Below are 922,746 nucleotides of genomic sequence, written 5' to 3' on the forward strand. Positions count from 1 at the left end.
AGTATGTAAGACCCCTTGTAGACGACGAGGTTGATAGGTTCGAGGTGGAAGTGCGGTAACGTATGCAGCTGACGAATACTAATCGGTCGAGGGCTTAACCAAATTCCTAAGTAATACTTACGTTGAGTTTCGTATCTAGTCTTCAGGGAATAATATTCCTACTGTGGCGATCGTGGCGAAGGGGTTAACGCACCGGTTTGTGGATCCGGCATTCGTGGGTTCAAGTCCCATCGGTCGCCCTTTTCCCTTTTCTAATGGGGATTAGCCAAGCGGTAAGGCAACGGACTTTGACTCCGTCATGCCTAGGTTCAAATCCTAGATCCCCAGTATACGTTAGCGGTCGTGGTGGAACGGCAGACACACCATCTTGAGGGGGTGGCGCTCACAAGGCGTGAGGGTTCAAATCCCTCCGACCGCATCCCAGCTTTACAAGTTTGAAACCCTTACGGTGTAAGGGTTTTTTCTTTTTTTATATTGTTAATAAGGGAATACCCGTTATTGAGTCTTGCGCCGCCGATATATTCTCATGGTCGGTTGAGATGCGATGAAATCAAAGTTTGAGCGTTCATGTTCACGGTCATTAATTACAACGATATTTTTATCGTAGTTGGTCACGAAGCCACAATCGACCAGGACTGCGCTATCAGGGAGCAAAACGAAAACATATTGCTGAAACAAGATGGTGTTTTCGAAGTCTGAGTCATGGCAAAGTACGTTCATGTTTTTCCCCCACATGGTTATTTAATCGACTTGTGGCTTGGATGACGACGGGCTCACCATCATTCCACCATACCACTTGAAGCTCAGGATATAGTTTCGCAATATGAACGGCTTGAATGGCTTCACTTTCTACATATCGGGTGCAGCCAAGATTTAGTGCTTTTTTTCCTTTCCATTCTGCAGTGGTTTCTTTTGTGGGAATATCTATTTGGTCGTCCCTAAGATATAGAGGAATCTTTATGCCATGCTTAGCCATCCAAAGCATGGTCCGATCTTTATCGATCATTGGTCGGCCAGTAACAACAACATCTTGCTCTTCTAAAGTAGGTGCTAGTGGCGATAAAGGATAAGTGTCTCTGAGTAATAATGCGCTCGAATGGTTATTTTTGTAATGTTCTGATGGTACGTCATCTAGAAAGATACCATCCATGTCCCAAGCGGTTTTACTATACTCATGATCTTTAAGCTTTTGACTCCCATGCAATATTGTCGTATACAACCGATGACGCTCCCAGGGAAGAATGAATCTGGCTCCTTTATCTTGGCATTCAAAACAATAAAAGTCTGGTTGACTGGCAGATAAATGATCTTTACACACGACAAAAGTATCCGTGCTATAACCGGTATCAAGTAGGAATTGTTTGCAATCAATGAGGGTTTTGCCAGAGCCAGCAAAGTCTTCAATCAGCAGGATACGATGAGATTTCGGTGGGTCTTGAAACCAAGTCGGTTTATTAAAACAACGGTCATAATTTAAAAAATAAAAGGGTAAGCCCGTCAGAAATGCCATTTGTATACCAGCAAAGGCTCCCCCGCGCAGAATAATGACTAAAGCTTCGTAATTTTTTTCTTTTACTTCATGGGCTAATTGAACTAATCTTAAAGAAATGGCATTATAGTCTAGATAGATGTTTCTCATAAGACCTCCATGATAAGCGTATCATCACAAAAAAGTGATCCTGACGACCACTTCTTAAAGTTTAGTTGCGTACTGTTGTATTTATAATACAGTGCAAAAGTCCTAACGTAAACGGTGAATCATGTCGGTAAAGATTAAGAATTGCTAAAGAAAAAGGTCGAAATGATTAATTGGAGGGAAGAGGAAAATGATAGAATTTGAACGAATCCATCACGTAAGTATCGCAGTTAGAGATTTAGAAAAAGCTAGGGAATTTTATTCCGAAGTCCTTAGATTCCAAGAGATTGAACGTCCACCTTTTAAATCTAAAGGTATTTGGTATGCGATTGGTAATCAACAACTTCATTTACTTGAGCATCCCAATGGCGAAACGCTTAGAAATAGTGAGATCGACTCTGTGGATGGTCATTTTGCAGTCTGGGTAAAAAGTTATCATAATACAATTGAGTGGTTAAAGAAGAGTGATGTTAATTATGAAGCTAGACCGAATAGTGTCGCTGGATTTGCGCAAATTTATATCTTGGATCCAGATAACAATATAATTGAATTTGATGCTGTGTATGATTCATAAACATTCGAGGAGGATACCCCTTAAGCCATAACTATGGCTGCAGGGTATCCTCCTCTTTGCATTTCTAAGCTTATTGAATAAATTGAATCCAAGCAATGTCGATGTTGCAGCCGGGAAGAAAAATGAGCGACACGGTATTTTTGCCTTTGATCGACTCGTCTAGACTGAACACGGCACTGTTGTACTCATCACAGCTTGCCACTTCGATCATTGTTCTGATTTCACGCTGTTCATCGGCGAACACGAGCTGTATCGAATTTTGTGCGATGTTGGAACGCCAGCAAATTTCAATTTGTCTTGCGCCTAATTCACCGAAGTCCATATGTTCATATACGAGGGATACGTTATTCCCTATTTGTTCAATCGTATCCTCACGAACCGTAAAACAATCGCCATACACCGATGTAACTTCGGTGGCCTTCAATTTTTGGAACGCCTTTTGATACTGGGAGAAGGTAAAGCCTTTGATGTGTACCTTTTGTCTAAACACAAAGCATAAGGTAGTCATACCGCTCAGCCTACGCGGGAGATTACATACTATTTCTTGATAAGTATTCCAAATCGATCCTTTATCATAGTGGATCGTGCTGAGATGCTTGCCGCCCTCCAAAGGCATTCCTTCCCAAATTTCGAACGTAAAAGGGTCTTTACTCAAAGGGAATAGAGGCAAGGTAATCTCATCCGACCCGTAATCTCCGAAGTCCAAGTCTTTAAAGCCGACATGACTTTCGCCATCTCTTAACGTAGCTACACCACGCTCATTGCCATTGGTCAGCTCTACGTTGCTTGCATTGTATAGTCCGCCGGATACGAACTCATACGGGTTAATAAAGGGCTTTCCTAAGCCTTTAATTTGCAGTGTCATCATCGAGATAAAAGCATAATGATTGCCGCCGTTTTTAGGGGAACAACGCACATAAACTTCGCCGTCTCCTCTAGGCTTGATGGTTGCGCTTTGTCCATCTTCAGCTACCAGAATCGTAGCCAACTGGCTATCAATACCAGCGGAATCTGTGACCCGCCAATATAATTCGTTATATGTGGCATGCTCTGGATAAGTCTTTGCCTTCACATGGTAATCGTCCACGGTCAATTCAATTTTGCGAATAGGCACTTCACTCTGCACGAATTCTGCATGAATGACAGGCTTGTTATTGTCAATCCGTTTTACTATAGCCAACAGTTTGCCGCTAAAGAGCCGCCTGGAGTCCGTCTGATATTGGTCATAGTCCGTAGCATCGCCGTTATCCAATGCAAGCAATGTTCCATTTTCGACGGATACCTGGACACGACAGTTGGCATTTTCAACGGGATTCCCGCGCGAATCCAAGGCTGTAATCGTTGTGAACACAAGCTCGCCTATGATTTCGTTCTTTAGCTGCAGCTTTACAGCATCACCAAAAGAGGTTCTGCTCTGCGTTGCAATCGACTTGTTATTGTCATCATAAGCCACGGCGCGAAGCGTTCCAGTGCGATATATAATTTGCCAATCAGCAACGATTTTATCGTGATCCAGTGACACAATACCTTGACTCTCATCATTTACAAACAATTCGACTCGAGGAGCGTTGGAGCAGACTCTGACGTCGATGACCTGGCCTTCCGAAAAATCCCAGTACGGATACAGATGGACAAAGGGCGCTTTTCGATAGTCGGTCCATGAAGCTTTAAACAAGTAATACGAATCTTTTGGAAAGCCCGCAGTATCTACATGTCCAAGATAGGTATTTTTGGTGTGGTAAGGTGTTGGCTCGCCAAGGTAGTCCTGACCTGCCCAAATAAACTGTCCAAGAGAGAAAGGGGTGTCTGCGTCTGCTTTGATGCACGATTCTACGCTTTTGGCTCCCCAACTTGTGGCGCTGTTGCCAAGAGCCGAGCATTGCAGATCATCGTCCGCTAGAATTGATTTTGACAGTGGAAAATGGTAAATGCCTCGGCTTTGCACCGTGGAACAAGTCTCGCTGCCATAGATGATCCAGTCCGGATGAGCAGCATGATGCTTCTCGTATAATGGCTCAGCGTAGTTATAGCCGATTAGTTTGATAACGTCGGCACATTTTTGTGTGTTTTCCCAGGGCATGTAGTTGGAGCATAAGGTGACAGGCGCATGAACATGGGGATCATGCTTTTTAACTAAATCCATGAGGTAAGTCATCGTTGCTATTCCAGACTCTGCATCTGCATGGGTATCATAAACTTCGTTGCCAACGCTCCACATAATAATAGAAGGGTGATTGCGATCCCGACGAATCCAAGAGGCGACATCCTTTTCGGCCCATTCATCAAAGAAACGCGCATAGTCATGTTTCGTTTTTGGACGCTTCCAAACGTCGAATATTTCGCTCATGACAAGAAAACCCATTTCATCTGCAATATCGTTAAAAATGCTAGCGGGCGGGTTATGAGCTGTACGAATGGCGTTGACGCCCATGTTACGGAATATCTCAAGTTGCCGGCGAATGGCATCCGGGTAAACGGCTGCACCCAATCCACCGAGATCGTGATGGAGGCAGACGCCGTTTAACTTTACATGCCTGCCGTTAAGAAAAAATCCCCGATCTGTCGTAAATTCGATCGTCCTAAAGCCAAAGCGGGTATCCACGGTATCAGTGATCTCACCGTCAACAATGAGTTCGCTTCGCAGGGTATAGAGTTTTGGATTTTCAACGTCCCATTCTATGATTTCGTCATCTTTTTCTAAAAGCGTGTGGCGAACCTCATAAGGCATTCCATCGGTTTCTACTTCCACATTCACTTCGTAACTCCACTGACCGTCCACTTTACGGGTTGTAATATAAATTCCGTCAGATATGAAGTGACAGGCGTTTTTTACAATTAGAAACACATCCCGATATATGCCCGCGCCTGTATACCAACGGGAGTTTGGTGCTTGATGAACGACCTTGAGTAAAATCGTATTTATGCTGTCTTTATGAATAAAATTAGTAATATCAAATTCAAAAGCGGTGTACCCATACTTCCACTGGCCCACTTCTTTGTCGTTTACAAACAAGGTACTGTCCATATACACGCCATCAAAGCGGAGGAAAAGACGCTGTCCGTCAGTTACGTTACTTGCTTCTAACTCACGCTTGTACCAGCCAATGTCATCTTTGTATAAATTTTTGGTATCTGCAATTAACCAGTCATGAGGAACGCTGACAGGGACAAACTCGTTGGGTTCCCCTTTTGCAAAGAGCCAACCATCATTCAAGAGCTTCATACGAATTCCATGCCTCCATAAAAACCTAGAGGCTTGCATACGCAAGCCCCTGGGTTTTATCAATCTTTAGAATGCTATTTCAGTGTTGTTTCTTTTCCGAAAGATTTTTCCCATGCAGCAGTTCGCTCGTCGATAATCGCTTGACCGCCTGAATTGAGGTAATCCTTCATGCCTGAGTCATAGACAGCGTCAAATTTGTCAACAGGTGCCACAACAGCCTTGTTCAAGAGCGTATCACGTTTTTCTTTAAGAGCTTGACCTTGTCCGTTTTCTGCCTTGATCGCACCCACATTGGCATTTTTGCCTACACGTCCATCGTGCGTTGTAATTTGATTCGCTTTCTCAATATATTTGGCGTCAATACCCGCATATCCATTGGCAATTGACTTGACTGTCTTAGCAGGATCGCCAAGATCAAGTCCATTGCTTGTGATTGTGTAGTCGATGTTTGCTGGAGAGTTCATAATTTTTTCGCCTGTTACTGCAATGGTCTTTATGGAACCGTCAGGCAACGTTTGACGAGTAACGCCTTCTTCTCCAAATTGCAGGAATACGCGATTGTCAAGCTTGGAAATCCAATCTAAATAAAGCAGAGAAGCAATTGGTTCTTTGTTTGTAGCTGGGAAAAATATTTTTCGGTCAACAGGACCTGATAAAAATTTCTTATAAACACCAGCATCATTGGCAAATGGTTCAACAGCAATATAAGCTGCATCTGGGCCAACAAGCTTTTGCATTCCTGTCTGAATGCTGTCGGCGCCGTTGCGATACGGGTAATCCCAGTTGTGCATGAATGCGCCAACATATCCTGCTTTCATCAGGTTATCCTCCGTTTTATCTCCGGCAGGGTAAAGTGCGAAATCTTTCCAAACCAAACCTTGGTTATACCACTTGTTCAACGTTTTAATGCCTTCTTTGTAGTTCGGATAGAGGAAACGTCGATCGTCAAAATCGTGCGTGAAAATGTCCTTGTCTGTTATATTATTGGGCGCGTAGGCCGCAGTTAGATGATCTGTACGCCAACCGACGTCAAAGCTCGTTGAAAAAGGAATCATTTTGTCGGCATCTTTTCCTAAAAGTGTGGAAGCGTTGTCTTTAAATGCTTTTAGCATGCTTTCAAATTCTGGCAACGTTTTTGGAGCTTGAAGATTGAGCTTCTTTAACCAATCCTCGCGCACAAAAGTATTCGTACGGTTAAGCGTGTTCAAACGAGATTCTATTGCCCACAAGGTTCCTTTGCTAGGATCCTTGTCCCAAAAGATGTTGGCTTCGGTTAAATAATTCCACATGTTTGGCAGAAGGTCTTTGTTATCTTTGAGCAGGGGACCTAGGTCAAGAACACCGCCCATATTGGCGTACGTTTGGATGGTTGGATATGAGTACGTGAGACTGATATCCGGCGCTTGATTCCCTGCCAAAAGGTTGTTAATCGCCTCGCCCTCTGTCCAACGTGGAACAGGAACAAAAGTAACATCTACATTATGGTCACGAAGCATTCCGTCTTTAATATATTTGGTATAGAAGTTGTTCTCTGGTTTACTTCCCCCGGGATTACCACGGTCATAAATCTCTACTTTGATTTTACGAGTCTCCTTGAATTTGAGATTGGCATCGAGACCTAGCTTTTCTAGTGCAGCGGTGTTCTTTGGAGCATTAGATGCAGGCGCTGAAGCTGATGGAGTTGAGGAAGCTAGTGGATCTGATGAAGCTGATGGCGTTGGTTTGTCGCTAGTGGTACATCCTGAAAGTGCTCCAGCAAAAATAGTACTAACCGCTAGAACGGACAATGCTTTGAGAATTTTCATGGTTATTCCTCCTCATTCTTGTTTAGAATCATTTATAAAAATTGACGTAGCCAATTCCTATCATGCGTTTAAATTAACCTTTTACCGCTCCGATGGTGACGCCGGAGATAAAGTATCTCTGCAACCACGGATAAATGAGCAAAATCGGTACCGTTGCAAACATAACGGTTGCTGATTTAATCGTTTCTGACAGGCCTGGGCTTGAGAAACCTTCCTGCGTAGCCACCTCAATACTACTGACACTATTAAGGATGTTATAAAGCAGCAATTGGATAGGGAAGTACGTTCTATCGGACATAAACATCAAGGCATCAGAGAACCCGTTCCAGCGGCCTACTGCATAGAAAAGAGCCAGCGTTGCAAGCACAGGAGCGGAAAGAGGTAAGTAGATGCTGATGAGTACCCTAAGAGGTCCTGCTCCATCGATCTCAGCGGATTCCCTAAGGCTCTCCGGAATCCCGAAGAAGAAGCTGCGCATGATGATGACATTAAATACACTAATGCAGTTTGGCAGAATCAGAACCAACGGATTATTGAGCAAGTGCAGTTCTTTCAAAAGTAAATAGAACGGGATTGTGCCTGCACTAAAGTACATGGTAAAGATAACGAGTGCTATGATAATCTTTTTCCCTTTTAGATTGTCATAGATGAGCGGGTATGCACACAGAATCGTCATTAACATCGACCAGAGTGTGGAGACCAAGGTTAGTATGGCTGTCCACAGCAACGCCCATGTGTATTTGGAATCGCCAAGTATCGTCATGTAAGCATCGAAATTCAGTCCTACAGGCAGAAGTAAAACTTCATTTTTCACCAAGGAACTAGCAGAACTCAAGGATCGTGCCAAGATATTCAATAACGGTAAGAGACAGACTAAAATACACAAGAAGCATATTAAAGCGATCATCCAGTCTCCGAGTTTGGTACTTTTTGACTTAATCATGTTACAGCCTCCTACCAGATGCCGCGTTCGCCAAATTTTTTCGCCAGCGCGTTTGCTGCAAACAAAAAGATGACGCACACAACGGATTGAAATAGACCGACGGCAGTGGTGAGAGAGAATTGCAAGCCACGAATACCGTTGTTATAGACGAAGATGGAAATAACGTTAGAAACTTCTGTGACAAGCTTATTGCTGAGTGCGTAAGGTCGATCAAAGTCACTGCCCAAGATACGCCCCAGACTCAGAATCAGCATAATAATGATCGTAGGACGAAGTCCTGGCAGCGTAATGTGCCAAATATTGCGTAAACGACTTGCGCCATCCACGGATGAGGCCTCATACAGTTCAGGATTGATCCCTGTGATGGCTGCCAGGTAGATGATGGTATTCCAACCGCAGCTTTGCCAGATGCCCAGCAAAATGTAGGTGACCACCCAATAACCAGGTTCATTTAAAAACGGAATGGATGCAAAGCCCATCTTGTTTAGCATGATGTTGACAAGCCCTGTCGTCGGCGCAAACAGTTGGAGAGCCATACCTGAGATAATAATCCAGGATAAAAAGTGCGGCATATAGACAATCGTTTGAGTGAGGCGCTTAAAACGTTTGAAAGCAAGTTCATTTAAGAGAATGGCGAGAATAATTGGTGCAGGGAAGCCAAAAAGTAAGTCAAGAAAGTTAAGACCGATGGTGTTTCTAAGTGAATAAAGAAAGTCGCGATTCGAAAAGGCCTTAATAAAATATTCAAACCCATTGTTGCCTGCCCACTCCATCTCTGAAGGGCTTTTGACAATGCTATAATTTTTGAATGCAATTTGAATGTAGCCCATGGGAATGTAACGGAAAATGATAAAGAAGGCCATCGGGAGTATCAACATCGCATAGAGTATCCAGTAACGTTTCATATATTTGAGCGATTGACTTTTATTTGTAATTACCATGCCTGCACCGCCTTACCTATAGATTTTTCTTCCCTTCTCATCGTCAATGCCTGTTTTGCGATAGAAATACGTATTTACTTGATCTCGCCACTCACGAGCATTGCGCAGTTGAAGTTGAAGTCGTTCTTTCACCGAGTTAAAAGCTTCCTGTGGAACTTGGTTCTCCAGCGTCTCCCAGGATTCTAACAAGGCTTCCGCTTGCTGTGCACCTTCAAAGTGACTGTCATACAAGTACTGAAGCAATGTTCGTCCGTCTTTCATTGTGTAGTCGTACCGTACTCGATGGAAGAAAAGCAATAATTCTTCTGGACAAGTTGCTATATGGTCATACATTTTTTGTAGGGACTCTGGATACTGAGTTGTAAATCCCGTTCCTTTGGAAGTACGATCGACCCCAATGGCCGCAAAGCTTGCTCTGTGATAAGTTCCCCAATGTGAAAACTCATAGCCATCAACATTTGGCCCGTAGTGATTATTTGGATTTACCATAAAGCCAATACCAAGAGGTGCTGTATAACTCTCATAAATCCCTCGGGATTTAAGCAGCATCTCCTCGATTGTTTGGCGTCCAGGCTCATCTGTTTCGAATGTGATCTGAGTCCACTCACGAATCAGCTCTTTCGCAGTAAGCTCCGGATTCCACGCCATTCTCCCAAAGGCATACAGATTGCATTGTGCAAGAGTGTTACCTGTCCAGTTCATATTATTGCCTGTGTTTGTAACTGCTGTCACAGCAACGATTTCTTGACCAAACAAGCTTTTCAATTGTTTCCCTTTGTCAACTTCCGTTGTCAAAATTTCTTCCCACTGAACAGCCAGACTGTACAGGTCGATTTGCTGGCCAGTGTATTCCTGAGCTATTTGAAACTCAATGGCCTCTTGCGTGTTTTTAAGGCTTGAAAAAAGAGGCGATACGGGTTCTCTAGTCTGAAAATCGACAGGGCCGTTTTTAATTTGCAGAATGACGTTTTGATCAAATGTGCCATCCAGTGGCTGAAAGTGCTTATAAGCCGCCATTGGTCGGTCGGTTTGTGTATCCCGCCAATCCTGCTGGCAGTTATACACGAAGCAGCGCCAAAAGACTAACCCTCCAAATGGAGCGACTGCTGCGGCAATCGTATTAGCACCGTCTGCCTGAGTTCGTCCAAAGGCCTCAGGGCCGCCTCTAAACTCAGAGTCCGCTTTTACCAAATAGCCTAAAAAGTCCGGGATTTTATCGTAGACAACCGCAGATTGCGCTTTCCAAAATTCCTTGACTCCGGCATCCAGCGGATCAGAGGTTGTAAGACCGCCGACGATCATCGGTGCATCAAAATGTACGGATACCAATAATCGGATGCCAAAAGGTCTAAATAGGGCAGCTAGTTCTGCTAAGTCAGAGAGCAGCGGTTCAGCAATCAGACCAGCGCTTATTTTGTTCACGTTAACATTGTTAATGCATATTCCGTTAATTCCTATAGAAGCCATTAGTCGGGCATAATTCGTAATTCTTTCTGCATCATAGTCAAATTTATTATTGTGGAAAAAGAAAGAATTACCGGCATACCCGCGTTCAATGTGTCCATCCATGTTGTCCCAATGATTAATAATGCGATGGTCGACTTGAGGGGCGGAGCGTTCATGAATCTTTTCCATGCATTCTCCAGTGGCTAGACGATGAAGGAAGCGATAGACACCATATAAGAGACCAGTCTTACTGCCGCCAGCGATCTCGAATCCATTTTCCAGTGGGGTCAGTGAAAACGCATCATGCGCCAAGTTATCATCCATTTTCAAATGCAACGTGTACGAAGCACTTTCTTGAATTTCTCCCCATAGGCGGTTTAGACCTAGACGACATTCTTGATGGATAAAATCTAAATCGAAGCCTGCACGGATTCGCAAAGCTTTAGGCTCTAGATTGGATTTTGGCTGTAACCAAGCATTGTATTCGGAATATTTACGTAGTGTGTGATTCATGAAGCACCTCTATTAGTTAATTAAAGCGTTTTCTTAATTAAGAATTTAGCATTGAAAGATTCCTTTCAACAATAGTCTGACTATAGTTAGCAATGCCTAATTAAAGATATTATTTGAAATAAAAAAAGACTAGCGGACGCTAGTCTGGTTGATGTCTGAGACATTTTGATGGCGAATAGCCTTTGATTAATTTAAATTGCTTTCGAAAATGAGACAGATCACTATACCCGCAACGCTCTGCGGCTTCGGTTACGTTGCATTCGCCATTTTGCAGCATGTCCTCTGCATGGTTAATTCTCGTTTGCGTCAAGTATTGATTGACCAGCATGCCCGTTTCATTTTTAAATAGCGCCCCAAAATATACTGTGTTAAGCCCTGCAAGATTGGCAAGCTCTTTGACAGTAACGTTGCTGGCGTAGTTTTCAGATATATAGTTGATTGACTTCTTCACCCGATAGTCTGATCTTGTAGTGTCTTTTTTAAAGAGAATCAGCTCATATAATCTGTGCATAATGACGAGCAGCTGGCCTCTGGTTTTTGTGCGATACCCAGTATCTTTACGAACCCAAGCATTGGATAGCTCGCGAAAGAGCCCGACGAGGTCGCTTTTAATCCCGATGTGTGTCAGCAAAGGAAGAGGCAGGTCGGCTTGTTGTCCGTTCATATCATAGATTTTAAAGTTAGCGGAGTACACGTTCATAAGGTCATCGACGATGCAGTGGGCCATACGAATACTTCCGCGAGGAATGCAAAGCAGATCACCGCGTTTTACCTCGTATTGTACGCCATTAATTGTATAGATTCCTCGCCCTTCTATGACATAGGTGATGTCACAAAAGGAGATTTCATTTTTGGCAATTTCCCATGTTGGTGTGCACTTTCTATATATTAAGTAACCGATATCAGGTACTAAGAAGTCGTTAATTTCCACGGACAAAGTGAGCGCCCTCCCAAATCATATTCTTTAATTTATACCCTATAACTATAGTTCAACCATTGTCAAATAAAAACTCTGGTAGTCATGCGCCTACTTTTCCGTATTCTTCTAGTATACAAAAAAAGATACCCATAAACTGAGCACATTTTTCTATGTGTCCAGTCTATGGGTATCCGTGTAGGAATCTTATTTTTTGTATGGATCAAGGGTCTGAATGGTGCCGTCTGGGTTGTAGTGCAGCTCGGTATATTTGACACTGCGCTTGTGGTCGACACCGCCAGACAATGAACAATCGTGATAGAATAAGTACCATTTATCTCCGACCTGCACGATGGAATGGTGCGTTGTCCAGCCGAGGACAGGCGTGAGGATCGTGCCCTTGAACTCATAAGGGCCTTCCAAATTCTTACTCATCGCATAGACAAGCTTATGGGTGGTCCCGGTGGAATAAGACAGGTAATAATAGTCGTTAAATTTATGCACCCACGGCCCCTCGAAATAACGCCGGTCTTCGTCACCAGCCAGCAGCGGGTTGCCCTCCTCATCGACGATACTGATTTCGCGAGGCGACTCGGCGAAAGTAAGCATATCGTCGCTTAGCTCAGCGAAGCGCGGACCGAGTGCAGGAGTGGCAGGATCAGGTCCTTGTGCGTCCGGAAGGAAATTGCCGGTTTGCCATTTCTCCAGCTGGCCGCCCCAAAGTCCGCCAAAGAAAATATAGGCGCGATTGTCGTCGTTGACGAAGACGGCGGGATCGATGCTGAAGCTGCCCTCCATGTAGTGGGGCTGCGGCTGGAACGGACCAGCTGGCGAGGCGCTAGTAGCAACACCGATCCGGAAGATTCCGTCGTGGTCTCGGGCCGGGAAGTAGAGGTAGTAGGTGTTGTTTTTAAAGGCGGCATCCGGCGCCCAAAGTTGTTGGGATGCCCAAGGAATGTCGCGAAGATGAAGCGCTTCACCATGGTCGACACATGGAGAGTCGAAATCGTCCAGGGAGAGAATATGGTAATCTTCCATTGCATATTGATCGCCGTTATCATTGCTCGGACCGTTATGATCGAGATCGTGAGACGGATAAATATAAATTTTACCTTCGAAGACGTGCGCAGACGGATCGGCGGTATAAATGTGCGTAACTAGCGGCTCATTGGGCTTAACGGAAGTTTTCATTGGCAAACAACAGCTCCTTTTAAGGTCAGTTTTGATATCAACATGGTTAGTTTAATGAATAAACTTTCTATTTTTATTATAGACGATAACGATTAAACATCAAGACCTATCTTTCCAGCATTTTTTCAAATAGGATTGACAGCGCTATCAGCTACCCTTACACTCGCTAATAGAAGTGCAGAAAGCCTGCTTCATTCAGAAAAAAGCGTAGAAAATACAATAAACGCCTCCAGATCACAAATTGTTACAGTGCCGCATTTGTTGGACAATAAAGCTGTAGCAAGTGTGAAACAAATTCATGAGGAGGCCTGACATATGTTAACACAAGATCAGCTTTCGCAGTACAAGGAGAAGGGGTACATTATCTTTGACAGCTTGTTCACGTCGGAGGAGATTGATCGAATTCGTTCGATCATCGACGTATTTGACGCAGAAACGGAACGGCAATTACTTGAAAGTGGTGCCAAGTTTAACAGCATACCGAAGCAGATCAATTTTACGGCTGGCTTAAACTTTATGCATCCTGAACTACAGCGGTTTACTGCTGATCCGCGGTTTGTTGATATTACGACGTCGATACTCGGGCCGGATATTCGCCTATACTGGGATCAATCCGTATATAAGCGGCCGGAGGCGAACCGCGACTTTCCATGGCATCAGGACAACGGCTACGTGCCGACCGATCCCGTTCACTATGTGACGTGTTGGCTGGCGTTAGAAGATGCCACGATTGAGAATGGCTGCATTTGGATCCAAGAGGGAACGCATCATAAAGGCTTTGTCGAGCATGTGAGATCGGAGATCGGTCAAGTTTGCTATACGGGGGATGATGAAGGAACACCGGTGGAATTGAAGAAGGGCAGTATGGTGGCGTTCCATTCGCTGCTGTTCCATCGCAGTACACCGAATCGCAGCCAGGGCACACGTAAGGGCTATGTCATACAATACGCTGTAGAAGGCTCAATCAATCCGCAGAGCGGAGTGCTGTTCCGTAACGGCCCGGTCATTGCAAAAAATGGCCGTCCAGCCTACAACTCTTTCCAATCCCGGGAAGAGGTTAAAGCGGAGGTTGTGTAACATTTGAAGCTGGGGGGACGCCGGTGACTTTTCAAAATAAGCTGTTTGATGATCATTGGCAGGTGCGCATCCATAATGTGGAGGAAGCGTCCTATGAGAAGGTCGGCTTGGTGGATAAGCAGTTTCCATATTGGGTAATCAGCTATATTATTTCCGGTCATTTGCGCGTCACCGACGGCAATGTCGTGCAGGAAGCGAGAAGTGGTCAAGTGATGCTGCACGCACCAGGCATCCCTTTTTGTGAAACCTCACTGATGCCGGGGAGGCATCAGTGGCTGCTGCTCCAAGTCACAAACAGCTTTCAGGCGGACTTATTCGATCAATTTCCAGTCGAAGAGGTCATGACGCTGCTGGAACCGGAGGCATTTTCAGATATCTTTGTCCGACTTCTCAGCGCATGGCGCAAAGAGGAATCCTGGCTTCGCTCGCTAGAGCTTTCTGCGCTTGGCCTTCAGCTCGTGCATTTGCTACTGCACAACTGGGATAAAACTGGGAGAGCGGTTCGTACCTTGAAGAGAGGAAAGAACGATGAACGGCTAGAGCAGGTCATGACATTTCTGCACGCCTCGTTGAAGGAGAAACTATCCCGTCATACGCTCGCACAGCTCGTACATTTGAACCCGAGCTATCTGGATAAGATTTTCGCAGAGAAATATCAGATGAACCCGATGGAGATGCTACGCGAGCTGCGATTATTGAAAGTCCAGAAGCTGCTGGAGAACACGGATGATACGCTTACGGAGATAGCGGAGGCCTGCGGTATGGGAGATGCTCCCTACTTGAGCAGGCAATTCGTAAAGCGTTTTGGCATGAATCCAGGTGATTATCGGAAGAGATTAAGTCAGGCGGCGCAGGGGTATTACATGGAGCCGTCTTTAGAATCAAATATGAAGTAAAGCTAGCTGCGAGGGTGCGCCTTCGCAGTTTTTTTTATTTTTATCAGATTAAACGAGAATGCCTATCAAAGAAGTGACAATTTCGATATTCAAGTCATGTAACCCTATAGCAGGTTCAGAAGAGGTGCTGATACGATGTGAATACATTGTGAGCATTGTGAATTGAAAGGGGGTGAAAATTGTAGATGAAAAAAGCGAGGAACGGCATGTTGGCATTCGGCTTGGGGTGTTTGATTCTCATTCTGGCGAGCACGTTGTCAGGATTTACAATGCGCAGTGAGAGTTCTCATGCGGATGCTGTCCATGTTGCCTCCGTTAACGGTGAAGCCGTTGAAGCAAGAGAATTTTCCGCCTTGCTGGCTGCGGAGCGCTCCAAGATTTATGCGTATTTTCAAGATAAATACGGAGCGGAAGATAGTACGGAATTTTGGACCCATTCTTATAATGGGGAAATTCCATTGGAAAAAATAACGCATGAGGCATTGAAGCAGCTGGTTAAGCGCAAGGTTCCGCAAATGTTAGGCGTGCAATACGGGCTGTTGCAGGATGCAAGCTACTCCACGTTTTTAGACGAGCTGCGTACTGAGAATGAGCATAGAAAGAAGGAGGTAGCGGAAGGTAGACCCGTTTACGGGCCAAAACAACTTACGGAGAAACTGTTTTATGAAATGCGTCAATCCAAATTGCTGGAAGATTTGAAAAAGAAAAAAGCCAGCGAAACACCGGTTAGCGATCTTGAAGTTGCAGCCTATTATGAGGCGAATGGACAGGACTTCACGCGGACAGAAGTGAACAAAGTGAATATCTTCTCCGGTACCGAGCCATCACTGAGTGCCGGACCACCGAAGTCTGACGCTGCGCCTAGCACGAAAGGGAGCGACGCGAAGATTCCGCTATCGGAAGTGAAGATGCGAATTGCGGCCCACTTAAGTGATCTCTCGTTTGAACAGTTCTTACAGAATCAAACCAATCAGGCACAGGTCATTGTGAATGATCAAGAGCTGAAGTCCATTGCGGCTAAAGTGCTGCGGGGTGAATCTTGAAATTTATCCTAGAGATGAGGTGCGTAAATGAGAAAAAGAATAACCATGCTTCTTATCGTTACTCTTCTATTCAGCATGTTTCCGTTCGTATTGCCGAAAGCAGAGGCGGCGATTGTCAACGTATTGTCGCAAGATTTTGAGACGACAACCATTGGGCAAGTACCGGCAGGGTGGACGGCGACGACCGGCGCGAATCTCGTTTCTGTCGCACAAGATACGGCTGGCAACGGCTATTTGACGACGACAGAAACGAATAATTCCGTGGCGAATACGGCGACTTATGCTTTTGCAGCGCCAATTACGACGGATTTCTCGGTCGATATGCAGGTCATGACGAAGCAGACCGGCTCAAGCTTTGAGGGCTACTTCCTTTTACTCAAGGATGCCGCAGGCGATAAAGTGCTGGAACTGCTGTTCAATGGAAGCAATATTGCGCGCAGGTATGGCAGTAATTTAAAATCGACCGTACTGTCAGGCATCGTAGCCAATGAATGGTATAACATTCATGTTGACGTGAATATGACAACGAAACAATACAGCGTGTCCATCGACGGCTTGCCTATGTCGTCCGCAACGAATGTTGCGCTGTATAAACAAGCGAGTGAAGTGACGGATTATACGTTCTCCTCCTATCGCTATCAATCGGGCACGATTCAGATGGACAATATCTCGGTGAGCAAATTTGTGGCAGATCCGCCTAATCAGGCGCCAACCGCATCCGGCGTGACGGTGAACGGCACAACGCTAAGCGGCCAAGTATTAACGGGCAGTTATACGTATGCTGATGCAGAATCGAATCCGCAGGGCACGTCAACGTTCAAATGGTATCGGGGGACGAACGCAGATGGCACGGGTAAAACTGTGATCAGTGGCGCTACCTCGCTTTCCTATACGGCTGGGGCAGCCGATGTGAACCGCTATCTGTTCTTTGAAGTAACACCGGTCGCAACTGCAGGTGTGCTCACGGGTACAGCTGTACTAAGCCCATCTGTCTATATTCGTTATCCAGGCAATGTCCTTACCTTTGATGCTACAGGACGTGCCACCGATGCACTCAATCAGCTTGACCTCGTGTACAGCCAGAGCGGTGTTACCTTAAGCAGTGGAAGTGTAACAGGAATTGGCGGCAATTTCACTTATTATTCAGGTGCACAAGATTTCAAATCGTTCGGCATTGATGTGACGTATAACAAATGGACGATGAATTTTACGCCATTAGATGATTTATCCGTCTATGAAGCGACCTACGACAGCCAGACAGGAACGCTCGTGGATGGCAATAAAGTGACGCTAGTACGCAAGCTTCATCCTGAGCTCATGTCCGACGTTCAATTTGTGAAAGCAACGTATGTCGCTGCGTCACCTATTACGCCTGGGACCAAGTTCCTTCGTGTAAAAATGCCGACAGCAGCATTTAACAGCGGGACAGCGTCAGATTTCAAGGTCGATCAAGTTGCTTTTGAAGGTTCACTTTCAACTTCAGCTCGCATTGACGGCTATGTGGAAGATACGATGGTCGATTTCTCGAAGTACGTGAGCGGCGGCGACACGAGCAATTTGCAAGTGGTTCCGTTGACAACTTCTACGTTGATTCGCACGTTTAATACGACGTCTTATGTGAAACGAACCAACCCGGCTGTAGCGACAACAGCTATGACTTTTGCAGCGCCAACCGGCAAAGATTTCAAATCAGCCTATCTCGAGGGCTACTATTACGCCAATTTGCCTAGCACTCCTGCCTTTGAGCTCTGGACGTCTACGAACGGCACGGATTTCACGCTGTATAATCTGTCTGGCATTTATAAGCATCCTGCCTTCGGGTCCTCAGCCAATAATAGTATTCCCGACACCTTGCATGCTAATTATTTGCCGAATGGGGTGAAGTACGTCAGGGTAAGGTTGGCCGGCAATATCGCGAACGGTTTCCCTTACATGACGAAGCTTGCTTTCGGTTATGGTGCAGAAATCCCTGTGGTCCCGGCGGATTACGACGTTACGATCAAAAAGACAGCCTCCGAAATAACGCTGGATGGTGTGGTGTCGACCGATGCAAGCGGCAACCCGAGCGGCGAATGGGCGGGCAGCGAGTTGATACGAATTCAAGGATTGACGGATAACAACGGCGATCAACATAGGGCAGATATTTATCTGAAATATGATGATAAAAAGCTTTACCTCGGCGCGAAAATCAAAGACCCGACCCCGATGAACAATACGCGAACAGGAACAGGCATCTGGAACGGCGATGCGCTAGAACTCTTCCTGGGTGATGAGGATATGGATTTCACACAGCATCCGGAGGCAGTCGGAACGATGCTGCCAAGTGACCGTCAGCTTGTCCTAGGCAGCGGTATTGAGAATGGCTACCAGTGGTATATGAATACGCAAGGCGCTAATTCGAAACCGCTAGTGTTCATGGAACTCTTGAGAGATGCAGATGGCAGCGGATATACCATGGAAACAGCCATACCGCTTTATGCGCTTGGCATCACAAATCCATGGGAAGGGAAAGCGCTTCTTCTGAACGCGGCGCTCAGTGATGGCAGCTATGCGAGTCGTGGACAATGGGGCTGGACGACCAATGGCGAATCAGCCAAGCGGGCAAGGGGACAATTCGGTACAGTCACATTTGAACAGGCCTCTGCGCCAGCTGCAGAAATGAGTTTATCCGCCAGCTATAACAACAGCACGAACCTCCTTACAGTTACGGGGCAAACGACCCAAGTGAATACGCGCTTAATGACATTGTTGGTCAAAAATGCGGCAGGCGCCACGGTGTACTTTGAACAAACGCTAAGCAATGCCTCCGGAAACTTCACGTTTAGCCACAACCTAAGCGCACTTGAAGCTTCCCCTGGCACCTACACAGTAAAAGTTGGCGGAGACGGCGTACGCAATCCGCGAGTGACGACCGTTGTTATTAACTAATCGGCAGTTCATGAGGAGGGAAACCATGAAGCTTAAAGGGATCGTAGGGCGGGCATTTTCGATTATGATGTCAGCTGCCGTGTTGATGACAGCATGGGTTGCAGTCGTACCAGGGGAACATGCTTATGCTGACAATACGGCGTATTACGTCGATGCTGTAAATGGAAACGACAGTAATAACGGCACAAGTACGACAACGGCTTGGAGAACTATAACCAAAGTTAATGCGAAGACCAACTATTTGCCTGGCGATCAAATATTGTTCAAATCGGGCACGTCGTACACAGGCTCGCTAAAACTTAGAAACTCGGGTGCTTCAGGTAATCCAATTATTGTGGGGAAATACGGCGGGGATGTCAAACCGATCATCAATGCAAATGCCGCCTACGCTGCGATTGAATTGGAAAATATTCAGTACTTTACGTTGCAGGATCTGGAGATAACGAACTATAAAGCTGCCGATCCCGACGATTACTTGACCGGCTACTATCGCCGGAACGGGATATGGATTAAAGCTTTCCATAACGGTCCAATGCGAGGGATTACGATCCGCAACATGGATATCCATGATGTGACGGGCATGAATCTGACCGGCGAGACGACAACGACGACTACAGACGGCAAGGATAAAGGCGTGAACAAAAATTCGAACGCCGGTATTCAAATCGATGGTTGGGAGTGGGAACCCACTCAGCCGAAGGCTTATTACGACGGTCTGACGATTGAGAATAACTACATTCATGATCTGGTTACGATCGGGATCAATATGGCGGGGCACTCCAGCGATACGATGTACTTTAACAGGAATGTTACCGTGCGAGGTAATTCGATTATGAATAACGGTGCGGATGGCATTATTATCGGGGTCACTAACAATCCACTGATTGAGAATAATGTCACCTTGGATGTGGGGGCTTATGCGCCTGGTATTAAATGGATTGCAGGCATCTGGGTATGGCGAACGAATCAAGCGCTCGTGCAGTTTAACGAAGTGGGACGGGTGAATGCAGAAATCAAAAATGACTCCGACTCAACGGCTTTCGATACAGACATTCAAGCGCAGGGTGATCATATTTTCCAATATAATTATAGCCATGAGAATGAAGGCGGATTTTTCATGGATATGAACCAGTTGAAGAATGGGAGAAACATCCTCCGTTATAACATCAGCCAGAATGATAAGCGAAATGGCTGGCATAGCTTCACGATCAACAGTGCCGACCCTAGCATTTTCTACAATAACGTCTTCTATAACAGCCTTGGTATTGGCTTCCAAATGAAAAACAGTGCAAACGCCACGTTCATCAACAATATTTTTTATGTCACAGGGTCAACTGAGACGTATTCGGCATTGCCAAGGTTTATCAATAATGCGTTCTATGGTCAGCCTGCGCCAGCACAAGGCCTAAGCAATATCGTTGGAAACCCTGGCTTCGTGAATCCAGGGACAGGTGCAGACGGCATGACGACTGTGGATGGGTATAAATTGAATGCCACTTCCCCGCTCATCGGTGCCGGAAGAGTGGTCGCTAATCACGGGGTTCGCGATTTCTGGAACAATCCGATTTATACAGGGTTACCAGATATTGGGGCTTTCGAACATCCAACAAGTTCAATCACAGATACGGTGGCGCCGAGCGCTCCAACAGCTGTAACGGTTACAGGCAAAAGCGATACGACGGTATCGTTGTCTTGGACTTCGGTTGAAAGTGGTGTTCCATTGGATGCAGACATTTATAATGCAGCGAACAATCAGGTCCTGACTTCGGTCATCGCTGCTAATACGGCTACCGTGACAGGTCTGACGCCGGGAACAGCCTACAGCTTCTATATCAAAGCGAAAGATAGAATTTGGAATGCTTCTGCAGCAAGCGCTACCGTATCCGCAACAACGAAGGTGGCAGTAACGGTTGATAACGCGCAAGCTGTTCGAACAGGAAGCTGGACGGCGGCAACAGGTGGTAACGCTTATAATAACGATTACCATCGTATCGCAGCAGGTTCAGGAGCGAATACGGTCAAATGGACACCGACGATCCCGACTACTGGATATTATACGGTGTACTACTTCCTGCCGGACGGAACGACATCGCGCGCTGGTAATGCAAGTTATACGGTCAGCGGAGCCGGCGGCTCCAAAACGTACTCGGTCGATCAGCGCGTGAAAGGCGGCGCATGGGTTCCGCTCGGTATCCATCGCTTCAGCGCAGGCACTACAGGCTATGTGCAGCTGGGCGATGCTGGAAATGGCGAAGTGGCAGCGGATGCCGTGAAATTCGTCTACGAAAGCACATTCGGCTTAGATGATATCGTGAGTGTCCAGCTGACGACGAAAAAGCTGCAACTGCGTTTAGGGGAAACCACCACGTACACAGTCACGGGTGTTGATAACCTAGGGCAATCGGTGGATCTCGTCGCAGATGGCGCCGCGCTTACGTACACCGTGGGTAATGCGTCGATTGCCGGTGTAAGCAGCGGTGTAATCACCGGTAATGCGAACGGCTCAACGCAATTCAGCGCGAACTTTACTTTTGGCGGCAATACGTTAGTGAGTAATGCTGCTGAATTGATTGTTGGACCGAGATTGACGGTAGATGTGCCAACCTTTACGAATTCAACGGGCCAAACGATAACGTCGATCTCCGCGAACAGCGCCATTACTGCCTCGTCCAGAGTGGTAAATTCCTCGGAGAAGCAGATCAGTGCGACATTAATTCTCGCCTTGTATTCACCAACGGGACTTGTGTCATACACGATTCAAGAAGCCGTTGTGAACAAGTATGATAACAAAACGTTTATCGCAACGTTAACTACACCTGCTTCGGTGAGTGGTCATTACATCAAAGCGTATATGTGGGATAACACGAACGATACGTCGGCTTTGGCGGAAGAAGCAACACTTCAGTAAATGAAGTGATAGAAGGTCGACTAACAGCTTACAGAGCTGTTGGTCGGCTTTTTTCCATTGTCACTGCGGGGATTGCGGTGGTAAGATAATAGAATTAAGTAATTGATCAATCCAGTATATTGTAAGCGTTTTCAAAAAACATACTTAGGATATAAATATCCCAGAGGAGGAGAGTCGAATGGCGATAAGCCAATTGATGGTTCAGCAAAAAAATTACTATCACACCGGTGCTACGCGTGGACTCGATTTCCGGCTTGCACAGCTCAAAAAGCTGAAGCAAGCGATTGTCGAACGTGAGTCAGAGATTATTCAGGCGCTTCGCACCGATTTGAATAAGGGAGAGAAGGAAGCTTACGCTTTTGAAATAAGCATCGTTTATCAAGAAATTGCACATGTCGTGAAGCATTTGAAACGTTGGATGAAGCCGAAAAAAGTGAAATCACCGATGACGCATTCCGGGAGCCGCAGCTACATCATTCCTGAACCGCTGGGTGCGGCGCTCATCATTGCACCGTGGAACTATCCGTTTATGTTGGCATTTGACCCGTTAGTGGGAGCCATTGCGGCTGGCAATACGGTTGTGCTGAAGCCTTCCGAGCTAGCGCCAGCGGTATCCGCTGTAATGACCGCGATCCTACGCGCGACGTTCGAACCTGAGTATATCGCTGTGGTGGAGGGCGGTGTGGAAGCCAGCCGTGAGCTGCTGGAGCAGCCGTTTGATAAAATCTTTTTTACGGGAAGCGTAGCCGTTGGGAAAGTTGTGATGGAGGCCGCTTCGAAGCGGCTCACAAGAGTCACGCTAGAGCTCGGCGGCAAGAGCCCCTGCATCGTCCATCACGATGCGCAATTGAAGCTGGCCGCACAACGGATAGCGTTCGGGAAGTTCTCGAATGCGGGACAGACCTGCGTAGCTCCCGACTATCTACTCGTGCATCGTAGCGTGAAAGAGAAGCTGCAGACTTATTTGCAAGAAGCGATCACCTCCTTCTACGGCGACAAGCCGCTGCAAAGCCCCGATTACGGCAAAATTATTTCCCGCCGTCATTACGAGCGGTTGCTCAATTTTTTACAAGATGGGAAGGTCGCAATTGGCGGTGGGGCTGACGATCAGAAGATGCAAATCGAGCCGACAGTGCTTGAAGATATCACATGGGAAATGCCCGTGATGCAAGAGGAGATCTTTGGCCCTATTCTTCCTGTCCTCACCTATGACAGCCTTGATGAAGTGGTAGGCTTGATTCAAGCTCGGCCGAAGCCGCTGGCGTTGTATGTTTTTTCGGAGGATAAAAAGGTGCAAGATACCTTGCTGGAGCGAATTTCATTCGGCGGCGGGTGTGTCAATGATACGCTGATGCATTTTGGATCAACGCATCTGCCTGTTGGCGGCGTCGGCGAGAGCGGAATGGGCAGCTATCATGGCGAGATGAGCTTTCAAATTTTTTCGCATATGAAAAGTATATTAAAGCAGACGACGAAGTTCGATATTCCTTTTCGCTATCCATCCAGTAAAATCGGGTTGAAAATCATTCGCAGGCTGACGAAGCCTTAACGACGGCTCTATTGGGAAGAGGTAAGTCTCATGACAGGATCCTACGAGTACTATAAACAGATTTTCAAGGATGTGCCGAAGCCATTTGCCTTTGTTGATTTGGATTTGTTGGATGCGAATATAAAGGCGATTGCCAAGGAAGCCGGGGGAAAAAAGATTCGGGTGGCGAGCAAGTCGATTCGCTGTCCGGAGGTGCTTCGCCGTATTTTGGCAGCTGATGACGTGTATCAGGGGATTATGTGCTACACGGCGGCGGAGGCTGTATTCTTGGCACGTGAAGGCTTTGATGATCTTTTACTGGGCTATCCGCAGTGGCACGCAGAGGCATTAAAAGATGTGATTTCGCTAATTCGCGAAGGCAAAACGATTACGTTCATGGTCGATTGTATCGAGCATGTGGAACAGATAGAGCGGCTCTCGGCTGCCGAGCAGCTTGTTGTGCCCGTTTGTATCGACATCGATATGTCGACGGATTTTCCAGGGCTGCATTTCGGTGTGTGGCGTTCTCCGTTGACACGATGGGAGCAGGTTCGTCCTGTGGCTGAGCGGATTGTCGGATCGAGCTGGCTGCGGCTTAACGGCATTATGGGATATGAGGCGCAGATTGCCGGTGTAGGCGATCAGGTACCTGGGCAAGCTTTGAAAAATGCGCTAATCCGCAGGTTGAAAAAATCCTCCATTCGCAAAGCTGCGCAGTGGAGATCGGAAGTGACACGCGGGCTTGAGGCGATGGGAGTCCAGCTGCGTTTCGTCAATGCTGGCGGGACGGGAAGTATGGACAGCTCGCGGAAAGAAGCATGTGTGACCGAGATTACAGCAGGCTCTGGCTTTTACTCACCGGGCTTGTTCGACAACTACACATCCTTTCGCTACAAGCCTGCTGCTGGATATGCGGTAGAGGTGGTGCGAAGTCCGCAGCCGAACATCGTGACCTGTATGGGCGGCGGTTATACGGCTTCTGGACCGACCGGGATAGACAAACGACCTAAGCCGTATTTGCCGGAAGGTCTGGAGCTATTCCCGCTGGAGGGCGCAGGTGAAGTGCAAACACCGCTGCGCGTGCGCGGCGACGTGCAGTTGGGGCTGGGCGATCCGGTGTTTTTCCGACATGCGAAGGCAGGGGAGCTCTGTGAGCGATTCCTTACGCTGTATGCTGTTTCGCAGGGCAGCATTGTAAGTACATATCCAACATATCGCGGTATGGGGGCGTGTTTTCTATGAGGAGCAAATGGTCCAATTGGTCGGGAATCGTTCAGGCATCGCCGCTGACGGTGCTTTATCCGGACTCCATCGAAGCTGTGATCGATGCGGTTCGGCTCTGCAGACGCGAAGGACGTAGGCTGCGTGTTGTCGGTACGGGGCATTCTTTTACGCCGATTGCGGCGTCGGATGATGTGCTGATCTCGCTAGACCGCATGCAAGGTTTAATTGAGGTAGACGCACAGGAGCAGACAGCGACCGTATGGGCAGGCACCAAACTTAAGTTGCTCGGAGAACTGTTGTTCGCCAAAGGGCTGGCGCAGGAGAATCTCGGCGACATTGATGTACAGTCGATCGCTGGTGCAATTAGTACGGGGACGCATGGCACTGGTCAGCAGTTCGGCAACATCGCTACGCAAGTAGTTGGACTAACGATGGTGACTGGTGCAGGGGAGGTTATTGCCTGTACACCTGTGACTCACCCTGATTTGTTTAAAGCGATGCAGGTTTCCATTGGCGCGTTGGGTATCATCGTGCAAGTGAGACTCAGGCTCCAGCCGACTTATAAAATGAAGTACGAAAGCAAGCGCATGCCGTTAAAACAATGCTTGCAGGAGTTGCCCGATATCGCGGGCGGACATCGGCATTTTGAATTTTATTGGTTTCCCTATGCGGACCCGTGTCAGCTCAAATTCATGAACCCGACGGATCAAGCGGTGACGAGCCGCAAGGTGCGTGATTACATCGGAGATATCCTACTTGAAAATACGGTTTTCGGTCTGTTGTCTGAATTATGCCGTAAGGTCCCGAAACTCAGCATTACGGTGAGTCGAATTTCCGCATCGCAAGTGCCCGTGGGAAGCAAAGTCGATTACAGCCATCGCCTGTTCGCGACGCAAAGACTCGTTCGTTTTAACGAGATGGAATACAATCTCCCTGCAGAAGCGATGCCGGCTGTGATCGAAGAAATGCGCGAGAAGATGGCGAAGGACAAGTACAAGGTTCATTTTCCGATCGAGTGCCGTTTTGCCAAAGGCGATGACATCTGGTTAAGTCCGGCGTTCGGACGGGATTCTGCCTACATTGCGATTCATATGTATAAAGGGATGCCGCATGAGGCGTATTTTGCGGCGATGGAGGAGATTTTCCTGCAGCACGGCGGCAGGCCGCATTGGGGCAAAATGCATTCGCTGCGCTCAGCGGAATTGTCGGAGAGATATCCAATGTGGCAATCCTTTTGCCAGACTCGAGAGAAGTTGGACCCGGACGGCATTATGCTGAACGGGTATCTGGAAAAGATTTTCGGCGTGACAGGATAAGGTTGACAAGGTCTTGGGAGGTGTCTGTGATGGAGCTAAGTGCGCCTCGTTCTCGCTGGTCAGTTGTCACGGCTTACGCCTTATTGGCGGCGGTGACTCAGCTGTTATGGGTAACTTTTACACCGATTACGACGGCTGCATCCAGTGAGTGGAACGTTTCTGTCGACGCGGTAGGCTGGCTATCGCTAGTTTTTCCGCTTGTTTATGTGCTGCTATCTGTGCCTTTCGGCCTTGCTGCTGACCGTTGGTTTCGCGGATCGCTCCTCGTGGGTGCTGCGTTGACTGCAATTGGTGGCCTCATTCGGATCGTGCCTGGTTATGAGTATGCGCTCATCGGACAGATTGTGATCTCCATCGGTCAGCCGCTGGTACTCAATGCGGTGAACAAATTAGCCGTGCTCTACGTGCGTCCAGAGCAAAGAGCTCATGCGATTGCGGCGGGAACCGCCAGTTTGTTCGTCGGGATTCTGATCTCGACGGTTACTGTTCCTTTTCTGCTGACGTGGCAGGGGATGCCGGCAGTCCTGATTATACAAGGCGCGATTGGCGTCATCGCCGCTGTGGCCATGCTGTTGGCGCTGCGACGCGCGCCAGTTTTCAATGCGGCTGCTGCGGAAACGAGCAGCGCCTTCGGGTTCAGCGCAATTGCGACCCTCTGGTCGCAGCGCTGGGTAAGGCTGTTCAGCCTGCTGCTGTTCGCAGGCTTCGGCATTTTCATTACGCTGGCGACATGGCTTGAAGTGCTGGCCAGCGCGATTGGTTTCAATGCCCAGCAAGTGGGCATTGGCATTGGGGTTATGACCGCAGCGGGGATTATCGGCGCTGCGGTAGTGCCACGCTGGGCGCTGCGCGGTCAGCGCGCGCGAGCGGTCGTGCTCTGCTCACTTGTGGTGAGCGTGCTGCTGCTGCTCGGGCTTGCCGTCGGTATGCCACAGTGGATGTTCCTCAGCCTGCTGGCGGTATGCGGCTTCCTGTTACTAGCCGATTTGCCCGTGATGCTCTCGCTGGCAGAGGCTAAATCCGATCCGCAGTCCGTCGGCGCGGTCACAGGCATGCTGCTGCTGTTTGGTAACTTAGGCGGCATCGTGCTGTCACTACTTGTTCAACTCTTGTTGAATAATCGTATCGTTGCGCTAGGCATGTTAGCTGCTGTTGCGATTCTCATTTTGCCTGCGGTTAGGTGGCTGCAGACGGCCCCTTCGATCATCCAAAGTGAAAAAAACGAATACATGTAAGTAAAAAAGGGATGAAAAAAGGAAAAGTAGATTGCGAAGAGAACTAGTTATGTAATCTACTTTTCAGGAGGGTCTTATGAACTTTATTCATCAAGATGCAGATTTTACGAATGCAATGTTGTTTGGATCTTACATTATGGTATTGCTGGATGGCAAAATGATAGGCGGGGGACTTGTCGAGGAGTTCGACAACACCGAGGTGAAGGTGGGTAACGGTCGATATTTACGCAGCAGCGCGACCTTCGTAATTGCTCCACCACCGCAATGTTCGACAAACATGTGAGCACCTCATAAGCAACCCCAAAAGACGCTCTAATGCATGCAAAGAGCGTCTTTTTTGTCGTATAAAGCTTCCAGTTTTCTGTGATTTAAAGCTTACAAAGTGTGTTATTAGTCGTTTTGTAATGTGCAAAGCATTCTGAACGATACAGACGTCAATCCTGAATGGATTGGAATTGAGATCACAGAGACGGTTATGATGGAATCCTTCGATTCCAATAAGCGGAAGCTTGAACAGCTGAAAGGCTTAGGTATTAAAATGTACTTAGATGATTTCGGTACGGGGTATTCTTCTCTCAATTACTTAAAAAGCCTGCCGATCGATTACGTGAAAATTGATAAGAGCTTCGTGGATGCTTTATCTCATTCTGACAGTGACAGCCGAATTATGAAGACGATTATGAAGACCATTGTTGAGCTGTCCCATAATATTGGATTAAAGGTCATCGCTAAAGGCGTCGAACATAAAGAACAATTAGATATTTTACGTCAATATCAATGTGACAAGGTGCAAGGCTATTACTTCAGTAAACCGATAACTGCAGAGGCCACTTTAAAATTGTTGAATGACGATTCGTCCATCGAAAAAAGCACTCTCTAACACTGATGAAGTTAGAGAGTGCTTTTATATTCCAGCAGTTATTTACTAGCGGCAACTGCCTCTATTTCTTTAACGCTTTGATAAATGATGTTGAACAACTCTTCCAAGTTGCCTTCTTCAATGCAAGAGAATGCGACACGCAGATCAGTCTCGCCTAATGCGATTGTACCTACACCATGTTGGTTCAACAAATGTACGCGCAGTGATTCAGCATCTACGGTTTTGAGCTTTAAGCACATGAAATAACCGGAGTTGAACGGGTAGTAGCCCCACGCATCGTCGAACTTTCCGCTGTCCAGAATGGACTTCGTACGGTTCGCGCGGCCCTTCATGATTTCGTATTTCTCTTGTTTCTGTGTATTGAATTCTGGTGAATTCAAGGCATGAAGCACGAAGGTTTGCGACGGATGCGGTCCGCTGGATATTGTTGCACGGATGATTCCCGTTGTTTTTTGTTCAAGTGCACTAAGCATGGCATCGCTTTGACCTGCATACGTAATGAAGCCTACGCGGAAGCCCCAAACGTATTCTTCTTTGGTTGCTCCATCAACTTTGACAGCAAGCACGCGCGGGTGAAGGTCAGCAAATTGACCGAACAAGGATTCATGCAGGGAATTCTCAAAGAAAAGACCGAAGTAAGCATCGTCGGTGAGAACAACAACGTTAATCTCAGCTTCTGCTGCTTCGCGAATCGCGGCAACAATCGCGTTACCGTCTTCAGCATCAGGCGTGTAGCCCGTTGGATTGTTCGGGAAGTTCAGAACGACAATCGCTTTGCCTTTGGACTTCTGAGCGAGAAGCGCTTGGCGCAAGCCTTCGGCATTAAATCGCTCTTGTTCGTTATAGAGCGGGTAATTCACGATTTGAGCGCCGCGGCGAATCTCGAAAGTGAGCTCATAGTTTTCCCAGTTTTTATCTGGAATAATAACCGCATCACCTACATCTGCAAACAGATCAGCAGCGATACTTAGACCGTGTGTCAAAGCATTCGTGACAATCGGATTACCGATGAGCTTGTTGCCAATGCTCGGATTTTCTTCAAGCATTTTCTTACGCCAAGCTGTACGAAGCTCTGGCTTACCAGCAGGCGGAGCATATTCATATATATCTTTAGGGTTGTAGGTGGAGAGTGTATCTTGAATGACCTTCAAGTGCATAGGTTGACCATTTTCGATGGCGATACCGATCGTAGCATTGAATTTCTTGGCTTTGGCCTTCGCTTCAGCCGATTGGCTAAGAATGCCTTCTTTCGGGAAGTAAATCGATTTACCTAATGCGGATAGCATGTCATGTACGTGAGAATTTTCACGTTGCAGGGTCTCGTTTAGCTGTCTTGCCAAAGGATTCATAAGAGTGGGTCATTCCTTCCAATGAGCGATTCATTTTTTCCCAGTTATTATATCACTTTAACACCTGCACGTCACTGCGCTAAACAAATTTTCTATGGATTTTCCCTGTGCTGCTTGCATGACACTTTGTGTTGTTAGTACTCACATGGGGAAAAATGCAAAAGTGCACGTATTTTCGGTGAAAATGTATGAAAATGGATAAATACGTGCAAAAGTGCAACCTTTAGGCCGAAAAAGCCCCAAAATGAGGAATGGCGGCAGAAATAGTTGCACAATTACACGCATTTTAAATGGAGAGGTTCACTCGAAACAAAAGGTTGCACTTTTGCATTTTTGCGAGCTCTGTTTGCTAAAGGCAATGCTAAAGGCAAGTACGAACATGTTGATTGAACATGCTAATTACTTAGGAACCCCTCCAACCGTTGCTTAACCTGCGGCCACTCTTGATCAAGGATACTGAACATCACTGTATCTCGCACATAGCCGTCGTGAAGCACACGATGCTGACGAAGAATGCCTTCCTTTTGAGCGCCTAGACGAGTAATTGCTGCTTGAGAACGTTCGTTGCGAAGGTCTGTTTTGAGTTGGACACGCAGCAGGTTCAGAGTCTCGAAGCAGTATTGGAGCAGTAAATACTTACATTCGGAATTCACACGCGTGCGCCAAACAGTAGGATTGTACCAAGTGTGCCCAATTTCCATGTGCCGATGAGCTACCGAGATATCGAAAAGCCTTGTACTGCCGACAATTGTATCGGTAAGCCGATCGTAAACGCTGAAAGGGATGCCTTGTCCGGCTTGCTGCTCCTCCAGTGCTTGATGAACGAATTGTTGAACATCGGCTAGTCGAGCTAGTGGGGTCATGTAAGACCAGATAGCTGGATCATTGGCGGCCTCCTTTAATGCTGGAATATGGGATTCATGCAGGGGAAGCAGGGTGACGCGCGTTCCTTCTAGGGTTGGTGGCAGTAGATTCATTGTTCATAACTCCTTACATATGAAAGATTTTAATGTGATTTTAGATAGCATACGGTATGATTGGCTTAATAAAAAGAACCAATTTTGATTGATTTATATGTACCACTCCAAAAAAGGAAAAGAAGGGGTTCTATGGCTTTTTATTTGCCGTTTCAATTGTATTTGACGCGCTATCCTAGTAAGTATGCCGCTTTGTATCATGCGCTTCGCGATGAGATCGTGGGAAATAAGCTGAAATTGGACACGAAGCTTCCCTCCACGCGGGAACTGGCCGAGCTGCTATGTATTTCTAGAGGTACCGTAAGTCAGGTGTACGATATGTTGATTGCGGAGGGCTACTTGCAAGCCGATGTCGGACGCGGCACTTTTGTTGTGTATGCAGACGGTCAAGAGATGCAGGAGGCGATCGCGGGCAAAAAGATTGAATTGTCGGCTTGGGGCCAACGAGTGAGCACGCCTGTCGGAGCGGTAAAGCGGGATTATGAACGTGCCGAGATTTCGTTCGCTATGGGCCTGCCGCAGATGGACCAGTTCCCGCGGGAGCAGTGGAACCGCGGAATGTACGAGCAGGTGCGGCGGATGACGGAGTCGCCGCAGGAGGACGCTCACATCGCCGAGGGGCACTACGCGCTTCGCGAAGCGATCGCGTTGCACCTGAGGCGGATGCGCGGCATCGATGCGCCGCCGGAGCGCATCGTGATCGTCAATGGGTCAATGCAGGCGATCGCCCTGCTGACCCAACTGCTCGTAAACCCGGGCGATCCCGTGGTGCTGGAGCGCCCCGGGTATCAAGGCGCCAGCCGCGCTGTGCTGGCGGCTGGGGGCGTGCCCGTCCACGCGACGGTGGACGAGCAAGGGCTGATCCCGCAGCCGTGGAACGCGCGGCTGCTGTTCGTGACCCCCAGCCGCCAATTCCCTACGGGGGCGGTGCTGGGGCTGGACCGCCGCCAGCAGCTGCTTCGCTGGGCGGCCGAGCAAGGGGCTGTCATCGTCGAAGACGACTATGACAGCGAGTTCAGGCACCGCGGGCGGCCGATCGAGCCGCTCAAGGTGCTGGACCAAGAGGGCCGAGTGGTGTACATCGGCACCTTTTCCAAAACGATGCTGCAGGACCTGCGCATCGGTTATGTCGTGCTGCCGGAGGCGCTGCACGACGCTTTTGTAGCCGCGAAGCGGCTATACGAGCCGCACCCGACGGGGCTGCTCGAACAGCGCTCGCTCGCCGCGTTCATGGCGAGCGGCGGCTACGAGCGACACCTGCGCCGCATGCGGCGGGTGTACGCGAGCAAGTTCTTGCTCCTGCAAGCGCAGCTGCAGGAGCAGCTGTCCACCCTCTTCGAGTGGGTGGACAGCGATAGCGGGCTGCATCTGTTCGGGTGGTGGCGCGGCGACTTGCCCAGCTACACGACTTATGCAGCCGCATGTCGGGCCGCGGGCGTGACGTGGACGGACGCCGGCAACTATGCGCTCCCAGCCGGCAGAGCAGGAGCCTGCTTCGGATTTGTCCATTTGACTGAGGAGGACATTAAGCGAGGCGTGTTCCTGCTACGAACGATCTATAAACCATAAAAAGTCTCTATCAGTGCGCAAAGGAAGTCTTTTGGGTGGTCGCTTTGATTGCAATAGGTTGTATGATATTATCTAACATGTGGTCAATTAAATTTTTCTCTTAGGAGTGATCCTTGCATGGCTGGATTAAATGGCGGAGGCACAAGTGTTATCGTGCGTTTGGAAATACATAAAGAACTCGTTACGTTTGGAAAAATTGCTACTGCGATTGGTGATGCAGGCGGTGATATCGTAGCGATTGACGTCACACGAGCTAGCAAAACGACGACAACGCGTGATATTACGGTCAAAGTCAGTGATCCACAGCATACGGAAACGATTACGAAGGTGCTTAAGGAAATTCCCGGCGTTCGCATCATCAACGTATCCGATCAGACTTTCCTGTTGCATTTGGGAGGCAAAATTGAAGTTACGCCGAAAGTACCGATTAAAAATCGGGATGATCTTTCCCGTGTGTACACACCTGGCGTAGCAAGAGTTTGCATGGCCATTCATGAAGATCCGAGCAAGGCACATTCGTTGACGATTAAAAGGAATACCGTTGCCGTGGTTTCAGATGGCACGGCTGTTCTTGGACTTGGTAATATTGGACCCGAAGCGGCAATGCCCGTGATGGAAGGGAAAGCGATGCTCTTTAAACAAATGGCTGGCGTAGATGCCTTCCCAATTTGTTTGGACACGCAGGATACAGAAGAAATTATTCGAACAGTAAAGGCGATTGCGCCAGGATTTGGCGGCATTAATTTAGAGGATATTTCCTCACCGCGTTGTTTTGAAATTGAAGAGCGTTTGATTAACGAGTTGGACATTCCTGTTTTTCATGATGATCAGCACGGAACTGCGGTTGTCATTTTGGCTGGGCTGCTGAATGCGGTTAAGCTGGTCGGCAAGCGATTGGAAGATTGTAAGGTTGTCGTCACTGGTATCGGGGCTGCAGGTATCGCATGTACGAAAATGCTGCTCTCCGCAGGCGTCACCAATGTCATTGGTGTTGATCGTCAAGGTGCTATTGTGCGCGGCGAGGAATACACGAATTCGGCTTGGGGTTGGTATGCTTCGAATACAAATCCTGGAGAAGAACGAGGAACCTTATCCGATGTTATTTCAGGAGCAGATATTTTCATCGGTCTTTCTGGACCAGGTGTGTTAAAGCAAGACGATGTGAAGCGCATGGCGAAAGATCCAATTGTGTTCGCCATGGCAAATCCAACGCCAGAAATTACGCCGGAAGAAGCGGAGCCGTATGTACGCGTCATGGCGACAGGACGTTCGGATTATCCGAATCAGATTAACAACGTACTTTGTTTTCCGGGTATTTTCCGCGGCGTGTTAGACTGCCGTGCATCTAAAATTACGCAAGAAATGAAGCTCGCTGCAGCTAAGGCGATTGCGTCCGTTGTGAATGAGGACGAGCTAAACGAATACTACATTATTCCAAGTGTGTTCAACCATGAGGTTGTCGAAAAGGTTCGAGAAGCCGTTATGGAGGCCGCCTTTGAATCAGGTGTTGCACGTCGTCGCAGCCAGCGTGAGATACGCGAAGGTCATCACGAATAGTCATTAACTAAAAAGCAGTTTAGAACTAACGCCACGAAGCGTGTTCTAAACTGCTTTTTTTCGTCCAATTATGCTTGTTCTTCTGTCCATTCCTTCAACTTACGATCCGTAGGAAGCAAGAAGGTGAGTATCCCCAGAAGAGGCAGGAATGCACATAGCTCCATGACGCGAGTCGTTCCGAGCGTATCACAGAGGTTACCGAGTACGACACTTCCGATACCTCCTAGACCAAACGCTAGACCCGTGATGAGACCAGATACAGTCCCGACTTTACCAGGGAAAAGCATTTGTGCATAAACGACCGTAACCGAGAAGCTGGCTAAAAGAATAACACCGATAAGAACGAGCAGCACGTATGCCCAAGCGACAGACACATGCGGCAGCAATAAAGCGAAAGGTGCAGCACCTAACATGGAGAAAAAGATGACGTTGCGCTTACCGAAGCGATCCGCAATCGGCCCGCCGAAGAAAGTACCCACAGCTCCTGCTGCTAGGAATAAGAAAATGAAGTTCTGTGCACTGTCTATGGTAATACCATATTTATCTTGAAGGAAAAAGGCAAAATAACCGCTCATCGCTGCGCCATACCAAGAACGTACAAACACTAGGAAAATCAAAACACTGATGGCGAACATTACTTGCTTGCGCCGCTGCGGGTTTACGACACGCTTGACGGCGGTTTTGGCTTTCACTGGCGCGTCTTGAAGGACAACCTTGTACCAACGTGCTATGTACATTTGTACAGCGATCGCGATCGCCGCGACGCCGGTAAACCAGATCGAGCCGAACAATCCTAGCGGAATAAAGATCCATTTGGTCATAATTGGAGCCAAGGACTGCCCCGCATTACCGCCAACCTGGAAGATCGATTGGGCAAGACCTTTTCGGTTTCCAGCGGCCATATGCGAGACACGCGATCCCTCTGGATGGAAGGCCGCCGAGCCTAGTCCGACAAAACAGACAGACAAGAGAACAACCCAGTAGGAATGCGCAAAGGCTAGCAGCAGCATGCCGATTAACGTCGAGGTCATCCCAATCGGAAGCATGTAAGGCGATGGCTTGCGATCGGTGTAGAGGCCAACGACAGGCTGCATAATCGACGCTGTAAAGTTGATGGCGAATTGCACCCAGCCGACTTGGGCATAGCTGAGTCCCATTTCACTTTTCAAAATGGGGAAAATCGCAGGAATGACGGATTGAATGGAATCGTTGAGCAAATGCACGAGCCCGATTGCAAATAAAATCCGATAAACAGTTGGTTTAACATCTCCCGTCCCTTGCAAGCTCTTCGAGCTTTGGTTCGGAGATGAGGTTGAAATGAATGCCATGGTTTTCTCCTCTCAGGTTCTGATTCCCGACTAGGTGTCCAAGAAACGTCCGAGGTCTTCGCCCATTTTCACTTTCGAGCCTAGCTTCAAATCAGGACGCGGTTCGAACATGCCATCTTCAAACAGCAGCACAACCGTGGAGCCGAACTCGAAATAAGCAAGCTCTTGACCGCGCTCTAGTGTGTTCGGAAGAGGTGTTACATATTGGATCGAGCTCACATTCAGAGCACCGACTTTAACAACGGCAACTTCGCCAGTTGCATGCTGAATGAAAGTAATCAATCTTTCGTTGCGGCTAAGTACACGTTTCATATGACGTAGGCCGAACTCATTAACGGGATACACTTTCCCGAGTACATGCTCTTTTTCCAAGATTTCACCTGAGATTGGTGTATGGATACGGTGATAATCTGTCGGGCTCAAATACAGGACAAAATAAAAGCCATTCTTGTAGTTCACCGTGCGAGGTGAGCGGTTAAGCAGCTCGTCAATCGTATAGTCTTGACCTTTGACATTGACGATCAAGCCTTCCTTAATGTCGCCAATGCCTGTAATCATGGCATCAACAGGACTTACAACACGCGTTGTGTCGGCATGAATCGGACGTAAGCCTGGTTTCAAGCGGCGAGTGAAGAAATCATTCAACGACTTATAATCCTTGATATGCTTCTCAGCGTCCTCAATAGGAATGCCATAGGTTTGAGCAAAACGCGGGATAAATAACCGGCTTACCTTGGAACGGGCAAAGGCACCAGTCAGTTGAGAGACCCATTTGCGTGAAGATAATTCAGTCAGTAAGCGGAAAAAAGGTTTAGACATAGATCGAAAACTCCTGTTCATTCGTTGGTTAGGAGGGCTTTGGCATTCGCACAAAGTTTCCTATTAGCGGTTCTTCGCTAATCTTGCCACAGAAAGGTAAAAGAATCAATTGCCGATTGCTCATTTCCTTCGGACACTTAATGAAGATATCCGTATTTTCGACAGCAAAATCGTCAATGCTGTGGATGAGGTGAAAGCGAAGATGTCGATCATTATGGGTATATTTGTTATTCTGATCCCGCTAGTTATGTTATTTAGTGCTTGGCTGCTGCAATCGTGCAAGCATGTTTTCAATGGTGCTGCCGTTCTAAGTGCGTATGTGAATGGCGTGATCATTTCGGTGAATGTGTACCAAATCCTTCGGGATGACACGGTTTTCATGACGAATATTCATGTTATTTTTACAAGCAAATTGTTTCTGATCACGGGGGCGTATCTAGGTGCTTATGGCATTTATGTATTGCTGCATTGCTTCATGAAAGGACTTCGAAGTGAGTAACGCTGCATTGCAACCATATCAAAGGATGGGGCGTCTACTTTATGTCATTAATAGTGAAAGTAAAGGTAGGCAGGTGATCCTATGAAACAAGTATTTCTGTTTAAAATGAAGCGAATTGGCATCGTTAGCGGATGTATGCTGCTGCTCACAGGTTGTATGTCACATTCCGACGATCAACCTTCAGGGTCTCCTGTACCTAGTACAGCGCCTGCAAGTGTTTCACCTTCTTCACAGCCTTTATCTACGCCAATCGCCACGAACACTGCATCTCCAAACCCGTCCCCCGTGGCATCGGCAGGTATTCCGAAAATGACCTTGGACGAGAAGCTGGGCCAGATGATTTTTGCGGGAATCGATGGCTACAGTATGAACGAAGAAGCACGCGATTTGATAGCTGCCTATCATGTGGGCGGTGTTATTCTATACAAGCCGAATGTGAAAGATACGAAACAATTAGTAGAGCTAGTTAATGCTTTGAAAAAGACGAATGCTGCGAACAAGCTTCCGTTATGGCTTGGTGTCGATGAGGAAGGCGGCAGAGTTACGCGTCTGCCTGATGAGATTTTGAAAACACCGACGAGTCAAACCATTGGAAAATCAGGCAAAACGCAAGTTGCCCGCAGTATCGGTCAATTGCTTGGCAAAGAGTTGAATGCCTATGGGCTTAATATGGATTTTGCGCCTGACTTGGACATCAATAGCAATCCGAAAAATCCAGTCATTGGCGACCGGTCTTTTGGCGCGAATGCCGCCCTCGTCAGTTCCTTCGGTATTCCGATGATGAATGGCTTGCAAGAGATGAAGGTCGTTCCGGTGGTGAAGCATTTTCCGGGTCATGGTGATACATCAGTAGATTCACATATTGGCCTTCCCGTTGTCCAAAATGACCTCGCTCGCTTGCGCAAGCTGGAGCTGATTCCTTTTGCCGATGCGATTAAGCATCAGGCGGATGCGATCATGGTCGCGCATATTCTGCTGCCCAAAATAGATGCGAAGTACCCGTCTTCGATGTCGAAGGCGATTATGACGGACCTGCTCCGCAAGGAGCTCGGCTTCAAAGGTCTGATCATGACCGATGATATGACGATGGGCGCGATTGCGGAAAATTACGAAATGGGTGAAGCCGCCGTGAAGTCTGTCCTTGCCGGCTCTAATGTCGTGATGGTCGGTCACGACCCGCAGAAGGCAATAACCGTCATCAATGCGCTGCGCACGGCTGTTCAAGCGGGGCGAATTCCGATGGAGACGATCGATCAGAGTGTCGCACAGGTGTATAAGCTGAAGATGAAGTATCAGCTTCAGGATCATGCTGTGCCTGTTCCGGATCCGAAGGCGCTGAACGCAGAAGTGCAGCGTGTGCTCGCTCCGCTCAGCGCGAAGTAAAGCTTTCGAAACAAAAAAACACCGTACCAACGAGAAATCTCGTGGTACGGTGTTTTTACTTTAACAAGGCGGCGTGCCACCGCCTAAGATGAATTTGGCATAGGCGATCGGGTTGAAGTAGGTGGCTTTCCAACAATCCTGCATGTCTGCCTCGCGGAAGCTGTAACGTTGATCCTTCCCATTGCATTCTATGAATAAAGGAAACCCATCATTTGTCATGGCAATGTCTAGGCCGAGATCAGCCAAGTTCGGCAATTCGGTGCTGAGATGCTGAGCAACGAGGATCGCGAAGCTAGTCATCTGGCGGCATACGGTCTCTTGGTTAAGCTGCGGATAGTGGTCGTTCAAGATGTCGGATAAAGATTGCAAGCGTCCGCCTTGCGCAACGTTCGTGAGGAAATGCTGGTTGGAGGCGACCTTGGCGACAATGCCAGTCACGCCCCATGCGCCACCAGCGCCGCGCTGAACGGAAATGCGAAGATCAAACGGACGCCCCTCGACTGTGGCCAGCGGCAGGCATTGCTGAACCATGTAGCTGCTTCTTAGAATCCTTCGGCGGAGAAGGACGGGGAGATGTTGACGGAACTTAATCGTTCGCCAAGTCCGATTCGTAAGCTTCATATTTAAGGGATATACCAGTTTCCATAAATTCCCTCTACGTTCTAACTTCATCACACCGCGCCCGATGCTGGAATTGGTTGGCTTAATAATAAGCGAGTCAAAGGCGTCCATCATCGCTTTCACATTTTCAATAGTCGCGGGAAATGTACAGGGGAGATGAGGGCGAATCTGCTCGTTTTTCACCAATATTTCATGTATACGCATCTTGCTATGGCGATTCCATTGATTAAAGAGGGTAATGCCGCGCCGTTTCCATCCTTCCAAAACTTTGGCTGAAGCCGTATCTAAATAAATCGCCCGATTATGAATGACCTTCGGGAGATCGGACCATTGTCGTTTGAACTGCTGGCCATCCTGGACGTAGGCATGTACTCTCATTGTTTTCATATGAACATCTTGCATTCGGAAATAACAAGGCGTTAGTCCATACAGTTTGCCTGCATCCTCGTAAAATCGGATAGCTTCGTATTGTGTGTTCCCTAGAGGAATACCTGCAAACAAGGAATCGTTAACTAAAATACCCACATAGGGATTACTCATTGACTTCACTCCCTCTCGCATTGGGGGTTGAATGTTCACCGATAACGGAATCACTCTTAGTTTATGGAAAAAGAACGCCACTTGTTTGTACAAATGCTGATACTTTCTTGTAAAACCGGGACAGATGCCCATGCTTTACCACATTATCCGCATATGTATAGAAAGAAGAAGTGAAATGGGGCGGAGCATCGCCTTATCTCATTAGGAGGCTCAGACATTGAAGACGAAAAAGAAGCCACAATCGAACCGTCTTGTGATCGTCACTCCGGGATCCTTTCCTATCCCCTCAGGAACCAGCAGCTCGGTCGAGCAGGTGGTTTATAAGACAGCGGAGCAGCTGGTGAAGCGCATGCCTGTGGTTATTCTTGGACGAAAAGTGTCCTACCAGCCGACGAAGGAGATACGCCATGGTGTAACGTATCAGAGAGTACCCTATCAAGGGCAGACAGCTTATATTTCGCATGTGGATAAACAGCTCAGTCATTTAAGTCCAGGTATTATTCAAGTGGAAAATCGGCCGCTTTTCCTTCCCTATCTTCGCAAACGATACCCCCAAGCCATCCTAAGTCTCGTCCTCCATTCCACTTCATTTATAACGAAGCCTTATATTTCGAACGCTTCATTAACTGTCTGCTTGCTTACAGCGGATGTCATTATCGTGAATAGCGATTTTCTCAAGCGTTATCTCCAAAAAAAGGTGCCCATCGCTGCCCGCAAAATCGTTACGCATTATTTGGGGGTTGATGTTTCGCAGTTTACTTCCAAATGGTCGGAGGAAGGGGTCAAAGCTCGCACTGAAATGCGCAGAGAACTGAATAGTGAGCATGCCAAAATCATTTTATATGTCGGCAGGTTAATCCCCAAGAAAGGTGTTCATCATCTGCTTACTGCAATGAAAAGTGTCGTAAAGAGTGAACCAAACGCCAAGCTGGTTATTGTTGGTAGTGCTTTCTACGGGTCTAAGAGAGTAACCCCGTATGTAAAGCGATTGAAGAAAGCAGCCAAGGCTATGCCTGATCACGTGAAATTCATTCCATATGTGAGGCATCAAGAGATGCCTAAATGGGTTCGTATTGCTGATGTTTTCGTCGTGCCCTCGATTGGAAATGAAGCTTTCGGGCTTGTGAATGTTGAAGCTATGGCTACTGGAGTGCCTGTCGTCGCAACTCGCATAGGCGGCATTCAAGAGGTTGTAGAGGATGGAGAAACCGGCTACTTAATCGATCCGAAGGGGATTGAAACGGAGCTCCCTGCGTGTGTCCTGCGATTGCTGCAAGATGAAAGCCTGCAGCGGAAGCTGGGGGAAAGCGGGATGAAAAGGGTTGATGCGCTGTTTACATGGCAGAGAGCTGCTGAGGTCAGGTCATCGTTGTACAGTCAATTGCTGAAGGAAACGGCTCTTGTCTAGGTTAGCGCACATTTTAAGGGGGCTAATGTACTTATGAGGGTGAGTATGAATATGTTACCTATGATAATTCTTGTCGAATGGAGAGGAGTCAAATGAATAAGCGTAAGATCACCAGTAACCAGAAGGCGAACGTGCATAAAGTGAACTCCAATTTGAATGAATTGAAATGGCTGGATGAATCACCGACAAGGCCAGAGAAGATGGTTGAACAGCCCAAATTAATAGCGAAAAGTATCCCTGCTGCTCCAGAGAAAGCGGAGCCAATCAAAGTTGTGCCGGTATCCAAGGTTACCGAGCCGCAGGTCACACCTGATTTATTACTGTCCGAACGTAAAACAGGTAAGTTCGTGGACCCGGTTGTTTACACGGATGACATCGTCAATGAAGCGGTAACGTGGGACAAAATTGCCAGCCGGTCGATTGATGATACGAAAATAAAACCGTTTAGCGTTGGGGCTAGGTCGATTAAGGATGGAGCCATCGAACAAGCTAAACTTGCTCAGGCGAGCGTCACTCGCCCGAAAATTGCGAATCAAGCGATTCATGATGAACATGTTGCTCCAAACAGTATTGCGGGCGATAAAATTCAAGATAACACCTTGTCGGGTGGAAAGTTGTTTGATAGCAGCATTACAAACTCAAAAATTGCTGATAAATCGGTTGATGCCTCGAAGCTGGCAGATGGCGCGATTTTGCCACAACATTTATCTGAACTCATTATTACGAGTGACTTGATTGATCATCAAGCGATCACATCAGATAAAATTCTCAGCGGTGCCGTACAGACGAAGCATTTATCCAATTATATTATCGACACGGCAAAGCTCATGGACGCGTCCATTACCTCTGCGAAATTGCGAGATGGCGCTGTCACAGAAGAGAAATTGGCGAAGGGCAGCATCTCCTCGAGCCATATTCAGGGAGAAAGCATTCTGACCGATCATTTGGGGAAACAGTCGATTACGACAGATAGCCTGATTGATCAGGCTGTAACAGGTGCGAAGCTAGCGCCTCTGGCTGTAGACTCGATCCATATTTCACAATCCGCTGTGCGAGGCGTTCATATTGAAGGCGCTGAGGTAACGAGCTACCACATCGCTGACCAGGCGATTCGGACGAAACATATCGGAGAAGGCGCCATCGAGTCGAAGCTCATCCATGATGGAGCGATCACGGCCCCGAAATTGGGCGATAAAATCATTGCGAGCAAACATATTACATCGCAAGCAATTGAGACCGGTCACTTAAGCGATGGTGTTATTGCCAGCAGCAAATTGCAGGATGGTGCGGTTACGGCGGATAAAGTAGCGCAAGGTGCGATCATCTCCAAACATATTGGTTCACATATGATTCGAACGGAGCATCTGGAGGAAAGTGTGGTATCCACCTCCAAATTAGCTGCGGGGTCCGTTGTCACCGAGAAATTGGCCGATGGCAGTGTTGTCAACGCCAAGCTTAAAGATGAAAGTGTGACTTCCGGTAAAATCGCATACCGCTCCATACTTGCTGCTCATTTGCAGGAGGAGATCATTTCCACCAGCCATATCGCCAAAGGCGCGATTGGTGAGAAGCTAATCGACTTGCATGCGATTCATCGCAACCATATTGCGGATGAAGCCATTACAACCAGACACATTCAGGAAGAGTGCATTACGACAAGTAAGATTGCTGAAGAAGCCGTTACAACGGCGAAAATCGCTGCGATGTCGATTGAGTCACGGCATTTGCAAGATGAGATTATTGATGGCGTTCATATTAAACCAGGGACGATTACTTCCGAGCATTTGGCGCAAGGCTCCATCACGTTGGATGTTTTCGCCGATCGAAGTCTCATGGGCAGTAAACTGCAGGAACAGGCCGTTTCCACAGAAATCTTAGCGGATGGGGCTGTTACGTCAGAGAAGCTTGCGAATGGGGCCATCGGCACACAGCATCTTCAGGCGGAATCGGTAACGACGCGTATTATTGCGGATCAAGCGATTACGAACGCGAAGCTAGAAGAGTATGTGGTGACGTCCGATAAGTTGGCTGATGGAAGTGTCATCTCTGCGAAGATTTCTACGAAAGCGGTGAATGCCGAGCATATTATCGACGGTGCGATCACAGCCTCGAAATTGGCAAACGAAAGTGTACACGGCAGCAAGTTAGCCGCCGGTGCGGTCGTTGCTCGGCATTTGGCCGATGGCGCCATCGTTAGCTCCAAGGTAGCCTTTCGCGCAGTCAATAGTGAGCATCTGGCTGAAGGCTCTGTCGGAAGTACCAAGCTTGCGAATCATAGTGTAGATGCCTCGAAAATCATGCCAGGCGCAATCACAGACGAACATCTGTCCTTTGGTGTGGTCAATGGTACGAAGCTGGCGCACGGTTCTGTGAGCAATCAGCATCTCCTGGCTGGAGCCATCGATAGTGAGAAGTTAGCTGTGAACTCGGTTGATAGCTCTAAACTGGTGTCTGGTTCTGTGCATAACTACCATTTTGCAGATGGAGCGGTATATGGCACGAAGCTGGCTTCGGGCAGCGTGGATGGAAGCAAATTGACCGAAGGTGCAGTGGGCACAGAGCATCTGACTGATCAAGCTGTTATTGCCTCCAAGCTGGCTTCAGGAAGTGTAGATAGCTCGAAAATTATGTATGGCGCGATTCAGCGTGAGCATTTGTCGGATTTTATTATCGATGGATTGAAGCTTTCCTTGGGCTCCGTGACAAGCAGCCACCTTGCTCCGGGCTCTATAGATGGATGGAAACTGCTCAATGGCAGTGTCGATAGCACCAAGCTAACAGCGGATGCTGTAGGCAGCGAGAACCTTCAGGCCGAAGCCGTTATCGGTGAAAAGCTGGCACCTGGCAGCGTGGATTGCACGAAGCTGGCACTCGGTGCAGTGAATGGCGTTCATCTTGCAGATGAAGCTGTGACGGGATCGAAGCTCGCGAGCAACAGTATCGACAGCAGCAAAGTCAGTCAAGGCGCGATTGGTACAGCTCAACTAGCCGATGGCAGTGTAGATAGCTATAAACTGGCTCAGGGAGCGGTTACGGATTTTCATCTCGCGGCAGGAAGTGTGGATGGCACGAAGCTTCAAGCGGGAACGATTACCAATCAGCATATCGCAGACGCCTCGCTTACGGTGACAAAATTGGCGGATAGCGTTGTGCGTACTTCCTCCCAGCAACGAAATGTGCTGCAGCAATTCGGACTTGAGCCCTTCGTTATGAAGATCCAAGATGAAACGATCGAGCTGGTACTTCGTTTTGATGAGGAATATGCGGATACGAATTATGTGTTAACGGCGATCACGAATCATCCAGCGTGCTATGTCATTGTTAGTCAAAAATCGAAGGGCAGCGCGGTACTGTCGATCATTCGAGCCAAGTTTTCACCTGATCAACAAGGCATCGTGAATTGGATGGCCATCGGTAAGAGTTAATAAATGGAATAAAAAGGTTTAAATACCACTAGTAGCTAAAAACGGAGTTTCGCAAACTATGCGAGACTACCGTTTTTTGGTTATTTTACACTATTTAATAGATAGATGACCAATTTTCAATTTCGGGATGATCGTCCAATTTCCGTCTATTACGAAAGCATATGATAGTAGAAATGGATGTGACCACGCACCATGTGAAACATACGAACGTCCGTGAAGGGGGATGACTTGTGAAAGGTGTCGTACTTGCAGGGGGAACTGGAAGTCGTTTACGCCCTTTGACGCATATTATCAATAAACATTTGCTTCCTGTTGGTGATCAGCCCATGATTCAATATGCCATTGAAAAGCTAGCTCATGCAGGCGTTCAAGATATCCTCATTATCACGGGGAAACAATCTGCGGGCCTATATCTCGATTATTTAGGTGGCGGTGAACTATTCGGCGTCAATCTGACTTATAAGATTCAAGAGAAAGCCGGAGGCATTGCGCAAGCATTGGCTTTGGCTGAGAATTTCGTGCGGGAGGAAGAGAAATTCGTCGTTATTCTTGGGGATAACTTATTTCAAGATCCACTCGAGCCGTTTATTGAAGCTTACCAGCATCAGAGCGAAGGGGCCATGGTCATTTTAAAAGAGGTCGAGGATCCTAGAAGGTACGGCGTAGCGCAAATGAGTAATGAACACATTGTGCGTATTATAGAAAAGCCAGACAATCCAAGCTCCCCCTACGCTGTGACAGGCATTTATTTATATGATTCTACTGTGTTTAACAAGATAAAAATGCAATCGCCTTCTGCAAGAGGAGAGATGGAAATCACAGACGTGAACAATGTGTATGCAGCATCAGGCACACTTTCCCATAAGTACCTCAACGGATGGTGGATTGACGCAGGCACGCATGAATCGCTCTTTCAGGCCACTCTTTTAGTAAGGAAGGAGAACATCTAATGCAATCGTTGCTAGTAACGGGTGGTATGGGATTTATTGGAAGTAACTTTATTCATTATTGGAAGAAACATCATCCAGAGGATCATGTGATCAATGTCGATTTACTTACGTATGCAGGAAATAAAGACAATATGAAAGAGCTTGATGGGCAGACTGGTTATCAATTTGTACATGGGGATATTGGCGACGAGGCACTCATGATGAGGCTGATGCAAGAGGTTGATGTCGTCGTTCACTTTGCGGCTGAATCGCATGTCGATCGAAGTATTCATCATCCTGGCAGTTTTGTAATGACGAATGTCGTTGGCACGCAGATTTTGCTTGAGGCGGCACGCCAGCGGCAGGTGAAGAAGTTTATACATGTTTCCACAGATGAGGTTTATGGCACGCTTGGGGAAGATGGGTCTTTCAGTGAAGAGACGCCAATTGCTCCCAATTCTCCCTACTCCGCAAGTAAAGCAGGCTCTGATCTGCTGGTTCGAGCTTATTTTGAAACGTATGGTTTTCCAGCTGTCATTACCCGCTGTTCCAACAATTATGGCCCCCGCCAATTTCCTGAGAAGCTGATTCCTCTCTTAATTACCCGTGCTCTTCGCAATGAGCCGATTCCTCTCTATGGGGATGGATTGAATGTACGAGACTGGTTGTACGTAGACGATCATTGCTCGGCTATTGAACGCGTGATTGCAACTGGTGTGCCTGGGGAAGTGTACAACGTTGGCGGTCACAATGAGCGGACGAATTTGGAGGTTGTGCAGACGATTTTGAACATGCTGGGCAAACCCGTATCCTTAATCCAATATGTAGCGGATCGGCTTGGACATGATCGGCGATATGCGATCGACAGTTCGAAGATACGCCGCGAGTTGGGATGGACACCGGCTTACTCGTTTGAGATTGGTCTTCAAAAAACGCTGGACTGGTATGTGCAAGAAAGCGAGTGGTGCGCCCGTATTGCAGACGGTTCGTACCGTGTCGATAAAGAAGCTGATCTCACTTGAAAATCGCGATAACAGGCGCAGGCGGGCAGCTAGGCTATGACCTTAAGCGTGTGCTGAACCCGAAGCATGAGGTCATTTCTTGGGAGAAATCCCAATTGGATATAAGACAAGAACAAGAGGTCATGGAGAAGCTGCTGATCGAACGGCCGGACGTTGTTGTGCATGCAGCTGCCTATACGAATGTAGATAGGGCTGAATCCGAGAAGGAGTCTGCCTATCAGGTAAATGCGTTAGGCGCCCTCCATATAGCGAAGGCTTGCGAGCTTATTGAAGCCAAGCTCGTCTATGTCAGTACGGATTATGTGTTCGATGGCAAGACGTCTGCGCCCTACGACGAGGATGATGTGGCCAATCCTCTCAATACCTACGGAGAATCTAAGCTACTTGGGGAGAAATTCGTTGCGATGACCTGCTTGAAGCATTTTATTGTTCGAACCTCTTGGTTATATGGTTTGAAAGGAACAAACTTCGTCACCAAAGTATTGGAAAAGGCGCATGTGAATTCGACCCTTTCGATCGTGGATGATCAATTTGGCTCTCCTACGTATTGCTTGGACCTAGCCCTTTTCATTCGTGAGCTCATTGAAACAGACCGGTATGGTCTCTACCATGCCTCGAATCAAGGCGTATGCTCCAGGTATGAATTCGCCCAGCACATTCTTCAAGCGGCTGGGATGGGACATATTTCCTTACAGGCAGTGGCTACGCACGCTTTTCCGCCAGCGCCAGCGGCACGACCGATGTACACAGCATTTGCCCACAAAGCCATGGCGAACAATGGGTTTGGGCCGATGCGAGATTGGCGGTCGGCACTGGATTTCTTTTTGCAGGTTGATTATTACGATACAGCAGTTAAGTCTAAGAGGGTGAAAGCAACATGGTGATTCGTAACCGCATAGCGGAGGGACGCAGCCAGGGATTTCAGGCGGGTCGAGAAAGCGGCTATCGCATGGGCAGATGCCAATTTGCCCTCGACACCTGCTACCCGCCACCACTTCCGCTTCGAGAAGCAAGTGTGTTATTTATCGTGCAAGGCTTTGATGCGATTGACCAAGGGATCATTCAGGGCTTGCAGCAAACTGTGCACGTGATGCATGCAGCCGTTGCAGCCGATATGCTCCGCTTAGCCAGAGAGCTTAGGCCGAATCTGGTGCTCGTCATGAATGGTCTTCATGTGTTTCCAGCAAATCATGCTCATCACATTGATCTCATTAGACAGATGGGGATCCGCACCGCGATCTGGTTTGCGGACGATCCCTACTTTACGGATCAAACAGCCGCATTAGCTCCGCATTATGATTATGTTTTCACACATGAAATGTCCTGTGTACCGTTCTATCAAGGGATTGGCTGCAGACAGGTGCATTACTTGCCTTTGGCGGCTAGTCCAGCTGTATTTAAGCCTGTGCATGTTACGCCTGAGTACCGAAGCGATATCTGCTTCATTGGCATGGGCTTTCCTAACCGGATTGCTCTCTTCAATGAGCTAACCCCCTTTTTGTCAGGGAAAAAAGTGGTCATTGCCGGGGGACTTTGGGATCGGCTGGCGCACTATGAGCTGCTCCGACATGGCATTAAGCCCTACTTTGTTCCAATTGAAGAGTCTGTTAAGTATTATAACGGTGCCAAAATTGTATTGAACATTCACCGGCTCACCTATCATGAAACCTTTAATAAGAACAGCAGACGTCTGCCTGGCCTTTCTATTAATCCTAGGACGTATGAGATCGCAGGGTGCGGCACGCTGCAAATCACAGATCATCGTCAGGATCTGGAACAGTATTATCGAATTGGACATGAAATCGAAACCTTCCATACGACGGGAGAGCTTCTTCATAAAATGAGTCATTACTTAATTCATGAGGAAGCGCGATTGCGTATTGCTATTAATGGGATGCGAAGAACCAGAATGGAACATACGTTTGGAATGCGGTTAGTTAAGCTATTAGACATTGTATTTGCCTAGAAGGCTAGAAGGGAGTGGAGTTTGTGGGTTTTATTAATCCTGCGCATGCGCGTGCACGCGGTCATGCCGACGGTTATCAATTAGGTCACGCCAATGGCGTCAGACTGGGACAATGTGAATCCATTATTCAAAAGGCGATTCGGGACCGTCAGCCAAGTCCGATTTGGGACGTGCGTGTATTATATGTGACTTCGGGAAAAAGTTACCCTTACGAGCCGCTCGATATCGCGGTCATTAACAGTCTTCGCCCCTTAGTTCGCGAATTAATCATAGGAAACACCGTTCATGATAAGACGCATATCGGACGTCCCAAAGCCAGCATTGAGGCGATTGCCAAGAGGTTTCGTCCGGATGTGATGATCGTCTTGGAAGGGATGAATCTCTCCCTGAATATTGTGGATCGGATTCGTCAAATGGGCATTCGCACCGCGATATGGCTAACCGATGATCCATATTACACGGATATTACGGCATCCTTTGCACCGCACTATGATTATATTTTTACCTTGGAAGTGAATTGTGTACAGTTTTATCGGGAAATGGGTGGCAGGCAGGTGCATTATTTGCCGCTAGCCTTTCAACCGGACATGTTTCGTCCACGACCTGTCCCGATGGGGGGACATCGCGATATTTGCTTTATTGGCTCAGCTTACTGGAATCGCGTAGGTGTATTTAATCAGATCACGCCTTATTTAGCGACGAAAAGAATCATTATCTCCGGCATATGGTGGGAACGACTGCAGAAATATCGTCTATTGGCTCCGCAAATTCAATTGAATACGTGGATGCCGCCAGATCAAACTGCGACATTCTACAACGGGTCCAAGATCGTGATTAATATGCATCGCGCGTTTGATGACCAAGCATACAATAATAATTCCCGGCGTATCAGCGCAGCTTCGCCTAACCCGCGAACCTTTGAAATTTCTGGCTGCGGTGCTTTTCAATTGACGGATATTCGAAATGATTTAGTCAATTTCTATACGCCAGACTATGACATTGTGACTTATGGGTCGCCGGAGGAATTGCTCCACAAAATGAATCATTATTTAATTCACGAAGAGGAACGGAAGCAAATCGCGATGCGCGGGCTCTATCGCACGATGCGGGATCATACCTATACAAATCGTCTTATTACGATGCTTTCCGTCATTTTTGGGCCCAGATAAGGGCCGATGAAGATAACCTTTTTAGAAAGATGAGGTGTAGCCGTTGATCACGAAAAGAAAAGTTCGCAAGCTGACTGTGAGTAGAAAGGTTCAGAAGAAGCGGGTGGCATCGCCAAGAAAGGCGGGTCCTAAAAAACGAATCATTGTACGAAAAAAGGGACGTGCCATTCGTCGTTTGAGACCCATAGCAAGACGTAGAGGGAAGCGCAGATTAGTTCGTCGTTTGGTCCGATTTCCTAGACGCAAGCGGGGTCGAATTATCGCTCGTCGCCGTCGAGCACCGCGCCGCGTCATCCTCAGTCCAAGGGCTAGGAGAATCCAAGCGGCCTATGATCGCGCATTTAAAGAGGCATACAATGCTGGCTACGGTGTTGGCTTCGCAGAAGGGTACGCACACGAGCTTGCGCATCCAACGATTGCTTAAAGTTAAGTCACGAGGTGAGCGCGGTTGATAAAACGGAATAGGAAGAAACGTATGAAGGGGAAGGTCATCACTAGGAAAAGAAGCATTCTAAAGAAACCGATCCTCCGATCCAAAGTTAGACGGAAGCGTCCGATGACGAGGATAAATAGGACAAGCGTCTATTATCCTGTCGGCGCGGTTGTGGCCGTTTCAAATGCAGAAGGAACGATTGGGCATGTGTTGGAGCAATTGAAGCGTTTGCCGCTGAGAGAGATCGTCGTCATTGTCCATGGCTCGTCTGACCGTACGCTAGAACTGGCTAGAAGACATTCTCGTGCAATTCTAATTCAGAATCCTCAGTCTATGGAACAAAGTGCCTTGAAAGTTCTGGCTGCGAGAATCTCGAAGTCGGACTTCTTGCTTTATATAGATGGGGAAAAGGCGATTCGTGCGGATGAACTGCTTCCGTCTATTCAGAATGTTGTATTAGGCTTAGAAAATGGCACATTAGTGGGGAGGCATGAACTTGCAGCAAGTTACGAGCATCATTATTCCCACGTTTAATGGTCTAGCTTTGTTGAAAGCCTGTGTAGCATCTATCCGTAAGCATACCACGGTGCCGTATGAAATTATCGTTGTGGACAATGGGTCAGTGGACGGTACACTGATGTATTGTCGCAATGAGGGTATCAAACTTGTCGCCTTGCCTGCGAATCTCGGTTTTCCCGTAGCTTGCAATTACGGACTGCGTGCAGCGGAAGGCGACACGTTAATGCTCTTGAATAACGATACAATCGTCACGCCGAATTGGTTGCCCAAGCTGTTGAACTGTTTAAACAGTCGAGAAAATGTAGGGATGGTAGGTCCCGTTTCGAACCATGTGAATGGTAAGCAAAAAATCCGTGTCCCGTTTACAGGGATTTCGAATATGGCGCACATTTATAACCATGTCAATCCGGGGAAATGGCGGGAAACGAGACGCTTAGTTGGCTTCTGCTTGTTATTTAAGCGGGGGATGTATGACCAGGTAGGTTTGCTGGATGAGCAATTTGCACCTGGCTATTATGAGGACGATGATTATTCTTATCGTGCACGAGTAGCAGGTTATCAGCTTCTGATCGCAGGTGATTGCTTCGTTTATCATCGTGGAAGTGTTAGTTTTCGCAAAAATAGCCGTCAATCTAAGTTGCTGCTGCTGCGGCGAAATCGCCAAAAATTTATTCACAAATGGGGCGTGGATCCTGCTCGGTTTATTTAGGCACCGTTTCCCCAAGAGCTGCATAACGTAGTGTGAAAAAGGTTATAGGGGGAGCTACCATGGAGGAGCGGGTAACGAAGATTATTTCTCAGATTGCAGCTTCACATAGCCAAATGGGACGGATCTTGGAAACACATCGGCATGTGTCTGCGCAAATGGCAGCCATTGCGGGAGAGCTGCCTGACTCGCATCCGCAATTTGAGGGATTAGAGATGCTGCAGAAGCGGGCTTTGCAGCTGTCCAAAAATGTAACGGCCTATCTGAACAGCCTCGCTGAATTGGAAGATGCGATGGCGAAGCAGACGGAAATGGTGATGAAGGAAATTCATGTACCTGATGAGGAATAGAGGGAATGACCTTGAATAGAACGGACATTTATTTGCAGATGCTTGAAGCGACAGCCAAGCTGCAATACGAAATCAGTCTGATGCTGGAAGCCAGAGTTGTGGAAGCCGCGAAGTCGCAAAACTGGATTTGTCGGCATATCAACGGGACAAATTTGGAGGGGCATGACCATAAAATGGAGGTCACTGGCGAGATCCATGAGAGTGTTATTGACCTTATAGGTGGTTTAACGAAGATGGAAAATGCGCTAAATCGTCAAATGAAAGCTTTGCTGGGGAAACCTTCTTCTGGTTCAGCGTTAGGAGGCGCCGACGACGGCGGCATGGACTTTGGCGGCCTACTTTCGTTTGGTGAGGATGAGAAGCTGTGAGGGAAAAGGAATGGAATCGCGAACGTGTGGAGCTGCATATGTTGATCTCGCTGGCGAGGAGCCAGCGAGCACTATGCCGAATCATCGAATCTGTCGCGGATCACATGGAGGGCTCAGAACAGCTGGCTAGCCATGTTGCGGACAATCTAAAGACGATCAGTGACTATCAACGTGCCCTGATGATGAAAGTATCCAATCAGAGCAGGCGCACACGTGTTATCGGTAAGTCTGGCAAGCCTAGTAAGCCTTGGACGAATAAACATGTGAAGTCTTAACCCCAGCGAATGATCAATCCGGCGTGCGTCAATCCACCGCCAAATCCATAGAGTAACAAAGTGTCACCGGTCTTTACTTTCCCTTCTTGAATGCCCAAATCCAGCGCAAGCGGGATGGAGGCTGCGGACGTGTTGCCGAAGTATTCAAGACTAACCAGCGTTTGTTCTATCGGGATACCGCTCTTCTCACAGATGGAATCGATCATGCGCAGGTTCGCGCTATGAGGGATGAACCAATCGATGGCTGTGATCGGCAAACCGCTTTTTTGCAGCAGCTGTTCAATGCCTTGCGGGACGGTTGAAACAGCGAAACGGTACACTTCGCGCCCGTTTTGGACAAGCTTGCCTGTATCGGTTAAGGCTGCTCCGTTCAGTTCGGTAGCAAGTCCAGTCCGGTACACATGCTTGGCGCCAGTGCCATCCGCTCCTATGTGATGAGCGAGATAAGCAGGCTGAGCTTCCTCTCTTTGGACGACGACGGCCCCAGCCCCATCACCAAATAAAATGCAGGTGGAACGGTCGGCGTAATCCGTGATCTTGGACAAGGCATCGCCGCCGATCACGAGAATCTTGTGATGTAAGCCTGAGGCGACTAGCGCACCGGCGGTGTGCAGCGCATAAGTGAAGCCTGCGCAGGTGGCATTGAGATCGTAGGCGCCTGCACCGGCGAGGCCGAAGTGGGCTTGAACTTGACACGCGACAGGCGTGGACGATAAGTCCGGTGTGTGTGTGGACACGATGATGAGCTCGACATCGTCGAGCGCGCCTGGGTTTCGATCAAGCAGATTTTGCACAGCCGCTATACATAAATGACTGGTGAACTCATGCTCTCCGGCGATTCGGCGTTCACGAATGCCCGTGCGTTGCACGATCCATTCATCATTCGTATCCACCATGCGGGAGAGATCCTCGTTGGTTAATCTGTGTTCAGGCACATAGGTGCCGATGGCTGAAATACGGGCTTGCAAGGGTTTGGAGGAAGGCATGAGTAACACTCCTTTTGGGATATGATTAACATAATTTTAGTACTAGATATTAGTAGTTGGTACTAAAGTTAGTTTAAGATAGGGAGTGTGGTTTGTCAATGGGATCTCGGCTCGATTCGAGTGATCTAATCTCCTGAAAATGAAGATAATAATGAGGGGTTCCATTGCTGGAACCCCTTTCATTTGCTTTAAAATGACAAATTGTTTAATTTTTTTGAAAAAGTCAAAAATTCATAATAGGGTTCATTAAAAAACGTTTCTAAGTTGCGCGGCATGTGCTATTCTTAATAAAAAAAAATTTTCTGGAGTGAAGAGAAATGCAAGTGACTGATGTCGAAAAAGTACCATCCTTGTTTTCCAGAACGAATCCTTTTCAAGCAAAAGTGTTAAAAAATGTTAATTTGAACGGAGAAGGCTCCAGCAAAGAAACACGCCATATTGAACTTTCGCTCGAAGGCTCTGGCCTGTCCTATGTGCCTGGCGATTGCTTAGGCGTAGTTCCAGACAATGATCCGGAATTAGTCGCTTCGATCCTTGAGGTTATGAAGTGGGATGCGGACACGGCAGTTGTCATTAATAAACAGAACGATACGCTCCCATTAAAAGAAGCGCTTTTGAAGCATTTCGAGCTTACGCTGTTGTCCAGGAAAATCGTTCAGCAAGCAGCTGAGTTTTCCGATAATGAAGCGTTGAAGCAGCTTGTGGCGGATACGGAGCAGCTGAAGGCTTATACAGACGGACGCGATGTGCTTGACTTGCTGAGTGAATTTGGACCTTGGAAAGCTTCCGCGCACGAAATTGTCGCTTTATTAAGAAAAATGCCGCCACGCTTATATTCTATCGCAAGCAGCTTCGCAGCAAAACCGGGTGAAGTTCACCTGACGATCGGTGCTGTTCGCTACATAGCGCACGGCCGCGAGCGCAAAGGTGTATGTTCCGTGATGTGCGCAGAGCGTTTGAACGAAGGAGATACCGTTCCGGTCTTTGTTCAAGTAAATAAACATTTCAACCTTCCGGAATCCTCGGAGCAGGATATCATCATGGTAGGACCTGGTACAGGTATTGCACCATTCCGTTCCTTTATTCAAGAGCGTGCGGTGAGCAAAGCGACAGGCAAAGCATGGCTGTTCTTTGGCGACCAGCGTTCCGCGACAGATTTCCTCTACAAAGAAGAGCTGGAGCAATATCAACAAGAAGGCGCACTGACTAAAATCGACGCAGCTTTCTCCCGCGATACAGCGCAGAAAGTGTATGTGCAAAATAAAATGCAAGAGAATAGCCAGGAGCTATTCGCATGGATAGAGGGCGGAGCTTACTTCTACGTGTGTGGGGATAAGCAAAACATGGCGAAGGATGTTCACAACACCCTGATCGACATTATTGAAAAAGAAGGCAAGTTGAGCCGCGAAGACGCTGAAGCGTATTTGAATGGCTTGCAAGAGCAAGGTCGTTACCAACGCGACGTATATTAAATGGACGAAGACCGAGGTCAAACTCGGTCTTTTTTTATTTTGGCTCTGTTAAATTTTAATGTTGATAGTAAGTGAAAAAAATAGAACCACCAATTGTCTGGGAGTTCTATTTTGTAATATAGTCTTATTCAATCAATGCACCCGTTTGAGTGAGACATTGTTCACGATTTTCCCTCTAAATCAGCAATTCTCTTTTCAAGTTCTTTTACTTTTTTAATACTGGTCAATGCATTCGTAAAAGCAATAAGTCCGAATACGAACCCACAAATACCAAAAATTTCCACGTAATCACTCCTTATTTAAAACTTTACGATATAATGATATCACTATTTTAAAACATCTGTTCTGATTATTCAATTATCAACAACTAACTTTAACAGAGCCTTTATTTTAAAAGGCTAGTAGTCCGATATTTCCGAATTAAAACGAGTATTACTCTTATAAAAAGGCTAATAGTTCGATTCAGCCGAACTATTTAGCCATTTTTCTTTCGAGTGGGTTGTATGTGGTCATTTAGTTTGGCAAAGTCGGACTAATTAACATTCCCGGATGTGAACAGTGAGATTAGTTCGGCAAATTCGAACGAATCGGTACAGAGGGAATGATGACCCGAGCTAGTCGAAAAAATCGACTTACGCACACTTTACTCTTCTATATTTGCTCCGCTGAAACCAGTCACAGCACAAAAACGGAGGCATTTGCAAAATGAAAAGGAGCTAAGCGCTAACACGCTTTAGCTCCTTTTGCATACCTGAAATTGGCCATAACGGACTATCAAGCCGATTCAAGCTGTCTTCTTTGACGCTTTGCTTTTCTAGCATGGAGAAGCTCATACACCGTTGGCACCATAATCAAGGTGAAAATGGTGGCTGAAGTCAAGCCGCCAATAACGACAACGGCTAAGCCGCGGGATACGATGCTGCCTTCTTCGGCCTTGGCGAGTACAAGTGGGATCATCGCACAAATCGTCGCTACAGCGGTCATCAAGATCGGACGCATCCGCGTTGCCGCGGCTTCCAGCAAGGAATCGCGAATGGTCATGTGCTCTTCGTTTTGCTTCACGCGGTCGATCAAGACGATCGCGTTCGTGACGACGATTCCGATCAGCATTAGGAAGCCGAAGATGGAGGTCACGTCGAACGAGGTTTTCGTGATCATCATCCCAACAATCGCACCTACAGCCGCGAAAGGCAGGGATACCATACTCGCAATTGGAGCACGGAACGATTTAAACGTAATCACCATGATCAACAATACGATACCAATGGAAATGGCCATCGTCATGAACAAGTCAGCAAAATCACTGGATTGCTCTGCTGAAGCTCCGCCAACGGTTAATGCCACACCAGTTGGAAGCTTTAGATCTTTTGTTTTATTCGTGATCTCTGTGTTGATTTTAGATAATTTGGCGGAGTCAACTAGTGCCGTCACACGCAAAAATTGTTGGCTATTCTTTTGCAGAATCGTGTTGGACTCATTCGTTTTCTCGATTTTTGCCACAGATGTTAAGGCTGCTGAACCCGTTGCTGTCATGATTTGAATGTTGGACAGATCTGAAACCGTCGTCGGATTAATCAAAGCATCTAACACGACTGGAATTTCCTTGTTCTCCAGCTTCATGGAACCAATCGGCGTTGGATTCATGAGGGAACGAATCGTGCCAGCAATTTCTTGCGGCTTCGCCAATGCAGGATCGACGGTAATCGAAAAGCCGGGCTTTGTTACATTTTGATTGCTCGTCACTTTCTCGACGCCTTCGATGCCTTTAATTGCCGCAATGACATCTGTTGCTGCTTGATCGAGGCTCTTGGCCGAATCTCCGGTTAAATCAACCGTAATAGCGGAGCCGCTGCCTCCATCAAAACTGCCGCCGCCAGCTTGCAAATCAGCATCTGGATATTTGGATTTCTGGGCATTGACTTGATCGATAAAATGCTGAGTATCCACATCTTTTTTCATAAATACTTGGAAATTCGCGATCGTTGGAGGCGCTACGCTGCCCCATTTCGCATTATCCTCGGTGTTCCCTTGTTGAAGAATGAGATGGTCAACTTCACTTTGCTCGAGCATAAATTTCTCTAATTCCATCGCTTTGTCACGCACGGTTGCGATCGGTGTTTCTGGTGTATAGGAGAGACTGACCACTAACTGACTTGCTGTGGAGCCGCCAACTGCACCTTTTGGCATTACAAAGTAAAGCGCGATGGAGCCGCCAAATAGGATCAGGGAAGCGAAGATGGAGATGAATTTATGATTCAAGCTCCAGGCTAAAATATTTCGTAGACCTTTCGATTCTTTATGCTCCTTCAGTTTCGTATTGCGAAGCAACCAAGCGCTCATCACAGGAACGACCGTTAACGCAACCAGCAAGGAGGAAAGCAGGGAATACGTCACCGTTAAGGCAAAAGGAAGCAGGAACGCTTGCAAGGACCCTTTCAATAGTCCCAGCGGCAAGAACACGGCAACCGTCGTTAAGGTTGAAGCGGTAATGGCTCTCGCCACCTCACGCGTTGCATCAATGATTAATTCTTTGGAGAACTCAGATTTCTGCGTTCTTCTGAAAATATTTTCAATAACAACGATACTATCATCGACGAGTCGGCCTACGGCGACAGCGACCCCGCCTAAGGTCAGTATGTTCAGCGTTACACCGGATTGGGAAAGCAGGAACAAGGTCAATCCCAGTGATAACGGAATGGAAACAATCGTAATAAATGTGGAACGAATGTTTCGAAGGAAGATCAGAATGACGATAGTCGCAAATAAGGCGCCAAGCAATACTTCTCTCATCATACTGTTAACGGATGTGACGACGGACTCAGCCGTGGAGTAAATGACCTCTGCAGTCGCATTCGGGTATTTCGTCGCGATTTCATCAGAGATTTTAGCTACTTCCTTACTAATATCCACCGCATTGGAGCTCGTATCCTTCGTAACGACCAATGTGAGGGAGTCTTTGCCGTTGATCCGAGTTAATGTATCTTTGTTAGCGGCAACTTCAACCGTAGCCACATCTTTTAGTTTGACGCCAGGTGCTACAGTTAAATTATTAAGCGTATTGAGATCGTCCATGTTCCCTACGACTTTAATTGCGCTCGTTTTGCCATCGATGGGTCTCTCCCCAACGTTGACGGTCACATTCTGGCCCTGTAGGACACCCATTAATACTTGGGCAGGCAATTGAGCTTTCGCTAGCTTATCTTTGTCTGGATGGATGATCACTTGAGACACCGATGTGCCGCCAAGTACAACGCTTGCTAAACCTCTGATTTTTTGGAACTCAGGTAAGATTTTCTCTTGCGCAAGCTCGACATTTTGTTTCGTGATGCCGTCTTTGAAGTTGAGGGCTACCCAGGAGAGTGGAATCATCGAGGTGTTTAAACGAATAACAAAAGGCTTCGACATGCCTGCTGGCAGAACAACCGAGGAGATCGCTTCTTGAACGCTCGCTTGCGCATCCTTCATTTTAATATCCGAATCAAATGTCATATCAATTTTCGTAAAGCCATCGGAAGAGGTGGAGAAGACTTCCTTCTTACCCGGCACACTGGAGACAGCTTTCTCTATAGGTGTAGTTGCACTATCTAGCATGGATTTGGCATCGTAGCCTTGACCGACGACCGTAACACTAATTTGCGGAAAATCTGCGCTAGGCAGGAATTCCATCGGCAATTTAAAATAACTGCCGACACCTGTACCTAAAATTAAGATTACTAAAAAAATTACTGCTGCTTTGTTGCTAAAAGCCCATCTCGTAAACCATGTCACACGTCTCGCTCCCTTTCATCATCTATCTCTTTATTTCTCTAGGATCAAGTATAGCAATAGTTATTTTGAAGCGAATATGGCTTGAGTCGGGTTTCATCTCAGTCTGAGGACTGAGAAATCCCTTAGGTATAGAATTCCATCTTTGATGGGTTCTATGTAAATATGGTTCCAAAACGAGCGTATTTTCATGAATTTGGATAAAAGAAGGACCGTGTGGAAATGCTACCCTTATCGTCCATCGTGTGGCGAAGATACTGAAGAAGACGGGAAGTGAACGTAACGCATGTTACAAGGCAAAAAGAGGTTAATTTGGATAGCCCTTATCTGTGTGGTCTTGTTCAGTGCTTCCACAACGACTGTATTTGCGTATGGCAAAGGCGCGAAAGGTCCAGACGTCTACGCAGTCCAAGGGATGTTGAAATCTCTGGGCTACTATTCGGGACCGATTACAGGCTACTATGGCAATCAAACGCAAGCTGGGGTTAAAGCATTTCAAAGTAGATATGGGTTGCCCGTGACAGGAAATGTCGACGATCAGACCCTGCAATCGATTCTATGGGCATATGGGAATCTGAAGATTCCGAAGAAGGCGGCCCCAACGCCAGTCCCAACACCGGCGCCGACGCCGTATACACCGAGTCCTACACCTGCACCGCAGGTACCATCAACATCCGGATTAACTGTCGAAGAGCAGCAAATGCTGGATCTCGTGAACAAAGAGAGAACGGCTATCGGACTATCCCCGCTTGCAGCGGATTTGGAACTCACCAAAACAGCGCGAATCAAAAGCCAGGATATGGTCGATAACAAATATTTCTCGCATGATTCACCGACTTATGGTTCGCCATTTGATATGATGGAAAAGTTCGGGATTACGTATAATGCAGCAGGGGAGAACATTGCATGTAACCAAAGTGTTACAGCGGCACATGAAGCACTCATGAACTCTCCAGGTCATAAAGCGAATATTTTAAGTAAAGATTATACACATATCGGCATTGGCATCGTGGATGGCGGGCCGTGCGGCAAGATGTTTACGCAGCAGTTTATTGGGAAATAGAAAGAGGGAGCTAAGCGGTGTTTGCGCGCTTGGCTCTTTTTTTTTGCGCGTGTGAGGAGGTGGGCAAAAATGCGAAAGAGCACTTATTTTCAGGGGAAATGAGTAAATATAGCTAAATTAGTGCAAAAAGGCATCCTTTTATGCTGGAAAGGGGGCTAAATGAGGAATGCTGGCAGAAATAGTTGCACATTTGCAAGCATTTCCGATAGAAAGGTAACGTTGGTTCAGAAGGTTGTACTTTTACATTTTCACTGGTGCAAATACGAAAAAAGGCCCCCACACATGTGGGAACCTCTCAGGATAATATATGAATTATGTCGCTGAAACAGGTTTAATCGCTTCGGTCCATTCCGTATACTTCTGCAGCGCAGCGCCTTGCTCAATCGCATGACGGGCCATGTAGATGCCTTCTTCGATGGAGCCTGCTTTTTGGGATACCCACAAGCGCACAGCGCTGTTTAGCAGCACCATATTTAAGTAAGGGAGCGCAGCATCTCCGCGCAATACAGACAATGCGGTTTCAGCTTGCAGTTCAGCTGTCCATTCCACTTCAGGAACTTCCACCATCAGCTCATAAATTTCAGGGTCTACAATGAATAACTCACTCGTCTCGCCTTGGATGAGATAAGTTCTAGTTCGCTTATCGACGCCCAGATCCTCGGAGCCCTCCATACCTTGCACGACAATCCCGCGAGAAACTCCTAATTCAATGAGTAAATTCGTGATTTTCTCAAAAACAGTCCCGTGGAACACGCCGACGGCCATATAAGGTGCTTCTGTGAAGCGCAGCAGCTTTTCCGCTGTATTGAACACGGTTCTCAAACCGAGTTCCTTGCGCAGCTCGCGCAGCTCGCCAAGCGGTTCGCACCAGCTTTCGGTTGGTGCGAACAAGAAGCCTGTTCGCGCTGCAGCCGAAATCAGTGCTTCGCGCGAAGCACCGAGCGCATTGACGCCGAGCGCTGTGAGCACATCGGACAACGTGATGCCCCACTTCGGCGGCATGCTCGGACTGCCGTGCAGCGTTGTCGGCAAGCCGCAGGCTGCGAGCACGAACGCTGTTGGCAGCGTCGCGATGAACGTGCGTGTACGCCCATCATAGGGGCCGGCGCAGTCCATGCTGCCAGCTATTGGATACGTCGTCACGCGGTCTCGCAGCGCGTTAATGAAGGCTTTGATTTCATCCGGAGATTCCATCTTAATGCGTTCGGCTACGAGAAAAGCGCCAATTTGGGCCTGTGTCGCCTTTCCGGTAAGTATGAGTTCAGCGGCTTGGGCTGCTTCTTCATAAGTAAGATCTCTGGCTCCGCGTTTACCGCGACCCACTTCTTTTAATAGAGATATCATCGTTTGCGGCCTCCTTTGTTCTGATCCTGTAAAATCTGATATACCTTGACGATGGAGGTTGCGACGTCTACCATACGCTTACGCTCATTCATGGCTTGTTTACGGAGAAAATCATACGCTTCAGCTTCTGAAATGCCTTTGATTTCGCATAAAATTCGCTTAGCCTGATCGACCCACTTGCGTTCCTCGAGTTTGGAAAGGAGCTGTTCACGTTCTTGCTGCCACTCGGTACGTTGGAAATAATGATTGACGCCTAGAAGTAACGCGGCGTGAATTTCTAGCGGACTCATCATGGAGCCGATTAAGCCATCAATACCTGCATCCATTTTACATTCATTAGAAGGAAAAGTGTGTGCATCACACCACCAGAAAAGGGGGAGACTCCGCACAGCAAGCAAGCGAGTACGCCAGTCTGCTACTTTATCAGGACTTACCGATAATAATACAGCATCGACCTTCGGGATGAAAAAGGAAATTTCTTTCATATTAGATGAAGCATAAATGCGGAACCCCAAATCCTTCATGATTTCATCTGGTACACTAGGTGACGGCTCAGAGGAGGCGGCTGAGCGAGTTGGCAGGAACTCGTCGATCAGAATGAATGATTGTAACATGGCAAAACCTCCATCTTGAATAACATTCTTCTCATGATATGTACATGTTAGGTTTTGGTGCTATTTGGAATTATTATACGGCATTACTATAGCATACGCATCTGAATTTTGTCGATATATTACATTGTAATCGTTGTTCAATATTTTTGTGTTATGTTTATTGACATTGGAAAAAACGCATCGTATAATCAAGTTAGAAATCGGCACAATGATGTGCCACCTAACGAAGGCAACGGCGCCTATCCCCTTACAAATACGTAAATGGATAGGCTTTTTATGTTCAATTTACATGGATTTTAAAACTCTATCATGCTGATCACGAGGAAGTGGCAGCAGTGGCAATGAGGCCGATAAGCATCCCGCAATTGATGGGGGTTGTTTGTCGGCCTTTTCTGTCAACGTGCAGTCAAAAACAAATTGGATAGGAAAAAAAGAAGGCGAAAAGCCTCACAAAGGAGAGGGATGGCATGGTAGATCGGAAAAGTTTTTTGCAAGTGGGGCACAAAGGGTCATTATTCAGTTCATTCTTGTATTTTGACATGAGCTTCATGGTTTGGGTGCTCTTAGGACCGCTAGCTGTCATCCTTGCCAAAGATTTTGGTTTGGATGCTGCACAGAAAGCCAATTTGGTTGCATTACCAACCTTGGGAGGGGCGGTCCTTCGATTAGTGCTTGGCGTACTTACAGATAAGATTGGTCCTAAATTAACAGGACAGATTGGACTCTCTTTAACCTTAATTCCTTTATTCTGGGGATGGCAGTTCGCTGACACGATGGGAGATATGTATTTCGTAGCTCTGATGCTTGGTATCGCAGGAGCAAGCTTTGCTGCAGCATTGCCGCTCGCTAGCAGTTGGTATCCGCCGCAGTATCAAGGCCTAGCGATGGGGATTGCTGGCGCAGGGAACAGCGGAACGATCTTCGCTACCTTGTTCGCCAATCGTATAGCACAACATTATGGCGACTGGCACGTTGTTTTCGGTATTGCCATGATTCCAATTGCGGTAACGCTAGTCATATTTAGTGTTTTGGCAAAGGATAGTCCGAATAAACCAGCACCAAAAACGATTGCAGAGTACGGTAAAGTATTGAAGCAGAAGGATTCGTGGCTGTTCTGTATTTTCTATAGTGTTACTTTCGGCGGTTTTGTAGGGATGGCATCTTATCTTACGATTTTCTTCAATACACAATATGGACTTTCACCTGTACGTGCTGCAGACTTTACAACTCTTTGCGTCATCGGAGGCAGCTTCTTCCGTCCCGTTGGTGGCTGGCTCGCAGATAAGCTCGGCGGAATTCGCATGTTAATGGTGCTTTACGGAGTTGTTGGTTTAATGATGGCCGGTATCTCTACGCTTCCTGCACTTTCATTGACGACAGTCATGCTCTTCGTTGCGATGATGGCTTTCGGAATGGGGAATGGTTCTGTATTCCAACTTGTGCCACAGCGCTTCAAATCGGAAATTGGTGTTATGACAGGAATCGTAGGGGCAGCAGGGGGACTTGGCGGATACTTCTTACCTAAAATCCTTGGCAATCTGAAGCTATCCACAGGCTCTTTCACACCAGGATTTCTAATTCTAAGTGGAATTGCAATCTCCTGTATTGTAATCATCGCAATTGTTCAAGGGCAATGGAAACGTACATGGATCGGTGAAGGCGGCAAAGTAAAAGCAGTGCCTTCCAGCATGGATACGGTTCAAGCTTAACATAGGCAGGGGACGCCGCTGATTCTACTTGGTCAGGGGCCGCCTGTAAAGTTTTTGCTCATGCAGCTTGCTCCACAGGCTGTATGGGCAAAGGCGTTACGACTAGCGTCTTTGCAGTTCAGTTAATCTCGAGCTGCTCAAGCTCCATATCCCAATTTGTCATTCGGGAGCTTGGCTCCTGAATGGCCCTTTTTATCACACTCACACTCTTCGAAGGAATGCCCTAGTAAATGGATGGAAGGATGATCATAATGACAGTTAAAAAAGAGAAGTTAGTCCTGGTCGGAAACGGAATGGCGGGCGTAAACGCCGTTGAACATTTACTAAAACTGACACCAGATAAATATGAGGTTACGATTTTCGGCAGCGAGCCACATCCCAACTACAATCGAATTTTATTGTCCTACGTGCTCTCCGGTGATTCCAAAGTCGAAGATATTGTGATTCATCCATACGAATGGTATACGAGCAATAACATTACCTTATATACAAATCAAACGATTACGAGTATCGACACGCTGACACAAACCGTAACGAGCGATAAAGGTTTGACGGTGTCCTACGATAAATTAATTTTGGCAACCGGCTCTAATCCATTCATTATTCCTATGCCAGGTGCGGACAAAGAAGGCGTCATGGCGTACAGAACGATCCGTGATTGTGAAATTATGATTGAGTCGGCTAAAAAGTACAAAAAAGCAGTTGTCATTGGCGGCGGCTTGCTAGGATTAGAAGCAGCACGAGGTTTTCTCAATTTGGGTATGAAAGTTGATGTCGTTCATATCGTCGATACGATCATGGAACGCCAACTCGATCGCACAGCTTCCAAAATGCTGCAAGCCGCTCTTGAAGAGCAAGGCATCAACTTCCTGCTTGAGAAGCAATCGGCCGAAATTATCGGTGACAAGCGAGTGACGGGCTTGAAATTCAAGGACGGCTCGGTTGCTGAAGCGGATCTGATTGTGATGGCAGTAGGCATTAGGCCGAATGTGGCTCTTGCGAAAGAAGCAGGTATTGAATGCAATCCAGGCATCATCGTCAATGATTATTTGCAAACGAGTGTTCCGAACGTGTACGCCGTTGGAGAATGTGCGATGCACAGAGGCATCGCTTACGGTCTCGTAGCACCGCTCTACGAGCAAGGTGCCGTGTTGGCGAAGCATTTGGCCGGAGTAGAAACGGGCCCGTATGAAGGCTCTATTTTGTACACGAAGCTCAAAGTATCGGGTGTTGACGTATTCTCTGGCGGCAAATTCGTGGATGCCGAAGGAACCAAAGCGATTCGCATTCATGATGAGTTCACGGGTGTTTATAAGAAAGTCGTGATTCAAGACAATAAAATTATCGGCGCCGTGCTCTTCGGCGATACCGCCGATGGCACGCGACTGATGCAAATGATCCGGGAAGAAACGGACATCAGCGGAATGGCGAAAACATCGATTCTCACAGACGGTTCGAGTGGCGGCGGTGGTGCGGCTTCTGGTGTCGCTGAGATGAAAGATGACGCGATCATTTGCGGCTGTAACGGCGTGACGAAAGGGACGATCTGCTCTGCCATCAAAGATCAAGGTTTAACAACGGTCGATGAGGTTAAAAACTGCACGACTGCGTCTCGCTCCTGTGGTGGCTGTAAGCCGTTGGTAAGTGATCTGCTCGCCTTTACCTTAGGTGCTTCCTACGATAAAAATGCTGCAAAAGAAACGATCTGTGGTTGCACGACGCATACGCGTGATGAAGTTGTTACTGCCATTCGGGAAAAAGGATTATCCCATGTGCGTGAAGTGATGAACGTGCTTGCATGGAAAAATGAAGAGGGCTGCTCCAAATGCCGTCCAGCACTGAATTATTATTTGGGCATGATTAGCCCTGAAACTTATAAAGATGACAGCACTTCTCGCTTCGTCAATGAACGTATGCATGCCAATATTCAAAAAGACGGTACGTACTCCGTTGTTCCACGGATCTATGGCGGTGTTACGAATCCAACTGAGCTGAAACGCATTGCAGAGGTTGCCGAACAATTCAATGTACCAACCGTGAAATTTACCGGAGGACAACGTCTCGACTTGCTAGGTGTGAAAAAAGAAGATTTGACCGCCATGTGGGAAGCGTTGGATATGCCATCGGGTTACGCCTACGGGAAAGCGTTGCGTACGGTTAAAACCTGTGTCGGCGAAACCTTCTGCCGCTTCGGTACCGGGGATGCGATGGGTGTTGGCATCGAGTTGGAGAAACGTTTTGAACGGTTGAATACGCCTGCCAAGGTGAAGCTTGCTGTATCGGGATGCCCGCGAAATTGCGCTGAATCTGGTATTAAAGATCTAGGTGTCGTGTCCGTGGACGGTGGCTGGGAGCTGTATGCGGGAGGTAACGGCGGGGTGAAAGTTCGCGTAGGTGATCTAATGAGCACCGTTAAGACTGAAGCAGAGATCATTGAATATACAGAAGCTTATCTGCAATATTACCGCGAAACAGGCAAATACGGCGAGCGTACGAGCGAATGGGTGCACCGTCTTGGTATCGAGCATATCCGTGATGTTGTTCAAAATGAAGAAGAACGCAAGAAATTGTGTGAGCGTATGGATTTGGCGCTTTCTGTGACACAAGATCCATGGAAGCAAGCCATCGATAGCAAGAAAATCCAACGTGACCTATATGAAGTTGTCGAGCTGAAGTAGAAATAGAGAGATGAACCGGGAGGAGCAGAGAAGATGATTACACAAAATGAGCAAATGATTTGGGTGCAAGCCGTTTCCTACGAGGAATTAGCATTTAATACGGGAAAGACGATTCGTTATCAAGGAGAAGAGGTTGCCCTGTTCAAATTGAAAAGCGGTAAGCTTCAAGCGATTCAGAATCGTTGTCCGCATAAAGAGGGCGTGCTCGCCGAAGGGATCGTCTGTGATGACCATGTGTTCTGCCCCATGCATGATCGCAAGATTCATTTGCCTTCCGGACTCGTGCAAGCTCCTGATACGGGCTGCGTGAAAACGTACCTGACCAAAGTGGATGATGGAACGGTCTACATTGGATTTCCTAAGGCTAATGAAATGGCGAGTTAATTTTTTCTACTATAAAAAGAGAATGATCAACGGGGGTGGGGTGCGTGAAATCAGCACTAATCACATTATCGGATGAACAGCCCTCCTCCCATTGTTGCTTTTGCAGTATGCAGTGTGGATTGGAGATTGTACCAAACGAGAAGGCAGAAGGACTCACAATTAAACCGAGCGCTAAGTTTCCTGTTGCGACAGGTCGACTATGTCAGAAGGGCTTAAATGCATTGGAGCATGTCGTTCATACGGAACGTATTCTGGAGCCTCTTTTCAGGGAAAAGGCTAGGATAGGTCAATGGCAACCGGTGACCTGGGCAAGCGCATATGCGGATATTGCTGAGCGGATTCAAGGGCTGCAGGCAGCTCATGGGCGTGATGCAATCGGCGTCTATGGCGGAGGCTCGTTAACCAATGAAGTAAGTTACTTACTTGGTAAGTTTACGCGTGTGGCGTTGAGATCCAAATATATCGATTACAACGGTCGTTATTGTATGTCTTCGGCAGCTGCTGCGAGTAATCAAGCTTTTGGAATCGATCGCGGGATGACGATGCCGTTATCGGAAATTCCCAATGCGAAATATATCATTCTAGCAGGCACGAATATTGCGGAGTGCCAACCTACGATGATGCCCTATCTATTAGAAGCAAAGAAAAAAGGCGCCGTGATCGTCACCATCGATCCTCGCAATACGATGACCTCCAAAACAGCAGATATTCATGTTCGTCTGCAACCAGGCTTTGACTCCGTCTTTATCAATGGACTTCTGCATGTGATGATTGAAGAGAACTTAGTTGATCACGAATTTATTCAATCGCGTGCGTCTGGTTTCGAACAGGTGAAGGAAGCGGTCAAAACGTTCACTCCAGCTCGCGTTGAATATTTAACAGGCGTGCTTGAAGCGGTCATTCGTACCATCGCTCGTGGTTTTGCCAAGGCGGAGACGGGGATCGTGCTCACCGCAAGAGGCTTGGAGCAGCAAGTGAATGGCGTCGAGAACACACTCAATTACATTAACCTGACACTGCTCACGGGTAAAATAGGGCGATCAGGCTGCGGCTACGGAGCTGTCACCGGTCAAGCGAACGGTCAAGGCGGCCGCGAGCATGGGCAAAAAGCTGACCAGCTCCCAGGCTACCGCTTGATCGAAGATCCAGTTGCACGCGAGCACGTGGCGAAGGTGTGGGGGATCGATCCGAGCGAGCTGCCGGGCAAAGGCGTCTCCGCCTACGAGCTGCTGAAGAAGATCGATGAGGGTGAAATTAAGGCTTTAATCGTGCTAGGATCGAATCCATTAGTATCAAGCCCGAATAATAAGATGGTAGAGCGAGCTTTGCAAAAGCTAGAGTTGCTCGTAGTCGTGGATATGTTCGAGACGGAAACGGCACGCTATGCGCATTATATCCTGCCATCTTCCTCCTTTGCGGAGGCGGAAGGCACCATGACCAACCTCGAAGGTCGCGTGTTCCACCGCAGGAAAGCTATGGAGCTTCCAGGGAATTGCAAACTCGACTACCAAATCATCAGCGAGCTGGCTGAAGCATTAGGACGTGGCGCGTACTTTCAATATGCGGGTATTGAAGACGTGTTTCGCGAGCTAGCTGCAGCAACTGCGGGGGGCAAGGCTGACTATAGCGGTATTACCTATGAACGCTTGCAAAAAGAGAAAGGAATCTTCTGGCCTTGCGGGTCGGCTGACCACCCTGGAACACCGCAATTATTCCAAGATCGTTTTCATCATGCGGATGGAAAAGCCAAACTATTCGGTATTCAGCCGAAAATGCCTGCGGAGCCCATTGATTCTGACTTCCCTTTCGTGCTGACAACCGGCCGTCTAGCCAACCATTACTTGAGCGGCGCGCAAACACGCCGTACCGAAGCACTAAATAAAAAAGCACCCGTTCCGGTTGCCGAAATTCATCCTTCCTTGGCCAAGCGCATTGGCCTTAGCGTGGAGCAGAAGATCCGAATCACGAGCCGGCGTGGATCACTTGTTTTTCAAGTCAAGGTCACCGAAGGTATCCAACCTCGCACCGTATTCGTCCCCTTCCATTGGGGCGATGAGCATTCGATCAACGTGTTGACGAATGATGCCTTGGATCCAACGAGCCGGATGCCGGAGTTTAAAATTTGTGCGGTGAAGATTGAGCGAGTGGAATAAGGTGTGCAGCAGCCCAGTTGGGGGACCAACTGGGCTTTTTGACGTGCTCAAGTTGCCTCGTTTTGGTATCTTACTGGATTTTATACAGTTATTTTCGCCGAAAATGGACTCGAATCGAATTTAGATGGATTTTATGCAGCTAATTTAGCTGGAATTGGAGTGTTTGAGGGGAATGGGTGAAAATAGCTGGAGTTTTTCCAGTTAAATGGATATTCCAACGGAATAGGCGAGAATTAGATGGAGGAAATACAGTTAGATGTGTGTGATTAACTTCATGATTTTCGTCTCACTCTCATCAGAGGGTCTCTACGTAGGTGAACGATGCATTCCTCATTTGAGGTATGGTAGACGAACCCATATCGGCTTCATTTAGGATACGACACATGGAGCCGGCCGAAATCAACAAGAAGACCAGCATATGTAATGAAATCAATTCCTAATATCCCATCGAAACCGTACGGCTCGCGCATCATCCCAAGTTGCATTCGAAATGACGGCATGGCAACAGAATTAATTTGCAAGCCGGAGATCGTCTGTTCGTAGCAAAGTTCGCTATTGCCGCCAATTCCATACATTCGTTTTGCCATACCGTTCATCACATCCAACTCGATACCGATAATAGAAAGTACATCGGTATCAAAGACTGTGGTTGCGCAGCCTGTGTCAAATAAGACTTGTCCTAGTTCAATGCCTTTCCCTTCAAAAGCAAGAGTGACAGTAGCAAATGGTAAACCATTTTCCTTGCGTATGTGCATAGTTACACTCTGATTCCATTGAAGAATTCTTCAATCACTTCAACGTTCTCTTTGCTAGTATGGAAAATGTAAAACTCACGTTCTGGGTGCTCCTTATGATGATCTTTGTAGCCACTCCATGCTTCTGCTGACGAATTATATTTATCAACAACATACATCTCTTCAATTGTGCGGCGCTGCTTCTCAGAGACGGCTTTTGTTGCTTCAATAAGTACGAAGCGATTAGGGAATAGCTTGCGAACTTCAATCCATTTCATTACTGCACTTCCTTTCAAGAGTTATTAATTTCATTCTACTTGACTATGAGCTCCATCTTCAACTGATTAACACGCTTTCTATCAAATGATATTTTTGTGAAATAGAGAACGAAAACATAAAAGCCCCCGTTCCCCTCAAATAGAGGGTGGGTGGCTTGCATGGATCCCTTTGCTGACGGAATCAGATCTTTAATTCCCCAAGCTTAATCAGTTCTACAACCGCTTGTGAACGACCCTTTACGTTCAGCTTTTGCATGACGTTCGATATATGATTCCTCACAGTCTTTTCACTTATGAAAAGCTGCTGTGCGATATCCTTTGTCGTTTTGTCCTGCACTAAGAGTTCGAATACTTCGCGTTCGCGGTTCGTAAGTAAAAATTTGTTTTTGTGGTCGCTGCCCATGGATGTGTGTCACCCCTCCTTGCTCGGGTATTGGGAATTACAAGGTTAAGGGATACAGTCAAAATTAGTTTATGAAGGGCTGTTGTCAATGGTGCGGTATCTAGAGAAAAATAGGCGGAATGTATTTTTGAGTTTCGGCGCTAGGCGTGGTAAGCTGAAATGAGGTGTAAGTGAAACCGAGAGGGGCTGCTACGGATGTTCAGGCGTGATTATTTGATGCGACAGATTGAACAATTGACGGTGGTGCTGCATCGGATTCTTTTTAATAAGGAACATATCCCGATTGAAGATGCGCAGAGACAGCTGGATGAAGTAAGTCGTCATTTACTGGGGTTGAATATTCGCTCGCTGCAATCTTTGTCCAGCAAGGATATTCTGGAATTGCTATCCTACCAAGGAAGCATTGATACGGCAAAAGCACTAGTTATCAGCGATATGTTTGTGGGGCAAGGAAATTTGCTGCTTGAGCACGAGGAAAAAGGGGAGTCCTATTGGGCGTACCTGAAGTCGTTGGATCTGCTTTTGCATTTGTCGCGCTCGGAGGAAGTTGAGTCTGGGGATGAGGTTGTTCCGGAAATTGCTGCCCGTGTGGATGTCAGTTTAGGTCATCTTCAAGGCTGGGAAATTCCAGGAGAGATGCAGAGGATGCTTTTTTCACACTATGTGAAGATGGGCAATTATGCGAAGGCGGAAGATGTCCTGTTTCATTATATGGAGGACCATCCTGAGAGTTCGGAGCTGCCGATGGAGGGCGTTCTTTTTTACGAAAAGCTGCTGCAGGTAGAGGACGAGCAATTGGCGGCCGGTAATTTTAGCAAGGATGAAGCGTTGGAAGGTTTGCGGATTATGAAAAAGAGGCTGCTCTTATAACTTTTTATTCGTCGTATTTTAATCATAAAGTTGAAGGTGTTGACAAGATGGCTTGGTATCAAGAAAGTTTTGGCAATGATTATTTGTTGGTTTATAAACATAGAGACATGCAGGGCGCTTATCATGAAGTGAAAAAAATGGTGAATTGGCTGAAGCTAGAGCAAGGTGCTCACCTACTGGACCTCTGTTGCGGGATGGGGCGGCATTCCATGGCGCTTTCGGAGTTCGGTTTTGCAGTGACGGGTGTGGACTTGTCGAAGGTACTGCTGCATGAAGCGGTCAAGCTGGATGGCGAGGGTCATGTGACATGGATTAACGGAGATATGCGGGATGTTCCGCTTTCCGAGTCGTTTGATGCGATTGTGAACTTGTTTACGTCTTTTGGTTACTTTGATGAGGATGAGCAGAATGAGAAAGTGCTGCATGAAATACAACGGCTGTTAAAAAAGAACGGTCGATTCATTATCGATTTTTTGAATCCAGTCTATGTGAAGGCGAATTTGGTGCCTCAGTCAGAACGAAAAGAAGGTGATCTCACCATTCGCGAGACGCGGGCGATCGAAGATGGCTGTGTGCGTAAACGAATTGTGATCTCACAAGCGGGTGAATCGGATCGTCATTATTTGGAGCAGGTGAAGCTGTACGAGCGTCCGATGTTCGAAGCGATGCTGCAAAAAGCTGGATTACATATCGATCATGTCTATGGTGATTATGAAGGCCAGGCTTATTCGCCGGAGGCTTCGAGTCGAATGATTTTTGTTGGACATAAGGAAGGATGACAACTCGGATATGAACGTCGTGACCATACATACAGATGAAATTACACAAGTGAAGGTACCGTTGCCATTCCCTTTGCGTTGGGTGAATGCCTACTTGATTCGCGGCAGCAACGGATACACGGTGATAGATCCGGGACTGCACACCCCGGAAGCTGAAGCGCTCTGGCTGCAGGTGCTGCAGGAGCAGGGGATTGCGTTCGAGCACGTGGAACAAATCGTGCTCACCCACCACCATCCCGACCATTATGGGATGGCCGGTTGGTTCCAGGAGCGCTCGGGCGCGCCGGTACTCCTATCGGAGACCGGATACGCGCAGGTGCAGCTCCTGTGGGGCCCAGAGCAGCCGATGTCTCCGCTGCTCCTCGATTTATTCGCCCGTCACGGCTTCCCCGAAGCCGGGCTGGAAGAGATGACGAAGCACATGGTGAGCTTCGTCGAGTTGGTTTCCCCGCAGCCGCAAGTCACGCTGCTGCGGGAAGGTCCTGTGCGCCTCGGCGATCGCGTCTATGAAGCCATTGAGACCCCCGGCCATGCCGCGGGTCATCTCGTCTTCTACGACGCTGAGGCGCAGGTGATTTTTTGCGGCGACCACGTCCTGCCGCAAATATCGCCGAACGTTTCCTTCCTCCCGCAGGTGGAAGAAAACCCGCTAGGCGCGTACCTGAGCAGCCTGCAGGAGATCGGCAGGCTGCCGGTTGCGATGGCTTACCCGGGTCACCGGGAGCCGTGGCCTTTGTTCACAGCACGCGCAGAGGAGCTCGTGCGCCACCATCATGAGCGGCTCGCGCTCATGGAAGGTCAGCTAAGCGCGCCGATGAGCGCTTATGAGGTGTGCCGGGCGACGTTCGGCGACCGGCTGAGCATTCACCAGATGCGATTCGCGCTGTCGGAGACGATCGCACATTTGATCCTGCTGGAGGCCGAAGGCCGCATCCGGCAGGTGGATCCGCAGGCAGAGCGCGTGTATTACGTCGCGACATCCCTATAACGAAAAACCCTCCAACATTTGATTTGTTGGAGGGTTTTCTTCGTTCTATCTACTTTAACGGCTTACTATACGTCGGCGTATGATTATGTGCCAAGCGACCACAAGCTGCGGCAACAATCCCGCAGACCATATCATCGATAAAGGTATTGCATTTGCCATCCGCATGATCGCTGTCGAGTCGCTCGATAATACCGATTTTGGCCTTGTCGAGATAGCCGAAATTCGTTAGCGCAATAGTTCCGTACATGAGCGGCACAGCAGTGGCAATGCTTTCGTCCACGCCGAACAACCCCTCATCTTTTCCGACAATGTGATTGTATTGTGGATTGAATTCATTGGCTTCGACGGCTGTATCAATTTTGATCGCCAGCTGAAGCGCATGAAACGTTTGCTGCTTGCGCAATACAGCCAAAATATGTTCCTCGCAAAGGCTGCGCGGCATATCGGGGTTGTACGGACGCTGCAGCTGATCGAGAATATCGACCATATCATCGAGCAGTACACCTCGCGCCTCAAGCATTTGCAGATTCCGTTTGGTGTAATCGATTTTCACGCTGTCGGAGATAATGACGCTGGCTGTTGATGCGACAATCGCACAAATCCCCTTGGAGATGAAGGATTTAGGTCTTTTTGTAGGAAAAAAGAAACGGAATTTGCAGTCGATGAAGCCAAAAAGAGAGATCGCACCGCTTCCATACAAACCACAGATCGACATCGCGATGGTGCGATGTACGTTGTAGGCCGGATCTTTCATGCTAGCTAGCAGCTCAGCATCATGTTTAACCTTTTTCTGAAGCTCCATCAGGGTTGACATGACGTTGAAGGTTTCAGTTTTACTTAATACCCCTAACAGGGTAGTTGTGATCAAGTCCGTGGGAATCTTTTTAATTCCTTTTATTTCAACCAGTAATCTCGCGACGGCTTCCTCAATAACAGCTTGGGGATAATGACTAAAAACCTCTTCACGAAATTCATTGAATATGAGCGTTTTTTCCTTCAAAAATGTTCTCATCACAAGCACCTCCTTTGGGTGTTTAGACTGATATTAAGTATAGCATATGAAGTTGTCTGGACGAAAATGGGCCATTCTTGTCTTTTCGCCGAAGATCTCTCTATTTTCTGAAAAAGGTGGACAAAAAGTAGTTATAAATCGGACAAAGCCTCGTATACATAATAATACGAAAAAGCATCGTACATGCCATGCAAATAGCAAAACTCGAAGGAGGAAATAAGCAAATGAAACATCAACATTGGATTCGTTCAGCCGCTTTAGCGGGGGTGATTGTTCTACTGACCACGGGATGTTCGATTCTGGGCTCCGGAAAGAAGACTGACATCGATGCACCTCCGAAAACGGGGGCAGAGGCAGACGCGAAAACGACTTCAGCTGCGGTTACAGTCGACATGACCGAAGATACTACATCACAAATGACTGTGTATGTGAAAGACGCCAAGGGCTTTGTCACCCCGTTAAGTCTGGCTCTGCCTAAGACGGTTTCTGTCGCGAAGACAACTTTGGAGTACATGGTGGACGGAGGTCCTGGAACAAGTCAATTGCCATCTGGGTTCCAATCGCTCTTACCGAAGGGAACGAAAGTCATTAGCGTAAATGTGAAATCGGACAAAAGCGCCACGGTTGATTTGTCCAAAGAATTCCTCAACTACGATGTGAAGGATGAGCGCAAGCTGCTTGAGGCCATTACATGGAACTTAACGAATTTCTCATCGATTGATAAAGTTCAATTGCGCGTAGATGGCAAGGATTTGAAAGAAATGCCGAAAGGCAAAACGCCACTCGATGTACCATTAGCACGCACCATGGGGATCAACCTAGAGAAAGCGGAGGACACTGAGTTTGGTCAAGCCACTCCGGTTACTCTTTATTTCTTAAATCAAAATGATCAAAACTACAAATATTACGTGCCTGTGACTCGCCTGATCAAACGAACAGATGATGTGGCTACAGCTGTTGTGAACCAGCTAATTAAAGGGCCAGATCAGAAGAAGGGGCTTACTGCTGTCTTAAATACGACGACAGAAGTAAAAAGCATCAAGCCAGGCGATGGCCTGATCACAGTTGACTTCTCCAATAAGCTGCTAGGCGCTGATCAAAAAGCTTCTGCGGATGCGCTGCAATCGGTCATCTTGTCATTGACGGAGAATACGACGTTCAAACAAGTTCAAATTAAAGTGGATGGCGCTGTAAAAATTACGTCCACCGACAATCAAAACTACAGCAAGCCTGTGCTTCGACCATTGCATATTAATCCTGCTACCAAACTCTAAAAGCAAAGATGAACCTACGAGCTACTAGGATACCCCAGTTATTCCATACGGGGGAGTATCCTAGTAGTTTTTTCGTTTATTTCCATATTCCCCTCCGGCAGGGTGCTTTTCCTTAACTAGTTTGATACAATGAGGCGTAAGGATTAGCGCATGAGATGTAGCTACAGGAGGAGAAAGACATTTATGAGAATTGGTGGAAGAACTGATCAAGAACTGCGACCTATGCAAATAACCCCTCATTATATAAAACACGCAGAAGGCTCGGTCCTCATTGAAGTCGGGGATACGAAAGTGATATGTACAGCTACCGTTGAAGAGCGTGTCCCTCCGTTTATGAAAGGGCAAGGGAAAGGCTGGGTAACAGCGGAGTATTCGATGCTGCCGCGTGCTACGCAAGTTAGAAATCAACGTGAAGCGGCAAAAGGGAAGCTTGGCGGACGGACGATGGAGATTCAACGTCTCATTGGACGGGCACTTCGTTCCGTAGTAAACTTGGAAGCGCTAGGCGAAAGATCTATCACGCTGGACTGCGATGTCATTCAAGCGGATGGCGGTACGAGAACAGCGTCCATTACGGGTGCTTTCGTTGCTATGGCTTTTGCGATTAACAAGCTTGCTAACGATAAGAACTTGGCTAAGTTCCCAATCAACGACTTCCTTGCGGCTGTCAGCGTAGGTGTCATTGGAGATACGCCAAAGCTGGATTTGAATTATGAAGAAGATTCCAAAGCGAAGGTTGATATGAACGTTGTGATGACGGGTCAAGGTCAATTCGTCGAAGTGCAAGGAACAGGTGAGGATGCACCTTTTTCACGTAAAGAACTAGATGAGCTATTGGCACTCGCGGAAGCGGGGATTAATACCATGATTGAAGTTCAATCAGGCGTATTAGGCCCGATCGCAGATCGTATTCGAGGTGTTCAGCATGCGGCTACAAAGTAATTTTGTCGTCATTGCAACGCGTAACGAGGGCAAAGTGAAAGAGTTTGCGAAGCTTTTTGAGACCAAAGGCTATAAAGTTCGCAGCTTAGCGGATTATACGGATTTACCGGAAATCGTAGAGAGCGGCAAGACCTTTGCTGAAAATGCGAGGATTAAGGCTCAAATTATTTCCGCTCATCTGCATGTGCCAGTTCTGGCAGATGATTCTGGCTTATGTGTGACAGCATTAAACGGGGAACCAGGTGTGTACTCAGCGCGTTATGCTGGCGAAGATGCAACGGATGCTGACAATAATGCGAGGCTTCTCCAAGCATTACTTGAGCTGAAGGAGCGCAGTGAGTTGACGGCTGGGGAAGGCCATCCACCTTTACTGAGTGAGGCTTCCTTCGTTTGTGCGCTCACGTTAATTGATCCCGTGGGAAATGAAATCATCGAAGCCGAGGATGTTTGCCAAGGCTATATCATTCATGAACAGCGCGGCGAAAGCGGGTTCGGTTACGATCCATTGTTCTATATTCCATCATTGGGCCGTACGATGGCTGAGCTGACGATGGAAGAGAAGAATGAAATGAGCCACCGCGCCAAGGCGCTGCGCATGTTTTTAGATCAACTGCCTGACCAAAGCAGCTAAGACAACAAAAAGACCTGCAACCACGTGAGAGTGTGGCGGCAGGTCTTTCGCTTTATTTTAACCCTACTATCTAATGGAAATCTTATATGTTCTTAGCCAGTAATCGACCTGGGCCAAATACGCGAATAGCTGAGGTCCCGTCATTAACTGCCCAAACCACGGGAGGTTGAAATCATTCGACTCCGAGCTGGCGAGAGCGCGAATTTTTTTAACATCAATGAAAGGTAAAAGAGGAGACGACGGATCATCTAAAATTTCCAGCACCCATTTCCGCACGGCGGTTAAATAATTCGGGTTGTGGGTTTTCGGATAGGGGCTCTTCTTCCGTGTCAGCACATCTTCAGGCAATACGCCTCGTAAGGCTTTGCGCAAAATCCCTTTTTCCCGATCGCCTGACGTTTTAATTTCCCAAGGAATGTTCCACACGTATTCAACGAGACGATGGTCACAGAACGGGACGCGTACCTCGAGGCCGACAGCCATGCTCATACGGTCTTTACGATCAAGCAGCGTTGGCATGAAACGGGTGATGTTCAAATAGGACATTTCCCGCATGCGATTCTGCTGCTCCGTTTCCCCGGCTAAACGAGGGACCTCGCTTAAAGCCTGCTGGTATCGATTGCTCACGTACTCGACGGGTTTAATCCAATCGACGAAGTCCGATGCCAGCAAGTCAACGCGATTAGCCAGCTTGAGTGACCATGGGAACGTGTTTGCTTCCAAGGCTTCGGCATTGTGGAACCAAGGATATCCACCGAAGATTTCGTCAGCGGCTTCACCTGAGATCGCGACCGTAGCTCCTTTTTTAATTTCTCGGCAAAATAAATAAAGAGACCCATCGACATCGGCCATCCCTGGGGTATCGCGTGCAATCACAACTGTTTTCAGAGATTCCACAAGCTCTGGGGTATCAAATTCAATATAATGATGCTCGGTGCCGAGGTGGTCGGTCATCCGTTTGATCCATGGGGCATCTGAGTTCGGTTGGAACAGATTCGCTTTAAAATGCTTATCGTTATCCTTGTAGTCAACGGAGAAGGTATGAAGCGGACCTTTGCCGCTTTCCTTATAATGAGCTGCCGCGAGCGCGGTGAGTGCGCTAGAGTCCAATCCGCCTGAAAGCAGTGTGCAGATGGGAACATCCGAAACAAGCTGACGCTCTGCCGTATCGCTTAGCAATTGCTGAACTTGCGCTGCTGTTGCGTCGATATCATCGGGATGCTGGTGGCTTTCGAGCTTCCAGTACGTACGAATGGATAATCCATTACGATCAAAAATAGCAAATTGACCTGGCTTCAGCTCTGACATATTCCGATAAATCCCATGTCCAGGCGTGCGTGCCGGTCCTACTGCGAATATTTCAGCGAACCCTTCAGCGCCGACCTCTGCTTTGAAATCAGGGTGAGCCAATATGGATTTTGGTTCAGAGCCGAACAATAACACACTATCCTGATGGGAATAAAAAAGCGGCTTAACGCCGAGTCGATCCCTCACGAGTGTTAGCGACTGCTCTTGGTCATTCCAGGCAGCAAAAGCAAAGATGCCGTTCAGGCGGTCAATACATGCTTTTCCCCACTCGATAAAAGCGACCAGCAGCACTTCCGTATCGCATGTCGTCCGAAAATGATGACCGCGGAGCTCGAGCTCCTTTTTTAACTCAGGGGCATTATAAAGTTCGCCATTATATACGATAGTATACGTATAGTCGCCTTGTTTACGGACCATCGGCTGAGCGCCGTTCTCCGGGTCCATCACACTTAGACGTCGATGTCCGAGGGCACAATGCTGTGAAATCCACGTACCTGAAGCATCAGGTCCGCGCAGTTGGAGCGTTTCCGTCATATTTTCTAGAATGGACGGGTACCCGGTCAAGTCTTTCCGCCAATCTATCCAACCCGTTATTCCGCACATAGACGTTCCTTCCTTTCTTCTAAAGAGAGCATAATGATAAAGGGTATGCACAAGGAAGGTATTAAATGTCTGTCCAGAAACCGGGGAGAGCAAGCGGGACGTGGTTTTTGTATAGATTGGGTGTTTAAATTTCGAGCCGCCGTGACATTCTAAAGGGGTAATGCCATTCTTTCTTCAGGAGGCGAGTGCTCATGGATAGTCATTTCATTAGCAAACTGCACGAGAAGCAGAGGAAAGCCGAGAAGAATAAAAGGACACAAGGTGACGGTCATACAGGCAAAAACTTGCCTCACAAGATGCACTAACGTCTCATGGCATGAGCAAGAGCCTGCAGGATTGATCCTGCAGGCTTTTTGTTTAAATATATTTTGGCTGAGAATAACATCCAGCATATTCAGCGCATTAACCCACCATACTAATGTAGCGTTCATTCTAAGAGTAGAAGGAGTTGCTTTTCATGGGTAAGAAAAAAGGTATGGATCAGAAAACACAAAGCACCATCGACCACTCGAAGCAATCATCACGTATTCAATCGAATCTGGATTCAACGGAGCCAGGTCACCATCAGCCGAACAGGCCATCTGTGTAAAATGTACAACCCCTTGCTCGCGAATACAGCAAGGGGATCCCCCCTAAGAAACTGTCAATTCCCTGCGACTTTCTCTAAACAGTTCAGCAGCCTCAACCATCACTCTCAGCGCAGCAATGGTCTCTTCTTTTCCTCGCGTTTTCAAACCGCAGTCTGGGTTAATCCAGAACAACTCCGGCTCTAGCACCTTCAGCGCGCGCTCAATCATTTCAACCATTTCCGTAACAGAAGGTACTCGCGGACTGTGAATGTCATACACCCCAAGCCCAATTCCTTGATCATACGTATGCTCTTCAAAGCTGTGAATTAGCTCACCGTGACTGCGTGAGGTTTCGATCGAAATGACGTCAGCGTCTAACGCGCGAATGGCGTCAATGATGTCGTGGAACTCACAATAGCACATGTGCGTGTGAATTTGCGTCCCATCGCCGACAGTCGCTGTGGATAAGCGGAATGCCAGAACAGCCCAGTCGAGATAGGCTTGCCAGTCTCTTTTTTTCAACGGTAGACCTTCTCGTAGAGCTGGCTCATCCACTTGAATCATTTCGATGCCCGCTTGCTCTAATGCTTCTACTTCTTGGCGTAGAGCTAGTGCGATTTGGTAGGCAACCTGTTCACGTGAAATATCGCTGCGTACGAACGACCAATTTAGAATCGTAATTGGCCCAGTCAACATGCCTTTTACCGGCTTTGTGGTGAGGGATTGGGCAAACTTCGTTTCTTTGACCGTCATCTCTTGCACGAATTCCACATCGCCAAAAATAACAGGTGGTTTCACGCAACGTGAACCATAGGACTGTACCCATCCGTTCGACGTAAAGGCAAACCCATCCAGCTTCTCACCGAAAAACTCAACCATATCCGTGCGCTCAAATTCCCCATGCACGAGCACATCAAGTCCAAGCTCATCTTGTAGTGTAATCCATTCTGTAATTTGATCTTGAATGAACGAGGCATATTGCTCAGGCGTCCATTCGCCGCTGCGCCAATTTTTACGAGCGTTACGAACCTCTGCCGTCTGTGGAAAGGATCCAATCGTTGTCGTCGGCAAGAAAGGCAGCTGCCACTTAGCTGCTTGAAGGCCTCGGCGTGTCGTGAAGCTACTATTTCTGCTTGAAGGCTGCTGACCGATCTTCGCGATCGCTTGATGGACGGCTTCTTTGTTTCGATAGGATGAGGCGTTAAGCTTAGCGATCGCTGTCTGGTTAATATCCAGTTCCAATTGAATGGAATCTTGGCCGTCCCGAATGGCTTTGGTCAAGATCGCAAGCTCACTCAGCTTTTCTTCTGCAAATGCTAGAGCATCCCGCAGCACAGGCTCAAGCTTACTTTCTTTGCGCCTCGATACAGGTACATGCAGTAAGCTGGATGAAGGCTGCAGCAGCATACGCTCGTAAGGAACGATGGCTTCTAACTTGGCTAGGAATGAAAGCTGCTCACTTAAATCTGTCCCCCAAATATTGCGTCCATCCAAAATACCAACCCCAAGCACTTTATCCGCAGGGAATCCATACGTTTGGAGATGGCTCCAGTTGAGCTCAAACCCGTGGATGAAGTCTAACCCGATGCCATGAACGGGAAGGGCGATAAGATCTGGATAGTGGTCTACTGCGTCAAAATACGTTTGGATGATGACTTTAAGCGCTGGAGCGGCTGCGGCAAGCGTGGTATAGATATGTTTTACACGATCGATATCTTCTGAACTCAGCGACTGAACCAGGATAGGCTCATCCACCTGCACCCACTCAACACCTTCCTCCACCAGCTCAGTCAAAATACGTGAATAAAGCGGTAGAAATAACGTGATTAGACGATCGATTTCTTCTGGTTTATATCCCTTAGCCAGCTTGAGGAAGGTAAATAGGCCGAGGATAACAGGCTTGCCTTGAATGCCCAGCTTATTCTTAGCTTTTCGGTACGCTTCAAGCGGTTTATTTACCGTCAGCTGAGGCTGAATGTCTTGTAATTCCGGAACAATGTAATGGTAGTTGGTGTTAAACCATTTGGTCATCTCACAAGCGGTTGCACCTTGGCTGCCTCGGGCCATCGCATAATAGGTGGCAAGCGGCACTTCGCCGCCTTCATAGTCAAAACGCTTCGGCACTAATCCGAACATCGTGGAAGTATCCAAGACATGATCATACAGACTGAAATCTCCTACAGGAATAAGGTCGATGCCTTTCTCTTGCTGAAGACGCAGATTATGAAGTCGGATCTCCTCAATTTGTTTTGTAAACTCTTGCTCATCTAGTTTGCCGGCCCAGAAAGCCTCCAGCGCTTTTTTCCACTCGCGGTTCTCGCCAATTCTTGGATATCCTAAATTGCTATTTATCAGTGCACACATGGGGAAGCCTCCTCAAATTTTACTTGCATACGAATCTCGGAAAATCAAAAAAGGGCATCTCCAACCTTAATAAAAAAGGTTAAAGATACCCTGTGTATGTGTATACAGTGTTTGCGATCTCTAACACCTCCCTATCTCCCGTAGGTAAAGCAGTGCTGTCAGAATTAGGCAGGTCTCCTGGCTTCAGAATCTTCATCAAACGCTTGCCTTCCCAATCTTTCGATCAGTGGCGCTTTAAGCGTTGACTCCTCTGTTACAGTGGCGGGACCGCGTCGGCATTGCACCGAACTTCCCTTTTAAGCTCTAGCCGATGTGGCTGACCAGAGCACCTATTCCCAATATGCAATTGTGATTACTATACATGATCCCCTAGGATCATGCAAAGGTTTTTCTTCACTTTTCGTACGTTTTTGCCGAAGTAATATACATTATCCCTTGAAAGAAGCTCGGTTTTAACCTTTCAAAGGTTATCGAATTTGATGGTAAATCATGCTAATATAGTAGGCGAAGTTCGGAAACGCTAACGTTCATGGACGATCACAAACATCAGGAAGAATGCAAATGACTCAAGTGATAGGCAATCACGTTAAGCTTGAGGAAAAAGGTGGAATCAGGCTTGGAAGAGTTGATGATGGATGACTATAGTCGTGCCAATATAAGTTTGGAATTTGAATCCAGAAAGCAGTATCTGGACGAATTGCGGATGCAATTAGACGCGTTAAATCTAAATTTACATGATGTGAAACCCGATGATCAGCTAGATCAAGCTAGAGAATGGTATCGGGTTAGTCATACGATGAAAGGCACAGCTCCTATTCTCGGAATGGTACGCCTTGGGGGGCTTGCTGCTCAGGTTGCCGACTGCTGGGAATGGAGCTATGAAGTAAGTGTTTTAGATAAAGGCAACATTCAAAATAGGTTTCAAGATTGTGTATTGGCCACGCGACCTCTGATGAATGAGCTTGAGATGGAGTATGAAATTAACTGCCAAGAGTTACGAATGGAACAAACACAAGATCAGTTTAGGGAAGCCCTTCCCGTGCATCTTCGCGGCAGCAGGCTGCTGATTGTGGAGGATGATGGCGTTTTAAGGGCTTATTTGTCTCGTAAACTCAGGTTGGAAGGCTATCTAGTCGACGAAGCATCGGATGTGGATTCAGCGATTAAGCTGCTTAGAGGAAATGATTATCAATTAATTACGATTGATCTGATGATGTACCCTTACAGCGGTTATGAGATTTTTGAGGTTTTAAAAGAAGATCCCATGATCAAATGGCTTCCCATGCTGGTGCTGTCAGGGCGCAACGAAATGAAAGATGTGACCCAATGCTTTCGACTAGGGGCAGATGATTATGTCACCAAACCTTTTCGCTATGAAGAATTAAGCGCACGTATTCAGCGGCTAATTCTACGGCATAAAGAGTTTGCACTCATGGCGTTTAGCGATCCGTTGACAGGCATTCATAATCGGCGGTATTTTGACCTGCAGCTCCAAGTCGAAGTGAATCGTGCACAGAAATATGGTGAACCTTTAACCATGGTTATGCTCGATATCGATTTCTTCAAAAAAGTTAACGATAATTATGGCCACCCAGTTGGTGACCTTGTTCTTCAGAGCTTTGGCTGCTTGCTGCAGAATAGCTTGCGTGCTACGGATATTCTTGCGCGTATGGGCGGCGAAGAGTTTGGTGTCATCATGCCGAGAACTACGGATATGGAAGCGGAAAAAGTAATTAAAAGCATCCTCGAGCGGGTCCGAAACGAACCAGTTGCCAACAGTGAAAATGCGGAATACTTCATCACCTTTTCTGCCGGCATTGCGCCTTGGATGGCCAGCAAGTCGATTCAGCAGTGGCATCAAATCGTAGATTATGCCTTGTATAAAGCCAAGCGAACAGGAAGGAACCGCATAGCCGTGACATCCTTCGGAGCAGCAGAAAAGCAGCAAATCGTGACTGACGAGCCTGTCCAGCAGTCGAAGACGATATTGGTTGTTGACGATGATCGGACGATTCGTACGATGATCGCAGATCGGTTTAGAAAAGAGCCGTACAGGCTTATTGAAGCTGCAGATGGGGAGTCGGCGTATCAGATCTTGATTGAACAGCAGCCAGATATGTGCATCTTGGACTGCATTATGCCGGGAATGAGCGGCTTCGACGTTCTTGAACGTATGCAGCATGAAGGGACACGTCCAGCCAAAACCAAGATCATGCTGCTTTCTGGCAGACAGAAAGATGAAGATGTAAAGAAAGGATTTCAGCTTGGGGCAAACGCCTATATGTTTAAACCGTTCTCAATTATCGATGTGGAAATGAAGGTTAGTGAGTTGCTATTTTAGTGTTGGGTTTCTGTTGCCGGAGATACGGAACGAGGTTCCGCTATTTAGGCAGATAAGGGTGATTTCAAGAAGTTACGGAACGTGAGGCCGCTATTTCGGGCAAAAAGGCTTATCTGGCCTCGATGACGACCGAATAGAGGAACTGTGTTCCGTAACTTTTTAATTTGTGTAGTTTTGAGGGAAATAGGGGAACCACGTTCCGGATGGTCGCGCCGCGAGCAAGGTTTTCTAAACAACAAAAAAGACCGCGATTTCTCGCGGTCTTTCCTTTACAACCAACGTCCCAGGAGGGATTCGAACCCCCGACCGCACGCTTAGAAGGCGTGTGCTCTATCCAGCTGAGCTACTGAGACATACCTCACTTCTTACCGCCTGGACGTGATCCGTTTGGCGAAGCAAGAGTTAATATATCACAACGTATAATGCGAGTCAACCATCATTTAATAAATATTTTTGCAATCATTGGAGTGATAGAGTAAACTGGCACAAGCGAGACCACGAACAGAGGTGATTCGATGTCAGACCCTACGCCAAACAATGTCATTCTTTTTCCTAAAACCGTACAGTTCTATGAAGACGAGTTAACGAAGCTGCTGCGCTCCGAGCAGTACAGAGAAGCCCTCGAGATTCTCACTTACCTACTTCAGTTTCCGAGTGTTGATATGAATAAAACCGATCAATGGGAAGCATTGCGCCACTGGCTGCTCACCATGTTTCCGGAAACGATGTTCCCATCCTCCGAGACTGAGGAAGAGGATTCTGCGGAAGAATCCGCTTTATTGAGGCAGTACATACATGAGAAGGCAGCTTCAGATGATGGCGCTTTTGTGAAGAAGCTCCAAACGATGCTCCAAGAAGGATCACTGGAGGGGCAAGTTAGTGCCCTAGAACAGCTTGCTTATATCGAGCAGCCTGAGGTCATTCAATTCGTGAGGAATTGGCTTTGCGAGAGGCCAAGACATCCGCATCTGCAATTTAAAGCGCTTCAGACGCTTAAACAAATGGGTGAGCACGGTTACATTGAGTTCCCTAAGAATGGTAAAACCGTTCTCGTCGAAATCGAGGAGACGCCGCTTACGGCGGAGGATTTTCCATTGCGGATTCGTGATATGATTCGCAGAGTCGGGGACATTAGTGAAATAAGCCAGCCTGACTTTGTCTACTTTGCGACTCAGACTTGGCAGGAGTTTCTGGCCTACGCGTATGGCACATCCATTTACACAGAGCTGTTAAGAACAGAAGAAAGTGCGGTAGACGTGTGGGCTTCCGCGCTGCATGCGATTTTGCAAGACAAGCTTTTCGGCACGGTTGATCGAGATGAGTTGCTAGAAACCTATGGCATTGTGGATGAGATGACGCTGCAATGGAAGCGGGCGCACAACGTGCTCAGCGCATTTGTGAAGCAATTTAGCCCTGATCCGAGCTAAGAACAAAGCTGGGTTGAAATGAAAAAGTTATATGGTATAATAGAATGGTTATAATGAGCATAACGTGAAAAATATATGTCATGGTACATTTTTGGAGGGGAAGGCATAAAATGAAAGCAAGTTGGGAAAAAATAGAGAAGAACGTAGGCGTTCTTGAAGTTGAAGTTGGGGCAGAGCGCGTAGCAGATGCTTTGGATAAAGCATTCAAAAAGGTATCCGCGAAAGTGAATGTTCCAGGATTCCGTAAAGGGAAAGTGCCACGTTCTATCTTTGAAGCTAAATTCGGTGTTGAAAGCTTGTATCAAGATGCACTAGATATCATTCTGCCAGTAGTTTACGTAGAAGCGATTGAAGAGGTTAAAATTGAGCCTGTTGATCGTCCTGAAGTAGATGTTGAGCAATTTGGTAAAGGTCAAGTCTTGAAGTTCAAAGCGAAAGTAACAGTTAAGCCTGAAGTAACGCTTGGCGATTACAAAGGTATCGAAGTAGAAGCGGTTAACGCTACTGTTTCTGAGCAAGAATTGAATGAAGAGCTTACACGTTTGCAACAACGTCATGCTGAGTTGGTTGTTCTTGAAGAAGGACAAGCTGCTAGCGGCGATGTAGTTATCATCGATTTCGAAGGATTCGTTGATGAAGTAGCATTCGAAGGCGGTAAAGCAGAGAAGTATTCTCTTGAGCTTGGATCCAACTCCTTCATCCCAGGTTTTGAAGATCAACTAGTAGGTCTTGGTAAAGGCGAAGAGAAAGAAGTTAACGTTAGCTTCCCTGAAAACTACCACTCCGAAGATCTTAAAGGTAAAGCAGCTGTGTTTAAAGTGAAACTTCACGATATCAAACGCAAAAACTTGCCTGAGCTTGACGATGAGTTCGCAAAAGACGTAAGTGAGTTCGATACGCTTGCTGAGTACAAAGAAGAGCTTCAAAAACGTATGCAAGAACGCAAACAAAAAGATTCCGAAGCTGCTCTTGAAACAGCAGTTGTTGAGAAAGCTGCTGCTAACGCAGAAGTTGAAATTCCAGGCGCGATGGTTGAAGCTGAGCTGGATATCATGGTAAAAGAATTCGAAAGACGTCTTCGCTCCCAAGGCATGACGCTTGAAATCTACTACCAATTCTCAGGTCAAGACGAGAGCGCATTGAAAGAACAAATGAAAGAAGATGCTGAGAAGCGTGTTCGTAACAACCTTGTTCTTGAAGCGATCGCAGCTGCAGAAAAATTCACAGTTTCCGACGAAGAAGTTGACGCGGAACTTGAGAAGTATGCACCATCTTACCAAAAAACAACAGCTGAGCTTCGTACGCTGTTTGCTTCCAACGGATCTCTTGAAGGTCTTAGCAACGATCTAGTTATCAGAAAAACGGTTGATTTCTTGCTTGAAAATAGCAAGCATGTTTCCGCAGCCGTGTAAATAAGGTAAGTAAAGGCACGTACGCAAGCAACGTGCCTTTCTTTTACCCTAATTTACGTCCCAACTCCTTAGTACATACGTATTACCGCTTACATAGCTGATTTTCAGAAAAATGACATTGTTGCCCAATCGTGTTAAACTGTAATTGAATCTCAAGTGAGAGAACATGGCGCTTGCCGCAAAAGGAGTTGGTACAATGAGTCTTATTCCTATGGTTGTAGAACAAGAGGCTCGTGGGGAACGTTCCTACGATATCTACTCGCGTTTACTTAAGGACCGCATAATCTTCATCGGGACCGCTATTGATGACGATGTGGCTAATTTGGTCATTGCCCAGCTGCTCTTTTTATCCGCCCAGGACCCTGAAAAAGATATTCACTTATATATCAACTCACCTGGTGGGTCTGTTACGGCTGGAATGGGTATCTTCGATACCATGCAGTTTATTAAACCGGATGTATCTACGATTTGTGTAGGTATGGCCGCAAGTATGGGTTCTTTGCTTTTGACAGCAGGAGCCAAAGGTAAGCGATACGCGCTGCCGAATGCAGAAGTAATGATTCACCAACCGCTCGGCGGTGTTAGAGGTCAAGCAACGGATATCAAAATCCATGCGGATTGGATTATCAAGACCAAGCATAAACTCAACCAGATTTACGTGGACCGAACGGGACAGCCGCTTGAAAAGATCGAAAGAGACACCGACCGAGATAACTTTATGAGCGCTGAAGAAGCGAAGGCATACGGGTTAATCGACGAGGTTATCACTCGAAACGACTTGAAATAAAGGAGTGATCCCATGTTTAAATTTAACGATGAAAAAGGCCAACTCAAATGTTCCTTTTGTGGAAAATCCCAGGACCAAGTTCGTAAACTTGTTGCCGGACCGGGAGTTTACATTTGTGATGAATGTATAGAGCTTTGCACGGAGATTGTGGAAGAAGAATTAGGGCATGAAGAAGAGCTAGATCTGAAGGATGTTCCGAAACCAAAGGAAATTCGCAATATTTTGGATCAGTATGTTATTGGTCAAGAACAAGCGAAGAAATCATTGGCTGTTGCGGTATATAACCACTACAAGCGGATCAACTCCCAGAACAAGCTTGAGGATGTTGAGCTTCAAAAGAGTAATATCGTCCTTCTAGGGCCAACAGGTAGTGGTAAAACACTTCTTGCACAAACGCTTGCCAAAATTTTGAATGTGCCGTTCGCAATTGCGGACGCAACTTCCTTAACAGAAGCTGGTTATGTAGGGGAAGATGTTGAAAACATCTTGCTCAAACTAATCCAAGCGGCTGATTATGATGTTGAAAAAGCAGAGCGCGGCATCATCTATATTGATGAGATTGATAAAGTTGCACGTAAATCCGAGAATCCATCCATTACACGTGATGTTTCCGGTGAAGGTGTTCAACAAGCTCTTCTCAAAATTCTTGAAGGCACAGTAGCTTCCGTACCTCCGCAAGGCGGTCGTAAGCATCCGCATCAAGAATTCATTCAAATCGACACGACGAATATTTTGTTTATTTGTGGTGGAGCTTTTGACGGATTAGAGCAAATTATCAAACGTAGAATCGGTAAAAAAGTGATTGGCTTTAGCACAGATGGTGCTAAGGTTGACTTGAAACCAGGTGAATACCTATCCATGGTACTTCCTGAGGATCTATTGAGATTCGGATTGATTCCGGAGTTCGTAGGCCGTTTACCGGTTATTTCCACACTAGAGCCGCTTGATGAAGCAGCGCTTGTGCGTATTCTTTCCGAGCCTAAGAACGCGCTTGTGAAGCAATACCAGAAGATGCTTGAGATGGATAACGTTTCGCTTGAATTTGATGCAGAAGCACTCGATGCGATTGCCAAAGAAGCGATCAAACGCAATACCGGCGCTCGTGGTTTGAGAGCCATCATTGAAAGCATTATGCTTGATGTGATGTTTGAAGTTCCTTCAAGAACGGATGTATCTTCTTGTGTCGTTTCCAAAGAAACGGTACAAAACAAGATTACGCCTGTTTTGACAACGAAAGAAGGCACTCAGTCTTCAGGCAAGAAGAAGGAAGAAAGTGCTTAACCGATAATTTCATAAAAGATCACACAGCCTCCAATCCGATTTCCATTTATGGGAATTGGAGCGGAGGATGTTTGGTGTCATGGGGAGAGAAACCAAAATGTTCCATAGAAGAGATACCAGAGCCGTTCGGGTAGGTGATTTAACGATCGGTGGCAGTAACGAAGTCATCATGCAAAGCATGTGTACAACGAAAACTGCTGACGTTAAAGCGACTGTAGCCGAAATTCTTCGTTTAGAAGAAGCAGGCTGCCAGCTCGTTCGTGTGACCGTAAATAATAAAGAAGCGGCTGAAGCCATCAAGGAAATCAAGAAGCAAATTCATATTCCGCTTGTCTCTGATATCCACTTCGATCATCGTTTGGCGCTTGCTGCGATTGAGAATGGGATTGACAAAGTCCGCATTAATCCAGGCAATATCGGTCGCCGTGAGAAGGTTGAGGCGGTTGTTAAAGCATGTAAAGAGCGCGGTATTCCGATTCGTATCGGTGTTAACGCTGGCTCCCTTGAGAATCACCTTCTTGAAAAGTATGGATACCCAACACCGGAAGCCATGGTAGAAAGCGCCCTGTTCCATATTAATATTTTGGAAGAGCTCGATTTCCATGACATCATCGTATCTTTGAAGGCTTCTGATGTGCCTATGGCGATTGCTGCGTATTCACAAGCTGCGAAGGCGTTCAACTATCCGCTTCACCTTGGTATTACGGAGGCTGGAACGCTCTTCACAGGGGCTGTGAAAAGCGCTGCGGGGATTGGGACTTTACTTAATATGGGGATCGGGAATACGCTCCGTATTTCGTTGAGTGCTGACCCTGTAGAAGAGATCAAAGTCGCAAGAGAGCTGCTGAAGACGTTTGGTTTGATTACGAACGCCGCGACGCTCGTTTCCTGTCCGACTTGCGGTCGCTTGGATATCGATTTGTTCTCGATCGCTAATGAGGTTGAGGATTACATTGCGAAAATCAAAGTGCCGATTAAGGTTTCCGTTCTAGGTTGTGCCGTGAATGGACCTGGCGAAGCGAGAGAAGCGGATATTGGTATCGCAGGAGCTCGCGGTGAAGGGATGTTGTTCCGTTACGGAGAAATGATTCGTAAAGTACCTGAAGCTGAACTACTCAGTGAGTTGAAAAAGGAAATTGATATTATTGTGGCTGCTTATGAACAGACTGGGGTCATTCCTGGGCGCAAACAGCACTAATAGTTCATAAATAATAACCGTTAAAGATCTCAGCTAATGAGGTCTTTAACGGTTTTTTTGTTTGTCCACATTTATGAGCATTTCCGCATATTTGATGTGGAAGAGAAGCATAATGAGTAAAACTGGAAAGCATGCTCAAATGCAGCAAGACTTTCTAAGCGATAGCGAATGCTTACGAAGCCAGTTTTTTGAAGAAAACGTTAAGGAGGAGAAGAGGTTGAAATTGTTTCCAATGTTTGCAAAAGGAAGACAAGTAGCTCTGACCCTTGTGACTGGATGCCTGTTGTTGGCTAGTCCAGCATATACAGGAGCAGAGCCAGGCTTAAACCCACAGCAGCCAACGGGGGCTGTGACGAAGAAAGTCGCGATCGTCATCGATGATTTTGGCAATAACATGGAAGGTACAGCTGAAATGCTGAAGCTGCCTATTCCATTCACAGTGGCTGTTATGCCCTTTCTGCCCTCCACAAAGCAGGATGCGCAGTTAGCACATGATAGAGGACTTGAGGTCATTCTGCACCTGCCTATGGAGCCTGTGAGAGGCAAGAAGAGCTGGTTAGGTCCAGGCGCGATCACAACGGACTTATCCAACGAAGAAATTCATAAACGGATTTCAGCGGCTATTGATGATGTTCCTTTTGCCATCGGTATTAATAATCACATGGGCTCTAAAGCCACAGCAGATGAAAGAGTGATGAAGATTCTGATTGATATTTGCAAGGAACGCAATCTCATCTTGCTGGACAGTCGAACAACGCCAAAGAGCTTAATTGGCAAAATTGCAGATTCACGCGGTGTGCCGCATGCGGAGAATCAACTGTTTTTCGATGATTTGTATACGTATAGTCACATTAATAAGCAAATGGGCAAGCTTAAGAAATTAATTCATGACAACGATGAAGTGATCGCTATAGGGCATGTGGGTCCCCCTGGAAAGAAGACCGCACATGTGATTCATGAGGCTATACCTAGTATTCAAAAGGAAGCCGCTTTTGTCCCCATTTCCCAAATGGTTAAATAGATAATTTATTTCGGATGCGTCATAGAGAAATATTGCTCAACCGCATGAGTTATCGCTTTGGCAAGCTTCGCTTGATGATGGCTGTCATTCAGCAACTTTCGATCCGACTTATTTGATAAAAATCCGAGTTCAACGATGACGGAAGGGCATTTTGTATACCTGAGCACATGATACTTTTTGCCAAGCACAGGGAGTTCTTCCGTTCCATACACTTGATTCAGAGCATCTTGCAGAAGACTTGCTAACAGAATACTATCCGATTGATTTTGATAAATAACAAGGGGGCCGCGGGTTCCTGAGTTTTTGGACCAATTAATATGAAGGCTGAGCATCATACTCGGCTTAATGGTATTGGCTAAACCGGAACGCTGCGCAAGATCCTTTCGGTGTCTCCCCCCATAAGACCACGTGTTATCATCGCTTAACGCATAATCCTCGGTTCGGTTAATGATAACGCGATAACCCCTTTTGACGAGTGATTTATACGTTTTTTTGGCGATAGCTAGATTCATATCTTTTTCTTCGTATTTGCCAACCATGGTTCCGCTATCGATGCCGCCGTGTCCAACATCCAGAATAATATCTGCATTAGGAAGGAGGGGATCAGCAGCGACCGCAGCCATAGTTTGTGCGTTTGGTGTACATAGAAACAGTGCGAGGACAACGATCCATATGTATTGCTTCAAATCCGGCCACATCCTTTTTGCGTCAATATCTCCCTCTTATCCTTCTACCGAGAGGAAACGATCATACGCGATGCAAAAGTTTGCATGGATTGGATTAACCTTCTTTTACACGGGAATAATGGAAATTAACAAAGGCAGCTATATCGAAATTTGCGCACATAATCGAAGATGACGTGTTTAAGGAGGTTCAACACATGAGTTTAAGTATCATTCTAATGGTCATTCAAGTGTTTTTCGCAGTTGTAATCGGGTTGTATTTCTGGAATTTATTGCGAAATCAACAGACGAACAAGTCTGCAGTGGATAGAGAGTCTAGGAAAGAGTTGGAGAAGCTTCGCAAACTAAGATCCATTTCATTAACTAAACCGTTGTCTGAAAAAACAAGACCTTCTTCTATGCAGGATATCGTCGGGCAAATCGAAGGCTTGAAAGCATTGAAAGCAGCACTTTGTGGACCGAATCCGCAACACGTGCTTATTTATGGTCCTCCCGGGGTTGGGAAAACAGCTGCAGCACGCGTCGTCTTAGAAGAAGCGAAGAAAAACCAAGAGTCTCCCTTTCGACCTGACTCCAAATTTACGGAGATCGATGCAACGACAGCTCGTTTCGATGAGCGCGGGATCGCTGATCCGTTGATTGGTTCTGTTCACGATCCGATTTATCAAGGTGCAGGGGCAATGGGCGTTGCAGGCATACCACAGCCTAAACCGGGCGCTGTAACTAAGGCGCATGGCGGAATCTTGTTCATCGACGAAATCGGTGAATTGCATGCCACGCAAATGAACAAATTATTAAAGGTGCTTGAAGACCGTAAGGTGTTCTTGGAGAGTGCGTATTACAGCTCCGAGGATGCGAATATTCCAGGGTATATCCACGATATTTTTCAGAATGGACTGCCTGCAGATTTCCGTTTGGTTGGCGCAACGACACGTACACCAAGCGAAATTCCTCCAGCTATTCGTTCGCGTTGTTTAGAAATTTTCTTCCGACCGCTTCTGCCTGAAGAGGTAGGAGAAATCGCACGGAAAGCTCTTGATAAAATTGGCTTCAAAAAATGCGAAGATGCGGTACAGGTTGTTACGAGATATGCAACTAACGGACGCGAAGCTGTGAATGTGATTCAATTAGCAGCCGGAATTGCTTTAACCGACAAACGGGATGTAATTACCGCGGCAGACATCGAGTGGGTTGTGAATTCCTCGCAAATCCCGCCAAGACCAGAGCGGAAAGTGCCTGCTCTACCACAAATTGGCTTCGTGAATGGCTTAGCTGTCTACGGTCCTAATTTGGGCACCCTATTAGAAATTGAAGTCTCTGCAATTCCTGTTGCTGTCGCAGGTACAGGGACTTTTAATATCACAGGCGTCGTGGATGAGGAAGAAATGGGTGGCGGCTCCCGAACTATTCGTCGTAAAAGCATGGCCCGCGGCTCGGTGGAAAATGTGTTGACGGTTCTTCGTAAGCTTGGTTTCAACACGTCAGATTACGATTTGCATATCAATTTTCCTGGCGGTGTGCCGATTGACGGACCTTCCGCAGGTATTTCCATGGCTACGGCGATCGCCTCAGCCATACATAAGATACCTGTAGATAACAAGCTGGCCATGACAGGTGAAATGAGTATCCATGGGAAAGTGAAGCCTGTAGGCGGGGTTGTGGCGAAGGTGGAAGCGGCTTTCCAAGCTGGAGCTACCCGTGTCATTATTCCAAAGGAAAACTGGCAAGCGCTATTTGTTGATTTACCAGGTGTTGAAGTTGTTGCGGCAGAAACGATTGAGGAAGTGCTGGCAGCTGCACTTGGCATCGAGCTTCTTGACAATGTGATCCCATTGCCTTTCTCTATGGAAAGAACCATCCCGACTACAACTTTACCGATTCTACATGCCAATTCTCAGCATACAATTGACTCTTAAAGGGGAGGCTTTGCGTTACCTTACATGACGCGTAAGCTCTCAATTGGTGTTTTGTTTAGAGTTTTGTTAAAATGTAAAGGGCAACGCAGGGATAAAATCCCACGTAGATAAAATAAACGGCTACGCCGTCCTCTGGACGAGCGCGTTTATCTGAAAATATAAGCCAATTTATATGGGAACATATGAATACTTATATTTCAAGGAGACACTTTGAACATAAGGTTCAAGGCTCCCTAATATTGGAGGTGCAGAGGATGGGACCTGGAAAAATTAAGGTGCGCAGATTGCCGTTATTGCCTCTTAGGGGACTGTTGGTCTATCCGAGCATGGTTCTACACCTGGATGTAGGGCGAGAAAAATCGGTGAAAGCACTCGAACGGGCAATGGTGGATGACAGCATGATTCTCCTCTGCTCTCAATCAGAGATCAACATAGAAGAACCAACGAAAGAGGACATTTATCGCATCGGAACGATTGCCAAAGTGCGGCAAATGCTGAAGCTGCCAAATGGAACGATTCGTGTTCTTGTTGAAGGCGTATTACGTGCTGAAATTGTTGAGTATTTGACGAATGACGAGTATTACGAGGTAACGGTGAAGGAACTGCCGGAGCAAGAAATTTCGGATCCTGAAATCGATGCTTTGATGAGAAGCGTGCTAAGTCAATTTGAGCATTATATTAATTTATCTAAAAAAGTAACGCCAGAAACACTAGCCGCGGTATCCGATATCGACGAGCCCGGTCGCCTGGCAGATGTGATTTGTAGTCATTTATCGCTTAAAATCAAAGATAAACAGGATATTCTCGAGACCGTTGATGTACGGGAACGGCTCGAGAAAATGCTTAATATTTTGAACAATGAGCGGGAAGTGCTTGAACTCGAGCGTAAGATCTCCCAGCGTGTGAAGAAGCAAATGGAGAAAACGCAGAAGGAATATTATCTCCGTGAGCAGATGAAGGCGATTCAGAAGGAGCTCGGGGATAAAGAAGGCCGTGCGGGTGAAGTTGATGAGCTGCGCAACCAGCTTGCCGATGCTGATTTACCGGAGAAAGTACGCGAGAAGGTCGAGAAAGAGATTGATCGATTGGAGAAAATGCCTGCTACTTCCGCAGAAGGCGGCATTATCCGGAATTACATCGATTGGCTGTTAGGTCTTCCTTGGAACAAGCAAACCGATGATGATTTGGATCTGGACAAAGCCGAAGAAATTCTCAATGAGGATCATTTTGGTCTTGAGAAGCCCAAGGAACGGGTGTTAGAGTACTTGGCTGTTCAGAAGCTTGTGAAGAAGCTTAAAGGTCCAATTTTATGTTTAGTAGGTCCTCCGGGTGTGGGGAAAACATCGATTGCTCGCTCCATTGCTAGATCGATGGGAAGACAATTTATTCGTATTTCGCTTGGCGGCGTCAGAGATGAAGCGGAGATTCGCGGTCACCGCCGAACATACGTAGGCGCTATGCCTGGCAGAATCATTCAAGGCATGAAAAATGCAGGCGCGAATAATCCTGTCTTTTTGCTAGACGAAATTGACAAGATGGCGATGGATTTCCGCGGAGATCCTGCCTCAGCCCTGCTTGAAGTTCTGGATCCTGAACAAAACAGCACTTTTAGTGATCATTTCATTGAAGTACCATTCGATTTATCCAACGTGATGTTTGTGACCACGGCGAATGCTGTGCATAATATTCCTCGTCCTCTGTTAGATCGGATGGAGGTTCTATATATTCCAGGTTATACGGAGATTGAGAAGCTCCAAATTGCCAAGAAATATTTACTTCCGAAGCAGAAACGTGACCACGGTCTTGAAGAAGAACAGCTTGTTGTTGATGAGGCTGCCTTGATGAAGATTGTGCGCGAATATACGAGAGAAGCAGGCGTACGTAATCTAGAGCAGCAGGTTGCCGGCATGAATCGGAAAGCAGCTAAGAAGATCGTATCCGACCCTGAGACACCTGTTCATGTAACAGAGGAGAACTTGAGCGACTATTTAGGTCCGGTCAAGTTTAAATATAATGTTGCTGAAGAGAAGGATCAGATCGGTGCAGTTACAGGTCTTGCCTGGACCGAAGTTGGCGGAGACACACTCGTTATCGAGGTATCAGTCTTACCTGGCACAGGCAAGTTAACTTTGACAGGTAAACTTGGCGACGTCATGAAAGAATCCGCACAAGCGGCGTTCAGCTATACGCGCTCACGTGCTGAAGTTCTTGGTATAGCTCCGGACTTCCATGAGAAAAATGATGTGCATATTCATATTCCTGAAGGAGCGATTCCGAAGGATGGTCCGTCTGCAGGGATAACGATGGCTACCGCGTTAATCTCCGCTTTGACGAACATCCCAGTATCGCGCTTAGTCGCGATGACTGGCGAGGTAACGCTTCGCGGCCGCGTGCTTCCAATCGGCGGTTTGAAGGAGAAAGCATTAGCTGCGCATCGTGCAGGCATTCGCACCATTCTTCTTCCTCAGGACAATGAGAAAGACATTATCGAAATTCCAGAAAGTGTCCGGGCAGAGATGACCTTCATCCCTGTCAGTCACATGGATCAAGTGCTGGAACACGCGCTTATCACAAAGAAGCCGACGGCTAACGTCGGATCGACTTAGAAAGTAGTTGAACATTCATGAAAGTCAATCAAGCTGAGTTTATCATCAGTGCGGTTGGACCTAGCCAATATCCAGAAGATGCCTTGCCAGAGATAGCTCTGGCAGGGCGTTCTAATGTCGGGAAATCGTCACTCATTAACTGTTTGATTTCTCGTAAAAACTTAGCTAGAACCAGTTCACAACCGGGCAAAACGCAAACACTTAACTATTATAAAGTAAATCAGGACTTATACTTCGTTGATCTTCCCGGATACGGCTACGCGAAGGTTTCCAAAACAAAGCGTGAGCAATGGGGCAAGTTTATTGAAAGTTACCTATTGAATCGTGAGCCATTGCGCCTAGTGATGCAGCTCGTGGATCTTAGACATCCGCCGTCCAAAGACGATCAAGCGATGTACGAGTGGCTGCGGCACATGGATGTACCCGTCCTTGTTGTTGCGACCAAAGCAGACAAGATCCCCAAGAGTAGATGGCCGAAGCACTTGAAAATTGTGCGTGAAACATTAGGAATGGATAAAGGAGTTCAGCCGCTTATGTTCTCTTCCGAGCTAGGGCTTGGCAAAGATGAACTGTGGGGAATTCTAGAGCAAGCGATAGCTTATGGCGAGTCGGAGCCTCAGGAGACAGAAACAACTGAAACCGACGAAGAAGTTCAAGCCGCTGTAACCGATCCACAACCGTCCTAATGCAGGGCGGTTTTTTCGTATTTTAAAGGAAAGCGTTAAAAGATAGAGGAAATCAAAAAGAAGCATACGGGAAAGCGAGGTAATCTGGGGGAAATTTGATGGCATTACAGTTTATCAAGCTTTTTTCAGAATATTTGGCTGATTATCATGAATTGCCGGCAGGAATATTCGCTACTCATGTAGTATAATAATAATCAAGGTAATAGTTAATGGTTGAAAACAAAGAATCGAGGGATTTTTATGGCACAAAGGTTAGCGACTGAATATGTCAAAACCTGCCTCCAGTTAACAGAAGCCGATATGTTGAGGTTTTTTCAAATGTTTGTGGACCATCAAGTGACACTGCAAGTCAAAGTTTTGGAAAACGGCAATCAAGAGGTTGTTTTTCAAGATGGCGAAGGTCAAGAAATCGTCCTTTCATTTGAAAAGAAATCGGGCCTATATGAATGCACAGGATCCTGCAGATTAAGTAATACCTTATTAGCTAATTTAATGCGTAAAGCAGTATCGGAGTTCAAAGGCAGCGCTAAGGTCAACCGGATTTATCCGAGCTACACAATGGTTTATTATTATGAACGCGGAACTGTTGTGAAGATTGAGGAAATCAAAGGTCAATTATTAACGATTGTATATGAACACAAAGATACGATTGGTCTCTTGCAAATGTTGTTCCAGAAGAGAGAAGTTGAACAAGAAATTGAAATGATCTACGATCAAATCAATCATCTTCTTGATATGCGCAACATGCTGCAAGCAGGGGATGAACACCAACAGATCGACCTTCGCCTCAATGAGCTTACCCATCGGTTGTTCGTTTTGGAGGCATAATCACTTATACATGCTGTATTTACAGGGACCCATTTTTGGGTCTCTTTTTGTTTTGACGCACATGTCATATCCTGCTAACATAATTTAGATATGGCGTCGGTGTGACAGATGACGTTTTAGCAAAAAAAACTATTGCATTTATCGTCGATAGATGTTATTTTTATTCTCGTTGAAACAATATAGGAACCAGGATTCACTCAGGACATTGAATGTTGCGAGAGATTATACCCTCGGGAAGTGAATGACGTAGGTCCTAGCGGATGAAATTTTTTTCACACATTTTATTCCTAGGAAGGGGGAACCGAAAGATGGAAACAGAATACTCAACTTTCGGAAGACACGTTGCTGTTGATACTTGGGGGGTAGATTTTGAACTTCTGAACAATGCAGAATGGCTGCAAGCTCAGATGGTTGAAGCTGCCGAGGTATGTGGAGCAACTGTTTTATCTGTACAATCCAAGCAGTTCGAACCACAAGGAGCAACAGTTCTTGTTATGTTGTCCGAGAGTCATCTCTCCATTCATACTTATCCTGAGAGAGGTTTTGCCGCACTTGATTGCTATACTTGTGGCGAGACAGTCGACCCTCAATTAGCAATCGACTTTATGGTATCCGTACTAAAACCAGAAACGTTCTATGCGAAGAAGCTTGTTCGCGGAATGGGTGAATTACAAGTAGAAACTCCTGAAATAAAGCAAGCAGAGCTTGTTAAATAAAATTCTGCAAATTCAAGATAACGATAACCACGGAGAAATCCGTGGTTATTTGTTTGTTCAGATACCCATACAATGATATTGGCAGCGATACATGTCCAATTCATGTTGGAGTGGGGGAACAAGCTTGAAACAAAAGTTAATCAGGAAAACAGTGATGTATGTGGTTGTTCTCTTTTTGATCATCTGGCCAATATATCAACTGACCCAGATGTTTGGTCATCATAAGGAAGAGCACGATGCCACACACCTCCTGTTCCAAGTATCTTTATTCCAGATGGAAATATTAAAGAGTTCCTTGGATGAAGCCTCTCAGAGTAAAAATACAAATGATCTGGATCGAGTAAAACAAGCGCTGTATTCAGCCGAATACACGCATGAACGTCTCGTGCTTGCGGCAGGCGGCAACGATGCGTTGACTTCCCTCAGTTTTATGAGTCAATTGAACCAATATATTCAACGGTTGCAGCTTGGCGGAGCCAGAGCGTTAAAGCCAGAAGAGATACAAACCTGGAAGGAAACGCAAAAGCAATTTGGCAGCATGTACGAGGCGTATGAGAAGATGATGGCGTCTAACGGGGATATCATTTCATCCCAGAATGAGGAGTTAGCGAAACGGGATCGTGAGCTCACGACCTTTTTAAAGAAAAAAGGGCTGCAATAGGGATTCTGGGTATCTTAGGTATAGAGGAGCACGGAGCTGTTAAAACTAACGAACAGTACGAAAGCATTCATAATTTATTCAAATATTTTGTCGGAATGTCTGTATCGCTGTGCTATAATGATTCTAAATAGAACGAAAGGCAGGTGGTAACGTTGCATATTATTACGGTCGGATTGAATTATCGGACAGCCCCGGTGGAAATTCGGGAGAAGTTTGCGTTCTCAGATCAAGATTTGCCGAAAGCAATCGCGGAATTGAAAGAGACAAAGAGCATTTTAGAATGTGTCATCGTTGCCACCTGCAATCGCACCGAAATTTATGCGGTCGTGGATCGGCCTCAGTTGTGCAGTCATTACATGACGCATTTCCTTGAGCGTTGGTTCCATGTGAAGAAGGATCAGTTCCAGAAGCATTTATATACGTATGAAAATGAGAAAGCAATTGAACATTTGTTCCGTGTAACAACGGGGTTGGACTCGATGGTTATCGGGGAAACGCAGATTCTCGGTCAAGTGCGGGATGCTTTTTTAGCGTCTCAACAATTGAAAGCAACAGGCTCTTATTTCAATACCTTGTTTAAACAGGCGATTACGCTAGCGAAGAAAGCACACTCCGAGACGGGGATCAGCAATAATCCTGTATCCATTAGCTATGCGGCGGTTGAGCTCGGTAAGCGGATTTTTGGAAGCTATGTGAACAAGACGATCATGATTATCGGCGCTGGCAAGATGAGTGAGTTGACCGTGAAGCATTTGTACGCGAACGGAGCGAACAAAGTGATTGTGGTGAATCGCACGTTGGAGCGGGCATTGGATTTAGCCGGTAAATTCAGCGGTGTGGCTTGTACACTTGAGGAAATGCCGAAGCATTTACCAGAGGTCGATATCATCATTAGCTCCACAGGTGCCCCAGGGTACGTTCTAACCAAGAACGATATTCAATCTTATGTGCAAAAAAGAAAATCTCGTCCGCTCTTCATGATGGATATCGCGGTTCCGCGTGACCTAGATCCGCAAATTAGCGGATTGCCGAATGTGTTCCTTTACGATATTGACGATCTTGAGAATATTGTGGATAAGCATTTGCAGGAGAGAAAGAAAGAAGCGGCTAAGATCGAGATCATGATCACGTCGGAAATCACGGCTTTTGAACAATGGACGAAGACACTTGGCGTAAGTCCGCTGATCAGTGCACTGCAAACGAAAGCGAATCAAATTCACGAAGAAACCATGGAAAACATGCTGAATAAGCTGACAGATTTGGATGAACGTGAAATTAAGGTGATTCGCAAATTAACGAAGAGCATTGTGAATCAAGTGTTGCGCGATCCGATTCTACGGATCAAAGAAATGGCTGGCGAGCGTCATGGCGACGACGCCCTTGAGATTTTCACGAAACTTTTTGCATTAGAAGATACGCTTAAACAACAAGAACAGGCAGATCAAATAGCACAAGAGCTAGAGTCTGGCTTTAACAAAGTGGAAAGTAAACAAACGTTGGATGAGAAATTGTCTGTTCGTGGTTTACAGAACGCGGATGTTTTAGCCCCATCTTGAGAAAAAGGCGCTAACCGCCTAGGAGAGGTGCCATGGTAACAAGCAGCTGGTTGTTTGATGCGATGATTTATATGTATGCCCTGAGCCTACTGTTTTACTTTTCGGATTTCGCCAATGCGAGCCGGAGCGCGAAACGGATGGGGACGGGGCTGCTTTTGTTTGTATGGGTTTTGCAAACCGCTTACTTGGCTATTAGTTTATATGGTCATTTAACGGAATGGGCATTCGTAAGGTCAGACGTACTGTTTATGTTTTCGTGGCTTTTAGTAACGATTTCGTTGATAATTAATCGCTTTTTCCGTATTGAATTGTTTGTGTTCTTTGTGAATGTGTTAGGTTTTTCGATTCTTGCCTTGAACATATTTGGAAATCCCAATGTGATGCCAATCAAATCCGATTGGGAAGTCAACGATGAGCTATTATTCATTCATATTTCGTTAGCGATTGGCAGTTACGCCGCATTTTCAATTGCCGCTATTTTTTCAGGCATGTACATATTTTTACATACAAGATTAAAGAGTAAAAATTTCTCTCAAGCTGTTATGAGACTGCCATCTCTTGAGAAAATTGAGCATTATACGTATTTATCGGTCATTATCGGGGGGCCGCTCCTTCTTATGGCCTTAAGTCTTGGAGTCGTTTGGGTCGTTCTAGAGGGAGATCGCAATTTGCTTTACGATGCCAAAGTCATTAACTCCTTCTTCGTATTAGCGGCTTATGCGTTTTACTTATTCCAACATAAATCGATGCAGATTTCTGGTAATAGGCTAGCTGTGTGGAACCTGGCAGCGTTCTGTATCGTCGTGTTGAATTTCGTTGTTTCGAACCTTGTTTCTGGCTTTCACGGGTGGATATGGAGTTAAACGTTCAAAATGGTTGGCAGCACCCTTATCCTATTATGATGAATTTAGCTGGATGCCGGTGCCTGATTATCGGCGGAGGGCCGATTGCAGAACGGAAATTACGCTCGTTGCTGCAAGCAGGTGCAGAGGTAACCGTTGTCAGTCCAGCGTTTACGGATGGCATTCTTGAGCAGGGGCTTCGCCCTGGTGTGAGTTTGAAGAGACAAGCTTATGCCCCCGTGATATGGGAGACCGAGGGCGAAGCGCGGTATGCGTTAGTCATCGCAGCGACGAATGATGCGCATGTGAATCAGCAGATTGCACAGGATGCGAATGCTCGGGAGCTGCTCGTCAATATTGTAGATAAACCCGAGTTGAGTTCGTTTATTTTACCTTCCGTGGTGCGTCGAGGCAAGCTGGTGATTACGGTTTCCACAGGTGGGGCTAGTCCTTCAGCAGCACGTAAGATCGCCAAGGAAATCGACAAGACTTACGGTGATGAGTATGAAATATATTTGGATTTTCTAAGCGAAACTCGTTTGTTGATTCAGAATCAGGTTCAAGATAAAGCAGCTAGACAGCTTTTATTCAAAGAAATGCTGGCATGGGATCTCATGCGCTTGATCCGTGAGGGTAAGTTTAAAGGTTGGAAAGAGCAATTTGACATAGCATTACAAAGCGCCGCTTGGATGCAAACGCAAGAGCAGGGAGAGAATGAACTGCCTTCTTGGTCTTTCATCAATGAGATATGGCAGCACGTATAGGAGGCGGAGACGAACGAATGAAAACGATTATTGTAGGGACAAGACAAAGTGCGTTGGCACTGACTCAAACAGGACAAGCTGTAGAGCTTTTGAAACAGCTGGCGAAAGAGCATGGGATCGAATGTCAATTTGAAATTAAGAAAATTGTAACGAAGGGTGATCGGATTCTAGACGTCACGTTATCCAAAGTCGGAGGCAAGGGCCTGTTCGTGAAAGAAATCGAACAAGCGCTGACGGACGGCGAGATTGATATCGCCGTTCATAGCATGAAGGACATGCCCTTCGAGCTGCCGGAAGGTCTCGTTGTTGGGGCCATTCCCAAGCGCGAGGATGCACGCGATGCGCTAATCACGCGCGGGGCTGGATCCTTGGACGAGCTGCCGCAGGGCGCGCTCGTCGGCACCAGCTCGCTGCGCCGCGCAAGCCAGCTGCAGCACTACCGCCCGGACCTCCGGATCGAGTCGATCCGGGGCAACATCGATTCGAGGCTGCGCAAGCTCGAAGAAGAGAACTTCGATGCGATTATGCTTGCCGCCGCCGGTCTCCACCGGATCGGCTGGCAAGATCGCATCAGCGCGTACTTGCCGCCCGAGGTATGCCTCCCTGCTGTAGGGCAGGGAGCGCTGTGCATCGAGTGCCGCGGCAACGACACGTTCGTGCTGGACTTGCTGGGCAAGTTCCAGCATGAGCCAACCGCGCTCGCGGTGCGAGCGGAGCGGGCTTTCCTCGGCAGACTCAACGGAGGCTGCCAGGTGCCGCTCGGCGCATACGCGAGCGTCGAGAACAGCAGCGGGGACGACTCCCCGCTGTTGACCCTGACTGGCATGGTCGGGACGCCGGATGGCGTGACCATGCTGAAGGAAACAGCTTCCGGGAACGATCCGGAAGCGTTGGGGGCGCTTGTCGCTGAGAAGCTCATCGCACAAGGAGCTGAAAAGATTCTAGCTGAGGTGAGGGAGTGATTGCTGTGAACAAAGGAAGAGTTTTTCTTGTTGGAGCGGGTCCTGGAGACCCTAAGCTTATCTCGGTTCGTGGAATGGAAGCTATTCAGAGAGCAGACGTTATCGTCTATGATCGTCTTGCCAATCCACGCTTGTTGAAGCATCGTAGACCAGAAGCAGAACTCATCTTTGTCGGCAAGCTGCCAGATAAACATATTTTAAAGCAAGAAGAAATCAATCAGTTACTTGTGGATTTGGCTGTGCAAGGAAAGGTAGTAACGCGCCTGAAAGGCGGCGATCCGAGTGTATTCGGACGCGTTGGGGAAGAAGCGGAGCTGCTGGCAGATAACGGCATAACGTATGACATTATCCCAGGCATCACTTCTTCAATAGCTGTTCCTGCCTATGCTGGCATCCCGGTGACACACCGTGACTTCACTTCGTCCGTTGCCATTGTAACTGGCCATGAATACCCGAACAAAACCTATTCCAGCCTGAATTGGGAGCACCTCGCCAAAGCGATTGGCACGATGGTATTCCTGATGGGCGTTGCCAATTTAGAGCAAATTTGCCGTGAGTTAATTCGCTGCGGGAAACCGCCAGAAATGCCCGTCGCCCTTGTAAGATGGGGAACTTGGGCAGATCAAGCGACGATCACAGGTACACTTGCAGATATCACAGAAAAAGTAAGAGCAGCCAACTTCAAATCACCTGCTGTCATTATCGTGGGTGAGGTAGTTAAGCTTCGTGAGAAGCTGGCTTGGATGGAAAAGAAGCCGCTGTTTGGTAAGCGTGTGCTCGTTACGAGGGCTCGCAGTCAAGCGAGTGAGCTTGTGGATTTGATCGATGATTTGGGCGGAGAGCCCGTCGAATTTCCAGTGATCAAACTGCAGCCTCCAAGTCGGGCTGAAGCGCAGCAAGAACTTGATCAAGCTCTCAATCGCGTGCATGAATTTGACTGGATTGTTCTTACGAGCGTAAACGGCGTTGAATTCTTCTTCCGCAGAATGCGTGAGCTGCATATCGATGTTCGCAGGATGGGGAATGCGCGTATTGCGGCTGTAGGTCCTAAGACGGCTGAAGCGCTCGCTGAGCGCGGAATCATTGCCGACGTCTTACCTTCTAAGTTTCATGGAGAAGGCATCCTAGACGCCATTCAAGGGGATTTGAACGCTGGTCAGAAAGTGTTATTGCCGACAGCGGATTTGGCTCGTGATTATTTGCCTGCCAAACTAAAAGAGCTGGGCCTCGAAGTCACAGAAGTGGATTTATACGAGAATGTGCTGACCACCGATGACGGAGACGAAATCATTCACCTTTTACAAAATCAAAGCATTCATATTATCACTTTTACAAGTTCATCTACCGTTACAAATTTACTTGAAGCCCTTAAGCAGCTTGGTATGGAAGATCCGTTATCGTTGCTGCAAGGCGTGGAAATCGCAGTGATTGGTCCCAAAACGGCAGAAACCGTCATTCAGGTGGGACTGTCGATCACATATATGGCTGAAGAAGCGACCGTTGCTTCTTTGGTACAAAGCATGATTCAAGGAGGCGGAAATCCATCATGAGTTTTCCAATCGTTCGTAACCGCCGCTTACGCGGAAATGCAGCTATTCGCAATCTAGTTCGTGAAAATCAAGTAACGGTTAACGATGTAGTTCAACCAATTTTTGTTACGCATGGCACGAATGTGAAGTCAGAAATTGCCTCGATGCCTGGGGTGTATCATTTCTCATTAGACCGCTTGAAAGAAGAAATTGATGAAATCACGCAATTAGGAATCCAAGCCATTCTTCTATTCGGAGTACCTGATCATAAAGATGCTACAGGAACGTCCGCATTTATGGATGACGGCATTGTGCAGCAAGCGACTCGCTTTATTAAAGAGTTGAACCCTAATTTGCTTATTATCGCAGATACATGCTTATGTCAATTTACCGATACGGGTCATTGCGGCGTCATTCACCACCACCCGATTACGGGACATGCCGATGTAGCAAATGACCCTTCCTTGGAGCTACTTGTTCGCACAGCGGTGTCACAAGCCAAAGCAGGCGCAGACATTATCGCCCCTTCCAACATGATGGATGGCTATGTGCAAGCGATTCGCACGGGGCTGGATGAGGCTGGATATGAGAACACGCCGATTATGGCTTATTCCGTTAAATACGCATCAGCTTACTACGGTCCGTTCCGTGATGCGGCTCATTCCACACCGCAATTCGGTGATCGGAAAACGTATCAAATGGATCCGGCTAACAGCCGTGAAGCGCTTCGTGAAGCGTCAAGCGACGTGATCGAGGGAGCGGATTTCCTTATGGTGAAGCCAGCGCTCGCTTACATGGATATTATCCGCATGCTGAAGGATAACTTTGACTTGCCTGTTGTAGCTTACAATGTGAGCGCAGAATACGCGATGGTGAAGGCCGCTGCGCAGCAAGGCTGGGTTAATGAAGAAGCGATTGTCATGGAAACGATGACGAGCTTTAAACGTGCAGGAGCGGACATTATCCTAACGTATTTCGCGAAGGATATTGCACGATACTTGCAAAAGTAAGGCGTCAGTGAACCATTTGTCCTCTGTGTTCCAAAACGGAGTTCGAGTGGTTCTTTTTGTCATACTTTTGTCGCAATAGGGAAGCTTACGTTGGTTGTGAGAGGGGTATAATTAGGGCATAATGGATGAGAATAGATGGAAACAAGAGGAAGGTGCCTCATGAGCTATAACGATAATTTTATTAAAGCATGTCGAAAAGAACAGGTAGATACCCTGCCGGTATGGTATATGCGTCAAGCAGGTCGCTACGACCCGGATTACCGTAAAATTAAGGAAAAGTACTCATTGCTAGAAATTTGTCAGCAACCTGAGCTTGCAGCTGAAGTAACGATGATGCCGATCAAAAAACTTGGCGTAGATGCCGCGATTTTGTACTCGGATATCATGAATCCAGTGGCTTCACTTGGTGTTGATTTTGATATTGTGAAAGATATCGGTCCTGTTATCCATACGCCGGTACGTACGGCTCAAGATGTCGAGCGTCTTCGTCCGATCGATGTGGAGAAGGACTTGTCTCACATTTTACAAACGATTCGGATTTTGGATAAAGAATTGGAAGTTCCGCTTATTTCGTTCGCGGGTGCTCCATTCACAATTGCCAGCTATTTGATCGAGGGCAGACCGTCCAAAAGCTATATTCGCACGAAGCAAATGATGTATTCGGAGCCAAAGGTTTGGTTCGCGTTAATGGATAAACTCGGGGATATGGTCATCACGTATCTGCGTTCGCATATTGCCAATGGGGCGAAAGCGGTACAAGTATTCGATAGCTGGGTAGGGGCACTCTCTCCAGCCGATTTCGATGTCTATGTAAAGCCTACGATGCTGCGGATTTTCCAAGAGTTGTCTGATTTGAAAGAACCGAAAATTTATTTCCCAGGCGTCAGCTCAGGTGAATTGCTTCCTTATTTGACGACGATTCAAGCGGATGTAATCGGTCTTGATTGGCGGGTACCGATCTCTGTTGGTCGTGAGAGACTACAGAACCGCTATGCGGTGCAGGGAAACCTGGATCCTTATATTTTGACAGCGCCGATGAGTGTGATTGAAGCGCAAGCGAAGGCGATTATGGATGAAGGGATGAAGCAGCTAGGATACATTTTCAACTTAGGACATGGCCTATTCCCAGAAGCATCACTAGAGAAACTAAAAGAATTAACGACATTCGTTCATACTTATTCTCATTCTGTTTTAACTCAGCAAGCAGGAAAGAGTGGTGTTTAACATGAGCCAAAAGCGCATTGGTGTCTTAGTCATGTCGTACGGTACGCCGGAAAGCTTGGATCAAGTGGAAGCTTATTATACACATATCAGACGTGGTCATCCGCCGACTCCGGAGCAATTGCATGAATTGACGGCGCGCTATGAGGCCATTGTTGGCGGCTTCTTTCCGTTGCGTGAAAATACGAATAAACAAGTGCAAGGACTTGAAGCTACGTTGCGTCAAGAGCACCCTGAGCTTGAATTCGTCTGCTACCAAGGCCTTAAGCATGCGCAGCCTTACGTAGAAGACGGTGTGGAGCAAATGGCTAAGGATGGTATCACAGAGGCTGTGGGGATCGTTCTAGCGCCGCACTACTCGACGATGAGTGTCGGTGGCTACGTGAAGAGAGCGAAGGATAAAGCGGAAGCGCTAGGGCTTAACATGAGCTTCGTGTTGGATTATCACCTGCATCCGAAGCTGTTAGACGCCTTGCAAACACGTGTTGAGAATGCGTTGGGAAAATTTGCAGGATCAGATCGTGATAGCGTACGGGTTATCTTTACAGCGCATAGCTTGCCAGAGAAAATTCTAGAGATGAAGGATCCTTATCCGGATCAATTGCTGGCTACGTCCAAAGCATTAGCTGAGCGGGTGGGTCTTACGAACTGGCAGTTTGGTTGGCAAAGTGCAGGACAGACGGCAATGCCATGGTTAGGTCCAGATATTATGGACGTAATGCGTACGATTAAGCAAGAAGAAGCTGTGGATAAAATTTTGCTGTGTCCAATTGGCTTTGTTTCCGATCATTTAGAAGTACTTTACGATATCGATATCGAAGCGCAAGCACTAGCGAAAGAGCTGGGTATTCATTTGGAGCGGACGGAGTCGCTGAATACGGATCCTCTTTACATGGAAACGTTAAGCGATGTTGTATATAAAAAATGGCAAGAAACTGCGAGTTCGAAATGAGTACACACGTGCCTCATTATATGATTATAGGCGGCGGGATTACGGGGTTAAGCGCTGCTTTTTATTTGAAAAAGTATTTAACGGAAGCTAACGACGGAGCCCCCTTCCGCATCTCTGTGGTGGAGAAATCACCGTCGTTCGGCGGGAAAATCCACACGATTGAGCGTGACGGCTTTGTCATCGAAAAGGGGCCAGATTCCTTCCTCGCGCGTAAACGTCCGATTATTGATTTGGCGTATGATCTTGGTATGGAAAACGAGCTGACGGGTACGAATCCGAAGGCCAAAAAAACGTATATTGTTCGCAGGCGTAAGCTGCACCGGATGCCTCCGGGTTTAGTTCTTGGGATTCCGACGCAAATGACGCCATTTATGAAGACAGGCCTTATTTCACCTTTAGGCAAGCTTCGAGCGGCTATGGATTTGATTTTGCCGAAGCGGGATGTCGCAGCGGATGAGTCCCTTGGACATTTCCTTGAGCGCCGACTAGGCAAGGAAGTGCTCGAACGCATCGTTGAGCCGCTGCTTGCAGGGATTTATGCGGGAGATACGTTTAAGCTGAGCTTGAAGTCGACGTTCCCGCAGTTTCGGGCGATGGAGCAAAAGAACCGCAGCTTAATTCTGGGGATGATGGCGAGTCGCAAAAATGTGAGCGAGGAAACCGCGCATTTGCCTGCGGCTGTCCGCAACTCCGTGTTTGTGACATTTAAGCGAGGGCTGCAGTCGTTAGTGAAACGCTTGGAAGAGGCTTTAAGTACCGTGGATTTACGTCCAGGTGTTGGCGTTGTTTCTGTTCGCAAGACAGAGGGACATCTGTCGGAAGTTATGTTTGAGGATGGTCATCGTGAGATCGTTGACGGGGTCATTGTGACGACGCCAACGTATCAAGCGGCGAAGCTGCTGTCGGAGCTGCCGGCTGCAAGCAAGCTTGCGAAAATCGATTATATTTCCGTAGCGAATGTGATTATGGGTTTCGAACGTAAGGATATCCCATTTGAACTGGATGCCTCAGGTTTCCTTGTGCCTAAGCATGAGGGGTATACCATTACGGCTTGCACGTTAACTTCTGCGAAGTGGCTGCATGCTGCGCCAGAAGGCAAGGTGCTGCTGCGTTGTTATATAGGTCGTGCAGGTGAACAGGAGTGGCCGGCTTGGTCCGATGAGCAGCTCATAAGTAAAGCACGTCATGATATCAAAGATTTGTTAGGGATTACAGCGAAGCCTGAATTCGCTGAAGTGACCCGGTTAATGAACTCCATGCCACAATACCCTGTTGGACATTTGGAGGAGATCGCTCATTTCAAAAAAGAGCTTACGGCAGCCATGCCGCGAGTGCTGGTCACAGGAGCAGGGTTCCATGGCGTCGGCCTGCCGGATTGTATTCGACAAGGTAAAGATGCTGCGAGTCAGCTAGCTGAACTTGTCATGGGGCAGACGCAACAAAAGGCAGCTGTAGCTGCCACATAATTAGCGAAGTTTGGTTAACTCCAAGGTGAATTCAGAAGCGGAGATCGTCAGAATTTGCTTCTCTTCAAGATCGCGAATGACTTGCATGAGCGTTGTTTTCTGAACGCCAGCTAACTGTGAGATTTCATCGAAGTTCAGCACTAGCTTAATGACGATGGTCGTACCTCTGCGTAAGCCATGGGTGTTTGCCATTTTGACTAAAGTTTTAATGACACGTGTTCTTGCATCGAGGAAAGTCAGATCATAGACTTGTTGATTCGTGTCGCGCAGACGACTGCTGAGTTCCTGCATGATACCTAAGCTAATGTCAAAATGAGTACGGAGTAGCTCCAGGAAGCTCTTGCCGGTTATGGTGAGCAGTACGCATTCTTCTAATGTTTGAGCGGTAGCAGAGCGTGGCTTGCCATCAATGAGGGAAAGCTCGCCGAAGCTCTCGCTGGGTTTGCAGATCGAAAGTATTTTTTCCTCGCCAGAGCTGCTCGTAGTGTAGATTTTAACAGAACCGCTAAGCACCATATAGAAAACAGAGCCGATTTCTTTTTCTTGAAACAAGATCGTGCCTGATTTATAAGTACGTCTTGTACATATTTCAACAAGCGCATTCAATTGATGATCGTCCAGTTGAGCAAATAAAGGAACTTTTTTGATAAGCTCTAGCATTAGAGGTGTACCGCCTTTATACATAGTTATTAGGTAGGATATGACCTCATTTTAACATAAGATCACGTAATTGGGGGCTAAATAATGGGAAATTCGAGCAGAATCGACAAACGGTCAGCGGCGGCATTTCAAGAATCCAAGAAGCTGATTCCTGGCGGTGTAAACAGTCCGGTTCGCGCGTTTAAATCGGTTGGCTTAACACCGTTATTCATGGAGAGTGGAGCAGGCTCTCGTGTAACGGATATTGATGGGAATACCTTTATTGATTATGTGGGTTCATGGGGACCGTTAATCGTAGGTCATGCGCATCCTAAAGTATTGGAAGCTATTCAGGCTACTGCGATTAAAGGGACAAGCTTTGGAGCACCGACGCTGCTTGAAACCGAGATGGCGAAGCTGGTTATCGAGCGTGTTCCGTCTATCGAGATGGTTCGCATGGTCAATTCCGGTACGGAAGCCACAATGAGCGCATTGCGATTGGCTCGCGGGTTCACGAAGCGCGATAAGATCGTGAAGTTCGAAGGCAGCTATCACGGGCATGCCGATGCCTTGTTGATTAAAGCGGGATCTGGCGTTGCTACGCTTGGATTGCCGGATAGCCCGGGCGTACCAAGCAGCGTGGCCACGAACACAATTACAGTGCCTTATAATGATTTGGATTCCGTAAAGCTCGTATTTGAAAAGTTTGGCGAAGAAATCGCCGCGCTGATCGTTGAGCCTATTGCCGGAAATATGGGGGTTGTTCCTCCCGCGGCAGGCTTCCTGCAAGGACTTCGTGACATTACGAAGCAATATGGCTCTTTATTGATTTTCGACGAGGTAATGACTGGTTTCCGCGTACATAAGAACTGTGCACAGGGGCTATACGGCGTAACGCCTGATTTAACATGTCTAGGTAAAGTTATCGGCGGCGGACTTCCTGTGGGTGCTTATGGCGGTCGCTTGGACATTATGGAGCAGATTGCTCCTGCAGGTCCGATTTACCAAGCGGGTACATTGTCAGGCAATCCACTGGCTATGGCAGCAGGCTTTGCGACGTTGTCCTTGCTGGGTGAGCCGAATGTTTACGAGGAACTGGAGCGCAGGTCGGCAAGATTGGAAGCGGGCTTTGCGGCGAATGCGGCGGAGTTCGGTATTGCCAGTACGATCAATCGCGTAGGTTCGATGGTGTGTCCATTTTTCACAGAGCTGGCTGTAACGAACTATGATTCGGCCAAAACATCCGATCTAGGTCGCTTTAATGCCTACTTTGGACATCTGCTTGATTTGGGCGTATCCGTTGCTCCTTCACAGTTTGAGGGAATGTTCGTGTCTACGGCTCATTCCGATGCAGATATTGAAACGACAATTGAAGCTCATCGTGAAGCGTTGAAACGTTTGTAAGATATAAGAAGGGGCTGCACTCTGTAGAAATTTCTACGAGTGCAGCCCCTTTGTGCTTGCTATTAGTTTGGTTTAACAGTTGGTGATGTATTGTTTGTAGTGTTAGTCGTGTTAGTAGGTGATACCGTAGTTCCATTCGTTGATGGCTTCGGTGAAGCACTTGGCGTAGGCGTCGGTGTTGATGATGCTGGTGTTGACGGCTTCGTAATACCACCTGTCGTATTCCCATTTCCAGGCGTTGGTGTAGATGTCGGAGTAGGGTTCGACGAATTGGATGGTGTTGCTGTATTCGTTGGTTTATCTGTTGCATTTGGTTTTGTCGACTCTGTATTAGATGGCGACGATGAACCGCCTGCTTTAACGCCTGGTTCAGCCGTATTCTCTGGCTTCAGAGATGGTGTAGGCGTTGCTTTCGGCGTCGGTGTAGGCAATTTGCCTTGCGCCTTCAGTGCAGCTTGCTCTTTCAAGAAATCAGGGTGATCGTAGGCACCGCCTGGATCAATCTTCGTAAGTCCTGCCCAAATGTTCGGCACGACGATAGAATCTGGGTTATCAAATACCAAGAAAGCGGATGGCAAGCGACGCTCGCCGTAACGACTTGAAGGTTTGGTAATCAGTTCGTCATTATAAACCATTTCGGAAGAAGCTCCGCCATCAAGGAATCCGGCATTAATGACGCCATCTTCTAAGAATAGATCCTGTACTTCTTTCAGTGTCGCACCGACACTAGATGTTTGACGACCATCGATAACGATAAAGATGACGGTTCCGTCTGCTTTTTGACCAACCGCAGTACGCGGCGCACGACCCCAACCACCATCACCGCTTGTAATAAGCGGCTTACCATTGGCGATAACACGAGGGTAGAAAGAAACGGCTTCTGTGACACCAAGATCTAATAGTTCATTGATCGAATATTTACCGATAATCAGCGTACCTTCTTTGGTAAAGCCGACAATTTGTTGTGGATTACTGCCTTCTTGGTCGGTATAAAGGATGTTCCCACCGGACATAATAGCACCGATTGGGGCAAATCCGTTTCCAAGTCCGTCAGGATCGTTAAAACCGCCGCCATTCACGCCGGCAACCGCTCCCGTACGCTGAACCATGGACGTGATTCTTTCACCTTCACCTTGCTTGCCTGGTACAACTACACGAATCGTCCGCGGATCATAGACATACATCCGCTTCCCTTTCCAGAATGTACCGGAGATATCTTCCACCTTAACAAGACTTTCGATAGGGCGTTTCGTATTAAACTGAACAGCCTCTATATCCTGCTTTTCGATGGAGTTAACTTCTGTCAGATTTTGCATCTCCAGAACCATCTGATCTCTGCGCTGCGCGCCTACAAAGATCCACGCCCAATCACGATGCTGTGTGGTGATGACCGTTTTGGCCAAATACTCACGAATGAAAGTCCCCGGCGGGGTTAGAAATAAAAAGCTGGAACTTAAAAATGTGCATACTGCTATAACGAGTAAAGTCCGCTTCAGCCAACTATAATTTCGAAAATGATTTGCAATTGAACTACCCAAGGTAAACCTCTCCTGCTCTATTAATAAATTGATAGAAAATGTCGAAAAAAAACAATACAAGAATTATAGTATCATATTTTTGCATACAAATGGTATTGGTAATTGTTAAAATAAAGTGTACATAATCCCTACTTTGTTAAGGAGCTCAATTTACTTATGAAACGTTATTACTTTTTTGATTTTCCAATCGATTTAATGGCGATTGTTTTTGTATTTCTACTAATACTGCTAGCAATCTTTCTATCTTTTCGTAAAGGTATGAAATCATGATACAGTGGTCGCGTGATGGAGAATGGCTGCTGTTACCACTTCCAAATGAGCATTGGAAACCGCTTAAACCAGGAGCAGTTGAAGAACTAGCGGCTTACTTGCCTGTGCCTCGCAAATTTTTTCTGCGTTTAGCTTCACAGGGGCTTATTCGTGTAGAAGAGAATACGATTAGGCTAAAGGTGTTTCCTCAGGAGAAGGCGGCGTTTAAACCTGAGTCTTATCCATTAGACGTGTTATTTGAGGATGAGTTCACTCTAGTTGTGAATAAACCAGCTGGTAAATCAGTCCATCCGGCGGAAGTCGGACAGGGGGGAACGCTTGCCAATGCGGTAGCCCACTATTATGAAGCGACTGGACAAGCATGCGGCGTTCGTCATATTCACCGTCTAGATCAAGATACGACAGGCGTTGTACTTTATGCCAAAAATGAATGGGCGCATGTCCTATTGGATGAAGCCATGCGAGAGAAGCAAATTGATAGACGCTATGTCGCGATAGCGCAAGGTATTTTCAAGGCGAAGGAAGGCCGGGTTGATGAGCCGATCGGCAAGGATCGTCATCAGCCAGGAAAGCGGAGAGTAGCACCGAATGGGGATCAGGCGATTACGCATTATCGTGTTCTGCAACAATGGAAGGCAGGAGCGCTCGTAGAGGTAGAGCTGGAAACAGGCCGTACGCATCAGATTCGGGTTCATCTTAGTTATCTAGGACATCCCCTAGTCGGAGATACCTTATATGGAGGTTCTTCGAATCGATTCCATCGACAAGCTCTCCATGGCGAGCGGCTTCTATTTACGCATCCGATCACACAACAAGAGGTAGAAGTACATGCACCGTATCCACTAGATTTCAAGCAACTGCTCGAACAGATGTCCGCAAATTGAAAAATGTAGTCATGCCTTGCCTCCTCCACCCATATACTTTTAGAGACAATCAAGTATATCACCCAACAATTCGGAGCTGCTCGATGTTTCGAGTTAACGGAAGGGAGGATTCATTCGGTGTCTGAACAACAACCTGGTTTAAGATTTGATATTTATGAACGTGTGCATTTGCAGGACAATTTGGCGGCGATACAAGAATTGAATGAAGTAGAATTGCTTCCGCATATTCAAGTGCTAACGCTGGATGATCAAGCGATCTTAAAGGGGAATTTACTACTAACGGGTAACTACTTTAGTGACGAAGGCGGCAGCCCTCGCACACTTGAGCATTTGATTCCTGTCGAAATCACACTGCCCTTGAATCGCATTCATCGTGTAGAAGATATTCAGGTGGAAATCGAGAACTTTGATATCGACCTCTTATCGGCACGCAGCTTGAATGTGACGGGAGTTCTTTCCCTTCAAGGTGTAGAAATGGTGTCTGCTCCACAAGAAAGCTGGCGGGAGGAAGAAGAGGTTACTTTTGTACACCAAATTGACTATCCACGCTCGGAGCCTGTTATTCCATATGCTCCAGCGCCAGTACCAGCACCCGAACAATTTGCAGCACCAGCTGTTCAAGAACCGCAGATCCAACAGGTGATTCAACCACCGCCGACACCAGTTCCACTGCCTACGCCAATTCCAACGCCTTCACCAACCCTGATTGCTGCTGCACCTGAACCAACCAACTTTGCAGCTCAACCCGTTTCACATGGCGATGATTCGTTTGGTATTGATGTAGAGCAAATCGAGCTGAAGGTAACCCCTCATGCCGATAGTACCGTTGTTACGGAGGAGAAAAAGGAGCTTAAAGTTGCCTTTGGCAAGAAGGCGGCAGACGCTGTGGAGGTTAATCCATATGGCATCAAATCGCTATTATCTAAGGCAGGCTCGTATCTTTCCGACAAGCGGAATGCGGAAGCTGAGGCGCAAGCGGCTCTTGAGGCGGAATCGCGGATAGATGCGGTTGAGTGGCGGCGATTATTTCTTCAGAGCAGATCGGAGTCGCAAGAGTTCAGGAAGCTCAAACTTTGTATCGTCCAGAAGGAAGATACATTAGAATCCATCGCCAAACGTTATCAGCTGACCACGCGTGAGCTGCAATTGATGAATCGTCTAGGTGATCAGGATATTGTCGTGGGTCAAGTTATTTATTTGCCCAAATAAATACCTATACATAGGCAAGAGCCTCTGGCTGCTGAGAGCAGCTGGGGGCTCTTTATGATTACACGTATAATAATGCTATTTGTTCCCAATACTATGAACTAACCATGACATTCGCGGAAGCAGGCTTGTTACATATTGACTATAGGGCAAATCTTGGTTATCATATAGTGTAAATCATTTTCAAACCAACATATGGAATTGCAAGGATAGGGAGTAGTAGTCGGAACGCCCTTCAGAGAGTGGAACTGCAGCGCTGAGAGGTTCCTCAGGAAACATCCGATCGAAGTCGCCCTGGAGCAGTAAATGTGAGTGCAGTCGCCGAGATATCGTATCTGGCATGCATTAGCATTTTCCGGTCGCAGCCGTTATCTGTTTTAAGTGTCATGTTATTTGCTATTGGGGCAAATGCATGAAATGAAGGTGGTACCACGGAAGCTATACCTTTCGTCCTTTTTTGGGCGAAAGGTTTTTTTGTGTTTATTTGCACAATTCTTTTGGATCCTTGCAACCGAAGCTCGCAATCACAATAACATCTAACCAGATATGGAGGTACTTTTTATGACCGAAACGAAATTGCAAACAGAAATGCCTACCACCTATGATCCGAAAGAAGCGGAGCGTAAATGGTACGATTACTGGATTAAGAACGATTTTTTCAAAGCGGGCAACCGTCCAGATGCGGAAACGTACACAATCGTAATCCCGCCGCCGAACGTAACAGGGATGCTGCACATCGGGCATGCGCTTGATTTTACATTGCAGGATATTCTGATTCGTACGAAACGTATGCAAGGCTTTGACACGCTGTGGCTGCCTGGTTCTGACCATGCGGGGATTGCTACACAAACAAAAGTTGAGCAGAAGCTTCGCGAACAAGGACAAACGCGCTACGATCTTGGACGCGAGAAGTTCTTGGAGAAGGTCTGGGAGTGGAAAGAATTATATGCGGATACGATTCGTGAGCAATGGGCTAAAATGGGCTTCTCTCTCGATTATACTCGTGAACGCTTCACCCTTGATGAAGGACTTTCCCAAGCAGTTCGTGAAGTTTTCGTAAGTTTGTATGAAAAAGGCCTGATTTATCGCGGCAACTATATCATTAACTGGGATCCAGCGGCACGTACGGCACTTTCGGATATTGAAGTTGAGTACAAAGAAGTGCAAGGTGCGCTGTATCATTTGAAATATGAAACGACAGACGGCTCAGGCTCCATCGTAGTTGCTACGACACGTCCTGAAACGATGCTTGGTGATACAGCTGTTGCTGTTCATCCGAAAGATGAGCGCTATAAGCACCTGATCGGGAAGTCTTTGCTCCTTCCGATTGTAAATCGCGAAATTCCGATTATTGCAGACGATTACGTGGAAAAAGAGTTCGGCAGCGGCGCGGTAAAAATCACGCCTGCTCATGATCCGAACGATTTTGAAGTAGGTAAGCGTCATAACCTGCCGCAAATTCTTGTTATGGACGAAAGCGGTACGATGAACGCGAATGCGGGCCCGTACCAAGGAAAAGACCGTTTCGAGTGCCGCAAGCAAATCGTAGCTGATCTGAAAGAACAAGGTGTTCTGATCAAAATTGAAGAGCACGTTCACCAAGTTGGACATAGCGAGCGCAGCGGTGCTGTTATTGAGCCTTACTTGTCTACTCAATGGTTCGTGAAAATGCAACCGTTGGCCGATCAAGCGATTGAAGCGCAAAAATCAGGCACTGGTGTTAATTTTGTACCAGACCGCTTTGAGAAAACGTATTTGAACTGGATTGAAAATGTACGCGACTGGTGCATTTCCCGTCAGCTATGGTGGGGACACCGAATTCCAGCTTGGCATTGTGCGGATTGCGGTCAAGTGACTGTATCTCTTGAGGATGCGACAGCTTGTTCGCATTGTCAAAGCGCGAATCTTAACCAAGATAATGATGTTTTGGATACATGGTTTAGCTCGGCGCTATGGCCTTTCTCCACATTAGGCTGGCCGAATGATTCCGAAGATATGAAGCGTTTCTACCCGACTAGTGTCCTGGTAACAGGTTACGATATTATTTATTTCTGGGTTGCGCGGATGATTTTCCAAGCACTTGAATTTACAGGGCAAATTCCGTTTAAAGATGTGCTGATGCACGGTCTTGTTCGGGATTCCGAAGGTCGTAAAATGTCCAAATCGCTCGGCAACGGTGTTGATCCGTTAGAAGTAATCGAGAAATACGGCGCGGATGCAATGCGCTATATGATTTCTACGAGCTCCACGCCTGGTCAAGATTTGCGCTTCCGTTGGGAGCGGGTTGAGCAAGCTCGGAACTTTGCCAATAAGATTTGGAACGCATCCCGATTCGCATTGATGAATTTGGAAGGTGTAACAGCTGCTGATATTGATTTGACAGGTGAGCTGGGAACGGCTGATCGTTGGATTTTGCATCGCTTAAATGAAACGGTTCGTGATGTGACTCGTCTAATTGATAGCTACGAGTTCGGCGAAACAGGCCGTCTGCTCTATAATTTCATCTGGGATGATCTCTGTGACTGGTACATTGAGTTCAGTAAGTTGAGCTTGTATGGTACGGATGCTGCGGCGAAGAAGAAGACACAATCCGTTCTAGCTTATGTTCTCGATCAAACACAGCGTTTGATTCATCCGTTCATGCCGTTCATCTCCGAGGAAATCTGGCAGCATTTGCCGCATGTTGGAGATACGATCACACTGGCGGCTTGGCCGACAGAGAACGCAGCCTTCGAAGCGCCTGATGCGGTCCGTGAGATGGAGCTTTTGATGGAAGCGATTCGTTCGGTTCGAAACATCCGTGCTGAAGTGAATGTGCCGATGAGCAAGAAAGTTGAACTTCTTGTTAAACCGGCAAGTCAAGAATCGCAGGATATTCTCGTTAAAAATGAGGAATACCTGAAGCGCTTCTGCAACACGTCCTTGCTGCAAATTGACCTTGCGATGGCTGCGCCTGACAAAGCGATGACGGCAATTATCACAGGAGCTGAGCTTTACTTGCCATTAGCAGGCTTGATCGATATCGCGCAAGAGCTTGCACGTTTGGATAAAGAACTGCAATCCTTACATGGTGAGGTTGAGCGTATTGAGAAAAAGCTGGGCAATGAAGGCTTTGTAGCTAAAGCGCCTGCGAAGGTTATCGAAGAAGAGAAAGCCAAGCTTGCTGATTATGCGGATAAGCGGGATAAAGTTATCGCTCGATTAGCGGAGTTAAAGTCGTAATAAAGGCAAATTATACGATCGCCTAGGTTCGCGGGCAAGGTGATTCATATAGTAAATGAGGATGAGAACAATGGATGAAATCAAGAACACGGCGGATGCCTTCCAAACCGCACAAGAAGCCATTGATTGGATCGTAGGACGGATGGAGAAGCTCGGTATGAAGCCGGGCCTCCAACGTATGGAACTTTTGATGGAGAAGCTGGGTCACCCTGAACGCAGGTTGAAGTTTATTCATGTAGCGGGTACGAATGGCAAAGGTTCTACCTGCGCGTATTTAGCTTCCGTTCTTCAAACGTGCGGCTATGATGTAGGTACGTTTACGTCGCCCTATTTGGTGAGATACACGAACCGTATTCAAGTCAATGGCGCAGACATTGAGGATGACGTACTACTGCGTTTAGTGAATGAGATGAAGCCGATTGTAGATGAGATTGCAGCGACGGAGATTGGCCCGCCAACGATGTTTGAAATATCAACGGCTCTAGCGATTCTTTACTTTGGAAAAGTGGCATATCCCGACTATGTGGTATGGGAAACCGGTCTCGGGGGAAGGCTGGATAGCACAAATATCGTGAATCCAATCGTTACCGTTATTACGAATGTCGGCCATGATCATATGGATATTTTGGGGGATACACTAGAACTCGTAGCAGCTGAAAAAGCAGGCATCATTAAAGCAGGCGTGCCTGTAATTACAGCAGTGGAGCCGGAAGCTGTATGGCGCGTGATCGAACAGACGGCGAAAGCGAAGAAAGCTACGCTCTACACCCTTGGCGATCAATTTTCGTTGACGGATGTGACGAGTGAGCTTGATCGTCAGACCTTCCAATTTAACGGACCATTCCGACCAATACCGGAGCTGTCCATTACATTGAACGGTGAGCATCAATTGAAAAACGCCGCGGTAGCGGTTATGACGCTAGAAGTGCTTCGTCAATATTACGCCACCATCGTGGATAATGTGGATTTGCAGAACGGTCTTGCTGGAACGAAATGGCCTGGTCGACTGGAAATGGTTTCACAGGAACCTCGGATTCTTATCGACGGGGCACATAACCCAGAAGGGGCGGCAACACTGGCTTCAGCCCTTCAAAATGTGTACAGCTACAAGAAGCTTCATATGATGATTGGAATGCTAGCAACGAAGAATCATACAGGCTACTTAAGGCATATACTACCATTGGTGGATACACTTATTATTACAGAAGCTAATTTTCATAAAAAAGGGGATGCTTCCATGCTCGCAGAACTCGCATCGGGTCTGCTGCGAGAGATGAATCGTGAAGTTGACATCGTTGTTGAACGCGATTGGAAGCAGGCTCTAACTTTATTAACAAATAGAACTGAGCAGGATGATCTGGCGGTCGTATCTGGCACGCTGTATTTAATCTCTGATGTTCGTTCTTGGATAACCTATCAAACCGATTCTGAAAAAGGATGGTGAGAACGGCGTGAATCAAGCAGAACACGTACATTTTATTGGAATCGGCGGATACGGCATGAGTGCCATTGCCAAAGTTATGCTCGAAATGGGATACCGTATTTCGGGATCTGATCTAGCACAGCAAGAGCTTACAGAAAAACTGAAAGCGAAGGGTGCTAGAGTCTTTATTGGCCATGAGGCGGCTAACGTATCAGGAGCCGATTTGGTTGTATATTCAACGGCGTTAGCCAAAGATAACGTAGAAATGCAAGCGGCAGAGCAATTGAACATTCCCATTATTCATCGTTCACAAATGCTGGGAAGGCTGATGAACGAACGTAAAGGGATTGCTGTTGCAGGTGCCCACGGCAAGACAACAACATCCTCCATGATTGCATTGGTGATGGAGATTTGCGGGATCGATCCAACGTATATTATCGGTGGAGAGATCATGAATGTAGGCAGCAATGCCAAAGCTGGCAAAGGGGACTACGTTGTTGCGGAAGCGGATGAGAGCGATGGAACATTCCTTCAATATCACCCAACCCTCGCTTTAGTTAATAATATCGAAGCGGACCATTTGGAAAATTACAATGGCGATTTCGAAAATTTGAAAAAGGCATACAAACAATTCCTTAGCCAAGTAAGACCTGGCGGGAAAGCCATCGTATGTCAGGATGATGAATTCCTGCGTGAAATGATTCCGGAAATTCAAAGCCAAGTGATTACGTATGGGATTGAAACACAAGCGGATTATATCGCACGCGACATCACGCTTGGTGACCGCAAGGTGACCTTTTCGGTAGAGTTTGAAGGTGCATCTCTGGGTCAAATTAGCTTATCGGTGCCAGGAAGACATAATGTATACAACGCGCTTGCGACGTTGATTACTTGTTTGGAAGCGGGCCTAGCTTTTGAGAATATTGCGGAAGCGATTCAAGAATTCCGGGGAGCTAAGCGTAGATTCCAGGTGCTTGGCGAAGTTGAAAATATTTTGGTGATCGATGATTACGCTCATCATCCAACTGAAATTCAAGCAACGATCTCAGCAGCGAAAGCAACGAGAAAGCGCATCATTGCGGTGTTCCAACCGCAGCGGTATACGCGGACCTACTACCTGTTCGAGCAGTTTAGCCGTTCCTTCCTTGAAGCCGATGAAGTGATTATCACGGATATTTATTCACCGGCAGGTGAACAGCGAATTGAAGGTGTAGACTCTGCAAAGCTAGTTGAACTGATTCGCAGCAACAGCAACCCGAACGTACAGCATATCCCAACACGTGAAGAAGTGTTGAGCTATTTGGTTGATCACGTTCAACCTGGCGATCTCGTCCTTACAATGGGGGCAGGCGATATCTGGAAAGCAGCGGATGGCTTAGCGAAATCACTGCGCAAAAAATACGAATCACACACATAGAGAAAAGATCGCTGTAGCCGACGGGCTGGAGGCGGTCTTTTTTTCTTAAAGAATCATATTCATGTTCTCACTCTCATACTCTAGTAACAGAAGATTAGGACAAGATGATACGGTATAGTGTCCGTTTCCAACATACATGCGATGAGGAGAGTGGGAAAAGAATGAAAAAAGCTAGAATCACTTATCGATTCGACCCCAAGGAGGGGGCAGAATCAACGCGGAGAGCAGCGCGGGTTCATGAGCAAGATGAGAACGTAATCCCACTCTATCAAGAAGAGTTTAAAGTTATAGACTCGAAGCTGGATCGCAGTTCGAAAGAACTGACGACTTTCGAGCAAGCAGAGAGAGAGCAAGTGGAATCCTTATTTGAACCTCATGCGCTGAATACGTTTACGACCGATTTTGGGAGTTGGAATAGTCCGATCGAATCGGAGGGAGAGCGTGTAGAACGGATCATCCGTGAAACGCAGATTTCCAGAGAGCAGCAGCACTCCCCACAACCAACCCCAGTACGAAATGATGTAGAGTCTGCTGACGATCGGAATAACTGGTCAAGCTGGACACCGAAGGAGCCCTACAGGGAGCCAAGCACAGGCGCTCGTTATGCTAAATCGTCAAGCACTCCGTGGATTCGTATTGCAACATCCGTGGCTGGCGCGGTAGTTACCGGTATCGCATTCGGATTCTTCGTCCTTTCGATGTTCTCGTCCTCCGCCGATCAAGATCCGACGGCTGTGACTTCGAACACGACTAAAATAACTGTGCCATCACCGAACACGCAGGCTGCAGGCACAACGACGAAGACACAGACAGGCGTTGGGGCCGTTGCGCTGCCTGCAACTTCCGTAGCTGTCACACCTGTGCAAATTCCTGCGAAATCGTATACGTTCTTGCAAAATGGTGTGTTTAGTTCGCTGCAGGGCGCTCAAGCGGTTCAAGATTCGTTGAGTAAGAAGGGGCTCGCTTCCGCAGTGGATAATTCCGATAAACTTACTGTGTTTGTGGGCTTTGCGAAGTCGAAGGATGATGCGATTGCGCTGAGATCTGGTGTGCAAGCAACAGATAAAACCATTGAAGTCTTTATGAAGAACGTGGATTTCCCAGCGGTAACAGGGATTCGTTGGTCGGGAGCAAAGCCGGAGTCAGTGGCCAATTACATTGCGGATGGCGATAAGCTTGTGAATACGATTAGCGGATTGACACTGGTCCATCTGGCAGAGACGAAGCCTACTGCACTTACGGATGCTTCGCTGCAGGGAATCCGTACGTCGCATCAGGCACTTAATGCGCTCGGTACAGGGCTTGCTGATGGTGCTGGTGATGATGTAAAGCAGTCATTAACTAAAATGACTACAGCGATCAATCGTGCCGTTCAATCCATGGAAGAGTACAAAAAAACTCCATCCCAAGCCTTGATGTGGCAAGCACAATCCTCCTTGATGCAGTACCTGATCGCTCAGAAAGAGCTGCTCAAAACGATTAGTGTCGCTTAAATTTTTAAAAAAGCCGTGTACCTGAACTCTACAGCAGAGTTGAGATACACGGCTTGTCCTATTTATTAAGGTATCGATCGAGCAGAGCTGCAATTTCAGCTCGTGTCATCGTTTGGTCCGGCATAAAGGATGTATCCGTTTTGCCGTTAATAATGCCTTTTTCTTTCAGCGTGTTGATGGCTGCAGCACTCCATAGTGATGAGGGAACATCATCGAATGCTGAGTTCGTCGAGGATGGTTTGCTTGGTGAAGTCATTTGCAGAAGCTGATTGAATAAATAAGCAACTTCTCCACGCGTAATCGCTCGATTGGGACGAATTGTACCATCCGCGTAGCCTTGAAGTAAGTTTAACTTCCCTGCTTTGGTGAAAACCGCATTAGCCCAATGGGTAGCTGGCAAATCTGTGTAGCTTTTCGCAGCAGATCCAGCTCCGCATCCATAAACGTTGGAAGTCACGCTTGCTGTCGTCGTGCATACGCTCGGCAGCTTGTCGAACGAGAACACGCGATCCATCAGCGTTAGGAATTCTGCTCTTGTTAAGGCACGATCAGGCTCATAGTTATTACCTACGCCTTCGACAATGCCTTTATTCTTCATGCGAAGAACGGCAGGTCTAGACCAGTGCACAAGCACATCGGTAAAAAGGGGAGGTTCATACGCGCTGATTCCATTGGCGATGCCGATCGCCATTTTGGAACGCATGGCATCGCTGGCTAGCAAGGCTGCATCACTTTTGTTCGTAAGAAATGCGGTCTCTACCAGAATGCTCGGAATTGTTCCCATGCGTGCAACATAGACAGCACTAGGTGTCAGGCCTAAGTCCTTGGTACCTGATTGGGCCAGCAAAGCGTCTTGTACATTTTGCGCTAAATCTTTACTGTAAGGTGTTAATTGGGTCATCGCACTGCTTGCTGGATAATCCTCTTGCGGGTATGCGCTGTCATAGTAGAGCACCATGGTGCCGTTCGCTTTGCTGCTAGAATGTGCATTAGCGTGAATAGATACGAATAAGTCAGCTTGTTGTTCATTCGCGAAATCAACCCGCTGAGCCAGCGACAGGAACGTGTCATTGGTGCGAGTCATCACGACCTCATAGCCGCGATCCAGCAGCGCTTGCCGCACCTTTTGCGTGATGTCCAAATTGACATCGGTTTCACGGAGACCGCCAACGCCAATGGCACCAGGATCACTTCCGCCATGACCGGCATCTAGCACTACCTTGTAAGCGAATGCATGGTAAGGAAACGCAATGGTGAGTAATGAAGTGAATAAAATAAGTCTTTTGAGCAGAGTCATAGTTGAAAATACCTCCGGTAACTATCATACTAGGATTGGTCTATGCTGTAAGCAGGTAAGAATCACCAAGGATGACATCAAATCGTTGTGCCGCTTATTTTGCATGGAAAAAAGAGGTGTTACCCCTTATAATAGGCTTGTACAAACGTAGAGAGGATGTCAGGAATGAAAAAAAACAACACATTTACACTGATCATATTTCTAATCATCGGGTTAATTACCGGGATTATTATTGGCCAGCTGCTGGCACCCGTTCCTGCTCTCTCATTTTTAACCAAGTCGGTTCAAATTTCATGGGAACCCAAAGCGGATTTACAAGTTGTGAAATATGAATTTCATCTTTTGGTGAAGCTAAACCTATGCAGCATTATTGGCTTAGTTGGAGCCTATTTACTTTATCGGAAGCTATAGGGAAAAATTGAAGTTTGTTCAGGTAGGATACTAAATTAGGAGTTGTTGAACGTGCATACCCCAGATCATACAAGACTTATTCTAGCTTCTTCGTCGCCGCGTAGGCAGGAGCTAATCCAATCTTTCGGACTACCCTATATTATTCGGGTGAGTGACGCGGATGAGACCGTCGAACAAAAAATAACGCCTTCTGAACTTGTTGAGCTGCTCTCTTTGCGCAAAGCTTCTACCGTTCAAGAAATGCTAGAAGAACAAGATAAGCACGGTATTATCATTGGCTCGGATACGGTTGTGGTGCTAGACGAGGAAGTTCTTGGCAAACCGGTAGATGAACAAGATGCCTTCCGCATGCTGCAAGGTCTGCAAGGCCGTACGCATCAGGTGTATAGCGGTGTGGCCTGTGTGGATGCAGCAACGGGGAAACAGGTTGTCTCACATAGCGTGACCAACGTGCGAATGAAGGCGATGTCGGACGAGCAGATTTTGCGCTATATTGCTACAGGGGAACCGAGAGATAAAGCGGGCTCTTACGCGATTCAAGGGATCGGAGCAACGATCATTAGTGGAATTGAAGGCGATTATTTCACGGTTGTCGGACTCCCGCTTTCATTGCTGAGTGATTTGCTGCTGACATTCGATATTCAGATTCTGTAACCTGATTTCCAGTCCTATCCATTCTAGTCCAAAATAGGGTAATAAGATTGACTGAGCAATCTGTAACGGTTACAATGACAGTAAGCGACATAACTTCGCATTCTTCAGGGAGGTATCTACCATGAACAGCGAATTTACCATTGCCGTCCACAGCCTTGTTCTGTTAGCGCATTTGCCAGATCATATGGCAACGAGCGAACAAATCGCAGCAAATGTGTCTACGCATTCTGCACGAATTCGTAAGGTCATGGGTTTTCTGCGCAAAGCAGGGTATGTGTCTACGAAGGAAGGTATTGGCGGCGGTTTTATTTTAAGTTGTAAGCCTGAGGAAGTTACACTCGGTGAAATCTACCGATTAACCTGCCAAGGTACGTTGAAGCCAAGTTGGTGCTCAGGTGATGAGTCCAAACCATGTATGATTTCATCCAAGATGGATCGATTGATGGGTAAGGTTTTCATGGATGCTGAGAAGCAAATGGAAAATTACTTTGAAGGTCATACGATCGGCAGCATGCTTGAACAAATCAGAAATTTAGAATGTCCCAAATCGCATACAGAATCTTTATCCTAGAAGCCCTCGGATCCTATATCCGGGGGTTTTATGTGTCTTTAGGGGTCTGTTCCTGCATGCATGGGATAGCTAGAAGTAACACAACCTACAATACGGAAGAGGGGAAAACATGGAAAGCTCAAGCCTGATGCTGCGAGAAGTTCCGTACGAAGAAAGACCGCGTGAGCGTATGCTCCAATTAGGAGCAGGGGCCTTAAGTCATGCTGAATTGCTAGCCATTTTATTAAGAACTGGGACAGTAGCGGAATCTGCCATTCATCTGGCAAGCCGGATTCTAAGTGAAAGCGGCGGTCTGCGCAGCCTAGTCGACATGAGCAAAGACCAGCTGACACAAATCAAGGGGATTGGCGATGCGAAAGCACTCCAAATTATGGCGGGAATTGAGCTAGGCCGCAGATTAGCCAAAAGCTCTTATGAGGAGAGGGTTACGATCCGTTCTCCTAAAGATATCGCGGATTTAATGAGCGAGGATCTGCGGTATTTACAGAAGGAGCATTTCGTTTGCTTGTTTCTAAATACCAAGAATCATGTTCTTGCGCAAGAAACGTTATCGATGGGCAGCTTGAATGCTTCCATTGTTCACCCGCGGGAAGTGTTCCGAGCAGCGATTAAACGGAGCAGTGCTTCGATTATTTGTGTACATAACCATCCGAGCGGGGACCCCACCCCAAGTCCGGAAGATATTAGTCTGACCAGGCGATTAGTGGAAGCTGGAGCCATAATTGGTATTGAAGTGTTAGATCATGTTATCATTGGAGATCAGAGATTTATAAGTTTGAAGGAACAAGGCTTTATGTAATATAATAGAACACGCAACAGGAAAGGAGCCGTTAGTATGTTTGGTGGTTTTACGAAAGATCTTGGGATTGATTTGGGTACCGCGAATACATTGGTGTATGTGAAAGGCAGAGGAATAATCGTTAGGGAGCCTTCAGTGGTTGCCCTGCGTACAGATACGAAGACAATTGAAGCAGTAGGTGAATCGGCTAAAAAGATGATTGGTCGGACACCAGGGAACATCCGTGCAGTTCGTCCAATGAAAGATGGCGTCATTGCCGATTTCGACACGACCGCTACGATGATTCGTTACTTTATTCGCCAAGCGCAGAAACAGCGTTGGTTATTTCCGCGCCATCCGAACGTCATGGTGTGTGTGCCATCCGGTATTACAGCAGTAGAAAAGCGTGCCGTTGAAGATGCAACGAAGCAAGCTGGAGCAAGGGAAGCCTATACCATTGAGGAGCCGTTTGCTGCTGCGATTGGTGCAGACCTGCCAGTATGGGAGCCTACCGGAAGCATGGTGGTCGATATTGGCGGAGGAACAACAGAAGTTGCGGTTATCTCGCTTGGCGGTATCGTTACCAGCCGATCCATTCGGATTGCCGGCGATGAAATGGATGAAGCCATTATTCAATACATTAAACGTACATATAATCTGATGATTGGTGAACGCACAGCGGAAACGCTGAAAATTGAAATTGGTTCGGCTCTTAATATGGAGAAGGCAGAAACGCTTGAAATTCGTGGTCGTGACCTTGTCAGCGGCTTGCCGAAAACAATAAGCGTATCCTCGGTCGAGATTACAGAATCGTTGTCTGACACGGTAAGTGCGATTGTGGAAGCCGTGAAGGTTACGCTTGAGAAGTGTCCGCCTGAGTTGTCTGCTGATATTATGGATCGCGGAATTGTATTGACTGGCGGAGGCGGATTGCTCCGCAATTTGGATCGTCTTTTAGCTAGAGAAACAGGGATGCCTGTATTGGTTGCTGATAATCCATTGGATTGTGTTGCAATAGGAACAGGTCGCGCTTTAGAAAACATTCATTTGTTTAAAAACAAATCAGGATCTGGTTCGAGATATAAGGGTTAATTATCGTTAGAAGGTGCTAATTTGTTTAAATTCATGGGAAATAAACGACTCATTTTTCTTATGTCCGGGTTAGTCTGTTTCTTTATCTTAATGGGACTAACACTAGGCAATCGCGGGCCGATGACATGGCCTGAAAAATTTGTGAAAGACTCGGTTTCATGGACGCAAGGACTCTTGTACAAGCCCGCTGCGCAGGTAGCGGGTTTCTTCGAAGATATCAGACAGCTGCGTGTCATTTATGAAGAAAACAAAACATTAAAGCTGACGCTCACGCAGTATGCGCGAGATACGCAGCGATTGAACGAGCTTGAATCACAGAACAAACGACTCATGGAAGCGCTTGGTTTTACAGAGCGTCAGCGTGAAGCTAACAATTATACGTATCGCATCGCAGAGGTTGTCACCATTGATCCAGACCCGTACAACAGCACTGTTACGATTAATTTGGGTGATAAAGACGGGATCAAGGAGAATATGGCCGTTATGACGGTCGATGGCTTAGTAGGAAGAGTGAGCAAAGTATTTGGTTTTCACTCCAATGTGCAGCTTCTTACAGAGACCAACGATACGGATAACAACTCGAAGGCGATTGCGGTCACAGTCAAAGGTAACGAAACTCAGCCATTTGGGATGATTGAATCGTATGATCCTAAAGTAGGTGAGCTGGTGATGAATAAGGTCGAACATGCGGATGATATGAAGGTCGGCGATACGATTATTACGTCAGGCTTGGGGCAGGTTTTCCCTAAAGGGATAGAAGTGGGTACGATCTCGTCGATAGGACCTGGGGAATTTGGCATTACCTATAAAGTTATGGTGAAGCCAAGAGCATCCTTTAATCGGATCCGTGAAGTGTTCGTCGTTGAAGTTCCGGAAGTGAAATGAGGTGAGCCGACAAATGAATAGACAAGTCTTATGGCTCATCCTGTTCGGATTGTTTATCCTTCAAGGCAGCTTAGTGGTATGGCTGCTGCCATCCTCATGGCAATCGATCGTCTACGTAACTCCGCACTTAACCTTGGTTTTCATCATGTTTATTGGACTTTTTCATCATCGTCATGCGGCTTTGGTTTATGGACTTTTATTTGGTTTATTACATGATTTCACCTACTATGGAGCTATGCTTGGCGTATATTCCTTCAGCATGGGACTCGTAGGGTATTTGGCAGGGCTTGCTCAGCGCAAGCAGCCGAACTTAATTTTTTACAACTTGCTGATAACGAGCTTAGGTTTGCTCATATTTGAATTTCTGAACTATGGCATCAACCGCTTATTCAAGCTGATTGCGATTGATCTTAATTTTGCTCTCACCCATTACATGCTCCCAAGTGTTCTCTTTAATTTACTTGTGGCCTTGATTTGCTACGTTCCCATTCGCAAACTGCTTGAAGGCAAGCGTCTTGCAGCTTCAGCGAAGGAAGATTAATTTTCCAGGTGACAAGCAGGAAAAATTAGAACAAGGGCCGAAATGTATAGGTTGGGAGGTCGTCATGCCATTATGTCTGTAGCGAAGCACCATGTGATGATAAAAGGGGTCAAGGATGGCCTTGTTTTTTTACTAAATGACGCATGCGATTGGCAAGAGCTGTTGCAAGAGCTGCAACATAAGCTTGAGAAAACGCATCAACAAATATTAACGGGTCCCATTATTCATGTGAATATCAAATTGGGCACCCGTGAGGCGACGGATGAGCAGAAGGAAGAGATTCGCGCTGTCATTCGGCAGAAAGGGAATCTCTTGATTCAATCGATCGAAAGTGAACCGCCGAAGGTCGAAGTGCTGCCCGAGCCCAAAGCCTCGATGACAACCCTAAGAGGGATGATTCGTTCAGGACAAACGCTCCACAACGAAGGGGATTTACTTTATTTAGGTGATGTGAACCCAGGCGGAATTATTACTTCCACAGGGAACATTTACATCATGGGGTCACTTCGTGGTATGGCCCATGCGGGGTCAGATGGGGATGAGAAGGCCATCATTGCCGCTTCTCATATGCGTCCTACGCAATTGCGAATTGCTGGCGTCATCAGCCGTTCACCCGACGAATGGGGAATTGAAGAGGCATTCATGGAATTTGCTTATGTTAAAGAAGGTAAAATGGAGATCGATAAGCTGCATCAGCTTCATCGGATTTGGCCGGATGCTCCGGTCAAATTGTAATTTTGATCATAAAAACTATGTCTGGGGTGAGGAATATGGGAGAGGCTATCGTTGTCACCTCAGGTAAAGGCGGCGTTGGTAAAACGACGACTTCCGCTAATCTGGGGACTGCTCTTGCACTTCTTGGGAAGAAAGTATGCATGGTGGATACGGATATTGGTTTACGTAATCTAGATGTAGTTATGGGCTTGGAAAATCGGATTATCTACGATCTTGTGGACGTTGCGGAAGGACGCTGCCGATTGCCTCAGGCTTTAATTAAAGATAAGCGGTTTGATGAACTGTATCTGCTGCCAGCGGCGCAAACAAAAGACAAGCATGCCGTGTCTCCGGAACAAGTTCGGACGATTATTCTGGAACTTAAAAATGATTTCGAATACGTCATCATTGACTGCCCGGCAGGGATTGAGCAGGGCTTCAAAAACGCGGTTGCCGGCGCTGACAAAGCGATTGTCGTAACGACGCCAGAGAATGCAGCTGTGCGCGATGCGGATCGGATTATAGGCTTGTTGGAAAATGAGAAAATATCTTCACCGAAGCTGGTGATTAATCGCATACGCCCGCAAATGGTAAAAAAAGGCGAGATGCTGGACATCGATGAAATCTGTACCGTACTCGCTATCGATTTGTTGGGGATTGTGCCGGATGATGAGCATGTAATTAAAGCGGCTAATTTAGGTGAGCCTACGGTGATGAATCCTTCATCACGCGCTGCTATTGCGTATCGGAATATTGCGCGACGTATCGTTGGGGATACGGTGCCGCTCATGCAGCTTGAAGATAAAACCGGTTGGGTAAAACGTATGAAAAAGTTTATTGGAATAGGATGATTGTTCTGTGTTTGCCAAGCTGAAAAACATTGATATTCCAATTGTTGTCATCCTATTTGCTTTTATGGTTATCAGTACGATGTTAGTCTATAGCTCATCGATCGATCATCCGACGATTAACATTAGTATTACAAAAATTTTGGTCTTATACGCGGTAGGCTTAGTGGCCTTTCTAGGTTGTAGTTTATTCGATTACCGTGTGCTTATTCGGATCGCCCCGTATTTGTATGGGATTGGGATTGTCTCCTTGATTGCCGTTTATTTTTTCGGTAAAAAAATTCATGGCGCCCGCGGCTGGTTTGAGCTTCCAGGCGGTTTGACTTTTCAGCCGGCAGAACTCGTCAAGCTGATCCTCATTATTTGTATCACAGCTCTTCTGGCTAAACGCGGAGGAGATCTGCTCTTAGTTAAAAATGATATTATTCCAGTAGGAATAGCCGTTCTCATTCCTTTCATGCTAGTGCTCATTCAGCCGGACTTAGGGAATGCGATCATTTTTATCATTATTTTGCTAGGGATGCTGTGGATCGGTAATATCAAATATTCGCAAGTTTTGATAAGTATCCTTGTCGTGGCCGGGGTAGGCTTCCTGACACTTACCCTGTATAAACATTTTCATGATACCTTATTCGAGATGCTGAAAGGCTATGGCTTCAGCCACTGGATGGATCGGATTGATACGTTCCTCTATCCGACAGAAGTGTCAGATGATGATAATTATCAGGTACGTAACGCAGTGAGGGCCATTGGTTCAGGAGGCTTAGAAGGGGAAGGCTTCTTGCAGGGGACTTCCGTGCATAGTAACTTTATCCCTTTCGCCTATTCCGATTCAATTTTCGTCGTTGTTGGAGAAGAGTTTGGTTTCCGTGGATCTGCTGTCCTATTGCTTATTTATTTCTTGCTTATCTATCGGATGATTCTAATCTCTATCCAAAGTTCTCAATTAGGCGGGGCTTATATCGTGGTTGGCGTTGTCTCCATGTTCGTGTTTCAAATATTTGAAAACGTCGGTATGATGATTGGCATTATGCCGTTAACTGGTATTACGCTTCCATTCGTAAGCTATGGGGGAACATCGCTCCTGATCAACATGCTCTCACTCGGCTTAGTCATGAGTGTGAAGCTGCATCAAGAGCGTGCCCCTGAATTGTTTTAAATTCTGACAGGCTGCCGTGAGGCGGCTTGTTTTTTTTGTGCATCCACGATAATCACATAATCTTGTCCACTCCCACATAGGTTGTATTAATGAAACTTTATAAGGAGGGGGATTCTATGGTTATCAAAGATAAAGTAAAGCAGCGCCGACTAGAACGACTTCGTCATTTGCGAGAATCATCGGAAGCAACACTCGGGAATGGAAGTACACTTAGAACCTCTCAGTCGGCCGATTTCTTTTTGCCTCCGCGTCAAATAGACGAAGTGCCGCTGCTTGCCGATCCTGAATGGAGAAGGCGAATGGAGGACCCTGAATTTGCCTGGAGACAAAAGCTGATGATGGATAGAAATCAGGATGATCCAGAAAAAAGCTTGTTCACGCCTCCGTCTCCGCGTAAGATCGCCTACAAGTTGCTAATCAGCGCCGCGATATTTGGGGCTGTTTATGGCATGTTTCAGCTAGACAAGCCTTGGGCAATCACAGGCAAGCTATATATTACAGCAGCACTTACGCAGTCCTATGATTTTACGGCGATTTCCGCGTGGTATACCGAAAAGTTCGGAGGAGCGCCTTCCTTTATTCCAAGCTTTAATCGCACAGGAAATGAGGCGGTTATTGTCAGTACCTCGAGGCGTACGTTGTTCGCCCCAGCGAAAGGTAGCGTCATGGTTAGATATGATGGAACCCTCCATAAGGGAGTGAATCTGAATACGGCTGAGTTTGCTCCAGTGTATGCCATGGATACAGGGCAGGTCATTTTTTCGGGCCAAGCTGCGGATACTGGTTTAACGATCATGATTCGTCATCCAGGAGGGCTGGAGTCCTTATATGGCGGGCTTAGTGAAGCAAGTGTATCCGTTGGAGACTGGATGAAGGTTGGCGAGCCCATCGGCAAGGCATCAGCTAAAGACCCAGCGAAAGGGACGCTGTACTTCTCCGTCATGAAAGAGGGCGTGACAATCAACCCGGCGGATGTGATCACCTTTGATTAAATGGGCAGGCACGAAATATCGATTTCATCCGTTATTTACGTTAATTATGATCGGTTGTGCCTTTACTGGGTATTTTTTAGAGGCAATCACCCTGTTTGGCATTGTGCTCATCCATGAGCTGGGTCACTTAACCGCGGCCAAAGGCTTCGGTTGGCGAGTGCAAGAAGTGCAGCTTCTTCCCTTCGGCGGTGTTTTAATTGTTGATGAGTTAGGAACGACGTCCACTCGCGAGGAACTGATCGTCGCTTTAGCTGGCCCTTTGCAGCACGTGTGGATGATCCTATTAGCGCTGCTGATGAAGTCGATGGATATCGGAAGTGGCAGCTGGTGGGACTATTTCATTGAAGCTAATCTGATGATTGGCTTATTCAATCTGATCCCTGTGATGCCGCTAGATGGCGGCAAAGTGATGCAAGGACTTTTGGGCTATATCATGCCGTACCATAGCACCATTGTGTATTCCGTTTGGATTAGTATGATTATTAGCTTCTCGATCATCATCATGGCCATTATCCAGCTTATACAAGGTCATCTGCCGATCAATATCCTCGTCATAGGCTTGTTTCTCCTGGTGTCGAATTGGTATGCCTACAGGCAAATACCGTACCATTTTCTTCGTTTTCTAATGGGGCGCGGTTTCCGAGTGGGGCAGCTGTTGAGCCGCGGTACGAGAGCGCAGCCGATTGTCATCCCTAGACAGCTTACGATGGCTGAGACTTTGAAGCTTTTTATGCGTGAGAAATATCACTTGATCTACGTTGTGAACGACCTAGGGCGCATCCAAGCGGTGTTGCCCGAGCAGCAAATCGTCGGCGGTTATTTAGATGGGAAAAAACCGGGGAGTGCAGTTTCCGATCTTTTCATGTAAAATAACTGGTGAGGTGAACGTGTATGAAGCAACTGATAATTCACAGCGCCCCCGAGCTTACACAAGCGGCTTTGCTAGAGGATGGTCGTCTTGTGGAGTATGATACGCAGTATCCGCTTGAAACTCAACGGGCAGGCAGCATCTACATGGGCCGCATCGTTAACGTACTTCCTGGCATGCAAGCGGCATTCGTCGATATTGGACTTGCGAAGAATGCCTTTCTTTATATAGACGATCTCCTCCCCGTTCATTTGGACAAGCAGCCAAAGATCAAGCCTTCCATTACGGATATTGCTGAAGTGGGTCAAACACTGATGGTCCAAGTTAGCAAGGATCCGCAAGGTACCAAAGGGGCGAGAGTGACTACGCACGTTTCGATTCCGGGCCGTTGGATTGTTTATATGCCAGATGCTGATTATATTGCGATATCGCGTAAAATTGACATCGAAGCTGAGCGGCAGCGTCTTAAGCAGCTTGCAGAGGGTAACCTTTTGCCTGGAGAAGGCGTCATTATTCGCACTGGTGCCATAGGGCAAAGCGAGGAAGCCATTCGAGACGATTTGCAAAATTTACGCGATGTATGGAGCACCATTCTAGCGAAACGAGAAGAGTCTGATGTACCTGCACAGCTCTATCAAGACCTCGATCTCCTGCCGAAGCTGGCTAGAGATGTGATTTCGGATGAAGTGCAAGAAGTGTGGATGAGTAACAATAAAGTATTTGAAGAGATGAGAACCTTGCTGCGTAAGCAGCAGCCGAGCTGGCGAGGCCGGATTGCGTTTTATGATCGCAAAACACCGATGTTCGATCACTTTGGCGTTACAGAAGAACTGAATCAGAGCTTTCGTCGTAAAATATGGCTGCCTAGCGGCGGATACTTAATCATCGATCAAACAGAAGCGCTGACGGTGATTGATGTAAACACAGGACGTTACACGGGTTCTATTGATTTAGAGCAAACCGTTACCGATATTAACCGGGAAGCCGCGGTTGAAATTCCGCGATTGCTGCGGCTGCGTAATCTTAGAGGCATCATTATTGTTGATTTTATTGATATGCACGCAGAAGACAATCGAGCGAAGGTCATGGCGAATATGGCGGAAGCTGTGCGCAAGGATCGTTCCAAGACGACAATTGTCGGTTGGACCAAGCTCGGATTGCTGGAAATGACTCGAAAACGCAAATAAAAGATTGCATATGAAAATATAACTGTGTTATAATATTCGGAGTGTGTTGTTTAGGCATGCTGTAACCGCACGAAACAGGTCGAAGTACGCGAATGGATTCATTCCTTTCCGTCACCTGCACAAGGCGAGTCTGAGACATGAGGAGGTAAGTGAAAATGTACGCAATTATTGAAACAGGTGGTAAACAGTACAAAGTTCAAGAGGGCGATGTTCTTTACATCGAGAAATTGAACGCTGCTGAAGGTGAGGTTGTATCTTTTGATCGTGTGTTCTTGGTTTCCAAAGAGGATGGCCTAGTAGTAGGTGCTCCATTGGTTGCTGGTGCTTCCGTTTCCGCGAAAGTAGAAAAACACGGCAAAGGCGCAAAAGTCATCGTTTATAAGTACAAGCCGAAAAAGAACTATCACAAAAAGCAAGGTCATCGTCAACCGTACACAAGAGTAGTAGTTGAGAAAATCCAAGCGTAAGAGACAAGCTTATGATCTATGTGACCATAGAGCGTCTTGAACCAGATTCACCTCAAATTCTTTCTTTTGTCGTTGAAGGCCATGCTGAATATGACGTACCTGGCAAAGACTTGGTCTGCGCCGCGGTATCAGCGGTTTCCGTTGGTACTATTAACTCGATCGTATCTTTAACCGGTGTGATTCCAATTCACGAAATGGAGCGAGGACTGCTGGATGTAACCATCCCAGAAAGTGCGCGTGACATTCCTGAAACTTGGAGTCAAGTACAGTTGATTATAGAATCGATGGTCGTTATGTTACAATCGATTGAACAAACTTACGGTGATTATATAACGATTGAAACAATCTATCACAAAGGAGGATAACACCATGTTTTTGAAATTGGATCTCCAGTTATTCGCTTCCAAAAAAGGGGTAGGTTCCACAAAGAACGGTCGTGACTCGCACTCTAAGCGTCTTGGCGCTAAACGTGCTGACGGTCAAACTGTTACTGCTGGAAGCATTCTCTACCGTCAACGCGGTACGAAAATTCACCCAGGAACGAACGTAGGCATCGGTTCGGATGATACACTTTTCGCTTTGGTACAAGGCGTAGTGAAATTCGAGCGTTTGGGCCGCGATCGCAAAAAAGTGAGCGTATACCCAGTTGATGTAGCTCCAGTAGCTGCAGCTCAAGAAGCGTAATTAGAATCCCTGGTGAGCGACAGTTCATCCAGGGATTTTTTCTCAGCATATAAGGAAAAACCTCTAACCGTGATCACTCATTTCGGATGGTCGAGGGCAGAGGTTTTCTCGTTTGTTTGGTGAAGTTTTCCAGACGGCATGTTATACTGGATGAACGGTTACAAAGCAGGGAGAACGGGGCGGACGGATAATGAAGCAATTGGGCAGCGCGCAGGTATATTTATTAGCACTTGTGCTCATAGGATTGACTGGCATGTTAGTTACAGAACCCTGGATCATCAGAATTGCATTTTTACTCATCATACTTATCAGTGGGTATACAGCCTGGAGATTAGAAGCAAGCAGAATGGAAGAGAAGTTGCGTTCTAAGCTTAAACAGCAAGAACAAGACGAACAACTTAAGTTGATTGCCGTTGTTAATCGCTTACGGCATGATTGGATGAATGATACCCAAATTTTATTTGGTTATATTCAAATGAAGAAATTTGATAATTTACGGCCTTACATGGAAAAAATAAAAATGACTATGCAGCAGGAAAGCAATCTCTCTAGACTGGGGATCCCATCTTTCATTGCTTACTTGCTTCAATTCCGTGTTCAGTCGAAGACGTTAGAATTGAATGTGGAAGTCGAACAAGAAATTAATCTTGGACAACTCCCCATTCAAAGCGGATTGATCGAGCGATTGGTTCGACAGGTGGTGGCCTGTGTCCAAGAACATACAGCATTCGAAGATGGGGAAAGCGGCCTACTTAGCTTGGAGTTCGATGTCCAAGAGGATTGCTTACTGCTTGATTTTGTATATCAAGGCCCCTATGATCGGGAGCAACTTGAGCAATCAGTTTTAACACGTTTTGCATCAAAAAGTTCCCAGTACTCGCTTGAGCACAATGAATGGCTTGAAGATGAAGCAGGGATTACATTGCGATTGCCGTTTCCTATATAAAGTTGAGGTGTAGAAATGTTTGTTGATAAGGCGAAGGTTTTTGTAAAAGGTGGCGACGGTGGTGACGGTTTAGTTGCTTTTCGTCGTGAGAAGTACGTACCCGAAGGTGGTCCTGCCGGTGGTGACGGAGGCAATGGTGGAGATGTTGTTTTCCGCGTAGATGAAGGCTTGCGGACGTTGATGGATTTCCGTTATCAGAAGCACTTTAAAGCAGATCGCGGCGAGAAAGGCCGTAATAAATCCATGCATGGCGCGAATTCAGAGGATTTGGTTGTACGAATTCCGCCTGGAACGACCGTTATTGATGATGATACGCAAGAAGTCATTGCTGACTTAACTCGTCATGGTCAAGAAGTTGTCGTTGCCAAAGGTGGTCGTGGCGGAAGAGGGAATACTCGCTTCGCAACAGCACGTGTAACGGCTCCTGAGATTGCGGAGAACGGTGAAGAAGGCGTAGAACGTTGGGTCATCCTTGAAATGAAGGTTATGGCTGACGTTGGCCTTGTTGGTTTCCCGAGCGTGGGTAAATCCACGCTGCTGTCTGTTGTTTCGGCCGCGAAGCCGAAGATTGCAGCTTATCACTTTACAACACTAACCCCAAATCTGGGTGTTGTTGATGTTGGCGATGGCCGCAGCTTCGTTATGGCGGATCTACCAGGTTTGATCGAAGGCGCACACGAAGGCGTTGGGCTTGGCCATGAGTTCTTGCGTCACGTAGAACGGACGCGTGTTATTGTGCACGTCGTGGACATGTCGGCTGCTGATGGACGTGATCCTTACGAAGATTTCATCAAGATTAATGAGGAAATCAAGCTGTATAATGCTAAGCTGGAGCAGCGCCCGCAAATCGTAGTAGCCAACAAGATGGATATGCCGGAGTCGGAGGATAACTTGGCTTTGTTCAAGGAGCAGCTGGCAGCGGATGGTAAAGAGTTTGAGGTCTATCCGATATCGGCGTTAACGCGCGGCGGTGTTCAAGAGCTTTTGTATAAGATTTCTGACATCGTGGAAAGCATTCCGAACGCTCCAGAGGTTGAAGGCGTGTCTGAGACGGAAGAGCGTAAGGTATACCGCTTTGAGAAACGCGAAGAGAATGATTTCACGATTCGTCGTGATAATGATGTATTCGTTATTGAAAGTCCGTCGATTGAGAAATTGATCAAGCGGACGAATTTCTCAACGCAAGACGGGATCGCGCGATTTGCTCGTATTTTGCGTAACATGGGGATTGATGATGAGTTGCGTAGACGCGGAGCTGTCCATGGACAGACGATCCAAATCGGTGATTTTGACTTCGAGTTCGACGAGAACAATTTGTAATACAAGGCACTTATCCTAATAGGGTAGGTGCTTTTTTTGTTATCTTTACACAAATGTCATAATACTTGACATGCAGTTTCAAAAGGATTACCATTTTAGTAATAACAACAATTTTATGTAAGTAAATATAACATTAAAGTGTGAGGAAGGAGGGAGAATGATGAAGAGATGGATTCAAGCGATCTCGGATCCCTCGCAAATGCGGGATTTAACCTACGATGAGGCTGTGGAAGCAGCCAGCGAAATGGCGCGAGGGGACTCGACAGATGCGCAATGTGCAGCTTTCTTGATGGCGTTGTGTATGAAAGGGGAAGCCGATGACGAGCTGATGGCTTTTATCGATGTGTTTCGCAGCTACTCCTTGAATTATCATGCTCAGCCGAACTCACTGCATGCAACTGCGCCAACGGAAGGAAGGAAGCGATTCCCCATCACGCTGCCTGTCAGCCTGTTGCTTGCGTCTGTAGGCTTCACACAGGTGCTGCAAGGCGGCGAGGCACTTCCTTCACGACAAGGAACTTCCTTGCAGGAAATCTTAGAAAGCTTAGGTGTGTCCTTACATTTGTCAGTCAAGGCTTGGCAATCCATGTTAATGCATCTGCACATCGGTTATCTTCCAACGGAGCAGTTGTGTCCACCCATTGGACGGCTGAAGCAGGTGCGAGAGCAATTAGGGATACGAACGGTTATAGACACTATTGAGAGAGTACTGAATCCTGTGCTTTCCGCGAATTTGATTATCGGCGTACAGAAACGGAAGGCTATGGAGTCGCTCATTCCAATTTCGATGCGTTCTGGCTTTCAACAAGCTTATATTGTCAGCGGGATTGATGGCTCTGAGGATTTACCCCTCTATGAGAACAGCACGATTCGTATTGTGACACCTTGGGGAGATGAGTCGCGTGTTCTTGACCCCCAGAAGTTTGGATTTTCAAGTGCTCCTTTACCGTTGCTTACCAAAGAAGACCAGATCATCATGGTGAAACGAATTATTGCTGGCGATGATACGGTGGACGTAAAACGCGAACGCGATCATGTCATTTTCAATACGGGATTACGATTAAAATGGTTTGATAAAGTGGATAGCTATGAAGAGGGCTTTCAACTGGCGGAAGCTTTACTACAGCGGAAAGAGGCGCAGAAAATCATGCAACGCTGGATCGATCAGAGTCAATATTTGAAGAGACAGGATGTTGCGGATAGCGACGATTCCTCATCGAAACTAGGTTGAAGACCTTATCAGGAAGCTGTTCTGAGACAGCGAATGAGGGGTCTTTTTTTGATCCGTTCAAATAGGTCGGAAGAGCTTATATTTTTAAGGGGGTAGGGCGAATTGGTAGATGTTACAGCTAAAACTTAATCAATGGATATGTTACCATTTACTAGTGCCAGCATGATACGAAAGTACAAAACGCTAGGAGGACTACAACTTGAAGAATCAAATACTTGCTTTTGCCCTTATTCCATCTCTTATATTTGGTGCTGTTACAGTCCCATTACCTAAAGCAGCATCTGCTGCAACCACTGGTGAAGTTGTGAGCAGTGTAAGCTTTCGCCAAAGTCCAGATGAGAATTCACCTCGAATCCGCTATTTAAAAGCGGGAGAACCTGTTTCCATTATTGAGAAAGTAAATGCGTATTGGTATAGAGTTCAGGTGACGAACGGACAGATTGGCTATGTCTCAACGAGCGCTAAGTACATAAAAGCAAGCAGCCAGACTACGACGCCAGCAACGGGGACAGGACGCATTGTCGCAAGCGTGAGCTTCCGTACGGCAGCCGATCAGAATGCGACGCGCATTCGTTATTTGAAAGCAGGAGAAACGGTTCAGATCCTGCAGAAAGTGAATGCGTATTGGTATAAAGTCAGAGCTTCGGATGGTCGTGAAGGTTATATCAGTACAAGCCCTACATATATTTCAACCTCTGGTGCAGTCACTTCGCCGGGTTCCAACACAGGGGGCACAACGAGTGAAAAGATTCAGAAGGTCATTGCGGCAGGTAAAAAATACTTAGGAACCCCTTATGAATATGGTTCCAGTCGTGACAACACGGCAACGTTTGATTGTTCGGATTTTGTGCGTCAGGCTTTCAAGGATGGGATAGGACTAACCTTGCCATCCGACTCTAGAGGTCAAGGCACTTATGTGAAATCACTTGGACACAATGTGACGGATTGGCACAACCTTAAGGTTGGCGATCTGATGTTCTTTATGTCTTATAAAGGAACGGCACAGTCCAATTATGCAGGAATTAATAAGTCAGCTCAAACGATAACCCACGTTGCGATTTATTTAGGCAATGGTCAAATTCTATCGACGTATTCGAAAGAAAGCGGCGGTGTTCGCATTGATTCCATTGCGAATCGCCATTGGGAATATCGCTTCCTTTTCGGAGGCAGCGCGTTATAACACAAAAAGAGCAGGTAACGAGAAATCGTTGTCTGCTCTTTTCATTAGATTTGCATCGGATCCAGCAAGGGGTTCCAATGAATTGTAGCTAGACCTGTTTCTGCATGAATGCCAGCTGAGCCTATCCATGGATGTGAGGTAGGTCCAACTGTGAAATAATGCTCGAGTAAACTGCGGAAAATATAAGGCATCGGACGATCCAAGACAGCTGCTTTGGGAATCCAATGCAGATCGCCTTCGTTGGTAACGATGCGCGGATTAATATCCGTTTTGCCTACATAAAAAAATTGCTGACGTATTTCCTGGCCATTCAGCCGAATGAGGACATATTGCAAATGTAAGTCATGAATTTCATCCTGCTCAATGCCCGTTTCTTCCCATATCTCTCGGAAACAGGCTGTTCTCGGTTGACTAATTTCATGTGGTTCAAGATGACCGCCTATAGCCGCCCATAAGCCAGGGGAAAGTGTGCGGTTTAACGCGCGTTTCATCATAAGGAGCTCGTCCTGTTTGTTCCATAGCAGTGCGGTAGACATCATGCGTAAGGTAATCATGGAGAGATTCCTCCCTTCTCAGTTCCGTTTTAGCTTATCATAGATCGCGAGAGCCCTGCAAAGGCATATGCTTAGATGCATTTTGCCTATTGCTTCACAAGGCATGATTCGATATAATGTCCTCTATAGAGAAACATTAGTCTTTTTGGAGAGGACGGTAGTTAGGTGCCGGAGAGCAAAGAGTTTCTTCCTAGCATTAAGCACATCGGACCTGAGAGGTACTACTTAGTCCGTGAGGACATTCTTCCAGAAGGTGTTCTGAAGACAGCACAGGCCAAAGAATTGCTGGCACGCGGTGAAGTGAAGACGATTCACGACGCGGTAGAGCAAGTTGGGCTGAGCCGAAGCGCCTTCTATAAGTATAAAGATGGCATCCATCCACTAAGTAAGCTGGAACGTGAGAGAATTATTACGATTTCAATGGATTTGGAGCATCGGTCCGGGATATTGTCCCGCGTTCTTGCACTCATCGCAAATTTGGATGGCAATGTATTGACCATTCATCAAACGATTCCATTACAGGGTATGGCGAACGTCGTCATCTCTCTAGAAATTTCATCTATGGGTGAAGAAATCCGGGATATCGTGGATCGCCTCGGGGCACAAGACGGAGTTAAGCGCGCCATGGTCATCGGTCAAGGAAGTTAAGAAAAGCAAACAATTCAGGAGGTAATGAAATGAAGCCGATAAAGGTTGGTTTACTAGGTTTAGGTACGGTTGGAACAGGTGTTGTTCGTATTATTGAAGGACATCAAGAGGATTTACAACGTCAAACAGGTTCAGCCATTGAAATTTCCAAGATTCTTGTGCAAGATAAATCAAAGGCTCGCAATATCACAGTAGACCCTGAGAAACTTACAGAGAATGTATGGGACGTTATTGGCGATAGCGAAATTGATGTTGTCATTGAAGTTATGGGTGGCGTAGCAGCGACGAAAGAGCACATTCTAACTGCGCTTGGTAATGGAAAACACATCGTAACCGCTAATAAGGATCTTATGGCGATGCATGGTGCAGAAATTTTAGCCAAAGCGGCCGAAAATCAATGTGATGTCTTTTATGAAGCAAGTGTTGCAGGTGGAATTCCAATTATTCGTGCGCTAGTAGAAGGCTTCTCTTCCGATCGTATCACGAAAATTATGGGTATTGTGAACGGAACGACGAACTACATTTTGACTAAAATGAGCCAAGAGGGCGCTGCATATGCGGATGTGCTGAAGGAAGCACAAGAGTTAGGCTATGCAGAAGCGGATCCGACTTCGGATGTTGAAGGTTTAGATGCGGCTCGTAAAATGACGATTCTTTCTACGCTTGGTTTCCATGCCAATGTTGCTTTGAGTGATGTTCAGGCTAAGGGGATTTCCAAGGTTTCGAAGGAAGATATTCAATATGGTAAGAAGTTAGGTTATGAAGTGAAATTGCTAGGAATTGCTGAAAATCATGATGGGCACATCTCGGTCAGTGTACAGCCGACTATGGTGAAAAATTCCCACCCGCTTGCTTCCGTTAACGGCGTTTTCAATGCTGTCTATGTAACAGGTGAAGCTGTTGGGGAAACGATGTTCTACGGCGCAGGAGCTGGCGAGCTTCCAACGGCAACTTCCATCGTAGCTGATCTAGTAGCTGTTGCACGCAACTTGAAGCTCGGGATCAATGGCCAAACGGTTCAAGCCCCTTACAAAGAAATGAAGCTCAAAACAGATGAGCAAATCGCATCCAAAAATTTCATTTTGCTACATGTTGAAGATAAAGCCGGCGTGCTTGCGCAAATTACGCAAATTTTTGCGGAGCATGAAGTTAGCTTGGAATCGGTGTTCCAACATCCGAATAAAACGAATCCGAAGGCTGAAATTATTATCATTACGCACGATGCGAATCAAGCAAGCATGAAAAAAGTGTTGAAACAATTTGAATCGATGGACGTTATTCATGCCATTAAGAGCGTGTATCGTGTAGAAGGCTAGGTATAACGGAGCAGGAGCTGAGCTGCTTAATGCGGTACAATCTGCGGCAAAATCATGAAGAGAGGCGCAATTTCGATATGAGCTACAAGACAGAACAAAAGGTAAGAGTGAAAGTTCCGGCAAGCACGGCAAATCTAGGTCCCGGCTTTGACTCTTTGGGGATGGCCTTGAACTTATATGCTTGGATTGATATGGCGATCTCCGATCAGACTCGCATTCAATTGATTGGCGATCAGATGAGTGGAATTCCTACAGATAAATCGAACTTAATTTATAAGGTAGCTCAAATGGTTTTCGATAAGGCTGGTGTTTCCCATCCAGAGCTAGAGATTTCCATGTATAGTGAAATTCCTCTTACAAGAGGATTAGGAAGCAGTGCTTCCGCAATTGTGGGTGCACTCGCCGGTGCGAATGCCCTCATTGGGAATCGATTCTCAACCTATGAGCTATTTCAAATCGCTTCACGTCTGGAGAAGCATCCTGACAATGTGGGTGCAAGTCTATTCGGCGGTATCGTAGTCGCGTTCTGGGACGATGTGAAGGCGGAATCGATTCGGATTGAGCCTGATCCTAATTTGGAGGTGCTGGTGGCGATACCAGCCTTTCAGTTATCGACAGAAAAGGCGAGAGGCGTTATGCCACAGCAAGTCACGATGAAGGACGCAGTTTTCAATCTCAGTCACTCATCCTTGCTTGTGGCGGCCCTTAGCACAGGTAACCTTAAAATGATTCGTCTTGCGATGAAAGATAGATTGCATCAGCCTTACCGCGCAGCACTTATTCCAGGTATGAAGACGTTACTGGATGAATGTGAGCACCATGGTGCGCTTGGCGTTGCGTTAAGCGGAGCGGGACCTACAATGCTAGCGCTCGTGGATGTGCGCAGCGAGAAGAAAGCGGAGTTGGAGGCGTTCCTTCAATCAACGTTGGCGAAGGAGGGCATAGAAGCGCAGCTTTTATGGCTGAAGCCAAGTCAAGAAGGTGTGACGACAACAGAACTTCAGAGCGGAGCCGAGGGTCTTCTTTCCTTGGTAGAAAGAGAGGTGCTGGCATGAAACGAGTTGCTATACTTGGGCCAAGTACCTTCTCGGAGGAAGCTACGCGTCACTTTCTAGGCGACAAATTCACGTATGTGTCCTATAAGTTGATTTCAGAGGTATTCAATGCAACGGCATCGGGTGAAACGGATTTGAGTGTCATTCCGATCGAAAATACACTGGAGGGCTCTGTACATCTCCATGTGGATTGGCTCGTTCATGAGGTCGATCTTCCGATTCGAGCAGAATGGGTGTTTCCGATCGATATGAATCTCATTGGCTATCCGAATCCCGATACGGAAGTGGATGCCTCGAATCCCTACAGGCACATTCGTAAAGTGCTCTCTCATCAAGTTGTGCCTGCGCAATGCAACCAATTTATGAAGCAATACTTGCGTGAGGCCGAGTTTGAGCAAGTGAGCTCCACGGCTGAAGGCGTGCGTATTGTCGCTGCCTTGCAGGACCCAACGGTTGCGGCGATTGGTACGGCCATCGCTTCAACGAACTATGGCGTTCCCATGCTGCAGCGGGAGATTCAGGATCACAAGGATAACATGACTCGCTTTTTGCTCGTGGGCAAGGAAGCATCGGAGCTCATGCCTTCCGAAGACATGAAGACCACGATTCTTGTTACGCTGCCAGAGGATTATCCAGGTGCTTTGCATCAGGTGCTTTCGGCATTCGCATGGCGGAGAATCAACTTGTCCAAGATTGAGTCTAAACCGACGAAGAAGAAGCTTGGCATTTATTATTTCTATATCGATATTGTCGGCAATATGGAATCCGTCCTGCTGCCGTCGGCTATTCAAGAAATTGAAGCGATTGGGTGTCAGGTTCGCATTTTGGGCTGCTATCCAAGCTATGCATATCAAAGTTCTTAAGAGAAATCCCTTGCGTTTATGACGCAAGGGATTTTTTTTGTGCGACAGGGGCAAAAGCCTAGAAACGCGCATAAACTAAAATATCATGATTGTGAATAAGCGATTGCTAACGCGGCCAAGTTTCTGGCAAAGAGAAGAGAAGCGCGAAGGAGCTGCTTACGAATCCACTTTTTCTAATTGTAATACTAAGTTGATGCTTACGAAGTGAGTTTTCTGAAGAAAACTTTAAGGAGGTAGGGTTTTGAAAATCCATATTGTCAAAAAAGGCGATACCCTGTACGAGATCGCAAAAAAATACCACACCAACCTAGATCAGATTATTGCGCTCAATCCTCAGATTGCTGATCCGAATCAGATTGAAATTGGAATGAAAGTGAAGATTCCATCTGCACCTAAACCGGTTGACCCACCGGCATCTGACATTGTGTATAAACACGTCGTTCAGCAAGGTGACAGTTTATGGAAGCTTGGCAAAGCTTGGGATGTGCCGCTGCAAGCGATGATTAAGGCGAATGCGCACCTCAAGAATCCAAATGTACTTATGACAGGGGATGTCGTTTTTGTCCCCAAAATGCAGCATGGTCATACGCATGGCAATCAGCATCTTACGCACCACGGGACGTCGAAGCTCTCCACGGAGCCATTTACTCCTATGCCTATCACGCAGCCAATGCCGCCAGCAGACGCTTATCAACAGCCGATTATCCCAAGTCCACAAGCGCCAGTAGCGGAAGCGCCGCCACTTTCGTTAGGGGAAACGGTACCTGCCGCACCGCAAGCGACCTCGCCGGTCATGCCAGCTCCTGTCGCGGATGATCTTGGGCTCCATCAACCTTACGGGCAGGCGGTTCATCCTTTTCAACAGTTTCACATCACAGCCACAGAGGTATTCGCTTACCCTGAGCAACAGCACGAGGCCATGACATATCCGGCCTTCACGCCTAGCCAGGAAGAGCCTTGTGAGCAGCTTCCAACCATGACAGCGCCAGTTATGGTAGTTGATGAAGGCTGTGGGTGCGGTGGGCCTGCGATGAATGAGCACCAATGGATGAATTACCCAGCCCAATACTCGAATGTACCGATGGGCAATCCTTGGGATAACGCGACGCAAGACATGACAGCGATGCCTGCGTTCTATCCTCCGCCGATGCCGTACGATCATCCGATGGCTCAGCACTATGCGTATCAGCATGATCCATACGGTATTCCTTATGCTGGCGGCATGCAGCACACGCCATACGATGAATCATCGCTCGTACCGCAAGTTCATACGCACGAACTCAAAAAGGTGACGGATACCGAAGAGAAAATTGAAATTGACATTCGGGATAAGCAAAAAGCGGATAAAGCGAAGTCCACTGGAAGTCGCTCTACGCGTAAAGTAAGGCTTTCTGGACAATCAGCCTTGAGTGCATTCCTCCAGCAGCAGCAACATGTTACGGAGAAAAGGGTACCGAGCAAACCGAACGGCCCTTGGATTAATTTATAGGATCATAAAAGAAGCCTCTAACCACGAGATTGACGTGGAAAGAGGCTTCTTTTGTATGTGGAAGGACAATTATGCGATCATGCCCAATGTGAAAAATGTCATTAAACCGATAACGAAATTCATTCCCCACTTCTTACGTAGCAGTTCACGCCCGCGATGCAAGCGAGTTTTTACCGTTGTAATCGGCAAGTTTAGACGCTCGCTGATTTCTTGCAGAGAAAGCTCTTCTAAATAGTACAGCGTAATCACGCCTTTATATTTATCCGCTAATTTATTAATGGAAGCGTGCATATGCTCTTGAACTTCCGATTGGAGCACGGCATGTTCCGGCGATTGATCTTGACTGGCAAGCTTACTATAGTAGCTGTAATCGTCATCCATCTCATTTAGCTCGGCATCAAGCGATTGCACAGGTCTTTTTTTACGAAGCAAATCAATGGCGACATTTTTTCCGATCCGATAAATCCAAGTTGAGAAATTTTGGGTTTCATCAAAGTGGTTTAGATTCAAATAAACGCGGATAAAGGTTTCTTGGACAATATCCTCGGAATCAGGTCGGTTATGCAGCATCCGAAACGCTAGCTTTTGTATTTTATTGCGATAGAGTTCGACTAACTCCACGAAAGCATTGCGATCGCCCCGTCTGGATAATTGAATTAATTGAAGTTCTGCCACATTCATGATGTTTCCCTCCTTAGAGTTGTCGTTTGAAAAGGTGTATCACTTTCTCAATTGCTTATTTCATATATATCGTCTTTCCTGCATTCCTATGAGAATAATCATCTATCTTTGACTATATCATTTCTGTGGCTACAGTCAAATTCTAAAGCGAGATAACGTCCCATTATAACCATTTGTTACCGAAATCATGTAAGTTTCGTGACAATTTATAGGGATCTTTGACGAAGTCAAAGTCTCTCCGCTTTGGGATCTTTGACGAAGTCAAAGTCTCTCTGCTAGGAGTGAGGACTCGGACTTGTTTGGGAGACCGAAGTGGTGTTCGTCTTCGCGGTACCCGATTCAACCTTTTGAATTTCATTCCACAATGCCACGCTTCCCCAGAATACAATGACCCCGATAATCAGGAGAGTTGTGCGCTTAATTGGCTTTCTTCCGTTCATGGTTAAATTCACCATCCGCTTTGAAATTAGAAGGTAATGTTTCATTCTCTTCTATGGTAAATGATGTATAGTGCTTCTTGCAAATGGAAACAATACGAAAAAACAAGAAGAAGGGGATAACGTGAATGTAACTCGGTTCTTGAAGCAATTGAAAAAAAGGCTCCGCTGGAAACGCAGTTGGTTAACGCTTGGGATGTTCGTTTTGGTTGTTATCGTTACCTGGTTGGTTTTTGGAAATCAAAGCCTCCACAATCCGAAAGGCTCCATTCAAGCGACCATCGCTGGTTTACAACCGGAAGAGGATTCTCGTCTTCAGGAAGCCGCAAAGCTGCTGCAAACCATTTCGGATCGCAGAGAAAGTTATTTGCTCAAGTCCTATGTTTGTGGTGAAGAACGCAGTCAGCTGGGTTCGCATACGTCACAAGAATTGCTAACGCTGCAAAAACAACATCCGAGTTGGCAGTTAAGCATCCAAGAGAACGGCGAAGTTGTTTTTACAGAAAATATTGAAGATCTATCGCCAGACTGTAAAGAAAAAGCAGTCTTCGGCATCGACGGAAGCAGCAATTTGTCGTTATTCAACGGAACCCCTGCCAATAATCTTATTATTCGAACCTTTTTCCAACTTAATATCCAGCAGTTAGAAAGCAGTTTGCCTCGCGATACGGTCGCTCAGCTTCACGAGGGAATCCGAGTCTCCGATATAGAGGAGTATAATAGCGTATTATCGACATTCAGTGAATATGCCATTGAAGTTACAGAAGGTGCCATGTCGCGCCCCTAGTTCACACAATACCATAGATATTGAGGAAGAGATAGTTTCGGGACATCCCGAGTCTATCTCTTTTTTTCATTCTCTGCTATAATGGAAAATGACTACATATGTTCGCTTTTTTTTGAAAGATGGGAGAGAAACAACTTGCGTATTCTAGGAATTGATCCAGGGATCGCGATCGTAGGCTTTGGCTTTATTGATAAAATCGGCAGTAAGCTAGTTCCGGTACAATATGGTTCGATTCAAACGGAAGCACATACGGATCCTGGTATCCGATTGAAGGATGTCTATGACGCTACAGTACAATTGATAGAGAAATATAAACCAGATGTGATGTCGATTGAGAAATTGTTTTTTAATCGCAATGTCACAACGGCATTTACCGTAGGGCAAGCGCGGGGTGTAATGATTTTAGCAGGTGTGCAGGCGGGTCTGCCAATCGCTGAATATACGCCGCTGCAAGTGAAGCAAGCTGTTGTTGGATATGGCAATGCAGAGAAGAAGCAGGTGCAGGAGATGGTCAAAATTTTGCTGAAGCTGTCACAGGTGCCCAAACCGGATGATGTCGCTGATGCGCTGGCCATCGCTATTTGTCATGCTCACTCTTCATCACTTCAATCTAGGATAAATGAGGTTAAGAAAAGATGATAGATTTCTTACGAGGTAAAGTTGCCCTGCGTGAAAGTGAATATGCGGTTCTCGATGTGAATGGGGTAGGCTATCGGGTCTTTTGTCCGAATCCTTATGCGCTCTCGCATAAAGAGAATGAGGAAGTCACGATGTTCATCCATTACCATGTAAGGGAAGACGCTCATCTTCTATTTGGCTTCATGACACGCGATGAGCAATCCTTATTCCGCTTATTGCTGGATGTTAGCGGCATTGGACCCAAAGTAGCGCTAGGTATTCTCGCTGCAGGCGGAAGGCCAGAAGCGGTTATTCTTGCCATTAGCCAAGAGAATTTGGCATTCCTCACGAAGCTGCCTGGCATTGGTAAGAAAACAGCCCAACGCATCGTGCTAGATTTGAAAGACAAGCTGGGTTCTGTGAGCTTCTCGAGCCCGGAAGCAGCGGTCGCTTTAAGTGTTGTGGGATCAGCACAATTAACAGAAGGCGGACTGCCTTGGAGCGAGGCGAAGGAAGCCCTAATGACACTTGGCTATACAGAGGCAGAAGTCGATCGCGCTTGGCTGCAGGTGAAGCCTAAAGCTGGGCCTTCGGATTCAGTTGATGTCCTCGTGAAGCTTGCTTTGCAAGCTCTATTTACGATGTAAGTTTATTGAATGTGCATAGGAAGGAGGGTCACCATGGACAATGATCGGATCATATCGGCTAATTTTATGATGGAAGACAATGTGGTCGAATATAGTCTGCGTCCTCGTTATTTGGCTGAATATATCGGCCAGAAGCAGGCGAAGGAGAACCTCAAGATTTATATTGAAGCTGCCAAATTGAGAAAAGAAGCCCTTGATCATGTGCTTTTGTACGGACCGCCTGGTCTGGGGAAAACGACGCTATCCAACATTATCGCTAACGAGCTTGGCGTGAATATTCGTACAACCTCCGGGCCTGCCATCGAACGGCCTGGAGATCTTGCTGCCATCCTGACGAATCTGCAGGAGGGCGACGTGCTCTTCATCGATGAGATTCACCGCCTACACCGTACGGTGGAAGAGGTGCTGTATCCAGCGATGGAGGATTTTGCCCTTGATATTATCATCGGCAAGGGGCCAAGTGCGCGCTCTGTGCGCCTGGACTTGCCGCCATTTACCTTGATCGGCGCCACTACGCGCGTCGGTCTGCTCTCTGCGCCTTTGCGCGACCGATTCGGCGTCGTCAGTCGTCTGGAATTTTACACGGTGGATGAGCTCAGCTACATCGTGAGTCGGACGGCCGACATTTTGCAGGTCGGCATCGTGGGTGAAGCTGCTCGCGAGATCGGCATGCGTTCGCGCGGAACTCCGCGTATCGCGAATCGCTTGCTGAAGCGGGTGCGCGACTTTGCCCAAGTGAGAGGCGATGGCATCATCACGATGGAGCTTGCGCAGGAGTCATTAAAGCTCCTGCAAGTCGACGATTTGGGCTTGGATGAAATTGACCACAAGATGCTGCGGGCAATTATTCAGAGCTTCCAAGGAGGCCCTGTCGGGCTCGAAACGATTGCAGCTACCATCGGCGAGGAAAGCCAAACGATTGAAGATGTGTATGAGCCGTATTTGCTCCAAATCGGATTTATGCAGCGGACGCCTAGAGGTCGGACCGTAACGCCGCAAGCGTATCACCACCTTGGATTACCTGTACCCGAGCAACGCTAAATGAGAAGCTTTTGCCTCTGCTGAAAGGCGGGCAAGAGCTTTTTTCGTTTATTTTGTCATTTTTTCTGCAAGTCTATCAAAACTTCTTCCTTTTGCGAGAGTCTACATTACTATAAGAGCTGTGAAAGAAAGGAAACGATACCTTCATGTATGGACGACAGAAGCAACTGAATCCTAGACGACTTACCATCTTGACGACTGCCGCATTCACGTTTGCCACATTCTCCTTCCTCGGAGCGCCTAAGGCCGAAGCAGAGGCAATCAAGCATTTGGATCAGATTCGTGTAGCCCTTGTTATTAATGCTGCCAAATATAAGAAGATAGAGCCGCTAGTTTCACTCACATCGCCAGGAGGATTTGAGATCGGTGTCCGCGGTTCAGCAAGTTCAGAGGCGAAGCCGTATGCCTCCATTCCGGATGCAACCATTCGGATGTCGTTGGATCAGTATAGTACGATGATGCTAGAGACTTCGGACTTCACAGCAGCCAAGACGTTGAACGCCAAGCTGGCTGTGATGGCAGAGGAAAGCTATGTGCTAAGTCGGGCAAAGTCAGGCACAATGGTGTACCAAGTGTATTACGGAAATCTGCCAACAAAGGCTGAGGCTGACAATGCTGCAGCTGGGACGTTGAAGGAAGCGACAGTTGCTGCCTTAACGAAAGGCGCTGTACCTGCGGTTAGTGGCCCTCTGCATTTGAGTGCAGGGACGTATGCTTCAGAGGCTGCGGCTCAGCAGCAAATTGCGGTGTACACCCAAGCTGGTGTTACGGCGGATCTTGTCCTGCAGACTGATGGAACGGGCAAAGTTGGCTATAGTGTATGGGTAGGCAATGAGGCGACAGAGGCCAAGCTGGAGCTTGTGAAGCAAGCTGCGCTGAAAGCTGCACCGAATACACCTCTCCAAGCCGCAAATACGAAATCTGCTTACTTAATACGCAGGTCAGATGTAACTACCTCCAGCAGTCCTGCAGCAGCTGTTGCTCATTATGTGACGGCTGTTGGGGAGCAGAAAACGGTGATTCATCCTAAGAAAATGGGCATTGAAGTCAAAGAACGCATGGACCGCAGCTTCCGTGGCGATATGGAGATCAGCACGTATCGTGACCGATTGGCTTTGGTGAATGAAGTTCCCATGGACCAGTATCTCTATGGCGTTATTGGTGCGGAGCTGAACTCGCAATGGCCGATTGAAGCCCTGAAGGCTCAGGCCGTTGCGGCACGGACATATGCCATAGCTCAAGGTAATAAGTATGAGATTGCACAAGTGACAGATACAACGCTGGATCAGGCCTACTATGGCTTAGAAAAAGAATTTACGGCCGGCAACCAAGCGGTTGATGCCACGAAGGATGAAGTTATCTCAGACAAAAAAGGCTTGATTTCACCTGTATTTGGGTCAAATGCTGGTGGCATTACAGCAGATGCTACTGAGGCATGGGGAAATTCCGTGGATTATCTACGGAGTGTTGCAAGCCCGGACGAAGGTGCGGAAAAAGGCAAAGCCATTTGGTATCAGATTCAACTGACAGACGGCCGTATCGGCTTTGTACATAGTATGTACGTCAAGGATAGCGGGCTTAAGGATAAGTCAGGTAAAGCAATTTACGAAGCTACGGAGCCAGATGTCAATGTGCGTCTATCACCTTATGTGGATAACGTTGCGAATCCTGCCATTGCCAAATTAGCGACCAAAGAAAAAGTCGTCATCCTAGGTCAAGAGAAGGAATCAAATGCGTATTCGTGGATTAGAGGTCCTTTTACATTAAGTGAAATAAAGAGCAAAATTGAAGCATTTACGAAAACAAAGATCAATGGGGAATTAACCTCGCTGGAGGTTTCTAAAAGAGGTCCATCTGGACGAGCTATCGAGCTGAAAGCAAATGGTGTTGTCGTTACTGTGAAGAATCCAGATGATATTCGTACTGCACTTGGTGGTTTGCCGAGCACGCTGTTTGAAATAGAAGGTGCTGGCAGTTATACTGGTACTAGCCCTATAGTACCTAATGTTCCAAGCATGTCTATTCTGAGCAGTACGGGCGTTGTTTTAAGCAGTTCGTCTTCTGACAGCGTTTATGTATTAGCTGGGAAACAATCGCAGCCAACTGCGGTGAAGAAAACGGACATCATGACGTTAAGCAGTACGGGCTTAAGCAAGCCTGTATCGGCAGGTTCAGGCACTCCTAACCTCCCAAGCAAGGGATCGTCAACCCTGCAAGGCAACCAAATCATTTTCCGTGGAAATGGGTTTGGCCATGGTGTAGGCATGTCGCAATGGGGAGCGAAAGGCTTCGCTGAGAAGGGCTACGATTACAAAAAAATACTTCAGACGTACTATACTGGAGTTACCATAACGAAGGAATGAATAACTAACATGGAAGTACAAGCTTTTGATTTTGATTTGCCTGAATCATTGATTGCCCAGACGCCGCTGCTGAACCGCACGGCGTCTAGGCTGCTTACGTTGAATAAAAGGACTGGGGAAACAGCTCATCGTACGTTCGAAGACCTGATTTCCTACATTGAAGCCGGGGATTTACTCGTGATGAATGACACACGAGTCATTCCAGCACGGCTTTTTGGTATGAAGAAAGATACGGGCGCTAAAGTGGAATTACTATTGCTGAAGCCGCTCGGTGAGGATCGCTGGGAGGCTTTAGTCAAGCCTGGGAAACGTATGCAATTAGGGGCGATAGCGGTTTTCGGCGTGACGTCTGAAGAGGGAAGTGAACCGCTTCTAACGGCAGAAGTCGTCGATGTAGGAGACATGGGAGCGCGTGTGCTGCAATTCCGGTACACAGGTATTTTCAATGAGATCCTTGATCGATTAGGCGAGATGCCGCTTCCGCCATATATTAAGGAGCAGCTGTCGGAGCGCGAACGGTATCAAACCGTCTATGCGAAGCACGAAGGATCTTCCGCCGCGCCAACGGCTGGCTTACATTTTACGGAGGACTACTTGGAGAGACTGAAGGCCAAAGGGGTACGACTTGCTTTCGTAACACTGCATGTCGGTCTCGGTACTTTCCGTCCTGTATCCGTGGACAAGATCGAAGATCACCAAATGCATGCGGAGTATTACATTTTATCCGAAGAAACAGCTTCACTGATTAATGAGACCAAAGCCGCTGGGAAACGCGTTATTGCAGTCGGTACGACATCTGCGCGTACGTTGGAGACGGCCGCTGGATTGAGCCGCGAACAGCCAGGGTATGTTGAAGGTGACCCCTTACACATTCAGCCGTCACAGGGCTGGACGTCCATTTTCATTTACCCGGGGTATAAGTTTGGTGTCGTAGACGTATTGTTAACGAATTTTCATCTACCCAAGTCAACGTTACTTATGCTCATTAGTGCATTAGCTGGCAAGGAAAATGTGATGAGAGCCTACGAAGAAGCTGTGAAAGAGCAGTATCGATTCTTCAGCTTTGGCGATGCCATGCTGATTTATTAAGACAACATGCGAACAAGAAGAGCAAGCTTAGAATAGGAAGTGGATATGATGACAGCAGCAGTAACCTATGAACCGATTAAAACGTGTAAACAATCCGGCGCTCGTTTAGGCCGTGTGCACACTCCGCATGGCGTTATAGAAACACCGGCGTTTATGCCAGTGGGCACTCAAGCGACAGTGAAAACGATGAGTCCGGAAGAATTGAAAACGATGGACGCCCAAATCATTTTGAGCAATACGTACCACTTGTTCATTCGCCCTGGACACGAAATTGTGAAAGAAGCTGGCGGCTTGCACAAGTTCATGAATTGGGATCGTCCCATTCTGACCGATAGTGGCGGGTTCCAAGTTTTCAGCTTAAGCAATATGCGTAAAATTACAGAGGAAGGCGTCACATTCAAATCTCATTTGAATGGGGATAAGTTGTTCTTATCTCCGGAGAAGGCGATGGAAATTCAGAACGCACTTGGTTCTGACATCATGATGGCTTTCGACGAATGTCCGCCATTTCCAGCCGACCATGAATATGTGAGAAAATCGTTGGAGCGTACAACGCGGTGGGCAGAGCGCTGCTTGCAAAGTCATGCTAGACCTCAAGACCAAGGCTTGTTTGCCATTATTCAGGGCGGCATGTATGAAGACCTCCGTAAGCTAAGTGCGGAGCAGTTGACTTCCATGGATTTCCCGGGGTATGCTATTGGTGGACTGAGTGTTGGTGAGCCTAAGCATTTGATGTATGAAGTGCTAGATTACACAACACCGCTCATGCCTGCGAACAAGCCTCGTTATCTGATGGGGGTTGGCTCGCCAGACGCCTTAATTGAAGGCGCTATCCGAGGCATCGATATGTTCGATTGCGTGCTTCCTACGCGGATTGCTAGAAACGGGACTTGCATGACAAGTTCAGGACGTCTCGTCATTCGTAACGCGAAGTATGCGAAAGACTTCGGTCCGCTCGATGACAAATGCTCCTGCTACACGTGCAAAAATTATAGCCGTGCTTATATTCGCCATCTGATTAAAGCGGATGAAACGTTTGGCATTCGCTTGACAACGATCCATAACCTTCACTTTCTACTACAGCTAATGCGTGAAGTGAGAGAAGCGATTAAGGAAGATCGATTACTCGATTTCCGCGATACTTTCTTTGCCGCTTACGGGCTGAATGATAATGAAAGAGGATTCTAAGAGAGGAGGATACCTATGTTTCTATTGGCTGACGACACAACAACTACAGGTGCGGTAGGGTATTTGTATACATACGGCCCTTTAGTGCTTATGTTCGTAGTATTGTACTTCTTACTTATTCGTCCACAGCAAAAAAGACAGAAAACACGTAGTCAAATGCTTGGAGGCTTGAAAAAAGGGGATAAGGTAGTAACGATTGGCGGACTTCACGGTACGATTGTAGAAATCACAGATGACATTTGTGTACTTCGTGTCAACGATGCAACGAAAATGACATTTGATCGCTCTGCGGTTAATGCAGTTTCACAAACACCTGCTACTAAGGAATAAAGACAATTTAAAAAGCGAGGTCCTATAATAGGCTCTCGCTTTTTGTTTGCTTAATATTCGTTGTTTTTCACGCGGCGCTTGATGAGTGCGCGCTCGCCGAGGATGAGGCGGCCTTCTGCAATACGAAGACCCATGCGTGCAGCTACAACACCAAGGACAACACCTGCACACATATCCGATAACCAGTGGATGCCTAGATAGAAGATTGTGAAAATAATGAACGCTGCTGTGCAGGGAACGAAAATTTTCCAAAACTTATTTCGGCTTTTAACCGCGATAACGGCCATTGAGATAGAAATGGATGTATGCAAGCTTGGGAAGCAATTATCCAGTCCTGATAACGGTCGATAATCTTGCTCAAACGTTGGAAATACGTCTAAAATAAGTAGATCTACTTTTGGGTGGAAAAACCATACTTCATTGACAGGGAAAAAGAGATAAAACGGTATGGCAATCATATAATTGAACATGAGTGCATAACAAACGGCATAGAACAGTTTATGATTCTTCTGGTACGTGTAGAGTGCGATGGAAGTAATCATGACCGATGGGAAAATGATGACATAAAAATAGCTGCAAATCACCGTAAGTATGTCATTGTGGAAAAAGCTTTGGATCGATGCTACAAAGTCACCTTCGATGCCATAGATCGACTTCGTAAAATCGGCTTTGTATTGCATGCCTTTTTCGATGGCCATCTCCATCTTGTTGAACATGAGGATCATTAGCAACGCTAAGAAGTGAAAAAGGTACTTCCGTGAGGTAAATATCTCTTGAACAAAGCTGCTAGCAATGGTGTATGGACTCTTTCGCGTGGCGATAATTACAAATGCGAAAATTGTTAGTACAATATAGACTGTCGCATGCGTCATAGATTGAAAAGGGCTCATGTTGTATCCCCCCTATATATTGGAAGTTTTGTGCGGCAATAACTATGACATTATACCACATTCAACAGGGGGGAAGTGCAATCTTCACGGAAAAGACTTATTTCTGAGTATTTACACCAAGAATGCCTCCGAGCGCCCCGGCTGAGAATAAAATGCCAAGTAATTGGAGGGATTGAAGATTCAACCCTGCATCAAATGCCAGAAAACCGACTAAGAAAATAAGAATGAAGTAGAAAAGGCCGACCATACCCCCGTGATACCAGCCGCGGCTGCCGGCTCTTTTGCCTGAAACCCATCCTCCAATAAATAAGGAGACCGCGTGGATGATCGTTGTTAGCGTGTGTAAGGAGCTTTCTTGCGTGCTTGTCAAAAGCAAAAACAAGGAGGTCACGATGGTTCCAATGGTCATCATAGTAAATGAATAGACAAGTCCTGAAAATAAAGGCGATGTTATTCGAACCTGACTGACCGTTTTCATAGGGTTCACAGGCATCATTCCTTTCCTATATTCGAACGCTTCATTATCATCATTGTATGGCCAAGCACATAGAATTAGTACAAACTATAGATCAAAGGAGTGTGATTATTTATGACTGAATTCTCTCAGGGTCCTGTTTTGTGGCAAGCCATAGCGGCGTTACTTATTTTCGGGGCAGCTTATGTTTGTATATTGATTGAAAAATGGGATCGGATGTATACCGCGCTAGGTGGAGCTGTATTGATGCTGATTTTAGGCATTGTCCCACTCCAAAAGGCGCTATCAACTTACGCGAACTGGCCAATTTTAATCTATCTCGTGAGCCTTTTCATCCTATCCAGCCTTTTTCAGAAAACAGGCATTATTTCTTATATCGTAAGTTCTATCGTTCGAAAATACCGCATGAAGGCATTAACACTGATCATAAGCCTTTCACTGCTAGCTGCACTTATTTCTGCCTTGTTGGACAGCTTAATGGCCGTCGTAGTCATTGTTCCTTTTATTATTGTTGCATCTAAAAAGATGAGGCTGCTGCCTGCACCATTTCTAATCTCCATGCTGTTATCTGTACATATTGGCGGAGCCGCAACCATCATGGGAAATATACCTAGCCGAATGCTTGCGGCGTCAGGTCATATCACAGCAGGGGACATGTTCATTAAGCTGCTGCCTTTGATTTGCTTTTTATTAGCGGTGGTTTATCTCACGATGTGGCTGATCTATCGAAAACGTCTGGTGGCAGCAGAAGCATATATGCGGGAGCTGCTCAGCTTAAAGCCAAGCTCTTATTTATCTGCAAATCGAGGATACATTCTAGGAAGCAGCGTCATAACGGGCTTGACCATTATTACACTTAGTCTTCATGGTGTACTAGGGTGGAGCCCAGCTTATATTGCGGCCAGTGGCGCTGTTGCTCTATTCGCAATGAACTATAAAGACCTGCTAGACTTGATTAAAAGTAAAGATTATGGATCGGTGTGGTATTTTGTGAAAGAGACGCAATGGCTCTTTTTCCTAGGGTTGTTCATTATGGTTGGGGGCTTAACCTATGCTGGGTTCTCGGGGTTTATTGCAAGCAGAGGGCTTGAGTTAAGCCAAGGCAGTGTGCCGTTCTTGTCCATGTTGCTGTTATGGCTAAATACCTTTGGCGCTGCGATGATGGACAACATCCCGTTCATTGCCGCTATGATTCCGATTGTAGATCACATGGAACAGCTCTTGGAGGTATCTACGGATTCAACGATTTGGTGGGCTTTGATCATTGGAAGCGGGATCGGAAGCGGTGTAACACTAATTAGCTCAATCGCCAGCTTATACGCAGCATCATTTACTTACTATGATGGCGTCAAGCTAAAACAAAGTGAATACGTGGTGGTTGCTGCTCCAATTTGTTTCGTGCTGCTGTTGATTTCCACGTTATATTTCAAATTATTCTTGTTGTAATTGCCAACAATTGAATACGTAATAACTGCATGATGAAGTGCATGGGCGGTCAGAATACCAGTGAACTCCGAGAACAAGCAAGAGCTTAGATCAGGGAGGTTGCGATGGATATTCTGACCATTTTTTTGCGTACGGTGCTTATCTATTTTGTCGTATTTCTCATGCTGCGTATCATGGGGAAACGGGAGATCGGCAAGCTGTCGCTTTTCGATCTTGTCATTTCGATTATGATTGCGGAAATCGCTGTGTTCGTGCTTGAGGATGCGAAGAAGCCTCTGATGGATGGCCTTTTACCAATGGCGACGCTGGTGCTTATTCAAGTTATCATTGCCTATATCACGTTGAAAAGCCGCGCGATTCGTGTGCTATTCGACGGGAAGCCGAGTGTGTTAATCAACAAGGGCATGATTGATCGTGAAGAAATGAAGAAGCATCGATATAACTTAGATGATCTGATGCTGCAGTTGAGACAAAATAAGGTGATGAACGTGGCCGACGTGGAATTTGCCATACTGGAGCCTTCGGGGAAATTAAGCGTCATCGAGAAAGATAGAGATGACAAAGAGGCAGGAGCAAACGCGACGAAAGTAAAAGAAAACATTCGTTACGAAGGTTTACCGCTGCCTCTCATAATGGATGGTAAAGTCCAAGACGATAATTTACAGAAAATAGGTCAAAACAGATTTTGGCTGAAAAATCAGCTGCAAGAAAAGGGGGCTAAAGATTTCAAAGAAATATTTTATTGCTCGATCGATCATCGCGGCAGAATGTTTCTTGATCGTAAGCGGTAAGCGACGAGTTAGGAGAATCGATTCATCGTAATATTTTTTTGCCCATATTCAAGAGACGACCGATATCTTTCAGGCTGATGAGACGGAATACTGTGATGAAAAAGATATAAGAAATGAGGCCGAGAAGCAGGGAAGAAACAAAACGAATCCATGTTGCAGTGACCCAAGGCGTATACATGATCAAGTAGCAAACAACGCCAGAAAGCAGCATGGCTGCACCAATTTTCCCGAAGCTGCTGCCCTCCATCTTGAATTTGAGCAGTCGGACGACACTGTTCCAGTGGAGCAAAGTAACTAATACAATGTTGACATTTATCGCAAAAACGGCTCCGTGAATGCCCATTTCAGGTTTGCTCGCTAACCACATGATCAATACCAGCTTGACTGTCGAACCAATTAATGTGTTGATTAGCGCGGCACCAGGCTTGTTCAATGCTTGAAGCGCAGATTGCAGTGGGGCTTGAAAATAAATGAAAATCGCAATCGGTGCCATCATTTTGAGCATCACACTGACATCTGGTTGATTGTACATATACGTACAAATCGGTTCAGCTAATACAAACATGAGCACCGCGAACGGAGCGCCTGTCACTAGGGCAAGCTTTAAGGATTGATGCAGACGCATATGAATCATTTTGAGGTCTTTGCGAGCGGCCGCTTCACTTAGCGAAGGAATTAAAGAGACGGACAATGACATCGTGAGTGCGCTCGGCAAGAGGATGATGGGAATAATCATGCCTTGTAATGCCCCGTATTGCGCAGTTGCCAAGGAAGTTGTAATTCCAGCGATCGCTAAGCTTTGGGCAATTAAGATCGATTCAAGTAAGTAAGAGCCAGCACCGATCAGTTTACTGCCAGTGATGGGGATGGAAATACGTAAAATTCTACGTACATTTGTAAGCCGCCCTGTCGTTTTTGTCGTGCCGATTTGGGCAAGCGGAGACTTGGGGGTTGATTTTTTATCCCATCGAAAATGGATAGCCAAGACAGCAAGTCCGCCTATTTCACCTGCTAAGACACCAATCATCGCTCCGGCAGCCGCATATTCAATTCCGTAAGGAATCATCATGTACGAACAGATTAAGACCATGACGATACGAATCAAGGTCTCCATGATTTGTGAAGTAGCGGTGGGGATCATGTTTTGCCTGCCCTGAAAATAACCGCGATACACAGCCGATACACCAATAATGGGAATCATGGGGCTCATACATAGGAACGTGTAGTAGACGCGGGAGTCCGTAAGCAAATGAGATGTAATCCAAGAGGCGCCGAAGATGCACACAGCCGTGAAAATGAGGCTGAGGGTTATGGTGATCGCTAAAGAGATACGTAAAATGCTGCGAATGCGGGTCTCATTTTTTTCAGCTTCCGCTTCTGCAATCAGCTTGGCGATCGCGACAGGAATGCCTCCAGTGATGATGGTTAGAATAACAGAGAGGAAAGGCCAGCCCATTTGATAAATTCCGATACCTTCGGCTCCAATCACGCGCGGTAGGGTCATTCTAGGTATGAAGCCAAGTATGCGATTCAAAATGCCTGCGGCGAGCAGGATCATTGTACCTCTAATAAATGACTGCTTGGTCACTGCCATACCCTCTTCCGATAATGTCATACCTATGACTATGCGCGAGCTGGCCAAGCTCATGCTAAGATTTTATGGACAAGGATGAAATTGGCAGGATATTCCGAGGTGACTCTCGAATTACCTTACATACTGGTTTAACCATGCCGTAACCTATGCTTACGAAGTTAGTTTTGCTTAAGCAAAACTTTTAGGAGGATCCCTATGATTGACGAACAGGACAAAGAAAGCATTGACGCAAATCTGGATCTTTCGGATCATGAATTGAATGAAATCATTGAAAGCTTGTGTTTGAGCAAGGTTGAGGAGTTTATTCTGCTGGGGTATGAGCATGTTACCGGCAAGGATATATGGGACTGTGTCAGTGATAAATATCGCAAAACAGGGTTGCCCTCTCTGCATCAAATCGTTAATGATATTTTGTCCCTCAAATCTACAGCGTTTATGAACTGGATGACGATTAGTATGTATAGAGGAGCCCAATTCTAAGAATGGGCTTATTTTTCATTTATTTTAAGAATTCGACTTAAATTGACTCGATTTTCAGACCTGAGTATAATAGGCATATTGAGTATTGAAGGGAGACTAGCAACAGATGCTGGATTGGAAAAGAATTTCGTTCTTTTTTCTAACGGTTGTCATTGTTCTTGGTGCAGTTGGAGCAACGAGCCCTAGATTAGTAGATCGTATTAAGCTTGGATTGGATTTAAAAGGCGGTTTTGAAATTTTGTACACCGCAGAGCCATTAACAGCTGGTCAGCCCCTAACAAAGGAAACGCTTACGGAAGCTGCACAAAGCCTTGCTAAACGTGCCGATTCCCTTGGTGTCGCTGAGCCAGAGGTATACCCAGAAGGATCGGATCGTATCCGTGTCCGTCTAGCTGGTGTTGAGAATGAAGAAGAAGTTCGTACGTTGATGTCCAAGCCTTCTGTACTTACATTCAGAGGTCCGGATGGAACAGTTTACATGAATGGAACTGACTTCGTAGAGAACGCAGCGAAGTTAAGCTATGATCCGAACACAAAGCAACCGATTGTTGAGATCAAAATGAAAAGCAGAGAGAAGTTCAAGGAAGTAACGACGAAGCTGGTTGGCAGCACGTTGTCTATCTACTTGGATGATGTTGTTCAATCGACGGCATCTGTTAATTTCCCAATTGACAGCGACTCCGCAATCATTACACAAACGAATGTTGCTGAAGCTACGAAAGTAGCGAAAATGATTAACTTAGGCGCAATGCCGTTGAAATTAACGGAAAAATACATACAACGTGTTGATGCGACATTAGGAAAAGCATCGCTTCATGAGACAGCAAGAGCAGGGATGATTGCTTCGATCTTGATCTTCTTGTTCATGGTGCTTTACTATCGTGTACCAGGCTTAGTAGCTGCGTTCACTTTGATCACGTATGTTTGGGTACTATTGGCTATCTTCGACTTTATGAATGCCACATTGACCTTGCCAGGTATTGCAGCCCTTGTTTTAGGCGCAGGGATGGCCGTTGATGCGAACATTATCACATACGAGCGTATTCGCGAAGAAATTCGTGCAGGCAAAAGTATTCTTTCTTCCTTGAAAGCAGGGACGAAGCATTCCTTCCGTACGATTATGGATGCGAACGTAACGAACTTAATCGCAGGTATCGTGCTTTACTACGTAGGTAACGGTGCTATTCGTGGCTTCGCAGTTATTACGATGATGAGTATTATTATCAGTATCTTAACGAACGTACTGTTCTCCAGATGGCTGCTGCATCTTATTATCCGAGGTAATTTGCTGAAAAAGCCAAGTTATTTCGGTGTAAAGGAGGCAGACATCCGTGGACTCTAAGCAAAAATACGATTTTGTAAAAAATCGCAATCTATTTTTCATCATCTCGGCTGTCATTCTGATCGCTGGGTTAATCGTTATTTTAACCTCAAGCATGAATTTTGGTGTCGATTTCAAAGCAGGAACGAATATTGACCTTGTTGTTGGTAAACAGCTGGATAGTGCTAAGGTTGAGGAGATTTTACATGGATTGAACGCCAGTGGCGATGTGAAATCCAAATATGCTGATCCTACAATTGGCGGTAATAATAGTGACCGCGTGTCGATCCGTTTCGATGACGTATTAGACGATGCGACGGTGAACAAGATCCAAACTGCTTTTGCAACAGCTTATAGCGCTGAGGTTTCAAAGGAAATTAACACCGTTGATCCACAGCTAGCTAAAGAGTTATTGATGAAAGCTGTATACGCTGTAGCTATTTCAAGCGTATTGATCTGCTTGTACGTAAGTATCCGTTTCGAATGGCGTTTCGCCTTAGCTGCGATTATTGCTATTCTGCACGATGCGTTCATCGTTATTGCGATGTTTGCGATCTTCCGCTTTGAAGTGAACCTTCCGTTCCTTGCAGCGGTTCTGACCACAATCGGTTATTCCATCAACGATAAAATCGTTATCTTTGACCGGATTCGTGAGAATCTACGTTTCGCGAAGCTGAAGACCGATGCTGACCTTGTCGCATTAGTCAATGATAGTATCTGGCAAACAATGGCGCGTAACATTAATACGGTACTCGTCGTGTTAATTGCCGCTGGCTGTCTATACTTGTTCGGAAGCGAGTCCATTAAATTATTCGCATTAGCGAAATTAATCGGTTTAACGAGCGGGGCATACTCATCTATCTTCATTGCTTGTTCCTTATGGTATTTGTTCAAAAGAAATTCATTAACACGTTCTAAAAAGAAAGCTGCAGCGTAATAACCATAATAACCGGCCGCGTGATTGTTGCGCGGCCTTTGTATCCGTTCAGGGGGAATGACACGTGAATGACGAGAGTTTTCACAAGACAGCAAATGCGCTTTGGGTAGGCTTGGTGATCCTTTCTGCTCTGACTTGTCTGATGGGTGTAGTAGGCTTTCAAGCGCATAGTATTTCGCTGCTCGCAGCGGCGGCTCAAACGGCAGCAGGGAGCTGCGTGTTAGCAGCTTCCATCACGAGAGTAAGAACAATGAGGGCGCAGCTTGCTGGAGCTTCTTTTCGAGGATTAGATAGACCGATTTCGATCGGTTCGATCCTGCTCATCGTTCTGATCCTGGTGATTGCCGCTGAAATGGGCATCATTACGGTTAAATCGTTCCTCAACCATGCGGAATATGAGCCGATGTTGATTCCACTAGTTGTTCTAGTTATATCGCTTCTTACGAAGGATATCATGTTCCGATTTTTGACCAGATTAGGTAAACGGGTAGGGACAGAGGAATTTATTGCCAATGCAAGAAGGCACCGTGCTGATATATACTCTTCTTTTGTGGTCGTGACAGGTATCGTCGTGATGATGCTTGCTCACACTTTAGAGTTTTCGGCACTGTATTATGCAGATGCTTTCGCTGGACTCATCGTTACACTCTTTATTAGTAAAATGGGGTTCTCACTGGTCGGCAAAACGATCTCAACCTCTGCAGAAAACGTACTGCCTCAGGAAGAGGCTGATTTCGTTACAGCCGTTCAAAAGATTCATGGTGTCATTACGGTCGATGAACTGTGTGCGAGAGAACATGGGCATTATGTCGTTATTGAAATGACCATCAGCGTGAATCCTAGGCTCTCCGTGTGGGAGGGACATGAGGTATCGAAGAAAATCAAGCAGCAGTTGATGAAGCAGTATCATCATGTAACGAATGTGTACATTCATGTGAATCCTTACGATGCTGGCTATCCTTATAAACAAACAGATGTGGAAGCAAGTGAGCTGCCGTCTGTGTTACATTAATTCATTTTTTTAATAAGAAAAGCCAAGGAGGACCTACCAAGTGCTAGCACCGAAGGCAAGATGGAACATTGGAAATGCGGATGAAGCGCTTGTAGAGGAATTTGCGCGCGAGCTGCAGCTAGACCCCTTGGTGGCCCGCATTCTAGTGCTGCGAGATATTCGCAGCGTGCCAGAGGCCAAACAGTTTATGCAGGGCAGCATCGGCGATTACCATGATCCCTATTTGCTGGACGGCATGCTTCCAGCAGTGGAGCGCATTCGCAAAGCGCTGCAAAACAACGAACTCATTCGTGTATATGGCGATTATGATGCCGATGGTGTGAGCAGTACGTCCTTAATGGCGCATTTATTAAAAGGATTAGGGGCTCGTTTCGATACGTACATACCCCATCGAGTTCGTGAAGGCTATGGTCTGAATCGCGGTGCCATTACACTGGCGAAGGAGCAAGGCGTTGGGCTGCTCATCACCGTGGATACAGGAATAAGCGCCGCCCACGAAATTGCCTACAGCCAAGAAATTGGCTTAGATGTCATCGTAACAGATCATCACGAGCCGCCAGAAGTGCTGCCAGACGCTTTAGCTGTTATTAACCCGAAGAAGCCAGGTTGTCCTTATCCATACAAGCTACTAGCTGGTGTTGGCGTTGCTTTTAAGCTCGCTCATGCCTTATTGGAGCGATTTCCAGAAGAGCTGCTTGAATTCGCTGCACTCGGAACAGTTGCCGACCTCATGCCGCTTACCGGTGAGAATCGGTTGATTGTGAAGATGGGGCTGGCCCGCATGCAGGATTCCAGTTATGTCGGTTTTCGTTCACTTATCGGTGTGTCGGGCATTGAACGAAAAGAAATTACCGCAGGGCATATCGGTTTCTCACTGGCGCCGAAAATTAATGCCAGCGGTCGTTTAGAAGCAGCTGACATTGCTGTAAAGCTTCTCACCACAACAGATGAAAAAGAAGCGGAGCAAATTGCCTTCGAATTGGATATGCTGAATAAAGAGCGTCAACAAATCGTCGAGGATATGGTTCAAGAAGCTTTTGATATGGCGGAAGAACAGCGAGCGAAAGGCTTGGATAAAGTCATCGTTGTAGCTAAAGAGAATTGGAATGTTGGTGTCGTTGGGATTGTCGCTTCGAAAATTGTGGAGAAATTTTATCGCCCTACGTTGGTGCTAAGCATTGATCCTCAGAAGGGCATGGCCAAAGGCTCTGCGCGCTCGATTGCAGGCTTTGATTTGCACAAAGCATTGACCGCTTGTAACGATCTGCTTGATCACTACGGCGGCCACCAAGCAGCGGCTGGCATGAGCTTGGATCCGGCTAACCTGGAAGCCTTCGCACGCCGCTTAAATGAGCTGGCAGAGGCAACGTTAACGGAGGAAGATTATGTCCCCGTATTGCGGGTAGATAATGCGTGCAGCCTAGCAGACGTACCGCTGGCAAGTATCGAAAGTCTTGAACTGCTCGCTCCTTTCGGAATGGGTAACCCATCGCCGAAATTCATGTTTACAGAGTTGGACCTAGCGGACATTCGAACGATGGGGAAAGAAAAGCAGCATCTGAAGCTGGGGCTATCGCAAGCGAAGGATGAAGTCAGTTGTACGGTTGAAGCCGTCGGCTTCGGCAAAGGTAGTTTAGCAGCATTAATTGCTCCTTCAGCCAAAGTTGATGTGTTGGGTGAGCTCTCAATTAATGAGTGGAATGGCGTCAGGAAGCCGCAGATTATTATGCAGGATCTGCGTATCCCGCATACGCAGGTATTTGATTGGCGAGGCACTGGCCAGTTGCACCTGAAGCTTGCAGCGCTTGTGAGTCAGCTCTCAGCGGGAGCGGCGGTTACGCTGCCATCACCTGGGATCGTCCTTTTTGATGAGGCAGATGTGGCCTTATTTAAGACGATAGCAGAGCAGGTAGGCCATCATGTGCCTTATTGGTTTGTGCAGGATTCCGGGCAACTGAGGCCGGGGAATCAGGCAGCAACCTCGATGAACTTCAGCGAGTTGCAGGATGTCATTTTGTACACATTACCTCGTCGTATTGCTAGTCTTCAAGAGGTACTTCAACAGGCAGCAGGCATGAAACGGTGCTATCCTGTATTTGCAGAGCTAGGTCTGGATAGCGGCAATACTTTGCCTTCTCGGGATATGTTTAAGATGCTGTATGCCATCCTACAGAAGGAGAAGTCCCTACAACTGCAAGATACGAGAATGATGGCGACTTTTAGCAAACGGTCGGGGTTATCCCTAGGAATGATACATTTTATTTTATCTGTCTTCGAAGAATTAGAATTTGTCGTAAAACATGATAATATGGTTACATTGAGTGCCACTCCGGCCAAAAGAGATTTAACCACTTCACGATTGTACCAGCATCGATTGCATCGACAGGAAGTTGAAGCCATTGTGATGTACTCTTCAGCCAAAGAGCTGGAGCAATGGATCGCTGATCACATACAAATTAAAATTAATGAGCATACATTGGAGGAAATCATATGAATTTCAAAGATTACATTCGCGTTATCCCGGATTTTCCACAACCAGGCATTCGATTCAAAGATATTACAACATTGCTGCAGAACGGTCCTGTTTACAAGGAAGCGATTGAGCAACTTAAGCAGCTTATCCAAGACAAAGAAATTGATGTGATCGCAGGTCCGGAAGCACGTGGCTTTGTAATTGGAGCTCCTCTTGCTACAGCTTTAGGTGTGGGCTTTATTCCAATTCGTAAAAGCGGCAAATTGCCTGGCGAAACGATCGAAGCGGATTATGCGCTTGAATACGGAAAAGATAAATTAGCTATGCACAAGGATGCGATTAAGCCTGGACAAAAAGTGCTGATCGCGGATGACTTGCTTGCTACTGGCGGAACGATTCAAACGTCTGTTGATTTGATTAAACAGCTTGGCGGAGAAATTGTCGGAGCTGCTTTCTTAATCGAGCTTACTTACTTAGATGGCCGCAACAAATTTGATGGTATTGATGTTGTATCTCTTGTTCAATATTAAGATAGGGCTGGAGAATCGAATGCTCGTTATTCGATTCTCTTTTTCATAGTCATCTATGGTCGTAAAAGTGACGCTTTGCGGAACCAATGCTGCTTTTTGTCGAAAGCATGTACGCGAATAGTTGACGAGGGGCCTGACTTGCAGGCATAATGAATAAAAATCGACTAAAGGGAATGGGTAGATGCATGGGTATAGAGCAGCTGCTGGAAAAGGCCGCCACCTATCTGAAAGAGAATGATTTGCAGAGGATTCGGGAGGCCTATGAATTCGCGGATGAAGCCCATCATGGCCAAGTGCGCAAATCAGGTGAGCCCTATATTCTGCATCCACTCGCTGTTGCAGATATATTGGTGAACATGCAGATGGACGTCACTTCGGTGATTGCTGCGCTTTTGCATGATGTGGTAGAAGATACAACAGTTTCGCTGGAAACTGTTCTAGATAAATTCGGGAAAACATGTGCGATGCTTGTTGATGGTTTGACGAAGCTGGAGCGCATTAAGTTCAAATCCAAAGAAGAGCAGCAGAATGAAAATTACCGCAAAATGTTCGTCGCCATGGCGCAGGATATTCGCGTTATTTTGATTAAGCTGGCGGATCGCTTGCACAATATGCGGACCTTGAAGTACCAATCGGAAGAAAGCCAGCGCCGTATTGCGGAAGAAACGTTGGAGATTTTCTGTCCGATTGCGCATCGTCTTGGTATTTCCACGATTAAATGGGAGATGGAGGACATTGCCCTCCGTTATTTGAATCCGCAGCAATACTATCGGATCGTAAATCTCATGCAGAAGAAGCGGACTGAGCGTGAGCAGTACATTGAAGATGTCATTCACAGCATCAAAGAAAAATTGGATGAGATGGGGATTCAAGGGGATATCTCTGGAAGACCGAAGCATCTCTACAGCATTTACAAGAAAATGAGCTCCCGCGGCAAGCAATTTAACGAAATATACGATCTTATGGCCCTGCGTGTCATTGTAGATGGCATTAAGGATTGCTATGCGTCTTTGGGTATCATTCATACGTTGTGGAAACCGATGCCGGGACGCTTTAAAGATTATATCGCGATGCCGAAGCCGAATATGTATCAATCCTTGCATACGACCGTTATCGGACCGAAAGGTGAGCCGCTTGAGGTGCAAATTCGGACGTGGGAAATGCACCGGACGTCAGAGTTTGGAATCGCGGCGCATTGGGCTTACAAAGAAGGCGGCTCCGTTGTTCCATCAGGCACCTTCGAGGATAAAATGAGCTGGTTCCGCGAGATTCTCGAGCTGCAGCATGAGACGAATGATGCTTCGGAATTCATGGAATCCATGAAGATGGATTTCTTCTCGGATCTTGTTTTCGTCTTTACGCCAAAAGGGGAAGTCATCGAGCTTCCGGCTGGGGCGGTTCCGTTGGATTTTGCCTATCGCATTCATACTGAAATCGGGAATCGTACCATTGGCGCCAAAGTCAATTCGCGCATTGTTCCGCTCGATCATAAGCTCAAAACCGGCGATATCATTGAAATTCTAACATCCAAGCATTCCTATGGGCCAAGTCAAGATTGGATCAAAATCGCACAGTCCTCTCACGCACGCAGCAAAATCAAGCAATGGTTTAAGAAAGAAAAACGTGAAGAGAACGTTGAAAAAGGGAAGGATATGATCGAGCGCGAGCTTAAACGCTTAGCCATCGATCCTCCTACCTTAATGAGCGATGATAAAATGCTGGAAGCGGCGAGGAAGTTCAATTTTAGCGATATTGAAGACATGCTTTCGGCTGTTGGCTTTGGCGGTATTACAGCTGCACAGATCTGTACGAAACTGACAGAGAAGCTGCGCAAAGAAGCGGAAGAAGCGCAGATTATTAAGCTGAGCACTGAAGTGAAAGAGGTTAAAGCTCCTGCGGCGACTGAGCGCAAAAGCCGTCCAACGAACGGTGTACGTGTCAAAGGTGTCGATAACCTGCTGGTACGCTTTGCGCGTTGCTGTAACCCAGTGCCAGGAGATTTAATTATTGGCTATATCACGCGCGGACGTGGCGTTTCTGTCCATCGGTCTGACTGTACGAACATCCCAACGACGATGGGTGAGGAAGATCGCGTTATCGAAGTGGATTGGGCGGAAGCGGTTGAATCCAACTTCAATGTGGAAATTGAGATTACCGGTCATGATCGCCGCGGCTTCCTGAATGAAGTGCTTCAAGCTGTGTCCGAGAGCAAGACGATGATTTCCGCAGTTTCGGGACGTTCTGATAAGAACAAGATGGCGACGATTCATATGACCATTTTGATTAAAAATATTGATCATCTACAGTCTGTTGTAGAAAAAATAAAACGTGTTAAAGACATTTATTCCGTTCAACGCATCATGCAGAGCTAGCACGACATGAAGGAGATTTAGGGACGATGAGGGTAGTTGTACAACGTTGTAAACGCGCGGAAGTAACTGTTAATAACCAAATCGTCGGTCGCATTGAGCACGGGCTGATGTTACTGGTTGGCATTACTCACGAAGATACGGAGCAGGATGCGAAGTATCTGGCCGACAAGGTGGCGGGGCTGCGCATTTTTGAGGACGAAACGGGGAAAATGAATCTTTCTGTCACAGAGACAGGGGGAGCGATTCTTTCTGTGTCTCAATTTACGTTGTATGGCGATTGTCGCAAAGGGAAGCGGCCGAATTTCATGGCGGCGGCACGCCCTGAGCAGGCGGAGCCGTTATACCATCAATTCAACACATTGCTAAGGGATCAAGGTTTACAGGTTGAAACTGGTGCATTCGGTGAAATGATGGACGTATCGCTGACGAATTGGGGACCTGTTACGTTAGTTATCGATAGTAAATAAGCTTGAAATTGTACACGTCGGGATAGGCAATTCTGCCAATGGTTATACTGAAAAGTATAAACTAGCGGTTAGGAGCTTACAGATGCGTCAATCCATAAAAGAAAAAATGATAACTGCTCCGGTACAGCAATTGTTCCACGCCTCCATGGCTGAGCGGATGAGTCAAGGTTCTGCCTTTGCCGATGTTGAAATTAGTGCGGAATTCACTTCTGATCAAGAAAAGATGAAGAGTATTCCTAAAAAATCGTACCGGTAATTTATAAAACCACGTGTGTGCTGTTTATCAGCTCTGCGTGGTTTTATTTCTATTAGGGCATAATTTCTCTACCCGTGCAAATTGTGGTAAACTAGCCTATGGAATTATTGTAAGACATGCAGGAGATAAGGTGGGTGCTTACGTCGAAATGGCAAATTCAAATCGCAACAAATCCACATCCAAAGGATGGCTCTGGTTGATGGGCATATTGATTGTACTTACAGTGCTGGCTGCAACGGCTGCTATGTACTATCAATATCAACACCATAACAGCTCCAAAGGACATAGTGGGCAGCAACAACCTCTTGAAGAAGTAAAGTCGGTGAAAAAGGCGAAAGATGCCTATGATGTGATCGTTGTTGGTACGGATCCTGAAGGTGTAGCAGCTGCGGTTTCGTCAGCTCGAAATGGCTTGAGCACGCTGCTTGTCGATGGCCGGGATCGTGAGATTTTAGGCGGATTGATGACCTTGGGCTGGATCAATTCTCTCGATAACAATTATTCCACGAGCAAAACCTTGCTGGGCAAGGACGATGTGTGGAACAAAGGGTATTTCTCGGAATGGTACGCCAAAACCGAAGGAGACTCCTTCGATGTCCATACAGCGGCGAATGCCTTCTATGAAGCCGTGAAGAATGAAAAAAATATCGATGTGCTGATGAAAACAAAGAAGATTGAACCTGTTTTATCACAAAATAAAAATGCCGTACAAGGCGCGACGATTACACTTGAAAATGGCTCGACTCAAGTCGTCAAAGCCTTCTCTGTTATAGATGCGACACAGGATGGCGATTTTGCAGCAGCAGCTGGTGTGCCATTTACGATGGGGCATGAGGACATTGGGGATCCGAAATCCAAAATGGCTGTAACGCTTGCTTTCCGATTGAAAAATGTAACACCTGAAGTATGGGATATGATGGCTAAACGATTGAATGGCGATGATAACTCAGGCACAGGTGTAACTGATGTGAGTGTTTTTGGATATAGCGAAATGAGCAACTATCCAGCACTGAACAAGGAAAGAGCCAAAATGAGAGGGCTCAACATGGGCAGGCAAAATGATAACACTGTGCTTATCAATGCTTTGCAAATTTTTGGCGTAGATACCTTTGATCCGAAGTCGGTTCAAGAGGCGTTTGATATCGGTAAAAAGGAACTGCCTAACATTGTCGCGTATATGCAGAAAACATTCCCAGAGTTCTCTACGATTGAACTGGATGGGTCTGCACCTGAGCTTTATGTCAGAGAAACACGCCATATGCAGGGCGAATATCGTTTAAGTATTATCGATGTATGTACAAATGCAGATCAGTGGGATCGCATCGGCTTCGGCTCTTATCCGGTCGACATCCAACGAATCACACCTACTGACTCAGGCAATGTCGTGTGTAAGCCGAAGCAGTACGCGATTCCGTTCCGCAGCATTGTGCCGCAGAAGATTGACGGATTGCTCGTCGTAGGAAGAGCGGCTAGCTACGATACACTTCCACACGGAAGCGCAAGGGTTATGCCTACAGGGATGGCAGAAGGCGAAGCAGCTGGAGCTGCAGTGAGCTTGGCGAAAGCAGAGAACAAGACCTTCCGTCAACTTTCCGCATCCAAAGAGAGTATTGCGAAGCTGCAGGCTCAGCTGAATAAGCAGGGCATGGAAGTTCAACAGATGTCGATCAAGCCGCAGTCTTTCATGGAGCATAAGTCATTCGAAGGGCTGAAATCTGCGATGATGCTTGGTTTGGCATCGGGGGCTTATGATAATAACTTCCGCCTGGACGACGCAGCTAATCCGAAGCGAATGGTTAACCTAGTTGGCAGTGCACGGAAGATGAAGCCGGATGCGTTTACGGGGGACGTGAATCAAGCGATTGCGAAGCTGGATAACGCGGATAAAATTCCGTTGACCCTGGAGCAAGCGAGCTTTACTTTTGCGCAAGCTCTTGGCTTGAAAGTGACTGCCGCGGAAGCACAAGCGAAGCTTATTGAGAGTAAATTACTCTCGGCAGCAACGGTGAATGGGATAGCAGATAAGCAAAAATTAACGAATGGCGACACCTACATGATGATTCGAGACGTTAAAACGGGATTAACGGGTAAGCCTTAATTTCCAGGGAGTATATACCTGCCTACACAATAAAGAGCCTTATTGCCGCATAAGATGTGGCTGTAAGGCTCTTAGTTTGTAGTTGGCTTTGTGAGAAAGAATGATTGCGGTTACAATTCTTATTCTTCGTCGGCAGCTTCTTCGTCTGCTTCAGCTTCAGCGGAGTCCTCTTCAGCACTAGCTTCTTCGTCAGCCTCTGCTTCTGCCTCTTCGTCCGAGGCTTCATCGCTCTCAGCTTCTTCCGCTTCAGCTTCTTCCTCATCAGCCGCTTCTTCTGCTTCTTCTTCGTCAACAGGATCCGACTCTTCAATGGCCTCTTCGTCGGCTGCCTCTTCTTCGTCAGCAACTTCGTCAGCAGTTTCGGCTTCGGTTTCGGATTCTTCAGAGAAAAGCACTACGAGATCTTGACGTTCCTCTTGAAACTCGTTTTGTAGTGTCATTGTTACAGCCTCCAGATGATATATTCAAGGCCATTTGCCTTGTTGTACATGTATATGTGAAAACGGGATGAATATACGGGGAAAGCGAATGAAAATGCCTGAAAATACTGTGAATTTTGTGTAATGAAATTGTAATAAGCGCTTCATATTCCTTTAATCTAAGAAGGATATACTGATACTCGACCCCCTTTAAAATATAAACTTTTGAAAGCCTGCTGCCTCGTGCTGCAGGCTATTTTCTTTAACAGAAAAACCGCCTCAGCTTAAGCTAAGGCGGTTATCTGTGTTCGTATTTATTTATTACATAAGAGCGTCAATGGAGTATTCACCAGCGCCAATTAAGGCAACGCCAAGCGCAATGACCAGCAATGTTAGATTGTATTCAAATCCATTGGAGGTTACCCAGTATCCGTTTTTGCCATGAACTTTAATAATCGCCATAAACATTGTGATAATAATAAGAGCGGCGCCAACTTCTGTCCATAAACCTGCAGCGAAGAGCAAGCCTCCCGCTAATTCGCCTAAGCCAGCGACGACCGCCATCAAAACCCCTGGTTTAATGCCGATGGATTCGAAGTATCCACCTGTGCCTTTTGGTCCATACCCACCAAACCAACTGAATAATTTTTGTGTACCGTGTGCTGCCATCGTTAAACCAATCACCAATCGAATAATTAAAAGTCCTAAAGCCATAACTAACATCTCCTCTATAAATTATTTTTGTTTAACAACTTACTTTATGTTAGTATATTATTACGAGTCACTTACTTTTGTCAAGCGACTATGTTAAAATAGTTTTACGGGATGTATGAAACAAGTGTTCATGCAAGAACTCGGAGGAGATGATTAAGATGGAAAATTATCAACTATGTCCCAAATTCGAGAATGCATTTGAACTTCTAGGTAAGCGTTGGACAGGACTTATTGTGAGTGTACTGTTAACAGGGCCGAAGCGGTTTAAAGATATCTCTGTACTCATCCCAAGCATGAGTGATCGCATGCTTTCGGAAAGATTTAAGGAACTAGAAGCTGCAGAAATTATTATCCGACACGTGTATCCAGAAACGCCCGTTCGAATAGAATATGAATTAACTCCTAAAGGTAAGGGACTGCAGTCAGTGATGGATGAAGTTCAAAAATGGGCAGACTCATTCACCTAATTCGAGGAGAGAGGTAGGCAGTAGGAATGACTATCTCTTGACTTTGCCCTTTCCAATGTTTACAATAACCATAATGTAATTCGATATGATTGTGATCCATTGAAGGGACACAGTAATTCGCCCCCACATGTACAGAGAAGGAAGTCTAGGCTGCAAGCTTCCCATGATGAGCGAATGAAAAGACCTCCCCGAGGACCAACTGGGAACAGCCCATGTTAGCATGTGCTTAGTAGTAGTTGCGCGTATAGCGGGCGTTAACCGTAAAGAGCAGAACACTGTTTGCTTGCGTGAGCAAGAAACATGGCGTTCTGAATGTGGGTGGTACCACGGGTGAATTTGTTAATCAAATCTCTCGTCCCTGACGTAAGTCAGGGATGGGGGATTTTTTGTTTTTTGTAAGTCCACATAGTAGAGACAAAGGGAGGTTGCTTAGATGAGCATTCAGAAGCCAAAAGGAACACAAGATCTTCTGCCAGGCGAAGTAGAGAAGTGGCAGTACCTCGAGTCGAAAGCGAGAGACTTGTGTCAACGTTTTAACTACAAAGAAATCCGTTCGCCAATTTTCGAAAGCACTGAGCTATTTTCGCGCGGAGTTGGAGAAACGACGGATATCGTCGAAAAAGAAATGTATACCTTCCTAGATAAAGGTGATCGCAGCATGACGCTGCGTCCGGAAGGAACAGCGGGCGTCGTTCGAGCTTATGTAGAAAATAAGCTGTATGGGATTCCAGATCTAACGAAGCTGTTTTATGTGGGACCGATGTTCCGCTATGAACAGCCGCAAGCAGGGCGGTATCGCCAGTTTCACCAGTTTGGTATCGAAGCATTTGGTTCGGTAGATCCAAGCATCGACGCAGAAGTGATCGCGCTTGGCTATACCTTTTATAAAGAGATTGGACTGAAAGAAGTAACCGTGGAAGTGAACTCGGTAGGTACACCAGCCGTGAGAACCGCTTACCGCGAGCAGCTTCAGGCGTTCTTTGCTCCTGTGAAGGATCAGCTTTGTAAGGATTGCCAATCTCGTTATGATCGTAATCCAATGCGTATACTTGATTGCAAAGTGGATCAAAAACACGGTGTGGGTGCCCCTGATATCCTAGAGTTTTTGGATGAGGAATGTACTACACACTTTGCGCAAGTACAAGAGCACTTAACTGCAATGGAGATTCCATTCCGTATCAATCCTCGCTTAGTACGTGGTCTGGATTATTACACGCACACAGCGTTTGAATATAAAGCAGCGGGTATCGGGGCGATTGACACGATTGGTGGAGGCGGACGTTATAATGGTCTCGTCGAACAAATTGGTGGACATGGTACAGATCAACCTGGCGTAGGCTTGGGTCTTGGACTTGAGCGTATTCTGCTCGTACTACAAGCGCAAGGGGTTGAAATTCCGAAGCCTGAGCCGCTAGATGTGTATTTGATTGGTTTAGGTGAAGCAGCAGAGAAGGAAGTTACGAAGCTTCTGCAGCAACTGAGAGTTCAAGGCTTAAAAGCGGAGAAGGACTACCAAGGCCGCAAAATGAAGGCTCAGATGAAATCCGCCGATCGCTTCCAAGCAACGTATGTGGCCATTCTTGGCGATGACGAGCTGGCACGCGGCGAAATTACGCTGAAGAAGATGGAAACAGGAAATCAAATCACAGTAAGTTTAGTGGATCTTGCCTCAAACGCTGCAAAGACACTATTCGAATAGATAGCTACAACACTATGAACATTAAAGGGAGGCAACAACAATCATGATGCTCAAAACACATCATTGCGGGCAGCTTACAAAAGCCCATGTAGGCGAGACAGTAATTCTTAACGGGTGGGTACAAGTAAGACGCGACTTCGGGGGTATTCTTTTCATCGACCTGCGTGATCGCAGTGGTATCATTCAAACTGTATTTAATCCTGAGTTCTCAGGGGAAGCTTTGGCTACTGCAGATCGTGCGCGTAATGAGTACGTTCTTGCGGTAAAAGGGAAAGTCGTTCTTCGTGACGAAGAGACGATCAACAAAAACATTCCAACAGGTGAAATTGAAGTCCAAGTTACAGAAATCGAAATCATGAACGCAGCGAAAACACCTCCTTTCTTCATCGAAGATGGCGTAGAAGTGGATGAAGCGGTTCGTTTGAAATATCGTTACCTTGACCTGCGCCGTCCTGAAATGCAACGTACGTTAATGTTGCGTTCCAAAGCATCTAACATCTTCCGTAATTTCTTGGACTCCCAAGGATTTATCGATGTAGAAACACCAATCTTGACGAAAAGCACACCAGAAGGCGCACGTGATTACTTGGTACCAAGCCGCGTGCATCCAGGCGAGTTTTTCGCGCTTCCACAATCACCGCAAATTTTCAAACAATTGCTAATGGTTAGTGGTCTTGAACGTTACTACCAAATCGCACGCTGCTTCCGTGACGAGGATCTTCGTGCAGACCGTCAGCCTGAATTTACGCAAGTCGATATCGAGACTTCTTTCCTATCACAGGATCAACTTCTTGATATTCTCGAAGAGCTTGTTGTTAAATTGATGCAAGAAACAGCGAATGTTGAAATCGCGCGTCCGTTCCAACGTATTACGCATGCCGAAGCGATGGCGAGATACGGCTCTGATAAGCCAGATCTTCGTTTTGGTCTTGAACTTCAAGATGTATCCGATATCGTGTCCACTTCCGGTGTTCAAGTGTTCGCGAGCGTAGTTAACGGTGGCGGTCAAGTTAAAGCTCTTAACGCTAAGGGTTGTGGCACATGGAGCCGTAAGGAAATCGACGATTTGCTTCCATTCGCAGCACGTTACGGAGCCAAAGGTCTTGCTTGGATTCAAGTGAAAGACGGCGAGTTCAAAGGGCCTATCGTGAAGTTCTTCAACGAAGCTGAAATTGCAGCGTTGACTGAGCGTTTAGGAGCAGAAGAAGGAGATCTTCTATTATTCTCTGCTGACAAGAAGAAGGTTGTTGCTGATGTATTGGGTAACCTTCGTTTGAAAATCGGTCGTCAACTTGGTCTTATCGATGACTCCGTGTTCAAATATGCATGGGTTGTTGACTTCCCACTTCTTGGCTATGACGAAGAAGCGAAACGTTACGTAGCAGAACACCACCCGTTCACACGTCCGAACGAAGACGACATTCATTTCTTCGACACAGATCCAGGTCAAATTCGCGCGCAAGCTTACGATCTTGTCTTGAACGGATACGAAGTAGGCGGCGGTTCCATGCGGATTTACCAACGCGATGTACAAGAGAAAATGTTCGCAGCACTAGGCTTCTCCAAAGAAGAAGCGTATGAGCAATTCGGCTTCTTACTGGAAGCATTCGAATACGGTACGCCTCCACACGGTGGCTTTGCATTCGGATTTGACCGTTTGGTCATGTTAATTACAGGCCGTACGAACCTGAGAGAAACGATTGCATTCCCGAAAACAGCAAGCGCAACAGACCTGTTAATGGATGCTCCAGGAACAGTGGACGGCAAACAACTAGAACAACTATCGATTCGCTTAGCGCTTAAGCAGCCTGCTGCGAAAGCCTAAGAACCTTGAAGAGGAAGTGTTCCTATGCTTCACCAATTTTCGCGAACAGAACTAGCTATTGGCCCTGAGGGTCTTGAAATTATGAAAAACAGCACGGTTGTCGTGCTGGGCATCGGCGGCGTTGGCTCTATTGCTGCCGAGGCGCTGGCGCGCTCCGGTGTCGGACGTTTGATTCTGATTGACAAAGATGTTGTCGATATCACGAATATCAATCGTCAGATCCATGCCCTTACGACAACAGTAGGTCAGCCTAAGGCTGATCTGATGCGTGATCGTATCCTTTTGATCAACCCTGAGTGCGATGTGATTTCGCTGCGGATGTTTTATACAGAGGAAACGTATGAGCAAGTATTTGCTTATCCAATTGATTATGTGCTTGATGCAAGTGATACGATCGAGTACAAGATCCATTTGATCAAACAATGTTTGGTACGTAAAATTCCGATGATTTCTTGCATGGGTGCTGCGAATAAAATGGATCCGACGCAATTTAGAATTACGGATATCTCCAAAACGAGCATGGACCCAATCGCACGTGTCATTCGCCAAAGATTGCGTAAGGAAGGCATCAAGAAGGGCGTTAAGGTTGTTTTCTCGATGGAAGAGCCAATGAAGCCACGGGAAGACGTTACAGAGCAAATCGTGCCTGCGGATGCACCTGACAGACGTAAGGCGCAGCAGCCGCCGGCTAGCAACTCTTTCGTTCCACCTGTAGCGGGACTCATTATGGTGAGCGCTGCTGTGAAGGATTTGCTGGAGATTGGTTCGAAGAAGAAATCATTGTAAAGAGACGGATGCCTCGATGAAGGGGTGTCCGTTTTTTTGCGAAGAGACATGACATGCCTACCCCAGCGGAGTATAATGGACAGTATCACTTTTAGATCAAGTAAAGGAAACTATTATGGATTTGTTTACATATGCGGCTTCACAAGATCCTGGCGGCAAGCTGCTTGCCGATCGAATGCGGCCAACCACGTTGGACGAATATATTGGACAAGAGCAAATCGTCGGCAAAGGAAAGCTCTTGCGTCGGGCGATTGAGGCTGACCAAGTCACCTCGATTCTGCTGTACGGCCCTCCCGGTACAGGGAAGACGACGCTGGCGAATATTATCGCCAACCGCACGCAGGGCGAATTCATGAACCTGAACGCGGTTGATGCCTCTGTGAAGGACGTCCGCGAGATCATCGAGCTGGCCAAAAGCACAAAAGCGATGTACGGTCGCAAAACGACCTTATTTTTAGACGAAGTCCATCGCTTCAATACCTCGCGGCAGGATGCGTTGCTTCCTGCTGTCGAGCAGGGCATCCTCATCTTCATCGGGGCGACCACAGAGAACCCGTTCCACCATGTGAACGGGGCTCTCTTGTCGCGCTCGACGCTGTTTCAGCTCGAGCCGCTCACGGCGGAGCATGCGCTCATCGCCATGCGAAGAGCAATCGCCGATCCCGTGAAGGGGCTCGGCTTTATGCGCCTCCAAGTAGACGAGGAGGCGCTCGAACACATCGGGCAGATGGCCAATGGCGACATCCGCCGATCCTTGAACGCGCTGGAGCTGGCAGCGCTGACGACTTCACCTGAACCGGACGGCACGGTTCATATCACACGCGAGGTGGCGGAAGAGTCGATCCGCCGCCCCATCGTGAAAGCAGACGAGTCGACGCAGTATGACGTCTTGTCCGCCTTTCACAAGAGCGTGCGCGGCTCTAGCGACGCCGCGTTGTTCTGGTTCCTCTATGCCGTCGAGAAGCTCGGCATGGATCCTATGACCTTCCTGCGGCGTCTTATCGTCGCTTGCAGTGAAGATATCGGGCTTGCCAATCCGCAGGCGATGGTGCAGTCTGTCACCGCGATGGACGCTTACCATAAGATTGGCTGGCCCGAATCGAAGTACATCATTTCCCAGGCAATTTTATTCGCGGTGGAAAGTCCGAAGTCGAACTCGATTCCGCTCGCGATTATGCGTGCGCAGGAGCTGATGGAACGTGTGAAATCAGCCGAAGTTCCTTTGCATCTGCGCGATACCCACTACAAAGGGGCAGAGAAGCTTGGACATAAAGGTTATATGTATCCGCATAATTACCCTGGGCATTTCGTTCGACAGCAGTACTTGCCGGATGAGATCCAGCATGAAGTGATATTTGCCGCAACGAATCAAGGGACAGAAGAGAAGATGAAGGTAAATCAAATCAAAAGAAGAGGGACACCTACAGATTCATAGAATCCGTAGTGTCCCTCTATTTTCTTGCTCCATAAGAATAGTGAATACCTTTTCTGTGACAGGGTCATACCGGATTGAGACGATGAGTGGGAATTCAACACCATTCTTTTTAACCCAAAATCGGAATTGCTGCTGCACGACACCGGGCGCCACGTTGGATTTTCCGATATATTTGTAGTCCAACAATGTATACACCTTACCGGCCTCGTGAAAAGCAAGGCGGCTCCATTTGGCATAAGAGGGGTCGTACACTGGAGCCCTATCTGCTGCGCCGCCTTTATTTGGTTGGATGACCTCTGCGAAAGCAGTGGAAGATCCGACCCAGCTTAGCCCGATCATGAGTAAAACAGCTATGATTTTGCTCAGAATCGCTCACACCTTTCGCTTGTAGCGTGTGCGAGCGGGGGAGATGGCATGCGTAATTGCGAGCGGTAAATATAGGTTGGCAACAAAAAAGGAGCACCCTGTGCTCCTTCCGACTATAACTTAAAAATCTTCCCCAAATACTTGCCCGCAGCCTCACTGTATTGCTCCTGCAGCAGCGTTCGCAGCTGTGCCTTAGCCTCAGGTGTCGGCAGCGTATTTTTCGCGATCCCATGCAGCTCCATCCAATGCGAAGCGGTCATGTAGCAGGTACTGTTCCAACCGTTTTTGGTACCATTGGCGTTCAGGCGCTCACTGATGCCCGCAATCACGATGTCGGCTTTGCTTTGCAAGTCGATCAGCGCACGATCAAAGTCATTCTTGGATTCTTTCGATTTCAAATCGGTCGCAGCGCGCAAAGCCTTCACATCAATGCCTTCATTCCCAGAAATTGCGTGATACACGTCGACGGCTGCTTTGGACAGCTCGCCATCCGAATACCGTTCGTCCACGGTGTACGGGTCTTCAAGCAAGTTTTTTATCAGAGGAAATAACTCGGAACTTATCAGCAAAGGCTTCTTAGCAAAAAAACGTCCATAAGCTGCTAGCCCATCACCTGGAAGTCGATCACGCCACAACCATGGATCTGTCTCTAAGCCAGTATGCCATTGCTCCTGCACCGTCAGGGATTCAAGTGAAGGATGCTCAGGAATGAACGACGAGAGGGGAAGAATCCCAATCTCTTTAACGAGCCTTGTCACATCTTCATACCTATCAGCTTTTACCGTTACCTCGTTCATTGCCATACACATTCCCCTCGCTCAACTTTTTATTCTTACTTATGCACCTTATCAATCACACCGCCACCCAGACAAATCTCCCCATCATAAAATACAACGGACTGGCCTGGCGTGACGGCTTTTTGCGGCTTATCAAAAACGACTTCACAGCTGCCGTCTGGCTGCATCGTAATCACAACGCCTTGATCGGCTTGGCGATAGCGGAATTTAGCCGTACAAGCGTAAGCACCTTCTGGCTTCTTAGGCGAAATCCAGTTCACATCCGTTGCAGTCAAACCTTTGGAGTAAAGCCCAGGATGCCCTTCGCCTTGAACGACGAGCAATTCGTTTTTCTCCAGGTTTTTATCCACGACGAACCATGGCTCGCCTGAGCCTGAACCGCCAATCCCGAGGCCTTGTCTTTGGCCTAATGTATAATACATCAATCCGTCGTGGCGACCCTTGATCTCACCGTTACGAATATCGACCATGTTGCCGGGACGTGCAGGGAGGTATTGGCTCAGGAACGTTTTGAAGTCGCGCTCGCCGATAAAACAAATGCCCGTGCTATCTTTTTTCTTCGCAGTTGCTAGACCTGCTGCTTCAGCGATTTCACGCACCTTTGACTTAGGCAGGTGACCAATCGGGAACATCGCTTTGGCAAGCTGTGATTGATTAAGGACGTTAAGGAAATACGTCTGATCCTTGTTCGAATCATTTCCGCGTATCAAAACGAATTCCCCATCTTGCTCCTTCACCTGCGCATAATGTCCGGTTGCAATATAGTCGCCGCCTAAATCGAGCACCTTTTGCAGCAATTCCCCGAATTTGATTTCACGGTTGCACATGACGTCGGGGTTTGGCGTTCTACCATTGGTGTACTCGTCCAAGAAGTAAGCGAAGACTTTGTCGTAATACTGCTTCTCGAAATTTACTGTATAGAAAGGAATGTCGAGCTGGTCACAGACCCGTCTAACATCCTCTGCGTCTTCTTCTGCGGTACAATGACCGAATTCGTCAGTATCGTCCCAGTTTTTCATGAAAATGCCAATGACTTCATGCCCTTGCTCCTTTAGCAGCAGCGCGGCAACGGATGAATCGACACCGCCAGACATACCTAGGATGACACGTTTTTTTGTTTGCATATCGTAAACCTCTTTTCCATCTTGCATGACTTTGGTGGAACTGTTTGTTTTTGAACACTACTATTATACATGCCAATAGCTCAAAATTAAAATATTTCATGAGAATGTCATTGTTTTTCCCCCACAATACAAGGGTTTTGTGATAACATAGATACGATATACGGATGTTTTGGAATGTTTTTGCGAAAAATGGAAACGCTGTTTACCTAGATAGGGACGACCCTGATGTTAAAGCGTGGGGAGCATGATTGGTAAGCATCTCAAGTTTTAGCGATAGAAACAAACTCCTTGATGGCATATCTTGTTGAATGAGGTGTTAATTTTGAAAATTTCCACAAAAGGTCGTTATGGTCTAACGATCATGATGGAATTGGCTAACCGCGTGGGTGAAGGGCCAACTTCACTAAAAAGTATTGCTGAGCGTCATCAGCTTTCTGAACATTATCTTGAACAACTTGTTGCTCCATTGCGTAATGCAGGTTTAGTCAAAAGTATTCGTGGAGCATACGGTGGTTATATTCTCTCTAAATCTGCTGAGCAGGTAACTGCCGGTGAAGTGATCCGCGTTCTTGAAGGACCTATCTCTCCTGTAGATTTTACGGAAGAGGACGATCCAGCCAAGAGAGACTTGTGGATTCGTATCCGCGATAGCATTGCGGAAGTATTGGACTCCACAACATTAGCAAACCTGATTTCCTTCGAGGATAAAGGTAAAAATGATAACTACATGTTTTACATTTAAGGTGACACACACATGAACCCCATTTATCTAGATCATGCTGCAACAACACCCATACATAAGGATGTATGGGAGGCTATGTTGCCTTTCTATACAGAAAATTATGGCAATCCTTCCAGTACGCATAGCTTTGGCCGTGCCGCAAGGACCGCGCTGAATCGCTTCCGCGATGGCATGGCGAAATCCTTAGGCTGCTTACCAGGTGAGCTTATTTTTACAAGTGGTGGAACGGAAAGCAATAACATGGCGATCTTTGGGATCATGACAGGGGAGCAGGCGGGCAAGAAGCATATCGTGACGACAGCGATTGAGCATCATGCGATCCTGCATCCCTGTGAACGTTTAGAGAGCCTTGGATTTGAAGTCACATACCTGCCAGTAGGTCCAGATGGACTTATTCAAATAGAAGATGTGGAAGCGGCTATTCGTCCCGATACAGCTCTTATCTCTATGATGTATGTGAATAATGAAGTGGGCACGATTCAGCCGATTGAGCAGGTTGGCCGGCTCGCCAGACAAAATGGCATTCCTTTTCATGTCGATGCGGTGCAAGCTTTAGGTAAGTTGCCTCTGAATCTTGCTGATCTCCCTGTCGATCTGATGAGTCTCTCCGCACATAAGATCTATGGACCTAAAGGTGTTGGAGCGTTATATGTTTCCAAGCATACGAAATTGCTCCCCCATGTTTATGGTGGTTCTCAAGAACGCAAGCGTCGAGCAGGAACGGAGAATGTAGCTGCCATTGCAGGCTTTGCCAAAGCAGTTGAAATCATTGTACCGCTGCAAGTACGCAATTACGCACAGGCAAGTAGGCTTCGTGAACACATGATTTCCATCTTAGAGCAGCAATTGGGCTGTGATCAATTTATTATGAATGGGAATAAGGAACACAGTATTCCGCACATTTTGAACATCTCTTTCCCTGGGATCTCAACAGAAACGCTTTTGATGAATCTTGATTTAGATCAGGTAGCTGCAGCAAGCGGCTCCGCATGCACATCTGGCTCGCTGGAAGTGTCCCATGTGCTTCAGGCCATGAAGCTTCCAGAAAATGTTACGAACTCCGCGGTGCGATTTAGCTTTGGAATGGGGAATTCTAAAGAACAAATCGAAACGGCTGCCCATAAAGTTGCAACTATTATCCAACGGTTGCGTAATAAGTAGTACTGGGTGGTTCTAGGAGGCGTACGTTTGCGTAGAGCGCATGAATTAATAGGACTTCCCGTGTTAACCGTTGAGTCGGGTAAGCAGGTAGGCGAAGTAAAGGATTTATTGATTGACCCAACGTGGAACATAAGCGGCATCGTGCTCGAGGCGAAGACGTGGTTCTCATCCTTACGATACATATCATGGGAAGGAATCGTCGCAGCCGGAGAAGATGCTATAACCATACCGAACGACAGCGTCATTTGCGAATTTGGGCAGAAGAATGAGTGTCATGCTTTTCTTGAGGGAAGCGACAAGATAAAGGGACTCCCCGTGATTACAGTGGGTGGGGACGAATTAGGCGTGGTAGAAGATGTTTATTTAAACCAGAATTGGGGAAAACAAATAGTAGGTTATGAATTGTCCGAAGGGTTTATTTCTGATTTAAAAGAAGGGCGAAAGTGGCTTCCCATGCCAGACACGGCAACCATGGGGGATGATGCAATCATCGTGCCTGGACATTGCGCTCAGGAAGTAGAAGAACTCTTCGTATCCAAAGAAGAATAGGGTGAGCATGATGCGTTGTCCAAACTGTAATTCCAAAGATATTGGAAAGATCGGTTCCCATCAATTTTACTGCTGGGGTTGTTTTATCGAACTCAGCGTAAACGGAGATAAAATGTCCGTTTATCAAGTCGAGGAAGATGGTACGTTAAGTTCTCTGGATGATTTGTTTTTTGAGGAAGAAGTTTCTCACATCCACGAGCACGTGAACTAAAGTTACATGTTTAAGCGTTAGCGTTCGAGCGAGAATTCGTTTGAGCTCTAACGTTTTTTTGTCTTTCCATGCCAACCAAGGGTTAATTTGGGCAGGTTGTACACATACTGTATGAGCGGCAAGCTTGAATTCAACTAACAGAGGTGGAGGCAGCATGGAACGATTTGCAAATAATAAATGGTTTATAGGACTGATTTATGCCTTATTAATCTTAGTCGGTTTAAATTTGCTTCTGCTAATAAAACCTATATTAATTCACCTTTTCACCTTTCTAAAGGCCATTGTCATGCCATTTTTCATTGCGGTCATCATTTCGTATATCTTAAATCCAGTTGTCACGATCTTGAATAAACGTAAAATGCCGAGAACGATCGCCGTCTTGTTAATTTATAGCGTGTTTATCACATCCGTCACGGTTATTATCATGAATATGACCCCGATGTTTATGGAACAAGCTGCTGAATTGAATGAGCATATGCCGCAAATGGCGATGCGCGCACAATCCCTAGTCGACGGCTTTAATCAAAATCAACTTTTGCCTGACAGTGTTCGAAATGGATTTAATCACTCGATCGGGAAGCTGGAGTCGAAGATTTCCATGGCGGTCGCGAATTATATGAATCAAATCGGAACGACGATTAATATGCTGTTTATCGCCTTCATCGTTCCCTTTCTTGCCTTCTATATTTTGAAGGATTTTCAGATTATCGAGAAAACTGCGCTAGCCATCGTGCCTGTGAAACATCGCAAAAAAACCGTGTCCCTGCTGATGGACATTGATACGGCGCTCGGCAACTATATTCGTGGACAGCTCCTCGTGTGCTTTATTATCGGAGTGTTTGCTTACATCGGGTATTGGCTGATTGGCATGCCGTATCCGCTGCTGCTCGCTAGTGTGGTTGCAATCTTCAATATCATCCCGTACATGGGACCTTTTTTTGGTGCAGCGCCTGCCATTATTATGGCTTCAACCGTCTCGTTGAAAATGGTACTGTTCGTCGCATTGGTGAATTTGACTGTGCAGATTCTGGAGGGGAATGTGATTTCACCTCAAGTTGTTGGTAAGACGCTGCACATGCATCCCTTGTTTATTATCTTTGCTTTGCTTGTAGGTGGAGAAGTGGCAGGGGTTGTAGGATTGATCTTGGCTGTTCCATTTTTTGCGGTGATGAAAGTCATCGTTCAACATGTGTTCATCCATTTCGTTCACAAGCCAACAACTTAGCGAAGTAGTGAAAACAGGCAGAAGACGCACAAAACCCCTTGAGCCATGACTTGCGGGATCATGGACAAGGGGTTTTGCACGAGGGTTGAGGAGTTGTTGAAAGGTTGTGGCCCATACGTAAACCATGAAATGGACTACGGAATAAGTGAGTAAATAACAAGCTGTAAAATTTGAGTTTGACAATGAAAATCATTATCAATAAGCTTAGTATACTTCTATTGAGAATCATTGTCAATGGCCAAGCTTCTAATTATTTTGAATTCTTATCCTTATCGTCGCCTTGACTGTCGTCCTCTTCTTTTTGCTCCTTCTGTTCCTGAAATTCTACACGGGTTTGGCCTGTGATGTAGTCGAAGGGATTGTAACGGCTGTCTGGTATTTGTTTCTTAATCAGTGTCTTAGCCATAATATAAATGATCAAGATGAAGATTGGGAAGATGAGTCCGAGTAAAGTAAGCGTTGATACGTCCATGTAAAGCACCTCCATGATCTATACGCTAGTGTATAATGCCCTCATATTGACAGGCAACTCCCATAAAGTTATAATTTGCCTTATCTATATGTGAATTAAAGTGTTGATGAAACTTAGTAAGCCATAGCCCATCGTCAGAGAGAAGGTTCCGCTTGGCAGTGTAAACTGCTTGGATCGGCTGGAAGAACCTTTCGGTGTTAGGATGGCCCAAAGCTCGTTTCGGAGCGTGGATGAACTCCACCGGTTGGACCCGTTACAAATCCGCACAAGGAGATTGGATTCGCTCAATGCTACCAGCAAAGAGAGCACGAATGCAATAACCAGGGTGGTACCGCGATGATTCGTCCCTGTTAGATGCAGGGGCGTTTTTTGTTTTTTGTAAACTTATCCTAAATATGGAGGCTCACAGAGATGAAAGCAAGTGAAATTCGTTCGAAATGGTTGCAATTTTTCGCAAGTAAAGGGCATAAGGTTGAGCCGAGCTCCTCATTAGTTCCACATAACGATCCTTCCCTTTTGTGGATTAACGCAGGGATTGCACCTTTGAAGCCTTATCTAGATGGTCGTGAAATTCCTGAGAATCCGCGTATTACGAATGCTCAGAAATGTATCCGTACTAATGATATCGAAAACGTAGGTAAAACGCGTCGTCACCATACCTTTTTTGAAATGCTGGGCAACTTCTCCATTGGTGATTATTTCAAGAAAGAAGTTATTCCTTGGGCTTGGGAGTTTTTGACGGATCCGCAATGGATCGGCTTTGATCCGAATCGGATTTCTGTGACGGTTCATGAAGATGATGAGGAAGCTTTTGAGATTTGGAATAAGCAAATCGGCATTCCTGAGGAACGCATTTATAAGCTAAAAGAAGATAACTTCTGGGATATCGGCGAAGGCCCATGTGGTCCTTGTACAGAGATTTTCTATGATCGCGGCGATAAATATGGTGACTTATCCGATCCAGAATGCTGGCCTGGCGGCGAGAATGAGCGCTTCCTGGAAGTGTGGAACTTGGTATTCACACAGTTTAACCACAATTCAGATGGCAGCTACACACCGCTTCCAAACAAAAACATTGATACAGGCGCAGGGTTGGAGCGTTTTGCTTCCATTCTTCAAGATGTAGACTCCAACTTTGATACAGACCTGTTTAAACCTATTATCGATAAAACCTGTGAGCTAACTGGTGTTACTTATCACGTCAATGAAGATCATGATGTGGCGCTTAAAGTTATCGCGGACCATATCCGTACAGTAGCTTTCTCTGTTGGTGACGGCGTTCTTCCTTCTAATGAAGGTCGCGGCTACATCATTCGCCGTTTGCTGCGTCGGGCAGTTCGTTACGGGAAAGTACTTGGTCTGGATAAACCGTTCTTATTCAAGCTAGTACCAACTGTTGGCGAGATCATGGGTGTTTACTATCCGGAGGTTGTAGATAAGCGTGAGTTCATCGAGAAAGTGATCCGTACCGAAGAGGAGCGTTTCCATGAGACGTTGAGCGACGGTTTGATCATTCTTGGCGAGATGGTTCAGAAAACGCAACAAGCAGGCACGAATCAGATCAGCGGACCGGATGCATTCAAGCTTTATGACACGTATGGCTTCCCATTCGATTTGACGGAGGATTTTGCGTCAGAGAAGGGATTGACTGTTGATCGTGCTGGCTTTGATGCTGCGATGCAAGAACAGCGTGATCGTGCTCGTGCAGCGAGCAACAAAGAAGGCGGTATGAAGGTTCAAGGCGGCCCGCTGTCTGAATTAACGGTTAAAAGCGAATTTGTTGGATATAATGAGTTGGTAGTTACTGCTAATATCGAAGCGATTGTTCATGAAAATGAGCTCGTGGAGCTTGTTGGTGTAGGTGAGACTTGTCAGGTCGTGCTAGATCGTACGCCTTTCTATGCAGAAAGCGGTGGTCAAGTTAGCGATCATGGTACGATCCGTAACGATCAAGTGACTTTGCAGGTTGTAGACGTGATGAAAGCGCCGCACGGCCAGCATGTGCACAAAGTGATCGTGGAGTCTGGCGTACTCCGTAAAGGCGACGCTGTAGAAGCGGTTGTTGCTTCTGCACCTCGGACGGATATTATTAAGAACCACACTGCAACACATTTGCTGCACAAAGCGTTAAAGGAAGTATTAGGCTCGCACGTCAATCAAGCAGGATCTTTGGTAGAGCCAGATCGCTTGCGTTTTGACTTCTCCCATTTCGGCAGTATCACTAGTGAAGAGCTGCAAGATGTGGAACAGCGTGTCAATCAACAAATTTGGAATAGCACGAACGTGGATATTTCTCTCAAAGCAATCGCAGACGCGAAAGCAATGGGCGCTATGGCTTTGTTCGGCGAGAAGTACGGCGATATCGTACGCGTTGTACAAGTAGGCGACTACTCCCTAGAGCTATGCGGAGGCTGTCACGTTCAAAATACGGGACAAATTGGATTGTTCAAAATTGTAAGTGAGTCGGGGATTGGCTCCGGTGTGCGTCGGATTGAAGCTGTTTCTGGACGCAGCGCTTACGAATATTTAGACGGGCAATTGCAATTGCTGAAAGAAGCTGCTGGCATGCTGAAATCGAACATCAATGACGTTCCTAAGCGCGTTGATGCTACATTGCAGCAATTGAAAGAATTGGCTCGTGAGAATGAATCGCTTCGTGGTAAGCTTGGTCGTATTGAGGCAGGTTCGCTCACAGATCAAGTGAAGCAAGCCGCAGGTGTTTCCGTGCTAGCTGCTCAAGTGAATGCAGCGGATATGGATTCTCTTCGCAACATCGTGGATGAGATGAAAGGGAAATTAGGTTCGGCTGTCATCGTCCTTGGCGCTGCTGCAGAAGATAAAGTGAACCTAGTTGCTGCTGTAACACCTGATCTTGTTGCGAAAGGCTTCCATGCAGGGAAAATTATTAAAGAAGTTGCCCAAGCTGTAGGCGGAAGCGGTGGCGGTCGTCCTGATATGGCACAGGCTGGCGGTAAGGATGCTTCTAAATTGCAAGCAGCTTTAGCTAGTGTTGAGGGTCTTCTTTCACAATTTGCATAATTATTTTTCTAAGGGACAGGAATTTTTAAAACCATAGAGAATATATCACATGTATAACGTAAGTTTTTTTCAATTATTTTACAAAGGTCACAAGGAAGTGGGGTGCTCCTGATGAGTTCCATGGACAAAACGATGAAGTTCAATGTGAAGGCGGAAGAGATCGAAACTTCGCCGAAGGATGTATTGCTGGCGGTGTATGATGCTCTTCAGGAAAAAGGGTATAACCCGATTAACCAAATTGTTGGTTACTTGTTATCGGGAGATCCTGCCTACATTCCGCGTCACAATAATGCGAGAAGCCTCATTCGTAAACGGGAACGGGATGAACTAATTGAAGAATTAGTTCGTGCTTATCTGGGTCAACACAAATAGAAGAAAAGAGAAGCAGCATGAGATGGATGGGCTTGGATTATGGGGATAAGACCATTGGTGTCGCCTTAAGCGATGAGCTCGGGTGGACGGCCCAAGGTCTTGAAGTGATTCGCCGTAATAAGCCGGGTGAAGATATAGATCGGCTTATACAAATTATTAATGAATATGGCGTATCGCAGGTTGTTGTGGGGTTGCCCAAGAATATGAACAATACGATTGGCCCCCGCGGTGAGATTGCAATTGCTTTTTCAGAAGAATTAAAAGAAAAAACTAGTGTACCAGTACACCTATGGGATGAGCGACTAACTACCGTAGCCGCAACACGGACGCTTCTTGAAGCGGATGTAAGCCGGAAGAAACGGAAGCAGGTCATTGATAAAATGGCCGCACAGCTCATTTTGCAAGGGTATATGGATGCCAATATGAAGAGGTGAATGAACGTGTCCAAAGAAGAATTGCGTGAAGAAGAACCAGAAATCATTTACATCCCGGACGATGAAGGCAACGAAGAAGAGTTCGAGGTTATCATGAAATTCGAAGTGGACGGTTCAGATAAGAAATATATGATGGTTGTCCCGACAGATGGCGCTGACGAAGAATCCGATGAAGTCTATGCTTTCCGTTATGAAGAAGACGAAGAAGGCGAAGACCTGAAGCTCTTCACCATCGATGATGAAGAAGAATGGAATATCGTTGAGGAAACGTTCAACACTTTAATGGCGGAGTTCGATGAGGAAGACGAAGCATGAGTTTGACAACACCTTCTGATGTATTGCGCAATGCTTACGGGGATGATATCCTGTTGTCTGACGACTCCAATGAGTCGACGGTGTATCATCTTCTGAAAGAATTCGTTTATGAGAACCAAACGTATGCCGTTTTACAATCCGATGCGTTAAAGAAGGAAGACGAGGTAGCTGTTTTCCGAGTCATCTCGAATGAGGACGGCGAATACGAACTAGTTACCATTGACGATGACGATGAGTGGGAAACGGTTTCGGAGCTCTACGACGAGATGGTTTTTTCTGAGCAGGACGACTTGTGAGAAGAATGAAAACCGAGCGGAGTACATCCGCTCGGTTTTGTTGTGCATATGGTTAATGCTAGTAAGGTAAGCTAGTGCCAAAGGCTTGACGATGGACATTCTTAGGGGGAATTGAAGCGTTGTGAATATGGACTATGAACATGAAGAATCACAGAAGCCGAAGCGAAGTACACTGAAATGGGTTTTGCTTGTCATTAGCATTCTAGTGCTGTTAGCGCTAGGAACGGCCGCCGGAGTCGGCTTATTCATCGCCAGCGCACTTCAGCCAGTGGAAGCATCTGATCAGGAGGTCAAGATATCGATTCCGCAAGGTTCCAGCTCGATACAGATCGCAGAGGAATTGAAAACCAAAGGACTCATTAAGAATTCATCGATTTTCACCTATTATCTAAAATGGAAAAAAGAGGGATCGAAGTTTCAAGCTGGTGTGTATGCGATGAAGCCGGGCATGACGTTTGTGGAGATGATCGATAAGCTCAACAAGGGAGATGTCGTGAAAGAAGAAATGGTGCGCATCACGATTCCTGAAGGCTATACCATCGACCAAATCGCAGCTAAAGTCAGTGAACAGAGCACTTGGAAGAAAGAGACGTTCCTGGGGCTTGTCGATGATCCATCTAGCTTCAAAAATGGGACTACAGCCACGATTCCCGATAGCAAGAACTTAAGGCACCGACTAGAAGGTTATATCTTCCCGGAAACCTATGAATTTACGAAGGGCTCAACGGAGAAAGAGTTCGTTGAACGTTCTTTAGAACAGCTGGACAAAAAGCTTGCAACACTGCCTGCGGACTGGAAGGACAAGCTAAAGGAACGTAATCTAACTGTTCATCAAATGTTGACGATCGCATCGCTCATTGAGCGGGAGGTTGTTGTCAATGAGGAACGTGCACTCGTTTCAGGTGTCATTGTGAACCGTTTGAAAATGAACATGCCGCTTCAGATTGATGCGACGGTTCAGTATTTATTTGATAAGTCGAAGGATCGCTTATTAGAAAAGGATCTTCAAATTCAAAGTCCATATAATACGTATTTGAATACAGGGTTGCCTCCTGGTCCAATTGCAAGCCCAAGTCTGGCATCCATTAAAGCGGCCATTTATCCGGAAGAAACGAAGTATGTGTTCTATGTCACCAAGAAGGATGGAACCCAAGGACATTTGTTTGCGGAAACGTTTGAAGAGCACAAAAAGAATATTGCCAATAGTAAGAAGACCGCGAATTAAGCGGGCGTACGAATGAAGCTAACAGAAGGTAGGTAAGCATGACGTGAATAAACCAGAATTAGTCATTAGCTGCGGTTCGATTGCGGAGTTGAAACAAATGATTCTTGCAGGAGCTGACGCCGTTATTATAGGGGAAGATCGCTATGGGCTTCGTATGCCTGGCGAAGTGAAGCTGAACGAGATCGAGGAAGCGGTCACTTGGGCACATGAGCATGATGCGAAAGTGTATGTAGCGGTCAACAATATTTTGGACAATCAGACACTTGAAGGTTTAAAAGAGTACTTAGCTGCTTTGCAGTCATATGGCGTAGATGCCATTATTTTCGGAGATCCGGCTGTCGTCATGACGGCTCGTCAGTTAGCTGAGCCCTTGCCGATGCACTGGAATGCCGAGATGACCTCTACAAATTATGCAACTGCGAATTATTGGGGAAAGCAAGGCGCAGTGCGTGTTGTGCTAGCGAGAGAGCTGAACATGGAGCAGGTGCTTGATTTTAAAGCGAAGTCAGACATTGCTGTAGAAGTACAAGTTCATGGGATTACGAATATTTATCATTCCAAGCGCGAGCTGGTCAAAAATTATATGGCACACCAAGGGAATGAGGCAGAAGAGGATCGCTCGAAGGAGCGGGGACTATTCCTTATTGAGCACGAACGCCGCGATCAACGATATCCTGTCTATGAGGATCGCAATGGGACACACATCATGAGCTCAGAAGACTTCTGTATGCTCGAAAATTTACCGGAGCTTATCGATGGGAACATTGACAGCTTAAAAATTGAAGGCTTACTCAAGTCCTCACAGTATAACGAAACGGTTGTGAAAAGCTATCGCGCAGCCATTGATGCCTATGTGGCGAATCCCGAGGGATATGAATTCCAGCAGGAGTGGCTGGATGCGATCGTCGCGCTGCAGGATCCTGAGCGTGAGCTGAGTTACGGATTTTTCTATAAAGAACAGGTCTATTGATTAAGAAAGAAGGTGCTCTCCTAGATGACTACAGCCGTAGAAGCACGAGCTAGAGGTAAGCGTGTAAGACTTGATAAGCCGGAGCTGTTAGCTCCCGCAGGTAATTTAGAGAAACTAAAATTTGCGATCCATTATGGCGCAGATGCTGTCTATATTGGCGGTCAGAAATATGGTTTGCGTTCGAACGCTGACAACTTCTCCAAAGAAGAGATGCGTGAAGGCGTAGAATTTGCGAAGCAATATGGAGCCAAAGTATTCGTGGCAACGAATATTTACGCGCATAACGAAGATATCGAAGGCTTGGAAGAGTATTTGAGCGGGCTGCAAGAGGTTGGCATTTCAGCAATTATCGCGGCGGATCCAATCATCATGGAAACATGCAGACGTGTTGCCCCTGAGTTGGAAGTCCATGTGAGTACGCAGCAGTCGGTGATGAACTGGCAAACCGTTCAGTTCTGGAAAGATCAGGGGATTGAGCGCGTTGTATTGGCACGTGAGGTGAGCATGCAGGAGATTGATGAAATCAAGGCTCATGTCCATGTCGAAATTGAAGCATTTATTCACGGTGCGATGTGCAGCTCGTATTCCGGACGTTGTGTCTTGTCAAATCACTTCACGGATCGCGATTCGAACCGCGGCGGCTGCTCGCAATCTTGTCGTTGGAAGTATGATCTCTTCGCGAAGGATCAGCCGCTGGATGCGCCATTGGCTACGGATTTCCCGATGTTCGCAGAGGATGATGATGCCTTTACGATGGGTTCCAAGGATTTAAGCATGATCGATCACATTGCGGATATGATTGAATCAGGTGTAGACAGCTTCAAAATCGAAGGCAGAATGAAGAGTATCCATTATGTTGCAACAGTCGTAAATGCGTATCGTCAGGCAATTGATGCCTATTTTGAAGATCCCGAGCATTTCGAGCTCAATCCGCTCTGGCAGGATGAAATTCATAAAGCAGCGAATCGTCCTTTGAATGATGGATTCTTTTACGAAGCGCCAGGACATGAGGATCACATCTTCGAGCCGGAAGATAAGGTTGTCGGTTTCGACTTTGTTGGCTTGGTCATGGGATATAACGAAGAGACAGGCGTAGCCCTGATCCAGCAAAGAAATCATTTCAAGCCTGGTCAAGAAATTGAATTCTTTGGCCCGCAGGGTACACATTTTAAGCAAATTGTTGGGGCCATTGAAGATGAAGCGGGGCAAGAATTGACCGCTGCTAGACATCCGTTACAGTTGATTCAACTAAAAACTGCGCACCCTGTCAAAAAGTGGGATATGATGCGTAAGAAAACAGGTAAATAGTACCATGGAAGCTTTCTCCAGTGTCGGTTATATTGGAGAAAGCTTCTTTTTTTTTAAACATTTGGAGCGGATTATAGAGGATATTGGAAATGAATGTCGAAATTCTTATTCGACAAAGTATGTAAACCTTTTCATTTCGCACGCAAGTAGAGAAGGTTAATTAGAATCTAATGGTGGTGAACGAAATGACAAAAAGACTCCAAGGTTTCCGCGAAATTGTAAACAAAGTAGTTCAAACAGCTGGTCAAGTTCGAAGGGGTCGAAATATTGACACAGCAGGTGGGTCAGCCTCACCAAACGGTACATATGCCTTCAAAGGTGCGAGCAATATTAAGCTCGAAAATCCTGTGAAATCAGTAGGTATGAAGCTGTTTCTCATGTTTTTTGTCAGTATTTTGTTTTTCGTTATTACAGTTGGTCTGATTTCGTATTCGGTTTCCAAAAGTGTTATTAAGAACAAGGTATCCGAATCCAGCTTACAGACAGTGACGCAAGCAGGGCAGAAGTTAGACTTCCTTTATCAAACCTTTGACGATGTTTCTCTACAAATTATGTTGAACAAAGAGTTGCAAGAGCTACTGGACAAGATTCCTAAATTGGAACCATCCTCTTATGAAGCCCTTGATGTTACACGTCAATTAACAGAGAAATTAAATGTAGTTACCTTCTCCAACAAATCAATTAAAACGCTTCATTTGTATCGTCCTGATGGCAAATTGATCGTGATAACTGGTTCTGGAGGCGCTCCACTGATTGAAAATTCGGCAACAACGGATTGGTTTAAAAATACGGTTGAGAATGCGGGGAAAGTGACATGGCTCGATAGTCAAGCCAAGGGCTACTCTAGCTCCTCCACAAATACGTTTGCGATTAGCCGTCTGATGCGTAATACGTTAACGAACTCTTCGACAGCTGTTCTCGTGCTAGAGCTTAGCACTGATATTTTGACGAAGGAACTTAACGGCATGTCACTCGGTGATGATAGTAATGTCATCATTACGAACGCTGCTAATAAGAACATTGCAGTCAAAGATATGACGCTGGTTGGGAAAGAATCATCGGTCCAACTGACGAAGGAACAAATTGCGGAAGAGCATGGCTCCTTTATTTCGAAGGACGACCACTTGGTTGCTTTCTACAAGTCCACGGTTTCAGGATGGAATCTAGTTGGTGATATTCCTGTCAGTGCGCTTGTCAAAGACGCGAAGAAGATTTTCAACTACACGATCTTAATCGCATTGTTTGCAGCCCTTGCAGCGATCATCATTGGTATTGTCGTAGCTAGAATGATCGGAAGCCCGCTCATTAATCTGCGCAACCTGATGCAGCAAGGTGCCAAAGGTAAGCTTACGGTTCGTGCCAATTACAAGTCACAAGATGAAATTGGACAGTTGGGAGCCAGCTTTGACGTGATGATGCAGCAGATTACAACACTGGTACAGCAAACGAGCACGTCTGCACAAGCGGTGTTTGAGACTGCGCAAGAATTGACGAACTCCTCCAAAGTGACCGCTACTGCAGCAAGAGAAATCGCGGTTGCAACGGATGAGATTTCCAATGGAGCAGGCGGTTTGGCGACTGAATCCGAGAAGGGTAACGAGTTAACTCACCATATCGGCATTCAAATGAAACAAGTAATCGAAGCGAACTTGGAGATGGGAACTGCGGCAGCTGACGTACAAACCTCCAGTGAGCTTGGTACGAAATATATGTCTGAGCTCATCTCGAAGACGAACCTGACGGAAGAAATGATCCGTTCCATGGTTGATAAAGTAGATCGTCTTAAAGAGAGTACACGTTCGATCCGTAAAATTTTGGACGTGTTGAATAACATGACGAAGCAAACGAACATTCTTTCCTTGAATGCGACGATTGAAGCAGCACGTGCAGGCGCAGCCGGCAAAGGCTTCATGGTCGTAGCGGATGAAATTCGTAAGCTGGCGGATCAATCGAAGCAATCCATTGACGTTGTAGGTCAAATTACAGAAACGATTCAACGGGAAATCGATGAAACGGTGAAGGTGCTTTCGACAGCAACGCCAATTTTCCAAGAGCAAATTTCGGCAGTTAAAGAAGCAGATACGATTTTCAAGCAAGTAACGAATCACATGGGTGGCTTCATTGTTCAATTGAGCACTGTCAGCGATTCCATTTCTACGCTTGAACAATCACAAGTCGTGCTGTCTGATGCTATGACAAATGTCAGTGCAGTTGCTGAAGAATCACTTGCTACTTCCGAAGAAGTTGCTTCCTTGAGCTCTGAACAACTGAGCATTAGCGATGGTTTAGTGAAATTGTCGGACAAGCTGGACCTACTGTCGAAGTCACTGACAGATACATTATCCAAATTCGAAGTATAAAATATAAAACAGACATCCACTCTCCAATTGGAGGGTGGATTTTTTTTATGTTTTCGCGTAGCTGCAGCGGTTTGACGTGATGATAGAATGCCGATACTGAAAGCAAAGAGAGATGTTGGATCGTAAAAGGGGATCGCACAATGAATGAGAATCAATTATCAACGAATGAAAAAAGGCGTATGGTTTTGATGCTTTTTTTGATTTTGCTCTTATTTTTAGGTATTTTTGGCAAGCTATTCTGGATCCAAATCGCTGCAACAGAAAGCTACTCTTCCCGAGGCATCAATCTGGTGAAAAATTCTGTGATTCAACGCCAACGTGCACTTGTCTTAGAAAGCGGTAGAGGCGAGATTTTAGATCGGAATAATCAACTATTGACGGGGAAGATCGTCAAAGCTTTAGTCGCTTTTCCCATCAATAGCGAATATGCGATGAATGGGCAGGAAGTAACGCAATTAGCACGTATTTTGCAGACTAGTAAAGAAAGCTGGGTTTCCTTTGCTCGTAATTTGAAAGAGCCGGGGGTGTGGGGGACACAAGACGGGGGAAAGGCGCTCGCTCTGAGCGAGCAGCAAGTGTATGGAATTGATAGCTTAAACTTACCGAATGTGAAGGTTGTAGAAATAGAGGACCGCTATCCAACGGGGATGACGGCGCGGCAGTTGATCGGTTTTATCGGTCAGAATCCGGATCGGGTCATGCAAATATACAGCTCGGATTTGGAAAAAGGCAGAGTAGCACTCACGTCGAAAATCGGAGGAGCTGGCCTTGAGAAGTCGTTCGACACTTGGCTTCGCGGTGTAGGTGAAACCTCGATTTCATACTTCACAGATGCAGGAAAAAGGCCGCTGGCAGGCTTGGATGCACGGATGATTGCGCCAGACAACTCGTTTTATCCTGTGAAGTTAATCACGACTTTGGATAGCCGCGTGCAGCAGCAAATCGAAGCTTTAATGGATAAGCTGAATATTCGCGAGGGGGCTGCCGTTGTCCAAGAGGCGTCTGATGGCGATGTGCTTGCGATGGCCAGCAGGCCCAACTATAATCCGCTGCAAGTGGATTTGGCCAGCAACAATTGGAGCAATTATGCCCTCAAAGCGACGGCGCCAGGTTCGATTTTCAAAACGATTGTTGCTGCGGCAGCATTGGATGAGAAGGTCGTTACGCCAACAGAAACCTTTGATTGTGAAGGGGCGCTTGGCAAATATGGGTTTACGTGCTGGCGGAAGGATGGGCATGGACCGTTAACGTTGGAAGAAGGGTTTGCGCAATCGTGCAATATTGTGTTTGCGGGCGTCATGCAGCGTTTGACGGCCGCTCAGTTAGAGAAATACGCGAATAAGCTAGGCGTGCTGAACGAAGTAGGGTGGACAGGGAAAACCGATACACGGTCTGTATTTGAACAATTTGATTCCGAGGAAACTGGCCAGCTCTTTGCCTCCCATACGCCTGAGGATGATGAAGGTGTGCTCATGCAAACGGCGATTGGACAAAGAGATGTCAGAATGACCCCATTGCAGGCTTCGAATATGATTGTGACTTTGCTTCACGACGGGAAGGGCTTCGAGCCACGCGTTGTTCAAGAGATCCGCTATCAAACGGGACGTGAGATGGAGTCATTTCCCGTTAAAGCGTTAACTTCGGACGATGGCAAAATATCAGCAGCAACGAGTCGGACGCTCCTTAGTTGGATGAGGGAGGTCGTCACGGAAGGGACAGGTCAAGGCTTGCAAAGCGCCAAGTGGAAGCTGGCGGGCAAGTCAGGAACAGCACAAATTCAGAATGGGAACCAAGAGAAAGTGAATCAATGGTTTATTGGCTATGGTCCCGTAGAAAAGCCGCAGTACGCTGTTTCCGTTGTAATTAAGAATACAGATCCGACTGAAAGCAATAAAGCGATCCCCTTATTTAAAGGGATTATGGACATTTTGGCGAGCCAAGGGTTGTCAAACAGCAAATAACAGGTATTATGGAGGTTAGGTTAATTAGCCTGTCCATGCTGTTGACACATACTATATTCAGGAGAACTCACTTATGGCGTCCCATTTGCCCTTATCCTTACGGATTTTAGATCGTTCCAAAGATACAGAACCTAAACCGATTTTACATGCTTTTGCCTTAGAAGAGCTCTTATGCCGAGCGATAGGACATGGTACACCTCCGATCTTACATATTTGGCGGCACCCGCGCGCGTTCGTTATGGGGCTAAGAGATAGCAGACTCCCTAACGCAGCACAAGCAGATGCATGGCTGCGGAGTCAAGGTTATGATACAGCTGTCCGTAACTCTGGAGGCGCTGCAGTTCCCTTAGATGCGGGAGTCGTAAATATGTCCTTGCTCCTTCCTAAGGAAGCAGGAGATATGGAGCATCGCAAGGATTTTGAGCTCATGGTGGAACTGATCAGACATGTTATGGCTGCTATTACGGATCGGATTGATCAAGGGGAGATTATCGGTTCCTTTTGCCCAGGCGAATTCGATTTGAGCATTAACGGCCGTAAATTTTGCGGAATTGCGCAGCGCAGACAACAGCTGGCTATTTCTGTTCAAGCTTTTGTGATCGTAGAGGGTCGCGGCGAAGAGAAGGCTGCATTAGCCAGAGGTTTTTACGAGAGAGCCGCTGTGTCCGCAACGAAACATGATTATCCCATTGTCGTGCAGGAAAGCATGTCGAGCTTGGCGGAGTGCTTACACATCCCGATAACGGCGGAGCAATTTGTAGAACAATTGCGGCAGGTGATGGGCACCGCTGGGATTCAGCTTAGCCAAGCTGAGGACATCGCCCAATATCCCACCGAATCCCAGGTGCATGATATGATCGCTCTAATGAAAGAACGCTATGCCATTTCATCCTAAAAAATAATGCAAAGCGGCTGGCAGTTCAACCTGCCAAAAGCCCCATATATGCTTGCCGGGTTTCTCGAGATAGAGAAGCGCGGCATTTTTTTCTTTTAAAAACTCGTGAGTCAGCCTGTTTTCTCGGACAAAATCGAAGGTGCCGCGCTCTGTTGTAACATCTGTTTCATCTGTTCCAATCAGCATATACATCTCCAGCCAGGACATGTCGTCTTCTTGCTTGATTCTTTCGCGCGTAATGTCGAAAAATGCGCCTGACAAGGATATAACTCGGCAAAAAAGGCTAGGATAATCTAAGGCGAGATGCAAGGAAACTGTGCCTCCAAGTGAATCGCCAGCGAGAATGCGTTCTGTTCGCTCTGTGCGGACGGGATATCGGCTTTCTACATAAGGGAGCAGCTCCTCAGCAAAGAATTGACAGTAGGCATCGTGACGCTCCCCTTCAGGTGCATATTCAGAGGTGCGATTCGTAATATTCACATCGACGCCTACAACGATGGCAGGCTCCAGATCCTCATCTAGGATTAACCGGGTCAGGGTTGTAGCAATTCGACCGAAATTAAAGAATTGTTCACCGTCCTGACAGTAAATAACCGGATAGGAGAGCAGCTCGTTGTAGCCAGGGGGGAGAAAGATCCGCAGGGGGCGATTTTCTCCGAGCAGGCTCGAGGTTATTTCATCTTTTACAATAGTGCGCTTATACAAACGAGAGTCATCTGACATCGTGGTTCTCCTTCACAATGGGGGTAGGTGTATTATAGCAGTTGTTGTTTCCCTTTAAACTGTATTATATATTTTGTTAAACTGTACTATTCACTAGCAGTAAAAAAGGTGAGATACCCCGTCATTGCTGGTGTACAATTCACCAAAACAGGACTATAATAATACTATAACAGAAGTCCAGATAGTAGGCACCAAAATCATATAAGAGGTGAAATGGTATGAGTAAGCCACTTGTCAGCCAAGCAAATTATGAAGTGACCACAGAAAAGGTTGAGCCATTGCAGGTTCTTGCTCCAGACGGCACGGTCGTTAATCCCGATAAAATGCCGAAGCTTAGCGATGAACAATTAAAAGAATTAATGAGAAGAATGGTATTCACACGTGTATGGGATGAAAGAGCAGTAAATCTAGGTCGTCAAGGCCGTCTTGGTTTCTACGCTCCAGTTTCTGGTCAAGAAGCATCCATGATCGGTAGCGAGTTTGCCTTGAATAAAGACGATTTCATTTGCCCAGGTTACCGCGATATGCCGCAATTGGTATGGCATGGTCTTCCACTATATCAAGCATTTTTATATTCCCGTGGTCATCAACATGGCGGACAAATTCCGCAAGATGTTCACGTACTTATGCCGCAAATCATTATCGGCGCACAAATCCTTCACGCAACTGGCGTAGCTATGGCGTTCAAAAAGCGCAACCAACCGCGTGTAGCGATTACTTACACAGGTGACGGCGGAAGCTCCGAAGGTGATTTCTACGAAGGTTTGAACTTTGCAGGAGCATTTAAGCTGCCTGTCATTTATTTTGTACAAAACAATGGTTATGCGATCACTACCCCTTATGCGAAACAAACAGGAGCACTTTCTGTTGCACATAAATCCGTTGCTGCAGGTATCAAAGGCGTGCAAGTAGACGGTATGGACGTTCTAGCGGTTGTTCAAGCGGTTACTGAAGCTGCTGAAAGAGGTCGCAGAGGCGAAGGGGCTACGTTGATCGAAGCGTTGACATACCGTTTCCGTCCGCATTCCTTGGCGGATGACACAACGAAATACCGTACGAAAGACGAAGAGGCTGGTTGGGAGCCAAGAGATCCGCTTACACGTATGCGTTTGTTCTTGACGAAAAAAGGCCTTTGGAGCGAAGAAGAAGAAGCGGCAGTGAAAGAAGAAGCGAAAGCTACTGTTGCTGAGCACATCAAAAAAGCAGAAGAAACTGAGAAAATGACAGTCGCTGGTTTGATCGACTCCATGTTCGAAGTAACTCCTTCACATTTGGAAGAACAAAAAGCAGAGTATAAATAGAGCGTAATTGTTCCACTTAGGCACGAAACAAGTTTTAACTTTAGGAGGCACAGAGTAGTCATGGCACAAATGACAATGATTCAAGCGATAAAAGACGCGATGCGCGTAGAATTAGAAAGAGATCCTAATGTTATTTTGTTCGGCGAAGACGTTGGTAATGTTGGTGGCGTGTTCCGTGCGACAGAAGGTTTGCAAAAAGAGTTCGGCGAAGAGCGTGTATTCGATACGCCGCTAGCTGAGTCCGCAATCGGTGGACTTGCTGTAGGTCTTGGTGTACAAGGCTTCCGCCCAATCGCTGAGATCCAATTCGTTGGTTTTATTTACGAAGCGCTTGACCAAATTTGCGTGCAAGCAGCTCGTATGCGTTACCGTTCCGGCGGACGTTACAACTCCCCAATCGTATTCCGTACACCTTTCGGCGGCGGCGTTAAAGCAGCTGAGCTTCACACGGATGCGCTTGAAGGCTTGCTAGTTCAAACGCCAGGGATTAAAGTTGTCGTTCCTTCCAACCCTTACGATGCAAAAGGGCTTCTAATTGCAGCTATTCGCGATAATGACCCAGTTTTCTTCATGGAGCATTTGAACTTATACCGTGCATTCCGCGGCGAAGTACCAGAAGGTGAGTACACTGTAGAACTAGGTAAAGCGAACGTGGTAAAAGAAGGATCCGATGTAACGATCATTACTTACGGCGCTATGGTTCACACGTCCATGAAAGCTGCTGAAGAGATTGAAAAAACAGATGGCGTGAAAGTCGAAGTTATCGACCTTCGTACTCTTCTTCCACTAGATATCGATACGATTGTAACTTCCATTAAGAAAACAAATCGCGCGATTATCGTTCAAGAAGCGCAAAAAACATCTGGTGTAGCAGCAGAGGTTATTGCTCAAATTAACGAAAAAGCGATTCTTCACCTGGAAGCTCCGGTTCTGCGTGTTGCTCCACCAGATACCGTTTATCCTTTTGCTCAAATCGAAGATGCTTGGTTGCCAAGTCCAGCAAGTGTTATTGCCGGCATTAAGAAAGTTCTTGAATTTTAATTCACCCAGTCGAAGGTAACAGGAGGTCGTACACGTGGCATTGTTTGAATACAAGTTCCCAGAGCTTGGTGAAGGCATACATGAAGGCGAGATCGTGAAAATGTTAGTTAAAGCGGGTGATACCGTAACTGACGAAACGATTCTTATGGAAGTACAAAATGATAAAGCAGTCGTTGAAGTTCCTTGTCCGGTAGAAGGCAAGATCGTCAGCGTTGCCGTAAAAGATGGACAAGTCTGCACGATCGGTGAGCTCGTGATGACGATTGAAGTCACAGGCGAGATGCCTGCTGCTTCGATGCATCACGGATCCAGCCACGCGGCTCCAGCCGTGGCTGTGGCAACACCACCTGCTGCTGCAGCTCCTGCAGCAGTAGCAGCACCGGCAGCAGCGCCTGCGGTCGCTGCAGCAGTACCTGCCGCGCCAACGGGTAGCGCGGGCCGTGAAGTGCTTGCGACGCCTAGCGTGCGCAAGCTTGCAAGAGAAAAAGGCATCATACTCGCAGAGGTGACGCCTACAGGGAAGCACGGCCGCGTTACACGCGAGGACGTGTTGGGCTTCACAGGAGCTGGCGTTGCCGCAGCTCCAGCAGTGACAGATGCAGCTGCTCCAGCAGCATCTGAATCAGCAGCACCTGCAGCAGCAGCGCAAGTAGTTGCAACAGGCGATCGCGTCGAAGAACGTATACCATTCAAAGGTATCCGTAAAATCATCGCGAACGCAATGGTTAAATCCGTCTACACGGCTCCGCACGTGACATTGATGGATGAGATCGACGTGTCGGCACTTGTCGCTCTTCGCGAGCGTACGAAGCCGCTCGCAGAGAAAAAAGGCGTGAAACTGACGTACCTTCCTTTCATCGTGAAAGCATTGGTAGCAGCTTGTCGTCAATTCCCGGTCATGAACGCCATGATCGACGAAGAGAAGCAAGAAATCGTCTACAAAAAGTACTACAACATCGGGATCGCTACAGATACAGACAACGGATTGCTCGTTCCTGTTATCCATGATGCTGACCGTAAAAACATCTGGTCGATCGCTTCTTCGATCAAAGATTTGGCTGTTCGCGGACGCGACGGTAAATTGGCGGCGAATGAGTTGAAAGGCAGCACAATCTCCATCACGAACATTGGTTCCGTTGGCGGTATGTTCTTCACACCGGTTATCAACTTCCCTGAAGTTGCGATCCTAGGTGCAGGCCGTATCACTGAGAAGCCAGTTGTGAAGAACGGTCAAATCGTTCCTGCACACGTCATGGCGCTTTCCTTAAGCTTTGATCACCGTATCGTTGATGGGGCGACAGCACAAAGCTTCTTGAACTACATCAAACAGCTTCTGGCTGATCCAGAGCTTCTCGTCTTGGAGGTGTAACAGCATGGTAGTAGGAGATGCTTCTTTAGATATTGATTTGTTGGTCATCGGTGCAGGCCCTGGCGGTTACGTAGCCGCCATTCGGGCTGCTCAATTAGGCCAAAGCGTTCTTATTGTTGATAAAGACGCATGGGGCGGCGTATGTTTGAACCGCGGCTGTATCCCTTCCAAAGCTTTGATCTCTGCAGCGCATACGTATGAGCACGCTCAGCATGCGGACAGCATCGGGATCTCCGTAGAGAACGTGAAAGTGGACTTTGCGAAGGTACAAGCTTGGAAAAACAGCATTGTAGCCAAACAAACAGGCGGCGTAAGCAGCTTGCTTAAAGGCAACAAGATCCAAACGTTCCAAGGTGAAGCGATGTTTATCAATGAGCACGAAGCACGTGTGTTCAATGATGCAGAAGCGCCGCGTTACCGTTTCAAAAACTGTATTATCGCAACGGGCTCCCGTCCGATCGAGTTGAAAGCTTTCCCTTACGGCGGAAGAATCATCTCTTCGACAGAAGCGTTGAACTTGCCTGAAATTCCGAAAAGCATGGTCGTTATCGGCGGTGGCTACATCGGAATCGAGCTTGGTCAAACGTACGCGAAATTCGGTACGAAAGTGACTGTATTGGAAGGCTCCGATCACGTGCTTCCAGGCTTCGAGAAAGAATTGACGAAGCTGGTTGCAAAGAATTTGGAGAAAGTTGGCGTTGAAGTTCACACTGAAGCGTTGGCGCAATCCTGTACAAAAACAGACAACGATGTAACGGTTACATTCACTGTAAAAGGTGAAGAAAAACAAGTTACTGCAGATTACGTACTTGTAACTGTAGGTCGTCGTCCGAATACAGATGGCGAGCTTGGCTTGGATCTGATTGGTTTGAAAATGACGGATCGCGGTCTGATCGAAGTTGATAACCAAGGTCGCACAAGCATTCCTCACATTTTCGCAATCGGCGATGTGGTTCCAGGTATGTCATTGGCACACAAAGCTTCTTATGAAGCAAAAGTGGCAGCTGAAGCGATTGCTGGTCACACAAGCATCGTTGATTATAAAGCAATGCCTGCTGTTGTGTTCTCTGATCCGGAGATCGCTGGCGTTGGTCTAAGCGAAACGGAAGCAAAAGCGAAAGGAATCAATGTTACCATTGGTAAATTCCCTTACGCAGCTAACGGTCGCGCAAACTCTTTGAATGCTGCTCAAGGCTTCGTGAAGCTTGTCGGCGACAAAGAAACAGGTCAATTGCTTGGTGGTCAAATCGTCGGTCCAGAAGCTTCTAACTTAATCGGTGAGCTTGCGCTTGCGGTTGAGATGGGCGCTAATCTGGAGGACATCGCACTAACGATCCACGCTCATCCAACATTGACTGAAATGATCATGGATGCCGCTGAAGGTGCGCTTGGACACCCGATTCACCAATTAGGCAAATAAGTAATTCATACGGTTGCTACTACCTTTAGATAAAAGTCCCGAGAGCATGGCTGCAAAGCCGCTCTACGGGACTCTTTTGTTTACGAAAACTTGAATTGACGCTCTGAATTGGCTGCCTATATAATTTGGGGAGAAAGACAAGCTATAACGTTGGGAGCGTTGAATATGGATACAGGTAAACCGATTATCATCGGTCATCGCGGCGCAGCTGGGGAAGCGCCTGAGAATACGTTAGCTTCATTTGCATTGGCATTAGAACAAGGCGCACAGGCTATTGAACTGGATATTCATATGACGAAGGATGACGAAATCGTCGTCTGCCATGACGAAACCTTAGATCGAACAACGAATGGATCTGGACTCATTTGTACGCAGCTATGGGAAGATATCCAGAAGCTGGACGCAGGAGCTTGGTTCTCTGCAAAGTTCACAGGGGAACGCATACCGCTCCTCAGTGAAGTGTTTGATTTAGTACCGCGCGGCACAATTATTAATGTGGAAGTGAAGCATGCTTATGAGGGGCGCACGGAGAAGGCGCTGCTGGCTTTTTTGCGAGAGACTGATGACCGCTATGAGGACGTCGTTGTTTCTTCTTTTGACCATAAAGTGATTCAGCGCTTAAAGCGAGCAGAACCTAGGCTAAAAGTTGGCTTACTGTATGCAGCGAATCTCATTAACCATGCGGCCTATGCGAAGCTGCTCGAGGTTGAGGTTTTCTCGTTGCATCCGCATCATCATTCCATTGAGCAAGCAGATATGACTCTGGCTGCGGCAGATGGGTTGGCCGTCTTTCCATACACAGTGAATGCGGTAGCCGATTATCAAAGGATGATCACCGCAGGTGTCACGGGCATTATTACTGATTTTCCAGGCAGGTTGAAGGCATTTCTCAATACATAACTAATAATAATTGGACCGAAGCATACACATGCCGAGGTCTTATTTCTTTTGCGTGCATACAATGAACTATTGACAGACGCGCGAGAAATAACAATAGGGGGAATTCCCATGATCAAATGGATGTTCGTTACGCTAGTAAGGGTTTTGCTTCCGTGCTTGCGTCTGTTTGTGATGTTCGCTTTTAAGCTGAAAGTGACAGGCATGGAGAATCTCGTTTTGACAGGAAAAACGGTACTGATCCCGAATCACGTATCCTTGTTGGATGCGGTGGTGCTCGCTTTGATTTTACCTCAAGATGTGGCATTTGTTGTGAATACGAACATCGCGAAACGATTTGCGTGGATACTGATTTTCAGGGCGCATATCACCGTAGATACAGCGAATCCCTACGCAGTTCGCACCATGTTGAAAACGATACAAAGTGGAATACCGCTGGTTATTTTTCCGGAAGGGCGCATCACCACGACTGGTGGTATGATGAAAATATACGGAGGCATCGGATACATTGCCCTGCGAACTCAGGCTCGCATCGTGCCGATCAGCATCCATGGTTTGGAGTATTCGAAGCTGTCGTATCTACGCGGGAAGATAAAGCAAAGATGGTTTCCGAAGGTAGAGATCACCTTTGGCGATGCCTTTCAAGTACCCGCTGGAGATGAGAGGCTGACAAAGAAAATTCAAAAAGAGCAGGCAACGGAAGCTATTCGCAATAAGCTGCTGCTGCACTTGCTCGAGAGCAGGCTGGAGCCTGAGGTTAACTTATTTAACGAGCTTCTGACGGCGACGCGGAGGCACGGAACAAAAACCGTCATTGTTGAAGACGTCCTGAGCAATTCCGCATTAACGTATCGGAAGCTGCTGCTGGCTAGTTATACGCTGGCTTTTAGGCTGGAGTCGCTGCTTATAGGGCAAAAGCGCGTAGCTCTACTATTACCGAATGCCGCGGGGCATGTGGTGACGTTATTTTCGCTCTATCGTTTAGGGATTACGCCAGCGGTATTGAATTACTCTGCCGGCAGGCAGGCGATGCTGGACGCGTGTGAAACCGCTGAAGTGATGACAATTTTGACGTCTAAGGTGTTTGTCGAGAAGGCGGGGTTATCGGATTTTATCCATAGTGCTAGCGACTCTTTCACGGTCATTTATCTCGAAGATTTGAAAGAATTGCTAACGATGAAAGAGAAGTTGGCGGGTTTGTTTCACTTTTTGCTCAGGAAAAGAGGGCCAGTGGGTTCTGGTCTGAATGAGATTGTACTGTACACCTCAGGCAGTGAAAGTAAACCGAAGGGTGTCGTACTGACACACCGCAATGTGGTCGCGAATATACAACAGGCGAAGCTTGTTATTGCTTTTAATAGTTCGGATATTGTCTTAGGCAGTATGCCAATGTTTCATTCGTTCGGGTTGACGGCAGGCACGATGCTCCCGATTCTCTCCGGAATAAAGCTGGTGTTATATCCCAATCCTCTGCATTATAAGGTCATTCCAGAGCTGGTCTATGATCGGAATATTACGATTTTATTTGGTACATCAACGTTTCTAGGGGCTTATGCGAGAACGGCACATCCTTATGATTTTGCCCATTCGTTGCGCTATGTGGTTGCGGGTGCTGAACGGTTGAAGGAAGAAGTTCGCCAAACATGGCAGGATAAATTCGGGATTCGTATTTTGGAGGGCTATGGTACGACGGAGACGACGCCTGTTATTTCTTTGAACACACCGATGCATGGAAAGAAAGGCTCTGTCGGTAAATTGCTCCCTGGGATCGAAGCGATTGTGGAAGAAGTCGAAGGCATTGCGACGGGTGGACATTTGCTCGTTAGAGGTCCTAATGTGATGAAAGGGTATTTGATTCATAGTAAAGGGTTCGTACCTGCTGCTGAGTGGTATAGCACGGGGGATATTGTTACGTTGGATGATCAAGGGTACTTGTTCATTCAAGCGCGTTTGCAGTCTTTTGCTAAAATAGGCGGGGAAAAAGTATCGTTGCTCATGGTGGAAGCACTCGTATCAAAGATCTTGGAAGCACCTGCGGTATGCGCTGCGGTTCATGTGCCAGATCGTCGCAAGGGCGAGCGAATCATTATGTTTCATACGAGTAAGGCGAGTCCGCTGGAGGCGCTTCGCGAGTCGATGAGGCAAGAGGGGCAGCCCGGTATTTATATGCCATCTGAGCTGCGGTATATCGAGAAACTGCCGCTGCTTGGTAGCGGGAAGATTGACTATGTGACCTTGAAACAATGGGCTTTGAAGAGTGATGTCGTGAATAGAGATGAAGATGAGGGTAAACCCACAGCTTAAGCTGTGGGTTTTGAACGTATGACGGAAATAGCCCCAGGAATGAGTTCGATTTGTAGAGGCGTGGAGCCAGCAAACTCCCCGTCTGCTTGGACAAGCAATGGTTTCTCTGTCCGAATGGAAATGGATGTTCCTTTATAAAAGGATACGGCCGGATGCTGGGTGTGCTTCCCTTGATACACGGTGAACAGAACTGGCAGGAGGCGAATGCGGCCTTTACTTTGAATGACTACGACATCTGCCATGCCGTCTGTTGGACTTGCTGTCGGGCAAATTTGAATCGCACCGCCGTAAAATGGGATGTTGGCGACGGCTGCCAGCCACATGTTGGGCAGTTCGCTTACATTGCCGTCTACATCGATCCACGCAGTGGAAGGTTGATAGGTTGCGAATACCCGAAGTATCGAAATGAAATAAGAGAGTCTTCCTAGGCCAAGACTGTTAAGAAGTTTCTTGTAGCTGGCTTCGTTCGTCAGTTTGGCGACCATGCCATCAAAGCCTGCACCGATGCTATTCACAGCCACTTGGTTATGAGTGGTATGCAGCAGCAGGTCAATTTGTACTGTGCTAGCAGCATTCAAGGCGATTTGCAGCGCTTCTAGCGGTTGATTGGGTATGCCATAGGCTTTGGCAAAATCATTGCCTGTGCCGGCTGGAATAACTGCAATGGAGCAGGTTGTTGTGCTGTTCTGAGACTGCCAAATGCCGCCTGCCGCCTCATGAACAGTACCATCGCCGCCAATCACAATAATGCGCTGTACGTGATGTTCCTGAATTAATGTTATGGCATGCTGTGTCGCTTCACCGGCTTGCGTCGTTAATTTTGCTAGATAAGAGATTTGTTTCGCTTGAAGGTAAGTTTGAATTTCTCCCCAGATGTTAGCTCCCCTGCCATTGCCTGAAAGCGGGTTCACGATAATTCCGATTGACGCCATGGATATTTGCCCCTTATCTTTTCGTTGATGTGGTTATATTTGGTAGGTGAAAATCATTGCTGTAGTGAGGTTTTAGATGAATTTTTCTTTACATCAGGGGCACTTTTTTTGTAAAATAAACCATAGGTAAATTAACCAACACTTGTGTTAGGTTTTGTTACATAAGATAATCTGTTTTGTGATTTACACTCGGGGGGAGAATGGGTAACTTTGAAATTCACATCAAAATTGAGCAGCATGCGTAGTACCGCAAAGCCAAATGTCAACCTGTCGCTCCTTCGTAATCTTAAACTGCGATTTAAACTGCTGTTCATGAATGCGATAGCCATCTTATTTTTATTAATTGTAGGTATCACTGGTTATTATTATATGGACAAGATGTCTAGTAATTCTACTAGAATGTACGAGGAAAGTCTGCTATCTGTCAAATGGATTAATCAATTAAATACAAATTTAAATGAAACCGAATCCCATTTGCTTGAAATGATGCTGTCCACGGATGTGAAATATAAGACTAAGCTCAAAGCTAAGCTAGATGAGAACTTGGCTACTAATAAAGAGTTAGTGACGAAAATTGCGGGGATTGCGCTGAATGAGGAAGAGGCTGGCGCTTTCAAAAGCTTCGAGGAGCTGAATTCTAAATATCATGAACTCGTTGTAAAAACGATTGATCAAGCGACGCAAAATAACCAAGTTGCTTATCAGGTATACAACAATGAAGTGTCCCCTCAAAGTGATAAAACAGTAGAAGCCTTAGACAAGCTTGTTGGACTCAAGGAGTCTGCGGCGGAGCAATTCCAGAAGTCGAGTACTTCCGACTCGAAGATTTCACACGCGGTCATCATTCTGACGATCATTATCGCCATTGTTGTGATGACGCTGGGTGCATTGGCACTTAACATGATCATTTCTACGCCGATTCGTAAGCTCCAAGAAAACATGGAAAAAGCAGCCGGTGGGGATCTTGCTGTTAAAGGGGATTATCCTTTTGACGATGAAGTTGGTAAATTAACCAATTCCTTTAATGTCATGACAGATAGCTTGCGCGGCTTGGTTATCCAAATTTCAGATAATGCGCTAACGCTTTCGGCAAGCTCAGAAGAGCTTCTTGCAAGCTCGGAGCAAAGCTCCTTAGCAGCCAAACAGGTTGCAACGTCCAGTCAGCAGCTTTCGGAGGATTTTGACAAGCAATTTGCAGGTGTGACGCAAGCGAATGAGGCCGTTGGTCTCATGCTGACCAACACGAAGCAGATTGATGAGTCTGCTCAAGTAGTGGCATCTCTCGTGAATCAAGCGACGCGTGCAGCTCACAATGGGAAGCAATCTGTCGTATCGATCGCAGGGCAGATGTCGGAGATCTCGGAAGCTGTTCGAGATGTCAACGTGGTGATCGAAGCATTGGGGAAAAATGCACATAAAATTGGTGAAATCGTCAATGTCATTAATGAAATATCGACGCAAACGAACCTGCTTTCGTTGAACGCTGCCATCGAAGCGGCTCGTGCTGGGGAGGCTGGACGTGGCTTTGCTGTTGTCGCTGGAGAAGTTCGTAAGCTTGCAGAGCAGTCGTCCACATCGGCGCGTAACATTACGGAACTGGTGTCGACGATTCAGAGACAGATCAATCAAGCTGTAAGCTCCATGCATACAGGTGCAGGCAAGGTGCAGGAAGGATTGACAATCTCGGAGGAAGCGCAAGCTTCGTTTGTTCATATCGAGACTTCGGTCGATAAGGTTAATACGAAGGTGGAAGATGTGAATCGGAACATTCACCAGCTTGTGGAAGCGAACTTGCGGATCGAGCAAGTGATGCGCATTGTGAGCACGGTTTCGGAGACTGGGATTTCCGTTAGTCAGGAGACATCCGCTGCGAGTCAGCAGCAAATGTCGACGACGGAGGAAATTGAGAATTCCGCGAAGTCCTTGGCGGGACTTGCGGAGGAACTGCAAATTTCGTTGCAGAAATTTAAGGTGTAGAAGAGGACCCGCGGGCATTGTGCCTGCGGGTTTTTGGTTATGATTATGTTGGTGCTTCCGTTGGTGCTGCTGCTGTAGCATGAGTGTGTGGGTCTGCAGAGATTAACTTGTTAAAGTGATTAGTGTTTAGCTGGAATTGGTGGATTAGTAAGACAAGGTGGAATTACTGGGGGATGAAGGGGAACGTCAATGCGCTATTTAACACAAAAGCTACTGAAAATGTGATCAAGGGGAACGAGGATGCCTTATTCTATACGGTAATTGCAGATTTTGAGCAGATCAACTGAAATAGCGCACTAACGTTCCGCTTAAGTCAAATAAGGACGAAAAAAGATCTAATAGCGCATCGTCGTTCCCTTAGATGGGCTTGGAGTGCGACTGGATGAGCATCGTGCCGTATATCATCACCGTATTGACACGCATATACATATGTTATATAATACTAGAGTTGATTGAAATGAAACCATATAAACACTTCATATTTAGCCTCATTTACCCCACACGAACGATTAGCGAGAAGAAAGTAACCCCCTCTCCTTGTTTGTTTTTCTCCCAATGCGCAATCCATCAGCTCATTTATGGTAAACCCGAGGCAACGTAAGTGTTTCGGCAGTAAGGTGTTTGTATAGCAATTCGCACTGGCGCGGTCATTGGAGCCGCAAGGATGGAAGAGAGGTAGGGCTTTCATTGTTTTGATTCCAACACATTGAAATTACGCAATTTCATAGAGATCAATTGTAGTTACATAAATCGTTTTCGTGCTGATTAGGTGCGGGAACGATTTTTTATGTTGTCTTGGCTGGTGAAAGATGTCAGCATCCTTTACAATAAGATCAAATCAACCGATGGTTAGCTGGAGGGTGTGGCCCTAATGTTTTACCCGAGTGTCCCTCGACATCTTTACCTGTAAGTTATGTGAGTTGTTTCAACCATACATAGAAAGAGGCACACAACCCATGACAGAACAATGCTTTATACTAAAAGCAAGTTGGACAGGCGGTCTCGACGGCACTGGACACATTCAGGCGGGTAGTCTCTCGACACCCATTTCCGTCCCCAGTGAATTCGATGGTCCAGGCATCGGATCAAATCCAGAAGAAATGCTGCTAGGTGCTGCGGCAACCTGCTATATTATCACGTTAGGTACGCTGCTCCAGCGAACAGAACTCATTTCCCTCGAGCTTCACTCCCACATCTACGTCCAGGACAAGCCTACGATGAAAGTGAATCGGATCACACACTGTCCACTCATCACAGTGCCACCTCATACGACGGAAGCGCAGCTAGATAAAATAAACAAAGCCGCACTCCGCGCTGAGCAAACCTGTATGATCAGCAAAGCATTGCGAGGCAATGTGACGATTAGCGTAGAACCAGAGATTCGAATTTTAGACGTGTAAAGAACTCTACCGAGACCGAGAAGGAGAGCAGCGCCGCGATGAATCTGAACAAAAAAGTATTTATCGGTTTTTTACTATTCATTATCATCCCTTTATTTGTCCTAGGGTCAGCGGTATACACAGTCTCTCAGCAGCTTATTGAGAAAAAATATGGTGATCTAACCGAAGTCACGCTGCAAGCGATCTCGCGAAATATTTATTACATGTTCAAGGAAGCGAACTATTTCTCTGATTTTTGGATGGTGAAAGAAAGCATTCAAGGTATCTATCGTACGATGGATACGGTTAAGCCGAATTCGAATACGCTCTCTTCGTATGATTTAAATACGTTCGATACGCTGCTTCGCGGCTCAATTCTTACCTATTCCCCTGTGCAGTCGGTTGTCATTTACAACAATATCGGTAAATCTTTTAGCGCGGGGAGAACGAGCGGCAGCTCGATTCCATGGTCGACGATTCAGCAAAGTGTTGCATTCCCGCACATTCAAGAGTTGAACGGCAGTCCTCTCTGGATTGGACCCTCCGAGTTCAAGGAGTTCGGTTCAGGCCGTGGAGAGTTCTATCAAGCGCGGATGGTCAAAGATTTTTGGACGATGGATAATCTGGGCTATATGCTGTTGAAATTTAAGTTCAATGAGCTGGATCAGATTTTCAAATCCTTCAATACGAGTGAACAAAGCTCCAAACGCTATTTGCTGATCAACAAGAACGGTCTTATTTTTTACGATAATAAACAAAGCTTAGAAGGGGCTAACATCCTGCAATTAACACAGGGGAAATTAGATCTTGGACTTAATAATTATAGCTTTCAGGCCAATTTTCAAAATGAAAAAAGCCTTATTTCCCTCTACCATTTAAATATTAATCAGATGGGTGTTCAGGACTGGAGTGTCGTGTCCGTAACCTCGTGGAAATATGTCGCTGGGGAAATTGAGACGATTATGAAGCTCGTAGCGGGCATTACGTTTATTTGCTTATGCTTTGCACTCGTGTACAACCTCGTCTTCGTCAGACGGATTATTCAGTTGATCCTCCGCATGCTGAACGCGATGAAAAAAGTGGAGCGCGGAGACCTGACTACTCGCATGGAAGAAAGCGGGAAGGATGAGACTTCAGCTCTGGCGAGAGGATTTAACAGTCTAGTCGTGCGGGTCGAGGATCTCCTCGAAGAGGTGAAGCGTCAGCAAGACCGCAAAAACAAAGCGGAGCTGATGCTGCTGCAAGCGCAGATTAAGCCTCATTTTCTTTTTAATACACTCGAGTCGATCAATGTGCTGGCCATCCAAAACCAAGGGAAGAAAGTCAGTCAAATGGTCATTCGTCTTGGGAACTTGCTGCGGATCGGGATGGAAAATCGAGAAGAAATTACATTAAAGCAGGAGCTTGAGCACCTGCGCAGCTATTTGGAAATCCAAGAGTTCCGATTTGAGGATCAATTCCAATACACCATTGAAGCGCCGTCAGAGCTGCTCGATGAGCATATTTTAAAATTAACGCTTCAGCCACTCGTCGAGAACAGCTTACAGCACGGTTTTGAACCGATCGATTATATGGGCTCGATCTCAATTAAAGTTGTGGATGAAGATGACCGGATTGGGCTGTATGTGACGGATAACGGTGTTGGCATTAGTAACGACAAGCTAGCGAAATTCCATTATAAAACCGAGCTGGAGACGCCTTTTCATGAAATTCTGGAATCGAATGAAGAGCGGAGAGGGCTTGGTGTAAGCAATGTTGCGGATCGGGTCCGTATTCAATACGGCGAGCATTATGGCATGTTCATTTGTTCCCAAGAAGGACAAGGCACGACGATGAAGGTTGTTATTCCGAAAAGGAAGAGGGTTGTCGAATGAGGTTGAAGGCGATTTTGGCGGATGATGAGCCGAATATTTTGCGAAATTTGCAGGCGGTCATTCCATGGGAAGAACTTGAAATCGATATTGTAGGCAAAGCTAAAAATGGGCTTGAAGCCTTGGAACTCTGTGTTCAGCATATCCCCGACATCGTGATGAGCGATATTCGCATGCCGCAAATGGACGGGATCACCTTTATCCATAAGCTGAGGGAAATCAATGAAGACTGCACCGTGTTGATGGTGACGGGGTACCAGGATTTTGAATACGTGCGCTCACTTCTTCGAGTAGGAGTTAGCGATTATATCCTAAAGCCGATCAATTACGAGGAGCTTGAAAATTCGATCCGAAAGCTAGCGGTTGAGATTCGTGCCAAAAAGCAGACTCAACAGGAGGAACTCCTGAAGTGGGGGAAAATCCGAAGCTTGGCCTACGAGAAGATTTTACAGGATATTATGATGGATTATATGGATATCACGGCCAGTACGCAGCTTCCGATCGACCAAGGGGACCTGGAGACATTACGGTATATTTTCGCGATTATTGACGTGGATGATTACTCTCAAAAATCGCTGCTTTGGAGCGAGCAAGAACGGAAGCTATGGAACTTTGCTGTGCGTAACGTGTTGCAGGATTCCATGGCAGGCGAAACATCGCAGTTCACCGTTCTTCAGATGCGAGAAGGGGAATGGTCCTTGCTCATGGAGTGGGAGGAGTCAGGCAACGACTCGGTTGAAGCGAAGTTGAGTGCCTTAGCCGCTAAGCTGCAGCAAAACGTTCTTCAGTCTGTTAAGCTAGGCATCAGTGTAGGCTATTTCCCTGCGGACATCGGTTTGCAGCGTCTTGCGGATACCTATCGAAAGCTGCAGCGTTTCATGCAGTTGAATTTGGATAAGCAGCAATCTGTGCTTGCTTACAAAGAAACGAAAGAGTCTACGGACGCGAATAGCTCGCTCTGGTTTTTGGTAGAGGAAATTGTAACAGGCCTTAAGCAGCTGAACCGTCCCAAGACTGAAGATGCACTCGATCGGCTTAAATTATTGCTAGAGGGTCTGCCGGAAAGTTCTTTTGCTAGAGCTTATCAGATGATGCACTACTTGATCCTTCATGTACTCCGTGAGCTGCGTGAGATGAATGCCCTCGATAGTCAGGAAGAAGAACAGATTTGGCGTGAACTGGACAAAAGCGAAAGTATTCCGCATTTGCTGCAGGTAATGGTACAACTCGTATCAAGTGGGCTCGAGGGTACCAATAAGAAAAAGAATAGTGAGCTGCTGATGGCTGCTGCCAAGGAGTATATCCGATTGAATTATTCGACCGATTTTGGGATTGAGGATATCGCAAGCTCTCTAGGGATTAGCTCCAGTTACTTTAGCTTGTTGTTTAAACAGCATTTTGGGGAAACCTTTGTGGAATACGTGACCAAACACCGAATGGAGCAAGCCAAGTCCTTGTTGCTTCACAGTGACAAAAGCATTACGGATATCGGGAAATGCGTTGGCTATTTGGAACGACGTTATTTTACCAAAGTATTTCAGAAGTTTACCGGTGAAATTCCATCCGAGTTTCGTGATAAGCGAAAGGAAGGGAACTAGAGGAATTTGCCCCTAGATAAGGAATTTGACGGTCTTTAGCACGCGCAAAGGTTCAATTATACTTAACTGGTAAGCTTAAAGGAGACACGAGTGGATGAGAAAACGAACACTGATGAGTGGCGCAGGTGGCGTGGCTCTCACCGTTATGCTGTCGGCATGCAGTATGTTTTCGGACAATTCGGCACCGCAAAGTGATGCGGCCAGCGGAAGAGGGGCACAGAATGGTCCCATCTTGCTGACAATTCGCCATACACAGGTGAAGGATACACAGAAGAAACGTCTCGCCATGCTGCAGGATGTTGTGAAAGCGACCGAAGCGAAGGTGCCGGGTTTAACGATTACGTTAGACGGTGTTGAAGATAAGGTGAATCGCTTCGAGAAGCTCCGTGCAGAAATGGCTGCGGGCAATCCGCCAGAAATATTTGATCTGTTCGGAGGCACGGATACGAAGGATTATGTGAAGGCGAACCGACTGCTCGATCTCACGCCCATTCTGCAAGAGCTTGGATTAATGGATAAGTTTTATAGCTTTGAAGAGTTCACAGTCAACGGTAAAATCTATGGCATTCCCATGGCGGGCTACGTAGAAGGCCTGTATTATAACAAAAAGATTTTGGCTGAGCAGGGGATTCAGGTACCTCAGACCTGGGACGCACTTGTCGCTGCAGCGACGAAGCTGAAAGCTGCCAAAATAACGCCATTTGCCATGGCGGCCAAGGATTCTTGGGTCATTAATATGATGATTAATACGATGTGGGTTCGTACGGCGGGTGCGGATTCGATTGAGGGCTTTCTGAACGGGAGCAAGCAGTGGACAGATCCAGACGTATTGAAGGCTTTTGAGCAGTATCAATTGCTCATTCAGAAGGACTTTTTCCAAGACGGCAGTCTGGCACTTGCCTATGCGGAGCAGCAAAATACGTTCAGCAGCGGAAACGCAGCCTTCATGTTTGACGGCAGCTGGGCGAATACGCCGCTGCTTGATCCTGATAAATCCGTGATTGCCCGAGATATCGGCTTCATGAACTTTCCCCCTATGGGTGGACCGGGCGATGGGTATATTAACGGTGGCTGGTCCAATGCCTATGGCTTCTCTCAGAAAGTCACACCAGAGCAGCTGGTTGCGATCAAGGAATTTATTAAGCAAATGTACACGGAGTCGATGCAAAAAAGGCAGCTCGTGGAAGAAGGCATGCCACCCGCGATGAAGCTGAAGGATACGAGTCAAGTGAATCCATTGATCTCTGAGATTTTGAATGTGTTTGCGAGCAGCAAAGGAACGTTCCCTGCATTCGATTCTCGCATTCAAACGAAGGTTCGAGAGAAGCTTGAGCGCGGGATGCAGGAGCTGCTTGGCGGACGGACAAATCCGGCCTCCCTGACGGAGGATTTGCAAAAGCAGCAGGAGGCTTCGAATAAAGAAGAAACCCATACCAAATAGTAGTAGGATGACATATGAACAAAATGGGAAGAAACGCATTGGCGTATACGTTCTTTACCTTGCCGACGCTGCTGTTGTTCGCGATATTTTTTATATATCCGATGCTGATGTCGCTTCGCTATGGCTTCACGGCGTGGAATGGCATCTCCCCGGCAAGTTGGAATGGGTTGGACAATTTCATAACGGCCTTCCGCGATCCTTATTTCTGGATTGCTGTGCGTAATAATCTGTCTTTCATTGGCTTTTCCATCGGGATACAAATTCCGATTATTGTAGCCATTGCGCTGCTGGTAAGCAAAATTAAGCGTTGGCTCGGGTTTTATAAAACCCTCATTTTCCTGCCAACGATTCTCTCGACCGCGGTCATTGGCGTGCTCTGGGAATTTGTTTATCACCCGCAGGCAGGGCTCCTTAACCAAGCTTTAGAAGCCGTCGGCCTATCGAGCTGGAAGCATGCTTGGCTTGCGGATGGCGCAACGGCGATGCTCGCCATTCTGATCACCAACGCGTGGCAATGGATGGGCTTCTATGTGGTGCTCGTGGTGTCCGCGATCTACGCGATTCCCAAACATCTTATGGAAGCCGCCCAACTCGACGGTGCAGGCAGCATCAGACAGGCGTGGTCGATCATTCTGCCGCTTTTGAAACCTGTCATTCTCGTGATGATGCTCTTATCCATTACGGGTGGGATGAAAGCGATGGATATCGTTGTTGTCATGACCGGCGGTAATCCTTATGGGATTACGGAAGTTATGGCATCCTATATGATCAAAAAAGCTTATCGTATCGGCGAATATGGCTATGCAAACAGCATTGCCGTGCTGATCCTCCTTTTTACAGCGGTACTAACCTCTCTGTTTGGCTGGCTGACAAGACAACCGGAGGAGGTGCGAGGATGAGAGGTAGCCTCTTTCGTCGTGTTTTTCCACACGGCATACTGCTGATATACATAGGGCTGATTTTATTTCCGCTAGGCTGGACGCTGAATTCGTCCTTCAAAACAAATAAAGAAATCATTACTGCGCCATGGTCGTTTCCTACAGAGCTCTCGTTATCGAATTATTGGAATGCCTGGACTGGTGCGCATGTCGGACACTATTTTATGAATAGTGTGATCAATTCGACGGTGTCAGCGTTGGTCTCTCTGGCTTTAGGGACTGCGACTGCTTACGCGCTAACTCGGATGTCTTTTCCCAGGCTAAGTCTTTTTCTGAAAAGGATACTGATCCTAGCCCTGCTGGTACCAGCGGCGTCCTTGTTAGTCCCGTTGTACATGCTCCTCAGGAGCTTGCATCTGTATAACACATCACTAGCTTTAATACTCCCCTATGTGACGCTAGGGCTGCCCGGGACGGTATTCATGGTCAGCGCGTTTCTAAAGTCTATTCCGAATGAGCTGGAGGAGGCTGGCATCGTGGATGGGCTATCCATCTATGGGCTGCTCTGGCGGGTGATCGTCCCCATTACGATGCCGTCCCTGTTCACGGTATTTATGCTCAACTTTTTGACGAGCTGGAATGAATTTATTATGGCGAATTTATTTCTGACCAAAGAGAAGCTGCGGACGCTCCCAGTAAGCATGGTAGCCTTCTACGACCAATTGAATATGAACTACGGCTCGCTATGCGCGGCGATCATGATCAGTATGATTCCTGTTGTAGTGATGTATCTCATCCTGCAAAAGGGCATCATGGAAAATATAAAAGCATAATCCCTTATTTTAGGAGCGTGTACCTATGTCATCCGTCGGAATTACGAACTATAAGCCCCTTACACTGCGTCAAAAAGTAGGTCAACTCTTTGCTTGCGGCTTTGATGCCATGGAGCCTAATGCGCATATTACGCAATTAATCGAAAAATATGGCATTGGCGGCGTCATTTATTTCCGTCGTAATGTGAAAGACGCTCACCAGCTTGCTCAGCTTTCCGCTAACCTGCAAGAGATCAGCCTGAAGAGCGGCGGTCAGCCATTATTTATCACAGTCGATCAAGAAGGCGGCATGGTGTCCCGTATTGAAAAAGGGGCAACCTTGCTGCCGGGCAATATGGCATTGGGTGCTGCGTTTGCACCTGCTGGCGTTTATGCGAGCGCGAAGGTGATGGGCAAGGAGCTTCGCCAAATGGGCGTGAATATGAATTTGGCACCTTGTCTAGATATCAATAACAATCGCTTGAACCCGGTCATTGGTGTTCGTTCCTATGGGGAAACGGCAGCGATTGTAAGCGATATGGGGACGCACGCGGTGAAAGGCATGCAAGACATGGGCGTAATTGCAACGGTGAAGCATTTCCCAGGGCATGGGGACACGACGGCGGATTCGCACCATGATTTGCCGGTAGTTCCGCATAGTATGGAACGATTGATGGAGCTTGAGCTAGCGCCGTTCATCAAGGCGATCGAGGGTGGCGTAGATGCGATTATGTCCGCGCATGTGGTCTTCGAGGCTTTGGAAACCAGCAGCGTACCTTCTACGCTGTCATATAAGATATTGACGGAATTGCTGCGCGGCAAGCTTGGCTTCAAAGGGCTGATCGTGACGGATTGCTTGGAGATGAAGGCGATCTCAGAAGGTGTTGGCGTAGCTGAAGGTGCGGTTCGCGCATTAGAAGCGGGAGCAGATATTCTGCTGGTAAGCCATGACCTGGAGCGGCAAATTGCGGCGATTGAAGCGGTCATTGCAGCAGTGGAAAGCGGCCGTATTCCAGAGTCGCGGATTGACGAGTCCGTGCTGCGTATTATGACGTATAAATTTAAGCGGGAAATACGCTTTGATACCTTAACGCCAATTCCCGATGGGCCGATCTCGACACCTGAGCACCAGCTTTTGGCCAAGGAATTGAGCCGCAAAAGCATCACCAAGGTCAAAGATGAGGTTGGCGACGTTCTCCGAGTGGGCGAGAAAACGCTGGTGATTTGGACTGAAGTGCAGTCGGGCACAGAGATTGACGAGGTCGTTGATCGTGAAGGAACTCTTGGAAGTGTATTGTCCGAGTTAACCGGAGAATCGGTTTGTGAGGTTTATTTGGGACTCCAACCGAACTACGAGGACATTGCTGAGATGATCAAGGCAAGCGAAGGTGCGGAACAAGTCGTTATTGTCACTTACAATGCGACGTTCTCATTCGGCCAAACTGCGCTGGTCAAAGCGTTGGCACAGAAGGAAGGCATGCAGCTTATCGTAGCTGCAGGGCGTAACCCTTATGATTTGCTTGAATTCCCTGAAGTGAAGACGTACTATGCTTGCTACGAGAATCGACCGCTGGCGATGGTTTCGTTGGCTAACGTATTGCTAGGTCGTGAAGCCGCTGTGGGGCGGTTACCTGTGACCTTATCGGAGCAATATCCGGTAGGATGGCGACAAGAATAAGGAGAAAATAAGTTTACAGAAATTTTCTCTAGCATCTTACAGCATCTCTCTGTAAAATCAGATAGGCTTGTGAAACTTTTTGGTTCCTATTACGTAGGTACAAGGGCACGTTTCACGCATTTCACAAGCAATCTATTTAACAGAGGGGTGTTTTTTTCTTATGAGTCTTGCGGATACGCAATCCGAGCCAACGATGAGTTCTTTTTTTAAGAATAAATTCGTTCAAACGATTATGATTTCGGGAGTTTTGCTGCAAATTGGAATATGGATTCGTAACTTTGCGATTCTGCTCTATGTCACGGATATGACGAACAATGATCCATACTCGTTATCTTTAATTTCAGTAGCGGAATTCGCACCGATCTTTATCTTCTCCTTCATTGGCGGAGCGTTCGCCGATCGCTGGAGGCCGAAGTTGACGATGGTCTGGTGCGATATACTTAGTGCAGCATCTGTTTTTATTATTTTGATCACGTTGTATATGGGGTCTTGGAAAGCGATCTTCTTTGCCACCTTGGTGTCCTCGATTCTTTCGCAGTTCTCCCAACCTTCCAACATGAAGCTATTTAAAGTGCATGTCCCTGCTTCGCAAATGCAATTGGGGATGTCGATGTTTCAATCGATGATGGCGATTTTTATGATTTTGGGACCAATGTTAGGCTCATTCATCTACTATCGCTTTGGTATCGAAACGGCTGTAGCCATTATGGGCGCATGTTTCTTGTTATCCGCGCTGGTTCTTACGTTCCTGCCTAAGGATCAAAAAGAAAATTCATCGGAGCCGCGCACTACTCACATTTTTACGGAAATGGGTCATGGCTTTCGTTATGTCATGAAGAACAAAATGCTCGTCATTCTAGGTGGTTGTTTTGCCGCAGCAGGTCTGGCGGTTGGATTAGTAAGTCCATTAGGCATTTACATCGTGACAGAAAATTTAGGTTTAGAAAAGGCGAACCTGCAATGGTTCATGGTAGCTAATGGGGTAGCCATGATCGTAGGTGGCGGTGTAACGATGGCGTTCACCAAAAAAATATCCCCACAAGCGATGCTTACGATCGGGATGGCTGTTAGTGCAATTACTTTTGCCATGCTCGGTATGGCTCAACTCGTATGGTTTGCTCTGCTTATGCAGTTCATTTCGGGTCTGGTTATGCCTGCGATTCAGATTGGGATTAGTACGTTGATTCTAGGGAATACAGAGGAAGCGTTCGTTGGGCGAGTGAACGGTATTCTAACACCGCTCTTCATGGGCTCCATGGTCATTACGATGACTTTGGCAGGGACACTCAAAGCCAACTTCTCACTTGAGTCGATCTATCTAGCGTCGGCGATACTGTTTGTAATTGGTGTAGTGATTATGGTGCCAACGTTGAAAATGAAGTCAGCGCCAATTCCACAGCCGAGCAGTGAAATGAAATAAAGAATGAAAAAAAGCGATATCTCTTAGCCGAATGGCTAGGGATATCGCTTTTTCTTATAAGAAAGGAGCTCCGGCTTCTTTAAAGGCCAGCTTCATTTCGGGCGTGATCGAGGAATCACTGATGATCCCAACGGCTTCTTGCACTTCGCCTATGACAAACAAAGAGCTTCGGCTGAATTTGGAATGATCGGCCACGAGATACGTTTCCATGGATTGCTTCATCATGCGGCGATTCGTCTCGGCTTCAAGCTCATTGTAGATCATCATCCCGCGGGAGAGGGAAATACCGTCACAGCCCATGAATGTTTTGCGGATGCTGAGATTCTCGAGCGTGGCGTTCGCCAGCGGACCTGAAAGCTCAAAGGTTTGTGTGCGAATCACACCACCAGTCAAAATCAACTGCAGCCCAGGCGTACCAATCAGCTCATAGGCAATGTTCACAGCATTTGTAATGACGGTCAAATTTTTGAATTGGTTGAGCTTTTTTGCAATAAAAGTTGTTGTCGTTCCGCCGGTGAGCCCGATAATATCCCCATCTTCGATGAAACGAAGGGCTTTGTCAGCAATCTCTTTCTTTTCATCGGTGTAGAGGTCCATTTTATTAAAGAAGGGGACTTCGACCTTCAAACTTTCAAGAACAGCTCCGCCAAAGGTGCGGATGCAGCGTTTTTCCTGCTCGAGAATTTCCAGATCTCGTCGTGCAGTTGCTTCAGAGACATTGAATTGTTTTACGATATCCGTCAAGGCAATGGAGCCTTTATCTTTGATCGCATGCATGATCGCATCTCGGCGAACATCGGTCTTTCCCATGGTGTACCTCCCACAAGCTTCCCTTCAGGGAGCTAAGTCACGATTCTATATAAACATGCTTATTTTGCCAAAAATAATGCTTCTTTATATCTTATCATGGCGGAGGGAGGTCGTCCATTGGATCAAATGTTTTATGAAAGCAGCACAAACCGATATCCATTCCGCTTCGTTACCTTGATAGGAAAAGCATTCCACAAGAAGTTGAGTTTGCTTCACCCCATTTAAGGAGGCGTGTACGGGTATGAGGTATTTGAAGAAATTCGTCATTTCAGCTTTTGTACTTCTAGGTGTTGTCATGGGTCTGACCGCTTTGACAGCGATTGCCGCTGAGCAAATGCATGTGAAGTCCGAGACAGATGTCGCAGGCGATCTGGGTATCTTACAGGGAGACGGTAACGGACTGACGACGGAATATCTAAATAAGTCTACAACGAGATTTCAAGCAGCCATCATGTTTTTGCGTTTAAAAGGGCTGGAGACGGAAGCATTAGCTTACAGCGGGATGAATAATTTTAAGGATGCAGGTCTTGTCTACAAAGAGGGCCAGGCGGTGCTTGGTTACCTCAAAGCTCACCCTGAACTAGGTTGGCAAGGAACGGGCGGAGATCAATTTGATCCTTTATCTGGCATCACAGCTCAAGCCTATTACAAGGTGTTGCTGGAAGCCATCGGTTACAAGCAGGGGACAGATTTTGAGTTCGCTCAAACACTTGCTTTTGCTGAACAAAAGGGTTTATCCAAGATCGCAAGTGTACAGCAAATCGTTAACATGAACGTGGCAACTGCAACCATCGAAGCCTTGCATGCGGCAATGAAAGGCAGCGATAAAACACTAGCAACAGTGTTATCCGAAAAAGGTATTCTTGCAGCAAATAAGCTCGAACAACTTACATACAAATCCCTGCAACTAAAGAAAAGTGATGCACTTGGAAGCTATCTGGCGGATGCCAAAGGAAAGACACTCTACTATTTTACAAAAGACGCAGCTGATCTAAATGCTTGTGTGGATGCTTGCTTAGCAAAATGGCCCGTTTATTACGATGATCAACTGATCGTGCCTGCAGGCTTTCAAGCGGCTGATTTTAGTGTGTTACAGCGTAAAGATGGTAAGCAGCAATTGATGTACAAAGGGTGGCCTTTATACTACTATGCGATGGATCAAGCGCCAGGGGATACGAAGGGTGATGCGGTTGGTAAGCTCTGGTATGTCATTAAGCCAGCAGCGGGGATTGCAGTAGGGACTAAAGCTGACCTTGGCAATTATTTGACGGATGCGAAGGGCATGACACTTTATTATTACGACAAAGATACGAAAGGAGTCAGCAATTGCTCCGGAAAATGCTTAGAAAAATGGCCATTATTTTATGCTGATCATATTGCTGCACCTACTGGAATCAACTCAGCTGATTTTGGTACGATCATTCGTGCGGATGGGAAGAAGCAAACGACCTATAAAGGTTTCCCATTATATTACTGGGTAGACGATAAGAAGATGGGGGATACGACGGGTCAAAATGTCGGGACTGTATGGTTCGTTGTTGATCCAGCTACATTTACCGGCACAAAAGCTGTGAACAGTTCAGTAAAAACAAGCAAATCTGATCAACTCGGCACGTATCTGGTCGATGGAAACGGGATGGCGCTTTATTTGTTTACAAAGGACAAAACCGATGTGAACGCCTGTGTTGGTCAATGTATTGTAAACTGGCCGATTTTCTATGATGCGAATTTGACGGTGTCGAGTGATTTACAAGCAAGTGATTTTGGTGAATTCACGCGAACTGATGGAACCAAGCAAAACACCTACAAAGGTTGGCCATTGTACTATTGGATTAAAGATACAAACCCTGGGGATACGACAGGCCAAAATGTAGGAAAAGTATGGTTCGTTCTGGACCCTGCAAAAACTGAACTCAGATAACACGAACAGAAAAGCGGTAACTACGAACTTCAACCCTTCTGCTTAATACAGAAAGGTTGGAGTTTTTGTCTATACGAGCTGGAAATGTGGTAATGTTAGAGTTAATAGACATCAATTTCACTCGGGGAGAGCCAAGTTATGCGAAATCGAACAGATGGAGAGCTCATGAAGCTAATTATGGCGAAAGAGCACTCTGCTTTGGAAGAGCTCTATGATCGTTATGCTAAGCTTGTATACTCGTTTGCTATGAAATCCATGAAGAATGAACAGGAAGCCAGAGAAATCGTACAATTGGTGTTTACGCGTCTGTGGACAACAGGCAAAGGCTATGATGCCAGCAAAGGCGCATTCGTCAATTGGATCATTACGATCACACGCAATATTACAATCGATTATTTACGCAAAAATCGTAAACACAACCAAGTCGTCCAATTTGAGCCTCGTGAGTGGGAGCAAGCACTTGTTTCGGGGGATGCGAATCCAGAGTCGGTCCTATCTCGTAAGTCGACAGTTGAACAAATTCAACAAGCCTATGTGCATTTATCAACGAATCAAATTGAATTGATTGAAATGATGTATTGGGAAGGCTATTCGTTAAGTGAGATAGCGTCCCACAAGAATGAACCTGTTGGCACCATTAAGAGCAGACTACATCAATGTTTAAAAATACTACGTAAACATTTGACATCACGAGGGGAGGGTGACGTATGAAAGAACAAGAACCTATTGACTGCAGCTATATCATCAATTATTTAACTGACGAATGCACGGAATGGGAACGTGCTTCTTTTGAACGGCATCTGCGCACCTGTGACTCATGCCAAAAAGAGCTGCCAGAATTGCTCACCGTCTGGCATTCGCTGCCTTTTCAAATGGAAGAAGTGGAAGTTCCGCCGGATTTGAAGCAGCAAGTGATGAAGTCGATTGCCATGGAACCAGAAATCAAGAAGCGGCGATCATATACATGGGTCTATGGAGCTGCAGTAATCGTGCTCGGTATCGTCGTAGGCGTTCTGTGGAATTACAATCCGCTTCTATCCACCAAAGAATCAGCAAGTGAGTTGTCAGATAAGCCATCGGCGGTCGTCAGTACGTACATGTTGAAATCAGTGGACACGTCCATGCCAGCGGCTTCAGGGACAGCTTGGGTTGTGAAGCATGGCGATCTAAATAAAGTCGTGGTCAATTTATCTGGACTAAGTGAAACACAAGGGGATTCTACGTATCAGGTCTGGTTGAATCACAATGGGAAGAAGTATAACTGCGGAACGCTTCTTGTAGATAATAAAGGTACCGGTGTATTGTCTTATGATGTTCATGCAAAAGAACTGAAAATCGACTCCATTGGTGTCACGTTGGAGCCAGATGCGAGTGGCAAGCAACCGCGAGGGAAAAAAGTGTTGGGATCTATTTAATCGAAAACCAGGCCTCCTTTTCTGAAAAAAGGAGGCCTGGTTCTTGTTATTTCATGCTGGAGAGCCAATTTGCTAACGTTTCGATCTCGTCGGGCTTTAGCTTGTCTTTGAATGGCGGCATCTCGACCTTGCCGTTCATGATTTGATTGACGATCTGCTCTTTCGTTCTGCGTGAACCTACTTTCGTTAGGTTCGGACCGTAATCCCCTGCCAAGCCTACGCCATGGCAGACCAAGCAGTTGTCCTTATAGAGCAGCTCGGCCTTCGCGCTTGAGCTTGCTGCTGTTGTTTCCTGCGGCTTGATAGAAGGCGCAGTTGTAGGTGCTGGCGTCGCGCTAGCAGGAGCAGGCGTTGGTTTCGGCGTGGGCGATGGTGTCGCCGATGCTTGGGGCTGCGGCGTTGCGCTAGCTGTCGCCACAGGGCTTGCCGTGGCGGCAGGCGCTGCCGTTGCCGCAGGCGTGACGGTCGCCGACACCTGTGGAGTCGGCGTTGCTGCTGCCGTCGTTGTCGCTGCTGGCAACGGCGTGGCCAAAGCGGCGGCAGGCGAGACGGCCGCTGGACTGGCTTCTTTTCCGCTGCACCCAGAAGCAGCGAGAATAATCAACCCACAAAGGCTTGCTTGCATCCATTTGTTCAAATCGTTCCAACTCCTTCGTATGTACTCTAAATAAGGTAACGGAGGAGAGGGGAGATCGGTTTGCTTTGTGTGAAAAAAGGAGACACCGACATCGGTGTCCCCTTGCGATCAACTACGAAATAAAGCTCCAGATAGGGTGATGGCATCATCCTATCTGGAGCCTTTTTCGTATTTTTATAGGACATAAAGTGATGGTATAACGCTAATGTGCTGAAATTCGCAAGATTACTTCAACTTTGGCGCCATTAGCGTTATCACGTATCGTTATTGTGCAGCAAGTGGTTCTAATTGGGCTGAATAGCGTTATCCGAGAACGTTATGCACATTCGCTGCGTTCTACGGTTTCCTTAAGCTACACCGTAGCTCCAGTCAAATCAAGCCAAGCCAGCTCCTGCGCCGACAGCACAAGCTTTGCACCATCGCGGCAGGAGACCATCTCCGCCTCGGAGCGCGGGCCGATCAGCGCGCACGCCGGGAACGGCTGGCTCAGCACGTAGGCGAGCGCAATCTGGATCGCGCTGACGCCTTTTTCCTGCGCGAGCTGCTGCGCCCGCTGCAGTCGCGTCCAATTCTCGTCGCTGTAGAATACGCGAACGAGATCAGCGTTGTCGCGGACTTCCGGCGAGAACCGTCCGGTGAAGAAGCCGCGCGCCTGCGAAGACCAGGACAGCAGTGGAAACTGCTGCTCTTCGTACCAACGCAAGGCATCCGCATCTGCTGACACGCAGCCAGCCCAGAAAGGCTCGTTTGGCTTCGCGAGACTTAGGTTCGGCGAGCTGAAGGTAAAGCCGACAAGGCCATGCTGCGCGGCATAATCATTCGCTTCTTGCAAACGCTGGTGCGTCCAGTTCGACCCGCCAAATGCGCGAATGCGTCCTGCTTCCAGATGCTCATTCAACGCTTCAACAATGGCACCTACAGGAACTGCCGGGTCATCACGGTGCAAGCCATACAAATCAATGTAGTCCGTACGCATCCGCTCGAGACTAGTCATCAAGTCGTGGCGAATCGCTTCCGCGTTTACGCGAGGACCATTTTTATCATGATGAGAGCCTTTGGTGAATAACACCATTTCGTCCCTTTTCCCCGTTTTATCCAGCCAAATGCCGATCGCCTGCTCACTTTCCCCACCACAGTAAATGTGTGCAGAATCAATCGTATTCCCGCCAACAGCTAAGTAATGATGAAGAATTTCACTGACCTCTTGCTCATTGTCCAATCTAAAAAAGTCAGATCCCATAACCAATTTAGATACCGGTTTATCTAAGCCTTTAACGTGAATATGTTCCATCTATGTTCCCCAGCCTCTCCACTCAAATTGTTATAGTTGAACACGTGAACGCTCTGCTGCTGATTTCAGACAAGCATCAATAACTTTCATATTCAAAACAGCATCCTGTGCAGCGAAGCGTTGCGCTTTTTCGCCCCATGCCGCATATGCCAAATCATCTACTTGCAAGGCGTATTGATTTAGGAACGGCACCTTTTCTTCGCGCTGCTCGTTGCCAACATATACTTGGAAATGACCAGACTCTTCAGTCGGTGTAATAAAAGCAGAAGGAATTACAATGCGTCCCTTGGAGCCAACCACCTCTAGGGTGTTGCGAAACGCTGCCCACATCCCGCAATCGAACGTGAGTGCTACATTGCCGCTGAACTCAACGAGTCCAGACATCATCATATCTACGTTGTCATGCTCGGGAGAGAAGAACGCATGCGTAGTGACAGCCTCAGGCTCACGCTCCAACAAAAATCTAGCCGCACTCAGCGGATAACAGCCTACATCATAGACCGAGCCGCCGCCCCACTCACGGACAAAACGGACATTTTTGCTGTCATTTGGGTTGCTGAACGTAAACGTACCGTGAATACCACGAATATCTCCGATTTCCCCGGATTGCATGATCTCTTTCACACGCTCGTAACGAGGGTGATGGCGGTACATGAAAGCTTCAGCAAACAGCACGCCTGCTTCTTCACTCGCTGTCACCATTTCTTGAACTTCAGCTGTCGTGAGTGCAGCAGGTTTTTCACATAGTACATGCTTGCCAGCTTGAGCAGCGCGAATCGTCCACTCTTTATGTAAATGATTCGGAAGTGGAATGTAGATCGCATCAATATCCGGATCGGCAATTAATTCTTCATAAGTTCCATAAGCTTTCGGAATTTCAAGCTTGGCAGCAACTTCTTGTGATTTTTCCAAGCTGCGACTGGCGATTGCACTTACAACACCTGTTTGTGATTGTTGAATGCCTGGGATACAGGCACGGATCGCAATGTTTGCGCAGCCTAGAATTCCCCAACGAAGTTTAGTCATGACAGCATTTCTCCTTTGTCTTGCGGAATGTGTAACGTTATATTGCTATTATAAAAGGAGTTATCTAAAATGAATATAACAATATATTGAATCGACTATCGTAATATTGTCATTAGAGATGAGGTCTTATTTTATGCGGAATCACGTTATGTTGCCGACTTTGCAGCAATGTCCCTATTTTATTTTTCCTGAATCCGTAGGCTGGTATCGAGATGAGATCAATCATGAAGTGGAGCGGCCAGAGGGGTTGTGGTCGACGTATAGCTTGCATTTTGTCATTGCAGGTAAGGGATATGTAGAGATGGAGGGACAGGTGTATACGTTGCAAAAGGGAGATGCCTTCTTGTTTCCACCGTATCAGCAGCAGCGCTATTACAGCTCCAAGGACGAACCTTGGGACGTTCGGTGGGTTCATTTTTATGGGGATCAGATTAAGGACTTTCTATTGGAAAAAGGATTTTTGCGCAATCTATGGACGCTAAAAAGGAGTGCTGAACTCGAGAAAGCCTTCATTGAGCTGTTGGCAGAAGCGGAGGCTTACCAAATTTTGCGACCCACGCAGCTGAGCACGTTGAATTACATGATTTTGTGCGAGTTTATGAGCTACGCTACACCGCTAACCGTCAATCGGGGGACGGAATCCGTGGATCGTATTCTGGCCCTGCTGCCTGACATGCAGCGTAGAGCTTGCGAGCCCTTCAATTTGGAGGAATGGGCTGAGCTTACCGGCGTGAGTACGTACTATTTTTGTAAAATATTTCGAAAAGCTACCTCGATGACACCGCTGTCCTTCATCACACTATGTCGGATTCAATTTGCCAAACAACGCTTGATTGAGAAGGAAAATTGGCCGATCAAAGACATTGCAAATGAAGCGGGGTATACCTCAGCGAGTTATTTCAATCAACGATTTCATGAGCATGAAGGGATGACTCCGAGCGAGTTCAGGAGCTTATATGTGAGAGGGTTATTTTAGTAAAAGGGTGTGAGGAAGCACGGTACTAGGAAAAGTTAGTACTTTTGGCAGGAACGGCAGCACGGTACTCTTAGTCTGTAAAGACGATAAGGGGGCTGTGTACATGCAAACGAAAATGTCTACGAGACCGTTCAAAAAGAATTGGATTTTGCAATCGATCATAGGGATATGGCTACTTGTGTGGGGATGGTTAGCGATTGCGCCGCATAGCCGAGGGGATTGGATGCTTGAAAATTTATTGATTTGGGCAACCTTGGCGGGGATTATCGGTACGTATCGTGTGTTTACTTTTTCTAATGTATCCTATGGATTACTTGCCTGTTTTCTGCTGCTGCATAGTGTTGGCGCTCATTTTTCATACAATGGGACGTGGTTCGATCCTTGGCTGCACCGCATCTTTGGGGCTGAACGCGATCATTTCGATCGGCTTGTTCATCTAAGCTTCGGGCTATTATGCGCCTATCCAATTTATGAAGGCATGCGGGGCTGGACAACGCTTGGGAGAAGATGGATTTATGTGATGACGTGTGTTATCGTTTTGGCTATGGGTGCATTTTATGAGCTCATTGAAATGTGGGTTGCGAACATCGTAGCTCCTGAGCTGGGTACTTTATTTGTTGGCGCACAGGGGGATCCTTGGGATGCTCAGCATGATATGGCGCTTGCGCTGTATGGGGCGATTATCGCGATGTGTGTGACGGCATGGGGGAAGCGCTGGTGGACTGGGAACAAATTATAGAATCGTTGGGGAGGCAAAGTTGTAAATGGCGAATGAGCGTGTGAATGCTGGCGTACAGGCAAATGAGAAAAATGGTAATTCCTATGTGTACATCGGATCGTATACGGATGAGCAGCATCCGGTGGGCATTTCTTTATATAGCTTCAATGGGCAAAATGGTGAATTGACGCTGATTGAGACCTACAGCGATTTGCCGAATGCTTCGTTCCTAGCGGTGAACAACGATCGATCAGTGTTATACGCTGTGAGTGAAACGGTCACGTATGAGGGACGTTTTGGCGGTTCGACTGCGGCCTATGCGATCGAAGCGGGTACAGGTCGTTTGAGCAAAATCAATCAACAGCCAGCAGATGGCTCTGCTCCTTGCTATGTCAGCGTAGACGGCACGAACCGTAAGGTGTATGTGGCGAATTATTTAAGCGGCGATGTGACGGTGTATCCCGTCAGAGCGGATGGCGGGCTTGGCGAATATACGCAGCTCGTCAAGCACGAGGGTGAGCTTGGGCCGCAAGCGGATCGCCAAGAAGCGCCGCATGCGCACTCGATTGTACCGTCACCGGACAATCGGTTTGCGGTTGCAGCCGATCTCGGCCTTGATCGGCTGATCGTTTACCGCATCGACGCGGAGAGCGCCGACCTGCTGCCGCACGGGGCAGTGGCTTTGAGGCCGGGCGCGGGCCCGCGGCATTTGGTGTTTAACGCGGACAGCACGTATGTGTACGCGATCAATGAGTTGGACAGCACAGTGACTGTGCTGTCTTATGATGCGGCCGCGGGAAGCATGACCGCGGTGCAGACCTTGTCGACGCTGCCGGAGGAGTTCAGCGGCGTCAGTTATTGCGCGGACATCCACCTTTCAGGTGATGGCCGGTTCTTGTATGCATCAAACCGCGGACACGACAGTGTCGCGGTTTATGGGGTTGACCGAGACAGCGGTGAGCTGTCGGTCGTGGGTTGGCAGTCGACGCGGGGGCAGACGCCGCGGAACTTCGCGCTGTCGCCGCAGGACGAGTTCCTGCTCGCGGCGAACCAGAACTCGAACAGCGTCGTTGTCTTCCGCAGGGATGCGGAGACAGGGATGCTGCAAGAAACAGCGCAAACGGCAGCGGTATCGCGGCCGGTTTGCGTGAGATTTTTATAGCAAGCGTTGTGAACGAACGCTAGGCGCTATTTCCGAAAATGAAGGGCAAGTTTCCACTTGCTCCTTCATTTTTTTGTTTTGGCGTGCAGCGGGGGAGGACATTTAGTGCCCATGCTTATGGACACTATCCCATTGGCTCAGGATGTGAATCGACTTATGGCCCTGAGGGATGGGGATAGTGGTGAGAGGTTGCTTAAGCGAGGCGGGCGGAATCTGCCGAATCCATCGCTGTAGCGCTAAAAAACACGCTTACAACGTGAAGCAGCTAGAATCGCCACATCCAGATGGGCCAGCTGCTGGTTTGTGTGATTCCCCGCACAAATTTCCACCAAAAATTAGTTGCACATGCAACGTATTCGGCGTACACTAAATTAGTGGCAAGTGCAACGATACGGGATATCAGTTTTATTTTAGCAGTATAAGTAGTTAGTTCATTTAGCCGTTCAGGAGGGGTTACGATGATTGAAACGCGAAATTCAGTTCCAAGGTGGGTCTCGTTGATTTACCGGTACGGGCAGATGTACATCGGGGACCACTTGAAGCAATATGATATCGGCAGAGGTCAGCATATTTTCATTAATGCGCTGTATAAGGAGGATGGTTTGACGCAGGAAGAGCTGTCGGACTATCTCAAGATTGATAAAGGAACGACCGCGAAAGCGTTGAAAAAGCTAGAAGAGCAAGGCTACATAACGCGCACGGTCAGTGAAAAGGATAAGCGGTGCAACGAGGTTCATTTGACGGATAAGGCGCTTGGGATTAAGGAAGATGTACGCAAGGTACTGACCGATTGGCGTGAGCGATTGACATTCGGCATGTCAGAGGAGGAGAAGCAGATGGCTCTTGTCATTTTAGAAAAAATGGGTCATAATGCGGCGCACTTCGCTGAGGAAGAGGTCGACCTATGAATATGAGGACTGCGGGATCTGTGTTCATTGATCGTCATTTTCATGCGCTGACGCACAAAAATTATCGCTACATGTGGTTCGGTCAATGTGTGTCGCTTATTGGTACTTGGATGCAAAATATCGGGCAGTCCTGGCTCGTCCTGACTCTGACAGGCTCGTCGCTTAAACTCGGCATGGTGGCGGCGTGTCAATTTCTTCCGATTCTTTTATTTTCCTTGTTTGCCGGTATTGTCGTGGATAAATTTCCGAAGAAGAAAATTCTGATTGTCACGCAGACGGTCTCGATGGTTCTGGCATTTGCCTTGGCCGCATTGGTGCTTACGGATACGGTGAAATACGAATATATCCTAGTTCTAGCATTGCTATTAGGATTAAATAATACGCTGGATATGCCGACTCGGCAGTCGTTTAATGTGGAAATCGTCGGTAAAGATGATCTCATGAATGCAATCGCATTGAACTCGACAACGTTTAATATGGCCAGAATTGTGGGGCCTTCAATCGGTGCTGTGATGATGGCATGGTTAGGGGCTGGCTGGTGCTTTTTGCTGAATGGGGTCAGCTTTCTGGCTGTTCTATATGGTTTGATTCATATTGAAGCAGCGCCTTATGTGCGCAAGATCAGATCGAAGGAAGGCATATTAAAAGAAATCAAGGACGGTATTGTCTACATTGCCAAGGATCCGATTCTGTCGCCAACCGTGCTGCTAGTAACCGTGATTGGTACGCTTGCTTTTAACTTTAACATTCTGATTCCGGTGTTCACTAAAAATGTCCTGCATATGGGCGAAACGACGTACGGTACGTTGATGTCTTGTTTGGGTGTGGGTTCGCTAGCCGGGGCGCTTACGATGTCATTTCGCAGTAAGAAGGGGCCGAAGCTAAAAGTGAGCATGATGGCGAGCTGTATGGTGGCGATTTGTTTGATTTTGAACGGGCTGAGCGGTTCGGTTTGGGTATGTGGAACCTTGCTCGCTTGTACGGGATTCTTCAATATTATGTTCGCTACGAATAGTAACTCCGCCCTTCAAATGTTTGCCAAGGATGAGTATCGCGCACGCGTGATGAGTGTGTATGCACTTGTGTTTGCTGGCTCTACACCGATTGGAAGCTTGTTTTCTGGGTTCATTGCGGATCGATTTGGAGCGAATGGCGCGTTCGTTGCCTGCGGGGTTTTAACTGGACTTCTCTGTTTGTTCATTACGTGGAAATATAAATCCTCCCTTTCCGTGAAAGCTGCGAAAGAGCAGAGCATCGCTTAATATGAGTGTAATATTTTCTTAACATTATAAAGAATACTAGATTCGGGTTGTCAATTAACTAGGGATTCGCTACAATATGAGACATAAGTTCATGTGTGAGGAGGAATCTTGTGCTGGGGATATTGAAGAAATGGATGCAGAAATCTACGCAGAAGCCAATGCAGGAACCGAAGCACACTGTGGATTATAAAACGATGGAAATCGACGTTGTCATTAAATGTTTTGTTTCGGATAAGGAAAAGCCGTTTCGCGTCATTTTTAAAGTGGAGAAACAGGGGTCATTCTTTTCGAAAGATATTTTTGTGAAAAATGTGGATTCGAAAACATCCTATGAGCTCGTTCATAACTTCTCCACACTTGGCATGAACAATGAAGAGTTGAGTAAGTATGAAAGCACAGACTATGCTGAATACAGCTTTGCTACGTTGGAAGAAGCCAAAAAAGTCAAAGATACAACCGTCGATTACATACGCTTTCTAATCCGAGAGCATCAACAAGAAACACTCGCGAAAATTTCATAATTGTTCTCGTAAGGAAAGGAGCTAGCGATTGCATCGCTGGCTCCTTTTTCTTTGTTCCCATATTCGACTGTGCTAAGCTTCAATCTTCAGTTGCTGCACGAGTTCTTTTAACCGATGTTGGCGGAGCTTTGTGATGGTCGTGTATTTGGACTCGGAACCTCTTAATTCGAAAAATACTTTGCCATCTTGAATATGTTGGATTTTACGTGTATTCACATAGCAATCGGTGTTTACTTTGAAAAAGCTGCTGTCTGAGGTCATATTCTGGATTTGTTCTGTATTCAGTCGTTTCTTAACGTGGTAGTTCTTCCCATGAAAGGAGACTAGGCCATGATCGCCAACGCGGAAATACATGATATCCTTCTCTAATATAAAATCCTCATACGTGTTCTTTACTTCGAGCGCTACATTCATTTTGTCTGCCCCCTTTTTAAAATGATAACGCTTACATTTCTGAGACGGTTTTATCTTACCATATTTTGTGAGTATTGAAAAGCCTTTTTGGATTGAATTGGATTGAAAAAAACCAACAAAATTCTCCCAGTCGGGAAGAACTTGTTGGTTTTCTGCGGTTTTTGACGAACAACCACTTATTTCCTCGGAAATAATTAAAGGGGGATGTTGCGGGCCACCCAGACACCAGCAGCTCCGGCTTGTGCCAGTCCTCTAGTGATTCCTGCGCCGTCTCCACCGCAATATAAGCCTTGGATTTCCGTTTCAAAGCTCTCGCTTAGTTTAGGACGAGCGGAGTAAAACTTCGCTTCCACACCGTAGAAAAGCGTATGCTCGGACGCGATGCCTGGCGTTACTTTTTCAAGTGCGTGGATCATTTCGATTAAGCTTTTCATCGTATTATAGGGAAGAACTAATCCTAGATCACCCGGAACAGCTTCAGCTAAAGTAGGTTCCAAGAAACCTTCGCGAATCCGTTCGGCCGTCGATCTACGGCCTCGCATAATGTCGCCGAACTTTTGAACGATAACACCGCCGCTCGACAAGTCATTCGCATGCTTACAAATTTCTCTCGCATATTCGTTCGGTTTATCAAATGGTTCCGTAAATTTATGTGAGACGAGTAAGGCAAAATTCGTGTTACTCGATCCAAGTGCAGGATCTTTGTAGGAATGGCCGTTCGCTGCCATGATGCCGCTGTGATTTTCAACGACAACATGTCCGGAAGGGTTGCTGCAGAAGGTTCTTACCCGCGTACCTACAGATGTGTTATACACGAATTTGCCTTCGTATAAATGTTCGTTTATTTCTCGCATTACGACATCCGAGGTTTCGACGCGAACGCCGACATCGACTTGATTGTTGGACATTTTGAGGCGGCGTTTCTTAAGCACCTGCGTTAACCATGCGGAACCGTCTCTGCCTGGAGCCAGCATGACATAGTTGCTTAGAAGCTCTGTGCCGTCCTTCAAACGGATACCTTGCACGACGTTTTTATCTTCTTTCTTCGTTGTGAGAATATCATCGACTTCGGTTTTGAATTGCATATCGATGCGTGTTTTCAAATATTCATAGATCGATTTGAGGATCATGAGATTTTGTTCGGTGCCCAAATGACGAACCTGTGCGCGAAGCAGCTTTAAGCCCGCTGCGTAGGAGCGCTGCTCAATATGTTTAACCGCTTCCGTCGTCGGATCTGTGATGTTCTCAGTTGCACCATGCTCTAGATTAATGCTATCCACATAGCGGATGAGCTCCATGACTTTACTAGGTGCCAAATAATCCGTCATCCAGCCGCCGAATTCGGTTGTGATGTTGAATTTACCATCGCTATAGGCACCGGCTCCGCCAAAACCGGACGTAATGGAACAGGCAGGGAGACAACCCGCGTAGTCCTTCTTTCCAGCTGGGGGCGGGCAGAGCTTGATTTTATTTTCAAGAATCGGACAACTGCGCTTGTAAATATCGTGGCCTTTGTCAACGAGTAAAATGTTCGCGTTTGGGTGAAGCAATGTCATCTCATAGCAAGCAAAAATACCGGCAGGTCCTGCACCAACAACGATAAAATCATAAGCTTTCATAACAGCAATCTCCTCTGGAACAGTCATATTTGGACGCAAAAAAACCTAGCCACACGGGTATGCAAAAAAGAGCACCCGTCGTAGCTAGGAAGTTATGGCTTCCTCTAGAGACCCCCAAGCCAATTCTCGAGGATATACGAACGATTCATAGGTATGTGGCTGATTGTTGTTGCCTTGATTATAATAATACGAACATTACGAGATGTCAATTGATAAATGTTCGTGAAATTTGTTCTTTTTTGTTGGAGGAAATAATATCATAAAACCGTCAACATGGTCATTTTACGATATGTCGGATTTGGTAATTACATTTTATAATTGAGAGTGGATAACGCGATAAGAGGATGAAATAAATTAACACTTTGCTATGACAGGCTTTTCCAATAGAATGAATGTAAAAAAGAGGTAGCGGAATGCTTCGTAAAAAAACATTGCAATTCAAATTCTTTCTTGGTTTTTTTATCGTTACAGCGCCATTAATCTTCTTTCTATTTTACAATAATTTGTATTCGATGAATGTCGTTCGCAATGAAGTTTCGCAGTCTTACTATGATCTTCTGGAATCCAAGGTAACCTTGCTGGATCAAACGTTGGAAGATACGAGTAATTATATTTTGCGTCTAGGTACAAGTGATTTTTCCTATACCAATTTGATTCCGCTTACATTGTACCCCATGGATAGCGGCGAGTATTTCATGGCGAAGCAATGGTTTTTAAGAAAATTCAAGGATGATCTTGATATTTATAAAGGGATCGATACGTTCTTTGTGTATTCGAAGAAAAATAATGATATGATCACGCAACAGAATACCTATGAAGATGTTCAAAAATTCGAAGGCGTCTTGCATTCTTTTTTTCAAAATAGTAAGAGCATTGATTTTCTCAATTGGCAGATTATTTCCTGGGAAAATAAAACGTATTTGGTACGCGTGATTGAGATCAGTCCCAAGGAAGTTAATCGGGAGCTTTATGTTGGTTCACTGATTGATATCGAAAGCTTTTTGCGTCCTCTTCAATTGCCTAACCGTGGACGAACGTGGAAAGAACTCCTGCTGATGTCCAATGACGGGGCGCCGCTGTTGCCAACTTCATTATCAATGGAAAATGTCAATGAGATTGTGAAGAAAATGAACCATGACGACTCGAAATATGTATCGTTTTCCAACGCTGCGAGTGGGACTAAGTATTTGCTTGTTGGGTTCCCATTTCAGTACGCGACAATGAGTCTGTCGGTCATCATTCCTGAAAAAGTTTTGCTTCAGAAGTTACTTTATTTTCAACGTTTACTCTTTTTGATTCCCATAGGGTTGATTGTTGTCCTTATTTTTTATCTGATATTTGTAAAGCAAGTTGTTTTACTGCCAATGAATATCCTGATCCGAGGGATGCGTCGCATTACTCGTGGAGATTTGGATGTGCGACTGGAAGATAATTCGACGACGGAATTTTCTTTTTTAATCGAAACATTTAACAAAATGTCATCCCAGATTCATATTTTAAAAATCAATGTATATGAGGAAATGCTTAAAGCACAAAAAGCTGAATTTAATCATCTACAGGCACAAATTAATCCGCATTTTTATTTGAATTCATTAAATATCATTTTCAGCTTATCCTTGCTAGAGAAAAACAACTTGGTTCAAAAAATGACCAAACATTTAGCTGATTATTTTCGCTTTATTACACGGGCGCATCGGGATACGATTTTACTTTCGGAAGAGCTTGGACATATCGAGCATTATTTGGAGATTCAAAAGCTTCGTTTTCCCAATAAATTGATGTTTGATATATCGATCCCAGAGGAGTATTCGCAGAATAGCGTGATTCCCTTAATGATTCAACCCTTTGTGGAGAATGCAATTATTCACGGGATGGATAAAGGAAAGGCTATCTTTCATATTGAAATAAAGGTACAGCCATCGGCGGAGTCTCCAGAGAGTTATGAGGTGCTCATTATTGATAATGGGAAGGGCATTCCAGCAGATAAGCTGCAGATGTTTCAAACGGGGCAATATACGGAGGGATCTGGTTCTGGCGATAAGCATCTTGGTATTTGGAACGTTCATCATCGCCTTCGGATCAAGTATGGATCACAAGTGAAAATACTGTTTGATCATGGAGTTGAGAAGGGAACGATTATCCGCTTAATCATTCCTAATCGATTGGTCGCAGCAGATCAAGGAGGCCGTTTAGATGTATAATTTGTTAATCGTAGATGACGAAATATATGCCGTAGAGGCCCTTTTGCAAGGCATTCATTGGTCTGAGCTGGGCTATAGTGGCGTTTATTGTGCTTACGATGCCGAAGAGGCAATGGACATTATGCGTACTGTCAACATTGATATTATGCTTAGTGATATTGAGATGCCCGGAAGTAACGGACTGGAATTGGTGGATTGGGTGAAAGAGCATTACCCGTTAATCGTTACAGTCTTCCTGACAGGCCATGCGGATTTCTCTTATGCCCAGCAGGCTGTTCGCTTAGGAAGCTTCGAATATTTGCTGAAGCCCGTTGATATGGTTCAACTGCAGCAAGTAATGCTTAAAGTAATAGACAGGCTAATGGAAGTGAAAAAGGTAGACCAATTTGAAGAAACTTACCAGATGTATGTCAAACTGTGGGAGAAGCAGAAACCGCTGCTGACAGAGCGATTTTGGCAAGACATTCTATCTCAGCGAATCATTCCGAATGCGGAGAATTTAAAAGAACTTCTCCCATCCTATAATCTTTCGTTTGATCCGGATACGTTGATTTTACCCATTTTACTTAGTGTAGAGCTTTGGAATAAAGAGTTTAGCTTGCGTGATGAAGAAATTATGGAGTATGCGCTTCGCAATGCCGCGGCTGAAATGTTTCTCCAAACAATGCCAGGTGACGTTATTCAAGATCGCAATGGCATTCATCTCGTTTTGATATATTTGACAGCGCATACAAATTTGCGAATGGAAGACTTACACACGATTTGTTATGAATATATCGAAGCATGTACGCGCCTATTTTATTGCAGCTTATCTTGTTATGTGGGAAAACCAGTGAATATGAAAGAGCTAAGTCAAAACTATCATGCCTTACTAGATTTGGAAGCATGCAATATTACCAATATGAAGGTTGTTCAATTTCAAGAAGGGCAAGCAGCGAGTCCATCGGATCAGAAAAGATCAACGGTTGTCATTAATTGGATGGACTGGGCCGTATTATTTGAATTAGGCAAAAAAGATGAACTCTTGAGCAGAATGGAAGCTGTCCTGACAGGGCTTCAAGATCAAACGATCACCTCCGAAACCATAGACGCTCTGTATCATTCGGTGCTGCAAATGGTTTATCAGGTTTCGCATAAGAGAGGCTGGTCCGTCAAGGAATTCATCGGCTCCAAAAAGTGGGTTGGCGAGGCATCGGCTACACGTTCCATCGTTCATTTTAAAATGTGGGCATCACGCATTATTACAGCTGGCGTCGACTACATCCATTGCCAAGAGTTGGATAATTCATCGTTAATCGAGAAAATTAAACAATATGTTCAGGCCAACTTAAAGGATGCGACCAGAGAAAGCATTGCTTCTTATGTTTACTTGAATTCAGCCTATGTATCACGCCTGTTCAAAAAAGAAACAGGGCAAACGTTGATGGATTATATCATCTATACCAAAATGACCAAAGTCAAGACCATGTTGACGGAAACGAATATGAAGATAAGCGACATCTGTGAAGAGATGGGTTATGATAACTTTTCTCATTTTGCTAAAATGTTCAAGAAACAAGTAGGGATTAGCCCACAGGAATTTCGCAAGCATTACCAACATATAGGTTGACTCCGTAAATAAACCCTTGAATGAATTTTTATAATTCATCCAGGGGTTTTTCTTATGTCATAAAACCGTCAGGGTGGTCATTTTACTTCGTAGGAAGCGTGATTTTACTCCTTTACAATAAGGATATCGGAAATGTTTATTGATGGAGGGGAGGTGATTACGATAATTAAACAAGCGAGAAAAGGATCATTCTTGAAAAATATTTTCAAAGAGCGGTACCTGCTACTGATGTTGTTACCGGGCACGATTTATTTAATTTTCAACAATTACATTCCCATGTTCGGGACGGTTGTTGCGTTCAAAAGCATTAATTATGCGTTGGGTTTTTGGAAAAGTCCGTGGGTGGGCTTTGATAATTTTAAGTTTTTGTTTAATTCAAGTGACGCCTGGGTGATCACCCGAAACACAATCTTATATAACCTAGTATTTATCGCATCAACCTTGTTCTTCTCCGTAACCTTCGCCATTTTATTGAATGAACTTAAGAATCGGTATTTTGCTAATGTGTACCAAAGTGTTATGTTTCTCCCGTATTTTTTATCGGCTGTCATTGTTGGTTACTTAGGGTTCTCATTTCTGAGTGAGGAGTTTGGCTTCCTAAATAAAAACATATTAGCCCCGTTGGGTATTGAGCCGATTTCCTGGTACAGCGAACCGAAATATTGGCCCTACATTTTACCCATCGTCCATATTTGGAAAAACATTGGTTATTCGACGGTGATCTATTTAGCGGCAATCGCAGGGATTGATAAAGAATATTATGAGGCTGCAATTACCGATGGAGCTACGAAATGGCAGCTAACGATGAAGATCACGCTTCCATCCATCAAGCCGATGATGATCATTCTAACACTGCTAGCGATTGGCCACATTTTAAATGCTGATTTCGGATTATTTTATCAACTGCCGTTGGATGCAGGGGCCTTATACTCGACAACAAATGTCATCGACACCTACGTGTATCGCGCATTACTCCGCTTAGGGGATACCGGGATGTCATCAGCTGCAGGATTATACCAAGCAGTCGTCGGTTTCATACTTGTTCTTAGTGTGAATTATCTAGTTCGTAAAATAGATAAACAAAACGCACTCTTTTAGTAAAGGAGATAGCATGAAACGAAAATATAAAGATCCGCATGCGATTTCAAACAAAACAAACATCATGCTCAACCTCTTTTTCTTATTCTACAGTTGCTTAAGTATTATGCCGGTTTTACTCGTTGTATCGGTTTCGTTTTCGGACGAAAAGTGGGTAGCGCTTGAAGGTTACAAGTTGATTCCTCAGAAATTCAGTTTGGCTGCTTATCAATATCTTTGGTTTGATATTCAAAATATTATTACAGCTTATGGGATCTCTATCTTCATAACCCTTGTAGGTACAATTGCAGGCTTACTCATTACGGCACTCTTTGCTTATCCGTTATCAAGAAACGACTTCCGTTATCGTGCATTATTCTCATTCATCATTTTCTTCACAATGATCTTCGACGGCGGTCTTGTCCCTTGGTATTTGGTTTTTGCGAATGTTCTTCACATGAAAGATACGATATTTGCTTTAATTATCCCAGGATTATTGATGAATGCCTTCTTCGTCATCATTATGAGAACCTTTTTTCAAACGACGATTCATCCCTCCATTATTGAGTCAGCAAGTATGGACGGGGCGAGTGAAGGTAGGATTTTTGCGCAAATTGTGCTGCCATTATCGCTTCCTGTTCTTGCTACGATTGGATTGTTCTACTCCCTTGGTTATTGGAACGGTTGGTATAACAGCCTAATTTTCATTAACAATGACAAAATAATAAATCTCCAGTACATGATGTATAAGGTGTTAATCAATCTACAGTTTTTGATAGCGAATGCGCAGGTTGCCTCGGGCATCAGTTCATCCGAAATGGCAAAAGTGCCGAATGAAACGGTTCGAATGGCGATGTGCGTTATTGGAACAGGGCCGATGATTTTTGCTTATCCGTACTTTCAAAAGTATTTTGTAAAAGGTTTGACCGTTGGTGCTGTAAAAGGCTAATTCCAGTTAATGGCTGGTTAGTATATAGTAGAAATATACTTAGGAGGTCAAGTATGAAAAATACTAGGAAAACAGTTCAATTATCGGTGGCAACCCTTCTTTCGTTATCGGTCGTAATGACAGGCTGCAGTACAAAGAAGGAAGAAGTGGTCGCAAGTGCAACACCTGTCGCGAGTACGAAAGTCGAGACAACGGTTGCGCCATCCAAGAAGCCTGAGCTAGCTCCGTATACGATTAAGATGGTCGTACCAGGTTCAGGTACCCCTAAGGATCTAGACTTGGTGAATCAAGAAGTGAGTAAATACTTGAAGGATAAGATCAATGCTTCCTTTGAATTATCCGTGATCGATTGGGGAAGCTGGCAGGATAAAGTCAATTTGAAATTTGCCTCAAGTGAACCCTTTGATTTGTTACAAACGATGAACTGGGATAACTTTGGCACGAAAATTCAGCAAGGCAATATTATTGATTTGACAGCACTCATTGAAAAAAATGCACCAGACCTCAAAAAAGTCATTAATCCAGTCTTGTTGGATGGATCTAAAGTTAACGGAAAACAGTACGGATTACCTATTAATAAAGAAGTAGCTAGCCAAGCAGGGGTTATGCTGCGGAAAGATTTAGTTGATAAATACCAAATTGATCTTACGAAAATTAAAAAAGTGGAAGACTTAGAGCCCATCTATCAAATGATTAAAGATAAAGAGCCTGGTGTGACGCCTTTATATTTGAACAAAGATACGAGCATTGATTGGGTACTGAACCCGTTGAATTATGAGGATTTAGGTGATAGCAGTCCTGGTTCGGTCGTGCGTGGGGCCAAAGACTACAAAGTTGTTAACTCACTAGAAACTCAAAAAGCGAAGGAACAAATGGATTTGGCCAGAAAGTGGTATTTGGCAGGTTACGTCAATAAAGATGCAGCAACAATCGGGGATACGACTGGGGCATTAAAGGCAGGGAAGGCATTCTCTTATGTTCAACAGTTGAAGCCTGGCAAAGATGCTGAGGATAGCTTGGCCTCTGGTGTCCAATGGATACAGGTAGAATTAACGAAGCCGATCGTTAGAACTTCCGATACGACTGGATCCATGACATCGATCTCCAGAACTTCGAAAGATCCAGATCGCGCGATGATGTTCCTGAACTTACTTTATACAGACAAATATTTGGTGAATTTGCTCGCTTTCGGAATTGAAGGAAAGCACTTTGTTAAGAAGAGTGACAATATTATTGACTTCCCTGCTGGTTTAAATGGTGCAACATCCGGTTATGTTTTGAATGGTGCGTGGATGTTCGGTAACCAATTTAATGATTATCTGTGGGCAAATGAAAACCCGAAAAAGTGGGAAAATTTTCAAAAGTTCAATGCATCTGCTGAAACAGCGAGTGTACTCGGATTTATTTTTAACCCAGAGCCTGTGAAGAATGAGATTGCAGCCTTTAATAATGCGAAAAAAGAGTTTGAACCTGGTTTATTTTCAGGTACCGTTGATCCCAAAGAATATTTACCTAAATATATCAATAAATTGAAAGCGATCGGTGTGGATAAAATTATTGCCGAAAAACAAAAGCAGCTGGATGAATGGGTTAAAACAAAGAAGTGAGACGTGAATAGATCGTATATTTCGAGGTGAGCTCTTATGTTGGAAAAAGTGTTAAGTTCCGATCAAATCGAACAGTTTAAGGAGCTTGGGTGGGTGAAGGTAAGCGGCGCTTTTCCGCGAGACACGGCGCTTGCTTGTCAACAGTTCCTATGGGGTAAGCTCTCCGAGAGAGGGGTTAAACAAGAGGATTCGTCCACTTGGAAAAAACCAATTATATATGTGCAGGAAGCTTATCGAAGCCCGGAGTTTGACCAGTGTAATACGCTACGAATGGCGGATGCGATTGAGGATTTGATTGGGCCGGATCGCTGGACAGATCGCGGTGTGTATGGGATCGATGAGGTGCAATCGACGTGGGGCTGGTGGCCGGTCAATTTTGCTCTAGGGGCTGACAAAGAGTGGGATGTGCCTACGGATGGCTGGCATTGGGATGGATCGCATTTTCGCCATTATGTCGATAGCCCCGAACAAGGGCTGCTATGTCTGTGTATCTTTTCCGAAATAGGTCCTCGTGGTGGTGGCACGTTAGTGCTAGAAGGCTCTCATAAACTAGTAGCTCGGTTTCTATCTGAGCATCCAGAGGGGATGGAATCTCAAGCAGCGATTGATCTCTTAAATAGCCAGCACCCGTACTTGTCGGAATTGACGGGGCTAACGAAGTCATCGGATGAAAATACGGGGAGCCGGATTGAAAAATTTATGAACTCGTGGCATACAGATGCTGATGGTATAAAATTGCGGGTAGTTGAGACTACAGCATCCGTGGGAGATATCATATTATGTCACCCTTTTCTGTACCACACTGCGTCACAGAATCACAGCGGCATTCCACGTTTCATGTGCAATAAGACAACACCGTTGAAAGAGCGTATGAATCTGAATCGGATTCAGGAAGATGAGTACTCGCCTGTGGAATTGAGTATACGGAATGCGTTGGGAGTTAAATAGGTAGGGAATGACAGGCTGCTGTGGTTTTGGCAGTCTGTTTTGTTTTTTTTTAGTACATCCTAATGCGGAAAAGAAGAAGGGCATACTCAACTAAGTTATTACGTACAGGCACTTCTAGGCTGGAACCCACATACACTAATACTAATCTAAACAGCGGAGGCTACCGAAGCCAACATGCTCCGCAATACACTCAAGGGGGTAGCTGGAATGCCAGGATTGTTTGGTACGATTGCTATGTTGATAAAGCAGCTGACATTGCTTGTGTCCTACGTTAAGAACAACGCGTTCCCACAACCACTTACCGAGGCAGAAGAAGAATTACATCTTAGACTTATGGCTGAAGGAAATGAGCACTCCCGGAATAAGCTGATTGAGCACAATTTAAGGTTAGTTGCCCATATAGTGAAAAAATTCGACAATACAGGGGAAGATTTGGAAGATTTGATTAGTATAGGGACCATTGGACTAATCAAAGCCATCGAGTCTTTCTCGCCGAATAAGGGCACGAAGCTGGCGACTTTTGCGGCACGATGTATTGAGAACGAGATCCTGATGCATCTGCGCTCCTTGAAGAAAACACGGAAAGATGTGTCCTTGCATGATCCTATCGGAACGGACAAAGAGGGGAACGAGATTACTTTGATTGATATCCTCGGCAGCGAGGCGGACGATGTGGTGGATGCGGTTCAGTTGAAGATTGAGAAGAGTAAAATCTATCGGAATCTGGAGATATTGGACGACCGTGAGAAAGAAGTCGTAGTCGGAAGGTTCGGGTTGGAGCTTGGCGGCGAAGAGCGGACGCAACGGGAGATTGCGAAGGAGCTGGGGATTTCACGTTCGTATGTATCGCGGATTGAGAAGCGGGCGCTCATGAAGCTGTATCATGAGTTTTATAAGGCGAAGCGGTAGGTCAACATTGAGGTCGACACGTTGGGGGAATCGCAATCTTCATTCATTTGGTTTCAAATAATGGAGGCGAAGACAATGACAGCCTTAATCCAAATTGAGAATGTGAGCAAATTTTACCACATGGGCGGCGAAACGATACGGGCGTTGGACGACATTTCGTTAGATATCGCTCAGGGCGAATATGTCGCTATAATGGGGCCGTCAGGTTCAGGGAAGTCCACGTTGATGAACATCATCGGGTGCCTAGACGTCTCCGACGAAGGGGTTTACACGCTGGACGGAAAGCAGATTCACTCGTTGAAGGATTCACAACTGGCTGAGATTCGAAATCGGAAGATCGGGTTTGTTTTTCAGAGTTTTAACCTGCTGCCGAGGTTAAGTGCTTATGAGAATGTGGAGCTTCCGCTGATTTATCGGGGAATGACGAGGAAGCAACGGGAGCCGATGGTTATGCAAGCGCTGGAAGCGGTGGATCTACTGGATCGAAGGAAGCATATGCCTTCGGAGTTATCCGGCGGACAGCAGCAACGCGTTGCGATTGCACGTACATTGGCAGGCGATCCGCCGATTATTTTGGCAGATGAGCCTACGGGTGCATTGGATTCAAAGACGGGCGAGGAGATTATGAATATTTTCAGGCGGTTAAATGAGCAGGGACGGACGATTATTGTGATAACGCATGATCGGCAGGTTGCAGAGCAAGCGAAAAGAATTGTAAGGTTTCGGGATGGGAAACTAGTATTTTAGATACGACGTAGATGAACAAAATAATTTAACCCTACGACAATCCGTAGGGTTTTTGGTTTTTTCTATACATACCTTAACCTTACATTGTTTTGTAGAAATGGCTCATATAAGAAGAAGGTGACTCACCAATCGTTTTCTTAAAGACTCTGCTGAAATAATAAGGATTCTTATATCCTAATCTTTCGCTAATCTCAGATACATTGAGAGAAGTGTTTCGCATCCAATCGATTGCTTTGTTTATTCGTAACTTCGTATGCGCTTCGATAATACTAAGCCCTGTTTGATCCTTAAAGGTTGCTGATACGTAACTGTAGTTTAATTTTAAGTGACTGCTAAGCTTCCTAGAATTAAAATCCTCATCCGTATGCTGTTTAAGAAAAGCCATAACTCGCCCAGCAACAGTTTCCCCTTTATTTGCATTGCTTGTAGATTTACTGTGTTCTTTCGTTGCTTTATGTAGCTCCAAAAAAAGCTCGTACACATGTATACTCAGTTGAACCATTCCATGTTCAGTTGGTTTACCAAAGTCATCAACTAGCATTTGTAATCTGTTTTCTAATGTTCGATGAAAAAGCGAAGTCCCATGCTTTGGCATTGGGAAACGGTAGGCATAGTGATCAGGATAATAGAAGTCGATTTCTGGTATGGGAGCATACTCTTTATAGGCAGAATAGTCGATAGCAAGTGAATTAAAGTGTACCCAAAACCAAGAAGTTCCTGGGGACGTTTCAGGGCGCCCCCAATGATGCAGCCCTTTTTTCAGGAACAAATGCTCTTTCTCCTTAATGATATATTCCGTATTCTCCTCTATAACCTGCATGCTCCCCTTAGTCACAAATACAAATACATCAAAATCCAATGTGCGATCATGATGCGTATATACCTCGTCCACTTGGTTCCAACCGATATCTCTTACCAAGGGAAAACGGTCACCTGTTAGATAAACTAACGAATCTATTCTTCATTCCTCCTTTAAAGAAATCAATTTTAGAATATACCCAAAGAAAGTATATGTAAACTATTGAATTGTGCATTCTTATCAATACTTATTTGGCTTTAAAATATTAATAATATATAAAAAAATGGAGGTATCCTTTTGAGTATAACTAAAATGAATGATTTGCAGGCAGGACGTGTTAAATTATCTGCGGGTCCTCTTACAGCTCGCTATGAGCTGAATAAAAAGTATGTTTTAAGCTTAACCAATGAAAATTTACTTCGTAATTTCTATCTGGAATCCGGGTTATGGAGTTACAGTGGAAATGGCGGGACCACTAGCGCAACTACGACGAGTATGGACGGACCCGAGCATTGGCATTGGGGATGGGAGTCGCCGACATGCGAGTTGAGGGGACATATGATGGGGCATTGGCTATCAGCAGCAGCCCGCATTTATGCGCAAACCGATGATTTGCTGGTTAAAGCAAAAGCGGATTACATCGTCCAAGAATTGGCGCGTTGTCAGGAGGCGAATGGAGGCGAATGGCTTGCTGCTTTCCCAGAGTCATACATGAATAGAATCGCCAAAGGAAAATATGTCTGGGCACCGCATTACACGATTCACAAGCTTTTGATGGGACTGTACGACATGTATGCAATTGGTCAAAATAAACAAGCGCTCGATTTAATGAAGGGCTTAGCTTCTTGGTTTTACTGCTGGACAGAGCAGTTTAGCCGCGAGCAAATGGATGATCTCCTTGATTTAGAAACAGGTGGCATGTTGGAAGTATGGGCAGATCTATATGGTGTAACGCAAGATGAAACACATCTCGAATTAATCCATCGTTACGATCGCCGTCGTTTTTTTGACGCATTGTTGACAGGACAAGATGTATTGACCAATAAGCATGCTAATACGCAGATTCCTGAAATCTTGGGAGCGGCTAGAGCATGGGAAGTAACGGGAGAGGTGCGCTTTCGAGAAGTAGTAGAAGCATTCTGGAAGTGCGCGGTTACCGATCGAGGATACTATTGCACGGGTGCTGGTGATGATGCTGAATTGTGGGTACCTCCAGGTCAGATGGCAGAGAGAATGGGCGTAGGACAGGAGCATTGCGTTAACTACAACATGATGAGGCTAGCTCATGTGTTGCTCAGATGGACGGGAGAACCCGCATATGCCGACTATTGGGAAAGAAGATTCTATAACGGAGTTCTTGCTCAACAGCATGGAGAAACAGGCATGATTTCTTATTTTCTGGGAATCGGTGCAGGTAGTCATAAGAAGTGGGGATCTCCTACCCAGCACTTTTGGTGTTGCCATGGTACGCTTATTCAAGCGAATGCCTCTTATGATCAACAGATTTTCATGGAGGAGAAAGAAGGAGTGACTGTGTGCCAATGGCTTCCAGCTGAAGTTAATCTGAAGCTAGATGATACTTCAATTCACATAAGTCTAAAGCAGGACGGGCAATATGGCGTCTATCCTTTAAATAATTGGAATGTTACGGGCATGACGGCTATAACGAAGATTGATATACCACCTATACCTGTACATCGACCGGACCGTTTTATGTATAGTTTGACGATAACGTGTGACAAAGCTACTGAATTTACTTTTAAACTTAGGGTACCTAGTTGGATAAAAGATGATCCCATTATTTACGTGAATGGCGTCCAACTGACTGATCCAATAAGAAAACAATCATTCATTGAAATTCGTAAATTATGGAGCAACGGGGAGATTGTACAAATTGAGTTTCCGAAGTCATTGACAACCGAGCCACTTCCCGGATCAGAAGACTTAGTAGCTTTTATGGATGGGCCAATTGTATTGGCGGGGTTGATTGAGCGTGAACATAGATTGGTTGGGAATGCTAGTCTGCCAGAAACAATGCTTGTAGGGGACCGCGAAAGAAATCATAGTTGGTGGAATGTGGGATATTATCGAACGAAGGGGCAAGACATAGGAATACAATTTATTCCTCTATATGAGATTAAAGATGAGAAATATACGGTTTATTTTCCTGTGGATCAGAAAAAAGTATAAGTATACAAATCGAGACCCTATCTATTGGGTGTCGATTTTTTGCTTTTCACACAACTCTCTAAAATAAGTTCAGTTCCCTCTTAAAAAAGCGCATACAGGACAAAGAATCACTCTGCTATTCTGAGGGAAGGTAGGTTATCTTTTTCAAATTTATCTGAACGGGTTTGAAATCGGGGAGGGAAAACGTTATGGAGTAAGTCATAATGTAAGCGTTTTACTGGGGCTTAACGTTTTTCGCTGCAGGCGTTCTATCATCATGCATCAGGAAAGAAGGAAACGGAATGAAGATGAAAGGTGTATGGAAAAAACTGCTCCATACCAGCTTAATCAGTGCGTTGGTGCTGCAAGTTTGCAGCATGTCAATCGTACGAACTCCAGCGTATGCTGAGTCGTTGGCAGCATCATCCGGCTTTGAGACAGGAGACGTTGATGTATGGAAGTTAACAGGCAGTGCAGCTGGCTATAGTGCGGGCTTTGATGGAACATTCTCACATTCAGGGACGCGTTCTTATAAATTTGCCAGCACGAGCGCTGCCAATAATGCCGCTGCCAATTTATATATTGCGAATAATAAAGTCGACAATAAGCCTGCGTTTACAGTTGAGCCAGGCAAGACTTATGACGTAAGCGTCTGGTATTACACACAAAGCTATGTAGCGAATGACACATCCTTAGGCGCGGAAATGTCCGTTGAGTCGTTCAATGAAACGACAGGAGCGACGATTGCAGGCTCTGCTAAGAAGGTGAAGCCGCCAGAGGGAACGACGGATACGTGGAAGAAATTAACAATGCAGTACACCGTTACTTCACCTGCAACGAAACTCCGTATCAATTTGGTACTGCGCAACGCGATTGGCACGGTTTGGTATGACGATGTGTCGGTTGTGCTATCCTCTGGTACGGAAACAACGCCCGGTAGTGATCCCAATGCGCCAGTTGAATCCGGCTTTGAAGTACACGAGGGGATTTGGAAGTCGGCCGGCAGTGCTGCTGGTTACGCAGTAACACTGGATAGCGCGTTCAAACGCTCCGGTGCCAGAGCGATGAAACTCAATTCCACCAGCGCGAGCAGTGATGCGGCTAGTCAGATCTCGATGAACAATATGGGAACGAGCGGCCCGGCTTTTCAAGTATCAGGCGGGCATGAATATCAGGTGAGCGTCTGGTATTTTACCGACAACTATGTACGGAATAACGCGAGCTTCGGGGCTTCAATGACATTGGAATCATATGCGGGCAATACGTCGATTGCAGGCTCTTCTCAGAGCTTCCGATTATCGGAAGGCTCGACAGGTGAATGGAAGAATCTTATCGTTCGGTACACACCACCGTCAAATGCAACAGGACTCCGTGTGAATTTTGCGCTTCGTGCTTCCTTGGGAACGGTCTACTTCGATAATCTTCGTATTGTGAATAAGCGCGATGACCAATATGATCTGGGCAGCATGCAGGTGCAAGTCACTGAACAAGGTCATGTTAACTTGGATGTTGGGCCGAGTGAAGGCGTACAGCTAGACAGCGTTCAGTTAGGGAGTACTGCATCAGAAGCTATTCATGGCTTTATTGAAACGGGAACTCGCGTAGGAACAGGCGGATTCGGACAAAGCTACCGCCAATTCGAAAGCCAAGGCGCAATGGAGTTCGATTTGGCGGTGAATCCAGAGAAGCAGAATTATGTAACCGTCAAATTTTGGGGTTCCGATCACAGTGAAGAGAAAGTCGCCATCCGTCTGCTTGATCCCATAAACGGAGATGCCTTCCAGCCGGATTATACGTCGGTTTATCCTGATTTGGACGATATGTATAAGCAGCCTGTGGCCACAGACCGCTTTTATTATGCGACCTACAAGCTTCCGGCAATTATGACGGACGGTAAGAGCAAAGCACGCATTAAACTCGTGGCAACGGGCACAGTGAATCCCTACTTAGCCAAAGACCAATGGTATGCGCCACTTGAAGAACCAAGCCGTGGTATTTATCAAGCGTACAGCCATGATGATCCTTTTTTTATCCCACAAGGAGAAGATCAGGGTGTGAAGCCTGCGCTGAATACAGGCAATGCCATACAGCACAAGTATGGCCAGACACAGCGTAATTATCTTGTCGGTCAAGTGGATGGTTTTGTGGAGCGCATACTTGGGTTTCAACGCTTCGGACCAACATGGGATACGCTTGTTGCCTCAGGAGAGGCACCAGCTATGGCAACGGGAGCAATTCCTCTATTCTATTCGGATCCGTGGACAGGAACTGAAGCCGAGTGGAAAGCTTCAATGCACAGTCATACGATTGAATCAAATGTAACAGCGATGAATACTTTGCTTATACTAGCGCGTGCATACAATGGGCAGTGGTCGCGATATTATCATAACACTGAGCTCCTTGAACGTTATGTAAAAGCGCTCGATTATTACACCATTGCACAAGGAGCCAACGGAGGTTTTCAGCGGGATGACGGCGTTTCGTGGATCGGCGGACCTAATCGAATCGACGCGAATGCGAAACTGGAGGGATTTGGTCTCTTCGGTATGGCTGAGTCGTTCCTTCTGATGCATGACGCATTGGATGCTGCAGGCAAGTTGAACACTTCGATTACCATCGATCAAGATGGTAATCCCACAACAGCACCAGTTGCTCGCTCAATGGCGTATTCGGAGATGTTCATCAAAGCGAGAGACTACGAGGCTGGCTATCGCGGAAGAATCGGCAACCAAGAGATGGCTAATATGACGGCGGCTCATTTGCTGAACAAGAGTGTCGCATATTTGAATCCGACGAATGCAGAAGCAGCAAAAAATACAATTGAAAAAGATTACCTGTATGCGGCGATCGGTGTGAAGCCTAATATTGATGGACGCTACACAATTACGCCGAAAGGGTTAGGCCGTGAGGGCAACTCTGCCAACGATGTCGGCGGGTATGACGGCAACTACGGCAGCCACAGTGTGGAATTCACTTCGCTGAATGCGGAGTGGTCGGAAGATCCTGTCCTACTGGAGCGGGCTAAAGCAGCGCTGGAGGCGTACAGCCAATTTTTTCGCATTACGAATGATCTAGAAGGTCAGCCGGTGATGGTAGGCGAGGAGGCGGCGACTTGGCGAATTATTTACTCCACAGGACGAGTGAAGTATGTGTACTCACCGAATATGGCAATTGAGCATGGCGATGCCAACGCTCTTCGTTTTCTGGATGCAATTATTCAATATGGCGATGTGTATAACTATAATTTTGAAGGTACGTTGCTACATTTCTCTGAAGATCTGCCAAGAGCGATTGGACTGCTTAATAGTATGGAAAAGATCGATCAGACAGACTCGGAGTATGTGCAGTATTTAAAGGGGATTTTTGAAGGGACAACAGGCGTGAGCGATCGTGAGGCTGGTACGAAGTTAGAGCAGTTGCGGCCAGCGGATGTTCGCTTTCCGATGGAAGATGACCAGCCTGATTTTGCATGGGCGGATGAAGTGGCGGGGACGGTAGCTGTGAAGCATGGGGATGAAAAGCTGTATAGCATTTTGAACTGGCGATCTGTTACAGCGCCTTCGAATACAGCCAGAGTTCATTTCATGGATGGCACGATGGACCGCGTAGCGAATGTGAAAATGAGCACGCCAGGTATTCTTCAAGGGCTGAACGTTGCCAAGTACGGAGATTACGTCATTGTGATGAATCGCTCTTTCACAGAAACACATCATTTCCAAATAACAGGTGCAACTGTAGCAAGAGAATTGATCAGCGGCTTAAAAGTAGATCTGATGGTTGAGCAAACGATAGCTCCGTTATCAACGAAAATCTTTTATCTCGGCCCAGATCCTGAGCTGACGCTTGGTGTAACGGTGCTGAGTGGGCAACCGACAGCTGAAGCAGGCCAGCTTTTTGATGTGACGTACAGGATGCAGGATGTAACTGCTAATGTTTATGCACAGTCGCTGAAAGTCCATTACGATGATTCGCTGTTCCAATTCGTATCTGCCCAGACGTTACAAGCTAATTGGAGTGTGCTCAAGCAGGATACAAGTGTTTCTGGCAACGTGTATCTTAACACTGCTGGCTTGGGTAATGCGGTTACTGGCACACTAGACGTATTGACGCTGCATTTCTGTGCTCTTGTGTCAACGCATAGCGCGACAGGTTCCATCTTTTTATCGGAAGTATATGCAGTGGATAGAGACGGTGTAGAAATGGCACTACCGGATAGTGCTGCTCATCACGTACAGGTTCTGGTCACAGAAGTAGACAAATCCGAGCTTCTAGCTCGAATCGGAGAAGCGCAGGCAGTTAGGGCGGCAGCAAAGATTCATGCCACACGTTGGGGATATTATCGACAAGCAGTAGCCGATACGCTGCAAGCATCGATATCCACTGCATTAATAGTAGCTTCGGACCCAGATATTAGCCAGGAGACGGTAGATTCAATGGAAGTTGCCATGCAGGCTGCCGTTCAAGTGTTTAAAGCTTCGGTGAACCAGACTGCAGGCATCGGCGACTTAGCGATCCTTGCTGCGAATTATGGCAAGTCGAAAAGCGGTAAAGGCGCAGATTGGTTGGAATTGAAGATGTATGACAGTGATCAAAATGGGAAATTGGACATCTTCGATTTAATTTCGCTAGCGATCAGGATTAAGTAGAAGCGAGAGGGGGAACTAGGGAGTATTCAAATTCCCGGTTCCCCCTACTTGTGTGGATCTTATCGCGAGCGGAATCATCTCTCTTAAAAAAATGCAGTTATGTCTTTAAAAAACGCATTCAGCAATAATCAACGTTCTGCTAAGCTCAAATTACTTTGATGTATGCGGTTTCAGCGCAGATGTCGCCATTTTATTTTTCATTTTCGGGAGGGTAAGCAATGAATCGAACTAGTAATCGATGGCTAAGCATCATACTGGCCATTGTCATGATCCTCGGCTCCGTTCAATTGGGAACGATATTCCCAGTGAAAGCACAGGCTGCGGAAGCCGGTTATGATGGCAGTTATGATGCCTATGGCGTCAAAGACATTATTGATTTAGGGGATAGTGCCAGCGAGCAGGCGCATCATCTTATCGCGACGGACAGCCAGTCCGTAATAGGTGCTGAAGGTGAGTCGGCTAGGGTCTCTTTGCCGAAAAGTGTGCCGGATTTCAACGGCGGTGATATTACATTCACGATTAAGGTGGATCCGAACGACCAGAATTATTTTACGATGAAGCTATGGGGTTCGGATGCGACGGAATATCGGGCGTTTCTTGCCATCGACAATCAAGTCGTCTATCCAGCTCCACTAGTTATTGCAAAGATCGCAGAAGAATCACCAATAGTTAACCGTTTCTATTACAGTACAGTTCCTATTCCGCTCGAGAAGACAAAGGGCAAAACTGAGCTTACGGTAACGATTCGGACGACAGCAGCTTACTATCCGTATAGTGCTGGGACATTCAGTAAAGCCTATACCGAAAAAGTCGTTAACCCCTCCAATAAATACTATATGGGGTATGTACATACAACAGCTTCACTTGCACAAGAAGTCATTGAAACCAGCGGTAAGCTGACCTCTTATGTTCCACCTGTACGGAATAATGGCAGCAACGGCTCCGATCTGGATCCAAATTCAATCACAGCAGCGAACATGAGGAGCAAGCTCTTTAACGATGTGAAAGTAGTTATGGAAGGCGTGCTAGCGCGAAATGCTTCGACGAACAATTTTACAACGGCAACGTGGAATCATAAAGAGAACGCGCATGGGGACGGGACGATGCTGCCGCCTTACTCGCAGAATGATGTGAATTTGTTCAATTTGAAATATGTTACAGAGGCGATGCTGGACCAAGATGCGCCAGAGTATGATACTATGCTTCAATCGATGGGTATTGATAATTTACTGCAATCGGTCATTGGAGCGATGGACCGCCTCGTTATCAACTACTTAAATCGTCCTGCGACAATTCAAACCGGCGGACATCAATCCTCTTGGGGAGGTTACTACCAAGGCTTAGGTGAAGCGCTTTGGAATGTGAACAAGCTGTTCGACAGTGGACGGTACGCAGCACTTGGTGGAACAAGATACGCAAACTTTGATGCCTGGTACAACGGGACAGAGAAAATTAACTGGCGAGATAAGTTTGTAACCGTAGCAAATTTCTTCAATCAACCAGCAGCTGGTCAACCGTATCCGTTCTTAATGCCCAAAGCGGCAGTAGACGTAGGTGCGGAGCCATTCATTACTTCTAGGCGCTCGGCATATGAGGAAATCTTGTGGTTAAACTTCAATTATGCACGCACACACGCCTACACGTTGACGCCATTAACGAATCAAGTCATGTTTCAAATGTTTGGCGCATGGCGCAGCAATGCAGGCTTGCTCGTGATCAAATCGGCTTTTGCTGAAAACTATAAGTCTGCATTGCGCCAGCTATATCGTTCTACGGGAATTTTACCATATTACGATATTGACAAGGTGAATGGAACGGTTGAAGCTGAAACGACATTAGGCGGTACAGCCTACACGGGGAAATTAAACATTGTCAATTTAGCTGCCTTCAATGATAGCACCCAGTATGATTCAGATCGCAATTATATCGGTGAATACCGCAAAGCCTGGGGACTCGAGTACTACATGACTACAGCTTTCGGGTTGACACGGGAGACTACCTATGTAGCTGGATACGGCGAGCATAGCGACTACTTGGTTCATGCATGGCGATTGGTTCGGGATACTCCGGTGAATTTCCAGAATGGTCCTGGCGTGAAGCTGGCTGATGAAAACGAACTGTTGCGCAAAGCACTTCTGGCTTCTAATGCACGTGCGCATATGAAATATTCGGATGTCGATGAAGGGTATCGCTCCATGCGTTTGGAAGCGACCATCGAAGCTCGGGGGCCCTTTTACCCGTACGATGCCGGCTATCATATTCATTTAAGCCCAACGCAGACAACGACTGTGAACCCGTTCCTCTTAGCTCTTTTAAAGAAGGAGCTAGAGAAGAATCCAAGTAAATACAGCGCTTATTTTGGCGCGGATTATTCAAAATATTTCGGTTATGCTACGGATGCCGTTGGCTATGCGCAGCAGATGCTGGAGGACAATCAGCTAACACCTGCCTTTAGTCGTAGCTTTGCTTCTGATTTGAAATCGCTGGCAGGCTACAAGTATGTGACGAACCATCCTCGTGTGATGAAGCTTATTCCTTCAACGAACTTGAAATGGTACTCACCAGCGCAGCTTCAGGCGATGCAGAATGATGGGCTCGATTTGAATGCCCATTACGATAGCTCGTTTTATGATATTGAGGATTCTATCGTGTATTTCCGTGACGCAGACACCGTTTATTTACTTGGTTTCGAATATAAGTCGGATTCGGGTATTAATGGCGTGAGCCGAATTCATGCCGTCAGCTCCGATTATGATCGGATTGCTATGCTGAAACATGAAGTGCAATATACACCGTCCGGCTATTGGAATTATGGGACACCAGATACAACTGTTGCATATAACATTGCATTTGACCCAGTAACAGGCATGCCGGATGGCTCGACAAGCACAGATATGGGCAATGTTTTCCCTGTTGCATCTCTGAATGGGTACGATGACCAAATCGCGCTTACACCAACGAAAGCGGGATCGCCATTTGGCGGTTACGGTGAATTTTATTCCGTCCAGTACTCTAAGTATGTGATTGCTATGAATACAACGAGAATGGCTTATAACAACGCCAAAAATTATGAAATTACACTGCCATCGGGCTATAACAAAACCACCATTTATGACAAAATGTCTCACAAACAACTTCCTGTTGTACAAGGCAAAGTAACAGTGCCGCCTTTTACAGCGGTAGCGTTAGATCTTGAAAGCGATACGATTGTGAACGACGTACCGACAGCACCTATTTTTGCTACGGGTACGGCTGTGGATCGGAAAGCAGCATTAACGTGGACTCACAGTGCAGGGACCGATACGAGCTATGAGATTTTCCGTTCCACGACTGCTGATGGTCCTTACGCTAAATTAGCGACGGTGGACAAGAATGCGAATCTGTATATCGATACAACGGTTACAGGCGGCGCTACTTACTATTATAAGGTTAGAGGCGTGAATGCAGCAGGGAAAGCAGGAAACTACTCTCCTTATGCTCAGGTTTCGGTTAGCAGCAATATACTTACAGCAGGATGGTCAACAGCCAATACGGTGTGGTCGCTTGATAAGCAGATTAGCTCTGTACAAAGTATGCAAGCTGCGATGAATAGCGGAAAGGTGACGTTTACGGGCAGTCAGGCCGCAAGTGGAAATCTGCTGTATGCTTACACCAGTAATCTTCTGACGGGTCCGGATCTCACGAAGGCGCCTCAAACCGGCAACTTTGAAATGATTGCGGAAGTAAAGTCTGGTGAAGAAACCGGCATATTGTTCAAAGAATCGCTGGATGTCAAATCCAGAGGTGGCTTCTTGACCTTAGACGGTGCTGGCAACTACAAGTTTGTGTACAGACAGCAGCCGAATATTGTGAAAGATTACGACATGCGGGTAGATGGCTACAATATTTTCAATAATATAAATCCGGTTCCAGTAACAGGTCAGGTGCCTGGTGCCAAATGGATTAAAGTCGCTAGATTAGGGCTTTATGTTTACGCTTACGTTTCTGTAGACGGGGTAGATTGGCAGCCTATTGGCGACGTGGGCTATCCGCAGTTTCCGACTGTCAGTTCGACAGGGGAAAACTATTTCATGGATAACAATTGGCATCTGATGAAAACACCGGGCGAGTTCTACTTACCGATGGCGAATTCGGTGTACGTGGGAATCGCTTCGTCTGGAGCAGGTGAAGTCGATCATGTCGCGCTCTCAAGTTTAGATAATGTCGACACAACAGTACCGGCCAAAGTAGCAGCTTCTATCACCTCCGATAGTGTGAATGGCACAATATCGATTAATTGGAAGCATGTATATAAAGGCAAGTATTACAATGTCTACAGGACGAAAGATGCGGTAGCTTCAGTAGGCGATCCGACTAACACCCAAGGTTGGGAGTTAATCGGTAGTCAGGTCATGGATATTGGATTCATTGATAATGATTTCAAAGCAGGAAGTAATGGACAGGTGTTCTACAAAGTCATCGCTTTTAATGCAGAGGATCATGCGGGAATGCCATCTGATCTGCTTACAGGCGAAATTTCCAAGGAAAGTGTTGAGTTTCCAGCGAGCGTTTGGAAATCGGTGGATGTCAACACGCCATCACAAGGTCATGATTTGATGAGCGGCGCTCACTTACAGACATTCTCGGACGGTAAACGATTCTGGAACACGGACGGCAACTCGTTCCGTTTCGTATATCAAGAGATTCCAGCAAAATCCGAAGGTACGTTCATTACCCGAGTGAATAAATCGTCCGTCATCGGAGAACATCTCGGGGAAGCGCTTATGGTTAAAAATAACGTGAACGTCGCTTACGATAGTTCTACGTTCCACCGAGCGGCTAGGATTAACGCAACGAAAGGAATTTTTGCATCCATACAACAAAGTCTGTGGTCCAGCAGATTAGGAACAGATAATTTTGCACTGAATCAGGATGCTTGGCTGCGACTGGATACACATCAAAACAGCGAAATTGTTGATGTATATTATGCGCCGGCTACAGGAGCAGAAACAGCATATCCGACAAATTGGACAAAGATTTTTAGCTTTGATAAAGCCTCGACTGTTTCCAATCCGCTTGTTGGCGGCGCAGAATCGTGGAAAGATTTAGGGTTAGGCGTGAACGGCAAGTGGTTTGTAGGCCTTGCATATGCGACTGGTGGCGTGATGAGCGGGACGAATTTTTATAATGTGGCGCCAATTTTTAATAAACCAAACGTGACGATAGGTGGTGCGGCGGTAGCACCTACGAAAAATCTGACAGTGAAGATAGGGACGCCACTAGTGCTGCAGCTATCCGCAAAGGATTCGTTTGGGGTGCGTGATTTACCAGTCAGTGATGTGGAACAATTAGGAACGCTGCCGGCAGGAGCTTCGTTTGATGCGGTTACTGGAACACTTACTTGGACGCCTACAACTGCAGGTAGGTATACATTGCCGTTCCGTATTCAAGACAAAGCCGGTCAGAATGATTTCTATGGCGGTATCGATGTTACGGTAAAAGTACTTGATCACACGGTCGTGCCCGTGTTTGATTTGATTCCTGATCGCTCTTATGTTGCTGAACAAGGCATTACCTTGAATGTGAAGGCGACAGTCAAAGACATTGCGACAGGGGCAAATACAGATGACGACGGGGGTGCAACCGTTGCTTACAGCTTAAAGTCTATCAAGAACCAGAAAGGTACAGCGCTGCAGTCCGCAGATATTGGAGTGAGCTTCAATAACGCAACGGGGCAATTAACCTGGTCGCCAAGTCGACTTCAAACCGGCGTGTACGAGATAACCTTTACGGCAGAAAGTGGCGGTTATTCCGCGGATATGACTGTAAAATTCAGTATTCTAGGCGCACCTCTTTATGAGTTACCAGAGCCGTACAAGACGGCGATCGAGCAGGGAGAACCGATCAACATTGATGCAACGGAAAAACTACTTCTGCCGATTACAATTAATGATCCCACTGGTAATAATTTCTACTCTTATATTGAGTCAATTCCAAGTGGAGCTGCTTACAGCGCAAATTTGTTTGATTGGACACCGACATATGAACAAAGTATGGTTGCCGATCCTATCTACACGCTCAAGCTTGTAAGCTACAATGCGAACTTCCGCAACGAATTGAGTGTCAAGCTGAAGGTGAACACACCAGCTGCTTCAGCGCCTTTATTTTGGCAAAACTGGCAAGCTGGTGCGTTGTCTACTGACAGTGTGACCAAAATGTCTGTTAAATATGGAGGAATAGACAATAGCGAGTTAATACTGAATAACAATTCACACTATTCGGCGCCGAATTACAATCAGACTTTAGGGCGTACGACGTTTATAAACCAAAAGCTGACTTCAAATGCAGAAATCGTGGCGAGAATTACTTCTTACTCGGCTCCGAGTAAATATGCCGGCGTCATGATTAGCAATTACAATGCGCCTGATCCAGCGAGTACAGGGATCAACAAAGTAGCCGACAATGTTATTATGGCACTTTCGGCAATGGAGTTCTCCACGAGCAATACGCAGTCTGGCAGATTTAAAACGACCTCCGTGCTTGCGATGGCCCGCGATAACGCCGCTTCGCAAGGTGATTATGCGAATCTCGGCTTTGAGACAGGCGTAACTGATTTGACAAAAACATATTGGGTTAAGCTGAAGTACACGATTAACGGCGATGGATCTGCAACCGTTCGCGGCTCTTACCGTATCGATGGAACAGATGAATGGGTAGTGAACGATCTGTGGAAATACAATTACACCGCAGCCCAAGTAAATGCTGGACTGTATGGCGGCATTATAGCTTCGCCTGCAACGAAGGAAGTTAAATTCGATAATGCCCGCATTACGATGGAGCAACCGCGTATCCAAGCAGTTCCAGGAATCGCCATTAGCTTGCCAGTCAAAACGGTTCATCCTTATGACCAAATGGATTATATGTTTACATTGACGAAAAATGGTAGTACCTACCCTACGTCAAATGCTTCCATCACGCCTTCTGGCGTGTTCGCCTGGACACCGGACGAAGGTGGAACCTATGTGTTGTCCGTTTCGGCAACGGCTCGGTTAACGCATCAAACGGCAACGCAGCAGTTCGCTATTGTTGTTGCACCAATTGATAAGACGGCACTGCAACAGGCAATCACACAAGCTAAAGCGATTCAGAATGATGATGGCGGATATACGCCAGAAACTTATGAAGCTTTGCAGCAGGCGATCTCGCATGCGGAAGCATCCCTGTCCTCCATTTCTGGATTGATCGCGCTGAATTCTGAAATTGAGGCGCTTAGGGTGGCAAGGGAAGGATTGGCATCGATTCGTACGATGTTGACTGCTGAGCTTGCAGTCGCGCGTGCTTTACAGAATGAAGATGGCCAGTATACACCAGATTCGTTCGCTCTCTTGCAGCAGCGCATCTCGGAAGGGGATGCTGCGCTCGCAACAGGTACAAATACGCAAGCGAATGCGGCATTAACGGCACTGCGTGGAGCTGTTGCCGCACTTCAAAGGCAAGGAGTTTATTTGACTGGACCTACAAGTGTGGTAGCCGGTAATCCGATTGCTGTAATGCTTAGCTTGAACAGTGTGACGACAAGTGTCTACGCGAAATCGGCAAAGATTGAATATGATCCAAGCCGACTGGTGTACCTCGGTGCAAGCTCTTTGGTTGATGGCTTCACTGTGGTGCAATCGACGTATGGCAATGGGCAGATTAAGTTGATTGAAGCGGGGCTCGGTCATCCCGTCACAGGAGATATCGATTTACTGGAGATACGCTTTTTGGCTCTGCCTGTTAATGGATCGGTGACAAGTAATGTGTATGCCAAAGACGTACAAGTGGGGGATGCGAGTGGGAATGTTTCCTTCATTAAAGCAGGTCCAGCTTATACGATCCAGATTACACAGCCTTCCACTACTGTGCTTGATAATTTGATCGCAGAGGCGCAGGCAGCTACGGCAGCCGCTCCAATCAGTGAGACGCTTTACGGGCATTACAAACAAGCAAATGTAACCGCGCTTCAAACGGCCATTGTGCAAGCAGTTTCGGGGGCAAGCACTTCGGGAACAGTTGCAGAGATTGAGGCGCTCCGAGCGACTTTGGCTAATGCGCTTCAAATTTTCCGAAACAGCATCAATATCAGTACAAGTATCGGTGACATTGCCTATATTGCCGCACATTATGGTGAGACGAGTGCGAGCAATGAATGGGCAAGAGTGATTATGTATGATAGCAATCAGAACGGGAAGCTAGATCTATATGATCTCATTGTAATTGCCGCACGAATATTGAATTAATAGGTTAATTGGTTGGGAAAAGCATAGGATGCTTTTCCCAACTGAATTTCATAGAAAAGGGAGAATACGATATGATGCGCACGATCAGACACCTGTGTCTTTCCTTGCTGTTATGCTTAACTCTGCTGCCGGGAATATCGCAAGCGGCTCAGCCCGCAATTATTAATTTATCTGTTGATCATCAGAACGTACGAATGAATGAGACGTTAACAGTTGAAGTCACCGCGGAAAATGTTAGTTTGTTGTACGGTAATGAAATTGTTATCACCTATGATGCCTCTAAACTGCAATTCATAGCTTCAGAGAGCTTGCAAAGTAGTGGTATGCATTTCAATAAGCAATTGGCAGATAACCAAATTACCTTAGTAAATACATTAACAGGAACGGTCCCAGGGCTTCAAAATGTTTCAGATCTGTATGCTGTTAAGTTTAAAGCCACCCAGGAAGGAGTGGCATCGCTCAGTTTAACGAGTGCGTCGCTTTTCCATTTATCTAACAGTCTTCCTATTGCTGATGCGGTAACCTTAGGAAGTGCGAAAGAAGTAAATATTACCCCAAATACAACGCCAAATGTTCCAGTTACGGGTATTACGATCGACAACAGCACAGTTAACCTGAAAGTAGGAGGTCAGCAGCAACTATCTGCAACCTTGTTGCCTGTGAATGCAACGAATAAAGGAGTAATATGGTCCTCAAACGCTTCAACGGTAGCCACAGTGGATGCAGCGGGAAAAGTAACGGCAGTTGCAGCAGGAAATGCAACAATTACGGCAACTAGCGTGGATGGTGCTAAAGCGGCTAGTGCAACTATTAATGTCTCAAATGATACAAATACAGGTACAGGCACAGGCTCAGGTGGCACACCGCCCCCTGCAGTTCCAACGGCTACAGTCATTCATAATAAAGTGACATTAGAAGCAAAGCTAGACGAGAAAGGTAAAGCCGCGGTTAGCATTAAAGCAGATGATCTGGCTAAAGCGATTCAAAACACGACCAACAGCCAAGTTATCATTGATGTCAATCCGCATGGTGATGTGAAGGGTGTCCAAGTCGAAGTTCAAGTAGACCAACTTGTTGCAGCAGGTAAAAAGAAGGTTGACGAACTTAAAATAGATACTGGAATGGGCTCAATTACCTTATCTACTAAATTGCTAGATAAAGAAGACGCTTCAAAAATTCAGCTATCGGTCTTTCAAGTGGATAAAGCTTTACTGTCCGGACTACAAGTGGGGCAGGACACGATAATTTACGATTTTAACTTATTCGTAGATGGGCAGCGAGTCAGCAATTTCTCAGGACATGAAGTAAAGGTAGAAATCCCTTATTCACTAAAGCCAGGCGAAAAGCCGAATCAAGTCGTCATATATTACCTTACGGATGACGGAAAGTTGGAAATCGTGAAAAATGGTAAATTTAATAGCGATGCCGGCATGGTTGAATTTTATCCGAAGCATTTTAGCAAATATATGGCAGCCTATACCAGCGTTGCCTTCCTTGATTTAACGAGCGTTGCTTGGGCACAGGATGCCATTCAAGGGCTCGCAGCCAGAGGGGTTGTGCAAGGAGTTGGCGAGAACCGCTTTAATCCCGAAGCAAGTGTGACGCGAGCCGAATTTATTGCCATGCTGGTTAACGCGTTTGATTTGAGCGATACAACCGCATCTATTTCTAGCACGGATGTTCATCCTAGGGATTGGTATTACAATGCGATTGCCAGCGCCTCAAAGCTGGGCATTGTGCAAGGGCAATCAGATACGATGTTCGGTGCCAATGAGCGCATTTCTCGCCAAGATATGGCGGTCATGGTGTATCGCGCGTTACGGGCGTTAGATCAAATGCCTGCGACAAGCATCAATCCTGCTGCTTTTACCGATCAAGCAGTGATAAGTGCCTATGCGCAAGAAGCTGTTGCGGCTATGCAGCAATATGGTCTCATTCAAGGCATGGAGAATGGAGCGTTTGCTCCAGGAGCCTCAACAACCAGAGCACAGGCAGCGACTTTGATTTATCGGTTATTTTAAAGGTGTGTCAAGTTTGAATAACGGTTTCATCCGAAAGCGCCGCCCATTTTGGGGTGGTGTTTTTTGTTTATGTCTTAAAAAAGCGCACATCCATATTAAATTTCAACGGTAGTATCGCTTGCGAATTCTGTTAAAATAGACTTATTCTAAATCGAAAGCATGAGGCGGCTCTCTGATGGCATCCAACCCTTTTCGGCTGCATAAAAGCATTTTTGCCAAATTTACACTTTCTTTCATTACGGTAGGTCTCATCCCGTTGCTCATTCTCAGTTACATTTCGCTGCAGACATTTAGTGGCTTTATGGAGCGTTATGCGACGAACAACTATGAGCAAATGCTGCTGTTTGCTAGTCGAAATGTAGATGATATGTTTGTCAAATACAACAATATTTCCAAACTGATGTACTCCTACGGAGTTGGCGGTCTCTACGGTCAGTTGGGACAAGCGATTGCAGCGCAAAGCAAAGAAAAAGATATCCGATTGACGATGACAATTAATGATTTCTTGCAAACGGTGTTATATACAGAACGTAACCTGCAAAGTGTCTTTTTTGTATTGCCGAACGGAACTTTTCAAAGCTTATCGAAGAACAATGTTGCATTGGATTACCAATATCAATACCCAAGGATTGAATGGAAAGAGCAGATGAAGCTCAACCGCAACGGACTTAGCTTTTTTCCTTCCCATAAGCAGGATTATTTTCTTGGGGCAACGGATCAAGTGATGACGTTTGGCCGCAATCTAACCGACGTACTGGGGTCATCCAAGGTCGAAGGGGATACTGTTGGTACCTTTTACATGGACGTTGGCCTTGGCGTGTTTAACGAGATTTTTAAGCAAATGGTTCTTAATAAGCAGGATACAGTTTATGTCGTTGATAAACAGGGGATTATTCTATATAGCAATCAGAGTGAGTTGATTGGGACCGAATTTCACGCGAATACATCTGATGATTTCTTGCATCTACAACAGGAAACAGCTGAGAATAGCATCCAAATTGTAGGGGAGTTTTATAAAAAAGAACTGTTTCTCAAAGTTGAGCAACTCATTCAGACAATTACGATCGTTATTGGCCTGTGTATGGTCTCGTTGATTGTGGTAGCGGTCTGGTTCTCCAATCGCTTCTCCAATCCGATTCGTAGCATTACGCGAGAAATGGCGAAAGTGGAGTCGGGTAATTTCGATACGCAGGTGACTGTCAGGACAGCAGATGAGTTGGGGCTTCTGTCCCATGGATTTAATAAAATGGTGGGGCGTTTGAAGGAATACATTGACGTTGTGTATGTTGCGCAGATTAAACTAAAACAAGCGGAGTTGAACGCACTGAAGAGTCAGATCAGACCGCATTATTTGTACAATACACTGGAAGTGATTCGGATGAGCGCCGTAGCAGAAGATGCAAATGAGGTTGGCGACATGATTCTGTCCTTATCGCATCAGCTCAAGTATGTCCTCGATTATGGTGAAGAAACGGTTGCAATCCGGGCTGAGAAAGCAAATGTGGAGCAATATTTTCAATTGATGGTCATCAGGTACGGCGAGCATAGGTTAGGCCTTGACTTCCGGTTCGATGCGGACTTAATGGACTGTGCGATACCGAAGTTATCGCTGCAACCGATTGTCGAAAACGCTATCTATCATGGCATTATGCCGAAGTCAGGAAAAGGCACAATTCGCATTTCGATTGAAAAGCTGCCTGATAATTTGCTTAGTATCACGGTCGACGACGACGGTGTAGGAATGAGCGAAGATACGCTTGGAGTTGTTCGGCAAAAGTTAGCTAAGGGCAGCTCTCTGGATACGGGCAGCAGTATTGGGCTGATTAATGTCCATGAGCGCATTGTAGCGCTGTATGGGCACGGTTTTGGCGTAGAGATTAATAGCAGTCGTCATATCGGGACTACCGTACGACTTGTCATTCCTTTAACGAAAGAGGTGAGCGTCCGTGTTGAACGCCATTCTAGCTGATGATGAACCGATCATTATCAAAGGGTTAAAAAAGCTCATACCGTGGGAAGAACTCGGCATTGCAATCGTAGGTGAGGCGATGACAGGCAGGGGTTTGATGGAACAGATTGAACTCAAGCAGCCTGATCTCGTTATCACGGATATTAGTATGCCGGACGGCTCAGGCATCGACGTCATTAAAGAAGTTCAACGGCGGCAGCTGCGGACGAAAATTATTTTCATCAGTGCATACCAAGAATTTTCCTTTGCCAAAGATGCGCTTGCCTTCGGTGCAGTCGATTATTTGGTGAAACCGATTGAGAAGAGTCTGCTGCTCGAGGCGGTGGGCAAAGCGATGACGCAACTACAGGAAGCAAATGAAGATAAATCCTCCAAAGGTAAGCTGGCCGTTTATGAACAAAAGGATAAGAAGACCCAGCTTGAGGAGCTGTTTGACAGGCTTACCCATGGGGATATTCGGTGGGAGGAAGCGGAGAGTAAGCTTCAGGTCCTGAACACCCAGTTTGCTGGTCCATGTTTCAGTGTATTGTATGTGGAGCTTGCTCATGTAAAGCTACAGGATGGTAGGTGGGGAGAGCATGAGAAACGTCTATTAGTGTTTGCAGTATCCAATTTGGTGGATGAGCTGATCCAACTTCATGGCGACGGTCTCGTTATCCGTAAAGGTGAAAATTTATGTGTCATCGTGAACTACATGCGTATAGAGGATGATTTGCAGCGTCTTGCGAGCGAAATGCGGGATAAGATTTTATTTTATCTTAAAATACATGTGACGATCTCTATCGGTATGCCGGCCCTTAGCTTGCAGGATATAAAGCTGTCCTATAATTCGGCTGTTGAGACGATGAATTATAGTTATTTTGAAAAGGAAGGGACAATACTTTCCTGGTCACAGACTGAACGGCATAGCAGCTCAGATCATCTCTTGGCAGATGCCAAGCAGGCTGTGATAAAAGCTGTCATTGCCAAAGAAAAGCTGCAGGTGCAGGAGCTGTTAGGAAGTTACTTAGAGCATGCTGCAATCAACGCCAATGGTCGCAAAGAATCTGCGGTATTAATCCTATATGCCTTGCTGACGGACTTAATGGAGGAGATGTCAGTTGTTGGTATTGACCTCCAGGTGTCTCCTGAGCAGCGGAAAGACTGGCAAAAGCGGATGCATCAATGTTATCGTTTTAGTGAGCTTACTGACTTCATAAAGGATCGTATTTTGGAGATACTGGAACAAGTAAGCTCCGCAGGCGGCAGCCGCGAAGCGCAGCAGATGAAGATTATTAAGGAATATATTGAGGAGCATTATAGTGAAAATATAACGCTGGAAAGCATGGCTTCCCAAGTATTTATGAATCCGTACTATTTTAGCAGCTTCTTTAAAAAGCACACGAATGAGAACTTTAAGCAGTACGTCACGAACATCCGAATGAAAAATGCAGTCCGACTTCTCTTGCAAACGGATTTACTCGTTTACGAAATTGCAGAGCAGGTTGGCTATCATAATCCAAGGCAATTCAGTGATATGTTCAAGAAAAGCTACGGCAAGCTTCCACAAGAATATAAGAGTCAAATTAAAGGGTAAATCGTCGAAAATTAAGCTTTTCCTGGAGACAGCTTCTTCTTTAGCTTCGATTCGAAGCAAGGGTGGAAGCTGTTTTTCCATGTAGATAAAAGCCCGAGCATTCATTTTCACCTTCTTAAATTCATGCATATCGAGCTTAAAAAACTTCATTCTAAACGATTTGGGCGTATGTTAGTCTTAAATCAAGGAATAGAACAGCACCTGACGAGTCAAAAGGACACAGCTCGAGTTGTTCACAAGAAGCTACATACTAAAGGGAGGTTACTTTCAACCATGGTTAAAACTTTTTCCAAAGTACTCGTAGGATCGACAGCATTAGCACTTATTGTGGCAGGCTGCGGTAACAAAAATGATTCCACAACTTCAACGACAAGCGCAGCTCCGGCTGGCACAGCTGCAGCGACTGCGGCTCCGAAAAAAGACGTAACATTCAGCGTCATTTATGCGACAGGCGACCCAGCGACCAAACAAGCGGTAGCTGATTCCATTGCTGCTTTCACGAAAGCGAACCCGAACGTCAAAATCAAAGACTTGAGTGAAACCACGACAGCGGCTTACCTGGACTTTTTGAAAACCAAAGATGCTGTTGGTGAATTCCCAGACCTAGTTGAAATGCGTGACACGCAACTATTTGCGGATGCAGGCAAGCTGGCTGAACTACCAAAAGACCTACAAGGTTTGTTTGAGAGTGTACCGCAAGTAAACGGCAAAGTGTACAACGCACCTATCTCGCTTCCTGCTCCGCAAGGGATCATTTACAGCAAGAAAGCTTACGCAGATGCAGGCATTACAGAAGAACCTAAAACGTATGCAGACTTCCTAGCAGCTCAAGAAAAGCTGAAAGCAAAAGGCATTTCACCGATCGTTGTCGGCGGTAAAGATATTTTTCACTGGGGCTTCTGGGTTAATAAATTCTTGATCGACGAAGTGTTCATCAATGATGCAAACTGGAACTCCAAGCGTTCCGAAGGCAAAGTGAGCTTTACAGATGCTGGTCCTGCAAAAGCGATGCAGCAATTGACAGATTTATTTACTAAAGGATACGTAGATAAAGGATACATGAGTACAGCTGACAACCAAACGGCTTCCATGCTTGTGACAGGTAAAGCGGCAAGCTTGTACTCCGGCCCTTGGATGTTCCCTACGATCGCTCAAGCAGATCCGAAATTTGATTTCGGCTGGTACCCTGTACCAGATCAAAAAGGTGCAGTAAACGTTGTTGGTCTTGCACAACCAGCTGGTTGGTCCTTATCGGCTGTTGCAGCGAAAGATGCGGACAAAACAGCTGCAATCTCGGATTTCATTAAATTTTTCTTCAGCAAAGAGCAATATCCGAAATATTTGAAAGTAGCAAGCGCAATCCCATCAACAAAAGAAAAAATGAACTATGAAGCTTCCCCGCAATTGCAAGAAGTTCTTACGATGATGGCGGATCCGAACGTTAAGAAATCGCTTCAAATCAACAACTTCTGGGGAGCTAACCAAATCCCACCGCAATTCCGTAACTGGTTCTACAAATCAGTTCAAGACTGGTTAGTGAAAGGTGATTTCAGCGCTGATTACTTGAAAAAAGCAGACGCTGAGTGGGATACCGAAGTGAAGGCAATGAAAAAATAAGAACAAAAAAGGCTGCAAACGGAGAACCTCTGCGTCACTTGCGGAGGTTTTCCTGCTACTGCCTTCAAATTCCAATAGGAGGCATAAGAGAATGACAACCATACAGCCTGTAAAGAGAAAAAGAAAATGGCTAAACTTTTCCATCGTGTTTCTTATTCCTGCATTGATCCTCTATACCTTATTCGTCATGGTTCCAACAGCTAGCAGTGTTTATCTTAGCTTTACTTCCTGGGATGGTGTTAGTCCAGATATTCGATTCATTGGATTTGATAACTTCGTTGAGATGTGGCATAGCGAGCGCGTGCATAATGCGCTGAAAAATACTTTGATTTTGTCAGTAGTTTTAGTTGTTATAGAGAATGTCGTTGCCCTGATGCTAGCGATGCTAGTGGATCAGGTGAGATGGTTCCGTAATTTGTTTCGCAGCATTTTTTATTTCCCAACGTTACTCAGCGGGATTGTTATGGGGTTTGTCTGGACGATAATATTAAATTTCAACTTTGGAGTTATTACACAATTGCTAGATAAGCTGCACCTATCCTTCTTAAACGTTGATTGGCTTGGAAATCCGGATTATGCATTGATCTCCGTCATTTTTGCAACTGTATGGAAAGGCGCTGGCTATTATATGATAATTTATCTGGCTGGACTGCAAGGGATTCCGCCAGAGTTAACGGAAGCGGCAAGTATTGATGGAGCGAATCGCTGGCAGCAATTCCGTCATATTACATTCCCGTTGCTTGCAGGAGCCTTTACGGTGTGCATGATGTTGTCGATGATTGCGTCCTTAAAAATATTTGATCAAATCGCCGTTATGACGGACGGTGGACCTGGATTTGCGACAGAAACACTGACTTATATTATTTATAAAGTCGGATTTGGTGAGTTGCGTCAAGGCTTTGGAACGGCGCTATCGCTTGTCTTATTTATTTTGATTTTGATCGTATCACTTATTCAAATTAAGCTGCTTCGCAGCAGGGAGGTGCAGTTATAAGATGAGAAAACAGAAAAGTATACTCGAGATTCTCCTCTTTGTCCTGACACTTGTCCTTGCCATTTTCTTCTTCTTCCCGATTTACTTTAGCTTGATTTCCGCCTTTAAAAGCAACGGAGCAATTATGCGGGATGCAATTGCATTCCCAACTAGTTGGTACGTGGATAGCTTCGTTTATCTGTGGACTAAAACCGACTTCCCTAGAGCCATGGTGAACTCCATTATTTTAACATTGAGCTCGATTGTCGCGATGATTGCAATTATACCAATGGCTGCTTACGCGATTGAAAGGACGAATAAAAAGTGGACGAATTTGGTATATGTCTACTTTCTAGCCGGTATGATGATTCCATTTCAAGTCTATATGATTCCACTGTTCAAAGAGATGAAAATGATGGGTTTCTACGGCACACTGAGCGCCCCAATACTCATTTACATCTCCGGATCGGTTGGGTTCGGCGTATTGCTTTATACAAGCTTTCTAAAAGGGGTGCCTCGTGAAATTGAGGAAGCAGCTGAAATCGACGGCTGCTCTAAGTACAGCATTTTCTGGCGGATCGTATTCCCGCTACTTGGACCTTGTACGGCGAGCTTGGTCGTGCTGAATGGACTCGGCATTTGGAACGATTTCTTGATGCCAAGCTTGGTTCTACCTTCGGATAAGCCTAAAACGATGATTGTCGAAATCTTTGGCTTCGTCGGTGAATATGCTTCCCAATGGGATATGGTATTCGCAGGTACCGCGATTTCAATTATCCCTGTTTTGATCGCGTTTATCGCGTTGCAAAAGTATTTTGTCAAAGGGATTGCCGCGGGTGCAACAAAAGGTTAACATCAGGGGTTTTGTGACACATGTGGAACCTCTCTATCTACCATCAGGGCGGATAGGGAGGATTTTTAAAAATGAAAAAAATGGGGAAAGTGGGCGATAAGCATGTTAAAAGAGCAGGATCAACAATGGTTAAATGAAGTAATTAATAGAATATCAACGAAAATGGACTGGGTTAGTGAAAAGTCTAAATATAAAATTCCGTACACGACCATTAACGGAACACACGATAATCGCATCGTAGATAATCCTACAGGTACCGAAACGGATGAAATTAATTGGTGGACGAATGGTTTCTGGGGCGGCATGATGTGGCTTATGCATCACGAGACCGGCAACGAGAAATATAAAGAAATCGCGCAAATCTCCGAAAAAGAATTAGATCGCTGTTTTGATGAATTTTACGGATTGCATCATGATGTTGGTTTTATGTGGTTGCCGACAAGTGTGGCGAACTATAAAGTGACCCAAAATCCGGAATCTCGAAAAAGAGCACTTCATGCTGCGGTATTGCTTGCAGGGCGCTTTAATTTGGCAGGCGGCTTTATTCGTGCTTGGAACGATTTGGAGGGATCCGATACAAGAGGTTGGGCAATCATTGACTGCATGTTCAATATTCCAATACTGTACTGGGCTTCGGAAGAAACAGGTGATCCGCGGTTCAAGCAAATTGCAATGAAGCATGCGGATACGTGCATGACTGCGTTTGTTCGCCCGGATGGATCGGTTAATCACATCGTTGAATTTGATCCTTTTGAAGGTGGTGTGATTCGAACGTATGGTGGTCAAGGATATGAAGAGGGTTCTTCCTGGACGAGAGGGCAGACTTGGGCATTGTATGGTTACATGATGAGCTATATTCATACGCAGAAGGAAGAGTATTTACAAACCGCGAAACGGATTGCAAACTATTTTATTGCGAACATCCCAGCGGATGGCGTAATTCCAGTTGATTTCCGGCAGCCGAAAGAACCGAAGCGCGAGGATGATACGGCTGCTGCGATTGCAGCGTGTGGTCTGATTGAAATTGCAAAAGTTGTAGGCGAGCATGAAAAGGATCTGTATCTCGGTGCTGCGGTGAAATTACTTAGATCGTTAGACTCACGAATCGATTGGACAACAAGTAGTGATAGTCTGGTTCAATACGGTTCAGCTGCCTATCATTCTGCGAACCACCATCACGCGATTATTTATGGCGATTATTACTTCATGGAAGCAATTTTCAAGCTAAAAGGAAACGATTTGTATCTGTGGTAAGGGGGAGCTCAAAATCATGATTCAGAATCCAATTCTACGCGGCTTCAACCCGGATGCATCAATCATTCGTGTTGAAGATGATTATTATATCGCAACATCTACCTTTGAATGGTTCCCAGGTGTGCTCATTCATCATTCAAAAGATTTAATGAACTGGAGACCCTTATCGCGTCCGTTGGATCGGGTGAGTCAGCTTGATCTGCGCGGTGTACCAAGTTCAGGCGGCATTTGGGCGCCTTCCTTAAGCTTCTACGATGGTACTTATTATTTGTGCTTTACGAATGTGGTGGGTCGAAAAGGCGTGTATAAAGATCTGCACAACTATATTGTGACAGCGTCATCGATTGAAGGGCCATGGTCTGAACCGATCTATCTGAACTCTAGCGGTTTTGATCACTTTTTGTTCCACGATACGGATGGCCGCAAATATCTGTTTAATATGCAATGGGATTTTCGGAAAAACAAAAATCGATTCGCAGGTATTATCATGCAGGAATTCTGTCCTGTTGAAGGAAAGCTGATTGGCGATATCAAGCTGATTACTAAAGGGACAGATTTGGGTGTTACTGAAGGCCCGATGGTGTACAAAAAGGATGGCTTCTACTATTTGCTGTTAGCCGAAGGGGGAACCGGGCCGATGCACGCTGCAACTCTCATGCGAGCGACTTCCGTCGACGGTCCTTATGAGGTTGATCCTGAATATCCAATTATTACGACAAGAAATATCCCAGAACATCCACTGCAAAATGCAGGTCATGGCTCCTTGGTGGAAACGCAGCTAGGGGATTGGTACATGGTATTTATTTGTTCTCGTCCCCTTCAGGATGGCAACAAACTTAGTCCATTAGGGAGAGAAACCTCCCTGCAAAAAGTAGTGTGGACAGCGGACGGCTGGCTACGGCTCGCCGCAGGCGGGAAGCAGCCGCAGCTGCATATTCCGGAGACGGAGCTAACGCCGCATCCGTTTGCGCCAGACCCGGTTCGAGATGATTTCGACGAGCCGAAGCTCAGTGTGCATTGGCATACATTGCGCGTTCCGGCAGACGAGTCTTGGTTAAGCTTAACTGAGCGTCCTGGCTTCTTGCGATTGAAGGGAAGGGAGTCACTGACCTCCTTGCACAACCAAAGTCTCGTGGCAAGACGTATTCAAAGCTTCCAGTGCGAGATGGTGACTTGCGTGGCATTCGAGCCGGTGGCTTTTACCCAAATGGCGGGTCTAGTGCTCTATTATGATGAATCCGATCATTACTATCTGCGCATTTCACATGATGAGCAGTTCGGGAAGCATCTGGCGATTATCGTAAGTGATCAGGGGCAATATGATGAACTGGACGCTTATGTGCCGATTCCTGAAGGGGAGCGAATCTATCTCAAAGCAGCAATGAATTTTGATAAGATTCATTTCTCTTATTGTTTAGACGGTCAGTCGTGGCAGCCTATTGGTCCGATGTTATACTCCGGGAATCTTGCGGACAGCTACCAGCGGAAATTATCCTTTACTGGCGCTTTCGTTGGGCTTTGCGCACAGGATTTGCGAGGTACTCGCTTGCATGCGGATTTCGACTTTTTTGATTATATGGAACTTGATGTCTAGGTTGAATGATTACTTTTATGAAGTGGTAGAAAAGAGATGGCTGAATTAACTGCTATCTCTTTTCTCTTTTTAATAAATCAAAAGAATAATTACTAAACATATCTAAGGAGTGGATAATCAAAATGGAACTACTTTCACAATTTAACTTCGGTGACACCGTTGTACGCTATATGTGGGATCCTTTAACGCGGCAGGTTGGATTAATGTTAGTGCCTGAATCACGACTAGATCAGATTAATGTCGATAAGCAGTATGCCATTGATTCTCTTGTACAGGTCAAGTTAATTGGAGATGATTATGCCGGTGGATTTGCTCAAGGAGTAACGATGCGAAGTTCAAAGTCTATACCAAAATTTAAATATAAAGAGCAAAACATGGAACAGGATGAGTCAGGTATTCACATAAATACAATCTTTAATCATGAGACTCATCCTTATATTATTACACATAAGCTTACCTACTTTCATGGATATGAGTCTTTTGAGTCCGTGTCTACGATTACAAACCATAGTAACAAAGAAATTGGATTAGAGATGTTATCTAGCTTTTCATTAGGCGGAATAACGCCATTCGAAAAAGGAGATGCGCCTTTTTCATTGCTTATGCATCGATTTAGAAGTAAGTGGAGTAATGAGGGGCGTTTAGAGACTTGTTCAATAGAGGATTTACAACTAGAGCCATCATGGCAAAAGCATGGCATACTTAGCGAGCGATTTGGTCAGGTAGGTTCCATGCCTGTACGTGGATTTTTTCCATTTGTGGCAGTAGAAGATACAGTGAGAAACGTTATTTGGGCAGCTCAACTAGCTCATCCTGCCTCTTGGCAACTAGAGGTATATCGCAGAGATGATGCACTTTGTATTTCAGGTGGAAGCGCAGATCGAGAGTTTGGACATTGGGTGAAAAAATTAAAACCAAATGAAAGTTTCACGACGCCAATCGCCTTATTAACTACAGCAGTTGGTGATTTAGATGAGGTTTCTCAAAGGCTTACGCGATATCACAATCGATTATTGCAAAATCTTCCAGAGACTGAGAAAGAATTACCCGTTATTTTTAATGAGTTTTGCACAACGTGGGGAACGCCATCACATGAAAATGTTTCAAGAATAGCCCATATGCTAAAAGGAAAAGGTATCCAATATTTGATCATTGATGCAGGTTGGTATGCAGAGAGTGGGAAGAGTTGGGAAAGTAACATGGGGGATTGGCATATCTCACCTGAACTTTTCCCAAATGGGTTAGAGGCGACTGTTCAAGTGATACGCGATTGTGGCATGATTCCTGGAATTTGGTTTGAGATTGAGAACTGTGGGCCTTTAGCTCAAGTATATACCTGGGAGGATCATTTACTTAAAAGAGATGGCATCCCCATTACATCTGGCCAAAGGAGATTCTGGGATTTCAATGATCCTTTTGTGATGGATTATCTAGAACGAAAAATTATTGATTTTATTAAAGAATATAATTTTGGATACTTGAAGATCGATTACAATGAAACCATTGGAATTGGTTGTGATCATAGCGATTCACTGGGGGAAGGATTGCGGGTTCAAATGGAGGCGGTACAGGCGTTTTTCCTTAAAATTCAAAAAGAATGCCCGCAATTAGTAATTGAAAATTGTTCATCTGGCGGACATCGGCTAGAGCCTTCTATGCTTGCTTTAACATCTATGTCTTCCTTTTCAGATGCGCACGAGGAACTTGAGATACCGATTATTGCAGCGAATATGCACCGTGTTATACTTCCGAGACAGAGTCAGATCTGGGCAGTGTTAAGAAAAGAAGATACGGAGAAAAGACTACGTTACTCAATCGCAAGCACATTTTTAGGTCGTATGTGTTTATCTGGGGATATTTATGATTTACAAAAAGCGCAGTGGGATATCGTAGACGAAGGAATTCGTTTTTATAAACGTATCAGCCATCTAATTAAAGATGGTGTGAGCTACCGGTTTGGACCGAAAGTTCAAAGTTACCGTCATCCTGATGGTTGGCAGGCCTTAGTTCGAACAAGTCATGATCATAAGGAAGCTGTAGTAATCGTACACACATTTGAAGGTGAGTTCAACGAGCCAATCCAGATTAGGATGAATTCGGAGAGGATTCTTAACGTCGAGGATGTTTATATGGAGAATTTGAATACTGTAACTTTCCTAGGCAATGAGCTAACAGTCAAAATAAATGAATCTTTTAGTGGAGCAGCAATTTTATTAAAGTTGAAAAATTGAATGCACGATACAGGCAGTCAAGGACGTTAATACTCGTTCTTGGCTGTTTTTTGTATAATTCTTAAAAAACTGTAGTTCCTTCTATAAAAACATACATTGTTTTACTCGAAAATCGAGTCTAGAATTTAAAGTTGAAAGCGCATTCACAACTCTAATGCGGAGGTGAGGTTTTGATTTTTGTGATCATGCAGAACTAATAATCTGGAGGTGTATGGATGTTGAAACGATCCAACAGCAAGTTCATTTTCTTCAGCCTAATCTTTGCCATGATATTCTCTATCGCGAGTTCACCTTTCGGTATTCAAGAAGTAAGTGCAAGTACGGTTACAGACTTGTCTCCAATCGCTGACAGCTATGTGAACAGTGGGGCTACGACAACCAATTACGGAACGGCAACATCTATGGTTACGAAGCAAAGCACGTCTAACGATCGCAGCGCTTTTTTCAAATTTGATTTGAGTGGTTTGACGGGTAATGTGTCGTCCGCCACATTAAGGTTGAATGTGAAAAGCTTATCTGCTGTTGCTGATCGGACTGCTTACAGCGTATCGACTGATACGTGGACAGAAACTGGCTTAACCTACAGCAATAAGCCGGCATTTGGCAACCCGATAGGAAGTGTACGAGTTTCCGGACTAGGCTGGGTGGATATTGATATCACTTCCTATGTGATGAGTGAGTTCGCGGGTGACAAGACCGTTAGTATTTATATCAAGGATCCCGTTGCTAATAACGATGTTGGGATTGATTTCTATAGCAAGGAGAATAGCACGGGACAACCGCTATTAAGTGTTATCACGGAGCCGGTCAACTTCCATACGGCACCTACCGACAGCACACCATTTGTGCATCCAGGCGCGTTATTCAAGCTTTCTGATCTACAGCGTATGAAATATATGGTGGAAGCAGGCGTTGAGCCATGGCTGACTTCTTATAATGAACTGAAAGCTGATCCCAAAGCCAGCTACAGCTATACGGTGCTTGGGAATTCGAGCTGGACCGTATTGAACAGAGAGGGGACGCATAATGCTGAATTTGAATCCGATGTGACGGCGGCTTATTTGAATTCGCTAATGTGGTCCATTACAGGTGATAGTCGGCATGCAGCCAAAGCAGTTGAGATTTTCAATCGTTGGAGTAATTTGACCGAAGTGACTGGCGGAGGAACAGAAGCATTGAACGCCGGCTTATACGCTTGGAAGCTTGTAGAGGCGGCGGAAATTATCAAGAGTACTTACACAGGCTGGGCTGCTGCAGACTTGCAAAAGTTCAAGGATATGCTCGTTTATCCGGGATACTCCAAAACAGGCGTTCCTGCGTCCGTTACAGCAAACAATGGTACCTTCTATTGGCGGATCTACAATGGTGATTCAGGTAGACACGGAAATCAGGACTTAATCGCATGGAGAGCAATGATTTCCATGGGGGTGTTCCTCGATAATCGCACCATGTACGACAGAGCACTGCGATACTTCAAAGGTCTGCCTCACAGAACGGATGATATTCCTTATGCTACTGGTCCGTCTACCCCTGGAGCGGAAACAGCCACAAATACGTATTTTAATACGTATACAAACAGTAAACAGACGACTGTTGCCGATTGGGGCTACAATGGCGTGATGCGGAATTATGTGTGGGAGAACGGCCAAAATCAGGAAAGCTCACGCGACCAGCAGCACGCCTTTTTCGGTTTGGGAATTATGGAAGGCATCTCGGAGGTAGCCTGGAATCAAGGGGATGGTGTTTGGAACGCCTTAGATAACCGCATGCTGAAAGGTATCGAGTTTATGGGTCGTTACAACACATCTTATGTAGCATCTTATCCCGATCAAACGACCCCTTGGTCGCCAAGCAATTTTATACAGCGCTTTGACCGAACTGGCAGATGGTATTCTAAGCAAATCAATCCGTACTTTGAAAGCGACTTTGTCACTTTAAGCAGAGGAGACTTCCCTGGGAAACGACCAGTCTATGAACAAGCGGCTGCACATTTTCTAGTGAGAATGGGACTCGGTACTCAGGCTATTTGGACCGAGCGCTCAAGAGATACAGCCATTTCTTTATCTGGCTATGAGCAAACGGGCTGGAGTCTAGATCATCCTGGTTGGGGCGCGTTATCTTTCCGCAGACCGCAGCTAACTGCTGGGGATCCTGTGAAAGGATTTACGAGCGGAGTTCCACAATTCGGCATGCATGTGTTGCCAGGAACGATTGAAGCCGAAAATTATGATTACTTCCCGATTGATGGAGAAGGCAGAACCTATCATGATGCAACTTCATCCAATTCAGGAGGCCAATATCGCGATGACGGTGTTGACATCAAGCTAGTCACGACGAATAACTATGCTTTAACGGATCTCGATAATGGGGAATGGTTTACGTATACGGTCTATGTGCCAGCAAACGGAAACTATAAGCTGGGCGTTAATTATGCCGCAACGAGTGGCAGTGGTTCGATTAAATTTGCATTTGGGGGAGTAGATGCTACGAGCAATGTTGCACTCCCATCTACTGGAAGCGCATCGACATGGAGCAGTTATACCGTTGCTAGTAGTGTACCTTTGACCAAAGGAGTCCAAGCGATGAGGGTTTTCGTCTCAGGTACGTCCGATTCTTTCCATTTGAATCAGATCAGTATCTTGAATGCCGGTACATCAGCAGTGACCACGGACCTGAGTGCGGCTGCCGATAGCTATGTGAATAGCGGTGCAACAACGACGAACTACGGTACTATTGATTCTATGGTGACTAAGCAAAGCGCGAGTAATGACCGAAGTGCGTACTTGAGATTCAATTTAAGCGGTCTTAGCAGTTCCGTGACGTCTGCTAAGCTGAAATTGTACGTGAAAAGTAAGTCAGCCAACGCAGACAGGACCGTCTACGAGGTTACGGATGATACGTGGACTGAAACGGGCATTACCTACGCCAATCGACCGTCTATTGGTAGTGCGGTTGCAACGACAGGGGTAACTGCGCTCGGCTGGGTCGAGTTTGACGTTACACCTTTCATTGCCGCTCAACTTGCTGGGGACCAAATCGCTACGTTGTATGTGAAAGACCCTGCTGCCAATAATGATATCGGCATTGACTTTTATTCCAAAGAGTTTGGAAGCAATGCTCCTGTTCTGACGGTTGTGACCAATTAATTGGCCTAACAGGGAAAGACACTTAAAAAAGCGCATACATGTGTTAAAAAACTGCATCCAAGTTCCGTTACCCTTCTGATACAGTGAAAAGAGGCGCCTCGTCTAGGGGCTGTCTCTTTTTCTTTTGTCATAAACCAGAGGAGGAACGTAATGAAAAGCATGCAGGCCTTCTTAAAAAACAAAAATATGTTAATTCGAATCATTTTGTCCTATCTGCTGGTAGGGCTTTTAGTCATTGCTGTGCTTACGTTTGTTATTGCGTCCAAAGTTTCCCGAAATTTAACCGAACAAATTAATCGCTCAACCGATACGGCAATTGAACAGTCTTTCAATACAGCGAACATTTTATTGACATCGACATTCGCCAATTTTGGAAGTCTGTTTAACGGTCCCGAAATTCAGATGAGCTTTTATAATATGGATTTTAATACGAGTGAACTTGGCCGAATTGGCAACAAGCTCTATGAATTAAGCAGTACGAATCCTTTGATCCATTCGATCTATCTGCTGAATGATCAGAAGAAATTGGCTTTCTCATCACTTAGTACCGTCAAATCGTTTGATGCTTTCTATGATCCCGATGTACTTAATCTATTGGCTAGTATTCAGCCCAATCGCTCAAACATCTTTTATCCCCGTCATATCGATTATGCCATTTATGATAGGAAATATAAGATGAATGTAATTTCTCTCGTATTTCCAAATGCTGTTGGCAAGGTGGCGAATGGCGCCATGGTGCTTAATTTAGACCAGCGTACGCTGCAAAGTATGGTCATGAACGGCGCACAAAGCGGTTTGTTCGAATCCATGATTTTGAATAAACAGGATACCGTAATCACCCACTCCACGAATGAGATGATCAACACGAATTTAACAAAAGAGTCATATGTCCAGTTGATCAACGACTCTCCTGAGCCAAAAGGTTCTTTTGAATTTAAAAAAGAAGGTCGGAGTTATCGGGTTTCCTATATTAAATCAGAGAGTTTAGGATGGACGTTCATCGGATTGATCGATTATGAGAGTCTCCTTGGTGAAGTTAGGGAAACACAACGGTTTATATTAATGGTGACTGGTTGTCTACTTGTGATTGTTTTACTAATCGGCGGATTTTTTACGAAGTGGATTTACGGCCCTATTCATCGTCTTCTAGCGAAAGTGACTCACTCCTCCGGAGACATCATTAGGACACAAGGAGAATCCGAATTGGATGTGCTTGGAAGGACATTTTTTTATTTGGACCATCAGATTCAGGATTTACAGTTGAGTGTACAGGACTATCGTTCGGCCAAAAGGCACGAGGTGCTTCGAATGCTGACATCCGGAGGCTGGTCGAACGAAGAGGAGATGGCTAGAAAACTGGCCCGCGTGGGAATCGAATTCTCCTATCCGAGATATGTTGTATGCTTGCTTCGACTCGATGCCTACCGCCAGCTGCTAGCCACGTATAAGCAGCCGGATATTGCGTTGCTAAGATATGCAATATCAAATATAGCTGTTGAGGTCAGCTCTAGTCGAATGCCTGCCGTTTGTTTTGACTCAGGCGATGATGGGATCGCAATGATCGTCAACGTGCAGGAGAATACGGAGTTAGAGCCGCAACTTACGGAAATGCTGAAGGATATACAAGACAATGTGGCACAATTTCTACATCTATCCGTTTCAATTGCTGTGGGTTCAGAGAGTATACGTCTATTGGAAATTGAATCATCAAGGGAGGCAGCTAAGCTTGCTTCCGCTTATCGTATCATCTTTGGGAACGGAGCCATTATTCAACCAGGCATTGAAAAGTTAAGAGAGCCGTTGCAAGACAGCCAAGTGTCTGCCATTGAGAAACAGATTACGGATCAGTTAAAACTCGGGGATATGGCGAGTATCAGAGAAGCCTTTGCTTCCTTCCTCGCCTATACCTGTAAAGCAACGCCAGATGAGATGATGCTCAGCTTGACTCAGTTGCTCATCTCTACAGCGAGAACGGCTAAAGCAATGACGATGCAACCTAGCACAGGGACAATCATGGATATCGGTAGCCTCATGGCAACGCTCAATCAATGGGAAACACTTGAGGAAATCGAGACTTGGTACTTAAGTTTATGTGAACAGGCAATAGGTTCTAGGGATTTGCAATCGTTACAGAAGAACAAGTGGATTGTAGATAAAATAATTCAGCATATTCATGAGCATTATGCAGACTCGAACTTAACCGTGGAGTCTTTAGTTGAAGTTGGCGGCCTCTCCATGAATTACATGCGTAAAGTGTTTAAAGAGATAGCAGGGCAATCGATTACCTCATATTTGAGCGAGTACCGTTTCGACAAAGCCAAAGAGTTACTTGTGCAAACCGATCTTCCAGCAAATAAAATTGGTGAGATGGTTGGGATGGAAAATACGAATTATTTTTATGTTTCTTTTAAAAAGCATTGCGGCAAGACGCCGGATCACTATAGGAAGCATCATAAGTTCAGCGTACAAGAAGCGTGATGAGGAGTATTCTAGCAAAATAATGCATGTTTAAATACCAATGGCGAGCGTATGAACTTTAATTTAATAAGTTCGTATGTTCGCTTTTTTAGATGATATAAGCACAAATGAATGAAAGTGGTGTAATTTCACACACGGAATTCGGTGAAAATCAGTGATTTTGACGACATCTTAAACTTTTAAGAAGAAACGAACCAACGTAGAGTAGAGTCATCGACATGGTGAAAGGAGGAAACAACAAGATGAGCAACACAATTACATCCACACAAACTACGATTAAAGCATCGGTGGCTAAGAAACAACGCGGTGCGGTTGGTGCTTTTTTTCATGAGCTGAAAGTGAATAAATTTATGTACTTTTTGGCACTTCCCGGTGTTATCTGGTTCTTAGTCTTTGCCTATCTGCCAATGGGGGGAATCGTTGTCGCCTTCCAAGATTTCAAAGCGGTAAAGGGAATTACCGGCAGTAAATTCGTCGGATTAAAAAACTTCCAATTCTTCTTCAACTCCAGCGATTGGATTAAAGTCGTGAGCAATACGGTATTTCTGAACGTACTGTTTATTACATTCGGAACGATTGCCGCTGTGGCGATCGCGATTATGGTGACGGAGATTGGTGGCAAATGGTTTAAGAAAATTTCCCAATCCGTTATGATTTTCCCGCATTTTCTCTCTTGGACGGTTGTTGCTATGTTCATGACGGCTTTCGTGGCGACAGACGGAGGATTCTTAAATCAATTCATAGGTATTTTCGGGATTGAACCCATACAATACTTGTCTTCTCCACAGTACTGGCCAGCTATTCTCGTTATGTTGAAAATTTGGCATGGCGCTGGTTTCGGTTCCATCGTCTACATGGCCACGATTTCGGGTATTAATCCGGAGATTTATGAATCTGCTGCCATGGACGGCGCAAGCCGCCTCCAAAAAATACGTTTTATCACGCTGCCACTCTTGAAACCGACGGTCATTCTATTGACCATACTTGCAGTAGGGGGCATCTTTAACGGAGATTTCGGCATGATTTATGCGATTATTGGAAGAAATCCGCTTCTTTACCCATCGACAGATGTCATTGACACTTTCGTTTTCCGTGCATTGATGGATCTTGGGGACATGGGGATGTCAGCAGCTGTTGGCTTTTTACAATCGATTATCGGGTTCATTTTAGTGATCACAGTGAACTATGTAGCTAAGAAAACATCGCCAGACTCGGCTATCTTTTAAGAAATGGAGGCTGCATATGATTCAAGAGAGTTTATCAGATAAGCTGTTGAAATTTGTTTTTTATCTCATTCTTGTTTTGTTCTCGATTTATTGTTTGATTCCGTTTTTATCGGTACTAGCAAGCTCATTTGCTACAGAAGGAGAAATATTGAAGAAAGGCTATACATTCTTTCCCAAAGAATTCTCCATACAGGCTTATAAATTAATTTTTGAAGATAATACAATCTTCCGTGCATATGGCGTAACCACCTTTGTTACCCTTGTCGGCACGACGTTATCGATGATTTTCACCAGCGCTATGGCTTACGCCATTTCCGTTAAATCGGTTAAATATCGCAATAAAATCGCATTTTTCGTTTATTTTACGATGTTATTCCACGGTGGTTTGGTCGCTTCCTACTTGTTGATTTCAAAATACTTGGGGATGAAAGATTCGATTTGGGTGCTCATCATCCCAAGCATGATCAGCGCATGGAACATGTTTTTACTGCGAAACTTCTTTGCAACGATTGATGAATCGCTTGCTGAATCCGCAAAGATGGATGGCGCGAATGATGCCTACATTTTATTTCGCATCATTCTGCCAGTTTCGCTTCCAGCACTTGCTACGATTGGGTTGTTCTACGCTCTGAGTTATTGGAACAACTGGTTCAACGCGTTGTTATATATCAACGATTCGCATAAGTTTCCTCTGCAATATTTGATTCAGCGCATCATGAACAATTTGGACTATATTAATCAGGTTTCAGCCGATGTGAATATTCCAAACTTTGTCCCACCAGCGATTACAGTTCGGTTGGCTACGACGATCGTAACAATCGGCCCGATCATTTTCTTGTATCCGTTTTTGCAGAAATATTTCGTTAAAGGGTTAATGGTAGGAGCAGTGAAAGGCTAGGTCCGCTCTCGGCGGTTTAGTATAGATGAGGACTAATAGGGAGGATAAAAACATGAAAATGAGAACGATTTCAACTTCGATGTTAGCGTTAGCAGTGATTACTACGGCTTCGGCATGCAGCGATTCTAAACAACCAGAAGCAAGTCCAGCAGCTTCTTCTGCTGCTTCCGCAGCCCCTGCGAAACTTTCGCCTGTGACACTAAAGGGTATGCTTTTCGGAGATCCGCCGAAAGATATGCAGCTCGTCATGGATGAATTTGAGAAACGGACCAAAGACACGCTGAATACGAAGTTGAATATTCAATGGAATCCGAGTGCTGATCATAAGCAAAAAGTGAAGCTGATGATGACAGCAGGTGAAGAGGTTGATTTCGTGTTTGACGCTGATTTCATGAATCTGAAGGAACTTGTTCCGCAAGGCGCCTATGCCCAACTCGATAAATATTTCAATAATGACGCTTATCCAGGCTTGAAGAAGGAGTTTACTCCTGAATTTGTAGAAGCGAATAAGCGTTTTGACGGTCATCTGTACACGATTCCTTTCACGCAATATTTCTTTGATCTGCCTGTCGTGTATATTCGCAAAGATTTACGAGAGAAATACGGATTTGCCAAGATTAACAATTATGAGGATCTTGAAAATTTTTATAAGAAAGTACAAGAGAACGATAAATCCCTAACTCCTCTTGCGGTTAAAGGGAACGGCGGCTTCCAGGAAATCTGGTCAGGTGAAAGTAATACAAGGATTCCAAATGTCGGTACAGTTGGCATTGCTGGCATTCCTATCCTTGTTCAATTATCGGATGACGGAAAGAAAGTTCAAAATATGGCAGCGCTGGGTGACGAAGCTGCAGCGTTTGCGAAGCTGCCAGCTCCCTACAACACGGCTAAGACTGCATACCCACAGTACGATAAATGGGCGGAATGGAGCAAGTATTTAGAGAAAGACGTTGTTAGCCAAAAGGATAGTAAAGCTTATTTCATGTCAGGAAAAGCAGCATCCTATTATGGCACAATTAGTTCCTTTGCTGCAGACAGAAAGAAGCTGAAGGAAACGATCTCTACAGCAGAACTGGAGTTTTTCGTGCTGAAAAAAGATATTCGTGATATGAAACCGCAAGCCATCAGCACGAACTACAGATCAAACAACTCGATTGCAATTCCTACGACTTCTAAAAACTTAGATAGAACAATGAAGTATTTCGATTGGTTGTTCAGCTCTCAAGAAAACCATGATTTAATTGAATACGGCATTCCAGGTAAACATTGGGAAGCAGTAGGCAGCAATCAAATCAAATTATTGGATGAGTCCAAAAACTACAATTTTCCTGGATACGAATTGTCTTGGAATCCCAACATGATTCGACTTAGCAGCGATTTGGATGAAACATCACGTAAATATTTTGAGTACTCAGCGAAAGCAGATACCTACTATTCAGCACCGTTAGCTATGTTTACATTTGACAGTACAAATGTGAAAGCGGAAGTTGCAAGTATTACCTCCAAAACGGATCCATTCATTCAACTGCTGAAAGCTGGTCAGATCAAAGACTGGGAAGCTCAAACTGCCAAGTTGAGCGGTGAATTGAAAGCGCTTGGTATGGACAAGGTTCGCGCTGAGCTGCAGAAGCAAATTCAAGCTTATTTGGATAAAGGCGGCAAGTAATCGTTATGTAGCGACAGTTGAGTTTATCTGCTCAATTGTCGTTTTCTTTTGCTAAGTTGTTGACGCAATACCCACATACACAATATTTGTTGGAGGAGTGAGACATATGACAGTACGAATTAACATTTTGGAAAATTGGCATCAACATGGTACCAAAAGTGATTATGGATATCAACTGAAAGAGTCCTTTAATCTAGAATTTCCGAACCTTCAGGATGCGGTAGGCTGGTATCCGATCGGTTTCGAAAGAGGGAATGACTCGGCCTTTGATGTTATGAATTGGCATGGTTTGGAATTGGTCTTTTATACGGCAGAAGAAGAAACTGAAATAATCATCAAGGCTGGTTTTATCGATCATGGGTCTGTTTCTACAGCGATATGGTTGGCGGGCAAAGGAGAACATCGAGTTAACTTAAAGTTGACTGATTTCGATATAGAAACGTGCAAAAAGAATATGTGGAGATTCCTCAAAAGTATTGAGCTGCGTGGAGATGCGGAGCTAATCCGGGCGGAGATTCGCAGGGGAAATCGAATCTATGTGGAGACGGATGTTCGGGGCAAATCTGGCGAAGTAGGCGATGAAGTCATCTATACAATGACGGTTTATAACTGTACAGAGTCTAAGCAAAGTGTAGCCGTAAAGCAGGTGTTTGAGGGATGGGAATCACTGCTGCCTGTCATTTCTCCCTCGCGATTCATATTGGAGCCGAATGGGAAGCAGGAGATTACAGCAAAAGTCCGCATTCATGACCGTATTGTTCCTGGTGGACATGAAAATACCCTGTTACGATTTATTGCAGGTGGAGATAGTGCAAGCGCTGTGGAAGTAGAAGTGAAAACAATGCGTCGATTGGCACATCCATACATCTATCATAATGAGGAACAATGGAAGTCCACGAAGGAAAAGATAGATCGGAATCCGATATTTAACAGAGGATATAAGCAGATTATTGCTGACGCAGAAGCCTGGCAAGTTATTCCGCCGGTTCCCACCCAGGAAAGAGATTATTGCTACAATACGAATGAGGAACATGGCATTATGTCGGCGGCGTATGCTTATGCACTTACTAAGGAACTGAAATATGCAGAGAAAGTAGCCAAATTTCTGCGGTATTTCATTGATGAAGAAACCGGATACCCGAAGAAGAAGAAGGGCTGCAGCGCAAGCTATGTACAAGAAGGACACTTCTTTCAGCATTTGGCAATTCCCTATGACATTATTCATAGCAGCGGTATCTTAACACCGGATGATCATCGCGGGATAGAAAAGACATTTCGAATATATATGGATATCCTAGATCATCACATACAGTCTGGACATATATCGAATTGGTTGCTATCTGAAATCACCGGAGCATTTTACTGTGCACTTGCGATCGAAGATATCGAACGAGCGTTGCGCTTTGTTTTTGGTGCTGGGGGCTCGATCGATCAACTAAAATATGGCTTGTTTAATGACGGTTGGTGGCACGAATGCTCTGTAGGCTATAATACGTGGGTTTCATCTATGTATATACATACGGCACATGCGCTCCTTCCGTTTGGATACAACTTATTGCATACACATTTCCGAATTCCGTTCAACGATGAAGTGAACAGTACGTATAACGGGCAAGATGCCGTCGTCAGGTTCGGCATGTATAACAAAAAGTGGGGCGGCAATCAGAAAAGCTACGTATGCATAAAAGATTTATTCGATGCGGTAATTCCGTTTCTTGACGATCGCGGAGTTTTATTCGGAATGAGTGATTCCGATGAGAAGAAGCTAGATGGTGTTCATTTTGGATCCACGTTTGACCTGGCTTATCAGTATTACCAAGACCCGGAATACATTCCGGTCATTCAACGCTTTCCTCAGGCTGATCCGATCTTTGGGCATGCTGAGCTGCCAGAATATGCATCGATGTATACGAAGAAGAATGCTTGTTCGGATAACGTTGGTATTGCGATGCTAAGAAGTCAAACTGAGGACCGTATACAGAGCGAGCAAATTCAAGCTGTGCTGCGCTATGGATCACATGGCTATGCGCATGGGCATTTTGATCGGACAGAACTGCTTTCCCTCATGCGTTATGGACGCAGCTTCTTTAACCCCGAGCATGTCTGGTGGGGATACCACCATTTCATGTACAAATTTTATGTTCAGAACTCCTTGACCAAAAACATGGTTGTTGTGGATGGGAAAATGCAGGTGCCATCCGATTCAAAAAGAGTGCTGTTTTACAGTGGTCATGCGCTTCAGGCAGCAGTGGTGGAGACAATCGCGCAGTGGTCATATCCGCCATATGGGGGCATGGTTTATCCCAATACGCAAACACTCGAGGAACGATGTGAGATGAACGCCAGTTGGCTGCCAAGGGTGGAGGCTACGCCGCCTTATGGTGAGTTGTCTGATTTTACCAAGCCTGTTGTTCAGAGAAGAGCGATGGCGCTTACCGATGACTATGTGGTTTTGTTCGATTATGTGAAAGGCGAAAAAGAGCATCAGTTTGATAACTTGTTCCAAATCAAAGGCTTCAAAGGCATTCAAGCCAACGATTTAATATATAAAAAGCATACGAGCCAATGGACAGATAATCCACTGTCTGATGGGCAATTCATAACCGATTGTCACTGGTACGATGCTGCTGGAACGAGTGTTGCCAGTTTTGAAATGATCTTCGGGGAAGGCGAAGACCAGAGAGGAAACCGCACGGCCCATAACGTGCCAGGTGTGTTAAAGATGGATGTGCATACTGCTTGGCCGCCAAAAACTGTTCAAATCACGGGGAGAGCTGCGGAACATCACGGCATTACAATTCCGTTAGCTTACCGTGTAGAGGTTGATGGTGAAGTGAGGGCTGATGGCGATTTTGGCGCATGGCTGCTTGGAGAAGGAAAATGTGACGTTGATCTAACAGGTGCTAAGTCGTTAAGTCTGCATGTGAAGAACGGGCCGATTTACACCGAACAAAAGTATCCCCTTCGAACAAAGCAGGGTTTATTTTGGGGAGAGGCCTATTTGTTGAGAGCTGATGGTTCCAAGTTGAAGCTCAGTGAGTTGGATATCTCGTGTACTAACGTTGATGCTGGACATGGAATAGGTAAGGATTATGAAGGTGGCAGAGTAACGATTGTTGGTAATGAATATCCGGATGCAATCCCAACTAGTCCAGTTGACCATGATCGAGAAGCTATCATTTGTCTCGACATATCGGCTTTGAACGCGGTGAAATTCGTAGGACTTATTGGAGCTGACGCTTTCCCAGGAGACGAAGCGCAGCGCCGTATCACATATGCGGTGCGGACACATGGCGAGATTGGTCGTTTCCTTACAGTCGTTGAGCCTTATGAATTAGAGCCAATGATTGTATCCGTGCTAACAGTTGACGAGAATACGGTAGAAGTTAACTTGAAAGACGGCAGAAAGCAAGTGATCCGAGTAAACAATATGGAACGGGAAGACATCAATTTGCAGCTGTCGGAATACAAGGATGGGCAGATTGTTCGAGAGGAAACAGCCAGTGGCAAGTAATGATACCAGAAGGGTGTGGGTATAGAGATGGAGAATCAGACGAGTACTGTGGCAAGTACGGCAAGAGACTACTTACAATCACTGGTGAACAGAGCGGAGTACCTGTTGGAAACGAGAGAAGCCTTTTTCACAGACGGGGCTAAATTGGCAATTTCCGATATAATCGATGCTGCTGAACGGGCACTGGAGGGGGAGGCAGGCATACCGTTCGTAAGAAATCGGCAGTTTTATTCTCCGAGATCAGAGGAGGCCATTCTTCTCGCCACCAAGCGTTTCACTATGACCCCTTCGTATAATTACGTGGGTAAAGTTTTTCACGAATACGGGCTGGAGCATGCATTGGTCTGGTTCGAGCAGCAGGATATGATGGCAGGGGGAGCGGCTGAACTTCCTGGCAAAGCAGACTTAGTGCTTGAGAAGGTGGAGGAAATGCTGCAGTCAGCGGTCTTTGGCAGTGCCATTGGTGAGTATGACGAAGCAACATCTGTATTATTGCGCCAGTCGAAGGAGCGACTTGCACAAGCGAAAGATGCTTTCGCAGTAAAGCCTAGAGGGGAAGAACTTGCTTTAGCTATTGTAGATTGTTTGAATTGTCTCCGAAATTTCCGCTATTCTCGCGTTCTACGCACAGACATAGAACCAGCTTCTACACTGTATTTAAACGATGCCTCTTTAGACAAGGTAAAAGCAAATATCGCGTCAGATTCGCTGTTGCAGGGACAGTACAATCAGATTATTGAGTTATCTGAGCGCTACAGTCTTAGCTATTTGGAGAAAGCCATGGATCTCATTGTGCGCGAAGACCCTGACTATAAACAAATCAATGAGTTGTTTTACGTATGGAGCTCCACTGATAAAATCGTCAATTTTACAGCTCCTGATCGTACGGTCAAAGCAACGCTTTCTATTGTCTTGCCGGGTGAAGAAAATGAGCAGGATGGTTTAGGCCATGTTTGGATCGACAATGTAGAGATTCTATCGGCGAACGGAGGCAGTCTTGCTATTTTGAATGGTGGATTTGAAGAAGGTGAGTTCATGCCGCATAGTTGGCGAGCCGAAACAGTAAGTGGCAATCCTGATCTGAGTTGGGAGTCAACATATCCATTTTGCGGTGGAGGCGATAGACGCGCTTTTGAGTCAGCGAATCCATCGTCGCAAGTCTCATTCAATTGCAAAGAAGGAACGATACCGCGATCTATTTATATTTGTAACCCGACGAAACTTGACGAGGGTAGTTGGACGTATTGCAATGAAATTACGTTGGAGTCAGGCATTGGGTATACGCTGACATTTGCCGCGAAAATTGATGGAAAGTTCAAACGTGGAATTAAAACGGTCATTACTTTTTTGGACGAAGCCGGGCAAGTCGTTGATGTATACCAATATTTCTTTAACCGCTCCTCCTCGCTTCCGAATGGCTGCTTTCAATTGACGATGCAATGCGACGCTATTCAATATGCTATGACGAAAGACGCTACCTATGCTTTAAAGGCAAAGTATGCAATTTTATATACGCTTAACGACTTCTGCCAGGGTGCTGAACATTGGCTAATTGAGAATTCACGCCCTCAGGGGAGCGATTCTTACGGTGCTGTGCAGGGGGGACGATTGCTATGCAGCGCAGCTGTCACCTACTCCTTCATTAAAGAAGCGTTTGTTTTTAACGAGGAAGAGAAAAGTCGCTTTTATGCGATGGTTGAGTACTTGCTTCGTTATATGCTGGATCTTAGGGATCGGACGGAGTTGTCCGCGAAAGATGCTCAGCGAGGCTGCAGCAACTGGCAGACCGATATGTGCGCGGGTACTGCGTATATGATGATGGTGCTGGACGATTTTCCGAATCGCAAAACATGGCTCTATAATGCACACGCGGTACTGCAGTCACAATTGGAGCTCAATGTGAACCCCGATAACTCCTGGCCGGAATCGATTCGTTATCACCATGCTGCATTAGAACGTTTTGCTGGCTATGCAAAAGTGGTGTCACATGTGATGGGTGAGAATTGGTTTGCCATGACCCGTCTAGCAGAGATGTTTGATTTCAGCATCCATATGCAGACGCCGGGGTATGTATTTTTTGACGGACGAATTGGCACACCACCGTTTGGTGATCATGCTCTCTCAGGCGGTTCTGAGTTCGGAAGCTACATTACTTACCTCGAAGAAGTAGAAAAAGTGGATAAACGGATTGCAGATCGCATGTACCAAACATGGGGAAGAGCTGGGAAGCCATTCAAAAAGTTTTGGGGCGAGGGTATCGCTTTAGATAACATTCTTGGTATTTGTCATAATTACGAGCCTTTGAGTACGCTCAAGTTGAATTCTAACAAGAGTTTCCCCAATGCAGGCATTTACATCTTCAGAAATGATTTTGGCGTCAGCAAACAAAGTTTCTTTGCGATTATGTCTAGTCCAAAACCCATAGCTCACGGGCACTTGGATCAAGGATCTTTTATTCTTTATAAAAATTCGATTCCCCTTGTGATGGACTCCGGGATCGAAGGGTATTTCGACAGTAGCACAAGTTGGCATATTAGCTCGTACTCTCACGCTTGTGTCCAATTCTCGACTCGACAAAAGCAATTCAAGAAGTCCGGCAATGGGGCAATTAATTTGTCAGCGGGAACGTACAGCCTAGAACGTGGATGGGTTGACGTTCCGAGGTCCAGCAGGGTGATAGCCTCTAACCTTGGAGGGGACATAGATCATATCTCCATCGAAATAATGAACCCTGAGGGTCAAGGGAGACATGTACGTGATGTGTACTATGTTAGAGAGCATGATCTTTATGTCATTTGCGACACCATTGAAGATTTTGAAGGCGAAGTACTTTTTAACTTGCCAGTTGCGTCGAAGTTTACGACAAGCAATAACTCCACTTTTTTATCGGAAGGTTATTATGATGTGGATCTAGAGACAGTATTCGTAAGCAAACTGAATCGTTCCTGGATTGAGAAAGGGAAAACCACTTCATTTATACCTACCGATTCAGGTAAAGCAACGATGATGGACTATATTCGCGCTGTGGCGGATGCCAAAGAAGGGTTTGTGACGATATTGAATCCAAAGGAGAGAGGCAGTAAGCAGATTAAGGAAGCTAGATATGAGCAAGAAAGAATCTGTATCACCTTGGATGAGGTTCAAATAGTAGTAAAATTGGAATAAGGTTTTTTAGAAGGAAGTGCACTTTTTTAAGATTAGTTAGTTTTTGATGAAAGTGTTTACAATTTATAGTTTTTTCTTCTTCGTTTTATCGATACGCTATCATTGAAAGGAGGCAAATCCCACGAGGGATACGGCAAGGATGTTTTGTTTTACATAATATTTTCGGGTAAGTAAAACTCAGGAGGTGTATTATGTTCAAAGTTAAACATGCTGGTTTTTCATTAATCATGAGTTGTGCAGTAGTTTATGCTTCACTAACAGCAGCTACACCTGCGCAAGCAGCAACAATGACTATTTCACCGGGTCAAAGCATTCAACAAGCGATGGACAGCCTGAAAAATCAGGGCTGTGGGACTTTATATCTAACGTCAGGAACTTATACAGTTAACTACAGCGTTAAAGTGCATAATGGATGTACCATACAAGGAGAATCCGCTACAAATCGTCCTATCATCCAATTGGCATCAGGGAAAGACGAACCCGTTATCACGAATGCCAGTATTCCCTTCTCGAACGTAGCTGCCAAAAATCTTGTGATCAAGGGCGGACTCTCCGCGAGTGAGCAAAACTTACCCGAATACTTCCATCAGGGTAGCACTCAGTATAACGATCGTATTAATAGCGGAGTCGAAACTAAAGCTTCGCTGGACGCCCGGATCGAGGCGGCGAGATTAAATGTGATTGGGATTGACTTTTCAGATAAACATAACGATGTAAGTAACACAGGTGCCACGATCGACAATGTTTTAGTACAGAACAGCTCTATGGGGGTCAATATCGGGAGAACGAATAACGTTACCATTAAAAACTCGAAAGTAGAGTATAATGGAGCGGTTAAGCAATATTATCACGGATTATACCTTAGTATCGTAGATAATGTTATCGTAGATAATCTGGATGCATCCCATAATTTAACGGGAATGGGATTAAAGGTAACCGACTTCTATGATGATAGGACTGAAACGAGCGTTAGTATTAAGAACAGTAAGTTTAATTACAATTACGACAGGGGCATGACTGTTTATCATATGAATAGCGTATACGTCGAGGGAAATGAAGCACACGATAATCTGAAATCTGGAATAAATATTATCGATTGTCAGAACGGAACTTTGAAAAATAACAATACGTACAACAATCCTTACGTCGTAAACGTATCTTATGACATATGGCTGGCTAGTAGTTCAGGCTTTACGATAAGCGGTAACACTTTTGGTACAAAGAATGGATTTTGATCTGGTTTAGCATTTGTTTTAATTCAATGGGACTGTCTTCAACAGATAATGGAGAAGTGCGAAGATTAAGAGTATGGGATGGTTAAAAATATAAAGAGTAATGTTTGCTCGGTTAAAAAGATTCGTGAGGGGTTGCGCCAAGATATGGCGCAACTTTTTTATGTGAGTTTTTTGAATGGGGTTTTATGAACTCATAGGTTTACCTTGCTTCGTGTCCACAACCTCAAAAAATTCGACAATACAGGAGAAGATTTGGAAGATTTGATCTCCATCGGGACGATTGGATTGATCAAAGCTATCGAATCCTTCTCTCCAAACAAAGGGACAAAGCTGGCGACTTTTGCAGCACGTTGTATCGAGAATGAGATCCTGATGCATCTGCGTTCGTTGAAGAAAACACGTAAAGATGTATCGTTGCATGATCTGATTGGAACGGACAAAGAGGGGAACGAAATTACGCTCATCGACATACTCGGTAGCGAGGCGGACGATGTGGTGGATGCGGTGCAGCTGAAGATTGAAAAGTCCAAAATTTACAGAAATCTGGAAATATTGGACGACCGTGAGAAAGAAGTCGTAGTCGGAAGGTTCGGGTTGGAGCTGGGCGGCGAAGAGCGGACGCAGCGGGAGATTGCGAAGGAGCTCGGGATTTCACGCTCGTATGTGTCGCGGATTGAGAAGCGGGCGCTCATGAAGCTGTATCATGAGTTTTATAAGGCGAAGCGGTAAAAGGGAATTGATTTCAGTTGTATTGAATCGCAATCTTCATTCATTTGGCTTCAAATAATGGAGGCGAAGACAATGACAGCCTTAATTCAGATTGAGCATGTGAGTAAATTTTATTTCATGGGCGGCGAAACCATACGAGCGTTGGATGATATTTCATTAGATATCGTGCAGGGCGAATATGTCGCCATTATGGGGCCGTCAGGATCCGGGAAGTCTACGTTGATGAACATCATCGGCTGCCTAGACGTGTCCGACGAAGGGGTTTACAGCCTTGATGGGATGCAGATTCACTCGTTGAAGGATTCACAATTGGCTGAAATTCGGAATCGGAAGATCGGGTTTGTTTTTCAGAGTTTTAATCTACTGCCTAGGTTAAGTGCTTATGAGAATGTGGAGCTTCCGCTGATTTATCGCGGACTATCGAGGAAACAGCGGGAGCCGCTTGTTCTGCAAGCGCTAGAAGCGGTAGATCTGCTGGATCGTCGGATGCACTTTCCTTCGGAGCTGTCTGGCGGACAGCAACAGCGTGTTGCGATTGCACGCACTTTGGCAGGAGATCCAGCGATCATCTTGGCGGATGAGCCAACGGGAGCGCTGGATTCGAAGACTGGCGTGGAGATCATGGATATTTTCAGACGGTTGAATGAGCAGGGGCGGACGATTATTGTGATTACGCATGACCGGCAGGTTGCGGAGCAGGCGAAGCGGGTAGTTAGGTTTTGGGATGGAAGATTGGTTCATTAGATATGGTTGGAACATAAATTAACTGATTGTAGTGGCGCCTTACGAGAAATCGTAGGGCTTTTTTAGTTCCCAACGCAAATGATTCTAGCTAAACCGGCCCGATATATACATTTAAGAGACGGAGACTCCTCAAATAGTAGGAGTCCCGTGCTGACAATTCGCCTTTCGATATGACAATTGATTAGCTAATTGACTATAGAGATGATGATTGCTTCCCTAAAGACTATAGACGGAACATTAGTCTCAAGCTAGAGTTGGTCTTGCAAGATGATGGGTAATTAGAAAATCGAACGAATTCGGAGGTGGTTTTCTGAAGAGGATATTTCCTCACAGAATAATTGTAAGCGGTTTAAAAAATGTATCACTATGCATTTCGCTTAATGTAGTCATACATCAGTGTAAAAAAGAAATGGATTGGGAGGTAAGATGTAATGTTAAAAAAAATGTGTAAAAGCGCGTTTTTGACTTTAAGTGCTGTATCTTTGTTTGCGGGGATATTAAATCCTGTACCAGTGAGTGCAGCAACTCCAATCTCCACCATAGACTCCTCATTTTCTACTTACGATAAGAATGTCATGAATGTGAATGGTACACCTTTTTTCTATAATGGCATTCAAATCAGGGACGATAAAGTTCTGCAAAGGTTTAACTATACGGATGCTCAATTCCAAAACTTGTATCAACAAGCTGCGAACGATGGGTTTACGGCTGTGAACTCACAGCTTCTGTGGTCGATGCTTCAGCCAGATCAGATTTTTCCAGCAACCGAAACAACGTACATAGCTGGTGGCAGCAATGCCAATACCAACTATTCTTCCAGTAGCTCCATAAAGGCAAAGTACGATTCAGCGGATGCGAGCAATCAGGCAATATCTTATATGAAATTTGATTTCTCTACGCTTTCAGGTACCTCAGCCGATGCATCGAAGATTAGAATTTATGTGAACAGCTTGGATACTGGAACAGCCAATCTGCATCTTTACGGAATTGCCAATGATTCCTGGAATGCTTCCACGATAACTTGGAACAGTGGTGCGCCTAATCATAGCGGCTACACAATAACAGGAACTGCTGGAGTAGATTATTTTGATATAGGTGGAACGCCTTCCTATGACCCTGTGAATCAAGTGGCTGTGTATGACTTCGATGTAACAGACTTTGTCAATAATCATGCTTTTGGGGATGGCAAGAAAGCGAGTTTCATTTTAAAGACAGATACAACCGATAGCATTGGCGTGACGATGGACGGAGCTACAGGAGCAGCTCTTCCTCCTCAACTTTACATATCTAGAGCGAACGTTTGGGATTATTCTTGGACTGATAAACTTATCAGCTGGGCAGAAGCTGCAGGACTGAAAATGGATTTGCTCTGGTTTGGATCGAATACGACAAAAGTGACTGCCGATAACAGAGTACCGTATTATGTGATTCGTAATTATGAAAAGTCGCAGGATAGTACGGGCAGAGTACTGCTCGAAAAAGGAACTTCTCCTACAACTAAGGATACTGTCTATCAGTTCTTAATGTCCATGGACGATCCAAATCTGAGAAGTAAGGAATATTCAGCAGTTAAAAATCTAATGGATCATATAGCCGTTTATAATACTGCTCATGGAGATAAGAAAACAATAATTGGTATTGACCTGAGCAACGAACCTGGCAATGCAATTAGTGGTGGACGCTCTTATTCCCCTTATAGCCAAGCTTTATGGACAACAGGAGGATATTCGTCGGTGAATACTTTTCAGGCAGACTCCTACTGGACATGGGTGCAAAATCTTGGTGCAGCAGTGAAACAATCGAATTACCCTGTATGGACAAGAATTAATTTTCATTCGTCAGAATATAACTTTGTTTATCGAAATGAGGAAACGAAAGCCAGCGGTGGAACCACTTACGTTGATTTCGTCGGTTACGATCCTTATATCGCTACGACAGATGAAGGCTTCCGTTATGGTCAGGGACTTTGGGTCGAATCTGAGTATTTAAATTATAATTATGGAAAAAATCTTCCAATGATTATGGAAACCTCTGGTTCGAGATCTAATTCGGATTATCTAAATCTTGCAACAATTGCAGGGGGATCCATCTATAATATATATAACATGATGGCTAATGACGGTAATGATCTATACAACAATGGAACAGGAAATGTTCCGGTTCCGAACAATACGAATATTAACGGAGTTAGAAATACAAATGCATGGTTGAAAACGTTGTGGTTTGATTTGGCAACCAAGCAACCAGACGGCGCAGGAGGCAGCAAGCTTAAGTTTTTTAATCAGCATGGGGACTCTTCGGCAAACATAACGAAGAAAATCCGCGGTGTTGATGTAAATTACACGACCAGTAATAAAGGTGTGGGCATCGCTGTAGAGAGAAGCGACAAAGAGATTGCGCTTGGAAGTAAAACGGCCTCAAGCTTTACCCTGAGAGGACTGCTTGTCTACGGTCCCGTTACGATGTCAACAGGATATTATGATTCAAACAACAATTGGGTCTCAACGGGAACGAAAGTGTTTACGAATAGTGGTAATGATGTAGTAGTCAATATGAATGCTTATGAGACGGTAAGAGTGCTGACAACCAACTCGACGAATGCTCTGAGTACCTTTTTTTCCATTAATGACAATTTTAACGGGCAGACAACAGGAAGCGCTCCAAGTGGATGGACGACGACTGGAACCAGCGGCGGAACAGTCAGTATCACAGAAAAACCAGGTCTATTAGATAAAAGTCTCCGCATCAATAGGACTTCTACATCGGCGGGGCAGTCTATTGCAGAAAAATCATTCACACCGTTAAGTGGGATCGTGAAGTTGGGGACGAAAATACGCACGGACGCAACGAATAAATGGTTTGCTGCACCTTATGTATATGACAGTGCAGGAAACGCAGTAATTAAGTTGGCTTTTGATGCCACTGGTAATATTACGTATATGAATTCAAGTGGTACCTGGACAGTGTTACAAACCTATTCGTCAAAGACCTGGTATAACATCCAGATGGAGGTCAATACGGACGCAGATACGTATGATCTGTATATTAATGGAATAAAAAAGCTTAGCCAAGTACCTTTTACCACCTCGGTTTCCGATATCGCAAAGGTACAGTTTTATACCGAAAATGCTGCAGGTGCGGCGGATTTTGACAACGTAAAAGTCTATTATGAATATGCATCAAACAACATTAAACTAAAAAACAGAGGGACTGGGAAATACATTGATGGTATGGGGCGCACCTCGGATGGCGATAATACGGGGCAGTATGGAAACGGCAGTAGTACGAATCAGCAATGGGTTATCGAGACAATTGGGAACTATGTCAAAATTAAGAATGTAAATACGGGGTTATATTTAGATGGAATGGGGCGTACAACGGATGGTGATGTTGTAGGTCAAATGCATAGCAGTACAAGTACCGATCAGCAATGGACCGAGGAAATTGTTGGGAATTATGTGAAATTCAAAAACCGCACTACTGGCAAATATGTGGACGGTATGGGCAGAACTACCGATGGCAGTGACTTAGGGCAATACGGTATAGGTACCAGTTCTAATCAGCAATGGCAGTTTGTACTACCTTAGTAAGTTAAGCCCGGTTATCCTAGAGGATGGCCGGGCTGTATAATGCCATTGTATTGTTTTAACTGCTATGAGAAGCTACAATTGTTATATCAATTTTACATATAGATATTGAGGTGTTTCATGAAACGTTTCGGCTCGACTTTGCGATATCGGTTACTTTTGTTTGGTTTTCTTCTTGGCGTGCTACCCGTTGTTACATTAGGGATTATTACCTATCATATTGCATCGAACACGGTACAGGAGAAAATTAGTGAGGCTAACCAGCTTGTTGTCGATCAAACCCAATTTCGCATAGATAAGGCGATGAAGTCGCTTAACGGAGCTATTTTTGAAGTTCTAAGCATTGCCAGGGTAGAGACATTGTTAGATCGTTCCTATAATAAGACTTATGAAGACAAACGAGATTTTTCTGAGATGGTTAATGCGATCAATCAAGTAAGAGCAGATGGCCTAACGTTACATACCAGAGTTTTCAGTCTAATTGCCGACTGGGCAGTGGATAACTCTGGTTTTATTACCCCGTCTGAAGTAGATAGTATACTTCAGAAGAAAATGTTTCAGGAAATTCAAGAGAACTCAGCAGGTTCCTATTGGACGAGTGACCAGGTGAATGTTTACTTAGTGAAGCAATTGCCTGTGTTTTCTAAACATCCAACCGGCATGATTATCGTAAGTTTTCCAATTGATGAATTGACTAAGCAACTTGGCGACTCCCGGCAGCTGGGGTCTCTGCTCATTTTGGATCAAACACTGTCCGTCATTACCGGCCAGAATAAGTTTACCCCGCGCGATGACTGGTCGAATAACACACCGATTAAGCAAATTGTTCAATCGGACCAATCGTCAGGAAGCGTTCAAGGTAATGTACAAGGTCAAGATTCAACGATTGTGTATCATAAATCGGATTACAGTGGATGGACGTTCTTAACTGTGGTGGATTTGAGTGAATTGAATAAAGATTCCAAACAAATTGCAGGGTACACCATACTTCTGGTATGCATAATTCTTCTCGTGAGTTTCGTAGTTATTCTTCTAGGTTCACGAAGTGTTTACCAACCCATATCCCAGTTGTCTCGTTATGTATCATCATCCGTAGGATTAAGACAAGGAAAAGATGAACTGCATCTCATTGGGGAAGGTATTCGTACACTTGTATCTAATCAAACGCTGCTTCAAACCCAAATTCAAGATCATTTCGTATTGCGGCTCGTCCAGGGGGAGGTTCACTCCAAAGAAATACAGACCAAAGAAAGCGTATTTCCCCAAATCGTTGGCTGGCATACATTCGTAGTGGCTGTGCTGCAGATCGATACGTTAGAGGGAACGAATTATGCTGAACGTGATCGAGAATTGCTGATGTTTGCAATTAACAACATTGTTGGGGAGATTGTTGCCAAAGAACATCGACTTCCTCCCGTCTTAACAGGCCGCAATCAAGTAACGATCATTGGAACAGGAAATCAGGGGAATCTTCCATTTAAGCGGGAGCTTTTTGATATCGGCGAGCAAATACGCACGGCGGTAGAAACATTTTTAAAGTTGAAAATTACAATTGGGTTCAGTCGATTTTTTATGGATTGGTTTCACATTTCAAAAGCTTATCGCGAAGGCATTGAGGTACTCAAATATAGGGATCGGCTTGAGGATGCACATATTTTGTTTATGGACGACATCATTCCGGTAACGGTTGTGGCAGCTAAATATCCGAAAGAGCTCGAATTGGATGTAAGGGACGCCATACGACTTGCTCAGCGGGATAAAGTGCACGAGTTGACACGATCTTTTGTTAAAACGGTATTTGCCAGAGGAATGAAACCATCCGAGTATCGGTACATGGTGCTTCGTTTTGCGATAAGTATTTACGAAGTGTTCCAGGAAGAAGGCATTCAACTCACAGAAAATGAGGGAGATGAAGGCGACTGGATCGAGCAATTGAATAAAAGAGATTCCATAGCTGAAGTAGAAGGTTGGTTGATAAACAATCTTATTAATCCGATCGTAAGTGAGCTGGAACATCGCCTTCAATCTCAATTCACCTCCATTTCAGAAGATGTCAAGCGAATGATCTACCAAGAGTATGATTCTGATCTTACGTTGGAACTCATTGCATCGCGTTTAAATTATCACCCGAAATATATTGGAACCGTATTTAAGAACGAAACTGGCGTTTCTTTTAGTGAGTATTTATCAGGCTATCGCATTCAAATTGCCAAACAATGGCTGATCGAAACCGATTTGAAGATAGCACAAATCGCCGAACGATTGAAATATCATAACCCAGGTAACTTCGTACGTTTCTTCCGCAAGGAGACTGGTGTGACACCTGGCCAGTATCGGGAACAGCAGAACGTCCGAGCTCCCAAATAAGAAAAATCCGTCATGGCTACTGACGGATTTTTTTGTGCGTTGTTATCGTGCTGACAACTACTCTTCCGTAATGACAATTAGTCTTCGAATTGAATACTGGAATGATAGGTGCTTCCCTGAAGACTATCGACGAAACAGTGGCGACGCTCTAATGTTAATGGTGCAAGGCGATACGTTATCGTCAAATTATTTCGAACAAACATGGAGGTGTGGCTGATGATAACGATGACAGCACGAAAGCAATGGCTTCGTAAATGGACGTATCATCGATGGTTGTATGCAATGTTGCTCCCAGGCATTGTTTACTTTCTAGTATTTCATTATTTACCAATGTATGGGGTCATCATAGCTTTTCAAGATTATTTTCCATACCTAGGCATCGGGCACAGCAAGTGGGTAGGTTTAAAACACTTTCATGCTCTGATCAGTGATCCAAACTTCTTTTTGATATTTAAGAATACCGTGATACTAGCGATATACAATATTTTATTTTTCTTTCCGCTTCCGATTATCATCGCGATCTTGTTAAACGAATTAAGATCGGAAAAATTTAAACGAACGATTCAATCATTAATCTATTTACCTCACTTCATTTCTTGGCCTGTTGTCGTCGGCCTGACCTTTGTCGCATTTAGTAATGGAGACGGTCTTGTTAACAAGCTCATTACGTCTATTGGCATGGAACCCGTCAATTTTTTAGGGGATCCTGATTATTTTCGAACGTTTATTACTTCGCAAGTGATTTGGAAAGAAACGGGATGGGGAACCATCATCTTCTTGGCCGCTCTAGCTGGAATTGATCCGCAGTTATACGAAGCTGCCAAAATGGATGGAGCCAATCGAATCCAGCAATTATGGTATGTATCGCTGCCAGCACTTCGTACGACGATTATTTTGCTTCTCATCTTACGTCTGGGCACCTTTTTGAACAGCGGGTTTGAGCAAATCTTTCTGATGTTAACACCACTTAATCGAAATGTCGGGGAAGTGTATGACACGTTTGTTTATACCTCTGGTATTACAAACAGTCAATTCAGTTATAGTACGGCTGTAGGATTGTTTAAGTCGGTCGTCGGACTTGCGCTTGTTCTTCTTTCCAATGCAATTGCAAAATGGTTCGGCGAGGAAGGGGTGTACTAATTGATTAAAAAGCAATTCGGGGAGAAAGTGTATGACGGCTTTATTTATGTCATTCTTATCCTATTTGCCGTGTTGGCACTCGTGCCATTCTTATATGTTATATCGGGTTCCTTAGTCTCAGAGCGAGAATTACAAACGCATACAATTGTATTATTTCCAACGGAAATCGCTCTAGGAGCTTATAAATATATATTCTCATCGGAGACGATTCCAAGAAGTTTGCTCATTTCTATCTTTATTACAGTAGTAGGAACATTGCTCAATTTGATTTTCACCACACTGATGGCATATCCACTTGCAAAGAAGACACTTCCCGGCAGGCAAATCATTAATGTAATGGTTGTGTTTACTATGCTGTTCAGTGGTGGATTGATTCCCAGTTATCTCGTTGTCAAGTGGCTTGGATTACTCAATAGCTATTGGGCTATTTGGTTGCCAGGTGCGATCAGTGCATTTAACTTGATTCTGCTTCGTAACTTTTTCCAAGCTCTCCCCATCGAATTGGAGGAATCAGCGAAAATTGATGGCTATAACGATCTGCAAATTTTATGGAAGATTGCTGTGCCACTTTCCAAGCCAGCAATGGCTACATTCGCGCTCTTCTACGCAGTAGGGCATTGGAATTCATATTTTAATTCAATTCTGTATCTGAGCAAAGCTACTATGTGGCCTGTACAAGTTTGGCTTAGACAAATTACGATTTTATCCCAAGGTGGATTCTCCGATGCAAGTTCGATGGATGCTGCAATGTTAATACCTCCAGATTCCATTAAGTTGGCCGTTATCGTCGTTGCGACGGTTCCTGTATTACTTGTATATCCATTTCTTCAAAAGTATTTTACAAATGGGTTGTTATTGGGTTCGGTTAAAGGATAGGCTTATAAAGAAGCCTGATCTCTTAATACATAGTTTGACACTATATCAGGAGGGGTATGTCTTATGAAAATTAAAAAATGGAAAAAAGTTGCAGGAACTGCGTTGTGTTTGACGTTATCCGTTTCGATGCTTGCTGCATGTAGCTCAAATGGAAATACGGAAGTAGCGAAGGTGTCTGAAAGCCCAGGGAAAGAAACTTCAAAAGCCAAGGAACCAACAAAAATTACGGTATTAACACCTCTATTTAATGCACAACCGCCTAAGGGAGATACGGAAAATCCAACTTTTAAAAAGTGGGAGGAGCTGACCAATACAAAAATTGATATCACTTATGTCCCCAATGCAACTTATCCTGAAAAACTAAATGTGAGCATTGCGTCCAGCGATCTTCCAATGATGGTTACGATTACCGATGCGAAAAATCCCTCCTACATTAATGCCTCACGGGCCGGCCAATTCTGGGAAGTAGGGCCATATTTAAAGGACTATCCGAACTTAAATAAAAATATTCCTGAGTCGGTTAAGACAAACACCTCGATTGATGGCAAGCTATACGGAGTTCCGCGTCTTCGTTTTGTAACACGCGTTGGATTACACATCAGACAAGATTGGCTGGATGCCTTAGGGTTGAAGATGCCACAAACATTGGATGAAGTTTATAAGGTAGCAAAAGCATTTACAGAGCAGGACCCAGATAAAAATGGAAAAAACGATACATTCGGTTTCGCAATGGCTGGTAGTGTGGATCGCTTCTGGGACGGACTCGATTTCTTCTCTGTTGCCAATGGAGGGTTCAATCAATGGGGAATCCAAGATAATAAAGTTACGCCTGATTTTATGACTCCTGCGTTTGACGATGCTTTAAAACTAGTTCATAAAATGATGGAGGAAAAACTATCTCCTCCTGACTTTGGTGCTCCGGGTTATGATCATAACAAGCTATTCCAACAGGGTAAATTCGGTATGTACGTAAGTGCAATCGATGGTATCGAAAGTACACTAACGAGTGCAAAACAAATCAATCCAAATGTATCATTATCGTATAGCGCAGTGATGACTGGAACCCAAGGGTCGAAAGGGCCGGCTAACAATGGACATGCAGGTTTACTTTCCTTTCCGAAATCGGTTGTCAAAACAGAAGCTGATTTAAGAAAATTACTGGAATTCCTTAATCGTTCAATGGACGATGATGTGTACAACCTGCTGAAAGGCGGAGCAGAAGGTTTATACACGAAGAAAAATGAAAATGGTCAATTAACTTATATTGATTCTGCAGCTCAACAGAGCTTAGCTAATGAGGTTGGCCCATTCCAGCAGTTTGTTACATGGCCGGCTACAAAGCCATCCCCGTTCGATACCGATTACAAGAAGAAACTAGTTGCCTACCTTGCAGACAACGAGAAGAATTTGGTGCCGAATGTGGCAGAACCATTCGTATCCCAAGCTTGGACGGAAAAGGGTGGCGAGTTGAACAAGATTATTAAAGATGCATTGACGAAGTATATTATTGATGGAAAATGGGACGATTATAAGAAAGCGATTGATACATGGCAACAACGGGGCGGTAGTAAAGTCATGGAAGAATACACAGCGGCTTATAATGCTTCCATCAAGAAATAAGGGTGAATGATTTACGAAGGAGATGGCAGAGTGCTGTCATCTCTTTTTATTTTAGGCAGTACAAGAAGTAGGCAGAATTGAAGGATGATTTCATCGATAAAAAGAAAGGAAGAGGCCGCATGTCGAAGTTAGAATTACGGTGGCTAACTCCAAGAAAAGCATCGTACACACCGGTAAGTTTTGGGACACCTTGGGCTAACGGAGTTCTGCTGCCAGGGCAGAGTGTGTCACTTCAGGATGAAACAGGAGTATCAATCCCAGTCCAGAATAAAATAAACGCTTACTGGCCGGACGGTTCTGTAAAATGGCTACTCCATAGCGCCGTACTGCATACAGACAAAGATTATCGTATTGAAAAAGGAGCAACGGCTGATATTGAGGATCGGATTACCGTCTGCCAGTCCGTGGATGGGACCCTATCCATAGAAAGTGCCCTTATTTCCTGCAAAATTCAGAAAGGAAATAGGTTGATTTCCTCTCTGCTGCGCAAAAAAACCGATCAAAAGACTTTTTCCGCCGAGTTAGCAGCTTTTCTTGAGAACAGAGCGATGCAGAAAAGCATCGAAGTCATAACCATTCATAAGCTAAGTGGGGTCACAGAGCAAATTACGTTGGAAGAAAACGGTCCGCTGAGGGCGGTAGTTAAAATAGAAGGCTTCCACGAATATGAGGATCGAGCGGATCGAATATTTCCTTTTGTGATCCGGCTCTACTTTTATGCGGGTAGCGATGAAATTAAAATCGTGCATAGCTTTGTATTCAATGCGGATGAGAACAAAGATTTTCTCAAAGGACTTGCTGTACAGTTTCATTTACAAGCGAGTGGTGAGTTGTGGAATCGCCATGTAGGTATTACAGGGGATTCTGGGATGTTTTATGAGGCAGTGCAGCCGATGTATCAATACCAGGGCATCCATCCCGCTTATGAGGTGCAGCAAAAGGATGGTCAATTTGTCTCTCTTGATCCTGTAACGGATTCGGCATTCCTGGAGAATGTTCGGGATAACGCGGCGTGGGGGGACTTTCGCCTGCAGCAGCATGCTTGTGATCATTACGGGGTTTTCAAGAGAACGAAACCTGGTTGTACGTATATCCCAGCGGTACAAGGAAATCGTTCGAAAGGGAGCATGTTCTTTGGCTGCGAAAGTGTCATTATGGCCGCCGCAGTCAAAGATTTTTGGCAAAATTGCCCGATGGCGCTTGAACTTACGGACGCTATCGGAGCAAGCCCAACTATGACCGTCTGGCTTTGGAGCAAGTATGGGGAAGCATTCGATTTCCGAGCTTACGATACGGTTACGTATAAATACTCGTATGGGGAAATTGACAATCATCCGGAAGGCATAGCGAATACCAATGAGATATTCATCAAGCTTTTTGATCATATGCCAGGTAAGCAGGCAATTCTTGATTTTGCAGAAGACGTGCAGACAGATGCTATGCTAGTGACAGATTTGGCTGCTTATGAGGAGACCCAAGTATTCGGAACGTATTGGTGTCCGCCGAAGGAGGAGAAGTTCCAAGACGCGGCGCATGAGAAAGCATGGCTCGGTTTCCTTGATTTCTATATCAAAGAAGTAGAGCAGCGTAAGTGGTATGGGTTCTGGGATTATGGCGATGTGATGCATACCTATGATCCAGCTCGACACAACTGGCGTTATGATGTCTGCGGATTTGCTTGGCAGAACACGGAACTTTGCAATACGTATGTCAATTGGCTTGCCTTCTTGCGTACCGGAGATTATGACATCTATCGGTTCGCTCGAGCAATGACACGCCATACCAGTGAGGTCGATACGTACCATTTAGGGAAATTTGCGATGCAGGGTTCTCGTCACAATGTGCGTCACTGGGGATGCAGGTGGAAAGAGCCGCGGATTTCGATGGCCGGTCACCATCGATTCTTTTATTATCTGACCGGAGACGAACGCATCGGAGATATTATGGACTTTGTCAAGGACGCAGACTATTCGTATCAATTTGATCAAATGACCATGGTGGATGGGAAGGCACCTGTTCGTACAGGCCCAGATTGGTCGTCCTATGTCTCCAATTGGATGACACGATGGGAGAGATTCCAGGATACGAAGTATCGGGATAAAATTCTGTTCGGACTGAACGGTATCAAGAAGGCACCGAATCGACTGGCTTCCGGCTCCACATTCCTTTATGACCGGGAGACCGGCGACATGGGTTATTTGAGCGAAGGGAACTACCAGTACCACATGGTGATTTGCTTCGGAGGTCCGGAGATTTGGTTTGAGCTTGCTGATCTTCTTCAAGATGAGGAATTGAAAGATATGCTTGCGCAGTTCGGTGATTACTTCGCTATGACTCCGGAGGAGAGAATGGAGAAGTCAGGCGGGCTGTTTAATGAGGCGAACGACAAGGCTTGGGGTGGTGTAAGGTTCGGGATACGCATGGTAGCTTACGCTGGATATCGCTTTAGAGACTCGGATCGAATTCAGCAAGCCCTTGATATGCTTGCTCAAGATCCGGATCTAAGCTCCAATACACCTGGAAGAATCGATGAGGAAGGCAACGTGGTATATACGGAGGTCGAGCCTGCAGAATATGTCCGCAGGATTCAAGAGGTTGAATTTGCAAATACGAATGGGATTTCCCAATGGAGCTTGAACTATATTGAAACGGCCAAGATTAGAGCAATGGTCGGGGAGAAGGAACGAGGTGCGTAATGAAAGAGTTTGAGGAATTAAAACGGCAGTTTATTGAGCCTTCTGACGAATTTAGCCCCATTCCATTCTGGTTTTGGAACGATGAACTATCCAGAGAGGAGATTATTCGCCAAATTCATGACTTTCATTCAAAAGAAGTGAATGGTTTCGTCCTTCATCCGAGAATGGGATTACCACGCTCAATAACCTATTTGTCGGATACGTATATGGAACTGGTTGAAGTAGCCGTCTCTGAAGCGGCTGCACTAGGCATGAAGGTCATTCTATATGATGAGGGCATGTATCCGTCCGGATCAGCGTGTGGCATGGTAGTTCAGCAAAACCCGGAGTATGCGAGCCGGGGGCTTCAGCTTAGGGAATACACGGTGGAGGGGGCGGAATCACCAACGCTTATTCCCATTTCATTAGCACGAGATGAACAGCTAATCTCTGCGCAAGCTGTGCGTAAATTATCTGAGAAAAGCTTTGCAGCGGATAGCCTGATCCTGCTTGAAATTGAGCAAGAAGTGGTGGAATTCACACCTCCGGATGCCGGAAACTGGTCACTGCTGCTATTTGTCGAGACACCGTCTTGCGGAAGTATCCGCGGTGTGCACGCCGGTCAAGATGACGGTGAGCCTGATGCTCCGCTTGCAGCTGATCTGCTAAACCCGGACGCAGTACAATGTTTTATTTCGTTGACGCACGAAAAGTATTATGCCAAGCTAAGCCGTTACTTCGGTACAACCGTATTTGCCATGTTTACCGACGAACCGGATCTGCTTGGACGCGGACATAAGAAGGGGTTAAAGCCTTGGACTCGTGCCTTTTTGCAGGAATACTTCGCTAACGGAGGCAAGGAGCAGGATTTGCCTGCTCTTTGGCTGGAGGCGGGGCAACACACAGAGTCAATTCGCGAAAACTATGAATCCGTACTTCGTCAGCGTATGATTCGAACCTATTACAAGCCATTAGCCGACTGGTGTAGTACACATGGCATTGCTCTTACGGGTCATCCGGCCGGTAGTGATGACATCGGGTTATTGGAGCATTTTCACATTCCGGGTCAGGATGTGGTCTGGCGATATATTGCACCTGAAGATGATAAAGCACTTACAGGCGTACATAGCACAATGGGCAAATGCTCGTCAGATGCTGCACGTCATCGAGGCAGACGGAGAAATTTGAATGAGAGCTTTGGTGTTTGCGGCATTGAGGGTGGTTGGTCACTTAGCGCGGATAATATGAAATGGTATCTGGATTGGCTGTTTGTCCGCGGTGTTAATCTGATTAGTCCGCATGCTTTCTACTACTCCATTCGTGGAGAACGCAGAGATGAGCGGCCACCCGATGTAGGGCCAAACAATATTTGGTGGTCCGAGTACGCGCAATTCTCCAGATACATCAAACGTATGTCATGGTTAATGACCGACAGCAGAAACGGCGCAGAAATAGCTGTGTTGGCAGGAGCTGCCTACCTGCCTTGGAGAATTGTAAAGCCGCTATATGAGCGACAAATCGAATTTAACTATTTGGAAGAATCGCTATTAGGCGACACCTGTCATTGCACGAACGGAGCGCTTGAAATTGCTGCTTATAGATATAAAGCGCTGCTGATCGAAGATGGGTCGCGCCTCGCAATAGAAAGCTGGTCGTTACTGGAGACTTTTGTGCAGCAAGGTGGTCTGGTTATTGAGTTTTCTGGAGAAAAGGGGAAAGGCAAGGATATCGGTCAGTTGTATCTCGACGAGGCAGAGGAAATCCCGGACATGCTTGCGAGCCGACTAGGTCAAGACGCTGAACTTGTGCCAGCGTCAGCTGCTATCCGACTCAGCCAAATCACAAAAAATGATAGGCTGTTCTGTGTGGTTGTGAACGAAGGGGAAGGCAGCTATGAGGGTACGCTTGAATTGAAGCATGCAGGTCAAACAGAGTATTGGAACCCATGGACTGGGGAATGTAAGCCTGCTCTGATGGAAAGAACTGCGGTAGGACAGCGTGTTCAACTCAAGCTTGAGCGAAGAGAAAGTCTGATTATTGCAATTGATCCGAGTGAACCTATGAGTATAAATGCATTGGAGGCATTGGAAATCACGCTCTTTGAGGATTTGTCGTCTGGCTGGCGGGTGCTTGACGGACCTCATGCGGGGGAACTTGAAGCACTTGAATCTTGGACTGAGTGGGCTGACATGGAGCACTTCTCGGGAACAATTGTCTATGAAAAACAGTTGGTGTGCAATTCACTTTTTTCATGGGCTGAAGTTACGCTAGATTTGGGCATTGCTCATGAGTTTGTTCGGGTATGGGTGAATGATCAGGATGCAGGTGTTCGCATGTGGAGTCCTTATGTATTTAATATTGGGAAGGAACTACAGGAAGGTGTAAATGTTGTGCGAGTTGCGGTCAGCAATAGCCTAGCAAATCGCTATGACAGTAGATCATACCCCTCAGGATTAATTGGACCGGTGCGTCTTATATTCAAAAATTAACGGGAAACTTCTCATTGTGTGAGTATTTTGAGTAACTATTTATGGAGCAAACTAATTCTGAGAGGTGCAAGAAAGAATGCCAAATATAAAATCAAATACTTCATATCCAATAGATGTTCTGAGAGGGGATTACCCTGATCCTTCCATCGTTCGCGTAGGCAAGAATTACTATATGACACATTCACCATTTATGTATGCACCTGGACTACTGATATGGCATTCGAACAACCTGACGGACTGGGTTCCCTTGTGTCATGCTATTCAGACTTATATAGGGGATATCTGGGCGCCGGACCTGGTCTATGTTAATGGGCAGTTTTACATTTACTTTCCTGCAAATGGAACGAATTATGTCATCTACGCTGATAATCCAGAAGGGCCGTGGAGCGAACCGATTGATCTAAAGGTTGGCGGGATTGATCCCGGACATCTGCTTGGGGAGGATGGCAGTAGGTATCTTTATATCAACTTTGGTCGAGTTGTCCCATTAGCCACAAACGGTCTTTCCGTAATTGGAGACGTTGTCGAAGTTTATAAAGGCTGGCCGATCCCAGAGGATTGGGCGACAGAAGGGCATTTGCTCGAATCACCGAAAATGTTAGCACGTGATAGCTATTACTATATGGTGAGTGCGCAAGGCGGAACCGCAGGACCTGCAACAAGCCATATGGCTGTCGCTGCTAGAAGTAAGAGTCCGTTAGGACCCTGGGAGAACTCCCCTTATAACCCCCTCGTTCACACTTGGTCCAAAGAAGAGCGTTGGTGGTCAAAAGGTCATGGTACGCTAGTAGATACACCCGATGGAAATTGGTATTTCGTGTATCATGCTTATGAGAAAGACTATTATACGCTTGGAAGGCAAACATTGCTGGATCCAATCGAGTGGACGAAGGACGGCTGGCCGGTGCTCCCCTTGGATACTGACAATAGAGCAGAGCAGGCGAAAGGTTCTTCACCTGATCTATCCGATGATTTCCAAGGAAACGTTCTCGGTTGGCAGTGGCGATTTTACAAGGAGCTGGACCCGGAGCGGTATCAGGTAGGCGGCGGTACCTTGAAATTAAAAGCGAAGGGGGAATCGCCTGCGGATGCAAGTCCTCTCGTTATGATTCCACCAGACCGTGCCTATGAGGCGGAAGTACACATTCAGATTGAATCAGGCGTGGAAGCGGGATTGCTGCTATTTTACCATGATCGCTGTTATGCGGGGATTGGTTTTACAGAGGAAGAAATTTTTAGACTGCGGCGCGGTACCAAAAGCTTTCCTGTAAAGGGGGGGAGCTCCGCCATGCATTTAAGAATAACAAATGATCACCATACAGTAAGATTATCTTACAGCCTGGACGGCGTACAATGGTGTCTATTCCCGGCTGCCTTAGAAGTATCCGGATATCATCATAATAATTTTGGTGAGTTTATAGGATTAAGGCTCGGAATTTATGCGGCTGGGAACGGCGAAGCTCAGTTCTCCGGCTTCAAATACCGAGCACTAGAAGCCAATGTTTGCCTTGGGTAGGTCGGTTTCCATCGGTCTTATATCATATAGTGTCAAAGTAAAAGAGACATTGACTATTCAAAGGTCAGTGTCTCTTTGGTATGGACTCCTATGTTAAGCGGAATAAAAGTGGTGCGTGATGCGGAACTGCTGCCGATTTACGTTGCTTCGTGTTCACATCCTCAAAAAATCGACAATACGGGGGAAGATCTGGAGGATCTGATTAGTATAGGAACCATTGGACTAATCAAAGCGATCGAGTCTTTCTCGCCGAATAAGGGCACGAAGCTGGCGACTTTTGCGGCACGATGTATTGAGAACGAGATCCTGATGCATCTGCGCTCCTTGAAGAAAACACGGAAAGATGTGTCCTTGCATGATCCTATCGGAACGGACAAAGAGGGGAACGAGATTACTTTGATTGATATCCTCGGCAGCGAGGCGGACGATGTGGTGGATGCGGTTCAGTTGAAGATTGAGAAGAGTAAAATCTATCGGAATCTGGAGATATTGGACGACCGTGAGAAAGAAGTCGTAGTCGGAAGGTTCGGGTTGGAGCTTGGTGGCGAAGAGCGGACGCAGCGGGAGATTGCGAAAGAGCTAGGCATTTCGCGGTCGTATGTGTCGCGGATTAAGAAGAGGGCGTTAATGAAGCTGTATCATGAGTTTTATAAGGCGAAGCGGTAAAAGTATTGGAATCATTGGAATTGAATCGCAATCTTCATTCATTTGATATCAAATAATGGAGGCGAAGACAATGACAGCCTTAATTCAGATTGAGAATGTAAGCAAATTTTACCACATGGGCGGCGAGACCATTCGGGCGTTGGATGACATCTCGTTAGACATCGTTCAGGGCGAATATGTTGCTATTATGGGCCCGTCGGGATCCGGGAAGTCCACGCTGATGAACATTATTGGCTGCCTAGACGTGTCCGACGAAGGGGTTTACAGCCTTGATGGGAAGCAGATTCATTCGTTAAGGGATTCACAGTTAGCAGAGATTCGGAATCGGAAGATTGGGTTTGTTTTTCAGAGTTTTAACCTACTGCCTAGGTTAAGTGCGTATGAGAATGTGGAGCTTCCGCTGATTTATCGCGGGATGACGCGAAAGCAGCGGGAGCCGATGGTCGTGCAAGCGTTGGAAGCCGTGGATTTGCTGGATCGGAGGAAACACTTTCCGTCAGAACTGTCTGGCGGACAGCAGCAGCGCGTTGCGATTGCGCGTACGTTGGCGGGAGATCCGCCGATCATTCTGGCGGATGAGCCTACGGGTGCGCTGGACTCCAAGACGGGCGCGGAGATTATGGATATTTTCAGGCGGTTGAATGGCCAGGGGCGTACGATTATTGTGATTACGCATGATCGGCAGGTTGCGGAACAGGCGAGGCGGATTGTGCGTTTTCGGGATGGGCGGTTGGCGCACTGAGAAGGCAATCGAGTGAGCAAGTCTCTCTAACAAAAAAAGACAGTAAAGCGTGGTGGAGCGCTATTTACTATCGCATCTAATGATGGCCTTACGAGAAAATCGTAAGGCTTTTTATTTTTCTAACTAGTCGAACTATGAATCCAAAGTCCTCATTCTTCTGTTAGAAGTACTGAATGTAACACTATAAGCCAAAGAGGGGGCGAAAGTCATTCTCAACACCTGTCTAAAAATAAGGACTATTCAGGTGAAATTTCAAAGTGATAAATTAAGTCCAACACTTGCAAACGAGATTATCAAGTTGCTAATTGGGGGTTTTATAGTGAACGTCAGAATTAATTTGATTGACCAATATTCCATTAATACAATTCGCACGCTCTCCATTGATGCGATAGAGAAGGCTAACTCAGGCCATCCAGGTATGCCCATGGGAAGCGCACCTATGGCCTATGAACTTTGGGCACGGTTTATGAATCATAACCCATCGAATCCAAAGTGGATAGATCGAGATCGTTTTGTCCTCTCCGCGGGGCATGGATCGATGCTGTTATATAGCTTGCTCCATTTATCAGGGTATGATTTACCACTGGAAGAATTGAAAAATTTTCGCCAGTGGGGTAGCCTGACACCTGGACATCCGGAATATGGACACACAGCGGGAGTTGAATCGACAACAGGTCCATTAGGTCAGGGCATTGGCATGGCGGTTGGGATGGCACTAGCAGAAGCCCATTTAGCGGCGGTCTACAATAGAGCAAACTTTGAGATTATCGATCATTTTACCTATGTGATTTGCGGTGATGGTGATCTCATGGAAGGGATTTCGAGCGAAGCCGCTTCACTTGCAGGGCACTTGCAATTAGGCAAGCTGATCCTTCTATACGATTCCAACGATATTTCGTTAGATGGGGATTTAAGTTTGTCTTTTTCCGAGAATGTTCAGCAGCGGTTTTCAGGATATCAATGGCATGTTCAGAAAGTTGTTGACGGTAATAACTTGGAAGAAATTCACGCTGCAATTAAGGCTGCACAACGAGATCCTCGACCTTCATTAATTGAGGTGAAAACAACCATTGGTTTCGGCAGCCCGAATAAAGGTGGTAAAGGGGGCGAGCACGGTTCTCATGGTTCTCCATTAGGCTCTAATGAAACAAAACTAGTCAAAGAATATTACGGTTGGCCAGAGGTACCTGATTTTTATATCCCTGAAGAAGTAACAGTACACTTTGCTGAGTTAAAAGAACAAGGCATTGCCAAGGAGAAAGCATGGAACGTGCTTTTTGGTGAATATAAGGAAGCTTATCCCACATTGGCTAGCCAATTTGAGCTTGCTGTTCAAGGGGAATTACCAAAAGAATGGGATATAGAACTTCCTACGTATTCAGTCCATGACAAAGCGATTGCAACACGAATTGCCTCTGAGCGTGCGTTGAACGCTATTGCTAAACATGTACCGCAATTAATAGGTGGATCGGCGGACTTGGAAACTTCTACGAAGACGAATATTCACTCTTCGAGTAGATTAGCCTCAGCAAATTACGGTGGCCGTAACGTTTTCTTCGGTGTACGTGAGTTCGCGATGGGGGCCGCAGTTAATGGCATGATGCTGCATGGGGGTGTAAGACCCTTTGCATCCACATTTTTCGTGTTTTCCGATTATCTGCGCCCCGCAATTAGGTTAGCTTGTATTATGAAGCTTCCCGTGATTTATGTATTTACGCATGATTCGATTGGCGTTGGCGAGGATGGCCCAACGCATGAACCCGTCGAGCAGCTTGCCGCACTAAGGGCAATCCCTGGTATGACCGTGCTACGTCCAGCGGATGCGAATGAAACGAGCTTTGCTTGGCGTTATGCGGTTGCACAGCAAGATGGTCCCGTTGCTTTGGTGCTAACAAGGCAAAATCTAATGAATTTAGAACGCACAAGTGAGCTTGCCAAAGATCATTTGTCACGCGGTGCTTATGTCTTGTCGGATGCCAAGAACGGCAGGCCAGTTGCACAGTTGTTAGCAAGCGGATCTGAAGTTGCACTAGCGATGGAAGCTCAAACACGATTAGCGGAAGAGGATATCCATGTACGTGTTGTGAGTATGCCTAGTTGGGAGCTTTTTGAAAAACAATCTAAAGCCTATCGAACATCGGTCATTTTACCTGATGTGAAACCGCGTCTAGCGATTGAAATGGCCGTTTCGTTAGGGTGGGATCGTTATGTGGGAGAGTACGGTGATGTATTGACCATCAACCATTTCGGAGCTTCAGCACCAGCTCATCAATTAATAAGCGAATATGGTTTTACCGTGGACAATATTGTTGCAAAAGTGAAAGATCTTATAGATTGGAAATAGAAGCATAAAGGAATGTTACTTAAGAAGATTGCACTTTGCGTCTAGCTAACTGGGCTGTGAAAGGGGTCTTCTTTTTATTTTGTTTGCAGGTGAAAGGGGTGATGTGGAGAAAGTTAAGGACATCATAAGTTTGGATGTTAAGGTAGCAGTAAATCAACCAGGAGGATGTTTGATGATGAAGATGAAGTTGAAAACAATCGTATCACTTGTTATGATGATTTGTTTTATTTGTACGACTTTTCTTTTCGAGAACAAAATAGCGCAAGCGGCAGGTACTTTTACCAGCGGAGTTGAAACTGCTGATATTTATCCGACTTGGTCTAACACCATTGAGAGCTCCAGCAACGTCGTTGGTTATACCACGGGCATCAATCCTGAGCTTTTTGTGGAAACAGATCGTGCGTATATTGGCAGTAGGTCCCTTCATTACTCTGGTAAAGATAACAGTGCCACAACGTCTTACATTTATTTTAAAGTATTTGATGTTAATATTCCTCTGGATGCAACGTCTAAATTATCCTACTGGACGTTTCCTGAGCAAAATTTAGCACGTTATGTGGCTATTGATCTCGTATTCACAGACGGCACTTACCTTCGTGATAGCGGGGCTGTTGATATGAATGGCGTTGCACTTCACCCAAACACTGCACGTGGCACTGTGAATCAATGGTCACAAATTAATAGCAATATCGGCGCTTGGGTAAGTGGTAAGACGGTAGATCGCATCTTAGTTGCTTACGACCATGCAGCGGAAACAGGTCAGTTTAAGGGATCAATTGACGATATTCAAATTACTTCCTCAAATCCAGGTGCTCTATTCGGTGGAGTTGAGACTGGTCAATTGCAACCGACATGGACGGATACGACGGAGAGTATTAACAATGTCATTGCTTATAGTACGGGAGTTCCAGAGCTGGGAGTCCGTCAAGAAACAGCGCACTCAGGAACTAAAGCTCTTATGTACTCAGGTAAGGATAATAGTGCAAGTTCTTCGAGCGTTTATTTTAAAGTATTTGATGTGAATATTACGCTTGATCCAACGTCGACACTGGAGTACTGGATCTATCCGCAACAGAACCTTGGCCGATATGTGGGCGTTGATTTTATTTTTACGGATGGAACGAATCTTCGAGATAGTGGAGCTGTTGACACGAACGGAGTGTCGATGCACCCTGCCACGCCAAGGGGAACGGTAAATCAATGGACACAAATTAAAAGTAATGTTGGAAATTGGGGAGCCGGCAAAACAATTGATCGCATTCTAATCGCGTACGACCATGCTGCTGAAACAGGACAATTTAGAGGATATGTCGATGATATTTTAATTTCATCACTCGGTGTAGATTACGCGTTGTTGAAAACGCCTTCAAGTACAAATTTATTGACAGAAGAGAAAGCTGCTGGCATCACGAACATTACGTTTGAACTAGGTTGGGATCAATATGAACAATCGCTAGGTACATTTAATTCGAGCTATATTAGCAGCAAGCAGGCGATATTTAACGCGTATAAGAATATGGGATTCAGAGTTACCTTAGATGTGGGTCTGCAATATCCGCCTTCATGGGTATTTAATCTGGATGCTAACACACGTTTCAAGAATCAGTACGGAGATGTGTGGAGTTCTACGACGATCGGAAATGATGTTCCAAACGCCGTATTTAATTCAAATGTAAGAAATGCGCAAGCTGCTTACATTGCAAGAGTACGGCAGGACTTTCCGGGCGTATATGCTATTCGTGTAGGTGGACTCGGGTGGAATGAGCTCCGTTATCCGGATCCTACCTTCAATGGACATTCGAATTCCTATTGGGTTTATGATGCCAACGCGCAAGCAGGTTCACCTGTTCCAGGATGGAAGCCTGGCGACACGGATACGGCGAAAGCGCAGCAGTTTATCGATTATTACTTTCTTAAACTCAAAGATTATTCAAATTGGTTGATTGGCACTTACAGCGCTCAGTACCCTAACGCCTACTTATATGTGCTTTACCCTTCATCTGGCATAAGGCCTGGCGATGTGGCAGGAGCGGTCAATGTTCGGTTAAATGGCAGCACTGCACCGGAGATTAATGGTCAGTTGCAGATGGGTTTAGATTGGGCTGGACAAATTAATGCGTTAACGAATCCGAAAGCAATTCCCTATTGCACTTGGGATGAGCTTCCAGGAACGGGAAGTACACATAATCTCGAAAGTCCACTGCGATACATGGCCTATTTAGCAAATCTGAAAGGACTAAGGATTGCTGGAGAAAATTCAGGAAACAATACCCAAGCCCAAATGGCGTTTGTTGCCAGCGAAGCCAAAGCGCTCAATATGGCTGCGATATTTTGGATGAATGAGCAGCAATTTGGCGTCGGCACGAATGCAACTCTGAACGATTATGCCAACATCATACCGTAAACAAGTCATTTGGTTTGTATCTGATCCCAATATTGGAGGATGATTGATGATGAAGATGAAGCGAATTTTTACATTCATGATGGCAATTGCAATATTAGGTTGCTCTTCATTTGTGAATGTACCAAAAGTAAGCGCAGCGGGTACATTTTTCAGTGGCTCTGAAACTGGCGAAATTCAACCGACATGGACCAATACAACAGAGACAATTAACAATATCGGTGCATATAGCACGGGTGGCGTTCCTGAATTGGGCACTCGCCAGGAAACGGCGCATACGGGCACGAAAGCACTCATGTACTCGGGTAAAGATAACAGTACCACATCTTCCTATATCTATTTTAAAGTGTACGACGTGAACATTCCGCTCGATTCAACTTCGAAATTATCTTACTGGATTTATCCGCAGCAAAATCTAGGACGATATGTCGGTGTTGATTTCATCTTTACTGATGGAACTACCCTCAGGGACAGCGGCGCCGTTGACACAACGGGGACAGCACTTCACCCAGCAACACCAAGGGGGACTGTTAATCAGTGGACACAGATTCAAAGTAATATCGGTAACTGGGTAAGCGGAAGGACAGTTGACCGTATTCTAATTGCCTATGAGCATTTTGCAGATACAGGTCAGTTCAGGGGCTATATTGATGATATTCAAATTTCTGCGACGTCTACAAGCAGTCTGGAATATGGGCTGCTGAAAACGCCATCCAGCACCAATTATTTGGATGCTGAAAAAGCCGCCGGCATTATGAATCTTTCGTTCGATTTAGGCTGGGACCAATATGAGCCGACACAAGGATCGTTTAACACGACATATATTAACAACATGAAAACGATTTATAATGCCTACATTGCTAAAGGCTTCAAGGTTGCTTTAGACGTAGGTCTGCAGTATCCGCCTTCTTGGGTATTTAATTTGGATGCCAATACCCGATTTAAGAACCAGTACGGTGATGTTTGGAGCTCCAGCACACTCGGGAACAATGTTCCGAATGCGGTGTTTAATGCCAATGTAAGAGCTGCACAGGCGAATTATATTGCAAGAGTTCGGCAAGATTTTCCGAATGTATATGCGATTCGTGTTGGTGGACTTGGTTGGAACGAGATGAGATATCCGGATAAAAACTTCAACGGTCATACGAACTCCTATTGGGTCTTCGATGCCAATGCGCAAACGGGTTCCCCAGTTCCAGGCTGGAAGCCAGGAGATGCGGATACGGCAAAAGCACAACAGTTCATTGATTATTACTTCCAGAAACTAACCGATTATCAAACTTGGCTGATTAATACGTATAAGACCCAATATCCGAATTCAGATTTATATATTTTATATCCATCTTCTGGTCTCAGGCCCAATGATGTAGCGGCAGCTGTCAATGTTCGCTTAAATGGCACTACCGCTGCTGAAATCAATGGATTGACGCAGATGGGACTGGATTGGCAGCGACAAGTAAATGCGATCACGTATTCGAAAGCTATTCCGTATTGTACATGGATGGAGAATCCAGGATCAGGCAGTGGGCATAACCTTGAAAGTCCACTGCGCTACTTAGCGTATTTGGCAGGTCTCAAAGGTTTGCGTGTAGCAGCAGAAAACTCTGGGAATAACAATTTCTCGCAAATGCAATTTAGTGTCAATGAAGCTATCGCACTTAATTTAAAAGCGATGTACTGGATGAACGAATCTCAATTTGGTGTCAACGGGAACGCCACCTTAGCTAACTATGACTCATTAATTCCTTAGTAATCTTCATATTTGTGGTAGCGCCGTTATACGATCAATTTGCGTATGACGGCGTTGCTTCTTAATGCGTTTCATGACTGTAGGGGTACCATTAAAATTTGTCGACAAATGTAACATGATCATGGTAAACTGCATGCAAACGCTATCAATTACGAGTTTGGATTGTTACTGACACTTAATAATTACTAGGAGATTAACCATGATTAAACTCGGCTTTCAGCGAATCTATTTTAGGAATTTCTTGATTTTTATTGGTATATTTATCCTCGTTTTTATTCCTTTTGTCCTTTTGCTATTCTCACAATTTTCCCGCTATACGATGATTGAGTTAAACTCGAACGCCAATTCCAAAGTAAATAACATTCGGTATAATGCCGAGTTTATATTTGATAAGTTAAAAAATAATGCCTACACCATCTACAATGATCAGACAATTCAAAATTGGTTCTTTGGTGACCCTGATGATGTTTTAAGAACGACTACGGCCATTAAAACTCAGAACAATTTTATGTTTAATGAGCCATTTATTGCACGTTCCTATTTAATTAACACAAAGACGAAAAAGATCATTGATTCGAAGAAAGGGGAAGTTGATTATGCTTCCTTTGAAGATCCATCCATTCTGAATCGAACAGATACAGAAGATTATTTGACAATTTTTAACCATGCTGTAGGTGGAGTCGAGTATTTAACCATGATTACCCCAGCTTCGCCAAGTAAGAGTGAATACAGTTTCCTTGTCCTTATGATTGATAAACAGATGATTATGAATTATTTATTTGGCCCTAATCATGCAAAAGGTGTTGAATTATTTATTCTTTCCTCTGATGGGAATAGGATGTTAGGGGATACTTCGGAGGAATTAGTAAAGACAATTGGGCAAGCGTACCAAACAAGCGGAACCAACCAGTGGGATATGAAAGTGAATGGCACTCGTTGGATTATTAATGAAGCGACAACGAAATCAAATTGGCAGATCTATTATACCGTCGATTACTCGCTGTTAACCCACAACTCAAGTGAGTTGAAACAAAGGATTATTTACTTTTCGTTGACTGTTCTGGCGCTTATTGCCGCACTTTTTTATTGGAGTTCTCGCCGATCTCTAAGTCCATTGTCAACATTAGCTGATAAACTTAAAATGAAAGGGCAAAAGACGATAGTAAAGGATTTATCCTTATCTAATATTTTGACACACAGTGAATTCTCCTATATAGACAAAGGACTGGATGCGCTGCTCGATAATTTCGAGTCTCTACACTCCTCTTATCGGGAGCATCAGGACCTCATTCGCTCTGAGCAACTCAGACAATGGTTATTCCAGGGCAAATTAACACAATCAGGCCGTGAATTTTTAAGTTCAGAAACTCAGCTAATTTCAAGAAAATGGTTGTTTTTGGCAGTCATTCGCATTGAATCCTATCAATCGTTTTGTGAGCAGTATGATTTCAACTCTCGAAAGCTTCTGAAATATGCAATGCGTAATATAGCTGATGAAATTTTACATAGTGGTGACAATGCCGTCGAATGTTTGGATATGGGCAGCGATCATTTGTTGATCTGGATGGGTACGGATGATATCCAAACAGCAAAGTTACAACAATCGCTTCTCTCCATTCAGGAGAAAGTTGCTTCCTTAATAAAAATTACCACCTCCATTGCGATAAGCCATCCAGGTACGGCTGATGATGACTTTAATAAGCTTTACCAGCATATTTACGAGTTAACGATGCTCAAATTTATTAAAGGCGAAAATCATATTTTTACCGAAGAGGAATATGAAGATCTCATGCTGACGCTTCCTTCCTTTGAAAATATCTCGGAAGACATTATTCTACTCATTCGTCAGGAACAATTGGAAGAAGCACTAACTAAACTTAGACAGCAGTTCAGTGTGATGGCAGGTGTGTCCTATTCCGAATGCAAGCTTCATCTTACTTTGTTGATCTACGAGATTACGAAATCTTTCGGTCGTTTAGGTGTCATTCAAGAAATCAATGGGATTAACAAAATACTTGATCAGTATCATACGTTGCCTGAGGTGTTGGCATGGATGGAGAAACTGATTAGACAGATTGTTGCAGAGATCAGTGCTCCCAAAGTGAATGGACATAAAGAGGAAATTGTGAACGAAATTAAAGAGTTTATTCTTACGAATATTAGAGATCCTTTATTATCCATCGAGGTGATTGCCGATCATCTCTCCTTATCCGTGAGTTATTTAAGACAGTTATTTAAAGGAATAACGAACATCAGTATTAACGATTTTATACTTGAGAGCAAAATAGAACTTGTAAAGAAACTGTTAGTTTCTTCCGATCTTTCTATTACAGAAATCATGGAGAGTTCTGGTTTCCTTACAAAGAGTCACTTTTTTTCCGTATTCAAAAAAGTAACGGGGCTAACGCCAAAGCAATATAGAGAAATGCTAAGTAATTCCTTAAACCAGCCCTAAATACATGTTGCCATTGGTCCTCTATGTGACTCGTGGCATTTTTTATTGCGACTTTTAAAATGAAATAAGTACTCTTGGCGCCATCTGAGGTATTGAAATTGATGTTTTCTTCGAAATAACGTAAAAAGTCAGAACCAATACCACATCTAACAATGAGGACTTTCCAAGCCATTACCGCGATGATAAATTTAAGCACATCAAGAGATTCGCTTGGAAAGGATGTGAGGGACATGAGTGTCTTTCGGGAATTATTTAAGAATCGTTATATCTATTCATTAGCAATACCAGGTTTCTTGTTTTTAGTTGTCTTTTCTTATCTACCACTAAGTGGTCATTTGCTTGCTTTCAAAAGCTTTCAATTGCAGAAGGGGATCTTTGGAAGTAATTGGGTTGGATTTGATAATTTTCGCTTCTTTTTTGAGAGCCCAGATTGGTTAAAGATTACTTGGAATACGGTGTATCTCAATGTGTTGTTTTTATTTTTTCAAATTGGTATTGCTACCATGTTTGCCGTGTTTCTCAATGAAATTCGAATTGTTATTTTTAAAAGATTAGTACAATCGTTCGTTTTTCTTCCTTACTTTATTTCTTGGCTGGTTGTTTCGCTAATGGTCTTCGGCATATTTAATGGTTCCAATGGCATGGCGAATCGGCTGTTGGAATTCGTTGGTCTGGAAACGATTGAGTGGTATCAAACACCTTGGGTTTGGCCCATTATTTTAACCATCGTGTCTGTTTGGAAAAATGCAGGGTATTTATCCATCATCTTATTAGCCTCGATTGTCGGAATTTCAGGTGATTATTATGAGAGTGCAAAAATAGATGGTGCAACGCGCTGGCAGCAAATCACAAAGATCACATTACCGTTATTACGGCCAGTCATTATCGTATTAGTTCTTCTGGGCATAGGGAAGATTTTCTACGGAGATTTCGGAATGATCTACGGAATTATCGGTGATAATGGTGTTCTTTATCCTACGACCGATGTTATTGATACGTACTCTTATCGAGCGTTAAGACAGTTAGGCGATTTCAGCATGTCGTCCGCTATTGTCCTTTATCAATCCGTTATGGGTCTCATCACTATTGTGATTTTTAATGCGATTGTACGTAAAATTGACAAAGATTCGAGGTTGTTTTAAATGGAAGCGAACATGATCCAATCGACGAAGGTTAAAGTGAAGATGAGGCAAACGAAATTTGGTTCCGAACAAATCCTAACTTTTATCGTGTATTTATTGCTCACATGTGCGGCCATTGCCTGTCTTGTACCATTTTGGGTGGTTGTTATCGATTCATTCGCTTCGGAGAAGTTATTGAATAACGGTTATGTGCTGTATCCCTCTGAATTCAGTCTGGAGGCGTATCGATTTCTATTTAATAGCAACCAAATCTTCAAGAGTTATGGCGTAACTATCCTTGTAACAATCGTTGGAACGCTCCTTGGGTTATTTGTAACAGCAACTTTTGCTTACGTAATTGCACATTCGAAGGCCAAGTATGGTAACTTTCTAGCGATGATAACGTATTTGCCAATGGTGTTTGGTAGTGGCTTAGTAGGTTTCTATCTATTAATGGTGAATTGGCTGCATTTGAAAGACACCTTAATGGCCTTAATTTTTCCCTATGTGATGAATCCTTTCTTTGCTTTTATCTTTGTCTCGTTTTATCGCACGTTACCTTTCGAAATTAACGAGTCGGCAACTATGGATGGCGCGAATGAATGGCGAGTATTTTTTCAAATCATACGGCCAATTACAACACCTGTCATAAGTACCGTGGCGCTATTTTTCTCCTTGCAATATTGGAATGACTGGTGGTTAGGTTTGCTCTTTATTGATAATTCCAATCTGTATCCGCTGCAAATTCTGCTGCGACAGATCTTGAATAGCCAGAACTTTAAGTTGTTTGCAACAGGTGTTGTGATTCCTCCCTCTGAGGGTCTCAAATTAGCGATGGTTTGTGTCACAATCGGACCGATTGTGTTTGCCTATCCATTCGTGCAGAAATACTTTGTCAAGGGCCTTACATTGGGCTCGGTCAAAGGCTAACGATTGATTTTTATTAGCGAGACTAATGAAAATAAAAAAAACAAAAAAATTGGGAGGGTTTTCAATGAAAAAGAAATTTGGCTCATTATTGGTTTGTGCGCTTAGTACGATGATGATTTTATCTGCATGCAGTAAGTCAACACCTACAACTAGTTCAAGTCCAGTGGCGTCAGCTGCTGCCGGAACAGAGGCTACTCCAGCGGCTAAGAAAGTAGCTTCAGAGCCAGTTACACTTAAACTTGTATTGCCAGGTTCAACACCTGCCAATTATGATTCCGTAAAGGCGGCCGTAGAAAAGAAACTATTAGAAGATGGCCAAAATACGAAACTAGATATCACCTATGTCGATTGGCCGGATTTGGATCAAAAGACAAAAATCATGTTGGCTGCGGGCGAAAATGTGGATTTGATGTATGACGCGCCATGGCTGCATATGAACCAAATGATTACGTCCGATTTCTACACAGAAATCAGCGATTTGCTGAAACAATATGGCCCAAATGTCGTGAAGAACCGTTCGCAACAGATCTGGGATGCCAACAAATTTAACGGCAAAGTCATGGGTGTGCCACTCGGTATTTTCCTGATTCAAGGTCACTCTGTCAACATTCGTAAAGATGTACGTGAAACGCTGAATATGCCGCCAGTTAAAAACTACGATGAATTGTCAAAATATCTCTATGCGGCGCATCAAAAATTCCCTAACTTAACTTTAGGGCCTGGAGCAAGCGACTTGAGCTATACATGGGTCAACTGGCAATTAAGAGACGATACTTCACTCAACATTAGACCTACCCAAGCATTAAGCGCAAGCGTCGTTCTTCACTATAAAGGGAATGACGGTAAAGTTCGTAACTTATTTGACGAGATGGAACCAGGCGTATGGAGTAAAATCCAAGATGCGCGTAAGATGTTCAACGATAAAGTCATTGCTCAAGACGTATTGACCTCCAAAAATATTGGTCGAGATACCATTGTTAAAAATATAACGATGGCAGCACCACAAAACGTATTTGGTCCTATTATCAATAAAGAAGAGATGGGAAAAACAGTTCCTGGCGGCGAGCTAGAATCAGTCAAGTTGTTTGATCTAACGCCTGGAAAGAACATTTCCAACTTTGCCATGGATAACTTCGTTGTCATTCCAAAAGTAAGTAAAAACAAAGAGCGTGCGATGATGTTCTTGGATTGGGCGAATGCAAATGAAGAGAACTATATGCTAGTAGAGCATGGTGTGAAGGGGAAAGATTGGTTAGAAACAGGTAAGAAACGCTTTAAACAATTAGTTCCGAACCAAGATCAAAATGGTGGTGGACTTGGCTCATTCAGCTTAGTTTGGAATCCAGTTATGGAGTATACGATTGATACAACGGATGAAGAGACAATGAAGTATGAAAACTTTATTAAGGATGCCAACAATTTTACAAAGGATAATTTAACTGGGTTCACATTTGATGCTACGAAAGTTAAAAATGAAATCGCACAGTTTACTAGCGTTCAAGGCAAATACTATGCAGGTATCTTCAATGGTGCGATTGATCCTGATAAATATTGGGCTACATTCAAAAGTGAAGGTGCAGGGCCACTCAAGAAAATTCAAGCGGAGCTGCAAGCGCAAATTGATGCTTTCTTGAAGAAGTAAATTTTCGTTAGGTAGATAATGCAAGGTCAGTCGAAGAGGGAGTACAAATCGGCTGACCTTGGTTACTTAGAAAGGGGATAATTCATGCAAATCATAGCACGTGTTGTCAGAGTATTTACGCTGCTTGCGCTGATGTTGGCCCAAAATATGGGGGCAATCGGACCGATCTCATCAGTCTCCGCATCTGTATCGCCCGACATTCCTTTCTATGGGGTTATGAATGGAAGCGGAAATCTCGCGAAAATTGAAGATTACAAAAATGCTGGTATTTCCGTTGCCTTGTTGGAAGTATTTTGGGATAAGTTTGAGCCGACACAAGGTCATTTCAGCCAATCTTATGTAGATAGTGTGAAAAAGAAAATCAAGCGTTATAAGGATAATGGCATCAAAGTATTTTTTGAGCTTGGATTTCAGTATCCGCCTTCATGGGTATTTAATTTGAATGAGGATACCAAATTCGTCAATCAGTATGGGGATACTTGGGTTGGGGGAATCGGTAATAACGTGCCTGATGCCGTTTTTAATGATGCGGTAAAGGACGCTCAGATTAATTATATTGAGCAGCTTGCTTCCAATTTTAGCGATATGAAAGATGACTTTTACGGTGTACGTGTAGGCGGATTAGGTTGGGATGAGCTGCGTTATCCAGATGCAACGTACAATGGCCATCGGAATTCTTATTGGGCATTCTCCGAAAGCGCGAATGCGAAAAAACCGGATTTAATTAAAACCTGGAAACCGGGCGATCCCGATGATGTGAATCATACAAAAGCGCGAGCTTTTCTGGATTTTTATTTCAATAGCTTAGGTCAGCACCAGAACTCATTGTTAGAAGCTTTTCATGATAATTTTCCAAATGCGAAAAAGGCTATTCTGTATCCTTCACTGGGGCTGCGACCAGGAGATATTGAGGCTGCTTTAGCTAACGGATTAGACGGTTCAACACAACCGGAGAAAGATAATTCGTTCTCACTAGGTTTGGATTGGGCTAGACAGATCGACATGACGGAACAAACATCCTTGTCTGATGATGAGATTGTTCCTTGGTGCAGTTGGGCTGAAGCGCCTGAGAATTGGTACCCGAATTTCCCGAGTCCAATGAAGTATATGGCCCAGTTAGCAGCAGCAAAGGGCTATAAAGTGGCTGGAGAGAATGCCAATCTCAACGCCACAGATGGCGAAATCCAGCTGATGTTTTCTCATGCACAGACAATTCCTAATTTATTGGGGCTGTTTTGGTTAGGGGAAAGCCAGCTATATTCCGGCAATTATGAGATGGATATTAATAAGTATTGGGATATGATTAATCGCAACAAAGAGGGGCTGCCAGGCACTGCAAACCTTGCCATGAATCAAGAAGCAACGGCAAGTTCGTTTGAAATGTCAATCAATCAAGTCGTGGGTCGTCCTTTCAATGCCATTGATGGCACGACGAAATTCGGTAAAAAGTGGATTTCTGAGGAGAATGGAGCGAAATGGCTGCAGGTTGATCTAGGCAGTGTAAAAACAATTGACCAGTGGGTAGTTTTACATGAGGGTGTTGAAGGGAATGCTTCACTGAACACCAAGGACTTTCAATTGTTGGCCAGCACGAATGGAACTGACTGGTCGGTCACTGATGAGGTTTATGGGAATACGTCTAATGCAACCAAACGGACGCTCACTGCACCTATTGAAGCTAGATATGTCAAATTGAATATTACAAAACCGACGCAAAGTGAAGACGGTTCGGGTAAAGCCAACATTTATGAATTTGAAGTGTACAACTCTGCGAATCAACCAGCACCACATGTACCAGTATCCCTAGTAACAACACCTCCAACGGCTCAACCAGATGAGAATGGAGTTTTGTTAAAAACGGGTTTTGAAACAGGGGAGCAACAAATCTCATGGAGAGGCGAGTTTGAAAACCAAAATAACGTTTCAGGCCTAGTAAATCCAAATGATGATCCACTCTTGGAAGTTTCAAGCGAGGATAAGTTTACTGGCGAAAAGGCCATGAAATACTCCGGAAATGTTACAGGAGCTGTGGGTACAACTAGTTTTACTTATTTCAAAGCGATTAGCGTTAATATCCCTGTTACCGCTGATTCCAAACTGAGTTATTGGTTTAAGCCAACGTCAGATCGTGGTCGATTCGCAGCGATTGATTTTATTACGGCTGACAATGGGTCACTGAGGGATTCGGGAGCTGCTGACTTTGATGGTGTTGGCATGCATCCTACAAATGCTCGTGGAACGAAGAACCAATGGTCACAAGTTAAAGTGAATATCGGGCAAAATGCCAATTTGGATGGCAAAATCATTAAGACAATTATGATCGGGTTCGAAACGAATCTAGGTCCAGGTGAATTTTCAGGATTTATCGATGATATTGTCATCACAAATGGTGAAATGCCAAAACCGCCGCTAGGTGAAGGTATTTTGTTCAACAACGGATTTGAGGCCGGAGAGATCAGACCAGACGGTGGGTTGGAAGCGCAGCGTCAAGTGGCAGGTTACCATTCTGGCAATCCGAGTGCAACTGTTAACAGTGGTTTCCCACATGCGGGTTCCAAATCACTCCTGTTTGCTGGCACAGATAACAGCAGCGGGGCTTCTTATACGAACTTTTTCTTGTACAAAAATGTAAATCTTCCTGTCTCCGATAAGACGAAACTGAGCTATTGGTTCCATCCTGAGAATGAATTAGCCCGTCATGCTGTGATTGATTTCATTTTCACAGATGGTTCGGTAATGAGAGATATTGGGGGGGCCCAGGATTCGAACAACATTGGTATGCATGCTTCGAATGCTCGCGGTGAAGTCGGGAAATGGACACAAATCAATGTGAATGTAGGGACATTTGCAGAAGGCAAGACGATCCAAACGATTATGCTTGATTATGAAGATGATCCAGGCGTTGGGCCGTTTAAAGGTTGGATTGATGAGCTTGTTCTCACTAATTATGAGCCACCGAATCCGATTAAGTTCAGCAATGGCGGTGAAGCAGGGGATGTTGAGCCGACCAGTTATGACTACGGTGTTTCGAACATTGATAACGCGAATCTTGCTTTTAGTGGGGCACAGAAGCATACGGGGAATGGATCTATTAAATATTCAGGTGATGACAAAGCAAATGGCATGTCCTATGCCAATCTAGGCGCATTTGATGCGAACATTGTGGTGACGAAGGATACGAAGCTTCGTTATTGGTACTATCCAGTGGCGGACAGCGCAAGAAATTCAATCGTCGATATGACGTTCGCAGGCGGCGGAGATTTAAGGGGTTCCAATAAAAAGGACCAGAACGGAATTACGTTCCATCCTGGGAACAAGCGCGGGGTTGTTGGTCAATGGAACGAGGTCATTGTTGACTTAGGCTCAGCTGACGGTAACAATTTGATCGGTAAAACGATCAATAAAATTGTCATTGATTATGGGGATGACCCATATATAGGCCTTTATGAAGGTTATATCGATGATATTCAAATCTATGAAGAACCTGCCGAAGAAGAGAATGATTTCATAGGTCTCTTTATCGGCGGCGAAGCAGGAGAAACACCACCGACATCTTATGATTACGGTGTCTCTAACATCGATAACGCGAATATCGCTTTTAGCGGGACACAGAAGCATTCAGGGGAAAACGCGATTAAATATTCCGGAGATGACAAGGCAAATGGCATGTCCTATGCCAACTTAGGCGCCTTTGATGTCAATGTCGTGATTACCAAAGATACGAAGCTTAGTTATTGGTTCTATCCTGTCGGGGACAGTGCTAGAAATTCGATCGTGGATATGACGTTTGCTGGCGGCGGTGATTTGAGGGATTCCAATAAAAATGATCAAAACGGTTTACGTTTCCACCCGGCAAACAAACGCGGAGTCGTTGGTCAATGGAATGAAGTTATTGTAGATTTGGGAACAACGGCAGTCGGGAATAACTTAATTGGTAAAACGATTAATAAAATTGTGATGGATTATGGTGACGATCCTTACATCGGGCTTTACGAAGGGTATATCGACGATATTCGAATCTATGAATCGGAAGATACGGTAGACCCAGAGCCGCCAGCGGAAGGCATTTTATATGAAACCTCGTTGGAAGATGTAGAGGGTCAACCTAATTTATCTGGGTTCGAGAATCTGAAGAATGTGTCTGGGGAGAATGGAACCGCCCTTCCTACACTTACGGTCTCAGGTGATCGTGTGCATTCAGGCGGAAACGCGCTTAAATTTGCTGGGTCCGACAATAGTGCTGAGCAATCACACAGTGTTTGGAAGGCATATGATGTGAACATTCCTGTCACGAAAGATACGAAATTGAGTTATTATTTCTACCCAGAAACAGAAATGGGACGATATGTATCGGTAGATTTTGTCATGTCGGACGGCAGCAACTTACGGGATAGCGGCGCAGTCGATTATGCAGGCGAAGGTTTGCATCCGGCCAATGGAAGAGGCACTGTTGGAGCTTGGAATTTGGTGCAATCCGACATTGGACTGTGGTTGAACAATCGAACGATTGATAAGATTTTGATTAATTATGATCGGAATGAAGGAACTGGCATCGTCAAAGGATACATCGATGATATTTTCATTACGAATGGAACTCTGAAACCAACGCTAGTTCAACTAGCGATTAATGCAGGAGCGGTAAGTATAAATCCAGCCTTCAGCTTATCGACTAACGCATACACCGCAGAGGTGGCTAACGATGTTGAGGAGATTGTATTGACAGCTACGCCATCCAACGAGTCAGATGTGCTTCGCATTAACGGTGAGGTGCAAACAGGAGATAGCGGTAAAATAATTGATTTAAGTGAAGGTGCGAATAACATTACTGTTCAACTTACTTCGCTTGAATCAGCAATTGAAACATACGAGTATCGCCTAACGATAACTCGCGCTGCTGGAAATGAGACGGAGAATCCAGAGGAACCAACAGATCCAACAGATCCAACAGATCCAGAAGTGCCTTCAACACCAACAACACCTACGACACCAACATCGCCAACGCAACCAACAACAGATGTAAAGACAGTTGATCCTGAACAGGTCATCAAGGTGCAAAATGAGTTGAAATCTTCACTTGCAGCACTCACAAAAACTCAATCAGGACTGGATGAGCAATTAAGCAATAAACAGGCAAAAAAACTGGTTGAAGAAGCGATAGAGAAACTTTCTCAACTAGATGTCTCTGGGGCAGTCTCTGTCACGAATGGCAAAGCTAAGCTGAGCTTGGATGAGAAGGGAGTAACTAGCCTTTTCCAATCAGTGAAAGAAAATGCGGAGCAGCTAAATGATGAATTAACAGCAGCGACTTCACTCGCGGAGAAAGCTAAAGTTACTGTGACGTTAGACCTCGGAGCACAAGCTGCGACTACATCAGAAGTTCCGCTAAGTGTTGATTTATTCAAAAAAGCGAAGGAAGCTGGCATCGACTTTTTAGCTATTAAAGTAAATGGATTAACGCTCTCCGTAGATGTGAATGAATTGACAGAAACCACGACGTTGACGATTACCAAGAAGCCAACAAGTGAAGCTAGCCAACTCACCTTGTCGAAATTAGCTTCAGACGTTTATGATTTTGAATTCTTGCAAACGAGTAACCGCAAAGTAAACTTTGCAAAGCCAGTCACATTAAAGATTCCAATGGAGAATGTGAACGGTTTGGATACGGATCTACTAGTACTAGCTAAAATTGTAGACGGCAAGCTGGAGTATTATGGCGGAAGCTACAATTCGGCAGGCAACTACTTTGAAGCTGAGCGTAAATCGTTTTCCTCCTATGTTGTTGTGGAGAATAAAGTGAACTTCACAGACACATCAAGCGTATCCGCTTGGGCGGGTAAAGAAATTGCGATCACAGCGGCAAAAGGCATTATTCAAGGCCGCGAACAAGGCGTATTCGCACCGAACGAGAATGTGACGCGTGCTGAGTTTGCGACGATGATTGTAAAGGCATTTCATTTAGAAAATCCTACTGCGGAATATTCTCTTAAAGATGTTAAAGGCACAGATTGGTTCAAACCATACGTTGATGCTGCAGCTAAAGCTGGAATTATCAATGGCCGAACAGATGAGATATTCGCGCCTAACGAAAACATTACCCGTGCAGAGATGGCAACCATTGCAGCGAGAGTACTCATCATGGTCAAAGATTACAAGCCAGTGACGAACATCACGGCGGAGCTCCAACAATTCGCAGATTATGTATCCATTGATGCTTCGCTAGCATCAGGTGTTGCCTTTGCATCGCGTATTGGAATTATAGAAGGTTACAATAGCCAATTTTATCCGAGTGATTCATCGACGCGTGCACAAGCGGCTGTCGTGATTGCAAGACTACTGAATAAGTAATTAGATTTGGACTGACATGCATCGCCTTAGGATGACTAAGGCGATGCGGTCCTCACGAGGAATCAACATGGAATATACGGAAGGAGTTAATATACTGTGACTAATAAAAAGCTTCATATGATCGGCAATGCACATTTGGATCCAGTTTGGCTATGGAGATGGCAAGAAGGGTTTCAAGAGACAAAAGCAACATTTCGCTCCGCTCTTGATCGGATGAAGGAATCCGACGATTTTCTTTTTACTTCAAGTTCGGCAGCCATTTATGAGTGGGTAGAGCTTAACGATCCTGAGATGTTCGCAGAGATCAAAGCGCGGATTGTCGAGGGACGGTGGCATCTGGTTGGCGGTTGGTGGATCCAGCCGGATTGTAATATACCGAGCGGTGAATCATTTGTCCGCCAAGGCTTATACGGCCAACGTTATTTCCAAGAAAAGTTCGGCGTAACGGCCAAAGTTGGCTATAATGTCGACAGCTTCGGACATCATGGGATGCTTCCTCAAATTTTAAAAAAGAGCGGAATGGACTATTACGTCTTTATGAGACCTAGTCCGCATGAAAAAGGATTGCCTGGACGTGTGTTCTGGTGGGAATCCGATGACGGATCACGTGTATTGACGTTCCGCATCATGTTTGAATATTGCACATGGTGGGAAGATTTGGAGCAGCATGTGGCCAGATGTGCGACAGAATTGAAGGAGCCGCAGTCCGAATTAATGTGCTTTTACGGCGTTGGGAATCATGGTGGAGGACCGACGAAGAAGAATATTGAAAGTATTCGTAAACTCAATGGACGAGAGGATATGCCTGAGCTAACCTTCAGTTCGCCGAATGTATTTTTTGACGAAATCGATAAGCCTTCTGCGAATTTCCCTGTTGTCCATGATGAGCTGCAAATGCATGCTGTAGGTTGTTTTTCAGCACATGCAGGGATTAAACAATGGAATCGTAAAGCGGAAAACATGCTCGTCAAGGCGGAGAAGTTCTCCGTACTAGCGAATTGGATGACGGGACAACCGTATCCAACCGAATTGGATCGTGCATGGAAAAATGTTTTGTTCAACCAATTTCATGATATTCTTGCAGGAACGAGCATTGAGCCCGCCTATGAAGACGCACGTAATGAGTATGGGGAAGCGATCGCGATTGCGGAGCGCAGTCTAAATTATGCGATTCAGTCGCTTGCCTGGAAGATTGGCATCGAGCAAGAAGAAGGGATGAAGCCGATTGTCGTCTTTAATCCGAACGCTTGGGCTAGCAAAGTGAATGTGGAATTAGAGCTTGCAACCTATGATGAATCCTGTGTATTACTAGATGCAGCTGGGAGATCTATTCCTTTTCAAAATGTCCAATCTCTTGCCACAACGAATGGGAGATGTCGCGTTAGTTTTATTGCAGAACTGCCGTCATTAGGATATGCCGTATATAAATTAACGCCAAGACCAGGCACGATCGTGGAGAAAAACTCCTCTACTGAGATGAAGTCCAATGATTATGCGATGGAAAATAAGTATTTCCGCATAGAATTTGATCCTGCCACTGGATTTATCACCAGTTTGTATGATAAGAACGCGGGATGTGAGTTTCTGAAAGCTCCGGCTCGGCCTGTGGTGATCGAGGATCGAAGCGATACGTGGAGTCACAATGTGACCCGTTACCAAGATGAGATTGGTGAATTTAAAGCTGTAAGTATTAAACGTGTAGAACATGGAGCAGTAAAAACGGTGATCCGCGTTACAAGTCAATACGGTAGCTCCAAACTTATTCAGGATTTCACCATGTACCCTCAGCATGATCAGATAGATGTAAGTGTCATCGTCGATTGGCGTGAGCAGTTTAAAATGCTAAAGCTGGTCTTCCCGGTTCATTTAACGAATATGAAATACACCTTTGAAATTCCTTATGGGCACATCGAACGTCCTCATCACGGAGAAGAAGTATCTGGTCAATCATGGGTTGATGCAGCGGGATTAATTCCTGGAACGGGTACTGTGTGTGGATTGAGCTTGTTAAACGATGCGAAATACAGTTATAGCGTTCATAATAATGAGTTATCGATGACAGTCTTAAGAAGTCCCGTATATGCACATCACGATCCTGCAAATATTGATCCTGAAGGCTTGTATTCATTTATGGATCAGGGTTTGCATAAATTCCGCTATTCTCTTTATCCGCATCAAGGAACTTGGGAAAAGGCTGAAACGGTACATCGCGCGGTGGAATTGAATCAACCGCCTGTTGTATTAATTGAAACTTACCATGAAGGAACACTTGCGCAATCCGATTCTTTGTTGCAAATTGATCAGGCTAATATCGTCATTGGTGCCATGAAAAAGGCCGAAGATAATGACGACATCATACTTCGTTGTTTTGAAACGACAAAAACGAAGACAGACGTGACGATTCGACTGCCTAGATGGGATCGAACCATTCAAGCTACCTTTGACCCCTGTGAAATTAAAACATTCCGAATTCCACGTGACGCTCGAAGACCTGTCGTGGAAACGAACATGTTGGAATGGTCAGAGTAGGGGGAGAAATATGTCAATCATCTTGCAAGCCATGTTGACGAAATATCCAGAATTGAAGGAGTGCCAAACCGATATAGAAAGCGCTTTTGAAATGCTAAAAGCATCCTTTCTCCTAAATGGTAAATTGCTGATTTGCGGCAATGGCGGTAGCGCGTCTGACAGCGGTCATATCGTCGGTGAACTGATGAAGGGTTTCATGTCGAAACGAATACTGTCACAAACTGAGAAATCGCTGTTCGTGGAACAATTTCCCGAAGAAGGAGACTATCTTGCCAGTCATCTACAGGGGGCACTTCCAGCTATTTCACTTGTCTCACAGTCAGCTTTAATGACTGCTTACAGTAATGATATGGCAGCGGATATGACATTCGCGCAGCAAGTATATGGGTACGGTCGGCCTGGTGATATCTTACTTGGCTTATCAACATCCGGAAACTCGTCAAATGTGATACGGGCGATGCAGGTTGCACGGGTGAAAGGCGTGCGGACTATCGGGATGACAGGGAAATCAGGCGGAAAAATGAAAGACCTGTGTGAGGTAACCATTCGGGTGCCAAGTGATTCTACACCTGATATTCAAGAGTGGCATTTGCCAATCTACCATGCGCTTTGTCGGATGCTTGAAGAGGAGTTTTTTCCATCATGAGAATTGTAGCAGGCATTGATATTGGCGGAACCAAATGTGCGGTTAGTCTGGGTAAGGTGTCATCGGATGGAGTATCGATCGTGGATAAGCGAAAATTTGCTACTCCTGAGTCGCCTCAGGAAACGATAACGAGATTAATTAAGGTACTGGATGACCTTGTTCATGAGAATGGTGATGTAAGTCCAGCGGCAATCGGGATCAGTTGCGGTGGACCGTTGGATAGTAGAAAGGGTACTATTCTATCCCCTCCAAATTTACCTGCATGGGATCACGTTGATATCGTAAGTCCCTTTCAAGAGAAGTACCGTGTGCCTACGGGGCTGCAAAATGATGCCAATGCTTGTGCCCTTGCCGAATGGAAGTGGGGGGCTGGCAAAGGTTGCAACAATATGGTTTTCCTTACTTTTGGCACAGGTATGGGGGCTGGACTGATTTTAGATGGCAAATTGTACGTGGGCACGAATGATATGGCCGGAGAAGTTGGACATATTCGTTTGGAAGATGAAGGACCAATTGGATACGGTAAAATAGGATCTTTTGAAGGCTTTTGTAGTGGTGGTGGTATTGCGCGTCTAGCTCAATCTATGGCTCGCAATCATTTAGTCATTGGAGAAACGACGTTATTTTGTAACTCCGTTGAAGATTTGCACCAAATCACCACGCAAGATGTGGCAGAAGCAGCACAGCAAGGTGACCTACTAGCGTTTGAGGTATTTCAAATTGTAGCCAAACAATTAGGGAGAGGCCTCGCACTACTGGTAGATATATTAAATCCGGAATGTATTGTCATTGGGAGTATTTACAGTCGCCAAGAAGAACTCTTGAAGGGCTTAATGATGGATACTTTAAGAGATGAAGCGTTGCAGCATTCGCTAAACGCTTGTCGCATCGTACCTGCAGGTCTTGGTGAGCAAGTAGGGGATTTTGCCGCGCTATCGGCTGCGAATTATGTATTGTACAAATAAAATAAGTAACACGATTCAGCCTTACGAGAAATCGTAAGGCTATTACTTTTTAATTGACGGCACTAACGAGGCTATTTACGTTGTTTCGTGTTCACAACCTCAAAAAATTCGATAATACAGGAGAAGATTTGATCTCCATCGGGACGATTGGATTGATCAAAGCTATCGAATCCTTCTCTCCAAACAAAGGGACAAAGCTGGCGACTTTTGCAGCACGTTGTATCGAGAACGAGATCCTGATGCATCTGCGCTCCTTGAAGAAAACGCGGAAAGATGTGTCCTTGCATGACCCAATTGGCACAGACAAAGAGGGGAACGAGATTACACTCATCGATATCCTCGGTAGCGAAGCTGACGATGTGGTTGATGCAGTTCAGCTGAAAATCGAAAAGTCCAAAATTTACAGAAATCTGGAAATTTTGGACGACCGTGAGAAAGAAGTCGTAGTCGGAAGGTTCGGGTTGGAGCTTGGTGGAGAAGAGCGGACGCAGCGCGAGATAGCAAAGGAGCTGGGGATTTCACGTTCGTATGTATCGCGGATTGAGAAGCGGGCGTTAATGAAGTTGTATCATGAGTTTTATAAGGCGAAACGGTAAGGTCAACAAGTTGAGGTCGACACGTCGGTGAATCGTATTTTTCATTTATTTGGCATCAAATAATGGGGGGCGAAGACAATGACAGCATTAATACAATTTGAGCATGTGAGTAAGTTTTACCATATGGGTGGAGAAATCATAAGGGCGTTGGACGACATTTCGTTAGATATCGCAAATGGTGAGTATGTTGCTATTATGGGACCGTCAGGTTCCGGGAAGTCCACGTTGATGAATAACATCGGGTGTTTGGATGTTTCGGATGAAGGGGTCTACACACTAGATGGGAAGCAGATTCATTCGCTTAAGGATTCACAGCTGGCCGAGATTCGGAATCGGAAGATCGGGTTTGTTTTTCAGAGTTTTAACCTGCTGCCGAGTTTGAGCGCTTATGAGAATGTGGAGCTTCCGCTGATTTATCGGGGCATGTCGAAAAAGCAGCGTGAGCCAATGGTAATGAAAGCGCTGGAAGCCGTGGATCTGCTTGATCGGAGGAAACACTTTCCTTCGGAGCTCTCCGGCGGACAGCAGCAGCGCGTTGCTATTGCGCGCACATTGGCAGGCGATCCGCCAATTATTTTGGCGGATGAGCCTACCGGCGCGCTGGATTCGAAGACGGGCGCTGAGATCATGGATATTTTCAGTCGGTTGAATGATCAGGGACGGACGATTATTGTGATTACGCATGACCGGCAGGTTGCGGAGCAGGCGAAGCGGGTTGTGCGGTTTTGGGATGGTAAGTTGGTGCATTGAGTTAGGAATGAAGTCATAAAACCCGTGCAAATTGCACGGGTTTATCTAATGTCTCAAATTTATAAGTCAGGGAAAGATCGTGTAGTTAATTGTTGTTTACTTTTGTGAACATATACTATTTTCATTTGTTCGTTATCATAAATTTTATTAGACGAAGTGGTAGTCCGCTAGTTTGGAGTATCTTGTTCTTCATTAGCACTAACTATGAATTCATTAATTCAAAAAAAATATAATAAGAAATCATGGGGTTTTTCAAAAAGAAAAATGCGGAATCAAACCTAGTTTTGGGGAAATATGATGTCTTTAAAACTCTATGAAATTCAGTTGAGAGATCCTTTTCTCTTGCCCGTTGAATCTGATAAAACCTATTATTTAAATGGAACGGATGGTCGAACGGCGTGGAAGGGTAAGGCTTTAGGATTCGATGTATTTCGAAGTAACGATCTTTTGACCTGGGAGGGCCCATTTCTGGCATTCCGACCGGAACATGGATTTTGGGCAGACCATCATTATTGGGCACCCGAAGTGTTTTTCTATTTTGGTAAGTACTTTATGTTTGCTTCATTTAAAGCAGAGGATAAATGCCGAGCAACGCAAATTTTAGACGAAGTCAATCAAGTTTGGATGGTTTTTTGTAGGGAGTGGCTTCAAGTAAAGATGGGGAGATGTATGCTATTCCTTTGATTCCGGCTTTGGATGGAACCTGTGGGGAACCGCAACTCCTCTTTCGAGCATCAGATGCCCCATGGTCAAAAATAGGTGATCAGGGACAATATGTTACGGATGGACCATTTTTGCATCGCTTGAATAATGGACAACTTGTCATGTTATGGTCAACTAGTGGTGAAAAGGGGTACACGCCAGATACGAATGATACGGTAAGGTCATGGCAGGCCCCGAAAACAGGAACGATCCGGCTAACAGGAACGGTGAGAAAATCAGCGAGCGGTATTGGTGGAGATGGTGTGAATGTGAAAATCGTCAGAGATTTCACGCAGATTTGGCCGGCAAGTGGTTGGCAATTTATTGGGGGGGCGGATACAACGGGAGTAAGCTACGACATAACGGTTCCAATCACGCAAACCAACAATCTTTATTTTGTAGTGAATCAGAATGGGAACAATTATTTTGACGCTACATCATGGAATCCTAAAATTCAATATACGTCCATTCCGTAGAGAGCAACTAATTAGAGTAGATTTACCCACTGGCCTTTCGAGCACTCCCTGCTTTTATGCAGAGATATGCTCGTGGGCTTTTTTCATTGGGTTCCTTCTGTTAGTTTTGTCACATTAGGGATTTTTTATATTCAGTAGGAGTTAAGCCTGAGTATTGTTTGAATAATTTACTGAAATAAAAAGGGTCGGTATATCCCACTTGCTCGGCAATATTTTTCAGGAGCAGTCTGGGGTGATTGCGAATAAGCCGTTTGGCTTCTTCGATGCGAATATTCGCGAGATAATCTAGAGGCGATTGATTCTTCTTGCGTTTGAATACACGACTAAGATATTTCGGGTTCAAGTGAAAAGCATCTGCCAGGTCAGCAAGAGCAATATTATCTTTATAATGGTTTTGTAAGTAACATTCCAACTCTTCTACCCATTCGCTTTCGTCTTTATTCTCTCCTTCGCTGTTAAAAAGGTGTGAAAACCATTCTTTAAGTCCACTAAGCAGTGAAGAGTACTCTGTAGCCTGTTCAATGATTTCTTCTAATTCATACTCGTTGGTCTTTATTATTCCTGCACTTGCTGAATGAGTAGATTTGATATGGGACTGCAATGATTGCAGCAAGGAGAGCATGGTTTTTTGCCAAGCTGCACGAGAAGTTGACTCTTTATATAAAATACTCAATAAATTTTCCAGTTCATTTAAAAACTCGTTGATTTTTTTGCGATCCAAAAAAGTAATGAGGCAATGTTCTATTTCGCGTGGAATAGACATTTTACCTGGTACAGAAAATGCCTGGGTGTTTCCCATGTTACTTATGGAAGCTTCACCTATTTTATTGATCAAATGGGCTTGTTTGCGCACTCTTTTTAAATTGTCTGCTATTTCGGTCAAACGATGGCTGATTGGCGCTAAAGTAAAAGAAACGGATTTGCCAGCAAAGAGGTATGCAATGAGCTCGCTTAATTCTTGCAGCCGCTGGGCATTTAATCCATGGGTGCCCAAAAGAAAGATATGTTCATTTTCCAACGGGGATTGGATTTCGTATTGCTTTTCGTCGGAACTTAAAAATTGACTTGCCAGATTCCAACTGTCCCTTTTGGTAAAGTTATATGGTACTGCTTCAGGCCACCAAACATGAAGCAAAATATAATCGGAAAAATAAAAATATTCCTGGGTCAGAGCGTTTATATCGGATTGACTCCAATGTAATTCCGTATTGTTCGGTGAACTCCACAACTTTAATAATTCGGCTTCAATCAATGACTTGTCATTCATTAGCTGACGCTTGATATTATCGAGAAAATCCTTGATTATTTCATTAGTCGGGGGCTTTAACAAGTAATCACTGACGCCAAGTCGGACTGCATTCCTGGCGTATTCAAAATCCTGATACCCAGATAAGATGGAGCAAATCACATCTGGGCTAAGCCGTTTGACATGTTCGATAAGTGTCAATCCATCCATAATCGGCATATGGATATCGGTTAATAATACGTGCGGTTTAACAAGATTGAGTTCAAGTAAAGCATCTTCGCCGTTCCCATAAATGCCAACAACTTTAAATTCCGGGTCAGTCTCTCTAATCATCTCGGCGATGTTGCGAGAAATAGGGGGCTCATCTTCAACGATCATGATGCGAAACATAGTCATCCTCCTTGTGAATTGTTATGGTAATTTCCATACCTTCGTGTAGATTATGGATTTGAAATCTGACACGATTACCCCAGAAGAGACGATAACGTGTCAATGTGTTCTCAAGTCCCAGTCCGCCGATCGATTTCAGGTTCAGTTGATGAAGTTCTATGACGGTTTCACTGTGTAACCTGTCAATTAATTGCTGTACCTTGGTTAGACTAATGGGGGTGAAACCGTTACCATTATCAATAATTGTAATGATCCAATCCACAGCTTTCGAATCGGAAGTTTGGATGCTTACTGAAACATGATAAGGGGGAAGCACATTGTTAAAGCCATGAACGAAAGAATTTTCAACAAGCGGTTGAAGAATCAGCATAGGTACGGTAATTCTTTTGAGTTTGGAGTCCATTTGAATCGTATAACTTAAATTTCCTTCATACCGGTATTGCATAAGCTCCAGATAAGAAACAACATGCTGATATTCCTCCTGCAGCTCGACTTGATGTAGAACCGGCTTAGAGATATAACGGAGCATCGAGGCCAACTTCAGACTCATTTCGTAGAGTTCGTTAACTTTTAACTCTTTGGCCTTTAGCCCGATGATGGTTAAAGTATTATACAAGAAATGCGGATTCATCTGCGCCTGCATGGCCTGGATTTGCGCCATATTCTCCCGGTAATTCGCTTCAAGCAAATCATTCATCGAATGATTGAGCCGAAGATTCATGTTGGAAAAGGCTTGCGAAAGCTCATAAATCTCTCTGGAAAACTTCATTTTATTCATTGGCATAACGGATAAACTCTCTAAATCCATTTTAAGTACATATCTCTGCAAAAATTGAATCGGGGCAGTGATTCTGGATGCAATGAAAAATGCCAACAGCAGTGCTATGAATATAGCTAAACAGGCAATGAGCATACTGATCCAGCGCAATTGATGAATAGGTTGCATCAATAAATTGAGCGGCTGCAAAATCGCGATGGTCAAGCCTGTATACTCGGAGTGTTGGTAACTGATCATATATGTGGAGTGGCTAATTGGGTTTTCAATTTGTTGCAAATAGCCGGATCCATTACGTATTATCTCCCGATCGAAGGGTAGAATCGTTTTTATCTCGGTATCATCCACCGGAAAGAAAATCCCCCCGTCGTCATCCATAATATAGGCTTCATAATGTGATGAGGGGGGCAATCCCTCTTCAACGAGCTGTTTAAGTTTTTCATAAGATTGTTGAACTTCAACGATCCCAATTCCTGCCTGATGCAAGGTTTCATCACATAAACAACGGGATAGGGAGAAAAACAAGCGATTCGGATCCTGATAGTTTGAATGAGGTAGTGTTAACAGCTTGTCCCCGTCTTTATCAATTGTTTTTGAAATCCATGGTGCTATAACATCTGATTGAGCAGGGTCCAGGCTGGTTTCTGATGAAATGCCAACCTTAACAAATTTTCCTTTTAGATTAAAGACGCTGATGTTTTTGGCGATCAGCCAAGGGTTATTGATGGAACGTAGAACATCCTCGTATACTTTTCGTTGCGCAACCGATTCAAAGGTATTGGGAAAGAGTGCCGGGTTCTTAAAAAACTCGTAAATGTTGGAATCAAATACGACTTGTGCCGAGATTCTGTCCAGATCTTTTACTGATTGGTCCAAAGAAGTTGTCAGACTTTTCAAGGTTTGGATGGCATTGGCCTCTGCCCGGCTCCAGATATAGAGTGAAACTTTATGATAATACAAATAAGTCATAGAGCTTATAATAAAGCTGACAAAGATGGTGATGGTAATAAATAGCTTGGTTCGTATACTCATCAAACCCATAAGGTTTCTCCCCCAATCTATGAATGATCCCATTAACTTTTTGTTAATTCTATCATACCGCCCTCTTAAGTCAACAGTGAATCCCACTATAGTGAAGCAAGTGGAGAGTGTGTTCAATTATCTGCAAATATCACATTTGCAAGGTACCTATTTTCCATGCAAGTAGTTTCTTTCCTCTATTCAACTGCATGCGGGAACAATGTACACTTGGTTTAGGTAAAGAATACCTAAACATAAATTTTGGAGGGGTTAAAAATTAAAAAGCGGACGGGTATGTTTTTTATTACAACAATGGTTGCGGCGCTTATGACACTTACCGCTTGCGGAGGAGCCAAGAACACAGCCGCTCCTACAGGAGCTGCTTCTGCGACAAAGATGCCAACGGCAAAGAGTGTAACACTTAAACTCATGATCAACGCGGATTGGATGAAAGACGGCACTTACAAGAAAATGATCACCGATTATGAAACAAAATCAGGCAACAAAATAGAAACCGAAGAAATTCCGGCAGCAGAGTTTGAAAAGCTGCTTCTCACAAGAATTGCTACACACGAAGAACCGGATCTGTTCTTCTATTTCGGTCAAACAGCCAAATTGAAGAAGATACAGGCAGAGAAGAACCTACTTGACTTGTCCGATCAGCCTTACCTTTCACAAGTTAATCCCGTTGTCGCCCAAAATTATAATGTAGTGAATGGCAAGACTTATGGAATTCCTGTTTCGGGTATTAATGTATCCGGCGTGTTCTATAACAAGAAGGTATTCACAGATTTAGGGTTAGCCGTTCCTAAAACCTGGGAGGAGTTTTTGGCCGTTTGCGAAAAACTGAAACAAGCCAAATTGATTCCTGTCGCTTTAGGATCGAAAGATGGATGGCCGGAATTGCTATTCCCGTTCTCGGCAATGGCTTCCGTAATCAAGAAAAACCCAGATGTCATGACTAAGCTGAACACACATCAAATCACTTGGGATAAGATTCCTGGTGTGAATGAATTCCTGGATAAACAGGCGGAGCTGTACAAGAAAGGTTACTACAACACAGATTTATTCTCCACTACCAGCGATATGGCTAATGAGCGAGTAGCGACAGGCAAGGCAGGCATGGTGGTTCAAGCCGATTGGATTATTCCGGATACCCTGAAGAAATTCCCTGATGCACAGCTTGGATTCTTCCCGCTGCCGGTATTTGGTGCAGAAAGCGTTATTGGTAGCTCCGATCCACGTGGATTATTTATATTCAAAAGTTCGAAGAATATCGATGCAGCGAAAGGCTTCTTAACTTATGTGGCAAGTCCTGAAGTACAAAAAGCATACTCGGCCGAAGTTAAAACAATTCCTTCCTGGAAGGGGTTTAATGTAGAATTGAACCCGGCAACAGCAGAAGCAAATGCCTATTTTGCTGCAGGTAAAGCGGCTCCATTCTGGGAAGCCTTGCAAGATATTCCGGGAGTCAGTTTTAAAATGGAAGAGGCCATGCAGAAATATTATGCAGGCAAGTATACCAGCGGTGCAGAAATTACCAAAGATATGCAAGCTGATGTTGATAAGGCGGCAAAAGCTGCTGGATTGCAAGGTTGGTAAGAAGAATGAATTGATATTCATCGAACTGCCTGCTTGCCTTTAAGCAGGCAGTTCTTCTATAAGGAGGTATGGAATGAATAAAGCAAAGATCTACCCCTACTGGTTTATCGTACCTGCTTTCTTTATTTATCTGGTACTATACGTTTTACCGACACTGTCGAGCTTTGTATATTCATTTACGGATTGGCAAATCCAAAAAGAGAGCATTAAATTCATTGGCTTGGATCAGTTTCTACGATTGTTTGACGGTTCGGAACAAAGCTTTTATAGGCCTTTTCTGCACACAATCAAATATGCAGTATTCGTTACCGTTTTCCAGAATTTGATTGGTTTAGCATTGGCTTTGCTGCTGAATGAAAAATTTTTCGGCAGAAATTTCTTCAGAGCGGTCTTTTTCTTGCCTGTCATCGTAGGTTCATTAATTTCAAGCTACATCTTTTCATCCATTTATCGGCCAACTGGCATTTTAAATCAATTTTTAAGCTGGATTGGGGTCGGTTCTCTACAGTTTGAATGGCTAGGCAACTTCTCAACCGCGTTATTCTCTGTTGCGTCCGTTAATGTTTGGGTATCAGCAGGCTTAACCATGGCCATTTATTTGGCTTCGCTCCAAGGGATTTCCAAGGAAATGCTTGAAGCGGCTAATATCGATGGTTGCGGATATTGGACACGAGTTCGGATTATTGTTATACCATTGATCGCACCTGCGATTACGATAAACGTCCTACTAACACTAATCGGATCATTAAAGATTTTTGACTATATCTTATTGATGACCAATGGCGGTCCTGCAGGAGAAACTCAAGTGATTAATACGTTTATTTACAATCAATTTACCGAAGGAAATCTGGCATTTGGTTCCGCAGCTAACTTACTGTTTTTTCTATTCATATCGATCGTTTCGTTTACTATGTTCTACTTCCTCAAGAAAAGGGAGATACAACTATGAACAAACACACAAGCTGGATATTGCCGCTTTCAGTAGCCATTTTAAGTCTAATCGTCATTGTTCCATTCCTTATGGTAATTTTGGGTTCGCTCAAAACATCCGCAGAGGCCGGGGAATTTAGTTTGGCCTTGCCTTCCAAATGGGTGTGGGACAATTATGCTTATGTTCTTAAAGAGGGAAATGTATTAAATGGTTTTATGAACAGTATGCTCATCACGTGCAGTTCGGTCATTTTTATAATTCTGACATCTTCTGTGGCTGCGATTACCCTCGCACGAAGGAAGAGCAGGTTAAGCGCCATAGTATTAAATATATTTATTTGCGGACTGATCGCGCCTCCTTTCTACATTACCACCGTTAAATTGATGTACCAGTTAGGATTGACGAACAGTTATATCGGTGTTGTGTTGCTATTTGCAGCGTTAAGTTACTCGCTAATCATATTTATGATGACTGGTTTTGTGAATGGGATTCCAGTGGAAATAGATGAAGCGGCCATTGTCGATGGGGCCAACAGCTTAACCTTGTATTTCAGAGTGATTTTCCCACTGCTCGGTCCGATTATCGCAACGGCGGCCATTTTCGGATTCCTGACCATATGGAATGATTTCATCTGGCCATTGTTATTGTTGAGCGACAGTTCCAAAAGAACGATTACGCTTACCGTCTATAAATTCATGAGCGCCAAAAATGGCAACGATTATAACTATGTATTCGCGCAATTGTTGTTATGCATGCTCCCTGTCATGGTGGTTTATGTCATTGCACAGAAGCATATTATCGACGGAATGTCGGGAGCGGTTAAAGGTTAAGCTAAAAGGTTGGAACATGCCTTCCGAGCGCGCATTGCTTTTATAGAATGATGTGTTCAGGGGGTTTTTTTAATAAATATCATCTCGACTGCGCCAGAGGTATCGATTATCTATGCAAATAGTTCCATTCTTCCATTGAATACTAGACGGAGAAGTTGTCTAATAAATATTGAAGCTAAAACGAAGGAGGAGAAATAACGGTCTAAGTTACTAATGTACTCGCTTGCTTTAAAACAAAAAAGAAAGCGCTTTATCCAATTGGATTTCTAGAGGTATACAATTGAGAGGAGTCTTAACATGAAAAAATTAATCGGTAGTTTAGCATTTACAGTATTCGCATTCTTGATTACTCTTCTTATATCGTCCGCAGAAGCATCAGCGGCAACGTATTATGTGGATCCAGCAGGATTGGACACGAACAACGGAACGAGCACCAGCACGCCTTGGAAAACATTAGCTAAGGTAAATGGGACTACATTTGCGCCTGGTGATACTATTTTGCTCAAGTCTGGAGGTGTATGGAACGAGCAGCTCTGGCCGAAGGGCTCGGGTAATAGCGGGGCTTATATCAAAATTGACAAGTACGGTACCGGCAATAAGCCGATCATTAACGGTGGAGGCAATACAAACGGAACAGTTTATCTAAATAACCAGTCGTATTGGGAAATACGCAACCTGGAGGTTACGAACACAGGCGGATCGAGAGGTCAATATGTAGGGATCAAAACACATAACGATTCGGGCGGTCAGCTGGATCACATTTACATTGGATATAATACTGTCCATGATGTAAACGGGTATAAGACAGGTTTCTACGGAACCAATGGCGGCATTGCCGTTGTAGCGAATGGAACAAATAACTCCAAATGGAATGATGTAGTTATTGAACATAACAATGTATATACCGTGGATCGTGTGGGAATCTTTGTCGGTCTTTCCTGGCAATACGCCGGGACAGGCGCGACTCAATGGGCAGCATATCCCAAGTCAAGCAATATTACAATCCAGAATAATACGATTCGTGATTCAGGAGGAGATAGCATTCTTAACTTTGTCACCTCGAATGTTACCGTCCAATATAATGTAGCTTATGACGGTGGAAGCAGATCTTATAGCCCCAATGATCCTAATAATACAGGTTATATCAATATTGCATCAGCCGGTATTTGGAGTGCGATTGCGGACAATACCATTTTTCAGTATAACGAAGTGTATAATGATACGAATCCGGTTGATGGGCAAGGCTTCGATGTTGACTTGGGCAGTAATAACACAACGATTCAATACAACTATACCCATAATAACTTGGGGGGTTCTGTCTTATTTTGTGAGATTACCCAAACTGACGTCAATATTAACAACACCAAAGTAAGATTTAATATATCCAATAATGATAAAACTGGCGTATTCGTATCATGCGGCAATGATATGCCAAAAGGTTCAGATGCAACTGATATTAATAATAATACGGCGTATTTGTCTGCCGGAATGAATTCAATGATTTTGAAACACAATAACTGGCCTTCTTTGAACAGGGCTGCCTTTATTTACAATAATATTTTCTATGTGCTCGGCACAACCTCGTATGCACCTCAAACAGCGAATGGTCCGACTTGGGATTATAATGTGTATTACGGACATCATCCTGCAAGTGAACCATCAGATGCCCACAAGATCACCTCAGATCCGAAGTTGGTAAATCCCGGATCTGCAGGAATCGGAAGAAATACTTTGGATGGATACAGATTGCAGACTGGATCACCCGCAATTGGCAGCGGTACGAATACCGGAGCCTGGAATCTGGGATCTCTGGATTACTGGGGTAATGCAGTTGCAGCAACAGGTGCGCCAAATCGAGGCGCTTATAATGGAGCGGGTCTTGCAGCTCCAACTACCAATTTTGCATTTAATTCAACGGTAACGACAAACAGCTCGGTAGAGAATTGGGGATTCTATAGAGTTAAGGGCGTAGATGGGCAGCGAAATTCGATTCCAGGCGAAACTGCAGGCTATTCCAGCGCATTAGGAAATAGCAACCCATTGCATACGGAATGGTATGAAATCAACTTTGGATCCATTAAGACTTTTTCGAAAGTGGTCATCTATCCAAGAAACGATGTTGCTGTGGGAACAGGATTCCCTGTGGATTTCAAGATTCAGGTATGGGATGGTACCAATTGGCAGGATAGAGCACCACAAACAAACTATGTAGTGACCGGTAACACAGGACAGGTATTTACCTGGGGTTTTTCGGACACGACAGATCGAGTGCGAATCTATGTAACGAAAAATCGCCAGCTCGGGTCAGACTATGTAACACAATTTGCTGAGGTTGAAGTTAATCCCTAAAAGATTAAGTTTAAATGCCTTCCAAACACGATTGCTTTTAATGTGTTTGGAAGGTGTTTTTTCTACAAATTGATGATCCCAGGTTAGCTTCATTGGTGGAACGCAGGTGCCCATTCTCTATGTAAGTAGTTCCTTTTTTCTATTTAAGAGGAATTATTAATGGTTTATACTAAATTTGAATTAAGGAAGCTCATTTATAAATCCGCTTTCACAGTTTTTTGCTTTTAAGACAGCTGCAGAATCAGGAGGATATCTTTTATGAATGAGCCAGTGACGAAACAAGGAGTTACACGGGGGGCGAAGCTTATTATGGGTTCTGGAATGGTTATCGTCATTATTACGCTTATAATAGCTGTTCTCAGTCACTTTTCGCCCGAATCTGCAGGAAAATCAACCAATGTGCCTTCCGTTTCTACAACAGCTACAACTGTGATTTCTCCTGATACCGTGATTGCCAATGTGAATGGAGAAGCTGTCGTTGCGGCTGAATTTACCAAGGAAATATCCGAAGAAAGAGCTCTTGTCTATGATTACTTCCAAAAGAAATACAAAGTAGAGGACAATCCCCAATTCTGGACGTCATCTTACGGAAATGAAAATCCATTGATGGTTATAAAAAAACGTTCGCTTGAGCAAATCGTCAGAATAAAGGTTCAGCAAATTGAGATGAAGAAAAAAGGAATTCTAGGTGATACAAGCTATAAGACATTTCTTCAGGAATTGGCAGTCGAAAATAAACGCAGAAAAACGACAAAGGAAAATAAAGAGGTTATTTACGGGCCAGAAGCGTATGGAGAACGGGAATATTTTGCGCATAAATTTAGTAATCAAGTAACTCTGCTTAAAGAAGAACTGGCTAAAAAAGAACTCAAAGCAACTGATGCGAATTTGAAGCAATATTACGAATCGGTTAAAGAGAATCTTTTCAGTAAAGGGAATGCAACCAAGATTCAACTGATATCTGTGAAGTTTGTAAACGATAATGGAATAGTGGACGAAGCCCTCCAAAAGATGGCAAAGGATAAGTTAAATGAAGCCAAGAAAAAGCTTGATATCGGAGCAAATTTCGCTGAAGTTGCTAAATTATATATCCTTGATGGAATCTTTGAAGAAAAGACTTACGATAATCAGAATCTGTATAGAAATAAATTTGAGATTGATCTCGTAGGCCAAGAATCTGTCAAGCTCTCCGTTGGGCAGGTTAGCAGCGTGTTCGAGGCATATGGAAGATATTGGATAGTATCCTGTATGGAGAAGAAGAATATGGGATATGCCTCTTATGATGAAAACAAGGCAAAGCTTGAACATCTCTATATCAACGCCAATTATGAAAAATACGTGGACCAATTGTATAAAGAAGCGAAAGTTGAAATTGTGGAAGAAGCTTATGCTTTAATTAAAGCAGATTAATCTGGGAGTAGGAATTATTATGACGGCTGAACTGAAAGTGATTAACATTGAAGTTGAATATATGGCAAATCCACTTGGAATTGAAAAGCAGCATCCCAGATTTAGCTGGGGATATGAATCAAAGCAACGGATGCAGATTCAAACGGCTTATCAAATTGTTGTTGCACAGAGTCTGGAAGATCTGGAAAGTGACACAGTTTTATTATGGGATAGCGGCATAGTGATTTCGAATGAAAACCGAAATATTGCCTATGGAGGTGCATTGCTGCAATCCGGGAAGCGGTATTATTGGAAGGTGCGAGTTTGGGACTCGAACGGTCAACCGTCCTCCTACAGCGATAGCGGTATTTGGGAGATGGCTTTGCTTCATCAGCAAGATTGGAAAGCACAATGGATTGGAGTTACAGAAAAAGACAAGCAGATTTGGGCAGTTGAGGATGAAGCGGCAAAGACGACAGAGTCAATTAGTTCAGGAACGCCTTTACCCATTTTCAGGTCGATATTTCAACTGGACAAAGAAGTGCTGCGGGCAAAGGCTTATATTTGCGGACTTGGGCATTTCGAGATGAGGTTGAATGGAGAAAAGGTCGGAAATGATGTCTTGGAGACAGGCTGGACGAACTATGACAAGTCATGTTTATATGCGATTCATGATGTTACGCCATACTTGCAACCAGGCGATAACGCTGTTGGCGTTATGTTGGGAAACGGTTTTTATAATGTAAGGGGGGGCCGTTACACCAAATATCTAGGCAGTTTTGGCGAACCTAAACTGATTGTGCAACTGGAGGTCGAATATAAAGACGGAACATCGCAGCAATTCGTTAGCGGAGAAGACTGGAAAATTAGCAGGGGGCCGATTACATTCTCTTGCATGTATGGCGGAGAAGACTATGATGCCCGACTGGAACAGGCCGGATGGGACCAAGCCGGATTTATGGAGGATAGTCGATGGAGAAAGGCTAATTGTGTCGTGGCTCCAAGCGGTAAGCTTCAAGCTCAGCAGATGCCTGCAATAAAAGTAATGAAATCCTTTCAGCCTATTCGAGTAAATGAATGCTCGCCGGGAGTTTATATTTATGATTTTGGGCAAAATTTCTCTGGATGGATTCAAATTGCAATAACAGGAATTCGCGGGTCTAATGTCAGGTTTACTTATGGTGAACTCGTGGATGACCAAGGTGCAGTTAATCAAAAATGGACGAAAAGCCCAAGTTATTTCTCCTATACATTAAAGGGGGAAGATGAAGAATGCTGGAGTCCGCGATTTTCATACTCAGGCTTTCGGTATATTCAAGTGGAAGGAGCAGTTCCGGACGGGGCAAATCTAGTCACTATCGAGCAACCGCCAGTGCTTAATCGTATAGTAGGACAAATGATTTATCCGAATGTGCAGACAGTAGGCGCGTTTTCTTGTTCCAATCCGCTGTGGAATCGTATCCACGAGAATATTAATTGGGCTATTCTTAGCAATTTAAAAAGTGTGTTGACGGATTGTCCGCATAGAGAAAAGCTCGGATGGTTGGAACAATCGCATTTAATGGGACCTTCCATTATGTACAACTATTATGTACCCGCCTTGTTTAGCAAAATAATCAAGGATATGGCTGAGGCTCAGTTGAGTAATGGACTTATTCCCGATATTGCTCCGGAGTATACCGTTTTTGAAGAAGGATTTCGCGATTCACCCGAATGGGGCAGTGCTTATATCATCACGTCTTGGTATGCCTATAATTGGTATGGGGATAGAGACATTCTTGAACAGCATTATGCAGGCATGAAAAAGTATATGAATTATTTAACGGTACTTTCCAGCGGTGATCTTCTAAGCCATGGACTGGGTGATTGGTGTGATGTTGGGTCTGACGGATTTCCAGTGAATACCCCGATTCCGGTCACCGCTTCAGCAACCTACTATTATGACGCTGTGATCATGGAGAGAATAGCGCGAATTATGGGGGAATCTGATGACGCTGAGATTTTCGCGGGGCTTGCAATGAGCATTAAAACGGCCTTTAATAGCAAGTTCCTTGACCCGCAAACGAGTCAATTCGCCACAGGCAGCCAAACGTCGAATGCCATGCCGCTCGCGTTGGATATGGTGCCGAAAGCGCTGCGGGAGAAGGTGCTGGACAGCATCATCCAGGATATACAAGATAAAGGGAACAGTCCTTCCGGAGGGGAAGTCGGTTTGCGGTTTATGTTGAAGGCATTAACCGATGAGGGCCAGGCGGACATTATTGCCACTCTGTTGAATAAAACGGAGCATCCTAGTTACGGTTACCAAATTGCTCATGGCGCAACAACGCTAACAGAACTGTGGGACGGACCGACAGCAGGACTTTCGCAAAATCATTTCATGTTTGGACATCCGGAAGAATGGTTTTACTCGAGCATGGCAGGCATTAGGGTCAACTATGAAATATCAAGCTCCCATCATGTAGATATTACTCCGCATATTGTCGGTGGAATTCAGTGGGTAAAGGCTCACCACGACCTTAGTCAGGGTAGAGTAGAGGTTCATTGGCAGTTGAATGAATCCGCTCAATTCCAGCTTGATGTCACCATACCCGTGAATGTGAAGGCAACTGTTTATGTGCCGGCTTTAAGTGTGAACAGTGTCACGGAAAGCGGACAGCCAGTGAATGTAACCAAAGATATCTCCTTCCTGCGACAGGAAGGAAAGTATGTAGTGCTTCAAATAGGTTCGGGCGACTATCGTTTCCTGGTTTCTTGATTGCACCGTTGGGATTTGATTTTCTTACATATGGAGTGGTGAAATGCAGACTAGTAAATATATGTGGTACCCCGGGGCATCACGTCGTGAGAATGTTTATGTTATGTTCCAAACGGAGCTTATGATTGAACAAGAAGGCACCACTACCGTTAACATATTTGGCAGCAATGTTTATCGTGGATATATAGATGGAACCGAATTTGTCCAAGGCCCTGCACGCTTCGAGGCTGATCATCCCGAATATGATGAATGTCAGCTCGATTTGAGGCAAGGAAAGCATGTGCTTTCAGTCGTTGTGCACTATTATGGCGTTTCAACACGCATGCTTGCACCGGAAACACCAGCCTTTCTGCAATGCGAAGTTCTGGGGGGATTAGGAAGACTGCCTTTGCAATGGACATGCAAGGAGCTTGAGGCGTTTGCCCATTCGCAACGTCGTTTGAATGTTCAGTTAGGGTGGATGGAGCAATGCGATATGAGACTGTTGCCTGATCTTGCTTACCTCCACAAGGGAGCCGATTGGGTCGAGCCTGAAGAGGTAGCTGTTCAACTTGGAGCTTACTGCCCCAAATCCATTGCTGATTGTTACACACTTTCTAGAGAAGGAAAGCTGTTGGCTGAGGGGAAATATACGAATCGATTCGGCTACATAAATGATGATATTCCCATTCGGTTTATGATGCGTGATCTGGCACCAGGCTTGCCTCCAGAAGGGGTATGGATGAGGTTTGATTTAGGATTAATCGGCTTGTATTGTCCGAAAATTATCCTGGATGCTCCAATGGGTACGATAGTTGAAGCTGGCTATTGTGAATCCCTTACAGATGGACGCGTGTGTCCAATCATTACATTATCTGACAGTAATTCATGCAACATGGATCGTTGGATTACCAATGCAGGCAAACAGGTTTTGCAAACATTTTCTCCGCGTGGTTTCCGTTTTCTGGAGCTGCATATTTCAGATCCGGATATAAAACTCGATCAGATTAGTGTTGAAGGCATGCAGCGTACTTATTTTGATAAACCTAGGGGAGCATTTAATTGCAGCGATCCTTTGTTAAATGACATTTGGCTGAAGGGGCTGCATACGTTGCAAGCCTGCAGCGAGGATGCCTTAACCGATACGCCGACGCGTGAGCGGGGGCAATGGCTTGGGGATGCTGTGGCGGTTGGGATGGAAACACTTAGTGTTTCTTTTGGCGACTTGTCCTTGATTCGCAGGGGGTTGCTTCAAGCTTCTCATTGCAGATCTCCAGAGGGAATGGTTAGCGGGCTGTATCCAGGACAGAATGGATATCTTAGCTCTTATGCGCTTTTGTGGGTTAGTGGGTGCATGCGATATTACTGGAAAACCGGGGACCGCGCTTTATTAATTGAATGCTATGATACGGCAGAGAAAACAATAGCATTATTTTTGAAAAATATGAGTCCAAGAGGAATTACCGAATTTGAGGGGTGGGATTTCATTGATTGGGGACATTCCATCGAAGCTGGAGAAATTAATGTTTCCCTGAATATTATGATGCTTGGCGCACTACGTGATCTTGCTTTATGGGAAAAAGAAATAGGCGAATGGGCAGCTTCAGAGCGTAGAATAGAGCAAGCGGAGTCATTGGAAGTGTTAATCCATCAAACTTTTAAAAATTCTGCTGGTATTATGGCTCATTCTGTTGCATCTAATGATGAGTTGAAAGAAAGCCCGTTTACCCCGGGATATCATTCGACTGTGCTTGCACTATGGTTGAATCTGTTGGATGGTGAGCAAAAGAAAAATGCCGTACATTTTGTGAAACAGCATATGCTACATTGTTTTCCCAATGATGTCTCGGCTCCACGTCTTTCGCATCCTGCAGCGAATCATAATTGCTTGATAACTCCTTATTTTTCACATTTTGCTTTGCATGCCTTATGGGAAGCGGGTGAGGCGGATTTTGTGCTGGAGCAGTATAGGGTCTGCTGGGGGTGGATGATAGAGTTGGGTGCAACCACGCTACTTGAGGTTTTTGATCCGCGTTGGAGCCATTGCCATGCTTGGTCCGCCTGTCCTACTTGGCAGTTATCACGGCACTTGCTTGGCTTACTACCAGATGAATCGGGCGATGCATCCTCTTTTTACTGGAATCCCAAGCCGGGAAGCCTCGAATTTGCGGAAGGAAAGCTGCCGCTTGACAATGTAAAGGGACAGGTCAATATTAAGTGGCATAGAGAAGAACAAGAAAAACGCTGGATTTATGAGCTGCAAAGCGACCAGCCCATCAAACTCCAAATTTCCAGTAAGTGGAGACTGATTGCCATAGAAGCGGATGGCTTCCCCAAGGATAGTAGTATAGACGTTTTACATGTGAATGACTCACTGAGAATCATTTTTGAAGAGAAGCATTTATAACAACAGTTAGTAGTACCCGTTTCGGTGGTCGTTATCCACAATTAGACGAGAGACTAGCCATCAATGAGGCATTTCGCTCTTGGTAGGGTGTCCTTTTAGATTTCCGGTTTACTCCATGATGAGCAGATATGGAAAAGAGTCTAGTAATTGAAATTCATCTTGGAGGTTGATTTGTGTGAAAAGCGTAACTCAAATTCGGTTGGAAATAGAACACAAAAGGACCGAAATGTATGACGTTTGCCAATAGTATGGTTATATGTCACTGCAGGCGTTGAAAACTTCGCAAGAACTTGAATACTTAATAAATATATATCAGCAGGAAAAAACCATTAAATAGAGATATATTTGTTAATGAACGGCGTTGCTCAAGGGCGATATTGACAGGAGTTAAATAGTTAGGGAGCAGCTTGCCATGTGGTAGCAGCTTCCTTTTTGTCATACGAGAGATTCAAAGCAAAATTACGTTGCTTCGTGTCCACAACCTCAAAAAATTCGACAATACAGGGGAAGATTTGTGAAGCTTCCGCTAATTTATCGGGGGATGACGAGAAAGCAAAGAGAGCCGATGGTTGTAAAAGCGTTGGAAGCGGTGGATTTAATAGATCGAAGGAAGCATATGCCTTCGGAGCTGTCTGGCGGACAGCAGCAGCGCGTTGCGATTGTGCGCACGTTAGCAGGCGATCCGCCGATCATTCTAGCGGATGAGCCAACGGGGGCGCTGGATTCGAAGACTGGCGCAGAGATCATGGATATTTTTAAGCGGTTGAATGAACAAGGGTGCACGATTATTGTGATTACACATGACCGGCAGGTTGCGGAGCAGGCGAAGCGGGTAATGAGATTTCGAGATGGAAGGTTTTAATAAAGATAGGCCTTACGATAAAAACGTAAGGCTTTTGATTTTTTAATATTGAACAATGATTTACTCTGGACTTTGAGTTGTTTTGCAATCAAATAAAACCAACACCAGATCGTGTTATTAGTCAGGATCATGATATTTTTGTACAAGTCCATCGAAAGTGTAGATTAGTGATATTTTTTGCGTCATTTTGTTATTGTAAGTGATTAAAGGGTTGATTAAGATTGGCATCAGGAGTTGCAACCGCTAACAAATTTGAAAATGCAGACTGATTGAGGTGAAAAGTATTTGGACATGGACTTTAAGGTAGCAAGCGTCAGAATGAATAAGGCGTCAAAGGAAAAAACGATTTTGGAACAATATTGGACAAATAAGTATTTGTTCATAATGCTTTTGCCGGTCATTGCTTATTATGCTATTTTTCACTACGGACCGATGTACGGTGTACTCATTGCTTTTAAAAATTACAAATTACTTGAAGGAGTATCGGGAAGTCCTTGGGTAGGGCTCGAAAATTTTAGAGATTTATTTACTGGTGAATATTTTCTCACCGTGCTTGCAAATACGCTCATCATTAATTTCTATAAACTGCTGATTGGATTTAGCGCACCTATTATACTAGCGCTTATGTTAAATGAAGTCGTACACAGTTGGTTTAAAAAAATGGTTCAAACGATCAGCTATATGCCGCATTTTCTTTCCTGGGTCGTACTATCCGGATTGATTATTGAGTTCCTTTCGCCTAGCCGAGGACCTGTCAATATTGTGCTGACCCATTTCGGATTTGAGCCGATATACTTTATTACAGAAGCAAGTTGGTTCCGCAGCATTCTTGTAAGTTCCGATATATGGAGAAATATTGGTTTTTCAACAATCATATTTCTAGCAGCAATTGCGGGAATTAATCCGGAAATGTATGAATCGGCGGAAGTGGATGGAATCAATCGGTTGCAGCGTATTTGGATGATTACCTTGCCGTCTATCGCACCGGTTATTGTGATTATGCTCATTTTAGCTACAGGTTCAATCATTAACGACGACTTTGAGCAAGTGTTTAATTTGCTGAATGCCAAGGTACTTGATGTGGGTGAAGTATTGTCTACGTATACGTATAAAGAAGGTTTGACCAAGATGAATTTCAGCTACGCAGCTGCAGTCGGTTTGTTTAAGAACGTTGTGGCGCTCATTCTTGTTCTGACAGCTAACCAGTTGGCTAAGCGTTTTACAGATGAGAGCATTATTTAATTTGGAAACATAGGAGAGATTGCATGAAAGTTCGTTTATCTCGATTTGATCGGTTATTTGTCGGATTGATTTATTTCATATTAACGTTAGCTGCGATCTCGTTTCTACTGCCTCTAATGCAAGTAGTCACGATTTCTGTAAGCCCGCCTGAAGTCGTGAACCAATACGGTTTTCATTTTATCCCAACAAAATTTGATTTCAGCGGGTATGCAGGTGTATTCCAAAACGGATCGATTTGGGTTGCTTATAAAAATACGATAATTCGAACGCTATTAGGTACGACGCTAACTATTTTGCTTACCTTTATGGGGGCGTATCCGCTGGCTAAAAAACATCTGCCTCATCGTAAATTTTGGACGATTTTCATCGTAATAACGATGTTTTTCTCAGGCGGTCTTATTCCATCTTATTTATTGATAAGAAACCTCGGGATGTTAAACACGATTTGGGCTCTTATTCTACCTGGAGCTATCAGCACGTATATGCTGCTAGTCGCTCGTAGTTTCTTGGCAGCCTTGCCGGAAAGTCTAGAGGAAGCTGCCAAAATCGATGGTGCTAACGAAATGTTTATTTTGTTCCGAATCGTACTGCCGCTCTCCATGCCTATTATTGCAACAGTTGGTTTGTATGCAGCAGTTTACCATTGGAATGCCTGGTTTGACAGCATGATATATATCCAAGACGCAAGCAAACAAGTGCTGCAGCTTGTGCTGAGAAACATTTTAATAACGGGCAGCGATCCATTGATTGAGCAAATGACTGGCGGTAATCGGCAAGTGATTAATACGGATACGCTCAAAATGGCAGTGCTGGTCGTAGCTATTTTACCAATTCTCATCATATACCCGTTTCTTCAAAAGTATTTCATTCAAGGGGCTTTGATTGGTTCGGTGAAAGGTTAGTCCTCGGTGATGAACCGGGTTAACATAGTGTATACTATCTATTTACAGGGGGAATGGTTTCGTTGAAAAAAATGATGAAGGTTTTGGTAACAACCACTTTAGCAGCAAGCGTAATGGCCGCATGTGGAAACAACAATGCTTCCGAGACACCAAAAGCAAGTCCAACTGCCGCAGCAAGTCAAGGGCCGGTGACGATCGATTATTTGGCACATAACTCCTATGCACAAATGGCGGACGGGGCAAATAATCCGATTCAGAAGCTCGTTGAACAGAAGTTTAACGCGAAATTTAACGTTTGGTACCTGGATGCGCAAAATCGCGAAGAAAGCTTGAATGTAAAGTTAGCATCTGGTGAAATGCCGGACGTCATGAGTTTGGTAGGCACATTACCTAAACTGATTGATCAAAGTGTTGCTGCCCCTATTGATGAAGCTTTAGTGCGGAAATATGCGCCTACATATGCTAAGTTTATTGATACCAATTACAAACAGTCCTGGGACTTCGGCAAATATAACGGTAAACTGTATGCGCTTCCGTCGACAAACATAAATTCTAGTTACCCGACTGCTGTTATTTGGCGGGACGATTGGCTTAAGAAAGTCGGGATTACCAAAACGCCGGAGACGATTCAAGAAGTAGAGCAAGCTCTAATCAAATTCCGCAACGAAGACCCTGACGGAAATGGCAAAAAAGATACATACGGGATGTCTGACTTTGCGATACCAGCAATTATGGGTGCTTTCGGACGTCCGGCCTGGGATGATATTAAAGCTGGTGTTAAAGAGCCTATAAAGGCCGTTGTGCCGATGATGAAAGATGGTAAGGTTGTCATTGCCGGCATTCAGCCGGAAATGAAGGATGCGCTTGCGCTCTTGCAAAAATGGTATAAGCAAGGACTGATTGATCCAGAGTTCCTGACTAGTGAGAATACAACAGGCTATTGGGCAAATTCACAAGCGTTTTTCAATAACCGAATCGGTTTAACCGGTAAGGGCTTGTTCGCCCATTGGCGGAATGAACTGGATCCAGCCAGCCCACAAGATCAAGGTGGCGGACAGTACATCGAGTTCAAGAAATCGCAACCGAACGGGACATATACATTTGGTAAAGCGCCAGTAGGACCAAATGGGGCATCAGGAACACCGCAATGGCAAGCATTTGGTAACTCTATCCTATTTACAACAAAAGGAACAAAAGATCCTCGTAAAGTAGAAACCGTCCTCAAAATGATCGAAGCCGACTATGCCGATAATGAGTACTGGTTGACAATTACACAGGGGCTTAAGGACAAAGATTGGAAGATGGATAATGGCAAGTTCGTTACGCTCGATGGCGATACGAAGACGCCGGCCGAAGTGAAGGGACGCTTTATTTTTAGTGTCGGTCAATCACCTGACGAATGGGTGAAGAAGAAAGATCAATTTAATTTCCAATTTGCGGATAAAACGAAAACTAAAGGTTATGAACCGATCCCAATGCCAGTTGTTGATTCTTTCTCCAAGAATGCGAATACGCTTGGCAAGTTAGAAGTCGAAACGTATTTGAAAATTATTACAGGCGAAAGTACGATTGACTCGTTTGACGAGTTCGTTAAGAAGTTCAGAAGCGGCGGTGGCGATCAGATCGAGAAAGATTGGACCGACACTTACAATAAAATGGTTGGTAAATAAAGCCGATTAAATGCAGGGAGGAGTATATCCTCCCTGTTTTTCCAGATTGATTTGAGTGTAAGCAGGTCATCCAATGACGGGGAACAGGTTGCAAATGATTGAACACCGCAGATTCCCAGTGTATAATCTGTGACAACTGAGGAGTGATACTAACATGAAATTGTTCATCCAAAATAACCAATCATTCATCCGTCTTATGGCTTTTAACCTCTTACTTGTCGTCATTATTACGATTATTCCAACTTTTGTTTTATATCAATATTTTGTCACTAATTATGATAAGGAATTAACGAAGCTGAATTTGCAAACGGTATCCCAATTTCGAAATTTTTTGGACCAGAAGGTATTAAGAGATGTCATTGACATTCCTAGTCTGTATTTTTCTGATCTGGAAAGCGATGAGCCATTGGTGTATCCGCTCCAACACGATATTACGAAGGATTCATCTAAGATCCTGCAGACGTCCAAACGAATTTTTGAAATTAAAAACCGGATAAACTATATAGATTCAATTGACATTTACTATCGTAGTAATCAGATATTGTTTCAGGATACGAATGTTTGTCTTCTCCCCTCGACGGGTTGTTTATTGGGATTCCGAGAAAACTGGCTTCATGATTTCAACGAATCGGATAAAATGATAGCCTGGTTGAATAATTCATCTGGTAATCCTGAAGATGCCAAAAGAATGATTACTTATGTGCGCAGTATTCCTTATTTTGCTCCGTTAAGCAGCAGGCTTGGTGTTGTCGCGATCAATCTGAATGTGGAAGCCATTCGGGGAATGATGAATGAATATAATTTTATGGGTGGGAGTCCGTTATTTGCTGTGACCGAAGATGGAGAATTTATGACCGGGACGCATGACGATGTCTTGTGGAATCAACTGGAGATGGATGTTCGTCAAAAACTACTCGGCTCTAAGGAAAATGAAGGAATTTTGAAAACCAAAGTGAACGGACAATCCAGCATTATATCGTATTCTCTGTCTGATATTAATCATTGGCGCTACTTGTCCATTACACCGGTCGATGCCTTTTTCGGTAAATCCATCGAAATCCGGAATTGGCTATTGATTACGGGCAGTATTTTATTCCTGATTAACTTGGCGGTTGCTGCTTGGATAACAAGGAAGGCCTATAAGCCGATTGGGACAGAAATTGATGAATTGAAGTTGAATTTGGAAAGAAACAAGCCGGTTATTCGTCATACCTATATAATGAAACTTTTAACAGGCAATGTCATCATTAACGAGCCAGAGATGCCAAATGCCAATTTGACAGGGGTTCAAATTAACCGACCTTGGATGTTTTGTTTTGTCATCCACCTCCATCCTCAGAATGAGAATTTCGAGCAGGTTATTATGAAGCTATACAATCTTGTGCAAGAATTGGAAATGGAGAATCCTTTATGCAGCATGTATGCCGTTCAAGATGAGGATGAGCATATTTCAGGCATCGTCAATTATCATGAAAATGTCGATATGGATGCCATAATTTCTCATATGCAGATGATTTTGAATTCGCAATTAAGTATGGCGTATACACTGAGTGTCAGCAACCCGAACCTGGTTATTGAAACAAGAATTGCAGACGGATTCAGAGAAGCGAAGGAAGCTTTAGCTTATGAATTTCTCCTCTCCGATCCTGTCATTCATTATGAAAACTTGTCTATTCCCGAAAGAAAAGAGTCCGGACCTATCCTATCCTACATTCAGAAAATTGAAGAAGGACTCCGTGAGGGGACTCATGATCAATTACAACAAACCATGCAAGCCTTAGTGGTACATATGTCAGCTAACCTATATACCGTAAACTACTGTAAATCGGTTTTAAACGATATTGTTGTCTTAATTCGAAAAAGGATTCATGCAATGGGCATGTCATCAGAACAACTGCTAGGCTTTGAGATTCAAGAAGCTTTTGTCAGACTACGTAAAATGGAGTTGTTCCCCGAGTGGGTGAGTCCCATCGTACAGTTGGTCATAGATAAAGGACAAACAGGTAAATTAAAAGTAGATGCCAAATTACAGGAGAAAATCAACCAATTTATTCAAGCAAATATGAGTAATCAGCTCTCGCTTGATTTAATTGCTGATCATTTAAACATTTCTCCAAACTACGTCAGTAAATTATTCAAAACGGTAATCGGTTCAACTTTCACAGAGTATGTAACGGATATGAAATTAAAGAGAGCGATGATACTTCTAATGGAGGAAAGACTCTCGGTTCAAGACATTTCTTCTCAACTAGGCTACAACTCAACCCATCATTTCATTCGATTATTTAAAGACAAATATGGACATACGCCTAAACAATATCAGAAACTTCAAGAAGGAAGAGGAGATAAGGACTAATATGCAAGTAGAATGGTTGAAACGATTGCGAGCGGAACATCCGCGATTAATGGGGACCTCGGAAGATTTTGAGGAATTGAAGCTAAAGATACAAAACGACTCTTTAGCAAAGATATGGTATGAGTCCTTGAAACAACAAACATTGCAACTGCTTACTGATCCGAGCCAAAAGTGTACAGAAGAGTCGGCTATTTTTTGGATAACATCACTGGCTCTCATGTACAAATTGGATGGAGGTGCCATTTACGCTCAACGTGGTTGTCAGGAGCTTTGCAAGTTGTCGCAGCTACCCAGCTGGACGCCTGATTTCTTTCTACATACTTCAGCTTATTTGATAAGCTGTTCAATTGGTTATGACTGGTTTTATGATTGTTTGACAGAAGATCAGCGGAAATTAATCCGTGATGCAATTGTGCATAAAGGACTGATTCCTGCACGCACGGTGTATCGGTATACGCCTAATGCGCCATATGATCAGAGCGATTGGCCATTACGAACGAATAACTGGAACTTAGTTTGTAATGGAGGTGTAATTATGGGAGCTCTTGCCGTTGGCGAATATGAACCTGCCATTGCGGATGAAGTGCTGAAAGGTGCTTTTCACTTCATGCCTGCTGCACTTGCCAGTTTTGCCAAGGACGGAGGCTGGAACGAAGGCGTTGCTTATTGGATATATACCTGGGTTATGTTATCCCGTCCTTTGGCAGCGCTTGATACGGCGATTGGAAGCGATTCCCATAATTTCGCTGACTATGAAGGAATCAGAGACACTGGTTTTTTCCCTATCTACATGTATGGACCTTCAGGCCAGTTTTTTAACTTTGCAGACTGTTTTACGGACCTCAATAAGCGTGATAATGAAGGGATGTACTGGTTGGCGAACAAGTTTAACCTACCGCAATTAACTCGGTGGCGGGCTGACAAAGCCCAGAAAGCCGTAAACCCATTTATGAATCCAATGGAGTTACTTTGGTTTAATCCCCAACATCTCTTAACCGAATCGGAAGCCCTTCCATTAGATAAGTACTATCGCGGTATGGAAGTAGCTACAATGCGGAGTGCATGGGACGATGAAAATGCCTTGTTTGTCGGAGTCAAAGCCGGCGATAATCAAGCTCCTCATGGTGAGTTGGATATGGGCACATTTGTAGTGGATGCGCTTGGTGAGCGCTGGATCCAGGATAACGGTGAAGGAAACCGAAGGTGGCCTGATTTCTGGAATATGACTCCCAATGGGACTAGATGGCGTTATTACAAGAAACGGGCGGAAGGACATAATACGCTGGTCATAAACCCTAGGCCAGTTAGGGATGAGACGCAAGCCAATCCGGACCAGTACCCGTTAGCAAAAGGAACTATTGTAGAGTTTCAATCAACACCGACGGATTGCTGGGCAGTCCTAGATATCACAAGTGCTTATGCGGATGATGCTGACCGCGTTGAGCGTAAGATCGAGCTGCTAAATCATCGCCAGCAGGTAAGGGTGAGCGATCACATTCAACTGAAAGATATGGGTGAAATCTGGTGGTTTATGCATATTAATAGTCAAGCAGTGGTAGAGATCTCAGAAGATAGGCATACGACTACCTTAACCATAGGAAATAAAAATCTTTCGATTCAGCTCGAATGTTCAGAAGCGGACGCTGGTTTTGAGTTGATGGATGCTAAACCGCTTCCGACATCCCCTAATCCTGAGATTCAATGGAAAGAACCGCACTGGTCCAATCCGGCATATGTGGAAAGAAACGTACCCGAGAAGAAGCTGGCTATTCATTTGAAAAGCAAAAAAGACTTACGTATATCCGTACGCATGGTGCCATTTACCAGCGAACCTTAACTGCACCGGATAAAGGCGAGAAGTCCGACTAAATCAGGAGCGAATGGAGTGAAAAGACTGATGGCAAAAAGCTTATATGAACGGTTGCTTCCAGCTCCAACGAGCGGTGGGTTCCAAATGGAAGGATATTGGATTTGGTGTGGCTCGGTCGTCCAAGGTGAAGACGGACACTTTCATATGTTCGCTTCTCGTTGGCCCAAATATCTGCCCATGCATCCCGGCTGGTTGGTTCATTCGGAAGTAGTAAGAGCCGTATCCGATACGCCGGAAGGCCCTTATCGATTTGCGGAAGTTGTACTGCCTGCGAGAGGTGCAGAATATTGGGACGGGCGCAGCACGCATAATCCTCATATCGTGAAACATGAAGGCAAATATCTCTTGTATTACATGGGTACAACCTACCCGTTTCCGGATGTAAAACCAGGTGAAGAATACGGTCTAGATGATGCCCGTTGTATTGTAGCCAGAGCTAACAAGCGGATTGGATTGGCGGTTGCGGATCATGTCGAAGGACCATGGGAGAGACTGGATTCACCGATATTAGGCGTACGTCCAGGCAAATTTGACAGCTACCTTACCTCAAATCCGGCTCCTTGTGTACATGAAGATGGCTCAGTCCTTCTCATCTATAAATCCAGAGCTTACAAAGGTCATGCATTCAGTGATATGGCACTTGGAGCGGCTTGGGCAGATCATTACATGGGGCCCTATCATGCGATGTGCGAAGAAGCAATTTTCCCACCATCAGACATTCATCTTGAGGATCCCTTCATCTGGAAAACAGAAGACGGTTATGAGATGATCGCAAAAGATATGAACGGGAACGTTGGCGGCGAAAAGCACGGCGGCATTCATGCATATTCACGGAATGGATTGAGCTGGAAAATTGCCGATGAGCCAAAAGCGTATTCACGGCTCATCACTTGGGATGACGGAACGACAAGAAATATGGGTAATTTTGAAAGACCGTTTCTCTGGTTTCAAGATGGTAAACCAACGCACTTGTTTGCAGCTACGACTGATGGAAATGGAAATTTCGGAGGCCGTAACACATGGAACATGGTTATTCCTATTGGAGAATGAAATCATAATATCTCATTAGCGATACATAAAATAGCCACCACCCATAAAAATGTGTGGTGGCTATTTTTAAAGCGACCTGCGCAGATCTGTAACTTGGCTGTCAGAAAAGAGTTGATTTCACAGTTTAAACATGAGAATGCAAAGAAAATGTTACTTTTGAAGAAACATTGGTATATCTTAACACCTTTAAAACGACCTATAATCAATCCGTAAACGCTTACTGTGTGACAAACTAGGATCGTAGGAAAGGGGAAATATGCCATGAAGAAAGCTGTTATCTTATTATGGATTACTGTTCTTTTAACAAGTGGAATTTGTGTTTCCGCTAATGGATCAATCGTTTCAGCAAATTCAGCAACGTCGGGTACTCAATATTATGTTGATTCACTTACCGGAAGTGACAGTAACGATGGTCTTGATCCAACCACACCTTGGCAAAGCTTAAGTAAAGTGAATTCGACCACTTTTGCGCCAGGAGATCAGATTTTATTAAAGTCGGGTTCAAGTTGGACGGGACAATTGGCTCCAAAGGGATCGGGGACCGAAGGTAACCCAATTATCATTAATAGTTATGGAGGAACAAGTAAACCTCTCATTAATGGGAATGTGACGGGTGATGCCAATGGCTTATCGGCTGGAACTGTATATTTGATTAACCAGGAGTACTGGGAAATTAACAATTTAGAAATTACGAATAATAGCACAACGGCAGGGAATCGACTAGGTGTTCAGGTTGTCGCACAGGATTTCGGGACGGCGAATCATGTTTATCTTAAAAATTTATATATTCATCATGTTAAAGGGGATAATGCTAACAAAATAACAGGTGGTATCGCTATTCTGGTTATGGGAAGAACCGTTCAAACAAAGTGGAATGACGTGTTAATTGACGGAAATACGATTACCTCTGTAGACCGCAGCGGAATTGTAACCAATTCTAGTTGGTGCAACCGACTTCAAATTACAACTTGTTCAGGCGATTGGTATGCCTCTACGAATGTCATCATTCAAAATAATAACGTTTCCGATCTTGGTGGTGATGGCATTGTGCCAAGGGTAACGGATGCAGCCGTCGTACAGTACAACGTTGTTCATGATGCTAGTGTTCGCTCTGGTGTAGCCAATGTAGCCATTTGGGCATTTGATGCTGACAATACGATTTTTCAGTATAATGAGGCCTATTTGACACGGACGACTTTGGATGGGCAAGGGTATGATGTGGATTGGGCGCAAGATGGGACGATCTTCCAGTACAATTACAGTCATGACAATGAGGGCGGCTTCATTACCTTTGCCACAGATGGTTCTAGGGGGCCGACAACGACAAACGGAATTGTCAGATATAATATTAGTCAAAACGATAAAACAAGATTGTTTCAAATCGCTGGACCAAGTACGAATATGCAAATTTATAACAATACGTTATACCTGCCTCCCGGTTCAACAACAAGTCCAGTTGTTGCAGCAGCATGGAATGGTGGGAATCCAGTTAGTTCGTACTTCTATAACAATATTTTTTATTTGTTAGGTAGTGGTGCTTGGACAGGACTTAATGTCTTCACCACATTAAATTTCGATTACAATACGTTCTATGGTGTACACGCAACTGGAGAGCCGAACGATGCACATAAGTTGACCACAGATCCGCTGCTCATAAGTCCAGGAACCGGGGGTATTGGACGTCTTACAACGGACGGATACAAACTTCAAATGGGCTCACCTGCCTTGGGTTCAGGAACGGTCATGGCGAATAACGGCGGTTCCGATTATTGGGGGAATGCTGTCTCCAATACGGCGACGCCTAATCGCGGGGCGTATAACGGCCCTGGTTTAAAAGTAAATAAAGTACGAATCGATGCACCTAGCATCGTGGACCCAGGTATTGTAGTGCCCGTTTCTATTACAGTAGAAAATGGGAACAGTGAGCTAATTCCGAACAGTACGTTACATGTGTCGGGGCCTCAGGGGTGGACGGTTACACCTGCAAATATTGCAATTCCGCAGCTAGAATCTGGTGAAACCTATCAGATAAATGCGAACTTAAATGTTCCCGTTAGCGCAAAGGCCGGTCAGTATACAATTTCAGCCGCCTGGTTAACAGATCATACGACTCAAAACGCAATTCGAGCGGTTGTGATTCCGGATCCCAATATTGCGTTGGGTATGCCTGCCACACAGTCAATTACCGCCTATGGGGGAATACCAGAGCGTGCAGTTGATGGAAAAACAAGCGGTGTTTGGGCAAATGGTTCAGTGACGCATACGCCAGAAACCTCGGTTCAGCCTTGGTGGCAGGTTGATTTAGGTACTAGTCAACCTATTGATCAAATTGCAGTTTGGAACAGGACAGACTGTTGTTCTGCACGTCTTAGTCATTACTATGTTTTAGTTTCTAATACGCCGTTTGTTAGTAATTCACTTGGCGCGACGCTTGATCAACCTGGCGTTTGGTCTTCGTATCAAACCCAAATAGCGGGTAGTCCAACCAAAATAAACGTAGGCAAATACGGACGTTATGTACGAATTCAATTGGAAGCTACTGACGCGCTTAGTCTTGCAGAAGTCCAAGTCTTCAAAGGGACTTTTAGAGACATAACACCCCCGGTTACAACGGATAATACTAGATCAGACTGGCAGCATACTGATCAAACTATCCAGCTAACTGCTACAGACATGGAGAGTGGGGTTTTCAAAACCTACTATCGTGTTAATGGAGGAAGCTATACACAAGGCAATGAAGTAAAGATCGAAGAAGACGGTATTCATTCGATTCAGTATTACAGCGTAGACGGCGCCGGAAATAAAGAAGAAGTAAAGTCCGTGACAGTGAAGTTGGATAAATCAAGTCCTGTTATTCAGACATCCGTAACAGCATCCGTATATCAAACGGAAACGATTCTACTGGATTATTCTGTGACTGATTCCTCAAGCGGCCTTCAGGATTCTGAAGCCAAATTGGATGGTGTTATCGTAACGTCCTCACTTGTATTGGAGCCCTTCTCGCTAGCTGAGGGGACACACCTATATGAAGTTGCTGCCTATGACAACGCAGGTAACCAAACCGTAGAACAGTTTGTATTCCAAGTAACCATGGACATATATCACTTGGATGAAATGGTTAATTACGGATATGACAAAGGTTGGATTACGAAAAAAGGCATACAAAACAGTTTACTAGATAAAATTTCAAAGATTCAGACTGGCGATCTGGATGTCCTTAATTCTTTGGGTCACGAGATTAGTGCTCAAACAAATAAATCTATTTCCGAAGCATTTGCTAATTTACTTCTCGATGCAATCGATCGTCTCCAATAGATGTTGTTCTTACTTGAACGGAAACTCATCTTTCTCTGTAAAGGGGTGGGTTTCCTCTTTTTCGCTTATGACTTTGTTATGTGGAATAAGGAGGCGCCAACAATGAATAATAGAAAATATCTTCTGTTCCTAAGGATCGGGATTGTTAGTGCAATGCTTGTCGTTTGTGCAGCTTGTTCGTCTTCGGCTTCATCCATCAAGGATGATACATTAGTGGGTCAAGTTAATGGCGCCCGAATCGAATATAGGGAATTAATGCTAATTAGTGGTCAGGAACGATCAAATGTTATTCTACAATTTTCACAAGTTTCTAATATCGACACGGCCACACCAGAATTTTGGAATACCCGATTTAAGGATTCAACGCCTCTTGAAATGTTGAAAGAAAATACATTGAAGTCATTAGTAAAGGTTAAACTGCAGCAACTGTGGGCTGAAAAAGAGAAGGTTTTTCAAAAACCGGCATATCATAATTTCCTGGAACGATGGACCAACGAAAACCTAAGAAGGAAGAAAGCGGTTGAGCAAAAACAGGCTATTTATGGTCCCGTCCAATATGATGAGAAGGGGTATTTTGATTACGAATTTACAAATATGCAGACAAGTTTGAAAGACGAACTGATTAAAACGGAATTTTTACCGGACGAAAATACACTTAAGGAAGTGTACAACGAGACAAGGGAGAATTACCGGCGTCCTGATTCTATACGAATCTACAAAATGTCGATTTCTAAAAATGACAAGTCAGGTAAGGAGAAAATGAAACAGATTCAAACAATGCTGCAAAACGGCGAAAGCATAGAGAAAACTGCGTCCTTTGTAAAAAGTAATGATGGAAAGGCGGAGGAGCAAGTTTTTAATGAACGAACGAGCCGAACCGACTCGGAAGTATTTGCTAAATTGCTTGAAACCGTGTCTAAGCTTGAAGTTGGAGAAAGTAGTCAAGTGTTGGAAGATCAGAATGAATGGGTAATCGTGAAATGTTTAGAGAAAAAAGAAGGCGGAGTACTCCCGCTTGAAGATGTAAGAAATCAAGTACAAAGGATTTATGTCGACCGCCAATACGAACTCAAATTGGAGCAAATGATCAAAGAGGCGAATGTCGAACTTAATGACAATTTTGATCGTTATTTTTCGAAGTTTACGAATGGTTTGAAATTGCTAATTTCGCACTGAAAACATGATATTGCAACGAAAATGTTAATTTTAAGTAAATATTGGTATATCTTAGTACATTTCATAACACTTATAATCAACCCGTAAGCGCTTACTAAGCCACAGATTATGATTTTAGAAAAGGAGAAATATTCCATGAGAAAAGCTATTATCTTATTTTTGTTTACCTTTCTTTTATTAAGTGGAAGTGGATTTAATGTTTCCGCTAATGAATCAATCGTTTCAGCAAATTCAGCAAACTTAGCAACTTCGGGTATTAATTACTATGTTGATTCGTTTAACGGAAATGATAACTATGACGGGACTAGTCCTTTGACAGCATGGAAATCGTTAGCAAAGTTGAACTCTTTTACTTTTGCTCCTGGTGACCGTATCTTGTTCAAGTCAGGTGGCGTGTGGAACGGCCAACTCCACCCGTTGGGATCGGGAACAAGCGAAAGTCCTATCATAATTGATATGTTTGGGGGTACCGTCAAACCGATCATTAACGGAAACGGTGTTTCGGCAGATGCTCAAGGCTTGAGTGCGGGTGCGGTATATTTGTTCAATCAGCAGTATTGGGAAATCAATAACCTAGAGATTACTAATACAGCTGCTACAGAGGGAAATCGATTGGGTGTACAAATTGTGGCGATGGACATCGGAACAGCTAAGCATGTGTATATTCGAAATCTCTATGTACATAATGTCAAAGGTGATAATAACAATAAAATTACTGGCGGTATCTCCATACAAGTACTTGGTAATGTTACGAGCACAAGATGGAATGACATATTGATCGAAGGCAACAAGATTGAGGCAGTTGATCGCAGCGGAATCGTGACGATATCATCTTGGAATAACAGACTCGGCATTACAACAGGTGTTGGACCTTGGGATCCTTCGACCAATGTGGTTATTCGTAATAACCAATTGTCTGATCTCGGAGGCGACGGTATTGTACCTAGAATCACGGATCACGCGTTAGTGGAATACAACGTTGTTTCCAATGCAAATAAGCGGTCGAACACATTTAATGTTGCATTTTGGGCTTTTGATTCAGATAATACCGTATTTCAATATAATGAAGGTTATTTAACAAGAACGACGTTCGACGGACAGGCGTTCGATATCGATTGGGCTCAAGACGGAACTATTTTTCAATACAATTATAGCCATGATAATGAAGGCGGGTTCATGTTGTTTGCGACAGATGGTAGTCGGGGACAAACAACAACGAATGGGATAGTCCGTTACAACATTAGCCAGAACGACAAAACGAGATTGTTCCAATTTGCAGGTCCGTCGAAAGATTCCATTATTTATAACAACACGATGTATTTACCTGTGGGTTCAACAACAAGTCCGGTGTTTGCCAACGATTATAGCGGCAGCCCTGCCAGCGCCTATTTATACAATAATATCTTTAATATGAATGGCTCTGGAAACTGGGTCGGAATGAACACATTTACAAATGAGATCGTCTTTGACTCCAATACGATTTACGGTGTGCACAAGTCCGGTGAACCAAGCGATCCTCACAAACTAACATCGGATCCAATGCTCATAAGTCCAGGAAGTGGTAGTATCGGGCGCAACACGGTAAATGGATACAAATTAGCTGCGAATTCTCCTTCGATTGGCTCAGGTCGTCTTATTACCAATAACGGTGGTAAGGATTACTGGGGAAATCCAGTTTCCGCAACTGAAGTACCGAATCGTGGTGCATATAATGGTTCTGGTTTGATACTAAACAAAGCACGAATCGACGCACCAAGCAAGGTGAACCCTGGTGATGTAATACCGGTTTCGATAACAGTAGAAAATTTGGACAGCGAGCCAGTTCCGACCGGTACACTACTTCTGTCGGGGCCGCAGGGGTGGACAGCTACACCTTCCAATTTCTCAATTCCACAGCTTAAATCTGGTGAAAAATATCAGACGAATGCAAACTTGACCGTCCCAATTGGCGCAAAGACCGGTCAGTATACAATTACAGCCACATGGTTAACTGAAAATACAACTCAAGACTTTATTCAGGAGGTTTTGATTCCGGATCCCAATATTGCGTTGGGTATGCCCGCCACACAGTCAATTACGGCATATGGGGGTGAACCGGGGCGTGCAGTTGATGGAAATACAAGCGGTGTTTGGGCAAACGGTTCGGTGACCCATACGCCAGAAACTTCAGTTCAACCTTGGTGGCAGGTTGATCTTGGTACTAGTCAACCCATTGAACAAATTAATGTTTGGAACAGGACAGACTGTTGTTCTGCACGTCTTAGTCATTACTATGTTTTAGTATCCAATACGCCGTTTACTAGTAATACACTTAACGCGACGCTTGCACAACCTGGCGTTTGGTCTTCGTATCAAACCCAAATAGCGGGTAGTCCAACCAAAATAAACGTAGGCAAATACGGGCGTTATGTACGAATTCAATTGGAAGGAACTAACGCGCTTAATCTTGCTGAAGTCCAAGTCTATAAGGGAACTTTTAGAGATATAACACCTCCAGTTACAACCGATAATGCTAGATTAGACTGGCAGCATACGGATCAAACTATCCAGCTAACTGCTACAGACATGGAAAGTGGGGTTTCCAAAACATTCTATAATGTTGATGGTGGCACCTATATAGAAGGCAATGAGGTTAAGATCGAAGAAGACGGCATTCATTCGATTCAGTATTACAGCGTAGACGGCATCGGAAATACAGAAGAAGTAAAGTCCGTGACAGTGAAGTTGGATAAATCAATGCCTGTTATTCAGACATCCGTAACAGCATCCGTATATCAAACGGATACGATTCTACTGAATTATTCTGTGACTGATTCCTTAAGCGGCCTTCAGAACTCTGAAGCCAAATTGGATGGTGTTATCGTAACTTCCTCACTTGTATTGGAGCCCTTCTCGCTAGCTGAGGGGACGCACATTTATGAAGTTACTGCTTATGACAATGCAGGTAACCAAACCGTAGAACAATTTGTTTTTCAAGTGAACATGGACTTATATCACTTGGATGAAATGGTTAATTACGGATATGACAAAGGTTGGATTACGAAAAAAGGCATACAAACCAGTTTATTAGATGAAATTTCGAACATTCAGAATGGCGATCCGAATGTCCTTCATGCTTTGGGTCACGAGATTAGTGCTCAAACAAATAAAGCCATTTCCGGAGCATTCGCCAATCTGCTTCTCGATGTAATCGATCGTCTAAAATAAATATATTTCATTCCTGAACGGAAACTCACCTTTTCTCTGTAAGAGGAGGTGGGTTTTCTGTTTTTCGCCTGTGACTTTTTAATGTGGAATAGGGAGAAATTATATTCAAAGGATATTTGTTAAATACTAGAGGTGACAATATGACGACTAGACCTAATATTTTGATGATTTCGGTCGACCAGATGCGTGGAGATTGTCTGCACTATTTAGGTCATCCTGTCATTCAAACGCCTAATTTAGACGAATTAGCTCGCACCGGTGTGACATTTACAAATGCCTATACAGCAACGCCATCTTGCGTACCTGCTAGAGCATCGATCATTACAGGCATGGAACCTAAACATCATGGCCGAGTAGGTTACGCGGACAAGATTCCATGGAAGTATGAACATACATTGCCAGGCGAGCTGGCTAATGCAGGCTACCACACGCAGTGTGTTGGCAAAATGCACGTATACCCGACACGTAATTTGTGCGGTTTTCATAACATTTTGCTGCATGATGGGTACATGCACTATAACCGAGATCGTTCCCAATCCACCGCGTTGCAGTGGTGGGATCAAACTGATGATTACCTGCCATGGTTGAAGGAGAGAGCCGGTTATCATCAAGACATTATGGATCATGGACTCGACTGTAACTCATCGACTGTGGCTAGACCTTGGCATCTGGATGAATCGCTTCATCCAACGAACTGGGCTGTTACGCAATCGATTGATTTCTTACGTAGAAGAGATCCGAGCAAACCCTTCTTTTTATGGACTTCTTTTGTACGTCCGCATTCTCCTCTGGATCCGCCGCAGGCGTTCCTCGATATCTATGACGGAATAGAGTTGCCGGAACCGTCAATAGGTGATTGGGCGATGCAGGAGGATCCCCTTAAAGAAGGGATGAATCCAACAACTAAAAGAGGAATTGTCCAAGATAGAATGCGCCAAAAATCACTTGCTGCTTACTATGCGTTAATCACGCATATAGACAATCAGATCGGACGGTTGCGTAATGCACTATTCGAGTTTGGTGTAAGTCAAAATACGATTATCTTATTTGTTTCTGATCATGGGGATTTAATGGGGATCACCGACTTTATCAGAAGCGGCTTGCTTACGAAGGTAGCGCCAAGATTCCATTTATTATTAATGATCCTACAGGAAAACTACAGGTTGCAAAGGGGAAAATGGTTGACCACGTTGTTGAGCTGCGTGATATCATGCCGACTTTGCTAGATGCAGCAAGTGTGAAAATACCAGATTCCGTTGATGGCTTCAGTGTACTTCCAATCGTGAAGGAAGCCAACGCAGCGGACTGGAGATCTTATATTCATGGTGAGCATGAATATGGTGAGTTGTCCTATCATTTTGTTACGGATGGGAAGCGAAAATATATTTGGTACTCTCAAACGGGAGAGGAGCAGTATTTTGATCTTGAGAGTGATTCTAAGGAGATCAAGAATGCAATAAGGTCTAAAGAATATCAAGATGATATTCAATTATGGAGAAGTAGATTGATACACGAGCTGAACGGGAGAGAAGAAGGCTATACAGATGGGAACCATCTAATACTAGGAAAAAAACCTAAGTCTTGCTTAGATCATATCTTATCAATGTCTCACATGTAAGTAGCGATAACCTGTCGATCTGGCAGGTTTTTTTATATAAAATTAGCGACTGGAATTAAGTGAAGATCTGGTTACATGCACTTGACGATTTCTGAGTTTATTACAAATTCTGCTGAGTCCCTTCCATACCTATGTTGGCGCTTTCATCCTATAATTAGCAAAGCTGTATACCCAGCATCCTGAATATAAAATTGCGGGTAAACTTCCTGATGGGAACATCTATAGCTTGCCACTCTTGCAGACGACTGGTAATTATGCCAATGTTGCTTTTTCAGTCAATCAGGTTTGGTTGGATAAACTGAATTTGAAAGCACCGACGACAACAGATGAGCTGTATCAGGTGTTAAAGGCTTTTAAGGAAAAGGATCCTAACGGGAATGGGAAGCAGGATGAGATTCCTTACAGCTTTTACAATGAGCAAAGTTATGGGCTAGATCCGATGCTTTGGAACTTCGGTTTGGTGAATGATGGGTTGACGAACGCGATGGTGGAAAAAAGTAAAGTCATCTTCGTGCCTTCCGATCCGAGATATTACGACTATTTACTCTATTTGAATAAATTATATAAAGAAGGATTACTGGATCCAGACGGTTTTGTACAGAAAAATGCCGATTATGTTGCGAAGGGGAAGAAGGGCATCCTTGGGTTCTTTAATCATCATGGCTATGACGATATTGTTGTCGGAACGGACAAAACCCAAGATTATGTCGATATTCTTCCTATGAAGGATAAGAACGGAAACATTACTGCGATGGGGAATAAAGTCCCAGGTGACTTTAACTACGATTCTTTTGTCATCAATAAGAAGACGAAAAACCCTGAAGCGCTTGTCCGCTTATACGAGTATTTTAATGCTAGTTTTGAGCAGCGGATGCTGTTTTCCTTCGGGCCAGAAAGTGTCGTTTGGAACAAAGTGCAAGGCGATAAGTGGGAAAAGGTTTCGAAGCTTCCGAGCGGATACAATAACTTCGCTGAGTTGAGACATACGCAATCCCCAGGTATGAATGGATTCTATCTACTCACAGATGAGGACAATGCTAAACTCAATGTCACTGATCCTCGAGACGTGAAAGTCAAGAAAAAGCAGACACTGTATACGCCTTATCTCAAAAAGGAAGTGATTCCGATGGGACAGGATACCGCCGAAGTATTAAAAGAAAGAACGACGATGGCGACAGAGATCAACACGTACTTAGCTAATTTCCTTGCACAATCCGTTATGAAAGGAATCGATGAGGCAGGATGGAAAGATCATCTGGAGAAGCTGAAAAAGTTGAATGTAGACAAATACGTATTAGGCTACCAGCAGTTCTATGATCGCGCACAGAAACTGATGGGTAAGTAAGGGAGAGATATGCCATGAAAGCGATTATGGTTATGTTCGATACGTTGAACCGGCATATGCTACCGCCATATGGATGCGAGTGGATCCATGCGCCTAATTTTCAGCGGCTAGCAGAAAGGACGGTCACGTTCGATTATAGCTTTGTCGGTAGTATGCCGTGTATGCCAGCACGAAGGGATCTTCATACGGGCAGATACAATTTTATGCATCGCGGTTGGAGTCCGCTAGAGCCATTCGATGATTCACTGCCAGAGCTGCTGCGGGAAATTGGTGTTTACACGCATCTCGTTACCGACCATCAGCATTATTGGGAAGACGGTGGGGCCACCTATCATAATCGCTATCAGAGCTATGAGTTCATTCGTGGTCAGGAAGGCGATCTGTGGAAAGGACATGTACGATCTCCTGAAATCCCAACTCTTGCAACGGGTGACAACCACGGGCCCTTGGTGCGGCAGGACTGGATTAACCGTCAGTACATCAAGGAGGAAGCGGATTTTCCTCAGGCTCGAACCTTTGCCGCCGGATGTGAGTTTATCCGTACCAATCATCAAGAAGATCGGTGGTTTCTACAACTGGAGACGTTTGATCCGCATGAGCCGTTTCACGCACCGCAAAAGTATCGAGATTTGTATCCGCACGATTATACAGGAAAACATTTCGATTGGCCGCTCTACAGACAAGTCCAAGAAACCAAGGAGGAAGTAGAGCATTGCAGATTTGAATATGCTGCCTTACTTAGCATGTGCGATGCTCATCTTGGGAAAGTACTCGATCTCATGGATGAGTGTGATCTGTGGAAGGACACCATGTTAATCGTTAATACTGATCATGGTTTTCTGCTGGGTGAGCATGATTGGTGGGCGAAGTCCATTCAACCCTTTTATAACGAGATTGCTAGGACACCTTTGTTTATCTGGGATCCGCGAGCGCAAGTTCGAGGGGAACGAAGGCAGAGCCTCGTACAAATGATCGACATGGCACCCACGCTTCTTGATTTTTTCGGCGCTGCGATTCCAGCGGATATGCAAGGAAAGCCGCTAAATCGAACGATTGCCTGCGACGAGCATGTGAGAGAGGCAGCTTTGTTTGGCATCCATGGTGGACATGTGAACTGCACTGACGGCCGTTACGTCTATATGCGCGGGCCTGCTGAGGCTGATAATGAGCCGTTATACGAATATACGCTCATGCCTATGCATATGCGAAGTCGTTTCAGTGTGCGTGATTTGGAGAACGTAGAGCTGGCGGAACCTTTTACGTTTACGAAGGGGCTTCAGACGTTGAAGGTGAAAAGGACATTGCCTCGAAGCAAGGTTCTGGATACAATGCTTTTCGATCTTCATCAGGATCCCTTGCAGATGACACCTATCAAGGAGCCATTCATTGAAGAGAGGATGCTCGCGCATATGTGCAGGATCATGGAAGAACACGATGCTCCGCGTGAGCAGTATGAGCGTTTGGGGATTGGAATGAGGCGTTTTTTAAATCATGAAACTATAAACTAAAGTTGCTTTAAAAATAATAAAGAAGAACCCAACGAGATTTCGTTGGGTTCTTTATTTGTTTTGGATAACAAGGCAATACTTATATAATGATCTTCGGTTCCCTAATTATTCTAGTTCGTTCTAACTTTTTAAAGTTTTAATAAATTTCGCTTCGTTTAGAATAAAAGATGTAGCAAGCAAACGATATGGAGGGGTATCAATGAAAAAAGTAGCAGGTCTAATGTTAACAACAGCACTTACGTTGAGCATGGTAGGGTGTGGATCGAAAGCGACAGAGTCCACAGCCACTTCAACAGCGAAAGCGACAGATGCGGCCAAGCCCGCAACAACGACAGCGGCAAAAACACCAGTGGAATTATCTTTCCTTGTATTTGAAACACCGAACTTGACTTCGCAACTATGGGACAACGCCATTAAGAAAGTAACGGACAGGCATCCTGAGATTAAAATCAAAAAGATTGTCTCTCCGGACGTAGATCGCGTGAAGTATGCGAAACAGCTCTTAGCTACGGGTGATTTCCCTGATGTCATGATCTCAGTCAATCCTGCGGAGTTTGTAAGTGCCAAAGCGATGCTGCCTTTTGAAGATGAATATGTAAAACCTTTCAAAAATCCGAAAGCAAACGTTATCGACGGTAAGCAATATCAACTGCCATGGAATACGCAAGTATATCCAACGATTTACTACAATAAAAAAATCTTCGCTTCCGTTGGGGTTACACCTCCTAAAACATGGGCAGAATTTATGGATGTTTCTGAGAAGGTGAAGAAAGCTGGCTATACACCATTCTTGCTAGGTGGCGGTAAAGACCCATGGTCAACGACATTCTTGCTTGTATCGATCGTCAGCCAAGATGTTTATGGGAAAACGCCGGACTGGGTAGCGAAACGTAAGAAAGGCGAAGTGAAATTCTCCGATCCAGACTTCAAGAACGCAGTAACCAAATGGAAAGATGCGATTGATAAGAAATATTTTAATGAGAATGGCTTAAGTTTGAACTATGGTCAATTAGAAGAAGAATGGTTTAAAGGAAAAGCGGCTATGTATCCAATGGGTAGCTGGTACTTGTCCTCTGATGCGAATAGTAAAAAAGATTTCGAAGTTGGCACGTTCCCAGTACCTCCAACAAGCGGCGAACCAACGTTGCCAGTATTTACAGGTGGCGGAACGTCTGTGAGCGCGAAAACGAAATATCCGAAAGAAGCTCAAATTTTCGCTTCTGAATTCGCTTCTGATCCAGAGATCATGGCTGAGTTTATGAAAGCAGACGGTTCGATCCCATCCCTTGTTAAAGAAGTTCCGTTTAAAGGAGCTCCATTGTTTGATGAGCAATTAAAGCAACTGTCCCAATATAAAGGAACAAACTCCTTTGGGGTAGAAGCTGGTGATGATGCCCTATTGCCTGGAATTAAGGATGCTTTTGACAAAATGGCTCAAAACCTGATTATGGGTGGAAAAGTAGACGAAGAGCTAGCTAAGCTAGACAAGCTTTGGGACGATACAGCAAGCAGATCCAAAAAATAAGTATCAGGATACAAGACAAAAATCCAACAAAGAGGTCTATCGTGAAGTTAGACCTCTTTCGTATTGGAATATGGGGTGGAACAATGAACAAAAAACAGATTAGCTCTTTCCTTTTATTTGGTTCACACGGATTACTCATGTATACGGTCTTTGTTATTGTCCCAATTATTTTGTGTATTTTTTATAGCTTCACGAATTTAAACCCGTTGTTTCCTAACTGGCAGTTCATCGGTTTTGACAACTATATCTCATTGTTCAAGGATAGCAATTTCTGGCATGCGGTTCGAAATACGATATTCATGGCGCTCCTTGTGACTTTAGTCTGCAATTTACTAGGGATCCTGATTGCGCTGATGCTGAATTACAAAGGACGTCTGTACTATTATTTACGTTCGATGTTTTTCGCACCGCAAATTTTCAGTGCTGTCATTGTGGGATTTATCTGGTCCATTATTTTAACGGACAATGGTATTCTAAATAAAATTCTGGATATGTTGCATCTCGGATTTCTCAAGAAAAGCTGGCTCGCCGATCCACATATTGCGCTTTTCTCAGTGGCGGTCGTTATTATTTGGCAGATGCTAGGCTTCTGTGTGGTTATTTACTTGGCAACACTTACAAGCATACCTCAAGATTTATACGAAGCTGCAGAAATTGACGGATGTAATAAATGGGATAAATTCATCCATATCACATTCCCGATGTTAGCACCTGGGGTCACGATAAATGTCATTATGTTATTAATTACGATGTTCAAAGTCTACGATCAGATCGCTGTCCTGACGGGGGGAGGCCCAGGTAATGCAACGGAAACCTTAGCTTATACCATCATCCATACAGGATTTGTGAAAAATGAAATGGGTTACGGTTCTAGCATGTCCGTCGTACTTTTCATCATTATTGGACTGTTCTCGGTCGTTTCCGCAACGTTCTTGAGGACGAGGGAGGTACAGCACTAATGGTAAGATCGATCCGATTAACCTTTACTATTGCGTTATCTATTTTATTTTTCATGCCGTTCTATATTGCACTTGTGAATATTTTCAAACCATTGAAGCAAATTATGGCGAATCCGCTGAGTTTACCGCAGCCTTTTATTTGGGATAATTTAATTAACGTGCTGACAAAGCCAGGAAATGTCTTGTATAAAAGTCTATGGAATAGTACATTAATTACTTCCATCTCGATCGCACTCATTGTCGTGAGTTCATCCATGATCTCGTATTACATCGCTAGACAAGATACGAAGTTCTCGAGAGGGATGCTGTTTTTCCTCATGCTTGGACTTATGATACCTCCACAAATTATCTTAATCCCGATTGTGCGAGTGTTGAACGTATTTGGCTTGATGCATAGCATGGCAGGTGTAATTGCTTTTTTTATTGCGTATTACGTACCGTTTGCTGCTTTCTTATATACAGGGTTTATGAAAACTGTTCCACGCGATCTAGATGAATCGGCAGCAATGGACGGCGCTGGACAGCTTCGACTATTTTGGACAATTATTTTCCCTCTGCTAGCTCCGTGTACAGCGAGTGTTCTCATTTTTTTAAGTGTATTTATTTGGAACGATTTCTTAAATCCGTTGATTATTATTGGTCCTTTCAAAGGAACTACGGTTACAACAGGGATCTATCAAGCGATGGGTCAGTTCTCGACAAGTTGGGGAGAGATGTTTGCGCTCATGTTTTTAGCGTCGCTTCCTATGCTCATTTTTTACCTGCTTATGCAAAAGCAATTTATTGAAGGCTTGACCGCAGGATCGATCAAAGGTTAGAGGAGAAGTGCAAGATTTGTCGAATTTTCTGTTAGAACTTTCAACCAATGAATGGAGGCATCCTGCTTGACTACAAAAGTGTTGAAAAGTTTAGGCAAAGCGATAAGCCAATCGATGTTCGTGCGAATCTTGCTCATTCACCTCATTGTTTCTGCATCTCTTGTTTTTGTATTAGGACAAATGATTATTACGCATGTCGAGAAGCGAATTGTCGCAAGTGAGTATAAGTATCAGTATAAGGCGTTAGGCAATATGCAGAGCGCGTATCAAACGAAATTCAGTGAATTAAAAAGTTGGACGCGTTCTTTCTTCAATGGAGACTATACAGGCGTATCGATGATGGATCGGATCTCTCAATATCAGTTTGAGAATGATGCGGAGAATGTCCTTTTAAAGAAGCGAATTGAACAATTCCTTGAGTCCATGGCTAATTCAAAAGACGATGTTTCGGCTGTTTTTTATGTGCGAGAACAAGATCATCGTGTCTTTTATTACATGAAAAACTCGGGTTACTTAAATAACGGCTTTGCTGATTTTATCGCTGAATATGATCACTTTGAAGTGAATGAATATATGAAAATTATTCCTAATAATAAACCTTATGCTGTTCCGCAAATGACGAATGGTGTATTGAGTGTTTTCATGAAGATCAATGATATTAATAATTTAGAGGATTCAAGTCATGCCGGTACACTTATCGTTAATGTTGATGTTGGTCAAGTAGCGGGTTCCGATTATGATGAAGTTTATGCGATTCAAGTGGAGAATCAATTTGGAAAAGTTGTATATCCGGATCGTGCCAAGAACGAATTGGATCAGAGTAGCTATTTTAAAATCAGCCAGGATATCACGGTTGGTGATCTAACGATTTCTAGTTGGATATCCAAATCACAATTGTTTAAAGAAAGTAATGATATTCGGAAATTAATGTGGGCTATGCTTGTGCTGTTATTCGTGTTTACGATCATCGCCTCCGTCTATACAACGAGGAAAATAGCCAGCAGGCTTAGTGTCATCCGCAAAGCGATGCGCAAGTTTTATCATGGTAATTTCACAGAGCAGATTGAAATACGTACGATCGATGAGTTCACTGAAATTGAAAACACGTTTAATAGTATGTCAGATCGCATAATTGACTATATTAATCAACAATATTTATTTGAAATTGAAGCTAAAAATGTAGAAATCCAGTCCTTACAAGCTCAAATTAATCCACACTTTCTATCCAATACATTAGAAATATTCCGAATGCATGCTTTAAATCAGAATAATACGCAGTTATCGGATATGTTATATGATTTGAGTGAATTTTTCAGATGGAACATTAAGAATAAAGATACACTGGTCCCTGTGTACGAAGAATTCCACTATGTTGACATTTATATGCGGCTGCAAGCTTCCAAGCTTCCCAATCTCCAGTACACGATAGATGTAGAAGAGGAATTAAGTGAGTATAAAATAGCCAAACTATGTATTCAGCCCATAGTTGAAAATATATTCAAACATGCGGGACTTGCTTCTAGACAAGATGCACGTATTGAAGTAACTGCTATAGGCGAAGCGGATTCTATGCGTATTCAGATCTCGGATAATGGTCGCGGGATGACAGTTGCACAGATCGAGAATATGCGCGATCAATTGCAAAAGCCAAATATAGAAGCACATACAACCTCTATTGGTATAACGAATGTTTATCGTAGATTATGGTTGCTATTTGGAGGGAAATGCCAGTTTATAATAGAAAGCGAGCTTGGTTCCGGAACGACAATTAGCATTCAAATACCGAAAACTTACTGAGGAGCGATAGACACATGCTGCGTAAGGTATTTATTGTGGATGACGAACCCATGATTTGTGAAATGATAACGTCGCTTATTCATTGGGAGGAACTAGGATTCGAGGTTGTAGGCAAAGCCTATAATGGTGAAGACGCGTGGCTGGCCATACAATCCTTCAGCCATATTGATTTATTGATCACGGATATCCAAATGTCCCCAATCAACGGTTTGGAACTCATGACCAAGCTTCGTCAGGCGCAAATACGCTCTCGTATGATCGTACTTAGTGCGTATGATGATTTTCATTTTCTGCGTGAAGCGATGTCGTTAGGTATTGACAATTATTTGTTAAAGCCTTTGAAGCAAGAAGAATTGGAAACGACGCTCGGGCAAATTTCACTAAGTTTAGATCAAGAGATTGCGGAAAGAAATCGAACCAATGCTGGTAATGATCTCATTCGGTCCAATGTACTTAATCAGCTGATTATGAACAATTATTTTATTCGTGATATTAAGGAAAAGTGTTCCCTGCTGGGCATTAATTTAAACGAACAACCATTTCAGGTTATAGTAATCGATACGCTTATGCTTCAGGAGCCTAAGGCCATCCTACAAGATAGACCCTTGTGTCAGTATGCCATTTTGAATATTTGCGAAAATATTTTGCAAGAATACAAACATATTCATGTGTTTGGCAGTTTATCAGGTGAGATCGTGCTTCTGCTGACGGATGTTGCTTCTCAGTGGCGTGATTTTCGAGTAAGAGAAGTCATGAATCAGATTCTATTTGCTGTGGAGCAAACGCTTAACATTCATTTGCTGACTGTGCTGGGTAAACCATGTGCTTCATGGCGTTCCATCTATCAATCTTATGGATCGGCGAGGGAACTGCTCAATTACAAGTTCATCATCGAACGCACCACGATACTGGATTACACCCAGGAAGATGCTAAGCAGCAGCGAGAAATTATCGCGAAACAAATGGGATTTGCTCGTCTGTACGAGGCCGTTGATCGACAGGATTATTATCAGATAAATGGATTTTTATATGATATGGAGAAGAATCGGGAAATCAATGATTATTCTCAAATAAACTTATATCGTAACGCATTTATTGATTTTATTCGGTATTGCTTGGAACAGTTGCAGCGTATGGAAGTGAATGCGGTGGATATTCACAACCATTTTGCAGAGTCGATTCAACGTTTACTTTTCACAGGCACTTTGAACTTGTTATGGAATAAATTTAAAGAAGTCGTCGTAGATTTTGTAGAGCTTGCGGAAAAAATAAAACTGAACAAATCGGATAACATGCTGGACGAATTAAAAGCCTACGTTGACGCCAATTATAAAGAAAATTTAACGCTTCAGTACTTATCGCAACGCTTTACGATCACACCCTCGTATTTAGGCAAAAAGTTTCGTTTACAAATCGGCGAGGCGTTTAATGATTATCTGAATCGGGTTCGGATTGAGAAATCACAGCAGCTGTTGCTGACGACAAGAGATGCAGCTAACGAGATAGCAGCGCAAGTAGGGTACGCAGACCCAAACTACTACTATAGACAGTTCAAAAAATTCACAGGATGTTCGCCGACAGAGTATCGTAAAAAACCTCAGTAATCTCCAAATGGAGAGTACTGAGGTTTTTTTTTGGATTGTTAATTAGTGCGGTTGATTCGAACATTTTAAAGTTTTTTTTCTTTTTATAATCCTTAGAATAAAGGTTAGGAAGCGATTACATGTTCAGTTAATCAAGGGGGGTTCATAGCTATGTTCACAAGCGAGAGAAAGCTTTTATCCAAACTAATCTCTATAATGATGATCACGATCATGGTTGGAGGAGGTTTACTTCCCCATTTCCAGCCTGAGGTGGAAGCAGCAACGACGACCATGTACCAATACAAATTCGATGAGAGCAGCGGGACGACAACGGTTGACGTCATGGGTGTCGGTCCAGTAGGCACACTAGTAAACAGTCCTTCGCAAGTACCAGGTATGAAGGGCAATGCATTGAGCTTCAATCGGACGACACAATATGTCGATCTGGGAACTGCTAATGCGATAAACTTGCAAAATCAGTTCAGTATTGAAACGTGGATTAAACCTAATGTTCAAGATGGGACAGCAATGAGTATCCTTTCTCAAGGGAAAAGCGGTGTTACAGCGAACTCATGGTGGCTTTATATGGCGAACGGACAATTGAATTTTGAAATCGCTGATAAGTCCGGGAATAACTACTTCGTCCTTACGAGTACGGCTTTAGTCCCTCTAAATCAATGGTCTCAAGTTACTCTAACGCGTAATGGGACAACCTTTAACCTCTATCTGAACGGGACATTACTTGCATCCAAAGTATTCGGATCGGCTATTGATCTTACAGGTAACCCCAATAATCTTTGGGTTGGCAGCGCCAAAAATGGATCGAATGCGCCTTGGCGAGCTTTCAGCGGGATGATTGACGAACTGAAATTTTATGACACCGAACTGACTGCAGCAACTATTACGACCGATTTTTCGACTGGCGCTAAGCCAATCAACAATTATCAATTTGACGAATCAACGGGTACGACTACCGTAGATGCGACAGGAACGGGTCCTAACGGGACATTGGTGAATACGCCCTCCTTCGTTCCTGGCTTAGTTAATAACTCACTTAGCTTAAATGGAACTAATTCCTATGTAAATTTAGGGACTACCAATCGCGTCGATCAACTCAATCAATATACGATTGAGACGTGGGTTAATCCGAATGCTGCGGTTACGTCATCGAGAACGATCCTATCTCATGGGGTTAGCGGCAGTTCTCCATATACATTTTGGTGGTTCATTAATAATGGACAACTGAGATTGCAAATCGCCGATAAAAATGGTGCGAACTTTAATGATTTCTATGGAGGATCCGTTCTGCCTAATAAATGGAGTCACGTCGCCCTGACTAGAAGCGGTAACGATTTTAAACTCTATGTAAATGGTGTTCAGGTTGCTACGAAATCGATCGCTTCTATGGATCAAACGAATAATACTAACTCCTTATGGGTTGGCGGTTCCGCCAACGGTCCTGTGTATGTATTTGACGGGAAATTAGACGAACTCAAGTTTTATAACGGTGCACTAGATGCAGCTACATTATTGGCTCACTACACTAGTGTAGATGTGAAATATACGATGGCCGTGGAAAATGGAACGATTGTAGCAAGTTTATCTAATCCTGCTGCACCGCCAATTGCTTCCGATTTTGCTGCAACCATACAAATTAATAGTGGTAGTAAGGTTCCCTTAACATTTAACGATTTCGTGTATGACCCAATTAATAAAACAGCAACGATGCATTTTGACCCGATTGGGCAGGCTTCGCTTCACCAAAGTGTTGCAATTGAAATGACGTATCAATCTGTGCTGGCACTCGGATCATTTCAATTATTCCAACAGCCGAGCAACATTACAGATTGGTTCCGTGACGCGAAATACGGTGTCGGCGTTCACTGGACGTCCAAAACGATCAAACAAGACAAAACGCAGTTTGCTACCTACTGTCAAGCCGTCGATAATTTTGATGTTAATAAATTTGCTCAGCAGTTGGATGATGCAGGGGCTGGTTATGTCCTATTTACCATCAATCATGTTGATAACTGGTTGCCCTTTCCAAGCGCTAAGGCAGATGCGATTCTAGCAGGAAGAACATGCGCACGTGATTTACCGTCAGATCTCTATAACGCGATCAATCCTAAAGGGATTAAGATGATGTTTTACTATAACTGGGATAACCCAACGGATGGTGCTTGGCGCACAGCCATTAATTTCAACAATGCCGCCGTTAGTGAACAGAATATTTATGATTTGGTTGATGAAATTGGAAACCGATATGGTTCAAAGCTGGCTGGTTGGTGGATTGACGGAATGTACGACGCGGGAACTCGCTTTAGACCATTTACGTCATTTTCACAGCATTTAAAGACTGGCAATCCGAATCGTCTAGTTGCTTTAAGTACATTAGGGCAGTCTTGGTCGAATAATCAGTATGATGCAAACACCGTAAACGCGAACGATTATAATCCAGGCGAGAGTATGAACATTTCTAGAGTGCCAAGTTCAAGATTCTCTGGACAAAATGGTGTCCAATGGCAAGAGTTTACGAATATGACAGGCAACGATTGGTTGTATTATGTCGGCAATAAAGATACACATTCCCAGAGCCCGAACTATTCCGACAGCGATGTCATCAGTCATATTCAAGCCGTGAATGCAAACGGCGGCATTTTCACTTATAACGCAGCTCCATATCAAGATACGCTAATCTCTGATGCAACCATGGCGCAGTTAAAAGCCATTAAAAAAGCCATCCGGAATGGAGCGAACAAGTTAGACGATACGGCGCCTGTTGATCATGCTTCCCCGTCTATTACTTATACTAGTGGATGGTCGAATTATAACGGGTTGCACTACGCTACAGCTTCAGGAGAAAGCGCACAGTATACATTTAGTGGAACGGCTGTGTCCTGGTTTGGCGTTAAAGGATCAGACCATGGAAAAGCAGATGTGTATATTGATAATGTATTGGAGGCGACGGTAGATTTATATGCGACAACTAGACTAACGAATGTGCCCGTATATACGAAGAGTAATTTATCTGCTGGCACTCATACCATTAAAATTGTAGTAAGAAGTGATCGAAATGCAGCCGCCACGAGTAACTATGTGGAACTGAAATCACTCAATATCCCGCGTTTTAATACTACAGGGTCATGGACTTCGTTTTTGGATGCCAGTTATTTCAGTGGAACAGGGATTCAGTCAGCAACAGCGGATAGCGGTATTACCTATACCTTCACGGGTAACTCAGTGGAATGGACCGGAGTAAAAGACGTAGATCGTGGTGTGGCTGATGTTTACATTGACGATGTACTAGATGCGACAATTGATTTGTATGCGACTTCGAGACAAACACAAGTCCCCGTGTATAGCAGATATGGTCTATCATCTGGCAGCCATTCAATTAAGATTAAGGTGAGAAGCGAGAAGAATGTGGCATCGAGTGGAACTCTGGTTGATGTAGATGCTTTGGAATATTATACAAATAGTTCATCCATATCCGAGAGTGCTGCGATGGTTACTGCGAGCAGCTATATATTGCCTGCGGATGGAGCAAGCTCAGCAACGATTACCGTACAATTGAATGACGGCAATGGTAATCCATTAACATCAAGTGGGGGTAGTGTCACATTAGCAAGTACGTTGGGTAAAGTAGGTCCTGTAACGGATCATGGGAACGGTACATATTCCGCGACGTTAACGAGTACTCGTATAGTTGGAGCAGCTTTCATTTCAGGGACATTGAATGGCGTACCACTAGCAAACACGATGAAAGTCACACTTAATGCCGTTAGTACAAATGCTTTGGTTCAGGCGATCACAGTTACACAATCCGTGTACGATACCGCTGAAGAAGGACCGAATGTAGGCCAATATCCAGTAGGCTCGAAAACCGTACTGATGAATGCCGTTAATGCAGCTCAACTGGTTGTTGGTGATGCAACAGCTACGCAGGGGCAAATTGATCAAGCACAAATAGATTTGAATACGGCTCTAACCGTGTTTCAAGCTTCTGTGATTACGGTCTTGCCAGTAACGAAGACAGCTTTGATGCAAGCGTTATCAGTAACCCAAAGTGTGTACAATAATGCACAAGAAGGAACAAATGTAGGCCAATATCCTTCAGGCTTAAAAACCGTGCTGTTGGCTGCCATTAACGCGGCTCAGCTGGTTATCAGTGATGCGACAGCAACACAGTTGCATGTGGATCAAGCAGAAACGGATTTAAATACGGCTCTAATCGCGTTTCAAGCTTCTGTGATTACGGTTTTGCCAGTAACGAAGACGGCTTTGATCCAAGCGCTATCAGTAACCCAAAGTGTGTACAATAATGCACAAGAAGGACCGAATGTAGGCCAACATCCATCTGGCTTGAAAACTGTGCTGATGGCTGCCATTAACGCAGCTCAGCTGGTTGTTGGTGATGCGACAGCTACACAGGGGCAAGTGGATCAAGCAGTAACAGTATTGAATGCGGCATTGTCTGCTTTTAATGCGGCAGTGATCGTTTATCAGCCAGTCTATGAAGACACCCCTGTAGTCCCAGTCGAACCTAAAAAGGAAGATTATAAAATCGTTAGTAAAAGTGATGAAACGGCGATCATTGAAATTAACAAAGATTTCTCGCAAGTAGCTATACCTATTGCTCAAGTTGGAGGAAAAACGCTCCAAGTTCAGGCAGGCGAAGTGACTGTTATCATCGATAAAGCGATTCAAGAGAAGTTGAAAGCTCAGATTGGTGATGCGCAGCAGGCTGCGATTAAAGTAAAAGTGAATTCTGATCAAGCTTCTACAACGAATCCAGTTCTGCCTAACAATGACTCTTTATCACAAAAATTGATAGGTCAAATTCAAGAGATCAGTGTCGTTATCCAATTAGCGGATGGTCGAGAAATGAGCATGGAAGATCTCAAGGAAGAGATCCAAGTCACGCTGCCAGTTCCGAATGGAACCGTTGATACAGAACTTTTAGGTGTATATCACTTAAATGAATTATCTGGTCAGTGGGAATATATCGGAGGAACATTAGATAAGTTAAGCAAAATGTCTGCGAATATCTCAAAACCAGGCCAATACGCGGTTATGGAATATGCTAAAACTTTTACAGATGTACCAGCTGATAATTGGGCCTACCGGACAGTACAAGTACTATCCGCCAAACATATTATTAGCGGGTCGACTGACCATGAATTTACACCAAATGGAAAAACAACAAGAGCTGAATTTACAACATTGCTTGTAAAAGCATTGAATCTAAAATTAAATGATGAGCGTTCATCCAAGTTTAGTGATATTGGTGTCAATGACTGGTACTCTACTTATGTGGTAGCAGCGTATTCAGCGGGGATCATTAGTGGAGTCTCAAACAGTGAATTTGCTCCAAATGCAGAAATTACTCGCGAACAAATGGCTGTATTACTTGTAAGAGCCTATGAGTATTTGCAAGGGGAAATTAGTGATACGAACAACAAACTTCAAGTCTACAATGATAGAGCGAATGTATCTTCATGGGCAGAAACTGAAGTCAACAAGGCGATTCAAACAGGGTTGATGCAAGGAAAAGGAACAAACTTCTTTGATCCGCGATCTGACGCAGTACGTGCAGAAACAGCGCAGGCCATTCTGAATCTACTTCAAAAGAGTGTGTCTAAATAGCATTAATTAATATTAGAGAGGTAGCGATTAAGCTGCCTCTCTTTTTATATGTTTCCTTCATACTTTAATGAACATCAGCGGGTGCTTAGATGTGTCGGACGAAGTGGTCTACATGCTGGATGGGAAGCAGATTGTTTGTAAGGTTTCGGGATGGTAGGTTAGTTAATTGATTAGCGGTGGTTGCCACAGGATGGCAGCCCTTCACCCAGCTATCGGGCAGTTTGGTAGCTAATCTTCGTGTTTTTATAAAATATAAATTTTTAATATTAATAATCGATTATTAATTACATAACATACCTTTTAGTTTTTAAACTTTTAATCATGATGATCTGAAAATATTATTATCAGTATCATCATGTTAGGAGGGGATACGATGTCTGCATCAGCAACTAAGGCAACTTTTGATTTGTTTAAATCAGATCGTACATTTTGCAATCAAGACCATGAAATGTTTAGAACTTCGCTCAGAAAATTTATGAATAAAGAAGTGCTGCCCTTTTTTGAAGAGTGGGAAGAAAGCGGTTGCATACCACGCGAGCTGTATAGAAAGATGGGGGAACAAGGATTTCTCTGTCCACAGGTCGATCCTGAATACGGCGGGCTTGGGCTCGATTTTGGCTTTAATATCGTCATGTCCGAGGAGCTGTATCGCGTTGGCGGGGGGATGACCGGCGCTAATATTCATAGTTCTATCGTGGTTCCTTACCTGGAAAAGTACGGATCGGAAGAGCAAAAGCAACGATATTTGCCTAAGTGTGTAAGTGGCGAAATCATTACGGCTGTGGCCATGACGGAGCCTGGTACAGGATCTAACTTGGCTGGAGTGAGTACATCAGCAGTAAGAGATGACGACCATTACGTGCTTAACGGGCAAAAGACGTTCATTACAAACGGCTTTAATGCGGAATTATTTTTCGTCGTCGTCAAAACAGATCCTCATGCAGATCCTGCTCATAAGGGAGTCAGCGTCATCATGGTGGATGGCGATACGCCAGGTTTTTCCCGTGGACGTAAACTGAAGAAATTGGGCATGCGCTCTTCAGATACGGCTGAGCTTATTTTTGAGGATGCTCGTGTACCTGCGACCAATTTGCTTGGTGAAGAGGGCCAAGGTTTTTATATTTTGATGGATAAATTGCAGCAAGAACGGATTTTGGCAGCGAATGGAGCCTTCGTGCAAGCGCAGGAGATGTTAAAGTCGACGATAACGTATGTGAAAGAACGACAAGCATTCGGGAAGCCGATCAGTTCCTTCCAAAATACGCAGTTTGAAATCGCGGAAATGGCTACGGAAATTACAATGGCTCAGACGTTTCTGGATGATCTCGCTATTCGACATATGAAAGGCGAGAATATCGTCACACAGGTATCCATGGCGAAATGGTGGATTACGGATATGGCTCGTCGTGCGGCTGCCAGATGCTTACAGCTCTATGGCGGGTATGGCTTTATGGAAGAATATCCGATCGCTCGCCGATACCGAGACATCGCAGTTTTGCCGATTGCAGCGGGGTCCAACGAGATTATGAAAACGATCATTGCCAAAAATTTGGGGATGTAACCACGTCGCATTTAATTTTCCAAACGTACCTTTAAGTTTCTAAACTTCAAAATTCGACGTCCCATCACCTATGATGAGTAGGAAGATTCTATGATTTGTAATCTTTGAATTTTTTTGGCATAACGAGGAGGGAAGCAAGTTGAGCAGAAAAGCAAAAATCATCGGGGTAAATATGGTACCGTTTACAAAGCCTGGCACCCACGAGCCTTATGAAGTGATGGCGACCAAAGCGGTGAATGGCGCATTAGAAGACGCAGGCATCAAGTTCTCCGAAATTGAGCAGGCTTATGCCAGCTATATTTACGGTGACAGCACTTGCGGGCAAAAAGCCTTGTATAAAGTGGGCATGGCAGGTATTCCGATTTTTAATATTAACAACAACTGTTCCTCAGGTTCTAGTGCGCTGTTCCTAGCAAGGCAAGCCATTGAGTCCGGTGTCGTGGAGTGTGCGCTTGCCTTTGGTTTTGAAGAGATGCAGCCTGGCTCTTTGAAATCTCACTGGGATGATCGAACTTCACCAGTTGAGTGGTTGCAGGAGCGCTTGGTTGAGCTTTGGCCTGAAGTACCAGCGGCGCCAAGAGCAATCCGCTTATTCGGATCGGCTGCGGAGGAGTACCTTACGAAGTATGGGGCGAATCCGGATATTTTTGCGAAGGTATCTGTGAAAACAAGGAAGCATGCGATTCAAAATCCGTTTTCGCTGTTCACGAAACCTTTAACGGTTGACGAAGTCATGAACTCGCCGCAGTTAATGCCGCATATGACACGTCTCATGGCTTGTCCTCCTACGTGCGGAGCTGCTGCGGTCATTGTCTGCAGTGAAGAATTTGCCAAGAAACATGGCATATCCAACCCTGTTGAAATTGCTGCGCAAGCGCTTACAACAGATCGTAATGTGACCTACGATAACATCATGAACATCGTTGGCGCCGATATGACGCGTCGCGCTGCCAAGCAGGTGTATGAAGCTGCAGGCATCGGGCCTGAGGATGTCGATGTGTTGGAGCTGCACGATTGCTTTACGCCGAATGAAGTCATCACGTATGAAGCGCTGGGCCTATGTGAAGAAGGTGGAGCAGAGAAGTTTATTGATGATGGTAATAACACCTATGGCGGCCAAGTCGTGGTCAACCCTTCTGGCGGCTTGATGTCCAAAGGACATCCCATCGGTGCGACGGGACTTGCGCAATGTACCGAATTGGTCTGGCACCTTCGCGGTCAAGCCAAGCAAAGGCAAGTTCAAAATGCAAGAATCGCCCTGCAGCATAACCTCGGTCTTGGCGGGGCATGTGTCGTCACGATGTATAAAGTGAGCTCATAAAGCACAGAAACCCATATGAAAAAACGAAAGGAAGAATATCAATGACCAAATTATTGGAAAACCAAGTAGCGATTATTACAGGAGCAGGAGCGGGGATTGGGAAAGCAACGGCTTTGTTGTTTGCCGAGCATGGCGCACGAGTAGTTGTAGCGGATTTAGATGAAGCGCTCGCCACTGAAACCGTAGCAGAAATCAAAGCGATTGGAAGCGATGCCATCCAAGTGTGCGGTGACGTGACAGCTTCCGGGTTTCCTAAGCGTGTCATGGAGGCAACGGCTGCTGCCTTTGGCCGACTGGATATCCTTGTGAATAACGCAGGCTATTGCTTGGACGGCTTCATTCATAAAATGACCGATGAGCAGTTCCAGAAAATACTCGACATCCACTTAATCGCGCCGTTCCGCATGATCCGCGAGGCGTCCCCATATATGCGTGACGTTGCGAAGAAAGAGATCGAGGGAGGTATCGTTCATCATCGTAAAATTATTAACGTCTCCTCCGTTTCCGGGCAGCGAGGAAATATGGGCCAAGCGAACTACTCCTCTGCGAAAGCGGGCGTAATTGGTTTGAGCAAAGTTGTTGCGCAAGAGTGGGGACAATTTAACGTGAACACGAACGCTGTTTCTTTCGGCTTCATCGATACACGTCTTACACGTCCTAAAGAAGAAGGCACGGTTATTAACGGTGAAATCGTTGGTATCCCTGAGAAAGTACGCAATATGTTGATTGATAAAATTCCGCAAAAACGCGTCGGTCAGGCTGCGGAAGCTGCTGCAGCTATCTTGTTCCTTGCATCCCAGTTGTCCAACTATGTGAATGGGCAAGTGATTAGCGTAAACGGCGGATCCTATACCTAATAGTAATTAATCCGAAGAGGTGAATGAACGTGTCGAACGTCAAAGAATTAATCGGTCTTGAGTTTAATCCGTACAGCTTGCAAGTGGAAAAAGGCAAAATTAGAGAACTAGCACTCGCTCTTGGTGACGACAATCCGATTTACTTCGATCTGGAAGCCGCTAAAGAGGCTGGTTATGAAGGCATTCCGATTCCGCCTACTTTTTTACAAGTGATTGACTTATGGGGTGGTTATGGCTCCGTTGAAAAGGTGGAAAAGCTGAAATTAAATCTAGTAAGAGTGTTACACGGTCAGCAAGCTTATGAATTCTTAGGGGATATTGTTGCTGGAGATACGCTTTATGTAACGAGTAAGGTCACTCAGGCTGAAACGAAGCAGGGCAGTTCTGGAGCGATGGATTTGATTACGAATGAAAATGAATACCGCAATCAACGAGACGAATTGGTGGCCATTTCGCGAAGTACGTTAGTACATCGTCATTAAAATTGAGAAACGAAGGAGAATGGAGCATGTTTTACGAGGATGTAAATGAAGGATATGAATTTCCGGTACTAAATAAGCCTCCCATCACACGCGTGCAGCTTGTCAGGTTTGCGGGCGCTTCCGGCGATTTCCATCCGCTTCATCTGGTTGAAGAGGTTGCAGAGAAAGCAGGCATGAAGATACTCGCCCATGGCATGTTGGTCATGGGAATGCTATCCCAAGGGGTTACCTCTTGGGTTTCCAGGAAAAACATTAAGAAAATCGAAGTTCGATTCGGAAAAATGACGTTTCCAGGCGAATCCATCCAGATCGTTGGGAAGGTATTAGAGAAGAAAGCTGACAACATCATTGTAGGCGAAGTGTTGGCTAAGAGCACGGAAGGCGAAGTCAAAGTTTCAGGTGTTTTTGAAGCGAAATTACCTTCAAGGACTTAGTCAAACTACGAGTTGGAGGATACGACATTGTCAAACATAGCTTCTTCATCCAAAACATCGGCAGTATTTGATCTGTTCAAACGAAAAAGAACGTTCCTGACGCAAGAACATGAGATGTTCCGCACTTCACTGCAGAAATTTCTTGAAAAAGAGGCTGTGCCGAACATTGAGAAATGGGAAGAAGATAACTATATACCGCGTGAATTTTACAAAAAAATGGGAGCCCAAGGCTTCCTTTGTCCGCAAATTACATCGGAATATGGGGGACTTGAACTCGATTTCGGATTTAATGTGGTGCTGGCCGAAGAACTGTATCGTGTAGGTGTAGGTACACTAGCGAGTACGAGCAGTTCAATTATCGTTCCTTATTTGGAATCCTATGGAACAGAAGAACAGAAGGAAAAATACTTGCCAAAATGTGTGAGTGGGGAAATCACAACTGCCGTTGCCATGACGGAGCCTGGAACAGGCTCCGACTTGGCCAGTATGAACACGACAGCTGTACGCGATGGCGATCACTATATCATAAATGGACAGAAAACCTTTATTTCCAATGGAATTAATGCAGGTCTGTTCTTCGTTGCCGTGAAAACCGATCCGAAAGCGGAACCGGCGCGCAAAGGCGTCAGCATTATTTTGGTAGATGAAGACACACCTGGCTTCTCACGCGGACGTCAGTTGAAAAAATTAGGTCAGCATTCCAACGATACGATTGAATTGATTTTCGAGGATGCGCGTGTTCCTGTGACGAATCTGCTTGGTGAGGAAGGCAAAGGCTTCTACTACTTGATGGATAGATTACAGCAAGAGCGTCTTGTGATTGCTTATCATGCTATCGTGGTTGCCGAAGAGATGTTGAAGTCAACCATCACCTATGTGAAAGAGCGCCAAGCCTTCGGTAAGCCGATTAGTTCGTTTCAAAACACGCAGTTCGAGATAGCTGAAATGGCAACTGAATTGACAATGACGCAAACCTTCCTTGACGATTTGGCAGCCAGACATCTGGCAGGGGAAAATATCGTGACGCAAATTTCAATGGCCAAGTGGTTTATCACCGATATGGCAAGACGCATGTCTGCCCGTTGTTTACAGCTGTATGGCGGATACGGGTTTATGGAGGAATATCCGATTGCTCGTCGTTATCGAGATGTTGCTGCAATGCCGATTTACGGCGGCACGTCGGAAATTATGAAAAATATTATCGCTAAAAACCTCGGTTTGTAAACCGCATGGGGATAGTAAGATTCTTCTATTAAAATTGAGGGAGTTATCAGCATGATGAGACCATGGCATGCCTTTTATCCGGAAACTATTCCGCATAAATTAGCAATACCCTCTTGTTCTATTTACCATTTTTTAGAACGGTCCACGCAAGATTTCCCTGATCTCACAGCAATTATTGAGAATGATGAAGAGATTTCTTATTCCGAATTAAAACATAAAGTCGATTGCTTTGCTGCGGCACTGCATCGTCGCGGCTTTAAGAAAGGCGATCGACTCGCGATCATGCTCTATAATTGCAAAGAAAGTGTAATCGCTTACTTTGGCGTACTACGGTTGGGCGGTATCGTTGTTCAGTTGAATCCGATGTATCAGCAGCATGAATTGAACTTTTTGCTGGGTGATGCCGCACCATCCTGGCTAATTTGTGATAGCAGCCAAATGGAGAAATTACAGCGAATCAGCTATTGCAGCAATCTGCAAATTATTACAACGGATACCCATGTGAATGGATTTGCCAATTTGGATAGCCTGATCAAAGAAGAGAATCAGGAGCTTCCACAGCTGCTGATCAACACCCGAGAAGATGTTGCAGTCTTGCAGTATACAGGGGGAACGACGGGCACCCCCAAAGGGGTCATGATCACACATTTCAACACCGTTGCCTCGGTGCAGCATCTGACCGTTACGGATGAAGGGGCACTAGAACGCTCAGGCGAGCGTTTTTTGGGTGCCATGCCGATGTTTCATACGGCTGGTCTATCTGTCATGGTTTGCTGCGTATATCATGCAGGAGCCTATATTCCCGTTAGGCATTTTCGTGTTCAGGATGCTCTCGGATTGTTCAGGAAATTTCGTCCAGCTCACTTGTCAGCGCCGCCTACTGTCTTTCAATCTGTGATTAACCATCCCGATTTTCAGAAAAATGACTTAAGCTCTTTAAAAGTATGCAGATCGGGTGCTGCTCCTATTCCTTCCAATGTGATGCAGGCTTTTGAACAAATATCAGGCGTACGGATTTCAGAAGCGTACGGACTGACGGAGTCCAACGCGGTTATCGTTAGAAATCTAGCAAAAGGGACTAGGAAAATAGGCAGTGTAGGAATCCCAGTACCTAACTCGGATATGAAAATCGTAGATATTGAGACAGGGTTGAAAGAAATGCCTGTAGGCGAATCTGGCGAAATCCTATTAAAAGGCCCGCAGATCATGAAAGGTTATTGGAATAATTCCGAGGAGACCGTTCGTACGGTACGCGATGGCTGGTTGCATACAGGCGATATCGGCATGATGGATGCAGACGGGTTCTTATTTGTCGTAGGCAGGAAAAAAGAAATGATCATCGCGGGCGGGTACAACATTTACCCCAACGAGATTGACGAAGTGCTGTATAAACATCCAGCTATCGCCGAAGTATGCGTATACGGGGTGCCGGATGAGTACCGAGGGGAAACGGTGAAAGCGGCGATCGTCGTTAAAGTAGATCATACGCTGACAGAAGAAGATGTCATTGCTTGGTGTAAAGAGCGACTAGCGAAATACAAAGTACCCCGATTTATCGAATTTAGGGATCGATTGCCGAAATCAGCAGTCGGGAAAATATTACGCCGTGTATTAGTGGAAGAATATACAGCAAAGTCGAAGCTGTCCTAATGCAGCTTCGACTTTGCAAACGCTTACGATACTTTGAAATATTGGGTTTGAGCTTGAAGTTCTTTCAGAAATTCCTGACCAGCCACAGAGAAGTGTTGGTTTTTCAAGCGGATACAATAAAACGACACATTCGTTTCGATCCCTGATATAGGTTTGACGACAATGTCCTCGCGCTGATAGAACGGATCGGATTTCAATGTGATACCGGTTTCAAATCCGCTTGCTAAGCCAAGTGAAATGAAATACTTTTTCGTATCCGAGCTTTGTGATTGGATTTGCAGATTAAAATTCTGGTACTCGCCAAACACATCCGAGTAATATTTGTTGGATCCATTATTGCGATCATAGGAGAGGGCAATGGGATACTTAATGACATCCGCAATCGTAACATTATCGACTTTCGCTAATTCAGAGTTTTTGCTAAAGCAAACCATCATGACCGTATCAATGAGGTGGGTCGTCGTCAGCATCTGATTGTCTTCTCGAACCTTGGACGAATAGAAGTGAATGCCCAGATCGGCATTGCCATTTAACACATCTTTACGCACTTGCGTAGGTTCACTTTCTTTAATTTCAAGGGTGACTTTCGGAAACTTAACTCTGAATTCGGCACAGGTCTTAGGGATGATCACTCTGCAGAAGCTGGAACTCGCTGAGATGGATAGGTGCCCAGTGACCTCAGAAGAATCGCTCTGGGCCTCATTTCGTAATTCTTCGATTTGATTTAAAATTTGCTGCGCTTTTAGGATGATTTTCTTGCCGCTTTCTGTGGGTATGAGTCCACTTCGGGAGCGTTCAAAAATCTTAACGCCTAGTTCTTCTTCTAAGTGACTGATCGCTAAACTAATGCTAGGAGAAGAGATATAAAGACGTTCTGCTGTGTGGGATATGGAGCCTGTCTTTGCTACCTCTGCCGTATAGAAGAGTTGCTCAATGCGCATATTTTCACCTATCGCTTATCTCAGATTATAGTCAATCATGCTTTAAATTTACCAAACGTACCTTTAAGAATCTAAACTTTCAATCATTATAATACGGAACTAATATTAATGTAAATTAATAAATGATACCGTTTACAAAGTTGGAAATCAGGGATTGGGAGTGATACATCTTGTCTAACACAGCTTCTTCAACTAAGCAGGCAACCATAGATTTGTTTAAAAGAAAGAGACCGTATCTGACGAATGAACATGAAATGTTTCGTACCTCTTTGCAAAAGTTTCTAGAAAAAGAAGCTGTTCCTTTCATTGAGAAATGGGAGGAAGACAATTATACGCCCCGTGAATTTTATAAAAAAATGGGAGATCAAGGCTTTCTTTGTCCGCAAGTGGATCCAGCTTATGGAGGGCTCGGCCTAGACTTTGGCTTTAACTTAGTATTGGGTGAAGAGCTAAGCCGCATCGGTGTAGGGATCATCGCGAGCATGAGCAGCTCCATCGTCGTTCCTTACCTAGAGAGATACGGAAACGAAGAGCAGAAATTGAAGTACCTCCCTAAATGTGTGAGCGGGGAGATCACGACCGCCATTGCGATGACGGAGCCCGGAACAGGATCAGACCTGGCGGCCATGAGTACGACAGCTGTGCGAGATGGCAATCACTATATCTTGAATGGGCAGAAAACATTTATCTCCAACGGAATCAATGCAGGGTTGTTCTTCGTTGCGGTGAAAACGGATCCTAAAGCGAATCCTGCTCGCAAAGGCGTCAGTATTCTCTTGGTCGATGAGGATACGCCAGGCTTCTCGCGAGGGCGCAAGTTGAAGAAATTAGGTCAACACTCTTCGGATACGGCTGAGCTTATTTTTGAAGACGCGCGTGTCCCGGTAGCTAATTTGCTTGGTGAAGAAGGCCAGGGCTTTTATTATTTGATGGAAAAGCTGCAGCAAGAACGCCTGTTGATCTCGTATAACTCACTGGTTGTTGGCGAAGAGATGCTCAAGTCGACCATGGCTTATGTCAAAGAACGGCAAGCCTTCGGCAAGCCGATCAGCTCCTTCCAAAATACGCAATTCGAAATTGCGGAAATGGCAACCGAAATGTCGATGTCACAGACGTTCATTGATGATTTGGCAGCACGACATATGAATGGTGAAAATATCGTGACTCAGATCTCCATGGCAAAATGGTTTCTAACGGACATGGTTAGACGAATGTCGGCCCGCTGTTTGCAGCTTCATGGCGGATACGGCTTTATGGAAGAATATCCAATTGCCCGTCGTTACCGGGATGCTGCGATCATGCCGATCTACGGCGGTACTTCCGAAATTATGAAATCGATTATTGCGAAGAACCTTGGATTGTAGATCAAAGCCATTGCAGGGGCCAGGAAGGGATTGTTGGACATGAAGTTCGAAACGAAAATCGGGATGTCTCAAACAGATGCCATTTATGTTCATGGCTGCGACTTAGCAGAAGATTTGATAGGGAACATTACCATCGCGGATATAGCGTTTTTAGGAGCGACGCACCGCCGGCCAACGGAAGATGAGTCCAAAATGATCAACGCAATCATGGTCGCGGTGGCTGAGCATGGATTTACACCCAGCTCCGTTGCAGCTCGTCTAACGTATCTTGGGGCGCCCGAAGCCGTTCAAGCCGCAGTGGCTGCCGGATTATTGGGTGCGGGTACGGTCTACCTAGGGGCGATGGAGTATGCGGCGCAAATGCTGCAAGAAGGCTGGCACACGTATGGTGATGATCAGCCTGTCGAGCATGTGGCCTCCCGGATTATTGCAGATCGACAGTCGCAAAATGTGCAAATACCGGGGTTTGGTCATCCGATACACAGACCTGTTGATCCCCGTACCGTTAAACTTTTCTCTATAGCAGAGCAATTAGGATTTAACGGCAAACATGTCGCATTAATGAGAGAAATTCATCGGCAATTAAGTGAGCAAAAAGGCAAGCCCATTACTTTAAATCTGGCTGGTGCTATCGGCGCAATCGCATCGGATATGAATTTGCATTACGGCATCGTCAAATCGTTCGCTGTTGCCGCCCGGGCAGTTGGCTTAATCGGACATATTGTCGAGGAGATTGAAGCGGGCAGAAAAGGAAGCATGGCGCAAAAGCTGTTTGATTATATTGAACACAATACGGAATATACCAACCATATCCCGTTAAAATCATAAATTTCAACATGAGGTGGTTAGAAGATGACGCTTGTCAAGGTAGAAAAGCAAAATCAAATGGCCATTGTTACGATAGATAACCCCCCGATGAATGCGCTTAGCGCAGCCGTAAAGGAAGAACTAAGAGAAACCTTTATCGACTTGAATGCTGACAATGACGTGTTAGTGATTATCGTAACAGGTGCAGGGCCTAAAGCGTTCATGGCAGGTGCAGACATCAAGGAGCTGCCGCAGCGGATCGGCAATCCGAATATTATTCCGCAAACGATGAAATACCATGAGACGCTGAATAGCATTGATTTCTCGGAGAAGCCGACGATTGCCGTCATCAACGGCTACGCTTTAGGCGGAGGCTGTGAGCTAGCGCTGACTTGCGATCTGCGGATTGCCGAGGAACATGCGCTAATCGGTGTACCGGAAGCGAAGCTGGGGCTACTCCCCGGCGCAGGCGGTACACAGCGCTTGCCTCGCCTTATCGGAGAGGCAAGGGCGAAGGAATTGCTTTTTACAGGTGACCCTGTTTCAGCTGAAGAAGCATGGCGGATCGGATTGGTCAATCGCGTGGTACCGAAGGGTGAAGGAGTGGAAGCTGCGCTGCAGCTGGCTGCAAAAATTTGCAATAATTCGCCTTCGGCCCTGATAAATGTGAAAAAAGCGGTCGATGAAGGCTTGGGATTACCCTTCCAGCAAGGTCTTGAACGAGAAGCTGAATTGTTTCAGGAGCTTTTTCTCAAAGAAGATGTCAAGGAAGGCGTTCAAGCGTTTTTAGAAAAAAGAAAGCCGCAGTTCCAAGGCAAATGATCACAGGAGAGATGAGTAATGGATATGAACAATAGTGTTGTTGTCGTTACAGGCGGCGCCTCGGGTCTAGGGGAAGCTACGATAAGAAACGTGATCAATCAAGGCGGTAAAGCCGCCATCCTCGATCTCAACGATGAAAGAGGGCGGTCTTTGGTCGAAGAACTCGGCCATGATCGTGTCCTATATATCCAAACAAACGTAACCGACGAAGAGGCAGTGAAATCAGCTTTAGACCAAGTTATCCAGAAATTCGGCAAAATGACGGCGGTTGTCAACTGTGCTGGGATTAGCGCTCCGCAAAAAACGTTTGGCAGAAAAGGGCCTTTTGATTTAGCGGCATTCACCAATGTAATCCATGTGAATTTAATCGGGACATTCAATGTCATTCGATTGGCAGCAGAGCGAATGAGCGAGAACGAGCCCAAAGCAGATGGCGAAAGAGGCGTTATTGTAAATACCGCATCTGCCGCAGCGTTCGAAGGACAAATCGGTCAGGCCGCATACAGTGCTTCCAAAGGCGGCGTTGTCGGGATGACACTTCCGATCGCCAGAGACCTGGCGGATTACGGAATTCGCGTCATGACCATTGCGCCGGGACTTTTTGAAACGCCGATGCTGGGCAGAAGATCGGATGAGGCGAAGCAAGCGCTTTGCAGTATGGTGCCATTTCCGAAACGTCTGGGCATACCTAGGGAGTTTGCACATCTCGTTCAGACGATTATTGAGAACACGATGTTAAACGGGGAAGTCATCCGACTAGACGGTGCTTTACGTATGCAGCCTAAGTGATCGCAGAGGGAAAGGGGCAAGCGCTATTATGTACTCAATTCAGACAGCCGCCGTTATCGGCTCTGGCGTCATGGGCTCCGGCATCGCCGCCCATCTCGCGAATGCAGGCTTGAAATGCCTGCTGCTTGACATCGTACCGACTAGTTTGATGCCGGAAGAGGCGGAAGCCGGCTTGACGTTGGAGCACCCGCAGGTGCGCAACCGTCTCTCCGAATCTGCGCTGGCGAAGCTCAAGGCCAATCCCAATACATTTTACAGTGAGGAATTCGCGGATCGTATCCAGCCAGGCAATGTGGAGGATCACTTTGGCAAGTTGTCCGAAGTGGATTGGATCATTGAAGTCGTCGTCGAGAATCTCGATGTGAAAAAGAAACTGCTGGGGCGGATCGCGTCCGTTTGGAAACGAGGCACAATCGTATCTTCCAATACGTCCGGCATATCGATCAATGAGATGATTGCCGATTGCGACGACGAGCTGAAAAAGCATTTTCTAGGCACGCACTTCTTTAATCCGCCTCGCTATATGAAGCTGTTAGAGATCATACCAGGACGGGAAACTGATCCGGCTATTGTCAAATATATGACCGATTTCTGTGAACGAAAGCTCGGTAAAGGTGTTGTTCTGGCGAAAGATACGCCGAATTTCATTGCAAACCGGATCGGCATCTACAGCCTGAACGTGACGCTACACGAAATCGCGGACAAAGGCTATACCGTAGAAGAAGTAGATGCGGTTACAGGGCCGTTGATGGGAAGGCCTGGAAGTGCGACGTTCCGTACGATCGATCTCATTGGACTGGATACATTTGCTCACTGCACGAAAACCGTGTACGACCAAGTTACGAAAAAAGCGGAGAAAGCCTCGTTCGGGGTGCCTGCGGTTCTTGCAGACATGCTGACGCGCGGGTGGCTTGGCGAAAAGAAAGGGCAAGGCTTTTATAAGCGGGTAAAAGGGGCAGATGGCACTAAGGAAATCCATGCGTTGAATCTGCAAACGATGGGGTACGAAGCTAGCGAGAAGGTAAGTGGAGCCTCGCTTGAGGCGGCGAAGTCAGCGAAAGGTGCAGGGGCTAAGCTGAAGGCGCTGCTGGCAACGCCAGACCGATATTCTGAGCTGGCTTGGAATTTGCTCAAGCAGGTGCTGCTGTATGCTTCGGAGCTGCTAGGCGAGATTGCTGACACCATTGTCGACATCGACAATGCGATGAAATGGGGCTTTAACTGGGAGTTGGGTCCCTTCGAGGTCTGGGAAATGATCGGGCTGCCGCAATCGGTCAAACAGATGGAGGAAGAAGGTCTTGAGGTGCCCGGCTGGGTGAAGAGCTGGCTGGCTGCTGGAAACGATAGCTTCTATTTGTCCACATCGGGCAAAACCTTTTTCTATTATCAGAACGAATATAAAAACGTAGAAACAAAGCCTGAGAGGATGTCATTAGCCTCCTTGAAGCAACAAAATAAAGTCGTCCTTGCGAATCAGGCTGCGAGCTTGATCGATCTTGGCGATGACGTCGTTTGTCTGGAATTTCATTCGCCTAATAACGCCATTGCGGACGATATTTTGTCCATGATTCAAGCTAGCGCGGAAGAAGTAAGACGCAACTACAGAGGCTTGGTGCTGGCAAACGAAGGCCGTCACTTCAGCGTAGGCGCCAATCTCAAGCAAATGCTCACGGATGCGCAGAATGAGAATTGGCACGAACTTGACGCATTCATTGCACGTTTTCAAGACGCGATGATGAGTCTCAAAGGACTGGAGAAGCCGGTTGTTGCGGCTCCACAAAGCATGACGCTTGGCGGCGGAGCCGAGGTCTGTCTGCCAGCAGACAAAATTATTTTCAGCCCGGAAACATTCTTCGGTCTCGTAGAAACGGGTGTAGGCTTAATTCCAGCCGGTGGAGGCTGCAAAGAAATCGCTTATCGCACAAACCGCTTGGTTAACAGGCTGGGCGCCGATCTGCAGACGCACATGAATAAAGTATTTGAAACGATTTTATTAGCGAAGGTTTCTAAGAGTGGATACGATACCGGACGGATCGGCTTTATGAGAGTCACGGACAAGATCGTGAAAAATCCGGACCATCGGCTCTACGAAGCGAAACAAGCGGTGCTTGAGATGGATAGCATCGGTTACATCCATCCGACCGCTGGCAAAATTCGCGTGATTGGCAAAGGCGGCAAAGCCGTCCTGATAGGGAGAGCCCAGATGATGCTCGAAGAGGGAACGATCAGTCCTTACGATAACGTCATTGCCGGTAAGCTCGCTCACATATTGTCAGGCGGCGATGTGCGGGAAGGCACACTCTTGACGGAGCAGCAGATGCTTGATTTGGAGCGAGAAGCGTTTCTCAGCCTCTGTGGTGAAGCCAAGACGAAGCAGCGCATGCAGCATATGCTGACTACTGGCAAAGCGCTGCGAAATTAAACACTGAAGGAGCGACAGCCATGACAATAACGAGTAGGAAAACAGCAGGCGGCAGTTTTATGATCGAAGATCATGATGCGGCTCTCGTCATTACGCCTGAGGATTTCTCAGATGAACATAACATGATTCGAGATACGACGTTGCAATTCGTCGAGGGGGAAGTCGTACCGCATGACGAGCAGATCGAGAAGCTCGACTATGAACTAACGGTAAAGTTACTGGCAGGGGCTGGTGAACTGGGTCTGCTTGGCGCTGATGTTCCTGAACAATTCGGTGGCTTGGGGCTAGATAAAGTAAGCTCCACCATCATCAGCGAATCTCTCGCTAGGGGATCATCGTTTTCCGTATCCGCAAGCGTACACACGGGAATTGGCACGCTCCCAATCGTGTATTTCGGCAATGTGGAGCAGAAGAAGAAATACTTGCCCGAACTGGCAGCCGGAACAAAGGTTGCAGCCTACTGTTTGACTGAGCCAGTCTCTGGCTCCGATGCGCTCGGTGCGAAAACGACGGCTAAGCTTAGCGAAGACGGTAAGCACTACATTTTAAACGGATCCAAATTGTTCATTACGAACGCAGGCTTCGCTGACATATTCATCGTTTATGCGAAAGTTAACGGAACCGACTTCAGCGCCTTCATCGTGGAGAAGGATACGCCTGGATTCACGCTCGGTCCCGAGGAAAAGAAGATGGGAATTAAAGGCTCATCCACGCGTCCGCTTTATTTCGAAAATGTCTATGTGCCTGTTGAAAACTTACTCGGCGAAATCGGCAAAGGGCACTTGATCGCCTTCAATATTTTGAATATTGGACGCTTCAAATTGGCGGCTTGGTGCCTCGGCGCAGCGAAAGAAGCGATCGAGATTTCGAGCGAGTACGCGAATGCCCGCAAGCAGTTTAATACGCCGGTTGCCCATTTTCCACTGATTGGCAAAAAGTTGGCTGAAATGAACATCATGACCTATGCAATGGAGAGCATGATTTATCGCACAGCAGGCTTGTTCGACGAAACGCTGCAGCATCTGGACTACAATGCCGCAGACGCCGGCGCACAATCCGCGAAAGCAATTGCTGAATATGCGATTGAGTGCTCCATGAACAAAGTTTTCGCATCGGAAGCGCTGGGCTTCGTCGCTGATGAAGGCGTGCAGCTGCACGGCGGTTACGGCTTCATTCAAGAGTATAAAATCGAGCGCATTTATCGCGATAATCGGATTAATCGAATTTTTGAAGGAACGAATGAAATCAACAGGCTGATTATCCCTGGAACGCTTATCAAGAGAACTATCAAAGGCGAGCTGCCGCTAATGCAGGCGTTCGACAGTGTGGCTAACGACATACTGGCTTCGCAGCCTGAACAAGTTGACGGCATTTTGTCGGCAGAAACGCAGCTGGTCGCCAAGGCCAAGCAGATCTTCCTTCTCATTGCTGGGCAAGCGGTGAAGAAGTATGAGAAAGAGTTCGATAAACAGCAAGAAGTGGTTGGATGTCTGGCGGACATCATGATTCAAGTTTTCGCGATGGAAAGCGCGCTGCTCAGAACGAAAAAGCTCCTTGCGCGCAGCGGAGAGGCAAAAGCGGCGAATGCTGTAGAGATGACGCAAGTTTATGTGCATGAAGCGTTTGAGAAAATAGGTTCACTCGCAACGATTGCGCTTTCCGCTATTGAATCCGGCGAGCCGCTCTCCACGCAGTTTGCTCTTCTGGAGAAACTGACGAAGGCACAGCGCTTGGATACGATCGCATTAAAAAGAAATATTGCCAAACGCGTTTCGGAAGCTGAGAAGTACGTTATATAAACCGAATTATTCGGGAGAGGGATCAACCATGAATCCAAACGATGTTGTGATTGTCAGCGCAGTTCGTACGCCGATTGGCAGCTTTAACGGCGCTTTGCGGGAGGTTGCTGCGGTCCAGTTAGGTTCTATCGCCATAAAGGCGGCCTTGGAGCGAGCAGGAATCCCATTAGATCTAGTGGATGAAGTCATCATGGGCAATGTTCTGCAAGCAGGTCTGGGGCAAAACCCTGCCCGTCAAGCAGCTATGCTGGCAGGTCTGCCGCAAGAAGTTCCAGCGATGACGCTTAATAAAGTGTGCGGCTCCGGATTAAAAGCTGTGCAGCTGGCCTGGCAATCGATCCAAAGCGGGGAAAGCGAAATCGTAGTAGCCGGCGGGATGGAGAATATGAGCCAAGCTCCCTACTTATTAGAAGGAGCCCGATCCGGTTACAAAATGGGGAACCAAACGGTTGTCGACAGCATGATTCGCGATGGCTTATGGTGCGCCATGGGCGATGTGCATATGGGAATCACAGCCGAGAACCTTTGTGACACCTATCAGCTTACACGTGAGCAGCTGGACCAATTTGCTTATGAGAGCCAGCAAAAGGCGGCGGCAGCTGTAGCGAATGGCAAATTTAAGGATGAAATTGTGCCGGTTGCGATCCCGGGGCGGAAGGGGAATACCGTTATCGTGGACACAGATGAGTATTCTCGAGCGGACACAACGCCTGAAGTTTTGGCCAAACTGCGCCCAGCCTTCAAACAAGACGGCCTCGTAACGGCAGGCAATTCGTCAGGCATTAACGATGGAGCTGCGGCTCTAGTCGTCATGCGGGCATCCAAAGCGCAAGAGCTGGGGATCTCCCCGCTAGCTATTATTCGCGCCAACGCGACGGCGGGTGTGGATCCGTCCATCATGGGCATCGGCCCGGTTCCTGCCACACTAAAGGCGCTGGCAAAATACGGACTGGGCATGTCAGATATTGGCCTGATCGAAGCCAACGAAGCATTCGCTGTCCAATCGCTCGCCTACGCCAGCCATTTTGAATTCGATTCGCGTATTCTCAATGTTAACGGAGGGGCCATTGCTTTAGGTCATCCGATTGGTGCAAGCGGTGCCCGCATTTTGGTCACATTATTGCATGAAATGAAGCGAAGAGAGGTCAGATTCGGTCTTGCTGCACTGTGCATTGGCGGTGGACAAGGCATTGCATCTGTTCTAGAACAATGGAATGGATCGCTTTAAAAGGGGGCAACCAGGTGGAGGAAAATAAACAAGATCATTTCTTAGAGGGTATATCCGAAGCAGCGAAGAGCACGTTTGTCGGGTTCCTAGGATGCCGCTTTGAAAGGATAGAAGATGGAAGTATTTCAGTCAACCTAGATCTTATGCCGCACCATCTCAACAAAATAGCGATTCCCCATGGCGGTGTCCTGGCCAGTATGCTCGACACGGCAATGGGTGCAAATGCCCACATGGCCAGACCTAACGAAAAAATGGTAACGACGAACATGAATGTGCATTTCGTCTCTGCGATTCGTGAAGGCAAACTGATTGCCAAAGGCGTCGTGATCCATCAATCGAGAAGCACCTTGACGGTTCAAGGCACAGTTACGGACGAAAACGGTGTCATTTCGGCCATCGCGACAGGAACGTTCCGGATTATGAATTGACGGGAGGGGATTTTTCTGTCAGAGGCCATGGAAAAGCTAGGTAGTCAACTTATGAAACTTGAAGACGGGGAAGCTGCTCTGGAGCTGTCCATTGCGCTTTCACATTTGGATAGCAATGGTTATGTCCAGAACGCTGTTTACTTTGCCATGATCGAAGGCGCCCTTGACATGACCATGCGCACGGTGACTGTGGAGCCTATTATTGTAACCAGTTTTAACTTTAGTTCGTATTCGCAAATTAAACAAGGTACACTCACCGTTGCTGCTAGGGTCTTGCATCGCGGGCGCAATCTGTTGACAGGGGAAGCCAAGCTTCTGGATCAATCAGGCACAGTACTAGCCGTTGGGGTAGGTACATTTAAAATTTTACGTAAAAAATCAGGATCCGAGAGCGAGAGGAATGAGCAGAACGATGAATATTCTAGTATTGCTGAAACAAACCTTTGACACGGAAGAAAAAATTGTCATTGAAAACGGGAAAATTAACGATGCTGGCGCTAAGTTTATTATAAATCCTTACGATGAGTACGCTGTAGAAGAAGCAGTAAAAATCAAGGAGGAATCGGATGCGGAGATTACGGTTGTTACCGTCGGTCCGGAGCGGGCAGAAAGCGCACTGCGCACCGCTCTTGCGATGGGAGCGGATAAAGCGATTTTGGTCGATCCAGGCGAAACGGCAGTCGATGAATATACCGTTGCTAGCTTGATCGTTGCAGCCGTAAAGGATCAAAACTTCGATCTCATTCTTGGTGGAAATATGTCCGTAGATTCCGGTGCAGGTCAAGTTGCGATTCGCGTAGCCGAAGCGTTCGGAATTCCTCACATCTCGACGATTACCAAGCTTACACTTGACGGAAGTAAAGCGATTTTGGAAAGAGATGCCGAGGGCGATGTCGAGATTATCGAAGTGAGTCTCCCGTTCTTGGCTACGGCTCAGCAAGGATTGAACGAACCACGCTACCCTTCTTTGCCGGGAATTATGAAAGCTAAGAAAAAACCTTTGGACATTGTAACGTTAGCCGATCTTGGTTTAGCCAATGTGGAGGCGAAGACAACACTGAAGGATCAATATTTGCCTGCGAAGAAGCAAGCGGGACGTATTTTGAACGGTGAACTGAAAGCGCAAGTATCCGAATTGACACAGTTGCTTCGCAATGAAGCTAAGGTGGTCTAAGACAGAAGGAGTGATAGCAGATGAGTAAAAGAGTTCTTGTTCTTACGGAAGTTAAAGGCGGCAAACTGCGTAACGTATCTTTTGAAGCTTTAACGGTTGCTAGTCAAATTGCAGCAGGCGGGGAAGTAACGGCTGTCCTATTCGATGCTAATGCGGAAGCTCACTTTGCGGAAATCAGTAAATTCGGCGCTAACAAGCTGTATGTGACTAAAAATATAAGTACGTCTGAAGCCACAAGCCAAGCATTCGCTGCACTCGTTCAAGAAGTCAATCCAGATGTCATCTTAGCCGGGCATACGGCACTAGGCAAAGATATCGCGCCACGCGTTGCTGCGAAGTTAGGTGCCGGTCTCATCTCCGATTGTACGGCTGTAGAAGTAAACGGCGACGAAATCGTGTTCACACGTCCCATCTACTCCGGCAAAGCTTTTCAAAAGAAAAGCTTTAATGGCGGGAAAGTTTTCACGACGCTTCGCGCTAACAACTTTGAAGTCGCAGAGAAGTCTGGGCAGGCGGAGCTAGTAAACTTTCAGCCTGAAATCAAAGATTTGCGAACCATTGTAAAGGAAGTCGTGAAAAAAGCGGCTGGCGGCATCGATTTGAGTGAAGCCAAGATTGTCGTTTCCGGCGGTCGCGGCGTGAAAAGTGCGGAAGGCTTCAAGCCGCTGCAAGAACTGGCTAACGTTCTGGGAGGCGCGGTTGGTGCTTCTCGAGGCGCATGCGATGCCGATTATTGCAACTATTCGTTGCAGATCGGTCAGACTGGCAAAGTCGTCACGCCTGACCTCTACATTGCCTGTGGAATTTCTGGGGCGATTCAGCACTTGGCTGGGATGTCCAACTCGAAAGTGATCGTTGCGATCAATAAAGATCCAGAAGCTCCGATATTCCAGGTGGCGGATTACGGGATCGTCGGTGATTTGTTCGAGGTTGTACCCCTGTTAACCGAAGAGTTTAAGAAAATGCTAGTTTCTTAAAATAGCGTGTGAAGCAGTACGTGGAGCATAGAGAGGGATCACCGTTCATGCTCCGCGTTTACACATTTTGATATCGCTTTCATAAATGGGAAGTCATTTTAAGCAAGCCAGCAAGAGGGGATGGATGGCATCATGTGGCAAGCCGCAAAATTGGTTTTATTTTTAGCCGTTGTCGGGTATGCGCTATTTCTATTTTATAAGGCGGTATATCACAGATACTTATATTTGAAGCTTGGAAAGCCGGTTAATTTGCAAAAGGAAGCGAATGAGCGGCTTAAAGTGTTTTTGGTTCAGGTTTTTGGTCAAACCAAGCTGATGAATGACCGTAAAAGCGGTATTATGCATATCGTCGTATTTTATGGCTTTATTATTCTTCAGTTAGGCGCGCTTGACCTGATCCTCAAAGGGCTTATCGGACATGAGCTGCCGATTCCCTGCTATGACATGTTTGGGCTTATTCAGGAAATCACGGTGGCTGCCATTCTGATCGCGATGGGATATGCGGCGTACCGCCGGTATGGCGAGAAGCTCAAGCGGTTGAAGCGCGGTTGGAAGCCGAGTCTTGTCGTGTTCTTCATTTTTACTCTGATGCTTTCCGTTCTGTTCAGTCTAGCGTTCGAACGCGTTATGCATGGGATGGACGCTTCCGGATACGCGCCGATTTCTTCTGCATTGGCTGCTGCATTAAACGGCTTGTCAGCGGATGGCGCCAAGATCGGATTTTACATCGCATGGTGGGCGCATCTAGTTATCTTGCTTTCCTTCCTTGTGTATGTCCCGCAATCGAAGCATTTCCATATCATCACAGCGCCGATTAATATTTTGCTGCGCAAGACAGAGCCAGTTGGGAGATTATCCAAGCTCGATCTGGAAGATGAAGAGGCCGAATCGTTCGGCGTAGGCAAAATTGAGGATTTTACGCAAAAACAAATGCTGGATCTGTTCTCTTGTGTGGAATGCGGGCGCTGCACGAATGTGTGTCCTGCCGCCAGCACAGGGAAAATTCTTTCCCCGATGCATCTGATCACGAAGCTTCGCGATCATTTGGTGGAAAAGGGGACCGTCATTACTTCCAAGTCGCCTTGGGTACCGGAATTTGCGTTTGCCGGCAGCGGTACGCACACGATGCAATATCACGATAAGCTGGGCAGTTATCAAGGTGAGGGCATCACGGACATCGCGCCTACACTTGCTGCTCAGAAACATGCATGGACGCTAAGCGAATCGTCTGCGACAGAGGTTGAACTGGTCGGCGATATTATGACCGAGGACGAAATTTGGGCTTGTACCACATGCCGCAACTGTGAAGACCAATGTCCGGTCGGCAATGAGCATGTAGATAAAATCGTCGACATGAGACGTTTCCTCGTCCTGACGCAAGGCAGCATGCCGCATGATGGGCAACGCGCGCTTCAGAACATCGAGCGTCAAAGCAATCCTTGGGGCATCAGCCGGAACGACCGTGTGAAATGGGTGCAGGAAGTCGATCCCGATGGTGAATTGCATGTTCCGACGGTAAAAGAAAACCCGAATTTCGACTACTTGTTCTTTGTAGGTTCGATGGGCTCCTACGACAACCGCAGCCGCAAAGTGGCGCGCGCGTTCGTCCGCTTGCTGAACGAGGCTGGCGTTAACTTCGCGATTCTCGGCAATGAGGAGAAAAACTCCGGAGATACGCCGCGCAGGCTGGGCAATGAATTCCTGTTCCAACAGCTCTGCGGTGAGAATATCGCGACGTTTGAGAAATACAACGTTCGCAAGATCGTGACGACTTGCCCACATACGTTCAATACGTTGAAAAATGAATACCCGGAATTCGGTCTCGTAGCGGAAGTGCTGCATCATACAGAGCTGCTGGATCTTTTGATCAAAAACGGCAAGCTGAAGCCGCAGTATGAAGTAAGTGAGCGGATCACCTATCACGATTCCTGCTATCTCGGACGCTATAACAACGTCTATGATCAGCCTCGCGACATTTTACGCGCAATCTCTGGTGTAGAACTGGTGGAAATGGAGCGCTCACGCGAGAACGGCATGTGCTGCGGTGCAGGCGGCGGCATGATGTGGATGGAAGAAGATACAGGCAAACGCGTCAACATCGCTCGCACCGAGCAGGCGCTCAGCGTGAAGCCGACGGTTATTTCCTCCGCTTGTCCGTACTGTCTGACAATGATGGAAGACGGCACGAAGATGAAGGAAGTAGAGGCGGAAGTAAAAACGCGCGATATTGCGGAGATTTTGGAGCAAGCCGTATTTGGCGCCGTCGTGCCAAAGGTACTTGTCTAAATAATAAAATCGAACAGGGAGCTGATTCTCAATGAAAGCAGCAGTTATGGAAGCGTTTAACGAACCGTTAGTTATTAAGCAAGTCGCTGATCCTGAGCTTACACCAGACGGCATTATTCTGAAATTGGAAGCGACAGGCGTATGCCGAAGCGATTTGCACGGGTGGCACGGACAGTTAGGAGGCGTTTCGCAGTTTCCGCACATTCTCGGTCATGAGGTCAGCGGATTCATCGAGCAAGTCGGTGCGAACATCCGTAATTTCAAAAAGGGCGATCGCGTTATCGTGCCATTCCGTCAAGGAGACGGCGTATGTCCGCACTGCTTGGCTGGGCATCACAACGTTTGTGACAACGGCAAATTGGTCGGGTTTGCATTCAATGGCGGATTCGCCGAGTACATGCATATCCCGAACGCAGATCGAAATCTGATTCATCTGCCGGAGGGTGTTGATTTTCTAAGCGCAAGCGCAATGGGCTGCCGCTTTATGTCGGCATATCACGGCGTAATCGCACAAGGCAGCGTTCGTCCAGGCGAATGGGTTGCCGTGTATGGAACAGGCGGCGTGGGTCTATCCGCGATTCAAATCGCTGCTGCCGCAGGCGCGAACGTCATTGCTGTCGATATTTCTGACGAAAAGTTAGCCTTCGCCAAATCGATGGGAGCTGCGCTGACGGTCAATAGCAAAGAGGTGAACGCGCCGCAAGCGATTAAAGAACTGACCAAAGGCGGGGTGGAGTTGTCCGTTGATGCGCTAGGCATTCAGGAGACGGTCATTAATTCCTTATTGAGCCTTCGGAAGCGCGGAAGACACGTGCAGCTCGGCTTGAGCCCGAACCCGAACGGCGGTATGACACCGGTTCCGGTCAACTTGATTGCGGCGAGCGAATTGCAAATTATCGGTTCATTGGCGATGCCGATTCCAGAATTCCCAACGATGCTGCGCATGGTGGAAAGTGGCTTATTAGCTCCTGGAAAGCTGGTAACGAAGCAGATTGCACTAGAAGATATTAATGCTGCCTTTGAAGATATGGCGAATTATAACGGTGTAGGCGTGACGGTTATTACGAAATACTAATGTGAGGAGTGTGTCGGGATGGAGGATGTGAAAGTGAACATTCAACAAGTATTCCAAAAGCAAAAGCAGCATCAGGTTGCCGTTAAAAAGACAAGTGCTGAAGAGCGCGTCGCGAAGCTGCAAAAGTTGAAGTCGGCCATTCTGGCCCACGCTCAAGAAATTCTAGGCGCTTTGGCGCAGGACTTTGGCAAGCCTGCGTTCGAAACGTTCACGACTGAAATCATGACGGTTGTCGGTGAAATTGACTATTTTTCGAACAATTTGGATACGTGGATGAAGCCTGTCGAAGTTCCTGCTCGCAGCCAAGGGGCAACGACGAAAATCATGACTGAGCCCAAAGGACAGTGCCTTATTATTTCGCCATGGAACTTTCCATTTGCGTTACTGTTCTTGCCGCTCGTACCGGCCATTGGGGCGGGGAACGTTTGCGTCGTGAAGCCTTCCGAGATTACACCGGCTACTAGCCGAATCGCTGCGCAAATCATCAAGGAAGTGTTTGATGAAGCCGAGGTTGCCATCTTCGAAGGTGGAGTCGACGTGGCGACTGCCTTGCTGGAGCTTCCGTTTAACCACATTCTCTATACGGGTAACACTGCGGTGGGCAAAATCGTCATGCAAGCAGCCGCCAAGCATTTGGCGTCCGTTACGTTGGAGCTAGGCGGCAAATGCCCTGTCATCATTGACGAGCAAGTGGATTTGGAGAAAGTGATCCCACGAATTGCGTTTGGGAAATTCGCTAATGCCGGGCAAATCTGTTTGGCTCCGGATCATGTTTATGTTAAGGCAAGCTTGCGGGAAACCTTTGTTCGTCTGATGGAGGAGCATATCACGCGCAGCTACTTCGACAACGGAGAGCTTACGAAGGCGGATCTAGCGAAAATAGTGAACGAGCGTCATCTGAACCGTTTGCAAGGTTATCTTGACGATGCGGTTGCGAAAGGGGCAACTGTTCGTTGCGGCGGTAAGAGTGAAGATGGCAGAATCTACCCTACGGTATTGACGGATGTGCCGCTGGATGCCCAAATCATGCAAGAAGAAATTTTTGGACCGATTTTACCAGTATTGTCCTATACCGATTTGGATCAAGTCATTGAACAGATCAACGATAGACCGAAGCCTCTGGCACTGTATGTGTTTAGCGATAATGCAGATTTCATTGACAATGTACTTGCAAAAACAACATCAGGCGGTGTCGCGGTCAATGATGTGGTGAAACATATGTCAGAGCCGAATCTTCCTTTCGGCGGCGTCAATGAAAGTGGCATCGGAAGGTATACGGGGCAATTCGGATATAAGGAATTTTCTCACGAACGCGGTGTGCTCTATCAAGCGCCAGTAGGGAGCAATCCTATGGAAGCTTTCGCCCGTGCGCCATATAGCGGCAAACTGGAAGCGCTTTTGCAAAATTTTAAAAAATGAGTGGAGGTGATCGGTCTATGGCAGTACAAAAAAAACTGGATATATCCAATGTTGGAGCGGACGAATGGGAGCTTTATGTGCCTAGCTACGGTCGTGTGGGCGGAGAGGTACATTGGCTTAGGCAAAATGATCCCGATCAGCCCCTATATAAAGCGGGACTATGGAAGCACCTTCCAGAAGACGCACCAAGTGGCCTCCCTTATCGCGTGAAATGGAATGAAACCATTCACGTCCTTGAGGGGGAAGCTGAGCTCACGACGCAGGGAGGAGAGACGATAAAGCTTCAACAAGGAGATATCGTCTCTTTCCAAGATGGGTTTGAAGCCCACTGGAAAACGCAAAAACCATTTACAAAGTTCTTCGTTATCACGTAAACACTTCTCAAGAGAGGAAGATCAGGATGGTTCAACAGCTTACATCTACCCATGCGATTTATGATGTCATCATTGTTGGGGCGGGCTTTGCAGGCGTTACCGCTTCCCGTGAACTCAGCAATCGCGGTTACAAAACCTTGATTCTGGAAGGAAGGGACCGAATTGGCGGCCGTACATGGACTGACCATCGTCTAGGGCGAGAACTGGAAATGGGGGGGACCTGGGTTCATTGGACCCAGCCACATGTCTGGTCGGAGATCATGCGCTATGGTCACGAACTGACCCCGTCTCCAGACCAGGAAATTGCCTATTGGTTTGAAGAAGGGGAGCTGAAAAAAGGGACGAAGATGGACTATTTCCGCTTCATCGGTGAAGCGCTCGTCCGATTTTTTGAGGAAAGTCGTCAGCATATCCCTTTTCCTTATGAGCCGCTCAAATCGGAGTTAATGGAAGAAATTGACAGTAAATCCGTGTTAGATCGACTGCATGAACTTCAGCTTTCCCCTGCGGTACATGACAATTTGAAGAACTTTTTGGAAGCATGCTTGAATGGGCCTGCTGAAGCAGGCGCGTACAGCACCCTTCTGCAATGGCATGCGCTAGCCATGCATGATTTGAGATTGATGGTTGAGACCATTTCCAAATTTAAGCTGGTAAATGGGACGAAAGCGCTTATTGAATCGATCGCAGGTGACTCCGCAGCGGACATTCAATTTTTAAAAACGGTTTCTGCCATTGAAAAAGAAGCTGATCTGTATCACGTATCCACAAGAGACGGTGGACGGTTCATAGCGCAAGCGGTCATCGTCACCTCGCCTCTAAATGTGTTGAACAAAATTGCGTTCACGCCTGCCTTGTCGGAACGTAAACAGCAGGCAGCGACGGAAGGGCAAACTAGCCGAGGCATTAAAATTTGGGCCAAGCTTCGAGGCAAATATGAACCTTTCAGCGGGTATGCACCGCCTGAGGGCCTCCTTAACTTTTGCAATTACGAATATGAAGTAGATGGGGACAGTATTGTTGTCGGATTCTGCTCGGATGCCTCGCGTCTAGATCCAGAGGACGTATCCACCATTCAACATGAAATTCGCCGTTGGATTCCTGACGCGGAAGTTGTAGCTTCTACAGGACATAACTGGGTTGCAGACGAACTTTCGGGGCAAACCTGGAACATGCATAGAACGAATCAAAAAGTCCGTTATATGACAGAGCTGCAGCGTCCGGAAGAAGGGCTGTTCTTAGCTGGCTGCGATTATGCATGCGGTTGGCCGGGGATGATGGATGGTGCAATTGAAAGCGGACTGGTAGTAAGCCGCAAAGTTCAACAGTATTTAACTTTGCGCTCGGATTAGCTTGCCAAATAAGTATACAGGGTGGGGACATGCAAATGCTGGTACTCGGACAGACAATCGTCAGCGGACTTGCCACAGGAAGCCTATATGCGTTGGTTGCCCTGGGTTTAATTATGATTTTTAAAACGACCAATTTGCTTAATTTTGCATACGGTCAAGCAGCCATGCTTTCCACTTTCGTCGCTTATACGCTGCTTTCCAAGTACAATTTACCTTACGGTTTAGCTTTTATCGGGGCTATAGTTTTCTCCGCATTGATTGCGCTTGTAGTTAGAAATATATTACGTCCGGTGAAAAGCGGGAATGGTGCTGTTATGGCCACCCTGGCGCTTTACATGATTTTCACCGCAGTAGCCGGTTGGATCTGGGGTTGGGACGCATTACCGTTTCCAACCGTACTTTCAGGCGCCCCTCTTGAAGTGTTGGGCATTGTTATCAGCCAGGATACACTTCTCATATTCGGCGTGACCATCGCGCTGATGTTACTGCTATTTTTCTTCTTCAAGTATAGTATGACAGGGATCGCCATGCGGGCTTTGTCGCAAAATCCGGTCGCTTCCAGCCTTATGGGGATCAGTGTAGATAAGCTGTTCACGATCACCTGGATCATCAGCGGCGTGCTGGGAGGCATTGCCGGATTATTAGTCGCGCCGTCCACCTTTCTCGATACCAACATGATGTGGAACGTTCTTTTGAAAGCGTTTACCGCAGCTGTCTTAGGTGGTTTCACGAGCTACCCTGGCGTCGTTATTGGAGGACTCATGCTCGGCGTCTTGGAAAATTTGGTCGGCGGCTACCTCTTTGCTGATTTGAAAACAACCTTCGCGTTTATCGTGCTAATTCTTGTACTCATCATTCGCCCGGAAGGCATTTTGGGCAAAAAGATTCGCATGCTGGGCAAATCGGCAGTACGTGAGAACAGCGGACTTTTTAATTCAAGCCGTGCCGGTTGGTCCAATACTCGTAAAGGGGTGCTCATCTTCCTAATTGTGGCCCTGCCTTTCCTGCTGCTGAATAATACGTATACGCTATACTTTGTGAATTTAACGATCATCTATATGATTGTCGCGATCGGGCTTAATGTGCTGGTCGGCTTCTCGGGTCAGTTCTCCTTCGGTCATGCTGGGTTTTTTGCAGTCGGGGCTTATACGTCAGCACTGATAACCATGAAACTGAGCATTCCTTTCTGGTTCGCGCTGCCGATTGCTGGCATTGTGACAGGCGTCGTGGGATTCTTGCTGGGGTTAACGGCCTTGCGGTTATCTGGGCTTTACCTGGCGATCGCGACGCTCGGCTTTGGAGAAGCACTGCCGCAGCTCTTGTTGAAATGGGATTCCCTGACCAACGGTTCTGCGGGGCTTAAAGTTGCCAAGCCAAGCCTCGGTTCATTTTCGTTCGATAATGAATTCAAATATTATTTCCTGGTGCTAGCAGTGCTTATCATCGTCTTATGGGTGACAACGAACCTGCTGCGTTCCAAAACAGGAAGGGCGCTGGTTGCCTTGCGAGACAGCGAGGCCGGGGCGGAAGCGATGGGGATCCGCGTTTCCAAGTACAGAATTCTCGCCTTCGTCATAAGTGCTGTTATTGCGGGCGTTGCCGGCAGTCTTTACGCGCATATGGTCGGCTTTATCAGCCCGAACGACTTTAACGCTTGGGTATCGATCATCATGATGTCAATGCTCTTGATCGGTGGCGTCGGCAGCATTCCAGGAGCGATGCTTGGCGCTCTCTACATGACCGTTGTGCCGCAAGTGTTTGCAGAAAGCAAAACGTTGACTGACATCTTGTTCGGCGCCAGCCTGCTGCTCGTCACGCTGTTTTTCCCGAACGGTTTGGCCGGCATATATGACAAGTTCACCCATTTCATGAAAAGGAATGTCAAGAAGGAGGTGAATGCCGGTGGCACTACTCCAAGTCAATGATTTATCGATTAACTTCGGCGGATTGAAAGCGATCGACTCGTTAAGCTTTTCCGTTAATGAAGGCCAAATTTTCGGATTAATTGGCCCGAACGGGGCAGGCAAGACGACGGCGTTCAATTGTATCGCTCGCTATTACCAGCCTACTACCGGTCAGATTCTCTTTAATGAGACCAATCTTTTAGCGACGAAGCCCTATAACGTCATTCGGAGCGGGATTGCCCGCACGTTTCAGAATATGGAGCTTTTCACAAGCATGACCGTACAAGACAATTTGCTGGTGGGGCAGCATGTCCACACGAATACGAGCATATTCAGCGAAGCACTTTCCTTGCGGTCTAGAAAAAGAATGGAAGAGGAAATTCGCGAAAGAGCCAGCTCGGTAATGGAATTTCTAGGTCTCCAATCCGTTGCCCACGCCTATGTGACTTCGCTGTCTTACGGCATGCAAAAACGCGTGGAGCTCGGACGCGCGCTGATCTCGCAGCCAAAGCTGATCTTGCTCGATGAGCCGGCGGCTGGGATGAATCCGAGTGAAACGAAGGAATTAGCGATTCTCATTAAACAGTTAAGGGATTCTCAAGGCATCACCGTGCTCTTGGTTGAACATGACATGCATATGGTAAGAAGCATTTGCGATGAAATTTGCGTGATGGAATTTGGTCGAAAAATTGCCGAAGGGACCCCTGAGGAAATCGTACACAATCCATTGGTTATCAAAGCCTATTTGGGCAGTCAAGGGGGGGACCAGCATGCTTCAGCTTAACGATATCCATACCAGCTATGGCAGAGTACTTGCCTTGCAAGGCGTATCGATGGAGATTAAGGAAAAATCAATCGTTGCGCTGCTCGGTGCGAATGGCGCCGGTAAATCGACGCTGCTGAAAACGATCTCAGGACTGCTCAAGCCAAATAAAGGAAGCATCCATTTTCTAGGCGAGCGCATAGATAGCCAAAAGCCGGAGCGGATTGTGTCCAAAGGCATCGTGATGTCCCCGGAGGGAAGACAGGTTTTTCACGAGTTAACGGTACACGAGAATTTGCTCCTGGGTAGTTATTCACGCAGAGACAGGGCACAGGTCCAACAAGATTTCGAGTACGTATTTAGCCTGTTTCCGCTTTTGAAGGAACGACTGAAGAAGCATGCTGGCACACTAAGCGGTGGGCAGCAGCAAATGCTCGCGATCGGCAGAGGACTCATGGCCAGGCCGAAGCTGTTGTTGCTCGACGAACCCTCGATGGGACTAGCACCGATTATGGTGCAGGAAATATTCCGCATCATTAAGGAAATCAACGATAACGGCACTACCATCCTGCTGGTTGAACAAAACGCGAACATGGCCTTGCAAATCTCTGATTATGCTTACGTCCTTGAGACTGGCGTCGTGTCCACAGAAGGCAAAGCGGCAGAGATGCAAAATAACGATGAAGTACGCCAATCCTATCTAGGTGGTGCTTAATCTGGTTATCCGCAGAGGAGGTGATGGCGCACAATCGTAATTGGGCTTAGGTGAAACAGAGTCAGGGGTTAACTACAGTTATCATCGTTGGGCAGACAGATGAGGCAAGGTCATTTATTTCTCTAGTACAATAAATCAAAAATTGGAGGAACATACAAATGATTAAAAAATCTGCAATGTTACTCATTGCCATGGTGTCGGTCCTAGCGGTAGGCTGCTCTGCAAAAACGGCTACAACACCTGCACCGGCTGCTTCAACTACGCAAGCTGCAGCGTCACCCGCTGCAACATCTTCAGCTGCAACTACGCCAGCAGCAAGCGCTGCGGCTGTTACTTCGGATCCGGGTGTAACGGCTGATCAGATCTTAATTGGTGTGACAGCACCTTTGTCCGGACCTGCAGCTGCCTATGGCGGCTATGCTTCAGCGTTGGAAGCGTACTTCAAGAAAGTTAACGATCAAGGCGGTATTAACGGACGGAAAATCAAAGTGATTACGTACGACGATGCGTACGATCCATCCAAAACAGTTGCCGTGGTCAAGAAACTGGTAGAAGAAGATAAAGTATTCTTAATTTCTTCCATGGGAGCAGGCCCAGTTCTAGCTGTATCCGACTACCTGACAGAGAAGAAGGTTCCGGAGTTTGCAGTATCGGGTAACACCCAAGCGGCAAGCTATAAATACAATTTCGGCGCGCAGCCAACGTATTCAACAGACGGTCAAATCATTGTGAAACAGGCCGTAGAAAAATTAGGCGCGAAGAAAATTGCCGTCTGGTATCAAAATGACGACGCCGGCAAAGACTGGATGGCGGGAATTACGCCTGAGCTGAAGAAGAACGGACTGGAGCCTGTCGCTAGTGTGCCTTTCAACGTATCAGACGTTGACTTCAGTACACCAGTGTTGAAAATCAAACAAGCGAATCCGGATGTTGTCATCTTGGCCGGTACCGTTAAGCCGAATGCAGCCTTCCTGAAGGAAGCGCAAAAGCTCGGACTGAAAGCGCAAATCATGTCTGTGTATGCGGGCGGTGACTCCAATCTCATTGCTCTGGCTGGACCTGCTGCGGAAGGCGTCATCTCGACGGATTACCTGAAAGATTACAACGATGCCTCCGATCCTGATATCAAAGCGCTTCAGGACTGGGTTGCCTCGTATTTGCCAGGCAAGAAATTAGATAGCCTTACGTCATTTGCCGTCATTTACGGCGAGCTCATCACGGAAGCGCTTAAACAAGCAGGCAAAGATTTAACGCGACAAAAACTCGTTACTGCCATGGAAAACATGAAAGGCTTTAACAGTTCCATGGTCAAAAATATGAGCTTCAGCCCGACGCAGCATGCGATCGGTGGGGAATCTATTTATTTCCACAAAGTGCAAGGCGGTAAATTTGTTAAGCTGCCGTGAGAATAGACCCTGTCATTAAGATTCGTACATTACCCGGTCCTCTTCGTAAGAAGGGGCCGGTATTTCACATTTTATGATCAATGGGGGATACGTCAGATGGTTGTTGAAAGTATTTTACCGCAAAATCAGTTTCGCTCCAATTTAGCCTATGCAATAGGCATTGATGCGTTTATTTACGGCTATACGCTTGTGGAAATGGCGCGCACCTTGCAAAAATTCACAGCAACGACACCATTAAATACTTTTCATCACGACGAGCGTCTGGCAGACGCTGATTTCAGAGACTGGGTAAAGCCGAACAATGACACCGTGCATACAACGGCATGGTTGGATGTATCCAAAGGCCCGCAAGTTTTGCGTTTTCCGCAAGTAAATCGCTACTTTACCTTTCAATTAATGGATGCGTACAGCAACTCGTTCGGGTTCATCGGTGGATACAATAAAGCCGATTACGATGGCGGTAACGTAGTTATTGCCGGTCCCAATTGGCGAGGCATCGTGCCAGAAGGAACGAAAGTCATCAAATCCCCAACCAATCTGGTATGGATTCTAGGACGAACCTTAGTTGATGGTGAGCAAGATTTGACTAATGTTTATAAGATTCAAAAAGCTTATCAATTAGCACCTTTAGACGCCAACCAGGAAGAAGGATCAGTCGACCTTCCCCAAATTGCACCCGGCGATGTTGAGAATCCATCAACATTTTACCTTATCCAAGCGCAATGGATGAAACTTAACCCTCCACCCAAAGAGGATGAAGCATTGTTAAGTAAGCTTGAGTTAATCAACTTCGATTATCGTGCAGGAACATTCAATGGTGATCGTGACCCAGCTATCCTGGATGGCCTCACCAAAGCGCTAAAGGATGGTAAAGAAATCGTGACCAAGTCCATCAGCATGCTGATGCGGCCTAATAATGGTAGTTGGCGAATGAATGTTGAGCGGATCGGAACGTATGGCACCTTTTATTTGAATCGCGCAATGACGGCTATGTATGGCCTAGGGGCAGTTACACCCGAAGAGGCTGTCTATGCAACAACACGGTCGGATAGTGACGGGAACCTGTTAAGTGGACAAAAAAAGTATGTGATTCATATGGATCATGATCAACTGTCTCCTGCGAACGCGTTCTGGTCCTTATCTTTGTATAATTCGCAAAATTTCTTCATTGATAATCCAATTAACCGATATTCAATCGGCGATCGCACAGAGGGACTGACGTACAATGCGGATGGTTCCTTAGACATCTATGTTCAAAGTACGGCACCTATCGGTCATGAATCGAACTGGCTGCCATCGCCTTTCTCTGCGACATCCAGTAACTTCGGTTTAATTCTACGCATGTATGATCCGAAAGATAAGGTGAAGGATGGCACGTATGTCGTCCCGCCTGTCGAAATCATCAATGAAGAATTGGGAGGTGTTTAAAATGGTGGCAGGGTCCATTGATCCACAAGATCAATATCGTTCAAATTTAGCTTACAGCATCGGAATAACAGCCTATATGTATGGGTTCCCGCTTGTTGCGGTTGCCAACAAAATGCAAGTCCAGACGGCAAGGCTCGCTCCTCTGAATCATTTTAAACATAATAGACAGTTGCTTGATGAGACCTATAGAGGTGTTATTTCACCGAATAATGATACGCCGTATTCTGCAGCGTGGTTAGACTTGTCAGCAGGTCCAATGGTTCTAAGTATTCCAGCAGTGGAAGAGGGAAGGTACTTTACGTTCCAATTTGTTGACGCCTATACGAACTCCTTTCATTACTTAGGAACACGTACTGGGGATACGAGCGGAGGAAAATATGTGATTGTCGGACCGGCATGGACAGGAGAACTCCCGCAGGGGACGACCGTCATTCAAGCTCCAACGAACTTGATGTTGATAGGAGGGCGTACACTTGTCACAGATGAGAAAGATCTGGAGAAGATCCGAGCCATTCAAGATCAGTACAGGCTGACACCTTACGATGAAAATCAACCTGCTCCATCCCTTGATCTTCCTACCATAGCGCTAGCTGATTATGAGGATCCAATTCGATTTTTTGATCTGATGGCTCGATTGATGAAGTTGAATCCACCGCCAGATTCAGAAGCCGTGCTCATTAACCAATTTAAATTAATCGGGATAGACCTGACAACAGGGTTTCATGGCGCATCCGAACCGGCTATAATAGAAGGCTTAACAAGAGCTGTCCAAGATGCGAAAGAAATTATTAGTAAATCAACATCCGCTGTAGGGACAAATAACAACAATTGGATTGTCTGGGACGACAAGGTTGGCAACTTCGGAGACGATTATTTGCTGCGTGCTGTGCTCGCCAATGTCGCCATATTCGTCAATACGCCGGAGGAGGCTATTTATCCTCGAACGGAAGTGGATCGCGATGGTAACCCATTAAACGGCGCAAATACGTATGTCATTCACATGAATCAAGATGAGCTGCCGCCGGTAGAAGCCTTTTGGTCTATTAGTCTATATGGTTCTGACCAGTACTTTGTGGCCAACCCGATCAAGCGCTTTGCGATTGGCGATCGTACCGAAGGTCTAATGTACAATGCGGATGGTTCCTTAGATATTTATATCCAAGAGACAGCGCCAGACGGTTTAGCATCCAATTGGCTCCCTGCACCCAAAGGTGACTTCAATCTCATGTTAAGACTGTATATTCCTAAAGAAGAAGTGCTAGCTGGTTCTTATCCAATGCCTTCCGTTACAAAAACCTCATAAAAAGAAGCATGCTGCCGAGCTCATCTCGGCAGCATGCCTGTTACGTTTTTTTTATTGAGCTGAATAACCGCCATCGACCTTAAGACTCGTCCCAGTAATAAAGGAAGCGTCGTCGCTGGCAAGGAAAAGTACAGCTTTAGCGATTTCATCAGACGTGCCCAGTCGACCGATTGGGTGCAAGCTGATGAGCCGTTCGGTCATCGCCTCATTTCTGCCTGGTATGAGCGGCGTGTCGACGTACCCTGGGCAAACCATATTGACTCGGATGCCCTGTTTGGCATAGGTGGTTCCAAGACTTTGCGTCAGTAGATTGACGCCGCCCTTGGTGGATGGATAGGCAGCTATGCCGCTTCTTCCGACGTGGCTATGAACGGAACCATTGTTCACGATAGCTCCGCCAGTGCCTTGCGCCAGCATCTGCTCAATCGCATATTTGTTGCAGAGGAAAACCCCAGTTAGGTTAATATCGATCGTTTTCTGCCATTGCTCCAAGGAGAGGAGATGAGCAGGGGCATCGCTCGCGATCCCCGCATTGGCGAACAGAATATCGAGCTTGCCGTACTTCTGAATGGTTTCCTGAATCAGGTTCTGAACATCCGATTCTTTACTAACATCAGTTTGGATAAAATGGGTTTGATAGCCTTGATCATTCAATTCCTGTGAGAGTGCTGCACCGCGTTCAGCGAAATCCGCAATGACCGCCATTGCGCCTTCTGCGGCGAATAAGCGCACGGATGCTTCACCGATACCGCTGGCTCCGCCGGTAACAATGACGACTTTATTTTGAAATCTCATTGAGAGAACCACCTTTGCCTAGGATAAATACCTTATCTTGCCGTTGTTCCGCCATCGATGATCATTTCGGTGCCCGTCACAAAAGTCGATTCATCCGAAGCAAGGAACACGACCATATCGGCCACTTCCTCCGTAGACCCAACGCGTCCCATCGGTGAGAAGCTTTGCCCGATTACGGCTTTATCGCGCTGGAAAGTATTGGCCGCATAGTCAGCCATTGCCGTATCGATGTAGCCGGGGTGTATCGAGTTTACACGAACACCATGAGCCGCAAATTCAATGGCTGCGTGCTTGGACATCGTTCGAACGGCGCCTTTGCTAGCCCCATATAACGTATGGCCAGCTCCCCCTACGATGCCGGCAACCGAGGAGGCGTTGATGACAGAGCCATTTTGCTGCTTGACCATAATCGGCACCACGTGCTTCATACCTAGAAAAACACTTGTTACATTAATGGACATGAGACGATTCCAATCTTCAACGGATGTTTGAAAGAGCGGTTTAATCACATAGATGCCAGCATTATTAAAGAGAATATCAATGCTCCCAAAGGCAGCCAGCGCATCTTGGACAACATGGCTCCACTGTTCTTCGTTGCTGACATCGTGATGTAGTGCAAGCGCTTCGCCGCCGTTTTGCTTGATGTCATCGACTGTCCGATTCGCTCCAGCTAGATCAATATCCGTTACAATGACTTTGGCGCCTTCTTTGGCGAAGCGGAGCGCTGTCGTTCTTCCAATTCCAGTAGCGCCGCCAGTTAGGATGGCGACTTTATTGTTTAAACGCATTCTTGTACACCTCCAGGTTAGTATTACGCTCTATCCATTCACGGCAGTCGTTTCATTGCGAGTTAGTGAAAAACCGTCATATCCTTTCGCAGCGACTTCATCGCAAATTTTGCGGTAAGTCCCGACACCGCCGACGTAAATGAGGAAGCCACGGGCTTTACCTTCAATATTCGCGCCTGAGAACCAGGAATCTGTCTTTGAATAAAGCGTGTAGTCAGCCACTTCTTTGCAATGCTTGCTCCAAGCTTCTTCCGCATCCGCTTTGGCTTCAATTGCCTCGATACCTTGCTCGCGTAGATACTCGATGCAATCACTGATCCATTCGACGTGCTGCTCAATGGAAACGGGCATGTTGGACAGTACAGAAGGGCTTTGAGGGCCGGTAATCATGAAGAAGTTCGGGAAGCCCGCATTAGCAAGTCCGAGGTACGTTCTCGTCGTTGAGCCGTCTGCCCATTTCTCCTTTAATGAAACACCATCTTTGCCACGAATATCGATCTTAAACAAAGGACCTGTCATCGCGTCGTAACCAGTAGCAAACACGATTACGTCGAGCTCATATTCCGCATCTGAAGTTCGCAAGCCTGTTGGTGTGATCATCTCAATCGGCGTGCTCTTAACATCGACCAAAGCGACATTGTCACGGTTAAAAGTCTCATAATAATTCGTGTCGATTACGGCACGCTTGGCGCCATAATAGTAATTCGGCTTCAGCTTTTCCGCCACTTCGGGATTTTTGACGATATCGCTAATTTTCGAGCGAATGAAATCGGCAACAGCTTGGTTGGCCTCGGGCTTAATCAAGACGTCCTTGTAGGTAGCTTGCAGTCCTAAGCCGCCACGCTCCCAAGCTTCTTCAAAAACACGCTGGCGCTCTTCCGGTGTATCCTCATGCATAGCGGGCCGAGACGTGGTGTAAGGGGATAAGAAGCCTGCTGTGGAATAGCGCAGCTTTTCTCTGAGTTCGCCGTAATTCGCTTTCACATCTTTTATAAATTCAGGGTCATACGGATGATTTCTCGCCGGCGAGCTATACCCAGGAGTCCGTTGGAAGACCGTGAGATGCTCGGCTTCTTCCGCAATGACCGGGATGGACTGGATACCGCTGGATCCCGTGCCAATGACACCGACGCGCTTGCCCTTGAAGCTAACGCCTTCGTGCGGCCAGCGTCCCGTATGGTACCACTCGCCTTGAAAGCCGTCTAAGCCTTTCAGGTTGGGAACGTTGGAGGAGGAGAGACAGCCAACACCTGAAATGAAATATTTTGCCGATAATGTAGCGCCTTGCTCGGTTTGAATGATCCATTTGTTGTTCACTTCGTCGTAATGGGCAGATGTGACTCGTGTATTAAGCTGAATATCTCGACGCAGGTCGAACTTGTCGGCAACAAAGTTGAGGTACTTTAATATTTCTGGTTGTGCAGGGTACCTGGTCGTCCAAGTCCACTCTTGAATGAGTTCGTCTGAAAAGCTGTAGTTATAGATGATACTGTCGGAGTCGCATTTCGCTCCTGGATACCGATTCGCGTGCCACACGCCGCCTACGCCGTTAGCCGATTCAATAACACGGACAGAAAAACCGGCTTCGCGCAAACGATGAAGCATATATAAGCCAGAAAAGCCAGCACCGACGACGATTGCATCGAAGCTAAGATTCGGATCTGCTTGGCGTTGATTTTGTGAAGGTGTCATAGTCGTTGGGACCTCCTAAAGTTGGGTCTGTCCGTTAAGTTGTAAGCTCTTTCAATTCAGATCGTTTAAAAATGTCGAGATTTTCGAAATCGTTTCTTTAATGGCATCTGAGAAAAAAGCCATATTAGTGAAGTACGCATGAACTAAACCTGGCTCGCAGACAGCCGTGACCTTCACACCGGCTTCCTTCAGCCGCTCCGCATAAGCCATGCCTTCATCGCGAAGCACATCATTTTCAGCTGTAGTAATGAAAGCTGGGGGGAGATCGCTAAGATTTTCAGCGAGTAATGGAGCTACCTGCGGATTCTTAACGTCATCCTCATGATGAATATAATGGTTGCCAAACCAATTCATCGTCTCTTTCTCTAAACCGAACCCCGTTTGATATGCTTGATAGGATGGGGTATCATAGCCTAAGCTAGTTACCGGGTAGATCAGCACCTGCGCAGCGATAGCCGGACCGGCTAGATCTCTGGCGAGCATGGAGACGACGGCTGCCAGATTGCCTCCAGCACTGTCTCCGCCAATGACAATATTGGAAGGAGCTCCACCGAATTGCGAGGCATGTTGATGGACCCATTGTAAAGCCGCATAGCTGTCTTGAAGCGGGATGGGGAACTTATGCTCAGGAGCTAGGCGATAGTCCACTGAAACAACGATTCTCCCTGTTCGATTGGCGATCATACGGCAGCTTGCGTCACAAGTTTGAATATCGCCAAGAACCCAGCCTCCACCATGGTAGTAGATAAAGAGAGGGAACGGTCCTTCGCCAAGCGGCGTGTAGATCCGAATGTTGATCTCAGCCTCATGATCGACAGCTATGACCTGATCTTCGATCTTCGCGAGCGGTGCCAACTCAACTTCAACAGGAGGTGCTTTTGCTAAAAATGCACGAATTGTATGCGGTTCCAATTTATGAATGGGCGGAAGTTGATACCATCTTTCCAGGTAAGCTTTTGATTGTGGAGCCAGATTAGCCATCGTGATCTTCCTTTCTCGACGTTATAGATCAAGCATATCGTTTTTAGAAAATTTTGAATATATCCCAAAAGTAGATAGCCTATCCCCCAAAAGGAGGTAATTCGGTGAAATCACAGCACCTCGACCAGCTTACTTTGCAGCAACATATTCGTAAATTAGATGAAGTCATCTCGCACGAAGAAAAACTGGTGAAAATGATTGAAATCTATATGGACATTTTCCACATTGGCAATGCGCTTCTTTTAAGATTTTCACCCTTAGGTTTTCTTGGGGAAGGGATTATATTTTTCGATTCAGCGGGCGTGAAGCATTTTCGAGAAGTCAGAGAAGATATTCGATCCTTTCCCATTATTTATTCAGCCATTCGCGAAAGAAAGGCCAAATATTGCTCTGGCGCCGATTTGTTAAAGCAAATGGGGACTACGTTCATCTTCTCTTATAAAGTAAATGCGTTAGTCGTTGTGCCTATTTGTGCCGAGGGCGTTGTCATTGGGTATATATGTTCAACGGAATTTGTGGAAGGCGTCAACGTCGATGACACGATGCTTGCGTTTCTTACCATGTTTGGCAAACTCGCTGGCAATTACTTGGTGAAATCAGTGGGGACAGTGGAGTCTAAGGAATTGAGCAAACGGGAGTTGGAAGTGATCAAACGTATTTCTTGGGGGGAAAGCATTAAAGAAATGGCAGAAGCGATGACCATCAGTGAATTGACGGTAAAACAATATATTAAAAATGTGATAGAAAAAACAAAAACGAATAACCGTTCACATGCGGTTGGCGAATTGCTTCGGAGAGGCATCATTAATTAGCTGGCCACAGGGAATGAATAAGGTCATTCTTGTAATTGTTATATAATATTTAATATTATTTAAAAATGTTATTGCACAAATGTTTTTAATAGTTATACAATATAAAACATAAACATAATCTGTAATAGTACAGAGGCGTACATGTTGAAGGGAGAGATGAGTATGAATAGTTTGGCATCATCCATGGAGTTCGAAAGAAGGAAATTTACGAATCCTCGAGCCTATGATTACAAGGGAACTGTTGCTGTTGCGAATCGAAGAGCACGTACAGAGCATGATGAATGCGGTGAAACTGCCTTCTATCCGCTATCTCCATTGTCTTTGACATTGTACTACGCCTTTGATGAGGAAGTCGAAATAAGCTAAGTAGGGAATTGTGAATATAAAAAGGATTCGATCAGCCTGCCGAAAGTTTCATTTCGGTGGGCTTTTTTATTGTTATAGTACAAATAAAATAATAATTAATTTTATAAAACAGTATTGAACATATTAGGATCGTGTGTTATATATTATATTAATAAATTAATTCTGTATTAATACATTCGAGGAGGAAACAAACATGGATTGCCCAACATGCCAAGGTCATGGAGATTTAGAAGAAATGAGAAGTACGGATGCGCAGTTTCACGAAGAATTGGTTAGCATTTCTTTTGGTAAGGATCGCGTGTTGTGGCCAAACTCTTGCCCGGTTTGCGGGGGCAACGGATTTCTGGACGTTTCCTTTTAAAATCAAGAAACAATGAGCGCATGCTTACGATACCAGTTTATCTGGCAAAAAAATCTAAGGAGTGCTAATGATCATGAACGATCAAAAACAGAGTGAACAATTGCTGGCAAGCTGGAATTCGAAGCGATTTGAAGGCGTATCTAGACCGTACGCGGCAGAGGATGTGCTTCGCCTCCGTGGCTCTGTCGTCATAGAACAGACATTGGCTGAGCAGGGAGCCCGCAAATTTTGGAAACGAATCAACGAAGATGACTTTGTTCCCGCGCTGGGAGCACTAACGGGAAATCAAGCCGTGCAGCAAGCCAAAGCAGGACTGAAAGCGATTTATTTAAGCGGTTGGCAAGTAGCCGCCGATGCGAACTTATCCGGTCATATGTATCCCGATCAAAGTCTTTACCCAGCCAACAGCGTACCTAGCGTTGTAAAACGCATTAATCAAGCGCTGCAGCGTGCCGATCAGATTCAGCATGCGGAAGGAAGCGGAAATATTGACTTCTATCTTCCTATTGTGGCAGACGCAGAAGCAGGCTTCGGCGGACCGCTTAACGTGTTCGAATTGATGAAAGGCATGATTGAGGCGGGAGCAGCTGCTGTTCATTTCGAGGATCAGCTCTCCTCTGAGAAGAAGTGCGGACATTTAGGTGGCAAAGTGCTGCTTCCCACACAGCATGCCGTGAAAAATCTCATCGCAGCAAGGCTGGCGGCTGATGTAATGGGGGTAGAGACGGTGCTCATCGCTCGCACAGATGCGAATGCAGCAAGTCTTCTGACAAGTGACATTGATGACAACGATAAACCGTTTCTGACGGGCGATCGTTCACCTGAAGGGTTCTTTTATGTCAAAGCAGGCTTGGATCAAGCCATCTCGCGCGGTCTGGCTTATGCGCCTTATGCGGATATGATCTGGTGCGAAACATCAGAACCGAACCTGGAAGAAGCTAGACGATTCGCTGAAGCGATTCATGCGAAATTCCCAGGCAAACTGCTTGCTTATAACTGCTCCCCATCTTTTAACTGGAGGAAAAAGTTGGATGAACCTACAATTGCTAAATTTCAAAGAGAGCTAGGTAAGCTGGGCTATAAGTTCCAATTTGTCACCTTGGCTGGCTTCCATGCTTTGAATCACAGTATGTTTGAGCTCGCCCATGATTACAAGGATCGTGGCATGGCTGCCTATTCACAATTCCAGCAATCGGAATTCGCCAGCGAATCTCGCGGTTATGAAGCTACGCGTCATCAGCGTGAAGTAGGTACTGGGTACTTCGATGAGGTGTCCCAAGTGATAACGAGCGGCAAATCTTCCACTACTGCGCTTGCCGGTTCGACGGAAGAGGAGCAATTTGCCCACTAATTTCCATGCTAGATGATAAGGAGTTGAGAATGGTGATCGATCAAACATTACCCAGGGGTATCGAAATCGACAAGACGTCCATGGGGGAGGAGAAGCGGCGAATTCTTACCCCGGAAGTCCTAACCTTCGTAGCGGATTTGGAGCGAACCTTCGGAGCCAGACGAAGAGAGCTTATGCAGCAGCGCAATCTGAGGCAGATGCGAATGGATGCCGGAGAGCTGCCGAGCTTTCATCCGAAAACCGCGTGGCTGCGCCAAAGTGATTGGACCATTTCGCCGATACCTGCGGATTTACAGGACTGTCGCGTTGAAATTACGGGTCCGGCTGGCGACCGCAAAATGGTCATCAACGCATTAAACTCAGGGGCGCATGTCTACATGGCTGACTTCGAGGACGCGAATTCTCCCACGTGGGACAATACGATCAATGGCCAAGTGAATCTGTATGATGCTGTTCGTCGAACCATTACATTTACCAGCCCAGAAGGGAAACGGTATGACTTAAAGCATCAACCCGCCGTGCTTAAAGTTCGTCCACGCGGTTGGCATTTGGAAGAAAAGCATATGAAGGTAGATGGGGGCCCTGTATCTGGATCATTATTTGATTTTGGCGTATTCTTCTTCCATAATGCGAAGGCGTTAATTCAACAAGGAAGCGGTCCTTATTTTTATCTACCTAAACTGGAAAGCTATCAAGAGGCACGATTATGGAATGATGTGTTTCTGTTTGCACAGCAGGAGATTGGCATTCCGCAGGGGACCATTAAAGCGACGGTACTCATTGAGACCATTGTTGCAGCCTTCGAAATGGACGAAATTTTGCATGAACTGTGTGAGCACAGTGCAGGGCTAAACTGTGGGCGGTGGGATTATATTTTCAGCTATATTAAAAAAATGCAAAAACAGCCTCACGTTATCGTTCCCGACCGTGCGCTCGTCACGATGGAATCGCCGTTCATGAAAGCTTATTCGCTGCTCGCCATCCAAACCTGTCATAAGCGTAATGCGCCTTGCATCGGGGGCATGGCCGCACAAATTCCGGTGAAGGACGATCCGGATGCGAATGAGGAAGCCATGGCGAAAGTGAGGGCGGATAAGCTGCGCGAGGTGAAGAATGGACATGACGGCACATGGGTGGCGCATCCTGGATTAGTTCCGATTGCAAAAGCCATTTTCGATGAACACATGCCGGCGGCTAATCAAATTGAAAAGCAGCTGACTGACATCGAAATCACGCCAGAGCAATTGTTGGAAGTACCGCAAGGGCCGATTACTGAGAAAGGAATTCGGACGAACGTTAGCGTTGGCCTACAGTATTTGGAAGCGTGGCTGCGCGGCTTCGGCGCTGTGCCGATCAATAACTTGATGGAGGATGTGGCAACGGCTGAAATATCGCGTGCGCAGTTGTGGCAGTGGATCCACCATCCACTAGCGGTTATGGAAGACGGACGCAAAGTGACGGCAGATCTATTTCACCAAATTGAATCCGAGGAATTAGAGAAAATTAAAGCGAAGCTTGGAGAAGAAGCGCTACAGCAGCGAAAGTTTGAGCTGGCAAGCGAGCTTTTTACCAAGATGACGATCTCCGAGGATTTTGAAGCTTTTTTAACGGAGCAAGGGTATTCGTATTTGTAAGGGACAGTAGTCTGCAGGGACAGAGCCTGAATAAGGGCTTCTGTCTTTTTTTTGTTGAATATTATATAATTATTTAAATGTTATATAACAGTTCAGTGAGGTGTGAACCATGAGTACGGGCCATTCGGAGCTTCATACGAAGCATGAACAAATTACGAAATATATTGAATCTTTGCCTGTAGGCACCAAGCTATCCGTTCGGCAAATCGCGCAAGATATGGATGTAAGTGAGGGAACGGCTTACCGTGCGATCAAGGAAGCTGAAAGTAGTGGTCTTGTTAGTACGAAGCGGCGGATCGGCACGATTCGAATGGAGAAAAAAGAAGAGCCCGTCATCGATAAATTGACGTTTGCGGAAATCGTGAATGTGGTGGAAGGCGTTGTACTTGGCGGCTCTTCAGGTATACAGAAGTCGCTGAACAAATTCGTTATTGGCGCCATGCAGCTAGAAGCCATGCTGAAATATATTGAATCAGGCAATTTGCTCATTGTTGGTAATCGCGTCCAAGCCCATATGTGTGCTCTTAGTCAGGGGGCTGGTGTGTTGATTACTGGCGGATTCGATACGACCCCAGAAGTGAAAGAATTGGCGGATGAACTGCAATTGCCGATTATTGGCAGCTCATTTGATACATTCACAGTTGCTACGATGATAAACCGTGCTATGGAAGACCGGCTAATTAAGAAAAAGATTATGATTGTCGATGACATCGTCCGTAAAGATACTCACATATACTCGTTACTAGCAACTAACACGGTCAAGGATATGCAGAAACTAGTTGAGGAAACGACGCATACGCGCTACCCAGTCATTGATGTCAACCAGGTGCCAATTGGCATCATCACGACAAAGGACATTATTGGAGCAAAGCCGATTCAGCTGATTGGCAGCTTAATGACTCCCAATCCGCTCATGATTAACTTGAAAACATCGGTAGCATCAGCGGGACATACCATGGTGTGGGAAGGCATTGAACTGCTGCCCGTCATTGATAACAATCGTAAGATGATCGGCGTTATTAGCCGCAAGGATGTCATGAAAGCCATGCAGCATATGCAGCGGCAACCTCAGAACGCCGAAACATTCGAAGTGCAGATCTACTCAGGGATCGATGAATTTCGAGATACAGAAGGCAAGATGTTCTTCAGGGGAACAGTTACACCGCAAATGACTAATTTTGAAGGCTTGGTCTCCGAAGGTGTACTAACAACGATCATGATTCGTGCAGCTTACCGCACAGTTCAAGAGCATAAGAAAGGTGATCTAATATTGGATAGTTCTTCCAGTTATTTTCTGATCCCTCTACAAATCGATGACGTCATTGAGATCATACCTTCCATCGTGGAAATGAGTCGCAGGTTTTGCAAGATTGATATGGAAATCTTGACGAATGGTACTCGAGTAGCAAGATCGATGTTTACTGCACGTATTTTATAGAAGGAAATATGTTTCTTCTAAACAAAGCTCATGGGAAAACCCTTGGGCTTTTGTATAATTTACCTTGCTTCGTGTCCATATCCTCAAAAAATTCGACAATACAGGAGAAGATTTGGAAGATTTGATCTCCATTGGGACGATCGGATTAATCAAAGCCATCGAATCCTTCTCCCCGAACAAAGGGACAAAGCTGGCGACTTTTGCAGCACGTTGTATTGAGAATGAGATCTTGATGCACCTGCGTTCCTTGAAGAAAACACGGAAAGATGTGTCCTTGCATGATCCAATTGGCACAGACAAAGAGGGGAACGAGATTACACTCATCGACATCCTCGGCAGTGAGGCTGACGATGTGGTGGATGCGGGGCAGTTGAAGATCGAAAAGAGTAAAATTTACAGAAATCTGGAAATTTTGGACGACCGTGAGAAAGAAGTCGTAGTCGGAAGGTTCGGGTTGGAGCTTGGTGGTGAAGAGAGGACGCAGCGGGAGATTGCGAAGGAGTTGGGGCTTTCGCGTTCGTATGTGTCGCGGATTGAGAAGCGGGCGCTCTTGAAGCTGTATCATGAGTTTTATAAGGCGAAGCGGTAAGGTAGGCAAGGTGACGGCGACTCATCGGTGAATCGTATTCTTCATTTATTTGGCTTCAAATAATGGGGGGCGAAGACAATGACAGCCTTAATTCAAATTGAGAATGTGAGCAAATTTTACCACATGGGTGGCGAGATCATACGGGCGTTGGATGACATTTCGTTAGATATCGCGCATGGTGAGTATGTTGCCATTATGGGCCCGTCGGGATCCGGGAAGTCCACGTTGATGAACATTCGATGTCTTCATGGAAAGGGGTTATCCTTATCCATAGCAACGTAAGCACATTCAAACAGTGAAGGGTTGCCGCTTGGCTGCCCTTACCCCGTTAACGGGAGACGAGAGTTAAAAAAATGTTACACGATCGAAATCTCATTCTCATTTGGTATTAATAATTAAAGTTTATAATAAAAATCGCCCCCCTTTAAAATATAAACTTAGACCCGCAGCCCGATGCTGTGGGTCTCTTTTTGTTATTGAACTAAAGGGAGGATAGTTCTAATTCTGGTGATATGAGGAAGAGTTAATAATGATCTACCGAGTGTATCAGATGCCTTATTTTTGAATAGGAATATTATTTCTAAGAAAAGAGGCGATGAAGGTTTGAGAAAATCTTTGCTCATAATGGCACGGTTTTCATTTATTATTGGCTGTTAAAAAAATGCTAATTATGTTGATTCTAAAATTCTTTCCATCAATTCATCAGGCTCTCACTTTGTAAATATCGGGTGACAAACCTCCTGGGCAATTCGTAAAGCCTTGAGGAATAAAGGTATCCAGTACTTTATTTTTTACTGTCAGATAGCTCATCTTGTATATCGATCAATCTTTACTAATGTGAGCAACTCACTTTCTAGAGTTGCTCACATTAGTTTTCATAACCGCTTCTTCCGATATTGCAACGGCGTGCATCCAACCTGACTTTTGAACAATTGAATGAAATAAGAGGGACTACGAATACCAATGGTGAGAGCTAGCTGCTCAATTGATAACTCTGTAGTATGGAGCATCAGGCAGGCCTGCCTTATACGTCTTACTGCTAGGTAGTCTTGAATGGTACTGCCAGTTTCTGCTTTGAATAAGCGAGATACATGGTGTTTAGAGAGATGAAGAAAGTCCGCTAGGGCATCTAATTGAAATTCCTCGTGAAGTCGCTCTTCCAGCCAAGTCATAATTTGTTGGGAATAGCGTTTCTGCACACCCTGCTCGTTGGGGATTGTTCGAGAGTGCTCAATCAAAAAGCGCAGGGTATCCAGTAATGGTAGCATTCGAACGGCAAAGTGTGACATTCGTTCTTGTGGCGTCATACGTTCTATATTACCTTGCAAAGCTTCTATTAGCACAGTGAAAAGTGTACTGATAGTCCCGGAGGTTAGGCAGGTAGCTTCTACGTGACCATCCCGAAACTCCTCATAGAATCGCAATAAAGCGGGAAATGGCTGCAAAAAGGGAAGTAATGCAAATGGTTCAAATTTGATGACTGTGCGGCAGTAAGGATGCTGTTCATCAATTTGAGCAAACACCTTATGCAATTGGTTAGGCGTGAAGAAATATAACTGACCAGGTTTCATTTCGTAGATACGTTCATTAACGATTACCGTTCCACGGCCTTCATGTATATATAAACATTCCAGCCCTTGGTGGTAGTGATAGTAGCCTTTTATCGGCTTACGATCTATTGCACGAATATTGAGGGTTAAGGGCTGGCTAGTGAAATCCATAATAAGCATTCGATTCAAAAGGATCTTCTCCTTAAATAATAGTGATCAATATAGAGACATTTTAACACAACATACTGACAAAAATACGGGTTATTTTCCGTTACGATAGAGGTAGATTGTTCATGAGGAGAGATGAAGTAATGATAACGGAAGATATTCGGCTTGAATCTACAGTTAAGGAGTGGGTGGCTACCGCTTGGCAGCAATGTATTGAAAAAGTACTAGTCACTAGTTCAAGGATTGGTATAGGGTTTCCTCACGTATCTAAGGACGGACGTTATGATGATAGAGAGGCCGATTGGTGGACGGCAGGCTTTTATCCAGGGCTGCTCTGGTTGTTGTATCGAGAGTCAGGAGAGGAAGTTTTCAAACACTATGCGCAGGGTTGCGAAACGAGACTCGATGAGCCCTTGCAGCAGTATGAAGCGTTGCATCATGATGTCGGATTTATGTGGAGTCTTAGTGCTATAGCACAGTACAAGCTACTGGGTGGGGAGGCATCGCGACGTCGGGGCCTGATAGCGGCTAGTCATATGGCAGCACGGTTTAATGTGAAAGGAGGATTCATTCGCGCATGGAACGGTCCTGGTGTCGAGGGCTGGGCAATCGTAGATTGTTTAATGAATCTACCACTGCTATATTGGGCGAGTGAAGAGACTGGAGACCCACGCTATCGCTGGATCGCTGAAGCACACGCAGATATGGCTGCGAAGGAATTCGTTCGTGCGGATGGCTCGGTTCATCACATCGTAACATTCAATCCGGAGACCGGCGAACGGACTGGCGCTAGAGGCGGACAGGGCTACTCGTCAGAATCAGCATGGTCACGTGGTGCAGCTTGGGCACTTTACGGTTTTGCGCTAAGCTACAAATATACTGGGAAAAAGATTTATCTGGATACGGCGCTTCGGGTAGCGCATTATTTCATTGCCCATCTACGTGAGGATCATGTCCCTAAATGGGACTTCAGAGCGGGACGAGACAGTGACCATATTGTGGACACGTCTGCAGCAGCCTGCGCAGCTAGTGGGTTACTGGAGTTAGCTGACTTGGTTGATGAGGGGGAAGCGAATTACTATCAGGCATGGGGAGAACGTATAACTTTAGCACTTTACGAAAGCTATGGGGCTTGGGGTACGGAGGAAGAAGGACTCATTGTCAAAAGTACGGTTTCCTATCCCGAAAATAGGGACGTACATGTTCCAGTCATCTATGGTGATTATTTCTTTGTTGAGGCGCTTTCCAAGCTGAAGGGACAAAAGGAGTTGTTCTGGTAATGAATCATGTCAGTCAGAAGCGAGAAAGCAAGACGGAATCAGTGACGAATCTTATGGTTAATTATGTGAATTATGAAGACTTCGGTGCAATGGGAGATGGCGAGACAGATGACATGTCAGCAATTTGTGCAGCTCATGCCTATGCCAATTTGCATTTTTTGCCGATTAGGACGAAACCGGATGCTACCTATTATATTGGTTCAAAGGCTTTGACAGCTGTGATCGAAACGGATGTAGATTGGAGTACTTCCAGATTTACTATTGACGACACGGCAGTAGAGAATAATAAAATGCCTTGTTTTCATGTGAAGTCGGTGCATAACCCCTTTGAGCTGAATATTCAGTCTCTGATCAGAGATCAGAAACAATTGGATATCTCTTTAGAGGACAATTGTTATGTTATTGTAACCAACGCCAACGTGAAAAAGTTTATTCGTATGGGCTTGAATCAGGACAATGGAACTGATCAGACGGACTGCTTTGTTTTGAATAAAGACGGGTTCATTGCTTCACCGATTGATTGGAATTATGAGGAGATTACCAAAGCTGAGGCATGGCCAATAGATAAGACTTTATTAAGAATCAATGGTGGTATCTTTACTACAATAGCTAATCGCGGAGAGTCAAAATATGATTATTATGATCGCGGGATAAGCATAAATCGTTCTAATACGGCGATTGACGGGGTAATCCATTATGTTACAGGTGAGGTAGGACACGGATCCCCCTATAACGGATTTTTAACTGTCAAGCGATGTGCGTATGTAACAATCCAGAACTGTTTTGTGAGTGGTCATAAGATTTATACAACCATTGGTTCGGCAGGTGAGCCTGTTACGATGGGATCTTATGATCTTTTGGTGAATAGTGTCATTGATTTTAAGCTGTTGAACTGTAGGATGAACAACATTACAGACCGAACCCGGTGGGGGGTTATGGGCTCAAATTATTGCAAGAATATTGTGGTAGAGAACTGTGTATTATCACGCCTGGACGCGCATGCGGGTGTCTCTGGTACGTATACCATCAAAAACAGTATGATCGGATGGCATGGCATCAATGCCATTGGCAGAGGATTATTAACATTAGATAATGTTGTATCTTATGGGAGTTCACTCGTACAATTTCGGAGTGATTACGGCAGCACGTGGGAAGGCAATGTTATCATCCGGGACTCCAAATGGATTCCATCCGTCGGAGATATCTGCACTCCCGAACTTTTTTCAATGAGTAATAATGGCGCGCATGATTTCGGCTATGTGTGCTACATGCCTCAAAATGTGGAGATTCTCAACCTGCATATAGATGATTCTAACGTGCCGGAAGACTATGAAGGCTTGTTTTTGTTTGCTGATCCTCATGACAATGAGAGTCATGATAAATTATCAGAGATGGATAACCCGCCGTATCCATACGTATCTTGCGAGAAACTAATTTGCCAAAATGTCACTACAGTGAGCGGTATGCAACCGAAAATATGTCGAAATCCAATGCCTTTTGCCGAGACAGAAGTGTTGATGTGAAAAAAGGGATTTGTCATGAGTAATCAGGCAACCGGCCAAATGGAAACCGGCCTTCGCTAGGGGAGACGGAATATGAGAAAGGAGCCAACTTTTTAGTTGGCTCCTTTTCTTTGTGCGCTCATTTAGAAGTTCGATTTTTTGTTCAGCCTTCTGGGATTTCACTAACTTTCGATTTCAATCGATACTCAGTCGGAGTGGCGCCGAATCGCTTTTTGAACAAAGTGAAGAAGTATTTCTTGTTTTCCCAGCCGATTTTGTCGATGACCTCATCAATATTATAGGAAGATTCTTTTAATAACTCAGACGCTTTTACTAGTCGGACTTCAGAGATATATTCGGCGATAGATTGAGAAGAATGCTCACGAAACAGTTTTCCAATATACGAGGAAGTCATCTTAAATTGGTCAGCCACCATATTGGTAGTGAGCGAATGGTTCATAAAATGGGCTTCAATGTACTTGATGACGTTTGATACGACGATCTCCGATTTCTCATCCTTGTTTTGCTTAATTCTTAGTACAATAAACTCGATAATGCTCAAAAATTCCGCATGAATTTGCAAGAGTGTTTCCAGATTTTTTATTTTATTGTCAAAGGAAACATAATCAAGCGCAAATGAAATCGTCCCGTTTTTTTCCATTAGATTGATCGTGTTAAAAATGCTAGTCGACAAGTATGACAAGGCAAACATGATGTTGTTGTAGCTGCAATCTGACAAGGTCTCGAACAAGCTTTTGAGTAAGGAACTTGTCTCGTCAAGACGACCTTTTTTCAACATATCGAGGAATTGCTCAATCAAAGCATTGTTGATATTAAATGCAGATAAGGAGGCGAAGTCCATCTCGTGTTGAAACAGAACGCATGCGTGACCGAATTTGATCCGATAATGGGACAGTTCGACAACTTCTTCGAACAGATGCCTCCCTGCCAGTAAACTCTCACCCGGATTACTTACAAATGCAGAAACACTTATTTTGCAGTAATGGGCATACACGTTCTGGATCTCTCGAATGAGGTGATTTAACTTATTGGTATACATGGTCGATTGATGCATCTCAACATCGTTCACCTCAACATTGAGGAGTGTAACAATCGTATTCCCCCCGTCATCCCATGTTTCACAAGGAAAGGAGGGATATACAATCTCGTTGATCATATTTTGCAGGGCGTATTTCAATAACGATTGATCCTTCATACTGTACTGTGATAGGAATGCCGTAAAATGGTCAATTTTAAACAAAATGACTACAATCGTGCTTTTTAAATCAATGGCGATCCCATGTTCCTTTATAGAGTCCTCATTTATTTCAAACGATGGATTGCTAAACATCAAATTTCTTAAATACTTTTGCTTAAGCGTAACCAAGTTTGACTTATGAAAAGATTCAAGAGAAGTTAGCTTATGGCTGGTAGATTGAAGTGAATTGAGAATAAAATCGAACTCGTTGCGATCATCTTGATTATCGTTCTTCGATTGGTCCAACTGACGAACCATAAATCGCAGATTGCGTATGGGAGCATATAAATTTCTAGTAAGCAAAAAAGCCGAAATTAAACAAATGATAATCATGATAAAACCGATTGATAATGAGATGCGCTTTACTTTCCCGATACTTTCCGATATGTACGAATAAGGAGTAATGTTTATCAATATCCATGGACTCGAATCATAAGTTGCATACGTAATGACAGAGGATTTGCCTTTGTAGTCCATAATCATAGTTCCCGATTTTTGAGTAGATGCTAATATGTTGGAGACAAATGGCTGGTTGGTTAAGTCCTCCCCGAACAAATCTTCCCCTGAATTAGAATTTGTAACAACACGTCCCTTGTGGTCAAGGATGAGAATATTGCTTCCCTGTAAAGAATTCGCTTCCTGTGAAGAAGATAACGGGATAAAAATCCAAGACATCCTGACATTAACGATTAGCGCATTTTTCAATTTTCTCGTACCAGGAAAGTATTCCGGCACGATATAGGTAAATACATCTTCCTTTTTTTCTGGATCTAACTCGGATACCGGTATCCTTCTAGGAATGGGAGTAAGAATACTGATAGGGTCGGAATCCGAAATCATTCGAACGATTTCTTTATCAATAAAGTCATTTTGTCGATAGCCGGTATTTGGGCCGACTGTATAGTAGGTTTTGGAATAACCATTATACAAGTAAGCAGATTGTAAAAAGGGGATACCGCCTAAGTAATTGTCAATATTCCGAATACTTTTCAAAACATCAACGACCGGAATATCTTGACCATACATCAAATTAGCTGCATCCGGACCACTGAAAATAGAGGAGGTAATGTTTTTTGCATAATTATTGGTTGTCAGAGCATTCTGAAAGATCTGATTCATTAGTTTCTCATTCGCCATATTTAGTAAGCCAATGCTATAGTTCTTGAAGTTGTAGTTCAGAAAAAAGGACAGCACCAGCACGATAAGTGTAATGAAAAAAGTGATCTTGATTAGTAGGTTGTTAAAATAATTCGGATTTTTGAAAGTAAATAGACGCCTCATGATGAATCCTCCCCTACCGCTCAAAATTGCTTGTCAGTCTCATGATTATATACGATACAGCCTGTCTAGGGAACGGAATCCGCCCTTTTTGAACTTAATTGCATATTTTAAACCTCGTTATTGAACTTTTTCGCAGTTTGTACCACTTTTGCAACCATTGTAGTTCCTGTTAGGCTGAAATCAGAAATAGCAGCAGGACAGCTTAACACTGAACAACTTGGAGGTGACGATCAAGCATTACAGACCGGAATAGTTCTTTTTTATAAAATAAAGGAGATGGATACACAATGAGGAAAAGTTATTTAAGTTTCTTTATCGCTCTCGTTATGATCATAACATCAATTGCAATACCGTTCCCTAACAGTGTCCATGCTGCTGATCCCACCAGTGAATGGTACAAAACTACCGATGCCAACGGTAAAGATTGGTTAAATTTACACGCTTATGGGAACACGAATATTATGGGAATAGCACCTACTAATTATTCATTGTCAGATCTAGTGCTGGACATGGATTGGAATACGGTTACAAATCCAGGTTTTCCAAACTGGGCGCATCATGAGATTTATTTCGGATATCAGAATGCTAGCAATTATTATCAAGTTTTTGTTCATGGTGGGAACGGAACTCAATTTCGAGTTAACAAAGTGGTAAATAATGGAGTAACTCCTCTCACAAACACGATCACAGGTACTACCAACGCCTTAAATAATACGACATATAATGACGTTCTGAATAATGTTAGACATTATCAAGTTAAGGTGAAGAACGGACTGATTACTGTAACTGTGGATGGTGTTCTTGTATTTTCAGTTACGGATACCAAATATACTAGCGGACAAATCGGTGTTGGCGCACAAGGGTATTATAATGTCACTGGTGGCAACCTTACGAATCTTACACTGGCTGTTGGTGACCTCAAAGTGTCAAACAGTACGGGTACTGATCTTGGTGGCAGCATTTTTGCCGGAGACCTCCCCAATTGGACGTTTAACGTACCAATGAAACCCAAACCGGATTTAAACCGTTTAGAAGAACATTTTGTTTATACAAATGGTTGGAAGATGCCGGCTTCCCAGGGCTGGGCAACCAACGCAGATAGTTTGGGAGTAGGCTATAAGGCGGAAGTCCAGAATCAGAAGTTGAACTTGGAATCGCCGGACACCGGACAAAGCTCCTTTTATGTTCAGAAAACGCTTTCAAGTCCATATTCAAAACCCTCATCTTCAACTGGCAAGTTTCAATTCAGTTATAAGCTGAAAATCAACTCCCTTACGGGAACAAGCAATATCAACATTACTGGGTTAGACGAAATCAATCCTCAGAGTCCTGTTTCTCAATTAAAGCTCGACAGTTCCGGAAATTTGACAGTTACCAACACAACTTACGCAACAACTCCAATTGCGGTTCTGAAAAATGGATATGAATACACCATTGGAATGGTAATGGATACGGTTTCAGGCAAACAGGATATTTATATCGGAGATGATGATGGCAATAATTCCATAGTAACGGGTTTGAATTTTACAAATCCATCAACTTCTGTTCAAGGAATAGTGTTTAATCTCGCAGGAAAATTTACTTTGGACGACCTGATCATGGAGGAATCCAATGTTAACTCGTTCCCCATTTTCCAGCAGATTTTCACTCAAAATACGCAAAATAAAGTGGACTATTTAACCGATCTGCCTGCAAAATTGCCTAATGGATTACTTTTTTCGAAGTATTCTTCTGACGTATATGTGAATGGGTACAGAATAAAGCTAAATGCCAATGACGATACGGTCATTCCATGGATAAATGGAAGCGATGTGCTTCTACCGAAGGATTTCGTTGTCAATAACCTGGGCACATCTGCTGTGCCGTCTACGCCGCACAATGGAATCGACTATGTATCCATCCAGGCGGTAGCTACCGAGAAACACAAAATATTTTGGACGGATCCCCAAAATGGCCCGCTTGTTGCGGTAAGCGATACGGCTAACTCGTTTACAACAGCGGATATCACCAGATTCGAGCAGACATTCGGCGTTTACGTATCACCTTCAGGAAGCGATTCGAATAACGGAACCTATAACAAGCCGTACCTAACATTTGAGGCGGCAAGAAATGCGTTGAGAACGAAGAAAAGTGGTACGGGTATCCCGATCGGGGGCATCACCGTTTATGCGATGGGCGGACAATATGCTAGAAACAGCACGTTTACACTCGATGCAACTGATTCCGCAAGAGCTAAAGCGCCTATTACCTACAGGGCTTTTCCAGGGCAAACCGTGAGTCTTTCGGGAGCGAAGAGCATTCCTTACTCCCAATTTTCATCGGTGACAGATCCAACAATCATAAGCAGATTGAAAACCGGCTTTGCAGACAAGATTAAACAAGTGAATTTGGGAGCTTTGGGATTCACTTCCGCCGATTGGGGTTCCATTCATCAAAATAATTGGAATACGCTAGACAGTCCGGACAATGCGGCACTTATTATTGACGGTAAAAAGCAAACCATTGCAAGATGGCCAAATGCAGGTTTCGTAAAAACCGGTACAGTCTCAAAGACGGGTGATAAAAACTCACCGGGGGCTGTCTTTCAGTACAGTGAACATGAGCAGGATTTATGGGCCACAGCAGACCAAATGTGGATGGAAGGATACTGGTTCTGGGACTGGTTCAGCGATGATTTGCAAGTTACCAAAGTAGATACTACTGCTAAAACAATTTCCGTAAGTACAAGCACTCCAACGGCATATGGGGTTGCAACAGACAAAAGGTATTATGCGTACAATCTGCTTGAAGAAATTGATCTACCAAGCGAATGGTTCCTTGACCGAAAAACGGGCATCCTTTATTTATATGCTCCGTATGACATTTCGCAGAGTGATATCAAACTATCGACACTAAATACGTCTTTACTTAGCATTTCGAATTCCAGCAATATCAATATTGTAGGGATAAAGTTTGAGGATTCGAATTACCGAGCGGCCGTTATTAAGGGATCCGATTCGATCAAAATCCAGGGTTCTAATTTCAATAATATCGGAGCCAATGCCATTACAATCGATAACTCAGTTAATGTTGATGTGTTGGATTCTGATTTTAATAATCTGGGAAAGGGAGGAGTCTATACAACGAATATTGGAAATCGTCCGACACTTGCTCCGGGTAATATCCGAATTCGAAATAATGTTTTTACAAGATACGGCATTGTAACCAGAACGGGTGCCCAAGCCGTCTCTATTGGCGGGGTTGGCAATTTTGTACAAAACAATGTGATTAACGAAGGGACCTACAGTGCAATAGGTATTCTAGCCGCGAATGACAATGTGATCGAAAACAATGAAATTTATGCCACTGACAAAGAAACCTCAGACGCTAACACCATTGGTGCGGGGCGAGATTTCACTGTCCAAGGAAATGAGATCCGAAATAACTTGATACACGATATCAAAAGTTCAGAAGGTGGTCTAGGAACACATGCTGTTTATATCGATGATTCGGCAAGCGGCGTACGAATCACGAGTAACATTTTCTATAATGTCGACTCTGCTGTATTCCTTCATGGCGGAAGAGATATGATCGTCGACAGCAATATAGTGGCCAATTCCACAAGTTCGATTGATTTGATAGACCCTAGTTTACCAACAACATTTGATTGGCTGACACCACCAAACGGAAATTTATATACAACTTATATGGCGGTGCCTGCGGCAACAAGCGATCTTTGGAAATCGCGGTTCCCTACGCTAGCCTATGTACTTTCTGACGAGCCTACGAAACCGAAATATGATACCATTACAAACAATGTCCTCTATAACACGAAAAAGGTTGGTGTGACGAATACGGCCTTGCCTTCAGGGACATTCGCGAATAATATAACCGTTACCGATGCAAGTCTGTTTAAGGATGCAGCGCATAATAATTTCGAGCTGGTTAAAGATGTCGGCCTAACAGGATTTGTGCCTCCTGTTTACAGTAATATAGGGCTGAAGTTGAATCCATACCGAACTACTTTACCTAAGGTCTCGGATTTTAAGCTTCTTAATCCACAAAGCAATGCTGTTGAAATCCCTGCTTACCGTTTGCCATTAACTTGGGAGCCTGCTATTGGAGCGAACCACTATCAGGTCACGGTTGCAAGAGACAGTGCGCTAACTGATGTCGTCTATCAGGGTTCGGTGCCAACCAATTACTTGCAGCTCAATCTCGAATATGGCGGCAAGACTTATTATTGGAAAGTTGAGGCTATTAGTGAGTCAGGTCTATATCCGGACAGCAAATCTACGGCTGTAGCTAGCTTTACGACGGCTGTTAACGAAATTGTCGATAAGTACGAGCTCCAAAATAAAATCGCTGAAGCGCAAACCATTGATGCGAGTTCAGACATAGGCTCCGATCCCGGTCAGTTTCCGTCTGAAGCAATAACGACGTTTAAGCAGGCGATTGATGCGGCAACTCAGGTTTCCAACAGCGCGGTCACTCAGGACGAGATCAATTCCGCATTGAATACCCTCATTCAAAGCATCAAAGACTTTAAGAAAAAACAGATTCAGGGCATAGTTGATTTAGGGCAATTATTAAGTAACAAATCCAGTTGGGTAGCTGCCGATGCTAACTATCTTTCATTTTCAAGCAATAATGCGTTGACATTTGCTCCGCCGACCGGTAGTTCAAATAATTCTGCAGGCTATAATTTGAAAGTTCCAAATTACCCGATCTGGAGTTTCAAAGCTACATTTGATTTTACAGGTAATGCATACCAAGGCTTTACGATTCGTGGTAAAGCTGCAATGGGAGTTCCATGGAATTCGACAGACTACATTTTAATTCTAAAGAGTAACCAATTTGAATTGGCACGATTCGGACCTACAGGCAATTTTCCGGGAGGCTCAATCATCGTACCTAACGACATTGTGGCATCCGGCCAGGAGCATTGGATTCAGTTTGGAGCGCTGGATGTTAACGGCGTCGTCCGCCTCATTGTAAAAATTGACGGACAAACGATATATGACTATGTGGATTCAGATGGCTACATTTCGGACGAAGGATTCTTTGGAATGTTTTCGAGTAAAGCGAATCCATTAACAATTAAACCAGATGGAAAAACGAGTGATAAACAAGCACCGACAACTTCCGTTTCTGTTACACCTACAAGCCAGAATGGCTGGTATACGCAGCCAGCTACATTAAGTTTAGCAGCTACAGATGATCTGAGTGGAGTGTCTAGGTCGGTGTACAGTGTGGACGGTGGATCGTCATGGAAGAAGTATTCAACACCAATCACTTTTAATCTAGACGGAATGAACAGTGTTAAATATTATTCTTGGGACTTTGAGGGGGACCAAGAGGCTGCGAAGACAATCGATATCAATATCGATAGTCAAGCACCTGTAACGACAACTTCTTTAACCAATTCAACATTAACTCTTACAGCCCAGGACAATGTATCTGGTGTAGCTCAATCGGAGTATAAGTTGGATACCTCAGTGACTTGGCTGCCATATATAACACCAATCAATTTTAGTCAAGCAGGAGAGTACACGGTCAATTATCGCTCGACGGATAACGCGGGTAATGTAGAATCCACGAAATCAATCACGGTAACTGTTACTTCGAAACAAATCACGGCTACTGCGGGAAGTAACGGTACGATTAGCCCTAGTGGAATTACTTCTGTAAACGAAGGAACAAATGCAACTTACACGATCACACCAGATAACGGTTATATGATTGATGAGTTGAAGGTTGACGGAGCTAGTATAACGGTAACAGGCAATACGTACACGTTTACTAACGTAACAGGCGATCATACGATCAGTGTTACATTCAAGCTAGAACCAATGCAGCAGCTTATTGAAAGGTTTACTGCATCGGGTGAAATAAGAGGATCGTTGGTGAATCAAATCACGAACAAATTTAATCAGTCTATTGATCAATTAAACAAGGGACATAAGGATCAAGCGATTAAACATATGCAGGATGTTCTAAAAGATATTAAGAATGCGAAGCAGGGTGATATTTCTCCGTATGCGAAGCAAGGCTTGATTGCAGATGCCAATGCACTAATCGCAGCTTGGTCCAAATTTTAAAGCGTTTATTACAGTAATTAGGTAATTCAAAGCCCATGAGGATACTTGCCTGTATCCTTAAACGCTAAACCGTTGTGCTGCGTTTGTTGCAGTAACAATCTTGTCTTAACAAAAGAAAACACGGTCAGAGGCTGAGGCTTCTGATCGTGTTTTTTGTTGTGTTTCATACCGAGAGGCCATGACTCCTACAGTTTCAGGCACTACTGATAATTCGATTACTTATCACGGATACAGCAACTTGTGAGACACGCATGAGTTTAAATGGGACTATATCTGGGACGAAAGTAGATAATTCGGACGATACTAACTGTTTATTTAACGGAAATCCGCCGTTCTTGAACTTATTTGCATATTTTAAACCTCGTTTTTGAACTTTTTCGCAGTTTTTAACTCTTTTGCAACCATTGTGATCCTGTTAGGCTGAAATCAGAAACAGCAGCTGGACAACACAGCTTGTAAGGAGGTGGAAAAATTGAAAAGTAAAAAGCTAATTAAGGATTTTCAGAAAAATAAATTTCTGCTGGCTTTGACATTGCCCTTGGTGATTTATGTTTTCATTATCAACTATATACCGATGTTCGGTGCAATTGTTGCCTTTAAACGGTACCAGTTTAATAAAGGCATATGGGGGAGCGATTGGATAGGATTCTCTAATTTTAAATTTCTACTTACCTCTCCTGACCTTATTAGAATCGTACGCAATACTCTCGGTTATAATGCGGTGTTCATCATTAGCTCTGTTGTTGCATCGGTGGCCGTAGCATTAATGCTGTATGAATTGACAAGCAGAAAACTATTGAAGGCGTATCAAACCATTATGTTTATTCCTCACTTTTTATCCTGGGTTGTGGTAGCCTATATGGCCTACGCTTTTCTCAATCCGAGATCGGGTATGTTAAATCACTTATTAACAGACCTAGGCGTAGATGTAATAGATTGGTACAATAACGCAACTGCTTGGATTTACCTCTTCCCGATTGCTAACCTGTGGAAAGCGGTCGGCATGGGAGCGATTATGTATTACGCTGCATTGCTAGGCATTGACCCTACCTACTACGAGGCGGCGAAGATCGACGGTGCGAGCAAGTGGCAGATTATCACGAAGATATCATTGCCATTCCTTTATCCGTTAATGACAATCTTGACTATTCTCGCCATCGGGCATATTTTCAGCGCTGACTTCGGTTTGTTCTATCAGCTTCCAATGAATTCGCCTACTATATTCCCAACCACTGACGTAATTGACACTTATGTATACAGAGCATTAGTCAACAGCGGCAATTTCGGCATGTCCAGCGCGGCTGACTTAACGAAATCCGTTTTGGGATTTGTACTTATCGTTACCACAAATGCGATCGTAAAGAAAGTGAACCCAGAGAATTCTTTATATTAATTCCGAAGAAAGGAGGAGAGTTGCATGGTGCGAGGTGCTAAGTTCAGCTTGTCTCGATTTGCGTTACACTTATTTTTCATCGCCATGTCAATCTCGTTCATCATACCGATATGGTCGATTATCTCGATCTCGCTGTCAAAGGAAACGGATATCGCGACGATAGGATATCGCTTAATTCCAGCCCATTGGGATTTGAAGGCCTATCGCTTCATTCTTGAGAATCCACTTACCATCTTGAATGCGTATAAAGTCACGATTATCATTTCGTGTATTGGTACAATACTATCCGTGTTGATGATTTCCATGTGTGCATATGCCTTATCCAGGAACGATTTCAAATTCCGAAGAATCATCACATTTTATTTGTTTTTCACCATGTTATTCAGCGGGGGACTGGTTCCCTTCTACATTTTGATGACGAATATTTTACATTTGCAAAACACGTACGCATCGCTTATTATTCCACTGCTCGGAAGCGTTTGGTATATGTTCTTGATGCGCACGTTTTTCCAACAGTTGCCGGAATCCCTTATAGAATCTGCTACAATCGATGGAGCAGGGGAAGGGCGCATTTATTGGACGATGATCATTCCGCTTTCGACGCCTGTATTGGCGACGGTTGGACTGTTTCAGTTACTTGCTTACTGGAATTCTTGGTTTCATGCACTGCTGTTTATTAACGATAAATCGATGTACCCGCTGCAGTATTTGCTCCAGGTTATGATGAGCAACATTCAGGAAATACTCAAGAATATGCAGAACGGCATACAAGTAGACGCCAGTCAGTTAGCTGAAATGCCGACCGAAAGCACAAGAATGGCAATGTGTTTACTGGCAATTGGTCCCATGCTATTTATATTTCCGTTTTTTCAAAAGTATTTTGCCAAAGGGTTGACAGTTGGATCCGTAAAAGGTTAATTCCTGGATCGTTTAAAGATGGATTTTCGATGTTTAATAGATAAATAAACATAATTCAAGGAGGGTTTTAGAAATGAAAATGTTAAATCGTTCAATGACGGTAGTGCTGACACTTTGTACTGTAGGGGGAGTAATGCTTGTAGGCTGTGCGAAGGAATCTGTAACCCCTAGCAGTAGTCCAAGCAGCATTTCAAGCAGTCAGACTGCAAAGCCTGAGGCATTAAAGCAGGTAAATCTAGTGTGGTACCTGCGGCTTTCGGAGCCTAAGAATGCAGCTGCCGTGATTCAGAAAGCCAACGAAATCATTCAAAGCAAAATCAATGCTACCGTGGACTTCAAGTTTATTAACCCAGGCGATTATAACAACAAGATGCAACTCATTATGGCATCGGGAGAACCATATGATATCGCGTGGACAGCCAACTGGGCGAATAACTACATTGATAATGTAACAAAAGGGGCGTTTATACCTGTAGATGATTTGCTTGCCAAATACCCTGATTTGAAGAACAGTATGAGGAAGGAAATTTGGGACGGGGTTAAAGTCAACGGGAAAATCTATGGTATCCCCAATAACCAAATCATGGGTTCAGCACCAGGGATATGGTTTAAAAAGGATCTCTTGGATAAGTACAAGATTGATCCATCCAAATTTAAGTCTTTGGATGATTGGACGGCTGCTTACCAAACGATCAAAGCAGGTGAACCTAAAGTTTCTCCACTTCGCACAGGACTCCCAGATGCTTACTTGGACTTTGCTCCGGTTGTAGATGGCGTACAAGGATTGAAGATTGATCAGAAAACGTGGAAGGTCTATTACCAGCCGTACACATTAACGGATCGTTATAAACTTATGAGGGACTGGAACCAGAAAGGTTACTTCCCGCAAGACGTTGCTACGATGAAAGACGAAGTATCGGTCATTAAAGCGGGGCAAATTTTTAGCAGATTCCAAACAATCAAGCCTGGTGGTGAAGCGGAATTCGGTGCAACCTATGGTTTTAATTTGGTGCAAGCTGCCACTGGCCCAGTAACTCTCTCGAAAACAGCTGGCCAAGCCACTTTGAATGGCATTAGCACAACCTCCAAAAATGCGGATCGTGCGATGATGCTGATCAACCTGATCGATACGAATAAAGAGTTGTTTAACCTGCTGAAATTCGGTATTGAAGGACAGGATTATACGAAGGTGTCTGCGAATCGAATCGAACCGAAACAGGGCGGTTATAGCGTGCCTGGCTGGATGTTTGGCAATGAATTTAACAGTTACTTAATTCCTGGTCAACCCGATGATGTATGGGAACAAACGAAGAAGATGAACGATTCAGCAACTGTTGATCCGACTATGGGCTTTACCTTTGATAAAAAGAGCGTAGAGAATGAAGTTGCACAGCTGAACGCGATTTACAATGAAATTAACCCAGTTCTTACCAATGGTATGGATGATGTCGACAAAATGATGAAAACGTTGACGGATAAGCGGAAAGCAGCTGGAGAAGACAAGGTCATTGCTGAAGCGCAAAGACAAGTTGACGAGTGGCGCAAGACGCAACAGAAGTAAAATAAGGGTTATTAACGGAGGGGATCGCTAAATGCGATCCCCTCCTCTAAATGATAGAGGAGTGACATATGAATACGAATACGACTATTACACGGTTGCTTATCGATAAAGAAATGGATTGGATTTTACCTTCATTTGACCTTGATTCATGGAATGAAGATATTTTGGGAATCAGCTTTGAGCTCAAGGGAACCCCAGGAATAATGGTTCATCCGGAAAGTTTCCGGGTTTACAAGGATCATGACCATCTTTTTGAAACAGTTAAGGTCAGAAATATGCAGTATGAAATGCTATATGATCAAGATATATTCAGACTTATGACGAATGACAATTGGCAGACCATGCATGTAGAGGCTTTTGTTAAAGCTAATGCGGTCAGATTCGAATATATATTGAAGTTAATTGGAAGCGGCGAAGTATGTATCCGAAATATTCACATACAAAAGGGAGGGTTCCCGAATCAACCAATGGTTCAAGGGGCGCCTTATTTGCAGTGGATTAACGGTATACAAGCAAACCCGGAATTCGAACGTGAAATTACCGAACTCAAGTCAGAAAGAAAAGAATTGCCAACCCATATCCTACCCTATTTGGAAGTGTCACCGGATACAATTTATGAACTTGTACCAGATCGTAGGGGGATTGGGAAGTATAGTGAACAATTGGCATGGGACCCGCGGAAACCTAATGTACTTACAGATCGAACTACAGGGGAGCAAGTCCATTTTCACGATGATTACCCGATATCAGGTTTTGAAGAGGTTATTGCCCCATCCGGAAAAACATGGGTATATCCATTTCACCAACGACCATGTGCTAGAACGCTCGAGGAAATATTCCACTTTGTTCCCGGCAACCCAGGACCGGATGAAAATGATTTGAATATGTATTACGATCCTGAATTCGAAAAAATCTATTTGGATAAATTCATGGTAAGCACCAGAATGGAGTGCTTCGATGAGGCTGCTTTGATTTTATCCGAATATTATCGTACAACAGGCGATATGGAAGCTGGAATAAGAGCCGCTGTGATTCTGCTTAAAATTGCACAAAGCATTCCGCATTGGCCGCTCTATGGTAAACCAGACTGGAATTATAATTTTATTAAAGGCTTTTTCCCACCTAATGATTATGATCGGATGTTTGTATGGATCGCTGATGATTACGAATGGTACACTCCAGCTACGGGGGAGCATCTAAATAAAATCATAACCCTATTTGAAAATTTGAAAAGCCCCCCTATCTGGAACAAGCTTTCTGACCTAGGATTTGAAAATGCCAGAGAACATGTGACCAGTGGGATTATGCATATTATTCGTACATCGTTAAAGTTTGATGCGTACTATAGAACCGATATTTGGCGCTTTTTCCATAATACTATAGGTTTACAATTAGATGGATTTATAACAGCTGGTTTATCCATCGGCTGTCCAGAAATTATTCATTTCGTTATTGAAAAAGCAAAGGCTGCGTTTGGTTACTTATTTATGGCTGACGGTATGTTTCCAGAGAGTGTTTCGTATTTGCATGATGTCGCAGGAGATATGGATGAGGCTATGAGTCGCATTCAAGGCTATTCCGATCCAGTGGGTTATTTGTCTGATCTTGATCATACACGTATCGAATCCTTTCATCCCGAAAACGTAATTCCTAATTACAAGAATATTATGTTTCTGTGTGATCACAGAATGCTTTATCCTGACGGGTCTGTTATGACCATACATGATACTTGGGCCGAAAGCCAGGTAAGCCAATATCATCACGTCGGTCATCAAGAAGGAACGGCTCCTGTAGATAAGGTCTATAGCCCGAACCTTTCTGAACCTTTTCTCCTACCTGAATTTGGACATGCGATAGTTGGGACGGGAGTAGATGGTGACTGTGCTGAGGCACACCTTCATTTTTCGGGGCGATATAATCACTCGCATGAGGATATGCTGAATTTTACCTTATGGGCATACGGTGATGAGTTAGTATCGGATATTGGCTATTCTCATATGGGTGGCTATATCTATACAGCAACCGCTCATAATTTGGTTATCGTGGATGGGAAAAATCAAAGTGCCAGTAAAAAAGTAGGAAATCTCTTAAATTGGCATGTGCCTAAGGGAAGCACAATGGTTATGCAGGCGGAAGCACCCGAAATCGCTTATCCTGATACCACGAAATATCGACGCGCCGTGGTTGGGATTCCAATCACTAACGGGAAAAACCTATTTCTCGATATATTCGAAGTGTCAGGAGGTAATCGTCATGAATGGATGGTGAACGGCTGCGCCGATTATTCTCAGCATGCAGATATGACGTTAACACCGTTTAAGCATTTGGATAACCTCGATGAAAACGGAATTCCATTAATACCTGAAATTGGAAACCATTCGAGCGCAGGTTCAAATTTGGAACATCAGTTACCTATGGACGCACCATACAGTAAAAGTCATTACTATGGTGCATTTAGAAATGTAAACGTGTATCGAGATGATCGTCAATGGCAGGTGACAATGTCCGCAGCATTCCCAGAAGGTGAACAATTTCCAGGAGCAGGAGGTAGGGCGGTATCTGCCGAGCCCAAACCTAACCTGCGTCTGCATTGGGTAGCGCCTGCTCATGGGGAAGTCATGTTATGTGAGGCGCCAAGACATCGATATAACAAGGAGCTATCGAACCTTCAAGATGCAATGGCGAATTGGAATGAAAATGTGATGCCGAAGATCATTGTCCGCAAGGATGGTACCGATGTAGACAGCACATTTATCGCATTGTGGGAGCCGTTTCAGAATCAAGCATTTGTACAATCATGTGATAGAATCAACGACATCGCTATCGATGGTGGTACAGGCGTGAGGATCAAGACGGAAGGTAACGACATTCAGGTGATTTATCGTAAAAAAGAAAATCGTGAGCCAATTGTATTCGGCGATATAACGATGGATGGCTCGTTTTTAATCGTGAATGAAAAGACAATTTCCGAAACGGAAAAAGAAACGGATGTAGATTTTTATTCGGGAACGAGCTTTTCCATGGATAAATTAAAGCTGGAACTTAAAAGTTGGACGGATACCGTACTAGTTGGAACAGGAGAAGACGAGAGTGGATATTATCTAAGTATAAAAGGAGATCTATTTTTATACCCAGTAGAGCCTGACATGCAACCGCATAAGGGGAAACATATCATTGTAAAACAAGAAGGACATCGCAACCGCTATCTGCCGTTCGATCGATTAATGAAAGGCGATGGCGGAACGTACAAGCTCTACATCTCCCGGCATCCGGGCTTTACTTTTGACCACAACTCTCAAATGCTTAAGGAAGTATGCTTCCCTTATAAGTTCCTAACAGGAAGAGCAGAGGTTGTATTTCCGATTGAAGTCAACATGAGGATAAAAGAAAAATGCAATGAGAAGAAGATCATGATAAGAACGGATGCTGACGCGATCATGACAATGCCTTCTATTCGTTCGGAGATTAGTTGTCGTATTACTGGTGGTGAATGGATCGAACTTTAAGATGAATGTGGAGAGCTATGACAATGATAAAGAGGCAACGTGGTATCCAAGGCATTAAGGTTCATGGATTAGATGTTATTTTACCAAGAAAAATATACATGCTTAAAGGTGATACCCTTAATAAGGAACAATTGAATCTGTTTTTCAAAAATTTAATCTTAGCTAACTCGTCTTATGATTATAAAAATATAATCATTGACGTAATCGGGAGCTATGGGAGACAGTATGACGGATTTTGGAGAATGGAATCAGATAGTTCAGCATCAGGGTACTCAGTGCCAAGCACTCCTTTCACTTTAATCATAAATGTTATGGACAGAGCCTTAAAGACCGTATTTACAAAAGCCTGCACGGTGGAGGTAGTTGATAAATCTAATTCTACAGCGGTACGTCTATTAGCAATCGGTGACAGCATTACAAGGGATGGCTCCTATTTGAGGCAATTCTTAAAATTAAGTAATATTAGTACTCAAGGTACAAGAACTTATGATACTATGGATGATCCTGTTAATCGCGAAGGACGGGGTGGTTGGACACTAATGAATTATATGTCTAACATCGGAACGACAGCAGGTGACAGTCCATTTGTTTTCCCTACTACGGTTAGTGGAAGTGCCTACAAGGGTAACACGGATTTTTGGATGAAAGTCTGTTATACAAATTCTAACGATTACGATTATCAAGGATTCCAAAAGATCGCAAGAGGTTGGAACCGTTCGAGTTACCTCTACGATGCAAATGGTTATTATACAGAGCCTAGTGTTGGTGATGTTATGGTTGACCCTTCGAAATCAGAAGGACAGCAATGGGTTCAATGGAATGGACGCCAGTGGGCGGTAATGACCCCGCAACCTAGTACATTTGGGGTCGATTTTTCGAAATACATCCAAAGATTTTCTGCTGCTTTCCCTGATGGTACGCCCACTCATGTCTCTATTTTACTCGGGGCAAATGACTTCCAATTAACAACAGGTTTAACCGATATTGATGCATTTATTTCCAATTTAAAGGCGTTAATAAATTCGATTCATGCTTATAATAGTGAAATCAAAGTGATTATTAATTTACCAACGCTTGGAGCAGGTCAAGATGCTTGGGGTATTCAATTAGGATCAGGTGCAATCCAAGAAAATTATGACCGAAATATGAAGCTGGAAGCACAGAGGCTACTGTCCGAGTTTGATACCGATACGGCAATTTCAAAACATATTTATATTTGTCCAATGGGGCAATGCTTAGATACTTTATATGGGTTCGATTACATAATTGAAAACGCGAACATTTATTCAACTGTGCAAGTGACCCGTTTTAACAATTGGGTTCATCCGAATACTACCGTGGGACATAAACAAATGGGAGATGCACTTATAGCAGTAGTTCAGAAGATTAGATAGTGAACAATTGGAGAAATGACACTCAGACAGTGTTGTTTCTCTTTTTTTGATTTTGGACAGTTTTCTTTAAATCCTACAGTCGTTAAAACAAGAAAATGGAATTGAACAGTAGTGGAATTGGGCGCGTGGCGAGATAATCAATTTACAGAGCTTGAATAGATGAAGAAGGTTGGGAGAGTTATGAATATGCAGACGTTACGTATTTTGGAGCTGTGGTGGGAGAAATGCGGTTCCCTCCTTAAAGTGAATGAGGGTCTAGTAAGTCATGGCGGGCCGGGTCATACGATAGAAGCTTCCAAGGTTCAGGAAGCGCACGAAGGCCGTAGCACTGCCAACTATTACGCAATCGGCACCGCGAGTGGCATGCTAAGTGAAGCAGAAGGATCGAAAATTTTGAAAGCTCTATCAGAGCTGCAGATCACCGACGAGTCGAGTCCGTATTACGGAGCTTTTCGTTGGTATCGAGAAGAGACGCAGGTCAACGATTCGAATGCGGCCTTTTTCACTCTTTTTCCGCTCGTCGTATTGCGACTTTGTTTGAATGAACGCATCCCCGCCGCGCATCGTGAGCAGCTCGATCTCATGTTTGAACGGGGGGCAGCTTGGTTTGAGCACGAGCTCAAGATGCCGATTTTATATTATACGAACAAGATTGTAAGCGACGGCGCAGTATTGCTGGCCATTTCACACCTATGCGGGTTGGAGAAATACAAGCAAGCAGCAACGGACTTTTTTGAACGCTGGCTCACTTATACGGCCGAGCGCGGTTGGGGTTGGGGTGAGAATGCAAGTCTAATCTATACAAGTGTCACCTTGAGTTCGCTCAAGCTTGCCTGCTTGTCCTTGCCCGAAGAGAATGATGGGCTTTTGAAAGAACTGCAGGATGTAATGGGTGTTTTGCTTGATAACTTTCAATTTCATGGCGGAAATGAGTTCGTACCAACGATCCGCAGCTACAATGTAGAAGGAAAAATCAAAATGAACAGCTTCTTCTGGTGGATAACTGGCATTGAAAGCAAGAAATCCCCGGAAGAGATGAAAGTTGAGGATCTTGCGGGTGGATTAAACTTTCTGCTGTTTGAAAAGGAGCTGCAGACGGATATACCGATTGTTGAACTGCCGGTTCCACGCAACCGAACCGAACGAATCATGGATTCGAGCCATGCAAACACCTGGATTGGCGTTACTGGCCGACTTGGCAGTGTTGATAGATTCCCGGTCATCGCTGGATCCTATCAATGGCCGACTTGGGGTCTAGCTTGGCAATCGTATCCGGTATCGCTGGCGGTGGAAGGGCATCAGATCTCCTACCTGCGCTGGTATGCTCATGACGGTGAGAATGTTAGAATGCATCCTGCTTCTATGCAGAAGGCGTATCTAGGACCAGCGCTGTTCAAGGAATCGTGGTACCCAGATACCCAGCTCAGGTCGGTTCAGCAGAACCATGCGGTATTGGTTGTGCGTAGCATGAGCCGCATTCATAACGAGGCAAGCGAGCTTGCGGATGAATGGGTTGTGCCTCGCTGGTCAGGCGAGATGCACACGGCCCTTGGCGCAGACGGACGAGCATGGACCATCCTGCAATATCCACACTCGGCTGTTTTAATCGCACCTCTGCAGGGCATTGCATATGGCGAGACTGCTCGCCAAGTACCTGTGATTCATCCCGTTTTGGACGGCGATACGCTCCGATTAAGACAGATGTTCTACGCAGGAGAAACGAAGCTGCTGCAGCAGGCGAGGCTGGAAACAGGCTGGGCTCTTTATTATGCGGACGGAATTCACAGCTTAAGTGAGGCAACGGCGCTCACAGCTAGATTGCGTCTAATAGAGGCTTCCTATAAAGACGGAGAGGTTCCTAGAGAATCCTACATGGAAATTAGAAGTGCCGTTTTGTATGAAGGAGATACGAAGTTGGCAGAGCTGATCTTGGATCCTCATAAAATAGAAAGTGGTGCAGAGTAATGAATGACTTGAGCAAACTTGACGTGAACAAGCCGTTTTATGGGATACAGGAACAGAAGGAGAGAGCGAAACGTCTTCTTGCACTATTCGTTCGTTATTATAAGAAGGATTTCGATCAGGATGGTAACTATTTTGGCTCTCACCATTTTCCTGGTATTCGAGACCGATTGTGGTTAGCTTATACGTTCTTAGCTGAGGGGTCGGAGTGGGCATGCCGGACAGGTAACGCCATTATTGAATCAAGCCCGTACGCTCATTGTCATTTTGCTCCGAAAATGGCTGTTCAAATTTTGATAAAGTACCGAGAATGCTTGTCGGGAAAGGCAAGGAAAAGGTTATTTGATTATCTGGAGGAAGAAATTGAAGATTGTGCGTCAGATGAAATGGACTTTGTTGGGGTTAATGATAATTTTCCTTGCATGAGTATGTATGTAATGCTTCTAGGAGGCAAGCTTTTGTCACGCCCGGATTTAATAGAGATCGGGACAAAACGTCTGCACCAATTGAAGGATATGCTATTTCGCAGAGGTTTTGTCAGCGAATTCAATAGTCCCACATATACAGGGATCCAATTAGAAACATTAGCCTCTCTTGCTAATGATCTGGAGGATGGGGGACTGAGAGACATTGTGCTGAAATGCGAGGAGCGTATCTGGGCCGATCAATTAGCACGATTGCATCTACCTACTTCTCAGATTGCAGGGCCTTATTCCCGTGCATACACGGTTGATTCAATAGGACTTACACACCAGTTTTCTTTATATGCCGTGCTTGGCGATCTACTGCCCGCAAATCCGCTCAGCGAGCCAATTTCCTCCCAGAAGGCAGATTTGGATAATGACTTGGATGAGAACTTGCCCTTAGAGTATATAGGTCTAGCAGGTGCTTTAAATACAATCTACCATTGCCCGGAAGAGCTGGTTTGCCATGCGTTGAATAAGACCTACCCCTATGAAGTTTCCGGGACAGCGGAGTTTTCCTCCTCTTCCGATGCCCATGCGTGGGAAGACCCGGCAGATCCGCTGTTTGCGGAGGATATGGTGGAATATCCAGCAGGAGTTGGCTCCAATACCACTTATATGACGGAGGATTATGCGCTTGGCACCTCTACTCATGAGTTCCATAACGGGGTGCAGAACGATTCCTTTCATTTATTATTACGCCGTGATCGCCTCAAGGAACCATCACGTCGCAATTCCCGGGCGGTGTACACTAAGTATATCGTGAACGAGAAGGAGCCGGGCCAGTCCAATTCTTATGAGCGGATGTCAATTACTTCGCCGGAGAATTCACTTTGGGATGAAGGACGGAAGCTGGCTTTCCAACATCAGCATACGGCCATGGTGCTCTACAAGCCGAAGCGGTTTGGGCGATTACGGGTATCGAGTTTAAAGCTTTCGGTCCTCCTACCATGCCCTCACAGCGAACCGGATGAAATTTGGCTTGGTGAAAGGCAACTTGAGGATCTGACAGGTGAAAGCTTGGAGCCCTGTACGGTAATCGTAAAAGACGGCGAAGTTTACATGGCCTTCCATCCTCTCTTGCTAACAAACCATGGTCGACCTGCTGCTGTGAAAGTGGAACGGGTTAACGGTTATATTATGATATCCTTTTATAATTTTGAAGGCGAAGAGAGGGATTTTGATCCGAAGACGTTTGTACGGACTGGAAACGGCTTCGTTGTCCAGGTTTCCAGCGAGCAAGAATCGGGAAGCTTCGAAGTCTTCCGAACTAACGTCAGAAAAGCAAAAGTCCATGACGAGACTCACTCTAGTGCACATTCCCGACGTACGGTCCTTAGAAGAACAACCTTTGAAACAGAAGGAACGAAGCTGTCTTGTGAATACAGTCCGATAAGCGAAGGGATCAGGTATCTCGAGGTGAACGGGTGTATACTTGCGAATGATAAGCTTGCTATTAGCGGGTATGATGTGAGCCGGCTGCCATTCATGTAGGCTAACACCGTCTTCCACCAATGGGTAGACGATGAATGTGAATGCAATTCTAGGACATGCGGAGAGAAGCACCCGATGAGGGTGCTTTTTCTTTTTAGACCTCCGTTAAAAGATTCGGAGCTCCGTTCGATACTGGGATGGATTTTTTCCAACTGTGCGGGTAAAGCTTTTCGAAAAACTGTGTACGCTTGCAAAACCGAAATGTTCAGCGATTTCAGTTATGGACATTTGGGTATTACGCAGCAACTCTTTGGCTTCATTCATTCTGCACCAATTCCAATACTCATTGGGAGTAAATCCAGTTCCCGACTTGAATAGGGAGAAAAACTGACTTCGATTTAACCCCGTGACTTTTTGCCAATCCATTAAATGTGCACCATCACGACCGAAGCGATCCTCCCTTAATAGTTTCATCACTTTGGCTATACGCGGATCTGTAAAATCTACTTCATTACGAATTCCCTCTAATACTTCATCCAGGAAAATGAGAAAGTGTCCCTGGAATTTTAATACCTGCATATCATTACTGTGATTTATCACCTCAAAGATCGATTGGAGACGATTAAACCTCTCCGTCCATGTTTTCGTGATCGTGGGTTGTGTGCAGACCAGCAGCTCTAAACGAATCGGGGGGTGGAGCAACTCTGACCGGAATTCGTCTCCAGGATCGCAGTAATAGTCCAAAATATTAGAAAGCTCAGTTTCAGGACGACGGGACCATTCGAAGTAAACAAATTTAAATGTTAACGGATGTTTGAAGTCAAGCAGCCAAGTGTGCTGTTTACCCTGTTCGATATAAATCTGCATCCCAGGAACCAAGTCATAGGTTTTTTCTTCTATGATTAATTGCCCCTTTCCACTCTCAATATAATACAGAGATGGAACATAGCAGATTCTTGGGCCATATACGTGCTTCTTCTGCTTTGATGTATCAAATATACCGGAATATCGGAGAAAGGGTGAAACTAGAGTTTCTTCCTCTGCTAACGCCATGAACGTACCCCTTTCATCGATCAATCTACTCCAATTGGTTATGAACTTATTGGACTTTCGGATAACAATCGGAATATGGATCGAATACCATTACGATGTATTATTTTATAATACGTAAAGGATTTACAATGTCAAGAGAATAGGATGAGGGATTTCAATGTCAAAAAAACCGTTTACTTTATTTATTATTCAGCACTCCCATATTGATATCGGGTACACAGAGCGCCAAGAAGTGATTACGGAATATCAGAAACAATTTATAAATCAAGCGGTCAACATGGCGCTATCACCTGCACAGCAAACGCGAGATGAGAATTCTCGTTTCAAATTTATGTGCGAAGGATTCTGGGCTGTAGAGCAGTACTTAAAAAAATACGGCGAAGATGGAAAAAAACGCTTGGTAGAAGCGCTTAAAAATGGTTCGTTGGAATTAAGCGCTACTTACTTGCATATGAGTGAGCTTCTCGATGAAGGGCACCAGCATGATTTATTTAACCCAGCAATAGAGTTCGCGCGACAAGAAGGCGTACCTCTGCATAGTGCTATGTCATGCGATGTCACTGGCTTTTCTTGGGGAATGGCGGATGCCCTATATGACGCTGGTATTAAGTATTTATCCACGCACATTAACAGTCATCACGCCAGTATTCCTTTCGGCAAACCAAATGTTCCGTTCTATTGGGAATCGCCTAAAGGAAACAACGTCCTGGTATGGAACGGATTAACCTACCATAAAGCGAATTTGCTTGGTCTTATTCCCGGATATAACTTAATAGGCGATCCCATGATTTCAGGATTCGAGTACGATGGGGGGCCTGGACATTATGAAGACGTGCAGGATATCTCCTATGCGGAGCAAGTCCTTTTCAAGCTTGTCGATGGGCTCCAGAAGTCAGGCTATGAATATAACTTCTTACCAGTAAATGCAGGCGCCTTATACACCGACAATAATCCCCCTACCGATGATTACTGTGAATTAATCAAGCAGTGGAACGATAAACATGGGGACGAAATTATAGTTCGTACGGCAAACTTAACGGAATTCTTCCAATATCTCCAGCAGGAAGTGACCGAAATACCGGTCTATCGAGGAGATTGGAACGATTGGTGGACAGACGGGACGATCTCTACGGCTTTCGAAACGACCCTATTTCGTAACGGTCAGCGCATGAAGCGAATCGCCGAAAGACTGGATTCGGATGGAAAATATGTATCGGCAGAGGAATGGAAACCAGTAACTGATGCGTTGATTCTTTATGCCGAGCACACTTGGGGGCACTCAGCTTCTTTGGCGAAGGCAAGCGATTTCCGAGTCCAGCAGCTGCTTGCACGCAAAATCAAGTACGCCACCCTAGCAGATGAGCTAGCATGTTCCGCATTGGACGAAGTGCTATATGGGAAAGGACAGAGCGAATTTACTGCACGCAGATCGTTTACCTATAAAGTCATGAACCCGTCTTTGCAGAAGAAAAGCTCGGTTGCCTATTTATCATTGGATTATTGGGAAGATCCTATTTTTAATCACCAGCTGCTTGTTGTAGACGATGAGGGACGCGAGTATGAATTCGATCGTGTGAGACACTCGCTTCGCGGGCAGGAACTGGCTGTTATTCTGGAATTAGGGCCATTAGAAGAAAAAAAATTATCGATCATTCAGAACAAGATGGAGGAGCCTGCAGGTACTTCGACTAAGCAGACACAAACTTCAGACCGATTCGAAAATGCGCATATGCTAGTGGAATGGTGTGAGAAGAAAGGCATTCATCGAATCCTCCATAAGCCAACCGGAAAATCTTTATTAAGCGAAGGGGCCGAAGGCTTCGCTTCCCCGGTCTACCAGATTTTCGAAGGCGCGAATCGCGCAGAGCCCGCGGGCTTCGGCTATTCGGCGCGCAAGATTCCGAACGATCAGATTTTCCGAGGTGAGTTGAAGGCGGTAACGAACACGTCCAATACGCTTCACTATGAGATTTGGGAATTTGAGTACCAAATTAGAGGTGCGCATTCGTATGTCGCGGAATTTAAGTTTTACCGCGAACTCTCACGATTCGATGTCTCCATCAAATTGAATAAAGAGAATATTCTTGACCCGGACGGGATGTATGTCGCGTTTCCGTTCCACACGGAGAAAGGGGTATGGCATCTCGATAAAGCGGGAGCTGTCGTCCGCCCTGGAATGGATCGACTGCCTGGAACGTGTGTCGATTATTTCACGGTTCAAGCTGGTGCAGCCCTGACTGGGGAACAAGTTGGTGTCGCTTTGAGTACCTTGGATGCGCCGATGGTTCACATCGGAAAGCTCCGTTTATGGAATTATGCGGACCACATCGAACCTACTGGTACACTCTATTCATGGTTAACCAACAATAAATGGGAAACGAATTTTAAAGCTTCATGCGGAGGTATGCACGAATTCCGGTACACGGTCGATATCGATTCGGGTTACTGCGAACCGGCCGCGGCTATTCTAGCCTGTCAGGAAAATCAGTTTGACTTCATAGCAATCCGTACGTAAATAGTATTATCTTTATCCAGTTTCTTGGGGAGGACTTTTTGTGCAAATAAGTAAAAAATGGAAAATTTACGCGATACATCATTCTCATACAGACATTGGTTATACGGAACGACAAGAGAAAATTGAACAATTTCATGTGGATTATATAAAGCAAGCAGTTGCGATTTCGAATGCTGCTCATGGTGGGCTTCAAAACGATTGGATTGGTTACAAGTGGACCTGCGAAACGTTCTGGGCGGTAGAGCGCTTTCTAGAGCAATCGACAGAAGAAGAACGGGAGCAGTTTGTTAGCGTTCTACGTAGAGGCGATATCGAGCTGTCGGGTACTTATCTGAACATGAGCGAACTTGCGGATTATGAATTGTTAAGAAAAATGCTGTTAAAAGCGGGGAATTATGCACGTGAAATCAAGCTCGACTCACCGGTCAAATCAGCCATGACAGCGGACATTACTGGATACAGCTGGGGGTACTCGCAAGCGATGGCGGATGCCGGCATCGAAAACCTGCTTTCTTGCGTACATACGCATCACAGCATGTTCCCGATTGGTCGGAAGCAGTTTCCGTTCTATTGGGAGACGCCTAATGGAGATCAGATCCTCGTATGGAACGGCGAGCATTATATGTTCGGCAATGATTTAGGGTTAAATCCCGATGCTGTTCTGTCCTACACCATTAAAGAAGATGAGCACTTCGTATGGGGGATTTCGGACAATCATTGGAGATTAGCGGAGGATCGTATTACCCGGTATATCAACCAGCTGGAGAAGGAGCAATATCCATACGATTTCCTTTTGGTTAACGTCATGGGACTCTTAAACGACAATGCTTCACCTAATCCAAGAATTATCACCTTTATTAAAGAGTGGAACGAGAAATACGGTGATCAAATTGAAATAGAAATGACGACGTTAAACCAGTATTTCGATCTTGTACGTGCACAGTCATTCGAAATTCCGGTATACCGCGGCGATTGGCCAGACTATTGGAGTGATGGTGCAAGTTCCACACCTATGCATACGCAAATTTTCCGCGATGCTCAACGGATGCTGGGTGTTGTTCGTAAGTTGGAGCCTAATGTGGACATACTGCAAGGTGAGCGGATCCGTGAAGCAGAGCATCAGTTGATGATGTTCGCCGAGCATACCTGGGGTTACCATTCTTCCATTAAGGAACCGTGGCACATGATGGTACAGCAGCTTGGTGTTCGAAAAGAAGCCTATGCGGCCAACGCCAGTCGATCCGTTTACACGGCCCTGGATGAGGTGTTGAAGCAGCAAGGTGAGGTTATGCTTCGTCATGATCGAAAGCTATCTTATCGAGTAGTTAATCCATACGACTATCCAATCGAAGATATAGCTCACTTCTACCTAGACAGCTATTCGGAGCTGGATCGGTTTAAGGACGGATTAGAAGTTGTAGAAGAGAGTACCGGGCTCGTAGTTCCCCATCAGTTAGAAAGAGTAAGCAGAGGGAACCAAATCGAGATCGTGGCGAAATTGGAAGCTAAGGAAACAAAGTCATATTGGATACGTCATTCCCAAGATGCAAAGCTGAAGACAACAAGCAGTACTTACCTAATTGGTCAGGATCACGTTTATGATGTAAAGGACCTGGTTGATTTGGATGAGATATCATCAAAGCCACAGATCCTATTCGCAGAGCACTCTGTTGAGACCTCCTTTGTTCGGATTGCATGGGCAGAAAGTGATGGCATCATTTCTTGGTACGACAAACGTAAAGGCAAGGAATGGATCGCTTCCAACAGACTTGCAGGTGCATTCACACCCATTTACGAAAAGACACCAGTAAGCGAAATCAGTCAAATGGTCAAAGTTAGAAGCACCATGGGCAGAAACCGAAAAGGGCTTGATGTTCAAAGATCCATTGGTAAGCTTGCAGGCGTTAAAAAGATTACAGATGGTGACGTTTATGGCATTGTTGAGTTGACGTTTACGGTTGAAGGGATGAGCTACTATTCGGTTTTCATGAAGGTTTATAAGGAAATTGCCCGAGTGGACGTCTCTGTTCGGATTCATAAGGATAGTGTTTGGGAGCCCGAAAATGTGTTTATTTCCCTGCCATTTGCACAGGAAGGAAGCGAGCTATGGCTAGATAAGCCAGGAGTGCCAATTCGTCCAGGCAAGGATCAACTTCCAGGGACTTTAATCGATTATTACTGTATTCAGGAAGGATTCACCTTATTGTCCCCTGGGGGTAGTATGGTGGTGGCAACGCCGGATACGCCATTGTTACAAACCGGATCGATTATGCATCAGCCACGAAAGCTCAATGGACAACAGGATGAGGAAATCAAGGAACCGCTCTATTCATGGCCGCTTTCTAACTATTGGGAGACGAATTTTAAAGCGACCTTAGGTGGCTTTTATGAATTCCGATATTTCATTCAGCTGGGTGAGAATTGGGAAATGCCTGAACGCCCTATCCAGATTTGCCATGCCATAAACACAGGAACTGTTGCGTATCGTACAACATAAAGTGAACAAGCTGGAGAAATGACACTCAGAAGGTGTTGTTTCTCTTTTTTTGTAATTTTGAATAGTATTCTTTAAATCGTACAGTCATTAAAACAGGTAAATGGGATTGAACAGTAGTGTAATTGGGCGCAAGGCGAGATAATTAATTTAAGCAGACTGAGAAAAATCATATTCATGAGGTGGAAGCAATGTCATTTGAAATTGTTCCTAAATGGGAAGAGATGTTGAGTCAATGCGACTTACTTTGGAATCAACTGCCAAAATCGTGGGGCGAAGGAGCTCTTACAGGAAACGGCCTGCTTGGAGCTAATATCTTTTCGCGTTGGGATAAGGGGATTTCCTGGCATATCGGGCGAACGGATGTCTATCAAAATGCCGAAAATGGCAAGTATCGCTTGCCCATCGGCAGACTTGATCTGAAGACCAAAGGGAAAATCACAGACTGTTCAATGAGACTGAATCTCTACGATGCAGAGGTCACCTGTAAGCTTACGACGGAGTTCGGTGGAATTGAATGGAGAACCTATACGCACGCGGAGCAGATGGTTCAAGTGATTGAATGGAGTGCCAGCGAAGAGGAGCAGGAACTAGAGTGGGAGTGGGTGTCTGATGAAGCCATGAATCCTCGCATCCTCTTCCATTCAATGCCTGAAGGGGGTTACTACACTTGTCCTGAACCCATCATTAATCCGGCTGTACAATATGAAGGATGCCAGAGCGGTATTGAGGTATGGTATCAAGCCCTTGTCGAAGGGGGCGGGTATGCTACAGGCATCCGTCATGTAAGTAAAGTAGGGGCAGGAACCCTATATGTGAGCGTAGAGCTATCAGATTCGAAAGAAACAGCAATGAAGGGAATTATGGATGAGATTCAAGATTCGGAGAAGCAAGGTTTGCAGCCATTGCTGGAATCGCATCAAGATTGGTGGCACCGATATTATCCAGCAAGCTATCTTAAAGTGCCTGATGAACGCATAAACGCTTTTTATTGGATGCAAATATATATATTAGCTTCAGCTACGCGCGCTAATAGGCCCGCCCTTGATCTAATGGGCCCGTGGTTTGACGTGACACCTTGGCCGGCTATTTGGTGGAATTTAAATATTCAGTTAAGCTATTCGCCAATTTATACGGCTAATCGATTGGAGTTAGGCGAATCTTTATGCCGGTTATTGGATCATGCCCAGGAGGCGTTGATCAATAACGTGCCGGTTTCCTATAGGCATGACGCCGCTGCAATCGGCCGTGTTAGCAGCTATGACTGTGTTAGTCCTGTAACAGACGAGCACGGAAATTTACTTTGGACTGTTTTTTATTACTGGGAGCAATACCGTTATTCGATGGACGACGAAATGCTTCGTGAGCGCGTATATCCTTTGCTTAGACGGTCAGTGCAATACTACCTACATCTGCTAATTGAAGGAGACGATGGACGATACCATCTGCCGGTCTCGGTGTCGCCAGAGTATGCCATCCCAGCAGCAAATACAAATTATGATTTATCCCTGCTTCGCTGGGGGTGCGAGACGCTGCTGGCTTCCTGTTCAAGACTCGATATCAAAGATGAAGGGATTGAACAATGGCACGATGTGTTGAACCGTCTTGTCGACTACCCCGTTGACGAGACAGGGTATATGATCGGTACCGATGTTCCCCTACTTGAATCGCATCGGCATTACTCTCATTTGATGATGATTTATCCGCTTAGTCTGGTTCATTTTGACCAGGAAGAGAGCAGGTCGTTAATCGAGCAATCCTTGGAACATTGGTCGAGTTTACCGGAATTATTTGCTGGCTTTTCCTGGACGGGAGCGGCTTCGCTGTATGCGGCAATAGGCAACGGAAGTCAGAGCTTACACTACCTACGACAGTTATTGGATCGTGAATTACAGTTTAATACGCTGTATAAGGAGAAGGGGCCATGCTTAGAGACGCCACTGTCAGGAGCGGCTTCCTTGCAGGAGATGCTTCTACAGAGTTGGGGAGACACGATTCGTGTCTTTCCTGCTGTGCCGGAAGAGTGGTCTCATGTCGTTTTCCATAAAATGCGTGCGGAAGGTGCATTTCTTGTCAGCGCAGTACGTGAGCAAGGTCGAACACGATTCATTCGCATTCGCAGCCTGGCCGGAGAACCATGCAAACTTCTAACCGATATTAAGCTGCCATTAAAAGCTGCTCTAATTGTTGAAAATGTTAACATACAGCTTAAAAATGAACGAATCATTAGCCTTCAAGCAACGGAAGGAGTCTATACGCGGATAGAACTGGAAATTAAAAAAGGGGAAGAAATCGTCATATGGTGACACAACTGTAACGTTTTGTATAAGGTTACGTCATATTCTTAACGAGGAGAATCGTAGAATGAGTTCAATCGAGATCGGATTGCCGCATGGTAAACGAATCGTTTTCTTAGGTGACAGTATTACTGAAAATGGTGCTTTTATTGGTTTTCTGGAAGCGTACGCGATCCTGCGTGCACCGGAACAATGTTCCGAGTGGATTAATCTGGGCGTCAGCAGCGAAACTGCATCAGGGACGGAAGAGCCTGGTCATCCATTCTCACGGCCTTGCCTGCACGAGCGGTTGGAGCGTGCGCTATCAGAAAGTAAGCCTGATATCGTCTTCCTCTGCTATGGGATGAATGACGGCGTCTATCATCCCTTCGACGAAGAGCGCTTTCAAGATTACAAGGAGGGGATCGCGAAGGCGGTATTGCTTGTTCAAGCAGCTGGAGCCCAAGTGGTGCTCTTGACGCCTCCACCATTCGACGCACGATCGTATAAAGGCATGTTGAAGATTGCTGGAGAGGTAGTTTACAACTACATGATGCCATATGTGCAGTACGATGCAGAAGTGCTTAGTAGATACGCTGCGTGGCTCCACGAGTTCGGAGCAGAGAACGAAATTGATATCGTCGATATTCGCACTCCGCTTATCCAATTTATCGAGGAACGCCGTCGAATGAACCCAGCCTATCGATACGGGGATGGTATTCATCCTGGAGACGAGGGACATTGGATCATTGCACACACGATCCTTGATAAATATTTTCGCATCGAGTTGGAGCTCGATCCCGAGTGGTTAGAGGAGAGCGATTTCCTCCATCAAGTCAAAAGCCGACGTGCAATACTAAACGCTGCATGGCGTGAACATGTCGGTCACACAAATCCAAATAAGTTTGAAACACCTCCACTTGCGACTGCGCTTGAACTGGCAGAAGTGATGTTGCAAAAAATCCATGAGATTGCCCAATATCGATAGCTATGAAGGTAAGCCAATCCAGAAATATATCAAAATTATGGTGAGCGATTGAATGTATACAGTTATGATATAACGGATGATTTCAAATGAAGCTTTGGTAGACAGGGCTCTGGGATTTGTAATGAAGTTAGAATCCGCAGAAGCCTCATAAAATAAATTTTTTGACCTTCATGTCTTAATGGAGGAGAGTCTTTTTGCGCTTTTTTGAGACATGCATTTTCGTATAAAAAAGAATCAATTCTTGTATGTCTGTTTGTTATGGCAGGAAATTATAAAATATTACAATAAGCTCTGACACTTACTTCTTATTGAATTTATCTATAAATCTTCTTGGTGTTATTTCCATAATCTCGGAAAAGACTCTCGTAAAATAATGAACGTTTTCAAAGCCTGTTTCCTCCGAGATTTGTTTAATTGACTTTTTCGTCGAAGTAAGCAGGAAGGAAGCTTGTCTTACACGTTCCTTTCGAACATAATCCGTAAAAGATTGTCCTAGCTCTTCTTTAAATACACGTGAAAAATGGCGTCCTGATAGGTGCACAAAGTTGGCCACGTCCACTAATGATAAGCTTGGGTTTGCAAGGTTATCGTGTATATACAATTTGGATTGGTTAATGACCATTCTGGCCCCAATCTTCTCTCTCTTCCGTTTTTTAAAATCTAGTCGTTCGATGTTGTCCGTGAAAATGTGAGCAAAAGAGATTAACAATGCGCATGAAAGTGCTAGTACACTGTCTTGACAAAGCGGGCCTTCTTGAAAGGATTGCTGCAGCAGCGCTTCCCAAATGCGGATGGCAGGTAGGTTAGAGCCATCAGGAATGAAGAAGTTGTTTGTTTTTTCCAGACAACTGAACATTTCCACTGCCGCGGTGGATGACTCATTGGCTACGATTTCAAATGCGACAAAAATAAAAAATAATGAACTGGCGGTATGTATGTTGTGTTTTATGTAAGGCCTAGTTAAGAACATACTGTTCTTTTGTAGCGGATAGTCGACGCCAGATTCCGTATAAGTCGCAGTGCCATCAAGTACATAACAGATTTCAAAGAACGAATGTTGATGCATAGGTGGATGGATATGATCGCGAATACCTCCCCAGTAATGGACACGAAAAACGGCGTCTTTACTTTGCAATGTATGCGCCATCACATTTAAATTGACTGTTCCATCGACGTAAATAGACTGAGGTAAAGTCATCTTTCTCAAATCACCCTAACTGAATTAATGTCCTTAAAGTATAAAAAAGTAGTCAGCATATTGCAAATACATTTGGTGTTCCGAATCTTATAATGATTAATATGAAAGCGAAGTCTTTCGAATTGGCATGTGCGAACATGACAAGTCATTGGAGGAGAAGGAAATGTCAAAAATCAAAGAAATTCTCGTATATCACCACAGTCATTTGGATATCGGCTATACACATACGCAGCCTATGCTTATGGAACTTCAAAACACATATATCGATCAGGTTCTTGATCTTTGTGAGCAAACCCAGAACGATGCAGAGGAAAATAGATTCTACTGGACTTGCGAAGCTACCTTGCCAGTGATGAGATGGTTGGACACAGCGAGCAGCAGCCAAGTGGAACGATTCAGCAAGTTCCTAAACAATGGTCAAATTTGTATCTCGGCTTTAAGCATGCACACAAGTCCGTTATGTAACGCGGAGCAATTGGCGCGATTGCTTTATCCAATTAAAGAGCTGCGAGACAAATTTCATGTACCGATCCGTACTGCGATTAATCATGATATTAATGGTCAGCCTTGGACGATTGCACAAGCCATGCTGGATGCTGGGGTTGAACTTTATACAACAGGAATTAACATCCATTTAGGCGGTCTTCCATTAGAGAGGCCAAGAGCATTCAAGTGGGTTGCGCCTGACGGCCGAGAATTACTTACATTTAATGGCGAACATTACTCACTGTTTACGCAATGGTGTCAATTGGAAGAGGAAAGCACCGAGCTTATGAAAAAGGGACTTGATCGTTATATGGATCGGATTGAACGCGATGGTTACCCTTATGATTTCATCTATTTATCGGCAACGAATGTTCCGCATTACGATAATACGCCTCCGGACCAAACATTGCTCGCCATGATTCGCAAATGGAATGCGGAAGGACATGAGCAGCGAATGAGAATGGTGACGCCTGAAATGCTGCTGCAAAGGTTAAAAGAGCAGCCGGCGGAAACGATTCTAACCTATCGGGGGGATTGGACGGATTTCTGGAATTTCGGAGCCGCAAGTTCAGCTGAAGAAACCAGATTAAATCGTCGAAGCAAGGTTAGCTTGAAGAATGCTGAGTTCCTCTCGGCTATCCAAAATAACAACTTCTCAGGCAATCGTCACCTCTTTCAAGAGGCATGGGATCAAGCGCAAATGTATGATGAGCATACCTGGGGAGCCAATATCTCCACTACGCATCCTGACGAAATGTTTACGAAAATTCAATGGATGCACAAGGCGCATTTTGCTTATAAGGCAAATAGTCTGTCAGGTTATGTGCTAAATCAGCAGTTGGAGGAGCTTGCAGGCAATCCGCTCCAGTCTGGACCACCTCAGGGAGTCATGTTAGTGAATCCGACACATGTCGAGCAGGTATGTGACCTGCATATTCCAGCGTATTATCTTCATGGAGGAAGACATACTTCAGCCGCAAGATTCTCTTATATCCAGAATAATTACGATGTCAATTGGAAGATGCCTTCGTATGGTTTGATTAAGATGCCTCCATTCAGTTATAAGGTGCTTCCGTTGCCCACACCCATTACTGTGGAGGAGACTGCAAGCAATATCGACATAACGGATAACTCCATTGATACGCCGTATTATCGCATTACTTTTGATAAAGAAATCGGCAGAATTCACGAATTGATAGATAAGTCAACCGGCTGGCAAATGATCGATCAAAGCAGTGAATGGACATTGTTCCAATTCGTTCATGAGTCTCCTGATCCTTTGAGAAATAAGCTGGATCGAACAACCATTCACGACCGAGTGCTGGAGTATTGCAATAACAATATTAGCTGTTGGAATAATGAATGGAAAGCGGTGCGAAGAGGAGCCGATAAATTAATTTCTTTCCAGGTTGAAAGGCATTCCTCCGGCGTTACCTTGACAATGGAGTGGACAGCTCCTGGAGTTAAGCGTTTAGAGCAAAGGATGACTTTCTTTGCCAACCGTCCGGATATTGAATTGTCCGCTGCCATTGATAAGCTTGATATCCGTGAGCCTGAATCCATTTATTTTGCGTTTCCACTTCAATTAAAGGAGAACTGGAAAGCGGTATTTGACAGTGCGGGCACCTTCGCAGCCTTAGACGAAGATCAGCTTCCAACGGTATGTAAAGAGTGGGTAACCGTTGATCAAACCGTTTCCTTATATGATGACAAGCATGGCATCACTTTGGCTTGTCCGGATGCGCCATTAGTGCAGATTGGTGATTTCCATTTCGGTAAAGAACAGAAATCGATCCAGCGGAATGAGAATCCGATTCTATTAGCATGGCCGCTCAACAATTACTGGGATACCAACTTTAGAGCGAGTCAGCCTGGTCTCATCGAAGTGAGATACGTGTTATCGACATTTCATGAATTTGAAGCTGAAGTAGCGATGAAAAAAGGGGTTGAAGCGTCCCAACCGGTGCAAATTTTTCCGGTCATTCATTGCAACGCAGGAAAAGAAGCTCAACTTTTAGAAGTAACGGGCAGCGGCGTTGTACCAACGTATATTAAACCCGCAATGGATGATGACGGATTCATTATTCGTTTGAGAAACTTGAAAGACGCTCCATCCGAAGCCAAAGTGAAAATTCCAGGATTTGAGATTGCTCGGGCATTTAAGACCAATATTTTGGAAGAAAATGAACAAGAGCTTGCAATTACTAACGGTGAACTGTATGTAATGATCGGTGCAAGACAGTGGTTCCACATTCGTGTTATTAAGACTCTTTGAGTGGTGATCCTACAGCCGCGGTCAATAAAAATGAGTGGAAGAGCAACTTCATAGTGAACGCAGAGGGAATTGATAGCTACTATCGGTTCCCTTTTCGTTTTGTGTACATGAAGTCCGACGCGGCTTGGTATGATAAGGATGTCGCTGACGATCTTGATGCTGACCGAGTTGATGAGAATTTTGTAGCCATGTGCATTGCCATGATTGTATAATGAAACTCAACAATTCTGCCCTGCATGCTGGCGGGCTAGTACATGATGGGTTAAAGGGAGAATGCATGACATGTTTAGGTGGAGTATCAGCAGGACGTTCGTTAACATCATAGTATTGCTTTCAGTGCTGCTGCTGGTCGTACTTGGAGGGTTCTCCATAACGGCATTCAAAAGTTTTGAAGGCATTGTTACGCAGCGGACCTATGAAGAAAACAGCAAGGAGCTGCGCATTATCAGCAATACCATCAAGCGAATGAATGAGGATGTGAAAGCGTTCACGTTCCGCCAGCTAGACGATCCTGCTCTTGCAGCATTATTTGAGAAGAAGAATCTCGAGTATTTCGAAATGTTCGGGTACATGGAGTTAATCAGAAAATCGTTTGAAATCAATCCTATCTTTCATTCGGATACACTCTATAGCGGAACCACGGGAAATTACTATTCAACGCTTAGTTCAATGGTACAGAAGGATTCTTTCTTTGTGAATGCGATTCAAAACTACAGGACCACGGCAGTCTTGACACCGATACCCAGAGTGCTTCCTCAGGAGGCTTATAACACTAGCGCCACGGTTTTTACGTATTTTTATTTTCAAACTGACAGTGACAACAAATTATCCAGAGCATTGGGCGTGAATATTGACGCGGCTTGGTTATGCGACACGTTAAGCAAGCTTAAGGGGCAGAATAATAAAGCTTACATTATTGATAAAACGAGCCGAACATTTATTGACGATTCCCAGCAAATTCGCAATCTGGATGTGCTTAACACCGAACTGGTTCACAAAATTATGGAGACGAATCAAGAAGCGGGCAGTTTTGAGACGGGAGCGCAGAAGGATCAAAAAATTATTACCTATCTCTGGATGCCTGAAACCAACTGGGTGCTTGTGGTAGAAGAATCCAATGAGTTTCTGTACCAGTCGCTGCAATTCGTGCGTAAAGTCGTGCTGCAGATTACGCTGGCCATAGCGCTTTTTGCCCTCGCCGCCGCAGGCTTTATCGCTTATCGCATCTACCTCCCCTTCGGTCGAGTGTTTCGCGAAGTCATCGGGCCAAGGAGCAAAGTTGAGAATAAGGGGCAACTCGTCGACGAGGTTAAGCTTCTTTCGGACGTATTTCAAAAAAATAAAGGATTGTTGAACGACTTTAACAGCTATAAACAGTCTGCGGACACGATTCTGTTGGAAAACTACGTTAAAGCGGTGTTGATGGAAAATAACTCCATCGCTAATCAGCTAACCGGCGAGTTTTCCTCTGTGTTCGGCAATATGCTTGATCGCGAAATGATGCTGATTCTGCTGAAGATTGATCGGCGTGAGCAGTTCGATACCATGGACGCCGACCGGAAAAAGGCTTATCGGTTTATTATAATGAATGTAGCCGAGGAGGTTCTTGATTCGGGCCAAACGGCAAAGGCCATCTATATCGGGGAAGGACAGTTCATTTTGCTTGTCTTCCTACCAGATGGAAAGCCCATTATCTCCTGGGAAGAGAAAATTAAGCTACTTCAACATACAGTGAAAGAGTTTACGGGCATTACCCTCTCCGCCTTCCTCGGTGGGTATGTACAAGGTGTCGAAGCACTCATTCACTCGTACCGTACGGCATCACTTTTGCTGAAATACAGTGTGATCTACAGCCGTGAAGCGATTCTTCATCCTGCTGTTTTGGATCTTCATGAGCAAATGACGGTTACCTATGACGAGAAGCTGGAAGAACGAATCTTAGAGTCGATTCGCGCAGGAGACGGGGATGGAGCTAAATCACTGTTCGATCAATTCATTGAAGTGTCGTCCAAAGGGGACATCGAAAGCTTCATGCTGTCCATGACCCGCTTTTCCTTGGCGCTGGGCAAGGCGTTCGATATGCTGAACAAAACGAGAATTGAGAAAATTCCAATCTCCATGAAAGATTTCTACTTGCGGATGGCTACCTTTGAATCCATCGATGATCTCAAGAGCAAATTTTATGAGGATATCATGAAAATTGCGGATCAGAAACCGCTTGTGGAAACGCGTCACGATGCTTTGGTTGAATCGATTAAACGCTACGTTCAGGATCATTTTACGGAAGATCTAAGCTTGAAAGGCATCGCGATAGAATTCAAGCTGTCCCAAGGCTATCTGGGCACGATCTTTAAGGAATCGGTCGGTTGGTCCGTCATGGACTTTATTCATAATATTCGACTGGACAAGTCAGCCGAGTTGCTGCTTCAGACGGAGCTCAGTATCACCGAGATTATGGAAAGAACCGGCTTCAATAATGAAAGCAGCTTCTATAAACTGTTTAAACGCAGGTTCGGTACCACGCCTAAAGCCTATCGCGTAGACATAGAAATCATGAACAAACTGGAGAAATGACACTCAAAAGGTGTTGTTTTTCTTTTTTTTTGTGGAATTGGACAGTTTTCTTGAAATCGTACAGTCCTCAAAACAAGAATATGGGATTGAACAGTGGTGCAATTGTGCGTTCGGCGGTATATTCGGTTTGTGGAGTTGCAGCAAAGAAAACGAGGAGGAGGTATAAAGTATGGAAACAACCGCAATATCCAAAACGGTGCCGAGCGTGAAAAAGGTATCTCGCAGAAGTAAACTGCGAAAAAATGTAGACTTTACATTATTAGCGCTTCCGGCACTGGTGCTTCTAATTGTATTTAATTTTGTACCATTGCCAGGGATTGTACTCGCCTTTAAAAACTACAATTTTATCGATGGTATTTTTGGCAGTCCCTGGGTCGGACTTAAAAACTTTACGTTTATTTTTTCAACTTCCGACGCCTTGTTGGCACTCAAAAACACACTTGTCTACAACGCCGTTTTCATTATAACGAGTATTGGCGGAAGTGTTCTGTTGGCGATACTCTTAAATGAAGTATTGAGCAGGAAATTGTTGAAAGTATATCAAACCGCCATATTTTTGCCGTATTTTCTTTCCTGGACGATTGTTACTTATATTGTGTTTGCCTTGCTGGATAACAGTAAGGGGATGGTGAACAGCATTTTACATGGGTTGGGGTTTTCGGGAGTGGAATGGTATTTCGAACCGCAGTACTGGTTTTGGATTCATGTCATTTTGCACTTTTGGAAAATTATGGGATACACGACCCTGTTGAATTACGCCTACGTTTTATCTATTGATCCCGCTTATTATGAAGCGGCATCTATTGATGGAGCGAACAGGTTCCAGATGGCGATGAAAATTACGATTCCGGCTTTGCGGCCTATTATTTTAATCAGTTTCCTTGGGGCGTTGGGCCGAATCTTCAATGCGGATTTCGGACAGTTCTTCCTGGTGCCGATGGATTCACCGTCTTTGATGGGTGTCTCGTCTGTTCTGGATACGTATGTATACAGCGCATTGCGCGGGGCGGCAGATTTAGGAATGGGCGCTGCGGCAGGTTTATTTCAGTCGATCGCCGGGTTCGCACTTGTATTAGGCGCCAACTTTTTCATCCGGTACAGATATGGCCGGGAAAGGTCCATGTTCTAGAAGGAGGAAAGCAGAATGATGTCAGCTGTAAAAAAGCGTGGAATACGCCCGAACAACTGGATTACGCACATCGTATTTACGCTGCTGGCGTTAAGCTGTGTAATACCGATGTTGTTGGTGGTGATTATCTCTATAAGTGACTCCAAAAGTCTTGTGGAGCGAGGGTACAGTCTGTTCCCGAACTTATGGAGCTCAGCCGCGTATCGATTTATTTTCCAAACGCCTAAGCTTATTCTTACATCCTATGGCACGACGTTGTTCGTCACGATCGTCGGAACTGTTGTAGGTTTGCTGTTGACGGCCATGATCTCTTATGCGCTGTCCCGTAAAGATTATAAACTTGCCGGCGTTATCGGCTTTCTAGTTTTCTTCTCGATGCTGTTCTCAGCCGGGCTGATTCCAAGCTATATCGTATTTACTAAATATTATATGCTCAAGGATACGTATTGGATACTCATCCTTCCAGGTCTCGTCTCCGCATGGAATATTATCCTGCTGCGTACATTTTTCTTCGATTTGCCGGAGGAAGTGTTGGAGTCGGCGAGTATCGACGGGTGCAGTGAAATGCGCATTTTCTGGCAAATCGTTCTTCCAATGTCCAAACCGGCGCTCGCGACAGTTGGACTGATGATGACCCTCGGCTTCTGGAACGAGTGGACCCGTTCAATGATCTACATCGACACAGAGAGCAAATATATGCTGCAGTTTTTGCTGTATAAAATTTTAATGAATGCCGACATTATGATGAAAGACGCACAAAGTGGATTTAGCCTTGGTGCTCAAGATTTCCCTACAGACAGCGCGAAAATGGCGATGGCCGTTATCGCAGCGGGTCCGATGATGTTCGTATTTCCTTTTTTTCAAAAATATTTTGTCAGAGGCATTACTGCCGGAGCAGTCAAAGGGTAATATCAACGATTTGATCTCGAATCAAATCTGATATCATAAAAAACCAGGGGAGTTGTTAAGAATGAAAATGTTTAAAACTCTTACGATGATGACAGTAGTATTGGTAGCGGCAACTAGCTTGGTGGGCTGTGCAAAGGATAGTAAGAATGAAGCGACGACTACGCCGTCTTCGTCTACCAAAGTCGCTGCGACGCCGACTGCAGCAACACTAGCTCCGGTTAAGCTCAAGTGGGTGCTCCGCATTCCAGCGCAAAAAGAGGGAGAAGCGGTATTGACCGAGGTTAACAAAATTTTGAAAGAAAAGATTAATGCAACGCTAGATATTCAGTTTATTGAGGCTGCAGCTTATGTGGAGAAGACAAAGCTAATGATTGCTTCGGGCGAGGACTTCGATATCATGTTCACTGCCGCAGGCTACCAGTTTTATGATAACGTTGCCAAAGGCGCCTTCCTTCCGATGGACGAATTGCTGACGAAATATGCGCCGAAAGCATATGCTCAAATTCCGCCTAGCTTCTGGAACGCGATGAAAGTCAACAATAAAGTGTACGGATTCCCTAACTACCAAATCGCAGCTCGTCAGTCCGTCATTAGTTTCAGGAAAGATATGGTCGATAAGTATGGCATCGACGTCAACGCGATTAAGAAAATGGAAGATCTGGAGCCAGCTTTTGCCAAAATGAAGGCCGGCGAAGGCGCAGACAAATTCATTACGTCAGGCACGCCTCTCACCGCTATTGATACCCAGAATTATATGAAATTGGAAACGTTAGGTTCAGACGGATCACCAGGAGCGATCGAAGCAGCAGGCTCCGACTATAAAGTCATCAATCAATATGAACAACCGGCGTTCGTTAACTTCGTGAAATTGATGAAAAGCTGGGCGGATAAAGGCTATATCAATAAAGATTTGGCTTTGGTGAAAGACCCAACTGAGCTTACCAAAAGCGGCAAAATTCTTAGCGGCGGGCTTGGAACTTACAAACCTGGCGTAGAAGCGGAAACGAAAGCTCGCTACAATTACGACCCTGCGTTTGCGACTATGGGGGAGCCAATCGTTACCACAGGTTCCGTAACTGGCACGATGCAGGCGATCAGCCGCACTTCCAAAAATCCGGAGCGGGCTATGATGTTCCTGGAATTGATGAACACCGACAAGCAGCTATACAACATGGTCCTTTATGGACTTGAAGGCAAGAACTACAAGAAAACGGGAGATAATACAATCGAATTGATTCCAGATTCCGGATACGCGACGAACGTAGCCTGGATGCTCGGTGACCAGTTGAACGCTTACCTGCTGCCAGGGGTTGCTGCGGATATTCCACAGAAGACAGATCAACTAAACAAAAGCGCGAAGTCTTCCAGAATTATGGGCTTCTCCTTCGATGCGGAGCCAGTCAAAGCGGAGCTTGCACAGGCTAAAACCGTTACTGATAAATATATGCTCGGCTTGTCTTACGGTATGATGGATGTAGACACTACACTGGCTACGATGAATAAAGAGTTGAAAGCTGCAGGCATGGATAAAATCATTGCTGAGAAACAGAAGCAACTGGACGCTTGGGTAGCGGCAAATAAGAAGTAAGCCAGCAGTTTAAATAATAATATCAATTAAGCGGCCTTTGTCCTGAAATCCATGGGACGGAGGCCGTTCAAATTTCAGATTCAACTGCATACGGAGGCCACCGCTATGAGATACATTCAAAATCCGATTCTAAAGGGCTTTAACCCAGACCCTTCCATTCTGAGAGTCGGCAGTGATTATTATATTGCAACCTCCACCTTCGAGTGGTTTCCAGGTGTGCAAATCCATCATTCCAAAGATCTAGTCCATTGGAAGTTGATCGCACATCCATTAAATAGGATTTCACAACTGGATATGAGAGGTGTTCAGAGTTCCGGAGGGGTATGGGCTCCGTGTCTGAGCTATGACAATGGGATTTTCTATCTTATCTATACGAATGTAAAAACAGATAATGGCGCTTACAAAGATACGCCTAATTATCTTATAACGACGGACGATATATCGGGTGAATGGTCTGAGCCCGTTTATTTAAATAGTACGGGCTTTGATCCATCCCTTTTTCATGATGAGGATGGTCGTAAGTGGCTGATGAACATGGTATTCGACCATCGGAGAGGAAAGAACCGTTTTGGCGGTATTCTTCTGCAAGAATATTCCGTGGAAGAGCAATGTCTCATTGGTCCTGTTCATAACATTTTCCAAGGCACCTCACTAGGATTTACAGAAGGAGCACATTTATTCAATCGGAACGGCTACTATTATCTGCTTACAGCAGAAGGCGGTACAGGCTTGAATCATGCCGTAACGATGGCTCGTTCTCGCGAACTAACCGGACCGTATGAGGTTGATCCGCAAAATCCGATTCTGACTTCAAGATTTGACCCTAGGTTGGAGTTGCAAAAGGCTGGTCACGGTGATCTGGTGGAAACTCCTACCGGTGAATGGTATATGGCGCATTTATGCGGAAGACCTATTCCGAATAGCGGTAGATGCACGTTGGGCAGGGAGACGTCAATTCAGAAAATGGTTTGGACAGAAGATCACTGGCTGAGGTTAGAAGCCGGAGGGAACGAACCGCAGGTGCTTGTCCCTGCGCCTGATCTGCCTGAGCATATGTGGGAACCCGAACCGAGCAGAGATGATTTCGATCAAGAGGATTTAGATCTTCACTTTCAAAGCTTACGAATCCCACTTGGGGAGGAGTCTTTGTCATTGAAGGAGCGCCCCGGCTATTTACGATTGAAGGGCAAGGAGTCATTAAGTTCCAAGCATCATCAGGCTTTGGTTGCGCGGCGTCAGCAGTCTTTTGCCTATACAGCTTCCATCTGTCTGGAATTTGAACCGGAATCCTATCGACAGGCTGCAGGGCTGATTTGTCTGTATGATAGTCAGAATTATTTCTACTTGTATATTACCCACGACGAGGAGCAAGGTAAATGTTTGGGCATTCTGCATAGCGATAACAATCAGCTGGTCTATCCACTTCCGCAAGATATCTGCATTTCTGGGTGGGAGCGTTGCTATATGCGGGTTCGCGTGGACTACAATAAATTGCAATTTTATTATTCGAACGATGAACAAGAATGGATCGCTCTTGGCCCTGTCATGGATGCCAGTAAGTTGTCGGATGAATACTGCAACGAGGGCCGTTATACTGGCGCTTTTGTAGGGATGTGTTGCCAAGACCTCTCTGGTAAACATGGTTATGCTGATTTTGATTATTTTGAATATGTAGAAAATGAAGGAGATTATTAACAGGAGAGGAGAGACCTATACATGAACATCCCAACAGATCAAGTTTGGCGGGAAATGTGGGAGCAATATGGCTGCAGCAACCTGAATGTAGTGGACGGACTAGTGAATATTGGCAAGCCGGGACATACAGCCGAGGCTTCTAAGGCTCTAGAGGCGCATTGCGGTAGAACAACTGCAGCATATTACGTTGTTGGTACAGCTTTAGGTGAGCTGGATGAGAAGGAAGGCTTGCACATTCTACAAGCACTTGCAGAATTGCAATTTACCGACAAGCAAAAACCGCATTATGGAGCCTTTCGCTGGTATCGGGAAGAGACACGGGTCAACGATTCGAATGCAGCGTTCTTTATTCTCATGCCGCTTGTCGTGCTAAGGCTCTACTTGGAAGATCTTGTGCCAGCGACTCATCGTGAGGTGCTGGATCGCATGATGGATCACGGTGCCGCTTGGTTCGAGCATGAATTAAAGGAACCGATCTTCTATTATACGAACAAAATCGTAAGCGACGGCGCGCTGTTGCTAGCGATTGCGCGAATTCGTCGCTTGCCGCATTCCGCTACAGCAGGCGTGACTTTCTTCGAGCAATGGCTCGATTATACCGATCGAAGAGGATGGGGCTGGGGAGAGAATATCAGCCTGATTTATATTCAGATCACACTGAATGCACTCCGCATTGCTAATGTATCATTGTCAGCTAATAATCGCGATGTGCACGAGAGAATTCAATCTGTGATGGAAGACTTAATTAATTATGTTCGTTTCCATGATGGCTTCGAATTTGTTCCTACGATCCGCAGCTATAATACGGAAGGTGAGCTTCATCCGAGTAGCCTGATGTGGAGAATCGCTGGGCTAGGGGTGCCGTACTCGATAGAAGCGAGGTCAGATGTGAGTCTATGGAACGGATTGACCTATCTGTTGTTCGAGGAAGAGCTGCTGCAGGAGAGCGAGGTCCTGAAGCTACCGGCCCCACGAAGCCGTGCAGAACGGATCATGGATTCGAGCTATGCAAATACCTGGATCGGCGTTACTGGCCGACTTGGCAGTGTTAACCGCTTCCCAGTTATCGCGGGATCTTATCAATGGTCAACTTGGGGCTTAGCTTGGCAATCGTATCCGGTATCGCTGGCGGTAGAAGGTCACCAGGTCTCTTATCTGCGCTGGTATGCACATGATGGTGAACGTGTAAGAACACATCCAGCGTCTTACCAGAAAGCTTATTTAGGTCCAGCGCTGTTCAAGGAATCGTGGTACCCCGATACCCAGCTCAGGTCGGCTCAGCAGAACCACGCGGTATTGGTTGTGCGCAGCATGAGCCGAATTCATAACGAAGCAAGCGAGCTTGCCGATGAGTGGGTTGTGAATGGTTGGTCAGGGGAAGTGCGCACAGTAGCTGGCGCTGATGGACGCCAATGGACCATCCTCCAATATCCGCATTCGGCCGTATTGATCGCACCGCTTCAAGGCATTGCTTATGGCGAGACTGCTCGCCAAGTACCTGTGATTCATCCCGTTCTGGAAGGAGACACGCTCCGCTTGAGGCAGATGTTATATGCAGGTGAAACGAAACTGTTACAGCAAGCAAGGTTAGAAGTAGGCTGGGCGATATATTATGCAGAAGGCATTAGCAGCTTGAGTAAAGCAACAGAAGTGGCAACTCACTTAAGGCTTGTAGAGGCTTCTTATAAAGACGGAGAAGTTCCACGAGAAAGTTACATGGAAATCAGGAGTGCAGCATTGTTTGAAGGAGACACGAAGCTGGTAGAGATTGTGATCGACCCCCATAAATTAGAAAGCGGTGAAGCGTAATGCATACAACAATCGATCTTAACAAAATGGAAACCCACGCAATCATTGAAAAAGTCATTGGGCAGCTCAAGCATTTGCAAGGCGGCGCTGTAGAAGAAACGTGCCCGATCGGTATTATTTCCATGGAGAACTGGGAGTGGCCGCAGGGTGTGGGGTTATTTTCCCTTTACTTATATTATCGCCAGACGACAAGACAAGATATCAAGCAGTATTTGATCGACTGGTTTGATCGCAGAATTGCCGAAGGACTTCCTTCCAAAAATGTTAATACCATGTGTCCGATGCTGACGCTAAGCTTCCTCGCCGAAGAAACAGGGCGTGAAGATTACATGGCACTTTGCCGTGAATGGGCTGAATATGCGGTGAAGGAAATGCCAAGAACGGAAGAAGGCGGCATACAGCACGTTGTCTCTGGTCATTTAAATGAAGGCGAAGTCTGGGACGATACGCTTTACATGACCGTGCTGTTCGTGTGCCGCATGGGTCTGTTGCTGAATGAGCAATCTTTTATCGACGAAAGCGTGTATCAATTCCTAATGCATCTCAAATATTTGACCGACCGACGCACAGGATTGCTGTTTCACGGTTGGACCTTTAACGGTCGTCATCACTTTGCAGATGCGTTGTGGGCGCGCGGTAATTCCTGGTACACGGCAGGGCTCGTCGATTATCTGGAAATGGTGGAGCTTCCAAAGCCGGTTGAACGTTTGCTGCTCTCCGCGCTGGAGCAACAAGCGGCGAAGCTTGCCGAGCTGCAAGCGGAGGACGGCATGTGGCATACGCTGCTAGACGATCCGAATTCCTATACGGAAACATCGGCCACGGCTGCTTTTGCCTATGGCATCTTGAAGGCGGTAAGAAAGGGCTACCTGCCTGAGTCCTACAGAGAAGTCGGCTCCAAAGCGTACGCCGCTGTCGTATCTCAAATTGATGCGGAAGGCGTAGTGAACGGCGTATCTTACGGGACTGGGATGGGGCGCACGTTGCAGGAGTATCGCGATATTCCAATTTGCCCGATGCCGTATGGTCAATCCATGACGCTGCTCATGCTGACTGAGGGATTGGAACACTAAAGCAGATATTAATTCCGCGCTTGCGGCTGTTGATAGATGTAGGAGGGAGTACACATGGAAAAGACATATTATGACTTACAAGGGCAAAAGGAGAGAGCAGACCAGATTCTTGGTCTGCTCGTCCGCTATCATTTGCACGATTTCAATGCGGAAGGCCAGTATACAGGCCCCGATACAGTATTCGGTATTCGGGAGCGATTATGGTTTGGGTATACGTTCCTGGCTGAAGGCTCAGAGCGCGCTCGCGCGACGGGGAACATTATTATTGAAACGAGCAACTATCATCATTGTCACTTCGCACCGAAGATTGTCATACAACTTATCATGAAATATGGCGATCGATTGACCGCTGGAGCTAAACATAGGCTACTCAGTTATCTGGAAGAGTCCATCGACGAATGCGCCATAGAAGAAATGGACTTTGTCGGCGTCAATGACAATTTCCCTTGCATGAGCACCTACACTGCGTTGCTCGGCGGCAAGCTTCTGTCGCGACCTGATATTGTCGCGATCGGTGTGAAGCGTTTGCATCAGTTAAAGAGTATGCTGACGCGCAGAGGTTTCGTCAGTGAGTACAACAGTCCTACCTATACGGGAATTCAAATCGAAACATTGGCTAGTTTGGCCGAACATTTGGAGGATGCAGAACTGAGACTGATTGCGCTGCAATGCGAGGAGCGCCTGTGGGCCGATCAATTGGCGCGTTTGCATTTTCCTACCTCGCAAGTTGCCGGACCGTATACACGCGCTTACACCGTGGATTCGACGGGGCATAGGATACACGCTGGTATTTACTCGGTGCTTGGCGACCTGCTGCCCGTCAATCCGCTCAATACGATATTTGCTTCTCGGAATGTAGAGCCAGGATACCAGCTTCACCATAATATGGCGTTTGAGCACGTGACGATAGCCGCTACGATGTGTACGACCTACCATTGCCCGGAAGAGCTGGTTCAGCATGCGCTGAACAAGCGCTATCCGTATGAAATAACAGGCACATCCGAATTTTCTTCTTCATCGGACGACCATTCTGGGCCATCTGATCACGATCCCGTTTTGGCGGCGGACTTGGTTGAGTATCCCGCAGGCGTCGGCTCGAATACGACTTATATGACGGAGGATTACGCGCTCGGCACAGCGACACATGAATTTCATAACGGAGATCAGACGAATTCCTTTCATCTCTTGTTGCGTCGCGATCCTTCACAGGAACCTTCCCTTCGCAATGCTCGGGCTGTATACCCTAAATACATCGTGAATGAGAAGAAGCCTGGGCAGACGAACGAGTATGAGCGGATGTCGACATCTGCAGGGGATTATCACTTGTGGGATGAAGGGAGGAAGCTGGCTTTCCAGCACAAGCAGACAGCTATGGTTCTTTATAAGCCGAAGCGTTTTGGCCGATTGAATGTAACGAGCCTGAAGCTGACCGTCCTAATGCCATGCCCATACAGCGAGCCTGACGAAATCTGGCTGGGGGATCGGAAACTGGAAGATTTGACGGGAGAGAGTCTGGAGCTTTGTCCGGTCTACGTCAAAGACGGCGCCGTTTATATGGCGTTTCATCCTTTGCAGCTTACCAATCATGGCAGACAGGCCGCTGTCCGAGTAGAAAGAGTAAATGGTTATCTGACGTTGTCCTTCTATAACTACGAAGGCGAAGCGCGGGATTTTGATCCGCAGACATTTGTGTTAACGGGTAATGGTTTCGTCGTGCAAGTTTCCAGCGAAGTTGAGTCAGGGGGCTTTGAAGCGTTTCGTGAGAGGGCTAGTCAAGCACAGATTGAGGATAAAAACATATCAAGCCCACACTCCCGCCGAACAGTGTTGAGACGAACAACATTCCAGTCAGAAGACGTAACTCTCGCTTGTGAATATAGCCCGATTAGCGAGGGGATCCGCTATCTGGAAGTGAACGGGCAGGCGTTAGCGAATGAGAAGCTTGCCATTACCGGGTATGATGTGAGCAGACTGCCGTTTATGTAATTGGTACTCGCAACCAATGTTAGGGAGGAACCCAAGATGAAAGACAAGATGAAGTTACCTGATTCCTTGCACGATCTGCGTTTTGTGAAGCCGATTAGGAAATGGGATGAGGCACTGCCGCTTGGCAACGGTTTGACAGGCTGTCTCATCTGGGGGGACGGAGCTCCGCTCAGATTCAGTCTGGACAGAGGAGATTTATGGGATAAGCGGCCTGCGAAGGAGACGCTTGCCGAAGATTACAACTATACGAATTTAATTGAACTGGTGCAAAAGAATGATCATGAGGGCATTGTCAAGCGATTTGAACAATTCTATATGAATCGTGCTACGCCTACCAAACTTCCAGCTGGCAGACTTGAGCTTAATTTTGGCAGGCCCGCCGATCACATTGAAAGTCATCTGCAGCTATACACGGCGACGAGCGAAGTGAAATTAACATTTGGCGAGCAGTGTGTGAGCGTAAGTTCCTATCTCCATGCGAATCAATCTTGCGGTTTTATCCGCATTTCAGGAACAGTTTCTCTGCCAGAAATTCGGGTCATTGCGCCAAAGTATGCTGATGAGGAGTCTGGAAGCGAAGCGAAACCGACATCGTTATTGAAAATGAGTCTTGGTTTGCTCGGCTATTCTCCGGCTGTCATGGTAACAAACGGCCAGTTGAGCTGGTTTCACCAGCAAACTTCGGATGAATCCTCTTACGCAGTCGTCATGGGACAAACGATGATCGATACAGAAACCATGGAGATTGCATATATGGTAGCATCGAGCGCAGATGGGTCCGAGTGGTTGGAAGATGCAAAGCGCAAGGTGCTCGAAGCACTAAATTCAGGCTTTGAGGCATCCGCAGCAAGCCATCGCGCATGGTGGCACACATTTTGGTCCAAAAGCGCTGTTGCGCTTCCTGATAAGGAATGTGAGCGTATGTGGTACTTGGCCAATTATTTCCTCGGCTCCTGCTCGCGCAAGGGGGCTCCGCCAATGCCGCTGCAGGGTGTATGGACGGCCGATCATGGATTGTTGCCGCCGTGGAAAGGTGATTATCATCATGATTTGAATACGCAAATGAGCTACTGGCACTACATGAAAGCGAATCATCTTGAAGAAGGAGAAAGCTTCCTGGATTTCTTATGGGACTTGATACCTCAGGGTCGAAAGTTTGCCCGAGAGTTTTTTGACGCACCTGGCGTCTGTCTTCCATCAGTTATGAGCATTGACGGTCAATCACTTGGCGGTTGGGTGCATTACAGTACGAATCTGGTCAATCAAATGTGGCTTTGTCAAGCCTTTGATCACTACTGGCAATACACAGGAGATCAGGATTTTCTTCAAAATAAAGCCTACGTGTATTTCAAGGAAACGGCAAGCTGCATTAGGCGCTGGCTGAAGCCGGGAGATAACGGAAAGTTGGTATTGCCGCTTTCCAGCTCGCCAGAAATTCATGATAACAGTCTGAAGGCGTGGCTGCATCCCAACAGTAACAACGACTTGGCTTTGCTGAGATATTTTTTCGGCACGTTGGCAGTATGGGCGGAGCAGCTTCAATACGACTTGGAAGCGGCGGAATGGCAGTTGGTACTTGAGCAGCTGCAGGAGCTGTCTGTGAACGACAAACATGTACTCATGCTCAGTCCAGATGAATCGCTTCAAGAATCACATCGGCATTTATCCCACGCAATGGCCATTTATCCGTTGAGGTTGATTCAATACAACAGCTCAGAGCGGGAACGGCAGATCATCGATGCAACTATCCTTGATTTGGAACAACTGGGCAAAGGGGCTTGGGTTGGATTTTCATTCGCTTGGATGGCTAATCTCTACACTATTCAGGGCAACGGAGAAGCTGCTCATTGCCAGCTAAAACTATTCTGGGAGCATTTGTGCTCGCCAAACGGCTTTCATTTGAACGGGGATTACAACAATCGGGGAATTACCGCATATCACGGGCGCCCTTTCACACTTGAATCGAACATGGGGGCGGCAGACGCCCTGCAGGAGATGCTGCTGCAAAGCGACAAGAACCTTCTTAGGTTGTTCCCTGCGATTCCTCAGCAATGGCGCGAAGAAGGTGTAAGCTTCTCTCAATTAAGAGGCGGCCAAGGCGTATTGGTGTCAGCCGAAATTCGTAAAGGACGTCTCGCGTTCGTGGAGCTTGTCGCGGAGCGGGAGGGAACCTTTCATCTGCAGAACGATTTTGGAACAGAGAAACTCGATATTGATCCGCTAAGTGATGGGGTGTGTACGAATAATATCATAACAATCAAGTTGTACAAAGGTCAGCGCTGCTTGATTGCTCGCCACTCCAGTTAGGCCATTACGCTGAAATTATAGTATAAAGGAGTGTTTTACATGCAACATTTGAATACAATTGCTAATCTGGAAGCTGGCAAAAGCCAGTGTATCATTACGTATGGAACGAGCTTGACCGATGGAGCAGCCTGGGTGGAGGATATGAATGCTCAGCTGCAGGAGCGCTATCCGGGACTTGCTACTGTCATCAACAGTGCGAAAGCCGCCATGTGGTCGCAGTGGGCGATCGACAACTTAGCAGAAAAAGTACTCGCTCATAAGCCCGATTTGGTTTTTATCGAATTTGCTATCAATGACTCTTATTTGCCGTATGAAACGACCCTTGATCAATGCAGAAGCCGTTTAGAATCCATGATTGATCAGATTGTAGCAAGTAATCCTGCCTGCGAAATCGTCCTGATGACCATGAATCCTCCTGTAGGAGGTTCGCTGGAGGTACGTCCTATTTTTAATGATTATTATGATGTATACCGCTTGGTTGCAAAAGAAAGAGATCTGCCTATAATCGATCATTATGAACAATGGAATGCGATTCTCCAGCATAATCCGGAGCAGTTTCATCAATGGGTACCAGATAGCATTCATCCGATTCCCGAGGGGAGCCTGGCGGTTACGGCAAAAGGGGTTCGTGAATTGTTATTTAAGTAGTATTTTTTTAGCCGAACCTACTTGAATTTATCTACGGAAGTCGGTAAGATATAACTGAAATCTGAAATTTCAGATTACCCTGCTTAGTGTGAAAGGGGGGAGCGTATGTACGAATTAGAGCATACTGAACTTTCAGATAAAGTATATCATTTACTTAAGAAAAAGATTTTAAACCGTGAGTTTGTTGGTGGGCAAAGATTAGATATGAATGACCTATCACAAAAAATGAACATCAGTCGAACACCTCTGAAGGATGCGGTCAATCGTCTGGTTCTTGAAGGTCTAATGGAAGTAAAGCCTCGGTCAGGGACATTTGTTGCGAGTTTAAAAATTTCGGATATCGAAGAGGTTTCCGAAATTCGCTTAATGATTGAGCTGTGGTGTGTGTCTCATCTTACGGAGTTGAAAGCGCAGAAACTTGCTGGAACACTTGAAGAAATCCTTGAAAGTTGTAAAGAGACATTGACTGTAGAGCCCTTTCCTTTTGAAAATTTTCTTGAATTGGATGTTAGATTCCATCATGAAATTGTTCAGGCTGTGGACAATCAGCGTATGCTGGAGCAGTATAGGTCCATTAACAGTTTTCTGCATGCTGCAAGGATCTATTTCTTTCAGAGCTATGAACGTTCTTATACGGGGCATGACGAACACATCGCAATTGTACAGGCAATTAAGCGTTACGATTTACAAGATGCCTGTGCAAAGCTTGAAGAGCACATTTGGAATAGTAAGATCAATATGATTGATCACTTAAGTGAAAATGGAGGGGGCTTATAACGAGTTCCCTTTCTATTTTAACTTAAACTGAAATTTCACATTTCACATTTTAACTACATTGATAGAGGAGATAAAAAGATGAAAAATACTAAAGCGACTTCCATTGCAGGATACGATTTCGATTTTTTGGAGCAAAAATTATATTCGGCGGTTATTGGCGACATTTTGGATGATTTAGGCTATCGCAATCAAACCTTCGGTGCAGGACTACGCTTGATTGATCCCAACCTGAAAATAAGCGGCCGCTCTTTCACAGCACAAGCCACCAAAGTATATTCCATTCCAGTGGAGCCTTACAAATTGCAAATGGAAGCGATCGATGCGGTTTCACCTGGGGAAGTGTTTGTCGTTTCAACAGGGGCACCTGATGAGGCTGCGTTCTGGGGCGAATTAATCTCTACAGCATGCCGAGCACGCGGAGGCAGAGGCGCAATCGTTGATGGTCTAAACCGTGATACGGCTAAAATTTTGGAGATGAAATTTCCTTTGGCCGCAAGAGGTCAGGTACCTACGGATTCGAAGGGGCGGGTTAATCTAATCAATTATCAAGAGCCGATTGAGATCGACGGCGTACGCATCCATCCTGGGGATTATGTGTTTGCAGATATCGACGGTATTGTGTTCATTCCTCAAGCTATTGAGGAGGAAGTGATTGAGAAGTCTCTGGAGAAGGTTGAAGGAGAGAATTTAGTAAGGAAGGCCTTACAGGACGGCATGCTATGTACGGAAGCTTTTAAAACTTTTGGGATTCTATAAAAGGACTTATTCATTTCATTTTAAAAGAGGGGCGTTCTTGGACGGCATTACAATATTGGCTTGGAGCCGTTCTCTAGCTACCCGACGCTTGGGCTTGAAGAGGCTATTCGCAACGAAAGGATGCTTCTTTTTATTAACAAAGGAGGTATGAATTTTTTGCAGAACTTCATCAAGAAAATGAACTCATCATTATTCGCAAAAGTATTTATAGCTGTAATATTCGTTCAGTCAACCCTCATTTTGTTAGGTGGTCAACTGAACATCATCCGAGTAGATCATTTTATCCAAGATCGGGAGTACGAATATGCGCGTACCAATTTACGTGATATCCAGGATAGTTATAATCAAAAATTACAGCAAGTACGATCCAATGTATTTTCTTTGTTTTTTGATAGTAGTCAAAGCGAATCTGTTTTGGAGAAAATCAAGAGATACACAGGAACAACTCAAGTTGAAGATCTAAAGCTGAAGGCGGAGATCGAGCAATTTTTACAGTCGATGGCTTATGCGGATATGACTACCCAATCGATTTTGTTTGTTAGAATGAAGGATGAAGTGAAGTTTTCGTTCGTCAGATATTTTGATCCAAGTCGATTGACTAATTTCAAAAAAATGATATCGCTTTCAAATGAGAACTACCTTAAGGTCGTTCCATTGGGAGAATCTGGTTTAAGTGTAAACCCTGCTGAAAATGTACTGGTCTTTGTTTTAAAGGTAAACGATCCAGTTGATCTTACTAACAGTCAACCTATTGGTTATTTTATAATCAGCATGAGTACTGGCTTTCTGCAAAAAGCTACGGATCATCTCAGATCGGATTCTATGGTCGAATTAAAAAATGCTAACGGCAGGATTCAGATGTGGGGAAACTCCATTTCGATGAACGCGCGTAAGGATATCATCGATACGGAACAACTCGCTTCGGACAATTTCTTTGTTTCTCAAGTTAGTAATTCGATGGATGATATGGTTTTTAGGATCCTGATATCCAAAGAAAACTTGATTGCTAATATACGGGCAATGAAAAAGAATCAATGGATAACACTTACGGCTATCGTCTTATTAAACGTATTCGTTGCTTACTACATTTCTAGAGTTTTATCAAAACGGGTTAACACTTTAACACGAAATATGCATAAATACAATCCAGGCGAGTTTATTCAACCGATCACGATAATGAAACAAGATGAATTCACGATTCTTGAAGGTACCTACAATCAGTTGATCCATAAACTAACTGAATTTATCCAAAAAGAATATATTCTTGAGATTAAATCGAAAGAAGCGGAATTACAGTTGCTGCATTCTCAGGTCAACCCGCATTTCTTATCCAATATGCTCGAAATACTTCGCATGCAAGCCATAAAAGAAAATAATCTCGAGCTGTCTGACACGATCTACGGTTTAAGCGAGATCTTCAGATGGAACATTAGAAATAAAGAAACGGTCGTAACGCTTTTTGAGGAAATATACTACGTCGAATATTATTTGAAGCTTCAAAAATTCCGTTTTCCTAAACTGCATTTTCGTATCGATTTTCCATCTTATCTTCAAAATCAACGAATCGCCAAATTTTCTGTTCAGCCGATCGTCGAGAATATTTTCAAACATGCGATGAATAGAGGAAAAGAAATTGAAATTGGGATCAAGGTATCAGAGGCTCATGATTTAGTCTTAGTTACAGTGATGGATAATGGCAAAGGAATAGCTCAAGATGACTTGAATCGACTCAGATTCGAGCTGGGCAAGCCATTATACGATTCAACAGATTCGCCTTCCGTTGGAATCATGAATGTGCATGCGAGATTACGTTTAATCTTTGGAGAACAATATGGATTGGATCTTCAAAGTGAGATCGGCAAAGGCACTGAAATAACCCTGCTTATTCCAAAAATCGAGGTGAATCCATGAGTCATTATATGAGAAAAGTAATCATCGTCGACGATGAACCGCTGATACGAGAAGGTTTGTACGCCATGATGGATTGGGAAAGTCTGGGATTCAAAGTAGTAGGCTTGTTCGAGGACGGGGAAGATGCATGGGAATTTCTTCAAACGAATAAGCGAATTGATGTTGTTATAACGGATATTCAAATGGATGTATGCACAGGACTTGAGCTTCTGCGTAGGATTAGAAGCGCGGATTACCCGTCAAGGGTTCTGATCATTAGTGGTTACGACGAATTTCAGTATCTCCGAGAAGCTATGATGAGGGGCATAGACAATTATTTGTTAAAGCCGATAAATAAAGATGAACTTATACGATCACTGCAACAAATTCAGGAAAGCCTACTTACGGAATATCGGAAGTCGCGGGAAATATTCGAAGGCATGTTACTCATGAAAAATAATATGCTGAATCAAATCGTGATGAATACGTATTCGATTCGAGACGTCAATGAGAAGTGCGAAATGTTGAACATTAATCTTCAAGATGGCGGGTTTCAAGTTGTTGTTATGGACACGATCACCCGGCAAAAGAATGTCCCATTGTTAGCAGAGCGGCAATTAAGTACATTTGCTATTCGTAATGTTGCCCAAGATACGATTGGGAAGAATCATAGTGTATATATTTTCGAGAATCAAAACAGCCAAATTATTTTCTTATTCACAGGTATGGAACGAAATAGCCAATCCAACTTACATAAACGAATGGAAGAGATCGTTTCTGTCGTGCAAAGTGTTCTGAAAATTCAAGTCGTCGCATTCATAGGCAAGCTCTGTGCGTTTTGGAGAGATATTCAACATTCTTATCAAAGTGCGATAGAATTGTATGATTATCGATATTTCGTAGATACTGGATCAGTCATAGATTACACGAAGAAAAATGTGGAAACAAAGAAAGACGCCTTATCCAAGGAACTTGGCATGAGTCATTGGAATCAATTATTGGAAAAGCAAGCGTATGAGGACATTATCACTGAACTTGAAGGTATTGGAAATCTATTACAAGACATACAAGTGCGAGATGTTCACATGATCCGAACTGTATTCATCGACTTTGCCATATTATGTTTGAGTAAACTTCGCGAAATGGAATTTGAGATTCTAGAGCACTTTAGCAATCTTCAAAAGTCTGTGGATGAGCTTTTTAATGCGGATTCAATAGAAAAGTTGGTTGAGCGCTTTTTGCAATTATCTACGATGTTACTTCAAACTTTGCATAAGCTCAAAATGAATAAAAATACGAATATCGTGGAGAAAGTGATTAAATTCATTGATGTTCACTATATGGAACCCCTTACCTTACAGCAGCTTTCGCAGCAGTTCCATATCTCCACGCCATATCTAGGAAAGCGATTGAAAATTGAATTGGGAAAGCAATTCAATGAATATTTGCATCATGTCAGAATTAATAATGCCAAAAATATGTTGTTGATCTCCGAAGATAGCGCTAAGGATATTGCTGAAAAAGTCGGCTACATGGAGCCTAATTACTTTTACAGCCAGTTCAAAAAAATGACTGGCAAATCACCTATGGATTTTAGGAAAGGAATATAGTTCAGAAAGCAACCATGCTTTGGGATCTTCATCATATCCTGAAGCATTTTTTTCATATCAAAGAGTCGATTTGGAAATGAATTAATTTATATAGTCGAACATTAATTTCAGTACTTTTTACATCTATTGAATGAATTTATACTTGTAATTGTAAAGCTAATTACTTAACAGGGGGTATTGAAGTGAAAAAGAATTTAATTGTAGGTCTATCTTTAATCGTCTCAATGACTATCGCTGGATGCGGCAAAACGACCAATGAAGCGTCGAATGCAACAACCGCTGCATCAACAGTTCCATCAGCAGCGGCCTCGACTCCAGCTGCTCAAGAGAAGAAGGCCGAACTCAATGTGCTGGTATTCGAAACACCTAACTTGACAGCACAGTTTTGGGATGCTGCGATCAAGAGATTTACGGACAAACATCCTAATATAAAAATTAACAAAATCGTATCCCCAGATGCCGACCGTACGAAGTATGCAAAGCAGTTGCTTGCTACTGGTCAATTCCCAGATGTCTTAATGTCTATATCACCACAAGATTTCCTTGCCTCAAAATCGATCATGGCATTCGATGATCAGTACGTTAAAAAAGTGCCAGGCGCAGACAAGCAAGCAATTGACGGAAAGGTTTATCAGCTTGCTTGGGGCGCGCAAACGATCTCTTACATTTACTATAACAAAAAAATGTTTGAAACCGCAGGTGCGACTGAACCGAAAACTTGGTCGGAATTCGTGGACGTTACTGCAAAGCTTAAAAAATCCGGCGTAACGCCATTGCTGTATGGTGGCGCTAAAGATCCTTGGTCAACAACATTCATGCTGGATGGCATTATCAGTGCAGATGTCTATGGCAAGGTACCTGACTGGGTCAGCAAACGCAAAAAAGGCGAAGTGAAGTTCTCCGATCCGTTATTTAAAAACGCTGTAACGAAGTGGAAGAGCCTGTACGATTCGAAATCTTTCAATGAAGATGGATTAAGCATCAGCTATTCTCAACTGCAAGACGCATTTCTAAAAGGCAAAGGCGCGATGTATCCTATGGGATCCTGGTTCGTAGCTGCTGCTGATGGGCAGAAAGATATCGAAGTTGGGGCATTTCCGATACCTACCGAAGATGGATCTGTTATTATTCCGTATAATGTAGGAGGTCCTGCTTCTGTTAGTGCTTCTACGAAATTCCCAGTAGAGGCGCAGATGTTTGCAACAGAATTTGTGACGGATCCAGCGAATGTCGTTGAAGCAGTTAAATCTGATGCGTTAATTCCGCTAGAAGGACAGAAAGTAGATTATAAATATTCACCATTGTTCCAAAAAGTCATTGATATCAGTAATCAAGGCAAGAAAGTCAATCCATTCGGATGGGAAGGCGGCGACGCAGCCATGATTGCCGGTATGACGGATGAAATTAACAAATCCGCTCAGAACATCATTCTTGGCAAGTCCGTAGATTCCGAATTGGCGGCCTTGGATAAAAAATGGGATGAAATCGCTGCACGTACCAAATAAAGAGATGAACTAAACAAATAGATGCGAAATAAGGAGAAGGGGGAATTTCTCTTCTCCTTATTCTTTAAATCTGAGGGGTGTGGAGACACTGAACAACAAGAAAATTTCGAATTTTTTTCTCTTTGTATCTCATGGTCTGATTATTTACTTAGTTTTCGTCATACTTCCGATCATTCTTTGCTTTTACTACAGTTTCACAAATTTTAATCCGTTGTATCCAAGTTTTAAATGGGTTGGTGCTGCTAATTATTTGGATTTGATGAAAGACAACTTGTTCGGTCATGCTATCGTCGTTACTTGCCTGATTGCTTTCATCGTGACAATTGCCTCGAATTTATTGGGCTTACTTTCAGCTCTATTAGTGAACTTTAAAGGCTGGATTTACAACACAGCAAGAACAATCTTTTTCACCCCACAAGTATTAAGCCCCGTGGTTGTTGGTTTTATATGGTCTATTATTCTTACTGATGATGGCGTATTAAACAAAATACTGGGCTATATTGGTCTTGATGGGACGAGTTGGCTTGCGAATACAAATGTTGTTATTTATTCCATCATAGCCGTTATTGTATGGCAATCCATGGGTTTTTGTACGGTTGTTTTCTTGGCAGCGCTGCAGAGCATTCCGAGCGACCTATATGAAGCCGCTACCATAGATGGGAGCAATCGTTGGCAAAAGTTTAAACACATCACTTTTCCACTGCTTGCTCCAGGGATTACAATCAATACTGTCATGCTTTTAATCTCCAGTTTTAAGGTGTTCGATCATGTTGTTGTCTTGACAAATGGTGGACCGGGTACAACGACTGAAACCATTTCGTTGAAAATTATCAATACAGGATTTGTGGAAAATCAAATGGGATATGCTTCAAGCATGTCTGTTGTTCTGTTTTTGTTAATTGGCACTATTTCCGCTATTGTCGTCACGCTATTGAAACGCAGGGAGGTTGAATACTAACATGTTATCCGGATGGTTTGCAAGAACACATAAGTTGTTTACGATTTGCGTGACATTCGTATTCTTTCTTCCCTTGTACCTTGTGCTAGTCAATATTTTCAAGAAAAGTGATAAGGTCGTTGCCAATCCATTAAGCTTTCCAACGAATGTAACTTTAGAGAATTTAAAAGGCGTACTAGGCAGGCCTGATCACCTGATTTACACGAGCATGTGGAATAGTATTGTCATTACGGTAATATCGATAGTGGTTGTTGTCCTGTCCTCTTCGATGGTGGCTTATTATATTGTTCGAAATGATAGCAAGTGGACAAGATTCCTGCTTATCTTTTTCCTGTTCGGCCTCATGGTACCCACATCGATTATACTCATTCCCGTCGTTAAAGTACTAGTCGGATTTCATTTAATGAGTACGAAGATCGGGCTCATCGTATTTTATATGGGGTATTATGTACCTTTTGGGATTTTCATGTACTCAGGTTTCATTCGAACGATACCTCGAGAGCTTGATGAAGCGGCATCCATCGATGGATCGAGTACACTCCGAACCTTTTGGGGAATCATCTTCCCTTTGCTGGGTCCATGCACCGCGAGTGTTACCATTTTCATTGGCTTATGGGTTTGGAACGATTTTATGAATCCGTTAATTATTATTGGACCTGTTAAGGGCACAACGATCACAGCGGGAATTTATCGCGTCATCGGTCAATTCTCAGTGAATTGGGGGCAAATGTTTTCCATGATGTTCATAGCCTCATTGCCGGTTATTATCTTATATATAGCTCTGCAGCGGCAATTCGTGGAAGGAATAACTTCTGGTTCTTTGAAAGGTTAGGGGAGGACGAAATTTATGACGAAAATTAAAGAAGTGTTGGTTCTGCACCATAGCCATATGGATGTTGGCTATACGCATGCTCAGCCTATATTGCTGAAAATTCAGAAGAATTATATTGATCAAGCGTTAGATCTTTGTGAACAAACAGCTGACTGGGCCGAGATCAATCGATTCCGTTGGACCTGCGAGTCAAGCTATCCCGTATTGCGTTGGCTGGAAAATGCGAAGTCCAGTCAAGTCGAACGGTTCAAACATTTTTTGCATAACGGTCAAATGAGCATTTCTGCCTCCTATATGCATTCGACGCCGCTCTGTACGGCTGAAGAGATTGCAAAGATGCTATTTCCGGTTCGCCATTTGAGAAGTCAATTCGAAATCGAGATGAAAACCGCCATTCATCATGATATTAACGGCCAACCTTGGTCTTATAGTCAATTGCTGCTTGATGCTGGCATAGAGTTCTTCGTGATGGGTATCAATAACCACTTTGGTGGTGTTCCGTTTAATAGGCCGAATGCTTTCCACTGGGAAGCACCTGATCGCAGAAAGTTGCTTACTTTCAATGGCGAGCATTATTCATTATTCAGTCAAATCTGCAATGTCAATGCCAATAATACGGACATCATGTCCCAAGGACTTTCGAAATATTTACTAAAAATTGATGCGAATCCGGAGTATCCATTCGACTTTGTTTATTTGACTGCAACGAATTTGCCGCTATACGACAATAATCCCCCCGATCGTGAACTAGCTGGCTTACTTAAAACCTGGAATGAAGAAGATCGAGGGATTAAGATCAAATTCGTGACACCTGAGCAGTTATATGCAAGGGTGCGAGAACATGCATCGCAGCTGCCTGTCCATGCTGGCGACTGGACGGACTACTGGAACTTTGGCGCGGCAAGTTCTGCCAAGGAAACGATGTTAAATCGCCGTACGAAGCAAGGTATGAAAGCGGTCGAACTGCTTGATGCTTTTCAACGGGAAGAAGACAGTACTTTTATCGAAACAAAAAGCGAAGCCTGGAATCAAATCCTTTTGTATGATGAACACACGTGGGGTGCTCATAACTCGATATCTGAACCCAATCAATTAAGTGTAGATATTCAATGGGCACATAAGGCTCATTATGCTAATATGGCGAACAGTTTAACAGCATATGCATTAAATCATCATTTGGAGAAGCTTGCGAACAATCCGCTCCAATCGGAAGAACCGCAAGGGATTATGCTGGTTAACCCAACCTCGGTTACCGTTGATCATGACATTAAAGTTCCTGCCAGTTTCAAAACATCCGGAAGGCACCTTAGTGCCGATCGCATGCGTCAAGCGCTTATGAATCTCGACGCCTATCATGCGGGAACGAGCTATGGCGTGATCCAATTGCCTCCGTTTAGCTGGCGTAAAATTCCGTTTCATGCGCTGCAAGAGGTACAATGGTCAGAGGAGATTCAGATTGATCAAGGCATGATAGGAACAAACGGCGAGGGGCCGTGGCTCAGGGAGATTACGGTACGGGAAGGAAAGATAGAAACGCCATTCCATGTTTGCAAATGGGATCCTATAACGGGACGGATTACGAGTTTGTATGATAAAAAGCTTGACTGGGAAGTACTCGACCACTCCAGCCCTTGGACGTTATTTCAATATGTGCAAGAAACGGTTGATACGATCCATCATTCTAACAATCGAAGCGCAATTTTCCCGAGAGATGTTGAAAAAGGAAATAACAGCATCACCCAATGGAATCATGATTGGAAGGCTAAGAGACAGTCGTATACGCGCATGAATTCTTATCGCATTGAGAGAAGCGCGAATTGCGCGACTTTAATTATGAGTTGGGACGCACCAGGTGTGGAACAGTTTGAACAAAGATTTACTTTTTTTAATTACAAACAAGGGATTGAGATGAAAGCCTCTTTCTATAAGCAGGACATTACGACGCCTGAAGGGACATATTTTGCATTTCCGTTAAATCTGAATGCATGGCGCTGTCATTATGATACTGCCGGTCAGCTAGTGGAATTGGATGAGCAGCAGTTGCCGGGTGTGTGCAGAGACTATGTCACGTTAGATAAAAGCGTATCGGTTTACGATGGACATTATGGTGTTTCGTTAAGTTGTCCTGATGCGCCGCTTGTACAGGTGGGGGACTTTAATTTTGCTAAAGAGAAGCGAAATATTTCCAAAAATGAGAAACCACTACTATTGGCCTGGCCGATGAATAATTATTGGGACACCAACTATAGAGCCAGACAACCAGGGTTTTCCTCATTCACGTATTATTTGAATACCTACCAAACATTTGATCCTGCTGCTGTGATGATGACTTCTACCCAAGCCGTATCTCCAGTACTAGCAACGCCCGTTGTCGATTGTAAAGTAGAAGAAGTAGGTCAATTTTTGGAAGTTTGCGGAAATGGTGTTCAAGTGTTCGATGTGAAACCAGCAGAGGAAGGACAAGGTATTGTAGTTCGCCTTAACAATTGCAGGGATCAGGAAGTGAACGCACATCTTCATTTCCCGAACCGACAAATCGAAGCCGCCTTTGTGTCAGATACGCTGGAACAATATAAAACGAGCTTAACGGACATTCATAACAACGATCTTCAAGTGGTTGTGGCAGCAAAAGCAATACTTCATATTCGCATCATTTTTGAAGAGAGAGCTGATCAGGTGAATTAAGAAGAGTTAGCTTCTAACTGTGTATGCAGACCGCCAAATTGGTGGTCTTTTTCAGATGAATGTCTTATTTATTAGACAACTCCAAATGAATTATATTTGAGCGGTTTTCTGTGTACTGAAATTGGTCAATATCTCAACTAGAATCATACAGATGAGAAGTGCATTGAAGACGATGTGCAATTGGCAAGCAGAAAACATAATTAGCATCGCTGCCGTTGGACCAATGCTACAGTGGAGGGTCAAGATCTGCTTTTGGCGTAGAGCCTGAAACATTGCAATATACGTTGATGTTATAGGATAATATAGTGAAATAATACTATCTAACATTGTATTTTATCCTAAGAATCGACAAACACAGGGCTGTCTAGAAAGTCAATAAAAACTGACTTTCTAGACAGCCCTGTGTTTATTAAGTGTTAAAAAAAGCACAAAACCAGCTAATGTTTGTCAAGTTTCTCGTCTGGGTACTTAAAATATTTTCCTTATAGACTCCACGTTCTGCGCATTCATTTTCATAAAGTTTCAAATACAATATGCCCGCCCCCAAAAGACAAAATGTCTCCAAAAACATCATAAGCATACAACTAGTATTTCCATCTAATGAAACAAACAATAGGGGGCGGGTCAGACCACGGTCAAAAGGCTAGATTAAGATTGTCTAAAAAAATCAGTTTATTTCAATTTTTCTTTCAGGTTTACTTAGCTAAATTAGCTATCTCGATATCGCTTAAAGCACGGTCATAGATCCGAATATCATCCAGATAACCATTCCAGTAACCGGCACTTGAACTGGCTGGTCCTGTCCCCGCATCATTAAGTTTTGCGCCTATGCCTAGTGGGTTCAAGCTTGTTTTTAATGTTCCGCCATAAGGGGCGCTTCCGACCATCGTGCCGTTCCGATATAGCTTTATATTCGACCCGTCGGCTACCACGGCGACATGTTGCCAACTGCCCGTCGGTATTGGATTGGATGCACCCTCTTTCACTTCGACGGTAGTGCCGTTGGATTGCGTCATAAATACATCCAAATTCCCGCTCGTCCCAAACAAGCCCAGATGTATCTGTCCCACGGAACTCATTCCCCAGTCTTTGAGGATCGTCCCCCAAGTATTTCGTGAATTTGCATATACCCATGCCGTATAAGTAGCCGTAGTAGTCGGTTTCGGATAATTATTGATTATTGCGTAATTATTCGTTCCGTTGAAACTCAGCGAGTTATTGATTTTACCGGTTGCCCATGTCGCTCCAGATACATTAGCCGAATTTCCATTTCCAGAAGAATCGGCTGCCGTGGTAGCAGAAGTTTCATCGAATTTCCACCAGCCCTTAGTCGGATTCTCCCCGTACTTTGAAAGAGTTAAAATATCTGCTGCGCTGAGTGCCCAATTATATACTTTAACATCGTCCAAATATCCGTTCCAATAACCTGCACTAGAGCTGGCAGGTCCTGTTCCTGCGTCATTAAGTTTTGCGCCTATTCCTAGCGGGTTCAAGCTTGTTTTTAATGTTCCGTCATAAGGGGCGCTTCCGACCATCGTGCCGTTCCGATATAGCTTTATATTCGACCCGTCAGCCACCACAGCGACATGTTGCCAACTGCCCGTCGGTATTGGATTGGATGCACCTTCTCTCACTTCGACGGTAGTGCCGTTGGATTGCGTCATAAATACATCCAAATCCCCGCTCGTCCCAAACAAGCCCAAATGTATCTGCCCCACGGAACTCATTCCCCAGTTTTTGAGGATCGTCCCCCAAGTGTTTCGTGAATTAGCAAATACCCATGCCGTATAAGTCGCCGTAGTAGTCGGTTTCGGATAATTATTGATTAGGGCGTAATCACTCGTTCCGTTGAAATTCAACGAGTTATTAATTTTACCGGTTGCCCATGTCGCTCCAGATACATTAGCCGAATTTCCATTTCCAGAGGAATCGGCTGCCGTGGTACCAGAAGTTTCATCGAATTTCCACCATCCGTTCTGAGTGGTGCTAGTCGTAGTCGTAGCAGTCCCATACACTCTAAACTCGAGTATCCTTGCACATCTATAAGTGGTTTCTGTTTGAGGATTTGTAATATACAATCTCACATACCTTCCAGTTGCAGTTACATTGTGATCTGTTATATTTGCAGTATTTCCCGTCACAATATCCACATCTGTAAAGTTCGTTCCATCACTGCTTACTTGAAATTTAAAATCCCTGGTATTGAGCGACTGTGTTCCAAATGATGCATATAAACCTCCATGTTCAATCACATATCTCGAAATGTTGTAGGATTGACCAAGGTCAATCTGTAGCCAGTGAGTCTCTCCCCCAGCCGATGTCCAGAAAGTATTCGATTTCTCATCGACTGCTTTAGCTGGTTCATAGCCCGAGACACCAGTTGAACTTGCAGTTGCGGTTGCATTCAAAGCCGCATTACCATTTATTGAGTACTTGAGATCTATAAGTTGTGCTTTCTGATCAGCATTCCAGGAACCATCTCTATTCGTTTGAATATCAAGTCCAATTGGCCGATGTAAATCATTATTAAATTTGACCCTGTTTATCATGTCATTAGTTGAATAGTGTAACCCAGACGAAAACCAACCACTGCCTAAATGATCCAACTCAAATCCTTGAACCTTATCTCGTCACCTGCAATCGGCCAAATCGCTATGGCATATAAAGCACCATAGCTGTCTGCTTGTGCTGGAAAGCCAGCTTCCGTCCTTCATCCCACAAGGCAATTTCCGTATTCTTGCACATCTATAAGTGGTTTCTGTTTGAGGATTTGTAATATACAATCTCACATACCTTCCAGTTGCAGTTACATTGTGATCTGTTATATTTGCAGTATTTCCCGTCACGATGAGGTGATTATGTGAAATGGAATTTGACAACAAACGAAAAATTAATTCTCCATAATCAGTATAGTATTTTAGAGAAGATAGACTCTGAAAACGCTACTAACTATTTCTAGATAATTATGCTGAAAATGATATATTAGGAATTTTAACATGAACCACATTTAGTAGAATTACAGTTTATTTTCTTAATATTGAATTCAAAAATTTTAGAAGTTTGTTATGCTAAAAGATCTGATTTATGAGAATAAAAAGTACTTAAACCTTTGACTAATTAGTCATAGCTTAAGTACTTTTTTTTGTTTAGAGCAGTGCAAGGGAAATTAAAAACCTTATTCATTTTATGTATAAATAATGTATAAGACCATACGCGGTTTTTCGCAATAATTATGAAAAAAGCAGCCTTCCAGCAATGATAGCCCCTTCTATTTTCTCAGTAAATATGAAAATGGTCCATGATAAATCAAAGGTTTTTAATCCATTTTTCTCAGGAATTATGACGCCACACATTGGCTCGTTGGATAGAAGGGAATAAGCATAAACGTAAAGATATACTTGCTGTCAATGCGACAGCTCCCTATGCGATTTTCCCCGCCATTTATGAGAAAACGAAAGATGAATTTTACTTGAATGAAGCGATCATTCATGGCGATTGGTTAATGAAGGAAGCGGCGCGGACGCAAGCCGGGGCGCTTCAGCATACCGTCAATACTGTCAGCACGAATGAGAAGCTGCGGGAGCAAGTATGGGCAGACACGATTTTCATGGGGGTGCTGTTCCTTGCGCGGTTAACGCGAATTACCGGCAACGTGGACTATGTGAAGGAAGCTGTACGACAGTTGGAGCTTCATTATGAGGTGTTGCAGGATCAGCAGACCGGCGTATTGTTCCACGGGTACAATTGCGGGACGGGGGATCATATGTCTGCGGCGAGATGGACGCGAGGCAATTCATGGATTGTGATTGGCACACCGGCAATCATTCAAGAAGCGAAACGAGCAGGTATAGATACGTCTTCTTTGACGAAACCATATCAAACGCTCATCGATGGGCTAGTTGGGTACCAAAGTGATAATGGCTTGTGGCACACGGTGATGGATTATCCAGATTATTACCAAGAAAGCTCAGGCAGCGCAGGTATTGCAAAAGGTATTGCTATGGCAGTTCGACTAGGCTTGTTACATTCATCCTATATTGTATATGCAGAACGTGGCTTTTATGGAATCATTAGCAAACTGAGTGTAGAAGGGGAAGTTACTCAAGTATCAGGCGGCACACCGATCATGGCAACCATTGAAGATTATAGCAACTTAACCTGTTACCCCACGTTGTATGGCCAAGGACTTGCACTGATGCTGCTTATCGAATTCTTGGAAGATTAAGGGTAATAGGAGAGTAATCATTATGCCGAATGACACCAATTTACTTTTTGCAATAATGAGAGGGAAATGGCTGGATTGGGTGACAGGGAGTCAATCCTATGATTGTAACGATATTCAGATTAAGTTTAAAGTTAGAGCTATTCATGAAGTGGTGAGCAACGAGCAGCAATTGGGCTTCTGGGATACGATGAATAAACAAGATCGGCTTGATTACTTATGGTCGGATTTAGCGAGCACAACAGATAATAACATTATCACACGTACCTACGCTAGAGTCCGGGCCATGGCGCTTGCTTACCGCACTTATGGCGGGGCGCATTATGGCAATCATGTGCTGAGAGCTGACATTCTTTATGCCCTGGATTGGCTGCACGCCAATCGATTCTATGTCGGTCGCCAAGATCAAGGCTGGTATGGCTTAGAAATTGGCCTCCCCTTAGAGCTAGGGGCGATTATGAATCTGATGTACGAGGATTTGAGGCCGAAGCAACGCAATGATTGGACAGCTGTTTTTGATTATTATTGTCCTAACTTAGCCGGTAAAGGCTACGAATATTGGGGTGCTAACCGCGTTTGGCGGTGCTTGGCTCTGACGCTAATCGGCATGGTGACAGATGTCGCGGACAAGCTGATGAAAGCACGAGATGGTTTGAGTGATGTAACAGACGGTCATCAGGGTGAGCATAGTATTTCAAATATGTAACAGATGGCGACGGCTTCTATGAGGATGGATCTTTCATCCAGCATGAGGATTATGCTTATACGGCTGGATATGGGAAAACGATGATTCGAGATGTTCCGTTCATTATGTATCTGCTGGGTGATACGCCCTGGTGTGTAAGGGATCCTGAGAGCTCTCATGTTTGGGAATGGGTGTATGTCTTCTATGAGCCAATTCTCGTTAAAGGTGCAGCGATGGATATGGTTCGCGGGCGTGAAATTGCGCGTGAAGACATGAGTGATCGCGTTGCTGGACATCAAATTATGGAGGGCATCCTGCTTGCTTCGTTATGTGCGCCAAGTGAACATGCGAGTGCTTTACAAGGGATGCTGAGAAGGTGGACTCGCGAGGACAGCAGCTGCCCACTTGTTGAAACGTATTGTAAGTAAAGATACTATCGCGGAAAGAGAACCGCTGACAGCTTGTGGATCTTCAGTGGGATGGATCGCGCCTTGAATCATCGCCCGCTGTGGTCAGTAGGCATCAGCATGAATTCGAAGAGTATCATTCCTTCAATTATGAAAATAAAAAAGCCTGGTACACGGCAGAGGGAATGTTATACCTGTATATGAAGGATTTAACTTCGTATGCGGATCATTTCTGGGCGACGGTCGATCCTAAACGACTGCCGGGCTAAGCCGGTTTGTATCTCCTGATTTGACTAGTTCGTTAGTATTAAAGAAGCAGAAAAATGTTAAGTCACGGACAAAAAAGGAATACTATGTTCAATTCAATAACTTTGGTAATTGGTTGTAAATAAATTTTTCAGATAATCGCTACAAAAAAGAGGTAGCAACATCAATAATTAGCTCCAATGTTAGTTACTTGGCATATGACAAAACGAAGTGCCATGGAGTTATTCGCAGAAATTAGTACATTAAAGGTTTGTCACCCTATTTAGTAAACATCTGTATACGATTTCTAAAGTGCTGGTTTAGTGGATTAGTTAAAGAACATCCTATGATGGATAGTCCTACTAACAATATTAAGCTACTGAAGGTAGAGTATGCAGAATCACATCTTCCATACATTATCATACAGTTTAGAAGATTGGATAATCCCATCTTATTCCAGGGTAAGTCTGAAATCTCGTTGAACATAGACTTATTCACTTTCCGAATTCATGTTAAATTAATAGCATTAAATTAATATCTTGCCATTTGAATTAGGTGGATTACTTGTTAATATTTCTTTAGTTCTTGTTCTAAGTACTGAAAAAAATCTGAGGAGGATAATCTTAATGAATTTAAAAATGAAGCAATGGACTGCAGTTGGGCTTGGAACTATCCTGATGGGCAGTTTGTTATCTGGATGCGGTGGAAATAGTACTCCCCAGGCAAACAGTAAAGCCCCACTTGACAAGGACAAGTCTTTGTCAGGAAAAAAGATTTCAGTCTATATGGGAAATGTGCCATGGTTAGAAGCGGTGAAGCCTCTGTTGCCAGAATTTGAATCAAAAACAGGCATCAAAGTGGATCTGCAAAGTTTTGAAGAAGGGCAGTTAACTCAAAAAATGACCGTCCAGCTTACAGCAAACTCTTCATCACCCGATGTGTTTTTTAGTCGTCCTTTAAATGATGCGAAGCAATTCTATAAAAACAAATGGGTGGAACCGCTAAATAAATACGTTAATCAGGATCCTGCCTATGATTTCAATGATATCTCGAAATCCGCTATTGCGTCTACCACTGTAGAAGATACGATCACATCTATTCCGATTGCTGCGGATCAAGAAATTCTTTATTACCGTAAAGATTTGTTGGAAAAAGCGGGCATACCAGTACCGAAAACTTTAGACGAGCTTGAAGCCTCTGCCAAAAAACTACATGATCCAAACAATGGACTGTATGGATTCGTAGCTAGAGGTGAAAGAAACTCGCTGGTTACACAAGTTTCTTCCTACTTGTACTCAGAGGGAGGAGATTTTATTAAGGATGGTAAAGCAGTTGTCAATTCGCCGGAATCGTTGAAAGGCTTTAACAGATATGTGGGTCTATTAAAAAATTACGGTCCTCCCGGGGTTTTAAATATGTCATGGCCACAAGCGATGGGTATTTTTTCGCAAGGTAAAGCTGTATTCTACACGGATGGAACTTCCATTTCTTCTAATGCTTTAGATAAAGAGAAATCACTAGTTTACGACAAAGTTGGTTTTGCTGTATTTCCTGCCGGGGCTGCGGGTCCAAAACCTTATGCTGCCGCAATTGCTGGATTAGCAATGAATAGCCAATCCACTAACAAGGATGCAGCATGGGCCTTCATTCAATGGGCAACGAGTAAAGAAATTAGCTTAAAGGCACAAATTAAAGGAAATACAGGCGTACGTAATTCCGTATGGGAAAACCCAGAAGGGAAAAAGGCATTTCCGGCAGATCTAGTATCGGTTATGGAACAATCCAATAAAATTGGCGTCGGTCATGATCGCCCTATGGTCATAAATGTAGGAGAGGCTCGTGACGTTGTAGGTAATATTGTCGTCAAAGCAATGACAGGCGAGGATATAAAAACAGCGGCAGAAAAAGCTAACTCAGAACTTCAAACTATTATCAATAAAGAAAATTCTAAGTAATTTAGTAGAAATATAATAATGATGACCTATTGCCTGATAGAACAATTCAGCCACTTGCAGGCAATAGGATCATCGGTCAAACTGGATAGGAAGAGTGAATGATTATGCGTATAGGCTGGTTGGATAAAAATATTAAATGGGTTTTTACAATGCCTGCTGTGTTATTTGTCCTCGTTATGATGGCTTTTCCTATCATCTATACACTGAGGATAAGTTTTTATGAGTGGGGTATGTCAGCAGCGAATCCGCCAATCTGGGTAGGGTTAGCGAACTATAAACAACTACTATTAGACGAACGGTTTTGGCAGTCAGTCACATCTACATTTTATTATACGGGTGTATCGTTAGTCGTAGAGACGGTCTTAGGCATCGCAATCGCTCTATTATTACATAAGGAATTTTTGGGGAAAGGCTTTGCCAAAACTCTATTTTTGTTACCTATGGTTGCGACACCTGTTGCTATGGGATTAGTATGGCTTCTAATTTATGAACCAACCATCGGTGTTGCGAATAGTTTTTTAAAACTATTCGGCTTTCAACAACTGTCTTGGTTAGGAAATGTGAATCTTGTCATTCCATCGTTGGCTATTATTGATATATGGCAATGGACCCCAATGATCAGTTTGATAGTTATGGCTGGTTTGTCAACGTTGCCCCATGAACCCTATGAGGCCGCTGATGTGGACGGGGCTTCTTCAAGGCAAAAGCTATTTTATATAACGCTGCCTCTATTACGTCCTACCATTATGGTTGCTGTTATGCTACGCCTTATCGATGTTCTTAAAGCATTTGATACGATTTATGCAACGACAAAAGGGGGGCCTGGCACATCTTCAGAAACATTGAATCTTTATGGTTATGTGCTTGGTTTTCAATATTTCAAGTTAGGGCTAGCTTCTTCATTGCTTATCATTTTCTTTTTAATAGTACTCGTGCTTACAATAGCACTGATTTGGTTACGTAAGCGGTTGGAGGTTTAATAAATGAAGAAAAAGAATAATAAGATGGTATTTCTGACAGCGTGGTTCGTTGTAATTCTTTTTGCATTTCCATTTGTTTGGATGATCTTGGCATCCTTTAAAAGTCAGGTGCAAATTTTATCAACTGACAATCTTTTTATTTTTAAACCTACTTTTCAGAACTATATTGCCGTGTTTAAAGAATACGAGTTTATTGAATTTATTATGAATAGTTTCGTTGTTGCAGTCGGTGCAACCCTTGGTTCTTTGCTGCTTGGCCTGCCTGCGGCATATGCAATAGCCAGGTATCGATTGGAGATGTATGGTCTAATTATTTTGGTTGCAAGAATTATTCCGGGGATTACATTCTTAATTCCTTGGTTTATTTTGTTCAATAAGATTCATTTGCTAGATACTTATTTAGCATTAATCCTTAGTCATATGCTAGTTTGTCTTCCTTTTATCGCATGGATAATGATCTCCTTTTTTGAGGCCTTACCACTAGAGATTGAAGAAGCAGCGCAAATCGATGGCTGCAGCAAATTCAAAGTATTTCTAACCATAGTGCTGCCAATTTCAGGGGCAGGTGTCATCACTGCTTCGTTGATGTCAATTATTTTCTCGTGGAACAATTTTATGTTTTCTATGATTTTGGCTGGTGATAAAACAAAAACACTTCCAGTAGCTGTTTTTAATTTCATTTCGACCGGTAGTGTTAATTGGGGGGGATTGATGTCAGCTGCCACTATTATCACTCTTCCTATATTAATCATTGCTTTGATTTCACAACGGTATATTGTGAATGGCCTTGCAGCTGGTGCTGTCAAAGGATAACTGAATACAAAGGGTTATTTGAGGAGATATACCAATGAGAGAATGGAACAATGACGACGAATTGATTGAACTGATTAAAAAGGAGCTCTATACACCAGTTGTTGGGGATATATTGGATGAAATGGGTCGTTATCATCAATTTCTTCCATAATGGATGCAATCTATTCGAAACTCAGATAGTTAGTTGGTAGAGCTATGCCTGTCTGATGATTGATGTATATGGCACCCAACGGGAACCATTCGGATTACTGACAGAAGCGCTTGACCAACTGCAAAAGAATGAAATTTATTTGGCTAGCGGTGGTGAAATGCGCTGTGCTTATTGGGGCGATATTTTGACGGCTACAGCCCGCCGATGTGGGGCAGCTGGTGCAAGTAATCAATGGATTTCACAGGGATACGCCTCAGGTATTAGAACAGAATTGGCCCGTTTTCAGTTATGGGAGGTATGCACAAGATTCATCAGTTAGAACGGAGGTTGCGGATTATTGGTGCAACATTGAAATCAATGGGACTTGGGTAGAGCCAGGGGATTCAATTTTTGGAGATCTCGATGGTGTTGTGTGTGGTATATTGCAAACAGAACAGCATCACCTATGTTCATTTTCGGAATGTGATAGGCAAAGGACCCAAATGACATGCAATGCTCCGTGACACGCTGGGATGGCTTATGCTTTAGGATATATGAAAGCAGCAATGAATATTGTAAAATCAGAATAACGAACAAACTCTATACCCTCGGATTTCCGAGGGTTGTGTGATTTTCTTTTACTTTTTCCTCTGTTTGGAAACAATGATATGTAGCAACACTTTCATAGAGGGGATATCATCTAATGAAAATCAGAATGAATATACTTGGTAAAATTATTACTTTGGTAGCTGCATTATTAATCCCTATAATTTTGTTGTATGGGTATTCATATATAACAAGTATCAAAGTGGTTAGGGAAACCATTGACAATGGAAATCAGAATAGACTTTTATTCTTTTTAAGTCAAATCGATTATTCAGTTGAGCAACTAACCAAATTTTCCGTTATTGTCAGTAGAAACAATGTTCTAAAAGATTACATGGAAAAACGCGATGTGGATCCTCCACCAGTTCAATTTCAAAAAAAACTAGTACTTGGTGAAATGCTTAATCTTCAGGTCGCAACCAATGGGTGGAATAATCAAATTATTTTGCACTTGCAGGATTATAGAGAAGTTATTTCAACTGACTTTTCAGTAGCATACGACGATAGTTATTTGAAGAATGTAGAATTGCAAAAGTGGTCATATCGTAGAATAAAGTTATATGGTGAGATACAATCGTTCTTCTCAAGAATTAGAGAGTCTGACCTACCCAATGTACTGATTGAGGTTAGGTTTACAGATGACAATCTTCGGAATATGTTAAATCAATTGAAAAGAGGGGGAGACGGTGAACCGTTCTTTTATCACCAAGGCTTTGAGCCAATATTAAACCAGACGGCTAATCAACAGCTAGTACAGCGAATTGTATCTCAGTTGGAACTTGGCAAAATGAGTAATAACGGAAGTCAAATTGTTAAAATCGACAAACAAAAATATTTGGTTAATTTTAATAAATCGGATGGATTAGGCTGGTATTTAGTCGACTTTGTACCTCTAGAAAGTATTTTATCCCCGATTACAACGAGCAGTATTTTATTTTATACATCAGTTGTTTCGCTTTTATTTATGAGTGTAATAGCCACCCTACTGTTATACAGAAATGTCCATAAGCCGATTCTTTTATTACAACGAGGGGTCAAGATGATTAAAGAAGGTCGATTCTCAACGAGACTCAAAGAGCAACCCAATAATGAATTTGGTTACTTATATGTTAGCTTCAACGAAATGGCTGACCAAATCCAAGAACTTATTGAAAATGTTTATAGTGAAAAACTACGCTCAAGAGAAGCAACTTTGAAGCATTTACAGTCACAAATAAATCCTCATTTCTTATACAATTGTTTATTCTATATAAAAAACATGGCTAATTTAGAGCAAAAAGAAGCTGTAATTGCTATGGCATTGAATTTAGGCGAATACTATCGATATACTACCCGATCTGAAAGTGCAATGACGACAATAAAAAAGGAAATGGAGCTAGTGGAAAATTATTTAATCATTCAAAATTTACGTATTCCCCGGTTTCATTATGAAATAGAGATTCCTGAGTATATGCTAGACTTGATTATACCAAGATTATTAATACAACCAATTGTTGAAAATGCAATTATTTATGGTGTCGAAGAAAGTCCGCATTTTGGCTTGGTCAACATCACTTGTAGTTCATCAAATGGTATGAATTTCGTTATCGTCGAGGATAATGGAAAAGGGATGACACCTGATGAAATAGTTGAATTACAAAGAAAAATTATGTTACCTCTTTCGAGCGAAATTGGTTGTGGAACTTGGAATGTACATCAAAGATTAAGTGGTTTATATCAAGGGAAATCAGGGCTGTATTTTTCTCAATCGCCCTTGGGTGGGTTGCGTGTTGAACTGATTTGGGAGAATAATGAGTCTCATGGTGATTGACAATAGGTAAGAGTTACAGAAAGGTAGGGTATGTAATATGTTTGAACTGCTTGTGGTTGATGACGAAGCTGGTGTTGTTGACAGTTTAGCGGATACCCTTCCATGGCAAGACATAGGAATAACGACTGTGTTTAAAGCATATTCGGGTTATGAAGCTCTGGAAATTCTAAAAACTAATTCTATCGATATTTTGATAACTGATATTCGTATGCCTGGCATGAACGGATTAGAATTGCTGGAGTTGGTGCGCAGCAAATGGAAAAAAACAAAATGTATTCTGCTTTCGGGACATGCCGACTTTTCTTACGCTCAAAAAGCGATACAGCATCATATTTATGGCTATCTACTTAAACCGGTTAGTGATAAAGAAGTTATGTTAAAGGTAAAAGAAGTTGTTGAGATCCTGCACAAAGAATGGGAAGAGAAGAAAGTATATCAAAATGCAATGCGTACATTGCAGGAACACCTTCCCAAATTACGAGGGGAAGTATTAAACGATCTTCTGCAAGGAAAAAAGTTTTCTGACAGTCTTTTATCGCAAAAACTGGAAATGTTGAATATAAAGGTGTTTAACAAACAAACAATTGCCTGCATGTTTGTTCGTTTGGAAGATCAGTTCTCTGAGATGGATGTATATAGCTTGTCTTTAATGGAGTATGCCATTGGCAATATGGCTGAGGAAATATTTGAGGATTATTTTACATTATGGCAGTGTAAAGATATGCATGGTTACCTAGTGTTTTTGGTAACAATTAAAAATGAAAATAGTGGGGGACTCGATAGCTCTTTTGATTACTTGAGATCGATGGAGGAGCAACTCCAGATGCTTGCTTCAAACTTACAGTTAAATATAAAACGGCATTTAAAAGGGAGCGTCTCAGTTTTAGTCAGTAAATGGGGGGGATTTCCTTACGATATTAATCGAATATACCAGAGTGTGTTAACCTCTATTCGTAGACAATTAGGAAACCAGAAAGAATTATTCATCACTGTAAGCAACGAAATGGAGCAGTTGTCCATACAATCTCTGCAAACCTTATACGAACCCCCCTTGTTAGTTCACTTATTGGAATCTGGAGATTGGAATGCTGCTGAACTTAAGATACAAAATATTATTGCTGAACTTAATGGGAAATGGAAGGAATCAAATGAATATTTAATTGAGGTTTATTTTTATATTTATGCAGCATTTAGCACTTTTGCTCATAAAAATGGACGTGAATTATCAGATATGATTGGACCAAAACTTGCGGACTCGGCTGGGCTGATCCCATGCCATACAATATTCACTATACAAAATTGGGCATTTCAAACCCTTGAAATACTAAAAAAATGTTTGGAGAATGAAACTAAAAATGATCATGAGAATATTGTTGAAAAAATACAGACGTTTGTAAAAAAGAATTTAGGCGAGGATGTTTCTTTACAGGCGATAGCTAATCATTTGTACATGCATCCTGTACATGTTTCTCGAGTATACAAAATGGAAACAGGTGGAAATGTAAGTGACTACATAACTCGATTAAAAATGGAAAAGGCAGTTTCTCTACTTATGGATAATTCATTAAAAATATATGAGGTTGCCTTACAGTTAGGTTATCAAAATCCAAATTATTTTATTAAAGTATTTAAGAAGTATTATTCTATAACCCCTCAAGAATATCGGGTAAGGTAGTTGTGTTGTAAAAGCTGGGGAGGCGGCATGTACCCAGAGTACTAAAAAAGGTGTTCATGGACATATTGCCCCAGCCATACAAGAATTAAGATTGAGAAATCCATACTACTAAGAAACACTGATTAGAGAAACAAAGTATCTGAACAATATCGTGTAGCAAGATTATCGTTTTATAGAGAAAATTATAAAATCAATTGTTGCTAGACCATTAGGAACTGGGGCGTAGGGGTGAAAACCTTCGATTTCGATGATCGAACGAACTCAAAACCAAAGGACTTTATTTCTTTATTTTACATAAGTACAAAATACATTTTTTAGCCGAACCTACTTGAATTTATCTACGGAAGAGGGTATGATATAACTGAAATCTGAAATTTCAGATTGCCCTGCTAGTGTGAAAGGGGGGAGCGTATGTACGAATTAGAGCATACTGAACTTTCAGAGAAAGTATATCATTTACTTAAGAAAAAGATTTTAAATCGTGAGTTTGTTGGTGGGCAAAGATTAGATATGAACGACTTATCACAAAAAATGAACATCAGTCGAACACCACTGAAGGATGCGGTCAATCGTCTGGTTCTTGAAGGTCTAATGGAAGTAAAGCCTCGGTCTGGGACATTTGTCGCTAGTTTAAATATTTCGGATATCGAAGAGGTTTCTGAAATTCGCTTAATGATTGAGCTGTGGTGTGTGTCTCATCTTACGGAGTTGAAAGCGCAGAAACTTGCTGGTACACTTGAAGAAATCCTTGAAAGTTGTAAAGAGACATTGACTGTAGAGCCCTTTCCTTTTGAAAATTTTCTTGAATTGGATGTTAGATTCCATCATGAAATTGTTCAGGCTGTGGACAATCAGCGTATGCTGGAGCAGTATAGGTCCATTAACAGTTTTCTGCATGCTGCAAGGATCTATTTCTTTCAAAGCTATGAACGTTCTTATTCGGGGCATGACGAACACATTGCGATTGTACAGGCAATAAAGCGTTACGATTTACAAGATGCCTGTGCAAAGCTTGAAGAGCACATTCGGAATAGTAAGATCAATATGATTGATCACTTAAGTGAAAATGGAGGGGGCTTATAACGAGTTCCCTTTCTATTTAAACTAAACTGAAATTTCACATTTCACATTTTAACTACATTGATAGAGGAGATAAAAACATGAACAATACTAAAGCGACTTCCATTGCAGGATACGATTTCGATTTTTTGGAGCAAAAATTATATTCGGCGGTTATTGGCGATATTTTGGATGATTTAGGCTATCGCAATCAAACTTTCGGTGCAGGACTACGCTTGATTGATCCTAATTTGAAGATTAGCGGACGTTCATTCACCGCACAAGCTACCAAAGTATTTAACATCCCAGAGGAGCCTTACAAATTGCAAATGGAAGCGATCGACGCGGTTTCACTTGGGGAAGTGTTTGTCGTTTCAACAGGGGCACCTGATGAGGCTGCATTCTGGGGCGAATTAATCTCAACAGCATGCCGGGCACGCGGCGGCAGAGGCGCAATCGTTGATGGTTTGAACCGTGATACGGCTAAAATTTTGGAGATGAAATTTCCTTTGGCCGCAAGAGGTCAGGTACCAACAGATTCGAAGGGGCGAGTAAATCTAATCAACTACCAAGAACCGATTGAGATCGACGGCGTACGCATCCATCCTGGGGATTATGTGTTTGCGGATATCGACGGTATTGTGTTTATTCCTCAAGCTATTGAGGAGGAAGTGATTGTGAAATCACTGGAAAAGGTCGAAGGTGAGAACTTGGTAAGGAAAGCCTTACAGGACGGCATGCTATGTACGGAAGCTTTTAAAACTTTTGGGATTCTATAAAGGACTTATTGATTTCATTTTAAAAAGAGGGGCGTTCTCATGAAGCTAGGTCTTGGATTATATCGCGATCGATTAACGAAAGAAAATTTTCAATTTGCCAAACAAGCTGGATGTACTCATATCGTTGCTCATTTGGTGGATTACTATAATGGTGTCGAAGGTTTGCCTTCTACGGATAAAGACCGTAACATGGGAATAGCAAGACCGAACGATGATGTCTGGTCTTATGAAAGCCTGATCGCATTAAAGAAATCGATGAACGAAGAAGGATTAGAGTTCGAGGCGATCGAAAATTTCAGTCCTGCGGATTGGTACGATATACTTATGGATGGCCCGACGCGAAAGGCACAGATCGAAAACTTGAAGATGATCATTCGCAACGTAGGAAAAGCTGGAATTCCGATCATTGGATACAATTTCAGTATCGCTGGTGTTTGGGGACATGTGAATCGTCCAGTGGCACGCGGAGGAGCCGTTACTGCAACTTTCAACCTCCAAGAAGGTCCAGAGGAAACGCCGATTCCGAACGGGCAGATTTGGAATATGACGTATGATTTTAATGCGCCAAAAGGTTTCATACCTCCAATTTCCTCAGCTGAGCTTTGGGAGAGATTAGAGCGATTCCTTAAAGAACTCATTCCCGTAGCAGAAGAAGCCGGTGTAAGATTGGCCGCTCATCCAGATGATCCTCCGATGCCAACGATCCGCGGATATGGTCGCTTGGTGAATCAGCCTCATTTGTATCAAAAGCTGCTTGATATCGTTCCTAGCCATAGCAATGCTTTGGAATTCTGTATGGGGACAATACAGGAAATGACTGATGGTAATGTCTATGAAGCGATTGACCAGTACAGCAAGCAAAATGCGATCGGATACGTACATTTTCGCAATGTCATCGGCAAAGTGCCGAACTATCAGGAAGTATTCGTGGATGAAGGCGATATCGATATGATCAAGGCGCTGCGTATTTTTAAGAAAAATAAGTTTGATGGTGTTTTCATTCCAGATCATACACCGCAGATGACGTGTAAAGCACCTTGGCATGCAGGAATGGCGTATGCATTAGGCTATATGAAGGCAGCGCTTTCCATCGTAAATAACGAATAACAGTTGGGAGGAAATCGAATGTTTACGGATCTGAGTGGAAAAGTAGCGGTGATTACGGGTGCTTCCAAAGGGATTGGACGCGGAATTGCAGTTCGATTTGGTCAGGAGAAGATGAAGGTTGTCGTCAACTATCATCACGATTCTGCGAAAGCCGAGGCTGTGGTGGAAGAAGTGAAGATGGCCGGAGGAGAGGCAATTGCTGTTCGTGCTGATGTAAGTAAAGAGGATGAGATCATACGCCTCATTGACACGGCCGTCGAGACATTCGGAAGCCTTGACGTTCTTGTTAATAATGCGGGGATTCAAACGACAGTTCCCTCCCACGAGTTAAGTTTGGAAGATTGGCACAAAGTCATGGATACGAACTTAACGGGCGCTTTCGTTGGTTGTCGTGAAGCCATCAAGTATATGCTGGCAAATAACATTCAAGGGAATATCATTAATGTGTCGAGTGTCCATCAAAAAATTCCTAAGCCTTTCCACGTTCATTATGCCTCAAGTAAAGGTGGATTAAGATTGTTGACCGAGACGCTTGCACTCGAATATGCCCCACACGGTATTCGCGTCAATACGATCGCGCCAGGCGCCATTGCTACACCTATGAATGAGCATATTCTGTCCGACCCCGAGCAAAATGATGTTGTACGTTCACTCATTCCAATGAACCGTATAGGTGAACCGAAGCAGATTGCATCAGCTGCTGCATGGCTAGCTTCAGAGGAAGCAAGTTATGTCACCGGAGTCACATTATTTGTCGATGGTGGTATGACGCTGTATCCATTTTTCTTGAAGGGGTAAGCGTAAAGGGGGAAGCACGTTGTCTAGTTATAGATCTCAACGAAATTACGGATGCCGGGTTCATGATCAATATCGCTATTTCGATATGCGAACAATTGTATTAGAAAATGAATTGGTGAGGATATCCATTTTGGTGGATAAAGGCACGGAGATGTTCGAGTTTCTATATAAGCCGAAGGATCTTGATTTTATGTGGCTAACCGAAAACGGTGTGCAAAATCCGAGTGCGTATTTGCCGACATCGCCTGATCCGATTTCTACCTTTATTGACTACTATCCAGGCGGATGGCAGGAGGTTTTCCCCAACGGCGGTCCGACAAGTACGTATCTTGGCGCACAGTTTGGACAGCATGGAGAAGTGGCCCACATGCCTTGGGAGTATAGCATCATGGAAGATACGCCTGAACGTATATCTGTTCAATTCCGCGTCAAGACGAAGAAGCTTCCTTGTCAGCTAATCAAAACCCTAACATTAGAAAGTGGATCTTCTTCTCTCCTTATCGAGGAGCAGCTAGAGAATTTGAGCGACGTTCCGTTGCGATACATGTGGGGGCAGCATATCGCTTTTGGTAAACCGTTCCTGGCACCAGGGTGCAGGATCACTGTACCAGATAATGTGAAAGTCATGACGGATTCACGCACAGGAGTGACATATGAATGGCCGGATGTCGCCGCAGCATCGGGGGATGTGAGGGATTTCTCTGAACTTCCGGCTAAGGGAACGCCGTCGGAGATGATGTACCTGACAGGCTTTGGAGAGCAAGCGTGGTATAGGGTTGAGAACAATGATATCGGCATGGGCATGCATGTGGAATGGGACGGAACTGAGATGCCGTACTTATGGTACTGGCAGGAGTACGGGGCAACCGAAGGGTATCCTTGGTTTGGACAGCATTACAATATTGGCTTGGAGCCGTTCTCTAGCTACCCGACGCGTGGGCTTGAAGAGGCAATCCGTAACGATAGCGCGGGGGCAATCGCTCCTAGAGAAACTAAGACATTTCGATTGAAAGCGTCGCCTTATCAGATGGGATAAATGGGTAAAGAGGGACAATAATGAAGAAAAGGGTACTCGAATATGTTGGTCTTGATCAATTCCCTTACGATTTAGTATACCGTAGAACAACCGAGAACGGCTTTGATATGTTTCACTCTCATCAAGGACTGGAACTGTACTATTTACATCAGGGCATAGGAGAAGTGATTGTTAATGGGAGTAGGTTTCCGCTGTGTGGAGGGACGTTACTTATCTTTCAGCCATTTCAATTGCACCGTATTCGGATGTTTCAAGAAGAGTCCTATATTAGAAGTTATCTTATACTAGAACCAAGTTTTATAGAATCTTATTTAATGCCATTTACTTACTTGGGGTCTTTTTTTAAAAAACTGTGTACAGAAGATCTGTCAATTCCTTATATGGAGGGGCTAACGGAAAATCATCCATTTGTGATGTTACTTCGGGAGCTTGATCAGTCACTAATGGTATCAAAATCCGATCGGATTCGGATGCAAGAGACCTACACGCTTTCCGTAATAGGTATACTTCAACATTTACAACAATACCTTCCACAAAAACCAATGCGAATGGAGAAAAGTAAAAGAGCGCTTTCTCATTCTGAGAAAGCAATCGCTTGGATAGAATGTAATTTAGCTAAGGAATTCCGAATTGAATTGCTGGCCAATGAGCTCCATCTAACCCCCAATCATTTGTCTGTGGTTTTTCATAATGAAATTGGATGCACGGTAGGTGAGTACGTTACGGCACGTCGCATTCATCACGCTCGTAGGCGTTTAATGGAGTCGGATGATCAAGTACAGGAAATTGCCCTGCAAATTGGAATACAGAGTGTATCCTATTTCTGCAAGTTGTTTAAAAAGCATAGTGGAGTCACACCGTATCAATTTCGGAAAAAAGAGTATAAAAGACTAATGTGAAACAACGCTCTTGCGGTCAGCAAGAGCGTTGTTTCACATCAGTAAGAATCAACTTTATCGATAGAACTTGGTATATTCGCCTTTTTTCCAACGGGAGTCCATCGAAACTGGAGTTTGTCCTTCACGTGGATGAAGCGTTACCCAGTCTTCTTCTTGACTGCATATAGATTCCCATATCTCCTCAGTCTCTTCGTAACTAATAAATTGTTCATCACATGCTGCTGTCATTTTCTCACGGAGATTGTGAACTATTTCTGTCAGAGACGTTATGCAGTAATTCACAATCAATTCGCCATATGCGGAAGTAGCCTGACCAGCACTTGAGTGGAGAGCGAAACTACCTCCCATACCAGGAACAGTCTCAAAATGCTTTAACTGTAGATTTATTAAATCAGGACGCATGTACATGAGTGTGGAAATTTCGTATTTTCCTGCATGATCACCCTGGAATTGTTCTGCAGCTAAATCAAAGTCGGTACCAAACCAGATATAAAAATCAAGATTTTTCATTATGGCAGCACATACTCGCTTTAGATCGTCGGGAAAGGCTCCACCATGGCCAGACAAAACAACGGCCGATCTGAATCCAGCGTTATAGAAAGAGCGAATTTGATAGAGAAACATTCGAAAGAAAACAAATGATGGTATTGAAGTCAATCTAGGATTTGTGTTACCTACATGATCCTCCAGAAAGCGGGCAGATGATCCTTGTTCATGAATATGGTAGGCCGAGGTCGGTGCAACAATTCCGCCTGCGCGGCGAGCAGTTTCTATACAGATAAATTCTGCCTTATAGGTATCTAGTCCGAATGCACTTATATGGCCGTGCGGTTCACATAATCCAAGTGGTAAATAGACCAATGGACATTGGTGAATAGCTTGGTGAAATTCGGAAGGGAACATTTCTGACCAAAGTACTTTTGTCGCATTTTCCATATTGAGCCCCCTTGTATGGGTGTTACATATGTCTTCTAGCATGATAAAAATTTCGTATCCAGCGGTGTTTATAGCAAAGTTCCTCAAATATGTCCGTAGGAAGGGGAACTTTACTAGCTGAGGCAATATTTTGTATGGCATGCTCGTGCACCTGCATGGATGCAATGGCCGTAGTAACGCCTGGATGTTGAATAGCGAAACGAATGGCAAGCTCTGCTAGAGAGTCTGCATACTGAGGAATATAATTTTTTAACCGATTTACTTTATCGATGTAAATTTGTCTCGGAAGAACATCAAAGTATCCTTTCCGGAAATCATCATCAGGGAATACCATGTTTTCTGTAAGAAAACCAGTTAAGCCACCTTCATCTAGGATAATTCGAGCGATAAATGCGACATTGTTATTTACGCATTCTGGTATTACCGCATCTAATGCAGTGGAATCAAAAATATTAAACAAAGCTTGAATAGCATTCACATGGCCTGAACGAATAAGTGGAATTACAAGATCATGACGATGGTCGATTGCGGAGATGCCAATAAAACGGATTTTCCCTTCTTCCTTTAACCGAATTAGTTCCTCCATCCAATAATCACTTTGATCCCAGAACGGCCAATATTTATGGAGCTGTAACAAATCAACGGACTCAACTTGTAATTCTCTAAGTGATTCTTCAAGGCTAGCACGTATTGTACCTAAAGGATAAGCATGTTCTACGGCGTGGGGTTGATGCCAGGCAGCTCCAGGATTGTTGGGATTACCTGGTAAAGCAGCGGCTTTAGTTGCCAGAAAGGGCTTCTCTCCAGCCCATTGCTTAAGAGCTTTACCGATCAATTCCTCTGAACGTCCGTAGTTTCTAGCCGTGTCTATAAAGGTAATGCCTTGCTCCAGTGAGAGTAGGAGAGAACGGATCATCGTTTTATCATCCTGTGCACCAAACATACCACTTAGACCCATGGCTCCGAAACCCAGTTTTGAGATACGCTGATCCGTTCCTGGAAAATTATTATATTTCATTCTACCAATAACCTCCCGTTTACAATTAATATTTATCATAAATTAATTCTTTTGTTGTGAAACCACACATTTCAGGGAAATTTTTCAATAAATGAGCGATTTGATCGTCGGGAATTCCGATGGATTCCAATCTCCGAGCGCGGACCCTTTCTTGGACAGATCGTGCTGTTTCAAAATCGTTAATATGCTCATAAAGCTTGGCGCCCCATTTTTTTCCGAAATCGACATGGAGCCTTTCATCGACGATATCGAACTCAGATTGGATAGCCGATAACGTATCACCAAATTTCCAAAAAGCATCTATTGATTTACGTTTTTTGAAGAAGGAGCAAGGTTCGGCAATCATAGTTAGCCCTGCATAAAATTCTGGGAAGACGTCATCTAGATTTTCTGGTGATAGAGCATTTGTACCTTGCCATAGGAATTCTTCCGTACGATGACCCCATTGAAGCAGTCGTCTAACACCCATTTGGCTATGACGGACTTCATCCCAGGTATGTCGGGCAACATCGATATAGAAATCTATAGGCATTCCCTGAACACCATAGTAAAGGTAAGACAACGATTCGGCAGAAGTCATTTCCGTGGCGTTAATAAATACCATCTGCTTAACACTATCGTTTACTGGGCTACTTGAATCACGAAGTAAATTGACTGCGCCATGCTTTGCAGGATCTAAGAGCGGAAACCGAGGGTCAGGAGCAGCGACAGCAGGCACAGGACCTGCGGGTTTGAAATCAGGCTGAATAGGCCATTCTGTAGTCTTCTTTCCTAAATTTCGAAATAAGAGTAAGGTTACTTGTCCTGCGTATTGAAGCCATTGATGATAGACTTGTTGAAGTTGGTTATTTTCCGAATATGCGAAGCGGGTATAGCGTTCTGTGTATTCAATTAGCTGTCTCCGATCAGTTTCCGCATCTCTTAGCGCATCGAAACTTGGAGAATCGAGAATGGGATCCATCTCGGAGCGCAGTCCGTCATAACTTTCGTACAGGGAGCGTAATAGCATGTTGTAACCCGCAGCAAATTCAGGGATGCCAGGAGCAATCGAGAGTCGATCGAATGCTTCTCGTATAACGATAGGAGTTCGTGAACGGTCATTGATACCTGGACCAGGTAGTTCATCGATTCTTTCACGAAGTCGTTTTAAGTGAATGGTATGCAGATAAGCGAACCGCATCAAGTCACCTTTAGCGTCCCAATCAGGAAACACGGAAACCCATCCCATTACCATGCGCGATAGCTCGAATTCAATCCAAAATAGCTGAAGCAATCGCTGATTCGTTTCAATTGGACGAAGTTGACGACTACTGTATTGATGAACGATACTGTCAGGCAATCCTTGTTGATCGATATCTACATCAAAATCCGTTTGAGATTCTTGATTATTCTCCATTGTAATAACCCTCCTGAATGAATAATGATTACATACTCATCATAAGCGTTTATTGTGATGAAAAGTGATCATCTACTATGGCAAAATAACGCATTCCTACGATTTACAAATTACATTTTCCTAAATTGACCTGGCGTCATTTTCGTTATTTTCTTAAATGCATTCGAGAAATGAGGCACATCGGTGAAACCGCAAAACTGTGCGATTTCCTCCATCGTGTAATCGCCTTGCTTAAGCAGTTCTCGGGAATGCTGGATCCTTAAATGTAAAAAATATTGATGCGGAGAAACACCGAATTTGTTTTTGAAAAGAGCAGAGAAACGCGAAGGAGAAAGTCGCGCTCGCTTCGCCATATCTTGAAGTGATAACGGTTCGGAAAGATGAATCGAAAAGTAAGAGGTGATCCAGTTCAAGGATTGCGGTTTGTGCGAGTGATCTTCTTGCTGAAGATCACTAAATTCTTTAAGAAGACCGAGGATCATCTCCTGGAGCAAATGATTAGCTTCCAGTTGGCTGATGACATCGCCATTCTGCCATAGACCAATCATTTTTAACAAGGATTCTTTATAGCTGGAATTATGCTGAAGTCGGAACTTTACTGGAATCGAGATATTCGGATAGTCGTTCAGACGCGGCTGTATGAGATGGTGATATTCGCTTAAATCAATAAGCCCCGGCTTCGTTGCGAAACTAATTTCCCGCTCTGGATGATAGAAAAGATCGAAATGAGCGAAAGGTGTGATCGTTCGAGTTATTCCTTTTAAAGAACAGAGAAGATCAGGTTGAATGAGACAGAAATCCCCTTCCGCGCATGTATAAGACACACCGTCTATTTCAAACTCACAGGTACCTTCCTGAATATAGATCAGTAAGTAGTCCAGAAGTTTACGGTTGGGAACCGTCCACCCCGGCTGCCTGATCGCATAGTCCGACTCTCGGATATAGGGGACGATCGGTTGATCTTTGATCACTTCAAGAAACGAACGATTCATGGTGGATCTCCTTTTTTGCCAGTAGATATAATAAGATTTTACAAGAAAACAGTAAGGTTTCACAATGCCTTTTTTACATGTTTCCGATATAGTTAAGTTAATTCTTACAGTTTAGAAAGAGAGGAATTAACGATGACTAGAGTAAATATCAACAATTTAGGCTTAATCCCTCTTGCAGGTGTTAGTAGTTATGAAGACGCTTGCAAAGTCGGCTATGACATCGATCATAACGTGAATTTACTTAGAAGATATCTGTATTCCGAATCGCAATTGACTAAAATTTTTGCAGCACATATTACCAGTACCCCGGAGTGGGAAGTGAAGGGTGCTTTTGGACTTCATATTTGGCTTGATGCTGAGCATAGTGCCGCACTTCGGAAAAGGGTTACGGAGATGAGGGAACCTCCCTTGCATTTGGATAAAGTACCCGATGCCAAGCTCGAGGCATTCTTTGGAGAAGTGATACGCGCAGAGACCACGTTGGAGCTGCTTGTGGGCATTTATCGCGTTGCCAAACGGGAATTAGTTCGCTCTTTGAAAAAGCATCTGGTTGAAACGAATCCTTTAGTTGATCATCCTACCTGTCGTGCTTTGAAATTGATTTTAGTTGAAGAGGAAGAGATGGTTCCATGGGGAGAAGCGGCTATTGAAGCACTGATCTGTACGGAAGAAGATCAGCAAGCCGCATTAAAGTGGCGAAATCATCTCGAATCATTCCTTTATGCGGCAGGAGGCATTTCGGGGGACTTGGCTAAGCCAGCAGATTGGCAATTAACAGTGCCACGATCAGATGGGCAGCCATTTGAAATGAACGTGGAGCCTCGTCGTGACGCGAGATTTGCAGATAGCTATAATTCAACCGCCAATTTTGACCAGTATTATTTTGATGAAAACCGTCCAGCGGACGAAAGAACGTATGCGCTCCTCTTTAAGCGACTGCGTGAGATGGACGTACCTGAGTGGATGGGACCTATTATTTATAAAACGACTGGGAAGCCATGGGAATACTATCAAGACTTGAGTAGACAGTTATGGGACGAGGCTAGGCATTCGATGATGGGTGAAGTAGGGCTATACCAGGATGCTGTTGAGTTTTACAAGTATCCCGTAGAATTTCTAACAACAATGGCATTGAATAAGACAGCTACGCCACTCGAGGCGCATCTTGTACTTTGGTACATTGAGCAAGGATTGATGCCGAAAGATACGGGGAAACATTTTGAATGGGCGGTAGCCAAAGAATCGGATAACGATCTTGCCAAAACGTTTCAGGATTACGACTGGGCTGATGAAGTCTTGCATGCGCAAATCGGCAGGAAATGGTTAGTTCCTGAATTCAAGGATATGGGGGAACTTAAACAGCAAGCGGAAAGCGTCATGAATCGGAACCTGGCAGAAAAGGTAAGATTGAGTCAACAATCCGAGCAGAAAGAATGGTGGCCAGATTTTCTAGCTGAAATTCGTGCCGGAAAAGAAAGAACGCGTGGAGGGGTGACAGCATCATGATTTTAAAGGATAAAGTATGTGTGGTTACGGGTGCTGCTAGAGGGATTGGCTTCTCTTTAGCTAAACAGCTTCATGCTGCAGGAGCGAAGGTAATGCTGACCGATGCGGATGAGAAAGCATTAGAAGAGGCTGTAGCGTTGCTTGCTTCGGATCGTGTTAGCGGGGTGAAAGCGGATGTGCGTTCAGAGTCCGATATTGCAGTATTGACGGAAAAAACTGAGGCTCAGCTAGGTCCTATTTCCGTCTGGATCAACAATGCGGGCGTTGCCAGGCATAAGCTGATCACTGAATATACGGAAGCTGATATCGATTGGATGATGGACGTTAATTATAAAGGTACCATCCTTGGCTGTAAGTATGCACTTCGGAGTATGCAAGAGCAACGTGCTGGCCATATTATCAATATCATTTCCACAGCTGGATTAACGGGTGTGCCTACGGAATCCGTCTATTGCGGCACAAAATTTGCTGTCAGAGGATTTACGCAAGCCCTTCAAGAGGAAGCTGCACAATTTAACATTCGAGTTTCTGGTATTTACCCTGGCGGTGTCAATACGGGTTTCTGGGATATCGCACGCGCTCAAAAATCTCCCGTCGAAAAATATTTAACACCTGACGATGTGGCAAGTGCCATTCTCTCCGTCATCGAGATGGATGATAACTGTGTGACGCATGAGATCGTGCTTCGCTCGATGAAAGATGCTAATTTTACCTTACAGGAATTTGAACAATGAGGCTACGGCTGCATTCCGATATCATTCAATCGAAAGCGTTAGGCTCACGTCGTGTCTACCGACTCTTAATGCCAGAACCGCGTCCAGTCGGTCGACTGCCCTTATTGATTTTACTGCATGGAGTACATGGTTCCGAGATTGATTGGACGGAACAAGGCAAAGTCATCACAACGATGCAGGCATTGCTTGATGAGCAGGAAATGGGTCCGATGGCGGTTCTTATGCCGTCAGATGGTTTGACCGCCATCGGAACTGGGTATTTGAATTGGGATAGCGGAAGACCACATCTCTATGAAGATTATTTGTTGGAAGACTTGATTCCGCATATTGAAGAGAAGTGGAATGTAGGCGGAAGCAGAACAACAAGGTCGATCAGTGGCTTGTCGATGGGCGGATATGCTTCCATTCGCTTGGCGTTCGCGCACCCAGAGCGATTTGCTTCGGCCTCCAGCTTAAGCGGATTCTTCGATGTTATGGAGCTGGGTGAACTGATAGGTTCAGAAGATTATGCTTCGATTTTTCAGACGAACGAGAAACGAATGGCGGAGGTATCACCATTAACGATGGTGATACCTTCTTCCAACGACTTGCCGAAGATTTACTTTGATTGCGGCGTAGATGATTCCTATATCCATATGAATCGTCAGCTGCAAGCACGGTTAGAGGGTATTGGAGCTCCTCATACTTATGCTGAGCATCCAGGCGCCCATTCTTGGGATTATTGGCGCGAACATTTTAAGCAACATATGATGTTTCACTCACATGTTTTTCAAGAGTCCTCTTTTTGAGGGCTTTTTTATATAGCGTATAATAGAAAAAAGTGCAAAATTTATGTGTCGGAAGGGATCCCCATGGCAGTCAAATCAGATTACAAAAAGATGAGCCGAATTTTAAATGAAACTGCAGTTGAATTGCGCGGAGAAGAGATAAGCTTTAAGGTGCATTATTGGGGAGCAATGCCGGAGCACTTTGATAATCCGCTGCATCGACATTCTTTCTTTGAGGTTTGTTATGTTCTGGCAGGTGAAGGTAGCTATAAGGAGTCTGGTGTAGAATATCCGCTCCGTCAAGGAACATTGTTCTGTTCAAGACCTGGTAAATGGCATCAAATTAAAAGTGAAGCAGGGATGGAGCTCTATTATGTTGCTTTTGAAGTGGATAGCTCTCTGTCTTTGGAAGGGACGTTAAACCGTTATGTACAAATGATGAGTCTAAATAAAATTATTGTTCCTATGGCAGAAGAAACGGTGGCTGCCCAGACTTGGCGCATGTTGTTCACGCTGTGCAAGCAGGATCGTGCAATGACAAAAGCAATGATTCAGAGTTTTGCATATGCTTTGCTAATTTCTTTTTGCAGTGAATTTACGGAGGTTGCCGAAAGTGACGATTTTCCGGAGCATCAACAAATTTCTTCTTATTATCTGCAGCGAGCGAAGCTTTTTATCGAAGACAATCTATCGTCTTCCATAAGTATTACGCAGATGTCGGCTTATCTGAATATGACAGAGCGCCATTTATCACGTCTGTTTGCCATGAAAATCGGACAAACTTTCTCGCATTATGTGCAAGAGAGAAGGGTTAGGAAGTCTATGGAGTTTCTTCTCGAAACGGATTGGACCATAAGTCGTATCGCTCAAGAAACTGGATTTGAATCGGTCCATTATTATACGAGAGTTTTTACCCGTAAAACTGGCGTTGCTCCAGGGAAGTTTCGCAAGTCTCAATTATCTGATATACCATTTAGTTGATGGAAATGTCCGTATAGTGCAAATGAGTGTCTTGTTACTTCAAAGACATGAAGTCCTTCAACATTTAATATAATAGTAAGCGCTAACACATGATAAATAAGGAGGGAATCCAGTGGCTAATGCCTATACGAAAAGGGATTATTCGCTTACAGGACCGGAGAATAAGCGGGCACAAGAGAAAGGATTAGTTGCTGCAGAATGGTATATGAGTCCAATTCCACGGAAGCGGCTTAAGGAACTCATGAAGCGTAAAGATGGACCTGCCATTCGGGACACGATCATTATGTTTGCTTGGCTCATCGCTACGGGGATGCTTGCTTATTATACGTGGGGAACCTGGTGGGCCATACCAGCGTTTGCCTTATATGGTATCAGTTATGCTTCGATGGCCGATTCCAGATGGCACGAATGCGGACATGGTACAGCATTTAAAACACCTTGGATGAATGATGTTCTCTATCAAATCGCCTCATTCATGGATTTAAGGCCGCCAACGCCATGGCGATGGAGTCATGCTCGTCATCATACGGACACGTATATCGTTGGTCGCGATCCGGAGATTGCGATGACAAGACCGCCTGTTTGGCGCATCATTTTTGGCGAAATCATTCATATTTATGGCGGTTCCAGAGATCTCAAAAGCATCATCCTACACAGTTTCGGAAAGCTGACACCGTCAGAACAGGATTATGTGCCTGAGTCCGAATATAAGAAAGCGATCTGGATTTCACGTCTCTGGGTATTGATTTTACTAGGATTTGTTATATGGTCGATTCAAATTGGGAGCATCTTACCGCTGATGTTTGTAGGGTTGCCAACCTTCTATGGCCCGATCCTACTCTTGTTGGTGGGATTAGCTCAGCATTTGGGACTGCGTGAAGATGTACTCGATCATCGTTTAAATACGCGGACGATTTATTTGAATCCATTAACAAGATTCCTTTATTGGAACATGAACTATCACATCGAGCATCATATGTTTCCGATGGTACCGTATCATGCTTTACCTGCCCTTCACCAAGAATTGAAGTTTGATTATCCAGCACCAAGTCCGAGTCTATGGGCAGCGCTCAAAGAAGTCATTGCAGCGTTGATAAAACAGAAGAAAGATCCGCAATACGTGGTTGATCGTCCTCTGCCATCTACCGCTAATCCGTATTATTATGGCGTACAAACTGAACAATCAGTGTCTTCTAAAGTGAGTGCGGAACCACAAGTAATGATCAATTAACTTTTGAGGGGAAGATGAGAAGATGGGTGGAAACAGAGCAGTTGTCTACAGTAAGCCAGGAATCGTTGAGGTACGTAATACAGATTATCCAGAATTAGTGCTTAAAGATGGTCCAGGTGTTAATCCGTTAAACGTTGGCCGGAAATGCGAGCATGGTGTCATTCTGAAAGTAATCACGACAAACATCTGCGGCAGCGATCAGCACATGGTTCGTGGCCGGACAACTGCACCATCAGGTCTCATTTTAGGTCATGAAATTACAGGGGAAGTTATTGATGTTGGACGTGATGTTGAATTTATTAAAAAAGGAGATTTGGTCTCGGTTCCCTTTAACATTGCATGCGGCCGTTGCCGCAGCTGTAAAGAACGGAATACGAATGTGTGCTTAAACGTCAATCCGGATCGCCCAGGTTCTGCTTATGGATATGTAGATATGGGAGGATGGGTAGGCGGGCAATCGGAGTATGTCATGGTGCCTTATGCGGATTTCCAATTGTTGAAGTTCCCGGATAAAGAGAAAGCTATGGAGAAAATTCTTGATTTAACGATGCTCTCCGATATTTTCCCTACGGGTTATCACGGTGCGGTAAGCGCAGGTGTTCGACCAGGTTCAACCGTTTACGTTGCGGGAGCTGGCCCTGTAGGACTTGCGGCAGCGCACTCCGCACAGTTACTCGGTGCAGCTGTTGTCATTGTGGGCGACTTGAATGCAGAACGATTAGCCCAAGCGAAAAGCTTTGGCTGTGAAACGGTCAATTTGCGTGAGCATCCTAACTTGTCTGAACAAATCGACCAAATTCTCGGCGTACCTGAAGTGGACTGTGCAATCGACTGTGTTGGTTTCGAAGCCAGCGGACACGGGAAGGATCATGGCGAAGCACCAGCTACGGTGCTCAACTCCATCATGGAAATTACTCGAGCAGGCGGCCGACTAGGTATTCCAGGATTGTATGTAACCGGCGATCCAGGCGCTGTAGATGAGGACTCCAAAGTAGGAACGCTGAAAATCCGTATCGGCCTCGGATGGGCCAAATCTCATACATTGGTTACGGGTCAAACGCCAGTTATGCAGTACAACAGAGACTTAATGATGGCGATTCTCAGCGGCAGAGCGCAAATTGCCAAAGCGGTGAATGCTACACTTATTTCGCTGGATGCGGCTCCACAAGCGTATCAAGATTTTGATCGCGGTGTTTCAAGAAAATTTGTGATTGATCCTCACGGTCTTGTTAAATAAACCAACATGAAATACTTGGAGGTACATATGCAGCATTTAGAAGGTTGGATAGAAGCTTGTGAGGTTGATGAGATTGATGAAGAAGATGTAGTCCGATTCGATCTTGGAGATCGTACGTTTGCTATTTATCGTACGGCCAAAAGTGATTTCTATGCGACGGATGGGTATTGCACCCATGAGAAATTTCATTTATCCGAAGGGCTCGTGATGGGCAACACGATCGAATGTCCGAAACATAATGGTCGGTTTGACTACACAACGGGTGCAGCAAAACGTACGCCAGTATGTGTAGCTCTGAAGACTTATCCTGTCAGGATTGAAGATGATAAGATCTTCATCAAGATTGACTGAGGAGCGTATTAATATGGCTGATTTAGGCATGGTAATTGTAGGTGCTGGTGAAGCGGGTGCGCGAGCAGCCGTGGAGCTCCGAGCGGAGGGATGGGGTGGGCCGATCACGCTGATCGGAAAAGAAAAGCTGGCTCCATATGAGCGACCGCCGCTGTCCAAAAGCGCATTGATCGACGAAGGAGAGCCTTTACCAAAAACGATCCTGGACAAGGCTAAGCAATCAGAGTACGGCATTCAGTTCATCACGGATAGCTCGGTTGTTAAGATTGATCGAGACAAACATGTGACAGAACTTAGTAATGGTCAACAAATTAAATATGAGAGGCTCTTGCTTGCTACAGGAGCTTCTCCTCGTAAACTGAATATGGAAGGCTCCGACACGACGGATTTATTATATCTCCGGACATTCTCGGATTCACTTCTTCTACGCAACAGCATCCAATCAGGAAAGCATATTGTAGTGATCGGTGCAGGCTTCATCGGGCTTGAAGTAGCAGCAAGCGCTCGGGAAAAAGGTTGTTCGGTCACCGTTATTGAGGTTGGGCCACGAATTCTCATGCGAGGCGTTCCTCAGGAAATTGCCAGCATTGTAGAGGCTCGTCATCGCCAAGCAGGGGTAGCGTTTAAACTTGGGGTTGGGATCGAACGCATTGAGCAAACGCGGGATGGACAGCATGTGATTACACTTGTCGATGGAAGCGTTATCTCCTGCGACACTGTTGTCGTAGGAATTGGTGCTATTCCTGAAACATCGTTAGCTGCTCAAAGCGGGCTTACAGTCGAAAATGGCATATGGACGGATGAGACACTCGCAACAAGTGACCCAGACATTTATGCGGCAGGTGATTGCTGTTCGTTCCCTCATAGTCTGTACGGTGGAAAGCGAATTCGCCTTGAAGCTTGGCGGAATGCGCAAGATCAAGGTACACATGCCGCACATAACATGCTGGGGGCTTCTAAGCCGTTTCTAGACATACCTTGGTTCTGGTCGGATCAATATGACCTAACCTTACAAGTGTCAGGATTACCGGATTGTGGTGTGAAGACTGTGGTTCGGAACTTGAGTGAGACTGACAAACTTTACTTCCATCTGTCAGTTGAAGGTCAATTGGTATCGGCAAGCGCGGTAGGTTTAAACTCTAAGATTGCCAAGGATATTCGTCTTGCGGAAATGCTCATCCAGAAACAAGCCGTACTCGATCCTAAAGATTTAGAAAATCCGGAATTGAAATTGAAGGCGCTTTTGAATTCTTTCTAATAAAGCAAAGGAGATAAGCATGAGCCATTGGAATCGGATTAATGATGGATCCCTCCATCCACCCAGATTGGATGTTCAACAAGCCATTTGGGCCATGATCGGATTGGGAGAGAACGGTAAAGAATGGTCATTGGAACAGAAGTTTGAGAAAATCGCAGAAGCGGGCTTCACAGGTGTAAGTTATTTATTGCCTTCCAATGAAGAGATGGACTTGTGGCACCGTTTACTTGACCGCTATAAGCTAAGTTTTAGTGCGATTGCCTTCCCTACCAAGCCACAAGATTTAATAAATATCATGAAGGCCGCTAATGAATTTGGCCGAGTGCAATATATCAACTCGCAGGTACTCGACTCCTTTGTCATTGATAAAGAAGCTGTTCAGTTACTAGATGGCTTGTTAAAGGTTTCTGATGAATTTCAAATTCCACATTTTATCGAGACGCATCGAGGGACGGTCACACAAGATTTAATCCGTACAGCCGGATATGTGGACACGCTTCCCAATCTCAGACTGATGATCGACTTATCGCATTATGTCGTAGCGGGCGAGATCCAAGGAACGAATGAGAAGGTTGAAGCTTTTTTTGATAAGATTCTGTCGCGGTCAGCGGGTATGCATGCTCGTGTCTCAAGTGGTGAGCAAGTTCAGGTAGATATTGGTGTGGATGGCGATCATCCGATGCTAGAGCATTTTACACGTTGGTGGCGTAAAGGCATGGGGCATTGGCTCAAACAAGCGAAGCCAGGAGATTTATTCCCTTTTTGTACAGAACTTGGACCACCAAACTTTTATGCAATGACCTACCGAGACAAGCAAGGGCATGAACATGAAGTTTCCGACCGATGGCAGCAAGCATTACTTTTCAAAAGAATCATTGAGGAGCAGTGGAGGCAAGCGCAGGCTGAATTGACTTGACATGAATAATTGAAACAAAGGAAAGAGCCTTACGAGAACTCGTAGGGCTCTTTGATTTAGAAACAACTCCAGTTTATTATTTTTCATATTGAAACAAATTCTCCCAAGAAAACCTATAAATGTGTGAAAGGGCTGCCAAGGGGCAGCTCTTTGTTCTGGTATTGGGTGTATTTAAACGAAAAATTTACGTTGCTTCGTGTCCATATCCTCAAAAAATTCGACAATACAGGAGAAGATTTGGAAGATTTGATCTCGATTGGGACGATCGGATTGATTAAAGCGATTGAGTCTTTCTCGCCGAATAAGGATACGAAGCTGGCAACTCAAAATTGAAAAGTCCAAAATTTACATAAATCTGGAAATTTTGGACGACCGTGAGAAAGAAGTCGTAGTCGGAAGGTTCGGGTTGGAGCTTGGTGGCGAAGAGTGGACGCAGCGGGAGATTGCGAAGGAGCTGGGGATTTCACGTTCGTATGTGCGTTGGACGACATTTCGTTAGATATCGCACATGGTGAGTATGTTGCTATTATGGGAACGTCAGGTTCCGGGAAGTCCACGTTGATGAACATCATTGGATGTTTGGATGTGTCGAATGGGTCTATACCCTTGATGGGAAAAAGATTCATTCGATGAAGGATTCACAATTAGCTGAGATTCGGAATCGGAAGATCGGGTTTGTTTTTCAGAGTTTTAACCTACTGCCGAGGTTGAGTGCTTATGAGAATGTTGAGCTTCCGCTGATTTATCGGGGGATGACGAGGAAGCAGCGTGAGCCTATGGTTATGCAAGCGCTGGAAGCCGTGGATCTGCTGGATCGCCGGAAACACTTTCCTTCTGAGCTGGGGCGGGCAGCAGCAGCGCGTTGCGATTGCGCGCACGTTAGCAGGCGATCCGCCGATCATTCTAGCGGATGAGCCGACAGGGGCACTGGATTCGAAGACAGTCGCCGAGATCATGGATCTTTTCAGACGATTGAATGAGCAGGGGCGGACGATTATTGTGATTACGCATGATCGGCAGGTTGCGGAGCTTGCGAAGCGGGTTGTAAGGTTTCGGGATGGGCGGTTGGTACATTAATATGAATAATATCGGCCCTACGATAAAAATCGTAGGGCTTTAAACATTCAATAATGATGAGCAAAACGATGCTCTTTTGTTCATATAGAAAATTTGAAGAAAAAACCAGTTTTTTCTCCCCACGCCAATTAAGTAAACTTAGTAAGATAATTAAATTGTGCAACTTTTCCCTACTTAGTGAGTCTATAGACTGAATACCATAAAAAGGGAATCCCTCAGAGCCGTCGCTGGTTCATATATACCATTGGATACCTCTGTAGAGAACTCCGCACATGACCTGACATGTTGGACTGTTGACAGTAACATCCAAATGGAACTCTGTATTGTAAATCTTCTTTCATCCAGTCCGAGGGGAGCGATTTTTCGTGTGTTACCTAAAAAGTTAACTCGTGCATATTGCCTGCAATGCGTTCAACATCCATGATGCTAGTAAGTGTTCTTTCTGACTCATAAATTTATGTATAATAAGCAATATGGTTGCCCACGGTCTATGATTGGTTGTTTAAAGTGTATGCCTTCCAAAAATCGGTTATCGAAAGCGTATACAAGATGAAGATTAACGAGATGCAGGAGGAGAAAAGGTGAGCCGATATTTATTACGATTGCTATCCTACAGTTTGATCCTCGGTATTCTTCCTGCCGTCCTGATTGGCATTGTCTCCTATGCGATTGCATCAGGAGATGTGGAGAAGAAAGTGAAAGAGATGAATATGCAGTGGTTAACCCAAACACAGATGCGGGTTGAACAAATGCTGAAATCCATTGAAAAGTCGGCGACGCAATTTGCCAATTCGACGATTGTCAAATCATCTATGCACGTTGTCTATAGTCCCACCGATTTTGAGTCGGTCCGGGAGCTCTCCAAGGAACTTTATAATCTGCAGTCCAGCGATGCCATTATTACGCAGGCTTACCTGGTGAACCTTGAGCGGAGTTGGGGCTTGAATCTGAATGTCATGAAGCCGCTCGATCAATTTGAGAATCGAAGTGAGTTCATAGATTACGCCAAAAATCCGAAGAGTATCTTGTGGTACACTGGAAAGGTGCTGGCCGGAATGAATGATGATACGGAGGAGCCGGTAGAATCGATCACCCTCGTGCATAAGATTCCGATTTTGCCGCAGACAGATAAACCACAGGGGCTGCTTGCGGTGCGCATTATCGCTTCTGAAATTCAGGAAGCTCTGGCTTCTTCCGATACCTCGAAACGGAGCTATATTTTGGATCGTTCTGGTGTGAGCATCCTAGGTGGTGATTCCAATAACGCCCGCTATGCGGAGCTGAATCAGGCTGTCGCCACCCGAGTGGAGTCTGATCCAGAGCGAAATCCAGGGTTGTTCAATACGGAACTCGGCGGTGAGGAAGTTGCGGTGCTTTACCGTGCCTCCAGCTATAATAGCTGGATTTATGTGTCGGTCGTCTCGATTGGAGAAATGAAGAAGGAGACGCAAAAAATTGCCGAGCTGACGTTGATTGTTTGTGCGACGATTCTAATTATCGTGCTCGCTGCAGCGCTCTATGGCAGCTCTCGGATGTACAGGCCGATTGGAAATTTATTGGAATTTTCTAGGCGAATTGGCTCTTCGGGGCAAGATCAGCCTTTCTCCGCTAAGCGGGATGAGCTTGAATTTATTAAGATAAGCATGCAATCCCTGGCGGTGTCCAGAGACCGTGTGGAGCAACAGATGTTGGGCCAAGCCAGCCATTTAAAGGAGTTTTTCGTCCTGAAGCTGTTTACTGGGCAGATGACGGAGAACGATTATTTATTCCGTTCCATGACACAGGGCTTCCCATCCGATTGGAAGAAGCTCGGCGTCCTTGCGCTGCAGATCGACAATTTGCAGGAAACGCGCTATAGCGAAGAAGACCGGGAGCTGTTGCTCTATGCGGTCAGCAATATTGCACAGGAGGTACTTCCTGCCGCCTCCCGTTTTCCGGCGATTACGTTTAATCAATCCCAAGTGACCCTGGTGGCAACGGATGAGGAAGAGACGGAAGAAGTAAGACGGAGACTCTATGAAGCGGCAGAATGCATCAAACGAAATGCCGAAGAAGTGCTGCAGCTGAAAGTGAGCATTGGCATCAGCAATCCATTCGTACATCTTATTGATACCGTAAAGGCTTACGGAGAGTGCTTAACTGCGCTGAAGGCGAGAATAAGTCTCGGTCCAGAAATTATCGTCCATTATGGGGATATTGAGAATCATCCGGGAACAGACCGTTTTGAATATTCCCATCTGAAGGTGCTGGAAGAGAGGCTGGTTTACGCGATCCGGGAAATGCAGCCGAACAGTGCTTCAGAAATATTTCAGCAATACTTGAATGCACTGCTCTATAAAGACGGAAGCTTGTATGAACATCAGACGCTGTTGTTACAGCTTGTGTCCAAACTCCTGCATATTGTGCAAGACCAAGGCATTTCACTTAGCAAAGTATTTGAAGATGAGGGAACACTCGCCAAACTGCTGCATCTCCAGACGCGCGAAGCCATTATTTATTGGTTCGAAAGCAAGCTTTTCGCTCCGCTGATTCAAACGCTCACGGAAAAGTCTGAAGCTCAATATGTAAATATTGCCGATAAATTGGTTCGCATCATTCAAGAACAGTACGATCGGGAAATTACGCTCGAATCGTGCGCTCAGGTGTTAAATTACCATCCCGTTTATGTCAGCCGTATCTTTAAGCGGGAGATCGGGATGACGTTCAGCGATTATTTGTCGGATTTCCGGATGAAGATGGCCAAGGTCATGCTGGAAACAACTGATTTGAAATTACAGGAAATCAGCGAACGTTTGCAGTACAAGAATATCAGTTCATTTATTCGCAACTATAAGAAGACATACCAGATTACGCCGGGGCAGTACCGGGAGAATATCATGAAGGGAGGCAAAGAATGAAAAAGCAGTTGGCGTTCTTGCTCAGTATTGTACTTGCTTTAGGTACCCTCACGGCCTGTAATCGCTACGACAGCAGCTTGGAAAAGCAGCAAGGCGCCGCAGAGCCCTTTTATTTATCCATCGGAGCGACACTGATTGGTGAACTGCCTCCCAAAAACAATGCGGTGGAACAAGCGATCGAAGCCTATACCCATACGAACTTGCAAATTCAATGGATTCCGCTCTCGGCTTATGATGAGAAGGTGCGGCTGATGATCGCGTCCGGCGAGTTGCCCAAGCTGATCAAATTAGGTAATTCACCGACCTACATCGCCACATTGAAAGCTGGGCAGTTCTGGGAATTGGGGCCGCTGCTGAAGGATTATCCTAACTTGTCTGCCGCAGACAAACGGTATTATGAGAACATCTCGGTCGACGGCAAAATCTACGGCATACCCTTGTTCCGCAACCTCGGCCGAGCAGTTATTCAATACCGGAAGGACTGGTTTGAGCACTTGGGTCTGAGATTGCCGGTGACCCTGGAGGATTGGTACCAAGTGATTCGGGCGCTGGCTTTGGACGACCCGGACGGTAACGGAAAGAACGATACATACGGCTTCGTGCTGGAGAAGCGATACAATCAGGATGTCAGCTCCATGCTGACCCGTATTTCGGTGTCCCAGGGCGGACCGAACAAATGGCAGGTCGACAACAGACGTTTTACCCCAGAGTTCATGACACAGCCTTTCTTGGACACGATGAAGCTGTTCCGGAAGCTGTATCAAGAAAAGCTGATCAATTCGGATTTCACGGTGGTGGATACGATTGAAACGGCGAAGCTTTACGATTCGGGCCGTGCCGGTCTGCAGATTACCGGCGGCAATGCCCAGACGTGGCAGGATAAGCTGGTGAAGTCTGTACCCGAGGCTGTCGTCGATGTAGCTCCGCTGTCGGGTCCTGCAGGGACGCGGCTTCCGGGGGAGCCGGGTAATGCCGGATTTCTTGCGATTCCCAAGGACGCTGCCAAGACCGAGGGAGAGGTTAGAAAGATTCTTGAATTTCTAGATAAGCTCCTCGAGGTGCCGATGCAAACCTTAATTGCTAAAGGGATCGAGGACCGACATTGGAAAGATCAGGGCACCTATACGGAAGTGCTGGATCGTACACTGGATTTGAAGGAAGTCAAGCCGTATCGCGATATGATGCCCCATTTCGGCGAGGAGGAACTTCCCATTAAGCCAAATCTGCAGCCGGATCTGTTTCGGAAGAATCAACAGATCGGCAAGTCCAACGCTTCGTATATTGTAACGAACCCAGCTCTTTTGCTGGATTCTGTGACCTTTACGGAACGTGGGAACGAGCTCGAGCTCATGATTACGGATGCGGAAACGAAGTTTATTATGGGCATGATTGATGAAGCAGGCTGGAAGGTCGAGCTGGAGAAATGGAAGAAAGCCGGCGGCGATCGGATGATACAGGAATACGAACAGTCTTACAAAGTAGCCGTAAAATAAGAACAAGTGCGATGGAGATCCTTTGGATCTTGCATCGCGCTTTTTTTTTGCGTATGAGCAAGTGCATCTTAGAAGGGTCTCTATGCATCAGTAAACCCTCCCGTCCATGAAAGGACGGCAAAGCCGTTTATTTTATTGCCAGGGGTTGCCTGAAGTACATAGCCAAGTTAACTCGTGTAGATTCACGCTAGAAAGCGCTCCAAACGGCACTTGGTTGTGTGCTGCCTATAGCCTGTAACGACGATTAGAACGGATAATGGGCACGTAAGGTAACATTGACAAACGGATCAGGAGGTTACGAGATGAAGCAAGACTTAGTCGCCCCGGGAAATGCCGCTGCCATTCAGGAACGCAAGTACAAGCGGAATTCCCTGCTGCAGGATCTCATAAGGGACAAGTGGATGTACCTTATGCTGCTCCCTGGCGTGCTTTACTTTTTTATTTTCAAATATGTGCCCATGTATGGGGTGACGATGGCGTTTCAAGATTATCGGCCGCATCTGGGGTTTTTCGAGAGCCCTTGGGTAGGCTTCAAACACTTTGAGCGATTTTTTAATGAGCCGCAATTCGGCATGCTGTTTCGCAATACGGTCATTCTGGCCGTGTATAATTTGTTCTTTTTCTTTCCGATGCCCATTATCCTCGCCCTTATGATGAATGAAGTGAGACGGGCTGCTTTCAAAAACTTCGTGCAGACGCTGGTGTACATACCGCATTTTGTATCCTGGGTCGTGGTTGTAGGGATCTTCTATATTCTCTTCACAACTGAGAACGGCATTTTGAACGAATTTCTCTATCAAATAACGGGGAATAAAATCGCATTTCTGCTCGAAGCGGACTGGTTCCGAACGATGATCATTACCCAATCCATTTGGAAAGAGGTAGGCTGGGGAACCGTCATTTTCTTAGCGGCGCTTGCCGGTGTGGATCTGCAACAGTATGAAGCCGCGAGGATCGACGGGGCTGGACGCTGGCGTCAACTCTGGCATATCACGCTTCCGGCAATTCGCAGTACGATCATTATTTTGTTCATTTTGCGGTTGGGCAGCTTTCTGGATTCCGGGTTCGAGCATATATTCCTGATGCTTACACCTACGAACCGTGAAGTCGGCGAAGTGTTCGACACGTATGTCTATACCAAAGGGATGACCCAAGCACAATACAGCTACAGTGCAGCGGTCGGCTTATTCAAGTCCGTGATCGGCTTGGTGCTAGTCCTGGGCTCCAACTGGCTCGCGAAAAGGTTCGGGGAAGAAGGCATCTACTAATCCTCACCTAGTAAAAAGGAGGCAACCATCATGACTCAAGATAAAACGATCGGCAACCGCATCTTCGATCTCATTAACTACGCGCTGCTGCTGCTCATCGCGCTCGTCTGCGTGCTGCCATTTGTATATGTATTAGCCGTTTCCTTCACAAGCCCCGCCGAGGTCGCGAGGGGAGGCATGATTCTATGGCCAAAGGAATGGTCGTTGGCTTCCTATCGGTACATTTTCTCCACTAATACGTTGTTTCGCAGCATGCTGGTCTCGATCTACATAACGGTTGTTGGAACGCTTATCAATTTGCTGTTCACAGCGCTCATGGCGTATCCGCTAGCGAAGGCGAACCTTCGTGGACGCCAGTTCATTCTACTGGCCGTGCTGTTTACGATGCTGTTCGGCGGGGGGATGATTCCGACCTATTTTGTCGTCAAGTCGCTGCATTTGACCAACACTTTATGGTCCTTAATGATCCCGAGCGCAATCTCAGCGTTCAATCTGATTGTGCTGAAAAACTTTTTCCAACAGATTCCGGACGGGCTTGAAGATTCTGCAAGGATCGATGGCTGCAACGATGTGAGTGTGTTGTTTCGAATTGTCCTGCCGTTGTCGCTACCAGCGATGGCAACTTTTGGGCTCTTCTACGCGGTCGGTCACTGGAATCAGTTCTTTAACGCCATTCTGTACATTAACGACAACACGAAGTGGCCGATTCAAGTGCTGCTTAGGGAAATCGTCATTCTGGCTTCGAGCAGTATCGGTGACAACACCATTGATACAACAGAAATTCAACCGCTGACGATCCGGATGGCCGTTATCGTATTTGCTACCATTCCAATCTTGCTTGTGTATCCGTTTCTTCAAAAGCATTTTGCCAAAGGTGTCATGCTGGGCTCTGTCAAGGGTTAGCCTTGTGCCGCCTGCCGCCTGAACTGCTATGAACCTCCCGTACATCCAAGCGAAGTGCGCGAGATCACATAGAATTATAATCCGATACCGGAGGGGTACAAGAATGAGGAAAAAAGCATCTCTACTAATGGGCGTCACCTTACTCGCATCCGTCACGCTCACCGCGTGCAGCACAAGCAATGAGCCGGCGTCTGGCAGCAACAGTCCTGCAGCAAGTGCAGCTGTGAAAGAGGATATGAAGCCGCTCGACTTGTCGATCGTCGTTACACAGGTTGGCGAGATTCCACCGAAAGCCAATCCAATGGAGGAAGCACTAGCGAAATACACGAATACGAATCTGTCTTTCCAATGGATTCCAGCTTCTGCCTATGATGATAAGATCAACGTGATGATCGCTTCCGGCGAGCTTCCTAAGTTGATGAAGGTCGGTTATATCCCGACGATTATCAGCGCGATGCAATCGGGCACGTTCTGGGAGCTAGGTCCTTATCTGAAGGACTACAAGAACCTGGCCGCACAGCCGCAAACGTATTATGACAACATCAATGTGGACGGCAAGCTGTACGGCATCCCGATTTACCGAAGCGTAGGCCGTGCCGTGATTCACTACCGCAAGGATTGGCTGGATGCAGCCGGACTGAAGGTGCCTAAGTCACTTGATGATTGGTACAACGTGCTGAAATACTCGGCAGAGTCCGATCCAGATAAGAACGGGAAGAAGGATACCTACGGTTTTATGCTGGATAAAAACTACAATCAAGGTACAGCTTCCACATTAACTCGTCTGAGTGTTGCGCAGGGCGGGCCGAATAAATGGAAAGTGGATGCACAAGGCAATTTCACACCGGAGTTCTTGACGGACGAATTTTTTGCGACGATGAAGCTGTTCAAACGGTTGTATGATGAAAAGCTGATCAACACGGACTTTGCTGTATCTGATACGACAACGATCGATAAAGCCTATGAAGCTGGGCGTGTAACGCTACGAATTTCAGGCGGGAATGCACAAACCATGCAGACAAATCTTTCGAAGGTTGTACCGAACGCGCTTATCGATGCAAATGGGTTGGAAGGCCCAGCGGGTGTCCGTGTACCAGCGGAGAGTGGGAATGCAGGCATCTTGGCAATTCCGAAATCTTCCGTGAAAACTGAAGCGGAATTGAAACGTGTGCTGACCTTCCTGGATAAACTGCTAGAGAAAGAGATGGTTAATCTCATCAATAAAGGGATTGAAGGCAAGCACTACAAGGTCGATGGCAATTTCACACTTCCGCTCGACACCGATGCTGATTTCAAAGAAGTGAAGCCGTATCGCGACTCCTTGATCCAACGCGGTGAAGCTTACAATATGGACAAACCGATGAAGCAAACGGATCTGTTCCTCAAAAACAATAAGCTGGTCAGCGAGAATGACAAGTACGTTGTCGGGAATCCAGCGCTTACGCTTATCTCAGCTACCTACACCGAACGCGGGAAAGAGCTGGAGCAAATGATTACTGACGCTGAGACGAAATTCATTATGGGGAAAATCGACGAAGCGGGCTGGAAAGCGGAAGTCGACAAATGGAAGAAAGCCGGCGGCGACAAGCTGTTGGAAGAGTATAAGGCAGCGCACCTAAAAGCTAAAAAATAAGCATTGCGACAACCAGATCTACAGCTGAGGGCAATTCGATTGTTGTCATCAACCTTTTGTACAGAGAAAGGAGTTTGGATTGTGGTCAAACGTCGCAAAACTACAGCTCGAAAAAGTTTCATTCTGATGCTCATAGCATCCTTACTTGTATCCATGGTGAGTGCAATTGCCTTGCCGGAATCAAAGGTTTCAGCGGAGGAGGCGGCCGTATCGGTCGCCGCTCCTTTTCAGGAATTCAGGATTGTAGGTGCGAATGGCGATAACATCAATATTAGTGGCTACAGCAACAATGATCCGATCAACGTCTGGTTTACGCAAAATCAAACGAATGAGCGCTGGCGCTTGGATTCTGCGGACGGCATCAATTATAAGCTCGTCAATATGACGACCCAGAAACTGCTGTCACCGAAGGCGTGGACACTCGCAGGAGATACCGTGCTCTATGAGGAGGCAGCCAAAGAGGAGCAGCTCTGGCAATTCATCCCGGTGGAGCCTCTGAACGAAGAGGGCTATGTCCGGTACAAAATTGCAAGTAAAACGGATACATCTAAAGTCTTGACGCTTGACGCAGACGAACGGCGCGTTCGTCTTGAAGCGTATCAAGGCCTGGAAACGCAAAAGTGGCGCTTGGTAAGTGACGGTACCCCTGCATTCCCAGGAGCCGAAGGCGGCGGTATGTATACGACCGGCGGCAGAGGCGGCAGCGTCTATGAGGTGACGACGCTGGCGGATTCCGGCCCAGGCTCGTTGCGGGAAGGGGTTGCGCTTAGCAATACCACGATCGTATTCCGGGTTGGCGGCACGATTCATCTGCAATCGCCGCTGAAGATTACCGGCGCGAACCTGACCATAGCCGGACAAACGGCCCCGGGCGAAGGGATCACGGTGTCCGATTATGCCACTTATTTTGAGGCGGATAACCTCATTATGCGATATATGCGATTCCGGCTTGGCGATCGTTATCCAAGCGAGGACGATGCGTTCGGCGGTCGCTACCATAAGAACATCCTCATCGATCACAGTTCGTTTAGCTGGTCGGTAGATGAAGTCCTCAGTATGTATGTAAATGAGAACACGACGGTACAGTGGTCGATTGCGTCGGAAAGTATGTTGATGACGTCCCATCAGAAAGGCCGTCACGGGTATGCGGGCATTTGGGGCGGGAACAACGCCACGTTCCATCACAATCTGATTGCGCATAACGTCAGCCGGAATCCACGATTTGCCGGGTCTCCGAACTTCCCGACGGATATGTACAACAACGTGATTTATGATTGGGGCTTCTTCTCTTCCTACGGTGGGGAGCAGGGCCGTTATAACTTGCGCAATAATTACTACAAGTATGGACCGAGCACTTATGGTAACGCTCGCGAGATGGTTTTCCTGGATGTGAGTGCGGATACCCGCCTCTTCGTAGGCGGCAATATCATGCATGGCTCGCCTGCAGTAACAGCGGACAATTGGAAGGGTGTCGGGGTTCTCGCGAATCCGGCTTCGAAGCTGAGTTCGCCGGTTGTCATGCCGCAGCCGGTTGCGCCTGAATCGGCAGAAGCCGCCTACGCACACGTACTTGCACAAGCTGGGGCGACAGTGCCGATGAGGGATGCGACGGATGCCCGTATCGTTCAGGATGTTCGGAATGGAACAGGGCGCCACATTAACTCACAGCGTGAGGTTGGCGGATACCCCGAGTTTACGCAGGCAGTTTCGACGCAAGCGGACAGCGATCATGACGGCATGCCGGATGAATGGGAGCTGGCTCATCAGCTGAACCCGAACGATCCTGCAGACCGCAATGCGATGCATGCGTCAGGCTATCTCAACCTGGAAGTCTATTTAAACGGCATCACCGGTAACGGATCGGCGAATCCGACGGCGGCAATCGCGTCTCCTTCGGACAATACGCTAGTGACAGCCGGCACGGATGTTGAGATTACTGCAACCGCAGCGGATGCCGACGGTTCCGTGGCGAAAGTGGAATTTTACCTGAACGATGTCAAGCTGGGCGAGGATACAACTGCTCCGTACGCGTATACGTGGAAAAATGTCCAGGACGGCACGTATTTCCTTACGATCCGCGCTATTGATAACACCGGTACGTCCACGCAGTCGAGCAACGTTGCGGTTCATGTGAATAAACCAGGCAGCACTGCGCCATGGCAATCCCAAGACATCGGGGCCCCGGGGATCGCCGGCCACACGCAATTAGGAGCATCGGCGACACAGGTTACGGTGAAATCGGCCGGGGATATCTGGGGAGCAGCAGACAACTTCCATTTTGCTTACCAGCCGTTGACAGGAAATGGCGAGATTGTGACTCGCGTTGACAAGATTACGGCAACCGACGACGAGGCGGAAGCTGGCGTAATGATTCGCGAGAACCTGAGCGCTTCTTCCAAATTTGCAGCGTTGATGGTTTCCTATGTGAAATACGGCAAGAAAAGCATCGTGTTCAACCGCACGTCGGTAGGCGGTACGGTGAACCGTGTCGAGCCGGAAGATTTTATCAATACGCCTTATTGGGTGAAGCTCGTTCGTTTAGGCGACCAGTTCACCTCCTTAGTTTCGGAAAACGGAACTGACTGGTCCGTGATTGACATGATTACGCTTCCGATGGCGGAGACCGTCTATGTCGGTTTGGCAGCAGATGCCGCCAAAGTGGACGATGATGTGAATAAATATAATGCCTCGGATTTCTCACAAGCAGCCGTACACTCGTTAGATAAGGACTTTCCGACGGCACCTAGTGGATTGACAGCGACAGCAGGGACCAAGTCTGTAAGCTTAGCTTGGACTGGGATTCCAAGCGCTACAGCTTATCACATTTATCGCAGCGAAATGCCTGGCGGTCCATATGCCAAAATCGCAGAGGGGATTGCAGCACCGACTTATACGGATTTGAACTTAATTCCGGGCAAGTCCTATTACTATGTCGTTACTGCCCAAAATGCCATCGGCACTAGCTTTAACTCTGCGGAGGTAAGTGCAGTTCCAGATGGTGAGCCGGAGACGATCTATTATGTCGACGAGGATTTCGAAGCGGAGGCGCTGGGTACGACACCTGCGGGCTATACGTTCACGCCGATCCCTCAGGATGCCGATCACAAAGTCGTCGTGACCGATGTTCCTGCGAACTTGACAGGTAATACGTCCAAGCAAGCGTTAATCCTGTATGACAATGGCGTCGGCAGTACAGAGCTCATTCGTAAATTTGCTCCACAAACAGGGAAATTCGTCCTTGAGGTCGATATCTCCTCACCTGGGTGGCCGGGGACCTCTACCGTGCTGAATCTGCAGGATGAGTCCGGCAGCAAGACGGCGCTGTCCTTCCAGCTCCGCAAGCCGACTGCGCCTGCGGCAGAAGCGAATTACACGCTTGTGTATAAGAAAAATAGCGCAGATTATAAGTTGATCGACCCGCCTGCGAACAATCAATGGCTCAATTTGAAGGTGGTTGCCAATGTCGGGGCGCAAACGGCGGACATTTACATCAATAACAACTTAGTTGAACAAGCGCCGTTGCAAGCGGATCTCCGAACATCGGGCATTGCCCGCATTTCGGCGAAAACGCCGGGAACAGGCAAAGGGACGATGTATTACGATAATTTAAAAGTTTACGTGGAGCCGGTTGAGACGCCAAAAGGATTGACAGCGACTGCCGGCAACGGCAAAGTGCAGTTGGCTTGGTCGGCAGCCGACGGAGCGTCCGCCTATAATGTTAAGCGGAGCACAACGGATGGCGGACCGTTTGCAACAGTCGCTGCAGGACTCACCGACGTTGCGTATGTCGATGAAACAGTCGTCAATGGCACGACTTACTACTATGTCATCACAGCAACAGGCGTGACAGGGGAAAGCGGCGTTTCCAATCAAGCAACGGCGACGCCTTCGGTATCGGCCGTGAAACCAGCTGCACCTGCAGGGTTAACGTCGGCAGGGCGCAATGCGCAGGTCGATCTGGCTTGGGAAAGCGTCACGTATGCAACGAGCTATACAGTCAAAAGAAGCGCAAGCCCGTCAGGTCCGTGGACCGCAGTAGGCAGCGGCATCACGACGACGTCTTATCGCGACGGCGGTCTCGATAACGGGACGACGTATTACTATGTCGTTTCAGCAACAAGTATCGGCGGTGAAGGGGAGAATTCGACTGTCATCACGGCTACGCCGTATGGCCACCTTGCCACACCGATTGTAACGGCACAGCCGATGCCTCAAGCAGCCAGCCTGCAGTGGGGGGCAGTCGATGGCGCCGAGTTCTATATCTTGCAGCGCGCTCAGCAGGCGAATGGGCCTTTCACGGTCATTGCCGATCATGTAACCGGTATTTCCTATGTGGATTCAGGCTTAGTGAACGGTTCGCCTGCTTACTACAAGGTGACAGCAACGAATAGCCACGCGAACAGCTTACCTTCAGATGCGATTGGTGTACGTCCGTCGGCTGAAGATGGTACGTTGGCTGGTCCAACGGGTCTGGTTGCAGAGCCGGGGAATGGCAGTATGGCGCTCAGTTGGACAGCAGTGCCTGGCGCGGCTTCCTATGCCGTGAAACGTAGTGATTCGCCGGATGGGGCTTTTGCTACTATCGCGCAAGGCTTGACTGCAGCGCGCTTTACGGACACGGGGCTGATCAACGGTAAATCGTATGTGTATCGCGTGACGGCGTTGAATGAAGCTGGGGAAGGGCAAGGCTCCGCCACCGTTCAGGAAGTGCCGGCATCGGTCATTACCGTTGCGGCGGATGGAAGCGGGCAATATACGAAGGTGCAAGACGCCATCAATGCGGTACCGGCGAATAGTGCCACACCAACGATCATTAAGATCAAGAACGGTGTTTATCGTGAAAAGCTGGATCTCCCGTCCTCGAAGGTTAAGGTACGGATGATCGGCGAAAGCCGAGAAGGCACAGTACTCGTCTACGGCGATGCCGCCAGCACGCTGGATGCGAACGGCAATGCGCTGGGGACGTCTGGCAGCTATAGCTTCCGCGTACAAGCGAGCGATTTCACAGCTGAGCATCTGACGATTCAGAATGATGCAGGGATGACAGCAGGTCAGGCTGTTGCGCTGTATGCGAATGCGGATCGTCTTACTTTCCGCGATGTCCGGTTACTAGGCTATCAAGATACGCTCTATGCGAACAACGGCCGGCACTATTATGTCGACAGCTATATTGCGGGTACAGTGGACTTCATTTTCGGAAATGCTGCGGCAGTCTTTGAAAACAGCACGATACACAGCTTAGGCGGCGGCTATGTGACTGCGGCGTCGACGGCAGCAGGCAAGCAGGGCTATGTGTTCCTGAACAGCCGGATTACGGCGGAACAGGGCATTACCGGTGTTGCGCTGGGCAGACCTTGGCGTGCCGACGCCAACGTTATCTATATCAACAGCTATATCGGTGAGCATATTGCGCCAACCGGTTGGAATAACTGGAGCAATCCGCTCAATGAGAAAACAGCGCGCTACGGCGAATTCGCCAGCTATGGCCCTGGAGCGAATGCGAAGAGCCGCTTCAGTTGGGCGAAGCAATTGACGCCGGAGGAGGCAACGCTCTATCTGCCGGCTAACGTGTTTAACGGCAGCGACGGTTGGAATCCGCTCGCGCAGACGGTTCTGCCGGACGGCAACCGCGATCTGGCGAGTCTAACGGTGAACGGCGTCTCCGTACGGGAGTTCTCGCCGCAGAAGACGGTGTATCAGATTGATCTTACAGCAGTTGGAGCCGTTCCTGTCGTTGCCGCAACAGCAGGGTCAGGGAAATCACAAGTTGAAGTGCTTCAAGCGGCAGCCGTGCCGGGTGCGGCCGTCGTTCGCGTCACAGCCCAAGACGGCAGTGAACGGACGTATCAAGTCATCTTCGCAGCGCCGGATCAAGAGGCGCCAAGAACGACTGACGATGCTCCTGCGGGTTGGGTGAATCAAGAGGTTGTCGTTCGACTCTCTGCTTCCGACAACTTGTCGGGTGTTGCGGCAACGTTTTATGCCATCGACGGAGGCGCTTTGCTAACATGGGAGGAAGGCGATTCAATCCGCTTCCAGACAGAAGGGAAGCATTCGCTGAGCTATTATAGTGTCGATGGAACAGGGAATACCGAAGCTGTGCATACATCCAGTGTTTGGATTGATCGAACGCTCCCGACAGTTATTGCTTCGGTGTACGGAAAGCCGCTGGATAGTGTCCTCGACCTTCCTGACAGTCAACCTTTTGCACTTCAGCTGCAGACAGCGGACGCTTTGTCAGGCGTGAAGCTGCAGTCCGTGACGGTGGATGGGCAGCCTTATTCGCTGGGAACTGTACTGGATTGGGCGGGGCAGCAAGGAAATTATGTGATTTTGGTGACAGTTGTGGATAACGCCGGCAATACATTAGCAGCGCAGTATACTGTCAAAGTCGTCACAAGCGCGGAGTCGATCCGCAATCTGATCGAGCGCTATCGCCAATCAGGCGATGTGCGCGGGCCAATGCTGGCGCAATTAAGCAACAATTTGGATCAAGCAGAAAGTCAATGGAGGAAGGGACATGGGAATCAGGCGGTGAAGCATTTGCAGGATTTTCTCGAGCATTTGAATAACCAAGCTTTGCAGCAGCATGTCTCTGAACAAGCGAAGGAGATTCTCCGCACGGACGTGAATGCCCTGATTGCCAGTTGGACAAAAGGTAGTTAGAGGGAGTGAACAAACTCTGGGGGCCTGATGGGACTCCGGAGTTTCACTTCATGTTATACGTAATAAAGGAGCTGAACTTATGCGAATGTTTCGCAATCCGATTCTGCCAGGATTCTACCCAGATCCTTCGATTTGTCGTGTTGGTGAAGACTATTACATGGTCACGTCGACTTTTGAATATTTTCCCGGCGTGCCGATTTTTCATAGCAAGGACTTAGTCAACTGGAGGCAAATCGGGCATGTCCTCGATCGGCCTTCCCAGTTAAATCTGGATGGAACGCCTGCGTCCCGAGGGATTTATGCGCCGACGATCCGGTACCATGAAGGCATTTTTTACATGATTACGACGTTTGTGGAGAGCGCCACAGGAGCGCGAAAAAATTTCTTTGTCACCGCGACAGATCCTGCTGGAGACTGGTCGGAGCCGTATTGGTTAAGCGATGCGCCAGGGATCGATCCATCTTTGTTTTTTGACGATGGCGGGAAAGTGTATTACACCGGAAACCGTGTCCCTCCCGAGGGCCAGCAGTATCCGAAGCATATGGAAATCTGGCTGCAGGAGCTGGATCTGGAGACGAAGCAGCTTACAGGACCAAAGCTGAGCTTGTGGGACGGCGCTTTAAAGCAGATTCACGCGCAGGAAGGACCGCATTTGTACAAAATCAACGGCTATTATTATCTGGTTATCGCTGAAGGCGGCACCGGCTTTACGCATTCCGTGACGATTGCCCGCAGCACCAGTCTCGCAGGACCTTATGAGAATTGCAAAATGAACCCGATTCTGACCCATCGGCACTTGGGTTTCGGGTACGGGATCGTCAATGTCGGTCACGCCGACCTTGTAGAAACGCAGAATGGCGACTGGTGGATGGTCTGCCTCGCCTCACGGCCTTATGGCGGGCCTTACCGGAACATGGGCCGGGAAACGTTCCTCGTGCCAGTCTTGTGGGAGAATGGTTGGCCGGTAGTTAATCCCGGAAAAGGCATAGTCGAATGGGAGATGGAGGCTCCGAATTTACCGGAGAAGCGCTGGCCGTCCTTGCCGGTCTGCGATCATTTCGACGCGCCGGTGCTCGAGGAGCGGTGGAACTTTATCCGGACGCCACGCGGTCCATTCTGGAGCTTGACGGAACGTCCTGGACATTTGCGCTTGAAGCTCAAGCCGGAGACGATGACGATGGAAGTCAATCCGAGCTTTGTTGGCCGCAGGCAGCAGCATATCTCCTATGCGGTACGTGCGGCGATGGAATTTACACCGAAGGGGAGGGCGGAAACAGCCGGCCTCGTGGCGCTGCAGAATCACAACTTTCAATATCGGTTCGAATGTGCCTCTTTGAGTACTGGTCAAGCCGTCGTTCGCGTCATCTGTCGCGAAAACGGCGTTGAAACAGAGCTAGGCTCTAAAGTGATGGAAGCAGGAAAGATGTACTTAAAGCTCGAAGCCATCGGGCAATTGCTGCGATTCGACGTTGCGAAGGAAGCGGAGAAGTGGGAAACGGTCGTCGAGCAGGCGGACGGGACCGTGCTAAGTGCGGATAAGGCAGGAGGCTTCGTCGGGGCGTATATCGGACTGTTTGCCAGCGGGAATGGAGAGGCGAGCTCAAATTACGCGGATTTTGATTATTTTGAATACGTCGGTATGTAGATAGGGGACACATTTTGGAGATGAGAGAGGAAACGATGATGATGATACTGGAGAAAATTGCTGCTCCCAAATGGGAGATGCCAGCAGTGCTGCTTCCCGAAATTCCTAATTTTACGGTGAACTTGACGGATTTCGGGGCGGTAGGCGATGGACGATTCGACAATACGCAAGCTTTCCACCAGGCGATTGAAGCGTGCGCACAAGTGGGAGGAGGCAAGGTGGTCATTCCGGCCGGGCTATGGCTTACTGGGCCGCTTACACTCACGAGCCGATTGGAACTGCATGCGGAGATAGGGGCCATGGTGCTGTTCAGCAAGCGTTTCGAGGACTATCCGTTGATCGCGTCCACCTTTGAGGGGAAGCCATCGGTCCGTTGTCAATCCCCGCTGGATGCGGAGGGCGCGGAGCATATTGCGCTGACGGGGCAAGGCATATATGACGGAGGAGGCGAAGCGTGGCGGCCGGTTAAACGCTGGAAAATGACAGATCTACAGTGGGAGCGTCTAATCGGCTCAGGTGGCATCGTCGATGAATCGGACGAGATGTGGTGGCCGTCCAATGCGGCGATGGCGGGGCGCGCAAACGTCGAGCGGTTGATACAGGAAGGCATGCAGGATGCTGAAGCCTACTTGCCGTACCGCGATTACTTACGTCCGAATCTGCTTAGCTTTCGGAGATGCAGCCGTATTCTGCTTGAGGGACCGACGTTTCAAAACTCACCCGCATGGAATCTGCATCCGTGGGGATCGGAGCATGTTACTATCCGTCATGTCACGGTGCGGAATCCATGGTTTGCGCAAAACGGCGATGGGCTTGACCTGGAGTCCTGCCGCTATGCAATCATCGAGGGTTGCACATTTGACGTAGGGGACGATGCGATCTGCCTGAAATCAGGCAAAGACGCACCTGGACGGGCGCTCGGCCTGCCGTGCGAATACGTCACGATCAAGCACTGCACCGTCTATCATGGACACGGCGGCTTCGTCATCGGCAGCGAGATGTCCGGTGGTGTTCGGCGCGTTCACATCACCGATTGTACGTTTATGGGTACGGATATCGGGCTTCGGTTTAAAAGCGCCCGCGGGCGCGGAGGCGTCGTCGAGGAGATTCTCGTCGAACGGATTCGCATGACGGACATTGTCGGTGACGCCATCTCCTTCAATCTCTTTTATGCAGGGGTAGAAGGTTCAGGGATCTTACAGGAAAATCGATACGCGGTTACGGAGGAAACACCGGTGTTCCGCAATATTACGTTTAGGGATATTGATTGTACCGGTGCGGAACATGCTTTTTTAGTTAATGGACTCGCGGAAATGCCGCTTGAGGGCGTGTCTGTCTACAATTACAACGCGACAGTACGGACGGGCGTCGTGTGCCACAACGCGAAGAAGCTTAGACTGGAAGACCTCCGGTTGTACACCGAGGAGGGACCGCTGGTGAAGCTGCACCAGTGCCAGGACGTGAAGGTGACGCGTTTAGGCGGAACGGGCGGGAAAGATGAAGATACGTTGCTCGCCGTCTCAGGCGATTCATCCTCAGGGATCGAGTGCCGCGATCCGCTGACAGCGCCGTCGCTCCGCGTTGTAAGTGAAGGTGACGAGGTTCCGACCAAGGTGGTGCAGACTTCAGCTTGGTATGCCAATCTGGGGAATGGGCGGTTTCGTAATCCAATTCTGTACGCAGACTACTCGGACCCGGATATCGTGCGTGTCGGGGAGGATTTCTACATGACGGCTTCCAGCTTTGCCAGCTCACCAGGGCTTCCGGTTCTGCACTCGAAAGATCTCGTGAATTGGACGTTGATCGGGCATGCGGTGGATAGACTTCCCGGGGGCTATGACGATGGCGTTCGGCATGGCGATGGAGTTTGGGCACCGAGTATCCGATACCATGAGGGAAAATTCTGGATCTTTTTCAGCGCGCCGGATGAGGGCATCTATATGACGACGGCTGTAGATCCTGCGGGGCCGTGGACACCGCTGCATATGGTGAAGGAAGTGAAAGGTTGGATCGATCCATGTCCTTTCTGGGACGAAGACGGTCAAGCGTATTTGATTCATGCGTTTGCCAATAGCCGCTGCGGGATCAAGCATAAGCTCAAAATGTGCAGGATGCACCCGGAGGGAACCTCCTTGCTGGACGATGGCGAGATCGTCTACGATGGTACCTTGGAGCATCCTACGCTGGAGGGACCTAAGCTTTATAAGCGCAACGGTTACTATTTCATCTTTGCACCAGCAGGAGGCGTACCGACGGGTTGGCAGGCGATTTTCCGATCGAAGCACATTATGGGGCCATATGAGGATAAAATCGTCTTGCATCAAGGCGATACCGAGGTAAACGGTCCGCATCAAGGCGGCTACGTCGATCTTGATTCCGGCGAATCGTGGTTCATTCACTTCCAGGACCGTGAGGCGTACGGGCGGATCATCCATTTGCAGCCGATGCAGTGGGTCGACGACTGGCCGATCATGGGGGTGGATAAGAACGGAGACGGGGTCGGCGAGCCGGTGCTTGAGTATGCGAAGCCGAATGTCGGGCGTGAATGGCCGTTTGTTGTTCCGGCGACGAGCGATAACTTCGATAGCTCCTTCCTTGGCTTGCAATGGCAATGGCAAGGCAATGCGAAGCCGGAATGGTATTCCCTGCATGCGAAGCCAGGGCATTTGCGATTGTATGCACAGGAGCTGCGGGAAGGCGTGCGCACGCTGTACCCTGCCTCGAATGTGCTGTGTCAGAAGTTCCCAGCGCCGGTTTTTACGGCAACGGCGAAGCTGACGTTTGCACCAGGGAACGAGAACGAGCTAGCAGGTTTAACGATATTCGGGCATGATTATCGTTATCTCGCGTTGAAGCCAGCTAATAGCGGGTTAAAGCTTGTTTTCGTGCAGGGACGGGGCAGTAAGGCGGGATCAGCTGAGGAAACACAGGCTGAAGGAGAGCTTCCGGCCGGTGTTAACACGGTGTACCTCCGCGTCAACGTGGAACTGGAAGCTGTATGTGCATTTGAGTATAGCGTGGACGGCATCACTTATGCGTCAATTGGCGACCGTTTCGAGGCGGTTCCCGGCGGCTGGGTAGGGGCCAAAATAGGTCTGTTCTGTATTGGTCAGGGTAAAGGAGCTGTCAGCGGCTACGCTGATATAGATTGGTTACGGATTACATAGTTTCAAGAAATAAAAGAAATAAGAAGGTGTGCGGCAAAGATTAACCATAATGCATACTGGTCAGTCAAAACTGCACAAACAATTATGGGAAACACGAACATACGAGGCTTTCATCCAGAGTTGGAGCAACGTTATCGTGGATTTCAATACATGTCGTTGGACTTCAAAAAGCTCTTGGACCAAAATGAGCTGTCTCAGAGCATGTCTCGAGTTGGTCGATGCATTGATAACGGCCCGATGGAATCTTTCTGGGGGACTCTAAAATGTGAGAAGTATTATTTACACAAGTATGAAACCTTTCAGGATCTCAAGAAGGACGTCGATAACTACATCCATTTTTACAATAACGAACGATTACAAGCAAAATTAAACGGCCTTAGTCCAATGGAATTCAGGAACAAGGCCGCTTAAATAATTTTTATAATTTGTACTGTTTACTTGACGGGGGCTGTTCATAGGGCTACTGCTCCTGTTTTGCTTGATTCAAGCGTGGACTCTTTGGTCGTAGCCCGCCTTCAAGCGCTTTATATCTTCTTTAGGTGGATAACCAAACATACGTGAATATTCACGGCTAAACTGCGATGCACTTTCATAGCCTACTCGGAAAGCTACATCGGCAGCATCCGTCGATTCAGACATTAATAGGCGCCGGGCTTCCTGTAATCGCAGTTGTTTTTGAAACTGAAGTGGACTCATGGCCGTTACTTCTTTAAACTGTCTGTGAAACGTAGAAATCCCCATATTGGCTATTTCCGCAAGCTCCTCAATTCGTAAAGACTTATCCATGTTATTAATAATTTGATCGATAGCCTCTCGGATTCGGTAGGTGCTACTACCTTCCATCGCGATTTGCGCCAACGTAATACCGTACTGCCCTTGAAGAAGTCTATATAAGATTTCTTTCGTGTAGAAGGGAGCAAGATACGGAATGTCTTTCGGATTGTCCAGTAATCGAGACAATCTCATGATCGCATCTAATATGGATAACTCGATCTCGCCGACAAACATCGCCCGTTTTGTACCTTCTTGCGGGGCAATTTGGATGTGTCCCTCATTTAATACTTCTAATATTTGATTCTCCGTAAACTCCAGCTTTAAGCTAAGATAAGGCTCATCGGGTGAAGCTTTTATAACGCGACCGATCACTGGCAAGTTCATGGACGAAACCAGATAGTCGGCAGGTCCATACTCAAATCGTTCTTGGGAAAGTATTACATCTTTATAACCTCGAGCGATGAAACATAAGCAAGGTTTGTATACTCTGTAGACGGGCTGAGACGCTTGCGAGGCACGAATAATAAATAAAGATGGAATCGCTGTCTCGTAAACACCGTCATGACTCGCATGTCGCTCAATCAGTTCGGCGAGTTCATTCTGTAGGTTTTCAATTCGTCCTAACATATTCTCCTCCTTGCGAGTTGCCCTTGGATATTCTCATTATAATATAACAATCGTCAATTGCAAAAGTAGTGGCGGAGAGGATTAGGCAATCATTTGAGACGAATGTGATAACGTTCTCTTATAAATTTGTAGCATAATAATGTTGTGCTTATTTTCGCAGGCAGAGGTTTAGCAACCATTTATATAATAAGAAGGAAAAGGAGCGATATAAAAATGTCGGATTCCAAAGAACTTACTATTGCTCAGAAAGCGATCGGAGATTTTGCACCCAAGTTGGTTGAACTAACCGATGAAGTATTATTTGGAGATGTATGGAAGCGTGAGGAACTTTCTCCACGCGACCGTAGTTTGATTACCATAGCGAGCTTAATCACAGGCGGAAATACGCAGCAGATGAAAAATCATTTAAATTTGGCAAAACAAAATGGTCTGTCGGAAAAAGAGCTAATTGAAGTGATGACCCATCTTGCCTTCTATGCAGGTTGGCCAAAGGCAATGTCAGCCATTATGGTAGCAAAAGAAGTATTTGCTGCTGAAAAATGAGAGGTGATCTGATGGAATTTCGTTCGCTCGGAAAAACAGGATTAAAAGTAAGCAACCTATGCTTGGGAACGATGACCTTTGGCAACCAGGCTGATAAAACGGCTTCCTTCGATATTTTGGACAAAGCCTATGAGACTGGCGTCAATTTCATCGATACGGCCGATGTGTATCCGATTGGAAGACAATCTCATGCCGTCGCAGGTGCAACCGAGTCGATCATTGGTGAGTGGCTGCAAGGTAAACGAGACAAACTTGTGCTTGCTACAAAGTGTTTTGGTGCGATGGGACCTGGTCCCAACGATAAGGGCTTGAGTAGAAAGCATATCTTCACTGCGGTTGAGGACAGCTTGCGGCGATTAAAGACGGACTATCTTGACCTTTACCAAGCTCACCAATACGACTCGGATACGCCCATGGATGAAACGCTCCGCGCGTTGGATGATCTTATCCAGCAAGGGAAAGTCCGTTACATAGGGATTTCGAATTGGCGCTCTTGGCAGGTTGCAAAGGCAAACGGCATTGCGGAACGGAAAAATTATGCCAGGATCGTAAGCGTTCAGCCGCGGTACAATCTGTTGTTTCGGATGATTGAGGACGACCTGGTTCCCATGGCACTTGATGAAGGGATTGGCATTATTAGCTACAACCCGCTTGCTGGCGGCATGTTGTCGGGCCGATATGGAAAGGATGCTCGTATCGAAGAGGGGACCCGGTTTGGACTTGGGAACAATGCAGGTGCCATGTACCAAGAGCGATACTGGAAAGATGCGACATTGGATGCAGTTGATCGGTACCGGGTCTGGTGTGGAGAGAACAATTTGAATCCTGTAACGACAGCCGTAAAATGGGTCACGCAGCAGCAGGGCATTACTTCCGCCATTATTGGCGCCAGCCGTCCTGAGCAATTGGATGCTAGCTTGCAAGCTGCTGGCACGAATGCCTTGACCGAACAGCAGTTGGCATGGCTCGACGGGCTATGGTTCTCACTCCCCCGTCGAAGCGAATTTAGTTAACATGGGAGGGAACCGAGATAGGTAATTTCCATTTGTGGACATCCTATGTTGTACAAAGCGAGGAGCAGTTCAGCCGCCGTGGCAACTGCTCCTTTATTCTTTACATGTGAGGGCTCTAACTTAGTTTGGTCGTTTATCTTTTGTTTAGAATATCTCCTATTGCAGTTTATAATTGACTGCTATTATAAAGCTTCAGAAAATTTAGAGGGTGCTGTTATGAAACTGGGAAAGCGAATATTTATTTCTAATACATTGATGGTATTGCTGTCATTGGTAGTATTGCTTGTAATAGGAAGCATCATGATTAATATGTACCATAAAGCGACCAGCAAAAATAATCAACTTGACCCTAACATATTAAACGTTGAATCTATTTTGAAGCAAAATCAAGGAATCGTTGAGGATTGGTCATCGCTAAGTCTTTCACTTGCAAAACATAATTATAGGCTCTGTGTCGCACAAGGCAGTTCACTGATTTACTGTAATATACGTCACCCGCAAGATTATATTAAAGCTTTTCTGAAAACGCTAAATTTGAGCGAGGATCAGCTTAACGTTTTCTTTGTAGATGGCGTAACATCAATTGGTCAGCTAATAACCGTTGGAGATAAATCCTATGCTGTGGTTGCAGTCAGCTACAGTATGTATAACCAGTTAATTGGTGTCGATCGGAGCGATTTCCAAAAATTCTTGATTATCTTTTTGCTCGTTGGACTTATCGCCATTGCTATTCTTTTGCTCATTAGCCAGCTGCTTACAAGGCGTCTTGTTAAGTACATCATGACACCCATCCACCAACTGACGATAAGTGCCAAGCGTATTGAAGAAGGTGATTTATCATCGCCGATCATCTATACAGGCAAGGATGAATTTGAAACCGTATGTACCTCCTTCAACCAGATGCAGCTATCTCTCAAAGGAGAACAGATTAAAAACGCCACCTATGAAAAAGCCCGTACGGACATGATCTCTGGTATTTCCCACGATTTAAGAACGCCGCTCACATCTGTCAAAGGTTATATCAAGGGTTTGCGGGATGGAATCGCCAAGACGCCAGAAAAACAAGCGCAATATCTCTCCATTGCCTACAAAAAAGCCTCAGATATGGATGTTCTCCTGCAAAGATTGTTTTATTTTTCAAAGCTAGAAACAGGTAATCTGCCGTTTTTTCCGGTAGAAACAGATCTAGGTAAATTTACTCAGAAATTCGCTAGCGATATTCAAGATGATCTGAAGCATAAACATGCATCGATCAGCGTCGAGATATCTGGCGGTATTCATTTAGTCAGGATTGACACGGAACAAATGCGGCAAGTGTTAGCCAATCTCGTGGAGAATGCGCTGAAATATGCAGGAGTAGAGCCGTTAGAGCTCTCTTTAAAGGTTGCTCGTGAAAACGAAAATGAATTGCTTTACTTTGCAGATAACGGAAATGGTGTCTCTCCCGAGAAGCTCCCGCATCTATTCGAACAGTTTTACCGAGGCGATGAATCAAGAAGCAGCGAAAAAAGTGATGGAAGCGGTCTCGGATTATATATTGTCAAATATATTATGGAGGCCCAAGGCGGAGCAGTTGCCGCTGAAAACAATAAGGGATTGAAATTTACGATGACGTTACCCGCGGTAAAATGAGGTGCTTCTTGTCTCTCTAAAGAGTAAGGAAGTAATGTTTTTTTATTTAGAAATTGTTTAGATTTTATCATCCACTAGTTTAAGGTTCTTTTTTATCATAGATATTATGTGATGTGATAGCCAAATAGTTTCTAAGATGGTTTTACAAAGCTTTAAATTTATTATGGAGGTATTTTCTTGTGGGACACCTTAGTGAATGGTTATGGATTACTTTCGTGCTTTTTTCAGTACTAAAAATTATTTCTAAACGCATGGTAAACGGGCAAAAGTTAAGTTGATGTTCACGTTTGGGGCTATCGAAAGGAGAAGCTATGAAGATGACTAACTTGAGCCGAAAAATTAATATGTCGACGATCTTAGGGATTTCCTTTTCCTTTCTTATGGTCGCATGTTCGACGAAGGAGATGGCTTCGGTTGGTCAGTCGCCGTTTCCCTCGAAAGTCGGTTTCCACAGTTCTATAGTGGGAGTGAGAAAACAATCCACCTATGTAGATGGTGTCCACACGGCGATCGGTAAATACGGAAACCGTGACTCGTCCATCTCCGTGACCATAACCTTGATTAGCGACGTCATCAAAGGCGTCCAGATTACTCCTCTTGCAAAAGATCCGACATCCCTCGACTTACAGCAACACTTCGCCGACACGATTCCCGCGGCCGTAGTTGGGATGCGAATCGATGAGGTTAAAGTGTACCAACTCAAAGGTTTCAATCGTACGCCCGACGCTTTCAATGCCGCTATTGAACTGATTAAAGAGCAGAATCGGATTGGGCCGACACCACTCAGCTAATGGACGCATCTTGGGATTTAGAGGCCGTATTTGCTTATTTTGGAGGAGGAAAAACATTGAAAAAACTATTTTTACTTACCCTTGGTTTAGTTACTACCTTAACATTCTCCTCATGTGGAAATAACAACAATGACATGACAAACAGTACTCGGCAAGATGAGCAGACTGCAATGGATAGTACAATGACAAACAATACCCCGAATTCGGAGGGGGCTAAAACCGACAGTACAAAGACAGAGACTACGCCGAAGGCGGAATCATCTGAAACTAACAATGAGCAAGTCAAACTTCCTGAGAACTATGATAAAGGTGTGCTCTATACGACTGTAACTCGTGGAAATACAAAAGAGTTACTCTATGCGAGTCGGGAAACGATTGAAGCGGTGAAAGCAGGAAAACCGTTCCCTAGCGGAACCGCATTAACGCTCGAGATTTATAGAGATGGTGTACTTTCCGACATTTTTGTCTCGGAAAAGCGTACGGGATGGAATCAGAACGCTTCTGAGAAGAGCAACGGAGATTGGCGATTCCAGGCGTACCTTGGCGATAAGTCACTTAATACCAAACGAGATATAAAGAGTTGCATTTCTTGTCATGCTAGCCAGTCACGGGATGACTTCACATACACATTAAGTCAGATGAAGAGTTTCAAGCTTGAGGATTTTACGGGATCGCTGGATACAAACACAGAATTGAGACATGCAAGTCTTTTAGAAGATTGGGAGTTAAATTCATTAAAAGATTATATGTCTGCTATAACATCCAAGAAGTCATCTTAGATAAAAAGTTATGGAGGTAAGCCTGTGAATCCCAAAATGTTGATTAAGCTGGTCATTGACCTTCTTATGACAGTAGCGATGTTAGTAGTGATGGCTTATCCCATTACCGGTAATAGGGTCCATGAAATCGTTGGTGTTGTTTTATTTGTATTGTTTACCGTTCACAATTTCTTAAATCGAAGATGGTATAAAATAATTGGTAGAGGAACATATACCGTACAACAAATTCTTAGCATAACAGTAAATATGCTTTTTCTATTATCGATTGTTGTTGCATTGGTCAGCGCAGTGCCCATTTCACGCGACATATTTCCTTTTAGTCCCACAAATATGGAGATGATCATGAGGCAGATACATGTTCAGAGTGCTTATTGGGCGTTTATTCTCATGTCTGTTCACATAGGAATCTCGTGGGGAAGGATTATTAACGCGGTGAGGAAAATGACGGGCATCAACACTTCAAGCCGCATTCGCACAATTACGACTCGTTTGTTGGCGGTACTCATTGTTGTTTATGGTGTGCAGATTTCATTTGAAAGAGATATGGGTGCTAGATTACTTATTTATAATCCATTTGGGTATATGGGATTGGATGAATCCATCTTACCTTTTGTAATTGATTTCTTATCTATTATGGGTATTTACATTGCTGGGGCGCATTATACATTGAAATTTATTTCAGATGAGAAGGTTAGGTAGGGAGAAACATGTGATGAAAAAAAGGTTATCTATCATTACTGTGGGCAGTGTCCTCATGTTGTCTACATGTGTATTTGCGGAAGATGGTTTGCAGCAGATAATAGCTTTTTTGAGAGGTGAAAGTGGGGCGCCTAGCGGGATCCAGCGGTACCCCCGATGGATTCAACGCTGTGATTGAACTTATCAAGAAGCAAGCTGAGGTAGCTGATGCCTCTGATATGATAAATTTACCCTCAGCTAAAGGAGGAGATACTGCATGACGAAAATCTTGATTGCCGAAGATGATCCCGAAATCGCTATGCTGGAAAAGGATTACTTGGAGATTAGCGGATTTGAAACGGCAATTGTGGCAGATGGCAGCAAGGTAGTGAGAGCTGTCTTAGATGGCAACTATGATCTCTTGATTCTAGATCTTATGCTTCCCGGATCCAGCGGTTATGATATTTGTCGTGAAATTCGCGATCAGACTGAAATCCCAATTCTTATGGTGACTGCCAAAACGGAATCTATTGATAAAATTCGCGGCCTCGGTTTGGGCGCGGATGACTATATTGCAAAACCTTTCGACCCTGCGGAACTAGTGGCCAGAGTCAAATCTCATTTGAATCGATTTAATCGTCTAACCAATGCTTCCTCTCGGACTTCGGAAGAAAGCGGAATTCAAATTGGCAATTTGAAAATCATGACCCGAAGTTGGAAGGTATACCGTGATGGACAGGAAATCAAATTTCCTAACCGAGAGTTTGAACTGCTAAAGTTTCTTGCCATGAACCCTAATATCGTATTCTCCAAAGATCAGCTTTTCGAAAAAATTTGGGGGCATGATTATATAGGTGACAGTGCCACAGTTACAGTTCACATTAATCGGATCCGCGAAAAAATTGAAGAGGACCCTTCTAAACCGAGAATGATTGAAACTGTTTGGGGGGCTGGTTATCGAATAAATCTATAAGCATGATCTTACCATGCTCCGTTTTACTGACGGCATGGTTTTTGTTTATATTAAAAAATTGAGGATGAGTGCGAGAGCCTTCGGCATTTTCATGGCGAACTGATTTCTTAAAATACAAGAGAATTTTAATAGAAGGGGATAGTATTTTGTATGGAGATATATCCATATTAATGCTAAGTTTACAAATGATAGAAAGGAGGTTGTATCCTATATGGAAGTCACGGAAGCTTCTCAAAAAGATCAGAATGGGATAAGTAAGCAAATTCAAAATAGTGCGGCTACTCCAGCCGCAGAAGGTGGGTAATAATATGAAGAAAACCTGTATCGGATTCGCTCTAGCATCCATGTTTATGTTAAGTTTTGCCGCAAACACACACGCAGCTACCGTAGGCGTATATAATGAAAATTCGTGCGACGGGATACTGAATTATAGCTTTCAAGTACCAGTGGAAGAATGGGATGTTATAAACAATTATTATCCCACTAGCGGAATTATTGTGACCAGTGATTTCTTTCTGAATGGAAACTATGTGGCTTCAACTGAAAATGCCATTGAAAATTATTCAACGGATATTTTATATTCACAGGTTCAAGGAGATGATTCTACGAAGGGCAACTCTTGGCGTGTAAGTTCCTATTTTAAATATCCTGGCGAAGGTTATATTGGAACATTTACAGGTTATGGCGAAGGTCATTTTGAGCAAACTACAAGTTGTAATGTTAATGATACTACGGCACCAACAATTACATTATCATATGATGATACAAACAACCTACTACCACTAAACGTTACGATTAAAGCAACGGATAACGTAGGCGTTACGCAAATAAATGTCGAGAGTGGAAACCGAGATGCTAGCTATTTTGAATCGGGAGCGGCGGGTCCGCCATTAAGCGGGCCAAACATTACGATTGGAAGTGGAACGACTACCGTATGGGCAAGAGATGCGGCTGGCAACCAAACGGTGCAAACGATAACCAGATAACAGCGAAGAAGTGAATTTTACAGCCACCAAGCGACTAACCATCGTAAGGTGGTTTCTTTTTGTCTTTTTTTGTCGATAGACAGGAAGTCTGAATCGTTATAACCAGAAGTCTGAATGCTTATATTAGTTCAAAAGTCGTGGTTATATAATACAAATACAAGCAACAGGCAGGTGGTGGTGAGGTTGCTTAATAGGTGATGGAAAGGAAAGGGAAGCGGGTTGTCTTGGCACCAAATACAGGATTCGGTACATAAAGTTAAACGTGAATGATAGGGGAGGGGGGCGAAAAAATCATAAAACCGTGTAGTTAAAGGTTCGAAATAGCATCTATGAGTGATTAAAGCGTGGTTTTGAAAGTTGTACGTTACAAGGTTGCAGCTATCAAAATATGTAAAGCTATGAAATGGAGGAAAGAGAAATGAGTAAGAATTTCAGAAGAATGACATCGATCATATTAATGGCTACATTAATGATAACCATGTTGTTCGGTTCAGGGTTTGGACAGGTTGCGCATGCCGCTGGAACACCAGTTCCGGGAACTGTACCAGGTGGCACCGAGGTAACGAGTTTTCCTATCAGTGTTTCGACACCGGGATTGTACAGGGTTGTTTTTAACCTTTCCCAGGGTAACTCAAATTCATTAATAATTTTAAAGGATGGTTATGGGAGCACGTTGACTTCTTTTAATTATCCAGCTACTGGCACTACATCTACCCAATATTTCGATTTGACTGCAGGTGACCAAGTATTAACTGCTGCGATCACTTCAGATATTAATTTCTATACAAGAATTGATTCCATGGTATTTACCAGATTGACAACTGTGGAAAACATCACCGCAAATGTCGCTGCAGGGGCAATTGCTAGCGATTTTAATCTCACGTTGACTACTCCTACGCCTGGTGCATTAGTTTACTATACAACTGATGGGTCAACACCTACTACAGCGAGTTCAGTTTTAGGTTCCGTCTATGGATCCGTGTATGCTGTACAAACTGCGAATTTACCTTTGACTGTCAGAGCAATTGCAGTAAGAGATGGGCTTGCCAACAGCAGTATTGCTTCCTTCGCATACACCTATAGTGCGACTGCTCAAGTGCCTGCTGTAACGACTACTAGAACCCCAAATACTTATAACACGACACAAACGGTTCCATTGGCCACTACAAGAGCTGGTGCAAGAATCTATTATACAACAGACGGTTCAACGCCAACAACGTCAAGCACTTTATATGTATCACCAATTTCTGTAAGCTCAACCCAGACAATTCGAGCAATTGCTGTGGCAGATGGGTTGCTTAATAGTAATGTGGCTTCATTTGCCTACGTTATAACTGCAACTACACCAACTGCCGATATTGCAACGGGATCAACCATTGGAGATCAAGTAAAGATCACTTTGACAAGTACTACACCGAGCGGTCGCATTTACTACACGACAAATGGAAGTGACCCAACAACAAGCAGCACATTATATACAGGTCCAATTGTAATTAATAGTAGCTTAGTAAGTAATAATGCAGTTCGTATTAAAGCAATTTCTGTTGCAACTGGAGCGGCTAGCGCCATACTAGATGTAAGCTATCCGTACGACCCTACTTTTAAAGTATTGGCTGCGGATACGATTGAGAAAGTTATCAGTCAGATGACTTTGACTGAAAAAGCAACACTTCTAAATGGTGGTGGAGGAAGGCTTCCTGGTCAGGCTTTCTATAGCCGAGCTAATCCTAGATTAGGGATTCCAGCTACATCATGGGCTGATGGACCTGCAGGTGTCCGGATTACTCGAACAGGTACTGATGCTGCTACTGGTCTACCATATGACAGAGATGCAACATGGTGGCCTAATGCTGCGGGAAGAGGAGCAACATGGGATCCTGAATTATCGGAGGACATGGGTGTAGCGTGGGGCAAGGAAATGTACAACTTTGGGGCTGATATCATTCTTGCGCCAGGTGTTAACATTCATAGATATGTTCGTAATGGAAGAAACTTTGAATATTATTCTGAAGATCCATATCTTACAGGGAAAATGGCTGCAGCAGAAATCAATGGTGTTCAATCTGAGGGTGTAGGAACATCCTTAAAGCATTTTGTTGGCAACGAACAGGAAAACGGTAGAACCAACCTGCCTACAAATATTAGCAAGAGAGCACTGCGTGAGATCTATTTAGCTCCTTTTGAAACGGTAGTAAAAGAGTCACAGCCTTGGACATTAATGACTGCATTTAACCAGATTAACGGTGTCAGTGCTGCTCAAGATCATGATCTGTTGACAACTGTTCTTAGAAATGATTGGGGATTCAAGGGATTTGTAATGTCAGACTATCAGGGATACGGCAATGCTCCCTACACGACAAGCCTTACTGGTCAACTTAACGGTGGAAACGCATATGCAAATATGGTCAAGGCAGGCAATGACAGTGCACAGCCAGGAACTGCCAATGTTGTCACTGGTATTACGAATGCAGTTAACAATGGTTTCCTTACGATGGCTGAACTTGACACTTCGGTAAGAAGAATCCTTGAGTTTGTAGTTAAATCTCTAACCTTTAAAGGTCAACCATTAGGGTTATCTAACCCATATAAGGCTGCAAATAATGTGATAGCAGAAAAAATTGCAATTGATTCTATGGCAATATTGAAGAATGACAAGATTAACAACAAACCTGCATTGCCGATTACTAATGGAAATATTCTTGCACTTGGTACAGGTAACGTTAATATCGTTAGAGGTGGAACTGGAAGCGGCAGTACGAATGCTAACGTAACTGGCACTATGCAGTTACCAGCGGCTTTATCTAGTGTATATACGAACGGTACTGTTATTAACTCAACCGATATCGTTACCCGTGTACGTGCTAGCGTTCTTGCTGTTACCGGTTTTTCAGGAGATCCTGCTATAAATGAGATTTGGCCAACTAACGACCAAGTGGCAAGTATGGTCTCACAGGCAGATACTGTTGTAATGACAATTCGCAGGGGCTCTGCTGAGGGTTCAGATAACGGGGATGCATTAGGTGCTTATAGATTGAGCCAAGCAGAGCAAGATCTGATCGATCAGGCATCTACTCAAACGAAGGCTGCTGGGAAAGCTTTTGTGGTAGTTCTGAATATGGGTGCTCCGATTGAAATGGAAAGCTGGAAAAATAAAGTAGATGCCATTATTATGGTGAATGAAACTGGACAAGGAACAGGATTACCGATTGCGAAGGTGCTGACGGGTGCAGCTAATCCATCAGGAAAATTGACGGATTCATGGCCTATCGCTGCTTCAGGAAACTATAATAATGATCCAAGCAAGCCTTATTCACCAGCTGCGGCTAACTTTGGACCTACTACAGGTAATACGTACAGTGAAGGCATCTTCGTAGGCTATCGTTATTATGATACATTTAATGTTCCGGTATCTTACGAATTTGGTTATGGTACAAACTACTCAACATTTAACTACAGCAACTTGAAACTGAGCTCAAGTACAATCAGAAATGCATCAGACCAGATTACAGCAAGCGTTGATGTTAAAAATACAAGTAATATAACAGGTAAGGAAAGTGTGCAGTTGTATGTTGGAGCACCAGGAAAAACCATGCAAAAACCTGTTAAAGAATTGAAAGGCTTCGCGAAAACAGGTGATTTAGCAGCAAACGCGACTGAGACGCTCAACATGAAACTGAATGCAAGATCCCTTGCATCCTTTGATGTAGCACGCTCAGCTTGGGTTGTTGAGCCAGGAACATATGTGGTATATGCAGCAGCATCCTCAAAAGATATCAGAATCGTTCAGAATTTAACTGTTCCAAACGAAATCGTCGTTGAAACAGTAAACGATGCTATGCATGCACCAGCGATTAGCGAATTCCAATCACCGCTATTTAATGCTACAGATACGATTACTGGTTTTGTTTCAGCCTATGCAGCAACACAAGCAGGAACGGCACCTACGCTTCCTGCAACAGTTCAAGCAATAAACAGTAATGGAACAATCCCGATGGTAAATGTCACTTGGGATAACATTGACCCGCAATTATACGCAAAAAGTGGAACATTTACAGTATCGGGTTCAGTAGCCGGTTCATCAGTTAAAGCTAACGTACTTGTAACTGTATCCTCCACGACTTCTATTAAAGGAACCTATCTGGCAGGGCATAACGATAACTTCAACTTGGTCTACGCGATTTCCGGTGTGACAAACGTAACAGCCCAGGATGTAACCATCACTTATGATCCTACTAAGGTTACCTTTGTGGATGCGCAGGAGATTGACAGTGACAAGACAGCTATTCAAGAAAAAATTGTGGATAATGCAGCAGGAAAAGTGAGGTTTATCATCGCTAGCCTGGGAGCACAAAATGCAATCAATGGTAGTGCAGACATCTTGAATGTCCAATTCAAATCTTTGGCATCCAATGGACGAAGCACGATTGCAATCACCAGTTCCATCTCCGATGGAGCGGGGAATGTCACTTCGGCAAGTTCAAACAAGAACCTGACTATTAATGGAAATATACTAGATGTTTTGCCGGGATATGGAATAGGTGACCTTGGCATCATCAATAGCAACTACGGCGTAAAAGCAGGAGACAGCGGTTGGGATAGAATAAAGATTGCCGACATTAATGAAGACGGTCGCATCGGGCTTTTTGACATGGCCTATATTGTAAGAAAGTATGTGAATAACTAAGGTATATTAAATATTTGCACCGCGTGCAGATCCCTGCACGCGGTGTGGCATTGCAGGAAGTAAGAGGGTAGATAGACTACCCTCTTATCTAATAGTAGAGAGGTGTTATCAATGAGAAAAAAAATAGTTGCATGGCTATTGATCAATACTATAGTTGTTTCATCACTTGCTTTCACGGGTACAGCTTTTGCTGCTATTACCCCATCCTTTTCAATAGAATCAGGTACCTCCAGTGTAAGTACTGGAGAAGAATTTCAGGTGGCGGTAAAGAGCCAGAATGTAGATAACTTATTTGCGTATGAAGTAGTCCTTGTAGTAGATATGAACCAAGTCGAATATGTATCGGCAAAATCCGATATATCCGATGGTAACGCGAATATCATTGCTAAGAACAATAGAATATCTCTGGGGTTTTCAAAGTCTAAGGGGACTCCAACGGTAACCGGGGCTGATGTCCCATTAAGTACTTTTACATTTAAAGCGAAAGCACCTGGTACAGCAGCGGTAACGCTAGATTCTGTCGAGATTATCCGCGAGCCTGTGATTAACTCAATGCTGGACTCTGACTATAAGGTTGGCAAGGCTGTATCTGTTACAATTACAGGTTCAGGAACAGATCCAGTAGTTCCAGTAGATCCAGTTGATCCTCCCGGAAATCCTGGAAATCCTGGAAATCCTGATGCAGGTACAGAAGTAACAACCCCAGCAACTGGCTATATCGTTAAAGAAACAGAAATGAAGAGTGCCCTTGAGCAAGTCAAGGATGGTACAGCTACAATCACAACAACTCTTCCTAAAGATGCAAGCGAAGCTACGATTACGATTCCATCAGAGTTAATTCTATTAGCGACTAATCAAGGCATTCAGGCAATTACTATTGAAACAGGCATAGCAAATGTGTCTTTACCCATGGATATGATTGAAAGATCAACCACAGACGTTCAACTTTCCATAAAGAAAGAAGATGCGAGTGGGCTTTCACAGGATGTATCGAATGTAATTGGAAGTAATCCAGTTTATGATATCCATTTAAGTGTCGATGGAAGAGAACTAAGTAATCTAAATGCCACAAATATCAAAGTAACATGGGATTACAAACTAAATGATGCCAATAAAGACGCCGGTAAGGTTGTCGTTTACTTTATTAATGAAGACGGAAAGCTTGAAGTGATTAAGAACAGTAAATTTGATGCAGCAGCTGGAAAGGTTTCTTTCCATACGGACCAAGCAGGAAAATATGTTACGTTGTATAACGATGTTAGCTTCCGAGATATTGCCAATGTGCAATGGGCGAAAGCAAGCATTGAAGAGTTGGCAGCTAGAGAGGTCGTCAACGGGGTAAGTGATAATATCTTTGCACCTAATAATAACGTGACCAGAGCGGAATTTATTAAGATTCTTATGCAAGCTTTTGACTTAAATGATGATAGTGCTGTTAGCACACTCACTGACGTTAAACAAGGTGAATGGTACTATAGCTCAATTGCGGCAGCGGAAAAATTAGGCGTGACGAATGGTAAAGATGATGGCAGTTTTGGTATCAATGATTCGATAACGAGACAAGATATGGCCGTCATGATCAACAGGACAATTCAATTGTTAAATGCAAAAATAAGCGGTAATGCAACAGTAAGACAGTTTGCAGATAGCTCTGAAATATCACAATATGCAACAGATGCTGTAGTAGCCATGCAGAAAATTGGCGTTATTGAGGGTGTTAGTAACGATAGTTTTGCACCTAAAGATAATGCAACTAGAGCGCAGTCATCAGTAATTATTTACAGGGTATTTAATCTTATTAATTAAAAGGCTTCGCCACTGTGTAAAGTGGCGAGCCTTTTTCTCACATTAGAACAGTTATTGAATCTAAATGATAGGAATAGGCATTAATTTGAGACGAATGAGATACCGTTTGCACTTTTACGTGTTGCATAATAAAGGAATAGCCGAGTTGATTAATATAAAACTAAAAAATCTTGGCTTTTTCGAGCATTTCTCACAGTTTTCTCACAACTTAATTCTAAATTATAGTTCTCGAAAGAAGGGATCATAATGCCTAAATTATTGATTGTTGATGATGATGTTTATCTTCGAAAATTAGTGCTCACTTATGCTGAATTAGATAATTTTAAATGTGAAGAAGCAGAGTGCGGCCAAGTAGCATTAAATAAAATAGATTGCACACAATTTGATATTGTCGTGCTGGATGTGATGATGCCGGGGCTTGACGGGTTTGAAACATTAGCGGAAATACGAAAAGAAAGTCAAGTTCCCGTCATCATGCTGACATCTCGCAGCGAGGAATATGACAAGTTGCTAGGCTTCAATCTTGGAGCCGATGACTATTTGGTTAAACCGTTTAGTCCAAAGGAATTAATGGCAAGGATTAGCGCAGTACTTAAACGTACTGGTAACAAAGCCAGTGACAAGTTGGCTTTTGGTGAGCTCTGCATATCGCCTGGTTCAAGGACAGTAACAGCAGCAGAAAAATCTTTTAACCTGCCGCCTAAGGAATTTGACCTTCTCCTATTTCTGGCACACAATGAGAACCTTGTTCTCAGCCGTGAGCGACTTCTAAGCAAGGTTTGGGGGTATGATTATTACGGTGATCCTAGAACAGTTGATACGCATATCAAATCTTTACGCGAACATTTAGGGGATTATCGCAAATTAATCCAAACGATATGGGGAGTCGGATATAAATTTGAATATAATCAAAAAATGTAAAAATTCATCTATAAGATCCAAAATTGTAATACGTTTATGGCTTATTATGATGCTGCTGGTGGTATTTGCGATAGCGTTCATGTGGGTTGCTCAAATTTCTCTATTTGAGAAAAATTTTATTGCTGCAACTGTAGCGGACGTGCAAAGTCGGATGCAACCTATCTTGAATGATGTTGAAGAAGTAGATCTTGCCCAGAACGAACAATTAATTGTGTCTCTTAGCAAGGCAGCAAATGGGAAAATGGTATTAGCTGATGGTCATGCAAAGGTAATTGCCTTTTACAACTTAGGTCATAAATATGAGGATTCAGAGTCATTGAACCAGATGACAGCGATTGTAAAATATATCATGCAGACCACCGAATATGAACAAATTTTACACGGAAATTCCTATAATAAAATTATTCGCGCTTCTTCTAATCCGATTGCTCTCGAAACTGGAATTCCAGTGACTTATAATGGCCAAAAAGCAACTATATTTTTGTTTCATTCACTTGACCAACTTCAAACGGTCTTAAGTATAAATCGAAATCAACTTGTTATGTTAAGTGTTGTTTTGACGATAATAGCTGCTGCGCTAGCGGCATTACTATCACGACACTTTGTAAAACCCATTCGTATTATTAAGAATACGGTTGACAAGCTGGCAAAAGGCGACTTACATGCAACACCGAACCTTCTCATGAACGATGAACTAGGACAATTGTCCAATTCAGTAGCAGATTTGGGTAAAGCTTTACAACGTGTCGATATTCTGCGTAAAGAAGTTATAGCCAATGTATCTCATGAGTTACGCTCACCGTTGGCATTAATCCAAGGGTATGCTGAAATGGTTCGAGATATAAACTGGAAAGATGATAATAAACGTACAAACGATCTTGACTTAATCATAAATGAAGCAGGACGAATGAGTGAAATGGTCAGTGATATCATGGACTATTCTCAGGTCCAAGCTGGATATGTCCAACTTAACTTAGAACGCTATAATCTCTATGAGATTGTAGAGTCTGAAGTGGACCGTAGCGGGCAGAATGCAGACGAGTTCGAAATTCAAATAAAGCTAGAGACAGACATAACCGACATACCTGTTATTGTGGATGCATTAAAAATCAGTCAAGTCATGCGAAACCTTTTAAATAATGCTGTTAACCATACCTTAAATAGAGGGATCATATCGGTTATCTTAGAAAAAACAGACAAGGTAGTAAAGGTATCTGTAGTTAACCCAGGTGACCCTATTCCAGTGGAGGAACGAGAAGTTATTTGGGAAAGATACCAACGCAGTCAACATCATGGAGGGCGTAAAAAAGGAACAGGAATTGGACTATCTATTGTTAGTACGTTTTTAAAAGCTCACCAAATGACATACGGTGTTGATTGTGATAAAGGGCTTACTACATTCTGGTTTAAGTGCCATATAGATGAATAAGAAAGGGGCGTCGATTTTATTTCGCCACTTTCTTTTTTTACATTTAGTTGGAATAGGAGGCATATCGAAAATATGCTAGTTTTCTCACAGTTTTCTCACATTTAAAAATTAAAATCAATGCATGTTTCAGGAGCTGGCTTACACAAACAAGTTACTACTGCCGCTTCTTAAAATTTCAATTTTCAATTAAAACATGAGGAGATATCATAATGAAAAAAGGAATTGTGGCAGCAACGTTAGTGACTACGCTCGTTCTCTCCGTCGCATCAATCAGTACTGCAGCTGAGAATAATTCATCTGGAACAGCTCGCACAGATATCGTACAACTCGCTGCAAGCAAAAGCACATTTACGGATGTACGAACAAATGACTGGTATGCCGAAGCTGTGGCCTATTGCGTGAGAAACGAATTAATGGTTGGCACTTCTGAGACGGCGTTCTCGCCTAATTCAGAGTTAAGTCGTGCAATGGTTGTCACGATGTTACATCGTGCAAGCGGCAGTCCTGCCGTAACAGGGACATCTTCGTTTACGGATGTGAAGAGCGGCGAATGGTATAGCGAGGCCGTTACATGGGCAAATCAGAATGGGATCGTAAGTGGATACGGAAATAATGTTTTTGGTACGAATGATCCAATAACGAGAGAACAACTAATAACCATCCTTTGGCGGTATAAAAATAGTCCTGCACCAGCCGGAACAGCTACATTTGCTGATATGAATAACACATCATCATCGGCATCCAGTGCAGTGTCTTGGGGCGGTGAGAACGATGTAGTGAATGTAAAGGTCGGAAACAAATTTGAACCCAAAGTTAATGCGACCCGAGCGGAAGCTGCCTTTATGTTTAAACAGGCCGCTGTAAAAGGAACAGAACAGATGGGGGAGACAGCTCTCGTTGAGACACAGGCAGGTACTATTCAGGGATATGTGAGTAACGGTATTTATACCTATCATGGAGTTCCTTATGCACAGGCAACGGAGCGCTTTGTTCCGGCGGAAGCTGTTACACCGTGGGAAGGTGTATTAGCTGCATCTGCATATGGACCCATCTCCTTACAGGGAGGATCAGGCTTTGCAAGATATTCAGATGGTTCGGGTAGTGCAACTATGGACAACAACTCTCAGAATTTAAATGTCTGGACACCTGGCATCGGTGATAAAGAAAAAAGACCTGTTATGGTATGGCTGCATGGTGGTGGATTTGCATCAGGGGCTTCTAGTACCAGTCCAACCTATGATGGAGAGAATCTGAGCAGTAATGGTGATGTGGTTGTTGTTTCTGTCAATCACCGGCTGAATATTATGGGCCACTTTGATCTTTCTGATTATGGAGATAAATATAAGTATTCTGCAAATGTTGGAATTATGGATATTGTAGACGCACTACAGTGGATTCATGACAACATCGAGCAGTTCGGTGGGGATCTAGCTAATGTTACCGTATTTGGAGAGTCAGGTGGTGGAGCTAAGGTTTTAGCACTTATGACGACTCCATATGCAAAAGGACTATTCCATAAGGGAATCGTACAAAGCGGTACGACAGAGACTGTTGGTTTAAAGTTCACATCAGAAGAGGCAAGCAAACGGGTAACAGAGTTGACACTAAAGAATCTTGGCATCACAAAGGATAATTTCGAAGATTTACAGAATGTGGGTTATGAAAAACTGACTCAACAGTCTAATCTGGCACTTCAACAGGTAGCTAACGAGTTTAGTATTCCAGGACCATTTGGTGGTTTTGCTATGGAATGGGAACCAGTTGTAGATGGTGATTATATGCCTACCAACGCTGTAACAGAAGATTCTTTCGCAGAGGCAGGCAAAGACATTCCGCTTATGATTGGTACGAATTTGAATGAGTGGGAGGCCTTCAGCCTTATGGGAAATTCGAATGGAACTCAGGCTGGAAATAAGACGACCTGGAGTGAGAAAGAGGTAGACGCAAAATTGGAAGAAAAATACGGAGATAAAGCAGGGGAGATAGCGAATAAATTTTTGGAAGCCTATCCGTATAAGACAAAAGCCGATGCTCTTTACGTCGATACTTTGATTCGTATGCCTAGCCTGAAGATTATGTCCCATAAAGCAGATCAGAGTGGTGCGCCAGTCTATGCCTATATGTTCACATGGGAGTCTCCCGTTGCACCTGGACGGTTTCTTGCGAATCACGGGGCAGAAATACCATTTGTTTTTCATAATATAGTTAAATCGGCAAGTACAATTGGCGACAGTAACGAAGCTAAAACATTGGAAAAGCGTATGAGCCAAGCATGGATTAATTTTGCGAAAACCGGAGACCCAAGTACGGATAATCTGCCGAAATGGCCAGCATTTGATCGTAAAGAAGGAGCTACAATGCTTTTTGATAACAATCCTTTGGTTGGATATAACCATGATCAGGAACTCTTATCACTTTTAAAACCGGAGTATGAATATTGATCTATTGGTGAAGTGAGGAGATATAAATTTTCTAGTCTTCTCACAGTTTTCTCACAATTTATTTATAAAGTTAGAGAGATACGGAATACGAGGAGGAAAATATGAAAAAATTTGGAAAGGCAACTATTGCATTGAGTTTGACAACGGTTTTTCTGACTACAGGTGCAGTGACCGCTGCAGGAGATTTTATTCAAAAGACAATTGAAGTAAGAGGAGTAAAAATATCTGTTGATGACAAAGAATTAATCACTCGCGATACGAATGGTAAAGATGCAGAAACATTTATTTATAATGGGCTTACATATGCTCCGGCTCGTGCATTATCTGAAGCCCTTGGCAGAGAGGTGACATGGAACGAGAGTTCATCAAGCGTCAATATTAAAACTGATGGGGCTTTAGTCATTAAGGAACAAGGGAATTTTTCGGCCGGTGGTATAGTTGAAACAAGTGATGGGAAATTTGATCCGATGCAGCCGTGGACGGCCGCTCAAGGCGGTCAAACTCGGCATGGCGACCATGCTGATGTACTCTATCAAATTCCGGTTAATGCAAATGAATATCCAATGGTGTTTCTTCACGGTTATGGTCAATCACGACGGAGTTGGCAAACAACAGCCGACGGTCGGGAGGGCTTTTCAAATATTTTCTTGAGGAAGGGTTATAGTACTTACCTCATCGATCAGCCCGGTCGCGGTGAGGCGGGACAGGTTACTGGGGCTGGACAGATAACTGCAGTTCCAGACGATCAAACATGGTTCACGCAATTCCGGATCGGTCTCTGGCCTAATTATTATGATGGTGTGCAGTTCCCAAAAGACAGCAAGTCGCTCGATCAGTTTTTCCGCATGATGGTGCCTGATACCGGCACTACTACTGAGAGGAATGCTACGGTTACCGCCATGTCTGATGTATTTGACCGAACCGGTCCTGGCATCTTATTTACTCACTCAGCAAGCGGTATGACTGGTTGGCAGACTGCGATTGCTAATGAAAATGTAAAGGCAATTGTCTCCATTGAACCAGGTGGGTTCCCATTCCCTATTGACCCTAACACAAATCCTGGGAATTCCTTTGGTAGGATTGGAATGGACGATTTTATGAAGCTGACCAAAATTCCAATCATTGTTTATTATGGGGACAATATCCCTGATAAGGCAACCGGCATACCTTCGCAGGATTTTTGGAGTCGTTCTCTTGCATCAGCACGACAGTGGGCAGAATTGGTTAACAGTAACGGCGGCGATGTAACCATTGTACATCTTCCTGAAATCGGCATAAAAGGGAATACACATTTTATAATGTCAGATTTGAACAATAAGGATGTTGCGGAAAAGCTCTCTGCGTGGTTAAAAGAAAAAGATCTGGATAAATAAGCGCGATAAATTAAGTTTAAAGATAGGGACAGATTGCCGATTCAGGTAATCGTCCCTTTTTGGCGCGAGAGTATTAGGCAAACATTCGATACGATTGTTATAACGATTACTTTGATGTCTGGGGCATAATAGAATTATAAAAAATGTGGAGGGTTTAATATGCAAAAAGTAAATTTAAACAATGGCGTTGAGATGCCTATACTTGGTTTTGGTGTTTTTCAAATGACAGATCATAATGAATGTGAGCAAAGCGTTTATGATGCTATTATGGCTGGTTATCGACTAATTGATACCGCTGCCTCCTATCAAAATGAAGAAGCAGTTGGCAGAGCAATCAAACGTAGTGGCGTTCCGAGAGAGGAATTATTTATCACCACAAAGCTTTGGGTTCAGGATGCTGGTTATGAGCGCACAAAACGTGCCTTTGAAAAATCACTGAATAGATTACAATTGGATTATTTGGATTTGTATTTAATTCATCAGCCATATGGCGATGTGCATGGGTCCTGGCGTGCGATGGAGGAATTGTATCGTGAAGGAAAAGTCCGTGCAATTGGCGTTAGTAACTTCCATGAGGATCGTCTGATTGATTTGATTCTTCATAATGAGGTCGTTCCTGCTGTAAACCAGGTTGAAACCCACCCGTTCAACCAACAAATCGAAAACGCAACATTTATGAAAGAGAATCGTGTTCAGATCGAATCTTGGGCGCCATTTGCTGAAGGGAAAAACAACTTATTCCAGAATGAGGTATTGGTATCCATAGCTGAAAAGTATCATAAATCCGTTGCTCAGGTGGTTTTACGTTGGTTGACGCAACGAGAAGTCGTTGTGATTCCAAAGTCGGTACGTAAAGATAGAATCATCGAAAACTTTAATATCTTTGATTTTGAATTGAACCAAGCAGATATCGAGTCGATTACTGCCTTAGATACGAAACAGAGCCTGTTCTTTTCGCATCGCGATCCTGAAATGGTGAAATGGATCGGTACCCGTAAACTTGATATTTAGGAAAATAAGGTTGAATAATAGAAAATCATTACAAGTACTCTTCAAAATAAAGAGCAGATGCATTTATTGCATCTGCTCCTTGTATTTAGCGCTTATTGCTTGAGTTACAGGCTTTTGCATAAAGAAGTCGCGATCCTGTTTGCAAGTTTATTATTATTTATAGTTTGAGGAGTAGCAGAATAGCAATGAATAACACCTTGAAAATATATATGCTAGCCCTTATCAGCTTTGTTGCTGCAGGCGTTGCATTCATTTCCTTACAGCGCTCCCGTTCAATAGTTCGAGTACGGAAATAAAAAGTGTAAGATATGGAAAAGTAATCTAAGGAGGGTCTCGACATACAAAGGAAGACCAATTACTTAACGGAACGCTCAAGTAACGAGAGTAAATTCTTGTTCAAGTTCAAAGCTATATGAACTAATTGGGAAATCGAAACCCTTGAGCCACTCTCCAATCAGTTGCAGCAAGTTATTCATGAACGGATCGAACAATTCGACAGCACGTATTCACGGTTCCGCCAGGATTCCCTTGTGTCTAAGATTGCATCGGCCACCGATGGTCGAGCTGAGATGTCGCGGAATTTCAATGGTGAGCTATTTTCGTGATAGTAAAATCTGATGATGATTTCTATACATTGCAGGAGTATTTTCCAGTTTGTTTTGATTCTATTTCATATAGAATAAAACTATCAGTAAGCGGTTTTAACAACCAGGGGGAGCGGGTCTAAAATGAAGTTTTTTTTAAGATATCATTTAAAATCTTTACGCTCTAAGCTGATTTTTGTCTTTTTAATGACCACCCTACCGTTAATTATCCTGTTAATCAGTAGCAATAATTACGCAATACAAGTTGTGCGTAAGCAAGTATTTCAATCTAATTTACATACCATTAACTTATATATGGACCAAGTCGATCGAAATTTAGACGAAGTTGACAAATATCTCTACAATACGTTGGCGACGGAGCCTGATTTCTTTCGATTAGAACATCCGATGGCTGATGATAGCCAGCCTTATTATACGGCTAAAGTTCAGTTGTATAACAAACTGTCAACCGATAGTAACAATTATAAAATTATAGACTCATTATTTGTCTATTCCGCCGCTAATAATGATCTGGTAACAACTTCATTATCCAACTATACCTTCAATGAACGTGAAATGATTCGAAATGAATTGAAGGATATATTGTCGATGATTCAAAGTAAGGCGGATCCGACATATCGCTATGATCAATGGCATGTGAGACAAATAAATAATAACTATTATTTATATCATATAGTTAAAAAAGGCAATGTGTATTTGGGCGCATGGACAAGTGCTAAAAAAATGATGGTTCCGACTGATTTTATTGATCTAGGGCAGCAAGGAAAGGTACTCTTTGTTACGGATAGGCTTGAGCCTATGGAAGAAACGAGTTTTTTTGAATCACAGGGCATTCAGATTGCGTTTGATCCTGCAGGATACGTAATGGCTGGCGAAAAAGAAAAGTTTTTGGTCTTTGGGAAACAGTCGCAGAAGGGGACATTCAGCTTATTAGCGTGGATTCCTGACAGAAGTATTTTGGAGAAATTACCGTTTGTACAACGCATATTAACGTATATTTCTTTGGGCTGGTTGGCTAGTTTGGTCTTGTTCATCTTCCTTCTAAGAAAAGTTCTCTTGTATCCGGTTAACAAGCTTGTTAGAGCCATGAGAATCGTGCAAACGGGTAATTTAAATGTTGGTATTTCCAATGAGCCCACATCGAATGAATTTTTGCTCATGAATCGAACATTCAATCAAATGGTCTCCCAAATTAGGAACTTAAAGATTAGTGTGTACGAGGAGCAATTGCAGAAGCAAAAGGAGGAACTGAAGCATTTGCAGTTGCAAATGAATCCTCATTTCTTCCTTAACTCGCTTAATGTTATCTATAACCTGGCACAAGTTCAGAAATTTGAGCTTATCATGGAAATATCACTTAGTCTTGTCCAGTATTTAAGATTTATGTTCCGAACTGATTTGACGTTTGTTCCATTAAAAGAAGAGATCAATCATACCCGGAATTACTTGAAAATACAGGCCTTAAGGTTTCCGAAGCACTTGTCGTTTAACATTACTATGCCGGATTCACTAGCTACCTGTAAAGTTCCTCCACTTGTTATCCAGACATTTGTCGAGAATACGATAAAACATGCTGTTACCTTAGATGAACCCACGCAATTAGTAATTAACATTCATCAAATTGAAGGATCGGTGCCTTGTATTGAGCTTCACATTCGAGATAGTGGAAAAGGCTTTCCAACGGACGTATTAAGTCGTTTGCAGAATAATCAGGAACTGAATTCCGAGCAAGGCGAGCATATTGGTATTGCTAATGTGCGGCGTAGATTACATTTATTGTACAAGAATCATGCCAATATAACCTTTTTCAACGGCGAGAATTGTGGAGCTAACGTTGTAATCGTATTACCAATCGCCATGTAACGTTATGACCGGGGGGTCGAATGATGTATAAAAGAAAGCTCTATCTAGCTTTACAATTACTTAGTTTATTCCTTGTAGCTACTCAGCTTACAGGATGTATATGGAGTCAGAATAAAGAGAATCCCGATACGTCCAAGAGTGGATCGACAGATAGTGTGATAACCCTCTACTTTTATTCGAAAGTGCAACGAGACATGAGTGAGGTTGAGGCGGAGATTAGTAAAATAACGAAAGAAAAGCTAAATGCGACTGTGAAATTTATGCCTTACATGAGCACGACAGAACTGCAGCAACTCATGATGACAGACGACAAAAAGCAAATTGATCTGATGGTGACAGGCGGTTCGCTTAACACACTAATTAATGAGGATCAACTGATTCCGCTGAATCATTTATTGGCGACTAAGGGACAAGATATTGAGAAAGTACTCGGACCTGATATTTTAAGTAGTGTAATGAGAAATGGAGGAGGGATTTATGGAATCCCTAGCATGAGAGACTTGGCTACCAATTATGGGATTGTCATGCGCAAAGACCTGATTGAAAAATATAAGATTGATATTTCACAAATTCATGCCGTTACGGATTTGCAAACGGTATTTCAAACAGTGAAAGACAATGAATTGGAGATAACGCCTCTCGTTCCATATTCAATCTCGATATATGCAGGAATGCGTGCAGGTTCGTATGACGCACTAGACGACAGCCTCGGCATACTTCCTGGCTACGATAACGATTTACAAATTGTAGATGTCTTTGAGAGTGGTCAATATGCTAAAGATTTAGAATTGATACGATCTTGGTACCTGTCCGGATTTATTGACAAAGATGTTGTGTTTAAAAGAGATAGCGCGGCGGATTTGGTGAGAGCTGGCAAAGCGTTTGCTTATTTTACGCCGGTGAAACCGAATGTGGAGCAACAGGAGTCGAGGTTAACCGGCTATCCCATGGTGGCAATTCCGTTCTCTCAGCCTGTCATGACAACGACGCAGTTAAATACATTTATTATGTCAATTCATAAAAATTCGAAAGACCCTGAAAAAGCAATGAGCTTCTTAAATCTGTTGTACTCCGATGAAAGGATCATCAATTTATTGGACAATGGGATTGAGGGGAAGCATTATATTCAAATAGCTCCGAACGTCATTGATTATCCAGGAGGGGTTAATGCTTCCAACACAGGATATGGGATTAATTCATGGGTGATTGGCAATCAGTTCCTTACCCCTGTATGGAAGGATGATGATCCCGATATTTGGACCAAAATGGCTGAATTCAATGAAACGGCAAGGATCTCAAAGGCGTTTGGATTTACATTCGACTCCTCCCCTGTGAGAGCAGAATATGCAGCTGTGTGGAGTGTGATGAGACAATATGTGGCTGCACTTGAAAATGGAACTTATGAACCGCAAGTAAAGTTGCCTGAATTTATAACAAAGCTGAAGACTGCTGGAATAGATACGGTTATTGCCGAGAAGCAACGTCAACTACTTGTGTGGGATCAAAACAAACGATTTAATCAAAGTCAATTGGGGGGAAGCAAATGACCGAGAGAGCTATGTATCACTTACTGCTAGTAGATGATGATATTCATTCTGTTGATTGCGTAAAATCAGGGATTGAGTGGGGGGAGTTATCGATCCACGAACCTCAAGTATCTTACAATATAAGACAGGCTAAGGAAATTCTGAAGCACCATCCCATCGATATTATGGTGTGTGATATTGAAATGCCGCAAGGAGATGGCCTTGAGCTGCTTGAATGGATTAATGAGCAACAACTTAAGGTAGAAGTCATTTTCTTAACTTGCCATGCCGATTTCAAATATGCACAGCGAGCCCTCCATTTAGGCAGCCATGGTTTCCTATTAAAGCCCGTCCCATTTCAAGAGCTGATAGAAGCTGTTGTGAAAGCACAGGATAAAATCGTTAAGGAACGGGAAAACGATAAATATGAACAGACACATCGGCTTTGGAAAGCACATCAACCACGCTTGATTGAAAGCTTTTGGATGGATTTGCTCCATCAGGAGATATCTTCAAACCAAGAGCAGCTCGTAGGGGTATTAAAGGAGATGGGTATCCCTTACTCTATGGATATTAAATTTGTACCTATCTTAGTCTGCGTACAACGATGGCATAAGCCATTAACGAAACGTGAACAGAAAATCATGGAATACGCGTTAAGGAATGCGCTTGAAGAAACCTTTCTAACGAATAATGGGATAGATTGTCAAATTATTCAAGAACGTGCTGGTAATCTTCTCGTTTTCATAGAGGGTGTAGAGGGAAGCAAGTTTGAGAATGCGCGATTAAGAAATATGTGTCAGGTATATATCCAATCTTGTAATCAATACTTCTATTGCGATATCTCCTGCTACATCGGTGAATCATCCTTTATTCACGAGACGAGAGCAGCGGTGGAATCCCTTTATCAGCTTGAAGCCAGCAATGTGAATCGAGATAATCGTGTATTCCTTTTAAAAGAAAAGGTAAAGCGTCCTGTCGTAATCAATCTACCTGATATGAATGCTTGGTTTGAATTGTTGAAAATAGGGTCTATCAAAGAATTATTAACAGAAATCCATGTTTTTTTTGATAGCTGGATGTCAATTGAGCGTCTGGAGCCATCCCTATTACGAGAGTTATACCAAGACTTCTTGCAAATCATTCACTATACATTAAAGATAAGGGGGCTTCAAGCTCACCACATCCTATCGAGTTCTGCTCATTTGGAGTCCATGGTAACAGCCATTCGAACGGTTAGCGATCTACGAGAGTGGATGACTTCCGTTGTTGAAATGGTGAGAAATCAGTTGGAATCTCAGGAAAATTCTCAATCGGTTGTTGAAAAAGTTAAGAACTTTATTGAGATCAATTTGAATCATGAAATTTCGCGGGAAGACATCGCCAAACAAGTTTTCTTAAATGCTGATTATTTAAACCGAGTTTTTAAAAAGGATACAGGCTTACCTATAACTGAATATATATTGCAGCAACGCATGAAGAAGGCAAAAGAGTTGTTAATTAAAACCGAGATTCCTATCGGTAATGTGGCCACTTCAGTTGGTTACTCTAACTTACCTTATTTTTCTAAAATGTTCAAAAGAGTAACGCAAATGAGTCCATTGGATTTTCGCCAAGGTCGGCAAACGGTTAATCTTTAAATATAGAAAGTCTGATTTGTAATAATGAAAAGTCTGAATCGTGATATCTAACTCGATGTTCTTCTATTATGATGAAATGAAAATAGGTAGTCCCCTTATGCAGGTTGTTCGCAGGGGGACTATTGGTTTATTTTCATTAAACGTTAAAGGAGAATAGCGGATGCAAACATGTACATTACTCCTGGTGGATGATGAAGAAGATGTTCGAGAAGGCATCATTCGTGAAGTGGATTGGGAAGCTATTGGCTTTGAGGTCATAGATAAAGCAAAGAATGGAAGAGAAGCACTTGAAATGGTGGAGAGGCTACAGCCAGATGTCGTGGTAACGGACATACAGATGCCTTTCATGAATGGATTGCAATTATCTGAATGTATACGTGAGCGCTTTCCAACGATTAAAATTATTGTTCTTACCGGGCACGATGATTTCGAATACGCTCAAAAGGCAGTCAAGCTGAATATTGAAGAATACGTTCTTAAGCCATTTTCAGCAACGGAATTAATAGATGCTCTTAGCAAGGTGAAATTGCGGATTCAAGAGGAAATGGCCTATAGGGAAAACGTGGAACTTCTTAGGGAGCATTACCATAAGAGTATGCCTGTTCTCAAAGAGAATTTTCTTGGAACGTTGATGAATCGCAAGCTACCGCGCGATGAGGTGATGGAGAAAGCCACTAACTATGGCATTCAATTAGAAGGGAAAAGCTTCGTAGTCGCGGTAATCAGTATTGATGGTTTGCCTTTTCAGGATGACGATCTTGATCAGCTTAGTGAGCTTGCCAAATCCGTTTCGCTGCGGTACTCCGAGGATCGGGATATCAAATATTTTGCCCTTCTCAATATTACGGAGGAGATTATTTATAAGCATAAAATCGGTCTTGTTTTCATGTACAACGATCAAGTTGTTGTGTTGACAACTCACGATAGTTATGAACGGGAAGTTACTTTATCGGAGGTCATGAAGGTATTAGAAGAGGTTTCTCAGAATGTCGTCAAGTATCTCAAGTTTTCGATAATGGTCGGTGTTGGAACAGTCATGAAGGATGTAACCAAAGTTAGTTATTCGTATGATGACGCTGTCCAAGCTCTCGATTATAGGCTAATTCTTGGCAATAATCGTGTGATTAGCATTGACGATGTGGAGATGCGAAATGTGGAGAAAGTTCGCTTTGATGACTTGAAAGAAAGCATACTGACGCGCTGCCTTAAAGTAGGAACCCCTCAAGAAATTAAAGAGGCGATAGACGAACTGTTCTTTGGAATCGAAGGCGGGGTTTCCGTCAAAGACTACCAAATATATTTACTGGAAATATTAACCTGTATTCTAAAAGCGGCAAAAGGCTCCAATCTTAACCTTGACGAGGTGTTCGGTGAGGAATTCATCCCTTTTACGGAGATTAATAAATTTACCTCGCTAGAGGAAGCCAAGTTTTGGTTCGTAGAGCTCTGCACAAGAATTATGACGCATATTACGATAGACCGAAAGGATTCTTACAAAAACCTCGTAGATTTGGCAATCGAGTATACGAAAAATCATTTCCATGAGAGTGACATTACGATCAATAAAATTTGTAGTCATCTGCATATTAGTGCAGGCTATTTCAGCAGTATTTTCAAAAAAGAGATGAAGATGACCTTTATTAATTACTTAAACCATATCCGTATGGAATCGGCTAAGGTGCTGCTTCGTTCAACTGATTTAAAAGCTTTCGAAGTGGCAGAAAAGGTTGGTTATTCGGATGCTAACTATTTCAGTTTCAGCTTTCGCAAAAATGTGGGTGTGACCCCGAAAGAATATAGAACGAATCCCGAGCCCGAATTGTTATCCAATATATTTTAAACAAGAAGCAGGCAAATTTTTGCCTGCTTCTTTGCTTCCGAATAACTATCATATAATTCAACCGAATTTATCACAAAATTCTCACATTTAGATTTTAAGATTAGAAAAAAAGTTATGGTAATAATAAGGAGTGAAATGAACTATGAAAAAAGCTAGATTTACTTTATTATGCTTCGTTTTGACGGCATTATTGACATCGTGTGAAAGTAATGACTCCAATACTTCGACTTCAAAAGCACTGGACCCCGCCAAAGCACCAGTGCCGGTGTCGACCCTGGTGCCTGTGTCGGTACAAGTTCCTACCAGCTATCAGAGCGCATACCAAGGTGGTGACCGAAAGCTTCAGGTGCCGCCAGGCTTTACGATCCAGGTCTTCGCAGCTGGTCTGAAGGGGCCACGGCATATGGCGCTCGGACCGGACGGAGCGATCTATGTGGCGGAGATTGGCGCCGACCGGGTAAGCCGCTTGGTCGATACAGACGGTGACGGCGTGGCCGAATCTTCCGAGATCTACGCCACGAACGTGGAGGGAGCTCACGGAGTAGACTGGCACCAAGGGGCGCTCTATGTGGGTGCCTTGGACGGAATCTACCGCTTCGCCGGCAAGGGCACCAGCGGGGAGAAGCTGGTGGACCTGCCTACCGACGGCGGGCACTTTACTCGCACCGTTCACTTTGGCCCGGACGGACTTATGTATGTTACGACCGGATCGAGCTGTAATGTCTGCAAAGAAAAGGACTCCCGTCGTGCAGCGATGTGGGTTTACAACGCCGACGGATCCGCCGGACGTGTCTTTGCCAGCGGGCTTCGTAATACGGTGGACTTCACCTTCCATCCGCAGACAGGAGCGATCTTCGGTGTGGACAACGGGCGGGATATGCTCGGTGACGACCTCCCACCGGAGGAGCTGAATCTGATCAAGGACGGTAAGGACTACGGCTGGCCGGTCTGCCACGGTGGGGATATCCGCGACCCGCAGTTCGGGCAACCCGACTCCTGCTCCGCTACCGTCCCCCCGGCGCTGAAGATGCAGGCCCACTCCGCCCCGCTCGGGGTGCAGGTCTATAGCGGCACCCAATTCCCGGACACTTACCAGGGCAGGCTCTTCATTACGTTCCACGGTTCTTGGAACCGATCGGAAGGGACTGGATACAAGGTGGTCTCCGTCCCCTTCCAGAACGGAGAGCCCTCTGGTCCGCCAGAGGAATTCCTCACGGGCTGGTTAACAGGCTCTGGTCCATGGGGGCGCCCGGTAGGGGTGCTTCAGAACGTTGATGGTGCCCTCCTCATCTCTGACGATCAAGGCGGCGTCATTTACCGGGTCAGCTATCGGTAATGATTAGGTTTGGAGCCGAAGCCGTCAGAGGTAATGGACAAAACTAAGACGCGGCTACCGGTATGTTTCGGTAGTCGCTTTATGCGTTAGTGACGGCTAGAGATATTTGTTGTAAAGGCATTTACATTTTATTATTTACCTTGCTTCGTGTGCACAACCTCAAAAAATTCGACAACACCAGAGAAGATTTGGAGGATTTGATTAGTATAGGAACCATTGGACTAATCAAAGCGATCGAGTCGTTTTCGCCGAATAAGGGCACGAAGCTGGCGACTTTTGCGGCACGTTGTATTGAAAATGAGATCCTGATGCATCAAAATTCGTTCTTACGTTGTAAAACCCGTGCAAAAAAGTGCGGGTTTATTTTGTTATGTACTTATTTCACTAAAAATTGGAATATTAAAAGCTGCAAAAGGGGAAAATAACCTAAACTTTCCATTAAAGGAAGGGAGGGAACCCAAATGAAAGTCGATCCATCTCTAAACGTTAACGAAAACTCGCTGCGAAATATGCTTTTCAATAGCGCTGATTTTAAAGCGAGTACCTTTCAATCCGGTAACCGCAGTTATCGGCTCTTTTATTTAGATACAATGATTGAACTTGCAGTGATACAGGAGCACGTCATTCGACCCTTGCTTCAGCAAACGGAAGACCTCGATCTTCGTGAAACTGTTTCTGTATTGGAATTTGCGGAGACGGAGCTGCTAAGCGATGCGGTGAATGCACTTGTGGAAGGTAAATCGGTGCTTCAAATCGACGGAGAAATGAAGCTTTATTTACTTGGAACAGAAGCGAGGAAAGAACGTGCTGTTAACTTGCCCGTGAATGAACGAGTACTGCGCGGATCGAATGAAGCGTTGATTGAGAATGTGCATACAAACATTAACTTGCTGCGCAAAATGATTGTCTCACCAGATCTCGTTGTCAAATACTATCGTCTTGGCAGACGATCGAATACGAAAGTCGCCTTACTGTACTTGCAAGAGCTTGCTAACGAACAAGTTATCCAAGAGTTTGAGCGTAGAATTGGCCTTATCGACATCGATTATGTTGAAGCACCAGGATTTATTCAAGAACTTATCGAGGATCGGAAATTCTCATTATTTCCACAATTGATGATTACGGAGAGACCAGATCGCGTTAGATCATACCTAATGGACGGAAAAATAGCGATATTAACCAATGGATCGCCGGATTGCATTATCCTTCCCGTCTCCTTCTGGGCATTCTTGCAATCCCCTGATGACTATCAAATAGGTTGGTTGCTTGGCAGTACGTTCAGGTTTCTTCGAATAATAAGCTTTATCATTGCAATGAGCTTGCCTGGCGTTTATGTTGCGTTAGTTACATTTGATCCGCGTATGCTCCCTTTTGAAATTTCATTAACTCTTCAAAGCTCCATGCAATACGTTGCCATGCCTCCTGTGCTCGAAGCTTTATTCATGTTGGTCACGCTCGAAATATTAAGGGAAGCAACTGTAAGGTTAGCAAGTCCAATTGGGCAAACGATCGGTGTTGTTGGCGGTATCGTCATCGGAACTGTTGTTGTTCAGTCCAATCTGGTCTCCACGATGATGGTCATTATCATTGCTTTTACGGCTGTCGCCTCGTTTAGTATTCCTTCTTATGAAATGAGCAGTGCTGCACGATTATTATCGGTTCCCTTCATTGTGATGGGCGCTGCCTTTGGATTAATTGGATTGGAATTGTCATACCTGATTGTACTGACGCATTTAGCACGTATAAACACGATGGGACTACCCTACTTTTACAGTGGATTGGATAAAAATACAATTATGGATACTTTTTTCCGAGGGCCGATTAGAAGTCTAAGGGAACGTACGAAAGAAAGCTTGTCCAAAGATAAAACGAGAATCCGAGTGCAAAGGGGGAAAAATGAATGATTCACCTTAAGAAGCTATCTTTAACACAGCTTTTTAGCCTCATTATTTTAACGCAAATTGGCGTTTCCATTCTATCCATTCCCTTTGCAGAGTCGAAACACGCAGGTTATGACTCATGGATATCTATAGGCATTGGAGGGATAATTTCACAAGCGATTATCATGATTATCTATTGCCTTAGTACGAGGTACGCAGATCGGCCGTTGCCTCAGTATATGTCTAACATTGTTGGCAAGGTAATGGGATCTATTCTGAATATGGTCATAGGATTATATTGTGCCGAGTCCAGTCTAATGGTCATTGTTTCTTATTCCGATGTGTTAAGCAGATGGGTATTGATTAGAACCCCATGGTTAGTTCTAGTTGGAATATCAGTTGGTATTGCTGCTTTCATCGCTTCTTCTTCACTCCGGTCAATTGCTGTCATCACACAGAACATTATGATTATGTTTTTTATTGCCATGGTCATCATATTTACCAGTGGGACAGGAAAAGGGGATATACGTCATTTTTTCCCAATCGCCAGCCATGGGATGGGTGCGATTATGAGGGATGCACTTCCTGCCTTTTGGGCATATGCGGGTCATGAGCTTCTTCTGGTTGTCTTTCCAACATTAAGTTACCGAAAAAAGAAAGATGTCTTTCTAGTCATGACTGCGGCTAATGGATTTACCACCCTCTTTTATGTGTTAATCACCTTCATTGTAACGTTTAATTTCAGTGAAAATCAGCTTAAAGTCATTCCTGAGCCTATGGTCTTTATACTACGCCAATTTAAATGGCCAGTCGTGCAAAGTTTGGATATCGTATTCATGACAATTTGGCTTTCGGTCACGACTGTAACAGCTTATGTCTACTTGTTTTTGGCAGCTCGATACCTGTCTTTTTCATTTGGCAAAGAGAGGGGAAACCACACGGTCATCGTCTGGTTGTTAGCTATCTTGTGTTTTGGATTAGGTGTATTTGGTTCAGACCGTAAAGTTATTTTTCAATTTTCCAGCTATCATAATTTTACTACCCTTGTCGTTATTGCCATAATACCGTTGCTCCTACTGTTAATTTCGATTACTCGGGGAAAGGTGGAGGCCAGATGAAGAGGGGGATAGTAAGTATGATGATCTTGATCCTACTCACCGGATGCTGGGACCGATTGCCGCTGCGCAACCTTAAAATAGTGGATATCGTCGGGATCGATTATGATGAGAAGAATAGCAGCGTGTTGCTGAATTTTGTTGTTACTAAATTAAGTAAAGCCGGGCAGGGGAGCGGTGTGTCTATTTCGGAATCAACCGAGATGTCAGATTCTAGTGTAATCAAAGCGGTTGGAAAGGGGCTATATCGAGACCAGGGGCCGTTTATTGGAATAAATACGAGAGTGTTTCTGATCAGCGAAAGTTTTGCAGCGCATCAACCCGTTCGTGAGCTTGCTTTTTTGCTCGATACGCCATTTACGACAATTAATTCACCGGTGGTCATTCTGGACGAGCAAGATGCACCATTTTTCAAACAGTTTAAAGGGTCAATAACGGATAAAACGAAAGAATTAAATGATTTTATGAAATCTTTGGAAACAAATGGTATTATCCCCAACATGACGATGATGGATTTTCTTTTATCTAAAGAAGAGCCATTGAATGATTTCGCATTACCTGTCATCAAACATGTTAATTCACGGATGGAATTAAATGGAGCTTTACTATTTCGTCAAAGCGAAAGCACAGGTATTAAGCTTACTAATGAACAAGTTCAAAGCATTATGTTTCTCGTTGGGAACGGAAATGTGATGCAGAAATTAAAGGGCTTTTCATCCAAATTTAATTATGGGCGGGTGGCAAGGACGGGCCACTTGGACAATAAGGATTACGCTTTTTTTATCAAAAAAATAAGCAGCAAAATCATCGCACGACAACAGCTAAACGAAACTCCGGATATTACGATTAAGGTAAACATGAATATATATGCAACTGAACTTGGCGAAGAAAGTAAGGGTCTAAAAACGGAATACGTTAATGAAATGGAAAAAGCACTAAGTATTCATTTAAACGAAATGGCATCCAACGCGATAAAAAAAATACAAGAGGCGAATTCAGACGTACTTGGCATCGGGAAGGAATTAAAAGCATTTCATCCAGATTTATGGAAAACATTGGAGTGGAGAAAGGATTATCCTCGATTGCTGATAAAGCCACAATTTGAAGTTAGGATTTTGAATACAGAGATTGAAGACTAAAAGTAGTATAAGTAACTCTAAATAAATATTGTAATAAATTCATAGTGAGTTAAAAAAAGAGCTTAGAGAATGAACTGTAACCCAAAGACAGGTACTTTGTTTCAAAGTGTCTATCTTTAATCATGATATCCCATCTGGAGAAAAAATTAATATTGATCAGCTAGCTCGTGATCTGGAGGTCAGCAATATCCCGATACGAGAAGCACTCTCGCGCTTATCAGCAGAAGAACTGGTATATACGATACCATTCAAAGTCGACAAGTTATCCCATCTCGGATGAAGATAAAATGAAATTAATCGCGGAGATGAACCACAGCTTGCACGGCTTGATCCTTGACTATTGTGACAATCAATCGTTAAAAAGTCTAATTCTTGTGTACATTGATCGCATTCAGAGATATTCGTCCCTCTTCCACAATTGCGCGAGTTTATTTTTGTCGTTCAGATTGTTCTGGATCATAAAAGAAAATCTGCCCTAAATCTTCGTTCTACCACATTTACAGACTTTACCGCTTATATTAACATAACGATAAATGACTCTAATGTAGTTGGAGTCATTTTTTACCATGTCATTTTATAAAGGGAATCCTTTATCTATTGTAGAAAATACTTTTTTAATTTGTAGACACATAACACTGGAGTGATGAAGTTTGAAACAGTTACTGTATCGACTTTCTATAAAAAAGCGAATATGGGTTTCCTTTGTTCTTCTTATGACATTGGCCATTTCCGCTACAGGCTTAAGCTCTTACATTATTTCATCGAGGATTGTGGAGCATAATGCACTCCGGTTAAGTCAGGACTCTTTAAATAAGTCAGCACAGGTGCTGGACGAAAAATTAAAGAAAATCATTTTATCCGTTTTGTCCCTTCAGATGAGCGACCCATATAAATCTATGTTAACTGATGTATCTAGAGGTAATGTAAGTAATTATTATAATAATTTTTCTGCGCTGCAATCCATTCTGGCACAGCTTAAATTCAATGACAACTTTATCCAGTCCATATTAATTGCTACACCGATAGGCGATTTTTATTCCACGAACTACACAAGATTGAGTGAAAATTCATTTTATCAGTCCGCAATGTATGAGAAGATTAAACGTCTTAAGCGAGGAGTCTGGATGGAGGGACATGAAGACACTTTTTTTTACGGTAGAGATCGAGTGCTTTCCTTTGTGGTGGATGGTTCCGGGGGCAACTCACAGGATGTATATATTGTCGTCAATATTAAGGAGAAAGATTTGCAAAACCTGATTGTTGATCAACTTAGTAACTCTGCCCAATATGTATTGGTCAATACTGATGGAAGTCCTGTAATTGGCATTGGCAGCACGGAAAAGGAAAATTGGAGACAGGATCCAGCATTTCTAGTTGGGTTTGCTAAACCGGCGAAAAATGGGAACTTCAATTTCGAATCAGATCATAACGATTTTTTAATTAATTACTCCCGAATGGACGTAGGTGAAGAGTGGGTATTATACGCAGTCCAATCCAAACGTGATGTCTTGCAAGAGGTGAATGCGATCAAATGGACGACACTTGTGTTCATTCTTGGATTTGTTCTGTTGGCTTTGTTTTTGTCTAACATGTTGACGAACCTCTTGTTGAGACCTCTTTTTCATCTACACAACCTGATGAGGCGCGTGGAGAATAACAATCTAGATGTCCGATTCCACAGTATTTATCAGGATGAGGTATCACAATTAGGTACGAGGTTCAACTCTATGCTTGAAGAAATTACGAAACTGATTCGTAAAGTGAAGCAAGGGGAGCAAGAGAAACGGAGAACAGAAATTAAAGCGCTCTCATCGCAAATGGAGCCCCACTTTTTATACAATACGTTAAACACTATTTATTGCAAATCGGTATTAGGAAATACGGAAGATGTTAAAAAAATGATTTTATCTTTGTCAACGATGTTTAAGCTTGGATTAAGTCATGGAAAAGATATTTTAAGTATCGAGGATGAGCTTAAGCATGTTAGACATTATTTGGCGCTTCAGCAGCAATGCTACGAGGATCGCTTTGACTTTCATATTGAGGTTGAAGATACATCCATTTTACAGTTCAACATTCCTAAGCTAATTTTGCAGCCTTTAGTTGAAAATTCGATTATTCATGGTTTTCAAGATCTAGAAGAAGGCGGCCATATTCGGATTGTCCTGAAAAAGACGGAGCAATCGATCTGCATGTCAGTGGAAGATAACGGTGTTGGTATGAATGTGAATCAATTGCTTCAGTCCATGGAGGAGCCTTTAGATTCGCATAAAGGTTATGCCATTAGGAATATTGCACACCGGCTACGGCTGTGTTATGGGGAAGATGCAAGGATCCACTTTGAGAGTAAACCAGGGATCGGTTCTAGAGTTGACTTAATCATATCGCTAGCCGGGGGGGAAATGTTAGATGCAGGCCATGGAAACGAAAATCAAGATATGCGTGATTGATGATATTAAAAGTACGGTAGCCATGATTGCCACCATAATTGACTGGCATAGTTATGGCATTGAAGTAGCGGGCACAGCGAAGAATGGTGAGGAAGGGCTGAGGCTGATTGAACAAACGCGCCCCGATATTATTTTGACCGATATTCGCATGCCTCGGATGGATGGGCTGGAAATGACTCGTCGCATTACCGACCTGCTCCCTCAAAGTAAAATAATTATTCTCAGCGCTTATACGGATTTTGAATACGCCAAGCAAGCGATTCGTTTGGGGGCTTTTGATTTCGTGAAGAAGCCGTTTTCTATTGAGGAAATCACGAAGGTTGTTTTGGAAGCCAAACAAGAGTTGGAGAATGAGTACGAGAAGCATGAACGGTTACAACATATGGAGAAAAAAGTTCAGGAAGGCCTTCCTCTCCTGCGTCAAGAATATTTTTGGAGATTATTGAATCATGAGACGCGAGAAGAGGATGCTCAGCGCTATTGGGATGAGATGAACCTTGACATGGACAAGGAGAGTCTAGCGGTTTTTATTATTGAAATAGATCAATATATGGAGAAATACGGCGCTTTACCCATTCACGAGGTCGAACTCATACGCTTCTCTTTGCACAATATTATCGAGGAAACCATTCGCAGTATGACCCGTGGTATCGTATTTCGTGATGGCTCGAGCCAATTTGTTTGTATCATCAATTGTGTGCACACCGAAGAGGCCAAACGTATTGCGGAGGCATGTCGCTCGAACATTGCGGGCAATACGCGTTTCACAATATCCATAGGTGTTGGAACGAACGTGCATGTCTTACAGGAATTGCCGGGGTCATACAAGTCGGCTTTATCTGCACTAGCTTATTATTTCTATACAGGTGGCAATGGGGTGTTTAGTAGTGAAGACTTGCCAAAAGAACGAGAGGCAATTCCGAGATATGCACAGGAAAAAGAGCAGGAGTTGCTCAGATCGCTTAGAGCGGGCAATCTCGATAAGTCGTTGCAAGAACTGGAGCAGTTTTATGATGATATGAATCCATTACATCTGCTGCCAGATCCTCAATATATCCAAAGTCTATATTATGATATGGCCCTAATGATGCTGAGAACCTTTCATGAGTTGGTTCCATTATCCGTTCTGCAGCCTTATGACTTCAAATTAAGGGACCGCCACAGCCAAAAACTGACCACGATCAAGGAGTTTCAGCTGCTGCTTAATGAAATGTGTGAAGTGGGTTGTGCCTGGATCGAAAAGGAGAGAGTCAGCGATTCCGCACAATTAATTTATAGGTCGATTGAATATATCCGGGCGAATTTGCATCTGAATCTAACGGTGGAGTACTGTTCCAGACATATGAATTTAAGCGGGGGGCATTATGCTAACCTCTTCAAAAAGGTTGCAGGCACGACGTTTAATCAATTCGTTACAACAGAGCGAATTGATCGTGCCAAGCGGCTGCTCATAGAGAATTACCAAGTGCAGGAGATCGCTTTATCTTTGGGTTATGAACACAGGCGTTATTTTAGTGATGTTTTTAAAAAGCATACGGGCCAAACACCCTCGGAGTTTAAAGAAGCATATCTAGGGCAGAAATGATGAATTTCTGCCCTTTTTCTTCGTAATGCCACATTATGCGCAGGTAAGCTCGTCAGCTACAATAAATATCAAGAACAGTCACTTGTTTGAAACCATATAAGGGGAGGACTACTAGAATGAAGAAGATGACTTTAACTGTAATGAGCGCTTTGATGGCAGTAAGTCTGGCAGGATGCGGATCAGGAACAAAGGAAGAGAGTGCAGGTGCAAGTGCAAAAGCAAGCCCAGCTGCAGCATCGACTGGCAAGCCTGCTGAGAAAACGAAGATTACTTACTGGACACTAGATCGTCATGATGCTGATTATATCAAGCAAGTGATCAATACGTATAATGAGACGAACAAGGATAACATTGAGGTGGAACTTGTCGTCAAGGCAGATGACTATGCGCAGGCACTGGATCTTGCGTTTGCCGCAGCCCAGGCACCAGATGTGTTCAGGGTCAAAGAAGGTACGATCCAAACGTATTATAAAAAAGGATATATGGCTCCTATTGACGAGTATTTGACTGCAGATCAGAAAAAGAATTTTCCAGTTATGCCAGATTTGAACCAGTTCGATGGCAAATTGTACAGTCTACCGAACTATGGCAGCACGATGAGACTTGTTTACAATAAGGATCTCTTTGACAAAGCCGGTATTACAAAGCCACCTGTAACCATTGCTGAGATGGTGGAGGACGCCAAGAAGATTACGGCTGTAGGGAAAGCTTCGGGCGCGTACGGCTTTGCGTTGCCATTCAAAAACGCAGGAAGTGCATGGAACCGATCCGCTCGAGTAATCGCGGAGTTAAGCGGTTATGGAGGCTTCGGATACGATTTTAAAACAGCGCGTTTCGATGTATCCGGCTTTAAGGATATCGCAAAGGCGTTCAAGCAAATGCGCGATGACGGCAGCACATTACCGGGGATGGAAGCGTTAGATATCGATCCGCTTCGCGCGCAGTTCGCGGAAGGTAAAATCGGGATGTACCTGTCTTACTCTTCCGAGCCAGGCGTGTATAAGAGTCAATTCCCAGCGAAGATTAACTGGGCAGCGGCGCCAGCGCCGACGATCGATGGATCGATTAAGGGTGCTTCCGGTTTCTTGGGAGGTCAATGGTTAGCTATCAACAAAAACTCGGCTAAGAAAGACGCGGCTTGGAAATTTATTAACTACATGTATGCCGATACGATTCTTCAACCTTACCATGAGAAGGGCTATGGAATTTCTATGGTTCCGTCAATTGTTGCCAAAGCAAAAAAACCTGACATCAACGGTATCGACGGCTTCTTGCCTACTAAATATGATGGCGTATGGCCGATTCAGCCAACTGTTAGCGTTCAGGGACTCAAGTATGAGGATACTTTCTGGAAATATATCCTTGAAGGCGGGGATTTGGACAAAATCGTTACTGATGTAAACAAGCGTTACAATGAAGCTTTGGATAAGGCAATTGCTGCAGGTGAAGTTAAAGTTAAGCCAGACCCAACTTTCGATCCTGCTAAAATGCAAGGAACTTTTGCGAAATAGTAATGACTCTGGAGCTTGTCGGCTTGATGCCGACGGCTCCGACTTTTTCAATCAGGAGGTGGAAGGTAGATGAGAAAATGGAGAGTACATATTCCGGGCTTAGGATTTACACTGCCTAGTCTAGTATTGACGCTAGTGTTTGGTGTGTATCCCATTTTTTGGGCGATGAGATATATGTTTTATGATTATAAGGGTTACGGCAAGGAACGATTCGTTGGTTTTGATAATTTTTCCAGATTATTAGAAGATCATACGTATTGGGATTCTGTGGTGAATACCTTCGTATATGCAGGAGGTAAGCTCATTCTGACAATTCCGCTGTCACTTATTTTGGCAGTGATATTAAATAGAGGTTTGCGTGGAAAGCATTTGCTAAGAGCGATTTATTTTATGCCGACAATTGTAAGCGCATCGGTCATGTCTGTTGTGTTTTTTATCATTTTCAACTCCTATAATGGCATATTGAATCAATTTTTACTTCGTTACCATTTGATTTCCAAAAATATAGATTGGCTTGGGCCTGATCATGCCATGCTCAGTGTTATAGTCATTGCGGTATGGGGAGCCGTTGGAAACTACATGCTGCTCTTTCTAGCAGGACTGCAAAATATTCCAAACGATGTTTACGAAAGTGCTTCGTTAGATGGGGCGAATGCCACGCAGAAATTTTGGTATATTACAGTTCCCATGCTCGGTCCTGTTATGCAAATGGTTATTATGCTGGCGATTATTAACTCCTTGAAGGGGTATGAGAGCATCATGGTGTTGACTGAAGGCGGTCCTATTGGCAAGACGGAAGTTATGTTCCTCTATGTGTATAAACTATTCTTCCCGCTGTCGACATCAGGTTCGAGTCTGGAACAGCAGATTGGATACGGCAGCGCCGTTGGTTTTGTTACTGCGATGATTGTCGGCATTGTAACTTTAATTTATTTCTACGCATCCAAACGGATGAATAATGTGTTCTAGTCAGCTATGTTCGTGTAAAACGGAAACTTACAGGAGGTATCCCGATGACAACGGAAGTCGTAAAGCTTCAGCGATCCGTAATTCGCACATGGTCGATAGGGCCAGTCGTAAAAAAGACGGCATTATGGATCTTTTTGCTCCTGATCGCGCTGTTAACTATTTTTCCTATATTGATGGCTTTCTTGGGCTCATTTAAATCTAATGCAGAGCTTACCGGCGGTGCAACGATTTTGCCGTCGGAGTGGCACTTCAGCAACTATGCGGAGGTGTGGGAGCAGGCACATTTCTCCACCTATACGTGGAACAGTTTGTTTATTAGTGTTCTTACGACGGTTGGCACTTTAATTGTAGCTTCGATGGCTGCTTATGCGGTCGATCGTTTAAGTTTTGCCGGGAAGAGCTTCTATGTTGCACTGCAAGCCTCTACGATGTTTATTTCTATTGGGGCAGTGGTTCTTCGTCCGCAGTTCGAACTGATGGTTAAACTGCACATGAATACGTCACTGTGGGCTGTCATTATTATATTAATTAGTGGCCATGCATCTATTTTCTTTATATTGCTTAGCTTCGTAAAGGCGATACCCAAAGAGTTAGACGAGGCTGCGATGATGGATGGCTGCTCTAAGCTGTGGATTTATACCCGAATCATCGTTCCGTTATTAACTCCTGGCCTTGGTGTTGCAGCTTTGTTCACTTTCAGGCATGCATGGAATGAATATATTTTGCCGCTTGTGTTTACGATGAGCCAGCCGAAGCTGCAAGTGCTGACAGTTGGACTCGCAGGTCTACGCTACGGAATCGCTTCTGCGGCTCAAACACACTTTATGATGGCCGGCGCTTGTTTGTCTATATTACCGTTGTTGATCGTGTACATATTGGCTAATAAAACATTCATGCAAGTGACCTCTGGTTCCATTAAAGGTTGATTGGTCCTAATGCTGTGTCTTAATGCGGAAAGGAGCGTTGTTCATGAATGCCCAACGGTTAAAAACGCTGCTGAGTAACTTCCATGATCCAGCGTATTTGCAAGCGGCAGAGTTACTGCGCGCGCAGGCTCAAAGTGCTTTGGAAATCCGTTATACGATCACAGAGAAGGAATATGGTAATTGGGGACATTATTATTATTGCCATAATGACGGCAGTCCCCTTCGCTTTGAATGGAGCAAGCCCAGGCAGCATATATGCTCCGTTTGTTTTAAGGAATGGAGCGGTGAACCTTATGATGCCGCTTGGGTTACACTGGCACATTCAAAACTAGGGATTGGTATGAAACAGCTTGCGATCTATAGTCTGATTACGAACGGAAATGAAGCTGCGGCTAAGGTCAAAGAGGTTTTGTTAGCCTACTCTCAGTTCTATGAGGGCTATGAGGTACATGGAAATATTCCGTATAATGGGCCTGGCAAGCTGTTTGCGCAAACGTTGGACGAAGCTCACTGGATCATTGATTTGTGTTATGCCTTTCAGTTTATCGCAAGAAAGCTTTCAGAGGATGAGAAACAGCGTATTCACGAGGGGTTACTTAGACCTTGTGCGCAGTTTCTAATTGCTCGTAAGGAGCATCAGCTTCATAATCATGCTTTGCTGATTACATCAGCTATTGGAATGCTGGGATTTCTGCTTCAAGATAACGAAATTCACCAGGCTGGTCTAGAGGGGCCTTATGGCTTGCTTGACCAGTTGGAGCGAGGCGTTATGGAAGACGGCATGTGGTACGAAGGTAATTTTCAATATCATTTTTACGGCTATCACTCTTTACTTCAGTACGCGATTCTTGTAGAAGGCACAGTGTGGGAACTAAAAGACAACCCTACCCTAAAGAAAATGTTTGATTATCCGTTGGGGTATATTTTACCGGATGGTTCGCTGCCAAATATGAATGATGCAAGCTACCGAATGGCTGTTCCAACTTTAGCCCCTTATTATGAGATAGCGTTTGCGTGGTACAGGGATGCTGCCTACAAAGAACTATTGCAACTTGCCTATGGTTTAATCCCTACGGATGGCATGCCGTGTTATACGGCTTCTTCTATTGAACGTGATTCTTTGGAATCGTTGTGGTTTGGGGAGGATTTAAACGAGACCATAATAAGCAAAGAGAGCGGGAGCCATGCTCCTTCTTTGGCTGAACAGATCGTCTCGGATAGTACTTCTGAAACTAGCGGTCTGACGAAGCTTGTGAATCGGGCTGGATGGCACCTATTAATCAAACATAGTAGGTTCGGCGGCGAGCACGATCATATGGACCGCCTCGGTCTATCATTTTACGCTGGAAGCGTGCCACTTTTCATCGATCCGGGGACGACTGCATATGGCGTGCCTGCGCATTACGGCTGGTTTAAGCACACCTATTCTCACAATACGGTGTGCTTAAACGGCAAGGATCAGCCGCCGATTGATGGCAAGCTGCTGCAATACCGCCAAGAGGATTGGGGTTCGTGGGTGGAATGCGCTGCGGACTGGAACGACGAGGGATACCGCATGCAAGGATCCATCATTTTGCCGCCTGAGATGAGCCCGTGGGATGAGCAGGCTTACCGTGGAGCGAGCATTCGGAGAATTAGTGCGCTGACGGATGAGTTGCTTCTCGATATCGTAAAAGTTTCTGTGCCTGAGGAGCGGGATATTGATCTGTTGTACCATATAAGCGGCCGGTTGGCGGATGAGGGAGCATGGGAGCCTTATACGGGCATGGTGAGTGGGCTTTCGCAGGAATGGCTGCATGAAAAACAGAGTAGGACACTCAAACAGGCTGATTCTTTCCTTTGGCAGATGAATGTGGGGACGCTGTTGCAAGTAAGCTGGTGCTCACAACCAGCTGAACTAATCACAGCTATCACACCCGACAATCCGATTAACAGTTCCAGACAAACGTTCGTGCAGCGGGTACAAGGTTCGGCAGGACGTGAAGTTCTGTTTATCAATGCCTTTACTTATAAACCGGATCATGGGGATAGAGAATTGGAACAGGATTTACGACTACAGGTACAAGCTGGAGAGGAGGGAAACATGCTGCTTAGCCTCAGCTCGGCGAGTAGAGAGAGTGTTTGGAAGTTGGAGTGGACAGATGAAAGGACTGCACTCAAGTTAGTGGATTAACTTGTGACAGGACCATACTTAGAAAGCATAAGAAAGATGTTTCATATGTTAATTTCTAAGGAGGATTATGATGAGAAAATGGTTGGCGGGGATTCTACTTTTTTTTCTAGTATTTTCGCTCATAAGTACTGCGTTTGTTCCAGCATCACAGGTATATGCAGCAGATGAATTTGATGATTTAAGACAGAAATGGAGCGAGGTGCTTACTGGAGGCAGCGCCTTCGATATGAATGATCCGGATATAGCTGCACAAATTGCCCTCACCGTGAGTACAGTACAGAACAGTTCGGCCAGCGGCTTCCTGGATACGTTACAGACTGGCGCGAATAGGACGAGTTGTAGCTGCTTATGGACGGATCTGACCAGCACAACGGTCTCGGCAGAATTGGTTTATAACTTTGGTCGTATTCGGGCGATGGCACTTGCTTATGCAACAATCGGGAGCAGCAGCTCCTCATCGCAGGCGTATAACCCTCTCTACCACAATGCAGCGTTGCGGGATGAAATCATCAGCGCGTTAGAATGGATGTATACGAATCGTTATAATCCTAGTAAAAGCATTTATAACAACTGGTATCATTGGGAGCTTTCCGGTCCTAGACACTTGTTGGATGCAGTTGTACTCATGTACGCTGATTTGACATCAACGCAAGTGACCAATTATATGAATGCCATCAAAAAGTTTTCGCCGGACCCTAACCGCGCACCGCAAGGGAGTGCAACGGCGACAGGGGCGAATAGGGTAGAGAAAAGCTGGGTGGTTACACTCAGAGGCATTCTGAGCAAAGACGCAACAGTAGTCGCGCTCGGCAGAGACGGATTAAGCGACATAACGACGCTCCCAACTGCAACGGGCGGTATTGAAAGTGTGTTTAAATATGTCACTTCCGGGGATGGCATGTACACGGACGGATCTTTCCTTCAACATACGGCCCATCCATATTTCGGTAACTATGGTACGACTTACTTCCAATATATCGTCAATCTGGTATACCTGTTGAGCGGTTCGAGTTGGGCGATTACGGATCCTGATACGGCCAATATATATCGTTGGGTTTACCATACGTACGAGCCTGCTATCTATAATGGCTCGCTGATGTCGATGCTCAGAGGACGAACCATAGCCTATTCTTCAGCAGACGATCATTACTATGGAGCTGTGGCCATTCAGGCCATTTTAATGTTAAGTCAGTCTGCCTCTGGGGTGGATGCATTAGCATATAAAAATATGGTCAAATATTGGATTACGCAAGATACTTTCCAAAACTTTGTAGGTGGAAATACGCCTATTTTCTACATTCTTCTAGCGAAACAGGTACTTAATGACTCATCGATTGCTTCTAGAGGAGAGCTTGTCCAAAACAAGGTCTTCCCGAAATCTGATCGAATCGTTCATACTCGCCCAGGATTTGGATTTGGACTTTCCATGTCATCCAGTCGCATATATCGATATGAATCGATTAACGGTGACAATCTCCACGGATGGCATACAGGTGATGGAATGACCTACCTCTACAATAATGACCTTAGCCAATACGATGATGCTTTTTGGCCAACCGTGAACCCATATCGACTGGCAGGAATTACTGTAGACACGGGAACGTTAGCCAACGCAGCAGGGCAAAGTACTTTTAGCTCTCAGAATTGGGTAGGAGGAGCAAGCGACGGTACATTCGGGGTGGCCGGCATGCAGTTGAATCCATACGGCAGCAATGTCACTGGCAAGAAATCTTGGTTTATGTTCGATAATGAAATTGTGGCGCTAGGGGCGGGAATTACAAGTACGTCCGGCAGAGCCATCGAAACCGTCGTTGACAACCGCAAGTTGAACTCATCGGGCGACAATACATTAACTGTCAATGGTGTCACACAATCCACAGCACTGACACTCGGGACACAAACATATACTGGCGTTAACACGATGCATTTGCAAGGAAATGCGTCTAGCGGATCGGATATTGGTTATTACTTTCCTCAATCCACTAGTTTAAACGGAGTCCGTGAGTCGAGAACAGGAAGTTGGACGGGGATTCACAGCAGTGATCTCATCACGGCTTCCATGACCCGCAACTATGAAACGATGTGGTTTGATCATGGTGTGAATCCATCAAATACGAATTATCAATATGCGTTACTTCCCAATGTAAGCGCTTTAGAAACAAGCGTATACGCCACTAATCCGGACTTCACGGTTGTTGAAAATTCCACTGAAGCACAGGCGGTGAAAGAGAATACACGCAACGTACTGGCGGTTAACTTTTGGAATGCCGCAACTAAGACTGTCGGTGAACTGACAAGCAACACCAAGGCGTCCGTATTGCTGAAGACGACATCGACTGAAGCTGAGGTGGCGGTGTCCGATCCGACGCAGGCGAATGCTGGCACGATTAATATTGAGCTTCAACAGGCGACAACTGGCGTTAACCAGATGGATCCTGGTGTGACCATTAAACAGTTTACACCAACAACTAAGCTGGAAGTGAAGACCGCGGGAGCTGCCGGCAAATCATTCCTTACCAAATTGACTGTGGGTACAACCACTGTGCCTGCTGCGCCTCAGCTAATCGAAGTAACCAAAGTGGGCGGTTCCGCTGCGCTGAAATGGAATGGGTACGTGGGAGCTACCGGCTATCGGATTTATTATGGAACGACCGCTGGTAGCTATACGAATTCCGTGGATGTATCTGAGGTCAGCGCAGGCGACAATATTTACACGATTACGGGATTAACGAACGGCAACACGTATTATTTCATCGTGAAGGCCGTTAACCCGGCGGGAGAAAGTGCTTCATCCGGCGAATTATCAGTTCAGCTCACTGATCTAGTTTCGCTTAATCCGATAGCAGATACGTACGTGCGTAATGGAACATATGCGAATGTGAATTACGGTACGGCAGATGTGCTTTCCGTTAAAAACGATGCAACCAGTTATAACAGATTTTCTTTCTTAAAGTTTGATGTTTCTTCAATAACGATTCCAGGCACAATCAAGTCGGCAAAAATTCGCCTCGTCCCGATTTACACCGGTCAGAGCGGTCTCTCGCAGCAAGCGCATGCTGTCGCTGACGATACATGGTCCGAGACCGGGATGACTTCGAATAATCAGCCGAGTGTCGGAGCACTGTTGGCCAATTGGACAGCGCCTGCTGTCGGAACTCCGGTTGAGATCGATGTGACAAGCGCGGTTTACGACGCAGCATCGACGGACAAAACATTTTCGATCCGCTTGATGGCGACAACGAACCAGGGCTCCAAGGGCGATGTTTCGTATGCATCCAGAGAGAATGCAACGATAAATTATCGACCGGTACTCATCATTGAGAAACAAACTTACAGTATTGCACCCACCGCAGACGCTTTCGTTCGGGATGGTTCTTATGCCAGTACTAATTATGGCAGCGACCCCACTCTTTTAACGAAAAAAAGCACGAGCGGCTATTCCAGGGAATCCTATCTAAAGTTTGACCTATCTTCGCTAAGCGGAACCGTTTCCAAAGCGACGATGCGTCTCGTACCAACCTCAGTAGGATCGGCCACAACAACGAACGCTGTCGCGGTAACGACGACGACAAGCTGGACGGAGTCGGGCATCTTATGGACAGGCAAGCCGACCTCCGGTGCCGTGGTGGCAACCTGGTCCGGCATGGCCGTGGGTACGTCGGTTGAGGTCGATGTGACCGCACAGGTTAACAATGCTATAGCTTCCGGAGGTGATCTGTCGCTTCGTATTTACTCACCGACGGACGTCGGCAGCCTCGGAGATATCAGTTACGGCTCTAAGGAAAACTCGATTATTGGGAATAGGCCTGTAATCAATATTAGCCAGTAACTCACATGCAGTTGATCCTTCAGAGTCTTTTGACTTAAAAGAAGGATCAACTGCGATTTTATTTCATGGAGGGGTTTGTGAATGCAACCGAACATATTGCTTATTTCTGTCGACCAGATGCGTGGCGACTGTCTCAGTATTTTAAATCATCCTGTGGTAGACACACCAAATCTGGATCAATTGGCACGTACCGGCGTGCTGTTCAGCAACGCCTATTCCGCGACGCCAAGCTGCATTCCTGCACGCGCAGCCATGTTGACGGGTATGAGCCAGCGCAGCCATGGTCGAGTCGGTTACCAAGAGCACGTCCCTTGGGACTACAAGCATACACTTCCCTCGGTGCTGTCAGCAGCCGGATACCATACACAATGTGTCGGCAAAATGCATGTATCTCCTGCACGCAATTTGTGTGGTTTCCACAATGTTGTTCTGCATGACGGCTACTTGCATTATAATCGGATGCGTACAAAGACGACCTCAGCCGAGTTCTTCGATAATTGCGATGATTATGTGCCGTGGCTCCGCGAGCGGGCTGGTGCAACAAGCGATCTATTGGATTTGGGGCTAGATTGCAATGCCTCCACTATGGCTAGGCCGTGGCATTTGTCCGAGTCGCTGCACCCGACGAATTGGGTAGTTACTCAATCGATCGATTTCCTACGCCGTCGGGATCCACGAAAACCTTTTTTTCTCAGCATGTCCTTCGTTCGTCCTCATCCGCCGTTTGATCCACCGCAAGCTTTTCTCGATATGTATCTGAATGCTGACATTCCGGAGCCTGCAGTTGGAGAGTGGGCAGATATGCTCGATGTGGAGCGGAACGGTTTGGATCCTATTGCTTACAAAGGCATTGTGCCTAAAAACAGGTTAAGACTGGCGCAAGCTGCCTACTATGCATTAATTACACATGTCGATCATCAGATCGGTAGATTTTTGCAAGCCATGCACGAGTACAATGTACTCAGCAATACGGTGATTCTCTTTGTATCTGATCACGGCGAACTATTAGGTGACCATCATTTATTCCGTAAGGCAATGTCGTATGAAGGCAGTGTGAAGGTTCCTTTTATTTTGGCTGATCCGGGTGAAATGCTGAAACTGGACAAAAATACGATGAAAAATCAAGTCGTCGAAATCCGAGATATTATGCCGACATTGCTGGAGGCGGCTGGGGTGACCATTCCTGAAACGGTCGAGGGCATGAGTGTCATTCCACTGGCAAGAGGTGAGAGGGTCAAGTGGCGTGAAGTCCTGCATGGCGAGCACATGTTCAGGGACATGTCGAACCATTACATGACAGATGCTGATCAAAAATATATCTGGTTCTCCCAAACAGGGGAAGAACAATTATTCGATTTAAGCAACGATCCGCAGGAGCTCAAAAATTTGGTTGACGATATGCGGTATAGTGCCAGTCTGAAGAACTGGCGTGAACGACTTGCCGCTGAATTGGCAGGCCGAGAGGAAGGCTACAGTGACGGAAAACAACTCATTGCTGGTCAGACTCCGCAAACGGTGCTCTGGACAGTTCACGAGCAAGTGGGAAAGAAATAGAAAGCAGGGAATTTCCTGCTTTTTTTTTGTTTGGCTTTTCAGTGCGTGATGCGTGATTAAGGCCGAATTCATTGAGTCGCCGTGCCTTCAATGAAGTATCATTCATAGAATGCGATGTAGGAACGAACAGGGGATGTGACATGGTCATGAGAGGTTAACTTATAGTATTTATTGAAAATGCTTATTAGCGTTTTGATGGTGCTATTTTTCACTTCATTATAAGAATGAATTTTCGAAAGCGCTTTTTCAGATAAAATAATAGAAGGTGAACGAAATTGACTGAAATTTTGATATCCGCTGTCGGAGACTTGATGGTAAAACGTTACATCATTTCCGATGCTAAACTGAATAACGGGACCTATTCATTTGATCCTCTTTTAGAAAAAGTAGCTCCAATTCTAAAAAAGGCGGATTTAACGATTGGAAATCTTGAAACCACTTTCGCTGGACATACAGGGGGAGTTAGACGGAAATCACGTGGTCCACTGTTTAAATGTCCGGATGAACTAGCTCCAGCGCTTAGAAGAGCCGGTTTTAATGTTTTAATAACAGCAAACAATCATTGTATGGATTATGGCACCCAAGGTTTGCTTAGAACGTTACAGATTTTGAACCAAAATGGGGTTGAACATACTGGTACATTTGAATCTAGAAAAGAGTCGAAAGAATATCTTATCAAAAACATCAAAGGTATAAAAATCGGAATCCTATCTTTCACATCGGGACTCAACGGCATTTCAATACCATCCCATAAAACCTGGATGGTCAACCTAATCCATACAAAAAAAATAATTGAGAATATTCATCAATTGAGAAAACAAGTTGATCTTGTAATCATTTATTTACATTTCGGAAATGAATACAGTCATACTCCAAATCTACAACAGAGGCAATTGGTCAAACTTTTATTTAAACATGGAGCCCATATCATATTAGGGTCACACCCACATGTTCTTCAACCATTACATGCGAGGGGAGATCAACAAATGGTTATGTATTCCTTAGGTAATTTTATTTCTACGAAATTAATGAAAAACCCCCGTACACAAAGCAGTATTATTCTTAATATTAAAGTCAAAAAAACCGAAGATGGGAAAATAATCATTTCGGAGACTAATTATATTCCTACTTTAGTGCATCGAAAATTTGAAAATGGTCGTAAGAAAACTGAGGTTATCTCCATACATGATGCCTTAAATGAAAACAATCAGAAATTAACTGCAAAGCAGCGTGAACGATTTCAAAATATGTTAAATCAAACGAAAAAAATAATAAAAAGTAAGGTATTCCTTTAGCTCTAGTGTCGCTTGTTGTAAGATGAAAACGACGATCTTCGTTTCTTCCGGCGCTCTAGGGAGTTCTTTGATTATAAAATCAAAAATGAGTACGTTTTTGCGAAAATTGACTATTATTTATGCATCTATATGCTGATATGATAAGGATACATGATAGATATATAGGAGGTTTGTTATGCGGCGAATTGATGCACATCAACATTACTGGCTCATTGAGCGAGGCGATTATGGCTGGATTACTCCTGAGCTTCCAGTCTTGAATAGGGATTTTTTGCCGCGGCATCTCGCCCATCACTTGGCCGCACATTCTCTTAGTGGTAGCATTGTCGTTCAAGCTGCACAGACTTTGGAGGAAACAGAATATCTCCTCAGCTTGGCGCAAGAAGATGAAAGTATCCTTGGAGTTGTCGGTTGGTTGGATCTTAATGATCCCAATCATTATGACTATTTTAAGCAGTTTCAAGCTCAACCGAAGTTTGTTGGTTTTCGAATTATGATTCAAGAAATGGCGGATGCGCGGGAGATTCTGGCACCTCATTTTATTGAGGCGTTGCAAAAGTATGCCTCCTTAGACATCCCTATCGATTTATTGCTTCGCAGCGATCAGTTGGAGGCGCTTATCCCATTGGTAGATAGCGTGCCTAACCTACGAGGTGTCATTGATCATATTGCGAAACCACGGATTGCGGAAGATCAATTTGAGCCGTGGCATAGCCAAATGAAACGTCTGGCTGAGCATCCCAACTTATACGTCAAGTTGTCCGGCATGGTCACAGAGGCTAAGCATCATGGATGGGAACAGAAAGATTTTACAACATATATTCAATCTATACTGGAGATGTTTGGGCCGGAGCGGGTTATGTTCGGTAGTGATTGGCCAGTCTGTCTGCTTGCTGCGGATTATGATCAGGTCATGGAGATTTTGTTGAATGCGATTCCGCAACATTGGGGAGAAACGGAGCGTGCGCAACTATTTGGCGGAAATGCGGAGCGTTTCTATAAACTTTAATGGATGCGAAAAGCCTGCTGTTCTTAAAAGCAGGCTCTTTTTAACTTTCACTATGTCCTATTGTCGATTTGGAAGCTAATTTCTTTTATTACTTTTCTTCGGTATAAGCCTGGTGTAACGCCAGTAAACTTCTTAAATAACTTGTGAAAATAAGGTAAACTCTCATAACCGCAATTGTGGGCGATCGTATCAATACCTAGGTCAGTAGTTAAAAGCTGCTCCTTTGCAGTGGAAATTCGCTTGGCATTTACATAGTCGGTGATATTCATCCCGGTTAATTGTTTAAACACCCTAGATAAATGAGCGGCTGAGACTGAAGTCTGCTTTGCCAAGTACGAAAGTCCAACGATTTGGTCAGTGTGATACTGATCTAAGTGTTGAAGTATGTTTAGTAACCAGGAGGGTCCGACATCGGACTCGGCCAGTTGATGATGGGACTCTTTTAATATGAAACGATTAATGCTGATCAGAAGACTATTTAAAAGTAGTTGAACTGCGTATCTAAAACCAGCTTCGTGTCGTTCCAATTCATCATGCATTTGTGTGAGCTTTTCTTCGAGTTGAGGGCGCATGGCTGTTGGGATAACAAGCTTATAGCTCTTATATTTTCGTGCTCGCTCAAAAACTTGCATATTCGTAAACGAATCACCTGCGGAATAATGTCCGATCAGTTGCGGATCAAAAAAGACAGCAGTGGCCGTAATCGGAGATTCAGAATCGGGCAACGCCTGATGAATGGTATTGCCAGGAATGATGAAGAGATCTCCTTCATTCATCTCATAGAGCATTTGGTTTAAGAAAAACGTACCTTTTCCACTATAAACATAAACCAATTCAAAGCGATCATGAAGATGCTCTGGAAGTTCTCGAATTGGTGTCTTTTTGTCTTTAAAAACAATGTCAAATGGCAGGAGGTCATCGTTAGTAAAGTTCTTTATTAGCGGTTTTTGCATTTTTCGAGCCTCCCAGGTGAACTCAAATCATTATTTGTCTTATTTATAGAATATCAAAATAGAGTATGTTTGTGCAAAGGTAAAGAATTAACAAATGCCATAATCTTGGTACAATATCATTAAGTAGCATCAACATTGGAAGAACTCGATTTGTTCGGAAAATCTCATCAAAGGAGCCAATCATCAATGGACGTCGTTTATCAATTTGAAGAAGTAGCGAGACTTCCCTTGCCAGGGGATAACTGCGCAGTTGCGATTCAGCAATTGAACGCTGGTACCGTCATTCAGTATGAAGGCCAAACCCTCACCTTGGATTACACGGTTATGGAAGGTCATCGATTTGCGGTGAAAGCGATCGCTCCTGGCGAAGATTTGCTTTCGTGGCATTTACCTTTCGGCGTGGCGCTTAAGCCGATTCAGCCTGGCCACTATGTGATCAACGAAACAGTACGGAAAGCGCTCAGTGTGCGCCAGTTGACATTCGCAGTGCCGGCAGAGCCCAATTTCGTGGATCAAGTTTCTCCTTACATCCTTGACGAAGAGAACTTTCAGCCGGCTCAGGCATCGCCAGCATTTACGGATACGCGCACTTTCATGGGATATCGCCGCCATACAGATCGCGGAGTTGGCACCCGGAACTACATCGTACTACTCGGCACCACCTCGCATACGGGGAGCTATGTGAATGAGCTTGCCGCCCGTCTGCAAGGCGAATGGAAGAACCATTCGAATATAGACGGAATCGTTCCCGTCGCTCACACAGAGGGCGGCACAGAGAAGCCGAATAATGTGGACTTGCTGCTGCGAACGCTCGCAGGTTTTATGGTCAACCCGAACGTCGGAGCGGTATTGGTTGTCGATTATGGCAATGAATCGGTCACGAACAAGATGGTGGAGGCGTATGCACGCGAGCATAGCTATCCGATCGATGAAGTCCTGCATAAGTTCGTATCGCTCACAGGAAGCTTCGAAGAAGAGTTGGTAAATGGTGAAGCGTTAGTACGCGAATGGCTGGGGGCGGTCAACACGATGCAGCGAACGCCTGAATCTATCAGCCACTTGCGAATCGGCTTGCAATGCGGCGGTTCGGACGCATTTTCCGGCGTATCCGCGAATCCGTTGCTCGGCTGGGTTTCGGAACACCTGGTACGTTACGGCGGTGCGGCTAGTCTAGCCGAAACGGATGAGTTGATTGGCGCGGAGCCCTATATCCTCTCGAAAGTACGCAACGTGGAAACCGCGCGCAAATTTCTGGAACTTGTGAACCGATTTAAGGAGCGCACGTCCTGGCACGGCACCAGTGCGGAAGGTAACCCATCAGGTGGTAACATGTATCGCGGTTTGTACAACATCTATCTCAAATCGATAGGCGCCGCTATGAAGAAAGACCCGATAACGCGGATTGATTATGCAACTGAGTACGGGGAGCTTATGAAGGATGGCGGCTACTATTTTATGGATAGCCCTGGCAATGACCTGGAGAGCATCGCTGGACAGGTAGCCGCAGGCTGCAATATGATCTTCTTTACAACGGGAAATGGTTCGATCACCAACTTTCCATATGTGCCGACGGTTAAGGTGGTCACGACAACTCGCCGATTCCAATTGCTTTCGAACGATATGGATGTGAACGCGGGGCAGTATTTGGAAGGCAAGTCGATGGATGAGCTGGGTCAAGAGGTATTCGAGTTGGCGCTCGAAATTGCCTCTGGTCAGCGAAGCGTCGGCGAGAAGGCGGGCCATGCCCAAGTGCAAATTTGGCGCAACTGGCAGCAGAGCGATGCGAGTCAGCTGGAGACGCTGCTTCACACTCCTGTACCGACAGGTGAACCATTAGAAATTGAAGATAATGTTATAATGAAGGCTAACCCGATCCAATTTTCCTTTACGCGGCATCGCAATCGGCAGTCTAGTGACAATATCGGATTGATCGTGCCAACTAGTCTTTGTGCCGGACAGGTAGCGGGCATGATCACAAAGCGCCTGAACGAGCAAGGAGCAGGGCAGCCTGAGCTCTCGCGTTTTGTCACATTGGCACACACCGAGGGCTGCGGCACCTCCGGGGGGACAGCTGAATCGCTGTTTGCCCGCACGATGATCGGCTATATTACACACCCGATGGTAGAGCATTGTTTGCTGCTGGAGCATGGCTGCGAGAAAACACATAACGACTACATGCGCCATCAGATGGATGTGATGGGCGTCGATGCAAGCCGTCTTGGTTATGCCAGCATCCAGCTCGACGGCGGAATTGCCAAGGTTAGCGAGAAGGTTGAAGCCTGGTTCGCCGATAGATTGGCAGCGGCCGATACTGCGGAGAAGGTAACCGTCGGTTTGGAAGGGCTGCGCATCGGGCTCGTAAGCGTTGGTGCCATTAACAAAGATGCCGGCAAGCAGCTGGGGGCACTGACTAAGATGATTGTCGGAGCCGGAGGCTTGGTCGTCGTTCCCGAGAACAGCGGATTGCTTGCCGAAGAGGCGTTCAGTCAGCATCTAGTTAGCCCGTCTCAAGTTGGGCCGTCAATTGCCTATGGGGAACACGTCCGACGAAACGGCTTCCACATAATGGAGACTCCAACAACGCATGGGGTAGAGACGATTACAGGACTCGCGGCCACAGGTGTGGAATTAATAATTGCACTGATCGGTGATCGTCCGATGCAGGCGCATCCTTTCGTCCCAATGCTGCAACTGACGTCCGAACAGGTTGTGCTGCATAACCATAAGCAAGATGTCGATTTGATACTCGAGGGCAACCCTAGCTTATGGGTGGATCATATACTCGAGCGTAGCAAAGAAATTTTGGAACATTCTTATGTACCGCGTCTCTATCAGCAAGGTAATATTGATTTTCAAATGACACGGGGCTTTTTGGGGGTGTCGTTATAATGCAGACCATATCAGAAAGCGAGGCAAACTCCATGACGAACGCATTATTATCCCTACGGCCGCTTGGCAATACTGGCCTACTTATATCACCGCTATGTATTGGAGCTGCTCCGCTCGGGGATATGCCGGAGACCTTTCAGTACGGCACGTCGGAAGAACAAGCATTGGTAACGCTACGGACCGCTTTCGAAAGCCCGATCAACTTTATAGATACGGCTGCAGCATACGGCGAAGGTGAGAGCGAACGGCGGATTGGCAAGGCCATTCGAGCGAATGGTGGACTTCCAGCTGGTTTCGTGTTGGCTACGAAAGCCGACCGCGACTTCAAGACCGGCGACTTCAGCGGCGAACAGATCAAACGCTCCATTGAAGGAAGTCTCGAACGATTAGGACTTGATCGTCTGCAATATGTTTACATCCACGATCCTGAACATACCACCTTCGAAAATGTGATGGGACCCGGCGGACCTTTAGAAGTACTTCAAAAGTTTCAAGAGCAAGGAGTCATCGAACACATCGGCATATCCGGTGGGCCGATCGATATGCTCATTCGTTATGTCGAAACGGGAGCGTTCAGCGCGGTAGAAACCCACAATCGATATACGCTGCTTAATCGAGCTGCCGAACCATTGCTTGATGTCGCGAGTAGCATGGGCGTCGCCGTCATTAACGCGGCTCCTTATGGCAGCGGCATATTAGCTAAAGGTCCGGAAGCATACGCTCGGTATGCCTATAGCGATGCTTCGCCAATCGTAGTGGAAAGAGCGCGCATGTTCGCCAAAGTATGCCAGGAATACGATGTGCCGCTAGCCGCTGCAGCGCTTCAATTTTCGCTTCGCGACCCGCGGATCGCCAGCACGGTCGTCGGCATGAGCAAACCAGAACGGGTAGCCCAGACGGTGGAGCTCGCGAATTACCCGATTGCCCCTGAGCTATGGCCGACGCTTGATGCCTTTGGCTATGATATGGATGATCCCGAAGAGAATCGATAAGCTTAATGGGTGGAGGAGATCATGCTCATCTTAATCGATTCGTGACCTAGCTAACCGGTTGATTCATGAATTGGAACCATAATCTCGTCCCTAAGAGAATGTCTTTGGGGGCGGGATTTTTTAGTTGATCGTTAAAAATGTAAACATCACAGCCAATCCTGCTAAGTGCGCAGATGGAAGGGCGGATACGAGCGATGCGAACGCACCTTCGATTACGAATGGGCTACTGACTTGGCCCTCGCTTACTTCGTACATAACTGGAGGGGTTAAGCAGGGACCACCTGCAGGAGGGGATTTTGTTCCTACTGGAACGGCAGGAATCGGATATGTATCACCTGGATACAACCCATAATTGATAGGAATAAACAAGATGATAGGTGGATACAAACACATATCATCTTGTTTTATTATTAACACTAGAGAGACACCTTTCGCCCTGTCCTTGCGCTTTCAATTGCACCGAACACCATTCTAGTACTGAAAATATTATCCGAAAAGGAAGTTTCAGCCTTCCGACCTTCAACAATTGCCTGAAACATTTCATCTAAGCAACCGTTGTGCCCCTCACGTCCTGTCCAAGTGTATGGTGCTTCAATCCGTTGATAGTCATAGATGAACTTATTATCTTGGCCTGGAGTAACGATTTCGGCATAAGGTGCTGATTGATTCCAAATCGCTGTGCCCTTGCTGCCTGCGATACGCCAAGCTGCCTCCCAAGAAGTCGGAGCTCCTTCCGAACACCATGAACCGTTGTAAGTGAAGACAGCGCCATTATCAAATTCGAATATACAAGCGGCGGCAGCATTTCCTTCGTACCAGGAGCCTTTAGGATTAAACTCATGGCAGTATACAGATACTGGATTTGCTTGAATGATAAAACGAGCCTGATCAAAAGTATGGATAGCCATATCTAGAATGAGCGGGCTACTCATGGCATCACGGAAACCTCCGAAGTGAGCACCGATAAAAAAGTCTGCGGTAACGAAGCTCACATGACCAATAACATCTTGATGAATGAGTCCACGCAGCGCTCGGATATCCTTTAAATAGCGTCGATTTTGCATAATCGCATATTGCAATTCTGGTTTCGATGTTGCCAATTCGGCAAGCTGTTCGGCTTCCTCTAACGTAGCGGCCATTGGCTTCTCACTAAGGATATGACAACCGCCATGGAGCGCAGCTGTTGCAACGTCTTTATGAGCTGCTGGAATTGTGCAATCAAAGACAACGTTTGCATTTGATAGTCTAATGGCTTCTTCTACAGTCGAATACCATGGAAGGGACAGTCCATATTTCTCATTCATTTTCTTCGCAGCATCTTCATAAATGTCTACAAAGGCAAGGAGCTCCGCGTCTGGACGTTCTAAAGCGTATTGAATCCATGCATTTGCCATGCCACCGCAACCGGCTTGGACAATTCTAATTGCTTTCATAGCTGAATTCCTCCTGTGTAGTTGCTTTTAAATGGGGTTAGGGACATAAGAGCCGCCTCGGCAATTTTTTAAATAATTCAAAGCATGAACCTGGCCAGTCATTTCTAAATCATCACGATAGACAGGATCATGCCAGCCCTCAATGTCTATTGTTTGATTGTAACCTGACTGGCGAAGGATCGTAATAATATCGGTCCAATTCGTATCTCCGAACCCTGGCGTTCGGTGCCAAACAAATTCTTTTGGTCCGTTAATACCATTTTCCTTCACGATGTCCCATGCGATCGTGGCATCCTTCCCATGTACGTGGAACACTTTATGAGCCCACTTGCGTAGCTGGGGAAGTGGATCAATCAACTGTGTCATCTGATGGCAAGGCTCCCACTCAAGACCGATGTTGTCAAACGGCGTTGCATTAAACATTAACTCCCATGCCATTGGGTTATGCGCGATATTCCAATCACCTTTGAGCCAGTTTCCCCCCATTGGACAATTTTCAAACGCGATTTTGACGCCATTCGCTTCAGCACGGCGGGCTAACTCACCAAACACTTCCTTATACCTTGGGATAGAGTCGGATATCGATTGGTCGACCAATCGTCCTGTAAACCCCGTTATCGTATCAGCGCCAAATAAGTGGGCATGATCAATTAACCTTTCCCAACTGGCAAGGGTATCCGCATTTCCATCGTGCCCTGTCAACGCATTACCGAAGATAGATAGACTGGAAATAACAGTTCCATGTTCATGCATCAAATCTTGAATTTTATGGGCAGTTTCCTTCAAATCCAGCGTCCCCGTTGATTGCCAAAAGGAAAGTTGGAAACTTTCAAATCCGTGCTTTACAATTTGTGGTATGACCCTTACGGCATCTTGGCCATTGACAAGCGTTCCGATACGAATGTTTTGCAAAATAGTTGCCTCCCTGTTGTAAAGCGAGTATATAATTAATGATAACGAAACAAGAAATTCTGATCTATACATGATCGTGTTGAAAAGTTGCACAATTTTGTTATTGCGTGGAGGGAAGAAAACGGTGACGGCTAATCAGGAACTGAAAGAAATGACATATTTGCCTGAAAAACAATTCCCTATCAACGTGTTTCATAATTTTGGCGCAGGTGAACGAGTGTTATATTTACACTGGCATGACCATCTGGAAATCATTTACATAGTGAAAGGGCATGCCGTATTTGATATCGGAGGGAGCCCCTACGAAAGTTCGCCGGGTGACTTGCTGTTTGTACATTCGGGTGAGCTGCACTCAGGCTATTCAGTTAACAATATGGATGTTGATTTTTATGCGATTGTTTTTAATAAGTCGTTGTTCAATAGTGATGCTGGTGATCCTCTATACGGTGCCATGATCTTGCCTTTTATGTTAGGGCAGAAGAGATTTCCTGTGAAATTGAGCGCTGAAGAATTGGACTATGAACAATTTGAAAAAGCGGTTCTTCACATCATCAGTGAGTTTGAAGAGAAAAAACTTGGCTATGAATTGGCTGTTCGCTCGTATTTACAATTGATTCTTACAGCAGCAATCAGAAGGAACAATAATCTCGAGCACATAGAAGACAGGGGCACGCAGCTTATTGATGACCGTAGACGAACGAAGAGTTTTGACCTGTTATTCGTATTCATTCGAGAAAATTACGCAAGGCACATAGCCTTGGAAGAGGCTGCACAGATGGTCAATATGAGCATTCATCATTTTTGCAAAACGTTCAAACGCTTGACTGGACGTACCTTCGTAGAATTTGTCAATTTGCACCGTGTTAACGTGGCGGAACACTTGTTACGAACAACTGACATATCGGTGACTGAGGTAGCGGATCGGGTAGGATTTGGAAGCATCAACTATTTTATTCGCATCTTTAAACAGTTCAAATACTATAGCCCATCGCAATGTAAAAAGTAATTGTCATGTCATTGGGGGGAGCTTTCCCTCCTGGGATTGACAAGTTTTGGGATTAGGCATATCCTAAACATGTATTGTATACAATGAATACAATCGTGCGGAAGCGCTGCTGATGCTTGTGATTTGAATTCGCAACGTGATCGGGCAATGACTTGACTCGATATTCTGCATATAGAAAGGAAATGTAGGTATGTTATTGCAATCTCCCGATACCTTAGATGCCTCTGTCTATAAGCGCATTAAGGAAATGATCATCAACAAGGAATTGAAACCGAATGAATATTTGATCCAAAATTCGCTTTCGCAAACATTGGGTGTCAGCCGTACGCCTTTACGAAAGGCACTCGGTGAATTGGAAAAGGAAGGTCTTCTTGTTGCTACGCCAAAAGGTTGGTACATCAAAGAATTTACTGTGGAAGATATGATTTCTGTCTTTGAAATTCGGGCGGTGCTGGAAGGACTTGTATGCCGTTTGGCTGCATCTCGGGTAAGTACTGCGGATGTTGCCTATATGAAGACTTTGTTTGAGGAAGCCTATCACCAATTCAAACAAGGAAGTGCAGAAGCCTACTACAAAGCAGATGTTCAATTTCATACGATGCTTGTAGCGATAGCGGCAGACCCGATTCTGGAAAACACGATTCGTTCCACACAAGTTTTGGTGACAAGCCAATTGCAGGGTCTATACAGAAATCCGGATGAAACATTCGACGAACATCTCCAAATTATTGAGGCGTTAAGCAAGAAAGATGGGAGCAAGGCGGAAGCACAAATGCGGGAGCATATTCAGAACACGATTCCCCATCTTCGATTAGGTACCTACCATATTTACAAATAAGTAAATGAGGAGATAACAAAATGGGAAAAACACGGCACACTCAAATTTCGATTGAAGGCGGACGCTTTCGGATTAATGGGGAATGGACTTATCATGGCAGGTATTGGGACGGAATGCGAATTGAAGGTTTATTAATGAACAGCAGGATGGTGCAAGGGATTTATGACGATCAGAATCCAGAAACTGTCCAAAGATGGGCTTATCCGGATACAGGGGTATGGGATGCTGAGAGGAATACGAGGGAATTTATCGCACAAATGCCGATATGGAAGGAACACGGCTTGCTGGCCATTACTTTGAACCTCCAGGGAGGAAGTCCGGAGGGATATTCCAGGCTTCAGCCATGGCATAATTCTGCCTATAGTTCCAACGGGGAGCTGGACACGGCTTATATGCGCAGGCTTGAGGCCATCATGGATCGGGCGGATGAGTTGGGGATGGTCGTCATTCTCGGATTCTTATATTTTGGCCAGGATATCCGTTTTAGTGGCGAACGGGCAGTCAAGCAAGCTGTCGCAAATGCAACGGCGTGGGTAGTAAAGCAAGGCTATACCAATGTTTTAATTGAAATTGCGAATGAATGCAATATCGTCTATTCCTATGATGTTATTCTGAATGGCAGAATGCATGAGTTAATCGAGTTAGCCCGCATCGTGGGCCGAGCAGTCAATCCTGACCTGCCATTGTTGATTGGCACCAGTTTCTGCGGATCGTCTGTACCGACGAATAACGTGATCGCCGTATCTGATTTTATACTCATCCACGGCAATAACAGCAACGAGTTGTGGGCTTCGCAGCAAATCGATATTATCCGTGACCGTGAAGCGTATCGGGGGCAGCCGATTCTTAATAACGAGGATGATCATTTCGACTTCGATAAACCTACCAATCACATGCTAATTTCGATTAAACGTGGCGTATCGTGGGGCTACTTTGATCCCGGAGAAAACAATTACAGCGATGGCTTTCAATGCCCGCCGGTACAGTGGGGGATCAATACGGAACGCAAACAGCAATTTTTCAACAAGCTCAAGGAAATTACAGGTGTATAAAAAGGAGGGAGCCATCGTCATATGACTGCAAGTGCGAAACCTTTGATTGGCATCATGATTGGCGCAGGCCATTTTGCTGAAATTCAATTGGAAGCCTGGCAAGCCGTGGAAGGGGCCGAGATTCGTGCTATCCTCAGTTTGACGCTGGACAATGCAAAGCAATTGGCAGATAAATACGGATTGGAATCGTACGATCAGTGGGAACAAGCCATTGCGGAGGTACAGCCGGACTTTATCGATATCTGCACACCGCCTGCATCGCATTTGGCTTACACCCGTTTATCGGCAGATCTCGGGTTGCCCGTTCTGTGCCAGAAGCCTTTGGCACCTACGTTGGAAGAAAGTGAGGAGCTTGTCGCCTACTGCCGGAATAAAAACGTCACGTTAATGATCAACGAAAATTGGCGTTGGCAGGCATGGTACCGGGAAATCAAACGAATGATTAACTCGGGGATGCTGGGCGAGGTATTCACTGCTTATTTTGCCATGCGGCCTGGCGATGGGTGGGGGAATAATCCTTATCAGATTCAACCGTATTTTAAGCATATGGAGAAGTTTTTGTTATTCGAGACGGGTATCCACTTTATCGACACATACCGCTACCTGTTTGGTGAAATCGAAAGTGTTTATTGCCGTACCAAGACGATTAATCCAGTCATCTCGGGAGAGGATTTAGCTGTCATACACCTTAATTTTGTAAACGGTGTTATCGGCATTTATGATGCCAACCGTGTTACTTATATGGAGCAAGTACGTAGTGCAACTTATGGATATATGACGGTCGAAGGAACGGAAGGAAAGGTGAGATTGAATGAAAATGGTGCGATTTTCTATACACCGCGTGGAGGCACGGAGCAAGCACACAGCTACGAAATTCCACAGAACGGATGGAAGGGCGGCAGCACGATTGCTACACAGCAGCATTTTATTGACGGATTGCGTAAGCCTCTACCTTATGAATCCTCGGGCACAGAATATTTAAAATCGATCCACGTCATGTATGCCTGTTATGAGTCAGCTGCGAAGAAGCAAGTTGTCCATATCCCGTCTTGACGGGTATATACCCCTTTTAAAAAATGATAATAGAAGTGGAATGGCATCCGAAGGTATACTCAGACTACAACGGGATAAGGCTCCGGCGACGAAGCCTCGTTGCAAACCTAATGAGAGGGAGTTGTATGATGAAGTTAAGCAAAGTATGGATCAATGCCGTATTGCTGGTGCTTTTATCAAGCTTTTTTCTACCGTTTCAGGTTTTTGCCGCACCAACTGTTGCGCCTGTTGTCTATCGAGTCTCGGAGGCTGTTAAGCCAGGGGAGTTATTGACGGTTTACGGAGAATATTTTGAAAGCGGTATCACACAAGTCAGATTTACAGGAACCAGCACGTATTGTCCCATCTCATATATTGATCCGGCAGGTCACTATGTGACCTGTACAGTACCTACATCGCAATCGCCGGGCATCTATACCATGGAAGCGAGCAACAATGTGGGCTGGAGCAGTTCATTTAAAGTTAACGCCCCGTTCATTGACTGGATTTACAATAATAATCCATGGACAGGGCAGACCTCCAAGCTGGTTGGCAGAAACTTGGCGTTTGCCGAATATGGGGGCACGACCAATACGAAGGTACGGATGGTGAATGGAGCTAATACGTACAATGCAACCGTGACGTCCGTTAACCCGTATGCCGTTGATTTCACGGTGCCAACCTGCCCAAATCAGGGATATACCGTGCAAGTCAGTACAGATGGGGGCTCCACGTGGTATGCCTTCAGCGGCAACCAAACGTACTCGACCCGTTCTGCAGGCTTTGATCCGCTGGGTCTCGGCGTCTTCTGGGCTACTGATTTGGTCTGGAGCCAACACAGCGCTCTGTCCTATGGCGCAACAGGCAATGGAACCACCGACGATACGGCTGCGCTGCAAGCTGGTATTGATACGATTGAGAGTACTTGGGGCGCCGGTGTACTATATCTACCGAACGGTACCTACCGCATTACTAATACCCTTTCACTTCCTTCCGGCGTTAGCATTCAGGGACAAAGCCAGACAGGAACTATTATCAAATACGACGCAACCGGCGGTGTCTCCGTCATCAATACGAAGAATGATGGAACTACGTTAGGCAAAGTCGGTGTAGCACGGTTAACCATCAATGTAGCAGGCTCCAATTACCCCGATATGGCCTTGAAATTGGGGCATGATTTCGATTCCAACGTAACGCATTCCGACGCCCGCACGGCTATCAATATTTTCGTGAAGGATGTTACGGTGGATTTCACAATCAATCGAGATCAGACAGTGGGACAGCGGGGCATTGGTTTGAACATTGTGGCTTTCAAAAATGTGGCGATCCAAGGGAGTACATTCAAAACGACGGCTGCTGCCATGTCTAGCTCTTATGTCACGCAATTTCTTGATATTTCGAATAATATGTTCGAATATACCGGCGGGGCTGTGCATCTCCTAGCTAACTACAGTATTGCTCAGAACAATACGATTATCGGCCATCCCGAATATAATCGCGGTGATAACCATGGTTTCACCGTGCGCTCTCAAGCTTACTTAACTAACAACGACATTCGGAATCTCGGCAGAATCAACAACAATGACGGTGAAGCGATCATGGGGGAATCGGCAGGCGGAGGAACCAAGATGTACGGTTCGGTCTCATCAATATCGGGCAAAGTGATTACGGGAACCGGTTTATCGGCTTTGGATTGGGATGTTACGAATCACAGATGGGAGAAATGGTCTATGCTGATTGTTGACGGCAAAGGGATGGGCCAGTTGAATGAAGTTACGGCATTAAATCAAACAGCAAGTACAATCACTGTTAAAGACAATTGGAAGGTAGCACCCGATTCTACCAGCAAATTTATCGTTTTTCTGCCTTTGCGTCAAAGCGTTTATTATAAAAATACTTCGACCAACAATGGCAAGGGTTTCTGGTTTTACGGTGATAATATCGGCGGCGTCATTGCGGAAAATACATCCATCGACAGCGAGGGAGTATTGGCCAACACCGTATACAATCCGAACACAACACGGTTCAACATCAGCTATTTCAACCGGCTGGAACGTAATATTGTAACGGGGTATTCACCTTTATCCAAAGTCGCTGGCGTCGGACTGCGTCTGTCTCCCGAAGACAACACGGCTCCATATATATTCGGCAACCTCGCTTATGGAACGGATATTAAAGGCAATCAGATCACCGGCGTGCTGCCTGCACCTGCTGTGGGAGGTTTTTCAGAAGCCCCCGATATCAATGGAATCTATGCTTACCGCAATACAGGCTGGAGCCAATTGCGGACGATTTCCGAGGCAGTCAATATTCAGAACAATTCTCTAAACACATTGAATAATGGCATTACAAAGGATCTGAACAGCAACGGGTTGATCAAGGTCGGCAATACATTTACCAGTGTGACGGTGCCAAATAACGATATTAGCGGGTATTAGAAACGTTCTAGGTCCGGTGGTAGGAGGCAGAAAGATGAAGAAAGGAAGAGAAATCAAGGGGAATTGGATGAAAGGATGGCTAAGTGGCGGCTCGCAGGTATTGATCGCGAGTATGATTCTAGTGAGCTGCGGCAATGGCAATAATACCCCGGAAACGAGTGCCAATTCAAGCCCGGCGGTGAGCGCCAATACCAAAGTAAGCGCAAGTCCTGCGGCTAAGACCCCGATTACATTGGATTGGGTCAACTATCCCGGAGTTTCAACCCCATTGAATTATGCTTCGCAGTATTTGGAGAATCATTTTAATATCAAATTGAAGAAGGTTTATACGACAGCCTTCAATGACTATACACAGAAGCTTCAATTGCAGTTATCTTCCGCAAATATTCCTGATGTTATGTTTGTCCTGGATCCGGCAGAGTTGAACAAATACGTTTCCCAGGGCTTGCTGGCGGAAGTGCCGATCGAAACCATTGCGAAGTATGCACCCCGGACCAAAGCCAATATGGATAAACAAGCACCTCAAGGTTGGTATTACAGCAACATAGCCGGGAAAAATTATGGTCTTGCGACGTTTTATTTCTCAGGTCAATTCAATACCAAACAAATGTGGCGGACGGACCTGCTGAAGAAAGCCGGCATCCATAAAATTCCGCAGACGATCGAAGAATTTACTACTGCCTTTGCTGCCCTCAAGAAAATTGGTGTATATGGCATGAGCACCAATGGCAATTCGTTCTATAACCAATTCCATACGATCTTTGGCGCCTATGGTGTCATGCCGACGCAATGGATGGTCAAGGACGGCAAAGTAGTAAATGCTGCTACGCAGCCTGAGACGAAGGAAGCGCTCGCCAAGCTGGCAGAGTGGTACAATGCAGGATACATTGATCCAGATTTTGTAACCGGCCAGGATCTGGTGCCTAAATTTACACAAGGAAAGTATGCCTTCAACGATACCGCCAATGTAAGCTCGCTGGATGAGAAGAATCCGAACTCCATCATCAGTGCACTGAACGCTGCAAATGCAGGCGGCACTGCGGAATTCGGACCTCCTCCTACGGGGCCGGCAGGCAAATCCGGCGGTTGGGCTTGGGGCACAGCGGGCAATATATGGGCCTTCGGGAAACAGCTGGAGAAAGAGCCCGAGAAGCTGCAGAAAGCGCTGCAAATGATCGATGAAATTCAAAACAATGAAGAGGTATGGCTGGCTCTGGCTTGGGGAGAGAAAAACAAGCACTGGAAGTATACGGATGAGGCGGCAGGCGAGAGCGGCGGGCTAGTGAGGATCACGCCGTATGACGACGTGACCAAACTTCAGGCGGATGGCATACCGGACGGCTCGAACGGGACTACCGCTTGGGGCGCTCAAGCAAATACCGAAATTATCAGCAAATATTACAATAAGGATCTATTGGGGCGTTTCCAACTGTACAACAAGCCTGTAAGCGACCTTTTCGGCAAATCCGACAGCTTGCCCTCGTCCGGAAAGTTCTGGGGCGATTTGACCAAGCTGAAGACGGATACTTTCGCGGCCATCGTACGCGGCGACATGCCGGTATCTGCCTTCGACGATTTCGTGAAACAATGGAACGAGAATGGCGGTGCACAGCTGGAGATGGAAGCAAACAAGCTTTATGCTAGCATGAAGAAATAGGCTTTGCTCGGAAGAAGGAGAGGCGGTTTGATCGCCTCTCCTTTTTTTTTCGGCGAAAGAGGTCATTAATAAATGACAATGGAAATGGAATTGCCTGCATTTATATAATAGCGGAGAACCAAACGTCATGGGGGGGAGATGATTGATGCGAATTAACAGATTCCTGTTTTAGATGACAAATAATTCTTACAGGAGGAACACAATGTTGAAAAAATGGTTGGTTTTTGCATTGAGCCTAATCATTATAGGAAGTCTACTCATCGGCAACGGATTCGTTCTACGCAACTCAGTAAAGGCTAGTGGAAGCGATACGAACAAGACGATTTTGAATCTTGATTTTGAAGGAGCCAATTCACCATCCGTTGTTTTATCCAATCCAGACGTATTCAAGTTAACTGTGTCCAGTCAGGTCTATGAGGAAACGAGCAAAAGCAACACACTAGGTGCGAATGCTTCGGGAACCTATGCAAGATTAGCAGCTGTTCCTGGTCAAAGCCTTGCTCCTGTTAACGTAACCCCAGCTTCATCACAAGCAACGAGCGCTAAAAATGCCCTTAATACGTTAACCCCAGGATTGTGGAACATCAAAATTAATGTGGATTACGACATTGTTGCCAGAAATGATGCAAGGTCGCCAGGCCTATTCTTGCGCTTTTATGGAACAAATGCCATTACAGGTTTGACGAACTCGACATATGTTCTTTTAGGCAATGTTTACATGGAGAACGGTTCTTCAACGGTTATAGGCGATAATAAATTTACGCACTATTCAGCGACAGTTCCTGTTCAAATTTTCGGAAATGCTAGCGCTTCCAATGATGATGCGAACGGGAAGACCGATGAATTTATTGCGGGGTCTTTCACTAATTTTGACTTGAGACTTGTGAATTTCTCCGGAACGAATGCGAATCCAATGGTCGTTGACTGGGATAACATTCAAATAGCAGCGGAACAACTAACATCTACAACCCCTACACCAACACCAACAGTCACACCAACACCAACGCCAACTGTTACCCCAACACCAACGCCTACCCCAACACCGACACAAAGTACGATAGCTGAATACTTAGGTGAAAACCGGACTACACAAGGGAATTGGAAAGGTGTATATGGCGGCGATGGTTACCTGCTACCCTTCTATACAACACAATTAAGCAGTGGCCGGGATACACCTTTGGCAGCAGACATAGCGAGCCTACCGGGGTACGTTTCCGGATATACCTCAGTAAGAAGCAGTTATTATGTCTCAGAGAACCCATCGACAGATATTCGGAGTTTGCAAAACCCAACCAGCGGGCAGCCAAGAAAGAAGTTTACCGTGTATAGTGGAACGAATTTCAGCTATACCTTTACACTAACAGACACGAATGATCACCTGTTCACCTTGTATAGCACCGACTTTGCGACGACAGAAGCAACAACCGAAATGTTTGAAATCCTTGATCTAAAAGGAAATGTCATCGAGTCCAAAACAGTAACTCGTATTAACAAAGGTGTTTATATAAGCTTCAAAGTGAATGGAAGCTTCACACTCAGAGCGACCCAAATTGCGGGCAGCGGTGCGTATGCAGAAGGATTTTTCTTCGATTCCTTTGCAGCAAATACGATTTCCAATCCTTCTGTTGCCTATGTTACACCGATGTCAGCCAAACTGGACTGGAGCAATGCAAATCCAGCCAGCCAAATAAGTATTTTGAGAAAATCTGCTGCGGAAAGTGCATTTACAGAGGTTGCCGTTGTAAGCGGATCTTCAACAACGTATACCGATAGCAATTTGCAGGCAGGAACGGTTTATCAATATAAGCTTCGAAATATGGTTAACTTTAAGTACTCACCGCCAACAGCTGTAATGCCATTGACGACACCTTCCTATCAAGAAGCGATTCTGACTTATACAGGTACGCAGTTGGAAACGAGCAAACCTGGGGAAACCATTCAAATTCTCGCTCGTCTGCATGACAGTCAGAACCTTCCGCTTGCAAATCGAGTTGTTACCTTCGAGCTGGGAGGGCCTTATGTTGGCACCTATATCGATAAAGCTGTGGGTTCTGCAACAACGAACGCGAATGGGGAGCTGCAACTCGCTTACACACCAGAGTTTGCTGGCGAGTATACGATTAAAGGTACTGCGCTGCGCGACGATGTTAATCAAATCAATGAGGCTCAGAGCGTTATTCCTTTAAAAGTGAATCGAGAATCCTGGACAAAGCCGCCAGTCGTCATTCGAGTATCGGATGCTGTGCAACCAGGTACGTTAGTTTCGATCAATGGTAATGCCATGATCAGCGCTGATATGAGTCAAGTTGAAGTGAAGGCCAAATTGTCAACGGGTCAACCATCTACGGAGCCGCCGGCTGATGCGATCAGCCTCGCCATCGAACAGAGCGATCCAACCAATGGAAATTTCCTTGTCACTAGATTGCCTGACACGGCGGTTGCTGGTTTATACGAACTTTGGGTGAAAAATTCATATGGCTGGAGCCGATCTTCTCTCTTGAATGCAGCAAGACCGTTGTTTATTTCCGAGTACGAAGCTTATGCGGGTCTTACGATTGAGATGTCAGGAAGAAATCTAGATGCTGCGGAATTTGGAGCTGCCTCTGCCTCCGCTGTTCGGTTAGTGAATTCGCAGGGGAATGCATTCCCAGCTGATTTACAAGAATTGACGCCATATTCTGCTAAATTTAAAGTTCCTGACATTGCTTTGGGTGAGTATGCCGTAGAGATATCCAACGATGCTGGGACACACTGGTCTGGATTGAGCAATGGACAGAAGCTTACTATTGTCCCAGCGGGTGCCGATCCACTTGGACTGGGTGTAGCATGGGCCAATAACTTTAAGTGGAACGCGATCTTCAAGGCGACAGATTATGGCGCGACGCCAGATGATACACAAGACGACACAGCTGGCATAGCAAGTGCAATAACAGCTGCGAAAAGCAGTGGCGGAGGCGTGGTGCTGCTGCCCAAAGGCACGTATTATGCTTCGAGAATCGATGTCCCTGCCGAAATCGTCATTTTGGGTGAAGGCGAGGATGATACCGTACTCATCTATAATGGGACGAATGGCGCTAACTTTATTCAGTCCTCCGGTGATGGGAAAAGCATCGGACACCACGGAATAGCTAAGCTGGGCATTCAATTAAGTAATAACAATTATCGACCAGATGCGTTCATTTGGCTGGGTCACGATTGGGGTAGCGGCTATAATAATGACATGACGAAACGGACTTCAACGCAGCTGTTTGTCGCTCATGTGAAGCTGGATTATGACCTGACAACCAAAGGGAATAGCGGAAGAGGTCTAGGCGTGCTCGTACTGGCGAAGGAAAGATTCCTGTTCCAGGATAATTACTTCAGAGGGTGGGCCGCTGAGCTGAACAGAGCTTATGTCAATTACTACCTCAGTATGCGCAACAACTATTTGGAGTACAGCAATGGTTACAATGTCACCACGGCTAGCTATGCGTTTATCGAAAATAACCATGTCATCGCACATCCAGAGTCACAGGATGAAACACACGGAATTTTTGCCCGCAGCAATGTGCATATGGCCAACAATGTTGTAGAAGGTACGGGACCTGATGCGGCTACTTTTAATGATGGAGAAGCGTTCTGTGTGGAAATGCCAGGCGGTTATTTTAATGAAGGCGCTGTACTTGGTGCAACTCCGACAGGCATCACGGTCGCTCCAATTATTCCGCTGACGGATTATGTAATTAATTGGTCAGGCCTCTACATGACCATTACAGATGGGCAAGGTCTGGGACAGGCAAGGAAAGTTGTCAGCCGTCAGGGCAATAGACTGCTACTCGACAAGCCTTGGGATATTATCCCTGATAGCACAAGCAAGTTTACGCTGATTTCGTTAAATGACAACGTAACGTTTCACAGAAATACGGCAATGAATGCTGCCAAAGGGATTTGGTTCTATGGCAACGCAATCGACGGGGTAGCCGCAGACAACCGCAGCATTGATTCAGAGGGCATCTATGTGTATTCATCCCAAGTTGTAAGTACCGCCCGATTAACCCCTGCTTATTTTGTTACTGTAAAAGGCAATCTCATCAGCGGGGTGTCGAGGAGAAGCAACATTGGCGCGGTCTCGGTAAACTCAGCAAGACAAGGCACGAGTGGCAAATACAACGCTGTCAGTGTGTATGGCATTGATATCAGGGATAATCAGGTCATTGGCGACCCAACGCGGGTGCCAACGCCTAAAACCGAAGCACCTCCGTATAACGGCATTGTAACAACGGCTGTTTTTTACAGCAGTGACACGATGTCCGATAATAAGGTTGGCGATACAACGAATCTCATTATTGAGAACAATCGTCTGGCAAACATCGCCAATGGTGGCATTGTTATGACGAAAGCGAACTATGGGCATGTGTTGAAGGGGAATGTGCTGTCGAATGTGACACCTCAAGTTGAGATCAATAACTTGAATGGTCCGGGTGAGCGAATTGTGACTGTGCCTGGTCCGTATGCAGATAAGCGAGGACCATTCTTCCCAGCGGGCAGCTCATTCTCAGCTGCCTCGATCACAAGCACGGAAGTCAGCTTAGCTTGGACTCCTGCCTTGGATATCATCCACGTGACAGGGTATCACATCTATGCGAATAACAGCTTGGTGGGGACAGCCGCCGCTGACGCCTCTGCCTTCACGGTGTCGGGATTGTCACCAGCCACATCGTACAGGTTTACATTAAGAGCACTTGATGCAGCAAGCTATGAAAGCACAACGCCGTTATATCTGGATGTACAAACATTGCCATTGCCTAAAAGCCAAGGGAAGCCTGGTACCCCCGTACTCTCTGATGATAACGGTTATGACACAGGTCTGCTGGATGGTGCCTATCAAATCATGATGAACATGTGGTATGGCAATAACGGCAGCCTCTTCCGGTTATATGAGAATGACGTGCTTATTAAAGAAGTGACCTTGACGGATGATGCTCCGCATTCACAAGCTTTGTCGACTTCCATAACAGGGAAACCGAATGGTACGTATCGTTACTATGCGGAGTTGGTCAACAGCTTCGGAACAACAACAAGCAGCACGCACGTCGTTCAAGTGAATCATGCCACACCTGGAAAGCCCGTACTGTCACAGGATAACTGGGCTGGCATCGGAAACTTTAAAGTGACGATGAATATGTGGTGGGGCACGAATGGTACCACTTACAAGTTGTACGAGAATGGCGTGCTAATTGATACGCAATCTTTGACAAGTGGGTCGCCAGCTGCCCAAACGGCTGCAACAAGTTTGAGCAATAAGCCGGTGGGTACGTACGAGTATCGCGCCGAACTGGTCAATGCTGCTGGCATAACCTCCAGTGATGTACTGACGGTTCGCGTAACTCACTAGGAAAGCCAGGTATACACCCCCAAAAACAACTGCTTCCCGGTATTTAATCCCGTGAGGCAGTTGTTTTTTTGCGCTGTTGTCGCACTTAAAATGTGATTATTGAAGTGGAAATCCAAAGTCACTAGACTAAAGCTGCAATCACATGTGTGGTACTGCTTAACGAAGGAGAGAGGGACTAACCGATGAAAGAAATCATTCTTAAAGATGAACTTAACCATCACAAATATCGCTGGCCTAAGACGCTTTTGTCCTACCCAGTTGAACTGACAAATGCGGACATGCGAGCCATCTCCTTGCAATTGAAGGATGATAAGGAGAATAACCAGCTCTTTCAGCTGTCAGATAGGGAGGATCATCCAGAGGGTGGAGCTCGTGCATCACTTTACTTCACAGCTGATCTACCTACTGGAACTATGCGTACGTATCGACTTGTAGGTACGGGTTCGCTAGGGCATTCCGAGCACAAGGGGTTAGTAATTCAGGAAAATGATCCTGACAATTTGATTGTTGAGTCATCGACGCTTTCTGTAGCCATCCGTAAAAATACTACACACGACAACAGTGGCAATTACCCTGTCTTCATGATTAAGAGTGCGAACGAAGAAATAGCAGGCACTGCTTATCTACAGTCCAACCAGCAAGTGGAGTCCTATTCGCTGGACTTGCCGACAAAAGGTTGCGTTTACACGGATTGCGTCATCAGGGCTCGATTTATCGATGGGAGCAGCTATAGGTTGAAGCTTAGAATCATTGATGAGATGGAATTCCTAGAAATGCAGGAGGATATAACTGGATTTGAGGAGGGAACGCAAGCTAAGCTAGTGCTCAACTGGCATACATTCCAACCGCAAATTCGATATGCTCGGCATCGGGAGAATGAAAAGATTGACCTGTACAGAGAAGAAGAGGGGTATTTGCCATTTAAATTACTGCCCTATGCGAGTTATAACAGCTGGTGGGGTACACCGGTTGCGTCTTTTACTGATAGCCAACATGGAATAAGCGCAGGCCTTTTCGTGAAGCAGTCCGAACAATGGAAGAGTCAAGATTATGCGCTTTGGGGGTCATCTGAAGCTACCGCTATTCGTTTCCGCTACAATATGTCTTCGGACTTGGTTGGCACGCTGTCATGGGAATACCCGCTTACGAACGGTTCTAGAACAACAGCTCTTGCCATGTATAACAGTGAAAAAAATGCCCAATACGAGCAAAAGAACTATATAGAACACCTCTGGTATTGGTATGAATTCCTGAATCTAAATAAAGTGAAGAATTGGATTCTTCGCTGGGGGGAAGACAAGGAGCAATTTCCACGCTTTTTTCCCGATGAGAGCTTGCCTGCTTCAGGTGTAGAGGTGTGGCATTACGGTGTAAGGAAACAGCCGTTTACCCCATCGTTTATGGAAGAAATCATATACCATCTGTCCCATAATATGAACCAGCTTTACCAAGCAGGTCCTGTGTCGGCTAGAGAATTTTTTAGCTGGGTCTATGTATTCGATATGGCGGCTCCGAGGATGACGCAACAGCAGTTTGATGATTTCAAGGCGTGCAGCGCCTTTATGGCCTATGCCCATAGCGATGAAAGCTTTATGCCGATCGAATGTACATTATCGGGACATCCCAATTTTCTGGCAGATGCCCGATCTGTCCCTGCCCTAATGGCATCCTTGTTTCCCAACCATCCTCATGCCCTCAACTGGGTGGATCAGTTCGAAACCGCGATGGCACGCAATATGAAATATCATATTCGTCCAGATGTGGCTTTGTGGGGCAGCGACGGAGGAAGATGGACAGAAAATTTAGGTTGCTATAACTGGGCTGCACTGGTTCCCATGATGAAAACGAGCGCACTCGTGTATCGAACCTTTGGGGATAATGTGCTGATGTATCCCAATATCACCAAATGGACGCAATGGATGTTGAACACCTTGAGCGCACCGGTTAAGGGGTCTCGGACATACCCGCCACAGGGCGCACATAGCGGCGTGCATCTAGATCCGATGGTTCCTACCGATTCCGTGCGTCTGCTCGCGGAGCGGCTGGAACGATATGAACCGTTATTGGCTGAATATCTCATGTACATTTGTAAGCCCGATGCTGTTGCACATGAAGAGCGCATTCCAGGCTCCAACATGTATAAATGGCTTTATGACCGTAGACTGAAGATGAACAATGGAACTAGACCTCAATTGAAATCTGCGAAGTATACGGGGTATGGCTATATTTTAAGAGCGGCGGTGGAAGAAGAAAGTGAAGTTTCCGTACACCTTCAGCAAATTGATGAAGGTCCTAATTACAGATGGGGCAGAGCAGGCCAAGGGGGCTGCGGCGTCCTCTACTACTATGCGGCCGGCAAACGTTACAGCTATAACAGGGCGGAAGATGTTGGCGATTATGATATGGGAGATGTGCAAGCGAGCAGTAATTTTGGTGTACTTGTAGGCCACGAGTATAGAAGTATTGGTAGAAATGATTTGACCGAGCCGATGTACGATTTTGGATTTGCGCAGTTCGTACAAGCAAATGCAGGTGAATATGCGAAGCCGTTCTATCAATCCAGAAGCGTGCTGCTTAGCGGCAATGACTATATGGTGGTCTATGATCAGGTTGGTGATATGCGCGTGAGAGGTAGATTCGCTTGGTTTGTCAAAGACGGAGAGCCATTTCCACATATCGATCAACTCAAACCAGGTGCTATGGGAGTCCGCGTTAATCCGGGCATACCAGCAGATCGTGCACAAGAGCCAACGGATGCACCTCAGGGATCGAAGGGAATCGTTTTTGACGGGTTTGGCGACTTTCTGACCGTGGTCACCCACCGTCAATTGAATTGTGATTACAATACGTATACGAAAAGAACCGATTATGGTGCAGAGATTAAGCTGCAAGGGCGAACAGATCGGATTTTCAGAGACGGCGGGTTGATTCGGTACGCTGATGAGGTGTGCAGCTTTACGGGATACGCAGGCATCATTCGCTTATATGGTGAAAGCAAAGCCGAAGCGGCTTTGTTTAAGGGCTCCAGCATCGGCGCGCTAGGCGTAAAAGTTACCGTACTGCCGTATGAGCAGGAAGTGAAGGGGTATGGTCTTTCTTTTACAATTCAAGGTGGAAATCTGTCGGGGAAAGTGGTCTGCTCCCAAAGGGTTCAAGTTAAGGTGGAATGGAAAGAAGATGTTGAAGCGAGCGAAAATAAGCTTTATGTCAATTCGGCGCTGCTTGATGTGGAGTGGTCAGAGAAGAACGAAATTGCCTTTGATTTGCCTAATGGCAGTCATACCTGGGAATGGGCGAATACTGCTCCGATCCCTCAAAACACGGAAATCACAGCTGTTGTCGTCTCCTCCCAATGTGCAGAGGTGAACTGGTTGCCTGCGGTTGGAGCGACTGCCTATCAAATCGAGCAAAGTGTGGATTGCGGTAAAAACTGGTCAGTTGTCGCGCAAGAAGCGGGAACCAGATGCTTGCTCAGTGAGCTGGAAAATGAATCGAAAATTCACATAAGAGTGCGAGCAACGAATGCTGATCGTCAGGGGAACTGGAGTCATGATTACCCTGTTTATATAACCGCCAACCGTCCGGCTGCTCCGGAAGGTTTGAAAGTATGGCGATGGGGCAATACCTTCCGAATCATCTGGGGATGGCAGTTAGGTGTTCGGAACTATACACTTTACCGAAGAGTTAAGGGAACGGAGCTTTTCAACGTCGTGTATGAAGGGCCAGCTCGCGAATGGATCGATATGAAAATGGAAGGCTTGGCGAAGGACATATACGAATATGCAGTAAGTGCCTGGAATGGGAATGGAGAAGGGGCGAGATCTCTTGTGCGTGATACGGAGTCTGGTGGGCTTGCCTATTGGGACCCACAACCGGAGCAAGGTTTCCGTAGATATACGCCTAGTCATGAGTATGGGTTCAGCGGCTTTGACCACTGGGGGAATGCGTTGAAACAAAAATTGAAATACCCTGAGGAAGGCGTCTAAAAGGCTGACAGTGTCTACTTAATTAATCATCATTCGAGTGGAATGCGGGTCATTTTACGGTTAAACAGCCTTACTTGTCTATTAAATTGTGATTATTGAAGTGGAATACACGTTAAAGCTAAAGTGATGTCATACCATTCAACAAGAGGACGAGGTGAATTGTTTGAGCTTAAGAAATCGGCAAGCAGTACTCATGAGTAAAGATCGTAACCAAGTAAGATCAACTGCACGACCAACGAGTAAATTAATCTTATTCGCTCATTCCCTCATACGGAATCGTTCGCTGATTCTCATGTTTATTCCTGGCTTCGCATTATTCATTTTGTTCAATTATATCCCCATGTATGGGGTTACGATTGCCTTCAAAAATTTCCAGCTTCTTGAAGGGATATGGGGGAGCCCATGGGCAGGCTTAGAGCATTTCCATAGGTTATTCGCTGGAGCTGACTTTAACAAAGCCTTCTATAACACGTTGATCATCGCGGTTCTGAAGCTCGTCTTCATTTTCCCAGCACCAATTATTTTAGCTATCCTATTAAATGAAGTTCGGCAAAAGAAGGCACGAAGAGTCATTCAAACGGTCTCCTATTTGCCCTACTTTTTCTCGTGGGTTATTCTCGGGGGCATTCTATTCACTGTCCTTGGATCAGACGGTATCGTCAACCAAGTGTTGCAAGCATTGGGAATGGATCGAGTAGGTTGGATGCTGGATGCGAACAAATTCTATATCGTAGCGATCGGTTCTGCCATTTGGCATGGCGTAGGCTGGGGCTCCATCATTTACTTTGCCGCGCTGTCTTCCATTGATCCGACGCTGTATGAAGCAGCTGTTATGGATGGAGCTAATCGGTTTAGGCAAATATGGAACATCACGATTCCCTCCATCATGCCGACTGTTATCATTATGCTCTTGCTTTATATCGGACATTTCCTTTCGGTCGGTTTCGATCAAATCTACAACCTGACTACGCCTACGAATTCGTCAGCAGCGGATATTCTGGATACTTATGTGTTGCGTCGCTTGTTGAGCATGGATTATGAGCTTGGTGCGGCTGCTGGGATATTTACTTCAGTCATTGGATTATTTCTGGTTGTCACAGGAAACTGGCTGGTTAAACTGTACGATAAAGAACAAGGTTTGTGGTAAGAAATTGCTTTTAGGAAAGGAGAACCAATACGCTATGCATCGAACCAAAGGTGAGCGAATATTTGAGAATGTGAATTTGGTGCTCTTATGCCTGTTTGGGTTAGTTACCCTCTATCCATTTCTCTACGTGTTAACCGTATCACTTAGTGAGGCTGCTGATATTTATAAAACGGGATTTCAAATTATTCCTCTTCATCCTACATTAATCGCTTACCGTAAGGTGCTGAGTGATCCCCAACTCGTAGTTGCCTACACGAATACGATTCTTAGAACCGGTGTCGGCGGATTTGTGGCCATTGTATTAACCGCTATGACCGCTTATCCCATTTCAAGGCCAGGATTTCCGCTCCGCTCTTCTATAATGAAGATATTCGTTTTTAGTATGATGTTTAGCGGTGGTACGATTCCGACTTACTTGTTGATGAAGCAGCTGCACTTACTAGATACCTTTTGGGTGCTTATCTTACCGTCTGCTGTAAGTGCTTACAATGTCATTGTGATGCGTAATTTCTTCCAGTCCATTTCTGCTGAGCTTATGGAATCAGCCAAGATGGATGGCGCATCGGAGTGGGGGATTTTCGCACGTATCGTCATTCCGCTTTCGGCTCCTGTAATATCCGTTATTGGACTGTGGGTCGTCGTCAGTCACTGGAACGCATGGTTTGATGCGATGATCTATACGAACAGCAAGTCTAGGGAAGTTCTTCAGTTATATTTGAGGCATCGCGTTATCGATAAAAATGTGAATCTAGCTCAAGAGTATAACTTAGTGGAAGTAACCAAGGTCACGCCTGAAAATTTGAAAGCTGCCATGATCCTAACGATCTCATTCCCGATTCTATTGGCATACCCCTTTATTCAAAGGTTCTTTGTAAAGGGAATAATGATGGGTTCTGTAAAAGGTTAAAAAAATATGCTTCTAAGCATGCGGGTATGTGGTCTAAATAGACTTGACATATTATTATGAAAGATAATGAGGAGGCCAAAAAGATGATTAGACAAAAAAGGGTCAATTGGATGAAAGGCAGCGCTTTGCTATTAGCAGCAAGCTTGACGCTGGTAGGCTGCGGTAAAGAGGAAACAGTCTCACAACCAACGGCTGCGGGTTCAAGCACACCTCCAAGTGCAGCTGCAACGCCAGCCCAACCGATTACATTGAATTGGGTCAATTACCCAGGCGTCTCGACGGAATCAAATTATGCATCTCAGTATTTGGAAAAGAAGTTCAACGTTAAATTGAATAAAGTGTATACGACAGCTTATGCTGATTACAAACAAAAACTTCAACTGCAATTGTCTTCTGGCGATATTCCAGATATCATGTTCGTGTTTGATCCCGGCGAGTTGAACAAGTATGCATCTCAAGGATTGCTTGCAGAAGTACCGCTCGCGACGTTAGAGAAATATGCGCCAAGAACGAAAGCTAACCTAGATAAACAAGCGCCTCAAGGCTGGTATTACAGCAATGTGAACGGGAAAAATTATGGTTTAACGACGTTCTATTTCACGGGTCAATTCAGCGCTAAGCAAGCGTGGCGTACGGATCTATTGAAAACAGCGGGAATTGATAAAGTCCCAGAGACGATTGACGAATTCACAACAGCCTTTGCTGCATTGAAAAAAACGGGCGTATACGGCATGAGTACAAGTGGTAACTCTTACTATAATCAATTCCATTCGATCTTTGGCGCCTATGGCGTTATGCCAACGCAATGGATGTTGAAAGACGGTAAAGTCGTGAATGGTGCTGTTCAGCCAGAAGCGAAGGAAGCGCTTACGAAACTAGCTGAATGGTACAAAGCAGGTTTTATTGATCCTGACTTCGTAACTGGCCAAGATTTGGGACCTAAATTTACCCAAGGAAAATATGCATTCAATGATAGCTCACACGTCAGTACCTTGGATGCAGCTAACCCTAACTCCGCGATTAACACGCTGAAAAAAGCGAATCCTAATGGTACTTTGGCCTTTGGTCCTCCTCCTAAAGGTCCACAAGGAAAAACAGGCGCTTGGGCATGGGGAACTGCGGGGAATATATGGGCTTTTGGCAAACAATTGGAGAAATCCCCTGAAAAATTGCAAAAGGCTCTTCAAATCATGGATGAAATTCAAAATAATGAAGAAGTTTGGTTGGCATTAGCTTGGGGTGAGAAGGGGAAACACTGGGATTATAATGATGCTGCTGCAGGACCAAGCGCTGGGTTGAAAAGGATTACACCTTTTGATGATGGGACTAAGCTTCTGGCGGAAGGCATCATTGATTTAAGTAACGGTACGACAGCTTGGGCAGCTCAAGCAAATATAGATATTATTGCGAAGTATTATAATAAAACCCTTTTAGATACGTTCAAGTTATATAACCACCCGGTAAATGATATCTTCGGTAAATCGGACAGCTTGCCATCTTCAGGGAAGTATTGGGGAGATCTCATTAAGCTGAAAACAGATACTTATGCGGCAATCGTTCGTGGTGACAAGCCTGTCTCATATTTTGATGATTTTGTGAAGCAATGGAATGAAAAGGGCGGTACGCAATTGGAAAAAGAAGCTAATGACTTATATACGAGCATGAAAAAGTAGCACGTTTCTAAGTGGGGCACGGGGGGAGAAGTTGATGTTGAGTCCTTCTCCTTTCTTGCGTTCATAGGTGCTATTCATTCATGCTGTTCATTCGTCCGTGCTGTCCTTTATAATGAGTATTGTATGGTAAGTATATCCATTGATTCATAATGAAGGATGGTGATTTCATGCGTGCACTCACATGGGCTCGACATATGTTCAGTCAGAAATTAATCGTCGTGCTCCTTGTTATTTCTATTATTCCTGTGCTTGGTTTCGGAACGACCATGTATGTAACCGGCAGTCGAATCGTAGAATCAGAAGTGAGCCGTTCTTCCCAAATGGCGATCACACAAGTTCGTGATCAGATGGATCGGCTTGTAGACCAAGTTGAAAAATTCAGCTCTCAGTTTTCTCAACAATCGAATGTGTTGGACTTTATGAAAGTCACCAATTCACCATCGCTAGGATCAATGACACAAACCAATACCCTGATCAACGATATTTCAAATTTTACTAGCTCGGTTCCGGCACTTCATTCCGTTTATTTATACCATGCCACACAACAGATTATTCTTGGAGGATCCTATCGGATTACGAATGTAACAGATGGTCAACTTACGGATAAAAGTTGGATTCCTGCGCTTACTGAAGCCGTGGAACAACGAAAGTTAAGCTTTTGGATTACCCCTCGCTCGATAACAGAAACACCAGGTTCTTCGAAAGAGGTTGTAACCTATGTAAGACTGTTACCGTTTTTTTATACAGAAGTGAAGGCTGCGCTCATCGTTAATATTGATACGGGATCCTTAGTGAATAGTGTGAGTTCTTATCCTTTTGGGGCAAAGGGGAAGTTGCTCATATTCTCCCCTGACGGTACGTTGATATCCCAAGGCGGACCTCTTGCGAATATGACGGATTCTGAATCTCAAATGATCTTTGACGCAACGAAAAAACTCGACCCTAAATCTCCGTGGCTTAAACTGCACGGCGATGAGATGTACGCCCAATATGAGGTGTCTGGGCTGAATGGTTGGACCTATGCGATGCTCATTCCAGCGGAAGCAACGATGCACAATGTGGAGCTATTAAAGCGGCTTGTCATGTTGTCGACATTCGTATTATGCTTTGCTGCTCTACTAGTATCTTTCTTTAGCTATAATGTGTTCCAGCGCGGGATCAGGCGTATCAGTAATTTGTTGTTCGGTGAGGGGCGAGGTACAAAGACGATTTCGTCCAATTTGCCGCAAGCGTTCTCATATGAACACCGTGTGGATGAGATCGAATATCGTATTGCCGGACTTTTAGATGAAGTGGATGTTGTAAAGGCCGAGTGGCAAGAGCAATTGCCGCTACTAAGAGAGCAGTTTTTATTGTCCGTCCTTTTCGGTGATTTACATAGCAGGCCTCCCGAGAATCCTAAAGTCCGTCCACTCTTTGAAGCACCATTCTTCGCCGTGCTTGTAATTGAAATGGATGAACCCACAGATGGAGCAAGGTTCACAGGTGAGGATGCTCGGTTGTTTTTATTTTCAGTAGCCAACATTTCGAACGAACTAATGAAGAATCAAATTATTGGAGAGACGGTACTTACGGCGCGACATGCTGTCATTTTATTAAATTTGCAGGAAGCCTCGCTAGATAAGGAGCCGATGGAATTAGCCCAAGCGATCCGGTACGCAGTTGAGACCTATCTCAAGCAGTCGGTAACTATTTCTATAGGCCGGACAGTCGATAGCTTGCATAATGTCGCGTTGTCTTACAATGATGCACTCAAGACGATCCAAGCGAATTGGGTTAAACATGGCAACGAAGTTATTTCGTATCGAGATGCTGCCTACCCATTAAACGAAACGTTTAGTTACCCATCCGTATATGAGAAATCGCTTCTTGAGCAGTTGCGAGATGGGAATGATGAGGGAACATGCTTAGAGTTAGATCGTTTTGCAACTCATCTGGAGCATGAGGGCATAGCCTTCCAATTGATGAAAACCTACTATGTGCAGCTTCTCGTGTCCATCATCAGGGTGCTTCAGGAATATGACGATAATCTCACACATGTTTTTGGCAATCATAACCCATATGCAGATCTAGTAGGATTGGACAGCACCAAAACCATACAGGACTGGTTCAAGAACAGCGTCATTATCCCGATTATTGCCTTTATTCGAACGTTGCGTAAAAACCGCACCAAAGGAATGATCGAGCAAACCAAGGAATTTATCGCGGATCGGTATGCCCAAGATTTGAGCCTGCAGTTTGTTGCCGATTATTTCCGAGTTAGTCCTTCCTATCTAAGTCAAGTGTTCAAGAAGGAAGTAGGAGATACATTCATTAATTATGTAATTCGCTATCGGATCGAGCGTGTGAAGGAGTTACTGGTTGAGTCTGAGCTCAGCATTGCCAAGATTTCAGAAGAAGTGGGATACAGCAATGCCCAACAGTTGATTCGCGTATTCAAGAAGCTGGAGAGCATGACACCAGGTGAATATCGCGATTCTCAACAAAAATACGCGCTTAAGGAAGGATAGATGATGAGTAGTTATTATGATATCGAAGGGCAGAGAACTCGGGCTAAAGAAATCAATCGTTTGCTGGTGGAATATCATCTAACGGATTTTGATCAGATGGGCACCTATCACGGATCTAGCGGTGTGAGCGGTATGCGGGAACGGCTATGGTTTGCTCGGTCATTCCTAGCCTCGGAATCTTTGGAAGCAAGGAAGATGGCTAACCTCATCATCGAATCTACCCCGTTTAAGCATTGCCACTTTGCTCCTATGACAGCGATTCAAATTTTAAACGAATACAACGAACATCTGACCGATCAGGTACATGCTAAACTCTATAGCTATCTTGAACATATCATACACAACAGTGCTGGCGCTGATATGGATTTTGTTGGTGTCAACGATAATTTTCCATGTATGAGCACATTTATTGCTCTGATTGGCGGTAGGATGCTGAATCTCCCGGAGATCGAAGCAATTGGAGCCAAAAGACTCTATCAACTGAAAAGCCTTCTGTCGAGACGCGGCTTTGCAACGGAGTTCAACAGTCCAACCTATACAGGCGTGCAATTGCGCGCTTTGGCGGAAATATCCAATTATTTGGAAGATGGTGAACTCAAACGTATTGCTTTGGCCTGCGAGGAGCGTATCTGGGTTGATCAACTCAGTCATCTCCATGTGCCGACTTCTCAGGTGGCAGGTCCCTATTCTCGCGCCTATACGGTTGATTCTGTTGGGCATACGCATCATTCTCGCTTTGCGCTATATGCGCTGCTTGGTGATCAATTGCCAATTAACCTGCGCAATACATTATTTGTTTCAAAAGAAGGCGAGCTCGGCGAAGTGATCCATCATAGTGCGGCGTTCATGCACGTAAGTGCCGCAGATGTATTGAATACGACCTACCATTGTCCGACAGAGCTTGTCCAACATGCCCTAAATAAAATGTATCCGTATCAGGTCATCGGTACAAACGAATTTAGTTCCTCCACAGATGCCGCTACAAGTGGCGTACCAGAGGGAAATCTGCTCTTGAAGGCAGATATCAAGGAGTATCCTGCTGGGATCGGCGTAATAACGACCTATATGAAAGAAGATTATGCCCTAGGCACTTCAACGCATGAGTTTCATAACGGCGTACAAACGGATTCCTTCCACCTGATGTATCGCAGAGTTCCGCAGGCAACGTCACAGAAGGATACACGTGCTGTTTACGCTAGATATTTGCTGAATGAGCATATGCCTGGTCAAACGAATACGTATGAGCGGATGGCTTCCACTTCGGCAGATAGCTTGTTATGGGACGAAGGACGTAAACTGGCCATCCAGGAGAAGGGAACGGCGATGGTTCTCTATAAACCAAAGCAGATGGGCCGTCTTCAAGTTAGCAGCATGAAGTTATCCATTATTTTTCCGTGCCAGTATGGTGATCCTGATGAAGTCTGGATTGGTGAACGCAAACTTACGGACCTAGTCGGAGAAAGTGTCGAACCCATTTCCGTCTATGTGAAGGATGGACCTGTGTACATGGCTTTCCATCCACTCCTTTTAACGAATCATGGACGCCAATTTGCGTTGAAGGTAGAGAAGGCTAACGGTTATTTGTTGTTTTCATATTACAATTATGAAGGCGAGAGCAGGGATTTTGATCCTGAGGTATTCGTCCTAACTGGCAATGGGTTTGTAACGGAAATAGCCAGTGAGTCAGAGGTCGGAAGCTTTAACAAGTTCCGGGTGGAAGCAAGCCAAGCCCAGATTCTCGATGAAGCTTCTGCCCATGTGCATTCTCGGCAGACTACGCTCCGTCGAACTTCTTTTCAGGGAAGAGGCGTAACACTTGCCTGCGAATACAGCCCCGCAAGTGAAGGAATCAAATATGTGGAGATCAACGGAGCCATTCCAGCAAACCGTCAGCTCTCTGTTACCGGGTTTGATGTGAATAGACTGCCATTTATAAGTGCGGAACATTAAATAACTGACAAGGTGGGATCGAGCGTATGTCAAGAACTAGGTCTTTGATTATGGAACGTGTGATAGAGGGTACGTTAAGAATGCCCCTTCGGGAATGGAACTGGAGTGAGGGAGTTGCGCTTTATGGCTTAGTGACGATGTGGAAAAAAGAGCGTCAAGATCGGATTATGCCCTTTGTCCATCAATGGATTGACCAACAATTGGCCGCAGGTCATGTGTATGAGACCGTAAATGCCACTGCGCCATGTTTTGCGCTTCTGGAATTGTATCAACTGGAAGGTGATGAACGTTATAAAAAGATTATTCTATCTCGCGTTGATTTCCTATTGAATCGAGCGTTGCGATTGTCCAATGGGGCTTATGAACATACGCTGGAAGAAACGAAATTTGGCGGGCAAATGTGGGTGGATACCTTGTTTATGGCAGGGCTATTCTTGATCAAGTCGGGTCTCATGTTCGGTCTGCCTGAGGCCGTAGCCGAAGGGGTGCGGCAATACCGAGTTCACATCGAGATGCTGCAAGCAGAGAACGGCCTTTTTTTCCACGGGTGGGACGAGAAGCGAGATCGTGTGATTGGCTGCCAATGGGCCAGAGGCAATGCTTGGGCTTCTATCGTTTCGGTAGAACTATTGGAAATGCTGCCTGAGGATCATGAAGCCCGAAGCGACATCCGTGACGCATTGAACCGCCAGTTAGCAGGTCTACTAGCCAATCAAGATGTATCTGGTCTGTGGAGTACAGTTATCACGGATTCAGGCACCTATTTGGAAACTTCTGCGGCAGCGGGAATTTCTTATGCGATAAGCAAAGGTATACGTCTAGGGGCCGTAGACATGAAATATGCCCGCATGGGGGAAATGGCGATGCGAGGAGCGTTGGCATTCGTTGATGGGAATGGGGTTTTCAAGGGAGTTTCCGCCGGTACTGCAGTGCAAAATCATGCTGGGGAATACAATGTCATTGCGCAAGATCGGATGGAAGGTTACGGTCAGGGTATCTTGCTTTTAATGTTGTCTGAGGATTTTACACAAGTGCATTGAAAATCAAAAAAGTTACCATAATCACATAAAACAGGCTACCGCAGGATTTATTCTCGGTAGCTTTTTTTCGTTAACTGTACTTGCGCTGATAAAGACAAATAGATATATAGATTAATAGATTAGCCGTTCCTTAATAAAATCTTAATCATATTTTATAGTAACAGGGTAAGACAGGAATAGCTGGGGACTGCTTACTATGTAAGTTTAATCATACAAAAGGAGGGTATGGTCTGGAGAGATTCTATTTATTTGTAAAAAAACTGTTCAACAAAAAAATATCAAATAAACCGGTTAAACAGAAGAGAGGATGATAGGTATGTTTTCGATGATGAATGAGTTGAGAAAGCTTATGGAGGCAACCGTGATCAGAAAAATCAAATCAATCAAAGTGGACCGGGTGGATCCGACTGAAGAGTTAGTTGTAGAAAACCCGACAGATCTGCCACTGATCACTATTGGAAAAAAGAGCGCAAGCTTTCAATTGGATGAGAAGCGTATCGTAAAGATTTATGCCAAAGAGGGAAGAGCAGAAGAGGAATACACCCTTCTTCAAAAAGGGGCAAGCTATGGCATTACGCCTCATGTTTACTCATTTGGCCCAACCTTCTTGGTGATGGAAGCCATGAAGACCCCGACAGTGCTCAGCTACTTGGAGATGAACGGACTTTCACGGGAGTTTACAAGCAGTCTGCTTCAGTTAATGACCGTCTCTAAAGAACTGGGATGGGGATCGGGTCATTCACCTGAGGACATTTATGTCATGCCGGACGGGACTATGAAGGTTGTCAATATCAGTGATAAAGCTGTCTCTGCGGATTATCCCCCTAAGAAGCTGCTGAAAGGGTTAGGGACGTGGACTGGCGCATTTCTCCAACACGTGGAGGCTCTGGATCCCGAGTTGCACGAACAATGGATCAACCATCCTGAGTTGTTGAAATATATGCCAAAGAAATCGCAATAGGAGGTATTCTCGATGAAAATTGCTATGATCGCCTGGGAATTCCCTCCGCAATTTTCAGGAGGACTGGGTGTACACTGCCAATCACTGGTTGAAGAGCTGGTCAAACAAGGGGTGTGTATTGACTATTATCTCCCGACTGATGGGGATGCGGTATTTCAAATCCCGGAGGGGATGGTTATGCACCGTTTGGAAATCGGTCAGCAATCGTCCGCTTATTCCGATGGAGATAATAAGGTTTGGCAGAGTATCCATGCGTTCAGAGCCCGCCTTGAGGAAGTTTTTCAACCGCAGGGAGTAGATGTGATTCATGCACACGATTGGATGGGCGTTTATGCAGCGATGCGAATCCAAGAACTGTATGGAATTCCCCTAATTTGGACTGTTCACTCTACAGAGTATGACCGGGCGGCCGGCTTTCCTCCTCACCCCGGAATTTTAGCTATCGAGCAGGCAGCGTTTCAAGCGGCAACCCATACAATCACTGTTTCTGCCCGTACGAAGGAAAGCTTGGTTTTAAAATACGGCGCCGACCCGAGCACCGTCTCCGTGATTTATAACGGTATTCATGCCTCCTCATTTCAAGGCTTGGCAGAGGATCGGAATTACGGAACAACCGAAGGGTATGTTCTATTTTTAGGAAGAGTGACTGGCCAAAAGGGACCCGGTGATTTCCTGAAGGCAGCTCGGATGATTCTTGCTGAAAGAGAGACACGCTTTATGATCGCAGGGGACGGCAACTTGCTGGGGCCCCTGCGCCGGCAAGCGCGGCGATGGAAAATCGATGAGTATATAACGTTTACTGGCACTGTGAAAGGGAAACAGCTTCAGAAATGCTATAAGGATGCCCAGATTTATGTACTTCCGTCAATCTCGGAACCTTTCGGAATTACAGTGCTAGAGGCTATGGCCTCGGGGGTTCCAACAATCATCACAACGACTACTGGAGCTAGTGAAATCGTCCAAAGTGTTTGCCTTGTGGAACCGGGGAACCCGAAACAATTGGCCAAAGCCATTCTCACATTATTAGACAATCCCGTCTTACAGCAATCTTTAGCTCAAAAGGGAGTTCAAGAAATACAGCGCTTTTCGTGGAAATCGATTGCCAACCAAACCCTTCTGCTCTATTCGAAGTGGTGTGCACATGTTGATAAAAAGGAGCCTTAACCATGAACATTGATTATCCTATTCTCCCTATGGAGGAGATCATTGCCGCTTATGAGGCAGATTTTATAGATGAACCGAGGCATGTTTTATCGTATTCCTTAGTAGCGTGTATACCCAAAATGAAAAAATGGATTTTGGAATACGCGGTAACGTATCAAAACCAACATGGTGAGGTTGTTCAGGAAGCCGTCATTGGTAAGATATTCTCGGACCCGGAAAAAGGAATTGCAGGCTACCGATTAATGCGGCATCTATGGGCAAACGGAATGAATGATGAAGTTGACTATACGATCGTACGCCCGATTGCCTATCTTCAATCCTGTAATCTGCTGCTTATGTCTAAAGCACCTGGGAAAATCATCAGGGATTGGATGTACGAAACGGACCAAGCCGTTGATGCCGCCTACCATGTGGCAATCTGGTTAAAACGACTGCACCAAGTCCCGCTTATGCAGATCAAGCAGCTCCGAAGAACGAGGGCGGATGTGGATTTTACCCGTTTAATCACGGAGTTGACCAAGGTCGTCCCGGAAAAGGAGGCAGCTTTCCAAGCGCTTGTCGATCAGTTGATTCTCCATCCTGTAACAGCCGAGAATGAAAACTTAGCCATGCTGCACGGAGATTTTCATATTAAAAATGTGTTTTGGGACGGACATCAGGTGACGGCAATTGATTTTGACCACCATTTTGTCGGAGACAGAGCTTGGGATGTAGCTTATCATGCCTGCCAAATTCAATTGAGCGCATTTTATAAGAAAGGTGATTTCCGATACTTTCAGCCGGTCGTGAAAATGTTAATTGATACTTACCTTACCGGGATTCCGGAATCGGAACACCAGCCCTTCCTAATGCGCTTATTTCAATGCCGTTCCCGTTCTTTATTTGAAAGTCTCCACTATGAACTATGTGTATGTAAGACTGGAGCCCTGCACATCGTTGATCCGTTCCTTCAAGAATGTGAGCTTTCTTTGCAGGGAAGTGCATTAGAATGAGACCCGCCCGAATTCCCATTGCTATTGTCCATCATGCGAACCAGTATTTGATAACGAATGGATATTTGAATCGTCCAGGCATTGTGGAAACGATCGGGCCGACGGACGGATCGGCGGGACTGCGTGCCATATTGGAACTTCATAGCAAATATGACATTCCGTTTCACCTTCATATCAGCGGCACCTTAATCGAAGCGTGCGCTTGGTTTGATCCGCTTTTTCTGGAGGAGATATCCGATTTGTGGAAGGCTGGATTGGTGGAAATGGTGGGTTCAACCTACTCGCAAAATATAATGACGCTGTTTAGCCGTGATTTCAACCGATTCCAATTGGAAGAAGAACTGCGGTTATATAAAGCTTGGCTAGGACCAAGCATGTCCGAAGTAAAGGGGCTTTGGATTCCTGAACGGGTCTGGGACACTGGACGGCTTGCTGAAACAGTAACGAATTCGGCGCTTGGCAACGGTGGATACCGGTATGTTTTGGCGGATGACCGTTTGTTTCTGCAAGGGGATGAACGGACCAGCTTCGACGAACAGCGCCGTTTCGATCCAAGCTTATACAAGCCATATTCGGTGAAAGGCTCCAACGGTTTGCTTGCTCTTCCCATCTCTACGGAGATGAGACTGAATATACCTTTCCATACCACTTTAAATGAAGAGAAGCTGGATCAATTAATGGCCCAATTGCGGCAGGAGGTTGACCGTGGGGAGGATGTGATCGCCATCTACGGTGATGATATGGAAAAGGCGGCAGGAATTCCTCCTATGTGGGATCCCCGATCTATTCAATATTACGAGCTGTTTTTGAACTGGCTGAAAAACAGGCAGGATGTTGAGCCGGTTCTGTTTGGAAGTTGGCTCAACAAACGTACGGACTGGCCGTCACGCTCCGTTGGCCCGGGCACCTACATGGAGCTGGCGAAGCAGTTCGGTGCCGGAGAGGATTACTCCGGTTGGGCAGACTCGGCTGCGTGGGCTTCCTATCAGCAAATGCTTGAGAAAGCTTGGGAGCGAGTATTCGCGTTTTCACAACAGCAGGCTACGCCATCCTTGATCATCGATCTGGCGATCAAGCATTTGCTTGCCTCCACGTATGAAACGGGCTGGCACGACCCGGGAGTATCCTGGAAGGACGCCTCCCCAGCTCCTTGGGCCCGCGCGTTAGCGAGTCATGCCCGCGCAGCTTATGTACTGCTGAAGGCAGCTGAATGGGAGCAAGATACGGACAGTGCGGGACTTCTGCAGCTGGAGGTAAAGGATCTCGACGAGGACGGAAACGAAGAAGTGATTTTGCGCAACCAAGACTTAGCTGTGGTCATTAGTCCTGCGTTCGGTGGGCGAATTCTATATGCATTTTCGTTCAAAGAGAAGGTAGGAAGGATGTTTATTGGCAATCCGACGGACGATTGGAACTTGCTTGAAGAACTGAACGGATTTATGGATACGCCTATGAATCATCCAGGAGCACTCGCAGATTATGGATACGAGCATGATGTGTATGAAATCGAAAGTGCTACTTCAGCAGAAGACTCCCCGGCCGAGTTGGTACTTGTGAATAGGCAGGTCAACAGTCCCGCGTATGGCTTAAAGAAACGGTTCCTGTTAAACAAGAATGAAAGCCGGGTCAGTATCCGGTATGAGCAGATTCCTCCTTCCATTTTGCCGCTTTCGCTCGATATTGGAATGTCTACCGACTACCTGCGAATTATACGGGAGGGACGGGCTTCGTTAGATTCCTGTACAGAGGGGGGGAAACGGGGCATTCGAACCGGAAACCTGTTTACTTGGGTATATCCAACAACTTCGGATGTGAAATGGAATATTCCCCGATCCCCCATTTTCGGCCACGGTGTCTGTATCGGATTAACGCTGACACATTTCGAAGGATCATTTGACTTGGGAGTTGATAGTGGTTATGGATCTTAATTTAGTTCCTGTTCAACATAGGGGCTGTATGCCGGAAGGATATGCGAAGCCCCAATTGATCCAGTTTAGCGATGGGATGAGCTATGTAGTTAAATTTATAAATAACCCAACCGGAACAAGAGTATTGGTTAACGAATATGTAGCGGCAAGCTTAGGGCAGCTTCTTTCTCTGCCTGTAGTTCCGTTTCAAGTCGTCCCTGTTTCCAATGACTTCATCAAGGCGATCCCTGAATTGGTTAAAAGTAAATTTAAATCCGGCACTCAGTTCGCTAGTCAGTATATTGAAGGTAGCACTTATCTTACCCCTGATTTTTTCAAAAAAGACAGCTCACAGATCCACAATCGGGAAATACTTGCCGGGGTGATTCTGTTTGACCTTTGGCTCAGCAATACGGATCGCAAAGAGAAAAACACACTATTAAAGCCGATAGGTGCCAGTGAACACTACTTTTACATGATCGATCATGGACGGTGCTTTGCCGATTCGAATTGGACCATAAAAACGCTGAAAAACACGAAGATGAATTTGAATTTGAAGGTTCACCAATGGTGTTACTCCCTTTTAAAAGATAAGGGCGAGTTGAATGATTATTTGGTGCGTATCCTGTCTTTGTCTGATGAAGCTATCAAGCAGGTTGTGTTCTCGATTCCTCAGGATTGGGATGTGTCAGGTGCGGAAAGAGAAGCTTTGCTATCGCATCTAATCAACGCAAGAAATAAATTACCGGACCTCTTAGTGAAATTCAAGAAATTATGCGGTTCTTCATAATATCCTTCCTATCAGTGAAAAAACACTCGTTTTATGCGGCTTACGTCGCGTAAAACGAGTGTTTTTCAGTTAGTCGTTGTCGTTCGAATCCGCATTTTTTTCTTTGATCATGCTCATAACTTGTTCAAAATCCGGTTGACTTACCCAATGATCGTACCACTTTGGACTGATCTCACGTGCATAGTTGATAAAATCCTGAGCGTATTGTCCCATGTCCGAAATCAGTTTTTGCGCGAAATAAACTGGAGTCGGCTTAATCACGTGGACTACATCGATGATTTTCATGCTATCATCCGGCATCATAAAAATATGCCGCGCAGAGTGGTCAAAACGATTATATCCGACCTCCTCAAACGTATCCAGCAGTTTGAAAATTTTTGCGGCTAATGATCGAGACAAAGCATTTTGCTGCAAATAATCATACAGGCTTGGAGCAGTCAAATAGTCCATTACAATAAAATTACTGCCCCAAAAATGCACTTTTGGACAAATCCCCGCTTGTCCACCCAGTGTTAAGCCATGTAGCTCTTGTTGACAACTTTCTTCGCGATAGTACACTTTAACACAACGATGCTCATCGATTTGAAAAACAGCTCCTTGTTTTCCTTTACCAATTAAAGGGAAGCCGGACGGATTGTCGATGTTAACAACCGTCTCGCTTTTTCGTACTCGAATTTGATTAAATTTGTTCATCATAGCAGCTTCCATATATGTTCCCTCCTTTCTATTATAATATGAACTTAACGAACTACTAGGAAAGGCCTTTAACTACTAGATTAAGCCTTTTTTAGCTTGAAGTTCAGAGGGACTCAATTCTCAGTTATATCTCCAGTGTTGGTAATGTTACTTTCAATCGTCAACTCGGTTTCCAGTGTAGGATAATACGTTTCACGCCATTTTGGAAGCTGATCGAAGGGCAACTTACTTCTGAAATATTGCCCAGTACCCAAAGCATCGGATCCGAGCGTTATTAACAACCTGATCAATTCCTCATATCGAGTCTTTAGATCTTGGGAGAATGCCAATTCAATCTGGTCTTTATTAAGTTTCCCATTATTTTCAATAAGCTCTAAGGACAGATGCATGTTCATCTGGAGCACGGGATGCTGATCCCGCCAAACGGCATGTAAGCGGTTATTGCATCGGATAATTGCCACACTTGCCTGATTGGTGACTTGAACAACAGAGCCTTGAAACAATTCCTCGAATAAATTAATTAATAGGGATTGCTCTTTTTTAATTTCCCCCTTCATTTTACCTTTCTCCATAACCGCAGAGCCCAGAAATTCCAGCATGGTTGATTTCCCTGAACGAAGAATCGGGATCGTAACATCTTCGGTGTCAGAGTGGATAGCGCCGAAGGTTTTCCACAGGTAGGCTAAATTGATCTCAGGGCTCCAACCAGCATTTTTGTTGAAAAAGTTTAATAGCGAACTCCCATCAGTTTGGATTTTCTGTCCTGTGTGATCTAGAAACTCGCCTATTTCTTCTGAGGTTATGGCTAGGAGGGATTTCGAAGGTATTTTTTGGCTCCGCATAATGAATCCGATCACTTCTTGAATCCCCGCTTCGGCAACCTTGCGATCGATAACGACCAATTGCAAATGCATGAAATCGATGCCTGCTTCAATATCCGTGTCTATTTCAGTCAGCGCTTTACTAATTGTTTCAGCTTCTTTGTAATAAACTTTGGAAGTTAGTCCCCGTTCTCCTGGAAAAGGAACTTGAACATGAATTCTGTATTTTTTGGTTTTACCGTAGGATACGCCCATGACGATGGGGAGTACACGATGATTGACATCCTTGATATCCCAACACCCGGTTAACAGCAAAGTACTGGTGAGCATCAGAACTACAGTCAGCATCTTACGGATCATTGTAGATAACCAGCTTTCTTATTCTCTTTTTCAATGAATCGGCCTCGAACATAAACGGCAATGGGTATAAGGATAAAAATAGAGATTCGAATCCAAGTATTGAAGTTGTAAATTTCAATATACCAATCCCAATTCGGAATAATTAAAGCCACAACATAGATCAATAGGATTAGGAAGGATCTGATATACGATTCCTTCCAAGTCGGTACCATTTTATGAAAGAGAAGAGCAGAAGACCATAGTGCAAACGAGCATACTAAAATAATTAAGGAGAGTAGCGCAACAGCGTAAAACAACGATATTCGGTCAAAAATGGACCATGTAATGTTGACGGAGTCGATGCTTGTCACTAATGGGAAATTCATGAGCGTTGCAGCGTTGACCCCAAATACAAGAATAGGCGTGTAAATAACGGATATATACAGCACAGTTATAGGAAGCATTGTAAGTAGAATAGGCTTCATTCGAACCTTGCAAACAGGAGGCAGCATCCCCAGAAGAATAAAAGGACATATCGAAAATAAGGGAGTAAGAAACCTTCCATGCTGCAAAAAGTCAAAGCTCGCGTTCACAAGCGGAAAAACGTTCATTATTTTTGAATTATTTATGCATGACAGTAGGGCAAATACGATGACTGGTATATAGACGATTGACATTAAAGTGCTTGCTCTCATTATTCCCTGAGATCCAATGGATGCCCCCAAGAACGTAATTAAAGCAAGCATGATCAAAATGGCATATAATGGTGAACGCGCTACAAAGATAATGATCATCAGTTCAGCAAAGCCGCGAATCCCCATGATCGCGATAAGGAGAAAATAACCAATTAAAGGTAAGAGCAGAGCTGTACTAATCCATCTACCAAGGGGCAGAAATAAATCTGCGTAATCCTGATTTCCTGCTTTTTTCAATCCCTTTAGCATAATGACCAGTAGAATTAACTCGATGAGCATGTTAAAAATAGCTGGTTCCCAATGACCATATTTGGTTGTATGCAGCAGCGCTCTAGGATATAAGAGAAAGTAAAAGCTGCAATGTGTTCCTATAAAAAAGAGAGGGACGGTCATATTTGGAATCCATCGAGGGTTCAACTGAATCACTGCTTTCCTTATGATTTACTGTCAAGCTTTCTGTTATCTAGAAAGCTCATAAAGGGAACTCCGAAGTGTTGTATACTGCAGGCATATAAACAGATGGCTAGAAAAGCTGCAGACATGCCAAAGATCCCGAAAATTCCGGACATCACGACAATGCCAGACCTCATTACTCGAATGACTAACGTGTTAATGTAGTTGGGGAAGGCAAAGTTGGCAGTTACGGAAGCAGATAACACAATGATGACAAGACTGCTCACCAACTTTGCATCGACAATCGCTGTTCCAAGAACGATTCCGCCGATTAACGTATTGGCTGCCGCAATACTTTTAGGTAATCGTTGTGTCGCTTCAATACTGATTTCACTAATAATTAGCAATAGCAGCATTTCCAAAAATGTAGGTAACGGGATTCCGATCCGGCTCGTTGCAATTGAGAGGGCAAGCTCGATTCGCAGCGTCTCTGGATTTACAGAAACTAGAGCTACATATAGTCCAGGTATCAGCAAAGCGATCAGCAAGCTGAGTAGACGTAGAAATCGCAGAGCGAACATGATGAGTAACGGTAATTGCTTATCCCACTCTAAGGCAATAAAATCGATAAATAGCATGGGGAGTACGTAGGCCACGGGTTCTCCATCCATCAGAAACAGTACTCTTCCATTCAACATCGACGATATGGCCTGGTTAGGTACTTCTGTTTTATAAAATGGGGCCAGTAAGTGAATTCGATTGCATCCGAATATTCGCATGACATCTTGCCCGCTGCGTACATTCTGGTCTGTGGCATTCTGCAAAGCAAGTTTGACTTGATGCAAAAGGTCTTTATCTACATGCTCTGAAAGATAGATTAAAGAGGCTTCTTTTTTTATTACGCCTGTAAATTGCACATCTTCCGCTACTAACAACGGAGAATTGATGGCTTTGCGAAGAAGTCCGATATTCGTTGTTAAAGGCTCCATAAAGGCGATATTTGGGGCAAATGGCATGGATTCGTTTTCCGGTTTGTCTAAAGCCCTGGCTAATGAAGCCGGTTTACCCTGAAAACTAAATGCATGTTCTCCATGAGGATGGATAAAAGCGATCCGCCCTTCGATAAGTTCATCCATTACCTCGGGGTTCCATTCCTTGCCTGCCAATCGCGATTGCATGTCGCTGAAGGTGGTTGCAGGTGTTATCCCAGCGTTCCATATAAAGAGGAGGGTTTCTTGCCAATTTACAACAGATTCATATCCTATCATCCAAATGCACTCGGATCCGAACTGGATAGGTTCGATTTTCAGATCACGATTTAATTGGGATTGTTGGCGCATGATCTCCAAATAATTGCTCATGGCATACCTCCTAGAAGCAGTGTTACAGTATTATTTGCTTATATATGGAAAATATTCCAAACGCCATGACTTACATAAGTAAAAGCGAGGCTCTAAAAACTTCATAAAAAAATGGGTGAAAGATCCAATAATTATTTTGGATAAAAACTGGTATAATCAACTAACTACTCATTAATGTTCCACACATGTTCATAAAATGAAAAATAAGGAAGTTACATATGCATAATAAATTAAAGGCAGCAAGGTTTAATACTCCTTTTAAAATCACTTTTGTCTATGTGTTTATAGGTTGTCTATGGGTACTCCTATCTGATCGATTAATGGACAAACTGAACATGTCAGCGGCAATTACTATCCATTCCTCGAAGGGGCTATTTTATGTTCTAACTACGGCCTTGATTCTATATTTTTGGGTCAAACGTTTGAAAAAGGCGCTTACCGAAAGCGAAGAACGTTATCGAATCCTTGTGGAACATTCGCCTGAACCGGTACTCGTTCACAGTCAAGGAAATATAGTCTTTATTAACCCTGCTGGGATTAAAATATTTGGTGCAACTAGCCCAGATCAACTTATTGGTCAGCCAGTTATTAATTTCGTTCATCCAGACTTTACTGACATTGCGAATAAACGTATTAGGCAAGTCACAGAGGAAGGAAAACCAACGGATCCCATCGATCAGAAATTTTTTCGTTTGGATGGTCAATTTTTTGATGTAGAGGTTCGAGGAGTTCCTATTGTTTTCCTTGGTAAACCGGCTGTACAGCTTTTATGCAGGGACATCTCAGAGCGTAAAAAAGCCCAGCGTATGCTGGAAGAAAGAGAACAAAGTTATAAGTCGCTTGTAGATCATAATCCTGATGCCATTTTTTCGTTAGATGTAAATGGGTGTATGCTTCATAGTAATCCTGTTACTGAGAAGATCATGGGCTATCAGAAGGAAGAGCTTCATAATCAATCCTTCATTCACTTCATTGTCGCTCCAGATCAAGAGAAAATATCGCAGCAGTTTGAAAAGGCGGTAAAAGGTGAATCAAATAACATCGAAATTGCCATTACTCACAAAGATGGGACTAACGTAGAAGTAAACTTGAAACTGGTTCCTATTATTATCAACGATAAAATCGATGGTGTTTACGGTATTGCAAAAGATATCACAGAGCGTAAGCGAACAGAAGAACTATTGCTTAAATCAGAAAAGCTTTCGGTAGTGGGGCAGCTTGCAGCTGGTGTTGCTCATGAAATTCGAAATCCTTTGACCTCACTTAGAGGATTTGTTCAATTATTACAAACAAGGATCGATGGTTATAATCAATTTTTTCAGATCATGTTATCTGAATTGGATCGAATCAATGATATTGTGAGCGAGTTTATGGTTATTGCTAAACCGCAAGTAGTGAATTTTGAGATGAAGGATATTAGAAAAACTCTTCATGATGTGATATCGCTGCTAGACACACAAGCAATTCTTAGTAAAGTACAAATTCATACGGAGATTATTGATGACGACATTCCTTTCGTCAATTGTGAGGAAAATCAATTAAAACAGGTATTTATTAATATTCTTAAAAATGCGATTGAGGCGATGATAGGTGGGGGGGATATCCTTATTCAAATGAAGGTAGACGACAAAAAAATTAGTATTCGTTTTATTGACGAAGGCTGTGGAATCTCGGAAGAACGATTACCGATGTTAGGCGAACCCTTTTACACAACAAAAGAAAAAGGAACCGGATTAGGATTAATGGTATGTCATAAAATCATTGAAGCGCATCGCGGGACTCTCCATATTAAAAGTCAGATCGATGCAGGAACAACTGTTGAACTTATGTTGCCAATATAGAAAAACAACAAAAAGACTAGGATTCTAATCCTAGTCTTTTTGTTGTTTACGGTTGACGGATGAATGTTGTCTTATCTATTTTTTTCAGGTAGAGCTGCGCTTCGAGCGATAATAAACTGGGCGCTGTAATAGGAAGTCATAATCAGGATATCCGCTGAGGAGATTGGGGAGACGAATAAGTTCCATGACAGAATGGAATCCGAAATCAAGAACAGGAAACTGCCGATCATCGCGAGTTTGTTACCTGTCATAATCGCAGACCAGCCCATTAACGAGATAACGATAATGTAGAAAAGCACAGGTACTACTAGTCCATCGTTATTTTGCTCCAAGAGGGAGATTACTAGCTCTCTGCCCATGATGAAGGAATAAATGGCGATAGGTACGATTGAGGAAAAGCGCCACCAAGAGAAACGCCAATGGACAAGAAAACCAGCGGTATAAAACAAGTGACCGATCAGAAAAGCACCAAGACCAAGAACGAACCAAAACATAATCAGTCCATCACCCAGCATACCGAAGAATAAGCCGGTTAACATTAACCAATGAACGCTTTTTTTAGCTGGAGGCATATGCGAGTAAGCATAATACAATATCAGCCACATCGGTATTAATTTGAAAAAGAATTTAAATATTTCATGCTCAGGCCGTATTTCAAAAATGTAAAGCACGCTCGTAAGCAGGATAGCAATCGGTAACCACCGTTTCATCGTACATCTCACTTTCTTTGAGGAATAAATATGTAAATAGAAATATTATATTGGTGTTGAATAATAATGTAAACGCTTTATTTGGAGAGCTTCACTAATTTTTTAACACGTCGCCATACTTTCACCATGTTCGTTTGAATGAAAATAAGCGAAGATAGCTTTGGATGTAAGAACGAGTGACATTACCTAGGCTAGGATTTCTAATAGTCCGGCAGTGCGAACACATCGATATGTGTTTGTATACTGTAATGTTCATGTCGGCTTACATTCCTCTGGTGTAGGGGTTCGACTCCCCATTAAGATATTCCTAAAAAGATCGTGTACTGGAGTCTTCTGTGGCTTACAAATTGCACACTGCGCTATGGCTATGCAATCTGCAGATACCGATTACAAGACTGCTTACAACCGTTTGTTACTAACGGGAAGATAGACGGTTTGCTAGTGAAACCTAACATTTCCAACTATGTTCAAATGGCGCTACGCATGACTTGTATTCTTAAGCAGAATTCCGCCTTCTTCGCAGGAGGACTCCAAATATGTGATCTAAAACTCAAGGAGGGTTAACATGTTTAAAAAAGTGACGATACAAAATGACGAACGAGGACTGCTTTTTCGTAAAGGCAGCTACTATAAAAGCTTACAACCTGGCACGTACCGGTTGTCACCATTTTCGGATGATCACGTTGAGATTCTAAATATCATGCAGCCGTTTCATGTAAAAGGGAAAGATCTTCAGTTGTTTTTGCATGATGAAATACTCATTAAAGAGCTGGATATTATACAGGTTCAAGATAATGAATATGTTCTGCATTATGAAAACGGCAAATTCGTTGGATTATTGACAGCTGGAAGTTATGCTTTTTGGACTGTTTTGAAAGAGCATACTTATCTTCGTGCAGATATACGTAATCCTGAATTACCTGATGAAATTGATTCAGCGATCATTCCTAAGCTGATTGGTTACTATCAAACATTTGATGTCGCTAGTCATGAAAGCGGAGCTTTGTTTTATAACCATGTCATGCAAAGGGAGCTTGCTCCCGGCAAATATTATTTTTGGAAGGGACCTATAGGTGTCTCTGTGAAAACCGTCGACCTGCGTCAACAGCAAATGGATATGACAGGGCAAGAAATGATGACGGAGGATAAGGTGACATTGCGACTTAACTTTGTGTGCCAATATCGCATTTTGAATCCACTTCGAGCGCTTGAAATCAAATCGTTTGAAGAGCAGATGTACATTGGGCTGCAGCTTGTATTACGGGAGTATGTGGGAACGTTGAAATTAGATGATTTGTTGAAAATGAAACAGGAAATCGCTACCTACGTGTTGTCACGCTTGAATGAGAAAAGCCAAGATTATGGCGTACAGTTCTTGTCTGCAGGTGTGAAAGACATTATTTTGCCGGGTGATATTAAGGATATCCTGAATACGGTCTTGTTAGCTGAGAAAAAAGCGCAAGCCAACCTCATTACGCGGCGCGAGGAGACGGCCTCTACGAGAAGCTTGTTGAATACGGCCAAGCTTATGGATGAGAACCAAACCCTGTTTCGTCTGAAGGAGCTTGAATTCCTGGAGAAGATTTGTGAGAAAATCGGGACGATTTCTTTTAATGGTGGGGGCAACTTATTAGAGCAGTTGAACTCCTTTGTTGGGGACAGAAACCCCAAATGATAAATTTTATTAATGAGAACGATAACTATAATTAATCTTTCCGCCGCCAACGGATTGACAGTACAGAGCTTTGACTCGTATGATACTTGTAAATGAATGGAAAGGAGGCCGACGATATGATTCGCAATCAAATTTATATCAACACCCTGACAATTGAAAAGCACTTCATACCATCGGTCTCAACCGGACTTTTACTTTTGCCGAATACGTAGGTACTCTTTGAGTATGCCTAGATGAATTTGACATGAGAAAGCCGTAGACGATGTTGGTCTGCGGCTTTTTTGCGTCCACATAACAAGAAAAGAGGAACAAAACGAATGAAAGAAAATTACTATCAAAAGGTCCAGCTCCCAGCAGGAGTCGTCCATGTATATGCAGGACCAGAGTTGTTTAAAAATTTAGATTATCAAATATTTCAGATGGCCAACAACAACTTGCAGATTCCAAATCTAGCGTATATGAGCTATACGCCTGACGTACATGTCGGTGTTGGTACTTGTATTGGGACGACAGCGGTATGGCATACACAAAACGGATATGTATCACCATCTATCGTCGGCAGCGATATTGGCTGTGGCATGCGTGTGCATATGACGAATTTGCATAAGGATGAACTGAAGGATGTGAAGCTGCGCCGCAAGCTGGTGAAGACGATCGAGAAGTATTTGCCCGTTGAAGATCACGCACGTGGCCATTTCTCCGACATCCGATTGGAACATATCGTCACCAAAGGACTGCATGGACTTCCCAAGAAGTATATACCCGACGGCTATACACCTCGAAAGGCGACATCGCTTACGCATGTGGAGAGCAGTAAATTTACATTAGATGAAAATGCATTAAATCGCTTCCCTAGTCATGTGTGGCATCGGTCGCATCGTCAGCTTGGGACGCTGGGGAATGGGAACCATTTTGCGGAGATCCAGTCGATAGAGATTGCGGAAGAGAACCGGGAGGTGGCGGAAGCCTGGGGACTTTTTGATGGTCAAGTGGTCATTATGATTCATTCGGGCTCGCGTGCTTGGGGTGGCTCTGTAAGCCAATATTGCAGCAGTGACATACTGAAGGTGATGCAGATGAACGGATTAGGGACTGCTGATCCTAAGCTATTATTTGCGCCTTTAGAACATTCGGCAGCCCAGACTTATGTCAATCTGATGTATTCAGCGCTCAATTATGCGGTTGTCAATCGCCATCTGATTGCCTATGCCATTCGTGAGGCGGGTAAAGATATGTTTGGCTCGAAGTTTGAAATGACCACGTTGTACGATCTTATGCATAACTATGCGTGGGAGGAAAAGCATGAAGGGCAGTCCTATTTTGTTCATCGAAAAGGGGCGACAAGGTCACTTCCAGCTGGACATCCTGATAATCCACAGCCTTATGCGACAACGGGTCACCCAGCGCTGATTCCGGGTTCGATGGGGACAGCTTCCTACATCATGGTAGGAGCACAGGGCGGCAAAGCCAACTTTCACTCCATTTGTCATGGAGCAGGAAGAATTCGCTCAAGGAGTGCGACGAAAAGATTGATTACACTCAATGAATTCGCCACTTCCATGCGAGTAGGTACGGATGATGAAATTGTCGTCAACCAAAAATCGTTAGAATCGATTTTAGATGAATCGCCTCAAGCCTATAAAGATGTTGATCAAATTATTGAAAGTGTCGTCGGAGCGGGATTGGCTGAAGTTGTAGCGAAATGTAAGCCGCTGGCGGCAGTAAAAGGTGCAAAATGATACACGTACAAAAGATAAAGATGAATGAAGAATCAGCGGCTGTATCAGCACCGAAGAGGTCTGAAGGGGACTCGCTGAAAGCGTATGGGGACTATGCCTATGTAGTACAACGCATTCAGAATGTGCTGAGAGAGAAATATGGTCAAGACTTTGAACCCTATTTAAGTGACGATGGGAAGGAGGATTATTGGGATCTGCTTGAACAGGATGTGAAATCAGGATCAAGTGATGTACAGTTCGTTACTCGGATCTTGGACCACATGGAGTCACGTGCATTCGGAATGGATGCGGAAAATGAGGCTGCGGCTTATCGGACGTATCCTACACTGCGCAATAACGTTTTTGCTTACCCTTTCTGGGGAATCGCTTTAGCTAGAGTACCCATCTTTCGTATGCATGGCGTCGGAGTTGAGGATTTTGTTTTTGCTGCGGACGATGCGAGTTTGTTGCGTTTTCTAGAACACGCTCGGCAGCGGCGTAGAGATTTAGACCTTCGACAAGTGACCGTTTTCACGGATGGACCTCATGGTATGGAAAAGGAGCTTGCTCCAATAACACGCATGGTGGACCGTTCAGAGGTCATCATGAAGGGCGAAGTGAAGACAGATATTTATCGCGCAATTGATCAGTTTTTCGCGGAGGATCGTGCCTTTTTCAAGGAGTATGATCTTCCTTACAAAAGAGGTATCCTGCTCTATGGGAAGCCTGGGAATGGAAAAACAACGCTCGTCAAATCGATTGCCGGCAGTGTCAAAGCTCCTGTTGCTTATTGGCAAATAACGGAGAACACCGGTAGTGAGTCAATTCAAGAGGCGTTTCAAGCTGCAGCTAAAATGGCGCCAATGATTCTTGTAATTGAAGATATCGATGCGATGCCCCCGCGGGCAAGATCGTACTTTTTAAACATTTTGGATGGCGCGACTTCGAAAGAAGGAATATTCCTCATTGGAACAACGAATTATCCGGAGCAAATTGATCCGGCACTAATGAACCGAGCGGGGAGATTCGACCGTGCTTATGAAATCAAGCTTCCAGACCTAGAGCTGAGACTGATTTATTTGGAGCAAAAGGGGATCGGGAAGCTTCTGAATGAAGAGATGATTCGCGTAACGGCGAAGCTTACAGAAGGGTTCACTTTTGCCCAGTTAAATGAACTGTATGCATCAGCTGCGCTTCAGTGGCATTATGAGCAAAGCGTGGATATCGAAAAGCTGGTGAAATCGATGAAGGCAGATTTGCATAAAGGCCAGACGATGTCATGGATGAAAGAGGATTCGGATGTGAGGGTTGGTTTTTTGGTTAGTTAAGAAAATGAGATAAGAGGTGCAACACAATGAGTAATCAACTCATCGACATTGGAGTAAATTTAATGCATCGCTCTTTTGAGCAAGATCGCGACGATGTGGTTGCGAGGGCGATAGCGGCGGGGGTGAGCCCGCTCATCATGACTGGCACAAGTATTAGAAGCAGCGATGAAGCGTCGCGATATGCAGGAAAATTTCCTAGGAAATTATTTGCAACGACAGGGATACATCCGCACGACACACGCAATTGTAAAGAGCAGACGATGGATAACCTGCGTCAATTGGCAAAACTGCCGCAAGTGGTTGCCATTGGTGAATGCGGACTGGACTATAACCGTGATTTTTCACCTCACGATGTGCAGCGGAAATGGTTTGAGAGACAGATTCAGCTTGCCTGCGAGCTGCAAATGCCGCTTTTCCTACGTGAGCGAGAAGCACATTTGGATTTCGTTGGTATCATGAAGCCGTATGTCGGTTCAATGAATAAAGCTGTTGTCCATTGCTTTACGGGATCCCTGCAAGAGCTGCAGGTTTATCTGCAGCTAGGGTTTTATATCGGCATCACAGGCTGGATCTGTGATGAACGTAGAGGCAAGCATCTGCGCGAACTTGTGAAGAAAATACCGCTAGATCGTTTAATGCTAGAAACAGATGCTCCATTTCTTACTCCGCGCGATTTGCCCGTAAAGCCGCAGGATGGCCGGAATGAGCCTGCTTTTCTTCCGCACATCGCAGCGACAGTTGCTGGATGCCTTGGGATCACTGCCGAAGAAGTTGCTGAGGCAACTGCTCAAACGACAAAGGATTTTTTTGGATTGAATTCATTTGTCTAATAGAATTATTCTATTAAAAGACTGAAAACCTAAATTGACAATCAAGTGTATACGATGTTAATTTTAGACTTGTAAAACCCATTGGATTTATCGGAATTAATAGGCTGTCTGGTCATCCAGAAGCATGGATCATTACGTCCATGCTTTTTTTTTGACTCGCTATGCTTGGGGGCGCTCTTTTTAATCAGAGAGACTGCAAGGTGCTAGAGTCCCGTTAGTCCGATTTTGCCGAACTAAATGGGGGATTTCATAAGGGAAAGCTCGTTTAGTTCGATTTCACCGAACTAAATGCCTATTTTTCGAGATAGGGGGGCTGGTAGTGGCGAATTAATTCGGTGAAATCTGACTAATTGAGGTTTGTGGATGCAGAGAGTGGAATTAGTTCGGCAAAATCGGATTAATTACCTAATGGTGGGTTATACGTGAGCCAGCTTTAGAGAGGAGATTGTATACCTTGAAATTTGCTTTATTCAGCCTAATGATGAATATACCGAATGCTGTAAATGGGGAAATATTGACGACCCATCAGAAATTTGAAAACGTGCTGAAACAGGCCGTCCTTGCGGAAGAACTAGGCTTTGATGCGTATGGTGTGGGGGAGCGGCACGGCGCACCGTTTATCTCATCTTCACCACCCGTCGTTCTGACCGCGATTGCTGCCAGGACCTCACGTATTCGCTTGTTAACAACGGTTACCGTCCTAAGCGTGCTCGATCCGGTGCGCGTTGCTGAGGACTATGCTACCCTCGATCATCTTTCTGGTGGGAGAATTGAGTTAATCATCGGAAAAGGCAACGACCCCAGACACTATCCGCTGTTCGGAATTACGGAAGAGGAGCAGTGGGAATCCCTTGCGGAACGTTATGCACTCCTAAAGCGGTTATGGAGTGAGGAGAACGTAACCTGGCGGGGTCGTTACCGTTCGCCATTGGACAATGTAACGATACAGCCAAGACCCTTTCAGCCCTCGATCCCCGTATGGCATGGCAGTGCATCAAGTACCTTGTCGACGGAGTTGGCTGCGAAGTATGGTGAACCGATTTTCTCGTCGAATACGTTCCATCCACAAGCCAAATACAAAGCGTTAATCGATCACTATCGGGAGCGACTAGCCTTTTATGGCCATGATCCGCAACAAGCGATTGTTGGCTCGGGCTTTGGCAGTTTATATTTGGCCAACACAACGGAGGAGGCAATGAAACGTTATCGTCCCTATTACGATGCGTTCCATGCAACAGCTGCGTCGAAGGTCAACAACTCACCGTTCAAAGATCTGGAGGACAATGTGCAGAACGGGCCTGTTCTGATCGGCAGTCCAGATCAAGTGATCGAGAAGATCCTGAACTACCACGAAGCCTATGGTCACCAAGTGGTCAGCATCAGCGTAGATGGCTTGAGCGAAGCGGAGCAGCGCGAACAGATGGAGCGTTTTGCTACTGAAGTTGCTCCTGTTTTGCGACGGGAAATTCCAAGTACAGTATGGAACCACTCACCAGTGGTCCTACATTAGCCGTTTATGCCCCTTACAGCATCGGCTGTGAGGTTTTCTTTTCTGCTTCAATGTTACAAAAGGGGTGACGCATGGAACGCTATTGGAAACGCAATCTACATATATTATGGATGGGCTTATTTATTAGCCATATCGCGTATACCCTCTCTGTACCGTTTTTCCCCATCTTCTTGCAAAATGATCTAGGTATTCAGCATAGGCTTGAAATGTGGTCAGGTATTTCCATTTCTATTAGCTTTCTCATCAGTGGATTGTGTGCGCCCTTTTGGGGGTCACTAGCCGATAAATTTGGGAAGAAACCGATGTTAATTCGGTCAGGTATTGGCTTAGCTTTGGCTCATTTCGCTAATTATTTTGTTTATGATCTATTCACTTTCATTCTTGTGCGGATTTTTCAAGGGCTGATGGCAGGCTTTGGTCCAGCTTCGATTGCTTTGGTTGGTACAAATACACCGGAAAAGCACGTCGGATACGCGCTGGGTGTGATTTCAACGTCAACGGCAGCCGGAGGGATCATTGGACCTCTTGTCGGTGGCGTACTAAGTCATTGGATGGGACTGCGAATGTGCTTCGTTGCATCGGGTTTCATTACGTTAGTTTCTGCTCTTATTGTACTAGTAGGTGTTAAGGAAGTTCACAAGCGACACGATGAAGCTCGTATAAGTGTTATTAAGGATCTTAAACATGCGGCTCGTAACGCTCAACTGCTGGGGATATTTGGGCTAACGTTATTAGTCTCTACTTCAGTAATGATTCTGGAGCCGCTGCTGACACTCTATGTTGTGCAAATCGGCGGGAGTGTGGATAAAGCCACGCTTAGTTCGGGAATTGTTTTTTCAGCCGTTGGCGTTGCCACGGTCATTATGGGGCCTCGGTGGGGGATCATTGGCGGCCGAATCGGGTATGAGAAGGTGTTGTTCATTGGGTTGTTAGGCGGTGGCATTGGCAATTTGCTGCAGCTCGGTGCTCATCATCTTATTGGCTTTGGCATCCTGCGTTTCAGCTATGGATTGTTTTTTGCTGCGGTATTTCCAGCGCTAAATGCGCTCATCGTCAAATATGCCGAAGCTGATTTCCGTGGAAGAGCTGTGAGCTTGAATCAATCTTCAAGTCAATTCGGAATTGTCGTTGGTCCTTTGCTAGGTGGATTCATGGGCGGCTGGCTGGGCATACAATTCGTATTCCTCCTGACGGGTGTAACACTGCTTGGCGCCGCATGGAAGCGAAAGGTGTTCAATGCGAAGCGTACGGACCAGAAGTTGCTGGGATGAGAATAATTTTTTGAAATCGACCGTTGACAAAAGGTTGTCAGAGTCCCTATAATTTAATTACAAGTAAATTAATCGGAATTATCGGAATCAACCAGTTAACTGGAGATGCTTTATCCTTAGTAGGATAAATGTGTCTCCTTTTTCATTTTGATTACAGCTTAGAGGAGGAGTTCTTATGAAAATAGATTGGACATTTACGCTAAATCAACCTTGGACCCTCGATCGCGTGTTGGGCTTTGTGACGATTGCTAATCAATATACGTGTCAGATTTATTTGGGTACACGAGGGGAAAAGGTGAATGCGAAAGGCCTATTAGGCATCGTATCATGGAGTATGTCACTCAAAGATCAAACAACAATAGCGCTTCAGCTAGACGGAATCGATGCAGAGGAAGCATTCGAAGGCGTATCCATCTATTTACATAATCAGGACGATGGGTTTCTTACGGGATACTCTCGAAGTTCTTGATAAAGCGCGACCCAGAGAGGAAGTAATGGGCAATGAATATTGAAAATATCGAAGCCTTCGTCTATGTCATTCATTATAACAGCTTCAACAAGGCAGCGGATGCGTTGTTCTTGTCTCAGCCTTCCGTTACAGCACGCATTCAATCGTTGGAACGTGATTTGAACGCCTTACTATTCGAAAGAGAAGGCAGGAATTTCACTTTGACGGATAAAGGAAAACAGTTTCTGCCCTTTGCGGGGCAAATCCTTCAAAGCTATAAGAAAGGGAAGCAGCTGCTCCAGCATGCCAACAAGGATTACAGTGAGCTCAGAGTCGGATGCACGGTATCGGTCTCCAATTATATCCTACCTGAAATTCTTCCTAGTATTAAAAACAAGCATGCTCAGCTTCAAACGAAATTAACGACAGCTCCTACAGAAGTGATTCTAGAGAAGCTGCTGAATAAAGAAATCGATATCGGCTTTGTCCGTAATGTTACTCATCCGCATGTAGACATTTTGGGATATTACGAGGATCCGATTCGTCTTTTCGTCCATCCTAGTCATCCTTTTGTAACGAAGAAACCTTTGACGATAAAAGATGTAGGTCGCGAATCGCTGGTCTTCTTTGAGTGTGGATCACTTGATTGGGTGAAGATTCATCGGCTATTTGCCACACTGGATCATCCGCCGCAAATCGAATACCAAATCGATAATCTGGAGACTGCCAAGAAGCTTGTAGCTAAAGGCTTGGGTGTTTCCTTTCTGCCGGAGCTGTGTGTACGCCAAGAAGTGAAAGAAGGACATCTCGTACCTATTGATATTCAGGCATTGGGAGGCCTATCCTTACGCACAATTCTCATTACATTGAAAGAATCTAGTCACGATTTTTCAGACTTGTTACTGGATGCGTTGATAGAATTGAATTGGAAAAGGATCGCTACATAGAACAATTCTATTCATCAATAGAACATCTTTATCCTCGATTGACCGCCTCAAAAGCCGGTGATACAGTAAGTACAACGCTTAATGCCGATAAAACCAATAGGAATTATAGTTTATTAAAAACGAGGAGGAATTACGATGCCGAAACAAAAACAACTAAAACTTGGGGCTATCATTCATGGGGTTGGTGGCAATATGTCATCTTGGAAACATCCTGATGCAATTGTTGATGCCAGTGTAAATTTCAAGTATTACAAAGAGCAAGCACAAAAGGCAGAAGCGGGTAAATTCGACTTACTGTTTATCGCAGATGGATTGTTCATCAATGAGAAATCGATTCCCCATTTCTTGAATCGGTTTGAGCCGATTACGATATTATCCGCACTCGCTTCCGTAACTTCGAAGATTGGCCTAGTAGGTACGCTATCTACGTCATACAGCGAACCCTTCACCGTGTCGAGACAATTCTCCTCACTCGATCATATCAGCGATGGCAGAGCAGGATGGAATGTGGTCACTTCCCCGCTGGAAGGCTCAGCACTGAATTTCAATAAGAAGCTGGAGGAACATCCGGATCATCCCAAACGCTATCGGATTGCGTCGGAATATTTACAAGTATCCAAAGGATTATGGGATTCCTGGGAAGATGATGCTTTTGTAAGAGATAAACAATCAGGGGTATTCTTTGATCCAGATAAACTACACCGTTTAGATCATAAAGGCGAATTTTTCTCCGTACAGGGACCGCTGAATATCGGTAGATCTAAGCAAGGCAGGCCGGTCATTTTCCAAGCAGGCTCATCGGAGGATGGGAAAAACTTAGCTGCCAAAGAGGCTGATGCGATCTTTACAGGTCATCCAACGGTGGAGGATGCAAAGCGCTTTTATGATGATGTAAAAGGCAGAGCCGTAGGCTTCGGTAGAAATTCCGATGAGATTGTCGTGATGCCTGGAATTGGACCGATTATCGGAGTAACGGAAGAAGATGCCGAGCGTAAATACCAGGAAGTAGCCAACTTGGTGACGATTGGGGAAGCACTTGCATATCTAGGCCGATTCTTCGAGCATCATGATTTTACACAATATGATTTGGATGCCCCTTTCCCAGACTTAGGCGATTTGGGTAAAAATAGCTTCCAAAGTACAACGGATCGCATCAAACAAAATGCGCAGGAACAAGGGCTGACACTTCGTCAAGTGGCCCTGCAATCTGCAACGCCAAGACCTTTATTTATCGGCACTCCGGTACAAGTCGCAGATCGCATTCAAGAATGGTTTGAGAGCGGCGCAGCAGATGGATTTATTGTTGGATCCGGCGTTCCGAATGGTTTAAGCGATTTTGTAGATCAGGTCATTCCTATTCTGCAAGAACGCGGGATTTATCGAACCGAATATGAAGCAGATACGCTTCGAGGGAATTTGGGTCTTCCTTTTCCAACAAATCGGTATGTGAAAGAGATTGTAAGCAACTAATAGGATTCCTATAAAGGGGGGGAGATTTGAAATGAATAGATCAAAAAGTTGGATCAAGTTTAGCGCGTTATCGTTAGCTATTGCACTCGTGTTAACAGGGTGTGCTTCAAACAATGAAAGTTCGGATGCCTCACAATCTGCTAAGCAAGATAGTAAACAAACGGCGGTGATTGGCGGAGAGCTAACTTATGCGCTTGCGACTTCACCAGATTCCCTAGATCCGCATCGCAGCGGTCTTGCCGTAGCGGTAAGGGTGCTTCGTACCATTTATGATAGTTTGGTTGTTCAATTACCAGATGGTTCGATTAAACCATGGCTGGCTACCGAATGGACGGTATCCCCCGACGGTCTTAGTTACACGTTCAAATTACGTAAAGACGTAAAATTCCAAGATGGAACGCCATTTAATGCCGAAGCTGTGAAATACAATTACGATCGGATTCTTGATCCAGCAACGAAAGCGGCCAATTCAGTAGCCTTACTTAAGCCTTATAAATCTTCCGAAGTGATTGATGAGTCTACGATAAAAATTAATCTCGAGACACCATCCAGAGCATTTTTAGGTAACCTCAGTCAAGCTTTACTTGGGATTGTATCCCCAACAGCAGCCAAGAAATATGGGGATCAATTTGGTAAAAATCCAGTTGGATCAGGTCCATTCTCTTTTGTGAAATGGGAAGAAAATGCGTCCATTCAAGTTAAGCATAGTCCTGATTATAACTGGGCACCTGAGATTGTCGAAAATAAAGGGAAATCTTATTTAGATCAAATCACATTTAGTATTGTTCCAGAAGAAGCGACTCGGATTGGAAGTGTTCAAAGCAAGCAAGTGCTTGCTGGTGAGACGATTCCCCCACAAAATATTGTTTCATTGAAATCAGATTCAAGCGTTCAGGTTCACCAAGTTAATACCAATGGATTGCCTTATACGTTATTTATTAATCAACGAAAAGCGCCATGGGGTGAAGTGAAGGCCAGACAAGCGCTTCAAGCAGCAATTGATGTGGATGCGATTGTCAAAACGCTTTATCTAGGGACTTATCCACGTGCCTGGTCACCCTTATCTCCTGGTGTTTTCGGTTATGATGCCTCATTAGAAAATGGCGTTAAACCTGATCTTGCGAAAGCAAACAAATTGTTGGATGAACTCGGTTGGCTCAAAGGCGCAGATGGCATTCGTGTAAAAGATGGCAAGAAACTTACGTTGCATTATGTCGATGGATCACCTAATCGTGAGAAACGAAATGATATTGCCGTCATTATCCAGCAGCAGTTGAAACAAGTAGGGATTGTTGTTGAAGTTGAAATTACGAAGGATACAGCCAATGTGATTTATACCAAAGGTGACTATGATATCTATGGAAACAGCCAGGTGAATTCGGATCCAAATGCGCTTTATGCTTTCTATCATACCAGCGATCCGAAAGCTCGCCCAAGTCTACCAGGTCTTGCAGATCCTCAAGTAGATAAGTGGCTGGAACAAGGGGCTATCGAGCCTGATGATAAGAAACGCGCGGAGCTGTATAAACAAGTACAGAAATCCATTATCGATAATGCGGTCATCATTCCTATTTATGTGTTCCCTTATACGGTTGCGGCATCGAAGACGGTTAAAGGTTTGAAGTTCGATTCGCTCGGTTACCCAATCTTTAATGATGCGTTTATTCAAAAATAACGATATAAGGAGCTAATCGATATGAGCAGGATATTAACGGAACGGCTTGTAGTTTCATTACTGGTCATTCTTGGTTCCTTAATCCTTGTTTTCTGTATTTTGTATGTGCTGCCGGGAGATCCTGTGCTTTCGATGGTGGATCCTTCCTCCATGACACCCGAAGCGATTGCTAATTTAAGACAACAGCTCGGACTGAATGAACCATTTTATGTCCAATTTGGGCACTATTTCTTGGATATCATTCATGGAGATTTCGGTAAATCCTTACTAAACAGTGAACCTGTGTTGCCCAAAATACTAAAGCATCTGCCAGCAACCTTGGCACTCACGTTAGCTAGTACACTCATATCCACGATCATTGGTGTAGGGCTCGGTGTTCTATCGGCCATACACCGCAATCGCTGGATCGATGTGGTAGCTCGCATAGTCGGGTTGTTCGGGATATCCATGCCGACGTTCTGGTCCGGAATTTTGTTAATTCTCATTTTCTCCGTATCTTTAGGCTGGTTTCCAGCAATGGGGTCAAAGGGGCTCATAACCCTTGTCCTTCCTTCACTTACACTTGGATTTGTAGGAGCTGGATTTATCGTTCGAATGGTACGTAACTCGATGTTGGAAGTTATCAATGAGCATTTCATTGTGACACTTCGGGCAAAAGGACTATCTGAACGCTTAGTGATGTACCGACATGCGCTTCGTAATGCCTTAATACCAGCAGTTACAATCATTGGCATTCATATCGGAGATTTGATGGCGGGCACCGTTGTAATCGAAACCGTCTTCTCCAGACAAGGGATTGGCCGAATTCTCGCAGACGCCATTATGTCCAAAGACTTGCCTGTTGTGCAAGGTGTCGTATTTTTCTCAGCGATCATTTACGTCACTGTAAATTTACTAGTCGATATTTCTTATGTATTTATAGATCCACGGGTTCGTCGTACACAATAATTCGGATATGAAAGCATATGGAGAGGAGCAGGGTGACTATGAAAGATGTTATTTCTACTAGACCTATATGGCTGAGACATAAGTGGCATCTTCGAATCTCAAAGATACCCAGAGGATTAAATGCTTCAGAAATTCTGGTTTACCTAGCAGCGATCATGGCGTTGTTTATTATTGGATGTGCGATCTTTCCGCAATGGATTGCTCCATATTCACCAACAGCGATGCTCACGGATCAAATTATGCATGCGCCAAGCAAAGCTCATTTGTTTGGAACGGACTATTTTGGCAGAGATGTGTTCAGTCTTGTCGTCTATGGCAGCCGTGATTCCCTCATTATAGGTTTCTCGTCTGTACTCGCAGGAGGCATCGTTGGCGGAAGTATCGGTGCGCTATCTGGCTACATCGGCGGCGTGGTTGACACGATCTTCATGCGAATTATCGATGTGTTAATGACGATTCCTGGCATCCTATTAGCGTTAGCCATAGCTGCTGCGCTTGGCCCTCATTTATTTAATCTGATTTTTGCTGTTGCAGCAGCGTCCATTCCGCAATACGCCAGGGTCATGCGCGGTCAGATTTTGAGCATAAAAAATCGCTCCTTCATTACCGCCTCTAGGTCCATAGGTGCATCATCCATGCGTATATTTTTTCGCCATGTCCTAACGAATGCTTGGTCGCCACTCTTGGTGATGTCCACGATCGGTTTGGGTGCATCTATTCTGGTCGGTGCTGGGCTCAGTTTCCTTGGATTAGGCGTGCTCAAAGAGATTCCTGATTGGGGATCGCTCCTGTCGCAAGGACGGGGTTATCTGACAGTGGCTTGGTGGATATGTACATTTCCAGGCCTCGCGATCACGTTATTCGTCATATCCGTTAACTTGATCGGAGATAAACTACGTGACTCCTTAGATCCAAAGCAGAGAAGGGCATAGCTAGGAGGCGGCGCAAGTTGAAGCAACTGCTTGAGATTGACAACTTAAGTGTACAATTTACAACCAATAAAGGGTCGTTCACGGCCATTCAAGACATATCTTTAAATATTGGCGTAGGCGAAACCATCTGTCTTGTCGGAGAATCCGGCAGTGGCAAATCGGTTACATCGAAATCAGTTATGCGCTTAATCGATTATGAAAATGGCCGTATATCCGGTGGTCAAATCGTACTTGATGGCGATGATTTAACGACGTTGTCACAGCATGATCTTCGGGCATTGCGTGGAAAAAAAATGGCGATGGTCTTCCAAGAGCCTATGGCGGCTTTTGATCCGGTATTTACCATAGGCAGTCAAATTACGGAAGTGATCATTCAGCATAAGCAGGGAAATCGGGAACAAGCCTGGGAGCGAGCTGTGTATTTATTAAAGCGTGTCGGCATTCCAGAGCCAGAAATCCGAATGAACCAGTATCCAGGGGAGCTTTCAGGCGGGATGCTGCAGCGAGCGATGATTGCTATGGCGCTTACCTGCAGTCCACAGCTGCTTATCGCGGATGAACCTACGACTGCGCTTGATGTCACGATTCAAACGCAGATTCTTCACCTGCTGCAGGAGCTAAAAGAAGAATTCAATATGTCTATTCTGCTCATCACCCATGATTTGGGGATTGCTGCAGAGATGGCAGACAAAATCATCGTCATGTACGCGGGACAAATCGTTGAACAAGCAAGCGTGGAGCAATTGTTCGCTCAGCCCCATCATCCGTATACAAGAGGGTTACTTCGCTCCATTACGACGATGGATAGCAACCGTACATCCCGCTTGTTCTCGATAGATGGGACGATTCCCCATCTATCGGATTTACCATCTGGTTGCCGGTTTCACCCGAGGTGTCCCTTTGCGACCGAACGCTGTGTGAAGGATAGTCCACCTTTGCGTAATGTGAATGAACGGCTTACGGCTTGTTGGTACTCGGAAGAATTGGTACAGCGTGCCGAGTGGCAGCAGGTGGCGGCGGTTGTAGACACAAGGATAGAAACGAAGATAGAGAAAAAGGTAGATACAAAGGAAGAAACGCTTTTCGAGGTGAAAGGGTTAAGTAAATTCTACCCCGTTGGTAAAGGAACATTAAGTCGTTCGAAGTCCTATATACGCGCGGTTGAAGACGTTTCTTTCTCGATAAAGAAGGGGGAAACCTTTGGATTAGTCGGTGAATCTGGCAGCGGTAAGTCAACCCTAGGCCGAGTGCTGCTTCAGCTGGAGCGGGCAACAGAAGGAGAGGTTTTGTTCGAAGGGCAAGATTTATCCAAGCTTTCGGGCAAAGGACTGCAGGAAGCACGTCGAGACATGCAGGTTATTTTCCAAGATCCTTACGGTTCTGTGAACCCCCGTTGGAAGGTAGGCGATATTATTGGTGAACCCTTTGATATCCATGAATCATTAAGTAAGGCAGAGAAACGGGCGAAAGTAGAAGACTTGTTGGAGCTAGTAGGGCTAAATCGTTCTATGTATGATCGGTTTCCTCACGAGTTTTCGGGAGGCCAGCGACAGCGAATTGGCATTGCGAGAGCCATCGCGCTCAATCCAAAGTTTATCCTTGCGGATGAGGCCGTATCTGCGTTGGATGTCTCCGTACAGGCGCAAATCGTAAATTTAATGCAGGATTTGCAGAAAAAGCTGGGATTAACGTACTTATTTATCGCTCACGGCTTAAATATTGTTCGCCATCTATCCGATCGTATCGGTGTTATGTACTTGGGCAAGCTTGTTGAAATCGCACCTAGTGAGGAGCTGTTTCGCCATCCGTCTCATCCCTACACGAAGGGCTTACTTTCTTCCATTCCATCTACGGATCCCACGCAAAAAAGAGCGTGGATCGAGATCGAAGGGGAAATCCCTTCTCCTGCTAATCCACCGTCTGGCTGCAGATTCCACACGCGCTGCCCTGCGGCAACTGCAAGGTGTAAAGAAGTGCAGCCTGAACTATTGCAAATTAGGGAAGGGCACTGGACAGCTTGCCATTACCCTTTGTGAATCGATAAGGAGACATGATGTCAGAGAATCGAGCAGTCAAAGATGCGGGATGGAACTTCGACAACAGCTATGCGCGGTTGCCTAGTTTCTTTTATACCAAGATCAATCCAACTCCAGTGAGCTCACCGAGGTTAGTGAAATTGAATGCTCCATTGGCAGCAACCCTGGGTTTAGATGAAGAAGCGTTGCGAAGTCATGACAGCTTAGCCGTATTTGCTGGAAACAAATTACCAGATGGCGGGCTGTCTATAGCGCAAGCTTATGCAGGGCATCAATTTGGACAATTTAATAGGTTAGGGGATGGGAGAGCACATCTTATTGGTGAGCAGTTGACTCCCCAAGACAAACGAGTCGATATTCAGTTGAAGGGTTCAGGTAAGACACCTTACTCCCGCTATTTGGATGGAAGAGCAGGACTTGGACCGATGCTGCGCGAGTACATCGTGAGTGAAGCTATGTATGCGCTGGGGATTCCGACTACCCGGAGTCTAGCCGTTGTTTCAACAGGCGAATCATTCATTCGCGAAACGGAACAACAGGGTGCCATTCTAACCCGTGTCGCTGCTAGTCATATCCGCTTTGCTACCTTTCAGTATGCATCGCACTTCGGTACGATGGAAGATCTCCGCGCGCTGGCTAATTTCACAATAGGAAGACATTTTCCTGAGGCTGTTCGTCATGAAAATCGCTATTTAGCGCTGCTTCAAGAGGTGATTAAGCGCCAAGCGCATTTGATTGCGAAATGGCAGCTAGTTGGGTTTATACATGGCGTGATGAATACGGATAACATAACCATCAGTGGAGAAACCATTGATTATGGCCCATGTGCATTCTTGGATGTTTATGATCCAGCAACCGTGTTCAGTTCCAGAGACACAGAGGGCCGCTATGCCTTTGGCAAACAGCCTGACATGGCCGCCTGGAATCTCGCCAGATTTGCTGAAGCACTCCTACCATTGCTACATGAAGAGGAGAAGCAGGGCAGCAAACTGATCGAGGATGAGCTTGCACAATTTTCCGAGCAGTATCATGCTCATTGGTTCTCCGGCATGAGGTCTAAGCTGGGGATATTGGAGGAGGAGCAAGGAGATCAATCCCTCATTGAGGAGCTGCTCCATCTGATGCAGACGTATCGCGCGGATTATACGAATACGTTTCGTGCTTTAACGTTGGATGAGACACAAGATACGGACCTGTTTAACAGCCCTGAATTTAGGCTGTGGCATGAATTGTGGCAGGCGAGATTGGGTAGGCAGGAGGAAACGAAAGCTTCCTCACTACAACTGATGCGCAATAGCAATCCGGCGATAATCCCACGAAATCATCTCGTAGAAGAAGCATTAGAAGCCGCTGTAAAACATGGTGATTATAGTGTCATGGAACAGCTGCTTGCTGTTCTTTCAAGCCCATTTGAATACTCCGCTGAGCAGGTTGAGTATGCAACGCCGCCTTTGTCGAACAGCTGTTACCGTACCTTTTGCGGTACTTGAGTAAGTAGATGAACCTTGCGATTCTTCGTAAGGTTTTTTTGCATTTAGAAATCTCAGTAGTCCGATATTTCCGAACTAAAACGAGGATAGCGCACAAAACTTGTCCCGTACAGATCAAAAATAATCATGTACACAACCAAAAAGATCATGAAAATGTATTCTCCCTATAGCTATACTTTTCATAGAGACGGAAGTGATTTTGTCATTCGCAGATTTGCAAACGCTTGCAAAAAATGTCGTTTTATACGAGAGGATGAGTAAGGATGAAACGAAAAACAATCCTAGCTACCGTAGTCTGCAATCTTTGTTTGGGTTTGATTGGGACAGCTCCTGCTTTTGCGGAGAATGCTTCCCAGTTTGTCATGAAGACATCAGATCTCGAATCGACGGGTGAGTTTACCGTTACTATGAAAGGTGAAAATATTCAGGATTTGTATGCCTATGAGGCCAAATTTAGCATTGATCCTAGCAAGCTGGAGGTTATTAGCGCTGAAACGAACATAGAGGGTTTCTCCGTCTCTCCACTGATCAAAGGGAATGAGCTTACGATAGCTCACACCAAAGTAGGAAAGGTAGAGGGTGAGAAGGGGAATTTAGATATTGGCACAATTACCTTCCGAGCTAAGAAAGTAGGCGTAACGAACATTAAATGGACCACGTTAAAAATTGTAGATCACAATTTAAAAAGTCAAACTTTTACTCGGAATGATGCCGTAGATGTTAGTAAAATTTTCAGCGATCTTGTTGGGCATTGGGCCAAGACAGATGTTATGCAAATGGTTACGAAGGGTATCGTAGAGGGAATGGATGACGATCATTTTGCACCGAATATAAGCGTGACAAGGGCGCAATTTGCGACCCTGCTGGCCAAAGCATTACAGCTGAAAGATGACAAAGCAGATCAGATGCCATTCAACGACGTAGCAGCTGGCAGCTGGTATGAAGGGACAGTAAAGAAGGCTTACTCAGCGGGACTCATTAATGGGGTATCTGCGACGGCATTTGCTCCTGAGACCAACATTACACGCGAGGAAATGACAGCGATGCTGATCAGAGCTAAGGCATATACAAGCGGAACAAAAGTGGAGGATATGAAGATGGACGAATCAATCCATTTTGGTGATGATGACGTAGTGAGCGACTGGGCAGCATCCTTTGTAAAGCTTGCTGTTGGGGCAAAACTCATGGAGGGGAGAACAGCTACAGACTTTGCGCCACTGGCACCTGCAAGCCGGGCCGAAGCGGTTGTTGTTCTGAAGCGACTCTTGGCTGGGGGAGAGTAAGGGGGTTGCTCTGCCAACCTGCTGGGAAAAGGGAGATATTGTCGTTCATCCAATTAAAGGACATCGCCCTAAATAGACCGAATGTATGTTTACGAAGTCTTATTTCGTATTTGAACTTACGGGGTGAAGGTGTTGAAGTTATTTGCTAAACCATGGTCATTTTCAGTGACTCTCCATATTTTATTAATTGTTATGGTTGTTTTTCCGATTGTGACCATCTCTACCATGATTCTTCATGTATACAAACGCGATTTACTGCAGCAAACAACGGAGCGAACCTTGCAAACCCTTCATGCTGTCACCTATTCCGCTCAGCAGGAGATCAGTAAAATTGAATACGCTGCTGCTGCCGTCGGTGTGGATCGAGATGTTTTATCAACAGCAACATCACTGCATCAAGCGGATGAGAGCAACCGATTCAAGTATATCAACGAGCTGACACTTGCGCTGAGCAGATACACCTACTCGATGTCCAGCCAGCTTCTGGCGATCCATTTTTTCTATAAAGATGGAGGCGTGTATTCGTTTAAGCAGAACTTGACCAAGGATGAGCAGGAGCTGCGTTCGGAAGCGTGGTATCAAAGCTTACTTAAGCAAAAAGATAATGTGCAGTTTCTTAGTCTGCAGCAAACGCTCTTATATGGTGTAATGGAGCCGTTAGCCGTGGCAGCCGCGATTGCACCCAGTGATTACCATACGCTAAGTAATGTCGAAATGATTTATTTTTCACTGAATGAGGAAGCGTTTGATAAAATCTTAAGACAGCAGCCCAACGACGATTCCACCTATGTCATTGTCAGCAAGGAAGGGCAGGTAGTCACAGCCAGCTACAATTGGGATCAATCGAGCTTAACGCCGGCAAAGCTAGAGCAAATCAGAGGTGCGCGTGAAGGGCATTTTATCGATCAGGTGAGCGGTCGTCAGATGCTAGTCACCTATGCGAGCGTTGGGGATACAGGCTGGAAGGCTGTTCAAGAAATACCGTACAGTAAGGTTACCGCCAACTATGCGCGTATTTTTAAGTTTGTCCTATTCGCAACAATCGCCGTTATCGTTGTATTTCTGCTAATTTCGTTTTATTTAGTTCACAGTTTAACAAGGCCTATTCATGTACTAGTCCGTAAAATGTCGCTTGTAATGGAAGGGGAACTGAACGCCAAGATTGGGACCTCTAGAATTGCGGAAATGGCAGCGTTAGGCAAAACGTTCAATCATATGCTGGATCAAATTAAGCTGCTTCTACGGCAGCGAGAGGAACAGGAGCAAGCGAAGCGGAAAGCAGAGTTTGCTGCCTTGCAGTCGCAAATTAATCCGCACTTTCTCATTAATACATTGAATGCCATCAAGTTAATGGCGCTGATTAGTAAAGTGGATAACATCCGTAACATGACCAATGCCCTGATGCGACTCGTCTCCTCCGCATTTAACCGAGGCGGTGTACTTATCCGTTTTTCTGATGAAATCGCCAATTTAAAGCATTATCTCTATATCATGGAGATTCGTTATGGCAATAAATTTGAAGTGGAATGGGACATCGATCCGCAGGCAGAATCAAAGTATTTACTTAAGCTGCTGCTTCAGCCGATTTTGGAAAATAGCATCGTACACGGTATGGCTGGCAAAGAAACACGTGGGAAAATCGGTATTCAAGCACGCATTCACGAAGGCAGCCTGCATATTGTGATCTCCGATAATGGCGAGGGGATGACAGAAGAGCAGCTCGAGGAGTTCCGTACAAGGCGCAGTCCGCATACGTTTACGGGCATGGGTGTTGCCAATGTCCATCATCGGATCCAGCTGCACCATGGCGAGGATTACGGCATTATTTTGACTGTGAATGAGCCAAAAGGAACGAAAGTGTCGATGAAAATCCCGATTATTCTTCGTGATCAGGAAGAAGAGCGACCGCTTCGATTGGAAGCTTAAATCAGATCCAAAAAGATCAACTTCATAGCCGAAAAGATCATTTGGATACGTTTTCATCCCGTGTATGATAAAGACAGGTTAAACAACAACCGAATCAAGAAACATTCATTGGAGGGGTTTCAAGAATGGGAAAAACAAAATTGATAAGCACAGCATTAGTAGGCGGACTTGTTATGCTGAGCGCACTGACAGGATGTGCCAAGGATACGGCTTCACCTGCAGCTTCAGTCAAACCAGCCGAAAGCAAGGCGGCGGTCGCGACGCCTAAACCAGCAGAACCAGTGAAGTTGAAGCTTGCGATGTGGGATGCCAAAGGCGATCTCAAATTCTGGACAGACAAAGTGAAGGAATACACGAAGCTGAAGCCGAACGTGACCGTAGATATTGAGATGGTACCGGACAACGGCGGTCAATACTTGAAGGTACGATTAGCAGCGAATGATTTGCCTGATCTGTTCTACCTCAAGCCTGCACATATGCAAATTTACAAGCAATCCCTTCTGCCACTCGATGATTTAGCAGGTGCTAAGAATAATAAGTTTCCAGCGAAAATTGATGGAAAAACATTAGGCGCACCGCTCGTTTCTTTCTCGGAATTTGTATACTTCCACCCAAGTATCTTCAAAGAGTTGAACTTGGAAGTACCGAAAACAATGCCTGAGTTTCTCTCAACGATGGATAAAATTAAAGCGAATGGTAAATATACGCCAATTGCCATCGGAGGCAAGGAAGACTGGACATTCTATCCATTCATGGAGTTCGGCCCTCACATTCTTTCTGGGGATGAGAACTACTTAGCGAATTTGGCGAAGACGCCGGAACCTTTCGGAGAGGGCAGTACATTTGATAAAGCTGGGAAAATCATCAAAGAAATGTCAACTAAGAAACTGGCAGGACCTGATGCCCTATCCATATCTTTTGATCAATCCACACAATTATTCGAATCCAAAAAAGCGGCGATGATCGCAGCGGGTCAATGGTACTACGGAGACTATGCGAATAAAGTGAAAACAGATGAAGATCTTGGCGTATTCCCTCTTCCTTTCCGCACGACAGAAAGCGAGCCACTGACATCCATGACTGTATCCGATATGAATATCGGGATTAACAAAAACAGTAAAAATGTAGAAGAGGCAAAAGCATTCTTCGACTGGATGTTCAGTAAAGATGTGTACCAATCCTTCATTAATATGGCGCAACAGTTCTCCACGATCAATGGTGTGAGCACGGATCTTCCTTTCTTTAACAAATGGACAGAAAAGTATCCGTTTAAACCATTTATCTACTCAGCAACGGATGAAGGCTTTGCCAAAGTAAGCGGTGCGGCACAATTTGATTTCAAAAAAGCTGCACAGGAAATTTACTCTGGCAAACCGATTGAGACATTAGAGAAAGAACTGAACAACAAGTGGAAGAAAGCGGTTGAATCGAACAAATAGGTAAAGAAATAGAGGGTACTATCTAAGCGATTGGAATAGTGCCCTCTCTTGTATACAGGAGTGATTACATGAATTATCGTATGCAGCAGAAAGTCGTCATCGTTTCGTTTTTATTCGTACCTGTTGCTCTCTTACTTTTGTTTCTCATATATCCGACTTTGCAATTGTTTCGCTACAGCTTTACGAGCTGGGATGGGTATAGTCCTAGCTTTAAGTACATTGGCTTTAACAATTATAAGCAAATGCTGTTTGATTTCCCTGAAGCTTGGCATGCCATTCGAAACAACGTCACTTATTTTATTCTTCATGCCATTGCCATCCCGTTGGAAATCATCATGGCTGTACTCTTAACAAGAGCACTGCGAGGGAGCGCGTTTTTCCGCTTCTCGGTGTTGATGCCTTACATTATTAATGGTATCGCGGTGGCTTATATGTTCAGCTACATTTATAATCCGATTAATGGTCCGTTGAATGAGCTGTTGAAAGCGATGGGGCTCGAATCATGGATTCAAAGCTGGCTGAGCGATGCAAAGATTGTGAATTATTCCTTGGTCGTTGTATCTTTATGGCGTTACAGCGGCGTGCATATCGTGTTGTTTCTTGCAGGACTGCAATCGATTCCGAAAGACCTGTATGAAGCAGCAGAAATTGATGGGGCGAACTTTTGGCAACAGCAAAGGTATGTAACGCTCCCAGGCATCCGACGCGTGATTGAAATTATTTTGTTCATGAATGTATCTGGAGCCCTTCTGCAGTATGATATTCCGCTTGTTATGACGAACGGCGGTCCAGGCAGCGCAAGCAGCACATTTGGACTCTTTTCACTCCAAACCGCATTTACTTACAACAATTACGGTCTGGCCTCAGCGATGGCAGTTATTCTCTTATTACTGATTATCATTTTTTCATCGTTGCAAGCATGGATCGTGAGAGACAGGAGTGGAGCTTAGCATGGAACGAACACTAACGCTTGAACAGACGAGAAAGCAGCCGTTGCCAAGCCGTACGCGATCGATGAGCAAACAGCGTGTAGCTGCTAATATCGTGTACTATGTGCTTTTTACGCTGATGGCTATCCTGATTTTCGTACCCATTTTACTCGTTGTATTTGGCTCGTTTAAAACGAATTTGGAGCTTGCTGAAACGTCGCCGTTTTCGCTTCCAAAGAGTTTTTTTCATATCGATAATTACGTGAGTGCTTTGAAAGAAGGCAATATGATTCGGGGGCTTGGGAACTCGGTCGTGCTTGTGGTATTGAGTATGCTAGGAAATATGCTGCTTGGGACGATGACCGCGTTTGTGCTTAATCGTTTTCAGTTCAGAATGAAAAAGTGGATTCTCCTCCTGTTTATGATGTCGATGATTATTCCGGCTTACACGACAGAGATTGCTCGCTTTCAACTCCTGCATACACTCGGCGTTTATAATACGTTGGGAGCACCGCTGCTTATTTATATTGGCACGGATATTATGCAGATTTACATTTACATGCAATTTCTCGAAAAGATTTCGGTACAGCTTGACGAGAGTGCTATGCTGGATGGTGCGTCGTATGTTCGAATCTTTCGTTCGATCATTTTCCCGCTGCTGCTGCCTGCAACGGCAACTCTAGCGATTTTAAAAAGTGTGACGATCATGAATGATATCTTCGTTCAGCAGTTATATATGCCTAATAAGAAGTTAGCGACGTTGGCTACTTCATTGACTTCGTTCGTGAGTACACGCAGTTCGGACTTGTCTATGCTCTGTGCAGGTATTATTATCGTTTTATTACCGAGTGCCATCTTCTATATCGTTTTTCAACGGTATATTTTTAAAGGACTTATGGATGGAGCGGTGAAAGGATAAATACAACGGAATCAACTTCACGGATGGGGGATGAACAGGTTGTTTAAAATGATGATTGTCGACGATGAACCGCTTGTTCGTCTAGCGCTTCAACATATGATCGACTGGGAAAGCATGGGCATCCAGGTGGTTGTTGAAGCTGGCGATGGCATGGAAGCTCTAGCTATTCTGGAGCAGCACGGCGATATCGATTTGATGCTGCTTGATATTGAGATGCCCAGACTTAATGGCATTGAGCTGCTGCGAGCACATCCGGCAATTGTACAGAAGCGAAGACCTGTCGCCATCATGTTAAGTGCTTACAGCGAGTATAGCTATGTGAGAGAAGCTTTTTTGCTAGGCGCGATTGATTTTATTGTGAAGTCGGATATGGATGAGGAACATCTGGTTCCCGTTGTCTTAAAGGCACTTAATGAACTTCACACACAGGAGACGCCAACCCCTGTTGTAAAGCGAATGGATGATGAGATCGATAGGAAAAGCGAGACCCTTCGGCAGCTCATCTCCATTAATCCTCTGCAGGAAGAATCCACCTATGCCACTGCAGGGACGGGGATCTCGGAGTGGCTTGAAGAAGCGAATCAGCTGGTTGCCGTAATTACGATTTCACAAGGCTCACCTGAAGCTGCAAGGAAGGGGAAAACTGTAAACGACGAACAGACACAGCGGTTTATTATGCAGTCCGTGCAAACCGTTCTCGACGCCATGTCCTTAAAGCATCTCTTATATGGGAAGAGTCCGTCAGAATATGTGCTATTCTGTTCGTTCGCAGAATTTCGCAGTGAAAGTATGATTCGAGAAAAGGTACAGGCTGCCTTCTCGATGATTCAAACCCGTCTAAATCAGTATGTCAATGTGTCCATTTCGATAGGGATAAGCGATCTAGCTAGTGGTGCCAAGGCTTGGTACCGCCTGTATCAGCAAGCTGCCCATTTGGCTTCTATGAGTTATTTTGCTGGATTTAATAAGGTGTTCTACCCGGAAAGCTGTATGGAGCTTGGAAAATACGGTGCGGATAGCGGAATTGAGCATGCCCGTAAGCTTCAGGTTACGCTGAAAACAACGGGAGCAGCTATTGCGCAGCTTTTAGAACAAAGTAACGCCCAGCTATGGTCCAAGGAGTTTGAGCAGATGGAGCTGCTGCTTGGGCAAACATGGGGTTGGAGACCGCAAGATGTTCACACTGCATTTGAGGACTTGCTGTGGGAGCTTGGCGGGTTGCTCTATCGGAAAGGAATTCGTTGGGATGATCTCGACGAAGAACTCCAGCATCCTTTTGAATACATGAAGAGTTTGGAGACATTGGATGAGACGAAAACCTGGCTGCAACGCATGTGCAGTCAGTTATTTCAACACATTCACGGAAAAACAATGGATGTTAACTATAGCGGTGTTGTCACACTAGCCAAGCAATTTCTTGATCTCCATTATACGGAGGACGTGAATCTCACGATGATTAGCGAAATGGTTGGCGTTAGCGAAGGTTACTTAAGTAAGCAATTTACCAAAGAGGTCGGTTGTAATTTCATCCAATATTTAACGAATTTACGTATCGAGGAATCAAAAAGGTTAATGAAAAAGAAGGGCAATAAAATTACCGATATTGCTGAAACGGTCGGGTATCTGAATGTGGAGCATTTCAGTAGAATGTTCAAGAAAACGACGGGATACAGCCCTAAGCTGTATCGAGAGAGTTTGATGAACGGGTAGCGGTAGTTAATGATGAAAGTGTATTTTCGCTGAAGATACGCTTGATTCGTTATGTCTTAAATGATACATGTCGTATCATGTCGAGTTTCGTCGCAATATGCAAGGCCACTTTTTGATAACCAGAAAGGGTGATTGTTTTGCGCAAGCTGCTGAGATTAACCATGAAGAAGAAATCGATTGTAAGTCTCCTGATGGCCGCATGTATAACGACTGGATGGACTGGCATATCTACTGTTTTGCCGATTGAAACCGCACATGCGGCATCTACCGTTACAAACACAGGGTCTGCGGGTCCTCCAGCGCATAACCTTGCTTTATGGTATCGACAACCAGCAACTGATTGGCAAACACAAGCGCTGCCGATTGGCAATGGATTCATGGGCGGCATGGTGTTTGGCGGTGTTGATCAAGAGCATATTCAGTTTAACGAGAAGACACTCTGGACGGGGGGCCCGGAGTCGAAGGCTGGAGGGGGAAGAGACGGCAACAGAGACGGGGCTGCTGACCATTTGGCGGATGTAAATCAGAAACTAGCTAGTGGCGATGTAGCCGGGGCAAGTGCGATTGCTGAGCAATACTTGACAGGAACTTTAAATGATTATCCGGAATTCGGAAATTATCAAAATTTCGGTGATATCTACTTTGATTTCGCACTTCCAGCATCAGTGAATGTTACCGACTATCGGCGGGAGCTTGATCTGGAGGATGGTATTGCGCGAGTGACCTACAAACAGAATGGTATCACGTATACACGCGAATATTTCATGAGCTATCCAGATAATGTGATGGTTATGCGTCTTACTAGTAGTCAACCGAATCAAATGAATTTGGATATCAGGGTTACAAGTCCGCAGACGACGCCTTCTATCGTGGCTAATGGCAGTACACTGACCTTGAGCGGCAAGCTGGCTGACAATGATATGGCATATGAATCACAGTTCCGTGTCCAAACCGATGAGGGAACGGTGACTGCTGGCAGTGGGAAGCTGACGGTAGCTAGTGCTAGCTCTGTGACGATTCTCATGTCGGCTGCCACCGATTACGCCAATCATTATCCGGACTATGTAGGAACGGATCCACATGTAACCGTCAATGATAGGTTGGCAGCCGCTTCTGCCAAGTCGTATGAGACGCTGCGTACACGCCATCTAGCGGACTATCAACAACTCTTTAAGCGAGTATCGCTTAATTTGAATGATCAAGTTGCTACGATTCCGACCGACCAGCTCCTGACAAGTTATAAAAGTACGCGCAACAGTGCATTAGAGTCCCTCTATTTCCAATATGGCCGCTACTTGCTCATTGCTTCATCACGTGAAGGCTCACTGCCAGCCAATTTACAAGGGGTTTGGAATAACTCGAAGACACCGCCATGGGGCGCGGATTACCATACGAACATCAATCTTGAAATGAATTATTGGCCTTCGGAAGTGACGAATTTAAGTGAAACGGCCATTCCGTATGTGGATTTTATTGATTCGTTGCGAGCACCAGGGCGAGTCACAGCGCAGAAACATCATGGCGTATCAGGCTCAGGGTGGACGATCCATACGTTTACCAGTATTTTTGGCTACACCGCACCGGGCTGGGATATCAGTAATTGGGGTTGGCAGCCAGCGGCAGGAGCTTTCCTCTCGCAGCAATTATGGGAGAAATATTTGTTCACTGGCGATACGGACTATTTAAGAAATAAGCTGTATCCCATTATGAAAGAAGCGGCTGAGTTTTGGACAAAAACGCTTGTCACGGATACAGATGGGACTTTAGTATCTACGCCAGGTGTTTCGCCTGAACACGGTTCATTAAGCATTGGGGATTCCTATGATCAAGAGCTTGTTTGGCAATTATTCACCAATTGCATTGAAGCAAGCCAAGTGCTCGGTATCGATGCTCAATTCCGCAACGAACTCCTAGATAAACGCAGCAGGCTCTCGATGCCGAAAATCGGGAAATACGGGCAAGTACAGGAATGGAAGGAAGATATTGATGATCCGAACGACCAGCATCGCCACATCTCGCATTTGGTGGGGTTATATCCTGGCAACTTAATCAATAAAGTAACAACGCCCGACCTGTTCAATGCGGCGAGAGTAACCCTTACACAGCGTGGTGATGAAGCAGAGGGGTGGAGCAGAGCGAACAAACTGAACATGTGGGCTCGCATGCTCGATGGCGACCATGCCGAGAAGATTCTCCAAGGACAGCTTGACGTAAGTACTTATTCGAATTTATTCAATATAGGTCCGCCTTTTCAGATTGACGGGAACTTCGGAGGAACATCGGGGATTGCAGAGATGCTTTTGCAAAGTCATACAGGCACGATTGATTTGTTGCCTGCGCTTCCTTCGACCTGGCCGAAAGGTGATGTGAAAGGCTTGAAGGCAAGAGGCGATTTTGAAGTGGATATGAGCTGGAACGGGACAATACTGACGAGTGCGAAAATCACTTCCTTAGAGGGCAATGTGGCACATGTAAAGGAGAAAACGTTCACACATACGGGGCAATTTCAAGTGTTGACAGCGGCTGACGCTACTCCGGTGAGCTACACGCGTAGTGGTGATACGATCACTTTTGCTACCGAAGAAGGCCAATCCTATACGATTACATCCAGTGTCACACCGCCTCCACTTCCACCAACGCAAGTGCAATCACCGGCACATACGACGACAACTGTGGATTTGCAGTGGACGGCACCTACTAGCGGAGCAACGGTTGCGGGCTATGTGGTGGACGTTTACCAAGGTTCGACGAAAACGCGAAGTATCAATGTGCCAGCTGCAAGCACAAGCCTGCAGGTAACAGGGTTAAACGAGAAGCAGCTATACCGCTTCGTGGTTTGGTCCAAAGATGCCGAAGGCACACTTTCTACGACTAGTAATGAAACGACTGCATTTACCTTTGTAGGGGATGCTTATCAGCAAAATTTTGATAACGGTGTGGTCGGCGGGTGGAAGAAATCTTCAACGACGGGAAGCGCCACATTCACCGTGGAAAATAATGCGTTGAAAGTAGTTGCCAATCCAGTAGCGATCATGGTCGACGATCATTCACCTGTGTACAAAGATGCTGATTTGGCCATGAAGCTGAAGGTTCAAACAGGGATGGGGAGAGTCGGACTGCTCTTCCGCTACACGGACGTGAACAATTATGCCGGTGTGCTGTATGATGGCAAATGGCTATGGTATTACGTGAAAGACGGTGTAGAACACTATGGTGAACTAGCTCCAATAATGCTTACGAATGGCCAAACGTATGACGTGAAAGCGAGTTTTGTTGATTCCAGTATTAAACTATGGATCGATGGTCAACAGGTTGGTTCTACAACCGTAGCTGATTTTCTGAATACGCCTGGGAAAATAGGTCTGAGAACATGGTTTGATAACAAAGTATTGTACATCGACGATGTGAATTATATCAATACAAGACCGAGTGCTGTTCAACCCGTACAGAAAATCAAGGTTGATGACCGTGATCCTGCCATTGTGTACACGGGGACATGGAGCACGTATAACGATAGCGCAGATTATAGCGGTACGGAGAAGTACATTGGTACGGCAGGTGCATCGGCACAGTTTACCTTTGTCGGTACCTCCATTGATTTTATCAGTATGAAGCAAACAAATCTGGGGAAAATCGATGTGTACCTGGACGGCGTTTTAGCACAGGCAGATATCGATGGCTATGCAACATCGACGACTAAACAAGTTGTCCTGTTTAGTCGAAGCGGGTTAGTTGCTGGAACACATACGATTAAGGTCGTCGTGAAAGGAACGAAAAATGCTGCATCCAGTAATACAATCGGGGCTATCGATGCTTTTGTATATACGCCGGCAACGAATCCCCTCCAATCGATTGGGTTAACGAATATTCCGGCAGCGATGAAAGTGGGAGATACGGTCAGTTCGGTCGTCTATGCAACATACGGTGAGAACGATAGCTCACTTGTTACCGAGGGCATAACGTATGAAAGCAGTAATCCGTTGGTTGCTTCCATCGACAGCACGGGCATCCTCCATGCTTTAAGCCCAGGGCAAACGACCATCACTGCGGCATGGGGAGGAAAGCAGGCTACACAAGAAGTGATTGTATCAGCTGTAGTTCCAAGTGAACCGACAGCGTCCTTAACTGGACCGGCATTTATTACGTCTGGTGCTACTTTTACTTTGCAATATGCGCTAACGCCTATGCAGAATGTGTATGCGCAGGATCTAACCATCACGTATAACCCTGATCAATTGGCCTTCCTTTCGGTGCAGTCTCTTCATCCTAATCTGATTATCGTGAATAAATCAGAGCAACCGGGCAAGGTTAGACTGCTGTTAGCAAGCACGACCGCAGATGCTGCGAATGTGACTGGCGCATTGCTAGCCTTACAATGGCAGGCAAAAACCATCGCGCAATCCGCAGCGCTCACACTTGCCGACGTAAAGGTAGCGAACGGCAGCGGAGTTGAATCACGCGTCAATGGCAGCTCGCTCAGCGTTCAAATCAGATCTGTTTCAGGCGATTTGAATGTAGATGGCAAATTCTCCATTGGTGACTTAGCGATTGTGGCTTCCGCATATGGCAAAACATCGGCAGACGCTGATTGGAATCAATACAAGCTGGCGGATATCGACAATGACAACGATGTAGACATTGATGACCTTGCATGGGTAGCATCCAAGATTTTGGAATAACACGCAATTCCTCAAACGATGCCCCGAAAGAAACGCGATTGATAGTTAGCTTTCGAGGCATCGCAAACAATAAGCAGGAGGTTATGAGATGAGGTCAATTAGGCGTAAATTAAGCGTTATTCTTTCAACTACACTCTTAGCTACAAGTGTACTTCCATTATCAGGTGCGTTTCAGATGTTTGGTAATGCTACAGCATTGGCAGCGAGTGGTCAGAGTACGACCTACACAAATGATTTCGAAAGTGGAACAGAAGTAAACCTCTCTGATAAAGGGGCAGTAACGTCCGACACAGCGGTAAGCGCAAGAGCTACCTACTCTGGAATGAATGGTCAATTTTTGGCTGCGAAGAACCCGAATGGCGGAAATGAAATCTTTTATTTTAACGATATGCCTGATGTGGCTAATGGGACATTCGAAGCTAAAATAAACATTGATGGAGGGGCTTCTGAGCAGTTTGGATTCATAGCAAGATATAAGGATCCAACGCATTATGCGATGGTTTCACGTGACGGGAATGGTTGGATATGGGATGGGTTTAATGGGGGAAGTGAGGTTTGGGGGTCTTATTTAAACAAGACAATCAAACTCGATCCTGGCAAAACATATACATTTAAAATGACATTCAGCGGGGATACATACGAAGTATATCTCGACGGAGCACTTGTCTACACATCAAACTCTGGTGGTGCCCTACCGCTTGCGGGGGGGAAGGTGGGCTTTCGATCTTACTACGCTGCAAAGACATTAAATATCGATGATGTGAAAGTAACGGATAGCGATAAAGGAAATGCGGTCGTCTATACGAGAAATTTTACAGATGACGCAACGCCGGGCTTACAAATGGGGGCTGCGACAGCCGTTGTTCCTACGTATTCGTTCAAAACGCCTTTACAAGGCTTTAATGGAAAGGTTGCACAAATAACGACAACAAATGGCGCAAGCCAAGTGGTTGACAGCAAATCACCGTTAGCCATTAATGGAACTTACAGCACGAAGCTGCAGCTAAATGGCAATTACAGCTCTGCAGGACTGTTGTTCCGATATGTCGATGAGAGCAACTGGAGTTCAGTTAGAACGGATAGTACTGGTAACTGGACGTTAACAGGTAAAAAAGCCGGAGCAGATGTATCGTATAACTTAACGAGCACGCCTCAACCCTTAAGTTCAGGCGTGGCACACAATGTGAGTGTAGCGTATGAAGGGGATACCTATACCCTTACAGTGGATGGCACTGAGATCTATACGGGTACACAAGTGGGCATGTCCGTTATGAATGGCAGCCAGGGTTACACAGCAAGCTCCACAGGAACATTAACAACTTACATGGATGATATGCAAGTTACGTATAAGGAAGGTGACGTCTATACACCGCCGAAACCAACGACGTACATTCGGAATTATAACGATGGCCTAACAGGCACTTGGAATAAAATAGATGGAACGGCCTACTCACCGATACCAGCTATCGCGAATAATAAGCTGAACATCTCCAATCTGTTCGGAGAAATCTATGATAACGATTCGCTGCCGATCCAAGATGGTACCTACACCATCAAGTTCAGAACGAATATCGATACGGGACGTATCGGATTTATTTTCAGATACATCTCCCCTTCACAGCCTTACGCGATGATTTACTATAATACAAACGGGAATTGGGGCTGGCAAACCGATGCTTCGCATTACGGCGACCTGACAACCAGCGGGCCTAATATTACGGCAAATACCGATTACACACTTAAAATTAAATATATCGGCAAGAGCATTAAGGTCTGGTTAAACGACACGTTGGTTTGCAGCGGAAGTGCGGATTTCCCAGTCGCTGAAGGTAAGGTAGGCTTAAGAAGTTGGTTTACATCGAAAAATATTACGATCAACCAAATCGCACAAGAAGCTTATATCCCGCCAACACCGCCGCAACCGACAACGCTTCAGCCGATTACGATTTCATCCGATCAATTAAGTGTGACGCTGGATAACCGCTTCCCGACTATACGCAGTTATACGTGGCTAGGTAGCGAGGCACCGAATGCAACCCTGCAAGGTCAAACCGATTTTCTATACAATGTAAAAATAAACGGGAATGACGGCTTCGCAACTGTACGAAGTGCCACGAAAACAGCAGGAGATACCGTCGTTTATCAGCTAGACGTTCCTGTCTTGGATGATACCTCAGAAGCTCCAGCAGGCACTGTGAACATGGCAGTTACGTATAAAGTCACAGGCAATATCGTGAACATGGCTACACATATTAATAGTGAACCTTCAGGTTACAAAGTGCGAACAGTAGAATTCCCTAACCATAAGTTAGTTACGGTGTCGAGCAGCAACCCTGATGCGCAAGGGGCTTCCTCATGGGTAACTGGGGAATGGAACAAAATGAGTGATGAATTTTATACCAATGATGCGATCTACGGAACGAAACTTAAAGATCAAGCTGTGGATAGTAAGCTAAGATCGTACGGTTTTGTAAGTGATGGCAAGTTAGCGGCGTCGATGATGAATGATGTTGTCGAGACACCAGGCAAAATTGTAATGAATATTGAAGCAGATTCCGATGGTGTTAATAAGCAGCTTTCGATGTGGAACGGTGTGTGGACGGCAAGAGGAGATATCATCGATGACAGTAAATTCCCACCGAAATTTGATTTCTCTTCAAAAATTATTATTGCACCTGATCGGAACGATGATGGCACAGCGGATTGGAAAGATGCAGCGATTGATTTCCGCAATGAATGGTCGGAAAATCTCCTTCCAGGCGCAAGCGAAATCAATAAATATGTCTCGTATATTGCGATGAACTTCAACAGCTTAGCGCAAAACCCATTCTTACGTACATTGGATAACGCCAAGAAGCTATACAATTTGTACGATGGATTCGGGCAACTTATTCTGGAAAAAGGATATCAGGCAGAGGGGCATGATGATAGTCACCCAGACCTTGCAGGCCATTTCGGCATTCGTGAAGGCGGGTTGAAAGATTTTAACACGCTTGTCGATGAAGGCTTAAAGTACAATGTGAAAGTCGGCGTTCATACGAATATTGATGGTCAAGATCCCGATGCTTATTATGCTAAACCGGAAAATTGGGGCAGCACGAGCTCAAACTATGACTGGGTTGACCCTACGTATCCATCGAATCGTGCCAAAGATTTAGCAGGCGGTGATTTGGAGAAAAGGTATACCCAGCTTAAACAAGAAGTGCCGAATCTTGCTATGATTTATGATGATGTCTACAGCGGAGCTGGTTGGCACGCGAATCAATTTTCTAAAATTATTCAAAATAAACTAGGCTTCTGGTTTGCCACAGAGTTCTCTGGGCCGCTTGAGGAAAATGTGATTTGGACCCACTGGGGAACCGATCCTTATTACCCAAGTAAAACACCGGGCAGTCAGATTATCCGTTTTATTAAAAACCAGTATCAAGACACGTTCCAAGCACCAAGCCCGTATACTAGCGTTTTATTGAGAGGTATGCTGCAGGCAGGGGTTGGGACTTGGCAAGGCAGAACGGATATGCAGAACGGGATTGATTTATTTTATAATAACAATTTGTTGACGAAATATATGCAGCACTTCCCAATTCTTAATACGACGCATGATGCTTCTGGTATGGATAAAACGGTCGTTTTTGGAGACGGAGTCGTCGCTTCCTTGGATGAATACCATGCAGATAGCGCAGATTCGAATTATATCATTGGCACAGCTTCGCTCAAGAAGGACGGCAAAACGATTGCGAAATATGATGTGTTGAACCATAAAAACTGGGGAGATACTGGCGTAGGTCAATTAGATGTAAGTAATCAGAAGAGTCAGCTTTTCCTGCCATGGGATCCACAAAATGAATCCAAGATCTACTACTGGAATCCAAAAGGTGGTTCGACAACGTGGGAATTGCCTAACAGCTGGAGCGGCTTGTCTTCCATTGAAATGTATAAGCTTACGGACACAGGGCGTGTATGGGAGCGCACGCTGCCAGTTGCGGGTGGTTCAGTCACGATCAACAACACAACCATCGGCGTTCCGTATGTGATCTACAAATCTAAAGCGGATGAACAAAATGCAGATACACAGCAAGCTGGCGATTTCGGATTCGGCGGACCTGTGAAAGATCCGGGCTTCGATAGCGGTGCTTTTGCTTCATGGGAGAAAACCTCTACAACGAATGCGACAGCTGGGCATGTAACTGTTGAGCATGATTCCTTGAAGAACAACTTCCTAAAAGTGGCTGGGAAAGACGATGCTACGATTACACAGAACGTCTACGGACTGGAAGCGGGGAAAACGTACACGGCTTCGGTTTGGGTAGATATTAATAATGCTACGACATCAACCGGTAACGAAAACAAGTCGCGAAGCACCTCAGACAGAACAGTGACGATTGGCGTGAAAAACTATGGCGGCCCGGAAGTAACGAATTTTATCACTTCATCGAAGATCAAGAACTTAGAAGAGCCTAGTAAATTCAAAAATACGTTCTATCAACGGATGAAGGTTGATTTTACGGCGGATGCCACAGGAAAAGCAACGATTTACCTGAAAGCTGATGCTACGAGCGCAGCGAATTCCAACGTGTGGTGGGATGATGTGAAGCTGTGGGAGAATCCAAGCAAGACCGATTTTGGCACTCATTACTTCTATGAGGACTTCGAAAATGTCTCAGAAGGCTATGGTCCATTTATGTTCCAAGCAGCTTCGAGCGGAGGTCAGACGCATTTGGCAGAAAAGGTGAGTGATGAGCTGAAAGCTGCCGATCCTTATATTACGCAGCCAATGACTTACGTGATTAACGGGAATTTCTCCTTGAAGTCGAACGAACAAGATTTCATTTCAAATGCAAGTACGCCGCTTGTTGCTGAGCTCTTGGCAACTGTGCCATCAACGCTCAAGCTATTGCCGAATACCCATTATAAAATCAGCATGAGTTATGAGGCGAATAAAGCAGGGTTGTATCAGCTTTCTGCCAAATCAAGATCAAATGGTCAGACCTATAGCGTGCCATTGTCCACTGCAACAGGTACAGGCAAATCCTTACTACCAGGATTTACGCTGCCGATTATTAAATCTACAGGTACAGCGAATGCGGTATTAGATTTTGAAACGGGCAGTAAGGACGATTATTATATTGCCATCGAATCAGTTAAACAAACGGCCCAGCCGTCATTATCAGCGATTGATGTTGTGTTAATCGTCGATGATTTGGTTGTCGATGATTTAACCCATCCACAAGCGTTGACAGCCGCAGAGGTTGCTGCTGGCATTACTAGTATCGCAGCTCCTGCACAGGATGCCAGCAACTTGACACTGCCAAATGTGCCAGCCGGTTACAGCCTTGCAATTAAAAGTACGGATCAACCTTCGGTTATTCAATTGGATGGAACTCTTGTACCAACTGATGAGGCGCACACAGTAAATCTCGTTTTGGAAGTGACGCGGACGTCAGATGGTACCAAAGCGTTGACGGTTAGTTTGCCGGTTGTCGTACCAGCTAAGTCGGCACAACCCAATAAGGTTCTACTTGATGGTGTGAACACGGTTATTACTGGAGGCACGTTTGATTTGACCTACGGATTGGCCAATACAGCGGAGAACATCTTAGCTCAGGATTTGACGTTCACCTTCGATCCAGCCAAAGTTGAATTTGTTGGTGTTGAATCAGTCAGCGATCGTTTAACCATTGTGAATAAGAAGCTGACGGGAGATCAGGTCCGAATTCTTGCGGTCAAAATCGGGGGGGATTCGGGAACGGTTGCTAACGACGATCTGCTGCAGTTGCATTGGAAATCCAAATCCCTAAGCGAATCGTCGGGTACCACAATTACGATTTCAAAGCTGTTGATCGCAGATGCCACTGGAGAGGAAACTAGTCTCGCCATAACGTCTCATGGTATTGCCATTGCGTATGTGGATAAAGCGTCGCTGCAAGCCCTTATCTCGGAGGCTCAGCAATTGCATGATGCAGCAGTGGAAGGTATACTCGTCGGTCAATATCCAGTTGGCTCCAAAGCGGATCTGCTTGAGGCGATCGGCACGGCGATTGCGGTCATTAATGATGCGTCTGCAAGCCAAGATGATGTTGCACAAGCTGCGAGCGAATTGAGTGCTGCACTGGCAAACTTCAAAGCTTCAATGATAACAGGAACACCAGGAGATCTAAACAACGATACGAAAGTAAGTATCGGTGACTTGGCTATTGTTGCGAAGCACTATGGCGCAACTTCGGCTGATGCAAACTGGAACTCCATTAAATTTGCTGACGTTATTAAAGACGGTGTAATCGATATTGCGGATCTTGCTTGGATTGCTAACAAGATTTTGAACTAGATCTTCTCAGTGCCCATCAATTTCACCTTACGGTACGTGCTGGGGGATTGATCGAATGCTTTCTTAAATAGCTTGGAAAAATGAAATTCATCATAAAAATGCAGCTTAGCTGCAATTTCTTTCAACGATAAGCTAGTGGTTTCGAGAGCAACTCTCGCAGCCGCTAGCTTTAGTTTTATTAGATAATCGGTTGGAGATAAGCCTGTTAATGCGCGGAACCTAGTGAAAAAGGTCGTACGCGACCAGCCGCTTAGCTGGAGCAGGTCTTCAATGCGAATTTGCTTGTCCAAATTCCGATGGATATAGATGAGGATTTGGTTGAGCTCGATGTGATGAGAAAGAGCAACCACGGCATGTTCTTTTGCCCATAGAAGTAAAATTTCTTGCAGCAAGATGTTGGATGCATATTCGAAGCCAAGGGGCTGTGCAATCAGGCCGTCAATCATCCGTTCGCACATTTGCATGGCTTCTGCCATTTTACCAGTAGAATTCACTTCCCTTATTGGAAGCCGAAGATTGCGGGCCATGTCCAGTTGGCTGAATTCCAGGAAATAAAACTTCCAATCGTTGTTTAGACATTTGTACATGGCAGGAATGCCGTCCTCTACGAAGAAAAAGGTGTTTTTCTCTAGTTGGTAAGTTCGATCGGCCACTGTAATGCTGCCTTCTCCTTCATAGGTAATGAATAGACCTGGAATTTCAAAGCCACTCCGTTTCATTACTTCATAGCGATTATCAGCATGAACCTTCCAGATGGAGAGAAATACGGGGGTGGGAACGTCTTGCTTTTCTAATTTATAGGGAATGTCGATAAAGGTCATGGGGGACTCCTCCGCTTCGAGCATCATTATTGTACGATTATACATGAAATGGCAACGCTAATCCATGGTTGAAATCGTCACCACAACCTATACTTAGACTATGAGCAAGCAAGAAAACACTTAGGAGTGTGGATGACGATGACGACGATGTTGAAAGTAGGCAACCGTGAATTAGAGATGCATGGTGAGCATTTAGAGGAACTGAGAAGCTCTAATGATATTTTTCATGATATTGCAGCATTGCGTGAGCGAATGGAAGAGGATGGCTACTTGCTCATTCGTGGATTTCATGATCGGGACAAGGTGCTTACGGCTCGTACAAGTATCTTGGAAAAAATGGCGCAGATGGGCAAGCTAAATCGCGACACGCAGCTTGAGGATGGTGTGATGTCTGATGGCAGCAAAACCATTTTCTTTGGGGGAACGAATGAAGACTTGCCTGCCCTCTTGAATGTCTTGAATGGCGATCATATCATGCGCTTCTTTGATGAATTTCTTGGTGACCAATCGTTAACGTACCATTACAAATGGCTAAGAGCCGTTGGGAAAGGCGATTTCACTGGGGCGCACTATGATATCGTTTACATGGGGCGAGGCACTCATAACGTGTATACGGTATGGTCTCCATTGGGCGATGTCCCTTATGAGATGGGAGGTCTAGCCATTTGCCTCGGGTCACACCGTTTTGAGAAATTGAAGGCGTCCTATGGCTCCAAAGATTCTGATCGTGATGGGGTTAATCACTATACAGATGATCCACTATTCATTACGGAGAAATTTGGCGGTAAATGGGCAACAACGGAATTTCAGGCGGGAGATGTGCTCATCTTTGGCATGTTCTTGATGCATTGTTCCCTTGAAAATACGACGAACCAATACCGGATCAGTGTAGATGCGAGGTATCAATCTGCGAATGAAAAGGTAGATGAAAGATGGAGCGGGAAAAAGCCGAAGGGCCATTCTAAATAAGGGGAATGCAGCAATGGAGATTCGATTAATCAAATCGTTGTGGGGAATGGAATCTTCTACCTACAAAGAAGCTTTACCCACAATCGCTGCTGCCGGATATGACGGTGTGGAAGGTCCCGTTCCATCAGCGGAGCATCGTGAGGAATTCATGGCGCTCTTGCAAGCGCACAAGCTCAGCTATATTGCACTCATTTCGACATCTGGTGAGCATGAAGAAGCTTTTACTGCTGGTGTGAAAGCAGCGGCTGCGCTTGCGCCAGAGTTAATTATTTCCCACAGTGCGCGGGATTGCATGGATTTTGAAAGGCAATTGAAATTTTTCGAACATGCGGTAGAGATTGAGAATAAATACGGGATCCCTGTCGGACATGAGACACACCGGCATCGTGCGATGTTTACGCCGTGGACGACCGCGAAATTGTTGACAGCCCTCCCTGATTTGAAGCTCACAGCAGACTTTAGTCACTGGTGTTGTGTCTGTGAATCGATGCTGGAAGATCAGACCGAGCAGCTGCAGCTGGCTATGGAGAGAACGATTCATATTCATGCCCGTGTCGGCCATGCCCAAGGCCCTCAAGTCCCGCATCCCGGGGCACCTGAGTATGCCCGAGAATTGCAAGCACATGAGTCGTGGTGGAAGCAAATTGTGGCAACACGCGCAAGAAAAGGCTTCGCCTATACGACGATCACGCCGGAGTTCGGTCCACCGGGCTATATGCCGACCATTCCGTTTACGAATGAGCCCGTGAGTAATTTATGGGAGACGTGTCTGTGGATGGCTGGTCGGTTGCGTGAAACATTTAGGGATTGAGATTAGAAGAATGGCTGCTGTAAAAGGCAGACCATTCTTTTTTTATATACGCCACAACCCGATCCCAGATAGACATTCCATCAGTTGCGGAACGTGGTTCCCTTATTTCGGCTGAAACGAACAAAATCAGCCTGAAATGGAACGAGAGGACGCTATTTTCCTGAGAAATGCGATTTTAGAGGTGATTATGAGGAATAGAGGAACCACGTTCCGTATCTCACAGGTTTCTCCTATACTGACCAGGACTAATACCCGTTATCGATTTAAACGTTTTGGAAAAGTGATGAACATCTGGAAATCCGCAGTATTCGCTCACTTTCTGAATAGATAAACCCTCCTTCAATAGCTCCTGTGCATGTTGGATGCGTAAATGCAATAAATATTGGTACGGTGTCGTGCCAAAATGCTGTTTGAATAGAACATTGAATCGAGATGGCGAAAGCCCGGCTCTTTTTGCCATATCAATGACGTTGATCGGTTCGGAAATGTGGAACGCAAAGTAAGATGTGATCCAATTTAAGAATGGCTGATGAGATACCGATTCAGGTTGGGGCTTCATGTAGATTTTGAATAGAGCCGTTAGAAATTCGTGCGCAAGCTGATTCGCTTCCATCACGCTCAAATACGTTTGCAGCTGCCAGCACTCGATCATCTTCAGCAACAGATCACGTAGTTTATTCGAATGAGTCGTTTCCAGTTTAAAAGGGATTCGGAGATCCTCAGAATTGCGCATCCTAGGTTGCATATAAGAGGCATAGGGTGTCATGTCCAGCTGTCCAGGCAAAGTGACAAAGCTGCTCTCCCTTAATGAATTATAGAAAAAATCAAGGTGAATATAAGGATTAATCGTATTGGTCATTCCCTTAATCGTATGCACGTCCCCAGGCTGAAACAGGCAAAGATCGCCTTCCTTCATTATATGGATGTCACCGTTCAGCAGAATCTCAAACTGACCCTCTTGCACATAAAAGAGGATGTAATCCAGCAAGTTGCGTTCTCCTAATACAAACGGAGGTCGGATGGCATAACCTGCGATACGAATAAAAGGAGCAATCGCATAATTCTCTAAAATCATAAAGTAAGACACCTCATCCAGATACTCATCGCAGTTGTTTTTTACATAAAAAAAGCGGTTAATCCACAAAGAATTTAGACTACGTTTCCGATATGATAAAGGGAGTTGATGACTAAAGTATAGCATGTTACATGAGGAGGAATCATCCATGAATAATGTATATAAAGGCGTTAAAACGCGGGAAATTAGTTTTCCGTTAGGTGGGATAGGAAGTGGAAGTATCGGTCTTGCAGGCAACGGCCGATTGGTAGATTGGGAAATTTTCAATCGTCCAAATAAGAAGAGCTTCAACGGTTTTAGCCACTTTGCTGTAAAGGCAGAACGAGATGGAAAAGTGTTGGATGCACGGGTGTTGAATGGGGATTTGCAAGGTTCTTACATCGGTGAACACCTTCGTGGTGCGCCTCTACATAGCGGGTATGGCTTCGGTCCAGAGAGTCAGACGATGGCAGGTATGCCGCATTTTGAAGAAGTAGAGTTCAGAGGGGAATTTCCACTGGCTGAAATGTCATTTCAGGATACGAATTTTCCAGGACGTATGGAATTACTAGCCTTTAACCCGTTCATTCCCCTTCAAGCGGATGATTCAAGTATGCCTGCAGCCTTTTTTGAGTGGGAACTGGAAAATACGGCGGATGCGCCGATTACTTACACACTATGTCTGTCTGCCGGCAACCCGATTCCAACAGATAAAGTTGTTCACCAGTACAGTGAAAATGGAGGCGTCCATGCGATCCAGTTAGGATCGCATCAGTTTGACCGCGAGGATCCCAACTTTGGAGATATAACGATCGCCACAGATGCGGCAGTCAGCAGCTACCAAGAGTTTTGGTACAGGGGCGGATGGTGCGATAATCTGGAGATGTTTTGGCATGACTTTACGCAGCCTGGACACTTGCGCAACAGGCAGTATCGCGAGGATGAGCCTCCTTTTCGGAGAAAAGATACGGCATCGCTAGCTGCGCATATGGAGCTGCTGCCTGGCGAGAAGAAAAAGATCAGATTCACCATCAGCTGGCACTTCCCGAATGTGAACAATTATTGGAATCCGAATCCGGAGGGCCCTAACGTCTGGCGAAATTACTATGCAACCCAATTCGAAGACTCTCGGGCAAGCGCAATGTATGCTTTCGAGCACTGGGAGCGTTTACTCGGAGATACGCTTACTTTTAAAGAAGCGTTGTTTTCTTCCACGGTGCCTGACGTTGTCAAAGACGCAGTTTCTGCGAACTTATCGGTCATCAAATCGGCGACGAGCTTGCGTCTGACCGATGGTTCATTTTACGGATTTGAGGGCTGCATCGAAGATACTGGCTGTTGCGAAGGTTCTTGTACGCATGTGTGGAACTATGCCTATGCGCTGCCATTTTTGTTCCCAGCGCTGGAACGCAGCATGCGAAATCTGGATTTCAAGTACAACAATCGCGAGGACGGTAGAATGTCCTTCCGCTTGATGCTGCCGCTAGGACGCGAAAGAATGGATTTCCGCGCCTGCGCTGACGGACAATTTGGCGGCGTCATTAAAGCCTATCGGGATTGGAAAATTTCAGGTGACACGGATTGGCTGCGATCGGTATGGCCTGCCATTAAGCAATCTATTACGTACGCTTGGGCAGACAGCAACGAAGACAAGTGGGACCCTGGCAAGCAGGGAGTTCTTGTTGGCAGACAGCATCACACGTTGGATATGGAGCTTTATGGTCCCAATTCCTGGTTAAGCGGATTTTATTTAGCTGCTCTCAAGGCGGGTGCTGATATGGCTGCATGCCTAGGGGATCTAGCGACAGCAGATGAGTTCAGCTCATTGTTTCAAAACGGCAAACGATGGGTAGATGAGCATCTTTTTAATGGTAAGTATTACGTACAGCAAGTCGATTTATCGGATAAATCGTTGCTCGATCAATTTGATGAAGAAACGGTTCGTCAATATTGGAACGATGAATTGAGAGAAATCAAATATCAAGTCGCTGAAGGCTGTGTCATCGATCAGGTCATTGCGCAGTGGCATGCTAATTTATGCGGGCTTGGTGAAATTTTCGATAAAGGGCAAACCCGCACTGCGTTAAAATCGCTATATCTGTATAATTTTAAAGCCAGCATGAGACACGAGGCCAATACTTGGAGATTGTACTCGCTAAATGACGAGGGGGGCCTTGTCATCTGCACATGGCCCGAAGGCACGAGCAAGCCAGCGATTCCATTGACTTACAACACCGAAACGATGACCGGATTTGAATATCAGGCAGCTTCGCATATGATTCAAGAAGGCTTCGTCGAAGAAGGATTATCCATCGTGCAGGCGATTCGTGATCGTTACGATGGGGAAAAGCGCAACCCATGGAACGAAATAGAGTGCGGCAGCAACTACGCCAGATCGATGGCGAGCTACTCCTTGCTGCAGGCTTTCAGCGGATTTGAATACAATATGGTGGAAGGGATGATCGGATTCAACCCTGTGCAATCAGAAGAGGGGATATTCCGTACCTTCTGGTCGCTCGATGCAGGATGGGGGACCTTTGAGCAGCATCCGGAGCAAATAGTCCTTCAAATTTTAGGTGGCCAACTCGACTTAAAGATAGTTAAACTTCCCGTGGAGCAACTCAGTGCAATAGAGCAAATCCAATGGAATGGCGAAAACTTGGCGTACAGCATCGTAGGGAATGAGATTCATCTTACTGGCGGGCATACGCTGGATGGGACGCATCCGCTTGTCATCAAGCTTCGTTCTTAAACTATGCTCTTCATTTTACGAATAAATTGAGCCTGAGGATTGACCTCAGGTTTTTTTCTGTCCACATGACAGAAATCCAAGAGAATTACCCATATTGCAATTTACTTTGTGAATTGCGACTCCTAGAATGACTATAGAGGTGGGTTGAAGGCTCACCTTCACCGAGCAAGCTAGGTTTTACCCAGGAGGTATTGCAATGCCAGACTCGATGAGCATTCATTTTGAATCGTTTAAGGATCCTCCCGTACAATTTCGCTCAATTCCGTTCTGGTCCCTAAACGATCGATTGGAACCCGCTGAAATAAAAAAACAATTGCAGCAGTTTGCTGAAGGTGGGTTTGGGGGCGCATACCTCCACAGTCGAACAGGGCTAATGACGGAATATTTAGGAGAAGAATGGTGGGCTGCGATCCAAGCGGCTTGTGAACAGTGTGAGGAGCTGGGGATTGAGGCATGGTTTTATGACGAAGAGAAATGGCCCTCTGGTTTCGCAGGCGGGATTGTGCCTAATTTAAGTTCAGATTACCATGCAAGATCACTGATTAGGCTGGAAAAAGGCACAGATCTTCCGCCTAGCTGTGAGTGGTTGCAAGAAGATGATCACTTCATTTATGTAAGCTGTAAAGATGCACTAGGCAATGCGTGGTACAACGGCACCTGTTGGGTGGATTTGATGAATCCGAAGATGGTGAAGTCATTTATCGATTGTTCTTATGCGCCCTATGTAGAGAAATACAAGTCCTTTCTTGGTCATACGGCAAAAGGGATTTTTACAGATGAACCCCAAATCAGTCCTAGACAAGTTGATTTCCACCATCAAGGGACGATTAGCTACTCGTCTTGGTTGAGAGATTTTTTTCAACGGCAGCATGGTTATGACATTTTGGATCGTGTTCAAGCCCTTTTTGAAACCACCGGTGATTATAGAAAGGTTAGACTGGATTATTACCGGAGTCTTGCTGCGCTGTTGGAAAGCAGCTTCAGCCGCCAAATTGGCGACTATTGTGCTGAGACGGGATTAATATGGACAGGTCACTTTAATGGGGAGAACTCGTTTGGTTCCATTCTATTAAATGTGGGAAATATGATGATCCAGTATCGTCATATGCAGCAGCCTGGCATTGATCACTTGGGCTTACGAATTGATGGCGGGCTAATTGCAGTCAAAAGCTTAACAAGCGTATCCAACCAGTATGGTATGGAACGCAGACTTTCTGAATTATTTGGTATCAGCGGTCAAAATATGAGTTTTGAAAATCGGAAATGGATTGCCGGTTGGCACGCTGTGCTTGGCATCAATCACTTTTGCCCGCATCTCGCTTTATATAGCATGAGGGGCTGCAGAAAGCGAGATTATCCGCCGACGCTATCACCGCAGCAACCCTATTGGAAAAACAACAAGCTGGTCGAAGATTACATGGCGCGGATCTGCTACTCAACAGCACAAGGGGTGTTTGCGCCGGAGCTGTTGGTCCTACACCCGCTGGAAAGCTGTATCATGGAATTAACAGGAGCGGATGTTGTTTCCATTAATGCCGTGAAAACAACTAGCATTAATGAACGCGACACTCAATTCATTATGCTTCTGGAGAAGCTGATGGGGATGCATCGGGATTATGATCTCGGCGATGAACAAATACTTCAAGACATTGGCAAGATTGAAGGGGATATGCTGCAGGTTGGCCACATGCGATACAAGGTAGTCTTGCTGCCTTACATGAGCACAATAAGACCTTCAACGCTAACATTGCTTGAATCCTTCGCACAGAACGGCGGAAAAGTTCTTGCTATTGGCGGATTTCCCATCTATGTGGAAGGGGAGGAGGACAATGCTGCCCTTGCTAACCTGAGAGGTTACGCCATTCCAATACAAGAAGACCAGCTGGAATCAGCCCTAGCACAAGCGTCTGCACCAGCGATTCAATTGTTTGGCCAAGAGGTCTCATCCATTTGGACACAACATAGAAATCTACAGGGTGGTAGTCTCATCTACTTTACTAACTTATCCCGATCACAGGAACTGGCATGTGCGTTCAAGTTGCAGGAAGCAGTGGAAAGTACCGTACTCTGGGATCCTGAAACGGGTCACGCCTACGATCTCAAACCAGACCAAGACGGGATGTTTCATTTTAAAATAGAGCCCGCGCATTCCTTCATTGTGACGACTGGTGATGCTTCGCAAGAGGCCATAATTTTAGGCGATTATGATCTCCCAGGGACGCTAAAGCCTGTCATGACATTGGAAGGGCCATGGAAAGGAACACGTCATGATCCGAATTTGCTGACGCTCGATTTTTCTAGCTACTCGACTGATGGGGGAGTAACCTATAGCGAGGCTGAACCCATTATCGGTATTCATGAACGTTTTACCGCAAACGGATATAACGGTTCGCTAAATTTGGTGTATCTTTTTGAAACTGAGATCCTACCTTCTCAAGCCTTTCTTGTTATCGAGCAGCCAGAAATGTATGAGAACATCAGTGTGAACGGTGTAACAATTGACGTTTCAGGAAGCGAAGCCTATCGAGATGCGTCCTTTCGTAACATAGACATTACAGACGGCCTGCAAATAGGCACTAATCGCATCACGCTACATCTCACCTACATAGCTCCTATTTTGGATAGTAGTCAGGCGGTATCAAGATATGGAACGGAAATCGAGAGCATTTATATCGCTGGCGATTTTGGAATGAAGGCCGTAAGTTCTAACGCCACGGATGGCGCCCACAGACTTTCTGCTTTTGTAATGACGGCTGAACGAGAATCGGTTGAAGGCGACTTAGCTGTTGAAGGATATCCTTTTTACGCAGGTGAATATACACTCTCATGCAGCTTCTCCTTACCAATGAAAATGGACAACAAGCGATATTTTGTATCTTTTCCAGGCATCGAAGTGATAACGCTTACAGGCCAATTGAACGGGCAACCGCTGGGAACCATCGCCAGCCGTCCGTGGAGGTTTGAAGTAACGGAAGCTTTGCTCGCAGGCGAAAATCACCTGCAGCTCACGATAGCTAACTCGCTCCGTAATATGCTTGGCCCTCATCACCATGTTGGGGGCGAACTGACGAAGGTCAGTCCCGAAAGCTTCACAGGCCAGACTAGCTGGACATATCCAGGAACCGGTGAAGTTGATTGGTACAAATGCAGGCTGAACGGCCAAGCGAATTTATGGCGTGATGACTACGCGATTGTCCCTTTTGGATTGACCGATCAACCGATAATTTGGATAGAAGAATGACTCATTTTATAAGAAAATAATTAGAGAGCGGTGAAAGAAATGAAAGTTGCAGCACAATTATATACCCTTCGTGATTATCTTAAGACACCAACGGATATTGCTACTACGCTCAAAAAGGTGAAGAAAATCGGGTACAACGCCGTGCAGGTTTCGGGAATGGGACCGATCGGAAACAAGGAATTGAAGGAAATGACCGATGCCGAAGGTCTTCAAATATGTGCTACCCATATCAGCTACGCAGACTTAGTCAATCGTATCGATAGCGTTATTGAAAAACATCACATTTGGGACTGTAAGTATGTAGGAATCGGAGGATTGCCGGACGAATATAAAGGTAGCGGAGAAGGCTACGCTGGGTTCGCGAGAGAAGCCTCAGAGATTGGGAAAAAGCTGCAAGAAGCGGGATTGACGTTTATTTATCATAATCATGATTTTGAATTCGCTAAATTTGAGGGTCAGACTTGCATGGACATCTTAATGAACAATTCGGATCCTCAAGCCTTCCACTTTGAGTTGGATGTTTATTGGGCACAGGCCGGCGGAGCAGATCCGATCGAATGGATTCGTAAATTTAATGGCCGAATGAAAGTTGTTCATTTGAAAGATATGTTAGTGACCCATGCCCGTGAGCAGCGTGTTGCTGAAGTCGGTGAGGGGAATATGAATTTTTCCGGGATTTTAGCGGCATGCCGAGAAATCGGTGTGGAGTGGGGCGCGGTTGAGCAGGATTTCTGCTGGGATCGGAACCCATTTGATAGTATGACAATCAGTTTAGAGAGTTTGAAAAGGCTCGGTATTGATGTGTAGCTCAACCATTCAAAGCTAGATCAACCTATTGGATACACGAGGAGGTTAAGGCCATTTTGATGAAGCGAAAATGGTTTGGAACCAAAACGTATTTTGCAAGAATGGTATTATGGATTAGCGCGGCTGTGCTGCTGCTAGTCCTTGTTCTTTCTCTGGTTGAATATATAAGTACGCAGAAGCTGTTGCTTCGGAATGAGTCTACGTCTAACCAGAAAATTTTGTATCAGATCGAATACAATATGGACGTGATGGATGAATCGATCCAGAACCTTAGCAAATTCCTATTTGTAAATGGTGATGTGGCTTCGATTATGTATGCAAAAACCGAAAATATGGCGGACGTCGCCACCCGATTAAATACGATTGTAACTTCCTTGGTGACAGCGAATCCGTATATCCATTCGGTAAGTATCTATAATCGAAATCTCGATCAATTTTATAATGTGGGAAGCTCCATTTTTTTCAAGGATCCATTTGTGGATGGCTTTTATAATGCGAATCAGTTGCTGCCTGTATTGAAACCCGTCATACGTAATATCCAAAATTTGGTGAACGGGAAAACGGTGCCCGAGCGGGTATTCTCTTATTTTATCTATAGTTCATCGATTTCGAACACGAAACCAGATGGGGTCGTTGTCGTCAATGTCAAACCAGAGTGGCTTATCAACAATATCGTAAAGATCAATTCCATTGATCCTAAAAAAGGCGATCGGGTGTACGTGCTGGATGATGCTGGCGAGTTCCTAGAAAGCAATACGGAGCAAGTCGATTACAAAATGTGGTTGAAAAATGAATATAAAAATTATGCAGCATCGCATGCGGATGCCCAAAAGAATGGATTTTTCCAAAGCAAGTATGAGGGTTCAAAGCTATATGTCACGTATGTAATTGAGAAGGAAACAGGCTTAACGCTGATCAAGACGCAGCCTGTTAATCAGGTTTTTCAATCCATTGAGCGGTTGAAAACAACCATCGTACTCATCACACTAATCTTTATTGTTCTTGCTTTGGTCCTGTCATTCAGCATTTCTCATCGAATTTACAAGCCATTTGATAAATTGGTTCATACGATTATGTCGGACAGAGTGCGTCATTCCCAATTGGAAGATGTCGACACGCTCGATGAAATTAATTATTTAGGAACAGTTTATAAACAATCGATGGTAAAGCTTGAACATTTTAATCAAGAGAAATTCCGTTATCAAAATGTGATGAAGAACTATTGGCTCAATCGTATTGTAAGTGAAGGTTTGACACTAAGCAGTTCTGAGCTTAAGCCCATTTTTGCAGAAATGCGTATTTCGCTGCCGCTTCAAGGACCGTATGCATTGATCATTATGAAAATTGATAAATACAAGGATTTTAAACAAAACATACAGGCGAAAGATCAAGAAACGATCCGATATGCTATCAGTAACATCGCCTCTGAAGTCGTAGGAAGGGAATATCCAAACGAGGGATTAGATATGTTGGATGACCAAGTCGTGTTAATCGTTCGTATTCCGGAGGATGAGTCATCATATACAAACAACATTCATGCTCTGATGCAGGAAGTTCAGGACAATGTCTTTCGCTATTTTAAAATCACTCTGTCTTGCTTGGTGAGCGACCCAGTCCATGCGTTGAACGAATTGGCTAACTTGTATAATCAATCTCTGAATCAGGCGATGTACCGCTTTATTCTTGGTCATTCAACTATTTTCACGTCTGAGATCATCAAACGGAATAGTGAGAATAAGCAAATGAGCTATGATCGGAACTTGGAAGAGACATTCCTGCAAGCATTGAAGGCAGGGAATGCCTTGCTAACAAGTGAACATTTGCAACAAATTTTCAATGAGATTGGGGCTTTGAACTATAATAATGCCTTAGTATCGGTCATTCGATTCGTGGACGCCATCAAGGATGCGCTTTCGGAAACGAAGTTTGCAGCATCCTCCAATCTGTCTTCGTCGATCTCAGCGATAAGTCGTAGTCTGCTCGAGAAGGAAACGATCATCGAAATCCGTGATCTGCTGCAGGCTGCACTCCAGGATGCGATGGTGAACGACAGTACTGACAAGCATAATGAACACAATTATTACATTGTCGATGCGGTAAAAGAATATATCCATCTGAATTATCGCGATCTCTCGCTCAACTTGCCTTCCATAGCTGCAACGATGAAAATATCCTCAAGACAGCTTAGCAAAATCTTCAGAGAATCGATGGATATTTCCATTCCGGACTACATTAATAAATGGAGGATGGAGAAGGCTGCTGAACTGCTGGTCGATCAACAAATTAGCGTTCGTGAAATCGTGGAGCAGGTTGGGTTTGTGAATGAAAGTTACTTCTTCAGCTTATTTAAAAAGAGGTTCCATGTTACGCCAAGGGAATACGCGCTGCAGAAGAAGACAGTTAAGCTTTATCAAGGGGATTGACGTTGGCAAAAGTAAATTTGCATTTAAAAAAGGCAGGGCTCGCGCTCTGTCTTTTTTGTGCATAATTTCCCCTAGGGCCGTGCCCTGTATGAATGCGGCGAGCGAAAAGGCTTGGCACTTCAACCCAACTCGCTCCCCGCAACTATCCCCTATTCAACTCCTTATGAGACGAAACGCCAACGTGAGCGGTTCAAAATAGCAGTCTCAGAAGCGCATCATCCTCAAGTTCACTTTGAGCCGTCGAAAAATGCACGCTCAGCAAAACAAATTAGCCAAAGAGACGAAACCCCAACGTGAGCGGTCGAAAATAGCAGTCTAAGAAGCGCATCATCCTCACGTTCACTCTGAGCCGCCGAAAAATGCACGCTCAGCTAACCAAATTAGTCAAAGAGACGAAACGCCAACGTGAGCGGTCGAAAATAGCAGTCTCAGAAGCACATCATCCTCAAGTTCACTCCGAGCCGTCGAAAAATGCACGCTCAGTAAAACAAATTAGTCAAAGAGACGAAACGCCAACGTGAGCGGTCAAAAATAGCAGTCTCAGAAGCGCATCATCCTCAAGCTCACTCTGAGCCGCCGAAAATTGCACGCTCGAAAGTAAATTGCAACTCGTGACTTCAAATCACATGATTATTAGCTTCCCAAATAGCTAACGCATAATCATGTAATTTGTAACTTCGTACACAAGACGTTCCTTTTCCTGCAGGCTGGAGAAGGGACTTTTTGCACATGCTTTTGAGCAAGAGACATGACTTCCGGATACTGATTTCGAGCAGATTACTAACTTGTAATGGTTTGATCGGTGAATCATTAGAAAGAGCTAATCGAACGATTTCTTTCTCAAGAGCATTCATCGGAATAGGTGCTGCATCAACAATACCAAGAAATCGGCCCATGAATTGTTGGAGCATTTGTATGCACATACGTGGGCGAACTTTGATATCGTCATAGGTAAACCGTAGTATTTTCCAACCGTCTAGGATGAGGTGGTTCTGGCGGATTAGCTGGTCAGCAAATTGAGAACGGCTTAATTGTACATGTGTTGTAAAGCCATCAATTTCAATGGCGAGTTTGAGGGATTGCCGTAAGAATGCGAAATCGAGGAAACGTGTGCCATCGCGGAAATCCTTTACTTCATACTCAGGATGAAGAAACTCAAAATGGCCAAATGCAGGAAACCAAACTTTCTCAAGAAATAGTTTCTCTGCGTGCCCAAGACCATCTAGGAGTCGACGGTGTCGTTCACCAGTGCGTAACTTAAGATGTTTTTCTACATAGGTATCATATAAGCTGATAAACGGTATTTTCATAAAAGATGCCCCCTGGAAATAAATAAGCCGCCTCCCGAGCCAGCATGAGCTGAACTTGGAAAAGCGGCGTGTGCTTCACAACCGTATGTAAGTTTTGTAATGGGAGTAAATATACCATAATTTACTAAAATAATCTACTGGTTACTTATTCGCGCACGATTAAAGTGCCCACAAGCGCATATCCCCAGGAAGCCTAGTAAATCAGGTTTGTTGTTCAAAAACCAACACTATTACTTCAATCACAGTCTGCAATTTCAGTTGTTTGTGCATGATTTTGAAGAGTTTTTCCTATGTTGCAATATACATTCTCCTCATTTTTAACTACGATTTGGATGTGAATCACGACATGGCAACCAAGTAGGAGGTGAAAGCGAATGGAAAGAGCAATCAAGATTTTTAGAAAAAATAGCGGGTTATCCTTACTGGCTTTGCCAGGGCTTATACTCATTATTATTTTAGATTATGTGCCATTGTATGGACTACTGTTGCCGTTTAAGCAGTATCAATTCGATCTAGGGATTTGGAATAGCCCTTGGGTGGGATTTCGAAACTTTGATTTCTTGTTTAATGGAAACGTTCTATTTCGTGTGTTAAGAAATACGATTCTGTACAATTTGGTATTTATAGTGTTAGGAACAATTTTCGCTGTTGGCTTTGCGCTGTTGCTGTTTGAACTAAACCGTAAATTTGTCAAAGTGTATCAGACGATTATGTTTATTCCCTACTTTATTTCCTGGGTTGTAGCGGGGTTTGCATTTAAAGCGTTGCTCGATATGGATTATGGCGTTTTCAATCAAGTTCTGACGGCCTTGGGCAAGGATCCGATTATGTGGTACAACGAACCCAAGTACTGGCCAGTCCTCATTGTTGCTGCTGCTGTATGGAAGGGGTTAGGTTACGGATCAGTCATTTACTACGCAGCGCTGATGGGTATTGATGCTGAATATTTTGAAGCAGCCAAGATCGATGGGGCGAGCCGGTTGCGTCAGGTGATCTCCATTTCAATACCGATGCTCAAACCGATGATCATTATGTTAACGATTCTACATATCGGAAGTATGTTCTACAGTGATTTCGGGTTGTTCTACAATGTCACGTTAAATTCGACGTTACTCTATCCGACTACGGACGTTATCGATACATTCGTCTACAGATCATTGATTGATATGGGGGATATTGGCATGTCATCGGCTGCGGGTTTCTTCCAATCCATTGTCGGCTTCGTATTGGTTCTAATGACGAACTTCATCGTTCGCCGAGTCAATTCGGAAAATGCGCTATTCTAAGGAGTATGAACTATGAGCAAACCTATGGCATTACGTAATACGAATACCGTCACACAAATATGGATTCATGCCATTTTTATCGCGGTCTGTGTAGCTTGTCTTTATCCCTTTCTCGTTATTGTGGCGACTTCGTTTCAGTCGGAGAGCGGTATTGTTCAGAACGGCTACACCATCATTCCCATAGAAATTAATCTGGACGCCTATCGGGTGATTCTGGTCGAGCCCAAGCAATTGTTAAATTCTTATGCCGTTACTATTGTAACTACCTTGATTGGAACAATTGTCGGTCTGTGGGTGACGACTTCCTATGCGTTTGCCATCTCACGGCATGACTATGCGTACCGAGGGATTCTGGCTTTTCTGATTTTCTTCACGATGCTTTTTAAGGGAGGGCTCGTTCCATCCTATATCCTGATTTCCAAATGGTTAGGCTTGCAGAACAATATTTTGGCTCTGATTGTGCCTTATTTAATCAGTGGCTGGTTTGTTCTGCTCATGAAAGGTTTCTTGCAAGCGCTACCGACTGCGCTCTTCGAGTCAGCGAAAATGGATGGAGCAGGTGAGACGCGAATTTTCATTCAACTCGTGTTGCCATTATCGTTACCTGCACTTGCAACCGTAGGACTGTTCTTCGTTCTACAATATTGGAACGACTGGTGGCTGACCCTGCTGTATGTCGACAGCAAGGATATGTTGAAGCTTCAATATTTGCTGATCCGTGTTTTGAAGAATATGGAATTCTTAAACAGTGCGGAAGCCATCCAATATGGACTCGTAAAGCCTGGCATGGAAGTCCCGTCGCTCAGCGCTCGAATGGCGATGTGTGTGCTTGCAGCAGGACCAATGCTTGTGGTATTTCCCTTTTTCCAAAGATTCTTCGTCCGCGGTTTAACCGTTGGTTCGGTGAAAGGGTAGTATCCCAGTTACTGTGGATAAGCTCTTGCGCAGTAACTGTTTAATATAGCATGATAATAGTATGGACGAAGATACGGGAGGGACTTAAAAATGAGTCAACTAAAATCGAAAAAATTCAAAGTGTTAGGAACGACCTTACCTCTTATTTTGACGATACCTGTAATGTTAAGCGCTTGCAGCAGCTCCACTTCCACTCCTAGTCCTAACAGTACAACGGCGCCTGCTACATCCGCTCAGCCAACAGCGAAAGCAGCGGAACCTACGAAGGAATTTGTTAACCTTACTTGGTATATGCGGAGCCCGATCAATAGCGAAACAGACCAAGAGGCGGTTGAAGCAGTAGCGAATAAAATGTTGAAAGAAAGCATTAACGCCAGCTTGCATTTTAATTTCATTGACAATGCGAGTTGGGAACAAAAGATGAGTTTAATGAACTCAACTGGCACTAAATATGATATCGCTTTCTCAACCTCGGGATCGAATAAATTTATGAACAATGTGAAGATGGGTTCAATACTGCCATTGGATGATCTTTTAAATAAATACGGACCTGACATTAAGAAAAAGGTTGATCCACGTGCATGGTCAGCAGTAACCTTTGACGGGAAAATTTATGCCATCCCAGGCCAAACGCCTTATTCGGATGCACATAGTTGGGTATTCAAAAAGGATATTGCAGAGAAATACAAATTTGACACGACCAAAATTACAAATTTGAAAAGTATTGAGCCTTACTTAGAGATTATTAAAAAGAATGAGCCGAGCATGACGCCATTGCTGGTCACAGGAAATGTGGCAGCAATCGGAACGAATTTGTATCACTACTCCAATCTAGGAGGTAACGTCTTCTATGACGAGCGATCAGGTAAACTGGTCAATCCACTCGAAGCGGAAGACAACGTAGACGTTTATAGAACGATGAACGATTTCTATAAAAAAGGCTATGTAGCGAAAGATGCTGCGATCAAAACAGATTTCATTGCTGAAGCCAAATCAGGTAAATATGCCGTTCTAGAGGATTCAGGCGGTTATACAGCAGATGGCTCCAAATCGACAGCATTGTTCGGCTACCCGACACTTGAAACCAAGTACGGTCAAACCTTGATTACAACAAGTGCTATTACGAGTGCCATGGCGGTTATTAGTAAAACGTCTGAGCATCCAGATCGTGCCATTATGCTGCTCAATGAAATTTGGAAGAATCCGACCTTGTCCAACACATTGGCTTATGGGGTCGAAGGTAAAAACTACACTGTGAAGTCTGGTGCAGGAACACCACAAGTATCCGTTATTGCTAAATCCGGCGCTGAGCAAACTTGGGCAATCTGGCACAACTGGCTTGGACCACTGTGGGACCAATGGGATTCCAACTGGAACTCCACAGCCGCTCTGAAGGTTATGCAAGATAACAACACGAACGCAACGGCTTCCAAAATTGTTGGATTCACGTTTAACCCAGATCCGGTTAAAGCGGAAATTGCGCAAGTGAGCGCAGTTGCCAAAGAGGTAAATCCCGTACTCATCACAGGTTCGATGAATGATTTCGATGCTTTCATTGCGCAAGCGAAGAAAAAGTATGTCGATGCCGGTTATGACAAAGTAGTGGTGGAAATGCAGAAACAGTTGGATGAATGGAAAACCATCAACAAAAAGTAGGTGAAGAAGAGCATAACAACGGCCGGTGTGGGTTTCAATATGAAGCGCGCATCGGCCGTATCTATGACCAGCCGTATCAGGAGGGCAAGAGATGAAACAAGAAGAGCAATCTACTGTACAAACAGGCATTAAGCCGATTCGTATTGGTTTGGCAGGACTTGGGCGGGCCGGATGGAACGCCCATTACGGGGAATTGAGACATAAACCCGAGCAATTTATCGTGACGGCTGCCACGGATCCGATTGCCTTACGCCGGCAAATTGCGGAAGAAAACGGGATCCGCACCTATGAGACGATTGAAGATATGGTGCAAGATCCGGAAATCGAGTTAGTAGATATCGCGACTCGCTCCAGTGACCATTACGCCCACGGGATGCTCGCGTTAGCTGCTGGCAAGGATATTCAGATCGAAAAACCGTTTGCACAAACCTATGAGGAAGCGCTCGAGCTTTGCAAGGCTGCGGAAGCAGGCGGCAGACGTATTTTCATCCGTCATAACCGTCGGTTTGATCCTGATTTCCTGCATGTGAGTGAAATTATCGCAAGCGGCATTCTAGGCGACGTCTATCAGATTCGTCTCACGCGGCATAACTTTCAGCGCCGTGCGGACTGGCAGACGATTAAAGCATTTGGCGGCGGGCAGCTATTAAATTGGGGGCCGCACATCATTGATCATGGGCTCCAACTACTGGAAAGTCCTGTGAAGCAGGTGTGGAGCGATCTGAAGCATGTCGTGGCCGCGGGAGATGCGGAAGATCACTTGAAAATTATTTTGACTGGAGAAAACGGCCGTATTGTTGATTTGGAAATAAGCGGAGGCATCGCGATCAACTCACCTACTTATATGGTGTATGGAACGAAAGGAGCCCTTTCGCTGACCGACAACGACATTCATCTTCGCTATTTGGATCCTGATGTGCCGCTTGCTAAATTGGAAGCTAATCCTGGAACACCAGGTGAAGCATTCGGCAAGACGGGTACTTATGAATCCGGGGAACAGTTGGTTTGGATTGAAAAGCGAATCCCAGTAAAGCTGACGCAAACCTTCAATATTTGGGATGAGTTATTTGCTTCTTATCGACGAAATCAACCTTTTCAAATTCGGATGGAGGAAGCGCTTGAAGTTGTTCGGATCATCGACGAAGTGAAGAAAGGCACAGCTTTTATGTAAACGACATGATTACAGAGGTGTACACTATGAATTTGCGTTCCGGTATTGGGTTTGAATATTCATCCGCTCCACTAGTCACGACAGCTCGTAGTCGCTCTATCTCGCCTGAGAATCCGAACGGTGAGAAAGGGCAAGGCGGGCAAGCACCGAATCATCTCGGCATCGGTCGAAAAGGACGTCCTTGTATGGCAGTTAAGGCAGGTGAAACGGTCACAATAGCCAACATCCAAGGGCCTGGTATTCTCCAGCATTTCTGGATAACTGTCACAGATAAACTGCACCATCGCGCGCAGGAAGGCAGCTATGTGCTGCGTGACTTGGTGCTCCGTATGTATTGGGATGAGGAAGAAATACCTTCCGTGGAAACACCGCTGGGTGATTTCTTCTGTAATGGCTTTGGGATTCGTACGAATATCAACTCATTGCCGATCTCTGTGAATCCTACCGGCGGTATGAATTGCTATTTTGCGATGCCTTTCCACAAATCGGCTAAGATCACGATCGAAAATCAGCATACCGAAGACATCCATGGATTCTTCTACACATTTAACTACTCACTGGTCGATGAGCTCCCTGCGAATGCAGCGTATTTCCATGCACAATGGCGAAGAATGCGCCAAACGGAACTCGGGCAGGACTTTACGATTCTGGATGGAGTGGAAGGAGCTGGCCAGTACATTGGCACCTATTTGGCTTGGGCTGCGCTGGAGCGGAATTGGTGGGGAGAAGGCGAGATTAAGTTCTTTCTAGATGGGGACACCGATTGGCCGACCATTTGTGGAACTGGCACCGAGGATTACGTTGGAGGTGCTTGGTGTTTTGCTGGTGAGTCTGAACCTGAGTCATACTCGACGCCTTTTCTCGGATACAAATACTACAAGGATTCCGCCAAAATAGATCGTGAATATGGGAGCAAGGTCCCCATGCACGGATTGTATCGGTGGCATTTGCCAGATCCGATTCGGTTCCATAGCGATCTCAAGGTGACGATCCAAGTGATCGGTCATGATAGCAAGCGGCTTTTTGAACGATCGGATGATATTTCGTCCGTGGCTTATTGGTATCAACTTGAGCCTCATTCGGCATTTCCTGCATTACTGCCATCTCCTCAGAGGTGGCCGAGATAACTGAAAGGCTAGACCACGCCGCATATGGGGTGGTCTGTCCTGTTTCAAGGGGGATTAATCGATTGTCTACTAGGAATCAAAAAGGTGAAGCTTTACTTTTCGTGGGCATGGAGCCACAACCGCTTCGCTATCAACCACAGCAGCTGAGCGGCGTACGAGTGCGGAGTCATTATAACCCAGCACATTCCGATAATCGTTGGTTTAAGGAAGGTATCGATTTCATCGTGGACTACAAGCAAGGTGTGTTAGTCAGGACCGAGGTGAGCACGATTCCTAATTGGCGCCAGCATGTGCTATTTGGAAAGATGAGCTTCGATCACCGGGATTACGGGGGGATATCCAATGCCCCCTTTACCGTGTATGCGGATTACACGATGGCTGCTGAAACAGATGTGGAGATCAGAGATACGTATGATCGAACCCCACAATCATTCAGCAAAAAACTTCTTCATAAACTAGAGCTCGGAGAGCAAATCGTCTATTGTGTGTTAGGCGACAGCATTTCTATGGGAGCCGAGACGGAAGACGCGAGTCAGCCATTCTATGCGCAATTCATTAATGGGTTAAGCCAACGGTATCCACTAGCACGTATTAAAGTATCTATGAGAGCAATTGGCGGGGAAACGAGCACAAGCGGCTTAGCACGATTGTCAAACTTCGTTAGACAAGAGTCGTTTGATCTGATCTCCATTGGCTATGGCATGAATGATCAGAACCTTCATAATGACGGGTGCAACGCGGTTACAATCGATCAATTTGAGCAAAATATCGCACGAATGATCGACCTTGTGCAAGCACATCAAGTGGCCGACATTGTGCTGCTTACGCCATGTGTGCCGAATCCAGCTTGGCGATATGCAAGCCCTAATGTCACCGCGTATAGCGAAGCGATTCGTCGCATAGCGAAGGAGCGAAGCGTCTGCTTAGCTGATGTGCAGCGAGTATGGATGGCCGAGCTTGCAGCAGGTAAAAGCCATGGCAGCTTGCTGATTAATCATATCAATCATCCCAATGCGTATGGGCACGAGCTCTATGCACGAGCATTAACGATGTTAGTGAAATAAGGGAATGTCACGCATGATTTTAAAGATTTTGGCTCAATTTGCAGTGTTCGTAAATACCGAATTTCACATGGATTTGCAGTAAACGACGTAAATTGAAATATACATTGATTCGCGATTATCGTACTGTTCAGATATCAATTGCTGGAGGTAGATTGCAGACATGAGGAAACTAAAAGTGGGTGTCATCGGGTTAGGTGAGGTTGCTCAAATTATTCATTTGCCCATTCTAGAATCACTAAGCGAATGCTATGAAATAGCTGCGGTATGTGATATATCCCCTAGCTTAGTGCAGTGGGCAGGGACTCGGTATGGTGTCCACCACCAGTATACGGATGCGTTGGAGCTCGTTAAACAGCGCGATCTTGATGTTGTTTTTATCCTGAATAGCAATGAGTATCATACGGCCTGTGCGATTGCGGCAATTCATCAAAAGAAGCATGTATTTATAGAAAAACCGATGACCATGACCCAGCAAGAGGCAGACGCCATCATTCAAGCGCGGGATGAACATGGTGTGAAAGTGATGGTTGGCTATATGCGCCGGTATGCCCCTGCATTTACGCAGGCAGTCAGCGATGTCAGAGAGATGGGACAGATTCAATATGCAGTCATTCGCGGCATTATTGGTATGAACCATTTTTTCACGAATCAAACAAACAAAGTCCATCGTTTTACAGACATCCCTGCGGAAGCAGCGGTAGAACGCAGGACGATTCAACAACGTTTGTTGAAGCAAGCAGTTGGTGAGGTTCCGCAAGAGATTTATAATGCCTATTCATTGCTGCTTGGCTTAGGTTCTCATGATATTTCGGCTATGCGGGAGCTTATCGGCGTTCCGAATCGCGTCGTTTCAGCTGTGCAATGGCAAAACGGTTCGTGTATGGCAGCAACGTTCGAATACAATGGTTTCTACGCCACCTATGAAACTGGCCTTGATCAGAATCGACGCTTCGATGCGCATATCGAGGTGTTTGGAGCTACGAAACAGTTAAAAGTTCAGTACAATACGCCTTATATCCGGCATTTGCCGACGACCTTACATGTAGGCGAAACGGTAGGAGAAGCTTACGAGGAGCGGGTTCATCGTCCGACTTTTAAAGATCCGTATACAATTGAATTGGAGCTGTTCCATGAGGCCATCACGCAAGATAAGAATCTAAAGACGACACCGGAAGACTACAAGCAGGATTTGACGATTTTTAAAATGATGGTTGATCAAATGCTGATCACCTATAAGTCGCAATAGATGGAGGATCAGTAGATAAATGGCGATCATCGCGAAGCGAAAAAAGGAGTTAGAGAGCTACCGAGCTCTACCGACATTGGATGCGGCAACGATCGATGCGTTCTGGGACGATAAGTTGGAACAGATCGGAAAGCTTCCACTCGACATTCGAAGAGAGCAGCAAGCCACGTTATTTCCGGGAGTAAAGGTCGATAAACTTACGTATCTCGGTCATGATGGGACGCCGATTCATGCTTGGTTTCTCGTACCTGAATTGAGCAGGCTTGTCTCGGAGAAATTGCCTTGTGTTATTATCTTCCCCGGTTATGGCGGCGATAAAGGCTTACCAGAGCGCCACGCCCCTTGGCTCCTGCTTGGTTATGCTGTGCTAGCGATTGATGCTAGAGGTCAAACTGGGGAAACAGGCAACCATATGCAAGATCAGTGGGGCGCATCTCACGGCTGGGTGTCGAGGAACGTATTGGACAAAGAAAATAGTTATTACATGGGGTTAGCCACGGATGTTGTCAGAGCGGTTGAAGTTGCCTATCTGCAACCTGAAATTGATACGAGTCGGATCGCTGCGGTCGGCACGAGTCAAGGAGGCGGGATGGCCTTGCTTGCTGGTGCGCTCAGCCCGAAGGTAAGCGCTGTGGTCGCTAGTATCCCGAATATGTGCCACTTGGAATACGGCGTCTTGAACTCCACCGGTTCCTTATCGGAAATTGCCAATTTTGTTAAACGTCACCCTGAAAAGCTTGAAGGGGTGCTGGAGACGCTATCCTATTTTGATATTGTAAATCTGGCTCACCGTATTCAGGCTCCTGTCCTGATGTCTGTTGGATGGAAGGATATGATTTGTATGCCGGACACCGTTTATGCAGCTTATAACCAGCTGTCTTGCCCGAAACGCATCTACGATTATCCTTTTTCAGGTCATGAGACGGGGGAGGAGCACCATCGCAGGGTTATGTTATTCATTCATGAGCGCTTTGGGCATGCAGCAGATCATTAAGGTCTGTCATTAAACGAAGGGTGGTAAAGAAAATGAGTGATCCATTTATGCGAAAAAAAGCGCGTGTCGGCGTTATGACGGTAGGTCATGAGCCATATTGGGCGCAATTCCCGGGATTGAGGGAAGAATTGGAAGGGTATGGACGTGAATTCGAGACGATGCTGCGCAGCAATGATGTGGACGTGATTTCGGCTGGATTCGTCGATAACGTAGATAAGGCATTTGCAGCTACAGATTATTTGAAGCGGCAAGGCGTCGATTTCCTCTTCAGCTTCTTGAGTACGTATGTGACTTCAGCAACTGCAGCGACACCGATTCTCAATTTAGCAGTGCCAACTGTATTGGTAGCGCTTCAACCGCGCAGCAGGCTCGACTATCGCAATACGACGACGTATATGCAGCTTGCTAACGACAATATATGCTCCTTGCCGGAAATTGGCGGTGTACTCGTTCGCGCGGGTAAACCTGCTGCTGGCATGATCGTGGGTAAACTTTACGATGATGAACGAGCTGTTCGGGAATTAAGAGCATGGTGTCAGGCAGCGAATGCGAGCAGAGCGTTTAAATATGCCAAAATCGGTTATCTAGGGCATACCTATGAGGGTATGTATGATATGAACTCCGATCCAACAGCGTTTACAGCATCCTTCGGCAGTCACGTTCAGATGCTCGAAATGTGTGATCTGGCTAAGCGCGTGAATGCCGCTACTGAAGGTGAAATCGCCAATAAACTCGAGGAAATACATAGCGTGTTTACGCTGTCCGATCCATTCATCGATCCAATCACACGTCCGATAAAACCAAATGACCTTACCTGGTCAGCGAAAGTAGCTGTCGGGCTGGATCGCCTCGTTGCGGATTTCGGCTTAACGGGACTAGCCTATTATTATCGCGGACTCGACAATAATGAGTATGAGCGAATCGGGTCCAACATGGTGTTGGGGAATTCGCTGCTAACTGGGAAAGGCATCCCCCTTGCAGGCGAAGCCGATCTCAAAACGTGCGCCGCCATGCTCATCATGGATCGCCTCGATGCTGGCGGATCTTTCGCAGAGCTGCATCCATGCGACTTTGACGATGACATTGTCCTTGTCGGGCATGATGGCCCGCACAATATTAAAATCAGCGACAGTCGTCCCATTATTCGTGGATTGGATCTGTTTCATGGCAAGAGCGGATCAGGCATCGGCGTAGAGTTCAGCATTCAGGCTGGTCCGGTTACGCTATTGGGGATTTCGCAAACCGCGGATGGCCGCTTCAAAATGATTGCCACCGAAGGTGAATCAATTAAGGGAGCAATCCCGCAGACCGGTAATACAAATACGCGCTGCAAGTTCCCCTATACGATTGCTGAATTCGTTGAGCGATGGTGTTCGGCCGGTCCTACGCATCATTTTGCCCTTGGCGTTGGGCATGTCAGCAGTCAAATTCGTCGAGTTGCACACATGATGGGAATCGAATTAGAGATTGTCTGAGGAGGCATCGGAAATGAAACACGTGAGAACGAGCGGGAAGCCACTGCGGCGGTCAACGCTTGAAATGAGCTTGAAGCCTTTCAAAAGTCTAGAGCAAGAGGCCATAGATCATGTTTGTACGGAAGCGATTCGGCAATGGCTGCCATTAATTGAAATGGGTGAAACGGCCTCTGTCCTATTATGGGTTTCCGATGGGAGTGAAATCCTAACGTGGAACGCTGACGAGAAGGCGGAGATCGAGTGGGGGCGTTACATTGGGTTCGCGAATGAGGAATGCTTCAGCTTTGTGCAGGGTAAGTCCGATCCTCGCATCGCACGTCCTTATATCGAGGATCCTGTCCGCATGACATATGGAGACTTGAAACGAATTGTTGCTTCTTTTAAAAGAGTTGCTGCAGATACGTTCGGCGTTTCCATGGAGGTTGGCGCTACGTTCGACGCGGGTCCTGAGTTTGCGTATTCGGATTTTAAATATAAGCTGCATCATGAGATCAATAAAGCAGATATCGGCGGCAAATTCGTGTCCTTGAAAGCGGATTATACGGTTATTTGTACGTGGTCTAAGCTAAAAGGGGACTCTGTTGCTTACGCAAGTTATCCAGATGGTATTCCTGATGAGACACCATTCGGCGAGTTTCTCGGCAAACAATGTGCAAGCTTCCTGCCAGCGCTGGGCTTCGATTATATCTGGTTCTCGAATGGGTTTGCTGTATCGTATTTTCCTTGGACGTATCTAGGCGCTAATTACAACGGGAAAGAGCTGCCGCTCGCCGATTATCATGAGGTGACGGAGAAGGTGATGTCGTTCTGGGATTTGTTCAAAAAGGAATGCCCAGATGTTCGTACAGAAATACGCGGCACAAACTTTGGAACAGGCATGGATTTGGCGAAGGATTATATCCCTATGCAGCAGTTGTATGACAAGCAATACATTGAATTTCCCCCGCCGAATTCGCCTTGGGGCGCGCTAAATTATGATTTTGGACTGGAAATAACTGGGTATTTAACGCGAATTGCGGAGCTCCCAGGAGACGTGTACCCGTTCCGATTTTATGCGAATGATCCGTGGTTCTGGCAAAATCCTTGGTGGGATCTCTATGATCGAGAGCCGCACGATATTTATGTGCCGTTGTCCGTGGCGCGTATCAATAAGCTGGGTGAGCTAGAGTCGCCAGGTATTATTGAGATTTTGACCATTGATACGGAAAAAGGAGAGCTAAACGCGGATTGTCCTGCGGAAGTAATCCCACATTTACGCAAGGCGCTTCATGTTGCACCTGATCAACCTGGTTTGCTCACTTGGTTGTATCCATTTCGTGAATTACATGAGGCTGTCGAGAACTCAAATGAGGCGTCTGGCGATGTGTTTTTCCACGACTGGTTTATTCGCAATGCAATCAATCAGGGGCTTCCGGTGAATACCGTGATCAGCACGGATCAATTTTTTGCTATGACGGATATGGCGTTGAATACGCTGAACGATACCGTGTTACTCGTGGCGACATCGTGGTTGTCGGGGGACAAAGCGCTTCGGATGGCTACTTATGTGCAAGGTGGCGGAAAAGTCATTCTCTATGGCGCAGTGAAAGACCCGATTCTACGGGAACTTTTGCATCTGACTGAAGCGGATGGCATAGAAGGTGATGTGGAGTTGTCAGCTTTGTTTGAAGAGGACCGCGGTGAGGGGGCAATGGGAATTCGTGCTTTGCGTCATCAGGGTATGATCGCTGGAGGGGGACTAGCTGAAAAAGTACGGGGAGAGGACGGTTATACTCGCCTTTGTGCGGTTGCTAAACAAGGCGTGGAAGAGCGCGCCTTTGTCGTAACACGATCGAAGCCCGATTGGCATGGCGGGAAAGTAGGTTGGGTACGCGGGTCACTGCCGTTCCTAGGGCAAGACATTACTCATCTGCCTGTACGGCAGGGGGAGGAGTGGGGGGATGCTGCGATTTTCCTGCGGTATCTACAACAGGACTTCGGCTTTACAATTCTTCAGGAGAAACGAGCATCCGATTCGCCATCTGCCCTATTCTTCGTGACCCGTCATCAGAACGGGTATCTGTTTAATGGCTGCAAACAGGACACCTCTGTGCAGCTTCGCCTGCGGTTTCCCGATGGCTCACCTATTCTTATCGGTGAGTCCACGATTGTTGGCGGCGATGAGCAGACCGCCTTATACTCGCTCAATCGCACCTTCCATGAGGAGTGCCGAGTATTCGTCAAGCAGGAGGCACGTTCACGCGTTTCCTGTAGGGAGCACGCGCCTTCGCCAACACGAACGAAGCAAGCGGTACGAGAGATTGCAGTTTCTGGATTGAAGCAAGCTACTGTTACTATTTACCCGCCATTGGAGGCGTTGGAAGGAAATAGGGTTGAGGTGAAGCTTAATGGGCTTACCTATTTGGATTTGAACGGCACGAGGGTGGAGAATACAATCCAGCTAACGGAGATAACGGGAATGATCGAAATCTCATGGTAGCGATGTTATTTAGTGTGGCTGAACTAGGAGCTTCTCCTATTCAGCCATTTTTTTTGATCTAATTCGCATCTCTAACGGTTTGTAAGCCATGATTTCGATAACCTGCGTTGTTAAAACTGAAAACTTATAAAATTTAGAATTGTAGCAATAGCTAATAAAAGCTAGAATGAAAAATATGGTAATTATTTCTTTAATTGAAATGGGGTGGATACAGTGCAACGAATGTCCAATAAAGCTGAACTGATTTTACAGCAGGAATCTTTGGTTTGTTTTTGGGATTTTCAAGAAGCAGCTGGCGAGGCGCGAGTAGCCAAGGGTCCTTTTCCCTATGCACTGCAGGAAATGGAGGGTCCCATCAACAGGGTAGCTGATGGGGTGTTTGGAGAGTATGCGGCCAAGCTAGCGTTTGGCCAATGGTTTCATTTGGCGAGAAAAGATTGTTCATCTCTTGATTTCCATGGGCCGAATGCTAATCTAACGATCTTGGCCTGGATCAAACGAGACAATCGTGACAATCAACAATGCCAAGCCATTGCCGGCATGTGGAATGAAACAGAGAAGAAGCGCCAATATGCGATGTTCCTTGACTTGCGGATTTGGCAAAGTGCTAATCAAGTGGGGGGACATGTTTCCGCCGAAGGAGGACCGACACCGGGACATCCTTGGTGTATGTCGACCGCTATTGGAGATACACCTCTTTTGAATGAAAAGTGGTATACACTAGCTTTCACGTACGATGGCACTTATGCAAAAGTATATATCGATGGTGTACTCGACAGACGTGATGTTTACAACCCTTACTTGTACCAAAAAGGCTTGTTTGATGGCGGATCCACAGGAGCTGACTTTACGGTTGGCGCTGTACATCGGTCTGGGGAGATGGGCAATTTCTATGCCGGCCTATTGGGAGGATTGGCTGTATATAGCAAAGCTTTAACAGACGAAGAGATTTTGTTGTTATCCAATTAAATAAGAACTGAATTGGGAGGGATGAAAAAATGAACCCAAATAAGCGATTAAATCAACGGTTGACTCCTCTGCTTAAGAGCATCATGGAGAAGGGACCAGCCGGCTGCGCCTGTACCGTCGTGAAGCGCGGTGAAGTCATCTATAAGGAAACCCTTGGTTATGCGGATTTGGAGATGAAGAAGGAGATCACGCCAGATACGATCTACCGGATCTATTCGATGACGAAGGTCATTACTTGCGTAGCGGCACTGATGCTGTATGAGAGAGGACTGTATCTGCTTAACGATCCATTGGAGGAATACTTACCCGCCTTCAAAAATCAACAGACATTCCGAGATAACGAAAATGGTACGAAGTTTTTATCTCCTGTGACGAGTCCGATCCTGATCAAGGATCTGTTCACGATGACCTCTGGGCTTACGTATCCTGGAGAAGGCACGGAAACCGAAAGACAAACCCGTACAATGCTGGAGAATGCCAAAAGAGAGACGATGGACATGCAGGATTTATCCAACGGATTAGCGTCCATTCCGCTGGAATTCGATCCCGGTACGCGCTGGAAGTATGGTTTCAGTCACGACGTTCTGACTGCATTAATCGAAGTGCTGACGGGGCAAACATTTGGAGCGTTTCTCCAGAAGGAAATTTTCGATCCGTTAGGAATGATTGACACCTCATTCCGGATAACGGAAGACAAGCGGGATCGCCTATGTACCATCTACGATCGTCCAGAAGGCGGCGGGCTTACACCGAATACCAAGACGGACGCCACATATCAACCTGGAAGCCGCTATGAAAGCGGCGGAGCTGGTCTGCTTTCGACGATTGGGGATTACAGCCAGTTTGCACAGCTGCTTGCGAAAGGCGGGGAGCATGAAGGAGTGCGGCTTCTTAGTTCGAAGACGATTCAATTGATGGCGACCAATCATTTGAATGCGCAGCAGCTCAAGGATTTCAATTGGCAGCAATTGCGTGGGTATGGCTATGGTTTAGGCGTTCGCGTCATGATCGATCCAGCTGCTGGTGGCATCAACAGCTCCATCGGTGAATTCGGTTGGGCTGGTCTAGCTGGGTCGTACATGTTGATCGATCCGAAGGAAGAGCTATCCGTCGTGTACATGCAGCAATTGCTTCCGAGCCAGGAGCCCTTCATACATCCGCGACTGCGGGCTGTGATTTACGGGGCATTAGATTAACGGCATGCATAGGAAGAAACTCTTTACAGTTGCTCCCAGTTAGCTTAGGATGAAGAAAATGATAGCGGTTACTTGAAGCTAGCATCCAGCTCGGGAGGGAAATAGTGAATGTTAAGAACGGCGGATGTGCAAAAAAAGAAGTTTTTCACCAAAGTGTATCTCGTATGCATCTTGATTGTGTTTTTATACGCCAGTATTGCTGTTGGCTTCCTGATCTATAAGAATATGGAGTCCCTCAACCAGAAGTGGGATGCCAATGCCACAAGATCCGTGGAACAGATGCGGGAACAGATGGACATTCGGCTGCAGGTAGCCTTTAATTTGGTGTACCAATTGAAACGAACGGAGTATTTTCAGAATTACAGCAACGATGCAACGCGCAATTACGCCAATATTACGTTGGTACTAGAGCAGTTGAAGAAGAACAGGGAGGCTTTCGAGAACTACGGATACCGGATCGACGTGATGAAACCTGATGACAATTTGGTCATTACGACGTTTGGGACCATTGATAAGGACAAGTATTATAAGGAAATGGCATTGAAAGGCGCAGACATTGAGCAGATCGATGGGTACATCAAAGATTCAAAGTACTCCAATGTCGTGCTTGTACAACAACGATTGTCCGAAACGGAGAACTACGGATACGATACGATCTCTTTTGTAAAAAAAGAACTTACCGGCAGGAACGATCTCATGTTTGTGATTTCCTTTTTCCAGGGCGGGTTTTATCCAGACTTACTCAAATTAGATACCCAGGTGAACCGTATCGGCGTACTATCTGGCGATCAATTAGTGGATGTCAAAGCAAATGAAGCTAACGGCGGGATTCCAGATGAGGTGCTGGCTCAGGTGAAGGAGCGGAGAGCTCCTTATGTGGAACAAATCGGCGATGATCAGGCTCATCTCGTGAGTTCATCAGTGCTGCCGAATGTCAGATATCTGTTTATGCTGTCGGGGTATGCTTGGCAGCCGCAGTTATCCGGCCTGTTGTTTCATTCGTTATTGCTGTTCGGTTTGCTGCTTGTGATTGGTGCCGGAGTAGCTTTCCTGGCTTCACGAAATATTTACCAACCTATTCATAATGTGCTGACGATTTTCAAGGGATTGGATCAGGGCAAGAGAGGTGTCGGCGAAGAAGCGCTGGAGAGCACCGATGATATGTCCTTTATTACGGCAACCGCTGTGAACATCTCCCGCATGAATGATAGCCTGAAGGAAACCATCCAGAACAATCGGTTGTCCCTGCGTGATCATTTTTTACGCAACATGCTGTATGGGATTACCGGCGAGACGGAGGTCAGGAACAATGCGGATAAATATGGGCTGGAGCACGTGCAGCATGATGTTACCGTTGTTGTGATGGAGCTAGCTGACGCTCAAGACTTGGAGGCGGAGTTCCCGGTTGAGACCGTGGTAGAGATCAAAGCGGGGATATTCCGAATGATCCTAGAGGCTGTGAAGAAAGAATTTGACTACGAACAGGTAGAGCTGGAGCACAAGCGGCATGTTCTCATTGTCAAGGAGCAGCAGATCGATCGGATGAAACGGATTTTTACTCATATTTTATCCGGCATTGAAGCAGATACGGAGATTCGTGTAGTCGCTGCTATCGGCCGTCCGGTGGTTTCCCTAGGCAACAGCGCCGAGTCTTACCAGGATGCCGTACGCTTACTGGAGCGACGATTCTCGCTGGAAAAGAATACAGTCATCACCGTGAATGATGTGGTGCTGCAAAGATCAGATATGTACACTTATCCACTAGAGCTCGAACGTGAACTGATTACTTTTGTCCTGCAAGGGAAGACAGACCAGGTACAGGCTATTCTGTCTCGTATTCTAGATGAGCACATGGAGGAAAGGTATACGGGCGGGGAGAAGCTGGCCCGCTTTGTGCTTGCTGTTGATGTAACGGTGCATCGGATTCTGAATCAGATGAACAAAAGCTATAGGGAGCTGTTTGGACAAGACTCACTCTATGACGAGCTGAAGCAGGCTGGGAACCGCAAACGGGTGCGGGAAAGAATCTATGAAGTGTTTGCGGTCATTATGGCGAGTATGGCCAACCGCAGCGAGAAGCAGGACCATACCGTAGCGGAACAACTTCTAGCGCACATTCATGCGCATTTCAATGAGGATATTTCGCTGTCTGATATTGCTGAGCAATTCAACCTCTCTTTGGGCTACATCAGTCTGTTGTTCAAAAAGTTCACGGGGGAGAATTTCAAGGAATACTTGAACCAATACCGGGTAACCAAAGCCAAGGAGTATCTGAACGCCGAGGAAGTATACAGCATCAATGATGTGGCAGGCAAAGTAGGCTGCAACAACGTCAATACGTTCATCCGCATTTTCAAAAAGTACGAAGGTGTATCTCCTGGCCAGTATGCTAAGCGGAATGAATGATCATAATAGCACTTAAACCCCGGCGCTAGCCGTGGGCTTTTTTATTTGCAGCAACAGCATGCCGAAATCAATGTAAGCGTTAACAAAAAAGTCGAGACGATCAAAATAATCATGATTACGCACCAATCAAAATTATCGATATGCAGAAAAATAATAAGGATTTACTGGGAATGAAAGCCAGTGCTACACTTCAACCGTGAGAACCAAGCAGCGAGAGTAAGAGAAGGAGTGGGAAGTGTCCATGAATATGAAAACGGCAATATGGGAACCAGGCGCACATGCCAGGGCGAGCACACGGCACAGGATTTTGTACAATCTAAAAAGAGACCGCTTTCTTTATTTATTAATTGTTCCTTTTATCGCCTGGTACCTTGTTTTTCAGTATTATCCGATGCTGGGGTTGCAAATGGCTTTCAAAAAATACAGTATATACAAGGGACTATCTGGAAGTCCTTGGGTAGGGTTTGATAATTTTGTAACTTTCTTCAAAGGTCCCTACTTCTTAAGAACGTTGAAAAATACGATCTTGATCAGCGTATACAGTTTGATTTTTGCTTTTCCGGCGCCGATTATATTGGCTTTGCTCCTGAATGAAGTAAAGAACATGTTGTTCAAACGTACTGTACAGACGCTAACCTACTTGCCGCATTTTATTTCCATTGTTATCGTAGCGGGGTTTGTTACGAATTTCTTATCCCCGACGAATGGGATTATCAACCTGCTGTTAGCGAAGTTGGGTCTGGAAAAACTGTACTTTCTAGTGGTCCCGGAATATTTTCGGACGATTTTCATCTCCATGAATATATGGAGGGAAGTAGGATTCGGATCCATCATTTTCATTGCTGCGCTCTCCGCCATTCATCCTGAACTTCATGAGGCCGCTGTCATTGACGGGGCCAACAAGTGGAAACGAGTGCTGCACGTAACCCTGCCAGGGATTATGCCTACGATTATGATTATGCTAATTCTGAAAATCGGCAATCTATTGGATGTCGGATATGAGGCCATCATTTTATTGTATCAGCCCTCTACATATGAGGTTTCCGATGTGATCAGCACGTATGTGTACCGGACGGGATTGCAAGATGGCCGTTATGATATCGGTACCGCCGTAGGCTTGTTCAATTCTGTTGTAGGCCTTGTGTTGGTAATCGGTGCGAATAAATTAAGCAAAAAATATACCGAAAGCGGTTTATGGTAGGAGATGCCCTATGAAATTCCTGACACCTGGAGAAAAGATTTTTACATTGTGCAACTATATATTTCTAAGCCTTTTGGCTGCAGCTACCTTGTATCCATTCCTTTATGTCGTCTCAGCCTCTTTAAGCTCCTCAAATGCTGTATTATCCGGAGACGTGGTGCTATTTCCTAAAGAATTGACGTTGCAGGCTTTCCGGCAAGTTTTGACGGAGTCGGGCATCTGGCGGGCATACGGGAATACGGTGTTTTATACGGTAGCTGCAACCTGTCTGCAGATCGTCTTCACCATTATGGGAGCGTATCCATTATCCAAAAAAAGATTCATGGGTAGAACCCCGATCAGTTTCTTTATCGCCTTTACGATGCTATTTAATGCAGGTATGATTCCTTTCTATCTGACAATTAAAGAGCTTGGCATGTTGAACACCAGATGGGCATTATTAATTCCCTTTGCTGTAACGACCTTTCTGGTCATCCTGCTGCGCACCAACTTCCAGTCCGTGCCGGAAGAAATGGAAGAGGCCGCCAAGGTGGACGGTGCGTCAGACTTTCAAATTTTGACCCGCATCTATTTACCGGTATCCAAGCCTGCGCTGGCCACCATTTCACTGTTCTATGCAGTAGGTACTTGGAATTCCTATTTCTGGGCCATGGTGCTGCTCCAAGATGAGAGCAAGATTCCGTTGCAAGTGCTTTTGCGCAGACTAGTCGTATCTATGAATCCTACGGAAGGCATGATGGCTACAACCGATACAACCGTGCTGTTCTCTCAAGAAACCGTTATTTACGCAACAATTGTTATCGCGATTATTCCAGTTATTGTGGTCTACCCTTTTATTCAAAAATATTTTACCGCCGGCGCTATGGTGGGCTCCGTCAAGGGGTAAATGGATGGGACACATGAACAGAAAGGGAGGTGGTGCCTCCTCGTAAGGCACTAGTCGTTAGTCGTAGAGAAATTTGATTATAATCTTTTTATACATTCCTAGGGAGGTTGCATGTCAATGAAACGCAAAGCATGGAAGACCGCAGCAGCAGCAGCTGCATTATCCGTCAGTATGATCACAGGTTGTTCATCGGACAAGGAACAGACACAAGCTTCTCCATCTGCACAGGCATCACCACAATCCGCTTCGGCTGCTCCGGCAAGCCCACAATCCTCACAAGCCAGCTCCAAACCGATTACCTTAAGCATTCATATGCACTACGGGAATGGCGGTGGCGGGGATAAGGTATTCAATGACGAGTGGCCTGTCTTCAAAAAGGCGGCGGAGATAACCAATGTTACCTTAAAGGGTACTGCTTCCAAAACACTAACCAATAGCGCTGAAGCGTATAATCTGATGCTGGCGTCAGGGACTTTATCCGATATTATTCATTTCGGCAAGAAAGAAGATGCCAACAAGCTTGGCGGCGAGGGAGGCCTCGTTGCGCTTAACGATTTAATTGATAAAAATGCGCCCAACATTAAGAAGTTTTTGGACAGCCGCCCGGACGTACGCAAATATTTAACTTCAGCAGATGGCAAAATTTATTATGTCTCTTTTGTTCCAGACGGTGCAGCTTCCACGGGTTGGTTTATTCGCCAGGATTGGCTCGATAAACTGGGACTCAAAAAGCCGACTACGGCGGATGAGTACTACAGTGTCTTAAAGGCTTTCCGGGATAACGATCCGAATGGAAACGGCAAGAAAGATGAGATCCCTTATTTTAACCGTCAATCCTTCGGGGTGTACTCGCTGCTTAACCTATGGGATGCTGGTACAGGCTACAAAGTAGACCCGAAAACGGATACCGTTGTCTATGATCCGATCAATCCTACCTACAAAACGGGGATGACGAATCTAGCCAAGTGGTATGCGGAAGGGCTGATCGACAAAGAAATTTTCACCCGTAAAGGTGACACTAGACTGGTTATGCTATCGGATAACCTCGGCGGCTCCACGCATGACTGGTTCGCTAGTACGTATGGCTACAATGTGAAAGCCAAGGATAAAGTACCGAATGTGAATTTAGCGCCAATCCCGCCTGTGGCCAGTATTACCGGAGATACATCCTGGTTCGATTACCGTGCCACCGTGAGTCCATCTGGCTGGGGAATTGCCAGCACCAACAAGAATCAAGTCGAATCCATCAAGTACATGGATTTCTGGTTCAGTGATGAAGGGCGTCGACTGGCGAACTACGGTTTGGAAGGTCAAACCTATGATCTGGTTAGCGGCAAACCGGTTTTCAAGAAGTCGCTGCTGGATACTGGCAACGTGCTGCTCAATTTGCAGAAGATAGGCGCGCAACAAGAAATCGGCTTCTATCAGAATTTTGATTATGAGAAGCAATATACGCCAGAAGGTGTATTGGCTTCCATCGATGAGTATAACGGTAAGTATATTAAGAAAGTCAGCGTGCCGAATCTCAACTTTACAGTGAAAGAGCAAGATCGCTTGAAAGAGCTGGAAGGGCAGATTGAAACGTACCGTGTGGAGACTGGGCAGAAGTGGTTGTTAGGTGCAGAATCCGTTGAAGCCAAATACGACGATTTCGTCAAACAGTTGAAAACGCTGGGAATTGACGAAGTGTTGAAGATTAAGAACGAAGCGTATGCGCGCTATAAGAAAGGCTGATCTAATCAACTTGTTTCCGGGCTGTGCGTCTTGCGGCAGCCCGGCTGTACGATAAACGCCACCAAAAATGTGCATGGGGGGGGGAAATTGAGGATGAGAAGGACAATTGCAATAGGCCTTGTATGGGTTATGATTCTTGGGTTGCTTTCATCGGGGTTCGGGTCCATGGCGTTTGCTGCAAGTGATGACGATGTTAGTCCGAATAGTAGTGTCACTGCTAGTGTAAATGAAAGCGTGTACAAAGAGGTCGTGGTGAATCCTTCGGCTGATGCCTATACCTTGAACTCAAGGGCGGACACCAATTACGGTTCCTGGGATGTACTTGTTCTAAAAAGGGATAACAGCAGCAATACAACTCGAAAAGTGTATACGAGGTTCGCGTTGGCGGATCTGGGTATCCGTGATCCTCAGAAGGTTGTCAGCGTCACGCTCCAGGTTTATCGAACAGATACTTCCGGCACAACGGGAGGCGTAGGCGTGTACCCGGTCAATGACAATTCCTGGCAGGAGCTGGGCATTACTTGGAATAATGCGCCTGCCAATGTCGCAGATCCGTTAACGGTTGTCACGGTAGGGCCAGCAACCAAATTCTATGATTTCGATGTGACCGATTATGTGAAATCCCATTGGCAGGATGAAGCCTTGTCCTTTGCTTTCTTAGGACAGGTGCATAATCAGCAGATCACCTTTGCTTCCAAGGAGCAGAATGCGGCTGGTAAGGGCAAAGAACCGCGACTTGTCCTGAAGACTACACAATCGACGCTCACAAGCATAGAAGTCGCCAATCCGCCGACGAAGACGGTCTATTATCCAGGCGATAAGCTGGATCTGACGGGTCTGGTCGTGGGTGGTCATTATGAAGACGGCTCAACGCATCCGCTGACCGGCTATACTGTAAGCGGCTTTGACAGCAGCGCACCAGCCACAGCGCAGACGATTACCATATCCGTCGAAGGTCAAACAACCAGTTTCCACGTGGAGGTTCGTCCGCCATCTGGGGTGAATGTCCCTACGTGGCCGGTCGGCAGTACCCTGACGGCAACCGGCACGTCCAAGACGAAGACAATTCTGGCTTGGCCTCAGGCGTTGGATAATGAGGATGTTACCGGCTATCGATTGTTTGACGGGGAGAATCTTATGCGTACTGTGAGCGGTGATACGTTGTCGCTTCCGCTCACAGGATTAACGCCTTCAACATCGTATCACTTCCGTGTTGAAGCTGGGGACAGTGAGGGGAACTGGACGCCAGGGCCGGAGTTGGACGTATGGACTGAACTGAGTCCGCCGGCGTTGCCGCAAGTAACTGCGATTGCGAGCGGCGCATTCGATTTGGCAGCTTGGACTGTTGCTGTGAATTCCGATGGCAAAGGGGTATGGGAAACGCCAAGCGGCAATCTCGCTTTAACGACATATGCGAGCACAGGGTCTGATCCGCTCCGCAATGTGATTGTTCATCAGACGCCATTGATAGGTGACTTTGTCTGGACGGGCAAGGTTATGGTGGCACCTCGCAGCGATTGGGACGATCTAGCTGTTGTGTTCAACTATGTGGATGAGAAGAACTACTGCTTTGTCTCCTTGAATAAAAGCAATGACGACGCGACCAATGGTATTTTCCGTGTAGTGAACAATTCGCTTGTTCAACTCAAGGATTTTAATGTTGGCCTACTGAAGCCCGGCACGGCGCAGGATTTGCGGATTGACCGGGTAGGTTCGATCATCCGTGTGTATCTGGACGGTGATTATATCGGTGAGGCGGAGGAATCTCAGTATGCTATTGGCCGTGTAGGCTTCGCGAGTGCGAACGATCGGGTCACGCTCTCCGAAATGAACGTATACGGAACGGAGTTAATCGATCTGCTGCCGCCAGATTCGCCAGGACAGTTTACTGCGGGGGCCCAATCTTCGAAGGCTATTCGATTATCGTGGACAGCTTCTGCGGACGATTCGGGCATTAAGCTTTATTCCGTCTATCGGGATGGCGAGCTGCTGGGCACGACGAACCTCACTGCTTATGTGGATGAGGGACTGACACCGCTAACGGCATACAGCTATTACGTGACGGCAACCGACGTTGCCAATAAAGTTTCGGTGCCAAGCGCAACTGTGACGGCAACCACTCTGCAGCAGGATTTGCATGTGTTCCCGTTCAGTCATAAAATGATCGACAGCGCACTCCGTGAGCCGCTGCTTCAATATCAGCTTAGTCTGGAGTGGACATCGCATAGCCTGCGAAGCGGTACCGCCTTGATGTATTTGACGACAGCTGCTTTGTATGATCCTTCCTATAAGGGCAGCGACGGTACGATGATTAAAGATCGGATTGTGGCACATATTCGCAATATGCTGGTACCTGGAAGCAAGCGGGAGCCCGGCGCATCCGGTTCACTGGATACCTCGGCGACATCATTGGCCACCCAAGCTTTCGATCTAGCTTCCACCATTCCTGCTGTTTGGGCGCAGTTGACCCCGGAGGAGAAGGACAAAATCACCTTGATCATGCAAGCGCATTTGGTAGCGGCGCATTGGGGACATGATGATGACAACAATTTCTCGACGGGGATCGATCAGTTGGGTAATTTCAACAAAGGCTGGAATCCCAACTATGTGGAAGGCGCTATTGCCAGCGCACTAGCTACGGTCCGCTATTTAGGCGGGGCCGATAAGGCGAATGAATTCCTGCTCAGCTTTGATTATGACAGCTTTATGAGCAAGCTTCAGGCAGCGAATCTTTCCAGCATTGCTTGGACCTTCCGTCAAACCGGCAAGACTGCGCTAGAGGCAGCAGTGAAGAATGAATTTACGTTTAGAGGCCACACGTTGGATCAGCCGTTCGAATGGATGAAAGACCGTGCATTGATTATGTATAACAAAACGGTGAAAGGACAGTTATACAGCAACGATACGCTGCGGGCTTTTGTAAACAACCCAGAAGGATTGCCTAATGTAGGCATGATGGGAATGGGCCAGGAGTTCGATTCGGTGGATGCGAACGGCATTCGAAGCGACCTCGATTATGTGACAAGGGGGTGGAATAACAGCATTCTTAGTCTCCTGGAGGCTTATTATTACGGTGTTGCAACATCGGGTTCTCCGGAGGATCTTGCATTAATCCAATCGCGATATGCAATTGGCAGTACTGATCTCATCTATAAAGCGGTAAATGGGTATTCCGGTTATGCGAAAGGGAAGTCGCTTGGCATTCGGGATGAATTCACCGCAGACGCTAATGTGGGCTACTATTGGCTGAAGGAGCTTTGGGAGAATGTGATTAGCCAGCCTTCCTTGATTCCAGTGCGGCATGTGGAGCCAGTACCTCCAGTCTTAGCCATTGCTAAACCTGGTACTGTCGTGCTTTCAGACGACAATGGGCATGATACGGGTCTGCTGGATGGTAATTATCAGGTTACCATGAATATGTGGTATGGCGATAATGGCACAAGTTACAAGCTCTATGAGAATGATGTGTTAATCGATACACAGGTTCTTACGGACAAATCGCCTAACGCGCAATCTACGGTAACTTCCATTACCAACAAACCGAATGGTATCTATAAGTACCATGCTGAGCTTACGAACTCGTTTGGTACGAGCAAAAGTCCAGATTTGACCGTTACAGTTAAACATGCCGCTCCTGCTAAACCCGTTCTTGCTAACGATAATTGGGATGGTGATGGGAATTTCAAGGTTAGCATGAACATGTGGTGGGGAACCAATGGTACGACCTATAACCTCTATGAAAATGGTGCACTTATCTATTCGCAAGCGTTGACTGTGAATACGCCAAATGCTCAATCCGCTGTGGCCATCTTAACGAATAAAGGAAAAGGTTCGTATGAGTATCGTGGTGAACTCGTGAATTATGCGGGTGCGACATCCAGTGATACGATGATTGTTAAAGTAACGAAGTGAAGAGTACTGAAGAGCGCTGAAGGCTATGTCATAATCATCTATTAGGATAAAAACGCTAGTCCGTGAAGGACGGCGTATGAGGAGATGACTTGATGAAGAAGAATATGTCTATGTTCGCTTTCTGTCTGGTTGTTCTGTTTACACTCGCTTGTTTACTTCCAGGTTGGGAGACACCTGCTTATGCATCTACTAATTTGGCACTTGGTAAAACCGCTGTCGCGAGTTCGGTGAAGAATAGTGCATTAGCTGCCAGTAAAGCTACGGATGGTGACAGCACCACCACCCGCTGGGGCTCCAACTATACAAGCAGCGAATGGATGTATGTGGATCTGGGCTCGTCGCAAAATGTAGGCAGCGTGACTATCCAGTGGGGGGTTGCCTACGCAACGGCTTATAAGATCCAGCTTTCCAGTAATGCTTCCACTTGGACGGATGTATATTCAACTACGACCGGTGATGGTGGCGTTGACGCCATTACGCTTGCAGCAGCAGCTACAGCCAGATATGTGCGTGTACAGGGGATCACCCCTGCGACGACGTATGGCTATTCCATCTATGAATTAGAGGTGTATGCACCGTCGGGAACGACGGATCCGAGTCCAGATCCTGGCGATGAGCCAGAACGTGATGCTTCTTTCGGACCGAACGGCACGCACTGGCCGTCGTTGATCCCTACGCCATTTATGTACGACACCACGGTAACAAACATTGTAGACGTAAACAGCTCCTGGACGGCGATTAGCACAGCTATCGCGGCTGTGACGCCGCAACAGGCAGAAGCAGGGGTGCTGATCCGAGTCGCTCCCGGCACATTGACGGGCAACGGCGCAGGTTCCGGAAATACGCCAGTGCTGCAAAATCTGGGTTCTTCCTCGTGGACGAAGCGAATTACTGTGGCTCCTCGTGACGGTTATGGTACGGTGGTCATTACCGGAGGCGCATTGATCAAGAATGTGCGAGGTGTGGCTTTCGCTGGACTGATCGCTGACGAGATCAAGCTGGAAGGCTGCGACCGCTCAGCCTTGGCTTGGACCAAAGTGACCCGTTGGTTGGCAGGCTACGGTATCGCCAACCAGACAACATCCTTGGTAGAATTCAGCGAAGTTGTCATGCCGGAATCTCAAGTCGTCGATGGTGATGCCTCTGATTTCTATTCCGTGTCGTCCGGCCCTATTGACGGCTGGCGCTTCGATGGCATTTATCTTGCGCCTCATTTCTTTAATCCAGCTACGACACCGAAGCCGCATACGGATACAATGCAATTCGCTGGTTCGGCGGCCTATTCCAATATGACAATCCGTGATTCCGCCATCTTCTCCAGCAACAACTGCGCTGTTCAAACAGGCAGCTTGAGCGGGCTGGTCCTCGAGCATAGTTATCTTGCAGCAGGGAGCGTGGCACGCAGCCGCTATCCTTTCCTTGCCGGAGGATCAACGGAAGCCGGGACAGCGGTGTTTAACGGCAACGGCACGAACTTTGTAGCGCTGGACTCGGTCATCATCGGTGGAATGGGCTCAGCGTCTTGGACATCGGCTACCAACACGAAAACGAGCTATACCTATCAGGCTTCCCAGCAACCGGCCAGCGGTGCATGGACAGTAGATACGACGCTGTCCGCAACCAATCCGACCATGCCACCTATGCCTGATGATACGTATTTGAACTTGATTTGGGGGAACTGAGAGAGGCATGAATGAATTGCATGAAGTAGGAAAAGTGCCGAAGTGGCAATGGGTTTGATCATATAAACGAAGTTAAAATAGGGGCGGCATAAGCTACCCCTATTTGTTATTTTTCCTGAATTGATTAGGTGAAATGCCATAAACTTTTTTAAAGGTCCTAATAAAATGCGTGTTATTTTCAAAGCCAATAGATTCACTAATGTTTTGAACCATTAAATCAGAAGAGGTAAGTAGTTCAATGGCTTTATTTAATTTTATGGTTTGGATGATTGCTAGAAAAGTTTGGCCAGAGGTAGCTTTAATGAGCTTGCTTAAGTATGATTCCGTGAAATGAAATGTACTTGATAATTCTCCTAAGGTTACTGTCTTATAATGATCCTGCATATAAGCTAAGATCGAAAGCAACTTATCATTCTTGGTTACACTTTTAGGTAATTCGACTTGACTTTCATAATCTCTGAGCAAATAGCTGAAAAATAACATGAGCAGGTTATATAGGATATTCGCGGTGTATTTTTTGTTGTCATGCTGTTCAATAAATAGCTTGGAGAGAATTTCTTTCAGGTTGGGATCTCGATTTGTTCGAAAAATGATGTAATTATTGTATTCCTCAGTATACAGAACTTTCATAAAAAATGAGGAGAGAACGGTTTCATGTTTAAGCATTTCTAAAAATGTTTCATTAAAAGTACTTCGCTTTATCAATACATTTAAAATAATGCTATCATCAAATACCTCAATTGTATGTTCCACCTTGGGTGGGATGATACATAAATCACATTCACTTAGTTGAACAACTTCGCCATTAATTTCTTGGACGCAATGACCTGCATATACGTAAATCAATTCGAAAAACGCATGCCGATGTTTGAAAATGGGTGTAAATCTTTTGTGTTTTTGAATGATAATGTCAGTCCGACCGTTCGAAGAAAAATAATCTTCTTCTTTGAGTTCCTTTATTGAATCCTGATCCGTATTTCGATCCATTTTGGCATCGTAATACTTACGATAACATAACTCTTCTTCCGAATATGCCTTAAGCATTGTATCCAAATCAACTAGGTTCATTGTACGTAGCCTCCAGGAGGGTCATGTAACTATACCATATAAAAAAGCACATAAAATGTAAACTTTAAAAGGTGAATGATGTTAACGATCTTATTCATTTATTTCATTATCATTTAAATTAAATACAATGCATAGGGAGCAAATGGCATATGACGAGTTACATGATATCTGAAATTACGGTGATGAATGAAATTGAGCCTATGGGTTTAGATGAGAAGAAACCGGTATTTGCCTGGAAATTTAGTTCAAATGAGAAGAACATGAAGCAAACATCTGTAAGGATTACCGTGGGAGAGGAACCTGAGGGTCTTGACATGTGGGACAGTGGTTGGATGAATACGGACTGTTCCATAGGAACTGCTTATGCAGGAAGGGCTTTGCAGCCATGTACGGAATATTATGTGACTGTGATCACGTTGAACCAAATATCGGAAATAGCCGTAGCTTCAACCAAATTTGAAACTGGTTTGTTGAATCCGAAAGTAGATGCCTGGAACGGGGCGAAGTGGATCGGTGCACCGGAATATTACGTCAGCAGCGATTCCATGGGAATTTTCTCTTTGAAAAGCACGATGACTTTATCCCCAGGCGGGACTAGAGCAGGGCTTGTCTTTGGTGCTAATGATGCCAGACTCTTAAATAGGGAAAAAAATGAATCCTTCTTAGAAGGTGAAAACTATATTTCTTATGAAATTAACATAAGCAATCTCCCAGCAACGTTGGATATTTATCGGGTAGGCTATCACAAAGATGATAACAAACATGTTCCTTTTGCTTCAGTACCCATCGTTAACTTTGAGGGTGAAGAGAAAGTTCAGTTGATTACAGAAGCCAATCAATACGATCCTCATGAAATCAAGATCAATGTTGTGGGTAATGGGGCTTACGCTTATGTAGATGGCGTACTCGTTGATGCTATGTTAAATCCTAGTTCCATAGGAACGAGGCTAATTGCGAGACAATTAAACCCGTTAAGGGATAACGATATCACAACATTTCCGCGACTCTATGAAATTGGTTATTTTGTAGGGGAAGGAACAAGCGCGCACTTTGATGGTATTCGCTTAAGCTTTTTGCGACATCCGTCTAATCAGTTCTTTGAAATGGATACCGAATTCGGAATTGATTTAGATGGAAATGGAACTGATGTACGCGTTACCAAGAGTCCAGATTGCCATGCACTTCCCATGCTGCGCAGGGATTTCTCGGTCAAAGGACCGCTTAAGAAAGCGAGACTTTATGCGACGGCTAGAGGGATTTATGATTGCAGAATCAATGGTAGGGAAATTAGCGATCAGTATTTTGCTCCAGGTTTCAGTCAATTTGACAAACACCTCATGTATCAGACTTATGATATTACGGACTTCTTGTCTGAAGGGGTTAATGGCATTGGTTTTACATTGTCTTCGGGCTGGTGGAACGGTTCTCAGACTTTCGTCTTGCAGAACTATAACTACTGGGGTGATAAAGAAAGCTTACTGGCACAATTGGTGCTGACTTACGAAGATGGAACATCGGATTTTTACGTAACCAATGAAGAAGAATGGCAGTATTACGGGGAAGGCCCTTACCGCTTCGCGGGCTTTTTCCAAGGGGAACATTTTGATGCCAATTTGGCCTTCATTTATGAGGATTATTCAAAAGCGGGATTTGTCATAGACGGCATGAAAACACCACAGATCGTAGAAGCTGTCCCCATCGGCGAATTCGATTCCAGGCCTGGACTTTTCTTGCCTTGGCCAGCAGTTAATGAAAGCGAACCAGAACTAATTGGTCATTATCAAGCACCGATCAGAAAAGTAGAAACATTTATAGCTAAAAGCATGACGGAGCCTGCTCCTGGTTTATATATATACGATTTAGAGCAAGAGATAGCAGGAGTTCCCGTACTTACATTCAAAGGTGAAAAAGGAACTGAAGTACGCATTCGTTTTGGGGAGATGCTCTATCCAAATCTCGATGTGTATGGGGAATTGGGTGGGAGAATGCTTCAAGTAAATCTTAGGGACGCTTCCAGCACAGATATTTATATTCTTCGCGGCGATGCAGATGGAGAAACGTACATACCGAAATTCACTTTTCATGGCTACCGCTATATTGAAATCACTGGCCTAGATTACGCACCTGAATTAGAAGACGTGCAGAGCTACCTGCTTTCGAGTCTTTCCACGATGCGTGGTAAAGTGGAAGTAGATCATAAATTGGTAAACCGACTAGTATCCAATGTGAAGTACAGCCAGTTGGGGAACTTCATCAGTGTGCCTACAGACTGCCCGCAGCGAAATGAACGAATGGGCTGGATTGGTGACGCACATGTATTCTTCCGTACCTCATCTTACCAAGGGGATGTTCGAACTTTTTATCTCCGCTTTCTCGAAGCCATTCGAGATGTACAATTACCAGACGGGAATATTCCCAATATTGCACCTGTAGGAAGCGGATTTGGTGGAATTACCTATGGTAGTGGCGTTCACTTGATCGTTTGGGACATGTACCAACAATATGGGGATAAGCGTGTTATCGCAGATAACTATGAGGTCATGAAGCGCTACACCACTTATTTGGAGAATAAAGGGATGCCAGGCGAGGTCTTTGTGGGACCGATCGATGACTGGTTGGCTCCACAGAAAACGGATAGTAACTTGGTATGGAATGCTTTCTACGGTAGAGATGTGTATCTGATGTCTGTTTATGCGGAGCTTTTAGGAAAACAGGACGACGCATCCTACTATAGGTTGAAGGCAGTTGAAGCGAAGATTTACTGGAACCAGACGTTTGTAGATGCTGAAACCGGAAAAACCTTGCATTTGGATGGCACAGTAAATGATACGCAAGGCGGATATGCCATAGGGTTGAATTACCAGATGTTTGACGAGACCGTTAGGCAGAAGGCTTTTGATAATCTAGCTAGAATAACGAAGGAAATGGGATGTACCGTATCCACTGGTTTTTTCGGGACGGGTCCGCTAAATCCGATGCTGAGTGAGGGCGGTTATTCGGAACTAGCCTATGCCATGATCACCCAAACCGCATTCCCAAGCTGGCTTTATCCAGTAACGCAAGGAGCGACGACCATTTGGGAGCATTGGGATAGCTATACCGTAGAAAAGGGTTTTGGCAGACGAAATGCGATGAATAGCTTTAACCATTACTCCTTAGGAGCTGTGGTGGGCTGGCTCTATGAGTATGTGCTTGGCATTCAGCGGGATGAGAGGCATCCAGGCTATAGTCATTTCACTCTGAGGCCTGATTTGACAGGCTTTAAGAAAGCAAGTGGAGGATTTGATACCCCGTACGGCCGGATTGAAAGTAGTTATAACTTGGAAGAAGACAAAGCGACCTATCGTTGTACGGTACCCACTAATACGACAGCCACAGTGGTTCTCCCTGGGATCACAGCGGAAATAGGAAGCGGAAGCTATACATTTTACCTGTAGCATCCATGTTATCAAGCTAAAGCCAAGCTGATCACTCAGTTTGGCCTTTTCAAATTGATCCGAAAAACGGTCATAAACATTTATCATTGAAATTATGAACTAAATCGTATACAACTATGGAAAGAAGTTATTATGGGTCTGGAGCTGTGAGTCCTAATGATCAAACGGAAAGCGTTATCAATTAATGCGAAGCTCGTATGCCTTATTTTATTTTTCCTATGCGTTCCCTTACTCGCCTTTGGAGCCGTGTGGTATTCAAGCTCAACGGAGAGTATTGAGAAGAATGCTATAGGCTATAGTGATCAACTCGTGCGGCAAATCAATGGGCAGCTTGATTCTTATTTTGGGGATTTGCAGCGTGTGACCTATCCGTTACTGCTGCTTCCCCAAATCCAAACGTTTATGAAGCTGGATCCTGATAATCAATATGAACGGATTGTTAATAATAAACAAATATCCGATGAGCTGTTTCCTACGATCGTGTTTGGTCGTACGGATATTTATGGATTATCCATTGTATCCAAGAATGGTATGGTGACCACAAATAATAATGCGATTGCTGCCAAGGCTAGTTATGATCAGTATAAGGATATGCTGACAGGCGACCAGAATTACAAGATTACAGGTTTGTCAGAGATCGAGTATACAACGGTGCTGACCATTATCCGAAAATTTGTGGATACAATTTCTTATCAATCGACAGGCATGCTGGTTGTACATTTGAGATTGAACGAAATTATTAAAATATGCGATAAAATTAAACTCGGACAAAGTGGTTTTGTATGGATTATGGACCAAGACGGTAAGGTCGTGTATCATCCCGATAAGGAAAAGTGGGGAAAGGCTGTCAACCTGCAGAACATACCGTTAACGAAGGATGAGCCAAATGGGTACTCTGTCGTCATGATTAACGGCATCAAAAAGCTGATCCTTGCCGACCGTTCTCCATTGACCGGGTGGACACTTGTTTCTGAGGTGCCGCTGAATGAACTGAATGGCGATCTTGTTCGCTGGCGTAATGTAACGGTTTGGGTAGGGTTGTTGCTGGTTAGCTTGGCTTTATTTTTGGTGGGCGGTTTCTCTGTGCATCTTACGCAATCGCTTTCGCATTTGCGGCGGTTGATGCGCCGAGCGGAAGAAGGGGACTTACATGTCCGGGCGCCAGAGAAACGCAACGATGAAATAGGCTTCTTAAACCGAAGCTTTAACCGAATGGTTGAAGAAATTCAAAGATTGATTGCTGAGATTCAGCATTCTAGGCAAAAAGAGATAGAGATGGAACTCCGGCAACGAGAATCGGCACTTCTCGTCATGCAATCTCAGATCAATCCACATTTCCTATACAACACGTTGGAAATTATAAATTCGTATGCGATTATTGAGGGGGTTAAACCGATTAGTCGGATGGCAACTTCCTTAGCTGATATTTTTCGCTACAGTATCGGTCATCCCCAGCAATCGGTGACCCTGAAGGAGGAGCTACGTTATATTAGCACCTACCTGGAAATTCAGCAGGAGAGATTTAAATCGCTGCGCGTAGAAATAAAGCTGCATGATGAGGATATTCACAGCATATTAGCGCTTCGCCTCATGATTCAACCTCTTGTGGAAAATGCCTTCAAGCATGGTTATGAACGTCATAGAATCAAGCCTACCTATATTGGCATTACAGGAGAACATTCAGAGGATGGTTATTTGCTTCGGATTGTAGATGAGGGCAGAGGCATGGACAATGAGCTGAAAAATGAGTATAATCAAGCGTTTAATAACAATGAGATTAATTCTCGTAAAGATTCGGCCGTACCAACAGATGGGTCTTCTGAGTCGATCGGACTTTGGAATGTGCATCAGCGAATTCGCCTCTCCTTTGGATCGCCTTGTGGTCTTTACATTGCCAAATCGGATGAGACGGGAACAATCGTAGAGATGATGCTTAAATACGAAACTCACAAAAAGGAGGCCGAACATGTATAAGGTGCTCATTGTAGACGATGAGATTATGATTAAACGCAGTTTAGCTAAGCTCATCGCCGAAAGCCCCTATGGCTTTGAAGTAGTCGGTGAAGCTGAAGATGGTATGGAAGCGCTGGCACTATGTGAGAAGCTGCGTCCTGATCTGTTAATTACCGATATCTCGATGCCCGTTATGGATGGGTTGGAGTTAATTCGAGAGGTGCGTAGAAGGAAATGGGACATGGATACCATTATCATTTCTGGATATGATGACTTTGCTTATGCGCAACAGGCCTTACGGCAAGACGTTACCGATTACTTGCTCAAGCCACTTAAGGAGGAGCAGTTCTACGAACTGCTTGCAAGCATTGACGGCAAATTTAAGGAAAAATATAAATTAGCTACAGGCAGAAGCCAATGGGTAAAGCAATCCAAAGCGCGAAGTGAAGCCGTATCGGAGCAACTATGGGGGTTAAACGAAGAAGAGGCACTGCGGCTTATGGGCGATATGGTTCAAAAGCTTAGGGAAGAAGGTGCTTCCAATGAGGTTGCTCGTAGTTGTACGGAAGATCTGCTGACCATGGTCGAGGCGGAGCTCCAGCATCGTTCAGGCGGGGGAATGTCCGAGCTTGGCAAGCCGTTTCTGACAGGGGGCAATGAAATGCCGCTGGAGGGATGGCTCTCTCAAGCAAGAGGCTGCCTGCAAGCCTTGGCGGATAAGGTAAGAGCCTCCAGAAATTGGGGTCAGCGTCAATCGATTGCGAAGGCGATCGAATTTATTGTTCAGAATTATGCCAATGAGGACATCTCTTTGCAAAAAGCTGCGGAGAAGTCAGGGATGTCACTGTCGTATTTCAGCCGCTGTTTTAAAGATGAACTAGGGCTAAGCTTCACTGATTTCGTTATAAAGCTGCGTATGGAGAAAGTTAAGGAGTTGCTGAAGGCTCCCGGCATAAGAACCTCAGATGCCGCTCAGGCGGTTGGCTACGAGGATTATCCGCATTTTGCGAAAACATTCAAGAAGTATTTTGGCTTGTCACCCAATGAATACAAAAAAAGAGAGATTAGCTCCTAGCTAATTGGTTAACTAACCGAACAATAGGGGACCGTTCTTCACTGAATGGTCCTTTTCATTTGAAAACGCAACCAATTACAATATAAAAACACAACTTTCGCAAGAGATCACATGGTCTTATCACCTTGTAACCGTATACAATAAGTTTGTAACTAAGGCAAAATAAAAAGCCTACAGATGGGCTAACACAAGATTACGGAGAGGAGAAATGAAGCAATGAATGTCAGTAAAGAGAGAATTGCGGCAGACGCAACTGGGCTAACGGCACGGCCGTCAGTAAAACCCAAGCTGTATGTCGTTAAATATTGGCAGATCTATACGATGGTACTTCCTGGACTTATTTTCTTTATTTTATTCAAATACATACCTTTGGCAGGCATCGTCATTGCCTTTCAGGATTATAGCGTGTTCACTGGGATTTTGGACAGCAAATTCGTCGGAATGAAACATTTTATTAACTTGTTTACTTATCCGGAGTTTCTGAGGGTGATGAAGAATACCTTCTTAATCAGCATCTATCAGCTTGTCATCGGATTTCCGGCTCCGATCATTCTTGCACTTCTCATGAATGAAGTTAGAAAGATGTTTTTCAAAAAAATCATACAAACCGTGCTGTACCTGCCTCACTTCTTATCATGGGTCATTGTCGGCGGGCTTGTCATTAACTTCCTGTCACCGACCTCAGGTATGCTGAACGATGTGCTTCACATGATGGGCAGAGAACCGGTCTTCTTCATGCAAGAGCCTAACTATTTTCGAACCATTGTCGTGACATCGGGGATATGGAAAGAAGTGGGCTGGGGGACCATTATTTATCTGGCCGCACTAGCAGGCATTAACCCAGAGTTGTATGAATCTGCAGAGGTGGATGGCGCGAGTAAGTGGGTGCAAGTGTTCAGTATTACCCTACCGTCAATACTGCCTACGATCATGGTGCTGCTCTTGCTTAGAATTGGTAACATTCTCGATCTCGGATTTGAGCAGGTTTACATGCTGATGAATCCGCTCGTCACTTCTACAGGTGAGATTATTGATACCTATATTTACCGTATTGGCTTACTTGGTGGCCAATATAGCTATACAACGGCAATCGGGCTGTTCAAATCCGTCATAGGTTTCATTTTAGTCGTAGGGGCGAATCAACTCAGTAAAAAAACAACCGGCAATTCGATTTATTAAAGGAAGGAGGCTCTTCAATGACAAAAAAACCAACTTTCTCGCGAGATGTATTCGCTTTCTTTAACTATACGATACTCATCCTAACAAGCTGCGCTATGCTTCTTCCCTTTCTACATATCGTGGCCGGATCGTTAAGCTCAGGAACTGCGCTTTCTCAAGGAAAGGTATCTATACTCCCTGTAGATTTTACATGGATTAACTATATTGGGGTTCTTAAAAATATGGCGATTTGGAAATCTTTCGGCGTAACGACGTTGCTGACGGTAGGGGGCACGGCCTTCAATTTGTTCTTAACTTCGTTAATGGCGTACGCCTTAGCCAAAAACGAGCTGAAAGGTCGCTCCTTCATCTTACTTCTTGTAGTTTTTACAATGATTTTTCAAGTACCTATTATACCGGGATATCTGCTTGTAAAATCATTAGGTATGCTCAATTCGCTATGGGCACTCATTATTCCGGGGACGATCAGTGCGTTTAATCTGATCATCATGGTTTCGTTTTTTCGCCAAATTCCCGAGAGTTTGGTGGATGCTGCCAAAATCGATGGAGCCGGCGAATATCGGACTTGGTGGAGTGTTGTGTTACCTTTATCCATGTCTTCCTTAAGCACGGTTGGGTTATTTTACGCAGTCGGGCACTGGAATGGTTACTTTAATGCCATCATGTACATCAGGGACCCCGGGCTTTACCCCTTGCAAGTGAAATTAAGGCAGTTATTAGTTGAGGGCGATACGCAAGGCGTTGCCCAAAGCGTCAGCCTAACCTTGCAATCAGCGGAGGGCATCAAAATGGCTACCATTATTGTAGCCACACTACCTATCTTGTTTGTCTACCCTTTCGTCCAGAAGCATTTTATAAAAGGTGCGATGCTTGGTTCGGTGAAAGGTTAATCATAGAAACAAAGACAAAAATACAACTAAAAGGAGAAGGTCAAATGAACAAAAAATGGACAACGGCAGCACTAGCAGTAACGGTTGCAGGTACTCTTGTGGGCTGCTCTTCTAACGACAGCGCAACATCGACACAAAGTCCAACGAAGAGTACGAGTGCACCGACAAAGAGTGCGAGTGTGCCAGCGAAGTTTAAAGTAGGTATTGGTACGGAAGGCTTGCAGTACATCCAGGGATCTCCGAACATCAACGAGGATGAATATACGAAGAAGCTTCGTGAAATTTCCAAAACAGATGTTACATTCGATCTTATTCCACACGCTGAATTTGATCAGAAGTTAACGTTGCTTTTTGCGAGCGGAGATTTGCCGGATCTCTTGCAAACTCACGGTATTAATAAACCGGAAGTAGCACCAGCTGTAGATACGGGAGTCATTATTCCGCTTAACGACCTGATCGACAAATATGGTCCAAACCTGAAAAAGAATATTTCAAAAGAAGCTTGGGATTTCGCAAGTGTTAGTAAAGATGGGAAAATCTACGGGATCCCTTCTGTAAACGCGACGCCAAACGGCCTTGTCATGATGGTTCGCAAGGATTGGTTGGATAAATTGGGATTAAAGGCACCAAAAACGATCGACGAATACACGGATATGTTACGGGCATTCCGTGATAACGATCCTAACGGTAATGGTAAAAAAGACGAGATTCCTTTCACCGGGCGTGAAAAGCTAGCGTTTACGGAAGCGTTCTTTGGAGCCTATGACGCGATCCCTGCCGATTGGAAGCTGGAGAATGGTCAATTAATTCCTAACCTTATTCGTCCACAGATGAAGCAGGCTCTTGCATCTTATCGGAAGCTGTATGAAGAAAAGCTTTTAGATAATGAGGTGTTTGTACAAAAAGGGGCAGTATGGGATGCTAAAATCAAAGCACAAGGTATTGGAGGTTTATGGATACATGCTCCACGTCTAGCTGACAAGTGGTCAAGCGAGATCAAGGCAGGATCGACTAGTGCTCAACTTGAGATCATTCCAGCCCCTGTCGGTCCAGACGGCAAAGGTGGTCATAGTATTGGGTCGATGGTAGGAAATAACGTATGGGTTATTCCTAAAACGACTAAAAATCCAGAAAATATCATCAAGTTTTTGGATTGGTTCTATAGTGACGAAGCGCAAAAATTTCTTACATATGGACTTGAAGGTAAAGACTACACGATGGATGGCAGTAAAATCAAGTACAACTATCCGGCGAAGCAGGAAGACATTTACCGTGAAGAAATGCATCTGACTTGGTTACGTATGGTAGGTCCTCTTCACTTGTCGGATACAGAGTTTATGAAAAATCGTCCTTCTGGGGATTTGGTGCTTAAAGCTATCGATGTTGCTTCCAAAGAAGGCCGTAAAAATGATTCTCTAGGCATGCCTTCATTACCAACTCTGCAAACTCGTCCTGAACTTGGAAGAGATGGCTTGTGGTTAGAAACGGCTGCGAAAATCATTACAGGTAAGGATCCAGTAGACTCCTTCGATAAATTCGTTGAGGATTGGAAGAAACGCGGGGGAGACCAAGCGATTAAAGAAGCAACAGATTGGTACAATAAAACTCATAAATAATAAGGTAATAAATGTTTCGTATAAGCCGTTGTCCAATCAACGGCTTATACGCATGGAAAGTAAATTAATAGAGAGATGGATCCGAATGGAGGACTACTGTTAAATACAAAAAAACGGGAAAGAAGGTAATATGATGACTGGACATGGTATGCATGTAAAAACGGGGGGCAGAAATTATATCTCATTCATCTTAATGTTTTCAATGTTACTTAGTGTCATTGGTGTGGGGGTAGTAGGCGTTAGCCAACCTGCCTATGCGGCCACAACTACAGCAAGTGTTGACGTAAATGCGAATGTGACGGGCAACAAAGTCTCGCAGCAGTTGATAGGTGGATTCACGGAAGACCTACATAATGCAGTTGACGGGGGGCTTTACGCAGAGAAGGTGTTCAACCGCTCATTTGAATTTAATACCGGTGATGGGGGTACCTATAATCATCCCTTAGCAGGTTGGACACAGCTTTACCGAGATGGCGGAGCAGGAAGCATTACCGTGGAAAACGCCAGCCCTCTGAACTTTGTGAATACGCATTATGTGCATTTTAATGTTACTGCCGCAGGAAATGGTGTCGGTTTATCTAATGCCGGGTGGTATGGAACTAGTGTAACTTCTGGAGCTACCTATAATTATTCACTTTATGCAAAAAGAGGATCCAATTTTAACTCATCCATAACGATCGGATACGCTAACCAGTCAGGTGCAGATTATGGTACAGCTACCATAAATGCAATTACGACGGATTGGGTTAAATATACAGGCAGCATTACGGTCAATGCCACGGATCCCAATGCCAAATTGGTCGTGTTGGCGAAAGGAACTGGCGATGTATATTTGGACTTTATTTCGGTATTTCCTAGTGTAACCTATAAAAATCGTCCAAATGGCGTTAGATTAGACATGGGAACTGCGCTGGAGGAAATGCATCTTGGTTTTCTGCGCTTTCCAGGTGGGTGCATCATCCATAGTGCAGATTACCAATACAATTGGAAGGATCAAGTAGGTCCCATTGAAGGACGTAAAGAGTACAACAACTCACAATGGAATATGTATGAGACGACGGATCATATATCCAATGGTATGGGCATGTATGAGTGGCTGCAGTTAAGTGAAGATATGGGAATAGTTGCGGTACCCGTCCTTCCAGTTGGCGTCACACACCTTGCCGGTGCTCTAGACCCTAATAGTCCGGAAATGGCTCAACTTACACAAGATACACTGGACTTCGTCGAGTTTGCCAATGGAAGTGCTACTTCCACATGGGGGGCCAAACGTGCCGCTATGGGACATCCAGCACCATTTAACATCCAGTACCTGGGCCTTGGAAATGAGGAGCATGACAGCACGAATGCAAGAGCAGATATTACCAAAATATATAATGCTGTTCACGCTGCATATCCTGCACTCAAATTGATTGTAACCGCAAGTGACTCACACTCCCTCTATAACTTTAGCACGAATTTAGGTGCGTATGGTGTAGATGACCACTATTATTTTAATCAAGGTAGTCTTGGATGGATCGAGTTTATTAATAGTTATGATCGTTCCAAACCACAGGTCATGATAGGGGAATATGGCTCCAATATCAGGGATGGAAAAATTATCGATGCGCTTGATGCAGCGAAAAATAAAGCTGTATTCGAGAAAAATGGGGATATTCTAAACATGTCCGCCTTTACACTTTTAAGAAAAGTCATCGATTTTGATAATGCGAATGTGTTTAAAACGAACTATTACCACGAAGAGAAGATGTGGGCAGAAAATTTGGCCGACTATAATGTTAATTTCAGACAAACAGGAGATTCCAATCTTGTGGTTGTAGCGGGGAAAGATACAGAAACCGGTGATGTCATTCTAAAGCTGATTAATAATAGCGTCAATATTATCAACAGTACGGTTGCAATCAATGGCATGACTACTATTTCCCCTACTGCAAATGTGACTTTCTTAAAACCAAAAACTGCAGGAAATAAGGATGCTAGAGATAGTAGATACCTAAATGGGCTTGACTATGGACTGAGTACAGATTTAAATGAAGTTGATACAGGAACAACCACGACCAGTGTAAGTGGTAATCTCATCAATTATTCATCTCCAGCTTATTCCATGGCAATTATTAGAGTTCATGGTACGATTTCTTCCGACAGTAGTACGATCTACGAAACAGAAAACTTTAACGGTGGAGCTAACATCACGGCGGGTCGTACATTAACAACGGTATCCGAGCTCGCTGGTCCAAGTAATGACCACTGGAGTAGTGCTGAGTTACAAGCGGTGAATGAATATGTGCAATATAATAACGTAAACGTTGCCACTGCTGGTACCTATAATATTAAGATTGGCGTTAAAAAAGGTCCTTCCCGAGGCATTACCAAATTAACGATTGATGGTATCCCCAAAGGTTCACTAATTGACGCGTATAGCTCTACATTGTCCTATCAAGAGATTGATTTGGGTATCATGACGTTAAGTGCTGGCATGCATAGTTTTAGGTTTACAGTAACGGATAAGAATGCAGCAGCTACCAATTATGCGACAGCTGTCGACTATTTTAAACTTGATAAAGTGAGTACTCAATATGTCGATGATGAGTTTAACAGCACGACCACAGGCAATCCGCCTTCCGGATGGGTCCTAGACACAACGGTAGGTACAGTCTCTGTACAGAATGTGCCTGATTCTTCGGATAAGAGTGTAGTGATAAGTAAATCTAACACAACCCTAGGAAATAGGACGTCCATGTATAAAACGTTTGGTCCAGCAACCGGTGTTGTTTCAGTGGAAGCAAGAGTCAGAAGAGATGCGACCACAAACTGGTGGTGTATGCCTTATATCACTAGTAGTACTGGAATTGGGGCAGAAACGCTTGCCTTTGATAGTGGCAATATTAAGGTAAACGTTAATGGAACTTGGCAAACGGTACAAACATTTACAGCAGGTACATGGTATGCGTTGAAACTAGTCATCAATACGGATACAGATAAATTGGATTTGTATATTGATGGTGTTAAGAAGCTTAGCCAGGTTGCACTTAGAAGCGCTGTTCCAGATATAAGCAAAATAGAATTCTATGCAGCAGATGCTAACACGGGTACGACCAATGTGGATAATGTAAAGATTTATAAGTAATTAAGTAAAAGAACCTAGGCCAAAAGCCTAGGTTTTTTGCTTCTTAAAACAATGATTTAACACGCCCTGATTCGCACAGCGGCCTGGGGCATGCAATCGGTAATGCGTATTTCTACACCACCACAGCTGTTAATCGTCCAGTGCACCTTACACCCTGTACCCTCAACTTCATAGTTCACGCCGTCTGCCATGTTGACCACGATGCTGAAGGCTTGTTCGGCTCTACTTGTATAGCGAAATTCCGCCTCATACGACGTAAAGCCTTCGTTAAAGGACTGCTGAAGCATCCAAACATTAAAACCAGTGGAAACTTTGCCAAGTTGGTAATAAGCAGCAAACCAATTGATGACCGGAGAGGACAAACCGCCAAAATGATGCCATCCTGCGCCTCGTCCTGTTTGCACGATAAAGTGCTCGTAACAGTTGTAAGTGGCCTCTGTCTCACGCTTCCATACGTCTAAAGCGGTTTCTGCAATGCGGAAAGCAAGATCGGAGTAACCCAAGTCGAGCATGGTTTTCCAGAAAAACCATTGATGCGGCATCCAAACCGCACCATTCCAATAGCCATCCGCCTGATAATAAGGCGCGCTTTGGTCAACGGTGGACAGGCCGATTGGCGTCCATAAACGTTTTTCGTCAAACAGCGCGGCAACTAGGCGATCCGCACGCGCTTTGGTACAGATGCCGGCTACTAATGGGTAAAGCCCATCCATCCCCATGTTGTAATTGGCCCCGGAGCTGTGACGTAGAGGGCCTTCTGGCTCACCCTGCTCGCTATGCACGACATAGCCATAATAACCGGCTTCTTCATCCCACGCATGCTCTTCCAAAGCATGACTCCATCGTTCGATATCCTGCTCGTATTCCCTAATGTCGTCCTGCCAATTGTCCGACATGGCGGCAGCCATTTTCAGGATTTTAGCAATACGAATGGCCTGGCTCGTTGTCACGATAGGGGCAACTGTTGCATGCAGCTTTTGCATATACACATATTTTTGTGGCGGATAGTCGTCCCACCCCCCGGAATTATAGAAATAATCCCATGTCTTAAGTAATCCGGAACGCAGTGTGCCAGTCGTAGACCCGCTAATTTTCCCGGCTAGGAACAAGTAATATTGTCGTAATCGCGGATAAAAATGATGCAAGAAGTCGAGAGACTGACCTTGGTTCCACAGCTCAAGGAACACATAATGCTGTACGGGCACCGGGCTGCCATGATGAATGAAGGCAGCTTGACGGTCACCAGGTTCTGTCATATATGCGTTCAAGCAATCGATTGAGCGTCCTTCATCCAAATCGGAAAACCCGAGAGCGATAAACCCTGAATCCCAAGTATATAGGGAGTCCCACCAACGCCCTGGCGTACTATGGCGAATATACCTGCGTTTGGTGTAGACAGGGAAGACGGTATTGGTTAGCAGCGTAGCTCTCATAAGCTGCTGGCTAAACGCATAGGTGCCGCCGGTAGCATAGGAGGGGGGCGGCATTAACTTCGCACGTTCTGCTTGATACATGACTTCGCATTTGTCGTAGTCTAGTGAAGTCGCTGTTAGAGAAGCAAGCACGTCTTCGTATGTCCCAGAGATGACCACGCCATGAAGGATCTTCGATGAAGCTGGTTCGACATGAATGGGACGCATGAACACATTCGTAAAGTGACCCTTTCCATTACCTTGCAAGACGGCATCAACGTGATTATGCACCGTATGACGGGCATACCGATCCAGTTCGTCGTTTTTGTATTGTCGTATCTCCACATCGGGGTAGTTCCACAAGAGGCCGTAATGATATGGGCAATCCTTATATCGAAGGATCAGGCTGCCAGGAACAGGCCCTTCCAGTAATTCAGGCTCGATGTGCCAGGGGCGGTCGACAAAGCTAACCTCTTCGCAAGCGTCGTGCTCGAGCAGGGTAAAGCCGTCCAGTACCAAAGGGCTGGAGCCGCAAGCAGATAAGGAGAGCGTGAAGTCTCCTGCTGCAAGCGTCCCGATCGGTAGACGGGCAATCCTGAGGGAGTTGGAAGCCTCTACATCGAGGCGGTATGTCTGATGTCCAATTTGAAGCTCAAGCTCCCCGCTTTTCTTCGATTGATAGCGCAGCAAAAACACGCCGTTCTTCAATGATTTTGCGATCTTTATCTCATAACGCAGCAAGTCCCCTTGGTCGGCACCGAAATTGCATCCGATTGCGGACCCCCCGGTAAAATGCTGACCTCGAATTTCACCCCTAAGAAAACCGTCATAGACCAAGCCGTCCGAAGGTCGTGGGCGTGCGAAATTTAATTCGCTATAGTCTAGCGCATCAACCCACACAGCGCCCTCGGGCAGCTGCGCATCCGCACATATCTGTACATCGCCGTGTCCCAGAAGTCGAGGTGGCTGAAGCGAAGCCATCCAGTGCAGGACCAAGTTTTGCGGATGCTCGGATTGGTTCACGAAGGATACGCGAATCAGACGGCTCTGATCGTCGATACGGCTGAAGGAAATGTCGGTATAGACTTGATCTTTCCATTCAAGCTCATGGCGGTGGGAGAAGAAGCTGTAATCCGCCGTTGCCTCCCATGGATGATAGCCAGATTCCCACAGCACGCTGGGAATATCCATTTTTCTCCTGTAGAAGCCAGGCATTAAACTAAGATCAAAACGCAAGCCTCGCGCTTGATCGCTGATATGGGAGATACCCATGTATTGTTTGGTATAAGGTCCCCAAGCTGGCAGTCTAAGATCATGGTCACCCAGAAGAGTCTCGATCTCATGCATTGTCTATCGCTCCTTCGACATGTAGGCTTTTCTCTTTATTTTAAAATATTACCTACCAAAATGCCTCTTGATATAAGCTTTAATTATCTTGAAAACGGACATTCATGATATGATGGGAATATCAATGACGTGCAGGAGGATCCCCGTGCCAGTGAATCTGACAGCTTACGATAAAGAACATGTGGATTATGCTGATCCACATTTCCGGATTAAAATATGGACCATAGATTATCCTAGCCAACCAACCGAGCAATATGGTCCCTGGCACTATCATGAAGAGGTGGAGTTAATCGCAGTGCTGCAAGGTAGCCTGACGATGGAAACACCACATCTCAGCTATAATCTGCAAGCTGGTCATGTGGTGATGTTTGGGTCCAATGAGCTGCATAGATCCCATAAAGATGGGCATGACGATCTGCTGTATATCGTCTGCCATGTGGATATGGCAGCTTTTATGGATCCATCCTTGCTTCCGTATCTCGCCGCATTTACCGGTCGCTCGGCCAATTTAACACTGTTCAATGAAACGCTGCGCCAATATCCGGCAAGCACACAGGTCATTCACCAACTTATCCATGAGATGCTGCTCGATATGACGAGACAACAGCGGGGCTACGAGCTCTCTGTCAATGCTAGCTTGAAAAAGCTCATGTACACGTTAATTCAGATTGATGATGCCCACATCATAAAACCGATGGATCCACAGTTAGCGGAGAAATTGCGACCTGCCCTTGTTTATATCGAGCAACAATTGGAAAATTATCTCCAAATTTCGGATATAAGCAGCAAGCTGAACTATAATAGCAGTTATTTTGCCAAGCTGTTCAAAAAAGGAATGGGAATGACGTTTACGTCCTACGTCCAGATGCGCCGAATGAAACGAGCAGAGCAGCTCTTGCTAACAGAGGCGTGGTCTGTAACTGAAATTAGCGGCAAAGTAGGGTTTACCAGTCCAGCCCAATTTTATCAATTATTTAAGAGACATTTCGGCTGCTCGCCTAGGCAGTTTGTTGAGAAGCGGACCTTTCCTAAGCTTAAAAGCCCAATCCATGATATAAATATCTAACTGTTTTCCATACCGAAAAGGGGGAAAGTTGATTATTATTAATTTATAATAAAGCGTTATCAAACTAAACAAACAGTGTAAGTATTTACTTCAGAGAAAAGGATGAGAAATTATGGACTTCGATCCGCTATCCAAATTTATTGACAACATAACCTCTTGGCGCATCCCATGGGCAGAAGTGCTTGTCATGTACCGCAACGAAACGGTTTTTCGTTACCGTAACGGCTACGCCAATCTAGAAGAGAAGACTTCAACCAATGATCGACAGATCATTAATCTTTACTCAATGACGAAGATCTTGACGTGTACTGCGGCTCTTCAGCTCATTGAGAAGGGCGCGATTCTGCTGAACGATCCACTTTCTGCTTATCTGCCGGAATATGCCGAGATGACTGTACAGAAGACTTTGCCTGAGGGCGAAATCGTACTAGAACGTGCGAAGAGACAAATCACTGTACGCGATTTGTTCACCATGACTGCCGGATTTTCCTATGATCTCGGAGCGCCTTCCATCAAGGAAGTTGTGAAACTCACGAATGGCAGGGTGCCGACACGTGATTTTGCAGCTGCGTTAGCGAAGGAGCCGCTGCTATTTGAGCCGGGCACAAGGTGGAACTACAGCCTGTGTCATGATGTCCTCGCCGCTCTCGTCGAAGTTGTGGACAGAAGGCGATTCGGCGCGTATGTGCGGGATGAAATTACGGGACCGCTCGGCATGCATGACACGGGATTCGATCTCTCTGAGGAGCAGCGAAGCCATCTTGTTCCGCAATACGAATTTAATGACGCGCTGGGCAAGGCCGTTCGTAAGGACGGAAATCGTTACCGGGTCGGTACGGGATTCGAAAGCGGCGGGGCAGGACTGCTCTCGACCGTGAACGACTATGTTTTGTTTTTGAATACGCTAACTAATCGGGGAACAAGCCCGGATGGCGTCCGCCTTCTTTCGCCTGCGACGGTAGACCTGATGCGGACGGACCAACTGGCTGGAAGTACACGAAGTAATTTTGACTGGGTGCAGTTTGCCGGTTATGGCTATGGTCTTGGCGTCAGAACCCACGTCTCCAAAGCCGGAAGCGGCTCACTGAGCCCGCTAGGCGAATTCGGCTGGAGCGGTGCGGCTGGAAGCTTGGCAATCATCGATCCGGATTCTCAACTGACCGTCATGTATGCACAGCATTTGCTGAATAATCAAGAGCAATATGTGCATCCGCGCTTGAAAAACATTGTGTACGCGTGCTTGTAAAGCTTCATCAAATTCGTGATATTAAAGTTTACTTCAAATCATAAATCATGTATGATTATTTATGTAAGAACCATGAGCGTAGAAAACATAACTCTTTTTAATATAATGAGGTGATTGAAATCAAGAAGGGCCTGAGCCGTTATGTGCTAACCGATGAAATTTATTCGTTGTTAAAAGATAAAATCCTAAACCATGAGATTGCTTCTGGTGAAAAAATCAATATCGATCAACTTGCCCGCGACCTAGAAGTTAGTAATATCCCAATCCGCGAAGCACTTTCAAGATTAACTTCTGAAGGCTTAGTGAATATGGTGCCTTTTAAAGGCATGTATGCGACGGAGATGTCGCTCCAAGAGCTGGATGAGATCTTCGAAATTCGAATGGAATTAGAAGGTCTAGCGATCAGAAAAGCCGCTCCCCAAATACCGGCTGCTTTAATTGCGGATTTGCAGCAGACCATGCAAAGCTGGTCTAGCAGAAAACCGACGAATAGCAAAGATCGAATTGGGTTTATTGCCGAGATGAACGAAAGTTTGCACGGCTTAATTCTGAGTTACTGCGATAACGATTCATTGAAACAACTTATCCATGTATATATCGAAAGAATTCAGAGATATCTATCCTTTATCAATAAAGAGATGGATCAACAAATGATTGAAAAAGAATGGTTTGAACATAATCTCGTTGTGAACGGATTGGCTTCCGGACATTTTACGTCAGCAGAAGAAGCTCTGGTTCAGCATTTAAAACAGTCACATACTCGTACAAGAAGTTTCTTTCTTTAAATTTTTTTCAACTTAATCATACACGATTCACGATTTTCATAAAAAGGAGGCAACGGTAATGAATCTATCAGGAAAAACTGCCATTGTAACCGGTGGCGGATCTGGCATTGGCGAAGCGATTGTCCGCTTGTTCACTGCACAAGGTGCAGCAGTCATCATTGCTGATTGGAATGAGAAGGAAGCAGCGCGATTGGCGGATGAGTTAACTTCTTCTGGACTTCAAGCTGTGGCGATGAAAGTCGATGTTTCGAAAGATGCGGATGTCCAAACACTCATTCAAGAAACCGTAAGACGATTTGGACAGGTGGATATCCTCGTCAATAATGCAGCTGTCATTTTGCCCAAATTCTTAGAAGACGTGGAGGAAGAAGAGTGGGATCGTCTCCTCAACATTAATTTGAAGAGTGTGTACCTTACGGTCAAACATTCGCTGCCATATTTACGAAAAACGAAAGGGACGATCGTCAACATGGCTTCTCTTAACGGGCTGGTAGGACAAAAGATGAATCCCGTTTATGCCGCAACCAAAGGCGGAGTCGTCGCCATGACGAAGGCATTAGCGCTCGACAATGCGCCGGATGGCGTCAGAGTGAATTGTATCTGTCCAGCGGGAGTTTCGACTCCCTTGCTACAACAATGGATTCAAGACCAGGATGACCCGACCGCAACAGTTCAACTTTTGAATGATATGCATCCTATCGGCCGACCAGCAACCTCGGAAGAGATTGCTCAAGCTGCGCTGTTCCTTGCAAGCGCTCAATCCGGTTTCGTTACCGGTGTTGCTCTTCCCGTCGATGGCGGAGCTTCACTTGGTTATTAATATCAAACATACACAATAGGGAGATGTTTCTGATGAAAATTACAAAAGTGGAAAGTTTCGTTCTGCACGTACCAATTACACCGCCGATTACGGATGCCATCAATATCGCAACACACTGGGGATTAGCTGGTGTTCGCATTTTTACGGATGAGGGCATTGTTGGATACGGTTACACAGGTACGTGTGCTCATGGTGACGATATGATCGTGGATACGATCGATAAATACTATGCGCCACTGCTGATCGGCAAAGATCCGTTTATGGTTAGAGAGCTTTGGAATGACATGCGTTTTGGCAAAATGCACTGGATTGGCCGATCCGGCGTAACGCACATGGCGCTTGCAGCAGTTGACATTGCGATTTGGGACATCATGTCGAAAGCTTCCAATAAGCCGCTATGGCAGTTCCTTGGCGGAGCAAAATCGCAACCAATTAAAGCCTACAATACGAATGGCGGCTGGTTGAACTGGTCCCAAGAGCGTCTGGTTAAAGATTGTGCTGAGATTGTAGAGTCAGGCTTTACAGGTGTGAAAATCAAAGTCGGTAAACCGGATTCGCGTGAGGATTATGATCGTTGTAAGGCAGTAAGAAAAGCCATCGGTGACGATGTCATTTTCATGATTGACGTCAATCAACAGTGGAATATTAATACCGCTATGACGTGGGGCAAAAAGTTGGAAGAATTCGATTTGTTCTGGTTGGAAGAGCCGTTAAACCCTGATGACATCATGGGTCACAAAAAGCTTGCGGACGCGTTAAACGTTCCGATTGCTTTAGGTGAGCATGTCTATAACAAATACGCATTCCGAGATTATATTCACCAAGGCGCCATCGAGTATTGTCAAGTTGACGTGACGCGTGTAGGTGGTATTACCGAATGGCTGCAAGTGGGAGGCCTTGCTGCTTCCTACGATGTGCCAATCTGTCCGCACGTTGGCGATATGGGGCAAATTCACCTGCACCTTGTAGCATCAACGCCAGGCGCTATTATGCTGGAATACATCCCATGGATTCGTCATATTTTTGAGGAGCCAGCTACAGTTGTAAATGGGCACTATGTATTGCCACAAATGCCGGGTGCTTCCACGACAATTCTTCCTAAGTATTTCCAAGAATATCGAATTAGATAAGGTTACGATTACTAATATAGAGGCTGGGGCATGGTGAAAATAGACGCACATCCTAGCGGGCAATTATGAGAAAGTCTGGGTGGAGAAAATTATTCTTGTACCAGCAAATCTATAACGGGGGTATCTATGAAGTTATTGATGAATTATCCTGCCTCCTGGTGGAAATCGATGTGGCGAGAAGCGCTTCCATCTGGGAATGGCCTAATAGGTGCTGCGGTATACGGAGCCATACATGAAGAAACGGTGATGCTAACCCATGCAGATCTATGGAGAGGAGGGCAATCACCAGAGATGCCGGATGTCAGTGATCGGCTACCTGAAGTGCGCCATCTCCTCCTAAATGGAGAGGCCGATAAGGCTGACGGCATCTTGGCGGATACACTGTTGGAGAGAGGTTATCAGCCGAGAATTGCATGGCCATTGCCGCTTGGCGATTTGAAGCTAAAGATGGACACTCGGCAAGCGTTTAAACAATATCGCCGAACACTAGATATGTCTACGGGCGAAGTTGCGGTTTCCTGGCTAGATGGGAGGACGACTTTTGAGCGGAAGTTGTTCGTCTCGCGTATTCGTGACATGGTTGTATTTGAGCTTCGGGCTGAAGGTTCGGAATTACTTGAAGTGGAACTTACCTTCGATTTGCATCATCGAGGGGATGTCCGAAGACCTAATGTGGTTTTTCCAGAGGGGGTAGAAGTTCGCACTGAGGGGAGATTCCTGTATTATGCCGCCCAAAATGATGATGGAACAGACTTTGGAGCCGTGCTGTGCGTTACTTTACAGGATGGCAGAATCGAAAGCCTAAACGGTGAGAAAATAGGCATATCTAAAGCATCACAGGCGCTGATCCGCATCATTCCTTTTGTTAAAGAAGAGCGGACTGCAGCCTGGGCACGGATTAAGCAGGAGATGGAAGGCATTCCTTCACAATATTCTGTTTTGCTGAATGAGCATGTGAAGGTACATAAGGAACTTTTTCAGTCTATGCGGCTAGATTTACATGCGGATACGAAATGCACGAGTAATGAAGAGCTGCTGCTGCAAGCTTACCAAGGGGAGGCGCCTTTGGAGCTGATCGAGAAAATGTGGGCTTACGGTCGATATCTCCTGATCTCGAGCTCAAGACCTGCCAGCAATCCTTGTCATCTATACGGACTGTGGTGCGGAGAGTATGAAGGGTTGTGGGCGTTCCATATGGTGAATGAAAACCTGCAAATGATCTATTGGCAGGCACTCTCAGGGAATATGCCTGAGCTTCTGCTTTCTGTATTTCACTACGTTGAGAATCAAATGGATGATTACCGTGAGAATGCCCGCCGATTGTATGGTTGTCGAGGGATTTATATACCTGCCCCAACCGCGCCGGGATCTGGATTGTTAAAGCACGTATACCCCCATATTATTCATTGGACGGGTGGGGCCGGATGGGTTGCTCAGCATTATTACAACTACTACCTTCATACGCAAGACGAACATTTTTTACGTCAGAAGGCACTTCCTTTTCTGCGAGAGGTTGCTTTATTTTATGAGGACTTTTTCACTTTAGGAGAGGATGGCTATTATGTTAGTAGTCCCTCAAACTCCCCAGAGAACACACCCGGCAACTACTTGGATGGTCAGGGAATGGGGGTGGAAATGCAAACGACGATGAACGCCACATTGGATTTTGCCATTGCCAAAGAAGTGATAAATAATCTCATGCAGGGAGCAAGCCTAACAGGTACATATTCCGAGGAGATGCCAAAATGGCAAACCATGCTGGATCGAATCCCACCCTACCAGATCAATGAGGATGGCGCAGTACGGGAGTGGATGCATCCATTTTACGAAGATAACTACCACCATCGGCACCAGTCCCATCTGTATCCGGTATTTCCTGGAACTGAAGTCACGCCAGAGAGCGATCCTGAATTATTCGAGTCTTTTGTTACGGCTGTCCGCAAACGCCTGATCGTTGGACTTAATGAGCAAACCGGATGGTCACTCGCACACATGGCCAACATATATGCTAGGTTGAGAATGGGGGATTACGCTTTAGAATGTCTGGATATTATGAGCCGTTCCAGCATAATGAATAATTTGTTCACAACTTGCAACGATTGGCGGGGGATGGGAATTGGTATCACTATGGAACATGCACCTTTCCAAATTGACGCGAATATGGGGTGGACGGCTGCCGTACAAGAGATGCTGATGTTTTCACAACCGGATCGAATCAATCTACTACCTGCGCTACCGCAAAAGTGGCGGAAAGGTTCAGTTGGCCCGATGCTGGCTCAAGGTGCCGTCGAAGTTACCTGTGAATGGGATCAAGACAGCCATACGGTTACCGTCAGCCTACTTTCTCTGCATAAAGATCAATCGGTTGAACTCGTGCTGCCGCATCCCATAAAGTCACTCAACAATCAGGAGAGTACGGATAGCAAGAGTATATATTTGAAATTGGATGCCGGACATATGGTCGACTTGGAAGTTCAGATGTAGAAAGTTAAATAGGTGTTCACTCAATGGGGTGAACACCTATTTGGCTATCATTTGGGCTGCCTTTTTGCAGGATTCTTACATACACGTAAACGATGTGATATCCCTTAAATCAACAGAGTACACATTCCATCTTCCTCCGAAAAACCGGTATCCCAACACATTACTGCCTCCAATATAAGACAGATAGAACCAGAAGTTGTCTCCATTTCTAAGCCAAAGGTACGTGTAATGTTCCACACAACTGCAGAGACTTCTAGGATCTACGGCGTAGGGGGACTGTTGCGGCACAAAGTTAGGTGGAGGCGAAGTGGGAGGGCTTGGCATATAAGCCATTAGCAAGTTCACTCCTTATTTTTCTTTGAAGTTCTCCCTCAATATATGCCTAGAATCAGGAGTTAGGTTGGACGTTTGCCTAACCTGCTTCGTTAACTGTAGTGACATTATTCGCTTTATGTTTATTCATCTAATTTCTCACCATATGTTATCTGTTTCTATTCCATACATAGAACAATTCCGTGAGCTTATAATTCAATTAAGCATAGCCGGCAAAGTAGCGGTTGCCCGCTTTCAACTGGCATGGTTAGAAGGTGAGCATGAGCGGGATGCCTTTGAAGTGATGGATTTAAAGACATATCCCGTTAAGATTGAAAGTAATCAAATATTCATCCAAATACATTAAGTAACATACATTATAAAAAATTGATAAGGGGCCCTGAATTCATGTCTAAAGCAAAAATCAAGATCGCATTAATCGGTGCCGGTTTACGCGGAGTCAACTATATTAATTATCTACTGAAATATAAATCGGAAGCGGAGCTTGTTGCAGTTGCGGATCCTAATTCCGCTCGTAGGAACAAAGTGCGTGACAGCTTTGATCTAGAGGAACTGCAATGCTATGAAAGCTGGGAATCGCTGCTATCAGGGGCCAAAATGGCTGATGCGGTGTTTATCTGTACACAGGATCAGCTTCATCTTGAACCGACGCTTCGGGCTTTGGAAGCAGGCTATCACGTATTGCTGGAAAAACCGATCTCGACGGATCCGGCGGAATGTATACAAGTAGTGGAAGCAGCCGAAAAGTATGACCGTATCTTGGCCATTTGCCATGTGCTAAGGTATACGCCTTTTTTTCAAACCATCAAGCGGCTGCTTGATGAAGGCGAAATCGGCCGGCTAGTGACTGTTCAGCACAATGAGAATGTTGGGTTTTGGCATCATGCTCATAGCTATGTGCGCGGTAACTGGCGTAGGAAAGATGAAGCGAGTCCGATGATTCTATCCAAGTCTTCCCATGATCTTGATATTCTGTCCTGGCTCATCGGGGTGGATTGTGTTAGTTTGTCTTCTTTTGGCTCACTAAGTTATTTTAACCAAAACAATGCTCCAAATGGTGCCCCAAAACGGTGTCTCGATGGCTGTCCGGTGGCAGATACCTGTGAATATTATGCTCCGAAGCTTTATTTAACGGATCATGTGGGATGGCCAACACAAGCAATTAGCGATGATTTGAGCTATGAGGGAAGGCTGAAGGCGCTTGAAGAAGGCCCGTATGGGCGATGCGTGTTCCATTGTGACAACGATGTTGTGGATCATCAGGTGGTTAATATGGAATTCGCGAATGACGTCACAGCCTCCTTTACGATGAGCTCTTTTACACAGGTCATAAGCCGTACCATCAAGTTAATGGGTACGAAGGGCGAAATTCGCGCTGATATGGATATGAATGAAATTGATATTTTTCGATTCGATACGGGGTTTAAGAAAACCGTTACACTTAAAAAACCTGAAGGATATCACGGACATGGCGGCGGCGACGGCGGAATTGTTCACGATTTTATTAAGCTTCTCAGAGACGGCGGCACAAGTAGCAGCCTTACATCTGCAAGCAACTCCTTGCAAAGTCATTTGATGGCGTTCGCCGCTGAAGAATCGCGATTAACCAAGAAGGTGATCGACATGCAGGAGTACTACCAAATAAATAAAGGTACACTAGACTCGCCGACGGTTCGTTGAACGGTAGAAAGCGTGTAGAGGCGCCTTATGCCATCATAACAAGCATCCGTTCCTACAAAACGGGTGCTTGTTATTTTTATCAGGAATACAATGTGGATGCGTTTGGGAGAATTCAAAAAACTGTACTAATTTTTCTACATGGTCTATCTTCGTTTTTTCCATACCATAAGAGAATTTACAGAAATATAATCTTATTTAACTAGACTCTTGCATGAAGCGACATATACATTTTTGTGTATTTCATCCAGGTCTCGGTTTAAGAATAGGGGAGGCTTAATTGATGACAACCGTTAAAAGAGTACATGTCATATTTAAAACACACTTGGATATTGGTTTTACCGATCTGGCTGCTAATGTAGTTGACAAGTATATGAATTTGTTTATTCCGCAAGCGCTGGAAATGTCCGATAAGATGAGAGGAAAAGATGGTCGATCACAATTTGTCTGGACAGTGGGTTCCTGGCTGATCGAGGAATATTTGCAAACGGCTTCAGAAGAAAACAGGATTCGAATGGAACAGGCCATTGCAAAAGGAGATATCGCTTGGCATGGCCTTCCATTCACGACGCATACGGAGCTATTGGATAAAAAATTGCTGGAGTACGGGCTATCAATATCTAATAAGCTGGATCAAAAGTTCGGAAAGCGCACCATTGCGGCGAAAATGACGGATGTTCCCGGGCATACAATTGCCATGGTACCTATTCTAGCGAAACATGGTGTTCGTTATTTGCATGTCGGTGTTAATCCTTCATGCAAGCCTCCAAGTGTCCCGCAGGTGTTCGTTTGGAAAGCAAGCGACGGCTCTGAATTGATCGTGAACTATGCCTCCGATTATGGTCAATCATTAAAAGTAGAAGGTCTGGAAGATGCACTCTATTTTGCCCATACGGGTGATAATAACGGACCCTCCTCCCAAGAAGACATCGAGAAGCTGTACATTCGTTTGCAATCCGAATACCCGGGAGCGGAAATTTCCTCATCGACACTTGATCAATTTGCTGCAAAGCTGCTCCAATTCAAAGACTCGCTTCCCGTTGTTTGTGAAGAGATCGGGGATACCTGGATTCAAGGCACTGCATCCGATCCGATGAAAGTGGCTCGCTACAGGGAGCTGCTTCGATTAAGAGATCAATGGGTAGATTCAGGCGCGCTAGATCCCCGGAGTGCAAGCTACGAAAGGTATTGCAATCGTTTGATGTTGATTCCTGAGCATACCTGGGGCCTGGATGAGAAAGTGTATTTAGGAGATTACACAAATTATGCTTCAGAGGATTTCAAGGCGGCGAGAGATGCTGATCAGGTTTCATCAGAGACGACGAAACGTCAATTGGCTTACGCAACTGGACATGCGCGCAAGGAGCGCAGTTATAAGCACTTTGAAAGTTCTTGGCAGGAACAGCGAGGGTACCTGGATCAAGCGATATCAGCACTTAGTATGAATTTGCAAATCGAAGCGAGAAAAGTGTTAGACAGAATGAATTCAGTTAGCTTGTCTAATTTTGATACCGAAGAAAGCATCGAGCACCTTGAAGCGAACCACTGCTATGAATTAGGATCATTTCGTGTAAGTTTTGCTGAGGATGGTTCTATCAATCAACTGGTTGATGCGAATAAGAAAGTATGGGCAACTAATGAAAACAGGCTTTGTGCTTTCAGCTATGAAACGTTCGGAAAAGAAAATTACGACCGCTATTTTAATGAATATACGATCAACATGAATAAGCATTATACTTGGGCTTATCCTGACCACGGCAAGCCTGGATTTGAATATGCAGAGCCTCAACCGGAGCATAAGTTGTACCAGCCGGTGCTAAGAGGTCTGCGAGTGGAGAGACTGTCGGCCATCGATAAAGTATGCGTTCAATTGGAGATGCACCCCGAGGCTTGCAGCCATTATGGCGCACCTCATCAGCTGGCGATTGTATATACGTTCTATCACAACGATTCGATGATCGATGTAGAACTGATTTGGAAGGATAAACCGGCCTGCCGCTTGCCGGAAGCAAGCTGGTTTTCGTTCGTCCCTTCTGTTAACAATCCCAACAGGTGGACGATGGATAAGCTGGGTACCCCGATTTCGCCGTTATCTGTTGTAAAGAACGGCAGCAGGAACATGCATGCGGTCAACAAAGGGATCGTCTATGAAGGCTCGGATGGAAGCTTCTCGATTGAGTCGCTTGATGCACCTGTCGTATGCCCGGGAGAAAGAAGATTGTTGCAATTTGATAATTCGTTTGCTCCTCTCGATGGAGGGTTTCACTTCAATTTACACAATAACGTGTGGGGAACCAACTTCCGGATGTGGTTTGAAGAGGACATGAACTACCGTTTCCGATTAATTACAAAATCTAGTCACCTATAATTGATAGCGGATGTTGGATGGAAGAAGGGTCTACCATGAGAGAAAAATTGAACTTTGATAGCAGCTGGATGTTTCACTTGGGCGATATTCCTACTCGTCATGCGGTTAAGGGCGGCATGTCGGGAGGGTTAACCGATTGCGAGAATATAGAGGAGGGTGAATGGCTAAAAATCGCTTTTTTCGATGAAAGGGAAAAAGCGGACATCATTCCTACTAAGTGGAGGGAGGTCGATCTCCCTCATGATTGGTGCGTAGAAGGCAATTATTTTAACGACAGCGGTGTTGTAAAACATCATAAAAATCATGGCTATCTTCCGGTTGGAATCGGTTGCTACCGCAAGGTGTTTACACTTGCGCAAGAGGATCTGGGTAATAAAATTTCGTTAGAATTCGATGGAGTGATGAGAAACAGCACCGTTTGGGTGAACGGGCACTTGCTGGGTACTCATTCGAGCGGATATACAGGCTTTAACTACGATATTACGGATATTGCACGTTATGGAAACGAAGGAGAAAATGTCGTTTTCGTTAAGGTAGATGCTCGAGATTATGAAGGCTGGTGGTATGAAGGCTGCGGCATTTACCGGCATGTGTGGCTTATCAAAACGGATAGACTTCACGTCGGTAGATATGGAACGTATATCACAACGCCTAGTATTAATGAAAACGAGGCTATCGTACAGGTTCACACTCATGTACTCAACGAGTACAGTCATGCAAAGCCATGCAGACTGGAAACAACCATTCGAAGTTTAAACGGACAGGTTGTCGGTTGCTCTTACGAAACGAAAGAAATCAAGAAAGACGATACAGCTGACTTCAAAGCTTTCATTAAAGTAGAGCAGCCCCAGCTTTGGTCTCCAGAGCAGCCTTACCTATATGAAGTGAAAAGCGACATTTATGTTAACGATCAGCATGTGGATTCGTATAAGTCGCCACTCGGAATTAGAACGATTGAATTTCACGCCGCTCAAGGCTTTTTACTAAATGGAAAGCCTTATCTCATCAAGGGAACATGCAATCACCAGGATTTTGCAGGTGTGGGTGCTGCTCTCCCGGATCAAGTTACAGCGTACAAGATTAAGCTGCTCAAGGAAATGGGTTGTAATGCTTATCGATGTGCTCATCATGCTCCTGCACCAGAGCTGCTTGAAATTTGTGATCGAGTGGGCATGCTTGTAATGGATGAGAACCGGCGACTGGATGTTTCCCCGAGCGGAGTAGCGGATTTGAAGGAGTTGTTGTATCGGGATCGCAATCACCCGTCAGTCATAATGTGGAGCCTAGAGAACGAGGAAATACTCGAAGGGACCACCATGGGGGCTCGTATGTTGGAGACATTGGCGCGTATTGCCCGTTCCATTGATCCGACTCGCCCGACGATAGCTTGCATGAACCATGGATGGAATGATAGCGGGTACAGTAATGCGGTGGATGTTACCGGGTATAACTATGGTCAAAGAAAGGATCAGTACATTCATGACCATCTTCAAAATCCAGATCGGAAAATGATTTGCAGCGAAAGCACCAGTTGCACAACGACCCGGGGAATATACGAACAAGATCCTCAAGCAGGCTTCTGTTCCTCCTACGGGGATCATATACCAAGCTGGTCCTGTTCACATGAAAAGTCTTGGCAGGACGTAATTGGTAATCCGTTCCTTTCTGGTATTTTTGTATGGACCGGCTTTGACTACAGAGGGGAGCCTACGCCTTATCAATGGCCTTGTATCGGTTCTCACTTTGGTATCATGGACAGCTGCGGGTTTCCAAAGGATGCCTATTATTACTATAAATCGGCTTGGATGGATGAACCGACGGTGCATGTAATGCCTCATTGGACGTGGCACGGTAAAGAAAATCAAGTCATTGACGTGTGGGCTTATAGCAATTGTGAGACATTGGAGCTTTGGTTAAACGGTCAGAGCCTTGGAGAGAAGCCTGTAGATCGGAATAACCGGATGACCTGGCAAGTTGGCTATGTACCTGGAGAATTAATTGCGATCGGTAAGATCGGTGGAGTCGAAGCAGCGAGGAAAATACTCGCCACTGCGGGCCATTCGGCAAAGATTAAGTTGGAAGCCGATAAAGCGGCTATGCATTCAAACGGCACGGACACCGTCATGGTTAGAGTATCTATTCTAGATGATCAGGGTCACCTGGTACCGACAGCTGACAATGAAATCCGGTTTACAATCGAGGGCCCTGGTACTCTCCTCGGTGTCGGCAATGGTAATCCAAGCAGCCATGAACCTGATAAGGCTGATCAGAGACGTGCATTTAATGGACATTGCCTTGCTATCATTCAGGCGCGGAAGATGCCAGGGGAGGTCGTGATTCGGGCGCATTCAACTAATTTAGAGCCGGCGACAGTGATTCTGGAGGTTATAACAAACTAATTTTTCTCCATACATCATCTATTTATATGCCATACAGCGATTTAAGCTGATCTTTTATAATCAAATTAAAGACAACGAGATGGAGAGATGCCGAAATGAAAACGATATCAGTTGAAGTTCCGAAGGAACAGGCAGTCGTTCGCAAGTCTTCAAACGGATTGCCTAAGCGAATGTGGGATGCCCGGTATTTGTATATCCTTGTGCTCCCGGTTATGCTGTACATCATATTAATTCAATATGTTCCCATGTATGGGGTCATATTGGCTTTTAAGCACTATAGCTTTAAGGGCGGAATAACTGGGAGCCCTTGGACTGGACTAGATAACTTTCAAGAAATGTTCCGGTTACCTGAGTTTATGAAAGTTTTAAAAAACACATTTGTAATCGCTTTCGGAAGACTGATTTTCGAATTTCCAGTACCCATCATCATGGCACTGTTGATTAATGAAGTCATATCGAAGAAGTTGAAACGATTCTACCAAACGGTCTACACATTCCCTCATTTCCTGTCATGGGTTATTATTTCAGGCATCATGATGAATTTCTTAAGCGATATGGGGGTATTGAACCAGATTTTCCAAGCCGTGGGGCTGGATAAGCAGCAATGGTTACTAGATGTAGGTAAATTCAAAGGTTTCCTATTCGGATCAAACATATGGAAGGAAATGGGCTGGGGGACGATTCTATATCTCGCTACAATGGCTGGAATAAATCCGGAATTGTATGAAGCGGCAAGTATAGACGGCGCGAATCGCTGGCATCGTATGAAAGCAATTACATGGCCGGCGCTGCAAGGTACGGTGCTTATCCTTCTCATCCTGGCGCTTGGTAATATTATGGGCGGAGCAGGCTTTGATCAAATTTACAATATGGATAATGCGGCAGTACGGGAAAGTTCGGAAGTGCTTGATACTTATATTTACCGTGCAACATTCTTCCAAGGACTTGATTTTGGGTTTACCACTGCAGTTGGGGTATTTAAGTCGGTGGTCAATGCTGCAATGTTGTTAATTGCCCACTTTATTGTGAAATCTAGAGGACATGGGGGGTTATTCTAATGCGGCACAAGTATAATGTTGTTGATTATGTGATTCACGCTATATTGATTGTGGCTGCGCTGATAATGATTATTCCCTTCTATAATGTGGTGCTGCAGTCGTTTGCCACGCCGGCGGCGATTGCGAAGCAACCGATCTATTTAATACCTACAACGATTGACTATACTTCATTCAAGGTCATATTTGAAAATAAAGCAATTTGGTCGGCCATTCGCATTTCTGCTTTTGTTACGGTTGTGGGAATGCTAATTAATATGATCATTACAACTTGCGGTGCTTATGCCTTAACGAAGAAGCATATGCCCGGTCAAAAGCTGTTCGTAGGTTTGGTTATATTCCAAATGCTTTTTCACGGCGGGCTTATTCCGACATACTTGACGATGAAAAATTACGGTCTCTTGAACAGTCTGCTCGCCATGATCATACCAATTGCGGTGAATACGTATTATCTCATCATCATGATGAGTTATTTCAGGACGATCCCGGATGCACTCGAGGAATCGGCCAAAATCGATGGCGCAAATGATATTCAGATATTATCTCGTATTGTTCTTCCGATCTCCATGCCTACGATTGCTACCATATGTTTATTTTACTCAGTAGATCGCTGGAATGAATGGTATAATGCCATGATTTATCTAAAGGATTCATCCAAGTATCCATTGCAATTGTACTTAAGAGAAATGCTTGCAAGTGCCAGTGTACTCGCTAACTCTGACCTCGCCGCTTCTGAAATTTCCGATCGTGCAGCTATCTATACTAACGGATTAAAAATGGCCATGGTGGTTGTAACGACCTTACCGATTTTGCTCGTATATCCGTGGCTTCAGAAGTATTTTACTGCTGGTGTTATGATTGGTTCCGTTAAGGAGTAAACACTTTTGTTTTTGAGACGTATGTCTTAAAATATAACATGAGAAATGGAAGGGGATTTTCACATGAAAGAGACACAAAAAAAATCACTTCGTAAGTTTGTAACAACCGCATCTGTAATGACGTTATCAGCTTCACTACTCGCTGCATGCGGAAACGGAAGCGATAATGGAGCGACATCATCGCCAAGTGCGACAGCGGCAGCAAATGCATCCACTGTATCTCCAACTGCAGCTACAACTCTTGCATCAGACAAACACTATGACATCACGTTTGGCGCGATCGATATTGACAAAAGTTTGGCGGATGGAGAGAACGACGCATCGCTTCAGCAGATTCAAAAAGCAGTAAACATTACATTGAAGCCGCAAGCCGTAACCAGTGATAATGTGAACGAGAAGGTTAAGCTTTGGGCGGCATCCGGTCAATTGCCGGATATGATGCTTTATGAAGTATCCAATGGTCCTACCGCATCCCAATGGATCCAACAAGGGATAGTGAGAGAGATTCCTGAGAAGATGTATAGCAAATATCCAAACCTAAATAAACTGATGAGTTCACCTGAAGCTCAGGCGACGAAAGTAAATGGTAAATTTTACGCAATTCCTCGTCTATCGAAAAATTCTCCTGATGAATGGGCGCTTGATCGCGGATATATGGTTCGTAAAGATTGGATGGATAAGCTGGGCATTAAGACACCTAAGACGTATGATGAATATCTGGCTATGTTCAAGGCATTTGCCGAGAAGGATCCGGATGGCAACGGCAAGAATGATTCAATTGGGCTCACTACGAACTTCCTTGACGTGCTGATTACGACGATTAAACTAGGCAGCGCCGTTCCGAACATGGGTGGATGGATGCAAGAAGACGGTAAATGGATTCCAGCGTATGCATCTAAAGGCATGAGCGATTATGTGACGAAATACCGTAAGCTGTATGCGGAAGGCGCACTTGACAAGGATTTCGCTCTCCTAAAAGTCGGCGAAGGCGGCGATAAGTTCGCACAAGGAAATGTTGGAGCTCTAAACATTCAAATGGCCGCTGGTAGTCTGAAGGGAATCAAAGATAAATGGGATAAGTTCCCGCATGATAAATCATTCGAAGATTCGGTCATCACTTTGCCGGGCTGGACGGCTCCAGATAATAATCAATACCGCTTTTACGGCGCATCCTTCTATCAAGAAAATTACATCAATACTAGTGTCGATGACGGTAAGTTAGATGCTATCTTGAGGCTCATGGAGTATAACTTGTCTGATAAAGGAAAAGACTTGGTCTCATACGGCATCGAGGGCAAGGATTACAAAAATGAGAACGGCAAACTTACTATCTTGCAAAAACCGGTTTACAAAAGTTCAGGCCTCTTCTTCTACACGAATGGATTGGGCTGGGGAGCAAAAGTTTCACCGGAAGCCATCAAATTAAGCTTCCCAGAGAAATTTATCAATATGCAAAATCAGATGTACGACGACTTGCTTAAAAACGCCAAACCGATTCCAATTAACTTTGCCGTTGAAGGTATTAATACGCCTTCAAAAGCTAAAGTAGCGGGACTCAAGTGGTCTGATGCTGTGATCAAAGTTGTGCTTGGTAAAGATGATCCTGTGAAAATGTGGCAAGAAGAGTATGCGCATCTTGATCAAAAAGTGATTAATGACGCGATCTCGGAAGTCAACGATGTTGTTGCAAAGCAAGGCATTAAATAATACAGTTAACCTATGCCCATCGAGCGATGGGCATAGGTTTATTCGATTCTTAAATATTGGAATACTTGGTCTGGGGGCGGAGGGATGTACCGGGCGTTTAAGAAGTGGGGAATTAAGACGCAATTGATGATCTTAATCCTAGTTTCGACCGTATTTATTATGTTGGCGCAAGCATTTAGCTACTGGCAGATGTCGGAAACGATATCGGCAAGAAATGACGAGTATTTAAACGAACTCTTGAACAATGTCAGCAAAACCATTGAAAGTAATTTTAATGCTGTCAACCGAATTATGACTTCAACAGCGTATAATGACATGGTACAACGATACTTGATGGAAGAAGATCCTACGAATCGATTTCTGCTGAATCAGAGTATGGTGTCCACATTAGAAAATGTGAAACCATTAAATCGAAGTATCGTTGATTTTGTGCTTATTGGGAAGTTTGGAAACGATTACAATGTGGGGTATGATCCTTCTACACGCACAGCTTTTCAAGCTATCATCAATCGTTTTTCCGACAGACCCACTCAAGTTGCATTTCGTGGCATCAACAACCTTTATTTTAAGCAGAATACGGCTAATTATATCGTTGCAGAACTTCCAATTCGAGGTGTCAATTCCGGTTTGGGATATGGTCTGGAGATCGGACATCTATTAATTCTGTTGGATACTCAAGCGATTATACCGCAGATTGAGTCGAATAGGACTGCTGGTATGTACTATGTGCTTGATACGGACGGTGTTGTCATTTCGAGCAATAATCAATTGGATATCGGAACGAAGTGGGAGGATATTTCGGTTTATAATTCGGTTGTTCGTACGAAAGATATTCCTGATATTGGATTCAAGCTCGTTAGCGTAATTCCAAAATCAGAGCTGTATAGGGGGATGGGACGGCTACGTCTGATTACCGCCGTTCTTATCGGAATAATGATAATACTCATGTATGGAACTTATTTGGCGATTGGAAACAATATTATTCAGCCTATTAAAACATTTGTAAAGTATGTGAATAATATTAAAAGTAAAAATGAGGATGTACTGAAAGAACAGGAAAATCTTCAACTGGAAGGTTACGCCGAAATTGGTCTGATGGCGACAAAATTCAATCAATTAATGAATGAAACGAATGAACTGACCCAGCATGTGCTTCAAACCAATTCACGCATCTATGAGTTGGAACTTTTGAAAAAGCAGGCGGAGCTTGCCTATTTAAATAGCCAGATCAACCCGCACTTTCTATATAATACGTTAGAATGCATACAAGGTATTGCCTCAGTTAAAGGCGTTCATGAAATACAACGGATGACAGCGGCTTTAAGTCAAATTTTCCGTTACAGTATTAAAGGGGAAGATACGGTAAGTTTGAGCGAAGAATTGCGTATTGTGAAGCATTACATCTCCATTCAACTCGTTCGTTTTCAAAATCGATTTGACGTTCACTATTATATTCCGGATCAATTACTAGCGTTTCCTGTGAAAAAAATGATTTTGCAGCCGATCGTCGAGAATGCGATCTTTCATGGCATTGAGATGAAAGCGACGAAGGGTAATTTATGGATTGAGGCTAAGCGAAACCTAAATGGAGACGTCGAAATTCTCATTAAAGACGATGGCGTAGGCATTCGTACAGAACGATTGTATGAGCTGAAACAACGATTAAACATTGGATCTGATGAGGAATTAAGCGGGATGTTGGCGGGCAACAAGCAACGAATTGGGATTTCGAATGTTAACCAAAGGCTAAAGGTTGAGTACGGCTATGAGTATGGCATAACGATTCACAGTTCGGAGCACGAAGGCACCGAAGTTCTACTAACATTGCCTCAGGAGAGTGTGTCAGATGAACGTATTTTTAGTTGACGATGAGTATTGGACGCTGCAGAGTATTAAGGCTAAGGTTGACTGGTCTCACTATGGCATGACAGTTATTGGAGAAGCTTATAACGGCAACGATGGATTGCGTGAAATCATCGACAAAAAACCTGATCTTGTATTCACCGATATACGTATGCCTGGTATGGATGGGTTGGAGTTGATTGAGAAAGCCCGTGAAGCTGGCTTGGAAAATCAATTCATAATTATTAGCGGACATTCCGAATTTGCATACGCTCAGAAAGCTCTGCACCTTGGGGCAGATGGATATATTCTCAAATCATTTGATGAAGAAGAAATGAGCCCTGTATTGGAAGCGACGATTAAACGGTGGAAAAATAAAAAAGAAGCGGACGCATCACGGTTGATGGGATTGGTTCTCAGCCGAACGTCCGATTCGGATGAAGAAATCGTTCGAATTTTAAGCAGATCCGGGCTAATGATGAACGAAGACGCTAAACTTAGCGTTGTGGTCATTCGCAGTGAAGATATACAACTGACGACGGGATTACATCATACGAACGTCGTGAAGATCCGTACGGGCAAATTTACTTCTGCTTATGTCATGTACGCTGATGCGGCAGTCCAATTCGTATCTCAAGTACCGAATGGTTCCAAGGGGATAGGGGTTTCAAAACCTTTTACGAATGTGAAGGACTTGACGGATGCAATTCAGACTGCAACAGAGGAATCCTGTCGACCATTCCTAGCTGGGCGAAACGGGGAGATACTGCCATCATCAAGCTCCGATTCTTCTTTACAAGAGCTGATCATGAAGCTGTATGAGGCGATCCGATTAAAGAATATGCCGGAGATCTCCATTTGTATGGATGACATACAGTATAAGGCGGCGCAACGGAAGCTAGCGATTCGAGATGCTTATCGATTCTATAACTCGATGATGTCGTTTGTCTATCAGTATGATGAGGATGAAGAGCCATATCTGCACTCTTATGAAATGCTTATGGAGATGTATCCAAATTTTGAGGCCATGCTTTCATCCATTAAATCTTTCATTGTGCAAAAGCTGGAATGGGAAGGTTCTTCCCGTCCTGATACGGATTCCCGAGAGACTACCTCCAAATTTGTGAACTGGATCAAGGAACGGTACTATGAGAATTTGACGATTCATCATCTTGCAGAGCAGTTTAGTTTTAATCCTAACTATGTGAGTCAACTTTTTCAGAAGGAATTGCAAACGACTTTCACGAAATATTTGCTGCAAATAAGGCTAGATCGGGCTTGTCTGCTCTTGAAAGAGACGGAGCTTGCTGTAAGTGAAGTGGCGGAGAAAGTCGGATATAGTGATTATTTTTACTTTGCTAAAGTGTTTAAAAAGGCATTTAACATGACGCCGACACAGTATCGGGTGTGTGCATAACGGAATCTAGAACCTAATAGATTTCTATAACGAATCTAACGACTATCCATACCTAAAAATGGAGAAGTCGTTTATTTTTTTATATATAGTAAAACGCTTTCAATCAACTAAGATCCATGAGGTTAGGAGCTCAAAAAAACATGTCCAAAATTAAGGAAATCTTGTTTATGCACCATAGTCACCTCGATATTGGCTACACCCATCCTCAACCCTTATTACTTGAGCTGCAAAAGGATTATATCGATCAAGCGATCGCACTTTGCATACAGTCGGAATCCAATCCTGAACATTCAAAATTTCGCTGGACCTGTGAGGCGACCTATCCTGTCATGCAATGGCTGGAGACAGCGTCTTCCGATCAAGTGATAGCATTCCGAAGATTGGCGAAAAATGGACAAATTAGTATTGCTGCTCTTCCTATGCATGTGACGCCGCTCGTGCAAGCTGATCAGTTGGCACACATGCTGCAACCTATTCGCAAGCTTCGGGAACGATTTGATATTTCTGTTAAAACTGCGATCTCGCATGATATTAATGGGCAACCTTGGCCGCTTAGCCAACTATTGCTTGATGCTGGCATTGAATTTTATGTAACTGGAATCAACATTCATTTCGGGGGAATTCCGTTTCCTCGACCAAGTATATTTAAATGGAAAACACCTGATAACCGTGAGTTACTTACCTTTCTCGGCGAACATTATTCGATGTTCAATCATTTTTTTCATACCGAATCCAATGATACAGGTCGAATGGGACAAGGAATTCAGACGTATATCGATCGTTTGGAGGCGAATGGGTACCCTTACGACTTCGTTTTTTTAACGGCAGCCAATCCGCCAGCTTGGGACAACAATTGCCCGGACTCGAATCTACTACCGCTAATAAGTCGATTCAATGCAGAAGGTCATGGACAGAAGATCATGTTTGTGACTCCAGAGATGCTTCTAGAACGGATTCGCAGCATTCCGCAAGATCATATCCCAATTCATTCGGGCGATTGGACGGATTATTGGAATTTTGGTGCGGGGAGTTCTGCGTTGGAGACCCAAATCAATCGCCGTGCGAAACAAAACTTAAAGAAAGCGGATTTTCTCGAAGCTATCCAAGGGGCGCCAAATCTCCATTATTCACAATTGAAACATAAGGCTCAGGAACACGCACTTCTGTATGACGAGCATACTTGGGGAAGTTCGTATTCGGTATCCGATCCAGACCACCCTTTATCCAAATCTCAACAATTGCATAAATCGCATATGGCGTATTTGACTGCAGATCTATCGGCATATGTTATAGCTAAACAAATGGAGGCCGTGAGCGATAATCCGATACAATCACAAGAACCGCAAGGCGTCTTGTTAGTTAATACTTCTAGTGAAACCCAGCATGTGGAAGTGAAGGTTCCCGAGTATTATACGATTCCTAGACGGCAACTAGCTTCTGAGCGTGTGAGGGACTTCTTGCCTTATTGCCGAGAAGTACTGAACTACAGCACGTATGGGTTTGTCAATTTGGCTCCATTTTCATGGAAAAAAATCCCCATGTCGGAGCTGGAAACCCTGCTGCAAACATCAACAACGGGTAAAATTATCGTTACGGAGGGTGCAATCGAAACACCCTTTTATCGCATGACATTCAATTCTGAGACGGGACGAATTGTTCAACTTTACGATAAGCAGCAGAATTGGCCCATGCTGGACGAAAAGAGTCCTTGGAGCTTGTTCGAATATGTACAAGAATCGATCGATGGACGTTATAACAAAGATCAACGGACAACCTTTTTTCCCAGAGCTTTCGACAAGGTATTTAAGAACATTTCTGTGTGGAACCATGATTGGAAGGCCAAAAGAGTTGCTTCGGATCGGATGATATCTTTCTCGATAGAACGTTCCAATGATTCGGTCACCTACATTATGCATTTAGAAGCGCCAGGCGTTTCGCAGTTGGAGCAACGAATTACGTTCTCGGCTTCACATGCACGGATCGGTCTATCTGTTTCAATGAACAAGGAAGATATTCGATCTCCCGAATCTATTTACTTTGCATTTCCATTAAATATTGCTAGCGGTTGGCGTTCGCATTATGATACAGCAGGAATGGCAGTCGAGATGGATCGTGAACAGCTTGGTTCAGTTTGTCGAGATTGGCTGACCGTTGATCAAACGATTTCAATCTATGACGACAACAAGGGGATTACGTTAGCTTGTCCAGATGCACCGCTCGTACAGGTAGGAGACTTCCATTTCGGAAAGGAAAACGAGAAGATTGATCGAAATGAAAATCCGGTATTACTTGCATGGGCGATGAACAATTATTGGGACACAAACTTTCGGGCTAGCCAGCCCGGAAAAATACATTTACGTTATGAGTTGACTTCCTATGAGAAGTTTGATCCATTGAATGCCTATCGGGCAGGCGTTGCGGCAGTAAATCCCGTAGCTATCAATGCCGCGGTTTCTTGTGCTCAAGAGGAAAGCGGGCAATGGTTCCGCCATTCAAGCCGGTCGGTCGCTCTCCTTTATATGAAGCCTGCCGAGAATGGAGAGGGATTCATACTCGCTTTGCGTAATGTCGGACATGAGCAGGACGAGTATGTATTTACCGGTGTTGCAAAAGCGATTTCCGCTGCCTATATCGTCAATCCGCTAGAGGATGTGCTGCATCGGACAGAGCTAGTTGATCAACAGATACGACTATCCATGCAACCTGGTAAGGTCGTCTATGTGAAAGTTATGTTGGAATGATTTAACCTAATAGATTTCTATAACGAATCTAACGACTATCCATACCTAAAAATGGAGAAGTCGTTTATTTTTTTATATATAGTAAAACGCTTTCAGCTAACAAAAAGGAGTACCAATATGATGTATATATTGAAAACGCCGACCAAGCAACACGATTTATTGATTCATGGGGAGATCGACCGTTGGGATGAGGCGCTGCCGCTCGGAAACGGTTTGACAGGCTGCTTGATGTGGGGCAATGGTAATTCGCTCAAGCTCAGCTTGGACCGCGGAGATTTGTGGGACAACAGACTTGCGCCAGAGGCGTTAGCTGAAGATTATACGTATGCCAATTTGATCGAGCTGGTGAAGCGAAAAGATATAGATGCGATCCGGAAGAGATACCAGTTCAATCGGTTTACGGTAACGCCGACGAAGATTCCTGCCGGCAGAATTGAGCTCACCTGGGGCAGGAAAGCAGATCGGATGGATTTTTGTTTACATCTGTCGACTGCCATTGGCGAATCCAAGCTTCAATTTGCTGATTCAGAATGCCTCGTTAGGGCCATCATGCATGCAACAGATGGGATTGGCTATGTACGGGTATCGGGAAATGCCGAATTGCCGTTTGTATCTATTGTTCCGCCATCCTACTCGGCTCCGGATGGAGAAGAGAACCTAGCGTCGGATAGTTTGGCATTATTGCAATATCCGGACCCAAAGGTATTCGATGAAGACGGATGGATCATTTATCGTCAACAAACGTGTGAATTACTTGAGTTCGCCATCGTTGTGGGCAGCAAAATGGTGAACAGCGATCAATTGGAACTCGCCTATAAAATCGTGACCAATAAAGATGGAGAAGATTGGTTGATTCAAGCGAAGCAAGACATATCTCGTGCGTTACGGACCGGATGGGAAGCGATTGTAGAGAGTCACAGTAAGTGGTGGGAATCATTCTGGACGAAGAGCTCCATCACGCTTCCTGATCAGGAAACGGAAAATCAATGGTATCTGACGAATTACTTCTTGGGGTCATGCTCGCGCAAAGGGTCTCCACCTATGCCACTCCAAGGAGTTTGGACTGCTGATGAGGGGCGCCTCCCGCCATGGAAAGGCGATTATCATAATGATTTGAATACGCAGCTCAGCTACTGGCATTACTTAAAAGCGAACCATCTGGAGGAAGGTGAAAGCTTTCTGGATTTCTTGTGGGAGCTTCGGCCTGCTGCTAAGCGATTTGCCGAGTCATTTTTCGATGCGCCTGGTATTTGTTTACCTTCCGTCATGAGTATGGAAGGCACGTCCATCGGCGGATGGGCGATGTACTGCACTAATTTGATCAATCAAGTTTGGCTTTGCCAAGCTTTTGACCACTATTGGAAATACACGGGAGATCAAGTGTTTCTGGAGCAGAGAGCTTACGTGTATTTCACCGAAACCGCCGAATGTATCCTACGCTGGTTAGCACCTGGAGCGGATGGCAAATTGCGATTGCCGCTGTCGAGTTCGCCTGAAATTCATGACGATACGCTGGAAGCTTGGCTGACACCGAATAGTAACAACGATTTAGCCTTGTTGCAGTATTTCTTTGAAAGGTTGAATGCCATGGCGCTGTTATTGGGCAAAGAGGGAGAGGCGGAGCGTTGGAGCCGTGTTCGCGAGCAGTTACCTGAACTTGCGGTGAACGACAGCAATGTGCTTATGCTTAGTCCTGATGAATCGCTACAAGAAAGTCACCGTCATTTATCTCATTCCATGGCTATCTATCCGTTAAATCTACTTCAATACCATCGTTCCGAGCGTGAGAAACTCATCATCGACAGTACAATTAGAAATCTTGAAGAGTTAGGCAAGGGGCTCTGGGTTGGATTTTCTTTTGCTTGGATGGCGAATCTGTATGCGCGTCAAGGCAATGGTGAAGGAGCGTTGTACCAATTGAAGCTGCTTTGGGAAAATCTTTGCTCGGTAAACGGATTTCACTTAAATGGTGATTATCGCAAACGTGGTATTACCGCATGGCACTATCGTCCGTTCACGCTTGAATCCAATATGGCTGCTGCGGACGCTTTACAGGAAATGCTGTTGCAGAACGATGATGGCGTGATTCGCGTGTTCCCTGCAGTTCCAGTAGATTGGAAGCGTGAGAACATTTCGTTCCATAGGTTAAGAGGCGGTAAAGGGAGCTTAATCTCGGCGGAGTGGACCCAGGGACAATTACAATATATTCGACTAGAAGCAGAGAATGATGCTTTTTTGCGTGTACAGAACGTGTTTGGAACCGAATGGTTGATCTTGGAAAAAGAAAGCAAGCAAATGCCGATAACGGTGTCAGCAGACGGTACTTGTCAGATTCAGTTGCTGAAGGGCGAATCGGTCACAATCTTGCCGGAAGCGGCTCAGGGGGAATAAAGCATGTATACAGTAGAGCAAATTAACAATCTCGTCGAGCACAACATCTGCGAAGAAGAATGGAATGCAAGAAATGCGGTGTTCAACGCTCCTTCCACAAAATTACCGATCAACTATATGGTGGATTCTCCGATTCTTGGGAACGGCGATGTTGGTATTACAATCGGAGGGAATGCGGAAGACCAAACTTTTTATATTGGTAAAAATGATTTCTGGGCTAGGCCGCATATAGGAGAAACGGAAGAGCAGCGGAAGTGCCGCCTCTTGCATGAGGACGGGCGTAGAACAGGTGCTCATAGTATGACGGTAGGCCAGATTACACTAAGAATCCCTCAGCTGACAGGCGCGGACTACTATCAAGAGCAGGATATCCTTCATGCCGAAGTACGTGGAACTTTTAAGAAAGATGAGTTGACGGTCCGTATGTGTTCCTGGGTGAGCGCTACGCAAAATATGCTCGTAACGGAAATCACGTGTGAAGGCGGGGCAATTGATCTCAAAGCTGTTCTCCATGCAGGAGCCAAGGGCGAATATGAAGTCTATAACTATCGGAATGGCGCAGATGAAGATCTCGTCTGGTATAAATATGCGGCGAATTCGGCTTTTGTTCCCGAGGTAAGACGTGTGGCAGCAGTGTCGCGATTCGTTGGAGAGAATGTGGAATATGAGTGGTGTTTTGAGAACGTAGAGGCATCATGCAAGATTGCACCTGGCGGCAAAGTGGTTGTGCTAACAGCCATCCTCAGCAATTTGGACGATCCGAACTTTCTGGAGGCAGCCAAGCAGCTGGTTAAACAAGCTGAGGATCAAGAGATTGTGAAGCTAAAACAAGCACATCGGTCGTGGTGGAGAACGTATTATGAGAGTTCCTTTGTTGAAATCGATGACCCTGTTCTTATGAAGTACTACTATGCCTCCTACTATATTATCGGTTCATGCACAAGGGGCGGCAAAGTTCCTCCGGGGATTATCGGAAATTGGGTCACGAATGACCGGCCGATGTATTCGGGAGCCTATACATTGAATTATAACTATGAAGCTCCTTTCTGGGGATTGTACTCAGGGAATAGGATTTCTACAGCAGCTTCATATCATGAGCCATTGCTTGACCTTATGCCGCTTGGCAAATGGTTCGCTGAGCAAAAGTTGAACTGCCGTGGCCTCTATCTGCCAGTGCAAATTGCTCCCTGGGGAATGACGTGTACAACGTATTTTCACGGTCAAAAGTCAAATGCCGCATACGGTGCAGTCAATTTGTTGATGCAGTTCTATCATACGTATGATCTTGAATACGCCAATACAATTTACCCTTATTTGCTCGATACAGCGAACTTCTGGGAGGACTATCTAAAGTTTGAAGATGGACGTTATGTCATCTATGATGACGCCATTCATGAGCTGTCGAATGACAGGAAAAATCCGATTCTTTCACTAGGTCTGATTCGGATGGTAGTGAAAGGTTTGCTGGATATGAGCAAAGAGCTCGGTATTGATGCAGATCGCCATGACAAATGGAATCACATTTTGGATCATTTGAGCTCCTATCCGGTTTTTGAGAGAAATGGTCGGATGATTTTCCGCTTAACGGAAGAGGGCATGGAATGGAATAGTATCGGTGCCTTAGCTGTTCAACACATTTATCCAGCAGGAGCGATTGGGTTGGGCAGCCCAAATGAATTGCTCGAAATCGCCCGAAATACAGTAGATGAAATGCAGCGCTGGCGAGATAATAATGCATTCACTACATTTTATCAGGCTGCTGTTAGGGTTGGGTATGATCCAAGAGTTATCCTGCATCATCTGCGTGAAGCGTGTGAGGAAAAGTCGCTGCCTAACCTTGTCATTCAACACGGGGGCGGAGGCATAGAAGATTCCAGTGCTATTCCCAATAGTCTCCATGAAATGATGCTGCAAAGCCATGAAGGATTACTGCGCTTGTTCCCGGTATGGCCTGAGGAGACATCGGCGAGATTTGGGAGATTGCGAACAGTCGGCGCATTCTTGGTATCCAGTGAATATAAAGACGGTCGAGTGAAGTACATCGTCATCGAAAGTGAAAAAGGCCGCGATTGCCAAATTCTAAATCCGTGGCCGGATCAAGCTGTGCAAATCTATAGAAATGGTTTAATGGCGCAGGAGCTTACAGGATCTCAGTTTACCTTAACTACGAAAGAGAACGAAAAGTTGATTCTTATTCCAAGTGCAACGTAGTTTTGCTAGAAAAGAGGCAGGGTATGAACATCGATTGGCTGCAGCGTGCGGAATTCAATGATTGCCGAATTGCCGTCAAACTAACGAAGTTCGACGGTACGGACCCTATTAAGACGAGTATGGCTGATCTTCATGAGCCCAGTTCGGAAAAATTGCTTCAATTGGATGAGTCGGTTTGGAGAATTAGTTACTCTATCGCAAAGGTACAAGCGAATACGGATGCATTCGATTGTGAGATTACGTTTCAAGTACTTGAAGGCAGCGTTAAGAGTGCCAATGTGTCTGTCAGTACGAAGCTGGATCGTTGGTCGAAAGAAAATTACGTCCTTATGCCGGCGGCAGCCTATAACGGGAATCGATTTAAGGTAAGCGACCAAGTGTACCCGCCGATGCTGACAAAAGAGGATGAAATCGGTCCAAACATACCTACTACCATTACGGATGTGCCGAGACTAAGTTTGAATAACGGACTGTCCCGCATGGAGCTGCGAACCGGGGACCTGTCTACACCGGCTGTGGGATGCTTCAGACGCGAGCAAAGAAAAGGGTTCTTCCTTTTAACAACACAAGGTACGGCTTATGGGGATTATGGCATCACAATGGAAGAAAATGAGGATCGGACGGAAGCGGTAATTTCGCTTTCCGCTCCGGCTGTTAGGTCGTTTAATTATAAAATGTGTAATTCGAAAGCGATCTCGGACGATCGGGCAGCCGATTTTCAGGCAGGTGATGAAGTTAGCATTAAGTTTCGCATTTATTTTTTCGATTGTCCCCATATTCCGGCCTTGTTTGATTATTTTGCCGACATTCGAAGAGACTTGACCGGGGTACCGCAATTTCGTCATGTACTCCCTTTCTCTGCGGCATGGGACATCACCCAGGAGAAATATAATCGGGATAATTGGGAGCATGAGCACGGATTTTACCGGTCGTCTACGTCACCGCATCCAATTTATGGTCAGTGGCAGACCGGTTGGGTCGGCGGAGGTATGAGCACATATCCCAAGCTAGCGATCGGAAATGAGTTGTCTCAAGAGAGGGCGCGCAAGACAATCAATTTTATGTTCGAAAAGCTACAAGCTCCCTCCGGTTTTTTTTATGGTATTTTTGCACAAGGAAAACTGTATGGAGACGCTTTCTATGAGTTTGACAGTATCGACATGCTTCTCTTTCGGAAAAATGCGGATTCGGCTTATTTTCTTGTTAAACAGTTTATGTTACTGGATCAGCAGGAAAAAGGAATTGCGGTTAGCCCCATTTGGAAGGCAGGTTTGATGAAAGCTTGCGATGCTTTCGTCCGATTATGGAATCGTCATGGACAATTTGGACAGTTTATCGACTTGGCTCAGGAATCCATAGTCATCGGAGGGAGCGCAAACGGCGGTATTGCTCCTGCGGCTTTGGCGCTTGCCAGTCAATTTTATGGACGTTCGGACTATTTGGATGTTGCGGAACGTTCTGCCGAATTTTACTATAAACATTTTGTTCGTCAAGGCGTAACGACCGGTGCCCCCGGTGAAATTTGTCAGTGCCCAGACAGTGAATCGGTGTTTGCACTTCTTGAATCATATGTCACGTTATTTGAGGTAACTGGAGTTGGCAAGTGGTTGAAAATGGCAGAAGATACAGCTAAGCTGTGCGCAACCTGGGTTGTTTCGTATGATTATGCTTATCCTCAGGAAGCGGAGTTCAGCAAGCTAGACCTGCGTTCGACAGGGGCGGTATGGGCCAGTGTACAGAACAAGCATGCCGCCCCGGGAATTTGTACCCTGTCAGGCTTATCCCTCTTCAAGCTTTATCGAGCTACGGGGAATACGTTCTACTTGGACTTGATTCGCGATATCGCTCATAATTTAGTGCCCTATCTTCCTACGCCGGATCGTCCTCTCCGGGTTACATGGGACAATAAACATAAGAACGAATCGATCCCTTCTGGTTGGCTCGGTGAGCGAATCAACACAAGTGATTGGGAAGGAAAGTCCAATATCGGCGAGATCGCAGGTGGTTCCTGCTGGTGTGAAGTATCCGTGATGCTTACGTACTTGGAAGTGCCAGGGGTATATATACGGAAAGACACTGGCTTCGTTTACACCATCGATCATATCGATGCCAAAGTTGTATCCAACAATGAGAGTGCAATAAGTGTCGTTCTCGTGAACCCAACTTCTTATTCCGCAAACGTAGGAGTGTTTGTAGAAAACGAATATGAGCAACAGAAAATGATGGGAGCGAATCCGTGGCTTGATTATATTACGGTAACGATTCCACCGTACTCTGAGAAGACACTAACACTAGATAAAAGTAACAAATAGTGAACATAACCTAAGCATGTACAGAGGAGAGTTGAAGTTTCTATGATCACAGCAGCTTTAATCGGAGCCGGACAACGAGGTGCCGATGCGTACGCGACTTATGCGTTGAGGCATCCGGAAGAAGTGAAATTTGTGGCGGTAGCCGATTCGGATCATGGCAGGAGGACAGCGTTTCAACAAGCTCATGCTATTCATGAAGACTATACATTTCAAACGTGGCAGCAGTTGCTTGACGGACCGAAAATAGCGGATGCCGTCTTAATCTGTACGCAAGATAAAATGCATTTCGAGCCGGCCATCCGCGCATTGGAGAAAGGTTACCACGTGTTGCTCGAAAAGCCCATGTCACCGGATCCAATGGAGTGCGTTATCATGGGCGAATATGCTGAAAAGTATAAAAGGGTATTTTCCATTTGCCATGTGCTTCGATATACGCCGTTCTATCAGAAGATGAAGCAATTGCTTGTCGATGGAGCGATCGGTCGACTGATTTCCGTTGCGCATACCGAAAATGTGGAACACCGACATCAAGCGCATAGTTTTGTACGAGGGAATTGGCGTAATTCAGAAACGTCCAGCCCGATGATCTTGGCGAAGAGCTGCCATGATATGGACATTTTGTCTTGGCTCGTGGATGCCGAGTGTACCAAAGTATCATCCTTCGGCTCACTGACCCATTTTCGCACAGACAATGCGCCTGAGGGAGCGCCGCAGTATTGCCTGGACGGCTGCCCGGTGCAGGATGAATGCCCGTATTTTGCACCTAAAATGTACTTGGAGCGAGAGGATTGGGTAAGTTCCGTGTGGCGGAAAGTTGTCAGCTTGGATGACAGCCACGAGGGCGTTATGAAAGCCTTAGAGAGGGGACAGTATGGCCGCTGCGTCTATCATTGCGATAATAATGTTGTCGATCATCAAGTCGTGAATTTGGAGTTCGCGAATGAGACAACCGTAGCCTTTACGATGTGCGCCTTTACGAAAGAAGGCGGCCGATCGATGAAGCTGATGGGTACACGTGGTCAACTTAGAGCGGATTTGGAGAAAAATATCATCGAGCTGAGCGACTTTTATACGGGTGAGACACAGGAGATTCAGATCGACGCTCCACTCGAGGGACATGGCGGCGGTGATCACGGTATGATGCGGGATTTCGTTCGACTTGTGAAAAGTGATGGAAAAGAAGCTGGGCTTACTGGGGCTCGCGTTTCCGTTCAGAGTCATCTTATGGCATTTGCGGCTGAGAAATCCCGTCTGGAGAGCCGCATTATTAAACTGAAGGATTACTATGCAGAGTTAAAATCAAGCCATGTTCATGCTTGAGGAGGGGGAAGTCAAATGACTTCGTTGAGACAAACAATGGCGCATGTTCGAGCAAATGAGCCTGTTTCACCGCCGAAATGGGCTTTGCAGGAACAGCATCTTTTTCATACATTGAACCAAGCGGCTAAAGAATTTATAGAGCGTTATACGCATCCGGACGGGACGCTGATTTGGTTTGATGACTGGCCAGGTATGGATGGCTCTGACGATCCTTATGAAGGATTTATGAACCTGGCGTTATTGTACATGCTCGGAGGAAGCAGTGAGCTGTACGAAACGTCCCGCAAAATTTGGGAAGGTATCACTTGGCAGTGGACACAATACGGTCAAATTCATCGAGAATTTGATGCTTATTACGACTGGATGCATCATGGTGAGGGATCGCTATATTTGTACTTCCTTGGTTTAGCGGGGCCTTCAACGCTGAAGGATCGTCAGAGGGCGGTACAGTTCGCAGCCATGTATACCGGGGATGATCCGGAATCCCCCAATTTTGATAAAGAGCACAAGCTGATCCGTTCTCCGCTTACCGGTAGCCGTGGACCTCGTTTTGAGGTAACGGAAGAAGATTGGAGTACGCACAGGGGAATTCTCGACGATTACTTGGCTCCTTTTGAAGATATTCCGGGGGTAGACTTCGCAAGTCTCAAGTGTGCTTGGTCGAATGACGAGACATATAAAAACATTATTACCATGATGAATGCGCGAATGAATCGCGGTGACGTGCCGCTGAATTTAAATGCCACGGGTCTTATTACGCATGCTTATTTGCAAAACGGTAATGAAAGCATGCGTGAATGGGTGCTGGCGTATGTAGAAGCTTGGTCAGAACGCACGAAGCTGAATGGCGGGATCATTCCCGATAATATAGGGTTAACAGGCAAGATCGGGGAGTACAACGATGGGAAATGGTGGGGCGGATACTACGGTTGGCGTTGGCCTCATGGGTTCATGACCATCATCGAGCCACTGACGAATGCTTGCATGAATACTGTCTTGCTTAGCGGCGATATGAACGGTCTACAATTGGCTAGAGAGCAATTGGATCGCAACTGGGAGCTCGGTAAGCAGCAGGACGGAACTTGGGTCGTGCCGTATAAGCATTTTGACAGCGGTTGGACAGACTACCGCCAGGCAACGCCTAGATATCCAATCTATTTATGGACAATGTCGATGGCTGATGAAGATATGGAGCGGATCGAGCGAATTCCTAAGGACCATGATTGGAATGAAGTGATCGTGCCTGCCTACTCCGGCAAAGATCCGAAAACGGGACGTGAAACGAAGCATTATATCGGAAATACGCAGCCTTGGTTCCAATATATTCGCGGCCTCAATCCAGATTATCCTGAGCGCATTCTCGATGCTAATCTTCGAATCGTTCACAATCAACTGGCAAAGATGCGGTCGCCTGAAGGTGATCCCTACAGTTGGAAGAAGCTATATAGCGAGGCGGAATTTTCTGCTATTCATATTTGGCAGGAAGTGTGTCCCCTCTATTTTGAAGGACTCGTACAGTTGACATTAGGCGGTCCGATGCATATTTCGCATGGAGGGTTACAGCATGGACGCGTTCGCTATTTTGATGCCAATGGAAAAAGACCGGGACTGCCTTCAGGTGTATCGGCACTCGTCGAAGCCATAGCAGAGGATTCTGTAACGATCCATTTGATCAATACAAGCTTATTCCATGAGAAAAGCTTAATGATTCAGGCCGGTGTTTTCGGTGAGCATAACTTCTTGCAAGGAGAAATGTTGGATACCACCGGGGACGTTACTGGTCATGTCGATGTGAACGGCAAATGGTTGCAGGTTACGCTGCCGGAGGGTACCGGAATTACGCTGCGCTTGTCCATGGAACGCTACGTGAATTTGCCTACCTATGAGATGCCATGGTCACGGGAAATGAAACCTGAGGTTATCAAGGGACGGACTACTTAAAGCTGAGGATAGATAGAGTAAACGATAAAGGTGATGTTATGGAAGATTTGCGCGGCAAAATCGCCCTTGTAACGGGCTCAACAAGTGGAATCGGAAGAGCGGCTGCATTAGATTTGGCACGTCACGGTGTCAAGGTGGCGGTTCATGGCATGAATGAAGAGCGTGGAAATCGGATTGTGCAAGAGATCACCGAATTTGGCGGAGAGGCTGTATTTATTCGGCAAAATCTTTCGTTGCGTGAGGCGCCTAAGCAATTGATCGATCAAACCGTTAGGCAATGGGGAGGCTTGGACATCTTGGTCAATAACGCGGCTCTTGTATGCAATAAGCCGATGGAGGAGATCAGGCATGAAGATTGGGATGCGTTGTTCGAAGTGAATGTCAAAGCGCCTTTCTTCTTAACGCAGGAAGCACTCCAGTGGCTTAAGGTCAGCGGTGAGGGAGTCGTCATTAATGTTAGTTCCATCAATCGTCTAGTGAATTGCCCGAATAATCTTATTTATGATGCGATGAAAGCCGCATTGAATCACATGACCCGCGGATTATCACTAGATCTTCGCCAGTCAGGCGTTCGTGTAAATGCGCTCATGCCTGGTGGCACAAAGACACCGCTGTTGGATGAATGGTTTAGAATAACGCATTGTTCACCGGATGAAGTAGAGCAAATCTATAAAGAGGCCAAAAATGTAGCCACGCCTGAGCAAATTGCGAATGCCATCGTATTCTTGGCAAGTAAGCGATCCGGATGGATTAATGGAGCGGAAATTCCGATCGACGGCGGTTATTTTATTGGCTGATAGGTTAAAGGGTATTGGTAAGTACTTAGGAAAAACGGAGGGTCAGTATGCTTACAATTGAAAATAGTCAGCTTTTAATGGCAGGCAAACCATTTCGAATTTTATCAGGGGCTATGCATTATTTCAGAATTGTTCCTGAATATTGGCGTGACCGTCTTCTTAAATTAAAAGCTTGTGGACTAAATACGGTAGAGACATATGTCCCGTGGAATTTGCATGAACCGCGAGAAGGGCAATTCAACTTCATGGGGATTGCCGACCTAGTGACATTTATTCGAATTGCAGCAGAACTTGGACTTTATGTAATTGTACGCCCAAGTCCATACATATGCGCAGAATGGGAATTCGGCGGCTTGCCGGCGTGGCTGTTAAAGGAAGACAACATGCGTCTGCGCTGCTCAGATCCATCTTTTCTCCGTAAAGTCGATGCCTATTATGATGTGTTATTGCCTCAATTAGTACCGCTGCAAAGTACGAACGGGGGCCCTATTATCGCGATGCAAATTGAAAATGAGTACGGAAGCTACGGCAACGATAAGCAGTATTTGAACGAGTTGAGAAATGGGCTTATTAAGCGTGGCGTGGATGTGCTACTGTTTACATCAGACGGCTATACAGATAGCAATTTGCAGGGTGGCACACTTCTTCCTGATGTTTGGGCTACTATAAATTTTGGATCACGAACGGAACTGGCATTTAATAAGCTGGAGGAGTATCAGCCGGATAAGCCGCTCATGTGTATGGAATTTTGGAATGGCTGGTTTGATCATTGGGGCAAGCCTCATCATGTGCGGGGGGCGGACCTTATTGCTCAGGTGCTTGATGAAATATTGAGCCGAGGAGGCTCGCTAAATTTCTATATGTTCCATGGTGGAACTAATTTCGGATTTTATAATGGTGCGAACTATCTAGGTAAATATGAACCGACAGTTACCAGTTACGATTATGACGCTTTGCTGACTGAGTCGGGAGATCCAACGGATAAATATTGGGCGGTTAGGACCGTCCTTTCGAAATATGTGCAAGTGGAAGAAGCTGAGCTGCCTCCGCCTATTCCCAAGAAGCACTATGGTCAAGTTCATTTCCAGCAGCATGCAACCTTGTTTGACTCACTCCCGTTGTTGTCTGAGCCTGTTCAGCGTATATATCCTGAATCGATGGAGCGTCTTGGTCAAGATTACGGCTTTACTTTGTACACCACGAAGGTTATGGGACCTATCTCAAGTACAAAGTTGGCCATTCAGCAAGTGAGAGATCGTGCGCTCGTTTTCCTGGACGGCGTATATCAAGGTGTTGTCGAACGAAATACGCATGATATGTCACCGAATGTGACTGAGCACGATATCGTCTTGGATATTCCGCCTGAAGGTGCGGTACTAAGCATTCTTGTTGAAAACCAAGGGCGGATTAATTATGGTTATGGGATGAACGATCCCAAAGGGATCACCGAAGGCGTTCGGATAGGGATACAGTTCCTGTATGACTGGACGATTCACCCGCTTCCATTGGATGATATATCTTCCCTTAGTTTTACAGCGGATAAGAAGCAATCAACAGTTACTCCGACATTTTACCGAGGCGTGTTCCAGGTTAATGAGGCATGCGATACATTTCTGAAGCTGGAAGGATGGGGCAAAGGCGTGGCGTATATCAACGGGTTTAATCTCGGACGTTATTGGGAGATTGGGCCACAACAGACGTTATATATTCCTGCACCGCTGTTGAAGGAAGGCGAGAACGAGCTTATTTTATTTGAGCTGCATGGGACGAAGGAAGCGGTTGCTATCCTTCAGGATGTTGCGGAGCTTGGCTGATCAGATAAAATTCCCTTCTATGAGAATATTGGAAAACAGGAATGTAGTCTAACAATTATCAATACGTAAAACTAAAAATTGTCCATACACAAGTATGGGCAATTTTATTTAAACTGTAACAGTAAGCGTTTTCAAATTGAGTGAGGAGGGATTATTAATGCATGTTGGAAAGCGAATATTTCTTGTGTTCTTAGCTGCACTGTTCTTGTTTTCAACGCTTCCGATGCAATCCAGTGTTTTGGCAGCAGGGCAAAGACCGCCGGTTATCGTATCTGGCAACTACACTAATCTTGATTTTAGTGTAAAGACGCCAACGATTTCGGGGAATAGGCATACGCTTGATTCAAGCATGTTCGGCACAGTTGATATTACACCAGGTAATAACTCGGCTGGGATCGTCACTGAGTCGGATGGTACTCGTGCGTTTAAGATGGAAGCAGTCTCAACGACTCTAAACACGTTCAAATCATCTCTTGGTTATACAGCACGATTCGGGGTCCAAATGAAAGTGAAGTTCAACAACACGACCTCTCAAAGAGCACTAGAGATGAAAAGTATTGCTCCTCCGGCACCGGATCAACCTGCATGGCCCAATTTAGTTCGGTTTGGTTTGAATGGAAAAATCTTAGATTCCAGCGGTGCCGTTGTTGGAACTTACGAGGCGGACCAATGGTATGACATTGTGGTTGATGTGGACACTCCGAACAAACGCTACAGTGTCTGGGTCAATGGAACACTGTTGATTGACAATCTGTACCTAGGCAACTTTTGGCTTGGGCTAACACAGAACAAATGGATACAATCCGCTCAGGCAGGCAATGTGCCAAGCAGTATGTCCATTGCTTATATGAAAGCAGGCTTGGTAACCGATCCGATTCCGCTTACAGCACTTTCCATTCAACCGTTTAGCGGAGACTTTCGTGTGAATCAATCCATACCGCTTTCCTTGATTACGACACCTTCAAACCCGACAGATGCAACCTTTAATTGGTCTTCTAGTAATCCAAATATCGTAGAAGTAAACAATCAAGGCGTTATAACAGGCAAATCCGTTGGAACCGCGACGATCACGGTGTCGTCTAGTACTAATCCTTCCATTACCACAGCTATTGAAATAACAGTGAAGCCGTTTAAAACGCCTTTGCTCATCAATCCGTCCTATCTCAATATTGACTTCAACCAGTATACGCCTCAGGTAACTGGCACTTCCACCATTACTACAACAATTGACGGCAGGTTTATGGGGGCAATAACAACTACACCAGGTGCCAGCAGTGCAGGTTTAATGGATGATGGCTCAAGCAAAGTTTTTTATATGGAGGCTGTCACCAGCGGGTTAAATGCTTTCAAATCCTTTGGCAAAACCGACCGCTTCGGGATTAATACCCGTGTGAAATTCAATAACACGGATTCCTCCAGAGGTTTCTTTGAAATGAAGTCGACTAATTATCCGACGGATAATGCGTGGCCACTGCTTCTAACCTTCGATCAGAATGGTAAAATCAAAGACTCAAAACAAAACATACTTAGCTCTTATGTAGCGAATAAATGGTATGACATTTATGTTGATGTCGACACACCGAACCGTCAGTATAGTGTCTGGATCGACGGACAACGCTTGGTCGATAAACTAAGTTTAGGGAATTGGAGCGGTGTATCCCAGAATAAAATCATTCAAAATCCAAATACAGCCCATACCTCAAGCCGGACCATGTTTGCTTATATGAAGGTCGGTGAAATCGCTCAAGCGGTTGAAGAGCTGATCATACCGGATATGACCTTGGATAAAGGAAAGGCGACTGCGCTTACCTACCAGACGGTTCCACAGCAAGCTTATATCGAGAAGGTAACCTGGACATCCTCCAACCCTAGTATTGCAAAAGTGGCAGGAAATGGACTGCTAGCTCTGAATACTGGAGTGGCAACCGTAACAGCGACAGAACAAGCCTCCGGCTTGAGCAAATCGTTCCAAGTTACCGTCAAGGAACCGGCAAATGATTGGAAATCACATGCGATCAGTAACAGTGATCTTGGTGCGGTTCTAATGGGCTCGGACCCAGGAGAACTCGGTTACAGCTTCGCTACGATAATGACGAAGTACCCTGAGCTTCAAACCTATACTGACATGGCTGACCAAACTTTCCTACAAGCGGTGCAGGCCGAGTCGGCTAAATTGACCTACCCGAATTCACACACCAAGTTTGAAAAATATGCAAGGTTATTCGTTCAGCTTTATCAGCTGACCAGTGACCCGAAATATGCCAAAAGAGCAGCGCTTATCCTGTATTATTCGGCTTTAGATTATTCTCGCATTGTGGTGAATACGAATTACAGCGACTTTTTATCTGGGAACTCGATTTTTCCGCTAAACGGGTTCTATGCCTATGGCCGATTGATAGATTCTGATATTTGGGGACAGCTAGATGCTACGTTAAGTACAGAAGAAGTGAAGCAATCGATCGAGAATCTTTGGTTTCGTGCAGCCGCTCTAGAGACGATCAGAGCGATGAGAAGTACGGAGCTTACCAATATCACGACGTATGGAGGCCGATTCGTCTCTATTGCAGCCTCGCTTTTGAATGATCCGGACTTAATCCGGGAAGTCATTGATATCTATGATGAATTGTTTAGTGGAAAATATTATTTTTCTGACGGCACGTGGTTTGAAGAAACTGTCTCTTATCAAGGGCAGACTTTCGGAAATGCGCTTACTACCTTGGGCGTCCTCAAGCACTGGACAGATCCTCAGGATTATGTGGATGCTCGATTAGGTCTTCATTTGGATCAGACAGACCTGGCTACAAGATGGCCGTTATTAGGGTTGAGTGTCGTCGACAATACGAAAATGCATTATCCAGATGGATCAGCAATCCCGCTTGGCGACAGCGACGGCAAATACGGAAGTCCTCAGCCATTGCCTATTACGAAGGAAATAGCCAATATCGAACTGCCGGCTTTGGGCTACTACGGCTTACTTCAAGGCGATTCAAGTGAAGCAACCCATGCGGGCTTGTTGTTCCAGCCAACGGATTTAGGCTTTGCGGGCGGACACACCCATTCGAACTTTTTATCCCTTGATCTGTGGGGGGCCGGCGTAGAACTGCTGCCTTACACAGGGTATATAAGATCGTCCACCTATGCGGACGGAAGCGGTCCTGCTTTACGCTTTGCTACATTCCGTCCATTATGGCGAAATATGCCTTGGGTATGGAGACAGGACGGAGCTAATACAAAATCAACAAAGGCATGGACGGAGCCAGCATTATTAGCCTATGATGCGGGATCAACGAATGGCAAGCAAGTCCAACTCGTCGAAGCTTCAGATCCAGGTCCGGCAGGTGCGGGTGCGGAGATGAACAGACGTTTGCTTATGATGGTCAACCTGGACGGGAATAGCAACTATACCTTCGACTTGACACGCATGCAAGGCGGTCAGGCACATGAGATCTATCAGCGAGGTGCCGAACTCGAGAACATGAACGTTCAAACCGAAGGAATCACGCTCAATGAAACAGGGGCGGCAAATCTCCAGGCGTATTTAACAAGCATTAACAGCACGGCAGGACTCGCATCGGACAGGAATTATCTGCTTAATCCGAAAGCCGGATCTGGTGCTGATAGCTTCTCGTTCACCTGGACAGGACAACAAACAGGCTCATCCATACGCACCTTCATGAATGGCGTGAACGGATCGGATGTGTTCCTATCGAGCCTTCCGACAGCTAGAAGAATCTCAACAAAGGCCGATGAATCCAAGTATGTAACACCGCATCTTACTAGAAGACATATTGTGGCGGACAGCAGCGAAATCACGCAGTATGGTGCCGTTTATGAAACGCTGAAGAATGGCCAAACAGGAAAGATCGATCATGTTGAGTGGCATAAGGCGGACGATTCGGACCCGATGACGAATATTGCGGTCGTAACTAGCGTTGTCTATAAGGACATCATTTATACGAGCGGTGATCTGAATGAGCGCAGCTTCCAAGGCATCACTTTCTCCGGAAGCATTGCGATTGCCAGAATCGACGCGTTGACCGGTAAACTTGTGTATACCTACGTATACGGACCAGGTAAAGTGCAAAAGCAGGATCATTCTGTGATCGGTCATGACACACAAGTATTGGAAATCACAGCAGCAACAACGGCTTCTATTAATACTGGCCTTGATCCGGTGGTTCGCGAGAATACGATTACCGTGAGCGGTCATGTCTTGCATGCAGATTTGCTCAAGGGACGGTGGATTCAGACTAGATTTGGGGACGGATCAGCGATTGGCGCGAAAGTGAAAGATATAGCTGAAATCGGAGATTCAACGTTGATTTCATTGGAGCAATACACGCCATTCCGTGTGACGGCGCAAGGGGTAGAATTGTTATTTAACCCGAAAGTGTCGATCCCTGGAAAAGCTTATGCTATCCTGAATTCGTCTCAATATAAGGCGGATTTTATCCCTCCAGATACGACGGATAATGCTCCTGCAGGATTGGTTAACGAGGATACGACTGTAACCTTGAGCGCTGTTGATTTGGGTTCAGGAGTTGCAAGCACCTATTACGTTGTTGACGGAGGTGCTCAGCAAAGCGGTAATGCCGTCACATTTTCGACGGACGGGATTCATTCGCTTACTTATTGGAGTGTTGACCATGCTGGGAATGTGGAACAACCTCATACGATTAGCATAAGTTTGGATAAAACTAGCCCTGTAATCATGGTGACCGGAGTCGTTTATGGTAAATTTAATAATTCCGGAGACATTACACCCGTTGCAGTATTAAGCGATAATTTGAGTGGGGTCGACGCAGAAAAAACATTAGTTAAGCTAGATAATTTGAATGTGAAGCTTGGGGAAATAATTCCTCTGTACACGCTGCTTCTAGGGTCACATACGTTTACCCTTTCATCAACTGATCTGGCGGGGAACACAACTCATATGGATGTAACTTTCCAGACCACAGCAACTATTAGCTCCTTAAAGTCCTTGGTAACTCGATTGGAGACTGCAAAGTGGATTGATAACAAAGGGATTGCAAACAGCTTGCAGAGCCAGTTGAGTGCAAATAACCTTGTTGACTTTGTAAATCATGTGAAGGCGCAGCGTGGAAAACACATTACAACTGAAGCAGCTGATTATTTATTAAGGGACGCGCAATATTTGTTAACACAACAACAGTAATGCCTTTATGATGAACGACTCTCCATGCCGATGCATAGTGGAGTCGTTTTTCATAATCTAACTAATCTACATAGTAATTATCAGGATCATCCATACATTTGATAGCGCTTTCGGAGTAAAATAGGGTAAATACATTTGCTGAATATTTCAGCATCTTCGACAATTGCGTGTAGCAATGTTAACAATGCATTTGACAATAATCCGACCACGTATTGGCAGCCAATTACAAATAAAGCTTACGAGCGGTGGACTGAAGGATTGTAAAGAAATTGAAGAAGGAGATGGGCTCTCCAAACCGTCATATTTAACTCTAAAGAGGTGCTATTATGCGTAACAATCATTCAAAGGTAGACATGGAATGGCCGAATTTGGAGGAGGTCATCGTTGTTTGTAAAACACACTTTGACATAGGCTATACACACCGTGTCAATGAGTTCGTCGACTATATTCGCACCACGATGATTGACAGGGCTATGGATATCATGGATCAAGGAAATCATTTGCCGTCAGAGCAGCAATTCGCTTGGACAAGCCCTGGATGGGTCATGTCTAAGGTATTTGATCATTGGGATGGCCAAACGCAAGAGCGTCAAAATCGCCTCAACGATTATGTTAAATCTGGTCGTTTCAAGGTTCATGCATTGCCGTTCACGCTAGAGTCCGATGCTTGCGAACCGGAGGAAATGGCTCGCGGCTTAGCCTTCGCCTCCAATCTATGTCGAAAGTACAATATGCCATTGCCTCTTTCCGGTAAAATGACCGATGTCCCTTCACATGGTGGAGCATTGGCGACGGTTCTAGGGAACAGTGGCGTCCAGTTTATTCACATCGGATGCAACTGGCCGAGCGGCTTTGTCTCCACTCCAGGACTCTTCTGGTGGGAAGGCCCAGATGGTTCTCGCGTACTTGCCTTGTACTCCAACACCTATGGCACTGCTACAGGTCTTCACTGGCCTGAACGGTGGGGAGGGGGGGATCCTAGCAATGGCTATAACTTAATCCCGCCGAAAGGCTGGTCATATAAAGCCTGGCCTGCGATTTTAGTCACGCAGGACAACTCTGGCCCCCCGTCTGCCGATTTGATCCAAACCATTTTTGAAGAGGCACAGCGCAGGCTTCCTGGTGTTAAAATACGTATGGGCACGATGGATGATTTCGTAACCTCGATTCTTGCCGACAATCCAGAACTACCTGTCGTTACAGGTGAAATGCCTGATACTTGGGTTCATGGCATCATGAGCGACCCGAAAGGTGTACAGACATCTCGCGCTGTACGTCCCCAGCTTGCTGCTTCTGAGGCACTGAACACCCAACTCAGCATATGGGGCGTACAGCAGCCTGCGATAGTGGATGATGTTGAGCAAGCTTATGAACAAATTTTGCTCTACGGAGAGCATACTTGGGGAATGGCGCCATGTATCACACAATATGGAGATCAATTTGCTCAGGCCGATCCCGAATTGGTGGCGAATCTTGAGGCTTCGTGGGTGGACAAAACGGATTATATCCGAAACGCTGCCAAAATTACCGATACCATTGCTAACACGAATCTCAAAGCACTTTCCGAAAATGTAATTGCCGCTCATGGGGACATTATTGTGTATAATCCATTGCCTTGGACGCGTTCAGGAATTGTCGAGATAGAGCTAGATCGTGAAGTGACTTCCATGATCGACAACAGCAGCGGAGAAGAGATGGAGGGACAATGGAAATGCAGTCAGTTTGTCTTTTTTGCCAAGGATATCCCACCTTGTGGATATAAAACTTACACACCTAAAGTCAATTCCAAAGTTGTCCCAGAATCTGAGCAAGCAGGAAACTGTCTTGAAAATGACTTTTACAAGATCGTAATAGACCCGAGCAGCGTTTATATAGTATCACTTATTGACAAACGAACAGGGCGTGAGTGGGTTGACTCCTCCGCGTCACATCAATTCGGACAATACCTTAACGAGCGTTTCACCTTCGAACAGACGCTGGACTACACAATGAAGTACCAGATGGGGCGTGCCAAAGATTGGCCGCATCCTGGTATGCATAAAATTGGCATGATCTCTGAAGATCAGGTGCCTTATCGTGCTGCGACTAGTGCTAATGGTGTCGTTAAATTTGGATCGAGTTCGGTTACGATCGAGTGCCCTGCTGATCCGAGCAACCATATGCCAGCTACGATGTTAAAGATTACGCTGGATCAATACCAACCTTTTATTGACCTTGAGCTGACCATTCACAATAAAGAGAAGGATAATTGGCCAGAGGCGGACTGGCTCTGCCTGCCGTTCAACGTAGCAGCGCCACAGTTCCATGTATATCGCCAACTCGGTGCCATGAATCCTGCAACTGATATTCTTCCGGGGGCAAATCGGGACCTATTCTCGGTGGGCCACGGAGTGACAATCACTGACGCTGATGGCGCTGGCATCGCAGTTTGCCCGCTTGACCATCCATTGATAAGCCTTGATCGTCCTGGTTGCTGGAAGTTTTCAAGAGATGCTGAGGAGTTCACTCCAATAGAACCTGTCGTCTATCTCAATCTCTACAACAATCAATGGAACACCAATTTCCGCTACTGGTACCCTGGCACCTGGAGTTCACGTGTCCGCTTGTGGACATTTGACACCAAGACGCCCGCTGACGCCGTCATAGCCACGCCCGCGCTTGAAGCTCGCAATCCTTTAATGGTGAACACAGCCACAGGCAAGGGCAGGTCGCTGCCAGTGGAACAGTCCGGAGTCCATGTTTCCCGTAAAGGGACACAAGTCACTGCATTCGGAACCAGCCCTGATGGAGAGGGCACTCTTTTGCGAGTATGGGAACAAGCAGGTGTCTCTGGAGTACTCACTGTCACCCTACCAGCATCTGCAACATTTACAACTGCAATGCCGGTTAATCTACGAGGAGAAAGAGTCGGCGAATTATTAGAAATTAAGGACAGCCAACTGAGGTTTGACCTTCATAGATACGCACCTGCCAGCTTCTTACTCAATTAGTCGATCCCATTTTAATAAATAATCATAGACTCTCAGTCCGTTGCTGAGGGTCTCTTATTTGTTTTAGTTCAATCCGCTAAAGGCCTGCCCTCTCTCGGGTACAGCCGATGGAGTTCTCCGGTATTAGTGGAATCGGACAAGGGGTGCAGGTTGTTGAACCTGGGCAAATTCATGCAGCGATTCAAACAGCAGCGGAGGCTTCCTATCAATTTTTTATTCATGGGAATAGCAACCAGATCGATACGTATACATCAGCCAGCAAGTTAACGAACGGTTTAATCTCTTTGTTGAACTTACCTTGATGGCGAATACGTCACAACTAACGGTTCAAGACGCACTTCACATTTATTATGCGATTCTATCTATTACAAACGAGAGTTCAGTGGAAGAAGATTACATGCAGACATATGAACAGCTCTGTGAGAGATTTGAGAGCTTCACAAAGATGTTAAACGAACTTAAATTATTTATTCCTGTTAGATTGCGTCAGAAAGAAGCAGTGACTACAGAGATAACAACCAGCGTTACGTTTAAGAAAATTATTAAATTTGTAGACGAACATTTTCAGGAGAATGTTTCGATTCAGACCATTGCTGAGCAGTTCGATCTCCATCCCAAATATGTGAGTCAGCTATTCCAAAGGGAAATGAAGGAGAATTTTACCAATTACTTGCTCAAAATCCGTATCGGGCGCGCGTGTACGCTTTTGAGAGGGACGAATCGCTCTATTAATGACATCGCTGAGAATGTGGGATATTACGACTATTACTATTTTGCTAAAATATTCAAAAAAAGCTTTGGCGTAACTCCAACTCAGTATCGCATGTCAAATGAGCAGTTATCGATCTAATATATGCAAGCGATTCCATTGATAAAAATTCCATACAATCGTCTAACCACTGTACATACCTACTATGGTTAACTTTGTTTATAATTTTTTAGTACGCTGTTCTAACTATACCTAAGGCTAAATTAATCCTATATTCTAGAGGTGAAACACTATGTGGCAAACAGCAATTGAAGACGCCATGTCTAAAATTAAAAAGAATTTCGAGCGATACCCAGGCTTACTCCCGCATATAACTGAAAATCAACGTTACCGTTGGGGGGAAAACGATGATTGGATCGAAGGCTTCTACATTGGCATGATGTGGCTTTCATATGAATATAGCGGCGACGAAATGTTCAAACAGGCTGCTGAATCCTTCGATGACAATTTCCGCAATAGGATAGAGCAGCATATTGCTCTTGATCATCATGATCTCGGCTTTTTATATACGTTATCATCTGCTGCTAATTGGCGGATTACCTGCAGCGAGCAAGCTCGTGAACTCACGTTAAAGGCTGCTGAAAAGCTTCGTGACCGTTGGCGTCCTACATACGGAGCCATTCAAGCATGGGGCAAGGAAGGCGATCCTGTTAACGGTGGCAGAATTATTATTGATTGCTTGATGAATTTGCCCCTCTTGTTTTGGGCTTATGAGCAAACAGGAGAGCAGAGTTACTATGATATCGCATATAAACATGCGCTCAAAAGTCGCCGTTTTCTAGTAAGAGGAGATTTTTCTTCGTACCATACGTTTTATTTCGACCAAGAAACAGGTAACGCCCTTCGCGGTGGCACACATCAAGGCTATGAAGATGGATCGACTTGGACGCGAGGACAAGCGTGGGGTGTGTACGGTTTTGCCTTGTGTTATCGTTACACAAAAGATTTAGTGTTTTTGGAGACAGCTAAGAGACTCGCGATCTATTTCTTGGAGCACTTACCAGAAGACCATGTCGCGTACTGGGATTTCGATGTTGCGATCGAGGAAGGAACGCCAAGAGACAGCTCAGCTTCAGCAATTGTTGCCGCTGGTCTTCTGGAATTGTTAGAGCTGCTGCCTGAAGAGGATGCAGAAAGAGAGATGCTTCTGAAAGGGTTCCATCAATCGATGCATTCCCTTGTGGAGAATTACTCAACGATGTCGTTGCCGGTTGCTGAGGGACTTCTAAAGCATGGATCATACGTTGCAAGTAAAAAAGATGGCTGTGTAGACGACTTTATGATCTGGGGAGACTATTTTTATTTGGAGGCACTCGTTCGTATAAGCAAAGGAATTAAAGGGTACTGGTAGTCAAATGACCAATCGTAAAATCAGAGGTGGAGGTGTGTTAAATGGGGAATGATCAGATTGGAGTTATGATTAAGCAAGGTCCGCAGTCGTGGGGGATTATTCAACAAGTGAATGGAGCGGCCTCAATAGAGATGTCCGGTGTTTGGTCCACGAACGAGGAGGCCAAGTCACCGCAAGTGTACGCTCGAATTGTCATAGAGGACTCAGCTGAGATGGTTGTTGCATGGGTAGCTGCTGCAATGGGCGAAGGACAAGCCTGGAGTGTTCGGATAGATCATGTGCCCGCAGGTGGCTTGTACCGTATCGAAACGTGTCTGAAGATCGAACGTGTAGCAGGGCTTGAATGGGCCATACGTGGAGATATGATCCATCATGTCGGAGTCGGGGATCTATGGGTAATAGCTGGACAGAGTAATGCTGCAGGTTACGGTAAAGGCCCGGTTAACGATCCTCCTGAGTTGGGTATTCACCTGTTACGAAATAACGGAAAATGGGATTTGGCGTCTCACCCCTTTAATGAATCAACGAATACGATACATATCGAGAACCGAGAGGGTGCCAACCCAGGTCATTCTCCTTTTCTAGCTTTTGCACGTATGATCAAACGGGAGACGGGCTATCCGGTAGGACTCGTACAAACCGCTTTAGGCGGCTCGCCTCTTCGGATGTGGAATCCGCAAGAAGAGGGCACACTATATCGCAATATGTTAAACATTGTGAAATCGGTTGGTGGATCTGTTAAAGGCGTGCTTTGGTATCAGGGCTGTAGCGATTGTAATCCGGAAGAATGTAGTACTTACATGGATAGGTTTGGCATCATGGTCAGCGAGTGGCGGCGTGATTTGCAAGACGCCAGTCTCCCATTCATAACCGTTCAGTTAAATCGGCATACTGCATCTCAAGCCGTGAATGAAGCAGATCGATCTTGGGGCACGGTGAGAGAACAGCAGCGGATGGCTGCGCTAACGATCCCTCATGTGAGCCTTGTTCCAGCAATCGATTGTCCGCTTTCCGATGAAATTCATAATAGCCCTGCAGGTAATTTGTTAATCGGGGAACGTATGGCGAGAGCGGCGTTAGCAACGGTTTACGGTAAAAAACTTCATTACCGTGCCGCAGTTATCAGCGATGCCCGATTGAACAACGATGCCTTGGGAGAGACGATGGTGGAACTGAAGTTCGATGATGTAGGTGGATATTTGCTCCACACAGGCCCGAGTCATCCCGTATTTACGTTGGAAGATGAAGAAGGAAAGGTAGACATAATTGAATGGTATATATCCGGTAAGAACACCATCCAATTAAAGCCTGGACGGCTGCTTCAGGGAAAAGTATATGTAAATGGTGCTTATGAAAGAAATCCGGCAACTTATTTCCCGCTCGATAGCTTGACGTATATGCCACCCCTTTCTTTTTATCATTTCCCTGTGAACTGAACAATCTGAGCTTGGTATAAATATATACCAAGCTTTTTTTCATGTGTCGAATGAGTCCCTGAAATCGCTAGGCGTTTGTCCCGTTATTTTATGAAATATTCTAGAAAAATAATGAACAGATGAAAAATGATGGCGCTCAGCGATTTCTGTAATGCTTAACTGAGAGGATTGCAAATCCTGTTTAGCTCGGTTAAGTCGGAAATGAAGTATGTATTGATTAGGAGAAAATCCTGTTGCTTTCTTGAAAACCTCAAAGAAATAACCCCTGCTAATTCGCAATTCATTGTAGTAAACTTCGAGTGAGTGTAGGCTCCCCTGCATGAGATCATGTTCCATTTTTACAAGTGTCTTATAGATCCGAGGGTCGGGAATAATATCTTGAAGTGTGAAGGTGAGAAAATATTCAATAAAGCTCTGAAAATTTCGTTGGATCTGCAAACTGCGAACAAATGTTCGTTTTGAAGTGAATTCTTCGGACGTATAGAAGCTTTTAAACCAATCAATCCAAACTCGAACGGACTCTACCTTGACATATTCGGGGATAGGGTAAGGAAAGCTCGGACCGATTAGCGATGACTTCAACTGCAAGGGATCATAGCAGATCGGACTGGGAGACTTAAAAATTGATTTTCTATCTGTAAGATTCCAGTCAAAATAACAGCAAATATGCACCATAGGTGATTCATGATCCGCTATCCATTCGTGCGGTTGCCCCGCCGGTAAATAGAATAGTGAGCCGGGTAACGCTTCGTGGCTGCGTCCTTCGGTATGAAGAATTCCTTTTCCCTCGCTAATTAAATATAACGAGCTAGCATAACAAATTCGAGGTAAGCTGGTTTGGCTTTTCGAAAATGGGTACTGAGTTGCATAGTAAACATAAGGATGAAACTGTGAGAAGTCCAACAGGATGTAAACCTCCAATATGAAATTTCTAATTATTCTTTTTAGAGAAAACCTGACAATTGTGCAAAATGAAGATTCATCTCTAAATACGAAAGTGATCGAAAAAGGTATATTCTTATTGTACCTTAAATCATATAACTGGAGTGAATGTTTATGTTAGATGCTAAGTATTTATTGACTGATGAACAAATGGTGCAATTTATCACGAGAGGTTATGTTGTGCTTCAGAATGAGGTATCACCAGAGCTTCATCTAGAAACTATGAAGAAAATCAATGTAGTCTTGCATGAGGAAGGGAATCCCGGTAACAATATTTTACCGCGTGTTCCAGAGATTGGTCAGTTCTTTGAAACCCCAGTGGTGAAGGGGGCTTTAACCAGCGTGCTTGGCACAGATTACTATATGCATCCTCATCGTCATTGTCATTACAATCAGCCGGGTAATCCAGTTCCTGGTGGTGGTAAATGGCATAAGGATGGTTACTGGTCATCCATGCGTAGTCACAGGCCTTGGTGGGCGATGATCTTCTACTATACACAAGATATTACAGAAGAAATGGGTCCAACAACAATCATGCCGGGATCGCAGTATTATGAAAAATTTCTTGGTGATGATGCAGAATACCTTCTACCTACGGGGAAAGCAGGAACGATGGTTTTGGTTCACTTTGACCTGTGGCATAAAGCATCAATCAATCATTCTGAACGCGATCGCTATATGCTTAAGTTTCAATTTGTTCGGTTAAGCACTCCGAAACAACCAACGTGGAATCACTCCAATTCAAATTTTGTATCACCTGAAAATGTTCCGGCGCAGCACGAGGATTTGTGGCTTGATGTGTGGAATTGGCTGCGTGGGCAAGCTCCTAACAGCGATGAGAATGCCCATGATCAACAAATTCAAGAGCTTGGACGATTGCTGCAAGAGGATGAAATTAGTGCTTTGAACGCTGCCTACGCCCTTGGAACTATGGGCTCTAAGGGGGCAGTGGAGTTGTTGAAGCATTTGCAGGACGGCACGCACTTGGTAGCTACTCGAGCTGCGTATGGTCTGCAAAGCTCTGGAGTTGCTGCGGTACCAGGGTTATTGACAATGCTCGGTCATCCTGATGAAAAGCGCAGAGGTTTGGCAGCATTCGTCCTAGGGATGTTAAACTATACGTCTGCTGAAGTGGCTTCTGCCTTAATCACAGCAACGAAAGATAACAGCGAGTGGGTACGCCGTAATGCGGTTGAATCGCTGGGTATTAAGGTTCAACCTGCGAATTTGATTGTTCCGGCTTTGGCGGAAACATTGGTAAATTCTTTACAGAGTGAGTCTGAGGAAGCAGTAGAGAAAGCGGGATATTTTATAAATGACCAAGGATATATTCGTAATAAAATAGGCTATACAGCGTGCCTATCGCTGCTTCGTGCTGGTCGCGAGGGAGACCCGGCTATCGTGCTAAGTGCGCTTAAGAAAGCACTGTCCAGTAAAGACCGATATGTACGGGCTTACGCTTTCGAAGTTTTGGGCAATCTTCGTACAGAAGAAGCAATGGAAACATTAATTCAATATTTCCGTTCGGCAAGATGGTGTCCAGATACACACAAAGCTAGTGTTTTCTAAGGGATTCTTCTAATTTCCCTTCATGAACCATCTATTATTAATCCATACGAGTGTTATAGGCGAAAACCAATTATAATTTGCGATTTATTTGTATTTTGCCATAATGAGATGTACCATCAATAAAGGTTGGACCTGGAATCTCCAGTGTTCAATCTTTTTTCATTAATGTGACAGAGATCCATACATCGTTCAACCAAATAGTGGAAAGCTAGGTTTATGCCATAAAGGAGTAAGTCATGGAGACATATTGCAAGGTATTAATTGTGGATGATGAAATGCTGGTGCGTCAAGGCATCAGACATTTGCTTGATTGGGAAAGTGAAGGCTTTCACATTGTCGGCGAGGCTTCGAACGGGAAAGATGCGCTAGACATGGTTAAACAATTTCAACCCAACATGATCCTAACGGATATTGTGATGCCGGTCATGAATGGGGAGGAATTAGTCAGGGTTGTAAAAGGCTTATATCCAGAGATAGAAATCGTGGTGCTCAGCAGCTACGGTGAATTTGAGTATGTCCGTTCAACGTTTCAGAACGGTGTCGCGGATTATTTACTAAAGCCTAAATTGGATGCGAATTCACTTTTAGCTGTATTAAAGAAGACCGTTCAGCACATGCCCGCATTCAGGCACATGGAGTTTACGAATGACAACGGTCAGTCGGTCGACTATGTGTTGGACAAGCTGATTTCGGGCTACGCTATGGAGGTTGACGTTGCGGAAATTAGCACCCATTTTCCATATCCATGCTTTGTCCTATTCGTTGCAGATATGAAGGACAGCTCATCTGTCATGAAACGAAATGAGGAATGGATCGAAGCTTTTCTGAAAGGTTTGGTTCAGGATGTTAAACACCCTGTGGTTATCCACCGTCTTTCACTTCAAGATAGCCATATCCGGTTTTTGCTGAATACAGCGGATGTTGGCAGAGCAGATGCCATCTATTTGGCTGAACAATTGGTGGAAGCTGGCGTGAGAGGTGGGTTATCCTTCTATGTCGCACTCAGCAAGAATTTCGCGAAAATCGAAGAGCTTCATGACGTCTATTCGAATGATATTTTAAAAGTATTGGATCACCGTTTCTTTCTTTCGGATCAACAGCTGTTCTTTGCAAATGAACTGGAGGATGAGGAAGTGAACCAGGAAGCGTTTGATTCGGAGGCGTTTACGGCTGAACTGAACCATCAACAATTTCAGCTAGCCTTTGAACGTCTCAGCCGTTACGTAGATTCCATGCCTGGCAGGCTGGATACAGATATGTTCGAGTTTAAATCTTTTCTGGGGCATAGCTTATTCAATATCATTGTCACTTTGCTGCATTTCCACTATGAGGCAAGCTCGCTGGATGAAGCGAAGTATGAGTATTTCCGCGCCATTCATGAAGCCAAACATATTGGGGAAGTGCGTTCACTTTTAGCCAAGTTTCTGATGGAAGCGACAGACTGCGTGACAGGTAACAAAGCAAGCCCACCAGGTATACAAAAGATTTTAACGTATCTGGATGAGCATTTTGCTGAGCCGCTAACCTTGACGGATGTCGCCAAACGGTTTCATTTTAACCCTTCGTATCTATCCAATTATTTCACCGTTCATAATAAAGAAGGCTTTAATGAGTATTTAAACCGCATTCGAATCGAGCGTGCATGTGAGTTATTAAGGGGCAGCGCGCAGCTTTCCATTTCAGAAATTAGTAGTCTTGTGGGGTACTCCGATCATAGTTACTTCACGAAAGTGTTTCGTAAATTGATGGGTACTTCACCTAGCCACTACCGCAAAAAATGAAAACGAAGGGACAGCAAACCTATGGGGGCATGGCTTAGAAGGATCGCCGATCAAAGCTTATTTAGTAAATTGTTTTTGGTGATGGTGCTCAGCATGATCGCGGTCACGGTTGCGACTTCTTGGGTTACTGTGCAAATGTCGCAAAAGCTGTTTGTGAAGACATTCAGTATCACGAACTCGAAAATTATTGAACAAATTAAAAGCGGTTTGGAATCCATTCATTATACAAATGTTAATATTGCCATTAACGCTGCACAAAGTGGTGCGATTAAGAGTTTTCTGACCGCAGGAGATGTCGACTCTGTAACGAATTCCAGGGTGACCTTCGGCATGAGCGAACAGATGAAGCGAATCCAGTCGGGTATTGGAGCCAAGAACATTGGGATGATCATTTCGGGTATCAATGGCAAAAGCTATACGAGTGATCGTACCTACTGGTCCGGTACCACGGAGGATTTAGGGCGAAATCCGATAACACAACAGTCGCAGAACCAGCCTGGACGACTGATGTACAGCTTTTTGAACGAAGGAACTCCGAGGTCTGGAGATCAAGGCCTGGTTGCCACCAAGGCTCTGATTGAACCTGTCAATAAAGAGTGGTATGGGACGCTATATCTCATCATGAAAGAAAGTGATTTTAGATCGATTTATGGCAGCTTCACAAGTGAGGGAAATGATGTGATGATCTTGGATCGACAAGGTCTGATTGTTTCCAGCAATCGAGATGATCTGATTGGAACTACTTCGAAAGAACTTTTGGATAGTGCCAAAAGGATTCAGCAACTTGGTCTGGCCGAGGATGAAATGAAAATGTCTCACAAGGATGTCATTGTGGTGGCTAAGGATTTGCCTTTGTACGACTTCTACATCGTCAATGTTATTGATAAGGACGCTGCACTAGGTCAAATGCTCAACCGAAAAGCGATTTTCTTCCTTGTTGCTGGAATCGTCGTCGCGGCTGTACTCATCGTGTATGTCATCACGCGAAGACTGACGCTCTCGTTAAGAAAGCTTGTTAAGAAAATGTCCACGGTGACGAAAGAGAATTTTCACAATTATATGGCAGAAACCGGCACCTATGAGACAAGGGAGCTTAGCCGCTCTTTCAATTTTATGCTCGACGAGCTGAACGACTATATCTCCCAGTTGGTTGAGACGCAGAAGGAGCAGCGGAAGGCAGAGTTAGCCGCGCTGCAGCAACAGATTAATCCGCATTTTCTATACAATACGCTGGCTTCCGTTAACATTCTCGTTCAACGAGGTAGTCAAGAGACCGCCACGCAAACGATTCATGCCCTCATTTCACTCCTGCAGAATACGATCAGCAATGTTCAAGAAACGATTCCCGTTGTGCAAGAGATGGTGAATTTAAAGCATTATGTGTTCATTAATCAGATTCGTTATGGCCAAGGGATTAAAGTGGATTACTTTGTTTCACCGGACTGCTTGCCTGCGCAAATACCAAAGCTGATGCTGCAGCCATTCATTGAGAATGCTTTTTTCCATGCTTTTAATAACAAAGGTGCTGGATATATTTACGTCATCGTCACGAAGGAGAGAGAGACGCTGCTCTGTGAAGTCGTTGATAATGGGGATGGCATGGAACTGTCGAACAAACCGGATGAAATACCTAATCCCACAAGTGCGAAGCAGTCGTTTACGGGGATTGGTATTCGCAATGTTCATGATCGACTGCGTCTTTTGTACGGAGAAGAGTACGGGGTTACGATTACAAGCTCGTTGGGTCAAGGAACGAAAGTAGCCATTAAGCTTCCATGGAGTACCGAACAATACAAATAGCAGAATAGAAATCTAAAATAAATACAAAATATAAAAATATTACTAATGCGTGGTTGAGGACGGATTTACAGATACAATAAAAACGCTAATTTCAGCAAATTTCGTTCTAACAAGACGTTTTACCCAAGTGATATTATCTATAAGTAAGCACTTACAACACTATCAAATCATCAAGGGGGATCATATGAAGAAGAAAATTTCTACGGTTTTACTTGCAAGTTTTATGCTTTTGACAGCATGTTCAAGTAACTCGCCAGACTCGTCCTCAACTACTACTCCAAGCGGAGGCGCTCCAAGCACTAGTAAGGAGATTACAGTTTGGGCATGGGATAAGAACTTTAATATCGCAGCCATGAACCTAGCGAAAGAAGCCTATGCGAAAGACCATCCTGATGTGAAAATCAATGTGATTGAATATGCGCAAGATGACATTATTCAAAAGATGAACACAGGGTTGAATTCCGGTTCAACGTCAGGTCTCCCGAATGTTGTATTGATTGAAGATTACCGTGCACAAAGCTTTTTGAAAACATATCCGGATTCATTTGCAGATTTGTCCGCATCCATTAAGGCTTCTGATTTCGCTGAATACAAGCTGGGTCCAACGAGCTTAAACGGCAAACAATACGGTGTACCATTTGACTCTGGCGTAACAGGTCTATATGTGCGTAAAGATTATTTGGAACAAGCTGGCTATAAAGTTGATGATTTGAAAAATATCGACTGGCAGAAGTTCATCGAAGTCGGTAAAGCGGTTAAAGCAAAAACAGGTAAAGATTTGCTAACACAAGATCCGAATGATCTTGGCTTAGTTCGTATGATGATTCAATCCGCTGGTTCTTGGTATCTGAAAAGCGATGGCACAACGCCAGATCTGAAAGACAACGCGGTATTGAAAGAAGCTTTCGAAACGTACAAAGAAATTATGAATGCGAATATCGTTAAAATTAACTCGGACTGGAACTCCTTCCTAGCTGGCTTCAATAGTGGCGCTGTTGCTTCTGTTCCGACGGGGAACTGGATTACGCCTTCGATTAAATCACAAGCGGATCAATCCGGAAAATGGGCTGTTGTTCCTTTCCCTAAATTGAAAAATACAGCTAGTTCTGTCAACGCATCTAACCTTGGGGGCAGCTCCTGGTATGTATTGAACAGTGCAGGTAAAGATACAGCTGCTGATTTCCTAGCAAAAACGCTCGGTTCTGATGTGAATTTGTATCAAAAATTAGTGACAGACGTAGGGGTTGTTGGTACCTATAAACCTGCTGCGCAAGGTGAAGCTTACACGAAAGCCGACGATTTCTTCGGAGGTCAAAAGGTGATTTCTGATTTCGCAACATGGACGGCTCAAATTCCTAAAGTCAACTATGGTCTGCATACGTATGCGATTGAAGATATTCTCAAAGTTGAGATGCAAAATTACCTGAAGGGTAAAGACATTGCGAAAGTATTCGGCGATGCTCAATCCCAAGCAGAGTCCCAACTTAAGTAAGTTTCTCTTCCCATTAACCTATGGAACGCTGACCTCTGAATTGCGAAGTATGCAAAGCAGGGGACAGCGTTTCGATTTTTCATCGTAAATGATAGGAAGGATTTGAATCTAATGAACTTCTCGATGCGTAGCCGTGCAAAGCTAACGGGATGGCTGTTTATCGCAATTGCTGTATTGATGATTTGTTTGTTTTACTTTTATCCAATGATTCAAGCACTGCTGCTTTCCTTTAAAACAGGCGCGGGTGCTAATCTACATTTCAATGGATTAAGTAACTATAAGCGGCTTTTTAGTGATAAGACCTTTATCACGGCCGTTAAAAATACGTTTATCTATTTGATTATCCAAGTACCGGTTATGATCGTGCTGTCGATGATGATTTCTGTCTTATTGAATGATAGCAAGCTTCGTTTCAAAGGTTTTTTCCGTACGGCAATTTTCTTGCCATGCGTGACCTCACTGGTTGCCTACTCGGTTGTTTTCAAATACTTGTTTGGCAACGATGGTTTGATCAATATGGCTTTAATGAAGATTCACTTGATTTCACAGCCCATCGCATGGATTTCAGATCCCTTCTGGGCAAAAGTTACGATTATTCTTGCCATTACATGGCGCTGGACAGGATATAATATGATCTTTTTCCTATCCTCCTTGCAAAACATTGATAACTCCATTTATGAAGCTGCGCGTATTGACGGAGCCTCTGCGTTCAAACAGTTTTTCTTTATTACGTTCCCAATGCTTAAGCCAATTGTTCTCTTCACATCCATTACCTCGACGATTGGAACCTTACAATTGTTCGATGAGATTATGAATATTACGAAGGGTGGCCCAGGTAATTCTACCCTCTCCATATCGCAATACATCTACAATCTTTCGTTTAAATACACACCTGATTTTGGCTATGCGGCAACGGTTTCTTATTCAGTTGTAGCTATGATCATTGTGTTATCTGTCCTTCAAATCAAATTGGCAGGTGATAAGAAATGATAGTGTTAAGACGTACAATCATCTATGTCTTCCTGTTTGCTGTGGCTGTTATTTCCATTTTTCCTTTCCTGTGGATGGTTATTAGCTCCACGAATCTATCTGTGGACGTTACGCAGGGCAGAATGTTACCAGGATCGCATTTCATGGATAACTTCGACAAATTAACCAAATCAATCAATCTCGTTCCCGCGCTTTGGAATTCCTTGAAGATCTCATTGACTACAACCATTTTGGCATTATTGGTTGCTTCACTGGCTGGTTATGCTTTTGAAATCTATCGGAGCAAAGCGAAGGATATCGTGTTCAATTTACTGCTTGTCTCCATGATGATTCCGTTCGCGGCATTGATGGTTCCGCTTTACCAAATGTTTTCCAGTCTATCCCGTACGGTTCCAATGATCGGGATCAACACAATGAACGCTGTCGTCCTTCCGACATTTACAACAGCTTTTCTCATCTTCTTCTTCCGTCAAAGCACGAAAATGTTTGCGAAGGAGCTGCTAGAGGCTGGGCGTATCGATGGATTGACCGAGTTAGGCCTGTTTTTCCGTGTTTATATGCCAACGATGAAAACAACGTATTCAGCCGCTGCCATCATTACTTTTATGTCGAGCTGGAACAATTACTTGTGGCCGCTGATCGTCTTGCAAACTCCGGAAAAACGAACAATTCCTCTATTGATTTCTAATCTAGGTTCTAGTTATACACCGGATTTTGGGGTCATCATGACGGCGATTGTCATTTCAACGCTGCCGACTGCGCTAGTATTTTTCTTAATGCAAAAACAATTTGTCGCGGGTATGGTAGGTTCTGTAAAATAGTATGTAAACAAGACCCCTTCGTGGGTCTTATTTCTCGGGAGGCATAGTTCTATGAAACATTCGGTACCAAGCCTTGATTGGCTTCAAGATGTGCAAGTTTTCAAAGTGAACCGGCTGGAAGCCCATTCGGATCATCGGTATTATGATTCAATGGCGTCTGCAGAGGCAGCCGCACCCATGGCTATGCGGCATAGCTTGAACGGTCGCTGGCAGTTCAACTATGCGGTTAACCCCACGAGTCGTGTGGAGTCCTTTTATCAATTGGATTACAACTGCAGCAGCTGGGAGCATATCCAAGTGCCTGGTCATATCCAGCTTCAAGGCTGGGGCCAGCCGCAATATGTCAACACGATGTATCCGTGGGATGGGGTAGAGGCGCTTCGTCCTCCTCACATTTCGCAAGAGCATAATCCCGTTGGCAGCTATGTGAAAAATTTTGAATTACCGCAAAATATGATTGGCAAGCCCGTCTATATTTCGTTTCAAGGCGTAGAATCGGCCTTCTATGTCTGGCTTAATGGTGAATTTATCGGATACAGCGAAGATAGCTTTACGCCTGCCGAGTTTGACTTAACGCCTCATATTCGTGAAGGTGAGAATAAACTGGCGGTTGAGGTTTATCAGCGAAGCACAGGGAGCTGGTTGGAGGACCAGGATTTCTGGCGGATGTCGGGTATTTTCCGCGAGGTGTATTTGTACACCGTACCTAAAGTGCACGTATGGGATATGCGCGTGAAGGCAGATTTGGATGACACTTATGAGCAAGGTTTGCTGGAGATTGAGCTCAAGCTTCGCAAAGAGTATGTGGAATCCATCCGCGCTAAGCTTGAATTAAAGGATGCTGAAGGGCGTATTATTCTCTCCGAAGAGGGTGAATTCAGCAAGGGTAACCTGATCTTCAACCTTTCAGCAGGTACGGTTCAGCCTTGGAGTGCGGAAAGCCCGTATTTATACAACGCATGTATCTCGATTTACGATGAGAGCGGGAGTGTAGTTGAAGCCATCGTCCAGAAGACAGGGTTCCGTCGTTTTGAAATGAAAGACAAGCTGATGTGCATCAATGGGAAACGCATCGTTTTCAAAGGTGTCAATCGACATGAATTCAACAGCCGCAGCGGACGTGCCATTACGAAGCAGGATATGTTGTGGGATATTCAAACGTTGAAGCGCAGTAACATTAATTCAGTTCGTACGTCGCATTATCCTAACCAGACGCTTTGGTATGAGCTATGTGATGAGTACGGGGTCTATGTCATTGATGAGATGAACTTAGAGACGCACGGCTCATGGCAAAAGATGGGCGCAGTCGAGCCTTCCTGGAATATTCCAGGCAATGATATGCAGTGGCAGGACATCGTCATGGATCGCGCGATTTCGATGGTGGAGCGGGATAAGAATCATCCGTCGATTCTCATTTGGTCCTGTGGTAATGAGTCGTATGCGGGGCAAGTTATTCTCAATGTGTCCAACTATTTCCGCGAGACGGATCCTACGCGACTTGTTCACTACGAAGGTGTTTTCTACGATCGCAATTATGGGGCTACGAGCGACATGGAAAGCCGCATGTATGCGAAGCCAGCGGATATTGAAGCGTACCTCAATAGTCAGCCAGATAAACCGTATCTGAGCTGCGAATACATGCATGCGATGGGGAATTCAGTTGGCGGACTTCATAAATATACAGAGCTTGAGAACAAATATCCGATGTATCAAGGCGGCTTTATTTGGGATTATATCGATCAGGCGATTATGAAAAAGGACAGAAATGGCCGTGAGTTTTTAGCGTACGGCGGGGATTTCAAGGATCGTCCAACCGATTATAGCTTCTGCGGCAATGGTCTCGTCTTTGCTGATCGTCAAATCACGCCTAAAATGCAGGAAGTTAAATTCCTGTATCAAAATATCAAGCTGGAACCAACCCGAACTCATATTAACATCGTGAACGAGAATTTATTTGCGAATACAGATGAAGTGTTGCTTGTGTACCGTCTATTCCATGAGGGTAAGGAAATTGCCGCTGGGCAAGCGAATATCGAAGTCGAAGCGCAGAGCGAATATAGTCTGCCAATTGAGCTGCCGAATGTTGAAGGGACATCAGGTGAGTACTGCATTCAGGCATCTTTAGTTCTAAGAGAAGCTACACTGTGGGCTGATGCTGGATTTGAGACTACGTTTGGTGAAACAACATTTGTGATTGAGGCAACCGGTCAAAATGAGCAGCCTTCAGGCGAAGTTGTCGTCGTAGAAGGCGATGTCAATATGAGCGTGACAGGGAAAGGCTTCATCGCTATTTTCTCGAAACAGGTAGGTTCGCTCGTTTCCCTACAATACGAGGGTCGTGAAATGATCGCTACGCCGCCTGCTCCTTTATTTTGGCGGGCAACGACAGATAATGACAAAGGAACCGCAATGAGCTTTACCGGCGGAGCTTGGTATGCCGCAAGTCTGGCTCGCAAATGTGTGAAGTGGGAGCTTCGCCAAGAAAAGGGTTCAGCAACTGTCACTTTTGATTACAAATTCAGTATTCATGCTGAAGTTTCCGTTCGCATTGCGTATACGGTGTTAGCGGATGGAACGATTCGCGTGAATACGCAGTACAAGGGTGCCGCGGGTCTGCCGAATTTGCCGATACTCGCTGTATCGTTCAAAATGTCTGCGGATTATAACCAATCGGAATGGTATGCGATGGGACCTGAAGAAAACTATATCGACCGCAATTTCGGTGCTCGATTGGGTGTATTTAGCCGTCCGGTGAATCAATTGCCAACGCCTTATCTGGTTCCACAGGAATCGGGCAACCGTACTGGCGTCCGCCGTGTGAATGTAACGGATGTGTCTGGTATCGGTCTATCGATCCAGTCAGATCCACTAGCACCTGTAGAGTGCAACTTGTCACCGTATACGGCATTTGAACTTGAGCATGCGGATCATGCCTATGAGCTGCCAGAAGTTCATTATACCGTTGTGACCGTTGCGGGCAAACAAATGGGTGTTGGCGGGGATGATAGTTGGGGTGCACCTGTCCATGAAGAATATCAGATTCCAGCGGATCAAGAGATGCAGTTTGTGTTCGTCTTGAAAAGCCATAACGTACCTTCTTAAGCGTATCGGGAAAAATTATATAAGTGAGAGGGGCTGCCATTGGGCAGCCTCTTTTTTGTGCGGTTAAATGAAACATAGGTGGAGAAATGGCACATTCACGGAAGGACTGAATGGTTCATGATCGGGCAATTTGGTGATGTTCTCACTTTCGAGAGGCACTTATACTGAAGTTGCACCATCGAAACCATTCATGAACAGAACAACGTGAAGGTAAGGAGTGAACCATCTGTGGATCCGTTAGCGATGCGAGGTATTATTACGGTTTTGAACACCCCGTTCACCATACAGAACGAGCTTGACGAGGCTTCGCTGCGGCGAAATGTCAGATTAGCGATCGACGCGGGAGTCGTAGGTTTTCTTGTGCCAGGACTGGCTGCGGAATTGCATCGCCTGACACCAGAGGAAAGGCTGCGCATGACCGAGGTTGTTGTGGAGGAAGCAGACGGACGTGTTCCTGTTATCGGCGGAGCAACAGCGGCTACTTCTGCTGAAAGGCTGAAGTATGCAGAACAATTCATCTCGCTCGGGTGTGCTGGAATACTGGCCAATATTCCCTATCAAGATGATCGGCAATACGAGCGGGATGTGCGGGAAATTGCTGGTGTAAATCCTGGCTTTTTGATGCTGCAGGACTGGGATCCTTCCGGTTTCGGTGTGCCTGTGCCGCTCATCGCCAAGCTGTTCCGCGAGATTGAGGCGTTCCGCAGTTATAAAATCGAGGTGGTTCCAGCAGGTGTAAAGTATAGTCAGGTCCTGGAAGCGACAGGCGGCGGCCTGCATGTTGCCGGAGGATGGGCCGTGACCCAGTTTATTGAGGGCTTGGACCGAGGGATTCACGCGTTTATGCCTACGGGCATGCATGAGGTGTATACCGCGATATACAGGCTGTACACGGAGGGGAACAGAGCGGAGGCCGTCCGTTTATTTTATCGGCTTTTGCCTGTTTTAGCATTCGCGAACCAGCATCTGGACGTGTCGATCCACTTTTTCAAACGACTCCTGTACAAACAAGGGATTTACGATACCCCGCGAGTGAGGGAGCCGATCTTGCCGTTTGACCCCTGTCATGAGCGGATTGCGGATGAGCTGATTGCCTATGTCTCCCGGTTGACAGATGAACTTAAAGAAACGAGGAACTGAGTTGGGAAGCTCCCTATATCGGAAAATGAGGAATTTCAAATGTCGGATTCAGGATGACCTCACAGTGAAAGGTCACAGAGCGATTTCGCTGGAGAATGAAGTATTGCACATTACCTTACTTTTGGATCGAGGGGGAGAGCCAGTTCGATGGTTGCATAAGCCAACGGACAGCGATCTCATTTGGTTTGCAGGTAGAAACCTATTGCCCTCTCATCCGCTATTTTCAGATTATCAAATGAGCTATTTCGGTGGATGGCAGGAAATGTTCCCAGAGGTCAGTGAAACGCATGTTTATCGAGGTGCAACGCTGCACCGTGGAGAGTCTGCCCTCGTGCCGTGGGATTATGACATTGTGAAAGACGATCCGGATGAAGTCATCATTTTGTTGACAGCACGAATGCAATCCATGCCTTTCCGTATGGAGAAAACGATTCGCCTGCAGTCCTTAAGTTCGAAAGTTCGGATAGACGAGAAAATTTATAACGAATCTCCAATAGCGCCGCTAGAGGCAAATTGGGGGCATCATTTGGCATTCGGCCATCCTTTCTTAACGGAAAACGCTATTGTGGAACTTGGGAAAGAGGCAGTTATCCATCATCCGGTGACGGGGCAAAGCTGGAAGTGGCCTGCGATGTATGAGGATAAACATCCAATCGATTTGTCCACATTGCCATCAAGAGGAACGAACCGTGAGCTCTTATATGTAACGGCTCCTGATGGTGAATATAGGATCGTCTCCCCGGATCGAGGGATCGCAGTGAAGATTCGTTGGGATCACACGATATGGCCTTATTTATGGTATTGGCAAAATTTCCAAAGCGACCTTAATCATCCTTTTTTTGGCTGTGACTATAATATTGGTTTGGAAATGTTTAACGTTCCACCGAAGCTTACGGTCAAGCAAGCTGTTGAAGCGGGCTTGGCTCTAAGCGTACCGCCGCTGGGAAGTCTGGCGTCCTGGCTTGAAATCGACCTTGTGCAACAGTAATTCATCATTGTGAAAGGAGGCTGCGCTATGGCATACCGTACGCCTAAACTTACATTTGAGAACATCAAGACGAATAGTGTAAAGACCAGAACCAACCTTGTCACGATCAAAAACATGGCGAGGCCGAATGAAGACATTCCTGTGCATTGGAAAGCGCCTGAAGCTTTTCATGAGCTGGTGGATCAAGTGCTACTGATGAGAAAACAAGGCAAGCCTGTCATTTGGTCGATGGGCGCACATGTGATCAAGAACGGATTGTCGCGCTATATCATTGAGCTGGTCAAGGAAGGTATTATTACCCACGTTTCAGGAAACGGGGCGACAAGCATCCATGATTTTGAACTAGCTCTCATGGGGGAAACTTCAGAAGACGTTGCTCGATCCATCGAAGACGGCTCCTTCGGGATGTGGGAAGAAACGGGTCGCTATATGAATGAGGCGATTCGCGAAGGTGTCGCCAAGGGACTCGGATATGGTGAAAGTTTATTCGATTATGCTTCTACTCATCCTGAACAATTCCCGTATGTTGAGGATTGTGTTTTTGTGCAGTGTCAGCGCTATGGAGTGCCGTACACATGCCACATCTCCATCGGAACAGATATTATTCATCAGCATCCGATGGTTGATTTTGAATCGCTCGGAACTGCCAGCGGCAGAGATTTTGAATCCATGTGCCGCTCGGTAAGTCAGATGAACGAAGGCGGTGTATTTCTCAATTTTGGCTCGGCGATCTCCGGTCCTGAAATCTTTCTTAAAGCATTAAGCTTGTCTAAGAATGTTGGATTAGAAATGGCTAACATTACGGCTGCCAACTTTGACATCGTACCCGTTACCGGAAGCGTCATTCCGGCGGATTCAGATCCGGATTATTATTACCGACCGCGCCGAATTTTCATGGATCAGTTGAGCGAGATTGATGGCAATGGTTACTTGTTCCATGGACTTCATCAGGCAACGATCCCGTATTTTTTTCAGGCAATACGGAAGAGAAAACGGGAGATGGATTTTACCACGGTTGAAATACCGAATAATGTAAATTTGTTCAATCCGCAAAGCGTTCGGCTGTATCCAATTCAGGAAAGAAAGAGCAAGCTGAAGGTGGAAGCGGCTCAGATTCCGGGAGAGAAGGAAATACCGGCATGGGCCTCGGACGAGTTCGAAGAATTCATGTCAAGGTGGATGCATGCAACAAGTCAGAAAAAGCATGTTTTAGTATCACTTGGGGGAAATGTCGTCGGCAGCGGTGTCACGCCATATTTGAACGATTTAATCTGCAAGGGAGCGATTACTCACCTCGCCGTCAATGGGGCCGCATTGTTTCAGGATCTAGAGTTAGCCGCGTTCGGGCACGCCGAGGAAATAGAGGACGGCTCGCTTGTAACAGGCCGAAGAGGAATGTGGCAGGAGCCAGGACAGATGATTCACAGAGCCTTGGCGGAAGGCCGGATATTGGGATTGGGTTATGGCGAAAGTGTCATTCGGTATGCATCGAAGCATTTGGATGATTTCCCTTATTTGTCACAAAGCCTAATGGGAGCGTGTATGGCAGCAGAAATCCCCTATACATGCCATATCACAATCGGAACAGATGATATCCAGCTTCATCCTGACGGAAGCTTTGCGGATCAAGGGCGTGCGAGTGGACTTGACTTCCAGGCGTATTGCCACAGTGTAGCGAATCTCGAAGGTGGCTTGTTTGTCAATTTCGGTTCGACCGTAACAGGACCTGAGGTGTTCTTGAAGGCTTTATCTATTGCAAGAAATCTAGGAAATCCTGTTCATCAGATAACAACGGCTAATTTTGATATCGTTCGCTTAGGTAATTATCACAAAAAGGTTGGTTATGAGGATTGGGATTATTACTATCGGCCACGAAAAAATATCATACACCGACCGACCAGCTTGGGCGGCAAAGGGTATCATTTTGAAGGGCTTCATCAAGTTACGCTTCCAAATATATGGAAGAAAGTGACTGATATTAATTCTTAGGAGGGGGTTGACTGCGTGCAAGCTGTGAATGATGAGGATTACAGATGTATGGATGAGCTGCTCTCTCGCGAAACGCTGAACGCCATTTTATCTGACATCTCGAAAATAAAGATCGGCGTCATCGGAGACGCATGTGTGGATATGTATTGGCATGCTGATATGACTAAAAGTGAGCTCTCACGAGAGACGCCTCATCACCCCTTGCCGATTGTACAGGAAAACTTTTCGCCTGGCGCGGCAGGTAATGTGGCCCTCAATCTGAAGGCGCTGGGCTGTCAGGAGGTTTCGATCTGTTCAGTCATTGGGCCCGATTGGCGAGGGAATATTTTGCGTGATTTGTTTCTAAAGGCTGGAATAAAGGACACCTTTCTCCTGGTCGAAGACAACTGGATCACGCCTGCTTATTGCAAACCGATTCGATGGGGACTCCAGAACGCGAAGCAAGATGATGCCAGAATTGATTTCATTAATATGAAGTCTTTGGATGGTACACAAATGGAAAATCTTCTCGAGAAAATCGACCTCATTATGGAATCATCCGATGCAGTCGTAGTGACTGATCAATTTAAGTGCGGCATCATTGCAGCAGAAGTCCGCAAGAGGTTAACCGAATGGGCACAACGTGGCAAATTAATTGTGGTTGACAGTCGGGATCGGATCGGACTTTTTGACGAGGTCATTGTCAAGCCGAATGAGGTGGAAAGCTTAAGATGGCATCGCCCTGATGCCGATTTGTCTACATCTACGTGGGAAGATTGGATTGAAGCTGGTAAGAGGCTTTCTCTCAAGAATGGCGCTCCCTGCTGTATGACGCTTGGAGAGGATGGGGCGATTTGGTTTGACAAGGAAGCGTATATTCATGTGCCGACCAAACCCGTCGATTCACCAATTGATATTGTTGGGGCAGGGGATTGTTTCGCTGCGTCTCTGCTCTGTGTGCTCGCTTTGGGTTTACAGGGACCTACTGCGATTGCCTTCGCGCATCTCAGTACAGCGGTTGTCTTGAAAAAGCTGGGGATGACCGGAACGGCCAATCCAGCAGAAATTCGTCACAGGTACGATGCAATCCTTATGCTCACATAATTGTCTATAGTAGAAGATAGGAGAGATTAGATGAACACGATGACAAGACCTACAGTTCGGGCTGTTTTGTTTGACTTTGACGGAACCATATCCACCTTGCGAGCGGGTTGGGAAGAGATTATGGCTCCTTTTATGAAAGAAAGTATCCTTGGTCCCCATAAACTGACGGAGGAAGAGGATAAAAAATTAGAAGCGGAAATTGATGCGTATATTCAGCAATCTGCTGGCATCCAAACAGTGCTCCAAATGGAATGGCTTGCTGACCAAGTCCGAAACAAAGGCTGGAATCTAGTGGGATGGAATGCCTGGGATTACAAAGCAGAATATAACCGTCGTTTGCTTGAGCAGGTGAATGATCGCATTTGCAAGCTGGAACAAGGTGAGCTACGTGCAGATGATTTTCTAATGAAAGGGGCCATCCCATTCTTAGTTGAGCTTCAGAATCGTCACATTGAGATGTACGTTGCAAGTGGGACTGACCATCCCGACGTCCTCCATGAAGCGGAAGTGCTGGGTGTTCGGCCATTTTTTAAAGAAATAGCGGGTGCCCCTGTCGGTCGAGCCGACTGCTCGAAAGAAAAAGTAATCAAGGATCTGCTGGAAGAGAAAGGCTTTACGGGAGGCGAGTTGGCTGTCATCGGCGATGGGAAGGTGGAGATTCGACTAGGCAAAGAGAATAATGCACTGACCATTGGATTGGCCAGCGATGAGGTTAACCGTGAAGGGATCGACTCGATTAAAGAAGAACGGCTGTTGAAAGCGGGAGCCGATCATATTGCAGGTGACTATTTAGATCTTCAATATTGGTCGAAATGGCTGAGATGGTAGATGAATCAAGGCAGCAGAATTCGATACATGATACATGCATGGATTAAGCCATTCCTAGGAATGGCTTTTTTGGTGTTCCACGATGGAATGGTGGGGGAAATATGAAACATAGGCGGAAAAATGGTACATACCCACTAGGAGTGAAATGGTTCATGATCTAGCAATTTGGTGATATTAATCACTTTCGCGCGGCGCGTATACTGAGATTGCGCCATCGAAATAGAAGGGGGCTTTCCAGGGATGAAGAAGATCAATTTCAGTACGTACTTTCCGCTAAAAAACAAATTGTTTGTGAGGATCTTGCTCTATTTCTTGTCCCTTTTGTTACCAATTCTGGTCATTGGCTCATTTGTATACATCAATTTCAGCAACAAGGCGAAAGACGATTTTAAGCATAAAATAGAGGCCAATTTACAATCGTCTGCAGACTTTATTGATATTTATTTGCAGACGGCCCAGCGGTCGAGTGTGAGCTTTTTTTACGATAAAAACATCATGTCGCTTTTGCTTCCTTTCAATATGTACAGCACGTCCGACAAAGTGAAACTGCCTAATATCTCTTACACGATCTCCAGGATTTCTGGCGATATCGGAGACTTCATCGATAATTTATTTGTTTATGTGGATGACCAAAAAGTATATACGAAGGATGGTGTAGAGGATTTCAATTATTTTTTCAACGGCATCTATCGATTTGATTCTTATGACACCAGCTATTGGAGAAGTCGAAATAATCGGGACACCTATTTGGAGCTGCTCAATCCTTCTAAGGTCGTGTTTAATCAATCATTTGAAAAAAACGCGATTCCTTTTGTGTATTCAAATATCGTGAACGGCCATCAGGCCAATCTGGTTTTGACAATTTCTGTGGAGAGGATTGCCAGGGCGATTCGTGAAAATGCCATGTTTTCGAGTACACGTTTTTTGCTCTTAGATAGCAATGATCATCTCGTTTGGAACGGCATCGAAACCGGCAACGAACTGAAGACGCCACCCTTATTCACGAAGGAGCAGTTAAACAGTGGGGAAGTGACAGTGAAGGGGAAGCCATATTTTGTCTCACATATTGTATCAGGTGTATATGGGTGGAAATATTATTCGCTCACGCCGGTCGTCGAATTTACGGCACAAACTACGAATCAATTCACCATGTTTGTAGCGATTTGCTTGCTTCTAATTATTATTGGTTGCGTTTTATCTTTTGTTTTCGCCTTTAATCTCTTTAATCCAATTAAAAAGATTCAAGACATTGTGCTTAACGAGGGGAATGAGCCGTCGACCTCATGGATGTCGCCAAACGGTAAACGGGAGACCGAACTGGATCGGATCGGAATAGGGATACATCAAATTATTGAGAAAAACAATACCTTCAAAAAAAAGCTCGACAGCATGTCCTTGGAATATATCGATCATATGCTGCTGCATGTCATGACAGGAAGCAAGCCTGTTAGCGATCAGGAGCTGGGCAAAATTGTACGGTGTGATTTGTCATTTAAGAAGGATTACTTTATTTGTTGTACGATCAACTTTTCTTATAAGACTGACTTTTATAAGGAAATTCAAGACGTCGAACGGTTAATGATCATGAATAAGATTAATAAAATTATTGAAAGTCTATTGGGCAAGTATTTGCCTAATCATGTGTTCGAAACGAAAGAAAACGTGTATGTGTGTCTAGTTAATACGGATGAGACGGAAGGAATGAATGACTTCAGGAGAGCGCTGCGCGGTATTATTGGAGCATTCCAGCATGACGCCAGGTACTGCAGCATTCAGATCGGCCTTGGCAATGGTTATTGTGGTCTTGATGGCATTGCTAGATCATATGCCGATTCGGCAGCTGCATTGGAAGCCGCTGATCGCAAACCGGATTTTCTCATCGCCGAGCTACCTGACCCAGTCAAAGTAAAAAACGGTACCTTGAATAAATCGGATCAGCTGGTTAGTACGATCGTTCAGTATATCCAAAACCATTATCATCAAGATCTCTATCTTGAGAAAATTGCCGAACATATGGGGGTTTCTTCGAAATACATATCCAAGGTGTTTAAGGAAAAGACGGACACAAACCTTACGGATTATATCAGTATTACGCGCATTAATAAGGCGAAAGAAATACTCGAGAGTACGAATATGAACATCAGTGAAATTTCGGAGCGGGTCGGCATCTACAGCAGAACAACATTCATCCGATTGTTCAAGAAATATGAAGGTATAACGCCTAATGAATTTAGAAAAGCAAGTCGAACCTAAGAGTTCATGCGGAGAACTGATACAGTCTGTGGGAGTAGTGATACATGGTATTTATAGTTGGCTAAATGAAACAAAAATGCATGGATTGGACGTTTTGATTCGGCTGCAAGCGTGATACAACTAAGTCAACTCAAACCGAAAGGAGGTATTCGTATCAGGCTGATTCGTCAAAACAAATATATGTATCTCATGATGATCCTGCCCATGCTGTACTTTGCGCTTTTTAAATATGGTCCTCTATTCGGACTCTTAATCGCCTTTAAGGAGTACAACGTATTCCAAGGCGTCTGGAACAGCGAATGGGTGGGAATCAAATACTTCCGGGAGTTTTTGTCGGACCCTTATTTCTGGAAGCTAGTACGCAACACGCTTTTAATGAATTTATATTTGATTATTTTCTTTTTTCCGGCTCCCATTGTGCTGGCACTTTTGTTAAATGAACTCAAACTACTGAAATTCAAAAAAATTGTTCAAACGGTTAGTTATTTGCCACACTTCCTTTCCACTGTTGTTATTTGCGGAATGCTCGTCAACTTTTTGACCAATGACGGGTTGATCAACCGTATTCTGGGGGGACTCGGATTTGAGAAGATTCAATTCCTGCTCAAGCCTGAGTGGTTTAGAACGATTTATGTCAGCTCGGAAATATGGCAGGGACTCGGGTGGGGAGCCATCATCTACTTGGCGGCGCTCACTGCGATAGACCCTCAGTTATACGAGGCTGCGACGATGGACGGGGCCAACCGCTGGAAGCAAGCATTCCATGTGACGATTCCGGGCATAGCGCCGGTTATTACGATTATGTTTCTGCTTAATTTAGGCAACATCATGAGCATCGGATATGAAAAAATACTGCTGCTTTATACCGGACCGACGTATGAGACAGCGGATGTTATCTCTACATTTGTTTATCGCAGAGGTCTTCTTGGAAGCGATTTCAGCTTTGCGACGGCAGTCGAATTCTTTCAATCGATCATTGTATTAATCTTTGTAGTTACAGCGAATTATATTTCCAGAAAAGTAAGCGAAACCAGCCTATGGTAGAAATGAGAGTGACCCCTATGAGGAGAAACAAAGGGATCGCACCCTTGCTGTTTGACGGCGTCAATGTGTTCTTTATGCTCATACTCATGCTGGTGACGTTGTATCCCATTTATTACATGGCGATCATCTCCGTAAGCGACGGGTTTAGTGTAGCAAGGGGGGAGGTGAAATTTTTTCCGTCCGGCTTCAACTGGGAAGCCTATAAAACGATTTTGGATGACCCAGCGATCGTTCGTTCCTATGCCAATACTTTCTTGTATACCACATTAGGTACTGCGATTAATCTTGCCATGACAGCCTTGTGTGCCTATCCGCTATCTCGTAGTCATGTTCCTGGAAAAACATTGTTTACCGTACTTATTGTGTTAACGATGTTTTTTCACGGTGGGATTATTCCTAATTATTTGGTAGTTCACAATTTGGGATTGCTGGACTCGATCTGGGCGATTCTGCTGCCTCCGGCCATTAACGTATGGTACATGATTATGATGCGGACTTTTTTTTCGGGTATTCCCAAGGAAATAAATGAATCCGCTCTCATGGATGGCGCGAACGATTTGATTATATTTTTACGCATTGTTCTCCCTCTTTCCGTTCCGGTTTTAGCAACGATGACGATGTTTTACGCGGTTTGGCATTGGAACAGTTTTTTCCCTTCGATGATTTATTTGGATAATCAGAAGCTGTTTCCCATCCAAATCATCATGCGTAAAATCGTTGTCGCTGGGCAGATGGGGAACCAGAGTATGGCGGCAAGTGGCTCGGAGGTTGGGGGAATGGTCACTGCGGAAACGATTAAGTACGCTGTCATCATCATCACAATTACACCGATTTTGGCCATCTATCCGTTCATTCAGAAGTATTTTGTCAAGGGAGTTATGGTGGGGGCTTTAAAGGGATAAACGCCAGCAACTAAATTAAATAATGAAATGGAGCGAATGAAATGGCAAATAAAAAGAAACAGGTTATTTCTTTGATTTCCACCTTGGCACTAACTTCCGCAGCTTTGATTGGTTGCAGTAGTTCACAGCCCGCAGCTGAGACGAAACAACCGGACGCTACAAGCCAGCCCACTGCAGAGGCGAAAACCACTGGAGGCAAGCTGCTGGACAAACCGATGACGTTAAAGGTTGCGCTGCCAGACGCTGCAAGTCAGCCCCTTGTACTGGATTCGCCTGCTATTCAGGAAATTAACAAAAAGACCAACGTCAAGATTGAACTGCAAGGTACGCCCGACACGAACTATTCGGAGAAATTGAAAACGATGCTGGCCACAAACAATATCCCGGACATTGTAAGAATCGCTAAAGCTAACCTGCCGGACGCCGTTCCGATGCAGAAGGCTGGCATGTTCCTTGCCGTAACCGACTATCTGGACAGTGCTCCCAATTTCAAGAAGGTGATGGACCAAAACCCTGAGATCAAGAAATTGATGGTGGATGGAAAGCTGTACGGGTTCCCGGTAATGGGGAAATGGAAGGTTCGTTACGGGCAGCTCCCGCTGGTACGGGACGATATTATGAAAAAACTAAATTTGCAGGCACCGACTACATTTGACGAGCTGTACCAGGTTTTGAAGAAATTCAAGGAAGCCTATCCGGATTCGTATCCGCTAACTTTCCGCAACGGTATCAAGAATTTCCTTCCGTATATGGCTTATGCACTGGGCTCCGGTTATACGATTTATTTCGACCCGGATATCAACGGCGGCCAATATGTGTATGGCCCAGCGCATTCGGAGGACTTCAAGCTGGTGCTGACTTATTTCAACAAGCTATATAGTGAAAAGCTGCTAGATCCGGATTATGCGATCAATACGCAGCAGACTTGGCAGGAGAAGCTGAGTACTGGCAAATCACTCTTTTATTACGACAACAATACGTTCGCGCTTGGGTTTACCAAGACGCTTCAGGCTAAAGATCCACAGGCTAAATTCGAGCAGATTCGCATTATGAAAAACTCGAAAGGCCAAACCCGCAATTACGAGTATGCGAAAGACTGGTGGCACCTGTATGCGGTGAGCTCCAAGGTGAAGGATCCGAAGGAAGTCATCAAGTTTATGGATTGGATGTACAGCGATGATGGCGTAAAGGTAACCAACTACGGCATTGAAGGAGAACAATACAAGCTGGAGAACGGGAATCCTGTCGTGCAGGACAGTGTCCTGAAAGCCTATTTATCCAAAGCGGATCCATTCCATGCCATGCAGTCCGCAGTGGGTACTGGATTGCTAGCCTTCGCTACGTATGTCGACGAAAAACCGCTTGTTGCGATTTCCCCTCCTGAATTGGAAAAATGGAGTAAGCTGATGGATCAGGATAGCAAAGGCTATTTCCAAAATCCATTACTGGATCCACCGTTCACTAAAGAAGAAACGGATAAATTGAAACAGCTGAGAACGCAAGTGGATACGTCGGTTGAGCAGGAAATGGATAAATTTATTATGGGTACGCGTTCCCTGAACGAATATGAAGACTTTGCCAAGCAGTTAGTCAGCAAAGGTGCACTGGAAATTGAGAAAATTTATAACGAGGCAAATGCCCGCTTGAAAAAATAATGTTTGGAGGCTTGTATCCATGATCTACGATCATATTCGAAATGCTGCACTATACACCAGTTTAAATGAGAAATTTGCCGCTGCCTTCGATTTTTTGAGCAGCAATAACGTGCACGAGATGGAGCCTGGCAAATACGAAATTCAGGGGTCTGAGCTGTTTCTGCTTCTTCAAAGCTATGAGACAAGACCGGACGATCAGGGCTTCTGGGAAGCGCATCGAAGCCATATCGACATCCAGGTTATGCTTGAAGGGACAGAACGAATGGGAGTGGCGTATGCAGGCCACTTAACGGTAACGGAAGATCACCTGGATGAGAAGGACTACAAGGTGTTGGTTGGAGATGGGGATTTTGTGGATGTAAAGGCGGGATGTTTCACCATTTTTTATCCCGACGATGCCCACATGCCTTGCCTCTCTCCAGCCGAAGGCTCTCAGATGGTGAAAAAAGCGGTATTCAAAGTAAAAATTTGATGAGGTGAACTATGAACAGTCGGGAACTTTTAACTCAGATGAATGAAGGAGGCCGCATCTACGGGACGTTGATTATATCAACGTCTCCCCGCTGGCCTGCGGAAGTAAAGAAACTCGGTCTGGATTTTGTTTTTCTGGATACGGAACACATGTCCATGGACCGCGATCAGCTTTCATGGATGTGCCGCACCTACGCAGCGCTCCAGATCGCTCCGATCGTTCGTATTCCTTACCCCGATCCGCATCAGGCAAGCATTGCCATGGATGCCGGCGCAGCTGGTATCGTCGCGCCTTATGTGGAAACCGTGGAGCAGGTTCAAGCGCTGAGAGGTGCGGTTAAGCTGAGGCCGCTTAAGGGGCAGAAGCTGCAGCGGATTCTCGAAGGCAGTGAGACACCGGAGCCGCAGCTCGCTGAATATTTACAGGATTTTAACAGGGGAAATATATTGATTGTGAACATCGAAAGCAAACCTGCGTTGGATGCATTGGACGATATTTTAGCTGTACCAGGACTGGATGGCGTGCTGATCGGGCCGCACGATCTATCCTGCAGCTTGGGAGTTCCCGAGCAGTATCGGCACCCGATATTTGTGCAGGCTATCGAGACGATTATCCGCAAAGCGAGAGCCGCAGGCGTCACAGCTGGCATTCATTATTTTTTCGGCGTGGATCAGGAAATCGAGTGGGGGAAGCTGGGTATGAACATGTTTATCCAGGCCTCCGATATGACAGCATTTGTGGACAATATGACGCGCGAGCTTCATGAAATTAAACAGGCGCTAGGCGATGCGGCACACAGTGCCGAAAACAGAATTCATATTTAGTCATTCATGTGAAAACGAAACAGGAGGGACCAAATGAGCCGCAATCAACAATTTGTTATTCAGAATACCGCTGTCTTGGACTTATCGAACGCTATGGTGCTGATTCCTAATGGGTTAAGTGCAGTTGAAGCGAAAGCGATTACTGTATTGGTTGAAGAAGTGGAGAAGCGGACGGGCATCACGCTGTCGGTTACAAATAAGCAGCCTGAAGGAAGCAACCCGGTCATTGTCGCGGGGACCCGTCAGTCGCTTAACGAACACATCCAGCCGTTTGCTGCTGCTCTGCAGCAATTGGAAGCTCCCGGCAAAGAAGGCTACAGGTTGCTGGGGCAACAAGAGGTTAAGCCGGTTGTCCTGATCGTTGGCGAGGATGAGCGGGGTCTATTGTATGGTATCGGCAAATTTCTTAGAAAAGCAAAACTGAAGCGTCAATCGATCTTGGTAGATGCCAATCTATCCATCTCGAGTACGCCTCAGCAATTATGCAGAGGACACCAGCTGGGCTACAGACCTAAGACGAACGCATACGACGCGTGGTCGGTTGAGCAGTTCGAGCAGTACATTCGCGAACTTGCCTTATTCGGTGCCAACAGCATCGAAATTATGCCTCCGCGTACGGACGATGACCCGACGGGCCCGCTAATGAAGGTAGATCCGATGGAGATGATGATCCGTTTATCAGAAATCATCCATTCGTATGGTCTGGACACCTGGGTTTGGTACCCGAATATGGCGGACAATTATGCGAATCCAGAAACGGTTCAAGCCGAGCTGGCGGAGCGGGAAGAGATTTTCAGCAAAGTGCCGCATATTGATGCGGTGTTCATTCCGGGGAGCGATCCCGGGGATCTCGAGCCCGACCTCTTGTTTGATTGGTCAGAGCAAGTTGCCGGACTGCTGCGGAAATATCACCCACAGGCTAAGCTATGGCTTTCCCCACAGGTGATGTCTCACGAATCGAAGCGATGGCTGGAAGGATTTCTCGCCAATGTTCTGCTTGAGCCGGAGTGGCTTGGCGGGATTGTATTCGGGCCGCACGTAGATATTACCCTGCCGGATTTGCGCCGAATCGTGCCCGACCAGTATCCGATCCGCCGTTATGAAGACATTACGCATAATTTCCATTGCCAGTATCCTGCGCAGGAATGGGACCTCGCCTATGCCTTGACGCTAGGCCGTGAAAGTATTAACCCGAGACCGCTTGCGCAAAAGCATATTCACAATCTGTTGGAGTCCTACGCTATCGGTAATATTTCGTATTCCGAGGGCATCAATGACGACGTCAATAAATTTATCTGGAGTGACCAGGATTGGGACTCGCGGACGCCGGTCATTGAAACGCTGCGCGACTTTGCTCGATTATTTATCGGAGCCGATTATACAGAAGGCGTCGCTCAAGGGCTGTTGGCTCTGGAGCGGAATTGGGAAGGATCACTGATTGCTAACGAGCCGGTTGATGATACGCTGCGGCAGTGGCAGTTGATGGAGCACTCCGCACCTCCGGAGGTAGCGAACAACTACCGTTTCCAAATGGGGCTGCTTCGCGCCTACTATGACGCGTATACCAGACGGCGTTTGATTTATGAAACGGAGCTGGAGAAGGAAGCTAAGGATTGGCTGAAAGCTGCCTCGACAGTGGGAACAGCCACAGCAATAGAACGAGCCGAAGCTGTCTTGCAGAAGGCGAACGCTGCACCGGTAGCAGGGCAATACCGTTCACGCTGCTGGGAGTTGGCCGACGAGCTATTCAAGAACATCGGCGCGCAGCTCTCAGTGGTCAAGCATCATGCGATCGCGTTAGGTCGGGGGGCGTTCATGGACGCCATTGATTTTCCGCTGAATGATGCGATGTGGCTGAAATCACAGTTTACTTCCATTTTGAAATTAGAAAGTGAAGCAGAGCGTCTGGAAGCCGTGCATCAACTGATCCACCGCACGAATCCGGGACCTGGAGGGTTTTACGATAATTTGGGCTCTTATCAAGGATGGCAGCGGGTTCAAAAAGGTAAGGGCTGGGAACTTGATCCGGGGTATCTCGAGTCGCCAAGAATGGCCCCTGCCATTTATTTGCTGCAAAATGAACGGACGACAGCAGCGGGTCATATTCCACCATTGGCCGCTGTCCGACATGCGAATACACTTGCCGATACCGAGCTTTCACTGAGCTATGAGGATCTGGATCCTGCTAGTTCCTACACCATCAAGGTCAATTACGTGGGGGATACCATTGGGGAACATACCAGAGATTATCGCGTAACATTGACAGCGAATGGTGAATGCACGATTCATGAGAACGTACTTGTAAAAGAAGGGCAGTGCACGTTAATCGAATCGTTGATTCCGCAAGAGGCATTGACCAGCGGTACGCTTAACCTCACCTTCAAAAGAATCAGCGGCTTTAAACGATTAAACGTCTCTGAGGTTTGGATTATCCCTAGCAACTCAACCATGGCCAAGGCTCTATAAGCGAAAGCACGATATCTAAAAGGCTCCCTCCAATTCACGTTAAGGCTGATGTGAGTTAAGGGGGCCTTAATTTTCCGGATCCATCGTATCCGGCAGTAAGGAGTGTTCAAACATGACGTCATCTTCGAGATCCATTGATCTCACATGCGCTGTAATCATATGTTCATCTCGTGCATCAGCTCATGAGAACAAAGCAATTCGCGTATTCATTGAAGAAATCGAAAAGAGAACCGGAATTACCCTGCCTACTAATCACAACACGACCACGCATTCCCAAGTCCCCAAAATCATCATCGTATCCGAGACCTCGCTTAAAGATTTATTAACTTCCAAGCTTCCATACTCGGAGCTGTTGGGCGAGCTGCCCTGTCCGGGGGTAGAAGGATTCCGCGTTGCCGTGGAGACACAAGCCGGCAAACCGCCAGTTGTATGGGTTGTCGGCGCCGATGCGCGCGGTGTGCTGTACGGTGTAGGCAAGCTGCTGCGCGAGCTGCAACTTACGCCTGGTCGGATTCTGCTGGATTCGAAGCTGCAAATTTCCAGTACCCCTGCTATGAAGCTGCGTGGTCATCAGCTCGGATACAGACCCAAAACGAACGCCTACGATGCATGGTCAGCGGGACAGTTTGAGCAGTATATCCGCGAATTGGCTATATTTGGGTCCAACAGTATCGAGATTGTGCCGCCTCGTACAGATGACGAGGCCACAGGCATACATATGAAGGTGCCTGCTCTGGATATGATGATTGGGCTGTCTGAAATCATCGATTCCTATGGTCTTGATGTGTGGATCTGGTATCCGAATATGGCGACCGATTATAGCGATCCCGAAATTCTTGCATTCGAATTGACAGAACGGGAAGAAATATTCCGCAAGCTGCCTAGAATCGACCATATATTAATTCCTAGCGGTGATCCGGGACATATCAAACTGGATGAATTTTTTAGATGGACGGAACAGATCGCTGGTTTATTAAGGAAATATCATCCCGAGGCCAAACTATGGTTCTCACCTCAGCACCCCCAGCCTACGGATGAGTGGGTACAAGGGTTTATGGACGGGGTGAACCGCAAGCCGGAGTGGCTCGGAGGTGTAGCACATGGACCATGGGTGCGACAGTCGCTGCATGAAATGCGGGAGATGCTGGATGAAGCAATTCCGATACGTAATTACCCGGATATCACGCATAACTTTGCCGCCCAGTTCCCAATTCGGGAGTGGGATCTCGCGTTGGCCATGACGCACGGGCGTGAAAGCATCAATCCCAGACCGGTGGCCATGAAACAGATCCATAACCAGATCTGCGCCTATACGACCGGCAGCCTTACTTATTCTGAAGGCATCTATGATGATGTAAATAAGTTCATTTGGGGTGCGCAAGACTGGGATCCAAGCACGGATGTGGCTGTCACGCTTCGTGAGTATGCGCGTTTCTTCATTGGTATTGATTACACGGAAGCGGTGGCCGGCGCCATCCTGGCGTTGGAACGCAATTGGACGGGGCCGCTCATTGCAAACGATGGCGTAGAAGCGACGCTCAGACAGTGGCAGGACATCGAGGACACCGCTGGGGCTTCCGTACGGGACAATTACCGATTCCAAATGGGTTTGCTTCGCGCAAACTATGACGTCTATATTCGGCGGCGCCTTCTACACGAAACCGATCTGGAGCTGCGAGCAGTATCTGCGCTGGAGGAAGCCTCCAAGACGGGTGCCTTGCTAGCTTTGGCTGAAGCGGAGCCAATACTGAGATTTGCCCGTACTGTACCGGTTGCGATGAAGCAGCGCCAAGCCTGCGAAGAAATCGCTGAGCGTCTATTCCACTCGATTGGTGCTCAATCGTCGGTCGGCAAATATCACGCGATCGCCTGGGATCGGGGGGCATTCATGGATGATATTGACCAACCGCTCAATAATGCAGATTGGCTGCTTGCCCATCTCGCTCAAGCTCGGCAATTGACGGATGAGAACAGTCGGTTGGAGATCATCAACAAAGCGATACGTCGAACGGATCCTGGTCCTGGCGGTTATTACGATAATTTGGGTTCGGCCTCAAGCTGGGATCGCGTGGTCATGAAACGTAGCCGGGAGGAAGATCCGGCGTTCGAAGATTCGGTGTTTACTGCTTACTGCGTGCACTTCCTTCATCTCACAGAGCAAAGAAAGCGGGAAATCGGCCCTGTTCCGCTGGCCTGGTTGACACAGCTGACTACGTTCTATAAATCCCCGCTCACACTGAAATACGAGCATATGGATAACAACTGTGATTACATCCTGAAGGTGACCTACAGCGGATTTATGACCGCACGCAGCGGACCCATGCAGCTGATAGCCAATGATCGTTATGTTCTTGCTGAAGGTTTCCGTGTGAGCGTGCCAATTGTGCAGCAGGAGTATTTCGTTCCCCGTGAGGCGATTATAGAGGGGCGGCTTCTCCTGTCATGGCATACAGCTCCAGATCGGGTAGGCCCTTATGCCGCTGAGGTCTGGTTAATGAGAGCGGGGGACCGATCAAAGGATCTTGCGTCTTTGCAAGAGGTTCCGCATTTAGCAGAAATTCAACGTGCTTCATTTAATGGCACGATGGGATAGAGCGATTGCCAAGTGAAGAAAAGGAGAGAGGTATGATGAAGCACACCGTATGCAACGGGGTACAAGTGATTGATATTTCCGACGCTAGCATTTACGCAACGGATTCTATGCAAGCTAGAGGAATGACCGCTGTAACTATTATGGTCGAGGAAGTTGAAAAACGAACGGGAATTCGAATTCCCGTGGTGGATACGCCACCTGCAGATTCTAGGCCGCTGATTACCGTTAAATATGTAAACCAGCTACGCGAGAAAGCGACTGATCCGGAGGGCTTCAGAATATCTACGGATCAAGAGGGGCGATTTACGATTACGGTAGAAGGCGCTGATGATAGAGGTGTCCTGTATGGCGTAGGGAAGCTGCTCCGATTGATGTACCTCACCGAAGCCAGTATTAAGGCTCCTTCTACGATCAGTATCTCTGAAACACCACATTTCCCTTTGAGAGGGCATCAGCTTGGATACAGACCCAAAACTAATGCGTATGATGCTTGGACACCTGAAATTTATGCCCAGTACATCCGAGAGCTAGCCCTGTTTGGAGCCAACAGTATAGAAATCATGCCGCCAATCACGGATGACGATCGAACCGGCCCGCTGATGAAATATGATCCGCTCTTTATGATGCAGCATGTATCGGAAGTATGCGATGCTATGGACTTGGATGTCTGGATTTGGTATCCAAATATGGGTTCTGAAGATAATTGGTATCCAGCCTCTGGCAGCGATGAAGAGTTTATGAAGCCTGAGTACCTGAAGCTGCAATTGGCAGAGCGTGATGAAATTTTCGGTTCAATGAAAAGAGTGGATCATGTCTTTGTGCCTGGCGGAGATCCAGGTGCGTTAAGCGCGCAGGATTTATTCGATTTTATGGCGATGCAAGCCGAGGTGCTGCGTAAACATCATCCCAACGCCAAGTTGTGGGTTTCCCCGCAGGCCTTTAATCCGACAGATGAGTGGCTGCATACTTTTTTTGAAAATGTGCGCAAAGAACCAGATTGGCTCTCCGGAGTTGTTTTTGGACCGTGGGAAAAACACTCCCTGCCTGAGCTTAGAAAGCTTGTTCCAGAATCTATAGCCATTCGAAGTTACCCTGATATTACGCACAGCCTTAGCTGCCAATATCCGGTAGCGAATTGGGATACGGCGTTTGCAATGACGCTTTCCAGAGAGTGCATTAACCCGAGGCCAGTAGCTCAGAAACAAATTCATAACTCAACGAAGAACGATGGGATTGTCGGCTCGTTAAGCTACTCCGAGGGCATCAACGATGACGTGAATAAATTTGTGTGGAGCGGTCAGGACTGGAGCCCGGATACGCCTGTGCTCGATACGTTAAAAGAGTATGCCCGATTCTTTATCGGTCCCGAGTTTGAAGATGGGGTTAGCCAAGGCTTGCTAGCACTGGAGCGGAATTTCGAAGGACCTGTGGCGACAAGCCACCAAATTCCAGTCACATTCAAGCAGTGGCTGGCCATGGAAGCAGTGGCAGACGACAAGGTTAAGAACAATTACCGATTCGAGCAGGGCTTATTGCGAGCGAATTATGATGCTTATATTCAAAGAAGATGGATTCATGAAACTGAGCTTGAGTGTAAGGCTATGGATGTTTTGGCTCAAGCTGTTGAACTAGGCACATTAAAAGCCATGGAGCTTGCGGAACAAATATTGGATAAGAAAGTTACCGAACCGGTATGCATGGATATTAAATTGAAGTGCGACGAGCTTGCCGACCGACTGTTCGACCATATCGGAGCCCAGCTAACTGTGGAAAAGCATAAAGCTATCGGAGTGATCCGTGGCGCATTTATGGACGGCATTGATCTGCCTCTGAATGATATGGCGTTCCTTAAAAATTGTTTTGCTATCATTAGACAAATGTCAGATGAACAAGAGCGATTATCCGCTCTTAACGACAGCATTATGAACCGAACCGATCCCGGAATAGGCGGCTTTTACGATAATTTTGCGCTCAATCACTCCTTATCGAGAGTTGAATTTGCTCATACGTGGGCCGACGATCCGGGCTTCTTGAACACCGCGCTGCTAAGGCATAATCCAGCTCTTCTGCAAGCAACATTGAAGACCTCATCGACTACCACCTATACAAGAGTTTGTAGAGAAGCGCTGAATCGCATTTTACCAGGGTTAACCTGCCCGCCATTAGCCTGGATCACTTATCTGAATGCCTATTATTCGGCACCGATCAAGGTGACATACGATGATCTGGATCGACACGCTTCCTATGTCATTAAGGTGATGGGGCTGTGGGGTGGTCGCGTTCGGATGCTCGTTAACGGGAAGTATGTCGACGATGTGCAAGTGAAGTATCGAGGCTTGTTGGATGAGTATTTGGTTACACCGGATATGATATCAGCTGGCAAAATGGAGATCGTATGGGTCAATGAAGAATCGGGCGTAGGTCCATACATTAATGAGCTATGGGTCATGAAACATGAGGGACAAAAACCATGAGGAAGGATCAACGATATGAAACCGAAAGTACTCTTAACCAGAAAAGTACCTGAGAATGCTATTGCTGTTTTGCAGGAAGCTTATGAGCTGATCGTGTGGCCAAGGGAAGATGAACCAGCGCCAAGAGCTTTTCTCGAAGAGCATATCGTGGAGGCGGAAGGCCTCTACTGTCTGATCACTGACAAAATCGATCAATCCCTTATGGCTCTTGCCCCAAAGTTAAAGGTGATCAGCACGATGGCAGTAGGCTATAACCATATCGATATTGCCGAAGCTAATCGGCGGGGGATTCTGGTGACGAATACGCCGGAGGTTTTGACTGAAACGACAGCAGATTTAGCGTTCGCGCTTCTGCTTGCCACGGCTCGTCGTCTTGTGGAAGCCTCCGATGTATTGCGAAAAGGTGAGTGGAAGACATGGTCTCCGATGCTCCTCACCGGACAAGAAGTGTATGGCTCCACGCTGGGGATTATCGGTATGGGGCGGATCGGTGAGGCAGTCGCCCGGCGAGCGCGTGGCTTTGACATGCAGGTGCTCTACCATAACCGCAATAGAAAGCCAGAGGCGGAACAGATCTACGGGCTCGAATATGCGGAGCTGAACCAATTGCTTGAAGTTTCCGATTTTGTACTGCTGCTGATGCCGTATACCCCAGAGACGGTGAACATGATTCGCATGGAGCAGCTGCAGCGGATGAAAAAAAGCGGCGTCCTCATCAACGTTGCGCGAGGCGGTATTGTCAACGAGGCTGACCTGTACGTAGCTTTACGCGATGGAACGATCTGGGCGGCAGGTCTTGATGTGTTCGAAGAGGAGCCTGTCAAGACGAACCATCAGTTGCTTACGCTGCCGAACGTGGTCACGCTGCCGCATATTGGCAGCGCCAGCATCACAACGCGGATGAAGATGGCACTCATTGCAGCGGAGAATTTGCTGCAGGGTCTGGAGGGGCAACGACCCAAATTTCTGGTAAATAAGGAGTCATGGAACTAATTTGTTATTAATTTCTTTAATACCTAATAAAAACCAGAAACTTGCATCATAGCGGTGAAATGAAACAAGGTCCAAATAGCGGAAAAACGGTACTTTTAACGTTAAATTGGATATTAAAATGCTCGAAAAGTATGTGCTATGATCCTCGTGTTAGCCAAACTAATTACATAGGAGGACTTATTCGATGAAATCAAAATAGGGGATAATGGCGATTCACTGATTGTTATGTAAACGTATTCACACGAAAGACAGCTAGCATTTAAGGGTACTTTTATTAACAATATGAAAGGACGTGACCCAGTTTGAAGAAAATGAAACGTTTAAGCCTCTTATTGTCTCTAAGTTTAGCATTTAGTATGTTTGGTTCTCTAGTTGCGGATGCAGCTGCGCCGGAAGGCATTTCCCATGCTAGAATGATGCCTGTCGACACTCTTGCCAATCATGGTTCCACTATGGTTGAACTGCCAGATGGTACGCTCTTCTCTGTATGGTTTAACGGAAATGGAGAAAGAGATGGGAATTTAACCAAATTGATCGGTTCTCGCTCGAAAGATGGCGGGAAAACATGGACAGAACCATTTGTTGTTTATGATACATGGGATTTCCCAGATAACAACCCGGTTCTTTTTGTAGATAGCACAGAAAGACTTTGGTTGTTCTACGGCGTCATATACAACGGACAATGGGTATCCACGCAAACGAAGTTCATGTATGCCGATAAGGGGAGCTATGAGTATAACACTCGCAATGGCGGCAATGCGAAGTGGCACTATCCACAGCCGATCTACACGAATGTTGGGGACGGCATGGTGGGCGAAGGTACATACGCAAATGGACAGTGGAACTATGGCATCAAGGGTGCAGATATTAAGTTCGTAAAACCAACTTCTGTCACTCTTACAAAGCCTCTAGACCCGTCAAAGTACGTACCGGTAACTTCAAAATTTAACCCTAATGATCAGCGTTATATTACAGACAGCTTTGTTGTCTCGATGAGAAATAAATATGATCAGTACATTACCTATTTGAATGCTGCAAAGCCTTACGATGATGTCTATGAAGGTAGAACAGCTGAAGTCGTCAATTTGCTTACCAATGGAATCTTTACTCCGAATGGTACTGGTGGTTATACCAAATATGAGCCGCCAATTATTAAAAATTCAATTGAGCGTGCTTCTGGTGCAGATAATAACGTGAATACATGGGGGCCCATTTACCGCAGACTTGGATGGCAAACCAAAAATAAACCGATTGAAGTCACACTTGCAGATGGCGTTACCAAAAGATTAATTTTGCCGTTGTATTCAGATTCGTTGTCCAATTCAGTTTGCGCATATACCGACGATCACGGCATCACATGGAAATTTAGTGACCCAATTGTGGGATCAGGTACGATTCAAGGCTCATTGATTCAAAAGAATGATGGCAAGATTCGCGGTTATTTTAGAAGCGGTAAGTTAGACGGCAGAAACGGACGCATGGCATGGCATACGACATATTCAGAGTCAAGCGATAATGGCGTAACATGGAGTGTTCCCAAAGTTGATCCTTACTTGAAAAATGATGGCGGTTTTGAACTTTCCAAACTTCCAAATGGCAACTGGTTGATAGCTACAAATCAAGAAACCGCACGTGGCGTAGTTAAGCCTACTCAAGACGGTAATAGAAGTTCTTTCAGTTTATTGATTTCTTCCGATGAAGGATCGACATGGAAGCCGATCATGATTAAGGATGGCATGAACAATGGGGAGACCTATGAATATCCATCGGTTGTCGTTGACAAAGCTGGAAATGCTTTGATGAACTACACTTATAAAACACCAGCAGGCCCAACGATTGGCTTCTCTAAAATCGCAAACAACGAGATTGAGACGTTATTTAGTGCTGATACAACAGCAACTTACGGCGTTGGACTTACACCGACTGATGACAGTGTTACAAAATTGCCGACAATTGTACTGAATGTTGGAGAAACTACACCACTCAAGTACAACCTAACGATAGGCGGAGAATCGTCCGATGTAGCAATCAATACACTTACTTTGACTTCAGATTTAACTGCTGTAGCTTCTATTAACTCCTCGACTGGGGTCGTGACTGCACATAAAGCAGGAACCGCAATGATAACTGCTGTAAGCAACCAATACGGAACAATTTATAAATGCATCATTAAAGTTAACTAAATTGCCCATTGAAAGGAGTAATGTAAATGAAAGGTAAATTCAAGTTACTAACTACATTGACTGTTTGTGCGGCGATCTCTGTAACAAGTATAGTTCCTGCTGCCTTGGCTGCTCCTACGGGAACATTTAGCTATACTGATAAAGCTGTAAGTATTTTCGATCCGATCAAGGATAATGGTGCTACAGGAGACCACATTCATGGGTCTAGTATTGTAGAATTGCCAAGCGGAGAGTTGTTATGTGTATGGTTCCAGGGAAATGGCGAAAGAGATGCAACTACGACAAAAATTATGGGAGCACGATCTGCGGATGGTGGTAAAACATGGAAAATGCCGTTTGTGATGACCGATGCACAAGATATTGCTGATATTAATCCAGTCGTCTACGTTGATTCCGGTGACCGTCTCTGGTTTTTCTGGTACCCCGTATTGGCGGGCAGATGGCAAACTTCTCAACCTCGATATGCTTATGCGGAAAAAGGCAGCTATGAGTTTGAAAAGGTTGGCAACATCATGCCTAACTGGACATTTTCCGAAAACGTTGGGATTAAACTCGGTAAAAACATTGGCGGTACAGTCAATCCAGACAGCCCAGACGATCATATAAGTTTGTCGCTTGATGATAGACCTGGGGCAACAACAAGACCTTCTTGGGCTACTACACCTGTTGTTGCGCGCCCAGAGTTGGCAAAAGGCTTCGTGAATACGATAAAAGCCAAGCTTATTGAGCAAAAGGAGTATTTGTTTAAACCCGTTGCAGATGGCGGAGCAGGTATGAGCCGTAAAGTAAATGAAGCTGAATTTGATGGTCTAGTCACCCAGATCATGCAGCTCAGTGGCGGCGACCCAACTCAATATTTGTACGCTCCTACAGTAGCGGACAAAATTTATGAGCCTCGTTCAGGTTATCCGTTGGCTCGTCGAATCGGTTGGCAGACCAAAGATAAGCCGTTTACGGTAGATCTTGGCAACGGCAAAGTTCGTTTACTTCTGCCCCTGTATTCGGATGTCTTGGAAATGAGCATTATGGCATTTACAGAGTATGATCCTTCCGAACCACTTGAGGACAACTCAATTCGTTGGGAGATGAGTGAGCCTATTGTTGGGGTAGCAAACATTCAGGCTACGATGGCTCAAAGAAGTGACGGCACGATTGTAGCTTATATGCGTGACAACGGTCCTAGACCTTATCGTGTGGTGGCTTCCGAATCCAAAGACAAAGGGTTGACATGGTCAACGGTGAAGGACGTTCCTGAACTACAGGATCCGGGTGTAGGGCACGATCTTCTGCAGCTTAAGAGTGGCAATTGGGCATTTGTTCACGTAGATACGGAATCGAACCGGAACACGTTGGCTGTCGCCTTATCAGACGATGAGGGAAGAACGTGGAAATACAGAAGGCATCTTGCCCTGGATACGAGAGAAAAGATGGGAAGCTACCATTACCCTGCTATCACGCAAGGAGATAATGGGGATATCCTGATCAGCTTCAGCCGGTTCTTCTCGTCGCTTGATAAGGATTCTGCTAATCAATCATTGGGTAATTATAAAAATATTGCCTTCTCCAGAATTACTGAGGATTGGATTAAGCAAGGAGATACTGTAAACATTATTAGAGAATATGAAAGCTTCGATCGTGAAATTGCAGTTCCTGCATCTTTCAATATCAGTACTGCATCTGATAGTGTGATTAAAGCCCTGTTCCCATCTACAATTAAAGCATATACCTCCTATAAACCAGGGGCAGCGAACGGTGTGCTTCCTTCCGTTGATTTGCCGGTGAAATGGGATGTTGCAGCGATTAAAGCAAATTATAAGCTTAATTCTTTAATTAGCAACGTTACCGGCGTTGTCGATGAGACAAAACTTCCGCAGGGTGTAACTAGCGATATGCTTCCGTTCTTCAAAGCACCATTGAGAGTTTATCTATACGTAGATCCAACAGCGATTGCTGCGCAAAAGGTGGAGCTCGAAAAGAAGAACGTCGCTATAGGCATTGGCAACTCTGAACGACTTGTTGCAACCGTTTCTCCCGCCGATGCAAGCAATAAAACAATTTTGTGGAGTTCCAGTGATTCGAGTATCGCCATGGTAGATGAGTTAACAGGACTCGTTACAGGAGTAAGTAAAGGGAAAGCAGAAATTACTGCGACAACGCTGGATGGCGGTTTTGTTGCAACAACGAGAGTCGTTGTTGTGCCAGGTAATGCTAGCAGCAAGTAGTGCAACATGAAGGTGATAAATAAGAAGACCGCTTCCCTAGTTGGAGGCGGTCTTCTTGTATTCCAGGGGATGTCCACGTGTCCATGTTGACTTTTTGCATCATAGCGGAAAAATGAATCATGCTCCAAATAGCGGAGAAACGGTGCTTTAAACGCCATTTCGGATATTTAAATGCTCAAAAATGGTGTGCTATGATCCTCGTGTAAACAATCCAATTACATGGGAGGATTCATTCGATGAAAGCAAAAAAGGGGATTATGGCAGTAACTGGTTCATTATTAGTGCTATCAACTGTGCTTAGCGGTTGTGGAAGCAGCTCAACAACTTCAACGAATAATTCGGCAGCGCCGGCAACGACGGCTGGTACGGCAAGCACGCCTGTATCGGCTGAACCACTATCATTGACTTGGATGAGGTATGAACATGCTTCGCAAGCAATCGTAGCGAATTCCAAAGCTGTACAGGAAATTGCCAAGCGTAAAAATGTCAAACTAAATCTGCAAAGTGTTCCTCAAAGTAACTACGATGATAAAAAGAAAACGTTGATCGCAACGAATACGCTGCCTGATGTGATGCTTGTTAAACAAGATGATATTCAGAACTTTGCCGACACAGGCGCATTCCTTGATTTGACGCCATATTTGGATAAAATGCCAAATCTGAAGAAAGTTATTTCCCAGCAGCCTGAGATTAACAAAAACAAAATTGACGGTAAGCTTTATGGGTTCCCGCTTGTCGCGAATTGGCAGGGAGTTGGCGGCCAGCTTTCGATGATCCGTACGGATCTGCTTGATAAACTGAGTTTGAAAAAGCCAACTACGTATGATGAATTGTATACAGTGATGAAGAAAATGAAAGAAGCGAATCCGGATTCCTATCCCTTTACGGCTCGTGCTGCAAATGGACTTACAGGAACAGAAAATCTAATTAATCCAATTTCCTTCGCATTTGGCAGCGGATACACAACCTTTAATGGAACGAAAGTATACTATGAGCCGAAAGATAAGCAATACAAATTCGGTCCAGCAATGCCAGAGTTTAAAGCAGCGATTACATTCTTGAATAAACTCTACAAAGATAAGCTTCTTGACCCAGATTATGCAACAGCAACATCGCAAATTTGGCAAGAAAAGTTGAACTCAGGAAAATCCTTCTATTTCCAAGATAATAATGGGTTCGCAAGTACGTTTAATATTAACCTGCAGAAGAAGGATCCGAATGCGAAGTTCGATATGTTGGATACGATGACATCGCCGAGCGGTGCAAAACGCAACTTGATCTATGCACTCGGTCACTTGTCGGAATCGTATGTTATTAATGCAAAAGTAAAAAATCCTGAACAAGTTGCTCAATTCATGGATTGGTTCTACTCCCCAGAGGGAATTGAAGTGACCAACTTCGGTATCAAAGGCGAAGATTTCACTGGCGATAATGGCACTTACAAATTGACTGATGCTGTGGTCAACAAATATAAAGACAGACAACCAAGCGCGATTTATGCTCTGCAATCGGAATATGGCACAGGCTACCTAGGTCTAGCTCTGAACAATGATGATCACGCTGGATTACCATTTAATTCCAAAGAATGGGTGGATTGGAACACGAAAGCATCGAAAGCGTTGGATGCAGGCGAAAATGTGCAATTCGTTAACGACCCGCCATTTACAAAAGAAGAGCGCGAAAAGCTGAAACAAATCCGTACACAGCTTGACGCTCACTTAGCTCAAAACATGGATAAATTTATTGTGACAGACGGCGCACTTAATGATTGGGATAACTTCGTGAAACAACTCAAAGCAAAAGGTGCAGATGATATCGTCAAAATTTACAACGATGCCTTAGCCCGCGTGAAGTAAAGTTTGAAGCTCATGCAGTGAGAGGGCAGGTTGCTAAGACATACAGGGCAGCCTGTCCCTTTATTTTCTAGAGAGGAGTGGAGATATTTGACACCAGTTGTTGAGACTAAGAAACATACACCAGTTATTGAAATTAAAAAAAATATCCGCAAGAGCATGCCGCTGTATCTCATGTTTCTATTACCTTTTGCCTATTTTATTATTTTTCACTATGCACCCATGGTAGGGAATTTGATGGCATTTGAAGACTATTCGATCGTCAAGGGCTTCTTTCATAGCCCGTGGGCTGGGACGAAGTATTTCCGCCAATTTTTAACGGATCCTTATTTTTGGCAAGTCGTTCGCAACACAGTGCTCATCAACGTGTATTCACTCATATTTTATTTCCCATCTTCTCTCGTGTTCGCTTTATTGTTAAACGAGCTGCAACAAAAGTTTTTCAAAAGGTTTATCCAAAGCGTCACGTATGTTCCGCACTTTCTGTCTACCGTTGTAGTCGTAGGTATGCTGGTAAACTTTCTCTCCATTGATGGACTCATTAATGAAGTGATTAAGGCTTTTGGCGGCGAAGCGAAAACATTCATGTCGATGCCGCAGTGGTTTCGAACCATTTATGTCGGATCTGAAGTTTGGCAAAATCTAGGATGGAACTCCATCATTTATTTGGCGGCATTGACTGCTATTGATCCACAGCTGTATGAGGCGGCGACGATGGACGGAGCCAATCGCTGGCGCAAATTGCTTCACATCACGTTGCCAGGCATTTCAACCGTTGTCACGATCATGCTCCTTTTGACAGTTGGAAAAATGCTATCGGTCGGATTTGAGAAAATTTTATTATTATACAGTGGTCCCACATATGAAACCGCAGATGTGATTCAAACCTTTGTGTATCGTCGAGGGTTGATTGACAGCGACTTTAGCTTCGCAGCGGCTGTAGGTATTTTCCAGTCTGTACTGGCATTTGCTCTCGTTGTATCAGCGAATCAAATTGCTAAGAAAATAAATGGATCAAGATTGTTCTAGCGGAGGGGATTCAGATGCAAAGTCGTAAGTTTTCATATTTCGATACAATGAACATCATTTTTATGCTGGCTATGATCTTTATTACCCTATATCCGCTTTATTATATGGGCATTATCTCGATTAGCTCGGGGTCATCGGCTAGCAGCGGTGAAGTGTTTTGGCGACCTATTGAAATTAATTTTAAAGCCTATAGTGTCATTTTGAATGATCCTGCCATAGTACGGTCATACGCAAATACCTTTTTTTATACGGCCGCTGGTGTTCTAGTTAATTTGGTGATGACGGCGCTTTGCGCCTATCCTTTATCTCGCAAGCATATGTACGGGCGCTCATTTCTTGCGTTGTTTGTTGTATTCACCATGTTCTTCGACGGGGGTCTCATCCCGCGTTATATGGTGGTTCATGCGTTAGGGATGGTCAATACCGTTTGGGCCATATTAATTCCGACTGCAATCAATGTTTTCAATATGATTCTGATGAGAACATTTTTTGAAGATATTCCAGAAGCACTGCACGAGTCAGCGATTATGGACGGCGCCGGAGAGTTTCGCGTTTTCATGAAAATTGTGCTGCCACTCTCCATGCCAGTCATGGCTACGATGTTCCTTTTTTATGCAGTAGCTCACTGGAACAGTTTTTTCCCTGCATTGATTTACTTAAATGAGAAGGAACTGTATCCGCTGCAAATCATTTTACGTAATATCGTCATTTCAGGAGATATGGCTTCACAATCCGCACAACTTGGCGCGGCAGAAGCTGGATTGGCCGTCATGACAGAAAATATTAAGTATGCCTGTGTTTTCGTAGCCATCTTGCCCGTGCTTGTGATTTATCCGTTTGTGCAAAAATACTTTGTGCAAGGAGCCATGTTGGGATCTGTAAAAGGTTAGAGGCTTCAAATTATGATAAGGAGTGAAGAGAAATAACATGACTGTAGAAACAAAGCTTCATTTAATCGGAAATGCACATTTGGATCCCGTTTGGTTATGGCGCTGGCAGGAGGGGTATGCGGAGATCAAAGCGACGTTTCGATCTGCTCTAGATCGATTGAATGAGTTCCCTGACTTTGTATTTACTTGTGCTTGCGCGGCTTACTACAAATGGGTTGAAGAGAATGCGCCTGAGATGTTTGCTGAAATTAAGCAGCGTATTGCCGAAGGACGATGGGTCATTACAGGCGGCTGGTGGATACAACCGGACTGCAATTTGCCATCGGGAGAATCATTTGCTAGACACAGCTTATATGGACAACGGTATTTTAGGGAGAAATTCGGTGTCATGGCCAAGGTGGGCTACAATGTGGATTCTTTCGGTCACCATGGCATGATGCCGCAGTTATTGAAGCAAGGCGGAATGGATTACTACGTGTTCATGCGTCCTGGGGCCCATGAGAAGACATTGCCGCATGATTTGTTCTGGTGGGAATCGGAAGATGGCAGCCGTGTGATGACATTTAGGCTCGCGGACAGCTACGGCAATTGGGCGAGCAATGGCATGGAAGATAAGATCATAACCCACAGAAATGTGGCGGTATCCAGCGGTCATGCCTTCATGTCGTTCTATGGCGTCGGTAATCATGGCGGGGGTCCTACCATTGAGAATATTAAGCTAATTCATGAGCTCCAGAAGCGACCTAATCTGGATGACATTCAATTAAGCTCCCCGAATCATTATTTTGCAGAGATGCAGAAGATGGATCCAGATATCCCTGTGATTAAGGATGAAATGCAGATGCATGCCGTCGGTTGTTACTCCACGCACTCCGAATCCAAGGCCACGAACCGCCGAGTGGAGCATCGGATGCTGACAGCCGAGAAGTTTGCAACCCTTGCTAACTTGACGCTTGGTTTACCGTATCCGCTCGAAGCACTTAACCGGGCATGGGAAAATGTGATGTTCAACCATTTCCATGATATTATGGGCGGCTGCAGTATTAAGGAAGCTTATGAAGATGTTCAAGAATTTTACGGTGAATCATTAAGCATTGGGGCAAAAGCGATAAACGCAGCGCTTCAAAAAATATCCTGGTCGATTAACACGATGAAACCAGGTGTCACCTCCTTAAGCAAGGAGAAGGACTGGCAGCTGTGGGAGCAAAATGACCTTGGTTCACCTCTTGTCGTGTTTAACCCCTTATCGTGGGAAGTGGAGGCACCGATTGGCATTAACAAGAAGCTGGCTGGCGTGACCGATGCTGCCGGCAATCCTTTGCCGATGCAAACGATCCGTGCATCCCGAACAAATACCAGTGATAAATGGGATACGTTAATCACGGGGCGAATTCCGGCGTTTGGTTATCAGGTGTTCTGGGTTTACCGGGATAAAGCTTGCGATCCGATGGAGCCAATAGGTGCAGCTCGCGCTGAGGGATGCTTCTTAGAAAATAATAAGCTGTTCGTTGAGATCGATCCAGATACCGGTTATATCAAGCATATCATTGACAAGCTGCATGGTTGTAGAGAAGTACTAGCAGGAGATGGAGCAGTGCCCATCGTCTTGGATGAGAGCCACAGCGATACATGGGGACATGGTTTGACACATTATCGTGAGGAATGGGGACGCTTTTGTAACGCTGAAGTGAAAGTACTTGAAGCGGGTCCTCTGCGAGCGACGCTTAGAGTCATTAGTCACTTTGGAAATTCTGTCCTTAGTCAGGATATAAGCCTGTTACATGACAGTTCTGACTTGCATGTTAAGGTGAAGCTGGATTGGAGAGAGCAGCATAAGATGTTGAAGCTTGCCTTTCCAATCAATGCCCTGCAGCCTCGTGCCGTGTTTGAAATTCCGTACGGTTACATTGAGCGTAGGACGGATGGGAACGAGGTGCCGGGACAAATGTGGGTGAATGTATCTGGAAATGAATCTAGTGCAGTTGAGGGAATTGATCCTTCTGCCGTATTCGGATTATCGCTGATTAACGATACCAAATATGCGTACGACGTGCTGGACAATGAATTAAGAATGACGGTTGTGCGCAGTCCGATTTTCGCCGATCATTTTGGCGAACGTGATGAACAATCGGAATTTATGGATCAAGGCGTGCAGGAGTTTGTCTACATACTCTCGCCTCATGCCGGATCGTGGCAGGATAGCGGTGTCGTACGCAAGGCCTACGAATTGCATACGCCGTTGCAGCAAATATGGGAAACGTACCATGAAGGTAGTTTACCGCAAGTTTCCGAGGGAATTGTGATTTCTGCAGAAAATGTGGTAGCTGTGGCCTTTAAACCAGCGGAAGACGGGAATGGTTGGATTCTACGCTGTAATGAAGCTTACGGAAGAGAAGTGGAGACTGATCTATGTCTGCCCGTCTTAAATCGCAGTTGGCGAAGTACCTTTGGTAAGTGTGAAATCAAAACATTTTTTATACCTGCAGATCAGCACGCAGCCATTCAAGAAGTGAATTTTGTGGAATTAAAAAATTACGATGAGAGTGAGATGTCTTATGAAAATTAATAACCCTAATGGCGTATGGCCAACCATGATTACCTTATACAAGGAGTCTGGCGAAATTGATTTTGATGCGATGGGACGTATGGTGGAATGGTTTATTCAAAACAAAGTGGATGGATTATTTGCAGTATGCCAGTCTAGTGAAATGTTCTTTTTGAGCTTGGAAGAGCGTGTGAAGCTTGCCGCTTTTGTGGTGGAGAAGGCAGCAGGCCGGGTTCCCGTCATCGCTTCGGGGCACATTTCCGATTCTCTGGAAGACCAGGCTCGCGAATTGACAGCAATGTCAGATACAGGCGTTGAGGCCGTGATCCTCATTTCGAACCGCTTAGCTGCTGCAGATGAGTCCGATGACGTGTGGAAGGCTAACGCGCAGAAGCTAATTGATCTCCTGCCGGAGCATATTGCGTTCGGTATCTATGAATGTCCGTTTCCTTATAAGCGTCTTTTAACACCGTCTGTATTAAAGTGGTGTGCGGACACCGGAAGATTTTTCTTCTTAAAGGACACTTCTTGCGATGTGGAGATGATCAAAGAAAAGCTGGAAGCGATTAAAGGATCTTCCTTAAAGCTTTACAACGCCAATACAGCAACGCTTTTGGAAACCTTGAAGCTTGGCGTTGATGGTTACAGCGGGGTCATGGGTAACTTTCATCCAGACCTGTATGCGTGGCTTCTGCATAATTGGGAGAAGCAGCCGGAAGAAGCGCAGCGTTTAAGTGATTTACTAAGTGTAGCTTCATTTATTGAGCGGCAGTTGTATCCGATTAACGCCAAATATTATCAGATGAAGGAAGGCATCAGTTCAAATTACCGTTCGCGTGCGCGAAATCACGATGAATTTACAGCCACGAATAAAGCGGAAGTCGATCAGCTATACCGTCTATCCAAGGAGTTATCGAAGCAATTCTCAGCGGTGGCGACGAGTAATTAACAGAGGAAAGAGGAATAGCCATGCTTCCCAAAAGTATTCATTTAGCAGATAAAAAGCTGGAAAAACGAATTAGTGAATTGGAGCCTTATCGATACATTGAACATCGACCGATACCTAGCTATCAATTCTGGGTGGATCAAGAAGCGGCAGTAGCGGCGATGCCGCCAGAGCACGCAGAGTGGCGTACGATCTCGCTTGGCGAACGATGGAGCGGCTGGGATTTGACAGCTTGGTTAAGAACTGAGATAACGATCCCAGAACAATGGAAAGGGAAGAAGGCACTCGGAATTTTCGATTTCGGTAAAACGGGTGCAGGGCATAATTCAGGGTTCGAATCGCTTATTTTCCTTAACGGAGAACCGTTTCAAGGTGTCGGCGGCAACCATCCGGAAGTATTTCTACCAGAGAAGCTGATCGGGCAGAAGGTTGAGCTGCTGTTTAAGGTTTGGACAGGATTAAACGGTATGACAGGTGATAAGAGTGAGCTGGAGCATAAAATCCAGGTGTCCACGCTTGCTCTTCTGGATGAAGAGACGGACGATCTCTATTACACGGCAAGTGCTGTGTTACAAACGATTCAATTGCTAAACGACAATAGCTGGGAGCAAAAAAGCCTGCTAAGGGCGTTGGATCTAGCTTTTCAGCTCATTGATTGGCGTGTTCCAGGAGATGCAAATTTTTACGCTAGCGTCAAAGAAGCTAATGCCAGGTTAAAGGAAGAGCTGTCCACCATTCCAACCAACAGTGAAGTGACCGTTCGCTGTATTGGGCATACTCACATCGATGTTGCTTGGCTGTGGCGTCTCAAGCACACCAGAGAAAAATCTGCTCGATCCTTCTCAACCGTATTACGTTACATGGAACAATTTCCTGAATACACGTTCTTGCAGACACAGCCGCAATTATACGATTACTTAGAAAAGGATTATCCCGAGCTTTACAGCCAAATCGCCGATCGCATCCAGGAAGGCCGCTGGGAAGCGGGCGGTGCCATGTGGCTGGAATCGGATTGCAACGTTCCTTCCGGCGAATCGCTGGTTCGTCAACTCGTATACGGGATGCGCTTTTTCGAGGAGCGTTATGGCGCCAAATGCGAATATTTGTGGCTTCCCGATGTGTTCGGATACAGCTGGGCGCTGCCGCAGATTTTGCTTAAGGCGGGCTTGCGCTATTTTATGACGACGAAGATCAGTTGGAATGTCTATAATCGATTCCCACACGATACGTTCTATTGGCAGGGGATCGACGGCAGTCAAATCTTGACGCATTTCATCACGACGACCGCTCCGGATGCTGATCCAGGCACTACGTTCTATACCTATAACGGCCTTGTGACGCCTGAGACGGTAACTAGTGTATGGGAGAACTATCAGGATAAAGAGTTGAACCGTGATATGCTGCTTGCCTTTGGGTATGGTGATGGCGGCGGTGGGCCAACACGGACGATGTTGGAGATAAGACGCCGATTAGAACATATGCCAGGCTTGCCGAAGGTCACGATCGGCCGTGCTGACGAGTATTTCAATCAGCTAGAAGAGACTGTAACAAGTTCGGATCGCTATGTCCATAAATGGGATGGGGAGCTTTATCTGGAGCTTCATCGCGGTACGTACACATCGCAAGCGTACAATAAAAAGATGAACCGACATATGGAAAATTTACTGCATGACGCGGAAATGATCTCTACCATTTTAGGCTCACTAGCAGGCTTTGGGCATTATCCTAAGACGCAAATCTATGAGAGCTGGAAGATCGTATTACGCAACCAATTTCACGATATTTTGCCAGGCTCTTCGATTGCGGAAGTATATCAGGATTGCCGGATCGAGTATGCGGAGGCGGAAGCTATGGCAGCGGGAGCGAAATCAGAAAGCTTACAGGGACTCGCAGGTCTTGTTCGCACCGGAACTTCGCCAAGTTGGATCGTCATGAACACCCTTCCTTGGAGCCGCAAAGATCTCATCCAACTCCCATGGGAGTTGCGATTCGAGGGTAAGGTCTGGTACGACGCAGAAGGTCGCATGCTTCAGACACAGAGGGTGAATGATGCCGAGCAAGGTAGCATCCTGATGATTGAAGTAGACCATATTCCAGCCTTCGGGTATACAACGATTCACTGTGAAAACTCTACTGAAGCCAAACCGGTCATGGAGAGTCAGGTTAACGTAACGAGTGGTTCCGCAACAACGCCATATTACGAAATTACATGGAACGATAAAGGGCAATTGACCCGCTTGTATGATAAGCGGATGGGGAGAGAAGTGCTTGCACCAGGCGAAATTGGAAATCGGTTCGACGTTCATGAGGATAAACCGCTTGATAATGATGCTTGGGATATCGACATTTTCTATCATGATAAAGTTCGAAACATTACGAATTTAACTTCGGTGGAAACCATTGAACAGGGTATTCTCCGCACAGTCGTTCGTTTTACTTGGACTTATGAAAAATCAGAGCTCATTCAAGAAATGGTCCTGTATCCGGACAATCCTAGAATCGATTTTGTTACCCAGGTGAACTGGCAGGAACGTCAGCAATTGCTTAAAGTGGCGTTTCCAGTCGATGTCCGAGCGACGGCAGCGACTTATGAGATTCAGTTCGGTAACGTAGAACGTCCAACGCATTGGAATACAAGCTGGGACTTTGCTCGCTTTGAAACTTGTGCTCACCGATGGGTGGATCTATCGGAGCGAGGTTTCGGCGTCAGCTTGTTGAACGATTGCAAATACGGTCATGATGTGCGAGACAACGTGCTGCGGCTAACTTTAATTAAATCAGCGATCAATCCGGATCCAACGGCTGATCTTGGCGAACACCTATTTACGTACTCCTTGCTGCCTCATAACGGAGACTGGTATCAAGCAGGAACGGCGATCGAGGCTCATAAGTTGAACATCCCAACCTCAGCTGCTGAACTCCCTGCCGGAAACAACGATTTGACTAGTTCCCAAGCTCAATTACCAGCTTCACTTAGCTTTTTTGCTTGTGATAGCTTGCATGTGGTCGTGGATACAGTGAAGAAAGCAGAGGATTCAGACGCATGGATCGTCCGCTGCTACGAATATGCTGGTCAACGTGGAACAGTCGATTTCAACTCCTATTTTCCAATCGGAAAAGTGGAGGAAGTTAACCTCATGGAGCGCGAGGCGCAAGTGATGACGCATACAGACAGAGGCTTTGCCGCGTATTTCAAACCGTATGAATTAAAAACGTTCCGTATACTTTTGGCCTAGGACAACTATTCCGTCTTCTTAAAAACGAAGGTCACATCACTCGCTCTACGTTATTGGCGATGTTATGTGGCCTTCGTTCATGCTTAGTCAATATTGGTAAAAGATAACAATCAACGGTGGGGGAAGGATTTCCTTTGGAGTAATCCGAATATTACATAGAGTGAAATGTTACAAAGTCCCTAAGCTGGGATTTGTGGGGAGCGGAGGGTGTAGATTCATTTGAGGGTAGAGATGCTGCGTCCGCATCATACATGGGGGGATTACATTGAATTGGAAACATCTGAAGCAATCGTTGGATAAGAACAGGCTATTTTTTAAGATTTTACTCTATTTTACCTCATTACTAATTCCAATTGTCATTATTGGCATCATCTCTTATTTTAACGCAGATCAATTGATTAAGAAGGATGCCTCTGAGAAGCTTAGAGCGAATATAATGGCCTCTTCCAAAACGATCGATATTTATTTAAGTATGGCTCAAGCAACAAACAACAGCTTACTGCTCAGTGAAACCATTCAGCAATACTTACGACCAGATGCCTTACTTACGGATGAGGAAAAAATCAAAATGCCATCGATTGTGAGAGCAATTGCGGGAAATCGCAATCCAATCAGTCATTTTGTTGATAATATGTTTATTTTTGTGGATGATAAACGCGTGTATTTAAGTGATGGTATTGTTAATTTTGACATTTTCTTTGACAAATTTTATAAATTTGACGAGTACAATAAAGATTTCTGGCGTAAACGTTTACAACAAAGCAGCCTATTCGAATTGTTGAAGCCGACCAAAGTGGTCAACGCTGATATGAATGCTTACCGCGAGGTCATACCGAGTATTACAACCCAATATTTGAATGGACATCTGGCAACGATGGTGACAACGATATCGATTCCGACGATCATGGCTACACTGCAAAATAACTCGATATTCGCAGATACCCACTATCTTGTTCTGGATAAAAACAATCAGATCATTCTGCAAAGCAGCGATATCGATGAGAAAGCGAAACAGGAAATCATTGCTGGATTTTCTTCGGAGGAGCAGAGTACAGGGGCAATTCGGATAGGTGATGAGCAGAACTGGCTAGTTCAAACCACGTCCGATTTTGGGTGGAAGTATTTTTCGATAACCCCTGTGAGTTCATTTAACCAGGAGTCTGCAAGTATTTTTAATTTGATTATTTGGATTTGTATGAGCTTACTTATTATTGGCGTAGCTTTCTCTTTTATTTTTAGTGTTCGCTTATACAACCCGATCAAAAATATTCGAGATATTTTACAAGAAACTGAAAAAGCTGAGGAATGGAACAATGATACACACCACAGCAGCGAGCTTCAAAGAATCGGCAATAGCGTCAATCTATTAATCCAGCAGCATCGGGATGACAATATTAAAATCAACACATTTTCCGATGAAATTCTCGAACAGTTTTTCACCAATTTAATTAAAGGGTATCGAGGTCCACAGCCTTATTCCGTTAACCAAATCTTAAATGAAATCGATTTTAACTCTGGTAGTTATTTATGCTGCTGCTTTATGCTGCAGTTTAGGGATCGATTTTATTATGAGATTGTGGAAGCAGACCGGTTATTAATTTTAGAAAAGATGAAAAATGTGCTTTCGGGCATTATGAAGAAGTACGTGAATTGCTATTTGACAGAATACGAACCTTATTTATATGTGTGCATGGTTAATTTAAAGAGTGAGGAAGACCGCGGCCAATTAGACCAAGCATTAGAGATGGTTAAAACGACTTTTGCTTATGACATGATTTATTGCGAATTAATTATAGGTTTAGGAAAAAAATACGATCAAATCGATGATTATTCGAAATCGTATAGTGACGCAATTACAGCCATCGATAAACGGACGGATTCCTCCAAGATGGTCATATTAGATGCGGATCATTTTGTAATCGATCAGAACTACTATTATTCCTTCCTCGATGAGAACAAAATTGTAAACGCCTTGAAATCGGGTGACATGGGCGGGTTGAAGGTGGAATTGGAATCGATCATTAGCTTGAATAAAGAGAGAGGAGTCTCCTATCATTTCCTAGGGGCTTTGCTTGTTGAGTTCTTTAATACGGGAAATCGCTACATTACGGAAAAACGATTGAGTGTCTACGATTTTCTGGATGCGAATGAACATGCATTTTTAAGCCGAAAGGAGCTCCTGCCTAGTGAGTTTGATGGCAGATTGAAAGGGATTCTTGAATTTTACGATAAAATTATCGCGAAAACGTTATATAAGCCTGAAAGCAAATCTGGCGCGGTGGTTTCCTTCATCACCGATTATATCGAGAAGCATTATGAAAAAGATTTATATCTCGAGGTGATTGCGGGTGAGATAGGTCTTTCCGCGAAATATGTATCCAGAATGTTTAAAGAGTCGACGGGGACGAATATTTCGGACTATATCAGTCTGATTCGGATTGCCAAAGCGAGAGATTTGTTAGCCAATACAGATTTGAAAATTAGCGAAATTGCCGATCAGATTGGCATATTCAGCCGCACCACCTTTCTACGTCTTTTCAAAAAGTATGAAGGCATATCGCCGAATGAGTATCGTAGTGCACATGGGAAAAAGCAGAAATAGGCAATGCTAGACTGTTGGAACAAGAGGGAATATTGATTCATCGCATTGAATGTGGAGAAACGGTTCATTAAACACTATTTTGGTTCTTTCATAGAGAGCCTGCTAGCCTATAAAATAAAATTGCCAGTAACAAATCCAGAATTGTAAGGAGGAACAACGTGGTTATTCACAAAAAAGGGCTGTTAACCGTCTGCTGTTCATTGACCTTATTGGGGAGTTTATTGGCGGGTTGTGGCAGCACAGATAAGCCAAAAGATGCGACAAGCACATCACCAGTTCCTGCCAAACGCTTAACGCTTTCGTGGATGAGATATGAGCACTCTTCGCAAGCGTTAGATGTCAATTCAGTCGTTGTTCAGGAAGTTTTAAAAAGAAAAAATGTGAAGCTTGAATTACAAAGTGTTCCACAAAGTAATTATGAGGATAAGAAGAAGACGCTAATTGCTACAAACTCTATCCCCGACGTAATCATGGTTAATCAAAATGATCTTTCGAATTACGCTGATTTGAATATTTTCCTAGACCTCACACCGTATCTGAATCAAATGCCGAATTTTCAAAAATTGATGAGACAGAAGCCTGAAATCAATAAGACGAAGGTCGATGGCAAGATATATGGATTTCCGCTTGCAACCAAATGGAGCTTGCAGTCGGGTCAGCTTCCGATGATCCGTGTAGATCTATTGACAAAGCTTAACCTGAAGACACCAACGACCTATGAGGAACTCTATCAAGTTCTCAAAAAGCTGAAGGAGGCTTATCCTAGCTCTTATCCTTTTACTAGCCGCGCAGCGAATGGGAAAACAGGAACAGAAAATTTGATCAATCCCATTGCATTCGGTTTTGGCAGTGGATATACCACGATAACTGGTACGAAGGTGTACTATGAGCAAGCGACAAAGCAATATAAATTCGGGCCTTTTTCACCTGAATTTAAAGAGGCGATTACCTATCTTCATAAGCTCTATAAAGAAAAGCTTCTGGATCCGGATTATTCCGTAGCTACCTCACAAACATGGGTGGAAAAATTAAGTACGGGCAAATCTTTCTTTTACCAAGATAATAATGGTTTCGGTGCGAACTTTAATAAAGCACTCCAAGCGAGTGATCCCAATGCCAAATTTGAATTGTTACCTGTTATGGCTAGTCCAAAGGGGGTTAAACGCAACAACGTTTATCAACTTGATCATCTTGGTGAAATGTACGCAATAAGCGCTAAAGTGAAGAATCCTGAAGAAGTTATCAAGTTTATAGACTGGATGTATGGAGACGAAGGGACAAATCTGACAAGCTTTGGTGTAGAAAACGTTGATTATACACTTCCTGGCGGCGAATATCAGATTTCTGAAGCAACGCAAGCGAAGTTTAAAGATAAACAAGATCCTTTCCGGTCGATGCAATCTGCACTTGGAACTGGATACCTTGGTTTAGCGCTTCACTCAGACGACCATCCCCTTGTACCCTCTTCCGCACCGGAACTCATTAAATGGTCTGAAAAGGCAATTAATGATCTTGCGAATGGTATCAATTTCAGAGAAGTCAACGATCCGCCGTTTAATAAAGAAGAACGTGAACGTCTTAAACAGCTCCGCACACAATTAGATGCGTATTTAACGTTGAATATGGATCGATTCATCATCAATGATGGGGCATTAAATGATTGGGATCATTTTATTCAACAATGTAAAGAAAAGGGCGCAACGGAAATTGAACAAATTTATAATACGGCTCTCGCAAGAGTAAGTTAGTAATTGTACTTTTAACTGAATAAACCATGTCCCCTGAGGGGAGATGGCGGCAATTTGTTGTATCTATATTACAAAATTGAACAAACAGTTAAGGAGATGGCGCGTTATGATGACGAATGTAGGGTTCAAACGCTATGCGATTGGTGTTGATTATGGTACGGAATCTGGCAGGGTACTTCTCGTAGATATCGAAAATGGGGAAGAAATAGCAACGCATGTGACCCCTTATCCTCACGGCGTGATGGATGAGCGGTTGCCGAATTCCGATCGATTGTTGGAACCCAATTGGGCTCTTCAGCACCCAGACGACTATATGGAGGTATTAAGAAAATCAGTGCCTGCCGTACTAGGCAGCTCGGGTATTGATCCGAAGCAGGTGATCGGAATCGGCATTGATTTTACAGCGTGTACAGTTCTTCCGATTGATGAGCGCGGCGTTCCCTTATGTTATCAAGAGGAGCTTCGGGATGAGCCTCATGCTTATGTCAAGCTGTGGAAACACCATGCGGCACAGGATGAAGCTAATCGCATTAATGAGACGGCGGAGCGCATGGGGGCTGGCTTCTTAAGTCGATATGGCGGCAAAACATCCTCGGAATGGATGGTGGCCAAGGCGTGGCAGATGCTGAATGAAGCGCCTTCGATTTATGAACAGACACATCGTTTCATAGAAGCAGCGGATTGGGTTGTTCTGCAGATGACATCGAATGCCATTCGAAGCAGCTGTTGTGCGGGTTATAAGGCATTTTGGCATAAAACAGAGGGTTATCCGTCAAGGGATTTCTTTCGCGCACTAGATCCAAGGCTTGAAACATTCGTGGAAACCAAACTTCAGGGAGACATTACATTGCTTGGTTCAAAAGCGGGTGAACTGACCGCTGAAGCTGCAGCGATGATGGGGCTTTATCCTGGAACAGCGGTTGCTGTTGGTATTATTGACGCACATGCAGGTGTTGCTGGCGCTGGGGTCGTACATGCCGGTCAAATGGTCATGGCCATGGGAACATCCTTGTGTCACATGCTGCTGAGTGATAGAGAAATACATGCGGAAGGCATTTGCGGAGTTGTAGAGGATGGGATTATTCCTGGGTTGTATGGCTACGAAGCGGGACAACCGGCCGTCGGCGATTTATTCGGTTGGTTTGTAGAGCAAGGTGTACCAGGCTACGTGAGGGATGAAGCTGCGAACGAAGGCATCAGCGTACATGCTTATTTGGAGAGATTGGCAAGGGAGTTGCAACCTGGACAGACAGGTTTACTTGCATTGGATTGGTGGAACGGCAATCGCTCAGTGCTCGTCGACGCGGATTTGAGTGGCCTCATTGTGGGTATGACCTTGCAGACGAGGCCGGAAGACATCTACCGTTGTCTTCTGGAAGCCGCGGCATTTGGAACGCGGAAAATCATTGAGACCTTTGAGCAAGCAGGAGTTAAGGTAAGTGAATTGATTGCTTGCGGTGGTCTGCCTCAGCGGAATCAGCTGCTCATGCAAATATTTGCTGACGTGACCCGCCGTGAGATCAAGGTGGCCGATTCAACGCAAACTACAGCACTCGGTGCTGCTGTTTTTGGAGCAGTTGCAGCAGGTAAGGAAAGTGGCGGTTATGCGAGTATTGTGGAAGCGGCATCTCGGATGACCCGCGTACGTGAAGAAAGCTATAAGCCAATCGATGAAAATAGTCTTATTTACGATGAACTATATCTCGAATATAACCGTCTGCATGAGCTATTCGGCCGGGGAGGCTGCAATGTGATGAAGACCTTAAAGCGGATTCAGCAAGGAGGGACTGTAGAATGAATGCGATTTTGCGTCTGATGACTACGCGCTATCCAGAGTTAAGTGATTGTTTGCCGGATATTGAAAGGGGATATGAGCTTCTAGCCAAATCCTTTCATCAAGGTGGCAAGCTGCTTTTATGCGGAAATGGCGGAAGTGCCGCAGATTGTGATCATGTTGTTGGCGAACTGATGAAGGGATTCATGTCCAAACGATCGCTGTCTGCTTTGCAAAACGAGCAATTTGAGCGTGAATTCCCGGGAGAAGGTATTGCGGAAAAGCTACAAGGAGCACTGCCGGCGATTTCACTCATGAGTCACTCAGCTTTGATCAGCGCGTTTGCCAATGATGTTGATCCGGACATGATTTTTGCTCAGCAAGTCTACGGCTATGGACGTCGTGGCGATGTAGTAATGGCTTTTAGTACATCCGGTAACTCGCAGAATGTACTCCGAGCCTTGCAAGTAGCCAAGGTGCAAGGGTTGAAAACCATTGGGTTCACCGGTTCTAGTGGAGGTAAAATGAAGTCGCTTTGCGATGTAACGATTCGTGTGCCTTGGGAAAAAACACCGGATATCCAAGAGAGACATCTGCCCATCTATCATGCCTTATGCCGTTTGCTGGAGGAGGCGTTCTTTCCCTCATGACCATACTGGCAGCGATTGATATTGGTGGAACCAAATGTGCAGTGAGTTTGGGGGCTGTGGAGCAAGATCGCGTCGTTATTTTGGAAAAGGTAAAATTCATGACGCCCTCTAATCCAAAAGTGGCTTTGGATGAAATCACAGCGGCACTGGAGACTTTAATCTCCAGGCATTCAGATCTGAAGCCTGCGGCGATCGGCATCAGCTGCGGAGGACCATTAAACAGCCAAGCGGGACTCATTCTCTCGCCACCGAATTTGCCTGGCTGGGATCATATTGACGTGATCACGCCTTTACGTGAGCATTTCGGTATCCCTGTCGGCTTACAAAATGATGCGAATGCTTGTGCGTTAGCAGAGTGGCGTTTAGGCGCAGGGAAAGGCTGTCGAAACATGATTTTTCTTACCTTCGGTACGGGTATGGGCGCAGGGCTTATTCTTAATGGGCAGCTGTATAGTGGAACAAATGACATGGCTGGTGAAGTGGGGCATGTTCGTCTAGAAGCGGAAGGGCCATTGGGCTATGGCAAAGTGGGCTCATTTGAAGGCTTCTGCAGCGGTGGAGGTATCGCGAGGCTGGCGCAAACGATGACGATGAAAGCTATTCAAGAAGGTCAGGCTCCATCCTTCTGTAAGACGATGAGTGAGTTGGCCGATCTATCTGCTGAAAAGGTAGGAAAAGCTGCGCAAGAAGGGGATCCCTTAGCACAGCAAGTATTTCACCTGGTAGGTCGTCGGTTGGGTCAAGGACTTGCGATGTTAGTCGACGTGCTCAATCCTGAAAGAATCGTGATTGGCAGTATTTATGGGAGGCAGCAGGAACTGCTGGAACCCATTGTCATGAGCACATTAAAACAAGAAGCGCTGTCGTTGTCCCTGGCTGTTTGTGAGATTGTGCCAGCTGGATTAGGTGAACAAGTTGGTGATTATGCTGGGTTAGCTGTTGCTATGGACACCTTTGAGAATAAGTGTTGAGTGAAACACAAGTAAGAACCTGATGGGATTCCGTTGGGTTCTTTCTTATCTATATACACCTAAGGAAACTAAAACAGTGTGGAAGCTATGCGGTCCGGGGTCACTATCGATCTCGTTCTAGAACGAGTCAACAACAAAATCGTCCTGAAAATATCCGATACTGGAGTAGATATGGCATAGCGTTATTTGGATCAAAACGGCTGGATTTCACTCGTGTTGATCGAAATAGCATTATTTCAACGCTATTTTCTCGTAGAACATGTGCGTGGAGCAAATAACGTTATGGCAGAGCCTTATTTGGAATCGTATGTGACAAAATCTGCCTAACTCATCTCCGTAAACTCCTGCGGCGTCTGGCTATGAAGATGTCGATCAAATAAGCCCACTAGGCAAAACAAGACGTACAATCCGCGTTGACTTCGGGGAAAAAATGAGCGCATTGCTTAGTTAACCGCCTTCCAAAAGGCGGTTTTTTTTATTTTTATCAAAAAAATACGATCATGCAAAAGACGTCGATACGAATTGCAAAGAAATCAGTACGTGCGAATAGATGAAGATATACGGCATCTCCTTCCTTGAGATAATCTGATCTTACAAGGTCGTACACGATCATAAGTATTGGGGGAATATGATGAGAAGAGCGGTAAAGAAATCATTAGCTAGTGTGATGGCGGGTGTGATCGTCCTCTCTATGGGGATACCAGGTATTGGTGAATTGCCAGCGGCAAAAGCGGCAGCAACCGTGCACGTCAGTGTGAATTACGATGAAGCTGCTACGCCAAAAGACACGAAGCTATATGCAGGGACAACGTACAGCAGCACAGTAGGTGGCTCATGGGGAATTTATACTACGGCGACGGGGACCGATTATCTTTTGATGGAAAAAGCTCCTTCGCGAACGGACTATAGTCTCAAGTTGGTTTCGAATGCAACAAACATGAATACCGGCAGAAACAATTTGGGTGGAACAGCAACAGACAATACCGGAATTTCAGGAAAGCTCGTGTTTGAAGCTACCGTCTACATGAATAGTACGCAGCATCGCAGGGACATTCAATTCAGGAGCTTGAACGCGCCAGTTCCAGCAACAGCAACGACGAACGTATCTGTTATTTCTTTTGATAATACGGGTAAAATCAAAGACGCAAATAATCAAGTGTTGGCTAATTATGAGGCCAATACGTGGTATCGTTTAAAACTGTTTGTTGACAACGCTTCCAAAAAAGTAACTTACTTTGCGAATAACCAATTTTTAGGTGAATCTTCTCTGCCAGCAGCTTGGTTAAATGTAAGACACATTTATCTGTATCAATATTATAAGACTGGCGTGCAAGGGGAGTGGCATGTAGACGATTTGAAGCTCTCTGATTTTGTGCCAGTGACAGGTCTCACTACCTCACATGAAACACTCGAATTGTCTGAAACCACGAGTGCCACCATAACGGCAAGTACGCAGCCAACGGATGCGTCCGATCAACGGTTAGTTTGGCAAGTGGGTGATCCAACAGTAGCAACGGTAACCTACGGCTTGATACAAGCGTTGAAGGAAGGAAATACGACCGTGACGGTTAGCACCTATGGGAATGCATTCACCAAATCCATTCCGATAGCTGTCGTTAAGCCTATCATTTTAGAAAGCATATCTTTACCGAGCCATTCTTCTATAGTCGAAGGGAAGACGCTAACGCTCCCCGTCGTATACCAACCGGATAACGCGACGAACAAAAAGCTGATCTGGAAATCATCTGCTACAAATGTCGCAACGGTAGATACGAATGGAGTTGTCACGGCAAATGCAGCAGGAAATGCCACCATTACAGCTACATCCGAATTTAATGGAGCCATTACAAGCCAGACTTCGATAGCGGTAATGCCATTTATACCTCTTATCAGTGTAAGTTTCACGAATGCGCCGTTACAAATGACGAACTATAACACTTTTCAATTGGAAGCGGCCATTGAGCCAGCTAACGCAACGGAAAAGCAACTAACGTGGGAATCCAATAATCCTAGTGTTTTGCGTGTTGATGCGAATGGAAAGTTATCGGCCTTGAAAGTTGGCACGGCCACCATTACAGCAAGATCGTCTAATGGAAAGCAAGCGTCTGCGACGATTGAAGTTACCGCGCCTGTACTTAGTGATCCGCAAGAATATGACAAGATCCGAATTCGCTGGAAGGAAACGTTAACTGGTAAAGATTCTTTGGACGTTTCAAACCTAGAAGTAAAAGCTAGAATCGATGACGGTGCAGCGAAAGCACAAATGTATTGGGAAAGCTTGCAACTGAATGGTGCCACGACGAAACTATGGCCGGATTTAGTGACTTCCACTACGGATTCTTCCTACGTCATTGAGCACTACACACGCTTGAAAGCGATGGCCCAGGCATACGCAACGAAAGGAACCCCACTGTATAACAAACAGGATTTAAAAGATGATATTGTCCAGGCATTAGATTGGATGTTAGATCATGTATACACCAGCACGGGGGCAGAATTTGGGAATTGGTGGAACTGGGATATTGGCATACCAACGCGATTGGCGGATATTCTCATTTTCATGTATGACGATTTGACGCCTGCACAGATTGCCAGAAACACAGCGAGTATTGATCACTATATTGGAGATGTTAGTTTACCTACGTTTACACAGGTGGGGGCGAATCGTTCGGATATTATGTTGATTGAAACGAGAATGGGTCTCGTGGAAAAAAACTATGATCGTCTTATTCAAGCACGTGACGGACTGACGCCTCTTTTTGATTATGTGACTTCGGGTGATGGGTTCTATGAGGATGGTTCATTTATCCAGCATAGTACGATCGCTTATACAGGTAGTTATGGCGAAGTGCTGATTAATGGCATGGGAAATTTGCTCTTGTTATTAAATGGGAGTACGTGGCAGCCTGTTGTTCCTGGCGTCGAGAATGTGTATCGCTGGATAAATGAAGGATTTGCACCGGTTATGTACAAAGGTCAGGTATTGGATATGACACGTGGACGCGCGATTGTCAGGGAAGGTTTAGATGCCTATGGTTCGGCCAGAAATATTTTAGTGGGCATGTCCCGTATTGCTCAAACAGCTACTGTGGAGAGGGCGGCCTATTTAAAAGGCTTCATTAAATACCACTTCCAGTTTCTTTTGGCTAGAGGGACGACGTATTATCAACTTCCATTGGATTTGGCAGACACGGTAAAAGAATGGGTTGAAGACTCAGCTATCCAGCCTATGGCTGAGCTTCCGACACATTTTGAAATGAATGCGATGGCTCGCAGCGTACATGTCGGCGATGATTATCTGTTCGGAGTCAGTAAAAGTTCGAAGCGAATTTGGACCTACGAGCTAACGAATGGCGAAAATCCGAAAGGCTGGTATACCGGTGACGGTATGACTTATCTGTATAATAATGATTTAGCGCAATACACGGATCACTATTGGGCAACCCTGAATTGGTATCGATTACCAGGAACGACGGTCGTTGTGAGACCTAGAGCATCCGACCAGTACCAATACGGTGATGGGGAATCGTCTCCTGTGAACTCCTGGGCTGGTGGCGCGGTTTTAGGCAAATATGGCGTTACTGGCATGAATTTAATCCAGAACGGCACACAGCTGAAAGCGAATAAGTCGTGGTTTACTTTTGATAATGAGATTGTGGCCCTAGGCTCTGATATTACAAGTACAGATAATAAGAGCGTAGAGACCATCGTAGAACAGCGCAAGCTTACAGATGAGAATACGAATGAGCTTTATGTGAATGGGGAGAAAAAGAGTGGATTCTTCGCTGAGGAAGTGCAGGAGCATCCGGAATGGGTGCATTTGCAAGGCAATGTGGCGGATGCCTATATTGGCTATGTTTTTCCTGGTACTCAGTCGCTTAAACTGATGCGTGCGGAACAAGAGGGCAGATTTTCAGATATTAACCTGAGCAATCCGGTATCTTCAACAGTTCCTTCAACGCTTATTAAAAATAATTATTTGACGATGTGGTTTGATCACGGCTCGAATCCTAGCAGCGCTAGCTATCAATATGCACTCTTGCCTAATGCAACCAAGACCGAAACCTCAGTGTACGCATCGTCTCCGGATTACACGGTTTTGGCCAACACATCCGATGTTCAAGCTGTTCGTGAGAATAAGCTGGGCATGACAGGCTTCAATTTCTGGAAGGATAAAGTGACGACCGTAGACGGCTTAACCGCAAATAGCAAAGCGTCTGTCATGATGAAAGGGAACCAATACTCAGGCATTTATGAGATCGCCGTTGCGGACCCGACGCTAGAGAATAACGGTTTTATTGAATTGGAACTGGATAAACCAGCGCAAAGTATGATTAGCAAGGATGATCGCATTCAGATTTTGCAGGTAAGTCCAAAGTTAAAATTGAAAGTTAATGTACAAGATACGATGGGGAAATCCTTGTTAGTTTCGATGCAGATGGTTCCAGTCCCTGATACGGAGGCGCCGATTTGGGCGAACGGTGCTGAGTTGACAACATCGGATGTGACTTCATCGAAGGTGACACTGCATTGGACACCAGCGGGAGATAACGTAGGAGTGTCAGCGTACGAGATTCAATGGGGAGACCAGCCAGCGGTTTCCGTTGCAGGTCATGTATATGAGAAGCAAATAGAGGGCTTGTTTCCAAATCAATCGTATACCTTCCATGTAAAAGCAAAAGATGCAGCTGGAAATTGGAGTGCTGATTCGCTGGACGTAGCAGTGACCACGTTGGAACTTCCAACGGATCCAGGACAGACAGATCCAGGTCCAACGGCTCCAGAACATACAAACCCTGAACCAATCGTTCATCCTGAAATTGTCATCGTGAAAGACGGTAAAGCTACGTTAGATGTTGAACATGGAACGACTACGGTCTCCGTGCCAACTGCGCAGATCCCGAGTCTTCCGTTGGAGATTCACTTAGAAAACGCTCAAATTACAATTTCTCCTAAGATTCTCGAGGATCTTAAGGCAAAAGTGGATGGTGATGCTAAACAAACCTCACTAGAAATCATAGCGCGTCCTGTTGTGGAGTCGTCCATCACGCATTCAGGCGCAAAAGATCCATTCGCAGGTATCAATCTAGCAAGCCCAGCCATTGAGTTTTCACTAAGCTTACGTTCGGAGAACGGTGAAGTGTGGGCTGCAGATGCACTGCAATCGAGAGTCGAAATTACGCTGCCGTTTGATCCTGCAGGTAAGGATCCTGAACTTCTAGGCGTATATAGCTATGATAAGACGAGGGGGAAGTGGGAATATGTAGGCGGAACGATTGATTTATCATCGAAAGAAGCGACATTCACCACAGATCAACCGGGTATTTACGCTGTATTCGAATATCATAAAAAGTTTGATGATATGCCGCACACGCATTGGGCCTCACGAGCGGTGCAGGTGTTGTCTGCGAAGCATATCATTGAAGGTACGACTCCGGGTGAGTTTAACCCGAATGGCAAAACCACTAGAGCACAGTTTACTGCGTTACTGGTACGTTCTTTGCAGTTACAGAAGCCGACAGCAACGACCACGGCATTCGAAGATGTTCAGCAAGATGCCTGGTATGCACAGGATGTTGCGGCAGCAAGTCAAGCAGGTTTGATCTCGGGAGTGACGAAACATTCCTTTGATCCGAATGCTGAATTGACTCGTGAACAGATGGCTAGCTTACTTGTCAGAGCATATGAGTACGTGCATGGCAGCTATACGGCAAGCCAACGCAAACTTGAAGACTATGCAGATCAAAGCGAAGTTTCTACCTGGGCATTCTATGATGTGAACAAGGCGATCGAACTAGGTATTCTTTCAGGAAACTCGAACGATAGCTTTAATCCTTCAGCGACGGCTTTACGGATGGAAACTGCGGAAGCGTTATACAATTTCCTGATGAAGAAATAACCGTTCTCGAAGATCTAGCCTCAGGCCTAGGTCTTTTATTCGTATATTTCTGCCCTACCACCACACATAATATTCCACATTTTTGGTAATAGTAAGAAAAATTGGGTGGGCAGGAGGGACGAATGTGAAGCTAACGCCATCAGTAACAGAGACGGACCAATATTTTCAGCAGATATTCGCTGATCAAAGCGACTTTAATATAAAACAGCTAGTTATCGGAGAAATCGTGTATCGTATGTATTATTTCGATACGTTAATTGATTTCGCAATCGTGCAAGAATTTATCTTACAGCCTTTACTTCTTCGTCCAGATGCTGCGATCCGAGAAGTTGTCTCGATTCTTGACATTGGGGAAACGGAGCAACTTGATGAAGCCGTTCATGCGATTATGTATGGTAAAATCGTGCTGCAGCGAGGCGGCGAGAGCAAACTTTACCTGCTCGCGGCGGATTTAAAGAAGGAGCGCAATATCAACCTCCCGACGAATGAGCGGGTATTACGGGGTTCGAACGAATCATTCATCGAAAATTTGGAAACGAATCTCAACTTGATGCGCAAGTTGATCAATTCTAAGGACTTCGTCGTAAAGTCATACACGATTGGACGGCTTTCACAGACCAAGGTAGCGGTCATGTACATCAAATCAATTGCGAATGCGACAATGATTGCAGATCTAGAAAAAAGACTGCAAAGCATCGACATCGATTATATCGAGTCGCCAGGATTCATCGACGAACTCATCCGGGATAAGAAATTTAGCTTTTTTCCGCAGTTGCTTATTACGGAACGTCCTGACCGCACACGCTCGTATTTGATGGAGGGGAAGATCGTTGTTTTAGCTGCGGGGACGCCAGACACGATCATTTTACCAGTCACATTCTGGTCTTTTTTTCAAAGTCCTGAGGACTATCAAAACAACTGGCTTGTCGGTACGATCTTCCGCTTATTACGTATATGCTGTTTTTTTATCGCAATTGGCTTACCCGCCCTCTATGTTTCGGTCAGCGCTTTTAATCCGCAGCTGCTTCCAATCAATTTTGTTAATACACTGCAGAGTTCGCTGAAATATGTAACCTTTCCGCCGGTCATTGAGGCGTTATCGATGATGATGTTGTTTGAGATTCTAAGGGAAGCAACAACGCGATTGGCAAGTCCCGTCGGAAATACCATCGGCGTCGTTGGCGGTATTGTCATAGGTACGGTGGTGGTTCAGTCGAATTTGGTTTCGAATACGATGGTTATCGTAGCTTCGTTAACAGGATTAGCTTCGTTTATCATGCCATCGTACGAAATGAGCAACGCGGTTCGCTTGTTAGGCTATCCTGCAGTCCTACTTTCGTCAATCTTTGGGTTGTTTGGCCTTTGCTTCTTCTTCATGATGATGTGTATTCACCTGTGTCACATGGATACGATGGGGCTCCCCTACTATAAACCGCCATTCACGTTTAGCGAAGCGAAAGATACGCTGTTTCGGGTACCGATTTGGAGTCGGCACAAACGTCCAGAAGATACGGCTCGGAGTAATCGAATTAGATTACGCCATCCAAGGAGTTGGAAATGATGAGGAAGGAAGAATCCATCACCGGCAGACAGCTATTCACGCTAGTGATTATGGCGCAGCTCGGAACCGAGGTATTAACGCTATCTCATGTTGAAGCCGAAGTTGCCGGCCATAATACTTGGTTGGCTGTCTTGCTAAGCGGGGTCGCCGCACAATTATGCATTACGTTAATTTGGTGGCTAGGCAGCCGATATCCGACTAGGCATTTTTATGCGTATTTACCACTCATTATTGGTAAACCGCTTGGAGCTTGCATCAATGCTTTGTATGGCATCTATTACGCCATGTCAGGCTTTTTGATTACAATTTCTTACTCCGAAATTTTAAATCGATGGATAATGCTGCTCACGCCAAGGTGGCTAATTATTCTCATGCTGCTCATTGTTTGCGGCTATGCAGCCACGTCAACGTTGAAGAAACTTGCCTTCGTGTCGCAATCTTTTATGATGTTTCCTCTCATTGGATTTCTTCTTGTCGCATTCAGTGGAATTTATGGTATTGAAGTGAAAAATTTATTGCCATTTTTGTCAGGTGGGTGGTATCCGATTATGAAAGGAGTCTATCTCGCTTTTAGCGCGTATGTGGGTTATGATCTGCTGCTGTATGCCTTTCCTTACGTACAAACTAGAGGCAAAGGAAGATTGCTGCTTGCCATGACGTTGGCTAATGCCTGTACCACGGTGTTCTATGTTGTCGTCTGCCTGGTCTGCTCCATGATGTTCAGTGTGAAGCAGCTCAATGTGGTTCAGGAGCCAATCATATTTATTTTGAAAAACTATCACGTACAAGTCCTGCAGAGTATTGATATTTTATTCCTCGTCTTCTATGTATGCATTGTATCGGCTACGATTTATGTGTATTTCTTTATGGCGGCTAAAGCATTCCAGCATCTTCGCAGCCAAGGATTAGGCAAGCAACATGTTTGGGTCTGGGTGATTGTAGCGCTTAGTTTCATATGCTGCTTCTTTCTGTGGAAACAAGATACCATTTTGGAATTTGCCTCCATACAGGATCGAGCATCCCTTATTATGATCGTCATTATCCCGGTGCTGCTGCTTATGATCTCCGGTCTTAGAGGGACTGAAAGGAGCAGGGTATGAAGAAAGTGATGGCTTCACTCCTCTTCTGCCTGCTGTTAACGGGATGCTGGGATGAAGTCCAGCTGAAAAATCAGCTTTTTGTCGATACAATCGGGGTCGATTACGAGGGGGATAGTAAGAAACTGCGTGTGAGCTATGTGATTTCCTCGCTTCGGGAAGCGAATCTGGGAGGGGGTAAACCTTCCAACATTTATTTACATTCCACAGGTAGCAGCCTATATGATACAGTAAGCAATACGAATAAAGAAATGCCTGGTGTGCTTACAACATTGGAAACGAGATTGTATCTAATAAGTACCAGATTCGCCAAAGATCAGCCTCTGAGCTATCTTTACAGTACTAGTCAATTTACTTCCAATCCGTTATATGCCAATTTGGTGATGTACGATGGTGATATTTCCAAACTGCTGTCCAAGTCATCGATTCACAATCAACCCGTATCGGAATTTTTAATTGGCATTTTGGAAGAAGAGAAGTTAAGAGGAAGAGTACCTAACAATAAATTACTCCATTTAATACTCGGAGGAAAAGATTTCATACCTGACTTCGCGCTAAACCGCTTCGAGCCTTATGAGGATGGGGCTCGTCTTGCGGGAGTTTCCTTGTTTAGCGATGGCAAATATACCGGTGTAAACCTAAATAATAAAGATACCCAGTTGGCCATCCTGATGAGTGGGGCTTCAGGTAAAATACAGTTGATCACCTCCGAGCTTGCTGGGCAGTTTTATTCGGTTCTCGTTCAAACTACCAAACAGAAATTCCATATCCATAAAAAAGCTGATGAGCTTCAATCTATTGAAGTCTCATTACTGCTTAACGTTAAATTGGTCGAAGACGGAATTGAATATAAAAAACATACGAAAGATATGCTTAAGGACATGGAAAAGTCCATTGGAGAAGATTTAACAGTGAAGGCAGCCCAAGTCATTGCAACCTTGCAGAGGGCCAATTGCGATTATTTTCAGCTGGGGCATGAGTTGGCGGCCTATCATCCTGAGGTGTATAAAAGAATGAATTGGCGCGAGCAGTATCCGAAAGTCGTTATCAAGCCGCAAGTCAAGGTTAAAATACTAAACACCGGCATACTGGAATAGGAGTGTTTATTTATGCTTGACATTGCGTGGTAACAATCTTTGCTCCATGCCTTAAAGAGCAATAAGTTAACGCTAGGGAAAATTCAAGCACCGCTTGTCCAAGTCGATTTATATAACACAGAAGCTATTCTGTATTCGGAAAAAGGGGACAAATTTAGGGTTCCGTTGTTTTGAATGTTTTGATTATTGCCCGGGCAATCAAAAAGATCGCCAAACCACCTATTAGTTAGGTAGTTGGCGATCTTTTGTCTGAACAGGCAGGTTGACCTGATATTATTTATCCTTATCCTTATCATTAAAATTCCCGTGTATTTTAATTGATACAGCTGGACTCGTTATGCCTGCATAGGAAGCGCGGACGGTCACATCCCCCTTAGCCAACGTGCGTAACTCATGGTTAGCCGTAATGATCGCTAACTTTTCGTCACTTGAAGTAAACGTCGTAAATGCAGTTAAGTCAAAAGTACGGCCATCTGCATAAGTTCCGATTGCTTTTAGCTGAGCAGTCTCACCTGTTTTAAGCTTATCTGGCAGTTCTACAATTTGAATGCTTACAGGAGTAGCCGGTACGACCTGGACTTCGATCTGAGCAGATTTACCGTTGTAAATGGCTGTAATTAGGGTACTGCCCACTTTATGCGCTGTTAAGGTACCGTTCGCTTCAATAGAAGCAACCTCGGATGCACTCGAATTAAAAGTCACGCCTGACATAATGTCAGCACGAGATCCGTTGGTGTACTGACCGCTCACTTCCAGTTTGACAACTTCACCAACTTTAAGCTTGCTTGGCCCATTTACCGCAATTTGAGTTAAGACGATGTTGCTATCGTTGTAATTATGGAATTGCATGTTAGGGTAATACGCATTCAAAATCTTGTCATAGCTCCACCCCATACCGCCAAGCATCGAGGCGCCGAATTGGCTCATCCCTACGCCATGACCGTTGCCCCCTCCAAAGAAGGTGACACCTGCCGCTGCACCATTCGCATCTTTTGTAATGTCAAACGTAAAGAAAGCAGAGTAGAGGATGCTTGGATTTTTCAGTGTTGCACTGGCGTCATAGTCAGTAGCGCCACCTTTCGCCCGATAAGCTAAAATGTCAGCTCCTCCTGTATAAACTTTACTTGGTCGAATGGTAAAACGGATATTAAATTCTTTGATGATCTTGTAAGTTCCAGTGGTTCCTTCAACGACAAGCTCAGTAATATTGCCGCCTGCACCACGTTTAGCAACGTACATATTTTTGAAAGTGCCAATGCCTTCAGCAGGGATCGCAAGGCTTTGGAAGGAGCCGTCTGCTGTACGCGTTAGGATGAAGTTAGGATCAGCAGCATATCTCAAACCTAAGTTGGCATTGATCGTTTTTTCAAGTTCTAGATTGGTCATACTTACTTTCCAACGGAAATACAAGGAGTCGGAATCGTACCCTTTATATGCAAGGTTTTTGTAAAAAGATTTAACAGCCTCTTCATCTTGTGTATTCATTTGGAATAGCTTACTGCTGTCAGCTAAGTCGAAGGTATAGCTGCCTGCAGTTAAATACGGAAGCGGAGTTCCCGGGAACTTATTCGTAACAGCGTCAGACCAAACTTCATGTTTAGAAGCGCCGAAACCGCCTGAAGTGGAGTAGAAACGGGCGTCAACTAAATCTTGACCGCTCATCATGATTTGACCTGCAGTTGCGTTGATGGCTTGCGTAGTCAATGTATTCTCTGCTGAATTGTTATACACTTGGCTGAGCGTACTATCATCAATATGAAAACCTTGATCTGCGAATCGGTTGGATAAATAATCAGTCAACGCATAAGTTCTAGCTGCTACTGCCTGCGCCTTCAAGGCTTCTATACCAAAGCTGGCAGGCATTTCACTAGGAACGACTTGGTATAAGTATTCTTCCATGCCTACTTCATTCACTACGCGCAGCTTATCTTTGTCAGGGTTCAAGAATAGTTCCATGACCCCACGGTATTGTGGCGGCGTGCTTAGCGCTCTTTTAATAGAGGATAATTCTAATTTCTGTGCTTGGCTGGCAGGTGTTGCATAGAGTCGATTGGAGGTCGCATATAAGTCTGCGCCGTTTACAGTTACTTTCATTTTCCCGTTATCAGGGCTAACGGAAAGTAAACTTCCAGCTGGAATATCCATCGTATGATTGGCAATTCGATCGATCAGTTGAAATCCTTGCGTCGATTTAAGATCAACTTTGGCGTGATTCAGCTGCGTCATATCCGCAATGTTGGAAATATCAAAACGTATCCCTACACGCATCACGTTCATCGGAGTTTCGCCTTGAAGGACAATTCGGGAAACTTGACCTGCCGTATTTTTGTAAACTTCGGCATTTTTCGCTCCGACCATAACATCGCCTAAGCTTTTGGTAAACCATTGCCCATTCACATTTTGAAAGACGTCGGTATGTTCAGCTAAAGGAAGAGTACCTGCGAATTCTAGTTCAAGCGTATGCGTATTCATATTTTTGGATACGATCTTTTCTTTCAAGGGGGAAAGCTCAATCGTTTCACCATGGGCAACTGATAAAGCGCTTACAGACCCGAATGCTAAAAGCATGCAAAATAGCAACAGAAGAGGGCGGAAAACAAAAGGTTTCATTTCTTTAGTAGGCTCCTTTGTGTTTCTAAATTTTGAAATAAAATTTCATAATGACGATAAACTTTTGAAATTTTTTGAAATTTTAATTCAAAACCTAGTATAACTGGGATTGTTTCACATGCCCATATGTCCCAAATACTAGAAATGATTCGACAAAAACTGAAAAATAGGTCTGATGTAACGGTTTCAGTCAAAGCTAATTGGATAAAAAAAAGATGCACTTCTGCATCTTTCATTGCTTTATTCAGAGGGGCCTCTTGACGGCCATGACTTCCATCTTGTCATTATAAGCAATGGCATACCAAGGCTCAGACGCCGTCTCCTTATTCACTTGAATGTCGATCTCCCATGGAGCCTCATAACTGACGCCAAGAAGCTGATTCCCTTGGTAAATCGCAATCGCAAATGGGGGTTTCCCCTGCTCATTTTCAAGCTTAGGATAGACTAGAACAGTTTGCTTCCCTGTTGGCAGAGATGACCCTAAGACCGGTGTATAGCGATATTGTATGGGATTCACACCCGGCTCGACCTTGCTTAGAAACCAATCGGATGCAATCAATCGCTGATAATAGCCGTCCATGAACGGATTTTCGCCGATGTCGTACACATAGGTTCCGTTCGTTCGAACGGCCTGAGCGCGGCTGAAGTTAAAGTAGGTAATCGCTTTTACTTGGGGAAATAGGCGCGGCAGCAGGCCGTACATGTACCCCAACTGGTCTTCTGCCCAGCGCCAATAAGCTTGGTTCGTAGGCAAGTAGGTGTGAGCGACAGCCCCCTCTGAAATCATAATAGGCTTATGGCTATAGCGACTGTACAGAGGGGCGAACGTATCGATTACGGTGCCTTTGAGTTGTTCTTTGCCAGACGAGTAAGGCGTGCTGTATAAGGAGAAACCCACCCAATCTACGTAAGCGTCACCTGGGTAATAGGTATCAATCGTATCTGGCGGCCAAAAGTTAGGGGACCACACCATAGCGACATTCGGCGCTTCTTCGGCCATGATGTCGTGAACGAGCCGAAATTTCGCGATATATTTCTGAGGTTCACCGTGCCACGGCACCCATTCACCGTTCATCTCCGATGCATAGCGCAGGAAGATAGGAATACCAGAGGCTTTGGCTTCTCGTGCAAAACGACGGACATATTCATCGTCCTGAACGTCGTCTAAGCCGAAGCGCGGCTCCCAACCGATCTGGAGCGCACCGCCAAGATCCTTGACTCTTTCCGCAGTCCGTGCGGGGAAATACGTGTTGGTGTCGGTCTGCACTTTCCGCCAACCGACATAAGACAAGTAGAGCGCGTGTTTGCGGCCGTATACGTCTTCGATCTTCGTGACATCGTAGCCGACCCTGCGATCTGCGCCGAGCATACCAATATAAACCCCTGATGCAGGCTCATGTTTGGCTAAAGCAGATGGGGTTTTAGCTTGCTCCGTCAAGGGCGTACGAATATATAGCTCCATGTTCGATGAAGGAGTTGAAAGGCTAGTCAAACTAGCGTTAACAGAAGTTGTCGATGGAAGCCCCGCTGAGAAGACAGCCATTCGATCCCGATAAGCAGCTGCCGTTTCAGATTGTCCCGCTTGCTCGGCTTTTTTCTCTTGATTGCTCCAAAAAGTAGCAATATCCAGCTGTTTCGGCGTTGCAGGAGTGGGCAAAACCGTAGGTTGTAAAAGATCAACAGCAGGCTCAGCCTGTTTTCGCTCAAACTCTACTATGTTGGCATCTATGGATAATAGGGTAATGGCGATGAAACCCGCCAAACCGAGAAGGGATCCGAATGTCCAGACGATCTTTTTTTGCATGTGACAGGTTCCTCTCACTAGGGATGAATACGAAAGGCAGTACATTAATTGTATGCCCAAACCTGAGAGACGGTCAATGGAGAACCCGCGTACGAAAAAGTTGTATTGCAACTTTGAGAAAGAGAGGCTACAATTTTTAGTAAATTCGTTGTCGGACTGGATGGTGAGCTAGGTTTGAAAATGCCTTTCATTTCACGTCTTTTCAATAGTCGCAAAAGTGCACTTTCGACGATCATCGCCTCCAATTTATTTATCCTACTGATTCCGCTTGCTATGGGTCTTTTTTTGTATGCAAAAGTGGAAGAAAGCATGGAGCGGAGCACGACTAGATCCAATGTGGCGATGCTAGAGCAGTTAAAGTTGTCCCTCGATAATAAATTATCGGAAGTAGATACGCTCATGCGCCAGGTTGTGTTTGATCCAAAGCTGGATTATATGCTTAGAATTCCTGCGAACTCGACAGATGCGGACAAATACGAGTTTATTCAATTCATGCGGGACAAAATGAGTAAATATCACAGCATGACCAGCAGCTTCATTTTAGATTACTACGTATATTTTGCAAGCAGTGATTCGATTGTTAAATCGGACCTGGTGACGAACTCGCGGATCTTTTATTCCCTCTATTACTCGTACAAGAACATGTCTTACAATGGATGGCTTGAGCTTTTGGACAAGGAACATAATATGTCGTACTTGCCGCTCACTTCCGTTTCCAACGGATCAGATGCCATGACCAAAGATGTGGTTACCTATATACAATCGCTACCCATTCATTCGCAATCTCAAAATCTCGGCAGCTTTATCGTATTGATTGACGTCGATCAGGTGAAGCAATTGTTTGCGCAGATGGAATCGGCCAACCATAGCTTAGTCTACATCATTGATGATGCAGGAAAAACGATTATGAGCAATAGTGAGACACCGTTTCCGTCCGACTTGCTAGCGCGTATTCATGGGAGCACGCAGCCATTTGATTACCGATTGGCGAATGTAGATCAAGTGGTGTCCGTGACCTCCTCACAAAAAGCAGGTTGGAAATATGTATCCATTATGCCGAACGATGTTTTCATGCAGCAGGTCAATCAAATTAAGAGCTGGTCAATCGGTTTATTCATTTTATGCTTGGTTTCCGGTCTCATTGCGGTCAGTATCGGGGTCTATCGTACGTACAAGCCTCTACAAAAAACGGTGAAGGCAATTATGTCTGGCAAAGATTTGCTACAGCGCCCTTTATCGAATGAATATGAGTTTATTAGGCTAACTGTTGAAGGTTCTATCCATGAAGAGAAGCATCTGAGAAGCACATTGGCGCAGCAAACGCCTTTTATTCGAGCCAATTACTTGTCCCGTCTGCTGAATGGTCATATGGATGTGGATATTTCGGCAGCTAATGGCGATTCACTTCAGTTTATGGATCTTAAATTTGTTAGCGACCGTTTTGCAGTCGTGATCGTGAAAATTGAAGATTTTCATGTTCAGGGAGAAGATGATGAGCAGCAGTGGGCGCATGCTAGATTTATCGTAGCGAATATTGGCGCAGATCTTATCGCGGTGAATCATCGAGGTTTTTCACTGGAGCTTGACCGGGATCGTATAGCACTACTCATTAACCTAACAGCGAATTCGGAGGAAATTGCGAAAGCGGATATTCGGGAAATTGCGGAATCGCTCTTTACCATCACATCGCAACGATTCCAAATCGGCTTATCCATTGCGGTTGGCGGGATCCACGAGGGCCCCAAAGCCATTCGCGACTCTTACCCGGAAGCGCTGGCTGCGCTTGAATATCGATTGATTCAGGGGAAACATACGATTATTTATTTCCAGGATATTGTCGATGTGAAGCAGCATTATTATTACCCACTGGAAATTGAGATTCAGTTAATTAATTTTGTACGGAGCGGCGATGCCGAAAATGTCGAGAAATTACTCGATAAAATATATTCGATGAATTTTGATGCCAGTCATATCACGCCAGAGTTGGGCAAATGTTTGTTTTTTAACGTGACGAGTACACTCTTGAAAATTGTGAACTCGACAAATACGAATCAGGAAGAAGTGCTTGGCGTAGACTTCGATCCGATCAAAGAGGTTTTCAGTTATCCAACGGCGCAAGGCATGTATACGAAAACAAAGGAGCTATTCGAGACGCTGACCCGTTCGTTTAATCTCGAGCGCTCCGACCACAGTCAACTTAGACTGCAGGAAATTGTGCGTATTGTGCATGAAAATCTAGGAGATTCGAGCCTTGGTGTTGCCCAAATTGCGGAGCGTATCCAGATGACACCGCAGTACCTGTCCACCTTTTTCAAAAAACATCAGGGGCAGAATTTACTCGATTACATTACGACAAAACGGATTCAGCTCTCAAAGCAATTAATGGAGAACAAAGAACTGACGATTGTGCAGATCGCACAGAAGATTGGGTACAATAATGATGTCGTTTTCATCCGAGCTTTCAAGAAGTTAGAGGGTGTAACGCCTGGCAAATACCGTGAGACGAGCTTACCGGAGAGTACCGGCTCAGACACATAACGAGCAGCCTCTTGGGGCTGCTTGTTTCTTTAATAAATAGCTACTGCCGATTTCTAATACGGACTGATCATTTCTCACAAGTCCCGTATTTCTTAGGAAAATACAACGAAAACGAGAACTAGGCAGTATTCAGATTCTGGCTGGAGAAGCATACTTGGGAACAGGTGCTGACGACGATCATCGGTACCAACGAAAGTTAAGCGTTACTCAAAATAAAGGGAGGCTTAAACAATGAAGAAAACATTGAAACAAGTAGGGTCTGTTGTATTGCTTTCTGCACTAGTCATTTCAGTAAGCGCATGTGGTGACGATACAGCTAGTACAAGCACATCGACAGCACCGCAATCAAGCGCGGAAGCTCAACCGCCGAAGCTGACCAAATTGACGTATTGGGTACCGAATCACTCTGCAGCCTCAGGTCAAATGAAAACGTACGCTGAAATGGGCATGTATAAGGAACTCGAAAAAGCTACTGGGGTAAAGGTAGACTTCCAGCATCCACCGCTCGAGGTTCCGCAAGCGCAAGAGCAGTTTAACCTAATGATTGCGACGAACGAGCTTCCGGATGTCATTGAAGCGAGCTGGGGAGCAACAAGCGGTGCCGTTATTCGCTATCCGGGAGGCCCGGAAAAAGCGATTTTAGATAAGAAAATCATTAAGCTGAACGATCTTATTGATAAATATGCACCGAACCTGAAGAAGCTGCTTGCCGCTCATCCCGATTGGAAAAAGCAGATTTCAACGGATGAAGGAAGCATCTATGCGTTCCCGTTCTTACGTGGTGATGATAAAGTCAGAGTATTTTTTGGTCCATCAATCCGCCAAGATTGGCTGGATAAGTTGGGCTTGAAGATGCCGACGACCATCGATGAATGGTACACCGTGCTGAAAGCTTTTAAAGAAAAAGATCCAAATGGCAATGGTAAAGCGGATGAGATTCCAATTTATCTAGATAAAAATTTATTCTCGACCGATGCTCCTTTCCTTGGCGCATGGGGTATTAACTACAGCTTCTATCAAGATGGCGGCACTGTAAAATACGGCCCGATTCAGCCTGAATATAAAGAATTCCTGGCAACCATGAACAAATGGTACAAGGAAGGTTTACTGGATAAGGATTTCGCAGCTCCTAACGATAAATTATTCGATAACAAAATGACAACCAACCTCTTGGGTGCAACGGCTTCCTTTAATGGCGGAGGCATTGGGAAATATGCGGGTCTCATGAAGGATAAAGATCCTAAATTCGATTTGGAAGCGGCTCCGTATCCTGTATTGAAAGCTGGTGACAAAGCGATTTGGGGACAAAAGGATTTTGCCTATAACGGTGTTGGGGCAGCTATTTCGTCAGCCAATAAAAACCCAATCGAAACGGTGAAGTGGCTCGATTACGCTTACGGAGAAAAAGGCGATCTGCTGTTTAACTACGGTGTAGAAGGCACGAGCTATAAGATGGAAAACGGCAAAGCAACCTTCTTACCGGAGATTCTGAACCCGCCAGCAGGTACAAGCATTCAGCAGTCGATTGCCAAATATAATCGGGCTACATGGAGCGCGCCTTTCGTTCTTAGCGATAACTTCCAACTGCAATATTTGGCTCTGCCGCAGCAGAAGAAAGCTTTGGAAATCTGGTCGAAGCCAACAGCTGAACGCAAAATACCACTCGTTTCTCCGACGCAGGATGAAAGCAGTAAATTCGCTTCTATCGTGACAGATATCCAAACGTATCAAGATGAAATGCTCTTGAAATTCATCATGGGCGTAGAACCGATTGATAACTTTGATTCCTATGTGAAAAAAATTAAGAGCATGGGTATTGATGATGCGATCAAAATCCAGCAAGGGGCTTTGGAGCGTTTCAATAAACGCTAAGGAAGCGTTGGGGGATGAACAGCGGATATGGTTTATCCCCCTTTTCTAATATAGAAACTGTGAAAGAAAGGGTAGGGAGACGATGAGGCAAAGCCAAACACCAGTTGAGGCCGTGCAGGCCGTAAATATAAAGAAACCCTATCGCAATCCGACTGTGCTGGGAACCATACGTGGGGATTTGAAACGGCATTGGTCCATTTATGTGATGGCCCTTCCCGTTATTGCGTATTACTTAATTTTTCATTATGGACCGATGTACGGACTGCAAATTGCCTTTAAAGATTTTTCTCCGGCGAAAGGGATTCTAGGTAGTCCATGGGTTGGATTTAAACATTTTGATAGCTTCTTTAACGGGATTTACTTCTGGCGATTAATCAAAAATACGATCTTAATTAACCTGTACGATCTGCTGTTCGGCTTCCCGGCAGCCATCATTCTGGCCTTATTGCTTAACGAAATCCGCCATAGTGTGTTTAAAAGAATTGTGCAGTCAATCTCCTATTTGCCGCACTTTATCTCGATTGTTGTTGTGGCGGGGATGATGATTGACTTTTTAAGCCGCAATGGTCTTATAAATCAAATTATCGGCAGCTTTGGTATTGAACCTATTGATTTCTTGCAAAAGGAAGGTTGGTTCCGTTTCCTATTCGTTTCTTCTGGTATTTGGCAAGGGATCGGCTGGGGCTCCATCGTATATTTGGCGGCAATGTCGACCATTGATCCGACGCTGTATGAAGCGGCCAGGATGGATGGCGCAAACCGTTGGAAGCAGACGCTGTACATCACGATTCCGGGCATTATGCCGACGATCGTCATTCTGTTTATTTTACAAATGGGCAATATGCTGACGGTTGGTAGTGAAAAGGTACTCTTGCTGTACAATCCATTGACCTATGGAACGGCAGATGTTATTTCAACCTATGTCTATCGCAAAGGGGTATTAGAAGCAAGTTATAGCTTTACAGCTGCTGTCGGGCTATTCAACTCGGTTATTAGTTTTATTCTAATCATTGCCGCCAATAGCTTCGTTAAGCGTATCAGCGAGAACAAACTGTGGTAAGGAGATTTGCACATGAAATTAACCAGTGGGGAACGAACATTTGGCTACTTCAATATTTTGTTGATGCTCGTGCTTTGCGCCGTCACCCTATATCCGTTTTTATACGTGGCATTCGCTTCGGTTAGCGATGCAACATCCTTGCTGCAGCATCGGGGTATTATGCTCAAACCAGCAGGATTAGATTTTGGCGCCTACAAAGCGGTTTTCCAGAACCCGATGATTGTGAAAGGGTATCAGAATACGCTGCTATATGTCGTACTTGGTACGGCGATCAACCTGTTCATGACAGCAATTGGTGCCTATGTATTGTCGAGGCCGAATTTGTATTTTAAAAATATCATCATGTTTTTCATCGTTGTGACAATGGTGTTCCATGGGGGACTTATTCCGAGTTACCTGCTCGTCAACGATCTCGGCATGATGAATACGATGTGGGCTATTCTCATTCCAGGTGCGATCAACACGTTTAATATGATCATTATGCGTACTTCTTTTCAAGGCATCCCCGTCAGTCTGGAGGAATCCGCTAGAATGGATGGCGCAGGCGATTGGAAAATATTATTTCGAATTGTCATTCCGCTTTCCATGCCGGTTATTGCCGTAATGATTTTGTGGTATGCGGTTGGGCATTGGAATTCCTACTTCAACGCGCTGGTTTATTTGCGGAATAGGGAAGCCTATCCCCTGCAGCTCGTGCTCCGTGAAATTTTGATCTCTAACAATACGGATTCAATGATGGCAGGTGGAGGCGATGACAAGTATGCCATCGGAGAAACGATCAAGTATGCGGCGATCATGGTCTCGACACTCCCTATCATTTGCTTGTATCCGTTTCTTCAGAAGTACTTCGTTCAGGGTGTCATGATTGGAGCGATTAAGGAGTAGAGAGAAGCGAATTGATCAGGATATGGAGTCAGAAGGAGAGATACGTGTGAGAGGCGTAATATTCGAAAATGCTCCAAGCAGCTGGAACGAGGCTTTACCGATCGGTAACGGTCATTTTGGGGGCATGGCGTATTTCGAGGATAACAAGCTAACGTTAGCGCTTAATCATTACGAGGTTTATTATCAGAAGCTTCATCGGTACAGTAAGAAGGTTCGTAACGGGGAAGGGCAGGATTTCACGCTCCAATATGGACGGACATTTGATGAACTGCGCACGTTGGCAGCAGATCGGTATCGCGATCCCGAGCAGGAGCCAGTTGTGTTATATGGCGATGCGTTAAATACGAACAGTATGTATAGAAAATATGGCAAGCCGTCCGGTGGGACCTCACACTATCCGACGGGTGAAATTGATATCTATCCGTCTAAAGCTCTCACCGAGCCTGACTATTATTCGCTTGGACTAGATGTGGAGAAGGCTGTCGTTCAGTTGCATGTGGAAAAGGATCAGAACAAGCTTGACGTGAGCACGTTAATTTCCCAAGATGGCGATTATGTCATCACCTCAATCCATCAGTCGAAGGCTTCCTTGTTACCAGCAATCGCGATGTCTGTACCCGCCAGAAGATATGTAGATATGCAGGTTTCCTATCATCAATGGAGTGAAAACTCGTTCTACTACCTGGGTTCTTTTTATCCAGATGGTGAAGATAAGGAACACAATGCTCCATTCTCCTTCATCGTGATGATGAAGATTATCGGGGCGAAAGGGAAACCTGCTGCTAGTTTCAACGAGCGTCTAGACATTACCCTCCAGGATGCGGAAGAAAACATAACCCTGCTTACAACGGTGGTCACGGAGGAGGAAACGAAGGAACTGCTTCCTACTGCGCTGAGAAGATTAGATGAGGCATCGTCACAAGTACAGCTCAAGTTAGACCATCATCAAGCACATTGGCGCAGCTTCTGGTCACGTTCCTCCATCACCTTGCCGGATAAAATGATTGAAGAACTCTGGTATATCAATTTATACGCAATCGCTTGCTCTAGCGGAAAAGGTGGCAGAATGCGCGAGCAAGCATGCGGCTTGAACGGTTTGTGGGATATTAAACAGCCGACCAAATGGGGCAGCATGTGGTATTGGGACGTGAATATTCAAGCGGCATTTTGGCCGCTTTATACGGCTAACCACCTTGAAGTTGCAGAAGCGTTCAACGATGGGCTTTTATCCTACGTTGATCTAGCAACGCAGATGTCAAAGCAGTTTCACGGTCTTGAAGGCGTTGCTGGCGATTACCCGCATGCGCTGTATGTCAGTATTTGGCCTTGGTGTGCTCAGTTTCTGTGGGATTATTATCGCTACAGTATGGACCACGATTTTTTACGCGAAAAGGCGTACCCGCTGTTTAAGCAGATTGCCCGTTTTTTTGAAGGCTATTTGCAAGTGAACGGGGAAACGGGACGCTATGAGATATTTCCGGATATTTCGCCGGAGCAGGGTCCTTTGACTCGCAACTCAACCTGCAGCCTGTCTGTGGTTAAATATGTGTTGAAGATCGCGATGGGATCGAATGTGCTGCTTGGTGAGGATGAGGCGGATCAGCTGAGATGGAAGCAGCTTGTACATAATTTGGCGCCCTATCCAACAGCCGATTCAAAACGCTATGGGGATGTCCTGATGGATTCCGAATGGGCACCTGTAGACTTGCATTTGCGGCATCCTTCGCTGCTTATGCCGATTTATCCGATTGGAGAAATCAACAAAGATAGTGAGCCTATATGGAGAAAAAGGGCAGAGAACACGCTACGTTATGCGGAAAACCACACGGAATACGGCATGTTTCAGTTCGGCTGGCTTTCTTGTGCCGCTTCTAGATTGGGCAAAGGCAATACAGCGCTTAGGCTGTTGTATGAGCAAGGCATCGATTTGTCGCTTAGGAGCAACGGCTTGTTTGCAGAAGAAACCGAACGCTGGATGAACTACTGCAACATTACGAATGAACCGTTATACCATCCGCACATGATGGAGGCTTCGGGTGAGATGGTGGCTGCGGTGAACGAAATGCTGCTGCAAAGCTACGACAGCGTGATCGAAGTGTTCCCAGCGTTGCCATCAGGCGAGCCTGAACAGGAACGGACGATTGGTTTGTATGATCATGCGGTAGCATCGAATGTAAAGCAATATGAGAAATGGAGCGATTGCTCCTTTCAGGGATTGCTGGCTGTAGGCGCTTTTGAAGTGAGTGCAGAGCGGAAAGCGGGGCGTACGACTTGGGTGACGATTCGAAGCAGAGCAGGGAACAAGGTGGAACTGCGCAATCCCTTTCATGCGAGCAAACAAGTGCTTGTGTCCCGCAAAATGGGGTCATCGTGGATTGCAGTGGATTTTGTTCAGGACAATGACCGAATTTCATTTGTGACGGAGCCGGGAGGGGAGTACGCCTTGTATCCACACACGGAATCCTACCTACCGGAGCTATATGACGTAGATTCTGATGGCCAAACGGGCGAGAAGAGCAAACCCTTGGTGCATGAAGCCCACACCCATCGGAGAGTGTTTCTCGGCAAAAACCAAGACACACTGCACTACAGAACGCTGGACCATTTTACTTTTGACTATTACTCGGGCAATTACCGTGAATCTAGACTGGCTGCGTATCGGCTTGATTTTGGAGTGGCTTCTCATTTGCTGGAGAAAGATTACCTTCGTGTACTGCCAAGACAGGTTCATATGGAAGGTGTCCTCGGGCAAACATTCCGTAAAATAACGCCAGAGACCGTGTTTAATCCTTACACAGGAATCGGATGGGAGAGCAGAGATCTCATTGCTCATGATCGCGGAGAGCCTGACGAGCTGCGCAGAGATTTTATCGGCGGAACGAGTGAAGCCACATTTATTGTAGAGCTTCCGAAGGGGCGTTATGATGTGCTTTTCGTAACTGGCGATGAGGAGGCGGCATCTTACACGGAGGTTGAAGTCGCCCAGCAAAGCACGTGGAAGCCGGATAGAGAGCTTAGGGCTGGCGAATTTGTCACTGAGATCCTGCCTATCACACAGAGAAAGGACGGATATGCAAAAATTAGATTTCGCACCTGTGAAGGCCTGCAATGGCGAGTAAATGCGTTGATTATTAATAAAAATTACACGTATTTATGAATGCTTTTAACTGAGAACCTTCACTGGGACATACAGATATGTCAGAGTTACCGTAACGGGCTCCAGCTACAGTGGTGGAATTGCCTCGGCGTATGAGTTCAAGGTATATAATTAATGGAAAGGGAGCTAAGCGGCGTGTTTGCTGCTTGGCTCCTTTTTTTTGCTTTGTTTACGTCAAAAATGCAAAAATACACTCATTTTATGGATATATACGTAAAAACAGGTGAATTAGTGCAAAAGTACAACCTTTTGCATCGAAAGGTGCCAAAATGAGGCGTACCGACAGAAATAGTTGCACTTTTGCAAGCATTTCGTATCGCGAGATTGCTGAGGCAGAAATAGTTGCACTTTTGCATCTTTGGTATGCGAATCGACCGTGAGCAATCCGCCATATTTGCGTTATCTCACGGAGCGAAAGTAGATTGATATCCCTTTATGGTATAATGTCTGTGACCAAAAGAAGGGAAGGTTACGTATGACAATCTTTCATTACAATCAAGAACGCTTATTTCGGAATGATCCGGATCTTCATTTAATGCATTGGGGCAAAGAGGATTGTAGACCTGGTCATGCTGTTGGGCCTGGGGTACGTGATATGTATAAGATTCATCTTGTACATAAAGGAAAAGGACTTGTTCGTGTCGGAAATGAGACGCATCAGCTGAATCCAGGGCAAGGCTTTCTTATCTACCCGCATGTGATTAGCTATTATGAAGCGGATCAGGCTGAACCGTGGACGTACTCGTGGGTTGGCTTTCAGGGGGCGCAAGTGGAATCGATCGTAGCTCGAACACGTTTATCGCCCGAACATGCTGTCTTTCCGATGGACTGGAAGGTCATGCCAACGATATATGAACAATTAACGGAGGCAAATGCTCATGCGAACAGTGGAGATTTGCAGATAAAAGCAATCTTGTATTCGTTTATGACCGCCTTACTTGAAGTCGCTCCCGCAACTTCTAGCGGAGATGTTATTACCAATAAATGGGATGTGTATACAATTCAAAGTATGGAGTTCATTCATGCTCATTACAATGAGCATATTTCGATTGAGGGGCTAGCTTCGTTTCTCAAGCTGGATCGCAAATATTTTTCGGCCATTTTCAAAGAAGCGACAGGGCTGCCTCCCCAACAATATCTCTTGCAATATCGGATGAATAAAGCAAGTGAATTGCTGGAGAAGAGCAACTATGCCATCGGAGAAATTGCGAATTCAGTCGGCTATCAGGATCAACTAATTTTCTCCAAAATGTTCAAACGTGTAAAAGGCGTTTCGCCTAAACAATATCGGAATAAAACGTAATTTAAAATGATCTAGAATCCGGCTCTCTTAAGCATTCAGAATCCCATCGATGATGTTCAATTCCTCTTGGGTAAATGAGGGAGCCTTTAACGCGCCAACCGCATCTTCGATTTGGCTGACTTTGCTCGCGCCGATTAAGGCAGAAGTCACACGACCGCCTCGCAGCACCCAAGCTAGCGCCATTTGAGACATTTTTTGACCACGTTCAGCTGCAAGTGCGTTTAATTGTCTTACCTTCGAAATTCTTTCTTCATTAATATCGCTTTCTTTGAGGAACACACTTGCGCCTGCTGCGCGTGAATCCGGGGCAATACCGTTCAGATAACGATCTGTGAGAATGCCTTTAAATAGTGGTGAAAAAGCAATCGAGCCGATGCCTTCTTCATCCAACACATCTTGAAGACCATCCTCAATCCAACGGTTCATCATCGAATAGCTCGGCTGGTGAATGACACAAGGCGTCCCTAGTCGTTTCAGAATTTGGGAGGCTTCTTTCGTTTCCTCAGGCTTGTAATTGGAAATACCAACGTACAGCGCTTTACCCTGTTGAACGATTTGATGTAAAGCAGCCATCGTTTCTTCAAGCGGTGTATTCGGATCTGGGCGGTGATGATAAAAGATGTCGACATAGTCCACTTGCATGCGCTTCAAGCTTTGATCCAGGGAGGCAATTAAGTTCTTCTTGGAGCCCCATTCCCCATAAGGTCCTGGCCACATGTAGTATCCTGCTTTGGTCGAGATGATAAGCTCGTCCCGATATGCTGCGAAATCGCCTTTGAGCATCTTCCCGAACATTTCTTCTGCTGAACCTGGCGGCGGGCCGTAGTTGTTTGCTAAATCGAAGTGCGTAATGCCTAAATCAAACGCGCTCTTAAGCATCGATCTGCCGTTCTCGAACGTGTCAATACCGCCAAAATTATGCCATAGTCCTAACGAAATAGCTGGCAGCCTTAGGCCGCTTCGACCACTTCGGTTGTAGGTCATAGTCTCATATCTAGATGAACTAGCTGAATAACTCATCGTTAAACCTCCTAATAGGTGAATAAGTTACATTGTAGTGAGATTTGTTCCAGATGACAATGTTCATATGGATGTTGTTTATGTCTTAATGTCAGTTGGGGGTATCCGTAATGAATCTACCAAAGAAAGTCATCACCGTCCCCTATGAAGCGCAGCCACGATATGGTATTTTCTATTCCAAACACACGAAATAGGGGTGACTAAGATGACGGAGCAGGAAATCGCCCAGTATTTGGATCAGGTCGCCAAGCAGATTATTGATGCGAAAAGAATCATGAAGGAAAATTGGGAGAGCTACGTCAACGCTCCTTTTGACATTGCTAAGCAGCATTTGGCAAAGGCCGATCAGTTGCTAAAGGATGCACTCATGCTGCAAGCGACTGATGCAGTTGGCAGCATCAACAAGGCGAAGCTTGCATCCTCTCAGGCCATAGATGCTTATCTACATGCGCTGCCCAGCAGAACAGCAGAAGCCCGTGGTGTCTGGTATCGAGCTACAGAACGTAGCCAAGAGGAAGTGAGCCAAACCTTGGATTGCATAAAGGCTGCCGGTTTTAATGAATTGTATCTGGAGACTTGGCTATGGGGATATACGATATTCCCAAGTTGTACCGCAGCTGCGAAACAGATTGAAGAGCAGCATCGCGCTTTTCGCGGGTGGGACCCCTTGGAGGCTTTCGTTCATGAAGGCAAAAAACGGGGAATCGCTGTACACGCTTGGTTAGATGGCTTCATGGTCGGTGTCGATCCTACGGGAGGTCCTGTGCTGCGAGTCTATCCAGCATGGTCTGCGCTTTCGTGCAGGCAAGCTAATTCCGAGAAGCCGATGCCTCAGGCTGGAACGGGTTACTTTTGGCTTGATATAACAAATCCTGATGTGCGCCAGTATTTACTGGATATAATGAAAGAAATCATCACGACTTATGGAGTGGCTGGTATTAATTTGGATTTTATGCGGTTTCCACATACCAATGATGATTGGGAGGACGGCTATTGTTACAGCGCGTATGCTCGTGAAGCTTTTCAAAGTGAGCATGGCATAGATCCGCTTCATATTCATCCAGAGCAGCAAAAGGAGCTTTGGACGACGTGGACGAAGTGGCTCGAGCGAATAGAGGACGATTATATCGCTGAGCTGTACAAGGAGATTAAGGGGATCTCCGCGAAAGTAATCGTATCGGCTGCACCAGAGCTGGGGGCGGAGTCGGATAAAATCGGGAACTGGTCGCAGCACGTTGATGTGGTTATCCCGCAGGCATATTATGACAATGCCACTCAGGTTCGGGAGTCCGTCCAACTGCACCAAAACGAGCTTGCTCCCGGCAACCTTGTGTATAGCGGCATTTACCCGATGTACGCGAAATTAGGGGCGCAGGAAACGGTAGCTCAGGTTCTTGCTGCACGTGATATTGACAAGGGAACCGTTATTTTTGCATTTGGTCAGGCAACCTATGAAACGATACGTGCACTGCGAATGGGTCCGTGGCGAAACGACGCGATTTCTACAGGAATGTTTCCACTGCGGGCGATACAAGCCTTATTGGTAGCGGTCAAAACAGATGTTGAGCAAGTGTATCTGCCACGCAATGCGGTTACTGAGAAAGCGGCGATTGCATTTATCGACACGGTGGATTTGCTTCTTAATGATTTGCAAAGTGATGCAAAGTTGGCAGCATGTGGGGACTGTCTGCTGAAAGCAACAGAAGAGGCGTTGATTCATCCTTCTGTCGCGCTGAAGCTGACAAACACGTTAACAGAAGTGCAAGAGCTTCTACGCTACTCACGGATTAAACACATCGAGTGAAACTAATCGAGCGGGGGCCCCCAATATGAATTTATTAATTGTGGAAGATGAAATCCGTCTCCGAAATGCGTTAGCCAACAATATACCTTGGGATAAGCATGGGATCGAGGTTGTAGGTCAAGCTGGTAACGGTGCGGAGGCGCTTCGTATTATCGATCGTAAAAAGCCTGATATCATCCTGCTCGATCTGCAGATGCCAGAAATGGATGGGCTGACGTTGGCCAGACATCTTCGCCAAGCCGATCCTTTGCTGAAAATCATCGTTCTCAGCGGACATGATGATTTCTCTTTCGCGCAAGAGGCACTGGGTCTTGGTGTGATGAAATATTTGTTAAAGCCAGCAGGTGACGAGGAAATATTGGAGACGGTGCTGGAAGCTGCGGAGAAGCTGCGAAGCGAGCTGGAGCAGCGTCATAACGAGGATGAACTGAAGATGAAGTGGAAGCTTCACCTTCCTCAATTGGTCAATGAGTTTTTTCAGGGCATGCTTAATGGGAAATATGAAGCTTGGGAAATTGATCAGAGATGCAGGGATCTACAATTGGATTTGCCAAAAGATGCTGCGTACGCGGTAACCGTTGTCGATATGGATCCGATTTCGGAGACGGAAAGCCGTTTCAGCAGAAAAGATATGTCACTCCTCCAATTTTCGCTTAGCAGTATTGTGAGGGAAGCCCTATCGGGGATTCGCTGCTGGGTGTCGACCAATTTTGCTGGATGTACGGTCATCATCTATCAACTTGCAAGTGAAGAGGAACCTAATATTGCCCTGCAAAAAATTAATGCCTTAACCGAAAAGCTTCTATTTACGGTAAAAAGCTGCCTCAAGCTGACTGCAAGTGCAGGCATCAGCGGTATGACTGGCGGTTTGTTGGAGATGAACAAGCTTTATGTGCAAGCCGTACGCGCGCTGCAGGATCGCATTGTGCTTGGTCATGACCTGGCGATTCCTTACCGAGCAGAGCAAGGAAGTGAGCCGGAGCTGGCATTTCAGCCCAACCACGAAAAAACGCTGGAAATTGCCCTTGAAACAGGAGATAGCGAAAAGGCGATTGAAGCGTTAGCCGCACTTTGGGATGTCGGGATGGCCAAGGCGGAAACGGTTGATGATATTCGCGAATATATCCTTTATTTTACTTGCTTATTCATCAGCATGATTCAAAAACAGGGCTGGCCGGTGCGCGAAGTCGCTGGCGAGGATTACGTTTATTTTCATAACCACTCGGAGCTGGCGTCGAAGGAACAAATTCTATTTTGGCTGCAGCGAATGATTAAAGCGTATTTAGCCTATGCTGGTCAGCGGCGTAAATCGAGCAGCCACGGTATGATCAAGACAATCTTAAGTCTCGTCGAAAATGAAATTGATCAGGAAATGACGCTGCACGAGGTTGCAGACAGAATGTATGTCAACTCGTCGTATTTAAGCAGACTTTTCAAACAGGAAACAGGTAAAGCCTTCAGTACCTATGTGATGGAACGAAAAATGGAGCGGGCCAAAGCAATCCTGTTGGAAGGCTCGCGCGTGTACGATGCCGCATCAGGCGTCGGGTACAGGGACGTGAGTTATTTTACAAGAGTATTCCGTAAATACTGGGGTGTCACGCCGGGGGAAATACGTAACTAATTTCGATATTTGCCATTCAAAAGCCTTCGCGAGTATCTTCGTGGAGGTTTTTTCTTTTTTCCAATTGAGAAGTTAGTGAGAAGTTATGAAAGTACCAAAACAAGTAATATTCCTCTAATTCGAAAAAAATCGCAGGATGATACACTAGGTTTAGAAAGATAGTACGAAGGGGGAGGCACCTTGAGAGAAACGACCACTACGAAGGAAACCGTCCTAACGATGAATAAAAATGTTAAAAAAAGATATATGCGACAGCTGTGGATCGATGTCAGGAAAGATTGGGATTTATACCTCGCACTCATTCCTGGCATCGCATTTCTCCTGCTATTCAAGTACACGCCAATGTACGGAATTATTATTGCGTTTAAGGATTTTAATATTTTCGATGGAATGGCAACAAGTCCATGGGTCGGCATGAAGCATTTCGATAAGTTAATATCCTCGGCAAGCTTCTTGCAGGTGTTTCAGAATACGTTGTTGATTTCCATATATAAAATCTTGTTTCTCTTCCCACTCCCGATCGTGATTGCAATTCTGCTCAATGAATTGAAAAACATCGCCTTCAAGCGAAGCGTACAAACCGTAGTCTACTTGCCACACTTTTTATCCTGGGTCATCGTCAGCGGATTATTCATTGATTTGCTCTCCACGAATGGCGGAATCGTTAACAAAATTATCGTTTCCATGGGAGGCGAGCCAATCCGCTTTTTCTTAGACAGTCAAATCTTTCGCTCTGTGCTTATCGGGTCGGCAGGCTGGAAGGAAACGGGATGGAATACGATCATTTATCTCGCTGCCTTAGCGAGTATTGATCCCGGTTTGTATGAAGCAGCTAAGATCGATGGCGCGAATAAATGGAAACAAATTATACATATCACGTTGCCTGGCTTAATTCCGATCATTTTACTCATGTTCATTCTGCGTCTCGGCTACGTGCTGGAGGCTGGAACGGAACAAATTCTCGTGATGTACAATCCAAGCGTATACAACGTCGCCGATGTAATCGGTACATATGTGTATCGCATCGGTCTTGGTGAACAAGATTATAGCTTCTCAACCGCTGTAGGGGTATTCGAATCTGTTGTCGCGTTTATTTTGATCCTATCGGGCAATGGTCTGGCTCGAAAGTTTTTTGGACGAGGCATTTGGTAAGGGGGAACATAGATGAGTATACAAAACATGCTGAAACCAAAAACTGCCCGAGGGTCTGCGGGTATCCCTTCATCGCTCGGCGAGAAGATTTTTACAGTCCTCAATCACCTATTCTTTATACTTCTTGGCTTATCGACGATCTTTCCGTTTATTAATCTCATCGCGAAATCGCTGAGCAGTGAGGCGGCAGTCGTTTCGGGGATGGTTAATCTCATTCCAATCGATTTTCAATTAGGCACATATAAATATGTCGCTAGCAACTCCTTGTTTCTGAGTGCTTTCATGATTTCCATTACGGTCACCTTGGTTGGATCACTCATCTCGCTAAGCATGACCACACTTGCCGCCTATCCGCTCTCTAAGCCAAGACTGAGGGGACGAAAGTTTTTCATCCTGATGTTTTTGTTTACGATGCTGTTCAGCGGTGGATTAATCCCAACGTATTTGCTCATGCACAAGCTCCATCTGATTGACAAGCTGCCTGTGCTATTCCTGCCATATATGATTAACGTGTACAACATGCTCATTGTCAAAAACTACTTTGAAAGTCTGCCAGACAGCCTTGAGGAGTCAGCAAAAATGGATGGGGCCAGCAACATGAGAATTCTTTTTCGAATTGTTTTACCTCTTTCCATGCCTGTGCTTGCGACGATTGCATTGTTCTATGCCGTTACGTTTTGGAACGATTACTTTACTTCACTGATCTATATCAACTCGGCAGATTTGAAGCCTTTGCAGCTTTATTTAAAAGAATTGTTCGTCTCATCCACGGACACGTTCATGCGCACCAATGTCGACGCTTCACTCAACGTTTCACCGCAGTCCATTCAGGCGGCATCAATCATTCTAGCTACATTGCCCATCATTTGTGTGTATCCATTTTTACAAAAATATTTTGTTAAAGGTGTTCTTGTAGGCTCTGTAAAGGGTTAAATCTGGAAATATGTCATGAAGGGTGGTGGTGGGCCAGCTCTACAAAGGTTCCATGATATTTGGTACATTGCGCTATCCATACTCAAAGGAAAAAATAGGGAGGCTCTTTCATGGTTAAAAAAATGTTAGTTCTCATGTCCATCACAACGATGGCAGCGGCGATTACGGCTTGTGGTAGTGGAAGTACTCCGACTAATAGCAGTTCCACTACGCCAGCGGCTTCTGCGGCTCCTGCTGCAACCGTAGAGGCGAATAAGCCGAAGCCGGAATTTAAAGCACTGCTGCAATATGCGCGATTCGATCCGAACACGGAAGTTGTGGCAAAATTCCTAAATGAAAAAACGGGCTACAAAGTCACCTATGACATGCTGCCAGTTGAAAATCCAGATGATAAGCTTAATTTGCTCATGGCGAATAAAGAAAAGTATGCCTATATGCTTCTCAGCGGCCCGCAATATTCCAAGCTTGCTGCCTCTGGAGCGCTGGAGCCGATTGATGAGCTAGTAAATAAATATGGCACGAATATGAAAAATGTGATCTCACAAACGTCCTGGAACGGAGCGAAGCTGAACGGTAAAATTTTCGGTATTCCGCAAACAGGATCAGGCACAATTGTGAATACACAGCTTATCGTCCGTCAGGATTGGATGGATGAACTTGGATTGAAAGCACCTACGACGCGTGATGAATTGTATACCGTTTTGAAAACGCTGAAAGAAAAGAAAAATGTAATGGGTCTATCTGGAGGGAAAAGTCCGCTTCTTCCTGAGGTACTTCCGACGTTTGGCATTCCGATGGTTCAAGCTAGCGCAACAACGGGCTGGCAGGATGTCAATGGGAAGCTAGTGAATTCGATTGAGAATCCGAATATGAAAAAGTATTTGGAATTCATGAAAAAGCTGTATACCGAGAAATTGATCGATCAAGAATGGTCGCTGAACCAAGCGAATAAGGTCATTGAGAACTTTACGAGCGGTAAAGCGGCGATCATTTCAAACGCTTACTTTAACGCGCCAACTGTACAAAATGCCCTGTTGAAAAATTCACCAAATGCGAAAATTGGCAGCTTCCCTTACCTCAAAGGGGACGATGGCAAAGTCCAAGTTATGGGCAGCGCTGGGATCAGCTGGTATGTGGGCATACCGAAGTGGGCCGATAACAAAGAAGATATCATTAAATATTTGGATCTGAAGCTGGATAAAGATATTTTCAAAGAAGCGGCGATTGGTAAAGAAGGCGTTCACTATAAGATGGAAAACGGCAATTACTTCCCGATCCTGCCGAAATTCAATGATGAATACAACAACGCTTCAACTTTCTTAACCGGTGTGGATGAGAAGAATTACCCAATCTACTGGCAGGCTCGTGTTCGTAAAGATCCGATCTTAACAGATTCTTTCAATAAGATTCAAGAAGCAGCTAAAGGCAGCATTGTGCTTGACCCGCTTGCTTTTGCACCACCGCTTGAAGCGATTGGTAAATACAACTTGAAGCTGCAAAAGCTGATGGAAGACACGTTCTTGAAATACATCACGGGTGCAGAGCCACTTGAGAACTATGATAAGTTCGTAGCTCAATGGAAAGCAGACGGCGGAGAAGAAATGACCAAAGCGGCCAATGAATGGTACGCAGCAAATAAGAAGTAGCAATGAATCCCCCTGCGGTTATGCCGTGGGGGGTTATTTCCTAGAGGGAGTGGAGAAAAGGGATGCCGAAGATCGGTTTTATCGATTATTTTCTAGATGAATGGCACGCGGAGAAATACCCTGGCTGGATCGACAAGGCGACGGATGGCCGTATGCAGGTGGCGTATGCTTATGGGAAGACCAATGTGGAAGGTAAGTTAAGCAATGCGGAATGGAGTCAAAAGAAAGGCATCCAGCTGCTTGACTCGATTGAAGAGGTCGTCGAGAAGAGCGATTATTTGGTCGTTCTTTCGCCAGATCATCCCGAGTATCACGAGGCGCTGGCCAGAGTGCCACTGCAATCAGGTAAGCCTACCTACATTGATAAAACATTTGCTCCAGATCGCGCTTCAGCCTTACGCATGTTTGAACTTGCAGATAAGCATAAGACGCCTATGTATTCAACTTCGGCGCTAAGGTTTGCTGCGGAGTATACAAGTCTAGAGAAGCAGGGAATTGAGTCTATCAACTGTCTGGGGCCAGGGAAATTTGCCAACTATGCGATCCATCAGGTGGAGCCGATCATTTCGTTAATGGGCACGGACGTCAAACGAGTGATGTGGACGGGAACAGATAAGACGCCTGCGCTGCTGCTCGGATATGCGGATGGCCGCCAAGCGATGATCAACCTATACGGTTGGGAATGTCCGTTTAGCATGGCACTCAGTTATGAAGAGGGAACGTCGAAGTTCATAAAAATCGAGTCCGATTTCTTCGGGGCATTTATCGAGAATTTAGTTGGTTTTTTCGAATCAGGCATGCCTCCGGTGCTACGAGCAGAAACGATTACGATCGCTACGATTCTAGAGGTCGGCATGCGGGCTGCTAGTACGCCTTATCAGTGGCTGACGTTGAAGTAAATGAAAGATCCGGCTCCTCCTGATGGAAGGGGCCGGATCTTTTTTTGCGTTAGGAGTGACCTAATCACTCAAGGTCTTCATCAGAATCAGTCACGCTCGCTTCACTTTTGTCCTTGTGGCTATTGAATACCTTAATCTTAATATCCGCTTGCTTACCTCGATAAGTGGCTGTAATGGTAGCTGAACCGGGTTTCATAGCTGTAATGGTGCCATCCGAAGTAATTGCAGCAACTTTATCATGCGATGAGGTGTACAAAACGCCTTGGGCGAGATAAGCGACTACACCATCGGTATAAATGGCTTTTATCTGCGCCTGGTAGGTTTCGCCTTTGACTAGACTATGCTTGCTTTCGTCAAAGCTTAGCGCAGTCACACCGACGACAGTTACGACGGACTTAGCCGTCTTACCCTGATAAGTAGCAGTAATCTCAGCTGTACCAGCTTTCAGCGCGGTGACTGTACCATCAGCGGCAACGGTGGCTACTGCTGGATTGCTAGACTGGTACGAAGCTCCGGCTACAACAGCTCGAGTCTCATCCGAGTAAACAGCTGTCGTAACAGATGCGTGTTGATCGTCAGCAACAAGTCGATAGGCTGTGGAGTCCAGCTCTATGCCTGTGAGAACAGGAGCAGTGCGTGTAATGTTTACAGTTTTTTCATTTGTTTTGCGATCATCGACATAGACGGAAATTTGAACTGGGTTTAGTCCAATTTCGAGTGGAACACTGCCTATGAATTGGCCGTTGCTAAGCACCGTTGCGGGAACGCCGTTTAGCAGCACACGTGCTGTCCCAGGTCCGATCACTTCAACCTCGCCCTTGATGTCCACATTGCGAAGCGGTGTGCTGGTGTTGGCATAATCAAGGTAACCTCGTAACACCGCCGCCCGCACATCATCCCCGGCCTTGTAGGTTTTAGCTACTAGCTTCCGTCTCGTCTGTGTGCCAGAGGCGTCCAACGCCGAGATAACGAAGCCGCCTTTCGGAATGACACTGTTGTTCGGCGAGATGTTGGTCCAATTCCAGCTAAGCGCCTGCTGTTGGTTAACGACCTTCTTGACTTTGCCTGAGCTGTCAACGATGGCTTCCACGCCAAATGTACTTGTAGCTGTCGTCTCACCAAAAGAATCGGAATAAATGTTGAGATTATTCTCGTTGCGGCTCACATTATAGAGGTCGGCTTCTAGGAATGACGCCGGGCTGCCAGGAACACTAGAGCCAATTTGATAATCTTTTACGTACGCCACATTATGAAGCGATGCCTTCACGACGGACCAATTGACTTGTGAAAGATCGAAAAGCATTAGGCCGTTCGACTGCGACAAGCCAGCCTGGAACACAGAACGCTGCAGCGGAGGATCTTGAATGTTCGCCAGCGCGATACTCGCATACATCGGCACTTCGCCGTTCGTTACAATGTTGCCTAGTGTAATGTGGTGCTCGATTTCTTTTTGCGTCGTTTGATACGTACCGATCATAAGAAAATCGATGTTGCCCGAGTAACCGGTCTGCGCGTAAGTGTCCGTATACAGACTGTCATCTGGTAGCTGCAAACGGCTATCGTACTTGAAATTCGGGCTGCCCCAATGAACGCCATTCAAGTAGTAAGACTCAAACCAAGAACCTACATAAGCAGAAGAATACACTTTATGACCTTTTAAAGCGGTGTAACGATCGGTAAGCTTACGAACCTCATCTGTAAATGTTTTGATCGTCTGCGAGCGGAACTCCCACCAGTCATTGATCAACGGGCCTGCTTGGCGAGCGTTGTTCACATAGCTGAATACATCGGCTGGCCAATTCGTCAGCTGTTTCCCGCGTGACGCAAGAAACGCTTCGAACTTCGCTCGTGTTAGCGGGCTGAAGTCGGCTGTTTCGTTGTCATACCGGGTACGGTCCAGCACAACCCCATCAACATCGTAGTTCTTGATGACTTCTTCCATGTTTTTCAACTCGAACGCTCTCACATCATCATTAGAAGGATTTACAAAAGCAACGAGGGATTTACCGCTCTTAAAGTAATTGCTTTCTCGCAGTCTCAAAATTTGACCATTGTCCTCAGGACGGTACACCTGCTCTTCCCAATTCAAATGCTGATTCAGCAGCCCATACTCATTGTGTGCAGGCGAGCCTTCAGCAAAAACGTTGAACGCTGCGTGGATTTTGATCCCGAGCTGATGTCCGTATTTGATGAACTCCTCCAGCATATCCAAATTCGGATTCGCGCCCGCACGAGTGGGAGCCGTCATCTGTGAGATGTGCGGACGACCCGTCAAGTCGTTCTTCTTATAGTTGGCGAAACCTTCTACGCCTTTGACATCAAGCGCGACAGCTGTTACGCCAGCATCCTTCGCTTTGGTGAGCATATCGAGGATGTTCGCAGGTGTTTGAAGCTTGAAAATGTTCGTGCCTTGGTCGACCCAGAGGACGACTTCTTTCGGAGCGTTTGTTTGTTTTTTATAAAACACGACTAGTGTCTTGCGAGCGTTCTCGACGCCGTTCTTGGAGGCGATAACATCTAGATAATTAACGCCTTCAGCGAGGCCGATCTCAGTTTGAAAAGTGCCATTCGCTTGCAAAGCGACCGAAGTTTGATTGACACGAATCGAATAGGCGACGCCTGATTGCAAGTTTTCCAGCTTGCCGGAAACCGTCGTTTTCGGCGAGGTTACTGTAAACCAATCGTCGTTATCTAGTTTAAGACGAGCTTGAAGGCCCTGCCCTGTCATGAGTGCGGAGACAGGGACCACTTCGCCATTTTTACGCAGCTTAATGAGATCGCCGATCTTGAAATTTTTCGCCAGATACTGTTTGAACGTTTTATTCGCCCAGCTGTCATCGTTCGCCACAAGAATGTAGCCGCCTTGCGGGATGTCCAACGTTGTTGGACCTGTCCAGACAGGCACACCGCCGTTAACGGATGGATTAATGACGCGAGTCACATGATTCGTCGCATCGACAACAACGCCTACGGACGTGGTACCAACTGTAATTTGCGTGGCGAATTCAGGGGTAAACAAAGCGAGATAATCGGTAATGCCACTCATATCGGTATCAATCTTATTAATTTGTCTGCGTGGCCCCTCAATATCGATGGTGATATCGACGGGAGCCGCTTCTACTTCAATGAAATCAGTGGGGCTGGGTGCCGCAGATGCGGTTATGGACCAAGTGGAAGCGAGTAACGTAATCAATAAAGTCATGATTAGCCATTTCGATTTTTTCAACTGGATTCACATTCCTTCCCTAGAAACGGATTTCTTCACCTTTTTCGCTAGATTCATAGACGCCGCAAAGAATTTTCATCATTTCAACGCCGTCCTGCACCGGAGAGAGGGTTTCCTTTTTACCTTGGCATACTTCAATGAAGTAATTGATTTCATCTTGGAAACCAGCAACAAAATCGAAGCTCAAGTTATTGATCTGCGGGGTCAGGTTCAAGATCGTATCGTACTTCTCGGTAATGATGGATAGCTGCGGCTCCAGCTCGGCTCCGCCTTTTTCACCATACAGCTTCACTTTCAATTCATCTTCTTTCGCATGCAGCGTAAAACTGACGTCAACTAGTATAGAGGCACCGTTCTCAAAGCGGATCAGCGCATTCGCCAAATCCTCGACCGTATTGTGTGTCGGATCATAATCGGCCGCTTTGTAAAAGGCAAGATTTTTTACGTTAGCCCGGTTTCCAAGCTTTTTATACGTATTGCCTGAGATGGATTTCACCTTGGGACGGCCCATCAAATACCAGCAAAGATCAATAACGTGCACGCCTACATCGATCAACGGGCCTCCGCCAGAGCGCTCAACATCGGAAAACCAGCCGCCAGGATTGCCTAGACGACGAATACAAGAAGCCTTCGCATAGTAAATCTCACCAAGCTCGTTGTTATCGAGGAACGATTTGATGATGCGGGTATTCGAAGCATATCGGCGGACGAAGCCGACTTGCAGCGTTTTGCCAGTACGTCGAACCGCGTCTTCTACTTCCAGTGCCTCTTTTACCGTCGTACAGAGCGGTTTTTCGGTGAGTACGTTTTTGCCAGCTTCCAGAGCAGCAATGGAAATTTGAGCATGGCTATTGTTCCACGTACAAATGCTAATGGCGTCTACTTCCTTATTTGCAAGCAGCTCTTTATAGTCTGTGTAGATATGATCAATGCCATATTTCTCAGCTTTTGCTCGCGCGCGTTCCTCGTTCAAATCACAGATGGCATACAGTTCGGCATCCTGATTATTGTGATACGATTTCAAATGCATTTCAGAAATGGAACCTGCACCAATAACGCCAATACGTATTTTACTCATCTACAAACACCTCATCATTAGAATGGTTAATTTTAAACGGGACGCATCGTCGGCCAAGACAGCTCGATCCCGTAGCTTTCAAGCATTTGTTGGAAAACGCGAAGCTCAGATTCCTTGTTGCGTACCTCACGAGGTACAATTCCGCGGTCGATGCATCGACTAGCTAAAAATCCTGCTGCTTCGCCGATGTTCCACTCGACAGGATGGAGCCGGTAACAGCCGTTGGTGATGTGGGTAACGCCTAGATTTTTGCATGCTGGAAGCAGATTGTTCATGCGAATCGGAATTAAGCTGCCCAGTGGAATCTGGAACGGCAGGGAAGAGATATCTATATAATGACGGTTGCCCGTGCTTGGATGCAGATCAATGCGGTAACAGCCAATGCCAACGGAATCAGGGAACTGCTCCGCTTTACCGTCAGGTCGGCAGGCGGTGCTCACATGCTGCTCCAGGACAGTGAATTCCGCTTTGATTCGGCGCGACTCCCGAATGTACGGATACATAGCCAGTCCGTCCTCGGTGCCGACGATATCCTTGCGCAGACGAAGGCCAGGGTAGCCTTGGCCGCCATCAGGACGTGGCGCTTCCGTTTGCAGCCAATAGAGTAGGGACAGGCTGAGCTGTTTCGCATCCCAGAGGCTTCGCTCGCGGTCTTCCTCGCTCACATCGATAATGGAACCAAGCCAGTAGTCGTTTTGTGGCCAGTTGACCAGTGTGATATCGCCAGGATAAAAGCCTTCCTCAAAATTCGTGCTATCAATGATGCGTCGATAGAAGAACAAGGAATACTTCTCGGTCCCTTCAAACAACTCATACGAAACGGTCTCTAGTGTATGAGGGCGAACGCCGGACCAGCTGAGCAGCTTATCAGGCCAAAACTCGGCTTTGTATTCCTTCCAAAATTCGTAACGCTCAGGACGTGCGATGGTGTGGTCTTCGCCTTCGATATAATCCATGGCAAAGCAGTATGTAAAGCCTTGCATGTCCTGCGGCAGCGCTTCACCATCTACAGCATGCGGCTCACCGGTTTCGCTGATTGACTCTGCCCCTGTTACATATTCCGCGCCCGCTAGCGGCAGCACATCGCCACACTCGGTTGCGTCAAGGAAATAAGCGGCTGTGAGCGTCACCTTATCGCCATTCGCCGTATTGTGAACCAATACCGATCGAACATCATCCCCGTCCACGGATACTGATTCGATGCGATGGCGGGTTAAAATCTGCAGCCTTCCGCTGTTGACATAGGGCGCCAGCATGTCTTGCAGGACGGCCAGAGCGGCTCGTGGCTCATGACATAGTCGTGAAACGCCGCCATTGCCAGGATTCAGCAGCGTTCGGGAACGCGCCGCAGAAGTAAGCGGGAAATGGCGGCGGTAATAATCACGCACGCCATTTCGGAACTGCCGATAACTGCGTGTACAGCCAAATTGTTCGATCCACGGATGTTCATCTGGTGGAACGGCTTGGCTCGTTAATTGCCCGCCGATCCAGTCGGTTTCCTCGGTCATGATCACTTTTTTGCCGGATTTGGCAGCGGCAAGAGCTGCTGCGCAGCCGCCGGTTCCACCGCCGATCACGACGATATCAGCATGGTAGTCATGCGTAATGGGATTGCTGTTCGTGGTTACCAATGCAGATCGTCCCTCCTTTTCGCAATTCGCCTGCACGTTTTCACAGGTTATCCTTATTGTATTACAGCTGGTAAAGTGCCACAGCGGAGGACCATGACTTCTTTTGGTACTTTAATAACCCATTACCAATAAAAATAAAGGGATTGCTCAAGCGAAGGCGAAGATTCATAACGAACAAGTATGATAGTTCGTTATGAAGGTGTAGGTAGAGGAGGCGTATAGGATGACCCATCCGCAACAACCCGTGAATGCCGTGAAGCTGGATGCGAATATGCGGATTCAACAGGCTGCATCGGATCAATTCAGCTGGTATTCACCGCTTGAAAAGCCTTTTCATGTGGCAGGCTTTGGCTGGCTGAACATGGAGATGCTTTACCGCAGGCTGCCGGCACATCCAGCTTGGGCGCTGCCAGAGGCGGTTAACAGCTTAGCCAACTGCACGGCTGGCGGGCAGATTCGCTTTATGACTGATGCAACCTCCCTAGCGATCAAAGTGAAGCTGTCTGGCGTTGCGAATATGTATCATATGCCTGCAACCGGGCAATGCGGATTTGACTGTTACATTGGAGCTCCAGGGGAGCAGTTGTATTACAGTACGACAAACTACGATCATAAACAGTTGGAATATGAAAGCGTTATATATACGAATTTGGAGCGAGAGAGCCGAAGCGTAACTTTGAACTTTCCGCTTTACCAAGGTGTTGAGGAAGTTTGGATCGGCTTGGATCCAGCTGCTGTAACTGCACCTCCGGTTGCTTACGATAGCAGTGAAAAGGTCGTTATTTATGGCACTTCGATCACGCAAGGCGGGTGTGCCTCACGACCAGGCATGGCTTATCCAAATATTTTGTCTAGGCGAATTAATAGAGAGTTTCTGAACTTAGGCTTCTCGGGCAACGGCAAAGGAGAACCGGAACTCGCGCATATCATAGCGGAAATGCCGGATCCGGCGTGCCTTGTGTTAGACTATGAGGCTAACTGTGTTTCTACAGAAAGACTGCAAGCTACGCTGCCAGAATTTATTCGCATATTACGAAATAAACATCCGCAGACACCGATTCTCGTTCTCTCACGGATTACATATGCGAAGGAAAAATTTCAACCACAATTGCTGCAAGATAAAGAGAACCGCAAACAAGTGCAGTTCCAAACGGTCGAACAGCTGCGAAAACAGGGCGATGCCAACCTTTATTTTTACGATGGCTCCAATTTGCTGGGTGAGGATGCTCACGAATGTACAGTGGATGGTGTCCATCCGACGGATCTCGGTTTTATGCGAATGGCAGACGGGTTAACACCGGTGCTGAAGAAGATATTAGCTAAGTGAATGTATGTTCCGTTAAGTCTGAAGGGGTGATGGCATGATGAAGCGATTGAAATCAGCCTTGCTGGTCATTCTCGCTTGCTGTACGACGGCTAGCTGCGGTTTGCCGAATTTGGAGTTAAACGAAGGAAGTAAAGTAGATACGGCCAGCGAACAAGCGATTCGCATCGTTGCAAACAGCTTGGGCATGAACTTTCCAGATGGGATGGATGAGAATCATAATCCTTATCTTAGTTATATAGAGAAGAACATTGGCGTTCAGGTTAATGTGACGCTCCCTCCATTAAATGGATATGATGAGAAACTGAACGTCATTATGGCGTCTGGCGAGCCTCCGGACTTGCTCAATACAAGTGATCCCTCATGGTTTATTCATTTTGTGAATCAAAAAGCGTTAACGCCATTGAATGATGTTATTGATAAATATGGGGCTAATCTGAGGGCCAAAATTCCCAAGGAAGCATGGGACAACGTCACGGTGAATGGCAATATTTACGCGATACCTAGTCTGAACGAGGTAAAAGGAACCGAAATCGTCTATGCCCGAAAAGACTGGCTGGACAAGCTTGGACTGAAGCCTCCAAAGACGATCGAGGAGTACACGAAGGTGATGAGGGCTTTTGCTGAGAAAGACCCGGATGGCAATGGGAAAAAGGATACCTATGGCCTATCCATTCTGGAGCGGCTTCGACGGACGTCGCCATTTCTTGGCGCTTTTGGCGTACAAATGAAAGCGTGGTATGAACGAGATGGCAAACTGGTGTATTCGGGCATCCTCCCGGAAATGAAAGAGGCGCTTCTTTATCTTCGCGGTTTGTATGACGAAGACATTTTGGACCCCGAATTCCCGCTGAATAAAATAGACGTACTAGGCGAAAAAATCGTGAATGGGCAAGTAGGCTTATTCTCAGCCGCTTGGTCTGATACGCGCACACATATTGCAGCCAACCGTAAAAAAGATCCAAACTCCGTGTGGATCCCGCTTGAATATCCTATTGGCCCGGGTGGCAAACATGGCGTCTACAGCACGTCCACCGTCCGATCTTATAATGTCATTCCAGCAAAAAGCGAGAAGGCTGAAGCGGTGGTTAAGTTTTTGGATTTCGTCGCAGGCCCAGGGCAAACAAGTCTGAAGCTCGGTTTCGAAAACGAAATTTGGACGCGCGTGAACGGCAAATTGTCCATTCGCTTTGATGAACACACGAAGCATGGCTATCGTGGCATCTACGGCTCTTTAGCGGATATGGCCGATCCGACCGTAACCCGAGATCGACTAGAGGCACTTGGTTCGCAATTCCACCTCTATGACAACGTGCAGCAGATTGAAAACAATCTGATGGAAGATCAATTTAATGGGCCGCCAACGCCGGCTATGGGCAAACATCAAGTAAAGCTTTTGAAGCTGCAAGAGGAGACATTTACCCGAATTATTGCGGGATTAAGTCCCATTGAGGAATTCGATACTTTTGTGAAAAAGTGGAAGGAAGCTGGCGGAGATGAAATCACCGGTGAAGTGAACGAGTGGTGGCGAGAAATAAATCCGTCAAAATCTGTTAATTATCCGGACTAGGTCGGTCATGAAAGGAGGACTACCGAAATGACCAAAGAGATTCTTTCAAAAATTCGCAAATTGCTGGCCGGTTATATCCAAGTTCGATTAACCTGGTATTTTTTACTCATTTTGCTTCCGTTAGCTGGCTTTAGTTTGTTTGCCATTGCCAAATCGCAAACGATTTTGGAGGTGCAGACAGGTGAGAGAACACAGGGAGCTCTGCATACGATGACGGATTATATCGACTTGACCCTGCAGAACATTGAGCAGTTGTCCTCCTTGATCGCCTTCGATATGAACGTGAATACCACGTTGCAGTCCGTCGGTCAGGAGCCAGAGAAGCAGTCGTTCGTTCACTTTGCTCAGGTGATGGATCAGATTACGAGTATGACGACGGTCAATCTCATTGTCGATCAGATTACGATCATCCACATGCCTTCGCGCACAGTCATTTCCACTAAATTCGGTGGAAGCAAGCTGCCCGCAGGAGCAGAGAAACAGGAATGGTATCAGCATTTAATGGAAGCTAATGGGGGAACAATTTTTTTTACACCGCAGCAGGGTGAATCATACTTCGATGCCGACAGCGTACATTTGATTCGGACGATGGACCCATATAACCGGACTCTAATGAATCCGAACTTGCTCATCCTTTCCGTGAAGAAGAGCGCATTAATCGAGCTGGCAAAGCCGCTTCTGCCTTCCAAAAATGCGAATATTTATCTCGTTGATCACGAGGGAAGATCGATAACGGGAACAGGAGCAAGTGTGAATCCCCAAGTTTGGGACAACGCTGACAAAGTCAGAACGATTCGTAAATCACCGCAGACCGGCACGGAGATGGTCACGATCAGCGTAAAGTCGAAGTTATCGGGGTGGTCGCTGATGATGGAGCAGCCATTGTGGGAAATTCGGCGTCATACCGACTCGTTGAAAATATTTACGTATGGCATTCTCGTCGTCAGCTTGGTATTGGCCATTTGGGCTTCTTGGATTATTTACAGAGGGATATCCGCCCCATTGCGGAAGCTGGCTTATGGGATGAAGCAGCTGCGTACGGGTAATTTCACCATCCAATTGGAAGATACGCGGATCGATGAATTAGGGTATGTGATCGAATCGTTTAACCGGATGGCCGAAAATCAGAAAACACTGATTCGGGATCACTACGAGAAACAGCTTCTATTGTCTAAAATGGAACTGAAATTTTTGCAGTCTCAGATTAATCCCCATTTTCTGTACAACACATTGGATTCGATTTATTGGACCGCTAAAAACTATGAAGCGGATGAAATCAGTGAAATGGTGTTGAATTTATCCAAGTTTTTCCGATTAAGTCTGAATAAGGGAAATGAGACATTTACTGTTAAAGAAACGATTGAGCATTTAAAATATTACATTAAAGTGCAGCAGCTGAGATTCCTTGATCATTTTACGGTTCGCTATGACATCGCTGAGGAAAGTGCGCACTATCATGTATTGAAGCTTCTTCTGCAGCCATTAGTGGAAAATGCGGTGCTGCATGGGTTGGAGAAGCAGAGTGGGGGCGGGGAGCTTGCCATTTCCTCCTATGTGGATGGAAGATGGCTTGTCCTTGAAGTATGCGACAACGGCGTAGGCGTCAGTACGGATAGACTAACTTATATTTGCGGCAAATTGGAGGAAGCTTCCAAGCAAGCTAGCGAGGGCAATTCTACCGATGTTAAAAGGGAGAAGGATTTATTCGGTCTGCGCAATGTCGTTGGCCGGATGAAAATGTACTATGGTCACGAATCTCAGTTTCTATTTGAGAGCGGCTCTGGTAAGGGAACTAAAATCACGCTCCGTCTGCCGCTGAACATGTGTGAATTGCAGCTAGAGGAGCAAGCGGGGTAGCACCCTACATATAATAGAAAGACCTCTGAAGAAGCTATGGCTCCTCGGAGGTCTTCTCTATTTAACCCAATAATTTAATTCTTAAATTGCATCGCATACAACTTCGTGTTCTTCATATAGTACTTCACAGAGATCGTTTGCCCGGCAAGGCTGGACAAACTGCTGCTGCTGCCCCAAGTGACGGTCTGATCGACACTGTCTATATTGATCGTGGCAGAGTCTGTTTTGGAGAACCCAGGGATGACTGCGCCTGTTGCGTCCAACAATTCAACCTTCACATAGTTCCCGGAGCCGGAAGAGTTTACATTCAGGTGCAGCGAGTTGCCTGTGAATGTCATTGGCTTGGTGACAACCGTGCCCTCGGTAGCGCCGGTATTCAAAGACATGAAGCCATCCAGCCGCCACTTGGCTAACCCAATGCGTGATGTTTTCTGCACATTTTCATGTCCTTCGGTGAAGCCGCCGTAATACATCCACACTTCATTGCCCACTTGGATCGGGTAGCTGGCTGTAAAGATCATGCCGTCGTCCCAAGTTCCGCTGGCGCCAAGCGGAATGATCGGCGTGCGGCTCGGACGCTGCCAATCTTCCGTTAAGTCGCGGGAGAATACGAGCTCAGGGAAGATCGGCCCTGCATCCCATCCCGTATGGTCGGTAATCGGGAACACCCAATCGAAGCCGATATAAGCACCTTCATATGGGTACAGACCGATGCCATAGCTGTCCGTGACGAGAGCGTTATACGCTTGCGTATCCGTATTATCACCCAGCGATTCCATATCGATTGGTGTCGTCCAGTTAATGAAGTCGGTACTGGTCGACATCCGGTGTACACGATGGAAAATGTCATAGGTAATATCCTTGGACGCCCATTCTCCCGCTTTAACAGAAGCGATAAAGCGGTCATTTACAGCATCGTATGCGACGGTGACGACATCCCAACCGAGGATGAGATTTTGCGGGGTTCCAAAATGGGTTCCGTCGCTAGAGAAAGCGACACTGTAATAATATTCGCCGCCGACATTTCCGGCATAATACATCATTTTGTAACGTTTGTTGGCATCGGGATCGCCTGTATCCTTCACGATGTTGGCCAACCCGTACTCGCCGATAATATTGTTGTTCGTGCTGCCGTTATAGTTGTAGATGCCGAGATTCGGCTTAGTCCATGTTGTTCCATTTGTGGAGGTAGCGTAACAAGTCCAAGAAGGGCCTGAGCCGTCAAGGCAGGTGTACCACATCTTGTAAATGCCAGCTGCATCGTCATAGATCGTTGAGCCATAAATATAGACGGCTTGGTTGGAAGTACCCACGCCTTCCCAAGCTTTATCTAACGGTACAATAGGGGAGGCTGTTTTCGTTGCTTGATTCAGCGTTCGCGTCACATTGCTTGTCGAGTCGATGACATAGTCATCAATGAACAGTTGTTTAGCCGAAGCCACACCAACAACACTAGCTGCAAATTCCATATCATCCCAGTAGGATGTGCCTGTATTCGCATAATTGCTATAAGGCAGTATGGTAGCGTATGTCGTGCCAGCAGGTGCGGTACCGCTTACAGTAACGGTTTGCCAGGAGCCAGTGGTCGTTACGTTTTGGGTGGTTACACCAATTCGGGTATCCGTTGCATCCCAAAATTCCAAATACAGATCCGCATTTCCGCTTTCCAAATAATAGCTTACGGAAGCTTCATACGATTTGCCTGCCGTAACAGTCGTAATGCGGGCTGAACGAACGCCGCCGCCGGCTGCTGCATTCGTATCTACAATTTTCAGACTGTTATCGCGATCTGTCGCTCTTGTTGTACTTGAGTTGGCTGTTACACCACTGCCAAGAGACGCGGACCATTGATACGGAAAGCCTTCAAGGTCGAGATTTTCGAAGCTGGCATTGGATAAGGAGGTCGATTTAGTCGAGACAACGGCGGAGTCAAAATAAGCAACGCCGGTATTGCCAAGATTACTGTACAGCAAAATATTGGCCGAACGAACAACGGGATTATAGCCCGCAAATGGCGCTGTATCCGTTAACGACAAGGTTTGCCAGGAGCCTGTTGTTGTCGTGGACGTTTTCTTGGAGGTGACGAGGGTGCCTTTGCTATCGTAATACTGGATGTACAGATCGAACGGCCCGCCGCTCTCCACGTAATATTTAACCTTGGCGGTGTATGATTTCCCGCTCAGGACAGAGAATTGCTTGGATTGCACGCCACCGTTCAGCGATGCGCTCGTATCGTTAATCTTCACACTGCGCGTGCCTTCGAAAGCACGGGTCGTGCTTCCGCTCTCGAAACTGTTGGTGTAGGGCTTCGTCCACTCCAGCGGGAAACCTCCACCGTCAATGCTTTCGAAGCTGCCATTTGGAGCGATCACGCCAGAATCTGCGAAATTCGTATCGTTGACGGTCAACGAGGCATCATCAAAGAAGCTAATTCCCACATTTCCCTGCGGGCTGTAAGCGAGAATGGTCAAGTTGGAAGCACCGAATGGTGCTGTAAAGCTCGTGCTTAATTGCTGCCATGTTCCAGTCGTACTCGAAGAATCGTCTTGATTCGCTACAATGCGTAGTCCTTGTGCGTTACGCATCTCGATATAGAGACTGACAGGCCCACCGCTCTGCAGATAGGTCCAGATTTTGGCTGTATATGTACGCCCAGGAATAACGGAAATCGGCTGTGAGACTATGCCCCCGGGTTGCGAAGCGCTTGTATCATTAATTCTTACACTGCGGGTGCCGCCGTGCTTTTGAGTCGTTGAGGAGCTTTCATAGCCGCTGGTATAAGGCAACGTCCAGTTTGCCGGAAGGGAGCCCGACAACGTCTCGAAGCCAGCATTGGCAACGCTAACGGATGCAGCTTCAGCTTGTGGTGACGCGAAGACGGACAAGAGCCCGATTAGTAAGGCGAAGGCAGCTAAAATGCGTAGTAGGGCTGCCGGTTTTCGAGCAATCATGATTTCATTCATCCTTGGTTCCTCCCATCGATTTGCAGCCATAAGGCTGTCGGTGTTCGGCCGCAGAAGCGGGTGCGTCGTCCAGATCAACTGGCAATCCTCGCGATCCATTTGCTCATGCGCCGATTGATGTTGGATCTAGGAGCGCGTCTATTCAGATGTTAATTTGCTCACCTCCTTAAGCTAATGTAATCCTATATTAGGTGGAAAGGAGGCTGCTAAAAAAGGTTAAAATCCTTCGATTTTAGTGTAATTTCCTTGTATTTTATAGACTTTATCCACGTGAGATGATACAAGGTTAGGTAAGGGGAAGTTCCATGCAGACACCGGGAGAGTAAGCGTGACATTCATGCGGACTTGGATGAGGAGTGAAAAAAAATAGGTTTGATGAGTTGAAATTCAGTTGCTATACTTGATAATGAAACCATTGTTTCATTATAGAGGGAGAAGGTGAATCGATGCAAGCGAATTGTTGTTTAGTTGTCCAAAACGGCACGATTATTACAGCGAGCAGACTCATCCCCAACGGGGTCGTTTTGATTGAGAACGGCCTCATTGTCGATTTCGGGGAAGCGGGAGAAATCCAGGTGCCTGCTGTTCATGAGGTAGTAGATGCGAAAGGCGCCTACATCGCCCCAGGCTTCGTGGATATTCACTGTCACGGCGGCGGCGGGGTGTGGTCATGGGAGCAGCCTTATGCGTTTGCGCTTGCACATTTGAAGCATGGGACGACAGCGATTCTGCCGACATTTACGTACAATGAGAGTCGGGAACAGGTTCGTGACGGACTCCAGACGATTCTTGCAGCGATGGATTCAGGCGAGCCATTCGTCGAAGCGATTGTTGGCATTCATATGGAAGGGCCGTATATAAATAAAAAATACGGAGCGATTACCTCGCCCATTCGTCCTGTTGATCCAATCGAATACGAAGAAATTTTGCGAGTGGCTGGCGATCGCATCAAGGTGTGGACGCTAGCACCTGAGCTGGAAGGTCAGGAAGTCTTTGTGAATGCGGCTGAGAAATATCAGATTGCCTTGTCTGTCGGTCATTCGGAGGCGACAGCGGAACAGATTTTTCGCTTTGTCCCCCAAGGTCTGCGGATTGGCTGCCATTGTACGAACGCATCGGGTACGACGCCTTCGCCATCCAGGTATGGTGGGACTCGCGAAGTAGGCGTTGACGAGGCCGTTCTCGTGCATGAAGACATATATGCTGAAGTCATTCCAGATTCGGAAGGCGTTCATGTTCGGCCTTTGATGCTGAAGCTCATTCACAAAACCAAAGGGACAGACCGCGTGATTATTATTACGGACGCCATGCCCGAGGCTGGTGTGAACAACGGCAATGAGTCTGATTTGAATTGGAATCATCTCGGCCATTTGGCGGGCAGTCGCCTGACGATGGATATGGCGGTTCGCAATATGATGAGACATGCCGAGCTAGGGCTTGTGGATGCATTCCGCATGGCTTCACTTAACCCGGCAAAAGTCATCCATATGGCAGATCGGATGGGGAGCATCGATCAAGGCAAGCTGGCAAATCTGCTCATTGTCGATGAAGAGATCAACATCCAGAAGGTGATTTTACAGGGCCGAATCGTGCATGTTGACTAAGAAATATTTTTTTTAAAATGGATCTACAATTTCATGGTTTATGATATGATAAAAATGAAACTATGGTTTCATTGAGTAAAACAAATTGGTGGTGAAGTTGTGGGAATACATACAGGACAGTTGCATTTGGATACACCCTCGATCGTCATTGATCTGGAGCGGCTGGATGCGAATTTGCAGCGGACAGCTGATTTAGCGGCCAAAACTGGCGTTCGATTAAGGCCTCATACGAAAACGCATAAGAGCATCTGGATCGCGCAAGAGCAGCTGCGACATGGCGCTTCGGGCATTACGGTCGCGAAGCTTGGCGAAGCCGAGGTTATGGCGGACGGCGGCATTACGGATATTTTGATTGCCTATCCCATTGTTGGCAGAATAAAGCTCGAGCGACTGGGACGGCTGCTGAAGCGGGTCCAAGTGTCTGTCAGCGTGGATAGCTATGAGGTGGCTAAGGGGCTGTCGGAGCTCGGTGAGCACCTGAAGCTGCGGGTGCCGCTCTATGTGGATGTGAACAGCGGTTTGAACCGCTGCGGGAAGGAACCCGGGGATGAGACAGCGGAGCTTGCGCTGGCGATTGCGAAGCTGCCGGGCATTCGGCTGGCTGCATTGATGACCCATGCGGGTCAGGCGTATAGCAAGAGTCGTGCGGATGATTGCTTGGAGGTCGCGCTGACTGAAGCGGAAGCCCTCTTGGAATCGCAGCGAGCGCTGCGGCGTCAAGGTGTGGAGGTGCCGGACATTAGCGTGGGCTCGACACCGACTTCGAAGTTTATCGGCGAGCTCGCTGGCAGAGGCGTGACCGAGATGCGGCCTGGGGCGTATGTTTTTGGGGATGGCTCCCAGCTTTATACAGGCCTTATCGGGGAAGACGAATGTGCGATGCATATTTATGCCACAGTCGTTAGTACACCGCGGCCAGGAACCGTAATCATCGATTCTGGTTCGAAGACGCTATCCAATGACACCAGCGCTCATCGTAAAGGATTTGGTTTCATCTCGGAATTCCCTGACATTTATGTCGAGCGACTTAGTGAGGAACATGGCATTTTGTCCGTCCCAGAGGGGATTACACTGCAAGTCGGAGACACAGTAGCCATTATTCCCAATCATTGCTGTGCCGTCACCAATCTGCATGATCGGCTGCTTGGCATGCGGAATGGGCAGATTGAGCGAATTATTACAGTCGATGCAAGAGGCAAAGTGACTTAGCATTCATTCTGTTTTGTACACCTACATATAAAGGAGATCGATACGTATGTCCCAACAGATTCATACTAATTTGGCACCTGAATTTCCCCTTCCTTTTTCCCAAGCACTCCGTGCAGGAGATTTCGTCTACGTATCAGGTCAAGTCGGCGTAGATCCCACAACGCGTGAAGTTATCGGTGAAACGATTGAAGAACAAACCGCGCAATGCTTGCGGAATATTGAAACGATTCTCGCAGCGGCTGATCTATCCCTCGATCATATTGTGAAAATCAATGCCTTCCTCTCCAGACAAGAAGATTTTCCTGGTTACAATAAAGCTTATGAAAACATCATGAAGCGGCCATTCCCTACAAGAACCTCAATTGGTTGCTCGATCGGAAGTTATTTAGTGGAAATTGATGCGATTGCTTACGTGGGTTCCCGCCGTGGAGAAGGCCAGTAAGATGAGCGACCAGAACCAACAACTTCGGATTGCGGTGGCTGGTATTTTGCATGAAACGAATACATTTGCACCAGGTGTTACCGACATCGGGCATTTCCGTGAACAATGGACGCTCGGTTCGGAGGCATTTACCGGAAGGTATGCAGGCACACGCACATCAATGGGCGGCGTGATCGCTGCTGCCGAGATGCAGGGCATCGCTTTGCTGCCCGGCCTATACGTCGCCGCAACACCAAGCGGCATGGTAGAAGCGGGGACGGGCAACGCGCTGATCGAAGCGCTTGTGGATTCCATCGACAGCACGGCGGATGGGCTTGTCTTGATCATGCACGGCGCCATGGTGTCGGAGCAGTATCCCGATTATGAAGGAGAATGCCTGCGGCGAATACGAGCGAGGTTGGGGAATGAGTTTCCCATTGCGATGACGCTTGATCTTCATGGCAATATTAGCCAAGCGATGGTTCAGCACGTAGATCTGCTGGTCGGTTACGATACGTACCCGCATGTGGATATGTATGAACGGGCTATCGAAGCGTTCGCTTTGCTTGTCAGTAAAATCCGCGGTGGTATTCGCCCAGTTCGGGCTCTCGCACATACGGGGATGCTCGTTGTTCCCCAGGGGATGATGACAGACGAAGGCAGCATGAAGGCTCTGATGGAGCGTGCGTTCAGCATGGAACAGCTGCCTGGCGTACTGAACGTGACCGTGGCTGGCGGCTTTCCGTACAGTGATGTGCCGGATGCCGGGATGTCGTTTGTGGTGACGACGAACGACGATGCGGAGCTCGCTGAACGTTGTGTGGCGGAGCTTACGCAGATGGCCATCGACCATAAGGAAGCGTTCAATGTTGCCTATGACCCACCTCGCGAAGCGGTTGCGAAAGCTTTGGCCCAACCGGAAGGTCCAGTTATCCTGGCGGAAGGCTCAGATAATGTGGGGGGAGGCGCCACAGCAGATGCGACTCATCTCCTCGCGGAATTGACAACCGCGCCAGTGAAAGCGTTGATTGTCATCCGCGATCCAGAAGCGGTGGAAGCCGCATGCCGGATAGGCGTTGGAGGTACTTTTGAAAGTCATGTCGGGGGTAAAAGCGATACCTTACACGGCAAGCCTGTCGCGGTACATGGGCGGGTTCGGCTGCTGTTTGATGGTCATTACCGACATGTCGGTCCGTATATGACAGGCCAACAAGCCGAAATGGGTAAAACGGCCGTCCTCGAATGCGGACAGCTGACGATCATTTTGACGGAGAAGCGGGTTGCTCCTTGGGATGTAGGACATGTGCGCTCGGTCGGATTGTGGCCGGGGGATTATCACATTATCGTAGCCAAATCAGCGCTAGCCTGGCAGACAGCATTTGGCACTTTCGCTAAGCATGTCATCAACGTGGATTCACCGGGTTGTTGCAACGCGAATTTGTTGCATTTTCAATATAACCATGTAAGTCGGCCTGTATTTCCCTTTGATGCGGTGCCTCAACCGAGATTTGGACTTTATACTTAAGATTTTCCTAACATCCTAGACGTTCTTGACGACATTACTCTCCGAAGACATAAGATTGATGGAGGAGTTACCTATGATCACTGTTGAGAAGTCGAAGCAAAAATATTCGGAATCACAAACCTATTTGGCCGGAGGCGTCGCAAGCTCCTTAAGAAGTGCGATGAAGCCTACCCCCTTGTTTGCGTCAGCAGGGTCAGGTCCTCGCATCTCGGATGTAGACGGGAATGTGTATATCGATTATTTGCTAGGCTATGGTCCGTTAATTTTGGGCCACGCGCACCAAGCGACCTTGGAGCAGGTCTATGAAGCGATGAAGCGCGGAATTACATATGGTCTTCAGCATGAGGGGGAAATTGAAGTAGCCCGTCAGCTGACCGAAATTTTACCGTGTGCCGATAAGGTGGCCTTAAGCGGTTCAGGCACGGAAGCGGTTATGCTGGCGCTTCGATTAGCACGCGCCCATACCGGCAAGCGCAAAATTGTCCGTTTTCATGGTCATTATCACGGGTGGTCCGATGCGATTTTCACCGCATTTCCTAGCTCGGATATGCGCCAATCCGCATCAACAGGTGTAGACGCACCCGTGGAAAAAGCGATATTGCCCGGCACAAGCGGGCAGAGTGAACTGGCGCTGGACGATATCCTCCTGCTTCCGTGGAACGACCCTGCTGCCTTGGAGGCAGCTTTGCGTGAACATCACGGTGACATTGCTGCTGTGATTTCCGAGCCTGTGATGTGCAATTCGGGCTGCGTTCTCCCGAAAGCGGGTTATCTGGAACAGATGCGCAGTCTTACGAAAGAGCTAGGCATCGTGATGATTCTCGATGAAGTCATTACTGGATTCCGACTTGGCTTGAGTGGTGCGCATGGCAAATTCGGTTTAAAGCCGGATCTGGTCACGATTGGTAAAGCGTTAGGCGGTGGTATCGCCATTAGCGCTGTAGCTGGCTGTAAGGAAATTATGGCGCTGATTGAGAACGGAACGGTCAGCCACCTCGGCACACTGAATGGAAACAGCGTTGCGACCTCGGCGGCCCTGGCCACGATTGCGGAGCTATCCAAGGACGAGGGAGCGGTTTATGCGAAAATGGAAAATAACGCTGCCCAGCTGGTTGGAGGGATTCGCAGTTTGCTCGACAAGCATCGTATCCCGGGGATCATCAACCATATTGGTCCGGTCTTTCATATGATGTTCACGCAGGAGTCCATGGTTGAAGATTTCGCTGCTTTTACGAAGCGGGATGCCGGGAAGTATGCCGAGTTTGCTGGTAAAATGCTGGAAGAAGGCGTGCTCGTGCGGCCCAATGGGTTGTGGTATCTATCGGCTGTACATGGGGAGCAAGAGATTGAAGAGACGTTAGCGGCGGTCGATCAGGCGCTAGCTAAGCTGTGAGGGGGAAATCACATGAGGATGAAAGATTCGATTGCCCTGATTACTGGCGGCTCAACGGGCATCGGCAAAGCGACAGCTGTCCGCTTCGCCGCTGAAGGCGCGAAAGTCGCTATAACGGGGCGAGATAAAACGGCGCTTCAAGCGACGGCTGAGGAAATTGCCGCCAACAACGGCGAAGTCATCTGGATCGACGGAGACGTCCAGCTGAAATCGGACGTCGATCGCATGGTGGATACAGTACTGAGCCATTGGGGCACCATTGATGTACTGGTTAACAACGCTGGCATTTGCTCCCCGGCCCCGTTCCTCAAAATCGAGGAATCGGAGTGGGATCGACACATGGCGATTAATTTGAAAGGAACGTTTCTTGCCGGGCAAGCGGTGGCTAAATTGCTGGTTCAACAGGGAAAAGGCGGTTCCATCATTAATATGTCTAGTGTGAACGGTTTGGCTGCTGAAGGAGATCAAGCCCATTACAACGCCACCAAAGGCGGCATTAACCTGCTCACGATGTCGATGGCACTGGAGCTTGCGCCGCTTGGCATTCGCGTCAACGCCCTTTGCCCGGGTTTTATCGAGACGCGGCTCACGAAGCCATTGATTGATAATCCAGCCGCGTTTGGGCCTTATTTAAAAACGATTCCCATGGGCCGTGCCGGTGTACCTGAGGAAATCGCGGATGCTGCCCTTTTTATGGCCACGAACGATTCTCGTTACATGACAGGACACTGCCTCGTTGTAGATGGCGGACAACTCATCAAGTTATCCTGACAAAAGGAGATTACACGAAATTATGAGCAAGGATACAGGAGAGAAACAGGAGCGCTATACCATTCAATCGATTGATAAAGCTTTGGATTTACTTGAACTGTTAGCTGAACACGGTTCCCTGAACTTATTGGAGCTGACGGATTTGCTGGATCAGCCGAAATCGTCGACGTACCGCATCGTACTAACGTTAGAAAACCGGGGATTCATCAGCAGAGACGATGAGAACGGTAAATACTGTCTAGGCTATAAGCAATTGATGCTGACGCGAAGCATGTTAGAAAGAAATACGCTAAGATCAGCCGCTCTGCACGAAATGAAAAAACTTTCCGACCAGTATGGCGACACAATTAATCTAGGTGTGCTCATAGAGGGAGACGTGCTGTACGTCGAAATTTTAGAAAGCACACAGCCGCTTCGCATGACCGATACGGTGGGCTCAAGATCACCTTTCCACGCGACAGCGATGGGAAAAGCGATGACCGCTTTTTTACCCGAGGAGCACGTAAACGAGCTTATCGCAACTCACGGGCTGCGCGCATTAACCCCCAATACAATCGTGACCAAGGAGCAGTTTCATTTGGAGCTACAGCGGGTTCGTGAGCAAAGGTTCGCATTGGATAATCAAGAGATTGTAGAAGGCGCACGCTGCTTGGCTGCCCCGATCTTCAACATGTACGGCAACATTGAGGGTGCTGTAAGTATGTCTGGAGCTATGCATCGTTTCGCAGATGAAGTCATTCCTGAAATGGCGGAAAGCATTAAAGCTGCGGCGAATCGGATTTCTCGAAAGTTAGGCTATCCATCTGTGCATTGAAAGGAGATTTCATATGCAACCATTACGCATCGCCATGCTTGGTATGGTCGATGGGAATGGACATCCGTATTCCTGGAGCGCCATGTTCAACAACTATGACAAGGAAACGATGGCCGAGTGCCCATTTCCTGGCATCCCGATTTATTTAGCGAAAGAACCCGTAGATACGCTGCAAATTCCCGGAGCTTCAGTCACACATATTTGGACGGATGACCCTAAGGATGCCATTCATGTGGCCAAAGCATCGCGAATCCCGCACATCGTGGGAAATCCAGAGGATGTCATCGGGCATGTGGATGCAGTGATCATCTCAACAGACAAAGGATATGAGCATGTGGAACGCTGTCGGCCGTTCGTCGAGGCGGGCTTACCGATCTTCGTCGATAAGCCGCTGACTGATAATGAGCGGGATCTGAAACAGTTCCAGCGATGGGTGCGAGATGGCGCACGAATCATGTCCTCCAGCTGCATGCGGTACTGCAAAGAATTCATGCCATATCGGACTTCAATTCATTCGTTAGGACAGCTTCGGTTCTCCAGTATCACCACTTGCAAAAGCTGGGAGCGTTATGGCATTCATGCCCTGGAAGCCGTTTATCCGATTCTTGGACCCGGCTTCATTTCTGCTCAAAACACAGGCACCAAAGAGCGGAACATCGTTCTATTCAAGCATCGCACGCATGGTGATGTGGCTGTCATTGCGATCGATGATCTATACGGATCGCATGGCATGCTGCAGCTGTGCGGTACGAGCGGTAGTGCAACGGTAACGATGCAAGATACGTTTTATTCTTTCAAGACGCAGCTTGAAGCGTTCGTCTCCTACCTTCGCACGGGGGAGAGACCATTTCCTTTTAGTGAAACCGAAGAGTTAATGCGCATGGTCATTGCCGGCATTCGAAGCCGAGAAGAAGGCGGGAGAGTTGTATTGCTAGAGGAGATTGCTGCGAATGATGAAGGGGGAACGAAAGATGGCTACCAATTTTAATATGCGCCCGAGCCGTGTCTTGCGCAAGCTCCGCGCCGGAGAAACAGCGATTGCACTGAAGCTGAACCTTGCCGATCCGCGAATTACGGAAATGGCGGCTAGAATCTCAGGCGTAGACTGCCTATGGACAGACATGGAGCATGTTCCGAATGATTTCGCCGTTATTGAAAGGCAGATTTGGGCGGCGAAAGCCTATGATGTGGATGTACTCGTACGTGTAGCAAGAGGCAGTTATAGCGACCTTGTTCGTCCGCTGGAGATGGATGCAACAGGGATCATGATCCCCCATGTGATGAGCTTGGCAGATGCCAAGCAGGTTATCCATCAAACGAAGTTTTACCCGATCGGCCGTCGACCTTTGGATGGCGGAAATGCAGATGGCGCCTTTTGCAATTTGGAGCTGGACGCCTACATGGCACAAGCGAATGATCAACGCTTCAATGTGCTGCAAATCGAAGATCCCGAGCCGCTTGATGAGCTGGAGGAAATTATTGCTTTGCCTGGCCTTGATATGATCTTCTTCGGTCCAGGGGATTTCAGCCAAGGAATCGGTGCTCCCGGCAAGTGGGATCATCCGCTGCTTGTAGAAACGCGCCAGACCGTGGCTCGGCTAGCACAGAAGCACGGAAAATTTGCAGGCACCGTAGGCAGCACAAGCAATTTGGCAGATTTGACGGCGATGGGCTATAACTTTGTTAGCGTGGGGGCTGATGTTGTCGGCCTCGGGCAATATTTAAGCGGTATTGCATCGAGCCTTAACCGCAGCGCTGGAGCTGGAGCGGACTCCGTTTACGGCTCAACCAAGAGCTGAGGGAGGTCGACTGATGTACACGGACTTATTCTCTTTACATAATAAAAGCGTTATCATCACGGGTGGCTCTGGTTATCTCGGCTCCGCGTTGACGGAGGCACTGTTAGCATTTGGCGCTGATGTTACACTGGCGGATCTAACCTTTCGCGACACGCCAGATTTGGACGTGGCTTTGCAAGAAGGTCGTTTACGCCATGTGGTGTGCGATGTCGCCAAGACCGAATCGATTCAGGAAATGTTTAAGTCCCATCACGAAGCAGCAGGCCGGTTGGACGTATTGGTCAACTGTGCCACATATGGAGCGGGTTATGGCAAAGGGGCAGAGCTTGAATTCATGACAGACGAAGTTTGGCAAAAAGGTGTGGACGGTGCGTCAGGCACGACGTTTCGCTGTACGCGGGAAGCGATCCCGTACATGCGGGATAGCGGCGGCGGATCGATCATTAACTTTGCCTCAATGTACGGCATTGTGTCTCCCGATCCTTCAATTTACGGCGACAGCGGCGCGAACAACCCGCCGAATTATGGTGCAGGGAAGGCTGGCGTCGTCCAGCTGACCCGGTACTGTGCCGCTCATCTGGCCAAGTACGGCATTCGCTGCAACAGCGTTTCGCCGGGCCCTTTTCCGAACATGAGCACGGGTCCTAGTGAACAATTTCTTGCCAATTTAAATGCCAAAACCATGCTAGGTCGCGTAGGGAAGCCCGATGAAATGGTGGGTGCAGTCATCTTAATAGCCTCTAACGCTTCCAGCTATATGACCGGTACGAATCTCGTGGTTGATGGAGGTTGGACGGCTTGGTAACGTTACTTGCAGCTCGAACAGGAGGAAATTCACTTGAATGCGAATGTGATGAATAGTTTCTCACTTACTGGCAAGACGGTGCTTATTACAGGAGGGGCGGGGCTGTATGGCACACAAATCGCGACGGCCTGTGCGCAAGCAGGAGGCAATGTGTACGTAACGTCACGCGACGAGTCGCGCCTCGAAGCCATTGAAGAAAGCTTCAGAAAAGACGGGTACACGGTGCACGCCATCCAATTTGATCAGGAAGATCTAGATGCAATCCCAAGCATCCGCGGGAAGCTGGAAGAACGAGAAGGCAAATGCGACGTGCTTATCAACAATGCTGTCGCTCGCACAATGTCGCATTATAACGATCCGTTGGAAAGGTTTGCTAAAAGTATGGCAGTAAACGCAACAGGATTGTTTGAGATTACCCGGGTTATCGGCGATTGGATGGCCGAGAAAGAGCGCGGCTCGATTATAAACATCGGCTCGATTCAAGGCATGGTTGGACCTGATCCAACCCTCTATGAAGGACTTCCATTAAACGGTTTGATTCCCGACTATTTCTTCCACAAAGCTGGCATGGTCAATTATACCCGATTTATCGCAAGTTACTATGGACCGCGCCAAGTCAGATGCAATTGCATTTCACCTGGCGGCTTTCAGACGGAGAAGAATTTACCCGAATTTGTTGAGCGCTACAATGATCGAACGATGTTGGGGCGAATGGCTAAGGCGGACGACATCTGGGGGCCAATTGTCTTTCTCGCTTCAGATGCTTCGCTCTATGTTACAGGTATCAACATGCCAGTAGACGGTGGCTATACTGCCAAGTAAGCGGAGAAAACAAACGGCATCGATATCGGGTGCCGTTTTCTTTTTTTTCTGTTAAGGCCTCTCAATTATTTTGTATAATAGTAGGTAGCTAAAGATAGATGGGGTGATGACTATTATGAGAAGGTTTTCGAATGGATTCGGGATGTTTCATGATTTAAAATTGGTCAAGAAGCTATGGTTATCGTTCTCGCTTGTCACACTCATCGCGCTTAGCATTTTTGCCTTGTTGTCCTCGACCTATATCAAGCGATTTATGACAGACAGAGAAGGCAATGCGATGCTGCAAAAAATCGAGTATTTCACGGGCAGCATGGACAATTATTTTCAAAGTATTGAGAAATCATCTCAGCTGCTGGTCTACAATGAAAACGTTCAAGATCCGTTGAGCGGCAATGCGGCGAATTTAAACGGAATCCCCCGAATTCAAGCTTACAATTACATTTATGATCAATTAAGGCAGTTGTCCGACCGGTTTTATGGCATTCAAGCGATTTATCTCGTGGATAAGTATATGAATGTGTATGACAGCGGTGTCGGGATGAATTTTACGCCAAGCTATTTGGTTAGTGATGAATTCATCAACCAAGGCTGGTATAACAAAATGGCAAACAATAATAGCAGCAATTCGCTCTGGTCCTTCATCAAGTGGCGTGATATGCAAACGTCTATTGTTATGTTCAAGACGATTTACGATAAAAACAATTTACAAATCCTCGGTTATCTCATTATTTCCATTTCCCCAAACATACTCGACAATTACCTGGCATCTTCGAATTTGGAGGAAGGCACGAACAGCATCGTCGACTCAAACGGTTTCATCTTTTCCGCCGGGAATGGAGAAAGCGTTCCTCCCATTGATGTTTCCAATTTAACTGGAACTAAAGGACATTACACCCAAATACCCAGCAACTATGTCACTGCCTATTCAAAGCATGCTTTAACCAATTGGACGTTTGTACACACGATTCCTCAGAACGTACTTCTCAAGGATCTGAAAGAAATCAACAATTTATGGGTAGCATTTCTTGGCGGTTCTCTCGCCCTGATGGTGCTCGTATCCGTATTAATTGCCAGAACAATCTCTATGCCGCTGCGGAAAATGATTCGCATGCTGCGCAATGTCGAGCAAGGTAATCTGAATTTGAAATTTCAACCTTTATATAAAGATGAGCTAGGAGATTTAGGGCGTGCTTTTAATCACATGATCGATAAGGTCCGTGAAGGTGAGCCGCTCATGCGGGAGAAGCTGGTCCGCTCCTTGCTGGAAGGCAGTTTGACGGAATCTGAAGCGCTGCGCTTTGAAGAAAGACTAGGTTTCCGACTCAATAGTGCCTCGTTCCGTGTGGCGCTGCTGCATTTGCACTGCCGGTATGAGAAAGCGGATTTAGATAAGCTGGAATCGATTATTCATGAGTTCGAAGACGGACATGAGATGATCTCCATTTATTTATCCGACGAGCAATATTGTTTCATTTTCAATGGTGAGGCTGATGAGGCTTTACATAAAATCAATGAATTGATGGCCGGCCTGAAAGAGCGGCTCGATCTACCTATGTATGCGTTTGTAGGAAACCAATACGAGCATGTTAACCTGATTAAGACCTCGTTCGAAGAGGCCAAGGCATTGCTCAATTACTTGGTTGGAGAACGAATGGACGATCAGACCAACATTTATTTCGTTGGCGATTCGTGGAAATCGCAATATCCGGAAGCTTTTGAAAATAAGCTGCTCTATTACATGGAGGAACGCGATATCGACAATTGCGCAGCTGTTATGGAGGAGTTCATTGTCTATGCCAGAGCGGGCCATCTCGTTCCGCATGTTCTCTATGCATTCATGGCCGCTTTATACAATCATCTGTATAAGCTATTGATCAAGTCGGGGCATTCAGCTGTGCTCAACACAAATTGGTTCGGCGATGTGCAAGAGAAGCTGTTATCACAGCCCTTGGAGAAGAACGGGCGGCAATTTATTGCGCTGCTGAGAGAGCATTTAGGTATACATGAACAGCAAGAGAAGAAACAAAGCAGAAATATTATTAAATCCTTGACGATCATTCACGAGCAGTATAGTGATGTCGGACTTGGAATCGATTCCGTTGTCGAGCAGATCGGGTTGAATGCGAATTATTTTAGCCAATTGTTCAAGAAAGAAGTCGGTGTCGGCTTTACAGATTATGTGGGGCAAGTGCGAATGGAGCATGCGAAGCGCCTACTGATGGAGCCGGGGAATAAAATCAAGAACGTGGCCGTTCAGGTCGGCTTTACCGACCCGCATTACTTCAGCATTTGGTTCAAAGAGAACACGGGACTGTCTCCTTCGCAATATCGCAAGCAGCTTTTAGGGCAGATCGGGTGAAAATAGAACTTGGAATTTTATAGATATAGGTCATTTTCTTTATATTTAGGTGTAGGACTAATGAATTCCATGTCTTTCTAACTTATTTTACCTACTCAGAGGCCGTGAGGGCGTGCTAATTTGGTGGTACGCTAACGATTTGTTACACATCAGATGCAGGTGGGTTCACAAAGATGAGATGGAGGTTTTAAACATTTAGGAAAAGGGAGGAAGAAGTGCATGATCCATAACAGGAAAAATCGTTCATTTAAAGCACTCTTTGTGGCAGCAGGTGTATCGCTATTGATGGCAACAACGGTAGGTTGTAGTTCAGACAGCGCCACCAGTAAGCCGACGGCCAGCGCTGCGCCTGCGGGCAGCTCTAGTCCGACTACAGCAGCCTCACAAGCGCCGAAGGAAGATCCAAAGATCGAGCTTACAGTATGGGCGGCTCCGAACGGCACCTACAAACCAGGTCAAAAAGCGGGAGATTGGTTTAAAGAGGATTTGCTGCCGGAATGGAACAAACTCCATCCGAATGTCAAGGTCAACATTGAGCTCATTCCATTTGATGGGATTAATGAGAAGGTGACAACAGCGATTGCTTCCAAGTCGGCACCAAACGTCTTTCTCGATTACCCAGGGCGCACGTTGGCGTATGGGCAAATGGGAGCATTGGCCTCGCTAGAGGATATAATTCCACCGGAAGATCTGGCTCAAGTGAAGAAGAGTGCGGATATGATGAAAATGGTTTCGGTAGGCGGTACTGTCGTAACGATGCCTTATTATTCGACACAGCTTGGTTTGATTCTGAACAAAGCGTTATGGAAAGAAGCAGGAGCGGAGAAGTTACTTCCTCAGGATGAATTCCGCACATGGACTCCCGATCAATTTAAAGCAGCCTTAAAAGCAGTGGCTAATAAAGAAAAAGGCGTATACGGACTTACGCTCTTCGCATTGAACGAACAAGGGGATCAAATTTATAACAATATCATTTCCGGCTATGGGGCCAAATTGTTCAACGCGGATTACACGAAATATACCGCAGGAGACAGCCCGGAAACGGAACAGGCATTAGGCTTCTTCAAATCATTGGTGGATGAGGGGCTTGTAACTCCGCATCCGGAGACGCTAACCTCCACGAATGCACTGGATTACTGGAAGCAGCGTAAGAACGGGATGGTCGTTGCATCAGCCGCGCACTCCGACATTATTAAGAACGGTTTGAAGGACGGCAGCGTTAGCGGTCCAAATGAGTACATGTACGTGAACTTCCCATCGACGACAGCTGGCAAAGCAGCGTTAAAATCGGAAGTAGGCTTCGGTGTTGTGTTCAAAAACTCGGATGCGGTCAAGGAAGAATGGGCCAAGAAATTCCTCTACTGGACCATGAAGGATAACACAATTTTCCAAACGGCGATGAAATCGTTCAATCCGCTGGGCAAAGCACCTGCATGGACCGAGAGCGATCCTGAGCTTCAATTCCTCGCGAAGCTCGCGACGAAGACAAAGGAATGGCCGGTTATCGATCCAGGCTGGGGAATTAAAGGCTATCCGGAGATGAGAGCGGCAATGTTCCCAGAAATTCAAAAGTTGTTCATCGGCATGTCGACGCCAAAACAAACGATCGATACGATTTCCAAGAAGTTTAATGACACGATAGCCAAATATAATAAGTAAGCATTATTAAGCGGCAGGATGGCGATGCCCTCCTGCCGTTATTCATCTAGTAAGGTGAAAGGAAGGAGAAACCAATGAAACACGGTAAAATCAGCAGCATCCGTTTGCGTAGAGAAATCAGCGGTTGGCTATTCGTCCTGCCCATGTTGCTGTTTTTTCTGCTGTTCGTTGTGTATCCGATTCTCAAAGCGATTAAGAGCAGTTTCTATGGCTTCGATTATACGAAATATTATTGGTCGGGCCTTGATAATTATCACACCATTTTCACGGACCCGCTGTTCTGGAAGTCGATTCGCAACACATTGGAGTTTGTGTTGTACCTCGTGCCATCGATCACGGTGATTGCCTTAATGATCGCGGTAACGATTCATACATATCCGAAAAAGATGCAATCCTTTTTCAAAGCAGCCTTTTATATCCCAGGCGTGACTTCCATTGTCTCCCTGACATTAGTTTGGCAATACATTTATAACGGACAATTCGGTTTAGGCAATTATTTGCTTGATCTCGTTGGACTGAAATCGATTAATTGGTTGGGGGTAAACTCAGCTACGCTCGCCTTGTCCGTCATTGTGCTAACCATTTCCGTCGGTTCTGCGGTCGTTGTTTTTTCAGCGGCTTTAGGAGGGATTCCGAAGGATTTTTACGAGTCTGCGGCGCTGGATGGCGCAAAGCCGTGGAAAATGTTTTATCGCATCACACTGCCTATGTTAAAGCCGACATTGCTATATGTCGTGGTTACGGGGACGATCGGCGCCTTTCAAGTGTTCGCCATCATTATGATTATGACCGGCGGCGGACCTGCTTATCGGACAACAACGATCATGATGCTCATTTATCAGCAGGCGTTCGTGAACATGAATTTTGGGATTGCTAATGCGATGGGGCTTGTTCTGTGTGTCATCATTAGCTTAATTGCATTCATTCAGTTCAAATTTCTGAAATCAGATCACGAATTTTAAGGAAGGTGGGCAGAGGATGCCGAATAAAAAGTCACCGCTATGGGGAGGGCATCTATTTCTTTGGGTATTAACCTTGTTCTTCCTCTGGCCCTTCTATTGGATGGTTAGCGGATCACTCAAGAACCTGAAGGTTGCCCTGCAAATCCCACCGGAATGGATACCGCTTCACCCTTCATTTCACAATTATACGTCTTTGATGAAAAATAGCCCTGTGTTCGCCTGGTTTTATAACAGCATGTTTATCTCCTTAATTGCCACGCTGCTTGTCGTTGTGGTCAGCTCTTTGTCCGCCTATGCATTAGCCAAAATTCCATTCAAAGGCTCGAAATGGCTATTCTCTTTGATGATTGCTGCCATGACGATCCCGCATACGGTACTCTTCATACCGCTATTTCAGCTATTAAATGAGATAGGACTCACGAATTCAAAATGGGGAGTGCTCCTGCCCGTGGTGGGGTGGCCTTTCGGTGTATTTCTGTTGAAGCAATTCATGTCCACACTTCCAGGGGAACTAGTGGAAGCTTCGAAAATCGACGGCTGCGGAGAATGGCAAACGTTCCAACGCATCATCCTGCCGCTTGCCAAGCCTGGGCTCGGCGTATTAGCAATATTTACATTTGTAAACACTTGGAATGACTATGTGTGGCAAGTTATCGTGTTGAGCGGGGAGAAGATGTTCACCTTGCCTGTTGGTATTAAAGTTGCCCAAAAAATATCGGAGCTGGAAACAAACTATGGACTCGCCATGGCTGGTGCGATGTTCGCCACGCTTCCCGTGCTGGTCATTTTTCTATATTTCCAGAAATATTTTACGGATGGGATTACGTTAGGCGCATTGAAGGGATGATTCTTCGGAAGAGCGATGAAAGAAGGGAACTCCATGTATCACGCTGCCATAATCGGACTTGGCAAGATCGGCCTAACCTTTGATATTCCCAATAAAGGAAGAGTAAGCAGCCATACCATGGCGTACCACTTGCAGCCGGAGGTGGAGTTGGTTGCAGCAGTCGGAAGACGGCAAGAGCAGGCGGATCAGCTGGCCATGATTGCGCCGGAGGCCAAATTCTACGGAGACCAAGAATTGTCTATGATGCTGAGAAGTCATCAGCTGGATATTATCAGCATTTGTACGCCGCCGACTGTAAGGTGCGAGCTGCTTCAAGCCGTATTGGAGCAGTCCAAAGCCAGGCTCGTTTTTCTAGAAAAGCCGGTTGCGAACCAGCTCGAGGAAGCGGAGCGTATCTTCGCATTATGCCAGCAGCACAGCGATCGAACGGTCGTGGTTAACTTATCGCGCAGATGGAGTGAAGGGGCGATGCAAGTCCGTTCGGCGGTCCAGAATGAAACCTACGGCAAGCTGAAGAAAATCCACCTGCGTTACAGTCGGGGGATTTACAACACAGGCTCTCATTTATTTGACATGGTGCGTTATATGGCAGGATCCATCGAGCAGGTAAAAGTTGTAGAGCGTGTTCCCACTAACTTGGATGCCGCCCAGGATTGGACGTATTCCTTTTTGTTTACAGCAGCAAACGATAGCGTGACAGGGTATGCGGAGGCTTTTGATGACCGCCATTATAACCTTTTCGAGCTCGTGCTGTACTTGGAAGGCGGCGTGATCGAAATGGTTCAGGGCGGAGATGAGATCCGATACTATGGAACCGAGCCTCACCCACTGCAGGCGGGCATGCGGAATCTGGTGCTCGAACGCGCAGAGCAAGGTGTGCTCGGTAAATCGAGCAACATGGCGAATGCCATCGCTCATCTTGTTGACATTCTGGAATTCGGCGCGGAGCCGATTTGTACATTGGCTGATGGCATTTACCCGCTTTATGTAGCGGAAGCGTTGAACCAGTCCTATGCAAGAGGCGGTACGTACGAGCGAGTCAATTCGATCTTGAATAAGGGAGATTGATGATGGAACTGAACAAATTAAGTGCAGAGCAGCAGCAATTTTATGAAGATCATGGCTATTTATTAGGTCTTCCTGTTATTTTTCCTGGCGAAGCTGCGAAACAATTGCAATTGGGTTATGAGCAGCTTATCGCTTCCTTACAAAAGGATGAGAATCCATCCGACATGATGGGCTGGCATAAGACGAGCCGATGGCTGTTTAACATCTGTGCGCACCCGCAAATTCTTAGCTACGTTGAAGGTGTATTGGGCAACGATTTTTACTTGGCGGCAAGCGAGTTTATTACGAAGTCACCTCATTCCGACAAAACGGTGCCATGGCATCAGGATTCGTATTATTGGTCGACATCGCTCAACGACACGGTCACGGTGTGGCTAGCTTTCTCGGATGTGGATGAAGCGAATGGCGCCATGAAGGTGATTCCAGGTACGCATAAGGCAGGCATTATTCAACATAAAATCGCCGGCGAGGATGCCATTTTGTCCTTTGAACTCGATAAGGGGACATTCAGCGAAAAGGACGCGGTTTCGATGATTATCCCAGCAGGCGGCATTTCCATGCACGTAGATTCCCTTATTCATGGTTCCGGGCCGAACACCTCGGATCGCTGGCGTATCGGATTTGTCATCCGATATTCCAAGACGTCGGTGAGATGGGATCCACAGACTTACCCCAATTTTCAACTCTTTATGATGAAAGGGAAAGACGAATATGGTTACCATCCACAGGGTGAACTGCCAGAAGAACTTTTTGGGCGACCGCCTTATACGAAACGTATTCGTAAAAGAGAATGATGGAATCACGCAAAGAAAGCGAGATGAGTCCTATTTTAAGCTACAACAAGCAGTGGACATCTACGATCTCATCTTTGACACTCGGCACTGTACAGCTGGGGATGCCCTATGGCATTGCGAATCACAATGGACAGCCGGATGAAACCATGGCAGGGCACATCTTGGATGCTGCCTTGGAGGGCGGCATTACCTGTCTAGATACGGCGAGTGCGTATGGAAACTCCGAGCAGGTTTTGGGTCATTTTTTTCAACAATCAAACCGATCTGCTCATATCATAACCAAACTGATTTTGACAGTGAATCAAGACACAACGCTTGCCAATTTGGAAGAACAGATTGAAGCTACGATTAGCAGATCGATGGAACGACTACAGACGAATTGTATTCCCGCCCTCCTGCTGCATCGGCCCAATGTGCTGGGGGTATTTGGTGAAAAATTAACCGAATTGCTGCGCAAGCAAGTGAAGAGGGGGAATATCGGCTCGATGGGGGCTTCGCTGCTCTCCTTTGATGCGCAAGATTTTGCGGCAAATTGGCAGGAGCTCCAGGATGACTTCTACGAGATTGTCCAGGTTCCGATCAATATCATGGATCGTCGGATGTTCGCGAACGGGACCTTTGATCAGCTTAGGAGATCCGGTAAGAAGCTGTTCGCTAGAAGTATTTATCTGCAAGGGTTGTTCTTTCTGGAACCTGCAGAATTAAAGGAGAATTTGAAGGTCGCAGCGCCCTGGCTTAACCTGTTGCACACGTATGCCGAGCAGGAAAGGATGTCTGTACCTGAATTAGCGTTTTCCTATATTCACCATATGCCTGGTATCGCCAGTATCGTTTTCGGTGCTGAAACGCCGGAGCAAGTGAAAGCAAATATTGCACTTTTAGGAACGCCTGCTATTAGTGAAAAGACATTGCATGAACTAGCGGCCGTTTTCGCAGAAGTACCTGATCAAGTCATTACGCCTTCAATGTGGGAAGGGAAATGAGTGCATAGCAGGCCAAATATAATAAATGAGGAGATCATCATGGTCACATATCTGAAACAAGGGAATGCACGATCATCATCTGCTGCAAGTGAAGAAGCTGTTTATCGCACCGTGAAAGAAGTCATTCAAGAAGTTGAAATCCGTGGCGATGAAGCGGTTCGCCAGATTTCGCAAAAATTTGATAACTGGTCGCCTGAAAGCTTCCGGTTAAGTGAAGCTCAAATTCAAGAGATCGTGGCCAGCGTGCCGGATCGTGTGAAGGAAGACATTCGATTCGCGCAGAAGCAAGTTCGCTATTTTGCGGAAAAACAATTAGAAACCGTTCGCGACCTCGAAGTGGAAACGCTTCCAGGGGTTATTCTCGGTCATAAACATATTCCTGTTGGCAGTGTAGGCTGTTACATTCCTGGCGGACGTTACCCGATGGTAGCATCCGCTCATATGAGTGTCCTGACGGCAAAAGTCGCCGGTGTTCCACGAGTCATTGCTTGCACGCCGCCGATCAAAGGAGAAATACCAGCCGCAACGATCTGTGCGATGGCTTACGCGGGTGCCGACGAAATTTACATTCTCGGCGGAATTCAAGCAATGGCCGCTATGGCGCTAGGGACAGAAACGATTGAATCCGTCGATATGCTTGTAGGGCCAGGCAATGCCTACGTGGCAGAGGCGAAGCGCCAGCTTTTCGGAAAAGTAGGCATCGACTTGATTGCCGGCCCGACGGAAGTATTGGTTATCGCCGACCATACGGCTGATGCGGAAATGGTGGCCGTCGACTTGCTCGGCCAGGCTGAGCACGGGCCGACGTCTCCTGCCGTGCTGATTACAACGAGCGAGGCTTTGGGCAGAGAGACGCTGGTTGAAATCGAGAAGCAGCTCAAGGTTCTTCCAACCGCAGATATTGCTGGTGTCGCCTGGCGGGATCACGGTTCCATCATGGTGGTGGAGAGCATTGAAGAAGCGGTGATTGAAGCGGATAAACTCGCTTTCGAGCATGTCGAGGTTTTGACTGAAAATCCGGACTATTTCCTGGCGAACATGTCCAATTATGGCGCATTATTTCTTGGTCCTGAAACCAATGTGGCATATGGGGACAAAGCGATTGGCACGAACCATACCCTGCCAACTAAGGGTGCGGCTCGGTATACAGGCGGCCTCTGGGCAGGGAAATTTTTGAAAACGTGCACGTATCAACGATGTACGAAAGAAGCGAGTATACTCGTAGGTGAGTACGTTTCACGACTGTGTGAAATCGAGAATTTCATGGGGCACAAGGAACAAGCTGATCTGCGCGTGCGACGTTACGGGAGCTAAATATAAGGTAGAAACATCCTCCAATGGGCAAGTTATGTTGGGGGATGTTTTTTTTTGTCCTTTATCTGGATTCACTTCAATGTTCATGCTGTTTATGTTAGTATTGTCACTAAACTAACTTTCGGGGGACTCCTATGAATTTAACGAGACATCCGTGGAAAAAGAATGCGCTGCGAAGATTGATTCTCTCGTTTATTTGCATTCTTTTACCGCTCTATATCCTCAGTATGATTATT

649 protein-coding genes, 4 tRNA genes, 1 rRNA gene, 7 pseudogenes, 2 riboswitches and 1 other annotated feature (1 of these 664 only partly in view) are annotated in these 922,746 nt (G+C 45.4%); of the genes and pseudogenes, 571 read left to right on the plus strand and 90 right to left on the minus strand.

Features of this window, described 5'->3' with window-relative positions:
• The 4 genes from AC58UX_RS00005 to AC58UX_RS00020 form a co-directional block, all read left to right on the plus strand.
• Nucleotides 1-102: ribosomal RNA gene (locus AC58UX_RS00005) — 23S ribosomal RNA — on the plus strand; the annotation flags it as partial.
• Nucleotides 103-166: 64 nt separating this feature from the next.
• Nucleotides 167-239: transfer RNA gene (locus AC58UX_RS00010), tRNA-His, on the plus strand.
• Nucleotides 240-255: 16 nt separating this feature from the next.
• A tRNA-Gln gene (locus AC58UX_RS00015) sits at nucleotides 256-327 on the plus strand.
• Nucleotides 328-336: 9 nt separating this feature from the next.
• A tRNA-Leu gene (locus AC58UX_RS00020) sits at nucleotides 337-418 on the plus strand.
• Nucleotides 419-700: 282 nt separating this feature from the next.
• Here the strand turns inward: AC58UX_RS00020 and AC58UX_RS00025 are convergent.
• On the minus strand, nucleotides 701-1,639 hold the full coding sequence (locus AC58UX_RS00025) for a hypothetical protein (protein ID WP_497248470.1): 939 nt from the start codon (nucleotides 1,637-1,639) through the stop codon (nucleotides 701-703).
• A gap of 187 nt (nucleotides 1,640-1,826) precedes the next feature.
• On the opposite strand from AC58UX_RS00025, the gene AC58UX_RS00030 reads away from it, so the two are divergent.
• On the plus strand, nucleotides 1,827-2,210 hold the full coding sequence (locus AC58UX_RS00030) for a VOC family protein (protein ID WP_497248472.1): 384 nt from the start codon (nucleotides 1,827-1,829) through the stop codon (nucleotides 2,208-2,210).
• Between the two features lie 70 nt (nucleotides 2,211-2,280).
• On the opposite strand, the gene AC58UX_RS00035 is transcribed toward AC58UX_RS00030, so the two are convergent.
• The 7 genes from AC58UX_RS00035 to AC58UX_RS00065 form a co-directional block, all read right to left on the minus strand.
• The gene (locus AC58UX_RS00035; RefSeq protein WP_497248474.1) at nucleotides 2,281-5,433 is read right to left on the minus strand and encodes a glycoside hydrolase family 2 TIM barrel-domain containing protein; all 3,153 of its coding nucleotides are present in this window, start codon (nucleotides 5,431-5,433) and stop codon (nucleotides 2,281-2,283) included.
• Between the two features lie 74 nt (nucleotides 5,434-5,507).
• Entirely contained in the window at nucleotides 5,508-7,238 is a 1,731-nt protein-coding gene (locus tag AC58UX_RS00040; protein ID WP_497248476.1) for a type 2 periplasmic-binding domain-containing protein, read from the minus strand.
• Nucleotides 7,239-7,311: 73 nt separating this feature from the next.
• Nucleotides 7,312-8,181 carry a carbohydrate ABC transporter permease gene (locus tag AC58UX_RS00045; RefSeq protein ID WP_497248478.1) on the minus strand — a complete coding sequence of 290 codons (870 nt, stop codon included), beginning with the start codon at nucleotides 8,179-8,181 and terminating at the stop codon, nucleotides 7,312-7,314.
• Between the two features lie 11 nt (nucleotides 8,182-8,192).
• Nucleotides 8,193-9,122, minus strand: coding sequence for an ABC transporter permease (locus AC58UX_RS00050; RefSeq protein ID WP_497248480.1), 930 nt, complete (start codon nucleotides 9,120-9,122; stop codon nucleotides 8,193-8,195).
• Nucleotides 9,123-9,134: 12 nt separating this feature from the next.
• Entirely contained in the window at nucleotides 9,135-11,081 is a 1,947-nt protein-coding gene (locus AC58UX_RS00055) for an alpha-glucuronidase (RefSeq protein ID WP_497248482.1), read from the minus strand.
• Between the two features lie 139 nt (nucleotides 11,082-11,220).
• Nucleotides 11,221-12,012 carry an AraC family transcriptional regulator gene (locus AC58UX_RS00060; protein WP_497249996.1) on the minus strand — a complete coding sequence of 264 codons (792 nt, stop codon included), beginning with the start codon at nucleotides 12,010-12,012 and terminating at the stop codon, nucleotides 11,221-11,223.
• Between the two features lie 192 nt (nucleotides 12,013-12,204).
• Nucleotides 12,205-13,188, minus strand: a complete 984-nt coding sequence (locus tag AC58UX_RS00065) for a glycoside hydrolase family 43 protein (protein ID WP_497248484.1) — start codon at nucleotides 13,186-13,188, stop codon at nucleotides 12,205-12,207.
• Between the two features lie 315 nt (nucleotides 13,189-13,503).
• On the opposite strand from AC58UX_RS00065, the gene AC58UX_RS00070 reads away from it, so the two are divergent.
• The 11 genes from AC58UX_RS00070 to AC58UX_RS00120 all read left to right on the plus strand — a co-directional run bounded on the left by AC58UX_RS00070 (nucleotide 13,504) and on the right by AC58UX_RS00120 (nucleotide 28,223).
• Nucleotides 13,504-14,265 carry a phytanoyl-CoA dioxygenase family protein gene (locus tag AC58UX_RS00070; protein ID WP_497248486.1) on the plus strand — a complete coding sequence of 254 codons (762 nt, stop codon included), beginning with the start codon at nucleotides 13,504-13,506 and terminating at the stop codon, nucleotides 14,263-14,265.
• A gap of 23 nt (nucleotides 14,266-14,288) precedes the next feature.
• Nucleotides 14,289-15,161, plus strand: a complete 873-nt coding sequence (locus tag AC58UX_RS00075) for a helix-turn-helix domain-containing protein (protein WP_497248488.1) — start codon at nucleotides 14,289-14,291, stop codon at nucleotides 15,159-15,161.
• Between the two features lie 185 nt (nucleotides 15,162-15,346).
• The gene (locus AC58UX_RS00080; RefSeq protein ID WP_497248490.1) at nucleotides 15,347-16,204 is read left to right on the plus strand and encodes a hypothetical protein; all 858 of its coding nucleotides are present in this window, start codon (nucleotides 15,347-15,349) and stop codon (nucleotides 16,202-16,204) included.
• Nucleotides 16,205-16,231: 27 nt separating this feature from the next.
• Nucleotides 16,232-19,132 (plus strand): sugar-binding protein, encoded by a 2,901-nt coding sequence (locus AC58UX_RS00085; protein ID WP_497248492.1) that lies wholly within the window; start codon nucleotides 16,232-16,234, stop codon nucleotides 19,130-19,132.
• 25 nt (nucleotides 19,133-19,157) lie between these two features.
• The gene (locus AC58UX_RS00090; RefSeq protein ID WP_497248494.1) at nucleotides 19,158-22,040 is read left to right on the plus strand and encodes a golvesin C-terminal-like domain-containing protein; all 2,883 of its coding nucleotides are present in this window, start codon (nucleotides 19,158-19,160) and stop codon (nucleotides 22,038-22,040) included.
• Nucleotides 22,041-22,218: 178 nt separating this feature from the next.
• Nucleotides 22,219-23,589 carry an aldehyde dehydrogenase gene (locus AC58UX_RS00095; RefSeq protein ID WP_497248496.1) on the plus strand — a complete coding sequence of 457 codons (1,371 nt, stop codon included), beginning with the start codon at nucleotides 22,219-22,221 and terminating at the stop codon, nucleotides 23,587-23,589.
• Between the two features lie 30 nt (nucleotides 23,590-23,619).
• On the plus strand, nucleotides 23,620-24,810 hold the full coding sequence (locus tag AC58UX_RS00100; RefSeq protein ID WP_497248498.1) for an amino acid deaminase/aldolase: 1,191 nt from the start codon (nucleotides 23,620-23,622) through the stop codon (nucleotides 24,808-24,810).
• Nucleotides 24,807-26,108 carry a D-arabinono-1,4-lactone oxidase gene (locus tag AC58UX_RS00105; RefSeq protein ID WP_497248500.1) on the plus strand — a complete coding sequence of 434 codons (1,302 nt, stop codon included), beginning with the start codon at nucleotides 24,807-24,809 and terminating at the stop codon, nucleotides 26,106-26,108. Before AC58UX_RS00100 ends, AC58UX_RS00105 begins: the two co-directional genes overlap by 4 nt.
• Nucleotides 26,109-26,137: 29 nt before the next feature.
• Nucleotides 26,138-27,343 carry an MFS transporter gene (locus AC58UX_RS00110; protein ID WP_497248502.1) on the plus strand — a complete coding sequence of 402 codons (1,206 nt, stop codon included), beginning with the start codon at nucleotides 26,138-26,140 and terminating at the stop codon, nucleotides 27,341-27,343.
• 76 nt (nucleotides 27,344-27,419) lie between these two features.
• On the plus strand, nucleotides 27,420-27,626 hold the full coding sequence (locus tag AC58UX_RS00115) for a hypothetical protein (RefSeq protein ID WP_497248504.1): 207 nt from the start codon (nucleotides 27,420-27,422) through the stop codon (nucleotides 27,624-27,626).
• Between the two features lie 123 nt (nucleotides 27,627-27,749).
• Nucleotides 27,750-28,223, plus strand: coding sequence for an EAL domain-containing protein (locus tag AC58UX_RS00120; protein ID WP_497248506.1), 474 nt, complete (start codon nucleotides 27,750-27,752; stop codon nucleotides 28,221-28,223).
• A gap of 38 nt (nucleotides 28,224-28,261) precedes the next feature.
• Here the strand turns inward: AC58UX_RS00120 and AC58UX_RS00125 are convergent, their stop codons facing one another.
• Nucleotides 28,262-29,572 (minus strand): aminotransferase class I/II-fold pyridoxal phosphate-dependent enzyme, encoded by a 1,311-nt coding sequence (locus tag AC58UX_RS00125; protein ID WP_497248508.1) that lies wholly within the window; start codon nucleotides 29,570-29,572, stop codon nucleotides 28,262-28,264.
• A 395-nt stretch (nucleotides 29,573-29,967) separates the two neighbouring features.
• Entirely contained in the window at nucleotides 29,968-30,549 is a 582-nt protein-coding gene (locus tag AC58UX_RS00130) for a GNAT family N-acetyltransferase (protein ID WP_497248510.1), read from the minus strand.
• 132 nt (nucleotides 30,550-30,681) lie between these two features.
• Here AC58UX_RS00130 and pdxR point away from each other — a divergent pair, with 132 nt between their 5' ends.
• A complete protein-coding gene (gene pdxR / locus AC58UX_RS00135) occupies nucleotides 30,682-32,118 on the plus strand; it encodes a MocR-like pyridoxine biosynthesis transcription factor PdxR (RefSeq protein WP_497248512.1) in 1,437 nt (478 codons plus the stop codon).
• A gap of 117 nt (nucleotides 32,119-32,235) precedes the next feature.
• The gene (locus AC58UX_RS00140) at nucleotides 32,236-33,675 is read left to right on the plus strand and encodes an NAD-dependent malic enzyme (RefSeq protein ID WP_497248514.1); all 1,440 of its coding nucleotides are present in this window, start codon (nucleotides 32,236-32,238) and stop codon (nucleotides 33,673-33,675) included.
• Between the two features lie 68 nt (nucleotides 33,676-33,743).
• On the opposite strand, the gene AC58UX_RS00145 is transcribed toward AC58UX_RS00140, so the two are convergent.
• Together AC58UX_RS00145 and asd are read right to left on the minus strand one after the other, a co-directional pair.
• Nucleotides 33,744-35,003 carry an MFS transporter gene (locus tag AC58UX_RS00145; RefSeq protein WP_497248516.1) on the minus strand — a complete coding sequence of 420 codons (1,260 nt, stop codon included), beginning with the start codon at nucleotides 35,001-35,003 and terminating at the stop codon, nucleotides 33,744-33,746.
• A gap of 30 nt (nucleotides 35,004-35,033) precedes the next feature.
• Nucleotides 35,034-35,822: an archaetidylserine decarboxylase gene (gene asd, locus AC58UX_RS00150; RefSeq protein ID WP_497248518.1), complete on the minus strand. Its 789-nt coding sequence runs from the start codon at nucleotides 35,820-35,822 to the stop codon at nucleotides 35,034-35,036.
• A gap of 109 nt (nucleotides 35,823-35,931) precedes the next feature.
• Here asd and AC58UX_RS00155 point away from each other — a divergent pair, with 109 nt between their 5' ends.
• Nucleotides 35,932-36,321, plus strand: a complete 390-nt coding sequence (locus AC58UX_RS00155; RefSeq protein WP_497248520.1) for a transposase — start codon at nucleotides 35,932-35,934, stop codon at nucleotides 36,319-36,321.
• Between the two features lie 81 nt (nucleotides 36,322-36,402).
• Complete coding sequence (gene nagZ / locus AC58UX_RS00160) at nucleotides 36,403-37,704, plus strand: beta-N-acetylhexosaminidase (RefSeq protein ID WP_497248522.1); 1,302 nt, start codon at nucleotides 36,403-36,405, stop codon at nucleotides 37,702-37,704.
• Nucleotides 37,705-37,764: 60 nt separating this feature from the next.
• On the opposite strand, the gene AC58UX_RS00165 is transcribed toward nagZ (AC58UX_RS00160), so the two are convergent.
• Entirely contained in the window at nucleotides 37,765-38,865 is a 1,101-nt protein-coding gene (locus AC58UX_RS00165) for a YheC/YheD family endospore coat-associated protein (protein WP_497248524.1), read from the minus strand.
• A gap of 217 nt (nucleotides 38,866-39,082) precedes the next feature.
• Between AC58UX_RS00165 and AC58UX_RS00170 the strand changes: the two genes are divergently transcribed.
• The 13 genes from AC58UX_RS00170 to AC58UX_RS00230 all read left to right on the plus strand — a co-directional run bounded on the left by AC58UX_RS00170 (nucleotide 39,083) and on the right by AC58UX_RS00230 (nucleotide 51,435).
• Nucleotides 39,083-40,273, plus strand: a complete 1,191-nt coding sequence (locus tag AC58UX_RS00170) for a glycosyltransferase family 4 protein (RefSeq protein ID WP_497248526.1) — start codon at nucleotides 39,083-39,085, stop codon at nucleotides 40,271-40,273.
• Between the two features lie 92 nt (nucleotides 40,274-40,365).
• A complete protein-coding gene (locus AC58UX_RS00175; protein WP_497248528.1) occupies nucleotides 40,366-43,698 on the plus strand; it encodes a WIAG-tail domain in 3,333 nt (1,110 codons plus the stop codon).
• A gap of 230 nt (nucleotides 43,699-43,928) precedes the next feature.
• A complete protein-coding gene (locus AC58UX_RS00180; RefSeq protein WP_497248530.1) occupies nucleotides 43,929-44,648 on the plus strand; it encodes a sugar phosphate nucleotidyltransferase in 720 nt (239 codons plus the stop codon).
• Complete coding sequence (rfbB, locus tag AC58UX_RS00185; protein ID WP_497248532.1) at nucleotides 44,648-45,649, plus strand: dTDP-glucose 4,6-dehydratase; 1,002 nt, start codon at nucleotides 44,648-44,650, stop codon at nucleotides 45,647-45,649. The genes AC58UX_RS00180 and rfbB overlap by 1 nt, the downstream gene beginning before the upstream one ends.
• Nucleotides 45,646-46,533: a dTDP-4-dehydrorhamnose reductase gene (gene rfbD, locus AC58UX_RS00190; protein WP_497248534.1), complete on the plus strand. Its 888-nt coding sequence runs from the start codon at nucleotides 45,646-45,648 to the stop codon at nucleotides 46,531-46,533. Before rfbB ends, rfbD begins: the two co-directional genes overlap by 4 nt.
• On the plus strand, nucleotides 46,527-47,615 hold the full coding sequence (locus AC58UX_RS00195) for a CgeB family protein (protein WP_497248536.1): 1,089 nt from the start codon (nucleotides 46,527-46,529) through the stop codon (nucleotides 47,613-47,615). Before rfbD ends, AC58UX_RS00195 begins: the two co-directional genes overlap by 7 nt.
• Before the next feature lie 23 nt (nucleotides 47,616-47,638).
• Complete coding sequence (locus tag AC58UX_RS00200) at nucleotides 47,639-48,784, plus strand: CgeB family protein (protein WP_497248538.1); 1,146 nt, start codon at nucleotides 47,639-47,641, stop codon at nucleotides 48,782-48,784.
• A gap of 43 nt (nucleotides 48,785-48,827) precedes the next feature.
• On the plus strand, nucleotides 48,828-49,208 hold the full coding sequence (locus AC58UX_RS00205) for a hypothetical protein (RefSeq protein ID WP_497248540.1): 381 nt from the start codon (nucleotides 48,828-48,830) through the stop codon (nucleotides 49,206-49,208).
• A gap of 132 nt (nucleotides 49,209-49,340) precedes the next feature.
• Nucleotides 49,341-49,751 (plus strand): glycosyltransferase, encoded by a 411-nt coding sequence (locus tag AC58UX_RS00210; protein WP_497248542.1) that lies wholly within the window; start codon nucleotides 49,341-49,343, stop codon nucleotides 49,749-49,751.
• Complete coding sequence (locus AC58UX_RS00215; protein ID WP_497248544.1) at nucleotides 49,708-50,445, plus strand: glycosyltransferase family 2 protein; 738 nt, start codon at nucleotides 49,708-49,710, stop codon at nucleotides 50,443-50,445. The genes AC58UX_RS00210 and AC58UX_RS00215 overlap by 44 nt, the downstream gene beginning before the upstream one ends.
• Before the next feature lie 59 nt (nucleotides 50,446-50,504).
• Entirely contained in the window at nucleotides 50,505-50,792 is a 288-nt protein-coding gene (locus AC58UX_RS00220; RefSeq protein ID WP_497248546.1) for a nucleoside-diphosphate sugar epimerase, read from the plus strand.
• Nucleotides 50,793-50,797: 5 nt separating this feature from the next.
• On the plus strand, nucleotides 50,798-51,160 hold the full coding sequence (locus AC58UX_RS00225; RefSeq protein WP_497248548.1) for an alpha-helical endospore appendage domain-containing protein: 363 nt from the start codon (nucleotides 50,798-50,800) through the stop codon (nucleotides 51,158-51,160).
• Complete coding sequence (locus tag AC58UX_RS00230; protein WP_497248550.1) at nucleotides 51,157-51,435, plus strand: hypothetical protein; 279 nt, start codon at nucleotides 51,157-51,159, stop codon at nucleotides 51,433-51,435. The genes AC58UX_RS00225 and AC58UX_RS00230 overlap by 4 nt, the downstream gene beginning before the upstream one ends.
• On the opposite strand, the gene AC58UX_RS00235 is transcribed toward AC58UX_RS00230, so the two are convergent.
• Nucleotides 51,432-52,421, minus strand: a complete 990-nt coding sequence (locus AC58UX_RS00235) for a ketoacyl-ACP synthase III (RefSeq protein ID WP_497248552.1) — start codon at nucleotides 52,419-52,421, stop codon at nucleotides 51,432-51,434. The two genes, AC58UX_RS00230 and AC58UX_RS00235, sit on opposite strands and share 4 nt — an antisense overlap.
• Before the next feature lie 317 nt (nucleotides 52,422-52,738).
• Between AC58UX_RS00235 and AC58UX_RS00240 the strand changes: the two genes are divergently transcribed.
• On the plus strand, nucleotides 52,739-53,893 hold the full coding sequence (locus AC58UX_RS00240) for a sulfite reductase subunit alpha (RefSeq protein ID WP_497248554.1): 1,155 nt from the start codon (nucleotides 52,739-52,741) through the stop codon (nucleotides 53,891-53,893).
• 161 nt (nucleotides 53,894-54,054) lie between these two features.
• Here AC58UX_RS00240 and AC58UX_RS00245 read toward each other — a convergent pair whose 3' ends face one another.
• Nucleotides 54,055-54,177, minus strand: coding sequence for a hypothetical protein (locus AC58UX_RS00245; RefSeq protein WP_497248556.1), 123 nt, complete (start codon nucleotides 54,175-54,177; stop codon nucleotides 54,055-54,057).
• 490 nt (nucleotides 54,178-54,667) lie between these two features.
• A complete protein-coding gene (locus tag AC58UX_RS00250) occupies nucleotides 54,668-57,661 on the minus strand; it encodes an efflux RND transporter permease subunit (protein WP_497248558.1) in 2,994 nt (997 codons plus the stop codon).
• A gap of 283 nt (nucleotides 57,662-57,944) precedes the next feature.
• Between AC58UX_RS00250 and AC58UX_RS00255 the strand changes: the two genes are divergently transcribed.
• Entirely contained in the window at nucleotides 57,945-58,721 is a 777-nt protein-coding gene (locus tag AC58UX_RS00255) for a peptidoglycan-binding protein (RefSeq protein ID WP_497248560.1), read from the plus strand.
• A gap of 312 nt (nucleotides 58,722-59,033) precedes the next feature.
• On the opposite strand, the gene AC58UX_RS00260 is transcribed toward AC58UX_RS00255, so the two are convergent.
• Entirely contained in the window at nucleotides 59,034-60,065 is a 1,032-nt protein-coding gene (locus AC58UX_RS00260) for an anthranilate phosphoribosyltransferase (protein ID WP_497248562.1), read from the minus strand.
• Nucleotides 60,062-60,679, minus strand: coding sequence for an ANTAR domain-containing response regulator (locus AC58UX_RS00265; protein WP_497248564.1), 618 nt, complete (start codon nucleotides 60,677-60,679; stop codon nucleotides 60,062-60,064). Before AC58UX_RS00265 ends, AC58UX_RS00260 begins: the two co-directional genes overlap by 4 nt.
• Nucleotides 60,680-61,146: 467 nt before the next feature.
• Between AC58UX_RS00265 and AC58UX_RS00270 the strand changes: the two genes are divergently transcribed.
• From AC58UX_RS00270 to AC58UX_RS00285, 4 genes are all read left to right on the plus strand, one after another.
• Nucleotides 61,147-62,388 carry a nitrate/nitrite transporter gene (locus AC58UX_RS00270; protein WP_497248566.1) on the plus strand — a complete coding sequence of 414 codons (1,242 nt, stop codon included), beginning with the start codon at nucleotides 61,147-61,149 and terminating at the stop codon, nucleotides 62,386-62,388.
• Between the two features lie 251 nt (nucleotides 62,389-62,639).
• Nucleotides 62,640-65,066: a nitrite reductase large subunit NirB gene (gene nirB, locus AC58UX_RS00275; RefSeq protein ID WP_497248568.1), complete on the plus strand. Its 2,427-nt coding sequence runs from the start codon at nucleotides 62,640-62,642 to the stop codon at nucleotides 65,064-65,066.
• A 33-nt stretch (nucleotides 65,067-65,099) separates the two neighbouring features.
• Nucleotides 65,100-65,450, plus strand: coding sequence for a nitrite reductase small subunit NirD (gene nirD, locus AC58UX_RS00280; RefSeq protein WP_497248570.1), 351 nt, complete (start codon nucleotides 65,100-65,102; stop codon nucleotides 65,448-65,450).
• Nucleotides 65,451-65,494: 44 nt separating this feature from the next.
• On the plus strand, nucleotides 65,495-67,603 hold the full coding sequence (locus tag AC58UX_RS00285; protein ID WP_497248572.1) for a molybdopterin oxidoreductase family protein: 2,109 nt from the start codon (nucleotides 65,495-65,497) through the stop codon (nucleotides 67,601-67,603).
• Nucleotides 67,604-67,968: 365 nt separating this feature from the next.
• Here the strand turns inward: AC58UX_RS00285 and AC58UX_RS00290 are convergent, their stop codons facing one another.
• The 3 genes from AC58UX_RS00290 to AC58UX_RS00300 form a co-directional block, all read right to left on the minus strand.
• Entirely contained in the window at nucleotides 67,969-68,358 is a 390-nt protein-coding gene (locus tag AC58UX_RS00290; RefSeq protein ID WP_497248574.1) for a pepsin/retropepsin-like aspartic protease family protein, read from the minus strand.
• Nucleotides 68,359-68,360: 2 nt separating this feature from the next.
• Complete coding sequence (locus tag AC58UX_RS00295; protein ID WP_497248576.1) at nucleotides 68,361-68,615, minus strand: hypothetical protein; 255 nt, start codon at nucleotides 68,613-68,615, stop codon at nucleotides 68,361-68,363.
• Nucleotides 68,616-68,796: 181 nt separating this feature from the next.
• Nucleotides 68,797-69,018, minus strand: coding sequence for a helix-turn-helix domain-containing protein (locus tag AC58UX_RS00300; protein ID WP_028556998.1), 222 nt, complete (start codon nucleotides 69,016-69,018; stop codon nucleotides 68,797-68,799).
• A 195-nt stretch (nucleotides 69,019-69,213) separates the two neighbouring features.
• Here AC58UX_RS00300 and AC58UX_RS00305 point away from each other — a divergent pair, with 195 nt between their 5' ends.
• The 3 genes from AC58UX_RS00305 to AC58UX_RS00315 are packed head-to-tail and all read left to right on the plus strand — an operon-like array spanning nucleotide 69,214 to nucleotide 71,655.
• On the plus strand, nucleotides 69,214-69,888 hold the full coding sequence (locus tag AC58UX_RS00305) for a DUF6483 family protein (protein ID WP_497248578.1): 675 nt from the start codon (nucleotides 69,214-69,216) through the stop codon (nucleotides 69,886-69,888).
• Between the two features lie 47 nt (nucleotides 69,889-69,935).
• The gene (locus AC58UX_RS00310; protein WP_497248580.1) at nucleotides 69,936-70,667 is read left to right on the plus strand and encodes a class I SAM-dependent methyltransferase; all 732 of its coding nucleotides are present in this window, start codon (nucleotides 69,936-69,938) and stop codon (nucleotides 70,665-70,667) included.
• Nucleotides 70,668-70,677: 10 nt separating this feature from the next.
• The gene (locus AC58UX_RS00315; RefSeq protein ID WP_497248582.1) at nucleotides 70,678-71,655 is read left to right on the plus strand and encodes an MBL fold metallo-hydrolase; all 978 of its coding nucleotides are present in this window, start codon (nucleotides 70,678-70,680) and stop codon (nucleotides 71,653-71,655) included.
• A 49-nt stretch (nucleotides 71,656-71,704) separates the two neighbouring features.
• Here AC58UX_RS00315 and AC58UX_RS00320 read toward each other — a convergent pair whose 3' ends face one another.
• Entirely contained in the window at nucleotides 71,705-72,667 is a 963-nt protein-coding gene (locus AC58UX_RS00320; protein WP_497248584.1) for a phosphatidylglycerophosphatase A family protein, read from the minus strand.
• A gap of 224 nt (nucleotides 72,668-72,891) precedes the next feature.
• On the opposite strand from AC58UX_RS00320, the gene AC58UX_RS00325 reads away from it, so the two are divergent.
• From AC58UX_RS00325 to AC58UX_RS00335, 3 genes are all read left to right on the plus strand, one after another.
• On the plus strand, nucleotides 72,892-73,941 hold the full coding sequence (locus tag AC58UX_RS00325; protein ID WP_497248586.1) for a GerMN domain-containing protein: 1,050 nt from the start codon (nucleotides 72,892-72,894) through the stop codon (nucleotides 73,939-73,941).
• Between the two features lie 183 nt (nucleotides 73,942-74,124).
• Nucleotides 74,125-74,883 carry a ribonuclease PH gene (gene rph / locus AC58UX_RS00330; protein ID WP_497248588.1) on the plus strand — a complete coding sequence of 253 codons (759 nt, stop codon included), beginning with the start codon at nucleotides 74,125-74,127 and terminating at the stop codon, nucleotides 74,881-74,883.
• Nucleotides 74,867-75,514, plus strand: a complete 648-nt coding sequence (locus AC58UX_RS00335) for an XTP/dITP diphosphatase (protein WP_497248590.1) — start codon at nucleotides 74,867-74,869, stop codon at nucleotides 75,512-75,514. The genes rph and AC58UX_RS00335 overlap by 17 nt, the downstream gene beginning before the upstream one ends.
• 66 nt (nucleotides 75,515-75,580) lie before the next feature.
• On the opposite strand, the gene asnB is transcribed toward AC58UX_RS00335, so the two are convergent.
• Nucleotides 75,581-77,425 (minus strand): asparagine synthase (glutamine-hydrolyzing), encoded by a 1,845-nt coding sequence (gene asnB, locus AC58UX_RS00340; protein WP_497248592.1) that lies wholly within the window; start codon nucleotides 77,423-77,425, stop codon nucleotides 75,581-75,583.
• A gap of 191 nt (nucleotides 77,426-77,616) precedes the next feature.
• Here asnB and AC58UX_RS00345 point away from each other — a divergent pair, with 191 nt between their 5' ends.
• Nucleotides 77,617-77,730 carry a DUF4023 family protein gene (locus tag AC58UX_RS00345; RefSeq protein ID WP_082595252.1) on the plus strand — a complete coding sequence of 38 codons (114 nt, stop codon included), beginning with the start codon at nucleotides 77,617-77,619 and terminating at the stop codon, nucleotides 77,728-77,730.
• A gap of 152 nt (nucleotides 77,731-77,882) precedes the next feature.
• Nucleotides 77,883-78,014 carry a hypothetical protein gene (locus AC58UX_RS00350; protein ID WP_497248594.1) on the plus strand — a complete coding sequence of 44 codons (132 nt, stop codon included), beginning with the start codon at nucleotides 77,883-77,885 and terminating at the stop codon, nucleotides 78,012-78,014.
• A gap of 43 nt (nucleotides 78,015-78,057) precedes the next feature.
• Here AC58UX_RS00350 and metE read toward each other — a convergent pair whose 3' ends face one another.
• Nucleotides 78,058-80,358 carry a 5-methyltetrahydropteroyltriglutamate--homocysteine S-methyltransferase gene (metE, locus tag AC58UX_RS00355; RefSeq protein ID WP_497248596.1) on the minus strand — a complete coding sequence of 767 codons (2,301 nt, stop codon included), beginning with the start codon at nucleotides 80,356-80,358 and terminating at the stop codon, nucleotides 78,058-78,060.
• Between the two features lie 150 nt (nucleotides 80,359-80,508).
• Nucleotides 80,509-80,706, minus strand: a riboswitch (cobalamin riboswitch).
• 268 nt (nucleotides 80,707-80,974) lie between these two features.
• On the opposite strand from metE, the gene AC58UX_RS00360 reads away from it, so the two are divergent.
• The gene (locus tag AC58UX_RS00360; protein WP_497248598.1) at nucleotides 80,975-82,699 is read left to right on the plus strand and encodes a response regulator; all 1,725 of its coding nucleotides are present in this window, start codon (nucleotides 80,975-80,977) and stop codon (nucleotides 82,697-82,699) included.
• A 279-nt stretch (nucleotides 82,700-82,978) separates the two neighbouring features.
• On the opposite strand, the gene AC58UX_RS00365 is transcribed toward AC58UX_RS00360, so the two are convergent.
• Nucleotides 82,979-83,052: transfer RNA gene (locus AC58UX_RS00365), tRNA-Arg, on the minus strand.
• A 162-nt stretch (nucleotides 83,053-83,214) separates the two neighbouring features.
• Here AC58UX_RS00365 and AC58UX_RS00370 point away from each other — a divergent pair.
• From AC58UX_RS00370 to AC58UX_RS00395, 6 genes are all read left to right on the plus strand, one after another.
• A complete protein-coding gene (locus tag AC58UX_RS00370) occupies nucleotides 83,215-84,126 on the plus strand; it encodes a hypothetical protein (protein WP_497248600.1) in 912 nt (303 codons plus the stop codon).
• A 110-nt stretch (nucleotides 84,127-84,236) separates the two neighbouring features.
• The gene (gene tig / locus AC58UX_RS00375; RefSeq protein WP_497248602.1) at nucleotides 84,237-85,538 is read left to right on the plus strand and encodes a trigger factor; all 1,302 of its coding nucleotides are present in this window, start codon (nucleotides 84,237-84,239) and stop codon (nucleotides 85,536-85,538) included.
• A gap of 196 nt (nucleotides 85,539-85,734) precedes the next feature.
• A complete protein-coding gene (gene clpP / locus AC58UX_RS00380) occupies nucleotides 85,735-86,325 on the plus strand; it encodes an ATP-dependent Clp endopeptidase proteolytic subunit ClpP (protein WP_068665411.1) in 591 nt (196 codons plus the stop codon).
• Between the two features lie 12 nt (nucleotides 86,326-86,337).
• Nucleotides 86,338-87,606, plus strand: coding sequence for an ATP-dependent protease ATP-binding subunit ClpX (gene clpX / locus AC58UX_RS00385; protein WP_497248605.1), 1,269 nt, complete (start codon nucleotides 86,338-86,340; stop codon nucleotides 87,604-87,606).
• 97 nt (nucleotides 87,607-87,703) lie between these two features.
• On the plus strand, nucleotides 87,704-88,804 hold the full coding sequence (ispG, locus tag AC58UX_RS00390) for a flavodoxin-dependent (E)-4-hydroxy-3-methylbut-2-enyl-diphosphate synthase (protein ID WP_497248607.1): 1,101 nt from the start codon (nucleotides 87,704-87,706) through the stop codon (nucleotides 88,802-88,804).
• 232 nt (nucleotides 88,805-89,036) lie between these two features.
• Entirely contained in the window at nucleotides 89,037-89,825 is a 789-nt protein-coding gene (locus AC58UX_RS00395; RefSeq protein WP_497249998.1) for a divergent polysaccharide deacetylase family protein, read from the plus strand.
• Nucleotides 89,826-89,830: 5 nt separating this feature from the next.
• Here AC58UX_RS00395 and AC58UX_RS00400 read toward each other — a convergent pair whose 3' ends face one another.
• A complete protein-coding gene (locus AC58UX_RS00400; RefSeq protein WP_497248609.1) occupies nucleotides 89,831-90,511 on the minus strand; it encodes an N-acetylmuramoyl-L-alanine amidase family protein in 681 nt (226 codons plus the stop codon).
• 194 nt (nucleotides 90,512-90,705) lie between these two features.
• On the opposite strand from AC58UX_RS00400, the gene lonB reads away from it, so the two are divergent.
• The 15 genes from lonB to hemG all read left to right on the plus strand — a co-directional run bounded on the left by lonB (nucleotide 90,706) and on the right by hemG (nucleotide 108,223).
• Nucleotides 90,706-92,424, plus strand: a complete 1,719-nt coding sequence (gene lonB / locus AC58UX_RS00405; RefSeq protein WP_497248611.1) for an ATP-dependent protease LonB — start codon at nucleotides 90,706-90,708, stop codon at nucleotides 92,422-92,424.
• A 254-nt stretch (nucleotides 92,425-92,678) separates the two neighbouring features.
• A complete protein-coding gene (gene lon / locus AC58UX_RS00410) occupies nucleotides 92,679-95,030 on the plus strand; it encodes an endopeptidase La (RefSeq protein ID WP_497248613.1) in 2,352 nt (783 codons plus the stop codon).
• Between the two features lie 17 nt (nucleotides 95,031-95,047).
• Nucleotides 95,048-95,716: a ribosome biogenesis GTP-binding protein YihA/YsxC gene (gene yihA, locus AC58UX_RS00415; RefSeq protein WP_497248615.1), complete on the plus strand. Its 669-nt coding sequence runs from the start codon at nucleotides 95,048-95,050 to the stop codon at nucleotides 95,714-95,716.
• Nucleotides 95,717-95,956: 240 nt separating this feature from the next.
• Nucleotides 95,957-96,544: a non-ribosomal peptide synthetase module gene (locus tag AC58UX_RS00420; protein WP_497248617.1), complete on the plus strand. Its 588-nt coding sequence runs from the start codon at nucleotides 95,957-95,959 to the stop codon at nucleotides 96,542-96,544.
• Nucleotides 96,545-96,852: 308 nt separating this feature from the next.
• Nucleotides 96,853-97,260 (plus strand): adenosylmethionine decarboxylase, encoded by a 408-nt coding sequence (gene speD / locus AC58UX_RS00425; protein ID WP_056610310.1) that lies wholly within the window; start codon nucleotides 96,853-96,855, stop codon nucleotides 97,258-97,260.
• A 124-nt stretch (nucleotides 97,261-97,384) separates the two neighbouring features.
• Nucleotides 97,385-97,921: an S-adenosylmethionine decarboxylase gene (locus AC58UX_RS00430; RefSeq protein ID WP_497248619.1), complete on the plus strand. Its 537-nt coding sequence runs from the start codon at nucleotides 97,385-97,387 to the stop codon at nucleotides 97,919-97,921.
• 152 nt (nucleotides 97,922-98,073) lie between these two features.
• Complete coding sequence (gene hemA, locus AC58UX_RS00435) at nucleotides 98,074-99,477, plus strand: glutamyl-tRNA reductase (RefSeq protein WP_497248621.1); 1,404 nt, start codon at nucleotides 98,074-98,076, stop codon at nucleotides 99,475-99,477.
• A gap of 32 nt (nucleotides 99,478-99,509) precedes the next feature.
• Nucleotides 99,510-100,340, plus strand: a complete 831-nt coding sequence (locus AC58UX_RS00440) for a cytochrome C assembly family protein (RefSeq protein ID WP_497248623.1) — start codon at nucleotides 99,510-99,512, stop codon at nucleotides 100,338-100,340.
• A 35-nt stretch (nucleotides 100,341-100,375) separates the two neighbouring features.
• Nucleotides 100,376-101,083 carry a precorrin-2 dehydrogenase/sirohydrochlorin ferrochelatase family protein gene (locus AC58UX_RS00445; protein ID WP_497248625.1) on the plus strand — a complete coding sequence of 236 codons (708 nt, stop codon included), beginning with the start codon at nucleotides 100,376-100,378 and terminating at the stop codon, nucleotides 101,081-101,083.
• A 17-nt stretch (nucleotides 101,084-101,100) separates the two neighbouring features.
• The gene (hemC, locus tag AC58UX_RS00450; RefSeq protein WP_497248627.1) at nucleotides 101,101-102,045 is read left to right on the plus strand and encodes a hydroxymethylbilane synthase; all 945 of its coding nucleotides are present in this window, start codon (nucleotides 101,101-101,103) and stop codon (nucleotides 102,043-102,045) included.
• A gap of 5 nt (nucleotides 102,046-102,050) precedes the next feature.
• Nucleotides 102,051-103,595 carry a uroporphyrinogen-III C-methyltransferase gene (gene cobA, locus AC58UX_RS00455; RefSeq protein WP_497248629.1) on the plus strand — a complete coding sequence of 515 codons (1,545 nt, stop codon included), beginning with the start codon at nucleotides 102,051-102,053 and terminating at the stop codon, nucleotides 103,593-103,595.
• Nucleotides 103,592-104,584 (plus strand): porphobilinogen synthase, encoded by a 993-nt coding sequence (gene hemB, locus AC58UX_RS00460; protein ID WP_497248631.1) that lies wholly within the window; start codon nucleotides 103,592-103,594, stop codon nucleotides 104,582-104,584. The genes cobA and hemB overlap by 4 nt, the downstream gene beginning before the upstream one ends.
• Nucleotides 104,585-104,743: 159 nt before the next feature.
• The gene (gene hemE / locus AC58UX_RS00465) at nucleotides 104,744-105,808 is read left to right on the plus strand and encodes a uroporphyrinogen decarboxylase (protein ID WP_497248633.1); all 1,065 of its coding nucleotides are present in this window, start codon (nucleotides 104,744-104,746) and stop codon (nucleotides 105,806-105,808) included.
• Between the two features lies 1 nt (nucleotide 105,809).
• Nucleotides 105,810-106,757, plus strand: a complete 948-nt coding sequence (gene hemH / locus AC58UX_RS00470; RefSeq protein WP_497248635.1) for a ferrochelatase — start codon at nucleotides 105,810-105,812, stop codon at nucleotides 106,755-106,757.
• Entirely contained in the window at nucleotides 106,754-108,223 is a 1,470-nt protein-coding gene (gene hemG, locus AC58UX_RS00475) for a protoporphyrinogen oxidase (RefSeq protein ID WP_497248637.1), read from the plus strand. The genes hemH and hemG overlap by 4 nt, the downstream gene beginning before the upstream one ends.
• Here hemG and AC58UX_RS00480 read toward each other — a convergent pair whose 3' ends face one another.
• Entirely contained in the window at nucleotides 108,224-108,907 is a 684-nt protein-coding gene (locus AC58UX_RS00480) for a Crp/Fnr family transcriptional regulator (protein ID WP_497248639.1), read from the minus strand.
• A 60-nt stretch (nucleotides 108,908-108,967) separates the two neighbouring features.
• Between AC58UX_RS00480 and hemL the strand changes: the two genes are divergently transcribed.
• Complete coding sequence (hemL, locus tag AC58UX_RS00485; RefSeq protein ID WP_497248641.1) at nucleotides 108,968-110,266, plus strand: glutamate-1-semialdehyde 2,1-aminomutase; 1,299 nt, start codon at nucleotides 108,968-108,970, stop codon at nucleotides 110,264-110,266.
• 62 nt (nucleotides 110,267-110,328) lie between these two features.
• On the opposite strand, the gene AC58UX_RS00490 is transcribed toward hemL, so the two are convergent.
• Nucleotides 110,329-111,804 (minus strand): phosphodiester glycosidase family protein, encoded by a 1,476-nt coding sequence (locus AC58UX_RS00490; protein WP_497248643.1) that lies wholly within the window; start codon nucleotides 111,802-111,804, stop codon nucleotides 110,329-110,331.
• 266 nt (nucleotides 111,805-112,070) lie between these two features.
• Between AC58UX_RS00490 and AC58UX_RS00495 the strand changes: the two genes are divergently transcribed.
• The 6 genes from AC58UX_RS00495 (at nucleotide 112,071) to AC58UX_RS00520 (ending at nucleotide 121,719) form a co-directional block, all read left to right on the plus strand.
• Complete coding sequence (locus AC58UX_RS00495; RefSeq protein WP_497248645.1) at nucleotides 112,071-112,958, plus strand: RluA family pseudouridine synthase; 888 nt, start codon at nucleotides 112,071-112,073, stop codon at nucleotides 112,956-112,958.
• Nucleotides 112,959-113,075: 117 nt separating this feature from the next.
• A complete protein-coding gene (locus AC58UX_RS00500) occupies nucleotides 113,076-114,167 on the plus strand; it encodes a LysM peptidoglycan-binding domain-containing protein (protein WP_497248647.1) in 1,092 nt (363 codons plus the stop codon).
• Between the two features lie 194 nt (nucleotides 114,168-114,361).
• Nucleotides 114,362-114,622: a binding site (T-box leader), on the plus strand.
• A 103-nt stretch (nucleotides 114,623-114,725) separates the two neighbouring features.
• Nucleotides 114,726-117,386, plus strand: coding sequence for a valine--tRNA ligase (locus AC58UX_RS00505; RefSeq protein WP_497248649.1), 2,661 nt, complete (start codon nucleotides 114,726-114,728; stop codon nucleotides 117,384-117,386).
• Nucleotides 117,387-117,456: 70 nt separating this feature from the next.
• Entirely contained in the window at nucleotides 117,457-118,830 is a 1,374-nt protein-coding gene (locus AC58UX_RS00510) for a bifunctional folylpolyglutamate synthase/dihydrofolate synthase (protein WP_497248651.1), read from the plus strand.
• Between the two features lie 7 nt (nucleotides 118,831-118,837).
• Nucleotides 118,838-120,226 carry a UDP-N-acetylmuramate--L-alanine ligase gene (gene murC / locus AC58UX_RS00515; RefSeq protein ID WP_497248653.1) on the plus strand — a complete coding sequence of 463 codons (1,389 nt, stop codon included), beginning with the start codon at nucleotides 118,838-118,840 and terminating at the stop codon, nucleotides 120,224-120,226.
• A gap of 161 nt (nucleotides 120,227-120,387) precedes the next feature.
• Nucleotides 120,388-121,719, plus strand: a complete 1,332-nt coding sequence (locus AC58UX_RS00520; RefSeq protein ID WP_497248655.1) for a hypothetical protein — start codon at nucleotides 120,388-120,390, stop codon at nucleotides 121,717-121,719.
• Between the two features lie 58 nt (nucleotides 121,720-121,777).
• On the opposite strand, the gene AC58UX_RS00525 is transcribed toward AC58UX_RS00520, so the two are convergent.
• A complete protein-coding gene (locus AC58UX_RS00525) occupies nucleotides 121,778-123,016 on the minus strand; it encodes an N-acetylmuramoyl-L-alanine amidase (protein WP_497248657.1) in 1,239 nt (412 codons plus the stop codon).
• 165 nt (nucleotides 123,017-123,181) lie between these two features.
• Between AC58UX_RS00525 and AC58UX_RS00530 the strand changes: the two genes are divergently transcribed.
• The 20 genes from AC58UX_RS00530 to AC58UX_RS00625 all read left to right on the plus strand — a co-directional run bounded on the left by AC58UX_RS00530 (nucleotide 123,182) and on the right by AC58UX_RS00625 (nucleotide 139,544).
• On the plus strand, nucleotides 123,182-123,427 hold the full coding sequence (locus tag AC58UX_RS00530; protein ID WP_497248659.1) for a DUF4321 domain-containing protein: 246 nt from the start codon (nucleotides 123,182-123,184) through the stop codon (nucleotides 123,425-123,427).
• A gap of 51 nt (nucleotides 123,428-123,478) precedes the next feature.
• Complete coding sequence (locus AC58UX_RS00535) at nucleotides 123,479-124,081, plus strand: Maf family protein (protein WP_497248661.1); 603 nt, start codon at nucleotides 123,479-123,481, stop codon at nucleotides 124,079-124,081.
• A gap of 121 nt (nucleotides 124,082-124,202) precedes the next feature.
• Nucleotides 124,203-124,652, plus strand: coding sequence for an Rrf2 family transcriptional regulator (locus AC58UX_RS00540; protein ID WP_497248663.1), 450 nt, complete (start codon nucleotides 124,203-124,205; stop codon nucleotides 124,650-124,652).
• 109 nt (nucleotides 124,653-124,761) lie between these two features.
• The gene (gene radC, locus AC58UX_RS00545; RefSeq protein ID WP_497248665.1) at nucleotides 124,762-125,451 is read left to right on the plus strand and encodes a RadC family protein; all 690 of its coding nucleotides are present in this window, start codon (nucleotides 124,762-124,764) and stop codon (nucleotides 125,449-125,451) included.
• Between the two features lie 36 nt (nucleotides 125,452-125,487).
• On the plus strand, nucleotides 125,488-126,522 hold the full coding sequence (locus tag AC58UX_RS00550; protein ID WP_497248667.1) for a rod shape-determining protein: 1,035 nt from the start codon (nucleotides 125,488-125,490) through the stop codon (nucleotides 126,520-126,522).
• 33 nt (nucleotides 126,523-126,555) lie between these two features.
• Nucleotides 126,556-127,407 (plus strand): rod shape-determining protein MreC, encoded by an 852-nt coding sequence (mreC, locus tag AC58UX_RS00555; RefSeq protein WP_497250000.1) that lies wholly within the window; start codon nucleotides 126,556-126,558, stop codon nucleotides 127,405-127,407.
• A gap of 13 nt (nucleotides 127,408-127,420) precedes the next feature.
• Nucleotides 127,421-127,948 (plus strand): rod shape-determining protein MreD, encoded by a 528-nt coding sequence (gene mreD, locus AC58UX_RS00560; RefSeq protein ID WP_497248669.1) that lies wholly within the window; start codon nucleotides 127,421-127,423, stop codon nucleotides 127,946-127,948.
• Between the two features lie 72 nt (nucleotides 127,949-128,020).
• Complete coding sequence (gene minC, locus AC58UX_RS00565) at nucleotides 128,021-128,683, plus strand: septum site-determining protein MinC (RefSeq protein ID WP_497248671.1); 663 nt, start codon at nucleotides 128,021-128,023, stop codon at nucleotides 128,681-128,683.
• 35 nt (nucleotides 128,684-128,718) lie between these two features.
• Nucleotides 128,719-129,513 (plus strand): septum site-determining protein MinD, encoded by a 795-nt coding sequence (gene minD / locus AC58UX_RS00570; RefSeq protein WP_497248673.1) that lies wholly within the window; start codon nucleotides 128,719-128,721, stop codon nucleotides 129,511-129,513.
• A 7-nt stretch (nucleotides 129,514-129,520) separates the two neighbouring features.
• Complete coding sequence (locus AC58UX_RS00575) at nucleotides 129,521-130,669, plus strand: FtsW/RodA/SpoVE family cell cycle protein (protein ID WP_497248675.1); 1,149 nt, start codon at nucleotides 129,521-129,523, stop codon at nucleotides 130,667-130,669.
• 116 nt (nucleotides 130,670-130,785) lie between these two features.
• A complete protein-coding gene (locus AC58UX_RS00580) occupies nucleotides 130,786-131,661 on the plus strand; it encodes a peptidoglycan DD-metalloendopeptidase family protein (protein WP_497248677.1) in 876 nt (291 codons plus the stop codon).
• The gene (locus AC58UX_RS00585; RefSeq protein ID WP_497248679.1) at nucleotides 131,654-132,529 is read left to right on the plus strand and encodes a M50 family metallopeptidase; all 876 of its coding nucleotides are present in this window, start codon (nucleotides 131,654-131,656) and stop codon (nucleotides 132,527-132,529) included. The genes AC58UX_RS00580 and AC58UX_RS00585 overlap by 8 nt, the downstream gene beginning before the upstream one ends.
• 23 nt (nucleotides 132,530-132,552) lie before the next feature.
• Nucleotides 132,553-133,716, plus strand: a complete 1,164-nt coding sequence (locus AC58UX_RS00590; RefSeq protein WP_497248681.1) for an Rne/Rng family ribonuclease — start codon at nucleotides 132,553-132,555, stop codon at nucleotides 133,714-133,716.
• Nucleotides 133,717-133,871: 155 nt separating this feature from the next.
• Nucleotides 133,872-134,183: a 50S ribosomal protein L21 gene (gene rplU, locus AC58UX_RS00595; protein WP_028555793.1), complete on the plus strand. Its 312-nt coding sequence runs from the start codon at nucleotides 133,872-133,874 to the stop codon at nucleotides 134,181-134,183.
• An 11-nt stretch (nucleotides 134,184-134,194) separates the two neighbouring features.
• Nucleotides 134,195-134,548, plus strand: a complete 354-nt coding sequence (locus AC58UX_RS00600; RefSeq protein ID WP_497248683.1) for a ribosomal-processing cysteine protease Prp — start codon at nucleotides 134,195-134,197, stop codon at nucleotides 134,546-134,548.
• 4 nt (nucleotides 134,549-134,552) lie between these two features.
• Entirely contained in the window at nucleotides 134,553-134,867 is a 315-nt protein-coding gene (gene rpmA / locus AC58UX_RS00605; RefSeq protein ID WP_497248685.1) for a 50S ribosomal protein L27, read from the plus strand.
• Between the two features lie 190 nt (nucleotides 134,868-135,057).
• Entirely contained in the window at nucleotides 135,058-135,813 is a 756-nt protein-coding gene (locus AC58UX_RS00610; RefSeq protein ID WP_497248687.1) for a Spo0B domain-containing protein, read from the plus strand.
• Between the two features lie 15 nt (nucleotides 135,814-135,828).
• Nucleotides 135,829-137,133 (plus strand): GTPase ObgE, encoded by a 1,305-nt coding sequence (gene obgE / locus AC58UX_RS00615; protein ID WP_497248689.1) that lies wholly within the window; start codon nucleotides 135,829-135,831, stop codon nucleotides 137,131-137,133.
• Nucleotides 137,134-137,293: 160 nt separating this feature from the next.
• Entirely contained in the window at nucleotides 137,294-138,364 is a 1,071-nt protein-coding gene (locus AC58UX_RS00620) for an anthranilate phosphoribosyltransferase (protein WP_497248691.1), read from the plus strand.
• 199 nt (nucleotides 138,365-138,563) lie between these two features.
• Nucleotides 138,564-139,544 (plus strand): C40 family peptidase, encoded by a 981-nt coding sequence (locus tag AC58UX_RS00625; RefSeq protein ID WP_497248693.1) that lies wholly within the window; start codon nucleotides 138,564-138,566, stop codon nucleotides 139,542-139,544.
• Nucleotides 139,545-139,588: 44 nt separating this feature from the next.
• On the opposite strand, the gene AC58UX_RS00630 is transcribed toward AC58UX_RS00625, so the two are convergent.
• Complete coding sequence (locus AC58UX_RS00630; RefSeq protein ID WP_497248695.1) at nucleotides 139,589-140,098, minus strand: NUDIX domain-containing protein; 510 nt, start codon at nucleotides 140,096-140,098, stop codon at nucleotides 139,589-139,591.
• Nucleotides 140,099-140,263: 165 nt separating this feature from the next.
• Between AC58UX_RS00630 and AC58UX_RS00635 the strand changes: the two genes are divergently transcribed.
• The 5 genes from AC58UX_RS00635 (at nucleotide 140,264) to AC58UX_RS00655 (ending at nucleotide 145,469) form a co-directional block, all read left to right on the plus strand.
• Nucleotides 140,264-140,746, plus strand: a complete 483-nt coding sequence (locus AC58UX_RS00635; protein WP_497248697.1) for an ACT domain-containing protein — start codon at nucleotides 140,264-140,266, stop codon at nucleotides 140,744-140,746.
• Nucleotides 140,747-140,775: 29 nt separating this feature from the next.
• Complete coding sequence (locus tag AC58UX_RS00640) at nucleotides 140,776-142,062, plus strand: homoserine dehydrogenase (protein WP_497248699.1); 1,287 nt, start codon at nucleotides 140,776-140,778, stop codon at nucleotides 142,060-142,062.
• Between the two features lie 77 nt (nucleotides 142,063-142,139).
• The gene (gene thrB, locus AC58UX_RS00645) at nucleotides 142,140-143,117 is read left to right on the plus strand and encodes a homoserine kinase (RefSeq protein ID WP_497250002.1); all 978 of its coding nucleotides are present in this window, start codon (nucleotides 142,140-142,142) and stop codon (nucleotides 143,115-143,117) included.
• Nucleotides 143,114-143,980: a prephenate dehydratase gene (gene pheA / locus AC58UX_RS00650; protein WP_497248701.1), complete on the plus strand. Its 867-nt coding sequence runs from the start codon at nucleotides 143,114-143,116 to the stop codon at nucleotides 143,978-143,980. Before thrB ends, pheA begins: the two co-directional genes overlap by 4 nt.
• A gap of 241 nt (nucleotides 143,981-144,221) precedes the next feature.
• Nucleotides 144,222-145,469: a LysM peptidoglycan-binding domain-containing protein gene (locus AC58UX_RS00655; RefSeq protein ID WP_497248703.1), complete on the plus strand. Its 1,248-nt coding sequence runs from the start codon at nucleotides 144,222-144,224 to the stop codon at nucleotides 145,467-145,469.
• A gap of 69 nt (nucleotides 145,470-145,538) precedes the next feature.
• Here the strand turns inward: AC58UX_RS00655 and sigW are convergent, their stop codons facing one another.
• Both sigW and AC58UX_RS00665 read right to left on the minus strand, forming a co-directional pair.
• The gene (gene sigW, locus AC58UX_RS00660; RefSeq protein ID WP_497248705.1) at nucleotides 145,539-146,150 is read right to left on the minus strand and encodes an RNA polymerase sigma factor SigW; all 612 of its coding nucleotides are present in this window, start codon (nucleotides 146,148-146,150) and stop codon (nucleotides 145,539-145,541) included.
• 275 nt (nucleotides 146,151-146,425) lie between these two features.
• On the minus strand, nucleotides 146,426-146,602 hold the full coding sequence (locus AC58UX_RS00665; protein ID WP_497248707.1) for a hypothetical protein: 177 nt from the start codon (nucleotides 146,600-146,602) through the stop codon (nucleotides 146,426-146,428).
• Between the two features lie 109 nt (nucleotides 146,603-146,711).
• On the opposite strand from AC58UX_RS00665, the gene AC58UX_RS00670 reads away from it, so the two are divergent.
• From AC58UX_RS00670 to yajC, 8 genes are all read left to right on the plus strand, one after another.
• Nucleotides 146,712-147,374, plus strand: a complete 663-nt coding sequence (locus tag AC58UX_RS00670; protein WP_497248709.1) for a BofC C-terminal domain-containing protein — start codon at nucleotides 146,712-146,714, stop codon at nucleotides 147,372-147,374.
• Between the two features lie 135 nt (nucleotides 147,375-147,509).
• Nucleotides 147,510-148,013: a crossover junction endodeoxyribonuclease RuvC gene (gene ruvC, locus AC58UX_RS00675; RefSeq protein ID WP_497248711.1), complete on the plus strand. Its 504-nt coding sequence runs from the start codon at nucleotides 147,510-147,512 to the stop codon at nucleotides 148,011-148,013.
• Entirely contained in the window at nucleotides 148,010-148,639 is a 630-nt protein-coding gene (gene ruvA, locus AC58UX_RS00680; protein WP_497248713.1) for a Holliday junction branch migration protein RuvA, read from the plus strand. The genes ruvC and ruvA overlap by 4 nt, the downstream gene beginning before the upstream one ends.
• 33 nt (nucleotides 148,640-148,672) lie before the next feature.
• Nucleotides 148,673-149,680 (plus strand): Holliday junction branch migration DNA helicase RuvB, encoded by a 1,008-nt coding sequence (ruvB, locus tag AC58UX_RS00685; RefSeq protein ID WP_497248715.1) that lies wholly within the window; start codon nucleotides 148,673-148,675, stop codon nucleotides 149,678-149,680.
• A 146-nt stretch (nucleotides 149,681-149,826) separates the two neighbouring features.
• The gene (locus AC58UX_RS00690; RefSeq protein ID WP_497248717.1) at nucleotides 149,827-152,043 is read left to right on the plus strand and encodes a SpoIID/LytB domain-containing protein; all 2,217 of its coding nucleotides are present in this window, start codon (nucleotides 149,827-149,829) and stop codon (nucleotides 152,041-152,043) included.
• 9 nt (nucleotides 152,044-152,052) lie between these two features.
• Entirely contained in the window at nucleotides 152,053-153,132 is a 1,080-nt protein-coding gene (gene queA / locus AC58UX_RS00695) for a tRNA preQ1(34) S-adenosylmethionine ribosyltransferase-isomerase QueA (RefSeq protein WP_497248719.1), read from the plus strand.
• A gap of 48 nt (nucleotides 153,133-153,180) precedes the next feature.
• Nucleotides 153,181-154,320, plus strand: a complete 1,140-nt coding sequence (tgt, locus tag AC58UX_RS00700; protein WP_497248721.1) for a tRNA guanosine(34) transglycosylase Tgt — start codon at nucleotides 153,181-153,183, stop codon at nucleotides 154,318-154,320.
• A 15-nt stretch (nucleotides 154,321-154,335) separates the two neighbouring features.
• Nucleotides 154,336-154,650 carry a preprotein translocase subunit YajC gene (gene yajC, locus AC58UX_RS00705; RefSeq protein WP_497248723.1) on the plus strand — a complete coding sequence of 105 codons (315 nt, stop codon included), beginning with the start codon at nucleotides 154,336-154,338 and terminating at the stop codon, nucleotides 154,648-154,650.
• Between the two features lie 50 nt (nucleotides 154,651-154,700).
• Here the strand turns inward: yajC and AC58UX_RS00710 are convergent, their stop codons facing one another.
• Together AC58UX_RS00710 and AC58UX_RS00715 are read right to left on the minus strand one after the other, a co-directional pair.
• Nucleotides 154,701-155,540, minus strand: a complete 840-nt coding sequence (locus AC58UX_RS00710; protein WP_497248725.1) for a phosphatase PAP2 family protein — start codon at nucleotides 155,538-155,540, stop codon at nucleotides 154,701-154,703.
• A gap of 97 nt (nucleotides 155,541-155,637) precedes the next feature.
• The gene (locus AC58UX_RS00715) at nucleotides 155,638-156,018 is read right to left on the minus strand and encodes a TIGR04086 family membrane protein (RefSeq protein ID WP_497250004.1); all 381 of its coding nucleotides are present in this window, start codon (nucleotides 156,016-156,018) and stop codon (nucleotides 155,638-155,640) included.
• A gap of 111 nt (nucleotides 156,019-156,129) precedes the next feature.
• On the opposite strand from AC58UX_RS00715, the gene AC58UX_RS00720 reads away from it, so the two are divergent.
• Nucleotides 156,130-157,461 carry an ArsB/NhaD family transporter gene (locus AC58UX_RS00720; RefSeq protein ID WP_497248727.1) on the plus strand — a complete coding sequence of 444 codons (1,332 nt, stop codon included), beginning with the start codon at nucleotides 156,130-156,132 and terminating at the stop codon, nucleotides 157,459-157,461.
• A gap of 104 nt (nucleotides 157,462-157,565) precedes the next feature.
• Nucleotides 157,566-158,252 (plus strand): DUF421 domain-containing protein, encoded by a 687-nt coding sequence (locus AC58UX_RS00725; RefSeq protein ID WP_497248729.1) that lies wholly within the window; start codon nucleotides 157,566-157,568, stop codon nucleotides 158,250-158,252.
• Nucleotides 158,253-158,274: 22 nt separating this feature from the next.
• Here the strand turns inward: AC58UX_RS00725 and spoVB are convergent, their stop codons facing one another.
• Nucleotides 158,275-159,840, minus strand: coding sequence for a stage V sporulation protein B (gene spoVB / locus AC58UX_RS00730; protein ID WP_497248731.1), 1,566 nt, complete (start codon nucleotides 159,838-159,840; stop codon nucleotides 158,275-158,277).
• 201 nt (nucleotides 159,841-160,041) lie between these two features.
• On the opposite strand from spoVB, the gene AC58UX_RS00735 reads away from it, so the two are divergent.
• The 10 genes from AC58UX_RS00735 to AC58UX_RS00780 all read left to right on the plus strand — a co-directional run bounded on the left by AC58UX_RS00735 (nucleotide 160,042) and on the right by AC58UX_RS00780 (nucleotide 171,792).
• Nucleotides 160,042-160,326: a post-transcriptional regulator gene (locus AC58UX_RS00735; protein WP_497248733.1), complete on the plus strand. Its 285-nt coding sequence runs from the start codon at nucleotides 160,042-160,044 to the stop codon at nucleotides 160,324-160,326.
• Nucleotides 160,327-160,432: 106 nt separating this feature from the next.
• Entirely contained in the window at nucleotides 160,433-161,668 is a 1,236-nt protein-coding gene (gene secD, locus AC58UX_RS00740; RefSeq protein ID WP_497248735.1) for a protein translocase subunit SecD, read from the plus strand.
• Entirely contained in the window at nucleotides 161,658-162,584 is a 927-nt protein-coding gene (gene secF, locus AC58UX_RS00745) for a protein translocase subunit SecF (protein WP_497248737.1), read from the plus strand. The genes secD and secF overlap by 11 nt, the downstream gene beginning before the upstream one ends.
• 64 nt (nucleotides 162,585-162,648) lie before the next feature.
• On the plus strand, nucleotides 162,649-163,596 hold the full coding sequence (locus AC58UX_RS00750; RefSeq protein ID WP_497248739.1) for a cation diffusion facilitator family transporter: 948 nt from the start codon (nucleotides 162,649-162,651) through the stop codon (nucleotides 163,594-163,596).
• A 40-nt stretch (nucleotides 163,597-163,636) separates the two neighbouring features.
• Nucleotides 163,637-166,090: a single-stranded-DNA-specific exonuclease RecJ gene (gene recJ, locus AC58UX_RS00755; protein WP_497248741.1), complete on the plus strand. Its 2,454-nt coding sequence runs from the start codon at nucleotides 163,637-163,639 to the stop codon at nucleotides 166,088-166,090.
• On the plus strand, nucleotides 166,087-166,599 hold the full coding sequence (locus AC58UX_RS00760; protein ID WP_497248743.1) for an adenine phosphoribosyltransferase: 513 nt from the start codon (nucleotides 166,087-166,089) through the stop codon (nucleotides 166,597-166,599). Before recJ ends, AC58UX_RS00760 begins: the two co-directional genes overlap by 4 nt.
• Before the next feature lie 185 nt (nucleotides 166,600-166,784).
• Nucleotides 166,785-168,971, plus strand: a complete 2,187-nt coding sequence (locus AC58UX_RS00765) for a RelA/SpoT family protein (RefSeq protein ID WP_497248744.1) — start codon at nucleotides 166,785-166,787, stop codon at nucleotides 168,969-168,971.
• 26 nt (nucleotides 168,972-168,997) lie between these two features.
• A complete protein-coding gene (gene dtd / locus AC58UX_RS00770; RefSeq protein WP_497248746.1) occupies nucleotides 168,998-169,438 on the plus strand; it encodes a D-aminoacyl-tRNA deacylase in 441 nt (146 codons plus the stop codon).
• A gap of 82 nt (nucleotides 169,439-169,520) precedes the next feature.
• Nucleotides 169,521-169,694, plus strand: a complete 174-nt coding sequence (locus AC58UX_RS00775; protein ID WP_497248748.1) for a hypothetical protein — start codon at nucleotides 169,521-169,523, stop codon at nucleotides 169,692-169,694.
• A gap of 148 nt (nucleotides 169,695-169,842) precedes the next feature.
• Entirely contained in the window at nucleotides 169,843-171,792 is a 1,950-nt protein-coding gene (locus tag AC58UX_RS00780; protein ID WP_497248750.1) for an FAD-dependent oxidoreductase, read from the plus strand.
• A gap of 119 nt (nucleotides 171,793-171,911) precedes the next feature.
• Here AC58UX_RS00780 and AC58UX_RS00785 read toward each other — a convergent pair whose 3' ends face one another.
• Nucleotides 171,912-172,232 (minus strand): hypothetical protein, encoded by a 321-nt coding sequence (locus AC58UX_RS00785; RefSeq protein ID WP_497248752.1) that lies wholly within the window; start codon nucleotides 172,230-172,232, stop codon nucleotides 171,912-171,914.
• Between the two features lie 300 nt (nucleotides 172,233-172,532).
• A complete protein-coding gene (locus tag AC58UX_RS00790; RefSeq protein WP_497248754.1) occupies nucleotides 172,533-172,934 on the minus strand; it encodes a DoxX family protein in 402 nt (133 codons plus the stop codon).
• Between the two features lie 149 nt (nucleotides 172,935-173,083).
• Here AC58UX_RS00790 and AC58UX_RS00795 point away from each other — a divergent pair, with 149 nt between their 5' ends.
• The 5 genes from AC58UX_RS00795 to AC58UX_RS00815 all read left to right on the plus strand — a co-directional run bounded on the left by AC58UX_RS00795 (nucleotide 173,084) and on the right by AC58UX_RS00815 (nucleotide 179,137).
• Entirely contained in the window at nucleotides 173,084-173,392 is a 309-nt protein-coding gene (locus AC58UX_RS00795; RefSeq protein WP_497248756.1) for a winged helix-turn-helix transcriptional regulator, read from the plus strand.
• A gap of 433 nt (nucleotides 173,393-173,825) precedes the next feature.
• Complete coding sequence (gene hisS / locus AC58UX_RS00800) at nucleotides 173,826-175,091, plus strand: histidine--tRNA ligase (RefSeq protein ID WP_497248758.1); 1,266 nt, start codon at nucleotides 173,826-173,828, stop codon at nucleotides 175,089-175,091.
• Between the two features lie 46 nt (nucleotides 175,092-175,137).
• Nucleotides 175,138-176,916 carry an aspartate--tRNA ligase gene (aspS, locus tag AC58UX_RS00805; protein ID WP_497250006.1) on the plus strand — a complete coding sequence of 593 codons (1,779 nt, stop codon included), beginning with the start codon at nucleotides 175,138-175,140 and terminating at the stop codon, nucleotides 176,914-176,916.
• Nucleotides 176,917-176,940: 24 nt separating this feature from the next.
• Nucleotides 176,941-177,702, plus strand: coding sequence for a tRNA threonylcarbamoyladenosine dehydratase (locus tag AC58UX_RS00810; RefSeq protein ID WP_497248760.1), 762 nt, complete (start codon nucleotides 176,941-176,943; stop codon nucleotides 177,700-177,702).
• Between the two features lie 115 nt (nucleotides 177,703-177,817).
• On the plus strand, nucleotides 177,818-179,137 hold the full coding sequence (locus tag AC58UX_RS00815; RefSeq protein ID WP_497248762.1) for a replication-associated recombination protein A: 1,320 nt from the start codon (nucleotides 177,818-177,820) through the stop codon (nucleotides 179,135-179,137).
• Here the strand turns inward: AC58UX_RS00815 and AC58UX_RS00820 are convergent.
• The 3 genes from AC58UX_RS00820 to mnmA form a co-directional block, all read right to left on the minus strand.
• Entirely contained in the window at nucleotides 179,132-179,476 is a 345-nt protein-coding gene (locus AC58UX_RS00820) for a DUF3889 domain-containing protein (RefSeq protein WP_497248764.1), read from the minus strand. The two genes, AC58UX_RS00815 and AC58UX_RS00820, sit on opposite strands and share 6 nt — an antisense overlap.
• Nucleotides 179,477-179,616: 140 nt before the next feature.
• A complete protein-coding gene (locus AC58UX_RS00825) occupies nucleotides 179,617-180,306 on the minus strand; it encodes an AlkZ-related protein (RefSeq protein ID WP_497248766.1) in 690 nt (229 codons plus the stop codon).
• A gap of 29 nt (nucleotides 180,307-180,335) precedes the next feature.
• Nucleotides 180,336-181,424 carry a tRNA 2-thiouridine(34) synthase MnmA gene (gene mnmA / locus AC58UX_RS00830; RefSeq protein WP_497248768.1) on the minus strand — a complete coding sequence of 363 codons (1,089 nt, stop codon included), beginning with the start codon at nucleotides 181,422-181,424 and terminating at the stop codon, nucleotides 180,336-180,338.
• A 322-nt stretch (nucleotides 181,425-181,746) separates the two neighbouring features.
• Between mnmA and cymR the strand changes: the two genes are divergently transcribed.
• From cymR to AC58UX_RS00855, 5 genes are all read left to right on the plus strand, one after another.
• Nucleotides 181,747-182,166 (plus strand): cysteine metabolism transcriptional regulator CymR, encoded by a 420-nt coding sequence (gene cymR, locus AC58UX_RS00835; protein ID WP_057311968.1) that lies wholly within the window; start codon nucleotides 181,747-181,749, stop codon nucleotides 182,164-182,166.
• Nucleotides 182,167-182,178: 12 nt separating this feature from the next.
• Nucleotides 182,179-183,327, plus strand: a complete 1,149-nt coding sequence (locus AC58UX_RS00840; protein ID WP_497248771.1) for a cysteine desulfurase family protein — start codon at nucleotides 182,179-182,181, stop codon at nucleotides 183,325-183,327.
• Nucleotides 183,328-183,354: 27 nt separating this feature from the next.
• Nucleotides 183,355-183,876 carry a PRC-barrel domain-containing protein gene (locus tag AC58UX_RS00845; protein WP_497248773.1) on the plus strand — a complete coding sequence of 174 codons (522 nt, stop codon included), beginning with the start codon at nucleotides 183,355-183,357 and terminating at the stop codon, nucleotides 183,874-183,876.
• A 7-nt stretch (nucleotides 183,877-183,883) separates the two neighbouring features.
• Complete coding sequence (locus AC58UX_RS00850; protein ID WP_028555750.1) at nucleotides 183,884-184,087, plus strand: YrzR-like zinc ribbon domain; 204 nt, start codon at nucleotides 183,884-183,886, stop codon at nucleotides 184,085-184,087.
• A gap of 154 nt (nucleotides 184,088-184,241) precedes the next feature.
• Nucleotides 184,242-185,312 (plus strand): AI-2E family transporter, encoded by a 1,071-nt coding sequence (locus tag AC58UX_RS00855; RefSeq protein ID WP_497248775.1) that lies wholly within the window; start codon nucleotides 184,242-184,244, stop codon nucleotides 185,310-185,312.
• A 250-nt stretch (nucleotides 185,313-185,562) separates the two neighbouring features.
• On the opposite strand, the gene AC58UX_RS00860 is transcribed toward AC58UX_RS00855, so the two are convergent.
• Nucleotides 185,563-185,784, minus strand: coding sequence for a DUF3951 domain-containing protein (locus AC58UX_RS00860; RefSeq protein WP_497248777.1), 222 nt, complete (start codon nucleotides 185,782-185,784; stop codon nucleotides 185,563-185,565).
• Nucleotides 185,785-186,195: 411 nt separating this feature from the next.
• Here AC58UX_RS00860 and alaS point away from each other — a divergent pair, with 411 nt between their 5' ends.
• The 11 genes from alaS to AC58UX_RS00915 all read left to right on the plus strand — a co-directional run bounded on the left by alaS (nucleotide 186,196) and on the right by AC58UX_RS00915 (nucleotide 198,959).
• On the plus strand, nucleotides 186,196-188,823 hold the full coding sequence (alaS, locus tag AC58UX_RS00865; protein ID WP_497248779.1) for an alanine--tRNA ligase: 2,628 nt from the start codon (nucleotides 186,196-186,198) through the stop codon (nucleotides 188,821-188,823).
• 111 nt (nucleotides 188,824-188,934) lie between these two features.
• Entirely contained in the window at nucleotides 188,935-189,195 is a 261-nt protein-coding gene (locus AC58UX_RS00870; RefSeq protein ID WP_028555746.1) for an IreB family regulatory phosphoprotein, read from the plus strand.
• A gap of 17 nt (nucleotides 189,196-189,212) precedes the next feature.
• Nucleotides 189,213-189,629: a Holliday junction resolvase RuvX gene (ruvX, locus tag AC58UX_RS00875; RefSeq protein ID WP_497248781.1), complete on the plus strand. Its 417-nt coding sequence runs from the start codon at nucleotides 189,213-189,215 to the stop codon at nucleotides 189,627-189,629.
• Nucleotides 189,630-189,944 (plus strand): DUF1292 domain-containing protein, encoded by a 315-nt coding sequence (locus AC58UX_RS00880; RefSeq protein ID WP_497248783.1) that lies wholly within the window; start codon nucleotides 189,630-189,632, stop codon nucleotides 189,942-189,944.
• Nucleotides 189,941-190,240 (plus strand): DUF1292 domain-containing protein, encoded by a 300-nt coding sequence (locus AC58UX_RS00885; RefSeq protein ID WP_497248785.1) that lies wholly within the window; start codon nucleotides 189,941-189,943, stop codon nucleotides 190,238-190,240. The genes AC58UX_RS00880 and AC58UX_RS00885 overlap by 4 nt, the downstream gene beginning before the upstream one ends.
• A gap of 127 nt (nucleotides 190,241-190,367) precedes the next feature.
• Nucleotides 190,368-191,465, plus strand: a complete 1,098-nt coding sequence (gene mltG, locus AC58UX_RS00890) for an endolytic transglycosylase MltG (RefSeq protein WP_497250008.1) — start codon at nucleotides 190,368-190,370, stop codon at nucleotides 191,463-191,465.
• 43 nt (nucleotides 191,466-191,508) lie between these two features.
• Nucleotides 191,509-192,435, plus strand: coding sequence for a peptidase U32 family protein (locus AC58UX_RS00895; RefSeq protein WP_497248787.1), 927 nt, complete (start codon nucleotides 191,509-191,511; stop codon nucleotides 192,433-192,435).
• 24 nt (nucleotides 192,436-192,459) lie between these two features.
• Complete coding sequence (locus tag AC58UX_RS00900) at nucleotides 192,460-193,743, plus strand: peptidase U32 family protein (protein ID WP_497248789.1); 1,284 nt, start codon at nucleotides 192,460-192,462, stop codon at nucleotides 193,741-193,743.
• Nucleotides 193,744-193,928: 185 nt separating this feature from the next.
• Nucleotides 193,929-196,103: a methyl-accepting chemotaxis protein gene (locus tag AC58UX_RS00905; protein WP_497248791.1), complete on the plus strand. Its 2,175-nt coding sequence runs from the start codon at nucleotides 193,929-193,931 to the stop codon at nucleotides 196,101-196,103.
• A 140-nt stretch (nucleotides 196,104-196,243) separates the two neighbouring features.
• Nucleotides 196,244-198,064 (plus strand): peptidoglycan D,D-transpeptidase FtsI family protein, encoded by a 1,821-nt coding sequence (locus AC58UX_RS00910; RefSeq protein WP_497248793.1) that lies wholly within the window; start codon nucleotides 196,244-196,246, stop codon nucleotides 198,062-198,064.
• Nucleotides 198,065-198,137: 73 nt separating this feature from the next.
• Complete coding sequence (locus tag AC58UX_RS00915; protein ID WP_497248795.1) at nucleotides 198,138-198,959, plus strand: lipoate--protein ligase family protein; 822 nt, start codon at nucleotides 198,138-198,140, stop codon at nucleotides 198,957-198,959.
• Here the strand turns inward: AC58UX_RS00915 and AC58UX_RS00920 are convergent.
• Nucleotides 198,951-199,682 (minus strand): alpha/beta hydrolase, encoded by a 732-nt coding sequence (locus AC58UX_RS00920; protein WP_497248797.1) that lies wholly within the window; start codon nucleotides 199,680-199,682, stop codon nucleotides 198,951-198,953. The two genes, AC58UX_RS00915 and AC58UX_RS00920, sit on opposite strands and share 9 nt — an antisense overlap.
• Nucleotides 199,683-199,900: 218 nt before the next feature.
• Here AC58UX_RS00920 and pdhA point away from each other — a divergent pair, with 218 nt between their 5' ends.
• The 6 genes from pdhA (at nucleotide 199,901) to AC58UX_RS00950 (ending at nucleotide 208,014) form a co-directional block, all read left to right on the plus strand.
• Complete coding sequence (gene pdhA, locus AC58UX_RS00925; RefSeq protein ID WP_497248799.1) at nucleotides 199,901-200,983, plus strand: pyruvate dehydrogenase (acetyl-transferring) E1 component subunit alpha; 1,083 nt, start codon at nucleotides 199,901-199,903, stop codon at nucleotides 200,981-200,983.
• A 60-nt stretch (nucleotides 200,984-201,043) separates the two neighbouring features.
• Entirely contained in the window at nucleotides 201,044-202,024 is a 981-nt protein-coding gene (locus AC58UX_RS00930; RefSeq protein WP_497248801.1) for an alpha-ketoacid dehydrogenase subunit beta, read from the plus strand.
• Between the two features lie 34 nt (nucleotides 202,025-202,058).
• A complete protein-coding gene (locus AC58UX_RS00935; RefSeq protein ID WP_497248803.1) occupies nucleotides 202,059-203,393 on the plus strand; it encodes a dihydrolipoamide acetyltransferase family protein in 1,335 nt (444 codons plus the stop codon).
• Between the two features lie 4 nt (nucleotides 203,394-203,397).
• Nucleotides 203,398-204,813: a dihydrolipoyl dehydrogenase gene (gene lpdA, locus AC58UX_RS00940; protein ID WP_497248805.1), complete on the plus strand. Its 1,416-nt coding sequence runs from the start codon at nucleotides 203,398-203,400 to the stop codon at nucleotides 204,811-204,813.
• A gap of 165 nt (nucleotides 204,814-204,978) precedes the next feature.
• Complete coding sequence (locus AC58UX_RS00945) at nucleotides 204,979-205,713, plus strand: glycerophosphodiester phosphodiesterase (RefSeq protein WP_497248807.1); 735 nt, start codon at nucleotides 204,979-204,981, stop codon at nucleotides 205,711-205,713.
• A 108-nt stretch (nucleotides 205,714-205,821) separates the two neighbouring features.
• A complete protein-coding gene (locus AC58UX_RS00950) occupies nucleotides 205,822-208,014 on the plus strand; it encodes an AMP-binding protein (protein WP_497248809.1) in 2,193 nt (730 codons plus the stop codon).
• Here the strand turns inward: AC58UX_RS00950 and AC58UX_RS00955 are convergent.
• Nucleotides 208,011-208,946 carry a diacylglycerol/lipid kinase family protein gene (locus tag AC58UX_RS00955; protein ID WP_497248811.1) on the minus strand — a complete coding sequence of 312 codons (936 nt, stop codon included), beginning with the start codon at nucleotides 208,944-208,946 and terminating at the stop codon, nucleotides 208,011-208,013. The two genes, AC58UX_RS00950 and AC58UX_RS00955, sit on opposite strands and share 4 nt — an antisense overlap.
• Nucleotides 208,947-209,183: 237 nt before the next feature.
• Between AC58UX_RS00955 and AC58UX_RS00960 the strand changes: the two genes are divergently transcribed.
• The 9 genes from AC58UX_RS00960 (at nucleotide 209,184) to AC58UX_RS01000 (ending at nucleotide 222,000) form a co-directional block, all read left to right on the plus strand.
• Nucleotides 209,184-210,923 carry a methyl-accepting chemotaxis protein gene (locus AC58UX_RS00960; protein ID WP_497248813.1) on the plus strand — a complete coding sequence of 580 codons (1,740 nt, stop codon included), beginning with the start codon at nucleotides 209,184-209,186 and terminating at the stop codon, nucleotides 210,921-210,923.
• Between the two features lie 956 nt (nucleotides 210,924-211,879).
• Nucleotides 211,880-212,323 carry an OsmC family protein gene (locus AC58UX_RS00965; protein ID WP_497248815.1) on the plus strand — a complete coding sequence of 148 codons (444 nt, stop codon included), beginning with the start codon at nucleotides 211,880-211,882 and terminating at the stop codon, nucleotides 212,321-212,323.
• A gap of 38 nt (nucleotides 212,324-212,361) precedes the next feature.
• A complete protein-coding gene (locus tag AC58UX_RS00970; RefSeq protein ID WP_497248817.1) occupies nucleotides 212,362-214,176 on the plus strand; it encodes a cache domain-containing sensor histidine kinase in 1,815 nt (604 codons plus the stop codon).
• The gene (locus tag AC58UX_RS00975; RefSeq protein WP_497248819.1) at nucleotides 214,173-215,771 is read left to right on the plus strand and encodes a response regulator; all 1,599 of its coding nucleotides are present in this window, start codon (nucleotides 214,173-214,175) and stop codon (nucleotides 215,769-215,771) included. The genes AC58UX_RS00970 and AC58UX_RS00975 overlap by 4 nt, the downstream gene beginning before the upstream one ends.
• Nucleotides 215,772-215,865: 94 nt before the next feature.
• Nucleotides 215,866-217,212, plus strand: a complete 1,347-nt coding sequence (locus AC58UX_RS00980) for an extracellular solute-binding protein (protein WP_497248821.1) — start codon at nucleotides 215,866-215,868, stop codon at nucleotides 217,210-217,212.
• 14 nt (nucleotides 217,213-217,226) lie between these two features.
• The gene (locus tag AC58UX_RS00985) at nucleotides 217,227-218,111 is read left to right on the plus strand and encodes a carbohydrate ABC transporter permease (RefSeq protein ID WP_497248823.1); all 885 of its coding nucleotides are present in this window, start codon (nucleotides 217,227-217,229) and stop codon (nucleotides 218,109-218,111) included.
• The gene (locus AC58UX_RS00990; protein ID WP_497248825.1) at nucleotides 218,108-218,923 is read left to right on the plus strand and encodes a carbohydrate ABC transporter permease; all 816 of its coding nucleotides are present in this window, start codon (nucleotides 218,108-218,110) and stop codon (nucleotides 218,921-218,923) included. Before AC58UX_RS00985 ends, AC58UX_RS00990 begins: the two co-directional genes overlap by 4 nt.
• Nucleotides 218,924-218,948: 25 nt before the next feature.
• On the plus strand, nucleotides 218,949-220,580 hold the full coding sequence (gene nagZ, locus AC58UX_RS00995; protein WP_497248827.1) for a beta-N-acetylhexosaminidase: 1,632 nt from the start codon (nucleotides 218,949-218,951) through the stop codon (nucleotides 220,578-220,580).
• Nucleotides 220,581-220,740: 160 nt separating this feature from the next.
• Nucleotides 220,741-222,000, plus strand: a complete 1,260-nt coding sequence (locus tag AC58UX_RS01000; RefSeq protein ID WP_497248829.1) for an MFS transporter — start codon at nucleotides 220,741-220,743, stop codon at nucleotides 221,998-222,000.
• Between the two features lie 54 nt (nucleotides 222,001-222,054).
• On the opposite strand, the gene AC58UX_RS01005 is transcribed toward AC58UX_RS01000, so the two are convergent.
• Entirely contained in the window at nucleotides 222,055-222,810 is a 756-nt protein-coding gene (locus tag AC58UX_RS01005) for a DeoR/GlpR family DNA-binding transcription regulator (RefSeq protein WP_497248831.1), read from the minus strand.
• 241 nt (nucleotides 222,811-223,051) lie between these two features.
• Here AC58UX_RS01005 and AC58UX_RS01010 point away from each other — a divergent pair, with 241 nt between their 5' ends.
• From AC58UX_RS01010 to AC58UX_RS01020, 3 genes are all read left to right on the plus strand, one after another.
• Nucleotides 223,052-224,731 carry a hypothetical protein gene (locus AC58UX_RS01010; protein WP_497248833.1) on the plus strand — a complete coding sequence of 560 codons (1,680 nt, stop codon included), beginning with the start codon at nucleotides 223,052-223,054 and terminating at the stop codon, nucleotides 224,729-224,731.
• A 138-nt stretch (nucleotides 224,732-224,869) separates the two neighbouring features.
• The gene (locus tag AC58UX_RS01015; protein ID WP_497248835.1) at nucleotides 224,870-225,442 is read left to right on the plus strand and encodes a sigma-70 family RNA polymerase sigma factor; all 573 of its coding nucleotides are present in this window, start codon (nucleotides 224,870-224,872) and stop codon (nucleotides 225,440-225,442) included.
• Nucleotides 225,439-226,146: an anti-sigma factor domain-containing protein gene (locus AC58UX_RS01020; RefSeq protein ID WP_497248837.1), complete on the plus strand. Its 708-nt coding sequence runs from the start codon at nucleotides 225,439-225,441 to the stop codon at nucleotides 226,144-226,146. Before AC58UX_RS01015 ends, AC58UX_RS01020 begins: the two co-directional genes overlap by 4 nt.
• Nucleotides 226,147-226,192: 46 nt before the next feature.
• On the opposite strand, the gene AC58UX_RS01025 is transcribed toward AC58UX_RS01020, so the two are convergent.
• From AC58UX_RS01025 to AC58UX_RS01035, 3 genes are all read right to left on the minus strand, one after another.
• Nucleotides 226,193-226,783, minus strand: a complete 591-nt coding sequence (locus tag AC58UX_RS01025; protein ID WP_497248839.1) for a c-type cytochrome — start codon at nucleotides 226,781-226,783, stop codon at nucleotides 226,193-226,195.
• A gap of 352 nt (nucleotides 226,784-227,135) precedes the next feature.
• The gene (locus AC58UX_RS01030) at nucleotides 227,136-228,074 is read right to left on the minus strand and encodes an aldo/keto reductase (protein ID WP_497248841.1); all 939 of its coding nucleotides are present in this window, start codon (nucleotides 228,072-228,074) and stop codon (nucleotides 227,136-227,138) included.
• A gap of 30 nt (nucleotides 228,075-228,104) precedes the next feature.
• A complete protein-coding gene (locus AC58UX_RS01035; RefSeq protein WP_497248843.1) occupies nucleotides 228,105-229,100 on the minus strand; it encodes a Gfo/Idh/MocA family protein in 996 nt (331 codons plus the stop codon).
• Nucleotides 229,101-229,233: 133 nt separating this feature from the next.
• On the opposite strand from AC58UX_RS01035, the gene AC58UX_RS01040 reads away from it, so the two are divergent.
• From AC58UX_RS01040 to AC58UX_RS01070, 7 genes are all read left to right on the plus strand, one after another.
• Nucleotides 229,234-230,076 (plus strand): helix-turn-helix transcriptional regulator, encoded by an 843-nt coding sequence (locus AC58UX_RS01040; RefSeq protein ID WP_497248845.1) that lies wholly within the window; start codon nucleotides 229,234-229,236, stop codon nucleotides 230,074-230,076.
• 103 nt (nucleotides 230,077-230,179) lie between these two features.
• Entirely contained in the window at nucleotides 230,180-230,815 is a 636-nt protein-coding gene (locus AC58UX_RS01045) for a DUF2238 domain-containing protein (protein WP_497248847.1), read from the plus strand.
• Between the two features lie 25 nt (nucleotides 230,816-230,840).
• Complete coding sequence (locus AC58UX_RS01050; RefSeq protein ID WP_497248849.1) at nucleotides 230,841-231,956, plus strand: lactonase family protein; 1,116 nt, start codon at nucleotides 230,841-230,843, stop codon at nucleotides 231,954-231,956.
• 105 nt (nucleotides 231,957-232,061) lie between these two features.
• Nucleotides 232,062-232,190, plus strand: a complete 129-nt coding sequence (locus tag AC58UX_RS01055) for a hypothetical protein (protein WP_497248851.1) — start codon at nucleotides 232,062-232,064, stop codon at nucleotides 232,188-232,190.
• A 224-nt stretch (nucleotides 232,191-232,414) separates the two neighbouring features.
• On the plus strand, nucleotides 232,415-232,864 hold the full coding sequence (locus tag AC58UX_RS01060) for a MarR family winged helix-turn-helix transcriptional regulator (protein ID WP_497248853.1): 450 nt from the start codon (nucleotides 232,415-232,417) through the stop codon (nucleotides 232,862-232,864).
• The gene (locus AC58UX_RS01065; protein WP_497248855.1) at nucleotides 232,861-234,126 is read left to right on the plus strand and encodes an MFS transporter; all 1,266 of its coding nucleotides are present in this window, start codon (nucleotides 232,861-232,863) and stop codon (nucleotides 234,124-234,126) included. Before AC58UX_RS01060 ends, AC58UX_RS01065 begins: the two co-directional genes overlap by 4 nt.
• 110 nt (nucleotides 234,127-234,236) lie before the next feature.
• Nucleotides 234,237-234,647, plus strand: a complete 411-nt coding sequence (locus AC58UX_RS01070) for a hypothetical protein (protein WP_497248857.1) — start codon at nucleotides 234,237-234,239, stop codon at nucleotides 234,645-234,647.
• Nucleotides 234,648-234,719: 72 nt separating this feature from the next.
• On the opposite strand, the gene AC58UX_RS01075 is transcribed toward AC58UX_RS01070, so the two are convergent.
• The gene (locus AC58UX_RS01075) at nucleotides 234,720-235,061 is read right to left on the minus strand and encodes a LytTR family transcriptional regulator DNA-binding domain-containing protein (RefSeq protein ID WP_497248859.1); all 342 of its coding nucleotides are present in this window, start codon (nucleotides 235,059-235,061) and stop codon (nucleotides 234,720-234,722) included.
• Between the two features lie 194 nt (nucleotides 235,062-235,255).
• On the minus strand, nucleotides 235,256-236,680 hold the full coding sequence (locus AC58UX_RS01080; protein ID WP_497248861.1) for an NAD(P)/FAD-dependent oxidoreductase: 1,425 nt from the start codon (nucleotides 236,678-236,680) through the stop codon (nucleotides 235,256-235,258).
• Nucleotides 236,681-236,741: 61 nt separating this feature from the next.
• Nucleotides 236,742-236,840, minus strand: a riboswitch (purine riboswitch).
• 253 nt (nucleotides 236,841-237,093) lie between these two features.
• Between AC58UX_RS01080 and AC58UX_RS01085 the strand changes: the two genes are divergently transcribed.
• From AC58UX_RS01085 to AC58UX_RS01120, 8 genes are all read left to right on the plus strand, one after another.
• The gene (locus tag AC58UX_RS01085; protein ID WP_497248863.1) at nucleotides 237,094-238,881 is read left to right on the plus strand and encodes a sensor histidine kinase; all 1,788 of its coding nucleotides are present in this window, start codon (nucleotides 237,094-237,096) and stop codon (nucleotides 238,879-238,881) included.
• Complete coding sequence (locus AC58UX_RS01090) at nucleotides 238,874-240,490, plus strand: response regulator transcription factor (RefSeq protein WP_497248865.1); 1,617 nt, start codon at nucleotides 238,874-238,876, stop codon at nucleotides 240,488-240,490. The genes AC58UX_RS01085 and AC58UX_RS01090 overlap by 8 nt, the downstream gene beginning before the upstream one ends.
• A 132-nt stretch (nucleotides 240,491-240,622) precedes the next feature.
• Nucleotides 240,623-241,588: an ABC transporter permease gene (locus AC58UX_RS01095; RefSeq protein ID WP_497248867.1), complete on the plus strand. Its 966-nt coding sequence runs from the start codon at nucleotides 240,623-240,625 to the stop codon at nucleotides 241,586-241,588.
• A gap of 13 nt (nucleotides 241,589-241,601) precedes the next feature.
• Nucleotides 241,602-242,516, plus strand: coding sequence for a carbohydrate ABC transporter permease (locus tag AC58UX_RS01100; protein WP_497248869.1), 915 nt, complete (start codon nucleotides 241,602-241,604; stop codon nucleotides 242,514-242,516).
• A 53-nt stretch (nucleotides 242,517-242,569) separates the two neighbouring features.
• The gene (locus tag AC58UX_RS01105) at nucleotides 242,570-244,123 is read left to right on the plus strand and encodes an ABC transporter substrate-binding protein (protein ID WP_497248871.1); all 1,554 of its coding nucleotides are present in this window, start codon (nucleotides 242,570-242,572) and stop codon (nucleotides 244,121-244,123) included.
• Nucleotides 244,124-244,159: 36 nt separating this feature from the next.
• Nucleotides 244,160-245,071, plus strand: coding sequence for a phytanoyl-CoA dioxygenase family protein (locus tag AC58UX_RS01110; protein WP_497248873.1), 912 nt, complete (start codon nucleotides 244,160-244,162; stop codon nucleotides 245,069-245,071).
• A 207-nt stretch (nucleotides 245,072-245,278) separates the two neighbouring features.
• A complete protein-coding gene (sigK, locus tag AC58UX_RS01115) occupies nucleotides 245,279-245,980 on the plus strand; it encodes an RNA polymerase sporulation sigma factor SigK (protein ID WP_497248875.1) in 702 nt (233 codons plus the stop codon).
• A gap of 75 nt (nucleotides 245,981-246,055) precedes the next feature.
• Nucleotides 246,056-246,727 carry an ABC transporter ATP-binding protein gene (locus tag AC58UX_RS01120; RefSeq protein ID WP_497248877.1) on the plus strand — a complete coding sequence of 224 codons (672 nt, stop codon included), beginning with the start codon at nucleotides 246,056-246,058 and terminating at the stop codon, nucleotides 246,725-246,727.
• A gap of 79 nt (nucleotides 246,728-246,806) precedes the next feature.
• Here AC58UX_RS01120 and AC58UX_RS01125 read toward each other — a convergent pair whose 3' ends face one another.
• Nucleotides 246,807-247,646: a helix-turn-helix transcriptional regulator gene (locus AC58UX_RS01125; RefSeq protein WP_497248879.1), complete on the minus strand. Its 840-nt coding sequence runs from the start codon at nucleotides 247,644-247,646 to the stop codon at nucleotides 246,807-246,809.
• Between the two features lie 192 nt (nucleotides 247,647-247,838).
• On the opposite strand from AC58UX_RS01125, the gene AC58UX_RS01130 reads away from it, so the two are divergent.
• The 47 genes and pseudogenes from AC58UX_RS01130 (at nucleotide 247,839) to AC58UX_RS01360 (ending at nucleotide 338,818) form a co-directional block, all read left to right on the plus strand.
• On the plus strand, nucleotides 247,839-249,716 hold the full coding sequence (locus AC58UX_RS01130) for a beta-L-arabinofuranosidase domain-containing protein (protein ID WP_497250010.1): 1,878 nt from the start codon (nucleotides 247,839-247,841) through the stop codon (nucleotides 249,714-249,716).
• Nucleotides 249,717-250,003: 287 nt separating this feature from the next.
• Nucleotides 250,004-254,341, plus strand: coding sequence for a cohesin domain-containing protein (locus tag AC58UX_RS01135; protein WP_497248881.1), 4,338 nt, complete (start codon nucleotides 250,004-250,006; stop codon nucleotides 254,339-254,341).
• A 218-nt stretch (nucleotides 254,342-254,559) separates the two neighbouring features.
• The gene (locus AC58UX_RS01140; protein ID WP_497248883.1) at nucleotides 254,560-262,599 is read left to right on the plus strand and encodes a putative Ig domain-containing protein; all 8,040 of its coding nucleotides are present in this window, start codon (nucleotides 254,560-254,562) and stop codon (nucleotides 262,597-262,599) included.
• Nucleotides 262,600-262,673: 74 nt separating this feature from the next.
• The gene (locus tag AC58UX_RS01145) at nucleotides 262,674-264,620 is read left to right on the plus strand and encodes an S-layer homology domain-containing protein (protein ID WP_497248885.1); all 1,947 of its coding nucleotides are present in this window, start codon (nucleotides 262,674-262,676) and stop codon (nucleotides 264,618-264,620) included.
• A 175-nt stretch (nucleotides 264,621-264,795) separates the two neighbouring features.
• On the plus strand, nucleotides 264,796-266,589 hold the full coding sequence (locus AC58UX_RS01150) for a sensor histidine kinase (RefSeq protein ID WP_497248887.1): 1,794 nt from the start codon (nucleotides 264,796-264,798) through the stop codon (nucleotides 266,587-266,589).
• Nucleotides 266,567-268,165 carry a response regulator transcription factor gene (locus AC58UX_RS01155; RefSeq protein ID WP_497248889.1) on the plus strand — a complete coding sequence of 533 codons (1,599 nt, stop codon included), beginning with the start codon at nucleotides 266,567-266,569 and terminating at the stop codon, nucleotides 268,163-268,165. The genes AC58UX_RS01150 and AC58UX_RS01155 overlap by 23 nt, the downstream gene beginning before the upstream one ends.
• Nucleotides 268,166-268,438: 273 nt before the next feature.
• Complete coding sequence (locus AC58UX_RS01160) at nucleotides 268,439-269,782, plus strand: ABC transporter substrate-binding protein (protein WP_497248891.1); 1,344 nt, start codon at nucleotides 268,439-268,441, stop codon at nucleotides 269,780-269,782.
• A 91-nt stretch (nucleotides 269,783-269,873) separates the two neighbouring features.
• Nucleotides 269,874-270,776: a carbohydrate ABC transporter permease gene (locus AC58UX_RS01165; protein WP_497248893.1), complete on the plus strand. Its 903-nt coding sequence runs from the start codon at nucleotides 269,874-269,876 to the stop codon at nucleotides 270,774-270,776.
• A 1-nt stretch (nucleotide 270,777) separates the two neighbouring features.
• Nucleotides 270,778-271,608 carry a carbohydrate ABC transporter permease gene (locus AC58UX_RS01170; protein WP_497248895.1) on the plus strand — a complete coding sequence of 277 codons (831 nt, stop codon included), beginning with the start codon at nucleotides 270,778-270,780 and terminating at the stop codon, nucleotides 271,606-271,608.
• A gap of 102 nt (nucleotides 271,609-271,710) precedes the next feature.
• Nucleotides 271,711-272,862, plus strand: a complete 1,152-nt coding sequence (locus tag AC58UX_RS01175; protein WP_497248897.1) for a glycoside hydrolase family protein — start codon at nucleotides 271,711-271,713, stop codon at nucleotides 272,860-272,862.
• Nucleotides 272,863-272,878: 16 nt separating this feature from the next.
• On the plus strand, nucleotides 272,879-274,456 hold the full coding sequence (locus tag AC58UX_RS01180) for a glycoside hydrolase family 43 protein (RefSeq protein ID WP_497248899.1): 1,578 nt from the start codon (nucleotides 272,879-272,881) through the stop codon (nucleotides 274,454-274,456).
• Nucleotides 274,457-274,578: 122 nt separating this feature from the next.
• On the plus strand, nucleotides 274,579-276,687 hold the full coding sequence (locus tag AC58UX_RS01185; RefSeq protein ID WP_497248901.1) for a glycoside hydrolase family 36 protein: 2,109 nt from the start codon (nucleotides 274,579-274,581) through the stop codon (nucleotides 276,685-276,687).
• A 215-nt stretch (nucleotides 276,688-276,902) separates the two neighbouring features.
• Nucleotides 276,903-279,833, plus strand: a complete 2,931-nt coding sequence (locus AC58UX_RS01190) for a CBM96 family carbohydrate-binding protein (RefSeq protein WP_497248903.1) — start codon at nucleotides 276,903-276,905, stop codon at nucleotides 279,831-279,833.
• A gap of 150 nt (nucleotides 279,834-279,983) precedes the next feature.
• Nucleotides 279,984-282,311 carry a helix-turn-helix domain-containing protein gene (locus AC58UX_RS01195; protein ID WP_497248905.1) on the plus strand — a complete coding sequence of 776 codons (2,328 nt, stop codon included), beginning with the start codon at nucleotides 279,984-279,986 and terminating at the stop codon, nucleotides 282,309-282,311.
• A 242-nt stretch (nucleotides 282,312-282,553) separates the two neighbouring features.
• Nucleotides 282,554-283,537 carry an ABC transporter permease gene (locus AC58UX_RS01200; protein ID WP_497248907.1) on the plus strand — a complete coding sequence of 328 codons (984 nt, stop codon included), beginning with the start codon at nucleotides 282,554-282,556 and terminating at the stop codon, nucleotides 283,535-283,537.
• A 16-nt stretch (nucleotides 283,538-283,553) separates the two neighbouring features.
• A complete protein-coding gene (locus tag AC58UX_RS01205) occupies nucleotides 283,554-284,435 on the plus strand; it encodes a carbohydrate ABC transporter permease (protein WP_497248909.1) in 882 nt (293 codons plus the stop codon).
• Nucleotides 284,436-284,487: 52 nt separating this feature from the next.
• Complete coding sequence (locus tag AC58UX_RS01210) at nucleotides 284,488-286,101, plus strand: extracellular solute-binding protein (protein WP_497248911.1); 1,614 nt, start codon at nucleotides 284,488-284,490, stop codon at nucleotides 286,099-286,101.
• Nucleotides 286,102-286,207: 106 nt separating this feature from the next.
• Nucleotides 286,208-289,615, plus strand: a complete 3,408-nt coding sequence (locus AC58UX_RS01215; RefSeq protein ID WP_497248913.1) for a COG1470 family protein — start codon at nucleotides 286,208-286,210, stop codon at nucleotides 289,613-289,615.
• A 15-nt stretch (nucleotides 289,616-289,630) separates the two neighbouring features.
• Nucleotides 289,631-292,780: a heparinase II/III domain-containing protein gene (locus tag AC58UX_RS01220; protein WP_497248915.1), complete on the plus strand. Its 3,150-nt coding sequence runs from the start codon at nucleotides 289,631-289,633 to the stop codon at nucleotides 292,778-292,780.
• Between the two features lie 227 nt (nucleotides 292,781-293,007).
• A complete protein-coding gene (locus AC58UX_RS01225; RefSeq protein WP_497248917.1) occupies nucleotides 293,008-294,015 on the plus strand; it encodes a right-handed parallel beta-helix repeat-containing protein in 1,008 nt (335 codons plus the stop codon).
• 204 nt (nucleotides 294,016-294,219) lie between these two features.
• On the plus strand, nucleotides 294,220-294,744 hold the full coding sequence (gene sigK, locus AC58UX_RS01230; protein ID WP_497248919.1) for an RNA polymerase sporulation sigma factor SigK: 525 nt from the start codon (nucleotides 294,220-294,222) through the stop codon (nucleotides 294,742-294,744).
• Between the two features lie 72 nt (nucleotides 294,745-294,816).
• Nucleotides 294,817-295,488 carry an ABC transporter ATP-binding protein gene (locus AC58UX_RS01235; protein WP_497248921.1) on the plus strand — a complete coding sequence of 224 codons (672 nt, stop codon included), beginning with the start codon at nucleotides 294,817-294,819 and terminating at the stop codon, nucleotides 295,486-295,488.
• Between the two features lie 431 nt (nucleotides 295,489-295,919).
• Nucleotides 295,920-299,075, plus strand: coding sequence for a CBM96 family carbohydrate-binding protein (locus AC58UX_RS01240; RefSeq protein ID WP_497248923.1), 3,156 nt, complete (start codon nucleotides 295,920-295,922; stop codon nucleotides 299,073-299,075).
• Nucleotides 299,076-299,195: 120 nt separating this feature from the next.
• On the plus strand, nucleotides 299,196-301,442 hold the full coding sequence (locus tag AC58UX_RS01245) for an AraC family transcriptional regulator (RefSeq protein WP_497248925.1): 2,247 nt from the start codon (nucleotides 299,196-299,198) through the stop codon (nucleotides 301,440-301,442).
• Nucleotides 301,443-301,658: 216 nt separating this feature from the next.
• Nucleotides 301,659-302,582 (plus strand): ABC transporter permease, encoded by a 924-nt coding sequence (locus AC58UX_RS01250; protein ID WP_497248927.1) that lies wholly within the window; start codon nucleotides 301,659-301,661, stop codon nucleotides 302,580-302,582.
• Between the two features lie 3 nt (nucleotides 302,583-302,585).
• Nucleotides 302,586-303,458 (plus strand): carbohydrate ABC transporter permease, encoded by an 873-nt coding sequence (locus AC58UX_RS01255; RefSeq protein ID WP_497250012.1) that lies wholly within the window; start codon nucleotides 302,586-302,588, stop codon nucleotides 303,456-303,458.
• A 63-nt stretch (nucleotides 303,459-303,521) separates the two neighbouring features.
• Nucleotides 303,522-305,078, plus strand: coding sequence for an extracellular solute-binding protein (locus tag AC58UX_RS01260; protein ID WP_497248929.1), 1,557 nt, complete (start codon nucleotides 303,522-303,524; stop codon nucleotides 305,076-305,078).
• 119 nt (nucleotides 305,079-305,197) lie between these two features.
• Nucleotides 305,198-307,774 (plus strand): exo-rhamnogalacturonan lyase family protein, encoded by a 2,577-nt coding sequence (locus AC58UX_RS01265; RefSeq protein ID WP_497248931.1) that lies wholly within the window; start codon nucleotides 305,198-305,200, stop codon nucleotides 307,772-307,774.
• Nucleotides 307,774-310,242: a glycosylhydrolase-like jelly roll fold domain-containing protein gene (locus AC58UX_RS01270; RefSeq protein ID WP_497248933.1), complete on the plus strand. Its 2,469-nt coding sequence runs from the start codon at nucleotides 307,774-307,776 to the stop codon at nucleotides 310,240-310,242. Before AC58UX_RS01265 ends, AC58UX_RS01270 begins: the two co-directional genes overlap by 1 nt.
• Before the next feature lie 76 nt (nucleotides 310,243-310,318).
• Complete coding sequence (locus AC58UX_RS01275; protein WP_497248935.1) at nucleotides 310,319-311,758, plus strand: family 43 glycosylhydrolase; 1,440 nt, start codon at nucleotides 310,319-310,321, stop codon at nucleotides 311,756-311,758.
• A 162-nt stretch (nucleotides 311,759-311,920) separates the two neighbouring features.
• Nucleotides 311,921-312,424 (plus strand): annotated as a pseudogene (gene sigK / locus AC58UX_RS01280) (RNA polymerase sporulation sigma factor SigK); the annotation flags it as partial.
• Between the two features lie 70 nt (nucleotides 312,425-312,494).
• The gene (locus AC58UX_RS01285) at nucleotides 312,495-313,166 is read left to right on the plus strand and encodes an ABC transporter ATP-binding protein (protein WP_497248937.1); all 672 of its coding nucleotides are present in this window, start codon (nucleotides 312,495-312,497) and stop codon (nucleotides 313,164-313,166) included.
• Nucleotides 313,167-313,485: 319 nt separating this feature from the next.
• Nucleotides 313,486-315,510, plus strand: a complete 2,025-nt coding sequence (tkt, locus tag AC58UX_RS01290) for a transketolase (protein WP_497248939.1) — start codon at nucleotides 313,486-313,488, stop codon at nucleotides 315,508-315,510.
• Between the two features lie 172 nt (nucleotides 315,511-315,682).
• Entirely contained in the window at nucleotides 315,683-317,914 is a 2,232-nt protein-coding gene (locus tag AC58UX_RS01295) for a hypothetical protein (protein WP_497248941.1), read from the plus strand.
• A gap of 49 nt (nucleotides 317,915-317,963) precedes the next feature.
• Nucleotides 317,964-319,661, plus strand: coding sequence for a hypothetical protein (locus AC58UX_RS01300; protein WP_497248943.1), 1,698 nt, complete (start codon nucleotides 317,964-317,966; stop codon nucleotides 319,659-319,661).
• A gap of 199 nt (nucleotides 319,662-319,860) precedes the next feature.
• Nucleotides 319,861-322,116, plus strand: coding sequence for a helix-turn-helix transcriptional regulator (locus AC58UX_RS01305; RefSeq protein ID WP_497248945.1), 2,256 nt, complete (start codon nucleotides 319,861-319,863; stop codon nucleotides 322,114-322,116).
• Nucleotides 322,117-322,346: 230 nt separating this feature from the next.
• Nucleotides 322,347-323,258, plus strand: coding sequence for an ABC transporter permease (locus AC58UX_RS01310; protein ID WP_497248947.1), 912 nt, complete (start codon nucleotides 322,347-322,349; stop codon nucleotides 323,256-323,258).
• Nucleotides 323,259-324,167 (plus strand): carbohydrate ABC transporter permease, encoded by a 909-nt coding sequence (locus AC58UX_RS01315; RefSeq protein ID WP_497248949.1) that lies wholly within the window; start codon nucleotides 323,259-323,261, stop codon nucleotides 324,165-324,167.
• A gap of 64 nt (nucleotides 324,168-324,231) precedes the next feature.
• Entirely contained in the window at nucleotides 324,232-325,809 is a 1,578-nt protein-coding gene (locus AC58UX_RS01320) for a DUF3502 domain-containing protein (RefSeq protein WP_497248951.1), read from the plus strand.
• 84 nt (nucleotides 325,810-325,893) lie between these two features.
• The gene (locus AC58UX_RS01325) at nucleotides 325,894-332,154 is read left to right on the plus strand and encodes an S-layer homology domain-containing protein (protein ID WP_497248953.1); all 6,261 of its coding nucleotides are present in this window, start codon (nucleotides 325,894-325,896) and stop codon (nucleotides 332,152-332,154) included.
• 96 nt (nucleotides 332,155-332,250) lie between these two features.
• Entirely contained in the window at nucleotides 332,251-334,683 is a 2,433-nt protein-coding gene (locus AC58UX_RS01330; RefSeq protein ID WP_497248955.1) for an alpha-mannosidase, read from the plus strand.
• 10 nt (nucleotides 334,684-334,693) lie between these two features.
• Complete coding sequence (locus AC58UX_RS01335; protein ID WP_497248957.1) at nucleotides 334,694-335,329, plus strand: D-sedoheptulose-7-phosphate isomerase; 636 nt, start codon at nucleotides 334,694-334,696, stop codon at nucleotides 335,327-335,329.
• Complete coding sequence (locus AC58UX_RS01340) at nucleotides 335,326-336,294, plus strand: ROK family protein (RefSeq protein ID WP_497248959.1); 969 nt, start codon at nucleotides 335,326-335,328, stop codon at nucleotides 336,292-336,294. The genes AC58UX_RS01335 and AC58UX_RS01340 overlap by 4 nt, the downstream gene beginning before the upstream one ends.
• 53 nt (nucleotides 336,295-336,347) lie before the next feature.
• Nucleotides 336,348-336,890: an RNA polymerase sporulation sigma factor SigK gene (sigK, locus tag AC58UX_RS01345; protein WP_497248961.1), complete on the plus strand. Its 543-nt coding sequence runs from the start codon at nucleotides 336,348-336,350 to the stop codon at nucleotides 336,888-336,890.
• Between the two features lie 78 nt (nucleotides 336,891-336,968).
• On the plus strand, nucleotides 336,969-337,640 hold the full coding sequence (locus tag AC58UX_RS01350; RefSeq protein WP_497248963.1) for an ABC transporter ATP-binding protein: 672 nt from the start codon (nucleotides 336,969-336,971) through the stop codon (nucleotides 337,638-337,640).
• A 297-nt stretch (nucleotides 337,641-337,937) separates the two neighbouring features.
• Complete coding sequence (locus AC58UX_RS01355) at nucleotides 337,938-338,324, plus strand: family 43 glycosylhydrolase (protein WP_497248965.1); 387 nt, start codon at nucleotides 337,938-337,940, stop codon at nucleotides 338,322-338,324.
• Nucleotides 338,306-338,818: a hypothetical protein gene (locus tag AC58UX_RS01360; RefSeq protein ID WP_497248967.1), complete on the plus strand. Its 513-nt coding sequence runs from the start codon at nucleotides 338,306-338,308 to the stop codon at nucleotides 338,816-338,818. Before AC58UX_RS01355 ends, AC58UX_RS01360 begins: the two co-directional genes overlap by 19 nt.
• A 109-nt stretch (nucleotides 338,819-338,927) precedes the next feature.
• On the opposite strand, the gene AC58UX_RS01365 is transcribed toward AC58UX_RS01360, so the two are convergent.
• Entirely contained in the window at nucleotides 338,928-340,454 is a 1,527-nt protein-coding gene (locus tag AC58UX_RS01365; RefSeq protein ID WP_497248969.1) for a response regulator transcription factor, read from the minus strand.
• A complete protein-coding gene (locus AC58UX_RS01370) occupies nucleotides 340,432-342,270 on the minus strand; it encodes a cache domain-containing sensor histidine kinase (RefSeq protein WP_497248971.1) in 1,839 nt (612 codons plus the stop codon). The genes AC58UX_RS01365 and AC58UX_RS01370 overlap by 23 nt, the downstream gene beginning before the upstream one ends.
• 273 nt (nucleotides 342,271-342,543) lie before the next feature.
• Between AC58UX_RS01370 and AC58UX_RS01375 the strand changes: the two genes are divergently transcribed.
• From AC58UX_RS01375 to AC58UX_RS01540, 34 genes are all read left to right on the plus strand, one after another.
• Nucleotides 342,544-343,851 (plus strand): ABC transporter substrate-binding protein, encoded by a 1,308-nt coding sequence (locus tag AC58UX_RS01375; RefSeq protein WP_497248973.1) that lies wholly within the window; start codon nucleotides 342,544-342,546, stop codon nucleotides 343,849-343,851.
• Nucleotides 343,852-343,924: 73 nt separating this feature from the next.
• On the plus strand, nucleotides 343,925-344,800 hold the full coding sequence (locus tag AC58UX_RS01380; protein WP_497248975.1) for a carbohydrate ABC transporter permease: 876 nt from the start codon (nucleotides 343,925-343,927) through the stop codon (nucleotides 344,798-344,800).
• On the plus strand, nucleotides 344,797-345,612 hold the full coding sequence (locus AC58UX_RS01385; protein WP_497248979.1) for a carbohydrate ABC transporter permease: 816 nt from the start codon (nucleotides 344,797-344,799) through the stop codon (nucleotides 345,610-345,612). Before AC58UX_RS01380 ends, AC58UX_RS01385 begins: the two co-directional genes overlap by 4 nt.
• A gap of 297 nt (nucleotides 345,613-345,909) precedes the next feature.
• A complete protein-coding gene (locus AC58UX_RS01390) occupies nucleotides 345,910-347,961 on the plus strand; it encodes a discoidin domain-containing protein (RefSeq protein ID WP_497248981.1) in 2,052 nt (683 codons plus the stop codon).
• A 258-nt stretch (nucleotides 347,962-348,219) separates the two neighbouring features.
• The gene (locus AC58UX_RS01395; protein WP_497248983.1) at nucleotides 348,220-349,371 is read left to right on the plus strand and encodes a peptidylprolyl isomerase; all 1,152 of its coding nucleotides are present in this window, start codon (nucleotides 348,220-348,222) and stop codon (nucleotides 349,369-349,371) included.
• A gap of 19 nt (nucleotides 349,372-349,390) precedes the next feature.
• On the plus strand, nucleotides 349,391-352,108 hold the full coding sequence (locus tag AC58UX_RS01400; RefSeq protein WP_497248985.1) for an alpha-L-rhamnosidase: 2,718 nt from the start codon (nucleotides 349,391-349,393) through the stop codon (nucleotides 352,106-352,108).
• A 43-nt stretch (nucleotides 352,109-352,151) separates the two neighbouring features.
• Nucleotides 352,152-354,494, plus strand: a complete 2,343-nt coding sequence (locus AC58UX_RS01405; protein ID WP_497248987.1) for an alpha-L-rhamnosidase-related protein — start codon at nucleotides 352,152-352,154, stop codon at nucleotides 354,492-354,494.
• Between the two features lie 514 nt (nucleotides 354,495-355,008).
• Entirely contained in the window at nucleotides 355,009-355,356 is a 348-nt protein-coding gene (locus tag AC58UX_RS01410; RefSeq protein ID WP_497248989.1) for an ABC transporter ATP-binding protein, read from the plus strand.
• Between the two features lie 318 nt (nucleotides 355,357-355,674).
• Complete coding sequence (locus tag AC58UX_RS01415) at nucleotides 355,675-356,598, plus strand: ABC transporter permease (RefSeq protein ID WP_497248991.1); 924 nt, start codon at nucleotides 355,675-355,677, stop codon at nucleotides 356,596-356,598.
• Nucleotides 356,599-356,621: 23 nt separating this feature from the next.
• Nucleotides 356,622-357,500 (plus strand): carbohydrate ABC transporter permease, encoded by an 879-nt coding sequence (locus AC58UX_RS01420; protein WP_497248993.1) that lies wholly within the window; start codon nucleotides 356,622-356,624, stop codon nucleotides 357,498-357,500.
• A 71-nt stretch (nucleotides 357,501-357,571) separates the two neighbouring features.
• A complete protein-coding gene (locus AC58UX_RS01425) occupies nucleotides 357,572-359,170 on the plus strand; it encodes a type 2 periplasmic-binding domain-containing protein (RefSeq protein ID WP_497250014.1) in 1,599 nt (532 codons plus the stop codon).
• 154 nt (nucleotides 359,171-359,324) lie between these two features.
• A complete protein-coding gene (locus AC58UX_RS01430) occupies nucleotides 359,325-361,526 on the plus strand; it encodes an AraC family transcriptional regulator (RefSeq protein ID WP_497248995.1) in 2,202 nt (733 codons plus the stop codon).
• Nucleotides 361,527-361,575: 49 nt separating this feature from the next.
• Complete coding sequence (locus AC58UX_RS01435) at nucleotides 361,576-363,363, plus strand: DUF4962 domain-containing protein (protein ID WP_497250016.1); 1,788 nt, start codon at nucleotides 361,576-361,578, stop codon at nucleotides 363,361-363,363.
• Between the two features lie 48 nt (nucleotides 363,364-363,411).
• Nucleotides 363,412-364,446 carry a glycoside hydrolase family protein gene (locus tag AC58UX_RS01440; RefSeq protein WP_497248997.1) on the plus strand — a complete coding sequence of 345 codons (1,035 nt, stop codon included), beginning with the start codon at nucleotides 363,412-363,414 and terminating at the stop codon, nucleotides 364,444-364,446.
• A gap of 261 nt (nucleotides 364,447-364,707) precedes the next feature.
• On the plus strand, nucleotides 364,708-367,761 hold the full coding sequence (locus AC58UX_RS01445) for an OmpL47-type beta-barrel domain-containing protein (protein WP_497248999.1): 3,054 nt from the start codon (nucleotides 364,708-364,710) through the stop codon (nucleotides 367,759-367,761).
• 102 nt (nucleotides 367,762-367,863) lie between these two features.
• Nucleotides 367,864-368,937 (plus strand): peptidyl-prolyl cis-trans isomerase, encoded by a 1,074-nt coding sequence (locus AC58UX_RS01450; RefSeq protein WP_497249001.1) that lies wholly within the window; start codon nucleotides 367,864-367,866, stop codon nucleotides 368,935-368,937.
• 135 nt (nucleotides 368,938-369,072) lie between these two features.
• A complete protein-coding gene (locus AC58UX_RS01455) occupies nucleotides 369,073-372,144 on the plus strand; it encodes an OmpL47-type beta-barrel domain-containing protein (protein WP_497249003.1) in 3,072 nt (1,023 codons plus the stop codon).
• Between the two features lie 140 nt (nucleotides 372,145-372,284).
• Nucleotides 372,285-373,370, plus strand: a complete 1,086-nt coding sequence (locus AC58UX_RS01460; protein ID WP_497249005.1) for a sulfatase-like hydrolase/transferase — start codon at nucleotides 372,285-372,287, stop codon at nucleotides 373,368-373,370.
• The gene (locus tag AC58UX_RS01465) at nucleotides 373,277-373,762 is read left to right on the plus strand and encodes a sulfatase/phosphatase domain-containing protein (RefSeq protein WP_497250018.1); all 486 of its coding nucleotides are present in this window, start codon (nucleotides 373,277-373,279) and stop codon (nucleotides 373,760-373,762) included. The genes AC58UX_RS01460 and AC58UX_RS01465 overlap by 94 nt, the downstream gene beginning before the upstream one ends.
• 226 nt (nucleotides 373,763-373,988) lie before the next feature.
• Nucleotides 373,989-375,107, plus strand: coding sequence for a type 2 periplasmic-binding domain-containing protein (locus AC58UX_RS01470; RefSeq protein ID WP_497249007.1), 1,119 nt, complete (start codon nucleotides 373,989-373,991; stop codon nucleotides 375,105-375,107).
• A gap of 14 nt (nucleotides 375,108-375,121) precedes the next feature.
• Nucleotides 375,122-376,615 carry a sulfatase gene (locus tag AC58UX_RS01475; protein ID WP_497249009.1) on the plus strand — a complete coding sequence of 498 codons (1,494 nt, stop codon included), beginning with the start codon at nucleotides 375,122-375,124 and terminating at the stop codon, nucleotides 376,613-376,615.
• A gap of 199 nt (nucleotides 376,616-376,814) precedes the next feature.
• A complete protein-coding gene (locus AC58UX_RS01480) occupies nucleotides 376,815-378,140 on the plus strand; it encodes an ABC transporter substrate-binding protein (RefSeq protein WP_497249011.1) in 1,326 nt (441 codons plus the stop codon).
• 83 nt (nucleotides 378,141-378,223) lie between these two features.
• Nucleotides 378,224-379,099 (plus strand): carbohydrate ABC transporter permease, encoded by an 876-nt coding sequence (locus AC58UX_RS01485; protein WP_497249013.1) that lies wholly within the window; start codon nucleotides 378,224-378,226, stop codon nucleotides 379,097-379,099.
• On the plus strand, nucleotides 379,099-379,917 hold the full coding sequence (locus AC58UX_RS01490) for a carbohydrate ABC transporter permease (RefSeq protein WP_497249015.1): 819 nt from the start codon (nucleotides 379,099-379,101) through the stop codon (nucleotides 379,915-379,917). The genes AC58UX_RS01485 and AC58UX_RS01490 overlap by 1 nt, the downstream gene beginning before the upstream one ends.
• A 66-nt stretch (nucleotides 379,918-379,983) precedes the next feature.
• Nucleotides 379,984-381,714, plus strand: a complete 1,731-nt coding sequence (locus tag AC58UX_RS01495; RefSeq protein ID WP_497249017.1) for a sensor histidine kinase — start codon at nucleotides 379,984-379,986, stop codon at nucleotides 381,712-381,714.
• A gap of 14 nt (nucleotides 381,715-381,728) precedes the next feature.
• Complete coding sequence (locus AC58UX_RS01500) at nucleotides 381,729-383,318, plus strand: response regulator (protein WP_497249019.1); 1,590 nt, start codon at nucleotides 381,729-381,731, stop codon at nucleotides 383,316-383,318.
• Between the two features lie 195 nt (nucleotides 383,319-383,513).
• Complete coding sequence (locus AC58UX_RS01505; RefSeq protein WP_497249021.1) at nucleotides 383,514-388,943, plus strand: LamG-like jellyroll fold domain-containing protein; 5,430 nt, start codon at nucleotides 383,514-383,516, stop codon at nucleotides 388,941-388,943.
• Between the two features lie 373 nt (nucleotides 388,944-389,316).
• On the plus strand, nucleotides 389,317-390,504 hold the full coding sequence (locus tag AC58UX_RS01510) for an acyl-CoA dehydrogenase family protein (protein ID WP_497249023.1): 1,188 nt from the start codon (nucleotides 389,317-389,319) through the stop codon (nucleotides 390,502-390,504).
• A gap of 139 nt (nucleotides 390,505-390,643) precedes the next feature.
• Nucleotides 390,644-391,825, plus strand: a complete 1,182-nt coding sequence (locus tag AC58UX_RS01515; protein ID WP_497249025.1) for a lipid-transfer protein — start codon at nucleotides 390,644-390,646, stop codon at nucleotides 391,823-391,825.
• 41 nt (nucleotides 391,826-391,866) lie between these two features.
• Nucleotides 391,867-392,682 carry an SDR family NAD(P)-dependent oxidoreductase gene (locus tag AC58UX_RS01520; RefSeq protein WP_497249027.1) on the plus strand — a complete coding sequence of 272 codons (816 nt, stop codon included), beginning with the start codon at nucleotides 391,867-391,869 and terminating at the stop codon, nucleotides 392,680-392,682.
• A 23-nt stretch (nucleotides 392,683-392,705) separates the two neighbouring features.
• The gene (locus tag AC58UX_RS01525) at nucleotides 392,706-393,164 is read left to right on the plus strand and encodes a MaoC family dehydratase N-terminal domain-containing protein (protein ID WP_497249029.1); all 459 of its coding nucleotides are present in this window, start codon (nucleotides 392,706-392,708) and stop codon (nucleotides 393,162-393,164) included.
• 26 nt (nucleotides 393,165-393,190) lie between these two features.
• Nucleotides 393,191-393,598 carry a MaoC/PaaZ C-terminal domain-containing protein gene (locus AC58UX_RS01530; RefSeq protein WP_497249031.1) on the plus strand — a complete coding sequence of 136 codons (408 nt, stop codon included), beginning with the start codon at nucleotides 393,191-393,193 and terminating at the stop codon, nucleotides 393,596-393,598.
• A 36-nt stretch (nucleotides 393,599-393,634) separates the two neighbouring features.
• Nucleotides 393,635-394,822, plus strand: a complete 1,188-nt coding sequence (locus AC58UX_RS01535) for an acyl-CoA dehydrogenase family protein (RefSeq protein WP_497250020.1) — start codon at nucleotides 393,635-393,637, stop codon at nucleotides 394,820-394,822.
• 51 nt (nucleotides 394,823-394,873) lie between these two features.
• Nucleotides 394,874-396,472: a long-chain-fatty-acid--CoA ligase gene (locus AC58UX_RS01540; RefSeq protein ID WP_497249033.1), complete on the plus strand. Its 1,599-nt coding sequence runs from the start codon at nucleotides 394,874-394,876 to the stop codon at nucleotides 396,470-396,472.
• Nucleotides 396,473-396,495: 23 nt separating this feature from the next.
• Here AC58UX_RS01540 and AC58UX_RS01545 read toward each other — a convergent pair whose 3' ends face one another.
• Nucleotides 396,496-397,413: a LysR family transcriptional regulator gene (locus AC58UX_RS01545; RefSeq protein ID WP_497249035.1), complete on the minus strand. Its 918-nt coding sequence runs from the start codon at nucleotides 397,411-397,413 to the stop codon at nucleotides 396,496-396,498.
• A gap of 170 nt (nucleotides 397,414-397,583) precedes the next feature.
• On the opposite strand from AC58UX_RS01545, the gene AC58UX_RS01550 reads away from it, so the two are divergent.
• The 22 genes from AC58UX_RS01550 (at nucleotide 397,584) to AC58UX_RS01655 (ending at nucleotide 423,248) form a co-directional block, all read left to right on the plus strand.
• Nucleotides 397,584-398,777 (plus strand): acyl-CoA dehydrogenase family protein, encoded by a 1,194-nt coding sequence (locus AC58UX_RS01550; RefSeq protein WP_497249037.1) that lies wholly within the window; start codon nucleotides 397,584-397,586, stop codon nucleotides 398,775-398,777.
• 39 nt (nucleotides 398,778-398,816) lie between these two features.
• Entirely contained in the window at nucleotides 398,817-399,605 is a 789-nt protein-coding gene (locus tag AC58UX_RS01555; RefSeq protein WP_497249039.1) for a citryl-CoA lyase, read from the plus strand.
• 24 nt (nucleotides 399,606-399,629) lie between these two features.
• The gene (locus tag AC58UX_RS01560) at nucleotides 399,630-400,406 is read left to right on the plus strand and encodes an enoyl-CoA hydratase/isomerase family protein (protein WP_497249041.1); all 777 of its coding nucleotides are present in this window, start codon (nucleotides 399,630-399,632) and stop codon (nucleotides 400,404-400,406) included.
• A gap of 18 nt (nucleotides 400,407-400,424) precedes the next feature.
• On the plus strand, nucleotides 400,425-401,195 hold the full coding sequence (locus AC58UX_RS01565; protein WP_497249043.1) for a 3-hydroxyacyl-CoA dehydrogenase: 771 nt from the start codon (nucleotides 400,425-400,427) through the stop codon (nucleotides 401,193-401,195).
• A gap of 25 nt (nucleotides 401,196-401,220) precedes the next feature.
• Nucleotides 401,221-403,617: a 3-hydroxyacyl-CoA dehydrogenase/enoyl-CoA hydratase family protein gene (locus tag AC58UX_RS01570; RefSeq protein ID WP_497250022.1), complete on the plus strand. Its 2,397-nt coding sequence runs from the start codon at nucleotides 401,221-401,223 to the stop codon at nucleotides 403,615-403,617.
• 20 nt (nucleotides 403,618-403,637) lie between these two features.
• Nucleotides 403,638-405,416, plus strand: coding sequence for an acyl-CoA dehydrogenase FadE (locus AC58UX_RS01575; RefSeq protein WP_497249045.1), 1,779 nt, complete (start codon nucleotides 403,638-403,640; stop codon nucleotides 405,414-405,416).
• A 28-nt stretch (nucleotides 405,417-405,444) separates the two neighbouring features.
• The gene (locus AC58UX_RS01580; RefSeq protein WP_497249047.1) at nucleotides 405,445-406,644 is read left to right on the plus strand and encodes an acetyl-CoA C-acetyltransferase; all 1,200 of its coding nucleotides are present in this window, start codon (nucleotides 405,445-405,447) and stop codon (nucleotides 406,642-406,644) included.
• 14 nt (nucleotides 406,645-406,658) lie between these two features.
• On the plus strand, nucleotides 406,659-407,072 hold the full coding sequence (locus AC58UX_RS01585; RefSeq protein ID WP_497249049.1) for a PaaI family thioesterase: 414 nt from the start codon (nucleotides 406,659-406,661) through the stop codon (nucleotides 407,070-407,072).
• A gap of 27 nt (nucleotides 407,073-407,099) precedes the next feature.
• Complete coding sequence (locus AC58UX_RS01590) at nucleotides 407,100-407,519, plus strand: PaaI family thioesterase (RefSeq protein ID WP_497249051.1); 420 nt, start codon at nucleotides 407,100-407,102, stop codon at nucleotides 407,517-407,519.
• Nucleotides 407,485-408,246, plus strand: coding sequence for an electron transfer flavoprotein subunit beta/FixA family protein (locus AC58UX_RS01595; RefSeq protein ID WP_497249053.1), 762 nt, complete (start codon nucleotides 407,485-407,487; stop codon nucleotides 408,244-408,246). The genes AC58UX_RS01590 and AC58UX_RS01595 overlap by 35 nt, the downstream gene beginning before the upstream one ends.
• 20 nt (nucleotides 408,247-408,266) lie before the next feature.
• Nucleotides 408,267-409,223: an electron transfer flavoprotein subunit alpha/FixB family protein gene (locus AC58UX_RS01600; RefSeq protein ID WP_497249055.1), complete on the plus strand. Its 957-nt coding sequence runs from the start codon at nucleotides 408,267-408,269 to the stop codon at nucleotides 409,221-409,223.
• 132 nt (nucleotides 409,224-409,355) lie between these two features.
• Nucleotides 409,356-411,509: a (Fe-S)-binding protein gene (locus AC58UX_RS01605; protein WP_497249057.1), complete on the plus strand. Its 2,154-nt coding sequence runs from the start codon at nucleotides 409,356-409,358 to the stop codon at nucleotides 411,507-411,509.
• Between the two features lie 31 nt (nucleotides 411,510-411,540).
• On the plus strand, nucleotides 411,541-412,584 hold the full coding sequence (locus AC58UX_RS01610; protein WP_497249059.1) for a zinc-binding dehydrogenase: 1,044 nt from the start codon (nucleotides 411,541-411,543) through the stop codon (nucleotides 412,582-412,584).
• Nucleotides 412,585-412,602: 18 nt separating this feature from the next.
• Nucleotides 412,603-414,003, plus strand: a complete 1,401-nt coding sequence (locus tag AC58UX_RS01615) for an aldehyde dehydrogenase family protein (protein WP_497249061.1) — start codon at nucleotides 412,603-412,605, stop codon at nucleotides 414,001-414,003.
• 17 nt (nucleotides 414,004-414,020) lie between these two features.
• Nucleotides 414,021-414,377 carry a cupin domain-containing protein gene (locus AC58UX_RS01620; protein ID WP_497249063.1) on the plus strand — a complete coding sequence of 119 codons (357 nt, stop codon included), beginning with the start codon at nucleotides 414,021-414,023 and terminating at the stop codon, nucleotides 414,375-414,377.
• Between the two features lie 26 nt (nucleotides 414,378-414,403).
• On the plus strand, nucleotides 414,404-415,729 hold the full coding sequence (locus AC58UX_RS01625) for a flavin monoamine oxidase family protein (protein WP_497249065.1): 1,326 nt from the start codon (nucleotides 414,404-414,406) through the stop codon (nucleotides 415,727-415,729).
• A 29-nt stretch (nucleotides 415,730-415,758) separates the two neighbouring features.
• On the plus strand, nucleotides 415,759-417,654 hold the full coding sequence (locus AC58UX_RS01630) for an ABC transporter permease (RefSeq protein WP_497249067.1): 1,896 nt from the start codon (nucleotides 415,759-415,761) through the stop codon (nucleotides 417,652-417,654).
• Nucleotides 417,632-418,417, plus strand: a complete 786-nt coding sequence (locus tag AC58UX_RS01635; RefSeq protein WP_497249069.1) for an ABC transporter ATP-binding protein — start codon at nucleotides 417,632-417,634, stop codon at nucleotides 418,415-418,417. The genes AC58UX_RS01630 and AC58UX_RS01635 overlap by 23 nt, the downstream gene beginning before the upstream one ends.
• Nucleotides 418,404-419,111, plus strand: a complete 708-nt coding sequence (locus AC58UX_RS01640) for an ABC transporter ATP-binding protein (RefSeq protein ID WP_497249071.1) — start codon at nucleotides 418,404-418,406, stop codon at nucleotides 419,109-419,111. Before AC58UX_RS01635 ends, AC58UX_RS01640 begins: the two co-directional genes overlap by 14 nt.
• 158 nt (nucleotides 419,112-419,269) lie before the next feature.
• Nucleotides 419,270-420,517, plus strand: a complete 1,248-nt coding sequence (locus AC58UX_RS01645; RefSeq protein WP_497249073.1) for an ABC transporter substrate-binding protein — start codon at nucleotides 419,270-419,272, stop codon at nucleotides 420,515-420,517.
• Between the two features lie 96 nt (nucleotides 420,518-420,613).
• Nucleotides 420,614-421,945: a DUF1254 domain-containing protein gene (locus tag AC58UX_RS01650; RefSeq protein ID WP_497249075.1), complete on the plus strand. Its 1,332-nt coding sequence runs from the start codon at nucleotides 420,614-420,616 to the stop codon at nucleotides 421,943-421,945.
• Nucleotides 421,923-423,248 (plus strand): DUF1254 domain-containing protein, encoded by a 1,326-nt coding sequence (locus AC58UX_RS01655; protein WP_497249077.1) that lies wholly within the window; start codon nucleotides 421,923-421,925, stop codon nucleotides 423,246-423,248. The genes AC58UX_RS01650 and AC58UX_RS01655 overlap by 23 nt, the downstream gene beginning before the upstream one ends.
• Before the next feature lie 51 nt (nucleotides 423,249-423,299).
• Here AC58UX_RS01655 and AC58UX_RS01660 read toward each other — a convergent pair whose 3' ends face one another.
• Genes AC58UX_RS01660 through lipP1 form a run of 4 tightly spaced genes read right to left on the minus strand, consistent with a single transcriptional unit; the run spans nucleotide 423,300 to nucleotide 427,504 of the window.
• Entirely contained in the window at nucleotides 423,300-424,043 is a 744-nt protein-coding gene (locus AC58UX_RS01660) for an SDR family NAD(P)-dependent oxidoreductase (RefSeq protein ID WP_497249079.1), read from the minus strand.
• A gap of 32 nt (nucleotides 424,044-424,075) precedes the next feature.
• The gene (locus AC58UX_RS01665; protein ID WP_497249081.1) at nucleotides 424,076-424,831 is read right to left on the minus strand and encodes an SDR family NAD(P)-dependent oxidoreductase; all 756 of its coding nucleotides are present in this window, start codon (nucleotides 424,829-424,831) and stop codon (nucleotides 424,076-424,078) included.
• Between the two features lie 30 nt (nucleotides 424,832-424,861).
• Nucleotides 424,862-426,523 carry a flavin-containing monooxygenase gene (locus tag AC58UX_RS01670; RefSeq protein WP_497249083.1) on the minus strand — a complete coding sequence of 554 codons (1,662 nt, stop codon included), beginning with the start codon at nucleotides 426,521-426,523 and terminating at the stop codon, nucleotides 424,862-424,864.
• A 51-nt stretch (nucleotides 426,524-426,574) separates the two neighbouring features.
• Complete coding sequence (gene lipP1, locus AC58UX_RS01675; RefSeq protein WP_497249085.1) at nucleotides 426,575-427,504, minus strand: LipP1 family hormone-sensitive lipase; 930 nt, start codon at nucleotides 427,502-427,504, stop codon at nucleotides 426,575-426,577.
• A gap of 104 nt (nucleotides 427,505-427,608) precedes the next feature.
• Between lipP1 and AC58UX_RS01680 the strand changes: the two genes are divergently transcribed.
• The 8 genes and pseudogenes from AC58UX_RS01680 to AC58UX_RS01715 form a co-directional block, all read left to right on the plus strand.
• On the plus strand, nucleotides 427,609-428,316 hold the full coding sequence (locus AC58UX_RS01680) for a response regulator transcription factor (protein WP_497249087.1): 708 nt from the start codon (nucleotides 427,609-427,611) through the stop codon (nucleotides 428,314-428,316).
• A 162-nt stretch (nucleotides 428,317-428,478) separates the two neighbouring features.
• On the plus strand, nucleotides 428,479-428,682 hold the full coding sequence (locus tag AC58UX_RS01685) for a hypothetical protein (protein ID WP_497249089.1): 204 nt from the start codon (nucleotides 428,479-428,481) through the stop codon (nucleotides 428,680-428,682).
• A 193-nt stretch (nucleotides 428,683-428,875) separates the two neighbouring features.
• Nucleotides 428,876-429,043 (plus strand): hypothetical protein, encoded by a 168-nt coding sequence (locus tag AC58UX_RS01690; protein WP_497249091.1) that lies wholly within the window; start codon nucleotides 428,876-428,878, stop codon nucleotides 429,041-429,043.
• Nucleotides 429,044-429,116: 73 nt separating this feature from the next.
• The gene (aceA, locus tag AC58UX_RS01695) at nucleotides 429,117-430,394 is read left to right on the plus strand and encodes an isocitrate lyase (RefSeq protein ID WP_497249093.1); all 1,278 of its coding nucleotides are present in this window, start codon (nucleotides 429,117-429,119) and stop codon (nucleotides 430,392-430,394) included.
• Nucleotides 430,395-430,474: 80 nt separating this feature from the next.
• Nucleotides 430,475-432,028, plus strand: coding sequence for a malate synthase A (gene aceB, locus AC58UX_RS01700; RefSeq protein ID WP_497250024.1), 1,554 nt, complete (start codon nucleotides 430,475-430,477; stop codon nucleotides 432,026-432,028).
• Between the two features lie 109 nt (nucleotides 432,029-432,137).
• On the plus strand, nucleotides 432,138-433,466 hold the full coding sequence (locus AC58UX_RS01705; RefSeq protein WP_497249095.1) for a DRTGG domain-containing protein: 1,329 nt from the start codon (nucleotides 432,138-432,140) through the stop codon (nucleotides 433,464-433,466).
• A 67-nt stretch (nucleotides 433,467-433,533) separates the two neighbouring features.
• Nucleotides 433,534-434,055 (plus strand): annotated as a pseudogene (gene sigK / locus AC58UX_RS01710) (RNA polymerase sporulation sigma factor SigK); the annotation flags it as partial.
• 78 nt (nucleotides 434,056-434,133) lie between these two features.
• Nucleotides 434,134-434,292 (plus strand): annotated as a pseudogene (locus AC58UX_RS01715) (ATP-binding cassette domain-containing protein); the annotation flags it as partial.
• A gap of 638 nt (nucleotides 434,293-434,930) precedes the next feature.
• On the opposite strand, the gene AC58UX_RS01720 reads toward AC58UX_RS01715, so the two are convergent.
• On the minus strand, nucleotides 434,931-435,785 hold the full coding sequence (locus AC58UX_RS01720; RefSeq protein ID WP_497250026.1) for a helix-turn-helix domain-containing protein: 855 nt from the start codon (nucleotides 435,783-435,785) through the stop codon (nucleotides 434,931-434,933).
• Between the two features lie 131 nt (nucleotides 435,786-435,916).
• On the opposite strand from AC58UX_RS01720, the gene AC58UX_RS01725 reads away from it, so the two are divergent.
• Both AC58UX_RS01725 and AC58UX_RS01730 read left to right on the plus strand, forming a co-directional pair.
• On the plus strand, nucleotides 435,917-437,053 hold the full coding sequence (locus tag AC58UX_RS01725; protein ID WP_497249097.1) for a glycoside hydrolase family 88 protein: 1,137 nt from the start codon (nucleotides 435,917-435,919) through the stop codon (nucleotides 437,051-437,053).
• Nucleotides 437,053-438,576: a hypothetical protein gene (locus tag AC58UX_RS01730; protein ID WP_497249099.1), complete on the plus strand. Its 1,524-nt coding sequence runs from the start codon at nucleotides 437,053-437,055 to the stop codon at nucleotides 438,574-438,576. The genes AC58UX_RS01725 and AC58UX_RS01730 overlap by 1 nt, the downstream gene beginning before the upstream one ends.
• A gap of 142 nt (nucleotides 438,577-438,718) precedes the next feature.
• Here the strand turns inward: AC58UX_RS01730 and AC58UX_RS01735 are convergent, their stop codons facing one another.
• Nucleotides 438,719-441,094 carry an AraC family transcriptional regulator gene (locus AC58UX_RS01735; RefSeq protein WP_497249101.1) on the minus strand — a complete coding sequence of 792 codons (2,376 nt, stop codon included), beginning with the start codon at nucleotides 441,092-441,094 and terminating at the stop codon, nucleotides 438,719-438,721.
• A 287-nt stretch (nucleotides 441,095-441,381) separates the two neighbouring features.
• Between AC58UX_RS01735 and AC58UX_RS01740 the strand changes: the two genes are divergently transcribed.
• From AC58UX_RS01740 to AC58UX_RS01775, 8 genes are all read left to right on the plus strand, one after another.
• Nucleotides 441,382-447,174, plus strand: coding sequence for an OmpL47-type beta-barrel domain-containing protein (locus tag AC58UX_RS01740; protein WP_497249103.1), 5,793 nt, complete (start codon nucleotides 441,382-441,384; stop codon nucleotides 447,172-447,174).
• Nucleotides 447,175-447,646: 472 nt separating this feature from the next.
• A complete protein-coding gene (locus tag AC58UX_RS01745; RefSeq protein WP_497249105.1) occupies nucleotides 447,647-448,567 on the plus strand; it encodes an ABC transporter permease in 921 nt (306 codons plus the stop codon).
• Nucleotides 448,568-448,591: 24 nt separating this feature from the next.
• Nucleotides 448,592-449,485, plus strand: coding sequence for a carbohydrate ABC transporter permease (locus tag AC58UX_RS01750; protein ID WP_497249107.1), 894 nt, complete (start codon nucleotides 448,592-448,594; stop codon nucleotides 449,483-449,485).
• A 73-nt stretch (nucleotides 449,486-449,558) separates the two neighbouring features.
• The gene (locus tag AC58UX_RS01755; RefSeq protein WP_497249109.1) at nucleotides 449,559-451,046 is read left to right on the plus strand and encodes an ABC transporter substrate-binding protein; all 1,488 of its coding nucleotides are present in this window, start codon (nucleotides 449,559-449,561) and stop codon (nucleotides 451,044-451,046) included.
• A 113-nt stretch (nucleotides 451,047-451,159) separates the two neighbouring features.
• Nucleotides 451,160-454,552, plus strand: a complete 3,393-nt coding sequence (locus tag AC58UX_RS01760; RefSeq protein ID WP_497249111.1) for a heparinase II/III domain-containing protein — start codon at nucleotides 451,160-451,162, stop codon at nucleotides 454,550-454,552.
• A 17-nt stretch (nucleotides 454,553-454,569) separates the two neighbouring features.
• Nucleotides 454,570-455,946 (plus strand): SGNH/GDSL hydrolase family protein, encoded by a 1,377-nt coding sequence (locus tag AC58UX_RS01765; RefSeq protein WP_497249113.1) that lies wholly within the window; start codon nucleotides 454,570-454,572, stop codon nucleotides 455,944-455,946.
• A gap of 186 nt (nucleotides 455,947-456,132) precedes the next feature.
• Nucleotides 456,133-457,911, plus strand: coding sequence for a hypothetical protein (locus tag AC58UX_RS01770; RefSeq protein WP_497249115.1), 1,779 nt, complete (start codon nucleotides 456,133-456,135; stop codon nucleotides 457,909-457,911).
• 8 nt (nucleotides 457,912-457,919) lie between these two features.
• Nucleotides 457,920-459,866, plus strand: a complete 1,947-nt coding sequence (locus tag AC58UX_RS01775) for a DUF8769 domain-containing protein (RefSeq protein ID WP_497249117.1) — start codon at nucleotides 457,920-457,922, stop codon at nucleotides 459,864-459,866.
• Nucleotides 459,867-459,971: 105 nt separating this feature from the next.
• Here AC58UX_RS01775 and AC58UX_RS01780 read toward each other — a convergent pair whose 3' ends face one another.
• Nucleotides 459,972-460,859 carry an AraC family transcriptional regulator gene (locus tag AC58UX_RS01780; protein WP_497249119.1) on the minus strand — a complete coding sequence of 296 codons (888 nt, stop codon included), beginning with the start codon at nucleotides 460,857-460,859 and terminating at the stop codon, nucleotides 459,972-459,974.
• A gap of 157 nt (nucleotides 460,860-461,016) precedes the next feature.
• Between AC58UX_RS01780 and AC58UX_RS01785 the strand changes: the two genes are divergently transcribed.
• The 4 genes from AC58UX_RS01785 (at nucleotide 461,017) to AC58UX_RS01800 (ending at nucleotide 469,132) form a co-directional block, all read left to right on the plus strand.
• On the plus strand, nucleotides 461,017-463,374 hold the full coding sequence (locus tag AC58UX_RS01785; RefSeq protein WP_497249121.1) for a glycoside hydrolase family 38 N-terminal domain-containing protein: 2,358 nt from the start codon (nucleotides 461,017-461,019) through the stop codon (nucleotides 463,372-463,374).
• Between the two features lie 40 nt (nucleotides 463,375-463,414).
• Nucleotides 463,415-465,871, plus strand: coding sequence for a glycoside hydrolase family 38 N-terminal domain-containing protein (locus AC58UX_RS01790; RefSeq protein WP_497249123.1), 2,457 nt, complete (start codon nucleotides 463,415-463,417; stop codon nucleotides 465,869-465,871).
• A 188-nt stretch (nucleotides 465,872-466,059) separates the two neighbouring features.
• A complete protein-coding gene (locus AC58UX_RS01795) occupies nucleotides 466,060-468,174 on the plus strand; it encodes a glycosyl hydrolase family 95 catalytic domain-containing protein (RefSeq protein WP_497249125.1) in 2,115 nt (704 codons plus the stop codon).
• A 58-nt stretch (nucleotides 468,175-468,232) separates the two neighbouring features.
• The gene (locus AC58UX_RS01800; RefSeq protein ID WP_497249127.1) at nucleotides 468,233-469,132 is read left to right on the plus strand and encodes an SGNH/GDSL hydrolase family protein; all 900 of its coding nucleotides are present in this window, start codon (nucleotides 468,233-468,235) and stop codon (nucleotides 469,130-469,132) included.
• 298 nt (nucleotides 469,133-469,430) lie between these two features.
• On the opposite strand, the gene AC58UX_RS01805 is transcribed toward AC58UX_RS01800, so the two are convergent.
• Nucleotides 469,431-470,330, minus strand: a complete 900-nt coding sequence (locus AC58UX_RS01805; protein ID WP_497249129.1) for an AraC family transcriptional regulator — start codon at nucleotides 470,328-470,330, stop codon at nucleotides 469,431-469,433.
• Nucleotides 470,331-470,493: 163 nt separating this feature from the next.
• Here AC58UX_RS01805 and AC58UX_RS01810 point away from each other — a divergent pair, with 163 nt between their 5' ends.
• From AC58UX_RS01810 to AC58UX_RS01905, 20 genes are all read left to right on the plus strand, one after another.
• Nucleotides 470,494-473,091: a glycoside hydrolase family 38 N-terminal domain-containing protein gene (locus AC58UX_RS01810; RefSeq protein WP_497249131.1), complete on the plus strand. Its 2,598-nt coding sequence runs from the start codon at nucleotides 470,494-470,496 to the stop codon at nucleotides 473,089-473,091.
• Entirely contained in the window at nucleotides 473,088-473,303 is a 216-nt protein-coding gene (locus AC58UX_RS01815; RefSeq protein WP_497249133.1) for a hypothetical protein, read from the plus strand. Before AC58UX_RS01810 ends, AC58UX_RS01815 begins: the two co-directional genes overlap by 4 nt.
• 70 nt (nucleotides 473,304-473,373) lie before the next feature.
• Nucleotides 473,374-475,665, plus strand: a complete 2,292-nt coding sequence (locus tag AC58UX_RS01820) for a helix-turn-helix domain-containing protein (RefSeq protein WP_497249135.1) — start codon at nucleotides 473,374-473,376, stop codon at nucleotides 475,663-475,665.
• A gap of 169 nt (nucleotides 475,666-475,834) precedes the next feature.
• Complete coding sequence (locus AC58UX_RS01825) at nucleotides 475,835-476,794, plus strand: ABC transporter permease subunit (protein WP_497249137.1); 960 nt, start codon at nucleotides 475,835-475,837, stop codon at nucleotides 476,792-476,794.
• Between the two features lie 18 nt (nucleotides 476,795-476,812).
• On the plus strand, nucleotides 476,813-477,703 hold the full coding sequence (locus AC58UX_RS01830; protein ID WP_497249139.1) for a carbohydrate ABC transporter permease: 891 nt from the start codon (nucleotides 476,813-476,815) through the stop codon (nucleotides 477,701-477,703).
• Nucleotides 477,704-477,764: 61 nt separating this feature from the next.
• Nucleotides 477,765-479,291 (plus strand): ABC transporter substrate-binding protein, encoded by a 1,527-nt coding sequence (locus AC58UX_RS01835; protein WP_497249141.1) that lies wholly within the window; start codon nucleotides 477,765-477,767, stop codon nucleotides 479,289-479,291.
• A gap of 105 nt (nucleotides 479,292-479,396) precedes the next feature.
• Entirely contained in the window at nucleotides 479,397-480,986 is a 1,590-nt protein-coding gene (locus tag AC58UX_RS01840) for a glycoside hydrolase family 43 protein (RefSeq protein WP_497249143.1), read from the plus strand.
• A gap of 21 nt (nucleotides 480,987-481,007) precedes the next feature.
• A complete protein-coding gene (locus tag AC58UX_RS01845; RefSeq protein ID WP_497249145.1) occupies nucleotides 481,008-482,795 on the plus strand; it encodes a hypothetical protein in 1,788 nt (595 codons plus the stop codon).
• On the plus strand, nucleotides 482,795-483,868 hold the full coding sequence (gene bglB, locus AC58UX_RS01850) for a beta-galactosidase BglB (RefSeq protein ID WP_497249147.1): 1,074 nt from the start codon (nucleotides 482,795-482,797) through the stop codon (nucleotides 483,866-483,868). Before AC58UX_RS01845 ends, bglB begins: the two co-directional genes overlap by 1 nt.
• A gap of 54 nt (nucleotides 483,869-483,922) precedes the next feature.
• Nucleotides 483,923-485,854 carry a DUF8769 domain-containing protein gene (locus tag AC58UX_RS01855; protein WP_497249149.1) on the plus strand — a complete coding sequence of 644 codons (1,932 nt, stop codon included), beginning with the start codon at nucleotides 483,923-483,925 and terminating at the stop codon, nucleotides 485,852-485,854.
• Nucleotides 485,855-485,890: 36 nt separating this feature from the next.
• Nucleotides 485,891-488,161, plus strand: a complete 2,271-nt coding sequence (locus AC58UX_RS01860; RefSeq protein WP_497249151.1) for a glycosyl hydrolase family 95 catalytic domain-containing protein — start codon at nucleotides 485,891-485,893, stop codon at nucleotides 488,159-488,161.
• Between the two features lie 39 nt (nucleotides 488,162-488,200).
• Entirely contained in the window at nucleotides 488,201-488,809 is a 609-nt protein-coding gene (locus AC58UX_RS01865; RefSeq protein ID WP_497249153.1) for an SGNH/GDSL hydrolase family protein, read from the plus strand.
• A gap of 105 nt (nucleotides 488,810-488,914) precedes the next feature.
• Entirely contained in the window at nucleotides 488,915-489,586 is a 672-nt protein-coding gene (locus AC58UX_RS01870; RefSeq protein ID WP_497249155.1) for a GntR family transcriptional regulator, read from the plus strand.
• A gap of 78 nt (nucleotides 489,587-489,664) precedes the next feature.
• Nucleotides 489,665-490,342 (plus strand): RraA family protein, encoded by a 678-nt coding sequence (locus tag AC58UX_RS01875; RefSeq protein ID WP_497249157.1) that lies wholly within the window; start codon nucleotides 489,665-489,667, stop codon nucleotides 490,340-490,342.
• A 156-nt stretch (nucleotides 490,343-490,498) separates the two neighbouring features.
• The gene (locus AC58UX_RS01880; RefSeq protein WP_497249159.1) at nucleotides 490,499-492,253 is read left to right on the plus strand and encodes a sensor histidine kinase; all 1,755 of its coding nucleotides are present in this window, start codon (nucleotides 490,499-490,501) and stop codon (nucleotides 492,251-492,253) included.
• 8 nt (nucleotides 492,254-492,261) lie between these two features.
• A complete protein-coding gene (locus AC58UX_RS01885; RefSeq protein ID WP_497249161.1) occupies nucleotides 492,262-493,842 on the plus strand; it encodes a response regulator transcription factor in 1,581 nt (526 codons plus the stop codon).
• A 182-nt stretch (nucleotides 493,843-494,024) separates the two neighbouring features.
• Nucleotides 494,025-495,347: an ABC transporter substrate-binding protein gene (locus AC58UX_RS01890; RefSeq protein WP_497249163.1), complete on the plus strand. Its 1,323-nt coding sequence runs from the start codon at nucleotides 494,025-494,027 to the stop codon at nucleotides 495,345-495,347.
• A gap of 259 nt (nucleotides 495,348-495,606) precedes the next feature.
• Nucleotides 495,607-496,305, plus strand: coding sequence for a carbohydrate ABC transporter permease (locus tag AC58UX_RS01895; protein WP_497249165.1), 699 nt, complete (start codon nucleotides 495,607-495,609; stop codon nucleotides 496,303-496,305).
• A gap of 1 nt (nucleotide 496,306) precedes the next feature.
• Nucleotides 496,307-497,137, plus strand: coding sequence for a carbohydrate ABC transporter permease (locus AC58UX_RS01900; RefSeq protein WP_497249167.1), 831 nt, complete (start codon nucleotides 496,307-496,309; stop codon nucleotides 497,135-497,137).
• Between the two features lie 15 nt (nucleotides 497,138-497,152).
• A complete protein-coding gene (locus AC58UX_RS01905) occupies nucleotides 497,153-499,822 on the plus strand; it encodes a glycoside hydrolase family 38 N-terminal domain-containing protein (protein WP_497249169.1) in 2,670 nt (889 codons plus the stop codon).
• 695 nt (nucleotides 499,823-500,517) lie between these two features.
• On the opposite strand, the gene AC58UX_RS01910 is transcribed toward AC58UX_RS01905, so the two are convergent.
• The gene (locus AC58UX_RS01910; RefSeq protein ID WP_497249171.1) at nucleotides 500,518-502,371 is read right to left on the minus strand and encodes a LamG-like jellyroll fold domain-containing protein; all 1,854 of its coding nucleotides are present in this window, start codon (nucleotides 502,369-502,371) and stop codon (nucleotides 500,518-500,520) included.
• Between the two features lie 803 nt (nucleotides 502,372-503,174).
• On the opposite strand from AC58UX_RS01910, the gene AC58UX_RS01915 reads away from it, so the two are divergent.
• The 17 genes from AC58UX_RS01915 (at nucleotide 503,175) to AC58UX_RS01995 (ending at nucleotide 519,029) form a co-directional block, all read left to right on the plus strand.
• Complete coding sequence (locus AC58UX_RS01915) at nucleotides 503,175-504,047, plus strand: glycoside hydrolase family 88 protein (protein ID WP_497249173.1); 873 nt, start codon at nucleotides 503,175-503,177, stop codon at nucleotides 504,045-504,047.
• Nucleotides 504,048-504,069: 22 nt separating this feature from the next.
• Nucleotides 504,070-504,750, plus strand: coding sequence for a hypothetical protein (locus AC58UX_RS01920; RefSeq protein ID WP_497249175.1), 681 nt, complete (start codon nucleotides 504,070-504,072; stop codon nucleotides 504,748-504,750).
• Nucleotides 504,751-504,785: 35 nt separating this feature from the next.
• A complete protein-coding gene (locus tag AC58UX_RS01925) occupies nucleotides 504,786-505,157 on the plus strand; it encodes a hypothetical protein (RefSeq protein WP_497250028.1) in 372 nt (123 codons plus the stop codon).
• Nucleotides 505,158-505,192: 35 nt separating this feature from the next.
• Entirely contained in the window at nucleotides 505,193-505,405 is a 213-nt protein-coding gene (locus AC58UX_RS01930; protein WP_497249177.1) for a polysaccharide lyase family 8 super-sandwich domain-containing protein, read from the plus strand.
• A 603-nt stretch (nucleotides 505,406-506,008) separates the two neighbouring features.
• Nucleotides 506,009-507,337, plus strand: a complete 1,329-nt coding sequence (locus tag AC58UX_RS01935; protein ID WP_497249179.1) for an ABC transporter substrate-binding protein — start codon at nucleotides 506,009-506,011, stop codon at nucleotides 507,335-507,337.
• Nucleotides 507,338-507,456: 119 nt separating this feature from the next.
• Nucleotides 507,457-508,317, plus strand: a complete 861-nt coding sequence (locus AC58UX_RS01940) for a carbohydrate ABC transporter permease (RefSeq protein WP_497249181.1) — start codon at nucleotides 507,457-507,459, stop codon at nucleotides 508,315-508,317.
• Between the two features lie 3 nt (nucleotides 508,318-508,320).
• The gene (locus tag AC58UX_RS01945) at nucleotides 508,321-509,130 is read left to right on the plus strand and encodes a carbohydrate ABC transporter permease (protein ID WP_497249183.1); all 810 of its coding nucleotides are present in this window, start codon (nucleotides 508,321-508,323) and stop codon (nucleotides 509,128-509,130) included.
• Between the two features lie 206 nt (nucleotides 509,131-509,336).
• The gene (locus tag AC58UX_RS01950; RefSeq protein ID WP_497250074.1) at nucleotides 509,337-509,600 is read left to right on the plus strand and encodes a hypothetical protein; all 264 of its coding nucleotides are present in this window, start codon (nucleotides 509,337-509,339) and stop codon (nucleotides 509,598-509,600) included.
• Nucleotides 509,500-509,784 carry an RraA family protein gene (locus tag AC58UX_RS01955; RefSeq protein ID WP_497249185.1) on the plus strand — a complete coding sequence of 95 codons (285 nt, stop codon included), beginning with the start codon at nucleotides 509,500-509,502 and terminating at the stop codon, nucleotides 509,782-509,784. Before AC58UX_RS01950 ends, AC58UX_RS01955 begins: the two co-directional genes overlap by 101 nt.
• Nucleotides 509,785-509,963: 179 nt before the next feature.
• Nucleotides 509,964-511,676 (plus strand): sensor histidine kinase, encoded by a 1,713-nt coding sequence (locus tag AC58UX_RS01960; protein ID WP_497249187.1) that lies wholly within the window; start codon nucleotides 509,964-509,966, stop codon nucleotides 511,674-511,676.
• 37 nt (nucleotides 511,677-511,713) lie between these two features.
• A complete protein-coding gene (locus AC58UX_RS01965; RefSeq protein WP_497249189.1) occupies nucleotides 511,714-513,351 on the plus strand; it encodes a response regulator transcription factor in 1,638 nt (545 codons plus the stop codon).
• Between the two features lie 411 nt (nucleotides 513,352-513,762).
• Complete coding sequence (locus tag AC58UX_RS01970; protein WP_497249191.1) at nucleotides 513,763-514,434, plus strand: GntR family transcriptional regulator; 672 nt, start codon at nucleotides 513,763-513,765, stop codon at nucleotides 514,432-514,434.
• Nucleotides 514,435-514,511: 77 nt separating this feature from the next.
• Nucleotides 514,512-515,189, plus strand: coding sequence for an RraA family protein (locus AC58UX_RS01975; protein WP_497249193.1), 678 nt, complete (start codon nucleotides 514,512-514,514; stop codon nucleotides 515,187-515,189).
• A gap of 39 nt (nucleotides 515,190-515,228) precedes the next feature.
• Nucleotides 515,229-516,296 (plus strand): mannonate dehydratase, encoded by a 1,068-nt coding sequence (locus AC58UX_RS01980; protein WP_497249195.1) that lies wholly within the window; start codon nucleotides 515,229-515,231, stop codon nucleotides 516,294-516,296.
• 18 nt (nucleotides 516,297-516,314) lie between these two features.
• On the plus strand, nucleotides 516,315-517,094 hold the full coding sequence (locus tag AC58UX_RS01985) for a glucose 1-dehydrogenase (RefSeq protein ID WP_497249197.1): 780 nt from the start codon (nucleotides 516,315-516,317) through the stop codon (nucleotides 517,092-517,094).
• A gap of 19 nt (nucleotides 517,095-517,113) precedes the next feature.
• Nucleotides 517,114-518,130, plus strand: a complete 1,017-nt coding sequence (locus AC58UX_RS01990; RefSeq protein ID WP_497249199.1) for an aldose 1-epimerase — start codon at nucleotides 517,114-517,116, stop codon at nucleotides 518,128-518,130.
• A 20-nt stretch (nucleotides 518,131-518,150) separates the two neighbouring features.
• Entirely contained in the window at nucleotides 518,151-519,029 is an 879-nt protein-coding gene (locus tag AC58UX_RS01995) for a helix-turn-helix domain-containing protein (RefSeq protein WP_497249201.1), read from the plus strand.
• Nucleotides 519,030-519,083: 54 nt separating this feature from the next.
• On the opposite strand, the gene AC58UX_RS02000 is transcribed toward AC58UX_RS01995, so the two are convergent.
• From AC58UX_RS02000 to AC58UX_RS02015, 4 genes are all read right to left on the minus strand, one after another.
• Nucleotides 519,084-519,965 (minus strand): creatininase family protein, encoded by an 882-nt coding sequence (locus AC58UX_RS02000; protein WP_497249203.1) that lies wholly within the window; start codon nucleotides 519,963-519,965, stop codon nucleotides 519,084-519,086.
• A gap of 22 nt (nucleotides 519,966-519,987) precedes the next feature.
• Nucleotides 519,988-520,983, minus strand: a complete 996-nt coding sequence (locus AC58UX_RS02005) for an aldo/keto reductase (protein WP_497249205.1) — start codon at nucleotides 520,981-520,983, stop codon at nucleotides 519,988-519,990.
• A 25-nt stretch (nucleotides 520,984-521,008) separates the two neighbouring features.
• Nucleotides 521,009-522,379 (minus strand): hypothetical protein, encoded by a 1,371-nt coding sequence (locus AC58UX_RS02010; protein ID WP_497249207.1) that lies wholly within the window; start codon nucleotides 522,377-522,379, stop codon nucleotides 521,009-521,011.
• 110 nt (nucleotides 522,380-522,489) lie between these two features.
• Entirely contained in the window at nucleotides 522,490-523,371 is an 882-nt protein-coding gene (locus AC58UX_RS02015; protein ID WP_497249209.1) for a helix-turn-helix domain-containing protein, read from the minus strand.
• A gap of 132 nt (nucleotides 523,372-523,503) precedes the next feature.
• On the opposite strand from AC58UX_RS02015, the gene AC58UX_RS02020 reads away from it, so the two are divergent.
• From AC58UX_RS02020 to AC58UX_RS02120, 21 genes and pseudogenes are all read left to right on the plus strand, one after another.
• Nucleotides 523,504-524,877, plus strand: a complete 1,374-nt coding sequence (locus AC58UX_RS02020) for a hypothetical protein (protein WP_497249211.1) — start codon at nucleotides 523,504-523,506, stop codon at nucleotides 524,875-524,877.
• Nucleotides 524,874-525,611: an SDR family oxidoreductase gene (locus AC58UX_RS02025; protein ID WP_497249213.1), complete on the plus strand. Its 738-nt coding sequence runs from the start codon at nucleotides 524,874-524,876 to the stop codon at nucleotides 525,609-525,611. Before AC58UX_RS02020 ends, AC58UX_RS02025 begins: the two co-directional genes overlap by 4 nt.
• Nucleotides 525,608-526,399: an alpha/beta hydrolase gene (locus AC58UX_RS02030; RefSeq protein WP_497249215.1), complete on the plus strand. Its 792-nt coding sequence runs from the start codon at nucleotides 525,608-525,610 to the stop codon at nucleotides 526,397-526,399. The genes AC58UX_RS02025 and AC58UX_RS02030 overlap by 4 nt, the downstream gene beginning before the upstream one ends.
• A 63-nt stretch (nucleotides 526,400-526,462) precedes the next feature.
• Entirely contained in the window at nucleotides 526,463-527,359 is an 897-nt protein-coding gene (locus AC58UX_RS02035) for a helix-turn-helix domain-containing protein (RefSeq protein WP_497249217.1), read from the plus strand.
• 112 nt (nucleotides 527,360-527,471) lie between these two features.
• Nucleotides 527,472-528,590, plus strand: a complete 1,119-nt coding sequence (locus AC58UX_RS02040) for a fatty acid desaturase family protein (protein WP_497249219.1) — start codon at nucleotides 527,472-527,474, stop codon at nucleotides 528,588-528,590.
• Nucleotides 528,591-528,612: 22 nt separating this feature from the next.
• On the plus strand, nucleotides 528,613-529,827 hold the full coding sequence (fdhA, locus tag AC58UX_RS02045; protein ID WP_497249221.1) for a formaldehyde dehydrogenase, glutathione-independent: 1,215 nt from the start codon (nucleotides 528,613-528,615) through the stop codon (nucleotides 529,825-529,827).
• Between the two features lie 27 nt (nucleotides 529,828-529,854).
• Nucleotides 529,855-530,178 carry a MocE family 2Fe-2S type ferredoxin gene (locus AC58UX_RS02050; RefSeq protein WP_497249223.1) on the plus strand — a complete coding sequence of 108 codons (324 nt, stop codon included), beginning with the start codon at nucleotides 529,855-529,857 and terminating at the stop codon, nucleotides 530,176-530,178.
• 13 nt (nucleotides 530,179-530,191) lie between these two features.
• Nucleotides 530,192-531,436: an NAD(P)/FAD-dependent oxidoreductase gene (locus tag AC58UX_RS02055; protein ID WP_497249225.1), complete on the plus strand. Its 1,245-nt coding sequence runs from the start codon at nucleotides 530,192-530,194 to the stop codon at nucleotides 531,434-531,436.
• 19 nt (nucleotides 531,437-531,455) lie between these two features.
• Nucleotides 531,456-532,352, plus strand: coding sequence for a sugar phosphate isomerase/epimerase family protein (locus AC58UX_RS02060; RefSeq protein WP_497249227.1), 897 nt, complete (start codon nucleotides 531,456-531,458; stop codon nucleotides 532,350-532,352).
• Nucleotides 532,353-532,427: 75 nt separating this feature from the next.
• Nucleotides 532,428-532,851 (plus strand): annotated as a pseudogene (locus tag AC58UX_RS02065) (sigma factor-like helix-turn-helix DNA-binding protein).
• Nucleotides 532,779-533,429: pseudogene (locus AC58UX_RS02070) on the plus strand (ABC transporter ATP-binding protein). The pseudogenes AC58UX_RS02065 and AC58UX_RS02070 overlap by 73 nt, the downstream one beginning before the upstream one ends.
• A gap of 581 nt (nucleotides 533,430-534,010) precedes the next feature.
• Nucleotides 534,011-536,326 (plus strand): helix-turn-helix domain-containing protein, encoded by a 2,316-nt coding sequence (locus AC58UX_RS02075; protein WP_497249229.1) that lies wholly within the window; start codon nucleotides 534,011-534,013, stop codon nucleotides 536,324-536,326.
• Nucleotides 536,323-537,819, plus strand: coding sequence for an extracellular solute-binding protein (locus AC58UX_RS02080; RefSeq protein ID WP_497249231.1), 1,497 nt, complete (start codon nucleotides 536,323-536,325; stop codon nucleotides 537,817-537,819). Before AC58UX_RS02075 ends, AC58UX_RS02080 begins: the two co-directional genes overlap by 4 nt.
• 302 nt (nucleotides 537,820-538,121) lie before the next feature.
• On the plus strand, nucleotides 538,122-539,087 hold the full coding sequence (locus AC58UX_RS02085) for an ABC transporter permease (protein ID WP_497249233.1): 966 nt from the start codon (nucleotides 538,122-538,124) through the stop codon (nucleotides 539,085-539,087).
• 30 nt (nucleotides 539,088-539,117) lie between these two features.
• On the plus strand, nucleotides 539,118-539,990 hold the full coding sequence (locus AC58UX_RS02090; protein WP_497249235.1) for a carbohydrate ABC transporter permease: 873 nt from the start codon (nucleotides 539,118-539,120) through the stop codon (nucleotides 539,988-539,990).
• A gap of 103 nt (nucleotides 539,991-540,093) precedes the next feature.
• Nucleotides 540,094-541,623 (plus strand): extracellular solute-binding protein, encoded by a 1,530-nt coding sequence (locus AC58UX_RS02095; protein WP_497249237.1) that lies wholly within the window; start codon nucleotides 540,094-540,096, stop codon nucleotides 541,621-541,623.
• Between the two features lie 81 nt (nucleotides 541,624-541,704).
• Nucleotides 541,705-548,289, plus strand: a complete 6,585-nt coding sequence (locus tag AC58UX_RS02100) for a pectinesterase family protein (protein WP_497249239.1) — start codon at nucleotides 541,705-541,707, stop codon at nucleotides 548,287-548,289.
• A 79-nt stretch (nucleotides 548,290-548,368) separates the two neighbouring features.
• Nucleotides 548,369-549,934 carry a glycoside hydrolase family 43 protein gene (locus tag AC58UX_RS02105; RefSeq protein ID WP_497249241.1) on the plus strand — a complete coding sequence of 522 codons (1,566 nt, stop codon included), beginning with the start codon at nucleotides 548,369-548,371 and terminating at the stop codon, nucleotides 549,932-549,934.
• Between the two features lie 608 nt (nucleotides 549,935-550,542).
• A pseudogene (locus tag AC58UX_RS02110) lies at nucleotides 550,543-551,310 on the plus strand (glycoside hydrolase family 28 protein); the annotation flags it as partial.
• Between the two features lie 237 nt (nucleotides 551,311-551,547).
• Entirely contained in the window at nucleotides 551,548-553,101 is a 1,554-nt protein-coding gene (locus AC58UX_RS02115; RefSeq protein ID WP_497250030.1) for a glycoside hydrolase family 43 protein, read from the plus strand.
• Nucleotides 553,102-553,302: 201 nt separating this feature from the next.
• The gene (locus AC58UX_RS02120) at nucleotides 553,303-553,512 is read left to right on the plus strand and encodes a transposase (RefSeq protein WP_497249243.1); all 210 of its coding nucleotides are present in this window, start codon (nucleotides 553,303-553,305) and stop codon (nucleotides 553,510-553,512) included.
• 72 nt (nucleotides 553,513-553,584) lie between these two features.
• Here the strand turns inward: AC58UX_RS02120 and AC58UX_RS02125 are convergent, their stop codons facing one another.
• Nucleotides 553,585-554,502 (minus strand): AraC family transcriptional regulator, encoded by a 918-nt coding sequence (locus AC58UX_RS02125; protein ID WP_497249245.1) that lies wholly within the window; start codon nucleotides 554,500-554,502, stop codon nucleotides 553,585-553,587.
• Between the two features lie 213 nt (nucleotides 554,503-554,715).
• Between AC58UX_RS02125 and AC58UX_RS02130 the strand changes: the two genes are divergently transcribed.
• The 35 genes and pseudogenes from AC58UX_RS02130 to AC58UX_RS02300 all read left to right on the plus strand — a co-directional run bounded on the left by AC58UX_RS02130 (nucleotide 554,716) and on the right by AC58UX_RS02300 (nucleotide 605,807).
• The gene (locus tag AC58UX_RS02130) at nucleotides 554,716-555,045 is read left to right on the plus strand and encodes a carboxymuconolactone decarboxylase family protein (RefSeq protein WP_497249247.1); all 330 of its coding nucleotides are present in this window, start codon (nucleotides 554,716-554,718) and stop codon (nucleotides 555,043-555,045) included.
• 11 nt (nucleotides 555,046-555,056) lie between these two features.
• Complete coding sequence (locus AC58UX_RS02135) at nucleotides 555,057-556,058, plus strand: aldo/keto reductase (protein ID WP_497249249.1); 1,002 nt, start codon at nucleotides 555,057-555,059, stop codon at nucleotides 556,056-556,058.
• Nucleotides 556,059-556,274: 216 nt separating this feature from the next.
• The gene (locus AC58UX_RS02140) at nucleotides 556,275-557,690 is read left to right on the plus strand and encodes a HAMP domain-containing sensor histidine kinase (protein WP_497249251.1); all 1,416 of its coding nucleotides are present in this window, start codon (nucleotides 556,275-556,277) and stop codon (nucleotides 557,688-557,690) included.
• Nucleotides 557,691-558,007: 317 nt separating this feature from the next.
• On the plus strand, nucleotides 558,008-558,481 hold the full coding sequence (locus AC58UX_RS02145) for a hypothetical protein (RefSeq protein WP_497249253.1): 474 nt from the start codon (nucleotides 558,008-558,010) through the stop codon (nucleotides 558,479-558,481).
• Nucleotides 558,481-559,260: a cytochrome P460 family protein gene (locus AC58UX_RS02150; RefSeq protein WP_497249255.1), complete on the plus strand. Its 780-nt coding sequence runs from the start codon at nucleotides 558,481-558,483 to the stop codon at nucleotides 559,258-559,260. Before AC58UX_RS02145 ends, AC58UX_RS02150 begins: the two co-directional genes overlap by 1 nt.
• A gap of 24 nt (nucleotides 559,261-559,284) precedes the next feature.
• Nucleotides 559,285-559,959 (plus strand): DUF4405 domain-containing protein, encoded by a 675-nt coding sequence (locus tag AC58UX_RS02155; RefSeq protein ID WP_497249257.1) that lies wholly within the window; start codon nucleotides 559,285-559,287, stop codon nucleotides 559,957-559,959.
• 256 nt (nucleotides 559,960-560,215) lie between these two features.
• Nucleotides 560,216-560,911, plus strand: coding sequence for a winged helix-turn-helix domain-containing protein (locus AC58UX_RS02160; protein ID WP_497249259.1), 696 nt, complete (start codon nucleotides 560,216-560,218; stop codon nucleotides 560,909-560,911).
• A 308-nt stretch (nucleotides 560,912-561,219) separates the two neighbouring features.
• The gene (locus AC58UX_RS02165) at nucleotides 561,220-561,897 is read left to right on the plus strand and encodes a hypothetical protein (RefSeq protein ID WP_497249261.1); all 678 of its coding nucleotides are present in this window, start codon (nucleotides 561,220-561,222) and stop codon (nucleotides 561,895-561,897) included.
• 418 nt (nucleotides 561,898-562,315) lie between these two features.
• Nucleotides 562,316-566,581 (plus strand): glycoside hydrolase family 3 N-terminal domain-containing protein, encoded by a 4,266-nt coding sequence (locus AC58UX_RS02170; RefSeq protein WP_497249263.1) that lies wholly within the window; start codon nucleotides 562,316-562,318, stop codon nucleotides 566,579-566,581.
• Between the two features lie 111 nt (nucleotides 566,582-566,692).
• A complete protein-coding gene (locus AC58UX_RS02175) occupies nucleotides 566,693-568,387 on the plus strand; it encodes an S-layer homology domain-containing protein (protein WP_497249265.1) in 1,695 nt (564 codons plus the stop codon).
• 246 nt (nucleotides 568,388-568,633) lie between these two features.
• A complete protein-coding gene (locus AC58UX_RS02180) occupies nucleotides 568,634-569,308 on the plus strand; it encodes a response regulator transcription factor (protein ID WP_497249267.1) in 675 nt (224 codons plus the stop codon).
• Nucleotides 569,286-570,737: a histidine kinase dimerization/phospho-acceptor domain-containing protein gene (locus AC58UX_RS02185; RefSeq protein ID WP_497249269.1), complete on the plus strand. Its 1,452-nt coding sequence runs from the start codon at nucleotides 569,286-569,288 to the stop codon at nucleotides 570,735-570,737. The genes AC58UX_RS02180 and AC58UX_RS02185 overlap by 23 nt, the downstream gene beginning before the upstream one ends.
• Nucleotides 570,738-570,946: 209 nt before the next feature.
• The gene (locus AC58UX_RS02190) at nucleotides 570,947-573,178 is read left to right on the plus strand and encodes a carboxylesterase family protein (protein WP_497249271.1); all 2,232 of its coding nucleotides are present in this window, start codon (nucleotides 570,947-570,949) and stop codon (nucleotides 573,176-573,178) included.
• Between the two features lie 101 nt (nucleotides 573,179-573,279).
• Nucleotides 573,280-574,551, plus strand: a complete 1,272-nt coding sequence (locus tag AC58UX_RS02195) for an alpha/beta fold hydrolase (protein ID WP_497249273.1) — start codon at nucleotides 573,280-573,282, stop codon at nucleotides 574,549-574,551.
• Nucleotides 574,552-574,710: 159 nt separating this feature from the next.
• On the plus strand, nucleotides 574,711-575,562 hold the full coding sequence (locus tag AC58UX_RS02200; protein ID WP_497249275.1) for an aldo/keto reductase: 852 nt from the start codon (nucleotides 574,711-574,713) through the stop codon (nucleotides 575,560-575,562).
• Between the two features lie 899 nt (nucleotides 575,563-576,461).
• Nucleotides 576,462-578,030: a sensor histidine kinase gene (locus AC58UX_RS02205; protein WP_497249277.1), complete on the plus strand. Its 1,569-nt coding sequence runs from the start codon at nucleotides 576,462-576,464 to the stop codon at nucleotides 578,028-578,030.
• Nucleotides 578,031-578,053: 23 nt separating this feature from the next.
• A complete protein-coding gene (locus tag AC58UX_RS02210) occupies nucleotides 578,054-579,577 on the plus strand; it encodes an ABC transporter substrate-binding protein (RefSeq protein ID WP_497249279.1) in 1,524 nt (507 codons plus the stop codon).
• The gene (locus tag AC58UX_RS02215; protein WP_497249281.1) at nucleotides 579,574-581,196 is read left to right on the plus strand and encodes a response regulator; all 1,623 of its coding nucleotides are present in this window, start codon (nucleotides 579,574-579,576) and stop codon (nucleotides 581,194-581,196) included. The genes AC58UX_RS02210 and AC58UX_RS02215 overlap by 4 nt, the downstream gene beginning before the upstream one ends.
• A 160-nt stretch (nucleotides 581,197-581,356) precedes the next feature.
• Nucleotides 581,357-583,036: a response regulator gene (locus tag AC58UX_RS02220; protein ID WP_497249283.1), complete on the plus strand. Its 1,680-nt coding sequence runs from the start codon at nucleotides 581,357-581,359 to the stop codon at nucleotides 583,034-583,036.
• 142 nt (nucleotides 583,037-583,178) lie between these two features.
• Nucleotides 583,179-584,372 carry a PQQ-dependent sugar dehydrogenase gene (locus AC58UX_RS02225; RefSeq protein ID WP_497249285.1) on the plus strand — a complete coding sequence of 398 codons (1,194 nt, stop codon included), beginning with the start codon at nucleotides 583,179-583,181 and terminating at the stop codon, nucleotides 584,370-584,372.
• Between the two features lie 89 nt (nucleotides 584,373-584,461).
• Nucleotides 584,462-584,710, plus strand: a pseudogene (locus AC58UX_RS02230) (sigma factor); the annotation flags it as partial.
• A gap of 123 nt (nucleotides 584,711-584,833) precedes the next feature.
• Nucleotides 584,834-586,276 carry a spore germination protein gene (locus AC58UX_RS02235; RefSeq protein ID WP_497249287.1) on the plus strand — a complete coding sequence of 481 codons (1,443 nt, stop codon included), beginning with the start codon at nucleotides 584,834-584,836 and terminating at the stop codon, nucleotides 586,274-586,276.
• A complete protein-coding gene (locus tag AC58UX_RS02240) occupies nucleotides 586,273-587,370 on the plus strand; it encodes a GerAB/ArcD/ProY family transporter (RefSeq protein ID WP_497249289.1) in 1,098 nt (365 codons plus the stop codon). The genes AC58UX_RS02235 and AC58UX_RS02240 overlap by 4 nt, the downstream gene beginning before the upstream one ends.
• 17 nt (nucleotides 587,371-587,387) lie before the next feature.
• Nucleotides 587,388-588,506: a Ger(x)C family spore germination C-terminal domain-containing protein gene (locus AC58UX_RS02245; RefSeq protein WP_497249291.1), complete on the plus strand. Its 1,119-nt coding sequence runs from the start codon at nucleotides 587,388-587,390 to the stop codon at nucleotides 588,504-588,506.
• Between the two features lie 106 nt (nucleotides 588,507-588,612).
• Nucleotides 588,613-588,786 carry a GntR family transcriptional regulator gene (locus AC58UX_RS02250; protein ID WP_497249293.1) on the plus strand — a complete coding sequence of 58 codons (174 nt, stop codon included), beginning with the start codon at nucleotides 588,613-588,615 and terminating at the stop codon, nucleotides 588,784-588,786.
• A gap of 370 nt (nucleotides 588,787-589,156) precedes the next feature.
• Nucleotides 589,157-590,956 (plus strand): sensor histidine kinase, encoded by a 1,800-nt coding sequence (locus AC58UX_RS02255; protein ID WP_497249295.1) that lies wholly within the window; start codon nucleotides 589,157-589,159, stop codon nucleotides 590,954-590,956.
• Nucleotides 590,916-592,541, plus strand: coding sequence for a response regulator (locus AC58UX_RS02260; protein WP_497249297.1), 1,626 nt, complete (start codon nucleotides 590,916-590,918; stop codon nucleotides 592,539-592,541). The genes AC58UX_RS02255 and AC58UX_RS02260 overlap by 41 nt, the downstream gene beginning before the upstream one ends.
• A gap of 116 nt (nucleotides 592,542-592,657) precedes the next feature.
• On the plus strand, nucleotides 592,658-594,052 hold the full coding sequence (locus AC58UX_RS02265) for an ABC transporter substrate-binding protein (protein WP_497249299.1): 1,395 nt from the start codon (nucleotides 592,658-592,660) through the stop codon (nucleotides 594,050-594,052).
• 69 nt (nucleotides 594,053-594,121) lie between these two features.
• The gene (locus AC58UX_RS02270; protein WP_497249301.1) at nucleotides 594,122-595,021 is read left to right on the plus strand and encodes a carbohydrate ABC transporter permease; all 900 of its coding nucleotides are present in this window, start codon (nucleotides 594,122-594,124) and stop codon (nucleotides 595,019-595,021) included.
• 44 nt (nucleotides 595,022-595,065) lie between these two features.
• Nucleotides 595,066-595,947 (plus strand): carbohydrate ABC transporter permease, encoded by an 882-nt coding sequence (locus AC58UX_RS02275; protein WP_497249303.1) that lies wholly within the window; start codon nucleotides 595,066-595,068, stop codon nucleotides 595,945-595,947.
• A gap of 43 nt (nucleotides 595,948-595,990) precedes the next feature.
• Nucleotides 595,991-598,120 (plus strand): heparinase II/III domain-containing protein, encoded by a 2,130-nt coding sequence (locus tag AC58UX_RS02280; RefSeq protein ID WP_497249305.1) that lies wholly within the window; start codon nucleotides 595,991-595,993, stop codon nucleotides 598,118-598,120.
• Between the two features lie 70 nt (nucleotides 598,121-598,190).
• Entirely contained in the window at nucleotides 598,191-601,949 is a 3,759-nt protein-coding gene (locus AC58UX_RS02285; protein WP_497249307.1) for a polysaccharide lyase family 8 super-sandwich domain-containing protein, read from the plus strand.
• 81 nt (nucleotides 601,950-602,030) lie between these two features.
• Nucleotides 602,031-603,503, plus strand: a complete 1,473-nt coding sequence (locus AC58UX_RS02290) for an arylsulfatase (protein ID WP_497249309.1) — start codon at nucleotides 602,031-602,033, stop codon at nucleotides 603,501-603,503.
• A 275-nt stretch (nucleotides 603,504-603,778) separates the two neighbouring features.
• Nucleotides 603,779-604,798 (plus strand): CapA family protein, encoded by a 1,020-nt coding sequence (locus tag AC58UX_RS02295; RefSeq protein ID WP_497249311.1) that lies wholly within the window; start codon nucleotides 603,779-603,781, stop codon nucleotides 604,796-604,798.
• 175 nt (nucleotides 604,799-604,973) lie between these two features.
• Entirely contained in the window at nucleotides 604,974-605,807 is an 834-nt protein-coding gene (locus AC58UX_RS02300; RefSeq protein WP_497249313.1) for an amidohydrolase family protein, read from the plus strand.
• 50 nt (nucleotides 605,808-605,857) lie between these two features.
• On the opposite strand, the gene AC58UX_RS02305 is transcribed toward AC58UX_RS02300, so the two are convergent.
• A complete protein-coding gene (locus AC58UX_RS02305; RefSeq protein WP_497249315.1) occupies nucleotides 605,858-606,760 on the minus strand; it encodes an AraC family transcriptional regulator in 903 nt (300 codons plus the stop codon).
• 186 nt (nucleotides 606,761-606,946) lie between these two features.
• On the opposite strand from AC58UX_RS02305, the gene AC58UX_RS02310 reads away from it, so the two are divergent.
• Nucleotides 606,947-609,649, plus strand: coding sequence for a UxaA family hydrolase (locus tag AC58UX_RS02310; RefSeq protein ID WP_497249317.1), 2,703 nt, complete (start codon nucleotides 606,947-606,949; stop codon nucleotides 609,647-609,649).
• Nucleotides 609,650-609,681: 32 nt separating this feature from the next.
• Nucleotides 609,682-610,641 (plus strand): aldo/keto reductase, encoded by a 960-nt coding sequence (locus tag AC58UX_RS02315; RefSeq protein WP_497249319.1) that lies wholly within the window; start codon nucleotides 609,682-609,684, stop codon nucleotides 610,639-610,641.
• Nucleotides 610,642-610,761: 120 nt separating this feature from the next.
• Here AC58UX_RS02315 and AC58UX_RS02320 read toward each other — a convergent pair whose 3' ends face one another.
• The 3 genes from AC58UX_RS02320 to AC58UX_RS02330 are packed head-to-tail and all read right to left on the minus strand — an operon-like array spanning nucleotide 610,762 to nucleotide 612,986.
• A complete protein-coding gene (locus AC58UX_RS02320) occupies nucleotides 610,762-611,034 on the minus strand; it encodes a hypothetical protein (protein WP_497249321.1) in 273 nt (90 codons plus the stop codon).
• 23 nt (nucleotides 611,035-611,057) lie between these two features.
• The gene (locus tag AC58UX_RS02325) at nucleotides 611,058-612,074 is read right to left on the minus strand and encodes a Gfo/Idh/MocA family protein (RefSeq protein WP_497249323.1); all 1,017 of its coding nucleotides are present in this window, start codon (nucleotides 612,072-612,074) and stop codon (nucleotides 611,058-611,060) included.
• Nucleotides 612,075-612,101: 27 nt separating this feature from the next.
• Complete coding sequence (locus AC58UX_RS02330) at nucleotides 612,102-612,986, minus strand: sugar phosphate isomerase/epimerase family protein (protein ID WP_497249325.1); 885 nt, start codon at nucleotides 612,984-612,986, stop codon at nucleotides 612,102-612,104.
• 124 nt (nucleotides 612,987-613,110) lie between these two features.
• Between AC58UX_RS02330 and AC58UX_RS02335 the strand changes: the two genes are divergently transcribed.
• The 19 genes from AC58UX_RS02335 to AC58UX_RS02425 all read left to right on the plus strand — a co-directional run bounded on the left by AC58UX_RS02335 (nucleotide 613,111) and on the right by AC58UX_RS02425 (nucleotide 645,410).
• Entirely contained in the window at nucleotides 613,111-613,992 is an 882-nt protein-coding gene (locus AC58UX_RS02335) for an AraC family transcriptional regulator (RefSeq protein WP_497249327.1), read from the plus strand.
• 190 nt (nucleotides 613,993-614,182) lie between these two features.
• Nucleotides 614,183-614,830 (plus strand): GntR family transcriptional regulator, encoded by a 648-nt coding sequence (locus tag AC58UX_RS02340; RefSeq protein ID WP_497249329.1) that lies wholly within the window; start codon nucleotides 614,183-614,185, stop codon nucleotides 614,828-614,830.
• Nucleotides 614,831-614,850: 20 nt separating this feature from the next.
• Complete coding sequence (locus tag AC58UX_RS02345) at nucleotides 614,851-615,882, plus strand: glycoside hydrolase family 5 protein (RefSeq protein ID WP_497249331.1); 1,032 nt, start codon at nucleotides 614,851-614,853, stop codon at nucleotides 615,880-615,882.
• A 21-nt stretch (nucleotides 615,883-615,903) separates the two neighbouring features.
• A complete protein-coding gene (locus tag AC58UX_RS02350; protein WP_497249333.1) occupies nucleotides 615,904-616,935 on the plus strand; it encodes a Gfo/Idh/MocA family protein in 1,032 nt (343 codons plus the stop codon).
• Nucleotides 616,936-617,060: 125 nt separating this feature from the next.
• A complete protein-coding gene (locus tag AC58UX_RS02355) occupies nucleotides 617,061-619,352 on the plus strand; it encodes a glycosyl hydrolase family 28-related protein (RefSeq protein WP_497249335.1) in 2,292 nt (763 codons plus the stop codon).
• Between the two features lie 34 nt (nucleotides 619,353-619,386).
• Complete coding sequence (locus tag AC58UX_RS02360; RefSeq protein WP_497249337.1) at nucleotides 619,387-621,009, plus strand: type 2 periplasmic-binding domain-containing protein; 1,623 nt, start codon at nucleotides 619,387-619,389, stop codon at nucleotides 621,007-621,009.
• 202 nt (nucleotides 621,010-621,211) lie between these two features.
• Nucleotides 621,212-626,383 (plus strand): fibronectin type III domain-containing protein, encoded by a 5,172-nt coding sequence (locus tag AC58UX_RS02365; protein ID WP_497249339.1) that lies wholly within the window; start codon nucleotides 621,212-621,214, stop codon nucleotides 626,381-626,383.
• A gap of 182 nt (nucleotides 626,384-626,565) precedes the next feature.
• Nucleotides 626,566-630,369 (plus strand): hypothetical protein, encoded by a 3,804-nt coding sequence (locus AC58UX_RS02370; protein ID WP_497249341.1) that lies wholly within the window; start codon nucleotides 626,566-626,568, stop codon nucleotides 630,367-630,369.
• 163 nt (nucleotides 630,370-630,532) lie between these two features.
• Nucleotides 630,533-631,516 carry an ABC transporter permease gene (locus AC58UX_RS02375; RefSeq protein ID WP_497249343.1) on the plus strand — a complete coding sequence of 328 codons (984 nt, stop codon included), beginning with the start codon at nucleotides 630,533-630,535 and terminating at the stop codon, nucleotides 631,514-631,516.
• 34 nt (nucleotides 631,517-631,550) lie between these two features.
• Nucleotides 631,551-632,423 carry a carbohydrate ABC transporter permease gene (locus tag AC58UX_RS02380; RefSeq protein ID WP_497249345.1) on the plus strand — a complete coding sequence of 291 codons (873 nt, stop codon included), beginning with the start codon at nucleotides 631,551-631,553 and terminating at the stop codon, nucleotides 632,421-632,423.
• A gap of 83 nt (nucleotides 632,424-632,506) precedes the next feature.
• On the plus strand, nucleotides 632,507-634,096 hold the full coding sequence (locus AC58UX_RS02385) for an extracellular solute-binding protein (protein ID WP_497249347.1): 1,590 nt from the start codon (nucleotides 632,507-632,509) through the stop codon (nucleotides 634,094-634,096).
• Between the two features lie 167 nt (nucleotides 634,097-634,263).
• The gene (locus AC58UX_RS02390; protein ID WP_497249349.1) at nucleotides 634,264-636,606 is read left to right on the plus strand and encodes a helix-turn-helix domain-containing protein; all 2,343 of its coding nucleotides are present in this window, start codon (nucleotides 634,264-634,266) and stop codon (nucleotides 636,604-636,606) included.
• A gap of 3 nt (nucleotides 636,607-636,609) precedes the next feature.
• Nucleotides 636,610-638,556, plus strand: a complete 1,947-nt coding sequence (locus AC58UX_RS02395) for a DUF8769 domain-containing protein (protein WP_497249351.1) — start codon at nucleotides 636,610-636,612, stop codon at nucleotides 638,554-638,556.
• Between the two features lie 26 nt (nucleotides 638,557-638,582).
• Nucleotides 638,583-639,596: a glycoside hydrolase family 88/105 protein gene (locus tag AC58UX_RS02400; RefSeq protein WP_497249353.1), complete on the plus strand. Its 1,014-nt coding sequence runs from the start codon at nucleotides 638,583-638,585 to the stop codon at nucleotides 639,594-639,596.
• A gap of 328 nt (nucleotides 639,597-639,924) precedes the next feature.
• The gene (locus AC58UX_RS02405) at nucleotides 639,925-640,557 is read left to right on the plus strand and encodes a hypothetical protein (RefSeq protein ID WP_497249355.1); all 633 of its coding nucleotides are present in this window, start codon (nucleotides 639,925-639,927) and stop codon (nucleotides 640,555-640,557) included.
• A gap of 12 nt (nucleotides 640,558-640,569) precedes the next feature.
• On the plus strand, nucleotides 640,570-641,721 hold the full coding sequence (locus AC58UX_RS02410; protein ID WP_497249357.1) for a glycosyltransferase family 4 protein: 1,152 nt from the start codon (nucleotides 640,570-640,572) through the stop codon (nucleotides 641,719-641,721).
• A 2-nt stretch (nucleotides 641,722-641,723) separates the two neighbouring features.
• Nucleotides 641,724-642,713 (plus strand): aminoglycoside phosphotransferase family protein, encoded by a 990-nt coding sequence (locus AC58UX_RS02415; protein WP_497249359.1) that lies wholly within the window; start codon nucleotides 641,724-641,726, stop codon nucleotides 642,711-642,713.
• Nucleotides 642,710-644,641, plus strand: a complete 1,932-nt coding sequence (locus tag AC58UX_RS02420; protein WP_497249361.1) for a polysaccharide deacetylase family protein — start codon at nucleotides 642,710-642,712, stop codon at nucleotides 644,639-644,641. Before AC58UX_RS02415 ends, AC58UX_RS02420 begins: the two co-directional genes overlap by 4 nt.
• Nucleotides 644,631-645,410, plus strand: coding sequence for a HipA family kinase (locus AC58UX_RS02425; protein ID WP_497249363.1), 780 nt, complete (start codon nucleotides 644,631-644,633; stop codon nucleotides 645,408-645,410). Before AC58UX_RS02420 ends, AC58UX_RS02425 begins: the two co-directional genes overlap by 11 nt.
• Before the next feature lie 69 nt (nucleotides 645,411-645,479).
• On the opposite strand, the gene AC58UX_RS02430 is transcribed toward AC58UX_RS02425, so the two are convergent.
• From AC58UX_RS02430 to AC58UX_RS02445, 4 genes are all read right to left on the minus strand, one after another.
• The gene (locus tag AC58UX_RS02430; protein WP_497249365.1) at nucleotides 645,480-646,118 is read right to left on the minus strand and encodes a hypothetical protein; all 639 of its coding nucleotides are present in this window, start codon (nucleotides 646,116-646,118) and stop codon (nucleotides 645,480-645,482) included.
• A gap of 101 nt (nucleotides 646,119-646,219) precedes the next feature.
• Nucleotides 646,220-647,275 carry a Ger(x)C family spore germination protein gene (locus AC58UX_RS02435; protein ID WP_497249367.1) on the minus strand — a complete coding sequence of 352 codons (1,056 nt, stop codon included), beginning with the start codon at nucleotides 647,273-647,275 and terminating at the stop codon, nucleotides 646,220-646,222.
• Nucleotides 647,276-647,283: 8 nt separating this feature from the next.
• Nucleotides 647,284-648,354 carry a GerAB/ArcD/ProY family transporter gene (locus AC58UX_RS02440; protein WP_497249369.1) on the minus strand — a complete coding sequence of 357 codons (1,071 nt, stop codon included), beginning with the start codon at nucleotides 648,352-648,354 and terminating at the stop codon, nucleotides 647,284-647,286.
• A 41-nt stretch (nucleotides 648,355-648,395) separates the two neighbouring features.
• Complete coding sequence (locus tag AC58UX_RS02445) at nucleotides 648,396-649,715, minus strand: spore germination protein (protein WP_497249371.1); 1,320 nt, start codon at nucleotides 649,713-649,715, stop codon at nucleotides 648,396-648,398.
• 218 nt (nucleotides 649,716-649,933) lie between these two features.
• Between AC58UX_RS02445 and AC58UX_RS02450 the strand changes: the two genes are divergently transcribed.
• A complete protein-coding gene (locus AC58UX_RS02450) occupies nucleotides 649,934-651,556 on the plus strand; it encodes a PAS domain-containing sensor histidine kinase (protein ID WP_497249373.1) in 1,623 nt (540 codons plus the stop codon).
• Nucleotides 651,557-651,627: 71 nt separating this feature from the next.
• Here the strand turns inward: AC58UX_RS02450 and AC58UX_RS02455 are convergent, their stop codons facing one another.
• The gene (locus tag AC58UX_RS02455) at nucleotides 651,628-652,266 is read right to left on the minus strand and encodes a lysoplasmalogenase (protein WP_497249375.1); all 639 of its coding nucleotides are present in this window, start codon (nucleotides 652,264-652,266) and stop codon (nucleotides 651,628-651,630) included.
• Nucleotides 652,267-652,831: 565 nt separating this feature from the next.
• On the opposite strand from AC58UX_RS02455, the gene AC58UX_RS02460 reads away from it, so the two are divergent.
• From AC58UX_RS02460 to AC58UX_RS02565, 22 genes are all read left to right on the plus strand, one after another.
• Nucleotides 652,832-653,941: a slipin family protein gene (locus AC58UX_RS02460; protein ID WP_497249377.1), complete on the plus strand. Its 1,110-nt coding sequence runs from the start codon at nucleotides 652,832-652,834 to the stop codon at nucleotides 653,939-653,941.
• 317 nt (nucleotides 653,942-654,258) lie between these two features.
• Complete coding sequence (locus AC58UX_RS02465) at nucleotides 654,259-655,680, plus strand: RtcB family protein (RefSeq protein WP_497249379.1); 1,422 nt, start codon at nucleotides 654,259-654,261, stop codon at nucleotides 655,678-655,680.
• A gap of 20 nt (nucleotides 655,681-655,700) precedes the next feature.
• Complete coding sequence (locus tag AC58UX_RS02470; RefSeq protein WP_497249381.1) at nucleotides 655,701-656,987, plus strand: AAA family ATPase; 1,287 nt, start codon at nucleotides 655,701-655,703, stop codon at nucleotides 656,985-656,987.
• Between the two features lie 26 nt (nucleotides 656,988-657,013).
• Nucleotides 657,014-657,817: a TatD family hydrolase gene (locus AC58UX_RS02475; protein WP_497249383.1), complete on the plus strand. Its 804-nt coding sequence runs from the start codon at nucleotides 657,014-657,016 to the stop codon at nucleotides 657,815-657,817.
• Between the two features lie 454 nt (nucleotides 657,818-658,271).
• Nucleotides 658,272-659,327 carry an LLM class flavin-dependent oxidoreductase gene (locus AC58UX_RS02480; protein WP_497249385.1) on the plus strand — a complete coding sequence of 352 codons (1,056 nt, stop codon included), beginning with the start codon at nucleotides 658,272-658,274 and terminating at the stop codon, nucleotides 659,325-659,327.
• 71 nt (nucleotides 659,328-659,398) lie between these two features.
• The gene (locus tag AC58UX_RS02485) at nucleotides 659,399-660,598 is read left to right on the plus strand and encodes an MFS transporter (RefSeq protein WP_497249387.1); all 1,200 of its coding nucleotides are present in this window, start codon (nucleotides 659,399-659,401) and stop codon (nucleotides 660,596-660,598) included.
• Nucleotides 660,599-660,773: 175 nt separating this feature from the next.
• On the plus strand, nucleotides 660,774-661,067 hold the full coding sequence (locus AC58UX_RS02490) for an HPr family phosphocarrier protein (RefSeq protein WP_497249389.1): 294 nt from the start codon (nucleotides 660,774-660,776) through the stop codon (nucleotides 661,065-661,067).
• A gap of 32 nt (nucleotides 661,068-661,099) precedes the next feature.
• Entirely contained in the window at nucleotides 661,100-661,993 is an 894-nt protein-coding gene (locus AC58UX_RS02495; RefSeq protein ID WP_497249391.1) for a LysR family transcriptional regulator, read from the plus strand.
• Between the two features lie 135 nt (nucleotides 661,994-662,128).
• Nucleotides 662,129-663,463 (plus strand): LLM class flavin-dependent oxidoreductase, encoded by a 1,335-nt coding sequence (locus tag AC58UX_RS02500; RefSeq protein WP_497249393.1) that lies wholly within the window; start codon nucleotides 662,129-662,131, stop codon nucleotides 663,461-663,463.
• A 31-nt stretch (nucleotides 663,464-663,494) separates the two neighbouring features.
• On the plus strand, nucleotides 663,495-665,138 hold the full coding sequence (locus tag AC58UX_RS02505; protein ID WP_497249395.1) for an ABC transporter substrate-binding protein: 1,644 nt from the start codon (nucleotides 663,495-663,497) through the stop codon (nucleotides 665,136-665,138).
• A 21-nt stretch (nucleotides 665,139-665,159) separates the two neighbouring features.
• The gene (locus AC58UX_RS02510; protein ID WP_497249397.1) at nucleotides 665,160-666,086 is read left to right on the plus strand and encodes an ABC transporter permease; all 927 of its coding nucleotides are present in this window, start codon (nucleotides 665,160-665,162) and stop codon (nucleotides 666,084-666,086) included.
• 38 nt (nucleotides 666,087-666,124) lie between these two features.
• Nucleotides 666,125-667,018 (plus strand): ABC transporter permease, encoded by an 894-nt coding sequence (locus AC58UX_RS02515; protein WP_497249399.1) that lies wholly within the window; start codon nucleotides 666,125-666,127, stop codon nucleotides 667,016-667,018.
• Between the two features lie 17 nt (nucleotides 667,019-667,035).
• Complete coding sequence (locus AC58UX_RS02520) at nucleotides 667,036-669,054, plus strand: dipeptide ABC transporter ATP-binding protein (protein WP_497249401.1); 2,019 nt, start codon at nucleotides 667,036-667,038, stop codon at nucleotides 669,052-669,054.
• A 17-nt stretch (nucleotides 669,055-669,071) separates the two neighbouring features.
• On the plus strand, nucleotides 669,072-670,544 hold the full coding sequence (locus AC58UX_RS02525) for a protein adenylyltransferase SelO (protein ID WP_497249403.1): 1,473 nt from the start codon (nucleotides 669,072-669,074) through the stop codon (nucleotides 670,542-670,544).
• A 263-nt stretch (nucleotides 670,545-670,807) separates the two neighbouring features.
• Nucleotides 670,808-671,827 (plus strand): S-layer homology domain-containing protein, encoded by a 1,020-nt coding sequence (locus AC58UX_RS02530; protein ID WP_497249405.1) that lies wholly within the window; start codon nucleotides 670,808-670,810, stop codon nucleotides 671,825-671,827.
• Nucleotides 671,828-671,992: 165 nt separating this feature from the next.
• Nucleotides 671,993-673,753, plus strand: coding sequence for a sensor histidine kinase (locus AC58UX_RS02535; protein ID WP_497249407.1), 1,761 nt, complete (start codon nucleotides 671,993-671,995; stop codon nucleotides 673,751-673,753).
• A 125-nt stretch (nucleotides 673,754-673,878) separates the two neighbouring features.
• On the plus strand, nucleotides 673,879-675,192 hold the full coding sequence (locus AC58UX_RS02540) for an ABC transporter substrate-binding protein (RefSeq protein ID WP_497249409.1): 1,314 nt from the start codon (nucleotides 673,879-673,881) through the stop codon (nucleotides 675,190-675,192).
• Nucleotides 675,193-675,260: 68 nt separating this feature from the next.
• Entirely contained in the window at nucleotides 675,261-676,142 is an 882-nt protein-coding gene (locus AC58UX_RS02545; protein WP_497249411.1) for a carbohydrate ABC transporter permease, read from the plus strand.
• 1 nt (nucleotide 676,143) lies between these two features.
• Nucleotides 676,144-677,040: a carbohydrate ABC transporter permease gene (locus AC58UX_RS02550; RefSeq protein WP_497249413.1), complete on the plus strand. Its 897-nt coding sequence runs from the start codon at nucleotides 676,144-676,146 to the stop codon at nucleotides 677,038-677,040.
• A 30-nt stretch (nucleotides 677,041-677,070) separates the two neighbouring features.
• Entirely contained in the window at nucleotides 677,071-678,750 is a 1,680-nt protein-coding gene (locus AC58UX_RS02555; protein ID WP_497249415.1) for a helix-turn-helix domain-containing protein, read from the plus strand.
• A 161-nt stretch (nucleotides 678,751-678,911) separates the two neighbouring features.
• The gene (locus AC58UX_RS02560) at nucleotides 678,912-683,429 is read left to right on the plus strand and encodes a glycosyl hydrolase family 95 catalytic domain-containing protein (RefSeq protein ID WP_497249417.1); all 4,518 of its coding nucleotides are present in this window, start codon (nucleotides 678,912-678,914) and stop codon (nucleotides 683,427-683,429) included.
• A gap of 88 nt (nucleotides 683,430-683,517) precedes the next feature.
• Nucleotides 683,518-689,754, plus strand: coding sequence for an endo-alpha-N-acetylgalactosaminidase family protein (locus AC58UX_RS02565; RefSeq protein ID WP_497249419.1), 6,237 nt, complete (start codon nucleotides 683,518-683,520; stop codon nucleotides 689,752-689,754).
• Here AC58UX_RS02565 and AC58UX_RS02570 read toward each other — a convergent pair.
• Nucleotides 689,751-690,575, minus strand: coding sequence for an AraC family transcriptional regulator (locus AC58UX_RS02570; RefSeq protein ID WP_497249421.1), 825 nt, complete (start codon nucleotides 690,573-690,575; stop codon nucleotides 689,751-689,753). The genes AC58UX_RS02565 and AC58UX_RS02570 overlap by 4 nt on opposite strands.
• 138 nt (nucleotides 690,576-690,713) lie before the next feature.
• Here AC58UX_RS02570 and AC58UX_RS02575 point away from each other — a divergent pair, with 138 nt between their 5' ends.
• Nucleotides 690,714-691,544, plus strand: a complete 831-nt coding sequence (locus AC58UX_RS02575; RefSeq protein WP_497249423.1) for a phytanoyl-CoA dioxygenase family protein — start codon at nucleotides 690,714-690,716, stop codon at nucleotides 691,542-691,544.
• Nucleotides 691,545-691,557: 13 nt separating this feature from the next.
• Nucleotides 691,558-692,355 (plus strand): sugar phosphate isomerase/epimerase family protein, encoded by a 798-nt coding sequence (locus AC58UX_RS02580; RefSeq protein WP_497249425.1) that lies wholly within the window; start codon nucleotides 691,558-691,560, stop codon nucleotides 692,353-692,355.
• Between the two features lie 217 nt (nucleotides 692,356-692,572).
• Here the strand turns inward: AC58UX_RS02580 and AC58UX_RS02585 are convergent, their stop codons facing one another.
• Nucleotides 692,573-693,430, minus strand: coding sequence for a helix-turn-helix domain-containing protein (locus AC58UX_RS02585; protein WP_497249427.1), 858 nt, complete (start codon nucleotides 693,428-693,430; stop codon nucleotides 692,573-692,575).
• A gap of 148 nt (nucleotides 693,431-693,578) precedes the next feature.
• Here AC58UX_RS02585 and AC58UX_RS02590 point away from each other — a divergent pair, with 148 nt between their 5' ends.
• The 4 genes from AC58UX_RS02590 (at nucleotide 693,579) to AC58UX_RS02605 (ending at nucleotide 702,632) form a co-directional block, all read left to right on the plus strand.
• Entirely contained in the window at nucleotides 693,579-696,161 is a 2,583-nt protein-coding gene (locus AC58UX_RS02590; RefSeq protein WP_497249429.1) for a GH116 family glycosyl-hydrolase, read from the plus strand.
• Nucleotides 696,162-696,357: 196 nt separating this feature from the next.
• Nucleotides 696,358-699,402, plus strand: coding sequence for a hypothetical protein (locus tag AC58UX_RS02595; RefSeq protein WP_497249431.1), 3,045 nt, complete (start codon nucleotides 696,358-696,360; stop codon nucleotides 699,400-699,402).
• Between the two features lie 39 nt (nucleotides 699,403-699,441).
• Entirely contained in the window at nucleotides 699,442-700,209 is a 768-nt protein-coding gene (locus tag AC58UX_RS02600) for a sugar phosphate isomerase/epimerase family protein (protein ID WP_497249433.1), read from the plus strand.
• Nucleotides 700,210-700,268: 59 nt separating this feature from the next.
• Nucleotides 700,269-702,632 carry an AraC family transcriptional regulator gene (locus tag AC58UX_RS02605; RefSeq protein ID WP_497250032.1) on the plus strand — a complete coding sequence of 788 codons (2,364 nt, stop codon included), beginning with the start codon at nucleotides 700,269-700,271 and terminating at the stop codon, nucleotides 702,630-702,632.
• 617 nt (nucleotides 702,633-703,249) lie between these two features.
• Here AC58UX_RS02605 and AC58UX_RS02610 read toward each other — a convergent pair.
• Nucleotides 703,250-703,942, minus strand: coding sequence for a putative endonuclease domain-containing protein (locus AC58UX_RS02610; RefSeq protein WP_497249435.1), 693 nt, complete (start codon nucleotides 703,940-703,942; stop codon nucleotides 703,250-703,252).
• A 374-nt stretch (nucleotides 703,943-704,316) separates the two neighbouring features.
• Here AC58UX_RS02610 and AC58UX_RS02615 point away from each other — a divergent pair, with 374 nt between their 5' ends.
• From AC58UX_RS02615 to AC58UX_RS02700, 18 genes are all read left to right on the plus strand, one after another.
• Nucleotides 704,317-705,228: an ABC transporter permease gene (locus tag AC58UX_RS02615; protein WP_497249437.1), complete on the plus strand. Its 912-nt coding sequence runs from the start codon at nucleotides 704,317-704,319 to the stop codon at nucleotides 705,226-705,228.
• A gap of 12 nt (nucleotides 705,229-705,240) precedes the next feature.
• Nucleotides 705,241-706,143, plus strand: coding sequence for a carbohydrate ABC transporter permease (locus AC58UX_RS02620; protein WP_497249439.1), 903 nt, complete (start codon nucleotides 705,241-705,243; stop codon nucleotides 706,141-706,143).
• A gap of 90 nt (nucleotides 706,144-706,233) precedes the next feature.
• Entirely contained in the window at nucleotides 706,234-707,799 is a 1,566-nt protein-coding gene (locus AC58UX_RS02625) for a DUF3502 domain-containing protein (RefSeq protein WP_497249441.1), read from the plus strand.
• A 91-nt stretch (nucleotides 707,800-707,890) separates the two neighbouring features.
• Entirely contained in the window at nucleotides 707,891-708,970 is a 1,080-nt protein-coding gene (locus AC58UX_RS02630; protein WP_497249443.1) for a Gfo/Idh/MocA family protein, read from the plus strand.
• 5 nt (nucleotides 708,971-708,975) lie between these two features.
• Nucleotides 708,976-710,097 carry a glycoside hydrolase family 172 protein gene (locus AC58UX_RS02635; protein ID WP_497249445.1) on the plus strand — a complete coding sequence of 374 codons (1,122 nt, stop codon included), beginning with the start codon at nucleotides 708,976-708,978 and terminating at the stop codon, nucleotides 710,095-710,097.
• Nucleotides 710,098-710,159: 62 nt separating this feature from the next.
• Entirely contained in the window at nucleotides 710,160-711,161 is a 1,002-nt protein-coding gene (locus tag AC58UX_RS02640; RefSeq protein WP_497249447.1) for an SGNH/GDSL hydrolase family protein, read from the plus strand.
• A gap of 160 nt (nucleotides 711,162-711,321) precedes the next feature.
• The gene (locus AC58UX_RS02645; RefSeq protein ID WP_497249449.1) at nucleotides 711,322-712,407 is read left to right on the plus strand and encodes a Gfo/Idh/MocA family protein; all 1,086 of its coding nucleotides are present in this window, start codon (nucleotides 711,322-711,324) and stop codon (nucleotides 712,405-712,407) included.
• 19 nt (nucleotides 712,408-712,426) lie between these two features.
• Nucleotides 712,427-713,401, plus strand: coding sequence for an acetylxylan esterase (locus AC58UX_RS02650; RefSeq protein ID WP_497249451.1), 975 nt, complete (start codon nucleotides 712,427-712,429; stop codon nucleotides 713,399-713,401).
• Nucleotides 713,402-713,433: 32 nt separating this feature from the next.
• Nucleotides 713,434-714,876 carry an L-arabinose isomerase family protein gene (locus tag AC58UX_RS02655; RefSeq protein WP_497249453.1) on the plus strand — a complete coding sequence of 481 codons (1,443 nt, stop codon included), beginning with the start codon at nucleotides 713,434-713,436 and terminating at the stop codon, nucleotides 714,874-714,876.
• A gap of 13 nt (nucleotides 714,877-714,889) precedes the next feature.
• Nucleotides 714,890-717,355: a hypothetical protein gene (locus AC58UX_RS02660; protein ID WP_497249455.1), complete on the plus strand. Its 2,466-nt coding sequence runs from the start codon at nucleotides 714,890-714,892 to the stop codon at nucleotides 717,353-717,355.
• 222 nt (nucleotides 717,356-717,577) lie between these two features.
• A complete protein-coding gene (locus tag AC58UX_RS02665) occupies nucleotides 717,578-718,324 on the plus strand; it encodes a LamG domain-containing protein (RefSeq protein WP_497249457.1) in 747 nt (248 codons plus the stop codon).
• Nucleotides 718,325-718,353: 29 nt separating this feature from the next.
• Nucleotides 718,354-719,520, plus strand: coding sequence for a serine hydrolase domain-containing protein (locus tag AC58UX_RS02670; protein ID WP_497249459.1), 1,167 nt, complete (start codon nucleotides 718,354-718,356; stop codon nucleotides 719,518-719,520).
• A gap of 108 nt (nucleotides 719,521-719,628) precedes the next feature.
• On the plus strand, nucleotides 719,629-721,926 hold the full coding sequence (locus AC58UX_RS02675) for a helix-turn-helix domain-containing protein (RefSeq protein ID WP_497249461.1): 2,298 nt from the start codon (nucleotides 719,629-719,631) through the stop codon (nucleotides 721,924-721,926).
• A gap of 241 nt (nucleotides 721,927-722,167) precedes the next feature.
• Nucleotides 722,168-723,127 carry an ABC transporter permease gene (locus AC58UX_RS02680; RefSeq protein ID WP_497249463.1) on the plus strand — a complete coding sequence of 320 codons (960 nt, stop codon included), beginning with the start codon at nucleotides 722,168-722,170 and terminating at the stop codon, nucleotides 723,125-723,127.
• 10 nt (nucleotides 723,128-723,137) lie between these two features.
• Entirely contained in the window at nucleotides 723,138-724,013 is an 876-nt protein-coding gene (locus tag AC58UX_RS02685; protein ID WP_497249465.1) for a carbohydrate ABC transporter permease, read from the plus strand.
• Between the two features lie 117 nt (nucleotides 724,014-724,130).
• Nucleotides 724,131-725,747 carry a type 2 periplasmic-binding domain-containing protein gene (locus AC58UX_RS02690; RefSeq protein WP_497249467.1) on the plus strand — a complete coding sequence of 539 codons (1,617 nt, stop codon included), beginning with the start codon at nucleotides 724,131-724,133 and terminating at the stop codon, nucleotides 725,745-725,747.
• Nucleotides 725,748-725,840: 93 nt separating this feature from the next.
• A complete protein-coding gene (locus tag AC58UX_RS02695; RefSeq protein ID WP_497249469.1) occupies nucleotides 725,841-729,659 on the plus strand; it encodes a CBM96 family carbohydrate-binding protein in 3,819 nt (1,272 codons plus the stop codon).
• 92 nt (nucleotides 729,660-729,751) lie between these two features.
• Nucleotides 729,752-731,341: a discoidin domain-containing protein gene (locus AC58UX_RS02700; RefSeq protein ID WP_497249471.1), complete on the plus strand. Its 1,590-nt coding sequence runs from the start codon at nucleotides 729,752-729,754 to the stop codon at nucleotides 731,339-731,341.
• A gap of 99 nt (nucleotides 731,342-731,440) precedes the next feature.
• Here the strand turns inward: AC58UX_RS02700 and AC58UX_RS02705 are convergent, their stop codons facing one another.
• Nucleotides 731,441-732,409, minus strand: coding sequence for an AraC family transcriptional regulator (locus AC58UX_RS02705; protein ID WP_497249473.1), 969 nt, complete (start codon nucleotides 732,407-732,409; stop codon nucleotides 731,441-731,443).
• Between the two features lie 149 nt (nucleotides 732,410-732,558).
• On the opposite strand from AC58UX_RS02705, the gene AC58UX_RS02710 reads away from it, so the two are divergent.
• The 7 genes from AC58UX_RS02710 to AC58UX_RS02740 all read left to right on the plus strand — a co-directional run bounded on the left by AC58UX_RS02710 (nucleotide 732,559) and on the right by AC58UX_RS02740 (nucleotide 745,686).
• Nucleotides 732,559-735,846 carry a family 78 glycoside hydrolase catalytic domain gene (locus AC58UX_RS02710; RefSeq protein WP_497249475.1) on the plus strand — a complete coding sequence of 1,096 codons (3,288 nt, stop codon included), beginning with the start codon at nucleotides 732,559-732,561 and terminating at the stop codon, nucleotides 735,844-735,846.
• A gap of 156 nt (nucleotides 735,847-736,002) precedes the next feature.
• Nucleotides 736,003-737,820, plus strand: coding sequence for a sensor histidine kinase (locus AC58UX_RS02715; RefSeq protein WP_497249477.1), 1,818 nt, complete (start codon nucleotides 736,003-736,005; stop codon nucleotides 737,818-737,820).
• A complete protein-coding gene (locus AC58UX_RS02720; protein ID WP_497249479.1) occupies nucleotides 737,813-738,874 on the plus strand; it encodes a response regulator transcription factor in 1,062 nt (353 codons plus the stop codon). Before AC58UX_RS02715 ends, AC58UX_RS02720 begins: the two co-directional genes overlap by 8 nt.
• Before the next feature lie 216 nt (nucleotides 738,875-739,090).
• Nucleotides 739,091-740,053 carry an ABC transporter permease gene (locus AC58UX_RS02725; RefSeq protein ID WP_497249481.1) on the plus strand — a complete coding sequence of 321 codons (963 nt, stop codon included), beginning with the start codon at nucleotides 739,091-739,093 and terminating at the stop codon, nucleotides 740,051-740,053.
• 17 nt (nucleotides 740,054-740,070) lie between these two features.
• Entirely contained in the window at nucleotides 740,071-740,943 is an 873-nt protein-coding gene (locus tag AC58UX_RS02730; RefSeq protein WP_497249483.1) for a carbohydrate ABC transporter permease, read from the plus strand.
• A gap of 44 nt (nucleotides 740,944-740,987) precedes the next feature.
• A complete protein-coding gene (locus AC58UX_RS02735; protein ID WP_497249485.1) occupies nucleotides 740,988-742,559 on the plus strand; it encodes an extracellular solute-binding protein in 1,572 nt (523 codons plus the stop codon).
• A gap of 193 nt (nucleotides 742,560-742,752) precedes the next feature.
• Entirely contained in the window at nucleotides 742,753-745,686 is a 2,934-nt protein-coding gene (locus AC58UX_RS02740; RefSeq protein WP_497249487.1) for an alpha-L-arabinofuranosidase family protein, read from the plus strand.
• Between the two features lie 56 nt (nucleotides 745,687-745,742).
• Here AC58UX_RS02740 and AC58UX_RS02745 read toward each other — a convergent pair whose 3' ends face one another.
• The gene (locus AC58UX_RS02745; protein ID WP_497249489.1) at nucleotides 745,743-748,445 is read right to left on the minus strand and encodes an MGH1-like glycoside hydrolase domain-containing protein; all 2,703 of its coding nucleotides are present in this window, start codon (nucleotides 748,443-748,445) and stop codon (nucleotides 745,743-745,745) included.
• A 145-nt stretch (nucleotides 748,446-748,590) separates the two neighbouring features.
• Between AC58UX_RS02745 and AC58UX_RS02750 the strand changes: the two genes are divergently transcribed.
• From AC58UX_RS02750 to AC58UX_RS02890, 29 genes are all read left to right on the plus strand, one after another.
• On the plus strand, nucleotides 748,591-749,511 hold the full coding sequence (locus tag AC58UX_RS02750; RefSeq protein ID WP_497249491.1) for an AraC family transcriptional regulator: 921 nt from the start codon (nucleotides 748,591-748,593) through the stop codon (nucleotides 749,509-749,511).
• A 112-nt stretch (nucleotides 749,512-749,623) separates the two neighbouring features.
• On the plus strand, nucleotides 749,624-750,757 hold the full coding sequence (locus AC58UX_RS02755; RefSeq protein WP_497249493.1) for a serine hydrolase domain-containing protein: 1,134 nt from the start codon (nucleotides 749,624-749,626) through the stop codon (nucleotides 750,755-750,757).
• 110 nt (nucleotides 750,758-750,867) lie between these two features.
• Nucleotides 750,868-751,542, plus strand: a complete 675-nt coding sequence (locus tag AC58UX_RS02760; RefSeq protein ID WP_497249495.1) for a GntR family transcriptional regulator — start codon at nucleotides 750,868-750,870, stop codon at nucleotides 751,540-751,542.
• Between the two features lie 58 nt (nucleotides 751,543-751,600).
• Complete coding sequence (locus AC58UX_RS02765) at nucleotides 751,601-752,362, plus strand: SDR family NAD(P)-dependent oxidoreductase (RefSeq protein WP_497249497.1); 762 nt, start codon at nucleotides 751,601-751,603, stop codon at nucleotides 752,360-752,362.
• A gap of 32 nt (nucleotides 752,363-752,394) precedes the next feature.
• Nucleotides 752,395-753,492: a mandelate racemase/muconate lactonizing enzyme family protein gene (locus AC58UX_RS02770; protein WP_497249499.1), complete on the plus strand. Its 1,098-nt coding sequence runs from the start codon at nucleotides 752,395-752,397 to the stop codon at nucleotides 753,490-753,492.
• A gap of 126 nt (nucleotides 753,493-753,618) precedes the next feature.
• Entirely contained in the window at nucleotides 753,619-755,976 is a 2,358-nt protein-coding gene (locus AC58UX_RS02775) for a glycosyl hydrolase family 95 catalytic domain-containing protein (RefSeq protein WP_497249501.1), read from the plus strand.
• Between the two features lie 451 nt (nucleotides 755,977-756,427).
• A complete protein-coding gene (locus tag AC58UX_RS02780; protein WP_497249503.1) occupies nucleotides 756,428-756,655 on the plus strand; it encodes a hypothetical protein in 228 nt (75 codons plus the stop codon).
• Between the two features lie 41 nt (nucleotides 756,656-756,696).
• Nucleotides 756,697-757,989, plus strand: coding sequence for a Gfo/Idh/MocA family protein (locus AC58UX_RS02785; RefSeq protein ID WP_497249505.1), 1,293 nt, complete (start codon nucleotides 756,697-756,699; stop codon nucleotides 757,987-757,989).
• A 280-nt stretch (nucleotides 757,990-758,269) separates the two neighbouring features.
• On the plus strand, nucleotides 758,270-760,354 hold the full coding sequence (locus AC58UX_RS02790; RefSeq protein ID WP_497249507.1) for a DUF5054 domain-containing protein: 2,085 nt from the start codon (nucleotides 758,270-758,272) through the stop codon (nucleotides 760,352-760,354).
• A gap of 35 nt (nucleotides 760,355-760,389) precedes the next feature.
• Nucleotides 760,390-762,753, plus strand: coding sequence for a beta-galactosidase GalA (gene galA, locus AC58UX_RS02795; RefSeq protein WP_497249509.1), 2,364 nt, complete (start codon nucleotides 760,390-760,392; stop codon nucleotides 762,751-762,753).
• Between the two features lie 95 nt (nucleotides 762,754-762,848).
• On the plus strand, nucleotides 762,849-763,811 hold the full coding sequence (locus tag AC58UX_RS02800; RefSeq protein WP_497249511.1) for an ABC transporter permease: 963 nt from the start codon (nucleotides 762,849-762,851) through the stop codon (nucleotides 763,809-763,811).
• Entirely contained in the window at nucleotides 763,811-764,686 is an 876-nt protein-coding gene (locus tag AC58UX_RS02805) for a carbohydrate ABC transporter permease (protein WP_497249513.1), read from the plus strand. Before AC58UX_RS02800 ends, AC58UX_RS02805 begins: the two co-directional genes overlap by 1 nt.
• A gap of 63 nt (nucleotides 764,687-764,749) precedes the next feature.
• Nucleotides 764,750-766,393, plus strand: a complete 1,644-nt coding sequence (locus AC58UX_RS02810) for an extracellular solute-binding protein (RefSeq protein WP_497249515.1) — start codon at nucleotides 764,750-764,752, stop codon at nucleotides 766,391-766,393.
• Between the two features lie 84 nt (nucleotides 766,394-766,477).
• On the plus strand, nucleotides 766,478-768,259 hold the full coding sequence (locus tag AC58UX_RS02815; protein ID WP_497249517.1) for a sensor histidine kinase: 1,782 nt from the start codon (nucleotides 766,478-766,480) through the stop codon (nucleotides 768,257-768,259).
• Nucleotides 768,240-769,652: a response regulator transcription factor gene (locus AC58UX_RS02820; protein ID WP_497249519.1), complete on the plus strand. Its 1,413-nt coding sequence runs from the start codon at nucleotides 768,240-768,242 to the stop codon at nucleotides 769,650-769,652. The genes AC58UX_RS02815 and AC58UX_RS02820 overlap by 20 nt, the downstream gene beginning before the upstream one ends.
• A 140-nt stretch (nucleotides 769,653-769,792) precedes the next feature.
• On the plus strand, nucleotides 769,793-772,393 hold the full coding sequence (locus AC58UX_RS02825) for a glycoside hydrolase family 38 N-terminal domain-containing protein (protein WP_497249521.1): 2,601 nt from the start codon (nucleotides 769,793-769,795) through the stop codon (nucleotides 772,391-772,393).
• Between the two features lie 120 nt (nucleotides 772,394-772,513).
• Nucleotides 772,514-774,784, plus strand: a complete 2,271-nt coding sequence (locus AC58UX_RS02830; protein ID WP_497249523.1) for a glycosyl hydrolase family 95 catalytic domain-containing protein — start codon at nucleotides 772,514-772,516, stop codon at nucleotides 774,782-774,784.
• 3 nt (nucleotides 774,785-774,787) lie between these two features.
• A complete protein-coding gene (locus tag AC58UX_RS02835) occupies nucleotides 774,788-776,995 on the plus strand; it encodes a glycosyl hydrolase family 95 catalytic domain-containing protein (RefSeq protein WP_497249525.1) in 2,208 nt (735 codons plus the stop codon).
• Between the two features lie 23 nt (nucleotides 776,996-777,018).
• Nucleotides 777,019-779,307, plus strand: coding sequence for a hypothetical protein (locus tag AC58UX_RS02840; RefSeq protein WP_497249527.1), 2,289 nt, complete (start codon nucleotides 777,019-777,021; stop codon nucleotides 779,305-779,307).
• Between the two features lie 42 nt (nucleotides 779,308-779,349).
• Nucleotides 779,350-780,627, plus strand: a complete 1,278-nt coding sequence (locus AC58UX_RS02845) for a Gfo/Idh/MocA family protein (protein ID WP_497249529.1) — start codon at nucleotides 779,350-779,352, stop codon at nucleotides 780,625-780,627.
• Nucleotides 780,628-780,642: 15 nt separating this feature from the next.
• A complete protein-coding gene (locus tag AC58UX_RS02850) occupies nucleotides 780,643-782,568 on the plus strand; it encodes a DUF8034 domain-containing protein (protein WP_497249531.1) in 1,926 nt (641 codons plus the stop codon).
• Between the two features lie 38 nt (nucleotides 782,569-782,606).
• Nucleotides 782,607-783,365, plus strand: coding sequence for an SDR family NAD(P)-dependent oxidoreductase (locus AC58UX_RS02855; protein WP_497249533.1), 759 nt, complete (start codon nucleotides 782,607-782,609; stop codon nucleotides 783,363-783,365).
• A gap of 47 nt (nucleotides 783,366-783,412) precedes the next feature.
• Nucleotides 783,413-785,179, plus strand: a complete 1,767-nt coding sequence (locus AC58UX_RS02860; protein ID WP_497249535.1) for a glycoside hydrolase family 35 protein — start codon at nucleotides 783,413-783,415, stop codon at nucleotides 785,177-785,179.
• Between the two features lie 157 nt (nucleotides 785,180-785,336).
• Entirely contained in the window at nucleotides 785,337-790,355 is a 5,019-nt protein-coding gene (locus AC58UX_RS02865) for an OmpL47-type beta-barrel domain-containing protein (RefSeq protein WP_497249537.1), read from the plus strand.
• 326 nt (nucleotides 790,356-790,681) lie between these two features.
• Nucleotides 790,682-793,345 (plus strand): glycoside hydrolase family 38 N-terminal domain-containing protein, encoded by a 2,664-nt coding sequence (locus tag AC58UX_RS02870; protein ID WP_497249539.1) that lies wholly within the window; start codon nucleotides 790,682-790,684, stop codon nucleotides 793,343-793,345.
• Between the two features lie 107 nt (nucleotides 793,346-793,452).
• Nucleotides 793,453-793,647, plus strand: coding sequence for a hypothetical protein (locus tag AC58UX_RS02875; protein WP_497249541.1), 195 nt, complete (start codon nucleotides 793,453-793,455; stop codon nucleotides 793,645-793,647).
• A complete protein-coding gene (locus AC58UX_RS02880; protein ID WP_497249543.1) occupies nucleotides 793,647-794,195 on the plus strand; it encodes a helix-turn-helix domain-containing protein in 549 nt (182 codons plus the stop codon). Before AC58UX_RS02875 ends, AC58UX_RS02880 begins: the two co-directional genes overlap by 1 nt.
• Nucleotides 794,196-794,346: 151 nt before the next feature.
• Nucleotides 794,347-795,465, plus strand: a complete 1,119-nt coding sequence (locus AC58UX_RS02885) for a glycoside hydrolase family 88 protein (protein WP_497249545.1) — start codon at nucleotides 794,347-794,349, stop codon at nucleotides 795,463-795,465.
• Nucleotides 795,466-795,506: 41 nt separating this feature from the next.
• Entirely contained in the window at nucleotides 795,507-796,901 is a 1,395-nt protein-coding gene (locus AC58UX_RS02890; protein ID WP_497249547.1) for a sialate O-acetylesterase, read from the plus strand.
• 39 nt (nucleotides 796,902-796,940) lie between these two features.
• Here AC58UX_RS02890 and AC58UX_RS02895 read toward each other — a convergent pair whose 3' ends face one another.
• Nucleotides 796,941-797,822: a helix-turn-helix transcriptional regulator gene (locus tag AC58UX_RS02895; protein ID WP_497249549.1), complete on the minus strand. Its 882-nt coding sequence runs from the start codon at nucleotides 797,820-797,822 to the stop codon at nucleotides 796,941-796,943.
• A gap of 135 nt (nucleotides 797,823-797,957) precedes the next feature.
• On the opposite strand from AC58UX_RS02895, the gene AC58UX_RS02900 reads away from it, so the two are divergent.
• The 39 genes from AC58UX_RS02900 to AC58UX_RS03090 all read left to right on the plus strand — a co-directional run bounded on the left by AC58UX_RS02900 (nucleotide 797,958) and on the right by AC58UX_RS03090 (nucleotide 863,405).
• Nucleotides 797,958-799,412: a HEAT repeat domain-containing protein gene (locus tag AC58UX_RS02900; RefSeq protein ID WP_497249551.1), complete on the plus strand. Its 1,455-nt coding sequence runs from the start codon at nucleotides 797,958-797,960 to the stop codon at nucleotides 799,410-799,412.
• Nucleotides 799,413-799,648: 236 nt separating this feature from the next.
• Nucleotides 799,649-801,193 (plus strand): response regulator, encoded by a 1,545-nt coding sequence (locus AC58UX_RS02905; RefSeq protein ID WP_497249553.1) that lies wholly within the window; start codon nucleotides 799,649-799,651, stop codon nucleotides 801,191-801,193.
• Between the two features lie 21 nt (nucleotides 801,194-801,214).
• Complete coding sequence (locus tag AC58UX_RS02910; protein ID WP_497249555.1) at nucleotides 801,215-802,993, plus strand: sensor histidine kinase; 1,779 nt, start codon at nucleotides 801,215-801,217, stop codon at nucleotides 802,991-802,993.
• Nucleotides 802,994-803,177: 184 nt separating this feature from the next.
• Nucleotides 803,178-804,485: an ABC transporter substrate-binding protein gene (locus tag AC58UX_RS02915; protein ID WP_497249558.1), complete on the plus strand. Its 1,308-nt coding sequence runs from the start codon at nucleotides 803,178-803,180 to the stop codon at nucleotides 804,483-804,485.
• Nucleotides 804,486-804,608: 123 nt separating this feature from the next.
• Nucleotides 804,609-805,475 (plus strand): carbohydrate ABC transporter permease, encoded by an 867-nt coding sequence (locus tag AC58UX_RS02920; protein WP_497249560.1) that lies wholly within the window; start codon nucleotides 804,609-804,611, stop codon nucleotides 805,473-805,475.
• Nucleotides 805,472-806,296, plus strand: a complete 825-nt coding sequence (locus AC58UX_RS02925) for a carbohydrate ABC transporter permease (RefSeq protein WP_497249562.1) — start codon at nucleotides 805,472-805,474, stop codon at nucleotides 806,294-806,296. Before AC58UX_RS02920 ends, AC58UX_RS02925 begins: the two co-directional genes overlap by 4 nt.
• A gap of 51 nt (nucleotides 806,297-806,347) precedes the next feature.
• Complete coding sequence (gene lacZ, locus AC58UX_RS02930; RefSeq protein ID WP_497249564.1) at nucleotides 806,348-809,398, plus strand: beta-galactosidase, LacZ type; 3,051 nt, start codon at nucleotides 806,348-806,350, stop codon at nucleotides 809,396-809,398.
• A gap of 228 nt (nucleotides 809,399-809,626) precedes the next feature.
• On the plus strand, nucleotides 809,627-810,538 hold the full coding sequence (locus AC58UX_RS02935; protein ID WP_497249566.1) for a dihydrodipicolinate synthase family protein: 912 nt from the start codon (nucleotides 809,627-809,629) through the stop codon (nucleotides 810,536-810,538).
• A 64-nt stretch (nucleotides 810,539-810,602) separates the two neighbouring features.
• Nucleotides 810,603-811,526 (plus strand): DUF4432 family protein, encoded by a 924-nt coding sequence (locus tag AC58UX_RS02940; protein ID WP_497249568.1) that lies wholly within the window; start codon nucleotides 810,603-810,605, stop codon nucleotides 811,524-811,526.
• Nucleotides 811,527-811,553: 27 nt separating this feature from the next.
• On the plus strand, nucleotides 811,554-813,515 hold the full coding sequence (locus tag AC58UX_RS02945; RefSeq protein WP_497249570.1) for a GSU2086 family protein: 1,962 nt from the start codon (nucleotides 811,554-811,556) through the stop codon (nucleotides 813,513-813,515).
• Between the two features lie 15 nt (nucleotides 813,516-813,530).
• Nucleotides 813,531-814,598, plus strand: a complete 1,068-nt coding sequence (locus AC58UX_RS02950; RefSeq protein ID WP_497249572.1) for a bifunctional heptose 7-phosphate kinase/heptose 1-phosphate adenyltransferase — start codon at nucleotides 813,531-813,533, stop codon at nucleotides 814,596-814,598.
• A 30-nt stretch (nucleotides 814,599-814,628) separates the two neighbouring features.
• On the plus strand, nucleotides 814,629-815,426 hold the full coding sequence (locus AC58UX_RS02955; RefSeq protein ID WP_497249574.1) for an HAD family hydrolase: 798 nt from the start codon (nucleotides 814,629-814,631) through the stop codon (nucleotides 815,424-815,426).
• 240 nt (nucleotides 815,427-815,666) lie between these two features.
• The gene (locus AC58UX_RS02960) at nucleotides 815,667-817,679 is read left to right on the plus strand and encodes an AraC family transcriptional regulator (protein ID WP_497249576.1); all 2,013 of its coding nucleotides are present in this window, start codon (nucleotides 815,667-815,669) and stop codon (nucleotides 817,677-817,679) included.
• A gap of 111 nt (nucleotides 817,680-817,790) precedes the next feature.
• On the plus strand, nucleotides 817,791-818,723 hold the full coding sequence (locus AC58UX_RS02965) for an ABC transporter permease (RefSeq protein WP_497249578.1): 933 nt from the start codon (nucleotides 817,791-817,793) through the stop codon (nucleotides 818,721-818,723).
• 17 nt (nucleotides 818,724-818,740) lie between these two features.
• Nucleotides 818,741-819,625, plus strand: a complete 885-nt coding sequence (locus tag AC58UX_RS02970; RefSeq protein ID WP_497249580.1) for a carbohydrate ABC transporter permease — start codon at nucleotides 818,741-818,743, stop codon at nucleotides 819,623-819,625.
• A 41-nt stretch (nucleotides 819,626-819,666) separates the two neighbouring features.
• Entirely contained in the window at nucleotides 819,667-821,280 is a 1,614-nt protein-coding gene (locus AC58UX_RS02975) for an extracellular solute-binding protein (protein ID WP_497249582.1), read from the plus strand.
• 19 nt (nucleotides 821,281-821,299) lie between these two features.
• A complete protein-coding gene (locus AC58UX_RS02980; RefSeq protein WP_497249584.1) occupies nucleotides 821,300-821,752 on the plus strand; it encodes a NanQ anomerase/TabA/YiaL family protein in 453 nt (150 codons plus the stop codon).
• A gap of 11 nt (nucleotides 821,753-821,763) precedes the next feature.
• Nucleotides 821,764-822,576 carry an HpcH/HpaI aldolase family protein gene (locus tag AC58UX_RS02985; RefSeq protein WP_497249586.1) on the plus strand — a complete coding sequence of 271 codons (813 nt, stop codon included), beginning with the start codon at nucleotides 821,764-821,766 and terminating at the stop codon, nucleotides 822,574-822,576.
• Between the two features lie 33 nt (nucleotides 822,577-822,609).
• Entirely contained in the window at nucleotides 822,610-825,042 is a 2,433-nt protein-coding gene (locus AC58UX_RS02990) for an alpha-glucuronidase family glycosyl hydrolase (RefSeq protein ID WP_497249588.1), read from the plus strand.
• Between the two features lie 112 nt (nucleotides 825,043-825,154).
• Entirely contained in the window at nucleotides 825,155-827,635 is a 2,481-nt protein-coding gene (locus AC58UX_RS02995; RefSeq protein WP_497249590.1) for a hypothetical protein, read from the plus strand.
• A 35-nt stretch (nucleotides 827,636-827,670) separates the two neighbouring features.
• Nucleotides 827,671-830,109 (plus strand): hypothetical protein, encoded by a 2,439-nt coding sequence (locus tag AC58UX_RS03000; protein WP_497249592.1) that lies wholly within the window; start codon nucleotides 827,671-827,673, stop codon nucleotides 830,107-830,109.
• A 15-nt stretch (nucleotides 830,110-830,124) separates the two neighbouring features.
• Nucleotides 830,125-831,102 carry a 2-hydroxyacid dehydrogenase gene (locus AC58UX_RS03005; RefSeq protein ID WP_497249594.1) on the plus strand — a complete coding sequence of 326 codons (978 nt, stop codon included), beginning with the start codon at nucleotides 830,125-830,127 and terminating at the stop codon, nucleotides 831,100-831,102.
• A 332-nt stretch (nucleotides 831,103-831,434) separates the two neighbouring features.
• Entirely contained in the window at nucleotides 831,435-833,285 is a 1,851-nt protein-coding gene (locus tag AC58UX_RS03010) for an exo-alpha-sialidase (RefSeq protein WP_497249596.1), read from the plus strand.
• 26 nt (nucleotides 833,286-833,311) lie between these two features.
• Entirely contained in the window at nucleotides 833,312-835,507 is a 2,196-nt protein-coding gene (locus AC58UX_RS03015; RefSeq protein ID WP_497249598.1) for an exo-alpha-sialidase, read from the plus strand.
• Nucleotides 835,508-835,743: 236 nt separating this feature from the next.
• Nucleotides 835,744-837,363: an extracellular solute-binding protein gene (locus tag AC58UX_RS03020; protein WP_497249600.1), complete on the plus strand. Its 1,620-nt coding sequence runs from the start codon at nucleotides 835,744-835,746 to the stop codon at nucleotides 837,361-837,363.
• An 87-nt stretch (nucleotides 837,364-837,450) separates the two neighbouring features.
• Nucleotides 837,451-838,389, plus strand: a complete 939-nt coding sequence (locus tag AC58UX_RS03025) for an ABC transporter permease (protein ID WP_497249602.1) — start codon at nucleotides 837,451-837,453, stop codon at nucleotides 838,387-838,389.
• Between the two features lie 14 nt (nucleotides 838,390-838,403).
• Entirely contained in the window at nucleotides 838,404-839,279 is an 876-nt protein-coding gene (locus tag AC58UX_RS03030; protein WP_497249604.1) for a carbohydrate ABC transporter permease, read from the plus strand.
• Between the two features lie 37 nt (nucleotides 839,280-839,316).
• The gene (locus AC58UX_RS03035) at nucleotides 839,317-841,845 is read left to right on the plus strand and encodes an alpha-mannosidase (protein WP_497249606.1); all 2,529 of its coding nucleotides are present in this window, start codon (nucleotides 839,317-839,319) and stop codon (nucleotides 841,843-841,845) included.
• Complete coding sequence (locus AC58UX_RS03040) at nucleotides 841,835-842,773, plus strand: dihydrodipicolinate synthase family protein (protein ID WP_497249608.1); 939 nt, start codon at nucleotides 841,835-841,837, stop codon at nucleotides 842,771-842,773. The genes AC58UX_RS03035 and AC58UX_RS03040 overlap by 11 nt, the downstream gene beginning before the upstream one ends.
• Before the next feature lie 20 nt (nucleotides 842,774-842,793).
• Complete coding sequence (locus tag AC58UX_RS03045) at nucleotides 842,794-846,006, plus strand: alpha-mannosidase (RefSeq protein ID WP_497249610.1); 3,213 nt, start codon at nucleotides 842,794-842,796, stop codon at nucleotides 846,004-846,006.
• Nucleotides 846,007-846,271: 265 nt separating this feature from the next.
• Nucleotides 846,272-848,608 carry a helix-turn-helix transcriptional regulator gene (locus tag AC58UX_RS03050; protein ID WP_497249612.1) on the plus strand — a complete coding sequence of 779 codons (2,337 nt, stop codon included), beginning with the start codon at nucleotides 846,272-846,274 and terminating at the stop codon, nucleotides 848,606-848,608.
• Nucleotides 848,609-848,766: 158 nt separating this feature from the next.
• On the plus strand, nucleotides 848,767-850,356 hold the full coding sequence (locus tag AC58UX_RS03055) for an extracellular solute-binding protein (RefSeq protein WP_497249614.1): 1,590 nt from the start codon (nucleotides 848,767-848,769) through the stop codon (nucleotides 850,354-850,356).
• 109 nt (nucleotides 850,357-850,465) lie between these two features.
• Nucleotides 850,466-852,154: a ribulokinase gene (locus AC58UX_RS03060; protein WP_497250034.1), complete on the plus strand. Its 1,689-nt coding sequence runs from the start codon at nucleotides 850,466-850,468 to the stop codon at nucleotides 852,152-852,154.
• Nucleotides 852,151-852,780: a D-sedoheptulose-7-phosphate isomerase gene (locus AC58UX_RS03065; RefSeq protein ID WP_497249616.1), complete on the plus strand. Its 630-nt coding sequence runs from the start codon at nucleotides 852,151-852,153 to the stop codon at nucleotides 852,778-852,780. The genes AC58UX_RS03060 and AC58UX_RS03065 overlap by 4 nt, the downstream gene beginning before the upstream one ends.
• Nucleotides 852,777-853,751: an ROK family protein gene (locus AC58UX_RS03070; protein ID WP_497249618.1), complete on the plus strand. Its 975-nt coding sequence runs from the start codon at nucleotides 852,777-852,779 to the stop codon at nucleotides 853,749-853,751. Before AC58UX_RS03065 ends, AC58UX_RS03070 begins: the two co-directional genes overlap by 4 nt.
• A 631-nt stretch (nucleotides 853,752-854,382) precedes the next feature.
• Entirely contained in the window at nucleotides 854,383-859,650 is a 5,268-nt protein-coding gene (locus AC58UX_RS03075; protein ID WP_497249620.1) for a polysaccharide lyase family 8 super-sandwich domain-containing protein, read from the plus strand.
• Between the two features lie 124 nt (nucleotides 859,651-859,774).
• The gene (locus tag AC58UX_RS03080; RefSeq protein ID WP_497249622.1) at nucleotides 859,775-861,211 is read left to right on the plus strand and encodes a spore germination protein; all 1,437 of its coding nucleotides are present in this window, start codon (nucleotides 859,775-859,777) and stop codon (nucleotides 861,209-861,211) included.
• Nucleotides 861,211-862,311, plus strand: a complete 1,101-nt coding sequence (locus AC58UX_RS03085; protein ID WP_497249623.1) for a GerAB/ArcD/ProY family transporter — start codon at nucleotides 861,211-861,213, stop codon at nucleotides 862,309-862,311. Before AC58UX_RS03080 ends, AC58UX_RS03085 begins: the two co-directional genes overlap by 1 nt.
• The gene (locus AC58UX_RS03090; protein ID WP_497249624.1) at nucleotides 862,308-863,405 is read left to right on the plus strand and encodes a Ger(x)C family spore germination protein; all 1,098 of its coding nucleotides are present in this window, start codon (nucleotides 862,308-862,310) and stop codon (nucleotides 863,403-863,405) included. Before AC58UX_RS03085 ends, AC58UX_RS03090 begins: the two co-directional genes overlap by 4 nt.
• Nucleotides 863,406-863,678: 273 nt before the next feature.
• Here AC58UX_RS03090 and AC58UX_RS03095 read toward each other — a convergent pair whose 3' ends face one another.
• From AC58UX_RS03095 to AC58UX_RS03105, 3 genes are read right to left on the minus strand one after another with little or no spacing between them, the layout of a single operon-like run.
• On the minus strand, nucleotides 863,679-865,973 hold the full coding sequence (locus AC58UX_RS03095) for a SpoIID/LytB domain-containing protein (RefSeq protein WP_497249625.1): 2,295 nt from the start codon (nucleotides 865,971-865,973) through the stop codon (nucleotides 863,679-863,681).
• A 38-nt stretch (nucleotides 865,974-866,011) separates the two neighbouring features.
• On the minus strand, nucleotides 866,012-866,251 hold the full coding sequence (locus AC58UX_RS03100) for a hypothetical protein (RefSeq protein WP_497249626.1): 240 nt from the start codon (nucleotides 866,249-866,251) through the stop codon (nucleotides 866,012-866,014).
• 8 nt (nucleotides 866,252-866,259) lie between these two features.
• Nucleotides 866,260-867,819: a glycoside hydrolase family 26 protein gene (locus AC58UX_RS03105; protein ID WP_497249627.1), complete on the minus strand. Its 1,560-nt coding sequence runs from the start codon at nucleotides 867,817-867,819 to the stop codon at nucleotides 866,260-866,262.
• 180 nt (nucleotides 867,820-867,999) lie between these two features.
• Here AC58UX_RS03105 and AC58UX_RS03110 point away from each other — a divergent pair, with 180 nt between their 5' ends.
• The 6 genes from AC58UX_RS03110 to AC58UX_RS03135 all read left to right on the plus strand — a co-directional run bounded on the left by AC58UX_RS03110 (nucleotide 868,000) and on the right by AC58UX_RS03135 (nucleotide 878,634).
• Complete coding sequence (locus AC58UX_RS03110) at nucleotides 868,000-870,357, plus strand: helix-turn-helix domain-containing protein (RefSeq protein ID WP_497249628.1); 2,358 nt, start codon at nucleotides 868,000-868,002, stop codon at nucleotides 870,355-870,357.
• A gap of 231 nt (nucleotides 870,358-870,588) precedes the next feature.
• Nucleotides 870,589-872,229 carry a type 2 periplasmic-binding domain-containing protein gene (locus AC58UX_RS03115; protein WP_497249629.1) on the plus strand — a complete coding sequence of 547 codons (1,641 nt, stop codon included), beginning with the start codon at nucleotides 870,589-870,591 and terminating at the stop codon, nucleotides 872,227-872,229.
• Nucleotides 872,230-872,311: 82 nt separating this feature from the next.
• Nucleotides 872,312-873,289, plus strand: coding sequence for an ABC transporter permease (locus AC58UX_RS03120; RefSeq protein WP_497249630.1), 978 nt, complete (start codon nucleotides 872,312-872,314; stop codon nucleotides 873,287-873,289).
• Nucleotides 873,290-873,301: 12 nt separating this feature from the next.
• On the plus strand, nucleotides 873,302-874,174 hold the full coding sequence (locus AC58UX_RS03125; protein ID WP_497249631.1) for a carbohydrate ABC transporter permease: 873 nt from the start codon (nucleotides 873,302-873,304) through the stop codon (nucleotides 874,172-874,174).
• 46 nt (nucleotides 874,175-874,220) lie between these two features.
• Entirely contained in the window at nucleotides 874,221-877,331 is a 3,111-nt protein-coding gene (locus AC58UX_RS03130) for a glycosyl hydrolase family 95 catalytic domain-containing protein (protein ID WP_497249632.1), read from the plus strand.
• A gap of 475 nt (nucleotides 877,332-877,806) precedes the next feature.
• A complete protein-coding gene (locus tag AC58UX_RS03135; RefSeq protein ID WP_497249633.1) occupies nucleotides 877,807-878,634 on the plus strand; it encodes an AraC family transcriptional regulator in 828 nt (275 codons plus the stop codon).
• Between the two features lie 27 nt (nucleotides 878,635-878,661).
• On the opposite strand, the gene AC58UX_RS03140 is transcribed toward AC58UX_RS03135, so the two are convergent.
• The gene (locus AC58UX_RS03140; protein ID WP_497249634.1) at nucleotides 878,662-879,654 is read right to left on the minus strand and encodes an aldo/keto reductase; all 993 of its coding nucleotides are present in this window, start codon (nucleotides 879,652-879,654) and stop codon (nucleotides 878,662-878,664) included.
• Nucleotides 879,655-879,859: 205 nt separating this feature from the next.
• Here AC58UX_RS03140 and AC58UX_RS03145 point away from each other — a divergent pair, with 205 nt between their 5' ends.
• From AC58UX_RS03145 to AC58UX_RS03170, 6 genes are all read left to right on the plus strand, one after another.
• Nucleotides 879,860-881,458 (plus strand): glycoside hydrolase family 10-like protein, encoded by a 1,599-nt coding sequence (locus AC58UX_RS03145; protein WP_497249635.1) that lies wholly within the window; start codon nucleotides 879,860-879,862, stop codon nucleotides 881,456-881,458.
• Nucleotides 881,459-881,483: 25 nt separating this feature from the next.
• Entirely contained in the window at nucleotides 881,484-883,082 is a 1,599-nt protein-coding gene (locus AC58UX_RS03150; RefSeq protein WP_497249636.1) for a response regulator, read from the plus strand.
• 219 nt (nucleotides 883,083-883,301) lie between these two features.
• Nucleotides 883,302-884,234: an ABC transporter permease gene (locus tag AC58UX_RS03155; protein ID WP_497250036.1), complete on the plus strand. Its 933-nt coding sequence runs from the start codon at nucleotides 883,302-883,304 to the stop codon at nucleotides 884,232-884,234.
• Nucleotides 884,235-884,246: 12 nt separating this feature from the next.
• Nucleotides 884,247-885,167: a carbohydrate ABC transporter permease gene (locus AC58UX_RS03160; RefSeq protein ID WP_497249637.1), complete on the plus strand. Its 921-nt coding sequence runs from the start codon at nucleotides 884,247-884,249 to the stop codon at nucleotides 885,165-885,167.
• A 110-nt stretch (nucleotides 885,168-885,277) separates the two neighbouring features.
• Nucleotides 885,278-886,813, plus strand: a complete 1,536-nt coding sequence (locus tag AC58UX_RS03165) for a type 2 periplasmic-binding domain-containing protein (RefSeq protein ID WP_497249638.1) — start codon at nucleotides 885,278-885,280, stop codon at nucleotides 886,811-886,813.
• A gap of 62 nt (nucleotides 886,814-886,875) precedes the next feature.
• Entirely contained in the window at nucleotides 886,876-887,712 is an 837-nt protein-coding gene (locus tag AC58UX_RS03170) for a Gfo/Idh/MocA family oxidoreductase (RefSeq protein WP_497249639.1), read from the plus strand.
• A gap of 64 nt (nucleotides 887,713-887,776) precedes the next feature.
• On the opposite strand, the gene AC58UX_RS03175 is transcribed toward AC58UX_RS03170, so the two are convergent.
• Genes AC58UX_RS03175 through AC58UX_RS03185 form a run of 3 tightly spaced genes read right to left on the minus strand, consistent with a single transcriptional unit; the run spans nucleotide 887,777 to nucleotide 893,623 of the window.
• The gene (locus AC58UX_RS03175) at nucleotides 887,777-890,914 is read right to left on the minus strand and encodes an Ig-like domain-containing protein (RefSeq protein ID WP_497249640.1); all 3,138 of its coding nucleotides are present in this window, start codon (nucleotides 890,912-890,914) and stop codon (nucleotides 887,777-887,779) included.
• Between the two features lie 43 nt (nucleotides 890,915-890,957).
• Nucleotides 890,958-892,016, minus strand: coding sequence for a Gfo/Idh/MocA family protein (locus AC58UX_RS03180; protein WP_497249641.1), 1,059 nt, complete (start codon nucleotides 892,014-892,016; stop codon nucleotides 890,958-890,960).
• 32 nt (nucleotides 892,017-892,048) lie between these two features.
• Nucleotides 892,049-893,623 (minus strand): FAD-dependent oxidoreductase, encoded by a 1,575-nt coding sequence (locus AC58UX_RS03185; protein ID WP_497250038.1) that lies wholly within the window; start codon nucleotides 893,621-893,623, stop codon nucleotides 892,049-892,051.
• A 247-nt stretch (nucleotides 893,624-893,870) separates the two neighbouring features.
• Between AC58UX_RS03185 and AC58UX_RS03190 the strand changes: the two genes are divergently transcribed.
• From AC58UX_RS03190 to AC58UX_RS03200, 3 genes are read left to right on the plus strand one after another with little or no spacing between them, the layout of a single operon-like run.
• On the plus strand, nucleotides 893,871-894,974 hold the full coding sequence (locus AC58UX_RS03190) for an SGNH/GDSL hydrolase family protein (protein ID WP_497249642.1): 1,104 nt from the start codon (nucleotides 893,871-893,873) through the stop codon (nucleotides 894,972-894,974).
• 34 nt (nucleotides 894,975-895,008) lie between these two features.
• Nucleotides 895,009-896,541, plus strand: a complete 1,533-nt coding sequence (locus AC58UX_RS03195) for an extracellular solute-binding protein (protein ID WP_497249643.1) — start codon at nucleotides 895,009-895,011, stop codon at nucleotides 896,539-896,541.
• 27 nt (nucleotides 896,542-896,568) lie between these two features.
• The gene (locus tag AC58UX_RS03200; RefSeq protein WP_497249644.1) at nucleotides 896,569-898,398 is read left to right on the plus strand and encodes a cache domain-containing sensor histidine kinase; all 1,830 of its coding nucleotides are present in this window, start codon (nucleotides 896,569-896,571) and stop codon (nucleotides 898,396-898,398) included.
• 74 nt (nucleotides 898,399-898,472) lie between these two features.
• On the opposite strand, the gene AC58UX_RS03205 is transcribed toward AC58UX_RS03200, so the two are convergent.
• Nucleotides 898,473-901,361 carry a carbohydrate binding domain-containing protein gene (locus tag AC58UX_RS03205; RefSeq protein ID WP_497249645.1) on the minus strand — a complete coding sequence of 963 codons (2,889 nt, stop codon included), beginning with the start codon at nucleotides 901,359-901,361 and terminating at the stop codon, nucleotides 898,473-898,475.
• Nucleotides 901,362-901,807: 446 nt separating this feature from the next.
• On the opposite strand from AC58UX_RS03205, the gene AC58UX_RS03210 reads away from it, so the two are divergent.
• The 20 genes from AC58UX_RS03210 to AC58UX_RS03305 all read left to right on the plus strand — a co-directional run.
• Entirely contained in the window at nucleotides 901,808-902,965 is a 1,158-nt protein-coding gene (locus AC58UX_RS03210) for an N-acetylglucosamine-6-phosphate deacetylase (protein WP_497249646.1), read from the plus strand.
• Nucleotides 902,966-903,064: 99 nt separating this feature from the next.
• The gene (locus AC58UX_RS03215; protein ID WP_497249647.1) at nucleotides 903,065-904,174 is read left to right on the plus strand and encodes an alanine racemase; all 1,110 of its coding nucleotides are present in this window, start codon (nucleotides 903,065-903,067) and stop codon (nucleotides 904,172-904,174) included.
• A 46-nt stretch (nucleotides 904,175-904,220) separates the two neighbouring features.
• The gene (locus tag AC58UX_RS03220; protein WP_497249648.1) at nucleotides 904,221-904,616 is read left to right on the plus strand and encodes a RidA family protein; all 396 of its coding nucleotides are present in this window, start codon (nucleotides 904,221-904,223) and stop codon (nucleotides 904,614-904,616) included.
• 1 nt (nucleotide 904,617) lies between these two features.
• The gene (locus AC58UX_RS03225) at nucleotides 904,618-906,120 is read left to right on the plus strand and encodes a M81 family metallopeptidase (RefSeq protein WP_497249649.1); all 1,503 of its coding nucleotides are present in this window, start codon (nucleotides 904,618-904,620) and stop codon (nucleotides 906,118-906,120) included.
• A 73-nt stretch (nucleotides 906,121-906,193) separates the two neighbouring features.
• Complete coding sequence (locus tag AC58UX_RS03230) at nucleotides 906,194-907,513, plus strand: aspartate aminotransferase family protein (RefSeq protein ID WP_497249650.1); 1,320 nt, start codon at nucleotides 906,194-906,196, stop codon at nucleotides 907,511-907,513.
• Nucleotides 907,514-907,525: 12 nt separating this feature from the next.
• Nucleotides 907,526-908,284: an SDR family NAD(P)-dependent oxidoreductase gene (locus AC58UX_RS03235; RefSeq protein ID WP_497249651.1), complete on the plus strand. Its 759-nt coding sequence runs from the start codon at nucleotides 907,526-907,528 to the stop codon at nucleotides 908,282-908,284.
• Nucleotides 908,285-908,306: 22 nt separating this feature from the next.
• The gene (locus AC58UX_RS03240) at nucleotides 908,307-909,098 is read left to right on the plus strand and encodes an IclR family transcriptional regulator (RefSeq protein WP_497249652.1); all 792 of its coding nucleotides are present in this window, start codon (nucleotides 908,307-908,309) and stop codon (nucleotides 909,096-909,098) included.
• A 13-nt stretch (nucleotides 909,099-909,111) separates the two neighbouring features.
• Nucleotides 909,112-910,086, plus strand: a complete 975-nt coding sequence (locus tag AC58UX_RS03245; RefSeq protein WP_497249653.1) for a Gfo/Idh/MocA family oxidoreductase — start codon at nucleotides 909,112-909,114, stop codon at nucleotides 910,084-910,086.
• The gene (locus AC58UX_RS03250; RefSeq protein ID WP_497249654.1) at nucleotides 910,070-910,897 is read left to right on the plus strand and encodes an HpcH/HpaI aldolase family protein; all 828 of its coding nucleotides are present in this window, start codon (nucleotides 910,070-910,072) and stop codon (nucleotides 910,895-910,897) included. Before AC58UX_RS03245 ends, AC58UX_RS03250 begins: the two co-directional genes overlap by 17 nt.
• Nucleotides 910,898-910,910: 13 nt before the next feature.
• Nucleotides 910,911-911,702: an SDR family oxidoreductase gene (locus AC58UX_RS03255; protein WP_497249655.1), complete on the plus strand. Its 792-nt coding sequence runs from the start codon at nucleotides 910,911-910,913 to the stop codon at nucleotides 911,700-911,702.
• A 33-nt stretch (nucleotides 911,703-911,735) separates the two neighbouring features.
• Entirely contained in the window at nucleotides 911,736-912,524 is a 789-nt protein-coding gene (locus AC58UX_RS03260) for an SDR family NAD(P)-dependent oxidoreductase (protein WP_497249656.1), read from the plus strand.
• Between the two features lie 115 nt (nucleotides 912,525-912,639).
• On the plus strand, nucleotides 912,640-914,883 hold the full coding sequence (locus AC58UX_RS03265; protein ID WP_497249657.1) for a helix-turn-helix domain-containing protein: 2,244 nt from the start codon (nucleotides 912,640-912,642) through the stop codon (nucleotides 914,881-914,883).
• A gap of 219 nt (nucleotides 914,884-915,102) precedes the next feature.
• Nucleotides 915,103-916,542 carry an extracellular solute-binding protein gene (locus AC58UX_RS03270; protein WP_497249658.1) on the plus strand — a complete coding sequence of 480 codons (1,440 nt, stop codon included), beginning with the start codon at nucleotides 915,103-915,105 and terminating at the stop codon, nucleotides 916,540-916,542.
• A gap of 74 nt (nucleotides 916,543-916,616) precedes the next feature.
• The gene (locus AC58UX_RS03275; RefSeq protein ID WP_497249659.1) at nucleotides 916,617-917,504 is read left to right on the plus strand and encodes a carbohydrate ABC transporter permease; all 888 of its coding nucleotides are present in this window, start codon (nucleotides 916,617-916,619) and stop codon (nucleotides 917,502-917,504) included.
• Nucleotides 917,505-917,520: 16 nt separating this feature from the next.
• Nucleotides 917,521-918,351 carry a carbohydrate ABC transporter permease gene (locus AC58UX_RS03280; RefSeq protein ID WP_497249660.1) on the plus strand — a complete coding sequence of 277 codons (831 nt, stop codon included), beginning with the start codon at nucleotides 917,521-917,523 and terminating at the stop codon, nucleotides 918,349-918,351.
• Between the two features lie 33 nt (nucleotides 918,352-918,384).
• Nucleotides 918,385-919,419 carry a Gfo/Idh/MocA family protein gene (locus tag AC58UX_RS03285; protein WP_497249661.1) on the plus strand — a complete coding sequence of 345 codons (1,035 nt, stop codon included), beginning with the start codon at nucleotides 918,385-918,387 and terminating at the stop codon, nucleotides 919,417-919,419.
• A gap of 2 nt (nucleotides 919,420-919,421) precedes the next feature.
• Complete coding sequence (locus AC58UX_RS03290; RefSeq protein ID WP_497249662.1) at nucleotides 919,422-920,213, plus strand: phytanoyl-CoA dioxygenase family protein; 792 nt, start codon at nucleotides 919,422-919,424, stop codon at nucleotides 920,211-920,213.
• A gap of 23 nt (nucleotides 920,214-920,236) precedes the next feature.
• Nucleotides 920,237-921,196, plus strand: a complete 960-nt coding sequence (locus AC58UX_RS03295; RefSeq protein ID WP_497249663.1) for an aldo/keto reductase — start codon at nucleotides 920,237-920,239, stop codon at nucleotides 921,194-921,196.
• Nucleotides 921,197-921,235: 39 nt separating this feature from the next.
• Nucleotides 921,236-922,510: a histidinol dehydrogenase gene (gene hisD / locus AC58UX_RS03300; protein ID WP_497249664.1), complete on the plus strand. Its 1,275-nt coding sequence runs from the start codon at nucleotides 921,236-921,238 to the stop codon at nucleotides 922,508-922,510.
• Nucleotides 922,511-922,644: 134 nt separating this feature from the next.
• Nucleotides 922,645-922,746, plus strand: the beginning of a protein-coding gene (locus AC58UX_RS03305; RefSeq protein WP_497249665.1) for a sensor histidine kinase. Its footprint extends 1,635 nt past the window's final position; 102 of the gene's 1,737 nt are visible here — the first part of the coding sequence; it begins with the start codon at nucleotides 922,645-922,647; its stop codon lies off the right edge, out of view.

The sequence above is a fragment of the Paenibacillus sp. J22P90 genome, assembly GCF_059692195.1.

Bases quoted from the DNA above. Each gene is read 5' to 3' on its own strand.
- AC58UX_RS00600 (WP_497248683.1), top strand. From the start codon at position 134,195: ATGATCTATGTGACCATAGAGCGTCTTGAACCAGATTCACCTCAAATT.
- speD (WP_056610310.1), top strand. From the start codon at position 96,853: ATGGAAACAGAATACTCAACTTTCGGAAGACACGTTGCTGTTGATACT.
- AC58UX_RS00785 (WP_497248752.1), bottom strand. From the start codon at position 172,232: ATGACACTACAAAACGAGTTTCAAGAGGAACGTCAAGATCTCGTAGTG.
- AC58UX_RS02495 (WP_497249391.1), top strand. From the start codon at position 661,100: ATGAATATTGAAAATATCGAAGCCTTCGTCTATGTCATTCATTATAAC.
- AC58UX_RS01165 (WP_497248893.1), top strand. From the start codon at position 269,874: ATGACAACCATACAGCCTGTAAAGAGAAAAAGAAAATGGCTAAACTTT.
- AC58UX_RS00305 (WP_497248578.1), top strand. From the start codon at position 69,214: ATGTTCAGGCGTGATTATTTGATGCGACAGATTGAACAATTGACGGTG.
- AC58UX_RS00510 (WP_497248651.1), top strand. From the start codon at position 117,457: ATGGATGAAATCAAGAACACGGCGGATGCCTTCCAAACCGCACAAGAA.
- AC58UX_RS01600 (WP_497249055.1), top strand. From the start codon at position 408,267: ATGAGTAAAAGAGTTCTTGTTCTTACGGAAGTTAAAGGCGGCAAACTG.
- AC58UX_RS02855 (WP_497249533.1), top strand. From the start codon at position 782,607: ATGGAAGATTTGCGCGGCAAAATCGCCCTTGTAACGGGCTCAACAAGT.
- AC58UX_RS01960 (WP_497249187.1), top strand. From the start codon at position 509,964: ATGAAAATCAGAATGAATATACTTGGTAAAATTATTACTTTGGTAGCT.
- AC58UX_RS01795 (WP_497249125.1), top strand. From the start codon at position 466,060: ATGTCATTTGAAATTGTTCCTAAATGGGAAGAGATGTTGAGTCAATGC.
- AC58UX_RS03195 (WP_497249643.1), top strand. From the start codon at position 895,009: ATGATGAAGCGATTGAAATCAGCCTTGCTGGTCATTCTCGCTTGCTGT.
- nirD (WP_497248570.1), top strand. From the start codon at position 65,100: ATGATTACACAAAATGAGCAAATGATTTGGGTGCAAGCCGTTTCCTAC.
- AC58UX_RS02725 (WP_497249481.1), top strand. From the start codon at position 739,091: ATGAATGTCAGTAAAGAGAGAATTGCGGCAGACGCAACTGGGCTAACG.
- AC58UX_RS02305 (WP_497249315.1), bottom strand. From the start codon at position 606,760: ATGCAAAAACCGCTAATAAAGAACTTTACTAACGATGACCTCCTGCCA.
- AC58UX_RS02415 (WP_497249359.1), top strand. From the start codon at position 641,724: ATGAACATTGATTATCCTATTCTCCCTATGGAGGAGATCATTGCCGCT.
- AC58UX_RS02265 (WP_497249299.1), top strand. From the start codon at position 592,658: ATGAAGAAGATGACTTTAACTGTAATGAGCGCTTTGATGGCAGTAAGT.
- AC58UX_RS01035 (WP_497248843.1), bottom strand. From the start codon at position 229,100: ATGACTAAACTTCGTTGGGGAATTCTAGGCTGCGCAAACATTGCGATC.
- AC58UX_RS02875 (WP_497249541.1), top strand. From the start codon at position 793,453: ATGGAGTTCTCCGGTATTAGTGGAATCGGACAAGGGGTGCAGGTTGTT.
- AC58UX_RS01575 (WP_497249045.1), top strand. From the start codon at position 403,638: ATGACAATAACGAGTAGGAAAACAGCAGGCGGCAGTTTTATGATCGAA.
- AC58UX_RS00910 (WP_497248793.1), top strand. From the start codon at position 196,244: ATGAATGAGAATCAATTATCAACGAATGAAAAAAGGCGTATGGTTTTG.
- AC58UX_RS00780 (WP_497248750.1), top strand. From the start codon at position 169,843: ATGGCAAATTCAAATCGCAACAAATCCACATCCAAAGGATGGCTCTGG.
- hemL (WP_497248641.1), top strand. From the start codon at position 108,968: ATGGGAAATTCGAGCAGAATCGACAAACGGTCAGCGGCGGCATTTCAA.
- AC58UX_RS02920 (WP_497249560.1), top strand. From the start codon at position 804,609: ATGCGTAGCCGTGCAAAGCTAACGGGATGGCTGTTTATCGCAATTGCT.
- AC58UX_RS00025 (WP_497248470.1), bottom strand. From the start codon at position 1,639: ATGAGAAACATCTATCTAGACTATAATGCCATTTCTTTAAGATTAGTT.
- AC58UX_RS01260 (WP_497248929.1), top strand. From the start codon at position 303,522: ATGAAAATTAAAAAATGGAAAAAAGTTGCAGGAACTGCGTTGTGTTTG.
- AC58UX_RS01980 (WP_497249195.1), top strand. From the start codon at position 515,229: ATGAAGCTAGGTCTTGGATTATATCGCGATCGATTAACGAAAGAAAAT.
- AC58UX_RS03230 (WP_497249650.1), top strand. From the start codon at position 906,194: ATGATCACTGTTGAGAAGTCGAAGCAAAAATATTCGGAATCACAAACC.
- AC58UX_RS01655 (WP_497249077.1), top strand. From the start codon at position 421,923: ATGAAGAATTGGGAGGTGTTTAAAATGGTGGCAGGGTCCATTGATCCA.
- hisD (WP_497249664.1), top strand. From the start codon at position 921,236: ATGGTCACATATCTGAAACAAGGGAATGCACGATCATCATCTGCTGCA.
- AC58UX_RS01630 (WP_497249067.1), top strand. From the start codon at position 415,759: ATGCAAATGCTGGTACTCGGACAGACAATCGTCAGCGGACTTGCCACA.
- AC58UX_RS00030 (WP_497248472.1), top strand. From the start codon at position 1,827: ATGATAGAATTTGAACGAATCCATCACGTAAGTATCGCAGTTAGAGAT.
- AC58UX_RS02320 (WP_497249321.1), bottom strand. From the start codon at position 611,034: ATGTGTTTGTATCCACCTATCATCTTGTTTATTCCTATCAATTATGGG.
- AC58UX_RS02675 (WP_497249461.1), top strand. From the start codon at position 719,629: ATGTTAAGAACGGCGGATGTGCAAAAAAAGAAGTTTTTCACCAAAGTG.
- AC58UX_RS00790 (WP_497248754.1), bottom strand. From the start codon at position 172,934: ATGTTAGTTATGGCTTTAGGACTTTTAATTATTCGATTGGTGATTGGT.
- AC58UX_RS03060 (WP_497250034.1), top strand. From the start codon at position 850,466: ATGACGAATGTAGGGTTCAAACGCTATGCGATTGGTGTTGATTATGGT.
- AC58UX_RS01610 (WP_497249059.1), top strand. From the start codon at position 411,541: ATGAAAGCAGCAGTTATGGAAGCGTTTAACGAACCGTTAGTTATTAAG.
- AC58UX_RS02775 (WP_497249501.1), top strand. From the start codon at position 753,619: ATGAAGTTATTGATGAATTATCCTGCCTCCTGGTGGAAATCGATGTGG.
- AC58UX_RS00270 (WP_497248566.1), top strand. From the start codon at position 61,147: ATGGTAGATCGGAAAAGTTTTTTGCAAGTGGGGCACAAAGGGTCATTA.
- AC58UX_RS01150 (WP_497248887.1), top strand. From the start codon at position 264,796: ATGGCATCCAACCCTTTTCGGCTGCATAAAAGCATTTTTGCCAAATTT.
- AC58UX_RS02610 (WP_497249435.1), bottom strand. From the start codon at position 703,942: ATGAAAATACCGTTTATCAGCTTATATGATACCTATGTAGAAAAACAT.
- AC58UX_RS02995 (WP_497249590.1), top strand. From the start codon at position 825,155: ATGACGTCATCTTCGAGATCCATTGATCTCACATGCGCTGTAATCATA.
- AC58UX_RS01780 (WP_497249119.1), bottom strand. From the start codon at position 460,859: ATGGCGTTAGCAGAGGAAGAAACTCTAGTTTCACCCTTTCTCCGATAT.
- AC58UX_RS02020 (WP_497249211.1), top strand. From the start codon at position 523,504: ATGACTAGAGTAAATATCAACAATTTAGGCTTAATCCCTCTTGCAGGT.
- AC58UX_RS02555 (WP_497249415.1), top strand. From the start codon at position 677,071: ATGAACAGGTTGTTTAAAATGATGATTGTCGACGATGAACCGCTTGTT.
- AC58UX_RS00965 (WP_497248815.1), top strand. From the start codon at position 211,880: ATGACAGAACAATGCTTTATACTAAAAGCAAGTTGGACAGGCGGTCTC.
- AC58UX_RS00855 (WP_497248775.1), top strand. From the start codon at position 184,242: ATGGAACGATTTGCAAATAATAAATGGTTTATAGGACTGATTTATGCC.
- AC58UX_RS01210 (WP_497248911.1), top strand. From the start codon at position 284,488: ATGAAAATGAGAACGATTTCAACTTCGATGTTAGCGTTAGCAGTGATT.
- AC58UX_RS02615 (WP_497249437.1), top strand. From the start codon at position 704,317: ATGGAAAGAGCAATCAAGATTTTTAGAAAAAATAGCGGGTTATCCTTA.
- AC58UX_RS02245 (WP_497249291.1), top strand. From the start codon at position 587,388: ATGATGATCTTGATCCTACTCACCGGATGCTGGGACCGATTGCCGCTG.
- hemE (WP_497248633.1), top strand. From the start codon at position 104,744: ATGAGCTATAACGATAATTTTATTAAAGCATGTCGAAAAGAACAGGTA.
- AC58UX_RS02410 (WP_497249357.1), top strand. From the start codon at position 640,570: ATGAAAATTGCTATGATCGCCTGGGAATTCCCTCCGCAATTTTCAGGA.
- AC58UX_RS01300 (WP_497248943.1), top strand. From the start codon at position 317,964: ATGAAGATGAAGCGAATTTTTACATTCATGATGGCAATTGCAATATTA.
- AC58UX_RS02545 (WP_497249411.1), top strand. From the start codon at position 675,261: ATGAATTATCGTATGCAGCAGAAAGTCGTCATCGTTTCGTTTTTATTC.
- lonB (WP_497248611.1), top strand. From the start codon at position 90,706: ATGAGTTTAAGTATCATTCTAATGGTCATTCAAGTGTTTTTCGCAGTT.
- AC58UX_RS02880 (WP_497249543.1), top strand. From the start codon at position 793,647: ATGGCGAATACGTCACAACTAACGGTTCAAGACGCACTTCACATTTAT.
- AC58UX_RS01650 (WP_497249075.1), top strand. From the start codon at position 420,614: ATGGTTGTTGAAAGTATTTTACCGCAAAATCAGTTTCGCTCCAATTTA.
- AC58UX_RS00520 (WP_497248655.1), top strand. From the start codon at position 120,388: ATGAAAAAAGCTAGAATCACTTATCGATTCGACCCCAAGGAGGGGGCA.
- AC58UX_RS00300 (WP_028556998.1), bottom strand. From the start codon at position 69,018: ATGGGCAGCGACCACAAAAACAAATTTTTACTTACGAACCGCGAACGC.
- AC58UX_RS00530 (WP_497248659.1), top strand. From the start codon at position 123,182: ATGAAAAAAAACAACACATTTACACTGATCATATTTCTAATCATCGGG.
- AC58UX_RS00915 (WP_497248795.1), top strand. From the start codon at position 198,138: ATGGCGTCCCATTTGCCCTTATCCTTACGGATTTTAGATCGTTCCAAA.
- pdxR (WP_497248512.1), top strand. From the start codon at position 30,682: ATGGCTTTTTATTTGCCGTTTCAATTGTATTTGACGCGCTATCCTAGT.
- AC58UX_RS00290 (WP_497248574.1), bottom strand. From the start codon at position 68,358: ATGCACATACGCAAGGAAAATGGTTTACCATTTGCTACTGTCACTCTT.
- AC58UX_RS01490 (WP_497249015.1), top strand. From the start codon at position 379,099: ATGGTAAGATCGATCCGATTAACCTTTACTATTGCGTTATCTATTTTA.
- AC58UX_RS03170 (WP_497249639.1), top strand. From the start codon at position 886,876: ATGCCGAAGATCGGTTTTATCGATTATTTTCTAGATGAATGGCACGCG.
- AC58UX_RS01735 (WP_497249101.1), bottom strand. From the start codon at position 441,094: ATGAGGCGTCTATTTACTTTCAAAAATCCGAATTATTTTAACAACCTA.
- AC58UX_RS02515 (WP_497249399.1), top strand. From the start codon at position 666,125: ATGAAAGATGTTATTTCTACTAGACCTATATGGCTGAGACATAAGTGG.
- AC58UX_RS00945 (WP_497248807.1), top strand. From the start codon at position 204,979: ATGGATACAGGTAAACCGATTATCATCGGTCATCGCGGCGCAGCTGGG.
- AC58UX_RS02235 (WP_497249287.1), top strand. From the start codon at position 584,834: ATGAAAGTCGATCCATCTCTAAACGTTAACGAAAACTCGCTGCGAAAT.
- AC58UX_RS01310 (WP_497248947.1), top strand. From the start codon at position 322,347: ATGAGTGTCTTTCGGGAATTATTTAAGAATCGTTATATCTATTCATTA.
- AC58UX_RS01555 (WP_497249039.1), top strand. From the start codon at position 398,817: ATGAAGTTCGAAACGAAAATCGGGATGTCTCAAACAGATGCCATTTAT.
- AC58UX_RS01895 (WP_497249165.1), top strand. From the start codon at position 495,607: ATGAAAGACAACTTGTTCGGTCATGCTATCGTCGTTACTTGCCTGATT.
- rplU (WP_028555793.1), top strand. From the start codon at position 133,872: ATGTACGCAATTATTGAAACAGGTGGTAAACAGTACAAAGTTCAAGAG.
- AC58UX_RS02820 (WP_497249519.1), top strand. From the start codon at position 768,240: ATGAACGTATTTTTAGTTGACGATGAGTATTGGACGCTGCAGAGTATT.
- AC58UX_RS02215 (WP_497249281.1), top strand. From the start codon at position 579,574: ATGACCGAGAGAGCTATGTATCACTTACTGCTAGTAGATGATGATATT.
- rpmA (WP_497248685.1), top strand. From the start codon at position 134,553: ATGTTTTTGAAATTGGATCTCCAGTTATTCGCTTCCAAAAAAGGGGTA.
- AC58UX_RS00345 (WP_082595252.1), top strand. From the start codon at position 77,617: ATGGATAGTCATTTCATTAGCAAACTGCACGAGAAGCAGAGGAAAGCC.
- AC58UX_RS01740 (WP_497249103.1), top strand. From the start codon at position 441,382: ATGAGGAAAAGTTATTTAAGTTTCTTTATCGCTCTCGTTATGATCATA.
- AC58UX_RS03115 (WP_497249629.1), top strand. From the start codon at position 870,589: ATGAAGAAAACATTGAAACAAGTAGGGTCTGTTGTATTGCTTTCTGCA.
- AC58UX_RS03150 (WP_497249636.1), top strand. From the start codon at position 881,484: ATGAATTTATTAATTGTGGAAGATGAAATCCGTCTCCGAAATGCGTTA.
- aceB (WP_497250024.1), top strand. From the start codon at position 430,475: ATGGGGGAGGAGAAGCGGCGAATTCTTACCCCGGAAGTCCTAACCTTC.
- AC58UX_RS02690 (WP_497249467.1), top strand. From the start codon at position 724,131: ATGAAACGCAAAGCATGGAAGACCGCAGCAGCAGCAGCTGCATTATCC.
- AC58UX_RS01615 (WP_497249061.1), top strand. From the start codon at position 412,603: ATGGAGGATGTGAAAGTGAACATTCAACAAGTATTCCAAAAGCAAAAG.
- AC58UX_RS00690 (WP_497248717.1), top strand. From the start codon at position 149,827: ATGTATGGACGACAGAAGCAACTGAATCCTAGACGACTTACCATCTTG.
- AC58UX_RS01190 (WP_497248903.1), top strand. From the start codon at position 276,903: ATGTTGAAACGATCCAACAGCAAGTTCATTTTCTTCAGCCTAATCTTT.
- AC58UX_RS00970 (WP_497248817.1), top strand. From the start codon at position 212,362: ATGAATCTGAACAAAAAAGTATTTATCGGTTTTTTACTATTCATTATC.
- AC58UX_RS02700 (WP_497249471.1), top strand. From the start codon at position 729,752: ATGAAGAAGAATATGTCTATGTTCGCTTTCTGTCTGGTTGTTCTGTTT.
- AC58UX_RS00335 (WP_497248590.1), top strand. From the start codon at position 74,867: ATGCGGCTACAAAGTAATTTTGTCGTCATTGCAACGCGTAACGAGGGC.
- AC58UX_RS02030 (WP_497249215.1), top strand. From the start codon at position 525,608: ATGAGGCTACGGCTGCATTCCGATATCATTCAATCGAAAGCGTTAGGC.
- AC58UX_RS02960 (WP_497249576.1), top strand. From the start codon at position 815,667: ATGAAGAAGATCAATTTCAGTACGTACTTTCCGCTAAAAAACAAATTG.
- AC58UX_RS01200 (WP_497248907.1), top strand. From the start codon at position 282,554: ATGAGCAACACAATTACATCCACACAAACTACGATTAAAGCATCGGTG.
- AC58UX_RS01500 (WP_497249019.1), top strand. From the start codon at position 381,729: ATGCTGCGTAAGGTATTTATTGTGGATGACGAACCCATGATTTGTGAA.
- AC58UX_RS03045 (WP_497249610.1), top strand. From the start codon at position 842,794: ATGCTTCCCAAAAGTATTCATTTAGCAGATAAAAAGCTGGAAAAACGA.
- AC58UX_RS00320 (WP_497248584.1), bottom strand. From the start codon at position 72,667: ATGAGAACATTTTTGAAGGAAAAAACGCTCATATTCAATGAATTTCGT.
- AC58UX_RS03265 (WP_497249657.1), top strand. From the start codon at position 912,640: ATGAGAAGGTTTTCGAATGGATTCGGGATGTTTCATGATTTAAAATTG.
- AC58UX_RS03030 (WP_497249604.1), top strand. From the start codon at position 838,404: ATGCAAAGTCGTAAGTTTTCATATTTCGATACAATGAACATCATTTTT.
- AC58UX_RS01530 (WP_497249031.1), top strand. From the start codon at position 393,191: ATGTTTTACGAGGATGTAAATGAAGGATATGAATTTCCGGTACTAAAT.
- AC58UX_RS03155 (WP_497250036.1), top strand. From the start codon at position 883,302: ATGAATAAAAATGTTAAAAAAAGATATATGCGACAGCTGTGGATCGAT.
- AC58UX_RS02365 (WP_497249339.1), top strand. From the start codon at position 621,212: ATGTTGAAAAAATGGTTGGTTTTTGCATTGAGCCTAATCATTATAGGA.
- AC58UX_RS02390 (WP_497249349.1), top strand. From the start codon at position 634,264: ATGCGTGCACTCACATGGGCTCGACATATGTTCAGTCAGAAATTAATC.
- AC58UX_RS03285 (WP_497249661.1), top strand. From the start codon at position 918,385: ATGTATCACGCTGCCATAATCGGACTTGGCAAGATCGGCCTAACCTTT.
- AC58UX_RS02655 (WP_497249453.1), top strand. From the start codon at position 713,434: ATGAGTGATCCATTTATGCGAAAAAAAGCGCGTGTCGGCGTTATGACG.
- AC58UX_RS01640 (WP_497249071.1), top strand. From the start codon at position 418,404: ATGCTTCAGCTTAACGATATCCATACCAGCTATGGCAGAGTACTTGCC.
- AC58UX_RS00235 (WP_497248552.1), bottom strand. From the start codon at position 52,421: ATGCCTTCCTCCAAACCCTTGCAAGCCCGTATTTCAGCCATCGGCACC.
- AC58UX_RS02710 (WP_497249475.1), top strand. From the start codon at position 732,559: ATGACGAGTTACATGATATCTGAAATTACGGTGATGAATGAAATTGAG.
- AC58UX_RS02460 (WP_497249377.1), top strand. From the start codon at position 652,832: ATGTTTAAAAAAGTGACGATACAAAATGACGAACGAGGACTGCTTTTT.
- AC58UX_RS02240 (WP_497249289.1), top strand. From the start codon at position 586,273: ATGATTCACCTTAAGAAGCTATCTTTAACACAGCTTTTTAGCCTCATT.
- AC58UX_RS01090 (WP_497248865.1), top strand. From the start codon at position 238,874: ATGTATAATTTGTTAATCGTAGATGACGAAATATATGCCGTAGAGGCC.
- AC58UX_RS02270 (WP_497249301.1), top strand. From the start codon at position 594,122: ATGAGAAAATGGAGAGTACATATTCCGGGCTTAGGATTTACACTGCCT.
- AC58UX_RS02790 (WP_497249507.1), top strand. From the start codon at position 758,270: ATGACAACCGTTAAAAGAGTACATGTCATATTTAAAACACACTTGGAT.
- AC58UX_RS00990 (WP_497248825.1), top strand. From the start codon at position 218,108: ATGAGAGGTAGCCTCTTTCGTCGTGTTTTTCCACACGGCATACTGCTG.
- AC58UX_RS02985 (WP_497249586.1), top strand. From the start codon at position 821,764: ATGAACAGTCGGGAACTTTTAACTCAGATGAATGAAGGAGGCCGCATC.
- AC58UX_RS02740 (WP_497249487.1), top strand. From the start codon at position 742,753: ATGTTTTCAATGTTACTTAGTGTCATTGGTGTGGGGGTAGTAGGCGTT.
- AC58UX_RS01985 (WP_497249197.1), top strand. From the start codon at position 516,315: ATGTTTACGGATCTGAGTGGAAAAGTAGCGGTGATTACGGGTGCTTCC.
- AC58UX_RS01145 (WP_497248885.1), top strand. From the start codon at position 262,674: ATGCGCACGATCAGACACCTGTGTCTTTCCTTGCTGTTATGCTTAACT.
- AC58UX_RS01625 (WP_497249065.1), top strand. From the start codon at position 414,404: ATGGTTCAACAGCTTACATCTACCCATGCGATTTATGATGTCATCATT.
- yajC (WP_497248723.1), top strand. From the start codon at position 154,336: ATGTTTCTATTGGCTGACGACACAACAACTACAGGTGCGGTAGGGTAT.
- AC58UX_RS02090 (WP_497249235.1), top strand. From the start codon at position 539,118: ATGACTCAAGATAAAACGATCGGCAACCGCATCTTCGATCTCATTAAC.
- AC58UX_RS01480 (WP_497249011.1), top strand. From the start codon at position 376,815: ATGAAAAAAGTAGCAGGTCTAATGTTAACAACAGCACTTACGTTGAGC.
- AC58UX_RS01580 (WP_497249047.1), top strand. From the start codon at position 405,445: ATGAATCCAAACGATGTTGTGATTGTCAGCGCAGTTCGTACGCCGATT.
- AC58UX_RS02105 (WP_497249241.1), top strand. From the start codon at position 548,369: ATGCGAATGTTTCGCAATCCGATTCTGCCAGGATTCTACCCAGATCCT.
- AC58UX_RS01175 (WP_497248897.1), top strand. From the start codon at position 271,711: ATGTTAAAAGAGCAGGATCAACAATGGTTAAATGAAGTAATTAATAGA.
- AC58UX_RS01950 (WP_497250074.1), top strand. From the start codon at position 509,337: ATGATTGATGTATATGGCACCCAACGGGAACCATTCGGATTACTGACA.
- AC58UX_RS02580 (WP_497249425.1), top strand. From the start codon at position 691,558: ATGGAGATTCGATTAATCAAATCGTTGTGGGGAATGGAATCTTCTACC.
- AC58UX_RS00165 (WP_497248524.1), bottom strand. From the start codon at position 38,865: ATGAGTAATCCCTATGTGGGTATTTTAGTTAACGATTCCTTGTTTGCA.
- AC58UX_RS02625 (WP_497249441.1), top strand. From the start codon at position 706,234: ATGAGTCAACTAAAATCGAAAAAATTCAAAGTGTTAGGAACGACCTTA.
- AC58UX_RS02425 (WP_497249363.1), top strand. From the start codon at position 644,631: ATGGATCTTAATTTAGTTCCTGTTCAACATAGGGGCTGTATGCCGGAA.
- AC58UX_RS00810 (WP_497248760.1), top strand. From the start codon at position 176,941: ATGCTTCACCAATTTTCGCGAACAGAACTAGCTATTGGCCCTGAGGGT.
- AC58UX_RS01180 (WP_497248899.1), top strand. From the start codon at position 272,879: ATGATTCAGAATCCAATTCTACGCGGCTTCAACCCGGATGCATCAATC.
- AC58UX_RS01010 (WP_497248833.1), top strand. From the start codon at position 223,052: ATGAGGTATTTGAAGAAATTCGTCATTTCAGCTTTTGTACTTCTAGGT.
- AC58UX_RS00985 (WP_497248823.1), top strand. From the start codon at position 217,227: ATGAACAAAATGGGAAGAAACGCATTGGCGTATACGTTCTTTACCTTG.
- AC58UX_RS02260 (WP_497249297.1), top strand. From the start codon at position 590,916: ATGCAGGCCATGGAAACGAAAATCAAGATATGCGTGATTGATGATATT.
- AC58UX_RS01380 (WP_497248975.1), top strand. From the start codon at position 343,925: ATGAATAAAGCAAAGATCTACCCCTACTGGTTTATCGTACCTGCTTTC.
- AC58UX_RS01205 (WP_497248909.1), top strand. From the start codon at position 283,554: ATGATTCAAGAGAGTTTATCAGATAAGCTGTTGAAATTTGTTTTTTAT.
- minC (WP_497248671.1), top strand. From the start codon at position 128,021: ATGTCTGTAGCGAAGCACCATGTGATGATAAAAGGGGTCAAGGATGGC.
- AC58UX_RS00930 (WP_497248801.1), top strand. From the start codon at position 201,044: ATGGCACAAATGACAATGATTCAAGCGATAAAAGACGCGATGCGCGTA.
- AC58UX_RS02910 (WP_497249555.1), top strand. From the start codon at position 801,215: ATGGGGGCATGGCTTAGAAGGATCGCCGATCAAAGCTTATTTAGTAAA.
- AC58UX_RS03095 (WP_497249625.1), bottom strand. From the start codon at position 865,973: ATGCTTTTAGCATTCGGGTCTGTAAGCGCTTTATCAGTTGCCCATGGT.
- AC58UX_RS02385 (WP_497249347.1), top strand. From the start codon at position 632,507: ATGATTAGACAAAAAAGGGTCAATTGGATGAAAGGCAGCGCTTTGCTA.
- AC58UX_RS02715 (WP_497249477.1), top strand. From the start codon at position 736,003: ATGATCAAACGGAAAGCGTTATCAATTAATGCGAAGCTCGTATGCCTT.
- AC58UX_RS00610 (WP_497248687.1), top strand. From the start codon at position 135,058: ATGAAGCAATTGGGCAGCGCGCAGGTATATTTATTAGCACTTGTGCTC.
- ruvA (WP_497248713.1), top strand. From the start codon at position 148,010: ATGATAGATTTCTTACGAGGTAAAGTTGCCCTGCGTGAAAGTGAATAT.
- AC58UX_RS01855 (WP_497249149.1), top strand. From the start codon at position 483,923: ATGGAAAAGACATATTATGACTTACAAGGGCAAAAGGAGAGAGCAGAC.
- AC58UX_RS02420 (WP_497249361.1), top strand. From the start codon at position 642,710: ATGAGACCCGCCCGAATTCCCATTGCTATTGTCCATCATGCGAACCAG.
- AC58UX_RS01545 (WP_497249035.1), bottom strand. From the start codon at position 397,413: ATGCGCATTGAGCAACTCTTCTATACGGCAGAGGTAGCAAAGACAGGC.
- radC (WP_497248665.1), top strand. From the start codon at position 124,762: ATGGAAAGCTCAAGCCTGATGCTGCGAGAAGTTCCGTACGAAGAAAGA.
- AC58UX_RS00265 (WP_497248564.1), bottom strand. From the start codon at position 60,679: ATGTTACAATCATTCATTCTGATCGACGAGTTCCTGCCAACTCGCTCA.
- AC58UX_RS01525 (WP_497249029.1), top strand. From the start codon at position 392,706: ATGAACGTGTCGAACGTCAAAGAATTAATCGGTCTTGAGTTTAATCCG.
- AC58UX_RS01450 (WP_497249001.1), top strand. From the start codon at position 367,864: ATGAATAATAGAAAATATCTTCTGTTCCTAAGGATCGGGATTGTTAGT.
- dtd (WP_497248746.1), top strand. From the start codon at position 168,998: ATGAGGGTAGTTGTACAACGTTGTAAACGCGCGGAAGTAACTGTTAAT.
- AC58UX_RS03175 (WP_497249640.1), bottom strand. From the start codon at position 890,914: ATGACTTTATTGATTACGTTACTCGCTTCCACTTGGTCCATAACCGCA.
- AC58UX_RS02530 (WP_497249405.1), top strand. From the start codon at position 670,808: ATGAAACGAAAAACAATCCTAGCTACCGTAGTCTGCAATCTTTGTTTG.
- AC58UX_RS01835 (WP_497249141.1), top strand. From the start codon at position 477,765: ATGAAAATGTTTAAAACTCTTACGATGATGACAGTAGTATTGGTAGCG.
- AC58UX_RS02350 (WP_497249333.1), top strand. From the start codon at position 615,904: ATGACTGCAAGTGCGAAACCTTTGATTGGCATCATGATTGGCGCAGGC.
- AC58UX_RS01725 (WP_497249097.1), top strand. From the start codon at position 435,917: ATGATAACGGAAGATATTCGGCTTGAATCTACAGTTAAGGAGTGGGTG.
- AC58UX_RS01800 (WP_497249127.1), top strand. From the start codon at position 468,233: ATGAGTTCAATCGAGATCGGATTGCCGCATGGTAAACGAATCGTTTTC.
- AC58UX_RS01905 (WP_497249169.1), top strand. From the start codon at position 497,153: ATGACGAAAATTAAAGAAGTGTTGGTTCTGCACCATAGCCATATGGAT.
- AC58UX_RS01705 (WP_497249095.1), top strand. From the start codon at position 432,138: ATGAGTACGGGCCATTCGGAGCTTCATACGAAGCATGAACAAATTACG.
- AC58UX_RS01505 (WP_497249021.1), top strand. From the start codon at position 383,514: ATGATGATCACGATCATGGTTGGAGGAGGTTTACTTCCCCATTTCCAG.
- ruvX (WP_497248781.1), top strand. From the start codon at position 189,213: ATGAGATGGATGGGCTTGGATTATGGGGATAAGACCATTGGTGTCGCC.
- AC58UX_RS01135 (WP_497248881.1), top strand. From the start codon at position 250,004: ATGAAAGGTGTATGGAAAAAACTGCTCCATACCAGCTTAATCAGTGCG.
- AC58UX_RS02370 (WP_497249341.1), top strand. From the start codon at position 626,566: ATGAAAGAAATCATTCTTAAAGATGAACTTAACCATCACAAATATCGC.
- AC58UX_RS01015 (WP_497248835.1), top strand. From the start codon at position 224,870: ATGCGAAATCGAACAGATGGAGAGCTCATGAAGCTAATTATGGCGAAA.
- AC58UX_RS01810 (WP_497249131.1), top strand. From the start codon at position 470,494: ATGTCAAAAATCAAAGAAATTCTCGTATATCACCACAGTCATTTGGAT.
- AC58UX_RS01605 (WP_497249057.1), top strand. From the start codon at position 409,356: ATGTGGCAAGCCGCAAAATTGGTTTTATTTTTAGCCGTTGTCGGGTAT.
- mnmA (WP_497248768.1), bottom strand. From the start codon at position 181,424: ATGCAAACAAAAAAACGTGTCATCCTAGGTATGTCTGGCGGTGTCGAT.
- AC58UX_RS02225 (WP_497249285.1), top strand. From the start codon at position 583,179: ATGAAAAAAGCTAGATTTACTTTATTATGCTTCGTTTTGACGGCATTA.
- hemG (WP_497248637.1), top strand. From the start codon at position 106,754: ATGAGTACACACGTGCCTCATTATATGATTATAGGCGGCGGGATTACG.
- AC58UX_RS01040 (WP_497248845.1), top strand. From the start codon at position 229,234: ATGCGGAATCACGTTATGTTGCCGACTTTGCAGCAATGTCCCTATTTT.
- AC58UX_RS00240 (WP_497248554.1), top strand. From the start codon at position 52,739: ATGCAAGTGACTGATGTCGAAAAAGTACCATCCTTGTTTTCCAGAACG.
- queA (WP_497248719.1), top strand. From the start codon at position 152,053: ATGGAAGTACAAGCTTTTGATTTTGATTTGCCTGAATCATTGATTGCC.
- AC58UX_RS02015 (WP_497249209.1), bottom strand. From the start codon at position 523,371: ATGAATCGTTCGTTTCTTGAAGTGATCAAAGATCAACCGATCGTCCCC.
- AC58UX_RS00055 (WP_497248482.1), bottom strand. From the start codon at position 11,081: ATGAATCACACACTACGTAAATATTCCGAATACAATGCTTGGTTACAG.
- AC58UX_RS01970 (WP_497249191.1), top strand. From the start codon at position 513,763: ATGTACGAATTAGAGCATACTGAACTTTCAGAGAAAGTATATCATTTA.
- AC58UX_RS02210 (WP_497249279.1), top strand. From the start codon at position 578,054: ATGTATAAAAGAAAGCTCTATCTAGCTTTACAATTACTTAGTTTATTC.
- asd (WP_497248518.1), bottom strand. From the start codon at position 35,822: ATGTCTAAACCTTTTTTCCGCTTACTGACTGAATTATCTTCACGCAAA.
- AC58UX_RS02400 (WP_497249353.1), top strand. From the start codon at position 638,583: ATGTCAAGAACTAGGTCTTTGATTATGGAACGTGTGATAGAGGGTACG.
- AC58UX_RS01270 (WP_497248933.1), top strand. From the start codon at position 307,774: ATGAAAGAGTTTGAGGAATTAAAACGGCAGTTTATTGAGCCTTCTGAC.
- AC58UX_RS00370 (WP_497248600.1), top strand. From the start codon at position 83,215: ATGTCAGACCCTACGCCAAACAATGTCATTCTTTTTCCTAAAACCGTA.
- AC58UX_RS01805 (WP_497249129.1), bottom strand. From the start codon at position 470,330: ATGACTTTACCTCAGTCTATTTACGTCGATGGAACAGTCAATTTAAAT.
- AC58UX_RS01250 (WP_497248927.1), top strand. From the start codon at position 301,659: ATGATAACGATGACAGCACGAAAGCAATGGCTTCGTAAATGGACGTAT.
- AC58UX_RS02780 (WP_497249503.1), top strand. From the start codon at position 756,428: ATGTTTATTCATCTAATTTCTCACCATATGTTATCTGTTTCTATTCCA.
- AC58UX_RS01460 (WP_497249005.1), top strand. From the start codon at position 372,285: ATGACGACTAGACCTAATATTTTGATGATTTCGGTCGACCAGATGCGT.
- AC58UX_RS03205 (WP_497249645.1), bottom strand. From the start codon at position 901,361: ATGAATGAAATCATGATTGCTCGAAAACCGGCAGCCCTACTACGCATT.
- AC58UX_RS01430 (WP_497248995.1), top strand. From the start codon at position 359,325: ATGAAATTGTTCATCCAAAATAACCAATCATTCATCCGTCTTATGGCT.
- AC58UX_RS02575 (WP_497249423.1), top strand. From the start codon at position 690,714: ATGACGACGATGTTGAAAGTAGGCAACCGTGAATTAGAGATGCATGGT.
- mltG (WP_497250008.1), top strand. From the start codon at position 190,368: ATGGACTATGAACATGAAGAATCACAGAAGCCGAAGCGAAGTACACTG.
- sigK (WP_497248875.1), top strand. From the start codon at position 245,279: ATGCCAGGATTGTTTGGTACGATTGCTATGTTGATAAAGCAGCTGACA.
- AC58UX_RS02730 (WP_497249483.1), top strand. From the start codon at position 740,071: ATGACAAAAAAACCAACTTTCTCGCGAGATGTATTCGCTTTCTTTAAC.
- AC58UX_RS01875 (WP_497249157.1), top strand. From the start codon at position 489,665: ATGAAAAATACTAAAGCGACTTCCATTGCAGGATACGATTTCGATTTT.
- AC58UX_RS02500 (WP_497249393.1), top strand. From the start codon at position 662,129: ATGCCGAAACAAAAACAACTAAAACTTGGGGCTATCATTCATGGGGTT.
- AC58UX_RS02300 (WP_497249313.1), top strand. From the start codon at position 604,974: ATGCGGCGAATTGATGCACATCAACATTACTGGCTCATTGAGCGAGGC.
- AC58UX_RS01945 (WP_497249183.1), top strand. From the start codon at position 508,321: ATGAAGAAAAAGAATAATAAGATGGTATTTCTGACAGCGTGGTTCGTT.
- AC58UX_RS01390 (WP_497248981.1), top strand. From the start codon at position 345,910: ATGAAAAAATTAATCGGTAGTTTAGCATTTACAGTATTCGCATTCTTG.
- AC58UX_RS01130 (WP_497250010.1), top strand. From the start codon at position 247,839: ATGAATGATTTGCAGGCAGGACGTGTTAAATTATCTGCGGGTCCTCTT.
- AC58UX_RS02925 (WP_497249562.1), top strand. From the start codon at position 805,472: ATGATAGTGTTAAGACGTACAATCATCTATGTCTTCCTGTTTGCTGTG.
- AC58UX_RS01750 (WP_497249107.1), top strand. From the start codon at position 448,592: ATGGTGCGAGGTGCTAAGTTCAGCTTGTCTCGATTTGCGTTACACTTA.
- AC58UX_RS02205 (WP_497249277.1), top strand. From the start codon at position 576,462: ATGGACCAAGTCGATCGAAATTTAGACGAAGTTGACAAATATCTCTAC.
- AC58UX_RS01140 (WP_497248883.1), top strand. From the start codon at position 254,560: ATGAATCGAACTAGTAATCGATGGCTAAGCATCATACTGGCCATTGTC.
- AC58UX_RS02130 (WP_497249247.1), top strand. From the start codon at position 554,716: ATGTCGGATTCCAAAGAACTTACTATTGCTCAGAAAGCGATCGGAGAT.
- AC58UX_RS01520 (WP_497249027.1), top strand. From the start codon at position 391,867: ATGACCAAATTATTGGAAAACCAAGTAGCGATTATTACAGGAGCAGGA.
- minD (WP_497248673.1), top strand. From the start codon at position 128,719: ATGGGAGAGGCTATCGTTGTCACCTCAGGTAAAGGCGGCGTTGGTAAA.
- secD (WP_497248735.1), top strand. From the start codon at position 160,433: ATGCTGGATTGGAAAAGAATTTCGTTCTTTTTTCTAACGGTTGTCATT.
- AC58UX_RS00420 (WP_497248617.1), top strand. From the start codon at position 95,957: ATGGCACAAAGGTTAGCGACTGAATATGTCAAAACCTGCCTCCAGTTA.
- AC58UX_RS02080 (WP_497249231.1), top strand. From the start codon at position 536,323: ATGAAAAAGCAGTTGGCGTTCTTGCTCAGTATTGTACTTGCTTTAGGT.
- AC58UX_RS03090 (WP_497249624.1), top strand. From the start codon at position 862,308: ATGAAGAAAGTGATGGCTTCACTCCTCTTCTGCCTGCTGTTAACGGGA.
- AC58UX_RS02395 (WP_497249351.1), top strand. From the start codon at position 636,610: ATGAGTAGTTATTATGATATCGAAGGGCAGAGAACTCGGGCTAAAGAA.
- AC58UX_RS02275 (WP_497249303.1), top strand. From the start codon at position 595,066: ATGACAACGGAAGTCGTAAAGCTTCAGCGATCCGTAATTCGCACATGG.
- AC58UX_RS02010 (WP_497249207.1), bottom strand. From the start codon at position 522,379: ATGGAGAATAATCAAGAATCTCAAACGGATTTTGATGTAGATATCGAT.
- AC58UX_RS00215 (WP_497248544.1), top strand. From the start codon at position 49,708: ATGAACTTGCAGCAAGTTACGAGCATCATTATTCCCACGTTTAATGGT.
- AC58UX_RS02785 (WP_497249505.1), top strand. From the start codon at position 756,697: ATGTCTAAAGCAAAAATCAAGATCGCATTAATCGGTGCCGGTTTACGC.
- AC58UX_RS00395 (WP_497249998.1), top strand. From the start codon at position 89,037: ATGTTTGCAAAAGGAAGACAAGTAGCTCTGACCCTTGTGACTGGATGC.
- AC58UX_RS00820 (WP_497248764.1), bottom strand. From the start codon at position 179,476: ATGATCGGGCTAAGCTGGGTCGGATCTTCCACTGCTTTCGCAGAGGTC.
- AC58UX_RS01235 (WP_497248921.1), top strand. From the start codon at position 294,817: ATGACAGCCTTAATTCAGATTGAGCATGTGAGTAAATTTTATTTCATG.
- AC58UX_RS02900 (WP_497249551.1), top strand. From the start codon at position 797,958: ATGTTAGATGCTAAGTATTTATTGACTGATGAACAAATGGTGCAATTT.
- AC58UX_RS02550 (WP_497249413.1), top strand. From the start codon at position 676,144: ATGGAACGAACACTAACGCTTGAACAGACGAGAAAGCAGCCGTTGCCA.
- AC58UX_RS02890 (WP_497249547.1), top strand. From the start codon at position 795,507: ATGGGGAATGATCAGATTGGAGTTATGATTAAGCAAGGTCCGCAGTCG.
- AC58UX_RS00880 (WP_497248783.1), top strand. From the start codon at position 189,630: ATGAACGTGTCCAAAGAAGAATTGCGTGAAGAAGAACCAGAAATCATT.
- AC58UX_RS00495 (WP_497248645.1), top strand. From the start codon at position 112,071: ATGATACAGTGGTCGCGTGATGGAGAATGGCTGCTGTTACCACTTCCA.
- AC58UX_RS00100 (WP_497248498.1), top strand. From the start codon at position 23,620: ATGACAGGATCCTACGAGTACTATAAACAGATTTTCAAGGATGTGCCG.
- nagZ (WP_497248522.1), top strand. From the start codon at position 36,403: ATGAAACAAGTATTTCTGTTTAAAATGAAGCGAATTGGCATCGTTAGC.
- AC58UX_RS01400 (WP_497248985.1), top strand. From the start codon at position 349,391: ATGACGGCTGAACTGAAAGTGATTAACATTGAAGTTGAATATATGGCA.
- AC58UX_RS01455 (WP_497249003.1), top strand. From the start codon at position 369,073: ATGAGAAAAGCTATTATCTTATTTTTGTTTACCTTTCTTTTATTAAGT.
- AC58UX_RS03240 (WP_497249652.1), top strand. From the start codon at position 908,307: ATGAGCAAGGATACAGGAGAGAAACAGGAGCGCTATACCATTCAATCG.
- AC58UX_RS01170 (WP_497248895.1), top strand. From the start codon at position 270,778: ATGAGAAAACAGAAAAGTATACTCGAGATTCTCCTCTTTGTCCTGACA.
- AC58UX_RS00210 (WP_497248542.1), top strand. From the start codon at position 49,341: ATGACGAGGATAAATAGGACAAGCGTCTATTATCCTGTCGGCGCGGTT.
- AC58UX_RS02170 (WP_497249263.1), top strand. From the start codon at position 562,316: ATGAGTAAGAATTTCAGAAGAATGACATCGATCATATTAATGGCTACA.
- lacZ (WP_497249564.1), top strand. From the start codon at position 806,348: ATGAAACATTCGGTACCAAGCCTTGATTGGCTTCAAGATGTGCAAGTT.
- AC58UX_RS00095 (WP_497248496.1), top strand. From the start codon at position 22,219: ATGGCGATAAGCCAATTGATGGTTCAGCAAAAAAATTACTATCACACC.
- AC58UX_RS02970 (WP_497249580.1), top strand. From the start codon at position 818,741: ATGAGGAGAAACAAAGGGATCGCACCCTTGCTGTTTGACGGCGTCAAT.
- AC58UX_RS00725 (WP_497248729.1), top strand. From the start codon at position 157,566: ATGGATATTCTGACCATTTTTTTGCGTACGGTGCTTATCTATTTTGTC.
- AC58UX_RS02800 (WP_497249511.1), top strand. From the start codon at position 762,849: ATGAAAACGATATCAGTTGAAGTTCCGAAGGAACAGGCAGTCGTTCGC.
- nirB (WP_497248568.1), top strand. From the start codon at position 62,640: ATGACAGTTAAAAAAGAGAAGTTAGTCCTGGTCGGAAACGGAATGGCG.
- AC58UX_RS03020 (WP_497249600.1), top strand. From the start codon at position 835,744: ATGAAAGCAAAAAAGGGGATTATGGCAGTAACTGGTTCATTATTAGTG.
- AC58UX_RS02600 (WP_497249433.1), top strand. From the start codon at position 699,442: ATGAAAGTTGCAGCACAATTATATACCCTTCGTGATTATCTTAAGACA.
- AC58UX_RS01095 (WP_497248867.1), top strand. From the start codon at position 240,623: ATGTTTATTGATGGAGGGGAGGTGATTACGATAATTAAACAAGCGAGA.
- AC58UX_RS01765 (WP_497249113.1), top strand. From the start codon at position 454,570: ATGACAATGATAAAGAGGCAACGTGGTATCCAAGGCATTAAGGTTCAT.
- AC58UX_RS02540 (WP_497249409.1), top strand. From the start codon at position 673,879: ATGGGAAAAACAAAATTGATAAGCACAGCATTAGTAGGCGGACTTGTT.
- AC58UX_RS03160 (WP_497249637.1), top strand. From the start codon at position 884,247: ATGAGTATACAAAACATGCTGAAACCAAAAACTGCCCGAGGGTCTGCG.
- AC58UX_RS03200 (WP_497249644.1), top strand. From the start codon at position 896,569: ATGACCAAAGAGATTCTTTCAAAAATTCGCAAATTGCTGGCCGGTTAT.
- AC58UX_RS01670 (WP_497249083.1), bottom strand. From the start codon at position 426,523: ATGACACCTTCACAAAATCAACGCCAAGCAGATCCGAATCTTAGCTTC.
- AC58UX_RS01770 (WP_497249115.1), top strand. From the start codon at position 456,133: ATGCAGACGTTACGTATTTTGGAGCTGTGGTGGGAGAAATGCGGTTCC.
- AC58UX_RS01885 (WP_497249161.1), top strand. From the start codon at position 492,262: ATGAGAAAAGTAATCATCGTCGACGATGAACCGCTGATACGAGAAGGT.
- AC58UX_RS01060 (WP_497248853.1), top strand. From the start codon at position 232,415: ATGATTGAAACGCGAAATTCAGTTCCAAGGTGGGTCTCGTTGATTTAC.
- AC58UX_RS01080 (WP_497248861.1), bottom strand. From the start codon at position 236,680: ATGAAAGCTTATGATTTTATCGTTGTTGGTGCAGGACCTGCCGGTATT.
- AC58UX_RS02290 (WP_497249309.1), top strand. From the start codon at position 602,031: ATGCAACCGAACATATTGCTTATTTCTGTCGACCAGATGCGTGGCGAC.
- AC58UX_RS01050 (WP_497248849.1), top strand. From the start codon at position 230,841: ATGGCGAATGAGCGTGTGAATGCTGGCGTACAGGCAAATGAGAAAAAT.
- AC58UX_RS03085 (WP_497249623.1), top strand. From the start codon at position 861,211: ATGAGGAAGGAAGAATCCATCACCGGCAGACAGCTATTCACGCTAGTG.
- AC58UX_RS01350 (WP_497248963.1), top strand. From the start codon at position 336,969: ATGACAGCATTAATACAATTTGAGCATGTGAGTAAGTTTTACCATATG.
- clpP (WP_068665411.1), top strand. From the start codon at position 85,735: ATGAGTCTTATTCCTATGGTTGTAGAACAAGAGGCTCGTGGGGAACGT.
- AC58UX_RS03275 (WP_497249659.1), top strand. From the start codon at position 916,617: ATGAAACACGGTAAAATCAGCAGCATCCGTTTGCGTAGAGAAATCAGC.
- AC58UX_RS00590 (WP_497248681.1), top strand. From the start codon at position 132,553: ATGAAGCAACTGATAATTCACAGCGCCCCCGAGCTTACACAAGCGGCT.
- AC58UX_RS00440 (WP_497248623.1), top strand. From the start codon at position 99,510: ATGGTAACAAGCAGCTGGTTGTTTGATGCGATGATTTATATGTATGCC.
- AC58UX_RS00525 (WP_497248657.1), bottom strand. From the start codon at position 123,016: ATGACTCTGCTCAAAAGACTTATTTTATTCACTTCATTACTCACCATT.
- AC58UX_RS03140 (WP_497249634.1), bottom strand. From the start codon at position 879,654: ATGAGTTATTCAGCTAGTTCATCTAGATATGAGACTATGACCTACAAC.
- hemH (WP_497248635.1), top strand. From the start codon at position 105,810: ATGAGCCAAAAGCGCATTGGTGTCTTAGTCATGTCGTACGGTACGCCG.
- AC58UX_RS03005 (WP_497249594.1), top strand. From the start codon at position 830,125: ATGAAACCGAAAGTACTCTTAACCAGAAAAGTACCTGAGAATGCTATT.
- AC58UX_RS03290 (WP_497249662.1), top strand. From the start codon at position 919,422: ATGGAACTGAACAAATTAAGTGCAGAGCAGCAGCAATTTTATGAAGAT.
- lpdA (WP_497248805.1), top strand. From the start codon at position 203,398: ATGGTAGTAGGAGATGCTTCTTTAGATATTGATTTGTTGGTCATCGGT.
- aceA (WP_497249093.1), top strand. From the start codon at position 429,117: ATGAACGATCAAAAACAGAGTGAACAATTGCTGGCAAGCTGGAATTCG.
- AC58UX_RS00220 (WP_497248546.1), top strand. From the start codon at position 50,505: ATGGAGGAGCGGGTAACGAAGATTATTTCTCAGATTGCAGCTTCACAT.
- AC58UX_RS01595 (WP_497249053.1), top strand. From the start codon at position 407,485: ATGAATATTCTAGTATTGCTGAAACAAACCTTTGACACGGAAGAAAAA.
- AC58UX_RS02660 (WP_497249455.1), top strand. From the start codon at position 714,890: ATGAAACACGTGAGAACGAGCGGGAAGCCACTGCGGCGGTCAACGCTT.
- AC58UX_RS03015 (WP_497249598.1), top strand. From the start codon at position 833,312: ATGAAAGGTAAATTCAAGTTACTAACTACATTGACTGTTTGTGCGGCG.
- AC58UX_RS02060 (WP_497249227.1), top strand. From the start codon at position 531,456: ATGAGCCATTGGAATCGGATTAATGATGGATCCCTCCATCCACCCAGA.
- AC58UX_RS01045 (WP_497248847.1), top strand. From the start codon at position 230,180: ATGCAAACGAAAATGTCTACGAGACCGTTCAAAAAGAATTGGATTTTG.
- AC58UX_RS00580 (WP_497248677.1), top strand. From the start codon at position 130,786: ATGGTTATCAAAGATAAAGTAAAGCAGCGCCGACTAGAACGACTTCGT.
- tig (WP_497248602.1), top strand. From the start codon at position 84,237: ATGAAAGCAAGTTGGGAAAAAATAGAGAAGAACGTAGGCGTTCTTGAA.
- AC58UX_RS02445 (WP_497249371.1), bottom strand. From the start codon at position 649,715: ATGAGCAATTATTTGGAGATCATGCGCCAACAATCCCAATTAAATCGT.
- AC58UX_RS00975 (WP_497248819.1), top strand. From the start codon at position 214,173: ATGAGGTTGAAGGCGATTTTGGCGGATGATGAGCCGAATATTTTGCGA.
- AC58UX_RS02430 (WP_497249365.1), bottom strand. From the start codon at position 646,118: ATGGAAGCTGCTATGATGAACAAATTTAATCAAATTCGAGTACGAAAA.
- AC58UX_RS02450 (WP_497249373.1), top strand. From the start codon at position 649,934: ATGCATAATAAATTAAAGGCAGCAAGGTTTAATACTCCTTTTAAAATC.
- AC58UX_RS02355 (WP_497249335.1), top strand. From the start codon at position 617,061: ATGATGAAGTTAAGCAAAGTATGGATCAATGCCGTATTGCTGGTGCTT.
- AC58UX_RS01730 (WP_497249099.1), top strand. From the start codon at position 437,053: ATGAATCATGTCAGTCAGAAGCGAGAAAGCAAGACGGAATCAGTGACG.
- AC58UX_RS00825 (WP_497248766.1), bottom strand. From the start codon at position 180,306: ATGGCAATGAACGAGGTAACGGTAAAAGCTGATAGGTATGAAGATGTG.
- pheA (WP_497248701.1), top strand. From the start codon at position 143,114: ATGAAACGAGTTGCTATACTTGGGCCAAGTACCTTCTCGGAGGAAGCT.
- AC58UX_RS02905 (WP_497249553.1), top strand. From the start codon at position 799,649: ATGGAGACATATTGCAAGGTATTAATTGTGGATGATGAAATGCTGGTG.
- AC58UX_RS01085 (WP_497248863.1), top strand. From the start codon at position 237,094: ATGCTTCGTAAAAAAACATTGCAATTCAAATTCTTTCTTGGTTTTTTT.
- nagZ (WP_497248827.1), top strand. From the start codon at position 218,949: ATGTCATCCGTCGGAATTACGAACTATAAGCCCCTTACACTGCGTCAA.
- AC58UX_RS00795 (WP_497248756.1), top strand. From the start codon at position 173,084: ATGGAAAATTATCAACTATGTCCCAAATTCGAGAATGCATTTGAACTT.
- AC58UX_RS00045 (WP_497248478.1), bottom strand. From the start codon at position 8,181: ATGATTAAGTCAAAAAGTACCAAACTCGGAGACTGGATGATCGCTTTA.
- AC58UX_RS02085 (WP_497249233.1), top strand. From the start codon at position 538,122: ATGAAGCAAGACTTAGTCGCCCCGGGAAATGCCGCTGCCATTCAGGAA.
- AC58UX_RS02380 (WP_497249345.1), top strand. From the start codon at position 631,551: ATGCATCGAACCAAAGGTGAGCGAATATTTGAGAATGTGAATTTGGTG.
- AC58UX_RS01320 (WP_497248951.1), top strand. From the start codon at position 324,232: ATGAAAAAGAAATTTGGCTCATTATTGGTTTGTGCGCTTAGTACGATG.
- AC58UX_RS00105 (WP_497248500.1), top strand. From the start codon at position 24,807: ATGAGGAGCAAATGGTCCAATTGGTCGGGAATCGTTCAGGCATCGCCG.
- AC58UX_RS02835 (WP_497249525.1), top strand. From the start codon at position 774,788: ATGTATACAGTAGAGCAAATTAACAATCTCGTCGAGCACAACATCTGC.
- AC58UX_RS03035 (WP_497249606.1), top strand. From the start codon at position 839,317: ATGACTGTAGAAACAAAGCTTCATTTAATCGGAAATGCACATTTGGAT.
- mreD (WP_497248669.1), top strand. From the start codon at position 127,421: ATGAATAGACAAGTCTTATGGCTCATCCTGTTCGGATTGTTTATCCTT.
- AC58UX_RS00905 (WP_497248791.1), top strand. From the start codon at position 193,929: ATGACAAAAAGACTCCAAGGTTTCCGCGAAATTGTAAACAAAGTAGTT.
- AC58UX_RS02635 (WP_497249445.1), top strand. From the start codon at position 708,976: ATGATTACAGAGGTGTACACTATGAATTTGCGTTCCGGTATTGGGTTT.
- AC58UX_RS00735 (WP_497248733.1), top strand. From the start codon at position 160,042: ATGATTGACGAACAGGACAAAGAAAGCATTGACGCAAATCTGGATCTT.
- AC58UX_RS01685 (WP_497249089.1), top strand. From the start codon at position 428,479: ATGAATAGTTTGGCATCATCCATGGAGTTCGAAAGAAGGAAATTTACG.
- AC58UX_RS01305 (WP_497248945.1), top strand. From the start codon at position 319,861: ATGATTAAACTCGGCTTTCAGCGAATCTATTTTAGGAATTTCTTGATT.
- pdhA (WP_497248799.1), top strand. From the start codon at position 199,901: ATGAGTAAGCCACTTGTCAGCCAAGCAAATTATGAAGTGACCACAGAA.
- AC58UX_RS00765 (WP_497248744.1), top strand. From the start codon at position 166,785: ATGGGTATAGAGCAGCTGCTGGAAAAGGCCGCCACCTATCTGAAAGAG.
- AC58UX_RS01365 (WP_497248969.1), bottom strand. From the start codon at position 340,454: ATGTTTCGCATCATGATCGTTGAAGATGAGCCCCCTATTTCTCGCAAC.
- AC58UX_RS02140 (WP_497249251.1), top strand. From the start codon at position 556,275: ATGAAACTGGGAAAGCGAATATTTATTTCTAATACATTGATGGTATTG.
- AC58UX_RS02915 (WP_497249558.1), top strand. From the start codon at position 803,178: ATGAAGAAGAAAATTTCTACGGTTTTACTTGCAAGTTTTATGCTTTTG.
- AC58UX_RS02865 (WP_497249537.1), top strand. From the start codon at position 785,337: ATGCATGTTGGAAAGCGAATATTTCTTGTGTTCTTAGCTGCACTGTTC.
- AC58UX_RS00070 (WP_497248486.1), top strand. From the start codon at position 13,504: ATGTTAACACAAGATCAGCTTTCGCAGTACAAGGAGAAGGGGTACATT.
- AC58UX_RS03125 (WP_497249631.1), top strand. From the start codon at position 873,302: ATGAAATTAACCAGTGGGGAACGAACATTTGGCTACTTCAATATTTTG.
- AC58UX_RS01195 (WP_497248905.1), top strand. From the start codon at position 279,984: ATGAAAAGCATGCAGGCCTTCTTAAAAAACAAAAATATGTTAATTCGA.
- AC58UX_RS02945 (WP_497249570.1), top strand. From the start codon at position 811,554: ATGGCATACCGTACGCCTAAACTTACATTTGAGAACATCAAGACGAAT.
- AC58UX_RS01355 (WP_497248965.1), top strand. From the start codon at position 337,938: ATGTCTTTAAAACTCTATGAAATTCAGTTGAGAGATCCTTTTCTCTTG.
- AC58UX_RS01690 (WP_497249091.1), top strand. From the start codon at position 428,876: ATGGATTGCCCAACATGCCAAGGTCATGGAGATTTAGAAGAAATGAGA.
- AC58UX_RS02670 (WP_497249459.1), top strand. From the start codon at position 718,354: ATGAACCCAAATAAGCGATTAAATCAACGGTTGACTCCTCTGCTTAAG.
- AC58UX_RS01590 (WP_497249051.1), top strand. From the start codon at position 407,100: ATGGAAAAGCTAGGTAGTCAACTTATGAAACTTGAAGACGGGGAAGCT.
- AC58UX_RS01840 (WP_497249143.1), top strand. From the start codon at position 479,397: ATGAGATACATTCAAAATCCGATTCTAAAGGGCTTTAACCCAGACCCT.
- hisS (WP_497248758.1), top strand. From the start codon at position 173,826: ATGAGCATTCAGAAGCCAAAAGGAACACAAGATCTTCTGCCAGGCGAA.
- AC58UX_RS02220 (WP_497249283.1), top strand. From the start codon at position 581,357: ATGCAAACATGTACATTACTCCTGGTGGATGATGAAGAAGATGTTCGA.
- AC58UX_RS00815 (WP_497248762.1), top strand. From the start codon at position 177,818: ATGGATTTGTTTACATATGCGGCTTCACAAGATCCTGGCGGCAAGCTG.
- AC58UX_RS00175 (WP_497248528.1), top strand. From the start codon at position 40,366: ATGAATAAGCGTAAGATCACCAGTAACCAGAAGGCGAACGTGCATAAA.
- AC58UX_RS01755 (WP_497249109.1), top strand. From the start codon at position 449,559: ATGAAAATGTTAAATCGTTCAATGACGGTAGTGCTGACACTTTGTACT.
- AC58UX_RS03135 (WP_497249633.1), top strand. From the start codon at position 877,807: ATGACAATCTTTCATTACAATCAAGAACGCTTATTTCGGAATGATCCG.
- AC58UX_RS02470 (WP_497249381.1), top strand. From the start codon at position 655,701: ATGAATGAAGAATCAGCGGCTGTATCAGCACCGAAGAGGTCTGAAGGG.
- AC58UX_RS03180 (WP_497249641.1), bottom strand. From the start codon at position 892,016: ATGAGTAAAATACGTATTGGCGTTATTGGTGCAGGTTCCATTTCTGAA.
- AC58UX_RS02360 (WP_497249337.1), top strand. From the start codon at position 619,387: ATGAAGAAAGGAAGAGAAATCAAGGGGAATTGGATGAAAGGATGGCTA.
- AC58UX_RS03225 (WP_497249649.1), top strand. From the start codon at position 904,618: ATGAGCGACCAGAACCAACAACTTCGGATTGCGGTGGCTGGTATTTTG.
- AC58UX_RS02810 (WP_497249515.1), top strand. From the start codon at position 764,750: ATGAAAGAGACACAAAAAAAATCACTTCGTAAGTTTGTAACAACCGCA.
- AC58UX_RS02975 (WP_497249582.1), top strand. From the start codon at position 819,667: ATGGCAAATAAAAAGAAACAGGTTATTTCTTTGATTTCCACCTTGGCA.
- AC58UX_RS01620 (WP_497249063.1), top strand. From the start codon at position 414,021: ATGGCAGTACAAAAAAAACTGGATATATCCAATGTTGGAGCGGACGAA.
- AC58UX_RS02165 (WP_497249261.1), top strand. From the start codon at position 561,220: ATGAAGAAAACCTGTATCGGATTCGCTCTAGCATCCATGTTTATGTTA.
- AC58UX_RS02050 (WP_497249223.1), top strand. From the start codon at position 529,855: ATGCAGCATTTAGAAGGTTGGATAGAAGCTTGTGAGGTTGATGAGATT.
- rph (WP_497248588.1), top strand. From the start codon at position 74,125: ATGAGAATTGGTGGAAGAACTGATCAAGAACTGCGACCTATGCAAATA.
- rfbB (WP_497248532.1), top strand. From the start codon at position 44,648: ATGCAATCGTTGCTAGTAACGGGTGGTATGGGATTTATTGGAAGTAAC.
- AC58UX_RS02465 (WP_497249379.1), top strand. From the start codon at position 654,259: ATGAAAGAAAATTACTATCAAAAGGTCCAGCTCCCAGCAGGAGTCGTC.
- AC58UX_RS03270 (WP_497249658.1), top strand. From the start codon at position 915,103: ATGATCCATAACAGGAAAAATCGTTCATTTAAAGCACTCTTTGTGGCA.
- AC58UX_RS01370 (WP_497248971.1), bottom strand. From the start codon at position 342,270: ATGGGTTTGATGAGTATACGAACCAAGCTATTTATTACCATCACCATC.
- AC58UX_RS01325 (WP_497248953.1), top strand. From the start codon at position 325,894: ATGCAAATCATAGCACGTGTTGTCAGAGTATTTACGCTGCTTGCGCTG.
- AC58UX_RS00840 (WP_497248771.1), top strand. From the start codon at position 182,179: ATGAACCCCATTTATCTAGATCATGCTGCAACAACACCCATACATAAG.
- AC58UX_RS01275 (WP_497248935.1), top strand. From the start codon at position 310,319: ATGCCAAATATAAAATCAAATACTTCATATCCAATAGATGTTCTGAGA.
- AC58UX_RS02310 (WP_497249317.1), top strand. From the start codon at position 606,947: ATGGACGTCGTTTATCAATTTGAAGAAGTAGCGAGACTTCCCTTGCCA.
- alaS (WP_497248779.1), top strand. From the start codon at position 186,196: ATGAAAGCAAGTGAAATTCGTTCGAAATGGTTGCAATTTTTCGCAAGT.
- AC58UX_RS01565 (WP_497249043.1), top strand. From the start codon at position 400,425: ATGGATATGAACAATAGTGTTGTTGTCGTTACAGGCGGCGCCTCGGGT.
- AC58UX_RS01860 (WP_497249151.1), top strand. From the start codon at position 485,891: ATGAAAGACAAGATGAAGTTACCTGATTCCTTGCACGATCTGCGTTTT.
- AC58UX_RS02315 (WP_497249319.1), top strand. From the start codon at position 609,682: ATGACGAACGCATTATTATCCCTACGGCCGCTTGGCAATACTGGCCTA.
- AC58UX_RS01395 (WP_497248983.1), top strand. From the start codon at position 348,220: ATGAATGAGCCAGTGACGAAACAAGGAGTTACACGGGGGGCGAAGCTT.
- AC58UX_RS00145 (WP_497248516.1), bottom strand. From the start codon at position 35,003: ATGGCATTCATTTCAACCTCATCTCCGAACCAAAGCTCGAAGAGCTTG.
- AC58UX_RS03110 (WP_497249628.1), top strand. From the start codon at position 868,000: ATGCCTTTCATTTCACGTCTTTTCAATAGTCGCAAAAGTGCACTTTCG.
- AC58UX_RS02145 (WP_497249253.1), top strand. From the start codon at position 558,008: ATGACTAACTTGAGCCGAAAAATTAATATGTCGACGATCTTAGGGATT.
- AC58UX_RS00885 (WP_497248785.1), top strand. From the start codon at position 189,941: ATGAGTTTGACAACACCTTCTGATGTATTGCGCAATGCTTACGGGGAT.
- AC58UX_RS02585 (WP_497249427.1), bottom strand. From the start codon at position 693,430: ATGATTTTAGAGAATTATGCGATTGCTCCTTTTATTCGTATCGCAGGT.
- AC58UX_RS00870 (WP_028555746.1), top strand. From the start codon at position 188,935: ATGAGTTCCATGGACAAAACGATGAAGTTCAATGTGAAGGCGGAAGAG.
- AC58UX_RS03145 (WP_497249635.1), top strand. From the start codon at position 879,860: ATGACGGAGCAGGAAATCGCCCAGTATTTGGATCAGGTCGCCAAGCAG.
- AC58UX_RS03210 (WP_497249646.1), top strand. From the start codon at position 901,808: ATGCAAGCGAATTGTTGTTTAGTTGTCCAAAACGGCACGATTATTACA.
- AC58UX_RS02630 (WP_497249443.1), top strand. From the start codon at position 707,891: ATGAAACAAGAAGAGCAATCTACTGTACAAACAGGCATTAAGCCGATT.
- AC58UX_RS00860 (WP_497248777.1), bottom strand. From the start codon at position 185,784: ATGGACGTATCAACGCTTACTTTACTCGGACTCATCTTCCCAATCTTC.
- AC58UX_RS01920 (WP_497249175.1), top strand. From the start codon at position 504,070: ATGCCGAATGACACCAATTTACTTTTTGCAATAATGAGAGGGAAATGG.
- AC58UX_RS02885 (WP_497249545.1), top strand. From the start codon at position 794,347: ATGTGGCAAACAGCAATTGAAGACGCCATGTCTAAAATTAAAAAGAAT.
- yihA (WP_497248615.1), top strand. From the start codon at position 95,048: ATGAAAGTCAATCAAGCTGAGTTTATCATCAGTGCGGTTGGACCTAGC.
- AC58UX_RS00350 (WP_497248594.1), top strand. From the start codon at position 77,883: ATGGGTAAGAAAAAAGGTATGGATCAGAAAACACAAAGCACCATCGAC.
- metE (WP_497248596.1), bottom strand. From the start codon at position 80,358: ATGTGTGCACTGATAAATAGCAATTTAGGATATCCAAGAATTGGCGAG.
- AC58UX_RS01120 (WP_497248877.1), top strand. From the start codon at position 246,056: ATGACAGCCTTAATCCAAATTGAGAATGTGAGCAAATTTTACCACATG.
- AC58UX_RS01315 (WP_497248949.1), top strand. From the start codon at position 323,259: ATGGAAGCGAACATGATCCAATCGACGAAGGTTAAAGTGAAGATGAGG.
- AC58UX_RS02720 (WP_497249479.1), top strand. From the start codon at position 737,813: ATGTATAAGGTGCTCATTGTAGACGATGAGATTATGATTAAACGCAGT.
- AC58UX_RS01265 (WP_497248931.1), top strand. From the start codon at position 305,198: ATGTCGAAGTTAGAATTACGGTGGCTAACTCCAAGAAAAGCATCGTAC.
- AC58UX_RS03245 (WP_497249653.1), top strand. From the start codon at position 909,112: ATGCAACCATTACGCATCGCCATGCTTGGTATGGTCGATGGGAATGGA.
- AC58UX_RS01340 (WP_497248959.1), top strand. From the start codon at position 335,326: ATGAGAATTGTAGCAGGCATTGATATTGGCGGAACCAAATGTGCGGTT.
- AC58UX_RS00720 (WP_497248727.1), top strand. From the start codon at position 156,130: ATGACTGAATTCTCTCAGGGTCCTGTTTTGTGGCAAGCCATAGCGGCG.
- AC58UX_RS03040 (WP_497249608.1), top strand. From the start codon at position 841,835: ATGAAAATTAATAACCCTAATGGCGTATGGCCAACCATGATTACCTTA.
- AC58UX_RS00080 (WP_497248490.1), top strand. From the start codon at position 15,347: ATGAAAAAAGCGAGGAACGGCATGTTGGCATTCGGCTTGGGGTGTTTG.
- AC58UX_RS02195 (WP_497249273.1), top strand. From the start codon at position 573,280: ATGAAAAAATTTGGAAAGGCAACTATTGCATTGAGTTTGACAACGGTT.
- AC58UX_RS02665 (WP_497249457.1), top strand. From the start codon at position 717,578: ATGTCCAATAAAGCTGAACTGATTTTACAGCAGGAATCTTTGGTTTGT.
- AC58UX_RS01375 (WP_497248973.1), top strand. From the start codon at position 342,544: ATGTTTTTTATTACAACAATGGTTGCGGCGCTTATGACACTTACCGCT.
- AC58UX_RS02755 (WP_497249493.1), top strand. From the start codon at position 749,624: ATGGACTTCGATCCGCTATCCAAATTTATTGACAACATAACCTCTTGG.
- AC58UX_RS02125 (WP_497249245.1), bottom strand. From the start codon at position 554,502: ATGTTAGGACGAATTGAAAACCTACAGAATGAACTCGCCGAACTGATT.
- AC58UX_RS00775 (WP_497248748.1), top strand. From the start codon at position 169,521: ATGCGTCAATCCATAAAAGAAAAAATGATAACTGCTCCGGTACAGCAA.
- AC58UX_RS01240 (WP_497248923.1), top strand. From the start codon at position 295,920: ATGTTAAAAAAAATGTGTAAAAGCGCGTTTTTGACTTTAAGTGCTGTA.
- AC58UX_RS02120 (WP_497249243.1), top strand. From the start codon at position 553,303: ATGTCTCGAGTTGGTCGATGCATTGATAACGGCCCGATGGAATCTTTC.
- AC58UX_RS02200 (WP_497249275.1), top strand. From the start codon at position 574,711: ATGCAAAAAGTAAATTTAAACAATGGCGTTGAGATGCCTATACTTGGT.
- AC58UX_RS02135 (WP_497249249.1), top strand. From the start codon at position 555,057: ATGGAATTTCGTTCGCTCGGAAAAACAGGATTAAAAGTAAGCAACCTA.
- AC58UX_RS01475 (WP_497249009.1), top strand. From the start codon at position 375,122: ATGAAAGCGATTATGGTTATGTTCGATACGTTGAACCGGCATATGCTA.
- mreC (WP_497250000.1), top strand. From the start codon at position 126,556: ATGGGAAATAAACGACTCATTTTTCTTATGTCCGGGTTAGTCTGTTTC.
- AC58UX_RS01660 (WP_497249079.1), bottom strand. From the start codon at position 424,043: ATGAGATTTCAAAATAAAGTCGTCATTGTTACCGGCGGAGCCAGCGGT.
- lipP1 (WP_497249085.1), bottom strand. From the start codon at position 427,504: ATGGCTAATCTGGCTCCACAATCAAAAGCTTACCTGGAAAGATGGTAT.
- AC58UX_RS02405 (WP_497249355.1), top strand. From the start codon at position 639,925: ATGAATGAGTTGAGAAAGCTTATGGAGGCAACCGTGATCAGAAAAATC.
- AC58UX_RS02815 (WP_497249517.1), top strand. From the start codon at position 766,478: ATGTACCGGGCGTTTAAGAAGTGGGGAATTAAGACGCAATTGATGATC.
- AC58UX_RS00710 (WP_497248725.1), bottom strand. From the start codon at position 155,540: ATGAGCCCTTTTCAATCTATGACGCATGCGACAGTCTATATTGTACTA.
- AC58UX_RS02850 (WP_497249531.1), top strand. From the start codon at position 780,643: ATGACTTCGTTGAGACAAACAATGGCGCATGTTCGAGCAAATGAGCCT.
- AC58UX_RS01975 (WP_497249193.1), top strand. From the start codon at position 514,512: ATGAACAATACTAAAGCGACTTCCATTGCAGGATACGATTTCGATTTT.
- AC58UX_RS01870 (WP_497249155.1), top strand. From the start codon at position 488,915: ATGTACGAATTAGAGCATACTGAACTTTCAGATAAAGTATATCATTTA.
- AC58UX_RS01830 (WP_497249139.1), top strand. From the start codon at position 476,813: ATGTCAGCTGTAAAAAAGCGTGGAATACGCCCGAACAACTGGATTACG.
- AC58UX_RS02590 (WP_497249429.1), top strand. From the start codon at position 693,579: ATGAATAATGTATATAAAGGCGTTAAAACGCGGGAAATTAGTTTTCCG.
- AC58UX_RS00040 (WP_497248476.1), bottom strand. From the start codon at position 7,238: ATGAAAATTCTCAAAGCATTGTCCGTTCTAGCGGTTAGTACTATTTTT.
- AC58UX_RS01385 (WP_497248979.1), top strand. From the start codon at position 344,797: ATGAACAAACACACAAGCTGGATATTGCCGCTTTCAGTAGCCATTTTA.
- AC58UX_RS01995 (WP_497249201.1), top strand. From the start codon at position 518,151: ATGAAGAAAAGGGTACTCGAATATGTTGGTCTTGATCAATTCCCTTAC.
- AC58UX_RS02735 (WP_497249485.1), top strand. From the start codon at position 740,988: ATGAACAAAAAATGGACAACGGCAGCACTAGCAGTAACGGTTGCAGGT.
- ruvB (WP_497248715.1), top strand. From the start codon at position 148,673: ATGGACAATGATCGGATCATATCGGCTAATTTTATGATGGAAGACAAT.
- AC58UX_RS01845 (WP_497249145.1), top strand. From the start codon at position 481,008: ATGAACATCCCAACAGATCAAGTTTGGCGGGAAATGTGGGAGCAATAT.
- AC58UX_RS02475 (WP_497249383.1), top strand. From the start codon at position 657,014: ATGAGTAATCAACTCATCGACATTGGAGTAAATTTAATGCATCGCTCT.
- AC58UX_RS01720 (WP_497250026.1), bottom strand. From the start codon at position 435,785: ATGCTTATTATGGATTTCACTAGCCAGCCCTTAACCCTCAATATTCGT.
- AC58UX_RS00130 (WP_497248510.1), bottom strand. From the start codon at position 30,549: ATGAATCTACTGCCACCAACCCTAGAAGGAACGCGCGTCACCCTGCTT.
- AC58UX_RS02570 (WP_497249421.1), bottom strand. From the start codon at position 690,575: ATGACCTTTATCGACATTCCCTATAAATTAGAAAAGCAAGACGTTCCC.
- AC58UX_RS01065 (WP_497248855.1), top strand. From the start codon at position 232,861: ATGAATATGAGGACTGCGGGATCTGTGTTCATTGATCGTCATTTTCAT.
- AC58UX_RS01030 (WP_497248841.1), bottom strand. From the start codon at position 228,074: ATGGAACATATTCACGTTAAAGGCTTAGATAAACCGGTATCTAAATTG.
- AC58UX_RS03255 (WP_497249655.1), top strand. From the start codon at position 910,911: ATGTACACGGACTTATTCTCTTTACATAATAAAAGCGTTATCATCACG.
- AC58UX_RS02705 (WP_497249473.1), bottom strand. From the start codon at position 732,409: ATGAACCTAGTTGATTTGGATACAATGCTTAAGGCATATTCGGAAGAA.
- AC58UX_RS01965 (WP_497249189.1), top strand. From the start codon at position 511,714: ATGTTTGAACTGCTTGTGGTTGATGACGAAGCTGGTGTTGTTGACAGT.
- AC58UX_RS01445 (WP_497248999.1), top strand. From the start codon at position 364,708: ATGAAGAAAGCTGTTATCTTATTATGGATTACTGTTCTTTTAACAAGT.
- AC58UX_RS02680 (WP_497249463.1), top strand. From the start codon at position 722,168: ATGAATATGAAAACGGCAATATGGGAACCAGGCGCACATGCCAGGGCG.
- AC58UX_RS00620 (WP_497248691.1), top strand. From the start codon at position 137,294: ATGAAGAGATGGATTCAAGCGATCTCGGATCCCTCGCAAATGCGGGAT.
- AC58UX_RS01245 (WP_497248925.1), top strand. From the start codon at position 299,196: ATGAAACGTTTCGGCTCGACTTTGCGATATCGGTTACTTTTGTTTGGT.
- AC58UX_RS01160 (WP_497248891.1), top strand. From the start codon at position 268,439: ATGGTTAAAACTTTTTCCAAAGTACTCGTAGGATCGACAGCATTAGCA.
- AC58UX_RS02190 (WP_497249271.1), top strand. From the start codon at position 570,947: ATGAAAAAAGGAATTGTGGCAGCAACGTTAGTGACTACGCTCGTTCTC.
- sigW (WP_497248705.1), bottom strand. From the start codon at position 146,150: ATGAATGTGGCAGAACTTCAATTAATTCAATTATCCAGACGGGGCGAT.
- hemC (WP_497248627.1), top strand. From the start codon at position 101,101: ATGAAAACGATTATTGTAGGGACAAGACAAAGTGCGTTGGCACTGACT.
- AC58UX_RS01760 (WP_497249111.1), top strand. From the start codon at position 451,160: ATGGATTGGATTTTACCTTCATTTGACCTTGATTCATGGAATGAAGAT.
- AC58UX_RS00140 (WP_497248514.1), top strand. From the start codon at position 32,236: ATGGCTGGATTAAATGGCGGAGGCACAAGTGTTATCGTGCGTTTGGAA.
- AC58UX_RS02505 (WP_497249395.1), top strand. From the start codon at position 663,495: ATGAATAGATCAAAAAGTTGGATCAAGTTTAGCGCGTTATCGTTAGCT.
- AC58UX_RS00225 (WP_497248548.1), top strand. From the start codon at position 50,798: ATGACCTTGAATAGAACGGACATTTATTTGCAGATGCTTGAAGCGACA.
- AC58UX_RS02285 (WP_497249307.1), top strand. From the start codon at position 598,191: ATGAGAAAATGGTTGGCGGGGATTCTACTTTTTTTTCTAGTATTTTCG.
- AC58UX_RS03295 (WP_497249663.1), top strand. From the start codon at position 920,237: ATGAGTCCTATTTTAAGCTACAACAAGCAGTGGACATCTACGATCTCA.
- AC58UX_RS03220 (WP_497249648.1), top strand. From the start codon at position 904,221: ATGTCCCAACAGATTCATACTAATTTGGCACCTGAATTTCCCCTTCCT.
- AC58UX_RS01435 (WP_497250016.1), top strand. From the start codon at position 361,576: ATGGGGACCTCGGAAGATTTTGAGGAATTGAAGCTAAAGATACAAAAC.
- AC58UX_RS00540 (WP_497248663.1), top strand. From the start codon at position 124,203: ATGAACAGCGAATTTACCATTGCCGTCCACAGCCTTGTTCTGTTAGCG.
- AC58UX_RS02620 (WP_497249439.1), top strand. From the start codon at position 705,241: ATGAGCAAACCTATGGCATTACGTAATACGAATACCGTCACACAAATA.
- AC58UX_RS02440 (WP_497249369.1), bottom strand. From the start codon at position 648,354: ATGACCGTCCCTCTCTTTTTTATAGGAACACATTGCAGCTTTTACTTT.
- AC58UX_RS02180 (WP_497249267.1), top strand. From the start codon at position 568,634: ATGCCTAAATTATTGATTGTTGATGATGATGTTTATCTTCGAAAATTA.
- AC58UX_RS00195 (WP_497248536.1), top strand. From the start codon at position 46,527: ATGGTGATTCGTAACCGCATAGCGGAGGGACGCAGCCAGGGATTTCAG.
- AC58UX_RS00310 (WP_497248580.1), top strand. From the start codon at position 69,936: ATGGCTTGGTATCAAGAAAGTTTTGGCAATGATTATTTGTTGGTTTAT.
- AC58UX_RS01295 (WP_497248941.1), top strand. From the start codon at position 315,683: ATGATGAAGATGAAGTTGAAAACAATCGTATCACTTGTTATGATGATT.
- AC58UX_RS02280 (WP_497249305.1), top strand. From the start codon at position 595,991: ATGAATGCCCAACGGTTAAAAACGCTGCTGAGTAACTTCCATGATCCA.
- AC58UX_RS02980 (WP_497249584.1), top strand. From the start codon at position 821,300: ATGATCTACGATCATATTCGAAATGCTGCACTATACACCAGTTTAAAT.
- AC58UX_RS00505 (WP_497248649.1), top strand. From the start codon at position 114,726: ATGACCGAAACGAAATTGCAAACAGAAATGCCTACCACCTATGATCCG.
- thrB (WP_497250002.1), top strand. From the start codon at position 142,140: ATGAGCTACAAGACAGAACAAAAGGTAAGAGTGAAAGTTCCGGCAAGC.
- AC58UX_RS00125 (WP_497248508.1), bottom strand. From the start codon at position 29,572: ATGAATCCTTTGGCAAGACAGCTAAACGAGACCCTGCAACGTGAAAAT.
- AC58UX_RS02490 (WP_497249389.1), top strand. From the start codon at position 660,774: ATGAAAATAGATTGGACATTTACGCTAAATCAACCTTGGACCCTCGAT.
- AC58UX_RS03250 (WP_497249654.1), top strand. From the start codon at position 910,070: ATGGCTACCAATTTTAATATGCGCCCGAGCCGTGTCTTGCGCAAGCTC.
- AC58UX_RS02485 (WP_497249387.1), top strand. From the start codon at position 659,399: ATGGAACGCTATTGGAAACGCAATCTACATATATTATGGATGGGCTTA.
- AC58UX_RS02005 (WP_497249205.1), bottom strand. From the start codon at position 520,983: ATGAAATATAATAATTTTCCAGGAACGGATCAGCGTATCTCAAAACTG.
- AC58UX_RS01785 (WP_497249121.1), top strand. From the start codon at position 461,017: ATGTCAAAAAAACCGTTTACTTTATTTATTATTCAGCACTCCCATATT.
- AC58UX_RS02650 (WP_497249451.1), top strand. From the start codon at position 712,427: ATGGCGATCATCGCGAAGCGAAAAAAGGAGTTAGAGAGCTACCGAGCT.
- AC58UX_RS01000 (WP_497248829.1), top strand. From the start codon at position 220,741: ATGAGTCTTGCGGATACGCAATCCGAGCCAACGATGAGTTCTTTTTTT.
- AC58UX_RS01405 (WP_497248987.1), top strand. From the start codon at position 352,152: ATGCAGACTAGTAAATATATGTGGTACCCCGGGGCATCACGTCGTGAG.
- AC58UX_RS01420 (WP_497248993.1), top strand. From the start codon at position 356,622: ATGAAAGTTCGTTTATCTCGATTTGATCGGTTATTTGTCGGATTGATT.
- AC58UX_RS02025 (WP_497249213.1), top strand. From the start codon at position 524,874: ATGATTTTAAAGGATAAAGTATGTGTGGTTACGGGTGCTGCTAGAGGG.
- AC58UX_RS00900 (WP_497248789.1), top strand. From the start codon at position 192,460: ATGACTACAGCCGTAGAAGCACGAGCTAGAGGTAAGCGTGTAAGACTT.
- AC58UX_RS00960 (WP_497248813.1), top strand. From the start codon at position 209,184: ATGCGTAGTACCGCAAAGCCAAATGTCAACCTGTCGCTCCTTCGTAAT.
- fdhA (WP_497249221.1), top strand. From the start codon at position 528,613: ATGGGTGGAAACAGAGCAGTTGTCTACAGTAAGCCAGGAATCGTTGAG.
- AC58UX_RS01360 (WP_497248967.1), top strand. From the start codon at position 338,306: ATGTATGCTATTCCTTTGATTCCGGCTTTGGATGGAACCTGTGGGGAA.
- AC58UX_RS01285 (WP_497248937.1), top strand. From the start codon at position 312,495: ATGACAGCCTTAATTCAGATTGAGAATGTAAGCAAATTTTACCACATG.
- asnB (WP_497248592.1), bottom strand. From the start codon at position 77,425: ATGTGCGGAATAACGGGTTGGATAGATTGGCGGAAAGACTTGACCGGG.
- AC58UX_RS01185 (WP_497248901.1), top strand. From the start codon at position 274,579: ATGGAACTACTTTCACAATTTAACTTCGGTGACACCGTTGTACGCTAT.
- AC58UX_RS02455 (WP_497249375.1), bottom strand. From the start codon at position 652,266: ATGAAACGGTGGTTACCGATTGCTATCCTGCTTACGAGCGTGCTTTAC.
- AC58UX_RS00955 (WP_497248811.1), bottom strand. From the start codon at position 208,946: ATGGCGTCAATCGGAATTATCGTGAACCCGCTTTCAGGCAATGGCAGG.
- AC58UX_RS02645 (WP_497249449.1), top strand. From the start codon at position 711,322: ATGAGGAAACTAAAAGTGGGTGTCATCGGGTTAGGTGAGGTTGCTCAA.
- AC58UX_RS02845 (WP_497249529.1), top strand. From the start codon at position 779,350: ATGATCACAGCAGCTTTAATCGGAGCCGGACAACGAGGTGCCGATGCG.
- AC58UX_RS02990 (WP_497249588.1), top strand. From the start codon at position 822,610: ATGAGCCGCAATCAACAATTTGTTATTCAGAATACCGCTGTCTTGGAC.
- AC58UX_RS02955 (WP_497249574.1), top strand. From the start codon at position 814,629: ATGAACACGATGACAAGACCTACAGTTCGGGCTGTTTTGTTTGACTTT.
- AC58UX_RS00115 (WP_497248504.1), top strand. From the start codon at position 27,420: ATGAACTTTATTCATCAAGATGCAGATTTTACGAATGCAATGTTGTTT.
- AC58UX_RS02525 (WP_497249403.1), top strand. From the start codon at position 669,072: ATGTCAGAGAATCGAGCAGTCAAAGATGCGGGATGGAACTTCGACAAC.
- AC58UX_RS02435 (WP_497249367.1), bottom strand. From the start codon at position 647,275: ATGCTGACTGTAGTTCTGATGCTCACCAGTACTTTGCTGTTAACCGGG.
- AC58UX_RS00715 (WP_497250004.1), bottom strand. From the start codon at position 156,018: ATGAAAACGGTCAGTCAGGTTCGAATAACATCGCCTTTATTTTCAGGA.
- AC58UX_RS01645 (WP_497249073.1), top strand. From the start codon at position 419,270: ATGATTAAAAAATCTGCAATGTTACTCATTGCCATGGTGTCGGTCCTA.
- AC58UX_RS00850 (WP_028555750.1), top strand. From the start codon at position 183,884: ATGATGCGTTGTCCAAACTGTAATTCCAAAGATATTGGAAAGATCGGT.
- AC58UX_RS02595 (WP_497249431.1), top strand. From the start codon at position 696,358: ATGCCAGACTCGATGAGCATTCATTTTGAATCGTTTAAGGATCCTCCC.
- AC58UX_RS02560 (WP_497249417.1), top strand. From the start codon at position 678,912: ATGAAGAAGAAATCGATTGTAAGTCTCCTGATGGCCGCATGTATAACG.
- AC58UX_RS01005 (WP_497248831.1), bottom strand. From the start codon at position 222,810: ATGGGAAAGACCGATGTTCGCCGAGATGCGATCATGCATGCGATCAAA.
- clpX (WP_497248605.1), top strand. From the start codon at position 86,338: ATGTTTAAATTTAACGATGAAAAAGGCCAACTCAAATGTTCCTTTTGT.
- AC58UX_RS00760 (WP_497248743.1), top strand. From the start codon at position 166,087: ATGAATTTCAAAGATTACATTCGCGTTATCCCGGATTTTCCACAACCA.
- AC58UX_RS02510 (WP_497249397.1), top strand. From the start codon at position 665,160: ATGAGCAGGATATTAACGGAACGGCTTGTAGTTTCATTACTGGTCATT.
- AC58UX_RS00260 (WP_497248562.1), bottom strand. From the start codon at position 60,065: ATGATATCTCTATTAAAAGAAGTGGGTCGCGGTAAACGCGGAGCCAGA.
- AC58UX_RS01935 (WP_497249179.1), top strand. From the start codon at position 506,009: ATGAATTTAAAAATGAAGCAATGGACTGCAGTTGGGCTTGGAACTATC.
- AC58UX_RS00550 (WP_497248667.1), top strand. From the start codon at position 125,488: ATGTTTGGTGGTTTTACGAAAGATCTTGGGATTGATTTGGGTACCGCG.
- AC58UX_RS01415 (WP_497248991.1), top strand. From the start codon at position 355,675: ATGAATAAGGCGTCAAAGGAAAAAACGATTTTGGAACAATATTGGACA.
- AC58UX_RS00315 (WP_497248582.1), top strand. From the start codon at position 70,678: ATGAACGTCGTGACCATACATACAGATGAAATTACACAAGTGAAGGTA.
- AC58UX_RS02840 (WP_497249527.1), top strand. From the start codon at position 777,019: ATGAACATCGATTGGCTGCAGCGTGCGGAATTCAATGATTGCCGAATT.
- galA (WP_497249509.1), top strand. From the start codon at position 760,390: ATGAGAGAAAAATTGAACTTTGATAGCAGCTGGATGTTTCACTTGGGC.
- AC58UX_RS02035 (WP_497249217.1), top strand. From the start codon at position 526,463: ATGGCAGTCAAATCAGATTACAAAAAGATGAGCCGAATTTTAAATGAA.
- AC58UX_RS00480 (WP_497248639.1), bottom strand. From the start codon at position 108,907: ATGTATAAAGGCGGTACACCTCTAATGCTAGAGCTTATCAAAAAAGTT.
- AC58UX_RS00255 (WP_497248560.1), top strand. From the start codon at position 57,945: ATGTTACAAGGCAAAAAGAGGTTAATTTGGATAGCCCTTATCTGTGTG.
- ispG (WP_497248607.1), top strand. From the start codon at position 87,704: ATGTTCCATAGAAGAGATACCAGAGCCGTTCGGGTAGGTGATTTAACG.
- AC58UX_RS00950 (WP_497248809.1), top strand. From the start codon at position 205,822: ATGATCAAATGGATGTTCGTTACGCTAGTAAGGGTTTTGCTTCCGTGC.
- AC58UX_RS03120 (WP_497249630.1), top strand. From the start codon at position 872,312: ATGAGGCAAAGCCAAACACCAGTTGAGGCCGTGCAGGCCGTAAATATA.
- AC58UX_RS01225 (WP_497248917.1), top strand. From the start codon at position 293,008: ATGAGTTGTGCAGTAGTTTATGCTTCACTAACAGCAGCTACACCTGCG.
- AC58UX_RS00445 (WP_497248625.1), top strand. From the start codon at position 100,376: ATGATGAATTTAGCTGGATGCCGGTGCCTGATTATCGGCGGAGGGCCG.
- AC58UX_RS02095 (WP_497249237.1), top strand. From the start codon at position 540,094: ATGAGGAAAAAAGCATCTCTACTAATGGGCGTCACCTTACTCGCATCC.
- AC58UX_RS01910 (WP_497249171.1), bottom strand. From the start codon at position 502,371: ATGATAAACAGGGTCAAATTTAATAATGATTTACATCGGCCAATTGGA.
- AC58UX_RS01825 (WP_497249137.1), top strand. From the start codon at position 475,835: ATGGAAACAACCGCAATATCCAAAACGGTGCCGAGCGTGAAAAAGGTA.
- AC58UX_RS02830 (WP_497249523.1), top strand. From the start codon at position 772,514: ATGTATATATTGAAAACGCCGACCAAGCAACACGATTTATTGATTCAT.
- aspS (WP_497250006.1), top strand. From the start codon at position 175,138: ATGCTCAAAACACATCATTGCGGGCAGCTTACAAAAGCCCATGTAGGC.
- AC58UX_RS03065 (WP_497249616.1), top strand. From the start codon at position 852,151: ATGAATGCGATTTTGCGTCTGATGACTACGCGCTATCCAGAGTTAAGT.
- AC58UX_RS02150 (WP_497249255.1), top strand. From the start codon at position 558,481: ATGGACGCATCTTGGGATTTAGAGGCCGTATTTGCTTATTTTGGAGGA.
- AC58UX_RS02325 (WP_497249323.1), bottom strand. From the start codon at position 612,074: ATGAAAGCAATTAGAATTGTCCAAGCCGGTTGCGGTGGCATGGCAAAT.
- AC58UX_RS02870 (WP_497249539.1), top strand. From the start codon at position 790,682: ATGCGTAACAATCATTCAAAGGTAGACATGGAATGGCCGAATTTGGAG.
- AC58UX_RS02160 (WP_497249259.1), top strand. From the start codon at position 560,216: ATGACGAAAATCTTGATTGCCGAAGATGATCCCGAAATCGCTATGCTG.
- AC58UX_RS02770 (WP_497249499.1), top strand. From the start codon at position 752,395: ATGAAAATTACAAAAGTGGAAAGTTTCGTTCTGCACGTACCAATTACA.
- bglB (WP_497249147.1), top strand. From the start codon at position 482,795: ATGCATACAACAATCGATCTTAACAAAATGGAAACCCACGCAATCATT.
- AC58UX_RS03190 (WP_497249642.1), top strand. From the start codon at position 893,871: ATGACCCATCCGCAACAACCCGTGAATGCCGTGAAGCTGGATGCGAAT.
- AC58UX_RS01335 (WP_497248957.1), top strand. From the start codon at position 334,694: ATGTCAATCATCTTGCAAGCCATGTTGACGAAATATCCAGAATTGAAG.
- AC58UX_RS00630 (WP_497248695.1), bottom strand. From the start codon at position 140,098: ATGATTACCTTACGCATGATGTCTACCGCACTGCTATGGAACAAACAG.
- AC58UX_RS02695 (WP_497249469.1), top strand. From the start codon at position 725,841: ATGAGAAGGACAATTGCAATAGGCCTTGTATGGGTTATGATTCTTGGG.
- AC58UX_RS01865 (WP_497249153.1), top strand. From the start codon at position 488,201: ATGCAACATTTGAATACAATTGCTAATCTGGAAGCTGGCAAAAGCCAG.
- AC58UX_RS03070 (WP_497249618.1), top strand. From the start codon at position 852,777: ATGACCATACTGGCAGCGATTGATATTGGTGGAACCAAATGTGCAGTG.
- hemB (WP_497248631.1), top strand. From the start codon at position 103,592: ATGAGTTTTCCAATCGTTCGTAACCGCCGCTTACGCGGAAATGCAGCT.
- AC58UX_RS00110 (WP_497248502.1), top strand. From the start codon at position 26,138: ATGGAGCTAAGTGCGCCTCGTTCTCGCTGGTCAGTTGTCACGGCTTAC.
- AC58UX_RS00035 (WP_497248474.1), bottom strand. From the start codon at position 5,433: ATGAAGCTCTTGAATGATGGTTGGCTCTTTGCAAAAGGGGAACCCAAC.
- AC58UX_RS03165 (WP_497249638.1), top strand. From the start codon at position 885,278: ATGGTTAAAAAAATGTTAGTTCTCATGTCCATCACAACGATGGCAGCG.
- AC58UX_RS01020 (WP_497248837.1), top strand. From the start codon at position 225,439: ATGAAAGAACAAGAACCTATTGACTGCAGCTATATCATCAATTATTTA.
- AC58UX_RS01540 (WP_497249033.1), top strand. From the start codon at position 394,874: ATGATGAGACCATGGCATGCCTTTTATCCGGAAACTATTCCGCATAAA.
- AC58UX_RS02605 (WP_497250032.1), top strand. From the start codon at position 700,269: ATGAAGCGAAAATGGTTTGGAACCAAAACGTATTTTGCAAGAATGGTA.
- AC58UX_RS02345 (WP_497249331.1), top strand. From the start codon at position 614,851: ATGGGAAAAACACGGCACACTCAAATTTCGATTGAAGGCGGACGCTTT.
- AC58UX_RS02340 (WP_497249329.1), top strand. From the start codon at position 614,183: ATGTTATTGCAATCTCCCGATACCTTAGATGCCTCTGTCTATAAGCGC.
- AC58UX_RS03100 (WP_497249626.1), bottom strand. From the start codon at position 866,251: ATGAAAGATGCAGAAGTGCATCTTTTTTTTATCCAATTAGCTTTGACT.
- AC58UX_RS01215 (WP_497248913.1), top strand. From the start codon at position 286,208: ATGACAGTACGAATTAACATTTTGGAAAATTGGCATCAACATGGTACC.
- AC58UX_RS02000 (WP_497249203.1), bottom strand. From the start codon at position 519,965: ATGGAAAATGCGACAAAAGTACTTTGGTCAGAAATGTTCCCTTCCGAA.
- AC58UX_RS02055 (WP_497249225.1), top strand. From the start codon at position 530,192: ATGGCTGATTTAGGCATGGTAATTGTAGGTGCTGGTGAAGCGGGTGCG.
- AC58UX_RS00640 (WP_497248699.1), top strand. From the start codon at position 140,776: ATGAAGCCGATAAAGGTTGGTTTACTAGGTTTAGGTACGGTTGGAACA.
- AC58UX_RS01665 (WP_497249081.1), bottom strand. From the start codon at position 424,831: ATGCGTTTAAACAATAAAGTCGCCATCCTAACTGGCGGCGCTACTGGA.
- AC58UX_RS01560 (WP_497249041.1), top strand. From the start codon at position 399,630: ATGACGCTTGTCAAGGTAGAAAAGCAAAATCAAATGGCCATTGTTACG.
- AC58UX_RS03235 (WP_497249651.1), top strand. From the start codon at position 907,526: ATGAGGATGAAAGATTCGATTGCCCTGATTACTGGCGGCTCAACGGGC.
- AC58UX_RS01105 (WP_497248871.1), top strand. From the start codon at position 242,570: ATGAAAAATACTAGGAAAACAGTTCAATTATCGGTGGCAACCCTTCTT.
- AC58UX_RS03075 (WP_497249620.1), top strand. From the start codon at position 854,383: ATGAGAAGAGCGGTAAAGAAATCATTAGCTAGTGTGATGGCGGGTGTG.
- AC58UX_RS01820 (WP_497249135.1), top strand. From the start codon at position 473,374: ATGTTTAGGTGGAGTATCAGCAGGACGTTCGTTAACATCATAGTATTG.
- AC58UX_RS02685 (WP_497249465.1), top strand. From the start codon at position 723,138: ATGAAATTCCTGACACCTGGAGAAAAGATTTTTACATTGTGCAACTAT.
- AC58UX_RS03000 (WP_497249592.1), top strand. From the start codon at position 827,671: ATGAAGCACACCGTATGCAACGGGGTACAAGTGATTGATATTTCCGAC.
- AC58UX_RS01900 (WP_497249167.1), top strand. From the start codon at position 496,307: ATGTTATCCGGATGGTTTGCAAGAACACATAAGTTGTTTACGATTTGC.
- lon (WP_497248613.1), top strand. From the start codon at position 92,679: ATGGGACCTGGAAAAATTAAGGTGCGCAGATTGCCGTTATTGCCTCTT.
- AC58UX_RS03105 (WP_497249627.1), bottom strand. From the start codon at position 867,819: ATGCAAAAAAAGATCGTCTGGACATTCGGATCCCTTCTCGGTTTGGCG.
- AC58UX_RS02860 (WP_497249535.1), top strand. From the start codon at position 783,413: ATGCTTACAATTGAAAATAGTCAGCTTTTAATGGCAGGCAAACCATTT.
- AC58UX_RS02175 (WP_497249265.1), top strand. From the start codon at position 566,693: ATGAGAAAAAAAATAGTTGCATGGCTATTGATCAATACTATAGTTGTT.
- tgt (WP_497248721.1), top strand. From the start codon at position 153,181: ATGACAGCAGCAGTAACCTATGAACCGATTAAAACGTGTAAACAATCC.
- AC58UX_RS00050 (WP_497248480.1), bottom strand. From the start codon at position 9,122: ATGGTAATTACAAATAAAAGTCAATCGCTCAAATATATGAAACGTTAC.
- obgE (WP_497248689.1), top strand. From the start codon at position 135,829: ATGTTTGTTGATAAGGCGAAGGTTTTTGTAAAAGGTGGCGACGGTGGT.
- AC58UX_RS01110 (WP_497248873.1), top strand. From the start codon at position 244,160: ATGTTGGAAAAAGTGTTAAGTTCCGATCAAATCGAACAGTTTAAGGAG.
- AC58UX_RS02765 (WP_497249497.1), top strand. From the start codon at position 751,601: ATGAATCTATCAGGAAAAACTGCCATTGTAACCGGTGGCGGATCTGGC.
- AC58UX_RS01510 (WP_497249023.1), top strand. From the start codon at position 389,317: ATGTCTGCATCAGCAACTAAGGCAACTTTTGATTTGTTTAAATCAGAT.
- AC58UX_RS00325 (WP_497248586.1), top strand. From the start codon at position 72,892: ATGAAACATCAACATTGGATTCGTTCAGCCGCTTTAGCGGGGGTGATT.
- AC58UX_RS00085 (WP_497248492.1), top strand. From the start codon at position 16,232: ATGAGAAAAAGAATAACCATGCTTCTTATCGTTACTCTTCTATTCAGC.
- AC58UX_RS00295 (WP_497248576.1), bottom strand. From the start codon at position 68,615: ATGAAATGGATTGAAGTTCGCAAGCTATTCCCTAATCGCTTCGTACTT.
- AC58UX_RS00980 (WP_497248821.1), top strand. From the start codon at position 215,866: ATGAGAAAACGAACACTGATGAGTGGCGCAGGTGGCGTGGCTCTCACC.
- AC58UX_RS01425 (WP_497250014.1), top strand. From the start codon at position 357,572: ATGATGAAGGTTTTGGTAACAACCACTTTAGCAGCAAGCGTAATGGCC.
- AC58UX_RS02825 (WP_497249521.1), top strand. From the start codon at position 769,793: ATGTCCAAAATTAAGGAAATCTTGTTTATGCACCATAGTCACCTCGAT.
- AC58UX_RS00065 (WP_497248484.1), bottom strand. From the start codon at position 13,188: ATGAAAACTTCCGTTAAGCCCAATGAGCCGCTAGTTACGCACATTTAT.
- AC58UX_RS02805 (WP_497249513.1), top strand. From the start codon at position 763,811: ATGCGGCACAAGTATAATGTTGTTGATTATGTGATTCACGCTATATTG.
- AC58UX_RS02745 (WP_497249489.1), bottom strand. From the start codon at position 748,445: ATGCATGAGATCGAGACTCTTCTGGGTGACCATGATCTTAGACTGCCA.
- AC58UX_RS01100 (WP_497248869.1), top strand. From the start codon at position 241,602: ATGAAACGAAAATATAAAGATCCGCATGCGATTTCAAACAAAACAAAC.
- AC58UX_RS00090 (WP_497248494.1), top strand. From the start codon at position 19,158: ATGAAGCTTAAAGGGATCGTAGGGCGGGCATTTTCGATTATGATGTCA.
- AC58UX_RS03280 (WP_497249660.1), top strand. From the start codon at position 917,521: ATGCCGAATAAAAAGTCACCGCTATGGGGAGGGCATCTATTTCTTTGG.
- AC58UX_RS01485 (WP_497249013.1), top strand. From the start codon at position 378,224: ATGAACAAAAAACAGATTAGCTCTTTCCTTTTATTTGGTTCACACGGA.
- AC58UX_RS01075 (WP_497248859.1), bottom strand. From the start codon at position 235,061: ATGAATGTAGCGCTCGAAGTAAAGAACACGTATGAGGATTTTATATTA.
- AC58UX_RS00920 (WP_497248797.1), bottom strand. From the start codon at position 199,682: ATGTCAGATGACTCTCGTTTGTATAAGCGCACTATTGTAAAAGATGAA.
- AC58UX_RS02565 (WP_497249419.1), top strand. From the start codon at position 683,518: ATGAGGTCAATTAGGCGTAAATTAAGCGTTATTCTTTCAACTACACTC.